Origin of the sequence: Vibrio astriarenae, assembly GCF_010587385.1 — a bacterium.
In the GTDB taxonomy this organism is placed as follows: Bacteria; Pseudomonadota; Gammaproteobacteria; order Enterobacterales; family Vibrionaceae; genus Vibrio; species Vibrio astriarenae.
This window is the reverse complement of the sequence record NZ_CP047475.1, coordinates 403,040-1,325,785: the sequence shown is the minus strand read 5'-3', so window position 1 is coordinate 1,325,785 and position 922,746 is coordinate 403,040. Positions and strand designations below refer to the sequence as shown.

General features: G+C 46.2%; 836 protein-coding genes, 23 tRNA genes, 7 rRNA genes, 2 other RNA genes, 2 pseudogenes and 1 riboswitch (2 of these 871 only partly in view). Of the genes and pseudogenes, 341 read left to right on the top strand and 529 right to left on the bottom strand.

Annotated elements, in window-relative coordinates; genetic code table 11:
* The 7 genes from nifS to GT360_RS21985 all read right to left on the bottom strand — a co-directional run.
* Positions 1-903, bottom strand: the 5' portion of a protein-coding gene (gene nifS, locus GT360_RS06355; protein ID WP_164648063.1) for a cysteine desulfurase NifS. The gene continues 318 nt to the left of window position 1, outside the view; 903 of the gene's 1,221 nt are visible here — the first part of the coding sequence; its start codon is at positions 901-903; its stop codon lies off the left edge, out of view.
* Complete coding sequence (nifU, locus tag GT360_RS06350) at positions 896-1,756, bottom strand: Fe-S cluster assembly protein NifU (protein WP_164648062.1); 861 nt, start codon at positions 1,754-1,756, stop codon at positions 896-898. Before nifU ends, nifS begins: the two co-directional genes overlap by 8 nt.
* Positions 1,757-1,932: 176 nt before the next feature.
* Complete coding sequence (gene fdxB / locus GT360_RS06345) at positions 1,933-2,202, bottom strand: ferredoxin III, nif-specific (protein WP_164648061.1); 270 nt, start codon at positions 2,200-2,202, stop codon at positions 1,933-1,935.
* Positions 2,203-2,211: 9 nt separating this feature from the next.
* The gene (locus GT360_RS06340) at positions 2,212-2,688 is read right to left on the bottom strand and encodes a NifB/NifX family molybdenum-iron cluster-binding protein (protein ID WP_164648060.1); all 477 of its coding nucleotides are present in this window, start codon (positions 2,686-2,688) and stop codon (positions 2,212-2,214) included.
* Positions 2,675-4,027, bottom strand: a complete 1,353-nt coding sequence (gene nifN, locus GT360_RS06335) for a nitrogenase iron-molybdenum cofactor biosynthesis protein NifN (protein WP_164648059.1) — start codon at positions 4,025-4,027, stop codon at positions 2,675-2,677. The genes GT360_RS06340 and nifN overlap by 14 nt, the downstream gene beginning before the upstream one ends.
* Positions 4,024-5,487 carry a nitrogenase iron-molybdenum cofactor biosynthesis protein NifE gene (nifE, locus tag GT360_RS06330; RefSeq protein ID WP_164648058.1) on the bottom strand — a complete coding sequence of 488 codons (1,464 nt, stop codon included), beginning with the start codon at positions 5,485-5,487 and terminating at the stop codon, positions 4,024-4,026. Before nifE ends, nifN begins: the two co-directional genes overlap by 4 nt.
* 104 nt (positions 5,488-5,591) lie before the next feature.
* Entirely contained in the window at positions 5,592-5,714 is a 123-nt protein-coding gene (locus GT360_RS21985; protein WP_275426973.1) for a hypothetical protein, read from the bottom strand.
* A 37-nt stretch (positions 5,715-5,751) separates the two neighbouring features.
* Between GT360_RS21985 and GT360_RS06325 the strand changes: the two genes are divergently transcribed.
* Positions 5,752-6,126, top strand: coding sequence for a hypothetical protein (locus GT360_RS06325; RefSeq protein WP_164648057.1), 375 nt, complete (start codon positions 5,752-5,754; stop codon positions 6,124-6,126).
* Between the two features lie 73 nt (positions 6,127-6,199).
* Here the strand turns inward: GT360_RS06325 and GT360_RS06320 are convergent, their stop codons facing one another.
* The 9 genes and pseudogenes from GT360_RS06320 to GT360_RS06280 all read right to left on the bottom strand — a co-directional run bounded on the left by GT360_RS06320 (position 6,200) and on the right by GT360_RS06280 (position 15,178).
* Positions 6,200-6,847, bottom strand: a complete 648-nt coding sequence (locus GT360_RS06320; protein ID WP_164648056.1) for a NifB/NifX family molybdenum-iron cluster-binding protein — start codon at positions 6,845-6,847, stop codon at positions 6,200-6,202.
* Positions 6,848-6,860: 13 nt separating this feature from the next.
* Positions 6,861-7,082, bottom strand: coding sequence for a putative nitrogen fixation protein NifT (gene nifT, locus GT360_RS06315; RefSeq protein ID WP_164648055.1), 222 nt, complete (start codon positions 7,080-7,082; stop codon positions 6,861-6,863).
* Positions 7,083-7,163: 81 nt separating this feature from the next.
* The gene (gene nifK, locus GT360_RS06310; protein WP_164648054.1) at positions 7,164-8,735 is read right to left on the bottom strand and encodes a nitrogenase molybdenum-iron protein subunit beta; all 1,572 of its coding nucleotides are present in this window, start codon (positions 8,733-8,735) and stop codon (positions 7,164-7,166) included.
* A 69-nt stretch (positions 8,736-8,804) separates the two neighbouring features.
* Complete coding sequence (nifD, locus tag GT360_RS06305) at positions 8,805-10,277, bottom strand: nitrogenase molybdenum-iron protein alpha chain (RefSeq protein WP_164648053.1); 1,473 nt, start codon at positions 10,275-10,277, stop codon at positions 8,805-8,807.
* 47 nt (positions 10,278-10,324) lie between these two features.
* Complete coding sequence (nifH, locus tag GT360_RS06300; RefSeq protein ID WP_164648052.1) at positions 10,325-11,206, bottom strand: nitrogenase iron protein; 882 nt, start codon at positions 11,204-11,206, stop codon at positions 10,325-10,327.
* Positions 11,207-11,711: 505 nt separating this feature from the next.
* Positions 11,712-12,395 (bottom strand): annotated as a pseudogene (locus GT360_RS06295) (endonuclease); the annotation flags it as partial.
* 280 nt (positions 12,396-12,675) lie between these two features.
* The gene (locus GT360_RS06290; protein WP_164648050.1) at positions 12,676-13,557 is read right to left on the bottom strand and encodes a hypothetical protein; all 882 of its coding nucleotides are present in this window, start codon (positions 13,555-13,557) and stop codon (positions 12,676-12,678) included.
* A gap of 333 nt (positions 13,558-13,890) precedes the next feature.
* Positions 13,891-14,586, bottom strand: coding sequence for a hypothetical protein (locus GT360_RS06285; RefSeq protein ID WP_164648049.1), 696 nt, complete (start codon positions 14,584-14,586; stop codon positions 13,891-13,893).
* 70 nt (positions 14,587-14,656) lie between these two features.
* Positions 14,657-15,178, bottom strand: coding sequence for a hypothetical protein (locus GT360_RS06280; protein WP_164648048.1), 522 nt, complete (start codon positions 15,176-15,178; stop codon positions 14,657-14,659).
* A gap of 245 nt (positions 15,179-15,423) precedes the next feature.
* Between GT360_RS06280 and GT360_RS06275 the strand changes: the two genes are divergently transcribed.
* The gene (locus tag GT360_RS06275) at positions 15,424-16,344 is read left to right on the top strand and encodes a LysR family transcriptional regulator (protein WP_164648047.1); all 921 of its coding nucleotides are present in this window, start codon (positions 15,424-15,426) and stop codon (positions 16,342-16,344) included.
* 4 nt (positions 16,345-16,348) lie between these two features.
* On the opposite strand, the gene GT360_RS06270 is transcribed toward GT360_RS06275, so the two are convergent.
* The 9 genes from GT360_RS06270 to GT360_RS06230 form a co-directional block, all read right to left on the bottom strand.
* Complete coding sequence (locus tag GT360_RS06270) at positions 16,349-18,793, bottom strand: efflux RND transporter permease subunit (RefSeq protein ID WP_164648046.1); 2,445 nt, start codon at positions 18,791-18,793, stop codon at positions 16,349-16,351.
* 158 nt (positions 18,794-18,951) lie between these two features.
* Entirely contained in the window at positions 18,952-19,599 is a 648-nt protein-coding gene (locus tag GT360_RS06265; RefSeq protein WP_164648045.1) for an START domain-containing protein, read from the bottom strand.
* A complete protein-coding gene (locus tag GT360_RS06260; RefSeq protein WP_164648044.1) occupies positions 19,596-20,759 on the bottom strand; it encodes a glycosyltransferase family 2 protein in 1,164 nt (387 codons plus the stop codon). Before GT360_RS06260 ends, GT360_RS06265 begins: the two co-directional genes overlap by 4 nt.
* Before the next feature lie 201 nt (positions 20,760-20,960).
* On the bottom strand, positions 20,961-21,971 hold the full coding sequence (locus tag GT360_RS06255; RefSeq protein ID WP_164648043.1) for a DUF2955 domain-containing protein: 1,011 nt from the start codon (positions 21,969-21,971) through the stop codon (positions 20,961-20,963).
* Complete coding sequence (locus GT360_RS06250) at positions 21,961-23,025, bottom strand: HlyD family secretion protein (RefSeq protein ID WP_164648042.1); 1,065 nt, start codon at positions 23,023-23,025, stop codon at positions 21,961-21,963. The genes GT360_RS06255 and GT360_RS06250 overlap by 11 nt, the downstream gene beginning before the upstream one ends.
* A gap of 80 nt (positions 23,026-23,105) precedes the next feature.
* Complete coding sequence (gene gltS, locus GT360_RS06245; RefSeq protein ID WP_164648041.1) at positions 23,106-24,320, bottom strand: sodium/glutamate symporter; 1,215 nt, start codon at positions 24,318-24,320, stop codon at positions 23,106-23,108.
* 220 nt (positions 24,321-24,540) lie between these two features.
* Complete coding sequence (locus GT360_RS06240) at positions 24,541-25,392, bottom strand: ABC transporter ATP-binding protein (protein WP_164648040.1); 852 nt, start codon at positions 25,390-25,392, stop codon at positions 24,541-24,543.
* A gap of 14 nt (positions 25,393-25,406) precedes the next feature.
* A complete protein-coding gene (locus GT360_RS06235; RefSeq protein WP_164648039.1) occupies positions 25,407-26,375 on the bottom strand; it encodes an ABC transporter permease in 969 nt (322 codons plus the stop codon).
* A 58-nt stretch (positions 26,376-26,433) separates the two neighbouring features.
* On the bottom strand, positions 26,434-27,807 hold the full coding sequence (locus tag GT360_RS06230; protein ID WP_164648038.1) for a CmpA/NrtA family ABC transporter substrate-binding protein: 1,374 nt from the start codon (positions 27,805-27,807) through the stop codon (positions 26,434-26,436).
* A 598-nt stretch (positions 27,808-28,405) separates the two neighbouring features.
* On the opposite strand from GT360_RS06230, the gene GT360_RS06225 reads away from it, so the two are divergent.
* Entirely contained in the window at positions 28,406-29,242 is an 837-nt protein-coding gene (locus GT360_RS06225; RefSeq protein ID WP_164648037.1) for a formate/nitrite transporter family protein, read from the top strand.
* A 96-nt stretch (positions 29,243-29,338) separates the two neighbouring features.
* Here the strand turns inward: GT360_RS06225 and GT360_RS06220 are convergent, their stop codons facing one another.
* Positions 29,339-30,181, bottom strand: coding sequence for a patatin-like phospholipase family protein (locus tag GT360_RS06220; RefSeq protein ID WP_164648036.1), 843 nt, complete (start codon positions 30,179-30,181; stop codon positions 29,339-29,341).
* A 201-nt stretch (positions 30,182-30,382) separates the two neighbouring features.
* Here GT360_RS06220 and GT360_RS06215 point away from each other — a divergent pair, with 201 nt between their 5' ends.
* On the top strand, positions 30,383-30,883 hold the full coding sequence (locus tag GT360_RS06215) for a hypothetical protein (RefSeq protein ID WP_164648035.1): 501 nt from the start codon (positions 30,383-30,385) through the stop codon (positions 30,881-30,883).
* An 83-nt stretch (positions 30,884-30,966) separates the two neighbouring features.
* Positions 30,967-31,239, top strand: coding sequence for a GNAT family N-acetyltransferase (locus tag GT360_RS06210; protein WP_420825435.1), 273 nt, complete (start codon positions 30,967-30,969; stop codon positions 31,237-31,239).
* Positions 31,240-31,257: 18 nt separating this feature from the next.
* Here the strand turns inward: GT360_RS06210 and GT360_RS06205 are convergent, their stop codons facing one another.
* The gene (locus tag GT360_RS06205) at positions 31,258-31,563 is read right to left on the bottom strand and encodes a hypothetical protein (RefSeq protein ID WP_164648034.1); all 306 of its coding nucleotides are present in this window, start codon (positions 31,561-31,563) and stop codon (positions 31,258-31,260) included.
* Between the two features lie 289 nt (positions 31,564-31,852).
* Entirely contained in the window at positions 31,853-33,289 is a 1,437-nt protein-coding gene (locus GT360_RS06200) for an amidohydrolase family protein (RefSeq protein WP_164648033.1), read from the bottom strand.
* Positions 33,290-33,507: 218 nt separating this feature from the next.
* Between GT360_RS06200 and GT360_RS06195 the strand changes: the two genes are divergently transcribed.
* The 8 genes from GT360_RS06195 to GT360_RS06160 all read left to right on the top strand — a co-directional run bounded on the left by GT360_RS06195 (position 33,508) and on the right by GT360_RS06160 (position 41,914).
* Positions 33,508-34,278, top strand: coding sequence for an HAD family hydrolase (locus GT360_RS06195; protein WP_164648032.1), 771 nt, complete (start codon positions 33,508-33,510; stop codon positions 34,276-34,278).
* 603 nt (positions 34,279-34,881) lie between these two features.
* Entirely contained in the window at positions 34,882-35,850 is a 969-nt protein-coding gene (locus GT360_RS06190; protein WP_164648031.1) for a helix-turn-helix domain-containing protein, read from the top strand.
* Between the two features lie 302 nt (positions 35,851-36,152).
* Positions 36,153-36,893, top strand: a complete 741-nt coding sequence (locus GT360_RS06185; protein WP_164648030.1) for a hypothetical protein — start codon at positions 36,153-36,155, stop codon at positions 36,891-36,893.
* Between the two features lie 53 nt (positions 36,894-36,946).
* A complete protein-coding gene (locus GT360_RS06180) occupies positions 36,947-38,317 on the top strand; it encodes a serine hydrolase domain-containing protein (RefSeq protein WP_164648029.1) in 1,371 nt (456 codons plus the stop codon).
* Positions 38,318-38,416: 99 nt separating this feature from the next.
* Positions 38,417-39,604, top strand: a complete 1,188-nt coding sequence (locus GT360_RS06175) for a DcaP family trimeric outer membrane transporter (RefSeq protein ID WP_164648028.1) — start codon at positions 38,417-38,419, stop codon at positions 39,602-39,604.
* Positions 39,605-39,680: 76 nt separating this feature from the next.
* Entirely contained in the window at positions 39,681-41,042 is a 1,362-nt protein-coding gene (locus GT360_RS06170; protein WP_164648027.1) for a serine hydrolase domain-containing protein, read from the top strand.
* A gap of 62 nt (positions 41,043-41,104) precedes the next feature.
* Positions 41,105-41,242 carry a hypothetical protein gene (locus GT360_RS06165; protein WP_164648026.1) on the top strand — a complete coding sequence of 46 codons (138 nt, stop codon included), beginning with the start codon at positions 41,105-41,107 and terminating at the stop codon, positions 41,240-41,242.
* 36 nt (positions 41,243-41,278) lie between these two features.
* Positions 41,279-41,914 (top strand): trimeric intracellular cation channel family protein, encoded by a 636-nt coding sequence (locus tag GT360_RS06160; protein ID WP_164648025.1) that lies wholly within the window; start codon positions 41,279-41,281, stop codon positions 41,912-41,914.
* Positions 41,915-41,985: 71 nt separating this feature from the next.
* Here GT360_RS06160 and GT360_RS06155 read toward each other — a convergent pair whose 3' ends face one another.
* Positions 41,986-42,978, bottom strand: coding sequence for a zinc transporter ZntB (locus tag GT360_RS06155; RefSeq protein ID WP_164648024.1), 993 nt, complete (start codon positions 42,976-42,978; stop codon positions 41,986-41,988).
* Between the two features lie 187 nt (positions 42,979-43,165).
* On the opposite strand from GT360_RS06155, the gene GT360_RS06150 reads away from it, so the two are divergent.
* Positions 43,166-43,561: a DUF2391 family protein gene (locus GT360_RS06150; protein ID WP_164648023.1), complete on the top strand. Its 396-nt coding sequence runs from the start codon at positions 43,166-43,168 to the stop codon at positions 43,559-43,561.
* Between the two features lie 79 nt (positions 43,562-43,640).
* Here the strand turns inward: GT360_RS06150 and GT360_RS06145 are convergent, their stop codons facing one another.
* Together GT360_RS06145 and GT360_RS06140 are read right to left on the bottom strand one after the other, a co-directional pair.
* A complete protein-coding gene (locus GT360_RS06145; RefSeq protein ID WP_164648022.1) occupies positions 43,641-44,114 on the bottom strand; it encodes a GNAT family N-acetyltransferase in 474 nt (157 codons plus the stop codon).
* Positions 44,115-44,267: 153 nt separating this feature from the next.
* Positions 44,268-44,894 carry a LysE family translocator gene (locus tag GT360_RS06140; RefSeq protein ID WP_164648021.1) on the bottom strand — a complete coding sequence of 209 codons (627 nt, stop codon included), beginning with the start codon at positions 44,892-44,894 and terminating at the stop codon, positions 44,268-44,270.
* 505 nt (positions 44,895-45,399) lie between these two features.
* On the opposite strand from GT360_RS06140, the gene GT360_RS06135 reads away from it, so the two are divergent.
* Positions 45,400-46,464 (top strand): alkane 1-monooxygenase, encoded by a 1,065-nt coding sequence (locus GT360_RS06135; protein WP_164648020.1) that lies wholly within the window; start codon positions 45,400-45,402, stop codon positions 46,462-46,464.
* Positions 46,465-46,671: 207 nt separating this feature from the next.
* Here the strand turns inward: GT360_RS06135 and GT360_RS06130 are convergent, their stop codons facing one another.
* A complete protein-coding gene (locus GT360_RS06130) occupies positions 46,672-47,343 on the bottom strand; it encodes a type 1 glutamine amidotransferase domain-containing protein (protein WP_164648019.1) in 672 nt (223 codons plus the stop codon).
* A gap of 117 nt (positions 47,344-47,460) precedes the next feature.
* Between GT360_RS06130 and GT360_RS06125 the strand changes: the two genes are divergently transcribed.
* On the top strand, positions 47,461-48,345 hold the full coding sequence (locus GT360_RS06125; RefSeq protein WP_164648018.1) for a LysR family transcriptional regulator: 885 nt from the start codon (positions 47,461-47,463) through the stop codon (positions 48,343-48,345).
* Positions 48,346-48,538: 193 nt separating this feature from the next.
* Here GT360_RS06125 and GT360_RS06120 read toward each other — a convergent pair whose 3' ends face one another.
* Positions 48,539-49,597 carry a 3-oxoacyl-ACP synthase III family protein gene (locus tag GT360_RS06120; RefSeq protein WP_164648017.1) on the bottom strand — a complete coding sequence of 353 codons (1,059 nt, stop codon included), beginning with the start codon at positions 49,595-49,597 and terminating at the stop codon, positions 48,539-48,541.
* Positions 49,598-49,626: 29 nt separating this feature from the next.
* Complete coding sequence (locus GT360_RS06115; RefSeq protein WP_164648016.1) at positions 49,627-50,328, bottom strand: hypothetical protein; 702 nt, start codon at positions 50,326-50,328, stop codon at positions 49,627-49,629.
* A gap of 250 nt (positions 50,329-50,578) precedes the next feature.
* On the opposite strand from GT360_RS06115, the gene GT360_RS06110 reads away from it, so the two are divergent.
* Positions 50,579-51,091, top strand: coding sequence for a ClbS/DfsB family four-helix bundle protein (locus GT360_RS06110; RefSeq protein WP_164648015.1), 513 nt, complete (start codon positions 50,579-50,581; stop codon positions 51,089-51,091).
* 40 nt (positions 51,092-51,131) lie between these two features.
* Here GT360_RS06110 and GT360_RS06105 read toward each other — a convergent pair whose 3' ends face one another.
* Positions 51,132-51,503 (bottom strand): DUF2237 family protein, encoded by a 372-nt coding sequence (locus GT360_RS06105; RefSeq protein ID WP_204274550.1) that lies wholly within the window; start codon positions 51,501-51,503, stop codon positions 51,132-51,134.
* A 167-nt stretch (positions 51,504-51,670) separates the two neighbouring features.
* On the bottom strand, positions 51,671-52,234 hold the full coding sequence (locus GT360_RS06100; RefSeq protein ID WP_420825434.1) for a CIA30 family protein: 564 nt from the start codon (positions 52,232-52,234) through the stop codon (positions 51,671-51,673).
* 388 nt (positions 52,235-52,622) lie between these two features.
* Between GT360_RS06100 and GT360_RS06095 the strand changes: the two genes are divergently transcribed.
* Positions 52,623-53,705, top strand: coding sequence for an L-dopachrome tautomerase-related protein (locus tag GT360_RS06095; RefSeq protein ID WP_164648014.1), 1,083 nt, complete (start codon positions 52,623-52,625; stop codon positions 53,703-53,705).
* A gap of 69 nt (positions 53,706-53,774) precedes the next feature.
* Here GT360_RS06095 and GT360_RS06090 read toward each other — a convergent pair whose 3' ends face one another.
* Complete coding sequence (locus GT360_RS06090; RefSeq protein WP_164648013.1) at positions 53,775-54,707, bottom strand: LysR substrate-binding domain-containing protein; 933 nt, start codon at positions 54,705-54,707, stop codon at positions 53,775-53,777.
* A 107-nt stretch (positions 54,708-54,814) separates the two neighbouring features.
* Positions 54,815-56,209 carry an FAD-dependent oxidoreductase gene (locus GT360_RS06085; RefSeq protein WP_164648012.1) on the bottom strand — a complete coding sequence of 465 codons (1,395 nt, stop codon included), beginning with the start codon at positions 56,207-56,209 and terminating at the stop codon, positions 54,815-54,817.
* A 239-nt stretch (positions 56,210-56,448) separates the two neighbouring features.
* On the opposite strand from GT360_RS06085, the gene GT360_RS06080 reads away from it, so the two are divergent.
* The 3 genes from GT360_RS06080 to yjeH all read left to right on the top strand — a co-directional run bounded on the left by GT360_RS06080 (position 56,449) and on the right by yjeH (position 60,734).
* Positions 56,449-58,581, top strand: coding sequence for a hypothetical protein (locus GT360_RS06080; protein WP_164648011.1), 2,133 nt, complete (start codon positions 56,449-56,451; stop codon positions 58,579-58,581).
* Between the two features lie 262 nt (positions 58,582-58,843).
* Positions 58,844-59,257 (top strand): GFA family protein, encoded by a 414-nt coding sequence (locus tag GT360_RS06075; RefSeq protein ID WP_164648010.1) that lies wholly within the window; start codon positions 58,844-58,846, stop codon positions 59,255-59,257.
* A gap of 211 nt (positions 59,258-59,468) precedes the next feature.
* Positions 59,469-60,734 (top strand): L-methionine/branched-chain amino acid transporter, encoded by a 1,266-nt coding sequence (gene yjeH, locus GT360_RS06070; protein ID WP_164648009.1) that lies wholly within the window; start codon positions 59,469-59,471, stop codon positions 60,732-60,734.
* A 27-nt stretch (positions 60,735-60,761) separates the two neighbouring features.
* Here the strand turns inward: yjeH and GT360_RS06065 are convergent, their stop codons facing one another.
* The 7 genes from GT360_RS06065 to dgcN all read right to left on the bottom strand — a co-directional run bounded on the left by GT360_RS06065 (position 60,762) and on the right by dgcN (position 68,222).
* Complete coding sequence (locus GT360_RS06065) at positions 60,762-61,478, bottom strand: DUF1223 domain-containing protein (protein WP_204274549.1); 717 nt, start codon at positions 61,476-61,478, stop codon at positions 60,762-60,764.
* A 488-nt stretch (positions 61,479-61,966) separates the two neighbouring features.
* On the bottom strand, positions 61,967-64,000 hold the full coding sequence (locus tag GT360_RS06060) for a methyl-accepting chemotaxis protein (protein WP_164648008.1): 2,034 nt from the start codon (positions 63,998-64,000) through the stop codon (positions 61,967-61,969).
* Between the two features lie 235 nt (positions 64,001-64,235).
* Positions 64,236-64,556, bottom strand: coding sequence for a hypothetical protein (locus GT360_RS06055; protein WP_164648007.1), 321 nt, complete (start codon positions 64,554-64,556; stop codon positions 64,236-64,238).
* Between the two features lie 261 nt (positions 64,557-64,817).
* Positions 64,818-65,060 (bottom strand): hypothetical protein, encoded by a 243-nt coding sequence (locus GT360_RS06050; RefSeq protein ID WP_164648006.1) that lies wholly within the window; start codon positions 65,058-65,060, stop codon positions 64,818-64,820.
* Positions 65,061-65,382: 322 nt separating this feature from the next.
* Positions 65,383-66,243 (bottom strand): D-amino-acid transaminase, encoded by an 861-nt coding sequence (locus GT360_RS06045; protein WP_239502597.1) that lies wholly within the window; start codon positions 66,241-66,243, stop codon positions 65,383-65,385.
* Positions 66,244-67,218, bottom strand: a complete 975-nt coding sequence (dgcA, locus tag GT360_RS06040; RefSeq protein WP_164648005.1) for an N-acetyl-D-Glu racemase DgcA — start codon at positions 67,216-67,218, stop codon at positions 66,244-66,246.
* Positions 67,218-68,222, bottom strand: a complete 1,005-nt coding sequence (gene dgcN / locus GT360_RS06035; protein ID WP_164648004.1) for an N-acetyltransferase DgcN — start codon at positions 68,220-68,222, stop codon at positions 67,218-67,220. The genes dgcA and dgcN overlap by 1 nt, the downstream gene beginning before the upstream one ends.
* 700 nt (positions 68,223-68,922) lie before the next feature.
* Between dgcN and alr the strand changes: the two genes are divergently transcribed.
* The 3 genes from alr (at position 68,923) to GT360_RS06020 (ending at position 71,867) form a co-directional block, all read left to right on the top strand.
* Positions 68,923-69,999 (top strand): alanine racemase, encoded by a 1,077-nt coding sequence (gene alr, locus GT360_RS06030; RefSeq protein WP_164648003.1) that lies wholly within the window; start codon positions 68,923-68,925, stop codon positions 69,997-69,999.
* Positions 70,000-70,155: 156 nt separating this feature from the next.
* Positions 70,156-70,944, top strand: coding sequence for a nucleotidyltransferase family protein (locus GT360_RS06025; protein ID WP_164648002.1), 789 nt, complete (start codon positions 70,156-70,158; stop codon positions 70,942-70,944).
* 212 nt (positions 70,945-71,156) lie between these two features.
* On the top strand, positions 71,157-71,867 hold the full coding sequence (locus GT360_RS06020) for an HAD family hydrolase (protein ID WP_164648001.1): 711 nt from the start codon (positions 71,157-71,159) through the stop codon (positions 71,865-71,867).
* Positions 71,868-71,927: 60 nt separating this feature from the next.
* On the opposite strand, the gene GT360_RS06015 is transcribed toward GT360_RS06020, so the two are convergent.
* From GT360_RS06015 to GT360_RS06005, 3 genes are all read right to left on the bottom strand, one after another.
* A complete protein-coding gene (locus GT360_RS06015; protein WP_164648000.1) occupies positions 71,928-72,080 on the bottom strand; it encodes a hypothetical protein in 153 nt (50 codons plus the stop codon).
* A gap of 178 nt (positions 72,081-72,258) precedes the next feature.
* Positions 72,259-72,957, bottom strand: coding sequence for a fibrobacter succinogenes major paralogous domain-containing protein (locus tag GT360_RS06010; RefSeq protein WP_204274548.1), 699 nt, complete (start codon positions 72,955-72,957; stop codon positions 72,259-72,261).
* Between the two features lie 103 nt (positions 72,958-73,060).
* On the bottom strand, positions 73,061-73,951 hold the full coding sequence (locus tag GT360_RS06005) for an AraC family transcriptional regulator (protein WP_164647999.1): 891 nt from the start codon (positions 73,949-73,951) through the stop codon (positions 73,061-73,063).
* 179 nt (positions 73,952-74,130) lie between these two features.
* Between GT360_RS06005 and GT360_RS06000 the strand changes: the two genes are divergently transcribed.
* On the top strand, positions 74,131-75,075 hold the full coding sequence (locus GT360_RS06000; protein WP_164647998.1) for an SDR family oxidoreductase: 945 nt from the start codon (positions 74,131-74,133) through the stop codon (positions 75,073-75,075).
* A gap of 45 nt (positions 75,076-75,120) precedes the next feature.
* Here GT360_RS06000 and GT360_RS05995 read toward each other — a convergent pair whose 3' ends face one another.
* Together GT360_RS05995 and GT360_RS05990 are read right to left on the bottom strand one after the other, a co-directional pair.
* Positions 75,121-76,329, bottom strand: a complete 1,209-nt coding sequence (locus GT360_RS05995; protein ID WP_164647997.1) for a phosphoribosyltransferase family protein — start codon at positions 76,327-76,329, stop codon at positions 75,121-75,123.
* Between the two features lie 175 nt (positions 76,330-76,504).
* Positions 76,505-76,864 (bottom strand): DUF6559 family protein, encoded by a 360-nt coding sequence (locus GT360_RS05990; protein ID WP_164647996.1) that lies wholly within the window; start codon positions 76,862-76,864, stop codon positions 76,505-76,507.
* Positions 76,865-77,229: 365 nt separating this feature from the next.
* On the opposite strand from GT360_RS05990, the gene GT360_RS05985 reads away from it, so the two are divergent.
* Positions 77,230-78,489 carry a carbohydrate porin gene (locus GT360_RS05985; protein WP_164647995.1) on the top strand — a complete coding sequence of 420 codons (1,260 nt, stop codon included), beginning with the start codon at positions 77,230-77,232 and terminating at the stop codon, positions 78,487-78,489.
* Positions 78,490-78,576: 87 nt separating this feature from the next.
* On the opposite strand, the gene GT360_RS05980 is transcribed toward GT360_RS05985, so the two are convergent.
* The 13 genes and pseudogenes from GT360_RS05980 to GT360_RS05920 all read right to left on the bottom strand — a co-directional run bounded on the left by GT360_RS05980 (position 78,577) and on the right by GT360_RS05920 (position 88,509).
* Positions 78,577-79,326: a sugar nucleotide-binding protein gene (locus GT360_RS05980; RefSeq protein WP_164647994.1), complete on the bottom strand. Its 750-nt coding sequence runs from the start codon at positions 79,324-79,326 to the stop codon at positions 78,577-78,579.
* A gap of 225 nt (positions 79,327-79,551) precedes the next feature.
* Entirely contained in the window at positions 79,552-80,211 is a 660-nt protein-coding gene (locus tag GT360_RS05975) for a DUF1826 domain-containing protein (protein ID WP_164647993.1), read from the bottom strand.
* A gap of 53 nt (positions 80,212-80,264) precedes the next feature.
* A pseudogene (locus GT360_RS05970) lies at positions 80,265-80,369 on the bottom strand (GTP-binding protein); the annotation flags it as partial.
* Positions 80,370-80,846: 477 nt separating this feature from the next.
* Positions 80,847-81,785 (bottom strand): LysR family transcriptional regulator, encoded by a 939-nt coding sequence (locus GT360_RS05965; protein ID WP_164647992.1) that lies wholly within the window; start codon positions 81,783-81,785, stop codon positions 80,847-80,849.
* A gap of 87 nt (positions 81,786-81,872) precedes the next feature.
* Positions 81,873-82,196, bottom strand: a complete 324-nt coding sequence (locus GT360_RS05960; RefSeq protein ID WP_164647991.1) for a hypothetical protein — start codon at positions 82,194-82,196, stop codon at positions 81,873-81,875.
* Complete coding sequence (locus tag GT360_RS05955) at positions 82,186-82,686, bottom strand: DMT family transporter (protein WP_164647990.1); 501 nt, start codon at positions 82,684-82,686, stop codon at positions 82,186-82,188. Before GT360_RS05955 ends, GT360_RS05960 begins: the two co-directional genes overlap by 11 nt.
* The gene (locus GT360_RS05950; protein ID WP_164647989.1) at positions 82,683-83,126 is read right to left on the bottom strand and encodes a DMT family transporter; all 444 of its coding nucleotides are present in this window, start codon (positions 83,124-83,126) and stop codon (positions 82,683-82,685) included. The genes GT360_RS05955 and GT360_RS05950 overlap by 4 nt, the downstream gene beginning before the upstream one ends.
* Entirely contained in the window at positions 83,123-83,638 is a 516-nt protein-coding gene (locus tag GT360_RS05945; RefSeq protein ID WP_164647988.1) for a VOC family protein, read from the bottom strand. The genes GT360_RS05950 and GT360_RS05945 overlap by 4 nt, the downstream gene beginning before the upstream one ends.
* Positions 83,638-83,997 (bottom strand): carboxymuconolactone decarboxylase family protein, encoded by a 360-nt coding sequence (locus GT360_RS05940; protein ID WP_164647987.1) that lies wholly within the window; start codon positions 83,995-83,997, stop codon positions 83,638-83,640. The genes GT360_RS05945 and GT360_RS05940 overlap by 1 nt, the downstream gene beginning before the upstream one ends.
* 234 nt (positions 83,998-84,231) lie before the next feature.
* Positions 84,232-85,608, bottom strand: a complete 1,377-nt coding sequence (locus tag GT360_RS05935; RefSeq protein WP_164647986.1) for a sensor histidine kinase — start codon at positions 85,606-85,608, stop codon at positions 84,232-84,234.
* Between the two features lie 573 nt (positions 85,609-86,181).
* Positions 86,182-86,736 (bottom strand): peptide deformylase, encoded by a 555-nt coding sequence (gene def, locus GT360_RS05930; RefSeq protein ID WP_164647985.1) that lies wholly within the window; start codon positions 86,734-86,736, stop codon positions 86,182-86,184.
* An 84-nt stretch (positions 86,737-86,820) separates the two neighbouring features.
* Positions 86,821-87,483, bottom strand: a complete 663-nt coding sequence (locus GT360_RS05925) for a CatB-related O-acetyltransferase (RefSeq protein ID WP_239502596.1) — start codon at positions 87,481-87,483, stop codon at positions 86,821-86,823.
* Positions 87,484-87,567: 84 nt separating this feature from the next.
* Positions 87,568-88,509 (bottom strand): zinc-binding dehydrogenase, encoded by a 942-nt coding sequence (locus tag GT360_RS05920; RefSeq protein ID WP_164647984.1) that lies wholly within the window; start codon positions 88,507-88,509, stop codon positions 87,568-87,570.
* Between the two features lie 286 nt (positions 88,510-88,795).
* Between GT360_RS05920 and GT360_RS05915 the strand changes: the two genes are divergently transcribed.
* On the top strand, positions 88,796-89,437 hold the full coding sequence (locus tag GT360_RS05915; protein WP_164647983.1) for a hypothetical protein: 642 nt from the start codon (positions 88,796-88,798) through the stop codon (positions 89,435-89,437).
* A gap of 1 nt (position 89,438) precedes the next feature.
* The gene (locus GT360_RS05910) at positions 89,439-90,089 is read left to right on the top strand and encodes a membrane dipeptidase (RefSeq protein WP_164647982.1); all 651 of its coding nucleotides are present in this window, start codon (positions 89,439-89,441) and stop codon (positions 90,087-90,089) included.
* A gap of 59 nt (positions 90,090-90,148) precedes the next feature.
* Here GT360_RS05910 and GT360_RS05905 read toward each other — a convergent pair whose 3' ends face one another.
* The 3 genes from GT360_RS05905 to GT360_RS05895 form a co-directional block, all read right to left on the bottom strand.
* Positions 90,149-91,078, bottom strand: a complete 930-nt coding sequence (locus tag GT360_RS05905; protein WP_164647981.1) for a DUF808 domain-containing protein — start codon at positions 91,076-91,078, stop codon at positions 90,149-90,151.
* 67 nt (positions 91,079-91,145) lie between these two features.
* Positions 91,146-91,445, bottom strand: coding sequence for a Dabb family protein (locus GT360_RS05900; RefSeq protein WP_164647980.1), 300 nt, complete (start codon positions 91,443-91,445; stop codon positions 91,146-91,148).
* Between the two features lie 232 nt (positions 91,446-91,677).
* Positions 91,678-91,881: a hypothetical protein gene (locus tag GT360_RS05895; protein ID WP_164647979.1), complete on the bottom strand. Its 204-nt coding sequence runs from the start codon at positions 91,879-91,881 to the stop codon at positions 91,678-91,680.
* A gap of 208 nt (positions 91,882-92,089) precedes the next feature.
* Between GT360_RS05895 and GT360_RS05890 the strand changes: the two genes are divergently transcribed.
* Positions 92,090-93,088 carry a helix-turn-helix domain-containing protein gene (locus tag GT360_RS05890; protein WP_164647978.1) on the top strand — a complete coding sequence of 333 codons (999 nt, stop codon included), beginning with the start codon at positions 92,090-92,092 and terminating at the stop codon, positions 93,086-93,088.
* Here the strand turns inward: GT360_RS05890 and GT360_RS05885 are convergent.
* On the bottom strand, positions 93,085-93,630 hold the full coding sequence (locus GT360_RS05885; protein WP_239502595.1) for a GNAT family N-acetyltransferase: 546 nt from the start codon (positions 93,628-93,630) through the stop codon (positions 93,085-93,087). The genes GT360_RS05890 and GT360_RS05885 overlap by 4 nt on opposite strands.
* Before the next feature lie 143 nt (positions 93,631-93,773).
* Between GT360_RS05885 and GT360_RS05880 the strand changes: the two genes are divergently transcribed.
* On the top strand, positions 93,774-94,508 hold the full coding sequence (locus tag GT360_RS05880; protein WP_164647977.1) for a glycosyltransferase: 735 nt from the start codon (positions 93,774-93,776) through the stop codon (positions 94,506-94,508).
* 402 nt (positions 94,509-94,910) lie between these two features.
* Positions 94,911-95,495 (top strand): YceI family protein, encoded by a 585-nt coding sequence (locus tag GT360_RS05875; RefSeq protein ID WP_164647976.1) that lies wholly within the window; start codon positions 94,911-94,913, stop codon positions 95,493-95,495.
* Positions 95,496-95,554: 59 nt separating this feature from the next.
* Here GT360_RS05875 and GT360_RS05870 read toward each other — a convergent pair whose 3' ends face one another.
* Both GT360_RS05870 and GT360_RS05865 read right to left on the bottom strand, forming a co-directional pair.
* Complete coding sequence (locus tag GT360_RS05870) at positions 95,555-96,112, bottom strand: nuclear transport factor 2 family protein (protein WP_164647975.1); 558 nt, start codon at positions 96,110-96,112, stop codon at positions 95,555-95,557.
* A 14-nt stretch (positions 96,113-96,126) separates the two neighbouring features.
* On the bottom strand, positions 96,127-97,017 hold the full coding sequence (locus tag GT360_RS05865; protein WP_420825443.1) for an alpha/beta hydrolase: 891 nt from the start codon (positions 97,015-97,017) through the stop codon (positions 96,127-96,129).
* 286 nt (positions 97,018-97,303) lie between these two features.
* Here GT360_RS05865 and GT360_RS05860 point away from each other — a divergent pair, with 286 nt between their 5' ends.
* The 8 genes from GT360_RS05860 to GT360_RS05825 all read left to right on the top strand — a co-directional run bounded on the left by GT360_RS05860 (position 97,304) and on the right by GT360_RS05825 (position 105,757).
* On the top strand, positions 97,304-98,209 hold the full coding sequence (locus GT360_RS05860) for a helix-turn-helix domain-containing protein (protein WP_164647973.1): 906 nt from the start codon (positions 97,304-97,306) through the stop codon (positions 98,207-98,209).
* Positions 98,210-98,212: 3 nt separating this feature from the next.
* Entirely contained in the window at positions 98,213-98,821 is a 609-nt protein-coding gene (locus GT360_RS05855; RefSeq protein WP_164647972.1) for an esterase/lipase family protein, read from the top strand.
* A 333-nt stretch (positions 98,822-99,154) separates the two neighbouring features.
* Positions 99,155-99,505 (top strand): hypothetical protein, encoded by a 351-nt coding sequence (locus GT360_RS05850; protein WP_164647971.1) that lies wholly within the window; start codon positions 99,155-99,157, stop codon positions 99,503-99,505.
* A 271-nt stretch (positions 99,506-99,776) separates the two neighbouring features.
* Complete coding sequence (locus tag GT360_RS05845) at positions 99,777-100,154, top strand: 3D domain-containing protein (protein WP_164647970.1); 378 nt, start codon at positions 99,777-99,779, stop codon at positions 100,152-100,154.
* A 162-nt stretch (positions 100,155-100,316) separates the two neighbouring features.
* Entirely contained in the window at positions 100,317-101,309 is a 993-nt protein-coding gene (locus GT360_RS05840; protein WP_164647969.1) for a sensor domain-containing diguanylate cyclase, read from the top strand.
* Between the two features lie 220 nt (positions 101,310-101,529).
* Entirely contained in the window at positions 101,530-102,969 is a 1,440-nt protein-coding gene (locus GT360_RS05835) for a PTS transporter subunit EIIC (RefSeq protein ID WP_164647968.1), read from the top strand.
* 33 nt (positions 102,970-103,002) lie between these two features.
* A complete protein-coding gene (gene ascB / locus GT360_RS05830; protein WP_164647967.1) occupies positions 103,003-104,433 on the top strand; it encodes a 6-phospho-beta-glucosidase in 1,431 nt (476 codons plus the stop codon).
* A 325-nt stretch (positions 104,434-104,758) separates the two neighbouring features.
* The gene (locus tag GT360_RS05825) at positions 104,759-105,757 is read left to right on the top strand and encodes a sensor domain-containing diguanylate cyclase (RefSeq protein ID WP_164647966.1); all 999 of its coding nucleotides are present in this window, start codon (positions 104,759-104,761) and stop codon (positions 105,755-105,757) included.
* Here the strand turns inward: GT360_RS05825 and GT360_RS05820 are convergent.
* The 5 genes from GT360_RS05820 to GT360_RS05800 all read right to left on the bottom strand — a co-directional run bounded on the left by GT360_RS05820 (position 105,752) and on the right by GT360_RS05800 (position 110,835).
* Positions 105,752-106,105 (bottom strand): XRE family transcriptional regulator, encoded by a 354-nt coding sequence (locus tag GT360_RS05820; RefSeq protein ID WP_164647965.1) that lies wholly within the window; start codon positions 106,103-106,105, stop codon positions 105,752-105,754. The two genes, GT360_RS05825 and GT360_RS05820, sit on opposite strands and share 6 nt — an antisense overlap.
* A gap of 175 nt (positions 106,106-106,280) precedes the next feature.
* The gene (locus GT360_RS05815) at positions 106,281-106,874 is read right to left on the bottom strand and encodes a TetR/AcrR family transcriptional regulator (RefSeq protein WP_164649591.1); all 594 of its coding nucleotides are present in this window, start codon (positions 106,872-106,874) and stop codon (positions 106,281-106,283) included.
* Between the two features lie 162 nt (positions 106,875-107,036).
* Complete coding sequence (locus tag GT360_RS05810; RefSeq protein ID WP_164647964.1) at positions 107,037-108,935, bottom strand: BCCT family transporter; 1,899 nt, start codon at positions 108,933-108,935, stop codon at positions 107,037-107,039.
* A 134-nt stretch (positions 108,936-109,069) separates the two neighbouring features.
* A complete protein-coding gene (locus GT360_RS05805; RefSeq protein ID WP_164649590.1) occupies positions 109,070-109,321 on the bottom strand; it encodes a DUF2999 family protein in 252 nt (83 codons plus the stop codon).
* Positions 109,322-109,464: 143 nt separating this feature from the next.
* Positions 109,465-110,835, bottom strand: a complete 1,371-nt coding sequence (locus GT360_RS05800) for a methyl-accepting chemotaxis protein (protein WP_164647963.1) — start codon at positions 110,833-110,835, stop codon at positions 109,465-109,467.
* 222 nt (positions 110,836-111,057) lie between these two features.
* On the opposite strand from GT360_RS05800, the gene pilW reads away from it, so the two are divergent.
* The gene (pilW, locus tag GT360_RS05795) at positions 111,058-111,792 is read left to right on the top strand and encodes a type IV pilus biogenesis/stability protein PilW (protein ID WP_239502594.1); all 735 of its coding nucleotides are present in this window, start codon (positions 111,058-111,060) and stop codon (positions 111,790-111,792) included.
* 96 nt (positions 111,793-111,888) lie between these two features.
* Here pilW and GT360_RS05790 read toward each other — a convergent pair whose 3' ends face one another.
* The gene (locus tag GT360_RS05790; RefSeq protein WP_164647962.1) at positions 111,889-114,042 is read right to left on the bottom strand and encodes a bifunctional 2',3'-cyclic-nucleotide 2'-phosphodiesterase/3'-nucleotidase; all 2,154 of its coding nucleotides are present in this window, start codon (positions 114,040-114,042) and stop codon (positions 111,889-111,891) included.
* A 599-nt stretch (positions 114,043-114,641) separates the two neighbouring features.
* Here GT360_RS05790 and GT360_RS05785 point away from each other — a divergent pair.
* Entirely contained in the window at positions 114,642-115,862 is a 1,221-nt protein-coding gene (locus tag GT360_RS05785; RefSeq protein WP_164647961.1) for an ammonium transporter, read from the top strand.
* A gap of 59 nt (positions 115,863-115,921) precedes the next feature.
* Here the strand turns inward: GT360_RS05785 and rlmF are convergent, their stop codons facing one another.
* The gene (rlmF, locus tag GT360_RS05780) at positions 115,922-116,881 is read right to left on the bottom strand and encodes a 23S rRNA (adenine(1618)-N(6))-methyltransferase RlmF (RefSeq protein WP_164647960.1); all 960 of its coding nucleotides are present in this window, start codon (positions 116,879-116,881) and stop codon (positions 115,922-115,924) included.
* A complete protein-coding gene (locus GT360_RS05775; RefSeq protein ID WP_164647959.1) occupies positions 116,878-117,381 on the bottom strand; it encodes a M48 metallopeptidase family protein in 504 nt (167 codons plus the stop codon). Before GT360_RS05775 ends, rlmF begins: the two co-directional genes overlap by 4 nt.
* A gap of 108 nt (positions 117,382-117,489) precedes the next feature.
* Here GT360_RS05775 and GT360_RS05770 point away from each other — a divergent pair, with 108 nt between their 5' ends.
* The gene (locus GT360_RS05770) at positions 117,490-117,720 is read left to right on the top strand and encodes a glutaredoxin family protein (RefSeq protein ID WP_164647958.1); all 231 of its coding nucleotides are present in this window, start codon (positions 117,490-117,492) and stop codon (positions 117,718-117,720) included.
* A 3-nt stretch (positions 117,721-117,723) separates the two neighbouring features.
* Here GT360_RS05770 and GT360_RS05765 read toward each other — a convergent pair whose 3' ends face one another.
* Complete coding sequence (locus GT360_RS05765; RefSeq protein ID WP_164647957.1) at positions 117,724-119,769, bottom strand: ATP-binding response regulator; 2,046 nt, start codon at positions 119,767-119,769, stop codon at positions 117,724-117,726.
* A gap of 351 nt (positions 119,770-120,120) precedes the next feature.
* Between GT360_RS05765 and GT360_RS05760 the strand changes: the two genes are divergently transcribed.
* Positions 120,121-120,663 carry a DUF1415 domain-containing protein gene (locus GT360_RS05760; protein WP_164647956.1) on the top strand — a complete coding sequence of 181 codons (543 nt, stop codon included), beginning with the start codon at positions 120,121-120,123 and terminating at the stop codon, positions 120,661-120,663.
* Between the two features lie 410 nt (positions 120,664-121,073).
* On the top strand, positions 121,074-121,850 hold the full coding sequence (locus tag GT360_RS05755; protein WP_164647955.1) for a RelA/SpoT domain-containing protein: 777 nt from the start codon (positions 121,074-121,076) through the stop codon (positions 121,848-121,850).
* A gap of 98 nt (positions 121,851-121,948) precedes the next feature.
* On the opposite strand, the gene GT360_RS05750 is transcribed toward GT360_RS05755, so the two are convergent.
* From GT360_RS05750 to pheS, 4 genes are all read right to left on the bottom strand, one after another.
* Positions 121,949-122,182: a hypothetical protein gene (locus tag GT360_RS05750; protein WP_164647954.1), complete on the bottom strand. Its 234-nt coding sequence runs from the start codon at positions 122,180-122,182 to the stop codon at positions 121,949-121,951.
* A gap of 218 nt (positions 122,183-122,400) precedes the next feature.
* On the bottom strand, positions 122,401-122,865 hold the full coding sequence (locus GT360_RS05745; RefSeq protein ID WP_164647953.1) for a GNAT family N-acetyltransferase: 465 nt from the start codon (positions 122,863-122,865) through the stop codon (positions 122,401-122,403).
* 76 nt (positions 122,866-122,941) lie between these two features.
* The gene (gene pheT / locus GT360_RS05740; protein ID WP_164647952.1) at positions 122,942-125,329 is read right to left on the bottom strand and encodes a phenylalanine--tRNA ligase subunit beta; all 2,388 of its coding nucleotides are present in this window, start codon (positions 125,327-125,329) and stop codon (positions 122,942-122,944) included.
* A gap of 18 nt (positions 125,330-125,347) precedes the next feature.
* Positions 125,348-126,331, bottom strand: a complete 984-nt coding sequence (gene pheS, locus GT360_RS05735; protein WP_117234713.1) for a phenylalanine--tRNA ligase subunit alpha — start codon at positions 126,329-126,331, stop codon at positions 125,348-125,350.
* A 932-nt stretch (positions 126,332-127,263) separates the two neighbouring features.
* Here pheS and GT360_RS05730 point away from each other — a divergent pair.
* On the top strand, positions 127,264-129,087 hold the full coding sequence (locus GT360_RS05730; protein WP_164647951.1) for a DUF11 domain-containing protein: 1,824 nt from the start codon (positions 127,264-127,266) through the stop codon (positions 129,085-129,087).
* A gap of 59 nt (positions 129,088-129,146) precedes the next feature.
* Here the strand turns inward: GT360_RS05730 and GT360_RS05725 are convergent.
* The 7 genes from GT360_RS05725 to uvrY all read right to left on the bottom strand — a co-directional run bounded on the left by GT360_RS05725 (position 129,147) and on the right by uvrY (position 133,026).
* Positions 129,147-129,222 (bottom strand) — tRNA-Gly (locus GT360_RS05725).
* Between the two features lie 37 nt (positions 129,223-129,259).
* A tRNA-Leu gene (locus tag GT360_RS05720) sits at positions 129,260-129,346 on the bottom strand.
* Between the two features lie 75 nt (positions 129,347-129,421).
* Positions 129,422-129,497: transfer RNA gene (locus GT360_RS05715), tRNA-Gly, on the bottom strand.
* Between the two features lie 3 nt (positions 129,498-129,500).
* Positions 129,501-129,574, bottom strand: a tRNA-Cys gene (locus tag GT360_RS05710).
* Positions 129,575-129,872: 298 nt separating this feature from the next.
* On the bottom strand, positions 129,873-130,430 hold the full coding sequence (gene pgsA, locus GT360_RS05705; protein WP_164647950.1) for a CDP-diacylglycerol--glycerol-3-phosphate 3-phosphatidyltransferase: 558 nt from the start codon (positions 130,428-130,430) through the stop codon (positions 129,873-129,875).
* A gap of 47 nt (positions 130,431-130,477) precedes the next feature.
* Positions 130,478-132,343 (bottom strand): excinuclease ABC subunit UvrC, encoded by a 1,866-nt coding sequence (gene uvrC / locus GT360_RS05700; protein WP_164647949.1) that lies wholly within the window; start codon positions 132,341-132,343, stop codon positions 130,478-130,480.
* Positions 132,344-132,381: 38 nt separating this feature from the next.
* Entirely contained in the window at positions 132,382-133,026 is a 645-nt protein-coding gene (gene uvrY / locus GT360_RS05695) for a UvrY/SirA/GacA family response regulator transcription factor (protein WP_164647948.1), read from the bottom strand.
* 294 nt (positions 133,027-133,320) lie between these two features.
* Between uvrY and GT360_RS05690 the strand changes: the two genes are divergently transcribed.
* On the top strand, positions 133,321-135,684 hold the full coding sequence (locus GT360_RS05690) for a DNA polymerase II (RefSeq protein ID WP_164647947.1): 2,364 nt from the start codon (positions 133,321-133,323) through the stop codon (positions 135,682-135,684).
* Between the two features lie 30 nt (positions 135,685-135,714).
* On the opposite strand, the gene GT360_RS05685 is transcribed toward GT360_RS05690, so the two are convergent.
* Positions 135,715-136,473: a nucleotidyltransferase family protein gene (locus tag GT360_RS05685; RefSeq protein WP_164647946.1), complete on the bottom strand. Its 759-nt coding sequence runs from the start codon at positions 136,471-136,473 to the stop codon at positions 135,715-135,717.
* A gap of 126 nt (positions 136,474-136,599) precedes the next feature.
* On the opposite strand from GT360_RS05685, the gene yeiP reads away from it, so the two are divergent.
* The 3 genes from yeiP (at position 136,600) to GT360_RS05670 (ending at position 138,356) form a co-directional block, all read left to right on the top strand.
* The gene (yeiP, locus tag GT360_RS05680) at positions 136,600-137,166 is read left to right on the top strand and encodes an elongation factor P-like protein YeiP (RefSeq protein ID WP_164647945.1); all 567 of its coding nucleotides are present in this window, start codon (positions 136,600-136,602) and stop codon (positions 137,164-137,166) included.
* Between the two features lie 4 nt (positions 137,167-137,170).
* Positions 137,171-137,488 (top strand): HI1450 family dsDNA-mimic protein, encoded by a 318-nt coding sequence (locus tag GT360_RS05675; protein WP_164647944.1) that lies wholly within the window; start codon positions 137,171-137,173, stop codon positions 137,486-137,488.
* Positions 137,489-137,630: 142 nt separating this feature from the next.
* Positions 137,631-138,356 (top strand): DUF3581 domain-containing protein, encoded by a 726-nt coding sequence (locus GT360_RS05670; protein ID WP_164647943.1) that lies wholly within the window; start codon positions 137,631-137,633, stop codon positions 138,354-138,356.
* Positions 138,357-138,424: 68 nt separating this feature from the next.
* Here the strand turns inward: GT360_RS05670 and GT360_RS05665 are convergent, their stop codons facing one another.
* Positions 138,425-140,059 carry a S1 family peptidase gene (locus tag GT360_RS05665; RefSeq protein WP_164647942.1) on the bottom strand — a complete coding sequence of 545 codons (1,635 nt, stop codon included), beginning with the start codon at positions 140,057-140,059 and terminating at the stop codon, positions 138,425-138,427.
* Positions 140,060-140,258: 199 nt separating this feature from the next.
* Positions 140,259-143,288: a D-2-hydroxyglutarate dehydrogenase YdiJ gene (ydiJ, locus tag GT360_RS05660; protein WP_164647941.1), complete on the bottom strand. Its 3,030-nt coding sequence runs from the start codon at positions 143,286-143,288 to the stop codon at positions 140,259-140,261.
* A gap of 203 nt (positions 143,289-143,491) precedes the next feature.
* Between ydiJ and GT360_RS05655 the strand changes: the two genes are divergently transcribed.
* From GT360_RS05655 to GT360_RS05635, 5 genes are all read left to right on the top strand, one after another.
* Positions 143,492-144,172, top strand: a complete 681-nt coding sequence (locus GT360_RS05655) for a DUF3334 family protein (protein ID WP_164647940.1) — start codon at positions 143,492-143,494, stop codon at positions 144,170-144,172.
* Between the two features lie 143 nt (positions 144,173-144,315).
* Positions 144,316-145,002, top strand: a complete 687-nt coding sequence (locus GT360_RS05650; protein ID WP_164647939.1) for a DUF2786 domain-containing protein — start codon at positions 144,316-144,318, stop codon at positions 145,000-145,002.
* The gene (locus GT360_RS05645; protein WP_164647938.1) at positions 145,002-145,943 is read left to right on the top strand and encodes a DnaJ domain-containing protein; all 942 of its coding nucleotides are present in this window, start codon (positions 145,002-145,004) and stop codon (positions 145,941-145,943) included. Before GT360_RS05650 ends, GT360_RS05645 begins: the two co-directional genes overlap by 1 nt.
* A gap of 157 nt (positions 145,944-146,100) precedes the next feature.
* Positions 146,101-146,286, top strand: a complete 186-nt coding sequence (locus GT360_RS05640) for a hypothetical protein (protein WP_164647937.1) — start codon at positions 146,101-146,103, stop codon at positions 146,284-146,286.
* Between the two features lie 335 nt (positions 146,287-146,621).
* A complete protein-coding gene (locus tag GT360_RS05635) occupies positions 146,622-148,853 on the top strand; it encodes a hypothetical protein (protein ID WP_239502593.1) in 2,232 nt (743 codons plus the stop codon).
* 80 nt (positions 148,854-148,933) lie between these two features.
* Here GT360_RS05635 and rluB read toward each other — a convergent pair whose 3' ends face one another.
* From rluB to rnm, 3 genes are all read right to left on the bottom strand, one after another.
* Complete coding sequence (rluB, locus tag GT360_RS05630) at positions 148,934-149,917, bottom strand: 23S rRNA pseudouridine(2605) synthase RluB (RefSeq protein WP_164647936.1); 984 nt, start codon at positions 149,915-149,917, stop codon at positions 148,934-148,936.
* 160 nt (positions 149,918-150,077) lie between these two features.
* A complete protein-coding gene (locus tag GT360_RS05625; protein WP_164647935.1) occupies positions 150,078-150,698 on the bottom strand; it encodes an L-threonylcarbamoyladenylate synthase in 621 nt (206 codons plus the stop codon).
* Positions 150,695-151,570 (bottom strand): RNase RNM, encoded by an 876-nt coding sequence (rnm, locus tag GT360_RS05620; RefSeq protein WP_164647934.1) that lies wholly within the window; start codon positions 151,568-151,570, stop codon positions 150,695-150,697. The genes GT360_RS05625 and rnm overlap by 4 nt, the downstream gene beginning before the upstream one ends.
* A gap of 85 nt (positions 151,571-151,655) precedes the next feature.
* On the opposite strand from rnm, the gene trpL2 reads away from it, so the two are divergent.
* The 13 genes from trpL2 to ylqF all read left to right on the top strand — a co-directional run bounded on the left by trpL2 (position 151,656) and on the right by ylqF (position 165,983).
* Positions 151,656-151,781 (top strand): tryptophan operon leader peptide, encoded by a 126-nt coding sequence (gene trpL2, locus GT360_RS05615; protein WP_164647933.1) that lies wholly within the window; start codon positions 151,656-151,658, stop codon positions 151,779-151,781.
* A 177-nt stretch (positions 151,782-151,958) separates the two neighbouring features.
* Positions 151,959-153,536 (top strand): anthranilate synthase component 1, encoded by a 1,578-nt coding sequence (locus GT360_RS05610; protein WP_164647932.1) that lies wholly within the window; start codon positions 151,959-151,961, stop codon positions 153,534-153,536.
* A gap of 5 nt (positions 153,537-153,541) precedes the next feature.
* On the top strand, positions 153,542-154,123 hold the full coding sequence (locus GT360_RS05605) for an aminodeoxychorismate/anthranilate synthase component II (protein ID WP_164647931.1): 582 nt from the start codon (positions 153,542-153,544) through the stop codon (positions 154,121-154,123).
* A gap of 26 nt (positions 154,124-154,149) precedes the next feature.
* Complete coding sequence (gene trpD, locus GT360_RS05600) at positions 154,150-155,160, top strand: anthranilate phosphoribosyltransferase (RefSeq protein ID WP_164647930.1); 1,011 nt, start codon at positions 154,150-154,152, stop codon at positions 155,158-155,160.
* Between the two features lies 1 nt (position 155,161).
* Positions 155,162-156,601 (top strand): bifunctional indole-3-glycerol-phosphate synthase TrpC/phosphoribosylanthranilate isomerase TrpF, encoded by a 1,440-nt coding sequence (trpCF, locus tag GT360_RS05595; protein WP_164647929.1) that lies wholly within the window; start codon positions 155,162-155,164, stop codon positions 156,599-156,601.
* Positions 156,602-156,641: 40 nt separating this feature from the next.
* Positions 156,642-157,832, top strand: a complete 1,191-nt coding sequence (gene trpB, locus GT360_RS05590) for a tryptophan synthase subunit beta (RefSeq protein ID WP_164647928.1) — start codon at positions 156,642-156,644, stop codon at positions 157,830-157,832.
* Complete coding sequence (trpA, locus tag GT360_RS05585; protein WP_164647927.1) at positions 157,832-158,638, top strand: tryptophan synthase subunit alpha; 807 nt, start codon at positions 157,832-157,834, stop codon at positions 158,636-158,638. Before trpB ends, trpA begins: the two co-directional genes overlap by 1 nt.
* Before the next feature lie 131 nt (positions 158,639-158,769).
* Positions 158,770-159,924: a BamA/TamA family outer membrane protein gene (locus GT360_RS05580; RefSeq protein ID WP_164647926.1), complete on the top strand. Its 1,155-nt coding sequence runs from the start codon at positions 158,770-158,772 to the stop codon at positions 159,922-159,924.
* Between the two features lie 136 nt (positions 159,925-160,060).
* Positions 160,061-160,693, top strand: a complete 633-nt coding sequence (locus tag GT360_RS05575; protein ID WP_239502592.1) for a 3'-5' exonuclease — start codon at positions 160,061-160,063, stop codon at positions 160,691-160,693.
* Between the two features lie 499 nt (positions 160,694-161,192).
* Positions 161,193-162,173, top strand: coding sequence for a galactose/glucose ABC transporter substrate-binding protein MglB (gene mglB / locus GT360_RS05570; RefSeq protein WP_164647924.1), 981 nt, complete (start codon positions 161,193-161,195; stop codon positions 162,171-162,173).
* A gap of 51 nt (positions 162,174-162,224) precedes the next feature.
* A complete protein-coding gene (gene mglA / locus GT360_RS05565) occupies positions 162,225-163,748 on the top strand; it encodes a galactose/methyl galactoside ABC transporter ATP-binding protein MglA (RefSeq protein WP_164647923.1) in 1,524 nt (507 codons plus the stop codon).
* Positions 163,749-163,758: 10 nt separating this feature from the next.
* Positions 163,759-164,784, top strand: a complete 1,026-nt coding sequence (gene mglC / locus GT360_RS05560) for a galactose/methyl galactoside ABC transporter permease MglC (RefSeq protein WP_164647922.1) — start codon at positions 163,759-163,761, stop codon at positions 164,782-164,784.
* 254 nt (positions 164,785-165,038) lie between these two features.
* Positions 165,039-165,983, top strand: a complete 945-nt coding sequence (gene ylqF, locus GT360_RS05555) for a ribosome biogenesis GTPase YlqF (protein ID WP_164647921.1) — start codon at positions 165,039-165,041, stop codon at positions 165,981-165,983.
* Between the two features lie 79 nt (positions 165,984-166,062).
* Here the strand turns inward: ylqF and GT360_RS05550 are convergent, their stop codons facing one another.
* Entirely contained in the window at positions 166,063-167,043 is a 981-nt protein-coding gene (locus tag GT360_RS05550; protein WP_164647920.1) for a CobW family GTP-binding protein, read from the bottom strand.
* A gap of 127 nt (positions 167,044-167,170) precedes the next feature.
* Positions 167,171-167,641: a TetR family transcriptional regulator gene (locus tag GT360_RS05545; RefSeq protein ID WP_164647919.1), complete on the bottom strand. Its 471-nt coding sequence runs from the start codon at positions 167,639-167,641 to the stop codon at positions 167,171-167,173.
* Between the two features lie 384 nt (positions 167,642-168,025).
* Here GT360_RS05545 and GT360_RS05540 point away from each other — a divergent pair, with 384 nt between their 5' ends.
* Positions 168,026-168,325 carry a DUF406 family protein gene (locus tag GT360_RS05540; RefSeq protein WP_164647918.1) on the top strand — a complete coding sequence of 100 codons (300 nt, stop codon included), beginning with the start codon at positions 168,026-168,028 and terminating at the stop codon, positions 168,323-168,325.
* Positions 168,326-168,473: 148 nt separating this feature from the next.
* On the top strand, positions 168,474-168,995 hold the full coding sequence (locus GT360_RS05535; RefSeq protein ID WP_239502617.1) for a hypothetical protein: 522 nt from the start codon (positions 168,474-168,476) through the stop codon (positions 168,993-168,995).
* Positions 168,996-169,014: 19 nt separating this feature from the next.
* On the opposite strand, the gene GT360_RS05530 is transcribed toward GT360_RS05535, so the two are convergent.
* Both GT360_RS05530 and GT360_RS05525 read right to left on the bottom strand, forming a co-directional pair.
* Entirely contained in the window at positions 169,015-169,230 is a 216-nt protein-coding gene (locus GT360_RS05530; RefSeq protein WP_164647917.1) for a hypothetical protein, read from the bottom strand.
* A 153-nt stretch (positions 169,231-169,383) separates the two neighbouring features.
* On the bottom strand, positions 169,384-170,481 hold the full coding sequence (locus GT360_RS05525) for a lysophospholipid acyltransferase family protein (protein WP_164647916.1): 1,098 nt from the start codon (positions 170,479-170,481) through the stop codon (positions 169,384-169,386).
* A 230-nt stretch (positions 170,482-170,711) separates the two neighbouring features.
* Here GT360_RS05525 and GT360_RS05520 point away from each other — a divergent pair, with 230 nt between their 5' ends.
* Positions 170,712-171,308 carry an AraC family transcriptional regulator gene (locus GT360_RS05520; RefSeq protein ID WP_164647915.1) on the top strand — a complete coding sequence of 199 codons (597 nt, stop codon included), beginning with the start codon at positions 170,712-170,714 and terminating at the stop codon, positions 171,306-171,308.
* A 51-nt stretch (positions 171,309-171,359) separates the two neighbouring features.
* On the opposite strand, the gene GT360_RS21980 is transcribed toward GT360_RS05520, so the two are convergent.
* Positions 171,360-172,100 (bottom strand): TetR/AcrR family transcriptional regulator, encoded by a 741-nt coding sequence (locus tag GT360_RS21980; RefSeq protein ID WP_164647914.1) that lies wholly within the window; start codon positions 172,098-172,100, stop codon positions 171,360-171,362.
* A 170-nt stretch (positions 172,101-172,270) separates the two neighbouring features.
* On the opposite strand from GT360_RS21980, the gene GT360_RS05510 reads away from it, so the two are divergent.
* The 3 genes from GT360_RS05510 to GT360_RS05500 are packed head-to-tail and all read left to right on the top strand — an operon-like array spanning position 172,271 to position 177,464.
* Complete coding sequence (locus tag GT360_RS05510; RefSeq protein ID WP_239502591.1) at positions 172,271-173,362, top strand: efflux RND transporter periplasmic adaptor subunit; 1,092 nt, start codon at positions 172,271-172,273, stop codon at positions 173,360-173,362.
* Positions 173,362-174,411, top strand: coding sequence for an efflux RND transporter periplasmic adaptor subunit (locus GT360_RS05505; RefSeq protein WP_164647913.1), 1,050 nt, complete (start codon positions 173,362-173,364; stop codon positions 174,409-174,411). Before GT360_RS05510 ends, GT360_RS05505 begins: the two co-directional genes overlap by 1 nt.
* Positions 174,408-177,464 (top strand): efflux RND transporter permease subunit, encoded by a 3,057-nt coding sequence (locus GT360_RS05500; protein WP_164647912.1) that lies wholly within the window; start codon positions 174,408-174,410, stop codon positions 177,462-177,464. The genes GT360_RS05505 and GT360_RS05500 overlap by 4 nt, the downstream gene beginning before the upstream one ends.
* A 367-nt stretch (positions 177,465-177,831) precedes the next feature.
* On the opposite strand, the gene GT360_RS05495 is transcribed toward GT360_RS05500, so the two are convergent.
* The 4 genes from GT360_RS05495 to GT360_RS21810 all read right to left on the bottom strand — a co-directional run bounded on the left by GT360_RS05495 (position 177,832) and on the right by GT360_RS21810 (position 180,618).
* Entirely contained in the window at positions 177,832-179,208 is a 1,377-nt protein-coding gene (locus GT360_RS05495; protein ID WP_164647911.1) for an alpha-amylase family protein, read from the bottom strand.
* 218 nt (positions 179,209-179,426) lie between these two features.
* A complete protein-coding gene (locus GT360_RS05490) occupies positions 179,427-179,933 on the bottom strand; it encodes an HAD family hydrolase (protein WP_164647910.1) in 507 nt (168 codons plus the stop codon).
* A complete protein-coding gene (locus GT360_RS05485) occupies positions 179,930-180,460 on the bottom strand; it encodes a GNAT family N-acetyltransferase (protein WP_164647909.1) in 531 nt (176 codons plus the stop codon). Before GT360_RS05485 ends, GT360_RS05490 begins: the two co-directional genes overlap by 4 nt.
* Entirely contained in the window at positions 180,460-180,618 is a 159-nt protein-coding gene (locus GT360_RS21810; protein WP_204274547.1) for a hypothetical protein, read from the bottom strand. The genes GT360_RS05485 and GT360_RS21810 overlap by 1 nt, the downstream gene beginning before the upstream one ends.
* A 153-nt stretch (positions 180,619-180,771) precedes the next feature.
* Between GT360_RS21810 and GT360_RS05480 the strand changes: the two genes are divergently transcribed.
* Entirely contained in the window at positions 180,772-181,596 is an 825-nt protein-coding gene (locus GT360_RS05480) for a DUF2797 domain-containing protein (protein ID WP_164647908.1), read from the top strand.
* Between the two features lie 95 nt (positions 181,597-181,691).
* Here the strand turns inward: GT360_RS05480 and GT360_RS05475 are convergent, their stop codons facing one another.
* Both GT360_RS05475 and GT360_RS05470 read right to left on the bottom strand, forming a co-directional pair.
* Positions 181,692-182,936, bottom strand: a complete 1,245-nt coding sequence (locus GT360_RS05475) for a cysteine desulfurase-like protein (RefSeq protein ID WP_239502590.1) — start codon at positions 182,934-182,936, stop codon at positions 181,692-181,694.
* Positions 182,933-183,577 carry a 2OG-Fe dioxygenase family protein gene (locus GT360_RS05470; protein ID WP_164647907.1) on the bottom strand — a complete coding sequence of 215 codons (645 nt, stop codon included), beginning with the start codon at positions 183,575-183,577 and terminating at the stop codon, positions 182,933-182,935. The genes GT360_RS05475 and GT360_RS05470 overlap by 4 nt, the downstream gene beginning before the upstream one ends.
* 362 nt (positions 183,578-183,939) lie before the next feature.
* Between GT360_RS05470 and trxB the strand changes: the two genes are divergently transcribed.
* The 3 genes from trxB (at position 183,940) to cydC (ending at position 188,509) form a co-directional block, all read left to right on the top strand.
* Positions 183,940-184,896, top strand: coding sequence for a thioredoxin-disulfide reductase (gene trxB / locus GT360_RS05465; protein ID WP_164647906.1), 957 nt, complete (start codon positions 183,940-183,942; stop codon positions 184,894-184,896).
* A gap of 111 nt (positions 184,897-185,007) precedes the next feature.
* Entirely contained in the window at positions 185,008-186,792 is a 1,785-nt protein-coding gene (cydD, locus tag GT360_RS05460; protein ID WP_164647905.1) for a heme ABC transporter permease/ATP-binding protein CydD, read from the top strand.
* Complete coding sequence (cydC, locus tag GT360_RS05455) at positions 186,785-188,509, top strand: heme ABC transporter ATP-binding protein/permease CydC (RefSeq protein WP_164647904.1); 1,725 nt, start codon at positions 186,785-186,787, stop codon at positions 188,507-188,509. Before cydD ends, cydC begins: the two co-directional genes overlap by 8 nt.
* 106 nt (positions 188,510-188,615) lie before the next feature.
* Here the strand turns inward: cydC and GT360_RS05450 are convergent, their stop codons facing one another.
* Positions 188,616-189,131 (bottom strand): putative ATP-dependent zinc protease, encoded by a 516-nt coding sequence (locus GT360_RS05450; protein WP_164647899.1) that lies wholly within the window; start codon positions 189,129-189,131, stop codon positions 188,616-188,618.
* Between the two features lie 386 nt (positions 189,132-189,517).
* Here GT360_RS05450 and GT360_RS05445 point away from each other — a divergent pair, with 386 nt between their 5' ends.
* The 3 genes from GT360_RS05445 to GT360_RS05435 all read left to right on the top strand — a co-directional run bounded on the left by GT360_RS05445 (position 189,518) and on the right by GT360_RS05435 (position 194,734).
* Entirely contained in the window at positions 189,518-190,642 is a 1,125-nt protein-coding gene (locus GT360_RS05445; protein WP_164647897.1) for a YibE/F family protein, read from the top strand.
* Positions 190,643-191,019: 377 nt separating this feature from the next.
* Positions 191,020-193,275 carry a bifunctional metallophosphatase/5'-nucleotidase gene (locus GT360_RS05440; protein ID WP_164647895.1) on the top strand — a complete coding sequence of 752 codons (2,256 nt, stop codon included), beginning with the start codon at positions 191,020-191,022 and terminating at the stop codon, positions 193,273-193,275.
* Positions 193,276-193,465: 190 nt separating this feature from the next.
* The gene (locus GT360_RS05435) at positions 193,466-194,734 is read left to right on the top strand and encodes an O-acetylhomoserine aminocarboxypropyltransferase/cysteine synthase family protein (RefSeq protein WP_164647894.1); all 1,269 of its coding nucleotides are present in this window, start codon (positions 193,466-193,468) and stop codon (positions 194,732-194,734) included.
* Between the two features lie 15 nt (positions 194,735-194,749).
* On the opposite strand, the gene GT360_RS05430 is transcribed toward GT360_RS05435, so the two are convergent.
* Positions 194,750-195,280 (bottom strand): 3'-5' exonuclease, encoded by a 531-nt coding sequence (locus GT360_RS05430; RefSeq protein WP_164647893.1) that lies wholly within the window; start codon positions 195,278-195,280, stop codon positions 194,750-194,752.
* A 253-nt stretch (positions 195,281-195,533) separates the two neighbouring features.
* On the opposite strand from GT360_RS05430, the gene GT360_RS05425 reads away from it, so the two are divergent.
* From GT360_RS05425 to GT360_RS05405, 5 genes are all read left to right on the top strand, one after another.
* The gene (locus GT360_RS05425; protein WP_164647892.1) at positions 195,534-196,166 is read left to right on the top strand and encodes a DUF2760 domain-containing protein; all 633 of its coding nucleotides are present in this window, start codon (positions 195,534-195,536) and stop codon (positions 196,164-196,166) included.
* On the top strand, positions 196,166-198,076 hold the full coding sequence (locus GT360_RS05420) for an Hsp70 family protein (protein WP_164647891.1): 1,911 nt from the start codon (positions 196,166-196,168) through the stop codon (positions 198,074-198,076). The genes GT360_RS05425 and GT360_RS05420 overlap by 1 nt, the downstream gene beginning before the upstream one ends.
* A 91-nt stretch (positions 198,077-198,167) precedes the next feature.
* Positions 198,168-200,990, top strand: a complete 2,823-nt coding sequence (locus tag GT360_RS05415) for an Hsp70 family protein (RefSeq protein WP_164647890.1) — start codon at positions 198,168-198,170, stop codon at positions 200,988-200,990.
* A 432-nt stretch (positions 200,991-201,422) separates the two neighbouring features.
* Entirely contained in the window at positions 201,423-202,955 is a 1,533-nt protein-coding gene (locus GT360_RS05410; RefSeq protein ID WP_164647889.1) for a hypothetical protein, read from the top strand.
* A gap of 106 nt (positions 202,956-203,061) precedes the next feature.
* Positions 203,062-203,805 (top strand): VP0952 family biofilm-associated protein, encoded by a 744-nt coding sequence (locus GT360_RS05405; protein ID WP_164647888.1) that lies wholly within the window; start codon positions 203,062-203,064, stop codon positions 203,803-203,805.
* A gap of 51 nt (positions 203,806-203,856) precedes the next feature.
* On the opposite strand, the gene GT360_RS05400 is transcribed toward GT360_RS05405, so the two are convergent.
* The 4 genes from GT360_RS05400 to GT360_RS05385 all read right to left on the bottom strand — a co-directional run bounded on the left by GT360_RS05400 (position 203,857) and on the right by GT360_RS05385 (position 207,285).
* On the bottom strand, positions 203,857-204,675 hold the full coding sequence (locus tag GT360_RS05400; RefSeq protein WP_164647886.1) for a MaoC/PaaZ C-terminal domain-containing protein: 819 nt from the start codon (positions 204,673-204,675) through the stop codon (positions 203,857-203,859).
* A 232-nt stretch (positions 204,676-204,907) separates the two neighbouring features.
* Positions 204,908-205,129 carry a hypothetical protein gene (locus GT360_RS05395; protein WP_164647884.1) on the bottom strand — a complete coding sequence of 74 codons (222 nt, stop codon included), beginning with the start codon at positions 205,127-205,129 and terminating at the stop codon, positions 204,908-204,910.
* Positions 205,130-205,214: 85 nt separating this feature from the next.
* Positions 205,215-206,432 (bottom strand): cyclic di-GMP phosphodiesterase, encoded by a 1,218-nt coding sequence (locus GT360_RS05390; RefSeq protein WP_164647882.1) that lies wholly within the window; start codon positions 206,430-206,432, stop codon positions 205,215-205,217.
* Positions 206,433-206,916: 484 nt separating this feature from the next.
* Positions 206,917-207,285 (bottom strand): MarR family transcriptional regulator, encoded by a 369-nt coding sequence (locus tag GT360_RS05385; RefSeq protein ID WP_164647880.1) that lies wholly within the window; start codon positions 207,283-207,285, stop codon positions 206,917-206,919.
* Between the two features lie 240 nt (positions 207,286-207,525).
* On the opposite strand from GT360_RS05385, the gene GT360_RS05380 reads away from it, so the two are divergent.
* A complete protein-coding gene (locus tag GT360_RS05380) occupies positions 207,526-208,215 on the top strand; it encodes a DUF2982 domain-containing protein (protein ID WP_164647879.1) in 690 nt (229 codons plus the stop codon).
* On the opposite strand, the gene GT360_RS05375 is transcribed toward GT360_RS05380, so the two are convergent.
* The 12 genes from GT360_RS05375 to GT360_RS05320 form a co-directional block, all read right to left on the bottom strand.
* On the bottom strand, positions 208,212-208,868 hold the full coding sequence (locus tag GT360_RS05375; RefSeq protein ID WP_164647877.1) for an MBL fold metallo-hydrolase: 657 nt from the start codon (positions 208,866-208,868) through the stop codon (positions 208,212-208,214). The genes GT360_RS05380 and GT360_RS05375 overlap by 4 nt on opposite strands.
* A gap of 69 nt (positions 208,869-208,937) precedes the next feature.
* Positions 208,938-210,524, bottom strand: a complete 1,587-nt coding sequence (locus GT360_RS05370; RefSeq protein WP_164647875.1) for a L,D-transpeptidase family protein — start codon at positions 210,522-210,524, stop codon at positions 208,938-208,940.
* Between the two features lie 311 nt (positions 210,525-210,835).
* The gene (locus GT360_RS05365) at positions 210,836-211,432 is read right to left on the bottom strand and encodes a GTP cyclohydrolase II (protein ID WP_164647874.1); all 597 of its coding nucleotides are present in this window, start codon (positions 211,430-211,432) and stop codon (positions 210,836-210,838) included.
* Between the two features lie 304 nt (positions 211,433-211,736).
* The gene (locus GT360_RS05360) at positions 211,737-211,922 is read right to left on the bottom strand and encodes a hypothetical protein (protein WP_164647873.1); all 186 of its coding nucleotides are present in this window, start codon (positions 211,920-211,922) and stop codon (positions 211,737-211,739) included.
* Positions 211,923-212,171: 249 nt separating this feature from the next.
* The gene (locus GT360_RS05355) at positions 212,172-212,645 is read right to left on the bottom strand and encodes a DUF2947 domain-containing protein (RefSeq protein ID WP_164647872.1); all 474 of its coding nucleotides are present in this window, start codon (positions 212,643-212,645) and stop codon (positions 212,172-212,174) included.
* A 4-nt stretch (positions 212,646-212,649) separates the two neighbouring features.
* Positions 212,650-213,243: an HD domain-containing protein gene (locus GT360_RS05350; RefSeq protein WP_164647871.1), complete on the bottom strand. Its 594-nt coding sequence runs from the start codon at positions 213,241-213,243 to the stop codon at positions 212,650-212,652.
* Position 213,244: 1 nt separating this feature from the next.
* Positions 213,245-213,799, bottom strand: a complete 555-nt coding sequence (gene rimJ, locus GT360_RS05345) for a ribosomal protein S5-alanine N-acetyltransferase (protein WP_164649584.1) — start codon at positions 213,797-213,799, stop codon at positions 213,245-213,247.
* 23 nt (positions 213,800-213,822) lie between these two features.
* Positions 213,823-215,367, bottom strand: coding sequence for a transcriptional regulator TyrR (gene tyrR, locus GT360_RS05340; protein WP_164647870.1), 1,545 nt, complete (start codon positions 215,365-215,367; stop codon positions 213,823-213,825).
* Between the two features lie 99 nt (positions 215,368-215,466).
* On the bottom strand, positions 215,467-216,498 hold the full coding sequence (locus tag GT360_RS05335) for a YcjF family protein (protein WP_164647869.1): 1,032 nt from the start codon (positions 216,496-216,498) through the stop codon (positions 215,467-215,469).
* Positions 216,495-217,871, bottom strand: a complete 1,377-nt coding sequence (locus GT360_RS05330; protein WP_164647868.1) for a YcjX family GTP-binding protein — start codon at positions 217,869-217,871, stop codon at positions 216,495-216,497. The genes GT360_RS05335 and GT360_RS05330 overlap by 4 nt, the downstream gene beginning before the upstream one ends.
* 81 nt (positions 217,872-217,952) lie before the next feature.
* Positions 217,953-218,138, bottom strand: coding sequence for a hypothetical protein (locus GT360_RS05325; protein ID WP_164647867.1), 186 nt, complete (start codon positions 218,136-218,138; stop codon positions 217,953-217,955).
* A 101-nt stretch (positions 218,139-218,239) separates the two neighbouring features.
* A complete protein-coding gene (locus tag GT360_RS05320) occupies positions 218,240-219,757 on the bottom strand; it encodes a fumarate hydratase (protein WP_164647866.1) in 1,518 nt (505 codons plus the stop codon).
* Between the two features lie 263 nt (positions 219,758-220,020).
* On the opposite strand from GT360_RS05320, the gene pabB reads away from it, so the two are divergent.
* The 4 genes from pabB to GT360_RS05300 all read left to right on the top strand — a co-directional run bounded on the left by pabB (position 220,021) and on the right by GT360_RS05300 (position 225,046).
* On the top strand, positions 220,021-221,379 hold the full coding sequence (gene pabB / locus GT360_RS05315; RefSeq protein WP_164647865.1) for an aminodeoxychorismate synthase component 1: 1,359 nt from the start codon (positions 220,021-220,023) through the stop codon (positions 221,377-221,379).
* Between the two features lie 47 nt (positions 221,380-221,426).
* Positions 221,427-222,041: a CoA pyrophosphatase gene (locus GT360_RS05310; protein ID WP_164647864.1), complete on the top strand. Its 615-nt coding sequence runs from the start codon at positions 221,427-221,429 to the stop codon at positions 222,039-222,041.
* A gap of 309 nt (positions 222,042-222,350) precedes the next feature.
* Positions 222,351-223,601: an aromatic amino acid transport family protein gene (locus GT360_RS05305; RefSeq protein WP_164647863.1), complete on the top strand. Its 1,251-nt coding sequence runs from the start codon at positions 222,351-222,353 to the stop codon at positions 223,599-223,601.
* A gap of 83 nt (positions 223,602-223,684) precedes the next feature.
* On the top strand, positions 223,685-225,046 hold the full coding sequence (locus GT360_RS05300) for an L-serine ammonia-lyase (protein WP_164647862.1): 1,362 nt from the start codon (positions 223,685-223,687) through the stop codon (positions 225,044-225,046).
* Positions 225,047-225,102: 56 nt separating this feature from the next.
* On the opposite strand, the gene GT360_RS05295 is transcribed toward GT360_RS05300, so the two are convergent.
* Both GT360_RS05295 and GT360_RS05290 read right to left on the bottom strand, forming a co-directional pair.
* Complete coding sequence (locus tag GT360_RS05295; protein ID WP_164647861.1) at positions 225,103-225,456, bottom strand: DUF3316 domain-containing protein; 354 nt, start codon at positions 225,454-225,456, stop codon at positions 225,103-225,105.
* Positions 225,457-225,671: 215 nt separating this feature from the next.
* Positions 225,672-226,298 carry a heme-binding beta-barrel domain-containing protein gene (locus GT360_RS05290; protein WP_164649583.1) on the bottom strand — a complete coding sequence of 209 codons (627 nt, stop codon included), beginning with the start codon at positions 226,296-226,298 and terminating at the stop codon, positions 225,672-225,674.
* Between the two features lies 1 nt (position 226,299).
* Between GT360_RS05290 and GT360_RS21975 the strand changes: the two genes are divergently transcribed.
* Complete coding sequence (locus GT360_RS21975) at positions 226,300-226,428, top strand: hypothetical protein (RefSeq protein ID WP_275426972.1); 129 nt, start codon at positions 226,300-226,302, stop codon at positions 226,426-226,428.
* Positions 226,429-226,511: 83 nt separating this feature from the next.
* Here GT360_RS21975 and rnd read toward each other — a convergent pair whose 3' ends face one another.
* The 6 genes from rnd to GT360_RS05260 all read right to left on the bottom strand — a co-directional run bounded on the left by rnd (position 226,512) and on the right by GT360_RS05260 (position 233,403).
* Positions 226,512-227,633 (bottom strand): ribonuclease D, encoded by a 1,122-nt coding sequence (gene rnd, locus GT360_RS05285; RefSeq protein WP_164647860.1) that lies wholly within the window; start codon positions 227,631-227,633, stop codon positions 226,512-226,514.
* A gap of 79 nt (positions 227,634-227,712) precedes the next feature.
* Positions 227,713-229,407 carry a long-chain-fatty-acid--CoA ligase FadD gene (fadD, locus tag GT360_RS05280; RefSeq protein ID WP_164647859.1) on the bottom strand — a complete coding sequence of 565 codons (1,695 nt, stop codon included), beginning with the start codon at positions 229,405-229,407 and terminating at the stop codon, positions 227,713-227,715.
* A gap of 93 nt (positions 229,408-229,500) precedes the next feature.
* Positions 229,501-230,370 (bottom strand): alpha/beta fold hydrolase, encoded by an 870-nt coding sequence (locus GT360_RS05275; protein ID WP_239502589.1) that lies wholly within the window; start codon positions 230,368-230,370, stop codon positions 229,501-229,503.
* A gap of 51 nt (positions 230,371-230,421) precedes the next feature.
* Complete coding sequence (locus GT360_RS05270; RefSeq protein WP_164647857.1) at positions 230,422-230,727, bottom strand: chromosome partitioning protein ParA; 306 nt, start codon at positions 230,725-230,727, stop codon at positions 230,422-230,424.
* Between the two features lie 43 nt (positions 230,728-230,770).
* A complete protein-coding gene (gene tsaB, locus GT360_RS05265) occupies positions 230,771-231,472 on the bottom strand; it encodes a tRNA (adenosine(37)-N6)-threonylcarbamoyltransferase complex dimerization subunit type 1 TsaB (protein WP_164647856.1) in 702 nt (233 codons plus the stop codon).
* Positions 231,473-231,480: 8 nt separating this feature from the next.
* Positions 231,481-233,403 carry a DNA repair helicase YoaA gene (locus tag GT360_RS05260; RefSeq protein WP_164647855.1) on the bottom strand — a complete coding sequence of 641 codons (1,923 nt, stop codon included), beginning with the start codon at positions 233,401-233,403 and terminating at the stop codon, positions 231,481-231,483.
* A 181-nt stretch (positions 233,404-233,584) separates the two neighbouring features.
* Here GT360_RS05260 and purU point away from each other — a divergent pair, with 181 nt between their 5' ends.
* Together purU and GT360_RS05250 are read left to right on the top strand one after the other, a co-directional pair.
* Positions 233,585-234,418: a formyltetrahydrofolate deformylase gene (gene purU / locus GT360_RS05255; protein ID WP_164647854.1), complete on the top strand. Its 834-nt coding sequence runs from the start codon at positions 233,585-233,587 to the stop codon at positions 234,416-234,418.
* Positions 234,419-234,564: 146 nt separating this feature from the next.
* On the top strand, positions 234,565-235,329 hold the full coding sequence (locus tag GT360_RS05250; protein ID WP_164647853.1) for a hydratase: 765 nt from the start codon (positions 234,565-234,567) through the stop codon (positions 235,327-235,329).
* A gap of 71 nt (positions 235,330-235,400) precedes the next feature.
* Here the strand turns inward: GT360_RS05250 and GT360_RS05245 are convergent, their stop codons facing one another.
* Entirely contained in the window at positions 235,401-237,404 is a 2,004-nt protein-coding gene (locus GT360_RS05245) for an NADPH-dependent 2,4-dienoyl-CoA reductase (RefSeq protein ID WP_164647852.1), read from the bottom strand.
* A 247-nt stretch (positions 237,405-237,651) separates the two neighbouring features.
* Here GT360_RS05245 and sppA point away from each other — a divergent pair, with 247 nt between their 5' ends.
* On the top strand, positions 237,652-239,508 hold the full coding sequence (sppA, locus tag GT360_RS05240; RefSeq protein WP_164647851.1) for a signal peptide peptidase SppA: 1,857 nt from the start codon (positions 237,652-237,654) through the stop codon (positions 239,506-239,508).
* A gap of 101 nt (positions 239,509-239,609) precedes the next feature.
* A complete protein-coding gene (ansA, locus tag GT360_RS05235; protein WP_164647850.1) occupies positions 239,610-240,623 on the top strand; it encodes an asparaginase in 1,014 nt (337 codons plus the stop codon).
* A gap of 123 nt (positions 240,624-240,746) precedes the next feature.
* Here the strand turns inward: ansA and GT360_RS05230 are convergent, their stop codons facing one another.
* A complete protein-coding gene (locus GT360_RS05230; protein ID WP_164647849.1) occupies positions 240,747-241,037 on the bottom strand; it encodes a YeaC family protein in 291 nt (96 codons plus the stop codon).
* A 159-nt stretch (positions 241,038-241,196) separates the two neighbouring features.
* Here GT360_RS05230 and GT360_RS05225 point away from each other — a divergent pair, with 159 nt between their 5' ends.
* Complete coding sequence (locus GT360_RS05225; protein WP_164649582.1) at positions 241,197-242,018, top strand: DUF2989 domain-containing protein; 822 nt, start codon at positions 241,197-241,199, stop codon at positions 242,016-242,018.
* A 64-nt stretch (positions 242,019-242,082) separates the two neighbouring features.
* Here the strand turns inward: GT360_RS05225 and msrB are convergent, their stop codons facing one another.
* On the bottom strand, positions 242,083-242,481 hold the full coding sequence (msrB, locus tag GT360_RS05220) for a peptide-methionine (R)-S-oxide reductase MsrB (RefSeq protein WP_164647848.1): 399 nt from the start codon (positions 242,479-242,481) through the stop codon (positions 242,083-242,085).
* A 367-nt stretch (positions 242,482-242,848) separates the two neighbouring features.
* Between msrB and gap the strand changes: the two genes are divergently transcribed.
* From gap to GT360_RS05195, 5 genes are all read left to right on the top strand, one after another.
* Complete coding sequence (gene gap, locus GT360_RS05215; RefSeq protein ID WP_164647847.1) at positions 242,849-243,844, top strand: type I glyceraldehyde-3-phosphate dehydrogenase; 996 nt, start codon at positions 242,849-242,851, stop codon at positions 243,842-243,844.
* A 168-nt stretch (positions 243,845-244,012) separates the two neighbouring features.
* On the top strand, positions 244,013-244,894 hold the full coding sequence (locus tag GT360_RS05210) for a D-hexose-6-phosphate mutarotase (RefSeq protein ID WP_164647846.1): 882 nt from the start codon (positions 244,013-244,015) through the stop codon (positions 244,892-244,894).
* 85 nt (positions 244,895-244,979) lie between these two features.
* Positions 244,980-245,786, top strand: coding sequence for a 23S rRNA (guanine(745)-N(1))-methyltransferase (gene rlmA / locus GT360_RS05205; protein WP_164647845.1), 807 nt, complete (start codon positions 244,980-244,982; stop codon positions 245,784-245,786).
* Positions 245,787-245,931: 145 nt separating this feature from the next.
* Complete coding sequence (locus GT360_RS05200; RefSeq protein WP_164647844.1) at positions 245,932-246,882, top strand: ChaN family lipoprotein; 951 nt, start codon at positions 245,932-245,934, stop codon at positions 246,880-246,882.
* Positions 246,883-247,028: 146 nt separating this feature from the next.
* Positions 247,029-247,367 carry a hypothetical protein gene (locus tag GT360_RS05195; protein WP_164647843.1) on the top strand — a complete coding sequence of 113 codons (339 nt, stop codon included), beginning with the start codon at positions 247,029-247,031 and terminating at the stop codon, positions 247,365-247,367.
* Between the two features lie 56 nt (positions 247,368-247,423).
* Here the strand turns inward: GT360_RS05195 and GT360_RS05190 are convergent, their stop codons facing one another.
* The 6 genes from GT360_RS05190 to GT360_RS05165 form a co-directional block, all read right to left on the bottom strand.
* The gene (locus GT360_RS05190; RefSeq protein WP_164647842.1) at positions 247,424-248,128 is read right to left on the bottom strand and encodes a DsbA family protein; all 705 of its coding nucleotides are present in this window, start codon (positions 248,126-248,128) and stop codon (positions 247,424-247,426) included.
* A gap of 11 nt (positions 248,129-248,139) precedes the next feature.
* Positions 248,140-248,643 (bottom strand): protein disulfide oxidoreductase, encoded by a 504-nt coding sequence (locus GT360_RS05185; RefSeq protein WP_239502588.1) that lies wholly within the window; start codon positions 248,641-248,643, stop codon positions 248,140-248,142.
* Positions 248,640-250,754 carry a protein-disulfide reductase DsbD family protein gene (locus tag GT360_RS05180; protein ID WP_164647841.1) on the bottom strand — a complete coding sequence of 705 codons (2,115 nt, stop codon included), beginning with the start codon at positions 250,752-250,754 and terminating at the stop codon, positions 248,640-248,642. Before GT360_RS05180 ends, GT360_RS05185 begins: the two co-directional genes overlap by 4 nt.
* Positions 250,755-250,820: 66 nt before the next feature.
* A complete protein-coding gene (locus GT360_RS05175; protein WP_164647840.1) occupies positions 250,821-251,129 on the bottom strand; it encodes a hypothetical protein in 309 nt (102 codons plus the stop codon).
* Positions 251,130-251,380: 251 nt separating this feature from the next.
* Positions 251,381-252,670 carry an NAD(P)/FAD-dependent oxidoreductase gene (locus tag GT360_RS05170; RefSeq protein WP_164647839.1) on the bottom strand — a complete coding sequence of 430 codons (1,290 nt, stop codon included), beginning with the start codon at positions 252,668-252,670 and terminating at the stop codon, positions 251,381-251,383.
* A gap of 425 nt (positions 252,671-253,095) precedes the next feature.
* Positions 253,096-253,533 carry a YcgN family cysteine cluster protein gene (locus GT360_RS05165; protein ID WP_164647838.1) on the bottom strand — a complete coding sequence of 146 codons (438 nt, stop codon included), beginning with the start codon at positions 253,531-253,533 and terminating at the stop codon, positions 253,096-253,098.
* Between the two features lie 162 nt (positions 253,534-253,695).
* Here GT360_RS05165 and GT360_RS05160 point away from each other — a divergent pair, with 162 nt between their 5' ends.
* Both GT360_RS05160 and aqpZ read left to right on the top strand, forming a co-directional pair.
* The gene (locus GT360_RS05160) at positions 253,696-253,926 is read left to right on the top strand and encodes a YkgJ family cysteine cluster protein (protein WP_164647837.1); all 231 of its coding nucleotides are present in this window, start codon (positions 253,696-253,698) and stop codon (positions 253,924-253,926) included.
* 132 nt (positions 253,927-254,058) lie between these two features.
* Positions 254,059-254,757, top strand: coding sequence for an aquaporin Z (gene aqpZ / locus GT360_RS05155; RefSeq protein WP_164647836.1), 699 nt, complete (start codon positions 254,059-254,061; stop codon positions 254,755-254,757).
* A 174-nt stretch (positions 254,758-254,931) separates the two neighbouring features.
* Here aqpZ and GT360_RS05150 read toward each other — a convergent pair whose 3' ends face one another.
* Entirely contained in the window at positions 254,932-256,236 is a 1,305-nt protein-coding gene (locus tag GT360_RS05150; protein ID WP_164647835.1) for an inosine/guanosine kinase, read from the bottom strand.
* 287 nt (positions 256,237-256,523) lie between these two features.
* Between GT360_RS05150 and mnmA the strand changes: the two genes are divergently transcribed.
* From mnmA to purB, 3 genes are all read left to right on the top strand, one after another.
* Complete coding sequence (gene mnmA, locus GT360_RS05145) at positions 256,524-257,645, top strand: tRNA 2-thiouridine(34) synthase MnmA (RefSeq protein ID WP_164647834.1); 1,122 nt, start codon at positions 256,524-256,526, stop codon at positions 257,643-257,645.
* A gap of 87 nt (positions 257,646-257,732) precedes the next feature.
* The gene (gene hflD, locus GT360_RS05140) at positions 257,733-258,350 is read left to right on the top strand and encodes a high frequency lysogenization protein HflD (protein WP_164647833.1); all 618 of its coding nucleotides are present in this window, start codon (positions 257,733-257,735) and stop codon (positions 258,348-258,350) included.
* 49 nt (positions 258,351-258,399) lie between these two features.
* The gene (gene purB, locus GT360_RS05135; protein WP_164647832.1) at positions 258,400-259,770 is read left to right on the top strand and encodes an adenylosuccinate lyase; all 1,371 of its coding nucleotides are present in this window, start codon (positions 258,400-258,402) and stop codon (positions 259,768-259,770) included.
* Between the two features lie 355 nt (positions 259,771-260,125).
* On the opposite strand, the gene GT360_RS05130 is transcribed toward purB, so the two are convergent.
* The 4 genes from GT360_RS05130 to cydH all read right to left on the bottom strand — a co-directional run bounded on the left by GT360_RS05130 (position 260,126) and on the right by cydH (position 263,886).
* On the bottom strand, positions 260,126-261,076 hold the full coding sequence (locus tag GT360_RS05130) for a chemotaxis protein CheV (RefSeq protein ID WP_164647831.1): 951 nt from the start codon (positions 261,074-261,076) through the stop codon (positions 260,126-260,128).
* 155 nt (positions 261,077-261,231) lie between these two features.
* Complete coding sequence (gene mlc / locus GT360_RS05125) at positions 261,232-262,449, bottom strand: sugar metabolism global transcriptional regulator Mlc (RefSeq protein ID WP_164647830.1); 1,218 nt, start codon at positions 262,447-262,449, stop codon at positions 261,232-261,234.
* Between the two features lie 190 nt (positions 262,450-262,639).
* Positions 262,640-263,788, bottom strand: coding sequence for a patatin-like phospholipase family protein (locus GT360_RS05120; RefSeq protein ID WP_164647829.1), 1,149 nt, complete (start codon positions 263,786-263,788; stop codon positions 262,640-262,642).
* 8 nt (positions 263,789-263,796) lie between these two features.
* On the bottom strand, positions 263,797-263,886 hold the full coding sequence (gene cydH / locus GT360_RS05115; RefSeq protein WP_164647828.1) for a cytochrome bd-I oxidase subunit CydH: 90 nt from the start codon (positions 263,884-263,886) through the stop codon (positions 263,797-263,799).
* A 220-nt stretch (positions 263,887-264,106) separates the two neighbouring features.
* Here cydH and GT360_RS05110 point away from each other — a divergent pair, with 220 nt between their 5' ends.
* Positions 264,107-264,727: a porin family protein gene (locus GT360_RS05110; RefSeq protein WP_239502587.1), complete on the top strand. Its 621-nt coding sequence runs from the start codon at positions 264,107-264,109 to the stop codon at positions 264,725-264,727.
* Positions 264,728-264,821: 94 nt separating this feature from the next.
* Positions 264,822-265,304 (top strand): LabA-like NYN domain-containing protein, encoded by a 483-nt coding sequence (locus GT360_RS05105; RefSeq protein WP_164647827.1) that lies wholly within the window; start codon positions 264,822-264,824, stop codon positions 265,302-265,304.
* Here the strand turns inward: GT360_RS05105 and GT360_RS05100 are convergent.
* From GT360_RS05100 to pulA, 16 genes are all read right to left on the bottom strand, one after another.
* A complete protein-coding gene (locus tag GT360_RS05100) occupies positions 265,279-265,464 on the bottom strand; it encodes a DUF2986 domain-containing protein (RefSeq protein WP_164647826.1) in 186 nt (61 codons plus the stop codon). The two genes, GT360_RS05105 and GT360_RS05100, sit on opposite strands and share 26 nt — an antisense overlap.
* Positions 265,465-265,524: 60 nt before the next feature.
* Positions 265,525-266,472, bottom strand: coding sequence for a glutathione S-transferase family protein (locus GT360_RS05095; protein ID WP_164647825.1), 948 nt, complete (start codon positions 266,470-266,472; stop codon positions 265,525-265,527).
* Positions 266,473-266,743: 271 nt separating this feature from the next.
* Positions 266,744-267,736 (bottom strand): murein tripeptide/oligopeptide ABC transporter ATP binding protein OppF, encoded by a 993-nt coding sequence (gene oppF, locus GT360_RS05090; RefSeq protein WP_164647824.1) that lies wholly within the window; start codon positions 267,734-267,736, stop codon positions 266,744-266,746.
* Positions 267,733-268,704: an ABC transporter ATP-binding protein gene (gene oppD / locus GT360_RS05085; RefSeq protein WP_164647823.1), complete on the bottom strand. Its 972-nt coding sequence runs from the start codon at positions 268,702-268,704 to the stop codon at positions 267,733-267,735. Before oppD ends, oppF begins: the two co-directional genes overlap by 4 nt.
* A gap of 20 nt (positions 268,705-268,724) precedes the next feature.
* The gene (gene oppC, locus GT360_RS05080) at positions 268,725-269,627 is read right to left on the bottom strand and encodes an oligopeptide ABC transporter permease OppC (protein WP_164647822.1); all 903 of its coding nucleotides are present in this window, start codon (positions 269,625-269,627) and stop codon (positions 268,725-268,727) included.
* A gap of 14 nt (positions 269,628-269,641) precedes the next feature.
* Positions 269,642-270,562 (bottom strand): oligopeptide ABC transporter permease OppB, encoded by a 921-nt coding sequence (gene oppB, locus GT360_RS05075; protein WP_164647821.1) that lies wholly within the window; start codon positions 270,560-270,562, stop codon positions 269,642-269,644.
* A gap of 144 nt (positions 270,563-270,706) precedes the next feature.
* The gene (locus GT360_RS05070; RefSeq protein WP_164647820.1) at positions 270,707-272,350 is read right to left on the bottom strand and encodes an ABC transporter substrate-binding protein; all 1,644 of its coding nucleotides are present in this window, start codon (positions 272,348-272,350) and stop codon (positions 270,707-270,709) included.
* Between the two features lie 493 nt (positions 272,351-272,843).
* On the bottom strand, positions 272,844-273,374 hold the full coding sequence (locus GT360_RS05065) for a DUF3833 domain-containing protein (protein ID WP_239502586.1): 531 nt from the start codon (positions 273,372-273,374) through the stop codon (positions 272,844-272,846).
* The gene (locus GT360_RS05060; RefSeq protein WP_239502585.1) at positions 273,371-273,922 is read right to left on the bottom strand and encodes a chalcone isomerase family protein; all 552 of its coding nucleotides are present in this window, start codon (positions 273,920-273,922) and stop codon (positions 273,371-273,373) included. The genes GT360_RS05065 and GT360_RS05060 overlap by 4 nt, the downstream gene beginning before the upstream one ends.
* A 1-nt stretch (position 273,923) precedes the next feature.
* Positions 273,924-274,448 (bottom strand): DUF2878 domain-containing protein, encoded by a 525-nt coding sequence (locus GT360_RS05055; protein WP_164647819.1) that lies wholly within the window; start codon positions 274,446-274,448, stop codon positions 273,924-273,926.
* 24 nt (positions 274,449-274,472) lie between these two features.
* A complete protein-coding gene (locus tag GT360_RS05050) occupies positions 274,473-275,702 on the bottom strand; it encodes an SAM-dependent methyltransferase (RefSeq protein WP_164647818.1) in 1,230 nt (409 codons plus the stop codon).
* An 11-nt stretch (positions 275,703-275,713) separates the two neighbouring features.
* Entirely contained in the window at positions 275,714-276,460 is a 747-nt protein-coding gene (locus tag GT360_RS05045) for a DUF1365 domain-containing protein (protein WP_420825442.1), read from the bottom strand.
* 10 nt (positions 276,461-276,470) lie between these two features.
* A complete protein-coding gene (locus GT360_RS05040) occupies positions 276,471-277,745 on the bottom strand; it encodes an NAD(P)/FAD-dependent oxidoreductase (RefSeq protein ID WP_164647816.1) in 1,275 nt (424 codons plus the stop codon).
* Positions 277,746-278,483, bottom strand: a complete 738-nt coding sequence (locus GT360_RS05035) for an SDR family NAD(P)-dependent oxidoreductase (protein WP_164647815.1) — start codon at positions 278,481-278,483, stop codon at positions 277,746-277,748. It abuts the gene before it with no gap.
* Entirely contained in the window at positions 278,480-278,902 is a 423-nt protein-coding gene (locus GT360_RS05030; protein ID WP_164647814.1) for a nuclear transport factor 2 family protein, read from the bottom strand. The genes GT360_RS05035 and GT360_RS05030 overlap by 4 nt, the downstream gene beginning before the upstream one ends.
* Positions 278,903-279,112: 210 nt before the next feature.
* Positions 279,113-283,090 carry a pullulanase-type alpha-1,6-glucosidase gene (gene pulA, locus GT360_RS05025; protein ID WP_164647813.1) on the bottom strand — a complete coding sequence of 1,326 codons (3,978 nt, stop codon included), beginning with the start codon at positions 283,088-283,090 and terminating at the stop codon, positions 279,113-279,115.
* A gap of 474 nt (positions 283,091-283,564) precedes the next feature.
* Here pulA and GT360_RS05020 point away from each other — a divergent pair, with 474 nt between their 5' ends.
* Positions 283,565-284,050 carry an early set domain-containing protein gene (locus GT360_RS05020; RefSeq protein ID WP_239502584.1) on the top strand — a complete coding sequence of 162 codons (486 nt, stop codon included), beginning with the start codon at positions 283,565-283,567 and terminating at the stop codon, positions 284,048-284,050.
* Between the two features lie 65 nt (positions 284,051-284,115).
* Here the strand turns inward: GT360_RS05020 and htpX are convergent, their stop codons facing one another.
* Positions 284,116-284,988, bottom strand: coding sequence for a protease HtpX (gene htpX / locus GT360_RS05015; protein ID WP_164647812.1), 873 nt, complete (start codon positions 284,986-284,988; stop codon positions 284,116-284,118).
* A 540-nt stretch (positions 284,989-285,528) separates the two neighbouring features.
* Here htpX and GT360_RS21805 point away from each other — a divergent pair.
* Positions 285,529-285,699: a hypothetical protein gene (locus GT360_RS21805; protein WP_204274545.1), complete on the top strand. Its 171-nt coding sequence runs from the start codon at positions 285,529-285,531 to the stop codon at positions 285,697-285,699.
* 97 nt (positions 285,700-285,796) lie between these two features.
* On the opposite strand, the gene bioD is transcribed toward GT360_RS21805, so the two are convergent.
* Genes bioD through bioB form a run of 4 tightly spaced genes read right to left on the bottom strand, consistent with a single transcriptional unit; the run spans position 285,797 to position 289,475 of the window.
* On the bottom strand, positions 285,797-286,477 hold the full coding sequence (gene bioD / locus GT360_RS05010; protein ID WP_164647811.1) for a dethiobiotin synthase: 681 nt from the start codon (positions 286,475-286,477) through the stop codon (positions 285,797-285,799).
* Positions 286,470-287,273, bottom strand: a complete 804-nt coding sequence (bioC, locus tag GT360_RS05005; RefSeq protein ID WP_164647810.1) for a malonyl-ACP O-methyltransferase BioC — start codon at positions 287,271-287,273, stop codon at positions 286,470-286,472. Before bioC ends, bioD begins: the two co-directional genes overlap by 8 nt.
* Positions 287,270-288,436: an 8-amino-7-oxononanoate synthase gene (gene bioF, locus GT360_RS05000; protein ID WP_164647809.1), complete on the bottom strand. Its 1,167-nt coding sequence runs from the start codon at positions 288,434-288,436 to the stop codon at positions 287,270-287,272. The genes bioC and bioF overlap by 4 nt, the downstream gene beginning before the upstream one ends.
* On the bottom strand, positions 288,423-289,475 hold the full coding sequence (gene bioB / locus GT360_RS04995; RefSeq protein WP_164647808.1) for a biotin synthase BioB: 1,053 nt from the start codon (positions 289,473-289,475) through the stop codon (positions 288,423-288,425). The genes bioF and bioB overlap by 14 nt, the downstream gene beginning before the upstream one ends.
* Positions 289,476-289,606: 131 nt before the next feature.
* On the opposite strand from bioB, the gene bioA reads away from it, so the two are divergent.
* A complete protein-coding gene (gene bioA / locus GT360_RS04990; protein WP_164649576.1) occupies positions 289,607-290,884 on the top strand; it encodes an adenosylmethionine--8-amino-7-oxononanoate transaminase in 1,278 nt (425 codons plus the stop codon).
* Between the two features lie 107 nt (positions 290,885-290,991).
* Here the strand turns inward: bioA and GT360_RS04985 are convergent, their stop codons facing one another.
* Positions 290,992-291,681, bottom strand: coding sequence for a YccT family protein (locus GT360_RS04985; protein WP_164647807.1), 690 nt, complete (start codon positions 291,679-291,681; stop codon positions 290,992-290,994).
* Positions 291,682-291,747: 66 nt separating this feature from the next.
* Positions 291,748-292,773, bottom strand: coding sequence for a porin (locus GT360_RS04980; RefSeq protein ID WP_164647806.1), 1,026 nt, complete (start codon positions 292,771-292,773; stop codon positions 291,748-291,750).
* A 521-nt stretch (positions 292,774-293,294) separates the two neighbouring features.
* On the opposite strand from GT360_RS04980, the gene dinG reads away from it, so the two are divergent.
* From dinG to rsmS, 4 genes are read left to right on the top strand one after another with little or no spacing between them, the layout of a single operon-like run.
* Positions 293,295-295,370: an ATP-dependent DNA helicase DinG gene (gene dinG / locus GT360_RS04975; protein ID WP_164647805.1), complete on the top strand. Its 2,076-nt coding sequence runs from the start codon at positions 293,295-293,297 to the stop codon at positions 295,368-295,370.
* Between the two features lie 10 nt (positions 295,371-295,380).
* The gene (locus GT360_RS04970; protein WP_164647804.1) at positions 295,381-296,151 is read left to right on the top strand and encodes a sulfite exporter TauE/SafE family protein; all 771 of its coding nucleotides are present in this window, start codon (positions 295,381-295,383) and stop codon (positions 296,149-296,151) included.
* Between the two features lie 15 nt (positions 296,152-296,166).
* Positions 296,167-296,715, top strand: a complete 549-nt coding sequence (locus GT360_RS04965; protein ID WP_164647803.1) for a primosomal replication protein — start codon at positions 296,167-296,169, stop codon at positions 296,713-296,715.
* Positions 296,715-296,882, top strand: coding sequence for a pleiotropic regulatory protein RsmS (gene rsmS / locus GT360_RS04960; protein ID WP_164647802.1), 168 nt, complete (start codon positions 296,715-296,717; stop codon positions 296,880-296,882). Before GT360_RS04965 ends, rsmS begins: the two co-directional genes overlap by 1 nt.
* A 311-nt stretch (positions 296,883-297,193) precedes the next feature.
* On the opposite strand, the gene GT360_RS04955 is transcribed toward rsmS, so the two are convergent.
* From GT360_RS04955 to GT360_RS04945, 3 genes are all read right to left on the bottom strand, one after another.
* Positions 297,194-298,192: a transposase gene (locus GT360_RS04955; protein ID WP_164647801.1), complete on the bottom strand. Its 999-nt coding sequence runs from the start codon at positions 298,190-298,192 to the stop codon at positions 297,194-297,196.
* A gap of 213 nt (positions 298,193-298,405) precedes the next feature.
* Positions 298,406-299,299 (bottom strand): sulfite exporter TauE/SafE family protein, encoded by an 894-nt coding sequence (locus GT360_RS04950; protein WP_164647800.1) that lies wholly within the window; start codon positions 299,297-299,299, stop codon positions 298,406-298,408.
* A gap of 128 nt (positions 299,300-299,427) precedes the next feature.
* A complete protein-coding gene (locus GT360_RS04945; RefSeq protein WP_164647799.1) occupies positions 299,428-300,648 on the bottom strand; it encodes a multidrug effflux MFS transporter in 1,221 nt (406 codons plus the stop codon).
* An 89-nt stretch (positions 300,649-300,737) separates the two neighbouring features.
* On the opposite strand from GT360_RS04945, the gene GT360_RS04940 reads away from it, so the two are divergent.
* On the top strand, positions 300,738-301,637 hold the full coding sequence (locus tag GT360_RS04940) for a LysR family transcriptional regulator (RefSeq protein ID WP_164647798.1): 900 nt from the start codon (positions 300,738-300,740) through the stop codon (positions 301,635-301,637).
* A 43-nt stretch (positions 301,638-301,680) separates the two neighbouring features.
* Here the strand turns inward: GT360_RS04940 and GT360_RS04935 are convergent, their stop codons facing one another.
* Complete coding sequence (locus tag GT360_RS04935) at positions 301,681-303,282, bottom strand: Na+/H+ antiporter NhaC family protein (protein ID WP_164647797.1); 1,602 nt, start codon at positions 303,280-303,282, stop codon at positions 301,681-301,683.
* A gap of 120 nt (positions 303,283-303,402) precedes the next feature.
* A riboswitch (Lysine riboswitch) is annotated at positions 303,403-303,605 on the bottom strand.
* 691 nt (positions 303,606-304,296) lie between these two features.
* On the opposite strand from GT360_RS04935, the gene GT360_RS04930 reads away from it, so the two are divergent.
* Positions 304,297-304,707 carry an H-NS family histone-like protein gene (locus GT360_RS04930; protein ID WP_164647796.1) on the top strand — a complete coding sequence of 137 codons (411 nt, stop codon included), beginning with the start codon at positions 304,297-304,299 and terminating at the stop codon, positions 304,705-304,707.
* 145 nt (positions 304,708-304,852) lie between these two features.
* On the opposite strand, the gene sohB is transcribed toward GT360_RS04930, so the two are convergent.
* Positions 304,853-305,914 (bottom strand): protease SohB, encoded by a 1,062-nt coding sequence (sohB, locus tag GT360_RS04925; protein WP_164647795.1) that lies wholly within the window; start codon positions 305,912-305,914, stop codon positions 304,853-304,855.
* A 254-nt stretch (positions 305,915-306,168) separates the two neighbouring features.
* On the opposite strand from sohB, the gene GT360_RS04920 reads away from it, so the two are divergent.
* Positions 306,169-306,909, top strand: coding sequence for a YciK family oxidoreductase (locus tag GT360_RS04920; RefSeq protein WP_164647794.1), 741 nt, complete (start codon positions 306,169-306,171; stop codon positions 306,907-306,909).
* 46 nt (positions 306,910-306,955) lie between these two features.
* Here the strand turns inward: GT360_RS04920 and GT360_RS04915 are convergent, their stop codons facing one another.
* Positions 306,956-307,276: a DUF1244 domain-containing protein gene (locus tag GT360_RS04915; RefSeq protein ID WP_164647793.1), complete on the bottom strand. Its 321-nt coding sequence runs from the start codon at positions 307,274-307,276 to the stop codon at positions 306,956-306,958.
* A gap of 122 nt (positions 307,277-307,398) precedes the next feature.
* Positions 307,399-308,301, bottom strand: a complete 903-nt coding sequence (locus tag GT360_RS04910; protein ID WP_164647792.1) for a Tim44 domain-containing protein — start codon at positions 308,299-308,301, stop codon at positions 307,399-307,401.
* Positions 308,302-308,515: 214 nt separating this feature from the next.
* On the opposite strand from GT360_RS04910, the gene GT360_RS04905 reads away from it, so the two are divergent.
* Together GT360_RS04905 and GT360_RS04900 are read left to right on the top strand one after the other, a co-directional pair.
* The gene (locus GT360_RS04905) at positions 308,516-309,112 is read left to right on the top strand and encodes a TetR/AcrR family transcriptional regulator (protein ID WP_164647791.1); all 597 of its coding nucleotides are present in this window, start codon (positions 308,516-308,518) and stop codon (positions 309,110-309,112) included.
* An 8-nt stretch (positions 309,113-309,120) separates the two neighbouring features.
* Positions 309,121-310,992 carry an MFS transporter gene (locus GT360_RS04900; protein WP_164647790.1) on the top strand — a complete coding sequence of 624 codons (1,872 nt, stop codon included), beginning with the start codon at positions 309,121-309,123 and terminating at the stop codon, positions 310,990-310,992.
* On the opposite strand, the gene GT360_RS04895 is transcribed toward GT360_RS04900, so the two are convergent.
* The 7 genes from GT360_RS04895 to GT360_RS04865 form a co-directional block, all read right to left on the bottom strand.
* Positions 310,989-311,162, bottom strand: a complete 174-nt coding sequence (locus tag GT360_RS04895; protein WP_164647789.1) for a hypothetical protein — start codon at positions 311,160-311,162, stop codon at positions 310,989-310,991. The two genes, GT360_RS04900 and GT360_RS04895, sit on opposite strands and share 4 nt — an antisense overlap.
* A gap of 75 nt (positions 311,163-311,237) precedes the next feature.
* Complete coding sequence (gene menE / locus GT360_RS04890) at positions 311,238-312,695, bottom strand: o-succinylbenzoate--CoA ligase (protein ID WP_164647788.1); 1,458 nt, start codon at positions 312,693-312,695, stop codon at positions 311,238-311,240.
* Between the two features lie 2 nt (positions 312,696-312,697).
* A complete protein-coding gene (gene menC / locus GT360_RS04885; protein ID WP_164647787.1) occupies positions 312,698-313,684 on the bottom strand; it encodes an o-succinylbenzoate synthase in 987 nt (328 codons plus the stop codon).
* A 142-nt stretch (positions 313,685-313,826) separates the two neighbouring features.
* Positions 313,827-314,693 (bottom strand): 1,4-dihydroxy-2-naphthoyl-CoA synthase, encoded by an 867-nt coding sequence (menB, locus tag GT360_RS04880; protein ID WP_164647786.1) that lies wholly within the window; start codon positions 314,691-314,693, stop codon positions 313,827-313,829.
* Positions 314,694-314,738: 45 nt separating this feature from the next.
* Positions 314,739-315,533 carry a 2-succinyl-6-hydroxy-2,4-cyclohexadiene-1-carboxylate synthase gene (gene menH / locus GT360_RS04875; RefSeq protein ID WP_164647785.1) on the bottom strand — a complete coding sequence of 265 codons (795 nt, stop codon included), beginning with the start codon at positions 315,531-315,533 and terminating at the stop codon, positions 314,739-314,741.
* Complete coding sequence (menD, locus tag GT360_RS04870; protein ID WP_164647784.1) at positions 315,523-317,217, bottom strand: 2-succinyl-5-enolpyruvyl-6-hydroxy-3-cyclohexene-1-carboxylic-acid synthase; 1,695 nt, start codon at positions 317,215-317,217, stop codon at positions 315,523-315,525. Before menD ends, menH begins: the two co-directional genes overlap by 11 nt.
* A complete protein-coding gene (locus GT360_RS04865) occupies positions 317,214-318,533 on the bottom strand; it encodes an isochorismate synthase (protein WP_164647783.1) in 1,320 nt (439 codons plus the stop codon). The genes menD and GT360_RS04865 overlap by 4 nt, the downstream gene beginning before the upstream one ends.
* Positions 318,534-318,839: 306 nt before the next feature.
* Between GT360_RS04865 and GT360_RS04860 the strand changes: the two genes are divergently transcribed.
* The 3 genes from GT360_RS04860 to GT360_RS04850 all read left to right on the top strand — a co-directional run bounded on the left by GT360_RS04860 (position 318,840) and on the right by GT360_RS04850 (position 322,090).
* Positions 318,840-320,054, top strand: coding sequence for a pyridoxal phosphate-dependent aminotransferase (locus tag GT360_RS04860; RefSeq protein ID WP_164647782.1), 1,215 nt, complete (start codon positions 318,840-318,842; stop codon positions 320,052-320,054).
* A gap of 101 nt (positions 320,055-320,155) precedes the next feature.
* The gene (gene yfbR / locus GT360_RS04855) at positions 320,156-320,740 is read left to right on the top strand and encodes a 5'-deoxynucleotidase (protein WP_164647781.1); all 585 of its coding nucleotides are present in this window, start codon (positions 320,156-320,158) and stop codon (positions 320,738-320,740) included.
* Positions 320,741-320,776: 36 nt separating this feature from the next.
* Entirely contained in the window at positions 320,777-322,090 is a 1,314-nt protein-coding gene (locus GT360_RS04850; RefSeq protein WP_164647780.1) for an anti-phage deoxyguanosine triphosphatase, read from the top strand.
* 5 nt (positions 322,091-322,095) lie between these two features.
* Here the strand turns inward: GT360_RS04850 and GT360_RS04845 are convergent, their stop codons facing one another.
* Positions 322,096-322,728 (bottom strand): tRNA-uridine aminocarboxypropyltransferase, encoded by a 633-nt coding sequence (locus tag GT360_RS04845; protein ID WP_164647779.1) that lies wholly within the window; start codon positions 322,726-322,728, stop codon positions 322,096-322,098.
* Here GT360_RS04845 and rrtA point away from each other — a divergent pair.
* On the top strand, positions 322,720-323,283 hold the full coding sequence (rrtA, locus tag GT360_RS04840; RefSeq protein WP_239502583.1) for a rhombosortase: 564 nt from the start codon (positions 322,720-322,722) through the stop codon (positions 323,281-323,283). The two genes, GT360_RS04845 and rrtA, sit on opposite strands and share 9 nt — an antisense overlap.
* Before the next feature lie 312 nt (positions 323,284-323,595).
* On the opposite strand, the gene ptsG is transcribed toward rrtA, so the two are convergent.
* The 14 genes from ptsG to yceD all read right to left on the bottom strand — a co-directional run bounded on the left by ptsG (position 323,596) and on the right by yceD (position 336,016).
* Complete coding sequence (gene ptsG, locus GT360_RS04835) at positions 323,596-325,023, bottom strand: PTS glucose transporter subunit IIBC (RefSeq protein WP_164647777.1); 1,428 nt, start codon at positions 325,021-325,023, stop codon at positions 323,596-323,598.
* 449 nt (positions 325,024-325,472) lie between these two features.
* The gene (locus tag GT360_RS04830; protein ID WP_164647776.1) at positions 325,473-326,237 is read right to left on the bottom strand and encodes a TatD family hydrolase; all 765 of its coding nucleotides are present in this window, start codon (positions 326,235-326,237) and stop codon (positions 325,473-325,475) included.
* A gap of 9 nt (positions 326,238-326,246) precedes the next feature.
* Positions 326,247-327,197 (bottom strand): DNA polymerase III subunit delta', encoded by a 951-nt coding sequence (holB, locus tag GT360_RS04825; protein WP_164647775.1) that lies wholly within the window; start codon positions 327,195-327,197, stop codon positions 326,247-326,249.
* On the bottom strand, positions 327,194-327,832 hold the full coding sequence (gene tmk / locus GT360_RS04820) for a dTMP kinase (RefSeq protein ID WP_164647774.1): 639 nt from the start codon (positions 327,830-327,832) through the stop codon (positions 327,194-327,196). The genes holB and tmk overlap by 4 nt, the downstream gene beginning before the upstream one ends.
* Positions 327,833-327,836: 4 nt before the next feature.
* Complete coding sequence (gene mltG, locus GT360_RS04815) at positions 327,837-328,850, bottom strand: endolytic transglycosylase MltG (protein ID WP_164647773.1); 1,014 nt, start codon at positions 328,848-328,850, stop codon at positions 327,837-327,839.
* Positions 328,844-329,650 (bottom strand): aminodeoxychorismate lyase, encoded by an 807-nt coding sequence (pabC, locus tag GT360_RS04810; RefSeq protein WP_164647772.1) that lies wholly within the window; start codon positions 329,648-329,650, stop codon positions 328,844-328,846. The genes mltG and pabC overlap by 7 nt, the downstream gene beginning before the upstream one ends.
* A gap of 83 nt (positions 329,651-329,733) precedes the next feature.
* Entirely contained in the window at positions 329,734-330,975 is a 1,242-nt protein-coding gene (gene fabF / locus GT360_RS04805; protein ID WP_164649575.1) for a beta-ketoacyl-ACP synthase II, read from the bottom strand.
* A 95-nt stretch (positions 330,976-331,070) separates the two neighbouring features.
* On the bottom strand, positions 331,071-331,304 hold the full coding sequence (gene acpP, locus GT360_RS04800) for an acyl carrier protein (RefSeq protein WP_004406112.1): 234 nt from the start codon (positions 331,302-331,304) through the stop codon (positions 331,071-331,073).
* 232 nt (positions 331,305-331,536) lie between these two features.
* Positions 331,537-332,271 carry a 3-oxoacyl-ACP reductase FabG gene (gene fabG / locus GT360_RS04795; RefSeq protein WP_204274559.1) on the bottom strand — a complete coding sequence of 245 codons (735 nt, stop codon included), beginning with the start codon at positions 332,269-332,271 and terminating at the stop codon, positions 331,537-331,539.
* An 18-nt stretch (positions 332,272-332,289) separates the two neighbouring features.
* Complete coding sequence (fabD, locus tag GT360_RS04790; RefSeq protein WP_164647770.1) at positions 332,290-333,216, bottom strand: ACP S-malonyltransferase; 927 nt, start codon at positions 333,214-333,216, stop codon at positions 332,290-332,292.
* A 52-nt stretch (positions 333,217-333,268) separates the two neighbouring features.
* Positions 333,269-334,249 (bottom strand): beta-ketoacyl-ACP synthase III, encoded by a 981-nt coding sequence (locus tag GT360_RS04785; RefSeq protein ID WP_164647769.1) that lies wholly within the window; start codon positions 334,247-334,249, stop codon positions 333,269-333,271.
* 5 nt (positions 334,250-334,254) lie between these two features.
* On the bottom strand, positions 334,255-335,280 hold the full coding sequence (gene plsX / locus GT360_RS04780; RefSeq protein ID WP_164647768.1) for a phosphate acyltransferase PlsX: 1,026 nt from the start codon (positions 335,278-335,280) through the stop codon (positions 334,255-334,257).
* A 9-nt stretch (positions 335,281-335,289) separates the two neighbouring features.
* Positions 335,290-335,460: a 50S ribosomal protein L32 gene (gene rpmF / locus GT360_RS04775; protein ID WP_004414666.1), complete on the bottom strand. Its 171-nt coding sequence runs from the start codon at positions 335,458-335,460 to the stop codon at positions 335,290-335,292.
* Between the two features lie 31 nt (positions 335,461-335,491).
* Positions 335,492-336,016, bottom strand: a complete 525-nt coding sequence (yceD, locus tag GT360_RS04770; RefSeq protein ID WP_164647767.1) for a 23S rRNA accumulation protein YceD — start codon at positions 336,014-336,016, stop codon at positions 335,492-335,494.
* 147 nt (positions 336,017-336,163) lie between these two features.
* On the opposite strand from yceD, the gene GT360_RS04765 reads away from it, so the two are divergent.
* Positions 336,164-336,751, top strand: coding sequence for a Maf family protein (locus tag GT360_RS04765; protein WP_164647766.1), 588 nt, complete (start codon positions 336,164-336,166; stop codon positions 336,749-336,751).
* Between the two features lies 1 nt (position 336,752).
* Here the strand turns inward: GT360_RS04765 and rluC are convergent, their stop codons facing one another.
* Positions 336,753-337,700, bottom strand: a complete 948-nt coding sequence (rluC, locus tag GT360_RS04760) for a 23S rRNA pseudouridine(955/2504/2580) synthase RluC (RefSeq protein WP_164647765.1) — start codon at positions 337,698-337,700, stop codon at positions 336,753-336,755.
* 726 nt (positions 337,701-338,426) lie between these two features.
* On the opposite strand from rluC, the gene rne reads away from it, so the two are divergent.
* From rne to GT360_RS04745, 3 genes are all read left to right on the top strand, one after another.
* Entirely contained in the window at positions 338,427-341,390 is a 2,964-nt protein-coding gene (gene rne, locus GT360_RS04755; RefSeq protein WP_164647764.1) for a ribonuclease E, read from the top strand.
* Positions 341,391-341,644: 254 nt separating this feature from the next.
* Entirely contained in the window at positions 341,645-343,204 is a 1,560-nt protein-coding gene (locus GT360_RS04750; protein WP_164647763.1) for a SulP family inorganic anion transporter, read from the top strand.
* Positions 343,205-343,506: 302 nt separating this feature from the next.
* Positions 343,507-344,820 carry an outer membrane protein transport protein gene (locus GT360_RS04745; protein WP_164647762.1) on the top strand — a complete coding sequence of 438 codons (1,314 nt, stop codon included), beginning with the start codon at positions 343,507-343,509 and terminating at the stop codon, positions 344,818-344,820.
* A gap of 57 nt (positions 344,821-344,877) precedes the next feature.
* Here GT360_RS04745 and GT360_RS04740 read toward each other — a convergent pair whose 3' ends face one another.
* From GT360_RS04740 to sixA, 23 genes are all read right to left on the bottom strand, one after another.
* Positions 344,878-345,618 carry an MlaA family lipoprotein gene (locus GT360_RS04740; RefSeq protein ID WP_164649574.1) on the bottom strand — a complete coding sequence of 247 codons (741 nt, stop codon included), beginning with the start codon at positions 345,616-345,618 and terminating at the stop codon, positions 344,878-344,880.
* Positions 345,619-345,734: 116 nt separating this feature from the next.
* On the bottom strand, positions 345,735-346,949 hold the full coding sequence (ccmI, locus tag GT360_RS04735; protein WP_164647761.1) for a c-type cytochrome biogenesis protein CcmI: 1,215 nt from the start codon (positions 346,947-346,949) through the stop codon (positions 345,735-345,737).
* Positions 346,946-347,425 (bottom strand): cytochrome c-type biogenesis protein, encoded by a 480-nt coding sequence (locus GT360_RS04730; RefSeq protein ID WP_164647760.1) that lies wholly within the window; start codon positions 347,423-347,425, stop codon positions 346,946-346,948. Before GT360_RS04730 ends, ccmI begins: the two co-directional genes overlap by 4 nt.
* Entirely contained in the window at positions 347,422-347,976 is a 555-nt protein-coding gene (locus GT360_RS04725) for a DsbE family thiol:disulfide interchange protein (RefSeq protein WP_164647759.1), read from the bottom strand. Before GT360_RS04725 ends, GT360_RS04730 begins: the two co-directional genes overlap by 4 nt.
* Positions 347,977-347,978: 2 nt before the next feature.
* Entirely contained in the window at positions 347,979-349,937 is a 1,959-nt protein-coding gene (locus GT360_RS04720) for a heme lyase CcmF/NrfE family subunit (protein WP_164647758.1), read from the bottom strand.
* Complete coding sequence (gene ccmE / locus GT360_RS04715) at positions 349,937-350,416, bottom strand: cytochrome c maturation protein CcmE (protein WP_164647757.1); 480 nt, start codon at positions 350,414-350,416, stop codon at positions 349,937-349,939. Before ccmE ends, GT360_RS04720 begins: the two co-directional genes overlap by 1 nt.
* Positions 350,417-350,432: 16 nt before the next feature.
* Positions 350,433-350,639, bottom strand: a complete 207-nt coding sequence (ccmD, locus tag GT360_RS04710) for a heme exporter protein CcmD (protein ID WP_164647756.1) — start codon at positions 350,637-350,639, stop codon at positions 350,433-350,435.
* A gap of 11 nt (positions 350,640-350,650) precedes the next feature.
* On the bottom strand, positions 350,651-351,388 hold the full coding sequence (locus GT360_RS04705) for a heme ABC transporter permease (RefSeq protein ID WP_164647755.1): 738 nt from the start codon (positions 351,386-351,388) through the stop codon (positions 350,651-350,653).
* A 104-nt stretch (positions 351,389-351,492) separates the two neighbouring features.
* Positions 351,493-352,161: a heme exporter protein CcmB gene (ccmB, locus tag GT360_RS04700; RefSeq protein ID WP_164647754.1), complete on the bottom strand. Its 669-nt coding sequence runs from the start codon at positions 352,159-352,161 to the stop codon at positions 351,493-351,495.
* A complete protein-coding gene (gene ccmA, locus GT360_RS04695) occupies positions 352,158-352,784 on the bottom strand; it encodes a cytochrome c biogenesis heme-transporting ATPase CcmA (RefSeq protein ID WP_164647753.1) in 627 nt (208 codons plus the stop codon). The genes ccmB and ccmA overlap by 4 nt, the downstream gene beginning before the upstream one ends.
* A 194-nt stretch (positions 352,785-352,978) precedes the next feature.
* Entirely contained in the window at positions 352,979-353,443 is a 465-nt protein-coding gene (locus GT360_RS04690; protein WP_164647752.1) for a DUF2802 domain-containing protein, read from the bottom strand.
* Positions 353,444-353,445: 2 nt separating this feature from the next.
* Positions 353,446-353,940: a chemotaxis protein CheW gene (locus GT360_RS04685; RefSeq protein WP_164647751.1), complete on the bottom strand. Its 495-nt coding sequence runs from the start codon at positions 353,938-353,940 to the stop codon at positions 353,446-353,448.
* Positions 353,941-353,975: 35 nt separating this feature from the next.
* Positions 353,976-355,127, bottom strand: a complete 1,152-nt coding sequence (locus GT360_RS04680) for a chemotaxis protein CheW (RefSeq protein ID WP_164647750.1) — start codon at positions 355,125-355,127, stop codon at positions 353,976-353,978.
* A complete protein-coding gene (locus GT360_RS04675; RefSeq protein ID WP_164647749.1) occupies positions 355,120-355,896 on the bottom strand; it encodes a ParA family protein in 777 nt (258 codons plus the stop codon). Before GT360_RS04675 ends, GT360_RS04680 begins: the two co-directional genes overlap by 8 nt.
* An 11-nt stretch (positions 355,897-355,907) precedes the next feature.
* On the bottom strand, positions 355,908-357,029 hold the full coding sequence (locus GT360_RS04670) for a protein-glutamate methylesterase/protein-glutamine glutaminase (protein ID WP_164647748.1): 1,122 nt from the start codon (positions 357,027-357,029) through the stop codon (positions 355,908-355,910).
* A 24-nt stretch (positions 357,030-357,053) separates the two neighbouring features.
* Complete coding sequence (locus tag GT360_RS04665; protein ID WP_164647747.1) at positions 357,054-359,231, bottom strand: chemotaxis protein CheA; 2,178 nt, start codon at positions 359,229-359,231, stop codon at positions 357,054-357,056.
* A gap of 8 nt (positions 359,232-359,239) precedes the next feature.
* Positions 359,240-359,956, bottom strand: coding sequence for a protein phosphatase CheZ (locus GT360_RS04660; protein WP_164647746.1), 717 nt, complete (start codon positions 359,954-359,956; stop codon positions 359,240-359,242).
* Between the two features lie 55 nt (positions 359,957-360,011).
* Positions 360,012-360,380, bottom strand: coding sequence for a chemotaxis response regulator CheY (cheY, locus tag GT360_RS04655; protein WP_164649573.1), 369 nt, complete (start codon positions 360,378-360,380; stop codon positions 360,012-360,014).
* A 42-nt stretch (positions 360,381-360,422) separates the two neighbouring features.
* Positions 360,423-361,157, bottom strand: a complete 735-nt coding sequence (locus GT360_RS04650; RefSeq protein ID WP_164647745.1) for an RNA polymerase sigma factor FliA — start codon at positions 361,155-361,157, stop codon at positions 360,423-360,425.
* The gene (locus tag GT360_RS04645; RefSeq protein WP_420825441.1) at positions 361,150-362,025 is read right to left on the bottom strand and encodes a MinD/ParA family protein; all 876 of its coding nucleotides are present in this window, start codon (positions 362,023-362,025) and stop codon (positions 361,150-361,152) included. Before GT360_RS04645 ends, GT360_RS04650 begins: the two co-directional genes overlap by 8 nt.
* 24 nt (positions 362,026-362,049) lie before the next feature.
* Positions 362,050-363,561: a flagellar biosynthesis GTPase FlhF gene (gene flhF / locus GT360_RS04640; RefSeq protein WP_164647743.1), complete on the bottom strand. Its 1,512-nt coding sequence runs from the start codon at positions 363,559-363,561 to the stop codon at positions 362,050-362,052.
* 109 nt (positions 363,562-363,670) lie between these two features.
* On the bottom strand, positions 363,671-365,764 hold the full coding sequence (gene flhA, locus GT360_RS04635; protein WP_164647742.1) for a flagellar biosynthesis protein FlhA: 2,094 nt from the start codon (positions 365,762-365,764) through the stop codon (positions 363,671-363,673).
* A 153-nt stretch (positions 365,765-365,917) separates the two neighbouring features.
* The gene (gene sixA / locus GT360_RS04630; RefSeq protein WP_164647741.1) at positions 365,918-366,376 is read right to left on the bottom strand and encodes a phosphohistidine phosphatase SixA; all 459 of its coding nucleotides are present in this window, start codon (positions 366,374-366,376) and stop codon (positions 365,918-365,920) included.
* Positions 366,377-366,851: 475 nt separating this feature from the next.
* On the opposite strand from sixA, the gene GT360_RS04625 reads away from it, so the two are divergent.
* The gene (locus tag GT360_RS04625) at positions 366,852-369,629 is read left to right on the top strand and encodes an insulinase family protein (RefSeq protein WP_164647740.1); all 2,778 of its coding nucleotides are present in this window, start codon (positions 366,852-366,854) and stop codon (positions 369,627-369,629) included.
* Here GT360_RS04625 and GT360_RS04620 read toward each other — a convergent pair.
* A complete protein-coding gene (locus GT360_RS04620; RefSeq protein ID WP_164647739.1) occupies positions 369,626-370,219 on the bottom strand; it encodes a VOC family protein in 594 nt (197 codons plus the stop codon). The genes GT360_RS04625 and GT360_RS04620 overlap by 4 nt on opposite strands.
* 179 nt (positions 370,220-370,398) lie before the next feature.
* Between GT360_RS04620 and argS the strand changes: the two genes are divergently transcribed.
* Together argS and GT360_RS04610 are read left to right on the top strand one after the other, a co-directional pair.
* The gene (argS, locus tag GT360_RS04615; RefSeq protein ID WP_164647738.1) at positions 370,399-372,132 is read left to right on the top strand and encodes an arginine--tRNA ligase; all 1,734 of its coding nucleotides are present in this window, start codon (positions 370,399-370,401) and stop codon (positions 372,130-372,132) included.
* Between the two features lie 77 nt (positions 372,133-372,209).
* The gene (locus tag GT360_RS04610) at positions 372,210-372,638 is read left to right on the top strand and encodes an HIT family protein (RefSeq protein ID WP_164647737.1); all 429 of its coding nucleotides are present in this window, start codon (positions 372,210-372,212) and stop codon (positions 372,636-372,638) included.
* Positions 372,639-372,689: 51 nt separating this feature from the next.
* Here the strand turns inward: GT360_RS04610 and GT360_RS04605 are convergent, their stop codons facing one another.
* From GT360_RS04605 to znuA, 6 genes are all read right to left on the bottom strand, one after another.
* On the bottom strand, positions 372,690-373,109 hold the full coding sequence (locus tag GT360_RS04605) for a hypothetical protein (RefSeq protein ID WP_164647736.1): 420 nt from the start codon (positions 373,107-373,109) through the stop codon (positions 372,690-372,692).
* 173 nt (positions 373,110-373,282) lie between these two features.
* Complete coding sequence (locus GT360_RS04600; protein ID WP_164647735.1) at positions 373,283-373,513, bottom strand: FeoC-like transcriptional regulator; 231 nt, start codon at positions 373,511-373,513, stop codon at positions 373,283-373,285.
* Positions 373,510-375,780 (bottom strand): Fe(2+) transporter permease subunit FeoB, encoded by a 2,271-nt coding sequence (feoB, locus tag GT360_RS04595; protein WP_164647734.1) that lies wholly within the window; start codon positions 375,778-375,780, stop codon positions 373,510-373,512. The genes GT360_RS04600 and feoB overlap by 4 nt, the downstream gene beginning before the upstream one ends.
* On the bottom strand, positions 375,777-376,001 hold the full coding sequence (locus tag GT360_RS04590; RefSeq protein ID WP_164647733.1) for a FeoA family protein: 225 nt from the start codon (positions 375,999-376,001) through the stop codon (positions 375,777-375,779). Before GT360_RS04590 ends, feoB begins: the two co-directional genes overlap by 4 nt.
* 567 nt (positions 376,002-376,568) lie before the next feature.
* Positions 376,569-379,931, bottom strand: coding sequence for a helix-turn-helix domain-containing protein (locus GT360_RS04585; protein WP_164647732.1), 3,363 nt, complete (start codon positions 379,929-379,931; stop codon positions 376,569-376,571).
* Positions 379,932-380,165: 234 nt separating this feature from the next.
* Positions 380,166-381,038, bottom strand: coding sequence for a zinc ABC transporter substrate-binding protein ZnuA (znuA, locus tag GT360_RS04580; protein WP_164647731.1), 873 nt, complete (start codon positions 381,036-381,038; stop codon positions 380,166-380,168).
* Positions 381,039-381,124: 86 nt separating this feature from the next.
* Between znuA and znuC the strand changes: the two genes are divergently transcribed.
* On the top strand, positions 381,125-381,907 hold the full coding sequence (gene znuC, locus GT360_RS04575) for a zinc ABC transporter ATP-binding protein ZnuC (protein WP_164647730.1): 783 nt from the start codon (positions 381,125-381,127) through the stop codon (positions 381,905-381,907).
* Positions 381,900-382,685 (top strand): zinc ABC transporter permease subunit ZnuB, encoded by a 786-nt coding sequence (gene znuB / locus GT360_RS04570; protein ID WP_164647729.1) that lies wholly within the window; start codon positions 381,900-381,902, stop codon positions 382,683-382,685. The genes znuC and znuB overlap by 8 nt, the downstream gene beginning before the upstream one ends.
* Before the next feature lie 91 nt (positions 382,686-382,776).
* Here the strand turns inward: znuB and purF are convergent, their stop codons facing one another.
* The 10 genes from purF to fabB all read right to left on the bottom strand — a co-directional run bounded on the left by purF (position 382,777) and on the right by fabB (position 396,405).
* Complete coding sequence (gene purF / locus GT360_RS04565; RefSeq protein ID WP_164647728.1) at positions 382,777-384,291, bottom strand: amidophosphoribosyltransferase; 1,515 nt, start codon at positions 384,289-384,291, stop codon at positions 382,777-382,779.
* Between the two features lie 31 nt (positions 384,292-384,322).
* Positions 384,323-384,814 carry a CvpA family protein gene (locus GT360_RS04560; RefSeq protein ID WP_164647727.1) on the bottom strand — a complete coding sequence of 164 codons (492 nt, stop codon included), beginning with the start codon at positions 384,812-384,814 and terminating at the stop codon, positions 384,323-384,325.
* A gap of 61 nt (positions 384,815-384,875) precedes the next feature.
* Positions 384,876-385,454, bottom strand: a complete 579-nt coding sequence (locus GT360_RS04555) for an SPOR domain-containing protein (protein ID WP_164647726.1) — start codon at positions 385,452-385,454, stop codon at positions 384,876-384,878.
* Positions 385,455-386,723 (bottom strand): bifunctional tetrahydrofolate synthase/dihydrofolate synthase, encoded by a 1,269-nt coding sequence (gene folC / locus GT360_RS04550; RefSeq protein ID WP_164647725.1) that lies wholly within the window; start codon positions 386,721-386,723, stop codon positions 385,455-385,457.
* A 39-nt stretch (positions 386,724-386,762) separates the two neighbouring features.
* Entirely contained in the window at positions 386,763-387,689 is a 927-nt protein-coding gene (gene accD / locus GT360_RS04545; RefSeq protein ID WP_164647724.1) for an acetyl-CoA carboxylase, carboxyltransferase subunit beta, read from the bottom strand.
* A 333-nt stretch (positions 387,690-388,022) separates the two neighbouring features.
* Positions 388,023-388,817, bottom strand: a complete 795-nt coding sequence (gene truA, locus GT360_RS04540; protein ID WP_164647723.1) for a tRNA pseudouridine(38-40) synthase TruA — start codon at positions 388,815-388,817, stop codon at positions 388,023-388,025.
* A gap of 122 nt (positions 388,818-388,939) precedes the next feature.
* On the bottom strand, positions 388,940-392,665 hold the full coding sequence (locus GT360_RS04535) for a FimV/HubP family polar landmark protein (protein WP_164647722.1): 3,726 nt from the start codon (positions 392,663-392,665) through the stop codon (positions 388,940-388,942).
* A gap of 180 nt (positions 392,666-392,845) precedes the next feature.
* Complete coding sequence (locus tag GT360_RS04530; protein ID WP_164647721.1) at positions 392,846-393,859, bottom strand: aspartate-semialdehyde dehydrogenase; 1,014 nt, start codon at positions 393,857-393,859, stop codon at positions 392,846-392,848.
* Positions 393,856-394,989 carry a 4-phosphoerythronate dehydrogenase gene (locus tag GT360_RS04525; RefSeq protein ID WP_164647720.1) on the bottom strand — a complete coding sequence of 378 codons (1,134 nt, stop codon included), beginning with the start codon at positions 394,987-394,989 and terminating at the stop codon, positions 393,856-393,858. Before GT360_RS04525 ends, GT360_RS04530 begins: the two co-directional genes overlap by 4 nt.
* 204 nt (positions 394,990-395,193) lie before the next feature.
* Positions 395,194-396,405, bottom strand: a complete 1,212-nt coding sequence (fabB, locus tag GT360_RS04520) for a beta-ketoacyl-ACP synthase I (protein ID WP_164647719.1) — start codon at positions 396,403-396,405, stop codon at positions 395,194-395,196.
* Between the two features lie 186 nt (positions 396,406-396,591).
* On the opposite strand from fabB, the gene mnmC reads away from it, so the two are divergent.
* Positions 396,592-398,610 (top strand): bifunctional tRNA (5-methylaminomethyl-2-thiouridine)(34)-methyltransferase MnmC2/FAD-dependent 5-carboxymethylaminomethyl-2-thiouridine(34) oxidoreductase MnmC1, encoded by a 2,019-nt coding sequence (gene mnmC, locus GT360_RS04515; protein WP_164647718.1) that lies wholly within the window; start codon positions 396,592-396,594, stop codon positions 398,608-398,610.
* A 44-nt stretch (positions 398,611-398,654) separates the two neighbouring features.
* On the opposite strand, the gene GT360_RS04510 is transcribed toward mnmC, so the two are convergent.
* The 3 genes from GT360_RS04510 to GT360_RS04500 form a co-directional block, all read right to left on the bottom strand.
* Positions 398,655-399,182: an NADPH-dependent FMN reductase gene (locus tag GT360_RS04510; RefSeq protein ID WP_164647717.1), complete on the bottom strand. Its 528-nt coding sequence runs from the start codon at positions 399,180-399,182 to the stop codon at positions 398,655-398,657.
* Between the two features lie 98 nt (positions 399,183-399,280).
* Entirely contained in the window at positions 399,281-399,544 is a 264-nt protein-coding gene (locus GT360_RS04505) for a YfcL family protein (protein WP_164647716.1), read from the bottom strand.
* Positions 399,545-399,571: 27 nt separating this feature from the next.
* Positions 399,572-400,102, bottom strand: coding sequence for an elongation factor P hydroxylase (locus GT360_RS04500; protein WP_164649572.1), 531 nt, complete (start codon positions 400,100-400,102; stop codon positions 399,572-399,574).
* 311 nt (positions 400,103-400,413) lie between these two features.
* Here GT360_RS04500 and GT360_RS04495 point away from each other — a divergent pair, with 311 nt between their 5' ends.
* From GT360_RS04495 to GT360_RS04480, 4 genes are all read left to right on the top strand, one after another.
* Positions 400,414-400,980: a hypothetical protein gene (locus GT360_RS04495; protein WP_164647715.1), complete on the top strand. Its 567-nt coding sequence runs from the start codon at positions 400,414-400,416 to the stop codon at positions 400,978-400,980.
* 9 nt (positions 400,981-400,989) lie between these two features.
* Positions 400,990-401,673, top strand: a complete 684-nt coding sequence (locus GT360_RS04490; RefSeq protein WP_164647714.1) for a response regulator transcription factor — start codon at positions 400,990-400,992, stop codon at positions 401,671-401,673.
* The gene (locus GT360_RS04485) at positions 401,670-403,073 is read left to right on the top strand and encodes a sensor histidine kinase (RefSeq protein ID WP_239502582.1); all 1,404 of its coding nucleotides are present in this window, start codon (positions 401,670-401,672) and stop codon (positions 403,071-403,073) included. The genes GT360_RS04490 and GT360_RS04485 overlap by 4 nt, the downstream gene beginning before the upstream one ends.
* Before the next feature lie 127 nt (positions 403,074-403,200).
* Positions 403,201-403,824, top strand: coding sequence for a trimeric intracellular cation channel family protein (locus tag GT360_RS04480; protein ID WP_164647713.1), 624 nt, complete (start codon positions 403,201-403,203; stop codon positions 403,822-403,824).
* A gap of 88 nt (positions 403,825-403,912) precedes the next feature.
* On the opposite strand, the gene aroC is transcribed toward GT360_RS04480, so the two are convergent.
* Complete coding sequence (gene aroC / locus GT360_RS04475; RefSeq protein ID WP_164647712.1) at positions 403,913-404,998, bottom strand: chorismate synthase; 1,086 nt, start codon at positions 404,996-404,998, stop codon at positions 403,913-403,915.
* A 200-nt stretch (positions 404,999-405,198) separates the two neighbouring features.
* Positions 405,199-406,131, bottom strand: a complete 933-nt coding sequence (gene prmB / locus GT360_RS04470; protein ID WP_164647711.1) for a 50S ribosomal protein L3 N(5)-glutamine methyltransferase — start codon at positions 406,129-406,131, stop codon at positions 405,199-405,201.
* A 62-nt stretch (positions 406,132-406,193) separates the two neighbouring features.
* Between prmB and smrB the strand changes: the two genes are divergently transcribed.
* Positions 406,194-406,724 carry an endonuclease SmrB gene (smrB, locus tag GT360_RS04465; protein WP_164647710.1) on the top strand — a complete coding sequence of 177 codons (531 nt, stop codon included), beginning with the start codon at positions 406,194-406,196 and terminating at the stop codon, positions 406,722-406,724.
* Positions 406,725-406,729: 5 nt separating this feature from the next.
* Here smrB and flhB read toward each other — a convergent pair whose 3' ends face one another.
* From flhB to GT360_RS04330, 27 genes are all read right to left on the bottom strand, one after another.
* Positions 406,730-407,860: a flagellar biosynthesis protein FlhB gene (gene flhB, locus GT360_RS04460; RefSeq protein WP_164647709.1), complete on the bottom strand. Its 1,131-nt coding sequence runs from the start codon at positions 407,858-407,860 to the stop codon at positions 406,730-406,732.
* A 27-nt stretch (positions 407,861-407,887) separates the two neighbouring features.
* On the bottom strand, positions 407,888-408,670 hold the full coding sequence (fliR, locus tag GT360_RS04455; RefSeq protein WP_164647708.1) for a flagellar biosynthetic protein FliR: 783 nt from the start codon (positions 408,668-408,670) through the stop codon (positions 407,888-407,890).
* A gap of 8 nt (positions 408,671-408,678) precedes the next feature.
* The gene (gene fliQ, locus GT360_RS04450; protein WP_164647707.1) at positions 408,679-408,948 is read right to left on the bottom strand and encodes a flagellar biosynthesis protein FliQ; all 270 of its coding nucleotides are present in this window, start codon (positions 408,946-408,948) and stop codon (positions 408,679-408,681) included.
* A 13-nt stretch (positions 408,949-408,961) separates the two neighbouring features.
* Positions 408,962-409,831, bottom strand: a complete 870-nt coding sequence (fliP, locus tag GT360_RS04445; RefSeq protein WP_164647706.1) for a flagellar type III secretion system pore protein FliP — start codon at positions 409,829-409,831, stop codon at positions 408,962-408,964.
* On the bottom strand, positions 409,824-410,183 hold the full coding sequence (gene fliO / locus GT360_RS04440; RefSeq protein ID WP_239502581.1) for a flagellar biosynthetic protein FliO: 360 nt from the start codon (positions 410,181-410,183) through the stop codon (positions 409,824-409,826). The genes fliP and fliO overlap by 8 nt, the downstream gene beginning before the upstream one ends.
* Before the next feature lie 53 nt (positions 410,184-410,236).
* The gene (gene fliN, locus GT360_RS04435; RefSeq protein WP_164647704.1) at positions 410,237-410,647 is read right to left on the bottom strand and encodes a flagellar motor switch protein FliN; all 411 of its coding nucleotides are present in this window, start codon (positions 410,645-410,647) and stop codon (positions 410,237-410,239) included.
* An 11-nt stretch (positions 410,648-410,658) separates the two neighbouring features.
* A complete protein-coding gene (gene fliM / locus GT360_RS04430; RefSeq protein WP_164647703.1) occupies positions 410,659-411,708 on the bottom strand; it encodes a flagellar motor switch protein FliM in 1,050 nt (349 codons plus the stop codon).
* A 7-nt stretch (positions 411,709-411,715) separates the two neighbouring features.
* A complete protein-coding gene (fliL, locus tag GT360_RS04425; RefSeq protein ID WP_164647702.1) occupies positions 411,716-412,216 on the bottom strand; it encodes a flagellar basal body-associated protein FliL in 501 nt (166 codons plus the stop codon).
* A 22-nt stretch (positions 412,217-412,238) separates the two neighbouring features.
* Entirely contained in the window at positions 412,239-414,062 is a 1,824-nt protein-coding gene (locus GT360_RS04420) for a flagellar hook-length control protein FliK (protein WP_164647701.1), read from the bottom strand.
* A gap of 155 nt (positions 414,063-414,217) precedes the next feature.
* Positions 414,218-414,655: a flagellar export protein FliJ gene (fliJ, locus tag GT360_RS04415; protein ID WP_164647700.1), complete on the bottom strand. Its 438-nt coding sequence runs from the start codon at positions 414,653-414,655 to the stop codon at positions 414,218-414,220.
* A gap of 9 nt (positions 414,656-414,664) precedes the next feature.
* Complete coding sequence (gene fliI / locus GT360_RS04410; RefSeq protein WP_164647699.1) at positions 414,665-415,990, bottom strand: flagellar protein export ATPase FliI; 1,326 nt, start codon at positions 415,988-415,990, stop codon at positions 414,665-414,667.
* The gene (gene fliH / locus GT360_RS04405; RefSeq protein ID WP_164647698.1) at positions 415,990-416,793 is read right to left on the bottom strand and encodes a flagellar assembly protein FliH; all 804 of its coding nucleotides are present in this window, start codon (positions 416,791-416,793) and stop codon (positions 415,990-415,992) included. The genes fliI and fliH overlap by 1 nt, the downstream gene beginning before the upstream one ends.
* A 12-nt stretch (positions 416,794-416,805) precedes the next feature.
* The gene (gene fliG / locus GT360_RS04400; RefSeq protein WP_164647697.1) at positions 416,806-417,867 is read right to left on the bottom strand and encodes a flagellar motor switch protein FliG; all 1,062 of its coding nucleotides are present in this window, start codon (positions 417,865-417,867) and stop codon (positions 416,806-416,808) included.
* Positions 417,860-419,602 (bottom strand): flagellar basal-body MS-ring/collar protein FliF, encoded by a 1,743-nt coding sequence (gene fliF, locus GT360_RS04395; protein ID WP_164647696.1) that lies wholly within the window; start codon positions 419,600-419,602, stop codon positions 417,860-417,862. The genes fliG and fliF overlap by 8 nt, the downstream gene beginning before the upstream one ends.
* A 17-nt stretch (positions 419,603-419,619) precedes the next feature.
* Positions 419,620-419,931 (bottom strand): flagellar hook-basal body complex protein FliE, encoded by a 312-nt coding sequence (gene fliE / locus GT360_RS04390; protein WP_164647695.1) that lies wholly within the window; start codon positions 419,929-419,931, stop codon positions 419,620-419,622.
* Between the two features lie 71 nt (positions 419,932-420,002).
* Complete coding sequence (locus GT360_RS04385) at positions 420,003-421,409, bottom strand: sigma-54-dependent transcriptional regulator (RefSeq protein WP_164647694.1); 1,407 nt, start codon at positions 421,407-421,409, stop codon at positions 420,003-420,005.
* On the bottom strand, positions 421,396-422,469 hold the full coding sequence (locus GT360_RS04380) for a sensor histidine kinase (protein WP_164649570.1): 1,074 nt from the start codon (positions 422,467-422,469) through the stop codon (positions 421,396-421,398). Before GT360_RS04380 ends, GT360_RS04385 begins: the two co-directional genes overlap by 14 nt.
* Positions 422,470-422,574: 105 nt before the next feature.
* Complete coding sequence (locus GT360_RS04375; RefSeq protein ID WP_164647693.1) at positions 422,575-424,041, bottom strand: sigma-54 dependent transcriptional regulator; 1,467 nt, start codon at positions 424,039-424,041, stop codon at positions 422,575-422,577.
* 368 nt (positions 424,042-424,409) lie between these two features.
* Entirely contained in the window at positions 424,410-424,820 is a 411-nt protein-coding gene (fliS, locus tag GT360_RS04370) for a flagellar export chaperone FliS (protein WP_164647692.1), read from the bottom strand.
* A gap of 12 nt (positions 424,821-424,832) precedes the next feature.
* Entirely contained in the window at positions 424,833-425,135 is a 303-nt protein-coding gene (locus tag GT360_RS04365) for a flagellar protein FliT (protein WP_164647691.1), read from the bottom strand.
* Between the two features lie 6 nt (positions 425,136-425,141).
* The gene (gene fliD / locus GT360_RS04360; protein WP_164647690.1) at positions 425,142-427,118 is read right to left on the bottom strand and encodes a flagellar filament capping protein FliD; all 1,977 of its coding nucleotides are present in this window, start codon (positions 427,116-427,118) and stop codon (positions 425,142-425,144) included.
* 17 nt (positions 427,119-427,135) lie between these two features.
* Positions 427,136-427,564, bottom strand: a complete 429-nt coding sequence (locus GT360_RS04355) for a flagellar protein FlaG (protein ID WP_164647689.1) — start codon at positions 427,562-427,564, stop codon at positions 427,136-427,138.
* Positions 427,565-427,651: 87 nt separating this feature from the next.
* Positions 427,652-428,782 (bottom strand): flagellin, encoded by a 1,131-nt coding sequence (locus tag GT360_RS04350; protein WP_164647688.1) that lies wholly within the window; start codon positions 428,780-428,782, stop codon positions 427,652-427,654.
* A gap of 354 nt (positions 428,783-429,136) precedes the next feature.
* Positions 429,137-430,273 (bottom strand): flagellin, encoded by a 1,137-nt coding sequence (locus GT360_RS04345; protein WP_164647687.1) that lies wholly within the window; start codon positions 430,271-430,273, stop codon positions 429,137-429,139.
* A gap of 251 nt (positions 430,274-430,524) precedes the next feature.
* Entirely contained in the window at positions 430,525-431,661 is a 1,137-nt protein-coding gene (locus tag GT360_RS04340; protein WP_164647686.1) for a flagellin, read from the bottom strand.
* Positions 431,662-431,788: 127 nt separating this feature from the next.
* On the bottom strand, positions 431,789-432,691 hold the full coding sequence (locus tag GT360_RS04335) for a Dyp-type peroxidase (RefSeq protein WP_164647685.1): 903 nt from the start codon (positions 432,689-432,691) through the stop codon (positions 431,789-431,791).
* A gap of 100 nt (positions 432,692-432,791) precedes the next feature.
* Positions 432,792-433,277, bottom strand: coding sequence for a DUF2919 domain-containing protein (locus GT360_RS04330; RefSeq protein ID WP_239502580.1), 486 nt, complete (start codon positions 433,275-433,277; stop codon positions 432,792-432,794).
* Positions 433,278-433,362: 85 nt separating this feature from the next.
* Between GT360_RS04330 and GT360_RS04325 the strand changes: the two genes are divergently transcribed.
* On the top strand, positions 433,363-433,710 hold the full coding sequence (locus GT360_RS04325) for a DUF2956 domain-containing protein (protein ID WP_164647683.1): 348 nt from the start codon (positions 433,363-433,365) through the stop codon (positions 433,708-433,710).
* The gene (locus GT360_RS04320) at positions 433,707-434,063 is read left to right on the top strand and encodes a DUF4156 domain-containing protein (RefSeq protein WP_239502579.1); all 357 of its coding nucleotides are present in this window, start codon (positions 433,707-433,709) and stop codon (positions 434,061-434,063) included. The genes GT360_RS04325 and GT360_RS04320 overlap by 4 nt, the downstream gene beginning before the upstream one ends.
* A 62-nt stretch (positions 434,064-434,125) precedes the next feature.
* Here the strand turns inward: GT360_RS04320 and GT360_RS04315 are convergent, their stop codons facing one another.
* Positions 434,126-434,407, bottom strand: coding sequence for a winged helix-turn-helix domain-containing protein (locus GT360_RS04315; RefSeq protein WP_164647682.1), 282 nt, complete (start codon positions 434,405-434,407; stop codon positions 434,126-434,128).
* 173 nt (positions 434,408-434,580) lie between these two features.
* Positions 434,581-435,342, bottom strand: a complete 762-nt coding sequence (locus GT360_RS04310) for an ion transporter (RefSeq protein ID WP_164647681.1) — start codon at positions 435,340-435,342, stop codon at positions 434,581-434,583.
* A gap of 254 nt (positions 435,343-435,596) precedes the next feature.
* Here GT360_RS04310 and GT360_RS04305 point away from each other — a divergent pair, with 254 nt between their 5' ends.
* The 4 genes from GT360_RS04305 to GT360_RS04290 all read left to right on the top strand — a co-directional run bounded on the left by GT360_RS04305 (position 435,597) and on the right by GT360_RS04290 (position 438,068).
* Positions 435,597-435,941 (top strand): ArsC family reductase, encoded by a 345-nt coding sequence (locus tag GT360_RS04305; RefSeq protein WP_164647680.1) that lies wholly within the window; start codon positions 435,597-435,599, stop codon positions 435,939-435,941.
* A 62-nt stretch (positions 435,942-436,003) separates the two neighbouring features.
* The gene (gene dapE / locus GT360_RS04300) at positions 436,004-437,140 is read left to right on the top strand and encodes a succinyl-diaminopimelate desuccinylase (RefSeq protein WP_164647679.1); all 1,137 of its coding nucleotides are present in this window, start codon (positions 436,004-436,006) and stop codon (positions 437,138-437,140) included.
* Between the two features lie 3 nt (positions 437,141-437,143).
* On the top strand, positions 437,144-437,842 hold the full coding sequence (locus tag GT360_RS04295; protein ID WP_164647678.1) for a M15 family metallopeptidase: 699 nt from the start codon (positions 437,144-437,146) through the stop codon (positions 437,840-437,842).
* Complete coding sequence (locus GT360_RS04290; protein WP_164647677.1) at positions 437,826-438,068, top strand: DUF2897 family protein; 243 nt, start codon at positions 437,826-437,828, stop codon at positions 438,066-438,068. The genes GT360_RS04295 and GT360_RS04290 overlap by 17 nt, the downstream gene beginning before the upstream one ends.
* A 69-nt stretch (positions 438,069-438,137) precedes the next feature.
* Here GT360_RS04290 and bamC read toward each other — a convergent pair whose 3' ends face one another.
* Positions 438,138-439,154 (bottom strand): outer membrane protein assembly factor BamC, encoded by a 1,017-nt coding sequence (gene bamC / locus GT360_RS04285; RefSeq protein ID WP_164647676.1) that lies wholly within the window; start codon positions 439,152-439,154, stop codon positions 438,138-438,140.
* Positions 439,155-439,249: 95 nt separating this feature from the next.
* Positions 439,250-440,128 carry a 4-hydroxy-tetrahydrodipicolinate synthase gene (dapA, locus tag GT360_RS04280; protein WP_164647675.1) on the bottom strand — a complete coding sequence of 293 codons (879 nt, stop codon included), beginning with the start codon at positions 440,126-440,128 and terminating at the stop codon, positions 439,250-439,252.
* 239 nt (positions 440,129-440,367) lie between these two features.
* Between dapA and GT360_RS04275 the strand changes: the two genes are divergently transcribed.
* Both GT360_RS04275 and bcp read left to right on the top strand, forming a co-directional pair.
* Positions 440,368-440,910, top strand: a complete 543-nt coding sequence (locus GT360_RS04275) for a glycine cleavage system transcriptional repressor (RefSeq protein ID WP_164647674.1) — start codon at positions 440,368-440,370, stop codon at positions 440,908-440,910.
* Positions 440,911-440,923: 13 nt separating this feature from the next.
* On the top strand, positions 440,924-441,391 hold the full coding sequence (bcp, locus tag GT360_RS04270) for a thioredoxin-dependent thiol peroxidase (RefSeq protein WP_164647673.1): 468 nt from the start codon (positions 440,924-440,926) through the stop codon (positions 441,389-441,391).
* Between the two features lie 64 nt (positions 441,392-441,455).
* Here bcp and GT360_RS04265 read toward each other — a convergent pair whose 3' ends face one another.
* From GT360_RS04265 to GT360_RS04255, 3 genes are all read right to left on the bottom strand, one after another.
* Positions 441,456-443,330, bottom strand: a complete 1,875-nt coding sequence (locus tag GT360_RS04265) for a methyl-accepting chemotaxis protein (RefSeq protein WP_164647672.1) — start codon at positions 443,328-443,330, stop codon at positions 441,456-441,458.
* 241 nt (positions 443,331-443,571) lie between these two features.
* The gene (locus tag GT360_RS04260; protein WP_164647671.1) at positions 443,572-444,636 is read right to left on the bottom strand and encodes an AI-2E family transporter; all 1,065 of its coding nucleotides are present in this window, start codon (positions 444,634-444,636) and stop codon (positions 443,572-443,574) included.
* A gap of 3 nt (positions 444,637-444,639) precedes the next feature.
* Positions 444,640-444,864, bottom strand: coding sequence for a sulfurtransferase TusA family protein (locus tag GT360_RS04255; RefSeq protein WP_164647670.1), 225 nt, complete (start codon positions 444,862-444,864; stop codon positions 444,640-444,642).
* Between the two features lie 203 nt (positions 444,865-445,067).
* Here GT360_RS04255 and bepA point away from each other — a divergent pair, with 203 nt between their 5' ends.
* Genes bepA through GT360_RS04235 form a run of 4 tightly spaced genes read left to right on the top strand, consistent with a single transcriptional unit; the run spans position 445,068 to position 447,960 of the window.
* Positions 445,068-446,567: a beta-barrel assembly-enhancing protease gene (bepA, locus tag GT360_RS04250; protein ID WP_164647669.1), complete on the top strand. Its 1,500-nt coding sequence runs from the start codon at positions 445,068-445,070 to the stop codon at positions 446,565-446,567.
* A gap of 38 nt (positions 446,568-446,605) precedes the next feature.
* Positions 446,606-446,950, top strand: a complete 345-nt coding sequence (gene arsC / locus GT360_RS04245) for an arsenate reductase (glutaredoxin) (protein WP_164647668.1) — start codon at positions 446,606-446,608, stop codon at positions 446,948-446,950.
* A complete protein-coding gene (gene wrbA / locus GT360_RS04240; protein ID WP_164647667.1) occupies positions 446,950-447,513 on the top strand; it encodes an NAD(P)H:quinone oxidoreductase in 564 nt (187 codons plus the stop codon). The genes arsC and wrbA overlap by 1 nt, the downstream gene beginning before the upstream one ends.
* Positions 447,514-447,534: 21 nt before the next feature.
* Positions 447,535-447,960: a DUF2069 domain-containing protein gene (locus tag GT360_RS04235; protein WP_164647666.1), complete on the top strand. Its 426-nt coding sequence runs from the start codon at positions 447,535-447,537 to the stop codon at positions 447,958-447,960.
* 62 nt (positions 447,961-448,022) lie between these two features.
* On the opposite strand, the gene GT360_RS04230 is transcribed toward GT360_RS04235, so the two are convergent.
* The 9 genes from GT360_RS04230 to hemA form a co-directional block, all read right to left on the bottom strand.
* Entirely contained in the window at positions 448,023-449,162 is a 1,140-nt protein-coding gene (locus GT360_RS04230) for a DUF2066 domain-containing protein (protein WP_164647665.1), read from the bottom strand.
* A gap of 102 nt (positions 449,163-449,264) precedes the next feature.
* Positions 449,265-449,741 carry a Cys-tRNA(Pro) deacylase gene (ybaK, locus tag GT360_RS04225; RefSeq protein ID WP_164647664.1) on the bottom strand — a complete coding sequence of 159 codons (477 nt, stop codon included), beginning with the start codon at positions 449,739-449,741 and terminating at the stop codon, positions 449,265-449,267.
* Positions 449,742-449,810: 69 nt separating this feature from the next.
* The gene (gene ushA, locus GT360_RS04220) at positions 449,811-451,472 is read right to left on the bottom strand and encodes a bifunctional UDP-sugar hydrolase/5'-nucleotidase UshA (RefSeq protein ID WP_164647663.1); all 1,662 of its coding nucleotides are present in this window, start codon (positions 451,470-451,472) and stop codon (positions 449,811-449,813) included.
* A gap of 225 nt (positions 451,473-451,697) precedes the next feature.
* Positions 451,698-452,549, bottom strand: coding sequence for a 3-deoxy-8-phosphooctulonate synthase (gene kdsA, locus GT360_RS04215; RefSeq protein ID WP_164647662.1), 852 nt, complete (start codon positions 452,547-452,549; stop codon positions 451,698-451,700).
* Between the two features lie 39 nt (positions 452,550-452,588).
* A complete protein-coding gene (locus GT360_RS04210) occupies positions 452,589-453,398 on the bottom strand; it encodes a SirB1 family protein (protein WP_164647661.1) in 810 nt (269 codons plus the stop codon).
* Between the two features lie 52 nt (positions 453,399-453,450).
* The gene (locus GT360_RS04205; RefSeq protein WP_164647660.1) at positions 453,451-453,834 is read right to left on the bottom strand and encodes a SirB2 family protein; all 384 of its coding nucleotides are present in this window, start codon (positions 453,832-453,834) and stop codon (positions 453,451-453,453) included.
* A gap of 8 nt (positions 453,835-453,842) precedes the next feature.
* A complete protein-coding gene (gene prmC / locus GT360_RS04200; protein ID WP_164647659.1) occupies positions 453,843-454,694 on the bottom strand; it encodes a peptide chain release factor N(5)-glutamine methyltransferase in 852 nt (283 codons plus the stop codon).
* A 4-nt stretch (positions 454,695-454,698) separates the two neighbouring features.
* Positions 454,699-455,787, bottom strand: a complete 1,089-nt coding sequence (prfA, locus tag GT360_RS04195) for a peptide chain release factor 1 (RefSeq protein WP_164647658.1) — start codon at positions 455,785-455,787, stop codon at positions 454,699-454,701.
* 44 nt (positions 455,788-455,831) lie between these two features.
* On the bottom strand, positions 455,832-457,091 hold the full coding sequence (gene hemA / locus GT360_RS04190) for a glutamyl-tRNA reductase (RefSeq protein ID WP_164647657.1): 1,260 nt from the start codon (positions 457,089-457,091) through the stop codon (positions 455,832-455,834).
* Positions 457,092-457,308: 217 nt separating this feature from the next.
* Between hemA and lolB the strand changes: the two genes are divergently transcribed.
* Genes lolB through GT360_RS04175 form a run of 3 tightly spaced genes read left to right on the top strand, consistent with a single transcriptional unit; the run spans position 457,309 to position 459,775 of the window.
* Positions 457,309-457,932, top strand: a complete 624-nt coding sequence (lolB, locus tag GT360_RS04185) for a lipoprotein insertase outer membrane protein LolB (protein WP_164647656.1) — start codon at positions 457,309-457,311, stop codon at positions 457,930-457,932.
* A complete protein-coding gene (ispE, locus tag GT360_RS04180; protein ID WP_164647655.1) occupies positions 457,914-458,798 on the top strand; it encodes a 4-(cytidine 5'-diphospho)-2-C-methyl-D-erythritol kinase in 885 nt (294 codons plus the stop codon). The genes lolB and ispE overlap by 19 nt, the downstream gene beginning before the upstream one ends.
* Positions 458,799-458,827: 29 nt before the next feature.
* Entirely contained in the window at positions 458,828-459,775 is a 948-nt protein-coding gene (locus tag GT360_RS04175) for a ribose-phosphate pyrophosphokinase (protein ID WP_164647654.1), read from the top strand.
* Positions 459,776-460,000: 225 nt separating this feature from the next.
* Here GT360_RS04175 and glnS read toward each other — a convergent pair whose 3' ends face one another.
* Together glnS and nagE are read right to left on the bottom strand one after the other, a co-directional pair.
* Positions 460,001-461,671 carry a glutamine--tRNA ligase gene (gene glnS, locus GT360_RS04170; RefSeq protein WP_164647653.1) on the bottom strand — a complete coding sequence of 557 codons (1,671 nt, stop codon included), beginning with the start codon at positions 461,669-461,671 and terminating at the stop codon, positions 460,001-460,003.
* 188 nt (positions 461,672-461,859) lie between these two features.
* Entirely contained in the window at positions 461,860-463,431 is a 1,572-nt protein-coding gene (gene nagE / locus GT360_RS04165; RefSeq protein ID WP_164647652.1) for an N-acetylglucosamine-specific PTS transporter subunit IIBC, read from the bottom strand.
* A 465-nt stretch (positions 463,432-463,896) separates the two neighbouring features.
* Here nagE and nagA point away from each other — a divergent pair, with 465 nt between their 5' ends.
* The 4 genes from nagA (at position 463,897) to asnB (ending at position 469,818) form a co-directional block, all read left to right on the top strand.
* Complete coding sequence (gene nagA / locus GT360_RS04160) at positions 463,897-465,033, top strand: N-acetylglucosamine-6-phosphate deacetylase (protein WP_164647651.1); 1,137 nt, start codon at positions 463,897-463,899, stop codon at positions 465,031-465,033.
* 2 nt (positions 465,034-465,035) lie between these two features.
* Positions 465,036-466,250 (top strand): DNA-binding transcriptional regulator NagC, encoded by a 1,215-nt coding sequence (gene nagC / locus GT360_RS04155; RefSeq protein ID WP_164647650.1) that lies wholly within the window; start codon positions 465,036-465,038, stop codon positions 466,248-466,250.
* A 66-nt stretch (positions 466,251-466,316) separates the two neighbouring features.
* Positions 466,317-467,903, top strand: coding sequence for a cation:proton antiporter family protein (locus GT360_RS04150; protein ID WP_164647649.1), 1,587 nt, complete (start codon positions 466,317-466,319; stop codon positions 467,901-467,903).
* A 241-nt stretch (positions 467,904-468,144) separates the two neighbouring features.
* On the top strand, positions 468,145-469,818 hold the full coding sequence (gene asnB / locus GT360_RS04145; protein WP_164647648.1) for an asparagine synthase B: 1,674 nt from the start codon (positions 468,145-468,147) through the stop codon (positions 469,816-469,818).
* Between the two features lie 79 nt (positions 469,819-469,897).
* On the opposite strand, the gene rfaH is transcribed toward asnB, so the two are convergent.
* The 4 genes from rfaH to htpG all read right to left on the bottom strand — a co-directional run bounded on the left by rfaH (position 469,898) and on the right by htpG (position 474,358).
* Positions 469,898-470,392 carry a transcription/translation regulatory transformer protein RfaH gene (gene rfaH / locus GT360_RS04140; RefSeq protein WP_164647647.1) on the bottom strand — a complete coding sequence of 165 codons (495 nt, stop codon included), beginning with the start codon at positions 470,390-470,392 and terminating at the stop codon, positions 469,898-469,900.
* A 66-nt stretch (positions 470,393-470,458) separates the two neighbouring features.
* Positions 470,459-471,424 carry a ferrochelatase gene (gene hemH / locus GT360_RS04135; RefSeq protein WP_164647646.1) on the bottom strand — a complete coding sequence of 322 codons (966 nt, stop codon included), beginning with the start codon at positions 471,422-471,424 and terminating at the stop codon, positions 470,459-470,461.
* A gap of 145 nt (positions 471,425-471,569) precedes the next feature.
* Positions 471,570-472,214, bottom strand: a complete 645-nt coding sequence (adk, locus tag GT360_RS04130) for an adenylate kinase (protein WP_164647645.1) — start codon at positions 472,212-472,214, stop codon at positions 471,570-471,572.
* Between the two features lie 242 nt (positions 472,215-472,456).
* On the bottom strand, positions 472,457-474,358 hold the full coding sequence (gene htpG, locus GT360_RS04125; protein WP_164647644.1) for a molecular chaperone HtpG: 1,902 nt from the start codon (positions 474,356-474,358) through the stop codon (positions 472,457-472,459).
* Positions 474,359-474,769: 411 nt separating this feature from the next.
* On the opposite strand from htpG, the gene GT360_RS04120 reads away from it, so the two are divergent.
* The gene (locus GT360_RS04120) at positions 474,770-475,633 is read left to right on the top strand and encodes a winged helix-turn-helix domain-containing protein (protein ID WP_164647643.1); all 864 of its coding nucleotides are present in this window, start codon (positions 474,770-474,772) and stop codon (positions 475,631-475,633) included.
* Positions 475,634-475,646: 13 nt separating this feature from the next.
* On the top strand, positions 475,647-476,162 hold the full coding sequence (locus GT360_RS04115; RefSeq protein ID WP_164647642.1) for a regulatory protein ToxS: 516 nt from the start codon (positions 475,647-475,649) through the stop codon (positions 476,160-476,162).
* A 161-nt stretch (positions 476,163-476,323) separates the two neighbouring features.
* Here GT360_RS04115 and yfcE read toward each other — a convergent pair whose 3' ends face one another.
* The 5 genes from yfcE to GT360_RS04090 form a co-directional block, all read right to left on the bottom strand.
* Positions 476,324-476,872: a phosphodiesterase gene (gene yfcE, locus GT360_RS04110; RefSeq protein ID WP_164647641.1), complete on the bottom strand. Its 549-nt coding sequence runs from the start codon at positions 476,870-476,872 to the stop codon at positions 476,324-476,326.
* Between the two features lie 113 nt (positions 476,873-476,985).
* Entirely contained in the window at positions 476,986-477,393 is a 408-nt protein-coding gene (locus GT360_RS04105; RefSeq protein ID WP_164647640.1) for a CBS domain-containing protein, read from the bottom strand.
* A 12-nt stretch (positions 477,394-477,405) separates the two neighbouring features.
* Complete coding sequence (locus GT360_RS04100) at positions 477,406-477,756, bottom strand: P-II family nitrogen regulator (RefSeq protein ID WP_164647639.1); 351 nt, start codon at positions 477,754-477,756, stop codon at positions 477,406-477,408.
* Positions 477,746-478,537 carry a DUF1538 domain-containing protein gene (locus GT360_RS04095; protein WP_164647638.1) on the bottom strand — a complete coding sequence of 264 codons (792 nt, stop codon included), beginning with the start codon at positions 478,535-478,537 and terminating at the stop codon, positions 477,746-477,748. Before GT360_RS04095 ends, GT360_RS04100 begins: the two co-directional genes overlap by 11 nt.
* A gap of 13 nt (positions 478,538-478,550) precedes the next feature.
* Positions 478,551-479,270 (bottom strand): DUF1538 domain-containing protein, encoded by a 720-nt coding sequence (locus tag GT360_RS04090; protein ID WP_164649568.1) that lies wholly within the window; start codon positions 479,268-479,270, stop codon positions 478,551-478,553.
* Between the two features lie 196 nt (positions 479,271-479,466).
* Here GT360_RS04090 and GT360_RS04085 point away from each other — a divergent pair, with 196 nt between their 5' ends.
* The 7 genes from GT360_RS04085 to GT360_RS04055 all read left to right on the top strand — a co-directional run bounded on the left by GT360_RS04085 (position 479,467) and on the right by GT360_RS04055 (position 484,716).
* A complete protein-coding gene (locus GT360_RS04085; protein ID WP_164647637.1) occupies positions 479,467-480,381 on the top strand; it encodes a TIGR01777 family oxidoreductase in 915 nt (304 codons plus the stop codon).
* Positions 480,382-480,425: 44 nt separating this feature from the next.
* Positions 480,426-481,253: an SDR family oxidoreductase gene (locus GT360_RS04080; protein WP_164647636.1), complete on the top strand. Its 828-nt coding sequence runs from the start codon at positions 480,426-480,428 to the stop codon at positions 481,251-481,253.
* Positions 481,254-481,593: 340 nt separating this feature from the next.
* Positions 481,594-482,448 carry a co-chaperone YbbN gene (locus GT360_RS04075; RefSeq protein WP_164647635.1) on the top strand — a complete coding sequence of 285 codons (855 nt, stop codon included), beginning with the start codon at positions 481,594-481,596 and terminating at the stop codon, positions 482,446-482,448.
* Between the two features lie 213 nt (positions 482,449-482,661).
* A complete protein-coding gene (locus GT360_RS04070; protein ID WP_164647634.1) occupies positions 482,662-483,585 on the top strand; it encodes an SPFH domain-containing protein in 924 nt (307 codons plus the stop codon).
* A gap of 29 nt (positions 483,586-483,614) precedes the next feature.
* Positions 483,615-484,070: an NfeD family protein gene (locus GT360_RS04065; RefSeq protein WP_164647633.1), complete on the top strand. Its 456-nt coding sequence runs from the start codon at positions 483,615-483,617 to the stop codon at positions 484,068-484,070.
* A gap of 61 nt (positions 484,071-484,131) precedes the next feature.
* Positions 484,132-484,281: a hypothetical protein gene (locus GT360_RS04060; RefSeq protein WP_164647632.1), complete on the top strand. Its 150-nt coding sequence runs from the start codon at positions 484,132-484,134 to the stop codon at positions 484,279-484,281.
* A gap of 249 nt (positions 484,282-484,530) precedes the next feature.
* Positions 484,531-484,716, top strand: a complete 186-nt coding sequence (locus tag GT360_RS04055) for a hypothetical protein (RefSeq protein WP_164647631.1) — start codon at positions 484,531-484,533, stop codon at positions 484,714-484,716.
* A gap of 59 nt (positions 484,717-484,775) precedes the next feature.
* Here GT360_RS04055 and GT360_RS04050 read toward each other — a convergent pair whose 3' ends face one another.
* The 3 genes from GT360_RS04050 to zipA form a co-directional block, all read right to left on the bottom strand.
* Positions 484,776-486,074: a porin gene (locus tag GT360_RS04050; protein ID WP_164647630.1), complete on the bottom strand. Its 1,299-nt coding sequence runs from the start codon at positions 486,072-486,074 to the stop codon at positions 484,776-484,778.
* A gap of 458 nt (positions 486,075-486,532) precedes the next feature.
* Positions 486,533-488,542, bottom strand: coding sequence for an NAD-dependent DNA ligase LigA (gene ligA / locus GT360_RS04045; protein WP_164647629.1), 2,010 nt, complete (start codon positions 488,540-488,542; stop codon positions 486,533-486,535).
* Between the two features lie 95 nt (positions 488,543-488,637).
* Positions 488,638-489,540, bottom strand: a complete 903-nt coding sequence (gene zipA / locus GT360_RS04040) for a cell division protein ZipA (RefSeq protein WP_164647628.1) — start codon at positions 489,538-489,540, stop codon at positions 488,638-488,640.
* 307 nt (positions 489,541-489,847) lie between these two features.
* Between zipA and cysZ the strand changes: the two genes are divergently transcribed.
* The 5 genes from cysZ to crr all read left to right on the top strand — a co-directional run bounded on the left by cysZ (position 489,848) and on the right by crr (position 494,804).
* Positions 489,848-490,591 carry a sulfate transporter CysZ gene (gene cysZ / locus GT360_RS04035; protein ID WP_164647627.1) on the top strand — a complete coding sequence of 248 codons (744 nt, stop codon included), beginning with the start codon at positions 489,848-489,850 and terminating at the stop codon, positions 490,589-490,591.
* A gap of 195 nt (positions 490,592-490,786) precedes the next feature.
* Positions 490,787-491,755: a cysteine synthase A gene (gene cysK / locus GT360_RS04030; RefSeq protein WP_164647626.1), complete on the top strand. Its 969-nt coding sequence runs from the start codon at positions 490,787-490,789 to the stop codon at positions 491,753-491,755.
* Positions 491,756-492,064: 309 nt separating this feature from the next.
* The gene (locus GT360_RS04025) at positions 492,065-492,322 is read left to right on the top strand and encodes an HPr family phosphocarrier protein (RefSeq protein ID WP_164647625.1); all 258 of its coding nucleotides are present in this window, start codon (positions 492,065-492,067) and stop codon (positions 492,320-492,322) included.
* A 136-nt stretch (positions 492,323-492,458) separates the two neighbouring features.
* A complete protein-coding gene (ptsI, locus tag GT360_RS04020) occupies positions 492,459-494,183 on the top strand; it encodes a phosphoenolpyruvate-protein phosphotransferase PtsI (protein ID WP_164647624.1) in 1,725 nt (574 codons plus the stop codon).
* A 111-nt stretch (positions 494,184-494,294) separates the two neighbouring features.
* On the top strand, positions 494,295-494,804 hold the full coding sequence (gene crr / locus GT360_RS04015) for a PTS glucose transporter subunit IIA (RefSeq protein WP_164647623.1): 510 nt from the start codon (positions 494,295-494,297) through the stop codon (positions 494,802-494,804).
* A 69-nt stretch (positions 494,805-494,873) separates the two neighbouring features.
* On the opposite strand, the gene GT360_RS04010 is transcribed toward crr, so the two are convergent.
* On the bottom strand, positions 494,874-495,482 hold the full coding sequence (locus GT360_RS04010; protein ID WP_164647622.1) for a TetR/AcrR family transcriptional regulator: 609 nt from the start codon (positions 495,480-495,482) through the stop codon (positions 494,874-494,876).
* 152 nt (positions 495,483-495,634) lie between these two features.
* Between GT360_RS04010 and GT360_RS04005 the strand changes: the two genes are divergently transcribed.
* Together GT360_RS04005 and GT360_RS04000 are read left to right on the top strand one after the other, a co-directional pair.
* Positions 495,635-496,759 carry an efflux RND transporter periplasmic adaptor subunit gene (locus GT360_RS04005; protein WP_164647621.1) on the top strand — a complete coding sequence of 375 codons (1,125 nt, stop codon included), beginning with the start codon at positions 495,635-495,637 and terminating at the stop codon, positions 496,757-496,759.
* A gap of 4 nt (positions 496,760-496,763) precedes the next feature.
* Positions 496,764-499,862, top strand: coding sequence for an efflux RND transporter permease subunit (locus GT360_RS04000; RefSeq protein ID WP_164649567.1), 3,099 nt, complete (start codon positions 496,764-496,766; stop codon positions 499,860-499,862).
* Here GT360_RS04000 and GT360_RS03995 read toward each other — a convergent pair.
* Entirely contained in the window at positions 499,851-501,002 is a 1,152-nt protein-coding gene (locus GT360_RS03995; RefSeq protein WP_164647620.1) for a 2-octaprenyl-3-methyl-6-methoxy-1,4-benzoquinol hydroxylase, read from the bottom strand. The two genes, GT360_RS04000 and GT360_RS03995, sit on opposite strands and share 12 nt — an antisense overlap.
* 242 nt (positions 501,003-501,244) lie before the next feature.
* On the opposite strand from GT360_RS03995, the gene miaB reads away from it, so the two are divergent.
* The 5 genes from miaB (at position 501,245) to lnt (ending at position 507,000) form a co-directional block, all read left to right on the top strand.
* Positions 501,245-502,669 (top strand): tRNA (N6-isopentenyl adenosine(37)-C2)-methylthiotransferase MiaB, encoded by a 1,425-nt coding sequence (miaB, locus tag GT360_RS03990; protein ID WP_164647619.1) that lies wholly within the window; start codon positions 501,245-501,247, stop codon positions 502,667-502,669.
* Between the two features lie 174 nt (positions 502,670-502,843).
* Entirely contained in the window at positions 502,844-503,941 is a 1,098-nt protein-coding gene (locus GT360_RS03985; protein WP_164647618.1) for a PhoH family protein, read from the top strand.
* Positions 503,942-503,954: 13 nt separating this feature from the next.
* Positions 503,955-504,422 (top strand): rRNA maturation RNase YbeY, encoded by a 468-nt coding sequence (ybeY, locus tag GT360_RS03980; RefSeq protein WP_164647617.1) that lies wholly within the window; start codon positions 503,955-503,957, stop codon positions 504,420-504,422.
* Between the two features lie 61 nt (positions 504,423-504,483).
* Positions 504,484-505,386 (top strand): CNNM family magnesium/cobalt transport protein CorC, encoded by a 903-nt coding sequence (gene corC, locus GT360_RS03975; RefSeq protein WP_164647616.1) that lies wholly within the window; start codon positions 504,484-504,486, stop codon positions 505,384-505,386.
* 99 nt (positions 505,387-505,485) lie between these two features.
* Positions 505,486-507,000 (top strand): apolipoprotein N-acyltransferase, encoded by a 1,515-nt coding sequence (gene lnt / locus GT360_RS03970; RefSeq protein ID WP_164647615.1) that lies wholly within the window; start codon positions 505,486-505,488, stop codon positions 506,998-507,000.
* A 67-nt stretch (positions 507,001-507,067) separates the two neighbouring features.
* On the opposite strand, the gene GT360_RS03965 is transcribed toward lnt, so the two are convergent.
* Positions 507,068-507,538: a zinc ribbon-containing protein gene (locus tag GT360_RS03965; protein ID WP_164647614.1), complete on the bottom strand. Its 471-nt coding sequence runs from the start codon at positions 507,536-507,538 to the stop codon at positions 507,068-507,070.
* A gap of 116 nt (positions 507,539-507,654) precedes the next feature.
* On the opposite strand from GT360_RS03965, the gene leuS reads away from it, so the two are divergent.
* The 12 genes from leuS to lipA all read left to right on the top strand — a co-directional run bounded on the left by leuS (position 507,655) and on the right by lipA (position 520,021).
* The gene (gene leuS / locus GT360_RS03960; RefSeq protein ID WP_164647613.1) at positions 507,655-510,228 is read left to right on the top strand and encodes a leucine--tRNA ligase; all 2,574 of its coding nucleotides are present in this window, start codon (positions 507,655-507,657) and stop codon (positions 510,226-510,228) included.
* 134 nt (positions 510,229-510,362) lie between these two features.
* A complete protein-coding gene (locus tag GT360_RS03955; protein ID WP_164647612.1) occupies positions 510,363-510,938 on the top strand; it encodes an LPS-assembly lipoprotein LptE in 576 nt (191 codons plus the stop codon).
* Positions 510,938-511,975 carry a DNA polymerase III subunit delta gene (gene holA / locus GT360_RS03950; RefSeq protein ID WP_164647611.1) on the top strand — a complete coding sequence of 346 codons (1,038 nt, stop codon included), beginning with the start codon at positions 510,938-510,940 and terminating at the stop codon, positions 511,973-511,975. Before GT360_RS03955 ends, holA begins: the two co-directional genes overlap by 1 nt.
* Positions 511,976-512,027: 52 nt before the next feature.
* Positions 512,028-512,345: a ribosome silencing factor gene (rsfS, locus tag GT360_RS03945; protein WP_164647610.1), complete on the top strand. Its 318-nt coding sequence runs from the start codon at positions 512,028-512,030 to the stop codon at positions 512,343-512,345.
* Positions 512,346-512,349: 4 nt separating this feature from the next.
* Positions 512,350-512,820 (top strand): 23S rRNA (pseudouridine(1915)-N(3))-methyltransferase RlmH, encoded by a 471-nt coding sequence (gene rlmH / locus GT360_RS03940; RefSeq protein ID WP_164647609.1) that lies wholly within the window; start codon positions 512,350-512,352, stop codon positions 512,818-512,820.
* Between the two features lie 37 nt (positions 512,821-512,857).
* Entirely contained in the window at positions 512,858-514,744 is a 1,887-nt protein-coding gene (mrdA, locus tag GT360_RS03935; protein ID WP_164647608.1) for a penicillin-binding protein 2, read from the top strand.
* The gene (gene rodA, locus GT360_RS03930) at positions 514,741-515,862 is read left to right on the top strand and encodes a rod shape-determining protein RodA (protein WP_164647607.1); all 1,122 of its coding nucleotides are present in this window, start codon (positions 514,741-514,743) and stop codon (positions 515,860-515,862) included. Before mrdA ends, rodA begins: the two co-directional genes overlap by 4 nt.
* A gap of 1 nt (position 515,863) precedes the next feature.
* A complete protein-coding gene (locus tag GT360_RS03925; protein WP_164647606.1) occupies positions 515,864-516,655 on the top strand; it encodes a septal ring lytic transglycosylase RlpA family protein in 792 nt (263 codons plus the stop codon).
* 42 nt (positions 516,656-516,697) lie between these two features.
* Positions 516,698-517,876 carry a D-alanyl-D-alanine carboxypeptidase family protein gene (locus GT360_RS03920; protein ID WP_164647605.1) on the top strand — a complete coding sequence of 393 codons (1,179 nt, stop codon included), beginning with the start codon at positions 516,698-516,700 and terminating at the stop codon, positions 517,874-517,876.
* 76 nt (positions 517,877-517,952) lie between these two features.
* A complete protein-coding gene (gene ybeD / locus GT360_RS03915; RefSeq protein WP_164649566.1) occupies positions 517,953-518,231 on the top strand; it encodes a DUF493 family protein YbeD in 279 nt (92 codons plus the stop codon).
* Positions 518,232-518,409: 178 nt separating this feature from the next.
* Positions 518,410-519,063, top strand: coding sequence for a lipoyl(octanoyl) transferase LipB (gene lipB, locus GT360_RS03910; RefSeq protein WP_164647604.1), 654 nt, complete (start codon positions 518,410-518,412; stop codon positions 519,061-519,063).
* Complete coding sequence (gene lipA / locus GT360_RS03905) at positions 519,056-520,021, top strand: lipoyl synthase (RefSeq protein WP_164647603.1); 966 nt, start codon at positions 519,056-519,058, stop codon at positions 520,019-520,021. Before lipB ends, lipA begins: the two co-directional genes overlap by 8 nt.
* Before the next feature lie 77 nt (positions 520,022-520,098).
* On the opposite strand, the gene GT360_RS03900 is transcribed toward lipA, so the two are convergent.
* Positions 520,099-521,295, bottom strand: coding sequence for an MFS transporter (locus tag GT360_RS03900; RefSeq protein ID WP_164647602.1), 1,197 nt, complete (start codon positions 521,293-521,295; stop codon positions 520,099-520,101).
* A 105-nt stretch (positions 521,296-521,400) separates the two neighbouring features.
* Between GT360_RS03900 and GT360_RS03895 the strand changes: the two genes are divergently transcribed.
* A complete protein-coding gene (locus tag GT360_RS03895; protein ID WP_164647601.1) occupies positions 521,401-522,270 on the top strand; it encodes a LysR family transcriptional regulator in 870 nt (289 codons plus the stop codon).
* A gap of 49 nt (positions 522,271-522,319) precedes the next feature.
* Here GT360_RS03895 and glyA read toward each other — a convergent pair whose 3' ends face one another.
* Positions 522,320-523,570: a serine hydroxymethyltransferase gene (gene glyA / locus GT360_RS03890; RefSeq protein ID WP_164647600.1), complete on the bottom strand. Its 1,251-nt coding sequence runs from the start codon at positions 523,568-523,570 to the stop codon at positions 522,320-522,322.
* 566 nt (positions 523,571-524,136) lie between these two features.
* Here glyA and GT360_RS03885 point away from each other — a divergent pair.
* Together GT360_RS03885 and GT360_RS03880 are read left to right on the top strand one after the other, a co-directional pair.
* The gene (locus GT360_RS03885; RefSeq protein ID WP_239502578.1) at positions 524,137-526,290 is read left to right on the top strand and encodes a bifunctional 2',3'-cyclic-nucleotide 2'-phosphodiesterase/3'-nucleotidase; all 2,154 of its coding nucleotides are present in this window, start codon (positions 524,137-524,139) and stop codon (positions 526,288-526,290) included.
* Between the two features lie 198 nt (positions 526,291-526,488).
* On the top strand, positions 526,489-527,088 hold the full coding sequence (locus tag GT360_RS03880) for a YitT family protein (protein WP_164647599.1): 600 nt from the start codon (positions 526,489-526,491) through the stop codon (positions 527,086-527,088).
* A gap of 59 nt (positions 527,089-527,147) precedes the next feature.
* Here the strand turns inward: GT360_RS03880 and GT360_RS03875 are convergent, their stop codons facing one another.
* Together GT360_RS03875 and GT360_RS03870 are read right to left on the bottom strand one after the other, a co-directional pair.
* Positions 527,148-529,085 carry a hypothetical protein gene (locus tag GT360_RS03875; RefSeq protein ID WP_164647598.1) on the bottom strand — a complete coding sequence of 646 codons (1,938 nt, stop codon included), beginning with the start codon at positions 529,083-529,085 and terminating at the stop codon, positions 527,148-527,150.
* 189 nt (positions 529,086-529,274) lie between these two features.
* On the bottom strand, positions 529,275-530,261 hold the full coding sequence (locus GT360_RS03870; protein ID WP_164647597.1) for a permease: 987 nt from the start codon (positions 530,259-530,261) through the stop codon (positions 529,275-529,277).
* Positions 530,262-530,431: 170 nt separating this feature from the next.
* Between GT360_RS03870 and GT360_RS03865 the strand changes: the two genes are divergently transcribed.
* A complete protein-coding gene (locus GT360_RS03865; RefSeq protein ID WP_164647596.1) occupies positions 530,432-530,728 on the top strand; it encodes an ArsR/SmtB family transcription factor in 297 nt (98 codons plus the stop codon).
* 61 nt (positions 530,729-530,789) lie between these two features.
* Here GT360_RS03865 and GT360_RS03860 read toward each other — a convergent pair whose 3' ends face one another.
* From GT360_RS03860 to GT360_RS03850, 3 genes are all read right to left on the bottom strand, one after another.
* Positions 530,790-532,829 carry a methyl-accepting chemotaxis protein gene (locus tag GT360_RS03860; protein ID WP_164647595.1) on the bottom strand — a complete coding sequence of 680 codons (2,040 nt, stop codon included), beginning with the start codon at positions 532,827-532,829 and terminating at the stop codon, positions 530,790-530,792.
* Positions 532,830-533,136: 307 nt separating this feature from the next.
* On the bottom strand, positions 533,137-536,247 hold the full coding sequence (vexH, locus tag GT360_RS03855) for a vibriobactin export RND transporter permease subunit VexH (protein ID WP_164647594.1): 3,111 nt from the start codon (positions 536,245-536,247) through the stop codon (positions 533,137-533,139).
* 2 nt (positions 536,248-536,249) lie between these two features.
* Positions 536,250-537,326, bottom strand: coding sequence for an efflux RND transporter periplasmic adaptor subunit (locus GT360_RS03850; RefSeq protein WP_164647593.1), 1,077 nt, complete (start codon positions 537,324-537,326; stop codon positions 536,250-536,252).
* Positions 537,327-537,678: 352 nt separating this feature from the next.
* Here GT360_RS03850 and GT360_RS03845 point away from each other — a divergent pair.
* From GT360_RS03845 to GT360_RS03825, 5 genes are all read left to right on the top strand, one after another.
* Positions 537,679-537,763: transfer RNA gene (locus GT360_RS03845), tRNA-Tyr, on the top strand.
* A gap of 95 nt (positions 537,764-537,858) precedes the next feature.
* Positions 537,859-537,943: transfer RNA gene (locus tag GT360_RS03840), tRNA-Tyr, on the top strand.
* Positions 537,944-538,038: 95 nt separating this feature from the next.
* Positions 538,039-538,123: transfer RNA gene (locus GT360_RS03835), tRNA-Tyr, on the top strand.
* Between the two features lie 95 nt (positions 538,124-538,218).
* Positions 538,219-538,303, top strand: a tRNA-Tyr gene (locus GT360_RS03830).
* 104 nt (positions 538,304-538,407) lie between these two features.
* Complete coding sequence (locus GT360_RS03825; RefSeq protein WP_164647592.1) at positions 538,408-539,067, top strand: D-Ala-D-Ala carboxypeptidase family metallohydrolase; 660 nt, start codon at positions 538,408-538,410, stop codon at positions 539,065-539,067.
* A gap of 26 nt (positions 539,068-539,093) precedes the next feature.
* Here the strand turns inward: GT360_RS03825 and treC are convergent, their stop codons facing one another.
* From treC to gmhB, 4 genes are all read right to left on the bottom strand, one after another.
* Positions 539,094-540,779, bottom strand: coding sequence for an alpha,alpha-phosphotrehalase (gene treC / locus GT360_RS03820; protein WP_164647591.1), 1,686 nt, complete (start codon positions 540,777-540,779; stop codon positions 539,094-539,096).
* 62 nt (positions 540,780-540,841) lie between these two features.
* Positions 540,842-542,266: a PTS trehalose transporter subunit IIBC gene (treB, locus tag GT360_RS03815; RefSeq protein ID WP_164647590.1), complete on the bottom strand. Its 1,425-nt coding sequence runs from the start codon at positions 542,264-542,266 to the stop codon at positions 540,842-540,844.
* Positions 542,267-542,424: 158 nt separating this feature from the next.
* Complete coding sequence (treR, locus tag GT360_RS03810) at positions 542,425-543,366, bottom strand: trehalose operon repressor TreR (RefSeq protein ID WP_164647589.1); 942 nt, start codon at positions 543,364-543,366, stop codon at positions 542,425-542,427.
* A gap of 82 nt (positions 543,367-543,448) precedes the next feature.
* The gene (gene gmhB, locus GT360_RS03805) at positions 543,449-544,000 is read right to left on the bottom strand and encodes a D-glycero-beta-D-manno-heptose 1,7-bisphosphate 7-phosphatase (RefSeq protein WP_164647588.1); all 552 of its coding nucleotides are present in this window, start codon (positions 543,998-544,000) and stop codon (positions 543,449-543,451) included.
* 216 nt (positions 544,001-544,216) lie between these two features.
* Between gmhB and metN the strand changes: the two genes are divergently transcribed.
* From metN to metQ, 3 genes are read left to right on the top strand one after another with little or no spacing between them, the layout of a single operon-like run.
* Entirely contained in the window at positions 544,217-545,251 is a 1,035-nt protein-coding gene (gene metN / locus GT360_RS03800; RefSeq protein ID WP_164647587.1) for a methionine ABC transporter ATP-binding protein MetN, read from the top strand.
* The gene (locus GT360_RS03795) at positions 545,241-545,918 is read left to right on the top strand and encodes a methionine ABC transporter permease (protein WP_164647586.1); all 678 of its coding nucleotides are present in this window, start codon (positions 545,241-545,243) and stop codon (positions 545,916-545,918) included. The genes metN and GT360_RS03795 overlap by 11 nt, the downstream gene beginning before the upstream one ends.
* Positions 545,919-545,965: 47 nt before the next feature.
* Positions 545,966-546,775: a methionine ABC transporter substrate-binding lipoprotein MetQ gene (gene metQ / locus GT360_RS03790; protein WP_164647585.1), complete on the top strand. Its 810-nt coding sequence runs from the start codon at positions 545,966-545,968 to the stop codon at positions 546,773-546,775.
* 118 nt (positions 546,776-546,893) lie between these two features.
* Here metQ and GT360_RS03785 read toward each other — a convergent pair whose 3' ends face one another.
* Positions 546,894-547,670 carry a Zn-ribbon-containing protein gene (locus GT360_RS03785; RefSeq protein WP_164647584.1) on the bottom strand — a complete coding sequence of 259 codons (777 nt, stop codon included), beginning with the start codon at positions 547,668-547,670 and terminating at the stop codon, positions 546,894-546,896.
* Between the two features lie 3 nt (positions 547,671-547,673).
* Positions 547,674-548,219 (bottom strand): SecY-interacting protein, encoded by a 546-nt coding sequence (syd, locus tag GT360_RS03780; protein WP_164647583.1) that lies wholly within the window; start codon positions 548,217-548,219, stop codon positions 547,674-547,676.
* 110 nt (positions 548,220-548,329) lie between these two features.
* Here syd and queF point away from each other — a divergent pair, with 110 nt between their 5' ends.
* The 6 genes from queF (at position 548,330) to GT360_RS03750 (ending at position 556,853) form a co-directional block, all read left to right on the top strand.
* Positions 548,330-549,175 (top strand): NADPH-dependent 7-cyano-7-deazaguanine reductase QueF, encoded by an 846-nt coding sequence (gene queF, locus GT360_RS03775; protein ID WP_164647582.1) that lies wholly within the window; start codon positions 548,330-548,332, stop codon positions 549,173-549,175.
* 12 nt (positions 549,176-549,187) lie between these two features.
* A complete protein-coding gene (locus GT360_RS03770; RefSeq protein WP_164647581.1) occupies positions 549,188-551,449 on the top strand; it encodes a tetratricopeptide repeat protein in 2,262 nt (753 codons plus the stop codon).
* A 215-nt stretch (positions 551,450-551,664) separates the two neighbouring features.
* Positions 551,665-553,230, top strand: a complete 1,566-nt coding sequence (locus GT360_RS03765) for a GGDEF domain-containing protein (RefSeq protein WP_164647580.1) — start codon at positions 551,665-551,667, stop codon at positions 553,228-553,230.
* A 175-nt stretch (positions 553,231-553,405) separates the two neighbouring features.
* Positions 553,406-554,764, top strand: coding sequence for a nucleotide 5'-monophosphate nucleosidase PpnN (gene ppnN / locus GT360_RS03760; RefSeq protein ID WP_164647579.1), 1,359 nt, complete (start codon positions 553,406-553,408; stop codon positions 554,762-554,764).
* A gap of 79 nt (positions 554,765-554,843) precedes the next feature.
* Positions 554,844-555,614, top strand: a complete 771-nt coding sequence (gene xni / locus GT360_RS03755) for a flap endonuclease Xni (RefSeq protein ID WP_164647578.1) — start codon at positions 554,844-554,846, stop codon at positions 555,612-555,614.
* Between the two features lie 75 nt (positions 555,615-555,689).
* On the top strand, positions 555,690-556,853 hold the full coding sequence (locus GT360_RS03750) for an alpha/beta hydrolase (RefSeq protein ID WP_164647577.1): 1,164 nt from the start codon (positions 555,690-555,692) through the stop codon (positions 556,851-556,853).
* A 35-nt stretch (positions 556,854-556,888) separates the two neighbouring features.
* Here the strand turns inward: GT360_RS03750 and rlmM are convergent, their stop codons facing one another.
* The 7 genes from rlmM to pomA all read right to left on the bottom strand — a co-directional run bounded on the left by rlmM (position 556,889) and on the right by pomA (position 563,891).
* Entirely contained in the window at positions 556,889-557,980 is a 1,092-nt protein-coding gene (gene rlmM, locus GT360_RS03745; RefSeq protein WP_164647576.1) for a 23S rRNA (cytidine(2498)-2'-O)-methyltransferase RlmM, read from the bottom strand.
* On the bottom strand, positions 557,977-558,393 hold the full coding sequence (locus GT360_RS03740; RefSeq protein ID WP_164647575.1) for a DUF423 domain-containing protein: 417 nt from the start codon (positions 558,391-558,393) through the stop codon (positions 557,977-557,979). The genes rlmM and GT360_RS03740 overlap by 4 nt, the downstream gene beginning before the upstream one ends.
* Positions 558,386-559,006, bottom strand: coding sequence for an alpha/beta fold hydrolase (locus GT360_RS03735; RefSeq protein WP_164647574.1), 621 nt, complete (start codon positions 559,004-559,006; stop codon positions 558,386-558,388). The genes GT360_RS03740 and GT360_RS03735 overlap by 8 nt, the downstream gene beginning before the upstream one ends.
* Positions 558,999-559,907, bottom strand: a complete 909-nt coding sequence (locus GT360_RS03730) for a transcriptional regulator GcvA (protein WP_164647573.1) — start codon at positions 559,905-559,907, stop codon at positions 558,999-559,001. Before GT360_RS03730 ends, GT360_RS03735 begins: the two co-directional genes overlap by 8 nt.
* Before the next feature lie 555 nt (positions 559,908-560,462).
* Positions 560,463-561,911, bottom strand: a complete 1,449-nt coding sequence (gene thiI, locus GT360_RS03725) for a tRNA uracil 4-sulfurtransferase ThiI (RefSeq protein WP_164647572.1) — start codon at positions 561,909-561,911, stop codon at positions 560,463-560,465.
* A 260-nt stretch (positions 561,912-562,171) separates the two neighbouring features.
* Positions 562,172-563,113 carry a flagellar motor protein MotB gene (locus tag GT360_RS03720; protein WP_164647571.1) on the bottom strand — a complete coding sequence of 314 codons (942 nt, stop codon included), beginning with the start codon at positions 563,111-563,113 and terminating at the stop codon, positions 562,172-562,174.
* A gap of 16 nt (positions 563,114-563,129) precedes the next feature.
* Positions 563,130-563,891: a flagellar motor protein PomA gene (gene pomA, locus GT360_RS03715; RefSeq protein WP_164647570.1), complete on the bottom strand. Its 762-nt coding sequence runs from the start codon at positions 563,889-563,891 to the stop codon at positions 563,130-563,132.
* 337 nt (positions 563,892-564,228) lie between these two features.
* On the opposite strand from pomA, the gene xseB reads away from it, so the two are divergent.
* From xseB to dxs, 3 genes are read left to right on the top strand one after another with little or no spacing between them, the layout of a single operon-like run.
* Positions 564,229-564,471 (top strand): exodeoxyribonuclease VII small subunit, encoded by a 243-nt coding sequence (gene xseB / locus GT360_RS03710; protein WP_164647569.1) that lies wholly within the window; start codon positions 564,229-564,231, stop codon positions 564,469-564,471.
* Positions 564,472-564,486: 15 nt separating this feature from the next.
* On the top strand, positions 564,487-565,371 hold the full coding sequence (ispA, locus tag GT360_RS03705; RefSeq protein WP_164647568.1) for a (2E,6E)-farnesyl diphosphate synthase: 885 nt from the start codon (positions 564,487-564,489) through the stop codon (positions 565,369-565,371).
* A gap of 22 nt (positions 565,372-565,393) precedes the next feature.
* The gene (gene dxs / locus GT360_RS03700) at positions 565,394-567,259 is read left to right on the top strand and encodes a 1-deoxy-D-xylulose-5-phosphate synthase (RefSeq protein ID WP_164647567.1); all 1,866 of its coding nucleotides are present in this window, start codon (positions 565,394-565,396) and stop codon (positions 567,257-567,259) included.
* A gap of 95 nt (positions 567,260-567,354) precedes the next feature.
* Here the strand turns inward: dxs and truC are convergent, their stop codons facing one another.
* Together truC and GT360_RS03690 are read right to left on the bottom strand one after the other, a co-directional pair.
* Entirely contained in the window at positions 567,355-568,104 is a 750-nt protein-coding gene (gene truC / locus GT360_RS03695; RefSeq protein WP_164647566.1) for a tRNA pseudouridine(65) synthase TruC, read from the bottom strand.
* Entirely contained in the window at positions 568,095-568,409 is a 315-nt protein-coding gene (locus GT360_RS03690) for a YqcC family protein (RefSeq protein ID WP_164647565.1), read from the bottom strand. Before GT360_RS03690 ends, truC begins: the two co-directional genes overlap by 10 nt.
* Before the next feature lie 90 nt (positions 568,410-568,499).
* Here GT360_RS03690 and GT360_RS03685 point away from each other — a divergent pair, with 90 nt between their 5' ends.
* Positions 568,500-569,540 (top strand): DUF3549 family protein, encoded by a 1,041-nt coding sequence (locus GT360_RS03685; protein ID WP_164647564.1) that lies wholly within the window; start codon positions 568,500-568,502, stop codon positions 569,538-569,540.
* The gene (locus GT360_RS03680) at positions 569,541-569,840 is read left to right on the top strand and encodes a DUF3301 domain-containing protein (RefSeq protein WP_164647563.1); all 300 of its coding nucleotides are present in this window, start codon (positions 569,541-569,543) and stop codon (positions 569,838-569,840) included.
* Here the strand turns inward: GT360_RS03680 and GT360_RS03675 are convergent.
* Entirely contained in the window at positions 569,800-570,324 is a 525-nt protein-coding gene (locus tag GT360_RS03675) for a GNAT family N-acetyltransferase (RefSeq protein WP_164647562.1), read from the bottom strand. The genes GT360_RS03680 and GT360_RS03675 overlap by 41 nt on opposite strands.
* A gap of 854 nt (positions 570,325-571,178) precedes the next feature.
* Here GT360_RS03675 and GT360_RS03670 point away from each other — a divergent pair.
* The gene (locus GT360_RS03670) at positions 571,179-571,466 is read left to right on the top strand and encodes a hypothetical protein (RefSeq protein WP_164647561.1); all 288 of its coding nucleotides are present in this window, start codon (positions 571,179-571,181) and stop codon (positions 571,464-571,466) included.
* Positions 571,463-571,915 (top strand): YaiI/YqxD family protein, encoded by a 453-nt coding sequence (locus GT360_RS03665; protein WP_164647560.1) that lies wholly within the window; start codon positions 571,463-571,465, stop codon positions 571,913-571,915. Before GT360_RS03670 ends, GT360_RS03665 begins: the two co-directional genes overlap by 4 nt.
* 103 nt (positions 571,916-572,018) lie before the next feature.
* On the opposite strand, the gene GT360_RS03660 is transcribed toward GT360_RS03665, so the two are convergent.
* Complete coding sequence (locus GT360_RS03660) at positions 572,019-573,608, bottom strand: AbgT family transporter (protein ID WP_164647559.1); 1,590 nt, start codon at positions 573,606-573,608, stop codon at positions 572,019-572,021.
* Positions 573,609-573,938: 330 nt separating this feature from the next.
* Between GT360_RS03660 and tsaA the strand changes: the two genes are divergently transcribed.
* The 4 genes from tsaA (at position 573,939) to GT360_RS03640 (ending at position 576,973) form a co-directional block, all read left to right on the top strand.
* Positions 573,939-574,634 carry a tRNA (N6-threonylcarbamoyladenosine(37)-N6)-methyltransferase TrmO gene (gene tsaA / locus GT360_RS03655; protein ID WP_164647558.1) on the top strand — a complete coding sequence of 232 codons (696 nt, stop codon included), beginning with the start codon at positions 573,939-573,941 and terminating at the stop codon, positions 574,632-574,634.
* Positions 574,635-574,726: 92 nt separating this feature from the next.
* On the top strand, positions 574,727-576,442 hold the full coding sequence (locus tag GT360_RS03650; protein ID WP_164647557.1) for a proline--tRNA ligase: 1,716 nt from the start codon (positions 574,727-574,729) through the stop codon (positions 576,440-576,442).
* Positions 576,443-576,575: 133 nt separating this feature from the next.
* Positions 576,576-576,782, top strand: a complete 207-nt coding sequence (locus GT360_RS03645) for a YaeP family protein (RefSeq protein WP_164647556.1) — start codon at positions 576,576-576,578, stop codon at positions 576,780-576,782.
* Positions 576,782-576,973: a DUF4250 domain-containing protein gene (locus tag GT360_RS03640; protein WP_164647555.1), complete on the top strand. Its 192-nt coding sequence runs from the start codon at positions 576,782-576,784 to the stop codon at positions 576,971-576,973. Before GT360_RS03645 ends, GT360_RS03640 begins: the two co-directional genes overlap by 1 nt.
* Before the next feature lie 87 nt (positions 576,974-577,060).
* Here GT360_RS03640 and GT360_RS03635 read toward each other — a convergent pair whose 3' ends face one another.
* The 3 genes from GT360_RS03635 to purL form a co-directional block, all read right to left on the bottom strand.
* On the bottom strand, positions 577,061-577,303 hold the full coding sequence (locus GT360_RS03635; protein WP_164647554.1) for a DUF3622 domain-containing protein: 243 nt from the start codon (positions 577,301-577,303) through the stop codon (positions 577,061-577,063).
* Between the two features lie 179 nt (positions 577,304-577,482).
* Entirely contained in the window at positions 577,483-578,025 is a 543-nt protein-coding gene (locus GT360_RS03630; protein ID WP_164647553.1) for a DUF3332 domain-containing protein, read from the bottom strand.
* Between the two features lie 153 nt (positions 578,026-578,178).
* The gene (gene purL / locus GT360_RS03625; RefSeq protein WP_164647552.1) at positions 578,179-582,072 is read right to left on the bottom strand and encodes a phosphoribosylformylglycinamidine synthase; all 3,894 of its coding nucleotides are present in this window, start codon (positions 582,070-582,072) and stop codon (positions 578,179-578,181) included.
* Between the two features lie 292 nt (positions 582,073-582,364).
* On the opposite strand from purL, the gene mltF reads away from it, so the two are divergent.
* Complete coding sequence (mltF, locus tag GT360_RS03620; protein ID WP_164647551.1) at positions 582,365-583,927, top strand: membrane-bound lytic murein transglycosylase MltF; 1,563 nt, start codon at positions 582,365-582,367, stop codon at positions 583,925-583,927.
* 310 nt (positions 583,928-584,237) lie between these two features.
* Here mltF and tadA read toward each other — a convergent pair whose 3' ends face one another.
* Both tadA and GT360_RS03610 read right to left on the bottom strand, forming a co-directional pair.
* Positions 584,238-584,774: a tRNA adenosine(34) deaminase TadA gene (gene tadA, locus GT360_RS03615; RefSeq protein ID WP_164647550.1), complete on the bottom strand. Its 537-nt coding sequence runs from the start codon at positions 584,772-584,774 to the stop codon at positions 584,238-584,240.
* Positions 584,764-585,651 carry a LysR family transcriptional regulator gene (locus GT360_RS03610; RefSeq protein ID WP_164647549.1) on the bottom strand — a complete coding sequence of 296 codons (888 nt, stop codon included), beginning with the start codon at positions 585,649-585,651 and terminating at the stop codon, positions 584,764-584,766. Before GT360_RS03610 ends, tadA begins: the two co-directional genes overlap by 11 nt.
* A 161-nt stretch (positions 585,652-585,812) precedes the next feature.
* Between GT360_RS03610 and GT360_RS03605 the strand changes: the two genes are divergently transcribed.
* Both GT360_RS03605 and fghA read left to right on the top strand, forming a co-directional pair.
* Complete coding sequence (locus GT360_RS03605; protein WP_164647548.1) at positions 585,813-586,937, top strand: S-(hydroxymethyl)glutathione dehydrogenase/class III alcohol dehydrogenase; 1,125 nt, start codon at positions 585,813-585,815, stop codon at positions 586,935-586,937.
* 60 nt (positions 586,938-586,997) lie between these two features.
* The gene (gene fghA / locus GT360_RS03600; protein ID WP_164647547.1) at positions 586,998-587,858 is read left to right on the top strand and encodes an S-formylglutathione hydrolase; all 861 of its coding nucleotides are present in this window, start codon (positions 586,998-587,000) and stop codon (positions 587,856-587,858) included.
* 61 nt (positions 587,859-587,919) lie between these two features.
* Here the strand turns inward: fghA and GT360_RS03595 are convergent, their stop codons facing one another.
* The 5 genes from GT360_RS03595 to GT360_RS03575 all read right to left on the bottom strand — a co-directional run bounded on the left by GT360_RS03595 (position 587,920) and on the right by GT360_RS03575 (position 592,573).
* The gene (locus GT360_RS03595) at positions 587,920-589,479 is read right to left on the bottom strand and encodes an AbgT family transporter (protein ID WP_164647546.1); all 1,560 of its coding nucleotides are present in this window, start codon (positions 589,477-589,479) and stop codon (positions 587,920-587,922) included.
* Between the two features lie 224 nt (positions 589,480-589,703).
* Positions 589,704-590,117: a type IV pilus modification PilV family protein gene (locus tag GT360_RS03590; RefSeq protein ID WP_164647545.1), complete on the bottom strand. Its 414-nt coding sequence runs from the start codon at positions 590,115-590,117 to the stop codon at positions 589,704-589,706.
* Positions 590,107-591,417, bottom strand: a complete 1,311-nt coding sequence (locus tag GT360_RS03585) for a hypothetical protein (protein ID WP_164647544.1) — start codon at positions 591,415-591,417, stop codon at positions 590,107-590,109. Before GT360_RS03585 ends, GT360_RS03590 begins: the two co-directional genes overlap by 11 nt.
* Entirely contained in the window at positions 591,414-592,004 is a 591-nt protein-coding gene (locus tag GT360_RS03580) for a PilW family protein (protein ID WP_164649564.1), read from the bottom strand. The genes GT360_RS03585 and GT360_RS03580 overlap by 4 nt, the downstream gene beginning before the upstream one ends.
* A 56-nt stretch (positions 592,005-592,060) precedes the next feature.
* Positions 592,061-592,573, bottom strand: coding sequence for a GspH/FimT family pseudopilin (locus GT360_RS03575; RefSeq protein WP_164647543.1), 513 nt, complete (start codon positions 592,571-592,573; stop codon positions 592,061-592,063).
* A gap of 150 nt (positions 592,574-592,723) precedes the next feature.
* On the opposite strand from GT360_RS03575, the gene GT360_RS03570 reads away from it, so the two are divergent.
* Complete coding sequence (locus tag GT360_RS03570) at positions 592,724-593,107, top strand: type IV pilin protein (RefSeq protein ID WP_239502577.1); 384 nt, start codon at positions 592,724-592,726, stop codon at positions 593,105-593,107.
* A 75-nt stretch (positions 593,108-593,182) separates the two neighbouring features.
* On the opposite strand, the gene nqrM is transcribed toward GT360_RS03570, so the two are convergent.
* The 9 genes from nqrM to bolA all read right to left on the bottom strand — a co-directional run bounded on the left by nqrM (position 593,183) and on the right by bolA (position 601,175).
* Positions 593,183-593,416 carry a (Na+)-NQR maturation NqrM gene (nqrM, locus tag GT360_RS03565; RefSeq protein WP_164647542.1) on the bottom strand — a complete coding sequence of 78 codons (234 nt, stop codon included), beginning with the start codon at positions 593,414-593,416 and terminating at the stop codon, positions 593,183-593,185.
* 8 nt (positions 593,417-593,424) lie between these two features.
* Positions 593,425-594,426, bottom strand: a complete 1,002-nt coding sequence (locus tag GT360_RS03560; protein ID WP_164647541.1) for an FAD:protein FMN transferase — start codon at positions 594,424-594,426, stop codon at positions 593,425-593,427.
* A 173-nt stretch (positions 594,427-594,599) separates the two neighbouring features.
* Positions 594,600-595,826, bottom strand: a complete 1,227-nt coding sequence (gene nqrF / locus GT360_RS03555; RefSeq protein ID WP_164647540.1) for an NADH:ubiquinone reductase (Na(+)-transporting) subunit F — start codon at positions 595,824-595,826, stop codon at positions 594,600-594,602.
* 33 nt (positions 595,827-595,859) lie between these two features.
* Complete coding sequence (gene nqrE / locus GT360_RS03550; RefSeq protein WP_164647539.1) at positions 595,860-596,456, bottom strand: NADH:ubiquinone reductase (Na(+)-transporting) subunit E; 597 nt, start codon at positions 596,454-596,456, stop codon at positions 595,860-595,862.
* A 7-nt stretch (positions 596,457-596,463) separates the two neighbouring features.
* Positions 596,464-597,096, bottom strand: coding sequence for an NADH:ubiquinone reductase (Na(+)-transporting) subunit D (locus GT360_RS03545; RefSeq protein WP_164647538.1), 633 nt, complete (start codon positions 597,094-597,096; stop codon positions 596,464-596,466).
* Positions 597,096-597,863: a Na(+)-translocating NADH-quinone reductase subunit C gene (locus GT360_RS03540; RefSeq protein WP_164647537.1), complete on the bottom strand. Its 768-nt coding sequence runs from the start codon at positions 597,861-597,863 to the stop codon at positions 597,096-597,098. Before GT360_RS03540 ends, GT360_RS03545 begins: the two co-directional genes overlap by 1 nt.
* Positions 597,853-599,097: an NADH:ubiquinone reductase (Na(+)-transporting) subunit B gene (locus tag GT360_RS03535; RefSeq protein ID WP_164647536.1), complete on the bottom strand. Its 1,245-nt coding sequence runs from the start codon at positions 599,095-599,097 to the stop codon at positions 597,853-597,855. Before GT360_RS03535 ends, GT360_RS03540 begins: the two co-directional genes overlap by 11 nt.
* A 5-nt stretch (positions 599,098-599,102) precedes the next feature.
* Entirely contained in the window at positions 599,103-600,443 is a 1,341-nt protein-coding gene (locus GT360_RS03530; RefSeq protein WP_164649562.1) for a Na(+)-translocating NADH-quinone reductase subunit A, read from the bottom strand.
* A 405-nt stretch (positions 600,444-600,848) separates the two neighbouring features.
* Positions 600,849-601,175, bottom strand: coding sequence for a transcriptional regulator BolA (gene bolA / locus GT360_RS03525; RefSeq protein ID WP_164647535.1), 327 nt, complete (start codon positions 601,173-601,175; stop codon positions 600,849-600,851).
* Between the two features lie 174 nt (positions 601,176-601,349).
* Between bolA and GT360_RS03520 the strand changes: the two genes are divergently transcribed.
* The 4 genes from GT360_RS03520 (at position 601,350) to GT360_RS03505 (ending at position 605,036) form a co-directional block, all read left to right on the top strand.
* Complete coding sequence (locus GT360_RS03520; protein ID WP_164649561.1) at positions 601,350-602,477, top strand: methyltransferase; 1,128 nt, start codon at positions 601,350-601,352, stop codon at positions 602,475-602,477.
* Between the two features lie 12 nt (positions 602,478-602,489).
* The gene (locus GT360_RS03515; protein WP_164647534.1) at positions 602,490-603,059 is read left to right on the top strand and encodes a YajG family lipoprotein; all 570 of its coding nucleotides are present in this window, start codon (positions 602,490-602,492) and stop codon (positions 603,057-603,059) included.
* Entirely contained in the window at positions 603,059-603,604 is a 546-nt protein-coding gene (locus tag GT360_RS03510) for a peptidylprolyl isomerase (protein ID WP_164647533.1), read from the top strand. Before GT360_RS03515 ends, GT360_RS03510 begins: the two co-directional genes overlap by 1 nt.
* 73 nt (positions 603,605-603,677) lie before the next feature.
* Positions 603,678-605,036 (top strand): AmpG family muropeptide MFS transporter, encoded by a 1,359-nt coding sequence (locus tag GT360_RS03505; RefSeq protein WP_164647532.1) that lies wholly within the window; start codon positions 603,678-603,680, stop codon positions 605,034-605,036.
* Between the two features lie 68 nt (positions 605,037-605,104).
* On the opposite strand, the gene GT360_RS03500 is transcribed toward GT360_RS03505, so the two are convergent.
* Genes GT360_RS03500 through GT360_RS03485 form a run of 4 tightly spaced genes read right to left on the bottom strand, consistent with a single transcriptional unit; the run spans position 605,105 to position 608,394 of the window.
* Positions 605,105-605,794: a ChrR family anti-sigma-E factor gene (locus tag GT360_RS03500; RefSeq protein ID WP_164647531.1), complete on the bottom strand. Its 690-nt coding sequence runs from the start codon at positions 605,792-605,794 to the stop codon at positions 605,105-605,107.
* Positions 605,791-606,375, bottom strand: coding sequence for a sigma-70 family RNA polymerase sigma factor (locus GT360_RS03495; RefSeq protein ID WP_164647530.1), 585 nt, complete (start codon positions 606,373-606,375; stop codon positions 605,791-605,793). Before GT360_RS03495 ends, GT360_RS03500 begins: the two co-directional genes overlap by 4 nt.
* A 46-nt stretch (positions 606,376-606,421) precedes the next feature.
* Positions 606,422-607,801, bottom strand: a complete 1,380-nt coding sequence (locus GT360_RS03490) for a DUF4397 domain-containing protein (protein ID WP_164647529.1) — start codon at positions 607,799-607,801, stop codon at positions 606,422-606,424.
* 11 nt (positions 607,802-607,812) lie between these two features.
* Positions 607,813-608,394, bottom strand: coding sequence for an LON peptidase substrate-binding domain-containing protein (locus GT360_RS03485; protein ID WP_204274544.1), 582 nt, complete (start codon positions 608,392-608,394; stop codon positions 607,813-607,815).
* Between the two features lie 327 nt (positions 608,395-608,721).
* On the opposite strand from GT360_RS03485, the gene GT360_RS03480 reads away from it, so the two are divergent.
* The 4 genes from GT360_RS03480 to csdA all read left to right on the top strand — a co-directional run bounded on the left by GT360_RS03480 (position 608,722) and on the right by csdA (position 612,326).
* On the top strand, positions 608,722-609,501 hold the full coding sequence (locus tag GT360_RS03480; RefSeq protein WP_164647528.1) for a nucleoside-specific channel-forming Tsx family protein: 780 nt from the start codon (positions 608,722-608,724) through the stop codon (positions 609,499-609,501).
* Positions 609,502-609,612: 111 nt separating this feature from the next.
* Positions 609,613-610,503, top strand: a complete 891-nt coding sequence (panE, locus tag GT360_RS03475) for a 2-dehydropantoate 2-reductase (protein ID WP_164649559.1) — start codon at positions 609,613-609,615, stop codon at positions 610,501-610,503.
* 16 nt (positions 610,504-610,519) lie between these two features.
* Positions 610,520-611,125: a DJ-1 family glyoxalase III gene (locus GT360_RS03470; RefSeq protein WP_164647527.1), complete on the top strand. Its 606-nt coding sequence runs from the start codon at positions 610,520-610,522 to the stop codon at positions 611,123-611,125.
* Positions 611,118-612,326: a cysteine desulfurase CsdA gene (csdA, locus tag GT360_RS03465; RefSeq protein WP_164647526.1), complete on the top strand. Its 1,209-nt coding sequence runs from the start codon at positions 611,118-611,120 to the stop codon at positions 612,324-612,326. Before GT360_RS03470 ends, csdA begins: the two co-directional genes overlap by 8 nt.
* 99 nt (positions 612,327-612,425) lie before the next feature.
* Here the strand turns inward: csdA and csdE are convergent, their stop codons facing one another.
* The 4 genes from csdE to GT360_RS03445 all read right to left on the bottom strand — a co-directional run bounded on the left by csdE (position 612,426) and on the right by GT360_RS03445 (position 615,283).
* A complete protein-coding gene (gene csdE / locus GT360_RS03460) occupies positions 612,426-612,857 on the bottom strand; it encodes a cysteine desulfurase sulfur acceptor subunit CsdE (RefSeq protein ID WP_164647525.1) in 432 nt (143 codons plus the stop codon).
* Positions 612,858-612,867: 10 nt separating this feature from the next.
* The gene (tcdA, locus tag GT360_RS03455) at positions 612,868-613,677 is read right to left on the bottom strand and encodes a tRNA cyclic N6-threonylcarbamoyladenosine(37) synthase TcdA (protein WP_164647524.1); all 810 of its coding nucleotides are present in this window, start codon (positions 613,675-613,677) and stop codon (positions 612,868-612,870) included.
* An 84-nt stretch (positions 613,678-613,761) separates the two neighbouring features.
* Positions 613,762-614,868, bottom strand: coding sequence for a murein transglycosylase A (gene mltA / locus GT360_RS03450; RefSeq protein WP_239502576.1), 1,107 nt, complete (start codon positions 614,866-614,868; stop codon positions 613,762-613,764).
* A gap of 10 nt (positions 614,869-614,878) precedes the next feature.
* Positions 614,879-615,283, bottom strand: a complete 405-nt coding sequence (locus GT360_RS03445) for a DUF2850 domain-containing protein (RefSeq protein WP_164647522.1) — start codon at positions 615,281-615,283, stop codon at positions 614,879-614,881.
* 170 nt (positions 615,284-615,453) lie between these two features.
* Between GT360_RS03445 and argA the strand changes: the two genes are divergently transcribed.
* Positions 615,454-616,782 carry an amino-acid N-acetyltransferase gene (gene argA, locus GT360_RS03440; protein ID WP_164647521.1) on the top strand — a complete coding sequence of 443 codons (1,329 nt, stop codon included), beginning with the start codon at positions 615,454-615,456 and terminating at the stop codon, positions 616,780-616,782.
* 200 nt (positions 616,783-616,982) lie between these two features.
* Entirely contained in the window at positions 616,983-617,162 is a 180-nt protein-coding gene (locus GT360_RS03435; protein ID WP_164647520.1) for a hypothetical protein, read from the top strand.
* A gap of 56 nt (positions 617,163-617,218) precedes the next feature.
* Here GT360_RS03435 and recD read toward each other — a convergent pair whose 3' ends face one another.
* The 3 genes from recD to recC all read right to left on the bottom strand — a co-directional run bounded on the left by recD (position 617,219) and on the right by recC (position 626,636).
* Entirely contained in the window at positions 617,219-619,309 is a 2,091-nt protein-coding gene (recD, locus tag GT360_RS03430) for an exodeoxyribonuclease V subunit alpha (RefSeq protein ID WP_164647519.1), read from the bottom strand.
* On the bottom strand, positions 619,309-622,908 hold the full coding sequence (recB, locus tag GT360_RS03425) for an exodeoxyribonuclease V subunit beta (RefSeq protein WP_164647518.1): 3,600 nt from the start codon (positions 622,906-622,908) through the stop codon (positions 619,309-619,311). The genes recD and recB overlap by 1 nt, the downstream gene beginning before the upstream one ends.
* 260 nt (positions 622,909-623,168) lie before the next feature.
* Entirely contained in the window at positions 623,169-626,636 is a 3,468-nt protein-coding gene (recC, locus tag GT360_RS03420; protein WP_164647517.1) for an exodeoxyribonuclease V subunit gamma, read from the bottom strand.
* Positions 626,637-626,886: 250 nt separating this feature from the next.
* Here recC and GT360_RS03415 point away from each other — a divergent pair, with 250 nt between their 5' ends.
* Positions 626,887-627,183: a YebG family protein gene (locus GT360_RS03415; RefSeq protein WP_164647516.1), complete on the top strand. Its 297-nt coding sequence runs from the start codon at positions 626,887-626,889 to the stop codon at positions 627,181-627,183.
* A gap of 94 nt (positions 627,184-627,277) precedes the next feature.
* Positions 627,278-628,024: a copper homeostasis protein CutC gene (locus tag GT360_RS03410; RefSeq protein ID WP_164647515.1), complete on the top strand. Its 747-nt coding sequence runs from the start codon at positions 627,278-627,280 to the stop codon at positions 628,022-628,024.
* Here the strand turns inward: GT360_RS03410 and phoU are convergent.
* The 4 genes from phoU to GT360_RS03390 are packed head-to-tail and all read right to left on the bottom strand — an operon-like array spanning position 628,021 to position 633,450.
* Positions 628,021-628,725 carry a phosphate signaling complex protein PhoU gene (gene phoU / locus GT360_RS03405; RefSeq protein ID WP_164647514.1) on the bottom strand — a complete coding sequence of 235 codons (705 nt, stop codon included), beginning with the start codon at positions 628,723-628,725 and terminating at the stop codon, positions 628,021-628,023. The genes GT360_RS03410 and phoU overlap by 4 nt on opposite strands.
* 19 nt (positions 628,726-628,744) lie before the next feature.
* The gene (gene pstB, locus GT360_RS03400; RefSeq protein ID WP_164647513.1) at positions 628,745-629,563 is read right to left on the bottom strand and encodes a phosphate ABC transporter ATP-binding protein PstB; all 819 of its coding nucleotides are present in this window, start codon (positions 629,561-629,563) and stop codon (positions 628,745-628,747) included.
* A gap of 22 nt (positions 629,564-629,585) precedes the next feature.
* Positions 629,586-631,241, bottom strand: coding sequence for a phosphate ABC transporter permease PstA (gene pstA, locus GT360_RS03395; RefSeq protein WP_164647512.1), 1,656 nt, complete (start codon positions 631,239-631,241; stop codon positions 629,586-629,588).
* 19 nt (positions 631,242-631,260) lie between these two features.
* Complete coding sequence (locus GT360_RS03390; protein ID WP_164647511.1) at positions 631,261-633,450, bottom strand: ABC transporter permease subunit; 2,190 nt, start codon at positions 633,448-633,450, stop codon at positions 631,261-631,263.
* 352 nt (positions 633,451-633,802) lie between these two features.
* Here GT360_RS03390 and ppk1 point away from each other — a divergent pair, with 352 nt between their 5' ends.
* A complete protein-coding gene (ppk1, locus tag GT360_RS03385) occupies positions 633,803-635,920 on the top strand; it encodes a polyphosphate kinase 1 (protein WP_164647510.1) in 2,118 nt (705 codons plus the stop codon).
* The gene (gene ppx, locus GT360_RS03380) at positions 635,901-637,439 is read left to right on the top strand and encodes an exopolyphosphatase (RefSeq protein WP_420825433.1); all 1,539 of its coding nucleotides are present in this window, start codon (positions 635,901-635,903) and stop codon (positions 637,437-637,439) included. Before ppk1 ends, ppx begins: the two co-directional genes overlap by 20 nt.
* 76 nt (positions 637,440-637,515) lie before the next feature.
* Here ppx and GT360_RS03375 read toward each other — a convergent pair whose 3' ends face one another.
* From GT360_RS03375 to phoB, 3 genes are all read right to left on the bottom strand, one after another.
* Entirely contained in the window at positions 637,516-638,466 is a 951-nt protein-coding gene (locus tag GT360_RS03375; RefSeq protein WP_164649557.1) for a PstS family phosphate ABC transporter substrate-binding protein, read from the bottom strand.
* Between the two features lie 65 nt (positions 638,467-638,531).
* Positions 638,532-639,827 carry a phosphate regulon sensor histidine kinase PhoR gene (phoR, locus tag GT360_RS03370; protein WP_164647509.1) on the bottom strand — a complete coding sequence of 432 codons (1,296 nt, stop codon included), beginning with the start codon at positions 639,825-639,827 and terminating at the stop codon, positions 638,532-638,534.
* Positions 639,828-639,845: 18 nt separating this feature from the next.
* Positions 639,846-640,535, bottom strand: coding sequence for a phosphate regulon transcriptional regulator PhoB (gene phoB, locus GT360_RS03365; protein WP_164647508.1), 690 nt, complete (start codon positions 640,533-640,535; stop codon positions 639,846-639,848).
* 292 nt (positions 640,536-640,827) lie between these two features.
* Between phoB and rdgC the strand changes: the two genes are divergently transcribed.
* From rdgC to GT360_RS03350, 3 genes are all read left to right on the top strand, one after another.
* Positions 640,828-641,742 (top strand): recombination-associated protein RdgC, encoded by a 915-nt coding sequence (gene rdgC / locus GT360_RS03360; protein ID WP_164647507.1) that lies wholly within the window; start codon positions 640,828-640,830, stop codon positions 641,740-641,742.
* Between the two features lie 165 nt (positions 641,743-641,907).
* A complete protein-coding gene (gene trhP / locus GT360_RS03355; protein WP_164647506.1) occupies positions 641,908-643,308 on the top strand; it encodes a prephenate-dependent tRNA uridine(34) hydroxylase TrhP in 1,401 nt (466 codons plus the stop codon).
* A gap of 1 nt (position 643,309) precedes the next feature.
* Positions 643,310-643,567 (top strand): YfhL family 4Fe-4S dicluster ferredoxin, encoded by a 258-nt coding sequence (locus GT360_RS03350; RefSeq protein ID WP_164647505.1) that lies wholly within the window; start codon positions 643,310-643,312, stop codon positions 643,565-643,567.
* A gap of 90 nt (positions 643,568-643,657) precedes the next feature.
* Here GT360_RS03350 and GT360_RS03345 read toward each other — a convergent pair whose 3' ends face one another.
* Both GT360_RS03345 and mepA read right to left on the bottom strand, forming a co-directional pair.
* Complete coding sequence (locus tag GT360_RS03345) at positions 643,658-643,975, bottom strand: hypothetical protein (RefSeq protein WP_164647504.1); 318 nt, start codon at positions 643,973-643,975, stop codon at positions 643,658-643,660.
* Positions 643,976-644,253: 278 nt separating this feature from the next.
* A complete protein-coding gene (mepA, locus tag GT360_RS03340; RefSeq protein ID WP_164647503.1) occupies positions 644,254-645,090 on the bottom strand; it encodes a penicillin-insensitive murein endopeptidase in 837 nt (278 codons plus the stop codon).
* 160 nt (positions 645,091-645,250) lie between these two features.
* Between mepA and GT360_RS03335 the strand changes: the two genes are divergently transcribed.
* Entirely contained in the window at positions 645,251-646,225 is a 975-nt protein-coding gene (locus GT360_RS03335) for a phosphotransferase (RefSeq protein ID WP_164647502.1), read from the top strand.
* On the opposite strand, the gene GT360_RS03330 is transcribed toward GT360_RS03335, so the two are convergent.
* The 7 genes from GT360_RS03330 to queA all read right to left on the bottom strand — a co-directional run bounded on the left by GT360_RS03330 (position 646,222) and on the right by queA (position 653,534).
* Positions 646,222-646,713, bottom strand: a complete 492-nt coding sequence (locus tag GT360_RS03330) for a GNAT family N-acetyltransferase (RefSeq protein WP_164647501.1) — start codon at positions 646,711-646,713, stop codon at positions 646,222-646,224. The genes GT360_RS03335 and GT360_RS03330 overlap by 4 nt on opposite strands.
* A gap of 60 nt (positions 646,714-646,773) precedes the next feature.
* Entirely contained in the window at positions 646,774-647,721 is a 948-nt protein-coding gene (locus tag GT360_RS03325) for an endonuclease/exonuclease/phosphatase family protein (protein ID WP_164647500.1), read from the bottom strand.
* Between the two features lie 104 nt (positions 647,722-647,825).
* Complete coding sequence (gene secF, locus GT360_RS03320) at positions 647,826-648,773, bottom strand: protein translocase subunit SecF (RefSeq protein ID WP_164647499.1); 948 nt, start codon at positions 648,771-648,773, stop codon at positions 647,826-647,828.
* A gap of 14 nt (positions 648,774-648,787) precedes the next feature.
* Entirely contained in the window at positions 648,788-650,644 is a 1,857-nt protein-coding gene (secD, locus tag GT360_RS03315) for a protein translocase subunit SecD (RefSeq protein WP_164647498.1), read from the bottom strand.
* A 23-nt stretch (positions 650,645-650,667) separates the two neighbouring features.
* Positions 650,668-650,997 carry a preprotein translocase subunit YajC gene (gene yajC / locus GT360_RS03310; RefSeq protein ID WP_164647497.1) on the bottom strand — a complete coding sequence of 110 codons (330 nt, stop codon included), beginning with the start codon at positions 650,995-650,997 and terminating at the stop codon, positions 650,668-650,670.
* 105 nt (positions 650,998-651,102) lie between these two features.
* A complete protein-coding gene (gene tgt / locus GT360_RS03305; RefSeq protein WP_164647496.1) occupies positions 651,103-652,248 on the bottom strand; it encodes a tRNA guanosine(34) transglycosylase Tgt in 1,146 nt (381 codons plus the stop codon).
* A 233-nt stretch (positions 652,249-652,481) separates the two neighbouring features.
* The gene (gene queA / locus GT360_RS03300; protein WP_164647495.1) at positions 652,482-653,534 is read right to left on the bottom strand and encodes a tRNA preQ1(34) S-adenosylmethionine ribosyltransferase-isomerase QueA; all 1,053 of its coding nucleotides are present in this window, start codon (positions 653,532-653,534) and stop codon (positions 652,482-652,484) included.
* Between the two features lie 285 nt (positions 653,535-653,819).
* On the opposite strand from queA, the gene GT360_RS03295 reads away from it, so the two are divergent.
* Positions 653,820-654,266, top strand: coding sequence for a CBS domain-containing protein (locus tag GT360_RS03295; protein WP_164647494.1), 447 nt, complete (start codon positions 653,820-653,822; stop codon positions 654,264-654,266).
* A 156-nt stretch (positions 654,267-654,422) separates the two neighbouring features.
* On the opposite strand, the gene GT360_RS03290 is transcribed toward GT360_RS03295, so the two are convergent.
* From GT360_RS03290 to GT360_RS03255, 8 genes are all read right to left on the bottom strand, one after another.
* Positions 654,423-655,046 (bottom strand): CDP-alcohol phosphatidyltransferase family protein, encoded by a 624-nt coding sequence (locus tag GT360_RS03290; protein ID WP_164647493.1) that lies wholly within the window; start codon positions 655,044-655,046, stop codon positions 654,423-654,425.
* A gap of 1 nt (position 655,047) precedes the next feature.
* The gene (locus GT360_RS03285) at positions 655,048-655,686 is read right to left on the bottom strand and encodes an ATP-binding cassette domain-containing protein (RefSeq protein WP_164647492.1); all 639 of its coding nucleotides are present in this window, start codon (positions 655,684-655,686) and stop codon (positions 655,048-655,050) included.
* Positions 655,652-657,364, bottom strand: a complete 1,713-nt coding sequence (locus tag GT360_RS03280; RefSeq protein ID WP_164647491.1) for an ABC transporter permease — start codon at positions 657,362-657,364, stop codon at positions 655,652-655,654. The genes GT360_RS03285 and GT360_RS03280 overlap by 35 nt, the downstream gene beginning before the upstream one ends.
* A gap of 9 nt (positions 657,365-657,373) precedes the next feature.
* Positions 657,374-658,519: an ABC transporter substrate-binding protein gene (locus GT360_RS03275; protein ID WP_164647490.1), complete on the bottom strand. Its 1,146-nt coding sequence runs from the start codon at positions 658,517-658,519 to the stop codon at positions 657,374-657,376.
* A 193-nt stretch (positions 658,520-658,712) separates the two neighbouring features.
* Positions 658,713-659,390, bottom strand: coding sequence for a TVP38/TMEM64 family protein (locus GT360_RS03270; RefSeq protein ID WP_164647489.1), 678 nt, complete (start codon positions 659,388-659,390; stop codon positions 658,713-658,715).
* Between the two features lie 11 nt (positions 659,391-659,401).
* Positions 659,402-660,172 carry a heterodisulfide reductase-related iron-sulfur binding cluster gene (locus tag GT360_RS03265; protein WP_164647488.1) on the bottom strand — a complete coding sequence of 257 codons (771 nt, stop codon included), beginning with the start codon at positions 660,170-660,172 and terminating at the stop codon, positions 659,402-659,404.
* Positions 660,172-661,962 (bottom strand): FAD-dependent oxidoreductase, encoded by a 1,791-nt coding sequence (locus GT360_RS03260; protein WP_164647487.1) that lies wholly within the window; start codon positions 661,960-661,962, stop codon positions 660,172-660,174. The genes GT360_RS03265 and GT360_RS03260 overlap by 1 nt, the downstream gene beginning before the upstream one ends.
* Positions 661,963-661,976: 14 nt before the next feature.
* The gene (locus GT360_RS03255; protein ID WP_164647486.1) at positions 661,977-662,954 is read right to left on the bottom strand and encodes a sulfurtransferase; all 978 of its coding nucleotides are present in this window, start codon (positions 662,952-662,954) and stop codon (positions 661,977-661,979) included.
* A gap of 291 nt (positions 662,955-663,245) precedes the next feature.
* Here GT360_RS03255 and GT360_RS03250 point away from each other — a divergent pair, with 291 nt between their 5' ends.
* Both GT360_RS03250 and GT360_RS03245 read left to right on the top strand, forming a co-directional pair.
* Entirely contained in the window at positions 663,246-665,018 is a 1,773-nt protein-coding gene (locus tag GT360_RS03250; RefSeq protein WP_164647485.1) for a sensor histidine kinase, read from the top strand.
* Positions 665,018-665,626: a response regulator transcription factor gene (locus GT360_RS03245; protein ID WP_164647484.1), complete on the top strand. Its 609-nt coding sequence runs from the start codon at positions 665,018-665,020 to the stop codon at positions 665,624-665,626. The genes GT360_RS03250 and GT360_RS03245 overlap by 1 nt, the downstream gene beginning before the upstream one ends.
* A gap of 61 nt (positions 665,627-665,687) precedes the next feature.
* Here GT360_RS03245 and guaA read toward each other — a convergent pair whose 3' ends face one another.
* Both guaA and guaB read right to left on the bottom strand, forming a co-directional pair.
* On the bottom strand, positions 665,688-667,241 hold the full coding sequence (gene guaA / locus GT360_RS03240; RefSeq protein WP_164647483.1) for a glutamine-hydrolyzing GMP synthase: 1,554 nt from the start codon (positions 667,239-667,241) through the stop codon (positions 665,688-665,690).
* A gap of 131 nt (positions 667,242-667,372) precedes the next feature.
* Positions 667,373-668,836, bottom strand: coding sequence for an IMP dehydrogenase (guaB, locus tag GT360_RS03235; RefSeq protein ID WP_164647482.1), 1,464 nt, complete (start codon positions 668,834-668,836; stop codon positions 667,373-667,375).
* Between the two features lie 169 nt (positions 668,837-669,005).
* Here guaB and xseA point away from each other — a divergent pair, with 169 nt between their 5' ends.
* Positions 669,006-670,385: an exodeoxyribonuclease VII large subunit gene (gene xseA, locus GT360_RS03230; protein ID WP_420825432.1), complete on the top strand. Its 1,380-nt coding sequence runs from the start codon at positions 669,006-669,008 to the stop codon at positions 670,383-670,385.
* A 30-nt stretch (positions 670,386-670,415) separates the two neighbouring features.
* On the opposite strand, the gene GT360_RS03225 is transcribed toward xseA, so the two are convergent.
* The 20 genes from GT360_RS03225 to trmJ form a co-directional block, all read right to left on the bottom strand.
* Positions 670,416-670,649: a zinc ribbon domain-containing protein gene (locus GT360_RS03225; protein WP_164647480.1), complete on the bottom strand. Its 234-nt coding sequence runs from the start codon at positions 670,647-670,649 to the stop codon at positions 670,416-670,418.
* Positions 670,650-670,914: 265 nt separating this feature from the next.
* Positions 670,915-671,790, bottom strand: coding sequence for an alanyl-tRNA editing protein (locus GT360_RS03220; RefSeq protein WP_164647479.1), 876 nt, complete (start codon positions 671,788-671,790; stop codon positions 670,915-670,917).
* A gap of 75 nt (positions 671,791-671,865) precedes the next feature.
* Complete coding sequence (gene der, locus GT360_RS03215) at positions 671,866-673,350, bottom strand: ribosome biogenesis GTPase Der (protein ID WP_164647478.1); 1,485 nt, start codon at positions 673,348-673,350, stop codon at positions 671,866-671,868.
* Between the two features lie 186 nt (positions 673,351-673,536).
* Positions 673,537-674,697 (bottom strand): outer membrane protein assembly factor BamB, encoded by a 1,161-nt coding sequence (bamB, locus tag GT360_RS03210; protein ID WP_164647477.1) that lies wholly within the window; start codon positions 674,695-674,697, stop codon positions 673,537-673,539.
* A gap of 12 nt (positions 674,698-674,709) precedes the next feature.
* Positions 674,710-675,324 carry a YfgM family protein gene (locus tag GT360_RS03205; protein WP_164647476.1) on the bottom strand — a complete coding sequence of 205 codons (615 nt, stop codon included), beginning with the start codon at positions 675,322-675,324 and terminating at the stop codon, positions 674,710-674,712.
* A 69-nt stretch (positions 675,325-675,393) separates the two neighbouring features.
* Positions 675,394-676,662 carry a histidine--tRNA ligase gene (gene hisS / locus GT360_RS03200; protein ID WP_164647475.1) on the bottom strand — a complete coding sequence of 423 codons (1,269 nt, stop codon included), beginning with the start codon at positions 676,660-676,662 and terminating at the stop codon, positions 675,394-675,396.
* A 25-nt stretch (positions 676,663-676,687) separates the two neighbouring features.
* On the bottom strand, positions 676,688-677,812 hold the full coding sequence (gene ispG, locus GT360_RS03195; RefSeq protein ID WP_164647474.1) for a flavodoxin-dependent (E)-4-hydroxy-3-methylbut-2-enyl-diphosphate synthase: 1,125 nt from the start codon (positions 677,810-677,812) through the stop codon (positions 676,688-676,690).
* An 8-nt stretch (positions 677,813-677,820) separates the two neighbouring features.
* On the bottom strand, positions 677,821-678,759 hold the full coding sequence (locus GT360_RS03190; RefSeq protein WP_164647473.1) for a RodZ domain-containing protein: 939 nt from the start codon (positions 678,757-678,759) through the stop codon (positions 677,821-677,823).
* 306 nt (positions 678,760-679,065) lie between these two features.
* Positions 679,066-680,190, bottom strand: a complete 1,125-nt coding sequence (gene rlmN, locus GT360_RS03185; RefSeq protein WP_164647472.1) for a dual-specificity RNA methyltransferase RlmN — start codon at positions 680,188-680,190, stop codon at positions 679,066-679,068.
* Positions 680,191-680,362: 172 nt separating this feature from the next.
* The gene (gene ndk / locus GT360_RS03180) at positions 680,363-680,791 is read right to left on the bottom strand and encodes a nucleoside-diphosphate kinase (protein ID WP_164647471.1); all 429 of its coding nucleotides are present in this window, start codon (positions 680,789-680,791) and stop codon (positions 680,363-680,365) included.
* 31 nt (positions 680,792-680,822) lie between these two features.
* Entirely contained in the window at positions 680,823-682,118 is a 1,296-nt protein-coding gene (gene pepB, locus GT360_RS03175; RefSeq protein WP_164647470.1) for an aminopeptidase PepB, read from the bottom strand.
* Positions 682,119-682,257: 139 nt separating this feature from the next.
* Positions 682,258-682,452 (bottom strand): Fe-S cluster assembly protein IscX, encoded by a 195-nt coding sequence (gene iscX / locus GT360_RS03170; RefSeq protein WP_164647469.1) that lies wholly within the window; start codon positions 682,450-682,452, stop codon positions 682,258-682,260.
* A 47-nt stretch (positions 682,453-682,499) separates the two neighbouring features.
* Positions 682,500-682,838, bottom strand: a complete 339-nt coding sequence (gene fdx / locus GT360_RS03165; protein ID WP_164647468.1) for an ISC system 2Fe-2S type ferredoxin — start codon at positions 682,836-682,838, stop codon at positions 682,500-682,502.
* 12 nt (positions 682,839-682,850) lie between these two features.
* Positions 682,851-684,704, bottom strand: a complete 1,854-nt coding sequence (gene hscA / locus GT360_RS03160) for a Fe-S protein assembly chaperone HscA (RefSeq protein WP_164647467.1) — start codon at positions 684,702-684,704, stop codon at positions 682,851-682,853.
* A gap of 16 nt (positions 684,705-684,720) precedes the next feature.
* Complete coding sequence (gene hscB / locus GT360_RS03155) at positions 684,721-685,236, bottom strand: co-chaperone HscB (RefSeq protein WP_164647466.1); 516 nt, start codon at positions 685,234-685,236, stop codon at positions 684,721-684,723.
* 59 nt (positions 685,237-685,295) lie between these two features.
* Entirely contained in the window at positions 685,296-685,619 is a 324-nt protein-coding gene (gene iscA / locus GT360_RS03150; RefSeq protein ID WP_164647465.1) for an iron-sulfur cluster assembly protein IscA, read from the bottom strand.
* A gap of 58 nt (positions 685,620-685,677) precedes the next feature.
* Complete coding sequence (gene iscU, locus GT360_RS03145; protein ID WP_164647464.1) at positions 685,678-686,061, bottom strand: Fe-S cluster assembly scaffold IscU; 384 nt, start codon at positions 686,059-686,061, stop codon at positions 685,678-685,680.
* A 54-nt stretch (positions 686,062-686,115) separates the two neighbouring features.
* Positions 686,116-687,330, bottom strand: coding sequence for an IscS subfamily cysteine desulfurase (locus GT360_RS03140; protein WP_164647463.1), 1,215 nt, complete (start codon positions 687,328-687,330; stop codon positions 686,116-686,118).
* Positions 687,331-687,357: 27 nt separating this feature from the next.
* Positions 687,358-687,864, bottom strand: coding sequence for a Fe-S cluster assembly transcriptional regulator IscR (gene iscR, locus GT360_RS03135; protein WP_164647462.1), 507 nt, complete (start codon positions 687,862-687,864; stop codon positions 687,358-687,360).
* 106 nt (positions 687,865-687,970) lie between these two features.
* On the bottom strand, positions 687,971-688,711 hold the full coding sequence (gene trmJ, locus GT360_RS03130) for a tRNA (cytosine(32)/uridine(32)-2'-O)-methyltransferase TrmJ (RefSeq protein ID WP_164647461.1): 741 nt from the start codon (positions 688,709-688,711) through the stop codon (positions 687,971-687,973).
* A 175-nt stretch (positions 688,712-688,886) separates the two neighbouring features.
* Between trmJ and suhB the strand changes: the two genes are divergently transcribed.
* On the top strand, positions 688,887-689,690 hold the full coding sequence (gene suhB / locus GT360_RS03125; RefSeq protein WP_164647460.1) for an inositol-1-monophosphatase: 804 nt from the start codon (positions 688,887-688,889) through the stop codon (positions 689,688-689,690).
* 551 nt (positions 689,691-690,241) lie between these two features.
* Here the strand turns inward: suhB and GT360_RS03120 are convergent.
* The 10 genes from GT360_RS03120 to rluD all read right to left on the bottom strand — a co-directional run bounded on the left by GT360_RS03120 (position 690,242) and on the right by rluD (position 700,678).
* Positions 690,242-690,318: transfer RNA gene (locus tag GT360_RS03120), tRNA-Trp, on the bottom strand.
* A gap of 34 nt (positions 690,319-690,352) precedes the next feature.
* Positions 690,353-690,429, bottom strand: a tRNA-Asp gene (locus GT360_RS03115).
* A gap of 56 nt (positions 690,430-690,485) precedes the next feature.
* A 5S ribosomal RNA gene (gene rrf, locus GT360_RS03110) occupies positions 690,486-690,601 on the bottom strand.
* Between the two features lie 89 nt (positions 690,602-690,690).
* Positions 690,691-693,577, bottom strand: a 23S ribosomal RNA gene (locus GT360_RS03105).
* Positions 693,578-693,878: 301 nt separating this feature from the next.
* Positions 693,879-693,954, bottom strand: a tRNA-Ala gene (locus tag GT360_RS03100).
* Positions 693,955-693,994: 40 nt separating this feature from the next.
* A tRNA-Ile gene (locus GT360_RS03095) sits at positions 693,995-694,071 on the bottom strand.
* A gap of 65 nt (positions 694,072-694,136) precedes the next feature.
* Positions 694,137-695,688: ribosomal RNA gene (locus GT360_RS03090) — 16S ribosomal RNA — on the bottom strand.
* The 16S, 23S and 5S rRNA genes sit together here with 4 tRNA genes alongside, the layout of an rRNA operon.
* Positions 695,689-696,225: 537 nt before the next feature.
* Positions 696,226-698,799, bottom strand: coding sequence for an ATP-dependent chaperone ClpB (gene clpB, locus GT360_RS03085; protein WP_164647459.1), 2,574 nt, complete (start codon positions 698,797-698,799; stop codon positions 696,226-696,228).
* A gap of 160 nt (positions 698,800-698,959) precedes the next feature.
* Positions 698,960-699,697, bottom strand: a complete 738-nt coding sequence (gene pgeF / locus GT360_RS03080) for a peptidoglycan editing factor PgeF (RefSeq protein ID WP_164649556.1) — start codon at positions 699,695-699,697, stop codon at positions 698,960-698,962.
* Positions 699,698-699,700: 3 nt separating this feature from the next.
* Positions 699,701-700,678 (bottom strand): 23S rRNA pseudouridine(1911/1915/1917) synthase RluD, encoded by a 978-nt coding sequence (gene rluD, locus GT360_RS03075; RefSeq protein ID WP_164647458.1) that lies wholly within the window; start codon positions 700,676-700,678, stop codon positions 699,701-699,703.
* A 129-nt stretch (positions 700,679-700,807) separates the two neighbouring features.
* Here rluD and bamD point away from each other — a divergent pair, with 129 nt between their 5' ends.
* The 7 genes from bamD to yjjX all read left to right on the top strand — a co-directional run bounded on the left by bamD (position 700,808) and on the right by yjjX (position 709,298).
* Complete coding sequence (gene bamD / locus GT360_RS03070) at positions 700,808-701,533, top strand: outer membrane protein assembly factor BamD (RefSeq protein ID WP_164647457.1); 726 nt, start codon at positions 700,808-700,810, stop codon at positions 701,531-701,533.
* 147 nt (positions 701,534-701,680) lie between these two features.
* Entirely contained in the window at positions 701,681-703,150 is a 1,470-nt protein-coding gene (locus GT360_RS03065) for an MltF family protein (protein WP_164647456.1), read from the top strand.
* A gap of 309 nt (positions 703,151-703,459) precedes the next feature.
* Positions 703,460-703,783, top strand: a complete 324-nt coding sequence (gene hpf, locus GT360_RS03060) for a ribosome hibernation-promoting factor, HPF/YfiA family (RefSeq protein WP_164647455.1) — start codon at positions 703,460-703,462, stop codon at positions 703,781-703,783.
* A gap of 236 nt (positions 703,784-704,019) precedes the next feature.
* A complete protein-coding gene (gene pheA / locus GT360_RS03055) occupies positions 704,020-705,195 on the top strand; it encodes a prephenate dehydratase (RefSeq protein WP_164647454.1) in 1,176 nt (391 codons plus the stop codon).
* Between the two features lie 228 nt (positions 705,196-705,423).
* Positions 705,424-706,473, top strand: coding sequence for a polyamine ABC transporter substrate-binding protein (locus tag GT360_RS03050; RefSeq protein WP_164647453.1), 1,050 nt, complete (start codon positions 705,424-705,426; stop codon positions 706,471-706,473).
* The gene (locus GT360_RS03045) at positions 706,457-708,811 is read left to right on the top strand and encodes a putative bifunctional diguanylate cyclase/phosphodiesterase (RefSeq protein WP_164647452.1); all 2,355 of its coding nucleotides are present in this window, start codon (positions 706,457-706,459) and stop codon (positions 708,809-708,811) included. The genes GT360_RS03050 and GT360_RS03045 overlap by 17 nt, the downstream gene beginning before the upstream one ends.
* Positions 708,783-709,298 (top strand): inosine/xanthosine triphosphatase, encoded by a 516-nt coding sequence (yjjX, locus tag GT360_RS03040; protein WP_164647451.1) that lies wholly within the window; start codon positions 708,783-708,785, stop codon positions 709,296-709,298. Before GT360_RS03045 ends, yjjX begins: the two co-directional genes overlap by 29 nt.
* Positions 709,299-709,364: 66 nt before the next feature.
* Here the strand turns inward: yjjX and trpR are convergent, their stop codons facing one another.
* Positions 709,365-709,661, bottom strand: a complete 297-nt coding sequence (gene trpR, locus GT360_RS03035; RefSeq protein ID WP_164647450.1) for a trp operon repressor — start codon at positions 709,659-709,661, stop codon at positions 709,365-709,367.
* A 76-nt stretch (positions 709,662-709,737) separates the two neighbouring features.
* The gene (gene sltY / locus GT360_RS03030; RefSeq protein ID WP_164647449.1) at positions 709,738-711,660 is read right to left on the bottom strand and encodes a murein transglycosylase; all 1,923 of its coding nucleotides are present in this window, start codon (positions 711,658-711,660) and stop codon (positions 709,738-709,740) included.
* 204 nt (positions 711,661-711,864) lie between these two features.
* On the opposite strand from sltY, the gene ettA reads away from it, so the two are divergent.
* Positions 711,865-713,532, top strand: coding sequence for an energy-dependent translational throttle protein EttA (ettA, locus tag GT360_RS03025; RefSeq protein ID WP_164647448.1), 1,668 nt, complete (start codon positions 711,865-711,867; stop codon positions 713,530-713,532).
* 339 nt (positions 713,533-713,871) lie between these two features.
* Positions 713,872-714,906 (top strand): M23 family metallopeptidase, encoded by a 1,035-nt coding sequence (locus GT360_RS03020; RefSeq protein WP_164649555.1) that lies wholly within the window; start codon positions 713,872-713,874, stop codon positions 714,904-714,906.
* Between the two features lie 59 nt (positions 714,907-714,965).
* Here GT360_RS03020 and tyrA read toward each other — a convergent pair whose 3' ends face one another.
* Together tyrA and GT360_RS03010 are read right to left on the bottom strand one after the other, a co-directional pair.
* Positions 714,966-716,093, bottom strand: a complete 1,128-nt coding sequence (gene tyrA / locus GT360_RS03015; RefSeq protein ID WP_164647447.1) for a bifunctional chorismate mutase/prephenate dehydrogenase — start codon at positions 716,091-716,093, stop codon at positions 714,966-714,968.
* A gap of 20 nt (positions 716,094-716,113) precedes the next feature.
* A complete protein-coding gene (locus GT360_RS03010) occupies positions 716,114-717,187 on the bottom strand; it encodes a 3-deoxy-7-phosphoheptulonate synthase (RefSeq protein WP_164647446.1) in 1,074 nt (357 codons plus the stop codon).
* A 230-nt stretch (positions 717,188-717,417) separates the two neighbouring features.
* On the opposite strand from GT360_RS03010, the gene GT360_RS03005 reads away from it, so the two are divergent.
* Positions 717,418-719,094, top strand: coding sequence for a sensor histidine kinase (locus tag GT360_RS03005; protein ID WP_164647445.1), 1,677 nt, complete (start codon positions 717,418-717,420; stop codon positions 719,092-719,094).
* Positions 719,095-719,102: 8 nt separating this feature from the next.
* On the top strand, positions 719,103-719,819 hold the full coding sequence (btsR, locus tag GT360_RS03000) for a two-component system response regulator BtsR (protein WP_164647444.1): 717 nt from the start codon (positions 719,103-719,105) through the stop codon (positions 719,817-719,819).
* A gap of 8 nt (positions 719,820-719,827) precedes the next feature.
* Here the strand turns inward: btsR and nagZ are convergent, their stop codons facing one another.
* Positions 719,828-720,811, bottom strand: coding sequence for a beta-N-acetylhexosaminidase (nagZ, locus tag GT360_RS02995; RefSeq protein ID WP_164647443.1), 984 nt, complete (start codon positions 720,809-720,811; stop codon positions 719,828-719,830).
* A 91-nt stretch (positions 720,812-720,902) separates the two neighbouring features.
* Here nagZ and GT360_RS02990 point away from each other — a divergent pair, with 91 nt between their 5' ends.
* Both GT360_RS02990 and murQ read left to right on the top strand, forming a co-directional pair.
* Complete coding sequence (locus GT360_RS02990; protein ID WP_164649554.1) at positions 720,903-722,024, top strand: anhydro-N-acetylmuramic acid kinase; 1,122 nt, start codon at positions 720,903-720,905, stop codon at positions 722,022-722,024.
* On the top strand, positions 722,021-722,941 hold the full coding sequence (murQ, locus tag GT360_RS02985; protein WP_164647442.1) for an N-acetylmuramic acid 6-phosphate etherase: 921 nt from the start codon (positions 722,021-722,023) through the stop codon (positions 722,939-722,941). The genes GT360_RS02990 and murQ overlap by 4 nt, the downstream gene beginning before the upstream one ends.
* Positions 722,942-723,003: 62 nt before the next feature.
* Here murQ and GT360_RS02980 read toward each other — a convergent pair whose 3' ends face one another.
* Positions 723,004-723,345 (bottom strand): DUF2799 domain-containing protein, encoded by a 342-nt coding sequence (locus tag GT360_RS02980; protein ID WP_164647441.1) that lies wholly within the window; start codon positions 723,343-723,345, stop codon positions 723,004-723,006.
* Between the two features lie 210 nt (positions 723,346-723,555).
* Here GT360_RS02980 and GT360_RS02975 point away from each other — a divergent pair, with 210 nt between their 5' ends.
* On the top strand, positions 723,556-725,040 hold the full coding sequence (locus tag GT360_RS02975) for a carbon starvation CstA family protein (RefSeq protein WP_164647440.1): 1,485 nt from the start codon (positions 723,556-723,558) through the stop codon (positions 725,038-725,040).
* Positions 725,041-725,162: 122 nt separating this feature from the next.
* On the top strand, positions 725,163-725,639 hold the full coding sequence (locus GT360_RS02970) for an arsenate-mycothiol transferase ArsC (RefSeq protein ID WP_164647439.1): 477 nt from the start codon (positions 725,163-725,165) through the stop codon (positions 725,637-725,639).
* A 48-nt stretch (positions 725,640-725,687) separates the two neighbouring features.
* Here the strand turns inward: GT360_RS02970 and ispH are convergent, their stop codons facing one another.
* From ispH to murJ, 6 genes are all read right to left on the bottom strand, one after another.
* Positions 725,688-726,650: a 4-hydroxy-3-methylbut-2-enyl diphosphate reductase gene (gene ispH / locus GT360_RS02965; RefSeq protein ID WP_164647438.1), complete on the bottom strand. Its 963-nt coding sequence runs from the start codon at positions 726,648-726,650 to the stop codon at positions 725,688-725,690.
* A gap of 24 nt (positions 726,651-726,674) precedes the next feature.
* A complete protein-coding gene (fkpB, locus tag GT360_RS02960; protein WP_394244104.1) occupies positions 726,675-727,100 on the bottom strand; it encodes an FKBP-type peptidyl-prolyl cis-trans isomerase in 426 nt (141 codons plus the stop codon).
* A gap of 106 nt (positions 727,101-727,206) precedes the next feature.
* Entirely contained in the window at positions 727,207-727,713 is a 507-nt protein-coding gene (gene lspA / locus GT360_RS02955; protein WP_164647436.1) for a signal peptidase II, read from the bottom strand.
* Between the two features lie 66 nt (positions 727,714-727,779).
* The gene (gene ileS / locus GT360_RS02950; protein ID WP_164647435.1) at positions 727,780-730,608 is read right to left on the bottom strand and encodes an isoleucine--tRNA ligase; all 2,829 of its coding nucleotides are present in this window, start codon (positions 730,606-730,608) and stop codon (positions 727,780-727,782) included.
* A gap of 55 nt (positions 730,609-730,663) precedes the next feature.
* On the bottom strand, positions 730,664-731,605 hold the full coding sequence (ribF, locus tag GT360_RS02945) for a bifunctional riboflavin kinase/FAD synthetase (RefSeq protein ID WP_164647434.1): 942 nt from the start codon (positions 731,603-731,605) through the stop codon (positions 730,664-730,666).
* A gap of 78 nt (positions 731,606-731,683) precedes the next feature.
* On the bottom strand, positions 731,684-733,246 hold the full coding sequence (gene murJ, locus GT360_RS02940; protein ID WP_164647433.1) for a murein biosynthesis integral membrane protein MurJ: 1,563 nt from the start codon (positions 733,244-733,246) through the stop codon (positions 731,684-731,686).
* A 260-nt stretch (positions 733,247-733,506) separates the two neighbouring features.
* On the opposite strand from murJ, the gene rpsT reads away from it, so the two are divergent.
* Positions 733,507-733,767 carry a 30S ribosomal protein S20 gene (gene rpsT / locus GT360_RS02935; RefSeq protein WP_164647432.1) on the top strand — a complete coding sequence of 87 codons (261 nt, stop codon included), beginning with the start codon at positions 733,507-733,509 and terminating at the stop codon, positions 733,765-733,767.
* 113 nt (positions 733,768-733,880) lie between these two features.
* Here rpsT and GT360_RS02930 read toward each other — a convergent pair whose 3' ends face one another.
* Positions 733,881-734,174, bottom strand: a complete 294-nt coding sequence (locus tag GT360_RS02930) for an ArsR/SmtB family transcription factor (protein WP_164647431.1) — start codon at positions 734,172-734,174, stop codon at positions 733,881-733,883.
* Positions 734,175-734,188: 14 nt separating this feature from the next.
* Complete coding sequence (gene nhaR / locus GT360_RS02925; RefSeq protein WP_164647430.1) at positions 734,189-735,079, bottom strand: transcriptional activator NhaR; 891 nt, start codon at positions 735,077-735,079, stop codon at positions 734,189-734,191.
* A 475-nt stretch (positions 735,080-735,554) separates the two neighbouring features.
* Here nhaR and GT360_RS02920 point away from each other — a divergent pair, with 475 nt between their 5' ends.
* Both GT360_RS02920 and GT360_RS02915 read left to right on the top strand, forming a co-directional pair.
* Positions 735,555-736,700 (top strand): Na/Pi symporter, encoded by a 1,146-nt coding sequence (locus GT360_RS02920; RefSeq protein ID WP_204274558.1) that lies wholly within the window; start codon positions 735,555-735,557, stop codon positions 736,698-736,700.
* A 394-nt stretch (positions 736,701-737,094) separates the two neighbouring features.
* Complete coding sequence (locus tag GT360_RS02915; RefSeq protein WP_164647428.1) at positions 737,095-738,243, top strand: Na/Pi symporter; 1,149 nt, start codon at positions 737,095-737,097, stop codon at positions 738,241-738,243.
* 110 nt (positions 738,244-738,353) lie between these two features.
* On the opposite strand, the gene GT360_RS02910 is transcribed toward GT360_RS02915, so the two are convergent.
* Positions 738,354-739,169: a LysR family transcriptional regulator gene (locus GT360_RS02910; RefSeq protein WP_239502575.1), complete on the bottom strand. Its 816-nt coding sequence runs from the start codon at positions 739,167-739,169 to the stop codon at positions 738,354-738,356.
* 111 nt (positions 739,170-739,280) lie between these two features.
* On the opposite strand from GT360_RS02910, the gene GT360_RS02905 reads away from it, so the two are divergent.
* Positions 739,281-740,279, top strand: coding sequence for an NADP-dependent oxidoreductase (locus GT360_RS02905; protein ID WP_164647427.1), 999 nt, complete (start codon positions 739,281-739,283; stop codon positions 740,277-740,279).
* Between the two features lie 98 nt (positions 740,280-740,377).
* On the opposite strand, the gene carB is transcribed toward GT360_RS02905, so the two are convergent.
* The 5 genes from carB to secA form a co-directional block, all read right to left on the bottom strand.
* Positions 740,378-743,602 (bottom strand): carbamoyl-phosphate synthase large subunit, encoded by a 3,225-nt coding sequence (gene carB, locus GT360_RS02900; RefSeq protein WP_164647426.1) that lies wholly within the window; start codon positions 743,600-743,602, stop codon positions 740,378-740,380.
* Positions 743,603-743,618: 16 nt separating this feature from the next.
* Positions 743,619-744,758, bottom strand: a complete 1,140-nt coding sequence (gene carA, locus GT360_RS02895; protein ID WP_164647425.1) for a glutamine-hydrolyzing carbamoyl-phosphate synthase small subunit — start codon at positions 744,756-744,758, stop codon at positions 743,619-743,621.
* 481 nt (positions 744,759-745,239) lie between these two features.
* Entirely contained in the window at positions 745,240-746,049 is an 810-nt protein-coding gene (dapB, locus tag GT360_RS02890; protein ID WP_164649553.1) for a 4-hydroxy-tetrahydrodipicolinate reductase, read from the bottom strand.
* 204 nt (positions 746,050-746,253) lie between these two features.
* Positions 746,254-746,655, bottom strand: a complete 402-nt coding sequence (mutT, locus tag GT360_RS02885; RefSeq protein WP_164647424.1) for an 8-oxo-dGTP diphosphatase MutT — start codon at positions 746,653-746,655, stop codon at positions 746,254-746,256.
* 64 nt (positions 746,656-746,719) lie between these two features.
* Positions 746,720-749,449: a preprotein translocase subunit SecA gene (gene secA / locus GT360_RS02880; RefSeq protein WP_164647423.1), complete on the bottom strand. Its 2,730-nt coding sequence runs from the start codon at positions 749,447-749,449 to the stop codon at positions 746,720-746,722.
* 339 nt (positions 749,450-749,788) lie between these two features.
* Between secA and GT360_RS02875 the strand changes: the two genes are divergently transcribed.
* Positions 749,789-750,244 (top strand): DUF721 domain-containing protein, encoded by a 456-nt coding sequence (locus tag GT360_RS02875; protein ID WP_164647422.1) that lies wholly within the window; start codon positions 749,789-749,791, stop codon positions 750,242-750,244.
* 58 nt (positions 750,245-750,302) lie between these two features.
* On the opposite strand, the gene lpxC is transcribed toward GT360_RS02875, so the two are convergent.
* The 16 genes from lpxC to rsmI all read right to left on the bottom strand — a co-directional run bounded on the left by lpxC (position 750,303) and on the right by rsmI (position 768,389).
* Entirely contained in the window at positions 750,303-751,220 is a 918-nt protein-coding gene (gene lpxC / locus GT360_RS02870) for a UDP-3-O-acyl-N-acetylglucosamine deacetylase (RefSeq protein WP_164647421.1), read from the bottom strand.
* A gap of 119 nt (positions 751,221-751,339) precedes the next feature.
* Entirely contained in the window at positions 751,340-752,587 is a 1,248-nt protein-coding gene (ftsZ, locus tag GT360_RS02865; protein ID WP_164647420.1) for a cell division protein FtsZ, read from the bottom strand.
* 32 nt (positions 752,588-752,619) lie between these two features.
* Positions 752,620-753,882: a cell division protein FtsA gene (gene ftsA / locus GT360_RS02860; RefSeq protein WP_164647419.1), complete on the bottom strand. Its 1,263-nt coding sequence runs from the start codon at positions 753,880-753,882 to the stop codon at positions 752,620-752,622.
* On the bottom strand, positions 753,875-754,636 hold the full coding sequence (locus GT360_RS02855; protein ID WP_164649552.1) for a cell division protein FtsQ/DivIB: 762 nt from the start codon (positions 754,634-754,636) through the stop codon (positions 753,875-753,877). The genes ftsA and GT360_RS02855 overlap by 8 nt, the downstream gene beginning before the upstream one ends.
* 160 nt (positions 754,637-754,796) lie before the next feature.
* Positions 754,797-756,260: a UDP-N-acetylmuramate--L-alanine ligase gene (gene murC, locus GT360_RS02850; RefSeq protein WP_164647418.1), complete on the bottom strand. Its 1,464-nt coding sequence runs from the start codon at positions 756,258-756,260 to the stop codon at positions 754,797-754,799.
* Positions 756,261-757,334, bottom strand: a complete 1,074-nt coding sequence (murG, locus tag GT360_RS02845) for an undecaprenyldiphospho-muramoylpentapeptide beta-N-acetylglucosaminyltransferase (RefSeq protein WP_164647417.1) — start codon at positions 757,332-757,334, stop codon at positions 756,261-756,263.
* On the bottom strand, positions 757,321-758,532 hold the full coding sequence (gene ftsW / locus GT360_RS02840) for a cell division protein FtsW (protein WP_164647416.1): 1,212 nt from the start codon (positions 758,530-758,532) through the stop codon (positions 757,321-757,323). The genes murG and ftsW overlap by 14 nt, the downstream gene beginning before the upstream one ends.
* Positions 758,533-758,538: 6 nt before the next feature.
* Positions 758,539-759,861 carry a UDP-N-acetylmuramoyl-L-alanine--D-glutamate ligase gene (gene murD / locus GT360_RS02835; protein ID WP_164647415.1) on the bottom strand — a complete coding sequence of 441 codons (1,323 nt, stop codon included), beginning with the start codon at positions 759,859-759,861 and terminating at the stop codon, positions 758,539-758,541.
* Positions 759,861-760,943, bottom strand: coding sequence for a phospho-N-acetylmuramoyl-pentapeptide-transferase (gene mraY / locus GT360_RS02830; protein WP_164647414.1), 1,083 nt, complete (start codon positions 760,941-760,943; stop codon positions 759,861-759,863). Before mraY ends, murD begins: the two co-directional genes overlap by 1 nt.
* Positions 760,940-762,310, bottom strand: a complete 1,371-nt coding sequence (locus GT360_RS02825) for a UDP-N-acetylmuramoyl-tripeptide--D-alanyl-D-alanine ligase (protein ID WP_164647413.1) — start codon at positions 762,308-762,310, stop codon at positions 760,940-760,942. Before GT360_RS02825 ends, mraY begins: the two co-directional genes overlap by 4 nt.
* Complete coding sequence (gene murE, locus GT360_RS02820) at positions 762,307-763,794, bottom strand: UDP-N-acetylmuramoyl-L-alanyl-D-glutamate--2,6-diaminopimelate ligase (RefSeq protein WP_164647412.1); 1,488 nt, start codon at positions 763,792-763,794, stop codon at positions 762,307-762,309. The genes GT360_RS02825 and murE overlap by 4 nt, the downstream gene beginning before the upstream one ends.
* Before the next feature lie 12 nt (positions 763,795-763,806).
* The gene (locus GT360_RS02815) at positions 763,807-765,543 is read right to left on the bottom strand and encodes a penicillin-binding transpeptidase domain-containing protein (RefSeq protein ID WP_164647411.1); all 1,737 of its coding nucleotides are present in this window, start codon (positions 765,541-765,543) and stop codon (positions 763,807-763,809) included.
* Entirely contained in the window at positions 765,540-765,857 is a 318-nt protein-coding gene (gene ftsL, locus GT360_RS02810) for a cell division protein FtsL (RefSeq protein ID WP_164647410.1), read from the bottom strand. The genes GT360_RS02815 and ftsL overlap by 4 nt, the downstream gene beginning before the upstream one ends.
* Before the next feature lie 12 nt (positions 765,858-765,869).
* Positions 765,870-766,820 carry a 16S rRNA (cytosine(1402)-N(4))-methyltransferase RsmH gene (gene rsmH / locus GT360_RS02805; protein ID WP_164647409.1) on the bottom strand — a complete coding sequence of 317 codons (951 nt, stop codon included), beginning with the start codon at positions 766,818-766,820 and terminating at the stop codon, positions 765,870-765,872.
* 210 nt (positions 766,821-767,030) lie between these two features.
* Positions 767,031-767,458: RNase P RNA component class A (gene rnpB / locus GT360_RS02800), an RNA gene on the bottom strand.
* A gap of 64 nt (positions 767,459-767,522) precedes the next feature.
* On the bottom strand, positions 767,523-768,389 hold the full coding sequence (gene rsmI, locus GT360_RS02795) for a 16S rRNA (cytidine(1402)-2'-O)-methyltransferase (RefSeq protein ID WP_164647408.1): 867 nt from the start codon (positions 768,387-768,389) through the stop codon (positions 767,523-767,525).
* Between the two features lie 184 nt (positions 768,390-768,573).
* On the opposite strand from rsmI, the gene GT360_RS02790 reads away from it, so the two are divergent.
* The 4 genes from GT360_RS02790 to GT360_RS02775 are packed head-to-tail and all read left to right on the top strand — an operon-like array spanning position 768,574 to position 771,958.
* Positions 768,574-770,385 (top strand): penicillin-binding protein activator, encoded by a 1,812-nt coding sequence (locus GT360_RS02790; protein ID WP_164647407.1) that lies wholly within the window; start codon positions 768,574-768,576, stop codon positions 770,383-770,385.
* On the top strand, positions 770,372-770,785 hold the full coding sequence (locus GT360_RS02785) for a YraN family protein (RefSeq protein ID WP_164647406.1): 414 nt from the start codon (positions 770,372-770,374) through the stop codon (positions 770,783-770,785). Before GT360_RS02790 ends, GT360_RS02785 begins: the two co-directional genes overlap by 14 nt.
* A 9-nt stretch (positions 770,786-770,794) precedes the next feature.
* Positions 770,795-771,385: a phosphoheptose isomerase gene (locus GT360_RS02780; RefSeq protein WP_164647405.1), complete on the top strand. Its 591-nt coding sequence runs from the start codon at positions 770,795-770,797 to the stop codon at positions 771,383-771,385.
* Positions 771,386-771,388: 3 nt separating this feature from the next.
* Positions 771,389-771,958 (top strand): BON domain-containing protein, encoded by a 570-nt coding sequence (locus tag GT360_RS02775; RefSeq protein ID WP_164647404.1) that lies wholly within the window; start codon positions 771,389-771,391, stop codon positions 771,956-771,958.
* A gap of 77 nt (positions 771,959-772,035) precedes the next feature.
* On the opposite strand, the gene sspB is transcribed toward GT360_RS02775, so the two are convergent.
* The 8 genes from sspB to zapE all read right to left on the bottom strand — a co-directional run bounded on the left by sspB (position 772,036) and on the right by zapE (position 778,373).
* On the bottom strand, positions 772,036-772,527 hold the full coding sequence (sspB, locus tag GT360_RS02770) for a ClpXP protease specificity-enhancing factor (RefSeq protein WP_164647403.1): 492 nt from the start codon (positions 772,525-772,527) through the stop codon (positions 772,036-772,038).
* A gap of 11 nt (positions 772,528-772,538) precedes the next feature.
* Positions 772,539-773,174, bottom strand: a complete 636-nt coding sequence (gene sspA, locus GT360_RS02765; protein ID WP_164647402.1) for a stringent starvation protein SspA — start codon at positions 773,172-773,174, stop codon at positions 772,539-772,541.
* 103 nt (positions 773,175-773,277) lie between these two features.
* The gene (locus GT360_RS02760; protein WP_164647401.1) at positions 773,278-774,015 is read right to left on the bottom strand and encodes a cytochrome c1; all 738 of its coding nucleotides are present in this window, start codon (positions 774,013-774,015) and stop codon (positions 773,278-773,280) included.
* On the bottom strand, positions 774,012-775,277 hold the full coding sequence (locus GT360_RS02755) for a cytochrome b (protein WP_164647400.1): 1,266 nt from the start codon (positions 775,275-775,277) through the stop codon (positions 774,012-774,014). The genes GT360_RS02760 and GT360_RS02755 overlap by 4 nt, the downstream gene beginning before the upstream one ends.
* Complete coding sequence (gene petA, locus GT360_RS02750; protein ID WP_164647399.1) at positions 775,277-775,870, bottom strand: ubiquinol-cytochrome c reductase iron-sulfur subunit; 594 nt, start codon at positions 775,868-775,870, stop codon at positions 775,277-775,279. The genes GT360_RS02755 and petA overlap by 1 nt, the downstream gene beginning before the upstream one ends.
* 297 nt (positions 775,871-776,167) lie before the next feature.
* The gene (gene rpsI / locus GT360_RS02745) at positions 776,168-776,560 is read right to left on the bottom strand and encodes a 30S ribosomal protein S9 (RefSeq protein WP_164647398.1); all 393 of its coding nucleotides are present in this window, start codon (positions 776,558-776,560) and stop codon (positions 776,168-776,170) included.
* 15 nt (positions 776,561-776,575) lie between these two features.
* Positions 776,576-777,004, bottom strand: a complete 429-nt coding sequence (gene rplM, locus GT360_RS02740) for a 50S ribosomal protein L13 (RefSeq protein WP_164647397.1) — start codon at positions 777,002-777,004, stop codon at positions 776,576-776,578.
* A 259-nt stretch (positions 777,005-777,263) separates the two neighbouring features.
* Positions 777,264-778,373 carry a cell division protein ZapE gene (gene zapE / locus GT360_RS02735; RefSeq protein WP_164649551.1) on the bottom strand — a complete coding sequence of 370 codons (1,110 nt, stop codon included), beginning with the start codon at positions 778,371-778,373 and terminating at the stop codon, positions 777,264-777,266.
* A 134-nt stretch (positions 778,374-778,507) separates the two neighbouring features.
* Here zapE and zapG point away from each other — a divergent pair, with 134 nt between their 5' ends.
* The 3 genes from zapG to degS all read left to right on the top strand — a co-directional run bounded on the left by zapG (position 778,508) and on the right by degS (position 781,727).
* Positions 778,508-778,984, top strand: coding sequence for a Z-ring associated protein ZapG (gene zapG / locus GT360_RS02730; RefSeq protein ID WP_164647396.1), 477 nt, complete (start codon positions 778,508-778,510; stop codon positions 778,982-778,984).
* Between the two features lie 139 nt (positions 778,985-779,123).
* A complete protein-coding gene (locus tag GT360_RS02725; RefSeq protein WP_164647395.1) occupies positions 779,124-780,491 on the top strand; it encodes a DegQ family serine endoprotease in 1,368 nt (455 codons plus the stop codon).
* A 159-nt stretch (positions 780,492-780,650) separates the two neighbouring features.
* Positions 780,651-781,727 carry an outer membrane-stress sensor serine endopeptidase DegS gene (degS, locus tag GT360_RS02720; RefSeq protein WP_164649550.1) on the top strand — a complete coding sequence of 359 codons (1,077 nt, stop codon included), beginning with the start codon at positions 780,651-780,653 and terminating at the stop codon, positions 781,725-781,727.
* Positions 781,728-781,802: 75 nt separating this feature from the next.
* Here degS and parC read toward each other — a convergent pair whose 3' ends face one another.
* The 6 genes from parC to nudF all read right to left on the bottom strand — a co-directional run bounded on the left by parC (position 781,803) and on the right by nudF (position 788,663).
* Complete coding sequence (gene parC / locus GT360_RS02715) at positions 781,803-784,082, bottom strand: DNA topoisomerase IV subunit A (RefSeq protein ID WP_164647394.1); 2,280 nt, start codon at positions 784,080-784,082, stop codon at positions 781,803-781,805.
* 3 nt (positions 784,083-784,085) lie between these two features.
* Positions 784,086-785,966 carry a DNA topoisomerase IV subunit B gene (parE, locus tag GT360_RS02710; RefSeq protein WP_164647393.1) on the bottom strand — a complete coding sequence of 627 codons (1,881 nt, stop codon included), beginning with the start codon at positions 785,964-785,966 and terminating at the stop codon, positions 784,086-784,088.
* Between the two features lie 226 nt (positions 785,967-786,192).
* Positions 786,193-786,780: an esterase YqiA gene (gene yqiA / locus GT360_RS02705; RefSeq protein ID WP_164647392.1), complete on the bottom strand. Its 588-nt coding sequence runs from the start codon at positions 786,778-786,780 to the stop codon at positions 786,193-786,195.
* The gene (gene cpdA, locus GT360_RS02700; protein ID WP_164647391.1) at positions 786,780-787,604 is read right to left on the bottom strand and encodes a 3',5'-cyclic-AMP phosphodiesterase; all 825 of its coding nucleotides are present in this window, start codon (positions 787,602-787,604) and stop codon (positions 786,780-786,782) included. The genes yqiA and cpdA overlap by 1 nt, the downstream gene beginning before the upstream one ends.
* Before the next feature lie 25 nt (positions 787,605-787,629).
* The gene (locus GT360_RS02695) at positions 787,630-788,067 is read right to left on the bottom strand and encodes a DUF1249 family protein (protein WP_164647390.1); all 438 of its coding nucleotides are present in this window, start codon (positions 788,065-788,067) and stop codon (positions 787,630-787,632) included.
* Positions 788,055-788,663, bottom strand: coding sequence for an ADP-ribose diphosphatase (nudF, locus tag GT360_RS02690; RefSeq protein WP_239502573.1), 609 nt, complete (start codon positions 788,661-788,663; stop codon positions 788,055-788,057). The genes GT360_RS02695 and nudF overlap by 13 nt, the downstream gene beginning before the upstream one ends.
* A gap of 285 nt (positions 788,664-788,948) precedes the next feature.
* Between nudF and tolC the strand changes: the two genes are divergently transcribed.
* Positions 788,949-790,253: an outer membrane channel protein TolC gene (gene tolC, locus GT360_RS02685; RefSeq protein ID WP_164647389.1), complete on the top strand. Its 1,305-nt coding sequence runs from the start codon at positions 788,949-788,951 to the stop codon at positions 790,251-790,253.
* Positions 790,254-790,319: 66 nt separating this feature from the next.
* Here tolC and hldE read toward each other — a convergent pair whose 3' ends face one another.
* From hldE to GT360_RS02665, 4 genes are all read right to left on the bottom strand, one after another.
* Complete coding sequence (hldE, locus tag GT360_RS02680) at positions 790,320-791,750, bottom strand: bifunctional D-glycero-beta-D-manno-heptose-7-phosphate kinase/D-glycero-beta-D-manno-heptose 1-phosphate adenylyltransferase HldE (protein ID WP_164647388.1); 1,431 nt, start codon at positions 791,748-791,750, stop codon at positions 790,320-790,322.
* 55 nt (positions 791,751-791,805) lie between these two features.
* On the bottom strand, positions 791,806-794,673 hold the full coding sequence (gene glnE / locus GT360_RS02675; RefSeq protein WP_164647387.1) for a bifunctional [glutamate--ammonia ligase]-adenylyl-L-tyrosine phosphorylase/[glutamate--ammonia-ligase] adenylyltransferase: 2,868 nt from the start codon (positions 794,671-794,673) through the stop codon (positions 791,806-791,808).
* A 112-nt stretch (positions 794,674-794,785) separates the two neighbouring features.
* Entirely contained in the window at positions 794,786-796,042 is a 1,257-nt protein-coding gene (locus GT360_RS02670) for a methyl-accepting chemotaxis protein (RefSeq protein ID WP_164647386.1), read from the bottom strand.
* A gap of 362 nt (positions 796,043-796,404) precedes the next feature.
* Positions 796,405-797,922, bottom strand: coding sequence for a CYTH and CHAD domain-containing protein (locus GT360_RS02665; protein WP_164647385.1), 1,518 nt, complete (start codon positions 797,920-797,922; stop codon positions 796,405-796,407).
* 205 nt (positions 797,923-798,127) lie between these two features.
* Between GT360_RS02665 and GT360_RS02660 the strand changes: the two genes are divergently transcribed.
* The 3 genes from GT360_RS02660 to GT360_RS02650 all read left to right on the top strand — a co-directional run bounded on the left by GT360_RS02660 (position 798,128) and on the right by GT360_RS02650 (position 801,027).
* On the top strand, positions 798,128-798,808 hold the full coding sequence (locus tag GT360_RS02660; protein WP_164647384.1) for a TIGR00153 family protein: 681 nt from the start codon (positions 798,128-798,130) through the stop codon (positions 798,806-798,808).
* Positions 798,809-798,929: 121 nt separating this feature from the next.
* On the top strand, positions 798,930-800,189 hold the full coding sequence (locus GT360_RS02655; RefSeq protein ID WP_164647383.1) for an inorganic phosphate transporter: 1,260 nt from the start codon (positions 798,930-798,932) through the stop codon (positions 800,187-800,189).
* 226 nt (positions 800,190-800,415) lie between these two features.
* Entirely contained in the window at positions 800,416-801,027 is a 612-nt protein-coding gene (locus tag GT360_RS02650) for a TIGR04211 family SH3 domain-containing protein (protein WP_164647382.1), read from the top strand.
* 51 nt (positions 801,028-801,078) lie between these two features.
* On the opposite strand, the gene GT360_RS02645 is transcribed toward GT360_RS02650, so the two are convergent.
* Together GT360_RS02645 and GT360_RS02640 are read right to left on the bottom strand one after the other, a co-directional pair.
* A complete protein-coding gene (locus GT360_RS02645) occupies positions 801,079-801,912 on the bottom strand; it encodes a general secretion pathway protein GspB (RefSeq protein ID WP_164647381.1) in 834 nt (277 codons plus the stop codon).
* Entirely contained in the window at positions 801,913-803,523 is a 1,611-nt protein-coding gene (locus GT360_RS02640; RefSeq protein WP_164647380.1) for an ExeA family protein, read from the bottom strand.
* 88 nt (positions 803,524-803,611) lie between these two features.
* Between GT360_RS02640 and GT360_RS02635 the strand changes: the two genes are divergently transcribed.
* Entirely contained in the window at positions 803,612-804,835 is a 1,224-nt protein-coding gene (locus GT360_RS02635) for a multifunctional CCA addition/repair protein (RefSeq protein ID WP_164647379.1), read from the top strand.
* 28 nt (positions 804,836-804,863) lie between these two features.
* On the opposite strand, the gene GT360_RS02630 is transcribed toward GT360_RS02635, so the two are convergent.
* The 6 genes from GT360_RS02630 to rlmD all read right to left on the bottom strand — a co-directional run bounded on the left by GT360_RS02630 (position 804,864) and on the right by rlmD (position 814,318).
* A complete protein-coding gene (locus GT360_RS02630) occupies positions 804,864-806,237 on the bottom strand; it encodes an L-cystine transporter (protein WP_164647378.1) in 1,374 nt (457 codons plus the stop codon).
* Positions 806,238-806,660: 423 nt separating this feature from the next.
* Positions 806,661-807,962, bottom strand: coding sequence for a phosphopyruvate hydratase (gene eno / locus GT360_RS02625; RefSeq protein WP_164647377.1), 1,302 nt, complete (start codon positions 807,960-807,962; stop codon positions 806,661-806,663).
* Positions 807,963-808,040: 78 nt separating this feature from the next.
* The gene (locus GT360_RS02620; protein ID WP_164647376.1) at positions 808,041-809,681 is read right to left on the bottom strand and encodes a CTP synthase; all 1,641 of its coding nucleotides are present in this window, start codon (positions 809,679-809,681) and stop codon (positions 808,041-808,043) included.
* Between the two features lie 171 nt (positions 809,682-809,852).
* On the bottom strand, positions 809,853-810,650 hold the full coding sequence (mazG, locus tag GT360_RS02615) for a nucleoside triphosphate pyrophosphohydrolase (protein WP_164647375.1): 798 nt from the start codon (positions 810,648-810,650) through the stop codon (positions 809,853-809,855).
* Between the two features lie 82 nt (positions 810,651-810,732).
* Positions 810,733-812,952: a GTP diphosphokinase gene (gene relA, locus GT360_RS02610; RefSeq protein ID WP_164647374.1), complete on the bottom strand. Its 2,220-nt coding sequence runs from the start codon at positions 812,950-812,952 to the stop codon at positions 810,733-810,735.
* Positions 812,953-813,001: 49 nt separating this feature from the next.
* Entirely contained in the window at positions 813,002-814,318 is a 1,317-nt protein-coding gene (gene rlmD / locus GT360_RS02605; protein WP_164647373.1) for a 23S rRNA (uracil(1939)-C(5))-methyltransferase RlmD, read from the bottom strand.
* Between the two features lie 184 nt (positions 814,319-814,502).
* Between rlmD and barA the strand changes: the two genes are divergently transcribed.
* Positions 814,503-817,289 carry a two-component sensor histidine kinase BarA gene (barA, locus tag GT360_RS02600; protein ID WP_164647372.1) on the top strand — a complete coding sequence of 929 codons (2,787 nt, stop codon included), beginning with the start codon at positions 814,503-814,505 and terminating at the stop codon, positions 817,287-817,289.
* A 61-nt stretch (positions 817,290-817,350) separates the two neighbouring features.
* Here the strand turns inward: barA and acpS are convergent, their stop codons facing one another.
* From acpS to rpoE, 11 genes are all read right to left on the bottom strand, one after another.
* Positions 817,351-817,728 carry a holo-ACP synthase gene (acpS, locus tag GT360_RS02595; RefSeq protein WP_164647371.1) on the bottom strand — a complete coding sequence of 126 codons (378 nt, stop codon included), beginning with the start codon at positions 817,726-817,728 and terminating at the stop codon, positions 817,351-817,353.
* 12 nt (positions 817,729-817,740) lie between these two features.
* The gene (pdxJ, locus tag GT360_RS02590; protein WP_164647370.1) at positions 817,741-818,478 is read right to left on the bottom strand and encodes a pyridoxine 5'-phosphate synthase; all 738 of its coding nucleotides are present in this window, start codon (positions 818,476-818,478) and stop codon (positions 817,741-817,743) included.
* A complete protein-coding gene (gene recO / locus GT360_RS02585) occupies positions 818,475-819,197 on the bottom strand; it encodes a DNA repair protein RecO (RefSeq protein WP_164647369.1) in 723 nt (240 codons plus the stop codon). Before recO ends, pdxJ begins: the two co-directional genes overlap by 4 nt.
* A gap of 90 nt (positions 819,198-819,287) precedes the next feature.
* Positions 819,288-820,262 (bottom strand): GTPase Era, encoded by a 975-nt coding sequence (gene era, locus GT360_RS02580; RefSeq protein ID WP_164647368.1) that lies wholly within the window; start codon positions 820,260-820,262, stop codon positions 819,288-819,290.
* A complete protein-coding gene (rnc, locus tag GT360_RS02575) occupies positions 820,255-820,932 on the bottom strand; it encodes a ribonuclease III (protein WP_164647367.1) in 678 nt (225 codons plus the stop codon). Before rnc ends, era begins: the two co-directional genes overlap by 8 nt.
* Before the next feature lie 31 nt (positions 820,933-820,963).
* Positions 820,964-821,860, bottom strand: a complete 897-nt coding sequence (lepB, locus tag GT360_RS02570) for a signal peptidase I (RefSeq protein WP_164647366.1) — start codon at positions 821,858-821,860, stop codon at positions 820,964-820,966.
* 97 nt (positions 821,861-821,957) lie between these two features.
* Positions 821,958-823,751, bottom strand: coding sequence for a translation elongation factor 4 (lepA, locus tag GT360_RS02565; RefSeq protein WP_164647365.1), 1,794 nt, complete (start codon positions 823,749-823,751; stop codon positions 821,958-821,960).
* A 114-nt stretch (positions 823,752-823,865) separates the two neighbouring features.
* Positions 823,866-824,342 carry a SoxR reducing system RseC family protein gene (locus GT360_RS02560; protein WP_164647364.1) on the bottom strand — a complete coding sequence of 159 codons (477 nt, stop codon included), beginning with the start codon at positions 824,340-824,342 and terminating at the stop codon, positions 823,866-823,868.
* Positions 824,339-825,301 (bottom strand): sigma-E factor regulatory protein RseB, encoded by a 963-nt coding sequence (rseB, locus tag GT360_RS02555; protein WP_164647363.1) that lies wholly within the window; start codon positions 825,299-825,301, stop codon positions 824,339-824,341. Before rseB ends, GT360_RS02560 begins: the two co-directional genes overlap by 4 nt.
* A complete protein-coding gene (locus GT360_RS02550) occupies positions 825,298-825,918 on the bottom strand; it encodes a sigma-E factor negative regulatory protein (protein WP_204274557.1) in 621 nt (206 codons plus the stop codon). Before GT360_RS02550 ends, rseB begins: the two co-directional genes overlap by 4 nt.
* A 35-nt stretch (positions 825,919-825,953) precedes the next feature.
* On the bottom strand, positions 825,954-826,532 hold the full coding sequence (rpoE, locus tag GT360_RS02545; RefSeq protein ID WP_164647361.1) for an RNA polymerase sigma factor RpoE: 579 nt from the start codon (positions 826,530-826,532) through the stop codon (positions 825,954-825,956).
* A 375-nt stretch (positions 826,533-826,907) separates the two neighbouring features.
* Here rpoE and nadB point away from each other — a divergent pair, with 375 nt between their 5' ends.
* Entirely contained in the window at positions 826,908-828,518 is a 1,611-nt protein-coding gene (gene nadB, locus GT360_RS02540; RefSeq protein WP_164647360.1) for an L-aspartate oxidase, read from the top strand.
* Here the strand turns inward: nadB and GT360_RS02535 are convergent.
* Positions 828,510-828,950 (bottom strand): hypothetical protein, encoded by a 441-nt coding sequence (locus GT360_RS02535; RefSeq protein ID WP_164647359.1) that lies wholly within the window; start codon positions 828,948-828,950, stop codon positions 828,510-828,512. The genes nadB and GT360_RS02535 overlap by 9 nt on opposite strands.
* Positions 828,922-829,182 (bottom strand): FAD assembly factor SdhE, encoded by a 261-nt coding sequence (locus tag GT360_RS02530; RefSeq protein ID WP_164647358.1) that lies wholly within the window; start codon positions 829,180-829,182, stop codon positions 828,922-828,924. The genes GT360_RS02535 and GT360_RS02530 overlap by 29 nt, the downstream gene beginning before the upstream one ends.
* Before the next feature lie 178 nt (positions 829,183-829,360).
* On the opposite strand from GT360_RS02530, the gene ygfZ reads away from it, so the two are divergent.
* The 3 genes from ygfZ (at position 829,361) to GT360_RS02515 (ending at position 831,616) form a co-directional block, all read left to right on the top strand.
* Positions 829,361-830,335, top strand: a complete 975-nt coding sequence (gene ygfZ / locus GT360_RS02525; RefSeq protein ID WP_164647357.1) for a tRNA-modifying protein YgfZ — start codon at positions 829,361-829,363, stop codon at positions 830,333-830,335.
* The gene (locus GT360_RS02520; RefSeq protein ID WP_164647356.1) at positions 830,325-830,798 is read left to right on the top strand and encodes an aminoacyl-tRNA deacylase; all 474 of its coding nucleotides are present in this window, start codon (positions 830,325-830,327) and stop codon (positions 830,796-830,798) included. The genes ygfZ and GT360_RS02520 overlap by 11 nt, the downstream gene beginning before the upstream one ends.
* Before the next feature lie 614 nt (positions 830,799-831,412).
* On the top strand, positions 831,413-831,616 hold the full coding sequence (locus GT360_RS02515; protein WP_164647355.1) for a DUF1107 domain-containing protein: 204 nt from the start codon (positions 831,413-831,415) through the stop codon (positions 831,614-831,616).
* Between the two features lie 76 nt (positions 831,617-831,692).
* Here GT360_RS02515 and GT360_RS02510 read toward each other — a convergent pair whose 3' ends face one another.
* From GT360_RS02510 to GT360_RS02500, 3 genes are read right to left on the bottom strand one after another with little or no spacing between them, the layout of a single operon-like run.
* Positions 831,693-832,916: an FAD-dependent 2-octaprenylphenol hydroxylase gene (locus GT360_RS02510; protein ID WP_164647354.1), complete on the bottom strand. Its 1,224-nt coding sequence runs from the start codon at positions 832,914-832,916 to the stop codon at positions 831,693-831,695.
* Positions 832,917-832,929: 13 nt separating this feature from the next.
* The gene (gene ubiH, locus GT360_RS02505; RefSeq protein WP_164647353.1) at positions 832,930-834,108 is read right to left on the bottom strand and encodes a 2-octaprenyl-6-methoxyphenyl hydroxylase; all 1,179 of its coding nucleotides are present in this window, start codon (positions 834,106-834,108) and stop codon (positions 832,930-832,932) included.
* 28 nt (positions 834,109-834,136) lie between these two features.
* A complete protein-coding gene (locus tag GT360_RS02500) occupies positions 834,137-834,712 on the bottom strand; it encodes a YecA/YgfB family protein (RefSeq protein ID WP_164647352.1) in 576 nt (191 codons plus the stop codon).
* 251 nt (positions 834,713-834,963) lie between these two features.
* On the opposite strand from GT360_RS02500, the gene GT360_RS02495 reads away from it, so the two are divergent.
* The 5 genes from GT360_RS02495 (at position 834,964) to serA (ending at position 838,336) form a co-directional block, all read left to right on the top strand.
* Positions 834,964-835,281, top strand: coding sequence for a cell division protein ZapA (locus GT360_RS02495; RefSeq protein ID WP_164647351.1), 318 nt, complete (start codon positions 834,964-834,966; stop codon positions 835,279-835,281).
* Positions 835,282-835,310: 29 nt separating this feature from the next.
* Positions 835,311-835,494: non-coding RNA, 6S RNA (gene ssrS, locus GT360_RS02490), on the top strand.
* A gap of 33 nt (positions 835,495-835,527) precedes the next feature.
* Positions 835,528-836,118, top strand: coding sequence for a 5-formyltetrahydrofolate cyclo-ligase (locus GT360_RS02485; RefSeq protein ID WP_164647350.1), 591 nt, complete (start codon positions 835,528-835,530; stop codon positions 836,116-836,118).
* A 69-nt stretch (positions 836,119-836,187) separates the two neighbouring features.
* Positions 836,188-836,844, top strand: coding sequence for a ribose-5-phosphate isomerase RpiA (gene rpiA / locus GT360_RS02480; RefSeq protein WP_164647349.1), 657 nt, complete (start codon positions 836,188-836,190; stop codon positions 836,842-836,844).
* 262 nt (positions 836,845-837,106) lie between these two features.
* The gene (serA, locus tag GT360_RS02475; protein WP_164647348.1) at positions 837,107-838,336 is read left to right on the top strand and encodes a phosphoglycerate dehydrogenase; all 1,230 of its coding nucleotides are present in this window, start codon (positions 837,107-837,109) and stop codon (positions 838,334-838,336) included.
* Positions 838,337-838,411: 75 nt separating this feature from the next.
* Here the strand turns inward: serA and ilvN are convergent, their stop codons facing one another.
* From ilvN to GT360_RS02430, 9 genes are all read right to left on the bottom strand, one after another.
* Entirely contained in the window at positions 838,412-838,906 is a 495-nt protein-coding gene (gene ilvN / locus GT360_RS02470) for an acetolactate synthase small subunit (RefSeq protein ID WP_164647347.1), read from the bottom strand.
* A 2-nt stretch (positions 838,907-838,908) separates the two neighbouring features.
* The gene (locus GT360_RS02465) at positions 838,909-840,669 is read right to left on the bottom strand and encodes an acetolactate synthase 3 large subunit (protein WP_164647346.1); all 1,761 of its coding nucleotides are present in this window, start codon (positions 840,667-840,669) and stop codon (positions 838,909-838,911) included.
* A 394-nt stretch (positions 840,670-841,063) separates the two neighbouring features.
* Positions 841,064-842,866, bottom strand: coding sequence for an AMP-dependent synthetase/ligase (locus tag GT360_RS02460; RefSeq protein ID WP_164647345.1), 1,803 nt, complete (start codon positions 842,864-842,866; stop codon positions 841,064-841,066).
* Between the two features lie 278 nt (positions 842,867-843,144).
* Positions 843,145-844,104 (bottom strand): transcriptional regulator LeuO, encoded by a 960-nt coding sequence (gene leuO, locus GT360_RS02455; RefSeq protein ID WP_164647344.1) that lies wholly within the window; start codon positions 844,102-844,104, stop codon positions 843,145-843,147.
* Between the two features lie 363 nt (positions 844,105-844,467).
* Complete coding sequence (locus tag GT360_RS02450; protein ID WP_164647343.1) at positions 844,468-845,511, bottom strand: MJ1255/VC2487 family glycosyltransferase; 1,044 nt, start codon at positions 845,509-845,511, stop codon at positions 844,468-844,470.
* A 3-nt stretch (positions 845,512-845,514) separates the two neighbouring features.
* Entirely contained in the window at positions 845,515-846,042 is a 528-nt protein-coding gene (locus GT360_RS02445; RefSeq protein WP_164647342.1) for a phosphatase PAP2 family protein, read from the bottom strand.
* Between the two features lie 155 nt (positions 846,043-846,197).
* Positions 846,198-849,305 (bottom strand): efflux RND transporter permease subunit, encoded by a 3,108-nt coding sequence (locus GT360_RS02440; protein ID WP_164647341.1) that lies wholly within the window; start codon positions 849,303-849,305, stop codon positions 846,198-846,200.
* Positions 849,302-850,609: an efflux RND transporter periplasmic adaptor subunit gene (locus tag GT360_RS02435; RefSeq protein ID WP_164647340.1), complete on the bottom strand. Its 1,308-nt coding sequence runs from the start codon at positions 850,607-850,609 to the stop codon at positions 849,302-849,304. Before GT360_RS02435 ends, GT360_RS02440 begins: the two co-directional genes overlap by 4 nt.
* Positions 850,599-851,276, bottom strand: a complete 678-nt coding sequence (locus tag GT360_RS02430; protein ID WP_164649548.1) for a TetR/AcrR family transcriptional regulator — start codon at positions 851,274-851,276, stop codon at positions 850,599-850,601. Before GT360_RS02430 ends, GT360_RS02435 begins: the two co-directional genes overlap by 11 nt.
* A 458-nt stretch (positions 851,277-851,734) precedes the next feature.
* Between GT360_RS02430 and leuA the strand changes: the two genes are divergently transcribed.
* The 5 genes from leuA (at position 851,735) to GT360_RS02405 (ending at position 857,433) form a co-directional block, all read left to right on the top strand.
* Entirely contained in the window at positions 851,735-853,282 is a 1,548-nt protein-coding gene (gene leuA, locus GT360_RS02425) for a 2-isopropylmalate synthase (RefSeq protein WP_164647339.1), read from the top strand.
* Positions 853,283-853,348: 66 nt separating this feature from the next.
* Positions 853,349-854,440, top strand: coding sequence for a 3-isopropylmalate dehydrogenase (leuB, locus tag GT360_RS02420; RefSeq protein ID WP_164647338.1), 1,092 nt, complete (start codon positions 853,349-853,351; stop codon positions 854,438-854,440).
* 76 nt (positions 854,441-854,516) lie between these two features.
* Complete coding sequence (gene leuC, locus GT360_RS02415) at positions 854,517-855,917, top strand: 3-isopropylmalate dehydratase large subunit (protein ID WP_164647337.1); 1,401 nt, start codon at positions 854,517-854,519, stop codon at positions 855,915-855,917.
* A gap of 11 nt (positions 855,918-855,928) precedes the next feature.
* Positions 855,929-856,531, top strand: coding sequence for a 3-isopropylmalate dehydratase small subunit (gene leuD / locus GT360_RS02410; protein WP_164647336.1), 603 nt, complete (start codon positions 855,929-855,931; stop codon positions 856,529-856,531).
* Positions 856,532-856,650: 119 nt separating this feature from the next.
* Complete coding sequence (locus GT360_RS02405; protein ID WP_164647335.1) at positions 856,651-857,433, top strand: DUF547 domain-containing protein; 783 nt, start codon at positions 856,651-856,653, stop codon at positions 857,431-857,433.
* Positions 857,434-857,613: 180 nt separating this feature from the next.
* Here the strand turns inward: GT360_RS02405 and rrf (GT360_RS02400) are convergent.
* The 8 genes from rrf (GT360_RS02400) to GT360_RS02365 form a co-directional block, all read right to left on the bottom strand.
* Positions 857,614-857,730 (bottom strand): 5S ribosomal RNA (rrf, locus tag GT360_RS02400).
* Positions 857,731-857,785: 55 nt separating this feature from the next.
* Positions 857,786-857,861 (bottom strand) — tRNA-Thr (locus GT360_RS02395).
* A gap of 98 nt (positions 857,862-857,959) precedes the next feature.
* Positions 857,960-858,076 (bottom strand): 5S ribosomal RNA (gene rrf, locus GT360_RS02390).
* Positions 858,077-858,166: 90 nt separating this feature from the next.
* Positions 858,167-861,062, bottom strand: a 23S ribosomal RNA gene (locus GT360_RS02385).
* A 306-nt stretch (positions 861,063-861,368) separates the two neighbouring features.
* Positions 861,369-861,444: transfer RNA gene (locus tag GT360_RS02380), tRNA-Ala, on the bottom strand.
* A gap of 40 nt (positions 861,445-861,484) precedes the next feature.
* Positions 861,485-861,561: transfer RNA gene (locus GT360_RS02375), tRNA-Ile, on the bottom strand.
* Positions 861,562-861,626: 65 nt separating this feature from the next.
* Positions 861,627-863,178 (bottom strand): 16S ribosomal RNA (locus GT360_RS02370).
* Between the two features lie 391 nt (positions 863,179-863,569).
* A tRNA-Leu gene (locus tag GT360_RS02365) sits at positions 863,570-863,654 on the bottom strand.
* Positions 863,655-863,842: 188 nt separating this feature from the next.
* Here GT360_RS02365 and GT360_RS02360 point away from each other — a divergent pair.
* The gene (locus GT360_RS02360) at positions 863,843-864,319 is read left to right on the top strand and encodes an RDD family protein (protein WP_164647334.1); all 477 of its coding nucleotides are present in this window, start codon (positions 863,843-863,845) and stop codon (positions 864,317-864,319) included.
* 45 nt (positions 864,320-864,364) lie between these two features.
* Here the strand turns inward: GT360_RS02360 and GT360_RS02355 are convergent, their stop codons facing one another.
* Both GT360_RS02355 and rluA read right to left on the bottom strand, forming a co-directional pair.
* On the bottom strand, positions 864,365-865,327 hold the full coding sequence (locus GT360_RS02355) for a D-2-hydroxyacid dehydrogenase (protein WP_164647333.1): 963 nt from the start codon (positions 865,325-865,327) through the stop codon (positions 864,365-864,367).
* A 34-nt stretch (positions 865,328-865,361) separates the two neighbouring features.
* Positions 865,362-866,099, bottom strand: a complete 738-nt coding sequence (gene rluA / locus GT360_RS02350) for a bifunctional tRNA pseudouridine(32) synthase/23S rRNA pseudouridine(746) synthase RluA (protein WP_164647332.1) — start codon at positions 866,097-866,099, stop codon at positions 865,362-865,364.
* A 169-nt stretch (positions 866,100-866,268) separates the two neighbouring features.
* Here rluA and GT360_RS02345 point away from each other — a divergent pair, with 169 nt between their 5' ends.
* Positions 866,269-867,540 carry an NRAMP family divalent metal transporter gene (locus GT360_RS02345; RefSeq protein ID WP_164647331.1) on the top strand — a complete coding sequence of 424 codons (1,272 nt, stop codon included), beginning with the start codon at positions 866,269-866,271 and terminating at the stop codon, positions 867,538-867,540.
* Between the two features lie 89 nt (positions 867,541-867,629).
* Here GT360_RS02345 and rapA read toward each other — a convergent pair whose 3' ends face one another.
* Complete coding sequence (rapA, locus tag GT360_RS02340; RefSeq protein WP_164647330.1) at positions 867,630-870,539, bottom strand: RNA polymerase-associated protein RapA; 2,910 nt, start codon at positions 870,537-870,539, stop codon at positions 867,630-867,632.
* A gap of 396 nt (positions 870,540-870,935) precedes the next feature.
* On the opposite strand from rapA, the gene GT360_RS02335 reads away from it, so the two are divergent.
* Entirely contained in the window at positions 870,936-872,312 is a 1,377-nt protein-coding gene (locus GT360_RS02335) for a PhoH family protein (protein ID WP_164647329.1), read from the top strand.
* A 131-nt stretch (positions 872,313-872,443) separates the two neighbouring features.
* Positions 872,444-873,448, top strand: a complete 1,005-nt coding sequence (locus GT360_RS02330; RefSeq protein WP_164647328.1) for an ornithine carbamoyltransferase — start codon at positions 872,444-872,446, stop codon at positions 873,446-873,448.
* Between the two features lie 49 nt (positions 873,449-873,497).
* Here the strand turns inward: GT360_RS02330 and GT360_RS02325 are convergent, their stop codons facing one another.
* Complete coding sequence (locus tag GT360_RS02325; RefSeq protein WP_164647327.1) at positions 873,498-874,379, bottom strand: LysR family transcriptional regulator; 882 nt, start codon at positions 874,377-874,379, stop codon at positions 873,498-873,500.
* Between the two features lie 99 nt (positions 874,380-874,478).
* Here GT360_RS02325 and GT360_RS02320 point away from each other — a divergent pair, with 99 nt between their 5' ends.
* From GT360_RS02320 to GT360_RS02300, 5 genes are all read left to right on the top strand, one after another.
* Positions 874,479-875,438: an aldo/keto reductase gene (locus GT360_RS02320; RefSeq protein WP_164647326.1), complete on the top strand. Its 960-nt coding sequence runs from the start codon at positions 874,479-874,481 to the stop codon at positions 875,436-875,438.
* 28 nt (positions 875,439-875,466) lie between these two features.
* Positions 875,467-875,862: a GlcG/HbpS family heme-binding protein gene (locus GT360_RS02315; protein WP_164647325.1), complete on the top strand. Its 396-nt coding sequence runs from the start codon at positions 875,467-875,469 to the stop codon at positions 875,860-875,862.
* A gap of 212 nt (positions 875,863-876,074) precedes the next feature.
* Positions 876,075-877,004, top strand: coding sequence for an aspartate carbamoyltransferase (gene pyrB, locus GT360_RS02310; protein ID WP_164647324.1), 930 nt, complete (start codon positions 876,075-876,077; stop codon positions 877,002-877,004).
* 12 nt (positions 877,005-877,016) lie between these two features.
* Positions 877,017-877,478, top strand: coding sequence for an aspartate carbamoyltransferase regulatory subunit (gene pyrI / locus GT360_RS02305; protein ID WP_164647323.1), 462 nt, complete (start codon positions 877,017-877,019; stop codon positions 877,476-877,478).
* Between the two features lie 119 nt (positions 877,479-877,597).
* Positions 877,598-877,987: a RidA family protein gene (locus GT360_RS02300; protein ID WP_164647322.1), complete on the top strand. Its 390-nt coding sequence runs from the start codon at positions 877,598-877,600 to the stop codon at positions 877,985-877,987.
* A 74-nt stretch (positions 877,988-878,061) separates the two neighbouring features.
* Here the strand turns inward: GT360_RS02300 and djlA are convergent, their stop codons facing one another.
* Positions 878,062-878,925 carry a co-chaperone DjlA gene (gene djlA, locus GT360_RS02295; RefSeq protein WP_164647321.1) on the bottom strand — a complete coding sequence of 288 codons (864 nt, stop codon included), beginning with the start codon at positions 878,923-878,925 and terminating at the stop codon, positions 878,062-878,064.
* A 145-nt stretch (positions 878,926-879,070) separates the two neighbouring features.
* On the opposite strand from djlA, the gene lptD reads away from it, so the two are divergent.
* The 7 genes from lptD to GT360_RS02260 all read left to right on the top strand — a co-directional run bounded on the left by lptD (position 879,071) and on the right by GT360_RS02260 (position 886,263).
* Entirely contained in the window at positions 879,071-881,440 is a 2,370-nt protein-coding gene (gene lptD / locus GT360_RS02290) for an LPS assembly protein LptD (RefSeq protein WP_164647320.1), read from the top strand.
* Positions 881,441-881,487: 47 nt separating this feature from the next.
* On the top strand, positions 881,488-882,783 hold the full coding sequence (gene surA / locus GT360_RS02285) for a peptidylprolyl isomerase SurA (RefSeq protein ID WP_164647319.1): 1,296 nt from the start codon (positions 881,488-881,490) through the stop codon (positions 882,781-882,783).
* Positions 882,773-883,762 (top strand): 4-hydroxythreonine-4-phosphate dehydrogenase PdxA, encoded by a 990-nt coding sequence (gene pdxA / locus GT360_RS02280; protein ID WP_164649547.1) that lies wholly within the window; start codon positions 882,773-882,775, stop codon positions 883,760-883,762. The genes surA and pdxA overlap by 11 nt, the downstream gene beginning before the upstream one ends.
* Entirely contained in the window at positions 883,759-884,562 is an 804-nt protein-coding gene (rsmA, locus tag GT360_RS02275) for a 16S rRNA (adenine(1518)-N(6)/adenine(1519)-N(6))-dimethyltransferase RsmA (protein ID WP_164647318.1), read from the top strand. Before pdxA ends, rsmA begins: the two co-directional genes overlap by 4 nt.
* A 53-nt stretch (positions 884,563-884,615) precedes the next feature.
* Positions 884,616-884,996, top strand: a complete 381-nt coding sequence (gene apaG, locus GT360_RS02270; RefSeq protein WP_164647317.1) for a Co2+/Mg2+ efflux protein ApaG — start codon at positions 884,616-884,618, stop codon at positions 884,994-884,996.
* Positions 884,997-885,004: 8 nt separating this feature from the next.
* Complete coding sequence (locus tag GT360_RS02265) at positions 885,005-885,829, top strand: symmetrical bis(5'-nucleosyl)-tetraphosphatase (protein ID WP_164647316.1); 825 nt, start codon at positions 885,005-885,007, stop codon at positions 885,827-885,829.
* A 128-nt stretch (positions 885,830-885,957) separates the two neighbouring features.
* Complete coding sequence (locus tag GT360_RS02260; RefSeq protein ID WP_164647315.1) at positions 885,958-886,263, top strand: hypothetical protein; 306 nt, start codon at positions 885,958-885,960, stop codon at positions 886,261-886,263.
* 56 nt (positions 886,264-886,319) lie between these two features.
* On the opposite strand, the gene folA is transcribed toward GT360_RS02260, so the two are convergent.
* From folA to rplU, 6 genes are all read right to left on the bottom strand, one after another.
* A complete protein-coding gene (gene folA / locus GT360_RS02255) occupies positions 886,320-886,805 on the bottom strand; it encodes a type 3 dihydrofolate reductase (RefSeq protein WP_164647314.1) in 486 nt (161 codons plus the stop codon).
* Positions 886,806-886,851: 46 nt separating this feature from the next.
* Entirely contained in the window at positions 886,852-887,319 is a 468-nt protein-coding gene (locus GT360_RS02250) for a threonine/serine exporter family protein (RefSeq protein WP_164647313.1), read from the bottom strand.
* Positions 887,316-888,086: a threonine/serine exporter family protein gene (locus GT360_RS02245; RefSeq protein ID WP_164647312.1), complete on the bottom strand. Its 771-nt coding sequence runs from the start codon at positions 888,084-888,086 to the stop codon at positions 887,316-887,318. Before GT360_RS02245 ends, GT360_RS02250 begins: the two co-directional genes overlap by 4 nt.
* A 131-nt stretch (positions 888,087-888,217) precedes the next feature.
* On the bottom strand, positions 888,218-889,387 hold the full coding sequence (gene cgtA / locus GT360_RS02240) for an Obg family GTPase CgtA (RefSeq protein ID WP_164647311.1): 1,170 nt from the start codon (positions 889,385-889,387) through the stop codon (positions 888,218-888,220).
* A gap of 300 nt (positions 889,388-889,687) precedes the next feature.
* The gene (gene rpmA / locus GT360_RS02235) at positions 889,688-889,945 is read right to left on the bottom strand and encodes a 50S ribosomal protein L27 (protein ID WP_005383095.1); all 258 of its coding nucleotides are present in this window, start codon (positions 889,943-889,945) and stop codon (positions 889,688-889,690) included.
* A gap of 18 nt (positions 889,946-889,963) precedes the next feature.
* Entirely contained in the window at positions 889,964-890,275 is a 312-nt protein-coding gene (rplU, locus tag GT360_RS02230; RefSeq protein ID WP_047046372.1) for a 50S ribosomal protein L21, read from the bottom strand.
* A gap of 271 nt (positions 890,276-890,546) precedes the next feature.
* On the opposite strand from rplU, the gene ispB reads away from it, so the two are divergent.
* The gene (gene ispB, locus GT360_RS02225) at positions 890,547-891,518 is read left to right on the top strand and encodes an octaprenyl diphosphate synthase (protein WP_164647310.1); all 972 of its coding nucleotides are present in this window, start codon (positions 890,547-890,549) and stop codon (positions 891,516-891,518) included.
* Between the two features lie 68 nt (positions 891,519-891,586).
* On the opposite strand, the gene GT360_RS02220 is transcribed toward ispB, so the two are convergent.
* Together GT360_RS02220 and mdh are read right to left on the bottom strand one after the other, a co-directional pair.
* The gene (locus tag GT360_RS02220) at positions 891,587-891,778 is read right to left on the bottom strand and encodes a hypothetical protein (RefSeq protein ID WP_164647309.1); all 192 of its coding nucleotides are present in this window, start codon (positions 891,776-891,778) and stop codon (positions 891,587-891,589) included.
* 122 nt (positions 891,779-891,900) lie between these two features.
* Positions 891,901-892,836: a malate dehydrogenase gene (gene mdh / locus GT360_RS02215; protein ID WP_164647308.1), complete on the bottom strand. Its 936-nt coding sequence runs from the start codon at positions 892,834-892,836 to the stop codon at positions 891,901-891,903.
* A gap of 312 nt (positions 892,837-893,148) precedes the next feature.
* On the opposite strand from mdh, the gene argR reads away from it, so the two are divergent.
* From argR to GT360_RS02190, 5 genes are all read left to right on the top strand, one after another.
* The gene (argR, locus tag GT360_RS02210; RefSeq protein ID WP_164647307.1) at positions 893,149-893,619 is read left to right on the top strand and encodes a transcriptional regulator ArgR; all 471 of its coding nucleotides are present in this window, start codon (positions 893,149-893,151) and stop codon (positions 893,617-893,619) included.
* Positions 893,620-893,995: 376 nt separating this feature from the next.
* On the top strand, positions 893,996-894,964 hold the full coding sequence (locus GT360_RS02205) for a TAXI family TRAP transporter solute-binding subunit (RefSeq protein WP_164647306.1): 969 nt from the start codon (positions 893,996-893,998) through the stop codon (positions 894,962-894,964).
* A 281-nt stretch (positions 894,965-895,245) separates the two neighbouring features.
* Positions 895,246-897,825: a TRAP transporter permease gene (locus GT360_RS02200; protein ID WP_164647305.1), complete on the top strand. Its 2,580-nt coding sequence runs from the start codon at positions 895,246-895,248 to the stop codon at positions 897,823-897,825.
* Between the two features lie 65 nt (positions 897,826-897,890).
* On the top strand, positions 897,891-898,328 hold the full coding sequence (locus GT360_RS02195; RefSeq protein WP_164647304.1) for a universal stress protein: 438 nt from the start codon (positions 897,891-897,893) through the stop codon (positions 898,326-898,328).
* Positions 898,329-898,450: 122 nt separating this feature from the next.
* Positions 898,451-898,822 carry a DUF2061 domain-containing protein gene (locus GT360_RS02190; RefSeq protein WP_164647303.1) on the top strand — a complete coding sequence of 124 codons (372 nt, stop codon included), beginning with the start codon at positions 898,451-898,453 and terminating at the stop codon, positions 898,820-898,822.
* A 17-nt stretch (positions 898,823-898,839) separates the two neighbouring features.
* Here the strand turns inward: GT360_RS02190 and GT360_RS02185 are convergent, their stop codons facing one another.
* Positions 898,840-899,628 (bottom strand): glycosyl hydrolase 2 galactose-binding domain-containing protein, encoded by a 789-nt coding sequence (locus GT360_RS02185; protein ID WP_164647302.1) that lies wholly within the window; start codon positions 899,626-899,628, stop codon positions 898,840-898,842.
* A gap of 137 nt (positions 899,629-899,765) precedes the next feature.
* Positions 899,766-901,760, bottom strand: a complete 1,995-nt coding sequence (gene tkt, locus GT360_RS02180; protein ID WP_204274542.1) for a transketolase — start codon at positions 901,758-901,760, stop codon at positions 899,766-899,768.
* A gap of 325 nt (positions 901,761-902,085) precedes the next feature.
* Between tkt and metK the strand changes: the two genes are divergently transcribed.
* The 7 genes from metK (at position 902,086) to ruvX (ending at position 907,867) form a co-directional block, all read left to right on the top strand.
* A complete protein-coding gene (metK, locus tag GT360_RS02175) occupies positions 902,086-903,240 on the top strand; it encodes a methionine adenosyltransferase (protein WP_164647300.1) in 1,155 nt (384 codons plus the stop codon).
* 399 nt (positions 903,241-903,639) lie between these two features.
* Positions 903,640-904,428, top strand: coding sequence for a DUF2189 domain-containing protein (locus GT360_RS02170; RefSeq protein ID WP_164647299.1), 789 nt, complete (start codon positions 903,640-903,642; stop codon positions 904,426-904,428).
* Positions 904,429-904,494: 66 nt separating this feature from the next.
* Positions 904,495-904,995 carry a SprT family zinc-dependent metalloprotease gene (locus tag GT360_RS02165; RefSeq protein WP_164647298.1) on the top strand — a complete coding sequence of 167 codons (501 nt, stop codon included), beginning with the start codon at positions 904,495-904,497 and terminating at the stop codon, positions 904,993-904,995.
* Positions 904,996-905,098: 103 nt separating this feature from the next.
* Complete coding sequence (gene rsmE, locus GT360_RS02160; RefSeq protein ID WP_164647297.1) at positions 905,099-905,830, top strand: 16S rRNA (uracil(1498)-N(3))-methyltransferase; 732 nt, start codon at positions 905,099-905,101, stop codon at positions 905,828-905,830.
* 12 nt (positions 905,831-905,842) lie between these two features.
* Positions 905,843-906,790 carry a glutathione synthase gene (gshB, locus tag GT360_RS02155; protein WP_164647296.1) on the top strand — a complete coding sequence of 316 codons (948 nt, stop codon included), beginning with the start codon at positions 905,843-905,845 and terminating at the stop codon, positions 906,788-906,790.
* A 61-nt stretch (positions 906,791-906,851) separates the two neighbouring features.
* Complete coding sequence (locus GT360_RS02150) at positions 906,852-907,415, top strand: YqgE/AlgH family protein (protein WP_164647295.1); 564 nt, start codon at positions 906,852-906,854, stop codon at positions 907,413-907,415.
* Between the two features lie 29 nt (positions 907,416-907,444).
* Entirely contained in the window at positions 907,445-907,867 is a 423-nt protein-coding gene (ruvX, locus tag GT360_RS02145) for a Holliday junction resolvase RuvX (protein WP_164647294.1), read from the top strand.
* 45 nt (positions 907,868-907,912) lie between these two features.
* Here ruvX and GT360_RS02140 read toward each other — a convergent pair whose 3' ends face one another.
* Together GT360_RS02140 and GT360_RS02135 are read right to left on the bottom strand one after the other, a co-directional pair.
* Entirely contained in the window at positions 907,913-909,019 is a 1,107-nt protein-coding gene (locus tag GT360_RS02140; protein ID WP_164649546.1) for a PilT/PilU family type 4a pilus ATPase, read from the bottom strand.
* Between the two features lie 24 nt (positions 909,020-909,043).
* A complete protein-coding gene (locus tag GT360_RS02135; RefSeq protein WP_164647293.1) occupies positions 909,044-910,084 on the bottom strand; it encodes a type IV pilus twitching motility protein PilT in 1,041 nt (346 codons plus the stop codon).
* A 24-nt stretch (positions 910,085-910,108) separates the two neighbouring features.
* Here GT360_RS02135 and GT360_RS02130 point away from each other — a divergent pair, with 24 nt between their 5' ends.
* Genes GT360_RS02130 through hemW form a run of 7 tightly spaced genes read left to right on the top strand, consistent with a single transcriptional unit; the run spans position 910,109 to position 914,824 of the window.
* A complete protein-coding gene (locus GT360_RS02130; protein ID WP_164647292.1) occupies positions 910,109-910,819 on the top strand; it encodes a YggS family pyridoxal phosphate-dependent enzyme in 711 nt (236 codons plus the stop codon).
* Positions 910,820-910,827: 8 nt separating this feature from the next.
* The gene (proC, locus tag GT360_RS02125) at positions 910,828-911,646 is read left to right on the top strand and encodes a pyrroline-5-carboxylate reductase (protein WP_164647291.1); all 819 of its coding nucleotides are present in this window, start codon (positions 910,828-910,830) and stop codon (positions 911,644-911,646) included.
* Between the two features lie 56 nt (positions 911,647-911,702).
* Positions 911,703-912,260 (top strand): YggT family protein, encoded by a 558-nt coding sequence (locus GT360_RS02120; RefSeq protein ID WP_164647290.1) that lies wholly within the window; start codon positions 911,703-911,705, stop codon positions 912,258-912,260.
* Complete coding sequence (gene yggU / locus GT360_RS02115) at positions 912,260-912,550, top strand: DUF167 family protein YggU (protein ID WP_164647289.1); 291 nt, start codon at positions 912,260-912,262, stop codon at positions 912,548-912,550. The genes GT360_RS02120 and yggU overlap by 1 nt, the downstream gene beginning before the upstream one ends.
* Positions 912,551-912,602: 52 nt before the next feature.
* Positions 912,603-913,034 carry a DUF4426 domain-containing protein gene (locus GT360_RS02110; protein ID WP_164647288.1) on the top strand — a complete coding sequence of 144 codons (432 nt, stop codon included), beginning with the start codon at positions 912,603-912,605 and terminating at the stop codon, positions 913,032-913,034.
* Between the two features lie 13 nt (positions 913,035-913,047).
* Complete coding sequence (locus GT360_RS02105; protein WP_164647287.1) at positions 913,048-913,638, top strand: XTP/dITP diphosphatase; 591 nt, start codon at positions 913,048-913,050, stop codon at positions 913,636-913,638.
* A 7-nt stretch (positions 913,639-913,645) separates the two neighbouring features.
* Positions 913,646-914,824, top strand: coding sequence for a radical SAM family heme chaperone HemW (gene hemW / locus GT360_RS02100; protein WP_164647286.1), 1,179 nt, complete (start codon positions 913,646-913,648; stop codon positions 914,822-914,824).
* 278 nt (positions 914,825-915,102) lie between these two features.
* Here hemW and glsB read toward each other — a convergent pair whose 3' ends face one another.
* From glsB to trmB, 3 genes are all read right to left on the bottom strand, one after another.
* Positions 915,103-916,020: a glutaminase B gene (gene glsB, locus GT360_RS02095; RefSeq protein ID WP_164647285.1), complete on the bottom strand. Its 918-nt coding sequence runs from the start codon at positions 916,018-916,020 to the stop codon at positions 915,103-915,105.
* 71 nt (positions 916,021-916,091) lie between these two features.
* Complete coding sequence (locus GT360_RS02090) at positions 916,092-917,120, bottom strand: TRM11 family SAM-dependent methyltransferase (RefSeq protein WP_164647284.1); 1,029 nt, start codon at positions 917,118-917,120, stop codon at positions 916,092-916,094.
* Positions 917,121-917,131: 11 nt separating this feature from the next.
* Entirely contained in the window at positions 917,132-917,851 is a 720-nt protein-coding gene (gene trmB, locus GT360_RS02085; RefSeq protein ID WP_164647283.1) for a tRNA (guanosine(46)-N7)-methyltransferase TrmB, read from the bottom strand.
* A 196-nt stretch (positions 917,852-918,047) separates the two neighbouring features.
* Here trmB and mutY point away from each other — a divergent pair, with 196 nt between their 5' ends.
* The 11 genes from mutY to GT360_RS02030 form a co-directional block, all read left to right on the top strand.
* A complete protein-coding gene (gene mutY / locus GT360_RS02080; RefSeq protein WP_164647282.1) occupies positions 918,048-919,115 on the top strand; it encodes an A/G-specific adenine glycosylase in 1,068 nt (355 codons plus the stop codon).
* On the top strand, positions 919,112-919,384 hold the full coding sequence (locus tag GT360_RS02075) for an oxidative damage protection protein (RefSeq protein WP_164647281.1): 273 nt from the start codon (positions 919,112-919,114) through the stop codon (positions 919,382-919,384). Before mutY ends, GT360_RS02075 begins: the two co-directional genes overlap by 4 nt.
* Before the next feature lie 68 nt (positions 919,385-919,452).
* A complete protein-coding gene (mltC, locus tag GT360_RS02070; RefSeq protein ID WP_164647280.1) occupies positions 919,453-920,592 on the top strand; it encodes a membrane-bound lytic murein transglycosylase MltC in 1,140 nt (379 codons plus the stop codon).
* Positions 920,593-920,693: 101 nt separating this feature from the next.
* Positions 920,694-920,769, top strand: a tRNA-Phe gene (locus tag GT360_RS02065).
* A 54-nt stretch (positions 920,770-920,823) separates the two neighbouring features.
* Positions 920,824-920,899, top strand: a tRNA-Thr gene (locus tag GT360_RS02060).
* A 7-nt stretch (positions 920,900-920,906) separates the two neighbouring features.
* Positions 920,907-920,982: transfer RNA gene (locus GT360_RS02055), tRNA-Phe, on the top strand.
* Positions 920,983-921,021: 39 nt separating this feature from the next.
* Positions 921,022-921,097: transfer RNA gene (locus GT360_RS02050), tRNA-Asn, on the top strand.
* Positions 921,098-921,148: 51 nt separating this feature from the next.
* A tRNA-Thr gene (locus GT360_RS02045) sits at positions 921,149-921,224 on the top strand.
* A gap of 7 nt (positions 921,225-921,231) precedes the next feature.
* Positions 921,232-921,307, top strand: a tRNA-Phe gene (locus GT360_RS02040).
* Between the two features lie 39 nt (positions 921,308-921,346).
* Positions 921,347-921,422, top strand: a tRNA-Asn gene (locus GT360_RS02035).
* Positions 921,423-921,831: 409 nt separating this feature from the next.
* Positions 921,832-922,746 carry the 5' portion of a methyl-accepting chemotaxis protein gene (locus GT360_RS02030; RefSeq protein ID WP_164647279.1) on the top strand. The gene runs 711 nt beyond the window's last position, so 915 of the gene's 1,626 nt are visible here — the first part of the coding sequence; its start codon is at positions 921,832-921,834; the stop codon falls past the right edge of the window.

The following is a 922,746-nucleotide window of genomic DNA, read 5'->3' as shown; positions in this document are numbered from 1 at the left end:
GGTCGTATTAGGCACACGGTTATCAATATCCCCAGTCACAAAGCAGTGTGGAATGGTGTCGAGTAAGCCAAGCTCCAATCTATCTCTCATTGCTTCAATCGATACGGAGTTCTCTGCTATGGATGCCATCGCGATTTCTGCCGCTTGCCCCATCCCTATAATAGAGGCGGCGTTCTCAGTGCCTGCTCTTCGGCCACGTTCTTGATGACCACCTCGTAAAAGCGGTCTGAATCGTGTCCCTCTTCTCAAATACAGTGCGCCGACCCCTTTTGGACCATGAAACTTATGAGCAGACACCGACAACATATCAATGTGTGTGTCTTTCACCGTATATTTCATCTTGCCAGTGACTTGCACCGCGTCCACATGCACCTGAATTTTAAACTGTTTTGCTAGCCGTGCGACGCGCTCAACGGGGAACAAGGTACCCGTTTCGTTGTTCGCCCACATAAGGGAAACAATCGCGACGTTGTCGCTTAACGCTGCAGTAAGCTGAGACATATTCAGGCGACCCTGGCCGTCCACTTCAATCCAATGAATCAAATAGCCTTTTCGTTCTAAATACTCACATAGAGACAAGGTAGCAGGGTGTTCAACCACTGTCGTAATGATCTCTTTTCTTTCCGGGTAAGCTTCAAGAGCCGACAAAATGGCAGTCGCAGAAGCTTCTGTTGCTGAAGCAGTGAACACAATTTCACTGTCAAACTCCGCGCCAAGCAAGTGAGCAACTTGTTTGCGAGCACCTGCGACCGCTTTACCCACTTGAGAGCCAATCTGATGGATGGACGATGGATTACCATAAAACTCACTGAGATAAGGCATCATTGTCTCAAGTACGCTTGGATCTATTTTAGTGGTGGCGTTGTTATCCAAATAACACACCGGAGCTTGTGGTTTATCCATGATGTGTACCCTCCAGACGTTTTTCATTACTCACTGGAAAGACGGTGATGGATCGCCCCAGCTTCTTAGAGACCTTATTTTCGATGTTCATCGCTGTCATACCGGCCATCCCGCATCCAGAGCAGGCACCTTCCAGTGAAATAAACAGTAAGTCATTGTCTAGCTCGACGATGTCCACTTGACCGCCATCAGCTTCAATTGAGGGTCTTACTTCAGCAATCACTTGCTCTACCAGTTCAAGTTCGCTGGTTTTATGCTCGGTCGCTTCGAGATCCTCTGTCGCGTACTCTTCTAAACACGCCTCTAGCACTAACTCTATTTTTTCATGACACGCGGAACACCCGCCGCCCGCCTTGGTGTAGTTGATAACATCATCGAGGGTGGTTAACTTGTTCTCTCTTACTACCTTCTTGATCAACACGTCATCAATCGCAAAGCACTTACAGATCAGCTCACCCTCTTCTTCGTGTTCATCGACTATCTCTCCTCGGTAATCAGCAATAGCGGCTTCTAATGCCTCCATTCCCATTACAGAGCAGTGCATTTTTTCTGGTGGCAGGCCATCAAGGTAGTCAGCGATATCTTGGTTGGTCAGTTGACTCGCTTGATCGAGAGATTGACCTATAATCAAGGTCGTAAGAGCCGAGGAGCTGGCAATAGCGCTTCCACAGCCGAATGTCTGAAAGCCTGCATCTTCGATAATTTCTGTTTCTGGATTCACTTTTAGGGTTAAGCTCAACGCATCACCGCAACTCAATGAACCAACTTCACCCGTCGCATTCGCGTCTTTCACTACTTTGGCGTTGTTTGGACTGAAGAAGTGTTCCTTCACTTTTTCTGAATAATCCCACATAACCACTCCTCACAATTTTTGTTTTCTAAGCTATTACTAGGGTAATTGCAAGGAACAATCCAAAAACAAATAATAGTTAAGTCATTGTTTAACTTATACTTAGTTGATATTAGGAAGGTCAATCAAGAAGGCTTGTTGTAAAGCTGACAATTGAAATTGTCAGCTTTATCACACAGTTATGCCTCAAAGGTATGGCAGTTTTTACTACACACTTTGTCACACGACTGACAGCCAATACAGTCGCTATCATCTTTAATGGTCATCACCATGATAAGTTGATCATCACCATAATCGTCTTCGATTTCTGACTCGGTTAGATCAAACACATCTCTTGAGCACACGTTATAACAACGTCCGCATCCGATGCACTTAGCTTCATCTAACCCAGATATGAATTTCTGTTCCCAAGGCTGACCGCCTTTGGTTACTCCTAGTGTCATTTCCATATGTTGCTCCTAGTAATCCCATGGTTCCTCAAGTAGCGCGTCCAAATACGCCTCTCGATCAAATTGGCCGTGTTTTGCTTCAATGAGTGCACGTTGCAGCCAACTCTCTTTTGGGTGGTTTATTTCAAATTGAATTTTGTAAAGACAGGTGTTGATCTCCGTCCCGACATCCACTTTCACTGGATAGGTTTTGAGATTAAGCAGTTGCTTGAGTGCAGATGTCCCACACGCATTGCAAAATACCGCGTGACAATGAGAAAGCGCTTGTGTTTTGTCGGTAAGCTTCTGCTTGGTCATTCCGTGATCGGTGAAGTCAATCGCATCCATCAGCCGATATTCTTCTTTGCTCACGCCATAGACTAAAAAGGTACGCGCTTGTCCAAAGTGCTGATCGACGCAGTGTCTATCCTTGGTTGCAAATGCAACTAGTACAATCGGTTTAAAATGGTCATCAGTATTGGCGATATGTAATTTACGCTCCCACATACACAACCTCACTTGGTTCGAACTTGTATTGACTGATGTGGGGAGCCACTTCTTGTTGTTGATTATCGAGTAAGAGGTTCGCCACTCTGAATATCTGCGCTCTCGCCCCTTCATAGCCAAATTGCAACAGATCAGTGTTTCCAAACTGGTCATGACAAGGGTAGCCCACTTTGACTAGAGGCACTTTGCCTTCGGTAAATGGTTGAATGTGTGAATTACCAAAGATGATCTTCACTTCATTCATAACTGGCTCCAGATAAGACAAATCACCGATGGTAACGGGCTCTACAATAGTGTCACACCACTTAGCAGGATAGCTGGTTATAATGGATTTGAAGCTCACCCCCACTTCCTTAAAAATAGTGTACAGCCCATAAGCCAGATCCGGCTCGCTGGCGATAGCGATAGGTGAGTTAGACAGCACGAAATGTGTATCGAGCATCGCGTCTTGAAGACGTTTACGGCCTCTCTCAATCCACTTGGGCACTGGCAGACCGGTATAGTGTGAGAGCTCGCTCAACAACTGGTCGGTTCCCCTTATACCTTGATTAACGCATAGGTAAGGCGTTGAAAATCGTATTTCTAACCATTTCGCCAATGAGCGCCCCGACTCTCCTAGTACCAATGTTAGACCGCTCGACGACACTCGTTTCACCGCCGAGATCGATGTCCCCCCAGTTGAAGTGGTGGAGTGATCATCACTATCCAAATGTCCATCCAATGAGTCTGCGATGTTAGGCAAGAAAATCGGCTCTAAATCAAAGGCCGCTAAATATCTTTCTAGCAACTCAATATCTGCCGTTGTCGTTGATGCAGAGCAGATAACATTGATCTGGTTATGAGTGGTTTGAGTCGGTGACGGATCAACACACTGTTTCACCACGGATTCAACCAATTTCGCAAAACCAGTTTCCATCGTGCCTTTAAAGTCTGGTGTCGAAACGGGAACAATGTCGATATGTGCCCACTGAGGATGATGACTCTTAAAATTGGCAATGATGCGCCAGATGTCACAGCCTTGCATCTCCACCAAACCTGTCGTTAAAACAGAAATACATTGCACCTTTGCGTCCTTACACAGGTTCTTTAGCGCAGTTTCCAAGTTGTCTTCCGTTCCCATCACTGCAGCGACTTGATCAACAGCGGTGTTTTGAATCGGAAAAGGCTCACGAAAGTGGGAAATTAAGAAAACTTTGCTGAACGCACTGCACCCTTGAGAGCCATGAATCAGAGGCATTGCACCAGCAAACCCCATTGTTGCCAACGCCGCCCCCGTCGCTTGGCTGGTTTTTAATGGCTTAGACGTAAGCGCACTTTTTTGAGTGTGAACAATACTCATAACACCTCCTCCCCTAATCCAGCAGCTCCCAGAATTACCTCTCCGCTTTCTTTAGCACTTGTTGGTAGTACTTCTACCTCAGCTTTTGTGCTCCAAGGCGGTTGAGATTTAGCGTGCTGCCAAACCGGGCTTTCAAGAGTGCGCACCAACTCCTCAGCCAACGTCACCATGCCCTCATACCCCGCATAGGCGTGTTCTCGTTCTTGGTTAATATCCAAAAAAGGAATCTTGGCTTTTATTGCCGTATACATATTACGGCCACCCGCAATCATGACGTCAGCATCATACTGGTAGCATGTATTGAGTAAGCGCTTTGCGCCACCATCATCGAGCATCCGCACTTCGTCCCCCATGATTTGCTCAATCCGTGCTTTATCGGCCGCAGTTGATTTTTTGGTCCCGGTTGCGATGACTTTTATACCCAACTCTTGGAGAGCTGACACCACCGACCAAGACTTCACCCCTCCGGTGTATAGCAGCGCACGCTTACCACTTAAGCGCGCTTTGTATGACTGTAAGCGCTCACGAGTGCGTCTTTCCTCTCGACGAATCACCTCTTCGACATGCTGTGTGAGTTTCGGATCATCCAGCAGTAAAGCAAACTGACGCAGGGCATGAGAGGTATCTTCAATGCCATAAAAACTGCCCTCAAACCACGGTATCTGCCACCGCTCTTCGAGCTTTCTCGCCACGTTGATTTGCGCGCGCGAGCACACCACCATGGCAGCATCCGCTCTATGCATAGTTTGTATTTGATGAAACTGAGTATCCCCCGCCATACAACACAGTACTCGTAAACCTAACTCTTCGAAAAGTGGTGAAACATGCCAGAATTCACCCGCGATATTGTATTCGCCGATCAACACGATATCGTGTACTCGGCGACTCGAGTCATGAGCCATCAACGGCTTTTGTGGTGGCTCTGCGCTACCGATCACCCTGTCCACCATCACTTCCCCTGCAATACGGTTACCAAAGTTCTTGCTACCGTAAAAACCCGCAGCATCGACTGTGATACAAGGGATACCCCACTTCTTCTCAGCTAATGAACAAATCGCCTCAACATCGTTACCTTCAAGGGCTGGCACACACGTGACGTAAACAAACACGGCTGGAGGGCTATGGCGGTCAATCAACTCTTTAATAGCATGTAGGAGGCGTTTTTCAGCCCTACCCATAATCACATCTTGTTCATTCAAGTCGGTGGTAAAGCCATATCGAAATAGATCTGAAGCGCTTGAGCGTGTACCGCGATTATCCCAACTGTTTCCTGCACACGCGATCGGGCCATGTACAATGTGTCCAACATCCGCAATTGGCAATAGACTAATTTGCGCCCCATCAAAACAGCATCCACCAGCGGTTGCCCCTGGCGTAGGCCGAGCACAACCACTTTTCTCACTTTGGTTGTGCTCGCAAGCGGGTTCATTTTGTAGCTCTGAAATTTGTTTTCTATCCATAACATCGTCCATATTGGATGGTTTTTTGATATGGCCTGCAACAAACATACCCAAGATAAACCTAAAAAAATCAGAACCTTAAATTCGACGATAAATACAAAACATCAGCCATTGTCATAAAGTGGACAAACTTTCTCGCCAACAATCAGAGGATTGCGGGCGACTTCTGCCGCTCTTACTCTATCGACAGACTCTGTAGAGATAGCAATTTGCTGAAAAACATTCATAATCTCGTTAAACCACATTAATTGAAGACATTTTCCTATGACAAACTTCCAATACTACTTCCAACAACTGCCTTGCTTTAACTGCAAAAAAACCAAAGTCAGCACCGACCTGGGTTGGCTGACTGAGGCGATGAAAGACGACGTATTGGCGCAAGTAGAGGCTATCGTTGCTAAAGGTGAAATTGAACCTGACATTTCTGTCAACGTGGCGTGTTCAAAAGAAGAAGCTCGTGACTATTTGCTGCTTAACTTCTATGGCTACTCTGAGGAAGAGCTTGCTAACGACATCGAAGCAGAAGATGAAAAAGAAGTCGCGGACGAAATCGCAGAACAGCTTGCTCAAGGCAATGAAAAGGCGGTATTTGAGCACGAAATCGCACTACAAAGCTGTGCTGACTGTGACGTAGAGTAACGATAACTCTGTAGAAATAGGGATCTGCAATGACAGATCCCTATCAACCACGCCACTTTAGATAGCGATTCAATTAGGCAGACTTTATCCATCGCGGGTAGCCTACTTTCAACTTATCACTCAACTCACCTAATCGTTCACTGACCTTTTCTGGTGACTTCACTTTAATGGGGTGTACTTTTGCTCTGGTGACTTTTGCAGCCGCTGGGCCACCAATGGAGAGGGTAAAGAGGATATGACAGTCATCAATTAATGAGACCAAATATTGCGCTCGCTCTTCACCTTTTGCATCACTGTCTACTTCTCGAACCTCCTTTAGTACAAAGCCAAGATCCGTCACTTTATAGATCAAGATTCGTAAACATGAGCCAAAGTGACCGTCAATTTCTTCGCCATTATTGGAGGTGATACCGACATAAATAGGCTGTCCTTCCAAGTTATCTTGTTGCGGCGAAGGGGGCGCTTCTCGGTCTCCCACTCGAGTCAACTCTGTATAGGCGGAATCAAGCTGATTGCGTGTGAAATTGCCTTCCAGTTTACTCGCCATAGCTCGCCAGCGTTTTGGCGTAATGGTATTCAAGGCTTCCTCAGACACCTTACCGCTTAGGTTGGCATTAAGCAGCTCAATGAGCTTTGTTGGCTGATGATAGTTAAGCGCAAGCATCGCATGGGCGAGCTTTTGTGCTACCGATTGAGACAGCGCTTCGGATATTGATGCCATAACCCTACCTCTCCTATGCAGCTTGTAAGCGCTTGGCGCGCACACTTATTGGGAGCTTGGGCTTCACTCCATACGGCTCAACGTAATAGATCGCGCCGTTGGCCAAGGTCAGTTCCCCTCCCCACTTTTCCTCTTCATCAAACTCGATTTGAGTGATGACTTCTTCTAAATCCTTTTTGGCAAGGTAGAGGGACAGTTCACCTTGCTCGGTATATTGAATCATGACATTTGCCATTATCGACTCCTTCCATGTCAAACATAAAAAAGGCTTTCTCCAAGCTATGCATCTTTGAAGAAAGCCAAGACTGACTTACTACTAGCGGACGAGGTCGAAGCCGTAGTCAGTCAAACCAAGTTTATTGGTGTCTCTATCCAACTTCGTGAGGATTTCATTCACGAGTGTTTTCAAGATATACATGCCACCTTCATAGCCAAGAGTGGTCTCTCTGTGTAAATGGTGACGGTCAAAGATTGGGAAGCCGATTCGAACTAACGGCACCTCAAACTCTGCACCTTTGGCGAGTGTGTCGCGTTCAATAAACTTGCCGTAAGAGTTACCAATCATGAGATCGGGTTTCTCAGTAAACATCAGTGAACGGAAATGCCATAAGTCCTTACCAACAAACACTTGTGCATTGGCAGAATAAGGAGACTCTGCACATAGCGCTTCCATCTTCTTACGCCAGCGTTTGTTCGCATTGTGACAAAGCACGTGTTTGATATCACAGCCCAGCTCCGTCAGGAACTTCACCATGCCTAGCAAGTAGTCTGGATCACCGTAAAGTGAGATTGAAACGCCATGCAGCCAAGTATGAGAATCTGTCATCATATCCACCAGACGACCGCGCTCTTTGGCAATCTCATCGGGGATCGGCTGACCGGTTAGCTCAGACACCTTCATGACAAATTCGTCAGTCCAATCGAGACCCATTGGGATCTTGGTATCAGGGGTTTCCTGCTCCCATGTAGTGTTGATGAATTTACGACTCTTCACTGAGTGCTCTGGTTGCAAGAACAGTGTGGCCTTCGCATTAGGCGCTGACTTAACCTCACTGATTGGAGTACCACCAGCGTACATGCGATATTCCCCGTCTGCTGGTGTATCTAGCACTTCTGAAGGGTCACACAATACAGAGTAATCTACGCCCATTTGATCGAGCATGCGCTTGATAACTCGATAGTTACCCAAATACGTTTCAAAACCCGGAACAATATTCAGTTTATTCTCGCTCGCGACTTTGTATTCGCCTTTGTCAGCCAACGTAAAGTAGCGAAGCATGCCTTCGAACATCGCGTCCCAACCATTTAGGTGACTGCCCACAAAACTCGGTGTGTGGGCAAATGGGGTTGGCACATCCGCTGGAATAAAACCTTTATCCTTTGCGTTACCGATAAATGCATTCAAATCATCACCGATGACTTCTGCCATACAGGTGGTAGAAACGGCAATCACCTCTGGTTTATACAGTGCATACGCATTTTGCAGACCATAGAAGATATTGTCTTGACCACCGAAAACCGCTGCATCCTCTGTCATGGAGTCAGACACACAGGCTACAGGCTCTTTGAAATGGCGATTGAAATAGGTTCTAAAATAGGCAACGCACCCCTGAGAACCATGGACATAAGGCAAAGTATTTTCGAAACCCAAACCACACAACACACTGCCTAATGGCTGACACGCTTTTGCTGGGTCGATGGTGATGTGTTTGCGTTCAAAGTTTAACTTTGCGTACTCTTCAGAAGTTGTCCAGTCGAACACTTCCTTTACTTTTTCCGGGCTAGCAAGCTCCTCAAAATTAGAGCGCTTCTCAGCTAGCATGCTTTGGTAATCCTCGTCATTAAATAACGGGAAACCTGGTTTGATATCATCAACTTTTTGAGTCATAGCTCATCTCCTACCACGTCACTCATCCGTGAACGGTGGCTCGGTTATTCGCATTAACAAACGATTCGCTTACGCTGTTTCAGCGAGTACGACATCGTCTTCTTGTTTAGCAAGCCAAGGGGCCTGCATTTTTGCCCAGCATGGGTTGTTGAGTGTAAGGTCCATATCACGCGCAAATATCGCAAAACCATCAACACCATGGTAAGGGCCTGAATAGTCCCAACTGTGCATCTGACGGAATGGGAAACCCATTTTCTGGAAAACGTATTTCTCTTTCACTCCAGAACCAATCAAGTCTGGGTTGAGTTTCTTCACAAACTCTTCCAATTCGAAACTTGAGGCATCATCAAACAAGAGCGTGGCTTCTTTCATCTCTGGTACGGTCTTCACATAATCATCGTTATGGGCAAACTCATAACCTGCACCAACGATATCCATACCAAGGTCTTCATAAGCACCAATAATATGGCGTGGACGCAGACCGCCGACATAAAGCATCACTTTCTTGCCTTCTAGGCGCGGACGATACTTATCAATCACCGCTTGCCACTGCTCTTGATACTTGGCAATCACCTCTTCGGTTCTTGCTTGGATCTTCTCGTCGAACATCGCAGCAATTTTGCGCATTGACTCAACGATTTTGGTTGGACCAAACAAGTTGTATTCAACCCAAGGCACACCGTGTTTCTCTTCCATGTAACGCACGATATAGTTCATCGAACGATAACAGTGGACAAGATTGAGCTTCACTTTTGGCGTGTTCTCCATCTCTGTCAATGTGCCGTCACCCGACCATTGAGCAACAACGCGCAGCCCCATATCTTCGAGGATGATACGTGATGACCAAGCATCACCACCAATGTTGTAGTCACCGATAATCGCCACGTCGTAATCCGTTGACTCAAATTCAACTTGATCAGATTTGCTCAACACATGGTCACGAATGGTATCGTTGGCAATATGGTGCCCAAGAGATTGTGACACCCCACGGAAACCTTCACAGCGTACCGGCACAATGGTTTTGCCTAACTCTTCTGATTTGGTTTTAGATACCGCTTCAATGTCATCACCAATCAAGCCAACTGGACATTCCGACTGCACGGAATAGCCCTTCGCTAGTGGAAACAGTGCATCAATTTCATCAATCGCAGCGGCGAGTTTTTTATCACCGCCAAATACGATGTCTCGCTCTTGGAAGTCGGTGGTGAAGTTAATCGTACCGAATGTATCAACGCCAGTAGAGCCAGTGTAGTAGTTTCGGCGTCCTGCTCTTGAGTATTGACCGCACCCAACAGGACCGTGCGAAATGTGAATCATATCCTTCACGGGTCCCCATACGACCCCTTTCGAGCCAGCATAAGAACAACCACGCACCGTCATCACGCCTGGTAAAGACTTACGGTTTGACGTAATACACTTGGTACTGGTCTCGTTAGGGTCGTTGACGGTTAAGTGTTTTTTTCGCTCTTCACGAGCAACCTCGGGGTAAACCTCGAGAATTTCATCAATAATGGCTTGTGTGTCTTGTTTATTCATCGACATCCTTGCCTCCCAATGTTTAGTTGGATTCCTAGTCACACGGTGCCACTTTACGCGGCAACCTCTTCACTTGCAGCCTTACCGATGATGCTTTCATCTTCTTCATCGATGATACCGAACTCCATCAACAACTCTTCAAGCTCATCCATTGTCACTGGGTTAGGAACAACAAATAGTTCGTTCGCGATGATCTTTTGAGCCAGTGAGCGATATTCGTCAGCTTGGTTACAGCTTGGATCGTACTCGATTACCGTCATGCGACGGATCTCTGCGCGTTGCACGATGTTGTCACGTGGCACGAAGTGAATCATTTGGGTACCGATTTTTGCAGCTAACGCCTCGATAAGCTCATCTTCACGGTCCGTATTACGCGAGTTACAGATAAGGCCAGCTAGGCGCACACCACCTGACGTCGCGTACTTACAAATCCCTTTCGAAATATTGTTCGCAGCGTACATAGCCATCATTTCGCCTGAACAAACGATGTAGATCTCTTGTGCTTTATTTTCACGAATTGGCATTGCGAAACCGCCACACACAACATCACCGAGTACGTCATAGAATACAAAATCGAGGTCTTCCTCATAAGCGCCTTCCTCTTCTAGGAAGTTGATCGCGGTAATAACACCACGACCCGCACAGCCGACGCCTGGCTCAGGACCACCTGATTCAACACAGCGAACATCGCCATAGCCGACTTTCAGTACATCTTCTAGTTCGATATCTTCTACCGAGCCAGCCTCAGCAGCCATCTCCATAATCGTGTTTTGTGCTTTAGAGTGAAGAATCAAACGCGTTGAATCCGCTTTAGGGTCACAGCCAATAATCATGACTTTCTTCCCTGCTTCAGCGAGTGCTGCTACTAGGTTTTGAGTAGTCGTAGATTTACCGATACCACCTTTACCGTAAATTGCACATTGACGAATTGCCATGGTCTATCTCCTTATTAAATTAGACTCATGGTGTGTAGTGCGAGAAACATACCAACAGATTAAGTCACATAAATACAATGACTTAACAACATTGTTGGCGTTAGCTTGATGTACAAACACACAAAGGTTTGTCGGGTTTGTTACATGGTTTTCTTGAGAACAGGTAGGAGGAATGAGGTTGAAGGTTTGAGGGAATGCCTCCTCTAGTGCGGCATGGGCTTGCTATTGGCACTAGAGGATTGAACGGGAAGAGTTAGTTTCGGCAGTTACCCGCTTTGCGGTAGCCTGCCTCTATTGCTGTTAGCTCTGAGCTGAATAGCGCAATGTTGTTTTCGCTGATTTGGTTGTAGCTCGGACAACCCTCTGGTAAGTGGTAGACCTTTGAGCGCTTGTTACCACGAACAAAGCTGGCATCTAGGTTCACTGGAACACTGTTCGCACTGTACGCGTCCATCATGCCTTCACGACTGTTCTTGTGGCCAAGAGTCCAAGTGCGCTCACCTGTCACAAACGGATTGCTGTGCCCCATTTGTTTGGCGATACGCTCATCTCTCTCTCGTTCCCACGCAGAGACTGGGTAGGTCTTATCCCATAGCATTAAAATTTGCTGCTGCGCCGTCGACATGTTCAGACCATAACGATCAAACATGTAGAAATAAACGCGTGCTATCTGCCCTTTTACTTCGTTTCTTGGTTCCGCAAGTCGATTCTTAAAGTCGACTTTAAAATCACATTGGCCATAAAAACTGGAGCGTTGATTAAACTGACTAAAATTGAAGTTGGAGCGGTCGCCATTGATCTCACCAATAGACGGCGTCAAGTTATGCATGTCCGCTTCCATCACGGCAAACACGGGATCGTTGCGTACGCAGTTTTTTCTACCACCCTCTTGCCAACATTGACGGGCACGGCCAAAGTTGGATGCAGGCACAATATGTTCCCACTCTAATCGCTGAGCGCGTGTTTCATTCTTGCGTACTTCATAGCCACAGCTTTCAAGGTTGATTCGGCCACCACTGCGACCAGTAAACTCATACTGACAACCGCAGTAGAATGTACCGACATCGGTTTGATCAAAATACACCTTCTCTTTGGCAAGAACTTTGGCGTGACTAAAATTGTTTGGCGCTGCTTGAACAGCAATCGCAGAAAAGACGAAAAGAATCGAAACAAAACATCGAAAGAACATGCAACAACCTAATACATATCGAGCATCTCGCTCACTAATCACCCAAAAACTGGGTCGGGCACTCATTGCCCTATTGATAACGTGGATAATATAGGAGTTTTGTATTTGCGACTATATTCACATTTCTATTTATGTGATTTAGTGAAGAGAATGATATGTATCGCAAAGTATACATTTTCAGATTGGATGAAGTGGACGTATCTAGATCGGCTTTTAACTAGGGCTAGATCAAAACAGGCTAGCAAAAGTGCTAGCCTGTGGAATCACTTGGGTCGAAAGCTTAGAAGCGGCGACCTAGAGCAACAAAGAGTGTTTCACGAGAGCCGAAGCCTGCTTCGAATAGGATGTCCCAGTCTCGGTTGAACGCGTATTGGAAACCTGCGGTGCCATTCCATTTGTCGTCTGCGCTTTGTTGTACTTCAAAACCACCATCACCGACAATACCAGCTAACTCAGGGATTAAATCAGCAATATTGCCCGAGAGATATTGCTGCACGTCTTGGTACATCGCACCCACCCAAAGTCGTAGTTCTCGTCCACCATCATACTGCCAACGGTGACCAACACGTGGTGCTGCTACAAAAGTCTTGATATCGCCATCTATCGCTTTAATACTGGTGTAGGTGTAGTTCATATCAACCAGTGCAAACCAATCACCAACTCCTCCAGCGATAGTTGTTCCTACACCGTAAGTACCACCTTCCATATCGAGAGTAAAAGTCTGGCCTTCAAATGCACCTAGTTCATTTGCCGTATTCAGCGCTCCACACGCAATTAGCTCACCGAAGTTAAGTCCCGAAGGGTCACATGTAACTGAGTTAATCGGTGCTTTACTTTCTCCTCGTGTATAACCCAAAATTCCATAAACATTAAGGAATGGAAATATCCACACATCACCACGCAAAGTAATGTTAGAGCCACTAAAATCCGCTTTGTTCGCATCAACATCAATTGCTTCAAGCAAAGGAGCTCCAGTCAGCCCAATACTATTTACCGTAATCGGGTTACTCATATCCATATAAGATAGAGAAAGGCCATATGGTTTCGGTAAGGTATACCCACGAGCTTCTGCTTCTTCACCCCAAATCGGGAAGAAAGAGTCTTGTGCAAATGAGAAAGGTGCGCTGACCACTGCCAAAGTCAACATTAAAAATTTTTTCATATCATTTTTCCAGAGATTGGAAAACAACGACAAAGTGATAGTTATTTGTATAAAGGGTGGCTAGTTACCCAGCTCACCGAATTGTCTTGTTTTCTTAATAGTTACAATAACTATAGAAGCATTTTGCTACTATTTTTTACCATTGCTAACTATTAATCATTGCTTGCTAAATTATCTGCATTTTAATTAGGGTGCGCATGCTACCACCAGCCATCGGCGTGATCAAGATAACAATTTAATGCAGCAAATGATTTAAAACTGGCTTAATTGACAATTGAGTTTTGGCGGATAATGAGGGGTTACAAGGACCGTAACCCCTTATGGGTAAGAGTATTAACCGAGGGTAGGACGTACCCTTTGAGCTGGTAAGGCAGGAACGATCATTTTAGGCGCGGCTTTTTTTGCTTTTGGCTTGATCGCATCTTTAATATCACTCACCGGAACAAAGATTCTTTGACCATCTCGAACCACTGATACATAAACTTCTCGCGTGATCTCTTCACGAACAATCCAGTTACCATTATCTAAGCGTTTAACGTCGCCTTTAACATTGCCATCGACACCGCGCACCTGCCATGAGTCTTCATCAGTGTTCTTTTTCGCTGAGATCTCCTTGTCGCTGTGCAGAGCCGTGACGGTGATGCCCTCTTCATTAATGATGATTTCACCAACGCGACGTTCACCCCAATAAATTGTGTAAAGTGTTTCTTGATCATCCGAGCGCTCTTTAACGACACCCATTTTTGCATCTGGGTTTTGAATGTGCCTTTCAATTGGGTGCGTTGGTACTGGTACTTCCTTATCAATATCAGGAATGTACACGTAGCCTAAATCAAAGCCTAAGTCAGGTCCTTCATCCACTTCTGGAGCATCATTACCAAAGTTTGGATCAACATTTTCGTATCCTAAATCACCATCAAATTTCGGTGGCGTAGTCTCACCTCCACCACTTGTTCCTCCTGATGAGCTACACCCAGCGGCTAGTGAGACAAGTAAAGCGATTGAAGTCAGTTTTAATACACGTTTCATGTATACCTCTATAAGATTAAATCTACTAAATTTTGATTAAGCCCAAATCATTGGAGCATTACCAAGGTGGTTAGAACGAAACCCCTAGCCCATATGACACGGACCATTCTGAGCTTTTCGATTTATCTGCCCCGATAGTGATGCTGACGTTGTCGAGCATGTAGGTAAGGTCTAGGCCGTAAAGTGCTTCATAGTTTTTCACTTCATGTTCTAGTCCTTCTCCCTCTAACTCATGTGAATTTTTGATTTGACGCACACCGAGTGACGGCGAAATGTAGATCTTATCTGTCGCTGCCACTGGAAACGTTAACGATAAGTCGCGTTCGGTGTATGTTGATGAGTAATCAATCTCATCGTTTGTGTGCTTGTAACGATAGAGTGCTACTTCAACACCTAGCCCGATACCTTCCTGCTTATAGCGTGTGTAACCAAAGTACATATCCTTCGAACTTCCCTCAAACAAACCGCCAAAAGAGAAACTGTCAATATGTTGTTTTCCCCAATCATCTTCTGCTAACGCAGGCGATGTTCCCATAAACAATAAGCTCAATGACAGAATCAATGTTGGAACCACTTTTCGTGTTTTGCTCAATGAAAGCCTCCTAGTTGATGTACCCGCAACAGTGCTGGGCTTGGATGCAGTCATATTGACAAGTTAAGAGAAGTAAAAGAAATGGTTGATTTTCATAGGCGCAATAACGTCAAGTTATAGTTATGACGCAAACCAATGACTATGGGTATATCAGTGCTCAGTGAGAAAGAAGAGAGACTTCTGTATTGAAAACCGCCAGTAAAAACCTATGTTGTAGATAAAGGTCATTGTGCGGAAGGGTGTGTATGAGGAACGATGAGATTCAAAGCTTGCGGAACTTAGACTTTAACTTATTAAAAACACTATTAGTGTTACTTGAGCATAAACACATCTCAAAAAGTGCAGAGATCCTATTTATCTCTCAGCCAGCGGTAAGTAAACAACTGAATAAGCTTAGGGATATGTTTGACGATCCTTTGTTGGTCAGAACCGGGAATCAGCTCGTCCTCACTCCTAAAGCAACACGTCTTTTTCCTTTAGTACAGAATCTCTGTCAGCAACTTAGAGCGCTCGTATTGCCTGAAGAGCTTGACCTCACACAGATCGAAGCCAATGTCTCCATCATGTGCTCCGACTACGCAAGTCCTAACTGGATGACACAGCTTCTTGCTCAAGTGAACCGAGAAGCACCGAATGTCAGTATCACTTGCAAAAATTGGAGCGAAGAAAACATTCAGAAACTCTATAAGGGTGACATTAACTTTGCATTGGGCCCCATGGTTGGAGCTGAGTCTTTGTGTGAAAGTGCGAGTCTAGGAGACCATGAAAATGGCTATATAGCGCGTCATGACCATCCTCTATTTTCGATGTCGCAGGATGAGAAATCGCTCGCTTTAAAGACATTCCCGTTAGTCAAAATGAAAGGCTCTAAACGCTATCAACAAATCTATGAGAGTGCATTCGAACAGAACGTCACTCTTATTGACGAGGTCGGTCTTTGGCTCGCTTTAGAAACTTTGAAAACCACCAATGCAATCATGGTTGGCCCCAAAAAGTTTGTTCAGTCTCTCACACTCTCAGGTGAGTTTAATTACGAGACACTTGAATCATTACCCTCTATTCCGATCGCCGTGTGTTGGACTTCAGGGCTGACCAGTGACCCGTTCTATCGCTGGTTTTGCGATAAGGTGGTCACCATTGGTTTGAGTCTCGTCAATCAGAAATAGATGGCTAACTCGTCACTCTCATTTGCTCATTGGTCACGTCTCGAGTCAGTTCCAACGTGACAGGCAGCAATACCAAGCTGTAGACAAGAATGCTACTCAGCGCGATGGTGAGCACGACACCAATCGAGTGCATACCTTGGTGCTGCGCTAGAATCAATGCACCAAACGTCATCAGTGTCGACAAGCAGCTTACTACACTTGCCTTCGGTGTTGAGGTAGCGAAAAATGCATGGATATTGCCTACAGATCTGAAGCGGTTGACAATATGAATGCCATTATCGACACCCAAACCGAAGATTAGTGGAATAACGATAATGTTTGCCATGTTTAAAGAGAGATTTAACCAATGCATCATTCCCAACGTAGTTAACGATGCCAACGTGAGTGGAATAAAAATGAGAGCAATGTCCTTCGCTCGGCGAATCGTCGTTGTCAGCAACAAAGTTATCGCAACGACAGCGATAACGATCGCCATCTGAAAAGCACCGACGATAATTTTACCCACTTCTTGCTCTGCCACCGCGCGACCACTCGCATTAGGCGCAATCTCTTGCACTTGCTCGATAAATTCTTTTACCGAGGCAACATTCGTCATATCACCATTTGGGACAATGGTTAATAAGTACTGCCCCTGCTCACTGACGAAACGAGAGAGCAAATCTTGCGGAATCTGATCAATGCTTGGAGCAGGCTTAGCAACCATTGCCCCAGCCAAATCTTGTGTCCCGGCAAATAGCAACATCGCATTTTGCGCCGGGAATTGCTCCGGAAGCGCTTCTGCCTTGCTCCACTGCTGGTCTAATGCAAGCGATCTGAACGCTTCATACGACATTGGTTCTAAAGGCGTAATGCCTGCAACCGCTTGATTCAGTTTGGCTTGCCTATCAGTCCAATCTGATGGAAGAAAATCATTGGCTATCGTCACGCTACTCACGGTATCTAATACCACTAATTCGCTTTGCCAATGCTGAGCCTGCGCATCATCGCTTGCTATGGCGTAGAGCTGATAACTTGAGCCTAAGCCTAGCTCTTGTAAGCGACTGAGTGAGAGGACTGAACTAGACTCTGGATTCTTCAATACCAACGTAGAGAAATCAAACTTGAACTTCGTTGCCCCCCAACCCATCACGATGAACAGCGCGAGAGACAGCATTACGACCCAATTTCGTTGACTCTCTAGCCAAGCGCCATAGCGTAAACCAAATCCATGGTTCACTTGATGCTTCACTTTAGGGTAACCGAATAGCTCAAAAAACAGTGGGATAACGACAAACGTGGCAATCAAGCCCAATATCATTCCCATGGCTGAAATAACACCTAACTCACCAAGTCCGGAGTAGGCCGTCGGATAAAAACTCATAAAGCCAATCGCAGAAGAGAGCGCGCACAAACCAAGAGGGCGAAATGAGTGCTTCAATGCATGTTTAATGGCAGTTTGATTGTCTTGACCACCCGCACGAAGTTCTTGGATATGCAGGCAGAGATGAATGGCGAAATCGACAGCAAGGCCGATAAACATCACCATAAAGACGATGGAAATCGTACTGTAGTGACCTACAACGGCCAACCCTGCTGCGAATGTCCACGTTAAACCTATCAACACCGTGATGTAACAAGCCACAATCACTCGGAAAGAGCGGATACCAATCGCCAAAATGAGCAGCAAACCAAATAGTGAAGCGCTACCTGCCAATGCAATGCTGTCATTCGCATCTTTGATTTCGTCATAATCCAGCGGAGTTTGCCCTGTGTATTCCACTGAGACACCCTGAGGTGGCTCTACAGAGGCAAGAACTTGCTCTACTTTTGTTATCACCTGTTGGTTCGGATTTTTCTCCGAGTTGTCTGGCTCAGCGGTTAACGTGACAACGTAATTTCTTGGTACTGACACCACGTCACTTAGGCGTGTTTCCCATGCAACTTGCTCACCGGTCGCGGCCTCTAAAAGTGGGTTCAAAGGGCTCTGAAGATTCTGGCCATTTTCTGCAAGCAGCACAAAATATTGTTCAAGACTCTGCATTCTGGCGGAAACAATTGCTGGTCCTAACTGATATTCAAACTCGTCACGTAACTTTGAGAAGTCCACTTCATCAATAAAGCCCAGCGCGTACTCATCAAACCATTCAAATGTGCTCGGTGCAAATACATCGGTAAAGACTGAATGTTGGCGAAATTCAGCGGCTAATTGCTGTGTGTAGTTTTTTGCCGCTTCGGCGCTCTGAGCACTATCACTGCTGACCAAAACCAGGACATTACCTATATCAGGGAAGGTCTGGTTGATCCTCTCCAGATTATCTACCCACTCTCCTTCCTGTTTCACCAGCGACGAAAGATCGGCATTAACTTCAAAATGGCGCTGACCATACCATGCGCTGTAGGCTGTGGTAACAGTAATGAGGAGTGCAATGATGTATGGATGGCGATGCAATAGAGAAAACAGTTTGTTCATGCGAGAAACAGGCTAAACTAGGAAAGGCATTATCATAGCGAGAACCGCACTAGAATGGCATTGTATTGATCAATAAATCAGTAAAGATAAGGTAAGAAAATGTATAACGAGGAAAAGTACGAAGCTAGCGCTTCCATGCGCTGGCTTTACAAGAGGGATCAATAGTTTTGGATATGCTCCAACTCTTGTTGCTGATATTCTGCTTTTGCTGCCATTTCACGCAACCCAAGGAATGTCTTGTAGGGTTGTGAAACGGCAACCGTGTTCACTAGCCATGCTGGAAGATTACCGCCAGGCTCAGTGAACACTTGGTAAGTCACGTAGGTTTCATTTTCGCTAACAGGCGTGAAGGTCCAAGCACTGTTTAGCTGCTCGATGCGAACGTTACCTTTTATACGGGGTACAAAGTCAGGCACAGCGGCTTGATCAATCGTAACAACCAAGGTTTCAGGGTCCTGCGTTGTGATGTTATGTACTACCGCATCACGATCAGAAACAGGCCAAGGCGCTTTCGACAGCGTGTAAGTGATGGTGTCAGTCACGGACGTTGTCTTTACTAGACGCATCTCGTCGACATTTTCCACCCAACTCGTTCCAGCATCAACGTCATTGAATGCAGCGATCAACGTACTCAAGTTAGCATTGATGTTCATTTCAGCGCGAAACGCCTTAAAACTGCTGCCTTCAATACTTTGGTTGTAAACTTTAACACCCTTCTTATCCTTCACTTCTTTCCAATTGTCTTGCATGGCTTGCGCGCCGAATGCACAAACGATTAGAAAAGCCGCGATCAATTTTGATCTCATTGAGGGATACTCCTATTTTTCCAAGTCACTTTATTTAGCCTGTGTAGACGCAGTGCGTTCAAAGTAAGAAAACCATTGAGACTGATCCCAACAGGTACAAAGATAGCGTAGTGCAACGGCACAAACAGTTCACGTACCAAACCTATAAACGTAGCGAGCAGCGCAATAATAGTGATCGCATTAACCCCAAGGGCCCATGTTGCCAATTGTGTTGGCGATTGTAGGTATTCGATAGCCGAAATGACCAATAACACTGGCGCCATCCACGCAATCCATTGACACTTGAACCAGTACCAAGACGCTTTGAACAGGGTCGGTGCTTTCACTATGCGGTGCATGTTCTTAGAAAAACCATCCCACACTTCTTGTGCGTTGGTGTACATGCGTGTGCGCATGAGCGAGTCTGCAAACGCCCAGTAGATACGATGACCACGACGCTTAAACTTCTCAGCAAATGCAAGGTCTTCCGAGATATCAGCCTTAACCAAATCGTGTCCCTGCTCTGCATGATAAGACGATGCCAAGAACAACATAGCTTGACCGTTGGCGATCGCTTCTTCTTTCTCTGGGGTATTTGACGCAACGAAATCCATCGAGTTCGCTGTTGATAAGAACACGCCCGGTAGCAGAGACTTTTCACTAAACGAAATCATCTCTTGTTGCGGGTTAAATGACAGTAGCTCGATGTCTCGCGTCAGGCTAAACTCGATAATACTCTTGAGTAACGCAGGCTCTGACTCTGTGTCAGCATCAACAAAGAACAAGTATTCACCTGTTGCATTCATGGCTCCCCACATACACGCATTACTTTTACCGAGCCAACCTTCCGGCAGTGGGCGACCTGAAATCACACGGGCGTCAAATGACGAAGTTTCCATTAACTTTGTTGCGATGGCTTCCGTCTTATCTTCTGAGTAGTCATCAACCACAATGATCTGCAATTTATCTGACGGATAGTCTTGCGCCAGCATGCTACCTAAAGACTTAGCGATATTCGCTTCCTCATTACGGGCAGGAATGATCACTGACACCGTCGGCCAGTCTTTGCGACTGTCATGACACTCTGTGATATGAGAACGCTGCCCTGCGAGCTTTGCTAGCTTGACTAAAAAGAAGATAACCGTCAGTAAACAGATTACTGAGATACCGAGTAAAAACATCAATCAACCTCAATATGAAATTTGACCTGTACCCTACCATTTTATGTGAGCCAGATCGAAGTATTTGCTCTATTCCTTACATTGAATTACAGAAGAGCACACTCAGATAGAAATTTGAGCTGCTGCTACATATCTAACTTGTAAAAGTAAGTCATCAAACTCGTTCTGCACCCACTTTATTACTACAAGGACAAACGCGAATTATGACTGTTTTGCTGTTACCAGTTTCTCACTCTGAATGAGACTCAAGATCAAAGCTCCGATAACGATAGCACAGGTTATCGAAAGCAAACGCATCATCTGTGCAGTCAGAGAATCATAACCGGGATGATTCAAAATCTGATAGGCCAAAGCCACAAAGTTAGTAAACAGCAATTGATAGATCGATAACGTGGTTTTGCGTCGAATAGCAAAGCATGCGAGTTGTAGGCCACATACCACCGCGACACCGAACAAAACAAAATCTGGTGCGCCAGCCATCACTAGCAAAACAATCGGCAAAGTAAACAGAATACCCACTGTTGTCGTCACCAATTTGTTCATGCTAAACGTTCGATGGTCATGACTATTGCCACTTTTAATCATGTTGCTGATGGTAATGGTAATCAGCATAGTCTGAGAAGCATCCATCCCTATCAATACGGCTAATACGATAGTAAGTGCCGTGACCTTCAATGCCACCACAAGGCTGTCCATCGGCGTGTCGTCAGCTGCACTCGTCCCCTGCTCTGGCAAGATATCTTTATCTTCACCGGGGAAGACCCAGAACCCCAGATACGTCACTACAATTGCAACCACCAACTTCTCAAACAGCATGAGAGGCAATATACCTAACGGGATATTCATCTGCTTGTTAAAGACCACCATGACAACCACGACAACGAGCGTAAGAGTTGCAATGATATCTTTAGGGTCACGATGGCTACGAGAGTATCCCCAATACATCAGTAACCAACTGTAGAGCCAAAAACCGGTTGGAGAATCTACGAGCACGCTACCAAACAGTACCATACCAAAACTGATGACCAACATGGCTGCCATCACCTTCAATAGGACACTCAAAGGAGGCCGTGATGGCATGATCGTCATAAACATAACGACAAATATTGGCGACAACACCGCAAGGCTTGCGCCAGTGCTTATCAAGTAAAACAGCAACGCAAGTGGGATAAAAACTAAACGAATGACCGGATTCGCGGCGCTATGAAACATAAGTCCATACACTCAAGATGCGCATCCAGATTCCTGCCAACCACTCTCCAACGGTACTTTGCTCTGTCATGATCGCCACGGTTGCTTGAGAACCAAAACGGACATTGTCGGGTATATCATCACGCTCAAAGACAATATTAACCGGGTAACGCTGTGCATTTAACGAGTTGTTTTCGGCATTTAGAAACCCTGTTTCTTGGTCGATACTGTTACTGCCCCCAGTACCCCAACCGATGCTATCAACCTTACCCATTAATACGCGACCTGGAAGCGCATCTAGTACAATTTTCACGGTTTGCCCGACCCTCACATGCTCTAGAGAGTTCTCTCTAAACTGGGCCGCAATCCAAACGCCACGAGGATCAATAAAGGTCAATACGGGTGAGCCCGCCGACGCGCGCTGACCAACCGTTAATTGCAAATTCGTCACAATGCCTTTCGATGGCGCGAGTACTTTTGTCTTTTGCAAGTTAAGCTGCGCTTGCTCCAGTGCTGCCAGCGCCGCTAAAATTTGCGGATTGTCATTCCCCTCTGGCCCTAGCGCTTGCTTCGCCTGAACCAAGGAGGCTTCTGCTGCATTTAAGTTTGCCTGTGCTCTATCCTTCGCCTCTATCGCATTATCTAAATCAGACTGGCTTAACACACCTCGACCGGCCAACTCAGTGACTCGCGCGGCTTGGTCTCGGGCGTTGTCTCTTGCCGCCACCGCATCGGTGACTTTTGCTTGTGCGACTTCAACCGCGGCAGTGCTTGCACCAATGTTTTGCCCAGCTAACGCCAAGTTCGCTTCAGCCGAGCGAACACTGACTTGATAATTACGATCATCTATTTCAAATAAGGTGTCTCCGGCCTCCACCACCTGATTGTTGAGCGTATTCACCGCGGTAATATTACCTGAAACCTCAGGAGCAACACGCACGAGATAAGAGTGCACCCGAGCGATACCTGTCATAGGGGTAACACGATCTGCCCACAGACTGTAGAGCCAAATACAGACAATAATGGCGATAATGATGGAACTTAGTTTTCTTGATGATTTCTCGGCTTTAGACATTTTCTTTCTCTTTAACTCAGTATTATTGTGCTCTGAGCTTTGATTGTTTATTAAACAGGCTTATCTCAGTGTAGTTGTTCTTACAAACCAACAAAGTAGCTAATGACCAATGCATTGATGAGGTCGACAAAGAAGCCACACACTAGCGGCACAACAATAAAGGCTTGTGGGCTTGCACCATAACGATTAGTCACTGCTGTCATATTGACGATAGCTGTTGCAGTAGAGCCTAGTGTGATACCACCAAAACCAGAACAAACCACCACAGCATCGTAGTTGCGGCCCATCAGGTAATAGACCACAAAAATAGTGAATATCAGTGATACCAGTATTTGAACCGCCATGATGACCGAGATATAGCCAAATAGACCATCAAGATCCCAAATACGCAGCCCCATAAGTGCCATCGTCAAGAACATGCCAAGACAGATATCGGAAATCATGGCTAGCCCCTTGCGTCCCTGCTCAATTTTTGCTTGAGTACGACGCTTTTTGAACAGCGCACGACCAATGTTGCCAACGAGAATACCGGCAATCAAACAACTCACAAAAAGAGGTAATTTTAGGCCCATCGCCTCAATGACTTCGCTCACGCTATAGCCCAGCATGAGAGTCACGTTCAGAACAAGCCAAGCCCATAAGACACCATAATGACTAAGCTCCACTCGTGCCTCACTCTCGTGATAGGAACCAACGGCTACATCTTGCTCATTCGACGGACTGATACGGTGCTTCTTCATCAAATAGTTCGCTATCGGACCACCAATCACACAGGCAGCAATTAAGCCCACAGTATTTGAGGCCACGCCCAGCTCCATCGCATTGCTGATTCCGAACTCTTCAACAAATGTCGGTGCCCAAGCGAGTGTTGTACCCACCCCACCAATGAGACTGACAGACCCAGATAGAAGGCCGGCTTTTGCATCCAAACCATAGCCCGACGCCACTGCCATACCGACCACGTTCTGAATCACAATGAAACTCGCGGCTAATAGAAGAAGGATAAATAGTGGACGGCCGCCATTAATCAGTGTTTTAAAGTCCGCTTGCAGACCAATTCCCGCGAAAAAATAGAGAAGCAGGAAGTCTCTAACGTCCAGACTAAACGTAATTTGAATATTGAACAGATAATAAAGCCCTGCAACCGTCGCTGCGCAAACAAAACCACCAATAACGGGTTCCGGTAGGGAATATCTTTGCAATACATCCGAACGCTCGATAAGCGCTTTACCGATGAATAGAAGTGAAATTGCAATCGTAAAGGAGAGTAAGGGTGATACGAGAGTTTCAGTCATAAGGCTATTATCTTCCCGAAATAGAGTGATTCTGTGGTGTCAAAATTTGTGTCCGATTCACAAGCTGCTGCTTTATTAATCTAGGACAATTATGAAAAGCCGGCTAACTTACATGGACTTAAGTGGAAAGTCGTGGTCATTTAGTGACAAAAAAAGCCACCAGCCCAAACAATGAGACTGGTGGCGTCCGCAAGTAAATTGATGCTGCCAATGTGTTGCGTTATGCCGTTTTAGCTGGCTCTATCGAAGATACTTTTGAATCTTTGGATGGATTGCTCGTCGCCGATTCGCTCTTAGATTGCTTCTCATACAAGAAGCGCAGCACCGCTTGGCGACAGTGTTGATACTCTGCATTTTCAGCAAGCTCAACTCGATTTCTCGGCCGTGGTAGATTGATATCCAACACCTCACCGACCGTCGCTGCAGGGCCATTGGTCATCATCACAATCTTGTCAGACAGTAATACCGCTTCATCGACATCGTGAGTAATCATGATCACCGTGTTGTTGAGCTCTGCCTGTATCTCCATCAACGAATCCTGCAAACGTGCTCGAGTCAAAGCATCCAAAGCGCCAAAAGGCTCATCCATCAATAACACTTTAGGTTGCAGCGCGAGTGCTCTGGCAATCCCTACACGTTGTTTCATACCACCAGAAATTTCATCCGGCTTTTTATCTGACGCATGGGACATTTGAATCAACTCTAGGTAGTGATTTACCTGCTCTTTGATCCACACTTTGCTCTTACCTTTCGCTATTTGCTTCACAGCGAGTTCGACGTTTTGATAGACCGTCAACCAAGGCAAGAGTGAATGGTTTTGAAACACCACGGCTCTATCTGGACCAGGGCCTGCCACCTCACGTCCATCGACAATCACCCCTCCACTTGTAGGCAAATGCAAACCCGCTACGAGGTTAAGCACTGTAGACTTACCACAGCCAGAGTGACCAATAAGAGAAATAAACTCGCCTTCTTGAATACGCAGGTTGACATTTTTTAGCGCGACAAAGTCTCCATTTGGCGTTGGAAAGCTCATCCCTAATTGGGTTAAATCAAGTAATGGTTTAGACATAGCTTTTCTCCTTATTAGCGCAACGCCTGCTGTTTATTCCAAGATAGCCATTTCTGTAATTGCAGCATGCCTCTGTCTAGTAGAAGACCAACAAAACCGATCGTAATGACAGCCACCATGATTCGACCTAATGATGCAGAACTACCGTTTTGGAACTCATCCCAAACGAACTTCCCAAGCCCTGGGTTTTGCGCCAGCATCTCTGCGGCAATCAACACCATCCAAGCAATACCAAGAGATAGGCGAAGACCTGTAAATATCATTGGAATTGCCGATGGTAATACGATGGTACGGATGTGTTGCCACCAAGACAGCTGCAGGACTTTACTTACGTTGACGAGATCTTTGTCGACACTCGTAACACCGACAGCCGTGTTGATCAATGTTGGCCACAGACTACATAACGCCACGGTAAGCAGTGAATTAATAAATGATTTTGCAAATAGAGGGTCATCACTAACATAAGTGGCACTAACAACCATGGTCACAATCGGAAGCCAAGCCAAGGGCGATACGGGTTTTAGTAGTTGGATAATGGGGTTGAAGGCTTGATAAACACCGCTGTTTAGCCCCAGAACAATCCCGAGAGGCACAGCAATAACGGTGGCTAATAAAAAGCCACACGCCACGGTAAACAAGCTCGTGAGGATCTGATCAAAGAAAGTGGGTTTTCCGGTATACGGTCTAATCTTTACCTTCGCGTCAGGGTTTTTAGCCAGCTTCTCAGCATTACGCTTTTCTTGACGCTCAATAAATCGTTGCTCTTTGTCCCTCTCCTCCCAATGCTCATCGACTAAGTTGGTGAACTGCTCAAAGGTTTGCACGGGGCCTGGCAATGTGCCTAAAGACGTCACGACTTGACGGGCACTCAAGTGCCAAAACATCAAGAAAACTAAGATACCAATGATCGGAAATAGAATGATTTTACTTTTGCTGGCTACCAGCTTGCGGCTTGGTATCAGCGAGATAACATTACTCGACATAAGCTACTCCTGTTACATCCTTATAGCGCGCACAGCGATGCCGCTGTGCGCTTTATCGTTATACTTTGTCTTGACCTTTCAGGCCGATGCTGAATTTCTCTAGGTACTCGTTAGGCTTGCGGCCGTCGTACACAATGTCATCAATAAAGTGAGTTTGCGGTGCGCGGAAGCCATCTTCTGCCTCAAAGTCAGGGAAGTCTTTGCTGTTTAGTACGCCATCTTCAACCAAGGCTTGTGCAGCTTGCTTGTAGATGTCGGGACGGTAGACCTCTTTGGCCACTTCCATATACCAGTCATCAGATTTTTGCTCAGGTAGCTGTCCCCAGCGGCGCATCTGTGTGAGATACCAAATCGCGTCACTGTAGTATGGATAAGTCGCGTTGTGACGGAAGAATACGTTGAAATCAGGCACATCACGTTTATCCCCTTTTTCATACTCAAACGTCCCTGTCATTGAGTTGGCTATTACCTCGTAATCGGCCCCAACATATTCGCTTTTCGCCAACAGCTTCACCGCTTCTGGACGGTTAGCATTGTCGTTTTCATCCAACCAATGTGCTGCGCGAATCAGCGCTTTTACGACTCGAACGTGAGTATTCGGATATTTCTCTGCCCACTCTTTTGACACGCCGAATACTTTCTCCGGGTTATTCTTCCAGATCTCGTAATCAGTCACGACAGGCACACCAATGCCTTTGAACACCGCCTGTTGGTTCCACGGTTCACCCACACAGTAGCCTTCAATCGTACCCGCTTCCATTGTCGCTGGCATTTGCGGTGGCGGGGTTACACTAAGTAAGACATCCGCGTCCACTTGGCCGCTGTTATCACCCGATGTTGGTGCGTAATAACCTGGGTGAATACCACCCGCCGCGAGCCAGTAACGAAGTTCATAGTTGTGAGTGGAAACGGGGAATACCATACCCATGTTAAAAGGCTTACCGTCATCTAAATAGCTCTCGACGACCGGTTTAAGCGCATCCGCTTTAATGGGGTGAACCGGTTTTCCATCATCTTGTTTCGGGATATGGGGAACCATTTTCTCCCAAGTGTTATTAGAAACGGTAATCGCGTTACCATTCAAATCCATACTAAATGCGGTAATCACCTCGGCTTTGGTACCGATGCCAACGGTTGCCCCTAATGGCTGTCCCGCCAACATATGGGCACCATCCAGTTCACCATCAATCACACGATCAAGCAGCACTTTCCAGTTTGCTTGTGCTTCTAAAGTGACATAGAGACCTTCATCTTCGAAAAAGCCCTTTTCATAAGCGACCGCTAAAGGTGCCATGTCAGTCAGCTTAATAAAGCCAAACTTAAGGTCCTCTAATTCGGGCTCTCCTAACTCTGCGAACGCCGAAGGAAGATAAAGGGAGCTACACAATGCAAGACACGTTGCTGACACCTTAACTGTTGATATCCATTTCATACAATTTCTCCTGTTGAGCATGATGTTATTTGAAAGCTATTTATTACTGAGCACGTTTAAAACCTTCTCATTTTTAACTGTGCGATTTTTATTTATAAGCCTGAATAACCAATTAACATGCCAACTTAAATTACCGTTAAATATCAACAATTTAAATCGAAGTGTTCATTGTGCTATATATGACATGCATAATATTAGTGCGCTACGCACCAATATCTGATCATTTTTCATAACCCCAAAGTAGTAGCCTTAGACACCTTCGATTTAGGAATTATTCAATGAATGGAATATAAAAATAAAAGGCAGACTCTGATAGCAAGTCTGCCTCTCTTTAATGTAGATATATAAATTAAATTGAGTTTCCTAAATACTGGCCGAGAGCAATATATAAACGAGTTAATATTTGATCGATAGCGTACTAAAACCATCTACTTACTATATCCACCATCACTTGTTCGCACTTTGTGAGTGCAAATACGCCTTAAAATTGAACAAATAAGTTTCGGTTACATACACAATTGCTTACATATCGGGCGTTGTAGGTTGTGGCACAGAAATCGCTTAAACGAAAATGACAATCATTATATGGAGAGTAGCGATGTCTTATGTAGAACCACGCGAGTTCGTGACCAAGATGGTCGACACAGGCGAGCAAAAGATCTTTATGTCCACCAAAGATACACTAGTGCGAGCGTTTATGGCAGGAGCCATTTTGGCACTGGCCGCATTTTTTGCCATTACTGTCATTGTAAAAACAGGGAGTCCACTCATAGGTGCAGTGCTCTTCCCTGTCGGGTTCATTATGCTCTACTTAATGAAGTTCGACCTATTGACAGGGGTATTTACTTTAGTTCCTCTTGCCGTCATAGATAAACGACCTGGCTGTACTACCAATCAACTGTTCCGAAACTGGGGGTTAGTGTTTGTCGGCAACTTCGCTGGTGCACTAACGGTGGCGTTTTTTGCTTCCTTCATTTTGACGTATGGATACAACACCGATGGTGGCTCACTTGCAGCTAAAGTGAGTACTATAGGCGAGTCTCGCACTCTCGGCTATCAAGAGCACGGAGTCGCGGGATGGTTTACTATTTTTATTCGCGGCATGTTGTGTAACTGGATGGTTTCTATGGGTGTGGTTGGCGCGATGATATCAACCTCAGCAACGGGTAAAATGATGGCTATGTGGATGCCGATCATGCTGTTCTTCTTCATGGGCTTTGAGCATTCCATTGTAAACATGTTCCTATTCCCATTCTCAATGATTATGGGTGGCGAGTTTACTGTCGTTGATTACTTTATTTGGAATGAGATACCGACAGCGCTAGGCAACCTTGTAGGTGGTTTTCTGTTGGTTGGCTTACCACTTTATCTCACCCATGTCAGAACCACTCCTGAGAGAAATACAGCGGTAGTGGGCAGTTCTGCAAAAGCGTAATCTAACAGTTTATAGTTTCTAGCCCTTCAAGAAGACGGACATCTATTATGACCGTCTTCTTTTTTGTCGTTCCCAGCTCAATCAGATTAAACCTGTCTACTTCTGCTCTATTAGCGCTAACAGCTCCGGCATTGCCGCCATCATCGCGTCATAGCCAATCTGCATCGCTTGCTCACGCTCTTCTAGGTGACCAAATTCAATCAAACTCGGTTCAATGGGGTTCAGCTCAACAACAATGTCTGCTGTTTCAATTTCATCTTTGGTTGCTATGCAGCTTTGAATCCAAAAAGAGTTAGCAACCGTATTTGCCGCTTTGTATTTTAGTGGTGGCGGCGCGCTACAAAACACATCAACACCAATCACAATATCCGCCCCTAATTGACGAGCACCATATACGGGAACAAGTGACAGGACGCCCCCATCCACCAAGATATCATCATGATGATAGATTGGGACAAATACACCAGGGACACTCGATGAGGTTTGCACAGCTTCTCCCACATTACCGTCAACAAACATCACCGCCTTTTGTTGAGAAAGGTTAGTGGCAACAATACCCGTAGTGACAGGCAGTTCAGACAGATTTCGATTACCGGTATGTTGGTTGACCCAACGCGCTAATGCCTGACCTTTGATCAAGCCTTTGTTTGAAAGATTCAAATCAACAATTTGATGCTCACTAAACTCATAGAGAATTTCCGCAATCTGCTCATAGTCATGCGTGGCATACAATACGGCGGCGATAGAACCTACTGATGTCCCTGTGACGATATCTGCCTCAACACCCTGCTCTTCCAGTGCTTTGATCACACCTAAGTGCATCATCCCCCGAGCAGCCCCCCCACCGAAAGCTATCGCCAACTTAGAACTTTGATGGGCTTTAATCGCCCCTTGTTGAGGTTTCACATCGACAGTGACTAAATCATCATATTGATTCACGGTTGCACAGCCGGAAAGCACTAACGTTAATAGAAAAAAGAGCCTTGTTGTAGTCCGGTAACTCACCATTGGTTAATCTCGCATCGTACGTTTTTTCTTATATAGGATAACAAGATACACGTAAGCTGATTTAAATTCTAAGATTGTCTTTTAGCGACAGGCACGTAAAATACAAACCAAGTACGCATTGAGGAAAAAGCGATGAAGCTTCTAGCTGACAGGACTGGAGAGCAGTTTCTAGAAATATTAGAAAGAGCGGAGGATAAAGTTACTGTTCAATTTATCTCTAACGAGGGTGAACACAAAGGCAAACCATTTAATGATTCATTATCTGGACTACTGCTCGCGGGCTGGACACATCGCACCACCTCAACTGCTATAGGCCTGAGTCGCTTTAAACGTGGGTACTTAGAAGACCCGCATGTGAGCTTTGCTCTGCACCAACTCTTCCCTTTGGGCCGCAAGGTCAAGCTTCCATGTGGTGATGTAATGCGTATCGCTAGCTACGCAAACACCCATTGTGATGGTTACTACATGTACCTCAAGGACGAAAGCAACATAATGACTCGTTTAAAGATCACGCCAGATTGGGAGCTATTACCACTAGAAGACCTGCTAGCACTGCCCTATTACCCTGCACCTCGAAGCCAGGCTGAAATGGATACTATTGATGAATTTGACCGCTGGGCGGGCGGTTTTTAGTTTCAATCTATCTTCAGCAAAGCAAGCCCTTTAGATACAGTAGTATAAACTTAACTAACCGAGCTAGAGAAAGGATAAAAGTGATGCTAGTACACGACCCAGACAACAAAGAGTATCAAGTACCACTCGAAGGTGAGTATGTCGCGATTGCAAAGTACACGTTGAGTGAGACTGTTATGACGATTCACTCCACTCGCGTCCCAGATGAAGTTCAAGGAAAAGGCTATGGCAAAGTCATGATGGAGGCGATTCTACCCGAGGTCGAAAAACAGGGTTACACCATCATTCCGGCCTGCAGTTACGTTGCGCATTACCTCAACCGTAATCCACAATGGCAGCATTTGTTGGCGGTGTAAGCTTACCTGTTTATACCGTTAGATACACACCATCATCCGAATTCGCGCATGAACTTCCGTGAGATCTTCCATCTTGCCACTGGCGATAATCTCTAGTGGCTTTCTGCCTTCAAAGTATGGCCCGTTATTCTTAGCCAGCATATAGCGATTGCGCGTGTTTTCATCACGATACAGTAAATGAAGACAATCACTGATTGAAAAAAGCAAGTTGACCCGAGTTTGGAGACTGTCGTCTGAATCCAAATGAAAAATGGACTCGATCTGCGCTGCACTCGCTCCCCATTGAGTCAATAGCTCTGTGGCATTCTGTTTCGTTTTATCCATAAGCACTACTCCTGCTAAAGGTACTAAATAAACATGACCCCGATTCAAGGAATAATCAATAAGTCGACATAATCAAGTTCTGCTCTTTCAACAGATCAATTAATCAATGAAAGCCTTTCACCTATGAAGATGTATTACTTCACCAACATCATCACCGTAGAAATGACCCGTTTATCGGATGGATTTATTCGATGATTGAAAAGATTGCTGACGATTTAGACTCTAGAACTAAAACATAATTACAAAAGTAATCCGGCCAATTGAGCCGGATTACTCCGTCGTTAAGGGATTAAAGCGAGTTTTTGAAGATCTTGCCGTCTTTCATGATAAGATCCATCTCAGTTAGGTGAGAACCATCTTTCTTGGCGTCATTCGCTTCACCAAACCAAGTGTCACGACCACCGACTAAGGTAATATCCTCTAATGGGTTACCATCAATCAGCAGAATATCAGCGTAAGCGCCGACTTCGATAACACCTAATTTACCATCTGAATATGGGTCAATCCATGGCTGCATTAGCTCTGCAGAGATACGGCCTGATGTCGAAGTAATCGCACGCAGTGCTGAGAAGTTGCCAAACATATCAGCGTTCAACCAAATTTCATGAGCGATTTGTTTTGCACAAATATCCGCCGTGCCCACACAATCCACATTAAATGCACGACGATCAAAGCCTGCATCTTCTGCCGCTTTCATCTCTTCTTGATAACTGCCAAACGCTGCCTGTGCTGACGCCAACTTCTTCTGAATCAATGGGTCTTGAACCACAGGGATTGTCGCTAGATCCGGTGAGAATGCCGTTAAGTTAGTCGCAATAAATGCCCCTTCTTTATTGAACTTCTCTGCCATATCTGCTTTAAACATGAAACCATGCTCTATCGACTTCACACCCAAATCCAAAGCTTGATGCATCGCTTTATCTGAATAAACGTGTGTTGCAACATAAGAACCATACGATTCTGCTATCGCCACGGCGGCTTTCATCTCATCATCAAGGTATGAGTTGTACTGCCATGGGTCAAACTTCGAAGATACGCCACCAGATTGGAAAATTTTGGTGAACTGCCCACCCTGACGATACTGGTATCGCGCTTGCGCTTTGATGTCATCAACGCCATTAGCCGTTGTCATGATGTTTAAAATTTCTAGGTTTTGCGGAGAATCTGTTAAACGACGTGATTGTAGGCCAACATCTGAGTGAGAGCCAATAGGCGCGATGGGTGCACCAGAAGCATAAATACGTGGGACTTCTTTAAGACGTCCATCTTGCTCCATTGCCGTCCATGAACCATCTGCGCCACCCACATCACGAACGGTACCAAAACCCATATCGAGATACATTTCTGCAAACTCTTGACCATGCACCGCAATCTCAGTCCAACGCATATCATCCGTACCCAGCAGCCCTTTTGGAATGGTTAAGTGCATGTGAGCATCAATTAACGCTGGCATAAGCGTTCGACCTTCACCATCAATTACCTTAGCATCCGCTGGCACTTCGGCGTTGCCTTCACTAATCGATGTAATCTTGTTACCTGTGACAACAACAGAGTGGTTTTCATACAGCTTATTTTCAGTTCCATTGAAAATATTTACATTCTTAAAGACTACTACCTGCGGCGCTTCTACAGCAACAGGTGCTGACTCTGGCGCTGGAATCGCACCCGCGAATGAGGTTGCAGTAACTAGAGCGAGTGAAGCGGCAATCATCGTTTTCTTAAACATAATATTCTCTTTTCAATCATGTGCTTTGAATTCGAGAGCAATATTAGTAACAGAGCGAGCTAGATAATTGCCATTTGATGACAGCGCCGACTAACGCCTATTCAATTCGATGATATTTAAACTGCAATGAATGCTGCCTATCATGTGATTTCTTTATTGGCGCTCAACAAGGGCTAGAGACATAAAGCTCTGTATGATCAAACAAATTAATCACTAGAATGAATAGATTAGATAAACACTGGGACTTGGTAAACTGGGTTCTCACTGACGTAGATGACACACTAACTTGTGAGGGTCATCTGCCACCTGAAACACTGATAGCACTGCAAGCACTGCGTGCTGCTGGGAAGAAGGTAGTCGCCGTGACAGGAGCTTGTGCTGGTTGGGGTGACCATATTGCCCAACTTTGGCCTGTCGATGCCGTATTGGCGGAAAATGGCGCGGTCATCATGGAGAAAAAAGGCGGTTTCTTAGTCCGCCACGGCTCAACATCAATGGATACGCTTCTTGATAATCAACAGCGTCTAAAAGCTCAGGTTACAGAGATAATATCGAAATACCCTGCACTGAATTTTACCCTCGATCAGGCTTATCGAGTTTGTGAAGTCGCTATCGACATCGGTCAAAACTGTGCGCCCGTTTGCCCCGATATCATTGAAGAGGTGGTTAATAGAATTCACGCTCTTGGCGCAAATGCGACGGCAAGCTCCATTCACATTAATGCCTGGTACGGTCATCACTCCAAACGCATCACTGCAGAGTACTTTCTCAAACAGCAAGGCCTAAGCGATGAGCAGATTCAGACCCAATGCTGCTATGTCGGAGACTCTCCTAATGATGCGGAAATGTTTGGTTGGCTTGCCAACAGTGTTGGCGTAGCAAATATCGCCAAATATTGGGATAAGCTTAGCCACAAGCCATCAGTTGTGACGACTAAGCCCGGTGGATACGGTTTTGCTGAGTTCTCGGAACAACTTTTGTCCAACTAAAACTAGACACAATTGCTGAAGGCGTGCATTTGATGTGCGTCTTTTTGTTGTTTGACAACAGTATTCAAAACTTACTTTGAACACAACTGAATTACCACTTCATCACAGGCTTCATTTATTACTTATCTTTAGTATTTGAAAGGTGCCTATTCATAATTACCTGCTCAAGTTTTTGCGATGAGTGCGTTGAATCTCTTGCCTCAGCTCATCAAGTGAATCGACACTATTAACAATTTTGTTGAGGTCATGGACACTTACCACTAGGGATGCCAAGCAGATAAGATCAATACCAACTCTTGTCAGTTCTTTTTTGTTCATCATTTGCTACCAATATAGGTTGCATTTTTTCTAGCTTCATTGAGTTCACCAGACCAAGTTTCATAATCAAACTCGCTCATGATTTGGTGGCTTTATACAGACATTCACTGGCGAGTAATAGGTGAAAAGGCGACAATCTCACGCAATGAAATATGAAGTTATAGGCGGGAAAATAGAAAATCTACTGATGCAACCCTGAACAATAGTCGTCTACACAATTCCATACCTCAAAACGCCGTGTTAGGATTTAGAGACTCGACCATGAACCGCGATTAGAATGAGCACATGCGAAAACTGCACTCTCCTCTCATACTCACTTCATCGGAAACGCTCCTTTACTATATACCGTACCTAGAGAGTAAGGGGGTACGTTGGAGAGAAATCGCCTCAGATTGTGGTTTGCCTAGTGACGATGTTCTCAATGAGTCGTGGTTACCCATGAAAGAGCTAGCCCTTTTTTTATATCGAGTCGCTCCACTCTGTGATGACAATATGCCCTTAATCATCGGACAAAACGTAGCGCAACAAGTCATCGAGGGGAAATGGGGACTTATCGACAGCGGGCTTGATTTTAAGCAGACCATTCAATCCCTTATGAGCAACGAACATCGCTTCAGTCGTCAAAATACTTATTGGCTTGAGAAGGTGTCTGGTGTTTGGAGTTGGTGTCATCGAGGTTTACTTAAACCCACTTTCCCCGGCTCAAACATTAATGAGTGGTTTCGCGTATCCCTGTTACTTTATATTTGTCGTCATTGGCTTGGAAATGAATGGAAGCCAGCGAGCTTAAGTCTAGTGAGTAATGAACATCAGGGGAAAATTTACGCTGACATCCTGTTACCTGATACCGACATTCGTTACGAGCAAGCGTATTTTAGCTTAGAGCTAACCGATGTAGATAATCTGGAGCCTATGGCAAACCGAGCGCTGAAATCAAGAGACATCAGCGAAGTTCTGCTTTTAGCTGAGAGCTACTGCCATATCCCTCATTTTACAGCCGATTGGGTTGCGAGTTTATTTGGCATCACTCCCAAAACACTCTATCGCTACTTTAAAGATCACGATACCTCCTTCTTAGAAATAAAAAAACACGCCATTCTCAAGCGAAGTAAACAGTTACTGTTAGAGACGGATGAGTCGGTGAGTAATATCGCCTATCGAATGGGGTATGACAATGTTTCTAATTACAACCGAGCCATCAAAGCCATGTGTGGTTTAACGCCAGCACAATTAAGGAAAGAGTTACCTGATTGATGGTTTCACTCTAGTCGCATTCTATGCTTTGTCTCACTATTCAAGCTTCAGTCACTTAAGCTCTACACTTCACTACTCCAAATTTAACCCTCTTTTTATCTATCAAATCTCTTATCTTTTGCACTGACCAAGTTTGCGAAAATGTCCAAAAATGACCTATTCAATGTCCAAAAATGACCTGTTTTATTTCATTGTGCTCTCCTAACATACGCTCATCGAAGGGAGTCTTTACGCCAACGTAGTTGCTGTAATTTACGCAAAAGGATTTTGTATCTCTTACCTAGACAACTAGAGAATCATAGATGACTCATACAAGATCAATTATTGCTTTGCCCCTGATAGCAGCGTCGATTCCAGTATTGGCGGCAGACAAAACGCCTGATCCTTCAGACCTAACGGAAACCAATACTTCCGCTTATGTAGCAATAAGCAACCAAGGTGGAGTCAAAGGCTCGATCTCTGGTGATATGAAATTCGATAACGGTCAACAAGGTATGTTTACCCTAGAAGCTGCGATGGATAAGGAAGGTAAATACTCTGACAGCAGGTTTCAATACTTCCATGTATTTACGACAGAAAACACAACCGTTCCAAAGATCGCCGCATCGATTGATGTGTTAGACAACGCGTTGTTCACCTCGGCGTCTCCTGGGGTCACACTGGCGATTAATTCGGGTGTTAAAGGATTGAACATATTTCCTCGTGCGGGTGTTCTTGCTGGCCAGTTTTCGGATGAGGTAAAGTCTCGCGCTAACTTATCCGATCAAAACGCGATGGGTGGCTCTGCGGCTCTCTATGTTTTCTATACCGCTGGTAAAGATGGCACTTATTTCGGCTTATATCCGGAATATAACTATTTATCGGGTGACGCAGACATGTCTGTTCTCAATACCAACTTTCTCATGTCTACGCCTTTCAATAATGAAAGAACACGCTGGGGACAAATTAAAATCACCAATACCAATACAACGATTAAAAATAGCTCTGTCGATGAGAGCCTCAACGAGACGGTCGTTTGGGCTAACTACAAATTCTATTTTTAATTCATCCCTATTCACTTTGAAAAGCACACTAATTTAAAAACTAGGTTCTTATTATGAAAACGAAATTTAAAATCCGACATGCGGCATGCTTAATTGCATCCACTCTAATGGCAGGCGTTGCAAAGGCAGAGTCACCACTTGAAAAAGCCTTAGCTCAGCCTGGGGCGAAACCTACGATCCCAGTAACCCAAGTTAAAGAAGGGTTTAGCAAACAGTTTATTGATCAAGCTAACGCCAGCTTTGGTAACTTCCACATGCAAATGGGTGGAGACCATGCTCTGTATTATGCTGTTAATATGTCTAAATATATTCCGGCTGAACTGGCTATGCCTCACGGAGAAGTGAGCGTGCTTAAGCGCAATATCGATGAGTCTCTTAATGATCTCACCTTTACCATGGGTGACGGAACAGAGTCAGTTTCATTGAACGATTACATCCATGATGAAAAGACCCGTGTACAGGGCATCATGATCCTAAAAGGCGGTGAGGTCGTTTACGAGGCTTATCCAGGCATGCATCCATCTGATACACATGTTTGGGCGTCAGTATCTAAGTCGGCTGTCGGTACCATTCTTACGATGTTAGAAGTCGAAGGCAAAGTCGACATGAGCAAGCCTATTACTGAGTATGTGCCTGAGCTGAAAGGCACAAAATGGGATAGCGTGATCATGCTTGACGCTATGAACATGGCCTCTGGTCTTGATATTAGTGAGAATGCGGCGAACACACTCAACCCTAACTCCGTATTCCAACGTATGTTGTCTGCGGACTTTAATGTGGAAAATGCGCAAGGCGTGATTGAAGACGAAATGAAGGTTTTGCGTGATGTTGAATCGTTAGAAGGCGAACCATCTGGTAAATTTGCGCGTTACAGCTCAACAATCACAAAAGTGCTTGGCGTGGCGATCGAAAACATCACCCAACAGCCGTTCACACAAGTCTTCGAAGATCGAATCTGGTCTAAGGTTGGCGCGCGCGCTTCAGCTCAAATCAACCTATCTCCAGCAGGCCACGCCCTTGCTTATGGCTTATTCAATAGTCGCCTGGATGATTTAGCTCGCTACGGCCTGTTATTTACTCCAAGCTGGAATAAAGTATCTGAAGAGCAAGTCGTTTCTCAGCAAGTGCTTGAAAAAATGCAAAAAGGCGGTAACCACGAAGCCTACCTCGCAGGTGACTTTACTGATCACTCTTGGGTAAAAGCGGCGTTCGGAAAAGATATGCCTATCTATAATACTCACCAATGGGATGCGGCTTGGGAAGATGGAGCCCTGTTCAAACATGGCAACCTATACCAAAACCTTTATGTGGATCCTGAGCGTGATGTCGTCGGCGTTGCTTTCTCAACATCTCCGGTTTATCTAACGCCAGACCTAATCCCTGGGTATCTGCGCGAAGCTGCTAAACAGCTTTCAGACCAGTAAATCCTTCGTTTCAACAATAAGCCTTACAACCCACGCGCCTAAGCGTCAATTAGGTGCGGGGTTCATTGTGTGCATTAGATGACCAAAAGCAGAATTTCGATGAAAAGCAAACCAAGACATCAAAGACAATTTTCAACGAGCAAAACCTTCTCAACCACGTCTGCGCTCGCCCTGGCATTGAGTTTCTCGCCAGCTTCAAGTGCGCTTGAAGTTCTTGACCGAACAGAGGTGGGCATCACGGGTAAGATCGTTGGTGCGTTAATTGCGGACAGTGACGTGTCAGGGATGGGCGTCAACAATACTCCCAATGGTCTGTATGGTCGCAATACTGACCCAAGTGTACATATTGACAGCACGCTCACTCGTTTAAACTTCGGTACCAATACTCAGTTTGAAGGAGATGAGTCGATCCGCTCATTCATCTCTTTTGATTTCAATGGTGCCAACAACGGGAACATGGAACTGCGCATGCGTGAAGCGCTAGTTAGTTGGCAAATGGGCAATGGTTCACTGCTGATTGGACAAACCTGGTCAACCCTTATGGATATGAACCGCTCACCAGATACCGTACTTGAACCCACACTGAGCGGTGTTGTGTTCACCCGTCAACCATTGATCCGTTGGTCACAAAGTTTCGGTAACTTCCGTTATGACTTAGCGCTAGAAAGTGGTTCAAACCGGGTGCAGATGGATGAGGAACACCATTCTGAAGCGAGTCTCGATAACACCTCCCGATACCCAGATTTCGTTGTCGGTGTGCAAAATAGCACCGACGACTATTGGGTAAGAGCTTCCGCTGTAGTGAATCACATCACGACCAAAGTCAAAGAAGGGCAATTCGCAGGCGAGTCTTTTAGCGATAACGGTTGGGCCTACCAGGTTTCTGGTGGCATTAAGTTTAACCCTAAAGATCACTTTTCGATTGCTTACTACAACAGTTACGGTAACGACCGCTACGTACTCGGGGTTAATAACACAGGGCCATTGTTTGAGCCAAGTACCGGTGAATTCCATCTACGTGAATCTCAATCACTGTGGACATCTTTAGGTCATTCATGGACCGATTCTTTGAAGTCAACCTTCGCCTATGGCGTTTGGCAAGCAGAAGAAATCGAATGGCAAAGTGACACGTTCACTGAAACACAATTTGCGCTAGCCAATATCAAATGGACTGCGCGTGAGAATCTCGTTCTAGGCCTGGAGTACAACTACACCACCTATGAACGTTCAACGTCAGATGACCGCGACAATCACCGAGTGATCTTCGCCGTCGATTACACATTTTAACCAGAGAATTCTTACTTATTGCTCGTTTTTACTGCACTCAAGTAAATGACGAATTAACACTATTTGGGAAACCAACATGAAAACATTCAAATCAAACAAACTTTATACCACCATAGCGCTCAGCTTAGGGCTTTCATTTTCTGCAGCCTCTGTAGCAGAGACTCAGATAAACCCTTACGGGCCAACATTAGCTGAGAAAGCGAATTTAAGCACCGCGATATCAGTAGACGATATTAATAATATCAGTCGTTTCTTCAATCAGCCGCAGAATAAGGTAAAGATCCAGTTCCCGTCAGCGGAAACCGAGTTCGCTTGGGTCAACATGTCAAAGTTTTACCCAACGTCACAGGTGCCACGAGATGGGCAAGTGTCGCAACTCCCTTATGCAATCAATGCTGATATTAACAGCGTCAAATATATGAACTATCGTTCGGAAAAAGAGATCTCGGTAGATGAGCATTTCGACACCAAACCCATTGATGCGATGGTAGTGATAAAAGACGGAAAGATTGTTTTCGAGCGATACAAAACCATGCGTCCTGAAGACAAGCACCTTTGGATGTCGGTTTCTAAGGTAACGGGCTCAACCATACTGGCGATGCTTGAGCAAGAAGGCAAAATCGATACACAAAAGCCGGTTAGCCACTACCTACCAGAGCTGAAAGGTTCGGTGTGGGACACAGTAAAAGTTGCAGAATCACTGGATATGGCATCCGGCCTAAATGGTACAGAGCACGATGAGCCAACGCCAGATTCACGCACTAACCCAGACCAAATTTGGTACCGCTGGGCGGCCACCGATATGATCGGCATGGCACCCGATGTTCTCAATCGCAAAGAGTCTTGGATTGACGTGTTAAGTTCAATGGAGCGCAAAACGCCTGGCCATCAAAAGTTTGAATATAACTCCATCAATACGTTTGTGATCAATCGAATCGTCGAGCATGTTACCGACAAACCGCTTTCTGAGTTATTCGCAGAGCGCATTTGGAGCAAGCTAGGTACCGAGCACGATGCATACTACATCGCGAGCCCTTCAGGCAACACGCTTGGCTTTATGGGTGTGAACTCTACGCTTCGAGATCTCGCGCGCTTTGGTATGGCATTCACGCCGAGTGCTAAACAGATTGCCGATGAGCAAATCGTCTCTGAAGAGATCATGGCGAAGATCCACGATCGTAAATACATTGACCAATACCCTGATGGTTACTTAGGTAAAAAACTGACTAAGAACTTCGCTGACGATGCGGGCAACATCAGTAACCGCTACCAGTGGGACGCCGTCACTTCTGAAGGTGACATGTATAAAGCAGGTGTCGGTGGACAGGGGCTCTATATTTCTCCGTCATCCAACACTGTCGTGGCTTGGTTTGCCACAGGTGATGGTGAAAACCAAGAGGAATCCATGGCTCGAGCAATCGTTCAGTCTATTAACTAATATTCCCTTCATAGCCCCGGAGCACTTAGCTTTGGGGCTAAGTCTATAAGTAAGGCTAAACCATGAAAATTCTGTTGTTTGTGCTCACCTCTGTCGTTGCTATCTTCCTAGTTACAGAGATAGTCAGTTCTTCATCTGACGACACTCTAACGCCCGAAGCTATGCTACATCAAAGCACCGCCTTCTCTTTATTCAATTAACGACATTGCTTAGCTTCCAGATCGTTGGAGAATACCATGTACGCAAATACCGACTCTTTAATCGACTTAATCACTATTTTGGGAATCAGCGCTTTTGCGTTGTCTGCTGTTCTCGCCGCCAGGGAGAAGAAAGCCGATCTATTCACTGTCATTGTTCTCGGGATCATCACCGCCGTGGGTGGAGGTACAGTAAGAGACTGTATTCTGGGCGTTCCAATGTTCTGGGCTGAGCACACGTACTTCATCTGGGTAGCGATTATCAGTAGTACATTTGGCTTTTTTTGCGTTCCACTCCTCGAAAAACGAATCGTCAACAAGGCTAATCTCTACATAGACTCTATCGCTTTAGCGATGTTCTCTATACAAGCCACAGACAAAGCGTGGGTCCTAGACTTTGGTTTACCCATCTCACCAATCCTAATGGGAATAATTACAGGAGTGGGGGGAGGCGTCATGAGAGACGTGCTGATCCAAAGGCCAAGTCTGCTACTCAACAAAGAACTCTATGCCACACCCGTTGCGATTGGCTGCGTCATTCATGCCTCAGTCCTTTACTTGGCCCCAGAGTTCTCTGATGTCAGTGCTTTGGTCGCGATTGGATTAATTATTTATCTGCGCCACCTGTCTATCAGCAGGCAACTACAGGTGCCTGCATGGGCCGTTCTAAAATAGTTAGTGCTTGGAATGTAAGTTTAAACGGAGTTAAAAACTCAGAAGGTATCAGTTAAGACTAATCTCTTCATTTAAAACCACTTTTTCCAATAAAAATAGGCGCCGAGTAACCCTGTACACAATGTGCAAATTCCGACGACTAACCAAAAAGCAAAATCATTCTCGATTCCGGGCATTCCCCCAACATTCACACCCATTAATCCAGTAAAGAAACCTAATGGCAAGAAAATCGCTGCGACTACAGTCAAAACATAGCTTCTATTATTTAGCTGTTCTGAAACCCTACTCATTAACTCCTCTTTAACCATGGTAGCTCTCTCTTTTATTGCATCAATATCCTCAACATAACGAATTTGTCGGTCAGCTATACTGCGCAATGTAAGACGGTCAATCTCAGTTAGCCAAGCTATCGGCTCTGAAACCAACTTGCTCAATGCTTCTCGTTGCGGAGCAATGTAACGCCTAAGCCCAATGCATTGTTGGCGGATTTTCAAGAGTTCAGAGCGCAGCTCACTGGGCTCTTTATCAAAGAGACCCTCCTCAATATCAGAAACCTGGTCTTCAATGTTGCTAATGGTATCGTTCATCCTCAAGATCAAACGCTCTATCCAAGATACGAGTAAGCCATTTGTAGACTCAGGACCAACACCATCTTCTAAACGCTCTAAAACATCTCTAGTAGATGTCAACAATCGTTTTCTAGTACTGATAATCAATGTGCCATTGGTCCAGATTCGAACCGACACCATGTCTTCAGGGTTCTCTCCTTGGTTTAAGTTCACCCCTCTCAAAATTAATAGAAGATTGTTTCCACGAGTGAGGACATGCGGACGATTTTCCGGACGTAACAAACCGTCGGCTGCGACATCATTGAGTCCACTACAATTCCTAATCCAATCCTGCGCCTCGGCGTCACAATAATCAAAATGCAACCACAACTGTTGTTCGGTTGTTGAACTGTTTACTTCAGACCAGTCCAACTCTTTACAACCACCTTTCTCATCTAGTGAGACAGCGTGTATCAACCCGTTCGGTTTTTCTTCTGTATTGATAAATGGCGACATGTTTCCCCTCTAAATCCGTGGCAAAGGAATAACCTTGATGAGCAAACCAAAACTAACTTCACTTACTGCTCTATACTCAGCATAGTCCGTTTTTATTTTTTGAAGTTGTTCAAGGGTTAGTTCTATTTAGTATTAACTCATAGAAGCCAACATAGCCTACAAGACTGTTCTGATAGAAGGGGAGCCTGTGTCTAAAAGCTTTAACCTGGAAGATGCTGGACAAATTTTTGTTGGGGCTTTTGCACTAGCTGTGCCGATTTCTTTCTCTGAGGAGGCGTGGCAACTTGGCGAAAGCTTGCCTCTTTTCAATTTAACCCTCTTGTTACTTCTTTCATGGATTTTCTTATTCGTCTATGCCTTTGAAAGCGTTTATCAAAGGAACACAAAAGGCCGCCTTTTCGAGTTCATAGCTCGTATCCTAATAGCCTATCTGCTGACTACTGTGGTTGTCGCGTTGGTTCTTTTGAGTATCGATAAGTTGCCGATTCTTGATGATCCATTTGTAGCTATCAAGCGAGTTATTGTCATTGCAATGCCAGCATCTATGGGAGCTATTATTGTTGATGGTTTTGATAAAGAGTGACCATAACACACTGAATACCGCTCTCAATGAAGTATGAGCTAATATACGGCTCCATTAAACTCAATAACATCATCTACGCTCAGTACACTGGCTCGGGGTGTTTTTTAACCATGCCTCCTCTGTATACATATGTGTTCCATCGCTTTTGTGAACGGTCAAAATAACGAATAGGCGTATCAAGAATTGTGTAGCCAGACGTCACGTATATTGATGGTTCATATGCAAATAAGAAACTCTGCTCCACTCCAGCTAGTTCTATACTCCGTTCAATATTCTCTAGAATGATTTTGCACAGCCCTTGTTTGCGATAGTCTGGGTGTACTGCAATGCCACCGATAATGCCTGCATTAAATACTTTCCCTCTTTGTGACATTTCTCGTCTATATGCGAACCCAAACGCAACAATTAGTTCGTCATCTATTACAAGTACCACACACAAAAGCTCTTCATTAAATACGGCTTCTATGTGTGAGTTGAAAACGAGTTGCAGGTGTTGGTTTAGCTTGCTTTTCCAACACTTCAACTGATCTGCGCTTAATATCAATACTTCCATCTTCACCTCGCTAATACCGTATTTAACCCAGATTCAAGATTGAGAAAATGTGAGTCAAGTGAGATACCTGAATACATGAACTAAAAGGTCATAACAAAGCACGTGTTGTGAGTGTTTTACACATGATAGCCCTTCTAATGTATCTGCTTGGTGCTATCGCTGTTTCATAAATGCCCCGGCTAAACCCGATGATACGAATGTCAAACCAGCACCTATGTTCAGACTTGAAACAAGACGAGGTTTCTTTTGAAACCAATCAGACAACTGAGACGAAAAAATACCCATAAGTCTGAAGCCAATAGCTGTAAGGATTGCAAACCAAACGCCATAAACAATCATTTGAACTGTGACTGAGCCCAAATTCGGTTGAACGAATTGAGGGATAAAAGCCAGAACAAACATACCTGGTTTAGGATTAAGCGCTGCGGATAGGAAACCCGTGGAGAAAATCGCTTTAAAAGACTGCTTTTTCGCTGGCTCTAGCGAAAATAGGTTTCGTGCTCTTAGAACCTTAATACCTAACCAGATCAGGTACGCAGCCCCAACAAACTTAACAACATAGAATGCTAATTCTGATGTCTGGATTAAGATAGTCAATCCGAAAGTTGCAGCGATAACGTGAAACAATATCCCTGCTCCAGAAGATGTTCCTGACACGATCGCAGCAACTTTCCCCTGACTCAAGCCTCGACCGATATCGAGTAAGTTGTCTGGTCCTGGTGACAACACTAATAGTACACACGCCAGCGTATAAGTGGTAAACACTTCAAGCGGGAACATAAGACTACCTCCTTGTGCTTAGCTCCATTCACGAACAAGTCGCTGTTCGAACAACAATACAGACAATAGACAAAATAGGTCAAGGAATGACCACAGGAAATAACCAAGGTATCGTTGCTAAAAGACTTTGAGGCAGCGATGAGAATGGGCTTTCTTCAATTAGTAGCACATGGAATAGTTCAGGTATGCCGCATTCCCTTCAAATTCCATTCATAGGCTCATTCTCTGGTAGGTTTATTTCCCTTCACCAAATATGAGCTATATCGAAAGATCATCTCAAAGCACGAGAGCTGAACGCTTATCAGTGACTATCAACTCATTCTCGAAGACACTCATTGCAAAGATAACCGGTTTTACATTAATAGAGCTCGCTGTTGCAACCATCCCTCGTGGAGTATTGCCTGTTGTCGCATTACCAAAATAGGATAGATTTAACCAGTACACAACTCATTACGATTGACTATTCTTGTTGGTATCGTTGATAGAAATACGTTGAGAAATCACAGTGGCCGTTCGAAAAATAGTAAAAGGGCTGATGAGTACATTGCCGATAGTGCTGTTACTCTTGCCTGTATTCGTTGAATGGGTGTTTTCTGCACCTTGGTTGACCGTGAGCTGCACTTTTTTGACCCTGTTTGGCGTATTACCAATACTTGACGAGTTGGTGGCCAGATTTTCATTCAAGCCCCTCTACCCCACCCCTTCATCAAAACTGCTCATTTTACCCGTTCTGATACTTCCAACGCTCGTTTACGTGTTGATTTGGGGGGCAAATTACAGTTACTCGCTGTGGCAGCAACAGCACTATGGGTGGGCGATGGTTATGGTACTCAGTATCGGTGTGCTCAACGGCACATTTGGTATTAATGCTGCTCATGAGCTTTTACATAGAAGAAGTAAGGTATTGAATTTAGTATCGGGACTACTGCTTTCACTGAGTGGTTATGGAGGATTCAAAATTGAGCATGTATTTGGACATCATAAAGATTTAGCCACTGAGCAAGATCCATCTTCCGCTCCACGAGGCACAAACTTCTATCGCTTTGTTGGTCACGCTATTGGCAACAATCAAATTAAGGCATTTCATTTGCAGCGCAGGTTTAAAAACAAGATCCAGTTCGCCGGATACGAGTATTGGGTATGGAACTCCCTCACACTGATGTTGTTAATCGCTTTCGTATTTGCCTTTGGTATCTTGGGTGCCATCTATTTTGTGTTGCAAGGTGTTGTCGCTATGGCCATGTTGGAGCTTGTCAACTACATAGAGCATTATGGTCTTTTGAGAGAACGAAAGGATGAACGTCGATATGTACCTGTCGGGTATGAACACAGCTGGACAAGTCACCACGTTTTATCAAATTACGTGTTGTTCCAGTTACCACAACACAGTGACCACCATGTCAATGCCACAAAACCGTTCTATGAGCTTTCAAATCATCAGCGTTCTCCGCAGCTCCCTTTTGGTTATGCTTTATTGGTTCTTATCGCTTTAGTCCCCCCGCTGTGGTTTCACATCATGGACAATGCATTAGAAATTGAGATGCGAAGGATCAAAAGCCTCGTTGGCTAAGCGGAATCATTGAGTTTATGAATTGATGACACTATCCCAACACAATTTACTCACGGGATGAAAATGCTCAACAGTCGATGTCGGTGCTTCTCTTCCCGAGAGAAGGTTCTTAACCGCAGCTAAAGCAAGGAGCTAATCACCACGGCTTAAGTACCCGACTTATTACCTTTTGCCGCGGTGAGATAAGATTTAAATCACACTTATCGCTTAGGCCAGTAGCTCCACGATGGCTTTGCCGACTCCGTGAGCACTTGTTGGATTCTGTCCTGTGATAACACGACCATCCACAATCACATGTTCTTGCCAAGGTTGCACTTTAGAATAACAAGCTGCACTACGTGCTAGAGACTCTTCCAACAAGAAAGGAATATCATCAATGGTGCCAAAATCGATCTCTTCTTCACGAGTGAAGCCTGTCACAGACTTAGACGCAAGCAACTTTTCACCATTGCTTAGTGTGATAGGTAGAAGAGCACCTGGACCGTGGCACACGGACGCAATAATGCCACCATCTTCATAATGTTTTGCTGAGATTGTTGCGAAGTCCTTGTTACTCGCCAGGTCAGATAGAAGCCCAAAGCCACCTGGATAGAATATTGCGTCGTAGCTATCGACGTTTATCTGTGACACCGGAATCGTGTTGTTGATACTGTTTAGGAAATCATCATCAGCTAAGACTTTTGCGTTTACGGCATCATCCTCAATATCGGTTCCATATAGAGGAGCCCGACCACCTTTAATCGACGCAATGTCGTAATCAAAGCCAGCACGAAGCAGTTCACTAAGCACATGCGTGAGTTCAGGTGCGTAAGTGCCGTTTGCTTGATCAGTTTCACCAAGCGTCGCATGGTTAGTCACAATAATAAGTACTTTCTTCATAATGGTTTCCTTTGTTACCTATCTTTGTTTGTTGAACATATTTATATTAATACCTAAACAAATGAGTGATAATTCATTAAATCATGAAAACATTGTTGCTATATAGCAAAGGTGGAAATGGACAGTTTTGATGGTATCAACGAATTCGTTACGGTTGCAGAGAGCCTAGGGTTCTCTGCAGCGGCAAAACAGTTAGGTTGCAGCACAAGTCACGTCAGTCGGCAAGTCACAAGATTAGAAGAGCGATTAGGTGTCGCCTTGTTAGCGCGCTCGACAAGAATGGTGAACTTAACAGAAGCTGGCCAAGCGTATTACCAGCAATGCAAAGAGTTAGTCATTGGACTTCAACAGGCAAATGAGCAACTCACTACACAGCAGACACAGTTAATTGGTACATTACGGGTGAGTGCAGCTGGCGCGTTTTCAGAAAACTACGTAGCACCTGCTCTAGTACAATTCGCCAAACAGCACCCCAATCTAACCGTCGAAATCAACTTTAATACCAGCATGGTGAACTTTATTGAAGATGGTTTTGATTTTGCTATACGTTACGGACGATTAAGTGACTCAGGGCTGGTTGCGAGAAAGCTCGCAGACCGTCCAATGGCAGCGGCTGCGAGTCAAAGTTACATTGATAACTATGGTGTCCCAAATCACCCCGAGCAGTTAAAGCAACACAATTGTATTATCGCCAACAAAGATGTCTGGTTTTTCGAAAAGGATGGCAAGCAATTAGATGGTGTAAAAGTACAAGGAAGATGGAAGAGCAATAATGTCCACGCCGTTTTGCATGCGTGTGAAGAAGGATTCGGAGTGGCTTATCTACCAAAAAGCAGCTTTAACGACGCCATTACATCTGGTCGCTTAGTTCCTGTTCTTGAGTCTTATTGGGGTAGTGGTAACAACAGTTGGATCGTGTATCAAAACAGGCATTTCCTTCCATTAAGAGCAAGAATGGCGATCGATTTTTTACTCGATCACTTTGCAAAATGGCAGGAGTGAAATAACTGATGGTCAGTAGAGAGTACTTAGCTTGAAATGGGCGACACTTCCCACTCTTCATGTGTCATTGTGTCTAGTTCGTGAGCATATAGTAGGCTTACGCCAACTAACAAGATCGCTTTTTGCCAAAAGGGCTTTTGCTGTACCGCCATGGGAAAACCTATAAATATGAATCTTTACTTTATCGACCTTGCTATCCATGAGTATAAACAAATCCACCAAACATATATTTGGTAGCCTCAGCCCCTAAGACTGCGATCTTGGCTCCCGCCTTTAACTCACCATGATTAACTAGATTTGAAAAACTGCACCAAATGGCTGCCGAACCTAGATTGCCCCAGTGCTTCGCGTCGTTGATAATCTTAGCTTGGTCAATATCTAGCGCCTCAGAGAGCACAGTATCGATATGACCACTGGCTTGATGAGGAATAATATAGTCGAAGTCACTAAGCCGATAGCCTTGGCTTTTTAATGCCAGTATGCTCGCCTCAAATAGCTCCTGACCATTTTCACGCACCCTGCTTGCATCGTGGTGAAAGCGTGCATTGGTATTTAGAGTAAACGCTGACAACGAGCCGCCATCGAGTGATAGTCCTGGCGTCTTGTCGATGCCAATTTGTCCTGTAAAGCAATCTGAGATGGTGCCAATACCTTGCGATGTCTCTGACGCCACTATGACTCCCCCAGCGCCATCGCCCATCTGCATGTAATTAACAATCTGAGATTGATCTAGAAATTCCGGCTGATAATCAAAATAGACAGAGCCTGTCTCACTGCCCACGATCACTACGGGTTTGCCCAGCATAGCAATTCGGGGAATAGCGATTTGCAGTGAATTTGCAAAGCCTGTACAGGCCTGCCGAAGCTCCATAAAAGCACCTGGATATCGGAGTTTTTCAGCCACCCAAGCGATGCTAGGTGGTAGCTGTGTGTCCGGTGTCGTGGTGTGGCCGATAAGATAATCAATATCACTGAGTGTTAAGCGTGTTTGATTAACTAAGGAGCGAACCGTTTGCTCAGTAAGTTCTGAGTTAGAAGGACTTGGCCGACTGACTGCTTTTTTAATGCTTCTAGAGAAATGCCTTTGCTCAATTCCTAAATAAGGTGCTATCCGAGCCGCGGCCTTTGCATAACGATGACCTGACAATTCTTTGAGTGCCGATATCAATTGCGTATTGCTCAGTAATTGTGGCGGAAATTGATGGCTAGCAGCTAATAGAGACGCTGTACCTGGTAAGAAAATCACACTCATTGATTATCTCTCCTTGAAAGTTAAAAGAACTAGGCACTGACCAAGTCAAAAACATCGTCTATCTGGACGCCGATTTCCGAAAACGCTGCTCTTTCCGTATTGAGCAGGTCATACAGTTGTTGTGAGATCACATCGTTCATCTCTTTCCACTTTGATTTATCGTAGCCGAGCTTCAGTGCATGCCGTTTGGAAACCGAGACATGTCTGGCTTCATCTTGCTTTATCGCACGACACAACAGAACAAAGGGATGTTGAGATGCGAGGTGGCCTTTCTCTATAAACAGCATTAATTTACACACCAGGGCATCAAGGCAAGCTATCTGGGCAAAGTGCTCTTCAATCTTGTTACGTGCGCCAAGTGAGGCAAAAAAACGCTGGCTGCGGCGCTTGATTGACAATATGTCGGCTGACTCAGCGAGCTGACTTCGTACACATTCAAGTGCTTGCTCATGGTATTTTTCATCGAGAACAATGCGCTCGAAATCATCCAGAGCAGTTGCTTCTACTGACTGATATTTTTGCCGCCGTGACTCGTTATAAAACACCCATTGAGAGCTTTGTTCACCGCACACGAGTAAGGGTAGAAGGCGAGACAATGCACACGCTTGCGCTTCGCTGAACATAAACTCACTGCTTTGATAGTGCTCAAGCCATGCGCATACTGGGCTTTTGCTATAAGCAGCAAAGGAACTTGGGGCCTCTACAGGTACAGATGGAAAACAGGCTTTCATGGTCTTGGGCACAACCCTTTTGTGATACACATTAGAGTTAGACCGGATTAACCAGAAATTCTTTACTTGGGATGATTAAAACTTTGATGCGAAATACATGGGTGGTACAGCGCTTCCCGTTCGGAAGAGATCTGTGTTGAAAGCCACATTACAATTGACCTTAAACACAATAGACGCTATGGCTTTAAGCTTTCGTTTTGCGCGAGTATGATGAAGATACACCAAGCACCAAAACACGCAGGAAGCCAATATGTCGACGATTTCAGCCTCCAAAGAGGAGCTTCACGAAGCCATTATCGAGATATTCAAAAAGCTGATGGTAGATTACGACTCTATACCTGAAGAGTGGACCAAAAAAACTGGCGTTGAAGGCAACATTAAAGGGACTGAAATTACTGTATCTGACACAGTAGCGCACTTAGTTGGTTGGGGTACGTTAGTTCTTAAGTGGCAAAAACGCTCAGAGAATAATGAGGAAGTCGACTTCCCCGAAACAGGATATAAATGGAGTGAACTTGGTTTGCTTGCCCAACATTTTCATCGTCAATATGACAATGTCCCCTATCGAGAACCATTGAAAGAGTTCGAAAACACGATCACAAAAATTTTGCAGCTCATCTCTCGCTTAGATAATCGTACTCTGTACGGCGAACCTTGGTACGAGCACTATACACTTGGTCGCATGATTCAGCTAAATACATCTGCGCCGATGAAAAACATGCGGACTAAAGTTCGACGGTTCAAAAAGCAAAATAACATCTGATAGATATTTCGGAATATGCTCAGAAGTAAACAACTATAGCTTAGTCCGAGGCAGTGGCGTACATCTTCAATACATCGAGTGGAACAACCTCAAGGGAGCTCTCTTCACAACTTGCTAGTATTACCAGTGGCGCCCATCCGGCCTGCCAAGCTTCTTTCCAACGGAGTGCACATAGACACCAGTGATCACCCGGCTTCAGCCCTGGAAAGTCGAACTCAGGCCTAGGAGTAGAAAGATCATTGCCACGAGCCTTGGTAAAGTTCAGGAAATCTTCGGTCATGACGGCGCAGATGGTGTGCTGCCCCATGTCACTGCCAACAGTACGACAATAGCCGTCTCTAAAATACCCTGTGTTGGGTTTACAACCGCAGAGCTCTAGAGGCTCACCGAGTACATTTTTTGTGCCGTTCATTGTGATTCTTAATGTTAGGTTGTTCGAATAAAAGTGTAGTCGAAAGGCCACCTTTTTGAGCTTACTTAGCATAACCTCAGGTCACATGTTCTGTAACCAACCAAGGCCAGAAGTAGCTAGGGCCAGGCCAACGAGCAGGGGCATTAAATCTCTTTTCCCGTTCAGCCCTAATGATATTTTGCGGTCATGAACCTCACTTGAATCAACTTCAGCTCAAAGGGGCCAGCCTGCTTGTCCGCGATGAGGAAACCTATTTGCTCAATATGTTGCGCTTCAAGCTCTGGGGCGTTGTGCAGAAGTCGCCCTCTAAAAACTGCTTGAAAATCTTTAAGCAAAAATCGATAGGTTTGAAGCTGTCCTTTTTCTGTCGAAAAATCATGTTTATATCGCACCGTTTCACCGCTCGCTTTAGTGGCAAATCTCAACTGATATTCTCGGCCATCGCCGATATAGTCGAGTTCGATAGCTACGATGCTAGGGTCTAGTAGATTTAGCTTTGAGGCTACAGAGCTAAAACCGCCATTGTTCGCCAAGAACAGCTTGCCTGAAAATACGCTCAACTCTCCATCAAAGCTCAAATGTCCCTGTGAAATACCGCCCATCACTCCATCGTTGGTACTTTGCCAAATAAGATGCTGGTCTGGTTGAGTGAAATCAATCATATCAATACTGTTGCTCCCATCTGCAATTGCAGACGTTAAGCCCGCCACGTAAAAAACAGCTATTAGCATTAATCGGCAACCGCGGTTTAAAAATGTGTGGAAGTGAATAGTCATAACCCATACTCATCTCTAACTTAATGGCTGATACTTGCATGTTAGTAGTCAATAGTACGCACATCTGTATCGCTATGGATTAGTCAAAGACCACATATTTAAGCTACGTGACTCTTATAAATATAAAGCGACCCAAAAAAACAGATGCAAATACTATTGTTAATTTATCTATCCCCGTCCCTGCCTCTCGCTCATTTATCAAATTTAGTTTGATAATGTTTCAGTTTTTACCCTGTTTATCGGTTTCTCATCTTTGCCTACATTAAATATGTACCGAGTGCAGTGCGCAGGTAGAAAGCGCTGCCAAAGGACAGATAAATTGATTCATGATTGAGGAAAAGATATGAAACCTTTGAAAGCACTTTTAGCATTATCGCTTGCCACCGCATTCTCCTCTTCTCAAGCTGCTGAGCTTGAAGTTGTCGCCGAGCTCAATACGACTCGACCAGGCAATATTACCGTAACCGAACAGGGCCGCACCTTTCTCTCAATGCAACCTTTAGATGGCCCCAAATTGCGCGTCGTTGAGCTAATGAAAGACGGAACACTGAAACCGTTTCCAACCCAAGATTGGGCAGATGGCCCTGAAAACGGTGAAGTGGGTTTCTCATCAGTGATTGGCATCGATAGTACAGAAGATGGCGTAGTGTGGATATTGGATATGGGTGGAGAGAATGCACCTGCTCAAGTCGTCGCTTGGGATACAATTAATGACACACTATTCAAGCAAATCGAAATAGATAGCGAGGCTCTAGTATCAAATTCGTTCGCGCAAGATTTTGCTCTAGATACCAAGCGCAACAAAATGTACATCGCTGATACTACGCTTGGAAACTTATTTGGTGAGCCAGCGCCGGCTTTTGTTGTGATCGACTTAGATACAGGTAAGGCCCGCCGCGTTCTCGAATCTCAAAAAGAGCTTATGTCACCAAAACACGATGTCATTATTGATGGTTCAATGATGGCAGCGAAACGCGAAGATGGCAGTTCGGATGCGCTCTATCTATCGCTGAACCCGATCACGATTGATGCGAACAATGAATGGGTATATTTCGGTACGGTTAATGGCAGCGCTATCTATCGAGTGCCCGCCGCCTCCCTCGCAGACGATACTATTTCTCACGCTGAATTAGCTAACAGCATTGCGTTTTTCAGCGAAAAGCGCCCGAGTGACGGCATGATCATTTCAGATAAGGGGGATATCTATGTCGGTGACGTTGAGCGTAATGCTCTGGGTATGGCGAATACTGAAGGCTACAAAGTGATTGCGCAGGATGACAAGCTACTATCATGGGCTGATGGCTTTGCTATCCAAGGCGGGTACTTATACATTACCCAAAACTCCTTGCACCTTAACCCAGCGCTAAACGAGGGTGAAGAGGGTTCAACGAAGCCATATCATGTTCTTCGTATGAAAATTGACTAACCCACCATTAAAGAGAGCACAGTGTGCTCTCTTTAACTTTGTACTTTAGGGATAGAGCAAAAGTGATGACTAGATGTTGTGTTCCAACATGTCACAACTCGACAGCCAATCCCGAAATGTATCGATCTTCTTTGCGTTATAGTGAGTCACATTTCTAATCAAATAGTGCTGGCTCTGGCTTGGCATCCTCATTGAGTGCGCTAGCTTTAATGTCCCTTGCTTTAAGGCATCATCCACCAACACAGACTTAGCCATCAGCATACCAAGCCCCTGAATTGCCGCCTCTATTGACAATTGGGTACTATCAAATTGCATCATTGGTTCGGTATAAAACAAAGTGGGGTCATGCTTTGCAAACCAATCCTTCCAACCTTCACTGTAACCCAGTGTTTCAATTTTAGGGAATAACGCGATGTTTTCTATGTCCAGCTCAAAGTCATTTTCTTTGAGAAACTGGGGGCTTGCGACGATGCACCACTCTTCCTTCTTCCCCAATATTTCATAGTCACACCCGTTCCAATTTCCATAGCCATTGACTATTTCAATATCAACCGTGTTGTTGTTACTTGGATAGAGATTCGTTGTGCTATAAAACTCAAGTGCAATGTCGGGGTGGTTACGATGGAAATCAGCCAAACGAGGAAGAAGCCAAATATGGCAAAAGCTTTGGGCGACTCTAACTTTTAGCGTCTGACGTTTTTTCTGTCCAAAAAGATGATGGGTCCCTAATGATAAATTATCCAGCGTATCGGTAAGCAAAGGCAGGTAGTCTAAGGCATGCTCTGTCAATTCAAGCTTTGTACCTGAGCGCTCAAACAATTTTGAGTCGAGATATTGTTCAAGCAACTTGATTTGTTGGCTGACCGCTGCGCGAGTGACGTTAAGCTCTTCTGCTGCGGCTGAAAAGCTTTGATGCCGTGCCGCAGATTCAAATGCACGTAATGCTTTGAAGGGTGGAATACGGCGCTGATTGAGACTTTGGTTTGACTTACTTGAGACCATAAAGACCATTGAAAGCTTTGAATATTATTGAATTATCAGAGTGTTTTGTTAAAACAAAATGAAAGTAGAGACTGCAAAGCTCTACTTTCATCCAAAAAACCAATTAATTACGCTTTGTCAGCTTTACCAGCTGGCCCTGCTAGTTTGGACAACCACTTATCCACCAGCATTGGCGCCACCTCTCTTTGCTCAGCCTCTTCTTTGCGCCGCACCGCATTGCGCACCATCATCGCACCAATCCAACGAAATGGCTCGGGTGGGAAATGGCCTTTTGGTCCCTTCGCTAGACCACTTCGTGTATATCGGTTATCTTCCCCAAGAGCGAGACTACTCAGTACTTTCGCACCGATACGGGTTTGCGCGACACCATTACCAGAATACCCCAAACCATAGAAAATATGACTGTGACCGCGTAACGCACCAAAGAACGGTAACCCCGTTACAGAGCGGTCTGAACCTCCTGACCATGAGTGCTCGATATCCGCCTTGTCGTAGTCTGGAAATAACCAAGAAAAGCTTTGATTGAGTAGATCTTGATAGGGTGTGTAGGGCTTGAACATATCGTCGATATTGTTGCCGTACATGAACTTATTCCCTCCCTTACCCAACATGATGCGACCATCTTGAGTATCACGGTAATAGTGAACAAAAATGCGCGAGTCGACCACTGTTGCCCCCTTCTTCGGGCCAATTGCAGTCAAACGCTCTTGGTTTGGTTTGCTTAACACCATATCCGAAGAGACAACAACAATGCTGCGCTTAAACTCCTTAAACTGCTCGGTCATCCATGCGTTCGTCGCCAAAATGACTTTGTCTGCTGTAATGACTCCACCTTTCGTGATCAGTTTTGCAGGTACTGTCTCTTGCAACTTCTCGAGAGCGGTTTGCTCATACACCTCCACGCCCAATTCAATAGCGACACGCTTGAGTCCAAATGCTAACTTCGCTGGTTGTACACTGCCCGCTGCCGCAGAATACATCGCTTGTTGGTGCACTTTTGAGCCTGTTTTTTCCGCCAAATCGTCATCAACACTTTCCCAACTGCTGATCCCTGCTCTTTCTAGTTCAGCCACTACGGGTTGCATTGATCCCATTTGGGCTGAGTTTGTTGAGGTGTAATAGGTACCGTTGATAAATAACTCTGCATCGATGCTAAAGTCTTGGCAGAACTGCTCTATCTCACCAATAACCGACTCAGACTCTTTAACAAGCCAGCGCGCTTCCTCTTCACCATACAGCTTTTTCAGTGTTGGATATTTAGTAGACCAAGTCAGCAAACACCCGCCATTAAAACCAGACGCACCTGATCCGCAAATATCCCTTTCAATCACCGCAACTCGCAAGCTAGGCTGCTTTTGTTTAAGTAATATTGCGCTCCAAAGCCCTGTATAACCACCACCGACGATAGCGACATCAACCGAGATATCTTCTATTAAAGGAGTTGCCGGTTGATGATCTGATTCTAGTGCGTTGTTAATCCAATAACTGTAATTGTTCGACATTGTACGTTTACCTATCATTTCGCTTGGCAACAGATTACTTGCATTTAGCTTCAATGCTGAGTTAGAAAATCTTGACCAAAACAGAAGAAAAACTTCTCCCTCGCGAATAACCGCTACGGCATCGACGCTCAAGTCACATTTACTTCCTTCTTTGTAAAGAAAACCTATCGGCCAATGAAACAAACTTGAAATGGTCACTGTTTAACCTGCCAACATCCCTAACCGTTGGAGTTAACTACATGATTAAAGTAACAAAACACATTGGTGGCATTGCATTGCTCACCATTCTTGGAGGCTGTAATAGCTCTTCAGATGACAATACGCCGCAACCTGTTGATAAAGAGCGTAAGTCTCTACTTGTGATGATAGATGGCGCTCGATACGAGGCCGTACTCAATGCCAACACCCCAAATTTGGATAAGCTAAGTATTCAACAGGCGTATACCGGTGGTATTTCTGGCACGCTTTCGCAATCGGGTACCAGCACGGTAGAAGGTGAATCAACGCTCTGGACAGGAAGCTGGCATACTATTCAAAAGTCCGGTGAGAACGGGTTCAAAACCGTATGGGAACATATCAAAAGCGACAAAGAAGCGTTCCAAATTGGTCTCTATCCAAACTGGCCAATTTTTGATTACATCAATTTTGATTTGAGTACTATCGAGAACAAACACGCTTTCCGTACTGGTACCGACCGCCTTTCAGAGCATGAGAACAGCAAAGTTCTGGCAGAGAAGATACTCTCTGGTGAATACCAATCCCTGTTTACAACCATCGATATGGTGGATTACTCAGGCCACTGTAACTATGGAAACAGCGGTGGCGCTTGGTCTGATGACTATGTGAAAACCATCGAAGAGGCGGATACGGTATTTGGGTATATGCTGGATGCCATCGAACAGCGTGAAGCGGAGTTCGATGAGGAGTGGTTAATTCTGGTGGCTCCTGACCATGGTTTCAACCGTCAAAAGGACAATGGCTCTGTCGATTGTGCTCACGGCTCTCAAGATATCGACGCAAAAAAAATCTGGGTTGCTTCAAGTCACGCAGAATTACTTAATGAGCAGTTTACTTCTCCACTTAAAGATATTGGCAACCGTGATAAGGATGGTATCTATCGATACGTTGCCCAAACCGACGTGACACCGACACTACTTGCCTGGCACGACGTCGAAATCTTGCCGGAGTGGGAAATTGAAGGCACACCGCTAATTGGCGAAGTTGGTGTTCGTGGTTTGTTCGTCGAAAACGATCAAGAGACAAATGCGCTTGAAATCTCCTTCACGCCTTCAAACAACCTTCCGGTAAGTGTCGAATTAAATGGTGAAGAGCTTGTTGTAATTGATGATGCGAAAAAAGGCGTACTTTACACCTTTAGCCCGTCCGTAGACCACCTACCTTCCGGCAACCACCAACTGACATTCACTCTGATTAACAATACGATACCAAAATCAGTTACCGCATCAGTAACCATCGTTGAAGATGTTGACTACGATGACCTACCTTTCCAATCGATTACGGCCCTTTACACCTTTGATGGTAACTTAACCGATAATGCGGTTAATGGTGGTGTCGACTTGAGTGTAACTGGTAACCCAGAAATCTCCTCCGCACCTGGAAAATACCATTCATCGCTTCATCACATACGTCACTTCAACAATGATTTACTGTTTGACGATGTCATCACCAACACGGATAAATTTTCGTTCTCTCTTTGGTTCGTTGGTGACGGCACTTCTTATGACCCAGCGTTAATAACAAATAAGCGGTGGGCTTCATCTGCGGACGGTATGATTCTCGCGCAACTCAATGACAGCTTAAAACTACAAGTCGGCATGGATGGTGAAGGCAGTTGTTGTTTTGTTCAACTCCCTTACACTCCGACAACGAGTGAAAATAACTTACAGTGGAACCTACTCGTGGCTAGTGTCGATAAGACGGCACCTTGGTCGAATGATGAAGGTTTCGGTGTGATGACATTTGGCGTGTATGATGCGGTTGGCAAGTTGCACTATGGTAGCGTTGACCTCACAGGCTCTCGCAACGAAACCATTCACACAGGGCTACCATGGCTAATTAACAATGACCATGCTCAAACCTACAATAATGGTCATGCTGCACTGATTGACGAGCTTGCTATCTGGCAAGGCGCGACTTTTACTCCTGGAGAAGTCATCGCACTTGCGCAAGCAGAGAGCTCATTGGTTCATCAAGTAAATACTGAAGTAAAAACCTCGTTGAAGGCGCGAAACGAAAGTGTGCCTACCTACTTCGGTGCCAAGCCTAATCTGACTGAAAGCGAGCAAGCGGCTGAGGCATTCTGGCAACGTCGTCGCCAAATGGAAGAATTGAGACTGCAATTGTCTCGCTAAATGTTCAAGGGGCTAGGTCAATTAATTGCCGAATTAAATCTCTAGGATTTAATTCAAACTAGGTGATTGGCTCAGCCCCTTTTATTCACTTCCAATGAAAGTTCTCAACTATTTTCACTCACACTTGATCTGATTTTTAGAATACTTGTATCGTATCTCTCTAGGACAAGATTTAACCACCAGGGGATTACCTGAGCAACGGTTAAGCTCGGTAGTGTTCCAGTCAGAGCTTGGCTATGCCCTCTAAACTAAGGAGCCAAAAATGGAAAGAGAAATTACAGGTAGTTGTTTATGTAAAAGTGTCGAATTTGTCGTCAAAGATGACTTTAAAAAGTTCTACTTTTGCCATTGTGAGCAATGCAGAAAACTCACTGGTTCTGCTCACGTGTCGCACTTGTTTACCTCCCCATCAAATATCAGATGGTCCAAGGGTGAAGAATTGACACAACGTTACGACCATCCAACTCGAACATTTTCAAATGTATTTTGTAAAGAATGCGGCTCCCGCCTGCCCTACCTTTCAAAAAATGGCAGAGCGCTTGTGGTTCCAGCGGGGTGTTTGAATGAAGAGCCTTCGAGAACACCAGATGCTCAAATTTTTAGTTCTGAAGAAACAGGTTGGCACAAAGCAGGTTTAAACAGTATCAAGTTGAATGGTTTTCCTGAAAACACATAACGACCACGAGGACAATATTAGCTATGGGTTGTTTCAATTGCGTGGGTCTTATGCTGGAGATTGGTCTCCTTTCCTTTTAGAAACTTATGCTAGATTGGGAAAGGAGTACGGAATAAGGCACTGTTTTATCTGGTTTTGTTCGATTTTCAATCACACCCTTGTTAAGCTCGCGGAATACAGTCAACAGGAAGTGACAGGGTGTACGTAACTTATGACCAACGCTAAGCTCAGCATATTTCAAGGTGCTAATCTACTTCTCTCTGCACTGTTAGGGTCGAGTATCCTTATTATTCCAGCGTTAGCTGCAACCGAAGCAGGCATCTATTCATTGCTTGGCTGGGTGTTGATCATCCTCGTGATGGTTCCTATCGTCATCACTTTCACTGGTCTAGGACGGGAATATCCGCATGAAGGCGGCACTGCGCATTATGTTCGCCATGCCTTTGGTCTTGCTGCATCGAAATCCGTTGCTTGGCTATATCTTGCTATCGCTCCAATTGGACCACCCGTCGTATTCATTACCGGAGCAAGTTATCTAAGCCAACTTATTGGTCGCCCTGAGATCTCGCTGTTATCTCTAGAGCTGGTCATTTTGCTCTTAATCACGGTAATGAATTTTGCCCGCTTAAAAACCTCTGCTCGTTTTCAAAGCCTTGTTTCTTGGAGCCTTATCATCACCATTCTTTTGGTGACACTGCTCAGCCTTACTCAAGCGACGCCAACGCTGGATGTCGTAGAGAGCCGTCCTTTTACTATTACACAGCTTGGCGCTTCAATCGCCATCATGTTTTGGTCTTTTGTGGGCATCGAAGCCATATGCCATGTCGCTAACGAGTTTAAGAATCCAAATAAAGACTTTCCAAAAGCTGTCGCACTGGGTGTAGGTGCGGCCGCTTGTCTGTACATTTGCGTCAGCTACGCTGTAGTCACGCACAATGCCTATGGCGATGAAGCAAGCAATCTTAATTCTGTTACCTATCTTGCAGAAATAGGACTCGGACCTTTGGGCCAAAAACTCGTCGCACTTCTCGGTTTCCTCGGTTGTTTCTCCGCGGTGAACCTCTACGTGATGAGCTTTGTGCGAATGCTATATAGCCTCTATGAGGCTCATGGTGACCAACATCTATTTCGTAAGAAAAGTGCTTCAGGCACGGCTGTTGTCTCGTTGTTACTTATTTCAATGAGTATCGCCGTTGTCCTTATCCTGCGTGACCGGTTGGATCTCTCTTTTGAGGTGCTTCTGAGCCTTGCTAATGCAATGTTCGTCCTCATCTATTTGGCAGCGAGCGTATCTGGTCTTTGTCTATTAAAAGGTTTGTCACGGATAGCAGCAGGATTAGCGAGCTTATTTTGTCTAGCAATACTATTCAATACTGGAAGTTCAGGCTTAATCGCAACCAGCATGTTGGGTGTCCTATTTATCATGTTTCATCTAAGTAAAAAGCAGCGTCGATTGTCGCTTGAGAGTCGCGACTGATGCATAAACGAACGGGCTTCGAGCAGGTCAGCGCTGCAAAAGCCCGGCGACGGTCTGAACGGGTTGACCATCAACCCCTTGCGTCAACCACACCGCAACAGCATCAGCCCTTGCATCTAATTCAACGTTGTCAAATTGCCAGTCTTGCTCACCAGTAATCTGACGCTTATCTAACACCACAAAATCATGCTCTAAATAACGCCCCTGATTTTCACCCGCTTTGACCTTGGTTGCTTCGTCCATGGCTAAAACCACTAAGTGAGCTGTGTAGCGCCCAGATTGCTCAAATTTTAGGGAAAAGTCATTGCCTTGCTTTATTAGGGTCAGGCTTGGCGCTGCCTCACTCTCACGATGTGGCAGGTCTTTGCGATAGAAAAAGCCCCACCACTCACCACCATCCACCACAAAGCCTGGGGTGTATACGGATTGAACTGCTCCGTAAGAGTGATATAAGCGTTGACGTTGACTGTATGAAGGGCTGGCATACTCATCTTTCCAGCCCAATCGGTCCCAATAGTCGACATGAAAAGCCATCGGGATAACGTCACGCCATAAACGGGAATGTGATTGAAACTGACTTAGAAATTTGTCAGCAGGAGGACAGCTTGAGCAGCCCTCAGAAGTAAAGAGTTCAACTATTTGAGCTGGCTGTCCTTGATGAGTCCAGGTTTGATCTTCAGCAGCGACCACTCCGCACATAAACGTTGTCGCGATGGCTATGACCAGACGGTTTCTTGTTATCATCGTTCATTTTCTCCCAAAGGTTTATTTACTAGACCCGGGTAATATTGAGATCATTTCAAAAACGACAACCGATGACTTAATTATCAATATTTGCTGAAAGCACACCTACGAAACTATAAAAAACGTCTGACGAAACCTTCAACTATCCCAGCGTATGATTCAGAATGGTTATCAAGGCACAGATTATAGTTTCTGCCTAGAAAGTAACACTTGCCATTATACTTACTATTGCACGCATCCCATGCAGCAGACTCTTTGGTATAGCATTTGTTTCCGTAGTCATAATATAAATAGTGGCTAAAATTAACACCTCCAACTATCAGTAGTACGATGACCATTACCGCCAACTGTAAGATTCCTTTCATCTCATACCCCTTAATTAAATATAGTTACTAATCCATTTTACACATCTTGCTCTTTCTACTAGCCATCTGTATCAAGTTTTATCCAACAAAGTTAATTTTAAAAAGCGAATAACCAACTATGGTTTAGCTTCGACTTAACTTAAATTCATCAATAAACTCTGTCAATTTCACTCCAGACTCCTTCAATTGCTCGCCAACATTCACCGTATTTTTTGTCGATTGACTCATTAAATCCGCTTCATCTTTAATTAAATGTACTTGTTTTGTTATTTCATTCATCGTGACTGCCTGCTCTTCGGTCGCTGCAGCGATTTGCTGTGACATAGCAGAAACAGTGTCCATTTCTGTACTAAAGTGACCAAACGTATTTACACCCTCTATAATAACTTCTTCAACTTGAGAACTATGCGCTTGCAGCTCGGTAAGATGAGAAACCGCATTCTTAGACGTTGACTGCAACCTTAAAATTCGGTCTTCAATTTGTGTAGTCGCTTTTCGAGTCATGCCAGCTAAGGCTCGTACTTCATCTGCAACCACGGAAAAGCTTCTTCCATGTACTCCAGCTCGAGCTGATTCGATCGCTGCATTAAGCGCCAATAAGTTTGTCTGTTCAGCAATACCATTAATTACCTGCAGAATGTCTGCGATTTGGGCTGTGTCTTTCTCTAAGTCGACGACTTGTTTGTGTGTACTATTTATTGTGTCTAACAGTACATTCATTGTTTGTTGGCTTGTCTTCATCAGCTTTTCACTATCTAGAGATTTAACGTAGACAAGCTGAATGGACTTAGCGGTTTCATTGGTCACTTTGGCGACCTCTGCACCTGCCTTTGTCATATCATCGATAGAAGTCGTTAAGGCGATAGCGGATTCGTTTTGTCGACTTATACCATCGAGACTTTGTTTCATTGACTGCGCAGAATTGTCAATCAAGACACTGTTCGAATCAACCGCACGCTTAAAGCTCATCAATGTACCGTTGAACGTTCTGATAATGTCGTTGAATGCAGAAGTCACTTCTGTAAGTTCTTTAGGCCCTTTTAGTGGAATACTTTTGTCTACTCGCTTATGGAGCGCTATATCCGAAAACTCTTTATTGAGATAAGACAAAGACTGGGTAATGGAGCGGATGATAATGAGTGATAATAATATAACTACTAGCAACACAGCGGCACCAAAAATAACACTAAAAATTAATGCTTCTTGTGCCATTCTCTTTTCAGATTCCGATAATAAAAGCAGCTGTTGTGAAACATACTGAGTGACTGTCCTGAGGTTATTAATATTATCAGTAGAGTCAGTAAACCAGGTGTGTGGTGTTTTCTCTATCGTATCCCCTCCCATATTCAACAACTTAAAACGCAGTTCATGGATGGATTGATATTGCTGAGTATTGACATGCTGCTCATCAAAAAAAGTGATGACTTGTTCCGGAGCGTAAGTCTTGAATCGTAATAGGAGATCCTGCAACGCTCGCCAGTCAGCTTTGTTATTGCCGTGTGATGTATGGTCGACTTTTCCAAAGCGAAACATTCTCAACTTCATCGAGCGTTCAAAAGAGTAGGCATTGTCGAGTTGAATTAAAGTCGCATAGGTTGTGGCCAACATATTAAGCTCGGGGCTAAATGAAGAAACCTTCACTAAGCGATTTATCGCCTCAATACCCAGCAAAATCGAATCTGCATAGTTGTTCGCTATCCAATTACCTTGCTCGTCTTTCAACTTTCCCTCATTTATCTGTTTCCTAGAAGGTTTTAGAAAAGACAATGAAGCAGCAAAGCGTTGTGCTTGTGCATAGTAATCGGGGTGAGCTAAGGTTGTCTCGAGTGCCTCCTGTAAGTAACCTTTGTAATTGGCAATCTCTTTATCAACCGCCCTCCTTTGGCTAGCCAGGCGCTCTGTATACGAACTCCCGTTATTTAATCGATAGTCAGGAAACGCAATAACCGCAATTGTGTAGTCACGTTCATCTTGTAGTAACCTGATTAAGTTGCCTGTTTTATCCGCGAGTTCCAAAACAGAGTACAGGTTGTCCGCTTGTCTTTGCTTCTCAACAGCAGACAAAGCATTAGTTGCAACAATAAAGATAACTAATAACGTGGAGATAAGAGCTAGAATGAAAATTCGGGTACTGACTTTACTGCCTGAAATGCTCATTTGGTCACCTAAAACGCCTACAAAAACCAATTAATGACAGTAAACTATCGGTTAATTTGCTTTTATAATGTGACAAAATTCGACAAATCAAATTTCAGAACACAATTCCCACAGCATGGAATTATTCGTTATTCCAAAGATATTTAAAACATATAAGTAATATGGATTAACAACGGCGCTACCCCACTGTTATCATTTGACAAACAGTGGGGTATTTCTGGCGCCTAATTATTCGTTAATATTTGACATACATCATCTTGCGCAGCGAGTTACAGCGCTTACCGTCAAGCTTATCACCCAAATATTCACCGTCTTCAGCGGCCTTGCGTGCGATTAGGGCTTTTGTGCGTTCTTCTTTATTGAGGTCACCATAGGCTTTTGTCGTCTTGACCTTCAATAGACGCCACTTGGACTTATTGTCGCCAGCATGACGATCGAGACAATATTCTGCCGCGCCCGCATTTGCACCAGTTTTAACGGCTTCACTGAATACGTCTGCCTGAGCCGTGCCGATTGAACCGATGATGATAGCTGTAACGAGTAGTAGTTTTTTCATTTGTTTCGTTTCCCATTTTTGCAAATATTTGACTGCTTCGAAATACCAACGAATGTGACAAACTTGTCATCGCCTGTGGTTTAACTAAGACATCCTGGCTCAGGGGCGAATTGATAATTCAGCGCTGTTTTGTAAACCCAGATTTTCTGCGAAATAGCACAGTAAGTAGGTATGCTATCTAGGTTTACTTATTTCTTTGTGTTTTGAAGTGTTGCGTGTGCGCTAAGATATAAAGGCACGAGCACACTTTCGATTCGAGCTCTAGTTTGTGTATCCATCTTGGATTTCTGTTAGGTCGGCTTCTATCTTGTCTAGGTTGTCACCGATCTGTTCAATCTTTTGGTTATTAAACTTCTCATGTGCCTTCTCCATGCACTCAGAAGCTTCATGTGTGAATGAGTGTTGAAGACATTCATGGCCAATTGTACGTACATCTTCAGCAGCAAAGGTTGATACAGAGCCTAGTGAAAGACCTAGAGCAAGGGTGATAGTTAACTTCTTCATAATTTCGTTTCCTGTGTTTCGTTGTTTGGTTGGTACAGGTGCATTATGGATATTTGGGACAGGTAAGAATTGCCATTTTGCGACAGTTATAAATAACGCTTAGGTAGGTTAAATATCAGGGGCACATAAATATCTAGCCCTGCTTATCTATGAGGGTGAAGGCAATGAGTCAGGGCAAACACATCAGGGGGTCGTGCAAATTAACAATGTGGGAAGTATGTGGGGGCTTCAATAGCTTTAGGTTAATCCTGTTAAAACAAATCAAGCAAACTTGAGTAAATTAAAGGGAGCAGAATCAATCTGATACTCCTCCCCATCAAATTTATTCGCCAAGCTCAATTGCTGTCTTGATGTAAATATCACGCAACTTACTCGCTACCTCACCAGGCTGGCCACAACCAATGGAATGACCATCAATGCTCACTACTGGCCAAATGAATGTGGTGGCTGAACTCACAAAAGCTTCTTTTGCTTGATACGCTTCGTCAATAGTAAACGGTCTCTCTTCAATCTCAAGATTGCAATCTCTCGCAAGCTGTAAAAGCGATGAACGAGTGATTCCGTGCAAAATGTCATTGCTTAGCGGTCGCGTAACAATCTTATTGTCGTTCGTCACGATATACGCATTGCTCGAGCCACCTTCCGTGACATAGCCGTCTTCAATCAGCCATACATCATCGCAGCCCGCTTGGTGAGCAATGTGTTTTGCAAGACATGCTGGCAACAGGCTGGTGGTTTTGATATCTCGACGACGCCAACGAATATCATCCATTGACAAAACCTTAATACCTTTTTGTGCTGGCGCGCTATTTATCAAATCTCGCTGCTGAGTAAACATCACCAAAGTCGGTTGTATATCCTCACTGTAAGCGAAATCTCTGTCCCCTTCACTGCCCCGCGTGAGCTGTAGATATACCCCACCCTCTGTAAGATTGTTAATCTTAATCAGATGTTTTTGAATCTTAGTTAGCTCTTCCGCTGTCACTGGCATTTTGATACCCAGTTCTTTGCACGAACGTTCTAAACGCGCAACGTGACCCGCATTGTCGATAAGCTTACCCTCTAAAACTGCGGTCACTTCGTAAACAGCGTCAGCAAAGAGAAATCCCCGATCAAAAATTGATACCTTTGCTTGATCTTCTTTGACGTAATAGCCATTAACATAAACAGTTCTGTTCATCATTTATCCCCATAACTGACGTGTAAACGGGAGCATTTCATTGTCCCTAAAATCAAATCCGTTCTCGATATCTTCGGCCAAAAGAAGTGGCCCATCGAGGTCAACAATATCGACACCTTGTGCCAAAACAAACGCAGGAGCCATGCTTAAAGATGAGGAAAGCATACATCCAACCATGACCTTCAATCCGAGTCTTTGTGCTTCTTTCTTCAAAAGTAAGGCTTCGGTCAAACCACCCGTTTTGTCGATCTTGATGTTAATCATGTCATAGCGGCCGACAATGTTGACCAAACTCTGGCGGTCATGGCAAGACTCATCTGCACAAATTGGAATAGGTCTTGGCAAATCAGCCAAAATAGCATCATTATCTGCCGGGAACGGTTGCTCAATCATGGCAATGTCGAGCATCAGAAGCTCTGGAATCAAACTTCTATAAAGACTTTCTGTCCACGCTTCATTTGCATCAATGATAATTTTTGCCATCGGCGCACCGCGTCTCACTGCGCGTAAACGTTCTAAGTCTTCCCCTCCGCCAAGCTTGACCTTAAGTAACGGCCTGAATGCATTTGCTTTGGCTACTTCTTCCATCTTTTCTGCGCTATCGAGAGAGATGGTAAAAGCCGTTTCTACACTACCAGACTCAATCCCGACTTTATGCCAAATCGAGTTCCCTGCTAGTTTACATTCAAGGTCCCACAATGCACAGTCAACGGCGTTTCTTGCTGCGGCAGCAGGAAGCAGTTGTTGAAGCGTTTGTCGTGATACTTCGCCTTCAATGAGGGGACGTATCGCTTCAATCTCTGCCCTGACACTGTCTAATGATTCACCATAGCGGGCATAAGGGACACACTCTCCGCGTCCAACCATACCGTCTTTTTCTAGGTTCACTACGATTGTGTCAGCATGGGTTTTACTGCCTCTTGAGATAGTAAAACTGCCACGAATAGGCCAAGCATTTTGTGAAAGAGTTAACTTCATTACAGCTCCTTCAGCTTCTCAACAATACGTGATACACCTTGGCGGAACGGGTCTACCACCGGTAAGCCTATCTCTGTCTCAAGCAAATCCATATAACTCATTGCCTCCTGCTCTTCGAGGGCTGAGGTATTGACTGAAATGCCGACACATTGAACATCAGGATTGGTTAGTCGCGCCGCTTGAAGGTTAGTCTCAATACAAGTTTGAATATCAGGTAATGCGTAGCCCGGTAATCCTCGCATATGTTCACGTGTTGGCTCGTGACAAAGCACCAATGCATCTGGCTGAGAACCGTGGATCAAGCCCATTGTCACCCCGGCAAAGGATGCGTGAAACAGTGAGCCTTGCCCCTCAATAACGTCCCAATGTTCTGCTTTGTTTTCTGGCGCAATCGCCTCGATTGCGCCTGCGATAAAGTCTGCCACGACACAGTCTACACTCACACCACCACCCGTAATCAGGATACCAGTCTGTCCAGTTGCTCTGAAATCGGCATCCACACCCTGGTCACACATCTCTTTCTCAATCGCAAGTGACGTGTACATTTTACCGACAGAGCAATCAGTCCCCACTGTCAACAAACGCTTACCCGAGCGTTTAACGCCATTCGCAACAGGATAGCTTTGCGTAGGGTAACGAACATCAAACAGAGAGCGTCCATGTTTTTCAGCGCATGCGACTAACTCAGGAATATCAGTGAGTTTATTATGCAGACCAGAGGCGATATCCATTCCGGCTTCAATGGCTTCTATTAACACACTTAACCACGTTTCAGAAATCACTCCGCCTCGGTTCGCTACCCCAATAATCAGAGTTTTAGCGCCTGCAGCAGATGCCTCTTCGATCGAAATATCCTTTAAACCAACATCTGCGTTACAGCCATCTAGACGATATTGACCAACGCAACATTCCGGTCGCCATGTTTTGATCCCTTGTGCCACTTTTGCTGCGAGTTGGTCTGCGGCATCACCAAGAAATAGTAAGTAAGGTTTTTTAAGTTCCATCTTTTGTACTCCTAACCAAGTTCCATTTTGACTTCGATAACTAAGACAAAGCAAAAACCATGACAACTTTAAGTATTAGAGAATAAACCGCTTATAAAACCAGACTACACAAATTCACTTAAGCATCTGTATTTATTAAAAATAACACCAAAAAAATTCTGAAATACTGAATTAGAAACGACTAAACTTCACATGGATTCCAGATAACATCTCTCAACTAAATCAGCAAGCAGATAAATATATTATTCTTCACGCCCAATACAGCACATTTGTTCAAATGGATATTTTTCCACAATTGCCTTTCGTCATGCTGCCAAATAATAGACATGAGTAGAGAAAATTCCTCTACAACCCATTCAAAAACCAACATCTTGCACTATAAATTCGACGAAGTTATTCATCATAATGGTGAATGGACGCTCATTGTTGGTGCAAAAACCCACCAAACACCAATAGGGCTGCAACTCTTTACTGAGAAGCTTCAATTACACCTACTCAGCAAGTCATTCTGCACAAACACAATTCTGCGAGATATAATTCATGCAATATACAACTCAGTGCGTTTCCAGAGTTATTAAGTTCAAGTTCAACAAAACAGTGAATTACTCTTTAAATTTAGAATATAGATAGTCATTTGTATGGATCGTTTTTTGCAACTTCATGTTTGTAGAGAGAAACAACATGAATCAAGGAGTGAGACATGATCACAGCAAAAGCGACAATCGATCTTAAAGCCATCAAGCACAACTTTGAGGTGTTAAATAAGAAAGCGGGCAAGCAAAAACTTATTGTTGTAGTGAAAGGCAATGCCTATGGGCATGGTGCAGTCGATGTGGCCAAGGCACTACCCAATGCCGAGTACTTTGCGGTTGCGCGAATCGAAGAAGCGCTAGAACTGCGACAAGCGGGAATCTCAAAGCCTATTATTTTGTTGGAAGGTTGCTTTTGTCAGCAGGATTTAGAAACAGCTGCGCTGTTTGAATTAGACACCGTCGTTCACAATGAAACTCAGCTCTCTCAGGTAGAAATGTTATCCGTTAAGCAAACAGTAAAAGCTTGGCTTAAAATCGATACCGGAATGCATCGAGTTGGCGTTGAGCCCCACGAAGTCAGTGACTACGTCTCACGACTTACCCGCAGTGGTAACGTCACTGGTGATGTCCATTTCCTCAGCCACTTCAGCTGTGCAGATGATATTGAGCAAGCGAAAACACTTTCGCAAATTGAGGTCTTCAAAAAGTCGATTAGCAATCAACCTGGTCTTAAAAGTATCGCCAATTCAGCGGGTATCTTACTTTGGCCCCAATCGGAGTTCGACTGCGCTCGCACAGGAATTGCACTTTACGGAATTGCGCCACAGTCGCAACATCAAGGCGTTGAGCACGACCTTATTCCTGCCATGACCTTAACATCACAACTCATTGCGATTCGGTCACATAAATCAGGAGACCCTGTTGGTTATGGCGATAGTTGGGTTGCAGAAAAAGACACGATACTCGGGATCGTCGCTATTGGCTATGGCGATGGTTATCCGCGTGCAGCGTCAAATCATGCCTCTATGTTTATCAACGGACGTACAGTTCCTGTTGTTGGACGCGTTTCTATGGACATGGTGGTGGTCGACTTAGGCACAGATAGCCAAGATGATGTTGGCGATGAAGTTGAGATCTGGGGAAAACAGATGCCCATCGAGAAGGTAGCAGAAGCTGCCGATACCATTCCTTATGAGTTAGTCATTCAAATCACTAATCGAGTACATCGACATGTATCTAGTTGAGAAAACAGTGGAAGGTTCATCGTCTCTTTTTGAAAAAATATGAGTCAATACATGTTTTGTCTATTGCTTTATATCGAACATTTCGCGATTCTATAATGCTGCGTAAATTTTACCGCACCAGCAGTTGCGACTCGTCAACCAAGTAAAAGGTAAAAAATGAAGTTTCCAAAATCACTACCAAGTTCTCATCATGCTGTTCTTGAGCATATTGTCTCTGTGTTATCTCAAGACCCTCGTATTTGTGGCATTGGGTGCAGCGGCTCTTATGCTTCTGACTCCATGGATCAATATAGCGACTTAGACTTTGTTATCGCTGTGAGCCCTGAGCATCATTTAGAAATCATGGAGCAACGCTTTGACATTCTTGGGCAATTCGAAGATTTGGTAGCAGCCTTCACCGGAGAGCACGTCGGTGAACCAAGATTGATTGTCTCCTTGTTTGGAGGCAATGAGCCCGTGCATGTTGATTTTAAGTTCGTCTCTCTTCCTGACGCCGCAGTTCGTGTTGATGATACTCAAGTTCTTTGGCAACGAGGCACATGCTTAAGCGACGTTTTCGAGACCAAACAACCACAATACCCTCAACCTGATGCACAGTGGATCGAAGATCGATTCTGGATTTGGGTTCACTATGCGGCAACAAAGATTGCTCGTGGTGAGTATTTCGAAACGTTGGAGTTTATCTCTTTCTTGCGTATGACAGTGCTTGCTCCTTTAGCATTACAACAAGCTGGTTTAACCCCTTCCGGCGTTCGTACCATAGAGAAGCGGCTACCTGCATTTGCCAAGAAACTGGTTGAAACCGTCGCTACACCAGAAAAAGCCTCACTCATCTCCGCACTTGAACAGTGCATTACGCTTTATCTGGAACTGAGAGAGAATGAAAGCGTAGCGATTAACGACCGCGCTAAACAAACGAGCATCGCCTATCTTAGAGGGATTTAGTAGCAGAGCTGCTTAGAGCATGGCTGGTAAATGTATCAGCCATGCCAAATTGGTATTGGCATATCACTTCCCTCATGATTCAATCAAGAATTATGAGCTCATTGAGTTGCATACGGTGCAAAGTTGGTGGGATACTTAGGCCTGCTAGCTCGCGCATAAGTTCAGTAGCAAAACTGATGTGCTCAAATTTATTTTCCGGTTAAGAGGTGACAATGAAACTTGATGCGATTTTATGGGACTATGATGGCACCTTAGTGAACTCAGTTCCTAAGAATATTGATATCACAAAAACAATCCTATCAATCGTTGCACCACACCTCACCGGAGAGTCCTTACCTAAATATCTACTCAGTGAAGACTCTTACCATGAAGCCAACCATGGTGCTAAAAACTGGCAAGAACTTTATGTTGATTATTATGGGCTAACCTATGATGAGATGCTGATTGCTGGAGGCATGTGGGCAGAACATCAAGAGAAAAATACAACTCCAGTAAAGCTGTTTGAAGGTGTCAAAAGCATAATCAATCAGTTCTCACATCTTCCTCATGGTATATGCTCGCAAAATTCACAAAACAACATCCGTCGCTTATTGGAAAGCAATGAGATTTCATCCACCTTTAAAGCGATCGTGGGCTACGACGATGTTTCTAGTGATAACCAAAAGCCCGATGCGTTTGGTGGAGTAAAGTGTATCAATTCAATTTTCGGACACATTGATACCAAATGTGTCATGTATATTGGTGATCATGAAGCTGATGTAAAATTTGCTCGCAATTTGCAGCAATCACTTGGCGAAAAAGCAAAAGTTATCTCGGTAGCAGTGGCTTACAGCCGTTCTGAGCCGGAATTTTGGGACCACAAGCCAGATTACACAGCCTATAGAGTCGAAGATCTCGCGCACATCATTGGAAAATATGCGTAACTTAGACTGAAGCATCATAAAGTGCACATAGAGCTATCCTCTCATGCACACTTTTGCTGTTTACCGATTATCTACCAACATAACTTGCTGCCCGTCTCCCTTCGTCATGGTGATGACGACATCATCAGTTAAAGCGAGTGCTAGTACCAAGGTTGTTGAAACAGTGATCGCGACTATAGATAGCAGTAGTGCACTTTGTTTGATGGTCTTCATGTTCTTAATCCCTTTTTGAGGCGTTAGATCCAGATAGGCACCGTTTGCATTTTGTTGCAGTACCAATCGTTGTATTTGGGATTAAATATCAGATGGTTATTTGACTGTAGGTCACTTGGTGCCAAATTGAGTTGATATAGAGTCGGCCTCAATGTTGGCACTTATACACCCTGCCGTCTTATATTTTCACGCAACGGACTGTGAACATGTAGTCTTTCTCACTGGTTGCTCGGCGAATCTCGCCTTTGTGGGCATTCCACCATGAATAGGCCAATGTGCGGATAATGCCTTTATTTTCTGACGCGCTGCTAGCCGTCCAAAATTCGGTATAAGCACCTTGGGTGATGTAAAGCCCGTTCCATTTTACACCTGCGGGTCTGGCAAAGAAATTGTGTTTGTTGACCAGTGATTGATCAACTTTCTTGAACGGGCCATCGGCTTGAGCTTCTTTGAGTTGTAGGCCAAGATTTTGCTCACCACCGCGCCAACCTTCTTGATGCACTTCCTCTTCAGGCATACCGATATAACGCTCTAGTGTTTTCCAATCTGCGTCTGTTGCAACTCGCCAGCCCTCTGGGCATAGGTTTCTTTCATCAGCTACGTCGTGCCAGTTGTAAAGACGGCCGTATTTTAATAGGTTTTCCTCATCATCTTTAACGATGACACCCGATCTAACGTCTGATCCATCTTGAAACTGGGTACTTCTCAACCCTTCTGCGAGCCACGTCTGATTGCCTATCGTTACAGTGCGATAGACATTGCCCTCTGCATCTTGAACAGTGTCTTCTAATTGGTATAAGTCATGGTTAAAATTGTCGGCTGATGGGGTCGCTGCGATTGCCATACTTGCTCCTAAAGAGAGAATCAGTGTTTTCATGTGAGTGCCATTTGTGTTTCTATGTCATCAAATTTAGCGCTCATCAGCGTATGATTCTAGGCGATATACTCTCTAAAATATGCCTATTTGTATCAAATTGGCACTAAACAACATTTTCCAATCGCTCTTTCGATTGGCTCCACTGCTTAGGTGATTGCCCGTACATACGCTTAAATTCGCGACTAAACTGAGATGAACTCACGTACCCTACTGCCATTGCTGCTTCACTCACATTTTTCCCTGCTGCGATTTTCATGGCTGCGCTATTGAGACGCATCGCTTTCATAAATTGTATCGGTGACATTCTGGTCGCTTGTTTAAATTTTCTATGGAATACCGCTCGGCTCATACTTACTTTTGAAGCTAGCTCATCAATCGTGACGTTTTTTCCCAAATTCATCGACAAGTATTCTATCGAGCGCGCTATCTCGTTGCCGACACCAAAAGCGCGTCGTGCAGCAATGCCAGCATCACCTTTAAGTACCGCATAATAAAACTCGCGCAGGCGACTTTCACCAAGCACAGAAATATCCATGGGACTCTCTAATTGCAACAGACGCAAAAGAGCGCCTGAGAAGTCATCATCCCAGCTAGCAAGGTTGAGCCCTTGTGGCTGTGTGCTGCCTTTGGGCTGCTTGATAGCGCCATTGGCATTTTCCATTTCTATCGCGAGCTCCGTCATCACTTTGGTATCGAGTGAGATGTAAACACCAAGCAGCGGGTCTTCAGGTGACGCCTCGGGCGTGCCCGCCTCTACAGGAAGTGAGACCGTGCAACACATATACTGACTACTGTCATATATAAACTTATCACCTTCTAGAATCGCTTCTTTTCGGCCACTCAAAATGACGATAACGGTGGGTTCATAGACTGCTGGCGCACACGGGATCTGGGTGGTCACTTTAAATAAGCTCACGCCTTTGATTCCTGTTTCAACCATGCCATCTTCGATCAAACGACTCTCTACCAGTTGCTTTAACTTTTGTTTTATCACTTAGACACCTTTCATCACCCCTGACACAAATAGGCATGTTTTAAAGATAAATTGGCCTATTTACCCTCACTAACGAGAGTTATAGTAACCTCCAGACAACAATACTCTCGCAATTAGCGGCGTGCAAATATAATTCTACTCGCGGCTAACCGCTCAACGTCACAACAGAGGTTTTCACTATGACCACTCAACAATTAGGTAAACTCGGCTGGACTCCAGAGCGCATTGGCTCACTTAAAGGTAAGACTTACGTGATTACTGGTGCTAACAGCGGTGCAGGCTATGAGGCTTCGCGTATTTTGCTATCGAAAGGAGCAAAGGTTGTGATGATGAACCGTAATGTGAGCAAAACTAATGCCGCAATCAAAGCGCTTAAAGAGACACTCAATCCCAATATTGATGTCACTTATGTTCAGGTCGATCTCGGTGTGATGGACTCCGTTCGCTTTGCTGCTAAAGAGTTGCTTAAGTCGGTCTCAACGATTGATGCATTAATCTGTAATGGCGCAATTGCTCAGGTTCCACAACAAGACATCACTGTGGATGGTTTTGAGAGTCAGCTAGGCGTGAACCACTTTGGTCACTTCTTACTATCTGGCCTTGTATTCGATCGTATTAATGAGTCCAAAGGTCGTATCGTGATGGTGGGCAGCAATGCCTACAAAATGGGCTTAAAGCGCATCAAGTTTGAAGATCTTAACTTTGATGAAAAATACACGGCGTGGGACTCGTATGCTCAGAGTAAACTTGCACAGATGATGTTTGGCTATGAGCTTCAGCGTCGCGTCAAAGCAGCAGGTAAAAATGTTGAGGTACAGGTATGTCATCCCGGCGCGTCGCGCACCAACTTGCTAATGGATACCGCGAGTACTTTCAACAAAATAATGTGGTCTGTGATGTCACGAGTTATTGCCCAATCAGCTGAGCGTGGCGCGTGGCCTGAGGTGATGTGTGCAACCGAAGAAGGTCTCGAGCCTGCGACACTGTATGGCCCGACCAAACGTGCTAACACTGTTGGTCCGGTTGGTGAAAATGAGTTAGACGGCGTTGCGTTGGATAAAGAGATGGCTAGCAAGCTTTGGGCACTGTCACTCGAGAAAACCGGACTAGATTGGTCGTTGTAATTGAAAAGAGAGATGCCCCAGGGCATCTCTCTTAGTCTTTATAGATTACAGTTCTGACAGTTGGTCAGAGAACCAGATTTTACGCTGAAAACGTGGGTTCTTAGATGACATGTCGATTTTGTATGGGTTCTCATCTTCAGAACACTTCGGCACTTCAAGAATACGGCATAGTTCTTGTGCTAAGAACTTCTCAATCTTCAACACCACCATCTTCTTACGCAGACGGCCTTGCTCATCGCGGTTCAAAATAGTTGGCATGGTGTTCAGCGTGAGAATTTCACCCAACGCTGGATGAGACATGCGCTCTCGACCTTCAGTACTTGCGTAGAAGTGCGACACCGTAAATACCATACGCGATGGGTTCAGCTGCTGCAGGAACTGGCACGATTTCACAACAGTAGAACCCGTACGCACCATATCATCAAACAACACGATGCTTGGGTTATCAAGACCTTCGAATGTATCTTGGCTCTCTTTGTGCAGCGTAATTTCAACTTTACGCTCTGCTGTACGCTCTTTATCAAGCATGATGAACTTCGCCTTGTTCAGACCTAGCGTATCGTACATCTGCTTAACGAAGTCGCGGGCTCCCTTGTCTGGTGCACATAACACTAGACCTTCGCCTTCTGGCCCATAACTCAAAATGTTTGAGTTTAATAGATAGTGAGCATAAATCTGGTAAGGGATAAGGTTATAGAAGCGGCCACCGAAAACGTCAGTAAACATCTTCTGAACCGAAACTGAATGGTTGTGAACAGTAATCACATCATCCACACCTGCTAGTTTTAGCATCTGAGCATAGAGCATCGCGGTGAACGGCTGACCGTCAAATTTCTTAATGTCGGCGATATTGCGTTCTGTGTCGGTATCCCCTAACTCTGGTCGAGGACCGCGATCTTGTGCAGAGAAGAACAAGTCCGGCTCTACCAACACGACACGGCTTGCGCCGTTTTCTTTCGCAGCGCGTGCAATAATAAAATTGTGCATCGCTAATTCTTGGCGGCTCGTCACCAGGTTGCCCGTACTGACAATCACTACCGTTTTGCCATCGAGGCTGTTACCGATGTTATCCATATCGTCTTCATCTGAAATGAAACGTGGACAAAATTCGGTATTCATAAAGTGCTTCATACTGATGACATCTGAAATGTCTTCATGCTGCCCCATCGCGTAAGCGACATCGATTGCAAAAGGGTTATCGGAAGAGTTGCTAACAATGACGACGTCGTTAGATGGTCCGTTTTGGCTGCTCATGGCATTCCTCAATCAGTGGGAAGGTGTCGGGTTGTGGGTATTCTAGTCAAATGGAGAGAGATTGAAAGGGGTAAGCAGATATAAATAGCAAACGTTTTCGTCCGAATGACTTTTTGGGTGAATTTCATAGCTAAATGGCACCATTTTTATATGAAACCCAGTGAATTATTTGCGACTAGTAACGACTATGCATACCCATTCGATGAGACATATCATCATTCATCCGTCCCCCTTTCCAGCCACCTTTGCCGAGCAAGTTAAGCACGTCGCGAGCGTTGTATTCATTTGCGAGAAAGAAGTCGAATGAGATGTCATGACGAAGTGATTTCAGTGACGGATTACTCTCCAATTCTAAAATTTTCGGATCGGCAAACAAAGCGAGTGCAATCTGTTTTTGGCGTTTACAAAGTGAATCAGAGCTCATCTGCACTTGTCCCAATGTGAAGTAATCTCGACTGCCATAGCTTTTGATAAGAATCGGAGACAAAGATTTGATCACCTTTTTGATTCGGCGTCTTTGAATGTATCGAAACATTATTAACCTAATGAAGAGTGAGCTTTCATCAAATTTAGCGACTGTCACAGTGAAATAAAAGGGTTGTACGCAAATTTCTGTCTAAGCGCCATTCCACCTCAATATATGAATAAGTTTTACTCCCAGTGTATCGAGGCGCTCTTATTCACACTTGCTTTATTTTTTGCAACACACTCTAGAATTCCAACTAAGATTCATAGAGTTAATGGTACTTAATAGAAGTCTTTACGCAATCGCTCAAATTTTAGCAACCATGACTCTGATGCTGGATGGGAATGATTCAAACCTGTCGCAAAGTGGCAATTATTGGAACAATAACAACACTACACTTTACGCAAATACAACATCAAATAAGACGTTTACCAATGAATGTAAAACCCACTGCTTTTAGCCTAGTTGCACTCAGCGTTTTACTGGCCAGCTCAGCAAACGCCACTAACTTCGAAGGGCCTGACTCTGTAGAAAACACCATTGCACAGCAAAAAAAAGAACAGAAAGACTGGCGAACTCAGTTAGCAGATAACGGCTTTACCTTTGGTGCTGACTATTTCTCTCTGGGTGTAACATCACCAAACGGAGTAAATGGTGATTCAGTTAATGCAGCTTCCGGTGTTGCAAGGCTCTACGGCTCATGGAGTCTGTTGGGGCACAATACAAAGAACACGGGCAGCTTGGTATGGAAAATCGAACACAGACATAGCTATACCGACACCGACCCCAAAAGCTTCGCATGGCTTGGAGAAGATCAGATCGGCTATGCTGGAATGATCGCCCCTGCTTTCAGCGATCAAGGCTTTCGCGTCACTGATCTGAATTGGAAACAAAAATTTAATGACGGTCGTGGCTCTCTCATTGTGGGTTGGCAAGATGTCACCAACTACGCTGACGTCTATGCACTCGCAAGTCCATGGTCTGGCTTTACCAACTTAGCTTTCTCTACGGGCAGTGGCGCGATGGGATTGCCTGATGACGGTATCTTGGCATTGTCGGCGGGTCATATGTTAGGGGAAAACTTCTACGTCATTGGTGGCATCGCTGATGCTAAAGGTAAGTCTGATGATATCTTTGATGGTTTTGATACTGCCTTTAGCAGTGATGCCGCCTATTTTAAAACGCTTGAGTTTGGCTGGACGGCATCACAAGAGCAAATCTATACCGACAACTTTCATGTAACACTTTGGCATATGGATGCTGGTTCTCGACACAGTTTATCATCAACAGTATTAGATGATGGTACCGTTATTGGGGGCGAGTCTGGTCAGGGGGTTAACTTCTCATGGAGCCAATTTGTCACACCACAAATAATGCCCTTTGTTCGAGGCGGTTTTTCCGAAGGAGATGTGGCGCTATATGATAGTTCAGTCTCTGTTGGCTTTGGTTATTTCGGCTTAGGAAAGCCAACCGATAACCTAGGGTTTGCCATTAACTGGTCTAAGACCAACAAAGATACGCTACAGACTTTCTTGAACGCAGGAGAAAACCAAGTAGCCGCGGAGCTTTACTACAACATGCAGTTTGGTGATCACCTGCAGATCACACCAGATATTCAATACATTAATAACCCTGCCTTTTCGAACGAAAGTAGCGCATGGGTGTTCGGAGTTCGAGCCAGATTGTTTATCTAACAACCACGTTAAAATGGAGTAGAGTCAATTTCAATACGAGCAAATATAGGAAAGCGCCCAGACAGAAATTGACTCTAGCCTCGATAATCACCCACTAAACCTTGCACTCAATGGCGGTAGAGCGATGCGTTCGTCCAGCAGTCGTTGGTCATGTTGATAGTCGTTGCTTGGTGTCACCGTCCACGGCTTTTTGTAGTGTGCTTTCAAGGTGCATACCAGTTGGTAGAAATTCCAACGATCTTGCGAATTACTATCCAAATGATACAAACCTGGCTCGTTACGCTCTATGAGTTGCAAGAAACCCACAGCAGTATCATCCATATGAGAAGTGGCCGGATACCAATCGGCACTCGCAGAAATCGCACCGTGTTCTTTGTGCTGCGCTTCTAAATGCGCCAATATGTTGTTGCCTGTCGTTTCATCATGAACTTGCCAGCCAATGCGTGCAATCATCGCATCTGGGTTAACTGCCCAGATAGCATCTTCACTTGCGATTTTGTATTGGCCATATGCCTCTTTCGCGTTGCGCTGGTGGAATATTCCATAAGGACCATCCACTTCTGCATCGAATACCATCGCGGTACTAATAAACAAATAAGGAATGCTCTTTTCTGCACATCGCTGCGCGAGCCATTGCGCCCACTCTTCAGAGCCCATCGCCATATGGCAAACAGCATCGACATGCTGACAATCCCAAAATTTTTGTGACTGTTCAATATCAGTTGGGGATACCTCGTGGTGATTCCACTCAACAACTCTCCACCCTCGCATAGCAAATTGCTTGGCAACTTTGGGCCCTAAGCTTCCAGTAAGCCCTGTCATTAACACTGTTTTCATGAACTACTCTACCACTGACGTTGAAGAGTCATGAGTAAACCATATGAAGGATTGGTTTTGAGGTACGCTTTTGAATTCTTTTGGCGTGAGTCACTCTTTGTACGCGAATAGCTGGGGGGAGCGACCTAGATTGCTGGCAGAATCAGTTCAAATTGCTCTTGTGATAAGGGCAGGAACTTCCGCTTATGCTCAACCCTGCCCATTGAATCTCTGTGACTTTTTTGCCTAATCACTAAAGTCCACCGTGAGTAGCAGCCGACACTCACCATCGGGTACAGGGGGTGAACGGTGCACTAACCCCATATTTTCATTGTTGTACCAACTTTCTCCCTTTAACAGAGCTACGTCGCCACATCTCAGTTGATTTATCGAACGATTACTCGAAAGTAGTCCGGACTCTTCGTCGGGTAAGCCATTGCTGCCCTGCCCCAATTTGCTCCTATCGACATCTTTATTGAGTAACCACTGTGTCGCAATGCCCTTATAAGTCGTCACCAAACGGCTAGGGACTCGGTCAACGTGAAACCTCGGACACATCGCTCGATCAAGCGTTGCTAAACGCACTCCTGCGCGTTTAAGCTCAAATAGGAAACAGAACATATCGACCAGTTCAGCGATGCTGTCGATTAATATATCAGGTGCTGTGCCGTCAGTGACTTTTTGCAACTCTGCTCTTACTTCCTCTGCAGATACCGTAATGGACTTTTCGAAGGCAGGGTTCAGTCGTAAGAAATCGGAGATCGCTTTTTGAAGCTCAGGTGACTGCTTTCTCTCCCAAACTGAAATATTGACATCTTCCTGGTATATTTCACTCAGTACCGTTGGCGACTCCCCGACTACAGCGCGTCGTTTTTTCTCCGTAACGTCCGTTAATGCCTCAATCATCACATCACCTCCCGAGACTGGAAAGGAGCACTTAAGCTTCGCCAATAGGTGTCACCCAGCCTATTGTCCAATATGTGACGTAAGACCGTTGTCTTACCTGCGCCCGAAAATCCTGATAGAACAGTGACCGGTAACAGTGTCTTTACTGAATGTTCCATAAAAGTAATCTAAACTCGCCGCTAAAATGTTATGTTATAACATGGCGCATCTCATATAAAAGACAACTCCGAGTAGCACGTACTTTCTCTTAACAAGAGTCTACCAGTCGAAACCTCCTAACAGATGGTTATCCCGGATAAGTTATGGTGTACACCATCAAAAACAACACGTTGCATAACAACAGGAAAGACTCTATCTTTTATGTGGTTTCTAATTTGGACAGGGAATATATGAACAGGTGTAATGCTCAGTGCAAACACTACAAATCAGATACTGCGACTTGCTCTCTGATTGAAAAGCACAGCCATGTGGAGCTGGAGGCATTGATGAACTCATCTCCAGAGACACTCGCAACATTCTTACTTCACAATAACTGTGAGGGAGACTTCCTCTCTATGTATGAAAGCACAAAAAAGGCTGTTAAATAGCCCACGAGATAGGTTTATTTCAATAGTAATGACAATCGATTTCTATCACTAAATCTCATCCCAATAGCAGCGCCCCTTATTTCTGACGCTTTCAAATTTCTCAGCAAAAAAGTCAATGACAACGCGAACTTTTGCCGACAAATTATCGGTTTCTAAATAGAGCGCACTAATTAACTGTTGCTCTGAACTTGTCGAGATTTGATAGTCATCCATCATCGACACTAAATTGCCATTTCTTAGCTGTTGACCAATCAACCATGTGGGAAAGACAATGAGCCCAGCCCCACTTTCAGCGGCTGAAACTAGGGTTTCCGCGTTATTGCTGTAGAGGCTTCCGGTGACTTCATAGGGTGTCAATTGGTCTTTGCCCATAAACCAACGCTGTAAGCCGTTTGTACCTTTAAACACTAGGCAATTGTGTTGTTTCAATTCTTCAGGAGACGTCGGTGTACCGTACTTTTTCAAGTAGCCAGAACTCGCGGCTAATACGTAGCGCTGCTTGGTAAATCGCTTCATTCGAAGTGAAGAGTCTTGTGGCACGCCAATACGAATCAATAAATCTATCGCATCGGCTGCTGGGTCTACAAACGCATCGGTTTGCTGTAACTCAACCTTAAGCATCGGGTATCGCTCCAACAATTCAGGCAAGTATGGAGCAATATGTAACCGCCCAAAAGCAACCGGCGCGCTAATCTTGATTGCACCGCGCGGGGTGTCAGCCCGTTGTTCAACTGTCTCCACCACTCTCTCATATTGCTCAATCGTTTCGGCACAATATTGGCTAAACGCTAAACCTTCATCAGTAAGCGACAATGAACGTGTATGTCGGTGGAGCAACTTTGTACCCACTTTATCCTCTAGCTGAGCCATTTTTCGGGACACGGAAGACGGTGTCATATTTTGACGCCTAGCCACTTCAGAGAAGTTACCAAGCTGAGTTGTCATCAAAAAGAGTTTGATTTCTAATAAAGATACGTCGTAGTTCAAAGCGACATCCTGTAATTAATTCCATTAAGCCTATGATTGAAACACGAAAAAAGGCAAGCTTTACGTCGCTTGCCCCTATCTAAATAATTAGGCTGCCAGAATGTTCTCAGCAACAATAAACTGTGCCTCTTCAGTGAACTCCTCAAACTGAGCCACGATTTTTTGCATTGCTTCAGCTTGAATATCATTCAAAAAATTCTCTTCAGAGCTGATGTGAATCACCTCAAAGTAATCCCAAGGAGACGGTTTATCCTGACCGAACATACTCACACCTTTAAGGACCTCAAATGAAGATACACTACTAAGCTTATTAACTGTCGGTAGGTCTGACTCTTTTGCCCACTGAAGGTATTTCAACTCATCTGTCGTCGATTTAAGATTGAAAAATACGATGAGTGTTTTAGATGACATTTACTGCTTCCTCGTTAGTTTTTGATTCTGTCTCTTTTGATATTGACTCTGTTTTGCTGTTGGCTAGGTAGATACACAACAACGCACATGCAATGCACACCATAGCCGCGACACGCCAGTAGTTAAGCTCGATTGGTGCATTGCCGAGCCATCCCTTAGTATCAATGATTAGGCTCATCACCATCTGGCCTAGAATAGTGGCAACCGTTGCAATCGCTACACCAACTTTAGGAACAGCGGCGACCATCACAATCATATAGACGATGCCAAATAGTGCGCCTGCTAGCTGCCATTTGGGTACCGTGAGCAAGTTAGCATCGTAGCTTGGCTCAAAGAAAAAGATCAATAATCCCGTGATAACGGTGCCCATTGTGAACGTCAAGAGCGCACTTTCAATCACGCCAACTCTGGCGCCGAGCTTGCCATTAATCGCCGCTTGAGCACTGAGCGCCATACCAGAGACGACTGCCAATAAAATAATGAAGATCATGACTGAGCCCCTATAAAAACAAAGCAAAGCGCCAAGAATATAAACACCAACCCAAGTACACGTAGAGGCTTTGTCGCTTGCTTCGGCATACCAAACCACCCAAAATAATCGATGGCAAAGCTTTTTGTTACCTGTCCTAGCAATACGCAAATCATGGTCATCGCTACACCTAAAACCGGAGTTGATAGGGTTAACGCAACAACATAGATCGGGCCAAGTAACCCTCCAATCAGTTGCCAGCGAGGAACGGTATTCCACTCCATAAACTTACCTTGAGGTGTGAACAAACGAATCATCCAAAGTAACGCGCTGCCGACACCAAAAATGCTCAGCGTTGCCCAAAGGTGGCCAACTTGCTCACCGAGCGGCCCAAGAAGCCCTGCCTCGAAAGAAAGTCCCATGCCTGCCACAACAACTAAAACTATGTACAGAATGTTCATCGTGGATCAAACAACGCTACGGTAGAGTGACGAGTGTATGCTTTACCGTTTGGATAAGAGACAAGCTCAAGTTGCATGCCCCATGGCGCCATAAAGTAAACCCAAGATTCACCCTCGGTTGGGCCTTCTGTCATCACAGACGGCTTGCCTAGTACCTTAATACCGTGCTCTTTTAGGTAGCTTACTGCAGCATCGATATCATCGACGTAAAAGGCCAAATGATGGCCACCGATATCCGCATTGTTTGGTGCTTTTTTGTTGCGTTCAACCGTGTCCGCATACTCAAAAATCTCTAAGTTAATGCCTTTGGCACTCATCACTGCAATCTTGTCAATCTTCGCACGCGGGTTAACATTTAGATGATCGGCCATCCAGTTATCATCTGCTGCAAATGGACCAAATTCGTACGCAAGTTCAAATTCGAAGTGATCTCTAAAGAACGCAACCGCCTCTTGAAGATTCGGCACAGTGAAGCCAATGTGATCTGGTTTTTTAAGTCCTGGAATAGCCATTAGATATCTCCTCGTTCATGACGAATTTTATTCAGAGCACCCATTGTCGTTGTTCCTTTATTGAAGCCTGTGTACGTAGAAGCAAAGATGATCAGCTCTTCTAGTTCTTCGTACGTAGCGCCTTGCTTAAATGCCATATCGACATGAGCACCAAACGGATTGCCTTCACCTGTCACGTTCAACGCCATCTGATCAATCGCAATGCTAATGAGTGCTTTTGTTTTTTGGTCAATTAAAGGTAAGCCCCAAGCTTCACCTGCTACTCGAACCGTCATATCACCCCATGAAGGGTTGATTGATTTAAGGCCTTCGATCAGCGCTTTATCATCAAGCACTGCGTTTTGATATTTGGTTGTCATGATTAACACCTCATTTTGAATCTTGGTCGCCGTAGCGAATGAGGGCATTATAGAGAGCGAAGTTTTTTGAAAAACTAGGCAAGTGGAACAGCACTTATGCAGAATTTGCACAAATACAATATATAAGACGTTGGAGGGTATTAAGACCAAATTGGATCAGAGTACCTTAGTCTTCCTATCAAGAAATAGACTCAGTGATTGAACCGTAGTAGTTTGCTCTCAATATAGAGCCCATCACGGATGAACGGATTGTGCCTCCAAAGCAACCTCTGGAAGGTATTCTCTAACACGCAACCTTACAGTAAAGCTTGAACCCTTTTCGATCTGACTCTCAACCTTTATATCGCCATTCATCAGGCTAGTTAAGTGGTTCACGATAGCTAGTCCCAACCCAGCGCCATCAAACTCCCGAGTAAAGCTACTTTCGACTTGCTCAAACGCATCGAAGATTGCATCTTGAGCGCTTGCTTCAATCCCAATACCTGTATCAGTAACTTTGATAATCAGCATGTCAATAGATTTGTCATACTCTAAGTTAAGGTCAACTGAACCGTGATGAGTAAACTTGATTGCGTTACTTAGTAAGTGGAAGATGATTTTACGAATTTTAGATTGGTCGCCAACAAACATAGCCTCACTTGGGATGTTGCTCGACACATTAAAAAGGAGCCCCTTGTTTCTGCTCTCTTCTTTGAAAAGACTCTCTAAAGGAAAAACTAGGGTGGACAATGAAAACTGATGTTCGACTAGCTTGATTCGGCCTTGTTCTATCTTTGAGTACGCCAGTACATCTTCTAGAAGAGTGAGAAGCTGAGTACCCGAGTTTATAAGTATTTCAATGTTCTCTTGATGCTCGTGCTGCAATCGATCATCCGCTTTTAGTAGTTCAGCGATACCCAACACCCCGTTCATCGGAGTTCTAAACTCGTGAGTCATGGAAGAAAGAAACAAGGTTTTGGCGTGGCTAGCTTGCTCTGCCTTTACCAATGATTTTTTTAGCTCATTCTGTGACTTTTTCAAAGCCTCTATATTTCGATACAGGTGCAAAATAATAATGAAAACAAAAGCGGCAAAAATGGAGGCGAGAGACAAAACAACGCCATCATTGGTTGTGAATAGCGCCCCCATCAGGTGCTCATGTATGGCAACACCCGCAAAGTGTACCTCCTCACTGATAATCGCGCTGAGAGTTTCTTCATCAATCGCCGATATCGATTCATCACTAGATAAAGAACTTTCAGTAATTTTAGAGAGGTATTTAAGGTAAGCTCCTACAGTTGTATAATAGACTGCGACCTCATTTTGGTTACTTTCACCAAGCCACAAAGTACTAGGAAATGTACTTTCGATTGCATCCGCAGCACGATTCAATTCTTCCAATTGTGAAAGCGCGATGTCGACTCTTGATCCAAAAAATCTGCCATAAGTTGCATCCTTAAACGGCAGCTGTAGTGCCTGATTTTTTAGCACTACTAAATTTTCAGAATGATTAACAAAGGCATGCTCTAACTTAGATGTGAGCGCATTTTGAGTACAAACTGCAAAGAAAAATGTTACACAGACAGCGATAAGCAGAGTGGCGAATGTTTCAAGGTAATTAATTAATCTCATCTATGACCCCGACATTCGTTGCTAATGGTCGTGATCAATAGAGTGCGGTGATAGCTGTTCTATATGGGGAACATGATGTGAAGATTCAAAGTAACTGAAATAGGAGAAACTACCCAGGCTAAGGACTCCAACGAGCAACCAGCAAGCAATCCGAACTCTTCTCATGTCCACTCCCTCCACCCTATGAGACTCTGTCTAGTCGAAACTATCCCAAAATGAATAAATTAGATTCAAGAAGAGTCTAGGACGAAAATACTTTATAACCACGTATAGCTTAGATTTATTCAATCTAAGCTTTATCGTCACTCCAAGAAAGTGAGCTCTGCCTGCACAGCTCTTTGCTGTTGATCTTGTTACTGCGGGCACGTTTGCTCATCGAAGCTTGCGTTAGTTGGAGTGTAGAGTCATGAGCAAGAAACTGGGATAGTGTTTTGATCTCCTGCACTATCAAACTCTAATATCATGTTCGCTGTAGTCGTTTGCCGCCCTTTTTAGGGCGGCTTTTTCACGTTGCTATAACGTCAGAGAGAAAGCCAATTATCGGTCGCTGAGTAATCTGAACCTACTATTGGTTTAATTAGTAGATGGTGAAAACTGTGCATACCATTCACTTTCACTCACCAAATCTTTGGTCGACTCTAAACGATCGATGAAAGTAAGCCCGTCAAGATGGTCAAGCTCATGCTGAAAGATACGAGCTATGAATCCTGCAAACCGAGTTTGATGAAGTTCACCATGCTGGTCATGATAGCGCACAGCAATATTCGTATGCCTTGGAACAAAACCACGCATGCTCGGAACGCTTAAACAGCCTTCCCACCCTTTCTCTGTTTGTACACTACGCTCTACGATCTCTGGATTTATTATTGCTGTCACTGGCATTTCTGGAGCATCAGGATAGCGTGCATTCGGTTTAGAGCACATGATGAAGATACGCAGGCTTTGAAAAACTTGTGGGGCTGCGATACCAACACCATTAGCTTGCTCAACCTTTTGCATCATATCTTGGATCAAAGCCTGACAATCACTTGACTGTATGTCTCTAACCAGCTGCGCTCGCTGACGCAAAACAGGATGACCGAGTTGAGCGATATTAGAGTTTGATGAATCATTAACAGGTTTCTGCATGGCCATTATTTCATGTGTAAAATCTGAAAGGTCGATTGATGTGACTTCAATGCCTCCACATCAACAATAAAGTGCAACTTCATGCTAGCATTTCATTCCATTTTGTCTCGCAAACTCGCGCAATGTTGAAGTATCTCCCTTGACCAAAATCGGCATTGCTTTCTCTATCAAAGCGATGTCCCAGTCCCACCAACTGAGATTGAGAAGTAGCTCGACTGCTTCTTCATTAAACCTAGTTTTGACCACTTTTGCAGGATTACCAACAGCAATGCTATAAGGTGGAATATCCGATGAAACTACGGATTTAGCACCAACGATTGCGCCATGTCCTACCGTTACACCGGGCATTATTGTTACGTCGTAACCTAACCAAACATCATTGCCGATGACCGTGTCTTTATACTGCTTAAATGGGTAGTCTGATAATGGCATTGCGTCTGACCACTTTTCGCCAAAAACGGCGAATGGATACGTCGTAATACCTGATGTTGCGTGATTCGCATCAGGCATGATGAACTTTACGCCATTGGCAAACGCACAAAATTTTCCAATATGCAGAGAGTTTCCAGAGATACCAAAATTGTATAGCACATTGTTGGTCAAGAACTGGGTAGGGTCCTCGAAGTCACTGTAGTAGCTATAGTCACCAACATGTACGTTGGTCACATCACTATTTGTGATCAGTGGTTTTAAAAAAACGGTATTCTTGAAGTCTTTAATGGGGAATAAACTGCTTGGTTCCATCATTCCTGTCTCATTGTTCTTTTTTGTTGTTCGTTCTAGTCACTCAATATACAGACGTATTATCTTGTTATCGCGTTCAATCTGAAATCAAGAGGTTAGCACGACAGTTTTGGCTTTCGTCTTTTCACTATTGGCAAGAGCCTTCGGCATCTCCTCAAAATCGAAAGTCGCGATATCAGCAATTCCGATATGACCATCAGCAATACGCTGGAGTAATGCCTCACCATTTTGCATTAGTGTTTTCCAATCTTCGAGGTCACCATATTCATGTAAAGCTCCAAGAGCGAGTTCATGATACGAAATCGTTCGAGTAAACGCGGGATCGATGGGTGCTGGAATACGGTCTTGAATGCAAACAATATGACCATTTGCTCGCAGCAAAGGCACCAACTTGGCAGCATTCTCGCCACTCACAGCATCAAATGCGGCAAAATACTTACCCTCAACATTAGACTGCTGCCTAAATACCTGGCGCACGCCAATCTTGGCCGCATACTCTTGGCTTAGGCTAGCGGATACCACATCAACCACATAGCCTGCACCAATAAGAAACTGTGTTACTAAATTATTTACTGCACCAAAGCCAACGACCAAGACATCTCGTTGGCGCGTCAAAGGCACTTTTTCGAATGCTTGCCAAGCCGTCAGCATTGGGCACGGTAGCGCGGCTGCCTGCTCAAACGAAAGGCTGTCCGGTAGGACCATTACTCTTTCCGCCTTCAGCGTTGTAAACTCGGCAAAGCTGCCGTTTTCATTCAAAAACGCATGGTAGGCAACACGTGTGCCGATTAACTGAGTATCAACACCTTCACCTACTTCTACAATCACACCAGCACCATCAACGCCAGGAACATGTCCATCAAGCCAGTTTAAAGGGTTCGCCTTTATAAACTTCCAGTCTACCGGGTTGATACCAATAGCATAATTTTGAACCAATATTTCACCACCTAGTAGCGATGGTTTTTCTACTGCATCTAGTGAAACTGTGTTGTTTTTATTTTGAAAATGCCAAACTCGTTGTGATTTCATCCATCATCCTTTCACTACACAAGTTATTGCTGTCATCGCACCCCTTTCTTTGGGTACAAAAAATTATTAGTTTGCGACCTAAGAATATGCCACCTCAACTCACTTGGGTATACACTTTTATCGAAGCCAGCACTATTGTCAGGGAAGTAAGAATTTGATCAGCTTAATTAATAAGAGTGCCGTCATCTGTTATTTAGACACACTGAAACAGGAAGTTCGAAATGTATGGCCAATGGTCAAAAGCACCAGAACCCCCATTTATTTGGATACAAGCTCCGCGGAGTTTGTGCCCTTTCGCTCTTTGTTGATGCTGATGATGGCTTCAAAAGACGCTTTGCCACCCACACGCGTCATCACTCTTGTTCAATCCGCAGCACAAAGCTATGTCTCGACGCTATTCACTGAATCTCAAAAAACAAAAGTAACGCTAAATCAGTTAATTGACCATATACCCGCTAAGAGCCTGACTATAAGACAAGAGTCGTCAGTATCATCCATTGAGTTAGATATTCCAATGACTGGCAAACTACTTTTTCTCGCTGAGCTTTATCTCCTTGCTGTGACCCACTTTTACTACAAACGCACGTATCCCGACCTCTACTCTCCTATTCGCTATGATTTAAGGTACCTAGAAAGTTCAGAGTTAAGTGAGCTGCAAGTAAACAGCCGAACACCTCAGTTTTTAGGACAACCTCGCACCGCTCTGTGTTATGAGACCTTAACAAGTAACTCACCCAACACTCACCAAACACTCTACCCATCTCGCGTATTCACCTATTCTGAGCAGGTCGCAGCAGCACTGGAGAGTTATATAGGTCGTGATAACCTCTCCATCGACGAGTTCTGCGCCGTCGTTGGTTTAGGAGAGCGAACACTGCGGCGGCATCTAAAGTCAGAGGGTACGAATTTTAGAAAAATTAATCGATGAAATGGTTAAGCACGGCATCACTGTCGACCTTTCTCACAACTCAGGCAAGACGATTTCTGACATTCTGGACTACATGGAAACCCACCATAAAAATGTCCCCATGATTGTCTCTCACTCCCCTGTCGCTTCGACTTATGGGTGTGAACCTTATGAGACGATAGAGCAAACAGCCGAACGCATGGACAAGCTAGGATTGAAGAAAGGAGATGACCACTATCGACTGGCTGGTTGCTATCGCCTCATCGATGCTCCAGATGCTAAACGCATAGCAGAAAACAGTGGGGGTATATCAGTGACCTTTGCCGAGTGGATGATGGACGGTGTATGGCCTGAAGATATCACACCTAAACAAGCGGCTGAGATGATTGATGGCGCGGTGCAAGAAGTGGGAATCGACCATGTCGGTATCGCCTCTGACGACATGCAAACCGTCGCTGGTGTCGTTGGTTTTGCACAAAAACACGCTAACCTTTATGCTGATAATGGTTATATGCTGGATGCCTTTGACCGTGGGGCGACAGGTTGTGGTGAAATGTCGAAAATCATGGCGCCCGTCGTTGATGAGTTGAGAAAAATGGGATACTCAGATGAAGATATGGCGAAAGTATTCTCAGACAACCTGATGCGTGTGTATGAACAAACGTGGAAATAACTAGGCAACATAAATTGGTCACGGATGACCCAAACATAACCTAAAATCCTTCCACTTATTCACTTCGCTCTTACCTTCACATACCCTTGATGAAGCAAGAAGCAAATAGCGCCAAGAAACGCACCGCTGAGTAAATGAATTATACTGGCACCGATACTCTCCCAAAACAAATCTAGGCTCGGGATATGGTTGAATGTGTCGGCTTGAGATTCCCTAAGATGCTCAAGCCAAGGTACTGCATGGGCGATAATTCCCCCTCCAACTAAAAACATGGCGACAGTACCCACTATAGCCAGGGCTTTCATCAACCAAGGCGCAAACTTCAATAAGCCGCTACCTAACCATTGCTTAATCGAACTTTGTCTTGGATTGTTGTTTATTAACCACAGACCCGCATCATCCAGTTTCACGATCAACGCTACCAAACCATAAACACCGAAGGTAACGACCAGCGCAACAAGACTCAAACTCACCGCCTGCATTGCCAATGACTGTGCCATCATGGTACCTAGAGCAATAACGACAATCTCGGCGGAAAGAATAAAGTCGGTTCTTATCGCACCCTTTATCTTTGTTTGTTCATACTCGCCACGCTGCTGCTCTGTCATTTGAGTACTGCCCACCTCACTTTGAGGTGACTCTTTTTGATTTCGGTGGGACCACCAATGATGAATTTTTTCAAAGCCTTCGAAACAGAGAAATGCGCCACCCAAAGTGAGCAATGGCGTAATAAGCCAAGGAGCGACCAAGCTAATGAGCAGTGCTGCTGGCACTAATATCACTTTGTTGATCAGCGAACCTTTGGCTACTGCCCACACAACTGGCAGCTCCCGATCTGTCGATACTCCGCTGACTTGCTCAGCATTGACGGCAAGATCATCGCCCAAGACACCCGCCGTCTTCTTCACTGCTACCTTAGACATCACAGCGACATCGTCCATCAGTGTGGCGATATCATCAATGAGTGTGAGTAAACTTGCACCAGCCATGGTTTGTTTCCTAATTGAGGGACTCAATTAAGCTTATCTGGAGAAAGAGAGGAGTCAATTTTTGTCGCTATACGACCGCATAATCGAACACAATGATATCTTCTAAGATGGGCCTAAACACGGCTTTCAATGCGTCGTGTTCGGGGTGAGGCAAATAATTTTGTCTGCCCTGCTCATCGACAAACGTCATAAAAACGGAGTGAGTATAATCCTTGTTTTTTCCTTCAGGACTATTGTTTTTTCCCCATTCCACAGACTCAACGCCTTCAACTTTACTTGGGATAGCAACAAATAGATCCATCAACTCTTGGATTTGCTCCAATAACGTTTCATTTTTAAATTTGATCAATAAAATGTGTCTTATCATGACAATCCTTTCACTTCTTTATCAGGCTATTTTCCGATTCAAACCAAGTCGATGGCGCCTTTTGACATCGATATTTTAAACAACATATTTAAGTCTTTATTAAACTAAATCAACCTATATATACTGAATCTAAAACCGAGCCAAGAGTCGTTATAAAGAAAACATGGCTTAATCACGTCTGTCGTTTTGCTTCGGAGACATATAGAAGCTAGATAGGAAAGTAATAGTAAATTTACACCACCTCATTGATACTAATATTTGGTGTACTCGTATCCACCAGCAGTTTCCACTCTTTATCAAATGCTTCAACAAAAACAGCATATTGTTGCGGGAAGCCTTTCAATGGCGCTGACCTTAGATTATCAATATATGTCGCTGGGACCGAGTACTGACGTTCCATATATCTTTCTACTTCAATCAAATGTACATTTTTCATTATTACTCTTCCTGTGCCTATAGGACACTTGTGCTTTGTGACTAAAAACTGAAGCTGAGTCATTGCCGAGGGTAGCGAAAGTATATGAAAGTTTTATGTACCGCTTTCCTAGTCACAAATCCAACCATGTTCCGCAGATAACAGTCGAGAAACCTATGCAGAGATAGAATGTAAAACTCGCAATATTCTTTCTCATTAGGTGCGCACTATGTCTAGCCCCTCAGCCATGAATGAGCTCCAACTGAGTTCGACCACTCACCTAACTCATGTTATCGAGTACTGCAATGAGCTTGGTATTCAATGGGAAGAGATAGCGGAACAGTGCTTTCTACCTGTCGATATCGAAAACAATCGAGAATGGGTACGTTCTGACAACCTACTACAGTTTGTTGCGATTTTAGAGCGAAGAGTTAACCGAAATATTGGCTTAGACATTGGTCGACGAGCAACCTCAAGTTTCCAGACTTTTTTTAGGCAAAACCTTGTTGGGATTACAAGCATTGAGGAGGCTCTAAAGACATTACTGAAGATCATGCCAAAGATGAACAATCACCTGTCTATTTGGCTCGAGCAGATTGAAGGGGAATATTGGTTGTGCCACCGAAAAAGCCGAAATCCATCCAGCCCAGGGTATGCGCAAATCGAATGGTATAATATTTTCCTTTTCTGTACTTTTTTGCGCGCATTTTATGGACACACATGGTCGCCTCGAAAAATCAAGGTGATGAGCATCTATCATGCTGATGCTGCATACAAATATTTCCCAAGATCAAATATTGATTTTGAATGCGACTTCAGTGCCATTAAAGTTGATGATTTGACAACGACTGAAGGCATTCATAGAGTCACAACATCTGGGGATATTAAGCAAGGTATCACTAAATTGGTGACGAGTTATGCCACACTGCCTTGGTTTACTATTGAGTGGTTCGCAAAGATCATGTGTACCACACCACGCACTCTTCAGCGTTACTTGCGTTCACAGAACCTCTCATTCAAACAATTAAAAGAGCAAACAAGAAAAGAGTGCGCCATTGATCTCATCACAAACACGAGCATGCCTATCCACGATATCGCCTGGAGAAGCGGTTACAATGACCTTAGTAACTTCAACCGAGCGTTTAAAGCTTGGACAGGAGAGTCTCCGTCTAGTTTTAGGGCTACATCAAAGGATTCAAAGGCAATCCTTGATAGCTTGCGTTGCTAATACTCTCTCACCATCTGCGGGTAGCCACTTTGGGCCACGTCATAAGTTTTAAAACTGAATTTCTCATACAGTGCAATTGCTTCGGTATTTTGAGGGTGGACGCCAAGCCTTATCCCACTGCAAGTTCCTTTGAGCACATCAACAACTTGACTAAGTAAACAAGAGGCAACCCCTCTTCCTTGAAACTGGGGATACACCGCTAAGGCTAGCTCAGGGTAATCGGAATAAAGCTCTGTTTGACTTGATTTGAATCTAACTTGGACAAGTCCCATGGGCTCGTTAAAGCAGTTCAACGCCAAAAGGCCTAAGTCCCCTTTTCTACCCCAACCATCAAAGTACTCTTTAATATGAGGTAACTCTAGAGTCTCAGGCGGATGGTTTGGTTCATTATCTGGGGTCCATAAAGCAACGAGCAACAGTTCTTTTTGCGTCGCTAAATCTGACTTTTGTACTTGCTTAAATCTCATCTTGTTCTTTAACGCATTGAAAATTTGCAATCCAATCTTGTCCTTTTTACAGAATACATTCAATACCTTACTCACTGTTAAGGCCTGTTATTGCACACTTTCTAAGTTAACTATTTTTAATCTTCACTCCATTTTGAGTTTAAGGACAGAGCGTAATATCAGCACCATAGAGAGAACGTAAACCCATTACGCTTCTCACCACTTAATTGGAGGCAATTATGGAAAACATCAGTGTTGTTGTGATCAACCTAAACGAAGAACAACAAATCGGTCATCTGCTTGAGGACTTAGCCCAACAAACTTACCAAGGTTTTGAAGTCATTTTAGTCAACTTAGATAGTGACGATATCACCTGCGAAATCGCCAAAGACTACCAAGATAGGTTGCCTGAACTAACGCTGCACAAAATGGAAGGTCGTAGCGTGAGTATTGGCCGAAACACAGGTGCAAGTCTCGCTAAATATGAGCGCATTCTATTCCTAGACGCAGACATCCGCCTGTCTAACGACTTCCTAAGCCGCGCCCTAAACAAGCTACAAAACCAGCAGTTAGAGGTTGCTGGCATATACATGAGCGCTAAGAAGTCACCGTTAGCACATAAATTCGGCTTTGGTATGTGCAACCTTGGCTTCTTTGCAACTCAGTACTTCTTTCCCACCGCTGTTGGTGCATGCTTATTCTCGACAAAAACCGTACACGAACGAGTTGGTGGATTTGATGAGGCGATTGTGTTGTGTGAGGACTGTGACTACGTAAACCGAGCGGCTAAGACATGGCGATTTCGTTTTCTGCCTCTGACCTTCGAGTTTAATTCACGCAAGCTCGAGCAAAACGGGCATGTGAAAACTGGGCTCACCTACCTCAAAGCAAATATGCGTCGTTTCTTGTTTGGAGAAATTAGAGGTAACCAGATGGACTATCCATGCAATCACGTGAAAACTCCATTTCAATAATTGTTAGTTCTTCTATTTCGGAAGCTCGCGACTCATTCTTATCGGTATATTGCATAAGCCAAAAATGCAGATAAGGCGTGATTTATTGGCAAAGTCGATTTTTCTTCTGATTAGAGCAACTTCTTCGTCACACGTTCAACGCAATTCCAAACTGCGCTCGCCAACAACAATGAGTATTAGTCTTCGATAGGACAACGCGACATATCGAAGACTAATACTAAAAAGACTATTTCTTAAGTCTAGTTTCACCATTCGCCTCAAACTCCTGTTTTGTTAGCACATTACTCAATGAGTATTTATAGCAGGCTTATTCAAAACAACTCTCTAAGCCCTCGTTTAATTTGCACTGTTGTCAGTTTGAACAATACTCAATCAAACACCGAATGACACAAGGATATTATTATGAGACAGATAATTGTCGCTTCATTATTCGCGTTCGTATATGGCAGCTTTTCTTTTAGTGCTCTAGCGGCTGACAGTTACCAAGTGGACACAGATGTTTCTAGCGTTAGTTTCTCTACTATTAAAAAGCAATATATCGTGGAACCAGCGGTCATAACGGGCCTATCCGGCTCACTTGATGAGAACGGCAAACTGAGTGTCTCGATACCAATAAAGAACATAGATACTGGTGTTTCAATTCGAAACGATAGGTTAGGAGAACTGTTTTTCAACATCGCTACTTATCCTGATGTTGGTGTTAGTGCAGAGGTGCCGATGGAGCTGATGGAAGGTGATACGGTAATCATACAAGCGACCATACCCGCATCGGTCACAATGTATGGGAAAACTCAAACACTAGAATTTTCATTAAACCTTGTGCGAGTTGGTGATGTCATCTCTGTCTTCAGCATAAAACCTGTCATCGTTGATAGCACTCTTTTCGGGATTCCTGCTGAGAGCCTAACCGCGCTCTCTAGTACGGTAGGTGCGATACCTATTTCTTCTTCCGTTGCTGCGAACGTGTCTTTGATACTTAAGAAATGACAAAAAAATCAAGGCGGTGACGAAACGCCACTGCCTTGATCGTTCACCTTAACTATCACTCAATAGGACAAGAGCTTCGCTTCACGCTGATTTTGCTTTTCTACGGCAAACTTAGGCGCCTCCGCTAGCACGTCACGACTACCAGTTTCATCCTCCAAGTTTAGCTTGAGGGCTTCTATAACCCAATCCTCTCCCACCTTAGATAAGGTAAAGTCATAAGAGCCGGACACTGACCAAAAGCCAGACTCACCAAGCCAATGCCTAGCAGTAAAGTTAACGTTTGCGGTAGCTGTTGATCCCTGTACGGTCACCATAGGCGCTTCCAACTCATGAAATGTTGTATCAAAGCCCGGCAGAAAGCCTGCCCACTGTTGCATCAGTTCCACATTTGACACTGTTGCAGGCTCGCCACCCCAAAGTGATGTGTAATCAACAGTAACTTCCGAAGCAAATAAGCGGCCTAAATACTCAAACGCCCCTTGGTCGGCTAACGCTGAGAATCCCTGAACATTGCTCCGTACTTTTGCTTCATCTTGAGTCATAACTGCCGCCAGAATTGAGAGTGAAGTGGCGAGTAGCGCCACACTGACTATAAGTTTAATTATGCTTTTTGACATCTTCGCACCTTAGCTTAAAGATTCACCTCTAAGTGCTTCACTACAACATCGACAGCATCCGCAACGGGTTTAGGTTGGTCGTAAAAGTCAAATTGAGACACCCCCTCTAGCCACACTGCCCCCACGTTGTCACCAGCACCTTCAAGATACGCATGAGCGCCGACTGGCAAAGCCATATCTTCAGACGCAACCATGATAACCGGCTTGTTTTGCACTTTCGCACTTTGCAGCGCATCGTAGTTAAGCCAACCATCCCAAGAAGCGACGTTGAATTTATTATCGTATTCAGGGATCAAACCACGATCCGCTTCGGTATAGTAAGGTGCCTGATACATCAAAGCGTCACTGTTTGTGGTACTCGCCGCTTCTATAATCACCGCCTCCGCACTCTCCTTAGCTCGATTCGCCGCGGCGATTAGATTAGCAGCACTCTCCTCGCCACCATAAATCGCCGTGGCCATCGCTTTGTCATGCAACCAGGGAGCTACGACGGCGGCTGCTTTAATCTTGTCGTTACCCGCCACTGCATCCAGCATGTAACCGGCAGACGCACACACGCCAAGTCCAGCGATTCTCGAACCATCGACCACCTCCAAATTCCATACCGCCTCAATAACTGCACGAATATCCTCTGTTTTTCGAGCCGGGTCCTCCAAATATTGGACCACATCTTTTGATGCTCCCCACCCTCTGAAGTCAAACGTCACAGCCGCATAGCCATTCTCTGCAAGTGCTTTCGCATAGGTGGCTGGCATCTGCTCTTTCACTGTCGTCCAAGCACCTGTCACAATGACAACAGGTGGATTATCTGCACCATCCGGTAGATAAAGGTCAGCGGCTAGTGTGCCAACGCGAGTGTCCAGTTGTATTGCTTGCTTGATGCTTTTATGTACTTGAGTGGTCATGATGTCCTCACTTGCCATGGCTGTTGATGCTGAAAGTAGAGCTGCTGTAGAGAGAAGAACTGGTTTAAGCATAGTCATATTTCCTTTTGTCGCTGAGTATCGCGCTGCCGTGAAAATGCACGTTCTATTCACTGGCTCGGCTGTCTTTCGATGAGGTAATACTATGAGGAGTCGGTATGTTTAGATTGAAGATTACTGCTTGGCTTTTTGTACTTTATTGCGCTTTGCAATAAATTGATTTTTAATGCTTACTCTATATAGAAGTGACACATTGCAGGTGTATGGTTTGAAATCACAACTAAAATTCTATAGTCATCAATCTAAAACACTGTCCGATTGTGGTGATGTCTTAGACATCGACTTTTCTAATCAAGCGCTAGGCTGGGAAGGGGTCATTTTAGAAAAAGGGCGTTCACCTCACTTCTATCCTGACAATGTTTACACCCCTTACTTCTACTTTGCGCTCGCTTTGGACAAAGAGCTGAATTGGAACATTGGTTCCGGAGAAAACTTAACAGCGATTAAGGCCGTCGCCGATGACATCTGGATTAATCCACCAGAGACCCCATTCACACACGATATCTCTGAGCCTTGCCATTTTGTGATACTTGCTATTGAGTCACGGTTATTTCTCGACAGCTGCCCACTCAACATTGAAAAAATGAATCTGCAATTTCTCAATAACTACAACGTCTCAGATCCCGTGATCAAAGGAATCATGGATTTGTTTATTTTGGAGGTGAAAGCGAAAGGTAGAAATGGATTAAACTACGTTAATCAGCTGATTTCACTGCTGGCCAACCACTACGTCCAAAATTACTCGAATTACCTAGATCTCCAGAAAACTCTGCAAGCAGAGTCAAAGTTCGACCAAAACCAAATGGATAAAGTCGACCACTATATCGATAAGCACATCGCCCACCCTATCTCAGTCGATGACCTTGCTGATTTATTGTCCTGCAGTAAGTTCTATTTTCTGCGAGAGTTCAAGAAGCTGATGGGGATTACTCCCTATCAGTACATCATTGGAAAACGGCTTGAGCTTGCAAAACAAAAGCTGGTCAACATCAATGCAAATATCGCCGAAATTAGCCAACAGTGTGGCTTCAATGACCAGTCCCACTTTACCCGTGCTTTTAAAAATCAATATGGCATTACACCTAGACAATACATAAAGCAATCCAACGATTAGAGTATGAATATAACGCGTACACATCTGCTATCGCTAGCCCTTCCTCTCATCACTTTGATGGGTTGTACTTCGGCTCCAGTGATCAGCTCCAACCAAAAACCAGATTCTGATGTGGTCGTGGTTGTCCATGGTTTAGGGCGTAGTGCCAGTTCGATGCATGAGATGTCGGACGCTTTTGAAAATGCGGGCTATCAAACCTGTGTTCTTGAATACTCTACCTTTTGGACAAGCATCGATACACTGTTTACAGAAACAGAACGCCAAATGAGTGTATGTCTAGAGACAGACAAAACCGTTCATTTCGTGGGTCATTCTCTAGGGGGATTGGTGATTCGTTACCACTTAGATAATGATAGATCGCTACAAAAGTCCAACAGACTCGGTCGTGTTGTCTTAATCGGCACACCTAATCATGGCAGCGACGTCGCTGATCATTACGCTCAAAGCTTTTGGAGTAGTTGGTTTGGTGAAGTACCGAGTGCTTTAGTCAGTGATGACCATGGCATTGCGACTCAGATAGGGTTACCTGACTATCCATTTGGCGTGATCGCAGGAACAGAAAAATACACTTTTACTGAGCACCTTTTGAAAAAGAGAACGATGGTTTGGTGAGTGTCGATTCGACTAGGCTTGAAGGAATGGATGATTATTGGGAAGTGAACCTACCTCACCACCAGCTTCGCTATCACCCTGTCGTTATAGAAAAAGTCATTAACTACCTCAAGGGTGGGCAGTTTACAGGTAAAAATTAATCCACCCGTTGCGCTCTCTCGTGATACCTGACACACAACTGTTTTCGATATCCCTGTCTAAATAATCCTGCCCAATATGCCACATTTCATATCATTTTGACCGGAAATGACCTATCGGTTATGCACCGAAACTCATACGATATCACTGTCGTGAAATAAGGCGTTTTGGCCCCCAGACACTAAGGATATTAAATTGCTTACTCACTATGACCTCCCGCAAGAAGTAAAGCGAGAAATCCTCAATCTTCAGCAAAAGAACAAGGAGCTAAAACGTCATATTAGTCAAAACAGAATGCTCATTGAAATCAGTGAACTCAAAGCTGATAGGTTTAAAAACCTCGACAAAATTACCCAACTCAATGACATCATTTTTAACCTGAAAGCGAAACATGCGAATGACCTAGCAGGCATCCAAGAAAGACACATCAAAGCCCTTGCTGCGATCTCGGATGAACGCGATCTCTACTTTGAAAAGTGGCAGGAAAAAGCTAGTGAACTTGAGAAGCTAAAGGGTCGACTCAATACGCTCATTGAATCCAACTAAACTAAGGTTAAGAACCCTATGCAAGAACGATTTTCACACAAAGATATTACCCTTCAGAAACATGGTCTTGGCTCGCTTTAGCATTTGGTCTAACCATCTCATTGATGGGAAGTGCATGGGGTGGGCTTGTTGTTGTGCTCTCATTAATTTGGAAAATTGGATTAGTGGTCGCCCAAAAACTCTTAGACTAAATACAAGTCATCCTACACCCTCGTTTACCACTATGCTTATATGAGGTTATTACGTTTGTCTCTGACTAAGCTGGTTCCACATGCCCTTCGCCTTGTTCATTGCCATTTTGTTCTTCAGTTATTCCTGTCATGTTATTGCCCATCAAGAGCGTTCGTTAAAAGTCACGGCAAGTGCCTATACATCCACTGTCGGAGAGACAGACTCTACACCCAATATTGGCGCATGGGGTGACAGGTTAAAACCTGGAATGAAATCCATCGCTGTCTCCCGTGACCTCATCGCTTTGGGTCTAACGCACAATCAGGAAGTGAGAATTGAAGGGTTTGAAGGCACCTATCGGGTTCTCGACAAGATGAACAAAAGGTGGACGAGGAAGATAGACATCTACATGGGAAATGACAGGGAAAGCGCCATTCAATGGGGCAAGCGCACTGTGACCATCTATTGGAATGAATAATAAAGCGAATAGCGGACAACGCACTACGTAAAAGTAACAGACGTGTTACACAAAACCTCAACCCTCTCCTATCATTAAATAGATAAACGAAAGTAGTAGTTTCAAACTACCGAGCGTTGCATATTCTTAAATCATCAACGCACTAGCGACCGAGGGAACGCCATGCCGACATCCGCCTTTACGGACAAATTTTATCAGACACTCCTCGAATCTACGCTTGCTATACCTTGGAAGATCAATTGGGAAACAAAACAATTTGATTATATTGGCCCCCAGATAGAAGAGGTGTTGGGCTGGGCACCCGAAAGTTGGGTATCAGTACAAGATTGGATTGATCGCATGCACCCAGAAGATCGCCAGAAAACGGTGAACTATTGTTTAAAACTCTCAAATGATGGTGTAGATCATGAAGCAGACTATCGAGCGCTGACAAAATCTGGTGATTATGTCTGGATTCGAGATGTTGTCCATGTCATTCGTGAAGCAGATAAAACCATATCCATTATCGGATTTATGTTCGATATTTCTGCCCGAAAGAAATTGGAACTGGAGTTGATTGAGCTTAACCAGCTCAATGAGAGCCTACTGCGTGAGGATAGCCTGACTGAAATTGCCAACCGAACGGCATTTGATGAAAGGATGGCCATGGAGTTTTCCCGAGCAAAGCGCAACTACTCACCTCTGTCCGTACTCTTCTTTGATATCGACTACTTTAAAAAATATAACGATCGCCACGGGCATCAACAGGGCGATGCTTGTTTAAAGCAAGTTGCAAAAACCTTATCCAGCGCTTTCACACGCCCAGCCGACTTAGTTTGCCGCCTTGGTGGTGAGGAGTTCATCGCGCTATTACCTGATACAGATAACGCAACGGCAATGCTGTTAGCAGAAACCGCTCGCTTAGCCGTTGAAGAGCAAGGTATTGAGCATACTGAGTCAGATATTTCGCAGGTGGTGACCTGTAGCGTAGGCGTTACGACAATGAGTTCAAGTCACTGCTTTCGTTCTATCTCATCGCTGATAGAAGAAGCGGATAAAAACATGTATCTGGCCAAAAAAGCAGGACGAAACCAAGTTTATCCAGAGCCCAGCATGTTTAGATTTGAAAACAGTAAATTCAGCATCAAACAAGGTATCACTCGCCAGCAACGTTAAATCCATACTCAGTACTATTCACTCCTCTTAATCCAGAGCCAAACTAGCGCTTCGATGAAACCTGTTTCATCCACTGTAATTGCGTTTCGTCCCGAATCACATATCCCTACTCTTTACGTAAATTGACTGACGACAACATAGTCAAAAGTCAGTCTTTACTGATACCTTTGGTCTGTAAACTCATCACCTTCCTGCCATATTGCTTCCTAGGAATAGAACAATGACCAAGCCAGTAAAGAGACTTTCAAAAGATATTGTTCATGCTCTGGGGGGGCAACCAAATATTCGCCAGTTCACACACTGTATGACGCGGCTTAGAGTGGTACTCAATGATGCAAGTAAAGCAAATTACAACAGACTCAAGGGTCTTGATGGTGTCATTGGCGTCGTCAGCAATGGAGAGCAATGCCAAGTCATTGTAGGGAATAACGTGAGTGCGGTTTACCGCGAAATAGAGCAGTATTTGGCGAGGGAAAGTGACACAAATAAAGAGATAACCTCCTCCTCGAAACCAGCTAATTACTCGTTTAAGTCTATTCCATCAAAGATGCTTGATGCGCTAGTCGCCACCATGTCTCCGCTCATCCCAGCCATTATCGGCGCGTCAATGATCAAACTGCTCGCAATGATTCTGCAGGTTATCGGAATATTGGAGAGCACCTCGCCGATTTTCACATTACTCAATATCATCGCAGACTCTGCTTTCTTCTTTCTACCGCTTCTTGTCGCAGCTTCAGCAGCCGTTAGATTCAATACCAACGTCTTTATGTCCATTGCAATTGCAGGGGTCTTAGTTCACCCATCCTTTATTGAGTTGATTAGGAGCGGTGTGTATGGGGAAAAGCTACTCATTGATCTAGCCTCATTTAATTATGCCTACAGCATTCTTCCGGCGCTTGTAATGACTTGGGTACTTTCCTTAATCGAGCGCACTGCTGAGCGCGCCACTCCCGATATCGTCAAAAGCTTCTTGAAGCCGATGATAATCATGCTGATTGCTGCCCCATTAGCAATTTTCCTAATCGGCCCATTAACCTTATGGATTGGGAACAATATATTGAGCCTAGTTTTCATCGTACATGAGCAACTGGGGTGGCTTGCCGTCGCGCTTCTCGGTGCACTTTGGCCACTGATCATTCTTACTGGTATGCACCGAGTACTGACACCGGTCATTATTCAAAGCATTGCGCAAACAGGCAGCGAAAGCCTAATACTCACCGCGCAAATTGGCGCAAATGTCGGTATGGGAGGCGCCTGTCTCGCTGTTGCTTGGATGACAAAAAACAGAGCAATGAAGCAGACATCATTAACTGCGAGTGCATCCGCGATTTTATCTGGCGTTTCTGAACTCGCACTCTATGGGGTATTAACTCGTTTAAAACGTCCACTTATTGCCACCATGATAACTGGGTTCATCGTAGGGGCTTGTGCTGGATTTATTGGTATTGAAAGCCAGTCTTTAGCAGCACCAAGCCTGCTCACCAGTGTTCAATTTCTCGATGTTAACAACCCCACAAGTCTTGGGTGGGTGCTCGGTCTCGTTACACTATCAATATTTATCTCATTCTCTCTTACTAAGATCCTTGGGTTTGCAGATATCGACGAGAAAAAGAGCAGCAACACACAACAGATAGAACCAGACTTATCCAAATCCAACTAATGACATAAATGATTTTAGGACCTCGAGGTATGTATGACTGATAGTCAATTCCCAGCCAATTTTTTATGGGGCGGTGCGATTGCGGCGAACCAAGCTGAAGGCGCACATTTAGCAGAAGGTAAAGGTCTGACAACCGTAGACATGATTCCTCATGGTGCCAACCGTATGCCAATTAAGCTTGGCTTAGTTGACAAGGTTGCACTGGATGACAATGAGTTTTATCCGAGCCACGATGCCATCGATTTTTACCATAACTATAAAGATGATATCGCTCTTTTGGCCGAGATGGGGTTTAAAGTGTTTAGACTGTCCATCGCCTGGAGCCGTTTATATCCAAACGGAGATGAAGAAGAGCCGAATCAGCAAGGGATAGATTTCTATACGAAGGTTTTTGAAGAGTGCCAAAAGCACGGTATAGAACCACTAGTGACGCTATGCCATTTTGATGTACCAATGCACTTGGTCGAAAAATATGGTTCTTGGCGGAATCGAAAATTGATTACCTTTTTCGAACGCTACGCCCGAACTTGCTTTAACGCGTTTGACGGGTTGGTTAAGTATTGGCTTACCTTTAATGAAATCAACATACTTTTACATAGTCCGTTTTCTGGTGCGGGTTTGCTGTTCCAACCTGGAGAAAACAGAGACCAAGTCAAATATCAAGCAGCCCATCATGAGCTAGTTGCAAGTGCTCTGGTCACGCGCATTGCCCATGAGATTAACCCTCAAAACAAAGTAGGATGCATGTTGGCCGGTGGGAATTTCTATCCATATTCATGCAAACCCGAAGATGTGTTCACCGCTATGGAGAAAGATCGTGAAAATCTGTTTTTCATCGATGTTCAGTCTCGCGGTTATTACCCCTCTTATGCTAAGAAAGTATTTAAAGACAAGGGCGTTGAACTTGATATTCATGATGGAGACCTCGATATCCTGAAGAACACCGTTGATTTTGTCTCATTCAGTTACTACGCATCGCGCTGCGCCTCTGCGGAGATGAACAGTGGAAATACCAGTGAAGCCAATGTCGTCAAGTCAATAAAAAACCCTCACTTACCCGCCAGTGATTGGGGCTGGGTCATTGACCCACTGGGCCTAAGAATAACGATGAATACGCTGTATGACCGTTACCAAAAGCCGCTGTTTCTAGTTGAAAACGGTTTAGGGGCAATGGATGAGTTTGACTCAGAAGGCCAAATTAACGATGACTACCGCATCAACTATTTACGCGAACACATCAAAGCCATGAAGCAAGCGATTGACGATGGGGTGCCGTTGCTAGGATTCACTCCCTGGGGTTGTATTGACCTTGTCTCTGCATCGACCGGAGAGATGAGTAAACGCTATGGCTTTATCCACGTCGATCGTAACGATAAAGGACATGGGACTTTAGCCCGCACACGAAAAAAATCTTTCTATTGGTACCAAAAAGTTATCGCAAGTAACGGTACTGATTTAGATTAATACTCAAATGAGGAGCCAGTTGCAACTGGCCCTCACTTTTCAAATGGGTCCCCCATGTTGACCTACCAATCAAGTACGCAACCTAGCGCTTAATGTCTTCGTTAAAAGATCTGACCTTAATAAACTGTTAAAAATGACGACACTCGAGAATCGGCAAGCGCAAAATTAAGACAAATGAGTAATTTGTAGATAACCATCCTGGTGTCTCAAGTTGAGATATTTAAAACCACCTCCCACTCTCCTAATCTCTTTTGTATAGCGAGCGAAAAAGACTCGCGCCGGAATTCGTCATAAAGCTAGGCTCTATCAATGAGGGAGAGTCATTATGTCCGCTTGTATTAACGAGAAAATTTATCAAACACTGTTGAAGTCGACTCAGGCGATCCCGTGGTCTTTGGATTGGAAGAGTAAACGATTTACCCATATTGCTGATTCAATAGAATCTAGATACGGATGGCCACAAGAGAGCTGGCACAGCGTTCGCGACTGGATTAGCTTAATCCACCCAGAAGATCGCCAGCAAACAGTAGAGTTGTGGTTAAAGCAGTGTGAAGCAGGCTTGGATCATCAACTGGAATATCGCTGCCGATGCGCCTCCGGTGAATACTTATGGATTCGAGATACGATTCATGTGACACAAGAAAACCATCAAACTACGGCAGTCACTGGGCTGATGACAGACATTACCGAGACCAAACTCATCGAAATAGAATTGGCTGACTTAAGAAAGCAAAATAGAGCCCTGCAACGTACCGATGCTTTAACTGGCGTCCACAACCAGACTACCTTTGATGAACATCTCTCAGTGGAATACTCACGGGCTAAGAGAAACAAGAGCTCCCTTTCGCTATTGATGTTTAACTTGGATGACTTTAACCAATACTACAACTTTCATGGTCCACTGATGGGAGATAAGGTGATGTTGCAAGTGGCCTCTTTGATTGAGCAGAACTTTTCCCGCCCAGCAGACAAGGTAGCACGCATCAGCAACAACACGTTTGCGGTTATTCTGCCCGAGACAGAAGAGATGACTGCACAATTGCTGGCAGAGTCCGTCAGGCAAACGTTGTTTGAAGCCAAGCTTACCCATAAACGCTCATCCGTGACTGATCGCGTTTCACTAAGTATTGGTTGTGCAGCATTTAGCCCACAAACTTACTTTAGAACGCTTTCTGGTTTCCTAGAAAAAACCACCGAGAACATGCGCAAAGCGAGGCACTTAGGGGGGAATCGAGTCTTCCCTCGCCCTACGTTATTTCAATTCGTTACCGATGATGCCACCGAAGCTAATGTCACCAAACATGACCAAAATCGACGTTTATAACTGCGCGACGGTATGAGCATATTCGACAATAACTTGGTTGCCCTCAATATAGGCGCGTTGAATTTCGCCATCGATCGTCATCGCGGTTTTAAGGTACACGACTTTTGTCGCGTCACCGTCCGTCGAGCGCAGTGAAGGTAAGACAAGTTTTGGATCAACATGCATTTGTGCGCAAAATTGGCTAACAAACGTCATAGTCAAAGGCAATGCGCCACGGATCATTGCTGAAAAGTCACGTTGACTCAAATTGAGTTGTTTCGCCATCTCCATCTGTGTCACGCGCATTTTTGCTTTCTGTGACATCCAAATTTGATACAGCGCTTTGGTATCTTGTTGCGTAAATTCCATTATTTAATCCCACTACTGTTTTACTCTTGTGGCGACATGATGATATCGCGAGCAATATATAATTTAATGGTGGGATTTTGCGTGCTAGGGCTTTTCTGATGTCAGGTATAGGTGAGTTTTTCTTTAAGGTTTGTGCAAACGTGGTCGTGTGCCCAAAACTCGACTCATTTAGTGACTAAGAACGTGGTAACAGCATTTGCTCAAAGATGTTATCGATCATCATTTCCAGCGGTGCCGTTTCTCCTGCTACTTTTGCGTAGATTCGTAGACCCGCGATTTGAACCTGAATATAACTCGCCAAGCTCATCACCTCTTTTTCCTTCGATACTTCCCCTTGTTCTTGAGCCTCAACAATGACTTTTGCAAACTCTTGTTCCATCGTTTTCAACGCTTGACGTGCTTGCTCAAGTAAATCACTATGCTCATCGGTTAGCTCTGATACTGTTTTAGCCAGCATGCATATACCGCTCGGCGCTTGGGTAATACTTCCTATTACTTGGCTTTTCACAAAAGCACGTAACGCACTCATGGGTGAATCGAAGTTGACTCTATACTCGTGAAGCTTGCTTACACCTCTCTGCACGTAGTTATCTAACGCCTCACTAAACAACCCCTCTTTACTACCAAAAGCGGCATATATGCTACCTGGTCGCATATCAATCACTTCTTGCAAGTTGCGCATTGACGTCGCGTGAAAGCCCTTCTCCCAATAGAGATTCATCGCTTTCTCTACCACGTCTTGACGGTCGAACTGAGCAGGTTTAGCCATAGATTGTTTGCACTTCATTATCTTGAACGATAGTTCAATCGTAGCGGATGTTGGAAATGAGGTAAAGAAAAGGCGCCTACAATAGGATTAGGGGTATGTAAAAAAGCCACCCGTTAAGATGGCTTGAGTTACGTCTGTTTAGGAGAATTTTACTCTTTGTCGCTAAGTTGTTGCTTGCTCTAATCCAAGCATAACAAGGTTAAACTCAGCCCTAGATTCTTGAGCCTCTTGAGATAGAGCCTGTTTCTTCTCTTTTGCTAAACCAAGCATCTCTGACAGGCGCTTTAGCTCCTCTTGCATCTCATCTGGTAATAGATGATTTGCATAGGTTGCGTCGTTGTAGTGTTCAAGTGCAAACGCGCGTATGCGTTTTCTCAAGCGATTGAGATCGACCAACACTTCTCGCTCTTCTTCAGCCGCTTGCTGCGCGCTGTCTCTACAACGTTCAAACTTAGCTAGTGCCATACCTTCCGTGGACCAAGGGTCCATCTCTGGAAGCTCTTCAATATTGATCGTTGGCTCTTCGTACTCAGCTTGATGCCTGATATCCAGGCTCGCTGCGCGCACAAACGACACCATCAACATGACTGAAATCGCTAACAGTGGCAAGCCACCGACAATTGCTGCCGTTTGTAGTGTTGATAACCCACCCATGAACATTAACACCGTTGGCAAAAAGGACAATGTGAATGCCCAGAATAGACGATTCCAGCGCATCGGCTCTTCAGTCACATCGTTTTGCACAACTGACGCCAAAATATACGAGATGGAATCAAACGAGGTTGCAGTGAAGATGATACATAACAACGTGAACACCCCAATGATCATCGGTGCTAACGGTAACGTGTCGAGCATCGCGAAGATTGCGGCAGGTGCACCCGATTGATTTAGGATTGAGATAACATCAAGCTCACCCATCAATTGAAGAGACAAACCATAGTTACCTAAAACAATAAAGAATAAGAAACAGCCCAATGAACCATAGAAGATTGAGCCCACAACCATCTGCTTAATTGTTCGTCCACGTGAAATTCGCGCAACAAATAACCCCATACAAGGTGCAAACACCAGCCACCAAGCCCAGTAGAAAATGGTCCAGTCCTGGGGGAAATGAGTATCTGCAAACTCGCCATAACCACCGAATGGCTCAGCCCATGTCGCCATCACAAAAAAGTTCGACATCATGCGGCCAATAGAGTCTAAGCCCGTTTCAAGAATAAAGACTGTCGGCCCAACCGCCAAGATGAACAAGAGTAACCCCATTGCACCCCAGAAGTTGATATTGCTAAGAAACTTAATGCCTTTTTCCAATCCAGCATAAGCTGAGTAGCCGAAGATAGCAGTGCATAATAAAAGTACAGCCACTTGCGTTGAAGTGTTATTTGGCACATCAAACAAGTGATGTAAACCACCGTTGATGAGGGGAGCCGCTAAACCCAACGTTGTGGCGGCACCGCCCAACATGCCAAAGATAAACAGGACATCGATAAACTTACCGATCGCACCGTTCGCGCGCTCTTCACCCAGTACCGGCATCAACGCGGCTGAGATTTTAAGAACAGGCTGCTTACGCACATAGTAGAAGTAGGCAATAGGTAACGCAGGAATCAAATAGATTGACCATGCGATGGGGCCCCAGTGAAACAGCCCGTACGTGGCAGCCCAACGCACAGCCTCTTCACTGCCTGCCTCTAGCTGAAAGGGTGGCGACTGATAATAGTAGGCCCACTCGATACAACCCCAATACAGAATACTGGCGCCGATACCACCACAAAATAACATCGCTGCCCAAGAAGCATTGTTAAATTCTGGCTGCTCGTCAACATCACCAAGCTTGATCTGTCCTAAGTCACTGAACACGGTATAGATCATAAAGCAGATAGCAGCAATACCTAGCGCAAGATACAGCACACCTAGCTTGTCAGTCATAAAAGATTTAGCGATAGCAATCCAATCAGCTCCCTGTGCTGGGAACATAAGAAGTGGGAATACCACGCTTAGTAATAGGAATAGCGCCCCGAAAAAAGTCGGTTTGTCTATTAAAGAGAAGGATTTTTCCATAACCACATATCAATTGTAATACTGTGATTATGATGACAGTTTTCTTATTCGCTCAGAAACCAAAGATCCTTGTCGTATGGATAGGAATAACTTGTTCAGGTCGTCACGATAACGGCAACGACCTGGATGAGGCGCTACTTGTTGAGCTGCTCTTTCGCCGCTTCAACTTTTGAGAAGTCCAATCCTAGTTCTTCCACCGCTTCTTTAATCAACATCGGGTTTTGCATCACTTGACCCATTAACAGTTGAAGTTGCTCTTGTGGAAGACCTAGTTGACCGATCGTCGCCATCGCTGCAAGTGGATTTTGCGTCAGGGCTTCAAACACATCACTGATCTGCTCATCGCTGATATTGTTCTCTTTCAGCATAGCAATAATTGGGTTCATTTCGTTTCCTTTAATACGTGAAATAGCGAGTTCGAAGTCTAGCATCAAGTTTTCTTGGATTGAATATTCAAACCGATCACTAAATAGAAAAAGCAGCGACATGGTCACTGCTTTACACTCTCTGTAGGGCTGAGCTAGAGCCTCTATACTTTAAGGTCCTTCATTAGCTCATCTAGTACATCTGCCTGTCTGTGCAACTGCTCGATCTCTTGAGTTGAGCGAATCACCATGTCAGAAAATGCCAGCGACTGCTCTCGAACCTTCTCCACATCCATCGCAAGGCTTGATGCAACAATACCCTGTTGCTCAGACGCTGCGGCAATTTCTAAACTACGATCAGCAATGTGTTGGTTCTGATTTGAGATACTATCGATGTCGCTACTCACTGAACGCATAGACTGTTCACATGCCTCGGCATTTTCAACCGTATTACTCATCACCTTCATCAAACCTTGGCTATTTGACTGAAGTGCTTCGATCATTTTCTTTATCTCGACCGTAGCCATCTGGGTACGACCAGCCAATGTACGAACTTCATCGGCAACCACGGCAAAGCCACGTCCCTTTTCACCCGCTCGCGCAGCTTCAATCGCGGCATTGAGTGCCAGAAGGTTCGTTTGCTCAGAGATGGCGTTGATTGTCGTCACTACATCATCAATTTCTGCGGCATTATGATCAAGTTCAGCAACCGCCTCGGCCGCGACATTGATCTCACCACCTAGCTGGTTAATCGACTGACGTGTCTGCTCAACATTCTTCTGTCCTTGCTCGGTTGCTTGAGTGGCAACCGTCGTTTCATGGGAGGTCTCTTTTGCATGACTCGCTACCTGATGAATCGAACCCGCCATCTCTTCGGTTGCACTTGCCAGTGAATCGATACGCTGCTGCTGGTCGGCACTCAAGCTTTGATTCTCTATTCCACGCAGCTTCAGCTCAGAGCTTATCTCTTGAATTAGTGTGATGGCCTCTTGAGTCGCGATGACCAACTTTTGCTCACGCTCAGATACACGGTCAACGGTACGCGCAATTAAGTTGAAATCATTACGCGCTGGCGCATGGCCGATGCGAAAAGAGAGGTCACCATCGGCAAGTTTTGAGACAGCCTCATAGATATTGTAGAGCGCGCCACCGATAAACGTCATGATGTAATAAAGGCAGATTGCAATGAACAAGCATGAGATCACCATGATACTGATATGAGTCCAATTGAGTGCGGTAACAAAACTCGGCGCACTGGACGGTACGAGTTGTGATTGACTGTTTTGCTCGACACCACTACCCACTAATACTCTCGCTACTTGATGATCAGACAGACCCGACTCTGAAACTAGGCGATTCATGACCTCTAGGTGTTGAGTCACTAGCGTTTCTTGCTGGTCTTGCGCTGCATCGATCAAAGTAGCACTGACTATTACCATAGCAAGCACTGGTGCGAAAAAGAGAAACATAAAGTTCTCTTTCAGCGTTACATTGATCAAATATCGGTCTATCCAACGAAAAGCTATTTCTCTCATGGTTTGTATCTCTGTGGTTCGGCGTATTGTTATTGATTAGCAGAATGTAAGACGAAAATAAGCGCGGTATTATCTATATAAACCGAATGAGATACAGGGCGAATTACTTGATACAGATCACACTAAGTGCAAGTTTACCAAGCCGATCGCAAAGTTGATTCTTTCTGCTAATCATCGATTAATCATCAATTAACATAGGTTTCAAAGTTAAGGTGAGTATGTATGGTTAGTATCAAAAAAGTAATCGCGATCATGACGGGTCTTTTGCCACTTTTGGGGTGTATTACCGTCAGTGATAACCCAAAAGCCGAAGTAAAATCTGATCCTATTGAAATGTCTGAATCTCGCATCGAGCTCGGGTTAGGCTATCTACAGCAAGGTAATATGCCTAAAGCCAGAGAAAACCTCGAAAAGGCCCTGAAACACTCCCCCGACTACTATCGAGCTCAAATCTCTATGGCTCACTATTTTGATACCGTTGGGGAGACCGATAGAGCCGATAAGCTCTATCGCACATCTTTACGCCACCATCCTAAAAACGGCAACGTACTGAACAACTATGGTACGTTTTTATGTAAACAAGGAGAGTTTGACCAGGCTAATGACTACTTCAATCGCGCTATCAAACAACCCTACTATTATTTAGTTTCCGCAAGTTATGAAAATGCGGCGTTGTGCGCTCTAAAAGCTGGCAAGAAGAACAAGGCCTCGTACTATTTTCAACGAACATTAGATCATGATCCATATCGCGCCCGCTCTATTCTGCAGCTCAGTAAACTGGAGATTCAAAATGATGATCTTAGCAAAGCAAGACTGAGGCTGATTGGCTTTCATCAACACTTTGGTGTTCAGATTGCTTCTCTAAAATTGCTCATTGAACTAGAGGAAAAAGCAGGAAACACATCATTAAAAAACAAGTATGAGAATTTGCTCAATCAACTGATTGTTAATTCATAGCATGGCTATTCAATCGCAGTTAACTTGGCCAAGAAACAATCAATCCCCAGCAAATGCCAGGGATTGATTAAAGATTATCGACAACCGTGACGACGATTAGTCGGTGAAAGTATAGTGATATACTGAGTAACCTTCTTTGTCACCGCGGTTAGCGGTTTCTGAAGTCCATTCTAAATTATCAATAGTGTCAGCGAAGCTCTTTCCATCAGGGCTTGATACAAACTTAACCATCAAGCCCTGTGGGCCCTTAAGGTCAAAGTTATTCGCGTTATCAAACTCTACTAATGGGATGTCATCTTCATGCTGCTCAGCAAGCTCTTTAAGATACTGATCAACAAGTTCACGGTTGGAAAATGCAGCGTCTTCCAGTACCAACTCAGCATTATCAACACCTGGTATCCAGTTGTTTGATGCGCGATAGTTGTTCGTTACGACATAAACAACTTGCTCATCATCCATTAACTCTCCGCCATGTGTTAGATTTGAAATGCGGCGGTAATCGCGTTGGATCAGGTCACCACTTTCATCTCTTTCTAATACACCATCAGAATCGACTTGATAACGTGGCAACTCTGAAACATCAATAGTGTAGCTCATTTCAATTTGCTCACCATCAGCATCCCAACCACCGTAGAATACATCGAAGTTGTAGCTATCAAAAAGGGTAAGCAGTTCATCACCTGGTTCTGCTACTGTTCTGTATTGCTGTGAAGCAATCGTCTCAAGCCACTCTTTGATATCAGCGACAGTCAGTTTAAGAATTGCAGGCGTATTGTTGTCAAATACGTACAAGTCCGCCACACTCGCGTTGGTCAAATACTCGCCTGTGATATTAGTGTAATCTGTCGCGAAGTTACGACCGCCTTTGAAAGGGGCTGATACCGAGACAAGTAACTCACCATCTTCTAAAGAAATAGCACCACTTTCAACCTGCTTTAAGCCCCAGTTGTACTGAGCTTCGTTTACAATCTGAATGGATAGGTCGGGTGCAATTGGAGAGAAGAAGCTATTAATTTCCTGGTTAATCGCAACAATTGGCTCACCCATAAACTCCACAGTACCTTCATGATCCTGTGCAACAGCATCGACAACATCTTGTGCAACTTCTTGAGGGTTATCCGTTAACTCGCGCAATGAAGCAGTACTTTGCGGGTAGTTAACCACCCAACTTTCACCACTATCATTAGTTTGAACGACTAAATCGATAACACCAATCTTGTTACCCATAGAACCTGGCATTACCGCAGGCTTACCAAAAATGGTTCCTTTCGGAGCATTAACGCCTTCCATATTCGCGTAGGTTGGAGCGTCCGATGGGAAATCATTATGATCGTGACCAAACATGATAGCGTCAATACCATCAATTTGAGCCAACTCCCACGTTGCATTGTCTTGGAATGGTCGCTCTAAGTCACTAAGCTCTAGTCCACTGTGCGGTACCGCAATAATGATGTCTGCACCATCTTCCTTCATTTTCGGCACATAGTATTCAGCGGTTGTCTTAATGTCAGAGACAAGCACTTCACACTCCAAGTATGACTTATCCCAGCTCATAATATTTGGTGGAGTGAAGCCAATCACACCGACATTAATTGTATAAGTGTCTCCATCTCGAGAAACAAAATCGCGCTCTAGAATAATGTAGGGCTCCACATTATCGAAAGCAGGCGTGGCAAAGTCGAAAAATACTTTATGCTCCAAGCGTGGTGAACAGCTGTCTTCGTATGTATCAAAACCATCTAAGCCAGCGATTTGTGGATCGTAATCCCAAACGTTTGCAACAACATATGGGAAATCAGCACCTTCTAGTGACTTCTCCATAAACTGGATACCATAGTTAAACTCATGATTACCCACATTCGCCGCATCGTAGTCAAGAAGGTTCATTGCTTTGTAAACTGGATGGAGACCTTTTTGCGGGAAATATTCAACACCAAAGCTCGCTACATAGTCTGCCATCGGGCTACCTTGAATCAGGTCACCGTTATCAAACAACATACTATTTTTTACTTCTTCACGTGCCTGTCGAATAACAACGGCTGCGCGAGCCAGACTGATTCCTTCATCAAACTTATTATCAAAATAATTGTACGGCATCATTACACCATGAAGATCTGTCGTCTCCATGAGTCGTAGGTCAATGGTAGCGTTAACTGCAGTATCGGTATTATTCTCACTACTGCTATTACATCCAGCTATAGCTAGCACAACACTTGACGCTAGCAATGCCTTCTTTGAGCTAATTTTCATTTGCTTTTCCGTTTATAATTAGTGTTTTAAATCGGAAAAGAATGTTAATCGCAGTATATTTCACATTGATTGCAGTTTTTTTGTGATTACTGGCAAATTAGGACAAATAACGGCGATAAAACAACCATTTACACATGTAAAGCATTACATTCCATCAACATATACAACTAAGATGATTGTCACATACTCAAGTAAGTGTGATATAAGTCACGCTTTCGTTTGGCTATCTGTTGCTGCGATTTCTGTCGACCACATCGGCGTTAGCGGAAATGCCATGGTTGTGTGTTTTCACTACTGTATCTATTGAACGAGAAACACACCCCACCACTTTCTAATTGTTGTCTCAATTGACGCACCAAAATGCGGACCCAATTTGGTGCCTTCGCACCCAGTCTGTGCATTCAAAAAGGGGGCTCACCCCCAATTAACCTACATTTTGTGTGGATTATGAGCATTTCCCTTTATGGCATATTGCTTGCTTAGTTACCGATTTTAAAAAGGAACTCACCATTTTGGTGTGACTGTATCGAAATGGAGCCCAAAAAGGGTGCACGCATTTCAATACTGTCTTTAATGTCATTTAAAGGAGTAAATAAAACATGTCCTCGTCTGTAGAACAGGTACACGGAGCCGTGCAGGTCCTCACTCAAAGTTCAGATACGCTTTTCTTACTATTGGGTGCCATAATGGTATTTCTCATGCACGCAGGGTTTGCTTTTCTTGAGGTCGGAACCGTCCGTCACAAAAACCAAGTCAATGCACTGGTAAAAATTCTTGCTGATTTTGGCGTTTCCGCCATCGCATATTTCTTTATCGGCTATTGGGTTGCCTATGGCGGAACATTCTTTGCTGATGCCGAAACCCTATCGCAAGGTAATGGCTATGAGCTGGTAAAATTCTTTTTCCTTCTTACATTTGCGGCCGCAATTCCTGCAATCGTCTCTGGTGGTATCGCTGAGCGTGCACGTTTTTATCCCATTCTACTCGCAACGTTTTTCACCGTTGGCTTAGTATATCCATTCTTTGAAGGGCTTATTTGGAACGGTAACTTTGGTTTCCAAAGCTGGCTAGAAAATACATTTGATGCAGGGTTCCATGATTTTGCAGGATCGGTGGTAGTTCATGGTGTAGGAGGCTGGATTGCACTGGTTGCGGTCATCTTCCTAGGCATGCGTAAAGGTCGCGTTCGTGCAGGTAAACACACTAACTTTGCGCCATCAAATATTCCTTTTCTAGCACTTGGTGCTTGGATTCTAAGTGTCGGCTGGTTTGGTTTTAACGTCATGTCAGCCCAATCACTCGATGGTATTAGCGGCTTGGTAGCTATGAACTCGTTGATGGCAATGGTTGGCGGAATTTTGGCTTCTTTGATCGTTGGGAAAAACGACCCCGGTTTCATTCACAACGGACCGCTAGCAGGACTTGTCGCTGTGTGTGCTGGCTCCGATTTGATGCACCCCATCGGTGCACTTATCACCGGTAGTATCGCCGGCGCATTATTTGTTTGGGTATTTACTTATTTGCAGAACAAAACCAAGATTGATGACGTTTTAGGGGTATGGCCACTACACGGTTTGTGCGGTGCTTGGGGTGGGCTCGCTGCCGGCATCTTTGGCCAACAAGCGCTAGGCGGGCTTGGCGGTGTTAGCTTCGCATCACAAGCGATCGGTACAATTGCAGGTATCCTCGTCGCTTTAGTGGGTGCAGGTATCGTCTACGGAGTATTGAATAGACTCACAGGGTTACGTTTATCTGAAGAGGATGAGTTCAAAGGCGCTGACCTGGCTATTCACCGAATCTCTTCCGTCAATGAAGACTAATATAACCGATATTGTTAAATGCCAGAGTCCTCACTCTGGCATTTGTCAGTCAAAGAGCACTAGTTAAACGTCCAAGCCACAAAGCGGCTCTTTTTCTGCCCTTGTGACATCTCAATCACTCGTGCCTCCTTCGCCCCCGCTTTTTCCAAGCACTTGCGCATCCAACGTACATTCTCTTTCTTTGAGACAAGACTGGTAAACCAAGCCACCTGCTCTGCATAAAACTGGCTTTCATGGGCCATGTTCTTTAAGAATGCAGCTTCGCCACCGGGACACCACAGCTCCGCTTTCTGGCCACCAAAATTCAGCGCAGGTGATGATTTCGATGTTTGCTTATTTGCGTGTGTCTTCGCCCCACGTTTTTGCTGGTTCGCAGACAAGTTATCTAGCTTGCGCTGCGTGCCTTTACTCGCCTCTTCTAGAGACTTATGAAAAGGAGGATTACAGACTGTGACATGGTAATATTCATTTTCTCTGATGATGTTTTTGAACATGAACTTAGGGTTTGCTTGCAAACGTGGTTCGATGTTACCGCTCAAAACAGAGTTACTATTCGCAATAGTCGACGCACATTCAATCGAGACCGGGTCGATATCAGAAGCCGTAAACTGCCATTGATATTCGGTTACACCTATCATTGGGTAAACAATATTTGCGCCAGTACCGATATCCAGTACTTTCACTGTTGAGTCACTACCTATATTTTCCAGCTGCAGCAACTCAGCAACCCTATGGATATAATCGGCACGTCCTGGAATTGGCGGACATAGATACCCTTCGGGAATATCCCACTGCAATACACCATAGTGATGTGCCAGCAAAGCCTTGTTAAGAAGCTTCACCGCCTGAGGAGATGAAAAATCTATTGAGTCAGTGCCTTTCGGCGTTTTGACTAACCACTGTTTCAATTCAGGCACCACTGCCGTCAATGCTTGGAGATCGTAGTTACCCTTGTGCTGATTACGAGGATGCAAACCCGATTTCGTCGCTATTTTCGTAAATTTCATCGGTTGACTCATTGGGTTCTCTTTAACTCTTCACAGATTAGAAATAGGCGCGCATCAAATTCCAGTTGATGATAATCCGGTTCCATATGGCAACACAGTTGATAGAAGGCTTTGTTGTGCTCTTTCTCTTTAAAATGTGCAAGCTCATGAACCACCAACATTCTCAATAACGGCTCCGGCGCATGTTTGAATATGCTGGCGATACGAATCTCATTCTTTGATACCACTCGATTACCATGCACTTTTGCCACATAAGTGTGAAGCCCCAGTGCATTATTGACCAAATGAATTTTCGGGTCATACACCGCTTTACTCAATGGCGCTGACTTTTTCATGTAGCGCTGTTTAATCTCATTAACATACTGAAATAGCGCCTTCTCACTCTGAATGTTATGTGATTTAGGGTAGCGTCTTTCAAAGCTCGACACGAACTTTCCGCCATCAATGAGTGTTTGGACTTGGGAAACTAGATGCTCAGGATAGCCCTGAATATAGCGAATGAGTTTGCTCATACTAATGATAGAGAGTGAATCGTGGCGGGAGTTTATCTTATCTAACGGTAGTTTTCAGCTTTAAATGAGTTTACACTTGCCGCCCCTTTTCTCTATCTCGAGTTCACTATGAAAAGAGTCGTTTTATACGTAAAAGACAAATGTCCGCACTGCAAAGATGCTCAGCGCTATCTTGATTCTCAAGGAATCAAGTATCGTTTGACCAACGCAAAAATGCAGCGAGGGCGAAAAGAGCTTGATGCGATTGGCGCACGGTCAGTGCCTGTGCTTAAAATTGGCGACCGTATAATGATTGGTTGGAATGTGGGCAACTTCAATAAAATTTACAACGGTAAATAGCGGCTAACTCGCGACATTTAGCTTTTCAACCAGCCGGTTCACATCTGCTGGTTTCACTATATAGTCAGTCATGCCTGATAGCTCTATTTTCTCTAATGTACCTCGTGAGCTATCGCCTGTATGGGCGATGATAGGAACCTGCGAATAGGGTTGATTCGATTGACGGATCCTCTGTGTTGCCTCAATACCACCCATTATCGGCATTTCAATATCCATCAAAACGACATCAATCATCTGTTTGTCAAGAGCTTCCAAAGCTTGTTGCCCATTATCCCTTTCAATCACTTCAAAGCCCAACTTTTCCAGCAAAATCTTAGTCAGTTTTCTCAAAGAGAGATTGTCATCCACAAGCAATACCTTGCGCTTCTCTGGAGACTGACCTTTTACTTCCACCGGAGGCTGAGTTGAGAAATCAGGATCTAGCAATAACGCCTCGAATCGGTCATATGCATTATATTCCGACTCGAATAGGCTTAAGCATATACGGTTTGAAATCAGCTGATCAAGATGCTGATTTGCCTCTGTGTCATATATGTAAATAACCCTAGCCTCAGTGAAACTGAGCCGGCTTTGAAGACTTGCTAGCTTGTCTTTTGTTAGGTCTTTACTAGCCAGATCGATAGCGATTAAATCATACTCAAACTCATGCTCTTGTCGTTGTACTGTCTCTTTAATCGATATGATTTGTGGTTTAAAGCCAAACTTGGCAGCGTGTAACCAAGTTCTTGCCGAGATTTTAGCGCGATCTGATATCGTCAAGGTCGACTTAATTGAAGTGATCTCATGTACGATTTTACGCCCTTTTTCTGAATAACGCGGCGGGAAGCTTAAGGTAAAAGTTGTCCCCTCCCCTAGTGCCGAATGACACTGTATTTCACCACCAAATGAACGCATTACCCGACGACAGAAAGGTAGCCCCAGACCGTAACTCCCCTTTTTACCCGTCGTGTAAAAATCTTCATAGATGTGCTTAAGTGTCTCTCGCGAAATACCATTACCGTTGTCTTTCACTTCGATATGATGCCCTTGCTCATCACAAAATAGCGATACATCTATTTTCAATGGCTCTGCTTTTCGATGATGAAAGGCGTTTTTAAACAGGTTATACATCACATACTTTAAAAGCGTATCACTGCCAATGAATGGAAAGTTTTCATGCACGTCTAAAGAGATGATTCGCTTGTCGACCTCACCCTTATAACTAAAACTCTCAATCGCATCACTCACTACTGACTGCGCGGAATACCGTTTAAAGGTCGAACGAGACACTCGACTTTCATCGATTGAAGTGAGGAGAAGGTCAATGGTTTCATTTCCCGATTGAATGATTTTCATCGCCTCTGCACTGACTTCTTTCATCATCGAGACATCTTCTTCACTCAGATAGTAGCCTTTTTGCCCTCTCTTCTCAGCCTGCGGAAGCGTCGATTGAATAACATCGATTGAAGTGCAGAGGCAGCTCAAAGGGTTGCGCATTTCATGGGCAATACCTGCGCCAAATGTCTTAGCAAGCGACGCTCTACTCTCATGTTCATCTTGGTTTCTCGAGTAGCAAAAATTACCAAAAACATAGACAAACAAAAAAATAGGTACATTGGGCCATTCAATGAGAATTTCAGTGGGATGGCCCTTGGCTATCCATGCAAAGAAGAAGGCACAACTTATCGCTACGATGGCTTGTGCAAAGACAACTCGCGTCATGTGGACCAATAATATGTGTAGGAACGTAGCCGACATATAGGACATCACCCAAACATAGGCCCAATCGTTCATCAACAACATATAGAAAAAGAAGAACGGCAGCCCTGTGGTGATGGCAATTTGATAGATAACCGGGTTATAGCGTTGTAATTGTGAAGGCAGTTTTTCACGTAGAAGAACCAGAGCGAATAGCCCAGAACACAATAAACGTAAGGCAAGGTTTTCGTATTGCTGCGGGAACAGGTACTCCCAAACAACATAATATAGTGGGAAGCCGGCCATCCCCAGCCAGCTGATCAAGGTCAGGTTGGGTTGCGCATAGTGATATACCTTGCGTAGTGCATCCATAACAATCCTAAGACCCCAACCTATTCAGACTCGTAAAAAAACGATTCCTTATATCAGCAAACATACTGTTTCTCAATTGAAACAACAAAATCATCAATATAATTTATTGTTCGTGACGAAAAACGAGAAAAATAAATAAAATATTCATATAATTCAATTATTTAATATCACGACCTTTACGTGCAACGTCTCACACAAAACTCTGTGAACGTTGTTTAGGCCCATCAGCACACTCTGGATATCTTTGTCTTAAAAGCTATCGAAAGGTTATACGTTGTATTAATATTGTGAAGCTTCTAATAAGAAGAGCCGAAATTAAGATGCTCTCAAACAGCCTCAACAAGGAATAAAATGACTCATATCGAACAGCAAGTCTGGGACTGGTTGGATAAAGCCGTCATCGGTTTAAATCTGTGCCCTTTTGCGGCCAAACCGCGCAAACTTGACCAAATAAAAGTCTTCGTTTCACAAGCAGACACCGAAGAGGTGTTGCTCACTGACATCTATGACCAACTACAAGAACTTGACCAAACCAACGCGACAGAACTTGAAACAACACTGGTCGTCGTACCAAGCATGCTCTCTGACTTCTTCGATTACAACTTCTTCATAGAGTGGATTGAAAACTTGATTACCCAACAAGGTTGGGATGGTGTTTATCAAGTCGCGACTTTTCATCCAGACTACTGCTTTGCTGGAGCGCATCCTGATGATGATGAGAACCTTACAAACCGCGCTCCACTCCCAGTGTTCCATCTCATTAGAGAAGCGAGTATGGAGAAAGTGTTAAAGCACTACCCTGCTCCTGAATCTATTCCCGACAATAATATTGCACGAATAGAGTCACTGACGCCTGAGCAAAAAGCCGCTATCTTCCCATATCTGTTTTCTTAAATACCTTCCACAACCCCATTTGAGGAGTGTGTAACATGCTATCAGAGTTGCAAACTCGGCGAAGTACGTGCTCCTGCGTAAGTTTAAGTAAATCACCTAGACACCGATCCACTACCCAGAGCACAATGTTACAACCTTAGTGATAGAGCGTTCGATAAGTGAACACTTCTAGCACATACTTTGTTACAACTCGTTGTGAACTAATTGATTCACTGATGCTCTAAAACCATATAGAACAAACAGGCACTTAGCACGACTCAACGTGACTCATCGCACAAAGTCGAACAATATCAAGTTGAGTTAGTTGGGATTAGGCATCTCGCCCCCATATAACAGTTAAGGCAGCTATTTTAGTCGAACTCTCTCTTTTTACTTTACCGTTTTTGAGTCGTCACAAAATAGGAGAGCCAATGAGCTTATTCTTTCGCGCAGCAGCACTAACGCTATTAATGCTGACTCGCGCACCGGCCTTTGCCGCGTTGCCCACTACTCCAAGCAATGACAATTCCAAACCGAGCAACAGCCAAGGCGAAGTGTGCTCTAAAAAGTTTAAACATAGCTTGAGTGGCCTTTATGGCATCCCAAATCATGATGTAACCCCACTACAACCTTACTCCGACTTTGATGTTCTCTATAGCAAGGCTCACCAAGCGCAGCTAGAACTAGAAACGCTTTGTAAAAGTACCGCTCTACTGACTTCATCAGAAGCTTATTTCGCAGGTGTCAAATCTCAACACCGCGCTCAAGAGAAAATTGCTCACGAATTAGACGGTAAAGTAGAACGTATCACGGACCTAGCGCGTGCGACCATCGTCGCTCATGATATCGAGAGCTTGATGGATGTCTATGAAGCCCTAGAACGTGAGGCGACAGTGGTAAAAGTAAAAAATCGCTTTAAGAAACCAACGGCTTCCGGTTACCGCGATTTGAACGTGTTAGTTCAACTACCTAAGACAGATATCATCGCTGAAGTTCAACTGCACCTTAGCGCCATTGCTGATGTTAAAAACGGGCCTGAACATGACATTTATGAACAGGTACAGAAAATTGAACGTTTAGTAGCAAGTGAAAACCGAGAGCTTACTGAGCTTGAGAGCCGTCAAATGAAGCGCCTTAGATACCAGTCTAAGGATCTGTATCAAGCCGCTTGGCAGCCATATGTTACAACGCACCTCGCTGCCGCATGAGCAAATGTCTGACAAAAGAAAAGAGCTCACCAAGGTGAGCTCTTTTTGTTTATTGGCTTTACTGACGGGGGGAATGGTCAGTTCAGCAAGTTCAAACGTTAAATTGGGAACGCTTGATCGAAGTTTTTACGAATGAACAGCGCATGGCAGTAGCTCTGAAAACCAAAGCTGCAATACACCGGTTCTTCAAACTCCTCACACCAACGAATCCAAACGTTTGTCTCAGAGTCGTTGTGCGCAATTGTGCCGTCCCATAAAAGGGAGTCACGCTTTTCTTGCGTAGGCGTATAAGACACACCTAGCTGTTCGAGTGCAGTAAAAAACTTTTCCACCAACTTACCTTTTATATCTTTCGTTTGTCATTTGTCACGCAAGCCCCTGAACAAGAAAGGATATTCAGAAACACGCTATGACGAAGTGATGATACGGGGTTTTGAGCAGCTTTTCTGCTACCTCGATCACTTATTTGTATTATAATAAAACAAATGAGCAATGCCAATACCATCATCTTTTTTAACAAAAGAGCACTTTTATGTAAACTGCGCGTTTACTAAAGGGGTTTTTCCATCACAAAATTCTTCAAGTGTTGCTGTCTGACCTCTATCAGTTGCTCCTTCACAACAGTAAAGCCCATTCGCTCATAAAAAGGACGAGCAGTAATACTGACATGTGAATAGAGCCGTGAAGTGCCCCGTTGCTTGGCTTGCTGTTCAATATGAGTCATTAGTGCTCTGCCCACACCCCTTGACTGAAATTGATGGTGACAAAAGAAGTGGTAAATTAAACCATCTTGCTGCAAATCGGCATAACCCACTGGCTTACCGTCGATTTTAGCGATAAAAGGCTTAATCGACTCCATCTTATTGCGCCATCGTTGTGGGTCGATGTTATCCGGTGCCCACGCTGCTACTTGATCCAGCGAATAGTCACGAATATTGATATGACGAATGGTGTGAAAGTAAATGCTCCAAAGGTCATTCGCATCCTCTGAGCGGTAATCATCGAGTTGAATCATGTTCCCTTCCTAGATAACAAAAAGGCCCTTAGCTTGCGCATAAGGGCCTCTCAAAGACTAACGTGATGTTAGCTTATTAGTCACGCAGTGAAGCACCGAACTTCTCAGATACGTGAGCAACGATAGCATCAACCGCACCAGCGATATCTGCATCTTCTAGCGTGCGCTCGACTGATTGCAGTGTCAGAGCGATGGCTAGGCTCTTCTTACCTTCTTCGACGCCTTTACCTACGTATACGTCAAATAGCTTCGCATCTTTTAGGAACTCACCACCTTGCTCTAGACATGCTGCAACGATGTCGCCAGAAGCAACAGCTTCATCAACAACAACTGCGATGTCACGACGGTTTGATGGGAATTTAGAAAGTTGTACTGCTTCTGGAATCACTTTCGTGTTGATTGCAGACCATTCAACTTCAAACACGATAGTGCGACCGTTTAGACCGAACTTACGCTCTAGTTCTGGGTGAATCGTACCGATAACACCAACCTCTTTGCCGTCTACGATGATAGCCGCAGATTGACCTGGGTGAAGAGCTGGGTGCTTCGCAGCTGCGAACGAGTAAGCTTTCTCGTTAGCCGTTAGCTCAAGGATTGCTTCTAGATCGCCTTTAAGATCGAAGAAATCAACCGTGTTAGTTTCGATGTCCCAGTGCTCTTCGCTGCGAGTACCAGCGATAACACCTGCAAGCATTGCTTCTTGGCGCATACCATTTTCAGCAGACTCACATGGGATGAAACGTAGGCCGTATTCGAATAGACGAACGCGCGGCTGTTGACGCTTCTGGTTGTGAACAACCGTGTTTAGTAGCCCTTGAATCAGACCTAGACGCATCGCTGACATATCTGCAGAGATAGGGTGCGGTAAGATTAGTGCCTCAACATCTGGCACGATCAGCTTTTGCTGCTCTGGCTCTACGAAGCTATAAGTGATTGCTTCGTGGTAGCCACGGTCAACTAGAAGATCACGTGCACGTTTTAGCGGAATATTCGCTTCAACGTGGTTGTGCATCTTCAGCGTTGCAGCTGGATGCTGGTTAGGGATGTTATCGTAACCGTAGATGCGACCCACTTCTTCAATTAGGTCTTGCTCGATTGCGATATCAAAACGCCATGTTGGTGCCGTTGCAGTCCAACCTTCAGCCGTGGTTTCAACTGTTAGGCCGAGGCGCTCTAGGATCTCAGCAACTTCGCTGTCCGCAATGTGGTGACCTAGTAGGTTGTCTAACTTACTACGACGTAATGAAACTGTGTTTGCTTTTGGAAGATCAGCTTGTGACTCTACGCCAACAACCGGTGCTACTTCACCGCCACAGATTTCCACTAGAAGCTGAGTTGCACGCTCCATTGCGTCTGCTTGTAGTGCGAAATCCACACCACGCTCAAAACGCATTGAAGAATCAGTGTGCAAGCCGTAGCTACGTGCACGACCACGGATGTGATCTGGTGCGAAGAACGCACACTCCAGTAGAACGTCTTTAGTCTCAGTTGTTACGCCAGACTCTTCACCACCAAAGATACCAGCGATTGCTAGTGCTTTGTTGTGGTCTGCTACAACTAGAGTATCTGAGTTTAGCTCAGCTTCGTTACCATCTAGTAGAATCAGCTTCTCGCCCTGCTCTGCCAGACGAACAACGATACCACCTTCGATCTTCGCTAGATCGAATGCGTGCATTGGTTGACCTTGTTCTAGAAGAACGTAGTTTGTGATGTCGACTACTGGGTCGATAGAGCGGATACCACAACGGCGCAGTTTCTCTTGCATCCATAGTGGAGTTTCAGCTTGAACGTTTACGTTCTTGATTACACGACCAAGGTAACGAGGACATGCCGCTGGTGCTTTCACTTCGATAGATACTGCGTCTTCGATAGTGTTTGCAACTGCTTCAACTGATGGCTCAGTGACGTCAGCACGGTTTAGTACGCCAACTTCACGAGCTAGACCACGGATACTGAAACAGTCAGCGCGGTTAGCGGTCAAGTCTACGTCTACTGTTACGTCGTCAAGACCTAGGAATTCACGGAAATCTGTACCGATTGCTGCGTCTTCTGCTAGCTCTAGGATACCGTCTGATTCTACGTCGATGCCTAGCTCAGAGAATGAACAAAGCATACCGTGTGATGGTTGACCACGTAGTTTTGCTTTCTTGATTTTGAAGTCGCCTGGAAGTACTGCGCCAACTGTTGCAACTGCAACCTTGATGCCTAGACGACAGTTAGATGCGCCACATACGATGTCTAGCAGTTCTTCTGCACCAACATCCACTTTAGTTACGCGTAGTTTGTCTGCGTCTGGGTGTTGACCACACTCAACAACTTTACCCACTTTAACGCCAGTGAATGAGCCAGCTACAGGAAGAACGTCGTCAACCTCTAGGCCAGCCATAGTGATTTGGTGCGTAAGCTCGTCAGTAGAAACTGAAGGGTTTACCCACTCACGAAGCCATGATTCGCTGAATTTCATTGTGATGAACCCTCTGGATTACTTGAACTGTTTAAGGAAACGCAGGTCGTTCTCGAAGAACGCACGTAGATCGTTTACACCGTAACGTAGCATTGCTAGACGCTCGATACCGATACCGAATGCAAAGCCGGAGTATTTCTCAGGGTCAATGCCTACGCTGCGAAGTACGTTCGGGTGAACCATGCCACAGCCAAGGATTTCTAACCACTTACCGTCTTTACGCTTAACATCCACTTCCATTGAAGGCTCCGTGAACGGGAAGTAAGATGGACGGTAGCGAACTTCTAGGTCTTCTTCGAAGAAGTTCGTTAGGAAGTCGTGCAGGATGCCTTTTAGTTGAGCGAAGTTTACGTTTTCGTCTACTAGCATACCTTCCACTTGGTGGAACATTGGCGTATGCGTTTGGTCGTAGTCATTGCGGTAAACACGACCCGGTGCGATGAAGCGGAATGGTGGCTTACCATTTTCCATCGTACGGATCTGAACACCTGACGTATGAGTACGCAGCATGAGATCAGGGTTAAAGAAGAAGGTGTCGTGGTCAGTACGCGCTGGGTGGTCTTCTGCAATGTTAAGTGCATCAAAGTTATGGAATGCATCTTCAATTTCAGGACCAGACTCAGTGCTAAAGCCTAGCTCACCAAAGAACTGCTCAATACGCTCAACAGTACGAGTAACAGGGTGTAAGCCGCCGTTCTCGATACGACGACCTGGTAGCGTTACGTCGATCGTTTCTGCTGCTAGCTTCGCTTCAAGCTCTGCACGTTGTAGTGCATCTTTGCGAGCTGCGATAGCTTGTTGAACAACGCCTTTCGCTTTGTTGATCTCTTGACCAGCACTGCGACGTTCTTCTGGTGGTAGTTTACCTAGGCTCTGAAGCTGAGCAGTTAGCTCACCTTTTTTACCTAGATACTGAACACGCACTTCATCAAGTGCGACTAGCGATTCAGCAGCTTCAATAGCTGTGTTCGCATTAGCAATGATCTCTTCTAGATGTTGCATCGTTTCCTCATCTACCTATACCCACATGCAATGGATATAAGTGGTAGTGTTCATTAGTTCCAAGTATCAATAAATCGACACTGAATAACTAACGTTTCCAACTTTGACCCCTTTCGGTTTCAAAGCGGATTTCCAGTTTTTCAAGTAGCTGTACATAGTAGCGAAAGACGTCTAGAAATCCAATGTCATTTCGGTTAAATACACACCATTAGAGCGGTCTGAATAAAAAAAACCACAACTTTTATTTCACGTGTAAAAATAACATATCGATTTTGACAAAAACCAACCCGATGAAAAGACACTTAACTTCCTAAGAGTGTTCAGTTCAAACAGAAAGGTTTCTCAGTTAGAAACGACATAGTTCAACTCAAACAGGTAGGCTTTAAACTTCTTTTACTGGCCTAGCTTCTCATATTTATTCATTCCTTCCATCAACTCCTTCATCGTGCTCTACATTAAGCATTGGATTGGCAAAAAAGAATACGACTAATCCTTTATCGCTCAAATACTATTACTAATGTAAAGTGATCAGGTAGACATGCGGCGTACACAGTGTAATGCCTGTTACAATCTGTAAAGACAATGCTTATTTTTTTGGTTTTTAGTGATTAAAATCAATAATTTATATTGCAATTAAAACTTGTTATGCATTAACTTTTGCCTATATCCCCCCTCGTAAAATCATACTCTTACGCTTAGTTTCCTGGTTTACAAAATGTAAACTTCCCTGTGTAACACATATTTGTATAAACATTATTTATCAATAACTTACACCTGGTTCATTTATTGCTATGCCCTAACACGGAGGCTTGACACAGACTTGCCGTATGGCCAGTGAAACAATCAGTAATACCATGGTTGCATAAGCTCTGTACCCAGGCCTATTTACTTAGCGACATCGTCGCTAACTTTCACTTGAGGAGACAATTGCTATGAACAGAGCAAACTGTAAGTCTTTAATAACCTCAATCGCTATCGCTGTCAGCGTCATGACCTTTGGCAATGCAATGGCTGAACCGTTCGAGCTGGACGGTAACCCCATTGTAGATGACAACACTTTGGACGATTGGGCCTCGCTATACGATTCAGGTAACAACACCGGCGGTAACTCGCTTAAATTCACTGGCATAGTTCCTGATGGACCCATTAACGGAGCCGATTCCAGCATCTTTACCGGTGGTAGAAAAGATATCCAGGATGTTAGTCAGTGGGGCCACAAGTCTGGTAGCTCCCCAGATAAAGACGAGATCATCAACGCCTATGCAGCCGCCTATCGTGGACAGGATACCAACGGCGACCTAATCATTTACTTTGGTGCTGACCGAACCACTAACGTTGGTGATGCCTTCCTTGGTTTCTGGTTCTTCAAAAATCCAATTGACGACCTACAGGGAGGGTCTTTTGACGGGATGCACACCGAAGGGGATGTGCTGGTGTTGGCTAACTTCCCACAGGCAAACAATGCCACACCGGAAGTTTTAGTCGTTCTTTGGGACCCTAGTTGTTCAAAGGCAGACAGTAACAACCCTGCTGAAGGAGACTGTGCAGCTAAAAACCTGCGTTTGATCAAGAAAAACCAGGCTACTTGTAATGGCGGTGGTGTAGGCAACGCAGCCTGTGCGGTCACCAACGCTGAAGATGGCCCGAACGACCCAACCGCAGCCCCTTGGCAGTTTGAATTCAAAGGCGCAGCATTGAACGAGTTCCCATATGAGACCTTCTATGAAGGCGGGATCAACATTACCCAACTGATCGGTGGCGAAGGCTGCTTCAGCAGCTTTATGGCCGAGACTCGCTCGTCTAGCTCGTTTACCGCATCACTTAAAGACTATGTTCTCGAAGACTTTAATCTGTGTAGCTTTGCGGTTGCGAAACGCTGTAAAGTGGTGGATCTCAATTCGGACAATACTTTCAAGGTTGACTACGAAATCGATATCATCAATACCGGTGTCGGTGAGTTTACTGCTGATAAGATTTTGGTGATTGAGGACGAACCAAGTAACGGAACCCCATTCACGATTAACAATACGCTAGGTAACTTAAATGACGGTACTCCACTTTCAGCGGATGAAACCATCACCATCAGCGGTCGGTCGTTTACATCGACTATCAACGGGGGCACCAACACCATCACCTCTGCAACTATCCAGCTAGCTGGCGGCGATGTATTGAGTGCAACCAATGTACCACTTACCGTGGCCTGTGACTCACTACCGCTCTCACCTCTGCTCACCATTAACAAGAGCTGTGAATTGAGTCTCGAGGCGACTAGCGGACTAATAGCAGTGAAGAAAAACTATGGTGGTACGGTGTGTAATACCGGTGATATCCCGTTGGATGTAACCCTAACCGACAGTGACGACGTTACACTGAATGAATCTTTCAGCCTCGACTACGCTAAGCGTTGTGATCCTCTACAAACCAACGCTTGCGGTACGGGTGAGACCTGTACCCAGTATACTCAGATTGCCGAGGGCCCAGATATGTTCCTCTATGCTTGTCAAGATGATGGTACTGGTGAGTTTGTTGAAACAATACCGGGTGGTGATGGCCTATGTTATGACTACTCTGGTGAGTACAACCCAGATACATTGCCGACAGGTGAAAGCTATAGCCTATCTAACACAGCAAACGCCAAAGCTACCTCTCCGGTAGTGCCTGGCGGAGACTTGGGCGACCTCACCTCTTTGGGTGAATCAGCAACCACTATGTGTCAGTTGTGTCCAGAGTGTGAAGATTGCGAACCAAAACAATGATATAATCTGAACAAGATTCTGAAACGACAAAGCCCGCTCTTGTGAGCGGGCTTTTAAACTGGAGCGACACACGAGGTTCGAACTCGTGACCTCAACCTTGGCAAGGTTGCGCTCTACCAACTGAGCTAGTGTCGCATAATGCAATGATATAGAATCACAATATATTGTAAGATGGTGCCCCGGGCCGGACTTGAACCGGCACAACGCGAACGTCGAGGGATTTTAAATCCCTTGTGTCTACCAATTCCACCACCAGGGCACGCAAAACTTGGTCTTGCGATGGTTGACACCATCCTTGATATCGACCCATAAGGGAATCGCTATCACAAAAATTTGGAGCGACACACGAGGTTCGAACTCGTGACCTCAACCTTGGCAAGGTTGCGCTCTACCAACTGAGCTAGTGTCGCAAATGGAGGCGCGTCCCGGAGTCGAACCGAGGTCCACGGATTTGCAATCCGCTGCATAGCCACTCTGCCAACACGCCTTCAAACCGCTTAGAGAAACTTAACCGCTCCTCTTGGGTACGGGATGCATTTTTACGGAAACCGACTTTCGAGTCAAACGTTTTTTTGTTTTTTTTATTTGTTTGAACAATATCCGCACAAAAGTGATAAAAATCACACATTTTGTATAAAAACCCCACAGAACAATGGCGTGGCAATTGAAGATCAGAAAACTTTCATCGACTTACTTCGGCTAATTCTCTCTCCACAGCTTAGCGAAACAACACCTTTGCCAAAATTAGGGGATAAAAAAAGCGAACCGTTCGGTTCGCTCTCTATCTACATGTTTTTTTCATCCAGCAAATCATCTTTTGCCGCTGCGAGATACTGAATCATGGACCAATAAGTAAGAATGGTCGCAACATAAAGCGCTGCATAACCGAGCCAGATCATCCAGTCATCATAACGCCATATCAACATCCATAACGCGAACATCTGTGAAACTGTTTTTACTTTACCTACCCATGAAACGGCGACACTTGCTCTCTTACCGATCTCTGCCATCCACTCACGTAGAGCTGAAATGATGATTTCACGAGCAATCATTGTCACCGCAGGGATTGTAATCCAAATCGTATGGTAGTGCTCTGTAATCAAGATAAGTGCAGCTGCAACAAGGACTTTATCAGCCACTGGATCAATGAAAGCGCCGAAGCGAGATGTCTGCCCCAATTTACGAGCCAGCATTCCATCTAACCAGTCAGTGACACCGGCAACCCAAAAAATCATGGCGGCTGCGAAAGGTGCCCAGCTATACGGCAAGTAAAACGCGACGATAAATACAGGTATCAAAAATAGTCGCAGCAAAGAAAGAATGTTCGGAATGTTTAAAGGCATAAGTATACGGCTCTGATCAGTTTCGCGTTTATGTTGCGAGATTTTTTCTATTCTTTCAATGCTTGATGAATGTTTTCTGCTAAAGAAAAGCTAATCCCTGGCACTTTGGCGATTTCTTCAACAGTCGCTCGTTTCAGTTCCTGCAGCCCACCCATGTATTTTAACAAGGCCTGGCGACGCTTTGGTCCAATCCCTTCAATGTGTTCTAACGCACTGGTTCTGCGAGTCTTGCCCCGTTTAGCTCGATGGCCCGCAATCGCATGATTGTGACTCTCGTCTCGGATATGCTGCATCAAGTGCAGAGCTGGCGCGTCCGAGGGCAGGTTAAACTCTTCACCGTGATCAGTAATCAACGTCTCCAAACCTGGCTTACGTGTCACACCCTTGGCGATACCAACCAGCGTTGGTCGCTTAGGCCAATCTCCCCAAAATTGCTTGATTGTTGAAAGGGCTGCATTCAACTGCCCTTTACCACCATCAATAAAAATAACATCCGGGATCTTGTCAACATCTAGCTGCTTCGAGTATCGACGCTCTAGAGCTTGCGCCATCGCGGCATAGTCATCTCCGCCAGTGATACCTGTGATGTTATAGCGGCGATACTCTTGCTTAAGTGGTCCTTCACGATTGAAGACGACACAAGAAGCAATCGTGCTTTCACCCATTGTATGGGAGATATCGAAACATTCCATACGTGTTAATGACTCAGTCGCTAAGACATCTTGCAACTCTGTAAAGCGTTGGTTGATCGTCATCTTATGATTGATCTTGGTGGTGATCGCCGTCAATGCATTGGTGTTTGCAAGTTTAAGATACCGACCCCTTGTCCCTGTCGGGTTGGATTGAAAGTGAACTTTTCTGCCAGCCACGTCCGATACCGCGGCTTGAATGGAGTCTAACTCATCGCTCAATCCGGAGTTAAGCAATACACGAGTTGGCAATGTCCTTGCCTCATTGTGCGCCAGATAGTATTGGGTGAGAAAACTATCAAACACTTCAGTCTTGTCAGTATTCGCTGGAATTTTTGGATAGTGACTGCGACTGCCAAGAATCTTGCCTTGTCTGATCATCAAAATATGAACACACGCCACACCACTCTCAATCGCAAATCCAACAACATCCATATCATCCATACTGTCCTCAGAAACAAACTGCTGCTCTTGGACACGACGAATTGCCTGAATTTGATCTCGATAGCGCGCCGCATCTTCGAACTTTAGCGACATACTGGCCTTTTCCATCTTATCCACCAGCAAAGTCAACACCTGTTGATCTTTGCCTTGTAAGAACAGGCGTAGGTCGCCAACGAGCTCTTCATAGTCTTCGGTCGAGATCGCACTTGAAACACACGGTCCAGCACAGCGGCCAATTTGATACATCAAACACGGCCTGGTTCGATTGCTATAAACGGTGTCTTCACATTGGCGCACGGGAAAGATCTTTTGCACGAGGTGCAAAGTTTCTCTCACCGCACCAGAATCTGGATAGGGGCCAAAGTATTCGCCTTTTTTCTTTTTTGCCCCGCGATGAATAGACACTCTAGGGTGTTTATGCCCACTCAAAAAGATAAATGGATAAGACTTATCATCTCGTAACAACACATTATATTTTGGCAAATATTGCTTAATATAATTGTGCTCTAAAATAAGAGCTTCTGTTTCAGTATGTGTAATCGTTACGTCTATTTTGGCGATATGGCTGACCAATGCTTTGGTCTTTTCGCTGTCAATTTTCTTGCGGAAATAACTCGATAAACGCTTCTTCAGATCTTTCGCTTTACCAACGTAGATAACGTCAGAATCGATGTTGTACATCCGATACACACCCGGCTGGCTAGTGACCGTTTTTAGAAAAGCCGAAGAATCAAAAGGCGCTGTTTCGTCGAGGGAGGTTTGAGTGTTGCTATCTGACATAATAAAAAGACCGCTGAAATTCAGCGGTCAATATAATCCTATAAGGTTTCGGCATCCAAAATGCCATGACGAATCGCCAAATGGGTCAGCTCAACATCACCGCTTATATCTAGCTTGCTAAACAAGCGATAGCGATAACTGTTGACGGTTTTTGGACTCAGGTTTAACTGCTCTGAAATGTCCGTCACCTTCTGGCCTTTGGTGATCATCATCATGATCTGTAACTCACGCTCAGACAAATCATCAAACGGATTTTCTGACGCAGGTGAGAACTGACTCAATGCCATCTGTTGCGCAATTTCAGGAGAGATATAGCGTTGACCGCTATTTACCACACGAATTGCGTTGACCATCTCATCCGGACCGGCCCCTTTTGTTAGGTAACCAGCGGCTCCTGCCTGCATGACCTTGGTTGGGAACGGATTTTCTGTATGCACTGTGAGTACAATGATTTTTACGTCAGGATTGAAGCGTAAAATCTTTTTCGTCGCTTCCAAACCGCCAATACCTGGCATGTTCATATCCATCAGAATGACGTCAGCATGATTGCTACGACACCATTTTACTGCATCTTCACCGCTTTCAGCTTCCCCTGCTACGTTCATTCCACGGACGTCTTCAATAATACGTCGTATCCCTGTGCGAACCAGCTCGTGATCATCTACAAGGAAAACACTTATCACTCTTGTATCTCCACACTCTAATTGTTTGGCTTGGCTCTGCAACCACTCGGGAGTGGATAACAGTTTGGTTCGCCATTTTAACCTAATTGGAAAGAATTTGCTTCCTTCGACTATGCTCCTAAATGCAAGGTTTGGCAAGTAATACTATTGTTTTCTGTCTTATGGCACATTTATCTCCTCCTAACCAGATGTTATAGCCGTTCGTATCCATAAAGATCAAAAGTATCAACTAAGATCAAAAGTTTGTTAGTATTCCTTGCGAAAACGTCAATAAAAACAATAGCAGGACTTCCATTGAGCATTCATCATGGCTTCGTGTTAACCCGCCAAGCGCGAGATAAAGGTCAGAAAACACTCATAGAACTATGGGTGACGACCGATGATGGCCCGATGCAAATCGAAGTGGAGGGCGAGCGCCCAACCTTTTTTATCTCTCAACACGAGAGGCACGCTGCAGAAAGACTGTTGAATGACAACAGTATCCCATTTGAGATGCGACCACTCGCATTGAAAAACTTCGCACAAGTGCCTCTGTGCGCTTGCTACTTCCAAACCATAAACCAAGCACAAGCAGCAACTCAGCTCCTTGCTCAGGGTGACATTGTCACTTTTGAGGCAGATATACGCTTGGCTGATCGCTTCCTAATGGAACGGTTTATTCAAGGAAGCATCGAATTTACTGGCAACCGTCGCTCTAGAGCTAAACATACACAGATTACTCAAGCACAATGTCGAGCTGGTGACTACAAACCTTCACTTTGTGTTGTGTCACTTGATATTGAATGTTCCGAAAAAGGTATCCTCTACTCTATCGGCTTAGACTGCGAGCGAGATAGCCGAGTCATCATGGTGGGCAAACCGCAGCCTTGTGAAAACACTCCCATCGAATGGGTCAATGACGAAAAAGCGCTGTTAATCGCCCTTTGCAACTGGTTCGATCAATTTGACCCAGACATTATTGTTGGTTGGAACGTCATTGATTTCGACTTCCGATTACTCGATAGAAGAGCGCAATGGCACAAATTACCATTGAAGTTAGGACGTGGCGGCCGCAACGCATTCTTCCGGTCAGGTAGCAATCAACAAGGATTTATCTCTATTCCGGGAAGAGTGGTGATTGATGGTATCGATATGCTCAAATCGGCCACATACCATTTCCGCTCTTGGTCTTTAGAGTCAGTCTCTCAAGAGCTGCTTGGCGAAGGCAAAGCCATTCACAATGTGCACGACCGTATGGAAGAAATTAACCATATGTTTCGTCACGATAAGCTGTCGCTTGCCAAATACAACCTGCAAGACTGTGTATTGGTCAATCGTATTTTTGAACATACGCATTTGCTCGATTTTGCCATTGAACGTTCACGGTTAACTGGCCTGGAGCTTGATCGTATCGGCGGCTCTGTGGCCGCATTTACAAACCTCTATCTGCCCCAACTTCATCGCGCTGGTTACGTTGCTCCGAATATGCACCCCGAAGACTGGATTGCGTCACCTGGGGGGTACGTCATGGATTCAATACCTAACCTTTATGATTCCGTTCTTGTGTTGGACTATAAGAGTCTATACCCATCTATCATTCGCTCATTTTTGATTGACCCCCTGGGTCTGATTGAGGGACTAAAACTCGAGGTAGGTCGCTCACCTAATAGCGCTATTGAAGGCTTTCGCGGTGGACAGTTTCATCGAGAAAAGCACTTCCTGCCTAAAATGGTCGAGGACATCTGGCGTGCTCGAGATATAGCAAAGAAAAACAACGAAGCCGCGTTTTCTCAAGCACTAAAGATTATCATGAACTCCTTCTACGGCGTATTAGGCTCGTCGGGATGCCGATTCTTTGATACTCGTCTCGCCTCAAGTATCACCATGCGCGGACATGAAATTATGAAAACCACCAAACGGTTGATCGAAGAGCGCGGGTATCAGGTCATCTATGGTGATACTGATTCGACTTTTGTTGCCTTGAAATCTGCCTATTCACAGCAAGATGCCGACATCATAGGTCAGCAGTTAGTCACAGAGATCAATGCGTGGTGGCAACAAGAGCTCAAACAACATTTTGGTATTGAGTCCTTCTTGGAGCTTGAATATGAAACCCACTACAAGAAGTTTCTCATGCCAACGATACGGGGCTCTGAAACGGGCTCTAAAAAACGCTATGCAGGCCTAATTGATAGAAATGGAGAAGAAAAGATAGTCTTTAAAGGACTAGAGAGCGCACGTTCTGACTGGACGCCTCTTGCCCAAACCTTTCAGCAAAAGCTGTATATGATGGTGTTTCATGGAAATAACCCGTCAGACTATGTGCGTGATATGGTTGAGCGAACTCAAGCGGGTGAATTTGACAATCAGTTGGTCTATCAAAAACGCTTGCGACGTAAATTACATGAGTACGAGAAGAACATCCCACCACAAGTTCGAGCGGCACGCATTGCTGATGAGAAAAATGCCAAGTTAGGTAGGCCATTACAATATCAAAACCGTGGCCGTATTGAGTATGTGATTACAATCAATGGCCCAGAGCCAATCGACTATCTTGAAAGTGCCATTGATTACCAGCACTACATCGATAAGCAACTAAAACCCGTGGCAGAAGCGATACTCCCTTTTGTAGGGTATGACTTTAAACAGTTGAGTGAACCCCAATTGGGGCTTTTCTAAGACAGAAACAACAGGAAATAAAATAGCAAGCTAGCCTATTTTGAACTCTGTACGCTCATACTCTTTAAGTAACCATTGACCATAGCTGTCAATCAAACCAACCACTGAACGTTTGGGGATTACTCGTCCACTGAGTAGGATTCCCAAACGGTCGATTTCTATCTGCTTATCTGGATAGAAACGAACAAATTCCTCACCACACTCTATTGGGTCATCTATCCAACGCTTATGTTTGTGCATCACTACACTGTAGCTCGCTCTCAATAGCTTTTTAGCAATTCTGATTTGCGCTTGAGACTGCTCTTGAGCCGTTTTAGCAATGGCAATTTTTTGGCGGCCATTTCGTATCCAATCAGCAACATCACTATTCCAAAACTTGGCGATCTCCCAGCTTGGCTCATAGTCTCCAAAGCACTCACCTAGGTCTTCACCATAAATGCAAGTACAGCACTGGCGCAAAAGAAAACCCCACGAAAAAATACTATCGAGACTCGCAACCTCTTTTGCTAATGCTAGCTTTACATTTAACCCTTTAACGTGGGGAAAGCTGCGCTGAAAACGCCATTGCACTGTATTCATTAACGTCGTGCGATTGTCTTCAAAAGGCCGGTGAGTAATGACAACTAAATCAAGGTTCGAGCGCGTGCTGACAGCGGAGTGTCGAGCAACACTGCCATAGACATACACACTATGTAGGTTTGTACCCAAGCCAGCCTTAAAGAAACGCAGTGCATCTTGGACCGCTGGCTGGAAATCAGATTGAAATTCGAACTGTGACTGAGCAAGCATTAATCAATGTAACGTTAAGATATATCAGATAAATAATGGTGAATCAGAACTGAGGTTTGTTCAAGTATTTCCTAATCACAATTGTCAGGGTTATACTTAGCTCATCGATAACAAGAGGTACTATCCATGCCAAGGGCAAGTGAACTTAAAAAAGGATTCGCGATCGAATCTAACGGTAAAACCCTACTTATTAAAGACATCGAAGTGACAACACCTGGTGGTCGCGGCGGTGCAAAGATTTACAAACTACGTTGTACTGATCTCAACACCGGTGCGCGCGTCGACGAGCGTTTTAAGTCTGATGACGTCGTCGATACCGTAGAGATGAACAAGCGCGCTTCTTCTTTCTCTTATGTTGATGGCGACGAGTACATCTTTATGGATAATGAAGACTACACTCAATATACCTTTAAGCAAGCTGACATCGAAGACGACCTACTTTTCATCACTGAAGAGATTCAAGGCCTGCACATTGTTCTTGTTGATGGTGCAGCTGTAGCTATTGAACTGCCTTCTTCTGTTGAGATGGTCATCGAAGAGACTGACCCTTCAATCAAAGGTGCATCAGCGTCTGCGCGTACTAAACCAGCACGTCTTCCTACAGGCCTGACTGTTCAAGTACCTGAGTACATTGCGACCGGTGATCGCATTATCATCAACACAGCTGAACGCAAATACATGAGCCGAGCATAGTTTTATGAGCGATTTGATCTCTTTGGACGATGTCATCGAAGTTGCCTACGATATCTTCCTCGAAATGGCACCAGACAATTTAGAACCTGCAGACGTTATTCTGTTTACCGCTCAATTTGACGATAGAGGCGCAGCCGAAGTTGTTGAAACGGGTGATGACTGGGTAGAACACGTTGGCTTTGAGGTTGATGAGACATTTGCAGAGGTATGTATTGGCTTGGTAAATGAAGCAGATGATGCGCTCGATGATGTCTTCGCTCGAATGCTTGTTAGCCGTGACCCAGATAATAAATTCTGCCACATGCTGTGGAAGCGCGACTAGACTCGATTCACCCTATTTCAAATTCTTAAAAGAGGCGTCATGCCTCTTTTTTATTGTTTTCAGTTTAATGACACTGGATAGACCATTTAATTAAATTAACCCGTTATAATCGCCACATCATCAGAACTTATTAACGCGAATTATGTTTTTAGACCCTTACTTTACACAACAAGATCAGCACATCGTATTTTCTCGTCAACAAGCCAGTCACTTTGCAAAGCTTGTTGCTGGTGATTTCAACCCTATCCACGATGAAGATAACAAACGCTTCTGTGTGCCAGGCGATCTGCTTTTCTCTGTACTGTTACAAAAGGAGGGGATCTGTCAGAACATGCGCATTGAGTTTGCTGGAATGGTTAATGACGGCGTCGGTTTATCCGTCATCGAGCAAAATGAGAACGAAGCTAGTGTGGTCGACGACCAAGGTAAATCTTATTTAAACATGTCTCGCAGTGGTGAAGTAAGCCACAATCAAGCGCTCATCGAGCATGTCGTTAAAGCTTACGTTAAGTTTTCTGGTATGAACTTCCCTCACATCATGGTTCCTCTGATGGAGGAGCAGCAAATGATGATCAACTGCCAGCGCCCACTTGTTATCTATGAATCAATGGAAGTGGAATTTGCGCGCCTCGATATTACTCATCCTGAGGTTGAATTTAATGGTGCAACCTTTGATGTGGATGATAAACGTGGTGTAGTAACAATGAATTTTGAGTTCAAAGAAGATGGTGAAGTCATTGGTAAAGGCAAAAAGCGCATGATCGCCAGCGGATTAAAACCTTACTCTCAAGAAGCCGTCACCGACCTTGTTGAGCAGTTCAATGAGCGTAAAGCGACGTTTCTTAAGCAAGTTGAACAAGCAGCTTAATTGCTTTAGTTCATGAGATTAACGAATGAGGGCTCATTGTTACGTGAGCCCTTTTGCATTTCACTTCTTTATAGCTGTGGTGTTGTCAGCTTGATATCGTGACGATATAAACGTCTAACTAATGGCAACCCTAACAAGAATAACCAGAAACCATTGACTGCTCCACCACTACCACCATCAATTACTTGTGGATTACTATCCGGAGCACTAAAACGCATATTCGTCAATAAAGCACGGTCATCACCCGCGGCTGTAGAGCCATCTTTGGCGTAAGCAAATCGAACTGTGTTGCTAGTCTGAGGTAAAGTCAAACGAGCCGAGAACTGTTCTTCTCCGGATATATCGTCAAGTTCCGTATCATTAACTCTTGCTGTTAGCACGTCAAAGCCGTTTTCACTCGATACTGTAACGTCTAGTGATAAATAACCTTGCGGAACACCCTCTATGACAACGACAGACTGCTGCCCATCCCCAATCTCTCCAGAACGAATACCGTCAGTTGCCGCAATCCATGGCTTATCATTGACATAAACGGCATCATAATCGAAAGTAATTGCATCTTTGAGAGTCTGACTAGACTGCACTACGCCTTCATATCTAACTTGGCTAGACAGAGTTTGTGACTCTCCCGCCACTGACAAATCTGTTGACAACGTAACAGAAAACTCTGCAAAACCGTCTACTGGAAGTTGTACATCGACCTGACAGCTTTCTCCACCTAATAGTTCATCGGCGCTACAAGTATTCGATAATATGGCTGGTTGAGTTGAAGTGGTTCCCGATAAATTAAAATTCGACAAACTCGCACTTCGAGTCCCGGTATTTGTGTAGGTAAATACGTGGTCTAACACCGTTCCCGGCTCAAAATACCCAATGTGTTCGTTCTGGGTGTAGCTGAGTCCAATATTAAACTGACTCAGCCAACCTTGAAAAAAGCCCGCATCTGCGTAAACACCATAAGAGCCAGCTCTGCCGCAAAAGCGATCACCCCAACTCACCCAACCGAGTTGTTCACCCGTATCTTTGATTACAATTGGACCGCCACTATCACCTCGACAGCTATCTTGACCCTCTGAGGGCGTTCCAGCACAAAAGTTTTGCGCAGGGATCTCTCCATACACTGCGTTGCACTCTTCACGACTGACGAGGTTTATATCAAGCTCTTGAAGACTATCCGGGCGCACTGTACTACCACTAGGCTCAATCGTGCCCCAACCCGCTACGGTAAGCGTCACATCACCCGACATATAGAGCTCTTCAAGACGCCCTTCGGGAGCAAGACGGACTGCGTCGGCCTCATCCGAGGTGAGTTCTCGGGGAAGTTCCAATACCGCAATATCATAAAGAAGTCGGTCTGAATCAAATAACTCGTGAATATAGATATTATTGACACCGACTCTCGTGCCTTGATTTTCATCATCGAGATCATTGACTCCGAACAGCAGTTCAATATCCCCCGAAGAAGTATTTTCCACACAATGTGCCGCAGTTAGCACATATCTCCCTCCAAGGTAGCTGGCTCCGCAGATCTGCCCCTGACTTGCAGAAAATCCTTTCTGTATCAACGCTCCAATAAAAGGCCATTCTCCTTCAGGAGCTGGAGTACCATCAATAATACGAGCAGAGGGTGTAGAGGCGACCGCGGGAATTGCAGCCAATGACAGGCTCGCGACTATCGAGCTAAATACTATTGTGTGCTTCATGTTCCGATCCTTAGATAATTTGCACTCGCATACTACGTTAGTACGTCGAAGCGTTGAACATGGATGGCGGATTTAAGCCTACAAATGCGATCGAATCTAAATAAACGCATATATTGTCTCAAATACGCGATAGATTAAGTATAGAAAAGCCGCCTCCAATCGGAAAGCGGCTTTGTATACTAATGATTTTGTTAGTAATTTAATCTAAGTGTCTGAGTAGTGCTTGTACTGGGTGGAGCGTTTTTACATTTTCAAAACGTTTGACCTGGCTGCGACAAGAATAGCCTGTGACGAGACAGCGCTCTTTTGGCAATACGTCTAAATTCCCCTTCCAACTTAGGCCGTAGATGTCTTTCGACATTTGCAGTTTGTCAGACTCATGGCCAAAGGTTCCAGCCATTCCACAGCACCCGACAGCGACCGTGTTAAGCACTGCGCCAAAATGCTGGAAAATCGCGCCCCACTCTTTTTCGGCATTGGGTAACTTGGTCTTTTCGGTGCAGTGGGCAAACAGGTACCAAGGCTCACTGTTCGTTGTGTGGTGATCAAAAGCGTTCAGGCGAGGGAGTAGCCATTCATGCGCAGTCAATACGTCAAACTCTCCCCTGGCCTCGGCAAGAATCTCATTATATTCATCGCGATAGCAAAGCACGAGTGCAGGGTCAACGCCCACCATTGGAATATTGAGGTTTGCTACAGTATCAAGGAATGTCGCCGTATCTTTTGCCCCCTTGGCAAACTGCTTTAGAAAACCTTTGATATGTTGCGCTTTGCCATTCGGTTTGAATGGCAGCATCACTGGGGTTTTGCCCAATTTCCTTACGAGGAGACAAAAATCTTCAACAACCTCTGCATCATAAAAGCTCGTAAAAGGGTCTTGAACAATCAACACATAGTCTTCACGCTCACTTGGTGCCACGGCACTCAAAGCTTGCAAGTCAAACACTTCATAAGCCGATGCTCTCTGCTTTAGCGTAGGTACGGACAAAAGAGGCGCATCAATATAGCCCACCGTTTTCTCTGTTAACGACTGAACCCAACCCTGTTTAAGCACTGCATTGGTCACCGCTGGCATCGCTCCCATCACTGGCAGTAACGTCTCAATATTGGCCACGAGGTAATCTTTCGCAGGGCGTTGGTAGCGGCTGTAGTAGGCATTGAGGAAACGTGAACGGAAACTCGGAACATCGACCTTAATCGGGCACTGGCTAGCACACGCTTTACAAGCCAAACACCCATTCATCGCCTCATACACTTCATGCGAAAAATCGTATTCATGTCGCTTGTTTAACGTATTACGCACACGCTCAATCATCTCTTTTATCGAGGCTGATTTGTGTAGTGAGGCTTGTTCAACATCGAGTATGTCTACACCTTGCTCTGAAAGTTGGCGCAGCCATTCACGGACTAACCCGGCTCGACCTTTTGGTGAATGCCTTCTATCTGCGGTGACCTTCATTGAAGGACACATCGGAGAGCTCGTATCGTAATTAAAACACAAGCCATTGCCGTTACACTCCATTGCCGCCTTAAAGCTGTCTCGAACTTTGACGTCGATTTGGCGATCATAATAACCGCGCTTAGTATCGGTTACCTTAACCAAATCGGCTTGGCTATCTAACGGCGTGCATATCTTGCCTGGGTTCATCTTGTTATGGGGGTCAAACGCCGCCTTTACTCGGCGCAGCTGATTAAACAACTCTTCACCAAAAAACTCGGGGCCATACTCTGATCGGAATCCTTTACCGTGTTCACCCCACATTAGGCCGCCATACTTCGCCACCAGCTGAACCACTTGATCAGAAATTTGGTGCATCAGTTGCTCTTGCATTGGATCACACAAATCGAGCGCTGGGCGAACGTGCAACACACCAGCATCAACGTGACCAAACATGCCATAATTCAAATTCTGTTTATCGAGAAGCTGTCTAAACTCTGCAATAAAGTCAGCGAGATTCTCAGGTGGCACACAGGTATCTTCGGCAAACGCAACCGGCTTCGCCTTACCCTTCGCCGCCCCTAACAACCCCACTGCTTTTTTACGCATGTTGTAAATACGATTGATACCGGCAAGTTCATCACACACTTGATAGCCAATCAGGCCAGACTCACCGTCATTGATCAGTTGGTCTAACTTGGCGGTCAAAGCACTGACTTGCGCTGCCGTCTCTTCAGTGTTTTCACCGGCAAACTCCACCATATTGATGCCAAGCATTTCTTTACCGGGAACATCTTGTAACAGGTCACTGACCGTATGCCATACAATATCTTGCTTAGCTAAATTCAGTACTTTCGAATCAACGGTCTCAACAGACAACGCGTTAGCCTCTACCATAAACGGTGCATTGCGCAACGCTGAATCGAAGGTATCGTACTTTACGTTGACCAGTGTTCTGGCCTTGGGAATGGGAGTTAGGTTCAACTTGGCTTCTGTAATGAAGGCTAATGAACCTTCGGCGCCGCACAGCACTCGGGTTAAATCGAACTCACCACTATCAGAAATTGCATTTTTTAGGTCATAGCCCGTCAAAAAGCGGTTAAGCGGTGGAAACTTCGCTTCTATTTGTGGGCGGTAATCACGACAAACAGATTCTGTGACTTGCAACGCTTTTAAAGCAAAAGTCCCCTTATCAGCGACTGCCTCTTCAGAGCCAGACTCAAGGATGGAGCCATCAGCAAATACCGCCTGCAATGACAACACGTGATCAGAGGTTTTACCGTACTTTAGAGAGCCTTGCCCGGAAGCATCTGTGTTAATCATGCCACCAATGGTAGCCCGATTGCTGGTGGACAAATCAGGAGAAAAGAAGAACCCATACGGGCGCACCGCATCATTAAGTTGATCTTTGATCACTCCTGTTTGGACGCGTACCCAACCCTCTTCTTGATTGACCTCAAGGATTTTGTTCATGTGACGTGAAAGATCGACCACCACCCCTTTTGTCAATGATTGACCGTTGGTCCCTGTGCCACCTCCCCGAGGAGAAAAAGTCACTCGCTCGAATTCCGGCTGGCTACTGACTTCCCCAATTAATACAACATCTTGAGTTGTTTTAGGATGAACAACCGCTTCAGGCAACTGTTGATAAACACTGTTGTCGGTAGCGACTGCTAGACGACTGGAATATTGAGTTTCAATATCTCCGCTAAAGCCTTTAGCCTTTAGTGTCGATAGATAAGATGAGACGACGGGATCGACATCGGTCTTCGAATGAAGTCTGGGTAACATAAGCTTCCTGCTCCTTGGTACGAGAACGGCGTGTAACCAAGTTTCCGTTAAAATTAAATGTTGATTCACATCACTTTACAACATTTAAAAAGGTGTTCAAAACACTATTACAATGCCAAAATGCGAGCGACTAAGTATTTGTACGCACAAGCAGCAAAAAATAGATTAAAACGGCATGAAATGCCGTCAATTAGAGCAACATCATGAAGAAAAACAAAATAGTAACGACAGAAGACATTCTGTTAAAACTTTGTCAGTCAGTATCGGGAGTACTCACTTCAGCCACGGGCTCCAACGTCACTTATTCTGCTATGGTGCAGAAAATCAACAAAACTGCGTTAAAACCGGACTTCGGCTGCTTTGTACTGTTTGATGGCGGTTTTTCTGGGTTAGTCGTCATAAACTTCACCTCGAAAGCAGCGTTAGAGCTTTACACTAACTATATGCGCAACATGGGTATGCCAGAAGACGAGCTGGCAGTACTTCACACCTCTGACGAAGTAGGCGACGTACTGGGTGAGTTGATGAATCAGCTTGTCGGTGACTTCACCAACAAAATACGCAAAGAGCTACAAACTAACATTACGCAAAACCAGCCCAAAATGCTGTCTCTAAACAAGCAGGTGATCCTTTCAGTAGATACGAACTTAGACCGACCTCAGGCACGTCGCGTGACCTTCTCAACAGAAAAGAACAACATTTTCTATTTAGAATTAGCCATGGATAAAACCGAGTTCATTCAACTAGAAGAGTTTGAAGTAGCGGAAGATGAGTGTCCAGATGACATTCTAGAAGCCACTCAAAAGGCGATGAACCAGCCAAAGAAAGAAGAGAAGAAATCAAATGACGACCCTACCGACCTTCTTGATGAACTAGGTATCTAAGCTGTTGTAACTGATAAAGTTCTATAACAAAGAAGCCCGACTATATCGCCGTATACTCGGGCTTTTTCACTTTCTTAATTTCCGTTTTTGGACAAAAAAAGGTAGAATACCGCTCTTTTATTTTTGTCTGTTGTAAAGTCTTCATGAGTAAACAAAAAGCCTTAAAGAAAATTGCGAAGTGTCTAGAGCTTGGTAATTCTGCTAACGTCAACGAAGCGGCTAATGCCATCAAAATGGCTCACCGTCTCATGTTGAAGTATGGCTTGGACAAAGATGACATCGAGTTTATTAAGCTCGGTAAAACACTCTCCTCTCACCTATTACCAGCGAATGTAAGCTCGACACTACTACGCGTGATCCGAGGTATTAACACCAAGTTTGGTGTTGAGGCTGTATTGCTCAATCACAAAGGTTTGAAGAAAGCGGAATTTATTGGCGAAGCCGATCGCGCCATCTTTGCGGCTTTCGCATTCGATATCATTTATCGAGAGCTCAACGAACAAACGGGGCAATTTCGTAATAGCTTTGCTGGCAGTGGCACGCCCTCCACTGAAGTGACCCGACGTGTAAACAGCTTTGTCTCTGGTTGGGTTGAAGGCGCTTTAGAAAAACTTCCAGTGATCACGCCTGATGAAGAATCCGCAAACAAGATCAATGACTACATTGATAAAGAGTTTAAAAACATCGACCGCGAAACATTTAAGCAACAGTTAAAAGAGGCGATGAAGAACTTAACTGACGACTACGAGAAAGGTCTCAAAAAAGGCAGAACGGTTTCTGTTAACCGACCTATTGATGGTGCACAAGCACCCAAGATGTTAGAAAAATAGTGCAACGTCTGCTGATCATCTTGTCATTGAGTATTGGCCTGTTAATTCCCACTAAGGCCGATACTCTACATACCAACATCGATTCCGAAGCCCTCGCCCAAATAGAGCGTAAAGCAGACCTTGGTGACACTTCCGCTCAACAACAATTAGTAGATCTGTATTTAGCTGACGCTTCACTTATTCGCGATCAAGAGTGGTTCGATAAACTTCTTGTTGCCAATGCATTTGAGCAACACTTATCTAGCCAACTTGCGTTAGCTGAAAAACTAGAAGCACTCTCGTTAACTCAACCAGCAGCACTCGACTTGGCTATTGCGATGTATGGCGTTATCGAAGAGCAATCTCCAGAAGCTCGATCAAAGTACTACCATTTACTCGAGCGCAAATTCAACGACTCAAAAAAAGCCCAACTTGCTAACCTGCCAACCATAGAAGTCAATGATAGTGAAGATGGACAAACCATAAATGCTGACCGTGATTCCTCAATCCACTTATGGCTTAGTTATCTAGTTATTGGGTTTCTGTCTTTAGGTTTGATTGCGACTATAACCATTCTAAAGCGCGCTAGAGATGTCATTAAAAGTATCGATCACACCGATTTGCAGCAGCAAATCGCCTCACAAAAAGAGCAAATTAGCCGTCAAACCCAACAACTAAAAAAGGCACAACGCTTAATCGCTCAGTATGAGCACGTAAACCACCGAGAGCCACAGCAAAAAGCTTACAAAGTAGCCAGCGCTACCCCGGATAAAAGGCTCCTACAGGCCTGCCGTATTTTTGGTTATACACCAAAGACAATCCCCTCGCCTGAGGAAATAAAACGTCAATACAAAAAGCTCTCGCACCGCTACCACCCAGACCGCCACGGTGATAGTGAAAAGATGAAATCCATCAACACTGCGTTCACGCTCTTAATCAAGCATCACACTGAAAAAGCCTGATTATTTATTGGTCATATCGGGCATATGCCGCAAATTTAACATATAGTTCACATGTATGTCGCTCGAACACCGCGTGCAAGTGGCATAATAAAGTCATACAAATTAGAAGATATAATCACAACGAATAAGAATAACTGCGTGAATGAGGGGAGAATGTATGAAGACCCATTTTGGTCAATGCGACTGGTGCAAAGAATCAAGGCGAGTGAGCAAATTAGAGTACGTTGATGGAAAACACCATCACTCTTGCAAAGAGTGCATGTCTTTAGCCAAGATTGACGTACGCCTGTTCAATCTTGATGAGTTAGCACAGCGAGCTAAGACACAACAAGCAAGTCTATAAGCCCAAACAGGTGACGACACCACAGAGATGACGACTCATTCCTAACGCCTTTACTCACAGAGTAAAGGCGTTTTATTTGGGCTTTTTATTTCTCAAATTGACTCTCATTTTGCGATGAATCACTTTCTTTTCCCCCTTCTTAATCCTAAGTCAGTGAACCACATTATTATTGTCTCATAGTTGAAAGCTCATACTTTTCTAATGCTTAATAGCCCTCCAAGCTTGTCGAATCCCCCTTTGTCACCAATACTCAAACTTCGTTTTGAATGTCAACTTTATTCTCATTTTGAGAAACGCCCCTAGCGGCAAAGCTCTGGACAAAGGATTTAAGTACCATGGGTAAAATCACTTTCTGCATTATCTCTCTATGCCCATTCTATCTATTGGCAGAAAACGAACCCACGACCAAGACTGCTCTCGTTCTTCCCGGGCTGCATCAACAAGGACAAGACCTTCAAGGCAACACACTGTCCGCAGATGAAACTATCGATTGGGAGTTAACAAATAGCGACTTAGTGTTCGGTTCCTACTCTGAGCGACACCAAAACGAACAAACCAATGCGGTCGGTTACATGTACAATCAAAAGATGGAGCTCAATAATGGATGGCTAGAGAACAATTTGAGGAATGAAGCAGAAGCCAATGGCATCAACTTTGAAGACTACTTCCTGCATTTTACTGAAGACACCATCCTAGCTGAAGTAGACAGTACCCATGGCGAAAGTACCCTAATCAACCGTAAACCAATGATAGTGGGCTATACCACCAACGACGATCATGCTGGCTTCTTGCTCTATCAGCAACCGCCTTGGAACGCTGATGTTTTTGAGCACTATCAGCAAGGTGGCGCGCTTTATGTATACCACTCAGAGCAGTTCGATCGCCTGATGTTCAAATTCTCCCAATATGCTCAGGGTGGCGAATTCGTCATTGAATACCCTTCGGCCGTCGACGGACGTGGGCAGGTGACAGAATGGTCACAATTTGACATCAAAAAAGACAAAACGCTTGGGATGACAGAAAGCCAGAATGTCATTTGGAATCTGCCTGAGGATTGGGTTAGAGCAACGACGCATGACGCTACCGGAAGCAGCTATGGCGGTGGGCAGTATTTCGGCTCTACCTTTGTTCGCGATGGCGGTCGTCTTTTTGTCACCAGAATACGTTGGAAAGATACCAACCCTGACAACAGACCTAAGATCGATGAAATAAAGCTAAAGAACAGCTTTCCCACCGTTAAACCTCAAGATGCTCCAATACAAACAGCGAGTGGCCAACAGATCGAACGTTGGCGCAAAGTTCGTGGCTTTGATGTCAGCGCCGATTTGAACGGCGACAACTACCTCTCATGGACAGAGTACAAAAACCGCACCAATAAAAACGCTACCGCTCGCTTTCGCTGGGAGTCACGCGTCATCCCATTTGGTAAAATGTGGAATCAAAACTCCTCATGGGCGGTAACCAACCTTGCCAACACTGACTACCTCAACGCTGTCCATCAATACTATCAACAAGAGTGGGCAAGTCAGGGACTAAACGGTGCATACAACGACGATACCAACAAACTTATCGGTAGCAACCAGTTCTCTGTTTTATCCGGCGGACACATTCAGGAGCTTGGTGCTGTAGCAGGTTCAGAAGAAGCGGATTCTGTTTATCGCTCTCAGTTCTCGGCCTTTCTCAAAAACCTCGCTCAGCTCGATCCTAATGCTTTCGTGAGTGTGAACATCGGTACCGCAAATCTCTTTGGCAGAAACGGTCAGAGCCATCTGGCCGACTCGGCTTCGCTTTATCTGAGAGAGCACTACCTTTTCCCTTCAACAGGCTTTAGTGGCTATGCTGGCCTCTCGAAGTTTTGGGATAACTCCGCACTGGCAGCGAAAGGGAATAGTGTTATCTACCAAGCGACAACGCGCTATGGACGCGTACAATATTTCGGTAATTCGCAGACCAACTGGGAGCTCGACCAATACTCTGCGCTTGCCGCCTACTATTTGAGTTATGACCACGAACATAGCTACTTCAATCAATGGAACAACGGCTATCAGTACGGCAGTGACAACACGACCAGTGATAACTTTTGGACCGCTGGGGTGGCAAAGAATATAGCTTACCAGCCAACCCGCTTAACGGAGATTGATCTAGGTAAGCCCTCAAACCACATTCCACCGGGCTACGAGGCTATCCCAATGATGATGTCGACAACGACACCCTCACCTGCCGATTACACCATCATAGGTGACAGTTCGATGCATACACTGGTGCACGATGATTTACCTAATGGCGCCGTCGACGTATCACCAACCTATACCTACTTCGCCCATAAGTCAGAACGCAATGTGGTTACAGGTGGCCCAGAGGAGATGGTGCTTGCGCGTGAGTTTACCAATGGTCGAGTGCTATATCGTACTGATTTTCATGGTAAGAACGCCGTCTACTTTTCAAGTGCGCAACTCACTGTTGCACTTGATGTACCAATGAAAGTGGTCGATGAAAAAGGGAACGTTGGCGATTATGTGAGTGAAGTGACCCTTCGTGGCTACGAAGGGCTAATTTTGCTCTACTAGACGGTTAGTCTTAATGTAGAAACAAAAAACTCGCGACCTGCGCGAGTTTTTCAATCATTCTTTAGCAACTGATAACAATCTTAGCCACGACGGTTGTTGCGACCTGAACGGCTGTTTGAACGACCTTGCTCTGAGCGACCTTGGCTGCCACCTGTGGCATTGCGAGTGCTTGGCTTGCGGCGACCATTACTGCGACCGCGACCTGCTGGAGCACTTACACGTTCTTCGTGACGCTTAACCGCACGACGGATTTTTTGGCTCTTAGCACGCTCACGCTTACGAGATGTGTTGTCTTTGTTGAGATCAAGCATCGTCTCTTTCTCTGCGCGCAACTCTACCATGTCACGTAGGTAGTTAACTTCTTTCAGAGACAGCTCCATCCATCCACCACGAGGTAGTTTCTTGTCTAGGAAGATATCACCGTAGCGCACACGTTTCAGACGAGAAACCGTACAGTCTTGAGATTCCCATAGACGACGAACTTCACGGTTACGACCTTCGTTGATCACAACGTAGAACGTATGGTTCATACCCTCACCACCGGTGTAAACCACATCTTCGAAACGTGCTAAACCATCTTCCAGCTCAACACCACGAACAAGGTTCTTAACTTTGTGCTCATCCACTTCGCCAAATACGCGTACTAGGTATTCACGCTCAACTTGGCGACTTGGGTGCATCAGACGGTTCGCCAGTTCACCATCAGTGGTGAACAGCAATAAGCCAGATGTGTTTGCATCAAGACGACCAACAGAGATCCAGCGTGAGCCACGGATTTTAGGTAGACGGTCAAAAACAGTACGACGGCCTTCAGGATCGTGACGAGTACAGAGCTCACCCTCTGGCTTATAGTAAGCAAGAACACGACAAACGACTTCTTCTTGAGCTTTCGCAGATACGATATGTCCATCAATACGGATTACGGCGCTATCGTCTTCAAGACGTTCGCCTAGTCTAGCGACAATACCATTTACGCTAACTCGACCAGATTTAATCAGCGTTTCTAGTTCACGGCGAGAACCGTGACCAGCACGAGCTAAAACCTTCTGTAACTTTTCGTTCATTTATCTACCTAAATATGTCGTCTTCACAGACGTCAGTGGAGTGTGTGGTATTAAGTATAACTGCGCACAAAAAATGCGGTGGCAAAGTATCGCAAATATGGACAAAAAAATCATCTTTTTTCGTCCATATCATCGATCATTTTCATTTTGATAAGCGTGCTTACTCAAACGGGCTTGGGTCACCCGAGCCAACGCGTGCAATCACTGGGTCATCGTCACTAAAATCAATCACCGTCGTTGGCTGCTCGCCAAGGTAACCACCGTTGAGAATGACGTCTACTGCGTGCTCGAGTTTGTCACGAATATCCTCTGGATCTGACTCAGTGACATCATTACCAGGCAAGATTAATGACGTTGACATCAATGGCTCACCGAGCGCTTCTAGAAGATCAAGTGCTATTTGATTATCTGGGACACGAATACCAATTGTCTTGCGTTTTGAGTTCATCAAACGACGAGGGACTTCTTTGGTTCCTTTAAAAATAAAGGTATAAGGACCCGGTGTATTATTCTTTAGCAAACGAAACGCCGTGTTATCAACACGGGCATAAAGCGAGATCTCTGAGAGATCTCGGCATAGCAGCGTAAAGTTATGCTTTTCATCGATACGGCGGATTTGACAGATACGGTCCAACGCCTGCTTGTTCTCGAGCTGACAACCCAATGCGTAACCCGAATCGGTTGGGTAAATCACTACTCCGCCGTTGCGAATAATAGCGACCGCTTGGTTTATCAAGCGAGCTTGAGGGTTCTCTGGATGAACATAAAAAAACTGGCTCATAACGCTTCCTCGTTGTTTTGGTTTTTATCTTCTCTTGGTAGAAACTGCCAATCCTTCCATACCGGCTCTACACCCGATGGAAGCCATAAGTTTCTACCCAGCTCCATCCATGGAGACGGATAATGAAAATCACTGCCTTGAGAGGCTAATAGTCTGTATTGTATAGCATAATCCGCCAAGTTGCGTCTTTCTTGTTGTGCCTGTTGCGGTTGAGCCACTTCCATCGCGTCTCCTCCCGCTTCAACAAACGCAGTAATCAGGCGCTTGATCCACTTAGCAGTAAGCTGATACCTACCTGGATGTGCCAATACTGCTTGACCACCGGCTTGATGGATTGCCTCGACGGCATCACTCATTGAGCACCATGTTGGCGGGACATAACCGGGGTTATTACGTGTTAAAAACTTCTTAAATACCTGCTGCATATTCTTGGCAAAGCCTTGCTCTACCAACCATTTCGCAAAATGAGCACGAGTAATGGGTGCATCCCCGGCAATCGCCTGGACCTCCTCCAACACCCCCTCTCGGGTGGCTTTTGATAATCGCTCAGCAATCAGTGCGGCTCTTGTCACTCGATGCTGCTTTTGCTGCTCAATCAACGCCTGAAGTGCTGGCGAAGTTGGGTCAATGTTCAAGCCAACAATATGGATGTCTTTATTTTGCCATACGGTAGAAATCTCGATCCCGTTGATCAACTGGATTGGCAGTTGGTTTTCATCAATATGACGCTGAGCTTCAGCCAGTCCATCAGTGGTGTCATGATCAGTAATGGCCAGCGCCTCTACATTGAAGCTCAAGGCTCGGTCAATTAGGTCTGAGGGGGCAAGGCGACCGTCTGAAGCGGTGGTGTGACTGTGTAGATCTATTCGCATAATTATATAAAAAAGTAATTGACTTTTTGCTCTTGCACTAGTTAACTAGTACGCAATTACAGAGTCACATTGTTAAGGGCTACTCATGTTACAAGAAATTAACCAAAAGCAAAGCATCAAAGTCATTGCAACCGCTTCTCAAGCGGCAATGGTTGTTGGTTCTTGGTGGCGTTCTTGGACTCTTTCGAGTGGGCTGAACTGTGCGATTTAAATAAAGAATTCTCACTACCAAGCCCGCTAATTTTAGCGGGCTTTTTGTTTTGTTGTATAACTCACACTTAAATGCTTAAACATTCATCAAATCAGCACAAATCCCGATTGGGTCGATGATAGCTTTATGCGAGTATGTACGGCAGGAAGATAAGATACCGAATTACAAGGAGGTCTTGTGAACAAGACCATTGAAATAAAAAAGCTTGGTGAACTCGAAGTTCTCAATACTTCTGTTCCTTATTTCCAAGATCCGACGCGTCTGTTTCATACTTTGTGTGAGAAAAAAACAGACAGCCTTTTGCTTGAGTCCGCTGAAATCGATTCAAAACAAGACCTAAAAAGTCTTTTGATCGTTGATTCGGCTGTACGTATCGTCTGCTTTGGACACACAGTGACCATGACGGCACTAACGAACAATGGTCGTCACTTACTCGCGCATTTGAATGCGAATATCCGTAGCGATATCGCGAGTCAATTGGATGGTGAGGTTCTAACACTCAACTTCGCGACACCTTGCGATACGTTAGACGAAGATTCACGCCTGCGCGAAGCCTCTTCTTTTGATGCACTACGATTAGTGCAGCATAGCTTTGATATCAGCGACCATGACAAGCATGCTATCTTCCTTGGTGGATTGTTCGCTTATGACCTAGTGGCGAACTTTGAGCCTCTTGGGGATGCCAAAGCGACCAATCAATGTCCAGACTACGTATTTTACGTTGCTGAAACCTTGCTCGTGGTTGATCACCAAACCGAGTCTTGCCAATTACAAGCAACGCTATTTGCTAATACTGAATGTAAGCAAGAACTTGAGGAACGTATCGAACACATCACACAACAGTGTGAGACACCAAAGCTGTTACCAAACGCACGACACGTTGAAGACGTAACAGCCCAAGTCAGCATGTCTGATGAAGACTTCTGTCAAACGGTACGAGATCTCAAGCAATACGTTGTGAAGGGCGACATTTTCCAAGTGGTTCCTTCTCGTCGTTTTACACTGCCATGCCCTTCTCCACTGGCGGCCTACAAACAACTAAAACAGAGCAACCCAAGCCCTTACATGTTCTATATGCAAGATGAGCTGTTCACTCTGTTTGGCGCTTCTCCTGAAAGCGCATTGAAATATGAAACCGATACCAATCAAGTTGAAATCTATCCGATTGCTGGCACACGCCGTCGTGGCAAGCGTCCAAACGGTGACATTGATTTCGACCTAGATAGCCGTATTGAGCTGGAACTGCGCACCGATATGAAAGAGAACGCTGAGCACATGATGCTGGTGGATCTTGCCCGTAACGATGTCGCGCGTATCTCTCAAGCGGGTACACGTCACGTTGCTGATCTACTCAAAGTTGACCGTTACAGTCATGTCATGCACTTAGTATCTCGTGTGGTTGGACAGCTTCGTGAAGACCTCGATGCTCTGCATGCTTACCAAGCATGTATGAACATGGGTACGTTAACGGGTGCTCCGAAAATTCGTGCCATGCAGTTGATTCGCGATTTTGAAGGGACTCGCCGCGGTAGCTATGGCGGTGCAGTTGGCTACTTAACAGGTGAAGGCACTCTAGATACCTGTATCGTTATCCGTTCTGCCTATGTTGAGAATGGCATTGCACAAGTTCAAGCGGGTGCCGGGGTTGTCTTCGACTCTGACCCTCAAGCGGAAGCTGATGAGACTCGCGGCAAAGCACAAGCCGTCATTTCAGCCATTCAGGCCGCTCACCAAAACACGACCAACAAGGGGTAATGACAATGTCGAATATTGTATTTATCGATAACTTCGATTCGTTTACTTACAACCTTGTTGATCAGTTTCGTTCACTTGGGCATGAGGTCACTATCTACCGTAACAGTATCTCCGCGGAAGCCATTGAACAAGCGATCGCAGAATTGACGAATCCGGTTATTTTGCTTTCTCCGGGTCCTGGCGCACCGTCAGAAGCGGGCTCAATGCCAGAGATCATTCAGCGCTTTAAGGGTAAGGTGCCTATGATTGGTATCTGCCTGGGTCACCAAGCGATTGTGGAAGCCTATGGCGGTACAGTCGCAGGCGCAGGTGAGATCATTCACGGTAAAGTATCAATGATGGAACATGACGAGCACGCAACCTACGCGAGTTTGCCATCACCTCTGGCTATCGCACGTTATCACTCCCTTGTGGCGACGTCAGTACCAGAAACACTGACCATAACGGCGGAAGTGGATGGACTTGTGATGTCCGTCGTTCAAGAGCAAGATAAGGTGTGTGGATTCCAATTCCACCCTGAATCCATCATGACAACCCAAGGTGCAACCTTGTTAGAAAACGCCATTGAATGGGCACTAACGAAATAACTGCGTAAGGAAACTAAGGAATAATTATGGAAATCATCTACAACAAACTCTTTGAGCAACAATCTCTTACGCAGGAAGAAAGCCAAACACTGTTTGACGCCATCATTCGTGGCGAAGTGAGCGATATTCACTTGGCCTCGGCGCTAACGGCTTTAAAAATCAAGGGCGAAACGCCGGATGAGATCGCTGGTGCAGCCAAAGCCTTGCTAGCAAACGCCAAAGCTTTCCCACAACCGGATTACGATTTTGCTGATATCGTGGGGACGGGTGGCGATGGGCATAACACCATCAACATCTCAACGACTGCCGCTTTTGTCGCGGCGGCATGTGGCTTAAAAGTCGCGAAGCATGGTAACCGCAGTGTGTCTAGTAAATCGGGCTCTTCTGATTTGCTTGACTCATTTGGTATCGATCTCGCGATGAGTCCTGAAACGACTCGTGAAGCGGTTGATGCGCTTGGTGTAGCATTCTTGTTCGCTCCGCAATACCACGGCGGTATCAAGCATGCGATGCCTGTTCGCACAACACTAAAAACGCGCACCATTTTCAATATTCTGGGCCCTCTTATTAACCCAGCTAAACCCAACATCGAATTGATGGGTGTTTACAGTGAAGAGTTAGTCAGACCTATCGCAGAAACCATGCTCAACATGAACATGAAACGCGCAGCGGTTGTTCACGGCAGTGGTTTAGATGAGGTGGCGATTCACGGTGAAACTAAAGTTGCTGAGATCAAAGATGGTCAAATCATTGAGTACACTTTGAGCCCAGCAGACTTTGGCCTAGAAGAGCACCCTCTGGAAGCGATTAAGGGTGGCGAGCCTGAAGAAAACCGCGCGATCATCGCTAACATTTTGACTGGTAAAGGTACAGATGCACAAGTCGGTGCAGTTGCCGTCAACGTTGCCCTACTGATGCGACTATTCGGTCACGAAGACCTCAAAGCGAACACGCAGCAAGCAATTGATGCGATGAACTCAGGTAAGGCGTATGATTTAGTTCAACGTCTCGCTGCACAAGATTTTGGAAAGGCTTAAGATGACTCAATCAACTGAACAGCTAACTGAACAGCTTTCAGCACATGTCTCGGTTAAAGAAGCTGAAATGGCAGAAGTGCTGGCTAAAATTGTCAAAGACAAATACCAATGGGTTGCAGAGCGCAAAACAGCGCAACCTCTAGATAGCTTTATCGGCGATCTCATTCCGTCTGATCGTAGCTTTTACGAAGCACTAAGCGGGGAGCAATCGGCGTTCATTATGGAGTGTAAGAAAGCCTCTCCATCAAAAGGGCTGATCCGTGATGACTTCGATCTCGATTACATTGCATCGGTTTATAACAACCACGCTAACGCCATCTCGGTATTAACCGACGAAAAATACTTCCAAGGTAACTTTGAGTTTCTGCCTCAGGTTCGCAAAATCGCAAAACAACCAATTTTGTGTAAAGACTTTATGGTAGACACTTACCAAGTTTACCTAGCTCGTAATTACAGTGCAGATGCTATCTTGCTGATGCTTTCCGTGCTTAATGATGATGAGTATCAGTCCCTTGCAAAAGTAGCGCATGAGCTAAACATGGGTATTCTTACCGAAGTCAGCAACGAAGAGGAACTGCACCGTGCAGTGAACCTTGGCGCAAAAGTCATCGGTATCAATAACCGTAACCTGCGTGACCTGTCGACAGACCTTAATCGCACCAAAGAGCTGTCACCTTTGATTCGCAAACTTGCTCCACAAGCGACTGTAATATCAGAGTCCGGTATCTACACTCACCAACAAGTTAGAGACCTAGCACCGCACGCAGACGGCTTCTTGATCGGCAGCTCACTGATGGCTGAAGACAACCTCGAACTTGCCGTTCGTAAGGTAACGCTTGGCGAAAACAAGGTGTGTGGTTTGACGCACTCTGACGATGCTGCTAGGGCATACCAAGCGGGTGCCGTATTTGGTGGCCTTATCTTTGTTGAGCACTCCAAACGCGCAGTAGATATCGAATCAGCTCGTCTTACTATGAGTGGTGCTCCACTCAAATATGTTGGTGTGTTCCAAAACCACGACAGTGCTTTTGTTGCCGATACTGCTGAGGCACTTGGACTCGCCGCCGTTCAACTTCATGGTGATGAAGACCAAGACTTTATCAAGCATCTACGTGTTCAACTTAAAGATAGCGTTGAGATCTGGAAAGCCTACGGTGTCACCGATAGCGAGCCACAACTGATAGATAAGTTCGTTGACCGTCACCTATTTGATGCTCAAGTCGGCTCACAAAGTGGCGGCACAGGCCACACCTTTGATTGGTCTTTAATTGCCCAGCCATGTGATGTGATGCTGGCGGGTGGTTTGAACCCAGATAATGCCAAGCAAGCCGCCCAATTGGGTTGCCTCGGCTTAGATTTGAATTCAGGTGTCGAAAGCGCACCTGGTAAGAAAGATTTAGACAAGTTGCTTCAAGCGTTTGCCGCAATTCGCGACTATTAATGCAACCGTCATTGAATTTAAAGTATTAAGGAATAAAGAAATGGCTAAACTCGATGCCTACTTTGGTGAATACGGCGGTCAGTATGTTCCGCAGATTCTCGTGCCAGCACTAGAGCAACTAGAGCAAGCGTTTATCGACGCGCAAGAAGATCCTGAGTTTCGCAGTGAATTTATGACGCTGCTTCAAGAGTATGCTGGTCGCCCGACTGCCCTAACTCTTACACGTAACCTAACCAAAGGCACAAAAACAAAACTTTACCTGAAGCGTGAAGACCTTCTTCACGGTGGCGCGCACAAAACTAACCAAGTACTTGGACAAGCGCTGCTTGCTAAGCGCATGGGTAAGAAAGAGATCATCGCAGAAACAGGCGCGGGTCAACATGGTGTTGCAACCGCACTTGCTTGCGCCCTACTCGACCTAAAATGCCGCGTTTATATGGGCGCAAAAGACGTTGAGCGTCAAAGCCCTAACGTGTTCCGCATGAAACTGATGGGTGCAGAGGTTATTCCTGTGCACTCTGGTTCAGCAACACTAAAAGATGCCTGTAACGAAGCGCTGCGTGATTGGTCAGCGACCTATGAAGAGGCTCATTACCTCCTAGGTACGGCTGCCGGTCCACACCCATTCCCTACCATCGTGCGTGAATTCCAGCACATGATTGGTGAAGAGACTAAAAACCAAGTACTTGCGCGTGAAGGTCGCCTACCTGACGCCGTGATCGCTTGTGTCGGCGGAGGCTCAAACGCAATCGGTATGTTTGCTGACTTTATTGAAGAAGAGAGCGTTCGCCTCATTGGTGTTGAACCAGCAGGTAAAGGTATCGATACAGACCAGCACGGTGCACCACTTAAGCACGGTACGACAGGCATCTTCTTTGGTATGAAAGCGCCATTGATGCAAGACACACACGGTCAGATCGAAGAGTCATACTCAGTATCCGCGGGTCTTGATTTCCCTTCTGTTGGCCCACAACACGCACATCTAAATGCAATTGGTCGTGCTGAATACGACAACGTGACGGACGATGAAGCACTCGATGCCTTCCAAGAGCTTGCTCGACATGAAGGTATCATCCCAGCGCTTGAATCGGCACACGCATTAGCACACGCATTAAAAATGGCGCGAGAAAACCCTGAGAAAGAGCAGCTATTGGTGGTTAACCTATCCGGCCGTGGTGATAAAGATATTTTCACTGTTCACGATATCCTACAAGAAAAAGGAGTGATCTAATGGATCGTTATAACGCGATGTTTGAGCGCCTTAATGAAATGAATCAAGGCGCATTTGTACCGTTCGTAACGGTTTGTGACCCTAGTCCTGAACAGTCTTACAAGATCATGGAAACGTTGGTTGAATCCGGCGCCGACGCGCTTGAACTCGGTATCCCATTTTCAGATCCGCTAGCGGATGGTCCAACGATTCAAGGAGCGAACATTCGCGCTTTGGACTCGGGTGCAACCCCAGATATCTGTTTTGAACAGATTGGTAAAATCCGAGCAAAATACCCAGAGCTACCGATTGGCCTGTTGATGTACGCCAACCTTGTGTACACCCGTGGTATCGAGAACTTCTACGAGCGTTGTGCGAAAGCAGGCATCGATTCCGTTCTCATTGCTGATGTTCCAACAAATGAAGCGAGCGAGTTCATCGAAGCGGCTAAGAAGCACGGCGTCCATCCAATTTTCATTGCACCACCAACAGCCAGTGATGAGACGCTGAAACAGGTTTCGGAGTTGGGTGGCGGCTACACCTACCTCCTTTCTCGCGCAGGTGTGACGGGTGCAGAAACGAAGGCAAACATGCCAGTGGACGACATGCTCAACCGTCTCAACCAATTTGATGCGCCACCAGCACTACTCGGTTTTGGTATCTCAGAACCAGAGCAAGTGAAGCAAGCCCTGACTGCAGGTGCTGCGGGTGCGATTTCTGGCTCAGCGGTTGTGAAGATCATTGAAGCAAACGTAGAACAGCCAGAAGCAATGCTTGAAGCTCTTGGCAACTTCGTTTCCGCAATGAAAGCAGCAACACAGAAATAATTGGCAACCACCTCAGAACTTAAAGGACGCAATGCGTCCTTTTTTCGTTTTTGGAGCGGCGCTCATAGACACTACTGTTTGAAATCACTTAGGTATATACTCTGCCCACTTAACGCTTATAGAGACGACCCATGATTGATGTATTGCGAATCGCTGCAATCACCTGTTGCTTGGCTAGCCCAGCTTTTGCCGTCCAACCACTGTTTGAAACCACGCCCTCTGAAACGACACAAAAACTGGATGATGTTCTAGCAATATTCGGTGCTGAAGAAGAGTATGACCCAAGCAAAGGAATCGACTCGAGTTACATTCCCGCTCTGTTCTACACACCAGAGCAAGGCTTTGGTGTTGGCTTGCTCTACGTCGGTCTCTATGGCGATACCTATGAAGGTACAACCCAGCCTTCGTCGATGGTCATTAACCCCTATATATCCAGTAATGGCTCCAAGGGAATCACCTTCGAAAATCGTCACTTTTTCTCCGGCGATCAACATCGCTTTTACCTAGATTTCGAGTTATTTGATGACGCGGGCGTATACTATGGTGTTGGACACGATGCTGGTAGTGTTGATCAAAACCGTATTAACTACTCAGAGCAAGTCGCTCTGCTAGAGCCCACCCTACTCACCAAAGTCGCGGATGATTTTTACCTTGGTCTCGGTGCCAATGTCACTTATGCCAAAGCCAGTGACTTTGAACTTGAAGATGATAGAGGCTCCTTAATACCTGCCTCTGATTTGCAGAAAAACACCAGTTATGGCGCTAAGGTAAGTGCGGCTTATGACTCGCGTGATAATGTTCTTAACGCCTCTGAAGGTGTCCTGTTTGATGTGACTGCCGGGTATTACCACTCTTCTTTAACCGATGACTGGTTCGGGAAATACAACTTTGAACTGGCCAACTACATCAGCTTAGGCGACTTTCCTGGCCTCATTGCTTGGCAAGTACAAGGGGACTTTACTAGCGGCGACGTACCTTGGAATCGACTCCCAGATATCGGTGGTGCACATGGTTTACGTGGGCACGTTGAGGGGCGCTATCGCGATAACCATATGGCATTGGGGCAAATAGAATATCGACTACCGATATTCTGGCGCTTAGGCGCGGTTGTCTGGGGAGGGGTTGGCTCCGTCGCGCCTGAAATCAACCAACTCAATGATGACCTACTCACCAGTGTAGGTACTGGATTACGTTTTAAAATCAAAGACAAAGTGAACGTTCGTGCTGATATTGGCTTCGGCAACGACGAAACAGCATTCTATTTTCACGTAAACGAAGTATTCTAATTTCCAAAAGGGACGGTTCTCGTCCCTTTGTTGTTTCCGAGTTCATCGATAGAAGCATCAGACAGTTTGAGCTACAATGCCGACTCCTATAACGCCTTACCTTTAAGGCAGACTGTATTAATCAATGGAATCTATTGTGCTCCTAAACAACGCAGCCAACTCTGTTATCGTTCTCGACTTTGAAACTACAGGTCTCTCCCCAAACCAAGGTGACCGCGCCATTGAAATTGGTGCTATTAAGCTCGTTAATGGTGAAGTTGTCGACAGATTCCAACAGCTAATGAACCCAGGTTTTCGAGTCAGCAGCTTCATTGAAGGCTATACCGGAATCACCAACAACATGCTCGCTACCGCACAAAGCTGTGACGTCGTCATGAACCAGTTTGCTGATTTCATTCAAGGCAGTAATCTCGTTGCTCACAATGCAAGTTTTGATCAACGCTTCTTGGATGCAGAACTAGAAAACATCGGACGAAGCTACGACGGTGAGTTTGCCTGTTCATTACTTGTTTCGCGTCGTCTATCCCAAGAAGTGGCATCCCATAAGCTGGGTGATTTAGTTCGCTATCATGGCATCGAGAATGACGGTGTATTTCACAGAGCCTTGGCGGACGCAGAAGTGACAGCTGCACTTTGGATGGTACAACTAGGCATTCTGAAACTCGACTATGGTATCGACAAACCCGACTTCTCATTAATGAAGAAAATTGGCAAAACACCAAAAAGTTCGGTCGCTAAGATGCTGACAAAGATTCACCCCCCGGTCTAGTTACTAGCAAACTTCGCCGTTCAAATTGTCCTATGTTTTTAGTTAATTGTTGGCCCAACATGAACCCAAGGGAGCAATTAGGCACTAAAAATGAATATAAATGCAGTACAATATCCGACAGCGGCGTGTATTTATTTCACTTTTTACAATTTGAGGTGAAGGAGTCAGTTTGAGCCCCAAATGGCAACGTTAACAATTACACAACAAAATACTGTAAACGATTTCATATTTATCAAACCATTTGTTTGCGTACTCCGAACCTTTGAACTACCCGTCTCTTCATAAACCTGCACACTTAATCACCTTTATACATTTACATTTTAGCAACTTAATGAAGTTATTTCGTAGTTTCATCAAACCTACGCACTGTTCACATTTTATTCAATAAAAGCATGTAATCGTTACCACATTTTTGCATTGATCACGTTTGGTACACCCTATTTGCGTTAAGTTCATTTGGCTAGTTCAAAAATCCAACAACGTAAACTAGGAAAATAAAATGAATAAAAAAACACTATTACTATCGATGCTCGCAGGTTTCGCTATCTCGGGAGTCGCGCATGCGAAAACAACGCTAGGGTTCACTGTCTATAAATATGATGACAACTTTATGTCTGTCGTACGTCAGGCAATTGAGTCAGAGGCCGCGACAGACAGCGATGTACGTCTGTTAATGAACGACTCTCAAAACAACCAATCTATGCAGAATGACCAAATTGATGTTCTTCTCGCAAGAGGCGTTAAAGCCCTCGCCATCAACCTCGTTGATCCAGCTGCCGCTCCTGTGGTGATCAGTAAAGCAAAACTCGATAACGTGCCCATCGTTTTCTACAACAAAGAGCCAAGTGCCGATGCCCTAGCAAGCTATGATAAAGCTTATTACGTTGGCACAGATTCGAAAGAGTCAGGCATTATTCAAGGTGATCTCATTGCTCAACACTGGGCCCAAAATCCAGATTGGGATGTTAACGGCGATGGAAAACTTCAATATGTGCTTCTAAAAGGCGAGCCTGGTCACCCTGATGCTGAAGCTCGCTCTAGCTACGTAATCAAAACACTCAATGAACAGCATAATATCGAAACCGAAGAGCTTCATCTCGATACCGGTATGTGGGATACAGCAATGGCAAAAGACAAAGTCGATGCTTGGATCTCCGGCCCGAACGGCAAAAACATCGAAGTCGTCATTGCAAATAACGACGCTATGGCGATGGGCGCAATTGAATCTCTCAAAGCAGCAGGACGTAGTGAAATCCCAGTATTTGGCGTCGATGCCTTGAGCGAAGCTCTAGCACTTGTTCGCTCCGGTGAAATGCAAGGTACCGTTCTCAACGATGCTAACAACCAAGCAAAAGCAACTTTCGAACTCACGCGTAACCTAGCCAACGGCAAAGAAGCTGGTGAAGGAACGCAATGGAAGATCATCAACAAAGTTGTGCGTGTACCTTACGTAGGCGTCGATGCCACTAATCTAGATTAGCCCCTCCTGGGCAACTCATGAGAGTTGCCCTTTTCTTTTTGAGGTACTGATATGACTGCTGTATTAAAACCTAAAACTCAATCTGAATGGCTACTAGAAATGACAGGCGTCAGTAAGTCTTTTCCAGGAGTTAAAGCCCTAGATAATGTCACTTTAAAAGTTCGCCCCCACTCTATCCATGCACTTATGGGAGAAAACGGCGCTGGGAAATCCACGCTACTCAAATGCCTATTTGGTATCTACGAAAAAGACGAAGGGGCAATAAAGTTTCTCGGTAAAGATGTTAATTTCACATCTTCTAAAGAAGCTCTGGATAACGGTGTTTCAATGGTTCACCAAGAACTTAACCAGGTCTTACAACGAACCGTCATGGACAACATGTGGCTGGGTAGATACCCAAAAACCGGGTTCTTCATTGACCATGACAAAATGTATAGGGATACAAAGGCGATATTTGAAGAGCTCGATATCGATATCGATCCCCGTGCAAAAGTCGCGACTCTATCGGTTTCGCAAATGCAAATGGTAGAGATCGCGAAAGCATTCTCTTACGACGCCAAAATTGTGATTATGGACGAGCCCACCTCATCACTCACTGAGAAAGAGGTAAATCATCTATTCACGATAATCCGCAAACTAAAAGATAAGGGCTGCGGCATCGTTTATATCTCTCACAAAATGGAAGAGATCTTTGCTCTATGTGATGAGTTAACGGTACTCCGAGATGGTCAATGGGTCAAAACCTGTACCCTAGAAGGTCTGACCATGGATCAAATCATCGCCATGATGGTTGGCAGGGAATTGACCCAGCGCTTCCCAGAGAAACACAACACACCTGAAGAAGTGATTCTCAAAGTGAACAACCTCACTGCGAAAAACCAGCCGTCTATCGAAGATATCAGCTTCGAACTTCACAAAGGTGAAATCCTCGGAATTGCTGGACTTGTTGGTGCCAAACGGACTGATATTGTCGAAACCATATTCGGTGTTCGAGAAAAAGAGAGCGGAGAGGTCCTACTCCATGACAAGGTAATGCGCAACAAAGATGCACATGAAGCGATTCAAAACGGATTTGCACTCGTCACGGAAGAGCGTCGCTCTACAGGCATTTACGCCAATCTTGATATCACCTTTAATTCTCTCGTCGCCAATATTGAGAGCTACCGTCAAAAGTCTGGGCTTCTCAGCGACAAGGATATGAAAGGAGATACTCAGTGGGTCATTGACTCTATGAGCGTAAAAACACCCGGTCACAAAACCCAAATTGGTTCGCTATCTGGAGGGAATCAACAAAAAGTCGTCATTGGTCGCTGGTTACTTACTGAGCCCGAAATCCTCATGATGGATGAACCCACACGCGGCATTGATGTCGGTGCAAAATTTGAAATCTATCAGCTGATCTTGGATTTAGCCAAAAAAGGAAAAGGCATCATCATCATCTCCTCCGAAATGCCCGAGCTGTTGGGTATAACCGACCGAATTCTTGTGATGAGTAACGGGCGCGCTGCGGGGACCCTAGTAACAAAAGAGACAGGTCAGAATGAAATTCTCAATCTAGCTTCAAAATATTTATAAGGATAAGTAAATGGATATCGCAAAGCTACGCCCACCCAAAGACATAAAAATCGCTGATTATATTAAAGAAGGCGGCATTTATGCGGTTCTCATTATTCTGTTGGCTATCATCATAATCCAAGAACCATCATTTCTAAGCTTAAGAAACTTAAGTAACATCCTTACACAGTCATCGGTACGTGTCATTATAGCGCTCGGGGTCGCAGGCCTCATTGTAACCCAAGGCACAGACCTTTCCGCCGGTCGTCAAGTCGGTTTGGCTGCCGTCTTATCTGCGACACTGCTGCAATCCGTCGACAATGTGAATAAAGTATTTCCAAACTTAGGGGAAATACCTATTGTCGCAGTCATTATTGCAGTGTGTTGTGTTGGGGCTCTTATTGGTCTTGTAAATGGTATTATCGTCGCTTACCTAAAAGTAACGCCATTTATCGCGACTCTTGGCAGTATGATCATCGTCTATGGGATAAACTCGCTCTACTTTGATTCTGTTGGTGCCTCTCCGGTGGCCGGCTTTGATGAGCGATTTTCTACCTTCGCCCAAGGCTTTGTTCAAATGGGCGATTTCCGGCTCTCCTACATAACGTTCTACGCGATCATTGCAACGGGTTTTGTATGGGTACTGTGGAATAAGACGGTGTTTGGAAAAAATATCTTTGCCATCGGTGGTAATCCCGAAGCTGCCAAGGTATCCGGTGTTAACGTTCCACTTACTCTACTAAAAATCTATGCCCTATCCGGCGTTTTCTATGCCTTTGGCGGTATGTTAGAAGCCGGTCGTATTGGTAGTGCAACGAACAACCTTGGCTTTATGTATGAACTAGATGCAATCGCCGCCTGTGTGGTGGGTGGCGTATCCTTTGCTGGGGGTGTGGGTAGCGTCGCTGGCGTAGTGACGGGCGTATTGATCTTCACCGTGATCAACTACGGTATGACCTATATTGGTGTAAGCCCATACTGGCAGTACATCATTAAAGGGAGCATTATCATCTTTGCTGTTGCTCTTGATTCAATGAAGTACCAAAAGAAAAAGTAGGCACTCTATCGATATAGCGATGCCTCACCGCATCGCTATATCCTTAACAAAACATGTTTCATCTTAGAATATAGTCATTCACCCTATCCCGTCATGAAGTTTTAGTCTCACGCAATAAGTGTTAAGATCACACCATTATTGCTTGATGATGCTTTTTGGGGCTTAAGTGAAGCCTTTATGCCTCTCACTCAACCAAACCTACTGCCCCCAAATACCCATCCAGCTGAACCTTAGTTCTAAAAGGTCTTTTTCATATGGTTAATAATACAATTCAATGGTTTCCTGGTCACATGCACAAAGCTCGCAAGGAGATCGAAGAGGCTATCCCGCAAGTTGACGTCATTATTGAAGTGTTAGACGCTCGCATCCCGTTTAGTAGCGAAAACCCAATGATTTCACAGATCCGTGGTGAAAAGCCGGTTGTGAAGGTGCTGAATAAGCGTGACTTGGCAGACCCAGAGTTGACTGATTTATGGATTGCGCACTTTGAAAAAGAGCAAGGTGTGAAGGCGATGGCGATTACTACATCCAATCCTCAAGAAGTCCATAAGATCATGGATCTTTGTCGCAAGTTAGCACCACATCGTGAAGAGATTGGTAAGAACATTCGTACCATGATCATGGGCATTCCCAATGTCGGTAAATCGACCATTATCAATACGCTTGCTGGCCGCACGATTGCTGTAACCGGTAACCAACCAGCGGTGACGCGTCGCCAACAACGTATTAACCTGCAAAACGGTATCGTCCTTTCTGACACCCCAGGGATTTTATGGCCAAAAGTGGAGAATCCACACAGCGGCTTCCGCTTAGCAGCCACTGGCGCGGTAAAAGATACCGCGATGGAATATGAAGATGTGGCGTTCTATACCGTTGAATATCTAGCGCAAGCTTATCCTCAACGCCTGAAAGATCGCTATGAAATCGATGAAATGCCAGAGTCAGATCTGGAGATCATGGAAGAGATCGGTCGCCGTCGTGGCGCACTGCAATCTGGTGGTCGAGTCAACCTACACAAAGCATCAGAGATTCTTCTGCACGAACTGCGCAACGGTACATTAGGTCAACTCACCCTGGAGTTACCGGAGATGATCACCAAAGAGTTGGTGGAAGTTGAAATTGAAGCGGCTCGCAAAGCTGAAGAGAAGGCGAAGAAGAAAGAAGAACGCCGCAAGCGCTACCTAAAAAACAAGCGCTAACCTTGTTCAATAAATCATAAAAGCGCAGGATGAAGCGACAAGCTGCTCTCTGCGCTTTTTTATTGTTCTCGCTAAAAGCTTATTGCTCTAACCCACTTAGCTGAACCAATACTCTCTCCAATTGATCCCATGGCAGTAACTGGGTATCAATCACTTCAATTCTCGATTCGAAACCTGACAAAGTAAGTTGATTCACCGACAGAACCCCGTTCGCTTTATTAAAGGCGAAACAGCCTTGATCGGTGTTCATCACCGCTTTAATGCGATCAGCAGTCAGATCGTTTAACATTGAGAATAGGTCATCAAAGTTAAACACTAGTTCTGCACCAAATAGCCATCCACATGAGAAGTAACCCTGCCCTTTGTTCTCTTTTCGGATATGGCTTTGGTTCGGTGGCAATTGGAACTGAGGCTCTAGGGCAGCATGATGGTGATGGTGTTCCTCGATATCTGCTTCTTGGTTTGGTTTGACAAATGCATCAAGCAACGAAAGTTCAATATCACCACGTGTAGCCGCAATGACATTCGTATCAATATCATTTGATTGAAGCCAAATGTGCATACCGTCCTTTTGTGACTTAGACGCTAAATCACTTTTATTCGCAATGATGACATCCGCTACGTCCAACTGCTGCTTGAAGTTTGGGTTGGTCGTGTACTTTTCATCTTCGAAGTAATGAGCATCGGTCAGTGTCAAAGTAGTACGTATTTCGATGTAAGGACTGAACTGAGCAGATGATATCGTCGCCATGATTTGCTTGGGATGCCCTAATCCAGTTGGCTCGATGATAAGTCTATCTGGATTCTCACGAAGCAAAGCAGTAATCGCCACACTAGTAGGGACCCCTGCCGTGCAGCAGATGCAACCACCCGGTACTTCTTTTATCAACGCACCACTATCAGACATCATTGCACCGTCGATACCAATTTCACCAAACTCGTTTACTAACACCGCCCAGTTTTCGTCCTGAGGCTTGTTTTTTAGTAGATTCAAAATGGCTGTGGTCTTACCGACACCGAGAAAGCCTGTGATGATATTAGTAGGTACTCTCTTTAACATTGCTCTGTTCCATTACAATTTGAAGCAACATATTAGTTTTTTCAGGTCAGGAAAAACAGTGTTGAAAATAAAAAAAGCGAATCAAACACCAGGTTCAATTCGCTTTTTCGTTAAAGTTTACAACGGATTATGCAAGACGGCTCATTTTGATTAGCGATCTGCCTATTAACCACTCGACCGTTTCAGCACTCGTTTGACCAAACTCAACCTCAGCCAATCGATATAAACGTTCAACGCCTGACTTCGCAAAATCTGACGCACTTTCCGCTGTCACAATGTGATGGAAAAGTAAGCGCAAGATTGCCACGAACTCTTCACTACTTTCTAGAGCGGCGGTCCAACTCTTGCTGAAACCCTCAAGCCCATTTTCAATATCTAAATGAGTAACGAATATTTTAAAAATACGACCATCCATCGCTGCTGCGAAGTCTGTCTTCTTTGGAAAATGATGAGAAATACCCGTTCTTGAGATTCCAGTCTGCTTGCTTAAAGTGGTGTACGACATCTTGTCGTAACCCAAAGTCAATAACTGCTCGACCACAGCATCCATGATCGTCTGGATAGTGATCTCAGTATCTTCTTTACTACGTTTTGGCATTATTTGCCTCTTTTTGTTGTGAGCCCCATAATCACTCAACCGCCCCATCTGCGTGGGTATCTGCATATCTAGTTGAGCTATAAACGAAAAGTAATCAACTGACCTTTATTAATTCGCGAGAATAATGAAACATATCAACTACTAACACAATATAAGGTGATTAACTTCTCTGCCTTATCGCACGGCGAACTGTTTTTAGTTTGACCAGGCTCACAGTAATCTGTAAATGTCATACCAAAGTTTTATACTTTTTTTTCACATCAGCTCTACTGGATTCAAAAAAAGTCGTAAATTTTACAGTTAATGTTCAATTCTCTAGCCTTAATAGCCATAGGTGAGTAAAATGGATAAAACTAAAAAATCGAACGTTCAGGAGAAGTAGTTATGAACACAAAAGAAGTTGAACCTCAAGTATGTGAAGCTTGTGGCTGTGCTGGCGAAATGGGCTTTATCATCAAAGAAGGTGATGATGTCGCAGAGGTGTCTATCTTTGGCCAATCACAAGAAGCACTTGAAGCTGAACTCGCTAAATATGTTTCACTAGCAAAAGAAGTCAACGCTGCAGTTAAATACGAAGCCACTGAAATCGAAACAGAAACGACTGAGATCACGGCGCGATTCCAATTTGAAGTGAGCGCTGAAAAGCTGATTTTTGAACTGAAATCTCGCTCAATCAGCCGCTGATATTCCCCTAGGCTCAGGTGCTCAACTTGAGCCTAATTTTTATATGTTTAACCGCTATCTCTCACCGCAATTCAAAGCCAGCTTAATCGCTATTTCGCTGTCGCTTCTCCCTGTTCACAGTAATGCTGAACCATTGAGCTACTATCAAATGCTCAATCATCTCGATAATTACGGGAATCTCGACCTTAGAAACAAACCCTACACAAGTCTGCAAGATGGTTTAGAAGTTGAAGGGAACTTGCTCATCGCCCGTTCTCCTATTCAACGCTTACCAAGAGGGTTAAAAATACAGGGAAGCCTCGATGCCTCCAATAGTGCCCTGACGACTATCATGCCCGGAACTTATATTCGAGGGTACGCCAACTTTCTCGGTGCCCCCCTGACCAACTGGCCTACGGGCGTGCGTGTGGGAGGGTATATCAACCTGACAGATACATTAGTGGAAAACTTGCCGGCACAACTCAAGGTCAATGGCGATTTAAGCGTAATGAGAACACCACTGGAGACATTGCCCGAGGGCTTGATTGTCGAAGGTGATCTTTATATCGGCGGTTCAAAAATCACCTCATTGCCCGATGTATTAACCGTAGAAGGGAATATCTTCCTTGGTGGTAATCAAATCCAGAAATGGCCAGGCCAATTAAACTTGGGTGGCGCGGTTGCAAGATAGGCGCACCATCTGCGATAACCTACTTGACGGTTTGATTTGGAAGCCAAGTACCCGACATTCGATACTTCATGCCAATTTGCTCTGCAGTGTCCTCTGTCACCCCATCGACAGAAATAGATGCACCATTGTGATCGGTATAAGTCACTCTGCCTTTTGGCTTGGCATTATCATGTGATTGAGACACTTTCTTCATTAGATCATCCATGATGGCTTCTCGCATATCATTGCTGCTCATATCTTTGTCCTACCCTTCGCTAATCATCATTTACTAGCTTAGAAAAAACTGCGCAGCGGTTGTGTGACCTCTATAAAAAAGCTGCAACATATCCGTTGCAGCTCTTCAATCACAGCTTCAAGCAAAATTCACTATTCATGTAGATGTGGATAGCTACTTGTTGTTCACCGGGTTTGCATAGCTAGCGACGAGATAAGGGTGAGCGCCCTCCGGTAGCATCGCAAGTTTATTAGTCAGCGCTTGCTTGACTTCAACTTCCACCGATTCATCACCAGCAGCCAAATGGTTAATAGGGAAAAGTTCATAATGCTCATGTATTTGACGATCAATCTCATCGGCTAACGCTTCTGGCGTTTCGAAGTCGGCATCAATCACTTCACCAAATGCCACGTGTACACGCCCTTTGTCACCAATTATCCCTTGGATAATGCTTTCGATATCTTCAAATTCACCTTTCTCATATTCACCATGCGTCGCTTTAGCATGAAGCTCCAGCGCTTTAGCGATATCACAAGGGTCATTCTCGTATGAGATTGAAACAGGCACTATCTTGAGTGATTTCATGTAATCAGCAAACGACTCTTTCTGTTTGCGTCCTTGTACATGAAACATCTTCAAAATTGCTGGATCAGTATAGTCATTACCATCTTTTGCTCGCCCCTCACGTTGAGCAATCCAGATTGAGTTACCTGTATCTAGCGAGTGCTTGATGTAAGCGGACAAAGTGCCTAGGGCTTTCATCATCTCTCTCGGAGCTTTAGCAGAGCGTTTCACAATAAAGCTCTTGTTCAGGCGCATCAGTTCAGTTGCACAAGGCTTTTTTAGCAAATTATCACCAATCGCAATACGCATGGTGCGGTGGCCGGCCTGATGTAAGCCGTAATTCACCAATGCAGGGTCCATAGCGATGTCTCTATGGTTAGAGACGAAGAGATACGAAGTATCAGTATCAAGTTTATCAAGACCTGAATACGTTACGCCATTAGTCGTTTGGTTGAGCGCCTTATCCATGTATTTTTTCACTTCCATCTGGATAGCTTCAACGCTGGTCAGCTTCGCCCATTTTACTTTTAGATAAGCCTTAACCACTGGCATTAGGATGCTGCGTAGCCATTTCGGTTTATCTGCGAACTTGTGATCTACGATGGCATGAATAAATTCTTCATCATTGATGAGGCGCCCAATGGCTGCAGGAATTTCGTCATCATTGTATGGACGAATATCGATAAAAGGGTCCGTTGTGTTGCTCATAATCTACTACGTTATTGTAAATGCTCGGCTATTCTACGCTGACTCTTATAGCAAGACAGCTCTTATCCTTAAGGTCAGACCACAAACCAGTTTAGTTGTTCAACTGCGATTTACCACTCATTGACAACAAATCGATACGGCTTCCTACCAATGATAGCGAGGCATTTGGTCTATACAAATAATCCGATTGCTTTAAACTAGCGCCCCATAACAGTTACACGGTTTTCTTTATGAATTTTGCTATCGAACACACACACGACACGTCTCCTTACCTTCTTATTACCGGTCGTAAACATACGCTAAAGCACAGGCTCATTATCGTAGAATCTGGATTAGCGCTTGTTCGTTTAGGTAAGCAAGAGTATGCCGTGGAAGCTGGACATGCATTCTGGTTACCTTTCGACTGTCTGGTATCTACCACCTACCTTCCGAACAGCAGCATCACAGATGTGACGATCTCTGCTCGCGTTTCTGGTCGTTTTTCTAAGCAAGCCGGCTTTGTTACCTTATCACCAATGCTGAAAGCAACCATTGCCCAGTTACGTGGTAATAATTCTGAAGAATATAGCCAAACCCTCAAGCAAGTGATTAAGCATGAGTGCATGACACTAAAACCTTCGCCTACGCTATCACCACTATCAGAAACTCTCTCTCAATGGTCGCCGACCACCTCTGGATTAGAAAAAGAGATCCATCTTGGCTTATTGGTGCGAGAGGCAAGAAAGATGAAGCTATCGGGCAAAAGTGACGAATTGATTGCTAACGCGCTGTTTGGTGGACAAGTTGCTCAGTTTCACGCTTTGTATCAAGCGCTTATTGAATCATAAGCAGCAAATACGAAAAGAGAAGGCACATGACCTTCTCTTTCTACGTTTCGATTATTCTGGCCTCATCTCACTGCAATCAAACAGTGCGTCCATAATCACCAACTCTTCTGTTCTCTTTGGCGTCAAACGTTTATCGGTGGCAATCGCTAGGTGACTCGCAGCATAACTTTCAAACATACGCCAGTGAGCAACAAGGCGGTCAGCATCCGTCGTGCCCTCTTCCCACCAAATTTCCTGCATAAATGGCGTTAATGACGCTGCGCCATGTGAATAGAGCATCATCTGCCATTTGAACTCAAAGATGTTAATTGTGTTATCTGGAAACTGTGCGTTGTGCTTATCAGCAAGATCTAAAAAGAAGTTTTGCATCGCATCCGTTGAATTGATGAAGTAATCCACCAGCGTCGAATCGGTTTGACGTACCGCATCTGCAATCAACTGAATCGGCGCTGGCTGGACGAGCATCAAAGCCAACATTCTAGTTGAAAAATGATAGAGATATTCATTCGCTGGCAAGTCATCACCAAGCTCTTCCATCAGGCGGTCGCGGTAACCCTCCATGAATACGTGCAGACTATCACTGATACTTTGCCAGATTTTCTCTTTGCTACCGAAATGGTGGCGAATTAAGCTGTGCGATACCCCAGCTTGTTCACTAATGGTTCGCAACGAGACACGGTCAAAGCCTTGCTCACAAAACAGTTGTGCGGCAACGCCCATGATTTTGCATTTGGTTTTCTCTGCATCCTCTGCGCTTCTTCTGCCCTGCTTTCTTTCAGCTGTACAACTCATTTTGATCACCCAGTTTTATATCTCTTGGTTGATTGTACTCAAAAACACGCCTCGCTTTCATCTTTTTTATTACACACATGGAAAATAAAACTTGATCCCAAGAGTACAGCAATTATACTGCACACCTGTATAGCAATATATTATCCAACCGTATAATAAGAGAAATAACTATGAGCCCATTTAACCAATTATCTATTCGAGGCAAGCAGCTGCCACTTTTGGCTGCTCTAGCTGTTATAGCTTTGTCGATGTTAGTGACAGGCTGCAACGATGCGGTTTCCAGTGAAGTCACTAGCCAGATAACACCGGTGAAACTGATCCAAGTACCCGATCTTACGGCGAATCCAGAGGATCGCTTCATTGGCAAAGTTGAAGCCACTCATCGTGCTTCTCTCTCTTTTCAGGTTGGGGGCAAGATTGAAACTATTTACGTCAATATGGGCGACTATGTGAGCAAAGGACAGGTCATAGCGAAACTCGACAGTAAAGACTATGAGTTAGCACGCGATGCCAGAGAAGCAGAGTTTGAACTGGCCAAAACCCATTATGAGCGCTCTCAGACTCTGGTTAAGCGTAAACTGATCAGTGCTGACGCTTTTGAACAGGCAGAAACCAGCTACAAGGCGGCTCGTGTGGCACTCAATCAAGCAGAGATTGAGCTACAACATACGCGAATCATCGCACCGTTTAATGGCTTAGTATCGCTGTCACACGCAAAAGCACACCAAATTGTGGGGGCCAATCAAGCCATCTTCTCGGTGATAGACACCAACATGATGGATGTGACTTTTTCTCTGCCTGTTACCTATGTCGAACAACATGGTATGGCTCACCTCAAGCAAAGTAAGCTAACCGTCACGATGGATACGCATCGAGATAGTCGTATCTTGGCAAGTTTCAAAGAGATTTCCACTCGCCCAAATACAGACACCAATAGCTTTAGTGCCAAAGTGACCATTAAAACACCACCATCGATGAACCTACTCACCGATATGACGGGAGAGGTAAACGTACCTAACCCAACGCCGGTTCGTCACTATCGTGTCGCTGAAACTGCTTGGATAAACAAAGACTCCCATACAGGCTACGTGTGGGTATATAACCCGCAAACAAAGCAAATACACCAAACACAAGTCAATTTAGATGCAGCTGGAAATGTGACTTCAGGATTAGAGCGCGGCGACCTGATTGTACAAGCTGGTGGAAACAAACTCGTTGAAGGACAAGTGGTTCGTCCTTGGACTCAAGAAGGTGGTATCTAATGCGCCATTTAACCCTAATTAGCATAGCGGTTGCCTCTGCAACTTTAATGGGATGTTCCCCCGTTGTAGAGCACCGAGCCAAGCCTGAGCAACCGATTCAAACGCTCACGATGCAAGCGCCAATAGATGGTCAACAGCGTGTGTTTAATGGTCAAGTTGTGCCCGCTGAACTCACTCCATTGTCATTTTTACGTGGCGGTGAACTTCAAGAAATTTCAGTCAGTGAAGGTGAGTTGGTCAAAAAAGGTCAAGTCATTGCCACCATTGATAACGATACGGCTGCAGAGCAACTCGCAGATGCCAAAGCTCGTCTTCACCTTGCTGCACGTCAGTTAAGCCGTGGTAAAGAGCTGATTAAAAACAAAATGATCTCTCAAGCGGAGTTGGATGAACTCACTGCCAATCACAAATTGAGTGAAGCCAACTACAAACTCGCACAGCGCCAGCTTGAGTATACCGAACTGAAAGCACCTTATGCCGGCATCGTCTCTGAAGTGCTGAAGCAAGACTTCGAACAAATTTCACTGGGAGAACCCGTCATTACTTTGTATGACCCTAGCCTCGTTTACGTTGAAATCTCGGTCTCAGACTCCATTCTTGCACGTGTCGAGAAAGGTGCAAAAACGACTGACTATCAACCGACGGCAATTTTCTCCGGTGACAAGACTGAATACCACTTGAGTTACCTAGAACACACGAGTGAGCTTCATCAATCGAGTCAAAGTTATCAGATGTGGCTTTCTATGCCTCAACCTGAGAAGCGTATTGCACCAGGAACAAGCGTTGCTGTCACGGTAGACATGACGCTCGCCAATCTTAGCTACACTCCTGGATTTTCTGTACCGATGACAGCAATTGATGTCGACCAGCATAACTTCTTTGTTTGGAAGATAGATGACAACGCAGTGTTCCGTACTCCCGTTCAGGTGGATCGCGTTGATTTCAATGGGGCTGTCATCACTGATGGCTTACAGCAAGGCGATGTCATCGCCAACTCTAACCTACGCAAGCTTCGTGAAGGCATGATCATACAAGGAGCACAGCAGTGAACATTGCTGAATATTCAATAAAGAATCGCGTTATCAGCTGGGTTTTCCTAGTTATTCTCGCGATCGGCGGCGTAATGTCTTTCAACGACCTTGGTCGCTTGGAAGATCCTGCCTTCACCATTAAAGATGCAATGGTGGTTTCTACCTACCCGGGTGCCACTGCCCAAGAGGTAGAAGAGGAGCTGACCTATCCGCTCGAAAAAGAGATCCGTCAACTGCCTTATGTAGACAAGATCACTTCCACTTCCTCTAATGGCATGTCACAGATCATGGTCAGCATGGACATGTCTTATGGCCCCGATGAGCTCCCACAAATCTGGGACGAGATGCGTCGTAAGATTAATGACTTGCAGCCAACCCTACCTGGCGGCGTTGCCTCCGTGCAGATCATTGATGATTTCGGTGATGTATTTGGCATCATGATCATGGTAACCGGAGACGGCTATGATTATGCAGAGCTAAAACGTTACGTAGACTACCTCCGTCGCGAGCTTGAGCTTGTCGATGGTGTCGGTAAAGTTTCTATCGCCGGTGACCAGCAAGAGCAACTATTCGTTGAAATGTCCCTAGAGCGCCTCGCGGCTGTGAACCTAGACATGAATACCGTTGTCGGTCTTTTGAACCAACAAAGTAATGTTCAATCCGCTGGTAAAGTGATGATCAACGGTCAGTCACTGACGATTCGACCTAGCGGTAACATGAGCTCTGTTGAAGAGCTAGAGAACCTAATCATCCACGGGCGAGATACAGGACAACTTATTCGTCTTAAAGATGTTGCGGATATTAGCCGAGGTATCCAAGAGATCCCATCGAACATCATTAACTTTAATGGCAAGCCTGCCATCAACATCGGTATCTCGTTCAGTGCGGGTGTCAACGTAGTTAAAGTGGGACAAGTACTAGAACAAGAGCTTGCGATGCTCGATAGCATTAAACCTGCTGGTATCGAACTGAACTATCTCTACAACCAAGCGGCAGAAGTTGATAAGTCAGTCCAAGAGTTTGTCATTAGCCTGGCGCAAGCGGTTGGTATCGTGATTGTCGTTCTCCTTTTTGCAATGGGTTTGCGAAGCGGGATCATCATTGGTGCCGTTCTGCTTTTGACGGTGTTCGGTACCTTTATGCTAATGAGCTACAACAATATTGAACTGCACCGAATCTCATTGGGCGCACTGATTATTGCACTGGGTATGCTCGTAGATAATGCGATTGTCGTGGTCGAAGGCATATTGGTTGGACTTAAAAAAGGCCGTACTAAAGTGCAAGCCGCTGCGGATATAGTGAAACAGACTCAATGGCCGCTGCTTGGTGCAACCGTTATTGCAATTACTGCCTTTGCCCCTATCGGCTTGTCTCAAGACGCTACGGGTGAATTTATGGGCTCGCTATTTTGGGTTCTCTGCTATTCACTATTTTTAAGTTGGGTAACGGCATTAACGCTCACGCCTTTCCTAGCGGATCTACTACTAAAAGAAGATCCAAACGCCACTGAAGAAGAAGACGACCCATACAAAGGCATGTTGTTTGTTATCTTCGGTTCAATGCTTAAGAAAGCACTCAAATTCCGCTGGTTAACGGTGACGTCTATGATTGTCATGCTTGCGCTAGCGGTCGTTGGCTTTGGCAGCGTTAAGCAGTCTTTCTTCCCTGCATCAAATACCCCTATGTTCTATCTAGACATGTGGATGCCGGAAGGAACGGATATTCGTGAAACGGAAAAGCAAGCGAAACAAGTTGAAGCCTTCATTCTCGAACAAGATAATGTGGAGTTTGTTGCGACAACTGTCGGTCAAGGTCTACAACGCTTCATGCTGACTTACCAGCCTGAGAAGAGTTACCAAGCTTACGCCCAGTTTAGTGTTCGAGCAGAAACCCGCGAAGACATGTTCAACATGTTAGATAGCTTCGACACGCAGCTTGCAGAGCAATTTTCAGAGCCGACTTTCCAAGTTAAATTAATGGAGTTTGGCCCTTCTCCCGCTTCAAAAATTGAAGCGCGTATCACTGGCCCTGATCCAGAGGTATTGCGTGATGTAGCAGGAAGAATTGAGGACATTTTCAATGCAGACCCAGGCTCTCGAAACGTTCGTCATGACTGGCGCGAGAGAACCAAAGAGCTCGTTCCACTATTTAATGAGTCAAAAGCGCGTCGCTTAGGTATCTCGAAACAGGATCTATCGAGCACTCTACAAATGGCGTTTGGCGGTAACACCATTGGTATGGTTCGCGATGGCACACACTCACTACCTGTGATTGCCCGCTTACCAGAAGAAGAGCGTATCGACTTCTCATCGTTAACTAGCTTACAGATTTGGAGCCCATCGCTACAAACCTATATTCCGATTGAACAAGTCATTGATGGGGTTGCACTAGACTGGCAAGACCCACTGATTCAGCGAAAAGACCGTAAACGAACGCTGACTGTTTTGGCTGACCATGATGTGTTGGGCGATGAGACCGCAGCAAGCTTGTTTGCACGTTTGCAGCCACAAGTTGAAGCCCTCGCGTTACCTGATGGCTACAGCCTTGAGTGGGGTGGCGAATATGAATCTTCGGCTGACGCGCAAGAAGCCATGTTTAAATCGCTTCCTATGGGATATTTAATCATGTTCATCGTCACGATCTTCTTGTTCAACTCGATTAAGAAGCCGTTGGTGATTTGGTTAACCGTGCCACTTTCGATCATCGGTGTAGCGATCGGTCTGCTTAGCACAAACATGCCTTTCAGCTTTACAGCGCTGCTTGGTCTATTGAGCTTAAGTGGCATGATTTTGAAAAATGGTATTGTTCTACTCGACCAAATCAACACCGAGTTAGACACGGGTAAAGATCCTTACTTGGCGATTTATGACAGCGCAATCAGTCGTGTGCGCCCTGTAAGTATGGCGGCGTTAACCACGATTTTAGGCCTGGTTCCCCTCGTCTTTGATGCCTTCTTTGGCTCAATGGCCATCACAATTATGGCTGGCCTTGGTTTCGCGACAGTATTGACGCTGATCGTAGTGCCCGTTCTGTTTGCCATTTTCTACAATATTAAACCAATAGAAGAGTAGCAAAAGCGAGCTACAGCACGATAAGCCACTGCCTATCATGCTGTAGCGAACCTGAGCAAAATACTCTCTGTACCTAAGACAAAGGGCTAACACCACCTCATCGTGTTAGCCCTTTTTTTGATTCTAGTCGTTTGACGAAGCTATATCTACTCCCCAGCCTAAATACTGAAACAAGTGCAGCATGACAGAGACTGTGCTTGAACACTCTGGTAAGCAGAGTATCTAACGTGCAATGACTACCTACAACGTGCGTCACCCTGAATCTATTTCAGGGTCTAGTTAAGGTGTTTGACGAAGCTATGTCCACTCCCCGACCAAGATACTGAAACGAGTTCAGCATGACCTAGTGTTACGTATATTCAGAGCCTTAACGAGCGTGAACCAGCATCAGACTATCGTTTGCAGCAATAGATAAGGTCAACGACTCACCGTCTGACTGGAATACCTTACCCGACAGTAGATCGTACCACTCGCCAAATATATCAATCGTCAGTGTTTGTGGACGTTTCGATTTGTTTAGCGCAACAATGCCTTTTGCCAACTCAGCCACTTCACCTCGGTAAAAGACCAACAGATCATCACTTGCTTCGATCAGCTCCATTTTCTCGCCGTGCATACGATTATGGAACTCAATGCGTTTTTGCATTCGATTGTCATGCCATGCATTCAGCCAGCGAGGTTGTTTGTCCTCACCCTGAATGCCACTGGTATCCAAATCGGTGTAGATCAACGGCACACCACCGTCACGGCCGAGAATGTAAGAGTACGCTAACCACTCATCTTGCTCTTCCATCACTAGGTTTGAGAACACATCATTGTTTGGAATATCATGAGTCACTGCAAACGTGATTGCTCGACGACTAGAAAGCGCTTGCCCAAAGCTATAAGGGTCAATCAACGACTTCATCGAGCCCTTTGGCTCTAGTGCATCAAACAACGTCTGAAACAGCGGGAAGTCATAGGCAGACAAACGAGTTTGCTCCAAATAAGGCTGGAGAAACAGCTCATACTCATCTTCTGTCGCACCGCCATCGGTAATGATCTCACCAAAGATATGTACGTCGTGGACGATCTCTTCTGTCCAGACCTTCTCAAGGTGCTCTAATGAAAGGTGCTTAGCAGCATCAATTCGAAAGCCTTTCACACCAAGTGATTTTAGCGCTTTTAGATAGGCTTGCTGCTGCTCAACAACATGCTCATTATCACTGAGTGAGGGTAAACCCGGATCCTGTGGGCCACCACTGATTCGTCCCGTTTGTACCTGCCACGGGTCTTTCCAGTCTTCGATTGGGAAAGCTTCAAGAAAATCATCTTCCGTGAATAGAGGCTTAGACAAATCACCAAACAGCTTTTGTTGTTCGTAATAGTCAGCGTCTGCTTTATAGGCCGACATATCTTGTGCATTAGGAAAACTAAGATCATCTCTAAGCGATGACTCGTTCGCCATATGATTAAATACAACATCCACATACAGCCACACGCCCTGCTCATTCAACGCGGCGATCATCGCCTTAAAGTCGTCAGTATTGCCAAGTTGGTTGTCGATGACACGATAGTCTTGCGGTTGGTAGCGCTGCCACCATTGGGTGCCCTGCTCCGACTTGTATGATTTCATCGGAGGAGAGATTAATACGGTTTGATATCCTGCTGCGCGGATCTCTTTCGCGCGTTGAGCCACTAAAGCGTATGGCCAATCAAATGCGTGCAGAATAACATTGCTGTGCTTTGGGTAGTTACTGTTCATAATATTCTGTATCCCTGCTTCGGGTATAAAGTAACGAATCTACTGCGATTATAGATCAACAAATAGTCATTACTTTCCCCCTCTTACGTGAAAACAAGGGGGGATATTGAAGGCGTAGGAACAGAATTTCACCCCTTAAGCACTTTAGAGCATATACGGAAATGCGCTCAAACATTGACCATCAACTACTATCTACTCCCCCTATCAAGAATTAGGGTTTAACTCTTAATCTCAAACAGGGCAGTCAATTCAACCAGTGCTTGGATAGCCGTCATACTGCCAAGTTCTGTCGTGTTTGCAGGATTAAACCAAATCGCTTGCAGTCCCGCATCTAAAGCGGGGTAGATGTCTTTGTCTAGAGTGTCGCCAACCATTAGCAAGTCTTGAACATCGACATTGAGTTTGCTGGCAATCCTTGGATAAAAGTCAGTATGGTCTTTCCCTACCGACAAATTGTCGAAACAAAAATAACCAGAGATATATTGAGACAAGTCAACTCGCGAAAATGCCGCTTCAATATCTGCAACACTAGAGTCTTGAGCATTGGTGGCGACATAGATGGGAAAATGCTGTGACAGTTTCTTTAACACATCCTGTGCCCCAACGGTTGCACTGACCTTTGGCCATAAGCACATTTTTCCCTGCTGACTTGGGTCATCCACCATCAAGGTATCGCCCCAATCAAATAATATCACCCTAGGAGTCGTTAAGATGGGTTCGCTCATGACTTTATTACTCCATAAACAGCATGATCGACAACACGGTCATTGAGGTTTTCTGCGCAGCGAATGATGCCTTCAAGTTCAAATCCCAGGCGTTCGCAGACATTGCGACTAGCCGTATTGCCGGTAGCGACTGATATCTGAACTTTATCAATATTGAGTTGGTTAAATGCATAATTAACGAGAAACTGAACGGCACGAGTGACGATGCCTTTTCCGCGATAAGGTTCAGCCAACCAATAACCGATTTCAACTCGGCTCAGCGTGTGGCTAATCGTGTTAAAACTGATATTTCCGACCACTTGATGTTGGTAGACAATGGCACATGTCATCGACTTACCATCGGCATAATCGTGCAATGATTGCTGAATAAAGGACTCAAAGTCACCAATCCCTTCTATATGGGGAGGCCAAGCAAGCCACTCGCTGAGGTAATCTAAATTTTCGTTAAGCAGCTGCAGATACCGCTCAGCAAAAGAGGGCTGTACAAGTGCAAGCTCAATGTCTTGATCAACGTGCATCACGAACATCAACGGTGCTCCTTTTTCATTTTTCCGGCATTACGGGGGATAAATGATGGGCATACTACGCGATCGGCCACCGTCTGTTGATCCCAAGCACCACACAGATCTTTTTGGTTATTGCGAGTTCGAGTAAAGTGGCGGCAGTGACCACAACGCATATCCATAGCAACTCCTTTGCTAAACTAACTTATGCATTGAGATTATCACCACCGCCTGAGCTGTTCAATTCTCGGCCACTTGACTAACTATCCGTTCATTTTGCTCATGTTGCGAAGTAAGATAGTCACCATCTGAATATAAAAATATAAAGGAAGCCAATGTCGATTATCGCAAAAGGAACGCTGAGCAAGATGAAAGCCAGCTTAGATGGTGATGTTTCCTATCGCCTACCTGTCGGAGAAGAGTTAATCGAGCTCAACCCATTGATTGGTAAGACCGTGACTCTAACGCATACTGGCAATATTTTTTGTTGTAGCTGCGGCAAGAAAACCAAGAAAAGTTACTCCCAAGGGCACTGTTTCGTCTGTATGAAGAAGCTCGCCAGTTGCGACATGTGTATCATGAAACCAGAGACCTGCCATTATGATGCCGGTACCTGCCGTGAACCTGAATGGGGTGAAGCCAACTGTATGGTGGATCATTTTGTCTACCTATCTAACACCTCGAGCCTTAAGGTCGGAATCACCCGCCACACACAAATACCAACCCGTTGGATTGATCAAGGCGCGACGCAGGGCTTACCGATCCTAAAAGTGAAGACACGCCATATTTCAGGTCTGGTAGAGATCGAAATTGCTAAACATGTTGCAGACAAAACCAACTGGCGCACGCTATTAAAAGGCGATGGTGACCCACTGCCGCTTGAAGAGCGTGCAAAAGAACTCCTTGAGTTAGCGGCACCACGAATCGCAGAGATTAAGGCGCAGTTTGGTGATGACGCCGTCACCGTACTAGATGAAGCGATCACGCCTCTCCATTATCCGGTTGAACAACACCCGGTTAAGATTACATCGCATAACTTTGATAAGAGCCCTGAGGTAACGGGCACATTGCAGGGCATTAAAGGGCAATACCTGATCTTTGATACGGGTGTGATTAATGTGCGTAAGTTCACTTCTTACGAAGTCGAAGTGAGCGCATAGCGATCCCGCCCCCCCCAAAAAAAACAAAGCTCTCCCAAATGTCATCATTATTACTAATGGATGTTGGGAGAGTTTGATTCTAGTGGGAAAGCTCATTATTGCAGTGCTTCAATTGCGCGCTTGAGCTTGTCTATCTCTTCGAATGTGTTGTAGTGCATCATACCTATTCGCACCACACCTCCACGCTCTTTCGTTCCAAGCTGCTTGATCAACTCAGGGGCATAGAAATACCCACTCCAAACACAGATATTTTGCTCACCAAGCATTTTCGCGACATCTTGTGGCAAGTAATTATCAATATTGATCGCAAACGTTGGGGTTCTTAATCCGGTATCCGCTTGATAGTGGCCGTACACGGTCACACCTGAAATAGACGCTATTTGCTGCAGAAAATAGGCACTCAAACTCTCTTCATAGCGACCTATTTGCTGGTAACTAGATACCAATCTGTCTCTTAGATCACCCTTGCCAGTCCCCCACCCCGCAAGATAATCAACCGCAGCGCAAAAGCCAGCAAGCGCTTCAAAATTGAGCGTTCCGGTTTCAAAGCGTCCCGGACCGATATTCGCCGCTGGCAAGACCTTATAGGGTTCTAGGGTTTGTAACCATTGCGGAGCGATATACGCGATCCCAAGATGAGGACCGAAAAATTTATACGCTGAGCACACCGCGAAGTCACACTCTAAGGACTCGACATCAATCAGCTGATGCGGCATCAAGTGAACCGCATCAAGATATACCTTCGCTCCGACTTTGTGTGCGGCTTCGATAATCGGTTTGGCATCAACTAACGTTCCTGTCGTATTTGAAGCCAGCGTTAATGCGACTAATTTGGTCTTTTTGCCGATTAGGTCAATAGTATGGTCAACATCTAGGCCTCCAGTGACTGGATCGATGCGCGCCTGATACACTTTTGCTTCACGATCCTTCGCCGCCTCAACCCAGCTCGATACGTTGGCATAGTGATCCAAGCCAGTCACCACAACTTCATCTCCCGGAAGCCAATCTCGGCTGATACTTCGGCTCAAGGATAGAGTTAACGAGGTCATATTGGCACCAAATACAATGCTCTCCGCACTCGATGCATTGAAAAGTGCTCTAGCACATTCTCTTGCTTGCTCCACCTGCGCAACCGTCTTTTCACTCGAGAAGAAATGTCCGCCTAAGTTTGAATTAAACTGTCCAAGATACTCTGACATCGCATTAAGTACCGACTGAGGAACTTGAGATCCACCAGGTCCATCAAAAAAGACCACGGGTTTTTCCTTGTATCTTTGATGTAACGCGGGAAACTGAGAGCGCACTAATTCAATGTCTAAATCTTGATTATGTTTCATCATGATTGACGCTTCCTCGCAGTGAGCACGAACACATCCATATACCCTTCTTCGTTGTGGTCGACTGTTCTTATTGGCATCGCGTTATGCCAAAGCTTGTGGTCATCGAGCATGGCAATTTCGCCGTTTTCTAAAACCTTACGATAGAAAGGCGCTGCGTGATTGTCTTGGTAGAGCAACACCTCGCCTCCGACAATATTGTGTCTATCAATTCCGATCAGCGCGATGTAATCAAAACCATCTTGATGCACGCCTTCCGGTGCGACTTGAGTCTCATCATAGACCGCAGCGATGCGCATCTGGTGCACCTCGATCTCCTGGTCATCTGAGAGCAGATTGGTTTCAATGAACAGTTCGCACATTTCTCTAAACCCACTACTCTTCAACGTCTGCGGCAACAACGGCTCAAATTGTCGAACAACATTGCCTTGAAAATGATTTATCTGATCGGTTTGCACGAAATCATGCTTATCCGTTTCCACTACCTCACCGTGCTGAATGCGAATCACCGAGTAACGTCTCAAGCGATATTGGCCATCAGCATGCTCAGTGTGAGGCAATAAGTTGAATGAGGGTGATAGTTGATCCACCGCATCATGACTCAAAGAGGTCAAGTGCAGTGTATTGGTGTGAGAGGGAAACATCCTGTTCTCCTTAGTTGATTTAACATTTTATTTACACACTTGAAGTATTGATCATATATTCTGCATATTCAAATTGTGATGGAATTTATGATTATCCTGACCCGAAATTAAGATACATAAGCTAACAATCCATTAATTATCAGAATATAACACCATTACTCTTGTTAGTGAATTTCACTGCAATATCCTTAATCTTTATCAGGATTTAATCCTTAGAATTCACCTTATAAAAAAACGATTAGTATGATTCGTTTTAGTCATAAAAAGTCCTGATAAAAGCTCACCGTATCTCTTTTCAACCTGAACATTCTCCCATACAATCAGACAACTTAAATTCTCCCGTTAGAGGAAATGGAGCCCACATGAGCGACGTAAAGCATTGTAAATTATTAATTCTTGGTTCAGGTCCAGCTGGATACACATCAGCGATTTACGCTGCACGTGCCAACTTGAACCCGGTTGTCGTGACCGGAATGCAGCAAGGTGGACAGCTAACAACCACAACTGAAGTGGAAAACTGGCCAGGCGATGCTGCAGATCTTACCGGCCCAGGTCTAATGGAACGCATGAAAGAGCATGCCGAGCGTTTTGAGACTGAAATCGTATTTGATCACATCAACGAAGTAGACTTAAGTGAACGTCCATTCAAGCTAAAAGGTGACTCTGGCCAATACACTTGTGATGCCCTGATCATTTCAACGGGTGCTTCAGCGAAATACCTTGGTCTTGACTCCGAAGAAGCTTTTAAAGGGCGTGGTGTGTCTGCTTGTGCAACTTGTGACGGGTTCTTCTACCGCAACCAAAAAGTAGCGGTTGTCGGTGGTGGTAACACTGCGGTTGAAGAAGCACTTTACCTATCAAATATCGCTTCTGAAGTTCACCTAATTCACCGTCGTGACACCTTCCGTGCCGAGAAAATCCTAATTAAACGCCTGATGGATAAAGTTGAATCCGGCAACATCGTTCTACACACCGACCGTGTGCTGGACGAAGTCCTGGGCGATGATATGGGTGTGACAGGTGTGCGTATCAAGGACACGCACTCAGATGCGACTGAAGATCTCGAGGTAATGGGCACATTCATCGCTATCGGCCACCAACCAAATACGGCGATCTTTAAAGGTCAGCTTGATATGAACGGGGACTACATCACCGTGCAATCTGGTCTTGAAGGTAATGCGACACAAACTAGCGTACCTGGTGTGTTTGCTGCGGGTGATGTTATGGACCATAACTACCGCCAAGCGATTACTTCTGCTGGTACAGGGTGCATGGCCGCACTGGATGCAGAACGATTCCTAGACAGCTTAAACGACTAAACTCCAAGCGCTTAAAAAGTTCGATAACCACAAAGCCCAGCGGTATTCTCGCTGGGCTTTCTTTTGTATACTCCTACCCCTACATCCAAATCAATAACAAGCCTTCATATAATGGATACAACCAAACAACGGAACTTGAACAAATGGCTCAAGCAACAAAGTAAGCTAGCAAATCGCTGGTTACTGACTGCGATTGGGCTTGGGGTTTTCTCAAGTTTCATTTTGCTCGCTCAAGCAGCACTTATTGCTACCATTCTTCACCAGCTCATTATCGAGCAAATCGACAAGGCTCAACTTGTGCCGCACTTTATCGGTATTGTCATTACTACCGCTTTACGAGCAGGCAGTGCATGGGCGAGAGAAATCGCAGGGTTTCGCTGTGGTGAGCAAGTACGCGTCGTCATTCGCCAGCAGATCCTGGATAAGCTTGAATCGATGGGGCCGGCTTATATCAAAGGTAAGCCAGCGGGTGCATGGGCCACCTTACTACTCGAACAAGTCGATGACATGCAGGACTTCTTCTCGCGTTATTTACCGCAGATGTCACTGTCAGTGTTTATCCCTCTGATTATTCTTGTTGTCGTATTCCCTATCAACTGGGCAGCCGCTGCAATCTTTTTGATTACCGCGCCACTCGTCCCCATTTTTATGAGTCTAGTCGGCCGAAAAGCCGCCGATGCTAACCGCAAGAACTTCAAAGCGCTACAGCGCCTGTCTGGTCATTTCTATGACCGTCTTCAAGCGATGAGTACCATTCGCCTTTTCAACCGTACAGCCCATGAAGCAGATGTCATGCGTGGCGCGTCAGAGGTTTTCCGCAAGCGTACCATGGATGTTTTGCGTATTGCCTTTCTATCATCAGCGGTACTCGAGTTTTTTACTTCGATTTCAATTGCGATCACTGCGGTCTATTTTGGTTTTAGTTTTATCGGTGAGCTCAATTTTGGACATTATGGTGCCGGCGTTTCACTGTTTGCTGGCTTGTTCATCTTGATTCTTGCACCCGAGTTTTACCAACCTCTTCGAGACCTTGGCACCTTCTACCATGCCAAGCAGCAAGCCATTGGCGCTGCAGAAAGCATTGTTGAATTTCTAGAGACTGATATCACCGCCCTTCTTCAAGGCTCACTACCATTACCTCACGGCGATGTGACGATCGAGGCTGACAACCTTTCCGTTTTCAGCGCTGAAGGTAAAGTATTAGTGAGTTCTGTGACATTCACACTGCGTGCTAATCAACGTACCGCGATTGTCGGCCCAAGTGGCGCTGGCAAAACCAGTTTAGTCAACGCTATCCTTGGTTTCTTACCATATAAAGGCTCACTAAAAATTAATGGCATCGAGCTTCGTGAGCTTGATATCATGACTTGGCGCAGCAACATAAGTTGGGTGGGTCAAAACCCGATGTTGCTGCATGGCAGCATTCTAGACAATATCACTCTCGGCAACGAACAGACCAAACTTGAGCAAGTAAACCAAGCCATTGAGCAAGCGCATGCGGATGACTTTGTTACCAAACTCGGCTTAGACCATCAAATATCAGACCGCTCTTCTGGTCTCTCTGTCGGACAAGCACAGCGCTTAGCCGTTGCCCGCGCCATCATTCAAAACGGAGGGTTCTGGCTATTGGACGAACCAACAGCGAGCCTGGATGCACGCAGTGAAAAACTCCTTTGGCAAGGCCTAGATACCGCCACTAAAAACGCGACCACTCTCATGATCACCCACCAGCTGTCAGAACTCACTTCCGTTGAGCAGATCTTAGTGATGGAGACGGGTAGCATCAGCCAGCAAGGGAATTTTGAGCAGCTCAAACATCAAGACGGCCTATTTAAACAATTACTGGCGGCAAATAACGCGTTAGCGCTAGCGAATAAGGAGAATCTTGATGCGTGAACTTAGACCTTACCTCGCTCTATACCGTAAACATTGGTTCGGCCTAACACTAGGAATGATCCTCGCACTGCTCACGACAGCCGCTTCCATTGGCCTATTAACCCTTTCAGGCTGGTTCTTGTCTGCCGCAGCCGTTGCTGGATTGACGATTGCCCGTGAAACCTTCAACTACATGTTACCGGGCGCGTTCGTGCGTGGCTTCGCCATGGGTCGTACCGCTGGTCGTTGGGGTGAGCGCGTCGTAAGTCATGACGCGACATTCAAGCTACTCACTGATTTACGTCTGTTCTTCTTTGAAAAACTTGCTCCACTTTTCCCGGGTAAAGCCAGCGACTTTCGTGATGCTGACGTACTAAACCGTCTAGTTTCAGATGTTGACGCGATGGACCATGTTTATCTGCGACTTATCAGCCCTATGGTGGTAGGCGTGTGTGGCATTGCTCTATTGACCGCATTTTTGTGCTGGTTTGACGTCACCGTAGGCCTCACCTTGGGGGCTATTCTGATGGTGTTGCTCATTGTTTGGCCGATACTGTTTTACAAGCTCGGAAAGCGCAACGGGGAATCACTCACTAACGAAAAAGCGAATCTGCGCATTACGACCCTAGATTGGCTACAAGGTTACAGTGAACTGACACTGTTTGGTGCAGAGAGTCGTTATCGTCAAGCGATTGAATCTGCGCAATGGCGCTTTCTTGCCAATCAAAGATATAACGCGCACCTCACGGGGTTAGCACAGGCGCTGATGCTGTTGTGTAACGGCTGGGCTCTGGTGCTCATTCTTTGGATTTCTGCTGATGGTATCGGTGGTAACGCTCCTGATCCTCTCATCGCCATGATGGCCTTTGCGACGCTAGCCAGTTTTGAGCTTCTTATGCCGATTGCTGGCGCGTTCCTATATCTCGGGCAAACACTGACTTCTGCTCGCAGACTCAATGATGTGATCCTTGCTCCACCAAGCATTGAGTTTAATGAAGATCACCATTCGTTAAGCCCGGAATTGGACATTACGCTTGAACATGTGAGCTTTAGTTACGACAACCAAAGCAATGCACTTGAGACGGTTTCATGCGCTATTAAACAAGGTCAAAAGATCGCTATCGTCGGTAAAACCGGTTCAGGTAAATCGACATTGTTGCAAATGCTAACCCGCAGCTTTGACCCGCAAAGTGGTACTGTTTCTATCGCTGGACGTATACTAGCGCAGTGGAACGAAGTTCAACTTCGTGATGCGATGACCGTAGTAAGCCAACGTGTCGATATTCTCAACGGCACCCTACGCGATAACCTGCTGATGGCAAACCCAGATGCCAACGACACTGCGCTTTGTCATGCACTGGCACAGGTTGGCTTGGAAAAACTACTTGAAGACCAGGGACTTGATGCCTGGTTAGGTGACGGCGGTCGCCAGCTCTCCGGTGGTGAAAAACGCCGTATCAGCATTGCACGGGCGGTGTTGAGAAAGTCCTCCCCGATCGTTCTATTGGATGAACCAACGGAGGGCTTAGACAAACAAACAGAGCAGCAGATCATGGCACTGATGACTAAGCAGTTTGCCGACAAAACCGTCGTATTTGTCACTCACCGCCTAAGCCATCTTGATCAAATGGATAGCATACTATTGATGGAAGAGGGTCAAATTGTCGAACAAGGCACACATGCTGAATTGCTTTCGACCCGTGGACGATACTTCCAGCTCAATCAATCGCTCACTTAATGAGATCGGTCTCTTTGTGCCAATTTCTATAAGTGAGTTGACAAAAAGGCGTTGAGACAGGGGAAACCATCTCAACGCCTTTTTCAATTCTGTTATCTGCTACGCATTAGTCTGCGTAAGACAACGTCGGATTCTGGCTCACATCCACGAGATAGTCACAGTTGAGCCAATCTCGACCTATGAGTATTTTGTCATCCATCCGTCCTCGGTCACGCAGGTTAACCTGAACCGTCTTTGGCTTCTCAGCACGCTCAATCGTCATAGCAATACTGTATCGCACTTCGGTACCCAACGAATTTTTAATACTTCGTACCGCAACAATTTCAGCCTGATGCTGATGTTTTTCACCCATTTCATTGGCCGTGATAAAACGTACTTGCTTACCTATATTGGCTTCAAGATCTTCTACCCCGTCCAACACTTCAATATTCATGGCGTGTAACGAAGTTCTCGTGGCGCCTGTATCAATTCGGGCGCGATAATCCATATTCAAATCTTGAACGTGAACGAACTCTTTTTCACCTATAATGATCATTTCATCGGTAGGGCATTGGGAGGCTTGGGCACCTAGGCTTGCACCTAAGCATAAAAAAGGTATGACTAACAGGCTCCGTCTCTTCATGAAATTTCCTTATCAAATGCGACTACTCATAAACTACAAGAAGGTTTAAATTGGGGTCAAACCCAGTTTTTCTTTCACTCGCAACTATAAAACGACCATTAGCTAATGGTTTACTAATAAATTACTAAAAATCAATAAAATAACTCACCGAACCCACCAGCATTACTTTAAATTTTTTTACAAATTGACTCGTTTGGGTTCGGTATAACCATCGGGAATCGACTTCAACATATACCAATGACTTCTTGCTCTGGTATCCACACACCCCACTGGGAACAACCGAAGTCATCATTCCTTTACCCCAAGTATTCAAGGGCTGCTCAGTACTTGCACAATTTTTTTGTATGACTAATATATGCCCCCTTTGTAATTATTGACCCTTTATCATGCTCATTCGAATAAAGCGCTATCTGTTCCCGATATCAGTTCTTGTTGTTGCAACACTGATTCTTTATCTCTCACCCATCGTCAGCGAAAGCTTTCGACCTGCTGCTTACAACCAGCAGTCATTTGTAAAAGCGACAGCTGAAACAATACTCACCGAAGAAGTCCGCCCTGACCCTATGGTGCCGAGTATTGTGACGGGCAGGCAAAGAGTCATCGCGACCATCAATGAGGGAGAGCAGAAAGGTGAACAGGTTGAGGTCGAAAACAGTATAAGTCGTCTTCATAATGTCTATTTGCAAGAAGGAGATTCATTCATCCTTCTCATCAGGGAACGTGCATCAGGCACTATTTACTGGCCGTTCAATCACGATCGTGCAGGTGCCGTTTATTGGATGCTCGGGATCATTATCGCTTTAATTCTACTGCTCGCTGGGTTTCAGGGGTTCAACTCAGTGGTGTCGCTCTATTTTACAGGCGCACTTCTAATTGGTGTTCTTATCCCCGCTATTTTCGCTGGCTTAAATCCTGTTTTAGTTACTTTGGGTCTGATGTATCTAAAAATCGTTGTTAACTTCTTACTTGTCGCTGGATGGAACAAGAAGTCACTGTCAGCAATGCTTGGTACCTTGGCCGGAGTTGTCGCTGCCGGCGTTGCAGCACAGCTATTTGGAGAGATGGCACAACTGAATGGCCTGTATCTCGAGAAAGGAGAAGACCTTCTCTATCTCGGTGGTGCCGCCCAAATACAGATTCGCTGGCTACTGTTTGTCGCCATTATGATCTCTGCGCTAGGCGCAGTGATGGATGTCGCTATATCAATGGTCTCTTCCTATCACGAACTCAGGGAAGCGAATCCAGAACAGAGTGAAAAGGATAGACTTTTAGCAACCATTCGAATTGGTAGAGACATTCTTGGTACCATGACCAATACGCTCGTGCTTGCTTTTGTCGGTAGTGGCTTAACAACCATTATGATGGTGTGGGGGTTCCAGATGCCCGTTATGCAGTTTATGAACATCCCTGCTATCTCATTAGCTATGATTCACGCGCTTGCTGGAAGTATCGGTTTGATTCTCACCATCCCATTTTCTGTTGCTATCGCCAGTTATATCTATCGACGCTAACCTAAGTCATTGTTACTAACCCGCTTTCGAGCGGGTTTTTTTATATCTAAAACAACACTAAATTAGCAAAATACAATAATAATTATGTAAATAAATGTGCATCACATCACACTGCAACGCTAAATTTATACACAACAATTAAGTGTGATAAGAATCACAATTAACGACCAGTGTAACCGTTTACGCAACCGATTACCCCGTTGCGAAAATGTAATTTAGAACACTAAAAAAACACATGCAATCGTTTACGCAAACGATAAATGTTTCCGCCCTTACATGATACACATTTAGTTACACTTAAGGTTAATTAGGGGTTTTACACTAAAATTCTATCCGTATAGTCAGCGCCGACTTTTACTAAAGCAGACGCTAATACAATGTATAAATTTTCAAAACCACTTTCGCTTGTAGCTGCCGCATTGGTAGTTGCTGGCTGTAATAGCAGTGATGACAACAATACGGTAGTGAACCCACCAGTTCATCTACCAGAACTGGAAGTTTGTAAAACTTTCCAAAACAAAAGCCCAATGATTGTTCGTGGGAACAACCCAGATTTGTTTAACCAAACAATCACTATCGGTGCAACTGGTGACATGCACGGTCGTATCTGGGCATATGACTATGCGCTTGATGCTGAAGATGTAAACGCAGGCTTCACTAAGATTGCAACTCTTCTTCACGAAGAGCGCGCGAATGCTGAGAACATGCTAATGATTGACCTTGGTGATACGGTTCAAGGTAACTCAGCAGAACTATTTAATAGTGAACCTGTTCACCCGGTTGTCGAAACGATGAACTTCATGGATTACGACCTATGGGTTCCAGGCAACCACGAGTTTGATTTCGAGCGCTCGTTCCTATTCCGTAACCTAGAAGGCTTCAAGGGATCAATCATCTCTTCAAACATCATCTGGGAAGACAACATCACGGAATGTAAAACTGAAGGCCAAGAAATCCCGCTACTTCCACCTTACCAAGTGTACGAATTTAATGGTGCTCGTGTAGCAATCGTTGGTTTGACGCCATCATGGGTTAAAGTTTGGCAAGCAGCGTCTCCTGACAACTTCCGCAACCTAGACTTCAAAGATGAATTCACTTCTGTGGAGTCTGCAGTCAATGAAGTAATCGATGTTTACAATCCAGATGTGGTTATTGGCGCACTTCACTACGGTCGTAAAGAGAATGGCGACGGTGTACACAAGATTGCTTCTAAACTGGCTGACAAGTTTGACGTAATCTTCATGGGTCACGAACATGCTCGTTTCATCGAGCAGGTTGAAAAAGACTCTGATTACACTAAAGAAATGCTTGAGATTTCAAAAGCTGGTGAAGCTGAATTTGAAGATAAGTCAATCTCTGGCGAATACAATTCAGAAAACCGTCACACCAAAGTAAAAGTCATTGAACCAGGCAACTGGGGCTGGGCACTAGCTAAAGCTGAAATCGAGCTTGAGAAAGACGATAATGGCAAGTGGCAAATTGTCGATACAACGCTTTCAAACCTAAAAGTGGATGAAATCGAAGAGGACACTGCACTACAAGCTGAAATGCAATGGGTACACGACGAATCAGTTGCAGATGCAAACGAACTGATTGGCGAAGTTAAAGGCAACTTCACAAACTCTGCAAACGGCGGTGCTGACGAAGCGACTGGTGAAGAGCAAGTGTTAAACAATGACGGCCTTCGTCTGTACACGACTATTCACAACGCTAAACTTGCTGACGCGCCACTATCTGCACTGATCAACGACATTCAAATCATGAATATCGAAGAGAAAGGTCCAGAGGGCATTCAAGTTGATGTGTCTGCTGCGGCAATCTTCTCTGATGGCTCTAACCTATTCCACGGTCAAGAGTACAAGAAGAAAGACAGTGCAAACCTATACATGTATGACAACGAGCTGGTTGCAGTATCCATTAAAGGTGAGCAGCTAAAAGACTACATGGAATGGTCATACAGCTACTTCAACCAATATGTTGAAGGTGACATCACAGTATCTTTCAACCCTGATATGCCTGCGTTTAACTACGACATCTTCGGCGGTACTATCAAGTACGTGGTTGACCTAAGCAAGCAAGGCCGTGTTGAAGACAGCGAAGGCAACAAGATCACCGACGGTGAGCGTATTGAAATTGTTGAAATCGCTGGTACTGACTTTGATGCTGACGCAACTTACACGCTAGCAGTTAATGACTACCGTTACGGTACGACAATGCTTGCTAAAGGCTGGATCACTGAAGCTGACAACCTATGGCAATCAACAAACGAGCCAGTATATGCTGTTCGTGACATGCTAACTGCTTACGTAGACGACAAAGAGCTGCTTGACCGAGCTGACTTTGACTACCAAAATTGGTACATCAAGCAGTACGGCATCGTAGAAGCTGACGGAACAATCACTAACCCAGGTAGCATGATTGAAACTCGTCAAGACGAAGGTGCTGGCCAAGATCTTTGGGAACAACTACAGAACAAAGAGATCTGTATCCTACGTGCAGAAGCAGGTGCTCGCTCTTCAATTCACAAAGCAGTGAACATCAACGATGCGTCAACGTACTTTGCGAACCCACTATTTGGCTCAGCTGAAGGTGATGCTCTATACCAAGGCTGTATCTACGCTAACCAGCCATAATAGCTGATTCGTCAGATATCCTTTTCCAAAGCCTCTCAATATGAGAGGCTTTTTCCGTTTGTGGCGAATGATGGAACTGCCCAATCAACAATCACGGCTTCTTACCTTTCTCTGTGACACCAACCAAAGTACTTGCATTCATAAAAAGGCATTATGATGAACTGAATTTTACATAGCTCAAGGAAGACTAATGAAAGACGAAACACTCTCCATCCACTTCGGCTACGAAACTGACCCTACTACTAAATCCGTCGCTACCCCTATTTATCAAACTGTCGCCTATGAGTTCGACAATGCCCAGCATGGTGCTGATCTCTTCAACTTAGAAGTACCAGGCAACATCTATACGCGCATCATGAACCCAACCAATGATGTGCTAGAAAAACGCATGGCAGCACTTGAAGGCGGTATTGCTGGTCTCGTCGTCAGTGCGGGCAGTGCGGCGATTAACTACGCGATTCTCACTCTGGCTCAGGCAGGTGATAACATCGTCTCTACCCCACAACTGTACGGTGGCACATACACCTTATTTGCCCACATGTTACCCAATCAAGGGATTGAAGTTCGTTTCGCCAAGGATGATAAACCTGAAAGCTTAGCCGAGCTTATCGATGACAATACCAAAGCAGTTTACTGTGAGAGTATCGGTAATCCTGCGGGTAATATTATCGACTTAGAACGCGTTGCTGAGTTGGCTCACTCTCAAGGGGTTCCTGTGATTGTCGATAATACGGTGGCAACGCCTGCTCTGTGCAAACCTATAGAGTTCGGTGCGGATATTGTGGTGCATTCGCTGACCAAGTATGTGGGCGGCCATGGCACCACTCTTGGTGGCATTATTATTGATTCAGGTAAGTTCCCGTGGGCTGAACACAAAGAGCGTTTCCCTGTGTTCAATACACCAGAGCCCTCTTATCACGGAGTGGTTTACGCTGAAGCATTCGGTGAAGCTGCTTTTATTGGCCGAGCACGCACGGTCCCACTGCGCAATACTGGGGCTGCTCTATCACCAATGAACTCGTTTATGTTACTTCAAGGTCTAGAGACACTCTCTTTAAGAATGGAAAGACATACAGAAAACGCGTTAAAGGTTGCTGAGTACCTCAACCAACACCAGAAAGTGAGTTGGGTCAGTTATGCGGGGTTGCCTGAGTCTCAATATTACCCATTGGCTGAAAAATATATGGGTGGGAAGCCTTCTGCAATCTTGTCGTTTGGTCTTAAGGACGGCTATGAGGCTGGAGTTAAGTTTTATGACGCGCTAAAAATCTTCAAGCGACTCGTCAATATTGGCGATGCGAAATCACTAGCCTGTCACCCTGCATCCACCACGCACCGTCAGTTAAGTGAAGAGGAGCAAGCTCAAGCAGGTGTTGCTCCGGAAATGATCCGCTTATCGGTAGGTATTGAGCACATCAATGATATCTTAGAAGATCTAGAGCAAGCGCTGAACGCCTAGCTCTATCATTAGCGCTTACAGCATAGTAAGCGCTAATTTGGCAAGATTATAGGCGTCAACATAACCAGAGTGTTGGCGACCTTCCCAATCAATCCCTTTCGCTTCTTGCGCGGCTTTATGGCCAATTCGTTTATCTTTGAGGCGGTTCTGAATTCGGTAAAGAGTGGCAAGGTTGATAAACTCTTTAAAGGGTAAATCGATACCTTTTTCTTGGCACTCTTTCTTCAAGATAAGATCGTCCCTTCCCCAAGAAGCATAGATCTTATTCGAACCACCAAAGTTTTTGACTACAGACTGTAAAACAGCCTCCAGCGGCCTTCCTTGTTTCTCTATTTTGCGTGGGGTAATTCCCGTCAACTCGACACAAAACAGAGAGACCTCGTCTTTTTCAGGTTTTACGTAATATTGCGCCCGCTTCACGACTTCTTGCTTCACCAAATCAATTTCAGCTAAGCCAATCTCAATGATCTCTCCCGTTGTGCCGACACCATCTTGGTTCCAGCAACACATTTCAAGGTCAAAACAGACGACGCGATTGTGGTTCATTCTATGATTTCTCTTTTGTTTACCTGTGACGAATCGTTGCAAAGTCTACCTGAGGGACGAATAAAGATCGAATCCAAGGCTCTGAGCGCTCAGATTTACAGCTCAAATTGTCCAAATTGGCTGCAACCGAACGAAATTCGGTCACTTGTCTACGCTTTTATGAAGGATTATTACTTGAATATGCTACTATTCGTCACAAAATTAAGTCATGAAACCGCGCAAATAGAGCGCACTCATAACAAGAGTATTGATTATGAATTTTGATTTACAAATGATTCCACAAACGTTCGACATGCTGCACGCAGGCCTAACCGCTTCGAGCGTTTTATTACTCCTTATCGCTGTCTCTCGCAAATCGAAAACGATCGAAAAAGTGGTAGAAAAACCAGTCGAGAAGATTGTCGAAGTCGAAAAGCCGGTTGAAAAGATCGTCGAAGTTGAAAAAGTCGTTGAAGTCGAAAAAGTGATCGAGAAGGTCGTCGAGGTTGAGTCTAAATTGGCGACTGCCTCAACAGATTCTGCGATGCAGCTACTTTCTATCATGCAGCAGGAAGCACGTCTGATTGATTTCCTGAAAGAGGACCTCACTTCATTCTCTGATGAAGACGTTGGTGCGGCTGCTCGTGTCATTCACACGGGTGGTCAGAAAGTATTGGCTGAATATGTCACTCTTGAACACATTCGCAACGAAGACGAAGAGACACGCATTACTGTTGAAGAAGGTTTCAACCCACAACAGGTTCGTCTAACTGGCAACGTAACAGGTTCTGCGCCATTTAACGGCACACTGGTTCACAAAGGCTGGAAAGCATCTGCAATGAACCTACCAAAACTGGCTGAAAACTACGACGCATCGGTCATTGCCCCAGCAGAGGTTGAGCTGTAATGGAAGAGATGAATCAACAACACCCTAAATTCAGTGTTGGTATCGACTTGGGTACCACTCACTGCGTGCTTTCTTATGTCGATACGACAGATGAAGAAGCCCGCGTTAGCGTTATGCCTGTGCCGCAACTGACTGCACCAGGTAATGTCGAATCGCGCGAACAACTTGGCTCATTCTTGTACCAGCCGCACGAGCACGAAATGAATCCAGCGTCTCGAGTGTTGCCTTGGACAACAGAGCCAACCGCTCTAGTCGGTGCAATTGCACGCAACCTTGGTGCTAAGACCCCAATTCGCCTCATCGCGAGTGCTAAATCTTGGCTTTGTCATGGTGGTGTTAACCGTCGCGACGCATTTTTACCGGCAGGCAGTCCAGAAGAGGTCGAGAAGGTTTCTCCACTACGCGCGACCGAGCTGTATCTCGAGCACCTAAAACAAGCTTGGGATCATGCCAACCCAAACAACCCGTTAGCACAACAAGACGTGACCATTACTGTTCCGGCTTCCTTTGACCCTGCTGCTCGCGATTTAACGGCAGAAGCTGCGCGTAATGTCGGTCTTGTTCACTTAACTCTGCTAGAAGAACCACAAGCTGCGCTCTACAACTGGATTGATAACAGCAACGATAGCTGGCGTGATCAAGTATCGGTTGGTGATGTCGTCCTTGTCGTCGATATCGGCGGCGGTACAACGGACTTATCTCTTGTTGAAGTCACCGAAGATGAAGGGAACCTGACACTCAACCGTATCGCGGTTGGTGAGCATATCCTGCTCGGTGGTGACAACATGGATCTCGCTCTTGCTTACCGCCTAAAAATGAAACTGGCACAAGACGGTAAAGAGCTTCAACCATGGCAAGTTCAAGCAATGACACACGCTTGTCGCGACGCTAAAGAAGCACTACTTAATGATGCAGAGCTGCAAGCTGTACCTATCGTCGTCCCTAGCCGTGGTTCAAAACTGCTGGGAGCCACGCTTAAAACTGAGCTCACACAACAAGAGGTTCAACAAACTCTCGTTGATGGCTTCTTCCCTAAAGTTGCAATCACTGAGCTCCCAGTTCAGAAATCTCGTGGCGCACTGACTCAAATGGGTCTGCCTTACGCTCAAGATGCTGGCATCACCCGTCACATTGCGGCATTCCTTGCCAAACAAGCGAATGCACAAGGTGGTGAAGCTCCAGCACAAGAGCACAACCCGTTTGCCGGAATGCCGGGCATGCCAGGTATAGAGCAATCGATAAACACTGACTTCATCAAGCCAACGGTGATCTTGTTTAACGGTGGCGTACTCAAGTCAGAACTGCTAGCAAACCGCCTACAAGAGACCATTAATGCCTGGCTCATAGATGCAGAAGCAGAATCTGCAAAACGCCTGACGGGGGTCGACCTCGACCTTGCTGTTGCTAGCGGTGCGTCTTACTACGGTTCAGTTCGTCGTGGCCAAGGTGTTCGTATTCGCGGTGGTATTGCATCGGCATACTACGTAGGAATCGAGAGCGCGATGCCTGCGATTCCAGGTATGACTCCACCGCTTGAAGCCCTGTGTGTAGCACCTTTCGGTATGGAAGAGGGTTCAAGTGTGACAGTGCCTAGCCAAGAGTTTGGTTTGGTCATTGGTCAGCCCGTACACTTCCAATTCTTTGGTTCAACCGTTCGCCGTGAAGACGAAGCAGGTACTCACCTAGACCATTGGGCACCAGACGAGTTAGAAGAGCTACCAGAAATTCATGTCACTCTGCCAGTCTCTGAAGGTCGAAAAGAAGGTGAAGTCGTGCCAGTCACACTCGCCTCTCGCGTCACAGAGCTGGGTACGCTGTATTTAGAGGCAATTGCATCCGACAACGGCCAGAAGTGGCATGTTGAGTTTGATGTGCGTGAGGACAACACCTCTAGCGAAGAAAACGCATAATAATCCCCATCAACGGCACCTATTAGGGTGCCGTTTTTAGAGCTATAAGAACCATTTTTTACAGCTACAAGAACAACAAAGAGGCTAAGCGATGGCATCTCCTCGTTTTCTAGTCGGTATCGACTTGGGTACAACCAATACGGTGGTTGCCTACTGTGAAATCACTCATAACTTACAACACTCTCCAGTCACTTTATTCGATATTGACCAGCTAATTGGCGCGGGTGAAGTCGTTCGTAAACCCCTTCTCCCCTCTTTCCGCTACCATCCTGCTGAAGGGCAAATCGCCGCAGCCGACTTGACACTGCCTTGGGAAGCACAACCTGTCTCAGGTGATATGTCTAACATCATCATTGGTGAGTGGGCTCGTGAACTAGGGGCGAAAGTAGAAGGTAGACAGGTCTCGAGTGCAAAGAGCTGGCTATCCCACCAAGGCGTTGATCGTCATTCCGATATCCTACCTTGGGCGGGAGCGAGCGATGTAGAGAAAGTCTCTCCTGTGATTGCGAGTGCAAGTTACCTCAACCATATTCGACAAGCATGGAACTACCGACACCCAAGTAACAAACTCGAAGACCAGGAGGTCGTGGTAACCGTACCGGCTTCTTTCGATGAAACAGCACGCCAACTCACTCTTGAAGCAGCTAAGCTTGCTGGCCTTAGCAATATTCTTTTGCTCGAGGAACCTCAGGCCGTGTGCTACGACTGGTACGCCCATCATCAAGACATGGCTTCTGACAAACTTAAGAACCTACCACTGATCTTAGTGTGTGACGTAGGTGGAGGTACGACGGACTTAAGTTTAATTCAGGCACAATATCAAAATGAAGCGCTTAGTTTGGATAGGATTGGGGTTGGCGAACATCTTATGCTGGGTGGTGATAATCTCGATTTAGCCCTGGCCCACCTGGCTGAGCAACGCTTTAGTCAAAGCAAAAAGCTCAATGCATCAAGCCTGACTAAGCTCATCCAACAAACTCGTGCTGCAAAAGAACAATTGCTGTCTGGCGATGCTCCAGAAGAGATCAAAATCACTATGCTAGGTAGTGGTTCAAAACTATTAGGCGGCACTAAAAGCATTGGTTTAACCAAACAAGAAGTGCACCAGATTGCCCTCGACGGTTTCTTCCCATTAACAGAGTTCACTGCCACACCAGATAAGCGTCGCAGCGCTGTTGTCGAGTTTGGCCTACCTTATGTGGCCGACCCAGCAGTGAGTAAACATGTCGCGGAATTTATTACTCAGCATCAACAAGTTTCTCGCGCAGCGTTAAACAGCAACGATTTAACAGCAATTGATGATGAACAACCGGCTATCCCTGTGGGCTTGCTGCTCAATGGCGGTGTTTTTAACAGCGAACTGGTGACTGAGCGTATCACGTCTTTACTGGGTAACTGGCGAGGATCTTCTGTCACCGTTCTAGATAACCCTCATCCCGATCTTTCTGTCGCTTTAGGTGCCGTCGCTTACGCTAAAGCTCGACGCGGCGCTCAACTTAAAATCGGTGGTGGCGCAGCACGCTCTTATTTCCTTCACCTACAAGAGAAAAACAAAATCGGCAGAGCATTATGCCTATTAGCAAAGGGCACAGATGAAGGCAATGAGATTCGTCTAACAGGGCGACGCTTTGCACTTACTCTGGGGGAGCCTGTTCGATTTAACCTTTTAACCTCAACACACGATTCGATTGTCGGCAGTGAAGCAATCAAAAATGGTTCAATAAGTGCCATCGATCCAGACCTATTTTCTCCACTTCCTCCCTATATATCGACCTTGGATAGCCAAGGCGTTGAGCTGCAAGCCAACCAGAAAGAGCGCGTTGAAGTACAGCTCGCTTGTCAGCTGACTGAGGTTGGTACTTTAAAGATGGAGTGTGTGAGTGTTGAGGACGAAAACCAACGCTGGCAACTAGAGTTTGAAGTTCGTAATCAGCAAGCAGAAGAACGCGAAGCTGAGGATTTGCACCCTAGACTGGGTGAGTGCCAAGAGCTGGTAACACGACTCTATAGCGGCAACAAAAAGAGCGCAGATACCAAAGCGATCAAAACCTTAAATAAAGATCTCGAAAAGCGTCTTGGTAAACGTGAGGAGTGGGATTTCGCAACACTTAGAAAGCTTTTTGATACCTTTTCACAAGGTAAAAAGCGCCGTCGACGCTCAGAACAACACGAGAAAAACTGGCTGAGGTTGTCCGGTTATTGTCTACGACCAGGCTTTGGTGATCCCACAGATTCATGGCGTATCGAACAGACTTGGTCACTGTACCAACAAGGTATTCAGTTCAAAAATCATCAAGGCTACAGTGATTGGTGGGTGTTTTGGCGCCGTGTTTCAGGCGGCTTGAACCAAGATCAACAAGAAACGATTTTGGCCGATATTGCCAAATATCTTCACCCCGGCGCGATGAAGAACCCTAAATCAGCTCAAGCAGCACAAGATATGGGCTATGAGGCGATGGTGAGACTCTCTGCTTCTTTAGAGAACTTAGATGTTGAAGACAAGACGTTATTGGCTTCATGGTTCTTGAGTAAAGCGATGACCCAATCTCAATTTGCTCAAGCGCACTGGTGGGCATTAGGGCGTCTCTCATCTCGTACCCCTCTCTATGGTAGTCAGCACAATGTCATTCCGCGTGAACAGGCTGAGCAATGGCTACCAAAACTGCTTGAGCAAGACTGGAGCAAAGAGATGATGATTGGGTTTGCTGCTGTCATGATGTGCCGTAAAACAGGTGATCGACAATTTGATATCTCTGACGATTACCGTCAAAAAGTGATAGAGAAACTAAAATCGAGTAAAGTGCCCGACTCATGGCTCATGATGGTAGAAAATGTGCAGGCGCTGACTCAAAGTGATTCAAAACGTTTGTTCGGTGACACGTTGCCAAGCGGCTTATCAATAATTAGTTCTTAACCGTTAAATTAGCCTTGGAAAGAAACTGCCGGATAGAATTCGATCGAAATTCTATCCGGCAGTTTTTACACTGAACCTGAAAAAAACCTCTAACCCTTGTAGCACGTTACATTTCGAAACAAAGATTATTCACCCCAAAAACTATCACCTTCACTTAGACACTTTAACGCAAGGCTAAGCAAGCTCAGTGTTAGCTAAGTTATTGCTGCAAAAGTACAAACCATCAAAAATCAGATTGGAACAAACCAAAACATAATACAATATTACCTTAACCTACCCTTCTCAGCTGACCACCAAATTACCCAACTCATCAACATTTTCTAAAATCGTTACAAATTTCTAATTTTGAGCCTGTGTAAAAACAGATACCGTACCGGACCAATTTGTTCATGCACTTTCAACATTTAGTTGACCGCTTTATTTGGTAATCGAATGGAAAATCTATCATATCTGTTTGCTTTCAATCATTTATCTTTCACTTTAATCGCTGTTGCAATTATGGTCATTATGGCTCGGGCCATCGTAGCTGGTACCAAGTATTCAGCGGTTCTGGTAATCGTTGTTCTCGGCCTTTCTATGGGCACGTTGTTTGTTAAGTCGGGTATCGCACAGCCTGGGCTTCAAGAGTTTCCGGCAATCGTGCTGCTTAGTCAAACAACCGTCATCGCACTGATCGCGACTTTCTTCGTTGGAGGTCAAGAAATCCGCAAACTGCTAGCTAATCAGCTGAACAGTTCGTCAGAGGGGCTTATCGTTCCCTCGAAAGATGAAGCGTTCCTTGGCACCAACAGTACCCAACTGACTTACATCATCCGCGCGTTCTTCCTTCTTATGGGGATCGAGATGGTGTCAGCCCTGCTAACCGGGCGCAGCGTCAACCACCCACTTGGTGATGCTTACGTTGCGCTGGCTTATGTCTGTCTTGGTATCGCTTTGGTTCTTATCGATCGCAAAGCCAAGATTGATAACAAGCGAGGCTATTTAACTAAGGGACTTATCGAAGTTGTTGCCATTATCGCAGTCTTAATCGTCTCACTGCGCATGTCTAACTGGATTGCGAGTCTCATCGGCCTACCGCAAATATTCTTTGCTATGGTGATCTCTTCGGGTCTAGGTATGGCGATGCCAAAATGGAAAGCGGGCCCGACACTGAATGCCCTTCTTTTTGCTGGTATTCCTGTGCTATTAACGGGCACGTTCCTCGTAGGCGGCTCGCACATGCTTGAAGCGTTCAGCATTCCTGGCCTTCAAAGTGTTATTGTGTATGGATTTGCTGGTCAAATGTTCTGGATGTTTGGTGGTCTAGCAATACTTATCTTCCTTGCAAAAGCAAACCACGTGCGAAACCTTGCTCCAGGTATGGCTGGAGGGTTATCACACTCAGGTCTTACTGGCGCATGTACGGCTGGAGATTTTGGTAAAACAGCGTCAGCACGCGCACCTATCATGATCAATATTCCTTTCATTGGCCATATTTTCGTTTTCACCATCCTCGCTGCAAGCGCTGAACGTGGCCTATTGCTGGTACATTGGACACTGCCACTCGTATTGGTTGGATTGGCGTTTGTCTACCTAGCTTGTGTAAACCTACGCAAAGCGGGTGGTGACGATGCAAAAGAAGTGAAAGGGCTCATGCAGTTCTCATTTGGTTGGCAGATCACAGCGGTATTCGGCAGCTTTACTATTTTGCACTTTGCAGGCATGCCTATCGGTAACGCATCAATGGCAGCAGCATCAGGCCTATCCCACTTCGGTCTCTTTGCGGCAACTCAAGGAGGCATGTTTGGCGCTGAAGCCGCGAGCATGATTACCTTCATTTTTGCCACTCCATTCTTGGTCCACCCACTTGTGTTTGGTCTGTTTGGTAAAGCAACTGAAAACAATGGCATCATGTCCAAGCAAGCGGTACTCACCATCTTCGCGCTTGGTACATTCGGTGTTCTTTACTCAGCAATGTCTGTGTAGAAGCCTTTAATTAAGTGGTGCCAAACCCTACACGTTTGGCACCACTTAACTCCAAGAAAACTAATGCGCATGGCGTTGTCTCGAATGTGACTGTAAAGGTTAGCGTATGTTTCCAATACTGTGTTTTGTCGTATCTATCCTACTGACGATCTTGGGTGCAAAAGCACTTGGAGTGGGTTATGAAGAGATTCCACTGCTGACTTTTCTGGTCCCTGTTCTTTGGATATTACCGCACAAACGCAACGAAGCTGCACTGCTTGTTGGCGGGATGATGACCTATGCAGCGACCCTACCGTACCAACCTATCGCGCTCTCCATTGGCCAATGGATTCTTTTCCCGCTCCTTACCGTCGCATTTTCAAAACGTAGCAGCAGAAAAGTCATTCTCATTACCACTTCAATCCTCTTATCACTGCAAATCGCCATCATGGTTATCCAACACCTCGACTCATTAGAGGGCTTGCCTCTAATGACAGCATTACAATTAGCATCCATTAGTGCTATTTGGAAAGCACTACGCTTTAAGGTGAAACACGGTGAACGCTGGTGGGCTTTAGGATTGATCATACCGCTTGGATTTGCTGGTTTATTTCATGCGACCGTCGTTGCTTTGTCTATCGTGGGAATGTCTTACGCGTTTGACTTCTTATCTCGGATTAAGAACTTCAACTGGAGCAAGCTGCTCCACTGGACTGTTCCAACGGTAGGATTTGCTGCACTTGTTGTTTCTCCGAGAGTAGAGGTCCCTCACTCAATCCTAGTCGTCTGGATGTGCCTGTTAGGCACTGCCTGGGCGACAGACTACATATTACGAAGCATAGAGACAGAGAGTGTAAACACTCCTGATTAATAACTCTCCTGACTCAACTCAGAGAGCTTGTTTAGCAACCATCCCGCTTAACTACCAAACCATCTCCACACAAGCCTTGCCATCACTATTAATCAGATACCCGCGAGTGTCCATCTGCAATATATAAGCACTTTGTGGCAAAAATAATGGTCTTTTGAACTTAACCCGCATCTGTTTATCGCTACCAACATTACGTTTGTAGCTGTAGGCATACAAAGAGGCCACAGAATACATTCCGTGCAATATCGGCTGCCTAAAACCAAAAAGCCGCGCCAAAGCGCTACTTAGATGAATGGGATTATAGTCGCCTGATATCCTTGCATACTTACGAGCTTTACGAACATCATATTCCACCTTCCTTGCTTCTGATGTATCAAATGGTTGCGCATTCGATTTAGGCTTTCCTCTCTTTCTGTCACACGAAGGACTCAAATAATCACTTTGTATGCTAACCACCTTCTCCCCGTTACTTTGTATGACAATATGTAGAGAGACTTTGAGCCCTTTATCGGTTTTTTCACAAGATTGAACAGAGAGTGATACTTGATACTCGTCATCCACTTGACCTGGCCTGTGCTTTTCTATCACTAATCCTGTATGGACTAAGCCAACGACTGAAGCTGGGAACTGTGGCAGATTAAAGAGGGCTAACTGTGCTGGTTGTGAGAATACAAACCAAAATGGAAGAGGGATTTCATTGTCATTAAAAGCAAAATAACGATTGTATCGACTGAGTTGTCGAGTATCGATTCGTATATGAGATAGACTTACTTGAAGTTTATCAAACGAGCAACTAGACGGTTTTGTTCGCTTAAACAATGCTTTAAGTAGTTCTCTTCGATAACTCGGCATTGTAGACAGTACTAACATTAACGGACATCCTTGTTCACTTTGGTATAGCAACGAGTGCTATTGTCACCCAAGATTTCAGATTCCGCTACATTAAACAAAAAAAGCCTAGCTCCAAACTTGGGACTAGGCGTAATACTTCCGTGTCAACTACATTTAACTATCGGGGAGTATAATGGCACAACCAAAATGTAAATTTGGAATAATGCCGATTACATCTGTACAATTTACTTGTCGTACAAAAACAGAAAACTCAGTGACGGGTATTGCCGTGCTGCCCGACATCCACACCTTGATAAAGGTCTGAAAGTGCTCTGGTAGCACGTGCTTTATATTTACGCTTCTTGGGTTCAAAAGGGGTTTCCTCACTATCTTCCAGTGCTTTCTGGTGTTCTTGTGCAGCTTTAAGAAACTCAGGATTACTCATCGCTTCTTTGCGAAGGCGATTAATTCGCTCAATTTTGTCTGATAACATAAGTACCCCCCATACTGTGTATATAAACAGTATAGGAGGTGCTGTACGAAACGCAAGAAAAATACTGGTTGGTTATACAGTGTTTTTATTCTTCATAAAAAGGCGCTGAGTCCACTTTCAGTGATTTGGGAGATACTGCTTTGACGATCTTGTGGGACGACCCTTTGAGGTCAAGGTAGGTCACTTCAACATACCTCTGATACTTGTTGGAGTAGAAGCACTTAATCACTGGCTTGAGGGGCTCGGATTGATTGGAGGTCCAGACAATACCTACGCGCCCATCGCTGAGCTCCACTAATGAGCCCACAGGATACATCCCGATGCAGTTGATAAACTTGTAAACCAGCTCTCTGTCTAAGTGGTCGGGAGTCAGCGATAGCAAAATTTTAAACGCCTCAGCAGAGCTCATGCCCGATTTGTAGCAACGATCTGCGGTCAAAGCATCATAGATATCAACGATACTACTCATTCGACCCACTGTCGGAAGCTGGTCTTCGCGCAAACCGTTTGGATAACCCGTACCATCCAATTTTTCATGGTGCATCAAACACACATCTCGGCTTACTGAGCTCAATCCACGAACACCGTGGATGATATCCTGACCATAGACTTGATGTAGCTTCATGTGTTCAAACTCTTCAGCGGTTAGTTTTCCTGGTTTATGCAGAACCTTATCATCAACTTTGACTTTACCTACATCATGAATAATGCCGCCAATAGCAAGTGATTTGAGTGTTTCGCTGTCCATTTTCAAGTGCTTACCAAACGTAACAAGCAAGCACGCCACGTTCACTGAATGCTCTAGCAAATAGCTGTCTTTACTGCGCAAAGCAGAGACACAGTGCAATGCATCAGAATCGACTAAGGCAACTTCGATCAGCTCATCCGCCCAATCATCAATTTCTTCCACATCAAGAGGCTGACTATTAAATGTAACGTTCAACAGGCGCTGAGCGAGTGTTTTTGCCTCTTTAATTAACTTCTTAGCTTTCTTTTGTTGTGAGGCGCGAGAATAGCGGCGAGGAGCTCGCTTTGGCTCTGTACTATCTTGAGTAGCAGGGGCAGGTTCAACACCTGGGTCTTCTGTGATTGGTTTAAAAACACAATTAGTTTCAGATAGGCTTTGATCAACATAAACATACTTAATATCGTTAGTTTTTAAACGCTCGATGCCCGACTGATTCGATACTCGGCCTGCGTTAGACAAGTTGATACGTTTGCTATTTTCGATACCGGTGACAAACATGCCGGTAGAAAGATCTTCTATTGCAATCTTTATTGATTCTTCAGGTTTATACAGCATTCTAAATAGTGTTCATGTGTTACCGACGTCTAACGTAAGCGCTATGTAAATGTGTAATAGGCAGAAGTATTCCCCTAAAACGAACAAGCAATAGCTTCCGAACTTTAACGAATGGTATTTTCCACATTTATATTGATATTAATCAGCCACTAAGCCATTAGAACCAGTGAACTGATAAATGACTGTGAACTTATTCGGGGAGATTATCACTTAAATGTAATAACTACCAATAAGTTCTTACCAAGAAAATGAGATCTAGCTGGCAATACACCGAAGGTATTATATGTACTTAAACTTTAGTATTTGTAGTCTGTTGGGGAATTTCAATACTTGAACGTTACTAAACTATGTCGTGTAACAGTAGTGCCAATTAAAGCAACAGCAATATCAATGATTTTTACAAGGGAAGAAATGGGAAGATATGAGAGATGAAAAATAAAAAGCGGCCTCAAACGAGACCGCTAAAAACAGAATAAACAATAATTTAAGCTGTTTTATAGATAACTTTGTTACCTGCTAGTTGCTCTTTCACGACTAGGTTTTCTTCAAGAAGCTTTTTAAGCGCACCTGTCGCCCAAGAAGCCGCTTTAGCATCTTCTTGACCCGCAGCTAGACCAATACCTTTAGGGTTAATACCTTCAGCATTCTTAGCAACGATGTCGAAAACTTGTTGTTGTTTAGGAGTCAGTGAAACGTTTGATGCCACTTTAGGTTGTGCGACTTCTTTTACGACAGCTTTTGCTGGTGCTTCTTTCACTGGCGCTACTTTTTTAGCAGACGCAACGTTCGCTACAGTTGCTTTGATGTGTTTTTGTAGCTTCGCTTGTACCTTACGCTTGTGAGCTAGTCTCATTAAATTGTCTCCAATTCACTGCATCTTGCAGTGGTCAAAAATGAATAGCGCGTTTTATACCAAAAAAAATGGGAGATTTGTAGGGTAGTGAGTTGAATTGCTGCTAATTGCAGCAAAGTAACCCCATTTCATTAACAACAACTGTATCTATACTCAGTGAATTGATCTTCTTTTTACCATAAACGGTAGAAAAATTTATTAGCTTCTAAACTTACACTAGATGGTGAGCAGGTAAAAAGTATGAAGACAATGCACCTCAGTAATCGAGAAAAAATAACTCAGTCAATGGTCTTAAAGCTTGTCGCCATAATGATTGGCTTGGCCCTGCTATTTCTTTTTCTAGCCGCTCCAAGTATTAATACCGCGCTCATCTCTTTGTTTGTGGCGGTTATTGCCGTCGGTATGACATACCATATTATGCGTAAAGCCTATAATGGCTTCACTCTGACTCCAACCCATCTTCAGCAGCATCGCGTGAAAGGTGGCTGGGTACTCTCTTGGCACAATATTGAACGCATTGGCCAGTGTGAAGAAGACGTCGATGGGTGGCGTCGTCCCCTCCCCTGGATAGGTATTAAAATCAGGGACTACAGCCCCTTTGTCGAGTCTATTTGTCCGCGTCTTGCGGTCGAGCTGTTAATGGAGCAAAGGGCGCTTTTGTATGTTGGTGTGGCAAGTAAAAACAGGGAAAAGTTTCAGGACTTAGTCTTAGACTCAAAACACTACCAAGTTGGAGGGCGCGTATTTAAGGGCTTACAAGCAACGGTAGCCAATAGAATGGATCATATGCGCGCAGCCTACGGCTATGACATTTTTATCGCTGAAGGGGATTTAGACAGGCCGCTAGAAGAGTTCATAGGCCTGTCACGTCGCTACCTTGCGTCAGCGGATTCTATTGAAAGAGGTCAACGCAAAGACACGGAGGTTTAAAACATCGGCATTTCATCGGCGACAAAGGGGTTGGTTTTTCTTTCGTAACCGAATGTCGATTCAGGCCCATGTCCTGGGACGAAACGGACGTCATTGCCCAAAGGCCAAAGCTTCTCTTTAATAGACGTAATCAACGTATTGAAGTCACCCTGTGGGAAATCAGTGCGGCCGATGGCACCGTTAAAAAGAACATCACCAACAAACGCCAATTTCGCTTCTTCGCTGAACAATACTACATGGCCAGGGGTATGACCTGGTGTATGTATCACATTCAATGTTTGCTCACCGAAAGTGACATTGTCACCATCATCAAGCCATTGGTTTGGTTCAAACGCTTCAGTCAGAGGAAATCCAAACATTTGGCTTTGCCCTTCTAAACCTTGTAGCCAGAAGTTATCTGCTTTATGTGGACCCACAATTTCAATATCACCCAGCGCTCTCGCAAGTGGTTCAGTACCACCAACGTGGTCAAGGTGTCCATGTGTCAGCACGAGACGCTCAACAGTCACACCTAACTCCTGAATTAGCATTTCTAACTGTTTTACGTCACCACCTGGGTCGATAACCACCCCTTTCATGGTTTCGTCACACCACACAATAGAGCAATTTTGAGAAAAAGAAGTGACGGGAACCACTTGATATTTGAGGGACATAACTCACCTGTATTTGTCATAGTCTATAGCTCGACAGACTATGACATTTACCCACAAGTTTGACAATGATTAAGGTACTGGAGTTACTGCAACGAGTTCAAGCGTCCTGGGATTGCTCGCTAGATAAGGCGAATCAAGATCGTAGATATCATCGCGGTAATGTACCTCTCCGTTCTCTAACCAGGCCGTTTGATAGATGATGAATACAGGAATCTGCTGATTGAAACGGATATGCTTGTTAGAGCGAGCTGTACTGAGGCGATCACGCTCTATACCCTGGTAGTCTAGCAGTACTTCAGCAAACTCTTCTGCATTCTCTACACGGATACAACCAGAACTGAATGCTCGTACGTCTTGGTTGAACAAGCTTTTACTCGGTGTATCGTGTAAATAAATCGCTCTTGCATTGGGCGTATTAAACTTATACAAACCGAGAGCGTTTTTGTATCCAGACTGCTGACGCATCCGGTATGGGAAGGCTCGAGGATTGATCACTGCCCAATCAATGCTATCGGCTGGCACAATTCGTTTTGAGGTCCAGCTTTCAATGATATCAATGCCTTGCCGTTGGAGATAAGTTGGATCGCGTTTAACCTTAGGAATGATATCTTCGACCATAATCTTCCAGGGGATGTTCCAAGTCGGATTGAGCACGACCGATTGCATGTTGGTCTGCATAACGGGCGTCGGACGTCGTAGCTTACCCACTACCACTTTTGACTCGAAAACCTGTTCCCCTGAATGAGAGTAGCTCATTTCGAAACTTGGCACGTTCACAGTAACTTGTGTGGTATTGCCTTGATTCCATAATCGAGAACGTTCCACGTTGAGTGCAAGTTTTGTCATACGGTAGCGAGGTGACACGTTAAACCACTTCGTCGTTTTGGGGCCGATCACACCGTCTTGTTTCAGTCCATGGATTCGCTGAAACTCAAGCACTGCAGCCTCTAAACTCTCATCATACCAATCTAAACCTAAATCGATGTTTGATGTATCCACCGCGGCCATAGAAATGCGTTGAATGATAATGTCACGCTCAGGTAACAGATCCCCAGTTCTTTTAAGGCCGTCATAACCGACGAGAGATACCGACTGTGAAAGGTGATAACGTAAGTCGTTAAGGGCAATATCAATATCATCGTAGGCGCTGTGTGGCGCGCGATAATGTTCGATAAACTGTGATAGTGCATTCATCTCGATCGCACGACTTAGCGAAGTCAGGGATTCCTTACTAGGCTCCGTCGTTTGCACCAGCATGGGTGATTCATAAAACCACTCTTTGCCTTTCTCAGGAACACTCTCCACGTAGCTGACATACAACAGCAACGTATCGATCGCCATAAGATCATAAGCAGTCCAGTTTTCATCGCTGGCAAACTGCTGCAATCTTTCTGCTCGCTGACCGATCAGGGGGCTCACTCCGGAAAGCGCTACGAGGTTTACCTGCTCCTCAAACAGCATACGATCATCTGGATTGATCCAAAACTGCTTATGATCGCGCTCAAGCTTAGCAACCAACGAAGGGTAGACTAACTCCAGTCCTTCAACATAAATCGGCTCAACCGACGCCTCTAAAACCGGGTCTATGGGCTCTATTTCCACTGCGTTTGCGTGGAGCGTCATTAAGGCTAATGCGCACCCTGTTATTATTTTCATACATTCGACTCCCCCGAACTCAATGTATTAGACAAGTATGGCAAAGATAGAAATGAATGCTGTATTAAACTTTAGAAACCCTAACCTAAAAACGGTATAAAGATCCTTGGAAGATCCTAAGGTCTTTATATCATACAGTTAGCGTATTTTAACTACCCTTTCATGAGAGTTTTACGACTGAACAATCGCCATATGGCTGCCTGATTTCTCACATTTTGCAAAAGTTTCAGTAAGAGTAGTTTAGGTAAGTCAAAGGGAGAATCAAAAAAAACGCACCACGTTAAGTGATGCGTTTTTATCGGGGAAACTGATTACACAGAAAGGTTGTGTTTTCCGTGAGACACTTTTGCTTTCAAGTAGTCTTCATTACCAGACTTTACGTGTGCAGAGGTGTTCACCACTTCCGCTATCTCAATGCCGTTTTCTTGAAGCTCTCTGATTTTCTTTGGATTGTTTGTCACTAAACGAATCTTTGTAACACCGAGAGCTTGCAGCATCTGTGCAGCCTCTGTGAAATCACGAAGATCATCGCCAAAGCCAAGGTGGTTGTTCGCTTCATAGGTGTTCATACCTTCGCTTTGCAAGCGATAAGCATCAATTTTGTTGTAAAGTCCAATACCGCGACCCTCTTGACGCAAATACAGGATAATCCCGCCACTTTCACCCATCATATTGATGGTTTCGTCCAACTGCTCACCACAGTCACAGCGAGAAGAGTGAAAAACATCTCCAGTCAGACACTCAGAGTGCATTCTCACTAACGGCAGTTCCTGGCTTTGATCAGCCTGCTTGAAAATGACCGCGACATGCTCTTTTTCGGTTTTTAGACCATGGAAGGATAAAATCTCAGCTTCAATATCGCTTTTTTGACCGACTTTAAAATTCACTCTGGCTCGAACTTCCGCCATAACTCTCTCTCTAGTAATTTCCGCAATGAGGGCACGTTGCTGCTGTCATTGGCACTATATCTCCATATATGGGGGCAATAGTTTCAAAGTTCAATAGCAATCGTGTGATAGCCCACACTCAAATTGTTATAATATAACAATTGTAATCAAAGACACGCTAAATACCAATACAAAAATACATTGGAAGCATACAGGGAAAGCAAATGTACGTTTTACAGTACAGTCGATGGGCTAGCAGGGGTTTAATAGACCGATATTGTGGGTGGTTATTAAGATATTGGATATTTTAGGTGTAAATTAGTCTTTATGGCGCCGTTGGCAGCTGATTTTTCTTCCAGACATTAAGCTGAACCCAAGCGGTTTCGAGTTCCAGAAGTTCTTCAGCGGTGAGCAAAGAGAGGGTAGGCGCTGAGTGAGGTAGTGTTTTTGATTGTGATGCGCTCAGCTGACTATAAAAGTCTTTTTTCAATTGAGAGATCAACGTTTCCACGACATACACCTGTAGAGAAGTAAATTAAAAGTCCATTCCTAATTCCTGCTCAGAATATCAGACTGAATACTAATTGCACGAGTTATCTTGTAAAATGTTGTGAATATGAGGGACTACTTCAAATTATTTTCTATTACGGCCTTACCTATACATCTAATTGCACTTATGAATATTCTAAATCAAGATTAAACGATCTGTCGGTTTACGTTATCAATTAATGTCGACCCTCATAATGAGGGCCGAAACCTATTATCTACGCTTACCAAGCTTCACGGTGCCATCTTCCTGGAACCACAGAGCTTGATCGCGTTTTTTACCAATCAAAATCGGACCATCATCATAGAATAAAAAGTTCTTCCAATGCTTTTTAAAAACTGCCCACTTAGTTTCTAATACATTGTACTTTTCATAGCAGAAATAAATCGTCACATCGTCTTGCCAATCAATATGTTGCGTAAGAGCTTCCGGCAGGTCTATTTCATCTGACTCCCACTCTGACATCCAGCTAATTGATTCCGACCAGTTACTGTCTTTCATTGGCCAATCTTGAGAACTAAATCTCGCTGCATCGGGACTCGTCGCACTCACCTGCTCCTTCCAAAGCTGTGCGGCCCTTGCCTGCGACATGGGTTTAATTAACTCCAAATCAGCTTCTGGTACTGGCATAGACTGATGAGTGAAAATCCATTTACGACTGTATTCGTTGATTGAGATATATGACATAAGTTTAATCCGCCTTTAACCAACCTTCAGACACCGCATTTTCAACGATTTGCTGCGCTTTATCCCACAACGCTTGAGAGCCATCTTCAATGCGGCGATTCACTTTGAGTACCTGCTCTTTATGCACTCCGTGCTCTTTCCAGCTTTGACCCTGATTGTGATGATTTAAAAGCATCGGAATAATACGATCGAGCGCTTTTGCGTATTTAGCATCTGCCGATTTCGCCGCTTCAAATTCGCGCCAAATAGCAAATAGCTCTTCGCCTTGCTCCTCTGGGAGCATGCCGAATAAGCGCTGCGCGCACTCTAGCTCTTTTTGCTCTTGTTCCAAGGAGGCAACAGCGTCATAAATAAAGGTGTCACCAGCGTCAATTTCGACAATATCATGCAGCAGTAGCATTTTAATCACACGACTTAGATCTACAGGCTCATTTGCATGCTCTTCAAACAACACCGCCATTAGCGCCACATGCCAGCTATGTTCAGCACTATTTTCTAGTCGCCCATCCGCACTTTTTACGCGAGTTCGACGCAATACTGACTTTAGCTGGTCCAATTCCATCAGCAGTGCTAATTGCTTTTCTAGTCTCTGCGACATATTAATCTCTCTTTTTCCAACTAGGCTTGATGATCGCGGTCAAAATATGATCTTCCCACTGACCATCAATTAAAATATATTCCGAGGCAAAGCCTTCTTTTTTAAACCCAACACGCTGTAACACAGCTGCACTTTTATCATTATGGGGCATGTAAGCTGCATTAACTCGGTGCATATTCTGTGCTTCAAACATGAATTGCACAGCAATACTGAGTGCTTTGGTCATTATTCCCCGCCCTAAACAGCACTCCGACAATGAATAACCGACGTTACAGCTATGAACAGGGAATCGAGTAACGTTACTGAAAGAAACCGTCCCCATCATCTCGTCTGTTTTCGGGTCAACTATCAGTAAATAGAAGCCCAAACCCAGACGGTGCAGCTCTTGAAGTTTGATCAGTTTTCGTTGCCACCCATCTTCAGTGTAAAAAGCCGGCTCTCGCTGCGGCTCCCATGGTTTTAGAAACTCTCGGTTACGCACAAAATAGTCACTAATGAGCCGAGCATCAGCTATGTTTGCCGTTCGCAAAACAAATCCCTCTCCTGCTCGATACATTTCTCCTAACACCTTGAAAAGTCCTATTGTTTGCGAATGCTGTAATCGCGCAATTTATTTGCAATGGATGTGTGGGAGACGTCCAAGCGTTTAGCTAGCTTTCGACTTGAAGGATAGGTTTGGAAGAGATGCTCCAAGATCTGCGCTTCATAGTGTTTCATTATCTCATCTAACGAACCGTCGAGTTGCTGACTGTTAAACGATGCAGGTAACTTCTCATTGCTTGGCAACTCAAAGCTATCAGAGGCCAGCTCATCACCCTCAAGCTGGGTCAAGGCTCGTAACACCATATTATCTAACTGACGCATGTTCCCAGGCCAATGGTACGTAGACAGTTGACTAATTAACTCTGATGTCCACTTTGGAATCATCATATTCATGCTGTGAGCATGCTTGGCGACGAAGAGCTCCATAAGAGGGGCAATGTCACTCGCCCGCTCACGTAGCGGTGGAATATTAAGTGTCAAAACATTCAGGCGATAATACAAGTCCTCGCGGAAACTGCCTGCCTCAGCTAGGTCGGAGAGGTTATGACGTGTTGAAGCGATCACTCTGACGTCTACATGCATCTCTTTCTCTTCACCGACTCGGCGGAAAGTCCCATCTTGTAGAAGACGCAGCAGCTTAATCTGAATATGTGGGCTCATTTCGCCAATTTCATCAAGAAATACTGTACCGCCGTCAGCTTGCTCAAAGATACCTTTGTGGCCGTTTTCGTCATTAAATGAACCTGGCGCATTACCAAAGAGCTCTGTTTCAGCAACATCATCAGGCATCGACGCACAGCTTAATACTAGGAATGGCTCAGAGGAACGATGAGAACGAGTGTGGCAGGCACGAGCCAGCATCTCTTTACCCGTGCCTGTCTCCCCCTCAATCAATAGAGGCTGGTCAAGCATTGCGAGTTTCTTTGCTTGCTGAATGAGGGCTTTGTGACGATTTGAGATACCAACAAAGTGTTCAAAACCAAGCTCTTGGGTTGGGCTAAGAATATCCGAGTTATGCGACACGTCAGCCGCTGGGCGTAAAGCCAATACCGCACTGACTAAGGTTTGCTCTTTATCATCACCGGTCACAAATACTGGCATCAACTCAACGATGTAGTCCAAGCCATTGTGCACTACATTTTCTCTAACGCGTGTACGTTGGCCATCTAACCAGTCTTGAAAAGCAAAATTCGGTAACAGTTGGGAAATAGAACGGCCAACTATCGTATCGGATTCACTGCAGAAAAGCGCATTGGCCGCATGGTTAGCAGTATCCACATTGCCTTTTAAATCAACGGAAACGACTGGCGACGGTAAACTATCAAGCACGGCGGCCAGTTCAAAGTTTTGCCGCTCCATTGGCATGAATTGAATTTTTCGTACATCTTTAACACCGGAAATACGGCGAATCTCAGTCATCAGTTCGCTAAAAGTATCAAAGTCGATATCTGGACAGTTAAGGTAAATAATCCCAGTTACATCAATCTCGATTCCGCGTAAATCAATACTGCGTTTCGCCAATATATCCAGCAGTTCACGAGTCAAACCTAAGCGATCTTCACAAAAGACTTCTAGACGCACGAAATAATCCTATCAAATGGTGTCACGAAAAGTTGACAGTAGTTTCGCCCACCCGCTCTAACGCGTCAAGAACAGTCGTCTGTTACCTCATTAAATTGGTCACTTCATCGTCAATGCAGCTACTTTTGATACGATTTGCTTACGAATGCTGCCGAGTGTTACGCGTCGTTCTGCATGCCAAGGTGTTGGCCGTAAGAGTTCGATGGACTTAAGGCCCAATCTAGCGGTCAAAATACCGATGCCTAAGCCTTGCCCAGCTCTCACGGAGAGCTTTCCTGCTAAGTCCATCGACATCATATCCATTGATGCGTCAATAGCGAGTTCGCTGGCACCCGCTGCGGCCATATTAACGAAGACCAAGCGCAACAGGCGTATGCGCGACCAGTAGCCAAGTTCAATACCATATACCTCACACAGCGCATTGATCATTCGGATGTTGCGCCATACCACCAGCAGCATATCTGCCGTAGCCAATGGGCTAATCGCAACAAGGCCAGCGGATTCAGTGGCATGCTTTGTCACCACCTTAACCGCTTGTTTATCTAGCTGAGAAACCACGAGTGCATCATAAAGCTCAATAATCTCAGCATCGCTGTGAGTTGGCTGTACTTGATTTTTCCACTTCTCATATGGCGCGTATTCATCGGTAATGCCGCTCGCTTTGGCTAAATTGCGGCAAAAATCGATGCCCTTACCCACTGAATTGTCTGCCAACAGCTGCTCTGTTTGCTCTTGCACTGAAAAGTGCCCCTTCAAGCGACGCAACTTAATGAACTCTTTCGCTAGCGTTACCCCACCAAATGTACTGACTGCTGCGATAAAGCCACTCCAACCAAGAGTGAGCCAATCACTCGTTATTAAAGCCGTTGAGATATTGTCCACCAATTGCCAGCCAACTAAGCCCGCAAACGTCACACCACCCGCTAACCACCATTTTGAACTCCGTTGACTTGGGCGAATGATACCTTCAAGCTCTTCAGCCGCGTTATTATCTTCTGTGACTAAGATCTCCGCTGGAACAAATTTTTCACTCGATGAGAATTGTTGAGACTGTTCAAACAGAGCCTCTGTCTCTTTAGCATTCACTTCGTCAGCTTCACGATAAATCGCTTTAGGTTGATGTTCATTCATCGCAGTTTGTCTCCTAGTACATACTCAATGACTTTATCCATGCGAATGTGAGGCAGAGGTTGATGGTCAGCCAATGGCTCCGGCCTGAAAGCAGTAAAGTCAAACCTGTATTTTTGCCAGAAGCTACTTTCAGGCAGTGACTTGGGTACACTTCCTGGGAAAACCGTCATGCTTTCCCCTTCCATTGAGGTGCCTTTAAGCACGCTCTTCATCTTGCCTTCAGCGTATACGTGTCCTGCCTGCGTTGCCTGAATGGACGCGATACTCATGCACTGCATGTCGATGTGTTCAAATGCCGCTTGCTGCCAGACTTTATGAATCATTTTTTGTAGCAACGAAACGAGAGGTGTGTGCTGCTCCGGTGTTACATGGTCAGCTTTAGTCGCAGCAAACAATACCTTATCAATCTTTGGTGCGAAAAGTCGTGATAACAGACTAGAGCGACCATATTGGTAGCTCTGCATAATCTGCTCAAGTGCAAAGCGCATATCTTGGAAGCTCTCTCTTCCGCTATTTAGGGGTGATAGGCAGTCCACGAGCACAATTTGACGGTCGAACGACGAGAAATAGTCTTTGTAAAAGCGTTTTACGACGCTCGTTTGGTACTCTTTATAGCGTGAAATAAGCATATCGAGGTTGGATCCTTTGACAACAGAATCAAGATCGACGTTCTCAACAGGAAAAAACTGTAGCACCGGTGCGCCTTTTAAATCCCCAGGTAAAACAAAGCGTCCTGGCTGAACCCAGTGATAACCCGCTTGCTTACACTGTAATAAGTAGTCAGTGTATAACTCACTGACTCTCTGTAGCGCCGCTTCATTGGCTGGTGCGTTGAGATCGAGCTGCGTCCCCGCTTCCAACCATTGCTTTGCCAGAGCCTTACGGGCGTCAGTCAAAGCAACAGATTGTGTCTCACTCCAAACGTCAAAATCTTGCTCCAACAGAGGTAAGTCGAGCAACCACTCCCCTGGGTAGTCAACAATGTCGATGTGCAGTGTTGAAGTTTTTGAGATGAGTTTTCTCGCTTTGCTCTTAGGTCGATACTTCACTGCAAGGCGTATTTCACTGACATCACGAGTTGGTGTTGGCCAGTTGGGCACTTCTTGTGACAGCTGTTCAATGGCCTCATCATAAGCAAATCGAGGCACCATCAAATTGGTTTGAGGCTCACGCTTTGCACCAATCAAACGCCCCTCTTGAGCTGCACCGAGTAAAGGTAAGTTATCGTGCGTTGATATATTGAGGAACTGATTCACAAAGGAGGTGATAAATGCGGTCTTACCTGCCGTTGATAGGCCCGTCACCGCAACTCGGACATGCGCATCAAGACCACGATTAACTAAGTCAGACACTTCTCTTGTGATACTTCTCATATATTGTTTACACCTTAAGAGCAAAAAGCCCCGGATTATCCGAGGCTCATTCAAACAAACTGTCCGTGAAAAACTCGTGAATCAGTCTTCTTCTATCAGTTTGTAAATCACAAACAGTGCGATTTCAAGCAGAACAAACAGTCCACAGGTAAATGTGACATATTTTTCATTAAAAATACTGACGCCATGAAGAATCAAATCGTACCCAACAAAAAATAGCACGACTAAAGCGATAACGATTTGCAAAATTTGCACAAAACGTGGCATGGACTTCTCCCTAATTTTTCTCGTTTTTCCATAAACTTAGTGACACTAGTAAAACTAGACCACCCCAATAAAGCCCGCAAGTCCTATTGGGGTGTTATGCGTTAAGCATTCGCTTCAGCAATCTTCACTTTCCACGTATCTGGGCCAATTTGGTGTGCATTCGCACCACTAGAATCCACGGCAACCGTCACTGGCATATCTTCGACTTCAAACTCGTAAATCGCTTCCATACCAAGATCTTCAAAAGCAACCACGCGTGCTTTCTTAATTGCCTTGGCAACAAGGTAAGCGGCGCCACCGACAGCCATCAAGTACACTGACTTGTGCTGTTTGATCGATTCTACCGTCGCTGGGCCACGCTCTGCTTTACCTATCATGCCCATGATGCCTGTCTCTTCAAGCATCATATCGGTAAACTTATCCATACGAGTGGAGGTGGTTGGTCCTGCAGGGCCTACGGCTTCATCGCCTACCGCATCAACTGGGCCTACGTAGTAGATAAACTTGCCTTTTAGGTCAACACCGTCAGGTAAGCCTTCACCACTATCTAGCATCGTTTGAATGCGCTTATGTGCAGCGTCACGTCCTGTCAGCAGCTTGCCGCTGAGAAGCAGTGTTTCGCCGGTTTTCCACTCTTGAGCCTCTTCTTTAGTCACAGTATCAAGGTTCACACGGCGCGTATTCTCTCCAGCTTCCCAAGTGATATCTGGCCAATCTTCAAGTTTCGGTGGCTGAAGGTCTGCCGGACCCGTACCATCAAGCGTGAAATGCACGTGACGTGTTGCGGCACAGTTAGGAATCAAGCAAACCGGTTTTGAAGCAGCGTGCGTTGGCGCGGTTTTTATCTTGACGTCAACCACCGTCGTTAAACCACCAAGGCCTTGAGCGCCAATACCTAACTTGTTCACACGATTAAAAATATCCAAACGAAGCTCTTCTTCCGCATTTTGTGGGCCGCGGTCAATCAGCTCTTGAATATCGATATGCTCCATTAAGGATTCCTTGGCTAACACTGCCGCTTTTTCCGCTGTACCGCCAATACCGATGCCAAGCATGCCTGGGGGACACCAGCCCGCGCCCATAGTCGGTAGTGTTTTCTCTACCCACTCGGCAATATCATCGGATGGGTTCAGCATCACCATTTTGGTTTTGTTTTCACTACCCCCACCTTTAGCGGCAATTTGAATTTCAACTTCATTGCCGGGTATCATGTTGATGTGAACGACGGCTGGTGTGTTATCTTTGGTATTAATCCGCTTGCCTGCTGGGTCCATTAACACCGAGGCGCGTAGCGGGTTATCTGGGTTGGTGTAGGCTTGGCGAACACCTTCGTCAACCATCTGTTGAACCGTCATGTCGGTGTCGTCCCACTGAACACCCATACCCACATTAACGAAACAGGTTACGATGCCCGTATCTTGACAAATAGGACGGTGCCCCTCAGCAGACATGCGAGAGTTAATCAAAATTTGCGCAATCGCATCTTTCGCGGCTTGGCTCTCTTCTTTGTAATAGGCCTTTTCGAGCGCCTGAACGAAATCAAGCGGATGGTAGTAAGAAATGTATTGTAATGCGTCAGCAACACTGCTGATGACGTCTTTCCTTTTTATAACCGTCATTGCTTTCCTCTTGCTCAAGTGTTTTTGTCTTCAGTTAACGATTGGCGTTAAGTTTCTGAACACAATTATTTTTTCCTCATCATAACCACTATCGCTCAGAGCAACTAGATCACAGTGCACATATTCACGCCAGTCAGCCAAAAGATGGTGGTAATTTGAACTTTCTCCAATCAACTCGGCGCAATCGCTTGCCGTACACTTGCTATTACTCACTACATCAGGAAAAATTGCGCCTAATCTCGTTACCAGAAATCACCACCAAAATGTCAGCATCCACTGTATCACCGACCATTCACGCTATTGATTATCGTCCCACGCTCGCTAGCGATTTTTTCTCCAAAGTTGAGCAACAGCCATGGGCAATGCTCCTCCGCTCCGCATCAAAAGAGCATATCGATAGTCGCTTTGATATTTTAGTGGCCTCTCCCATCGCAACTATCACGACGATGGGTGATGAAAGTGTGGTTGATTCACCGACGGGTAAAACGACGAGCCTAGCCGATCCATTTGAGCTCATTCAGTCTCTTTGTGACCAGTACGTACCTCACATAGAAAGCGACACAGAACTGCCTTTTTTAGGTGGGGCACTGGGTTACTTCAGTTATGACCTAGGACGTCGAGTGGAGAGGATGCCCTGCATTGCAGAGAAAGATCTTGCCACGCCAGACATGGCTATTGGCATTTATGATTGGGCATTGATTGTCGATCACAAAGTTCAGGCTGCCTACATGGTGTCAGTTGACCCAGTTAAACAGCTGAACTGGCTTTCTACCCAGAAGGTCGGCTCAGTGAATGATTTCCAACTGACATCCGAATGGCAAAGTAACATGAGCGAACAAGCCTATGCGGATAAGTTTGCATCGATCCACGAATACTTGCTATCTGGTGATTGCTACCAAATTAATTTGGCGCAGCGCTGGAAAGCCAGCTATCAGGGCAGCGAGTGGCACGCGTATCAGAAGCTTGAGCAAGTCAATGGCGCGCCCTTTTCAGCTTTTATCCGCTTAGAAGAAAGTGCAATCGTCAGTATCTCGCCTGAACGCTTCATTCAGCTTAAAGATCGTGAAATCGAAACCAAACCCATCAAGGGTACCCGCCCACGTTTTGCTGATCCAGATTTAGATGCACAGTCTGCACAAGAGTTGGCCAATGCACCAAAAGATCAAGCTGAAAACTTGATGATCGTCGATCTATTGAGAAACGATATTGGCCGTGTTGCCAAGCCCGGCACCGTTAACGTACCAAAGCTCTTTGATATAGAGAGTTTCCCTGCGGTTCACCACCTAGTCAGTACCATTCGAGCGCAGTTAGATCAAGCATACAGCCCAAGCGAATTACTTCGTGCCTGTTTCCCTGGTGGGTCTATCACTGGCGCTCCTAAAGTGCGGGCAATGGAGATCATCGAAGAGCTTGAGCCTCATCGACGCAGTGCTTACTGCGGTAGTATCGGATACATCAGTCGCCACGGGCATATGGACACCAGCATCACGATAAGAACTCTCGTCGCCGAAGGCGGACACATTCATGCTTGGGCCGGCGGGGGTATCGTTGCTGACAGTGAATGCGCAAGCGAGTATCAAGAAACCTTCGACAAACTGAGTAAAATATTGCCTGTACTATAGTTAGATAAATCGATACAACAACATAACCGCTTCACAGGGAGAGAGATATGACCATAACGCGCCAAAAGCTAATGACGCATTTTAGTCTCTCCCCCCAACGCTACTACCATCCTCAATCACTAGGTCGACTTGCCTCACTGCCAACCGAAGCTTTCCGGCCAGCAGCGGTTCTCATTGGCTTTATTGAGCGCCCAACAGGCATTTCGGTTATTCTCACCAAACGCTCTGAGCACCTGCGACATCATCCAGGTCAAATTAGCTTTCCCGGAGGAAAGCAAGATCCCACCGATGCCTCACTCACCGATACCGCACTGCGAGAAACCGAAGAAGAGATCGGTATCTCAAGAGAGTTAATTACCACCTTCGGCACGCTACCTCCGTTACCAACCATCAGTCAGTTTAATGTCACCCCTATCCTTGCTTTTATCGACCCAAATCATCAACTGCTGATTAATCGTGATGAAGTCGCTGAAGTCGTTGAAGTTCCAGTGGCAAAACTGCTCAAACCCGGGGCTTTAAAAACCACGACATTCACGTTAAAAAACACTCACCACCGACTGTTTGGCATTAGCTACAAGAATCATTTCATCTGGGGTGTCACCGGACAAATCCTGCATAACCTTGCACTACACCTCTCTTTTATAGATGAGCGAAATACGTAGCGATAATTCATAAAATCATAGGCTTACAAGTACACCATCCTGGTATTATTGTATTACATGAAAAGAAATCGTTTGCTTAACTTTATTTTACTGCGCTCAAATTAACACAGAGACTTAATAAGTTTTTCTAATACCTAAATACAGCATTACTCATACTGTAGCACGTGAAAACATGACCTAAAGCAACTTTTGCAATAACACTGAAATAGCCTCAACAATTGTGTGATCTAGATCTATTAAATTTGCAATTTATCGTTGCAGAATTGCCGCGATTATTTCCTGTTCCCAAAATAATGAGTAATCCTAACAATGACTATTTCTACAAATACAGCAACGGCTGTACAAACCAGTAAGTTCACTTATAAAGACTTTACTTGGTGTCTTTCCCTTTTCGGTACCGCAGTAGGTGCGGGTGTTCTATTCCTGCCAATCCGTGCTGGTGCTGGTGGTTTCTGGACACTTGCGATGCTTGCTTTAATTGCGTTCCCAATGACTTGGTTCGCCCACAAGTCTCTTGCTCGTTTTGTTCTTTCAGCGAAGAACCCGAATGCTGACATCAGTGAAACCGTGGAAGAGCACTTTGGTAAGACTGGCGCAAACCTCATCACTTTTGCTTACTTCTTTGCCATCTACCCAATCGTGCTTATCTACGGTGTTGGTATTACGAACACTGTGGACTCTTTCCTTGTCAACCAGATGGGTATGGAATCTATCCCACGCCCTCTTCTTTCAGGTGCGTTGATTGCGATGATGACCGCAGGCATCCTGTTTGGTAAAGAGCTGATGCTGAAAGCAACGTCTGCGTTGGTTTACCCGCTAGTCATCATCCTACTTGCGCTCTCTTTCTACCTTATCCCTGATTGGAATACATCAATGATGTCTGTTAGCCCAGACTGGAGCTCAATGCCATCAATGATCTGGCTGGCACTTCCAATGATCGTATTCTCATTCAACCACAGCCCAATCATCAGCCAGTTCACTAAAGAGCAGCGCCTAGCACACGGTGATAACGCGGTTAAGAAAACTGACGCGATTACTGGCGGTGCAGCGATGATGCTGATGGGCTTTGTTATGTTCTTCGTATTCTCAGTCGTTCTTTCTCTGTCTCCAGAGCAACTCGCAGAAGCGCAAGCGCAAAACATCAGTGTTTTGTCTTACCTAGCGAACATCCACGAATCACCACTTATCTCAACACTTGGTCCTATCGTTGCTTTCGCTGCCATCACTTCAAGCTACTTTGGTCACTTCCTTGGTGCTCAAGAGGGTCTAGTCGGCTTGGTGAAGTCTCGCTCTAGCATGCCGGAGAGCAAAATTGAAAAAGGCGCCCTTATCTTCATCGTGCTAACAACTTGGGCTGTTGCGATCATCAACCCAGATATCCTTGGCATGATTGAAGACCTTGGCGCTCCAATGATTGCAGCAATCCTATTCTTGCTACCTATCTACGCGATGAATAAAGTGCCAGCAATGGCGAAACTTAAGACGTCAAAAGCAGCACAAATCTTCACTGCTATCTGTGGTCTAGCTGCCGTAACATCTGCAATTAACGGTATTTTCTAATCTTCTCATTAGATTGAATTCGATATAAACTACCGCCCTTCAATTGGCCCCTGTAGTGGGGCCATTTTTATTCGAGGTTGAACATGATTAGTGTTTTCGATGTCTATAAAATCGGTGTTGGCCCTTCTAGCTCTCATACTGTAGGTCCAATGAAAGCGGGTAAAGAGTTTGTTGATGATCTGCGCTCAATGGAGAAGCTGCATTCCATCACCAAAATTACCGTTGATGTTTATGGCTCATTATCACTGACAGGGAAAGGTCACCACACAGATATCGCTATCATTATGGGCTTAGGAGGAAACAGCCCAGAGAGCGTAGATATAGATTCAATTCCAGGCTTTATTGCTCAGGTTGAAGAGACAGAGCAACTGCCACTGGCTCACGGAAGCCATACCGTCGACTTCCCTCGTGAAGGTGGTATGAACTTCCATACGTCAAACCTTTCTCTACACGAGAATGGAATGCAGATTCACGCATGGGCGGGCGAAGAACTCGCTTACTCGAAAACTTACTACTCGATTGGTGGCGGCTTTATTGTCGACGAGGAGAACTTTGGTAAGACCGAAGAGAACCCTATTCAAGTCCCTTATGCCTTCAACTCTGCGGAATCACTTGTCGCTCAGTGTAAAGAGAGTGGCCTATCTATCAGTGGATTAGTGATGCACAACGAACGTGCTCTTCACTCTGAAGAGACGATTCGCACTAGTTACGCAAACATTTGGCAAACCATGCACGAATGTATGGAGCGTGGTATGAATACAGAAGGTATTCTACCTGGTCCACTGCGCGTTCCGCGTCGTGCTTCAGCGCTTCGCCAGCAGTTATTAACCAGCGAAAAAACCAGCACTGACCCTATGGCTGTCGTCGACTGGGTTAACATGTTTGCTTTTGCGGTGAATGAAGAAAATGCAGCAGGCGGTCGTGTTGTCACTGCACCAACAAACGGTGCTTGCGGGATTATTCCTGCAGTATTGGCTTACTATGACAAATTCATCCAGCCTGTAACCGAGAAAGATTACACACGTTACTTTGCCGCTTCTGGTGCTATTGGTTCTCTATACAAGATGAACGCATCTATCTCCGGTGCAGAGGTTGGCTGTCAGGGTGAAGTTGGCGTAGCGTGTTCGATGGCAGCAGCTGGCCTTTCAGAGCTGATGGGTGGTAGCCCTGAGCAAGTATGTATGGCGGCTGAAATCGCAATGGAGCACAATCTAGGTTTGACGTGCGACCCGGTAGCTGGCCAAGTGCAAGTACCATGTATTGAGCGTAATGGCATTGCCGCAGTAAAAGCGATCAACTCGACACGAATGGCAATGCGTCGTTCGTCTGATCCGCGAGTTTCCCTCGATAAGGTTATCGAAACCATGTTAGAGACGGGTAAAGACATGAACGCTAAATACCGTGAGACGTCTCAAGGTGGATTAGCCATTAAAGTGATTTGCTAACGCATGATCGAAAAGAGCAGCTCCGACTGCTCTTTTTATACGTCCATAACGCACCGCTAATCGTAGTCACGGTAGTTGTACTGATATTGATAATTAACCTGTGGCTGATAGCCTTGAAGCCCATCCTCACCAACAACGGTGTTTATTGAAATATCCGATTTGGTAATTTTAAATGAACGATTGTCTACAGTAACAACACGAGTGCGCTGTGATTTACTCAGTTCAAAAGACGATTGATTGAGTAGATCAGTCAGCAGCATCTCTCCATCCTTCGCTGCCGCTTCCTTAGTTTCAGCTACCTGGCCTTTAATCATATCTGTGCTCACCTGCGTAGCATATCTCGCATTGGCATAAACACTGGTAGAAATCGCCGCCACCAACAATGTGGTACCTATTGTCGTTCCCTTCATGTAAGCCTCCATAATATGGCTGAGAGTCAGTTTCTCGTTCGATTGCCCTTCTAGTTAAGTACAAAATATAGACAGGCATGTTTAGCTTACGAAAGCGCAATGTAAAAGTGCAGCAAATTAATTTGTTTTAATAATTCTTTACTTTTTTGAACCAAAAAAGCGCTAACCAAAGATTAGCGCTTGAGATTCAAGTCATTTCTCGGGTTGGCTTGAGATTACTTAACCTTTTTAAGCGTGCTTGAATCCGTGTGTGCAAATTGGTTTCCGTAGATATCAAGACCTGTGCTTTGCGTGTAAGTTAAGGTCTCTTCATCAAACTGAATGTTCATCGTAAATGAGGTTGTTGAAGCGTTCTCGGTCATGTAATTAGACTCTGCTATCCCTCTGCCTGACGCGACCAAAGTCATACTATCACCCGCAGCACCCTCAGCGGTCACACACGTCGTACGTGGAACGCAGAAAGAGTTGTACACGATCTGGTTTTCAGCGTCATAGATAAAGTAACCACGCTGGTCGTGGAACTTAGAGTCATCCGATTTACGAAACACCTCTTGCTTATAGTAAAGCGCAACGAGTGTCTGATCACTGGCGTTCACCGCATCGGCCGCAACTTCAAACGTCATGGTTTCATAGAACGGGGTGACTGCCGGGCCACCCTTACCGACATCAGATCCTTCCTGTCCCGGAGAGATGTCGACACCACCAGCATCGACTGACTGCCAAGTGCCCACTAGCTTAGCAAGAGGTCCAAAATCAAGTCCATCAATCACGGTGTGATCGGCGATGGCTGGCGCTGCAATAATTGAAGAGAGTGCTACTGTTATTAAAGATTTGGTTTTCATCATGATTTTACTTCCATTTATTATTTTTGCTGACTGTGATGACAAAGCGATTAGCCCCGTCACTGACTTCAACTTTAAGCAAATAGAAGCGGTGGATTTTTGCTCAGGATCAAGCAAGACCAAACAATAACATCTTGTTACATAGTAAACACAACGCATAAAAAAACCACAGTCATTACTGTGGTTTTGCTTTGCCTATTAGGGTGAGTCGCTTTACTTTTTCAGCAAGGTCACTAACGAGTTTTCAAAGCACTCTAAACGCCAACTTCTCATTACGTCTGGCGTACGCTCTGCTGCCATATCATGATCTTTAACCCAACGGATAAACTGATTGAGCTGCTTTTTCGACGCTAAAAACTCTGTTGCTAATCCGACGTTAGAGCTGACCTTCTTAACCTGGTCTTTAAGCAGTTTAAACTCTTGCTTGTAACCTGGGAGATCAACCACACGGGTAATCGGCGCAGGGTAGTCTTCTTGAGGTGTCTTTTGTGCTTTTTTGACGATGTGGACAATCTTCTCACCATGACGGCGAATTGAGCGCGGATCGATGCCCATCTTCTCCATTGTTTTGGTCGATGTGACACCTTGGCTGGCAATATCGAGTAACTCGTTCTCTTTAAATACAAAATTAAGTGCTAAGTCACGCTTAACGGCTTCCTTGTAACGCCATGCTGCAAGAGGCTGTAATACCGCAAGTTGTCTTGGCTTTAGCTGCCATGCACCTTTGATGTCGCGATACAATTTAGTGATATCGATGTTTTTAATGCGCTTGAGAGCCAATGACGCTGACTCCTCAAGTGCTGCGGACTCCCAAGGCGTTTCGGCTAATTTATCCACTAAAATGTCGTGTAAAGGCCAAAGGTAGTGAACGTCCGCAGCGGCATAATCTAACTGCTTGGCTGTCAATGGACGTGCTGTCCAATCTGCTCGAGACTCCGATTTATCCAGCTCAACACCCAAATATTCATTGACTAGACTTGCAAACCCCGTCGATAGGCCATGACCAAGGAAAGCGGCCATAATTTGCGTATCCACCATTGGAGTCGGTAGACAACCAAGATCGTTTTGGAATACCTCAAGGTCTTCACCACATGCGTGTAGAACTTTGAGTACAGATTCATCAGCAAGTAGTTCAGCCAATGGCGTCAAATCACTCAGCTCAAGGGGGTCTATCAGTGATAACTGCTCACCATCAAACAGCTGCACTAAACCAAGTTTAGGGAAGTAAGAACGAATACGAACAAACTCAGTATCCAACATTACCTTCTCCGCTTGGCGTGCGGCTTCACAAACTGAAACCAGCGCTTCTTGACTCTTTATGATTTGGTATTTCACTCAAAATTCTCTTATTTAGGGGGCAGTAACAATAAAAATGCCAGCATTTAGCTGGCATTTTATCAAAACGAATCGCGAATTACGCTGACTCTTTTTTCGCTAACTCAGCATCATTCTCTTCGCGAAGGACGCGACGGAGGATCTTACCTACGTTAGTCTTTGGTAAGTCATCTTTGAACTCGACCAGTTTAGGTACTTTGTACCCGGTCAAGTGTTCGCGACAGTGTGCGATCACTTCTTCTTTGGTCAGGCTAGGATCACGTTTCACAACATAGATCTTAACCAATTCACCTGACACTTCATGAGGCTGACCAATCGCTGCAACTTCAAGTACCTTACCGTGCAGTGCCACCACGTCTTCAATTTCGTTCGGATAAACGTTAAAGCCAGAAACCAAAATCATGTCTTTCTTGCGGTCAACGATGTGCAAAAAGCCATCTTCATCGAACTTAACGATATCACCTGTGGATAGCCAACCTTCACTGTTGATCACTTCTTTGGTCGCTTCCGGGCGTTGCCAGTAGCCTTGCATCACTTGTGGACCACGCACTTGCAGCTCACCCACCTCAGTGTTTGTTAGTGGGTTGCCCTCTTCATCGACGATGCGAACTTCAGTCGACGGCACAGGTAGGCCAATAGAACCGTTATACTCAACAAGATCATGCGGGTAAGCGGCCACCAGTGGAGAACACTCGGTTAGACCATAGCCTTCTAGTAAGTAACAGCCTGTCGTCTTTTGCCAGCTCTCAGCGACTGCACGCTGCACGGCCATACCGCCTCCGACAGCAAGACGCAGATTGCTAAAATCTAACTCGTGGAAATCTTCGTTATTGACTAATGCATTAAACAGGGTATTTACGCCCGTAATTGCGGTGAATGGGTGCTGCTTAAGCTCTTTGATGAAACCTGGAATATCACGAGGGTTAGTGATGAGGAGGTTACGACCGCCCATTTCTACGAACAGTAGACAGTTAACCGTAAGCGCAAAAACGTGATACAGCGGCAATGCGGTAACAACCAGCTCACGGCCTTCTGATAGTACCGGGCCATAGGCACCTTTTGCCTGCATAACGTTGGCAATCATATTGCGGTGAGTCAAGATAGCGCCTTTTGCTACCCCCGTAGTACCACCAGTATATTGCAAGAATGCAATGTCATCACCCGACATAAACGGTTTCACATACTGCAGGCGACGACCTTTATGCAACGCCTGACGCATAGAAATAGCCCCTGGCAGGTTGTATTTCGGTACCATGCCTTTGACGTACTTCACAACGAAATCGACGATCGTCCCTTTTGCACGCGGAAGCATTTGCCCAAGACTAGTCAGAACGACGTGCTTGATCGGTGTTTTATCGACGACTTGTTCTAGCGTGTTTGCAAAGTTTGAAACAATAACAATCGCTTTTGCATCAGCATCATTAAGCTGGTGCTCAAGCTCTCGCGGAGTGTACAGTGGGTTAACGTTGACCGCGATCATACCTGCTCTCAGCACACCAAATAGTGCCACTGGATATTGCAGCAGGTTTGGCATCATCAAAGCGACGCGGTCACCCTTCTTCAGCTTTAGCTCATTCTGTAAGTAGGCAGCAAACGCTCGGCTGCGCTCTTCTAACTTACGGAACGTCATCACTGAACCCATATTCATAAATGCGGGTTGGTCAGCGTATTTTTGAACAGACTGCTCAAACATTTCGACCAGAGATGCGTATTGGTCAGGGTTGATGTTCTCGGGTACGTCGCTTGGGTAGCGAGAAAGCCAAGGTTTATCCACGTGAAAACTCCTCGTTATTGAATCAGCTGTTATCATTATCGCGCTATTACACCATAGCGTAGGATGGAGAGCACGAATCACTCAAACAACTGTTTAAATTTTGTTAACTAAGCCACTAATTATGTGCGCAACCTGCTTAGGTTGTTCTAAATGGCAATGGTGCCCGCCGTCTATTGTCACTACCTGATCGTTTGCTAGATAACTCATCCATTGAGATTTGAGCGTTTGATAACCCTGACTTCCTAAAATTAACGTCCACGGACAGTATATGTTCTCTACTATTGCCTGAGCATGTTCGGGAGACATCCGATAAATCGATTCCGCGAGTAAGCGTCTATCATGTCGCCAAAAACAGCGCCCCTCTCGCTCAACCGTACCGCGCTGTACAATGGGCGTGATAAGTTCATAAGCTAACTGATTTGCTCGGGTGCGCTTCGCTAGCGCGACCTCAAAACTTGCCATACTCTTTAAAGACTTTTGGCGAATACGCTGTCGACTGACGATGGCATTACGAATGCGCTGTGGGTGATTTTCTGCCGATTCAGCCATTGGCATGAAACCTTCAATTTGAACCAAACCAACCACGAGCTCAGGAAAGGCGGCACTATAGCAACTTGCAAGCAAAGCACCAAGAGAATGCCCTACAATCAAACACCTATTTGCTGATAACTTAGACAATAGTTGCGAAATATCGTCTAAGTATTCATGAAATCCATAGCTTTGCCCTAATAATTTATGGTCTGACCAGCCATGACCGGGCAGATCAACAGCGATGTAGCGAGTATTTGGCTGTAATTGCATCAACTCAGTGATGACTGAATCAAAACTTGCTGAGTTATCTAACCAACCATGCAGGAACACAATGGTTTGCTCAACGCTCTTTGAAGCAACAGGTTGGTAATCGCGATAAGCCAAATCGCCCCAATCAAGGGATACATTTGCCTCTTCAACACTAAACGACACAACGCATCCTTTCATTGCAATTGGGAAGGAAATAATTAGACAGTGGCAGTGCTAAATATAAACATCGACACCTAGCATTTGAGACAGCTCGTCGCGGCGAGCTTGGTTCATCACATTCATGTACTCTTCCATCGCTTTGCGGCCACGCCCCTCAGGTAAGTCATACTGAACACGAGCACGATGTAAGTCAGACTCGTTAATATCACGAATAGAGTGAGAAACCGCATTGGCCACTTTCGTAGGTTGACCAACCGCTGTCTTACCTTGAGACTTCTGAACTTGCTTATTGTTCTTAGCCTTATCAATTCGACGATTGTTGGGTATCGACGAAGGGGGTAAACCACCAATGGAAACCATCTGTACCTCTACGGAATCTCGTTAAGAAAAGCGACGATAGAACTTATTCACGACCCGGCAGTTTTTTCCACGCGACTTTATCACGCAGATAAACTGGGCTCGCCTGCTCGGCTTCGACCGTATTACCCTGCTCAAGTTCATATTTCGCAAGAATAACCATGTCTTGAGCATCTGGGTAAAGGACATCTCCCGCTTCTAGGTTCAGAGAGATTGAACTTAAACCGTCTTCGTATGCGCCCCAGCCTGTACCTGCCGTCGTCCATGCTAACGGCGAAGCGTCAAGAAGCTGCCCCACCTCTTGTGGTGGAATCACACACTCCGACACAACAGCAATCCAATCGCCACTCTCTAAACGCTGATATTGACCTAAATAGACTTCGCTCATGCGAGCATCTATGGCGGCAATGACTTGCTCTTTACCGTGCAAGCGATAGTTCGCTTGAGCCATTGCTTTGAGTGTGGAGATACCGATCATGGGTAGATCAGCACCAAAACCTAGGCCTTGTGCGATACCGATACCGATGCGCACACCCGTAAAGCTGCCGGGACCGCGACCAAATGCGAGGGCATCTAAGTCTGTTAGTGTTAAGCCTGCTTCTTTCAGCACTTCATCAACCATAGGCAAGACCTTCTTGGTGTGATCACGAGGTGCTACCTCGCTGCGGCTATATACCTTGTCACCAACAAGTAGGGCTACCGAACAGTTTTCAGTGGCTGTATCTACAGCAAGTATTTTAACGCTCATTTAAATCTCTAATCTTGGGTTCGTTCAACGGTTAAAAAATCCGTGATGATATTCAGATCACGCGTGCGAGGTATGGGCGGCAAACTTGAAAGAAAGACACCACCATAATCACGAGTGACCATACGATTGTCACACAAGATCAACGCACCGCGATCTTTTTTATCTCGAATAAGACGTCCAACCCCTTGTTTAAGGGTGATCACCGCATCCGGTATCTGAACGTCACTAAATGGATCGCCTCCCTTCAGGCGGCAATCTTCAATTCGTGCTTTAAGCAGCGGGTCATCCGGTGCTGTAAAGGGTAATTTATCAATAATAACACAGCTCAGCGCATCCCCCCTAACATCTATCCCTTCCCAAAACGCCCCAGTCGCAACCAACAAAGCGTTGCCAAGCTCCATGAACTCCGCCAACGTTTTCTGTTTAGTGGTTTCACCTTGCATTAAAACCGGAATCGATAGAATCTCGCGAAAGCCTTCCGCCAATTCACGCATCATAGAGTGGGACGTACACAAGAAAAAACAGCGTCCATTATTGTGTTCTATCACTGGGGCTAGCAGTTGCACTAACTTATTCGCAAGACCAGGGCTGTTAGGCTCTGGCAAATAGCGAGGTACACACAGACGCGCTTGATTCTGATAGTCAAAAGGACTTGGCAAAGAAAACTGTTTCGTGGGTTTTAGACCCAACCGGGCTGAGAAATGGTCAAAGTTGCCGTTCACCGCAAGTGTCGCTGAAGTGAAAATCCAGGCCCCTTGCTTGAGTTCAATCTGCTCGTAGAACTTATCCGCCACCGATAAAGGGGTGATATGCAAAGCAAAGTGGCGATTGGTTGTTTCATACCAATAGCTATACCCGGTAATGGACACATCACACACACGTTCAATACGGTTGGCGATGGTTGTGGCTCGTTCAAACGCGGCATCGAGAATTTGGCTGCGTCCAAGCGCTATTTTGAGCACCTCTAGTGCAAAATCAAGCGACTCATTGAGACGAGAAATAGCTCGACTGATTGACGGTGAATTAACCGCCTCACGCCAGTTGCCACGAAAGCCAGCGTCACCCAGGTTAAGGCGTAAATCCATCGCGGTTTGTACCAACTGCTCTGCAACTTTGCTGAGCTGTTTCATATCTTTAGCTTCGGTGCGATAGCCAATTTCGATATCTTTGGCGAGCTCATGGATCATTCGACTCGATACGGTTTGCCCAAAGTATTGGCTGGCAATATCTGGGATCTGATGTGCCTCATCGAAAATGAACACTTCCGCCTCGGGAATTAGCTCGCCAAACCCCGTCTCTTTGATGGCTAAATCTGCAAGAAATAGATGATGATTCACCACGACGACATCGGCGTCCATTGCGCGTTTACGCGCTTTTAAGACAAAGCAATCTGTATAACTCGGACACTCTTTGCCTAAACAGTTATCGTTGGTTGAGGTAATGGTGGGAATGATCGGACTGTCTTCTGCAATATCTTCGCACTCACCTAAGTCACCGCTTTTTGTGGAAGAAGACCAGTCTCTGACTTTAATGAGCTGACTCAGCGAGTCATTTTCCACTTGAATACTGTGCACTTCTACCATCTGACGGCTAAGTCGATCTAAGCACAGGTAGTTGGCGCGACCTTTAAGCAATGCGACAGAGCCAAAATAGCCCAACGCATCCACCATCAAAGGCAAGTCTCGGTGAAATAGCTGCTCTTGAAGATTTTTAGACCCTGTACTGATGATGACTTTCTTACCACTTAGTAGGGCAGGTACTAAGTAGGCGAAGGTTTTGCCCGTCCCCGTTCCAGCCTCAACCACCAGTTGACTCTGCTTTTGAATTGCTTCATGAGCAGCATGGGCCATATCGAGCTGAGGTTGACGCGGTTGGAAGCCAGGAATGGCTTTACCTAACGCGCCTTCGGCAGAAAAGGTCTTTTCAATCATTACAGTACGTGGGTGGTGAGCTAGAACACGAATTATGGCAGTTTTACTTGCCTGACGCGACATTCTTTAGTTGAAACCGACCGAAGAATAAATAATGATTAGGGACAATTAGCGGAACTCCTACCGACAATAATTGGAGTCGCTGAACGGAATGTAAATTAATCATGGAAGTATTTCGTCAATGGAAAAGAAAACACTATTAACCCATTGCAGTGACGCACCGGGACTCATCTCAAAGATCACTAATATCTGTTACAAACATCAACTCAATATTATTCATAACAATGAATTTGTTGATAACACCAGCGGTCACTTTTTTATGCGCACCGAACTGGAAGGGTATTTCAACGATCAAACCTTTCTCGCAGACCTCGACCAAGCTCTACCTGATGGCGCGAATCGCAAGCTGGTCGACTCTTCACGTAAAAAAGTGGTGATTCTAGTGACAAAAGAAGCGCACTGTTTAGGTGATATCCTCATGAAGACATACGATGGCAGTCTTGATGTCGACATCGCAGCGGTCGTCGGTAACTACGACACCTTGCAATCACTCACGGAAAAGTTCGACATTCCCTATCACTGTGTGTCGCACGAAGGACTGAATCGCGATGAGCATGAGAAGAAGGTGCTGGAAGTCATTGAACAGTACCAGCCCGACTATTTAGTACTAGCAAAATATATGCGTGTGCTTAACCCTGCATTTGTTGAGAAATACCATCATAAGATCATTAACATCCACCACAGCTTCTTGCCTGCGTTTATTGGTGCAAAGCCTTATCAACAAGCCTATGAGCGCGGCGTGAAGATCATTGGTGCAACCGCTCACTTTGTGACGAATGACCTTGATGAAGGTCCAATCATCAAACAAGACGTTATTCCGGTTGACCATAACTTTAGTGCCAAAGACATGGCACAAGCTGGTCGAGATGTCGAAAAAAATGTCTTGAGCAAAGCGCTAAACAAAGTGCTCAATGATCACGTATTTGTCTACGGAAACAAAACGGTTATCTTGTAGCACCTAATGCGTGGTGTACGAAATCGCATTTTCTACACCACGCCCCCAACCCTCATCAATCCTCTATCACAACTCTCAACGATTCAACTACCCAGCTGCCGTTATTTTCGATATTATCTCAGAACATAACTCAAAGGTAATACAATATGACTAACGCATTTAAACAAGCTGCCTCAGAGCTACTTAACCGCCGTGTAGCGGGTACAAAAGCCCCTCGTCTTGAAGAGTCTCAACGCCCTCATAACGTTGAAGACGCTCTAGAGATCCAGTCATCAATGATTGATCTTCACAGCGACAAAGTGGGTGGCTGGAAATGTCTACTTCCGCTTGCTGATGATAAGTTTGTAGTAGCGCCTATCTTTGCTGACAGTATTCAGCAAGGGGACACGTGTGAACTGTTTGCTGACAACAACGCTGCTCGCGTTGAGCCTGAGATTGCTTTCGTTCTTAACAAAGCACTGCCAGCAAATCCAAACGGTTACAGTGAAGAAGAGATCAATGAAGCGATTGGCTCTTGCCACATGGCGCTTGAGCTGATGCAAGCACGCTTTGCTGACGACAGCGGTGCGGAATTTTTTGAAAAACTCGCAGACTGTCTAGTCAATCAAGGTATGTTCATTGGCCCGGAAATCGAGCGTGAAAGAGCGTTCGCCGCAGCGAATATCGATATCACAGTAAGCCAAGAAGGTAACGAGCAAACTTTCGCGGGTACTCACCCAAATTCACTGGCACAAACGCCAATCTACTGGTTAATCAACTACATGACTCGCCGTGGTACTGACTTTGCCGCAGGTGAAGCTATCATCACGGGCTCATACTGTGGCATCGTGGAAGTTGAATTCAACAAACCAACGACCATTGATTATGCAGGTATCGGCGCTTACCAAGTAACGTTCACTGCCAAGCAGTAACTTACCGAGCTAAAGCAAGATCAAAGAAGGGCGAAACATCGCCCTTCTTGTTTTACACTGTCTTAGTACTTCTAAAGCTTGATTGCTAGCTCAACACCTTGCTTAATCGCTCTCACCGCATCTAACTCGCCCGCATAGTCGGCTCCACCAATCACGTGAAGCTTATCACCCAGTTGATCCCATTGATTCTCAAATGGTCTTACTGACTCCTGGCCTGCACACACAATAATTTTATCCGCATCAAGGAGTTGCTGCTTTCCGTTTAGTGTGATGTGTAACCCTTCCCCATCGACTTTGTTATAGCTCACACCACCGACGAGGTTTACACCGCGTTTTTCAAGCGTTCTCTTGTGAATCCAACCGGTCGTTTTTCCTGGCCCTTTACCCACTCGCCCTTTTTTACGCTGTAATAACCACACCGTTTTTTCGGCAACGGAATCAGGAAATGGATATAAGCCGCCAGGTTGTTCCATCTCTTTATCAATCCCCCAGTCATGTAACCAATCATCCAGGTTGTGACCTTGAGGCTCTGTTAACATACTCGCGACGTCGACACCGATGCCACCCGCACCAATAATTGCAACTTTGTCACCAACTGGAGTTTTGTCTCGAATTAGAGTTTGGTAATCCAAAACCTTCTCAGAGCCTTCCAAACCATCAATCGAGACTTTTCTCGGCTCTACGCCCGTTGCCAACACAACCTCATCGTACTCTTTGAGCTGGGCTAAATCCGCTTCGGTATCAAGCAACAAGTTCACGCCCGTCTCTTCAATGCGGTTTGCGAAATAGCGAATGGTTTCACGAAATTCTTCTTTGCCCGGAATCTGCATCGCCAATCTAAATTGACCACCAATTCGATCGTTACGCTCGATCAAATCAACGCGATGTCCACGCTGCGCGAGAGTGGTTGCACAAGCAAGACCGGCAGGTCCTGCCCCAACAACAGCAACGGTCTTTTGCTGCTGTGTCGGCTCAACTTTGAGTTCTGCTTCACGACAAGCTAGCGGATTGACCAAACAACTCGCCGCTTTGCCCTTAAATACGTTATCTAAACAAGCTTGGTTACAGCCGATACAAGTGTTGATTAGGTGGCTTCGCTCCTGTTCCGTTTTCTGAACAAAATATGGATCCGCCAGGAATGGTCTTGCCATCGACACCATATCAGCCTGACCTGAAGCCAAGATTTTCTCTGCTTCTTCGGGTGTATTAATTCGGTTGCAGGTCACGACTGGAATAGAGACATGAGGTTTCACCTTCTCTGTTACCCAAGTGAACGCCCCGCGCGGTACTTGCGTGGCAATCGTCGGAATACGTGCTTCATGCCAACCAATACCGGTATTGATGATGGTCACACCTGCCACTTCTAACTCTTTGGCCAACTCGACCACATCCTCGAATGTGCTGCCTTGCTCCACCAAATCAAGCATTGAGAGACGGAAAATAATAATGAACTCTTTGCCCACCGCTTTGCGCATCGATTTAACAACTTCTAATGGAAAACGCATTCGCTTCTTGTAACTGCCACCCCACTCGTCGTAACGCATGTTGGTTCTCTTACAGAGAAACTGGTTAATGAGATAGCCTTCTGAGCCCATAATTTCGACACCATCGTAACCGGCAAGTTGGGCAAGAGAAGCACTATTCGAGAAGGCTTCAATCGTATTTCTGATTTGACGTGAGCTCATTTCACTCGGAGCAAAGCGAGCAATAGGGGCTTTTATCGAGGATGCACTTTGCGCGAATGGATGCATGGCATAGCGACCCGCATGCAGAATTTGCAATGCAATCTTTCCACCATGACGGTGCACCGCTTCTGTGACTACTTTATGCGCCTGGGCATGTTTGGGCTTACTAAACTCCGCACTTAGAGGATGTAATCGGCCACGCAAGTTTGGAGAGAAGCCGCCAGTAACAATCAATCCAACACCGCCTTTGGCTCGTTCTTCATAAAACGCCGCAAGCTTTTGTAAGCCCTCCTTGTGCTCTTCAAGTCCTGTGTGCATTGAGCCCATCAGCACTCTGTTACGTAACTGTGTAAAACCAAGGTCTAAGGGTTGGAGTAGATTCGGGTACATGGCTAACTTCGCTTTCTCGTTATTGGACGATAACGCTCAACGTATGTTTTTTATGATGAGCAATTTTTATTGTTATGGTCTGACCAGAATAGGCAGCCAAAACTCAAAAATCAAACACCCGTTTACATTTTTGCAACAACGATCAATTGATGATTTTCACCTAAAGTTGTTAGAAGACATAGCTTAACGTAGGATGTGAGGCTATCTCCCTGTTATCACAGGATGCGAACCTCACTGTGGAGAACCAATGAAAACTCTGTTCAAGTTTATCGGCATGATATTCAAAGGTATTTGGAAAGGTATTACCTTTATTCGGTTGGCGCTCGCCAATCTACTTTTCCTGCTATTTATCGGTATTTTCGTCTTTACCTACAAGCAGACGGAGAAAGCCACCGCGCTGCCAGAAGTCAAGAAAGAGTCAGCACTGATTGTTAACATTTCTGGCCCAATCGTTGAAGAGCGCTCTTACATCAACCCAATGGACTCCCTAACGGGCTCTTTGCTCGGTAGTGAGATGCCAAGAGAGAACGTATTGTTCGACATCGTGGAAACTATCCGCCACGCAAAAGATGACCCGCAAATCACCGGCATTGTTTTGGCTCTCAACGAGATGCCGGAGACTAATCTGACTAAACTTCGCTACATTGCCAAAGCATTAACCGAGTTTCGCGCATCGGGTAAACCTGTGTATTCGGCCGGAGGTATGTACAACCAAAGTCAGTACTACTTAGCAAGTTATGCCGACAAAGTCTTCTTGTCGCCAGACGGTGGTGTGTTATTAAAAGGCTACAGCGCTTACAACCTCTACTACAAAGAGCTATTAGAGAAGCTGGATGTCAACACTCACGTTTTCCGCGTTGGCACCTATAAATCTGCGATTGAGCCGTTTACGCGTGACGACATGTCAGATGAAGCGAAAGAATCTGCATCTCGCTGGTTGAGCCAAATGTGGGGGGCGTACGTTGATGATGTGTCTGCCAATCGTGATATCACGCCAGAGGCACTCAACCCATCAATGGAAGAGTTCCTCGCGCTCATGAAAGAGGTTAACGGTGATCTTGCCGCACTCGCGTTAAAAATCGGTTTGGTGGATGAGCTCGCAACTCGTCAAGAGATCCGTGCTCAAATGGCAGATGTGTTTGGAGCAAAAGGCAAAGATAGCTACAACGCGATTGGCTTTTATGAGTATCAAAACACCTTTATTAGTGATAACTCAAGCGCAAAAGACGACATTGCAGTAGTGGTTGTGAGCGGTGCGATTATGGATGGTCGTCAGCAGCGCAACACTGTTGGCGGCGATACTACGGCTGCTCTTTTGCGCCAAGCACGAAATGACGACTCAGTGAAGGCGGTTGTCTTACGTGTCGATAGCCCTGGGGGTAGCGCTTTTGCTTCCGAGGTGATTCGCCATGAGGTTGTTGCTCTGCGCGAAGCAGGAAAACCTGTTGTTGTATCCATGTCTAGTCTAGCCGCATCCGGTGGTTACTGGGTATCCATGAGCGCAGATAAAATCCTCGCTCAACCAACAACACTCACTGGTTCAATTGGTGTCTTTAGCGTCATCACGACCTTCGAGAAAGGGCTCGATAACATTGGCGTCAAAACTGACGGTATCGGTACTTCCCCATTCTCGGGTGTGGGCGTGACAACCGGCTTGTCTGCTGGAGCATCAGAAGCTATCCAACTTGGTGTTGAGCACGCTTACAACCGCTTCACCGGCTTAGTTGCCGAAGGACGGAATATTGATGTAGCGAAAATGGAGAGCATCGCGGAAGGTCGAGTATGGACGGGACAAGACGCGATGGATCTCGGGCTGGTCGATGCCATGGGTGACTTTGACGATGCTATGGCTACCGCAGCACTACTCGCTGACATTGAAGAGTACAACGTGTACTGGGTACAAGAGCCTCTATCGCCACTGCAACAATTTGTTCAAGAGATGTTCAACCAAGTGTCCATTGCAGCATTCGAGCACTTTGAGATCTCGCTACCCGCAGCCATCACACCCATGGCTAAGCAAATTGCGCAAGATAGTAACCTATTGAATAGTTTTAATGACCCCAAGGGTCACTATGCCTTGTGCTTAAATTGTAATCTGCTCTGAGTGTAGAAACCAAAAACCACGACCACAAAGTACATTTCACCTAGACTAAAAGGACGCTGATTATATAATTGGCGTCCTTTTTCCTATTCTGAAGCAGCCCTATGACTAGAAAGCATATCTACATCGCGTATACAGGCGGCACGATCGGCATGCAGAAATCCGATCACGGCTATATCCCTGTCGCAGGTTTTATGGAGAAACAACTGGCGAGCATGCCTGAGTTCCATCGTCCTGAGATGCCTGAATATACGATCCATGAGTATGAGCCATTGATCGACTCTTCGGATATGACGCCTATGGACTGGCAACAGATCGCAGATGACATTCGCGACAATTACGACAAGTATGATGGCTTCGTCATTTTGCATGGTACAGATACCATGGCTTACACAGCATCAGCGCTGTCATTTATGCTAGAGAATCTTGGCAAACCCGTCATCGTTACGGGGTCGCAAATTCCACTGGCAGAACTGCGCTCAGATGGTCAAGCTAATTTGCTTAATGCATTGCATATCGCTGCTAACTACCCAATCAACGAAGTCACCCTGTTCTTCAACAACCAATTGATGCGTGGCAACCGCAGTACCAAGTCACATGCTGATGGTTTTAACGCATTTACCTCACCAAACCTACCAGCCCTGCTAGAGGCCGGAATCAGTATCAAAGTCAGTAATGGTGTTGAAGTCGATAAAAAGCCAGAAGGCGATTTCTTCGTCCACAACATCACGCCTCAACCCATCGGCGTGATCACCATGTATCCAGGTATTTCACACGAGGTCATTCGTAATACGCTGCGCCAACCTGTGAACGCAATGATTCTGCTTACTTTTGGTGTGGGTAACGCTCCGCAGAACGCTGAGCTACTCGGCCACCTCAAAGAAGCATCAGAGCGCGGTGTGATCGTGGTGAACTTAACTCAATGTTTAGCAGGCAAAGTGAACATGGGCGGATACGCAACAGGGTGTGCACTTGCTGACGCAGGCGTTATCAGTGGGTTTGATATGACACCAGAAGCCGCATTAGCCAAACTACACTTCCTACTCAGTCAAAACCTCAGTTATGAAGAAGTAAAAGCGCAAATGCAACAGGTGTTGCGTGGTGAAATGAGCTTGTAACAAAGAGTGTAAAAACAGCATTTAGCTATTTATTCGCGATTTTTAGATACGAATTGTTAAAAAAGGTAGCCACAATGGCTACCTTTTTTTTATCATCGCATCACAACAATGTGTCGAAAGAAATCATGCTTCATTTTCTGTTACTTTAAAGCGGGCTATGTCTTGCGACTGCGGTTGAAATTCACGTTTTAACTCGCTTTTCGATTTGAAAGCAATATCACCACCCGCAGCAATCGTCATATGTTGTGCTTCGGTATTATGCTTGGATTGATAAAGCATGACAGCTTGCATGCATGAGTCACGCTGAGCTTGGGTTAGCGTCTGGCCTTCAGGCCAACGGCCCGTTTCAACAGCATAGGTCAAGCGTTGGTACACTTCTGGGGTAATGGCTTCAAGTAGCTTGTTTGCATCCATGATGATTATCCTTGTTCTAACGGTATCTATTTTTTGACGGCTAACAGGCGTTTGAAACCCTTAATGAGATACTGAAATATTTTGTTACAAATACAATAACTCTCTGGTAAAACCAGTCAACCGTCAGACAATTAATAAGCGGAATTGATCACGCATATGATGTATCAGTTGGTAAAACTCAGTCTATTAACAGCGACAATCATTTTTCTAAGTGGCTGTTTCGACAATACGACAGACACAGACAGGCTTTGTGCAGACAACCCAGACCTAAAGTGCCAGTTCCTCAATATGGAGGACGGTCAATGTCGAATCGACCGCACCAATTTAGTTTGGCAACGTTACGACAAGCTAAAAAGCCCCACTGATGTCAACAAAATCAAAGAGATTGAGTTGGTTGCAAAGTATCGTTCGTGCCTTGAACTGGCTGCACAAATAGAGCCTCTAGACGCACGTGAGCGCAAAACGAAGCGCGTTGAAACCATGATTTTCATGGGAGAAGAATATCGCCGCCTCGTAGAAGAGCTTAAGACCTCCGACTCTGCTGAAGTCCTTTACTTTCTCTGGTCACACACTGGCGACGATGCTTCTCGACGCCGTTTTTTACAACGTGAAGGACGCCCAGAGCTAGAGACTGCTGAAATGCAGTATGCTTTAGCAACATTTTATAGTTCTAGAGACGAGCAGAAGACTGAGCAACTCCTGCACCGTTCTCTTGAGCTTTCAAAGACAGCTAAGCCCAATACAGAGATATTCAAAACACTGAGCAGTTTATACTATAAAAACCAACGCTTAGATCAAGCATACCTATGGTCTATGGTTGCTAAATCTCACGGTGTTGCCATTGCATCAAAGCAAGAGCTCAATTACCTTTACAGCGATTTAAGCAATGAGCAAAAACAAGACCTAGAGGCGCAAGCCAATTCAATTTTGCAGGAAATTGAACTTCACACCTACCAATCTCGCTCTATTAAATTTCGATAAAAAGCCCTTTCGCCAGTCAACGCACGATTGCACTGGCGAACATTTCACTCCGCTTTCAGTTTTATTAACTTTCATTTTTGTTAAATATTAACGAAACTGAATTAACACAGTAACGTTCTCCTGTCGTTGGCGGCCCATCTGGGAACACATGCCCCAAATGGCTATCGCAACGAGCACAGCGAATTTCAGTTCGAACCATACCGTGACTTGTATCGCGCAAATAACGGATGGCTTCATCATTTATAGCGGCATCAAAGCTTGGCCATCCACAACCAGAGTCGAACTTATTCTCGGACTCGAAAAGTGGTGCTTGGCAGCAAGTGCAATGGTAAATACCTGTATCTCTATTGTGGAGTAACGTCCCTGAAAATGGCGCTTCGGTACCTTGCTCTCGGCACACTCTGAACTCTTCTGCGGTTAACTCCTGACGCCATACGGAATCAGGCTTCTCTATCTTTTCCATTCTCGTTTTCCACTTTCTATTATTATTGGTTGTACGAGGATCGAGTCCTCTAGATTGCTGACTAAAACTTTTAAAATTAAGACTTGCGAAACAGCATGGTTGTAGCACATACTTTCTCACCGTAACAAGGTAATACTAAACCCTGAAATTTCTCTGTTGGCTTGGTATTTTAAGTGAACGCTTGATGAAATAAACCTGTAACACGCATAAAAAACGAGCATTTAAGACAAATTGTGAAAAAAATCGGATGTTTTTTTTGACATGAAACAACTTAAGTCGGATTATCTGTTGCAGAATTTCAACCGGTTTTGTAATTTTACTACCAGTTATCTTTCATCAAGAAATATAAAGTTGTGGAGCAACTATAATGACTATCAAAGTAGGTATTAATGGTTTTGGCCGTATCGGTCGTTTCGTTTTCCGTGCAGCACAAGAGCGCGCTGACATCGAAGTAGTAGGTATCAACGACCTAATCGACGTAGATTACATGGCTTACATGCTTAAGTATGACTCAACTCACGGCCGTTTCAACGGTACTGTTGAAGTTGAAGGCGGTAACCTAATCGTTAACGGTAAAACTGTACGTGTTACAGCTGAGCGTAACCCAGAAGACCTAAAATGGGACGAAATCGGTGTTGACGTTGTTGCTGAAGCAACGGGTCTTTTCCTAACTGACGAGACTGCACGTAAGCACATCACTGCTGGTGCGAAGAAAGTTGTTCTAACTGGTCCTTCAAAAGACGCTACTCCAATGTTCGTTAGCGGCGTAAACTTCGACACTTACGCTGGTCAAGACATCGTTTCTAACGCTTCTTGTACGACTAACTGTCTAGCGCCTATCGCTAAAGTTCTTAACGACAAGTTCGGTATCGAGTCTGGTCTAATGACTACAGTTCACGCTACTACAGCAACTCAAAAAACTGTAGATGGCCCTTCTGCTAAAGACTGGCGCGGTGGCCGTGGTGCTTCTCAGAACATCATCCCATCTTCAACTGGTGCTGCTAAAGCTGTAGGCGTTGTACTTCCAGAAGTAAACGGCAAACTAACTGGTATGGCTTTCCGCGTACCAACTGCTAACGTTTCTGTAGTTGATCTAACAGTTAACCTTAAGAACGGTGCTTCTTACGAAGCTATCTGTGCAGCTATGAAAGAAGCTTCTGAAGGCGAAATGGCTGGCGTTCTTGGTTACACTGAAGACCAAGTTGTTTCTCAAGACTTCATCGGTGAAGTTTGCACTTCAGTATTCGATGCTAAAGCTGGTATCGCACTTAACGACAAGTTCGTTAAAGTTGTATCTTGGTACGACAACGAAATCGGTTACTCAAACAAAGTTCTAGACCTAATCGCTCACGTATCTAAGTAATCACTTAGATTAAGCGTTTAGCATAGAATTATGTTGAAGAAAGGCGACTTTAGGGTCGCCTTTTTAGTACCTGTCATACAGAAGTGTTGATAGCAATGTCTTCATTGTTCTCCAAGAATCGACGATATCGCTATTCATATTTCTCTTCCCCCTTCTGGAGATAACTCAATGGACTATTCAACTCTCCCAGCGATAAGCGCACTCTCAGACTGTGTAAGCATCGCCAAACTTGATGACATCAAAGTTGTTCGTATTCAACATGAAAAGGCGACAGCCGCGATCTCCTTGCATGGTGGTCATGTGCTGTCGTTTACCCCAAACGGTCAACAGGACCTGATCTGGATGAGCCAAGAAGCTCAATTTGACGGAAAGGCAGCTATCCGTGGTGGTATTCCTGTATGCTGGCCGTGGTTTGGTCGAATAGCGGCGCCTGCACACGGTTTTGCCCGTACTACCCAATGGGAGTTGGTTGAACACCGCGAGAACGATAAAGGCGTCATCGTAGAGCTCGCCCTTTTCCCATCAGAAGAAACGCATGATATTTGGCCACACCTGTTTGATGTTCGCTTAGTGATCGAGGTCGCTGAGCAGATGAAAGTATCGCTTAATATCATCAACATCGACGATGAAGAGTGGACGTTCTCTGGAGCACTACACACCTACCTCAATGTTGGTGACATCCGCCAAACCAAAACAACAGGAATGGGACCACAGTATCTAGACAGCTTGCAAGGCGGTAAGCAATGTGAAGGTGGTGACGCTCTTGTATTAACGGGCACTATTGACCGTGTATACACGCATCCAGAAGCTCAAATTAACGTTCACGACCCTATCATCAATCGGGTGATCACAGTGGAAAATCAGGGACACAATTCGGCTGTACTCTGGAACCCATGGGCAGAAGGCGCTCAATCAATGGATGATATGAGTGACGAAGGCTATCAGACAATGATCTGTGTCGAGTCAAGCGTTCACGCGAACGACATTACACAAGGTGTTACCTTACAACCGGGGGAAACACACGTTCTGTCTACCGTTATCGGTGCTTAATTTCCCTCTGGGGCTAAGTTCCTCCCTTTAGCCCCTTGTTAATTCCTGTTAGACTTGGCGCACTTTCATCTAAGAACCCTTTGCCATGTCCTACCAATGTCCGCTTTGTCATCAATCGCTAACCTTGACTGACCGTACCTACCGTTGCTCAAACAATCATAGCTTCGATCTTGCGAAAGAAGGCTATGTCAACTTGATGCCCGTGCAGCATAAGCGTTCAAAAGATCCTGGTGACAACAAAGAGATGATGCAGGCAAGACGACGCTTTCTTGACCACGATTATTACGCCCGGTTAAGAAATAGAATCGCTGAACTCTGTCTAGAAAATACCCACCAGCAAACGTCTACTATCCTTGATATTGGCTGTGGTGAGGGCTATTACACTTCTCATTTGGCTCAAGAAACACAGTCGACCGTCTTTGGTTTGGATATCTCTAAGGCGATGATTAAACAGGCTGCCAAACGGTACAGTGATGTCAACTTTACGGTAGCTTCAAGCCAGCGCCTGCCCTTCTCTGATAACTCACTCAACGCCGTGGTACGCATATATGCTCCATGTCATCACGATGAGCTTTATCGGACTATCGCCGATAATGGCATCATTATTACCGTTACTCCTGCCGCACGACACTTATTCCAACTTCGCGAACTGATCTACGAAGAGGTTCGGTTACATCACGATGAGGCGGAATCGATCGTTGGTTTTGAGTTGGAATCTGAAGAGAACCTGAGTTATCCAATGCACCTTTCAGGTTCAGATGCGTATGACTTACTGCAGATGACCCCCTTTGCTTGGAAAGCATCGCCAGGGCTCGTTGCTGATTTAAAATCGAGGGAAGCGTTCGTGTGTGACACTGACTTCTCAATCAGGGTCTATCGTAAGGCTCGTTAAAGCATCCTCTATGCCACGCTGATCCCGTGCATGATTTGCTAATAAGCGTGTCCTCTCATAGACTCAAAGTTCATTCTGAGCCGTTCCACAATGACAACACCATTATCGATTGTGGAGGGCTCTTGGGCCGAAGGGGATAGTGGATATGCACAGACGAACAACAACCCATTCCGCAGCAACATTGACCATAACCCTGCTACTCGCCAGTTGCATACAATCGTCTCAAGCGCCTGCGCAGATCCCTTCTATCGCGCACTACTACGACTATCAAATTATCCAAAATAGTAGAGCCCTAGATATAGAGTCTTTGTCAGAAAAGCTTCAAACTGCTGATGTTGTTCTTGTCGGTGAGTGGCACACCCACTCCGCCGTCCATCGCTTTCAGACAGAACTTTATCATCACCTGATTCAATCCAATGAGGAGGTAACCCTCTCAATGGAGCAATTTACGCGAGATAAACAACGCCTAGTGGATGCCTATTTAAGTGGCACCATAGGCGAACAGTTCCTAAAAAAGAAAGCCAATGCTTGGCCTAATTATGAGAGTGACTACCGAGCTTTAGTTGAGCTCGCAAAACTCAATCAGCAGTCCATCGTCGCTGCTAACGCACCTCGGAAAATTGTTCGCTGTGTCGGTCAACGTGGACTGGAGTATCTAGAGGAGCTACCGACCGACGAGCGGAAGTGGGTAGCAACCAACATAGACTTGAGTGATAATCCCTACAAGCAGCAGTTCTTAGCCTCAATGCATCATGACGATCCGTCAATGAATGAACAGCAATATGCCGCTCAGGCAACTTGGGATGAGACGATGGCCGAGAGTATTGTCAATCACCTCGAAAATAATCCAACGAGCAAAGTCATGCATATCGCGGGCGACTTCCACATAAATAAAGGTCTTGGTATCAAACGAGTCATTAATAGGCTCAATTCAGACCTGAGCGTTGTGACGATTAGTCCTTCGTCAGAGGTCGAGTCCGGAAGCGATTTTACCCTTCAAGTATTACCCCCTCCACAACGATATGTTCAAGAAAAGCACCGAATGGAAGCCTATCACTCGTTTGGGCACGGTATTACTCCGGCTTCCTGCGACTAACTTCTATCTGGCGACAAGTAACGCCCAAAAATTCGGCACTAGTTTTGCTAAGTATGTCTGAATACGACTCAGTGTAATTTTCAGCACAAGTTTTTCACATTGCGGTCGATACAATGAATAGGCGACAGGCCGTATAGGAGGGAATCGTGAACCCTATTAACTCTGCATCAGCTCAGACTTATCAGTTGCAACAAAAGGGGCAACTAAAAGCACAAGGCCCTGGTGTACAACGTAAAGGAATAACAGGCAGCGCAACAACGGACAAGGTTTCGATTTCCAACGAAGCCAAAGAGAGGTTGGCGCAAGCACCGCAAGATACAGCAACGAAAGAAACAAAAGGGAATACGGTTGAGTCTTTCGCCTATGGTGCGCTGGGAATGGATCACCCTGATACAGTGAAAGAGCAGAATGACCCATCCTATACCGCAGGGCAATATGTTTCCGCAGCGGCAACGATTGGCGGTCTACTGCTCATGCTTATATAGCGAATTACGATTGTTATCTGTAGAAAGAGCCTCATCGAGGCTCTTTCTATTTAGAGCTATAGTTTCGCTTCGACGACTTGTTTCAAGCGTTCAAAGGGGACATAGCCCGAAACAATTTCATCACCAATTATCATCGCTGGAGTGCCGCGCATACCCAGATCGATAAACACCTGATAATTCTGAGCTAATCGAGATTCCGTCTCTAAGTCTTGCTCCAAAGCGGCCTCAGTGGCGGTCTTTTTTGCCACACTCTTCACTGAACGCACATTGTGTGCGCCACGCTTTTTCACTAACAATTCATGAGTTTCACTGAAGCTACTATGGTCATGCTTCCAGACATTCATCGCCAGCGCAGCTGAGTTCTCAGTATTCCCCTGTTCTTTCAGTGGCATCAACATATGGATCACCTTTACATTCGGATAAGCTTTCACCACTTTCTCTAATTCTGGCTCGAGGCGCTTACAAAAAGGGCAGCTGTAATCATAGAAGGCGACAATAGTCAGTTCTCCATCCTTGTTGCCAAAATAAGGCTGGTCTGGATGATGAAACAGCTCTTGGTAAGAGTCTATTTTCTCCGCTAAGGAGCGTGATTGATCGAGATAGGACACCAAGTTCTGATGCAGGGGTGCAACGATTTCTGGATTCTCTTTTAGTATGTCGTTTATCTCCGCGATCAATACGTCTTGCTCTTGGGCAAAGAGATGAAAGGACGTGAATATAACAACGAGTGTTGTAACAAGTACATTGAGTTTTTTGAACATTTCGATTTCCTTTACGACAGCCAAGCTCGCACCAATATTCCGATTGGTGAAGTAAAACCTGTCGTTGCTGATTTGATTTCCCCTTGATGGAGGATATAGATCGTTGGCGTCACGGAGATTTGCCATGACTTCATCCACGACCCTTGTGTGTCATTAATAGTTTCAAAGTTGTAGTTATGTGATTGGGTGAAAGCCTGAACACGAGCATCGCTGCCTGAACTGAGCGCAACAGCATACGTAGGGTAATAATCAGATAGCCAACTCACTGAAGGGCTGACAAAACGGCATACTGAGCACCACGTTGCCCAAAAGTAAACGATAACAGGAGAGTCAGAACTCATTTCAACCAAATCAACTGACTCACCGTCTATCGTTTGCGAAATCAACGCACTTGGCAGTTCTTGAAGGCCATCTGACGTCCTATACCAATCCACACCAGTCGACACCACAATAAATAGGCTCAAGTAGAGACACGTTTGCTTTATAAAACGCATAACACCCAATCTTTTGTTCATCGCTTCTCTCCCCTGGCCTTGTTCAGTGCATCAAGCACCGTTTGATCGTTCAGAATAACAGGGAGCGGAATACCCTCTGGCGCACCGGGCCCATAAACAATATTAAATGGCACTCCAAAACGGTTATTGGCCCGTAAATACTCAGTCACCGTCGATTGCGCTCGCGTCCAGTCACCAAGCATCGGTACGGTATCATCGGCATGAAGTTCGCCGTACACAGGCTGTTGTAGCAATACACCGATCTTGTTTGACTTACAGGTGATACACCAATCTGCGCTAACATCCACAAACACCGTTTTGCCCTCTCCTACTAACTCATCAATCGAATCTTGAGACAAGGCAACCCATTGTGGTTCTGGAGGGAGAGGAGTAACCCAACTGTCTGTTGTCATGCTTGCCACAAAAATGCCACCAGCCGATAGCACTATCCCTAAAGAGCCAAACACCACCATGCTCTTATCACCATAGTTGCGCTTGATTTGACGAAGCATCCACACAAACATGAATAAGCCAATCGTCACGACCCAAAATAGGGGAATATGGTGTCTCAATAGCGTGAGTAACCAGATACTAGTGAGCAGCATCATCGTACCTAGAGCAAGTTTGAACCAAAGCATCCATTTGCCTGGCTTAGGTAACCAACGAACTGCCTTTGGGTACAAGGCAATCGCTAACCAAGGCAAAGACATCCCAAGAGCTAGAGCGGTGAAGATGGCAAACAGGGTTAACATATCCGCACCAAATGCATAAGCGATGGCCGTTGCCAAGAACGGTGCGCTACAAGGCGTGGCCAGAAGTGTCGCAAACATGCCCTGAACGAAGTGACCAGCGTAAGAGTTGTCGCCTTTACTCCCCGCCCAATTTGCGATGCGATTGGGTAGTGAAACGGTCAACAAGCCAAGCATGTTGAACGCAAACAATCCCGTCACGAGAGCCATCAGGGCTAAGAACCAGACACTTTGAAACTGCATACCCCAGCCAATTGAGTGGCCCGCGAATTTAAGCAGTGACAAGCTCACGGCTATCAGCCAAAAACAGGCTACGATACCTGCACTCGTTGCTAAAAACTGCTTTCTTATCGTCTGTTTGCCCACACCTTGTGCACTGACGATGGTGTTCAGTTTCATACCGAGAACTGGCAACACACAGGGCATGATATTCAAAATCAAGCCACCTATCAGGGCCCAACCAAAAACCGTCAGGGTAGAGACAGATGAGACGGGTATATTGGCTTCTTCGACGATACCTGCCGAAGGACTAAAGCCGATGTCAAACAAGCGATGGTTATCTTTGATATTCAGGTTGACGACCTGACCCTGAAGATCCACCTCTCCAGTCCATGAAAAGACATCGTAAAGCAGAGTGAGGGTCTCAGACTGAACTTGGCTAGAAACGAGTTGGAAATCCAACTCTTCAAGCTCCATCGCCTCGACAAAAGGTAGGATGGTGGGCATTGACCATGAGTTAACCTGTCGCAATGTCACCGCTAAACGCTGATCCATTTGATCCCAAATTGCAGAAACGACTTCTGTATCGCTCGCTTGTGGCGGCACTTTGCTCATTGCTTGGCTAAACTGAAACATTCTCTCTTCCGAGAACATCAGCGCTTGAGGCTCAAACTCCAAGTCAATGGGGTAGTCGGTGAGAACACAGATAGTAGTACACGTCGGCAGAGTTAACACTGACTTGAGTTGTACCGGTTGGTTGAGATCTTCCACTCGAACATGAAGCGGGAACACCACTTCCTTTTGATAACCCAGGGTTCGGATTCCCAAGATATTAAACTGTTCGGGAAAAGGCCAAAACCAATCAACAGCTTGTATATTGTGCGACGAATCTTTCCAACTTAAAGTCGGAGCAATTCCCCCTTCACCGGGAGAGCGCCAATACGTTTTCCAGTCATCGGCAAGCCGCACATGCAGTAGACCTAACACCGAGTTTGAGTCCTGTTCAACATCGCCCGTTAACGCAAATTGGATATCGACTGGCGGATGATCCGGGTTCACCAACCATGGTGTTTCAATCGTTTTAGCGAGTAGAGGAAAGCTTAGCAGACTGAAAAGTAGTCCTATTTTGACGAATAATGAGGTTCGCCAAAGTAAATTTTGCATAGTAATAGTCCATAAAGTAAATACAACGAATTCTGGCTAGCGTTATTGCTAGCTAATACGATGTTTTTACTCTCTGAATACACAATGCCTTTTATGTAGCCGTATAGGAGAGACTATGGGTTCAGTAAACGTAGGGATTGGATTAGCCAGTGAGGCTATCCAAGCAATAATCGCGATTGCTAGAGCAAATGACACTAGTGCAACGAAATCAACGCTAGAAAGATGGTTTTGTAGCAGGTGGCCTGATAAATCACAATGCTCGGTCGATTCATCTATCTCGCTAATCTGCGAGGTAGACACATATTCAGATGGACTTGGCGCTGCATGCAGTGGGCAGGCTGCCTGACTAATACCGACATTTTTTGTCAGACACATCAAAACCACCCAACCCACAAGGATTAGGCTAAGTTTAGCTCGACTGTCTCTGGCAAATAGTGTCATTAGCGTGACCGCATGTTAATAGAAGTCTCACAATAGCGAGAGTGAATGAGAATCACAAGCCTTTCTCTTTGGTCGTTAAATCCCGTTACAAATCGTGTTCACATTGCAAACGCATCGTTGTTTACAAACGAAAATGAAAAAGCCAGTAGATAATCTCTACTGGCTTTACAACTCGATACTCTCGATTAGTGCAGTTTCAGGTTTGGTCGTAACACACGGTTAATTCGACCAACAAGCATCATCAGGCCAGTTTTCATCACGCCGTGCAGCGCCATTTGGTGCATACGATATAGCGAGATATAAACGACGCGGGCTATGCGGCCTTCTACCATCATGGAGCCTTTGGTGAGGTTACCCATTAGGCTACCTACCGTTGAGAAGCGGCTTAGAGAAACCAGTGAACCATGGTCTTGGTATTCGTAGGCTTTTAGCTCACGACCATTCATCTGAGCAAGGATGTTCTTATACGCCTGCGATGCCATTTGGTGCGCCGCTTGTGCTCGAGGTGGAACAAACGAACCATCCGCCTGCGTGCACTGCGCTAGGTCACCAATCACAAAGATACTGTCATCACGCGTGGTTTGCAGTGTATCTTTTACAACCAACTGGTTGATACGGTTCGTTTCTAGGCCGGCAATCTCTTTCATGAAATCTGGCGCTTTAATGCCCGCAGCCCACACCATGATCTGTGCTGGAATTTTTTCACCATCTTTGGTGGTCAATCCGTCTTTGTCGGCCTGAGTCACCATTGTCGCTGTACGCACATTCACGCCTAGCTTGGTTAACTCACTGTGGGCTGCAGACGAGATACGTGGTGGTAACGCTGGCAAGATGCGCTCACCTGCTTCCACAAGGTTTACATTCAGTTTGCTTGAATCAAGGTCACCAAAACCGTAAGTACGTAATTCTTTTACAGCATTGTGTAATTCAGCCGACAGTTCAACACCTGTCGCACCCGCACCAACAATCGCAATATCAACCGTACCTTGGCCATTGTTCGCGTGCAGCTTTAAGAACTCGTTGTTCATTTCTGTACGGAAACGGTGCGCTTGTTCAGGACTATCTAGGAAGATGCAGTTGTCACGGACACCAGGGGTGTTGAAATCGTTCGATGTAGAGCCAATAGCAAGAACCAACACATCATAGGCGATGTTGCGGCTTGGCATCAAAAGCTCCCCTTGCTCGTCTTTTAGCTCGCTTAGCGTGATGAATTTCTCGTCACGATCGATGCTTTCAAGACTGCCCATTTGGAAATCGAAACCATGGTTTTTTGCGTGAGCACGATAGCTCAATGCATCCACACCTTCATCCAAAGAGCCAGTCGCTACTTCGTGTAGCAAAGGCTTCCAAAGGTGACTTGCCTTGCGGTCAACAAGCGTCACTTTCGCTTTATCTTTACGACCTAGTGTACGACCTAATTTAGTAGCGAGCTCCAGTCCCCCTGCGCCGCCACCGACAACTACGATATTAGTCACAATACACTTCCTCTTAATTTTTTTACTTCAAAATTTTCGTCGACAGACAGGCTCTATCGACTCGAAACTGGTTATTCCCTTAGCCTAAAGCTGTGAGCGTGTTGAGTGGTGCTCATCTAAGATCTGACTTTACGCTGCCGCTTCCCGAGGCAGTCTTAATGGCATTATTGTATGCCTTATTCAACTTTTATTGATATTTATCAATTTTTTTTAGTTTCGGTCATTATATAGGGGTTCGAGGCGTGTGCAAGAGAATTGGTGAGGAATTTCATTATTAATTTTACGGTTTTGTAAATTTATTACGCTCCGCGAAGGAAATCCTCGTCGATAAGGTTAACTGTTATAAGGGTTATTTAAGAATAACGAAGACAACACAATAGCCACCAAAAAAATAGCCTCGAGCAAGGTCGAGGCTATTTTTAACGTTATTTTCTATTCGGATGGTTCAATATATGATCTTCCCAATCCACAACGTCAATCTCATAAACCACTTTGTTGCGCACACTCTCTCCTGCCGCATGCATCGCTGACTTGGAGCCAGTGATCAACGGGTGCCACTCTGGCAATGGCTTATTTTCTGCCAACAAACGATAGGCACAAGTCTCTGGGAGCCAATGAAACTCATCTATTTTTTCGCGGGTGAGCTTTAAGCACTCTTCGCCTGAGCTAAATCGATTTGGGTAATCCTTGCAAGAACACGTTCTACTATTGAGCCAGCTACATGCGACATTGGTGTAATACACTTCATCTGAATCTTCATCCATCAACTTATGTAAGCAACACTTACCACAACCATCACACAGTGACTCCCACTCTTGTGTCGTCATTTCTGCTAGGGACTTTTGCTCCCAAAAATTTGCCATGTTGTGTACCTACTCTTTGTCTTGCGGAATCAGGGGCTGCATGTATAAACGTTTGGATTTAAAAGTGCAAGAGACCTTACAATTTTAGCTGATAAAAAAGTGCTTTATTCTTGAGCAAAAATGATGATAATTGCCGTCCACTTTTAGTCTTTGGTCACTGTTATGGAATGTCGTCTAGGTTGCGGAGCGTGCTGTATCGCCCCTTCAATAAGCTCACTGGGAAAGCCTGCCAATGTTCGCTGCCAGCATCTTGATGACAATAACTTGTGTAAGATTTTTGGTCAGCCTGAGCGCCCTCGTGTGTGCCACGACTTCAAAGCGGACAAAGATATCTGTAGCGATAGCGATCAGAAAGCACTTGATAACCTTATCTACCTTGAAAAAGTGACCTAAGTAGCGCCTCTGTCTCACCCCTGAGAGCAGGTGCCAAATAGTTTTCATTTTTCCTTTCTAGCTCTACTTTTTCCCATTTTGTTTACTAGTTTCTGAGATAGGAACCAACCAAACATCATAGGGATAGAGTGAATGAACAAATATTTGGCAGAACTTATCGGAACGTTTTGGCTAGTACTTGGCGGGTGTGGTAGTGCAGTTTTAGCAGCAGCCTTCCCGGATGTCGGTATCGGATTACTCGGTGTCTCACTTGCGTTTGGTCTTACCGTCGTCACCATGGCTTATGCCATCGGGCATATCTCCGGTTGTCATTTAAACCCTGCGGTGACGATCGGTTTGTGGAGTGGCGGCCGCTTTTCCACCAAAGATGTCGTGCCCTATGTTATAGCACAAGTGATTGGCGGGTTGCTCGCAGGCGGTGTGCTGTATGTGATCGCCTCTGGTCAGGCCGGCTTTGACGTTGTGTCTTCCGGGTTCGCCTCCAATGGATTTGGTGAACACTCCCCAGGCAAATACTCCATGCTTGCCGCTTTGGTGTGCGAAGTGGTGATGACCATGATGTTCCTGATCATCATTATGGGTGCGACAGACGAGCGAGCTCCGGCCGGGTTTGCGCCCTTAGCGATTGGTTTAGGCCTCACTCTTATTCACTTAATCAGTATTCCAGTCACCAATACCTCGGTTAATCCCGCGAGGAGTACTGGCGTCGCCATCTATGTGGGGGACTGGGCAGTCTCACAGCTTTGGTTGTTTTGGGTAGCACCGATTATTGGGGCCGTATTGGGGGCGATTGTTTATCGTGTGATTGCGACAAAAGAGGGAGAGGCTTGAGGGCTTGCTGTGTGCTAAATCATACTTTGGTGATTGTGGGGAGTAGATCCTGAAATTCTTCAGGATGACGCTCTAACGCAGGATGATCGTTCTTTACGAGAACTGCCACCGTATAACAACTAAAAAAGCACGCCTAGTGTTTAGGGCGTGCTTTTTGTCATCTGAAGTAACGTATTAACGTTCCCAGTAGGCTTCTTCTAAGCTATCTTCGCGCTCTGGAAGACCTTTTGATAGACGCGGAGAGTGTTGAGCCAACACTTCGTAGCTTGCGCGGTTTGAGTACTTACAAACTTGAGAGAATGATGAGTACGTCAAGAAGGCATGGGCGTGCTTACTTGAATTAGGTACATTTTCACGATGGTACTTATTCGCTGCCATATCGTGCAGTAGAGCCGATAGAGCGGCATCACCTGCACCATTCGTATTCTTAATTTTCTCTGGACCGCCCATGTAAGGCGCGATGTGTGAGTACACCTTAATAGGGTTGTCACACAGAGATTTAGAGACTGGACGACTAAACTCATAACGGTTGAACTCGGCAATCGAGCCAGGTAGCAGCGGCAGTGATGTTTCGCGCTTCGATTCTTCTTCTGTGTAGCCCGCCATGAATAGACCGACAGGACCAGCAGTACAAAGTACAAGATCAACCCAATCGAGTGTCTTGTCAGATGCAGCAAGTGGATCCGACTCACCCGTTAATGCTTCTGCTTCATCTTCGTTCATCGCAACCACTGTGATATTTTCTTTTAAAAACTCACGCCAGTATTCTGGATCATCTTGGATGACAAATTTAGTGCCAAGCGTCAACACAACAGGGACATCGTACTTCTTTGCGTACTCAATCGCCTTCATTGTTGCTGCCGGCATTGGGTCGCCATCTTTACAACGGACTAAGTAAGCGGTGAGTACCAGAGCAGAAGCACTTTCAAAAATCTTCTCTGGGATGCTCTCAGGACGAAGTTGATTCATCTGACCTTCACTGATAGCAAACGTACGCTCACCATCTTCCGTGATTAGAGCAAAACAGCGACCAATCGCCCCTTCTACACCTTGAAGGTGATTCAGATCCATGCGGCTTGATGTGTTGCATAAGTAGCGGTAACCGTAACTACCAATCTTAATCTCTTGGCTCATCACACCAAGTAGCGTTGAGCGGTCATCCGCTAGCACAGAGTAGTTATGCAGCGTGTTACCGATGGTACCGCCCGCATACTCATTCGTGATCAATTGAGAATGCTTTAGTTCATTATAAAGGCTCTCTGCGGTCTCATCATCGATCACCAATGAGTGACCTTTACTCAAGCCATACTTTTCAATCAGTTCCGTTGTGACGTTGGCTTCGATATCCACAAGGGTTTGGTCGATACCGATAATGTGAGTACGTGACATGGTTTTGTCATCTTGAGCTTGGCTCACTAGTGGGTCACGTGCGTGGACAGGAAAATAGTGTTTCGATTTACGCTGGCCTGGAAATTTCATGTCGGATCTGCTTTGGAAAAGGAAAAAAGGCAGTTTACTCCTCTGTGTGACGTACATCAATTAATCAAACAAACGCAAACGTTTGCTTTATTATTTTACTCAGTTACAATCCGCATGCCTGAGCAAAAAGGTACGCGTTTGTAGCTAAATTTGAGAGGATTTGGTTGAACGGGACACAAACAAACGCCGCCAAGGAATGGCAGAATTGTGATTTCGATCTCGGAACTGTCACCGTGAATTAGTTTCTGTTAGAATCACCGTCCAGTTAAATTGAGTGGTGTTAAGTAATGTCAGAAAACCGTTCTGCTAACAGCGATAAAAAAGTTATTGTCGGTATGTCCGGCGGTGTGGATTCGTCCGTTTCTGCCTATCTTCTAAAGCAGCAAGGCTACCAAGTGGAAGGCTTGTTCATGAAGAACTGGGAAGAGGATGATAATGAAGAATACTGTACAGCAGCCGAAGACCTTGCTGATGCTCAGGCGGTCTGTGACAAGCTGGGTATTCACCTTCATACCATTAACTTTGCTGCTGAATATTGGGATAACGTATTTGAGTACTTCCTTGCTGAATATAAAGCGGGCCGTACGCCAAACCCAGATATTCTGTGTAACAAAGAGATCAAATTCAAAGCCTTCTTAGATTTTGCCGATGACGTACTCGACGCAGACTACATTGCGATGGGTCACTACGTTCGTCGCTCTTTCCCTGAGAATGGCGAAAAGCCTCAAATGCTTCGCGGTATTGATGGCAACAAAGACCAGAGCTACTTCCTTTATACACTCAGCAGCGACCAAGTGGCGCGCAGCTTGTTCCCTGTTGGTGAACTCGAGAAACCAGAAGTACGCCGTATTGCTGAAGAGCAAGGTCTAATTACAGCGAAGAAAAAAGACTCAACCGGTATCTGTTTTATCGGTGAGCGCAAGTTTACAGACTTCTTGTCTCGCTATTTACCAGCGCAACCAGGTAAAATTGAAACACCTGAAGGTAAAGTCATTGGTGAGCACCAAGGCCTGATGTATCACACGCTAGGTCAGCGTAAAGGTCTACACATTGGTGGCCAGAAAGGCGGCGGTGGTAACGAAGACCCGTGGTACGTAGCAGAAAAAGATCTCAAGCGTAATGTATTGATTGCAGTTCAAGGCGCGGATCACCCTTTGCTAAAATCACAAGGTCTGGTTGCTTCGCAGCTACACTGGGTTGACCGTGAAACGGTAACAGAACCGTTTAAGTGCTCAGTAAAAACACGTTACCGTCAAACCGATATTCCTTGTACTGTTGTTCCTGTTGATGAGAACACCATCAAGGTATTGTTTGATGAACCACAAGTGGCTGTGACTCCAGGTCAATCTGCGGTGTTCTACCAAGGCGAAGTGTGTCTTGGTGGTGGTATCATCGAAGCGCGTATCTGATGACGATGGGCTATCACTTTTTGTTAGGTGGTAGCCTTTTTGAGACAATAAACTGTTAGCTAATTAGTTTTTAAGGAGAAGTAAAACGTGGCACATGATCTTTATGACCGCACGATTGCCTTTGCGGGTATTTGTCAAGCGGTGTCCCTAGTTCAAGATGTGGCTAAAAACGGGACCTGTGACTCTGACGCGTTTGAATCTTCTCTGAAAGCGATCCTCAATACCAATCCCAACAGCACACTGAATGTGTTCGGTCGTGAAGCGGATCTACGCATCGGCCTAGAGTGTATTGTAAAAGGCATCGATAATTCGCCAGCGGGGAGCGAAATCACCCGTTATATCATTAGTTTGATGGCGCTTGAGCGTAAGCTGAACACGCGTCGCGATGCGATGGCACAGCTTGGTGACCGCTTGAGTATGCTAGAGCGCCAACTAGACCACTACGAGCTGCTTGATGAGCAGATGCTTAGCAACCTTGCAAGTGTATACCTTGATGTTATTAGCCCTATTGGCCCTCGCATTCAAGTAACAGGCACCCCTGCGGTCTTGCAGCAAACAGGCACTCAGCAGCGTGTTCGCGCCCTATTGCTCTCTGGTATTCGTAGTGCGGTTCTGTGGCGCCAAGTTGGTGGTAAACGCCGCCACCTCATTTTCAGTCGTAAGAAGATGGTTGAACAAGCGCAAATCTTGCTTGCTCGCATGTAAACGACACCCTAATTATTTAACTCTTAACCTCAACACTCAGGAGAACAACATGGAACTGTCAGCACTGACTGCTGTTTCACCGGTAGATGGCCGATACGGTAGTAAAACGATTGCGCTACGCAGCATCTTTAGTGAGTATGGCCTTTTAAAGTACCGCACTATCGTTGAAATCCGTTGGCTACAGAAGCTTGCGGCAACTGCAGAAATCGCAGAAGTACCTGCATTTAGCGCTGAAGCAAACCAATTCCTAGACGACGTTGCAGCAAACTTTAACGAAGAAGATGCAGCACGTATCAAAGAGATTGAGCGCACAACTAACCACGATGTTAAAGCGGTTGAGTACTTCCTGAAAGAGAAAGTCGCGGGCGTTCCTGAGCTACACGCGGTTAACGAGTTCATTCACTTTGCATGTACTTCTGAAGACATCAACAATACTTCGCACGCTCTTATGCTTAAAGAAGCGCGCGAGTCTGTTATTCTTCCAGAAATCAAAAACATCATTGATGCGATCAAAGCACTTGCTGTTGAATACCGTGATATTCCTCTTCTATCACGCACACACGGTCAGCCTGCGTCTCCTTCTACTATGGGTAAAGAGATGGCTAACGTTGCTTACCGTATGGAGCGTCAATACAAGCAGATCGAATCTGTTGAGATCCTGGGTAAAATCAACGGTGCTGTAGGTAACTACAATGCTCACCTATCTGCTTACCCAGAGCTAGATTGGCACAAGTTCTCTGAAGAGTTCATCACTGAGTCTCTAGGCGTTACTTGGAACCCGTTCACGACGCAAATTGAGCCACACGACTACATTGCTGAGTTGTTCGATGCTATCGCTCGCTTCAACACAATCCTAATCGACTTCGATCGTGACGTTTGGGGCTACATCGCACTGGGTCACTTCAAGCAGAAAACAATCGCAGGTGAAATCGGCTCTTCAACAATGCCGCACAAAGTGAACCCTATCGACTTCGAAAACTCTGAAGGCAACCTAGGTCTAGCTAACGCAGTGTTTGGCCACCTTGCACAAAAACTGCCAATCTCTCGCTGGCAGCGTGACCTAACGGACTCAACGGTTCTACGTAACCTTGGCGTTGGTGTTGGCTACGCAATCATTGCATACACTTCGACTTTGAAAGGTATTAGTAAGCTTGAAGTTAACCGTGAAGCACTACTTGCTGAACTCGATCAAAACTGGGAAGTACTAGCAGAGCCGGTACAGACAGTGATGCGTCGCTACGGTATCGAAAAGCCATACGAGAAGCTAAAAGAGCTGACTCGCGGTAAGCGTGTTGACGGTGAAGCTATGCGTAACTTCATCGACGGCCTTGAGCTTCCTGAGCACGAAAAAGCACGTCTTAAAGAGATGACGCCAGCTAACTACATTGGTCAAGCAATCGAGCTAACTGACACGCTGTAAGCATTAAGCTATCTATCAGCTAAGTTATCTACCTATTGAAATGCCGGCTCTAGAGCTGGCATTTTTTTATTCCGCTGTGTAAACCGTCAGGCACAAAAAATGGGAGACAATCATTGTCTCCCATTTTAATTGATGTCGAGTGAGCGTTATTTAAAGCTCAACTTCGGCTTCCTTGCGTCTTTTCTTCCATTCCGTCAATAACAGCATACACAAAGATGTGACTAGCATGATCATATTGGGGAACTACCTTAAAATGTATGTTAAAAGACTGCAGCAGTTAGCTTTACAGCTGGTTAAAGTATAGCAAGCTTTTCTTGTACTACAGTCTAGTACCTTCATGAAATGCGAGCTACGCTCAATTATTTAACACCTGACGAAGGCGCTGCTGTGCAACATCGACTAATAGATCCGGTTGGAACTTAGATATCAGGCGGTCACACCCTACTTTCTGTACCATTGCTTCGTTAAAACTGCCGCTTAGAGAGGTATTTAACGCAACATACAAGTTTTTCATACGCGGGTCTGAGCGCACTTCATGCGTCAGCTTATAGCCATCCATTTCAGGCATTTCTGCGTCGGTAATCATCATGAGCAACTCTTGAGTCACGTCCTTGCCTTCATCTGCCCACTTCTTAAGAAGGTTTAGTGCTTCAGCCCCATCTCGACACTCGATAATTTCGATTCCTAGCTGAGAAAGTGTGCCGCGCACTTGGGAGCGAGCAGTAGATGAATCATCGACAACAAGTATTTTCTGACCTTGCATATGATTAAGAAGTTCCGAATCCAAAACCCCCTCAGAGATACTCACATCATAATCAATAATCTCTGCCAACACTTTTTCCACATCGATAATTTCTACAATATGGTTAATCTCACCATCTTTGATTTGAGTGATTGCTGTCAGGTAGTTGTTACGACCTGTGGTTACTGGCGGCGGCTGGATTTCTGTCCATGCAGTGTTAACAATATTACGTACTTGCCCAACCAGAAAGCCCTGCACTGAACGATTGTATTCCGTGATGATCAGATTCTGCTCTTCATCATTACCTTTTAGAGTGCTTGGAAATCCAATTGCGCTGCGTAAATCAATAACGGGTACCGATTCACCACGCAAAGAAGCCACACCCTTAATATTGTGGTGTGAGCCTGGTAACTTCGTTAGAGGTGGTACTTTCAGTACCTCCTTAACTTTAAACACATTGATAGCAAAGATCTGTCGACTATTTAGACTGAATAGCAACAGTTCAAGGCGATTTTCACCGACTAAATTAGTACGTTGGTCTACTGCGTTGAGAACTCCGGACATAAGTCACTCTCATTAATTGTTAAACTACTTCCATTTATTGAGAATGATTTTACATGGGCGAGATTAATGTGTTAAGCACTCATTTTCAAACGAGTGCGCTAACGCTCATTGTGTGGAGAAAGAAAGAGGTAAAGGTATGAAAAGTTTAATAAAAACTAACCCTCAACGACGGTCATTAACAGCAAACCATCATAAAGTGCTTGTTTGATAAGAGCAGCCCCAGGCATGGTCGCTTGCTTGTAAAAGCGCGACTCCACCAGCTCTAGGTCCTGATGATAAACAGGAAGCGTTTGGCTTTCTATGCATTTTTGAACCGCTGGGTACAGGATATCTTTCGCCTGGTTGATGGCCCCACCGATTAGAATCTTCTCTGGGTTAAATAGATTTACCACAATTGAGATAGCTGCCCCTAGGTGTCGGCCTAAGTTTTCCACTACATCCACCGCAAGTGGATCGCCTTGTTCTGCCGCCGCACAGATTGCTTCGACAGAGATTTCATATTCGCTTTCAAGGCTCGATGACTCACCTGCCGCAATGCGTTCAGCCACTTGCTCGCGAATCGCCTGAGAGCTAGCGACCGTTTCAAGGCAGCCACGATTGCCACAATGACACTGTTTCCCTTGTGGATCGATCTGGATATGGCCCAGTTCACCGATATTACCGTGACGGCCTTGCAGCACGCGCCCATCAAGTATGATACCTGCTCCTAGACCATGGTGAATCGAGATAAGAACCGAGTTTTCATTCTCTTGTGAGTGACCGTATAGCTTCTCTGCCAAAGCCCAAGCTCGGGTATCGTTGGCAATAAATACTGGCAGGCCCGTTGCTTTGTAGATTTCAGGGCCTAGTGCTAAGTCTTTCACATTATAATGCGGCATCTGCAATACGATGCCTTCATCGGAATTGACCAAACCAGGCAGAGTGATCGCAATGCTGGTTACGCGATCAAGTTGCTCAGTATAAGATTGAAAGAATTCATCTATCTCATGCAGCAAGCGCTCGAGTAAATCATCTTGGTCGATTTCGTGGATTTCAATCTTGGTATCAATCAGCACTTCACCGCCCAACTCATGTAGGGCAATCGTCAAGTAGCCACGCCCCAAGCGAATTGATAAAAACTGCCAACCTTCATTGTTGACTTGCAGACCGACAGCCGGGCGACCTCGGCTTATCGCTTCTTGAACGGTGGTTTCGTGGATGAGATGAGCAGCAATCAGTTCACGCGTTATCTTGGTGATACTCGCAGGAGCAAGTTCACTTTCCTTCGACAAATCGATCCGCGAAATAGGTCCTTTCTGATCGATAAGCTTATACACACGGCCAGCGTTGATCTGTTTAATATGGTCAATGTGCCCAGGATGAGCCGTGTACATAGTGAACTCCTAAATCAATAACCTAGCAATTTTTTTACTTTGCGAAGTAATTGTGAAGCAGTTTAATAGCCATGCGTGACCAGTGTCACAAAGTGCTTGTAATGTTTGCGCGTGCAATCAAAGTTCAATTGTAAATTTGCAGAAAATAGCGCCACTTCGCTTAGTAATCACTGCCGTGCTACACCCTTAACTAACCGTACCGAGCACTTGTGCTATCGACTAAATTTTTGGCAGATAAAAAGTCTGTGATAAACCGATAGCCAGCATCCAGACCCAGTTGATAATCGTGAATCAGGTCCTCTTTTGTGCTCATCAAAGCCGTTGAAAGTAGCGGTTCGTGAGGTTTGATTTGCACAACAAAACAATCGTCAGGAGGGTTGTTCAAAAAGTCCTGTGTGAGAGAGTAAGTTTGGTAATGAACCAATAACATATCTGCGAGCCCCGAATCAAAATTGTCACCAAAAACGTGGCTCAATCGATAGATATCTTGGGCTCCAAATAGCCATCGCCCACCATTAAGTAGCGGTAAATGATGATGCTGTTTTTGCCGCTCTCGATGAGCTTGTTCAAGCTTCTCTTCTAGAAAGTCACTCCAACTCGCCTTCCATTTATCCAGTTGATGTGCCCAACCTGAGTCACTTTGGTGTTTTCGTTCGAATTCTGCTTGCGAGGGGAGCGTATCGCGTAGTGGAGTATCCTCTTCTTCCGTTCTGACTGTGATGATAAGCCTCGCATTGTTACGCCAAGCTTGTTGAACCGGAATAGCCGCAGAAATACCCCCATCGTAATAGTAATGCTCTCCAATGGGTACACTATCACGGTACAAATAGGGAATTGCGCAGGTAGCAACAAGCACGGACATCCAATCAGGCCCGAGCATCGGAAGGTAACGATCCTTTAATGTGTTTGAGCAGGTAACGGCTGCAAAGGCTTTGCGATCCCCCAAGACTTGTCTACCAAGGTCAAGGTCGAGTTTCATTGGAAAATGGGTTAATTGCTCAAAACCCCACTCCAAATTTAGGTATCGGTGACGTTTCAAAAAACCAAACAGACTGAAGAACTCATCATTGGTCGTCACGTCAACTAAAAAACGTCGGCCAAGTGTATGCTGGCGACACAAATAAGCGCAAAGGTTAACAGCACCCGCAGAGGTGCCATAAAACTCATCAAAGGGGTCAAAGTCGCTCATCATGAAAGCATCGAGCACTCCCGCTGTGAATATGCCTCTTTGCCCTCCCCCCTGCGCAACTAACGCTGTCTTGCCTTGGCAGTATCGACTCAAACGCTCAATATCGAGCGCACTACTTAAGTTAGTGACAGTGCCATGGTTAAGCGTCATAACGATATCTAATTGGCGATAGCAATAAACCCAAAACCAATTAATACGGTGAAAATGGCAGCGACGATAAACAGGGCTGAACGTAGATCTTGATTCATAATGACATCCTCGTTATTGGTGTAGGGTTATCCAAAGCTTTTCACTGAACTTCGCCCGGCGCAGCTTGGATATAAAGAAATCGTAGTTTCTTTTTTATTGGTTACATTAATCATATACAGGGCTGTGAAGTGACTTCAATAAAAGCAAATAAGTTCTTCACAATTATGACGTTTTGTTCACAATTAAAGGGTCACCCATCTATTGTTCAAGGTAGTCGTTATGTCGTGCATGTTCCAACTTAAAACCACTTATTCCAATATCGCTATTTTGGGCTTGCTCATGGCGATAACCGCTGCCCCAGCTATGGCTAGAGATATTTACGTGACCCCTTGGATAGGATTCACCGGTGGCGGAAAAGTCGTTAATGAGGACGGGCAAGAGTTTGACTTCAAGCCGTCAGAAAGCTTTGCATTGCAGATAGAAACGCCACTACAAGCTGGGCGAATCGGCTTATTCTATCACTACCAAGGAACTGAAGTGGAGGACATTAACTCCACAATTAACAGCCACTACCTACTATTCCAAAGCGCCGTTCACTATCAAGTTGATGACCAGTTACACACGCACCTTGGAATCGGTTTAGGTGGTGCCTATACCGAGGCGAGTTGGGTTAAAGACAACCTGGGTTTCGCTACCAGTATCTATGGCGGTGTTGAACACCAACTTAAAGACAATCTATTTTTAACCGGGCAGATTCGCTGGCTAGGGACCGTTGTTGACAATGACACGTCTGCGATCTGTAATTTGCCCAGTGGGCAAGAGGGTAATTGTGTGATTCGCTTCAAGACCGATTGGATGAACCAATTTTCTGCGAATCTGGGCGTCACATTCAAGTTTTAGCCATGTGCCAACAAACATTAGGTTTTCGCCATACCTCTTCCCTATGGTCGAACAATTCGCTAACCTTAGCCTTTTCGACCACTTGCTTTTACTCATGCCTTCAAAACCTAGCGCTGCAATTTTTGTCGATGTACAAAACATCTACTACACCACACGCGAAGCGTTCAATCGCAACTTCGACTACAACGTCTTTTGGCGTGAAGTTAAACAAACTTACTCAATCGATAGAGCTTACGCTTACGCGATCGCAAGTAAACAGGATAAGCAACGCCAGTTTCACCATATTTTGCGAGGCATAGGCTTTGAAGTGAAGCTAAAACCATTCACTCAACGTTCAGACGGCACCACAAAAGGCGATTGGGATGTTGGTATTGCGCTAGATGTCTATGAAAATGCTAAAGACGTGGATACCGTGATTCTGCTTTCTGGCGATGGGGATTTTGATGTGTTAGCGCAAAGAATCAAGCAACGCTTTGATGTGGAGGTTGTGGTGTATAGTGTTAAGCAATTAACGGCTCAATCGCTAATCGATCAAGCCAGTGTTTATGTGGCTATTGAGGATCATTTGCTTCTATAGCCGATGCTTGCTCACTCTCTTCTTGTTGAGCAGTCTCTAGTTCCATCTTCGCGCGCTCAGCCTTTGAGATGTACTTTGGCTTGTTGCTTTTGTGCAGCTTAGCATTTTTCTTCTTCTGCTTAGCTTTTAAGATCGAGTTGATTTTTTTCTTGCGGTTCATAGTGGCCCCTTTAATAAGGGGCGCAGTATAACGTGATGCCACACAGAGTCAAAGTTCGCATTAAACGATGCTCTCTCTTCCATGGGGAGAGTCTAAGTCTAGCTGCGGCCCTAGAGGCACAACCTGTGTTGGGTTAATACCTGTATGGCTATAGTAATAGTGACGTTTAATATGGTAGAAGTCTGTTGTTTGCTTAACGTCCTCGATTTGGTATAGCTCCTTCATATATCCGTTCAAAGCTGGGTAATCAGCAATGCGCTTCTTGTTGCATTTAAAATGCCCTACGTACACTGCATCAAAGCGTATGAGCGTAGTAAACAGCCTCCAATCTGCCTCTGTAATCTGACTACCCGCAAGGTAACGAGAACGCCTTAGGTGACTCTCGATTTTTTCTAAGGCCTCGAAAAGCGAATGATAGGCATCCTCGTAGGCTTGCTGTGTCGTAGCAAATCCGCATCGATACACTCCGTTATTTATATTTGGATAGATATAATCATTCCACTCATCAATGGTGTTGCGTAAAGAAAGCGGATAATAGTCATTGTCGTTACCCGTTATGGAGTTAAACGCTGAATTGAACATCCGAATGATTTCAGAGGATTCGTTACTGACAATAGTTTGCGTTTTCTTATCCCAAAGCACGGGGACTGTTACCCTACCTGTATAATCCAACTTGGCTCGAGTGTAGATTTGATGCAGACGAGTCGCACCAAACAGCGGTTCAGACTCTGTAAACTCCCAGCCTTCAGATAACATATCTGGACTAACAATCGACACATCAATATGAGCCTCTAACCCTTTTAATTGGCGCATAATCAACGTACGGTGTGCCCAAGGACACGCTAAAGAAACATAGAGGTGATAGCGGCCGGATTCTGCAGCAAACTCCACACCTTCGCCTTCTTCAACCCAACCGCGAAATCCTGCATCCTCTCGAACAAAACTGCCGCCACTCGCCTTTGTGTCATACCAAACATCATGCCATACCCCTTGGACTAACTTACCCATGCTCACTCCCTTTGTGTTAGAACGAACTTTTAGTATAGGCGGATATTTACAACATAAAGCCCGCCACAATTGTTGGTCTTAGTCAGTATTCTTGAACACGGAGTTGTTAGCATTAGGTCGAAGGTCAAACATTTTTTGAAATTGACTGTCCTGATAGGACGTTAAATTGGACTGTCTTAATTAAAAGCAAACGTTTGGCTGCTAAATAAAAAAAGCGCGGTTTCCGAAGAAGACCGCGCTTAAGCCCGTCACAGGCTGAATAGTTCAGTGTTTATACTGCTACGTGTAAACAGGACACCGCGTGAGTGTCGTTACCTAAAATAGAAGGTTTACGCTTTGCACACTCTTCTGTTGCTTGTGGGCAACGAGTACGGAAAACACAACCTGAAGGTGGGTTAATAGGTGATGGCAGATCACCTTCTAGCATCTCAATTTTCTTTGAGCGCTCGATCTTAGGGTCAGGAATAGGCACTGCTGACATCAATGCGCGTGTATAAGGGTGCTTTGGATCAGCAAACAGCGCTTCCGATTCCCCCAATTCCACCGCGTTACCAAGATACATTACTAGGACTCGGTCAGAGATGTGTTTCACTACTGACAGATCGTGAGCGATGAATACCAGTGATAAACCAAGCTCTTTCTGTAGTTCCTTCAGTAGGTTAACCACCTGAGCCTGAATCGATACGTCCAGTGCCGATACTGGCTCGTCACAAATGATCATCTTAGGCTTAAGAATCAATGCGCGTGCAATACCGATACGTTGACACTGACCACCTGAGAACTCATGTGGGTAACGGTTGATTACGTTAGGCAGAAGACCGACTTTGGTCATCATCTCTTTAACGCGATCTTTCACTTCTTCTTTCGACAGTTGCGGGAAGAAAGTGCGTAGTGGCTCAGCGATAATATCACCGACAGTCATACGCGGGTTAAGTGATGCTAGCGGGTCTTGGAAGATCATCTGCATCTCTTTGCGAGTATTGCGACGCTCCACCTCTTTCATTTTGATCACGTCTTGGCCAAGCCAAACCACCTCGCCCTCAGTCGCTTCGACCAAGCCGATAATTGCTCGAGCAAAAGTCGACTTGCCACAACCAGACTCGCCAACGACACCGAGTGTTTCACCTTCATAAAGGCGAACATCAACACCATCAACCGCTTTAAGGTTTGCAGGCTTAGACCATGGCCAAGCAGACTTAGATGCAATGCTAAAGTGAACTTTAAGATCTTTAACATCCAACAGTAATTTCTTTTCTACGCTCATTTTGCCCAAGCCTCCCAATCTGAAAAACATGCACGCTGACGATTATCGCCAAACGGCTCAAGAATCGGCGCCTCGCGCTTACAACGATCCGTTACTCGGTGACAACGCTCTTGATAAGGGCAACCTGTTGGTAAACGCAACAAGTTTGGCGGGTTGCCAGGAATGGTTGGCAGAATCTCACCCTCAGTATCTAGACGAGGAATTGCTTTAAGCAGGCCTTCTGCATATGGGTGGCTAGGGTTGTAGAAGATATCGTCTACCGTGCCGTACTCCATGGTACGACCCGCATACATGACCAATACCTTGTCACAGGAACCGGCAACTACACCCAAGTCGTGCGTGATCATAATGATTGCTGTATTGAACTCGGTTTTTAGCTCATTAAGTAAATCCATGATCTGTGCTTGAACCGTTACATCCAATGCCGTTGTTGGCTCATCAGCAATCAACAATTTTGGACGACAAAGCAGGGCCATAGCGATCATCACACGCTGACGCATACCGCCTGAAAACTCGTGAGGATACATGGTAATACGCTTACGAGCTTCAGGGATCTTAACCGCCTCAAGCATACGGACTGACTCTTCAAACGCTTCAGCCTTCCCCATGCCTTTGTGGAGCATGAGCACTTCCATCAGCTGATCGCTCACTTTCATGTATGGGTTGAGAGACGTCATCGGGTCTTGGAAGATCATCGCGATCTGTTCCGCACGAACCTTGTTTAACTGTTTCTCTGGAAGGTTAAGAATCTCTTTACCTTCAAATTTTGCACTACCTGAGATGATGCCGTTTTTCGCCAGCAAGCCCATGATAGAAAATACGGTTTGTGATTTACCTGAACCAGATTCACCCACAATACCTAGTGTCTCACCTTGATTTAGTGAGAAATTCAAATCGTTAACTGCCGTGACGATACCGTCTTGAGTAGTAAACTCGACACGCAGGTCTTTAACGTCTAATAAGCTCATTGTTACTTCCTCAATCTTGATTAACGGTCTTTTGGATCCAGCGCATCGCGCAGACCATCACCGACGTAGTTAAAGCAGAATAGTGTCACAACCATAAATGCCGCTGGGAATGCCAACTGCCAGATTGCAACTTCCATTGTGTTCGCGCCTTCTTGGAGCAGTGCGCCCCAGCTTGTCATCGGCTCTTGAACACCAAGACCAAGGAAAGATAAGAATGATTCCGTCAAAATCATGCTTGGAATCAATAGCGTAGAGTATACCGCTACGATGCCCAGTACGTTAGGAACGATGTGACGAGTAATGATATTCCACTTACTTACACCACAAACGTGTGCCGCTTCAATAAACTCTTTGCTACGCAAGCTAAGCGTTTGACCACGTACGATACGCGCCATATCTAGCCAAGCAATCGCACCAATCGCCACGAAGATCAAAACGATATTACGGCCAAATATTGTCACCAATACGATAACCAAGAACATGAATGGCACTGCGTAAAGGATCTCAAGGATACGCATCATCACGCGGTCAACTTTACCGCCGATAAAGCCTGATGCTGCACCGTAAAGCGTACCAATCAAAACAGCAACCAATGCACCCATGACACCGACCATCAATGAAATACGACCACCCACAAGCGTTCGCACATACAGGTCACGACCGAGTGCATCTGTACCAAAGAAGTGGGTTAGTGAAGGTGCAGAGTGAATCGCATACCAGTCAGTGTCTTCAAAACTGTATTGAGCAAACATTGGTAGGAAAATGACGGCGAATGTCATTAACGCCAATATCACAAGACTTGCCATTGCGGCTTTGTTGCGCATAAAACGGATACGCGCGTCTTGCCACAAGCTACGACCTTCGATCTCTAAGTTTTCAGAAAACTTCTCGATCGCTTCTAAATTTTCTTTTTTCGTTAACATGTTACCACTCCAACCTAGTAGCGAATCTTCGGATCAATGTACGCCAGCAAAATATCGACGACAGCGTTGAACAGAATAAACAAGAAGCCAATAAGAATTGTGACCCCCATTACCAGTGAGTAGTCACGGTTGAAGGCGGCGTTAACGAACAGCTTACCGATACCTGGCAAACCAAAAATGGTTTCTATCACTACCGAGCCCGTGATGATACCTACGAATGCAGGCCCCATGTATGAAACAACAGGCAGCAATGCTGGACGTAAAGCGTGTTTAAAGATGATGTAGCGGTAGCTCAAACCTTTCGCACGCGCAGTACGAATGAAGTTACTATTTAGAGTCTCGATCATCGAACCACGTGTAATACGGGCAAAGGTTGCGACGTAAAGTAGTGACATACCAAGTACCGGTAACGCCATGTACTTAAAGCCACCGTCATGCCAACCACCCGCAGGCAACCAACCAAGGTTAATCGAGAAGATATAGATCAGAACGGGCGCCAACACGAAGGATGGCATGACCACCCCGAGCATAGCGGTCGCCATAATACTGTAATCGAGCCAGGTATTTTGCCGAAGTGCGGCTATGGTGCCGACCCCTACCCCCATAATGACGGTAAAGATAAAAGCAGCGAAACCGACTTTCGCTGATACAGGCAGTGCACCAGAGATCAGCTCGTTAACAGTGAAATCTTTATATTTGAATGATGGACCAAAATCACCACGCAGGATATTTCCCAAGTATGTGAAGTATTGTTCCGAGACAGGCTTATCCAAGCCATACTTTGCGTTGATGTTCGCCATTACTTCTGGCGGCAAAGGGCGCTCTGTTGAAAATGGGTTACCCGGTGCGAAACGCATAAGAAAGAAAGAAACTGTAATCAATACCAACATGGTTGGAATTGCTTCAAAGATCCTTTTCGCTATGAATTTAAGCATAAACTCACTCTTTCAGTCTGTGACATGTGTAATTTAAAAGCTCTATTGCCAAATCCGGGCAATAGAAAACTCAAGAGCCTGCCGCAACAGGCTCTTATTTTTATAGTTTTACGATTTAACGTCGTGTTAGCGGATTAAACGCTATTACTTGATGTAAAGATCTTTCGAGAAGATCTTATTCTCAGCATTGTTTGATGGGAAACCACCAACAGATGGAGAAACAAGACGAGAACTTACGTACTGGTAGATAGGTGCGATTGGCATATCACGAGCAAGTAGTTTTTCAGCTTCTAGGTATGCCGCTTCACGGGCTGCCTCATCAGTCGCTAGCATTGCTTTTTCCATTACCGCATCGTACTCAGCATTGTGGTACTTAGGATCATTAGAGCTATTGCTAGATTGCATTAGAGATAGGAATGAAGATGCTTCGTTGTAGTCACCACACCAACCAGCACGAGTGACGTCAAAGTTACCTTGACGACGCGTGTCTAGGTAAGTTTTCCACTCTTGGTTTTCTAGTGTGATATCAACACCTAGGTCTTTCTTCCACATAGATTGGATTGCTGTTGCAATCTTACGGTGGTTTTCAGACGTGTTGTAAAGTAGGTTGAACTTCAGTGGGTTAGACGCATCGAAGCCAGCTTCAGCGAGGAGTTTCTTCGCTTCTGCTACACGCTCTTCTTGTGTCATTTCACCGTAAGCTGGAAGCTCTGGGTTGAAGCCCGCAGTGATCTCCGGCGTTAGGAAGTATGCAGGTTTTTGGCCTTGACCAAGGATGATGTTAGTAATGACATCACGGTCGATTGCGTAAGACAGTGCTTGACGAACGCGAGCATCATCAAATGGTGCTTTTGCGTTGTTGAAACCGTAGTAGTAAGTACATAGGTTACCCACTACAGAAACTGATTCTGGGTGCTCTGTTTGTAGACGCTTGAAGTGCTCGATTGGCAGTTCGTTCGTGATGTGGATTTCACCAGATAGGAAACGGTTCATCTCTGCCACTTGGTTTTCAATCGGCAGGTAAGTCACTTTGTCTAGCTTAGTTTCAGCGTTGTCCCAGTACTGGTCGTTACGAACAAGCTCAATACGCTCATTCACAACCCAGTTATTGATCTTGAATGCGCCGTTACCAACGAAGTTTTCTGGCTTAGTCCAAGTATCACCGTGAGCTTCAACAGTTGCGCGGTGAACAGGCTTCATTGTCGTGTGGCCCATCATCGCGACGAAGTATGGTACTGCTTTCTCTAGAGTCACTTCTAGTGTGTTCGCGTCAATTGCACGTACGCCCAATGTCTCTTTGTCCGCTTCACCCGCAATGATCGCCTTAGCGTTGTCCATGCGCGTGTATTCTACATACCAAGAGTAAGGAGAAGCCGTTGCAGGATCGACAGCACGCTTGAAGCTGTAAACGAAGTCTTCAGCGGTAACAGGGTCACCGTTAGACCATTTAGCGTCTTTGCGAAGGTTGAAAGTGAACGTTTTGTTGTCTGTCGTTTGCCAGCTTTCTGCAACACCAGGGATAGTGTTACCGTCAGCGTCTTGGTTAACTAGACCTTCCAGTAGGTCACGAATAACGTGAGATTCTGGTACACCTTCCGTTTTGTGTGGGTCTAGAGAAGCCACTTCGGTACCGTTACCACGTACCAACTCCTGAAGGGCAGGTGCTTCTGATTCCGTTGCTTTAGGTTGAGCTGCTTGTTTTTCTTCTGGCTTTTCACCACAACCAGCAAGTGCAAGTGACAGGCCCGCACCCAAGAAAAGAGCGCGAGTAATCTTATTCTTATACATGCATTTAACTCCAAGTTATATTTTTGCATCCATGACTACTTTGTGCGCAAGTTAGAACGGCTAACTATGGGTATAGGCTGTATAAAAAGACCTAAAAATCCCTTAATCACACAAAGATTCGGAAACACATTACCAACCATCGAATTAATTTGCCACAAAAATGTAACTAAACTCCCCATAATTTTCCGTTTGGGCCTAAAATTCAGCATAAAACACTAAACGAGACTTAAATCAAAAAACATATGAACAAAATCCAATGGTCTGACTAGCTATGTATTCCATATTTGCTGCTAGTATCAATAAAAGCAGTATTTTCTGCTGCTTTTATCGCCAGCAATGTAACAAAAACGCTAACTTATCGCGAATGTTATGACACTTCTGGCTAACTTGAAGTTTAACTAATTGACAGAGATCAAATTTCACATCTCGAATTAATTTCCGTGCCACAAAGCAAAAAAAAAGGGCCAAGGCCCTTTTGTAAAGTAAACAGGATTTATTGTTTTTCGAAAAACAGGGTCACAGTACCCACTTCAACGCCGAATTTCTTAATGGCTGCTATATTGAAGAGTCGTTTATCATCGTGGCGATACATCCAGTCTTCAAATCCAACTCGATAACGGTCGCCGTCAACGTCCAACTCCATTTCATATTCCCAGTAGAGCGCATTACCCGCCTCTTGCCCCGATGCTTTTCCTATCACATCTGGCGCTGATCCTTCATAGCGACCATCTTCTAATCGTACAATCGTCCATATCCGTTGTGACGTTTCCCCATCAGCGAAGATGAAGTCTTCGACCAAGGTTAAGGTATCGGCTTGTACTGTTCCAACGATATCAACACTAAAGCGACGAGTTTGTGCCCCAGTGTAATCCTGCACCATACCCCAGGCGACGGTCTTACCTTCAAAGTACTCAAACAGGTTTAAGCTCGGCTGTGACTGTTTGTAATCTTCAATTTTAGTGGAACATCCAGCAATCATGCTGGACATTATTAAAATAAAGACAATCAGGGTTTTCCGTATCACTGTGTCACCATTCCTATGAGTTGTCTGCGTAGACGCGGGTATTCAGTTTTTGGGGACAACCATATTGATAAAAACGCATCATTAGTGAGCTCATCTGTTACGTTGCCCATAAGCTGCCAGCGGTAGCTGTTTTTGCGTAACCAATAAATCTCGCCATCTGCCCCATCAGAGACGTAGACAAGCTGATCGCCCTCAGAAATGTCTGGGAACATGGGGGAGATTGTCTCAAGCCAGCTAAGAGCCTGTTCATCGGAGTAACCCAGCTTGAGCCACTGATCGTATGTCACAGACAACAAGTCTTTCGCTTCGATGTCTCTTTCATAGGTGATCGAAAGTGCCAGTGGGTGCGGTGTCACATCATGTGAGAGGCGATAATCACCACTCGGTGTAAAAAGATGAGATTGATAGATATCGAAAAACAACCAGTTGAGGTCAGCCGACCCGACCTTCGACCAGCTTTTCCAATCACTCTCCAGTTGTAAAGAGGTAGGTTGAGCCACACTTAGGCAACTCCAAAGCAGCGTGAAATAGAAAGCTAAGCGTCTCATGTCATTCCCTTAATTCCTTTTGCACTAGAGGAAACCGTGCAATGAGAAGTGACGCTATTACTAACAGTAAAACCCATTCAACAAAGAGGACACTGACAAAAAACAGTTTGCTGAATGTTGTAGTAACAGCCCCGAACTTGAGTCCAGCGAGATAGCTTAAGCTACCACCCAACCCACCTACACATAGTACGGCCCACTTTGGAAAACGGTTTAGTTGAGGGAGCAAAACAAACGCATACAGAGAAAAGGCCACCCATAGTGCGAGCAACCATGACGGAAGCCATTGAGTTGAAAATTCAAGCAGACCAAGGGCTTGATTACATGAATCCACGAGCAGACCAACAAACAACAGTGCCACCAAGGGTGACCATTGGATACGATAGAGTTTCGCTATCAGATACAGTCCTAGACAGATAAAGGGGATAAGGTAATAGAACATGGTTTCTCGCCCTAACACAGCGAGAAACCACACACATTGGAACCACACAGAGATGACAATCAACACATGTTTTTGCAAATAACGCATAGCGCCCCCAAATCTGTCCCCAAGCTAAGGTCGCTCAAATGTCATTTGCACTGTGCTAATACTTTTTGCTTTGAAACCACCCTCGCAATAGCACAAGTAATAACGCCACATGCGGATAAAGCGCTCGTCATAGCCTAATGCTTTCACGGATGGCTCCTGCTCATTGAAACGCTCATGCCATTGGTTGAGTGTTTTGGCATAGTCCAGCCCAATATCAAATACATCTCGAATCACAAAGTCACTACACTTTGTTGCCGCTTCTGCCAACTTAGACACTGACGGCAAGAAACCACCAGGGAAGATGTATTTTTGAATAAAATCGACATTTTGGCTGTAGCTGTCATACCGTTGATCAGCAATCGTGATCGCCTGGATCGCAAACCGACCTCCTTTCACCAACAACGATTGACACTTCTCTATATAAGAAGAAAGGAATTGCTTACCCACCGCCTCAATCATTTCTATCGACACAACTTTGTCAAACTCTCCTTTAAGCAAGCGATAGTCTTCCTTCAATAAGGTAATTTTCGATTGAAGTCCCAGCCTTTCAACTTGCTGATTGGCATATTCAAACTGCTCTTCTGAGATAGTGGTGGTAGTGACATGGCACCCATAGGTCTGTGCCATATATATGGCCATCGCGCCCCACCCTGTGCCAATCTCCAAGACTCTATCGGTGTTTTTTAGCTGTAACTGTTGACACAAACGCTCCATCTTGTTGATTTGAGCTACTTCCAACGAATCCACAGTATTCAAGTACAGTGCAGACGAATAGAGCATATTGGTGTCCAAGAACAACTCATATAAGTCGTTACCCAAATCGTAGTGCGCGTGAATATTTTTTCTCGATTGAGTCAGTGTATTGCGGTTTAGCCAATGTCCTAATTTGTATGCTACTTGCGTCAATAGGCCCGACTTTCGCTCCATAGAGTCTAAAGTCGTCATATTTCTCGCCATTAACTCCATCACCGATGTCAAGTCAGGGCTGTCCCACCAGCCGTCCATATACGCCTCTCCCGCAGCGATACTGCCTCCTTTGAGCATGCGCGAGAAAAAACGACCATCGTTAACGATAACCGTTGCCTGCAAAGACCCATTACCCAATGTCGTCACCTGCTCTTGCTCAAAATAGCGTTCAACAATAGTGAGTCGACCCACCGGCAGCGTTTCTAACTTACCCATAAGCCACTGTCTTGCGCTCCTATCGACACGACTCATTTGCTGAGGAAAAGATAAGGTGGTTGCGTTCATCATTACCAACTCTCCTAGTTTGTATTCTTTTGGTCATATTTGGGATGAGAGTAAAAAGGCGCGCCTTTAAGCCACAACTTGAGAGCATGCCAGTAAATTCCCCACACCACTTTGACGGTTTGTATCGGCGTTTTCATTAAAAGCCACAACAATCCTTTAGATGAAAACGGTACTTGGCTCATCTTCATCGTGGCGTCGAAGACTTTATGTTGCTTGTGACACTCCAAATGGACGCTCAACTTTTCTTTTATTGGTTTGAGCTTCCATTTGTATTTCTGGTCAATCGGATTAAACGGCGATACATGAAAGGCTTTTTGATGCTGCCAGTTGTTGTCGTTTTCACCGGGGTCTGCAGGTAAGGCATAGTAATGACGCTCATTCCATGGGGTATTACTCACCTCTGCTAGCATGTATCGCCACTCACCTTGTTCATCATAGAGGTAGTACAGATTAATCGGACTGAAGTAGAGTCCAAAATATCTAAGGTGCAAAACGGCTTCGACGCGGCCTGCCAGTCGCTCCCCCGTCAACTCATAGACTTTACGCTGAACTTGTTGCTTCAAGCAGCCGTCACCCAAATAGTCGCTACGTTTGAAGCGCGCCCAGTGCCACCAGCGCTGCCCAAACATCGAAACGGTATTTGATAGCTGATCAATCTCATCAAGATCAATGCACGGCATGAACAGGGAATAATTTATTTCATGCTCCATCGGCAAAAAGCGACGATGTCGAACGTTACCTGTATATATGCGGCTCTTCATCATTCCACCTCTATGCGGCACCTAGATTCGGCTGTGAATGCTGCACCAATGCACGCACCACATCTAGCGCACTACGCACACCATCTTCATGAAAACCATTGTGCCAGTAGGCTCCGCAATACCAAGTGTTGTTGAGTCCACTGATGTCACTTTTTCTCGCCTGTGCCGCTATACTTTGAACGGTGAAAACCGGATGGTGATAAGTATAGGTTTTCAAAACCTTACTTGGCTCTATTTGGTCTGAAGAGTTAAGAGAGACACAAAAGGTACGGGGCGCTTTGATGTGCTGCAGGATATTCATGTTATAAGTTAGCGCGGGTAAACGCTGCTCTTCACCTTGGTCACCACTGAGGTAATAATTCCACGACGCCCAAGCCGCTCTTTCTCGTGGTAACAAGGCCGTATCGGTATGCAAAACCACTTCATTGGCTTGATAGCTCATGTCTCCTAGCACCGCTTGCTCAGCAACTGAAGGGGCATCGAGTAATGCTAGCGCTTGGTCGCTGTGGCATGCAAAAATTACCTGGTCATATCGCTCTTTCTCGCTATTAGATTCGACAACAACGCCCGCATTGTCTCGCTTGACTGTCGTGACGGGGGCGCTCAGCCTAATTTTGTCTTTGAAGCCAGCAGTCAAGGGGTCGATGTAGGCGTGAGAGCCACCTTCAATCACGTACCACTGAGGGCGATTCGTCACCTCCAGTAGCCCATGGTTGAGAAAGAAACGCAAAAAGAAAGAGAGTGGAAACGCACGCATGTCTGCCAATGTTGATGACCAAATTGCCGCGCCCATCGGTAGAATGTAATTCTCACTAAAGTAAGAGGAAAAACGATGCTGGTTGAGAAAATCACCCAGAGTAACCTCGTTTTCTATCGCGACGTCTGCATTGGCTTTGGCCAGCTTGTTAAAGCGTAAAATCTCGAATATAAATCGATAGAATGTGGGAGAAAGCAGGTTCTTTTTCTGGGCAAAGAGCGTGCTGATGGTGTGCCCGTTATACTCTAAACCGTTGCCGTCATTACGGACTGAAAAACTCATCTGAGTTGGAACACCTTTTACGCCAATCTCATTCATCATTGCGATGAAATTAGGATAGGTTCTATCGTTATATACGATAAACCCGGTATCGACCTCGTATCTGTTGTCGTCTATTTCCACCTGTTTCGTGGCGGTGTGCCCACCTATGTAGTCATTTGCTTCGTAAACCGTAATATCGTGCTGTTTATGAAGATAGTAGCCGCACGTTAACCCTGAGATACCGCTACCTATAATTGCAATTTTCATCTACTGCTCTCCCTGTGAGCCAACCAGCCCTGATGTAATTTTGGCCTGCCACTGATATGGCAGTGCTCCTATCACTCTCAATATCCAAGTAAATCTGCGTGGAAAATAGATGAAGTCTCTATTTTTACTCAATCCGTGCATTATGCGCTTTGACGCCTCTTCAACACTGATAAGCATTGGCATCGCAAAATCGTTTTTATCTGTCAGTGGCGTCTTTACGAAGCCAGGAAAAATGAGAGAAACATCAACCCCTGAGGCGGCTATGTCATTTTTGTAGCTTCTTGCAAAATAACTAAGCGCCGCCTTAGAGGCACCGTAGGCCTCAGAACGTGTCAGAGCGACTTCGCTCGCGATCGAACCAACGAAGGCAACGCGGTGTCCCGGTTTGAAATAGGGCTGTGCGGCCTCAACGCATCGCACTACTCCGGTAAAATTAACGTCCATGACGCGTGAAATGAGCGGGCTGTCAATCTCACCCTTATCGATGTATTCACAACTTCCGGCGTTGAACAACCATAATTGAGGAATCTCTGGCAATGCTGAAAACGCTTCGCGCACTGATTCGTCGTCACTCACGTCGAATTCAAGTGGCTTAACTCTCGTATCAATGGAGGCGAGCTCTTGAAGTTTGTCCTTGTTGCGGCCACAGGCAATGACCGTCCAGCCTGACGAGATATAGTCGCGTGTCAGTTGCTCGCCAATGCCCGAGGTCGCGCCTGTAATTAATACAGTGTTCATGCTTGGCCCAACTTGCGGCGAATTGTGCTCACCACTCTACCCAACAGTGGCAAGTGCTCGTACAACATGGCACCTAGGTCAAAGTAGTCGCGATGATGGATAACCTTGCCGTCTCTAAACTCGACAAAGGTCAAACCCTCTACCTCTATACTGTTTCCTGACGAGAGTTTAGGGTGCGAGAGTGTCATTAACCATTTTATGTAACCGCGCTGATCGACTTGGTCGGCAGACAATATCTCGAAGTGGCAACTGTTGACGTTGCTATACATTGAATGAAAGTAGGCCTCTAGAGAGTTTAGGCCGCTAAGTTTGTGCGCCGGGTCTTCAAACACCACATCGTTGTGGTAAATTTCGCCCAGCGTATCCAGATTGTTTTTCCCTAAGCGCTGATAGAAATCAGCTACGCTCGCGACGTCCATGACCGATACCTCTTTAGGAGACGTGTACAAAAAATTATTTTGTACAATTAAACATAGTTCAGGTTAAAAAGTTGTACAAAATTTTTTTTGTACAACTTTTCTTAACTGCCTTATACCCTTAAAGAAAATAGAACGATCAATATGATAAAAACAAAAAAACCTCGCTCCGAGAAGCGAGGTTTTGCCTATAAGATAATTAATTTAGTGCCGTTATTTTTGTGTCACAGTTAGTACTGGTGCACTTGGGTCAATAACATTGAGAGAAAAGCTGTAGGAGCCATCCGCAGGGATTGTGATAGCCAGGTTGGCACTATCTCCACCCACTGCCATGGTGACTTCTGTATCCAAATCTACCGTGCCTTCACCACCGAAGTTTGTCGCTGCGGTCCAGTCAGCATCAGCAATTTTCATCTCGTAGCTACCTGAAGTCAGGCTAATGTCTAAGTTATAAACGTCATTCGCTACGTAAGTAAACTTAGCATAATCAGGCGCGCCCCAATCTGTAATAGTACCTTTCAAGTAAAGCGTTGTATCACCAAATGTTGGTGCATCTGCCGCCTTAGTTACTGACAACACAGGTTTGTCTATTGAGCTAGAATGTTCATGACTTGCGTTTAATGTAAATGAGTATTTACCTGCCTCGTCAATTGTCACTTCACAGTCACCGCCCGTGCCTAAATTAAGGCTACCAGATGCTTGTGTGGCATTGTCACAACCAATATTAGGATGGCTCCATGCGGCATCAGCGAACTTGAATTGATATGTACCAGCCTCAAGTGCTCCTGTGACAGAGTACAAACCATTCCCTTCAAAGCTCATGGCCCAGTCATCGCTTTCGCCCCAGCCATTCATTGAACCTTTAACATAAACAACTGTGTCGCCATAAGGAGGAATTGACTCAAAATCCTTATTGCTGGTGTCGACAGGAAGACCAGTACCATCAGTTTGTACAAATACCGCAGTGGTCAAAGCAGGTACAGTAAATTCGCCGGACGCGAAAGCAGCACGTCTTACGACTGAATCAGCGGAGTCTTTCTGTACTGGATGCAGGTCAAAGTTTACAGCATCTTTAACTTCAAACGTCTGAGAAGAGGCAGTCGAGTTCACAACCACAACAATTGCGCTGTAATCATCAGCAATGCTCTTACCCGCATTGTCAATTGACATAACAATCAAACCTTGCTGTTGATCTTCACCCACATTACGGAAATCAACACGGTTCATCACGTCAGCTGCACTCTCCAAACGGAACAACTCACTAGAGCTACGAATCGTCAACAGCTCTAAGAATTGATTCTTCGTCATTTCAATGTCATCCATTGAAGGCTCTGCGCTCGCATCCGCGATGATCTCTTTGATCAACTTCCAGTTATCACCATCTTTGTCTTCACGCGGTAGACCAACATTCCAGTTATTGTCTTCACCGTTGAACTTCACACGGTTAAACCAATCGCCTGAATCATACGAGTCACGCTGCATAGACTTAGAGCGAAGTAATTCTGAACCCATGTGAATGAATGGAATACCTTGACCTAACATGACCGTAGACAGGCCGACTGTTTGCATACGCGCACGATCAGCAGGTGTTGTACCTTCAGCAATCTTGTAAGCATTGTTATCCCAAAGAGTCTGGTTATCATGCTTTGACACATAAGAGATGTTCTCTGAAGGGTGAACCGTATAGCCTGCTGGAGCACCGTTGTAATCGACTGTCTTACCGAGCTGTGTATTGCCTTCATAATCTAAAAGAACAAAGTCAGCTAAGTTACCCGCCATACCAACACGGATGATGTCTTGGTTATGCAGAAGGTTTGCTCTCATCTGGTCATCAGTGTATTTAGACTCTGCCTCTGTATTCACATACGCAGCATTACCGAAACCTTGATTGTATCGAAGTGAACGTAAACCATCGGTGTCTTCGCCACCGTCAAATGGACTGCCACCACGCACTGCGTCACGCAGACGGTCTGAGAAGGTACCAATCTCTGTACCAGCCATGTTCGGCTGAGTGGCTTGTTCAAAGCGTGCATTGTTTGCCACTTCGCCAAAGTCCCAACCTTCCCCGTAGAAGAGCGTATTGCGGTCGACTTCTCTGACTGCCTCTAACGCCTCGATCATCAGATCTTTTGGCTGGTGTCCCATCAAGTCAAAGCGGAAACCATCAACTTTATAGTCGCGCGCCCACACCACCAATGAGTCAACCATGAGTTTACCCATCATTAGGTGTTCTGTTGCTGTATTGTCACAACAAGTAGACATTTCAACGTCACCGGTATTGACGTTAAGGCGGTGGTAGTATCCCGGGACAATCTTATCTAGAACCGATTTTTCGCTGTCGCCCGATGCGTTAGTATGGTTATAAACCACATCCATGATAAGTTTGAGATCCATGTCATGGGTCGCTTTGACCATCTCACGGAACTCTCTGATACGAGTGTCGCCATGCGCATTGGTTGCGTAGCTGCCTTCTGGCACCGTGTAGTGGAATGGATCATAACCCCAGTTAAAGCTATCTAGACCACGTAAGTCATTCATTAATGCTTGCGCATCCGGTGTGGTTGGGTCGTAGCTTGCAAGAACATCTTCTATAACAGCTCCGTCATCTTCCACCCCACAAACTGCCGCTTCCAAATTGATGGCACACAGGTCACCAATTGTGTCTTTCAGGTCTACCTGTTTCGCCTCGTCTACCGTCGCAATGTCAAATGCAGGGAGAATATGAAGAGACGTTAAGCCCGCATCTTTAAGTGCTTGCAAGTGGGTAACGGATTCACGGTCTGGCTCTGTCAGCGCTAGGTACTTACCGTCGTAATCTGGATTACCACTCACATCACTGACACTAAAATCACGTAAATGAGATTCATACAGTACGTGATCAACGTCTTTTTCAACCGTTGGGCGTTGGTAGTCATCATCGTTCCAACCACTTGGCATCAAAGATGTATCGTGCGACAAATCAACGACTTGAGAGTGTGTAGAGTTTGTTGAAAGGCTCATCGAGTATGGGTCTGTAACTGGGAGAGATAGAATTCTCTCTAATGTAGGGTGGTAGACCTCCACTCCGTAGCGATAAAACTTGCCAACGACACCCGCTACAACCTCAGAAGACCAAACGCCGGTCTCTGGGTCCTCGTTCATTGGAAGTGTTTCTTCCATTTTCAGCTCATCATCATAGATCGTAACTGAAACTGACTTGGCGGTTGGCGCCCAAAGTTTAAATGTAGCGTCATTACCCTCGATGATCGCACCTAGGTCTTCATCAATCGCATTACCTGCGTCTTCATCAGCAAACACTGCATCCAACACACCAGCTTTTTGAATCTGTGTCGCAGCGAGCGTTGACCCATCTGATTTGTATGCAACTAAAACAATTTGTGATTTAAGAACTGCGCGAAGGTCGTCATGGTTTAGATCGATATCCGCCGTAGCAAGATCGGCAAGGTGAGGGAAGCGTTTCTTAAGATCATCACTCAGACCACTGCCCTTAGATAGTGAGATGACCGTACCACCTTCGACCATCTTAGTGTCATCATTCATGAAGATTTTATTTTCTTGGTCGTAGCGCAGTTCAACCTTATCTGCGCCAGCCACTGACTCCCAACCAATCGTGCCAGCATCTAGCCAGTGTGCCTTTTGACCATCAATCATCACTGGACGCTCTGCGATTGGCTCGTAATACAGTTGACTACTACCGTGGAAACCAAATACACCTTGAGAATCATCTAGGTTTCGCAATTCTACTTTACTGTTGGCACTACCAAATGCTTTCTCATCGCCCTTGTGAAGAATGAAGTTCATACATTCATGAGGGTCTGAAGCATCAGGATTAACTTTTAGAACATAGTATGCACCGTATGTTTCACTTAGCCCCGTAGCCAAATGAGGCGCTCCCCAATCTGTTCCACCGGAAGGGATACCCATCGCATCTAAATCAGTACTTGTACAGCCTTCACCGTTCCAAAGGTGTAAACCCCAACCATCATAATCTGCGCCACTGCGTGCTTGATCGGCATCTCGTTTGTAATAAATCACGACCTCGTTTTCTTGAGCTGGATAAAGCCCTTCGATCGCACCACCTTCATCACCACCGGAGCCTGAATCTGACGAATCGCTGCCGCATCCTGCCATAGCTAGAGCGACAAACATTGGCATTGTGTATTTCGCCAGCTTGTTAATTCTAATTTCCATTAATAGTGTCCTATCCTTTCGGTTATTTTTATATATGCACTGGCGACTAAATTTGTAGGTACAGATATCGCCTTTTCTAGAATGCAAAAAAATATTAATAACAATAAGAATAAGCAGTTTGTGACAAAGGTATAATTAAACTTACGATAAACAATTCATCTCAAAATATTAACAAAGGATCACATTTTGCAGACCTACATATTTTGAGCATGTTCATAAAAACAACTACTCCCCTACTACGCCTCACCAGATCATCCCCTACGCCTTATAGCCTACACCCAGCATCTCCAGGTCACATTATGTACAGATCTAATTTAAATCTGGGCAACAACGCCACAAATGGCATCAAAATATCAACACCACGCTAACATTGCACACAATCCGTACACCATCACGTTTCTTGAATTGAAATTATCGATTCACGAGAGGTTGATATAAAAATAATGAGCAAGACATAAAAATAAGGACATTCCAATGAAAACCTCTGCTTTACCAATAACATTAATTGCTCTTAGTACACTATTAGTAGGTTGCCAAAGCACCCCAGAAGAAGTAACGCCACCAGCGAATTACAATAACTTTGAAATAATGAGTAACTGCTCTCTTCCAGACAGCACTGAAGCAGGCCCTATTAACGATACACTATATGTCGTTGGCACTTTCTCTGACTGGAAACATTTCCCAGACCGAGAATACAAATATAAGGGTGACAACCTATACCAGGCCGTAACACAGGAAACGGCAGGCAAATACAAAATGCAGTTCGCAAGTTCAAGCTGGAGCCCACAATTCACAGCAGACGGTCGTTCAATGACTATTGGTGAAGAGAAAGCACTCAAGTTTGGTGGCTATGCCAAAGACACCGAAGTGGAACTGCTTGAATCAGGCCAATATGTTTGGAGTATGAAGTTTGATGAGTCAGGCGCACCATTCTCGGTAATGGTCGCGAAGTGTGGGTAGACCAACATAAGTCTGATGCAAAGAGGCCGAGCAAATGCTCGGCCTCTTTCATATCTAGATGCAAATTAGTACTGCTGTTGGCGCAGCGCTTCAATGCGCTTATCGAGTGGTGGGTGGCTCATCAATAGCTCGGTCATTGAACGCTTACCATTGATGCCAAACGCCATCATTGAGCCTTCCAGTTGTGGTTCATGGCTCACTTTCAGACGCTCTAGGGCGGCGATCATCTTGTGTTTACCAACCAGTTGCGCGGCACCTGCGTCAGCATGGAACTCGCGATGACGGCTGTACCACATAGTAATAAAACTTGCTAAGAAGCCAAATACTAGCTCAAGTACCATAGACACGCCAAAGTAAACCATCATGCTCGTGCCACCTTCGCCATTTTCATCACGATTCGAGGCCACGATATTGGCAATAAAGCGTGATAAGAAGATAACGAACGTGTTCACAACACCTTGCATCAAGGTCATTGTCACCATATCACCGTTAGCGATGTGACTCACTTCGTGTGCTAATACCGCTTCTGCTTCATCGCGCGTCATATTGTGAAGAAGGCCAGTAGAGACCGCTACAAGAGAGTCATCACGTTTTGCGCCCGTTGCAAAAGCATTGATATCTGGAGAGTCATAAATAGCGACGGTAGGCATTCCGATACCCACCTGCTGAGATTGACGGGATACCGTTTCCATCAACCAGTGCTCTGTTTCGTTGCGTGGGCTTTCAATAACCATACCGCCAACAGAGCGTAGCGCCATGCTCTTAGACATCATCAAAGAGATAAACGCGCCACCAAAACCAAACAAGGCTGCCATCACCAGCAAACCACTTAGGCTACCTGGCTGAATACCTGTTGTGGCATAAACAATATTAAGAACAACACTTAAAACCAGTACGACAGCTAAGTTCGTTGCTAGAAAGAGTAATACGCGTTTCATTCCTTTCTCCGTTGGAAAACGTCTGTTGAGGTTCGTGATGACCACATCCGACATTGGATGGCCTGTTAAGCACGAAAACCCCATGCTACACAGTTATATATAGTCTAATTTTTCGTTTTCAAGGTTAAGTGAAGAATTGCAACATTTTGTGGAGAATGTTGCGGGTTGTTAATGGCCTTTAGTCAACGATGACGCAATGTTTGATTTCATTGCGCCAATGCAGATACCTTAGCCTATTATTCTGCATTTTTTCGGGGTTAAGTTGTTAGTTAAAGCGCACTCATGAAATAGATACTGAAATTAACTCAGTATGACGATGCTTTGATTTGCGCAACCACGCCGCAACACTTGCGCAGCCACACTACGAACTCTCTTGATGCAGCGCCGCCTGTCTAAAATCAGTGCGAAAGCGACTTGTGCTCTAATTCTAGCAATATCCGATGGTTAGCACGTCATTAGACTTAAGTCGTATTGAGTCTCCTCTTTTGACCTACTACATTGGCTATAGATGTAGCAAAACATGTTTATAAGGATTGCAAGATGTCACAAGTTAACAACGAATATCAGATGGCGATTGACCTGCTTTGCTGCCACCTTGGCGTGACAGAAAACGAAGCTAAAAAACAGTTAGGCATTAAGGCTTTAGATGAGGATAAAGAGCAGCAGATTGCAGAAACACAATATGCTCTAATGGGGTTATCTACTGAGTAATCCTATACGACCACTCGGCTTATATGTAGAAAAGGGCAGATAACGCGATGTTATCTGCCCTTTTATCTCTTTTGGTGACGTAAATCGACTGAGTTCTTTACTTTTTCAGTGGTGAAAGGTCGATGTACTTACCCAAGTTCTTACGCTTAGGATTCGGTGTGTATGGGATTTCACCCATTTTTGGCGCTGGAATACGAGTTTCCAGGCACTTGATCACCTCAGCGTAGTTTTCGATACCAGGGTTCACTCGATTAGCAACCCAACCGACAATGTCTAAGCCATCAGCAATGATGCTCTCTGCTGTTAAAATAGCATGGCTCAAACAACCCAATTTAATGCCCACGACCAAAACAACGGGTAGTTTCTCTTCTTTTACCCAGCTTGAGAACGAGTCTGTATCATTGACAGGGACACGCCAACCGCCAGCACCTTCAACAAGGACAACATCGGCTTTTTGCTTATGCTGCTCTAACTTGTCAGAAATAAGAGAAAACTCAATGTTAATCCCTTCGGCTTTTGAAGCAATATGAGGAGAAGCTGGTAGAAGCAGTGGATAAGGATTCACATCTTCATACGTCACTTCTACAGTCGAAACAGAGTGTAGATGACGCGCGTCAGAATTACGTACGCCTTCTTCGGTCTTTTCGCTACCCGCAGCAACCGGTTTGTATCCAATAGTGCGTTTTCCTTCCGCATTCATCGCTTGTAGGATGGCTTTAGATGCCACCGTTTTGCCTACATCAGTATCCGTACCAGCAATAAAAAAAGCATTAATCATGCTGAATAACCCCTAAACAAACTTGATAAGTTGCAGGTAAAAGACCTTGCTGATTTGTAAATTTTTGGTAAGCCATATCGACTTGCATCAAGGTACGTCTACTCGTTAACCCTTGACCGCGACCACTTACATGCGTCGCCCCAATCCCCTTAAGGTCCCGCATAACAGCAAACGCTGACGGGTACCAAACTTTAATGGTCGGCAAGTCTAGGGCATGGTTAATACATTGTGATTGAGCTAACGCAATTTTTAACCGATTGAATGAAATAAAATCATTCACGTGTTGATATGAATCAATTTCTGACCATGCTTGTCTGAGCTCGAACAAAGAACCATCGAGTAAGGTACTAAAGAATATCGTACCATTAGGCTTTAATACTCGCTTTGCTTCACTTAATGGTACAGACAAATCTTCACACCACTGCAAGGCAAGACTAGAGAAAACATAGTCAAACCTCTGGTGATTGAAAGGCAAACACTCTGCATCGAGTTGTTGATAGGTAATATTCACCGTACCGCATCGCTGCATTGCTTGGTTGAGCATCTTAGCAGAGAGATCGCCACAAACCACTGTAGCACCGCGCTCTAGCAACAATTTTGAAAAATAGCCCGTTCCACATCCAAGGTCCAAGACCACCTTACCGGATAAGTCTTGGGGCATTTTGTCCAACAACCAATGACCAACATCTCTTTGAAATTTGGCATGGGTATCGTAAGTGCTGGCGGCGCGTCCAAATGCATCAGCAATGGCTTGCTTTTCATGTAAGGTGTCATCCAACATCATTACCGCATTCATGATGCATCTCCTTGCTTTTCTATCGCTTGGCGCAGCCCCGCTGCCAAGGTTTTTATCTGTTTCTTGGTATGGTTTGCCGTTAGGGTAATACGCAATCGGGCGGTGTTGTTCGGAACAGTTGGGGGGCGAATTGCCGTTAACCAAAGTCCCTGTTGACGTAGATAGTTCGCTGACTTAACGGTTGCCTCACTCTTTCCAATCACAAAAGGCTTTATGGGTGTCTGTGTCTCTCTATACTGCGGAAGGTCTGACAGCAACTCTTCATAGAGTTGATTGAGTTCAACCAGATTGTCTCGTCGCCATTGTTGCCCACGGATCATCTCCACGGCATGAGTCAGCGTGTGTGCTTGCGCCGGAGGCATTGCCGTCGAGTAGACATGATGTCGAGCAAACTGTGTTAAATAGTCTCCAGTATTGTGACGACACAAAACAGCCGCACCCGATAAGCCAAACGCTTTGCCAAAAGTAACGACTAAGATATCTGGCGTAATTTGAGCTGTCTCACAACTGCCACGCCCCTCTTTACCCAACACACCGATGCCATGGGCATCATCCACCACCAGCCAAGCTCTGTCTAAGCACTTATCTTGGATGGCTTTCAGTGGAGCAATATCCCCATCCATACTGAACACCCCCTCGGTCACCACCAAGTTGGCACAGTCGGAGTTTAATAGTGTATTCAGGTGATTGGTGTCATTGTGTCGAAAGCGCTTCATGGAGGCTGGCGATAGCATACCTGCCTCCATTAACGAGGCGTGGTTGAGTTTGTCTTGCAGTAACAGGTCGTCTTTTTCTAATAAACTAAAAAGCACCGCCTGATTTGCGCTAAACCCTGAATTGAACAAGATTGCTCGCTCATAGCCGAGCCAATCACATAAAGAGGCTTCCAAGTTTTGATGTGCATATGTGAAACCGGTGACCAGCGGTGACGCTCCACTGCCAGAACCATACACACTCAAGCCCTGCTGCCACGCTTTTACTAGCTCCGGGTCATTGGCGAGACCAAGGTAGTCATTACTTGAAAAGTTAAAATAGCGACGTCCCTGACATTCAAGTTCGGTTTGATTGCCACCAATCACCGGTCGAATCTTACGCTCAAGACCTTTCTCTCGTCGCGATTGCAATGCCTGGTTGATTCGATGGGAAAAATTAGGAGCTGGCATCGTAAAACAGATCGTTTTCAGTGGGACGTGAAACGACACGCTCTACTAACCTATCCAGGAGGTCGTTTTCCTCAATCTCATCTGGCTTTTGCGATACTTGCTGACTGTTGATACCGAGTTTACTAAACAGCTGCATGTCCTTATCTTCGCTTGGGTTCGGTGTCGTTAAGAGCTTACAGCCATAAAACACCGAGTTTGCCCCAGCCATAAAACACAGCGCTTGCATCTGTTCATTCATGTTCTCGCGGCCAGCCGAAAGGCGCACAGCAGAGCCCGGCATCATGATTCGTGTCGCCGCTATCAAACGAATGAAATCAAATGGGTCAACATCCTCCGCACTCTCGAGCGGTGTCCCCTTCACTTTAACCAGCATATTAATCGGCACACTCTCAGGGTGAACCGGCAAGTTAGCCAGTTCCACCAAAAGACCAGCGCGATCATTCGCGCTCTCACCCATTCCTATAATGCCACCCGAACAAATTTTCATGCCAGCATCACGAACGTGGGAAAGCGTGTCGAGTCGTTCTTGATAGGTACGAGTCGTAATGATGTTGCCGTAGAACTCTGGAGACGTATCTAAATTATGGTTGTAGTAGTCTAATCCTGCATTAGCCAGCGTTTCTGCTTGTTCAGGAGACAACATACCCAATGTCATGCACGTCTCTAACCCCATCTCTTTGACGCCTTTGATCATATCCGTTAGCAGTGGCATGTCACGCTCTTTCGGATTCTTCCAAGCCGCCCCCATGCAAAAACGCGTTGAGCCTGCCGCTTTCGCCTTGCCCGCCGCATCCAACACCCGCTCAACCTCCATCAATCGCTCTTTATCTACGTCCGTCGTATAGCGAGCACTTTGTGGACAATATTTGCAATCTTCCGGACAAGCGCCCGTTTTTATCGAAAGCAGCGTACTGACTTGTACATGGTTGGTTTGCTGATACTGACGATGAACTAACTGCGCTTCAAAAAGTAAATCCATAAAGGGCTTAGCCAAGAGGGAGCGAACTTCTTCCACAGTCCAATTGTGACGAACTTCCACGATGATTCCTTTTGCATTTTTCAAACTAGTTGTTGGCTAGTCTACCGTGACACATTACACTGTCAACACTCAGACTTCAGGTGAAGTTTACATCTGTACAATTAGCAATCTTTGGATTTTATTTTATGGCTATGGATCTCGCCTTCGATCGCCAGCACCTCTGGCATCCGTACACTTCTACGCTCACTCCTCTTACCTGCTACCCGGTTGTATCCGCACAGGGAGTAACACTCACGCTAGAGGATGGAAAAGAGCTAACCGATGGGATGTCTTCATGGTGGTCCGCCATCCATGGATATAACCACCCTGTTCTCAACGAAGCTGCGCACCACCAAATCGATAAAGTCTCGCACGTTATGTTTGGGGGGATTACGCACGAGCCTGCGATCGAGTTGGGTAAAAAACTCTTATCGCTAGTTCCAGATAACTTAGAGCACATATTTCTCGCCGACTCTGGGTCGGTTGCCGTCGAAGTCAGCTTAAAAATGGCCCTGCAGTATTGGCACGCCAAAGGACAGTCCAGACCTAAGTTTTTAACCCTTCGTCACGGTTATCATGGCGATACCTTTGCCGCGATGTCGGTGACCGATCCAAACAACTCAATGCATAGTCTATACAAAGGCTTTCTACCAGAGCATATTTTTGCCGAGTCACCGAAATGCCGCTTTGGCGAAGACTGGGATGAATCAGATCTTGATGACTTTAAATCGCAACTCGAACAGTATCATTCTCAAATCGCTGCTGTGATCATAGAACCTGTTGTTCAGGGTGCGGGAGGTATGCGGATCTATCATCCGAACTTTCTAAAAGGCGTGCGTGATCTTTGTGATCACTACGGTGTGTTATTGATCCTCGATGAAATCGCGACTGGATTTGGCAGGACAGGCAAGATGTTTGCGTGTGAGCACGCCAATGTTCAGCCTGATATTCTTTGTGTAGGCAAAGCGCTAACCGGCGGGTATATGACACTATCTGCAACGATAACCACTCCAAAAGTAGCGAACACCGTTTGCAGTGGGGAAGCCGGCTGCTTTATGCATGGTCCTACATTTATGGGGAATCCACTTGCGTGTGCGGTGGCTAATGCCAGTATGGCACTTTTACAATGTGATGATTGGAAGCAACAGGTTCTCAATATCGAACTGGCTTTTGCAGAGCTTTTACCAAAAATAAAAAATCATAGACGCGTTCAAGATGTTCGTTGGCTAGGGGCAATTGGTGTCGTTGAGACAACTGACGCCGTCAATATGGAAGTGATACAGCGTCACTTTGTCGACAATGGCGTGTGGATTCGCCCGTTTGGACGGCTAATTTATATGATGCCCCCTTATATCAGTGAGTATGGGAATGTTGAGAAGTTAGTTGGAGCGATAAGTACAGCTTTGGATAGGGATGAGTGTTTTAATTAGGTGATGGGAGTTAGGAATACAGAGTTCAGAAGTCAGAGGTAGAGGCTTAGACTTTAATGTTCCCTTAGCCTCAAACCTTCAAGCTTTCGACATCTGTATTCTAAATATTACTCAAAATCGATCAGCCACTTACGAAACGCCTTGCGGTCATCCTGCGATGCTTCTGTATACCAAGTTTTCAATTGCTGTAGCTCTTTAGAGTCCAACTCAGGAAGTTGAACGGGGGTCGCTGACTGTGGAGCGACTTCTGGCTCTGGCAATACAACTGGCTTTGCAACTTTAGCGGTGTTATCGACAGCGACATAAGAAATAGCAACCGCAGCCGGTCCACCATTAATATTGTACTCTCTGACTTCCTCTATATGATTGCGGCCTAATTGAACCCCCTCTGATTTAAGGACATCGACTGTTTTTTCTACTTCGTTGCCATGTTGGTCGATGATGCTGAAGTCGAGATCTTTGAGGCCTTTCTCGGCCGAGCGAACCGAGCGATAGTTTGGCATTTTGAATTGGACGTTTTGATCTTGTGACAATGTAAACGTCACAACCTGGGTTTGGCCGTAGACTTTTTTGCGTTCGTTTGTCGTTTCAATCACTGGCTCATATTGGAAAACAATCTGATTAGCTCCCTCTGGCAAATCTACCTCTATTATTGAGTTGAAAGATTGACCTGATAGTTTTGGTTTTTCCATATTCACAACCAAAATATCTACCGTATCTTTCACGTAGAGCGTTGCTGCAAAGGATGACAGGCTCATCGATAACATGGTAACAAGTGTCAGAGCTTTAATTTTCATATGAATCCCTTTAGAAACGAAAAGCCCAGCTTAAGCCGGGCTTTAGAAAGCAGTCAACTAGTCTGATTACCAGTAGAAACGAGCACCGATTGCGAAGTTACTTTCACCATCAGCCATTGATGCACCCACAGTTGTGTCAGACTCACGGTTCGAGTAACCTAGAGTTGTGCCATCGCCGTAACCATACTCAGCATATACACGTGACCAGCTGTTAAACTTATGCACTGCACCAACGTAAATCACTGTACCGTCTTCTTTTTCATTGTTAGCAAAGCCTGAAGTTTCTTGCTGTACAAACTCATAACCGCCATAGATTCCAGTTTTTTCTGTTGCTTGGAACACACCCGCTACAGAAATAGCATTCTCATCGATTTTTTCTGAGTTGCCCTTGTTATTTAGCTCTGAGTTATAGTAAGTCGCACCGACTAGGTGGTCTCCAATAGAGTACTCTGCTGTAACTTCAAAATATGTGTTTTCTACATCAAGCGTACCAAAATCTTCAGTTGCATGCTCACGATCACGGTTAACACCGGCACCAGCATGTAGAGCAAGATCACCGAAAGATGTACCTACAAACGCCTCATATAGGTCTTGGTTTGTATCGCCTTCGTTTAGACCCCAACCAGCTTTAACCCAGAAGTTTTCAGCATCAAATGCGTATTTGATTTGTGAATCGTGCAACGCGCCGTTTAGAGTTAAGTAGCGTAAACCTGAGCCACCAAAGAAATATGAGTAGTCAGCACCGTAAACGTCATCCGAAGTTGTCCATTGCTTACCTAGTTTGATCGTACCGAAGTCACCAGAGAAGCCGAAAATGTGTTGGCGAACATTTACATCTGAGTTGTCACGAATACCTACTTCAACCTTACCCAGCACATCGATAGTATCTGTTAGAGCGTAGCTGCCATCAATACCCATACGAGATGAACCTGAGCTCAGGTCTGCATCATGATCTTTAGAATCTAGAAACTTAAGCTCTGTACGTAGTTGACCATAGAAATCAACTTGACCGTCTTCTGATTTATAGATTTCTGCTGCATTCACAGAAGTAGCTGCCGCTGCAACCACTAGAGCTAGTAGCGTCTTTTTCATAATTTCCACTGCCTTTTCTTAGTTTAGGGATACCGAATCCTGGTTCCCTTTTTTAGTTTTTTTGATAACAACTCAAACTCTAAATGGTCCGATGTCGCTACCGAGTAAATGACGGGATTTAGATTGCAAAAGATCATGCCACATGTCAAATCACACAACAAAAAACATCAATAAAGATAAAAGTCACTATAAACCAATGATTTAGCTTGATTCCTTTTAATGGGAACTTGTTACCAACCCACCAAGGTTAAGCAAGTGCTAATTTTGTTAAAGTTGCGTTTCCTAGGTTTTAATCCTGACATAAGCAAATAAATCAGAATATAACGACATAGATATCGGTAATTGAATAAACTCTGTGATATAAAATATAACTTTGAGTTTTATTGATGTTAGATCATGAAAGGTTCACTTTAATTTTGTGATAAAAATCACCCTTTCAGCCAAAAGTCGTCCATTTTGTTCGTTATCGAATCCACAGAGAGATGTGCTAGACTCGGCAAGTCGATAAAATAGGGCCAATCATGCTGACTCCAAACGTTCAAAAATCCATCCGCACTAGTTACCAAAATCTACAAGCTCAGCTCGAAAATTTTGTCCCTAGACGCTCGCAAAACTACCTAGTCGCCGAAATTGCTAAGTCACTTAGTGGTGAATATCACAAATCAACTCGCATGATTGTCGCGGAAGCCGGTACAGGGATCGGTAAATCATTATCATATTTAATGGGCGCTATCCCAGTTGCGGTGTTAAACAACAGAAAGGTCGTTATTTCAACAGCTACCGTTGCATTACAAGAACAGCTTATCGACAAAGACTTACCTCTTTTTCGTCGTATCACCGATTTGGATTTTGAATTCCGATTGGCAAAAGGTCGTCAACGCTATTGCTGTGCAGAAAAGCTCGCTGCCGCTAGTGGTGAAGATGGTGGCCAGGTGGCGATGTTTGAAAGTAAACCTAAAGCAAAAGACATTGAGCTGTTAGCTAGACTCTATAAAGCCCTTTCTGAAGGTAAGTGGGATGGTGATAGAGACAGCTGGCCAAAGCCAATTAAAGATGATATCTGGCAGTTAATCGTTAGTGATAAACACTCCTGTAATAACAGTTTGCCAGCACATCGTAGCTGTCCGTTTTCCAAAGCTCGTTCTGACCTTGACAGAGCAGACGTTATCATCGCCAATCACAGTTTAGTGATGGCAGATGCAGATTTAGGCGGCGGGATTATCCTGCCAGAGCCAGAAAATACGATTTATGTTTTCGACGAAGCCCATCATTTACCGCACGTGGCACGAGAGCACTCGTCTGCCGCTGCTAGTCTAAAAGGCGCAGCTTCTTGGCTAGAGCGACTTAACCAAGTGATTTCAAAACACGCCAGCCTGGCTGATGTGAAGCGAGCTAGTCGTTTCCAAAATGATCTCCAAGAAGCCATTCAAGTCATAGTGCCAACGTTAACCCAAATGCCCAAGCAGTTCGACCCAGCTCACTTTGAAGAAGGCATTTACCGTTTTGAAGATGGCGAGCTACCGAATTGGCTGTTTGAGGAAGCGAAGGGGCTAAAGTCCAGCACACAGAAGCTAGCACAATGTACTGCAAAAATTGCGGATCTAATATCTGAACGAGTAAAAGAAGGCGAGCTCTCTTCTAGGCTGGCCGAACCTGCTCTAGCTGAGCTTGGTTTCTATATCCAACGCTGTGATAACCTAGCACAAGTTTGGAACTTGATGGCTGAGCCGACAAGAGAGAAAGGCGCACCTCTCGCACGATGGCTTGAAATCAGCAAAGATCGCGAGGGTGATTTTGTGGTTTCCGTATCACCACTTGAAGTGGGTTGGCAGCTGGATCAGCAGATCTGGAGCCGATGCATCGGTGCAGTAGTCACATCCGCAACGCTGCGCGCTTTAAATCAATTTAGCTATTTCTGCCGCCAAGCTGGGATAAGCGAACGACCTGAAGATGGCGTGAAGTTTTTGGCTTTGGCCTCACCGTTTGATTACCCCAATCAGGCAGAGCTCATCGTCCCAGAGATGGAATATGAACCCAACGCGCCACAATTTACAGAATATCTTATCGATATTTTGCCTAAGTTAGTTGAGGACAAGCAAGCCAACTTAGTTTTATTCTCTTCTTATTGGCAAATGAACCAGGTCGCAGAGAAACTCGGGACACTGTTCACTAAAAAAGGTTGGGCATTGCAAGTTCAAGGAGATTCATCGCGTATTGAAATACTAAAAAAACATAAAACGCTTGTTCAATGCAATAAAACCAGCATTCTTTTTGGTACTGGCAGCTTCTCTGAAGGCCTCGATTTACCAGGGGATGAATTAACCAACCTCATCATAACCAAGATTCCTTTTGGTGTCCCCACCTCACCCGTTGAGCAAGCACACTCGGAATATATTGAACGTTGTGGTGGCAATCCATTTATGCAGATAGCGGTACCCGAGGCGAGTAAAAAGCTCATCCAATCTGTTGGTCGACTACTGCGTAAAGAGAAAGACTCTGGTAAAGTCTACCTGCTTGACCGACGAGTCGTTTCAAAGCGTTACGGAAAAGCTCTCCTGGACTCGTTGCCTCCGTTTAAACGCACAATACATAAATAAGAATTAATCTATGGAATTTCTTGAACCAAGCATGCTTGTCTTGCTTGCTTTAGTCGCTTTTGTGGCTGGATTTATCGACGCTGTTGCTGGCGGTGGCGGTATGCTTACCGTTCCCGCTCTTTTGTCTTTGGGGTTACCTCCTCACATAGCATTGGGAACAAACAAGCTTGCTGCAACGTTTGCCTCTTCCACTGCGGCATTTACTTATTACAAAAAGCGCCTGTTTGAACCGAGCTTTTGGGTTCCGGCATTTATTGCGACTTTGGTGGGTGCTGTTGCTGGGACGATGATTGTTGATGCAATCAGCACTGAATGGCTGGAAAAAGCTTTGCCTCTGATTATTTTAATGACGGCGGTCTATACCCTCTGGCCTAAAGTTCAACATGCTAATCAGAATACGTTGCCCGCAAAATGCTCAAAAGTGAACAAGAAACAGTACATTCAAGGCTTTACGCTCGGTTTTTATGATGGTGTTGCCGGACCGGGTACTGGCGCTTTCTGGACAGTCAGTTCAATGGCTTTATACCGTCTGAATATCTTGCTCGCTTCTGGACTCGCAAAGGCGATGAACTTCACCAGCAATTTCACATCATTAGTGACGTTTGCTCTACTTGGGCATATTAACTGGCTACTCGGTTTAACCATGGGTGTGTGTTTGATGCTAGGTGCTTACGTCGGTGCGCACTCTGCTATACGCTTTGGTGCTGGTTTCATCCGCCCTGTATTTGTCACTGTCGTTATCGTTCTTTCTGTTAAACTAGCCTTTGACGCTTGGTTCTAACGGAGACGTAATCAGATGGTTGAACTTTCTAAAATTAGTCGCTTGTTAGAAGACTTGTCTTCTCAAGCTGCAACGGTTGACCGTCAGCGAGGAGAGCATCACCTTCCGCTGTTTGATGAACAACTGTTTCAGTCTCGCTCGCGCCTACTTGTGCCCTGCATTCAAGAAGCCCAGAGCGTCGCAGATTCAATCGCTCGCGAGCAAGAATCAGGCAGGTTGACCCAAGCACGCGCCGAATACTTAACGGACAGACTAATTAGTCAAATTGCCGCAATTCAGCGTGAGCTTTCCACCGTTAAAATTCGCTCCAAAGAACCCAAACACTCGAGCTATTTCCGCAAACCGATCAACGTTCTCTATCAGGAGCTTGCTCAACACCAAGATTGGGAAAGACGCTTACACGAAATGGTATTAGACAAGCAAAGAGCCCTAACCTCCGCTCCCGCTTTCTACCAACAGCAAGCGCAGCAAGCTCTATTGACCGCAGAACAACGCCTCGAACGCTGTCGAGCCGCCAAATTAAAAATCGAAAACCAAATTACTTATCGCGAGAAACACCAATAATGAGCAATGAAAACTCAACGCCATCCAACTTGGATCAAGCACCCGAAGAGATTAAGCTCGCCGTTGATCTCATCTATCTACTCGAATCCAACGAAATCGCTCCTGAGACAGCACTTAAGGCTATTGAAATTGTCCGCAGTGACCTGCTTACGAAGTTGAAGCAATAACAACTAGCCCAATTACGCGGACAGGCCAGTACCTGCATCTCAGCTATGCGGACAGTCCAATCAGTGCGTACAAAGTCTAACTAACAAACTCTTCTATCTAACAGATACCAAAGAATTTTAACGTCTTAACAGGACAGTCCATTTAAGATCAAATCACCTCATTTTTAAGCAGCAGCTTAAACTTACCTATAAAGTTCCTGCTTAACATGCAATCGAAAATCGGCTGGGTACTAAAAGTTCAAAGTAAATTACTAAAATGGTAGGTTTAGGTAACGAAATGCTAATTTCGGTTTAAAAATGTGGCTATACGATTACTTGTTCAGACAAAACCCGCTCGCCCTACGAAGGCGTAACTGTATTTTTCTTCTGTCTATATTGTCCTTGGTCCCGATGAAATGTGACCGTTTTCGTTCTAACAACGTGATAGCGTTAAACCAATTCGCCTCCCTTAATTTAAGACGATCAAGTATATTTGGACAGTTTTGTTTGATCGTTTTCTTACCCGGTCGAAACTGCTTAGAGCTCCAATCAAGTAGCTCAATATAGTCAATTAGCTTAAATGGCAGTCCGGCATCAGTCTTTCTTATCGTATTACCTCTAAACGCAGATAAGCCATCAGGTTGCGATTGATTATTCGCGAGTGACACAACTCTTCGCCTAATTGAGGTGTATTCAGAGCTTAGCGGGTCGTTGCTGACACCTGCTCTAACCGGATTCAGGTCGGCATAAGCCATCGCCGCAATGAGTGCAGATTCATCCAAAAGTGCCTGACTCTTATAACGTCCTTCCCAGAAGTGGCCTTTACATTCATCTTCCTGATTAGCTTTGCGAGCAATATCATAGTTCAACTCCTTCATGAACCAACTTAAATCACAAAGCCTTGCTCGCCAGCGACTGATAAAGTTATCAAATGCACCTTGCTCTGCTTTGTCTAAAGGGACTCCTACCTGCCACTTTTTGATTACATCTGGCAAACTATGCGCCATGCTCCATCGCAGAACCACTTCATGCGCATCTAAAGATTTCGCCTTATCTCGGTTGATACACACCACCAAGTGGTAATGATTACTCATGACGGCATAAGCACAAATATCAATGCAATACATTGAGGCTAAATCATAGATTCTCTGCTCAACCCAAGCTTTTCTGTGCTCGTAACACCTACCTGATAGCTTATCAACACCACATAAAAATGATTGGCGTACGCATCGGGAAACACAGTGATAATAGGGTGTGGTATTTAAATCAACGAGTTGTTTTCTAGCGGTTGTCATAAAATCACTCTGATATTCATTAACTTCGCTAAACACAATATTCGCTATCTAGTACAACTCCACCAAGCTAATTGTGTTTTCGACCGACATCACACAGTTTCATGCGTTGGATACATACAACAAAATGAGACTTTGCAAACCTGGTCGTTGATGGACTGTCCTCTTACAACATTAATTGGACTGTCCTTATAAAAACAAAGCCGGTGGAGAAACGCCACCGGCTTGTCATTTACACGAGTTCCATTCTCATTAGGATGTCACAGGAGCAGATCTCAATTCCGCTTTGCCTTTCGACCAAGAACGGAACATTGTAATCGATGTGTAGAACACCACGACGGTAACAAGCCAAGCTAAGGTATCTAAGTCGAGAGACTTCACGATAAAGGCGGCAATCAAAACAGCAATCGGTCCGGTAATCGCGACTGAAAGCGCCGCACGTGTATTAAGCGCTTGACGCTGAATAAAGCTACCAGCAGAAAAGAAACACAAGAAGGCACATGAGCACATCATAATTGGAAAAGCGGCAATTGGATTCATCCCAAGCAGGTAGATCATTGTCATACACGGCGCGTACAGACCAATGCCAACCGTCATCAATGCACCAAAGATAAAGTTACCGACAATAGCAATAACGAGTTTTGTGCCCGAAAGGCCTAATTCTGTACCACCTAACGGAAACAGCTCTAGGCGGCCCGCTAACATCAATATAGCGACGACGAGCAGTGCGCAACCCATAATCAAGCGAATGACTTGACGATCAAGCCCTGACACGATTCGTGCACCAATTGTTGCCCCCAGACATGCAGCAACAATTAAGCTCACCATCGTCGTCATGTCTACTTCCACAGCGGTCAGAAAAATCAGCGCTTGCGCCACGGTAGCCAGCGCGGCTTGTGCATTCAAAGTACCCGGCAAATCTTTATCATCTACCAGGTTAAACTGCTTATATCCGGCAGTCTTGATGGCAAAACTACCGACACCTAGAGTGTCACAAAAGTTCGCAATTCCACCAATTGCGCCCACTGCGACAGTGTTAGTTCCCACTTCACTATCGCGCTTCACCCGCCATGCTTTTATGAGCATAACGATGAAAATTAAACCGCCTAATGTTAGGCCGAGCTGAAGTAGATTAAGAATTGTCATGTCGGTACGCCATTTAAAAAAAACGCGCGATTTTAACCGCTATCCATTACTGTTCCTATGAAAATCTTAAACTTTTACTCATGCTTCAAAGCGAATTAACAAGCACGTAAAACACCCATCATTTCTTGTTAATTCTCATCACCAGATAGAATTAATCCCGTTCTCTTCAGTCGCTTTTTTAATGGAACAACCAAGGACATTGCTGCCATAACGATAGCACTGACCAAATAGTAATAACCCAACGATTGTTGGTCAGATACCCAATGCTCGATTAAGAAACCACCAGCAGCCCCGGCTAAAATCATCTGAACAGAACCCGATAATGCAGAGACCGAGCCCACTTGTTTCTTATGCGGAGCAAGCAGCATAGCGATAGAAATCGGAAACGAAATTCCTTGAGCAAATGCATAACCAGAAAAGGCGATAACCAAAGTAGCGGTATTAAACTCAGCCAATAGCAAACCCAGCCCGGAAGCTGAAATAATTAACATCGACAAAAACAAAATCTGCATTTGTGAAAGCCGCTTGCTCATTAGGTTTAAACAGACTGTCCCTATTAGGAGGCTGAATGAAGGGATTAACATGATAGTGCCGTAATCGGCAGCCGACATCCCAAGCTGTTTTTGCATCAGGAATGGCAACAAACTTAAGGTCACCACCGCCCCTAAATACGTGACCCAGTTATAGCTTGCACTTTGAATCACCTGCCAATTACCGAGCAGCTTTATGTAAGTACCGACTATTTTCCTTGGTTCGAACTTGCTGGGCGAGTAAGGCAATGTTTCTGGCAAGACTCTCCAACCAATAGTAAATATCGCAATAAGATAAACTAGGACAAAACTAAATACTGACTGCCACCCAAGGTGGTGGGCTATCCAGCCACCAAATACTGGAGCGATTATTGGAAGAATGGAGGCCGTCACTGACATATACGAAAGCGCTTTGGTTAAGTTCGGACCATCATAGCTATCTCGTAAAACGCTGCGACTCAGTACAGACGCACTACCCGCCCCTAAGCCTTGCAGTAAGCGACCCGTAATCAACGCAGTGTAACTGTCGGTAAATATAAAACAGAGAACCGTCCCAAATAAGTAAACGCTTTGACCGAGCAAAAACACAGGTCTTCGCCCAATGGCATCTGAAAGCGGTCCATAAAATAGCTGAGAACCACCAAATCCAATCAAGAATAAGGTGACAACTAGCTGAATCTGGGTGGAATCTACACCAAGTGATTCGCTCATTAAAGGAAGTGAGGGTAAGTAAATACTCACCCCTACTTGTCCAGTAGCGATGATCATCATTGCCAGAATAAGTGGCGTTTTGTTAAAGGAAGTCGTCTTTAAATTCATGATTGTGAGTTTATATTATTGCCCTTCAAGTGATAACTAGCCATTATGGAAATAGATTACGTCTTAACAGGAAACAATTGAGGAGCGAGATGGATTGGTTAGAATGCGTGAATACTTATGTCACTGTGATTGAGGAAGGGAGCTTCAATGGAGCGGCCCGTAGGTTGCACACCACAAGCTCAGCAGTGAGCAAGCGCATCCACTGGCTCGAGAGCCGTGTTGGCACGCAGTTATTAAAGCGAACCACGCGTTCAATGTCTCAAACAGAAGCTGGAACGCTTTTCTATCAAGGCTGCGTTGAGTCACTAGCGCGGTGGCAAACCATTATTGACGATACACGCTCTATTTCAGGCTCACCCAAAGGTCTGCTCCGAGTCGGTGCAACCGTTGCGGTTGGTTCTAAGTTCTTAGTTAAGTATTTGCAAGATTTTCTAGAGCTTTATCCAGACATACAAGTTCAACTTACCACGACGACACCAGGTCAACTTCCAGAGATGAATCTCGATGTCTTCATTTCACGTGAATTAGAACAGCTCAACTCACTCAGTGTTAAGCAAATTCCACTACTCGAGCGAAAAATTGCTTTCTATGCAGCGCCGAGCTATATCAAAAAGCATGGTACACCGACTTGTGTCGAAGAACTTGCCGATCATAACGTATTAATTTGGGGGGAAAAGCCAGAAAGAGAATATCGCGTATCAAACAGCAAACGCATTACCGTTAGCGGTAACTTCTCTACTACCAATCCAGAAGCTTTATTTTATGCGGGTAAGTCAGGGATGGGGATTATGATCGTTAGCGAGTTCATGATTGAACCTGAGGTCGAATCCGGCCAACTCATTCGATTACTGCCTGACATTATGGCAGAAGAGCTGACTATCTATGCCTACTACCCTAATCTTGATCGGGAACACACCCGAACCAAGTTATTTATCGACTATTTAAAAGCACGGCTTATGGAGCATCAGGCACAAAAAAACGCCAGCTGACAACAAGTCAGCTGGCGTCTATTTAATCAATCAAAGTAACGCATTAAGCTTTCGCACAGCTCGCCATCTTTGATTTTGATAATGTTGAAAGCACGAAACACACAACAATAAATGTCACGGCTGATGCAACAAACGCCATCGCGACAGAGGATGTAAAGCCAAGTGCGATGTAGCCTACACACGAAATCAGTGCAACTGATAGTGCGTATGGTAGCTGAGTCGCCACGTGGTCGATGTGGTTACAACGTGCACCTGTCGAAGACAGGATCGTAGTATCTGAAATTGGAGAACAGTGGTCACCAAAGACAGAGCCAGCAAGAACAGCACTCAACATTGGAAGCATCAATGCAATATCAGTCGCTGCCGCCATATCACCAGCGATAGGGAGCATGATACCGAACGTGCCCCAAGATGTACCTGTCGAGAATGCCATCAAACCCGCGAGTAGGAATAGAATAACAGGTAGCCAATGTGCACCGATATTACCTTCAGCTAGAGTCGATAGGTATTTACCAGTGTTCATGTCACCGATCACGCTACCAATTGACCAAGCAAACACAAGAATTAGAATTGCGCCAAACATTGATTTTGCGCCAATCCAAAGCGTGCGTGAGATATCTGCTGCTGGAAGACCTTGTTTGATAACTGTGAATAGAGCAACCGCTAGGCCGACAACACCACCATAGATAAGAGAGCGACCAACATCTGTGTTTTCAAACGCGCCCAGCAGACTAAACGCTTCGCCTTCATCAGCAAGTGCGGCACCACCCGTGTACAGCATCGCAACCACCGTAGCGGCAATAAGTGACACAATAGGGAGAACTAGGTCAGAAACTTTACCGCCTTCACTCTCTTTAATATCTAGCTCTTCATTAATTTCGTGAGCCGCTTTCTCATCATCAGATTTGTCGTTTTCAAAGCCATGGCCTTGAGACGCTTCAATCTCATGCTTGCGCATTTGACCAACATCCAACTGGAACCATACAACCGCGAAGACCATCAATAGAGCAAACACAGCATAGAAGTTCATTGGAATCATGCGAACGTACGCACCAATTGCCGAGTATTCGGTAACACCGTGTGAAACCAAGATGCCCGCAACGATCGTCATGATGTATGCACCCCAGCTTGACGCTGGCATAAGAACACACATTGGCGCCGCTGTAGAGTCAAGGATATAAGCGAGCTTTGAGCGCGACACGTAGTAGCGGTCAGTAACAGGACGAGAGATCGCACCTACTGCTAGGCTGTTAAAATAGTCGTCAATAAAAATGAATACGCCTAGGAATGCAGCCAGTAGCTTCGAACCACGCTTGCTCTTAACTCGAGATTGAGCCCATTCAGCAAAAGCGCGTGTACCGCCAGATAGTGTTAAGAGTGCCGTCATCATACCCAGTAACACTAGGAAACCAACGATGCTCATGTTCCACTCATTGATACCGCCATCTTCAATAAAGACGCCAGAAACCACTGAGCCAACGTAGCCTGCGGCAGCAGAGAACGAGTAGTCATTCAGCAGTACTGCACCGAGTACGATACCAACACCAAGTGAGACCAAAACGCGACGTGTAATGATCGCTAATGTGAGTGCCACCAGCGGGGGCAACAAAGAAATCGGTGATGATGCAAAATCGATTAAATTCATGATCTTCAAAAACCAAATTAATTTTATTTATGTGGTTAGAGATCTACTGCAGCGATAAGTGCACTTAATGAATGTTAAGTACTTATCAGATAAAGAAAGGTGTGCGAATGCCTCACCCAACCCTACAGTAGCGCTCCATAGTAATACCTACCTCACCACTTTAGTGAGTATAGACTATGGCAGTGTTGCTCCTATTCGAAAGCAACCCCAGCAAGCCGGCGTTGATATGCCTGGTTTACTTCGGCGACAGAGCCTTTCACGTCTATTCATTGGTATCACCCCAATAAACGCTACTCATCAGATATCGCGCCTCTACCGCTCAATTCAAAACAAAACATGTTGTAAACATTGTTTCACAACACATTAACTCTGCTTGAGCATTAGGTACGGGCCATTCTACTTATGAGAATTTGATTTGCAACACATTATTCCACCACTTTTCTTGAGAGCGGTGTCGAGGCTACAATTAGTTGCTCATTTATTGTTCGCTTGTTTTTTGAAACAGGAAGATGATTAGAATAACCTTGGAACTGGAACAATAGAAAAAGCAATCTAAACTACGGTACCTCCTCAATGATTTCGACTTGATGCCAACAAGCAAGTCGAAACGTTGACAATTTTACCTTTTTTGAGCATTTTTTGTGACATGTACCCTAGATAATTAACGTAACTATTCGCTATTGTTAATCTACGTACATTCTTATCTTTCAAATTCTCAATCTACATTTAAACCACTATATCAATCACGATAGGTTAGGTGAGCAGCATGCGGATTAAATGGCATAGGGTATATATGCTCTCAGCCCCCCACCAGTGACTCCCATATTGATAGTCAATTTTGGTTAAAGTATTTATTCTATTAATAAAACATGTCGCGCTTTGACTAGTTTAATTGTTCACAATAAGTCATTTAATTTACGTTAATTACGTTTATCTACTTTAAGATTATTGTCATACTGGAATATTGGGTATATCATATTTCACGTTGACTTAATTAATTAAATGGGAAGAGTCATGTCGGAACTAACAAAAACACTATTAAATATCCGTAGCCTTCGTGCATTTGCTCGTGAGCTAACTCTAGAGCAACTTGAAGAAGCCTTAGAAAAACTAACTATCGTAACAGACGAGCGCCGTGAAGCTGCTGAAGCGGAACAAGCTGCTAAAGCGGAACAAGAAGCGAAACTTGCTGCTATCGCTGCTCAAATTTCTAAAGACGGTATCGACGTTGAAGCACTAATTTCAGCTCTATCTGGTGAAACAGGTAAAGCGAAACCTAAAGCTAAACGCGCACCACGCCCTGCAAAATACAAATATGTTGATGTAAGCGGCGAAGAGAAAACATGGACAGGCCAAGGCCGCACACCTTCTGTTATTCAAGCTGCGCTTGATGAAGGTAAATCTCTAGAAGATTTCGCAATCTAATGTTGTGCAATTTCGAAAAAGGGCTCCACGCGGAGCCCTTTTTTAATATCAGTGATAAGCAAATACCTTCATTATCACACTTAGTCCAATGACACTGCCAATATATTGACCATATCACTTCTTACAATTAAATGACAAAGGTCATCTAGACAATTGGCTTTTGACCGCGTTGAATTAGCCGAAGGAAAACGTTTTCAGCCGCATCACCTGCAACCCCTGCTAATTTATCAGTAATTTTCTTTTTCTGAACATAGCGAACATTCAATACCGTTTTTTCTTTGCAAGCGGCAACAATAAGGTCATCAGAGGTATTAATCTCATCAACTAAACCTTTCTCATGTGCGGTCGTACCGAACCAATGTTCACCCGTCGCTACCGAGTCCAAGTCTAATTCAGGCCTGCGAGCGCGAATAAAGTCTTTAAACAGACCGTGTGTTTCTTCCAACTCTTGTTTAAACTTATCACGAGCTTTATCTGTGTTTTCACCAAACATAGTTAACGTTCGCTTATATTCACCTGCCGTTAATTGCTCATACTCTATATCGTACTTCTTTAGCACCTTATTAAAGTTTGGTAGCTGTGCGATAACACCAATCGACCCAACAATGGCAAAAGGCGCAGAGACGATCTTATCAGCAATACATGCCATCATATAACCACCGCTCGCGGCAACTTTATCAACGGCAATAGTAAGAGGCAGCCCAGCCGCTTTAATTCTATCTAATTGTGAAGAAGCTAGACCATACGCGTGTACCATGCCACCGCCCGATTCTAAACGAACTAATACCTCATCCCCTTCTCGAGCAACTGACAAGACAGAAGTGATCTCTTCTCTTAATGAAGCCACCTCTTTAGCGTCAATACTGCCGTTAAAATCCAACACAAACAGATGGGGCTCTCGCTTACTATCTAGCTCATTGGCTTTATCAGCTTGCTTGATCTCTTTTTCGCGCGCCTTTGTTTTCTCTTTTTCAGCTTTTTTTTCTGCTTTATCACGTGCCTTAATAAACGCCTCATCATGCAAGTGATGCTCTAGTTGCTCAATATTTTGCTTGTAAGCCTGGCTGAGATCAGTCACTTCCAACTCTCCTTTGGCTCCACCTTGCTTACTGCCAACAGCCTTCGCTATCACCAAAATCGCAACGATTGCCACGACGACTGTCGCTATCTTTGCGAGAAACAGCCCGTAATCCAACAAAAATTCCAATGTTATTCCCTCTTGTTTCCAATTTACTCAGTGTCACGAGATACGGCGCATTGTACGCAAAACCAGCAGCCCACTTACTTTGATAATAAATAACGCTATCTCGTTCAATTTATCTGAGAACTGATATTGTTTTCTTGTTTATAGACAGGCTATTGTACTGTTCACATCAAAACAAAGACAACTGGCAATCCGAGGGTAGTTGACAAAAGTACCAATAGTCCCCTCTCGATTCTAGATTAAAAAGGAATGTCATCGTGGAATATTCTGTTTCATCTCATGCCCTTGAAGGCAAAATCATTTTAGTCACCGGCGCCGGAGCTGGAATCGGTAAACAAGCGGCCATCAGTTATGCTCAACATGGCGCGACAGTGATACTGCTGGGTCGTACGGTTAAAAAACTTGAGCAGACTTACGATGAAATTGAAAGTGCCGGATACCCGCAACCTGCCATCATTCCATTAGATATGATGGGAGCAACAAAACAGCACTATACGGATATGGTCGAGACCATCGAAGGTCAGTTTGGCAAACTCGATGGTGTGCTCCACAATGCGGGTGCGCTTGGCGTGATTAGTCCGTTTGACCAAATTGAAGAAAAGATGTTTGATGAAGTGATGCAAGTCAACGTAAAGGCAACGTTTTTGATGACACAAGCACTACTGCCCTTACTGAAGAAAAGTGACGATGCACGCATTGTATTCACCTCTTCGACCGTTGGTCACCAAGGTCGCGCGTTTTGGGGCACTTACTCCATTTCAAAGTTCGCCACCGAGGGTATGATGCAGGTGTTAGCCGATGAATGCAGTGATTCTCCAATCCGTGTCAATGCCATCAACCCTGGCGGTACCCGCACCTCAATGCGTGCCGCGGCTTTCCCCGCAGAAGACGCCGATTTACTGAAAACACCACTCGATATTATGCCGCTCTACCTCTATCTGATGGCTCCTGAGGGACAAGCAGTGCACGGTCAGTGCATAGATGCACAGCCTAAGTAATGAAAGAACTTTAGTAAAAAATGCAGCCATTTAGCTGCATTTTTCCCTATTTTTTAGCGTTTCGAGCTTCAAACGCGGCAAGTTGCTCCGGTGTTGCTGGCAGTTGATGATCACGCTTCCATTCATCATAAGTCATGCCATAGACACGTTCTCGGGCGTCATCAATATCGATATCCAGCCCCTTTTGCTCAGCTTCCGCTTTATACCATTTACTGAAGCAGTTGCGACAGAAGCCCGCCAAAATCATCAAGTCGATATTCTGTACGTCTTTGTTAGCGTCTAAATGAGCCAACAACTTACGAAATACAGCCGCATCAAGTTGATCTTGTTCCTGTTGAGAGAGTTGTTTGTATTTGAAATCTGTCATTATTAAAGGTTCCTTTACTGACTCTTTGTTCTAATTCTTGGATGATTCACTATATACCCAAGTCACGAATAAAAAAATGCCCAAGCAATATGCTTGGGCATTTTATGGAAAAGCCGTTTTTGTTAGCTTTGAATACCAACAATCAACCAAGGTGCATTTGGTACAGTCAAGTCACGCTCAAGGTGCCAAACGTCACTGATATCTTCCTCAACACCTTCTACTGCGTCTCGGTAGCGACCGGTAAATTGAAGGCTCAACTGTGCTGTGCTTGCATCATAATCTGCACGTACAATCTCTGCGTCAATGTACATGACATCTGTATGCTGCTCGCCTTCCAACTTGGCACGTTCTGACATGAGATCATCGAACAAGCTTGGGGATACGTACTCACGAATTGTCTCCAATTCGTTGTGATTCCATGCCCCTTGCAAAATACGATAGTGCTCTCGCGAGCCATTTAAGAACGCAGCTTGATCAAAACCTGGTGGGTAGTTATGCGGCACGTCGGTTTGTGCACCGAAACCAAAACCTTGTGCTCCCTGTGGTTGCTGAGTATCAAACGCAGGCTGTTGCTCAAAACTTTGTCGGTTAGACTGGTGGTCATTCGGTGTGTGTCCACCAAATGCAGGCTGAGAGCGATGTTGATTCATACTACCTTGGCGATTACCAAGTAACCCTCGCATTAGCTTAAACACGAAGAAGGCAATTAGACCCAAGATTAAGATATCCATAAACTGAATACCTTCGAATGCTCCACCAAAGAACGCTGCTAACAGTCCTCCCGCGAGTAGGCCGCCCATTAGGCCACCCATCAGACCTTTACGACCGGAGTTCGCAGCCGCGTTTTGTGTCTGGTTTTGGTCGCGACGCAGCGTGTTTGTGTTCTGCTGTTGCTGTTTTGGTGCGGGAGCCGTCTTAAAGCTCTTACCAAAAGACTTACCGCCACCAAAGCGCTTGGCTTCAGCGTACGGAGCGACTGATACAGACACAATAATCAGCGCGATGAGTGATAATAAACGTTTCATGCAGTTCCTTGATAATGAATTGTTGCAAAATCGCAGTTATCTTAGCTCTATAAATACGGTTTGGGAACTCGGTAAGATCGAATTGATGTATCAGGATATTGCAAAAACGTTTGCGTCTAGTGAGTGAGAACTATCGCGTTAAATGTATGACAAGATTGACGTAGTGATCCTAGGTTCATAAAATATTGAACATTGTTCACAAAGAGACCAGAAAATGGCGCGCAGAAACGACCATACGAGAGAGGAGTTAACCGCTTTAACACTCGCGAGCGTTAAAGACTTTCTTCAAGAGCACTCTCATCATGAGCTGAGTTTAAGAAAAATTGCCACAATGATCGGCTATGTACCCAGCACGCTGGTTAATGTATTCGGTAACTATAATCTACTGTTACTTCGCGTAGTCGCTGAAACACTCGATGAACTTTCACAACAGAGCGCTAAAATTGTTAACGAACAGGGTGATCATCGCCAAGCTCTTTATCAACTAGCCTATTGCTACCATGATTTCGCGTTTAATAATCCACACCGCTGGCAGTTAATTTTCCAACATAATATGAATGGAGAAGCGCTTCCTGAGTGGCAAGCGAAACGCATTGATAGCATGACAACTATGCTCGAGGGACTGTTAAAGTCGATTTGTCCCAATCGAAGTGAGGCCGAAGTTCTGCAATCAAGCCGAGTACTTTGGGCTGGTGTTCACGGTATTACGTTGCTCGCCGTTGACGACAAATTTTTTGCGGCTGAGCCTATCGATGGCAAACAACTTATTGCCGACTTGCTAACCAACTACCTTGCGTCTTGGCAGGAGTAAGAACAAAAATGGCTACTCAACAAGCTCAACTTCTAAAGTCTAAGCGTTTTCTACCTTATTTTATCACCCAATTTTTTGGCGCTTTTAATGACAACATTTTTAAAAACGTACTGCTGATCTTTGTTGCTTTCGCAGGTTCAAGTGCACTACCTATGTCCAGTAACCTGTTTATCAATCTCGCTGCCGGTCTATTTATTCTGCCATTTTTCCTATTCTCGGCAACGGCAGGGGTATTAGCTGACAAATATGAGAAATCGTGGTTTATCCGCAAGGTCAAACTGTTTGAAATCAGTATCATGCTCCTAGGGGCGGTTGGCTTTATTACTCAGAGCTATGCGGTACTGCTTCTTTTGCTTTTTCTGATGGGGACACAATCCGCCTTCTTCGGGCCTGTTAAATATGCCCTACTGCCTCAGCAATTAAAGTCTGAAGAGTTATTATCGGGAAATGCATTGGTTGAAACGGGGACCTTTCTCGCCATACTTCTTGGTACCATTGGGGCGGGCATGATCGCTTCAGCAGAAAACGCACACTACGTAGCGGCAGTTGCTGTGGTTGTATTCGCCATCGCGGGCTACCTGTCTAGTCGCTCGATTCCGCTCTCTCCTGCCAGCGACCCTAATATCAAGTTTAAGTGGCAGCCTTACACACAAACCAAAATAACGCTGGGTATTGTTGGTAAAGATCGTACTATTTTCTGGTCGGTCATCGCTATCAGTTGGTTTTGGTTTTTGGGGGCCGTTTACCTCACGCAGTTTCCCAGCTTCACGAAAGTCCATCTCAACGGCACAGAGGCAGGGGTCTCTTTCTTGCTCGCGCTGTTTTCAATTGGTATAGCCTTGGGTTCATTGGCTTGTGACAAGCTATCAAAAAACAGAATTGATATTGGTATCGTACCCATCGGCAGTATTGGCATTACCGTGTTTGGCTGGCTGATGGCACAAGCTGTTCCAGAGACACTGCCTCGCTTCCATAACTTAACGGATTTTGTAAGCTACGATGCATTATGGCCTCTGTTTGCTTACTTACTGCTGCTTGGCGCTTCTGGCGGTATTTTCATTGTTCCTCTATACGCGCTACTGCAACAAAGAGCCGATGAAAAACAACGTGCACAAGTGATCGCTGGACTTAATATTTACAACTCTCTGTTTATGGTCGGCAGTGCCGTTATGGGGATTGTGGTCTTGAGCGTACTCGAGCTAAATATTACTCAGCTATTCAAGCTCCTTGCGCTACTTAATGCCATTGTTGCTATTCGAATTTTCTTGAAAGTCCCAATATTTGCGGTTCGTTTCCTTGTGTGGGTGCTCACTCATACAATGTATCGTGTCAAACACAAGAACCTTCACCATATCCCTGAACACGGCGGGGCGCTGATTGTGTGTAACCACGTCAGCTATATGGACGCGTTGCTGCTTAGCGCTGTCTGCCCTAGGTTAATCCGTTTTGTTATGGAAGAGGACTACGCCAATTACCGACCGATCAGAAGGTTCCTACAACGAGCTGGGGTCATCCCAATTTCAGCAAACCGCAAAGGGTCTATTCGCCGAGCATTTACTGAGGTAGAAGAGGCTCTTCAGCAAGGTCATATCGTGTGTATTTTCCCTGAGGGCCGACTCACCCCCGATGGTGAAGTACAAGAATTTATGCGTGGCATGGATATTATATTGCGTCGCAGCCCTGTCCCGGTCATCCCTATGGCAGTAAAAGGGTTGTGGGGTAGCTACTTTAGTCGATATAAGGGCAGTGCTTGTAAGGGCTTGCCAAGTCGCTTTTGGTCAAAGTTAGAGGTGGAAGCGGGTGAACCAGTGTTGCCTTCCGATGCGACAACGGTGCTATTACGTGACAAGGTGTCCAAGCTTCGCGGCGATTACCGCTAGAGTTCTTCTGCTTCAAGTTTGATGTTCGCTCTTTTCTTTTTTTTAGTCAGAAAGAGAAGAGCGACTAAACACACAAATCCAACCAATTCAGCTAGGGCTTTGATCAAATCGTCAGTCATCAATGCAACAGACACTGCGCCTATCAGTAACAGCAGAAATATCCCTTTCACACCCAGCACCTCAATCAATAGAATGAAGGCAGGTTATCTTGCTCCCTCAATGAAATGAAATACGATTTCGTGCTATTACATAACAATCCGTTCAGGAAGGTGTTGTTGAACCCAACATTTCACTTGGTAACGAGACAGTTTAATTCCCCCCTCTAGTAGGTGATTGGGTAGCAACTCGATATCATCAGGGCGCTTAAAACCGATGAGACTGTCTTTCAGGTATTGACGAAATGTGGACTGGTCATAGGATGCTGTGGTTTGAATGAACAGCAGTGGACGTGCGCCATACTCTTCGTCTTTAATCGGTATGACTATCGATTGGATCACTTCTGGATATAGGTTCGCGACCCACTCAATCTCTTCGCAGTGAACATTCTCGCCCCCCGATATGAAACAATTATCCGCGCGGCCATCTATGATAAGCTGCTTATCGTGGTAGTGGGCAAGATCTTTGGTATCAAACCAGCCATCAATCGCTAATGGTTTAATATTGCCCTGCTCATAATACCCCTCAGCCAGTGTTTGTCCGCAAACTTGTATGCGGCCATCTTTCAGTCTTAATTTACGATTTGCCAATACCTGCCCTACCCCTGGCTGCGAATCAACTCGCTTTGCCGTGACGGTGGACGCCATTTCGGTCATACCATAACCTAGCCAAGTATCGATACCTTGCTGTTGTGCTTTAAGTGCGAGTTGATGAGGGATGTGCGCTCCCCCCAACAGGACACGTTTTAAATGCAGCGACGAAGCTGTTTTTAGAAGCCGCTTAAGTTGCGTTGGAACTAGGGAGGCGTGAGTTGCGCCTGTGACATCTTCATCCAAATTCGCCATTCCGACTTTAAGGCAAGCTGCCGCCGCCAACCAGCGATGAACAATGGCCAGCCCTGAAACGTGATAAAGGGGTAGGCTCAGCAACCAAGTATCCCCTGCTTGATATTCAAATGCATCTAATAACCCCAAAGCAGAGGCTTGGTGTTGGCGGTAGCGATGGGCCACCGCTTTTGGGTTGCCCATAGAACCAGAAGTAAAAATAATGCTGCAAATCGCCTCACTATCAAAGCACTTCTGTTTAATATCAGCTGAAACCGTGTCCGACTGGAAGTCTATACACAGTCGATGCATTTGTTCACAAAGATAATTATTGGCTTCTACGCCTAATAAAGACCAATCACTGTCCAAAACGAAAAAGTAATGTGTGGACTGTCCCTTTAAGCTGGACTGTCCTTTCAAAATCGTGTCGTTTGTGGGGTACAGTTGGTCTAGCTTAACTTTGAGGCTTGCCAGAGGCTCAGACATCAACCATGCCGTGATCACACCCAGTTTTAAGTTGGCGAGATACACCAGCAGAGCCTCTAAGCTGTTCTTGCCGATGACGGTAACAACATCCCCAGGCTCAATCCCTTTTGCTGCGATTTGAGAGGCGACCCCATCAATTTGAGTCTGTAAATCTCGCCAATTCCATTGAGTATCTGACGTTTTCAGAGCAACCTGCTCTGGGTGACGTATTGCGTATTGGTTCCAAGGAGCTTGCATGCTTAGCCTTGCCAAATAAGACTGTGCGCATCAAGAGTATCTACTAGTAAATCGCTGCCCGGCCACGCTATCTCAAGCTGACGTTGGAACAGTCCAAGCGTATCTAGCCCTGGTGTCACCAGCGGCGTCTTCCAATGCGCAAGGCGAGCAATTTGAGTTAAACCTAAACTCGACTCTAAGCTAGAGCTAAGAACAGCACGAATACCTAATGCATTGGCTTGTTCAATCAGCGAAACACAGCTTGGCACTGAACCAATCAACGTCGGCTTGATCACGATACTTTTAGCGCCAGTCAGGTCTGCCAAACGAAAATCAGGTTGCTTCACTGCGTCTTGTAGTGTCTCATCCCACGCAATGGCTATCCCTGTTTCAATAGCGAAAGTGAAACTGTCACTCGGCTGTTGGCAAGGCTCTTCAATAAAAGAAATTCGGCGACGTAAGGATGGGGCGATATATTCGGCAAACTTCCGGGCTTTGTCTAATGTCCAAGCGCGGTTTGCATCAAGGCGCAGCTTAAGCTCGGGGATAGACTCTAAAAATAAATTCACGATCATGCCATCGCGAATCGGCTCATAAAGCCCGACTTTTATCTTCGCAACTTTATCTCCCGACATCTTCTCGAGCACCGGCAGCAACTCATCAGGGTCACCGCTACACAGAGGAGCAGCGTTATAATTGCCCTCTTGCGGCAGCTCACCTGTCAGTTCCATTTGCGCCATCGACAAACCGAACGCAGCGCTTGGTGGCAGGCTGGAATACTCCAAATTGCCCGTTTCAATCCACTGTTGACAGCGCTCAATCACTAACTGATAAAGCTCATCTAAAGACTCGTGACTAAAGCCGGGCAGTGGTGCAATTTCCCCATAGCCCTGTCTGCCATCGTCAGAAAGTTGTACAACATACCCCACTCTCTCCTTGAGCTTCTCATCGCGCAAAATTACGCCACTATCCATAGGGATTTGATAAAGATAAAGTTTTGCAGAGCGCATGAAAACTCCTGTCGAGAGGTAGTAAGGGGCAGTGTTCGAGTAATGTAGTACAGAATAGTGAATTCAGCACTCGCTCAGAGTAGTGAGGTCATCGCAAGTGCTGATACTGTGACCAGTTATGTCACGTAGAGTTCAGTTTAGATTACGGGTTACGAGGGAACTTATTGAAGTCAGGTCGACGCTTTTCGTTGAATGCGTTGCGGCCCTCTTGACCTTCGTCCGTCATGTAGAACATCATGGTTGCGTTACCAGCAAGCTCTTGCAGGCCAGCTTGACCATCACAATCCGCGTTCAGTGCCGCTTTCAAGCAGCGCAATGCCATTGGGCTGTGTTGCAGTGTTTCACGACACCAACGTACCGTCTCTTTCTCCAAATCTTCGAGAGCAACAACCGTGTTGACCAAGCCCATATCTAGCGCCTCTTGCGCATCATAGAAACGGCACAAGAACCAGATCTCTCGCGCTTTTTTCTGACCAACAATGCGTGCCATGTATGAAGCGCCCCAACCACCATCAAACGAACCGACTTTCGGGCCTGTCTGACCGAACTGAGCATTTTCAGCAGCGATCGTTAAATCACACATCATATGCAAAACATGACCACCACCAACAGCCCAGCCTGCAACTGACGCAATCACAGGTTTCGGACAAGTACGGATCTGACGTTGGAAATCTAATACATTGAGGTGATGTGTTCCTGAATCATCACGGTAACCGCCATAATCGCCACGGATCTTCTGGTCACCACCTGAGCAGAACGCATCTTCACCGAGTCCTGTTAAAATGATCACACCAACAGACTCGTCATAACGTGCGTCCGCCAGAGCGTTAATCATCTCTTTTACCGTTTGAGGACGAAAAGCATTCCTCACTTGTGGGCGTGCGATAGTGATTTTTGCGATGCCATCTTCCGACTTGTGATAGTGAATATCTTCATATTCTGCCGTGCAATTTTGCCAATTGACCGGTGCGTACAACTCTTCTTCACTGATTCCGACTGTTTTTGCCATGAGTATTTCCTAACTTGTTAATCTGCCGAGACGCGAGTCGAAAGCTCAAAATGTCTCAACAATATCCCCGAGTGCCGATGCAAACTGTGCAGGGCATTCATGATGAACGTTGTGTCCAGCCCCCTGTATTAGGGTATAGGGTAGACCACTATCTACAGCAAGCTGTTTAAATTTCTCGTCTTTCTCACCACATAGGTACCTTATAGGCACGGTTTGTTTGTGCAAGGACGGAAGTAAATAACTTTGATGTGCAAGCGAAGTCAGACGTAACATCGCTCCGATGGACTGTCCAAGATTATCACTGCGAATATCGACAAGTGTTTGTCTTTGGTCATCATTCAGTGAAGAAAAAACCGCTTGTTGATACCAATCGCTCAAGACTTGTTCGATTGGCTCTTGCTCGAAGCGTGAGGCCCATTGCTCATCATTTCGCTCTCTTTCGTGACGAGCCTGAGCATCCTTTAAGCCCAAATGGGCTCCCTCAACAACCACCCCAACGAGCGGTAGTTGGGCAAACACAGATTCCACTAGCCCTCTCAATGCCAGCCTTCCCCCCATCGAATAGCCCACTATAACGATATTGCGTCCCTGATATGATGGATGAATTAGAACGTCATTGATTTTAGAAAAACAGCAATCTAGGCTTTGACAGGATAGATGTTTACTGCGTCCAAAGCCCGGCAAGTCAATCAGCAAACGAGGATAGTCATCCAGCAATACCGTGCTCGCAAGCCAATCTTCGTGACTCCCCAGAAAACCGTGGAGAAAAACCAGCAAAGGAAGAGAATGAGCCCTCTCCCTCGTCGACGCATTAGGGGGGAAATATTGACTAAAGAGCATGCAATTCTGCTACGAGTGTTTTCAACTGCTCTGATGCTTGGTTCGGTGGTGTAACAATTTCCACCAGCAACGTCCCAATACCACTAGTAATATGCTTACTGATACGTCCCTCCAAGTCTTCCATTGTTTTAACCTGCTCATAACCGAGGTTAAACTGCGCTGCGGCGTGTTTGAAGTTAAAACCATGTGGCATCTGATATAGGTTGGTCTTTTGTTGTTCTGGCACTGGAAGCAGATCGAATATTGCGCCCCCATCATTGTTCGTCACCAATACGATATTCGGCACAGAGCTCTTTGATAGTAAAGCGAGGGAGTTTAGGTCGTGAAGTAGCGAGGTGTCACCTAAAAGGCATATCATCGGCTTTTGTAAGTGCGAATGAACGCCAGCCATGGTCGCAACCAATCCGTCAATGCCTGATGCCCCGCGATTGGTATACACATACTGCCTTGCACTAAACCCAACCATGTCGATCAACCTAACGATTAAGCTGTTACCAATAAACACATGTTCTGCATAAGATTGAGTCGTTAGCCACCGAGCAACAGACAGCTCTGTTGCCTCCTCAGTCGTACTGTATTTCTCAACAGCCTGCTGAATAGCGATGTGCCACGCATAGTCAAATTGGAACCAAGGTGGACGGATACCTTCTAACCTATCGTTGAGCAATGTGAGCCACGAGTCGATCGAAGTTATTAGCCTTTGCTGCGGCAAGTGTTCAGGGTTTAGTCTTTGATGCGACTGGCTAACCACCTTGTAGGCCACCCCTTGTTCTTTGACCTGCTGTGTAATCCACTGGTTAAGGCGCTTAGAGACCAATCTGTCCCCTACCTGAACAATACACTCACAACCCGACAGTGCTTCTTTGCCTTTGCCCGTTTGAAGCCAAAGATCATAATGACGCCAGTTAGTACTAATACCCGATTGCGGATCGGCAAGCACTGGCCAGCCTAACTGCTCTCCAACACGCTTGGCGTTTTCAGCTTGCTCGGGCGTCAATCGTCCAAGCACTAATACACCGCGTTTATAGGCTAGAGACCAATCGAGACTGGCACTGATATCCCGTTGCTCAATATTGCAATACGAAGCACCCTGTGAATACCAATTTTGCACTTCCAGGTGTGTCGCAATCTCTAACTCGATATCGACTTCTCCGTATAGCGGCTCGGGGAAAGGGCAGTTTATATGGACCGCACCGCCGAATTCTCCCTGCTCAAACATGGCATGGTCTATGGTCGATAATAGCCAGGTATAAGATCGATTAGGACTCGGGAGAAACACACTGTTAGTGACATGTTTGGAGAAAATTCCAGCTTGATGAATCGCTTGGTTGGCACCACAACCTATCAGCTCTTGGGGTCTATCTGCCGTCAACACCACCAACTTTTCATTGGTAAGACCCGACTCTACAATTGCAGGTAGCAGGTTGGCTACCGCCGTGCCTGACGTGACAATGATAGCCACCGGGCTTTGGCTAGTTTTCGCCAATCCCAGAGCAAAAAAGCCCAGGCCTCGTTCATCAAAATGAGTATGAACCTTTAAATCTGCATGAAGGTCTGCTTCTAACGTCAACGGCGTTGAGCGTGACCCCGGAGCAATACACACATCCCTGACACCTAATCGAAACAGCTCTTCAAGTAGGATATGACACCAAGTCCTGTTGAGTGTCGGTTGATGAGTATTCACGAAATCACTCCTAAATCTTCCGTTTCTTCTTCAATAATCAGCGACAGCAAAGTAGACAGTTTTTTGTCGAGTTCCTGCCATTCATGTTCGGCTTTTGAGCCGGGTACAATGCCCGCACCGGCAAACAGATGTATTGTGTTATCAACCACTAGAGCACTACGAATCGCCACACAAAACTCCGCCTTCTCGTGACTTAGATAACCGACTGAACCAGCGTACCAGCCACGCATAAAGGGCTCATTGTCTTCTATGAACTGCATCGAAGTATCGCGAGGAAGTCCTGCGACTGCCGCGGTTGGTTGAAGCGCATCGAGCAACTCAACCCCCTTCACATCATTATGAAGCTGGGCATAGATTGAACGCTTTAGGTGCTGTACCCGTCGTAAACGAATTAAATTGGCCTGTGGTTCTACGTGGACACTCTCAGTAAGAGGGGCTAGCCTATCCAAAATATCATCCACAACATATTGATTTTCATTGAGGTTCTTACTATCTGCACTAAGCCAATCAGCAAGTTCGTTGTCTTCAGCCAGAGACTCTCCTCGACCAATGGTTCCTGCTAGGGCCTCGGTCTTAAGTATTCGATCACTGCGCTGATACAGACGCTCTGGTGTCGAGCCAATGAAACTATGCCCAGCATCCATCGCAAACAAAAAATGAAAGCTATTGTGGTTGCTCAAGCGACTCATTTTAATGATATCAGCCGCCGCCACTGGCGCTTTAAGTTCAAGACTCGTCTTTCTCGCCAGCACGACTTTTTTAAACTGGTCATTCTCTATCGCACTTAAGGCGTCATCGACCAACTCACACCACCGCCCTTTTTCTGGAGTGTGGCGAGCTGTGACGACCGTTGGGCTTTGTATTTTGGAGAGACGAACATCAAGATTTAGATTTTTAAGCGCCTTAATCGAATCGCTTTTTGAACGGTTAGTATTAACAATTAACGAGCACGTTTGATTGGACACCACGATTTCGATAATCGGCAGAAAAAAGAAAGAAGAGAGGCAGCGTTTGCCACCCTTTGCTGATGGCGAAAATGCCCGACCGCCCCAAACTCTCTGTCGCTCGCCCAATATTGTATACGCTGGAGCAGGGTCTTGAAAGGTATAGGTTTGACCAAGCGCAACCACCTGCTCAGTCTCATCACGATCTTGCCAATAGAATTTGGGGTAAATAGTTTGTGCTTCGAGCCAATCAACCAAGTTGCTTTGGTCTAATCCTGGACTGCAACCAAACGGGTGCGTGAAACGCACTTTACCGCTTCGATCAGTCTCGATTTGATGGATTAACGTTGTGATGGCTGTTGCGAAATTCAACTCGGTATCCTCATCGCTCACTCAGACGTGTCTATGTCTTAACAATCAACACTATGCTGGTGATAGCACTTTTCTATGATTAGAAGGCTAATGTATTGATTGCATCGATTCAAATCAAGAGATGTACTCGGTTTCAAGATCAAACGCCGCATATTTACGCCGAACCGCTCATCATTCAAGCACCTGTGGTAACGGACACTTTCAGACCTTTTGATGAATAAATTCGAATCTACAGTTTATTATTCTATCAAGGTCTAGTTTTATATGGTTTAATAATGAAAAAGGTTATTTATTTGGGGTTAAATAATGCAAAATATCGGAATGTCGAGCAAACTCGATAATGTATGCTACGACATACGCGGGCCTGTACTCAAACATGCTAAGAAAATGGAAGAAGAGGGGCATAAAATTCTTAAGCTGAATATCGGCAACCCTGCCCCATTCGGCTTTGATGCTCCTGATGAGATCCTGGTAGATGTCATCCGCAACTTACCGACATCACAAGGTTACTGTGATTCGAAAGGTATCTACTCTGCCCGTAAAGCCGTTGTTCAGCATTACCAAAAGAAAGGGATACACAGTTTAGACGTTGAAGATGTCTACATCGGCAACGGGGTGTCTGAGTTGATTGTGATGGCCATGCAATCGCTGCTCAATAACGGTGATGAAATGCTTGTGCCGTCACCGGATTACCCACTATGGACGGCATCAGTCGCGCTATCTGGCGGCAAAGCTGTTCATTACATGTGTGATGAAGAGTCTGACTGGTACCCGGATCTCGATGATATTCGCAGTAAAATCACGCCAAAAACTCGTGGTATCGTCATAATCAACCCAAATAACCCGACGGGAGCGGTTTACAGTCGCGACTATCTGCTGGAGATCATCGAGATCGCTCGCCAGCACAAGCTGATCATTTTTGCCGATGAGATCTACGACAAAGTGCTTTATGACGGTACCGTGCATACGTCGATCGCTACGCTGACTGATGACGTTCTTGTCGCGACATTTAACGGCTTATCTAAAGCCTACCGCGTTTGTGGTTTCCGTGGCGGTTGGATGTTCTTTACTGGCCCTAAGCATCTCGCTCAAGGTTATATCAATGGCCTTGATATGCTGGCGTCGATGCGTTTATGTGCAAACGTGCCCATGCAACATGCCATCCAAACCGCACTGGGGGGCTATCAGAGTATTAATGAACTGATCTTACCGGGTGGACGGCTTCTTGAGCAACGCGATAAAGCCTATGAGTTGATCAATCAGATCCCAGGAGTGTCGTGCGTCAAGCCTAAAGGTGCCATGTATTTATTTCCGAAGATCGACACCAAACGCTACAACATCAAAGATGATCAAAAGATGGTGCTCGACTTCTTGATTCAAGAAAAGGTTCTGCTGGTGCAAGGTACTGGCTTTAATTGGCCTAAACCCGATCACTTTAGAATTGTCACTCTACCGCACATCGATGATTTAGAAACCGCAATTGGCCGATTTGAGAGATTCTTGTCTACTTATTCCCAATAAACCGCTAACATTAAGATATTCAATCGTTTTGTTAGCTTAAAGGCACTCGTTTGAGTGCCTTTATTGTTTCCAAACAAGCGTTTTTGTTGTTGGGGGAAGGTATGCAAACCAGTCATTTTTTTGCTCACTTAGCCAGAATGAAGCTCATTCAGCGCTGGCCTTTGATGCGTTCGGTATCGGTAGAGAATATCTCAGAACATAGTCTGCAAGTTGCCTTCGTTGCCCATGCGCTTGCCGTGATAAAAAACAAAAAATTTGGTGGCCAATTAAACCCTGAGCGCATTGCTTTACTCGGTATGTATCATGACACGAGCGAAGTTCTTACTGGTGATTTGCCAACACCGGTAAAATACTACAACCCTGAAATCGCCAAAGAGTACAAAAAGATTGAGGCTGCTGCAGAGGAAAAATTACTTTCCATGCTTCCTGAAGAATTTCAGCAAGATTTTGCGCCCTTTTTAATCTCTCACCAAGCACACCCGGAAGACGCCGTAATTGTTAAGCAAGCAGACACCTTGTGTGCATACTTAAAGTGCCTTGAAGAGATCAGTGCTGGTAACCACGAGTTCGAACTGGCTAAAAAGCGCTTGGATGTGACGCTCAATGAACGAAAAACCCAAGAAATGACCTATTTTCTCGAAGTCTTTGTTCCAAGTTTTAACTTATCTCTTGATGAGATAACTTGACCTCACACATAACCAAGTAACAAGGATTGTTGAGCTATGCCAATTTCTCCCTTGTGGAATCAACGCCACGACGACGAGCATAAGATTCGTCGAGATGATCATCGAAGCCCTTTCCAACGAGACCGCGCACGAATACTGCACTCAGCGGCATTTCGTCGCCTACAAGCCAAGACGCAAGTCCATGGAAGCAGTATTGATGATTTTCATCGAACGCGACTCACACACTCATTGGAGGCCTCGCAACTAGGGTCCGGCATCGTCGCTCAAATCAAAAAGAAGCAACCTGAACTGCGTGAGCTTCTTCCCTCGGATTCGCTTATCGATGCTATCTGTCTAGCTCATGATATCGGACATCCACCCTATGGGCATGGTGGGGAAATCGCCCTTAACTACATGATGCGTGACCACGGTGGATTTGAAGGCAATGCACAAACATTTCGAATCGTCACCAAGTTAGAGCCTTATACCGAGCAATTTGGCATGAACTTGTCGCGCAGAACCCTACTTGGATTAATCAAGTATCCTACCCTGCTGAGTAAAGCACAGCGTAGCACCAAGCCTAATCTTCCCCTCTCACCGCGCCAGATAAAAGCAAAAGATTGGATGCCTGCTAAAGGGATCTATGATTGCGATATCGCCCTGTTTGATTGGGTGTGTGAGCCGTTAAGCGATAATGACCATGTCTTGTTGCCTTGCTTTCGTGAAAACAACGATCCCCAAGTCAATCATCACAAGACGCTCTACAAATCTCTGGATTGTTCCATTATGGAACTGGCTGATGACATCGCTTATGGTGTGCATGATCTCGAAGATGCTATTGTGCTGGGAATGGTCTCACGCCAACAGTGGCAAGAGGCAGCAGCGGCAACACTGGCCGAGTGCGGTGATGAATGGTTTGAAAAACACATCAACTCTGTCAGTGATATGCTGTTTTCTGGTCATCACCACCAACGCAAAGACGCGATTGGAGGTATGGTCAATGCACTATTAACCAGCATTTCCATCGAACAGGTTGATCATCGATTTGAGAGTGAGCTATTGAGATACAACGCCGTTTTGACGCGACCGATGGCGATCGCGCTTAATATTCTTAAACGCTTTGTTAGCCAATATGTTATCCAGGTACCCGATGTACAAGTAGCAGAATATAAGGGTCAACAGATCATCATGGATCTGTTTGAGGCGCTCAGTGCTGATCCCGAACGATTATTACCTGTTCAACAGCAACAGCTTTGGCGACAAGCTGACAACCAAAATAGAAAGCAGCGGGTTATATGCGATTACATTGCTGCTATGACTGATGGTCGAGCAAAACGCCTTCATCAGCAAATGTTTTCCGCTCATCTATAGAGTCGTCAGTTTGATAAGTAGTTGCGCTCAAATACGCCTGGTGGCATCTGATCTATTTGAAACTGGATCATCTGTTTGAACGACGTCATCAATGGAGAAAAATCAGCCGCAGGGTCCAGCGCAGACAAAGCGTAATAACCTGCCTCAACCGTTGATAGCGCATTATCTGAAGGTGCTTTTCTAATTTGGTACTCACCTTTGAGATCATTTGGCAGTGCAACACATGACAAATGGTGAAGGTTGGTAGAAAGTTGCCACATCTTAAAGGCTTTTTTCCAAGTACCATCAAGCAAGATCAGTCGATGCTTGGTATTCAATGCCGACTGGTGCTTATATTCAAGTAGGGTCGTCGCCTGTTCACTTGGGTACAAGATTGAGTGAGTGTAACGCTCATCAGCTAAAAAATCATTTAAGACCTGATTACGTGAAAAGTCTTCGCCAACAAGTAAGATGCTGTTCTTGAGTGATAAATCAAGAATACGAGCACTGCCCAAGGGATGATTTGCTTCTGACTCATGCTGTAATATGATCAACTCAACCGCGGTATCAATAGGGACGATAGAGTCACAGATGCACGCTTTGTTCGCTTTCCCACACTTATGGCAGTACCGTGAATCATGGACAGATTGGTGAGACATACTCTAAAACCCTATTTCATTGTGGCACTGGTCAGCGTAATCGCTATTGCCCTTCAGTTTCAAGACCCGCAATCTTACGCAATTTGGAGCAGACAATACATACTTGATGGGCAGTGGTGGCGAATTATCACAGGGCACTTCACTCACACCAACGTCTATCACATGCTGATGAACCTTGCGGCATTTTGGGTAATGACGTTCGTTTTCAAACCCCAATCCGGCTCACTATCGATACTTATTATTCTCACCTCAGCTTCGATTGGTTTACTCAACTTTTTCACACTAGTTCAAGAATATGCTGGACTCTCCGGCGTACTTCACTCTGTGTTCGCCTATTATGCCCTCAAAGAAGCGCTAAGTGGTTATCGGAGTAGTTGGCTATTGGTCATCGGTATTGTCGTAAAAGTAGTCTGGGAGCAGGCTTACGGCGCTTCTGAAAGCACCACACAATTGATTGAAGCAACGGTTGCTGTGGATGCGCATATGTTCGGGGTAATTGTGGGTTTACTGTTCGCACTGTGCGGTTACAAAAAAAGAAGGTTGAAGGTTGAATAGCAGACTATCTCTGCAAATGTATTCTTAGCTCTGTGCGCCTCTTTAGTATCCAAGCGTAGCGAACCTCCATTTACCTACGTCTCTTATAAGAGTGCCTTAAAGGGACAGTCCAAATTTACTACGGCATATTGAATGCCTTAAAGGTTCTTATCCCGCATAGACCAACGGGTATTCCTGTTTAACTTCCAAGCGTGTCGAGCCGCCTCACTCTTAAAAGGACAGTCCAAATATCACGGTCCAAATTATCACGGTCCCCATAAACGCAAAAAGAGAAGCCGAAGCTTCTCTTTCTCATTTCAACAGAATGTTGGATTAGTTGTTTTTAATCCACTCATCCATGTCTGTTTTCAGGTTGTCAGACTTAGTACCGAAGATAGCCTGAACACCACCTGCTACAACCACTACGCCAGCTGCGCCTAGTTGCTTCAACTTGTCTTGGTCAACCGCTTCTGTGTCAGCTACTGCAACACGTAGACGAGTGATACAAGCGTCTAGACCTGTGATGTTAGCTTTGCCGCCGAATGCAGAAACTAGCTCAGCTGCCATTTCAGAACCTTGAACTGCGCCTGCAGTTTCTTCTTCGTCTTCACGACCAGGAGTTTTTAGGTCCATCGCTTTGATTACTGCACGGAATACTACGTAGTAAATCGCTGCGTAAACAAGACCAACTGCGAACATTAGACCAAGTTTCTGTGCGTTACCAGATAGAACTACGAAGTCAATTAGGCCGTGTGAGAATGAAGTACCGTGTACGAAACCTAGAGTGTTAGCTACAACGTACGCAGAACCAGCTAGTAGAGCGTGAATTCCGTATAGTACTGGAGCAACGAATAGGAATGAGAACTCGATTGGTTCAGTGATACCTGTTAGGAAAGACGTTAGAGCCGCAGATACCATGATACCCATTACTTTCGCGCGGTTTTCTGGCTTAGCAGAGTGTGCGATTGCAATAGCAGCAGCTGGTAGACCGAACATCTTGAACATGTAACCACCCGCTAGCTGACCGAAGCCATTACCAGCAGCACGAGATGCTTCATCAGCAACTAGGTAACAAGTAAGTACGCCGTTTTGAGTTTCGCCTGCAGCATTGATACAAGTACCCGCTTCGAAGAAGAACGGTACGTTCCAAACGTGGTGTAGACCGAACGGGATTAGAGAACGCTCGATGATACCGTAGATACCAAATGCAACTTGTGGGTTTTGCTCAGCAGCCCAGTGAGAGAACGCACCGATACCAGCACCGATTGGTGGCCAGATGATAGACAGTACGATACCAAGACCGATAGCTGCGAAACCAGTGATGATTGGCACAGCACGCTTACCAGCGAAGAAGCCCAAGTATTCTGGAAGCTGAATGCGGAAGAAACGGTTGAATGCCCATGCAGCAACACCACCGACTAGGATACCACCTAGTACGCCAGTATCGATACCGTCAACACCCATTACGCCAGCCATTACAGACAGAGTCGCTGCCATGATGCCGTAACCAACGATTGCAGCTAGACCCGCTACACCGTCATTGTTAGTAAAGCCTAGTGCTACACCCACAGCAAATAGAAGTGGCATTTGTCCGAATACCGAACCACCAGCCTGTTCCATTAGGTTAGATACGATGTCTGGAATGAAGCCGAGGTTGGCTGCACCAACACCCAACAAGATACCCGCAACCGGAAGAACTGATACTGGTAGCATCAGAGACTTACCGACTTTTTGCAGGTTTGCAAAAAGGTTCTTAAACATAGTTATGCTCCTGATAAAGTTATTGTAATTGTTGGGTTCTAACGGCACACCCCCGTAGCCATAGATGTTAGCACCCAATGAAAATGTAACCAGTGATTGCCATTATATTTTCCGGCTCTAAATATATATTGACCCCTCTCGCATTTTCTAGCGAACAACGAAATTTAATTCCAAAGTACTATTTAGATCACAATAAAAAAGCATGCACATAGTCATTCATTAATTCAATTTAATTAATGTTTTCATTGCCTTACATACTAAGTGCATTAATTTTACGGTGTAAATAAATGGCAGCTGAAACATATTTTTCATCGTAAAATTACATTTCAAGAAAACGCTTACTTTATCAGCGCAAGTGTGAACAATAATTCACCCAAAGTTTATTTATTTGATGTAGAGCAAAAAAAAGAGCGCATGAAAGCGCTCTTAAAATAACAATTAATTTTCCATCACAAAAAAAGATTTCGGAAGTTTTTGCTGGTTATTTCACCAACCTCATTCAACGGAAGGTTTTTCAGCTGGGCAATGTAGGCAGCCACTTCAACAACATAGCCTGGTTGGTTCTCTTTTCCACGGTGCGGGACCGGTGCTAGATACGGTGAGTCAGTTTCAATCAACAACCGCTCAATAGGAATCGCTTTCACGACTTCTTTAAGCTCGGTCGCTTGACGAAAGGTCACGATACCGGAGATAGAGATATAAAAACCAAGTTCCATTGCTTGCTGTGCAAAATCCAGATCTTCAGTAAAGCAATGTATCACGCCGCCACATTTGTGAGCGCCGTATCCTCTCAAAATAGCGAGCGTATCCTCTCTTGCTTGACGAGTATGAATGATCAAAGGTTTGTCTAATTCAACCGCGATTTTAACCTGCTGAATAAACCGCTCTTTCTGCAGCTCTGCCGTTTCTGGTTGATAATGGTAATCGAGGCCGGTCTCACCGATCGCAACCACCTTATCGCTCTTGGCATATTCTTTAAACTTCTCTAAATCGAAGTCACTCTCTACATCCAGCGGATGCACACCGCATGAAGCATGGACTTGAGAGAACGGTTCAATCAGTGACAGCATATTAGGAAATGAAGCCATTGTGACGCCAACCGAAAGAAACTCAGTAACGTTCGCTTGCTCGGCTTTCGCAATCACATCCGCAACATCAATGTGGAGATCATCGTAATTAAGTTTGTCTAGGTGACAATGTGAATCAATAAACATGTAAATCTCTTAAAAAGCCATCAGCCAATCGAGGGTCAAAAGCTCTCGATTCAATCCTGAATGGTTATGGAACTGTTTCAACAGAGCAACCAACTCATTTGTTTGTAAGTATAGTTGTTGATGATCTACCCGTTCAGCCAATTGCACAGCGCCTGGCATCGCCGTTGTAGGAGCCAACGAAAACTGCTGCTTTTGAGCGTCGGTCATCAGATACCAAAGCCAAATCAAACTGCGTTCATAATCGTCTGCCATTAGCTTGACGACATCGTTCCAGCTATAAATCGACTTCGTTTGTAACGCTTCGAGGAAAGCGATCTCAAGGTTTTGGTAGACTGAGATCTTGTCGTCGTCAATTAGCTTCATTGCGAGCAAAGGTGACCCACTCGCAAGTCGTAATGCTAGGTCATACTCACCTTTGATACCTTGTGATGCCAACCAATTCTGGGCAACATGATGTGGCGGGATGCTAACCACCCATTGCTGACATCGACTGATGATCGTTGGAAGAAGTTGATTCACCTTTTCAACGGTCAGGACATAGGAGCACGAAGCACTCGGCTCCTCTAATGACTTTAACAACGCGTTAGCTGCCGATTCTGTCATTGCTTCGGCGTTCTCAATCCAAATGACACGCGTGCCAGAGAGTTGCGAGCTTTGCTGCGCCCATTGCTGACACTGTCGAACTTGGTCCACCGAGATAGATTTCCCAGCCTCTACAGGGCGTAAGGTATGAAAATCCGGGTGGGTGCCTGCATCAAATAGATCGCAACTATGGCAAAACCCGCAGGGCTCAGTCGTTGATGATTTACATAATTGCGTTTTGGCTAACAGCTCAACCAGTTGATCAACACCAACTTCATTGGGTGCACTCAACAGTACCGCTTGAGAAAAACTACCTCTCTCCAAAGTGGGCTGCCACTGCTCCCAAAGACCGTCTAACCAAGGGTATAGTGTTGTCACACCGACTCCTTGCTCAACCAGATTTGCAACGCTGATTCAATATCAGCGGCCACTTGATCAATCGTTTGAGCGGCATCAATGACGATAACCGATTTATCGCCCTCAGCCAGCTCCAAGTAACGCTCACGTGTGCGCTCGAAAAAGCTGATGTCCATCTTTTCGATACGATCTAACTCACCGCGTCCACGAGCACGCTCTAGGCCAATTTTGGGGTCAATATCCATATAGATGGTGAGATCAGGACGGAATTCACCGAGTGAGATGTCACGAAGAGATGCCATGGTTTGAGCGTTGATACCACGTCCACCACCTTGATAGGCTTGTGAAGACATATCGTGACGATCTCCAACTACCCAAGCGCCGCGGGCAAGCGCTGGCTTGATCTTATTTTCCACTAACTGAACGCGCGCTGCATACATCATAAGTAGTTCCGTCGTATCAATAAGCTCTTCGCCTTCATGATCTTGCTTAACTAGAGTACGTAGTGCCTCAGCGAGCTTGGTGCCTCCCGGCTCACGAGTTTGCTCAATATCTTGAATGCCGTATGCCGATAGCGCCGCAAGCACACGGTTGATTGCCGTGCTTTTACCCGCACCTTCAAGACCTTCAATGACAATAAATTTAGCTTGGCTCATTCGATTAGTTACTTCTTATATGTTTTAGATAAGCACGAACCGCACGGTTGTGCTCTGCCAGTGTCTTGGAGAAAACATGACCGCCTTTACCACTGGCTACGAAATAGATGTAGTCGCTCTCTTCTGGGTTGAGTGCTGCCTGTAACGACGCCTTACCGACCATCGCAATCGGTGTTGGCGGCAGACCATTAATAATATAGGTATTATACGGTGTCGGTGTATCTAAGCCTTTTCGACCAATACGCCCTTGATACTTATCACCCATACCATAAATAACGGTCGGATCTGTCTGTAGTCGCATACCACGGTTAAGACGGTTAATAAATACCGCAGAAACTAGGCCTCGCTCGTGAGCGACTGAGGTTTCTTTTTCAATGATTGACGCCAATATTAGCGCTTCGTAGGGCGATTTGAGTGGCAACTTATCTTGTTTAGTCGACCAAAACTCATCAAGGTGGTTTTCTAGCGAACGGTTTGCACGCCTCAATATATCGAGATCGCTCGTGCCTTGAGTGTAATTATAGGTCTCAGCTAAGAACAAACCTTCCAATTTGCCCTGCTCAATGCCAAGTTCTTGTGCTATTTCAGCTTCGCTCATCTCTGTGGTGACCAACTCAAGCCCCTGAGCTTCCAATAATAACTCTCGCCACTCGTCAAACCGACTGCCTTCAACAAAAGTAATGGAATATTGATGCTCTTTCCCGGAAACAATGAGTTCAAGCATCGCTTGTAAGGTCATACCTTCTGTAATTGCAAAGGTACCCACTTTGATATCAACAAGCTCAGGGTGCAACCGACGGACAAGTTGACTAAATGGTGAAGCTTCAACCCAATTCGCCTCAATCGCTTGGTTAAGCACGCTATTGATATTGGCACCGCGCTGCACCGTCAACATCTCTTGCTGTTGCAGGCTAAGTGGTTGGCTCAAAAACTGATTCAATTGCTGCTGGGCATAGTAAAAGGCACCGGCGAATAGCGCAGCAATAAACAATAAAAAGATAATGAATTTTTTTAACACGACATGTAACTCTTGCGTAGTTGTTTTGCGAGGTCAGAAAATGAAAATGAATGGTGCGCGATTTTACTCACTGGCGCAACGCCTAAAATAGCATTAGTGACGAAAACCTCATCAGCGCAAAGTAAATCCTCAATAAAAAAATCTTCTTCAGTCAAAGAAAAACCGAGACTAGGAAGTTGAGCAGCTACGTAATTTCTTGTAATACCTTTTACACCTGCATTGACCATTTTCGGAGTATAGAGCGTTTGTCCTTTGCGCCAGAACAGATTCGCCATTGTTGTCTCAACAATATGCTCATTAAGGTCTGTTACTATGCCATCAGGCAAACCAACCGCATCCATTTCAGCTTTCGCCATAATCTGCTCTAGTCGATTGTTGTGCTTGATACCCGCTAAAGTAGGGTTTAGCCCCAATTGAGTTTGACAGATACCAAGCTCTAGCCCTGCCTGATGCCATGTGGAATAGTGCTTGGGATATTGAAAAGCACTGATGGTGACGACCGGAGATTCACAGCCCAATGGGCTGTAACCGCGACCTCCACTTCCACGGCTGATATGCACTTTAATTCCAGACCGCGAGTGCTCAATTGCCGCATTTGCCACCCAACGTTCAACATCTGACCAATTGGGGTGAGGTATAGCGAGCCTATTTAGTCCTTCCCTCAGGCGTTGAGTGTGAAGCGACCAATGTAGTACCTTGCCATCTTGCAACAGCATCGTCGTGAACACGCCATCTCCATATTGAAAAGAACGATCGGATGCAGAAATGCTATCGCACGGTACTCCATTCACCCAAAACATGTGCAATTTCCTTTGGCTAGATAAAACAAAACGGCTTAATGCTAAGCATCAAGCCGTTAGAAAACAAGTGTCAATCGACGGGTTTAGATCTTTTTGAAGATCAATGAACCGTTTGTACCACCGAAACCAAAAGAGTTACATAGAGCGTATTCAATATTCACGTCACGCGCTACGTGAGGAACTAGATCGATGTCTAGACCTTCCTCGGGATTATCAAGATTAATCGTTGGCGGCACTTTTTGATCAACCAGCGACATCACTGTAATGATCGCTTCCGCTGAACCAGCAGCACCTAATAGGTGGCCTGTCATTGACTTAGTCGAAGAAACGAGCACTTGCTTAGAGCCTTCTTCACCAAGTGCACGCTTAATACCTTTGATCTCAGCGACATCACCTGCTGGAGTCGACGTACCGTGAGCGTTAACGTAGCCAACTTGCGTACCTTCAATACCCGCATCGCGCATTGCTGCTTCCATCGCTAACGCGCCACCTGAACCGTCTTCACTTGGTGAGGTCATGTGGTAAGCATCGCCAGACATACCAAAACCAACAAGTTCGGCGTAGATTTTCGCGCCACGCGCTTTCGCGTGTTCGTACTCTTCCAGAACCATCACACCAGCACCGTCACCAAGAACAAAACCATCGCGCTCTTTGTCCCATGGACGAGAGGCTTTCTGTGGCTCATCGTTACGAGTTGATAGTGCTTTAGCTGCGCCAAAGCCCGCCATACCCAGTGGCGTCGATGCCTTTTCAGAGCCACCACATACCATTGCCTCAGCATCACCGTATGCAATCATACGTGCAGCGTGGCCGATGTTGTGTAGACCTGTTGTACACGCCGTTGCGATCGCGATATTCGGACCACGCAAACCACGCATAATAGATAGATTACCAGCAACCATGTTTACGATGGTTGAAGGAACAAAGAATGGGCTAACTTTACGAGGGCCTTTTTCGACGAGTGCAGTGTGAGCCGTTTCGATAAGGTCTAAGCCACCAATACCAGAGCCAATTGCAACACCAACGCGATGAGCGTTGCCTTCGTTGACTTCTAGCCCAGAGTCATCAAGTGCCTGGATTCCAGCTGCGATACCGTATTGGATAAACAAATCCATTTTACGAGCATCTTTTTTAGACATGTACTCAGTGCAATCGAAGTCTTTTACAAGACCTGCAAAACGAGTAGCAAAATTTTCAGTATCAAAGTGTTCGATGTTTACGATACCACTTTGACCTTCTAGCAGGGCTTTCCATGAAGATTCAACAGTGTTGCCAACTGGTGACAACATACCCATGCCAGTGACAACGACGCGGCGCTTGGACACGATCATATTCTCCGGGATGTAAATTGGTTCTATGAGGGGTTTAGAAGAGAGTCTAAAAAAACACAGGCGGCCAGTTGGCCGCCTGGGAGAGTATCTTACTGAGCGCTGTTTACGTAGTCGATTGCAGCTTGAACAGTTGTGATTTTCTCTGCTTCTTCATCAGGAATCTCAGTGTCGAATTCCTCTTCTAGAGCCATAACTAGCTCTACAGTGTCTAGAGAATCCGCACCTAGATCGTCAACAAAAGAAGCTTCGTTTTTAACTTCTGCTTCGTCTACACCTAGCTGTTCAACAATGATTTTCTTTACGCGTTCTTCGATGTTGCTCATTTTTCTTTTCCTTTACAGATGTCGCCTAAATGCGATGTTTCCGTAGTTTATTAGAACTATTGAAAGTTGCAAGGGGGACCTTGCTGGTCAAACCACAATTTTAGCGATTTTAACCGAAATTCAGCTCATTTTTGACATATATCATGCACATTTTATGTGCAGACCTTGACTAAAACTTGGCAAGTTTAGCGCAATAATATGAACTTTTGCCTAAACTCCACCAACTTTAGCACTAAACCATGTACATGCCACCATTTACATGCAAAGTTTCACCAGTTATGTATGCCGCTTCAGGAGAAGCAAGGAATACAACTGCCGAGGCAATCTCTTTTGGATCACCTAAACGACCCGCTGGCACGTTCGACAATGTTGCCGCACGTTGCTCATCATTGAGTGCTTTGGTCATATCTGTTTCAATAAAGCCTGGTGCGACTGTGTTTACCGTTACACCGCGTGAAGCCACTTCACGTGCCATTGACTTGGTAAAACCTATCACACCCGCTTTTGCGGCTGCGTAGTTTGCTTGGCCTGCATTACCCATAGTGCCAACAACAGAACCTACGTTGATAATACGACCTGCGCGTTTTTTCATCATACCGCGCAGTACTGCTTTAGACATGCGGAAGATCGGCGTTAGGTTTGTATCGATGATGTCATCCCACTCGCTGTCTTTCATGCGCATCAGAAGGTTGTCGCGAGTGATACCTGCATTGTTCACCAGAATATCGATCGCACCGAACTCATCATTGATGGTTTTCAGTGTTGCTTCGATTGATTCAACATCGGTTACGTTTAGCGCAAGACCTTTGCCATTTTCACCAAGGTACTCGCTGATGGCTGCTGCGCCACCTTCTGACGTTGCTGTACCAATCACTTTTGCGCCGCGCTCTACTAAAAGTTCGGCAATGGCACGGCCGATACCACGGCTAGCACCTGTCACTAGAGCAACTTTGCCCTCTAGATTCATCATAGTCTTAATCCTTAATTACGATTTCACTGCATCTAGAGATGCAACATCGTTAACTGCAGCAGCAGTTAGCGACTTAACAATACGTTTTGTCAAACCAGTAAGCACTTTGCCAGGGCCAAGCTCTAGCAACTTCTCAACACCCTGCTCACTCATTAGCTCAACGCCTTCCGTCCAACGAACTGGGCTGTGAAGCTGGCGAACGAGTGCATCTTTGATCTTCGCAGGATCGGTTTCTGCAACCACATCCACGTTGTTAATCACCGGCAATACTGGTGTGTTAAACTCGATGCTTTCTAGTGCCACCGCAAGCTTATCCGCTGCTGGCTTCATCAGAGCACAGTGCGATGGTACTGACACTGGTAGAGGCAGAGCACGTTTCGCACCGGCTTCTTTACACAAGGCTCCAGCGCGCTCAACAGCGGCTTTGTTACCCGCGATAACCACTTGACCTGGTGAGTTGAAGTTAACTGGAGAAACCACCTCGCCTTGTGCCGCTTCTTCACACGCTTTTGCGATAGCGTCATCTGCAAGGCCGATAATCGCATACATAGCACCAACACCTGCTGGCACTGCTTCCTGCATCAGTTGACCACGCAACTCAACTAACTTGATGGCTTCTTTGAAATCAATCACGCCAGCACAAACGAGTGCAGAGTACTCACCAAGGCTGTGACCCGCTAGGTTAGCCGGTTGCTCAAGACCTAGCTCTTGCCATACACGCCAAATAGCAACAGAAGACGCTAACAGTGCAGGTTGAGTACGGAATGTTTGGTTAAGATCTTCAGCCGGACCATTTTGTACCAATGCCCACAGGTCATAACCTAGCGCTTCTGATGCTTCTGCAAAGGTTTTCTTAACCATATCATATTGTTCGCCAAGCTCAGCAAGCATACCAACCGCTTGAGAACCTTGACCTGGGAATACAATCGCGAAGTTGCTCATGTTTTATTTCCTTCAAAAACTATCAATAAAGGCTCAATAAGAGCCTTCAATCCTAAAACTTAACTAGGGCACTACCCCAAGTAAATCCGCCACCAAACGCTTCAAGCAGAAGGGTTTGACCGCGCTTAATTCGTCCATCGCGAACCGCTTCATCAAGTGCTGTCGGTACGGTTGCCGCTGACGTGTTACCGTGACGATCTAGCGTAACAACCACTTGTTCAAGTGGCATGGCTAATTTCTTCGCTGTCGCCGAGATGATGCGCATATTGGCTTGATGCGGAACGAGCCAGTCTAATTCTGACTTGTCCATGTTGTTCTCTTTTAGTGTCTCATTTACTAAACGAGACAACTGAGTCACGGCCACCTTAAAGACTTCGTTGCCCGCCATATGCAACCAACTGTTAATGTCATCGCTGTGCTCAAAGTTACCCGGCATTTCGTCACGACGATTTGGGTATTTCAGGCTAAGCAGGTCACCAAAGCGACCATCGGCATTAATGGTTGTAGAGAGGATGCCAGGCTCTTCACTTGCCCCTACGACAACCGCACCAGCAGCATCACCGAATAAGATGATGGTAGAGCGATCCGTTGGATCACAGGTCTTTGACAAAGCATCCGCACCAATCACTAGGATATTCTTGCAGTGACCTGTCTTGATGTACTGATCTGCCACAGAAAGGGCATAGACAAAACCTGAACACGCTGCCGCCATATCGAAGGCCGGACAGTGCTTAATGCCCAGCAAGGCTTGAACCTGACAAGCCGCTGATGGGAAGGCGTGAGAACCACTTGTGGTCGCAACAAGAATCATATCAATATCATTCTTATCGATGCCGGCCATCTCAATTGCATTCTCAGCCGCATGGTGGGCCATATCAGCCACGGTTTCGTTATCTGCAGCAATGCGACGCTCTTTGATACCTGTGCGGGTAACAATCCATTCATCGCTTGTCTCTACCATTTTCTCAAGGTCAGCGTTAGAACGCACCTGAGATGGCAGGTAGCTGCCTGTACCTAATATTTTGCTATACATGAAGACTAATAATGCCTCTCGAGTAATACCGTTTCCAGACGATCGCTGATACGGCTCGGAATCTGTCGTTTAACCTCGTGTACTGCCTCGCCAATAGCATTTTCAAAAGCAGTAACATCGGCACTTCCATGACTTTTAATGACAATGCCGCGCAATCCTAGCAAACTTGCGCCATTATACTGGTCGGGGTTCAGTGTTTTTAATTCTTTAAATAGGTCGGGGAGTAAACGTCTTAACAGCCAACCACGCACAGACGAGGTCGACATCCAATTTTTTAATTTGTCTACAAACAGCTGGGCGGTTCCCTCACACGTTTTTAGACAAACATTGCCAACAAAGCCATCACACACTATCACATCTGCCACATCATTAAATAGTTGATTGCCTTCAATATAGCCGACGTAATTTATGTTTTCTGCTTGCGACAACATTTCAGCACAGCGTTTAACCAGATCATTACCCTTGATCTCTTCTTCACCGATGTTAAGAATGGCGACTCGGGGTTGACTCGACAGGTCATTTTCAGCTAATGCGCTGCCCATAACCGCAAATTGAAATAGAGAGTCAGCATCACTGGAGATATTGGCGCCTAAATCAAGCATCCAGGTACGTTTGTTACTTGCTGTTGGTAGCGCTGACACAAGCGCTGGACGGTCAATTCCTGGAAGAAGCTTGAGTTTGAATCGTGATAACGCCATCAATGCCCCAGTGTTACCGGCACTGACCACAGCACTCGCTTCACCTTGAGCAACGAGATCAAGGCAAACTGCCATAGAACTCTGCTGAAAATGACGCAGGGCAACGGAAGGTTTTTCGTTGTTGGAGATGGTTTGTTCTGTATGACGAATGCTCAGCCTAGCATGCTCGCTAATGCCAAGTTTATGGAGTTCGCGGGTAATCGAAGATTGATCACCGACTAAGATCACTTTTAGCGCTGGGAAATGCGACAGTGCCTGCACGGAGGCAGGCACTGTAACGCGAGGACCGAAATCCCCGCCCATTGCATCAAGTGCAACGGTTAAATTTTGCAAAGGTCAACCTTACTTGTTGATAACCTTTTTGCCACGGTAGTAACCTTCAGCAGTTACATTGTGACGTAGGTGAGTTTCACCTGAAGTTGCGTCTACAGAAAGTGCAGCTGTAGTTAGCGCATCGTGTGAACGACGCATGCCACGCATTGAACGTGATTTCTTGCTCTTTTGTACGGCCATTGACCCTACTCCTATGTTAGAACTTAAAGAATTACTTCTTTAGGCTTTTTAAAACATCGAATGGATTCGGTTTCTCTTCCACAATTTCTTCTGGAATTTCACCAAACACCAAATTGTTTGAATTAACGCTACAGTCCGCTTCGTCATGCATCGCAATTTGAGGCAATTCGAGGATAAACTCATCTTCAACTAGCTGTATTAGGTCTAATTCACCGTACTCGTTAAGATCTACCAAATCGTACTCTTCCGGTGCTTCCTCTTCACTCTTCTCACTGTAATAAGGAGTGTAAGTGAATTGGATTTCACACAAATGTGTGAATACCTCATTACAACGTTGACATTCAAGATCGACTTCGATGTTAGCTTTACCAGAGATAACAACAAGTCGCTGTTCATCAAGCCCAAATGATACTTTGACGTTCGCGTCGCGTTTTACGCCTTCAGTAGACTCCGCTAAACGCTTAAAAAGACTTGCTTGGATGATGCCATCGTAATCAAGACGTTTTTGAGCAGTTTTTGCTGGATCTACCGTTCGCGGTAATTTTACCTTTTGCATAGGGCGCGAATATTATCTCCCAATTCAAAATTAGTCAAAGGAAAAGGGAAAAAACTTAGAGTTTTTTTAGCTTTTCCTGGCGTATTACAGATATGAGCGATATTGTCTCATTTCCGTGGTGACTTTAAACAGTAAGTGATTAAAAAAATGACACATTACCAACTCGCTCTCGCCTCAACTTCTCCGTTTCGCCAATCGCTGCTGGAAAAGCTCAATCTGCCTTTTTTCTGCGTTGAACCCGATTGTGATGAAACCCCTTTCGATGGTGAGTCACCCCAGCAATTAGTTGCTCGTTTGGCAGAGCAAAAGGCGCGTTCATGTTTCGCTCAAGTCGAGCAGCCAACTTTAATTATTGGCTCTGACCAAGTCTGTGTCATCGACAATCAGATCATTGGTAAACCGCACAACCGTGAAAACGCCATTAAACAATTATCCGCACAAAGCGGCAAAGTCATTACCTTCTACACTGGGTTGAGTGTCGTCAACACTTTGACCAATGAATCTGAAACCATCGTTGAACCGTTTCATGTTCATTTTCGCGCGCTAACGACCCGTCAGATTGAACGCTACGTTGATGCAGAGCAACCGTTTTTCTGCGCAGGTAGCTTTAAAAGCGAAGGCTTAGGCATTTCGCTTTTTGAAAAATTAGAAGGAAAGGACCCTAACACTCTGGTTGGATTACCTCTCATTTCACTGATTGACCTACTGGCCAACCAAGGGTTCAAAATACTCTAACCTAGCGTTTACGCAAACCGGCGATGGCTTTCTCAAGTTTTGCCTCCATCGGTGCATTCACTTCCATCCACTCCTCCGTTTTTGGATGTATAAAGCGAATATTGGCAGCATGCAGGAAGAGTCTATCTAAGCCGACTTGTCCAGTGTAAGCATCGAAGCGACGATCACCATAACGGTCATCCCAAGCAATTGGGTGGCCGGTATACTGCATGTGTACACGGATTTGGTGAGTACGTCCTGTGATAGGGCTAGCTTGTACCAAAGTCGCTTGTTCAAACTGTTCTAGGATCTTAAAGCGCGTTTCAGACGGTTTTCCTTTCGGGTTAACACGTACGATGCTGTTGACTTCATTCTTAAGTAGAGGCGCATTGACTACTTTGCAGCTTGGCTTCCATTTCCCCATCCCTAAAGCAAAATAGAACTTCTTCACCGTCTTTTCGCGAAACTGAGCTTGCAAGTGACGCAGTGCAGAGCGCTTTTTGGCAACAAGTAAAATGCCCGAGGTATCTCTATCAATACGGTGAACCAACTCAAGAAAGCGTGCCTCTGGGCGCAGTGCGCGTAGCGCTTCAATCGCACCGAACTTCAAACCACTACCACCATGAACAGCGGTTCCTGACGGTTTATTTAAAATCAACATATGATCATCTTCATAAATGATCTTATTTTCAAGTTCCGCCACTTTGTTTAATTTGGTGCTCGGTGCTTGTGTCTCTTCCGTGTTCGCCGGGATCGTTACCGGGGGAATACGGACCACGTCACCCGCTTGCAGCTTGTATTCTGCTTTGATTCGCTTTTTATTAACACGAACTTCTCCCTTGCGCACAATACGATAGACCATACTCTTGGGTATGCTCTTAAGCTGATTACGCAAAAAATTGTCAATCCGCTGGCCAGCCATATCCTCATCAATATCGATGAGTTGGACTTTTGTTCTTACTTCATTCATTGAGTTTTGCTCAAGGGGTTATCAGAAATGCTCTTATTACAGTTTAACACCCGAAAGCCGACTAATTCACATTTTTATCGCTCCGTTCTGCCATAGAACCCTTGCAAAAGGCGCATTTTTTACGCAGCGACGAAACTGTGGATAAACCTTGGTCACCGACTGCTATAAAAATGAGCAAGCGCCCAAATTTCGGGGCTTTACCTCACAAGCACGTAAAAATTTTTGCTTTTTTTTCCTTGTTTATAACAAAGCAGATTGCTGACTTTTCTCGTCACTGCTATAGTTCAGTGCTGCAAATAGTGGCTAGGTCATTTTACTAACATACCTTTCCGCTATCTCATCAATACTTTAGTCAGAATAAACTGACTTTCATATCTTATGACCAGACCCGATGACTCAATAATTCGATGGAACCGTCTAAGTTTGATGACAAATAAGTGACATGAGAACAAGCAAAAACAGAGTAGACACTTTGTTGTGGATTGCTGCACAGGGCGTAAGACAATTCCAAACAAAGACAAGCTTGCTGTTCTACTCGAACTCATTCGTGTTGAGTATCTCCACGAAATAGTGGGTCACGAGCCTATCAAAATGAAGCGCGTGACAACTGAAGCGTCCGAGAGCATCCCTCCAGCCGGGAGGCTGCAACTTTGTAACCACGGGATCTGACGCCACGAATGGACTCAAGCAGCAAGCTATAATGAAAAAGATAACGAGATTATTTAAATGAAAAGAATGTTAATCAACGCAACTCAAAAAGAAGAGTTGCGCGTTGCGCTGGTCGACGGCCAAAAGCTGTTCGATCTAGACATTGAAAGTCCTGGCCATGAGTCCAAGAAAGCCAATATCTATAAAGGCCGCATCACTCGAATTGAACCTAGTCTAGAAGCCGCTTTTGTTGATTACGGCGCAGAAAGACACGGTTTCCTCCCTCTTAAAGAGATCGCCCGCGAATACTTCCCCCAAGGCTACAGCTACCAAGGTCGTCCAAGCATTAAAGAAGTGCTGACAGAAGGCCAAGAAGTGATTGTTCAAGTTGAAAAGGAAGAGCGTGGTAACAAAGGCGCGGCTCTGACAACGTTCATCTCTCTCGCTGGTAGCTACCTAGTATTGATGCCTAATAACCCACGTGCTGGCGGTATTTCTCGTCGCATTGAGGGTGACGAGCGCACTCAACTGAAAGCAGCACTGAGCACGCTTGAGCTACCTCAAGGTATGGGCTTAATCGTTCGTACTGCTGGTGTTGGCAAGAGCGCTGAAGAGTTAGAGTGGGATTTGAATGTTCTTCTTAACCACTGGGGAGCTATCAAACAAGCGTCTGATTCAAACGAAGCACCTTTCCTAATTCACCAGGAAAGTAACGTTATTGTTCGCGCTATTCGAGACTACTTGCGCCGTGACATCGGTGAAATTCTCATCGATAGCAACACCATTTACGAGCGTGCAGTAGAACATATCCGCTTAGTTCGTCCTGATTTTATCAATCGTGTGAAGAAGTACGATGGCGAAGTGCCACTGTTCAGCCACTACCAGATTGAAAGTCAAATTGAGTCAGCCTTCCAACGTGAAGTTCGCCTGCCATCTGGTGGTTCAATTGTTATTGACCCAACAGAAGCACTGACCTCTATCGATATCAACTCTGCTCGCGCAACTAAGGGTGGAGATATTGAAGAAACAGCACTTAACACAAACTTAGAAGCAGCTGACGAGATTGCTCGCCAACTACGTCTGCGCGACCTAGGTGGTCTTGTGGTTATCGATTTTATCGATATGACACCAGTACGACACCAACGTGAAGTTGAAAACCGTTTACGCGATGCCGTTCGTCTAGACCGCGCTCGTGTACAAATCGGTCGTATTTCACGCTTCGGCCTACTTGAGATGTCTCGTCAACGTCTGAGCCCGTCTTTAGCAGAAGCAAGTCACCATATCTGTCCTCGCTGTACTGGTACAGGTGTGGTTCGTGATAATGAGTCTCTAGCCCTGTCTGTTCTTCGTTTAATCGAAGAAGAAGCACTAAAAGACAATACTTCACAAGTTCTGGCTGTGGTTCCTGTCTCTATCGCGTCTTACTTACTCAATGAAAAGCGTCGTTCTGTTAACCACATCGAGCGCAATCAAGAAGTTAAGATCACTATCGTGCCTAACTCAGACATGGAGACACCACACTTTGAGGTGATCCGCGTTCGTGACGGTGAAGAGCAAAACATCCTTTCTTACCTTGTTCCTAAGAAACTAGAAGCAATGAAAGAAGCGGAAGCGCGTGATGTTAACGAGACTGAAACTAAAGTAAGAAAAGTTGAAGAGCCCGTATTGAAAGGCTTTGCTGCACCTGAAAAGGTAGCACCGGCGCCTGTTGTTAAGCCGCAAGCTGAATCGCCAGCGAAAAAAGAAGAGAAACAAGGCTCTGGCCTAGCTCGCTTCTTTAAGGCTATTACCAGTTTCCTATTCGGCTCTACTGAGAAAGAAGAAGAGAAGAAAGAAGAGACCCAAGAAAAGCCTCGCAGCAACAACCGCCAACGTCGTAACAACAACCGTAACGACCAACGCCGTCGTAACAACAACCGCGATAAGAATAAGCGTAAGCCAACGCGTGATGAAGCAACTTCAGAACAGCAGGATAAAGGCACTAAACCAACTGAGAAGAAGCAGACACGCAAGCCTCGTCAGGATCGCCGCAACAAGCGTGACCGTGATGAAGCAAGCAAGCCTTCTAAAGTTGAAGAGCAAGGTCTAAAAATCGCTGAAGAAGCACAAAGCGAAAAGCCTGAGCAAACACGTAGAGACGAAAAATCGACACGCGTAAAAGAGCGTCGTCAACGTCGCAAGCTCAATAAGAGCGTTCGTGTTAAAGACCAAGTAGAGCAACAAGCAACGCCAGCTGTCGATGAAGCTGAAACACAGCAAGTACCTTTAGAGCGTAAGGCTGAAAAAGCGAAAGCTAAGCCAGCTAAAGCAGACGATGCAGTGACGAATGGCGAAGAGAGCCAAAACGGTGAAAAAGCGCCTAAAGGTCGTCGCAACCGTCGCTCTCCACGTCACCTTCGCGCAAGCGGTCAACGTCGTCGTCGCGGGCGTGATCGTCGCCCTAACCCATTCCGCCTACGTGCAGGTGGGGTTGCATCTCCAGAGATGTCGATGGGTAAAGTGATGCCTAAGTACGACCTACCTAAGCCTGGTTCACGTAAACCGCGTAAGTCGCAAGGTAAGCAAACGTCTATCTTAAGCGGTGTTGCACGTCCTGAAGCTTCAATGGCTAAAGTGATTATCATGCGTGCAGCAGAAGTTGCCCCAGTAGTAGCAAAAGCTCCAAAGCAAGCTGTTGAAGCGCCAAAAGCTGCTAAGCCTGCGCCGATGATTGTGCCATCTGTGGTGAATGCTGTGATTCCAAAGCTTGCATCGACTCCAGCGGTAACACCGGCTCCAGCTAAAACGACAGAAGCTAAAGTAGCACCAGCGGTAAACAAGCCAGTGACTGCTCCTAAAGCGACTAAGCCAGCATCCAAGCCGGTGGTTAAGCCTAAGGGTCACGCTTCCGCTGCAATGGCGAAAGCGGCAGGTCCTCAAGAGCTGAGAACCATCGAAGTGAATGCGGCTCCATTCCGCACAGAGCGATTTGTTGGTAAAGGGGCTGGTAGCCAAGTGGCTAGCAACCAAGCAACAGCAGGTATGACGAAACCGTCTTACTAAGCTCATGCTTTAATTGATTCAATGCCCGCTTCAAAGCGGGCATTTTTTTATCCGCTCGCCATCTGCTATCCTAATTCCGTCCATTTTCTGCTTATCAATTGAACTTAATCACACTTTCCGTTAGCATTCGCAGCAACCTCTATTGTCACACTTTCTTACACTTTTAAATCAGAGCAGGCTCAATTGTGACTACGCTTGCCCTGTGCACCCTGAAAATTCAGATGGGTGGTAATCATTAGGGATCATTTATCACTATGTTTGAGTTTCCTCAGTTTTCCCAGCACTCTATAAAAAATGATGTGTTGTCAGGTTTAACAGTCGCACTTGCGTTGGTACCAGAAGCGGTCGCATTTGCCTTTGTTGCGGGCGTCGATCCTATGGTAGGTCTATATGCCGCCTTTATTGTTGGTCTTGTCACCTCAATCTTCGGTGGTCGACCAGGGATGATATCTGGTGCAACGGGTGCAATGGCTGTTGTCATGGTAAGCCTTGTGGCGACCCATGGTGTGCAATACCTCTTTGCAGCAATTTTGTTGGCGGGCCTAATTCAAATTCTTGCCGGTGTCTTCAAGCTCGGTAAGTTCATTCGCATGGTGCCACATCCCGTGATGATTGGTTTTGTCAACGGCTTGGCTATTGTTATCTTTCTCGCTCAGCTTGGCCAGTTCAAGACACCCGACGTTAACGGTGTACTGACATGGCTGCCGCAGGGAGAAATGATGCTAATGCTTGGCCTCGTTGCGCTAACGATGGTCATCATTCATTTCTTGCCTAAACTGACCACTGCCGTTCCTTCTTCTCTCGTTGCCATTCTGACGGTAACGCTCATTGTTGTAGGTTTAGATCTTGAGACCAACACTGTGGTCGACTTCCTGCGCACCATGTCGGGCAATCCAGAAGCAACGCTTGAGGGCACACTACCAACATTTGCTATTCCCGTGGTGCCATTTAATCTAGAAACACTGCAAATCATCCTTCCATATGCCATTATTCTTGCCGCTATTGGTTTGATTGAATCACTACTCACATTAACGGTATTGGATGAAATGACTAACACCCGTGGTCAGTCAAACCGAGAGTGTGTGGGTCAAGGCCTTGCGAACGTGACATGCTCGGTATTTGGTGCTATGGGGGGTTGTGCGATGATCGGCCAGTCGATGATCAACGTCAACTCGGGTGGGCGTGGACGCCTGTCTGGTATTGTCGCTGCCGTCATGTTGCTGGTGTTTATTCTATTTGCCTCTGCGCTGATCGAGATGATCCCATTGGCAGCATTAGTAGGTGTCATGTTCATGGTGGTCATTGGCACTTTTGAATGGGCGACCTTCAAACTTGCTCGCCGCGTGCCTAAGCAAGACTTTTTCGTTATCGTATTGGTAACGGTGGTGACAGTACTTACTGATTTAGCGGTCGCGGTCGCTGTGGGCGTTGTTGTATCTGCACTCATGTTTGCATGGGAGCATGCAAAACACATTTATGCGAGTAGTGAAACTAATGCAGAGGGCTCTAAGGTCTACAAGGTCAATGGTCCTATCTTCTTCGGTTCTGCTGCTAACTTCTTGGAGCTGTTTGACGCTCAAAATGATCCACAAGATGTTATTGTTGATTTTGCTCATTCTCGTGTTGCTGATCACTCCGCAATCGAGGCTATCGAAACGATCGCGGAGCGCTATGCGAATGTTGGAAAGACACTGCACTTACGTCATCTGAGCCCGGATTGTCGTAAACTATTAGACAAGGCAGGTAGCCTAGTGGAAATCAACGTTAAAGAGGATCCAAGTTACAAAGTTGCGACTGACGTTCTCGCTGGCTAAACCACCCACTATGGATTTAATCAAAGGCTTATATGCAAATATGTAAGCCTTTTTGTCTCTAGTTCAATGAAAAGCGACACACTTGAGCGTACATCTGTAATAGAAAACCCGTTATTCGCCCTACACGCGTTCACTTAAATTAGGTTTCAGCACATTACATTCCAGTTAATAAATCTAGAAAATTAGACTCTCTTAATATAAAACTCCAAATAGTCACAGTTAGTTACATTTCGTTGTTAAAGCAAAAGCTCTAGTTTTATCATTTTGCGCCTATTTCAAATGGAATTTCAGCGAACACTTCAATGAACTTTAATCGTACCCTTTTAGCAGTAACCCTGCTCTCCACCTTTGGTCTTGTCTCAACAACGGCTTCTGCAGCTGGCTTTCAGCTAGCGGAATATTCAGCGACGGGCCTTGGCCGCGCGTACGCTGGTGAAGCTGCGATGGCAGATAATGCAAGCGCACAATGGCGTAATCCAGCGATGCTCACTTACCTTGAGGGTACTCAGGTCTCTGTCGGGGCGATTTACGTTGATCCTAACTTGGACGTTGATGGCACAGTTACGCATCCAACCGGTTCATACAACGCGAGTTCAAAAGATTTTGCAAACAGTGCAGTTATTCCAAACTTCTATTTAAGTCACCAAATCAATGAGCAATGGTTTACTGGTTTTGCCGCAGGTACTAACTACGGCATGGAAACAGAGCTAGATAAAGACTTTGCTGCTTCTCATTTTGGTAACGAGGCCGCAGTAACAACGATGGAGCTCAATGCCAACGTTGCTTATAAACTCAACGAGCAATTTAGTTTTGGTGGCGGTATTCGATATATTATTGCTGAGGGGCATTTTGGAGCAACTGCACCCGCTCATGGGTGCATCAATTTAAGTGAACAGTATTGTCACAACATTGGTGGCACTACTCTCAAATATATGGAAGGCGATACTACCGATTGGGGTTGGCAGTTTGGCGCAGCATGGCAAATTAACAAACAACACCGAATCGGGGCTACTTATAAGTCTCAGGTCGACCTTACCTTAAAGGGGCATGCTGAAGGTATCGGCTTTAGCCCTTTAAACCCATCCAAGAAAATAAACGGTTCTATGGATCTGCCATTGCCAGCTACTTTCGAGTTGGCTAGTTACCACCAGGTTTCTGAGCAATGGGCGATACATGCAAGCCTTAACTGGACAAATTGGAGTTCCTTTGACAAGTTGGAAGCTAATTTAAACGACAGATCAAATGCTGAAATGGTGAAAGTTGAAAACTGGGAAGACAACTATCGCTTTGCCTTAGGTACGACATACCAAATGAGTGAGAAATTCGCTCTGCGTTCTGGTATCGCATACGATACATCGGCAGTATCAGACAAAAACCGCACCATTACTATCCCTGAAACTGACCGTACATGGTTGAGCATCGGTGCTAGCTATGATCTTACTAAGCAGTTCACGCTCGATGGTGGTTTTACTTACATCATTGCAAAAGATGCGGACATTACTGAATCACGTGGATATGAATCAGATGATATTGCTGAGGCTATTGGTGGTCAATTTGTTGGTACAACAACCGGTGATGTTTGGCTACTAGGTATCCAAGCCAACTACACATTCTAACCAAACAAACTCAAAGAGGAGCTCGATAGCTCCTCTTTCTTGTTTCTACCTTCACCCCTAAAACTCGTCCAAATACCCATCTAACTCATCCTCATCCAAATCCTCAAACGATGTACGCTCAATTTCCGCGGTGAAATCCCTACGTTGAAGGTACACATCTCTGGTTAGAGCATAAGGGTCAGGTGAACGCTCCAGCGTTGCTTCTTGAGAGACTAGGGCCGCTCTCGTTTCCATCCCCTCTAGAGCCCATTTACCTAGCCCTGCCCAAAAGTTCAAGTAAGAAAGGGGGACGTAGAGGCCATCAGCAAAGTCAAACGTCTCTCGTAGCGTCCAAGGGCCGTAGGCAGGTACCATCACATAGGGGCCATTTCCCACGCCATAGTGCCCTACTGCATCACCCAGAGTTTTCTCTTCGTACTTAGTGATGTCAGCTTCCGAGGCAATATCAAACAGGCCGCCAATGCCGATCGTGGTATTAATAAAAAAACGCGTAAAATGCGTGAGGGCTTTTTCACCATTCCCCATCAGCAAGTTGTTTACCATACTATGCGGTTCATCTAAATTTGCTAAAAAATTAGCGATACCACTACGAACAGGCATCGGTACGTAGTTCACATAGCCAAGTGAGACTGGGCGGACAAAATAAGGGTCGAGATACTCATAGTTCAAATCCCACATAACGCGGTTAAAGCCTTCTATTGGGTCATTAACTTGAGAGGGCTCTTGCGATGGCGTGGAGCTACAAGCACTTAGTGAAAGTGCAAAGATAAGAGTCGATATCACTGTTGTGGTTTTCATTTCCATATCGGCTTCCTAGCATGGTCATGAAATAAGTATAGTTTGGATAATATACCCCAAATATAAAACGCGCCCGATTTCCATATCGAGCGCGTTTGTGAGACTAATTTTTATGCCTAATATTGCTGACTGATTTCGACTTCAACAGGTTCACCGAAATCGACAACTTGGCTCTCTCCAAACCAATCCCCATCTCGGGTACCAACGTTTCCATCAGTATCAATACGCACACGCACCATCAACTGCTCTAAGTCTGTTAACTTGCGTCCTTCCATCATACTGTTGCCATCATCCAAGACAACGGTTCTTGGGAAGGCGCCGAGTGGGTAGCGAGCGGCTGCCACTGGCATTGCAGAACCATCAGCTGGGTGTACTGAAACAATAATCAGTGCATTTGGATCAATCTGAACACCTTCAGCAACAGAAATCGTCACAGCTACCGTTCTACCCGGCGCGACATTTTCGCCCATCTGAATCGCCGCACTCTCAATACTGCGCTCGAGCATTTCGTAGCGGTTGTCCTCAGGGCCAATCATCTGTTGCATTATACGCCAATAACGGATGGCTGACGGGAAATCTTGGCGCTCAAATGCGTCAAAGGCCATCAATGATACAACGCGTAAGTCGACATACTCTTGCTGCATCAACTCCGCTAACAGAGCGCGTGCCTGTTCTTGGTCCATCTCGTCTTGCGAAAGCATCAATGCTTGCGCGTAACCAAGTTTCACATCTTCGTTATCTTGCTCAAGACGATAGGCTTTCTTCATTGCACCGATGGCGGTTTCAACATCACGGTTTGCAAGGCCAATTCGCCCAAGCAGTAACCAACCCGTTGAATCTTCTGGGTGGTAGTGGAGTCGAGTACGCAATGCGAGTGTCAAATCATTCATCTCGTCATCGGTCATCTGCGCATCAGGGGCCATCAGTTTTTTTGAAAGCTCTGGTAGGTTTGCAGAGACTTCCTGCCACTCTTTAACCTGTTGAGCACCACCGAACTTATAGTAAACACCAAACGTAATCACCAGCATGACAATGACCGAAGGAATGAATACCGACCAAGGGTTGATGTCTTGTGATGATTCAGCAGAAGCATCTGTAGGAATATCATCAAGAAGAGATTGTTTAAGATCGGCAATCAACTCGTTCTGATTGTCGACGAGGCCTTCGTCTGTCTCTTCTTCTAACTCAGCCAAACGGTCTTTATAGAACGCCTTATTTAGTTCATCACGTAGCGCTTCATCTTGATTCTGCTTGCGATTGATAGCCGGGAGAATGACCATCAAAGTTGCAAAAACCAATAGAACAACCGAAGCTACCCAGAATAACGTCATGATTTATCTCCGTTGCTCTCATCATCAAGTAGCGCTTTCAGTCGCGCTTCCTTGTCTTCATCCCAATCTTGCTTCTCTACCGCTTTGGCTGGTTTTCTACGGCTTCGCATCACCATTAAAAACACCCCAAGCACAATCACGGCAAAAGGACCAACCCACAGAATTGCCGTTGCTGGCGTCAACGGCGGGTTGTACGTCACAAAGTTACCGTAGCGAGCAATCATATAGTCGACAATTTCTTGTTTCGACTTGCCCTCTTTGGTCATCTCATACACTTTTTGTCGCAAGTCTTGAGCCAATTCGGCATTTGAATCACTAATGGTGTTGTTTTGACATTTAGGACAACGCAAAGTGTGTCCAAGTTCTTTGAACTGCTGCTCTTGCTTCAAGTCTTCAAATTCATACACTTGAATCGAAGCAATTGCAGAGAATGAGAGAAATAGCGCCGCAATAGCCCCTATCATCCATTTAGTCATTGCTGTGCCTCCTCAATCATCTGCTGATACATTGGGCCTAGCTTCTCCTGCCAGTTTCTCGCATTGACATCACCTACGTGGCGATAGCGCACAATACCTTCTGCATCGATAAGGAAGGTTTCTGGTGCACCATAAACACCGAGATCAAGCCCTAGCATGCCACGGCCATCAAAAAGGCTGATCATGTAAGGATTGCCAAGATCCCGCAGCCAACCAATCGCCTTAGTCCGATCGTCTTTATAGTTTAGACCGATGATCTTCACGTCTTGCTCAGCAAGCTGATTCAAGAAGGTATGCTCGGCATAACACGTTGGGCACCACGTTGCCCAAACGTTCAACAGTAGCGGCTCACCAACAAAAATCGATTGGTCGTACTGTTTTCCCTCTTGAACGAGGTCTTCAAGGTGAAACTTAGGAACGGTTTTGCCTACGAGAACCGATTCGAGTTTTGTTGGGTCATCCCCCCCTGCATTTTTTACCAACTGGATAAAAAACACGCCAACCAAAACCATGAAGGCAACCAGTGGAATATAAAGCACTTTTTTATTCATGATTATGCCTCCTGTGGCTTGCTTTTCTTGCGGAAACGGTAACGCTTATCGCTGATTGCCACTGCACCACCTATCGCCATCAATAGCGAACCTGCCCATATCCAACGGACAAACGGCTTGTAGTATAGACGTACAGCCCATGAGACGTTGTCATCCAAGCGCTCACCCATCGCAACATAAAGGTCACGCGTCACACCACGGTCGATAGCGGCTTCTGTCATCATGGAACGGGCTGTCTTATAAAAACGTTTTTCAGCATGCAGCGTATTCAAGACTTTGCCGTCACGAATGATGTCGAAATCCGCAATGTAGCCGTCATAGTTAGGGCCATCATTGTCGCGTAACTGCTTGAAGTAGAAATCGTAACCTTTGATCTCGTAGTGCTCACCTGGTGCTAGTCGTACATCACGCTCGATGCTGTAGTTTTGCACCATCGCAATACCAATCACGCTAACAGCCAAACCAATGTGTCCAAGCATCATGGCCCAGTGACTACGCTGAAGCTTCATTACACCTTCTAGGAATGGATGACGGTGCGTTGCACGTTGATACAGCTCATAACCATGGAGGAAGATGATCCACAGAGCCATGATCCAGCCGACGTATGCCATACCGTCGAAAAAGTCAGCGAACAAAACGACAAAGACGGCACCAAACACTATCGATGCAACACCAGCAGCCAGCATCGGCTTGAACAATTTGCCTAGGTTGTCTCGTTTCCAGCGTAGCAGTGGTCCGATACCAAGGATAAAGGCGAACGGCATCATCAGCCAAGCGAAGAGCATATCAAAGAAAGGTGCCCCGATAGAGACCGAGCCCAAGCCAATTTGCTTGTGGACTAGCGGCAACAGTGTCCCTACCAACACAACCACCAATGCTGCCATCAAGATAATGTTGTTGGCTAGAAGTGCATTCTCACGCGATACCAAATCGAAGTTGCCTCGCACTCGAACTGATGCGCCCTTGAGAGCAAACAACAGTAAAGAGCCACCGATAACAACCACTAAGAAGCCAAGAATAAACATACCGCGCGATGGATCGGAAGCAAATGCGTGTACCGAGACCAAAATACCTGAACGAACTAAGAAGGTACCGAGTAAGCTCAAGGAGAACGCTGAAAGTGCCAGCAACACAGTCCAAGCTTTGAAGGTGCCGCGCTTTTCTGTCACTGCTAACGAGTGCATCAGTGCTGTACCCGCTAACCATGGCATGAAAGACGCATTTTCTACTGGGTCCCAGAACCACCAGCCGCCCCAGCCGAGTTCGTAATATGCCCACCATGAGCCAAGTGCAATACCCAGAGTCAAGAATAGCCATGCCGCGATTGTCCATGGTCGTGACCAACGTGCCCATGCTGTATCAAGACGCCCAGTCATTAATGACGCAATGGCAAACGAGAACGCGACTGAGAAGCCAACGTACCCCATGTAGAGCATTGGCGGGTGAACAATCAAGCCCGGGTCTTGTAAGAGCGGGTTCAAATCTCGCCCATCGACAGGGAAGAAAGGCAGTGTACGGTCAAAAGGGTTAGACGTCAGAATGATGAACAGTAGGAAGCCGACAGTAATCAGCCCCATCACGCCCAATACTCGTGCAACGGACTCTTGCGGCATGCCACGACTAAACGTTGCGACGGCAACCGTCCAAGCTGCTTGAATCAATACCCAAAGTAATAACGAGCCTTCGTGCGCCCCCCAAACTGCCGTAATGCGGTAGTACCATGGAAGTTTGGTGTTGGAGTTGTTCACTACATATTGAACCGTAAAGTCATTGGTGTAGAACGCCCAACACAAAATAACAAACGAAATAAGGAGCATGATGAACATACCCCAAGATAAAGGTCGCGCACTGTTCATTAGCATACTGCTGTTGCGAGATGCGCCAATAAAAGGCAACACACTCAACAACACGGCGAGTGCCAGTGAGATGACGAGGGCAAAATGCCCAACTTCAACAATCATTACAAGCTTCCTTGTTTCTGCTCTTTTGTGTACTGAAGCGGCTCATGCGTCTTCTTCATCGCTTCAGCCACCTCGGGTGGCATGTATTCTTCATCGTGTTTTGCTAACACTTCAAACGCCTCTATCGTCGTTGGGTCAATCAGCACGCCCTGCGCTACGATCCCCTGACCTTCTCTGAAAAGATCGGGCAGAATACCATCGTAAACAATCGTCACCTTGGGGCCCACATCATGTAGGTCAAAACTGACACGCAATGAGCTAGGATCTCGCGACACAGAGCCTTCTACTACCATTCCGCCGATACGTAGGCGCTGACCCACTTCAGGCTTAACACCACTTTTACCGTTCACCAGTTCAGTCGGTGTGTAGAATAGATCCATGTTCTGATTAAGGGCGTAAATGATGAGACCTATTGTCAACGCCATACCAACAAAAATTGCTGAAATGATGCCGAGTCTTTTCTTACGTCTTGGGTTCACTACTACGTCTCCTAACTTAAAGCGTGTTTTCTAAATCTTTCGCAGCATCAATACGCGCTTGACGCTCAACCTTGGCATTCACATTATCGAGTAACGCACTACCTTGGCGGATGCTAACGATTAAAAGGATCATCATGGCGCCGAATGTAATACCAAAAGCGCTCCAAACATAAGCGCTGTATCCACCCATTGCAAGGAAGTCACTAAATGAATCAAAATGCACGGTAAACTCCCCTATTTTTTCGTTGCCAGAGCCACAACCCAAGGTCGGTGGCTCTCTTTGTCAATAATTTCATTGCGTAAACGGATCATGGTGACCGTAGCAAAGAAGAAAGCAAAACCCAGGATATTAAGCAGCAATGGCCACAACATGTCGTTAGAAATCGATGGCTTAGCAAATTTTGTAATGGTTGCGCCTTGATGCAGCGTGTTCCACCACTCAACGGAGAAGTGAATGATAGGAAGGTTAATCACGCCAACAATCGCAAGAATACCCGCCGCTTTTGATGCTGTTTTCTGGTCGTCAAAGGCGTGATAGAGCGCAATAACACCCAGGTAAAGGAACAAGAGTATGAGCTCTGATGTCAATCTTGCATCCCAAACCCACCAAGCACCCCACATTGGCTTGCCCCATACCGCTCCGGTTAGCAGGGCAATAAAGGTGTAAACCGCTCCAATCGGGGCCATTGCCGCAGCAGCCATATTAGAAAGCTTCAGTTGCCATACCAACCCGATAAAAGCAGCGATAGCCATAGACATATAAACACCCATCGACCAGATAGCCGAAGGGACATGGATATAGATGATTCTAAAGCTGTCTCCCTGCTGATAATCTGCAGGAGCAAAAGCAAGTCCCCATACTGTTCCAATAGACAGGGTCAGCACCGCTAAAATTGCAAACCAAGGCAACAATTTTCCGCACAGTTGATAAGTGGTTTCCGGTTTGGCATAGGGGTGAAGCCATTTCCACATTTGTTTTTCTCACTCTAATTACAGGCTTAATTGACTGATTTTAGGATACTTCTCAATAAATAAATGCATAAAGTACCCTATCAGTGTAATCGTTAAAAAGGCGGTCAGTTAACACTCACTCGTAATGAGGCACTGATCGCAAAAGGGGTGAGTGTCATTGCTCCCACCAGCATCGCTAACAAAATTGCTAATTGACCGTTATACGCAACTCCGAGGGAAGCCGCATCAATTGCAGAGGTCGCAAAAATTAAAATTGGGATGTAAAGAGGCAGTACGAGCAAACTCAACAGTACTCCGCCCTTCTGCAGACCAACGGTTAATGCTACACCAATGGCACCTATGAAACTCAATGTCGGTGTACCAATAATCAACGTCAGTGCAACAGCCAACCAAGTATTAAAATCCAAAGACAACAATATGCCGAGTAAAGGACTGATCAGTAAAAGGGGTAATCCTGTCAGTAGCCAGTGAGCGATCACCTTCGCGATCACTAAAAGCGGCAATGGTGTTGGCATTAACATCATCTGTTCAAGAGCACCGTCTTGGAAATCATCTCTGAATAAACGTTCGAGTGATAGTAGTGCCGCGAGTAGTGCAGCCACCCAAATTATGCCAGCTGAGATTCGTGCAAGTAGGTTTGGTTCTGGGCCAATGCTCAATGGAAATAGTGTGATGACAATGATAAAAAACCACAACGGATTGAAGATGTCAGCTTGACGACGAAACGCGACGAGAAGCTCTCGCTTGATCACGGCAAAAAAGGCGTTGATCATGAGCGCACTCCTAGTTTGATCTTTCTCAACATGTCACTGTCTGCAAACATATCTTGATGCGTGGTCAGAATGACAATACCCCCTGTGTTAACGTGTTGCAGAAAGAGTTGTTCTAGAACTTTAACCCCTTGCTTATCAATTGCGGTAAGAGGTTCGTCTAATATCCACAACGGCTTTTCCGTCAACCACAGACGCGCGAGTGCTACCCGACGTTGCTGCCCTGCTGACAATTGGGCAACAGGTACATCTTCACGTCCCGCGAGGCCAACTTGGGTTAAGGCTTTATACAACTGCTCTCGACTCGCTTGAGGTTCACCATGGACTGTTTGGTAAAAGGATAGATTTTCGTAAGGTGTGAGCTCACGCTTAACGCCCGTTTGATGCCCAAGAAATAGGAGGTCTTGATGAAATGACTCGCGATCAGACTCTACGGCTAGCTGATTCCAACTGACCATTCCTTCGTCTTTGTCTCCTAGTCCCGCAATTATGCGTAATAGGGTCGTTTTCCCTGTTCCGTTCCGTCCCTCTATTTGCACCAACTCCCCCTTATTAACGGTAAAGGTGAGCTCTGCAAACAGCACACGTTCATCTCGAACAGCAGTCAGTTGATTTACTTCTAGCATCAAATTATCAATCAAGGGTTAAGGGCGGTTATAGTAGCACAGGCGAGCCCAAACTATAGCGATGGGCTTCGTACAAAACTAAAAAACAAAAAGGAAGCCGAGGCTTCCTTAAGTATCTGATATTTTGCTATTTGCTCAAAGAACTAAAGCTCAATAAACTAAACACCGTTACAAATATACTACTTTCGGGTAGGTTACCGTAGTCTTGCCTCGGGGCTGCTCTCTAATGGCGGGACCGGCTCTCTTCCTGCCAGTTTTTTTTGTAATGACATCATCAGTTCCGCTTCAGCTTTAGGCAGTTCACACTCGTGAATAAGTTCATCAAGCTCCGCGCCAAGCTGAACCATCTTAGTCGCACGTGTGTAAAGGCGACCGTCGGTGTCTTCTTGTTCTAACTCTAAAACACGCTCGTGCAGGTGCTGAATGATGTCTTGCTGTTCTGTTACTTTCTGTCCAAGTCCTACCACAACCGAGCGAACCTCCAATAGCTGTTTTGAAGCTGATTCAAGCTCCTTCTCCAACTTGCGCACTTTTTGGCGTTGATAGTCCGACTGCAGGCGCAAGGCTTTGCTGACTCGAGCGGTCATGCCGATGGCACATAGAAACACAACAATGATTGCGCTCGCAATAACAGGGAAAGAAAATAACGTATCAGTCATACTTACAGATGAGCCATATCGTCCCACTCTTCATCAGAGAGGAGTTTGTTTAGGTCAACAAGAATCAGCAAGTTTCCTTCTCGGTTGCTGACACCTTGAATAAATTTAGAGCTTTCATCAGTACCCACGCTTGGAGTCGTATCAATTTCTGATGAACGCAGATACACAACTTCAGCTACGCTATCCACTAGGATACCGATCACCTGGCGCTCAGATTCGATCACGATAATACGTGTGTTATCTGTTACTTCACCTTCCATTAGACCGAAACGTGAACGTGTGTCGATAACTGTGACAACATTACCACGCAGGTTGATAATACCCAACACGTAGCTCGGTGCTCCTGGCACTGGCGCAATTTCAGTGTAGCGCAATACCTCGCGAACTTGCATTACATTAATGCCGTAAGTTTCCTCCTCTAACTGAAAAGTAACCCACTGAAGCACTTCGTCATTTGCTTGATCTTTTCTCACTTCAATTTCATTCGCTTGAGACATACCTTATCCTCTTTTTTAAAGCGTTGAGTGCAATTCTATTGATTGACAGCTTCTACATCGAGGCCAGCATCAAGCATCTTGATAAGCTCAGCCACATGTACAAGTGCACACATTTTTTCTTTAACCATACCCGCTAACCAAGGGCGTTTACCCGCGGATGCGCGCCAATTGACCATGTTGGGAGTCAATGCTTCCGTGCCTTTCAATGTAGAGCTTGCTAGCCCCCAAGCACTTTGCCCTAACATGACGATGTATTCATAAGCAGATTTATAACTATCATCTGATAACTTGTCTGCCATTACCCAACGAGCCGTATCTACCACGTCATATTGGCTGTCACGATTCGTGTTTAAGCCCAAATACCAATCAGGTCGACCAATCAGGTGTGAAAGCTCTCCCAACTTGTGAATACCGCCGAGCTCATCCAATGGAACCGCAAATGTCATCCCGTTTACTTCAAAGTAAAGGACCTGAAATTCTTCGCTACGCTCAGTTGACTGCCATTGCTGGTCAGCCAGTGTTGACTCCGAAAGGGAACTAACCTGTTGGCTTTGAGCCTCTTCGACTGAACACTCCTCTATATCCACATTAACGAATGTAGATTCAGGCAATACGGTTGGCTCTATTACCACCTTGGGTTCAGACGTTGGCTCTGATAGTGACGGGTTCCAAGTTTGAATCTCTACATCTCTATCGACCGATGGCTCAGTTTCTTTACCAAAATGCTGCTCAAATGTGACATCCGAGGCTTCGTCTTCGATCACCGCATCGATGTCACTTTGGGTATTTTGTTGATTAAGCCGCTCTAGCAAGCGCTCAACATCACTCATATCCGGAGCTTCAAGCTCTGCTTCATCGAGCCACGTCGGTGCCCTGTTAAAAGAGTCTGAAGAACCAAAAGAGCGCTCTGGCTCTGGCTCTGGCTCTGGCTCTGGCTCTGGCTCTGGCTCTGGCTCTGGCTCTGGCTCTGGCTCTGGCTCTGGCTCTGGCTCTGGCTCTGGCTCTGGCTCTGGCTCTGGCTCTGGCTCTGGCTCTGGCTCTGGCAAGACGCTACTTGCTTCAGACTCCATCACAAGTGATTTGGTCTCGATTTGATCCAACTCTTCTTCTGATTCAGTCTCCTGGAGCAGAGCGGTAAAGTAATCATCAAGCGCCTGATCACCGGATATTACATGTGGGTCAGTCATTGATACTCAACCTCTCTAGATGGAGAAGAAGCTGCTTGTAAGCGAACACACCACGACTGCCTGGAGCGAAATGCGATACGGGCAGATGCTTCAAACTTGCATCTCGGAACTTGGTATCAATTGGCACCGCTGAGTTCCAAACCTGAGAAGGGTAATCTCGTTTTAGTTGCGTCAATGTTTGCAGTGAGGCGTTAGTGCGCTTGTCATACATAGTAGGAACAATCGTTACTTTAAACGGTTTCGAACGCGACTTTTGCATAATCTTCAGCGTACGTACCATGCGTTCAAGCCCTTTCATCGCGAGAAATTCAGTTTGTACCGGGATCAAAATTCGATCGCTTGCCGCCAGTGCATTGACCATCATCACCCCGAGAATGGGCGGACAGTCGATAATGACATGGTCATAATGACCACGTAAAACAAGCAGACCTTTTTTCAAGATTAAGCCCATACCACTGCGGTTACCCATTACGCGGTCCAGTGTCGCTAACGACATATGTGCAGGCACAATATCGATACCTTCAATCGAAGTGGTGTGTACCAAGGGCTTAACCGTCTCTTCAGCTAATGTTTTTAACTGGAAAAGGTCAAATAGACTGCGGGTAATCTCATCGGAATCGATACCCAAATACGAACTCAAAGAGGCATGAGGGTCAGTGTCGACAAGCAACACTCGCTTACCTTGCTTTGCTAGTAAACCAGCAAGCGTTATCGTAGTCGTTGTTTTTCCGACCCCACCTTTCTGGTTTGCAACACTCCAAACTTTCATATCAGCAACTTCTACGCCAAACCGACTTCAACTAACATGCGCTCAGCAATGCGATCTAGTGGTAGATCTTCACTAGAAATACCTGCCTTAGCGACAGCTTGCGGCATACCATAAACCACACAACTCTCTTCATCTTGTGCCCAGATAGTCGCGCCCGCAGCCTTAAGCATACGACCGCCTTCTCTGCCATCTGCACCCATGCCGGTTAAAACCATAGATAACACTTTATCACCGTAGATTTTCGAGGCACTACCAAACGTCACGTCCACACATGGTTTGTAATTCATGCGTTCTCCACCATCCAAGATACGGATACGAGCCGTTCCCGGGCGTCCATCGATCATCATCTGTTTGCCACCCGGAGCCAAATAAGCGACGCCTGGTTTCAGCGTATCGCCATCTTCAGCCTCTTTCACCGTGATCTTACACAAGGTATTTAATCGCGCAGCAAACGCATTGGTGAATGTCGCAGGCATATGCTGAATCAACAAAATTGGGTGAGGGTAGTTCATTGGTAGCTTAGTCAGAATATTCTGCAGTGCTACTGGCCCGCCGGTTGAACAGCCGATCGCTGTCAACTGGTACTTTTTACCGCTTGCCTTAAAGCGTGATGCAACCGGTACTCCTTTTTGAGCCGCACTCGACGTGCTGGAACTGGTACGCGCTATTGAAACCGGCTTAGTTGCTCTAGGTGAAGCCACAGGTTTCACTGCTGTAGGACGACGCATAAACGAACGGCGCGCAGCGATTTGCGTCACACGCTGTTGTAACAGAGACACCGCTTCATCACGATTGCGTGCAATATCTTCAAACTTCTTTGGCAGAAAGTCGACCGCACCGGCATCAAGTGCATCTAGAGTCGCCTTTGCGCCATCGTGAGTCAGTGATGAGAACATCAAAATTGGCGTTGGTGAAGACGCCATAATCTCTTTAACTGCTGTAATACCATCCATCACTGGCATCTCGATATCCATCGTGATGACATCGGGCTTGATTTGCTTTGCTTTTTCAACGGCCTCTCGACCGTTGACTGCCACATCGATCACCTCTAATCGAGGGTCTGAGTTAATGATCTCACTCACACGGCGGCGAAAGAAACTCGAATCATCAACAACAAGAACTTTAATTGCCATGGTTTTCCTTAGGCTATAACAACGTTAGATGCGCGATGCTGCCGCGTACTGCTTAAGTAGATCTGGCACATCTAGAATCAATGCAATGTGCCCATCACTCGTGATCGTCGCCCCAGCCATTCCTGGAGTGCCTTGCAGTAAGTTATCAAGTGGTTTGATTACCACTTCTTCTTGTCCGATCAAGGTGTCTACAACAAAACCAACACGCTGGCTGCCAATCTGAACGATCACTACATGGCCGTGACCGGTGCGCAACTCTGCTTCACCCGCATGAGGGGCAAGCCAGTTCTGCAAGTAGAATAGAGGGATAGATTTTTCACGAACGATAATCGTTAACTGACCATCGACAACGTTGGTTCGACTAAGATCAAGATGGAAAATCTCGTTAACACTTGCGAGCGGCAGAGCAAATGGGTGATCACCAACACCAACCATCAGGGTCGGCAAGATCGCCAAAGTAAGAGGTACTTTGATGGTAATCTTCGTGCCTTTGCCAAGCTCTGAGTCGATATCAATTGAACCATTAAGTGTGTTAATAGCCGTTTTAACCACGTCCATACCCACACCACGCCCTGAGATATCAGAGATTTTCTCTTTGCTTGAGAAGCCAGGCATAAAGATCAGGTTGAAACACTCTTTATCAGTCAAACGCGACGCCGCATCTTCATCCATCATACCGCGCTTAACCGCGATACCACGAAGTTTATCAGGATCCATGCCACCGCCATCGTCAACGATAGCAAGTTCAATATGGTCACCTTCTTGTGCTGCAGACAGAATCACTTTGCCGTTACGCGGCTTGCCGTTTGCTTCACGAACTTCCGGCATTTCAATGCCGTGGTCAACCGAGTTACGCACTAAGTGAATCAATGGATCCGCCAGTGCCTCTACTAGGTTTTTATCCAAATCTGTATCTTCACCACGCATCTCTAGCGTGATGTCTTTTTGTAAGTTTCGCGCTAGGTCACGAACGACTCGAGGGAAACGACCAAAGACTTTCTTAATTGGCTGCATACGAGTCTTCATTACCGCACCTTGAAGGTCTGCAGTAACGACATCTAGGTTGGCAACCGCCTTAGACATCTCTTCATCATTGCTATTGAGACCTAAGCTCAATAGTCGGTTGCGTACCAGTACTAGCTCGCCCACCATATTCATAATGGTGTCTAGTGTTGATGTGTCTACGCGAACCGTCGCTTCAGCTTGTGGCTTTTTCACCGCTGGTGCTTCTGCTTTTGCTGGCGCTTTAGCGGGTGTTTCAGTTTTCGCTGCTGGCTGAACGGCAGGAGCCGCTGGCTGTGGCGCTACTGCATTGAAAGAAGCGGGTTTAGTCGCGGCTTCAAGCTCTTCTAGTGAAGGGCCTTTTCCATTGCCGTGTAGCTCATCTAAGAGCTTCTCAAACTCTTCGTCCGTCATTAGGTCATCATCACCTGACGCTTTAGGAGCTGAACTCGATGCAACTGGTGCCGCCGGTGCAACAGGAGCAGCTTCTAATGAGTCGACTGAAGGGCCTTTGCCTGCGCCATGAAGTTCATCAAGTAAACGTTCAAATTCATCGTCGGTAATATCGCCACTCATATCAGCAGCAGACGCTGCTACTGGAGCTGGCGTTGCTGGTGCAGCTGCACCAGGAGCCGCGCCTTTTCCATGCAGCTCATCAAGTAGTTTTTCGAACTCATCTTGAGTGATGTCATCAACCGACCCTACGCTTTCAGCAGTCGGAGATACTGGCTCAGGCACAACAACTGGCTCCTCTATCACAGGAGCAGCCATCGGTTCAGCTGCGATAGAGGCGCTCAATTCGTCTTCAGACTCAGGCTTACAAAGGCGGTGTAACTCATCTAGCAAAGCCTGATCTGCTGGCTGCAAAGGGTCACGAGTCTGAACGGCAGAAAACTGTTCATTGACGGTATCCAGCGCGCGCAACATCGTATCCATCAGGCTAGCAGTTACACTACGTTGACCATTTCGCAGAATGTCAAAAACGTTCTCGGCACCATGACAAGTATCAACGAGTTCGGTTAGCGATAGGAAGCCTGCACCACCCTTCACTGTATGGAAGCCACGGAAGATTGCATTAAGCAGATCTTTGTCATCCGGATTATTTTCAAGCTCAACCAACTGCTCTGAGAGCAGATCCAAGATTTCCCCGGCTTCAACCAGGAAATCCTGCAAAATATCTTCGTCTAATTCGTAACTCATAAATACCCCTAAAACCCAAGACTTGAGAGGAGGTCATCAACTTCGTCTTGAGATGAAACGGCATCTTCTCGCTGTTCAGGGTTAATGATTGGCCCTTCTGCAACCAGAGATGATTTCTCTTCTTTATTGGATGTGTTTAGGTTGGCGGCGCTGAATACCGTTAAAATCTCAACCAAACGTCCTTCAACTTCATTCACTAACGCGATAACTCGACGAATAATCTGCCCCGTCAAGTCTTGGAAGTCTTGTGCCATCAAAATTTCGGTCAATTGACCACGCACTTCGGTGCTATCTCCTTCTACACGAGTCAAAAGGTCATCAATGCTATGGCATAAATGCTTAAATTCATTAAGCTGAATTCGACCATGCATTAACTGATTCCACTGAGGACGAACCTCAGTTAGATGACCATTTAATGAATCTGCCAGTGGGAGACATCGCTCAACTGCATCCATAGTGGTATTTGCAGCCTGCTCTGTTTTTTGAATGACATACTGTAAGCGATCCTTTGCATCGGGTATTTCGTCCTTTGCAATTTGAGTCATTCGCTCGTCTAAGCTGAATTGCTTCAGAGATTCATGCAGCTCGCGAGTCAACAAGCCAATCTCATTTAGAATGGCATTTTCACTGTCTCGGTAAATACTTAAAAGCAGTGAGTTGGCGTCTTGTTGTTGCTCGTTTTCTAATAAAGCGACAAGCTCTTTCGCCTGTTGTAACGAAATCATCCTAAATCGACCTAGCCTAACTAATTAAATTAACAAACGTTTTTTTATTATTTACTTATAAACGCTCAAAGATTTTGTCTAGCTTCTCTTTAAGAGTTGCAGCAGTAAATGGCTTAACGATGTAGCCGTTTACGCCAGCTTGAGCCGCCTCGATAATCTGTTCACGTTTTGCTTCCGCAGTGATCATTAGTACCGGTAGGTGCTTAAGATCTGCATCTGAACGAATGTGCTTCAGCAAATCAATACCCTGCATACCAGGCATGTTCCAGTCGGTTACAACAAAATCAAAATCGCCTTTCTTGAGCATCGGCAATGCCGTTAGACCATCATCCGCTTCTTGGGTGTTACTAAAACCCAAATCACGAAGTAGGTTTTTAACGATACGGCGCATTGTTGAAAAGTCATCAACAATAAGGATCTTCATATTTTTGTTCAAAATTGCCTCCACTGATTCAAGCGTCAGTGATTATTCTTCATTGTCTGTCCACACTCGAAGCTTCGAGCGCAAACGCTGCATAGATTGACTAAGGATTTGGCTCACGCGTGATTCACTCACGCCGATCACCTCGCCAATTTCTTTTAAGTTCAGCTCTTCGTCATAATACAAAGAGAGAACCAGAGCTTCTCGCTCAGGCAGAGATTTTATCGAATCTATCAGCGCTTTGCGAAAAGATTCGTCTGCAACGCCTTGAAAAGGCGCGTTATCATCATCCTCTGCCGAGTGAATGACATCATCGGACACACCGAGATCATCAATACCCACAATTTTTGAGCAATTGATATCGGTCAGAGCCGAATGGTACTGCTCCAATGACATCTCTAAAAATTCTGCAACTTCACTATCAGATGGGTCTCTATTCAGTTGCCCCTCTAACGTTGAAATCGCCTGAGTGATCTCTCGGTTATTTCTATGAACCGAACGAGGTACCCAGTCGCCACGTCTTATGTCGTCTAGCATCGCTCCACGAATACGTATGCCGGCGTAAGTTTCAAAGCTCGCCCCCTTACTGCCGTCATAATTTTTCTGTGCCTCAAGCAGACCAATCATGCCCGCTTGTATCAGATCATCGACTTGCACGCTTGGCGGCAAACGACCAATAAGGTGATGAGCAATGCGCTTTACCAGCGCAGAGTATTTTTCCAAAAACGCTTTTTGGCTATTTTGGTGTGCAATGTGGCCGTATGTAAGTGCTTTATTCAAGAAACGGCTCCCCAGAGATATCCGACCGATTGAGTAAGCGTTCCACAAAAAATTCTAAATGCCCCGTTGGAGACTTTGGCAATGGCCAAGTCAGCGCTTTGTTCGCCAGTGAGCTCAAAGCAAGTGCTGCTGGTGAACGAGGAAAAGCATCAACAACAATTTTTTGCTTCTTCACCGCTTGTCGCACTTTATCATCTAAAGGAACACATGCCACTAACTCCAAACTCACATTGAGAAATCTCTCCGTGACGAGCGTCAATTTTGCAAATAATTCTCGGCCTTCTCGGTAGCTACGAACCATGTTTGCAACGACTTTAAAACGCTGTACTTGGTGCTCTTTACTCAATAGCTTAATGAGCGCATAAGCATCCGTAATAGACGTAGGCTCATCACACACCACGACAACGACATCTTGTGCTGCTCGAGAGAAACTCACGACCATGTCGGAGATACCCGCAGCAGTATCGATAATCAGCACATCCATTTCGTCTTCAAGACTACCGAAGGCGCGAATCAATCCAATATGCTGAGCGTGAGTCAGCTCTGCCATTTTCTGCGTACCAGAGGTCGCTGGAATGATCTTGATACCATGTGGGCCTTCCACGATTGCGTCTTTGAGTTCACACTCACCGGCTAGTACATGCCCTAAGTTCTTTTTAGGACGAATCCCAAGCATGACATCGACGTTGGCTAGGCCAAGGTCAGCATCAAGGACCATGACCTTTTTACCTTGACGTGCCATACAAATGGCCATACCTAGGCTGACATTCGACTTACCCACACCACCTTTACCTCCTGTAACAGAGATAACTTTAGTCAGTGAAGGCTGGGTTAAGCGGCGTAGACCGCTTGCTTGGTCTTGTAACATATTTTCTACCATAACATTTGCCCCTTAAGGTGCCTCCACATCACTGTTCCAGTAGTGTGGTTCATTTTCTCGCGATTTCTCTAATAACTCATTTGCCTTGGCCACCATATATTTTGGTTGGGCAAGAACAATATCTTCTGGTACACGCTGACCATTCGCAATGTAAGCAACTGGCAGCGCGTTTTGAACGATAACGCCCAAAAATTCACCTAAGCTTAACGACTCATCGAGCTTAGTTAAAATACATCCTGAAAGCGGAATGCGCTTAAAGTGATCAATGGTCTCTTGAAGCACTTTGCGTTGCGCTGTCGCTGGCAATACAAGGTAGCTATGAATCACTTCGCCACTCTCTTGCATTAAGGTATCCAGCTGTTCGGACAAACGTACGTCTCGCTGTCCCATTCCCGCAGTATCGACCAAAATTAGGCGACGATTCCTTAACTGATATATAACATCGGCTAACTCATCAGAATCTTTAGCAACTCTTACAGGGCAACCCATAATTCTTCCGTAAATAGCGAGCTGTTCATGCGCTCCAATACGGTAAGTGTCTGTTGTGACAAGCGCTACGTTCTCTGAGCCGTATTCCATTGCAGCTCGAGCTGCGAGTTTTGCAATAGTGGTGGTTTTACCAACACCCGTTGGACCTAACAGTGCAACCACACCACCTTTACGCAAAATATCACTGTTGGAGATGGGAATTTGATCGGCAACTAAACCGAGCAATGCCTTCCACGCTTTTGGTGGAGGTGTATCTTCAGGGATATAGCAGGCAAGCTGATCAGATAGCTCTTCTGACAGCCCCATTCGTGTTAAACGTTTAATAAGCATCGCACGGAGCGGCTCTCGTCGCTCGACTTCCTGCCACATCAAACCAGAGACTTGGTGTTCTAGCAGGCGTCGGATCGAAGCCATCTCTTCACGCATATTCTCTAGCTCTTCAGCCGACACATTACTGTCCGCTTGATGACGCTCAAAACGAGAAGGATCGAGCTTGGCGGCTATGCGGCTAGTTTGGCTGCTCGGTCGTGCATCCGATAACAATTTAGAAAATGGAGAATCCGCTTTCAGTGCACCGTGAGCTTCATCTTTGCCAAACCTCGAGATAGGCGCGTGGTCATCATGCGCGTGACGAGCGTCAGACTGACGTCTAAGCAGCGCCGTCAATGAGTCTTCGTTCTCTGACGGTGGTAGCTCTTCATCACTTTCTGGTGACTTGTAGTGTTTGAGCATATTTGCAAAACGTTGAGTCATCGATGAGCTGGTCTTATCACTGCCGCGATTTAGGCTTACTCGATCCTCGTCTAACTGACGCTCTGGCTTACGTGCCGGTGCACTGTACTGTTGCTGTCGTACTGCAGGGACAGACTTATTTGCCGATGCTCGACTCGCAGGCTCAGCATCAATCGCAGCCACAATTTCTACACCGCCAGCAACTCGCTTATTAGACATAATGACGGCGTCATCACCGAGCTCTTCTTTCACTTGCAAAAGAGCGGATCTCATGTCTTTGGCGAAAAATCGTTTGATTTTCACGATGGTTTTCCGTCTAACGTTGAGTACTTTAAGTGCTGAATAACTCAACGACCAAAATACGCATATTATTTAAATATTTGGCTTGTCGAATAACGACATACCGAAATGATTAGTTTCCTACCGCTTGAACAATTCTTATTTGTTTCTCGTCAGGAATTTCTTGATACGACAACACTCGCAGAGTTGGTATCGTATTCTTAACAAACTTGGCTAATGTGCCTCTCAACACACCTGAAGTAAGCAACACCGCTGGCTCACCCTTAAGCTCTTGGTCTTGGGTTGCTTGGCTCAATGACGTCTGAAGCCTCTCTGCCAAACCAGGCTCAATGCCTGCCGATTCTCCTCCAGATGCCTGCATTGTTTGATGCAATATTTGTTCCAGTTCAGGGATTAGTGTAATAACTGGCAATTCTGGCTCTATACCATTGATTTCTTGGACAATAAGTCGCTTCAAGGCAATCCGTACTGCGGCAGTTAAAATGTCAGGTTCTTGACTCTTTGCCGAATACTCTGCCAGCGTTTGAACGATCGTGCGGATATCACGGATAGGTATTGCCTCATTGAGCAGATTCTGCAGTACTTTCACTACCACACCCAGTGGTAATTGGTCCGGAACAAAACTCTCCACCAATTTAGGTGCACTCCTTCCCAGCATCTCTAGAAGGTTCTGGACTTCTTCATGACCTATCAATTGAGAAGCATTATTGACAAGAAGTTGGCTAAGGTGCGTCGCAAGTACCGTTGACGAATCGACAACCGTGTAACCTAAAGCTTGAGCGTGCTCTTGCTGGTCAGGACGAATCCAGCTGGCTTCTAAGCCAAAAGCCGGATCGATGGTTGGTTCGCCCTCAATCATGCCATACACTTGGCCAGGGTTGATGGCTAACTCCTGGTCTGGGCGAATTTCAGCTTCACCTACCGCAACTCCCATCAGAGTAATTCGATAGCTATTAGGGGTAAGTTCAAGGTTATCTCGAATATGTACCGCTGGAATCAAAAAACCAAAATCTTGAGACAGCTTTTTACGGACCCCTTTGACTCGTTCGAGTAGCTCTCCCCCTTGGTCGCGATCCACCAGCGGAATCAGGCGATAACCGACTTCTAGACCGATGATATCGACTGGCTGAACATCATCCCATGACAACTCTTTTAGTGACGCAGGTTCAGAGTCCGCTGTAGCGGGTAAGCTGGGTTCCTCTTTACGTTGTTTCTGTTTCTTGTTGATCCAGTAAGCCCAAGCTCCGGCCATAACGGCAAGAAAAAGAAAAGCAAAGTGTGGCATTCCAGGGACAATACCCATAACCCCTAGAATACCAGCGGTAATAGCGAGCGCTTTAGGGTTGTCGAACATCTGGAATACCAGCTGCTCTCCCATATCCTCATCGGTATTTTGGCGCGTCACCATAATTGCAGCACCGATCGACAACAGTAAGGATGGTATCTGTGCAACTAACCCGTCACCAATGGTGAGCAGCGTATAGATTTCAATAGCCTCTCCGAATGCTAAGTCATACTGAATCATACCGATGATAAGGCCACCAACAATGTTAAGCATTAGTATTAAAATACCAGCAATCGCATCACCTTTTACGAACTTCGACGCACCGTCCATCGAGCCATAAAAATCAGCTTCTTTTGTGACTTCAGAGCGACGTGTTCGAGCTTGTTCTTGGTCTATCAACCCTGCGTTAAGATCGGCATCAATCGCCATCTGCTTACCTGGTAATGCATCCAATGTAAAGCGAGCACTCACCTCAGAAATACGGCCAGCACCTTTGGTAACAACCATGAAGTTAATGATCATCAAGATCAAAAACACCACCAAACCGACGGCGTAATTACCACCGATAACCACATTACCAAAAGCTTCAATGACGTTACCAGCCGCACCTGGCCCTTCATGACCACGCAGTAAAACCACACGCGTAGAAGCGACGTTGAGCGCCAAACGAAGTAAGGTTGCTATCAAAAGCACTGTTGGAAATGCGGCAAAGTCCAATGGTCTACGGGTATATACCGTGACAAGCAGTACGACCATTGCTAAAGCAATGTTAAAAGTAAAAAACAAGTCGAGCAAAAATGCAGGCATCGGCAATACAATCATTGCCAACGTGGTAAGCACCATGATGGGTGCGCCAACAGCAGGTAGTGCTTGAGTTGGAATACGCGGCAACTTGTCCGCAAAAGGAAGGCTAAATTTCATACAAGCGTGGTGGATTCTTTATTGGCTGTCGCGTTATCTTCTCTGCGTAATTCCTACGCTTCTTCATTCAGAAATAAAGCAAGAATTGTACCTAAACTAAACGTCAAAAAAGCTGTCCTTTAATAAGAACAGCCTTTATGAGCAAAAGTCCGATTAACTTTGGTAACTGATTTCGCCGGAGCGTTTGGTCAAATCAAAATCAACCACTGCAACACCGGAAGTTACAAACATTGGTGGTGTGGTGTTGGAGGCAAACACTGATGTCATATAGCTAACGAGCGGTAAATGCGAAACAAGCATGACACTGTCGAGCGCCTCGACATCAGCAAGGGCACACACATACTCAAACACATCATCTGCATCCCCATAAGGGGTAATGTCATCAAAGGTTTCAATACTTCTAGCGTCAAATTTGTGACCAATATTATCCCAAGTTTGTTGTGCACGAACGTATGGGCTCACAAGAACTTTGTCAATATTGACTATGCCTTGCGCTACGAGTTGATCAGCTGCCGCCAGATTTTTATCAACACCATTTGGAGTCAGCTGTCTCTCAGCGTCCGATGATGCAAACATTTCCGCTTCACCATGACGCATAATAATCACTTTCATTGCTTTAACCTCTATTTGTCACGGGGCTAAAGAGGTTGACACCATGTTATTTAGGCTCAAGCTCCCCGAGTCGTAATCGTTCATTTTCTTGCTATTTTGTACGACATACAAGTATCACTAGTACAAACCTGTGACATGCTCGTACTAATCGAGCTAATTTCGTGCAACCAATAAGCAACCCATTACATAAAATGATAGCACTACCTCTACACCATGCTTTCTAAACAATGCCATTCAAAGCACTTTTCTCATTAACAAATTTACCTACAAACCATTTAACCCCATACTATATTGATTGTATCTAAAGTTAATTTCCTAGTATTTCGGACAATCAGACAAATACAGCAACTCTGCCTTATCCTTTTGCTGTTCGCTCGACGCTTGAGACGTCCATTAGGTTTTCTCATATAATGATTCGGTGCCTATACTCCCGGCTTTTTTATTCGCACCGACTTACCCTAGATCGGAGTTTTTCGTGCATATAAGTCCCAATGATAAGTGTCACTATCGAACTTTAACTCTTGATAATTCATTACGGGTATTACTCGTTCAAGATGAACAAGCACAAAAATCAGCAGCAGCCCTTGCTGTCAACGTGGGTCATTTTGATGATCCTCGCGATCGTGAAGGTCTCGCACACTACTTAGAGCACATGCTTTTTCTTGGTACTGAAAAGTACCCTAATGTTGGCGAGTTCCAGCGATTCATCAGCCAACATGGTGGCAGTAATAACGCTTGGACAGGAACTGAACATACATGTTTCTTCTTTGACATCAGCAACGACACGTTCGAACAAGGCCTAGATCGCTTTAGTCAGTTCTTCATTGCACCGCTGTTTAATCCCGATGCCGCCGACAAAGAGCGACACGCGGTGGATTCTGAATATAAAATGAAGCTGAATGACGACAGTCGACGTCTCTATCAAGTTCACAAAGAACTTGTCAACAAGGCGCACCCGTTTAGTCAGTTTTCAGTCGGTAACATCGAGACACTGGAAGACCGAGAAAATGAGTCTATCCGTGATGTGGTGATGGATTTTCATCAGCAACAATATTCGTCAGATATCATGACTCTGGTTCTTATCTCCCCTGAATCGCTGGATACGTTAGAGGGTCATGCCAGAAGCTATTTTTCGGCAATCATTAATAACCACAAAAATGACAAGCAAGTCTCTGTTCCTTTGGTTAATCCTAAGAACATCGGTTTAAGAGTGAACGTAGAACCGCTCAAGGAGATGCGTAAGCTGTCCATCGCCTTTGTCCTGCCGGCGATGGACGACTACTACCAAACCAAACCTCTGTCTTATATTGCGCACCTCATTGGCTACGAGGGGCCAGATAGCCTCATGCTCAAACTCAAAGATGCAGGTTGGATACTTGGTTTGTCTGCAGGAGGGGGGGGCAGTGGCAGTAACTATCGAGAGTTTACCGTCAGCTGCTCGTTAACTGAGCAAGGCTTAAATCACATCGACGAGATTATTCAAGCGGTTATGCAATATATCCGTCAAATCGAATCAGAAGGGCTACAAGAGTGGCGCTATTGGGAGAAACAAGCGGTCCTTGAAGCCGCTTTCCGCTTTCAAGAACCCACTCGAACCATGGATAAAGCCAGTCATCTTGTGATTAATATGCAGCACTACGACAGTGAGGATTACATCTATGGTGACTATATGATGGCCGCCTACGACGAAATCTCAATAAAACACTGCTTGAGTTTCTTCACGACACAAAGTGCTCGTATTACGCTGGTTGCTCAGGGGCTCGAATATAATCAGCAGGCCAAGTGGTATTTCACCCCCTACTCTTGTCGAAGCATCACCGAAGAAGAGCATGCGTTTTATTGCGAGCCTGCTACACAGTTTCAAGCCGCGCTACCAGATAAAAACCCGTTCATCTGCTACGACCTTGAACCTAAACCTGTCGAATTAGATCTTGATAACCCGGTGATTATCGAGGAAGCGGAAGGCTTCACTTTATGGCACCTACAAGACACGGAATACCGTGTACCTAAGGGCATGACTTACATCGCTATTGACAGCCCACACGCGGTAGCGAGCCCAAGTAATATCGTTAAGACACGCCTGTGTGTCGAAATGCTGCTCGACTCTTTAGCGCAATACACCTATCAAGCTGAAATTGCCGGTATGGGGTATAACCTATACACCCATCAAGGTGGCGTCACATTAACGGTTTCTGGTTTTTCAGAAAAGCAGCCAGAATTACTCAAAATGATACTGAAGCAGTTTACAGAGCGCAGTTTCAATCCTGAGCGATTCAATACCATCAAGACACTACTTGCTCGCGCGTGGAATAATTCAGCCAAAGATAGACCTATTTCACAGCTGTTCAACGCGATGACCGGGTTATTGCAGCCAAATAACCCACCAACCTCAGAGCTCGCCAAGGCTCTTGAGTCGATTGAACTCAATGAACTGCCACCATTTGTGGAACAACTGCTGGCGACCTTACACGTCGAAATGTTTGTCTATGGGGATTGGACAAAAGATGAAGCACTGGATCTTGGTGAAACCATCAAAGATGCACTGCGTGTGAAAAACCAAAACTACGAAGAATCCCTGCGACCACTCATTATGCTAGGTAATCAAGGTACCTATCAGCGCGAACATGAGTGCGGACAAGACGACTCCGCTGTCGTGGTTTACTATCAGTGTGACAATTCAGACACCCGCTCCATTGCACTCTATTCCCTTGCTAACCACCTTATGTCAGCTGCGTTTTTCAACGAGATTCGTACCAAGCAGCAGTTGGGTTATATGGTGGGGACGGGCAATATGCCATTAAATCGTCACCCGGGCATTGTTGCTTATGTTCAGTCGCCTAAAGCCGGTCCGAGCGAGCTTATCCAGTCCATTGATGAGTTCTTAAATGCGTTCTATATGGTGCTGCTTGAACTTGATGATTACCAGTGGCATAGCAGTAAACGCGGCCTTTGGAATCAAATTGCGACGCCAGATCAAACCATGCGCAACCGAGCGCAACGTCTTTGGGTGGCGATTGGCAATAAAGACCACGACTTTAATCAAAAAGAGCAGGTGCTTGATGAACTGAAAGAGCTCACTCGTGCTGACATGATTCGCTTTGTGGTCAACGAACTCAAACCGAGAACATCGAACCGTCTCGTCATGCACACTAAAGGTAATGCTCATAAAGACTGCGAGCCACTTTCACTTGGATATGAAATTGGCTCGATAGAGGAGTTCCAGCTGAAACCCAAAGATTGTCAGCTCGGCTAAGCGTGTTCCGAAGCAACAATCGCTTTTAGGCTGTGAGGGTGAAGCTTGATACAGACACCTTGGTGTTTAAATGCAACGGTGGGATTATTAAGACGCTCGCCCTCTCCTTTCGGGCTCGACAACTTCATCTTGATGTCTAACTCGTCCAGTTGAGACAAGGTAGCTGTCAAACCAGGTAATCGTTTGGTGAGGTCTTCAAGATAAGACTCTGCCGTCTCTGCTTGAGAGGGAATAACAAACTCCACATGCTCCCACCCTTCTTGTGGATAGAGCTTACCTTTGGCAGGAAAAGGAAGTTCCAAGCACTCAATCGCCCAATGGCTAGTCTGTAAAGGAGAACTAAACTCACTCACGATAATCGGTCGGCCATTAATCTCCGCTTGAGAAATTTCAACGCCTCGCTTTGCCCACTCAATACGGGCCTGTTGAGCTATTTCAGAATCGTTAATTCTCAGGGCAATATGGTCCGCCTGATAGTCAGATAAATCCATTCCAAGGCGCTGAGCGAGCTGCTCGATCTTAAGCATAAAAGCAGGTAAATCCTCGATCATCTGCTGAGGTGTTAAACGCTTCAATGATAATGAAGTCATGGTTTTTCTCTTGTTGAGCCAATTTGACAGGCAATATACCCCGTTCGTAGCAAAATTTCCCCAAATCCTCTCTGTATGACAGCAAATAAAATTGTTATCATTAGCGCCATTTTTGTGAACTCAAACAAAACTCGGGCTGTTATACCGAGCTTTTCGTCCTTGAAATGAAGGAAACGCGTGTGAATATTCAAGCACTTATTAATGACAAAGTATCTCAGGCTCTTGAAGCCGCTGGCGCACCTGCAGGCAGCCCTGCCGCAGTTCGTCAATCAGCAAAGCCACAATTTGGTGATTACCAAGCGAATGGCGTAATGGGCGTTGCTAAAAAACTCGGCACAAACCCACGAGAATTTGCTCAAAAAGTGCTAGATGTTCTAGACCTTGATGGCATCGCAGGCAAAGTTGAAATCGCTGGCCCTGGCTTTATCAACATCTTCTTAGATGAAGCATTTCTTGCAAAGCAAGCAGACTCAGCTCTGGCTGACGCTCGTCTAGGCGTACAAGCAGAAGAAGCAAAAACCATCGTTGCTGACTACTCAGCACCGAACGTAGCAAAAGAGATGCACGTTGGTCACCTCCGTTCAACCATCATCGGTGATGCGGTTGTTCGTACGTTGGAGTTCTTGGGTCACAAAGTTATTCGTGCCAACCACATCGGTGACTGGGGTACTCAGTTCGGTATGCTGATTGCGAACCTTGAGCGCGTTCAACAAGAATCGGGCGAAGTTTCTATGGAACTTTCTGACCTTGAAGCCTTCTACCGTGAATCCAAAAAGCTTTACGATGAAGATGAAGCCTTTGCCGAGAAAGCACGTAACTACGTTGTAAAACTGCAAGGTGGTGACGAGTTCTGTGGTGAAATGTGGAAGAAACTGGTTGATATCACCATGATTCAAAACCAGCGCAACTACGACCGTCTAAACGTATCACTAACACGTGACGACGTCATGGGTGAAAGCCAATACAACCACATGCTACCAGGCATTGTATCTGACCTTAAAGCGCAAGGCCTTGCGGTTGAGGATGATGGTGCTCAAGTTGTGTTCCTTGACGAGTACAAAAACAAAGATGGCGACCCAATGGGCGTTATCATCCAAAAACGCGATGGCGGTTTCCTATACACCACCACAGATATCGCGTGTGCTAAATACCGTTATGAAGAGCTAGGCGCTGATCGCGTACTTTACTTCATTGACTCTCGCCAGCATCAGCACCTAATGCAAGCATGGACTATCGTTCGTAAAGCAGGTTACATTCCTGAATCAGTGTCTCTTGAGCACCACGCTTTCGGTATGATGCTAGGTAAAGATGGCAAGCCATTTAAGACACGTGCGGGTGGCACTGTTCGCCTAGCTGACCTTCTCGATGAAGCAGAAGAGCGTGCAGCGAAGCTTATCGAGTCTAAGAACCCTGAGCTGGATGCTGAAGAAAAAGAGAAGATTTCTCGCACTGTTGCAATGGCAGCGGTTAAATACGCAGACCTATCTAAGCACCGTACCACTGACTACGTGTTCGACTGGGACAACATGCTAGCGTTTGAAGGTAACACTGCGCCATACATGCAGTACGCATTCACACGTGTATCTTCTATCTTCGCTAAAGCTGGTGTTTCGATGGACTCTCTACAAGGTGAAATCAAAGTCACTGATGAGAAAGAGAAAACACTGATTGCGAAACTCATGCAGTTTGAAGAAGCAGTACAGTCTGTCGCTCGCGAAGGCCAGCCACACATCATGTGTAGCTACCTGTTTGAACTTGCTGGTCAATTCTCTAGCTTCTACGAAGCATGCCCAATCCTAGTGGCTAAAGATGAATCCGTAAAACAGAGCCGCTTGAAACTTGCTGCTCTGACAGCGAAGACCATCAAGCAAGGTCTATCGCTACTGGGTATTGATACCCTTGAGCGTATGTAATCTCGCTCATCGATAAACGAAAGGTTGATGTGAAAACATCAACCTTTTCTTTTTCATCTAAGTCAAAGGATTCTGATATGAGCTTTGAACTCCACCCACAACTCGCAAAAGACACAAACCTTATTGGTCAATTCCCTCTGTGTGTCGCTCTCCTACATAAAGACAATGCCGTACCTTGGATTATTCTGGTACCCAAACGTGAGAACCTGAGAGAGCTTCATCACCTCCCAATGAAAGAACAGCAGCAGTTTCTATTGGAGTCACAAGCCGTCAGTCAAGCACTAGAGGCAACCTTTCAACCCGATAAGCTTAATTTTGGTGCACTGGGGAACATGGTGCCACAACTGCACATTCACCACATTGCTCGTTTTAAAGACGATATCGCGTGGCCTGGGCCGGTTTGGGGAAACACCCAAGGTGAGTTTCGTGAGGAAAGCGAACAGGCCAAGTTGCTGACCAGAATCCAAAACGTGCTCTCTCTGAGTTCCCTATTCACGAAAGCATGATAAAAGAAGGCCAGAACAACAAAGTGCTCTGGCCTCTTATCTCTTAATACATTAATTGTTGCTAACTGGCGTTTGATAGAAAAACTTCTCTACTACTTTCTCTAGGCCGAGGATCAAGAATATCAGTCCAAAGAACACCACAACACCATTAAAGTAACCTTCCATCAACACCGAGCTCCCAAAGATCGCTCCAATAATGCCCATGGTGATGAACTTACCACCAACGAGAGAAAGGTAAGACGTTACTCCGCGCCCAATTTTATGGACCGTTGCTTTACCTTTTGCCTGCCACTTTTTTGCAGTAAAGCCTTCCAGCCAAATAAAGAAACACAAGCACGCCTGCATCAAAACACCGACCAACACCGCTACTTCAATACTGCTAACGGTAAACCACGACCAATAGTGGTTAGCCACCAATACTGCTGTAATACCAATAACCGATTTCGTCATAAATGGGATGTTCGATGTCATAGTGTTTCTCTGCGTTTGATTGATTGGGCAACTAAGTGAGCAACCGCTCCTTAGCGAGTGAGTTCAATCTTACGTTGATACGCACTATTAACTTGCCATTTTACGCCACATCATCATGTCATTAACTTAACATCACAAAGAAAAAAGGCTGAGTACCCTACCCAGCCTTCAGCTTACATTGTCACAGTTACCGACAAGCCGTCATCTTTAGTCACAGCGTATCGCACGCTTTGCTTCTTGGTGATAGGGTTCGTATCTAAGAGCCGAGATAGCTTGCCTTTTTGAATCCAAATGTCGAGCATGGCATCGATGCCATCCGCGCTCACGCCGAAGTGTTGAGCAAGTTGCGCCTGACTCATGGTCCCTTGCTGACAAATATACTCATACAGCTGTGAGACTATCATGCGTTTTGCAACTCCATGACGTCGCACTGTTTTCCCTTACGCTTAAAAATACCGAAGGTCAGCACATAAGCGGCGATGATCACCACCATCCAAACGGCACTCGTCACTGGGTGATCGGAGAAGTGAGCAGCTTGGTAATAGAAAGCAGCACCAAAATAGGCCAATGCCATTGTCCACACGGCAATAAAGCGAGCGAACATTGCGCCAAACTCTTTCACATATGCCCCCATAGCGGCAACACAAGGCGTATAGAGCAAAATGAAAATAAGGTAAGCAAATGCCGCATGACCTGAAACAAATTGCTGTTTGATGTTGGCAAATATCGACGTATCAACTTCTTGCTCTTCAGCCACCGCGGCGGTATCACTCAGGTCGCCGACTTCGATACCCAGAGGATCTGAATAGCTTAGGCCCATTAGATTGTCCGGTATCGACATCACTGCCTCTTCCAAGCTGGCCATCAAGTCGAAGGCCTCATCTTCACCTTCTGCCGAGGTATATAGATTGTTCAGCGTGCCCACAACCGCCTCTTTGGCAAAAATGCCGGTAATGATACCGACCGTTGCTGGCCAGTTATCTTGCGAAACACCGATAGGCGCAAATACAGGAGTAACCACTTGAGCCGCTTGAGATAGAACAGACTTCTCACTATCCTCATTGCCAAATGAACCATCAGTACCCATTGAATTGAAGAAGCTCAATAGTGCAACCACCACCACAATTGTCTTACCGGCACCAAGAACAAATCGCTTGAGCTTCTGCCAGGTTTTGATCAAAACATTTTGCATCGTTGGTAGCTCGTAATCTGGCATCTCCATCACTAAGCTGTCGCTGCTGCCTGGGTAGAGCGTTTTTTTCAAGAATAGGCCGGTAAACACCGCAGCAACGATACCTAGTAGGTACAACGCAAACACAACATTTTGCCCCGAACCGGGGAAAAAAGCGGCTGCAAACAGGGCATACACCGGTAAACGAGCACCACAGGACATAAACGGAGCCATCGACGCTGCAAGCTTACGCTCACGCTCTTGGTCAAGAGTACGTGTCGCCATGATCGAAGGCACATTACAACCGAAACCAAGCACCAATGGCACGAAAGCTTTACCCGGCAGGCCAATCTTCTGCATGACTTTATCAAGTACAAATGCAGCACGTGCCATGTAGCCTGAACTTTCCAAGACGGCTAAGAATAGATATAAGCAGGCAATCACGGGAATAAAGGTAGCGACTGTCTGAATACCGCCTCCAATACCGTCGGCCAATACCGTCACTAACCAAACAGGCAAGTGATCATCCAATAGGTAATGACCACCATCCACCAGCAATGCCCCTACACCGATATCGAAGAAATCGATGAACGCACTGCCGATGTTGATAGAGAACATGAACATCAAATACATCACAACAAAGAAGAAAGGGATGCCAGTCCATTTGTTTAAGGTAAATTGATCGATTTTCTCTGACATGCTGCGGCTCAGCCCCCCATCTTTACGGCGGACCTTTTTGCACAGTTCATGCAGATAGCTGTAACGCACATTCGCAACTTGTAGGTCAACATCAACCGCGATATTGGCGAGCGCTTGGTTGACACTTTGACGAGGCTCTTCTGATAAACTGTTCACAATCAGGGTATCTTGTTCAAGTGCGCGTATAGCGAGTGCTTTGGGGCAAACATTGCTTTTTGAAAATAGCGGCACCAAATGCTCAACTTGCTCCGTCATTTCATCGCCATAATCAAGCGCAAAGTCTTGCATGACAATACCTTGCACCAGCATTTTATGCAGCTTTTCTTTAAAGCTCGCCACTTGCTCTTTATTGGTTGCTGACAGTAATAAAACCGGACAACCCAAAGACTTCTCCAGTGCCTTGATATCGATACGCTGGCGCTCACGCTTTAATGCATCGAGCTTATTCAGCACCACCACCATCGGACGACCAAGCTCACGAAGCTGAGTCGTCATGTACAAACTACGCTCTAAACTGGTGGCATCAACCACATTAATAATCACGTCAGCAGGAAGAGTAAGTATGGCTCTCGAAGCTATCGACTCGTCGATACTATTGCTGTCATTGCCGCTATCGAGTGAGTAGATACCTGGAAGATCGGTTAACTCAAACTCGTCACCAGCGTGCTTGAACTGTCCAGTTTTTTTCTCAACCGTAACCCCTGCCCAGTTGCCCACTTGCTGCTTTGCACCCGTTAGCGCATTAAACAGCGTCGTTTTACCGCTATTAGGGTTACCAACAGTTAGAATGGTGTAGCTCATAATGTTACCTCAATCTTTTCCGCTATCGCATTGCGCAATGCGATGGATACCCCTCTCACTTCAACTTGTAATGGGTCTCCCATAGGAGCGCGTCGAACCACTCGAATCTCGGTAGCAGGAAGAACTCCCATGACCATGAGCTTTTTGCGAACGACAGTATCAAGCAAATTGAGCCCATCTATGGTTGCTGTTTGACCGGGGTTAAGCTGAGATAACTTCATTGGAGAAAATCGCTATTGATAATTATTACTATTTGCAATGGTACCTAGAAAATTAGATTCCGTCTTAGATTGAAATCATATTTTCCACTTTTGTTATGAGGCTATTACGCAGTTGTGTTTCTTCATTTCCACAGTCACTCGTTAAAAACGTCAAAAATACTTTTCACACTTACTGCTACTTTTATCCACAGCAATAAAAATGCCAAACTGACCAAAATAAAAACACGATAAAATCAGCTACTTATATTTACAGCTTCCGTTATGTCGCTTTTGTTACACCACATTGTCGTTAATTTAATACGTAAAATAAGTCGATTTTCGTATAGTTACCTCAACCACGGACAAGAGCAATCACTCTTGACCAGAACTGAATTCCAGAGGTGTTGTGTCATACGATGCAACACTCCGGCAGCAAGCGAAGGTGTCATTGACACCCGTGGTATAGTCCCCCCGGCTATACCACGTTCTTTTTTTTATTCCCTTATCATCCTATTTAAAAGCATCAGACAAAAAAACGGCACTCATACGAGCACCGTTTATCAACCGTGAAGCAAAAATCCCAACAACTTAAATCGTTTCTGACAACTCAATCTGGGCATCGACAAACTGAGAAGGTGAAAGCCCGTAATGCAACTTAAAGCGTTGGCTAAAGTAAGAGTGATCATTAAAACCGCAATCAAATGCAACATCCGAGATACGCTGCCCCCCCAATAGCTTTTCACACGCATTTTCCAAACGAACCTCAATCAAGGCTTCGGTAAATGTTTTGCCAGTAATTGCCTTAAATTTACGCTGCAAGTTGCGCTCTGATGTAAACAGCGCCTTTGATGCAACCGAGGTACTAAACTGTGCGTCCGCGTAGTTGTCTTCAATCAGTGCATCAACGCGGTGCAACCACGCTTCTTGGTCACTAATATGACGTGTCGTTTTCTCTAGATCTTCGGAAATCGGAGGTTGATTCAATAACAGGTTATTCGATTTACTGACGTCAGCTTGTACATGACACTCTGCACGCTCCCATTCGAGTATCAATCTATTCTCTTGAGGTGAACTATGGCGACTAAGTTGTGCACCTGACAGAGCCGCATGATGAGGCAAAGACTCAAATGACAACATACTACTGCTCACCTTGTGGCCATCAAATGCAAAATTTGGTAGCTGACGACCATAATCTTGAATCGATAGATAGATAGAGCAATCGTCGCTTCGCCAGCTGATCGACAGTGTCTCCCCTTTGGTCAATCGCCTTAAACTTGCGGCCAAAATCGTATTGAGAACACTATCTAAATTGAGCTGCTGCACCAACCCGCATTGACTTGTCTCCTCGGAGCTCAACTCCAATGCCACTCCCTTCTCATTAAATTCCATTTGCCAACACTCTACGACCGCTTTAGAAACAGGCAATAAATCAAAAGCTATGGGTTCATAAACACAGTGCTGACTCGATAAACGCATCAATAGCTCGTACCGTTCCCATTTAAAAGACATCAAAAGATTGTCCTTGTCGCTGCAAGCATCAGCCGATAGGCGAGACAGCAACTGCTCACGGACTTCAATTTGCTTACGCAGTGATTTGTTATTGTTGAGGACAGTTCGGCTTTGGTGTTTTAGCTGGCTGGTCTTAAGAGCGACCTGCGCTCGTAATTTTCGGTTAGCAAACATCACTCTGCGAGAGCGCCAAGCGATTAGGCCTATAACCAAAGCAATGGCAAAAACAACGAATAACGCCAAGGATATTGGCTTCAAATACCAGGGCTTGTTCACTGAGAATGTCAGAGTATTTGCCGAGAGTTGTTCCCCAAATCGAGACCGCAATTTAACTTCTAACGTATGTTTCCCTGGCCCTAAACGGTCAAACGTAATCTGTCGCCCCTCATGCGGCGTCCACTCACTGTCACTTCTTAAGCGATAGAACTTATGACTACCTGTGTCACTGGGAGATGTACCGACACGGAAACTAATCGAGTCGCCAAAATCAATCGCTATATTGGATTGCGCCACTCCGCCAATGTGGATAGGTTGAGAATTCACGTCAACTTGGCTAAATATCATTGCGGTTGCTGGTCTTTCTGCATGCATCAGTGTTGTCGAGTCGAAACTCAAAAGGCCAGAGCGAGTTCCAAAAACCAAATAATCCGCATCACTCTGATCATTGAGGCAGATGTCTGCTAAAAATTCATTATTGATCGTGCCAAATGGCGAAGAAAAATGTTGAGTCAATTGCGCAGAAGGAGAATAAAATGAAAGCCCCATTGACGAAGAGAGCCACACACCTTGTTTTGAGGCAACGAGACATCGAGGGCCAATACCTGGGCTCACTGTCTCTAAAACCTCAAATTCTGACGTCTCTAAGTTGATATGGTAAACACCATAGGAAGCGGCTACCCACACTTTGTCATCATAGCGTTCAATATCAATGACTTCTCCGAAGTTGGCTGAGCGCTGAATAAACCGTACACGATTATTGTTGAGCACATAAAGCCCATGATCGGTACCAATCAGCACGGAGTCTTTCCCGTAGGTTTTCAGCTCAGTCACACGTGCTGGCAAATAGTGCCCTATCCACCAGTCTTCACCAAGTGAATGAAAAGCGCCAGTTTCAAGCTCATATCGCCACAGTGTGAGACCTGACACGCCCCATAAGGTATTTTCTGTACCCACTTCTATTGCTGTCGGTGCTGGAACGTCGTTAGGTAAGTGCTGTGTGTTCTCCTCATTGGTAAGAAGGTCAACACGCACAATACCTTTAGGTGTCGCTAACCACAGTTCATGCTGGTATTGTGCAACATCAAGCACTTTGCCTCGGTAAATGAGAGAAGGTGATTTAAAGTTATTTAAACGAAAACGATACAATCCCCCACTTGTTGCTAACCAATACCCTTCACTTTGTTCGCTAGCGGCAAAATAGAGTATTTTCTCACCCCGAGAGAGGACTGACACTTCGTTTGCAGATAGGCGGTCAAAATTGCGACTAAAGAGTGAGTGATATCTCACACCACGATCACTACCGACCCATACCCCTCCCTGCTGGTCATTAACCAAGGCGTAAACTTTGTCACCAACCAAGTTATAGTCGCTCAACTGACTGCTTTGCAGTTGGTTAATCTCTCCAGATATAGAGTTATATACGAAAAGTCCGTTTTCAGTTCCAACCCAATACCCATTGTCGGTTTCTGCGATAGAAAGCACATGCGTATTGCCGATATAGCGAGGCATCTTTGTTTGTTTTTCAATGCCAAAAACTAAGGCGCCATTGAGTGTTCCCACCACCATCTCTTGCTTGCGTTGAGAATAATGTAACTTTTCAATATAGCGCTTACCCGAGACAGGGATATGTTGAAAGCTATTTTGATTTGAGACATATACACCCGAGCTCGTCGCTAATACCCACTTATCACCTACTTTCTCTGCATCGGTCACATAAACTTGACTCGACTCACTTTGTTGATAAACCGATTGAAGCGAATAGCGCTTTAATGCCCCACTCTCTATTTCATAAGTGTAAAAGTCGTTGTCATCAGCAAACCAAAGCCAGTCATTGACGACACCTAACACGCGTATCTGTTGCCCGGGAGTGATCTGTGTTTCGACAATTTGCTGCTGATTTGGCATCAACTTGATGAGCTGATGGTCAACAAAGGTCCAAAAGTGCCCCTTAGCGTAGGTTAAGTGATCGTAAGATTGGGGGAAAATGCTGCCTCTGCTCGGCAAAATATTAGAGCCATCAAAAAAGTAGATATCCCCATGCACATCATGAATCCATATTCCACCATGCTCAGCCACAAAAAGCTGTTTGGTTGCAAAGACTTTGCCTTGTGAGAGGCTCGGAAGAGGATAAAACACAGATGTACGAGTACCCGCTGCATAAACAGCATGTGCAAAAAAACAGCACCATAAAAGGATGGCGTGGAGTAATTTAGGTCTGCGCAATGTATTTTCCGACAACAATCGTTCAACAACAGCATCTTTCTAGTTTTGACCTTAAACCAGGCCTTATTTTTCGATGCTAAATAATACTGCGTATTATCGAACAAAACAGAATGCTCTGCGAGTCAGAACAGAGAAAGCGTACAAGTGATCACATGTAACGATATGAGTACAGGTAATTTACAAGCAGATTTGCGGCTCACCGCAAACCTACTCATAAAGCAAAAGAGCGAAAAATTAAAGCAAGCAGTCGGTAAAGCTTGTCGCTAACTGGCGAGTAAAATGAAAGTAACCACCCGACTTAACTTCTATACTTGAGGCCACAGGGTCCAAAACACCAACCGGAACATCCGTACCACGAGTAACCGATTTTACAACGGCTGGCGTAAATTGTGGCTCGGAGAAAACACATTTACCCTGCCCTTCGTTTAGCGTTGTGCGAATATGAATCAGTGTTTTAGCACCAGGTTTGCGTACAGGACTCACTGTAAAGTGACCAATATTGTTTAAGCCGAACTCTTCCTCAAAATACCCATATGCATCATGAAAAACAAAGTAACCCTTATCTTTGATCGGTGCTAACTTACCAATAATCTCAGTCCTTGCTTGCTCCAGACCTTCGGCGAACGCATCATAATTTGCCATGTAAACAGATTGATTTGCTGGATCTCGCTCTGCCAGTCTATTCACGATCTCTTTTGCGACAGCTTGTGTCGTACTCAAACCCAACCAAAAGTGTGGGTCTGTCGAACCATGGTCATGTCCATCGTGGCCGTGATCATCGGCGAACTCTCGAAAGTTGATATTCTCAAACTCACTAATGGTAATCGCACGTTCATTACCTTCAACCATCCGAGCCATGAAAGTTTCAAGTTCGTGCCCCCACCAGATGATCACATCGGCATCCTGAACCTTTTTTGCATCAGAAGGACGCATCGCATAGTCGTGTGGAGAAGCATTCGACTCCATCAAAACATCTGGGGTCGTTACGCCCTTGGTTAACTCCAAAGTAATGAGTTGGATTGGCTTAAATGAGGTTAGTACTTCGAGCGCCTGTGCTGAACCCGAAGCAAAAATAAATGAGGCAATTAACGGCAATATCCTTGGCATAGTTGTAATCTTCTGTTTTAAAGTTAGTAATCAACAAGCTCAAATGTTACATTATAACAATAGTATTTTGCAAATGAGTCGCATTTATGACAGCACTGCTTTCTCTCGATGACATCTGCGTGAACTTTGACGGTCGTTCTGTCGTCGACACAGTATCGCTAAACATCGAAAGAGGAAAAATCACCACATTGATTGGTCCCAACGGGGCGGGTAAATCAACATTAGTCAAAGTGGTGTTAGGTCTTATTAAACCTACGTCGGGCAGTATTGTTCGACAGGAAAAACTCAAACTTGGTTATGTCCCTCAAAAGCTCGCACTAAATGATACATTGCCGTTGAGTGTGCAACGATTCCTGAAACTCTCTGGTCGTTATAGCCAGCAAGAGCTCATCGATGCACTGAAACTCGTGGGGGCTGAACACTTATTAAAGAATCAAATGGCGACGCTTTCTGGTGGTGAAAATCAAAGAGTATTACTTGCACGGGCACTGCTGCAGCGACCAGATATCTTGGTACTTGACGAACCTGCTCAAGGGGTTGACGTTCAGGGGCAGATCGACCTATATGAACTGGTCGATAGCTTACGACACCGTTTCAATTGTGCCGTTTTCATGGTGTCTCATGACCTTCATTTAGTTATGGCAAAAACCGATGAAGTGATTTGTCTCCATCATCACGTTTGCTGTTCGGGTGCACCGGAGGATATCTCCAATCATCCCAAATACCTGGCGTTATTTGGCCATAGGGGCCGTGAAGCACTCGCTATTTACACGCACCATCATAAACACCATCACGACCTCTCTGGTCTTGAGGTAAATGGCCACGCGGAATCATGCAATAACCCTCTACATGGACATCATCATGATTGATTTTTTACTGCCATCGCTTCTGGCTGGACTTGGCGTTGCTGTGATTGCTGGTCCTCTAGGCTCTTTTGTCGTGTGGCGCCGCATGGCCTACTTTGGTGACACGCTTGCTCATGCCTCGCTCATGGGGTTAGCTCTAGGCTTGCTACTCAACATTAACCTGTACCTTGCACTCACTTTTTGTTGTCTCGCTCTCGCCTCTATTTTGGTGGTACTGCAAAAGCAAAAGCTGATTGCGACAGATACCTTACTCGGTATCTTGGCTCACAGTGCACTCTCATTTGGCTTAGTCGCCGTGAGCTTTTTAGACAATGTGCGAATTGATTTGATGGGCTATCTATTTGGTGATCTTCTTGCTGTCACGCCAGCCGATCTCTGGTTCATCTATGGTGGTGCAGTTGTGGTCTTAACTATCCTAGCTCTCACATGGCAACCATTGCTCAGTTCAACCGTCAATGAAGAGCTGGCGGCTATTGAAGGGATTAACACTGACTTGATGCGCCTTGTACTCATGTTACTGGTAGGGATGGTGATTGCTGTTGGTATGAAGTTTGTCGGTGCGCTGATCATCACCTCTTTATTGATTATTCCTGCAGCAACAGCGAGGCGCTTTTCTCATTCTCCAGAACAGATGGCTGGTTTTGCTTCCCTAATAGGCTCTCTCGCAGTCGTTGGAGGACTCTACATGTCATGGAACTGGGACACACCAGCGGGCCCATCGGTAGTGTTAGCAACAACGGCGATGTTCATCCTATCCCACGTATTACCTAAACGCGCTTGAGGTCAACGACATACCACAAGATCAAAAATGCCAGAGCACTACAACTGCTCTGGCATTTTTCGTTAACTTCTAAAACTTCTACGTCGGCTTATTAAGCGCCTTCGTTATGAAGTTCTAAGTTCGCAAGATCTTGCTGGATTTCACGTTGAATTTTAGAGTCATCGTTACGAAGCTCGTCTAGGAAGTCTAAGTATGCTTGGTCAATATCGCCTGTTACGTACTCGCCATTAAATACCGATGTTTCGAACTGAGCAACATCTGGATTACCAAGGCCAACCGCATCAACAAGGTCTTCCAAAGTTTGGAAAATAAGCTCATCTGCACCGATTTTCTCACAGATAGCCTGGTTATCACGACCATGAGCAATTAACTCATTTGCACTCGGCATATCAATACCATAAACGTTCGGGAAGCGAATCTCAGGTGCTGCTGACACCATGAATACTTTGTTTGCACCCGAGTCACGTGCCATTTCAATAATCTGCTCAGACGTCGTGCCACGAACGATTGAGTCATCGACGAGTAGAACGTTCTTACCTTTAAACTCAGAGCGAATTGCGTTCAGCTTGCGACGCACTGACTTCTTACGCTGCTGCTGACCTGGCATGATAAACGTGCGGCCAACATAGCGGTTTTTAACAAAACCTTGGCGGTATGGCTTATCAATCGCTTGAGCGATCTGCAGAGCAATATCACACGACGTTTCTGGGATAGGGATAACCACATCGATATCGAGATCCGCGTACTCTTTTTGAATACGTTCGCCCAGCTTCTTACCCATCTCGACACGTGCGCTGTAAACAGAAATCTTGTCAATAAATGAATCTGGGCGAGCAAAGTAAACGAACTCAAAGATACATGGGTTAAGAGTTGGGTTATCAGCACACTGTTGCGTGTGAAGCTCACCATCAAAGGTAATGTATACCGCTTCACCTGGAGCGACATCGCGCATAAAGTCAAAACCTACCGCATCCAATGCGACTGATTCTGAAGCCACCATGTACTCAGTGCGACCTTCAACTTCACGCTTACCAAGGCAAAGTGGACGAATACCATTAGGGTCACGGAAAGCAATCATACCGTGGCCGATGATCATTGCTACGACAGCGTAAGCACCGCGGATAGTGCGGTGTACATTAGTGACTGCACGGAATACATCTTCGGTTGTTACGTTACCCTTAACCATGTCGATTTCATGGGCAAGTACGTTAAGTAGTACCTCAGAATCAGACGTGGTGTTAACGTGACGACGGTCTTTCTCAAACAACTTTTCACGCACTTTGTGCGCATTAGTTAGGTTGCCGTTGTGAGCCAGCGTGATGCCGAATGGAGAGTTAACATAAAATGGCTGTGCTTCAGAAGCGCTAGAGCTACCCGCAGTTGGATAACGAACGTGACCAATCCCCACTGTTCCTTGTAAGCGCTGCATGTGTTTAGCTTCAAACACATCCTTCACCAATCCATTGGCTTTGCGTAGACGAAAACGATTGCTATCGATGGTACAAATACCCGCTGCATCTTGGCCACGGTGTTGCAAAACAGTCAATGCGTCATAGATAGACTGATTTACAAGGGAATTACCAACGATTCCTACGATACCACACATGAGTTTACCCTCGGTTTTAACAGTGACGGCGCTAAAGCGCGCCGGATAAAAAGCTAGAAGTTTCTGTTAAGTGCTCGAAGAACGGGGCAATGATTCGACTGAATTCAGGAACCAATTGCGAGCTCTCCCACCACTCTGATTCTGGGAATGCCGTAAACGCATCCATAAAAAACAGAGCTGCCGATACGATTAGAACGCCGCGCAGGCCACCAAAAACGATGCCCAATATACGATCGGTTCCTGATAGTCCCGTTTTTTGCACCAACTGACCGATGACGTAGTTTACTACTGCACCCACCACTAAGGTTGCAACAAATAGAGCCGCAATCGCCGCTCCGTTTCTAACGAGATCATCCTGAATATTTGAAAAATAAACGGCTAACTTAGCATAGTAGGTACTGGCGATAAAAAATGCCCCAAACCAAATAACGAGGGACAAAGCCTCTTTGGTAAAACCTCTAACTAAACTGATCAAAGCCGACAGACCGATCACACTTAAAATGACAATATCTAATGTATTCATGGCAACTACAAATTAAGTTGGCGCGCATTTTAACAGAAAAAACGCTGACGCAAACGTTTTCTTATGGGTTTAGTGGTTTAAATTTGAGCAATTGACCTTTTGAGCCGGTAATTTTCTCCAACTCAAGCACTTGTTTCTCTAGCTTACTTTTTGAAACATCTGGCCCGATGATCACGCGAGTAAAGCCATTCTCTTCTTTGGTATGAGCTTGATAGCCACGATTTTGCAAATCTTTGACCAAGTTGATTGCGTTGTCTCTGTTTTTCAGCGCAACCAACTGAATGATCCAAGCAGAATCTTGATACTGATTTCTCTCAGGCACTTCATTCACAACAAGCTCGACGAGATCTTCCTCTGGCTCAATAGGTTGAAGGGGGGCTTGCTCAGCAAGCTCAACTTCTACTTCATCAACCCCGACCGTTGCTTCAACCGGAGCTTGGGGTAGAGACACCTCATCAACCATCGGTTCCAGCACCTCAAAAACTTCAGGGCTATCGTCAATGAGAGGTTTTAACGGGATGCTCGCCACTTCCTCCTTATAATGAAGCTTCTTACCATCAAACAGATCAGGCAGGACAATAATGCCAACCGCGACGAGAATAATGGTTCCTACCAAGCGGCTCTGAAACTTACTGACCATCTAGGCTCCTTGCTTTTCGATATGTTGTAATACTTCTCCAACGGTGTGGAATGAGCCTACCACAAGGATGAGGTCGCTGTCGTCAGCCTCGTGCAATGCCATTTGATAAGCCTCAACTGGCGTTGAAAACGTCGACGTCACCGTAGGTAAGTGTGAAATCAGTTCCTCAGCACTGGCTGCTCGCGGTCCCGATAGAGAGGCGGGATACCAGTGAGACGACAATTGCCCCAAAACAGATAGTGTCGCTTCGATATCTTTGTCATGAAGCATAGCGACCACAGTGCGAATCGTGCGTTCTGGGTATTTTTTCTTGAGCTGTTCTACGAGATACTCTGCCGAATGTGGGTTGTGTGCGACATCAAGAAGTACTTGCGGTGACTTGCCCAGCACCTGCATACGTCCTGGCAACGTCGCTGACTCTAACCCCTTAACAATGTTCACATCACTGATATCAAGCTCAGCACAACCAAGCGCCATCAAGGCCGTTGCTGCGTTCGCCAATGGCAGTGAAGGGATTGGCAAGGTATCGAGACTAAACGACCCGCTGTTCCAGCGCCAAGTCTTCTCACCTTGTTCAAGTGCATAGTCGTACTGAATGCCGACTTGATGAAGTTTGGCGCCGATGTCATCGGCATGACCTGCCACCGTTGCCGGTGCCTGCGGTTGACCACATACGGCTGGCTTATTTGCGCGGAAAATACCTGCTTTTTCGAAACCGATCACATTGATATCGTCACCCAACCAATCGACGTGATCCACGGCAAGGCTAGTAATGACCGACACGTCGTGCTCCACCACATTGGTTGCATCCAGGCGGCCACCTAGACCAACCTCAAGAAGTACGACATCGACTTGGTACTGTTGAAATTGGTACAGCGCGGCCAAAGTGCCAAACTCAAAGAAACTCAAGCTCACATCACCGCGTTGTTGGTCGATATAAGCGAAGGCTTGGCTATGCTCCGAATCTGGCAGGTCTTTACCATTAATACGTACACGTTCATTGTAACGAATAAGGTGCGGTGAGCTATAAACACCGACGGAGTAGCCAGCGTCCAGCAAGATCGCCTCTAATAGAGCGCATGTGGAGCCCTTACCATTGGTGCCGGCAACAGTAATTACTTTGGGAGCGGGTTTCGTTAGGTTCGCTTTTTGGCAGACGGTACTGACACGGTCAAGACCTAAGTCAATAGAAGAGGTATGAATGTTGGCTAAATAATCAAGCCACATCGATAGAGGCGATGTGGCTTGAGGAACTGTTTGTTGGGTCATCTAATGTCAACCAAGATAGTGGTTTGAATTAGCTCTACTTTACCCTTTTTCTTTCGCTTCTGGTACTTCATAAGGCGCTTCTTCTGGAGAATCATCCACAGAAACCACCATTGGCGAAGTTGTGTTGGTTAATTTCGCAATTAGACCACCGACACGCTGACGCATTTCGCGACGATCAACAATCATATCGATGGCACCGTGCTCTAGAAGGAACTCACTGCGCTGGAAGCCTTCTGGAAGGTCTTCACGCACCGTTTGCTCAATAACACGACGTCCAGCAAAACCAATCAATGCATTTGGCTCACCGATATTGATATCACCAAGCATCGCTAAACTTGCTGATACGCCACCCATTGTTGGGTCAGTCATCACGGAAATGAACGGTAGGCCTTTAGCAGAAAGACGCTCTAGTGCCGCACTGGTTTTTGCCATCTGCATCAATGACATTAGAGCTTCTTGCATACGAGCACCACCGCTCGCCGAGAAACAAACCAAACCACAATCATTCTCGATTGCGGCCTCAACCGCTTTAACAAAGCGCGCCCCAACCACAGAACCCATTGAGCCCCCCATGAAAGAGAACTCAAACGCACAAGCCACAAGTGGCATGCCTAACAGTTCACCTTTCATTACAACGAGCGCATCTTTCTCACCACTTGCTTTCTGAGCAGCTGATATTCTGTCTTTGTAACGCTTTGAGTCTTTAAATTTGAGTTTATCGGTTGGCTCTAGCTCTGTCGCTAGCTCCTCGCGATTGCCTTCATCCAGGAAGGTTTCTAGACGCTTGCGGGCTTTCATACGCATATGGTGGTCACACTTAGGACACACCTCAAGATTGCGCTCTAACTCCGCGTGATAAAGGACTTGTTCACACGACGTACACTTAGTCCAAACCCCTTCTGGGATAGACGCTTTACGTGAGCTAACAATATTCGTTTTGTCTAAAATCTTTTCGAGCCAACTCATGGAGGACCTTTTTCTCTTTTATTCCCGCAACCTTGCCGAAATAGTCAATTCTTAAATATGCCGAAGGATTAAAGCACATTACGTGCCTAGTGTGGACAAAAAACTGGTTGTACCTATTTTTAGTCAACAAGCTTATTGCCGAAATAGCCCACTAGCCGTCCCAATTACGACATTTCCCTGCAAAAATGTTTGATCGCCATTCCATTACGGCGTCCAATCAACCGCGCTGCTGATGCATTGCACACTTCACCACAACCCGTGAAGAGTAAATACTCTCGTCAATAATTACTTATATTGAGTCATCTTGCTTGTAAATGTTGTGATTTTGTTGGTTTAGTTCAAATTCTCTGGTAAGAAAAGTGGGCCAATGGGCAACCGTGGTAACTCAAACTCTTGTGGGTAATCTACATCGACCAAATACAAACCTTCCGCTTTTGCCGTCGCAGAAGCAAGCTTTCGATCTTTCGCTTCAAGTAACCACTTAATCCACTCAGGTTTCTGTTCACCTCGCCCTACGGTAATCAGCGAGCCCGTAATGTTACGTACCATATGATGGACAAATGCATTTGCCTTGATATCGATAACCACGTATTGGCCGTGACGAGTGACATTTAGGTGCATCATATTGCGCCAAGGGCTATTTGATTGACAGTGCACCGCGCGAAACGAAGTAAAGTCATTCTCCCCTAAGAGATATTGACCCGCTTCCTGCATCTTAGTAACGTCCAACTCACCATGATAGTGACTTACACCATGCGACAAGATCCCGCCACGATAAGGCGAGTTGAAAATAACGTAGCGGTAGCGTCGTGCCGTTGCGGTAAATCGCGCATGAAAGTCTTCCGGGACCTCTTTGGCCCAGCGCACAGCAATGTCCTTTGGCATATTCGTGTTCACACCCATGGTCCATGCTGCCATTTTACGTACCGCTGTCGTATCAAAGTGCACTACCTGCCCCGTACCATGCACACCTGCATCGGTACGACCCGCACATTGCACTTCAACCGGATGATTGGCAATTTTGCTCAACGCTTTTTCAAGGCACTCTTGGACACTTTTTACGTCACGCTGGCGCTGCCATCCGTAATATTTGGCACCATCGTACTCAATACCTAACGCTATTCTCATGATCTTCTCGTTTAATGCATGGGGTCGGGAATTATACCCAAGTCAAAGTAAGTTGCCAGAATAACAAAAGCCACCCAATAGCTTGCGTTATTGGATGGCTTAATAAACGTCATTTAGACTAACTAAGCGCGAATCTTATCGATCAAGCTCTTGGCCTCGCGACGAATGTCATCATTACCATCAACGATCGCTTCTTCTAATAGTTTAATCGCTCCTTGCGAATCATTCATCTCAAGATAGATTTTAGCCAAGTCAATTTTACCTGATGCCTCACTATTTGCGTCGACATCTTCAAAATCCACATTACCAATCACATCCGGAAACTCATCGAGGCCGACATTAAGATTGAGCTCTTCTTCATCAGGGGTGAGCTCTACCTCAGAGTCAACCTCAGCCATTAGCTCTTCAATCGTTTTATATTGAGCATCTTTAGGATTAAAGTCATGTTGTTGTGACCAATCGTCATCCGCGATCTTAGCTTGCTCTGGTTGGTTATTTGAATCCCAAACTTGCTGCTCATCAGCTGGAATATCGGCCAAGTTCTCATCCGGGCGCTGGAAGCCGTCCCAGTCTTCACCGCCCATTTCAAGCATAGAATCAATATCCATACCTGCACTGTCTGCTTTCTCTGGAGAGAACATCGACTGATCAAACGTGACCGAATCATTCGACTCATCTAGCCAATCATTCAACACGCCTTCATCAATACTTTGAGCACTTTCACTGGTGACTTCTCCTGATTGGAAGAGATCAAACAACGCATTTTGCTCATCCACATTTTCAGGGTCGACGGCCATTGATGGGTCAATAAAGTCGTCAGAATGACTCTGTTCCGCTGTAGCCAGTGGTTCATTCGGCTGCTCTAACGAAGCGGCTGCATCTTCTTCGGTAAACTCTGGCAACAGCTCATCAGCTAAAGACAGTGACTCTTCTGTCGCCTGCAGCTCTGTCGTTAACTCTGGCTCATCGAACGAGGCTGCTGCGTCTTCTTCAGTAAACTCGGGCAAGAGTTCATCGTTTAACGACAACGGCTCTTCTACCGCCTGCGGCTCGGGTTGGAGCTCTGGTTCACCTGGCTCATCAAACGAGGCAGCTGCGTCTTCTTCGGTAAACTCAGGTAACAGCTCATCATCTAACAACAACGGCTCTTCTACTGCTTGCGGCTCAGGCTGGAGCTCCGGTTTAACTGGTTCATCAAACGAGGCTGCTGCGTCCTCTTCAGTAAACTCAGGGAAAAGCTCATCATCTAACGACAACGGCTTTTCTACTGCTTGCGACTCGGGTTGGAGCTCTGGTTCAACTGGCTCATCAAACGAGACTGCTGCGTCCTCTTCAGTAAACTCATGGAAAAGCTCATCATCTAACGACAACGGCTCTTCTACTGCTTGTGACTCTGTTTGGGGCTCTGGTTCATCAAACGAGGCTGCTGCGTCTTCTTCAGTAAACTCAGGGAAAAGCTCATCATCTAGGGCAAACGGCTGCTCTTCCGCTTGCGCCTCTGGCTGTTCCTCAAGTTCAACAGTCTCATCAAAAGAAGCCGCCGTATCTTCTTCAGTAAATTCAGGGAAAAGCGCTTCGTCTAGTGATAAAGGCTGCTTCGTAGAATCCTGCTCTGGCTCATTCGACTCAAACAACCAGTCATCATCTTGAGGCAACCCAAACTCATTTTCTTCAGCTTTCGATGTATCTTGCTCTGAGCGTTGTTCAGCGGAAGAGGAGTCTCGCTCTGATAAACTGTCCCAGTCGCCGCCACTGAGCAACGGATCTTTATCTAAAGAAATAGAGTCAATATCATCAACAAAGTCGTCGCGATTAAATGGCGGCTCTGGCTCTTTAGAGTGTTGTTCAGCGACCTCTGCAAGCAAATCATCAATATCTTGATCTTCGGCACGCTCTTTATCTTGTGACAAATTGCTATCATCAAAACTAAATTCAGCCAATAATTCATCTGGATCAACGTTACCATCAATTGACTTTAGACTCGCCGTTTCAGAAGCTTGCTCAATTTCCAGTAACTCATCGAAGAGTTCAGTGCCATCAGACAGTTCATCTTCTTGCCCTGAGTCCATATCATGTTCGGTAAGCAGCTCATCAAGCATCTGCTCTGAAGTCGATAGGTCCAGATCATCGTCTGAAGCACCAACGAGTTCATCGAGCAAGTCAACGCTATCTTCTGCGATCTCGCTGCTAGCACTTCCCTCGTCTTGTTGCTCAATGAAGTCATCCAAGAGGCCTGTACTCTCTTCAAGATCGAATTCATCAAAACTATCATCATCAAGCGCGTACTCAGCTGTCGGCTCTTTCTGCTCCTTAGGTTGCTCAATATCAAGACCCAGCTCATCTTCTAGGGATACAAGCGAGTCGTCGCCCCCTTGCTCATCAATATCAAGCAGGAGTTCATCGAGCATACTTTGATCTAACGATCCTCCTTCCAGCGCCTCCTCATTCGACAATAAGGAATCAAAATCATCATCGTCAGAAAGGTCAAAACCACTGTCACCATCCTCATCGAGACTTGCTTGATCGAGAGCCCTCTCCATCTCTTCAAGTCCCAGAGCTTTCTCATCGAAACTGACGCTAATGCCATTGCTACTCATCGCAATGTCATCGAGCTCGGCATCAATATCGCTATCGTCTAGCGCGTCAAATAGGCCATCATCGTCATCGAGGTTCAGGTCAAGGCCGTCGTCATCTGAGAGATCAGCAAAGATATCTTCTTGTAGTGGCTCTTGGGTGTCTTCAGCGTTATCTGAATCATCACTTGCCAAGCTATCGTCATCAAATAGATCATCACCCAACAACAGGTCATCATCGAGATCATCACTTTCAAGGCTTGGTACTTCATCTGCTGTTGCAAGCGTCTGAACATTAATATCTTGCTGCGAAGGGCTTTCCGCTTCATCACTGTTACGACGACGGTTAAGCAAAGAGACAACAATCAATACCAGCAATAGCCCAGGAATACTCGCTAAAAGAGCCAACAGCCATGGTGTCGCTGCCAGTTGATCAACCAGTGAAGGCTTGAGTCGCTGTTCATCTGCAATACGCACTCTCTCCGCTTGAAGCATTTTCTCCACTTCATCACGAATTCGCTGTTCATCGGAAACCTCTTCTCGCAGCGAGCCGAGTTCGTTTTGAACCTCTGATAGCATTAGACGAAGTTGGTGGTTACGCTCTTCAAGCGCAAGAAGCTCTGATTCTGATACCTCTAACTCTTCTTTAAGGCGTGAAACCTCTTGCGGCTCTTGTTTAACTTCTTCCAGCGCTTGAGCATCCACCTTGTCAGGTTCAGACTCTGGTTGAGGTTGTGCTGGTACAGTGGGTTCGCTAACCGCTTTAATCTCTGGCTCAGATGACACCTGTTCTGTCTGTGGTGCGTCGCTCGCTGGAAGCCTTGGTCGTGTCGGCGTTAGAACGGGTGTTGGCTGTAAGCGCTTTTGGTGGGTTGCCATGACACGCACGGCCTGCTCTGTTGTAACACTTTGTGCTTGAGCAAGCGATGGGATTCTTAGATTGCTGCCTGGAATCAGGCTATGAATATTCTGATCTTCAAATGCTCTCGGGTTGACTTGATAAATAGCCAACAACATCTGCTGAGTGGTAATGCGATTATTAGGGCGAAAGCGCGAGGCAATTTGCCACAAAGTCTCTTCCTCACCCACAGGACCATAAAAACGAGACGGTTCACTGATCGGTGTATTTCGATTAATCGGCTGAGAATATTGCGGTGAGCTCGATACTTCACCATTAGGACCTTTGACACGAATCGTGTCTGCACTGACGTATGAAGCCCCTGTAGCAACAACCAGCAAGAGTGGTAAGCAGAGACGTTGAAAAATAAGACGCATAAAAAGCTCAGTAAAAGGCAAATATCAGAATGTTAACTTCTAAATATATCGGATAATGGGGGCAAAACTATAGTGGAAATAGCAAAAAATGCCGCTTGAAAGGGATTATCGCATGAAACTCACAAAAAAGGGCCCACATCCGTGGGCCCTCTTGATTAAAAACGCTTCAATATTGATTATTTAGTAATAATCGCGAATCAATACTTCCGCAATTTGCACGGCATTGGTCGCCGCACCTTTACGTACGTTGTCAGCAACAACCCACAAGTTGATGCCACTATGATGACTGATGTCATTACGAATACGACCCACCATAACGTGATCTTTACCGCCTGAGTCACGAACTTGCGTAGGGAAGTCTTCACCGTGGAAAACTTCGACACCCTCAGTCTGCTCTAGCAGTTGTGCGACTTCTTGTGCATCAATCGGTGCACGAGTCTCTAGGTGCACCGCTTCAGCATGACCATAAAATACCGGTACACGCACGCAGGTTGGGTTCACAGTAATTGACGGATCGTTAAAGATCTTCTGCGTTTCCCACACCATTTTCATCTCTTCTTTGGTGTAGCCGTTTTCCATAAATTTATCGATCTGAGGAATACAGTTAAACGCGATCTGCTGCGAGAATTGCTCCGCTTCAGCTGGACGACCATTTAACAAGTGCGCAGTTTGACCCGCTAGCTCGTCAATACCCGCTTTACCTGCGCCTGAAACCGATTGGTACGTTGATACGTTGATACGCTCAATACCCACGGCATCGTGAATTGGCTTAAGTGCCACCAGCATTTGTATGGTTGAACAGTTAGGATTTGCAATAATGTTGCGGTTACGAAACTCAGCAATCGCTTCTGGGTTCACTTCTGGCACCACCAGCGGAACATCGTAGTCGTAGCGGAAGTGTGACGTATTATCGATAACAACAACGCCAGAGTCTGCTGCAATCGGCGCCCATTTTTCTGATAGCTCACCACCAGCAGAGAAAAGACCAATGTGTGCTTGAGACCAATCAAACTCTTCTACATTCTGCACAACCACAGACTTACCATTAAAGCGGTATGTTTTGCCTGCGCTGCGCTCACTCGCTAAAAGAAAAATTTCACCAACAGGAAACTTACGCTCTTGCAGCACTTCTAGAATGGTTTCACCCACTGCGCCCGTTGCGCCTAGAACAGCTACGTTGAATTGTTGACTCATTTTCTTACCTCGATTTGAAAACCTAATTTATTTAACGGTGCCAAATTGCACGTTTCATCCCCAGTTAGGGTGACAGCACTATATTCTCGTCGGTCCCAATACTGCTTGCGCATTTGGTCAAATGCGCCTGGTTTGACGATCTCACGACGGAACAGGCTGTCGTCTTTGCGCACATCATAGATGATTTGCGTCAAATTGTGCAGCGTTGCTTCATCCCAGGCTCGATCGAGTGTCACTTCCGGTGTTGGAGCGACAGGCAATAGATCTGATGCTTGCGCTCGCTCGCTACGACCCAAGAACTCACAATAAGCGTTAAAAATCATTGTCGTACCACGAGCCTTCCCTTCTAAACCATAACCTGCAACGTGCGGCGTAGCAAAGGCAAGACTAGGCAATAAATCCATATCGACTTCTGGCTCAAACTCAAACACATCCAACGCTGCAGTGAAACCGTCTCCCTTTTCGAGACGTGCTTTTAGCGCCTGGTTATCGACGATAGGGCCGCGCGCTGCATTGATCAAAATCTGATCGCCACGCAAAATGTTTAGCACTTTTTCATCTAACAGATGATGCGTTGCGTGCTCACCTTGTCGTGTGATTGGCGTATGCAAAGTAATCACATCCGCTTGTTCCAGCAGCTCGTTTAGAGGTGTGAAGGTTCGATTGTCCCCTTGTTGTTGTTTAGGAGGATCGTTGATCAAAACGTTAATCCCAATGCCCTGTAGGCAATCAGCTAAATAGCTACCCACCTGACCTGCACCAACAATGCCCACCGTTTTATCAAATACTGAAAAACCTTGTTGCTGTGCCAGTACCATCATAACGCTGAACACGTACTCTGCCACACCCACCTTGTTACAACCCGGTGCAGCAGTGAAGAAAATACCACGTTCTTTCAGTAGGGCTTGGTCTACATGATCCATGCCTGCAGTCGCCGTTCCGACAAACTTCAGCTTGTTCGCCTTGGCAATCAGTTCAGCATTAACCTTGGTCACTGAACGTATCATCAGTGCATCAACGTCAACTAAGTCATCTGCGGTGAGGGTTCGACCAGGCTTTAACATCACCTCGCCAATTTGGCTAAATAGTGCCTCGGCGTAAGGCATATTTTCATCAACAATGATCTTCATATTAAGTCTATCAACAGTCCGTATATTGGCTTTAACCAGATTGTGCAAAATTCACTGCGTAGTGTCTATAGAAAAGCCCTGTCCATAAAAAAGCCCGGCGAATCGCCGGGCAATCATCCAGAACAAAAGGATTCTGTCCCGCTCTCCTTGGGACAGAGTCTGCGTCTGTTCGACCAACGAGGTTGGTCCGCTCTGGAAACAGGTTTAAGCTTGGTATTTTTTGATCACTAGCGTGGCGTTTGTACCACCAAAACCAAAGCTGTTTGACATCACTGTCGTTAACTCTGCATCGCGCGCTTGAGTCACAATATCGAGACCTTCTGCCGCTTCATCAAGTTGCTCAACGTTGATACTTGGCGCAATAAAGCCGTGCTCTAACATCAGAGTTGAGTAGATCGCTTCATGTACACCTGCCGCGCCCAGGGCATGACCTGTCATCGCCTTTGTGGCTGAAATAGCAGGGCTATTACCGCCAAAAACTTCTTGAATCGCACCAAGCTCTTTCACATCACCCACTGGTGTTGAAGTGCCGTGAGTATTTACGTAATCAACACCGTCCACGTCTTGCATCGCCATCTTCATACAGCGAATCGCACCTTCACCTGACGGTGCAACCATGTCGTAGCCATCGGACGTTGCGCCGTAGCCGACAATTTCACCATAGATTTTCGCGCCACGAGCCAATGCGTGCTCTAGCTCTTCAACGACTAGCATGCCGCCGCCGCCGGAGATAACGAAACCGTCACGGTTCGCATCGTAGGTACGTGATGCTTGGTCTGGTGTCTCGTTGTATTTCGTTGATAGAGCGCCCATTGCGTCAAACATCATGGTCAGTGACCAATCAAGCTCTTCACCACCACCAGCAAAGACCACATCTTGTTTACCAAGCTGGATAAGCTCCATCGCATGACCGATACAGTGTGCTGAAGTCGCACACGCTGAACTCATTGAGTAATTCACGCCACGGATCTTAAATGGTGTCGCCAAACAAGCTGAAACGGTTGACGCCATGGTACGAGGAACCATGTAAGGGCCCACACGCTTCACACCTTTTTCACGCAAGATATCAACAGCAGCGACTTGGTTTAGCGAAGAGGCACCACCTGAGCCAGCAACAATACCAGTACGCTCGTTCGACACTTGCTCTTCCGTTAGGCCAGAATCCGCGATCGCTTGTTCCATAGAAAGGTACGCATACGCAGCCGCATCACCCATAAAGCGCATTTTTTTGCGGTCGATATGCTCAGCTGGGTTCATCTTCAGACTACCCCAAACCTGAGAGCGCAGGCCTTGCTCTTTAAACTGCTCTGATGCAGTAATACCTGACTTCCCTGCTTTCAACGACGCAAGCACTTCTTCAACGTTGTTACCGATACTCGATACAATACCCATACCGGTGATGACGACTCGTTTCATGAACATTTCCTAAAAATTCTAAAATCCGCTAGATAATAACGAAGATAACCGGGCAAAGTGGTCAGCTTTCCGTGCCCTTTGCTACTTCCCGTAAGGTTTTTACTCTAATAACTTGTTTTTGTGAACCTAGCTCACAAGTTAAGTTGCGAGTACAATTAGGCCATTGTTTGCCTGAACTTCAACATTATGACATCTATCACCAACGCACAACTGGGCTGGAATGAAGCCGGCACCCCTGTTTCTGATCACTTTGACGACGTCTATTTTTCCAATGTTAACGGACTCGAAGAGACACGTTATGTTTTTATTGAACAGAATCATCTCCCAACAAGATGGCAAACATGTGAACAGCGACGTTTTGTCGTCGCAGAGACAGGCTTTGGTACCGGCCTCAACTTCCTGGCAACCTGGCAAGCGTTTGAGCAATTTCGTAAGGCTCACCCAGGCTCAGCGGTCAAAGAGCTACATTTTATTAGCTTTGAAAAGTTTCCCGTCAAGCTGGATGACCTGGTTAAAGCACACCATGCATGGCCTGAGCTAGCAGAATACGCAAAACAGCTTCAAACGCACTACCCTATCGCCGTACCTGAGTGTCACCGAATCGTGCTTGCCGATGGCAGCATCACTCTTGATTTATGGTTTGGCGACATTAAAGACTGCATGCCTCTGGTTCCTACCACCAGTGAAGGGATTGTTGACGCTTGGTTTTTAGATGGCTTTGCGCCAAGCAAAAACCCAGAGATGTGGAATCAAACCCTGTTCAATGGCATGGCAAACCTGGCTAAATCAAAAGCCACATGCGCTACCTTCACAGCTGCTGGGTTTGTTCGTCGCGGCCTGATTGAAGCGGGATTTGCCATGAAGAAAGTGAAGGGGTTTGGCACTAAACGTGAAATGCTTGCCGGGAGCTTTGGTGAACGCAGTCTACCAGGTAACAGCAAGCCTTGGTTTCAGTACTACGGCTGTGCAAAACCAAATGAAACTCTCGATATCGCAATTATTGGTGGAGGGATAGCGTCTGCCACGTTAGCTAAATCACTCACACGCCGTGGAGCCACTGTCACACTCTATTGTAAAGATGAGCTACCGGCAAAGGCTGCTTCTGGTAATCGACAAGGTGCAGTTTACCCGCTGCTTAACGGCAATCACGACGGTGTGTCTCGCGTATTTGCACCCGCGTTTCTCTATGCTCGTCAATTTGTCGAGCAAATGGCACAAAGCATCGACTTCGATCACGACTGGAGTGGCGTCACGCAATTGATGTGGGACAACGCCTCAAAAACGAAACTATCGAAAATGGTTCAAGGTCAGTTTAGCCCAGAGCTGGTTCATCACCTCAGTACTCAGCAAACGGACAGCACTGTTGGGCTCCCTGTTGAGATGGAGAGCGTCCACTACCCGCTTGGAGGATGGTTATCACCGGCACAATTAACACGAGGCATCATTGAGCAACTACAATCACAGGACAACTTCTCTGCTCGATTTAACACCCTAGTCAGTGATATAGAAAAGACCGCTTGTGGTTGGAGGCTCACAACCGGAGAACAGAGCTTTAATCATCAGATCGTCATCATAGCGAATGGCAGTGATTTTAACCAAATCGAACTCACCAAAGCGCTGCCACTTGGGCAAGTCAAAGGGCAAGTCAGCCACATTCCCACAAACGAGCAGCTAACCGGGCTAAAAACCGTACTTTGTTATGATGGCTACATGACGCCAGTCAATCCCAACAATCAGTATCACTGTATTGGAGCAAGCTATGACCGTACAAATCTAGACACCCAATATGACGCTCAGGCACAAGCAGACAATCGCCAAAAACTGATTAACTGCATACCCGAGCAAGAGTGGGCAGAAAGTGTCGATGTGAGTGAAGGGCAAGCCCGTCAGGGCATTCGCTGTGTCAGCCGCGATCACCTCCCCTTTGTCGGAAATGTGGCACAGTTAGAGGGCGTGAAGGCACAATATTCTGAGCTACAGCTGACGCCAGAACAACACGCACCGTCGCTCGAAGTGAGCGAGGGGCTATACTGCATGCTCGGGCTAGGCTCTCGGGGCCTAAGCTCTGCGCCTTTGATGGCTGAGGTGCTCGCTTCACAAATCTACAACGACCCGATTCCCCTACCCGTCGATCTATTGCAAGCCATTCATCCCGCAAGAATGTGGGTAAGAAAGCTGCGCAAAGGCAAAGCGATTAACCAATAAAATAAAGGGAGTGGCCATGCCACTCCCTTTATTTTTCAACTTGATTATGCATCCAGTGACTGTATTGCTGAGGCTATCTTATCAGCATACTCTGGATTCGATACTTGACCCGCTTCTAAGTCAAAATTGTCGTAAAAACTCGGTAGAGACACTGACGCTTTTACATTACCACCAAAGTAGCCCGCCGAGCCTGCCGCTGCCGCCAGTACGTTCTGCGCACCTCCAGGTCCTGGAGACGTCGCTAGATAAACGGCTGGTTTTCCTTGAAAGACCTCGCGTTCAATTCGCGTCGCCCAGTCAAAAAGATTCTTGTAGGCCGCTGGGTAGTGACCATTGTGCTCCGCAAAAGAGATAACGAAAGCATCCGCTTGAGATAAATCACGAATAAAAGCTTGCGCGCCTTCCGCTTGACCAATCTCTTTCTCTTTGTCTTCGCTGAACATAGGAACCTGGTAATCGTTGATATCCAAAACGGTCACGTCAGCGCCTTCGATTAAGTTAGCCGCATAGGCCGCAAGCGCTTTGTTTATCGAAGTTGAACTGGTTGATGCTCCAAACGCAATCACTTTCATCTTGTTTCCCTTACTCTTTTGTTGTTTGAATCTAGATTAGATTTCATCACTTAGATAAACAAGATGAATAATTGCAACAAGTTCATCGAAAATTTCTATTAAGCGTTAGCCACCAGCTCTTTCCAAAGATCATGGACAATCACGCGATCTGCCGGTGTGAGTTCGGCCTTGGCATTATCTAAACTTTGCTCTATCTGCTGCTTCAAGACGTCAATATCATTAATGCCTTGCTCTTCACAATCTGCCGCCGACAGCGAAATGTGACCGCGTAAGTAGCCACCCGCGAACAGCTCATCGTCAGAGGCGGTTTCGATACGTTGGTCAATTAGCGAGAGTAGTTTCTCTTCAAATTCGATGATCATGGACTTCCTTTAAACTATTAATCTTTGTTATTTAATAATAAATTGCTCAGGGGTAAGTGCTGGCGTGTGATAAAAAGCACGTAAAGCATCGGACAACGCCGCCACGCGAGGTGGAATACCACTGTCTAAAATCGACATCACCTCTTGGTGAACTTTGGTCATAAAACCTAATCGGTCAGGTTCGATGTCGCCGTGTAGATTGTCACAGCTCACATTAAATGGAAAGCCTGCACTCAAGGCGAGTATCCACTCATAGGCTTGTGGTCGAATCTCGACTTTCTCAAATTCAGCCTGAACTTGGGCACTTCGCCCATCCGGTTCATACCAATAACCAAAGTCCTCCAACAAGCGGCGTTTTGGTCCTGCCACACACCAGTGTGCGATCTCATGCAGCGCGGAGGCATAGTAGCCCCGAGCAAAAATAATACGATGATAATCAACACGTTCATCAGCAGGCAGATAGATCGGCTCATCGCCCCCCAACTCCAGCCGAGTGTTGAACGATTGATAAAATGTTTGGTCAAAAATGGTGATGAGATCTTGATACTCATGAACCACTTGAGAAGGGTTTGACATCATGGTGACTTTTCTTTCTTGGTTTAGCTCCGTCATTTTGCTTGTTTTTCTTCTACGGGTAAAGAAACGCTGCTAACGCCAAGTGAGAACATTAACTATATTTAATCTTCGCGCCATTGTGAGTTTATGTGCCTACAGTAAAGTACTTCCAACGAAACAACACAGGGAAATGACACTATGAATATGAGACAAAAAAGAGCACTAACTGTCTGCGCGACCGGTTTCTTTTCTTTGTTTACCCTCGTAAACCTCATCGCTGTCTCTCTCTGTACTCTTTAAATCGAGGAAGTATTATGAAATCAATCAAATTAGCGCTGTTAGCAACAGCAATCACCGCTTCAAGCTACGCAATGGCAGACGATGATATGGCGATTAATCTGATGGCGCTGAATGCCTCAAACACAAGTGTTGAGATGCTTTCACCCACCGTTCGACAAGCTCACAGTGGCGTAGTGACAGAAATCGAACTTGATGATTACAAAGACCAGCAGGTGGTTTATGAGTTTAAAATCATTAACCTAGAAGCCAACAACAAGCACAAGCTAAGCTATTCAGTCAATGACCAGAGCCTGCTGAAAGAAGAATCAGAGAGCCTTAGCACCTTTGGTTTTAGTGACTTAGACAAAGATGAGCGCCTAGCGATAGAACGCGTCAACGAATCAGGCTTTGACATCCTCAATGTCATTCCAACACTCGAAGACAAATACTCAGCCAAGCTCATCGAAGCGGAACTTGAAGAGAAAAATGGGGTTGTTTTCTATGAAATCAAGCTAGCTTCCGCTGAAGCAGGTAAACAGAAACTCCTTATCAATGTCGATAGTGGTGAGGAGATTCCTGTACTTAAACATCACAAAAAATAAGGGAGTCTAATGAAAGTACTGGTCATCGAAGACGATAAAGAAACCAATCAATATCTAAGTCAATCCCTCAAACAACAGGGCTGGACGGTAGATAGCGCTGACAATGGCCAAGATGGTTTGTTTCTTGGCCTTGAGGGACAATACGATGTGATTGTGCTTGACCGTATGCTACCGAACATCGATGGCTTAACCGTACTTTCTACCTTGCGAGCGGCAAGTGTCGGTGCGAGAGTATTAATTCTAAGTGCACTAGATAGTGTTGATGAGAGAGTGAAAGGGCTGAAACAAGGTGGGGATGACTACCTTACCAAACCCTTTGCCCTCTCCGAACTGGTTGCAAGAGTCGAAATACTGGCCAGCCGGGGCGGTGTCACTGCACTGAGCAATACCTCTAAACTCACTAATGGCCCACTAGAGCTCGACCTTATGGCACACCACGCTGTGCTCGCGGGTAACAAGATAGAGCTGCAAGCGAAAGAGTTTATGCTGTTGAAGTACCTCTTAGAGCATGTTGATCAAGTGGTCACTCGTTCACTGCTCTTTGAAGCAGTTTGGGACTACAACTTTGATCCACAGACCAACGTCATTGACGTGCATATCGCCCGTTTGCGTAAGAAGCTTGATTTACCAGAGCAACCAAACCTGATTGAAACAGTGCGTGGTTCAGGCTATCGAATGAGAAAAGCCAATTGAACATACCCTCTCCATCCAACGCGATCACCTTCATCAAGCATCAATGGCAGCGCCACTCTTTGTGGCGTTTATCTGTATCCATCGCACTGATGCTATGGCTCACCGTGGCGCTTGCCTTGCTCGCGGTCTATCAGTTCAGTATTCAGCCTTTAGTCAACTCTAAACATCAACTGATCACCCAACATGTTGAACAGTTGCGTACAGCGACCGACCTCAACGTATCATTAAACGTGGAGCAATGGCTTGAAGATTCACTGTACGATGATAAGAATATGCTCACCGTGATCAGAACTCCGGACGGCGTTGTACATGGGTCTCTTAGTCATATTCCTCAAACGTTACCAGACTGTCCTAACGTCACACCGTTCCCGATTCTACGTGCAGGCAGCGACTCTATCTCCGTGCTAGAGGGCTGTCGTTTTACCGTCAATGAACATCAAATACTCATCGCAACTAACAACGCTTATATACGCCAAATCCAAGATAACTTTGTGAATGCTGCCCTAAGTGTCATGATTGTGAGCTTTTTCATCGCACTCATTCCAGGCTGGATTGTAAAACGGAAAATTACTCAGCAGCTCACCGCTATTCATAAAGTCATTAATGATATCGAACAAGGCTACTTTGACCGTCGTATCCCATTATGCCCCACAAAGCCTGAGCAAGCCCAAGATGAATGGGAGCGTATCGGTTTGTTCGTTAATAAAATGCTCGACGAAGTTGAGTCATCGGTCAATCAAATTCAAGGGGTCACCGATGCCATCGCACATGATTTACGCACCCCGCTTACTCGTATCAAGAATCGCCTAACCATAGCGGAAGAGCAAAACGATGCGATACAAAAAGCACAAACTCTAACGCAACTGCACCACGAGTTTGATGAAATATTGATCACCTTTAATGCCATGCTCGAGTTGAGCAAACTTGAAGCACTGAGAGATACTCGCCATTTTGATAAGGTCAACATCACGGCTGTGGCACAAGATGTCACTGAATTGATAGAGCCTGTGCTAGAGGACAAGCAGCAAACGCTCACACTCAGCACCTCCCCTAGCCATAGGTTCGGCGAACGCTCTTTGCTCTTTAGACTGATATATAACTTGGTGGACAACGCGCACAAATACTCACCACAAGGCGCACACATCCACGTCGATGTGTCCAGTGATAGTATTGTGGTGAGCGACAATGGCCCTGGCATCCCACCCGAATTGCGCACCAAAGTGTTTCAGCGGCTTTACCGGGTCGATAAAAGCCGTAATACACCCGGACATGGTTTGGGCTTAGCCTTGGTAGCGACCGTGGTAAAGCTTCACGGTGCGAGCATCGAACTTGACTATAGTGACCCACAAAAGAAGACAGGGTTGAAGGTTTGTGTCTTGTTCTCAAACCACAGCAACTAACCATTACCTCAGCTAATACACCAATCGATTACTTCACCAATTTTTCTCATTCGTCTAACTTAGCAAAGTCGATTAGACTCGCGCCCAACGTTAGCAGTGTCGTTATAACAAGCACTTAGAGAAGAGTATGTTGTTAAGTATTTTATATGTCATCGGGATTACTGCCGAGGCAATGACAGGCGCGCTAAGCGCTGGGCGTAAAGAAATGGACTGGTTCGGCGTCATGCTGGTGGCAAGTGCAACTGCCATTGGTGGTGGAACTGTGCGAGATATTCTTCTGGGACACTACCCCCTAACTTGGGTTGCGAACCCTGAATATCTCGCCATCACATGTCTAGCTGGGTTGCTGACAACCGGACTGGCTCACTGGGTAATCAAGTTCAAAGGCGTATTCATTCGTTTGGATACGATCGGTTTGATTGCTTTTAGTATTATCGGTACCAAAGTCGCTCTCAATTTGGGCCTGCACCCGAGCATTTGTATGGTGTCAGCTTTGGTCACTGGTGTGTTTGGTGGTCTGCTGCGTGATTTAATTTGTCGTCAGACCCCACTGGTACTGCATAAGGAGCTATATGCGTCTGTTGCCTTTGCCGCTTCTGGTCTGTATTTGGTTTTACTTGCATTTGAGATTAGTGAGCCAGTCGCCACGATCGTAACACTGGTCAGCGGCTATCTATTGCGTATGTCTGCAGTTCGATTTGGCTGGCATCTGCCTTCTTTTCATTTGGAATCAGACGATCCTCTGCACTAATTTAAGTGCCGTAGCATGAAAGAGAAGAGGCTGCACTTAGGCAACCTCTTTTCATTAAGCAGTACATGAAACCAACGTAACTAAACAGCTAGATCTTTGGTGTCTCTGTAACAACACCATGGTTCTGACCACGATGTCGCAGCAAGTGATCCATCACTACAATAGCAAGCATCGCTTCCGCAATTGGCACCGCACGAATGCCTACACAAGGGTCATGACGGCCTTTGGTGATCAATTGAGTGGGTTCGCCTTCACGAGTGATGGTATCACCCGGTACAGTGATGCTCGAGGTAGGCTTTAGTGCAATATTGGCGACAATATCTTGGCCCGTAGAGATACCACCTAAGATACCTCCAGCGTGATTGCTACCGAACCCTTGCGGTGAAAGCGTGTCACGGTGTTCACTGCCCTTTTGAGCCACAACATCAAAACCATCACCAATCTCAACGCCCTTCACAGCATTAATACTCATTAACGCATGCGCAATATCGGCATCAAGGCGGTCAAAGACCGGCTCGCCTAAACCGACAGGCACATTGGTTGCCACTACCTGCAGCTTGGCTCCAATCGAGTCACCCTCTTTTTTCAAATCACGGATGAGCTGATCAAAGGCATCAACTTTATCGACATCAGGACAGAAAAACGCATTATTTTCAATTTCGTCCCAATCGACTTTATCGATCGCGACATCACCCATCTGTGATAAGTAAGCTCGGATCTCTACGCCAAACTCTTGCTTAAGATATTTCTTTGCAACCGCACCCGCTGCAACTCGCATCGCGGTTTCACGAGCAGACGAGCGACCACCGCCACGATAATCGCGGTTGCCGTACTTTTGATGGTAAGTGTAATCAGCGTGACCTGGGCGGAATTTATCTTTGATTTCAGAGTAATCTTTTGAACGCTGGTCTGTATTTTCAATCAATAGACCAATCGATGTACCTGTGGTGCGACCTTCAAAAACGCCAGACAGAATTTTGACTTCATCTGGCTCTCTGCGCTGTGTGGTATAACGCGACGTGCCTGGACGACGGCGGTCCAAGTCGGTTTGAAGGTCGGCTTCTGTTATCTCTAATCCCGGAGGACAGCCATCAATCACACATCCAAGTGCAATACCATGACTCTCACCAAACGTGGTGACGCGAAAGTGCTGTCCTATGCTGTTACCTGCCATATTTCCTCTAAACTGTTTGCCGATGGTGATGAATCATCAGCAATCTTCCTATTCTTCGTGGATTCATAGTGGCTTTATTGGTTTGGGATGTAAAGGGTAAATTATGAGGAACACTACGCTAAATGAGTGAGATCCGACCATAAATACAAAAGCGCCACCCTGAGGCAGCGCTCTATACAGCAATAGATGAATCGTATCAACTAGTCTTTATAAAGAGCAAAGTGCTCTGCATGTTCAACGATTTGCTCGCGAGTCAGTAGGAATACGCCGTGGCCGCCATTTTCAAACTCTAACCAAGTGAATGGAATGTCTGGGTACTGTTCCATCATGTGAACCATCGAGTTACCCACTTCACAAACCAAAATGCCCTTTTCCGTTAGGTAGTCAGGCGCGTTTGCTAAAATGCGACGAACCAGTTTCAAGCCATCGGTGCCGGCTGCAAGGCCAAGCTCAGGCTCGTGCGTGAACTCATCTGGCAGGCTGTTCATGTCTTCTTCATCCACATAAGGTGGATTGGTCACGATTAGGTTGTACTGCTCTTTTGGTAAGTCGCGGAACAAGTCTGAGCGAATAGGGAACACCTGTTGCTCCATACCGTGGTCTTGCACGTTTTGCTCAGCAACTTGCAACGCATCGGATGAAATATCAATCGCATCAACTTCCGCATCTGGGAATGCGTGCGCACATGCAATTGCGATACAGCCACTACCCGTACACATATCCATGATGCGCGTTGGCTCTTCTACCAACCAAGGTTCAAAGTTCGCTTGAATCAACTCTCCGATTGGCGAACGCGGCACAAGTACACGCTCATCAACGAAAAATTCTAGACCACAGAACCACGCGCGGTTGGTTAGGTAAGCCGTTGGTGTGCGCTCGTTAATACGTTTTACAACACGTTCAACAATACGCAAACGCTCACTGCTTGTTAGGCGTGAATTCAATACATGCGGAGGCACGTCGATTGGCAAATACAGTGTTGGTAGGATCAATTGAACCGCTTCATCCCACGCATTGTCGGTGCCGTGACCATAAAATAAATTCGCTGCGTTAAAACGGCTGACCGTCCAACGAATCATATCTTGAAGCGTATGAAGCTCTGATACTGCTTCTTCTACAAAAATCTTATCCAAAGTTGCCTCCAAAAAGCGCTACAATACTCTTCATAAAGTTGTACTAGAGTAATGATTTACCCATGAGCCGCAAAGACACCGATTTTGATGATGACTTCTCGCTCTTCTATGAAGAAGTAAAGGGCGTAAAAAAGTTCGCACAGGATACCATAATCCAGCCCCCAAAAAGAAACGTTAAGCAGAAAGAAGTCACTCGCAGCGCCCGCGAAGCGTCTGATACTGAGTTTTATTTCTCTGATGAGTTTGTTCCACTGCTCAGCGAAGAGGGGCCGACCCGCTATGCGCGTGATGATGTCTCGAAATATGAGGTCAAGCGACTGCGACGCGGTGTGTATGTACCGGACGTCTTCTTAGATATGCATGGCATGACTCAGCAAGAAGCCAAGCGTGAGCTCGGCTCGATGATTGCCTACTGTATGAAGCAGAATGTGAGCTGTGCTTGTGTGCAACATGGTATTGGTAAGCACATACTCAAACAGAAGGTGCCACTGTGGTTGGCGCAACATCCCGATGTGATGGCGTTTCACCAAGCCCCCCTTGAGTTCGGTGGCGATGGTGCTTTACTGATCTTGCTTTCTATTCCTGAAAAGTAACATCGTTAATGACGTAAATCAGGTGGAATTGGCATGTTTTCGCTCTTGAGAACCGGACGCTGACCACCTGATTTGCGGTACTGTTTAAGCTGGAATACGTACGCCAGCACTTGTGCGACGGCGGTAAACAACCCATCAGGGATCTCTTGCTCTAACTCCGTCGTATGGTATAGCGCACGCGCTAATGGTGGCGCAGGAATCACATAGATATCGTGCTCTCGAGCGACTTCTCGAATCTTCAAGGCCATATGGTCCACCCCTTTCGCCACAACAATAGGCGCCTTATCAGTGTTCTGCTTATAGCGTAGCGCGACTGAAAAGTGCTCTGGGTTGGTCACAATCACATCCGCTTGCGGAACATCCGCCATCATTCGACGTTGTGCCGCCTCACGCTGCAGCATTCGAATCCGTCCTTTGACTTCTGGTTTACCTTCCGTGTCTTTAAACTCGTCTTTGACCTCTTGCTTAGTCATCTTAAGCTGTTCGTTGTGTTGCCAGATTTGAAATGGTATGTCGATACCGACAACAACCAACAAAGAGCAGCTAATGAGTAATACAAAGTTAAGCAGTATATCTAAAGCTCGAAAAATATTTTGTGGGTAGACATCGGTACTGAGCATCAAGAGATCGTGGCGCGAGCTGTTGATCAAAAAGAACGCCACCCCCGCAACCAGGCCGACTTTCAATATCGACTTAATGAGTTCAACAAGACTCTGCTTGCCTACCATCCGTTTTAAACCACTCAACGGGTTCATTTTAGACAGTTTCGGTCTCGCCGCTTCAGCCGAGAAACGAATTCCCCCGACACCCGCCGCACCTGCCAGTGCTGCAACAAAGAGCACGATAAGAATAAGCAGCAACGGGAAAACTAAGCTTCCCAAGGCCCCTATGGCGATATCCCCCAGTTTACTGATGTCAAACACCTCCTCTCGACTTAACGAGAATAGTCGCGACATCAATTGGTAAAGACCACGAGCAAGCATGCCTCCAAACCACATAAGAGACACTGAACCAACAATAAGAACTGAAACAGATGCAAGCTCCTTCGATCGGGCTACCTGGCCTTTCTCTTGGGCTTGCTGTTTCCTTCGGGGCGTGGCCTCTTCGGTGCGTTCTTGGCCATCAGATTCTGCCAATCCAGCCTCCTAACGCTATAGCTGAGGTTAACAGTTGATATTGACGAGACGACATATCTGCTGCTCTCCTTGAGTCCAGTAAATCTCATAATGGTTTAATAAACCACTGAGTAGATACCAACAAATAAACAAGCCCACCATGAGCGCGAATGCAAAACCGAGAGAGAATATGTTGAGCTGCGGTGCAGCACGGGTCATCACACCAAACGATAAGTTAATCGTCAGCAGTGCGATAATGCCAGACAGCGCCATACTTAAAGCGACTTTAAACATAATGCCCAACCACGAAGCAATCTCTTGGAACCCGAGTTGAGATATCCCACCACTGCCGATGGGCAAGCTTTGAAAGCTCATCACCACCAACTGAATCATCTTTAAGTGCCCATCTGTACCTAAAAAGAAGAGTGTAGCCACCATCATAAACAGCTGACCAAGTACGGGGGTATTTTGACCATTGGCAGGATCGACCATGGAAGCAAAACCCAAACTCGACTGCATACCTAGGATTTGTCCTAACAACACAAATGTCTGCAATATAAAGGTTGTAATGGTCCCCATCGCTACCCCTATGATGATCTGCTCAGCAAGCACCATAAAGCCAGCGAAAGAGAGCAGTTCGATGTCATCAGGCACAGCAGGTATTGCGGGCATAACCGCGAAGGTAATCGCAAGGCTAAGGTAGAGTCGCACACGAGCAGGAACAAAGCGTGCCCCTGTCACAGTCATCACCATGAGCATCGATGAGATACGAGTTAACGGCCAAAAGTAATTTGCCATCCACTCTAATACGACCGCCGTTGGATACTCCATAGTGCCCCTTAGTAGAGTATGGTTGGAACACGTTCAATGAGACTAAAGAAGAACTCCATCATGACTTGAGTTCCCCAGTGGGCAAAGGCCATTAACGCCAGAATTGTTACAATCAAACGCGGTAAGAAGGACAAGGTTTGCTCGTTAATTGAAGTTGCAGCTTGGAAGATAGCCACGATCAAACCAACCAGTAAGCTTGGGATAACAATCGCACACACTAGCATCAAAACTAGCCAAAGTGCGTCTCGAAATAGCTCTACAAATAACTCAGGTGTCATTGCTTATCTCCAGCTACAAGGCGAAACTGCCGGCGAGTGTCGATAAAATGAGATTCCAACCATCTACCAAAACGAATAGCATCAATTTAAACGGCAAAGATACGATCATCGGAGATAACATCATCATACCCATCGCCATCAGAATAGAGGCGACTACGAGGTCGATAATCAAGAACGGCAAGAACAACATAAAACCGATCTGAAACGCCGTCTTTAACTCTGATGTGATGAATGCAGGAATCAAAATCGCCATCGAGACCTCTTCAGGGCTCTGCACCTCGGCCCCTGCAATATTGACGAAGGTCTCAAGATCCTTGACCCGAGTCTGTTTAAGCATAAATGCGCGCAGCGGCTGCTGTGCTTCATCAAATGCTTCTCGAGCACTGACTTGCTCATTAATGTAGGGCTGAATCGCACGGTCATTGATCTGGTTTAACACCGGAGACATAACGAAAAAGGTCAAAAATAGTGAGATACCGATAATTACCTGATTTGATGGTGTCTGCTGTAAGCCCATAGCCTGACGTAAAATAGACATAACAACCACAATACGCGTGAACGACGTCATCAAGATCACCATCGCTGGCAAGAAGCCAAGCATGGTCATTAACGCCAAGATTTGCAGGTTTATCGAATAGTCTTCACTACCATCGGCGTTGGTCGTCATGGTAAAAGCAGGAATGCCTCCCCCGCCACCAGCGCGGGTGCTTGAAGCGGTCATGGTTGACGCCCCTTGCTGGTTCTCCATCGCAGAAACGGTAACCAGATCCGCTGGCGCCGTGTTCGGAGCAATCGCGGTATCCAACTCCTGCTGCGCCAACGTAAAAGGCGACAGCAGTAAGGCGAATAATAAACAACTGACAGCAAAAATTTGTTTAACCATGAGAATTCTTATTCAGCATCTTACTGAGTTGTGAGCCAAACGTGCTGTCATCTTGTACATCGTCACTGAGCGGAGTCTCTAGCTTAGAAACCAGATTAATGTTGTGTTGAGTAATTCCGACTAAAAAGTGCTCGTCACCTGCTTTGACGACAGCGAGCCGCTCTTTTTGTCCAACCGGGATCTGACGAACGATGGCGAGATCTTTATGATTGAGCAACGACGGAACACGCATCTTTTTAAGCACAAACATAAGCGCAACAATAACGAGAATGACGATAAACAGCGAACCAATAGTAGTCGCGACATCAAAGTGCTCTTTCGGTTCAACTGCGGCGAATACAGCTGGAGACATCAAAGATGTCCCCAAAATGCTTGTAAGAGTATTGCGAATTTTAGAGAAATGCATCAGCGCAACTTCTTGATACGTTCCGTTTGGCTAATGACGTCTGTCAGACGAATACCAAACTTATCGTTTACAACAACAACTTCACCATGAGCGATCAAGGTACCATTGACTAATACGTCCAGTGATTCACCTGCGACCCGTTCCAGTTCAACAACAGAACCTTGGTTTAATTGCAAAAGGTTACGAATACTAATTTGTGAGCGGCCTACTTCCATCGAGATAGTGACAGGAATATCTAAAATCGTATCAAGCTTACGTCGCTCATCGTCAGAGATAGGTGAAGAGGTATCTTGAAGCTCATCTAGTGGAGCGGCAAGAATATCATCGACATCCACATCCGGTGCCATTGGGTCTTCACCCAGTGCAGCTGCCCATTCGTCAGCCAGTTTCTGATCGTCAGATGGTTCCATCTTAAATACCCTTATTCATCATCGTCTTCGAGCGCGCTATCGAGCTCAGACATAATATCTTTACCAAGAAACGCCAGATCAGTTTTCACCACATCAGGACGCTTAATTTTTTCTGAAATCTGTACCGCCATTTTCTCACCAGAACGCCCCATCTTCACACGATAAGTCGGCAGTTCTTCCACAAACATTGTGGCATGCTCTGGCATTGTAATCGGAATGATGTCACCCGCTTGCAGTTCCATCAAATCACGTAGAGAAATATCTTGTTCAAGCAAATTTACGCGAAAGTTTACCGGCACATCCATGATCTCATCACGCAGAGCAGTACTCCAACGAATGTCCGTTTCCATCTTGTCTGATTGAACACCGGCATCCAATAGCTCTCGGATCGGTTCAACCATGGAATACGGCATCACGACATGGAAATCACCACCTCCGCCATCCACTTCGATATGGAACGAGCTCACGACGATCACCTCCGTCGGGCTCACAATGTTTGCCATGCTCGGGTTGACCTCAGAGTCTAAATACTCAAACTCTACCCCCATCACTGGGGACCAAGCTTCTTTATAATCCTCAAAGACAATTTTCAGTAGTAATTGAACAATTCGACGCTCGGTCGGCGTAAATTCACGCCCTTCGATACGAGCGTGGTAACGACCATCACCACCAAAGAAGTTCTCCACCAAGATAAACACCAAACGAGCTTCCATGGTGATGAGTGCCGTCCCTTTAAGAGGTCGAAAACGCACCATGTTGAGACTGGTGGGAACATACAGAGTATTTTGATACTCACCAAACTTCATCATCTGTACGCCGTTAATAGAGACCTCAGCAGTCTTGCGCAACATATTAAACAAACTGATGCGCAAGTGACGAGCAAAACGCTCGTTGATAAGTTCAAGCGTCGGCATCCGACCACGAACAATGCGGTCTTGAGATGAAAAGTCGAAGCTGACAGCATCACCATCGGCTTCATTCGGTTCATCTTCCACATCATCGACATCATCGACTCCATGGAGTAGTGCATCAATTTCATCTTGGCTTAATAAATCGGTCACTTAACACCTACTGGATTACAAAATCAGTAAACAACACACGCTCTATCACAGCCTGCCCTACTGCTTGCGATAAACTCGCTTTCACATCTTCTGACGCTTTATCACGCAACTCTACACGACCATTTGGCGTTCGAAGTTGCTCAACAGTACTCGATGCAAACGTATTAATGAGTGTGCTTTCAATCAAGGGTGAATGATAGCGAGCAAGCTCTTCATTAGCGCGTCCACGTACCATCAGTTGTGCTTTAATCTGAACCATACGATTACGACTATCACCCGTCACGTTAAACACAAATGGCTCTGGAATATTCACGTATGATATCGGCTCAACTGCGGTTTGCGTTACAGCGCCTGACTGGCCCGCTTTAGCGTTTTGGCTATCATCATCAGACCCCATCATGAAGAAAGCGGCTGCGCCTCCACCAATCAGTAAAACCGCAACTATCGCTAAAATAATCAGTAATTTGCTCTTACCCTTTGGTGCATCGAGCGGTTGTTCTTCTGCCATCGTTGTCTCTTGAAATTATAGTTTAGGCATAAAAACTAATGCCATCTTGTTTTGTATCTACGTTTAAATTCATACTCGTTTCTGGTGCGCTTTCATCATCCCAACCGTTACCATGAGCATTAGAATGACCATCGCCATTTCCTTGTTGTGCAAAACGCCCTTGTTGTTGGCCTGCACTCTGTTGTTGAACGGAGGTATCACCTAACTGCAGCCCCTGCTGTGCCAACATTTCGCGTAGTCTTGGCATCGCTTGCTCTACCACATCACGAGCTTGGTTGTTGGCAACGGTGAAATGTACAGTTGTCGTATCACCATTCATGTTCATGCGAATCTGCATACGCCCTAGCTCGGGAGGGTCAAGGCGAATATCAATATTCTTGAGATTCTTCGACAACATGACCTGAACTCGCTCATTGGCTTTTTCTGCCATCTGTTCAGCCGACATGGCTTGCGATATTACCACACTCCCTTGCGCCGTGTTGACTTCGGCTCGCGTAGCTTGTGCTGTCGGTGCGCTAGAAGTCACGCCGTTCGCTGCGGTAAGATCTTGTGGGCCGAGATGGCTTGCTTCCTTCTTATCACCCTTTGTCGCCATTACACTCGTTGCAGCTAAACTCGCTTGCAACGCACTATTACTGGCGGAAGGATTGGTTGGAACAACAAACGCCGAGGCGAGACTTGCATCAGTACCCACTTTCGCATCCATTGCCTGAAGGTTCACCGCGGTTGGCGAAGTGGCGAGCGCCGAAGGCAGGCTGGATGGAACCACCGCAGCAACACTCGCACTTTGAGCTGCTGCCAAACTTCGTTCACTGCTCAACTTTACGTCTGACGCCTGCTGACTAACGTGCCCAGCTTCTTTAGGGCTTTGGCCCCATGGAATAGCCGTGGGTTCACTACCTACTTCTTCCGTCTGTACTTGTGTATTAGAAGAGTCTTGTGCCGCTAATGAACTTTGATTAATCACTGGCTGTTGCGCTTCTGCTTTCTGCCCTACCTGAGTTTCAGGCTCACTCAATTCTTCGCCTGAGCTCGCGTTTAAGGATTGGGCAGAGGTTAGCTCATCTGTTACCGCCGGCTTTTGATGCTGCTCCTGCACATGCTCCGCTTCCACTACCTGATCATTGATGTCGGATAACTCTGGTGCCATAGCTGAATGGGTCTGGTGGCGATGAGTTGACTCCAATGCTTCATTTGGCATGTCTAGAGACTTGTCTGTCAGTGGACTGTGAGAACTGACCGCAGCGATTGAGACTGGTCCTAGTTTAACAGATGATGGCTCGTTCTCGTGAGGCAACTCTTTGCCGCTTGCAACCACAGTAGCAGGAGCGGCGACATCTTGTTGACGCAATGACTCTTTGGTCTGCAACGCACTATTAGATTCATTTAACCTTCCCAGCAACTCATCACTCTCTGACATGACCTGCTTCGCTTTAGCTTCTCGACTGACTACTTCAGACGCAGCAAGCACCTTGCTCGCCTCTTCGCCATCAAGTGTAGAATCTGTTTTTTGTTTGACAGCATCGCCCTCGCCAGTTGATGTGGTCGATTTAGCCGTCTCTACATTTTGATCACTTTCCAAGAGCTCATCGACAGATTCGTGAGCTACGGAATCGTTATTGACGGTAGGAGATGAAGGCTTCGCTGTCTCATCAGTTACGGTTGGTTGTTGTGCTGCATTTGTCTGAGCTTTATATGACGACTCATCAGGGCCACCTAGCAACGCACTCAGCTGACTCATAAATCCGGTGGATTCTGATGTCTCACTATTTGTTGCGACTGATTTTCCGCTGTCAGGGACACTGACTTTTAGGTTGTCAGAGGCCGAGGCTAAATCCAACTTCATCTGTTTTGACTTCTCGAATAAAGGTAAAAACGCCACGCTCGGTGGATGTATTGAGTAAATTGCTAAACTTACGGCAATCAATAGCGCGAATGTTCAAATAACATCCAGCGACTAAAAAGCCAATAACAGTGATTTATGCAATATTCATACCAGTATTATCGGAGTTTTCTCGCAAACATGAGCGTTGAAAATTCATCCATCATTCTTTGCTCTTTCTGCGCTTCCAAGCGTTGCTTTTCTTCTGCCTTCTTATCGAGCATCCATTCATAAGAGCGTCGTTGCTTTCGCACCTCGAGCCAGTGCTCCTCACACGCATTCACCTGATCTTTAAAGTGAGATTCTGCCTGCTTTTGCTTTGCCAGTGTTTCGTCTAACTGTGTGAGAAAACGATTCAAGTGACCATATTGGCTCGCGGTTAGTCCCCCCTTGCCTCGATCAATCAATTGCTGACAATAGTCTCTGCGGTACTTTTCAATCTGTTCGACTTGGCGATAATAGCCTTCGAGCTCAGAGCGAGCTTTACTCAGAGAAAGAGCCGCTTGTTGCTCTTTATCGGTGGCCTGATCCAGCAAGAAATCGAGGGCGTTTTCCATTAATTAAACCTATTCACCGACATTGAGCATTGAACCTAGCATGTTGACACACATCTGATAGGGAACACTGTCTTTCATCCCTTGCTGCAAATACTGATCAATCTTCGGCTTAATCGTAAAGGCACTATCTATCGCTTGATCAGTACCTGGCTTGTAAGCACCAATAGAAACAAGATCTTGATTCTTACGGCAGATCGCCAACACTTGACGAACCGCTTTAGACATCAACATATGTTGGTCGGTAGTAATTTGCGGCATAACACGGCTCACTGACTTCTCGACATCAATCGCCGGGTAGTGGCCGGCATCCGCCATTTCACGCGACAGCACGATATGGCCGTCAAGAATGGCTCGTGACGCATCAGCGATAGGGTCTTGCAAATCATCCCCTTCGGTAAGAACGGTAAAGAAAGCGGTAATCGAACCTTGGTTTTCATCACCATTACCTGCACGCTCCACCAAAGCAGGAAGCTTGGCGAATACCGAAGGCGGATAACCTTTGGTCGCCGGCGGCTCACCCACTGACAAGGCGATTTCACGTTGTGCTTGAGCAAAACGCGTAAGAGAGTCCATAAGTAGCAGTACATCTAAGCCCTGATCGCGAAAATATTCAGCAATCGTCAGAGCGGTTTGGCAACCTTTGAGGCGCATAAGTGGTGAAGCATCTGCAGGAGCCGCCACCACCACGGCACGTTGACGACCTTCGGTACCGAGAATCTCCTCGATAAACTCTTTCACTTCTCGTCCACGTTCTCCGATGAGCCCAACCACCACGACTTGCGCAGTTGTACCTCGAGTCATCATACCCAGAGTCACCGACTTACCCACACCCGAGCCTGCAAACAGCCCGATTCGCTGACCCTTGCCCACAGTCAATAACCCATTGATGGCTTTAATACCAACATCAAGCGGTTCTGAAATAGGCTTTCGTGCCAGTGGATTAATCGGCTCTGCATTAAAAGAAGCGCGGCTCTCAGTGTAAATCGACCCCAGACCATCAAGTGGGTTGCCAACGCCATCAATCACACGACCAAGCAGCTCCATACCCACAGGAAGGCCACCATCAACCGTTAACGGTGTGACTTTTGCACCAGGTAAGATACCCGTGATTTGCTCACTTGGCATAAGAAAAAGACGATCGCCCGAAAAGCCGACTACTTCGGCTTCCATCTCCCCTTGCATGGTTTCAACACTGCAAAGGCTGCCAATAGGAGCGCGGCAACCTGTCGCTTCAAGGGTTAAGCCAACGACACGCACCAGCTTACCGGATGCAACTGGTCGACTTGATACACCGCTCGTTTGATACTGCTGTAAACGCTCTTGAAGGGACAGCACTACTCACCACCTTGATGGCGGTTTACGGCACAAAACTTTTGCATGACATTACGCACACGCTCTTCCATGCGGTAGTTAACACTTGACTCTCCCGCCGAAATTTCGATATCCCCACGACTAAGCGCTGGCTCGCTGACTAGCGTCCAATTACGGAAATCCAAATCACTCTCTCCATAGGCAGCTTGGACGATAGCCACATCTTCTGGATTAAGTTTGAGTGTAATTGCGTGACCCGTTACGGGGAGAACGTCGACGGACTCTTTGATGGTGTCTAAAATCACTTGCGGGTTCGTTTGAACTTCTACATGCACCACTTCTCGAGCGATAGTGAGCACCATGTCTACGAGCTGCTTTTCGACTTGCGCATTCATCAACTCTAAAGGTTGTGCAAACTGATTTGCCAAAGAAACAAAGTGCTCAACATTTTGCTGGATGTATTCTTGGCCTGCAGCGACACCTTCTGATTGACCTACTTGTAAGCCTTCGGCATGGCCTTCCGCCAACCCTTGCTCTTTGCCCTTATCATAACCCTGTTTAAAGCCTGCCTCTTGCCCCTGAAGCATACCTTCTTGATAGGCTGACTGACGGATAGCTTCGAGCTCTTCTTCTGTTAGAGCAACCGGCTCTTCTTCGACTGGATCTTCAAAATCTGGCATCCAGCTTGGGTCGTAGTTCAGTGCTGTCTCTTTTGCCGTTTGATTTGTTTGAGCTCCATAGTCTGGAAGGCCCCACTTAGTTGGCTTGGCCTGCTCTTGGTCATTGTCATCAAGGCGCAAGAAGCCTCGCTTACGTTCACCAACCATACAACACCTCGATTATAGGAACTCGTCCGCACCGCCAGATAGCATCAACTCACCGTTGTCTGCCATGCGACGAGCAATAGCAAGAATCTCTTTCTGAGAAGCTTCAACATCTGACACTTTAACCGGAGGCATCGCTTCGAGGTCGTCACGCATCATATCAGCCGCACGTTTCGACATGTTCTTGAAGATCTTCTCTTTCAAGCCATCATCGGCACCCTTAAGCGCACGCTGCAAAATGTCTTGTGGAACATCGCGAAGAAGTTTCTGGATACCTTGATCGTCGACTTCGATAAGGTTCTCGAACACAAACATCAAGTCTTGAATCTGTGTTGCCATATCCTCGTCTTGATCGCGAATCTGATCCATCAAGATACCTTCGACGTTGTTGTCCATGTAGTTCATGATCTCGGCAGCCGCTTTTAGACCACCAATCTTCGCAGCCTGAGCACCTGCTTGACCGGCAAACTGCTTCTCCATGATTTCGTTCAACTCAGCCAATGCCGATGGTTGAACTTCTTCAAGGTTGGCAATTCGCATCATCAGATCAAGGCGATCGCGCTCAGCAAACTGAGATAAGATCTCTGCTGACTGATCCGGCTCAAGGTACGACAATACAATCGTTTGAATTTGTGGGTGCTCGTTGACAATAATGCTCGCCACTTGGCGAGGATCCATCCACTTCAATGAATCGAGGCCTTTCGAGCCAGCACCAAGCAATATTTGGTCAACCAAGTTGTTAGCTTTGTCTTCACCAAGTGCCGCAACCAGTGCATTGCGCATGAACTCTTCACTGCCCATACCAATATTGGTGTATTTTTGAATGTCTTCCAAAAATTGACGGTGAACCGCGCTCACCTTTGCTTGGCTCAACTCGGTTGCTCGCGCCATTGCACTACTCACATGCTGAACCTGCTTGGGTTCAAGGTGACGGATAATGCCCGCAGCATCTTCTTCATTCAAACTCAGCAGCAGAATGGCCGCTTTCTCATCTCCAGTCATAGTGGAGATATCAAAGGTTGCATTTGGATCGGTAATGTCACCGCCCTCTTGCTGTACCACTAATTCGTTAGCCATTTTGCATCCAGTTCTTCACTACTTGTGCTGCTAGTTCTGGCTCGTTTGCTACAAGAGCACGTACCGCTTTCAACACATCTTCATCTTTATGTAAGTTTGGCAGTTCAATTGACGATCCAAACTCAAACAATTCACTATTATCAATGTCGCCACTGATTAAGCTGGTTTCACCGTCAGCACCAATTGGGAGACCATCTGGTCCATATAGCTTGTCATCTTCTTCAGCTGCAGGGTTGAGTAGTTTCTTCATCGCAGGGCGAACTAACACCAAAACCACAACGATAATGACTAAGGCACTCGCAAACCAACGTACCCATTCATTGAAGTTAGGGTGGTCCCAAATCGCCATATCACCAATCGGCTCAAGCTCTTGTGCAGCAAACTGCATACTCAAAACATTGAGCAAGTCGCCGCGCATTTCGCTATAACCAATCGCACCGACAAGAACCTGACGAATAGACTGTAACTCACTTTCGGTTAGAGGGACTTGTGTCATCTCGCCGGTAGTTGGATCTAGTGCTGCACGATGGTTAATCGCAACAGCGACCGTTTGACGATTCACAACACCCGTTTGGCGACGTTCATGGCTGATCGTCGTATCCAGTTCGAAGTTGCGCGTTGCTTCTCTGTGCACAGACCCTTGCCCCAATACTGAGCCATCTTTCATTTGTGCCACATTTTGTGGGATTGATGCGTCCGCGGGTGGTTGGTTGCTCAACGCACCTGGCACACCAGCAACAACATTGCCGTTGTTATAGTCTTCTAATGTGTATTCGCTGCGAGTTGAAGGCGTGTTTGGGTCGAAACGCTTACGTGTCTGTTCAACCGCGCTAAAATCGAGCTCTACGTCTACTTGCGCGGTGTAATTGCCCAAACCAAGGATCGGAATAAGTACAGAATCGATTTTTTCCCGTAGGGCTTGCTCTTGCTTGCGCTCAAGCTCGTGTTCTTTACGACGAGCTGCTGACGCTGGGTCTTGAGAGCCTGAACTCAGTAGTCGCCCATGTTGATCCGTCACTGTAATACGTGTCGGTCTCATACCAGGAACCGCACTCGCCACCATATCAACAATGGAATCAACCTCTTCTTGCTTAAGGTTTGCTCCTGTTCTTAATGTCAAAAATACGGATGCCGAGGCCTCTTGATTATGACGAACAAAGACACTTTGCTTCGGGAGTGCCAGCAACACACGGGCTTTACGCACTTGAGTCATAGCCTCGATGGCAAGCGCTAACTGACGCTCACGGCTGAGTTTCAAACGCTCTTGCTCAAGCCGTTGGGATACACCAAACCCCATGTCTTGCATTAGAATGTCATCACCCGCATGGCTCTGGTTATTTAACCCTGCTCGAACCATGTTGAGTTTTAAACTGTTGTAATCAGAGGCAGGCACGAGGATCGTATTGCCCTCCAATCTGTAGTTCTGTTTCTGCTGGTCGAGGTAATCCAGCACAGGAATCAGTTCTTCTGTCTCATAAGAAGCAAGGGGACGCATTTCTGGCTCTTTAACCCAGAAAAATAGCATTACGATCAGCGCAACACAGATCGAGATTGACAGCACGAGCACGACTTGACGTAAAAGATCTAAGTCGCCGATCGCCATATCGAATTTAGAAGATGCTTTCTCTTCTGTGTCGGGGTTTTGTACATCGACGTCTAGATCGCTTGCACTCACCAATCCAGTAGCACCTGGATCGGATACAGTGAGATCCGTCGATTGATTTGGGTCTGCCATGTTTATTTCCTACCGCTCTAAACTGGCATGTTCATGAGTTCTTTGTAGGACTCAACAAGCTTGTTTCTTACTTGAATAGTAGCGTCGAACGCAACGCTCGATTTATTGCGGGCAATCATAACGTCAGACAACGAAACATCTTCGTCTCCACGATCAAAGCGAGTTTGCAAGTCACTAGACGTTGATTGAAGTTGGTTAACGTTATTGATTGCTTTTGTCAGCATATCACCAAAGTCGGCGCCTACCTGCTGCCCTGTTTTTGTTGGAGCAACACCGGTTGCCTCAGCACGCATAATGCTCATTTCGCTGAAAAAGCTATCAACTTGCATTTAAACCTCGAATGCCAATTGTTTGACGTTATTAGTGTGAATATCGGTTATTTAAGCAACAAGCATGCCACTTAATTAGGAATATCTATGCCGGCATCTCGCATCTTAGCCAGTTTATAGCGCAGCGTTCTTGGGCTGATACCCAATTTCTCTGCCATCTCTTTACGGCGTCCATTACAATCTTGCATGGTCTGTAAAATGATAGCAAATTCTTGATCTCGTAGTTCCCCACCTAAGCTTGATGCAGCGTTACTATCAACCAGTGGGCTTTCTGGCTCAGCAACAGGGGCGACCATCGGAGCGGGTTGTCCCGACTCTACGACACTTTGTAAGCTATTGGCATCTTGCCAGTCGATACCTTCAAGTAAGATGTGATCGTCAGTGATGGCACCGTTGTCACTTAAAATCAACGCGCGCTGAACGACGTTATCTAACTCACGAACATTACCCGGCCATGCGTAGGTCACTAGCTTATCTAATGCGGCTTGGGATATCTGAGGAAACGCTACGCCAAGTTTTTGGCAGTGACGTTCAATTAAGTGTTTCGTTAGAGGGCCGATATCTCCTGAACGCTCCGCCAAAGGTGGCCACGCTATTGGAAAGACATTTAATCGGTAATATAAATCCTCTCGGAAATTACCCTCTTGTACGTACTGTTTCAAGTCTCGGTTACTGGTCGCCAAGACTCGTACATCCAGCTTAATACTCTTCCGACTACCAAGTCTCTCTACTTCACGCTCTTGCAAAACACGCAATAACTTAGCTTGTAGGTTAAGGTCCATTTCACTGATTTCATCAAGTAGAATTGTTCCCCCTTGAGCTTGTTCAAACTTACCAGGACACGCTTGAACGGCTCCAGTAAACGCCCCTTTTTCATAACCAAAAAGCGTCGCTTCCAGCATATTGTCAGGAATAGCTGCACAGTTTATGGCAATAAAAGGCCCTGACTTACGGTTTGACGCATTGTGGATATAGCGAGACATCACCTCTTTACCTGACCCACTTGGGCCAAGAACCATTACGTTGGCATCTGTTTTGGCTACTTTATCTGCAAGGGCAAGTAGCTTGAGGCTTTTGGGATCAGCAACCACTGCATCACCATTGTCATCTGATTTCACCGGAGCATAACGACTTACCATATTCAACAATACTTCTGGCGCAAATGGCTTAGCCATATAGTCGATCGCACCATCCTTCATCGCTGATACCGCATCTTCGATATTGGCGTAAGCGGTCATCAAGAGTACTGGAAGGTTTGGCCAGTGCGTTTTAATATTACGCAGCAGCGCTAAGCCACCCATTCCGGCCATTTGCACGTCAGAAACAACGATATCAACTTGATTTTGTTTGAGCTTAACCAAAGCTTCTTCAGCACTTTCAGCCTCTAGCCATTCGTATCCTGCTAGAGCTAATGTATCCACCAGTGCTTCTCTTAAACCTTCATCATCCTCAACAATTAAAACTTTACTCTGTGTCATCGTTCTCTCCATTGTTGATATTTTCCTGCTCGGTGTGTGCCACCTGATTCGGTAAACAGATGGTAAAACACGCGCCATCTCCCGGTTCAGAGATAAGTTCTAAGCGTCCTTTATGCGCACGACAAACCATCTGCACAACCGCTAAGCCAAGCCCCGTGCCCTGAGAGCGGGTCGTAAAGAAAGGCTCCATGATTTTACCTTGTAACTCTTTCTCTATCCCGGGTCCATTATCTTGTACTGAAATGCGTACTTCATCATTAACCGCGCGCAAATACACGTCTATCTGGCACCCTTTACCCGCATTCTGAATCGCATTGAGTACCAGGTTACTCAGTGCAGAAGCCACTGAGTTGACATTACCGACGAGGCTAACATCACCATCTTCAATCTCGACATGATAATCAATTTGATTACCTCGAACAGCCGCTTCTACCATTGGAGCCAGTTCATCGGCAAGCGCTTGCACCGTGAAAGGCTTGATCACTTTATTATCACCACCTTTGGCAAACAGAAGCATATCATTGACTTGCTTTTCCAAGTCATGAAGACGGTCCATTAACTTAGTCTGGAATCGCTCTTTAGTGGCTGGTGCAAGATTTGGTGCGGATAAATTCGAGGCATACAACATTGCGCTAGACAATGGGGTACGAACTTGATGTGCCAGCGAGGCGACCATTCGCCCCAAAGACGACAAACGCTGCAAGTCACTCACGCGAGATTGCAATAAGCGTGTCTCGGTCAGGTCAGTAATCAAAATAAGCTGGCCAGTATTTGAAGCTGATATAGCAAGACGCACCTTCCTACCATTGCGCAAGGATATTTCATGCCCATCATCCTCTTGGGGAGCAAAAGCGGCTTGAATAACGTTAAACCAACGCTCACCAACCAAAGGTACCGATAAAAGACGCAATGCTTCTGGGTTTGCTTCGCGCACAACACCATGAGTATCCAGCAAGATCACACCTGCCGGCATAACGTCTAACACTTGTTTATATCGCTCTACCTGAGACTCCAACGTATCGAGGTGAGACTGGTGTTGTGATGGGTCTGACGGTTGCATTTTAATCTGTGCCATAAATAGAACAAAAGCCTGACACGCAACATGCGTTTCAGGCAATTATTGTTTTTTCATAAGGTTAGTAGAAAGATGATACTAAGCAGGCATTTATCGCTGCATATTGTATTTACGCATTTTTTCTACCAACGTAGTGCGACGCATACCCAACATATCAGCGGCTCTTGCCACGACGCCACCTTGTGCGTCTAATGCTTGGCTAATCATATTGACTTCCAAATCGGCAAGCATCTCTTTTAGGTTAATACCCTCTTCTGGAAGAGATTGGGGAGCTTGAGTACTGCTTGTCAACTGATCCGGCTCTTCAAAGCTAAAGTCTTCAGCAAAAATATTCGCCAACACATCACGCTCTTGCTCTTCCAAAGCGGCTTCTTCTTGCATCTCTGGTTGAAACTCTGGGATATCCGAATAGCGGTATTTAGTCGGAAGATGGTTCACGTCAACAAGACTATTTGGGTATAAAATCACCATCCGCTCAATCAGATTAGCTAACTCACGAACGTTGCCTGGCCAGTGGTGCTCCATCAATGAATTGATCGCACGTGGAGTGAAACAGATTGGCTGACCGCCCTCCGCTTCCATTCGTGTCATCAACTCCTGAAGCAATAGCGGAATATCAGGACGACGCTCACGCAGCGCAGGCATCTCTATCGGAAACACATTTAGACGATAATAAAGGTCTTCGCGGAAGTTACCTTCTTCGATCATCTTCTCTAAATTTCGGTGGGTGGCCGCTATAACACGAACGTTTGCTCGAATAGTGACATTACCACCGACACGCTCAAAACAACGCTCTTGAAGCACCCTTAAAAGCTTAACTTGCATCGACATCGGCATATCACCGATTTCATCCAAGAAAATCGTTCCACCTTCAGCTAGCTCAAAACGACCTTTGCGTGCAGTTAAAGCGCCAGTAAATGCGCCTTTTTCATGTCCAAACAGTTCACTTTCCAGCAACTCGGCAGGGATAGCTCCACAGTTAATTGGCACAAATGGGCCAGTACGACGCGGTGAGTGATAGTGCACGTTGCGAGCGACGACTTCCTTACCTGTACCCGACTCTCCTAAAATCAATACATTCGCTTCGGTGCCAGACACTTGCTCTATCATGTGACGCACTTGTTGAATCCCAGAGCTCTGCCCCACTAAGCTGCGAAACAAGGTATTTTTTCTGGAAGAAGAAGGGACTTGAACACCCTTGCGACCGAGGAACTCTTTACAATGACGCAAAGCCTCACTGAGCTGTGGGTAATTAAGAGGATACTCCAACTCACCCACATAGTGCGTCAAATCCTCGACTGAATACGCCTGCTTTCCAGCAAGAAGCAGAGGAATATGGTTCGCTTTCAAAATACGCTCTCGCAGAGCGGCGAGGAGCTGTTTATTGGATGATGTTCCTAAAACACACGCCGTCCAAGATGCAGACCAATCTATAGTCTCTGCTTGCTCGGAACTAATGGCATGCGAGGGTTCGCCAACAAACTCAAAAATGTTACTCAGATTGTTACGCAACTGCGCATCATCCTCAATCACGAGTATTTTTAATAAACCTTGCATAGGTAAATCGATTGCCTTCAAAACTGTTGGACTGACTCTATATAATAGTTGTGAGCTTCATAGAATGCCGCTGAACAAAAGTACGGTATCGCCTCAGATCGTTCGGCGCATATTTATGAATTAAAGCCAGTATGGGACACACGAAATAAGCAACCTAATGAATTACTTAGCTGAATGTATCTATGTTGTGCTTAAAACACTTTGGGCAACATTTTATTTGAATTAAAAAATAAGGCAACTCACGAGGGCCGTGATGTGACATTAATGAGGGATTTAATTATAGAGTGGAGGCATTTAGAGCGGAACTAAACAAAGAGGAGAGTGTAGCGCCATCATTAAAACGGCGCTAAATCAGAAAGATAGTGACATTAGATACCAATATCTGCTGCTGTTAGATTATGGTATTCGGTTGGAATCTGATCCCACGCTGATTTAATTTCACGTAGGATTTCGACTACATCATCAATGGGCTGAGGGTCATTACTGATATTTGCCGACGAAATCTGGTTAATCATGAAGTCATATAGCTGATCTAGATTACGCGCAATATCACCCCCATCATTCATTGACAGGCATGAGCGTAAGCTAATGATAATGTCTAGTGCTTTGCCCAAGCGCTCGCCTTTGACGGAAACATTGCCTTGAAGCATCGCGGCCTTTCCCTGGATCAAGCGTTCTACCGCTCCAGCCATCAGCATTTGTACAATCTTGTGTGGGGATGCTGCACTTAACTGACTGTCTACTGATACTTTCTTGTAAGCTTGTAACGAACCGCGCATGGTTAACCTCTTTTAAATAAACCTTTTGTACTGTTGAACAGATTTCACACCTTTGCGGAACTTTCGGAGCTCTTCTCCTGTAGCCCGCGTTTGCTGCTCCATCTGCGCAATCAGCTTCTTTGTCTTACTGACTAAATCCAGCCATTCCGCCTCTTGAGCAAGAGTGGGTTGCCTTTCTATCTCAGACAAAGCGTTTTCAATCATTCTTTTCCTTGTATCGACCAACGAACGAAACTCTTGAGAATTAAATTGCTCACTTTCCATCAAAGCGGCAATTTTGTGGTCAATATCATAAATGGCTTGATAACGATTCATTGAACATTACCCAATGACGTTCATCATGCCAGACAACTGGGCCTGCATATTGCTGGTTGCGTCCTGCATTGCCGCGAAGCGATCATGAGTGCGCTTCTCCAAGCTCTCCATACGGCGATCAAGTGCCGCTTGGTCATCTCGCAGGCGGTAATTTCGCTCCACTATCCCTTGTTCTCGGGTACGAATTGACCCTGTCGGGCCGGTAAAATCACCAATCGCGTTCTCTATTCGTCGAGCAAAACCGTCACTGCCATCAAAAAAGTCTTCCAAATTATGGAAGTTGTCTTCCAGTTGACGATTCAACGTTTGATGATTGATCTCTAAGCTACCCTCACGAGTCGTCGTAACACCAAATGCACTTAACGTATTCATATCCGCAGCAGCACCTTCAATTGGCGAAGTAAACACTGCCTTTAAACGGTTCTCAGCACTTCTCACTAAACTGTCTCCGGCCAACGGGCCCGCGCGACCTGTCATAGGATCAACACCCGCGAGATCTTTGCTTACCATGAAAAACTGGTTGTAAGCCTGAACAAACTGTTCGATTTGATCACGTACTCGGTTACGATCATATTCTACAGAGACTTCTGCAGATCGCTCATTCGGGTCAGAGACATTCATCAGCGTAAGATTGACACCTTGGATAGCATTCTCTATCACATTGTTATCACTACTTACCTGGGCGATACCATCAAGAAGTACCTTTGAGTCTTGAGCGACCTCTACTTGAGTCATGCCATTGTAAGCATCAAATGAGGCTTGGGCCGCTATCAAATCTGCGTGTGCTTTATCAAACTTCTCTAGTTCAGCTCGCTCCTGATCCGTTAACTTCGCCCGTTCAACTTGTTTGGCTTCCTCTTCACTCATTGCACCATCAGAGACCGCTTTCGCAATCGCAGCCTTCTCTTCCGCGAGTTTTTTATCCAGCTTCTCTTGCGCCTCTGTTGGCGTCACGTATGAGTCGGTCAGCGTACCTGATGCTGTGTTGCTCCAGCCTGGTACTTCTTCTGATTTTGCCCTAGCTTTTTCATCAAGCTCTGGGCCCGGCTCATAATAGGAATCAATGAGCGTGCCGGAGGCTGTCTCTGTCCACCCAGGAATTCGGTCCTGTGGACGTTGATACGCCGAAGCTTGCTCCGTTGCATTCACCGCTGTCACCGCGGCTGCGGGACTATTGGCAGAGTGTTGTTCAGACTGGGCCGCTGCTTGAGCTTCTTCAACTATTTGCTCATCGACAACTTTTGCTGCATCAATCAAGGTATCTGCGACCTTTTGTGCGGCAATTTTTTGTACGGGATCCAAAGGGCTTATCAGCTCTTGAGCCGCGGCGCGCGCCTGTTCAAGATCTTTAACCCGTTGCTCTAAGGACTTGTATTCCAGTTGTTTGAGACTATTCGAAGGCTCATCCGACTGAACTATGATCGATATGGCGTTCTTTTCTCCGGTTTGATCGGAGGCAAGAATTAAGCGAGGCCCTTCGACATCGTTAATGACAGAGGCACGAACACCGGGGTTCGCCTTCTCCTCATTAATGCCACGAACGATGTCGTCGAGCTTACTGTTTTGTTTAACGTCTAACGTGAAACTGCGGCTACCTAGCTTTATTTGCAGCTTACCCTCATCAAACTTCTCCCCTTCAGCAAGCACTGCAGAGGCAAGCTTATGACTTTGAGCAAGCTGCAACACATCAACAGAGTATCGTCCTGCGATGGCTTCCGTCGTAGCGGTTGCCGACACTGTGCTGTCGTCTGTTGTATCAACAGCGCGAGCAGCAAACGCTTTTTCGTGACGAAAGTCAGCCATAAGATACTTCATCGTATCCAGCGACTCTTTGAGTCGACCATAAGAACTAATACTGGTTTCATTGTCAGCACGTTGATTGTCGATGCGTTGCTGCTTTGGAATTCGCTCCGCATCCACCATTTTGCTGACCATGGAATTGATATCCATGCCAGTATTCATCCCCATTGGGCCTAAACTCATCTCATTACCTCAAAAACCTAGACTTTATCAATCAACAACCCGGTGCTTTGTCCACTGGACTGCTGACGTAGTCGTCTTAGTACCTCTAACAGTTCTTCATCGGGTATCTGACGGATCAGTTCACCTGTATCCACATCGAAAATTGATACCACTTCACGTCCAGCATCTTCGTCTTTTTTGAACACGATGCTTTTGTTCATGGATGAGATAAACTCATTCAACTGTTCGACGACTTTCTCACGCTCTTGCTCATTGAGCTGCTTTCGTTCCAAAGTGATTTGACTCACTTTTTCACTCGCGTGAACGCTTCGTTCATTTACCGCAATGGTGTTGTCGCTCTTTTTTTGAGCGGCAACCTGTGTTGGACCTTGGTTTTTTAAAGCAATGTTTATGCCACTTTGAGAGCCGTAAGGATGGGTTGCTGATGTGTTGGAAGAATATTCCATAGCACCTACTCCCGTCCTGTACATTCGCCTCCAACGCGTCCTAAGTCAGAGCTCTCAATAAGCTTCAAACGAAACCTATCGATAACCTTATAGCAAGCTTAGTGCTGCAGATGGCGTCTGCTTAGCTTGTGCAAGAATAGAGGTACTTGCTTGCTGCAGAATCTGCGACTTAGTCATTGCTGTTGTCTCTTTCGCGTAGTCTGTATCTAGGATACGGCTACGAGACGCATTAACGTTTTCGTTAATGTTATCTAGGTTATTGATTGTGTGGTTAAAACGGTTTTGAATTGCACCAAGCTCTGCACGCTGACTATCAACTGCTTTTAGCGCACCATCGATAACGTTTACCGCTTGCTGAGAACCAGCAACCGACGTGATATCAATGTCGTTTACAGTCTTATCAACACCTGCACCGATAGACAAATCAGTTGCAAGGTCACCACCAATAACAAGCGTACTTGTATCAACTGCCGTATTTGCAGCAAATAGTTGTAACGTGTTGTCTTCGCCAACAGATGCTTTTACATCATTGCTTTGGCCATTGATATAAGTCGCAACTTGCTCGATATCATCGCCTTCTTTAACATCAATCGATAGCGATTGAACTACACCAGTGCTATCTGTGTAATCTAAAGTAAGCTCTGTGTTACCGTTGGTTGCAACCCAGCCATCAGCTTGTGCAGCACCCGTGAAAGCTTTACCACCCATTTCTGTTGTATCAGAGCGCATGTTACCCATGCTCATGATTACCGCTTCACCAGAAGCCGCACCGATCTGGAATGATTGCTGGCCGTAAGTGCCATTCAACAGTTTATTACCACCGAACGAAGTCGTTTCTGCGATACGGTTTAGCTCATTGTTAAGAGCCGTCACTTCCTCTTGAAGAGCAATACGCTCGCCTTTAGAGTTAGAGCCGTTAGCAGATTGAAGTGAAAGGTCACGCATACGTTGCAGGATATTTGTAGACTCTTGCATTGCACCTTCAGCTGTCTGTGCAATAGAGATACCATCATTCGCGTTACGTACCGCCACGTCCAAGCCACGACTTTGCGATGTCAAACGGTTCGAGATCTGTAGACCCGCTGCGTCATCTTTTGCGCTATTAATTTTATAGCCAGATGACAAGCGCTCCATAGATCGGTTTACGTCATTCGCCGCATTGTTCAGGTTACGTTGTGCCGTCATAGCAGCAACGTTAGTATTTACGTTAATTGCCATAGTCGATCTCCTTAAGGCATTTAGGTTTATACGCCGTCGTGTCTCTCACCTCACTAAGACGTATATCATTTCTCTCAATCTTTTAACGGCGGCTATAGCAATTGCTTTAGGGGAAATTTCGATTTTTTATCAGTTAGTTGGGCTTATTGAATGTCGGAGGTGACTTAGGACAATTTTTAGGCAGGTTGAAGGTAGAAGAAAAATATAGAATACGAAATCAGAGGCACTTTAGGTTGTCGTTGCGAGTGGAACTATACACTCAATGCTTGCGTTACTTTGTCCTCCAGCCCTATTCCTATCTCTAAAAGAAAAAATCCAGCCGAAGCTGGATTTTTGTCATCATTTGAAAGCTTATTAGCCTAGTAGGCTAAGCGCTGAGTTTGGCGCTTGCTTCGCTTGAGCAAGAATTGAGCTCGAAGCTTGAGATAGAATCTGAGACTTCGTCATCGCCGTTGTTTCTTTTGCGAAATCAGTGTCTTTGATTCGGCTCTTAGACGCATTTACGTTTTCGTTGATGTTGTCTAGGTTATTGATTGTGTGGTTGAAACGGTTTTGAATCGCACCCAGTTCAGCACGATGGCTGTCAACGTATTTTAGTGCTGAGTCAATGATTGCAACCGCTTCTTGAGAACCACCGACAGATGTTACATCGATGTCATTTACCGTTACAGCAGCGCCGGCGCCCATTGCTAGGTCAGTTTGTAGTGAACCACCAAAACTCAGTGCAACACTAGTATCAACTTTATTCTCACCAGCGTAGATTTGTAGAGCACCATTTTCATCAACGTTTGCTTGAACAACGTCTGTTTGACCATTGATGTAAGTTGCTAGTTGCTCGATATCATCGCCTTCTTTTGCGTCGATAGTAATCGTTTGTGTCGCACCATCTAGGTCTGTGTAACCGATAGTCAAGTCAGCACCGGCACCAACTGCCCAATCACCGCTTTGAGGGTTAGCCGCTTTGTGCGCTAGACCGCCCATGTTACCGTTGTCAGAGCGAAGGTCTTTCAGCTCCATGATAACCGCTTCACCCGAGTCCGCACCAATTTGGAAAGACTGCTCACCGTAAGTACCGTTAATCAGTTTCTGACCACCGAAAGAGGTTGTTTCTGCGATGCGGTTCAGTTCGTTGTTCAGTGCTGTCACTTCTTCTTGGATTGCAATACGCTCTGATTTCGAGTTTGAACCGTTTGAAGATTGTAGAGACAAATCACGCATACGTTGTAGGATGTTGGTTGTCTCGTTCATTGCACCTTCAGCGGTTTGTGCAATAGAGATACCGTCGTTTGCGTTACGTACTGCAACATCTAGACCGCGACTTTGTACGTTCAAGCGGTTAGAGATTTGTAGACCCGCAGCATCATCTTTTGCGCTGTTGATTTTGAAGCCTGAAGATAGGCGTTCCATTGAAGTCTGTTGCGCTGAGTTTGCATTGTTAAGGTGACGCTGAGCTGTCATTGCTGCTACGTTAGTATTTACATTCACTGCCATGGTGATTTCTCCAATTGATTTTCCGATAGTTCCGGTTTCCGACGTCTCGGAAAACCAAGTAGTTCTCTCAAAGTTAATTTCTTAACGGCGCACTCTGAGAATCCTTTAGAAAAAAAATCACTTTTTTTAAAAAAACTTTCATTCCGTTTATAAATGCATCAGTTAGCGTTAAATTCACGTTTTTTATCGAATTATCGCTAAAGTTGCCGCAGCGTTGGTCGATAAACGCTGCCCTATCTTCTCCTGCACCCTTATCCGTTTAATAGCGTAATTGCAATATCAGGCTGGCGCTTTGCCTGCGCCAAGATACTCGCACTCACTTGTTGCAAGATCTGCTGCTTCACCATCTGTGCGCTCTCTTTGGCAAAATCGGTGTCCTTAATACGACTTTTTGATGCTGCGAGGTTTTCGTGCACATTATCAAGATTATTAATAGCGTGACTAAAACGGTTTTGCAGTGCCCCCAGCTCGGCTCGATGGCTATCGACATATTGCAGCGCTGTATCTAACACGGATATGGCTTGCTGGGCACCACCGACTGAGCGGACATTTAGGTCATTGACCGAATGATAGCCTGTGTTGACTAAGTTCAGCTCACCGGCTAAACCACCAGAGAAATTAATCGTGCCTGACGTCTCTTTGCCTGCCATGAAGACCTGTAAGCGCCCATCTTCATCTACCGACGCAGAAACGGCATCGGTTTGACCATTTATATAGGTAGCAAGCTGTTCAATATCATCGCCGACTTTGGCTTCAATGGTAATGGTTTGATGACTACCATCCGCATCGAGATATCGCATCACAAGCTGTTCGCTACCCGCAGCAACCTGCCAATCACCTGCTTTTGGTGTCTGGGCGCGGTAACTAAATCCCCCCATGCTCAGAGAGTCGGTTCGCATCGATAGAATAGACACATTGACGGCTTCCCCGCTTGAGGCACCTATCTGAAAAGCAGAGTGGCCAAAAGAGCCGTTAAGCAGTTTACGCCCACCAAACGAAGTTGTTTCAGCGATGCGATTTAGCTCATCATTAAGTTGAGTGACTTCTTCTTGTATGGCTTCGCGCTCCGCAGCAGAGTTTGAGCCATTGGCTGCTTGCAGTGACAAGTCTCGCATGCGCTGCATGATATGGGTACTTTCCTGCATCGCGCCCTCGGCCGTTTGCATTATAGAGATACCATCATTGGCATTACGTACAGCGACATCTAAACCTCGCATCTGAGATTCGATACGATTGGATATCTGCAAACCAGCAGCATCATCTTTAGCACTATTAATACGGCTCCCTGAAGCGAGGCGCTCCATGGATTGATTGAGCTGATGCGTCGCATTGGCTAAATGCCTTTGTGCTGTCATCGCTGCAATATTGGTATTAACGGTGATGGTCATGCTTTAGTCGCTAGTCGTTTAAGTTTAGAGATCCTCATACTGTTATCGGCGAGGTGGATTGAGACTTTAATAGAAAAAAACCGAGCACTTTGGCTCGGTTCGAAATCACGGTTTTGACTTGGATGTCTTACTGGAGCTTAACGCCCTGCAGCATCTCTTGACTAGGCGCGAAGAAGTACGCCCCGGTCACAGCGCTCGTAAAGCGCAGCAGTTGGTCAGTTTTCCCATCAGTCACACCATACATGCTCTCTAGCATCGCTTTAAAGTTATGCAGTGTATGACAGTAAGCAATGAACAGCAGACCATGATCACCACTTACCGTGCCGTACGGCAAGCTATGGCGAACAATTTTCAGCCCTTTACCTTCTTCCTTAATATCAACACGACCAACGTGCGACGCCGCTGGCACGTCATCAAGTTCGATTGAGTCTGGCTTAGTACGACCAACAACCTTCTCTTGAGCAGAGATGTTCAAGCGATTCCATGCTGGCAAGTTGTGAATAAAGCGCTGAACCATCACGTAGCTGCCACCAGCGAACTCACCTTCAGGAATAATCGCGACTTCGCGACGTTGCTCACCCTCTGGGTTTTCAGTGCCATCAACAAAGTCCGTCATGTCACGAGAGTCTAGGTAACGGAAACCATTCGTTTCATCGACGATGTCAACACAGCCCTCAACCGCAGAGATAAACTTACGCAACACGTAAAAGTGTAAGTCAGGGCGCTGAGAGTGACAGTGAATTAACACATCAACATCTGATGAAGGAGCGGTAATATCACCTTCACCCAGTGCTTCAAACGACTCAAGTTCCGCAGGCATCGCAACATCAAGCTTTGCCCAGAACTGACGAGTAAACGCAATAGAAAGCGCCAAGTTTGCTCCCGGTTGATTTTGGTTTAGCTCTTCAACCAATGCAGGTAGCGCTTGAAGCTCAGCCAAGACGGCCGCTTCGTTTTGGTTAACTTTGATTAGTGTGTATTGAGCAAATGGTTCCGCTTCAGGAAGAATTGCACTTTGAACAACAGACATTTTAGTTTCCTTAATTTTATCTCGCTAAGCCTGCTTAGCCTCTAATCTATCTATACCCCAAGACACTGCTTGAATGTATTCGGATATAGATGTCCCCTTTTTACTGCTTCGCTATAGACTTTCGATCACTGTCATAACCATTTCGTTTGAGGCAGTCGACTACTGTTTTGCTCTTCATCACGTAAAGCCCAAACCACAGCATAAACACCATTGTCAGTCCATGCGACCAGCTAAACGCCCCGTGTTGCAAAACAATATGGTATATCGTTTGTCCAGATTGTATCAATATCATTATGAGTGTAATGGGCTTTGCAATACTCACAATCCGGTTAATCATCTTGCGTTCAGCATTGCGCAGTGAGATAAGCCACATAAATAGCAATGGGGGCAAACCGAGTAACATCCCCATTTTCAGCATTGCGCTGTCAGGGTAAACCCACTCCAAAATCTGAGTGCCCTCGTCTCGACTTGCACCAGCGACGATAAACACCACCCAAGCTCTAGCCAAGAACAGCCAACCTAACATCAGCAACGTGGGGGCTTTTAGAAAACCGTGATCGGTGTATCGATCCATTGAATAACGCAATTTGACTTCCTTTCCGATTGGTTTCATATGAGCGCAGCGCTATTATGTCACTAAATAAATACTTCCGTTACTGCAAAAGAGTCAAATGAATAAAAACACACCACCATCTGCAGAAGCTCAAAATGAAGCCATGTCAATTGCCCGTGCCACGCAGAAACCGGGACAGACCAAAGAGCAAACCAAGCTTATCGCTCAAGGTATTGCGAAAGGAATAGCCCAATACAAAAAGCAGCAAAAAGAGCGTAATAGAAAGGCCGACAAAGCCAAAAAACAAGCAAAGAAAGAGAAAACCAAACTAGAGCAACAAACAAATACACACACTAACGTACAAGAAGCAGCGCCTAAAGCAGAGGCAACGGCGCCAAAATTGCCCTGGGCTTTGCTCATCGCTAGCTGGGTTGGATTTATCACTGCTTGGACAATGACACGATGAAAAACAACCGAAAATTTCCTCGCCTAATGACTTGCGCTGTATTTGCCATTGTTCTTTCAGGTTGCGCCAACCCTACGGCAAGACTCACTCACGATGCTAAAGATATCGAAGTACGTATTGACGGCAGTTTTGACCCACAAGATTGCCAATGGGTCGGCGATGTGACGGGAAGTGAAGGTCACTGGTACAGTTATCTCTTTTTCACCAACGATGTCATGATTCGCGGCGCCGTTAACGACTTAAAAAATAACGCACAACAGCTTGGTGCAGATACCGTTTACATGATCAACCCACAAGACTTTGTCACTTCGTTCACGGTATTTGGCACAGCCTACCGCTGCAACAGCCAATAATAAAAAAGACTTGCTCAAAGCCGTGAGCAAGTCTTTTGATTCTCAACTTTATCATGCGTCAATTACGCATTGATACTGGTTACGATATCCGTCTTTTTGGAATTCACCCAATGACTGTCAAAAGGCCCCCAATCAGAAAGGCGGTAGTAACCATCGTTGTGTCGGCGACCATCCTGGACAAAGTTCAAAGAAATACCGATGCCAGGAAGCGCCTTAAGCACGTCTTGAATAGTACGTCGTGGCCAACCCGTTAATTCAATTAGCTTTGGAACGTTTGGGCGTTCCTCACTATCCACTAATAAAGCAATATACAAACGTCTTGCAAAGACAGGACTCAGTTCCATTGATACCTCCTAAATATCTCTAGAACATTATTCGCGTTCCTGATTGAAATTGTTTGTTTTTGATCAAATATCTTTTCAACTTACAGAAATTAAATGCAACCAATTGAATTAAATCACTTTAAATCTTTGAAAATTAACATGATAACTATAAATTAAATAATTTTCTGATAACTTTATTTACAATTTTGTTGCTCGATTACAGCTTTAATCTCTTCCAGTTGCTGACTTAATTGAACGATTTGCTGCTTTAACTCATCGACTTGTTGGTCATCTTTATTCGATTCCTCTTCCACAAACCAAGACGCCACAAAGCCAGTAAACGTACCAAATAGACCAACACCAGAGATCATCAACATGGTTGCAATGACTCGGCCACCGCTGGTCACCGGATAGTAATCACCGTAGCCTACCGTCGTCATGGTAACGAAGGACCACCATAGCGCATCTATCGCGTTATTGATGTTTGAACCCTCTGCGCCACGTTCAAACTCCAATATCCCCACAGCGCCAAAGATCATCAGAATGATCGACATTGCGGCAACCAAAGAGAACGTCCCTTGCATTCGTGAGCGGAGTACAAAAGTGAGTAGTACTTTCACCGACCGAATCGCCCTCAATATCCTGAGTACACGAATAACCCGAACAAGACGACCATAGCGAAATGCATCAAGCATCGGGATGCTTGACAGCAGATCGATCCAGCCCCATTTCATAAAGGACCATTTATTGTCAGCACGGTAAAAGCGAATCGAAAAATCAAGTAGGAAAAAAACGCACACCACATGGTCAGCCATGCGCAACACCTGCTTTACATCCTCTTCGGGCAAAAACAGATGTTCGAACAATAAGGCAAGCAGGACATAGACCGACAATATAAGCGTAAATATTTGAAATGGGCCGATCTCTTCAATTTCATCGCGTTTGGTCTTAGTCACTACTGTTTATCCTTGTCCCACACCCCTATAGTGTAACTATATGTCACCGTTGGATAAATCGGTAATTTCATCATACGCTCTTGGCAAAGGTATCGTCACGTTTCCACCTCAAAACAACCAACAATGGCCCCTTCTACACCAACTAGGCGAAACGATAACGCCACCTTTACCTTTCAATGTCTGAGAAACGCTAGACACAGCAACGGCTGGGTTGTTACATTCATTGCTTCAGTTTTCAAAGAGTAGGACCGACTATGAGCATTACCATGTATGGTATTCCTAACTGTGACACGATAAAAAAAGCAAAGCGTTGGCTCAGCGACAACCAAGTCACTTTCGATTTTCACGACTACCGTAAACAAGGTATCGATGAAACCCTAGTTACTCGCTTTTGCCAAGAGCTTGGCTGGGAAACCGTTGTTAACAAGCGAGGCACTACCTATCGTCAATTAAGTGATGAACAGAAGCAGTCGCTCTCTGAGGAGACAGCCATCGCCTTACTGCTTGAATCGCCGGCGATGATCAAGCGCCCTATCCTCGAAGTCGAAGGACAGCTTCATATCGGCTTTAAAGCTGACCAATACCAATCGATTTTTTAATTTTAGTAATTTAGTAAGTAGCTGGAGGCAACACCTCTGCCTCCGTCGTTAAGGAAAACAGAATGACAGATAGCCCTGTTTTATCATTGGCTAAAGATCTTATTAGCCGCCGCTCAGTCACCCCTGAAGACGCGGGTTGCCAAGAAGTGATGATTAATCGCTTGAAAGCGCTTGGTTTTGAGATTGAAGTGATGGTATTCGAAGATACCACCAATTTCTGGGCACGCCGTGGCAACAAAGCACCACTGTTTGCATTTGCAGGCCATACAGACGTGGTTCCATCTGGTCCAGAAGAGCAATGGCACACCCCTCCTTTTACCCCAACTGTTATCGATGACCACCTGCATGGTCGCGGTGCTGCCGATATGAAAGGCTCTCTCGCATGTATGATTGTCGCTGTCGAGCGTTTTATCGAACAGCACCCAGATCATGATGGCTCAATCGCGTTCTTGATTACGTCAGATGAAGAAGGACCGTTCATCAACGGCACAACGCGAGTTGTCGACACACTGATGGCTCGGGATGAGCTCATCGACATGTGTATCGTCGGTGAGCCATCGAGCACACACCATGTCGGTGATGTCATTAAGAATGGGCGTCGCGGTTCCATAACAGGCGATCTTACGGTTAAAGGGACACAGGGCCATGTCGCCTACCCTCACCTAGCCAACAACCCCGTTCATCAAGCGCTTCCTGCGCTCGCTGAGCTGGCCGCGACGACTTGGGATAATGGTAATGACTACTTCCCACCAACCAGCTTTCAGATCCCAAACCTCTCATCAGGCACTGGTGCATCTAACGTGATTCCGGGTGAGTTCGACGTCCAGTTTAACTTCCGCTTCAGTACTGAACTGACTGATGAGGATATTAAGCGTCGTGTTCACTCAACCCTCGATGCTCACGGCTTAGACTACGATCTGAAATGGACACTGAGTGGTCACCCTTTCCTTACTGACAAAGGGGAGCTTTTGACGGCCGTGGTTGATGCGGTTGAAGAGGTAAATCACAAACGTCCTGAGCTGCTTACCACAGGCGGCACGTCTGATGGACGCTTCATCGCACGTATGGGCACACAAGTGGTTGAGCTTGGTCCGGTGAATGCCACGATTCACAAAGTTAATGAGTGTGTCAGTGTCCCAGACCTAGAGAAGCTGACTGACATGTATCAGCAAACACTTGTCAATTTGTTGGCGAAATAGAAGATGAAACCTAGCGAACTGGTCGGCCTAAGCACTTCACACCTTGTGGAGTGCCTGGTAGGGAGTAAACATTTCCTGATCCACCCAACAGCGCAGCTTGATTTGTTGAGGCTGAAATCGGCGGCCAGTGACGCTGGGTTCAATCTTTGTGTTGCCTCTGGCTTTCGCGATTTTGAGCGGCAGAAGGCGATCTGGAACAGTAAAATGCTTGGACAAAGACCCACTTTAGATAAGCATGACCAACCTATCGATATGCCGTCTTTAACAGAACACGAGAAAGTCTTTAGCGTCTTGCTTTGGTCGGCACTGCCGGGCACCAGTCGACATCATTGGGGGTGTGATTTTGACCTTTATGACCATAATGCAGTTTCACCGCAGACCCCTCTCCAACTGACTCAAAATGAGTACCTTGCTGGACCGCAGCACTCTTTTTTCCAATGGCTAAAAACCCATGCGAAACAGTTTGGGTTCTTTTTCCCTTTTGACGGTAAGCGCAGTGGTTATCAGTTTGAACCCTGGCACGTGAGCCATTACACGACTTGGCAAGAAATCAGGCGCGAGCTTAAATCACATTTATTGTTGGAAGTGATACTTGAGCAAGGTTTGCTAGGAGAGGAAACCATAGAGAAGCAGTTCGAGCACATCTATACTCAGTATGTCATGTCTGTCAATGAAGGAGACTTAGATGAGTTTTCTCACTAACCCTTGGGTGATCAGCATTCTTGCGATGGGGTTCATTCTCGGCAACATTTTAGCGCTAAGAAAAGTCTCGCAAGTTCAGATGCGCAAAACCAAAACCATGTCTGATTTAGAAAAGCTAAGCGAGCTTGAGAAAAAAAATAAGCAGCGTATTGATGCTATCGAAAATAGTAAACAAGAGGCTGCCCATCAAAAGACCCCAAATGAGAACGACAAGGCTGACTCTTAAATCACCGGTTTCCAACTTGCAGACCCAAAAAATCCCCTTTCGGGGATTTTTTATTTGCGACGAATGAGGCTATTCACTGACGAGTGAGGCTATCACTGGCGCCATATCTTTCAGTAGCGCTTCCGTCACCGGTTTGCCTTTAGAGTCCGTCACGTTGATTGACGTACGGTTACCAAGATCACCGAATAAGAAGGTGTAAACACCGACTTCAAGGTTAACAGGCTTAACCCCAATCTCTTTCCAAAACTCATCGTCTTGCGCTGCATAACGCGCCTTGACCTGACCTTGCGACTGATTACGCTCTTCAATGGTGAAACCCATGTTTGGTAACAGCGTTGGCAATCGTTGCCACAATACGTTGTATTGTGTACGAGCAATGATAACCGGCAAGCCACTGCGGTCTGTACCCATGGTGATTGGAATTTGTTTCACCAGCTCTTGTGCTTTACGCTCCGCTTCTTCACGAAGCTGTTGGTCATAACGAGCCGTCACTTGGTTGGTCATTAGCGCGTTATAGCGCTCTTTGTTCGTCGCCGAGACTGGTTTAACTGTCCCTGCTTCTTTCCAGTCGATCAGTGAGATCTTAAAACCGAAGCGATTATTAGCTTCAAAACGAGAAATCTCATAGCGACTGCCGATCTCAACGTCTTCATCTTCAGAATTCCAAGTCACCCAACCTGTCTCAACTCGCTCATCTGTCTGACTGACGATATCAGTATTTGTATTGGCAAGCATACCGAGCATGGTTTGCCAAACGCGTACTTGTTCCTCAGAGCGAAGCATCCAGAGCGTGGCCTCGCCTCCTTCACGTTCAATTCGAGCACCCGGTATCAGTTCAAGGATCTGCTGCGGCGGACGAATATCAACACCACGGCCAATCTCACCCTGGAACTCACCCTGTGGAATACGATAATTAGGGTAGACTTCGACTTGCGAACCCTCTGCCGCCGTCCACTCTTTCAATTCCGGGGTATTAAGGTATTCAAAGTCATCCTTGGCTTGGCGGCGCTGAGAGGCACTACCAGAACACGCAGATAAAACAAAAACAGCTAGAGATCCAACAACTAGCTGACGAGAAAATTTCATTTTCGCTCCTAATTGTGCCGGCTCAACACCGACACTTTTGAAGATAAATAACTTATTAAGCTACCCGGTTTAATGAGTCGCTTTGTAAGATAAAACTAGTAAATACACGCTTCCGACATAGCCTGAGCCACAATAGGTTGCGATGCTGCAGAAAGTGGTGTCAGTGGCAAACGCAAATCACCATGAGCAATCAAACCCATTTTAGTCGCTGCCCACTTCACTGGAATAGGGCTAGATTCGATAAACAGATTCTTGTGCAGTGTCATCAAGCGCTGGTTGATCACCTCAGCTTCTTCAAACAAACCATCTTTAGCCAAATCAAACATTTTCGCCATGTCTGCTGCAGCAATATTGTTCGTTACAGAGATAACACCGTCACCACCTTGACGAACAAAATCGAGGCCCGTCGCATCATCACCACTCAGTAAGATAAAATCTTCGCCACAAAGTTCACGGTGAGTTGCAATTCTTGATAAATCACCTGTCGCGTCTTTCAATGCAACAATGCTTTCAATTTCAGCTAATCGGGCTACCGTTTCTGGATGTAAGTCAACAGCGGTACGACCTGGTACATTATAAAGGATTTGCGGTACATCACTCTCTTCAGCGATTGCTTTATAGTGTAGGTACAGACCTTCTTGAGTTGGCTTGTTGTAGTAAGGTGTGACACTCAAGCAACCTGCAATGCCTGAGTTATTAAGTAGACGGCTGAATGTCACCGACTCATGAGTCGCGTTCGCACCTGTGCCAGCAATAACCGGAATTCGGCCTTCAGCGAACTCAACGGTTTTTAAAACAACTTTGACATGCTCTTCGACAGTCAGGGTAGCAGACTCGCCCGTAGTCCCTACTGCAACAATGCCTTTCGTGCCCGCTGCCACATGGTACTCCACCAGCTTCTTCAAGCTAACGTAGTCTACTTCACCATCGTGATTGAAAGGGGTTATTAACGCGACGATACTTCCTGAAAACATGACTATCTCCCTAATTGGTTTCTTCTGGCATGTTACTGTAGCTTCAAGAGGAAAAACAAGCGTAGATAAGTCAATATATTCACAAAACCTGTGATGTTTTCCTCTGAATGACCAATTGTTTGTGCTTTCGCTCATTTTCTGCGGTGAAAATAGCCAAGCTCGGCGGATTTGAATGGATGCGTTAGTTGGATGTGCTAACATTCGAACCATAAAGGAATTACTAACAATGGCATCACATCATGAACCAACACTTAGTTATCACAGCAGTAGGCTCTGACCGTCCTGGAGTGTGTAACCAACTCGTTCATCACGTCACTAGCGCTGGATGCAATATTATTGATAGCCGAATCGCTCTATTTGGCAATGAATTTACGCTTATCATGCTTATCTCTGGCGGTGCGCCGTCGGTCACCCGCGTTGAAACAACTCTGCCTTTGCTCGGCCAAGAGCTGGATCTCATTACCATCATGAAACGTACCTCTGAGCACACCGAGACGTCAAATGACTATAAACTCGACGTTGTTATTGAGTCTGACGACCGAATTGGTCTTACCGAGCATGTGACCCAATTTTTTGCACAACGTGAGATCGGCCTCGATGCTCTCAGTGCCCAAACCATTTCCAAGCGCAAACTCGGTTCAGAGCAAGATCAGTTCCATATCTCTATCACAGCCTCTGTCGGTGGTAGCTATAACCTCATGGAACTGCAAGAGCAGTTTGATCAATTTTGTGCAGAGCTCAGTATAAAGGGCTCACTAAATTTTATAAAAAGCAGTCAATAATAAAGGAATCAACATGAACACGCTTCAAGCAGGAACCAAGGCACCTGCCTTCTCTTTGCAAGATCAAAATGGCGAAACCGTCTCGCTCAGCGATTTTTCTGGAAAAAAAGTCCTAGTTTACTTTTACCCTAAAGCGATGACCCCTGGCTGTACCGTTCAAGCACAAGGCTTGCGCGACACGAAAGCAGAGCTAGACACATTGAATGTCGTCGTCTTAGGCATCAGTATCGACCCAGTGAAACGTCTCACTAAATTTGTCGAACGTGATGAACTCAATTTCACACTGCTTTCTGATGAAGATCATGCCGTGGCAGATTTGTTCGGTGTGTGGGGAGAGAAGAAGTTTATGGGAAAAGTCTATGACGGATTACACCGCCTAAGCTTCTTAGTGGACGAAAATGGCACTATTGAACACGTGTTCAACAAATTCAAAACCAAGAACCACCATGAGGTTGTTTTGGATTATTTGAAAGCTGAGTAACCGCTTCATCTTTCAAAAAAATGCCAGCACTCGTATGCTGGCATTATTAGTTTTTAACTGTTGATTAGACAATAAACTTATTCAACAGTGTCTCTTGCTTATGAACGTTCTCAATCTGCTCGGTCATCGACTCATTCGCATTATCTGCTGCATCAACCACCATGGTCGACAGGTCTTTGATCTTCACCGTGTTGTTGTTGATCTCTTCCGCTACTGAGCTTTGCTGCTCTGCTGCCGAAGCAATCTGAAGGTTCATATCAGAGATTTGCTGTATCGAGTGACGAATTTGATCAAGGGCGATATTAGCACTCTGCGCTGCATCGACAGCCTGCGTTGCCGTGGAGCGACTATCTGCCATCGCAGCAGACACCGAGCCAGCTCCTGCTTGCAATTGCTCAATCATGGTACGAATTTCGGTTGTTGATTGCTGAGTACGTTGCGCCAGCGTTCTCACCTCATCGGCGACAACAGCAAAGCCACGCCCTGACTCACCCGCTCTTGCTGCCTCTATTGCTGCATTGAGTGCCAACAGGTTGGTTTGATCAGCAATATCGTTAATCACTTTCAAAATTGTTTCAATGTTTGAAGTGGCAGATTCAAGACCTTTGACTTCCTCAACCGCTTGCTCAATACGAGCTGAAAGGCGGTCAATGGCCTCGGTTGTTTTCACAACCACACCCGACCCATCAGAGGTCGCTTTATCCGCTTGAGTTGCTGCCGTTGCCGCGTTTTGTGCGTTATTTGCAACATCGGTTGCGGTCGCTGCCATCTCATTCATCGCGGTCGCTAACTGCTCTAGTTCTTGCAGTTGCTGCTGCATGGCTGCCGAAGACTGCTCTGAGTTACGGACGGTTTTTTCTGTACCGCTAAGAATATCTGTCGAGATCTGCTTTGAGTCGACAATCTGTTGCTGAAGGTTTTGGGTAAAGGTGTTGAAGTTATGCGCTAACTCCGCGAACTCCTCATCCGTGTCGGTATCTAAACGCTTAGTCAAATCACCTTGGCCAGAAGCAACATCTTTAAGTGCTTCATTAAGCTCAGAAAGTGGTTTCATCAAACCCTTTATCAACAAGCTCAGGGCAACAACACTGAACAGCACGCCAATAAATGCGTAGAGAACCGCGCTGCTGCGTAGGCTATCTATTGCTGCAAAAGCAATACTCTCATCAACAATAGCGCCAACATACCAGTTTTCTTCAGGCATATGGTCGAAGTTGACCAAGTATGATATTCCATTGATTTGATACTCAGCCAAACCTTCTCGGATAGGTACGTTAGACAGAAACTTATCCATTGGCTCACCATTGAGTTGGTCATCTGGGTGAGCAATAGTGATTCCATCTGCCGTCACGATGAACAGATAACCTGCATCCATTAGGTTGATGCTATTGGTAATATCCGCCAGACCAGTCAGGTCAACATCAAAGAACATTGCGCCAATAAAACGCCCTTGCTTAAAGACCGAGCTGGCAATTGACACAATAACCGCATCGATCGATGAGTCGTAGTAGGGCTCTGTAATAATTTGCTGAGAGCCTGCGCGTTTAGCGTCGATATACCAAGGACGCAACCTCGGGTCGTAACTCGCATCCACTTCCCACTCGTCATCATTTTCAACCATTGAACCATCCGCTTCATAGCCTAAACCTGCAGCGATAAAACTGGTTTTAATCTCTGGTCGTTCAATCAAATCACTCACATAGCTTTTATTTTGAGGATTATAATCAGACGCCTCCAACGCGACTTGGGCAAGAGAGCGTTTATTATTCAACTCGGCCTGTACCGTGTTTGTTGCGCTCGATAGCATTTCATTTAAGCTATTCCCGACTAAAGCTTCGACTTCTGCTCGTACGGTTCTTAACTGCTGAAAAGACAAAAGTGACACAGTAAGCAACATCATCACCGAAGATGCCGCTACAATCTTTTGACTAAATTTCATTCATTCCTCACTCGGATATTCTTAAAGGCAATTGTAACTATATTTATATGCCCAATACGCATATGCGTAAGTGTATTATGCAGACGATGTGATTATTTATCGGCGAACGCCTATAAATATTGAGGAATTATCTTAATTAAAACCGAATAATTGAGAATAGATATGAAATAACTCTTTACGTTTTGCCAAAAAAAAGGTGACCGTTAAGGCCACCTTGAATAAAAACCAATCAAAAACGTCGCTACTGCTCAATCATCTCATCATTGCTTGGCAGAGCATTCCAAACCGCTTTCACTAATGTAGCGAGTGGGATGGCAAAAAAGACCCCCCAGAACCCCCACATTCCTCCAAACACTAAGACCGCAACGATGATGGAAACAGGGTGCAAGTTCACCGCCTCTGAGAACAAAATAGGTACCAGCACATTACCATCTAGAGCTTGGATAATGCCGTAAGCAATGAGCAACCAATAGAATTCGGTGCTCAGACCCCATTGGAATAAGCCAACAATAGCTACCGGAACCGTCACAGCAGCCGCACCGATATATGGAATAAGAACCGATAGCCCCACGCCAACAGCGAGTAATATTGAGTAACGTAAATCTAGTAATGCAAAGGTAATGTAGCTGACACCACCCACAATCAAGATCTCTAAGACCTTGCCTCGAATGTAGTTGGAGATTTGCTCATTCATTTCCACCCAAACTTTCGCCGCCAAACGACGATTATTGGGTAACACCCCGCTGAGCATCTCGATCATCTCGCCTTTGTCTTTCAACAAGAAGAACACCAAAAGGGGAACCAATACCAAGTAGACAGCTAATGTTGCAAGACTGACCAATGAAGCGAGAGAGCCTTTTACAACCGTTTCACCAAAACTGAGCACCTGGTTTTTGGTGTTGTCGGCCAACGTTTCAACAATCTGCAAGTTCGCCAATTCTGGGTAGCGCTTGGGCAACGTACTAATGAACACCTGGAGGTCGGTGTACATTTTCGGTACATCATTCACTAAGTTAGAGATCTGCTGCCATACGGTTGGGATCAAACCAAATACAGCCAATAACATCAATCCGCAGAAAGTGGTGACAACAAAGATAACTGCAGGCGTTCTAGGCAGACCGACTTTGGTTAATTGATTGACTGGCCACTCCAAAAGATAAGCAAGTACAATCGCCACCAGCAAGGGAGCAATCAAGCCACCAAAAAAATAGATGGTGATAAAACCGAAAATAAGAATCGCAGCCAAGCTCACTGCATCTGGGTCAGAAAAACGCCTTTTGTACCAACGACGTACCATATCAAGCATTGATTAATTATCCTTTTTAAGTGAGATGAGACACTCACCTTCATCATGTTCTATTGAATAAGCAAAGCCTTGAGCCTTGATGTAACGCTCAATATCATGACAAGAACTCTTGTCTTGAACGAGGATACCGATCATCGTGTTCGAAGTGTGCTTTTTGATAAAGCGCTTTGCCAACAACAACGCCATTGGGCATCGCTCACTGCGTAAGTCGAGCAGATTGTCAGCCATCACAACACCATCAGTGGGAATATAAAATCATTGTATCTTGTTTTGCCAATAGCAAAAAGATTTATGCCAAAGTAAACACTTGATGCACGTTCCATGCTACTAATCCCACACCGAAGTGATACACTGCATTTTGTTGAAACTCATTGTCAGTAGCGCTGTCAATGATATGTACCCTAGATAATATTCAGGGTCGTAAACTGAAAATGGATAATTATCCAAGCTGTTATGGAGTAACCGTTATCAACACGTTTTTTCGTCCACGTTCCCTGCTCGCTTTAACACTAAGTGCAGCGCTGACTTTCCCTACGAACGTGATGAGCGCTGATCCCATTGAACTGCCTAGTATCGGTACAACCGCTGGCGGCACGCTAACCATTGACCAAGAATCCATTTATGGTGAAGCCTACATGCGTATGCTTCGTAATAGCTATCCGATCGTCAATGACCCGGTGCTCAACGAATATATTGATTCGCTGGGGCATCGATTGGTCGCGAATGCTAATGATGTCAAAACGCCATTTACTTTCTTTATGATCCGCGATCGTAACATCAACGCATTTGCCTTTTTTGGTGGTTATGTTGCCCTGCATAGCGGATTGTTCTTGCATGCAAAGTCTGAAAGTGAACTCGCTTCTGTCGTGGCACACGAGATTGCCCACGTCACCCAGCGACACCTTGCTCGCTCTATGGAAGAGCAAGCTCGCCGAACACCCGCAACAATTGCGGCTTTAGCTGGCTCCTTGCTGCTCGCCATCGCTGCACCAGAAGCCGGTATCGCCGCCATTACTGCAACAACAGCTGGCAGCATGCAAAGTCAAATAAACTATACACGTAGTAACGAGAGAGAAGCGGACCGTTTTGGTATCGCGACTCTTGCTAAAGCAGGCTTTGAACCCGATGCCATGCCGCGATTTTTCAGTCGCCTTGCCGATGAATACCGTTATGCAAGCAAACCGCCTCCAATGTTGCTCACCCACCCATTGCCAGAAGACCGAATTACCGATACTCGCGAGCGAGCTCAGCAATATCCGCCAATGCGTATTATGCCGTCATTAGACTACCACCTCGCGAGAAGTCGAATTGTGGCACGTTATGCTGGCATCAACAGTGACGCGGCTATGGACTGGCTAGAGCGCACAGAGCGTAGAACTTCACCTGAAATCAAGCCTGCATTCGAATACGGACGCGCACTCGTTTACTTGGATACGCGCAAACTCGATCAAGCAGAAGAGATTCTCACCAAGTTACTGCGCGACGACCCAAACAACAACTTTTATCTCGACGCTATCTCAGACTTATACATTGAGAAGGGCGAGCCTGATGTCGCTCTGAAAAAACTGGAAGCGGCGTTAAAAAACAAACCTAGAAATAGCGTTTTGAGTATTAACCATGCCAATGTATTGTTGAAAAAAGAGCGCTATCAGGATGCGTCACGCGCATTGCAACGCTATACCCATGATAATCCAGAGGACGTCAACGGCTGGCACCTTCTATCTGAAGCCAGTGACGCGCTAGGACGCAATGATGAAGATCTCGCAGCGCGTGCTGAAATTTTGGCACTCAAAGCAAACTGGAATAAAGCCATTCAGTTTTATACTCAAGCGAGCCAAATCGCCGAGTTAGGCAGCCTAAAACAAGCCCGCTACGACGCAAGAATTGATCAACTCATGGAGCAACGTGACCGTTTCCTTAACCTAAGGTAACCACACTGCTTCAATATAATAAATAGAAAGGAAATCGTATGTCAGTCACTATCTACCACAACCCTCGCTGCTCTAAAAGCCGCCAAACATTGGCTCTTCTAGAAGAAAATGGGGTTGAGCCCACTGTGATTAAATACCTTGAAACACCAGCAAATGAAGAACAGCTTCGCTCTCTATTCAAACAGCTTGGGCTGGATCACGTAAGGGGCATGATGCGAGTCAAAGAAGATCTTTATAAAGAGCTAGGCTTGAAACAAGCGGATGATGACGCACTGTTCGCGGCTATGGCAGAAAATCCTAAATTGATGGAACGCCCAATTGTGGTCAACAATGATCAAGCCAAGATTGGACGCCCACCTGAGCAAGTATTAGAGATTCTTTAATGACTCAAATATTGGTGCTGTACTTCAGTCGCCACGGTAAGACGCGCCTTTTGGCGCGTCAAATTGCTCGAGGTGTCGAGACCGTTGAGAACTGTGAAGCAAAACTGGTAACAGTGGCGAGTTTCGATGACGATACCGCCCCCAAAGACCCCATTATCTCCAAGCAAGATTTGAGTGACTGCGCTGGTTTAGCTATGGGCAGTCCAGTATGGTTTGGCAATATGGCCGCCCCTCTGAAACACTTTTGGGATCAAACCTCAGATATTTGGGTTAAAGGGACACTGATCGACAAACCCGCATGCGTGTTTACCTCTTCATCCAGTCTACACGGCGGACAAGAGACCAACTTACAAAGTATGATGCTGCCTCTCTTCCACCACGGTATGCTGGTTATGGGTATCCCATACAGCGAGCCTGCTTTGCATGGAACCCAATCCGGTGGTACACCTTATGGAGCAAGTGCTGCTGGCGATTCTCAACAGCTTACACCTCATGAGTCAGAGTTGGCGCAACGCCAAGGTGTTCGACTTGCACAAGTAGCACTTCGTCTGCAAGACCGCTGAACATAAAATAAGGAATTCATCATGGAATCGATGAGTGAACGAACCCGCCGCTACAGGCTCTGTGCGCTAGCAGCAAATCTTGGGCTACTGGCCTGGGTCGTGCTTTGGAATCTTAGCCTTTCTCCTCATCCTCACCTTAACGCAGCGACCCTAGCCGTGGTTTGGGCAATCCCTTTATTGCTCCCTTTGCCGGGCATTCTCGCAGGCAAACCTTACACTCATGCATGGGCGAACTTTGTGCTGATGCTGTACTTTCTTCATAGTCTCACTGTCATCTATATCGATGAGGGAGAACGATGGTTTGGGGCTGTCGAGCTGTTCCTCACCAGTGTCGCATTCATCTGCAATATTATGTTCGCTCGCTTGCGAGGCAAAGAGTTAGGGCTGAAGTTGAAAAAGCTATCTGAAGTCGAGAAGACAGAACGTAGCAAGTACCATACAGACTAGAGATGTCTTGGTATAAAAAAATAGGGGACTCATGTGAGTCCCCTATTTTTTATATGATCATTTTACAAACTAAAAGTCAGTTCACTAGTGCTTGGTTCCGACACTTCAGGAAGTTGAGTCGGCACTGCCGGCTCTTCTGCGAACTCTTCCTTGTCTTGCTGCACTGCGCCGCTTTCTAACCCGTCTTCCATTGGCTGTGGCTGCAAATCGGTGTCCAAAGCTTCAACAGGCGCTCGGTGGGCACTCAATGCACGCAGGACCGATTGCTCAAAATCCTCTCTTGAGGCCAGTAACTCGACTTCAAAAGTTACGCTACTTGCGTGCATTTCTAGAATATTAGCGGTCGCAACTGTGCTGAGATTCTCAAGCCCTTTTTCTAGTTTGAAGAACTGCTCTGCTGTTGTCACATTGTCGAAGGTGACAACCGTTTTACCTGATGTCTCTTGGCTCACTACCACCGCATCTTTTTGTGAATAGAATACCGCGATATCATCGACAATACGCTGTGCAGAGGTGTTGGCTGGATAGGTACGATGAATCGTTGCTCTTAGGCCTTGTGCTGGCTCTTGATCATACAAGGTCCAGCGTACATTGTTACCATCGTTGCGTAGCACAAGGACAGCATCTGCAGGGTATCTCTGGCTAGTTTGTTCGATGACATCTTCAAAGCCGCCCCAAATATCAGACACCTCGATGTTGGTCATATCTTCAAAATCACCAAGCGGGAAGGTCAAAGGGAGACCGCGCTGTTGAGCGCTATCGCGTAGGGCTGCCATATAGTTGGTATTGGCGTAATCCCAGCTGATTGCACGCTGACCAGCCTCTTCTTCGGCCAGCCAAACTAGGACAGTCTTGCGCTGTGCAGGCCAGTAAGGTAATTGCGCCTGCGTTAACAAAGCACGTACGCGTGGCTCACTAAACATCAAACGAACCTCTTGCTCTTCGCCACGTGAAGCATAACTAATCTGCGTAATGTATTGAGACGTGTTTCCCATTGCCTTTTTGATGACGGGGTTACTTGCCGCCATTGCATCGCCGGAAGCTCGAATAATCACCTGCTCTAAACCTTGGGCTCGAGCAAGTTGGTCACCATTATCGGCCTCTTGATCAATCACTACCGCTGACTGATACAGGTTTACCTGGGTCATCGCCCATAAGGGCATACTCACCAAGCCCATTAATAACAAAGCAATATTTCGCATACTGGTCCTAATTTTGCTCTAGATAAGGTCAACCGACCCTTTAACTATCTGATTTCTGTTGCGCTATGTGGATGATAAGCAAGTCTGAACGCATCAGCAAGTTTACTCAGCGGTTATTGACGTAAACTTAGCGTTGATAGCAGCGGCAAGTTGCTCGGGCGCAAGTTGAATCTCTAGACCTCGCTTACCCGCGCTCACCCCAATCTCAGACTGGCCTTGTGCACTTTTGTCGATAACCGTTGGCAAGCGTTTCTTTTGGCCTAGAGGGCTAATGCCTCCCACGACATACCCCGTCACCGATTGGGCGATGGTAGGATCTGCCATCACCGCTTTTTTCGCACTCAAGGCTTTTGCAACCAACTTTAGACTCAATTGACATGAAACGGGCACAATAGCGACACCCAAGTTTTTCGGGTTGCCATCGAGAGAAACCAGTAGTGTTTTGAAAACACTGTCTGCAGATAAACCAAGTGCCTCAACCGCTTCCTGTCCGTAGCTTTCCGCACGAGAGTCGTGATGATATTGCAGCACCTTATGAGGGATCTTTTTCTTTTCGAGTAACTTTATTGCTGGTGTCATGACAATTAAAAAGTGGTGTCGTAATGACACCACTTTGCAAGTAAATTACGTCAACGTCAATATGATGATTTATTTATAGACAATTTGTTCATTGGGTGCATATTGATTGACATCGAGTGGGCTGTTTGACTCTAGGTACTCTTTGAGCACCTCTGCATCAACAAATCCTGTATTGACGTGACCAGGATGGTCTGTCACAACCGGATAACCATCACCACCAGCAGCGTTAAAGCTTGGGATTGTAAAGCGGTAAGTTTCATCCATGCGCAACTGCTCATCACCAATAAAGACGTTTGATACCAGCCCCTCTGACACTGTCATACTAATCCCCGCAAATTGAGCGTACGCGCCCGAATCGACGGGTTTAGTGGCAACAACATTAAGATAATCGAGGACCTCTTGCCCTGTCATATCAGTGTAAGTCAACATGTTACCGAATGGCTGAACGGTGAGTATGTCTTTGTATGTCACATCGCCAGCTTCTATTGAGTCACGAACACCACCAGAATTCATCACACCAAAGTCAGCCTTTGCTCGCTTCATGTGTGCAGTGGCGATCAAACGCCCTAAGTTGGTCTGTTGGAAGCGAACCACATTGCGGTCACCTTCTAGCTTGCCGTTAGTTTCAGAAATTTTCTCATTGAGCTGCGCTTGACCTTGCTCTTGGTAAGGGCGTAGGAACTCCAGAAGCTCTTGATCTTGCGCAATCTCTTCCGCAATCAATACGCGCTGAGATTCACCATCCACCTTGATTTTCTTTTTCAAGTTAACTGGTACCAGATCATAGCTCACCATGCTCAACTCACCGTTTTCAAACTCGAAGTCAGCACGCCCCACATACTTGCCCCATTCATGAGCCTGAACAATGTAGGTACCGTTTTGCACATCTAGCTTACACTCGTCACCAGGTTTAAAGTTGCGTTTGTACATGTTGGGACCTTCCATACACACTGGCTCTTGTGAGTGACCACCAACAATCATGTCTAGCTCCCCTTCTTCTAGGTAGCGTGCGAGCGCCACATCACCGGGCGCATTCACACCACGATTACCATCTTCGTAGTGGCCCATGTGCGTCACGGCGAAAACAAGATCAGGGTTTTCCGTCTCTTGAAGCTCAGCAATCAACTTCTTCGCTTCTTCTTTTGGATCACGGAAATCAATTCCACCAATGAACTCAGGGTTGCCTATTTTTGCCGTGTCTTCTGTCGTTAAACCAATAACGGCAATCTTGATACCCTGCTTGGTGAACATCTGGTATGGCTGAAACATGCGCTCGCCCGTTGCCTTATCGTAAATATTGGCAGACAGCATTGGGAAGTTAGCCCACTCAATCTGTTTAGCTAACACATCAAGTGAGTTGTCAAACTCATGGTTGCCAAGTGCCATCGCATCGTAGCCAATGATGCTCATGCCTTTGAAATCAGGCTCGGCATCTTGCAAGTCTGACTCTGGTACACCCGTGTTAATATCACCGCCTGACAATAGCAGCACACTGCCACCTTGCGCTTCAATCTCGGCACGCATTTCATCAATCAGAGTCTTACGCGCTGCCATACCATACTCACCATAACGGTTTTGCCAGAAACGGCCATGATGATCATTGGTATGCAAAATAGTAAGACGATAAGTGGTATCGGCTTCCCACTCAGGAGCAGAGTGAGTTGAGCAACCCACTAGTGCCGCCATTATAGCTGCGCTCAGAGTTGCTTTTAGCATTCGGCGATGAGTCATGTTAATTGTCCTTATAATCGTATTTAACCACTGCTAGCTGTATGACTTCAGCTTAAAACATGATTGAGTTTAAATGCTTATGTTTACCATCTCATCGTCGTCTCACTAAAATGTGCCCCAGATCACCAACAAACCATTTACACTCTCGTTACGTATCTAAAACCCTGACTCTTGGAGCATAAAAAAAGCGAGCCGAAGCTCGCTTAATAATTCCATCTAAATTGATTAGCGGATGTCGATATGCTCAAAACCTTTAATGAGGTCATCAAGCGCTTTCATCTGCGCCAAAAACGGCTCTAATTTATCGAGAGGCAAAGCTGACGGGCCATCACACAGCGCTTTCTCTGGATTCGGGTGAGCCTCAATGAATAAGCCTGCAATACCCGTTGCAAGACCCGCTTTTGCCAACTCAACCGTCTGCTCGCGACGACCACCAGAAGCAGCACCAGAAGGGTCGCGCATCTGCAGCGAGTGTGTTACGTCAAAAATAATCGGGCTACCTTGTGACGCTTTCTTCATCACACCAAAGCCAAGCATATCAACGATCAAGTTATCATAACCGTGGCATGCACCGCGCTCACAAAGAATCACATTTTCGTTACCACATTCCGCAAACTTCTCAACGATATTGCCCACTTGACCTGGGCTCATAAACTGAGGTTTTTTCACATTGATAACCGCACCTGTTTTTGCCATCGCTTCAACAAGGTCAGTTTGACGAGCAAGGAAAGCAGGAAGCTGAATCACATCAACCACGTCTGCGACTGGTTGTGCCTGTGCTTCAGTATGAACATCAGTGATGATTTTCACACCAAACGTATCTTTCAGCTCTTGGAAAATTTTCATACCTTCTTCAAGGCCTGGGCCACGGTATGAGTGAACTGAACTGCGGTTCGCTTTATCGAACGACGCCTTAAATACGTAAGGAATACCGAGCTTCTCTGTCACCTTTACATAGTGCTCACAGATCTGCATCGCCAAGTCACGTGACTCTAGTACATTCATACCAGCAAATAGGGTAAACGGCTTGTCGTTTGCGACAGGGATATCGCCAACGTGAACTACTTTTTGTTCCATAGTGATTCTCTAATTATTAGGGCAGAAACGAACTGCTTGTTAGTGTAGTACAACTTCCTTGCGACTCATGAGATTGACTTGAGTCTTGAGCAGCTCTGCTGCTGGGTCTTCAGGGCACTGGTCGATAAAAAACTGATAGTCATTTAAGGCCACATTATGACAATCGAGCTGCTGATAAATAAAACCACGATCGCGAATTTCGTATGGGTCATCTGGGACAAAGGTCAACGCGAGATCAGTACAACGAAGGGCTAATGCGTAGCTCTCTTCACGCAGCAGTGCACTTTTGAGCAATGCTAACCAACGTCCAATGACTGTCGCATTATCCGTTAGCTCGAGATCAGCGGCACTGATCTTAGCGAGTGGCCCATCATGCCCAACAAGCCAAGCTCGCATGGTATGAGTCGTGACGTACTCGCCATTAAATGGGTTTAGATAACTATGCTCACCATCACTCCAATCAATACGCAGGACAAACTGCGTTGGAAATGCAATGCCGTGGATACGGAAACCGAGCTTGCGACCAAGATAAAGAAGGATTGCACCTAAGCTAACAGGGATGCCTTTCTTACGCTCAAGTACTTGATCAATAAAACCATTACTAGAGTGAAAATAGCTCTCTTTATCCCCTTGAAATCCCCAAGTGGTGTAAAACAGTCGAAGTAAGGCATCAAAGCGACTCTGATCATGTCGCTCTGAAACCAGCGTGAGTTCCGCCTCTTTAAGCAATCGACTTAACTCTTCATGTGCCCAGTGAACTTGTGTTGCTGAGTTGATGGCCTCATTGAGAATGAGCGCACCTTCAACCAGTTCAATCGAGTCAAAATCTTCATCAAACAGTGCTTGCATAAACTTCCTACAATCTTGTTTTGAACATGGTTACTTAACCAAAAATTGCTTGTTAACCAAAAAACAGCGGCGTTTTGGTCACCGCAACCTTGCCCGCCATAGCAAGCCAACCCATCGCGCCAAAGAAGGCGAAAGTGCGTAGCAAATTATTTTTAGCCATTTTTAACGAGAAAAAGCCTAAAGCAATATAAGCAAACACACAGGTAAACTTTTCGGTCAGCCATAAACCTTGTGGTGTAAAGGGTACAAAGCCTGTAATCATAATCAGTACAAGGCCTGACACCAGAAGCACCGTGTCATTGATGTGCGGAAACACCTTAAAAAACTTGGCATTACTCAAGCCTGAGTTGGCCATCATCATTGCATAGCGCACCGTCAGTAGAGCGGCACTAAGGGCAATGGTCATCAAGTGTAGGTGTTTAATTCCTTCGTACATGTTCAATCCTATCTATTCCACTGACCGAGAGTGACTCGGTCATTGTCGCCAAAATCTTTTTCTGTCGAGACCTGCTCAAAACCGAAGCCACTGAGTATGTCTCGCACCGCTTCGCCTTGGTCGTAACCATGCTCAAGTAGCAACCAGCCACCTGTGGCAAGGAATTGCCGTGCATGTACACTGATATAACGGATATCCGCTAAGCCATGCTCTTGCGCGACCAACGCCGTTCTTGGCTCAAAGCGCACATCACCTTGATCTAAATGTGGGTCTTGAGGGTCAATATAAGGTGGATTAGAGGTGATGACAGCAAACTTCGCGCCAGCTTCTAGAGGTGAATACCAGCTCCCATGCATAAACTGCGCATTATAAAGTGCTAGACGGTCACGGTTTTCACTTGCTAGCTGGTACGCGCTCTTTTGAAAATCGATGCCCAACACATTTCTGTCAGGCAGCTCTGAGGCCAGCGCCAAGGCGATTGCGCCTGTGCCAGTACCGAGGTCAAGAATGTCACCTTCGCTCACCAGTGCCTTATCTAAAGCCAGTTCAACCAAACGCTCTGTATCAGGACGAGGTATCAAGGTTGACGTGGCCACCTTCAAGTTGAGCGACCAAAACTCACGATAGCCTAGAATGTACGCCATCGGCTCGCCCTGCTCACGTCTCATAAGTAACAGTTCAAGCTCAGCCAACTGAGAATCATCCAGCTGTTTTTCTGGCCAGGTCAGTAGGTAACTTCGTGGCTTACCCAAGATATGACAAAGCAGCAGTGAGGCATCCAAAGAAGGAGACTCACTGCCGCTCTCCACCAAGCGAGCCGTTATCGCTCGCAAGGTGCTATCAATACGTTGTGCTGACATTGAATTAGTTGTTATCAGCGAGTGCAGCCAACTGATCCGCTTGGTGCTCTTGAACAACCGGGTCGATCAGAGATTGCAGATCGCCTTCTAGCACTTCATTTAGACGGTAAAGCGTTAGGTTAATACGGTGGTCAGAAACACGACCTTGTGGGTAGTTATAGGTACGAATACGATCACTACGGTCACCAGAGCCAAGTAGGTTGCGGCGCGTGTCTGACACTTCTGCCGCACGGCGTGCTTCTTCCGCTTGCACAATACGTGCTGCCAGCACTGACATCGCTTTCGCTTTGTTCTTATGCTGAGAACGCTCATCCTGACACTCTACCACTGTGCCTGTCGGTAAGTGGGTAATGCGGATCGCAGAGTCCGTGGTGTTAACGTGCTGACCACCCGCGCCCGAAGCACGGAATGTATCAATTTTAAGGTCTGCTGCTTTAATTTCTGGCAAATCTGCTTCCGGAATTTCAGGCATGATCGCAACGGTACACGCCGAGGTGTGCACGCGACCTTGAGATTCAGTTTCAGGAACACGCTGCACACGGTGGCCGCCCGACTCAAACTTCATTGTGCCGTAAACACCATCACCGCTCACTTTAGCGATCATCTCTTTGTAACCACCCTGCTCCGATTCGTTGCAGCTCATGACTTCAACGCGCCAGCCCTGCTTCTCAGCATATTTAGAGTACATACGGAAAAGGTTACCAGCGAAGATACCTGCTTCATCACCACCTGCACCCGCTCGAATTTCTAAGAAACAGTTACGCTCATCGTTTGGATCTTTTGGAAGGAGAAGGATCTGAAGTTCATCATTCAGACGTTCGATCGTCTCTTTTGCTTCTTTAATCTCTTCCTGCGCCATTTCGCGCATCTCTTCATCGTCTTCTTTTGCCATCTCTTCAGCTGCTTCAAGATCTTCTTGAGCTTGCTGATAGGCTTGGAAACACTTGGTCACCTCTTCTAGCTGTGAGTACTCGCGTGATAGCGCACGGAACTTGTCCTGATCGCCAATCACATCTGGATCACCCAGCAAATGTTGAACTTCTTCGTATCGTTCAACGAGTGTTTCTAGTTTCGCTAAAATTGAGGCTTTCATAAGTGTCGTCTTATCTGGTTGCTATTATTGAGGGGCATCGATGACTAGCTATTCATATCTAGTCCAAGTGACTCTCGGATAATTTGTAGTTTATCATGTTGTCCCTCTTGAGCCGCCTGCTGCATCGCCTGCGTCGGTGAGTGGATCAACTTGTTTGTGAGCTTGTTACTTAGCTCTGTAAGCACCTTTTCTGGATCTGCACCGCTTGCGAGCGCTTGCATACCTTTCTCTAGTAGCTGCTTACGAATTTCATGTGCATTGTCGCGATATTCTCGAATACCGTTCACTGATTTCAGTGAGCGATGCCAGTCCATAAAGACGGTGCTTTCTTGTTTGACTATCGCTTCTGCTTGAACCGCCTCAGCTCGGCGCTGTTCAATATTAGAATCTACTATCGATTGTAGATCATCTACCGTGTAGAGGTAGGCATCATCAAGGTCGCCTACTTGCGCCTCAATATCACGAGGTACGGCGATATCAATCAGCAGTATAGGTTGATGCTTACGTGCGCTGAGCGACGTCTCCACCATACCCTTACCGATGATAGGTAAAGGACTGGCTGTCGAGCTAATCACAATATCCGCTTTGGCCAAGTGCTCAGGTATCTCATTTAGTGCAATGACTTCAGCACCAAACTCATTTGCCAGACTCAAAGCACGTTCACGTGTGCGGTTTGCCACGATCATTTTTGTACAGCCGTTGCTCGATAGATGCTTGGCCACCAACTCAATGGTTTCACCAGCACCCACCAACAAAACGGTTGAGTTCGCTAGCGATTCAAAAATGTGTTTTGCTAATGTACACGCCGCATAGGCTACCGAAACCGCTGAGCCACCAATATCCGTTTCAGTGCGCACTCGCTTGGCTACTGAGAACCCTTTCTGGAACAATTTTTCAATCGATGTGTTTACCGACTGATGGCTTTTCGCATCAGCAAACGCCTGCTTAACCTGACCCAGAATTTGCGGTTCACCAAGGACTAACGAATCGAGTCCACACGATACGCGCATCAAGTGAGAGATCGCCTCAGTATCTCGATGCACATAGAGACTTGATCGTAACTCACTTGGCTCGACCTGATGGAACTCCGTCAGCCAATCGACTAATGCTCCCTCGTCTTTCGCACTCACGTCACAATATAACTCGGTACGATTACACGTCGAAAGAATAACGCCACCTTCAATACCTTCTACCTGTTTGATATCAGACAGCGCTTGAGACAGCTTATCTGGACCAAAGGCGACTTTTTCACGCAACTCTACTGAAGCAGTATTGTGGTTGATGCCAAGAGCAAGCAAAGTCATGAAATAGAGGTTCTCTGTTGGTGGGAGGAACAAATAAGAGCCGAATTTTACTTGATGCCCCTGTAGATGAAAAGAGCTGTAACCCGCTTTTCTGAGCTTAACCACCTCTATGTGTTTATCAGACAACCAATTTTAGTGATATAGTTGTGTTTTATAGTTCATTCTCTATGTGACTCACCTTGCGTGGTTAACACCAAGCCAGAGACTTATCAAGCCTATGAATCTAATTACAATTTTTCGCCGACTTTCATTCATCAGCCTCGTGTTAGTTCTAATTAACGGCTGTAGTTCGCTGCCAGAAAGTGCAACGAGTGTTGAATGGCAAAGCCATCAACAAAAACTGCAATCTATCGTCAACTATCGCGCTAACGGCAAGCTGGGTTATATCTCGCCTCAAGAGCGTCAGTCCCTCAACTTTGACTGGCGAGAAGATGCGCAGAGTAATCGACTGACACTACGCACGATCCTTGGCCAAACCGCACTATCGGTAACGTCAACACCCGACGGTGCGGAAGTGACGACCATGGAAGGCGACACGTACACGGGTAACAATGCGCAACAACTGATCGCCCAGCTAACCGGACTTTCGATTCCGGCAGACTCGCTGCCTAGCTGGCTCATCGGCTTACCTGCTGATGCTGACCACTATGAACTCACTGCTGAAAACACGCTAGCCAGCCTTGATAAACAGATTGGCGGACAATTTTGGCGCCTAACCTATTCTCGCTATAGCGATGTCGACTACGCAGGCGAGACACTGCCCTTGCCTTCACGTATGACATTGACCAATGGCGACACCAAACTCAACATCATCATTTCAAAATGGGCTATCTCTCAATGACACACCCTTTTACCTGGCCGTCACCTGCGAAACTAAACCTGTTTCTGTATATCAATAACCAGCGCCCTGATGGCTATCACGAGCTGCAAACTCTATTTCAGTTTGTCGAGTTTGGCGATGAGCTACACGTAACTCCTAATCACAGTGGGAACATCACCATCAGCCCCGAAATTGAAGGCCTAGCAGTCGAAGACAATTTAATTTGGAAAGCCGCAATGGCACTTCGAGCGCATACTGACAATCAAAAAGGTGCCCATATCGAGCTCACCAAGAAGTTACCTATGGGGGGCGGTATTGGAGGTGGCTCGTCGAACGCTGCTACGGCGTTAGTGGCACTCAATAGGATCTGGTCAGTCAATCTATCTGATGATGAACTGGCAGAGATAGGGTTAAAGCTTGGTGCCGACGTACCGGTATTTGTTCGTGGTCACGCAGCATTTGCAGAGGGCGTTGGTGAAAAAATTGTCTCCGTTGAACCACAAGAAAAGTGGTACTTGGTTGTAAGACCAAACGTCAGCATTTCTACCGCAGAAATTTTCACTCACCCAGATTTAACACGAAACACGCCAAAACGTCCGTTAAACAAGCTCTTGAACTGTCAATACGAAAACGATTGCGAAAAAATTGTCAGATTGCTGTATCCAGAGGTTGATAAGCAACTTTCATGGCTGCTACAATACGCGCCGTCTAGATTGACGGGTACAGGTTCTTGCGTTTTTGCTGAGTTTGACAGTGAGCAAACTGCTCAAAATGTCCTCGCTAAACTGCCTGATAGTGTCTCTGCTTTTGTTGCTCAAGGGCGTAATATTTCGCCTCTGAAACAGGCATTGTCCACCTTCAAGTCTCAGACAAATCAAACAATTTAAATTCTGCATGCAACCCTGAGGTTTCCACCGTGCCTGATATGAAGCTATTTGCTGGTAACGCAACACCTGATCTAGCCCAACGTATTGCTGACCGCCTATACATCTCTCTTGGAGACGCTACTGTTTCTCGTTTTTCTGACGGCGAAGTTGCAGTGCAAATCAACGAAAATGTTCGTGGTAGTGATGTATTCATCATTCAATCAACCTGTGCTCCAACTAACGACAACCTGATGGAACTGGTTGTAATGATTGATGCAATGCGCCGCGCTTCTGCGGGCCGTATTACAGCAGTTATCCCTTACTTTGGTTACGCTCGCCAGGATCGTCGTGTACGTTCAGCACGTGTGCCAATCACTGCGAAAGTCGTTGCGGATTTCCTATCTAACGTTGGTGTTGACCGCGTTCTTACGATTGACCTACACGCAGAGCAGATTCAAGGCTTCTTCGATGTACCTGTAGATAACATCTTCGGTACTCCAGTACTTCTAGAAGACATGCAAAGCCGCGGCCTAGAGAACCCTGTTGTGGTATCTCCAGACCTAGGTGGTGTTGTTCGTGCTCGCGCAACTGCAAAAGCACTGGGCGATATCGATATCGCTATCGTTGACAAACGTCGTCCACGCGCTAACGTTTCTGAAGTGATGAACCTTATCGGTGACGTAGAAGGTCGTGACTGTGTGATCGTTGATGACATGATCGATACTGGTGGCACACTATGTAAAGCAGCTGAAGCGCTAAAAGAGCGCGGTGCTAAGCGTGTATTCGCTTACGCAACTCACGCTGTTTTCTCTGGTAATGCAGCGTCTAACATCAAGAACTCGGTTCTTGACCAAGTGATCATCACTGACTCTATCTCTCTGTCTAAAGAGATGGCAGCGACAGGTAAAGTAACCACGCTAAGCCTATCACGCATGCTGGCTGAAGCGATTCGTCGCATCAGCAACGAAGAGTCAATTTCTGCGATGTTCAACCAGTAATTTCTGGTTCGATACGCGAAAAACACATCTCTTAGAAAAATGCCAGTCAGCTCTGCTGACTGGCATTTTTTTATCTCTCGATTTTGCTGACCCATAAAAAAATCCGATAGACGGGGTCTATCGGATTATTCACACATTAATCGGGTCTTTGATCTAATACTGCATCACGTGTTCGAGATTAAGTAGCTTTGAGAGCCTTAACTTGAGAGCAATAGAAAAGAAGCCTTACTTCGCTTCAATCTTGGCCCAAGTATCACGAAGACCAACAGTACGGTTGAAAACTAGCGCCTCTGCCGTTGAATCTTTTGAGTCAACACAGAAATAGCCAGTACGCTCAAACTGGAAGCCCGCTTCTGGTTTTGCTTGCGCTAGGCTTGGCTCTACGAAGCCTTGTACCTTAATCAATGACTCTGGATTAATCGTCTCAGCAAAATTATCCGCTGCGGCTGGGTTAGCAACAGTGAATAGACGATCATACATACGAATCTCAGCAGGCAGAGCTTTGTCAGCCGATACCCAGTGGATCACGCCTTTTACTTTGCGGCCGTCTGCTGGGTTCTTACCAAGCGTTTCATCATCGTAAGAGCAGAAGATAGTCGTGATATTACCCTCAGCATCTTTCTCAATGCGCTCAGCCTTAATCACATAAGCACCACGTAAGCGTACTTCTTTACCAAGCACTAGACGCTTGTACTTTTTGTTCGCTTCTTCACGGAAGTCATCGCGTTCAATCCAAACTTCACGAGTAAACGGCACTTCACGCTCACCCATTTCAGGCTTGTTAGGGTGGTTTGCTACCGTTAGGTTCTCAACCTTACCCTCTTCGTAGTTCTCGATCACAATCTTGACTGGATCGAGCACTGCCATTGCGCGCGGTGCATTCTCATTTAGATCATCACGAATACAAGACTCTAGCGAGCCAAACTCAATCATGTTCTCTTGCTTGGTTACACCGATACGCTTACAGAACTCACGAATTGAGCCAGGAGTGAAACCGCGGCGGCGTAGACCAGAGATCGTTGGCATACGAGGATCATCCCAACCTTGTACAAGATTTTCGGTCACAAGCTGGTTCAGCTTACGCTTAGACATTACCGTGTACTCTAGATTCAGACGGCTGAACTCATACTGGCGTGGTTGGCAGTCAATGGTAATGTTCTCTAACACCCAGTCGTATAGACGACGGTTGTCTTGAAACTCTAGTGTACACAGTGAGTGTGTAATGCCTTCTAACGCATCAGAGATACAGTGAGTGAAGTCGTACATTGGGTAGATGCACCACTTGTCACCCGTTTGGTGGTGGTGAGCAAAACGCACACGATAAAGAACAGGGTCACGCATCACCATGAATGAAGATGCCATATCGATCTTAGCACGCAGACATGCCTTGCCCTCTTCAAAACCACCGTCACGCATTTTCTCAAACAGTGCGAGGTTCTCTTCAACGCTGCGGTCACGGTACGGGCTTGGCTTACCAGGGGCGGTTAGCGTGCCACGATATTCGCGGATCTCATCAGGAGTCAGCTCGTCGACGTATGCTAAGCCTTTTTCAATCAGCTCGACAGCGTATCCGTATAGCTTATCGAAGTAGTTAGATGAGTAGCACACCTCACCAGACCAATCAAAACCAAGCCAGCTTACGTCGTTTTTAATCGACTCAACGTATTCAACGTCTTCTTTCTCTGGGTTGGTGTCATCAAAGCGTAAGTTACATTGGCCTTGGTAATCCTGAGCAATTCCGAAATTCAAGCAGATCGATTTCGCGTGACCAATGTGCAGGTAGCCGTTTGGCTCCGGTGGGAAACGCGTGTGAACATGGTTGTGTGTTCCTTCAGCCAGATCTTTATCAATGATTTGGCGAATGAAATTCGACGGGCGAGTTTCAGTTTCACTCATCAAGAGTACCTCAATCTTTCAATTTAATTCTCGAGCCTACATATTGTAGACGTATACACCAATGATCCACGATTCTGAGGAATTTCACAATACACCGACATAAATTAAAACGAAAAAAAGCCTCTTGAGGGAGAGGCTTCAAGAGGCTTAGATTTGAATTACGAGTTATTTGCTTAAAAGCGCACCGATTATGGCAGAGCTACCTGAGATAGGTCTTCACCCGCACCGATTGCTTTCATTTCGCCAGCAACGATCTCTGCTTGTGGACCAAGGATAACTTGTAGGTTGTTTTCACCTAGTTTCACCACACCCTTCGCACCCAGCTTCTTAAGTACAGCTTCGTCAGCGATAGAGCGGTCTTTAAGAGTTAGGCGTAGTCGAGTGATACAAGCATCGATAGACGTTAAGTTCTCGTGGCCGCCCAGTGCTTTTAGGTATTGGCGAGCAACATCACCTTTTGGCGCATCAGCAGCTGATACTGCAGCTTCTTCGTCATCATCTTCACGACCTGGAGACTTCAGGTTGAAAGCGCGGATTGCGAAGCTAAATGTGAAGAAGTAAAGCGCACCAAATGCCAGACCGATAAGTAGTAGCGTCACTGGTTTCGTCGCTAGACCCCAGTTTAGTACGAAGTCAATCAGACCTGCAGAGAAGCCAAAGCCGTGCAGTGTACCGAACATGTTAGCTACAACAAGAGACAGACCCGTGAACACAGCGTGCATCGCGTATAGTGCTGGAGCTAGGAACACGAACATGAATTCTAGTGGCTCTGTGATACCGGTTAGGAATGAACAGAAACCTACAGAAAACAGTGCACCACCTACTTGACTACGTTTTTCTGCTGGCGCTGCTAGGTACATTGCTAGGGCAGCACCAGGTAGACCGAACATCATCACAGGGAAGAAACCATTCATGAATACGCCAGCACCTTTATCGCCACCGAAGTAACGGTGTAGGTCACCAGATTTCACTGTTTCTGTGACTTCTTTCACTGTTGCCGTGATCTCTGGAGTAACAGAGTTAGCAAATTCGAATGTATGAGTTTGGCCTGCTACTAGTGATTTAGCTAGTGCTGGATCTACACAAAGTTGTTGAATTGCCGGAAGAGCTTGGCCCGCCGCTTGAGCACCCGTCACTAGCACTTCTTGACATGTACCCATGCCGAACCAGAAGTAAGAGTTCAATACGTGGTGAAGACCTACAGGGATAAGAGCACGGTTTAGCGTACCGTAGACAAATTGGCCGATAGCACCAGAGGTTGAAACCGCGTGAGCTAGCGTATCAAGACCTGATTGAATTGATGGCCATACAACACCAGCAACAGCACCTGCTACTAGAGAGAAAAGACCAGCCATAATCGGAACAAGTCGCTTGCCAGAGAAGAATGCCAACCACTCAGGAAGACGTGTTGCATGGAAAGCGTTGTATGAGTGGCCTGCGATGATACCTGCGAAAATACCACCAAAGAAAGACATGTTCACTTCTGCATTGATGGTTGTCGCGGTCGCTGTCAGTACAAAGTAAGCAACGGCACCAGCAAGACCTGCGGCGCCCGAACCGTCTTTAGAAAGACCAATCGCGATACCCAGACCGAAAAGTAGTGGTAGGTTGCCAAAAATAGCACCACCAGCTTCAGCCATAAATGCAATATCAAGAAGGTCACCTTGACCTAAACGTAGTAGAAGTGCCGCTACTGGGAGCGTTGCGATAGGTAGCATAAGAGCCTTACCCAACTTCTGCGCATATCCGAGAATGTTCACCTTATAGTTCCCCCTATAGGATTTTTAATTTGTTTGACCGACTTATTTTGGCCGCTCAATTTAGTCCTGTTTAGTGTACGGCAATAATTTTGCCCCGCAAATTAAAAGGTCATCAATTGTGATCATAATCACCAGTTCCGACCCAAAAACAAGGTTTTTGCTAGCCAGATCATAAAACTTATTTTATGATACGAATTAATGAGTTTTTTCGGCTTATATTGTATTTCACAAATGACAATTTTCCGCATTAAACCACTGAATATAAAAGGAAGAGCTCTATCTATCATGAGAATCAGATTGATGATTCACCCGGATACGATAGAATCCAATAAGCACTTTTATTATTCGCATGCTGAAATAAGATAATTTGTGACGAGAGAGAAGTCTGATAAGCCCTTAGAAAAGGGCAGCGACGCTTGTATCCCAGAGATCACAATATAATTAAATAAGAATAAGGATTAAATCATGTACGCTCTTACCAACTGTAAAGTCTACACTGGCTCGGATGTGTTAGCAGAACACGCAATTGTCATCGACAACGACCAAATCGTTCAAATCTGCCCAGCAAGTGAACTCCCTAATGGCATCGACACTGTTAACCTTGAGGGCGCCAATGTAAGCCCAGGCTTTATTGACCTACAACTTAATGGTTGTGGGGGCGTCATGTTTAATGATGAAATCACTGCGGAAACGCTCGAGATTATGCATCAAGCGAACTTGAAGTCTGGATGTACCAGCTACCTACCGACACTGATTACCTCTTCTGACGAAAACATGCGTCAAGCAGTGGCTGCAGCACGTGACTACCAAGCTATGCACCAAAATCAATCACTTGGCCTACATCTCGAAGGCCCTTACCTAAATGTCATCAAAAAAGGCATCCACAGCGTCGACTATATTCGCCCTTCCGATGACTCAATGATTGACTACATTTGTGAAAATTCAGACGTCGTGACCAAAGTGACGCTCGCACCAGAGCGCAACAAGCTCGAGCATATCGAAAAACTCACTAAAGCCGGCATCGTCGTTTCCATCGGACACACTAATGCCACCTACGCAGAAGCTCGCCGCAGTTTTGAGGCTGGCATCAGTTTCGCTACCCACTTATTTAATGCCATGACGCCGATGGCAGGCCGAGAACCTGGTGTGGTGGGTGCTATCTATGATACGCCTGATGTTTACGCCGGCATCATTGCTGATGGCTTCCACGTTGATTATGCCAACATTAGAATTACTCACAAAATCAAGGGAGAAAAGCTTGTATTAGTGACAGACGCCACAGCTCCAGCAGGCGCTGAGATGGATCACTTTATTTTTGTAGGTAAGAAAGTATATTACCGTGATGGTAAGTGTGTTGATGAAAACGGCACGCTTGGCGGCTCGGCGCTCACTATGATTGAGGCAGTACAAAATACCGTTGAGCACGCAGGTATTGCTTTGGATGAAGCATTGCGCATGGCAACATTATACCCTGCCCGCGCGATCGGTGTTGATAACAAGTTAGGTCGTATTAAAAAAGGTATGATCGCGAACTTGACAGTATTTGACCGTGACTTCAAGATCCAAGCAAATGTAGTTAACGGAAAATACGAGCAAATATAAGCATGAACGGCGGACAAATTGGTAACGTAGACCTAGTAAAACAACTAAACGGCGCAGCGGTTTACCGTTTAATCGATCAAAAAGGACCGATTTCTCGGATTCAAGTGGCTGACGTTAGTCAACTTGCTCCTGCCAGTGTTACTAAAATCACCCGCCAACTCATCGAGCGTGGCCTTATTAAAGAGGTCGCTCAACAAGCTTCAACAGGTGGTCGACGCGCGATTTCACTGCAAACGGAAGTCACTCCTTTCCACTCTGTTGCTGTGAGAATTGGTCGAGACTACGTTCACTTAAGCCTGTATGACCTGGGTGGACAACTTCTTGCCGATACGCAACACGATTTCTATTACACCGAGCAAGATGAACTTACTGAAGGTGTAGTGAATTTTATCCGCCACTTTATCGCGGAAAACGACAAGCTTATCGACCAACTTATCGCCATCGGTATCACGCTACCTGGCTTAGTCAACCCTGAAACGGGTGTCGTCGAGTATATGCCAAACATGGACATCGAGCAGCTGGAGCTAGCGACCATCATTCGCGAAGCTTTTTCGGTGCAATGTTTTGTAGGTAATGACGTACGTGGCATGGCTCTGGCCGAACACTATTTTGGTGCTAGTCAAGACTGCCAAGACTCGATTTTGGTCAGTGTCCATCGTGGTACTGGTGCTGGTATCATCGTCAACGGTCAAGTTTTTCTTGGCTTCAACCGCAACGTGGGTGAAATTGGCCATATTCAGATCGATCCACTCGGTGAACAGTGCCATTGTGGTAACTTTGGCTGTCTAGAAACCGTTGCCGCAAACCCAGCGATCGTCGAGCGCGTGCGTAAACTCATTGCACAAGGCTATGAGTCCAGTCTGACAACGCTCGACTCGATTACTGTTGATGATGTTTGTAAACACGCCAACCTCGGTGATGAACTTGCAAAACAGAGCTTGGTGCGCGTAGGTAATCAGCTTGGTAAAGCTATCGCTATTACTATTAACCTATTTAACCCACAAAAAATCTTGATTGCCGGCGACATCACTAAGAGTGAAGATATTGTTTTCCCTGCGATTATGCGCAATGTCGAGAATCAATCTCTAACGACTTTCCATCAAGACCTACCTATTGTGGCTGCAAAGCTGGGTGATCGCCCTACGATGGGTGCATTCGCGATGATCAAACGCGCGATGCTAAATGGCGTTTTATTGCAGAAACTGCTCGAAGACTGATCAAAATATTATTAGAATTTAGGGCTGTGATTTCACAGCCCTTTTTTGTATATATAGTAGTTGCACATGGATATAATTTTAATAAGTGCTGCATTTGTAGCTGGGGTTATCGCCCTAAAATGCCACCTACCGCCCTTGGTAGGCTTCCTTCTTGCGGGCTTTACATTGCATAGCTTCGGTTATGAATCAAACGCTCTCATCGACACCCTTGCAGACTTGGGTGTCACTCTCCTGTTATTTACCATCGGTCTTAAACTCGATGTCCGCTCTTTGCTTACGAAAGAGATTTGGGCCGGAGCAACAGCCCACAACCTTTTTTCAACACTCTTTTTTACTGTTGCATTAGGATTCCTCAAACTACTCGGCTTACCCAGCTTGGCGCAACTTGACGTAGTACATCTACTACTTCTGGGTTTTGCACTTTCTTTCTCTAGTACTGTTTTCGCGGTTAAAGCGTTAGAAGAGAAAGGTGAAATGAATGCGACCTATGGCAGTCTCGCTATTGGTATCCTGATCATGCAGGATATCTTTGCTGTTCTGTTTCTGACCGTCTCAACCGGAAAAATTCCCGAGTGGTATGCCATCGCTCTGTTTGCTCTGCCTCTGCTTCGCCCGCTCTTCTTCAAACTGCTCGACGTCGTTGGGCACGGTGAAATGCTGGTCCTAATGGGGATCTTCCTCGCACTAGTGTGTGGAGCAGGGTTGTTTGAAGCGGTTGGCATGAAGCCCGACTTAGGCGCTTTAATTCTAGGGATGCTATTGGCCGGACACCATAAAGCTTCGGAACTCTCTAAGGCATTATTCAATCTAAAAGAGCTGTTCCTGATCTGTTTCTTCCTGAATATCGGGCTTTCTGCAGAACCCACTTGGCAAGGTTTAGGCCTGGCCATCGTGTTCATGCTGCTACTTCCGATCAAGGGTTTGTTTTATTTCCTTATTATTAACCACTTCAAATTTCGGGTACGTACGTCCCTTTTCGCGTCACTCACCCTATTTAACTTCAGTGAATTTGGCTTAATCGTCGGCGGACTCGCCTACAAGCTTGGGTGGATGAGTGGTGACATGTTAGTCGCCATCGCTCTTGCCGTGTCTCTATCATTCATCGTAGCGGCGCCACTTAACAATAACGCGCACTCGATTTACCAGCGCTTGGGGCGGTGGCTAAAAGAGCACGCTGCTGAAAGGCTCAACCACCGCGATCAACTGATTGACCCTGGAAATGCACAAGTGATTATTTTGGGTATGGGCCGCATTGGCTCCGGTGCCTATGATGAGCTATATCAGCGCTACGGCAGCCGCATTATGGGTGTAGAAGTTCGAGAAGATGCGGCAAGAGCTCACCGTCAAGAAGGTCGTAATGTGATTGCTGGTGATGCAACTGATTCGGATTTTTGGGAGCGTATCCTTGATACTGCCAACGTCAAACTTGTCCTACTCGCAATGCCAAACCACCAGGGTAATCAAACCGCACTATTCCAATTGAAACGTCGCAACTATCAAGGGCAAGTTGCTGCCATTGCTGCTTACCCAGATCAGATTGACGGTCTGCTTGCTGAGGGTGTTGATGCTGCATTTAACATCTACAACGAAGCAGGTAGCGGATTTGCACGCCATGTTTGCGAGCAGCTCAACCCTAAATTTGACACTAAATAAAAATCAATCAGTTAGCTGACAAACCATCAGATCAATCACTTCAAAGGGGCTTCTTGCCCCTTTTTTGTTTGCTTTTTATACTCATTTTAAATTTCATTTATCATATTGGTTATTTTTATAAAAATTATTCAACCACAAGCCGACTGTGTTGTTTTTATTCTCTAAAGCGGTTGCATTTTTTAATCACAATGGCAAATTGAATACATAAGTGATTATTAAGATATTTAGATAAGGATGTTGTATGTGTTCAGTATTTGGCATTTTAGACATAAAAAGTGATGCTGCGGCGTTAAGACCGATCGCGCTTGAGATGTCGAAAAAGCTTCGCCACCGTGGTCCTGATTGGTCAGGTATTTACTCTTCAGAGCGCGCTATTTTAGCGCACGAGCGCCTAGCGATTGTTGACCTAAACAGCGGCGCACAACCTCTTTACAGCCCAGATGGTAAGCTCGTCTTAGCGGTGAACGGTGAGATCTACAACCACAAAGAGATTCGTGCTAAATACGAAGGCAAATACGATTTTCAAACTGAATCAGACTGTGAAGTTATTCTCGCGCTTTACCAAGAGTTTGGTGCAGATCTCCTTGAAGAGCTGAATGGTATCTTCGCTTTCGTGCTTTATGATGAAGAAAAAGATCAATACTTAGTGGGCCGTGACCACATTGGCATCATTCCTCTGTATCAAGGCTATGATGAGCATGGCAACTACTACGTAGCGTCTGAAATGAAAGCCCTGACGCCTGTGTGTAAAACCATCAGCGAGTTCCCTCCTGGTTGTCACTACGGCTCAGCGGATGCTGAACCACAACGTTACTACATTCGTGATTGGAATGAGTACGCAGCAGTTCAAGGTAACACCACCAGCAAAGAAGAGTTAACTGAGGCTTTGGAAGCAGCCGTTAAACGCCAACTAATGACTGACGTGCCTTATGGTGTGTTGCTCTCTGGTGGCCTAGACTCTTCAATTACCTCAGCTGTCGCGAAGCGCTTTGCGGCAATGCGTATAGAGGATGACAGTCAATCTGAAGCATGGTGGCCACAGCTGCACTCTTTTGCTGTTGGTCTGGAAGGTGCGCCAGATCTTAAAGCTGCTCGCGAAGTCGCTGACAAGATTGGTACCGTTCACCACGAAATGACCTATACCATCCAAGAAGGTCTGGATGCGATTCGCGATGTTATCTATCACATTGAGACTTACGACGTCACCACGATTCGAGCTTCCACGCCCATGTTCCTGATGGGACGTAAAATCAAAGCGATGGGCATCAAAATGGTACTCTCTGGTGAAGGTGCAGATGAGATCTTTGGCGGCTACCTCTACTTCCACAAAGCGCCAAATGCCAAAGAGTTCCATGAAGAAACAGTACGCAAACTGCTGGCGCTAAACATGTTCGACTGTGCGCGTGCAAACAAATCTTTGGCCGCTTGGGGCGTTGAAGGACGTGTTCCATTCTTGGACAAAGAGTTCATAGACGTAGCAATGCGTCTAAATCCTGAAGACAAGATGTGTGGCAACGGGAAAATGGAGAAACACATTCTTCGCGAGTGTTTCGAGCACTACCTGCCAGACTCTATTGCTTGGCGTCAAAAAGAGCAGTTCTCTGATGGCGTTGGCTACAGCTGGATTGATACGCTAAAAGCCGTTGCTGAAGAAAAAGTCACTGACCAACAGATGGAAACAGCGGCCTTCCGCTTCCCGTATAACACACCAACGACCAAAGAAGGTTATGTCTACCGTGAAATCTTTGAGGAACTATTCCCACTGCCTTCTGCAGCTGAGTGTGTCCCGGGTGGACCTTCTGTCGCTTGCTCATCAGCAAAAGCGATTGAGTGGGATGAGTCCTTCCAGAACTGCGTAGACCCATCGGGGCGGGCAGTGCAAACCGTCCACAACGACGCTTACGAAAATGCATAACCCTCTTTAGATACAAAAAAACCCTAAAACGATGAGTTTTAGGGTTTTTATTATCCGCCTCGACTCTGTAGACGATAGCCTATAAATCTAAGTCACTATTATCGACTTTAACTTCCACCATCTTGTTGAGCATCTTCACTAGCATGATGGAGCGCAGCTCACCATCCGGCTCTTGATATATCGCTTCAATACCAGCAAATTGACCGGACTTTACCACCACTTTTTGTCCAGCTTCTGGTAGCTCAATCTCTTCTGGCTTATCATCCAGTGACTCTAACTCTTTCAAGCCAAATATGAGGTCACCTTGTACCTCTTGTGGATAAGCGCCCTGACGGATAAAGTCGACGACACCGCGCGTTGAGCGCACTGTGGTAAAGGTTGGGCCCAACTCAAAATCAAAACGTACGAACATATATGAGGGAAACAGCGGCTCTTCCTTCACTTGCCGTTTACCACGAATGATCTTTTCAACTTTAACTTTAGGATAGTAGCATTCGACCTTTTGATTAGTCAGGTGCAAAGTCGCTCTCTCCTGTTCGCCTCTTTTACAATAAAGTACGTACCACCGCTTCATTTTTTACCAACTATTTTCTTTTTAATTATAATAAATCTAACGTCGTCTCAAAGGTTTTGCTTAAAACTACATAACGAATTGAGCACGTACAAGTTCACCTAATAGCTTAATGTGTTCATCACTATCATTCAAACATGGAATATAGTGAAATGCCTCCCCACCAGCTCGAATGAACACTTCTTGACACTCTTCAGAGATCTCCTCCAGTGTTTCTAAGCAATCTGACGCAAACGCTGGCGTAATAACGTCCAACTTCTTTATACCTTTACTCGGTAGACTCTCTAATGTTTTGTCAGTGTAAGGTTGTAACCATTCCTCTCGGCCAAAGCGTGACTGATAGGTATGCCCTATTTGATCATCGTTAAGCTCAAGCTCTTGTGCTAATAGTTGGGTGGTTGTTTCACAGTGCTGAGGATAAATGTCACCATTGTCCGCGTAACGCTTTGGTATTCCATGATAAGAGCAAAGCAAATAGTCGCCCTGTCCCGACGCCTGCCACTGCTGTCGTACTCTTGCAGCCAGTGCTTTGATATACAATGGGTGATCATGATAATCGGTCAGAAAGCGATATTGCGGAAGATGTGCGTGTCCTTTAAAGGCTTTAAGCAATCCGTCATTTACGGCAGCGGTCGTTGTGCCTGAATACTGTGGGTATAGAGGCAATACCAACATATCTTCGACGCCACGGGCCTGAAGGGCTTCAATACCTGCGCGAAGGCTTGGATTACCATAAGTCATACCAAGCTCTACAGGAAGACCTAACGCGCTCTCTAGGCACTCTTTTTGCCTTTTCGAGTACACCATAAGCGGTGATCCCTCATCCATCCAAACGGACTGGTACAGCTTCGCCACTTTTGGTGAACGAACCGGAAGAATAACGCCGTGCAAAAGAGGACACCACAGCCACCGCGTCATGTCCACAACGCGATGGTCATGCAAAAATTCCGCTAAGAACGCCTTGACTGCTTGAGGGGTTGCAGCATCCGGAGTCCCTAGATTAACGAGTAAAACACCCTGTTGTTTATTTTCCATATCTCGGCTTACTGTGATTATTTACGATAAACAAATGACTGCAAGCGTCATTGTTGCTACTGAGTTAAACTACGTCGCATTGCCAAATTAAGAGCAAAAAAAAGCGACCGTTAAGGTCGCTTCACTATATCAAACATTGCTCAAATTAAGACAGAGCTTTCTCTAGTTCTGCACTTACTTCAGCCACTTGCTTAGTACCATCGAATTTAAGGTACTTAGTGTTACCTGCTTCAGCTTCTTTGCCGTAGTAAGAGATAAGTGGTGCAGTTTGCTCATGGTATACGCCTAGACGTGCACGAACTGTCTCTTCTTTGTCGTCATCACGAACAACTAGGTCTTCACCTGTTACGTCATCTTTACCTTCCACTTTAGGTGGGTTGTAAACAACGTGGTATGTACGGCCAGAAGCTAGGTGAGCACGACGGCCCGCCATACGTTCAACGATAACATCGTCAGCTACATCAAATTCGATAACGTAGTCTACGTCAACGCCCATCTCTTTAAGACCATCAGCCTGTGGAATTGTGCGAGGGAAGCCGTCAAGTAGGAAACCTTTCTCACAATCGTCTTGAGCGATACGCTCTTTGATAAGACCTAGGATGATTTCATCAGAAACTAGCTGACCAGCATCGATTACAGCTTTAGCTTGTTTGCCAAGTTCTGTACCTGCTTTGATAGCAGCACGTAGCATGTCACCAGTAGAGATTTGCGGAACACCGTATTTTTCCATGATGAAATTAGCCTGTGTGCCTTTACCTGCACCTGGAGCACCTAGAAGAATGATGCGCATGTTGAATCCTCTTGTATTTACAAACGATTTATACCGAAGCTCACTGTATGGAGTGAATGAGCGACTTGCTAACACAACGGTAAGTTTCGGTATAAGTTTATGGAAATGTAGGCTACGAAATGAGCCAAACGATTAAACTGGGCGTAGTCTACCACAGTTTTTTGCCATTTTTGCATAAGACCAAAGAATAAGGCACTGATGCTAGAATCACATCAGTGCCCTGTTTTAAGGTTTTTATGCCACTATTTCACTAGCAGTGTATTAATTGCGCCTAGAAACTGCGATGGGTCTTCCATCGAGCCGCGCTCCGAAAGCATCGCTTGGCCGAGAAGAACCTCAACCCAACGTCCAAATACCTGCTCATCGGCTTCATCCGCCATGCGCTTCACTAGCTCATGTTCTGGATTGATTTCAAAAATGTACTTCACCTCAGGCGCGGCTTGGCCCGCAGCTTCAAGGAGTTTCGCCATTTGCGTGCCCATTTCGAAATCATCAGTAACAACAACAGCCGGTGTTGTTGCTAACTTGAATGTGGTACGAACCTCTTTAACACGATCGCCTAAATACGCTTTTGTACGCTCAACGACAGACTTAAACTCTTCTTCTGTCTCTTTTTGCTTATCTTTCTCTGACTCATCTTCAAACTTACTCAGATCAAGGCCTGCCTTGGTGATTGACTGGAACTGCTTACCATCAAATTCTGTCAGGTAGTTCATCAACCACTCATCAATACGATCGAACATTAGCACAACCTCAATACCTTTCGCTTTAAATTGCTCTAGGTGAGGGCTGTTTTTCGCTGCTGCGTAGCTATCTGCTGTCAGGTAGTAAATCTTATCCTGACCTTCTTTCATACGCTCAACGTAAGACGCAAGTCCAACAGTTTGATCAGCAGACTCTACTTCCGTTGAAGCAAAGCGAAGAAGGGAAGCCACTTTTTCTTTGTTGGCCATATCTTCTGCTGGGCCTTCTTTCAGCACCAAACCGAACTCTTTCCAGAATGACTGATATTTCTCTTCGTCATTCTTCGCCATGCGCTCAAGCATAGTCAGTACGCGCTTTGTACAAGCATTACGCAGTGATTGGGTCACCTTGTTGTCTTGCAGAATCTCACGAGAAACGTTAAGAGGCAGATCATTTGAATCTATCAGACCACGCACAAAACGTAGGTATGAAGGCATGAATTGCTCTGCGTCATCCATAATGAACACGCGCTGAACATACAGTTTCAAACCCGATTTATGGTCACGATTCATCATATCCCACGGCGCTTTTGCTGGAATGTATAGCAAGCTCGTGTAGTCGTTTTTACCTTCTACACGGTTATGGCTCCAAACGAGAGGATCAGCAAAGTCGTGAGATACGTGCTTGTAGAACTCTTGATACTCTTCTTCGCTGATATCTGACTTGTTGCGAGTCCATAGTGCTTGCGCTTTATTGATCTGCTCCCACTGTTTCTCGCCAGTCTCTTTGCCTTCGTCGTCACGAACCGCAGTCTGAATCGACACTGGAATACCGATATGATCAGAGTATTTGCTGATCACCTCGCGTAGACGCCACTCGTCTAGGAACTCTTTGCCGTCCTCACGCATGTGAAGAACGATGTCTGTACCGCGGGTCTCTTTCGTGATGTCTTCAATGGTGTAGTCACCTTCACCCGCAGAGTGCCATTGCACTGCTTCTGAGGCTGCAAGGCCTGCCGCGCGTGTACGAACGGTCACGGCATCAGCAACAATAAATGCTGAGTAGAAACCGACACCAAATTGACCGATCAACTGCGAGTCTTTGCTTTGTTCTTCAGATAGCTTAGAGAAGAAGTCTGCGGTGCCTGATTTGGCGATCGTACCAAGATGTTCAATGACATCTTCGCGCGACATACCAATACCGTTGTCTGAAATCGTTAGAGTGTTCGACGCTTGGTCAAAAGACAGCTTGACGCCAAGATCGGCATCCCCTTGGTACAGCTCTGAATTTGATAGAGCTTGAAAGCGCAACTTGTCCGATGCATCTGACGCATTCGAAATCAGCTCACGCAGGAAAATCTCCTTGTTTGAATACAAAGAGTGGATCATTAAGTGAAGAAGTTGTTTAACCTCAGATTGAAATCCGCGGGTTTCTTTATTGTTGGAAACGGTTTCGCTCATGTTTACTCCAAAACGTTCGACTGTCTCGTTATGACACGCTGCGCAGTTTATTATGCACGCATGCTTGCCAGTGATGTTTTGTAGATAAGGGCGACCAATGCAAATTCAAGGTCAAAAACTGTAAAAGCCGTGTTTTTTTTATCTATTTTGTTTATCCTATGCTCCGAAAATATCTCAAACGAGCTAAACCTGCTTTGATGTTTTCCTGTTCCCAAAATATGCGCTCTTTGTTTATTGAGCAAAATCAGCAGCTTTTAGAATTTAAATTGTAATTCGGTGAGATTTTATTCACCGAATTTTGTACAATAGATACTCAAACCTTAATTTGAGAGCACTGATAATTTTCTCAATAAAATAAAGAAACAACCATTCGCGACCTAAGTTAGGTCCATTGAGGTGTAGTAAACGTTTATGAGTAATTTAGGTAACAAGTTTGTCCTCGCAAACAAGTTTCTGTTTGATCCTAACAACAACTCACTACTTGAGCAGTCTACAGAAGAGAACATTCGTCTGGGTAGCAATGAAAGCCGTATCTTGCTTTTACTTGCTCAACGCCCAAATGAAGTGGTCACTCGTACTGAACTGCATGAGTATGTTTGGCGTGAGCAAGGCTTTGAGGTCGATGACTCTAGTCTAACTCAAGCTATTTCAACACTAAGAAAGCTCTTAAAAGACCCTACAAAAAATCCAGAGTTTGTAAAAACGGTGCCAAAGCGCGGTTATCAACTGATTTCTACTGTTGAAGAATACAACACACTCGCAGGTACATCAGCAGTAGAAGTTGAAGAAGAGCCGGAAGTTGCTGTCAATTCTATTGAGTCAGCCTCCGAAGAAGAGAGCCATATTTCTCAGGTTGCTAGCTCGTCGAGTGACATCGTTGCGCAGCAAGAAACAACCACAGAAAATAGCTACCCAGCATGGGTTACTTATGCGATGTTGGCCGTTGCTTTGATTCTGCCCCTTTTAGCTATTTTCGGTAAAGCACCCGAAGACCAACACTTCCGTGAACTCGGTATCTTTGAAGATACCGTCGTGCTGACGCCAATTAATCACCCTGAATTAGAGGTATGGCTGCCGTCTATCGAACAGTGTGTCTCTCGCTACACGAATAACCGCATTGCTCAAGAGGCAAGCACACCGATCAAAGTCATTGCTACTGGCGGCCAGAATAACTACTTAGTTCTGAACTACATTCACCCAGAAAATGACTCGGGGTCTAGCTATTCTCAACAACTCGTATCCGATCCAACGAGTTTAACCAAAGTTTGCGAGTAAGGAGTTAACAAGAATGAAGCAAAAACATGCAGCCATTCTGCTGGCTATTTCGGCTGCCGTGAGTAGCTGGCTCTACTGGACAAGTGACCTGAAACTCGAGCAAATCTTGACTTCAAAGGAGTGGCAGTCTCACAACGTCTCGCTTATCTCTCAAGACTTAGAGGAACTGACTTGGGGCCCTTTAGAGCGCGCTGAAATGACCGCTAATGTGAAGTACTTACCGAACGGCAACTACATTCGCGTCTCTAAAGTAAAGTTTTACGGTCACGACATTGATTCGGTCGTAACAATGAACATTTCTGAGCACGGTTATTGGGACATCAGTGACAACTATCTGCTAATCTCGCCAACCGAGTTTAAGAATATGACAACACCGCACATGACAGATTTTAGTGACGAGCAGCTCGATATCCTCACCCAGGTGTTCAAAATGAACGCGCAACAGAGCCGTCGCATTGATGTGGTTAACGAAAAGTCTCTACTACTAACGAGTTTGAGCCACGGCTCTACGGTACTTTTCTCACATTAATCTGAATGCCTAAATAAGAACAGGGACGTTCTCAAGAAAAGTTAAACCACGGATTGAAATACCAAACCGTATTGCGCCTTGTAAACTTGGTTTGTCATTCGACTAGGTTTAAAGCTGATAATGAATGCAAATGCACCCCTTATCAGCCGGGCAATAAATAACTAACTTAATTCTACACTTCTCAGCACTTCACCTTCTACCGACACGACTTTTAGTGTCTTGCCTTCGAAGAGACCATAGCTAGCCGGATTGCCATTACGTGGAATGGTCATCGAGCCTGGGTTGAAAATAAACTGTTTACCGTCTTTCTCAGCGATTGGTACGTGCGTATGCCCATGTGCAATCACATCATTCGCGCGCAGTGCTGGACGTTTGTCTGAATTGTAAAGGTGTCCATGAGTCAAAAACAGACGCTGACCGCCAGGTAACATAACCCATGCGTAATCGGACATCATTGGAAAAGACAACAGCATTTGATCGACTTCACTGTCGCAGTTACCGCGCACTGCAATAATTGAATCGGCAATCGTATTCAGCTTTTCTGCGACCACTGGCGGGTTATAGCCTTCGGGAATTGCGTTACGCGGTCCGTGGTTCAAAACATCACCGAGTAGAACGAAGGTGTCAGCCCCAGAGGCATTGAACAGTTCAATCGCTTTTTCAGTTGCTGGAAGTGAACCATGCAAGTCTGAAGCAAAAAAGAGTTTCATTGGTAATTTCCCGTGTTTTCTAAGATGCTAGAAGAGTGGGAAGTATACGCCCTTTACCCTCAGACTCAACCAACGCACGCGACCAAACCACGTAATGGGAAAGCTGGAGCAACTTAGTCACTCTCAGTCGCCATTCCATTGATCACTATATTGTTGTAACTCACCATTCCGACCACTTGTTGCCCTTCAATCACTGGTGCGCGACTGATGCCAAACCGCTCAAAAAGGCGCGCACAATATTTCACATTCATGCCCGGAGAAACCGACAGTGCGGGCTTGGTCATAATCTCGTAGATATTGGTACGCTGCGGTGAGCGATTACTTGCTAGCACCTTCTTAGCAATATCGTTCATCAATACAATGCCATATTCATCATCGTCGTGGCGTTTTTGCACAATCAAGGCTTTAACCTGATGTTTTCTCGCCAGGTTAATACCATCTTGCACGGTGGCAAGGCCATCAATCATTACATACGTATTCGCCATAACATCACTCACGCGTATTTTTCTGCCCTCTAACATGCTCAATGCTCCCTATAATTCATCTTCAACGATTTTTGTTAGTGAAGCGACTTGGTGACTGACTCCAACGGCATCTTCTACATCAATTTGGACCGCAATCCCCTGCCCTGATTCCGAGTCGAACTCCCCAACTTCTGCGATTTTTTCTAGTATGTGGCGCGAAAGATGCTCTTCAACGACAAACAACAAGACATCATTTTGCGCATCTAACGTCAAACCAAAAAAGGTGCGTTTCTTACTCAAGCCTTCACCTCGGGCATTGTTGATCACAGTTGCCCCTGTTGCTCCTGAATCTCTTGCCGCATCCAGAACAGCCTCCGTTCTGCTGTCCTCAACAAATGCCAATATCAGTTTAAACCTCATGATCACTCCTTTTCTGAGTTCGATTGACCAACCACTGTGTCAGTTGTGCATACCCCATAACTGAAATCATCGGAAATAAGCTCGCGAAAGCGATAAGACCAAACCCATCGATTAAAGGGCTACGCCCAGGCACTGTCGATGCCAATCCTAACCCCAGCGCTGCCACCAGCGGCACCGTCACCGTTGATGTGGTGACCCCTCCAGAGTCATAAGCCAAAGGCACAATCATTGACGGCGAAAAACGCGTCTGAACCACAACCACGCAATAACCAGTAATGATGTAGTAGTGAATAGGATCACCAACGACGATTCGATAACTTCCCAGCGCGATACCGCAAGCCACACCCAACGCAACCGCAACTCGAAGGCCATTAATTCGAATCGCACCCGCTGAGACCTGATTAGCTTTAATCGCGACAGCAATCAGAGACGGTTCAGCGATAGTGGTGCTGAACCCGATACAAAAGGCAAACAGATAGACCCAGTAGTAGTCATACCATTGCAATCCACCGAATTGGCTTATTCGTGATTGCTCTAAGAAACTGACAGAAGTGAGCTGAATAGCCATCATGTCACCAAGAGGAAAGAGCGCTGCTTCCAGTCCGATAAGAAATAGAGTCAATCCAATTAACACATACACAAAGCCGATGAGTACCTGTGGCAACCTTGGCACAGACTTTTTGAGAACGAAAAACTGAAACGCAAAGAGAATGGTGACGATCGGTAATGTGTCTTTGAGCGTCGATAAAAATGTCTCTGAAATATTGGATAAGGCGATCATATTGAGGCTCTCATCATAGGCTCACTACCATGCCAAATACCATGACAAACATCATTGGAAGTAAAGAAGCAAAAGCGATCAATCCAAAACCATCTACCATGGGGCTGCGACCTTTAATCGAAGAAGACAGGCCAACGCCCAGTGCCGTCACAAGAGGTACAGTGATGGTTGAGGTTGTCACACCTCCCGAGTCATAAGCGATACCAATAATCTCGCGCGGTGCAAAAAAGGTCAGTAGAACCACCAGCAAGTACCCACCAATGATCATGTGTTGAATGGCCCACCCCTTGAGAATGCGCAACACACCCACCACCAACGCCAGTCCAACAGAGAAAGCAACGGTTGTTTTTAGGCTGTAAGCATAGCGATGCATTGATTCCGTATTGTCAGCGATCATTCCACCCTTAGCAGCGACCAGAGCGGCTTCACTTGTGACGGCGGTTAACGCAGGCTCTGCGATGGTCGTACCAAAGCCCAGACAAAACGAAAAAACCAGCAACCACATCACCGATCCTTTTCTCGCAAATGCTTGCGCCATCGACTCTCCAATAGAGAATAGCCCAAGCTCTAATCCAAAGATGAAGAAGGTTAAACCGACGACAACAAAAATTAATCCAACTGAAATATCAAAAAGATTCGGTAACGGTTGCTGCAAGACCACAAGCTGAAAGAACGCCACAACAATGATAATAGGCAAGAGGTCTTTAAAGCTGTTCCCACAAGCGAAAAGCATCTGTTTTAACTGATTAAACACTCTCACCTACCCCACAGACACACAACGTTCCCTTTAACTATGGCAAATCTAAACCAGCCTTAGTGTGAGCAAGGTTGCAGAGCGCGGGCAAAGTGCAACCATCTTATTGATGAAACATAGCCTTGATGATCTTTGGTGGGATTCCTCAGCTATAATTGGTGTTTCAGGAGGTGCTATGAAAATATTATTGACGGGCGGAACCGGGTTCATCGGCCAAGAATTACTTAAATCACTGTGTACTCATCATGTCGTGATTCTGACTAGAGATTCCAGCAAAGCACGCCAGGCGTTGCAACACCTCAAATTTGAGACGATTTCATTTATCGAGTCCCTCGAGCATCTCGACGATCTCAACGACTTTGACGCGGTGATAAACCTTGCCGGGGAGCCCATTGCTGACAAGCGATGGACCAGCCGTCAAAAGGAGCGTATTTGCCATAGTCGCTGGGATATCACGGAACGTATTGTCAGTCTAATTCACGCATCCACTGAACCACCACACACATTCATCAGTGGATCTGCCGTGGGTTATTACGGTGACCAACAAGAGCACCCGTTCGATGAGTGTTTGCAGGTGAATCGCCACGATTTCACTCATCATGTTTGTAAGCAGTGGGAAGAACTCGCACTCAAAGCCCGCTCAGATAATACAAGAGTGGTACTATTAAGAACCGGAGTGGTTCTTGCCCCTAACGGCGGAGCACTGAAAAAAATGTTACTACCTTACAAGCTAGGTCTTGGGGGGCCGATTGGCAGCGGCAAACAATACATGCCCTGGATCCACATGCTTGATATGGTGCGCGCGATTGTTTTCCTCCTTGAAACTGACCATGCACATGGTGCTTTTAATCTTTCCTCACCACATCCAATCACGAACAAGCACTTTAGCCAACAACTTGCAAAAACACTAAAGCGACCCCACCTTCTCTTTACTCCCAGGTGGGTTCTCTCATTTGCAATGGGAGAAAGCGCCTGTCTGCTGTTCGATAGCATCAGAGCAAAACCTAAAAGGCTCACCGAACTTGGTTATGTGTTCAGCTACTCACGCCTTGAGCCCGCCCTGCGAAATTTGTTGCAACACGTTCACTGATAATTCATCCTTTCACGCTTTAGCAATGGAATAAGGAGAGGGATGTGAATCAATGGGTTGTGGTAACAGGATGTTCTTCAGGTATCGGTTATGCGAGCTTGGCTCCGCTAAAACAAGCTGGCTATCGTGTCATTGCCACCTGTCGAAAACCACAAGACGTCGAGCGGATTAAAAGCGAGGGTTACACCTGCCTGTTGCTTGACTTAGACAGTCAAGAATCTATCTCTCATTGCGCAGAAGCGATTGCGACTCTCACCGAAGGGGAGCTATATGCACTGTTTAACAATGCCGCTTACGGCCAGCCCGGAGCACTAGAGGATCTCCCTGTCGCCGCGCTAAAAGCCCAGTTCAATACCAACCTATTCGGTTGGCATGATCTCACTCAGCGCCTACTTCCTCTGATGCATAATTGTGGGCAAGCGCGTATTGTTCAAAACAGCTCTGTATTAGGCTTTGCGGCGATGAAATATCGCGGCGCATACAACGCCTCAAAATTTGCTCTTGAGGGCTATACCGACACACTCCGTCTTGAGCTTAGTGACACCAATGTTCGCGTTTCACTGATAGAGCCTGGCCCCATTGAAACTCGCTTTAGAGCTAACGCCCTAGCCGCTTTTCTTTGCTGGATAACCCCTGACAACAGCCGCCATGCTCAGCAATATGAAAAGCAAATTCAACGATTAGAGAAAGAGCAATCTGGAAGTACATTTGCCTTGCCTGCATCAGCCTGTATTCCCCCTCTGTTGCACGCACTGAAAAGTGAAAGGCCAAAAGCGAGATATCGAGTCACGACTCCAACCAAAGTCTTTGCTGTGTTTAAACGTCTGCTTCCTACATCCATACTCGATAAAGTACTGAGTAAAGCCGCATAAACACGCCTAATCGCTGAATTCACAAAATAGACCACAGGCCAATCGTCACTAGATTGCTTTTGTTAATTGACACGATTGCAAAAAAGTGCAGTAGTGTAATTAAAGCGTCACATTTCGTTGATAAATTATACGCTCTTTAGAATGAGAGAGTGATATTTATGTCATTAAATCAGTTAAACCTGCTCATGCTGAGTGTGACGCTTACTGTACTGTTGTTTTGGTAAAAACGGTGATTTAACAATCACCGTTTTTTTATCCTCTAATTTCATACCCTTTGACTTGAAATTACGCCTTTTCTCCCCAAAATAATGAAAATACATGATTATTTTGGAACGCCCCTATGCAATCTCCGTACATTGTTGAACTGAATGAACAAAACTTCCGTCAAGTCCTCGAAGGGTCGATGGAGACGCCTGTTCTACTCCATTTTTTCGCTTCAGTTAGCCAAGAAAGCATTGATCTTATTCCTGCTGTTCAATCCTTAACTCAAGATTATGATGGCGCATTAACGCTTGCACTTGTCGATTGCGAAAAGCAACAAGCGATTGCCGCACAGTTCGGTATTCAAGCACTACCGACTATCGCGCTATTCATTAACGGTCAACCGGTGGATGGCTTAGGGGGCCCACAACCGATTGAAGCTATAGAGCAGATGCTTGCAAAACATCTACCAAGTAAAGAAGAGCTCACTATCCAAAAAGCGCTCAAGTTAATCGAGCAAGGTCAACATACCGCTGCTCTTCCACTTCTTGATTCTATTTCAGAGGAGAGAGCGGCAAAAGGTGATGTCAAACTCGCCAAAGCAGATTGCCTACTTGAAACACAGCAATTTGACCTGGCAGAAGCGCTTCTTGCTCATATCCCTCTTGAATATCAAGACAATTACTTCAAAGGCTTGGTTGCAAAACTAGAGTTGCACAAACAAGCAGCGGATAGCCCAGAGATACAGTCGCTCGAAACTCAACTAGAGACACAACCAGACAACGTGCAACTCGCTTGTGACCTTGCTAAACAGTACCATCAAGTAAATCGTGATGAAGAAGCCCTAGCACTTCTTTGGCAGTTCCTAGTAAGAGACCTCAATGCTCTTGAAGGCGAACTCAAAAAGACCTTTATGGATATTCTCTCTGCACTGGGACAAGGTAATCCAATCGCTGGAAAATACCGTCGCCAACTCTACTCAATCCTTTACTAAAGTTAATTAAATCAATAGCCTGCTTTCAAAGTATCACGCAGGCTATTGTCTTAGTTCTAAGAACCCCCCTTCCCTTCGCATTTTCTTTGCTTGTCACCCCATACATTTCAACTTGTTGTGTTTTTTTGCATTCACTTTTCTATTATCTTGGAAGAGATGAATAAATAATTTTCTAATTTTACTAACGTTTTTCAGTTGAAAAGGAGCTTCACCATGCCATTTGACTCATTAGTCACTATTGGGATCTTTGTCGCTGTTGCGGTCATTTTCATTGCTGCCGGTATAAAAACCGTTCCTCAGGGGAATAACTGGACGGTCGAACGCTTTGGTCGATACACACAGACACTTAAACCAGGTCTCAACCTCATCATTCCTTTTATCGATCGTATTGGCCAGAAGGTGAATATGATGGAGCGAGTGCTAGACATCCCCGCTCAAGAGGTGATTTCTAAAGACAACGCCAATGTTGTTATCGACGCTGTCTGTTTTGTACAAGTGATTGATGCGCCAAAAGCTGCGTATGAAGTCAATGATTTAGAACATGCCATTCGCAACCTGACACTGACGAATATCCGTACTGTTCTTGGCTCTATGGAACTTGACGAAATGCTCAGTCAGCGTGACATGATCAATACCAAACTGCTGGCGATTGTCGACGAGGCAACGAACCCATGGGGCGTAAAGGTCACGCGTATAGAGATTAAAGATGTGCAGCCACCTGCAGATCTAACGGCAGCAATGAACGCCCAGATGAAAGCAGAGCGTAACAAGCGTGCTGAAATCCTTGAAGCGGAGGGAGTCCGTCAAGCAGAGATCCTCAAAGCGGAAGGTCAAAAGCAATCTGAAATCCTTAAAGCAGAAGGGGACAAACAAGCTGCGATCCTGCAAGCCGAAGCACGTGAGCGTGCAGCCCAAGCAGAGGCAAAAGCGACCTACATGGTATCAGAGGCGATTGCCAAAGGTGATGTCCAGGCGGTTAACTACTTTATTGCCCAAGGCTATACTGAAGCTATTAAGAGTATTGGTCAGGCAGAAAATGGTAAGATCATCATGCTTCCGTTAGAGGCTTCTGGCTTGATGGGCTCAGTCGCTGGCATTGCCGAGATGTTTAAACAAACCAACAACGATAATAAATAACTGGTGCTAACATAGCTAAGGAAATCGATTTGATCGTGCTTTTAGAACAGATGAATCACTGGCATTGGCTCGCCTTTGGGCTCGCTTTGCTTGCCGTTGAGTTACTCGGCACGGCGGGCTATTTCCTGTGGATTGGTCTCTCCGCCATGCTGATTGGTATCCTAATGACCTTTATCCCTATGAGCTGGCAGCTTCAGTGGGTAGCGTTTGCTGTCTTTTCTCTGGTCACCGCTTGGCTTTGGTGGCGTCGTCAACTTAGCAATGATAAAGCCAGTGATTTAGAGCGCGACTTGAACCAGAAGGAAAAACAGTTAGTCGGTACCATCATCGTACTGGAAGATGATATTCAACCAGGAAAAAACCGCGTGCGTATCGGTGATACCACTTGGAGTGCGCTAAGTGACGTTGCATTAAGCAAAGGGTGTGTCGTTGAAGTCACTGAAATGAATGGCATTACCCTAACCTTAAAAGAACGCGAAAAATAGTGTGATCGTCCTCTCATTGCTGGCGTATAAATGTCGATTCAGCGGGAAAGTGGGAGGACACATGAAAGCACTAATCGCAGCAATCATTACTATCGCGTTCTCAGCCTCGGTAGCCGCCAGCGGCTATCACAAAGACTGCAAGATGGGAGCAAGCAACGGCGGCGTTCCTTATTCTGTTTGTATGCAAGATGGCGCTAACAAGAAACGTTAAGTATTTCTGAACGACTAAAGCGAGCTGTGCTCGCTTTTTTTGTGTTATTACATAGTAGGTTACATACTGTAGCTGGTCATAATTATCGTTACAAACCAAGCATTAAGACATATTACTTTTGATCTTTACCCACCAAAAACCATACTTTCCTAAGCATCAACGAGATGCTATTCATCAATTTTAGTAAGAAGGGAGTCTCGAGGTCAGCATCGCGCTTTAGCTAGTCATCGGGACCAATAAGGTGTCGTTATGAAAAAGATTATGATTATTACCTTGGCTATTGCGTCAAGCTTGAGTTTTAGTGCATTTGCGTACAACAACGGTTCTGCTGGTGGCCGAGCATTAGGCCCCGAGATAAAATGTCAGATTAAGAATGGAGATATTGCTTCAATGCCTGCGCTATATTGCAAGATATTGGAAGGTAAAGAGCTGTGAAAACAGTAACGAGCTGGCCCAATAGCCAGCTCGTTTGCTCATAAATCTAAATTATCAATTTAGAAGAAGTTGTGAGGAACGATAACTTGGAAGCGGAAATCTACCCACTCCTGATCATTACCCGCCGTCTCATCACGCGTTAGGTATGTTGTATGAAAGCGCATCGTTGTACCTTTCATTGCACCAGAAGGAAGAGTATAACCGATGGTACCATTGACAGCGTATTCGCCCTCATACGAAGTCACACCCTCATCAATCGTTGAAACACCTAAACCAACATAACCAAACCAGCCGTTACCAAATTCTGTGCTCAAACGGTTGTACCACGCTAGCTCAGTATCTTGGTTCCAGTCAGATAGTGCATCCCACCACTGGCTCCACGTACCATTGTTCGAGCCGTAAGCACGTACAGTTCGTGGCGTAAATTCTGCGCCATTTTCAGTATGAGTGTAGCGAAGCTGTGACATCCAGTTCCAACTGCCCACTGGCATTTTTAGAGACAGACCATGGTGCGCACCAAAACCTTCGTAGTCCACTTCAGAATCTACACCATAAAGGTCGTAAGAAAGTGCAGCTTGACCAACGTTAAAATCAACTTGAGCTTTATACGAGATATTGTCATCACTCTCATGAGCTAGATTCGCATGACCAATACCTAGGTTCAGTCCTACATCGCCCACTTTGCCCGCTAGCCCGAGAGATTGAAGGTAGTTAAACTGACTATCGTTTGGCTCTTCAAGACCCGGCACTTTAGATGATGTCATCCACCAAGGAGCCGTATGCGCTGTTGCACCACCGTAACCCAAGGTAAAGTCACCTAACTCTATAAATGCTTTACCACCTTTGTACGTGCCGGGTACAAATGACCAAACATTACCAATCGTACCCACACCCATTTGAGTCAAACCAAAATCAGCACGGTACGCATCGCCTTTGAACTTAACCGCCGCTTTGGTGACTTTCAACGCGCCATTTTGGTTCTCGTCTTGATCCCAACCATCACACATTGAGATCTCAGAACAACCACCCGCATTGTAGAGCGAACCACTAAAGTAGCCCCCTAAATCAACACCAATAAAATCATTGTGATAACCCGAGGAGAAATTTAGGGCAATATTGTAGTCGGTGTAGTTTAGCTCTTCGTTATACTCATCATCAGATGTAGTACGGTTCTTACCAACTCGATAACGAGTATCAGTAATACCGACTAGTGACAGTGTTGCTCCATCTAAGAACTCAGATAGTGCATCAACATATTGATCGCCTGCGGCTGAATCTGTCGCTGCGAAAGAAGGCGCGGCTGCAAGTGCGCCCATTAATGCTGCACTTACGGCAGAGACTTTGAACATTTTTTCCATGGATAAAAACTCCTAAAAACGGATATAGCTGCTTTTTATCGTTTTCCCTTAAGTTGGCCGCCGAAGGGAAAACAGTTCCTTTACTGAATTTCTTTATTATTGAAACTCTTCCTGCATACACTCACTAGCGTATCCATACCTAAAGACTAACTTCGCAGCGCAAAACATCAATCAGAAGTTATTTTTTATCTAAAAAAATATGATCCATTCCAAATTTTAATCAAGACAGTGATTGCGATCTCATATTTGATCCACCACTACCCAAAAACCAGCAAAAATCAAACAAAACAAACACTTATATTTATTTTATAGTTTTTTATGCGATCTATGGCTGTATTCCTGATTTAAAAACCTACCTTGCCACCAAACAAAAGCGATCAACAATTCACCACTTAATTCCGCCCAATAAAAAACCTCACCAAAGGGTGAGGTTTTTTATTAAAGTGATGATTCGTGATTTATAGCATGGCAATCAAGTCATCTTCCGTCTTGATTTCTATACCAAGTTCCTGTGCTTTTGCTAACTTTGACCCGGCATTCTCACCAGCAAACAACATATCCGTTTTCTTCGAGACACTCCCCGTCACTTTGGCACCTAAGGCCTGCAGTGCGGCTTTTGCATCACTTCTTGTCAACTTTGATAGAGAACCCGTCAATACAACCGTCAGTCCCGCTAAGGGCTGAGGAGTCGACTCATCCATCTCTGCAACATCTGCCCAAATCACCCCTTGCTCAATCAAATCTCGAATCACTAGCTGATTCTTTTCTTGAGCAAAGAAAGCGGTAATATGACTTGCGACAATCTCACCGACATCGCTCACTTGAAGCAATTTCTCATGTGATGCCGCCATAATGGCATCAAGTGTAAAGAAGTGTTGTGCTAAGTTTGCTGCCGTTGCTTCACCTACTTCTCTAATACCTAATGAATACAGAAATCGAGGTAGTGTGGTCTGTTTTGACTTATCTAGAGCATTAACCACATTTTGCGCAGATTTTGGCCCCATTCGGTCGAGAACCGTGATGACTCCGGCAGAGAGCTTAAACAGATCCGCAGGTGTTTCGACCATTTCACGGTCCACCAGTTGCTCTATCACTTTTTCACCAAGACCGTCGACATCCAGTGCTTTGCGCGAAACGAAATGCTTTAGAGCCTCTTTCCGCTGAGCTTGACACACAAGACCACCAGAACAACGAGCGACAGCCTCGCCCTCAACACGTTCAACCTGAGATTGGCACACAGGGCACTGCGTTGGAAAAACGATTTCTTGAGCATTTTCAGGGCGACGCTCTGTCACCACTGAGACAATTTGAGGTATTACATCACCAGCACGGCGAATAATGACACAATCACCAATTTTCACCCCCAAGCGTGCTATTTCATCAGCGTTGTGCAGCGTTGCATTACTGACCGTCACACCGCCAACAAAAATAGGTTCCAGCTTGGCAACAGGCGTAATCGCCCCTGTACGTCCAACTTGAAACTCCACATCATTGAGAGTGGTTAACTCCTCTTGAGCTGGAAACTTATAAGCAATAGCCCAGCGCGGCGCTCTCGCCACAAAGCCCAATGACTCTTGCTGTGCAATGCTATCAACCTTAATGACGACACCATCTATCTCATAAGGCAACGCATCACGCTTATCTAAAATATCGGTGTAGTACTGTTTTACTTGCTCAAGGCTGTCTAAGCGCTGTGTTTCAGGGCACATTGGTAAGCCCCAACCTTTGAGCTGAAGAAAACGCTCGTAATGACTCTCTGACAACGCCATCCCTTCAACGATTCCCACGCTGTATGCATAAAAACTCAAAGGGCGCGTCGCGGTAATGCGAGAATCTAACTGACGCAGGCTACCAGCAGCGGCGTTACGTGGGTTAACAAAGACTTTTTCGCCCTTCTTCAGAGCCTGCTCATTGAGGCGTTCAAAACCGGCTTTTGGCATGAATACTTCACCACGAACCTCAATACGAGTCGGCCAATCATTGCCCTGCAGTTTAAGGGGAATCGCGCTGATTGTTCGCACATTCTCAGTGATGTTTTCCCCTGTTGTGCCATCACCTCGTGTCGCAGCCTGAACAAGCACCCCATTTTCATATAACAGGCTGACAGCGAGGCCATCCAGTTTTGGTTCACAGCAAAATTGCTCGACTTTTTCACCCATTAGGCGCTCATTGGCCCTTTTGGCAAATCCATCGAGTTCTGCATCATCAAAAGCATTATCCAAAGATAACATTGGCAATTCATGAGCAACCGACTCAAAGCCAGCCAGCGGTGCGCCACCCACACGTTGGCTTGGCGAATCGATTGTCACCAGTTCTGGGTGGGCGGCTTCCAACTCAAGTAGCTCACGCATTAAACGGTCATACTCTGCATCAGGCAGTTCTGGGCTGTCTTCGACGTAATATTTCACAGCATGATAGTGAAGTGTTTCACGTAACTCATTGAGTCGTAAGCTAGGTGTTTGAGACATGATTAGTTTCCATCAAAATCGTTAAAAAAGGCCCCATAAAGGAGCCTTTGACTTGCTTAAATGTAGCAGCGTAAGAGAAACTTGCGTTGTCAGCGTTATGCTGTCTTACGTGCTTTAAATTCTTGAATCTGTTTGCGGTAGAGATCCAGACGAGTTGGGGTCATCATTTTGCGTGCATCGTCTTGCACTTCACCACCAAGATCATCAGCAATTTGCTGCGCGGTTTTCAGCATCAACTTAAAGTTTTGCTCTTCATCACCGAAGCAAGGTAGCGTCATAAAGAACGATATACCTTTGGTAGAGAAGTCGGCAGGGTCATTATGCTGCAGCGTACCGGGCTGCATCATATTCGCCACGCTAAACAACACCTTACCCGTGCCCGATAGATCGGCATGGCGGTGGAAGATATCCATCTCACCGTAGAGTAATCCATTTTGCTGCATACTATCGAACAGCTTAGTTCCGATAAAGGGTTGCTCGTCGTTGCTGGTATGTACGTTCAACACGATCACTTCTAGCTCTGGCTCTTGCGGCTCTTCTACCACTGGGACTGGTTCAGCTTGAGCACTTGAATGAGGGCTCGGCTCAACTTGCGGCTCATCGACGTCGATATCATCTAGCGCACCGAAACTTGGCTCGCGAACGTCATTGTCTACCGAAGAGAAACTGGGTATCTCAACATCATCTGCAGGTTGTGCGAATGTACTTTCTTCTCTGGTTGATTCAGAAACAGAGTCAATTAAAGGGTCAATGTCAGATGTTTCGATGTCAGCAACGAAATCATTCGCACGACTCTGTTTACGTACAACTTCATAATCATCATCGTCTGCATGATGCGTCTCTCTTGAAACTTTAGGAGACTCCACATCGAGCTTACCAATTGGTTTGTCACCAAACTTGGCTTTGCCCTCTTTTTTGCTCGTCCATAATCCGTGAACCAACAGCGCGGCGATAGCGAGTGCGCCGACGATGATTAATACAAATCGCAATTCCTGCATCTTTTCGTCTCTATGAGTTTTCTAGACCGACAACGTACGCATCTATCAATGTAGATATCAAAGAATGTAGATATCAAAGATAGGCATACCAAGAGGCTCTACTTCCGAGTTAAAGCGACTCTTGGGACACTTCCACTGTCTGTAAGCCTGTTACTTTATCAAAGTTCTTCTAATTAATAGAACACTTTAATAGTGATTGTGCGTGAATCAAGCACGAATTTTTTGTTAGCTCGACGGTTTGAGTGTGTTACCGTTACATAAAACACAGTCTTTGATTAACATTACGATTACAAGGATAAGATTTTCAATGACAACATGGGCAAAACCTAGATCTGGGTTCGGTTATTTTTTCCACGGTCTTCAATTGGCTTTTTCTCCCGGCATTCGACGATTTGTTCTGCTACCGTTGCTTGCCAATGTCATTTTAGTGGGCGGAGCACTTTGGTATTTATTCTCACACCTTGATGGCTGGATTAACTCCATGCTTGGACAACTGCCTGAGTTCTTGTCTTGGTTGAGTTATGTACTCTGGCCACTGCTAGTCATCACTATCATAGGCACCTTTTCCTACTTCTTTAGCACGCTGGCTAACTTTATCGCAGCACCTTTCAATGGTTTACTCGCCGAAAAAGTCGAAGTGTATCTTATCGGTGAGGCGATCAACGAAGATGGCCTTATGGCCGTAGTAAAAGATGTCCCACGAATCATGGCTCGTGAGTGGCGCAAGCTGGTTTATATTTTACCGAAAGCCATTGGCCTGTTTATTCTGTTATTGATACCGGCACTTGGGCAAACCCTCGGCCCAATACTATGGTTTGTCTTTTCAGCTTGGATTCTTGCCGTGCAGTATTGCGACTACCCATTTGACAACCATAAAGTGCCATTCAATACCATGCGTGCTGAGTTGAAGTCGCACCAAGGAAAAGCCTACTCTTTTGGTGCGGTGGTTTCGCTGTTTACTGCCATTCCAATTTTAAACCTATTCGTCATGCCTATTGCTATCTGCGGCGCAACCTCGATGTGGGTCAACGAGTTCAAATCCAACATCTAAAGCCCCTGTGAGTCTAAGGCTCTCTTTTTTAAGGGAGCCTCTGTTCATAAACAGACTAACTTATAACTTTTTAATACTTCTACCTCTCCTCGTTAGCGCATATTCTTCTATACGTAATTTGAAACCCCAAACTGACATAAAGTTATTGAGTGCAAAGATGATCTTTGTCTCACTACCCGTTAAAGGATTATGACCATGAGCAAAATTTACGAAGACAACTCACTGACCATTGGTAATACCCCTCTCGTTCGCCTTAACAAGGTAAGCAAAGGTAACGTTCTAGCCAAAGTGGAAGCGCGTAACCCAAGTTTCAGCGTAAAGTGTCGTATCGGTGCGAACATGATCTGGGAGGCAGAGAAAGCGGGCACTCTAACTAAAGATGTTGAACTGGTTGAGCCAACCAGTGGTAACACTGGTATTGCGCTAGCATTTGTTGCTGCAGCCCGCGGTTACAAGCTAACGCTAACCATGCCTGAGTCAATGAGCCTTGAACGTCGCAAGCTGCTCAAAGCCCTCGGTGCAAAGTTGGTTCTCACTGAAGCACCTAAAGGTATGAAGGGTGCGATTGCGAAAGCGGAAGAGATTGTCGCAACGAACCCTGAGAAATACCTACTTCTACAGCAATTCGATAACCCAGCGAACCCACAAATCCATGAAAAGACAACAGGGCCTGAAATTTGGGATGCAACAGATGGTCAGATCGACGTTCTAGTTGCAGGTGTGGGCACAGGCGGCACTATCACGGGTACTAGCCGCTACATCAAGGGTGAAAAAGGTAAAGCGATCACTTCTGTGGCCGTTGAGCCAGCGGAATCTCCAGTTATTTCTCAAGTACTAGCAGGCGAAGAAGTTCAACCTGCTCCACACAAAATTCAGGGTATCGGTGCTGGCTTTATTCCAGGCAACCTAGATTTAGAAGTGCTTGACCGCGTTGAGACGGTGACTTCTGAAGAAGCAATCGAAATGGCGCGCCGCCTGATGGAAGAAGAAGGCATTCTAGCGGGCATCTCGTCAGGTGCAGCAGTTGTTGCAGCAAACCGAATTGCTGAACTACCAGAATTCGAAGGGAAAACTATCGTAACCATACTACCAAGCTCTGGTGAACGTTACCTAAGTTCGCCACTGTTCGCCGGCCTATTTACTGACCAGGAAAACCAACAGTAATTGGTGTCAAATCAATTTTTCGTTGAAAAAAAGCTCCCGATGGGAGCTTTTTTATTGATCCTAGCCTCACCTTTGGTAATATCAGCACTGTTTTATTTTAAGCTTCAAAATAAAAGAAGCAGAAACAGAATTTATACTCGCATCTCGTCCTCAGAAAGGATCTGTTGGATGACGATGAGGGTAAAAACTATCAGCCAGTTTAAGTTATGACACTTTTTTGGTGTTACACGGTCTAGACATTAGCGGCTAAGCAGTTAAGCTAGAACTGGCAAGCAACTTAAAAAATAAATCAAATTGGGGTAATTCAAAATGTACGAGAAGCAAGTAGAAATCACTGCAGAAAACGGTCTTCACACTCGTCCAGCTGCACAGTTCGTAAAAGAAGCAAAATCTTTCGACGCTGACATCACTGTGACTTCTAACGGCAAAAGCGCAAGCGCGAAAAGCCTGTTCAAGCTACAAACTCTTGGCCTAGTAAAAGGTACAGTAGTAACTATCTCTGCTGAAGGTCCACAAGCTACTGAAGCTGTTGACCACCTAGTTGCCCTAATGGACCAACTACACTAATCAAGATTCCAAATTCAAAGCCATTTTGTGAAAGCAAAATGGCTTTGTTGGAAATAGAGATAAAGTTACGCTAATACTAACTCTAGTATTGGCTCTAAAAACTCCCATTTACTTCGACTATGTTTAAGGTAAGGCTATGATTTCAGGTATCCTAGCATCTCCTGGTATTGCTATCGGTAAAGCACTACTACTTCAAGAAGATGAAATCGTTCTAAACACAAATAAAATTTCTGATGACCAAGTAGAAGCTGAAGTACAACGCTTCTTCGACGCGCGCAACAAGTCTGCAGCGCAGCTAGAAGTTGTTAAACAGAAAGCGTTAGAAACATTTGGTGAAGAAAAAGAAGCGATCTTTGAAGGTCATATCATGCTTCTTGAAGACGAAGAGCTAGAAGAAGAAATCCTAGCACTAATCAAAGGCGACAAACTGTCAGCTGATAACGCGATTCACTGCGTTATTGAAGAGCAAGCCTCAGCTCTAGAATCACTAGACGACGAATACCTAAAAGAACGTGCAACAGATATCCGTGATATCGGTACACGTTTTGTTAAAAATGCACTAGGCATCAACATCGTATCGCTGAGCGATATCGACGAAGAAGTTATCTTAGTCGCTTACGACCTAACACCCTCTGAAACAGCTCAAATCAATCTAGACTACGTTCTAGGTTTTGCTTGTGATATCGGTGGTCGTACATCTCACACTTCAATCATGGCACGCTCTCTTGAGCTTCCTGCTATCGTTGGTACCAATGACATCACTGCTCAAGTTAAGAATGGCGATATGCTGATCCTTGATGCAATGAACAATAAGATTGTTATCAACCCTTCTGACGCTGAGCTAGAAGAAGCGAAAGCGGTTAAAGCGGCGTTCATCGCTGAAAAAGAAGAGCTAGCGAAACTAAAAGACCTACCAGCAGAAACAACTGACGGTCACCGTGTAGAAGTGTGCGGTAACATTGGTACAGTGAAAGACTGTGACGGCATCCTGCGTAATGGCGGTGAAGGCGTTGGTCTGTACCGTACAGAATTCCTATTCATGGACCGTGATGCCCTTCCAACTGAAGATGAGCAGTACCAAGCTTACAAAGAAGTTGCTGAAGCAATGCACGGCGAAGCGGTCATCATCCGTACTATGGATATCGGTGGCGACAAAGATCTACCGTACATGGATCTGCCGAAAGAAATGAACCCATTCCTGGGCTGGCGTGCGGTACGCATCAGCTTGGACCGTCGCGAAATTCTTCGTGACCAGCTACGCGGCATCCTACGTGCTTCTGCACACGGCAAACTGCGTATTATGTTCCCGATGATCATCTCTGTTGAAGAGATCCGTGAACTGAAGAAAGCAATTGAAGAGTATAAAGCAGAGCTACGCGCTGAAGGTCATGCTTTTGACGAAAACATCGAAATCGGTGTAATGGTTGAAACTCCAGCGGCAGCGGCGATTGCACACCACCTTGCAAAAGAAGTGGCATTCTTCTCTATCGGTACTAACGACCTAACGCAATACACTCTTGCGGTAGACCGTGGTAACGAGATGATTTCTCACCTATACAACCCACTATCACCGGCAGTACTGACAGTGATTAAGCAAGTTATCGATGCTTCTCACGCTGAAGGCAAATGGACAGGTATGTGTGGTGAGCTAGCAGGCGACGAGCGTGCAACTCTACTTCTACTGGGCATGGGCCTTGATGAGTTCTCAATGAGCGGCATCTCTATCCCTAAAGTGAAGAAAGTGGTTCGTAACGCAAGCTTTGCTGAAGTTAAAGCAATGGCTGAGAAAGCACTTTCACTACCAACCGCAGCTGAAATTGAGGCGTGCGTTGAGCAATTCATTGCTGAAAAGACTAAATAGTTGACCATAGACTGATTTATTTTATTAGACGGCAAAAAAAGTCGTCTAATTTCTATAGATTGGTATACTATAAATCAACAGGATAAAACAAAACCTTAGGAGCATGACACAATGGGTCTGTTTGACAAACTTAAAAAGCTAGTATCTGACGACAGCGCTGACGCTGGTGCAATCGAGATCATCGCACCACTTGCTGGTGAAATCGTAAACATCGAAGATGTGCCAGACGTTGTTTTCGCTGAGAAAATCGTTGGTGACGGTATCGCTATCAAACCAGCTGGCAACAAAATGGTTGCTCCAGTAAACGGTACTATCGGTAAGATCTTCGAAACTAACCACGCATTCTCTATCGAGTCTGACGATGGTATCGAGCTTTTCGTACACTTCGGTATCGATACAGTAGAACTAAAAGGTGAAGGCTTCACTCGCATCGCTGAAGAAGGTCAAACTGTGAAAGCTGGTGACACTATCATCGAATTCGATCTTGCTCTTCTAGAAGAGAAAGCAAAATCTACGCTAACGCCTGTTGTTATCTCTAACATGGACGAAATCAAAGAGCTGAACAAGCTATCTGGTTCTGTTGTTGTTGGTGAAACTCCAGTACTTCGCGTAACTAAGTAATCTGCATTACTTAACGAGTTGTAATAAGCGCAGCCAATTTGGCTGCGCTTTTTTGTATCTTTGACTAAACTAAGATGCGAGATAACTCTGCAGCGTGACTTCCACCACACTCTGTAAGTACTCTCTCTGCTCACTTTCACTCTGCTCAATATCTACACCAAGCGTGTTCCAGTAAACCGCCTGACCGTGGATCATCAACATAAATTGAAATGCGGCGTAACGCATGTTTTTCCCGCTTGCAAATTTGCCTTGCTGCTGCAGATACTCAAAGTACTCCTCAACCATCTGGGTCGTTGACTCCGGTCCTGCCTTCAAATACGCCTGCCCCAAATCGGGATGGCTCTCAACTTGGCTTACCGCGGTTCGATAGGTATTCATCACAGTCGGTGAAGTCATCATGTTCTGGAAGTGAATGGCGAAGTCTAAGAGCGCCTCCTCAACCGGTCTTGGGTCATCTTTTAAGTGCAAATGAAGACGGTTAGATTCACAGCGGGTTTTAACACAGGTCTCGAACAACTCATCTTTAGTCTTAAAGTGGGCATAAACCGTTTGTTTAGAAACACTGGCCACTTCTGCTATCTGATCCATGCTGACAGCGTAGCCGACCTCAGTAAACAGTTTCCCTGCAGCCTGTAAGATCTGCTCTCGTTTTTTCGCACTGCGTGGTGTCAGAACCATATACACTCCCAAACTCTTCAAACTGGACTGTAGAGTCTAGTTTTAGAGACATCTATCAAATTATTACTCAAGCTTTGTTGATTATTACGCCTATCTGCACTTAAATCAAACTAGACAGTCTAGTTTGATTTATTTAAGCCTAGGAATTCGACATGGATAGCAAAAAGGGCATCGCCCTCCCCCTCATTGCTCTTATCAGCACCGTACTGCTTGTCACTGCTTGCAGTGAAGAGGCAGTCATTACAGAGTCTCAAAGCAGCCAACCTATGGCAGAAGTGATTGAGCCCAGTCTATCTCAACACTATATCGTCGAACGTGAATACGTCGGCTTTGTACGAGCAAAAGATCAGGCCAGGCTTGGGTTTGAACTTAGCGGTCAAATAGAGCGCATTTTTGTTGATGTCGGAGATACCGTTGAAGAGGGGCAAGCACTCATCAGCTTGGACACTCGTCTACTTATCACTCAAGAGCGCCAACTTGAAGCGCAGCAAGCCGAAGTGTCAGCACAACTCAAGCTCATCGAAAGCAACTTGAAGCGCCAGCTTTCGCTCAAGAAGAAGGGGTTTAGTGCCGAAGTAGAAATTGATTCCTTAACCAGTCAGAAAAACGCTCTGTTAGCAAATCGACAGCAACTAAAGGCAAGCCTGGAAGCGAATAGACTGCAGCAAGAGAAATCGATAATTACTGCCCCGTTTTCCGGAGTGATTAGCCAACGTAGTGTCTCTAAAGGTGATGTAGTCACTATGGGTACACCAACTTTGACACTTTTAGCGAATGCGCTACATGAAGTACGCATCGGCGTTCCAACTCACTATGTTTCCGACATTATTCAACAAACACAATGGCTGATTCGCATCAACGATGAGTATGTGGCGGCAAACCTGCTCAACCCTGGTGCACAAGTGAATACTCAATCACGCACAGTGGAGCTTCGCTTTGCGCTTCCGGAGTCAAGTAACCCCCTTGATGGTCAATTGGGTTATCTGCAATACGAAGACCACCGAGAAGCGAGTGGTTATTGGCTGCCACTCTCTGCTCTTACAGACGGACTGCGCGGTACTTGGAATGTGTTTGTTGTTGACCGTGAAGACAAGGTTCACCGAGCGCACGTTGACCTGATTTTTGCTAACAACGATGCGGCCTACGTTCATGGAGAGCTGCACGCCGGCGACCGTATTGTCGCATCCGGGCTCCATCGAATTATTCCTGGCCAGACGGTACAAACACAAACCATTACTAACCAAGCACAAAATGCCGTTGCTCTGAGTGACCAATAGGAGCATCAAAATGATTGAACTGATCCTTCGCAACACTCGACTACTGATTCTTGTGACCGCTTTACTGATCGTTTCTGGTCTCTCTGCCCTGCAATCTCTGCCTCGCGCAGAAGATCCATTAATCACCAACCGTAATGCGGCGATTACCACACACTTCCCTGGTGCAACGCCTGAACGAGTGGAGGCGCTGGTTACAGAGAAAATAGAAACAGAATTGCGTACCCTCGATGATATTCAGCTCATCACCTCGACATCCCGTGCGGGTATCTCAGTGGTCAGCATTGAGTTACTCGATACCATCACTGACTCTGAACCGGTGTGGTCGAGAGTCAGAGACAAACTAAGTGATGTTCGTCCGAAGCTGCCGCAAGGGGTGTCAGAGCCAGTACTAGACAGTGATCACTCCTACGCCTTTACTTTGATTACGGCCATTACTTGGCAAGGAGAACAAAATCCAAACTTATTGGTAATGAATCGCTACGCAAAAGAGCTGGCACAACAGTTTCGAGCCATGAGCGGTACTGAATTTGTTGACGAGTATGGCACGGTAACCGAAGAGATTTTAGTTTCCATCGACCGAGGGGCAGTTGCTTCCCTTGGGGGGAGTACACAAAGCCTATCACAAGCTATTGGCGGTTCAGACGCAAAAAACTCGGCAGGTGAGTTGGTGAATGGACAAAACCGTTTCGCACTTGAGATGAGTAAATCACTCGATTCATTAGAGCGTATTAAACAGGTCCCGATAGCGCTGGATGAACATGGTTACGTGGTTCATTTAGAAGATGTTGCCTCTATAGAGCGAGCCTATAATACGCCACCAGCGCAAATTGCACTGGTTGATGGTAAACCCGCTGTTATTGTCGCTGCCCGTATGCAACCGAGTGTCCGTGTCGATAGATGGACACCAAGAGCACATGCTCTTATCGAGCGCTTTGAGTCGAACTTACCGCGTCACCTAGCTGTTGACTTGCTCTTTGAGCAGGACGGCTATACGCAGACACGTCTCTCTGAGCTGATTACGAGTCTGGTGATTGGCTTTAGTCTTATACTTGCCGTATTGCTTATCACCTTAGGGATACGCTCTGCTTGGATTGTTGCCCTATCACTGCCATTAACGGGTATGTTAACGCTGACCATGATGAAAGCGACAGGGATCCCGATTAACCAGATGTCGGTGACAGGACTTATTGTCGCCCTCGGTATTATGGTCGACAATGCCATCGTGATGGTCGATACCATTCAGAGCTATCGCGCAAAAGGGCAACGCCGCATCGCTGCAGCTTTCGAAGCCATCAAGCACCTATGGATACCTCTGTTGGGCTCGACGCTCACCACGGTTCTCTCTTTCGCGCCGATATTCCTAATGCCTGGCCCCGCCGGTGAGTTCGTAGGGGCGATTGCGATTACTGTGTCGTTCTCTTTGGTTGGTTCGTACCTGATTGCTCACACTCTCGTCGCTGGCTTTGCCGCTCGCTTTCTACCGAAAGTCAGCAATACCAAGCATTGGTATCACCACGGAATACAACTGCCGAAAATAGCAAACCAGTTCGAAAAAACGGTGCGGTTTGCTGTTCACAACCCTATAAAGTCGGCGCTGGTCGTGTGCACTATTCCTCTATTCGGTTTTTGGTCTGCCGGACAGCTGACCGAGCAGTTCTTCCCTCCTTCTGACCGTGACATGTTCGAAGTCCAAGTATTCCTGCCCCCTCAAGCCAGCATTTATGCAACGGAAGAGACGGTCGACAAAGTGGAGCAGGCAATTCGTGAAAATAGCCATGTAGAATCTGTCAACTGGTTGGTGGGTACTAACTTCCCATCTTTTTATTACAACTTGTTAAGCAACCAACGCGGCGCACCCTACTTTGCACAAGCCATGGTCAAGATGGAGCACTTTAGTCACGCCAACGAATATGTTCCCCAGCTACAAAAGAAACTCGACCGAGTGGTACCAAACGCACAAGTTCTTGTGCGCAAGCTCGAACAAGGTCCTCCATTTAATGCCCCACTAGAGATCCGCATCTATGGTCACAGCCTCGATGGACTCAAACAAATTGGTGAAGATATTCGTCTAATTATGGCGCAAACCCAAGATGTCACACACACACGCAGTACTCTTCAGCCGGGGGTTCCTAAGATTTGGCTGGATGTGAACGAGCAAGCATCGTTATTAAGCGGTATGACACTCTCACAGCTGGCAAACACATTAGAGACAACACTCGTTGGTCAAGTGCAAGGAAGTATTATCGAAGGGACGGAGTCGATTCCTGTCAGAGTAAAAGTCGCAGAAGAGGATAGAGAAAGGCTCTCACAGCTCGCCCAACTGCCTTTAGCCAGCTCCAACGGTAATCAAACACTACTCCTGCCTTTGTCGGCACTGACTGAATTTGATATCGCCCCGAGTCGTGGTGCCATCACTCGTCGCAACGGTCAGCGAGTCAATACTATTGAGGGGTTCGTTGCCGCAGGTGTATTGCCACAAACCGCTTTGAATGAGTTTAAAGCCAACGTTAATGACTACATTAAGCAACTACCTAATGGCTTTCAGGTAGAGTTTGGCGGGGAATCCGCAGAGCGAGATGAATCCGTCGCCAATCTAATGAGCAGTCTGTCAATGGTGATCACCCTAATGGTGCTCGTGATTGTCTTGTCATTTAACTCATTTCGCTTCAGCGGCATTATCTTCCTTGTCGCAGGGCTGGCGGCAGGGCTCGGCTTATTATCCGTGTGGGTGTTCTCTTATCCGTTCGGTTTTACCGTCATCATTGGCTTGCTCGGCGTTATAGGCTTAGCCATCAACGCCGCAATTGTCATTCTGGCTGAGCTAAAATCCGACAGCCAATCTATGGCTGGCGATCAAGAAGCCATCACCGCAGGCGTTATGAGCTGCACCCGCCACATCACCTCCACAACCATTACGACCATTGGCGGCTTCCTTCCACTGATTCTCGCGGGTGGCGGGTTTTGGCCGCCCTTTGCTGTGGCTATCGCAGGAGGCACTCTGCTTACCACATTAATCTCGTTCTACGTGGTGCCTGCACTATTCACACTTAGTCGTCGCTCTCACAAAAGCACTCAAAGTGAGGCACTAACATCACAAGCCTAATGCGTATTTTAATACCTGCTGTTTGATTGGCCCCGAATGCTCTGCAAGTTTCAGCAGAGCATTGCGGGCGAATTGCAGCGGCGGCAATTGATTACTAAAGCCCTTGTAAAAGACATCCATACCCGTTTGCATCAGCAAATTATCTGGATAGCGTCGTTGCTGATATTGCTTCATCCCTTCAGGGGTCAACGCTTTTTCGGCGGTGACATCGAGTAAACACTGAGCATCTTTAAAGCCCAAGTTCACGCCTTGCCCTGCGAGTGGATTAATCGTGTGCGCTGCATCGCCAACGAGTACACAGCGTTGATTAATGTAGGTTTGAGCGTGACGACGAGTGAGGGGGAAAGCGCCTTTTTGCAATACCGTGATTCCACCGAGCTCTTGAGGGAAATGACGGACTATTTCCTGCTCAAGCTGCGTGTGATTCAATGCCATCAACTGTTTGATCCGTTTCGGTGAGTCATACCAAACTAGTGAGCCTTGTTGACCACACAAGGGTAAGAAAGAGCGAGGCCCAGAAGGAAGAAACTGCTGCCAAGTGATGTCTTGCTGATCCTGTTCTGTTTCGACATTGATCAACATACAGTGTTGACGATAATCCCAAGCGGTTATGCCTATCCCTGACAAGCGACGGACTTTTGAGTTGGCACCGTCCGCGCCTACCACCCAACTCGCTTGAACCGTCTTTCCGGACACGAGGTGAAGGTGATTATCTTCTTCACCAAAGGTCATGGTGTCTAATTCCTCAGAGCACAACACGTCAAGGTTGTCGTATTGCTCAAACTCTTGCCATAGACCCAGTTGAATCAGGCGATTTTCGACAATATAGCCTAACTGATCAAGCTGCATCTCTTGAGCACTAAAACGGGTACGGCATTCAGGATGTTCCCACGTTTCTAGGCGACGATAAGGGCAAACGCGCTTCTGCACGGTATGTTGCCAAGCGCCAAGCTGCTCTAGCAAGCGTACCGAAGCTTCCGATATTGCCGATACTCGAATATCCATCGATTGGTCTGGGGAGTATGGTGTCGGCTTGTGCCCTTCAATCACGGCGACTTTACGCCCCTGCTTTGCAAAGCCTACCGCTAACGCTGCACCAACCATGCCACCGCCCACAATGGCAATATCATACTTGTTCATTATTTACTCATTATCTAACTGATTTATCGTCTATTTTCGATTGTACGTTTTCGCCTATAAATTGTAAGTATAAAAGGCACATTTTGCTGGTCTATTCCGTGATTGAATCAATAGTGGCGCGGTGCAGATGAAAGCAGTACAATACGCCGCTTGCCGCAGCAGCACCTCGATTTCCACCGCTGCGCGGAGATACGCTGGGCGATTTGCTCCCTTATTTTAAACTAACGATCGAGCGAACAAAGATGAGTAAGAAACTGCTAATTAAGACCTGGGGCTGCCAGATGAACGAATACGATTCATCAAAAATGGCTGACCTTCTAAATGCCGCGAATGGCTTTGAACTAACAGAAGATCCAGAAGAGGCAGATGTACTTCTACTCAATACCTGTTCTATCCGTGAAAAAGCGCAAGAGAAGGTATTCCACCAGCTTGGTCGTTGGAAGACACTTAAAGACAAGAAAGAAGGCGTGGTTATCGGCGTGGGCGGCTGTGTTGCGACTCAAGAGGGTGACCACATCCGTGAGCGTGCACCATTTGTTGACGTTATCTTCGGCCCACAAACACTTCACCGTCTACCTGAGATGATCAAGCAGTCGCAAAACGACGATGCGCCAGTCATGGATATTTCATTCCCAGAGATAGAGAAGTTTGACCGCCTACCTGAGCCGCGTGCTGAAGGTGCGACGGCATTCGTTTCTATCATGGAAGGCTGTTCTAAGTACTGTACTTACTGTGTTGTACCATATACTCGTGGTGAGGAAGTGAGCCGTCCGATGGACGACGTGCTATTTGAGATTGCACAGCTTGCTGACCAAGGTGTACGTGAAGTTAACCTTCTGGGTCAAAACGTAAACGCATACCGTGGCCCAATGCACGATGGTGACATCTGTACATTTGCAGAGCTGCTTCGCCTTGTTGCTTCTATTGATGGTATCGACCGTATCCGCTTTACAACGAGCCACCCACTTGAGTTTGGTGATGACATCATTGCAGTTTATGAAGATACACCTGAGCTTGTGAGCTTCCTTCATCTGCCGGTACAAAGTGGTAGTGACCGTATCCTGACGGCAATGAAACGCCCTCACACAGCGATCGAGTACAAGTCAATCATTCGCAAACTACGTAAAGCGCGTCCTGATATCCACATCAGCTCTGACTTTATCGTTGGTTTCCCGGGTGAAACAGACAAAGATTTCCAAGACACAATGAAGCTAATCAAAGATGTCGATTTTGACATGAGTTTCAGCTTCATCTTCTCTCCACGTCCAGGTACGCCAGCGGCAGATTACCCGTGTGACACACCTGAGCAAGAGAAGAAAGAGCGCCTATATGAGCTGCAACAAGTGGTAAATAGCCAAGCGATGCGTTATTCACGTCAGATGCTTGATACTGAACAGCGTGTATTGGTTGAAGGCCCATCGAAGAAGAACCTAATGGAGCTTCGTGCACGTACGGAAAACAACCGCGTTGTCAACTTTGAGGGTAGCGCAGACCTTATTGGTCAGTTTGTTGATGTAAAAATCACAGATGTATTTGCAAACTCTCTTCGCGGCGAAATCGTTCGTACAGAAAAAGAGATGGACCTTCGCAGCGTGATCTCACCAACTCAAATGATGGCGAAGACCAAGCGTGAAGATGAGCTGGGTGTAGCGACATTTACACCATAATTGCACATTCTCCATATAAAGCTCTAGTTGAGAGCTTGAAAATCCAACTCTGAGTGACCATCTTAGGGTTAGGATACCGCCATTAGAAGCCCGGTCTCAATCGGGCTTCTTGCTATTCGTGAGCCAAGCGCACACTCGTAGCACAATGAATATGGCACAACATGAGAGGCTAATTTGAGCAATAAAATTGTTACACTAGAGATCGACCTAGAACCGTCTGATAACCGTCGCCTTGCCAGTCTTTGTGGTCCTTTTGACGACAATATCAAACACCTAGAGCGTCGACTTGGCGTTGAAATCAGCTATCGTGGCAACTTCTTTACCATCGTAGGAAAACCGCACACGTCTGCTGCTGCCCTTGAAATTCTAAAGACGCTCTACGTCAATACAGCGCCAGTTCGCGGTAATATTCCCGACATTGAGCCAGAGCAGATTCATCTTGCGATCAAAGAGACGGGGATTTTAGAGCAAAATACTGAAGCAACGATTGAGCACGGCAAAGAGGTCTTTATTAAGACCAAAAAAGGCGTGATCAAACCACGTACACCGAATCAAGCCCAGTACCTTGTCAACATGGTAACGCACGACATTAGCTTTGGTATTGGTCCTGCAGGTACCGGTAAAACTTACCTAGCGGTTGCTGCTGCAGTTGATGCGCTAGAGCGTCAAGAGATTCGTCGTATTCTATTGACTCGACCTGCGGTAGAAGCGGGCGAAAAACTGGGGTTCTTGCCGGGTGATTTGAGCCAAAAAGTCGACCCGTATTTGCGCCCACTCTACGATGCCTTATTTGAAATGCTGGGCTTCGAGCGCGTTGAAAAGCTCATCGAGCGTAACGTGATTGAAGTTGCGCCATTGGCTTATATGCGTGGTCGTACACTGAATGATGCGTTCATCATTCTCGACGAGAGCCAAAACACGACGGTTGAACAGATGAAGATGTTCTTGACCCGTATCGGCTTCAACTCTCGCGCCGTTATCACCGGTGATATCACCCAGATTGACTTGCCACGCGGTGCCAAATCAGGCCTGCGCCACGCAATTGAAGTGTTGAGTGAGGTCGATGAGATCAGCTTTAACTTCTTCCAGTCGGATGACGTTGTTCGCCACCCGGTTGTTGCGCGTATCGTTAATGCCTATGAAAAGTGGGAAGCGCAAGATCAGAAAGAGCGCAAAGAGTTTGAGAAGCGTCGCCGTGAGGAACGTGAAGCGAAACTGCTTGAAAGCGCAAAAGCGGAACTAAACGCCGCAGAAGAAGTCACAAAACAATAAGAGAACCGAGCCAATGAGCATCGCCCTTGATCTGCAGCTAGCTGTAGAAGATGAAGCTAACTTGCCAAGTGAAACACTGATTCAACAGTGGCTAGACGCGGCTGTTACTCTGTTTCAACCTCAAGCCGAGGTGACGATACGCATCGTTGACGAGCAAGAGAGCCATCAACTTAACCATGAGTATCGTGGAAAAGACAAACCAACCAACGTATTGTCATTTCCTTTCGAAACACCACCGGGGATTGAGTTGGATCTTTTGGGCGACCTGATCATCTGCCGTCAGGTAGTTGAACGTGAGGCACAAGAGCAAAACAAGCCCTTGAACGCCCACTGGGCTCATATGGTTGTACATGGTAGCTTGCATCTGCTAGGTTATGATCATATCGAGGATGATGAAGCGGATGAGATGGAATCCCTCGAAACCGAAATTATGCAGAAGTTAGGGTTTGAAGACCCTTACATAGCAGAGAAAGAAAGCTAGTTTTTTCAATGCCTTATATGTGTGCTATCACACTTTGATAGCGTTACTTAACTGAGAAACAATGAACGAAGAAAACCCTCCCTCTTCTAACGAAAGTAGTAAGAAAGAAAAATCTGAAGGTCCGAGTCGCAAGACTTTATTTGAACGTATCGGGCAGCTTTTCCAAGGTGAGCCTAAAGACCGTCAAGAACTCGTAGATGTCATTCGTGACTCCGAGGAAAACGACCTTATTGACCATGACACCCGAGATATGCTCGAAGGTGTCATGGAAATATCAGAGCAACGTGTTCGTGACATCATGATCCCGCGCTCTCAAATTGTCACCATTGACCTCAATGAAGCTTTTGACGACATTGTAACTTTGATGACAGATGCACAGCACTCTCGCTACCCTGTGATCAGCGAAGACAAAGACCATGTTGAGGGTATTTTGCTAGCAAAAGATTTGCTGCGCTACCTAGGCTCTGATAGTGAGCCGTTCGACATTCAACAAGTCATTCGCCCTGCGGTAGTGGTGCCAGAGAGCAAGCGAGTCGATAGACTTCTCAAAGAATTCCGTGAAGAACGCTACCATATGGCGATTGTCGTGGATGAATTTGGTGGGGTTTCAGGTCTCGTTACCATCGAGGATATTCTCGAAGAGATCGTTGGTGAAATCGAAGACGAATTCGATGATGAAGATGAGTTGGATATTCGCAAGTTAAGTAAGCACACTTTCTCAATTAAAGCGCTTACCACTATTGACGACTTCAACGAACAATTTGATACCCAGTTCAGCACGGAAGAAGTGGATACCATCGGCGGTCTAGTAATGACAGCCTTTGGTCACCTGCCCTCTCGTGGTGAAATGGTAGAAATTGAGGGTTACCTATTCAAGATCATGGCAGCGGACAACCGCCGCATCATGCAACTTCAGGTGACCATTCCTGAGATTCAAACGCAACCGATTGAAACTCAAGAATAACGCGCAACAAGCGTAAATACGATCACCCACAGTGTGGGTATCATGGGCAAGTCTACTCAGGCTTGCCCATATTTTATGGAACAATCAAAAGATAGATTTATGGCCGTGGTTTTTAACAACAAGTTTTTCCTCAGTCTACTCGCTATTGCAGCAGGAGCGCTGTCTACTCTCGCCTTTGCCCCTTATGGACTTTGGCCATTAGCCCTTGTCAGCATATTACTGTTTCTAATACTGATTCAATCACGCTCTGCAAAACAAGCTGCTTGGCTTGGATGGCTGTGGGGAATTGGTAGCTTTGCCACTGGTATTAGCTGGGTGCATGTCAGTATTGATACCTTTGGTGGCATGCCAAAGATTGCCAGCTTGTTTTTGATGGCGCTTCTCATTGGCTATCTTGCGGTATACCCAGCGCTTTTTGCTGGTATTACTAACCGATACTTTCCCAAGAACAATCTAACGCGCTACGCCCTTGCTGTGCCTATTTTGTGGCTCATCAGCGACTGGCTGCGTGGCTGGGTGATGACAGGATTTCCTTGGTTATGGATGGGCTACAGCCAGATTGACTCTCCGCTAGGTAACTTCGCCCCGCTTGGTGGTGTCGACTTAGTCACTTTTGCCACCCTACTGATTGCCTCACTCACAACACTTACGCTACTGACAAAACGCTGGAGCCTTGCACTTGCTCCCGCAGTCATCTTCGCTACTGGTTATGGCTTGAATGCAGCCCACTGGGTAACACCAAATCCTGATTCGAGAACCAGCTTTGCCCTGGTACAAGGCAATATTGATCAAGCCTCTAAATGGCTACCTAGCGAGCGTTGGCCAACCATCATCAAATACACGGATCTCACTAAAGATCACCGTGATGCAGACATTATTATCTGGCCGGAAGCGGCTATTCCTGCTTTCGAGTATGAAATAGCGTCCTATCTGGCGAATCTCGATGCGTTGGTAAAAGAATATGATAGCGCTATGATCACTGGCGTGATCAACCGCAGTGATGAAGGGCTTTATTATAATAGCGTACTGGCGGTTGGTCAGACGGGTCAGGATTACAGCTACAACCCCGAAGATCGCTACCATAAACATCACTTACTGCCGTTCGGAGAGTTTGTGCCATTTGAAGATATTTTTCGACCGCTGGCCCCTTTCTTCAATCTGCCAATGTCCTCGTTCAGCCGTGGGGCTTATGTTCAGCCTAATGTCGTGGCTAATGGCAAAGACTTCGCTGCAGCCTTGTGTTACGAGATCATCTTCAATGAACAGATTCGGCACAACGTGAATGATGATACCGACTTTATTCTGACGCTATCTAATGATGCATGGTTTGGTGACTCGATTGGCCCGCAACAGCATATGGAAATTGCTCGCATGCGCGCTCTTGAGTTGGGTAAACCCGTCATCCGCTCAACCAACAACGGTGTGACTGCGATTACCGACTATCGCGGCAATATCGTAGCCCAAATCCCGCAGTTTGAGACCGCTGTTTTAACCGCAGAGGTGGAATCGACCGATGGCCAGACACCATACCACGGTGTAGGACGATGGCCGCTTTATATTTGGTCTGTATTGGGGCTATTGCTCGCGGCTTGGCTTAGAAAGAGAACTGCATAGATAAAGTTAAGCCCCTCCTGTTAAGAGGGGCTTAAACTCAATCATTAAATGACTGTGGCTTCAATCGTTATGGCTTTAGAGGCTGACGACTAAACGCCGTTTTGCCACATTTCGGACAAGGACTGATCACCGTCGGGTGATTGTACGTTACTTTGTGAGCGCAGTTTTCACACATCAACACCCCTAAACCAATCATATCTCCAGCTTGGTATAGGCCCTGATGCTCTAGGTCAGCAAACAGTTCTACCCACTCGACTTTGGTGCGGTCAGTAATGTCCAACAACCCTTGCCAGATAGAATCAGCAATCATGAGAGAGAAAGGGCTGCCCTTACTTTCTTCATAATTATCAGCAAATTCTTTGAGATCAGATTTGACGTAAGCCGAAATCAACGCGAGTTCATCTTTAGTCATATCATTGGCTGCGTCCAGGTACTCCCCTGACCGCTCTAACACATGATTGAGCTCTTCTGGACTATGTTTGATGGTCTCAATTGCGTTCTCAACCACCTCTTCATAACCTGCTTTACGTTTTGGCATAGTAACCTCCCTCAACACAATGGTTGTTGTACCACTTACCTTTAGGTATTCTATGACGATCTATTAAAGTCTGTTCTAACCGAACTCACAAATTCCAAGATAACCGGATATCATCGATGCAAGAACAATACAATCCTCAAGATATTGAACAAAAAGTTCAAAAGCACTGGGATGACAACAAGACCTTTGTTGTAAGTGAAGACCCAAACAAAGAAAAATTCTACTGTCTATCCATGTTCCCTTACCCAAGTGGCCGACTGCACATGGGCCACGTGCGTAACTACACAATCGGTGATGTTGTTTCTCGTTTCCAACGCCTGCAGGGTAAAAACGTAATGCAACCAATCGGTTGGGATGCATTTGGTCTACCTGCAGAAAACGCTGCTGTTAAGAACAACACGGCACCAGCACCATGGACTTACGAAAACATCGAGTACATGAAAAACCAGCTTAAGCTTCTAGGCTTTGGTTACGACTGGAACCGTGAGTTTGCTACTTGTACGCCTGAATACTACCGTTGGGAGCAAGAGTTCTTCACTAAGCTTTACAACAAAGGCCTAGTTTACAAGAAGACCTCATCCGTTAACTGGTGTCCAAACGACCAAACGGTACTGGCTAACGAGCAGGTAGAAGACGGTTGCTGCTGGCGTTGTGACACGCCTGTAGAGCAAAAAGAGATCCCACAGTGGTTCATCAAGATCACTGAATACGCTCAAGAGCTACTAGACGACCTAGATAACCTAGATGGTTGGCCTGAAATGGTTAAGACCATGCAGCGTAACTGGATCGGCCGCTCTGAAGGTGTAGAACTGAAATTCGAAGTGAAGGGTCAACAAGACCTAGAAGTTTACACAACACGTCCAGACACACTAATGGGTGTGACTTACGTGGGTATCGCAGCAGGTCACCCTCTAGCAGCCGTAGCCGCTGAGAACAACCCTGAGCTTGCCGCGTTCATCGAAGAGTGTAAGAACAACAAAGTTGCGGAAGCTGAGCTTGCGACAATGGAGAAGAAGGGTATGGCAACTGGCCTTACTGCTATTCACCCATTGAACGGTCGTGAGGTTCCTGTTTACGTAGCTAACTTCGTACTGATGGACTACGGCACAGGCGCTGTTATGGCAGTACCTGCACACGATCAACGTGACTATGAGTTCGCTACTAAGTACGGTCTAGACATCATCCCAGTGATCAAGCCAGCTGATGACAGCGAGCTAAACATCTCTGAAGAGGCGTACACTGAAAAAGGCGTACTGTTCGATTCAGGTGAGTTCGACGGGCTAGAGTTCCAAGCAGCGTTCGATGCAATCGCAGCCAAGCTTGAAGCAGAAGGTAAAGGAACTAAGACAGTAAACTTCCGTCTACGTGACTGGGGTGTATCTCGTCAACGTTACTGGGGTGCTCCAATCCCAATGGTAACGACTGAAGATGGTGAAGTTCACCCAGTACTCGCTGACCAACTGCCAGTAATTCTTCCAGAAGACGTGGTAATGGACGGCGTAACTAGCCCAATCAAAGCTGACAAAGAGTGGGCGAAGACAACGTTCAACGGCGAGCCTGCGCTACGTGAAACTGACACGTTCGATACGTTCATGGAGTCTTCTTGGTACTACGCACGTTACTGTTCACCACAAGCTGACGACATCCTAGATCCAGAAAAAGCAAACTACTGGCTACCAGTAGACCAGTACATCGGTGGTATCGAGCACGCTTGTATGCACCTACTGTACTCACGCTTCTTCCACAAACTGCTACGTGACGCAGGTTACGTAACGTCTGACGAACCGTTCAAGCAACTGCTATGTCAAGGCATGGTACTAGCGGATGCGTTCTACTTTGAGAACGACAAAGGCGGTAAAGAGTGGGTTGCACCAACTGACGTAGCTGTAGAGCGTGACGGTAAAGGTCGCATCACTTCAGCGAAAGACAACGAAGGCCGTGACGTAGCACACTCGGGCATGATCAAGATGTCTAAGTCGAAGAACAACGGTATTGACCCTCAAGAGATGGTCGACAAGTACGGTGCTGATACTGTTCGTCTATTCATGATGTTTGCATCACCTGCAGACATGACGCTTGAGTGGCAAGAGTCTGGCGTAGAAGGCGCAAACCGCTTCCTAAAACGTGTTTGGAAACTCGTCAACGAGCACGCAGCGAAAGGCGCGGCAGAAGCAGTGGATACATCAGCACTGTCTAGCGACCAAAAAGCACTTCGTCGCGACGTTCACAAGACTATCGCGAAAGTGACTGACGATATCGCTCGTCGTCAAACGTTCAACACAGCAATCGCTGCCATCATGGAGCTGATGAACAAACTAGCAAAAGCACCTCAAGAATCTATACAAGACCGTGCCATCCTTGATGAAGCGCTAAAAGCCGTAGTCGTGATGCTTTACCCTATCACTCCGCACATTTCATTTGAGATGGGTGCTGCGCTAGGTGTTGCTGACGTTGATAATGCCCAATGGCCGACTCACGATGAAAAAGCGCTGGTTGAAGACGAGAAGCTCATCATCGTTCAGGTTAACGGCAAGCTACGTGCGAAACTGACTGTACCTGCAGACATCTCTAAAGAAGAGATCGAAGAGCTAGGTCTAAACGATGAGAACGTTACTAAGTTCACAGAAGACAAAACGGTTCGTAAAGTTATCTATGTACCAGGTAAACTTCTAAACATCGTAGCGAACTAATAGTTTTTTACGAACTCATTGACGCTAAAGTAACTCTAATCAGGGTGATTCATCGCCCTGATTGTTTACTAAATGGGATTAACGCAATTAGTCCCATTCAGTAAATGACTTAACAAGGTAGTAGAGCGACATTCATGCACACTAAAACCCTTTCTACAATGCGAGTACTGCTCGTAGTTTGTCTTGCTTCTTTAATCAGCGCTTGTGGCTTCCAGCTTCGTGGTGAATCAACGGTTCCAGAAGAGCTGCATCACATGTCGCTCACCAGCTACGACAAATACAGCACCCTCACTCGCCTGGTTGAAACCGAATTGAGCTTGAACAATATCGACCTTGTTTACCCACGCGCTGACATCCCTAACTTACACATCACGAGTGAATCGATTGATGAACGCACCCTATCGCTTTATCAAAATGCCCGTGCAGCAGAAAAAGAGCTCACCTACAACGCAAACTACCGTGTGACAGTACCGGATATCGGCTCCCACAGCTTCACGGCGACCATTACGCGCAGCTATCTAGATAACCCACTGACTGCACTGGCGAAGTCGGTTGAGCGCGAAATGATCGAAGATGAGATGCGTAAACTCGCGGCCACACAGATTATTCGACAAATGGGCCGTATCCGCGCCGATATTGAAGCGTTTGAAGCCCTTGAATGGGAAGAAAACCGCACCGAATACAAAGTGAAGCTTGAGCCAGCACAATAATGCGCATTTTTGCTGACCGCCTTCAAGAACAGCTGAACAAAAAGCTAAGCCCTGTCTATCTCGTTTTCGGTAACGAGCCACTGCTGCTTCATGAATCGCGTCAAGCGATTGCACAGCAAGCGCAAGCGCAGGGCTTTTTAGAGCGCCATCGTTTTACCTTAGATAATCAAACCGATTGGAACGCTATTTTCGATTGTTTTCAAGCAATGAGCCTATTTTCGAGTCAGCAGATTGTTGAACTTGAAGTCGGTGAATCAGGCGTCAATGCCGCACAGGGTAAAGAGCTCGTCGAGCTTGCTGCACATATAAATCCAGAAACGCTTCTGGTTGTGGTTGGCAGCAAACTCACCAAGGCACAAGAGAACAGTAAGTGGTTTAAAGCGCTTTCCTCACAGGGAACTTGGGTTAACTGCTTAACACCTGACATTACGCGCTTGCCGCAGTTTGTGCGTCAGCGTTGTAATCTGCTCGGCTTAAAGCCAGACCAAGAATCTCTACAAATGCTCGCTCAATGGCACGAGGGCAACCTACTTGCTCTGACACAGAGCCTTGAGAAGCTAGCGCTTCAGTACCCTGATGGACAACTGAGTTTGGTACGTATCGAAGAGTCTCTGAGTCGCCACAACCACTTTACCGTCTATCATTGGATTGACGCGCTGCTTGCGGGTAAAGCGAATCGAGCCCAGAGAATACTGCGTCAGCTTGAAGCCGAAGGTGTGGAGGGTGTCATCATCGCTCGAGCTATTCAAAAAGAGTTAAAACTGCTCATTCAGCTCCAAGGTGAGATGCAGCTTAGCTCTATCGCTCAAGTTTTTGAGAAGCATCGCATCTGGCAATCAAAGCGACCACTCTACTCTGCCGCGCTCCAGAGATTAGATAGCCAATCTCTACGTTACTGTTGGTCGTTGCTGTCTAGCGCGGAAGTGACGCTGAAAACTCAGTATGAGCAGCCTGTATGGCCACTGATTCAACAGCTCGGGCTTACTTTATGTTCACCGCAGGCCACATTCCCTGTAGAGATACGCCGCGCACACTAAAAGCGTGTTATACTCCGCGCCTATTTTTAAACAGTACATTGAGGGTACCACCTTGCTACGTGAAGAATTGCGAGACTTTCTCGCTGACAAAGCCGACGATATGAAAGCACAAGACATCACTCTGTTGGACGTGACGGGTAAATCCAGCGTAACGGATTTTATGGTGATCTGTACTGGTACCTCCAAGCGTCATGTTTCTTCAATCGCAGAACATGTCGCTACAGAAATCAAAAAGCTCGGCATGGAACCATTAGGTATCGATGGCGAGACCGAAGGTGAATGGGTCGTACTCGATATGGGCGATGCGATGCTGCATGTCATGCAAGAGGAACATCGTGAGCTCTATCAGCTAGAGAAGCTTTGGAACTAATCTCATGAAGCTACAACTTATTGCCGTCGGCACGAAAATGCCAAAATGGGTAGAAGAAGGCTTTCAAGAGTACAAACGCCGCTTTCCCCATGATATGCCACTTGAATTGGTTGAAGTGGCCGCTGGAAAGCGCGGAAAAAATGCTGACATTGCAAGGATTCTGCAAAAAGAGGGCGAAGCGATGCTCGCGGCCGTGCCAAAAGGCAACCGTATCGTTACTCTAGATATTCCTGGTAAGCGTTGGGATACCGAGCAGCTCGCAGGTCAGCTGGATGCTTGGAAACTGGATGGCCGTGATGTTTCGATTCTGATCGGTGGCCCTGAGGGGTTAGCGCCAGCTTGTAAAGCGGCGGCAGATCAAAGCTGGTCACTTTCTCCACTGACTCTCCCACACCCTATGGTGCGCGTGATTATGGCAGAAGCGCTGTATCGCGCATGGAGTGTAACGGCAAACCACCCTTACCACCGCGAATAACCGAAACGCTCGGTTTCATTAGTTGAGATGTGTGTAGATGTTGCGTAAGCGTAGCAAAATAAGAGATTACCGTGAGGAGTCACGCCTATTTAAAGCGCGTGCTGTCACTGCGTTTATTGTTATCATCGCTTCGATGTGTGTGTTGCTCGCCAACCTCTACCACATTCAAGTCAATCAGTATCAAGACTACAAGACTCGTTCGAACGATAACCGCATTAAGGTTGTGCCAATCGCGCCTAACCGTGGTTTGATTTATGATCGAAATGGCGTTTTGCTGGCTGAAAACCGCCCGGTCTTCAACTTAGAGATCATCCCTGAGCAAGTAAAAGATATGTCTGCGACCATTGAAGGGCTGCGTGGCATTCTTACTATTACCGATGAACGCGTCGAGCGCTTTGAACGAGATCGTCGCAGAACTCGCCGCTTTAACGCGATACCACTACTCACACAGCTTACCGAAGAACAAGTTGCCACCTTCTCGGTTCATCAACATAAGTTTCCTGGTGTCAACGTCAATGCCACACTGAAGCGCCACTACCCCTATGGCGAAATTCTCACCCATGTCATCGGCTACGTGTCGCGTATCAATGATCGCGATATGGAGCGCTTGATCCGTGAAGAGAAAGAGGCAAATTATCAGGCCACACGTGATATTGGTAAACTGGGTATTGAGCGCTATTACGAAGATATGCTGCACGGCACTGCCGGCTATCAAGAAGTGGAAGTGAACAGCCGTGGTCGTGTTATTCGCACTCTAAAATACGTACCGCCAACACCAGGCAAGGATATCGTGCTCAACCTCGATATTCGCCTGCAAAACTACCTATTCAACCTACTTGACGGCCGCCGAGGCTCTGCAGTCATCCTGGACCCAGATGACAATGGCGTATTGGGCATGGTATCGAGCCCTAGTTACGATCCTAATGCCTTTGTTCACGGTATATCAGGTAAAGCTTATCGAGCGCTCTTGAACGATAAAAACCGTCCTTTGGTGAACCGCGCTACACTGGGTATTTATCCACCAGCATCAACCATCAAGCCTTTCTTAGCCGTAGCCGCTCTGCAAGAAGAGGTTATCACTACGCGTACGACTCGTAATGACCCGGGCTATTGGCGCATTCCTAACTCCAATACACGCCCATTCCGTGATTGGCTGCGTTGGGGACACGGTAAAGTAGATGTGGTGAAATCCATCGAAGAGTCTGTTGATACCTTCTACTATCAAATCGCCTATGACATGGGCATCGACCGCATTTCTAAATGGATGAAGATGTTTGGCTTTGGTGATTTTACTGGCATTGATATTCACGAAGAGAGTCGAGCGAACATGCCGACGCGTGAATGGAAAATGGCTCGCCACAAAACACCTTGGTATCAAGGTGATACCATCCCGGTGGGTATCGGTCAGGGGTATTGGACAGCAACACCGATGCAGATAGCTAAAGCAACATCTGTATTGGTTCACCGTGGTGAAGTCATTGCCCCTCACCTTTTGAGAGCGACCATCGACAATGGTGAGCGTTTTGAACGTCAAGAGTTGGCAGAGATAGAGACCTTCCCACCAATTACTGACGTACCCAACAAATATTGGGATATCGCTTTTGAGGGGATGTACTTGGTCAACCACGGCAATCGAGGCACGGCTCGTCGTGCCTTCGCTAATATGGATTATAAGACGGCAGGTAAGTCTGGTACTGCACAGGTCTTTGGCTTAGCCGAAGAAGAAGAGTATGACGCCGATGAAATCGCAGAGCACCTGCGTGATCACGCCTTGTATACTGGCTTTGCCCCTCTTGATGACCCTGAAATCATTGTCACCGTTGTGCTTGAAAACGCGGGGGGAGGCTCAAGTAATGGTGGCCCTGTTGTCCGTGAAATCTTCGACAAAGTACTCATGTCGCCTGCAGAGGAAGCTGTGAAATGAAACTAGACCCATCGACTGGTCAAAACCGCGCCTTCTTTCAGCGCTTACACATCGACCTACCTTTGCTACTGGGCATACTTGCCCTCATGGCCTTCGGTCTTGTCGTGATGTACAGTGCTAGCGGCCAAGATGCTGGCATGATGGATAGACAGGCGATGCGCATGGTGCTCTCCATCGTCGTGATGATTGTTCTTGCTCAGATACCTCCGCGTACCTACGAGGCATTAGCTCCGATCATGTTCTTCTGTGGCTTAGGCCTGCTGCTCGGCGTGCTCTTTTTTGGTGAAGCATCCAAGGGGGCTCAGCGCTGGTTAAACCTTGGTTTTGTTCGCTTCCAACCCTCTGAGCTGATGAAGTTAGCGGTCCCTTTGATGATCGCCCGTTATATCGGCAAAGGCACTTTACCACCGACCTTTCAGACACTCGTCATGTCACTTGTCATGGTGGTTGTTCCAACCATACTGATCGCCAAACAGCCCGATCTCGGAACATCTATCTTGATTGCAGCCTCAGGTATCTTCGTTATTTTCTTAGCGGGGATCAGCTGGAAAATCATCACCGCTGCGATTGTCGGCGTTGGTGCATTCGTACCTATCTTGTGGTTCTTCCTAATGCGCGAGTACCAGAAGGTGCGCGTAAGAACGTTATTTAATCCCGAATCCGATCCTCTGGGGGCTGGCTACCATATCATCCAGAGTAAGATTGCTATCGGCTCGGGTGGTATATCAGGTAAAGGCTGGCTGCAAGGCACGCAGTCACAACTGGAGTTCCTACCCGAGCGCCACACTGATTTTATCTTTGCGGTGATCGCTGAAGAGTGGGGAATGCTGGGTATTCTCGCATTGTTTGCCCTTTATCTTTACATCATCGGTCGCGGGCTTTATCTCGCCAGTCATGCTCAAACCGCGTTTGGTCGCATGATGGCGGGCAGTATCGTGTTGAGCTTCTTTGTCTATGTCTTTGTAAACATTGGTATGGTGAGCGGAATCCTACCTGTTGTGGGCGTTCCCCTACCTCTAATTAGCTATGGCGGTACCTCAATGGTGACACTCATGGCAGGCTTTGGCATCTTAATGTCGATTCACACTCATCGAAAAGCATTCTCTAAGGCGTCTTAGTATGAAATTCAATCATAAGCTCTGTTGGTTCGCTCTCTCTTCGAGCCTTCTCTTCGGCTGTTCCACAACAGAGGGTGAACGCTATGATCTTGAGGATGATGTACCACCACAACAGCCTATCTCTGTAGAGCATGTTGAAGGCGTAACACCACGCTATGAACCCTATAGCCTAGGGGGCAACAAAGACTATACGCTACGCGGTGAAGACTACACAATCGTTAAAGATGCAAGAGGGTTCACTGAAAAAGGACAAGCCTCTTGGTACGGCAAGAAGTTTCATGGCCATCTCACATCTAATGGTGAGATTTACGACATGTACTCTATGACGGCCGCCCACAAAACACTACCGCTACCCAGTTATGTCAAAGTGACTAACACCGATAACGGCAAGCAGACGATTGTGAGAGTCAACGACCGTGGACCATTCCACGAAGGACGTATCATTGACCTAAGTTACGCCGCCGCTCATAAACTCGGTGTGGTTCAAGCGGGTGTTGCGAACGTTGAGATTGAAGTGATAACCGTCGAAAAACCAGCCTCTCAATTGGGCAACTCCAAACACCCCAACTATATTATTCAAGTTGCGAGCTCACAGCACCAAGATCGCTCAGAGGCATTGGCCGCTAAGCTAAGCGATGATTTGGGCGTGGATAGCTTTGTCCAGCCTGCAAACAATGTTTATCGAATTCTTCTTGGCCCTTTTGCCGATTATGATGAAACCAAGGCTACGTTGTCGGAAATCAAAGGTTCGGGATATCACTCTGCCTTTATCCGCAAGCACAATTCCAAGTAAAGTAGTCCTATAAAAACAACAAGCAAATATTATCAGAATACTATGACCAATCTTATTACCAAGCCGTCATTCGGTAAGGCTATGATTGCCTCTATGGCATCACTGCTCGTCTCAACCACTGTCAATGCCAGCATAGTCCCAAATCCGCCAGCGGTTGCAGCGAAAGGGTATGTTCTCATGGACTACCATACTGGCGAGCTGCTCGCTGCCAGCAATGAGCACACTCAACTATCACCAGCAAGCCTGACCAAAATGATGACCAGCTATGTTATTGGTCAAGAGATCAAAGCGGGTAATGTCTCACTGGATGATGATGTCACCATCAGTAAAAATGCTTGGGCACGTAATTTCCCTGGCTCATCTAAAATGTTTCTCGAAGTGGGTAAAACCGTTAAGTTAGAAGAGCTTAATAAAGGTATTATCGTTCAATCCGGTAACGATGCTTGTGTGGCTGCTGCGGAGCATATCGCTGGCTCTGAAGGTGCATTTGTCGATCTCATGAACGGCTGGGCACAGCAAATCGGTATGACCAACTCTCACTATGGCAACGTACACGGGCTCGACAACTCAGAGCTCTATTCCACGCCTTATGATCTGGCACTACTTGGACAAGCATTGATCCGCGACGTACCCGAAGAGTACCGCGTCTACTCAACCAAATCCTTTACCTACAACGGCATCACTCAACACAACCGCAATGGCTTGCTGTGGGATAAAAACATGAACGTTGATGGCATCAAAACAGGTTACACCCGCCAAGCGGGCTACAACTTGGTAAGCTCAGCGACGCAAGGTGAAATGCGCCTGATTGCGGTTGTCATGGGAGCAAAGAACCCTGATGCCCGTAAAGCAGAAAGTAAAAAGCTCCTTAGCTATGGCTTCCGCTTCTTTGAAACTGTGGCGCCAAATAATGCGGGTGAGGTGTTTGCAACAGAAAAAATCTGGATGGCAGATAAGCCTACGATCGACCTAGGACTCAATGAAGATACTTACGTCACGCTCCCTCGTGGCAGCTCGGATGACCTAACAGCTAACTTTGTCCTTGACCAAGAGCTCAAAGCGCCAATCGAAAAAGGCCAGAAGGTCGGTACGCTATACTATGATCTTGAGGGTGAAAACATCGCTCAATACTCAGTGGTTGCACTTGAGTCTGTGGGTGAAGGTAGCGTATTCCGCCGCATGTGGGACTACATCATTATGCTAGTGAACAGTTGGTTCTAACACTCAACCTTGAGATCAAACAGGAATGGCAGTACTATTCGTGCCCATTCCTGTACCAGAGAATTTGGAGTTTATTATGCTGACGATTAACTCAGATGCAAAATTGAAAGACTTGCTTGAGTTCCCATGCTCATTTACCTACAAGGTTATGGGTTACGCTAAGCCTGAACTGCCAGAGAAAGTGCTTGAAGTGATCCAACGTCACGCTCCTGGTGATTACAGCCCTGTGGTTAAGCCAAGTGCAAAAGGCAACTACCACTCAGTGTCTATCAACATTACTGCGACCTCTATCGAGCAAGTTGAAACACTGTACAAAGAACTTGGCGAAATCGACATTGTTCGCATGGTTCTGTAAAAAGTTTAAGTTTTAAATTTTTTTTGAAAGCAGCCTTAGGCTGCTTTTTTGTTATTTATCATAAACATAAAAACACCGTACCTATTGTCACGTTAAAAACCTGTCATCAAAATGTAGTTTAGTCACGCGTTCCTGTTTATAATCCCAAGCGAAGTTTGTATTTGATCATGGAACTTAGATGGAAAAGAAACTGATTGTCAGACACTTAGGTCGCCAAGATTACCAACCTGTATGGCAAGCAATGCATGATTTTACCGATACGCGTGATGAAAACACGATCGATGAAGTATGGCTTGTTGAACATAACCCTGTATTTACCCAGGGTCAGGCAGGTAAGGATGAGCACCTACTCAACACAGGAGATATACCTGTCGTACAAAGTGATCGCGGCGGTCAGGTGACCTATCATGGTCCTGGTCAACTTGTTGCCTACGTATTGATTAACTTACGCCGCAAAAACATCGGCGTTCGTGACCTAGTCACTCATATCGAGAACACCGTCATCAATACACTCAAACATTTTGATGTCGAATCTGCTGCACGCCCTGATGCCCCTGGTGTCTATGTCGAAAACCGCAAGATATGCTCACTTGGTCTGCGTATTCGACGTGGCTGCTCTTTCCACGGCCTCGCACTCAACATCAACATGGATCTTGCTCCATTCTTGCGGATTAACCCCTGTGGCTACGCGGGTATGGAGATGGTGCAACTCAGCGACCTCACCCCAATTACACAATTAGAACAAGCCCAGTCACCTTTAATTAAAGAACTTGTTGCTTTACTTGATTATCAAGACATCGAGTTCATTACGGAAGCGGTAGAACATGAGTAAACCAATCCAAATGGAAAAAGGCGTCAAATATCGTGACGCAGATAAAATGGCTCTTATTCCAGTCAAGAATATGCCAACAGAGCAAAAAGAAGTTCTGCGCAAGCCTGATTGGATGAAAATCAAGCTGCCTGCAGATAGCCAGCGTATTCAAGACATCAAATCAGCAATGCGTAAGAACAACCTTCACTCTGTTTGTGAAGAAGCTTCTTGCCCTAACTTAGCGGAATGTTTCAACCACGGTACGGCAACCTTCATGATTCTAGGTGCAATCTGTACACGTCGTTGCCCTTTCTGTGATGTTGCCCATGGTCGCCCTGTCGCTCCTGAGGTTGATGAACCACAGAAGCTGGCTAAGACGATTGCGGATATGAAGCTTAAGTATGTTGTCGTGACTTCTGTTGACCGTGATGATCTGCGTGACGGTGGTGCAAAGCACTTTGCTGATTGTAACCGTAAAATCCGTGCGCTAAGCCCAAATATTAAGATTGAAACCCTAGTTCCTGACTTCCGTGGTCGCATGGATGTCGCACTAGAGCTTCTTAAAGACAATCCACCCGATGTCTTCAACCACAACCTTGAAACGGCACCACGCCTTTACCGAAAAGCTCGCCCTGGCGCGAACTACAAGTGGTCTTTGCAACTGCTACAGAAGTTCAAAGAGCAGCATCCCGATGTTCCAACCAAATCAGGCTTGATGATGGGCCTTGGCGAGACCAAAGAAGAGATCATCGAAGTATTGAAAGACTTGCGCGCTCACGGCGTGACTATGCTCACGCTTGGTCAATACCTAGCGCCGAGCCGCCATCACCTTCCGGTAGAGCGTTATGTGCCACCAGCAGAGTTTGATGAGCTCAAAGAGATTGCGCTTGACCTTGGGTTTACTCATGCTGCCTGTGGCCCGTTTGTACGCTCTTCATATCACGCTGATATGCAAGCACAAGGCATTGAAGTTAAGTAAAGTATTGAAGTCGTATTCAAAGACGATATTTAGCAAGGGTTGGCATATAGCCAACCCTTTTCTTTATGCGCCACACTTTAAGGGCTAGGTGCAATTTGCTGCGGCCTCATTTTTTCTAGGCTAAAACCAAGAATCAGTAGCATGCCAATCAGGGGAGCACTACCGAGCATAACCGCTAGCCATGCACCTTGTTGCCAGCAATAGATCAGCCAAAATCCCCCTAAACTCCCTCCAACATAGTAGTGAACCAAATAGAGAGCGACTGCCGTTGCTTTACCTGTTTTTGCTTTCTGACTTGTCCATGCGTAAGCCAACGTGTGGGAAAAAAATGCTCCGAAGCTAATAAGTAACAACCCCAATACCATTGCAGCAAGGTGATCAAAGTAAGCAACAACGATACCGACTAACATAATCGTTGTCCCGATACCTATCCCTGCACTTGTGCTACCCAATCTCATCCACTTCGAAGAGAGGCTGGAGCTAAACGTTCCTGCCAGGTAACAGAGAAAAATCATACTCGCGATGCCTACTGGTAAATTATGAGGGGCAGCCACCAAGCGAAAACCCATGACGGTATAAAGATTAACAAACAGCGCAAAGTTGATGCCGCCGATCAGCATCGCAGTCCAAAGTGGACGCTGGCTAAAGTGTTTGAGCACCGCTCTATTGTGATGCTTCAATAGCCCCGTTTTGGGTTTGAAGTGCCTTTGCTGTGGAAGCAACACCGTGACCAACAAAGCCCCTGATAACGTCAATAACCCCATAGCACCGACTGCAATCTGCCATGTGCCCCACTCCAACAGCATACCGCCAAATAGACGCCCACCGATGCCACCTATTGAATTAGCCGCCACATAGATGGCAATAGCGTGAGTGAACGCTCTTTCGCTCAGCTCTTCAACCAAATACGCAACACCCACGGCAAGATACCCTGCTAAACAGATGCCCAAAAGAGCTCGAGCTACCACCAGCAACACCAGGCTGCTGGATAACATCATGACAACGGCCACCAGCGGCAGTGAGAAGAGACTCATCAGCATCACCCTGCGTCGACCATTGCGCTCAGAGTAGACTGCCCAGGGAATTAAACTGACTGACAACAAAAGAGAGGTAATCGCAAATACCCAGTTTATTTGAAATGCGCTCGCCGAAAACTGCTCAGCCAATTCAGGTAGCATCGGTTGGAACAAATAGAGATTACAGAAAATTAAGAAAGCACCGAGAGCGAGACTCAATGTCACTCGATAGTACGCTTTAGATTTATACTCGATCATGGGCTTTGACAGCCTTTTAAAACCACAACATGTGATCAATTTAGCAACGATAACGTATTAAATTAAATATATTAAAACTATGCTTTCTATATATTTTTAATATCAATGAACTCAAACTATCTTCGTCACTTTATTGCTGTTGCCGAGTACGGCAGTTTTACACTCGCTGCGCAGTCGCTTAATATCGCGCAGCCTCCGCTGAGCATCTCAATCAAAAAGCTTGAGCAGGAGATAGGATTAACTCTTTTTCTCCGTCGAGGCAGACATGTGTCATTGACACTGGAAGGGGAAGTGTTATTCAAGCATGCCAAGCAAGTACAGCAAACACTCGAAGATGCGCAAACGGCGATGGAAGAGCTAAAAGGACTCGATAAGGGTGAAGTGCGTTTAGGAGTACCAAGTATGATGGGATCCTATTACTTTCCAGAGATTCTGATGGCGTTTAAAAGCCGCTATCCAAACCTCAAGCTGACCGTCATTAATGCAGGTACTCGTTCGATTCGGAAAATGCTGCTTGATGGTACGCTTGATGTGGGGGTGATTAACCATTACACAGATTCAGAGACACTCGAAACAGACCACCTACTCACCTCCAATATGGTTGCAGCAGTAGGGAAGCGACATCCACTGGCCAATAAAAAATCCATCAGTTTGAAAGAGTTCTTCCAACACGAGCTGGTACTCTTTGAAGCCGGCTACTTTCATCGGGATTTCATCGAAAAGAAAGCGCAAGAACTCGATATGCCTATGCAGTTCTCTTTTGAAACCAATCTTTTGCCAATGATACTCAGTATCGTCAAAAACGAGTTTGCGATTACCGCGCTACTTGAGATGGTCACAGACTGTGAGAAAGAGATTATAGCCATCCCTTTTGAAGAGAGTGTAGAACTTAACCTTGCGCTCGCATGGCGCAAAAATGGCTATCTATCCATTGCCCACCGAACGTTTATAGATTTTGTCAAACAGAACCGATAAAACAAAAAAAGCCCCAATTAGGGGCTTTTCGATACATTTAAGCACAAGATTAAGCGTAAACAGGTAGACGCTTACAGATTTCTAGTACTTTTGCTTTTGTCGCTTCGATCACTTCTTCGTTGGCGATGTTGTCTAGAACATCACACATCCAGTTTGCAAGCTCTGTTGCATCTGCTTCAGAGAAACCGCGGCGAGTGATCGCTGGAGAACCGACACGGATACCAGAAGTCACAAACGGGCTACGAGGATCGTTTGGCACTGAGTTTTTGTTAACCGTGATGTTCGCTGCACCCAGTGCTGCGTCAGCTTCTTTACCCGTGATGTCTTTGTCGATTAGGTCAACAAGGAACAGGTGGTTTTCAGTACCGTTCGATACGATCTTGTAACCGCGCTCTTGGAATTGAGCAACCATCGCTTTTGCGTTCTTAACGACGCGCGCTTGGTACTCTTTGAACTCTGGCTCCATCGCTTCTTTGAACGCTACCGCTTTACCCGCGATTACGTGCATTAGAGGACCACCTTGGCCACCAGGGAATACCGCTGAGTTCAGCTTCTTGTACATGTCCTCGCCTGCGTTAGACAGGATTAGACCACCACGTGGTCCCGCTAGCGTTTTGTGCGTTGTGGTTGTTACAACGTGAGCGTGAGGAACTGGTGTTGGGTATACACCAGCGGCGATAAGACCCGCGACGTGAGCCATATCAACAAATAGGTACGCGTCCACTTTGTCTGCGATTTCGCGCATGCGAGCCCAGTCTACGATTTGAGAGTAAGCAGAGAAACCACCAATGATCATCTTAGGCTTGTGCTCTAGAGCAAGCTGCTCCATCTCATCGTAGTTGATTTGGCCCGCTTCATCGATACCGTAAGGAATAACGTTGTAGTGCTTACCAGAGAAGTTTACTGGAGAGCCGTGAGTCAGGTGACCACCGTGCGCTAGGCTCATACCCAATACCGTATCGCCTGGGTTTAGAAGAGCCATGTACACCGCACTGTTTGCTTGAGAACCAGAGTGTGGCTGAACGTTCGCGTACTCACAACCGAATAGCTCGCAAGCACGATCAATCGCAAGTGCTTCTGCTTTATCTACGTACTCACAACCACCGTAGTAACGCTTGCCCGGGTAACCTTCAGCATACTTGTTTGTTAGCTGAGAACCTTGCGCTTCCATAACACGTGGGCTTGTGTAGTTCTCAGAAGCGATAAGCTCGATGTGCTCTTCTTGACGTAGAGTTTCTTCCTGGATTGCTGCGAATAGTTCCGCATCGTAATCTGCGATATTCATATCACGCTTTAACATCTGTATCTCCTGACTCAGATTTATACTGAAAGTTGCAAAAAAACAGCTCAATGACGCAACGCAAACGTTTTCGTCATCGATTTGGCGCACATTCTACATAACTTGATCTAGATCATAAAGGGCTATCTGCACAATTTGTTATGCAGTTTTCTCATACTTAACCTAAATTTTGTTCATGTTGGCAATAAGTACGCATTTACTCTGTCTCCATACTACGTTTTTGATGAATTAAATGCGATGTTGATTTCTATTTTTATGTGTTTAATTGAAGGCTTCAAAGTCTCTATTTCTCTGTCGCAGTCAACTTCGCCTACGCACGTCACTCAGCCGTCAAAATTAAATTGTGATCTTGATCAACATTTTGCGCAAACGTTTACTTTCGTTGCAATCGATTTCACGAAATAGATCACCCTTTAATTATCAAGCTTTTAGAGCAAATCAAGCCCCGCCTTCGAAACATTTGTTTACATTTATACCTCTAACTTAGTGCTTTTATTCTATGTAAGATGCGCGCGCTTTGGTCTGCAGACCATGAAACGACAACAAAATACATTAAAGGCATTTAAGTGACTTACTCATTTAAACCAAAAGCAGTGGCAGTAACTGCCCTTACGCTTGCAATTGCTGGCTGTAATAGCTCGTCTAACGACACAGATAACACCCTTTCAATGGATCTACGTTTGATGGAGACAACCGATCTTCACTCGAACATGATGCCGTACAACTACTTTCTTTCTGAAGAAGCTAACGAAGAAGCTGGCCCTCAAGCTTATGGCTTGTCACGCACCGCAACACTAATCGACCAAGCTCGCCGCGAACAGCCAAACAACATGCTGTTTGACAATGGCGACCTTATCCAAGGTAGCCCTATGGGTGATTACCTTGCTGACCTTGGCGTAGAATACTTACAAGAAGCTCTGAACGTTCACCCTGTTTACAAGGCAATGAACTACCTGAACTACGACGCTGCTAACCTAGGTAACCACGAGTTTAACTACGGTCTAGATTACCTAGCTGCTGCATCTGAAGGCGCGAATTTTCCATACGTTAATGCAAACGTTTATGAGTTCAACGATGATCTAGCTCGCTTAACTGATGAAGAATGTACTGTTGATCTAGACGATCACTTTGCGGGTAACACTGAAGAGTTCTTTGACGAGAACAAACCTTACTTCCAGCCGTTTACCATCTTAAACCGTTATTTCACGGCTGATGACGGTGAAAACTACCCGGTTAAAGTAGGTGTTATCGGTTTCACACCACCGCAGATCCTTAACTGGGATGAGCGTCACCTAAAGTGTCAAGTTCTGCTGGCTGACATCAAGATGACTGCAGAGCACTACGTACCGAAGATGCAAGCACTTGGGGCAGACATTATCGTCGCGATCCCACATTCTGGTCTAACTGGTGGTGCTAATAACAACGAGTTTCAAGAAAACGCAACTTGGCAGTTAGCTTACGTTGATGGTATTGATGCCATCATGTTTGGACACGATCATAACAACTTCCCAACTGACGCCGATGTATACGACGGTATGGAAGGTGTTGATGCTAAAAACGGTACAATTAATGGTGTGCCTGCTGTTATGCCAGGTTTCTGGGGCAACCACCTCGGTATCATTGACTTTAAACTTGAAAGCAAGGATAACGGTGAGAGCTGGAATATTGTTTCAAGCAAGCCACACCTAAAAGCATTAACTGAATCTACAGTAAGTAATGTTGAGATTGAGTTCCTAGTTAAGGGAGACCATGAAGGTACTATCGAATTCATGGGTGAAGAGATTGCGAATATCAATGACCCAATCAATAGCTTCTTTACTGCTGTAGAACCAGATATCTCTGTCCAAATTGTTAATGAAGCACAGATGGATTGGGGTATTGCACAACAAGACAGTGGTGCTCTGACAGAAAACTACCCTGTTATTTCTGTGTCTGCTCCATTCAAAGGCGGCCGTGGTGGTTCATCAGACTACACCAATATCGACGGTGGAGTGCTAACTCGTGCTAGTGTCGCTGACCTTTATGTGTTTGATAACAACACTCCAGCAATTCTTGAAATCTCAGCAGGTGATATCATCGAATGGTTAGAGTATGTTGTAGCACAACAGTATGTAACTGTGTCGAAAGAAGGTGACCGCGTTCTTGATGAAAACTTCCGTAGCTACAACTTTGACATTTTCTTTGGTGGCTTCGTAAACGAAGAAAGCCAATTAAACTACCAAATTGATGTTACACAGGATGCTCGTTACATTGTCGATAGTGAAGATGGTTCTTACGAACTTTTCGAAAAGAACCGTCGAATCAAGAACTTTACGTTTGCGGGTGAGTCATTTGATATTAACTCAGAGAAATTATTCTATGTAGTTACAAACAACTACCGTGCATCTAACTCTGATATGCCAGGCGTTAAAAATGCGAAGATTGTTCTAGAAGATGCTGCTTTTACTAACCGAGAGCTAGTAAACGACTACCTGAATGAGCTAGTAGAACAAGCAGGTGGAAGCTCTGATGAGCTAGTTACTCTTGAGTTCCTTAATGCTCATAACTTCTCACTAGTGGGTGGTGATTACCCTGTTCGCTTCCTATCTTCTCACTTGGACGCGGCAAGTGACTATGCTGATGAACACTTAGAAACAGTAACTCCAACAGACGAGTTCGGAAATGTGGGTGCAAACGAAGGTTACCGCTTCTTCGAATATCAACTGACTTCAGCTGAATAATAGTCTTCTTTATTAGACTACTAATAAAATGCCGCAACAGCGGCATTTTTTGTACCTGTAAAAAAGTGACTTTACAGCCTGTATAACAAGGCTGACAAACAGGCTTTTCATCTCTGCCCTGCCACTGTCTTTCTGACGCCTATTTCACTACTATTCGCGCTCAAATTGTGCCTCGAACTCAGTGAGATTGGATAGGAAATGGAAAAGCACACAAATAAAGAAGATTGGATTGCGATTGTTACCGGAACGTTTTTAGTTGCTCAGGGCGTGTTTTTCCTACAGAACGCCGACTTACTTACTGGTGGCACAACAGGTTTAGCGCTTTTGCTTTCACAAATCGTTCCACTGTCATTTGGTGTGCTGTACTTTAGCTGCAACATCCCTTTCTACTTGATGGCATGGCAGCGCTTTGGCCGTCGTTTTGCTATCAATAGCGCAATTTCTGGCGGGCTCGTCTCCATCTTTGCCGATCACCTGCATCTTGTCATTACAGTGGATCGCATCAACCCTGTTTACTGCGCAATTGCAGGCGGGTTATTGATGGGGTTAGGGATGCTGATTCTTTTCCGTCACCGCTCAAGCCTCGGCGGCTTCAACGTCCTGTGTCTTTTTGTTCAAGATAAGTTTGGCATTTCAGTGGGTAAAACTCAGATGGCGATTGATGCCGCGATTTTGATTGCATCAAGTCTGTTTGTTACGCCATGGGTAATTGGATTGTCAGTGCTGGGGGCGGTTATGTTGAACTTGGTGTTGGGGATGAATCATAAGACTGATAGGTATGTGGTTAGGTATTCTTAACCACATACCTTACACAGGGAAGATTTCCTTCCCTGTTTTACTTCTAATAGTTTTTTGATTTAGTCTGCCACACAAACTAGATATTGTGGATGTTGAGGCCCTTGCCCTGAGACCACCTTTCCATCTTTCATGTCAACTGTTGAGTATTCGCTACCGTCAAATGCCCAATAGTTTCGGTCAAGTGGCCAACTTCCAACCACGCCATCATGATCAGCATGCAATACCAACAACTCATCAGCAGTCACTGGCCTCCATGCACTAGCGCCATTGACATTCATGTAATTGAGATCATTACACCATCTTGAGTACTGAGTTGACTTTCCAGACGCAATATCGAAGCCCGGTGCATTATATGACGCACTACTCTGATAATCTCTAAATACACGCCCATCACCAGTGCCCTGAGTGTAGCTTAAAGCGTCCACTAAACTTTTTGATGGTGTAGAGGCATACTGAAGACCATCATGTTCGGTAACTTGTAGACAGGATATATCGTCCCAATCCGCACATATATCAACGGGAACTACCAGTACGTTGGTTTGCTCCTTGTAGTTTTGATCCTCAAATACCCACGACGCAGATATTGTAGGAGATGTTTCCCCCTCACCAAGAGTTATGTCAACAGTAACCGCACCATTGTCGTTGAGCTCCCAGTTATTGTCAGAAGATGCTTCAATATTCCAGTCAACTAACTCCGTTACATCAACTCGATCAGTACCTTCACCTGAAAATGCTAAGAGTTGAGTTACTCCACCCACATAAATTTCATCACTCTCAAGTGTCAGGTCACCAGACAAGAAACCTACTCTCACGTTAGATGACGCACTATCAACAGATGAACTCGCCGTTATCGTCGCCTCCTCACCAACAGATTTCGAAGTTACATACCCATGTACACCAGCGCTAATAGTAGCGTTGTTGGAAGTCCAACTTGATGCCTCAGTAAGATCTGAGACAACTTGCTCATTCTCATCCAACAAAAGTGCTTTGCAATACGTATGGTCGTAGAAAACGTCTTTTTCACAACGAACAACTTTTGTTTCATTGCCCGCCTCTACCGCACGTACTGTATGAGGTTTTGTATTCGTAATTTCGTCTGATGATGAATAGTAGGTCGCATTAATGTCACAACCAATGGCAACATCAGATGCATTAGCTACGCCTATTGCATCGACAGTGATTTCGGCACAAGATGACTTCCACGAGACAATCTCGGTCGCATTAATGTTGTGACTACCGGCAGTGTCACTGTTTAATGTCATCGTCGCAGTTAATTTAATTGGGCGGCCAACTGTAATGGTATTGGGTCCAGTGATTGTCATCGAAATATTGTCATCTACCGTACCTTCAACAACCTCGACTTCAAATGGTGTAATAGACTGTGTTGTGTCAAGGTATTGTGCCGAAATGGTGTCAAAGCCCACCTCCAAGAATTCTGCGACTCCATCTCGAGTAAACTCAGCATCATTGTCTGATTCCCAACCAACGAAGCTGGTAATATCCAAAGTTAGATCGTTGTCAAAGTGAGCAATTGCTTGGTAAGGTGTACTCAATCCAACTAAAGAGATTACTGGGCCTTCTGCCTCAATATTTTCTAATTGTGTGTACTCTACATCAACTAGAACATCGACGACCTCACCACCGTAAGACACGGTAACTGTTTCAGGCTCATCGGCATGGAATAGAGCAAAAAACTCACCTTTTTCAAGAAAGTATTCGCTACTAGATAGATTCTCCGTAGCCTCCCAACTTGCTTCAGTAGTAACTATCTTTGTCGATTGATCGCTATAGACAGCTGTTGCAGTGAACTGGATTGGAAACGCTGCTGGTAGTCGGTATTGATTACCGAGTTTTGTGGCATTTGTTGATTTAACCAGTAGGTTGGTCAAATGTGGTTCAGTCTCTCCTGGGCCACTTGGACCATCAGAATCACTATTACACCCAACCATCACAGCAGTGGCTAAAACAGCTGGCATCAAGACTAACTTTCTATTCATTACTTCTCCTAAACAGAGTGATTATATTTAGGAGCGGACAATACCAAAGCGGTTAATAACCTTGGGTTATAGGCATTACAACCAGGAGTTATAACTTAAGCATGTTACTGATTTAATTGAAATAGATGTAAAATTCCCAATGGAATATAAGCAATTCCACTAGGAATTTTACTAATTATCGTATTTTGACTAGGCGAAAATTTGTCCATACAGCACGCCTGCACCCGCTGCCATAGTCAAAATCACCCCCACAAACGCCACCAGCATCTGATTCTTAAAGATCGATTTCAATAGAATCAGTTCAGTCAAACTCGCACCTGCGCTGCCAATAATCAAAGCCATTACTGACCCGAGTGCCATGCCTTTTTTGACGAGAGCTGCACTCAGTGGAATCACAGCTTCTGCTCGGATGTATAGCGGAATACCAATAACTGCTGCTACAGGAATGGCATACCAAGCATTTGAGCCAGCGTATTGAGCGATAAAGTCAGTCGGGATAAAACCATAGATAAATGAGCCAATGGCGATACCTAGCATCAGATACGGCAATACTTGTTTAAAGTCTTTCCAAGTTGCCAGCCAGATCTTGCCCCAACGGTTTGTTCTCCACGTCGACACTGGTTTGTCGCTTTGACTACCAGAGCAGCAAGACATTGCTGGTTTCGGCTCATCGCCACACGATGAGTTGCTTGAAGATGCACAGCTTGGTTTAGACTCACTTTCATAGGCTTCTGGCTTGATATAGCGTTCAAAACCCAATTTCTCCAAAACATAGCCAGCCACCACAGAAACCAGCATCGCTACCATGAAATAGAACAGCGCGACTTGCCATGAGAAAGTCACCACAAACAAACCAATAATGATTGGGTTCAATAGAGGGCTCGCAAATAAGAACACCATCATTGGACCAAACCCTGCTCTCGCTCTAAGGAGTCCTTTCAAAAAAGGAATTGTTGAGCAAGAACAAAACGGAGTGATGGAGCCCATCAGCGCCGCGACCAAATAGCCTTTGCCATTTTGCGAACTCAACACTGACTGGATCTTCTCCGGTGTTAAGTAGCTTTGTAATACCCCAACCACATAACTGATGGCCAGGAAAAGTACAGTGAGTTCAGCTGCAAGAAAGACAAACATGCCGAATGCCTCTTGAGCTATATGTGCGATATCTTGATTCATGATTAACTCCTAATTGGTTAAGCATTGCGCTTATATTTCGACAATTATAGAAATATAAATTCTCACGGCAAGCTTTCATTTCGATTTTTATAGAAATAAATTTTAAGCGACTGTATTGCTTGAAATTCGCTATACTTCTGGAAACATCGAATTGGTTTGCGAGTAATGAAGTGGAACTAGAAACCGTAGCAAAAGCACTCAAAGAGCTAGGACACCCGACGCGTTTGAGCATTTATAAAAGTGTGGTTCGAGCGGGCTATCAAGGGATTGCCGTAGGCGGGTTACAGGAACAGTTAGACATTCCTGGCTCGACCCTGTCACATCATATCTCTAATCTCACTTCTGCGGGTTTACTCTCTCAACGTCGTGAGGGGCGCACGCTATACTGCGTGGCTGAATATCAGCAGCTTGATGCCGTCATTGGTTTCTTGCAAGACGAGTGCTGTGTTGACGAGAAGTGTCAGTAAAATACAACATAAAACGGCAGAAGCTCACGCACCTGCCGTTTCCTTACTTAAAGAACTCTCTTTAATTGAGTTTGTACTTGTGTAGCATTGCCTGTTGATGGCCTGCTATCTCCGCAACCTGCTCAGCGCTCTCCACCATTGAAGCAAGCTGCAAGTTGGAATTGTCACTCTGATCATTCACATGCACAATCGAACGACTCACATCTGCCGTCGCACGCTGCTGCTCTTCAGTTGCGGCAGATACATGCTCAACACGTAAACGAATCTGACTGATTGACGCTTCAATATCCTCAAACGAACTCTTGACTCTCTCGCTTGATTCGAGTGCGAACGTCATCTCTTCACGTGATTCAGAAACTGACTGACGCGAGCTCTGCGCAGCTGCCGTCAGCTCTGCCATCATTTGGCGTATATTACTGGTTTGAGCGGTGGTATCACTTGCCAGCTTACGAACTTCATCCGCCACTACGGCAAAGCCACGTCCCATATCACCTGCGCGAGCAGCTTCTATTGCCGCGTTCAGAGCCAATAAATTGGTGTTGTCGGCAATACCACTGATCAGATCAACCATCTCGCTGATTTGACCAACTTTTTCGTCCAACTGGCTCATTGAGCGCTCGTTTCGACTCAAGGTTTCCTCGAGTTGGTGTAAACGACCACGACTGTCTTCCATTGCCGCCAAACCCACCGTTGCAAACTCTTCTGCTTGCTGTGAGTTGGTGAATGACTCCGTTGTCATCGTTGCTATTTCTCTAATTGATGCCTCAAGCTCCGTGACTGTTGTCACCATGCTTTCTAGAGCACTACTCTGTGCAGACAAACTATTGCGCGTCTCCTCTGCGGCACCGTGACTGATCTCTGCCGTTTGATACAGAGTTTCACAATTTCGCGTCACCGTTTCGATAGAGGTGTGGGTTGAATCAACCACCTGATTGAGCTTGCTCGCAATATCACGAATCTCGGTCGGGCCATCAACTAAAGCCTGACCTCTAAGGTCGTGTTGTGTCAGCTTGCTTAGCTGGCTAGTGATACTTTTAAGTGAACGATTAATCCAACGACGTAAACCGAAGAACAATGAAATCACGATAACGACCAGCCCGAAGGTAGCGGAAATCAGCATTATGATATTACGCTCAATGGTACTGTTCACGACCTCTTGTCCCGCATCGATCAATTGCTCCGCGGTTTCAGAGATATTCGCCAGCAAGATCGTTGTCTCATCCGCAACGACTGCGGCTTTAATCAGGTCATCACCTTGCTTCTCCATCAGCTCTAAACGATCTAGAATCATGCGCAGCACACCATCGCCCTCAAACCCCTTTAACACCATGTCGTAAGAGGTCGTCATGCTAGCAAACTCCTTGATTTCTGGATGCCAGCTAGCAAAGTCATCAAAGGCTAGTGAAATACCTGCGATACGATTACGCATTTCACGATATTCAGATTGCGCTCGTTCCAGTTCGGTCTGCATCATCAGCGTCAAAAAAGTACTTTCCATAGAGCTAGCATTGGCAATAAAACGGCTCGCCGCATCGGACACCATTGGGTTATCACCCGCTAGAGACAAACTGATTCTATTCATCTCTGGACCAATTGAAGATAACCCATAGTGGAAGCCTGTCACTTGCTTATCTATCTGATTTTGCATCGCAATCGTTTGAGATTGCGTCGCTAAGATAGCTTGAGTAAGAGACTGAAGATCAGCAATTTTATTCGCCAACTCTGCACGCTGGTTTTTTGTTAAGACCCCACCTTGCTGCTCCGCAATGTCAAATAAGCTTTGTACGCGGATATCACTGCGTTGCGACAGCATATTGATTCGCTCGCGGGTGGCTTCTAGCTCAATTGAAGAGCTCAGTTGCGTTCCGTAGTTGAGTAACTTTAACTGCTCTAACACATCCTGTGTTAATGCTGCATTGTTCATTGCAAGTGGCATCGCACGCTCAGATAAGGTATCGAACTGAGTTTTCACTTGGTTCAGACCATTGGCACTCAGTAAGCTCAAAGCGACAAAAAAACCGATAACAAGAGTGAAAATAACACTCAATGATTGGATAAGTGAGACAGAACGGGTTGATGGGTTTCTCTTTACGTTTGACATGACACTTCCACTATGAATACGCAATTAAAGACAATTGAGCGAGTCGAAGTCATATCCAAAAATTTTCAGAAGCGAGGCTACAGAAACCGCCCTGACATAATCAGAGCTAATAGAAAAATACAACTCAATTCACTGGCGAATGATAGTAGTTGCCTAACGTGACATTTTTATTAAAGCGAGATCTGTGTAACAAAAGTGAGCGTGCTAATCCTTTGTTTATTCAGCAACAAAAGCTCCATGCACAAAAAAGCCACTGGATATTCTCAATAATACCCAATGGCTTTTACTCTGTTATTTTATCGCTGCATCAGTGCATGCTACGGCCTTTGACATCATGGTCAATTTCAATATTGAGTTCGGCTTCCACATGTCCTGGTGAACGTGTATTGACAGAAATTAGTCGATACATCGCGGGGATAACAAACAGCGTGACTAGGGTTGCGAACCCCATACCAAAGAAGATAACCGTACCCACAGCAACGCGACTTTCATACCCCGCACCCGTCGAGATAATCAGCGGGATCGCACCAGCCAATGTTGTAAATGCAGTCATCATGATCGGGCGCAAACGTCGTGCCGAAGCATCAATAATGGCTTGTTCGAACTCAATCCCTTTGTCACGAAGCTGATTGGTAAATTCAACGATCAATATGCCATTTTTCGTCACCATACCAATCAGCATGATCATACCGATCTGGCTGTAGATATTCATACCTTGAGACATCACAAACAGCCCCAAGAAACCACCAAATACCCCCATCGGCACGGTGAACATCACCACTAATGGGTTAATGAAGCTTTCAAATTGAGCCGCCAACACGAGATACGCCACCAACAAAGCAAGAGCGAACACTAATGCCACACTCGATTGGTTCTCTTTGAAGTCTTTTGACTCACCAGAATAACTCACTGAAATGTCACTCGGCAGTAGCTCTATCGCTTGGCTGTCGAGGAAATCAAGCGCCGTACCAAGTGTTGCCCCTTCCGACAAGTTCGCCGTTACGGTTACCGACTTTTGCTTGTTGTAGTGTGATAAACGGGTTGCTGACGCCACTTCTTCAATATGAGTTAGAGCATCCAAAGTGACTAGCTCACCCGAAGCAGAACGCATGTATATCTGAGATAGGTCAGCGGCGTTATTAAAGCTATTTTCATCGCCACGCAGGTACACATCGTACTCTTCACCTCGGTCTACATAGGTCGTCTCTTTCTTACCCCCGAGCATGATTTCTAACGTGCTCGAAATTTCAGACACAGCAATACCTAGCTCAGCAGCCCGTTGGCGGTCTACCGAAACGACAAGCTCTGGTGTCTTCTCAGAGTAGTCAATCTCAGCGCCCTCCATTAATGGTGAGTCTTCTGCTCTCTGCTTAAGTAGCTCCGCCCAGTCTTTGAGTTCAGAGTAATCCGAACCACCCAGTACAAACTGAACAGGTTCACTTGAACCGCCACGGAAGCCAGGCATGAATGGGAAGACACGAACATCTGGTATGCCAGCCAGCGCTTTACGAATTTCCCCAAGTGACTCCTGAGCCGTAAGGTCACGCTCGTCCCAATCATCGAGAATCATGATGACAAAGCCCGTTTGGTCACCCGCGTTACCGCCAAATGCAGGTGATTGGATACTGAATGACTTCAAGAACCCTTGCCCGAGCAGCGGCATCAAACGAGACTCAACAAGATCCATGTTGGCTGCCATACGGTTATAACTCGTCGCATCCGCTCCGCGTACAAACGCGAAGACCACACCTCGGTCTTCTGAAGGTGTCAATTGAGCCGGAACCTGCTGCATGACACCGTAGCTTCCGCCAATACAAGCAAGGATAACTAAAGGCGCGGCCCACTTAAATTTCAGCGCACGGACGAGTACCCAGCGATAACCGTTTTCAAAACGTTTGAATACGCGATCGACAAACTTGTTAAAACGATTGGGTTTCACATTAGCTTTAAGGATTTGACTACCCAGCACAGGCGTCAAAGTCAGTGCTATCAGTGACGAAAAAATCACTGCCATCGAGAGCAGAACCGAGAACTCAGTAAATAGCAGACCCACCATCCCTTCCATGAAGGAGATCGGTAGGAATACCATGACCAAAACCAAAGTCGTTGCAACAACGGCAAAGCCGACCTCTCGCGCACCTTTGTACGCCGCGAGTAAAGGCTTCTCACCACGCTCTATGTGGTGATAGATATTCTCTACTACCACAATCGCATCATCTACCACCAAACCAATGGATAAGATCAGTGCCATCAAGGTAATTAAGTTGATTGAAAATCCAAAGTAGTAAGCGGCGATAAAAGAAGAGATCAACGATACTGGTACAGTCACAGCAGGAATCAGCGTTGCACGAGCTTGGCCAATGAAGATATACAACACCAATATCACTAAACCGCCGGTGATAAACAGCGTGCTGTAGACTTCTGAAATCGATCTCTCAATGAAAATCGTTGAGTCGTAGTCAATCGCCAAACGAGTACCATCAGGCAAAAACTTCTGGATATCATCGACTTCTTTACGCACTAACTTTGCTACTTCAAGAGGGTTTGCATCCGATTGTGGAACAATCCCCATGCTTACGTTAACGACACCATCACTCTTAAAGGTAGAGTTTTCGTTCTCCGCACCGACGTAAACATCAGCGACATCTTTCAGATATATCGGCGTGTTGTCGCTCGCACGTTTGACCACAAGATAGTCAAAATCTTCAGGCGTATTGTAGGCTCGAGCCGTTCGTACCGACATGGTAATTGCGTCATTTCGCACTTCACCGCCCGGGCTTTCTAAGTTTTCGCTGCGCAGTGATTGAGTAATGTCTGTGGTCGTCACGCCTCGACCCGCCATAAGCTCAGGTTTGAGCTTCACGTACATCACTTTGTAAAGACCACCAGACAGATCCACCGATGACACACCCGATAGCAAACTAAAGCGGTCCATCAAGACACGTTCGATGTAGTCTGTGAGCTGCGTTCGGTCCATTTCCGATGAGCTCAAGTTGATGTACATCGATGCCTCGCCGGAACCATTGTTTTTGAACACAATCGGGTCATCCGCCTCCTCTGGTAGCGAGCGCTGCGCTCGAGCTACTGCATCACGAACATCACTGACTCCAGTGTTGAGGTCATACCCTAATTCAAAAGTAATCGTGATGCGTGACATACCGTTTCGGGTAGTGGACGAGATTTCATCGATACCGCTAATACCAGAGAGCTGGTCTTCTAAAACAGTGGTAATTTGCGATTCAATGATGGTGGCTGATGCACCTTCATAACGAGAAGAGATAGTCACGACCGGGTTTTCGATATCCGGCATTTCGCGTACAGCAAGCTTAGTGAAAGAGACAAAACCAAATACACAGAGCAGCAAACTCAGAACGATCGCTGCGACTGGGCGTTTTACGGAAACATCAGATAACCACATTGTTATTTATCCGCCTTTGCTGATTTGCCATCTTTCGACTGAGGCTCTTGTTGTTCTTGGCCAAGAATCGAGACTTTCGCTCCATCACGCATATTCACGATGCCTTGAACCACGATTTGTTCACCGATATTCAGACCTTCTTCGATAACAACCTCGTTTTCGATACGTGCGCCTAAGATAACTTCGCGGCGAGCTGCTGTGTTGTTCTCATCGATCACGTAAACAAAACGTTTCGTGCCCGAGTACTCCAAAGCCTGCACTGGAATAATAGGGGCTGAAATCGGTGGAAACGCCATAAACGAAGAAACCAGCATGCCCGGTTTTAGTTTGTTGTCTTGGTTAGTAAAGTGGATGCGCACACGTAAATTGAGGGTTTCTTGGTTGATGCGTGAATCAATGGCGACGACTTCACCCTCAAACTGAGTTTTACCCCATGCTGCGGTTGTTGCTTTTACTTTCAAACCTTTGTCGATCTGAGACAAGTAGCGCTCTGGTACTTGGAGATCCAACTCCATCACCGATAGATCATCCAGAGAGAGGAGTTCGTCGCCCGGATTCACCAGTTGACCACGGCTAAAATCAATAAAGCCCACTGTTCCAGCAAATGGTGCGCGAATGTAGTGATCGTTAAGATCCGCTTGGGCGACATCCAAACGCGCTTGTGCGATAGAAACGCTGGCTTTTTGAGCATCAATTTCAGTTTGTGTAATCGCATTGCGCTTTACTAAGCGTTCAAATTCGGCAAGCTTACGCTGCTCATCTTTTAGATAAGCCTGCGCTTCTGCAAAGTTCGCTTGTGCTCGGTCATTATTTAGGGCAATTAACACTTGTCCTTTATCGACCGAATTGTTGGCTTTAACTAGGATTTTATCGACCCGTCCTGTGACTTCTGACGCCAAATCAACAGATTGCTCCGCCTCAAGTTTGCCCACTAATGACAAAGATTGAGAGACGGCATGAGCATCTACTTCTTCGGTTACAACCGTAATCACTGAGGCACCGCGCCCTCTTGCTTCAGCCGTTGGCATAACCAGCAAAGTTGAAAGAGAGAGGAGTCCGATAAATAGTGGTTTGTTCATTGTCTTTTTAGGTTCCATCATTGAACATCTCTCAGTAGTGTAACGGTTTTCAATGACATTTAACGTCAAGGAATGTAAATGTGAGAAAAATAGTGCTTACATAAGCGTTTACGAGAGCAGTTACCAAACGATCTTACAGAGTTTAGTCAGGTAATCTGGCAAAAAGCGGCATGTTTACGCTAGAAATTGCGCCACTCTGCATAAAAAGGCAGCATTTGATTCAAAAAGCCAAAAAAAGGGTTTACAGCCTACAACGATTTGCTATGATGCGCCCCGCACTCAAGCAAAGCGTTGGGAAAACTTGCTAGAGTTTAGTTCTTAGAGTTAATCTTTATGAGACTATAAAACCCCTGGGGGGGTTCCCGAGTGGCCAAAGGGAGCAGACTGTAAATCTGCCGGCACTGCCTTCGATGGTTCGAATCCGTCCCCCCCCACCATATTTCTTCTCGCGCTGTTTATAAGCTGTGAGAACAACTTGGAAAACGTGTTGGGAAAACATTCCGAGTTTTGTTCGTGAGAGCATAAAACCCCTGGGGGGGTTCCCGAGTGGCCAAAGGGAGCAGACTGTAAATCTGCCGGCACTGCCTTCGATGGTTCGAATCCGTCCCCCCCCACCATATACCTCTCAACGCTGTTGATAAGCTGTGAGAATAACTTGGAAAACGTGTTGGGAAAACATTCCGAGTTTTGTTCGTGAGAGCATAAAACCCCTGGGGGGGTTCCCGAGTGGCCAAAGGGAGCAGACTGTAAATCTGCCGGCACTGCCTTCGATGGTTCGAATCCGTCCCCCCCCACCATATACCTCTCAACGCTGTTGATAAGCTGTGAGAATAACTTGGAAAACGTGTTGGGAAAACATTCCGAGTTTTGCTTGTGAGAGCATAAAACCCCTGGGGGGGTTCCCGAGTGGCCAAAGGGAGCAGACTGTAAATCTGCCGGCACTGCCTTCGATGGTTCGAATCCGTCCCCCCCCACCATATTCTAAAGCCAGCTCATCGAGCTGGCTTTTTTCGTTTTCGCTATCTGTTCGTTGGTTATCTACACTTATATCAATAACCATTCTGACGCAGAGGTAGTAGCGATGATCCGTTCTCTTTTTCCCCGATTAGTTCTAGCGTCAGTCCTATTTACTCACTATCTACCCTCATTATCTGCGGAAGATTACCAAGCTCTCTACAAGGACAGCCACAACCTAACTTATGATGACTTAATCGTTGAGGTACACGGTTTAAAACTTCCAACGAGAACCGCTTTCTTGGGTTGGATGATCATGAACGGTGTCACTGAAGAGGTAACGGCGATTCACCAGCAGTTTATCGAGGCCGGCATTTACGAAAAAAAAGGCGTCACAATGCCATTGCACCTCGTTCTACTTCAGGGTACCGACTGGGTACTCAACGACACTTCACTTTTTACCCTACCTAGCCCAGAAAATGTTCCAAACATGATCAGAACACTCAAGTTCATTCAGCAATACGTTGAACCAGAACTAGGACCGCTGATCCCTGTATCTGGTAAGCGCAGCACAATCTACAACGAGTCAGCAGGCGGTGCGCCAAGAAGTAAACACATGGAGTTTTGCGCTCTCGATCTGGTTCCGATGAACGACATAACTCGCACCGAGTTACACCGAAAGCTGATGAAGATATACAACGTCGCGGGAAGAGAAAATGGTATGGGATTGGGGCTTTATTCTGGAGTGCGGTTTCACATTGATACGTGTGGGCATCGAAGTTGGTAGCAGTGAGCCACCAACTTCAGCGCCGACTAGTGATGTATCAAAATCACACGTGTTTCGTATGGACGAAGATTTTGCTGATGTTCGACTGCCTTCATCTCATCAAGTGAGTAATTCCCGAGTATGTAATCTGCTTGATCCAATGGTAATTGATTTGGTAGTTCACAACTTACAGGTTGGTCGTAATAGTTATTCAAACACACCAACGTCTGTGTCTCGCTGCGTCTTTGATAGCCGAAAATAGCACTATGTTGAGGATACAGATCTAGGTAATCCCCAGTTGTAATGACTTCAACTTCTTTGCGTAGAGCAATCAAACGCTGATAGAAATAAAACACCGAATGCGGCTCAGCCAGCGCCGACTTAGCATTAATGTCATGATAGTTATCAGCCACCGAAAGCCACGGTTCGCCAGTAGTAAAACCTGCATGTGCTTGATCATCCCACTGCATTGGGGTTCTCGAGTTATCTCGGGATTTCTGCGCGAGTATCGCCATCATATCGTCATGAGTGACTCCTTGCTCATCCACCATAATGCGATACATGTTCGTACTCTCTAGGTCACGATACTGAGACAGTTCGGTGTAGCCTGGATTGGTCATGCCAATCTCTTCACCCTGATAGATATACGGTGTGCCCTGCATCATGTGAACGGAAGTGGCCAACATCTTCGCTGATTCAACACGATACTGCTGGTCATTACCCAAACGACTGACAACTCGGGGTTGATCATGATTACACCAAAATAGTGCCCCCCACCCTTTTCCATTTAGGCCAGTTTGCCAATGATTGAAGATCTGTTTTAGCTGCAAGAAATCAAACGGTGCCTTAGTCCATTTCTCTCCATTGGGATAATCGACTTTCAAGTGATGAAAATTAAACACCATAGAAAGCTCTCTACCGTCGAGAGACGAGTACTGCTGGCAGTGCTCTAACGTCGTTGAAGACATCTCCCCTACCGTGACACTGCCGTATTTTTGGAATACTGCTTCGCTAATCTCCTGTAGATAGTCGTGAACTTTGGGTCCATCCGTATAGAAGCGACGGCCATCACCCATATCGTCAGAGGCAAAATCCTGCTGTTTAGAGATCAGGTTAATCACATCAAGGCGGAAACCATCTACCCCCTTTTCAGCCCAGAAGCTGATCACTTTCTTCACTTCATCTCTAACTTTAGGATTTTCCCAGTTGAGATCCGCTTGTTCCTTGGCGAACAGGTGAAGGTAGTATTGGCCTGTTTTCTCATCCAGTGCCCATGCGTTCCCACCAAACTTAGACTGCCAGTTATTCGGAGCGCCACCATTCACTGGATCTTTCCATATGTAATAGTCTCGATATGGGCTTTGCTTATCACCCAGTGCAGACTGGAACCAGACATGCTCAGTTGAAGTATGGTTAACCACAATATCCATAATAATGCGAATACCACGTTGATGTGCTTTTGAAAGCAGCTCATCAAAATCTGCCATCGTGCCAAAGTCTGGATTTACTTGATAGTAATCAGCAATATCATAGCCGTTATCGACCATTGGCGACTCATAAATAGGTGTCAGCCACAGTGCATCTACGCCTAGTTTGTCGAGATAATCTAACTTGGAGATGATGCCTTGAATGTCGCCCGTGCCCTTGCCGCCACTGTCACAAAAACTTTTCGGGTAGATCTGGTAGATAGCCGCTTTTTTCCACCACTGATTGTCGTTATTTGTCATTGCCATGTGCAATACCTACTCACAAAAGTAAACATTGAGGTTACTGTCCACAGCACCTCAACAAAAATTTATGCGTTCGCCGCTTCGAGTTCGCCTTTTGACTCGGCACGCTTATATAAGCCCAATGTCAGAGCGACGGGAACCACAATCGCGACTAACATCGCCAGAGCAAACACACCCCAAAACTGTGGCTGGATCGATAGAATACCCGGTAAACCACCGACCCCAATTCCATTTGCCATCACGCCAGCGCTACCACAAATGGCGGCAGCCAACGCACTGCCAATCATCGCACTAAGCATCGGGAACTTGTATTTCAGGTTGATACCGTACATCGCAGGCTCTGTGACACCTAAGTAAGCAGAGATCGCCGCGGGAACTGAGATGTCACGTTCACCATGCTTTTTGCTTATTATGATGATGCCAACGACTGCCGAGGCTTGTGCAATATTTGACAACGCGATCAGAGGCCAAATAGGTGTACCGCCAAGCTCTTGCATAAGCTGAAGATCAACTGCGTTGGTAGTGTGGTGAATACCTGTGATGACTAATGGTGCATACAAGAAGCCAAAAATAGTTGAGCCGATTATCGCAAAGTCACCGGTCATTGCGGCTTTGGCAGCAAATGCAACACCATTACCTAGCATACGACCAAACGGTCCAATGAGTGAATGAGCGAGGATCACTGAAACAATAATGGAAACAAATGGCACAACGACAAGATAAAGGTATGAAGGGACGATACGTTTCAGGTTAGTTTCGATAAACGCTAATGCCATACCCGCCAACATTGCTGGAATAACCTGCGCTTGATAACCGACTTTTTCAATCACAAACAGCCCAAAGTCCCACACCTCCGGGACTTCCTTACCGATCAAATAGGCATTCATAAGCTGAGGAGAAACCAAGGTGACACCCAAGGTAATCCCCAAAATTGGCGTACCACCCAACTTACGAACCGTCGACCAGCACACTCCCACAGGTAAGAAGAAAAATATCGCTTCACCAATCAGCCATAAAAATGAATGTACCGTGGCCCAAAACTGACTGATTTCCGTTAAGGTCTGCCCATCAAACATCCTGATATCGCCAATGACATTACGGAAGCCAAGAATCAAACCACCCGTAATAATTGCTGGCAAAAGAGGAACAAAGATTTCAGCAAGGTGAGAGATACCGCGCTCAAGAATATTCATGTTTTGACGTGCTGCGTTCTTTGCCTCGTCTTTGCTTGCTTCAGTTTGGCCCGTCAAGCCAATCAGCACCTTGTACACTTCGTCTACTTCTGTACCGATGACAACTTGAAATTGCCCTGCATTTGTAAAGCAGCCTTTAACTAAAGGTAGTGCTTCGAGTGCCTTAATATCAGCGACATCGGTATCATTCAGCACAAAACGCAAACGTGTTAAACAATGGCTCACACTGGCAATATTGTCTGCGCCACCGACTAACTCAATGAGACGTTGAACATCTTGCTTCGCTATCTTGCTCATATCTTTCTCCACCTTGAATTGGATATGGGTTCCTGATGTATGGGAACATTCCCAAAATGTAATGCCATTATACTGCCAGCCTGATGCCTCAATTGTAATGGGAACAATCCCATAAATTGAAACAGATCACAGACTATTTTTTACTCAAGTGATTCCAATCAGAGAGGCTTTTGGGTTAGATGCGTGACTATATGATGTCCAGACAGTTGATTTATCAACATTTGTGCAGCTTTCTCGCCTGCGCTGTCATAACCTGGATCAACACTGAATACGCTTGGAAAAAGAAAGGATAGCAGTTCATTACCCCCAACACCCGTCACGTGAATATCGTTTCGATCGAGTTCTTGTAGACGCTTAATTACGCCGAGTGCAAGCGTGTCACTTGCACACGCTATCGCTTGTACGGTCGGCGATAGCACCTCGTCGACCAATTGATAGGCACTCTCATGACTCAGTTGTCCTGTAGCGAAATTAATCGGACGTGAGTTGGCTTCACACCATGATTGATAGGCAGACAGACGAGCAAAGCCGGTCGTTTTGTCTTGGGGGTCAACACCAATGAACGCGATATCTTGTGCCCCAATATGTGATAAATGATCCAGTGCGACTTGAATCACGCCTTGATTATCATAGTTGATCGAAGAGATAGCTTGGGTGTCCATTGCAATGACTACCGCTCGATGGCCCCAGTCGAGAAGGATGTCTTCATCACAGCCAGTGAAGCCAAACACAATCACACCATCAACATTGCGACGTTTTAACACTTCTAAGTGCTCTTGGGTTTTCTCAATACTAAACTGACTCTCCATGATCACCACATCATAGCCCGCACCGTAGAGCACGCTTAGCATAGTGCTTACCGCGCGATTCTCGGATACAGAATCCAGCCTCGAGATAATAACGCCAATCACCTTTTGGCTACCACCACGCATCGACTGCGCAGACTTGGACGGCACATATCCATATTCACGAATCACCTGTTCTACTTTTTCACGCGTCGCAGGCTTAACCTTGGGATCATTGGTGATCACACGCGAAACCGTTGATTTGCCAACACCGGCTAATTTTGCGATATCAAGAATAGTGAGCTTTTTATTCATAACGGCTAATCGTAGGGATATGTGGAAGACAGAAACACAAAAGGGAAGACTTGCTTCCCTTTTTATACTCTATCGTTATTGACTATTTTGCAAGATAGCTCGGCACATCGGCAATGCTATCTAGCACAGCATCCGCGATCGCTTCACCTTTTTCAGTGACAGGCTTGCCTGTGCGTACCAAGATTTTCGTACCGACACCCGCAACTTCCGCTGCCATTAGGTCTTCTGCTTTATCACCCACCATGACAGATTTGGCCATATCGATTTTCAAGAAGTCTTTTGCTGAGTTAAACATCCCAGGTTTAGGCTTACGACAGTCACAATCTTGCTTGTACTCACCGATACCGTGTTCTGGATGGTGTGGGCAATAGTAGATGCCATCAAACTCAACGCCGTTGTCTGAAAAGTTCCAGTCCATCCATTGAGTCAAAGAGATAAAACGATCTTCTGTAAACTTACCGCGCGCGATACCTGATTGATTGGTGACTAACACGAGCATATACCCCATTTCTTTGAATTTTCGAGTTGCTTCGAACACACCTTCGACATATTCAAAGTCATGTTCATCATGAACATAACCATGGTCTACATTAATAACGCCATCACGGTCTAAAAATACTGCTGGTTTCGCCAAAATCGGTTTCTCATTTCACTCATGAATTGGGGCAATTATCGCACGCTTTCAGCGTTTGAGCACGGCTAAATTAAAACAAAGCCGGACGTTTAACCGTTTGGACGTCTAGACGTAAAAATATCTGTTGACTTAAAAACCTGAAACCAATAGCATCATCTACTCAATGCGATGTAGATCAAAATAATTCACTACCAACACCGGTTTACAGGTTTTTCGATGATTGAAATTAAGCAAGTCAATAAAGTCTTTCAGCAAGGTTCTAAGCAGATCCATGCCCTGAAAGATATAAATCTTCATATTCCTCAGGGAACAATCTTTGGGGTTATCGGCTCATCAGGTGCTGGTAAAAGTACGCTGATCCGCTGCGTTAATATGCTTGAAGCGCCAACCTCTGGCTCAATCATTGTTGATGGTGTCGACCTAACCACCCTGTCTAAAAAGCAACTCAGTGAAACGCGCCGCAACATCGGCATGATCTTTCAGCACTTTAACCTACTCTCTTCACGTACTGTGTTCGACAATGTGGCACTGCCACTGGAACTTGCGGGTAAAGACAAAGAGCAGATTAAACAGAAAGTCACTGAACTGCTTGCACTGGTAGGGCTTGCCGACAAACATGAGTCTTATCCAGCGAACTTAAGTGGTGGTCAAAAGCAGCGTGTCGCCATCGCTCGTGCCCTCGCCTCTGACCCTAAAGTTCTGCTTTGTGATGAAGCCACCAGCGCACTCGATCCAGCGACAACTCAATCAATTTTAGAGCTGCTCAAAGAGATCAATCGAAAGCTCAATATCACTATGCTATTGATTACCCACGAAATGGATGTGGTAAAGAGTATCTGTCATGAAGTGGCGATCATCGGTGGCGGTGAGCTGGTAGAAAAAGGCACTGTTGGTGATATTTTTGCTCATCCGAAAACAGAACTTGCACACGAATTTATCCGTTCGACGTTGGATCTGTCTATTCCTGAAGACTATGAAAAGCGCCTACAGAAAACACGCGTAGACGGCAGTTACCCACTGGTACGTCTTGAGTTTACTGGCGAAACTGTGGACGCACCGCTGGTAAGCCAAATCGCTCGTAAGTTCAACATTGACGTCAGCATTTTGAGCTCAGACCTTGATTACGCTGGCGGCGTTAAATTCGGCATGATGGTGGCAGAGCTGTTTGGTAGTGAGGCTGATGATAATGCCGCTATCGAGTTTCTTCGTGAACATAAAGTAAAAGTTGAGGTACTTGGCTATGTCCTTTAAGAGTGTAACTGAATGGCTAAGCCTAAACGGCGATCTTTTGCTTCGCGCGACTTGGGAAACGGTCTACATGGTTGCGGTTGCGGGTATTGTTGGCTTCGCAGTGGGCATCCCACTGGGCGTAATTCTACATACCACAAAGAAAGGTGGTCTACTTGAGAATGTGAAGTTCAATGCCATTCTAGGCGCCATCGTTAATATTGGTCGCTCGGTACCATTTTTGGTTCTTATGGTCGCCATCATCCCGGTAACTAAGTTGCTGGTGGGCACATTCATCGGCACCACAGCCGCTATCGTTCCACTGACGATCGGTGCCATTCCCTTTGTTGCTCGCCTGATTGAAGGTGCTCTGTTGGAAGTACCAACAGGCCTAGTGGAAGCAGCACAGTCAATGGGAGCAACACCTACACAGATTATAACCAAGGTACTGCTTCCTGAAGCTCTACCGACCATCGTTAACTCAGTCACCATCACTCTTGTGACTCTGGTCAGCTACTCAGCGATGGCGGGCACAGTTGGCGGAGGCGGTCTTGGTGACGTAGCCATCCGCTATGGTTTCCACCGCTATGATGTTGTCATTATGGCTGTCACGGTCGTTATGTTGATTGTGTTGGTACAAATTATTCAATCTATAGGTGATGCGATTGTTCGTCGCGTTGACCACCGTTAATTAAGATTTTGCAGTAAAAGAATTAAGCTATTTACAAGGAGAAAGTCATGAAATTCAATCTAAAAAGCCTTCTAGCTATCGCAGCAGCTGCGTCTGCACTAGCACTAACAGGTTGTGACGACAAAGAAGCTGACCTAAGCAAAGTAAAAGTGGGTGTAATGGCTGGTGCAGAGGCACAAGTCGCTGAAGTGGCTGCAAAGGTTGCGAAAGAGCAATACGGCCTAGACGTTCAACTAGTAACTTTCACTGACTACGTAACACCAAACGCTGCGCTCGATGACGGCTCTATCGACATCAACGCATTCCAGCATAAGCCATATCTAGATCAACAAGTAGCGGACCGTGGTTACAAGCTAACTATCGCGGGCAACTCTTTTGTATACCCTATCGCAGGTTACTCTAAGCAAGTAGAAACTGTGGCTGAAATTGCTGATGGTTCACGCATCGCGGTACCAAACGATCCTACTAACCTAGGGCGCTCTCTACTGCTTCTTGAGCAACAAGGTCTACTAACGCTACGCGAAGGTGTTGGTCTTCTAGCGACGGTTCGTGACATCACAGAAAATCCAAAAAACCTTACTATCGTTGAGCTAGACGCAGCACAACTGCCTCGTTCTCTAGACGACGTAACGCTGTCTATTATCAACACAACTTACGCAAGCTCAATCGACCTAACCCCAGAGCGCGACGGTGTGTTTGTTGAAGGTAAAGAGTCTCCATACGTTAACCTCATCGTTGCTCGCGAAGACAACGTCGATGCAGAAAACGTACAGAACTTTGTTAAAGCGTACCAAACGGAAGAAGTGTACCAAGCCGCTTCTGAAATCTTCCAAGGTGGTGCAGTTAAAGGTTGGTAATTGCTGATTTTTAATTCACTCCAATAGAAAGGGCTGATGTGAATGCATCAGCCCTTTTTGTAAGGTGCTATTGGGGAGTAGATCCCGATATTCATCAGGATGACAGCAAAGCCCCTTGTTACTTAAGGTGATCCCAGGAAATGTTAGAGACGATTCGGCAGTCATCGCACTTAAAGTAGAAAATATCGTGCAGCGGCTCTTCGAGTAGCCACTCACCACCACATTTGGGACATTTACGAGCTTGCTCTTCAGCAAGCGACTTGCCGCCAACTCGGTACTGGTAGTAATAAGTCGGGACTTTTGTGATGTATTCAATTCGTCCACGTAAGTCCCAACCTCGACGAAACAGCACACTGTCTGTATCGCAAATCTCATGCAATGCAGCATGCTCTGCTCGACAGCCACCCGCCATTTGAATCTCATCGCAGGCTTGCCACTCTGTTTGCCACTTTATCACCGCTTTGTGATCACCATTTAACGTAGGTGGATTACGGTATAAAGGGATCGGTAACAGATCTTCGCCGCTTCTTAACGGTGAACACGTATGGACATAGGTGGTGTAGAGTACTTGCCAACTCGGCGTTTCGTCTTCGGCACTTTGCTCCGAGTTTAAATCTCGCCCCAGCAGACGCATCTTAGGGGCAAGCAAACATGCCTCAGATAAACGCTGCAAGCACACTTTTACAAAATCTGAGTGATTACTTGGGTGGAGACTATCTTCTTCAGGGCACACCACACGCACATAGAACTCACCTTCACCCATTATGATAGGGAACTCACGTCCCAACACTTGCCCATTGTAGCGCAATGCATCCATCAAACCGTTGATCGCTTTATCAACAGCAGAAACGGTGGTGTTATCAAAACACTCAAACTGTAATTCAACAACAAACACGGCTTATACCCTTGGCTCTAACTGATTGAGGAATTCGACAACATTGGCAGCAAGCACGGTGCGCTTGTCTGTACCGATTCGCTCCAAAATCACTTCTCCAGACAGATTGCAAATTGAGATAATCTTCATATCATCATCTGTTGCTGCAATAAATAACGTCGGCTTGAGTTTTAGACGACGCTGCATGACAAGATGACCCAAGATGTTCTCTTGTAAGCGAGTAAAATCCTCATCACTCCACACCTGAATCAATGTCAGTTCATTACCTTCAAATGTTGCCTCGATGTCCGCACTATACTGACTACCAAAAAAGGCTTTGACGTCTTCATCAAGCATCAGCTCAATCGCATTTTCAACGTTAGTAAAGTCAGCTGGTACTTCACGCTCCACCGCTTGCCACAGGACATAATCCCCTGATTTCTCAATCACACAAGGCGAGACCAAGTCCGCCAGCTCTTCATTTTTCGGCTGTGATTGGTGTTTGTGCTGATATGCCTGCGTGTAACGCTCATTCAATGCCTGTAAAGCACCCAATACGGTTTGTGCCATTGCCTACTCCGGATATTTGCTCATCGTGTGAAACCTGCGGCGATCATAAGATGACAGCGCCTCTGGTATCTCGTAAAATCCCGCTATTCTAATTGAAATTGACGTAAAGTATGAGCAAATATTCTGACGCTAAAGAACTTGCGGGTCTAACCCTTGGCCAAAAGACTGAATACGCTAACCAGTATGACGCAAGTCTTCTTCAACCTGTTCCACGCAGCCTTAACCGTGATGACCTAGAGCTGGGTGATTCACTGCCATTTCAAGGGTGTGATGTCTGGACACTTTACGAGCTATCTTGGTTAAACAGCAAAGGGCTTCCTCAAGTAGCGATCGGTAATGTATCTATTCCTGCCACCAGCCCGAACCTTATCGAGTCGAAGTCGTTTAAACTGTACCTCAACAGCTATAATCAAACTCGATTTGCCAATTGGGACGCGGTTCAATCTCAATTAATTAACGATCTCTCTCAGTGTGCGGGCGGTGAAGTCAGTGTTGAGATTCTTCCTGTTCAAGCTTTCACTCAAACACCGGTCGTAACCATGGCGGGTGAGTGTATTGATGACCAAGACATCGAAATTGATAGCTATGATTTTGATGCTACTCTGATTGAAAATGCGACTTCAGATGAAATCGTTACAGAGCAGCTACACAGCCATTTACTCAAATCCAACTGTTTGATCACTAACCAGCCTGATTGGGGTAGTGTTGAAATTCAGTACACGGGCAACAAAATCGATCGTGAAGCACTTTTACGCTACTTGGTCTCTTTCCGTGAACACAATGAGTTCCATGAGCAATGTGTTGAACGTATCTTTACTGACATCATGAAGTACTGCCAACCAACAGAGCTCACCGTTTATGCACGCTACACACGTCGGGGTGGTCTCGACATCAACCCATTCCGCTCAAATGTAACAGCACAACCGCTCAATAACGCGCGCATGGCTCGTCAGTAGGATACAAAACACATGGTAGGACAAGGGCGTCTTTTTCACTCTTTCATCGGTTTGCTAACGATATTGGTGGCACTGGCTTCTTTCGGTGTTAAAGCAGATATCTACTCCTCTCCTTTGCTGCGCGAAGCCGAGGGGCTTGTGGATATTATTCCACAGCAATCCAAGGAGTTGACTAAGAACTTCCTCAGTCAGCGTCGCTTAAAAGCAGAAACCAATATGAACATGGTCAATCGTGACGGCAATGCCGATACACGATCACCCACCAGTTCAGTCGAGGCTTTAAAAATTCTGGCTCAAGCGGAGTATAACCTGGGTAACTACCATGCCTCTAACCAACACCTAACTGAGGCTATTGAGCTGACCACGCAATATACGTTACCTTTTCTCAATATTGATGTACGTATTCTCCAAACCCAGCTGGCTTGGCATGCAGACGGCAATACCGAAAAAGCAAAAGTGACCCTCGAGGGGCTGCGACAAGATTATCTCGCTATCCGTAACTCTGAACAGTTTGCTAAGGGCATCAACTATAAGTTAACGATGTTTGAAGCGGCGATTGCATCAGCAGAAAACAACCTCGAACGTGCTCAAGCGCTATACGATGCCATCAAGCCCTACATTGATAGAGCAAACAACCCCCGTGTTTTTATTGAGTTTCACACCACAGTGGGTAAACACTATCTAGAGCATCGCTTATACAACCGCTCACTCTCTTCTCTGCTGATGGCCTACTGGAAAGCGATCGAAGAGAACTCCAGTGCGCAATTAGCGATAGTGAACACCTACCTCGCAAACTTGTTCTATGAGCGAGAGGTACTCGATAAAGCACTCGATCACCTATCACAAGCGGCTGACTTCTATGGCAGTTACCAAGCGTCTCCTAAACTGATCAAACTGCTTAAGATGATGGGCGATGTGTACTTTCAGCAAGGGCGCTACAACTTAGCGCTTGTCCACTACTTCAATGTGTTGGACCAAGAGCGTAACGGGAGCAACGTAGAGAACGTGATTGATATTCGCCTATCTCTCGCTGCGACCTACCTCCAGCTTTATAACTACTCTCTGAGCGAACAATATTTGAAACGCGCTCAAGAGCTGCTTCGCTATACCGATATTCCAGCGATGAAAGGTCGTTCCCTACTATTACAGGCGGGTTTGGCATATCATCAGGCTGAGGGCAGTACAGTCGTAGAACTTGCTGAGCAAGCATTAGATATTGCGGTACAAACCGACAATCTTGAGCTTGAAGCAAACGCTCATTTGCTCTTACAAATGGGTTATGAGCGTGACAAGCAGTTCGATTTCGCCTTACTCCATCTTAAGCATTACAACCGTATCAACGCTATTTTGCAGGAGTCTCTCAACCTAATTAACGAGGAGGCCTTTCGTCAGCAAAAAGAGTTTGTTGAGAAAACCTTGCACCTTGAAGGTCAGCAACAAGAACTTGCTGAAATTAATCATGAGTTAATTACCTTCCGTCGGGTAACGATGGGGCTCATCGTCACTTTGATGCTTCTGCTTATTTGGTTCTCTCGCCGAGGCGTTGTTCTACAACGCCAAAAACAGCAACTTAGTATTGTTAATAAAGAGCTCTTTAGTCACACCCGTTCTGGATTGAGTAACCTGCGCATGCTAAATAAGCGCTTGCCTTTGAATCAGAAAGGACTACTTGAATGGAACGTTGGTGAGCTGATCAATGAACCTCTGAGTGACCGCCTGCACTTTGTCCTCATCGATGTGCCATTTCTGCGCAATCTGTATCTTCAACATGGATACAAAGCAGGATTAGAGCTAGAACAAGCGTTTGGTGCTTACCTGAAAGAAAAGGTCACAGCACCTGCGCGTATCTATCACTACTCTGACGCGAACTTACTGTACATTGAACCAAAATCTGATCTTGAACTTTCACCGGAAGATTTGTTCAACAAAATACAAACATGGATAAATGAATTCGAAGTAGAGAAAAAACTCAATCGTACCGTTCGAATGGGCATCGCTGACTATCCTTTCTTACCAAGAGCATATACCGCTGTTGATGACAAGGAGCTGCTCGATATTTTATTGATGTCAGCCAGCATCGCGAGAAATATCAGTATGAAAGAGCAGTCAAGTCAATGGGTCTACTTCAAGGCGATAGATAACGCCCCCGCAGCAAGTATGGGGCGCGGTAATGTACGGGCAGCTTGTCAGATGGCTATTAATCAAGGCCTGATTAAAGTCCACTCTTCCTGCAAGAATGAGGACAACATCAAAAAATTACTTAAAGCTAATTAATATTTGGCCGATACATAAAAAGATTCAGTGACTCAATATACAAAGATGTTATTATCGATAATCTAGTAAATAACTGATGTATACAGAATTTTTATATTATCGATTTAGCGAAAGTTCCATTAATAATCGCACGATCTGAACGCTTTAAATTAAAGCATGACTTTTTATTAGAGATTCAGGTTAGCAAATTAAGAATTAGCAAGTAGTTGTAGTAGATGGGCGTTTTAGAACACGACATTCAAGCAGAAATTCATAAGTTGAAACATCAACTGGAAGAGGCTCGCCTCAGCCAGAGAGAAAGCAACTTTAAGAAAACGCGTGAACTCACCGTACTAAGACGTGCTGTTAGTACACTTGCTGAAGCTTGTTTTACCCATTCTGACTCTCTTCGACGTGCACTAGATGATCTTCGTTACGCGATGGAGCAAAAACAAGACATCAGTAAGCTGGTTCCTCAGTTAGCGGTTGTCGAACGTCAACTACGCCAGCAAATCAGCGATAATAGTAAACGCGAAGCGCAATCTTCCGACGATTTTGTTCGTTGTGGGGAAACACTACTTCGCGTGCCTGGGCTTCCTACGAAGCTCAAACGCGATTTACGCGAGGTTCTTGCTCAGGCATCTTCTCCTATTGCCATCAAACTCGAATTAGCTAGCTCGCTCCTTGAGTTGTACCAGCGTTCAGTCAAGATCCTCACCTCCAACCCTGATGTTGCGATCAACGACCTCGAAAACTCTGCGGATCGCGAGCTGCTGATGCGACTTTCTAGTGAGCTGCAACACCTGATCACTGAACTTGATTTTGAGGGAGACTCAGGAGAGCTTCTGTTTGATATTCGAGCCAAACTTCTCATCGGTGTAAGCACAGAAAGTCTACTAGAGCTAACGTTGCAAGTTCTCAAACTGGTGATTGATGGTACGCACTTTGAGCGTAAATCCTCAGAGCAATTTCTCGAACAAGTCAATACGACACTCGCTTCCTCACTAAAAAACAGCTCTCAAAGCATTGAAACTCAGTATAGCTACCTTGAGCAGCGCAAAGAGATGAACCGTGAACTCGATCTTCTCGCGAGTAAATCTCAACATTGCATCAACAACGCAGAGTCTTTTGACCAGCTCAAAGGCAGCATGGACACTATGGTTTCACAGCTTAGTTCACTGTCTGAGCGACTCAAGCTTGCTGAGCAACGAGAGCAAAGCCTTATCGATCAAATGAACTACAGCCAAGGTCAAGTTCAATCACTGTTTGAACAAACTCAAGATCACCGTCGCCGCCTTGATGATCAATCAAAGCGTCTGCTGCTTGACCCACTGACTAAGGTTTACAACCGCAGCGCCTTCAATGATCACCTAGAGCTAGAGTATCGTCGTTGGGTACGCTCACAAGAACCACTTCGTGTTGCACTTCTTGATATCGACAACTTTAAAGCACTTAATGACAGTTTTGGCTACTCTGCAGGTGATAAGGCCCTTAAAATCATTGCTAGAACGATCAGTACAGAGCTAATCGACACCGATATTGTGGGTCGCTTCGGTGGTGAAGAGTTTGCGCTGATCCTACCTAATCGTTCAGATAACGATGCTCACGACCTTATTACTCGCATTCAAGTCGCAATCTCAAAACTTCCATTTAAGTTTAAAGATCAGCAAATCTCGATTACCGCATCTATTGCCAGTACGGCGTTTAAAAACTCAGATTCTCCTGAGGAAGTCATGGAACGCTTGCAGCACTATCTAGACGAAGCCAAAAAGCGCGGCAAACAACAAGTCGCGTGGAAATAATCGCCAAACAGACTTATAAACCCTGCCTGACCTCACATACCTCATTGATTTTGTTCCTTTACATCTTTGCAACTTAGACGAGTGTGATATAGGTTGTATTAAGAGGTGGTTAACATTAACCCTCTCAAACAACGAAGAAAAACAATAAATTGGGGAATACCTCAAAGGAGGTTCAATGAATACGATTATTAGTCCTGCAGGGAGTATGGATCTGCTTTCTCAACTAGAAGTTGAGCGCCTTAAAAAGACTGCCTCTAGCGACCTCTACCAACTGTACCGCAACTGTACGCTTGCCGTGCTCAACTCTGGTAGCCATACCGACAACTCAAAAGAGTTGCTTGATAAACACAAATCATTTGACGTCAACGTTGTAAGACGTGAACGCGGCATCAAACTCGAATTAAGCAACCCACCCGAGCATGCGTTCGTTGATGGTGAGATCATCAAAGGCATACAAGAACACCTGTTTTCTGTGCTACGTGACATCGTTTACGTCAACATGCACCTTGCGGATAACCAACGTCTCAACCTGACTAATGCTGTGCATATCACCAACCTTGTATTTGGTATTTTGCGCAACGCGGGCTCACTGACTCCGGGTATCGACCCAAATCTCATCGTATGTTGGGGTGGCCACTCCATAAACGCAATCGAGTATCAATACACTCGAGAAGTAGGAAACGAACTTGGACTGCGTGAGCTCAATATCTGCACGGGCTGTGGTCCTGGTGCGATGGAGGGTCCGATGAAGGGCGCGGCCATTGGTCATGCAAAGCAACGTTATGCCGAGCAGCGCTACCTAGGGCTTACTGAACCATCCATCATTGCTGCTGAGCCACCAAACCCCATCGTCAACGAGCTGGTGATCATGCCAGACATTGAAAAGCGCCTTGAAGCCTTTGTTCGTATGGCTCACGGGATTGTTATTTTCCCTGGCGGCCCAGGCACAGCGGAAGAGCTGCTGTACATCCTGGGTATTATGATGCATCCGGATAATGTTGAGCAGCCATTACCTATTGTTTTAACCGGCCCTAAAGAGAGTGAAGAGTACTTCCGCTCGATTGACCGCTTTATTGGAGAAACTCTGGGAGAGCAGGCTCAAAAGCACTACACGATCGTTATCGACAATCCTGCTGAGGCGGCACGGATCATGAAACGTGCGATGCCAAAAGTCCGCGACCACCGCAAAGATAACGGAGATGCCTACAGCTTCAACTGGTCTCTAAAAATTGCACCTGAATTTCAACTGCCTTTCGATCCAACACATGAGAGCATGTCTGCGCTGGATTTACACTTAAATCAACGCCCTGAAAATTTAGCTGCGGCATTACGCCAAGCCTTCTCCGGCATTGTCGCAGGCAACGTGAAAGCAGAAGGCATCAAAGAGATCGAACGCCACGGTCCATTTGAGCTTAATGGCGACAAAGATTTGATGAAAAAAATGGACAAACTACTGCAAGACTTTGTTGAGCAGGGTCGCATGAAGCTCCCAGGCGGCACGGCTTATGTACCTTGTTATAAAATCACCACCTAGAAGCTTGCCCTCCCTCTAGTAATCCTGAGGACATAGATTAAAATAAGGGCTGAACTAAGCCCTTATTTTTTGGAATATTATGCCTCTTCATCTTGTGATCATTGATGCCCTAAACCTCATTCGCCGAGTCCACTCTGCTCAGCCTGATCCAAGTGATATTGCGCGAACCATTACGACCACAGGGCGTACGCTGCAGCGCATCATCAACGAAAGCCACCCGACACACATCATCGCGGTGTTTGATCATCACTTGCAAGACCGAGGTTGGCGAGCTGAGATTCTTCCTGATTACAAAGCCAATCGAAAACCCATGCCCGAGCCACTGATGGCAGGCTTAGACAGTATCCAACAAGCGTGGTGGGAGCTTGGTATCGACTCACTTCTATCTGAAGGCGATGAAGCGGATGACTTAGTCGCAACACTGGCAGTTAAAGTGGCCAGCCACGGCGAGAAAGTCACGATCATTTCCACCGATAAAGGCTACTGCCAACTGTTGTCGCCAACACTTCAAATCAGAGACTATTTTCAGCACCGCTGGTTAGATGAGCCATTTATTGAGAAAGAGTTTGGCGTGAAACCAAGCCAGCTTGCGGATTACTGGGGCTTAACCGGTGTAAGCTCAAGCCAAGTTCCTGGCATTCCGGGAGTGGGTCCCAAAGCCGCCAAAGAGATACTCACTCAATACCCTGATATTGAAAGTGCTTATGCTTCCGACGAGCTTGCCAAGAAATATCGTAAAAAATTTGATGAGCACATGGAATCTGCTCGCTTGTCAAAACGCGTGTCAGCACTTAAAACGGATATTGAATTAGGCTTCAATCTCCAAGACATACGATACGCAAAAGATTGATTATTATTGACAGATTTTTCATCATCGATGACCTATTATTGTGGAGTCTTTCATAACGAGTAGGTCGTCGGTTTAGTGTTTAGATTACCCAAACTTTCCCTCCCCCTCCTTACCGCAGTGTCTTTACTGGGTTGTAATTCCAGTACTAAGCAACCGGAATATCAAGCCTCCGCGTACTTACCCGCGTACAATCAGTCTCGGTTCGACGAATACCAAACCGAAACACGGCAATGGTTGCTCCAGCATCGAATTTTTTTGACCGAAGATAGGGAGCAAGAACTGTCGTTCATCATGCCTCAACAGTTCAACCCTGAGCAGCCCAATGGAAAGGCTGTACTGCTCGTTCATGGTTTGGGTGACAGTCCATTCTCATTCAAAGATATCGGTCGCCACCTCGCCGCTCAAGGCTATCTTGTGCGCACTATCCTGCTCCCCGGTCATGCCAGTAAAGTGGGAGATCTGCAACTCCCCTCAATTGAAGATTGGGAAGGCGTGGTAAAGCACCAGATTGAACTTATCAAGCAAGAGAGCGATTCAGTTTGGCTAGGTGGCTTCTCCACAGGGGGTAACCTGGTCACAGAGCACGCATTACAAGATGATTCGATTGAAGGTTTATTGTTGTTTGCCCCAGCATTTAAACCAACTTCTAAAGCCGTACGTTTTGCCGATATCGCGAGTTACTTCATTGATTGGGTCGATGTTGACCCTGAGATAAGCCATCTGCGCTATAACTCATTACCGATGAATGGTGCAGCTGTGTACTACCAAACTTCCTCCAACGTCCGTCAACAGCTCAAAGGTCAACACTACGATAAACCTGTGTTTATGTTACTAAGTGAAGGCGATAAAGTGATTGATACACCTTACGTGGCAAACACATTTTCTAAGGTGATGACCAATCCAGACAATCAACTCGTTTGGCTTGGAGAGGACGCGCCACAAGATACGCGAGCAACCACATTCTCGATGCAATTAGATGAGCTAAAAATATCTAATGGCTCGCACATGGGGATGCTGTTTTCTCCGCATAACTCGGAATATGGTCAAGATGGCACTATGTTGATTTGCAATAATGGACAAGGTGAAGAGTTAGAAGCCCAATGTCTTGCTGGTGAAGATGTTTGGTATTCCGCTTGGGGCTACACAGAGCCCGACAAAATCCATGCTCGACTAACCTATAACCCCTACTTCGCGCAAAGCATGCAGATAATGGATGAGTTAATGACGGTGCAGCAATAGAAAAGGGGCTCACATTTTGTGAGCCCCTTTTGAACTTAACGCGGTGAGATATTCGACAAACACTGAATGTGCACCGTGATCTCTTCTCGATCGTGGTACAGGTGTTTGGCTTGCATCTTAAACTTCACACCATTTTCAATCATGAAATATTTTAGATTCTCGATGTCTTCGAGTACTTCATCGTAACGGCCTTTCATTGGCAATTTGAGGTTAAAGATCGCTTCTTTCGCCCAACCACGGATGATCCACTCACCCATCAGTTGTGCAACGCGCGATGGTTTCTCCACCATGTCACACACTAGCCAAGTCACATTTTTACGGGCGGGTTCGAATTTAAAACCGTCTTCTTGGTGGTGTTTCACCTGGCCCGTATCCATTAGGCTGTCTGCCATCATCCCGTTATCAACCGAGTGCACGAACATCGAGCGCTTTACCAACTGATACGTCCAACCGCCTGGACAAGCACCTAAATCTACGCCCCACATACCCGAAGCAAGGCGTTCATCCCACTCTTCACGTGGAATGAATACATGGAATGCTTCCTCTAGCTTAAGTGTCGAGCGACTTGGCGCGTCTGCTGGGAACTTAAGGCGTGGGATACCCATAAAGAACTGCGAGTTGTTAGTGACAAGTGAGTAACCAATGTAACAATGACCCGGTGCCACAAAACAGATGTGCAATACTGGTTTCTTCGGGTTATCTTTCGCCAGCAATAAACCCTTTCCACGCAATGCTTGGCGCATCGGGACCGTAAACTTACGACAAAACTTGAGAAGCTCTTTTGCCTCGTTGGTATCCGGGGTTTCAATGCGTAGGTCACCACAACGCGGGAAGCCTTCCACCTCAGACAACTGTTCCAAGATAGGTGAAATGCGGTCTGCGGTTGGGAGATCTTGCAACTCAGCTGCGACAGCGAAAATTTGACGAGCGAAGATCAGCGATTTGAAATCCAGCTCTTTAACTAAGCGCTCTGCATCACCGGTTTGGTAGCACTCAAATAGCACGTAACCTGAGTTGTTTTTGACGCGAGGAAAACCAAACACCTCCAGCTGAGTGGCTTTGTCCTGGATTTCACCAGCACACTCTTTTTCAAAGCCTGAACGGCAGTAAAGCATTAAGTGTTTCACAAGTTATCCTCGTTAATATGTGTAGATTGATATTGCAGAGCTGCGAAAACAAACAGTCCCCAGCCAATAATAAACAATAGACCACCTAATGGAGTTATTGGACCAAACCATTTGATGCCCGTTAGCGCCAACGCATATAGGCTGCCACTAAAACAAAGGGTGCCGATAATAAAGCAAATTGCCGCTCGGGAAAAATGCTTTTTACCCTTGTCAGCCATTGAACGCTGATTCATGACGACTGCACAGAGCAAAATGCCAATTCCGTGGATAAATTGGTACATCACCCCTGTTTGAAATACATCAAGCAGGTAGGGAGATAGGACCGCTTTAAGCCCATGAGCGGCAAACGCGCCTAACATCACGCCTAAACCACACAACGCGCCGCCTATCGCCAGCAATAGAGAACTAGACATGGTTATTCTCCTTAATAAAAGTAGCGGCTTTTTGCGCGGCTAATGTAAGGTTTCCTGGTTCAGTGAAACCTGAGCGTTTACGCGGCTTAAAGCTATGGTCGCCATCAGGAATAAACACAACACCAACCGACGAAGCCAGTTTGAACTCAGAGAGCTCTTGTTTGGTGCCAAAAGCGTCACGCTCTCCTTGTAAAATAAGACATGGCTTTTCAATTGTGGCTAGATGATCACCTTTATAGTTTTCTGGTTTACCTGGTGGATGGAAAGGAAAGCCCATACACACCACACCGGTCACACTTGGGTGTTCCGCCAGTAGGCTAGCCATGCGTCCTCCCATCGACTTACCGCCGATAACCACCTTCCTTGGCGCAAATGACTCTATGACTTGAGTATACGCTTCCAATAGCTTAGGCGCTCTATCTGGAGGACGACGTTTACCATCTTCCGCTCTCTTCACCATATAAGGAAAGTTAAACCGAACTACATGAATATCTTGAGCCGCTATTTGCGCTGCTACTTGCGACATAAACTCATGATCCATACCAGCGCCGGCGCCATGAGCAAAGATAAACACAGGGTGCTCCTCGTGACCATCGGTAATCCAGTTATCCATTGAGGATCTCCTCCTGCTCACTCTTCGCCTTAGCAATCATCCAGTCACGGAACGTGGCGATACGCCCCATGTCTGCTTGCTTATCATGGCACACGACATAAAAGGCATTGGGCGTCAGTAAAATCTCATCAAATGGTGCGATGAGACGGCCAGCGTCCAACTCAGGTTGGGCGAGGACATTGTTACCCAACGCAATACCCTGACCATGAGCTGCTGCCTGCAAGACCATTGTGGTATGACTGAAAATAGGGCCTTGGTTAACATTCACTTCCGTAAGATGGTTCTCTTTCACAAACTGTTTCCAACCTTTACGTGAGGTATTGTGTAACAGAGTATGTTGAGATAGGTCAGCTAATGTTTCTAGTGGCTTTTGCCCAAGCAATAATGTGGGAGAACAGAGGGGCATTAGATACTCTTGATAGAGCTTATCAGCACGCAACCCACCCCAGCTCCCGCGACCATAATAAATCGCCACATCAACGTCATCGGTCAGTGAGCCTTCGTCCATATCCACGGCTTTAATGCGTACATCAATATCCGGCTCTTGCTGATTAAAATCAGCCAATCTTGGAACAAGCCACTGAATAGCAAAGCTTGGCGGCATAGCAATGGTTAAAGCCCCTTTCTCACTGCGCTCAAGCACCTTATCCGTAGCTTCGGCGATTGAGGAAAAAATATCTTTAATGTCAGTAAAGTAGCTTTGACCTTCCTCGGTCAGAAGCAGTGAACGGTTGCGGCGGCGAAATAGCTTTAAACCCAAAAATTCTTCAAGGGCTTTTATCTGATGGCTAACAGCAGCTTGGGTAACAAACAGCTCTTCTGCTGCACGCGTAAAGCTCAAATGACGAGCGGCAGCTTCAAAGACTTTTAGAGAATTGAGCGGGGGGAGTCGGCGTGACATAGACGGATAACTTTCCATTAGTTTTTTTAATCTGAAACATTATAAATTGTCCGTTGCTTGGCGGCTAGAGAAATTCTATATTTCACCCCGTAGCAAGAAGCCTGAACGGCTCAGTTCTCTCTAGAATTGATTGGCTTATTGCTGCGATGTTGTGTTTGCAAAACTCGCTTTTCGAGTTTAGGTAGAATTCTACCATTCGTTTAGTGGTCACCTCCTTGACGGCTAAACCATACTTCCTGTATTCATTTTGACCTGTCTGTCAAAAAGATATTTAACACCGCCTCCCTAAGGCGGTGTTTTTTTATATACGCAGGTCTAACATGAAGCTCAACTCCATACCTATACCTCGATCGATACCCGACACGCTGTCATACTGAATTTATTTCAGTATCTAGCCAAGCATGCCGTATTGACCCAATAATTCATTGTAAGCAGATCCTCACACGAGTTCAGGACGATAATCCACTAGGAAAACACACTGCTAAAAACAAGCACAAAAAAACGCAAACCGTATAACGATTTGCGTTTTATCTGTTGCATACGTTGAGATGCTCTCTAAGGGCGATAAACCTTAACGTTGTTAAAGCCCTGCTCTTGCAGGTACAGTGCTTGTAGACGGCTCATTACGCCACGGTCACAGTACAGAAGGTAGGTCTTCTGTTGGTCAAGATCACCAAATTGAGTACCTAGCTTATAGAAAGGCAGATGCTTCACATCGACACCATCAATTTCTAACGGGCTCTCATCCTCTTCTTCTGGGCTACGAATATCCAGAACAATCGCGTTATCTGTGACGTCTTGAACCTGCTCAACTTCAGGAGCGGCTTCTTGGCTCTCTTTTTCAATGTCACGGATATCCATCACACGAGCCTCGGTGACCACTTTTTCAAGCACTGAGTAGTCGAACTTCTCTTCTTCGGCTTCCAGCTTCGCTTTCACGGCTTTCACTGTTGGCTTACGTGAAATCACGCCACAGTACTCAGGCATAGTTTTAGCGAAATCTTCCGTACCGATGATACGAGAAAGATCAATGATATCTTCTTTGTCCCAGTTGATGAGCGGGCGCAAAATCAATGTATCAGTCACGACATCGATATGACGGAGGTTAGTCAGAGTTTGGCTCGATACCTGACCAAGGGCTTCACCAGTCACTAGAGCTTGAATACCAAATTTTTCAGCAATCATGCCACCCGCGCGCATGAACATACGCTTAAGTACCACGCCCATCTGACCGTCATCAACCTTCTCGAGGATCTCAGCCACAACAGGCTCAAAGTCAACCGCGATAAACTTCACTTTTGCCGATGAACCGAACTTGTTCCATAGGTAGTGAGCCACTTGCTTCACACCGATCTCGTGTGCTGGGCCACCCAGGTTAAAGAAGCAGTAATGTGTTTTTGAGCCGCGCTTGATATGTAAGTAGCTCGATACGCCTGAATCGAAACCACCAGAAATCAAACTCAGTACATCTTCTTGCGTACCAAGAGGGAAACCGCCAAGGCCTTTATGACGCGCGATCACTTGGTTTAGTTTGTCACCTGCGATCTCAATTTTCACTGTGACATCTGGCTTATGCAGTTTAACGCTTGCTGATTCAACCGCTTGGTTCAAACCACCGCCGACGTAACGCTCAAGCTCGATCGACGTAAAGTCATGCTTACCACGACGCTTAGCACGCACCACGAACGTCTTGTTTTCGATATTTGGTCGGTTTAGTTCTAGAACCTGCTCGAAGATATCGTGCATATCGGTAAAGTCAGACTGCTTCACTTCCAATACATGGTGAATACCAGGCGTGGTGGTTAAAATTTCAATCACTTCATTGAAGTACTGGTCGCTTTCCGACGTCACTTCAATGTGATCACGGCGGTTAAATACCGCTACCGACTCAGTGCGACGCTGAATGATGTTACGAATGTTGCACTCTAGAATTTTAGTGAAGCGCTTACGGACAGATTCACTTTTAACAAAAATTTCTGGATGGGGCTTTACAATAAATTTCATAACTATTTCGCCGTTTTGTTCGTAATCGAATACATAAGAGCACTGAGTGGTAGACCTGCTTAGGCTCTATAAGCATAGCAACTCTTACTACGCTGTATTATCAATTTGGTCTAAAACCAAGCCTGTCGAACAAGTCCCTGTCTGGATTGGTCTTTTAAAGGTCGGTGAGTATACATGACGCTCACAAGTCAAACAACAAAGTGACACGCACAAAAAAGGCGAGTTTTTCAACTCACCTTTTCACATCAAAAGTGCCAGGGCTACTCCGAGACTTCAACCTCATCACTATACAGAGGTTCCCCTTGCATAATGCTGATTTCGACCCGGCGATTGCGCGAACGCATTGCCTCATTGTCATTTGGCACTAAGGGCTTGGTATCTGCAAGGCCTTGCACGCGCATTCTGCTATGTGGGAAGTCACGTACCTTTTCCATCTCTTGCGCCACAGAAACCGCTCGCTGAGAAGATAAATCCCAGTTAGAGCGATAGAGCTCGGAATCCAAACGCTGGTTATCTGTATGGCCAGAAATGCTGATCATACCCGGCACGTATTTCACCAAATCCGCGATCTGGCGAACCAATGGACGAAACTTGGGTTGTAAGAACGCGGACCCCTCTGGAAACGCCCCCTTCTCTCGAATACGAATCACAATCTGTTGACCGAGGTTTTCCACCTCTAGCGCGCCGCTTTCGATCTCTCGATCCAGTGCTTTTTTGATGGACTCTTCCAACGTATCCATGTCTTGAGCCATGGCCTGAGCCAACTGCTGATTCATCTCGGATTCTACATTTTGATTGTTCTGCGTCGATGTTTCTGGAGATTGGCCACCATCAAGCTTACCGGCATCGCGCTGAGCGCCACCCGCTCTATCTGACTCACCCTCATGAAACTCAAGCGTCTGCTGAGTGATGTCCATCGTCTGTTGCATAATGACATCAATTGGTGTCGGCTCTGGTCGCCCCGGCCTAAACTCTTGAGCAATAATGCTGGTGCCTTTGGGAATATCTTTCACCTCAAGTCTATTCTGTACGCCGAATGCAAACTTCATCGAACCTGCAATCTGTTTAAACTTGAGAACATCCATTTCGGAAAACGACAGCAAGAGTACAAAAAAGCACATCAAGAGTGACATCAAATCCGCGAAGGTTGACATCCACGCCGGTGCACCGGGTGGTGGGCATTTGCAATTTTCTTCTTCCATCACCACTCTCCCATTGCTATCCGTCAACGCCTAATGAGCGCTTGCCTTCATTGAGGTAGTTCTTCAAGTAGCTGTCAATAACGCGTGGATTTTGTCCATCCTGAATAGCTAATACACCATCCATAATTAAACGACGGTTTAGTGTCTCTTGCTCTCGGCGCAAAGCTAACTTATCTGCTATCGGGAAAAAGACCATGTTCGCTAAAATGGCGCCGTACAGCGTCGTTAGTAGAGCAACTGCCATTGCTGGCCCAATTGCCTTTGGGTCATCCATATTAGATAGCATTGCGACCAGACCAACTAGCGTACCAATCATACCCATTGCAGGGGCTACTTCACCATACGAGCGAAAAACAGCACCACCGAAATCATGTCGGGCATCAGTCAAACCAATATCTTTTTGCAAAGCCGCTCGCACCACATCTGCATCGTGACCATCGACGAGCAAGTCGATACCTTTTTGCATAAAGCTGTTATGTATTTCCATCTCTTCAAGTGCCAAGAAGCCACCTTTACGTGCCGCATCTGCCATTTCGACGATTTTTGCAATCAGGTCTTCAGGTTCCTCAGCCTTGAACATAAAGGCTTTCGCAGCAATTTTAGCGGCTCCCAGAAACTGACCGATAGTGAACTTCATCAAGACAACAAAGGTTGAACCACCCACAACGATCAAGATGGACGTCACATCGACAAACATTGAAATACTGCCGCCTAGCACCATTGCCATGATTACAAAGGCAAAACCACCTATCAGCCCTATCAGGGTTGCTAAATCCACTCAATGCTCCTCGTCTTTTTCATCTGCGCTTAAATTTGCCGGCTATCAGCGAGTCCGTAAACCGCAGAATTCTTGTTACTTGTTTTAGTCGCAATATCTTACGCAGAGTAAACTGCTTTAAAAGCTTTATCGGCATGTGAAAGGTAACTTTTAATGAAATTGTGCGTTTTTTTACACTACGGCCACAAAATGGATGTGAACAAACGAAAATTCAGGCATTTATCGCCAATAAAAGTTAACTTCAAGGTCCGACTTTTGCGACAAAATCTGCTGATAAGTTTGACCAAGCCCCTGCCCTGATGTAACTTGCGAGCATCTATTAAATAAGAGATATTTCATGGCTAGCAAGAAACCAGAGAATATGAGCTTTGAAGCAAGCATAGAAGAGCTTGATGGCTTAGTTGAACAGCTTGAAAACGGTGATTTAGCCTTAGAAGACGCTCTGAAAAAATTTGAGCGTGGCATTGCCTTAGCACGAGCAAGCCAAACAAAATTAGAGCACGCTGAACAACGCGTTAGCATTCTGCTCGAGCAAGGACAAGACGCTGAACTTAGCGATTTTCATACTGAACAAGAATAAGTAATAGATACCTCTATGATTGCGGCTTTAAGCGAACTCCAATCGCGTAACAACCAACAACTGGATGTTTGGTTATCTCAACTCCCTCATCAAGACAACGCGCTCATCCAAGCCATGAAATATGGCCTACTTCTTGGTGGTAAGCGTGCCCGACCATTTTTGGTCTATGCTGTAGGCACTATGCTTGGTCAATCATTAGAAGATCTGGATACACCAGCATCTGCGATTGAGTGTATTCACGCTTACTCTCTAATCCATGATGATTTGCCAGCAATGGATGACGACGAGCTGCGTCGTGGGCAGCCGACCTGTCATATCAAGTTTGATGAGGCGACCGCTATTCTTACAGGTGATGCCCTACAAACACTTGCCTTCACCATTTTAGCTGACGGTTCACTTGCACCCAACGCCGAGTCACAACGTATTAAAATGGTATCGGAGCTGGCAAAAGCATCTGGGGCGCAAGGAATGTGTGTTGGCCAAAGTCTTGATTTGAGTGCGGAGGACAAACTCGTTTCTCTTGCTCAGTTAGAGGAGATACACCGCAACAAAACCGGTGCGCTGATTCTATGTGCAGTGAGATTGGGCGCCCTTGCGGCGGGTGAAAAAGGCATTCAAGTACTGCCAGCCCTAGAACGATATGCCAAAGCAATAGGCCTTGCCTTTCAGGTTCAAGACGACATTCTTGACGTGATTGGCGATACAGAAACTCTTGGCAAGCCACAGGGCTCAGACCAAGCACTGCATAAAAGTACCTACCCGGCTCTGCTCGGCTTGGAAGGCGCTCAACAAAAAGCGGGCTTACTGCTCGAAGAAGCACTGCGTGCATTAAACGAAGTGCCTTACGATACAACATTATTACAATCTTTTGCTCAATACGTGATTGAGCGAAAGAGCTAAACCAATAAGTGCGCGAATTAGAATGACATTAGATATTTCAAAATATCCAACACTCGCTTTGGCAAACACTCCAGATGAACTTCGCAGTCTGCCGAAAGAGATGCTGCCAAAACTGTGTGAAGAGCTACGCACCTACCTACTGAATTCCGTTAGTCAGTCTAGTGGCCACCTGGCTTCTGGCCTTGGCACAGTCGAGTTGACGGTTGCTATTCATTACGTCTACAACACCCCATTTGACCAGCTGGTATGGGATGTCGGCCACCAAGCCTATCCGCACAAAATTTTAACTGGTCGTCGTGAACAGATGTCCAGCATTCGTCAAAAGAACGGTTTACACCCATTCCCTTGGCGCGAAGAAAGTGAATACGACACCCTCTCGGTCGGTCACTCATCGACGTCGATCAGCGCTGGCCTAGGTATGGCGATCTCTGCGGCGAAAGAAGGCAAAAATCGAAAAGTGGTGAGTGTCATCGGTGATGGCGCCATCACAGCAGGTATGGCATTTGAAGCCATGAACCACGCAGGTGATGTTCATCCAGATATGCTGGTGGTGCTTAACGACAATGAAATGTCGATTTCAGAAAACGTTGGAGCACTGAACAACCACCTAGCGCAACTACTATCAGGTAACTTCTACACCTCTATTCGTGAGGGTGGTAAGAAGGTTCTCTCTGGCGTTCCTCCAATTAAAGAACTCGTTCGCCGTACCGAAGAGCACCTAAAGGGCATGATGGTACCTGGCACTCTGTTTGAAGAGCTTGGCTTCAACTACATCGGCCCAGTTGATGGTCACGATGTCCTTGACCTAGTAAAAACACTCAAGAATATGCGCGACCTTAAAGGCCCGCAGTTCCTGCACATTATGACCAAGAAAGGCAAAGGCTATGAGCCAGCCGAACGTGATCCGATTGGTTATCACGGTGTCCCGAAGTTTGACCCGGCCCAGAGCAAACTGCCGAAAAGTGCGGGTGGCAAGCCAACCTTCTCCAATATCTTTGGTGATTTCCTGTGCGATATGGCGGCGCAAGATCCCAAGCTCATGGCGATAACGCCTGCAATGCGTGAAGGGTCTGGTATGGTGCGTTTTTCGAAGGAATACCCTGAGCAATACTTTGACGTTGCGATTGCAGAGCAACATGCGGTTACTTTAGCAACCGGACTTGCGATTGGTGGCAATAAGCCCATCGTTGCGATCTACTCGACCTTCCTACAACGCGGTTACGATCAACTGATCCACGATGTAGCCATTATGGATTTGCCGGTCATGTTTGCTATCGACCGCGCGGGACTTGTGGGCGCAGATGGTCAAACGCACCAAGGCGCGTTTGACTTAAGTTTCATGCGCTGTATTCCAAATATGGTCATCATGGCACCAAGTGATGAAAATGAGTGTCGTCAGATGCTTTATACTGGACATCAACATCAAGGACCGAGTGCGGTACGTTATCCTCGAGGTAGCGGCTGTGGCGCAAATATCGAGCAAGAGTTTACGGCTTTAGACATCGGTAAAGGTCGTACCGTTCGTCAGGGTGAAAACGTCGCTATTTTGAACTTTGGTACTTTCCTACCTCAAGCACTTGAAGCTGCTGAAACACTCAACGCAACCGTTGCTGATATGCGTTTCGTTAAACCGCTTGATGAAACCCTTATCACTGAGTTAGCAAAAACTCACGATGTGCTGGTGACATTGGAAGAGAACGCGATTGCAGGTGGTGCTGGTGCTGGCGTGATTGAATTTATGATGCAAGAAAAGCTAATGAAGCCAGTATTAAACTTAGGCTTACCTGATGAATTCGTGGCTCAAGGCTCCCAACAGGAGCTATACGAAGAGCTAGGATTGGACGCGAAAGGTATTCTCAATTCTATCGAGGCTTACCTCGCCAAATAATCATTGCCAATAACCAAAACGAAAAAAGCAGGCTCCGAATGAATGGAGCCTGCTTTTTTTGTCTCACGATAAAGCGAGTCATGGCTTCAACACGATCATGACGACGCTTCTACACTTTTCGGCAGTGCCCATTCAAATTGCTGAAACAGACTCATCCAAGTCTCATCAAAGCTCGCTTTAAGCTCCAGTTCCTCACCGGTAAATGGGTGCTTGAATGTTAGACTAGAGGCATGCAGCAACAAACGATGGCAATCATAATGTTCACGAAACAGTCGGTTATGCTTACCATCACCATGGGAGGTATCCCCAATGATTGGGTGGCTAAGATGATGCATGTGACGTCTCAACTGATGCTTTCGACCTGTCTTAGGCTTCATCTCGACTAGGCAGTAACGACTTGTAGGGAAACGCCCCGTCGAGTAAGGGACTTCCACTTTGGCTAATGGCTCATACTGGGTGATTGCTTCTTGCGCTTCTTTATCTTGATTGGCAAATTTGTCAGCAATTTTGTCCAGCTCGACTTTTAATGCGTAGTCGAGCGTATCCCCCTCTTCTATCCAGCCTCTCACGATAGCATGATAGGTCTTGACCATTTCATGATTGGCAAACATCGGCATCACGTGTGAAGCGACTTCACTTGATAACGCGAATACCAACACGCCCGATGTCGGTCTATCCAAACGATGTAGAGGAAATACGTGCTGGCCGATTTGGTCACGCAATGTTTGCATCACAAACTGGGTTTCATGTTTATCGAGCCATGAACGATGCACCAGCATGCCCGCTGGCTTGTTGACTGCGACCAGATACTCATCTTGATAAATAATCTCTAGCATTATGCGCACACCTCATCGATCTGGTTGAGAAGCAGAAGAATCGCTTGGGTCTCACCTCGATCTTTCCACGCCTCCTCAAAGTAAGGACTAATAGCAAAGCCCGATGGCAAGGATTGCTGCTGTTCAATCAACCACTTCATTTTCGGGATAAAGATCCACTGCAACCATTCAATTGGAGAGAGCGTATCGATAGCAAAGGGTTCGCTACTCATCAGCTTTTCCTGAGTTGGTGGCGCAACCTGCCAAAGAGACAGAGCATTTAATGCTTGTTCAAGCTGATTGAGAAGAGTAAGAAGACGATGACTGCGTGACATAGTTCACCAAGTAAATTGTATCTAGACCTTGAAAATGGCGCTAAGGATACCATTTAACAAGGTATTATTCTCTTTTTATACCGAGTGAACATGGAAACGCTGCATACCCTTACAGAGCTACTGAAGAACAGTGGTTGTGATTATCAAATCTACGATTTGGGACGTCGCATTCAACCTATCGACAACGCACTTTTTGAGAATGTCGAAAAAGAGCTTCAAGCCTACCCATACCCTGTGCAGCGTCAGGCACAAATAGCGATCGCCTACTGGAATAAATCCCAACAGCCTTGGATTTGGTTTCTAAAGTTCAACTTAGATGAGCGCGGTTTGCTCAAACAAGCCGATATTGGTCAGTTTATTAAATTTGTCCTCGAAGCCATGGGCTCGCGCTTAAGCAGTGACCTTACTGAAGAACAGCAACAAAAGCTCGCCAACAACCCTTACACATTCAAGCCAAGTGAAGACAAGATGGCCGTATTCCACAGCCAAATTCGCGCGCAGCTTGATCTTGAAACCAGTCAATATTATGAACACGCTCAGCACTACTTTAGTGGCGATCTGGGTTGGAATAACTGGCAAACCGTCGGCCTGCAGGGCATTACAGATATCGTCGCAAGACTAGAGCAATCGCAAAACCACGTCGCTCTGCGCAAGGCACTTGTCCACCTACCACCAGAGCCACTTTATGCTCTTTTGGGAGCACTGGAGCATGCCCCCCTTCCAGAAAAACTCGCTCAATGCCTGTGTGAAATAGCCTCCGCTCAAATCAACAGTGCAGAGCCTGACTTGTTCCTCACTTCAGCCATGGTCCGTGCACTCTCTGGCGCAACCGTTGAACAGGCAAAACCTCTCTATGAGGCCATTTTAGCGTCGCCTCGGTTGAGTCACCAAGAGGTATTGATTGGCATTGCTGGCAGGAGTTGGCATTGGTTATCTGAACCGAAGATCGCTGAAGAGTTTCTATTACGATTAGCTGAGAGCGGTAATCAAGCGCTGTTTAATCAGCTTTTTTCGGATTTAGTCATGCTGCCAGAGCTACGTATTGTGATGCTACCGCTACTTCATAGTAACCCATCACCACGGCTGGCTGATGCCCTCATCAAGCTACAAGCACATGCTAAGGGGAGTTAGATGATTGGAGACCTACTCGCTTTTCTCGGCTTAAGCTTTGCTTGTTTTTTGTTTTGGCAACAACGTCGCCAAGCAGAGTTAGCCAAAGCCGCGATTAAGCGTAAATGTGACCAGCTTGACTTGCAACTCGTCAGTATTGCATTGGGGGCACATAAACTAAAAACGCCAGCAGGGCGCTGGCGTTGGCATACGATATATCAATTTGAGTTTTCTGCTTTGGGTGATGATTGCTATGTTGGTGAGCTCATCATGATAGGGTTCAGACCAATGAACTTCTCTCTTCCACCTCATCGTATGTAGCCGCGCTATCAGTGCAAAACTGCAACTCGTAATATGGGCCAAACTCATCTTGGTTTTGGCCTAAAACTTCAAAGCCTAATTTGGCCAGCAGTTTAAGTGAGGCTGTATGGCCGATATTTACGGATGCCTTAACTTGCTTCAGGCCTAGGTGCTGTAACGCTTTCGGAAAGAAAGCTTGCAAGGCCTCTGTTGCAAGCCCCTGTCCCCATACGGACTTATCAAAGATAAACCCTAACTCAGGGGCAGTATCAAGTTCCGAAATAAATAGATGCCCAATGTACTCATTGGTACGACTCAACACAACAGCTGCTGCGTAGGTTGACTCATCCGTCAACATTGAGTCAAACAGTGCCTTGGCACTAGTAACTGTGTGCGGACCATTCATTTGAGCGCGGTTTTTAGGGCAGCAATTGAGCATAATGAACTCATTTCTGAACTCATTGCTATAGGGTAGTAACAGTGTTCGGCGAGTTACTAAAGTCACAAGATAGTCTCACTAATTCTTATTAATGACTGCGCATCACGTGGGTACACAGCCGTCGTTCGTATCTAAAATGGGTATATGAACTGAGAAGTAATTATTGCGCGAACTGACGAGATCTTGTTGGGCTCTACTTGTCGTGAGCCTTCTTTTAATATCGCTAACCGCTAGGTGTCGACTCACGGTCAAATCTGAGTAGCTAGATAAGACAAGCCCCGATACTCTCGTATCGGGGCTAAAGTCTTACTCGCAGCGATCCGGCTACAAACTATGCTCCATGCATCATCCGTAATAGTGCTGAATCCTTCAGCTTTCCATTCATCGCCTTACCTAGCGGTGTCCTTTACTTCCATAGTACTCTTCATCCGCGAAAAGTACTCGTCACCCTGTCCTTGAGTGGTGTCCCTTGCATTCATCCTAAATGCGAATCCTACTTCTTCCTGAAGCGCATCCTATTCGTCCTTGCCTTACTTCCTGTAAGTCTTTGTCCTTGGGCTTCCTGCAACAACAACCTTGTTAGTCTCTGCTTCTATTCCTGAAGCTAAAGTTTCTTCCTTAAATCGACTCCCTGTCGACACCTTTAATTTACTCCTTAGGAGTAACGTACTCAATGACCTTAAAATTATTCTGTTTTTTACCGAATACCTGTAAAACAACAAATAATCTATTTTTCATGCACTTACTTAAAAACACAGCTTAAAACTAACAAATGTAACTATAATTACGTACAACGCATGTAAGAGATCTCTCACATGCCATTACCTTTTTGTCCCAGCTATAAAAATACTCCCTATAAAGCCTGAGAATCGTTATCATGATGCTTACTCACTCAAGTCCCATTTTCGATAGGAAATCTGATGTTGACGAAAGATGTCACCCAAGAAATAGAGGCAGCAATCGAGCAAATTCATGCACTCGGTAAAGAGCCAACCGTCGCACTGGTGAAGAGCCGACTTTCTACTAGCGTGCCAATGCCTGCACTTATTGCCGCGATCAAAAGCTGGAAAAGCGCTAAACGTGTGCCCAAAGTAGAAGTAGCCGCTGCAACTCAATCGGCTGATCGCATTGAGCAGCTAGAAACAAAGATCGCGGCGTTGACTGCGCGTATTGAAGAGCTAGAAGCAAAGCTAGGAGACAAAGCATGACGATTTGGGTTGATGCTGACGCCTGTCCAAAAGTAATTCGTGAAACCATCGTTCGCGCAGCCGAACGCACAGGCGTAGAGTGTGTCTTTGTGGCTAACCATGCTATTCCACTCCCAAAGCGTAACAATATACGCTCTTTGCAAGTCTCTGCTGGCTTCGACATTGCTGATAACGAGATAGTTCAGCGCTGTGAAGCCGGTGACTTGATCATTACCTCAGACATTCCACTGGCTGACGAGGTGATTGCCAAAGGTGCACTAGCGCTGAGCTCGCGCGGTGAGCTTTATACGAAAGAAACCATCAAAGCTCGCCTGAACATTCGTGATTTTATGGATACAATGCGCTCCAGCGGTATACAAACGGGTGGCCCAACCGCCCTTAGCCAAACAGAGCGCCGAGAATTTGCTAATCATCTCGATCGCTGGCTTGCAAAACAGAAGCGAGCATAACTCCTTTCTCGTTTGCAACACGTCCTCTGCGAATAACAAGCACAAAAAAACCTGCCGCGGCAGGTTTTTTTCATAACTAGAGTTTGCTTGGATGTCTACGCTATTAAGGCGTGTAGTACGTGGCTGCGCCTGGACCTACTGGTAGACCTAGCACAAATACCCAAACATAGAATAGGAGTGACCAACCCACGATGAAGACAAGTGAATAAGGTAGCATCGTCGCGATCAGTGTACCGATACCTAGGTTCTTCATGTAGCGTGTAGCAACCGCAAGGATAAGACCAAAGTAGCTCATCATTGGTGTGATGATGTTAGTCGTAGAGTCACCAATACGGTATGCAGCCTGAATCGTTTCTGGTGCATAGCCAACAAGCATTAGCATTGGAACGAAGATAGGTGCAGTTACCGCCCACTGTGCAGAAGCCGAACCAATCATAAGGTTAATGAAGCCACACATTAGGATGAATGCGAAGAACAACATTGGACCTGTCAGACCAACACTCTGTAGGAACTCAGCGCCTGTTACCGCGATAACTTGACCAAAGTTAGTCCAGCTAAAGAAAGCAACGAACTGTGCTGCGAAGAACACCAATACAATGTACATGCCCATCGAAGACATCGACTTAGACATCGCGTCGATGACGTCGCGGTCCGTGTTCATTACACCCGTTACTTTACCGTAAACAAAGCCTGGAATCGCAAAGAACACAAAGATGAACGCTACAATACTTCTCAGGAACGGTGAACCAGAGATTTGACCGTCTGCAGTACGAAGAACACCATCAGCTGGAACCACTGTCCATGCAATCAGTGCACTGACGACTAGAATTGCGATACCTGCTGCTTTTAGGCCTTTCTTCTCAATATCAGTCAATTTGCCCATCGTATCGCCAGACAAATCTTCCGCTGCTTCTTCTTCGTTGTATTTACCTAGTTTTGGCTCAACCAATTTCTCAGTAACAAATGCACCAGCAAATGAGATGAAGAAAGTTGAAACGAACATGAAGTACCAGTTCACTTCTGGACCAACACGATAAGTTGGATCAATCATGATCGCTGCTGTTTCTGTAATGCCAGAAAGCAGTGGATCAACCGTACCAATTAGTAGGTTTGCAGAATAACCACCAGAAACACCGGCGAATGCTGCAGCAAGACCCGCTAATGGGTGACGACCCATTGAGTGGAAAAGCATTGCTGCGAGTGGGATAAGAACAACATAACCCAACTCAGAAGCCGTATTTGAAATGATACCCGCGAAGACAACGGTAACCGTTACCATGCGCTGAGATGCACCCATCACTAGGCCACGCATTGCTGCAGAAAGAAGACCTGAGTGCTCAGCAATAGCAACACCCAACATTGCAACTAGAACGGTACCTAAAGGAGCAAAACCAACAAAGTTTGAGACCAGATTAGTTACGATGCGTTCGAGGCCTTCAGCATTAAAAAGGCTAACAACATGGATCATGCCATCAGCTGAACGACCTGGTGCACCTTCAGGGCGAGGATCCATTACAGATACCTCAAAGTAACCTGCAATGCCTGAACTTACGAGAATCGCTAAACAGAAAATAGCGAAAAGTGTGATTGGATGTGGTAGTAGATTCCCTAAATACTCTACCGCATCAAGAAAACGCGTAAATAGCGACTTCTTTTGTGTGTTTGTATCTTTAATTGAAGCAGATGAACTCACCTGTTCCCTCCTTATTTTTTGTTGTGGCAATGTGCGAACGAAACACAAAGCCCGCGCAGATTACTTCAACACGACCAAGATTTGAAGAGTAGGAGCGACTTAAACCACAATAATTAACCAGAAAAAACGCATAAATTACATAAAAAACCTAAAAAAGGATAAAAAACCAACACAATATTAACCGTTACCCATCCTTTTGTATTCATTCATAACGTCAAGTTGTCACTTATAATTTTCTCAATAGCCACTACCACAAAGATCTAATTTCCGCCCGATAAAAAGAATTGGTTATAATGACGGCATTACATCTATTTTTTGTGAACTCGATCAATGTTCAACATTCAACCTATCGGTGTTATTCAAAGCCCTTATAAAGAGAAGTTTGCTGTTCCGCGCCAGCCGAGCTTAGTGAAAAATGCGACTTCACAAATAAAACTCGTTGGCGAAGCCAACACACCAGAAGCCGTACGAGGGCTAGAACAATTCTCACACCTGTGGCTGTTATTTATTTTCGATCAAAACCTTGATGCTGGCTGGAATCCGACAGTAAGGCCACCAAGATTAGGCGGAAACGAACGGGTTGGCGTATTTGCATCGCGTTCAACTTTTCGCCCCAATGGCATAGGAATGTCAGCCGTTGAGCTTAACGGTATAAAACAAGTCGGAGACCAAGTTTATATTGAACTGGGAAATGTAGACTTAGTGGATGGCACACCGATTGTCGATATAAAACCCTATATTCCCTATAGTGACTCAGTGGCCGAGGCTACGGGTGGTTATGCCAACGATGAACCTGATACACTTCCGGTCACCTTTTCATTGGCAGCACAGCAATGGCTAGAAGCCAGGCTCGAGGGTGAGAACGAGAAACTTGTGATAGGGCAAGTACTAGCGCAAGACCCCCGCCCAGCCTACAAAAAGAATAAACCTGACAACAAGGAATATGCGGTAAATTTGTACGATATGAACGTTAAATTCACCGTTACCGACAACTTAGTGACGGTTACCGACATAGAAGGCTTTTGACAAAGCCATTTGACTGATATTATACACGGCTAAATTTGATTCCCTCTTAAATAAGAGGGGCCCTTAAAACATGATGAAACGGATACCATAGAATGCGTACCAGTAACTATCTTCTTTCTACTCTGAAGGAGACTCCAAACGACGCAGAAGTCATCAGCCACCAGCTGATGCTACGTGCAGGTATGATCCGTAAGCTAGCTTCAGGTCTTTATACTTGGCTACCTACCGGTCTGCGTGTACTGCGTAAAGTCGAAAACATCGTTCGCCAAGAGATCGATAATGCAGGTGCAGTTGAGACTTTGATGCCCGTAGTGCAGCCGTTTGAGCTATGGGAAGAGACTGGCCGCAGCGAAAAAATGGGTGACGAGCTACTGCGCTTTACTGATCGCCACGAGCGTCCGTTTGTCCTTAGCCCAACCGCTGAAGAGGTTATCACTAGCCTAGTGCGTAACGAAGTGAACTCTTACAAGCAGTTGCCACTAAACCTATATCAGATTCAAACTAAATTCCGTGATGAGCGCCGCCCACGCTTTGGTGTGATGCGTGCACGCGAATTCTCGATGATGGATGCATACAGCTTCGATCTAGATAAAGAAGGTCTAGAGAAGTCTTACGAAGCAATGCACACGGCTTACTGTAAAGCATTTGACCGTATGGGTCTTGATTACCGTCCAGTGCTGGCTGACACCGGTGCTATTGGTGGTAACGGCTCTCACGAGTTCCACGTGCTAGCAGAAAGTGGCGAAGACCTTATTGCCTTCTCTTCTGAGTCTGACTACGCAGCAAACATCGAAAAAGCTGAAGCTCTCGCTCCTGCAACCGAATTGACAGCCCCAACTCAAGAGATGACGCTTGTTGACACGCCTAATGCGAAAACCATCGCTGAGCTTGTTGAGCAATTTGAACTGCCAATCGAAAAAACTGTTAAAACTCTCTTCGTTAAAGCTTCTGAAGAAGTCGATGCTGACATTATCGCGCTTATCATCCGCGGTGATCATGAGCTGAATGAAATCAAAGCAGAGAACCTAGCTGAAGTGGCTTCTCCACTAGAGATGGCGACAGAAGAAGAGATTCGCGCACTGATTGGTGCTGGTCCTGGTTCACTGGGTCCTGTTGGCCTTAAACTACCATTCATCGTAGACCGCACAGTTGCTGTAATGAGCGACTTTGGCGCAGGTGCCAACGTTGATGACAAGCACTACTTCGGTATCAACTGGGGTCGTGACGTTGAACTAGGTAAAATTGCAGACCTGCGTAACGTAGTGGAAGGCGATCCAAGCCCTTGTGGTCAAGGTGTAATCCAACTAAAACGTGGTATCGAAGTTGGGCACATCTTCCAGCTTGGTACAAACTACTCAGAGAAGATGAACGCTGGCGTGCTTGGCCCTGACGGTAAGAACACTATCCTTGAGATGGGTTGTTACGGTATCGGTGTATCTCGCGTTGTCGCTTCTGCTATTGAACAGAACCACGATAAATATGGCATCATCTGGCCTGACGCTCTAGCACCATTCCAAGTCGCTATCGTGCCAATGAACATGCACAAGTCAGAAGAAGTTAAGGAAGCGGCTGAGAAGCTTTATGCTGAGTTAACTGCAATGGGTATTGAAGTCCTGTTCGATGATCGTAAAGAGCGTCCAGGTGTGATGTTCTCTGATATGGAGCTTGTGGGTATTCCTCACACTATCGTTATCGGTGACCGCAGCATGAAAGAAGGCAACTTCGAGTACAAGAACCGTCGCACTGGTGATAAAACTGCCGTTGCAATGACTGACATTGTTGAACACGTTAAAGCGCAGCTAAGCTAATTTAACCACTGACAATTGCTTAATATCAAAGGGTTGACCACTAGTGTCAGCCTTTTTTGTATTTACCTTTCGCTCTGTGTATATTGAGCAGCAGTTAATTTAGGGTCAAACGACTAAAGAATAAGGAAAACACATGCAAGTTTACGGTTGTTGTGAATTAGTTCGAGAGCTTTATGCTCAAATTGGTAGCGGCGATCAAGCCTATGTGCCACAAGCCATTAGCTGTGCGGTGCGAGCACTCAATGATGTAGCAGCCGACGAGTCACTACCAAAAGAAGTGCGCGAAAAGGCAGCATTTGCGGCGGCAAACCTGCTCATTTCAGACTTTGAGGATAAATAATGAACCTAGCGAATTTCGAGACGATGGATCCTGTGATGCTAATGAGCATCGTCAACATGAAGTTACGCGATGATTTTTCAGGTGACTTAGACAAACTGTGTGCTTTTTTCGATATTTCTCGCGATGCTCTGATTGCTAAGCTCGCGACCGCTGGTTTTGATTACCTATCGGAAGCGGGACAGTTTAGATAGTGGTTGTGGATGCAGCCATCAAACACAGGCACCTTACGTGCATAAAAAAACCTGCACTAAGCAGGTTTTCTTGTATTAGGAAGCGAATTAAGCCTCGCTCGCTTGACGCTCTTTACGCTGAGCTGATTTACGCAGGTTACGCTCGGTTTGGTTTTTGATGAAACCAGCAAGCTCCTGCTCACCCCAAGCTTGCGCTTCGGCTTCGCTTGCAAAGCCCATTTGGCGTTTTGATACCGTTGTTTTGCGTGAAGTCACTTGACGAGTGATCTCTGCACACCAACCTTCGCGTTTTTCAACCACGCGAACTGCAAACTTTTTACTATTAGACATGACATTTCCTCAAAGGTCTGGCATCGCTTATTCAGTTAACCGGGTCCATATCTAAATAAGCCTACAGTGGTGAAATTAGCTATCTACATGAAAAATATAGACTTTCACCTATTCATACTCTACCATCCCTTGGCAAGGGCGCTATTAGAGCATATTCGCCGCCAAATCGGTAATGATTTCTATGACGCCGACGTGTTTGCGTACGCTTCTAGTTCTTGAATCGAGGTTTGTGCGATTGCATCACCATCCAAGAAGAACGTCACATCATCACCCTGCTTAACACCCACCAGCGTTGCGGTTTCGCCAGTGTTGTAGGTAATGTCCATCTGCAGCGTATTCTCGTCAATTTGCTGCATCTGTCCCTTTTCAATCGAGCGCATCTGAGTGATTGGCGGCACTGGCGCTTCTCTCAGAGAAGGATCAAGTTGGTGGTTTACTTCAATGTAAGTGTCTGTTTTTGTATCAAAGATATGTGGATTGCCGTTGATTGGGTTCTTACCCGTCCAGAACTCTAGTGAATTAAACACAATGTAGTCAGCCGCAACCGTAATACCGTAAACGGGAGCCAATAGCATGTTCAAGCCACCACGAGCGTAGCGGTTATCTACCGCCTTGACGTTGAACTCCATAAGTTTACCGGTTACCGCATTGCTACCAACACAACCAGATAAAGCTAACACGACGCCAGCTACCGCACCTATTTTTATGATTTTATTATTCATTTCTTTATTACTCACTGCTATCTAGAAATTGGCGCGAATCATACTGATGCGCTACCCAAACTCTGTTAGGGAATTGTCAATTATATGCATTCCTGATAACAAAAACGCCAGTCAAGTGACTGGCGTTCTACTACATGCAAGAGTTGTCGGAAATTAGCCGATGTTCTTACGTGCGTTCTGGAACATACGCATCCAAGCGCCGTTTTCACCCCATGAATCTGGAGCCCAAGAGTTCGCTACCGTACGGAAAACGCGCTCTGGGTGAGGCATCATGATAGTCACACGACCATCTTGAGTCGTTAGACCCGTGATAGCGTTTGGCGAACCGTTCGGGTTGTTCGGGTACTGCTGCGTTGAGTTGCCGTGGTTGTCCACGTAACGAACGGCAACCGTACCTGATGCTTCAATCGCCGCTAGGTGGTCAGCATCACGTACTTCTACGCGACCTTCACCGTGAGACACAGCGATAGGCATGCGAGAGCCTTCCATACCGTCAAAGAACACAGAGTCAGACTTCTGAACTTCGACTAGGCTGAAGCGTGCTTCAAAACGCTCAGATTCGTTACGAACGAAACGAGGCCATAGGTCTGCACCTGGGATCAGCTCTTTTAGGTTCGACAACATCTGACAGCCGTTACATACACCAAGAGAGAAGGTGTTGTCACGGTTGAAGAATGTTTGGAACTGCTCACGAGCCTGTGCGTTAAATAGGACAGACTTCGCCCAACCTTCACCAGCGCCTAGTACGTCACCGTAAGAGAAGCCGCCACAAGCAACAAGGCCGTGGTACTCATCCAATGCGGCTTGACCTGTTAGGATATCGCTCATGTGGATGTCTGTTGCTTCAAAGCCAGCACGGTCAAATGCGGCTGCCATTTCAACGTGAGAGTTAACCCCCTGCTCACGTAGAATTGCCATCTTAGGCTTAGCGCCTTTCGCGATGTATGGCGCTGCTACATCTTCATTGATATCAAAGCTTAGATTAACGTTCAGACCTGGGTCAGAGTTGTCTTTCTTCGCTTCAAACTCTTGGTCAGCACACGCTGGGTTGTCACGTAGACCTTGCATTTTATGCGTTGTTTCAGCCCAGATAGTACGTAGTTCTGTACGAGAGCGCTCAACGATAACTGTCTCACCTGCAGTGATCACAAAGTTGTCTGTCGTTTCCACTGAACCAATAACATGTGAACATGCTGCTAGGCCGTTCTCGGCGAGTACTGCCTTCACCGCTTCTAGATCGTCGTTCTTAACCTGAACAACCGCGCCTAGTTCTTCGTTGAATAGCGTTGCTAGGACGTCATCGCTTAGGTTCGCGATATCAGCTTTAACACCACAGTGACCAGCAAATGCCATCTCTGCTAGTGTCACAAATAGACCGCCGTCACCTTTATCGTGGTAAGCCACAAGCTTGTCATCACGAACCAGTGTTTGCATCGCGTCAAAGAAGCCTTTTAGCTGCTCTGCGTTATCAACGTCCGCTGGCTTATCACCGAGTTGCTTGTAAACCTGAGCTAGTGCTGTCGCGCCTAGACGGTTCTTACCGTTACCAAGGTCAACAAGAACCAGTGAAGTCTCACCTTTGTCAGTGCGCAGCTGAGGCGTTACTGTCTTACGAACATCTTCAACACGACCAAATGCTGTGATAACCAATGAAAGTGGTGATGTCACCTCTTTGCTCTCACCATTATCTTCCCACTTAGTCTTCATCGACATTGAGTCTTTACCTACCGGGATAGTAAGACCTAGCGCTGGACATAGCTCTTCACCTACCGCTTTCACCGCCTCGTAAAGACCTGCGTCTTCACCTGGGTGACCCGCTGGAGACATCCAGTTAGCTGACAGTTTGATGCGCTTGATGTCACCGATATCAGTTGCTGCAATGTTCGTTAGAGACTCACCTACCGCAAGGCGTGCTGAAGCACCAAAGTCGAGAAGTGCCACTGGAGTGCGCTCACCCATAGACATCGCTTCACCGTGGTAAGAGTCGTAGCTTGCTGCGGTTACCGCACAGTTTGCTACAGGCACCTGCCATGGACCGACCATTTGGTCACGCGCCACAAGGCCCGTTACCGTGCGGTCACCGATAGTGATCAGGAATGTTTTCTCTGCCACTGTTGGAAGACGTAGAACACGATCAACCGCTTCGTTGATTTCGATACCATCACGAGCAATCGCTGGGCTATCGACTTTTAGCGTTTTCGCATCACGGTGCATCTTCGGCGTTTTACCAAGTAAGATATCCATTGGCATATCGATTGGCGTGTTGTCGAAGTGAGAATCTTCTAGTGTTAGATGACGCTCTTCAGTAGCGACACCCACAACCGCGTAAGGCGCACGTTCACGCTTACAGATTGCATCGAATACTTCCATATTCTCTGGTGCTACTGCCATTACGTAACGCTCTTGAGATTCGTTACACCAGATCTCAAGTGGGCTCATGCTTAGTTCGTCATTCGGTACGTCGCGTAGCTGGAATAAACCACCACGTTCGCCATCATCACACAGCTCTGGTAGTGCATTTGAGATACCGCCTGCGCCCACATCGTGGATAAACGCGATTGGGTTGCTCTCACCAAGCTGCCAACAACGGTCGATCACTTCCTGACAACGACGCTCCATCTCTGGGTTTTCACGCTGTACAGAAGCAAAATCAAGATCTTCAGCAGACTGACCTGACGCCATTGAAGACGCTGCACCACCGCCAAGGCCGATGTTCATTGCAGGACCACCAAGTACGATAAGCTTCGCACCCACTGGGATCTCTTTCTTCTGAACGTGCTCATCACGAATGTTACCCATACCACCAGCAATCATGATTGGCTTGTGGTAACCACGAATCTCTTCACCCGCGTGAGAAGTCACTTTCTCTTCGTACGTACGGAAGTAACCTAATAGGTTTGGACGACCAAATTCGTTGTTGAATGCCGCACCACCTAGAGGACCCTCTAGCATGATATCAAGTGCGTTTACGATGCGACCTGGCTTACCAAAATCTGTTTCCCATGGTTGCTCAAAACCAGGAATACGTAGGTTAGAAGTGGTGAAACCAACAAGACCTGCCTTCGGCTTGCCACCGATACCTGTTGCGCCTTCATCACGGATTTCACCGCCCGAACCAGTTGAAGCACCAGGCCACGGCGAGATTGCCGTTGGGTGGTTGTGCGTCTCAACCTTCATTAGGATGTGCGCATCTTCGTTGTGGTAGTTGTATTGACGAGTCTCAGGATCAGGGAAGAAGCGACCTACTTTTGAACCCGTCATTACTGCTGCGTTATCTTTGTATGCAGATAGAACGTGATCAGGTGTCGTTTCAAATGTGTTCTTGATCATCTTGAACAGAGACTTCTCTTGATCAACGCCGTCGATCGTCCAGTCTGCGTTAAAGATTTTGTGACGACAGTGCTCTGAGTTTGCTTGAGCAAACATCATTAGTTCGATGTCGTTCGGGTTACGACCTAGCTTAGTGAAGTTTTCTACTAGGTAGTCAATTTCATCTTCAGCCAGTGCTAAACCTAAAGTTACGTTCGCTTCTTCTAGTGCTGCGCGACCGCCAGCAAGAATATCAACGTGAGCCACAGGTGCTGGTTCAGCCACAGTGAATAGCGCGGCAGCTTGTTCCATTTCAGTGAAAACCGCTTCCATCATGCGGTCATGGATCAATGCTTTAACAGCTTGAACTTGCTCTTCAGAAAGGTCTGCAGATGACTCAACGTAATATGCCGTGCCGCGCTCTAGACGTTTCACTTTTTCTAGACCACAGTTGTTTGCGATATCTGTTGATTTTGATGACCAAGGTGAGATCGTACCCGGACGAGGAGTCACTAGAAGCAGAAGACCTTCTGGTGCATGCTCTTCAATTGTCGGACCGTAAGTCAGCAACTTCTCTAGTTTCTCAACTTCTTGATCATCTAGGTCTGCTGTCAGGTCTGCAAAGTGCATGAACTCGGCGTAGATACCTGTTACAGGTAGGCCTTGTTCACGACAAAGTTCCAATAGTTTGTTTACACGAAACTCAGAAAGAGCTGGGGAACCACGCAAAATTCTCATGTGCTTAGGTCTCTTATGCAATGTATTAAGATAAAATTAGCCTAAATTCAAACACTTAAAGTCAAAGTGTCGAACCTATGTCAATTTCATCTCCCTTTTGCGTGCGCATTATATAGCAATTGGTTTTGTGATGTAACACCAAACGCAACCGTTTGCGTCATTTTTTTTCATTTCACTCTGTTTAAATTTGATAGACCCAATAATTCGCTCAAAAGGGTAACACTTTGCTCATGGTTCAAGAGCTGATATAAAGAGACCCTAAACAAATAATAACGATCCTGATGTTGGTTGCATGTTGATAAAATCTCGAGCTTTTCTTGTTCTTGCCCTATCCTGTTTGGCGCTGCTTGGTGGCTGTCAGTACGACTCTACGCCGGAAAGCGAACTTCAAGAGATTAAAGATCGTGGCGTCTTGCGCGTCGGCACACTAAACAACCAACTCTCTTACTACATTGGCCCTGATGGCCCTGCCGGGCTTGACTACGAACTCGCTCGAGAATTCGCCGATGAGCTTGGCGTTCGCCTCGAAATGCGACCTGCTTACCGCATCTCTAACCTCTACCCAGCATTACAAAATGGCGAAATCGACATTATTGCGGGAGGATTGACTCAGGCAAGCGCAAAAAACACCCCTTACCGCGCGGGCCCCGCTTACTACTATGTCAGCCAACAGGTGGTTTACAAAACAGGCACCTGGCGTCCACGTAACCTTGGGCAACTGGTGGATCGCTTGCCGCAACTGGTGGCTGAGAGTGATGTAGAGAGCACTCTCACTATCGCCGATAACGCCGAGTTTAATCGCAGTCTGAGCAGCATCAAGCAGCTTAACCCAAGCTTCCAGTTCTGGATTGACCTTGATTCTGATGTAAATCAACTACTTAAAGCGGTCTCCACCGGTGAGATTCAATTTACTGTCGCGGATTCGGTAGAACTGTCCCTCTCACAACGTATCTATCCTGAACTAGCGATTGCTTTTGAGCTTACTGAAGACCAACCCGTTTCATGGTTATTGAGACGTTCAGACGATGAAAGTCTCTACGCACTAACGATTGAATTTTTTGGTAAACGCAAGCAAAGCGGTTACCTAGACAAACTTGAAGAGAAGTATATCGGCCACATTGGTAGTTTTGACTATGTGGACACTCGCGCCTTTATTCGAGCGCTGGACAATACTCTACCCAAATGGGCACCACTATTTCAGAAGTACTCTGGCGAGTTTGATTGGCGCTTGGTCGCAGCGCTTGCGTACCAAGAGTCTCACTGGAAGCCACACGCAAAATCGCCAACGGGCGTTCGTGGCATGATGATGCTAACACTGCCCACAGCAAAAAGTGTCGGAGTTTCTGACCGACTTGACCCGGAACAGTCCATCCGTGGTGGCGCCGAATATTTGCGTCGCATGGTTGCGCGCATTCCTGACAGTGTGACTGAGCACGAAAAGATCTGGTTTGCTCTAGCCTCTTATAATGTTGGGTACGGTCATATGATGGATGCGCGCCGACTTACCAGAGCGCAAGGTGGAAACCCTGATGCGTGGGCGGATGTCAAAGAGCGCCTGCCGCTACTGCGTCAGAAGAAATACTATAGCCAAACACGCTATGGCTACGCACGCGGTGATGAAGCACAGAAGTATGTTGAGAATATCCGTCGTTATTACCAGAGCATTATCGGGCATGTTGAACAACACCCGGAACTGGAAAGCGACGAGAGCAAAGAGTTCACTGTGATTGAGCCGGTGACTTCAGCAGCACTAAGTACGATATCAGGCGCAGAAGGAAGCATTTCAGGTGCGCAACCAAATAGCTCAGCAGCAGAACAATCAAGCGCTGATGACTCTGAGGCAGCAACGAAATAAAAATACGAATATCGGCAACGATTTTTCTTGAGTTATTACCCTAATTGCCTAAGATAGTCGTTTGCCATTATTCAATGGCAGTTGAGTATGGAGGTTTGTATGCTCAGACGCAGAAGACTATCTCAACGCCTCAACAAAACAGTTTCCGCTAACCGCCGCAAGCGTGTCCTAGCGAACAATAAAAAGAAACTGATTCGACGTAATAACACTTACGTACAACTTTTATCAAGTTGAGTTGGGCTAGATAGCAAAGCCGTTGCTCGGGTACAAAGAAGCTCGGGCAACTACCCTCCCCTCTCTTATTTTATTCTTACCCTTGTTTATTCTGCTCTTGAAGACGTTTTGCTTCTTTTTGTGCCTTGATCTCTTTACGGCGTCGCTTAAAAAACGCTTGCAGTTGCTCACGACACTCGTCCACCATGAGCCCGCCTTCAACTTGTGCATAGTGAAAAGCCGCATCACTTTTGAATAAGTTAAGAACCGTACCTGCAGCACCGGCTTTTAAGTCACTGGCACCAAACACTACTCGCTTAACACGACTGTGTAACAAAGCCCCTGCGCACATTGGACAAGGCTCTAAAGTGACATATAGTGTGGTATCAAGAAGACGATAGTTATCAAGCAACTTTCCAGCTTGGCGCAGCGTCTGAATTTCAGCATGTGCGGTTGCATCGTTGTCAATAATCGAACGATTGTAGCCTTGAGCAATAATCTCTCCATCCTTGACCAACACGGCCCCTACAGGTACTTCACCGAGCGCTTCAGCTTGAGCTGCCAGCTCCATTGCCTTTTGCATGAACAGTTTGTCTTGTTCATCAAAAATTGGGGTCACTTGATCAATATTCATGGTTATCTCGACTCACTTTTGCCGCTAAATAGTCTATCAAAGTACGCACTTTTGAAGTGAGCATACGATTTTGGGGATAAAGCGCCCAAATCCCTTCTTTGTTGCCTCGATAATCAGTCAGCGCCTCGACTAACTCACCCGAGGCTAAATAAGGCTGCACATAATAATCAGGAAGTTGAACAATGCCTAATCCTTTTAGAGCCGCGTTGAGCAAAGCATAGCCACTATTACACTGCATTCGCCCTTTAATTTGTATTAGACGCTCATTTCCTCGATCGTCAAATCGCCAATATTGGGTCGAGCCTTGCAAGCAGTTATGGTGTTTCAACTCAGACAAAGAGTACGGTTCGCCATATTGTTGAATATAGTCTGGGCTGGCACACACAAACATATGCCTGTCGCGGAGCTTTCGAGCCATCATGCTTGAATCATCCAAGCGTCCCAAGCGAATGGCAAGGTCAAACCCCTCCTCGACGAGGTCTTGCTTCTGGTTCGATAAAACGAGATCGAGATCCACATGAGGGTAAGTCATTAAAAACTCATGCATCAACGGCGCTATCACCTGCTCGCCATAAGTCACTGGGGCCGTCATCTTGATTCGACCTTTCGGACTCACTTGCAGTTGATTAACCGCAAGCTCAGCATTGGATAGCCCCTCTACAAGTGGCTTACAGTGTTGATAATAGATAGCACCAGCTTCAGTGACGGATACCTTCCTGGTGGTTCGTACTAGTAGCTTGATCCCCAACCTCTCTTCAAGCGCGTTAATACGACGACTGACGTTGGCAACCGATGTATTCAGTCTTAGCGCAGCGTTAGTAAAGCTGTGCTCTTCCACAACCGCCACGTATTCAGTGATCCCTTCCCATTGGCTCAAAATTGTCACTCTTTTATTATTACAAATTAGTAATAGTGTATTTCAATCTAATGGGATTATCACATATTAATCAAAGACTATACTGAGCACAACGAAACAAACCTGCCAGCTTGAACTATCCTTAACTGGCGAATCTTATACAGGAACATAAGGTAACTATCATGACTGACCAATTTATCAAATCTCGTGCTGCTGTCGCTTGGGGACCAAACCAACCTCTGAAAATGGAAGAAGTTGATGTGATGTTACCAAGAGCGGGTGAAGTCTTAGTTCGTATTGTCGCAACGGGTGTTTGTCACACCGATGCATTTACTCTGTCTGGTGATGATCCTGAGGGTATTTTCCCAAGCATTTTAGGCCACGAGGGTGGTGGCATTGTGGAGATGGTTGGCGAGGGTGTCACCAGTGTTGAAGTCGGCGACCACGTCATCCCACTTTACACAGCAGAATGCGGAGAGTGTAAGTTCTGTAAATCAGGAAAAACCAATCTCTGCCAGGCGGTGCGTGAAACTCAGGGTAAAGGTTTAATGCCCGATGGGACGACCCGTTTCTATAAAGATGGACAACCAATCTATCACTACATGGGTTGCTCAACATTCTCTGAGTACACCGTGCTACCTGAAATTTCACTCGCCAAAGTCAATAAAGAAGCGCCGCTTGAAGAAGTCTGCTTGTTAGGCTGCGGGGTCACCACGGGCATGGGTGCTGTGCTCAATACCGCCAAAGTTGAGAAAGGCGATACCGTGGCTATCTTTGGTCTTGGTGGTATCGGACTGTCAGCGATCATTGGCGCACGTATGGCGGGTGCGAGCCGTATTATCGGCGTTGATATTAATGAGAATAAGTTCGAGTTAGCACAGCAACTGGGCGCAACGGATGTCATCAACCCTCAGAAATTTGATAAGCCGATCCAAGATGTGATCATTGAAATGACCGATGGTGGCGTAGACTACTCATTTGAGTGCATCGGTAACGTTAATGTGATGCGTCAAGCGCTTGAGTGCTGCCACAAAGGCTGGGGCGAGTCGGTGATTATCGGTGTTGCGGGTGCTGGTCAAGAGATCTCCACGCGACCTTTCCAACTTGTGACTGGTCGTGTATGGCGTGGTAGTGCATTTGGCGGTGTAAAAGGCCGCAGTGAGCTACCAGAGATCGTTAATCGCTATATGGCAGGAGAATTTGGTCTGCAGGAGTTCATCACTCACACCATGCCACTCGATGAAATCAATGAAGCATTTAAACTTATGCACAAAGGCGAGAGTATCCGCTCCGTAATCCACTACTAATTATTCAGTTTCAAGAGGCTAGCGCACACCGCTCTAGCCTCTTTTTAGGACATTCACTTTATGAACCTAACCAATATAAGCCAAGCAAAAGTGTTTGGCGGATGGCATAAACAGTATACCCACTCTTCAAGTGACCTGAATTGCGATATGCGTTTTGCTATTTTTCTTCCGCCCAATGCGACAAAAGAGAGCCCTGTTCCTGTGATGTATTGGCTTTCAGGACTGACTTGCACCGATGAAAACTTCATGCAAAAAGCGGGAGCTTTTCGCAAAGCGGCGGAGCTTGGTATCGCCATCGTTACACCAGACACCAGCCCGCGTGGTGATGACGTTCCTGATGATCCAGAACAAGCCTATGACTTTGGTCTCGGTGCTGGCTTCTACCTAAATGCGACACAAAAGCCTTGGGATCAGCACTACCAAATGTACAGCTATGTGGTCGATGAGCTTCCAAAGTTGATTGAAGCGCACTTTCCAGTCACAACAAAACGCGCGATTTCAGGTCATAGTATGGGGGGACATGGCGCTTTAACCATTGGCCTTAAACACCCAGAACTGTTTTGCTCAATTTCAGCCTTCAGCCCAATCGTAAACCCAATGACATGTCCATGGGGACAAAAAGCCTTTAGTCACTATTTAGGTAGTGATCGCGCGACTTGGGCCGACTATGACAGTGTAGAGCTGCTCAAAAAACAGAGTGCGATACAGCCGATTCTGATTGACCAAGGTGGTAGCGATCACTTCTCAGAAGAGCAGTTGCAGCCAGAAAAACTAATTGCTGCAGCTGAACAGACTGGTCATGTTATTGAGCTTCGCATGCAGGCGGGTTATGACCATAGCTACTACTTTATCCAGAGCTTTATTGACGATCATCTCGCCTTCCACGCAGCTCACCTATTCCCAAGTTCTGAAGAAGATTAGAAGCGACAAACAACAAAGCCCGTCACTAGGACGGGCTTTAACGATTCTTTACAACAAGTAATTACATTGTGTAAGTGTATGGCGCTTGAATACCTAGTGGAATTCCTAGAGCCCAGTATGCGAGTAGGAAGATAGTCCAACCAATTAGCATCGCGATAGAGTACGGCATCATTAGAGAAGCTAGAGTACCGATACCGGTCGACTTAACGTAACGCTGACAGTAAACCACAACAAGTGGGAAGAATACCATTAGCGGTGAGATGATGTTCGATACAGAATCACCTACACGGTAAGCTGCCTGAGATAGCTCTGGAGAGATACCCACGGCCATTAGCATTGGAACTAGGATTGGGCCAATCAGTGCCCACTTCGCAGATGCAGAACCTACTAGAAGGTTAACGAATGCTGTCAGAAGAATCATACCAACGATCGTTGCTTCACCAGCAAGGTTCATCGCTTTAAGACCTTCAGCACCGTAAAGCGCTAGCATAGTACCGATGTTTGACTGTGCGAAAGCTGCAAGGAACTGTGCACAGAAGAAAGACATAACAATGTAAGCGCCCATTGTCGACATAGTGTCGCCCATCGCTTTAATCACATCGTTGCTGTTCTTAAATGTGCCAGATACGCGACCGTATACATAACCTGGAATGATAAACAGGATAAAGATTAGCGGTACGATTGACTGCATTAGTGGCGCAGAGAATGCCGTGATTTCACCTTCAGGAGAGCGCAGTGCAGAAGACTCTGGCATGATAGCAGCGATAAGTAGCGCAATACCTGCCACCATTGCCCAACCCGCAGCGCGGAAAGCTTTTGATTCTGTCTCTGTAAACGTACCTAGATCAGGTGCTTCTTCAGCATCTTCATCAATTTCAGTGTTAGCAAGGCGTGGTTCAATCACTTTTTCAGTCACAACCCAACCGATACACACGATCAGAATAGAAGATAGGCCAGTGAAGAAGATGTTCGCTAGTGGGTTAACAATGTACTCTGGGTCAAGTACGTTAGCCGCAGTTTGCGTGAAGCCTGCTAGTAGAGGGTCAATACCCGATGGTACGAAGTTCGCTGCAAAGCCACCCGATACACCAGCAAATGCTGCCGCGATACCCGCTAGAGGGTGACGACCTGCTGCGTGGAAGATGATACCACCTAGAGGGATAACAAGAACGTAACCAGCGTCCGCAGCAGTGTGCGATACGATAGCAACAAGAATTAGCATTGGCGTTAGAAGTTTCGCTGGCGTGAAGTTCAGCATCTTCTTAAGGCCAGTTGTGATGAAGCCTGAAGAATCAGCAACACCAACACCCAACATCGCAACAAGAACGATACCCAGAGGTGCAAAGCCCGTGAAGGTTGTTACCATGTTTGCAAGGAAGCTCGCAAGTGCTTCACCCGTTAGCAGGTTAGTCACTTCAAGCGCGTCGCCAGTACGCGGGTTGATCAGATCAAAAGAGACGTTTGAAAGTGCAGCTGATGCTACCCATACAATAACGAGAGCCCAGAAGAACAGGATTGCTGGATCAGGAATTTTGTTACCTGCGCGCTCAATGAAGTTTAAAAAGCGATCCATGCCGCTCGGCTTCGGCTCAGGTGCTTTATTAATTGCTTGGTTACTCATGATTTGTCCACATGTGTTTGTGTTGCTTTAATCGACTTCGACTCGAGTCTATTTTCGGCGACTATTGTAGTCAATTAGAATAAAGAAAGCACAAATAACTGCGACAAAATGTAATATTAGTGAGATATTTTGCAAAAACACAAAGCACGTGTAACAGGAAATAAACAAACATACCCGCAATCACAAAACAATTTCTCTACCACTGAGACAAATAATAATGAGGGCTAGTTTTCACCAAACTCACTGTAACGTGAAATCATCGTCCTAAGTTGAACCGATTGCGCTTCACCCAAACGGTCTTGCCAACTCGCCGTTATCGTGATGGTTTTTAATGACCCGGACATTGTTGCACCAGGCACTGTCCACTCAAGGGTATAGTCACCAGAAGAGAGCGCGCCAGTTTCTATATCAGCAAAATTCGCTGTTGAAACCGTCGAAAGCGAGCTCGATGCTCCACGAGTTCTAAACCATTCTAACTGATTTTCTGCTAAGCGCAGGGCTCGTAAGCGCTTCACTGCATGCTCTGATTGCTGCTCCATATGAACTTGCAGCTTAATGAGACTTATCGCTGCAATACCAATGAGTAGGAAGGCGACAAGTACTTCAATTAGGCTAAAGCCTGCTTGCTTAAAGATCATTCCAAGAGCCCCGTTGCCAATGAATGCGCTTAAGCTTTTTCTTCGGTTCTTTAATGACATCCCGGTTGTACTTAAAAGATAAAGAAGTATTAAACAGAGCAAATGTTCCCGGAGCATCCATAACAAAGCCTCCCAAGGGATTGAAAGAGCCATGTTGAAAATAACTCACTCTCTCTTTATTGATCGAAACAAAAGAGGACACTGTGTCGATAACCCCTTCTAAATCAGCATTATTTTCGCTATTGCTACAGTCCAAAAAGTCTGGTGCAAAACTTGTTGAGGGGTCTGCAAATTCAGGTGAGATAAAATGATAAAGAAGGCCAGTGAAGTTTTGTGTTCCTTTTGTCGACAAAATACCGTCTTGAACGACGAGAATGATGCCACTACCAGACAAGTAACTGTCTATCGCTCCTTCAATGGCCTGAAAGTCAGTCGTAGTGATTTCACACCCGCCATAAACCCAGATTAGGTCACTTCCCCTTTCAATATTCGACACAATATCTCTACCACACTGAGAATTAAATACGGGTGTGGGAAGGTCGGCATATGACTCCCATGACTGACCATTCAGTGAGTTTGGTACATAACTGAAGGTTTCACTGTTTGACATCACATCAAACCAATCTCCCCTCGATACATCAAAAATATCCTCGAACGGCTCCATCGTTGAGGACTGTCTGTAATCACTCTTTGACGATGCTACATTGCTATCCCAGCTGTAGTGAGACGAAGCGCAGTTCTGCTCACTGCCTACTGAGCTATCTGGAAACTCAGCATATGGTTTGTGTGATAGTTGATAAGGGTGGTAGGTGTTCACATTGTTAGCGTAAAAGCTGCTCTCATAAACAACGGATGTACATTCCCACTCGTTGTTTCCTAAGCTCCTACCTGGATCAGGCGAACTCGTATAAGAACCATTGATGATAAGATCTGAGGTAGATTTAATCGCCCCGGGTTCCCCAAAGCTAGGTAGTTTTATTGTTTTGCGTAATGTTCGATATCCCTTTGTCGCCGTGATAATACTTGATGCACCTGATGAAATGGTCAATGAGTCTAAGTCCGATGCTGTTCTGCAATCATTTAGTGTTGAGGGAACGTCTCGCTCTTGTTGAACTTTAGCGAACGTACACTCGAGCGCTCCCTCCGCTAACCAGTGTTCTTGCCTTGACTCAATGTGGTTATTGGCTCGCTTGATGCGAAAATACAACGATTTATAGCTACCCAACAGCATAATCAGCACCGCCAACAGCAATGCTGTGACAACAAACAGTACCGCCGCGCCTGACTGCTTTTTCCTCATTGCCAGTTCCTCTGTTTTATCGTGAACGCCTGCTGGGTATTCAAACTTGGTTGTTCTGTCAGGTAGGTTTCTAGAGCTATATTCACTAGCGCACTTCTCGCCTTTAAGCCCTCGATTTTTTCACTGGAGACATCAAAGTCGCTCACTTTTATCACCTTAGGGTCAAACAGGTTGTAGCAAAGCCCTGACCCGGTTAAGTTCACTACTTGATTGATATCCATGAGCGTAGTCTGTTTCTTTTCACATATCAGCAGAGAGCTTGAAGCACCACTTCGTTGCTCATACACCACGTTTTTGTAGAGTGGGCTCGCACCCGATACCCCAATATAGTAGGCATAAGCCACCAAACCGCTGTCTGTACTATTGCGCGTGTAAAGAGTCTCTGCGGCTCCCGATAGTCTCAGCGAGTAACCATTGTTGCCATCAAATCCAGCTCGCTGAATGTCATTACTCAACATCTGAATCACACTTAGAGTATTTTGAACCAACGTCAGCTGTTTATAGCGTTCAGTGGCCACTTTCATTGCATTGATATACAACGAACCAATGATCATTAAAGCGATAATCCCGATCAGCGACGCGACCATGAACTCAATAAGGCCAGCCCCCTGATGACGACGAAATGTGTTCACCTTGCTCTCTATTAACACGATGCGAAACCATAATGTGGGCCTCGGCTATTGCTACTGCACACTCTTATTCGCGCCGACTGCGTGTGGGAGATAAGTTTGAGTTTGTGAGTAGGCTTACCGACTGGATAAAAGGCAATGTTTCCAGATGAAGGGCGACCATGTACATCGTCAAAGCTAATCTGATTTGAGGAATAGCTTACCTCCACCGCGATGTCTCGAAACGCGACGCCATCAATTTGCTGAATCACTTTGCCCTCACCTGGCGCACTATCGTCAGTCAACGCTATGCGCCATTGACCATCATCGGATGTGCTTCCTGTCATATGGACATGCGCCCATAAACGCCTCCGTTGCAATACTGCTTGAGATTTACCCAACAACATCAAACCATTTAGCTCCGAAGCTAATCTCTTCATCTTGCTACTCTCAGTTAGCGATTGATAGCTTGGAACCGACCAGCTCAACATAATGGCTAATACCACAATAACGATCAGTAGCTCCAACAGGGTAAAGCCGCGATTCAACTCGTAAAATCTCCTGAAAACACTGAATATCAGTGAACAACTATTGAGCGAACATTATCAGTTGTAGAGACTACTGTGAGTGAAATTGAAAAGCGTATGGACATGATTCAAAGAGAAAACTGCAACGGATGCAGAAGAAAAGAAATAGGTATGACACTGATCGAAATAATGATCGTCGTTGTGTTAATCGGTGTACTCGCGAGTATCGCTTACCCGACATTCACACACCATGTTAGACAGGCGCATCGCCAGACAGTGAAAGCTGACATGCTTAAAATACAGCTGCTACTTGAGCAGGGTTATCACAATGGGCAATACAGCCAAACGGGTATCGTCTCAGGAAGCACCTGTCTAGTTTGCGACACAGATGCAAGGCGCTATGAAATCGACGTGTCCATTTCTGGTAGTCAATACACGGTGACCGCCACCGCGCAAAGCGACTCAGGTCAGGTTAACGATCGCTGTCAGGACGTTCAGTATTTATCATTAACCCTGAACCAAGCAGGCCAAGCAGCACCCGCTGAATGTTGGTAGTTTTTGGGCTCGTAAACAAGAAAGGCAGGACCAAAATGGCACTGCCTTTCACTATCTAACGCTCATAAAACGAGATTAAGCAATACGGTCTTTATCCCAAGCGGCTAGCTTTTCAGCGCGAGCTGCTTCGCGTGCCTCACGTTTTTTACGTGCATCACATGGCTCTGGACAGTTACAAACCTTATCGATGCCAACCGCACCCAAGCCGCCACAGCTGCCTTTCACGACTTTCTTTTGAAAAATGTAACCCACTGCCATTGCAGCTATCACAGCCAAAAAAACACCGAATGTAATTAGAAATGTACTCATGGTTACCTCTAGTTTTGATAAGACTTGTAAGCGCTGGACACTCGCTCTACAAACCCTTCGTCTGTCTTAATTATCATCATTGCCGGAATATTTTCCAGCTCAGCAACTGCCATACCCGCTTCTTCTCCCATCACCATCAAGCCAGTCGCTAGACCGTCTGCTGTCATTGAAGATGGGTGGATAACCGTCACGGATACTACGCGATTGTTGATGGGCATACCCGTTTGCGGGTCGATAATGTGTGAATACCTTACGCCATTACGTTCAAAGTAGTTACGGTAATCTCCCGATGTTGCCACCGCCATGTCACCAGGCTCAATAATTTCTTGAATCGAACGCTCTTCTGCAGTGGGTTTTTCAATTGCAATTCGCCATGGAATACTCTCACGGTTAAGGCCTTTGAGGCGCATTTCACCGCCAACTTCCACCATGTAATCTGCAACCCCCAACTCATTAAGATACTCAGCGAGCACATCGACACCCCAGCCTTTTGCTATGGTCGATAGGTCAACGTAAAGATCAGGAATGTCTTTGCGAATAAAGTTACCTTCTGTCGACAGGTGCTCTATGCCCGTCATTGCTTTGCGGGCAGCCAGTTTTTCTTCACTTGGGACTTTATCTCTACGGGCTTCAGGACCAAACCCCCAGAGATTAACCAAAGGCCCAACGGTGACATCGAGTGCACCTTGAGTAAGACCGTTCAGGCGAATCGCTTCTTTCACCACCAATGCAGTTTGTGGTGACACCTCAAAAGGTTCAAGGTCGGTCGATTGATTAAACAGGCTCAACTCAGAGTCAGGGCGGTAGGTCGACATTTGATCATTGACCTCTTCGAGTAAGCGATCAACCTCGGCCTGAACCACATCAGATGAAGGCAAACCATCTTGGCTAATGTATTTAATGTTATAGCTCGTTCCCATCGTAGGGCCACTCAAATGCACCTGCTGACGTGACTGTTCACATCCAACTAAGGCAAGTAATGACGCGAATGCAACAAGTAATACTCTCACTTGCTTACTCCTATTTTCCAAATATTTATAGCGGATGCTTGGTTAGTCTCGGCTATAAACACTAATTAATGTAAGGACTTTTATCCTAAGAAAAACAATGGCTGACTCTAAGAGTCAGCCATTAATATCAACGTGTTAGCAAATAATTTCACCAACCCATGTGCTTGGTGAAATTAGCCACCAAAGTCATCAAGAAGAATGTTCTCTTCTTCTACACCTAGATCTTTCAGCATGCCGATAACAGCTGCGTTCATCATTGGTGGACCACACATGTAGTATTCACAGTCTTCCGGCGCTTCGTGATCACGTAGGTAGTTATCGTAAAGCACGTTGTGGATGAAGCCGGTATAACCATCCCAGTTATCTTCTGGCATTGGGTCAGACAGAGCACAGTGCCATACGAAGTTATCATTTTCAGCCTGTAGGCCATCAAAATCTTCTACGTAGAACATCTCACGCCTAGAACGAGCACCGTACCAGAAAGACATCTTACGCTTAGACTTCAAACGCTTAAGCTGGTCGAAGATATGCGAGCGCATTGGCGCCATACCCGCACCACCACCAACGAAGACCATTTCAGCATCCGTATCTTTCGCGAAGAACTCACCGAACGGACCAGAAATTGTACACTTATCGCCCTCTTTTAGAGACCAAATAAATGATGACATGATGCCTGGTGGTACATCTGGGTTATTTGGCGGCGGAGTCGCAATACGTACGTTCAGCATGATAATGCCGTGCTCTTCTGGGTAGTTAGCCATTGAGTATGCACGGATTGTCTCTTCGTTCACCTTAGATTCGTAACGGAACAAGTTAAACTTATCCCAGTCTTCACGGTATTCTTCAGGAACATCGAAGTCAGCGTATTTCACATGGTGAGCTGGTGCTTCAATCTGAATGTAACCACCAGCGCGGAAAGGCACTGATTCACCATCAGGAATCTGAAGTTTAAGCTCTTTAATGAATGTCGCCTTGTTATCATTTGAGATAACCGAACATTCCCACTTTTTAACACCAAAGATTTCTTCAGGGAGCTCGATATCCATGTCAGTTTTCATTGCAACCTGACATGCTAGACGCTCACCTTCACGCGCTTCACCCTTTGTAATATGGTCAAGCTCGGTCGGTAGAATGTCACCACCACCTGATTTCACTTTAACGCGGCACTGACCACAAGAGCCACCACCACCACAAGCGGAAGATACGAATACACCAGCGCCAGCCAATGCACTCAATAGCTTACCACCTGGTTGTGTCACGATAGCCAGTGAAGGGTCATCGTTCACAGAGATCGTAATGTCACCTGTCGGTACCAGCTTAGACTTAGCGAACAAAATCACTAGTACTAATGCCAGTACAATCAGAGTAAACATCACTACACCAAGAATAATAGTATTCATTGATTATTCCTTAATCGCTACGGTTTACCCGATTTACAGTTGAACACCGGAGAAAGACATAAAGCCTAACGCCATAAGACCAACACTGATGAACGTAATACCAAGACCACGTAGACCAGGAGGTACATCAGAGTACTTCATCTTCTCACGGATACCCGCTAGTGCAACGATTGCTAGCATCCAACCGATACCAGAACCAAAGCCGTAAACAACAGACTCAGCAAAGTTGTAGTCACGTTGAACCATGAAAGAAACACCACCGAAGATCGCACAGTTAACCGTGATTAAAGGCAGGAAGATACCTAGCGCGTTGTATAGTGGTGGGAAGAAGCGGTCTAAAACCATCTCCAGGATTTGAACCAAAGCCGCAATAACACCGATGAAGGTGATAAAGTTCAAGAAGCTCAGGTCAATACCAGCAACCAAGGCATTTTCTTTTAGCACTAAGTTGTAAAGTAGGTTGTTCACTGGAACCGCGATCGTCAATACAACAACAACCGCAACACCAAGACCAAATGACGTTTTAACTTTCTTAGATACCGCTAGGAATGTACACATACCTAGGAAGAAAGAGAGAGCCAAGTTTTCGATGAAAATCGATTTAACTAATAAGCTAATGTAATGTTCCATAACGTCCTTACTCCTTCGCTTCTACTTGCTCAGGTCTGAACGTACGAATCGCCCAGATCATGAAACCGATCAAGAAGAAAGCGGATGGTGCGAGTAGCATCATACCGTTTGGTTGATACCAACCACCATTACTCACAAGTGGCAGTACTTCCATACCGAATAGTTTGCCTGAACCGAATAGTTCACGGAAGAAGCCGACTGTGATGAGTACAAAACCGTAACCTAGACCGTTGCCAATACCGTCAATAAGAGAAGGCAGTGGCGCAGACTTCATCGCATACGCCTCAGCTCGGCCCATTACGATACAGTTAGTGATGATGAGGCCAACGAATACAGATAGCTGTTTAGAGATATCGTACAGGTAGGCTTTCAACACCTGGTCTACCACGATTACCAAAGAGGCGATGATCGCCATTTGCACGATGATACGTACACTGTTTGGAATGTGGTTACGGATTAGTGAAACAGAGAAGTTCGACAGTGCAGTAACGAAGATTACCGCCAGTGTCATAACAAATGCTGTTTCAAGCTTGGTCGTTACTGCCAAAGCAGAACATACACCAAGAACCTGAAGCGCAATCGGGTTGTTATCCACGATTGGCGAGACTAGGTTCTGTTTCATGTCTTTGGTTGCTGACATTAGTTCAAGCCTCCATCACGAACTGAGGTAAGGAAAGGACCAAAGCCCAGATCACCTAACCAGAAGTCGAAAGTACCCTGAACACCGTTACCAGTTAGTGTTGCGCCAGATAGGCCATCAACACCGTGTTCAGAGCCAGCAGGTGCACCACCCTTCACGACTTGGATCGCTGGTTTGTGGTTCTCATCAAAGAGCTTTTTACCCACGAACTGAGCACGCCATGCTGGGTTTTCTACTTCGCCACCAAGTCCAGGAGTTTCGCCCTGCTCGTAGTAAGTAATACCCGACACTGTGTTGCCGTCACTTTCAACTGCAACAAATGCGTACATCATTGACCAAAGACCATTGCCGTGGACAGGTAGAATCACCTTAGAGAAGCCATCTTCTGACTTCACTAGGTAAACAACACCAGTATTCGCGCGACGAAGGATTTTAGCATCATCTTGGTCTGAGCTTAGACGAATAGACGTTTCAGGGTCTTTTGCCGCTTTACGCTGGTCATATGCCTGTGCATCACCCTCTACGTACTCACCCGTATCAAAGTTAACCAAGCGAGGTTCGATGTACTCGGCGAAAAGTTCAGGAACTGAACCTTCCGCTGAGATGCCTGCAACTTCAACAATCTTGCTCTGCTTATCTAGCACAGCGTTTGCTTGTTGCTTACTGCGCAGGCCCACTGCTGCCGCTGATACGATGATTGAACAAACTAAGCTAAGTCCAACAACAACGCCCAGCGTCTTTTTAATGCTATCGTTATTACTTGCCATAGCGCGCTAGTCTCCGTTTGATGTTCTTCTCGATTACAACGTGGTCGAACAATGGTGCAAACAGGTTCGCGAATAGAATCGCCAGCATCATACCTTCAGGGTACGCTGGGTTAACAACACGAATCATGACACACATTGCACCAATCAAGATGCCGTACCACCATTTACCTGAGTTAGTAAATGAGGCCGACACTGGGTCAGTTGCCATAAAGAACATACCGAATGCGAAACCACCTAGAACTAGGTGCCAATGCCATGGCATGCTGAACATAGGGTTAGTATCAGAGCCGATCACGTTAAACAGCGTGGATACCGCAATCATACCGATCATAACGCCCGCAATAATGCGCCACGATGCAATACGCATGTAGACAATCATTGCAGCACCGATAATCAATGCCAACGTTGATACTTCACCAATAGAACCAGGGATGTTACCAATGAACGCATCCATCCAAGTGATCGGTGCGCCAGTCACTGTGTTCATCAGCTCACCGTTGCCGCCTTGCGCCCACTGGCTCAGTGCTGTCGCACCCGAGAAGCCATCCGCTGCAGTCCATACGACGTCACCCGAGATTTGACCTGGGTAAGCAAAGAATAGGAAAGCACGACCAGCCAGAGCTGGGTTGAGGAAGTTACGGCCTGTACCACCGAAAATCTCTTTCGCAACAACAACACCAAAGGTGATACCTAGTGCTGCTTGCCATAGAGGTAGCGTTGGTGGAACGATGAGAGCAAACAAGATAGAGGTAACAAAGAAGCCTTCGTTCACTTCGTGTTTACGAACCATACAGAACAACACTTCCCAGAAACCACCCACGATAAACACCGTAGCGTAGATTGGTAGGAAGTAGGTTGCACCTAGTAGCATCTTACTCGCCCAACCGGCCTCAGCGGTGAGTGTCCCGCCCAGCATTTCGGTTAGCCAGTAATGCCAGTTGCCTGCAATTACCTCGTTAAGCTGTTCGCCAACGTACAAGTGATTCAAAGCAGCGATTGCTTGACCACCCGCGTTGTACATACCCCAGAACATTGCTGGGAATACGGCGAACCAAACCATGATCATGATGCGTTTTAGGTCAACGCTATCACGTACGTGCGAGCTCTTTTTAGTGACAAGACCAGGTGTGTAAAACAGCGTTGCCGCCGCTTCATAAAGTGCAAACCATTTTTCGTGTTTGCCGCCTGGTTCAAAATGATGCTCGATGTCTTCAAGAAACTTCTTAAGAGCCATGAGGATTACCCTTCCTTCTCAATCGTGTCTAGACATTCACGAAGCAGTTGACCGTATTCGTATTTGCCTGGACATACAAAGGTACACAACGCTAGATCTTCTTCATCCAGTTCAAGTGCACCCAGTGCTTGAGCACTGTCGTTATCACCTGCACATAGATCGCGAAGCAGCAGTGTCGGTTCCATATCTAATGGCATTACGCGTTCGTAGTTGCCAATTGGAACCATCGCACGGTCACTACCGTTAGTCGTTGTTGTCATGTTGAACAACTGACCTTTAAATAGGTGACCAAGGAAAGAGCGAGTTACAGAGAACTTGTTCTTACCTGGCATCGCCCAGCCAAATAGCTCCTTATCACGACCTTCGCGCAATACAGAGATTTGGTTGTGATAACGACCAAGGTAAGCATGAGGACCTGTCGCATGAGTACCTGTTAGTACGGAGCCTGAAATCACGCGTACTTCACCTGGCATCAACTCGTTATCAGTGACATTTTCTAGGCTTGCTCCTAGAGTTGTACGAACTAAACGAGGATTGTTCACAACAGGGCCTGCTACAGAGATAACGCGGTCAGTGTAGAGTTCACCCGTTAGGAATAGCTTACCGAAGGCGATAACGTCTTGGTAACCAATGTTCCACGCCACGTTGGCTACATTGACAGGGTATAGGAAATGCATGTGTGTGCCCACAAGACCTGCTGGGTGCGGTCCTGAGAAAACATGCTCTTCTACATTAGACTGAGCTGAGCGAGGTAGACTCGTGCCTTTCTTGCACACGTATACCTTGCCATCTGTTAGAGCAGAAAGAATATCAAGACCAGCAACAAATGCTTCAGGCTGTTCATTGATAATTAATTCAGGCTCGGCAGCAAGAGGATTAGTATCCATTGCTGTTACGAAGATAGCCTGGGTTGTTGAGCCTAGGGCTGGAACCTTGCTGAACGGTCGAGTACGTAAAGCTGTCCAAAGACCAGATTCAACCAACTGAGTTTCAATCGCTACACGATCCAAACCAGCCAATTGGCCTGCTTCAAACTTGTCGAACGTTACCTGCTCTTCACCTGCAACTTCAATCACAACAGATTGAAGTACACGCTTCGCGCCACGGTTAACCTCGATCACTTTACCGCTTGCTGGCGAAGTAAATTTCACGCCTGGATTCTTCTTATCTTCAAAAAGAATTTGGCCTTTCTTTACTTCGTCGCCTACGCGGACATGCATCGTTGGACGCATACCCACGTACTCTTCGCCAAGCAAGGCGACTTTGTTGATGGCTTTACCATCACTAATCACCTGAGATGGAGCTCCCGCGATCGGAAGATCCAGTCCCTTCTTTATTGTAATCATACGCACTTGCACTACTTTATCGGGAAAAAGATTCTTTTAATTGCGTAATTTAAGACACGACATCAGTGTCCGGTTCTGGCTTGCTCCTGCATCCAGAATCGCAACATCCTATTAATAGTCTCGCTACATAAATTCACTGAGACCTACAAGGTCGGTTATTGTAGCATTTATTGTTGAAAAAATTCCATGACCAAACACCCTGTAACTCAGAGAAAATTCGAATTAGCAGGGTGTTTATGTCAAACAAAACTCATATTTTTGAGCGAACGCACAAAGCATGACCAGAAGCGGTTTAAGAAAGGTAAAGGTGTATTAATATTTTGAAATAAATTTCATTAACATTTCACAAACACATAAGGTTATTCGTCTATTTTATTTTCTCGAATAGACACCCGTTCTCTTTCATTAGCCGCTCATTTGCTGCTTTTTACTGCCTCCCATACACATCGGGCTATCGGGAGCGAACCCTTGCTCTTTACGCCACTCATCTTCGGTGTAGGTGTGCATTGCGAGAGCATGTATCTCATTCGCAAGCTCTTCAGAAAGGACCTGATTCACCATTCTGTGGCGAGCAATCAATCGCTGCCCCTCAAACTCTTTCGTGACGATTATCACTTTAAAGTGACTCTCCGACCCCACTGGAACACTGTGCATGTAACTCTCATCAATCACCTGTAAATGACTGGGATCGAACGCGCTATGCAGTTTGGTTTCAATTTTTTCTTGAATCATAATGACACTACCCTGCTGCTATACTGTGAACAGTATTTCAATATTTGATTGTTTGTGTACTGAGCCATTTACCACTAAATAGCGAACTTTAATTTTAGTACAAAAGGTTTTGGTTTCTTGCTCTGACAACATTTGAGACAATAGAAACAACGAAAAATGGCAAAATTATCAATAATGAAAACTGAGCTTTCACTGCACGATCAAACCTTGACACTACTTCGATACCCTACCCGCTCTAATGAAACGCTACAAGCGTGGGATGCTGGTGATGAGTATCTGATCAATCACTTAGTCGAAAACGAGCTCATTAGACATAAAAAGGTACTGATTTTAAATGACTCTTTCGGGGCATTATCATGCTTTTTAAGTGATCAATGTCATGTCTCTACTATGACAGATTCTTTTATCGCCACTAGCGCAATTCAGGCGAACTTAGACCGCAATCACAAGCCTCTGCCTGCAATGTTAAAAAGTACCGATTCGGTCCCAAAAGATGTAGATTTGGTGCTGATGCAATTGCCAAAAAGCAATCGCATGTTGACTTGGCAACTCAGTCAGCTGAGAACGCAACTGCCCAGCGGTACACCGGTTATCGCGGTCAATAAAGCAAAAGAGATCCATAGCTCTACTCTCAAGCTATTTGAACGCTTCCTCGGCGAAACCAAGACATCCCTAGCATGGAAAAAACACCGTTTGGTCTTCTCTTCGGTTGATCAGACGCTCTCCAGCGTTGCTGAAAATAGCTGTGATTGGTCTGTCGATGAGTACGACATTCAGCTGAGCAACCTTGCCAATGTTTACTCAGGTGAAAGCCTTGATTTGGGTGCGCGCTTTATTCTCAAACATTTACCTGACAATCTCGGGCACTCAAGAGTGATAGATTTAGGCTGCGGAAATGGTGTATTGTCTGTGCGTCTGGCTCAGTTAAATCCCAATATTTCATTAACTTGTGTTGATGAAAGTTTCATGGCTGTTGAATCTGCGATGCAAAACATGACGCGAAACAGCATTGCGCTTGAGCATCAAGGAGTCGCGAACAACTGTCTAGATGGATTCCAAGCAGCAAGTGCTGACTTCATCGTATGTAATCCTCCTTTTCATCAGCAACAAGCCGTGACGGATCATATTGCTTGGCAGATGTTCTGTGATGCAAAGCATGTTCTTGATAAAGAAGGGAAACTATTAGTCATTGGTAATCGCCACCTCGGCTACCATAACAAGTTATCTAGACTGTTCACCAAAGAGCAAATAAGAACCGTCGCCAGCAACAATAAATTTGTGATTTTAGAAGCTACAAAGTAAAAGGAACTCACCATGAAAAAACTGATTCTCGCCGCCTCTGTCGCACTCCTTACGGCATGTGCTGCGCCGCAGCAAGAGCAGATAGATTTCATGCCAAAATCTGTATTGAGTAACAGCGATATCGTTTCTGGCAAAAGCTACACTCTCACTAGTCGTGACTCGCGTTCAGCGCAGTATGTAGCCCTGCTTGATAGCGGGCGCTCAAACATCGAGCCTATTCACGCGCGCCAAAACCTGCGCATCACTCTTGAAAACGCTATCGCTGACCAGTTTGCTTCACAAGGCTTCCGTAATTCTGTAAGCAGTGACAACGCCATCGAACTGGATATTCAAGAAGCACTAGTTAACGTTACTCAAACCATGATGAGTAATGAAATGAATGCCCATGTCACACTCGTATTGACCATTGAAACTCCAACTGGAAAAATGGTTAAAACCTACACCGGCACAGCACAAAAAACTGGCTCATTCAGCGCTAAGAAAGAAGATGTTCAAACCGTACTCAACGACGTCACTGACCTTGTCCTGGTTGAAATTTCTAAAGATAAAGAGCTGCAAAACTACATGAAGGATCGCTTCTAATGAAAAAACTATTACTTCTATGCTCAGCACTGATTAGTGGTGTTGTTTTTGCTGGCCCAAAAGTGCAGTTTGAAACCAGCCACGGCAACTTTGTTCTAGAGCTCAATGAAGAAAAAGCTCCGATTACTGTGGAGAACTTCCTTCGCTATGTGGATGATGGTAGCTACAAAGGCACTATCTTTCATCGCGTGATCCCAGGTTTTATGGCTCAAGGTGGCGGCTTCAATGAAGAGATGCAGCAGATTCCCACCTATGCTCCTATAAAAAATGAAGCAAGCAATGGCTTGAAGAACGACACAGCAACGATTGCGATGGCTCGTACTAACGACCCGCACTCTGCTACGCGCCAGTTCTTTATTAACTACGCTAACAATGATTTTCTAAATGCGAGTAGCCGCTCTGATGGTTACGCCGTTTTTGGTCAAGTGACAGAAGGCTTTGAAACTATCGTTAAGATTGGTCAAATCCCTACTAAGCGCTCGGGACGCATGCAAGACGTACCAGCAGAAACCGTTGTTATTACGAATGTTTCACGTCTAGATTAACCTCTGCATAGTACACAGGGAGTTTACCTCCCTGTGTGATTCAACCCCTTTCCTATCCACCTCAAGGAAGAACATGTCCCTAAATACTTCATCACCTTCTTGGGGTGACACGCTAAAGAGCTACCTTGACCGACGTCTGTTGTGGGTCTTTATGCTAGGTTGCTCAAGTGGTTTTCCTTGGGTCTTGATCGGCTCAAACATGTCAGGCTGGTTAACTGATGCCGGTTTAACACGCTCAGCCATTGGTTACTTTGGCAGTGTTTTTGTGGTCTATGCGATTAACTTTCTTTGGGCCCCTCTGGTTGACCGAGTCAAGCTGCCATTATTGCATCGCCGGTTAGGGCAACGGCGCAGTTGGATCTTACTCTGTCAAAGCTTTGTTCTGGTGGCAACGCTTTTCATTGCTGGGGTTAACCCTGCTGAAAACCTCATGTTCACTTCAATGCTCGCATTGGCCATTGCCATTGCATCAGCGACGCAAGATATTGCGATAGATGCGTTTCGGATTGATACCTTTCCTAAAACAGAGTCTTCCAAACTGCCACAAGCTTCTGCAATGGCAGTGATTGGTTGGTGGACGGGGTACTCGCTACCTGGATACCTTGCCTTTATGAATGCTGACGCAATGGGGTGGAATGGTGTTTACTATGGCATGGCAGTGATCATTGTCATCCTTATGATGTTCACACTCTTTGTTGGCGAGCCGATAACCAACCGTGATGCGCTCCAAGCTGAGGCTGAGCAAAGACACAACCAAGTCGTCCAGTCAAAACTGGTGAGTTGGTTGAGTGTGACGTTAATAGAACCCTTTATCGACTTCTTTAAACGCAATGGTGTCAGAGTTGCCGTCACGTTATTGCTGTTTGTGTTCCTGTTTAAGATTGGTGAAGCCTTCTTGGGGCGCATGTCTATCACCTTCTACAAGGAAGTCGGTTTTACCAACGAACAGATAGGTTACTACTCTAAACTCATCGGTTGGGGAGCAACGATGCTGTTTACTCTCGTCGGCAGCATGTTTAATGTACGTTTCGGTATTGTCCGTGGGTTAATGATCGGTGGCATCGCTATGTCTGCGAGTAATCTGATGTTTGCGTGGATTGCGAAAGTCGGGCCAAGCGAAACGCTATTCTTAGCAACGATCTTCGTTGACAACTTCACCACCGCATTTTCAACGGTGGCTTTTGTTTCTTTCTTAACGGTATTAACGGGACAGGCCTTCTCTGCAACGCAATATGCTCTGCTCGCTTCACTGGGTAATTTGGGTCGAACCACCCTTGCCTCATTCAGCGGCGAGTTGGCAGACTGGCTCAACGATTGGTCTATTTTCTTTATCATCACAGCGCTGATGGTTATACCAAGCCTGATCATGCTCTATTCGCTGCGCCATTACTTCAAGGATATTATCCAACGTTCTCAGCAACACACTGACTAAGCGCCACAAAAAAAAAGAGAGGTGATCAATCACCTCTCTCACTGTTTAAAACACCTTGGTAGATGTCTCTATGGATACATCCCTTTGCCGAACAAGTTGAATATTCTCGCCACACCTTGAGTGAATATCATCGGCTCAGTCAGCACTGTTAAACACAAACAATCTTCGCCTTTCTGAGTAAACGGAGCGTGCTTGTGAGAAGCATCTCTTACCAGATAGTCCCCCACGTGGTAATGACCATCTTCGTCACTAAACCCACCATGCAGAATGACCGTTGTTTCTTCCCCTTTGTGAGTGTGTTGAGGCACTTGCGCATCCTCATTAATGTAAAGCAGATTAACCCGCGCCTGTGTATCTAGTTCAATCGATGCACTGTAGACTTTACCGCCATAATTTTTCCAATCACTTATGCGTTCTGCGTGGCGGCTCAATGGAGGTGGAAGTTGAAACGTCTTACCATTGGGCGTAGTCACGGTCGCATTGTGACGCATGGGCGCAACGAACGCCAATGCCCCTGTAGGCTCCAAATCCGTAATAGTGGCCAGCATATTTTGGAAACCTTCATCGATGTTCAGTGATGAATCATTTACGAGTTCGGCGTTGAATACGCTATCTGCGCAACTGTGCTCAAGCTCCGACACCAAACGCTTACACTCACTGCACTGCTCAAGATGAAGCGCAATCGTGAATCCGTCCACGTCGTTCAAGGCACCTTCGCAGTAGTCTAGTAGCTGCTGTTTTGAAGGATGAATGTTCATAATTGGTCTGCCTCAATTGATACTCTTAATTTTTCTACTGCTAACCGTAAGCGCGATTTCACAGTACCCAGCGGAATATTGAGCATATCCGCGACTTGTTGCTGAGGAAGTTCTTCCAAATAGACGGCTTGTACTACCGTTCTTTGCGCCTCAGGCAATTTATCTAAATACTTCACCACCTGCTCCTTGAGCATCTCGTGCTCGGGCGCGTAGTGTTCGACGAGATCGGGTGGGCAATAGTCTGCAGGCCAAATATCTTCCGTACTGATATGAGACGCCCGACCTTTGTGCTTGCGCAGTGAATCGAAACACAGGTTTCTCGCCACTGTATAGACCCAGGTAGATAATGAGCTCTTTGAGCCATCAAACAGATGCGCTTTTTGCCACACTATGGTCATTGTTTCCTGAACCATCTCCAGTGCAATTTGCTCTTGACCCATATGTTTGTACGTAAACTGTTTTAACCTTGGGGCGAAGTGACTAAATATCGTAGCGAATGCCTCTTTATCGCGATCTTTCACCCGACTCATTAGCTCAGTCCACTCCTGACGAGTAAAACTTTGACTGTTACTTCCCACCATACTCTTTCCTTTGTTGTTGAGGTGGGACGCACCCACCTCATCCATACTAGTCAGTTATATCTGATAGCAACACACTGAACCCACTACCGCTGGCATCATCGATTGCAATCGCCGAATACACTACACCGTCGCTAAATGACACAGGAATAGCATCGATAGCGACCACACTCGGTTGCCCAGCAACTGTGATAGTCAGAAAGTAATCGCCATCTGCAACATAGATCCCCATTACATCACTTTTGTACGTAAAGTTGCTGAGTGCTGGATCACTTCCTTCAATCGAGGCATTTGCAGTCAAGTACACATCAACAGATTGTGCAACAGGATTTGCAGCGGCATGGACGACGTTAAGTATAGCGCTTGTCGCCACTGAGCGGCGTTTGTCAGCGATAACTAGCGGCTCAATAGCCAGTGGGGATGCGGTTGTCAACACAGCAAATACACTGTAGTCGCCACCGCCAGCTAGTGATAAACCATCTACGTCAATAAGCGAGCTAGTTGTACCGGTTGCAAACACATCAATATCGTAATCACTAGCAGCTAGATCTAAATAACCAGACACGGTTTTAAACGGTACGCCTTGCAATGCATCAACCGGAGAGCCGTTCAAGCTAATATCTACGGCTGGCGCTCCATCAACTAGGTGGCCGACGCGAACCTCTGCAGGGTCTGACATGTCGTGGATGATGGCGGTATTAGTGCCGTCCATCACCATCAGCTTGACCGGAGACGCTGATTCTGACGAATCAGGGTTTATCACAGCAGCGACAGTAAGCTCTGCTCCTGCAGCGAGATTCACCGTTCCGGAGTCAAAAGCGATGATACTGCCGTCTACGGTCTCAAGCCTTACTCGGTAGCTGCCCTCTGCGACATTTACCACGCCAGTGAAATCTTTGTACCCTAACGTCGCGATTGGTGCGGAATCCGCAATCGTCGCACTAGGACCTGTCACATAAACATTAACGTCACCGACTCCGGATGCTGCATGGACGATCTGCACATCCAAGGTTTCAGAGTCCGCTGAGCCTGTTGCAGGTCGAGTTACAATAAGAGGCTCTACTGGGTTGTTCGCTCCGCTCGCGTCTCCCACAACCATGACTGTATAGTTCGTGTCTGCTGAAAAATCTAGCTCAGTACGAGGCACGACTGTAGTGACATTACCACCAGGCAATTGCACGTCCACTTGTACTGCGTTCATGCCGGCGTTAACGGGTAGAAAGCCTGAAGCGGTGGCGTAGTCGACATCAGTCAGTGCTGCCGCGTCGTTAAGCCAAACGTTAGCTCGAGGAGCGTCTGCTGAAGCGTGAACCGCCTGTAGTGAAGATTGTGGGGTATCGGCTGCAATAGCAGCCACATTATCGTCGTCATCACACCCGATGAGGGCCACGCTGGTTGCCATTAGGGTGGCCAGTGTAAGTTTGTTCATTATTTTTTCCTCTAATGTGACTTCGGGGCCTCAATCGCATGCGACAAGAACACTAGAGCCTCATCACTGTTCGCTTGCACGGACAGAAAGTCAAAATGGCTTACTTTGAGTGGCAATAGTTCAAGCCATCTTTGAGCGACCCAAACGGCGTCGTCAAAATGGCATGAGTCGTATAGCTCAGAGATTTGCGGAAAATTCTCATACACCGAGCGCAAATGGGCACTCACGTATTCAAACTCCGCGTCAATCTCAGCAGTGGGCCAAGGAGGCAGCCAGTTCACGTTCGCTCTTCTCAATCCATCGACATCGGTGGATATCTGCAGTGTCTCAAACGTTCTATCACCCACAACGGTGATGCCCAGCATGCCATCCTCAAGTTCTTCGAAGTCAACAATGTTGACGTATGTTCCATGAGTCGACACATTTCGAGGAGGCGGCGCGCCCTCATCATTAATCAAACACATGCCAAATCCTTGGTTATTGCGAAAGCACTCCGTCACCATGCGTAAATAGCGTGGTTCAAAAATGCGCAGTTTGAGCTTCCCATGTGGAAACACGACTGATCGCAACGGAAAAAGCATGATGTCTGACATAAATTAGAACCTCTCTCTTTGGTCACTGATTTGCTACGAGAGGTTTTTTGGGAAGATCAGGAAATAAATGAAATTTAGAAAACCCTAGCGTGATAGCCATCACATAAAAATGAGCAATTCGCGCAAACGAATAGGCAAACGTTTGTTTAACTTTTCCGAAAGTTCCGCGCAAACGTTTAAATTTGTGATCGCGATCACTATTTTTATTGAAATTTTCATCACTGATCACTTCAAATTGAGATTTATATCGTTATCATTCTCCGCACTTGGATATGTGACACGCATGGATACGCGTCAAACTAGCGAAATGGTATAGAGAGTTCCCTTATGAAAAAGACACTTTTAGCTCTTGGTGTACTAGCTGCATCTGCTTCTGCAACTGCTGCTGATTACTCAAACGGTATTCACGAAAATGATTACAAGTGGATGCAATTCAACCTAATGTACGCTTTTGATGAGCTACCAGGCGAATCAAGCCACGACTACCTAGAAATGGAATTTGGCGGTCGTTCGGGAATTTTCGACCTTTACGGTTACGTTGATGTATTCAACCTAACAGGTGACTCTTCTAGCGATAAAGCTGGCGAAGACAAAATGTTCATGAAGTTTGCGCCACGCATGTCTCTGGACGCTGCAACAGGTTACGACCTTTCTTTTGGCCCTGTTCAAGAGCTTTACATCGCTTCAGAAATGAACTTCTTCGGTGGCAACTGGTCTGACGGTCTTCAAAAATGGGGTCTAGGCTCTGACGTAATGGTTCCTTGGTTAGGCAAAATCGGTCTTAACCTATACGGCGTTTACGATATGGACGTTAAAGATTGGAACGGTTTCCAGATTTCTACAAACTGGTTCAAACCATTCTACTTCCTAGACAACGGTACGTTCATCTCTTACCAAGGTTACATTGATTACCAATTTGGCATGAAAGATGAGTACGCTTCAGCGTCTCACGGCGGTGCTATGTACAACGGTATCTACTGGCACTCAGATCGTTACTCTCTAGGTTACGGTTTGAAAGCATACAACGATGTGTACGGTATCAAAGATTCTAGCGACTTCAAATCTTCCGGCGTAGCTCACTACATCGCTGCAACTTACAAGTTCTAATCCAACTTGAAGTTATAGATTGCAAAAATGGCGCTCATCGAGCGCCATTTTTATTGCATTCCATCCCCGCTTAATTATCCTTACCAGCAAATCCTTTACCTCTCTCTTGCTGTGAATATTACTATTGTCGGCCCCGGTGCCATCGGCTGTTTATGGGCACATCATCTTTCAACGCATGGGCACAGAGTTTCCCTATGGGGACGTGAAAACCTGTCGCATAAAACGATTCAATTAGATGCTCAAGCGCCACTGCGACTGCCATATAATCAACTACCCGCGCTACAAGAAGCCGACCTTCTGTTAGTCACCGTCAAGGCCTGGCAAGTTGAAGATGCACTCACGCCACTGCTCGATAATATCGACCACGACTGTATTGTCATGTTGATGCACAACGGTATGGGGACAGCCGATTGGCTACAAGACGTATTGCCGAATAACCCACTTGTTCTTGCTACCACGACTCACGGAGCACTGCGTATCTCTTCCAGCCATTTCGAACACACTGGCACAGGCTTCACCCATTTTGGGGGAATAAATACTGCAGGCAAGCAATGTGCTTTCTTACAAGACGTCTTTAATCACGCACTCCCCGAGGCTCTATGGTGCGACAACATCGAACAAGCCCTTTGGAACAAGCTCGCAATTAACTGTGCTATCAACCCGTTAACGGCAAAATACTCAGTACGTAATGGAGAGCTAGCGCAAAAAGAGTACCATCCACAGCTCGTGTGCGTGGTAGAGGAAGTGCATCAAGTGATGGAGGCAGAGGGGATCGCGATTGAGCTCAACACGCTGCAAAGCAAGGTCGATGATGTTGTTCGCCTAACCGCCAACAACTTATCGTCTATGCAGCAAGACATCTCACACCAGAGACGCAGTGAAATTGACTATATCACTGGGTATTTACTCGCTCGTGCCCGAGCACATCAGCTAGAGTTACCGTATAATCAGGCGCTATATAAAGATATTCAGCGTCTAGAAAAGACCTTTGAACAAAATTAGAGCAAGAGAGTAACCCATGAGCAAAAAAGTTCTCGTCCCTATCGCCCCTGGTACCGAAGAGATGGAAGCCATTACCATCATCGATATGATGATCCGCGCTGGATATGATGTGGTCACAGCAACCGCTGATTTTGATGGTGCACTGACGATGAGAGGCTCAAGAGGCATTACCCTCACCGCTGAATGTTCCCTGGTCGATATTGCGGATGATGAATTCGATGCCGTCATTCTTCCAGGCGGCGTTGGCGGCTCAGAAGTTTTTCGTGACAGCACCGTATTAGTAGAAATCGTGCGTCAGCAGATGTATGAGGGCAAGCTTGTTGCAGCGATTTGTGCTGCACCAGCGCTCGTTCTACAACACCACAATTTATACCCAGAAGCGTTGATGACCTGTCATCCAAGCTTCCAGTCACACATCCCGGAAAAAAACTGGCGAGTAAAGCGTGTGACTTATGATGTAAACCACAATGTGATGACCAGCCAAGGCCCAGGTACTGCGCTGGAATTCGCAATGGAGATCATCATCCACCTATCGGGTAAAGCACACGCTTGGACAGTCGCAGAGCCAATGGTGCCAGTGCCTAACTTGCACTATCACAAACTGGGTGAAGCGGATGCTTGATATCACTACCATTCGTGAGCAGTTTCCGGCCTTACAACAGACGGTAAATCAGCAACCGCTGATTTATCTCGACAGCGCAGCAACCACACAAAAGCCGCAGTGTGTGATTGATGTGATCAGTCACTACTACTCACAGCAAAATGCCAATGTGCATCGTGGCAGCCACAGTTTAACTGCGCATGCCACCAGCCAATTTGAGGCAGCCCGCGAGACCGTTGCCAAATTTATTGGTGCTCAAAGCAAGGAGATCATCTGGACTCGCGGAGCCACCGAAGCCCTCAACCTTATCGCCCAAACTTATGCTCGAAGCACTCTGCAGCCTGGCGATGAGATTCTTGTCGGTGAAATGGAGCACCACGCAAACATTGTGCCTTGGCAAATTGTTGCACAGCAAACCGGAGCTTCTTTAGTCAAAGTACCGATAACGGAAGGTTGCCAGCTCGATATGGCAGCATTTGATAGCAAGATAACCCACAACACTAAGTTGGTTGCCATCGCGCAGATCACCAATGTGACGGGGACACGACAGCCTATCGAAGAGATGATTGAAAAAGCCCACGCAGTTGGAGCAAAGGTGGTGATTGATGGCGCGCAAGGTATTGTGCATGAGCCACTCGACATGACGTCTCTCGATGCTGATTTTTATGTTTTCTCTGGTCATAAACTCTTTGCCCCTGCGGGCATCGGTGTCCTGTATGGCAAACTAGAACTACTCGAAGCGATGCCGCCATGGCACGGTGGTGGCAAAATGGTAGAGCGCGTCTCGTTCGAGCGTACAACCTTCTCTCAACTACCTGGGAAATTTGAAGCTGGCACCCCTAACGTTGCGGGAGCCCTAGCACTTGCTAAAGCCATAAGTTGGTACCAAGGCTTAAACCTTGAATTAGTCGAACAGCACATTCATCAATTGCAGAAGCTGACCTTCGAGGCCCTGCAGCAGATCGATGATATCCGTGTCATTGGCTACCAAGAAAACGCATCGGTAATTACGTTTGTGATGGATGGTGTCCACCACCAAGATATCGCGACGCTGCTTGATCAACAGGGCATTGCAGTACGAGCAGGACACCATTGTGCCCATCCGCTAATGGATGCACTTAACGTCAAGGGTACGGTGAGAATTTCGTTTGCGGTCTATAACACAGTAGAGGATGTGCGGCGCTTGATTGCTGCTATTGAGAAAGCGGTAGATATGCTTTAGCGAAAACAGGTGAAAGGTGAAAGGTGAAAGGTGAAAGGTGAAAGGTGAAAGGTGAAAGGTGAAAGAATCTCCCCCTTCCACCTTGATATCTCGTACTTTTTACTCTTTTGTTGCTTGCTTAATTTCTTCAACAATCGCCTTCAAACCATTCCCACGTGATGGGCTCAGGTGAGCGATTAGACCTAACTGGTCGAAGTAAGCATCAATATCAAAGCTCTGAATCTCTTGCGAAGTTTTACCATCGTAAGCCGCCAACACCAATGCGATTAAGCCTCTTACAATGCGTGCGTCTGAGTCAGCACAAAAGCGCCACTGTTCGCCTTGTTGTTGGCTCACTAGCCAAACTTGGCTTTCACAACCAGCAACGGTGACTTGCTCTGACTTTAACTCTTCAGGCATGGTTGGGAGCTTCTTACCCCACTGTATCACCTGACGGTAGCGATCTTCCCAGCCTTTAAACTGCTGCATAGTTTCGACAATCGTCTTTGCCGTGATGTCAGGGCCAAATGGGCTTGTAGGAAAATCAACCATGTCCAATACCTTACTTGCTGTGCTTTTGAATCAGTTTTTCGACAATACGTGCAACAGCCACAAAGCCAAAACTTGCTGTGACGACCGTTGCTGCGCCAAACCCGCTTGCACAATCCATACGTTTTGGACCTTCCGCTGTCGACTTCACGCCACATACGCTGCCATCAGGTTGTGGATATTTTAGCTGCTCAGTGGAAAATACGCACTCGATACCAAACTTACGCTGTGGGTTAGTTGGGAAGTTATGGTGACGACGCAGTGTATCTTTGATTTTCTTTGCTAGCGGGTCTTGGATGGTCTTTGTAAGATCAGCGACCTTAATCTGCGTAGGGTCCACCTGACCACCAGCGCCACCTGTAGTGATCACTTTGATTTTGTTACTTCGACAATAAGCGAGTAGTGCGGCTTTTGCCTTTACGCTATCGATCGCATCCAACACATAATCGTACTCTTTGGTTAAATACTCATGCTGGTTGTCAGGCGTAATGAAATCGTCAATCAGATTGACTTTACACTCTGGGTTGATCAATTTGATGCGCTCTGCCATGACTTCGATTTTACTCTGACCAACCGTCCCCGACATCGCATGGATCTGACGGTTAATGTTCGTCACACACACGTCGTCCATATCAATCAGTGTAATTTCACCGATACCGGTACGTGCTAGTGCCTCTGCAGCCCAAGAGCCAACGCCACCAATACCAATCACACACACATGTGCAGCACGTAAGATCTCTACCTCACTATTACCGTACAAGCGGCGGGTTCCGCCAAAGCGTTGATTGTAGTTGTCAGAAGCTGGTGCATCGAGAGAGCGCATATCGGTTCCTATCACAAGCAGAAAAAGAAAAGAGTGCGATTTATACGCACTCTTTTAGCAAATGTCTAGACCCTAGCATTCTCACTAAGGTTTTTCAGGTGGCAATGCCCAAGGTGATTGGCTTGGTGAGTTTTCTAACCCTAGCTTCCACACGCGGCCAAAGTGCTTGTAGTGCCCAGCTTCTGTGCCTGCGCGCGCACCCATACCATGATAGAGGTCGAGGTGGTTTTGCTTCACCGCTCCACCCGTATCTAACACGATGAGCAGTCTCAACTGATGCGCGCCACTCCATGAGCCATCTGGCTTCAACAAAGGCACTTCTGCCAAAATTGGTGTGCCCATAGGAAGAATGGTTCTATCCCCTGCCACTGACGCCATCGGCATGAGAGGGATGCCAGCAGTCCCCGTTACGGGGGCAGAGTCTCTTGGCGTAAAGAAAACAAAGGAAGGGTTCTGTTCAAGTAGCTCTTGCACGACATCAGGCTCATTCGCTAACACCCAATCTTTGATCGCTTTGAGAGACATATCCTCACGCGCCACTTCACCGCGTTCAATCAGAACACGACCAATACTCACATAAGCACGGTTGTTTTTACCGCCGTAAGCAAAGTACTCCAGTGTGTCGTCATCTTGAAAATGAACAAATCCACTACCCTGCACTTCCATGATAAAAGGATCGATTTGGTTATTGGCATAACCAAGCTCCAAACCTTGCCCCTCTAATGCACCAGCATAAATCTCGGCGCGCGTCGGACAATCATTATCACAGTCTGGCTTGCTATAAACAGGGTATCGAAACTCATCATTCGTTTCATGGCGAAGTTCCATCACCGGAGAAAAGTAGCCAGTAAAAAGTACATTTCCTTGAGAATCTCCACCGCCCAATTGCGCAGCTTGAACACCATAGCTGGCAAGCTCAGTAGGATCACCAGACTGCAAGACCCAATCATTAAGCTGCTGATAAAGCCCCTCAAAATTATTCGCCATTGACGGTGAGTTCACCACGACCTGCTCTGCTTGAGCAGCAAACTTAGTATAGTCACGCGGGCTATCTGATTGAATTTGGTCAACGCGATTGAGTATTGTGCCAAACTCGCTATCAACGTATTGCTGGGCTCTGTCAGTATCTGGGCTCTGCGCACAGCCAGCTAGCGCCAGAAATGATGCAGCAAAAACGAGAGATTTGTTCAATGTTATTTCCTTATCTGAGTTCGTTTGAGTAACGCTCAATGTTTCTGTAAGTGGGGGTATAAAGCGCATCTGAATCCAGGATCATCTCAGTATCTTCCATATTGAGCATGCGATAGCGCACTGTCCGGTCTCCCTCTTTAAACTCAAGGTGGCGACCAGTGAATACAAAGTCTGTTGCCACAACCCGACCTCGACGCATTACACCAACTTCACTCAATGTAAAACGGTCTTGCACATGATTCGCCACTTCCATTTCGACCCAGGTTCCAAATACCTTTTCTTTTGGGTATTTTGACTCTTGCATTCGACCATATAGGTCAAGGTACAAAGCCCCTGCAATCAGCGAAGTGACAACCGCAAACGCAATCAATATCCGTTCGATCGCCTTGCGTTTAGATGCCTTTTCATTACTCATCTTTGTACCACTCTTTCCTCATAAGACCGTCAATTATACGCAAAAGATTTGACACAAATAGGTCATACCATCTCTAAATCTATGACATAGCACCATAAACAAGAAAACACTTGCGAAATCCAGAATATATACGCAAAATAAAAACATAAATATTCACAAGGAGCGTGGTAGTGAAAATTCGTAATACTGCCCTAGTTAAAGGCTTCCGCCAGTCAACGCCGTATGTTAACGCTCACCGTGGTAAAACCATGGTGTTCATGATTGGTGGTGAAGCTGTTGCTGACAAAAATTTTACCAATATTATCAGCGATCTTGCTCTACTCCATAGCCTAGGAGTACGCATTGTTCTTGTGCATGGCTGTCGCCCACAGATAAATACGATTTTACAGGGCTTTGAGATGGAAACGCCTTATCACAAAGGGGTTCGAGTCACTGACGAGCAAGCGCTAGGTTTAGTAATGCAAGCGTCAGGGCAGTTGCAACTTGCCATTACTGCACAACTCTCACTGAGCCTCAACAACACTCCGATGGCAGGCACCCAGCTCAACGTTGTGAGTGGTAATTTTGTGATTGCTCAGCCATTAGGTGTCGATGAAGGTGTAGACTACTGCCATAGTGGAAAGGTGCGACGGATCGATATTGAGGGCATCAACCGAATGCTAGACCAAGGTTCTATCGTCCTTCTCGGCCCTGTCGCAAGTTCAGTCACTGGTGAGAGCTTTAACCTACTTTCTGAAGAGGTGGCCACTCAAGTCGCAACACGTCTGAAAGCGGATAAATTAATCGGACTCTGCTCTGAGCAAGGTATCATCGATGAAAACGGCAATGCGATTGCAGAGCTATTTCCCACCCAAGCTGAACACTACCTCACTCAATACCTTGCTGAAGACCCACACCGTTCGACAGGTTCGACACGATTCTTAAAAGCGGCGATCACCGCTTGCCGTGCTGGCGTACCTCGTTCACATCTAGTGAGTTATAAGGAAGATGGTGCACTGATCCAAGAGCTGTTCTCTTTTGATGGTATTGGGACGCAAGTGGTGATGGAGAGCGCGGAGCAAGTAAGGCATGCACAGATAGATGATATCGGTGGCATTATGGACCTCATTCAACCACTGGAAGAGCAAGGCGTTTTGGTCCGGCGCTCTAGAGAGCAACTCGAACGCGAGATCCATCAGTTCACCATCGTTGAAAAAGACGGTTTAGTGATCGGCTGCGCGGCGCTGTATCCATACCACAATGATCACATGGCTGAGATGGCGTGTATGGCGATACACCCAGAATATCGTGATGGTAACCGCGGGCTGCTGCTACTAAATCACATGCGTAATGAGGCGCGACAAGCAAGTATTGAGCAGATTTTTGTCCTCACTACCCATAGTCTTCACTGGTTTAGGGAGCAAGGTTTTGTCGAGATGAGTGTCAATCAGTTGCCGATAGAGAAGCAAAATCTGTATAACTACCAAAGGCGCTCGAAGGTTCTGTCACTCAATTTATGAAAGAGAAAGCCTAACCAAAGGCGCTTTCTCATTCATGACACTTACACCGACGAATAAATTGAAAAAGAAGCTTTATTTTACGTTACAAACTGACTACTGTTTGAACCAAATCACATTGAAGTGAATGAAGGTTCATATCGACAGTCTATCACTGTCACTCTGCAAGGATTGCTTTTAAGTACACCAACTAAGAGCAATTTATGAAAACGATCATTTGTAACTCACTACAAAGCTTCTGGGATATGGCAGATAACCGTCTGCTTCAAGGCAAAGAGGTACATTGTGTCTTTCCTGTCTCTGAAGGACTAAAAGCATTTATCATGAATTATCAGGTGAAGTACCAGATTAGTAACATCACCTTCACTGAAGCATTCGATTAACGACACTTCGCTTGTCGCTAAAAGGGCTAAACAGTCATACTGTTTAGCCCTTTGTTCTATTTAAGCCGCGCGATTAAACCACTATGTCGCTCTGTGCGAGTTTGTATCCCTCGATTCATCACCGCCTCATCGGCATACAATGCCAATCGAGATTTTGCGCGAGTGACACCCGTGTAGATAAGCTCACGAGTCAGTATCGGACTAAAGTCAGGTGGCAGAATCATTAGGGTAAAGGCAAATTCACTACCCTGAGACTTGTGAATTGTCATCGCAAAGGCGGTTTCATGCTCTGGAACACGACTTGGAAGAATCGCTTTTACTGAGCCATCTGGCAGCTCAAAAAAGACTTTTAGCCGAGTTCGGTCTTCTTCGAACACAGGCAAACAGATACCGATATCACCGTTAAACAAACCACTACTCGCATCATTGCGCGTTACCATCACTGGGCGACCTGCATACCATAGCTCTTCGCGTTTAGTAATAAGACCTCGGTGATTCAAACTGCGCTCAATGCGCTCGTTAAGCCCTTGAACACCAAAGTCTCCCTCACGCACCGCGCAAAGCAATCGACATTGACCAAACTGACGCAAAACCGCTTTCGCCTTTTGCGCTAAATCCTCACTCATCCCCTCACGCTCTATCATATTTAAGTAGTGAGCATACTCTTGTGTAAGCGTCGTCAGTAGCTGGGTATAGTTATCCGCGCTGAGGGGAAAGTGCTGAATATCCGAGAAGTCACTATTCCAGACTTGGGTAACTCGCGCTTTATTACCTGAGTTAATCGCTTTTGCCAACTGACCGATACCTGAGCGCGCGTCGAAACGATAGCTTTTTTGCAGCATGCACAAACAATCGGCAAGGCTAACCGCGCCACTCGCTTGTGTCTTCAATGAGTCAAAACTCGTGAGCTCTGCCAGAGTTTCACCTTGGGCTTCACTGTAGCCTTGCGCGTGATAAGAGAAGATGTCACCAAGCACGGCACCCGCCTCAACCGAAGATAACTGGTCTTTATCACCAAGCAGAATCAAGCGGGCATGATCAGGCAGCGCCTCGGCCAATCGATACATCATCGGTAAATCCACCATCGATGCCTCATCCACCACTAGCACATCTAGGTGTAGTGGATTGTGTTTGTTATGACGAAACTCAACACTATTAGGGATGGCGCCAAGCAGTCGGTGAATGGTGCTGGCGTCGGTCGGAATCTTGTCTTTGAGGCTTGGGTCAATAGGCAACTCTTGTACCGCATTACCAATCGATTCGGTGAGACGCGCTGCTGCTTTACCGGTTGGGGCGACCAATTTTATCGTTGGAGACTCTCCGCGCTGTTGTGCTTGTTGCAGCAATACCGTGAGCAATTTAGTGACGGTGGTGGTTTTACCCGTTCCCGGGCCGCCCGAAATCACAGTAAAGCGGCGAGTCAATGCGGCAGATGCCGCGACTTTTTGCCAGCTCACGCAATGCTTGAGAGGCACTAACTGGTCGAGTACAAGCAAGTCATTGACACTGTTTGCACCAGACAAAGCCTCATCAATCGCACTCCAATCCAATCCCTCATCATCAACGATATCAAGGTGGTCGAATGCCAACATCTTACGATGATTGAGTGTATTTTGATTGTTGCCACGCGCCTTGTCTAAATCAGCGAGCAAATAGCTGTATTGGCGAGCAAACAGGTGATCCAACTCACTGCGCAAGCGCTCCTGCTCACTGCGATCTAAAGAGACCACGGTTGCAAGAGACTTCAAGCGATTAGCCAATTTCTGTTCATACTGCCAATAGCGCTGTAGATAGAGTAACCCTGCATCAAAAACCAAAGGTTGATTGCCAGAATCACTTTGCGAGACCAAACTACTGGCCTTAACCTGAGCTGGCCAATCAATTGCATCCATATCCACGACAAAGGCAGCCGCATTTTCACCAAACAGTCCCAATCGTTCAGACCATAATTGTCCATTGTTCTGAGCCTCGACGGCTAGGCAGATATGCCCTTTACCCACCTCTGCGCTGGTTATCGAGGCAAGCAGAGCGACCTCATCACTGGCACCATGACGACGAAGGACATTGGCTAACTGGATATCAAGCTGTCGAAGAAAGCCTTTAGACAACAGCCACTGTGCCCATTGCCAACTGGTTCGTTTTTCCATTATTTACTCTCCTCAAGTGAGCTTGACTCAAGGCTGTCATCAATCAAATCATTTAGGTCGTTAAGCATGGCTAAACTCGGTTTAGCGGAGAAGATACCGTTGTCGCTCTGTCCATCCACACCACGCAAGAAGACATAATAAACGCCACCAAAGTGGTGTTCATAATCGTAATTCGGGATACGGCTATTCAAGAAGCGATGCAGTGCGAGTGAATAGATTTGGTATTGCAAATCATAGCGGTGATCCGCCATTGAATGACTTAGTGCGGCGGAATGATAATCGTCAATCTGATCACCAAGATGGTTCGACTTCCAATCAAGCACGTAATATTTGCCTTGATACTCAAACACCAAATCAATAAAGCCCTTAAGCATGCCTTGCACGGTTTGGAAGCCAAGATCTCCGGTGCGAGCTGACAGCGAATCATGGTGTTTTATCACACGATTAAGCGCAGGCGCAGAGAGCAGCTTAATCGGTAGCATAAACTCCATCTCGACTAAACGTTGCGACGGCTTGCTGTCTTTCAAGCGCATCTGTTGACCATCCAATGGGGTGGCTAACACGGTGTCCACCATGTTTTGCAGCACCGGGAGCCACTGCTCATCTATCGAAGACTGCTTCATCAAGTCTAAGATAATCGCCGTGTTACGTGCCTCGGTGGCGAGCTGGGTATACTCTACCTCTTCAAACAGAGCATGCAAGAAAGTGCCTGGCTGTGCACCACGCGGAAAATTAAAGATAGAGAGTGCTTGTTCTTCATCGTCTTGCTGAGCTTCATCGGCAGAATCAACATCAAAGGTTCCCACATCCACCAGCACCTCTTTGTGGCCGTGTGAACCTTGCTTAACCAAGCCAGAGTAACTGGTCATACGCCAGTGGCGATCAATGTTCTGGGTAAGGGTTTGGGCAACAATGTCATCTTGTTCGACAGTCGGTGGGACGTACTTACTCGGTAAACACTCTGGTGGTGATAGCTCAGCGACACTCGCGAGCTTCGTCTGTTCACCAATGGCATTAGCAAGATCAGCCATCCCCCCCTGCTGACCATTTTGTAGCAAATACCCCATCGCACTTTTGTGCACACCGGTGGGCTCTTTGGTTGAACGGCCATTTCTCAAAGGCGCAGCACCAATATAACAGGCATAAACCGCACGCGTTAATGCGACATAAATTAGGCGTAAGTCTTCTGCAAGGCGCTCTTTATCAGCCAGCGCCAGTGCATCATCATTGGCTAATATATCCAACACGGTGCGATCTTGCTCAGCATCATAGTATTTCGCCTCACTTGCCTCACGTGCGGCGAACACAAATGGCAGAAAGACGAGGTCATACTCGAGGCCCTTCGATTTATGGATAGTGACGATTTGCACGAGATTCCGCTCTGACTCTAAACGCTGAATGGCATCATCTCCACCATTCACCCCCTGCTGTGCATCACTGATCGCTTGGCTCAACCAGCGCAACAGGGCTTGATGGCTATCTAGCTCTGCGCCAGCATTTTGCAGCAACTCGCTCAGGTGCATAAAATCGGTGAGTTGACGTTCACTCTCACTGTGTAGCCAGCGCTCAGCTAGATGGCGCTGACTCAGTACCGCTCGCAGCATCGGCAACACTCCACGGTTAAACCACTGCTGCTGATAGTCTTTGAACTCAATTAACACCGCTTCCCACTCATTCTCGTCTTCATTGAGCTGCTCAAGGTAAGCAATGGGCAGATCAAACAGACGTGATGAGAGTGCTGCTTTGACCTTACGCTCATCGTCTGGCGTCAGTACTGCGGTAAGAAGACGCAAAATATCCATAGCGACTGCGCTGCTAAATACGCTGTCGCGATTGGAAAGATAGACGCTAGCGATGCCTTGGTCCGCCAGCGCGCGTTGAATTCGCTGACCCTCTGCGCCTGTGCGCACCAACACTGCAACATCACCTGCTTGGATGGCATGACGTTTATCGCCACTGACCAACTCTGCATTGCCGTTATCGGATGCCGTGAGGATCTTTTGGATTTCACTGGCTGTGGCACTCGCCATGACATCGAGGTATTCACCTTTGGACAGCGGTTTATCATCTTCCGGTTGCTGTTGCCAATAGATCAGAGCCGGTTGCTGATCCCCTTCGAGTGTCCAATGGCGCTTATCAGCGTTGGGACTGTAATTAACAGGCAAAAATGGAATATCACGATCGTAAATAAACGGACTGTCCGGCAACTCAAAGATTTGGTTTACCGACAGCACCATGTCAGCACTCGATCGCCAGTTGGTTCCGAGTGTGTAGTGCGCGGATACCTGATTTCGCGCCTTGATGTAAGTGAAGATATCTGCGCCACGGAAACCATAAATCGCCTGTTTAGGGTCACCAATCATAAACAGACCGCAATCAGGGTGATCCAGATAGATACGGCCAAATATGCTGTATTGCAGCGGGTCGGTATCTTGGAATTCATCGATCATAGCAATCGGATAAAGGGTGCGAATACGTTCACCTAACAAGCCCTCTTCATCCATATCCATTGAGGCGGAGAGTTGGGTCAGTAGGTCATCAAACGAGAGCCACTGCTTTCGATGTTTAGCCTGTTGCAGCTTCTCTCGACACACTTCAATAGCATGAGCAAGAATCGGTGCTTTGAGACTGGTGGGCTGTGCCAAAAATTCATCAATCGCGGCAAACGTCCCATGCTCGGGTGGATTACCTTTCGGTGATTTCTCCACTAGCACCTGCTGGGAAAACTTCTCTAGCTGATCGGGGTAACTGTAATCCGTCGTTGGATTGGCTGCCCATGCATCAATAGCCGCTAGCCAGGTTGGCAGTGATTTCTTTGTATAGCTGCGCTTGTTAACGCCGGAGCCTTCAATCAACGCTTGGTAGTCTTGTTGAGCACTCTGCCACTGTTGTTTCAGAGCATCAATGCGCGCTAGGTTTTGCTGATGAAGCTTATCCAAACCGCCTGTCATTGGCTCTACGCTCAGCTTTAACGGTGCTCCACTCAAATAATGGCTAATGTCTCCAAGCAGGGCGCTTGGGTCAGACCAAAGCAGCCTGACTTGCTGCGCTAAAGGCAGGGGCAGTCCATAAAATTGGGTACGCCAATAGTCAGCCACCACTTGAGCCTTGAGCATGCCCTCATCGGTAACAAACTCATTATTAAAACGGCTGCCTGATTCAAAGGCATTTTGCGTCAACATGCGCTGGCAGAAACCATGAATGGTGTAGACCGCGGCCTCATCCATTTGACGCTCCGCTTGCAACAGCAGTGCTACCGCAGAGCTGTGATCTTCAACTTCATCGAGAAGTGGCTGAATCACCGGATCACCACTGACTCCACGACTGAATGCCAAGCGGGCGTCATGGATACGCGCTCGAATACGATCTCGTAACTCAGCCGTTGCCGCTTCAGTAAAAGTCACGACTAAGATTTGGTCAACCGTTAGCGGCTGCTGATGACGGGTCTGCTCATCACCGTGCCCTAGGATTAGACGCAAATACAAACCAGCGATAGTGAAGGTTTTACCTGTGCCTGCCGATGCCTCGATGAGTCTGGCACCATGCAGAGGAAAAGTCATCGCATTAAGTGGAGTCACGCCTTGCGCAGCATTAGTCATATAAAAATTCCTTGTAACCCGTGTTTATAGGAGATCAAACTGTGATCCCAGCTATAAAAACCGAATACATAAAACAAATTACTAAATCTTTGAATTTCCGTGGGATCTCTCTCACGGTATCTCCGATATCGAATGGCTACTATGCGCGCATTGGAATTCATCACTACGCACATTCCTACCGAAATTAGGTCCCTCTGACCTATGGCCGTCAGCTAATTACCCTATATAAAATAACGATATGCTGACGGCCGCCCTACTCTCTAACTGTCTGTATTCACGCTGACTTCATTACGAAAATCTTCGACGGTTTTAAGATTAAGACGTGGCGCTTGAATCACTAAGCGGCTAAGCGCTAATACCTGATTTGCAAGGTCTTCATCCCATGTCGGCCATACTCGGGCGATATACTCATTTTCCCCCTCACCCGACATCATGTAGCCACCTTCAAAAGCGCCTGCCATCTTCTTCAATGACTTCTCGTCATCTTCTACCCAATTACCGCGTGAGAAACCGGCTTCAACTGCCGAGAGCGCTGTCGTTGGAAAGTAAGGCAGTGGTGCATTAATACCCTCAGAAAATAGTCTAGCTAACTCATTGAGTAAGCGATGACTTTGGTCACGACTCATGGCGGGGATCACCCAATGAACGACGCCTTCTTTACGGTCATAACCAATGAGGTGTGTTGGCTTACTGTGCCCCATAGCACACAAACACAGATGGTCTATCCAAGCTGAGAGCATATCTTGTGAGCGAATACGCCCTACTCGATAACGTACCAGTCCCGATTGATAGTGCTGCTGTAACCATCCAACAAGATGAATAGGCTTTTGCTCCCCTAGCGCGGTCAACGTGACACGCACTTCAACATCTTCAAGTGGTGCTGAGCAATACTGCTGCAACTCTGTTTGCAGCGCCTCTATCTGCACTCGGTTGCTCTCAAACTCTAGTTCACCAAACGCTCCAACCGGCAACGAGCCTTGGGCTCGCTTGTTGGCGACAAAGTTGGTGACGGCTGAGTGTAACTGCGAGGGTTCACATTCGAGCAAAACAGACAGCAGTTCAGATTTCATTTGGAAGCTTTGCAAGCCATCAAGTGCAAACGGCTCATCATCGAGTAAGGGGTTATCCAACTCGTCAAACATCACCTTGAGGCGACGAGTAAAGAAATACTGTACGGGCAATCGCCAAAAGCGCTGCAGTTCAACCAGATCCAACTCATATGGAAAGGTTGCTTCAAACCAGTAGTTACTCACTGGCTGTCCCTGGCTGACAAGATTATCTTGCTCACGGTTGGCCACCGGCAGCCATTCACGCGCATAGCTTCCTAGCTCAAATGCATGGCGGCTGAATGGCACCATTGGATAGTGTTGCGTTAACGTCTCTAGCAACTGATTTCCTGAGCGATCGACGTCCAATGTTTGCTGCCCGTCTAGGCAATAGTTTTGCTGGCAGTACTCCATCAGCTCACTCACCAATACCGAAGGCACTCTCTCGGTATTGTCTTGAATTGAGCGGCCGATATAGCTGATATACAAACTATCTTGAGCCGACAGTAACGCTTCAAGGAATAGATAACGGTCATCATCACGGCGTGAACGATCACCCGGCTTAACTCGCCCATTCATCAAATCAAATCCTTCTGGAGCAACATTGCGCGGGTAAGCGCCATCGTTCATCCCCAGCAAGCACACGGTTTTAAATGGGATCGAGCGCATTGGCATCAGGGTGCAGAAGTTGACTTGTCCAGCTAGGAAGCGCTGAGAGACTCGGCTTCCAGACAGCTTGTTCTCTAGATACTGACGAACAATGATTGGCTCTAGAGACTCTTGGTAGCCAGCATCACTCAATTGTTGCGACAACTGACCGAGCGTGTTGCGAATCCCGTGCAGCGCCACCTCTTCTTCTAGCTCTGGTGCAAAGAAACCCTCAAGTAGCTCACCAAGACAGACTTGCCAATCCGCAACCGTCTGAACTTGCCCAAGTCGCGCACGATATTGACCGACACTCTCAATGTAATGCGCCAGTTTCCCCGCAAGCTCGGCAGACAGACCTTGCACTTCGTTATACGGAGCAATGGTGCCGTGGCTGGATTCAAACAGAGGCGCATCAACAGCCATTGCATAGCCGAGCAGCATACGCTCAATACCAAACTGCCACGTATTTTGCTCCCCCATTGGGAGGTCAAATTCGGTCGCGGTTTGTGGAGAAAGCCCCCAACGAATACCAGAAGCTTCGACCCACAGCTTAGCCTGCTGGAAGTCACTGTAATCAAGGCCAAACTTGCGCATGATCGCCGGCGTTTCTAGAAGCTCCAATAGCTCAGATGCAGTACAACGCGACTCAGGCAGTAATAATAGCGAGCTAAATGCATTGAGGATCGGGCTCTCTTTGTCTGCCGTGCGGTCAGAAATCGAAAACGGAATGTATCGGTCAGCACTGGCGTTACCAAACACCGCTTGAATTGCCGGGCTGTAAGCATTGATATCAGCCACCATAACAATGATGTCTCTTGGTTTTAAATCAGGCTGACGCTCAAACATCGCGAGCAATTGATCATGCAAAACTTCAACTTCACGCATCGCGCTATGGCATACATGCACTGTCACCGACTTATCATCGGCCTGGACAACCTGCTTATGCACACTCGAATCAAGAATGTTATCGTCTTGGTGCTCTTCAAGGTTGAGGATATCAGCCTGTAATTGATGTAGCAGCGTATCGCGCTCAATATCGACAAACGCCTCAATCTCGTTCGATTCCAATTGAGATAGAAGGTATAGATTGTCACGACCAAGTTTGCCCATCGAGGCTAGCAGACTGTTGCCTACCGCATCTACGTGCAACTCATCTAGGGTATTCTGTTCGATTGAGCCTTTGAGTATTGGGGTTTCACCGTCAATCGCACTCTGCTGCTGATTGAACACCAAGTGTTGGCGGTGCTTGGCGGCCAATTTCGCAATAAAGCGCTTGTCCCTGACCTCGCCCCAATAATATTGACAAGGGTTGGTGAACATCAGGTGTACATCAATGTGCTCACCAAGCGCCTTTAATGCATCTAGGTAGCGCGGAGGCAGTGAAGAGATACCGAAGATAAATAGTCGTTTCGGTAGCTTATCGAACTCTCCTTGATAGGATTGCAAGGTATCAATAAAGTGCTCGTACAGATTAGCACGATGATACGGAGATTGATCAAGCGATACCGTATAGTCATACAGCGCTTGCCACAGCATGGGCTGCCACTCATGTTCCCCTTCGATCTCGTCGACAGACTGCCCCGCTTCCCAACTTGCAATCCATTCAGGACGATACACCAAGTAACCATCAAAGATATCGGCAATTTTTTCGGCTAATTGATACTGTTTGATCTGCTGCTCATCATCACTCAAGTACTGCTTAAGTGGGGCAAACTCTGGGTGTTCAAGCTGCTTGGGTAGCAGTGTCATCAATTTCCAAACCATCGCCTCTTTATTGAAAAAGCTGCGCTCTGGCACATCCGGTAACACATGGCTAAACATGTTCCAGATAAAAGTCGCCGGCAAAGGAAATTCGAGATTGGCTGCAACACCGAACTCTTCCGCCAATGCCATTTTTAACCACTGTGACATACCTGGACTTTGAACAAGAATCTGTTCTGCTTCGAGAGGATTTTCCAGTGGATCGCGTTTTATTAACTCAACCAATAAGGTTTTGAGGACGTCAATTTGATTGGAGTGATAGACAGTAAACAAAGGCAACTCATCGGGCTGTATCTATGATGCCCACGAGATTAGCACAACTGATTTTCATCAGCATGATCTATCAGGCAAAACCCAAACAAAACCCCGGTAAGCATAACTTAACGACCATACTTTATTACCCGACATTCATTCGCTGAATCAATGAGCGCTTGATCCCATCTAGTCGCTGACAACTGGACTTTGCTGTTCAAAAACTGTATAAAAAGCCAGTTATTTTGAAGATTAGATTAGAGGATTAACCATGGCTGTAATCGTGAAGTACGTGGTGGAACGCAACGGAGAAGAAAAGATGACTTTTACCTCTAAAGCCGAAGCGGACGCTTATGACAAAATGCTGGATATGGCTGATGAGCTGTTCGAGCTATTGGGTAAGAGTGAACTAATGGAAGATGAAGGTAAACAAGAAGACCTTGCCATGTTCCTTGCTCAAAACAAAGAAGAAGTGCTGTATGCACTCGGTGCCAAACGTAAACCAGCACCAAAGAAGGCTAAGCCAGTTGAAGTGGTTGAAGAACCTAAAGAAGAAGACGCGGCGTAATTCGCATCACACTTTATTTGAGAAAATTATGAGAGCATAGAAGCAAATTCTATGCTCTTTTTTTGTTCGAATGTTTTGTTTAATTGAGTAAACCATGCAAATTGAAGTCTGTATCGATCATCTAGAATCTCTGCCACTTGCGATTGAAGGGGGTGCGAGTCGTATTGAACTATGCTCGTCCCTTGACTTAGGCGGTCTCACTCCGAGCTATGGCTTAATGTGCCGTGCGGCCAAGCTCAGTCGCGTTCCTGTGTATGCGATGATCCGCCCTCGCCAAGGGGATTTTCTCTATAACGAGTATGATGTTGAGCTGATGTGCCTTGATATTGAAGCTGCTGCGACTGCTGGCTTGCAAGGTATTGTGACGGGCATGCTCACCGTAGAAGGTCATCTCGATATGCCGGCAATGAGCAAGCTGGTGGATACCGCCAAAGCCAATGGTTTGGGGGTCACTTTCCATCGTGCGATCGATCAATGCGCTGATATTGAACAAGCTCTTGAGCAGATTATCCGTTTAGGATGTGAGCGAGTGCTTACCTCGGGTCAAGCTTGCTCGGCCCAGGAAGGCATCTCTACACTCAGAGCGCTTGTTGAGCAAGCTGATGGCAGAATTTCAATTATGGCAGGGGCAGGTGTGAATGCACAAAACGTGAATGACATTGTCACACAAACGCATGTGAACGAGGTTCACTTATCAGGTAAAACAACGCGCAACAGTCAGATGACATTTGTCTCTAACGCCGCGCAGATGGGCAATACTGAGGTTGATGACTTTATCGTTCCCATCACCAACCCTAAAGCAATTCAAGCCGTTGCTGACGCGCTCAACAAGCTTGGCTAAATATCGTTTAGTGCGCGACCCAAGTCATCATCTTCAAGGTGGCGCACATCCTTACCAATCACAAAGTAGACGATGTATTCACAGATGTTCTGACAGCGATCTCCGACACGTTCAATCGCATGAGCCGACTGCATAATCTGCAGCATGGATGGAATATTTTTCGGGTACTCCATCATTAGCTTGGTAAGCTGTTCAATTACCGCTTTGCATTCGGCATCGATTTTGTCATCCATCTTGTGCACTTGAGCCGCAGATTCCACATCCATACGAGCAAATGCATCAAGCGCTTGGTGCAGCATATCAATCGCAAGTCGACATAGTGTTTCCAAAGAAACATGGTATTTACGCTGTTTAGAGGATGGTGTCTCAATTGCCACGTAAGCAATTTTGGTTGCAACATCACCGATCCGCTCAAGGTCACTAATGGTCTTGATGATCGCCATAATCAGACGTAAGTCTTTCGCCGTCGGCTGACGCTTGGCGATGATGCGCGTACACGCTTCATCAATCGACATCTCCATCACATTGACTTTGTGATCGTCTTTCACCACTTTACGCGCTAAATCAATATCTTCTTTGTTTAACGCTTGAAGTGCAAAGGAGAGCTGCTGCTCAACCAAACCTCCCATGGTCAAAACATGCGTTCGGATAGATTCCAGCTCAACGTTAAATTGCCCAGAGATGTGGCGACCAAAATTCATGGATGTAAGGTGTCCTTAATTAGCCGTATCGGCCAGTAATATAGTCTTCTGTCTGCTTCTTCACGGGTGAAGTGAAGATAGAGTCGGTATCTGAATACTCTACCAAGTTCCCCATATGAATAAAGGCGGTATGATCACTCACTCGCGCCGCTTGCTGCATATTATGCGTCACAATCACCACGGTGTATTGACTTTTTAAGTCGGTGATCAGCTCTTCAATGGTTAAGGTTGAGATTGGGTCAAGCGCCGAGGTGGGCTCATCCAGCAATAGTACTTCCGGCTCAATGGCAATCGCTCGTGCTATCACCAGACGCTGCTGCTGACCACCAGACAGGCCAAAAGCATTGTCATCCAGTCGATGTTTTACTTCATCCCATAGCGCAGCCGCACGCAAAGAGCGCTCAACGGCATCATCGAGTAGGCGGCTATTGCGAATACCTTGCAGTCGCAAGCCATAAACCACATTTTCATAAATTGACTTAGGGAAAGGATTTGGACGCTGAAACACCATACCCACACGGCGACGTAGGGTGGGTACATCGACATCTGGATCATAGACGTTCTTAGCATGCAGACTAACCTTGCCTTGAATCGAACAGCCATCCACTAAATCATTCATTCGGTTAATACAGCGCAGTAGAGTCGATTTGCCACAACCTGACGGGCCGATGAATGCCGTCACCTGCCCTTTTGGGATGCGCATCGAGATACCATCAAGGGCTTTGACGTTTTTATAGTGCAAATTGAGATCTTCAATCGCGATCGCTGTCTGATCATCTCTAAGGTTGTGCACATCAAGAGGTGGCGCATAGCCAAGTGCTTGGCTTACTGAAAACATATTAGTCTCACTGCAAACATAATTAATCCTGCCCTAACGTGCGATACTTTTCACGTAGATTGTTACGGATACTGATCGCGGTTAAGTTAAGAGCAACAATAACTAACACTAACAAGAAAGCGGTAGCAAAAACCAGAGGTCTCGCCGCTTCAATATTGCTGGTTTGAAAACCTAAATCATAGATGTGAAAGCCCAAGTGCATGAACTTTCGATCTAAATGTAAAAATGGGAACTCACCATCGACGGGTAGACTTGAGGCGAGTTTTACCACCCCCACCAACATGAGTGGCGCAACCTCACCAGCCGCGCGAGCCACCGCAAGAATCAGCCCGGTGATCATCGCTGGAGTGGCCATTGGCAGCACGATCCGCATCAAGGTTTCTGATTGAGTTGCACCAAGAGCAAAAGAACCATCACGCACGGATTTTGGAATACGGGATAAGCCCTCTTCCGTGGCAACAATAACCACTGGCAGGGTTAAAATAGCGAGGGTCAATGAAGACCATAGCAAACCAGGGGTACCAAAAGTGGGGGCTGGTAGTCGCTCAGAATAAAACAGGCTATCAATACTTCCCCCTAGGGTATAAACAAAGAAGCCTAGACCAAATACACCATAAACGATCGAAGGGACACCCGCTAGGTTAATCACTGCGACGCGTGTCAGTCGGGTTAACCAGTTATTCTCCGCATACTCATGAAGATAAATAGCGGCAATCACCCCAAGTGGCGTCACTACGATAGCCATGATCAACACCAACAGCACAGTGCCAAAAATCGCAGGAAATACGCCCCCCTCAGAGTTAGACTCTCGAGGGTTCTCGGACAAAAACTTCCAAACCTCTCCAAACCAGTGGGTGATCTTCTCCCCAATTGTCATCTGGTTCGGAAACCAAATATCGTAAATTTGACTGAGTGGAATTTCCGTTCGCGAGCCAAGCATATCCTCGACAATCAGAGCCTCTCTGTCTAATAACTCCCGCAAGCCATCCAACTGCTGCTCTGCAACTCGCAACTGTACCATTAGAGTTTGATGACGCGCACGATAGGTTTCTAGATAAACCTCTGACAAGTTACCGTTGAGTTCGCGCTTGCGATGCTCAAGCTTGAGTTTGTCCATTGAGCGACTGATCAAGCGAATTTCTGTCTCTAGGATTCGATTAATCTCATCACGCAAGTTTTGGGCGTACACCAACCCTTTAGGTAACTCCTCTAAAGGTGAGTCTATGACCTTGCCATTAGCTTGACGATACCCAACAGGCAACCCAAAGAAGTCGCCGTTACGGCTACGCTCAATCACCGCCCAATCATCAGGAACACTGGTTTGTGCGACATCGGTTTCAAGAAAAGAGACAAAATCTGAGCTGTAGAGCTCTCGATTCGCTACCTTGATACTTAAGCGGCGAATGAGCGTGTTGTCTTGTATTTGATCAGGAACATCCGGCAGCATCTCTTGCAGGTAACTCACCGGTACTTTTTCATCGGCATAGAGTTGACCCACAATCTGCGTACCATCATGCGTTGTCCACATTGTCAGTTGAGCGGGCCAAAAATAAGAGAGCCCTTTCCAGCCGATCAAGAGCAACAAGCCAAGAACAGAGAGCATACTGACACTGACTGCACCGCCTGTCAGCCAGATCCAAGGCGCCCCCGATTTAAACCAGCGTATTCCGAGCTTCATTGAGCCAAAACCTTAATCATCATAGTGCTCGATACTTCTCTCGTAGACGTAAACGAACCCACTCAGCAAGCGAGTTCACAGCAAAGGTAAATGCCAGAAGCAATAAAGCAGCTAGAAATAGAATTCGATAATGAGAGCTGGCAACATCTGATTCCGGCATCTCTACGGCAATGGTCGCAGCCAGTGTTTTCATTCCCTCAAACACATTCCAGTCCATCACTGGGGTATTGCCCGTTGCCATTAACACAATCATGGTCTCCCCCACAGCGCGTCCAAGCCCCATCATCACCGCAGAGAATATCCCTGGACTCGCAGTCAATAGAACCACGTAAACCAAGGTCTGCCATGGTGTGGCACCGAGAGCGAGTGAACCATCGGATAGGTGCTTTGGCACAGAAAATATGGCATCTTCTGCAATCGTAAAAATGGTGGGAATCACCGCAAAGCCCATGGCAAAGCCTACCACCAGAGCGTTTCGCTGGTCGTAACTAATGCCGTAATCGGCTAAGACTCGACGCACATCGCCGTCAAATAGCCACATTTCTATCTCACCACTAAACCAAATCAACACTGTAACTATCACAATAATCGCAGGCATTAAGATCAGTGCATGCCAGCCATTTGGCATATCATCGAGCACTTTACGAGGCAAACAGTGCCATAATCCGCCGACAAGAATTGTCGATAAAGGCAAGAAGATCAGTAAGCTGATGACTGCTGGCAAGTAGGTTTCAACGATCGGAGCAAACCATAAGCCAGCAAGAAAACCGATGATTACGGTTGGAAAAGCTTCCATAAGCTCTACCGAGGGCTTAACCACCTTTCGCATCTGTGGGGACATAAAGTAAGCCGTGTAGATCGCCCCTAAAACAGCAATCGGCACGGCAAACAACATTGCAAACACAGCGGCTTTCAATGTGCCAAAGACTATCGGCGATAAGCTGAACTTGGGCTCAAAATTGTCGCTGCCTGCGGTAGTTTGCCATACGTAGGCGGGCTCAGGGTAACTCTCGTACCACACCTCTTGCCACAAAGACGAAAAGGAGATTTCAGGGTGAGGATTGTTAACTAAAGCGACATCAATCTTATTCTTGGAGTAAGCCAGAACAAACTTTTCATTGCTCGACATTGTCACTAACTCTGGGGCTTGCTCATAAGCTCGCTCAAAGAGCACCAATTTTTCGCTCGTCGTGTAGTGGCTTTGAAGGGTTCCGTTGCGATAGAAACTAAAAAAACCTTTTCTGTAGGTATCTGGTAGTAGTAGCTCTAGCTCAGAAGCAAGTTTAAAATCACGAATAAGCGCAAGTTGCCGCTGCTCGTCTTCAATCACTTCGAACCATTGTGATACCAAACCATCTTGGTGGGTAATCAGTAAAGAGAACGCACCTGCGAGAAAGGTCATATCGGTAGCAAGGTGCTTATCTTCACCATGTGACAAGTCGACCACCTCACGCACCGAGTAGCGATCGTCTTGTCGAGCAATCACCACCAGCTCAGAGCCTGTGCGAACAAACAAGCGCAGGCCGTCGGGTGTCAGTAGAATTTGTTCGGCTTGCAGGTACTGAGCTGGCAACAACTGCTCATAAGGCATCTCATCAACACTGCCCCAGCGAAGGAGAATGCGACCATCATCAAGAAGTCCAGCAAGAGAGAGCTGTTGATTGCTGTAACCAAAACTGAATGCCGCAATCGTGCTACCTGCCAGCTGTAGGTCTCGCACTGGCATCACATGCTCGACACTCGCCGCTAAGCTTTGTTGATTATCATCATAAATAGAGGCGAACTGAGGTCGGTACAGAGTCAGCTGACCCTCACTGTTTGCAGCAGCAAACCAACCCTGGGCACCAGTTTGAGCAACCACCATTTTAGGCTGTTGATAGAGCGAGAAAACATCACTCGGCTCCAGGCTCGGTTGGTTGAGACGCCAATACTCTAACTGACCATTTTCCGATAACAAGTAAGCCTGTTCACCTTGGTCATCAATTCCCGCAAGAACGGGGGATTGTGTGGTTATCTCCTGCTTTAGGTGGCCTACCTCTATCTCAGCATCTGAGAACAGGGGTAACACAACAATGGCGAGGTAGACGAAAATCAATACTAGTGCAGCTAATACACCATTACCTCCAATAGACACGGCAGCACGAAACAAACGATCTTTAATCGCTCGTTTAGTATCACGCTCACGCAGTGAAATGCTTGCTTTTGCCATCTCTATCACTCAACTCCAATAAAACCCCAAGAGACTATGTCATTTAGGTGACACTAATATGACACACCCTATTAAGGCACTGAAAAACCTAACCGCCACAGCGGCATGCCCCAACACTGCTCATCATACAAAATATTGAATTAGAGCAAATTAATCAGGCTAAATTCACTTTAAAAGTGGGAATTATCTATATTTTAAACGACATTTATTATGAACTACTAATTATCACACGAAATGAAATAGAAATGTCATAAAAAAAACATAGAGTCCCTTGTGTTTCTTGCCCTCAGTTCCTTTACCGCTAGTTGAGGGTATATCATCAAGAGTAATATGGCATTGGGAAGGTGCAACCATGAGTGGCGAAAAACTCTACATAGAAAAAGAACTTAGCTGGCTATCCTTCAACGAGAGAGTGCTGCAAGAAGCTAAGGACAAATCTGTCCCTCTCATTGAACGCATTCGCTTTTTAGGTATTTTTTCTAACAACCTTGATGAGTTTTATAAAGTTCGATTCTCTGATGTAAAACGCCGTATCATCATCAGCCAAGAGCAGGGTAAGGACGATAAGTCAAAGCATCTACTGTCTAAGATGCAATCCAAAGCATTCAAACTGAATCAAGAATTCGATGAGGTATACAACGAGCTTATTTTAGAGATGGCTCGTCGCCGAATCTTCCTCGTTAATGAAACCCAACTAACTGAGCCCCAACAGAAATGGATTAAGAAGTACTTCAAAAAAGAAGTTCAGCCTCACATCTGTCCTCAGTTTATAACCAAAGAAACCAACCTACTCTCTTTCCTAAAAGATGAATATGCCTACATCTCTGTTGAACTGACTAAGAATGAGAGTCGACAATATGCACTGATTGAGATCCCAACCGATCAGTTGCCTCGCTTTGTCATGGTGCCGGAAGAAAAAGGCAAACGTCGTAAAACCATCATCCTTTTAGATAACATCATTCGCTACTGTCTCGATGAACTATTTCAGGGCTTCGTTGAGTATGACCAACTTCAAGGACACTCCATGAAGATGACTCGAGATGCGGAGTATGACTTGAGCAACGAGGTAGAACATAGCCTTCTGGAACAAATGTCTGAAGGCATCGAACAACGCTTAACAGCCATGCCTGTGCGCTTTGTCTATGAGAAAACAATGCCTCAGCACATGCTAGACATGCTCTGTGACAAACTTGGAATTTCAAATTACGATAACCTTATCGCAGGAGGCCGTTACCATAACTTCAAAGACTTTATTGGTTTCCCAAATGTAGGCCGTGAGTATCTAGAGAACAAGCCTTTACCGCCAATGGCTTGCGCTGATTTTGATGGCTACAACAACTCTTTTGATGCCATAAAAGCAAAAGACATATTACTTTATTATCCTTACCACACCTTTGACCATGTCTCCGAACTAGTTCGTCAGTCATCTTTTGACCCTAAAGTATTGAGTATCAAGATTAACATCTATCGTGTAGCAAAAGACTCACGTTTAATGCACTCGCTGATGGACGCAGTACATAACGGTAAAAATGTAACCGTAGTCGTTGAACTGCAAGCGCGTTTTGATGAAGAGGCGAACATTGAGTGGGCGAAGATACTGACAGACGCTGGCGTTGAGGTTGTGTTTGGTGCTCCAGGTCTAAAGATCCACTCCAAGCTACTGCTAATCAGCCGGCGAGAAAACGAAGGTGAAATCGTTCGCTACGCGCACATTGGAACTGGTAACTTCCACGAAAAGACCGCCCGAATCTACACCGACTTTTCACTGCTTACCGCCGATAAAGAGATCACTGACGAAGTAAGAAATGTATTCGGTTATATTCAAAACCCTTACCGACCGGTGAAATTCAATCAGCTTATTGTTTCTCCTCGCAACTCTCGTAAGCAGCTTTACCGTCTAATCGACAGTGAAATTGCTAATGCGAAATCGGGAATGGCAGCCGCTATCACACTAAAAGTAAACAACTTAGTCGACAAGGGACTCATCAATAAACTGTATGGGGCAAGCAACGCGGGGGTAGAGATCCGTATGATCATTCGTGGGATGTGCTCTCTCGTGCCTGGGATTGAGGGTGTCAGCGAAAACATCAAGGTAATCAGTGTTGTTGACCGATTCCTTGAGCACCCGAGAGTCATTATCACTCATAACAACGGTGACCCTCAGGTCTACATCTCTTCTGCAGACTGGATGACGCGCAATATTGATCACCGCATCGAAGTGGCGACACCAATAAAAAATACTGAACTAAAACAAAGAATTATTGATATCATCGACATTCAGTTTACTGATACCGTAAAAGCTCGCTGGATAGACAAAGAGATGAGTAACAAGTACGTTGCTCGCGGTAATCGTAAGAAAGTCCGTTCACAATTAGCCATTTACGACTATCTTAAACAAGTAGAGAAACAAACAAGAAAAAGGCAGCAGCGTCTGCTTGAAATAGAGAGTGATGAGTCAGAATCAGCCTAAAGAACCAATGACCTTAGCGCGAAATGTTGCTGCAATAGATTTAGGTTCCAACAGCTTCCACATGGTGGTGGCGAAAGTCGTTGACCAAGATCTGCAGCTCGTAAGCCGTCATAAACAGCGAGTTCGCCTTGCTGATGGTCTCGACGACCACAAGAACCTCGACCACGCTTCCATGGAGCGTGGTCTTGAGTGTCTAGCCATGTTTGCTGAGCGCCTCAAGGGGTTTGATGTTGATAACGTGCGAATTGCAGCGACGCACACCTTACGACAAGCCTCCAACGCTCACGTGTTTATAGAACGAGCAAGAGAGGTGTTGCCTTATCCGATAGAGATTATTCCTGGAGAGGAAGAAGCTCGCCTGATCTATCTGGGAGTCGCACACACTCAAATCCAGTCTGATACGAAACTGGTTATCGATATTGGGGGTGGCAGTACCGAGATGATCATCGGTACGGGTTTTGACGCTAAGCTGCTCAACAGCAAGCAGATGGGGTGCGTCAGTTATAGCAACGCGTATTTCTCAAATGGCAAACTGTCTAAGAAGAACTTTGCCAAGGCCTCGCTGGCAACCCAGCAACGTCTTGAGTCCATCTCCTCAAAATATCGTAAGCATGGATGGGATATCGCACTTGGCTCATCCGGTACCATCAAAGCCGTTCGGGAAGTTCTGATAGGCTTAGGGTATGACGATGGCCGAATCACACTCAAACGCCTCGACAAATTGATCGATGCCCTATGCCAATGGAGCACCATCGATGAAATAGAATTAGATGGTCTCACCGCTGAGCGCAAACCTGTCTTTGCTGCGGGGGTTGCCATACTGCATGCCATTGTCAAAGATCTAAGAATAGACACTCTGCACTTTTCTGAAGCAGCACTGCGTGAAGGGCTTCTTTACGAAATGGAGGATCGCTTTAAGCGTTCTGATATTCGTATGAGAACTACTGAAAATTTAGCCCACAAGCACCGTGTTGATTTAGAACACGCTGAATCGGTCAATCAAACCGCTATGCATTTACTTAATCAAGTTGATGCGGAGTTAGGGATTAGCAAGAAGACAGAGCTGGTTGACCTTCTACAATGGGCAGCCCTGCTGCACGAAGTGGGGTTAAGCATTAGCCTGCAAGCGTTTCATCGTCATTCAGCGTACATTCTGCGCCACACCAATATGCCCGGTTTTAACCAAGAGCAGCAGCAGGTACTCTCAACCTTGGTACGCTTTCAGCGCAAAGCACTCAAGCTGCATGAGATGGAGCCGTTTGTCCTCTTTAAGCGCAAACATATCCTCACTTTAATCAAAATATTGCGCTTGGCGATTGTTCTAAATGGACAGCGCAATGATGAGCCCGTGCCTAAACTGTCCGTCAGCATTGATAAAGAGTGCTGGACACTGAGCTGTGCCGACAGCCACTGGCTCGAAGAAAATAAACTTCTTCAAGCCGATCTCGTGACTGAGCAAGCTTATTGGCAAAATGCAGATTGGGCTCTGAATATCGAATCTCTAGAACAGACAGTGTAAAAAACGGCATGTCCCCTTTGAGTTACTATTTAACTTTGGGAGCATGCCGCTTTAAAGCAATTGAGAATCATACCAGTTAATCTGATTGTGCTGGGAGTAAGGTCAATCCAACTTTTGCCAACTCTTGCTGTGCAATCTCACCACCTACGGATAGATAACCATCATCTTCTACTAACCCTTGTCCCTCTTGAGAAAAGATGAAGCGCACGAACTCTTGCTCGATTGCTGATAGTGGCTTATCTGGGTGCTTATTGACGTAGACATATAAGAACCTGGAAAGTGGGTACTCTCCCGACAAGATATTGTCATGGCTAGGGTGCACGTAATCCTGCCCTCGCTTGGCAACTGGAACCACTCTAGCACCGGATACATGATAGCCAATCCCAGAATAGCCGATACTATTGATTGACGAGCTGACCGATTGCACCACTGAAGATGAGCTAGGCTGCTCGTTGACATTGGCTTTAAAATCACCCGCACACAGCGCATTTTGCTTGAAATAACCGTAAGTGCCTGAAACAGAATTACGGCCAAAGAGCTGCATATTGCGTTTCGCCCAGCGGTAGTTCAAGCCTAGCTCAGACCATCGAGTGACCTGACGATTTTCTCCGCAGCGCAAGGTCACTGAGAAAATGCTATCAAGTTGCCTGAAGTTTAAACCTTCAATAGGGTTATCTTGATGGACAAATATCCCAATCGCATCAATCGCTACACGCAATTGTGTCGGTGGATAACCGTGCTCGCGAATAAACGCTTCCACTTCACGACTACGCATCACTCGACTCATCGGGCCAATCTGGGCCGTGCCCTCAATCAAGGCAGGAGGGGCCGTCGACGAGCCAGATGCTTGTACCTGCACATTGGCGCCCGGATAGAGTTTTCCAAACTCACTTGCCCACAAGGTGGTCATGCCAGCAAGGGTGTCCGATCCCACAGAGAAGAGGTTGCCAGAAATAACACGCTCTTTTTCGTACGGTACTAACAGAGACTTCGCTTCGCTGATAGCAGTGAAGGTCATCAAACTCATACTAATGAGCAATGAAGAGTGAGGAAGACTTTTTAGTCGCAAAGCGTCTCTAATCCTTTGGTTGTTTAAGCAAGTAAGCGAGCCGGCAGAGTAAACGCAAACTCACTGCCCTTACCGACTTCACTTTGAATCTCTAGATGTGAATCATGGTGATTTAACGCGTGTTTTACGATCGCCAATCCAAGACCGCTACCACCCGTGTCGCGCGAGCGCGCCTTATCAACTCGGTAAAATCGCTCTGTAAGACGATGCAAGTGCTGTGGCTCGATACCGTCACCCGTATCGCGAACACTTAAATGCGCGCCTTGGCTATCTTTGTACCAGCTAACGTGAATTTCACTGCCGTCTGGTGTGTACTTAACGGCATTGTAAACCAAGTTAGAAATAGCACTGCGGAGCTGATCATCATCCGCATACACTTTCAATGAGGAATCGATATTGAAGAACAACTTGTGCTCTCTGTCGCCACTTAAGCTGGTCGCCTCTTTCTCGAGTACTTCTAGCATCGCAGGCACATCAACAATATCATCAAGCTCTACATGACTTGAAGCTTCAATTTTTGACAAGGTCAACAACTGCTCAACAAGGCTATTCATTCGGCTAAGTTGCTCAGTCATGACACCATGTGCTTTCGACCACATAGGGCCGACCACCATGTCTGGATCTTCCGTCATCTCCAAGTAACCTTGGAGAACCGTCATTGGCGTGCGCAGCTCATGAGAGACATTTGCAAAGAAGTTGCGACGCATACCTTCCAACTGTTTGAGCTGGCTCACATCACGTACCACCATCAGCAGCTCACCTTCAGTATAAGGTACGATACGCAGCTCGAGCATTCGCTCGACATTGAGCGGCGAACACATCTCTAAAGGTTCAGAAAAATTGCCTTTTTGGAGGTATTTGATGAAGTCAGGCGTGCGAACAAGGTTTGATATTGGCTGACCCGTATCATCAGGCCAGCGAAAGCCAAGAAGGTGTTGTGCTAACTTGTTGCACCATACGATGTTACCTTCAGCCCGAAATACTACCACCGCATCCGGCAGGGACTCTGCACCATTGCGGAAACGACGAATCAGGTTAGTCAGCTCTTTGCGCTTACGACGCGTGCGCTGCTGCATACGGTAAACGCCATTAAACACCCCTTCCCATGGTCCTGAACCGGAAGGGGGGGTTAAGCGTTTGTCATCATACAACCAGGCAGAAAAGCGGACTAAGTTATTAAGATTCCAAACCAGCAAAACCGCGGTTGCAACAAACAGCAACCACGGCATATATCCAAAAATTGCCCCTAAAATTACCCAAGGGGTATAAAAAAAAGCCAGCACCCAAGCCAGCTTCTTCCAGGTTAAACGCTCTACCACTTAACTCTCCAAGTGTATTTACGCTTTTGTCGAGAAACGGTAACCCGCACCACGAACCGTCTGAATTAGCTTGTCGTGACCTGCACTTTCAAGCGCTTTACGCAGACGACGAATATGAACATCAACCGTACGATCTTCCACATACACGTTGGTGCCCCAAACGTTGTTTAGCAGTTGCTCACGGCTGTACACACGCTCTTGGTGGGTCATAAAGAAGTGCAGCATTTTAAATTCAGTCGGGCCCATATCAATAGGGTCTTCACCAGAGGTCACTCGGTGAGAAACGGGGTCTAGGCGCAGACCTTGAACATCAATCACTTCTTCCAGTGCTGTAGGTGTTACGCGGCGAATGACCGCTTTAAGACGAGCCACCAGCTCTTTTGGTGAAAATGGTTTAGTGATGTAATCATCTGCACCCACTTCCAAGCCACGCACTTTATCTTCTTCCTCGCCGCGAGCGGTGAGCATCACAACAGGAATATTGCGAGTGAGCTCTTCACGCTTCATGTGCTTGATGAAGTTAATACCACTGCCACCTGGTAGCATCCAGTCCAACAGAACAAGATCAGGGAAAGGTTCTGCCAACTTGTTTACTGCAGTGTCATAATCCTCTGCTTCAACTGCTTGATAGCCTTTTTGCTCTAGAACAAAACACAACATCTCACGAATTGGTGCTTCATCCTCGACAACCAGGATCCTTCTAGACATGTTTGAATTACCTTATGATTAATCTATTCTCATGGGCTATTAACCCTGCAACTGTAGGCATTATTACCCTTCATTATGACACTTTTGTGACCCTTGAAAACAAAATTTAATATAACTTTTTCCTGACATTCACCAAGGTGAGAGATGGTTGCAGTATTTCAACAAATGACTTGCACGTTACCGTGAGCAATTGCGTGGTCTCTGTTCAGCTAGCATTTTCTTTGATTGACATAAGACAATCGCGATTAAAACCTCTATGATTGGTGCCACTTTAAGGAAACTGAGAATAACTATGTGGTTTAAAAACTGCCTCGCTTATCGCGTTAATCGCGAAATCAACTTCGATGCTGAACAGCTAGAAAAACAGCTACAAGAATTTCGTTTTACCCCATGTGGTAGCCAAGACAAGCAGAAGTTTGGCTGGGTACATGCGATGGGTAAAGACGGCGATATGATGACGCACGTTTCTGAGAACCGAATTCTTATCTGCGCAAAAAAAGAAGAGAAGATGCTGCCTGCATCTGTGATCAAAGACTCGTTGAATGCGAAGGTGGATGCGCTGGAAGCTCAAGAAGGTCGTCCTCTTAAAAAGAAAGAGAAGGACAACCTCAAAGACGACATTATCATGGATCTACTGCCACGTGCATTTAGTCGCAGCGCACTGACTTATGTACTTATTCTACCAAAAGAGGGCTTCGTATTAGTCGATGCAAGCAGCTCTAAGAAAGCAGAAGATGTCCTTGCTCTATTGCGCAAAACCATGGGTAGCCTTCCTGTCATTCCTGCTATTCCAGAAAAGCCAATTGAAAACACACTCACTGAGTGGGTGAAAAGCGGAGAAACACCAGCGGGTCTACAGATGCTTGATGAGGCTGAGCTGAAGTCTGTGCTTGAAGAGGGCGGTATTATCCGCTGTAAAAAACAAGAGCTCACCACCGATGAGATCCGTGCTCACATTGAGTCAGACAAGATGGTGACTAAGCTCGCTCTCAACTGGCAAGACCGCATCGAATTTGTTTTGGGTGACGATGCAAGCATCAAGCGCTTGAAATACTCTGATGAGCTAAAAGATCAAAACGATGATATTCCACGTGAAGATCGCGCGGCTCGTTTTGACGCTGACTTCTCGCTACTTTGTGGAGAATTTAGTGCCTTCCTGCCGAGCCTTTATGAATCGCTAGGTGGTTTGCCTAACCCGAACGCATAAACCGCTGACCATATTTAGGGCTAGCCTTTCGCTAGCCCTTTCTCTATCTCGTTGTCCCCTTTTCAATTGCTATACTTTTATCACTCTTTCGCGTAAAATTTGCGCCCCTTATCCCATTAGGTGGGATCAGCCTGACTTGTGATCAGAAATTAGAGAATTGAAGCAATGACAACTCAAACACCTTTTGTACCTGAACTACTTTCTCCAGCGGGTAGTCTTAAAAACATGCGTTACGCTTTTGCCTACGGTGCAGATGCGGTATACGCAGGCCAACCTCGTTACAGCCTTCGTGTTCGTAATAACGAGTTCAACCACGAAAACCTAAAGATCGGTATTGATGAAGCACACGCGATGGGCAAAAAGCTCTACGTGGTGTGTAACATTCAGCCACACAACTCGAAGCTAAAAACCTTTATTCGAGACCTTAAGCCTGTGGTTGAAATGGGCCCGGATGCACTGATCATGTCTGACCCGGGCTTGATCATGATGGTACGTGAAGCATTCCCTGATATGCCGATTCACCTATCTGTGCAAGCGAATGCCGTAAACTGGGCGACCGTTAAGTTTTGGTCAACTCAAGGTGTTGAGCGTGTGATTGTGTCACGTGAGCTTTCACTGGAAGAGATCGAAGAGATCCGTGAGCAGTGTCCTGAAACAGAGATTGAGGTCTTTGTACATGGCGCACTGTGTATGGCCTACTCTGGTCGTTGCCTACTGTCTGGCTACATCAACAAGCGTGACCCTAACCAAGGCACTTGCACCAATGCCTGCCGTTGGGAATACAACGTAGAGCAAGGCAAAGAGAACGAGACTGGGGATATCGTTGAAGCGTTCGATCCAAATGAAGCGCAAGCTGTTGAAATTCAAGATGAGCGCCCTGAAACCACCATTGGTCGCGGTAAGCCGACTGACGAAGTCGTACTGCTTTCTGAAAGCCACCGTCCAGAAGAGAAAATGGCGGCATTTGAAGATGAGCACGGTACTTACATCATGAACTCAAAAGACCTTCGTGCTATCCAGCATGTTGAGCGTTTGACTAAGATGGGTGTTCACTCACTGAAAATCGAAGGCCGTACTAAGTCTTTCTACTACTGCGCGCGTACTGCGCAGGTTTACCGTAAAGCGATTGACGATGCTGTTGCGGGCCGTCCATTTGACGAGTCACTGATGACAACACTAGAGAGCTTGGCACATCGTGGTTACACTGAAGGCTTCCTTCGTCGCCATACTCACGATGCATACCAAAACTACGACTACGGCTACTCTGTTTCTGACGCACAGCAGTTCGTTGGTGAATTTACCGGTAAGCGCCGTGGTGATCTTGCTGAAGTCGAAGTGAAAAACAAATTCATTGTGGGTGATTCTCTAGAGCTGATGACACCAAATGGCAATGTGATCTTTACGCTTGAGGCGATGGAAAACCGCAAGTCGGAAAGCATCGATGATGCGAAAGGCAACGGTCACTTTGTCTTTATTCCAGTACCAGAGGATATGGATCTGTCCTACGCACTGCTAATGCGTAACTTGAACTCAGGACAAGATACACGTAACCCAACGGGTAAATAATATGGCCCTGCTGATTACCGATAAGTGCATCAATTGTGATATGTGTGACCCTGAATGCCCAAATGGCGCAATCACCATGGGTGACAGTATTTTCGAGATTGACCCAGACCTCTGTACGGAGTGTAAAGGTCACTATGAAAAACCGACATGTCAGTCGGTATGCCCAATTACTAAGTGCATTATCACCGATCCAAATCATGTTGAGACAGACGAGCAACTACTTGAAAAGTTTGTCATTATTCAAGGATTAGCGGATTAACTAGCTGGAAATAAAAAGCTCATCCATAGGGATGAGCTTTTTTGCTTCTGATTATCTATTGCTTAATGTCGCTACTGCTGTGCTAAATGCTTATGGCCCTGGAGCTGTCTTGGCAATCGGAAAAATATTGCAATACAACTCTTTCTCATACTGGAGTTCGAGTTGATCCCTCCAATTGACGGCATTACCTATTGGTAGTAAGAAAAAATCTTCTCTCGCCATATCGGTGACAAACGCAAACCCATACTGCATCATTTCAAAATGCACATCATGAACAAACCCCATAGTAAAACGGGTTCGGCCTGTTAGATGACTCACGTCCTTTCTGGACATCGTTATTGGTTTTGTCTCGCTGCCATATCTCGCTTTTAGCCACTCAGCAAATTCTTTTGCGCAAACCATTGTCATGGGAGTGTCCTCAAGTTACTGAATTAAAGGGAGTAAGCCTCTCTCACCTACAATTCCTCACTTATTCCGCTTTGATGTTCTCCTGCTTCCTTACCTTGCCACAATAAAAAGGTTTGTTGTTATAGACTGCCGTCGGTCAGTGAACACTGATACAGCAGAGAAAGAGTTGAGCAGTGAATGATCAAAGTTCTGTTGTGTTGCTTCCATTTAACCATAGGAAATGATGATCATTTTCTCCAACAAAAAATTGTCTCTAATTTGAACACGTTGAATAAAAACTAGTTTGACACCTGTGCTATCAGAGGCTCACATTGTGGCGGCATGATCTTTTTCGGTCTTGGTTTAGGTTTGGTTTGCACTGCTTTTTTCGGTTTTTCTACTGGTACAGAGCGTGGGAACCAACTGGCTAACTCGCTACCACATCCATCGCCTTTGGGTGGTGCCTTTTGACCCCGACAGTCTTTACTCCCTTCTGGGCAATGCAGTCGCACATGCATGTGGTAATGATGTCCCCACCAAGGCCGTACCTTTTGCAGCCACACCGTATCACCCTCTTCGAGCTCACAAAGCTGCTTTTTGATCACTGGGTGAACAAATATTCTCGCCACATCTGGCTGAGTGGCTGTCAGCTTAAAAAGCTCAAAATGCTCCGGTCGCCACTGATCTTTTTTCAACGTGTAATAATCTAGGTCCACCAAACTTTGTGGCTTAGGTTTCTGTAGTTGTTCTTTGGTCCAAGGCGTTGCTTCCAACTGGAGCCAAATATCGATATCTAGGCCCGTTTGATGACTGGTGTGTCCTGACGAAAACTGACCACCACGCGGCAACGACATATCAGCTACTAACAGACGACGATGAGATGTTGCAAAAGTTTGACGAGAGAGTTTTTCTATAAAACGAATAGCGCTGGGGTGAGCGAAGTTGCGTCTATTTTGACTGCGTAAGACTTGATACCCCTCACCATCCAGAGGCAAGGCTTCCCCTCCAATAAGGCAGCCATTAGCGTAGTGACCAACCGACTGTGCTGGCGCAGTGCTTGGGGTGCTTACTCTCTCCCATGGAGAGGCATAGCTCAAACTCGACATGACTAATAAACAAACGACCCATCGCTTCATAGACCTCTCCTTGTCTGTATTTAATAAAGCTCATCATTATCATAGTCGCTTGTTGCATATGTAGCGGTAAAAATCACCTAGTGAATCAAATCAGATTCGTCCTATAATCCTAATCCACAATATCAATTTGCCTTTGAGCTCTGTTTGCCCTTAACACTCTATGAATACTGACTATCTAACCCTGCTTGAACCTATTGGAGTGACCTCTATCCATCGCATTGAGCTTATCCAAACGCTATGGAGCGGCTATGGAGAGCTGGTTAGAGTACATGTATCAGGGCGAGCTCAACCAACACTTATCATTAAGCACGTTGTGCTGCCGGAGGAAAGAGTTCATCCAAGAGGTTGGAACAACCCTGTTGGGCACCAACGCAAGCTCGACTCCTATCAGGTAGAAAGTGTTTGGTATCAGGATTACGGCAATCACTGGGATAAACGTTGTCCAATCCCTCTCTCACTACACAGTGACATACAAACGAATCAGTGGCTTATCGTCATAGAGGATCTCAACGTTCATGGTTATCGCCAAACCACTTCTCAAGCGACACCTAATCAAATCTCGGCCTGTCTATACTGGCTAGCAAACTTTCATGCTAAATATATCGATTGCAAAGGGCGAGGACTTTGGGAGTCAGGTACCTACTGGCATTTGGAGACTCGGCCCGATGAGCTGCACGCACTCGAAGACATTGAACTTAAGCGAGCCGCTAAGACCATAGACCAAGTGCTAAAGAGCGTCCCTTTTCAAACCTTGGTACACGGTGATGCTAAACTGGCAAATTTCTGTTTTACACCTGAGGGTGACCGTGCGGCGGCCGTTGATTTTCAATATGTAGGTAGAGGGTGCGCGATGAAAGATGTCGCGCTGTTTATGAGTAGTGCTGTGAGTCCAGAAGATTGCTTTGATCTGGAAAGTGCCATTTTGGACGAATATTTTACCTACCTAAAAAACGCCCTTAATCATTATCAACCAACGCTCAACGCAGATGAAGTAGAGACAGCTTGGCGACCTATGTTTGCGATGGCGTGGGCAGATTTCCAACGCTTTGTCAAAGGCTGGAGCCCGAACCATTGGAAGATCAATGCTTACAGTGAGCAGTTAAAAGAGCGCGCCTTAAACCAACTCAACGACTAAGACTTAATGCGTGCCATATAGTAAGTGCTTACATACTTACCGTCGCGAAAACAGGACATTTTGGCTTCGCCCTCAATTTCGAAACCAAACTTCTTGTAGCAAGCAATCGCCACGTGATTATCAGAGTTAACTTCGATTTGAATGCGTTTTACCTGAAGCCAATTATCAGCAAGATCGATCACGGTTTCGATCAAGCGGCTTGCTACCCCCAACCCATGAAAATCATCGTGAACACCGATACCAAAACTTGCACAATGGGCCGTTCTCGGACGTTGAGAGTGTTCAAAACCAATATTCCCTACCACTCGTCCATCAATTTCTGCCACATACGAATAGACGCCAACGGGCATTGAATCTAAACGTTTTTGCCACATATCGACAGAGGGTTTAGGGAGCTGCAAGGTTTGTCGTTGTGCTTCTGGTTGTGCGTAGATATCGCATAATGCAGCAGCATCACTTGCTCGAGTTGGGCGTACAGTAATTTCCATAATAAACCTTCATCCATGATTTTCTTACCGTTATACCCAAACCCCAGCAAGAGCTCAATGCTATCTTATAATATCAAAAACGGCTTTGACGGCGGCATGATCAGAAGCATAGCGATCATGTTCAAATGAGGGAGAAACCAAGTGCTGATCGAATATATCCACACGATCAACCTCAACACTTTGCTGCGCACTCGCAGATGTGAAATCGGATGACACGAGAATGTAGTCTAAAACGTTGCCTTTCTCACCATAGTAGTGAGTCGCTTGACGTGAATTAGAGGGGAATCGTTGCAGAGAAACACTGTCTGTTAGCTTTTGTAAACTCCCTTTATTGGCCAGACTCTGCAGCTCTTGTGAAGAGACATCATGATTGAAATCCCCCATTACTATTGTTGGCCTGCGCTGCTCTCTCCGCAGTTGACCCACATAATGAGATAGCATCTCTGCCTCTCCGCCACGTTGCTCGGTTGATAACCAACGACCGTGTACGCTCGCTTGATGACGTTGGTCGCTGCTCATCTCCTCACTCTCTTCAATCGAAGATCGCTGCGACTTTAAATGCACCACAAGCACATTGACCAAACCTAAGTTAGGCACTTGCACGACACAATGCAGTGGAGTACGACTGAATTGTCGTCCAGTTTTCATATTCCGCAACGCGATGCTATCTACCTTCGTCGAGCTTATGATAGGAAAGCGCGAAGCAAAGGCAACCGGAGGCTGAGAATAAACGTAATCGGACTCTACCTTAGGATCATCCAAACAAGCAAAATACCGATAGCCTAATGCCTGAGTTTGCTGTTTGAGCTCATCGCTGCTGAACACCTCTTGAAAGCCAACCATGTCTGAATTGAGCTGTTTTAGATATGCCCCTAACCAAGCCTGCTTGCCCTGCCATTCATCACTGGTGTAGATATTATCGAACTGGTAATAGGCGTTTGGTGGTGCGAGATAATTGAATAGATTTAAGGTCGCAATAGAAAAACGACTGGAATTGATATCAGACAAGCTGGGTCCCTAACTGCAAATGTCCCTGTAGCAATAGTACACCAGATAGAAAAAACCGCCGTAGTTATTAACCTGCAGCGGTTTGATAATAGACAGAATACGCGTTATGGCATCTCGTCGAACTCTTCGCCTTCTTTGTCGATTTGCGGTGGCATTAGGTGCTCTTTTTGAACGCCTAGTTTAAGTGCCAGTGCAGAAGCAACATAGATAGAGGAGTAAGTACCTACCGTGATACCCAGTAGCAATGCCGTTGCAAAGCCATGGATCATCGCGCCGCCTTGAGTAAACAGAGCGATAACTACGAACAAGGTAGTACCAGAGGTAATCAATGTACGACTCAGTGTTTGTGTGATTGAGTTGTTGATGACCTCAGCCGGCTCGCCCTTACGCATCTTGCGGAAGTTTTCACGAATACGGTCAAATACAACAATGGTATCGTTGAGGGAGTAACCGACAACCGTTAGCAAGGCTGCAACGATGGTCAAGTCCACCTCAATCTGCATCAACGAAAACACACCTAGCGTAATGATAACATCGTGTGCCAGTGCCATTACCGCACCTGCCGCCAAACGCCACTCAAATCGCATTGACACGTAGATCAAGATACAGATAAGAGAAACAAGGATCGCAAGACCACCCGCTTCTGTTAGTTCATCACCCACGTTAGGACCGACGAACTCAATACGACGCATCTCTACGTCTTTACCAGTACCCGTCTGAATCGCTGCTAAGATTTGGTTGCCTAGCGTTTCACCAGAAACATCGTCACGCGGACGAAGGCGCACCATCACTTCACGAGCTGAACCAAAGTTCTGAACGGTCGCATCACCAAAGCCCTTAACCTCAAGAGCTCCACGGATCTCTTCAAGATCGGCTGGTTGCTCAAAGCCTACTTCAATTAGCGTACCGCCAGTGAAGTCGAGGCCCCAGTTTAACCATTTCGTTGATAGCGTAAAAATTGCTGCACCAATCATTAAGATTGAGAACATAAACGCCATCTTCGACCAACGCATAAAGTCGATCGTTTTGTCTGCTTTTAGAATCTGAAACATACTAATTCCTAGCCTTAGATCGACAGTTTATCGATGCGCTTACCACCGTAAAGTAGGTTAACCACACAACGTGTGCCTACGATTGCAGTAAACATTGAAGTCAAGATACCAATCGACAGTGTCACAGCGAAACCTTTAATCGCACCCGTACCCACAGCAAACAGAATGATGGCTGTGATCAGAGTTGTGATGTTGGCGTCGGCAATGGTACTGAATGCATTTGAGTAACCTTGGTGAATCGCTTGCTGAGGGTTACGTCCTTCACGCAGCTCTTCACGGATACGCTCAAATATCAATACGTTGGCATCGACTGCCATACCCACCGTCAATACGATACCGGCAATACCTGGTAGCGTCATGGTTGCACCTGGAATCATCGACATCACACCAATGATCAGTACAAGGTTCGCCATCAGCGCCATGTTGGCAATAAAGCCAAACTTGCGGTAGTAAATCAGAGTAAACAGCATAACAGCGACCATACCCCAGATACACGCTTGGACACCCATATCAATGTTCTGCTGACCCATAGATGGACCAATGGTACGCTCTTCAACAATCGAGATTGGCGCGATCAAAGCACCTGCACGAAGCAGTAGTGCTAGGTTGTGCGCTTCAGCTGCAGAATCAATGCCTGTGATTCGGAAGTTACGACCCAGCGCCGATTGAATCGTTGCTTGGTTGATCACTTCTTCATGCTTGGTCAGGATAACGCTGCCTTCTGGCGTACGACGACCACTGTCTTTGTACTCAGTAAATACTGTTGCCATCAACTTGCCAATGTTTTGACGAGAGAAGGCTGACATGCGGTTACCACCTTCGCTATCTAACGAGATGTTTACTTGAGGACGACCATATTCATCTGCACTAGAGCTTGCATCGGTAATGCTAGAACCACCCAAAATCACGCGTTTTTTTAGCACGACTGGGCGACCATCGCGATCTTGCTTAACTTCACTGCCTGCCGGTACACGACCAGACGCTGCCGCGGTAATGTCAGCTTGAGAGTCCACTTCACGGAACTCCAGTGTCGCAGTGGCACCAAGAATCTCTTTAGCACGAGCGGTGTCTTGAACACCCGGTAGCTGAACAACGATACGGCTAGCGCCTTGACGTTGAACCACAGGTTCTGCAACACCCAGTTCATTCACACGGTTGCGAAGAATCGTGATGTTCTGTTCGATGGCGTAGTTACGGATCTCTTGTAGACGAGTATCAGTGAAGCTCGCAATCAGAGCAAAGCGACCGTTAGACGTTGATTCATTGAACAACATATCTGGGTGAGCTGATTCTAGAACGCGTTTGGCTTGAGCTAATTGCTCCGCGTCACGAAGCAGTACTTCAACCGAGTCACCGCCTTGAGGGCGGATAGCGCGATAACGAATGCGCTCTTCACGCAATTCACCACGGAAGGCTTCTTCTTGCTGAGAGATCAGACGCCCCATTGCCGCTTCCATATCCACTTCCATCAAAAAGTGAACACCACCACGCAAATCGAGGCCAAGCTTCATTGGCTCTGCGCCAATCGCTTCTAGCCAGTTTGGTGTAGCCGGAGCAAGGTTCAGTGCGACAATTTTCTCACCGCCGACCGCTTCTGCGATAACATCACGAGCCGTAAGCTGTGTATCGGTGTCGTTGAATCGAACGAGGATGGTTCCATTTTCGAGAGCAATGGATTTGTGAGAGAGTTGCTCTTTGTCAAGAGCTTGAGTGACAGTATCCAGCGTCGACATATCTACAGAGGCGCCACGCGCCCCTGTAACTTGAATAGCCGGATCTTCACCGTATAGATTAGGAAGTGCATATAACGCCGCAACGGCAATGGCGAAAATCACCATTAAGTACTTCCATAAAGGATAACGGTTTAGCACAGCGAGGATCCTTCTTTGCTGTCTTATAGAGACTTAAGCGTACCTTTGGGTAGCACTGCAGTCACAAAATCTTTCTTGATTACAACTTCGTTGTTCGCGTTTAGCTCAATTGAGATGTAGTCATTGTCTTCAGCGATTTTAGTGATTTTACCGACTAGACCACCGCTAGTAATCACCTCATCACCTTTGCCCATAGACGCCATCAGGTTCTTGTGCTCTTTAACACGCTTAGATTGTGGGCGGTAAATCATGAAGTAGAAAATAACCGCAAACATACCTAGCATGATCAGCATTTCGAAACCGCCACCTGCTGGTGCACCTTCAGCTGCTGCGTGAGCTTGAGAAATAAACATAAAATGTCCTCGTTTTTTATATAGATAATCCAATCACATTGGGTAACGCCACCTTATTTTCAAGTCACTACGTGGTCAAAAACAAGGTGGCGTCACAAAATCTTACTATTTTTCTGCTTCTAGCTTACCAAGAGAAGGGACTTCTCTGTCACGGCGAGCATAGAATTCTTCTACGAACTGGTCGAAACGGTCTTCATCGATCGCAGTGCGGATGCTCTCCATCAAGCGTTGGTAGTAACGTAGGTTATGGATGGTGTTCAAGCGCGCACCCAAGATTTCATTACAACGATCAAGATGGTGTAGGTAAGACTTAGAGTAGTTCTTACACGTGTAGCAATCACAGTGTGGGTCTAGTGGTGTTGTATCCGTCTTATGCTTCGCATTACGGATCTTGATGATACCACCCGTCACAAATAAGTGACCGTTACGAGCGTTACGCGTCGGCATCACACAGTCGAACATATCGATACCACGGCGCACACCCTCAACCAAATCTTCAGGCTTACCCACACCCATTAGGTAGCGAGGCTTGTCTTCTGGAAGTTGCGGACAAGTGTGCTCAAGCATGCGATGCATGTCTTCTTTCGGCTCACCTACGGCTAGGCCGCCAACCGCATAGCCATCAAAACCAATGTCTGTTAGACCTTTCACCGATACATCGCGCAAATCGCCATATACACTACCTTGAACGATACCAAATAGAGAGTTCGGGTTCTCTAGTTTGTCGAAGTGATCACGAGAGCGTTGTGCCCAGCGCAGAGACATCTCCATCGACTTTTTCGCTTCGTCATGTGTCGCTGGGTATGGCGTACACTCATCGAAGATCATAACAATATCTGAACCCAGGTCTTTTTGGATTTCCATCGACTTTTCAGCATCCATGAAAATCTTGTCACCGTTAACTGGGTTACGGAAGTGAACACCCTCTTCGGTGATCTTACGCATGTCACCCAGACTGAATACTTGGAAACCGCCTGAATCGGTCAAAATAGGACCTTGCCAGTTCATGAAGTCATGCAAATCACCGTGCATCTTCATCACTTCTTGGCCAGGGCGAAGCCACAAGTGGAAAGTGTTACCAAGCAGGATTTCTGCACCAGTCTCTTTCACTTCTTCAGGCGTCATACCCTTAACTGTGCCGTAAGTACCCACTGGCATAAACGCCGGTGTTTGTACTGAGCCACGCTCAAATGTCAGTTGACCACGACGAGCATGACCGTTCGTTTTTTTAAGTTCGTATGATAATTTCACGAATCCTCCAAATGTCAGAGAAACAGTCTGACGATAAATTAAGAGCTCTTTGCTCTAGCGTAGGAGCGGTCGCCTTCCATGCGAGAGGCAGCAAAAACTGCTTCCTAGCCTACTGCTAGCACTCGTAAATCTGTTGCCATTTGTGGCTTAAAAACCTTGATTGACACCAAAGTCTTCTCGTTAACTGTGACGTTTTATCATTGCAGATTATCAATGCAAAACGTCAAGCAACCTCAAGCGGTCTTTTTGTTGATGAACATTGAATCGCCATAGCTAAAGAAGCGGTATTGGTTATCAACCGCATGCTGATAGGCATTCATTGTGTTCTCATAACCCGCAAACGCACTCACCAACATGATCAGTGTCGATTCTGGCAAGTGGAAATTAGTGATTAGACAGTCGATGAGTTGGAACTCATAACCCGGGTAGATAAAGATTTCAGTATCCCCAAAGAATGGAACCAGCTCCGTGCCCTTTTTCAACGCATCTTGCGCAGCACTCTCTAGAGAACGAACCGAGGTCGTGCCGACGGCAATCACTCGACCGCCACGTGCTTTTGTCTCTTTAATCGCGTCGACCACGACTTGATCAACTTCGACATACTCAGCATGCATATGGTGCTCAAGCACATTGTCCACTTTCACCGGCTGGAAGGTACCCGCACCAACATGCAGAGTGACGTAAGCTAGATTGGCACCTTTCGCTTTAATCTTTTCAAGCAAGGCTTCATCGAAATGCAGGCCCGCCGTCGGGGCGGCCACAGCTCCAGGTTTTGCATTGTATACCGTTTGGTAGCGCTCTTTATCTGAGTCTTCGTCTGGGCGATCGATGTACGGAGGCAGTGGCATGTGACCGACTTGCTCCAAAATCTCTAACACGGTTTTCTCTGATTGAAACTCAAGTTCAAACAGTGCATCGTGGCGAGCCACCATCAGCGCTTGGTATTCATCCTCTTCACCGAGGATGATCGTTGAACCTGGTTTTGGTGATTTTGAACAACGAACGTGAGCCAGAATGCGCTTGTCATCCAGCATACGCTCCACCAGCACCTCAAGTTTGCCACCAGAGGCTTTACGGCCAAACATACGCGCCGGAATCACTCGCGTGTTATTAAACACCACCAAATCACCTTCGCGAACCTGATCTAACACATCACTAAATGTGCCATCGGTTAAACTGCCTGTATTGCCATCAAGCTGAAGCAAACGACTTGCTGTGCGCTGGGCATTGGGGTAACGAGCAATCAGCTCATCAGGGAGTTCAAAGTGAAAGTCAGATACTTGCATGGTGAAATCTTCTACCGTTATTCAAAATTTAAGCGGGCTTATCGCAGCAGCGCAGTATACATCAAGCCCCCCTCAAGGTCACCTTTTCCAAGCGGGCATTCATCCACCATCGTTCTCCCCGAAAACGGCGCATAGTTGCGCAAAATTCACCCATATAAATTCACTTAATTTCTTTTAATAACAATTAATTAGTTGAGCAATAGATTAATAGTTAAGAAAAAAGAACTAGCTCTCAGTTAACCCGCAATAAACCTTCTATATTTAAAGAAAAACAAGGAGGCCGCTATGATTAAGGTCGAAGATATGATGACACGCAACCCGCACACCCTGCTGCGTTCTCACTCCTTATCTGATGCAAGAGATATGATGAGCGCGCTCGACATACGCCATGTGCCGATCGTCGATACCGATCGAGCTCTGCTCGGTATCGTCACTCAAAGAGACATTTTGGCCGCACAGGAATCTAGTCTACTCAACAGCCCTACTCAACTTTCTTATACCGCAGACACCCCGCTTAACGAAATCATGCACTCACAACTGATGACGGTTACACCACAAGCGGGTTTAAAAGAGAGTGCAAAGTACATGCAGAAGCATAAAGTTGGGTGCTTGCCTGTGGTCGAAAACAATCGGTTAGTTGGTATTATTACTGACAGTGACTTTGTGTCGATAGCAATCAATCTGTTGGAGTTGCAAGAGGAAGCTGAGCCTGAGGGCTTTGAAGAACTGTAAAAAAGAGATACGGCGTAAACCCTCATGTCTAAAAGCCACATGAGGGTAAAGCACTCACGTACAGAAGCTTTCTGTACTCCGCCAACAAAATTACCTATAAGCAATCACTGTTAAACAGACATATTCCGCTGATAGTACACAGGGTACATAGAGGACTTACAGCTTCGTATCGCTGTCTACAAGAGTATGAAAACCCGAGTAAATGCGCGTAAACGTAGTAAACCAGCACAGCGCGCCGAAGACAAAAGCCATGACAGCAAAATACGCTGGAAACAGGCACATCAGCACGAAACAGGCGATGGTTTCAGTGCCTTCCGTTAACCCACTCATGTAATACAACGACTTCTGTTTATAGATGGGGTTATCGATCCCTCGCTTGCCTGCCATTATTGCGAACGCTAAGAAACTCGTACCCGTACCGACAAATGAGAAAATCAAAAATGCCCCAGCAATCGCGTTAACCTCAGGATTAGCAAGAACAAACCCAAAGGGCACCATAGAGTAGAAAACAAAATCTAGGGCAATATCTAAAAATCCACCCGCATCAGTGATGCCTTGCCGACGAGCGAGCGCGCCATCAAGTCCATCAAATATTCGGTTTAATGCGATGAATACCAGAGCCCAGGAGTATTGCTGTAATAGCAACATAGGTAAAGCGATACAGCCTAACCCAAAACCTACTAATGTAACTTGGTTGGCTTTGATCCCCAATTTATCCAGTACCTTAGCGCACTGAGATAAAGGCCAGCGAATAACCTTAATACTTAATCGATCCAACATGTTAACTCACCCAAGGCCAGGTTAATACACGACTTCCTAACGGAATATCCTGCTCGTCATGGGTCACCATAACCGTTGGGATGTCCTCTCTTGCCAGTTGTTCAAATACCCAATCTCTAAACTGCTCCCTTAACGTCTTATCAAGTTTGCTAAATGGCTCATCGAGTAATACCACTCTCGGTTTAGCCAGTAACATCCTAGTGAGGTTGATTCGAGCACGTTGTCCACCTGACACCTGCTCCGGGAATGACTCGGCCAAATTAAGTAATGAAATACTCTCTAGTGCTTGCAGTGCTTGTTGCTTTCTTGCATCGCCTTGCACATTATTTGGTAAAGCGAACGCCAAATTTTCCCAAATATTCAAATGAGGGAACAACAGGTCGTCTTGAAACAAAATACCCACATTGCGCTGATGGGCTGGGAGGTTTGACAGCTCTTGCCCTTCGAGTTGGATCTGACCTTGATAAGTAAATTCATCAGAGAGGTGACCGGCAATAACATCCAGTAGCGTAGACTTTCCGCACCCACTAGGTCCCATTAAAGACAGTACTTCTCCTGGCTTAACTTCTAAACCCAGTTCAGTAAATAGTGCCTCACCCTCTTTTTTATGGATGGTGAGGTTTTTTAGACACAGACTCATTAATCGTTGAACCTTTGAAAATATAAAGCTTGAGACGCAAACGCGAGGCTCGGCTCATCACGATTGCGAAAATAAAGAATAGTAAGGGCAAGAAGGCCTGCCAAATGGCATAAATAGCGGTGACACGTCGATCGAAGCCACTAGACAAAGCGACGGCTTCAGTCGTGAGCGTGCTGATTCGGCCAGCCCCTAACATCAATGTTGGTAGGTACTGAGCCAAGCTCACACTTACCCCAACAGCCCAGGCAAAAATGATGGCAGAAAAGAGTTGAGGAAACTTAACACTAAAGAACACGCTTAAAGGTGTTTTGCCTAAACTCAGAGCGACGCGAGTAAAGCCCTGATTGTAGGAGCGCCATGGACCGTCTAACGCCAAATAGACAAATGGGAAGGCAAAAAACATATGTGCCCAGCAAACCCACAGCCAGTAGTGACTCCCGCCAACCACTAAGGTAATTGTCTGAAAGCCAAATAGAATCGACAGTTGCGGAATCAGCATTGGAACGGCAATAAGATACCCTGGCACTTGCCCGCGATACTTCACTCGATACTCATGAGCAATAATCGCGAATAGCAAGGCACAACTTGCCGATATCAAAGCCAAAGTCAAACTCTGTTCGACAGTAGAGATAATGCCTGACCACTCGTATTCCCAAAACCTTGTACTGTAACGACTTGGCAGAAAATCAGGAAAGCGCCAACGCTGCGCTACACTCCAAATCGCCATCAATGGAATCATTGAACCGCTGATTGTTATGATTATGCTAAGTAAAGTCGCTCCAGGAAGCTTCAAGCCAGCTCTGCCAGAGATTTGCCACTGACGTAAGCGTTTGGTCACCAACCACTCGATCAGACGAACAACACCGATCATAAAGCCTGCTACCAAGAACAGGAGCATTGCGCCAGCAGAAGCACGTGGCAGAAGTGTAAGATCAGGATCATTGAACCATTGCCAAACTAAGACTGCGAACGTAGGCGGGTTAGTCGGGCCCAGAATTAGGGCGACATCCACAACCGATATTCCGTAGGCCAGCACTGCCAAGAGCGGAAAACGCATTTTAATCAACCACTGGCTGAACATACACTTCCACCAAAACTCATGCCTTTGGTAGCCAAGGGATAGGCAGACTTTCTCCGCTTTATCGATCTCCAACTGTTTAAGAACAGGAATGCTCATCAATAGCAAAAACGGCACCTCCTTTAAGGTCAACATAAGTGTTAAACCTAGCCCTAAAGGATCTTGAACCAAGGTTGCAAAGTCATCTTCACCAGCTCCAGTAAGGTCGATACCAAAGAGTTGGAAAAAGGCTCGCACACTCAGGCCAGTTGGCGCAAACAGAAAGGCAAAGCCAATCGCATAAGCAACATGAGGCATCGACATTAATGGCGACAAGCACCACTCAACTCGCTGCCACGCTCTCTGCCCCCAAAACCGCTGAATGATTGAATACGTCACGATACAAGTAAATATTGTGCTCAATAGTGAAGTAACAACGGTAAGTCCGACTGACTTGAAGACGCCCTGCCACTCGAATGCTTGAACAAAGCCACTTAACGAAGGCTGAACCATTCCAATTGGTGGGATGTAGCTCATAGAAGATGCCGCAACCCCTAGGAGTCCAGGGATTGTTGGCAGCATACACACGGCTACGACTAGAAAATACGACAGTCTTAACATCTTGACTGGTTAACGCCCATAGCGCTTAAACCACTCCTGTTCGATAGCAGATTGCCAACTTGGATGCGGCTCTGCGATAGATTGATAGTGCTTTGTATTCGCAGCACTACCAGTGAGATACTTCACATTCAACACCGAAGGGTCACCCCAAATATTAAGGTCACCTTTACGTGATTGTGCTTCTGGGCTCAGTAAAAAATTAATCGTCACTAACGCCCCTTCCGTTGCTTTCGCATTCCAAGGAATGGCTAAAAAATGAATGTTAGATAATGCCCCCGCTTCAAACGCATAAGCTTGAGTCGTTTCGGATAACTGACCCGATGACTGTGCAGAATAGACCGCATTAGGGTTAAACGTTATCGCTAGATCGAGCTGACCATCATCCAAGAGACGAATAGTCTCTGATGTCCCAGCAGGAAACTGGCGTCCGCTACGCCACGCCACTGAGTGAAATTCATCGAGGTATTGCCACATTGGGCGAGTCACCTGCTCAAATACCTCGGCATTTACCTCATGCTCAAGCGCTGGATGGTTATTTGATAAGTCGATTAGCAGTGCTTTGAGAAAACTTGTTCCATGAAACTCGGGAGGCTTCGGATAACTTAAACGGTTTGGAAAGGCTTTAGCGTAATTCAATAACTCAGCAAATGATTTAGGCGGATTATTAAGCTCATATTGATCGTAAATAAAAACTAACTGCCCAACGCCCCAAGGGGCTTCAAGGCCTTCTGTTGGTTCAGAAAAGTCGACGTCTATTGGTAGCGTTTTATCGACATACTGCCAATTTGGCAGTGACTCAGTAAATGGCCCATAGAGCAGTTCGTTATCCTTCATTGATTTGAAGTTTTCGCCATTTATCCATACGAGATCAACACTGCCATCGCTATTCTTACCGACGGCTTTTTCAGCAATTAGGCGCGGTGTTGTTTCTGCTATATCCGTTACTTTGACATGGTGTAAATTAACCCCATATCGGCTCTTAAGTTCATTGCCAGCCCACTGAATATAGCGATTGATCTCTTGGCTACCACCCCAGGCGTGAAAGTACACGGTTTGACCCTGTGCTTTGTCTTCAACGTGTCGCCAATCAATATCCGTGGCGAACGCACTCCATGACAAAGATAAGCTGGCGAATAGTGTCAAGATTCTGTTCATTCTTTTGTCCATTAGTCTGTTCATCCCTTTTATTACACTCGACCAATCATGAGTAGTGTTACGCGAGTGTAACAAAATTTATATGACGATATGAAACAAGGAAGGGAGAATTTGTATACAAACTCTCCCTAAGCTTCAATTTGTCAGTCAACCAATTAACGACTTACGTTAATTTGCGACATACTGGACCGGACTACTTCGCCAATTCTTCCATATTAATGCCTTTTTTCTTGGCAATATATTTTGGAATCAGCGACATGCCAAACAACACCAGACCTGCACCAGCAAACTTCACTAGCAACATTGCTGACACTCCATTGGTCGCAATATCACCCGCCATGTAAGCAAAAATGAAGGCACCCGGAGCCATAGTGACCAAGGAGACAAGAACATAAGTTCCCAGCTTGAGACCAGTAATACCATAAGCATAGTTTTGTAGACTAAATGGGAACACAGGAACCAGGCGCGTCAAGATCAAAAAGCTCGAACCATTCTGTGCGACACCGTCGTCAATCTTCTTAAAAATTGGGTTGTCGCCAAACTTTTTAAGAATCAGATCTCGGAAGATAAAACGAGCACAAAGGAAAGCGACCGTCGCCCCAAGAGTAGCCGAGAATAGAGCGAGTAGCGCACCTTTTACTGGACCAAAAACAATACCTGCGACAATGGTAAACGCACTGCCTGGCAACATAAACACACAAGCAAAGACAAACGCGGCAACAAACACTAGATATCCCCAGATACCAAAGCCTGCAATCCACTCCTGAAGACTACGAATATCAGTAATGATTTCAAGTAGACCTGTTTGCTTAGCACCAAAGATAACGGCTGCGATAGCCAATACGGCTAAGAGTATTTTTACAATTTTCATTTTCTTCTACCTTACACTGCCATGCACTTAATGAGGCCCGCTTTGGATTTGTAGCGGTTGAACCAAGACTTCACTGGGCTTGCTAGTACGTTTGCTGGCGGTGGTGTATCTTTCATTACAACAGGACCGAACATCAGATCCAAGATATGCCAGGAGGCGGTATCGACCCCCATCATTGAGGCACGACATGCGGCACAATAAACCACAACATGGTCTGTTTCGAACTCATCTACTCGACGCTTAATGACTCGGTTAGCGACGTCTGGGTTCGCAGGAACCACCATGCCACCAAAGCCACAACAACGCGTGTTTTCCTTGGTATGCTCTGGCTCAACTGTCTTGTAACCCAGTTCATTCATGATCCAACGAATACCCTCTTGTAACTCTCGCTCATGACGAGTTGAACAAGAGTCATGGATGGTAAAGACCACATCACTGTGTTTCGCTTTGCCTACTAACTCTTTTGGCAAACCAATCTTAGGTAACAACGTCCACAAAGAGACGGGTACCTGTCCATCTGAGAATTTTTTAATCATGCCAAAACAGCTTTGACAAGCGACGATCACTTCTTGTGCATCGACTTTGTTAAAGTCAGACTGCAGCATACCAAAGCGTTCTTTAAACTGTTCTGTTTGCCCTAGAGCAGCTGTTGGTTTACCGCAACACTTTTGCACAGCACCCATCTCTGGGAAAACGTCTTTTAAGTAATTGGCGATAGCTGCAACACCCTCAGGAGAGTATGATGGCAAGCTACAGCCAGGCATAAATATTTTATTGCTCATTATTTTGCTCCGCGCTTAGCCATAGTGAAGAACTTAGAGAAACCGAGTTTTTGGTGCATATTGATCGCTTTATGTCCAGGCATCGGAGAATTACCATCATTCGCCTTAACAAAATCCGCACGTGAACCCATAAATATGTCTTTCATCGGGTAGTCCTTAGGACACACGATCGTACACTGGTCGCAAGCATTACATGAGTATGCCAGCAATGGGTCCATATCTTTGTTATCGATAAAGTCTTTGAAAAGCGTCTTTGGACAGTCACCAAAATCATTCATCATCACACATTCGCTCATACAAAGCTTACATGTACACTGAAGACAGCGATCGGTTTCTGTTTTGATATCTTCCTCGGTGAAACCAAAATCTACTTGGTTGAAATCACGCTTACGCTCTTCAGCATCACGCAACATACCGTGCAAACGTGGCGTATCCTGAGTACGCTTTGGTAACGGAATATCGAGTCGAGATGCGTAGCTATACTCTTGCTCAAAATCACGACCGTCAGTTAACTCGCGTCCAGCAAACTGGCGCTCAACACTGAGTGCAGCCTTGCAGCCCAGTGCCATAGCCTCAACAACAATGTTGCCGCCGCATGCGTCACCGGCAACGTATACCCCTTCGATTGAGGTCGCTAACGTATCTTTGTCAACAACGTAACGACCACCGCGGGTTTGCTCTAGGGCGCCACCCGTAATATCGGCAACTACTTGGCCTGTCGCGAAAACAACAGTGTCAACTTCGATGGTACGCGTCTCTTCTGTGTATTGCGGTGCAAAATTGCCTTCTGAGTCAAAGATTGAAGCGACTTTCTTCATAGTAATCGCCGTCACTTTACCCTCTTGCGACTCAATAGAGACAGGCCCCCAACCAGCGTTGAAATTCACACCTTCCTCTAAAGATTCGTCAATTTCAATCTGGCTCGCTGGCAGGTTTTCTAGCGCCTCTAGCGAACACTGATGAACTTCATCTGCGCCAATACGCCATGAGGAGCGAGCACAATCCATCGCAACATCGCCACCACCAATCACCATGACTCGCTTGCCTGCTCTTGGAAATGCGTGTGTTTCTGAGATCTCTTTTAAGTACTCTACAGCAGAGAATACGCCGTTAGATTTATGTCCAGGGAGTGGGATAATAGAACCGACATGAGCACCATGAGCCAAAATCACGGCGTCATATTGCTCACGAAGGTCAGCAAACATAATGTCTTTGCCAACTTCTACGCCGAAACGTGTTTCAATACCTAGCATGTCTAAGTAGCTGTATTCAAAATCAATAACATCACGAGGTAGGCGATACTCTGGGATACCCACTCGCATCATGCCACCATACACATCCAGTTTTTCAAACAGGGTGATCGCATGACCATTACGGCGAAGTTCAATCGCGGCTTGCGCCCCTGCAGGACCTGCACCGATAATGGCCACTTTTTTGCCTGTATCTGGAGCTACTGCTGTGTTCCAGTTCTCTGATTTATCTTTTTGTTCAGCAACAAAGCGCTTAATTCCCGCAACGCTGATCGGCTGTCCAAACTCAGTGTTACGGCGACATGCTGCCTCGCACGGATGAGCACAAATGCGACCTAAAGTCTGAGGTAAAAACAGGCGATTACGCACCACATCCAGAGCTTCTTGGTATTTGCCCTCACCCGCCAACCTTACATATTGCTTAACGTCAGTGTGCATTGGACAAGCAGTTTGACAGGCAGGATCAGCGTCACCCATACAACCATCAACAATCACTTGTGCTGTGTCGTAGAGCTTCTGACTGAAAATTACATTACTCATTAATCAGTACCGCCCTAGCTATTACCGTTCATCACATTGACAGAAGGGTTCTTCTCTACATAGTGCTCATGGCTGTACTCAATCCAAGAGCCGTCATAGTTATAGACCTCTTGAGCACCGAGAATTTCTTTAAGCACCAGTAGAGAGTGGGCGGAACGCACGCCAGATTGGCAGTAAGTAATCACTTTCTTACCTTCAATCACATCAGCGTATAGCGCTGCAAGCTCTTGCTTCTCTCGCAACGTGCTGTCGGCTTCAACGGTCTCTGTCCATTCAATATGAACACTGCCAGGAATAGCACCTGGTCCAGCTGCACCACTCACTGTCGTAGAACCATCAAACTCCGCTAGGCTTCGAGTATCGATGATGACCCAATCATCATTTGTTTGCGCATCAATCACCATATCAAGTGTTGCTAACTCGATATCAGAGTAGCTTGGCGCAGCGTATTCAGTCGCCTCAACACTAGGGTTGGCATTACCTGTAGCGAAATCGGCTCCCATCCAAGCATTCAAACCACCATCTAGATAACGCACATCGTTGTGACCTAGTGCAGTTACCTGCCAGAATAGACGAGCAGCGTCATGATGAGAGTCAGCGGCATAGACAACAATCGTCGACTCTGGTGTTGCACCAAACTGACTAAGCAGTGCTTCCATCTCTTCTTGAGTGTTTTGCATTCCACCGAATGGGTACGCGTCAGATGACGCAGAATAGTCGTTGCGCCACAGTGTAAATGAGCCCGAAATTGGTTGATTTGGACGCATCGGGTTCAAAGCACCGATCACGACAACATCTTGATCAGAGCTCATCAAAGCGTTGAGCTCCTGTGCAGAAATAAAGCTTTCACTGTTGCGATATTCAGAGAACTTGGTGTTCAATGCCTTTTCGCTGACCTCTACCGCTGTAGCACCAAAAAAACTTTTATAAGCTGGGTAACCCACTGCCACTGCAGCAGCAACCGCGCCGATCATAATCGTTGATTTTTTCATCACGTCTATCCAATATAATTTAAAAGTTAAAACGCTCAAATGAGCTAAATTAATTAGGTTCAATGCCTTACCTCTTATTAAATGAAGCTTACTTATTCGTTATTTGTGCTTCGAAGAGTGCAAAGCCAACTAGAATTCTTCTACCCACTAAGTGGTATTGGTGAATTCTCCTAGTTCATAGACCTGATGAATATTGTGGTTTTCCACAGTAATCAACTTCTCTTGATCTGAGACAAACCACTTAATGACAAAACTAAAAATAATTGCGTCAGATCCCAAAAGTAACTCACTATGAAGCGTTATCTCATTACTCTTATTTCCCTCTTTCTGACTTTACTCGCTAGTGCGTCTGCGACTGCAGACGATATAGAGCACTACAAAGTCGGTGTGTTAGCCCTTCGTGGCCATAGCCACACACAAGAGCATTGGCGACCAACTCTTGATTGGCTTGAATCTCAGATTCCCAACTCACGTTTTCACCTCTATACCTATAACTTCGATCTTCTCGAACAGGAGTTTCTTGAAGACCAGTTAGACTTTGTTTTAACCAGTCCAGGTCAAGCGACTACGCTGTCGCGCCAATTTGAAGTCACAGGTTTAGCCACCCTAAAAACCGGATTTAGCGACAATCAAAGTCGTTCAATTGCGTCTGTGGTGCTAGTGAGAGAGGAGTCGCCTTACGCAAGTTTTGAAGATTTGTCGCGCAAGACGATGGCAGCAGTGGACCCTAAAGCATTTGGTGGATTTCTGGCTTTTTTCTACGAAATTGAACGTCGCAACCTGCCCGCTTCCACATTCTTTCGCAACATTTCTTTCACGGGCCCGCCAACGGACAATATTATTCGCTCAGTCATTCGAGGGGATATAGAGGTCGGGATTGTTCCGGCTTGTACGTATGAAAACATGCTATTGGATGGTGTCATTGAACCCTCAAACTTAAGAGTCATTAACGAGCAGCGCCCATACAATTCAAGTTGTGCAGTGAGTACACCTCTTTACCCAAACTGGACATGGGCCAAAACAGACCAAGCGGAAGATCGGATTGGAAAACAGGTGTCACAAGCGCTACTGGCTATGCCAGAGGATCACCCGGCAGCTCAAGCCCTCTACAGCATAGGTTGGACATTTCCAGTCAGTAATACTGATGTTGACAAGGTATATAAGTACTTAGATATGCACCCTTTGCAAAAAGAGTGGGAGCAGCGCCTTTTAGAATTGGCGAAAAGGCATCACTATGTTGTCATCATTATCGTCATCTCAATTCTTGCCATGGCAGGCTATCACCTTCTTCTTACTTATCGATTCAACCAGAACCGAAAAAAACTAGAACGCTCTCTGGATGAGTTAAAAGAGAAAAATGCGGTATTGGAGCATGTGCAAAGAACGATGATCATCGGGGAGTTAGGCTCCAGCTTGGCTCATGAAATCAACCAGCCTCTCTCTGCAATAAAAAACTACTCTCGTGGCTTAGTTAACTTTATGGACAGAGGCCGCGAAGTCAGTGATCTCAAGGGCACACTGAAAAAAATAGACCAACAAGCGTCATCAGCGAGTGAAATTATTCAGCGCTTAAGGGCTCTAGTTAAAAGAAGAGAAACTGAGTTCACACTCTGTGATCCTATTACTTTTATCAAAGAGTCGATGGAGTTGATTGAGTCCAATTTCAGACGTCACTCGATTTCGCTTTCATTGGAAACCATCGGCCAGCCCTACGCCGCTCAATTTGACTATGTCGGTATGCAACAAGTACTTTTAAACTTGTTAAGTAACGCAAGTGACGCTTGCCAATCTGTTGCCTCTGAGAGAGAAACGCTTCGTGTTAAGGTTCTTCTCTGCTACGACACGACAAACATCAACATCACTGTTCACGATAATGGCTGTGGGCTGATTGCGAGTAATGAAGAGATCCACAGCGCCTTCTTTTCTACTAAGGATAGCGGATTGGGCCTTGGTTTATCTATTTGCCAAGATGTCGTAGAAAAACACGGTGGGCGACTCTCACTCAGTAATACAACACCAGGCTGTATCGCCAATGTTACGATTCCAAAAAGAGACAATTGCTAATGAACCAACCCCATTTACCCGTGTACCTCGTCGATGATGAGCGAGAAGTCAGAGAGTCTCTAAAATTTCTTCTGGATAGCTACGGCTTAGAGGTTGTCACTTTTTCCTCTGGGAAAGCATTTTTCGAGCATACCGACATTACACAGCCGGGGTGTGCAATCCTAGACATGCGTATGCCTGAAATGTTAGGACAAGAGGTTCATCAGCAGCTCATCAACGAATACAGCCCACTCAAAGTCATTTTTCTGACTGGGCATGGTGATATACCCTCGGCTGTAGAGGCACTAAAAAAAGGCGCGATCGACTTTCTTCAAAAACCCGTCGATGGGGAAGCTCTCGTTGCGGCAATCTATCGCTGCCTGGATTTATCCAAACAGCAAGCCGTGATCGATCAGTATCTGCAAAAGTACCACACACTATCAAAACGAGAGAGTCAGGTTCTGGATTTGCTTACTTCGGGGAGGCGCAATCAACAAATCGCCGATCAACTGTGCCTATCACTGAGAACCATTGAGGTTCATCGATCAAACATTTTGAAGAAGCTTGAGGTCACGACACTTGCAGAATTAATGCTCAAGTACGGGGAGATAATTAGAAACGATCCCTAGCCCCAAACGTAAAAAAGCCTTGGCATAACCAAGGCTTTGTCGTGTTTGTTACTTTAAGTGTTTATTCCCACTCGATTGTCGCTGGCGGCTTACCAGAGATATCGTAAACAACACGTGAGATACCATCGATTTCATTGATGATACGGTTAGAAACCTTACCTAGGAAATCGTATGGTAGGTGTGCCCAGTGTGCCGTCATAAAGTCGATCGTTTCTACTGCGCGCAGTGATACAACCCAATCGTATTTACGACCGTCACCCATGACACCAACAGAGCGTACTGGTAGGAATACCGTGAATGCTTGAGACACTTTGTGGTAAAGGTCAGCAGCATGTAGCTCTTCAATAAAGATAGCGTCTGCACGACGTAGCAGGTCACAGTACTCTTTCTTAATCTCGCCAAGAACACGAACACCTAGACCAGGACCCGGGAATGGGTGACGGTATAGCATGTCGTAAGGAAGGCCAAGCTCTAGACCAATCTTGCGAACTTCATCTTTGAACAGCTCACGCAGAGGCTCAACAAGACCCATTTCCATATCATCTGGCAGGCCACCCACGTTGTGGTGAGACTTGATTACGTGCGCTTTGCCCGTCTTAGAGGCTGCAGATTCAATCACGTCAGGGTAGATAGTCCCTTGAGCAAGCCACTTCGCATTTTCAAGCTTCTTCGACTCTTCGTCGAAAACGTCGACAAATACGTGACCGATTGTCTTACGCTTGTCTTCTGGATCAGACTTGCCTTCAAGCGCTGTTAGGAAACGCTCTTCTGCATCCACTTTGATAATGTTTAGGCCGAACTTGTCGCCAAACATATCCATGACTTGCTGACCTTCGTTGAGACGAAGAAGACCGTTGTCAACAAATACACATGTGAGTTTGTCACCGATTGCACGGTGTACCAGCATAGCGACAACTGATGAGTCAACACCACCAGATAGGCCTAGAATCACTTCATCATCGCCGACTTGCTCTTTGATACGAGCAACCGCATCTTCGATGATTGATTCAGAAGTCCAAAGACGCTCACAACCACATACGCCAAGAACGAAGTTCTCAAGCATCTGTAGGCCTTGTTTCGTGTGTGTCACTTCTGGGTGGAATTGAACGCCGTAGTATTTCTTCTCTTCGTTCGCCATCGCTGCGTATGGACACGTTTCTGTCTCGCCAACTTTAACGAAATCCGCTGGGATCTCGACAACCTTGTCACCGTGGCTCATCCAAACATCTTGAGTCGCTTCAAGATCTTTAAAGATTGCAGATTCGCCAGAAACACTCACCTGTGCGTAACCAAACTCGCGCTCTTCTGAGCTAGCGACTTTACCGCCAAGCTGTTCTGCCATCGTTTGCATGCCGTAGCATACACCAAGAACAGGAACGCCAGAGTCGAATACATATTGAGGTGCGCGCGGAGAGTTTTCTTCCGTTACGCTTTCAGGGCCACCAGATAGGATGATACCGTCTGGGTTGAATTCACGAATATCCGCTTCTTCTACGTCCCAGCTCCATAGTTCACAGTAAACACCGATCTCACGAACACGGCGTGCGACTAGCTGAGTGTATTGCGATCCAAAGTCTAGGATCAGGATACGTTGGTCATGAATATTTTTCGTCATTTTAGGCAGTCTTTTTAAGCTGGATTAAGAAAACGAGGCGAGTTTACTCGCCTCTCTTCAATGCTTCAAGGAAAAAAGCAAACGTTTTCGTCAGGTCTTTCTTATACAAAATAATTTAGTTTGATAAGAAATTAACCGCGACGGTAGTTTGGCGCTTCCTTAGTAATTTGAACGTCATGTACGTGTGACTCAGCCATACCTGCACCAGAGATACGAACAAATTCAGCTTTCGTGCGCATATCTTCAATGGTTGCAGAGCCGGTAAGCCCCATGCTTGAACGTAGACCACCCATTTGCTGGTGTACGATCTCTTTTAGACGGCCTTTGTATGCGATACGACCTTCAATGCCTTCAGGAACAAGTTTGTCTGCCGCATTATCAGTTTGGAAGTAACGGTCTGAAGAGCCTTGAGACATAGCGCCAAGAGAGCCCATGCCACGATATGCTTTGTATGAACGACCGTTGTATAGAATGACCTCACCCGGCGCTTCTTCTGTACCTGCGAACATAGAGCCAACCATGACACAAGACGCACCAGCAACGATGGCTTTACAGATGTCACCAGAGAAACGGATACCACCATCAGCAATCACTGGGATACCGTGCTCATTTGCCACTTCTACCGCATCTGCGATAGCGGTAACTTGAGGAACACCAACACCTGTTACGATACGAGTTGTACAGATTGAGCCAGGGCCGATACCTACTTTAACGGCACTTACACCAGCGTCGATTAGCGCTTTTGCGCCTGCACCCGTTGCTACGTTACCGCCAACGATGTCGAGATCTGGGTATGCTGCGCGAGTTTCACGGATACGGTTCAAGACACCTTCAGAGTGACCGTGAGAAGAGTCAATAAGTAGAACATCGATACCTGCTTCAACAAGAGCAGCAACGCGCTCTTCGTTACCAGCACCAGCACCAACAGCAGCACCAACACGCAGACGACCTTGTGCATCTTTACATGCATTCGGCTTACGCTCTGCTTTGTGGAAGTCTTTTGCAGTAATCATACCTGTTAGCTGGAACTCTTCGTTCACAACAAGTACTTTTTCAACACGCGCTTCGTGCATCTTCTCTTGCACTTCTTCACGAGTTGCGCCTTCTTTAACTGAAGCCAAACGCTCTTTTGGCGTCATTACTGCTTCAACAGACTTAGAAAGGTCAGTTACAAAACGTACGTCACGGCCTGTGATGATACCAACAAGCTCATTGCTTTCTGTCACAACAGGGAAACCGGCAAAGCCGTGCTTTTCAGTCAAAGCAACGACATCAGCAATTGTCGCTTGTGGATTAACTGTCACTGGATCCGTAACAACACCCGCTTCGAATTTCTTAACTTTACGAACTTCAGCCGCTTGCTGCTCAATAGACATGTTCTTATGGATGAAACCAACGCCGCCTTCTTGCGCAAGTGCGATAGCTAGGCGAGCTTCAGTCACTGTATCCATAGATGCAGAGATCATTGGGATGTTGAGGGTAATATTCTTCGTCAGCTGAGTGCGAAGATCAGCTGTGTTTGGGAGAACGGTGGAGTGTGCTGGCACAAGTAATACGTCGTCGAATGTCAGCGCTTCTTTGGCAATTCTTAGCATTTGCAATATCTCACAATAGGAAAGGTAAATGGGTAAATCCAAACTCATCGTTTCGCATAATGAGTGGCAGTAAACTGCTTTGGATTAGATATTGCGGAGGGATTATACGGTCAACGCAATCGCTTGGCTACACATTTTTCTATTTTTAATTTGCATTTCCCCCCTTGATATGTATTATATTGCCGCTAACTTCCATACTCATGTCTTGAGATTAGCCGTGCCCGCTGCGTCCAACCCGAATATTTTCACTGTTTCTCGTCTAAATTCTGAAGTTCGTTTACTGCTCGAAAATGAAATGGGCATTGTTTGGTTGGTGGGAGAAATCTCTAACTTTTCAGCGCCAATCTCTGGTCACTGGTACTTCACCCTCAAAGACGCTCGCGCTCAAGTTAAGTGCGCCATGTTCAAAGGCAACAATCGCCGAGTCACCTTTAAACCGCAAGCGGGTCAGCAAGTGTTGGTCAAGGCGCGTTTATCCCTTTATGAACCACGTGGCGATTACCAATTGATCATCGACAGCATGCAACCGGAAGGTGATGGCCGACTGCAGCAGCAATTTGAAGAGCTGAAAATGCGTCTCGCTGGTGAAGGGCTATTCGCTCAAACCAATAAACGACCATTGCCAGAGCACCCTACTCGCGTTGGGGTGATCACCTCGCAAACTGGCGCTGCATTATTTGACATATTGGATGTACTGAAACGTCGCGATCCCTCTTTACCCGTTGTGATTTACCCAACGATGGTTCAGGGAGAGGGTGCAGCAATTCGTATCGCACAAGCGATTGGTACAGCGAACGATCGCAATGAATGTGATGTGTTAATTGTCGGTCGTGGTGGTGGCTCTCTGGAAGATTTATGGTGCTTCAACGAGGAAATTGTCGCTCGAACCATTGCTGCCAGCCAAATTCCGATTATCAGCGCAGTGGGGCATGAAATAGATGTGACCATTGCCGATTTTGTCGCTGATATGCGTGCCCCAACGCCTTCTGCAGCAGCAGAGTTGGTAAGCCGAGACAACAGCCACAAAACGCAAAATGTGCAAGTTCGAGTTAATAAGCTTTTTAATGCGAGTAAATTGTACTTCCAACAGCAAAGACAAACACTAATCCACTTGATGCATCGCCTTGAAAAGCAGCATCCCAGCTACCAGCTTGAACGTCAATCCCAACAACTCGATGATCTTGAACGTCGCCTTCAGCGCGCAATGCAGCAGTACGTCCTGCGCCAATACGATGCAGTAGAGCGGAAGCAGTATCGTCTCCAGCAAGCATCACCAACTCGTGTGATCCAGCAGCAAACGCATCAACTGACTCAATCGCAGCAGAAGCTGATCGAAGCGATGAAGCGTCGCATGCTCCTATCCCGACACAAGCTGGCACTCGCAGCAGAAAAGCTCGACACGGTCAGCCCACTTGCAACCCTCAAACGTGGTTACTCAATTACCCAGCTAGAGTCTGGTGAAGTGATCACCGAGCAAGAGCAAGTGCAAACAGGAGACGTGCTCATTACCCGCGTCGCGAAAGGTAAAGTGACGTCTATCGTGCAATAAATAGAAAAGGGGCATCACGCCCCTTTTCTATTAGCTCTCAGCTTTTTCAACTTTAAACTCAAACCTGACTCTCGATTTAGACTTGAGCTCATTGCAGGAGTTACAAAAGTAACTGGCCGCACCACACGCTTGCAGTTTTTCTAACTGCACAGAGCAATCTGGACAGTACCCAATCTTTTGGTACCTAGACGAGCACGGAGTGCATACATACCCTGCATCCCATTCCAGATCCGATTGGCACTTTGGACATATATTCTCTGTCATTTCTCACTTCTCTCACAGAATCAACTACCCATTAAGATACGCCATCTTAATTGAGTTAACATGATCTTTGTCATCTAAAAGATCAAACAGCGATCATCGGCATTTTCCCATGTGATCAGCGATCTGCCCGATTAAGAACATTTATATAACCACATACCGAAAGCATAAGTTACATGTGCTGCATTTCAATTTAAAATAGAACATTAATCTGGAAAGCTCATTTTTTACCACAAAATCAGAATTTAATAAATTGATCATAATTGAACTATGCTGCTTTTACACGTGTCAGCATTTCAACATTTTGGCTATCGACAGCTGTTAACTGAACATTAATTTCAGCATACTCTTGAAGAGACTGCACGTGTGTGCCGCCACATGGAATCACGGCTGGTGCTTCTTCACCGAGATCACAATGCCAATAGCGTGAGTTGGTCAAAGCTTCTCCCTGACACTCCATAGCCACATCAGCACCACCTGCTAGCCAACTCTCAAGCTGCTGGTTTACCTGCAGCATAATATCCGGCAAGTCTGTCAGCATATCCGCCCTGTTCAAGCCGCGCTTGCGTAAAGTTTTACCCAATCGATATAGATCAATACACTGGTCTTCGGTGACAAAGCTTGTCTCTTGCGCGTAGCTATTAAAGTCGTAATTGCCATGTGGGTCTTTGCGATCGGCCTTTTTACGCCAGTAACCACCTTCAACCAGCACTTTGTTCAGCGCAAGATAAGCAAGGTGCCCTGCACTATGACCTCGGCTCAATGCTTGCTGATAGTTTTTATCTACATTGAACTCAACGTTAGCGCCGATTACAGGAGTTAGCTCTTGCTCTAACACATGCACGACAACAAAGGCCCAACCAAACTCATCACGTTTTACAGGAATTGCTTTATCGACGTGTAGATCTTGCGTTGCAAGCTCGACGGCCCCGACAAGGCAATCGACTACCGAATAGGTATGACCATCAACAATAACTTCCCCTCGATCCGCGGGATGATCTGGCCATATATGGCTTACTGGGTGAAAAGGGGTTTGGTTGGCAATCAGGTACGTTTTACCTTCTTCATGCTTGACTAGTTGTACTTGCGCCGAAAGCGACCAAGTGTTGTGGCAAAATTTCACAGTCGTTGGAGAAAGTTGCATATTCACTCCTCGGGATAAATGCAAAAAAGCGCTATAGACTGCCGTCTATAGCGCTTTAAAATCAATCGTTATTCTTTATTTCTTGCGATTCTTCATCATGCCCATAAGCTTCTTACGCTTACGCTCTTGAGAAAGAGTCATCTTACTTGTTTTACCCTCAAATGGGTTTTCGCTGCTTTGGAACTGAATACGAATTGGCGTACCCATGATTTCCAGAGACTTGCGGTAGTAGTTCATCAAGTAACGCTTGTATGAATCTGGTAGTTCATTTACCAAGTTACCGTGAATAACTACGATCGGTGGATTGTAGCCCCCCGCGTGCGCGTACTTCAATTTCACACGGCGACCACGAACCATCGGTGGTTGGTGATCATCAGTAGCCATCTTCATAATGCGCGTAAGAACTGACGTACCGACTCGCGTTGTCGCAGACTTGTAAGCTTCCTGAACCGATTCAAACAAGTGACCTACACCTGTACCATGAAGCGCTGAAATGAAGTGAATGCGAGCAAAGTCAACAAAACCTAGACGACGGTCTAGCTCTTTCTTAACGTGCTCTTTCACATCCATATCTAAGCCGTCCCACTTGTTGACTGCAATAACAATGGAACGTCCTGCATTCAGTGCGAAACCAAGTAGGCTTAGATCTTGATCAGAAATGTTTTCACGAGCGTCAATAACCAGCAGTACAACGTTCGCATCTTCAACCGCTTTTAGGGTCTTAACAACTGAGAACTTCTCAACAGTCTCGTTGATGCGTTTACGGCGACGAACACCTGCAGTATCGATCAGTACGTATTCGCGACCATCGCGCTCCATCGGAATATAGATGGAATCACGCGTTGTTCCTGGCATATCGTATACAACCACACGCTCTTCACCTAAGATACGGTTAGTCAGCGTTGATTTACCCACATTTGGACGACCAATGATCGCCAATTTGATCGGTTTCTCTTGAAGGCGCTTGTACTCTTCTTCCGCTTCTTCTTCGGTGTAATCTAGCTTCTCTTCTTCAACATCTTCAAACTCGGTAAGATCCTCGATCTGACCTTGCTCTTCAAGAAGCTGTTCAGCAAATGGATTAAGAGCACGGTCGATCAATGCACTCACACCACGGCCATGTGCAGCCGCAATCTGATACATGTTTTCTACGCCAAGCTGCCAGAAATCGGCACTTGCTGCATCCGAGTCGATTCCATCAACTTTGTTCACCACCAGCATAGATGGCTTTTCAATTTTACGCAGGTGATTAGAAATTGCGACATCAGATGGTGTTAGACCTGCACGGCCATCGACCATGAACAGTACAACATCGGCTTCATCAATCGCCGCTAGCGACTGCTCTGCCATTTTGGTTTCTACACCTTCTTCCGTACCATCGATACCGCCAGTATCAATCACGATAAATTCGTGTTCACCAAGCTTAGCCTGGCCGTACTTACGGTCACGAGTTAACCCTGGGAAATCCGCAACCAATGCGTCGCGAGTACGAGTCAATCGGTTAAATAACGTTGATTTACCAACGTTCGGACGCCCTACTAAGGCAACAACAGGTACCATAATAACCTCTACACTATGTTCTCTCTGTAGTTATAGGTAACCACTTGCTCTTCGATAAGTCAGCGCGTTACCTATAACCACAAACACTAAAAGATGGAGTAATTTTCGTCCCTTATTTACTCGCTTTCAATAAAACGGCTCCTAACTGCAGAACAGCCAGGAGCCGAATGTGAATAATATCACAATTTATTTGTTGATCGTCAGTTTCTTTATATCGCCATTGCGCGTCACGATGACATAGCCATCGTCAAGTGCAACCGGGCCTACAGCAAAACCACTATCATGCACCAATTGCTTAGAAACAAAATCGCCAGTTTCACGATCGATCCAGTATAAGTAGCCTTCAGTATCACCAACCACGAGATATCTTTCGATAATCGTTGGCGCAGTCAGTAAGCGGTGTTCAAGCTGATCGTTAACCCATAACTCCGTGCCACTGCGCGCATCAACGGCAACGAGGTGATCTTTGTCTGTTGCTAGGAAGATAGTGCGATTATCTGTCGCAATATCGTTTGCCGACGAGTATGGACGTTTCCATATTGGCTGACCTGAGCGCAAATCGACACTCACTAGATTACCGTTAAAGCCAACAATATATAGGGTACTGCCTAAAATAATCGGCGACGCATCAACGTCAACTAGGCGATCAATCTCAGTCGCCCCTTGCGGCATACCGATAGGTTGCTGCCAAATAAGTTGACCATTTTCAACAATCGCAGCCGCTAGACGGCCGTTTGCGGTACCCCAGAACACACCTCCTGAGACTGAGGCAGGTCGACTATCGCCACGCAGGGTCAGATTCGGCACATCCATACTGATTGCCCAGCGCTGCTCACCAGAGTCCTGTGCAAGTGCGATTAACATACCACGGGCGGTGTGAACGATGATGAGGTTACTTTCTGCAATAGGAGCAGCAAGCACTTCGCCCTCAACCCCTGTGCGCCAAAGCTCTTCACCTGTCTCTTCATCAAGGGCGATAACTTCACCGTTTTCGCTACCAATGAAAAGCTTCGAATACGCCGCTAAGATACCACCAGACAATAAAGCTGACGTGTCACTTTCTAAGTCGGTCTGCCAGATTTGTCGACCATTTTCAGGATCCATAGCGCGAACAAGACCTTTACGGTTGGCCGCAAACACTTTTCCGTAAGCATACTCAGGCGTCAGTTTTGAGAAGTATTGCTCTACGCCACTGCCAATCGAACTTGTCCACTGTTGCTGAGGAGAAAACTCATTCGATACCTCAGGCACTGGTGCCATGATAATGGTATCTTCTTCTCCCGCACATCCTGCCAAAATACCGATAGCAAACGCAGGCATCAGTACTTTGCGAAGCAGTTTCTTCATCAAAGAGTGTCCTTATTTCGCGAGATCATCTAGCTTCATTTGAAGCGTTTGGCTGTTGTCTGCTGATTGCTGTGCTTGAGAGTAAGCTTGATATGCAGCGTCTTGATCACCAGAGCGAAGCAAGATATCACCGCGCAGTTCAGCAACGCGACCTGCCCAGTCTTTGTGAGTCAACGCATCTAGCTCAGTTAACGCTTGCTCATCGTTGCCTTGCTCAACCAAGATACGAGCAACACGGTATGTCGCGACAGCTGTTAGTGCGGTATCTTTTGAGTTTGATTTAGCCCAGTTAAGCTGTTCAAGTGCCGCATCTAGCTCACCACTTTCAACTTGCACTTTGGCCAGTTGCAATGCCGCTAGCGTTGCATATTCTGAATCGCTGTTCGCACTAATAAAGCTCTGCACCGTATCTTGTGCATCTGCACCTTGCGCCGCTAATTGTGTCACGGCCGTGGTATAAGCATCAGAAGCCGCTTCTTGCGCTTCAACGACTGTGTCTTGGTAGAAACGCCAGCCCAATAAACCACCGATACCAACAACAGTGCCAAGAATGACTGCCTTACCGTTTTCCTTCCACCAATCCTTAATGGCTTCTACTTGTTGTTCTTCGCTATCGTAGAGTTCCAACTTCTTATCCTCTTTAAATCTACGCGAGAAGGCAGTGTACTCACTGCCCTCTTAAATCATTGTTGGTCATTAAACCAGTTGTGCCAGCTTTTCTACAGCTTCTTGTTGTGTAATTGTGGACTGCTCGCCACCAACAAGATCTTTCAGTACGACAGTACCGTCAGCAACTTCGTTCTCGCCTAATACAAGAGCGACGACTGCACCCACTTTGTCGGCACGCTTAAACTGCTTCTTGAAGTTACCACCACCAAAATGGTTCATTACGCGAAGACCCGGCACCTGTTCACGAAGCAGCTCTGCCAGCTTCATGCCTGCCATCATAGTGCCTTCACCCGCAGTCACCATATAAACGTCAACGCTGCGACGTACATTCGTCAGCTCAAGCGTTTCCATCATGAGTACGAGTCGCTCAAGACCCATAGCAAAACCAACGGCTGGTGTTGGTTTACCGCCTAGCTGCTCAACCAAGCCATCGTAGCGGCCACCACCACAAACGGTGCCTTGTGCACCCAGGCTTTCGGTGATCCACTCAAATACCGTTCGGTTGTAGTAATCTAAACCACGAACTAAGCGTTCATTCACCGTATATTCGATGCCTGCCGCGTCAAGAAGTTCACACAGACCTGCAAAATGTTGTGTCGACTCTTCACTCAAGTAGTCAGACAGACGTGGAGCGTCTCCTAAAATCGCCTGTACTTCTGGATTCTTTGTATCAAGAACACGCAGTGGATTTGTATGCATACGACGTTTGCAGTCGTCATCAAGAACGTCTTCATGTTGCTCTAGGAAAGCAATCAATGCAGTACGATAGTTAGCACGGTCTTCTGTTGAGCCAATAGAGTTCAGCTCTAGGCGAACATGTTTCTCAATACCTAGCTCACGCCACAAGCGTGCAGTCATCATAATCAGTTCAGCGTCAACATCAGGGCCGTTTAGGCCAAACACCTCCACACCACATTGGTGGAATTGACGGTAGCGACCTTTTTGTGGGCGCTCATGACGGAACATTGGCCCCATGTACCATAGACGTTGCTCTTGATTGTACAGAAGACCATTCTCGATCCCCGAACGCACACAACCTGCCGTACCCTCTGGACGAAGAGTCAGGCTGTCACCGTTGCGGTCTTCAAAGGTATACATCTCTTTTTCAACCACGTCGGTAACTTCACCGATAGCACGACTGAATAGATGTGTCATCTCAACGATTGGCATACGAACTTCATTGTAGCCGTATGCACTGATTACGTTTTTAACTGTACCTTCCACTTTTTGCCATAGTGGAGATTGCGTTGGGAGGCAGTCGTTCATGCCTCGGATTGCTTGAATTGTTTTTGCCACAATACTTACCGTAATGTCGTTGAGATTAATTTGATTCGATGTGTTTTACGTCGATGCGATTGTCGCTATCGAGTGTTGCCGCTTTCGCACGGATCTTCGCTTCAAGTTGATTCACTAAGTCATCATTGTCAAAGCGTTCTTTTTGGCGCTTACCATCTTCATAGAAGGCGCTTTTCTTATTGCTTCCAGCAAGGCCCAAGTGTGAAACCTCAGCTTCACCAGGACCATTCACCACACAACCGATGATAGAGACATCCATTGGGGTAATAATATCTTCCAAACGCTGCTCCAACGCATTGACCGTACCGATGACATCAAACTCTTGACGTGAGCAACTAGGGCAAGCGATGAAGTTAATACCGCGTGAGCGGATACGTAGCGATTTTAAAATGTCGAAACCGACTTTGATCTCTTCAACAGGATCGGCCGCCAAAGAGATACGTAGTGTATCACCAATACCCTCAGCCAGCAGCATACCTAAACCAACAGAAGACTTAACCGCTCCCGCTCGTGCGCCACCTGCTTCAGTAATACCAAGGTGAAGAGGCTGATCAATCTTCTGTGCCAGTAAACGGTATGAATCGACAGCAAGGAATACGTCTGAAGCCTTAACACTGACCTTGAACTGATCGAAGTTCAATCTATCAAGAATATCCACGTGACGCATCGCCGATTCAACCAAAGCTTCTGGTGTCGGCTCGCCGTATTTCATTTGGATATCTTTCTCTAAAGAGCCACCGTTAACACCAATACGGATTGGGATATTCTTATCACGAGCACAATCAACCACCGAGCGGATACGATCTTCTTTACCGATGTTTCCTGGGTTGATACGCAAACAGTCAACGCCATACTCCGCCACTTTGAGGGCGATACGGTAATCGAAGTGAATATCTGCCACCAGAGGCACATTGACTTGCTGATTGATCAGCTTGAACGCTTCCGCAGCATCCATGGTAGGAACAGAAACACGCACAATGTCTGCTCCGACATTCTCGAGCGCACGGATTTGAGCCACAGTGGCATCAACATCCGTTGTACGTGTGTTGGTCATTGATTGAACGGCGATTGGCGCACCATCACCAATAGGCACATCGCCCACATAAATACGCGTAGATGGGCGACGTTTGATCGGAGATTCGTATTGCATAATGTTTACTATGGTAAGGTGATTCTAGCTACTTTACCTGCAGTATACCCAGAAAGGTCGACTGGTTCACTCGCAAAAGTGATAGAAACATTCTGAGGCGCTCCTAAAATGAGACTGTAACTGCCTTCTTGATCGAAATCGAGGACCTCACCAGCCGTTTTAGTACCAATAGCTAGAGTCTTACCTGTCGCATCTTTTACCTGCAACCAACAGTCGCCATCAAGAGTAATACGCAGGCGTGGTAAAGCTTGTGGCTCTGAAATAACCACTTCTTGAGTATCGTCTTCAGAAGCATTAACGGCTTCGTCAAGTAACTCATCAACAACGGCAGGTGTTTCTGATACCGTTTCGTTGTCTAACGCCGTTGACTCTTCAACACCTGCATCCAGCGCCGCTGTTTCGTTATTCGATGTTGCTTCTACCACGGCTTCTTGGCTATCGATAGTCACCACTTCCTCAATAGTCGGCAGTGTTTCAGCAATCTCTACCACCTCTGAAGTTGGCGTTGTCTCTTGAACCATTTCTAGTTCACTATTATCACGCTCATTGAACCACCAGAGTACAGAGATCCCAACAATAGCGATAAGAATACCCCAAGTGATCAACATGATGCGGCTATCATGCTTCTCTTTGTTGGTTTTCTTGGAAAAGCTGTGCATCTCTTGCTCTTTGTATTGAGTAGAGTCATGCCCATCGAGCGCGCCTAAAATTTCACTTTCAGGAATACCCATCAATTTGGCATAGTTACGAATATATCCACGAGTAAACGTTGCCACTTGTTGTTGAGAGAAATCGTTATTCTCTATGTTTTTTATCACTGATACCTTGAGGCAAAGACGCTCCGCTACTTGCTGTTGTGACCAGCCAAGCTCTTGTCGTTTTGCTTGAAGCAATGTACCTGCTTGTATCTGTGGAGTGTCTACTGCACTCGTTTCTTCATTTGTCATCGAGAATCTTATTTAAGTTAGTCTACTCGGTGGAGTTATCGTTCTTATTTTTCGTGAACCGAATAGAGAATGTGCTTGAGTTATAATAACCGCGTTAAGTTACAAAATAGCCATTAGACGAGACAGCGGTTGAAAAAACTATGTTTATCTAATTCATTCTAATAGATATTAGTCATGAAACAACATGAGCAAGCGGCAGAAATTGACTACTCATCAATATTTTTTCAGAAAACTGACATTTTCTAGCCATAAAAACGTGAAAAACCAGGTCTTTTGACCTGGTTTTTCAGATATATAGGTTAACAATTAGACACTTTTTACGTCTATCGTCTCGCCTTTTGCTACACGATTCACTTGAGTGCGCTTAGTTCGGTCAATCACGTCACCCACGAGCTGACCACAGGCCGCATCAATATCGTCACCGCGAGTTTTACGCACTGTCACTGTGTGATCGTACTGCATAAGTGTCTTTTGGAAACGGTCAATTCGCGAATTACTCGGTTTCTTGTATGGAGAGCCCGGGTATGGGTTAAACGGAATCAAGTTAATTTTACACGGCGTATCTTTTAACAGCTCCGCTAGCTCTCGTGCGTGGTCCATGTCATCGTTGACATGGTCAAGCAACACGTACTCAATGGTTACTTTGCCGCGGTTAGCGTTTGAAGTTGCGATGTAGCGACGCACAGAAGCCAGGAAGTCTTGAATGTCCCAGCGATCATTAATCGGCATGATAGAACTGCGTAGCTCATCATTTGGCGCGTGTAATGAGATAGCCAATGCCACATCAATTTGTCCCGCCATTTGATCAAGGCCTGATACCACCCCCGAGGTTGAGACCGTGACGCGGCGCTTAGACAAACCAAAGCCAAGATCATCTAACATGATTTCCAGAGATGGAATCAAATTCTTCATGTTAAGCAATGGTTCACCCATGCCCATCATGACCACATTGGTAATCGGGCGACGACCCGTTTCCTTCTCTAAACCGACTTCACGTGCAGCACGCCACACCTGACCGATAATTTCAGAGACTTTCAAGTTACGGTTGAATCCTTGCTGCGCTGTTGAACAGAACTTACATTCCAGCGCACAACCTACCTGAGAAGAGACACAAAGTGTCGCTCTGTCGTCTTCCGGGATATAAACCGTTTCAACATCTTGCCCGCCAACACGCATCGCCCACTTAATCGTGCCATCCGATGAGTGCTGAGCATCAGAAACAACCGGTGCAACTACCTCACACTTTTGATGCAGCTTCTCACGCAGTTTCTTGTTGATGTTCGTCATTTTATCGAAATCATCGATACCAAAATGGTAGATCCACTTCATCACTTGGTCAGCACGAAATGCTTTCTCGCCTAGTTCATCCGCGAAGAATGCTCGCATTGCCTTGCGATCAAAATCGAGTAGATTGATTTTTTCTGTGGTCATATGGCCTCTCAAATGACAGAACACGAAATAAGGGCGCGAATTGTACAGCCTTTACGCGACCACAACAAGTGTTGTGCAATGTGAGATACCTAAGCTATTGATTGGTAGTGATTGAAGAGATGAAGATAAAAACAACCCCAAGCCGAGGCTTGGGGCTGATAACGAGATTCCATTAAGTGCGAGGGTGGATTTCGGCACTTGGGAAAAAGAACTCTATTTCTCGCGCAGCGGACTCTGGGCTATCAGAACCATGTACCGAGTTATGACGCATACTCAACGCATAGTCAGAACGAATGGTGCCACAGGCTGCTTCTTCTGGGTTAGTCTTACCCATCAGTTCACGATAACGGCAGATCGCATTTTCACCTTCAAGCACTTGCACCATAATTGGCCCAGAGGTCATAAAGGCTTTCAGGTCATCGAAGAATGGCTTGCCTTCATGCTCTGCATAGAAGCCACTGGCTTGTTCTTCATTAAGGTGTAGCATCTTTGCCGCAACGATTCTTAAGCCCGCTTTTTCAATACGGTTGTAGATTTCACCAATCAAATCACGCCTTACTGCATCAGGTTTAACGATAGAAAATGTTCTCTCTAAAGCCATATATTTTCCCTTTAATTGTTCTCTTTCTCTGTTATTTTGCTGCGTCAGTCAATACGCGTGCAAGCGTGCGTACACCTACACCCGTCGCGCCGGCAGACCATTTATCTGTTGCTGACTTACGGTAAGTTGCTGCGCAATCAAAATGCAACCAACCATTTTTGTAATCTTCGACAAAATACGACAAGAATGCCGCTGCTGTACTCGCTCCCGGTACGTAATCGCCGCTGCTGATATTGGATAGGTCAGCAAAATTAGAAGGCAGCATACCACGATGGAAATCTGCTAATGGCAGTGGCCAAAGCCCCTCTTTCTCTTCACGCGCAGCGGTTAGCGCTTGATGTGAAAGCTCATCATCAAAGCTCATTAATGCGTGATAGTCATTCCCCAATGCATTCTTAGCGGCGCCAGTGAGTGTCGCGCAGTCGATGATAAGCTCTGGGTTTTGCTCGCTAGCATAAAGAAGGCCATCAGCCAGTACTAGACGCCCTTCCGCATCCGTATTCATGATCTCGACTGTTTTACCGTTTTTATAGGTAATGATGTCACCTAGCTTAAGCGCTCGACCAGAAATCATATTCTCTGCACAACATAGTATCAGCTTCACGCGCTTGTTTAACCCGCGCTGAATCGCAAGACCAAGGCCGCCTGTAATCGTACCTGCCCCACCCATGTCGGCCTTCATCGCCGTCATAAAGTTAGATGGCTTAATGCTGTAACCACCTGAATCAAAGGTAATACCTTTACCTACAAGACACGCAAATACAGGCGCATTCTCGTCACCTGTTGGGTTGAAATCGAGCTGCAGCATCGCAGAAGTGCGCTCAGAGCCACGACCTACCGCGTAAATACCCTGCCAACCTTCAACCAATAGGTCTTTATCTTTAACAATCTTGGCAGTCACCGTACCTTTCGGTGCAACCGACTTGATGTACTCTGCCGCCATCGTTGCTAATTGGCGCGGTGCGACTTCCTCAGCAGGCTTATTGATGATGTCGCGAACAAACGCCGCAGCATTGATTCGAGCTTCCAATTCATGTTGTTCATCATCGCCCAGCGGTTGCCATTCAAGTGCGTTGGTTTTCTTAGGGTTAGAGTAACCTTGATGAAATGCCCAAACTGACTCTAAGTCCCAACCTTCACCTTGCAGTGATACTGAGCGGATGCCTTGGCTGTCGAGCTTGCGTGCGGCACGTTGAATAACGCCGAGATCGTGATTTTGATCCTGATGGATGATGGTTCCATTTTCATTGAATGAAATGATCGCTTTATCGCCCCACTGCTCCGCAGCTGGCGATTGGCTTAAATGCACTAACATCTGGTTAGACATAGTCTCTCCTTGTCTTGCAGCCTCAGAGAGCTGCTATCTTTGTTTTGTCTTGGGATGTTAGCATTATGTACGGCTTAAGTGTCAATTAGATAAAAAAAGCGAGCCCTAAGGCTCGCTTTTGCGGTTTAACGCTCTATTTCTAATCGTATTCGTCCATCCAGCACAGAATGACCGCTTCGAGGATTTTTTCATTGCAGTGATTCGGATCATCCTCAAACTCCTCAAGTTCCATAATCCACTGGCGCAGATCGGTAAACCTGACTGTTTTGGGGTCCGTATCTGGAAACTGATCGCAAAGCTCTATTGCAATATCGCGAGAATCTGTCCATTTCATATCATCTTCCTTCACTCATTGATTCACTGGTGAACTGTTCGCTTTAATTAATGATCTTCTGATGCATGGTTAAGCGTGTATTTAGGGATCTCTACCACTAAGTCTTCATCCGCTATTTTCGCTTGGCAACCCAGACGAGATTCTGGCTCCAGCCCCCAAGCTTTGTCTAACATGTCATCTTCAAGCTCTTCACTCTCTTCTAGGGAGTCGAAACCTTCACGAACAATGACGTGACACGTTGTACAGGCGCAAGACTTTTCACAGGCGTGTTCGATACCGATACCATTTTTTAGTGCAACATCCAGAACCGTCTCACCTGTACTCGCTTCTAAAACAGCGCCTTCAGGGCACAGATCTTCGTGTGGTAAAACAATAATCTTAGGCATAATGTTTGTCTCTTAAATATCGTCAACTGACTGACCGGAAAGGGCAGCTCGAATCGACTTGTCCATTCGACGCGAAGCGAATTCTTGGCTCGCTTTGTCTGTATCTTTAATTCCCTGCTCAATCGCATCTGTATTGTCGCCGTTGCGCAGGTCAATTAGTTGTTCAATCACTTTTAGGAGGCTTTGTTGCTCTTGTTCAGACAATAGCTCGTCACCATCAGCCTGCAGCGCAGCAACCAAACCCTCGATAACACGGTCAGCTTCGACACGTTGCTCTGCAAGGGCGCGAGCATCCATATCTTGTTTTGCATGCGTCATCGAGTCTCGCAGCATGTTTGCTACTTCGTTGTCACTGAGTCCATAGGATGGCTTAACCTGAATTTCAGATTGAACGCCGGTGCTCTTCTCCATTGCGGTTACAGACAAAAGCCCATCGGCGTCGATTTGGTAAGTCACACGAATATGTGCTGCACCCGCAGCCATTGGAGGAATACCTTTCAATGAGAAACGTGCCAGAGAACGACAGTCATCGACCATCTCTCTCTCACCCTGCACAACATGCACAGACATCGCAGTTTGGCCATCTTTAAAGGTTGTGAACTCCTGAGCTCTCGCCACAGGGATGGTCGTATTACGCGGCACGATTTTTTCAACCAACCCACCCATGGTTTCAATGCCCAGAGAGAGCGGGATAACGTCCAAAAGTAACATCTCTGAATCAGGTTTGTTACCCGCCAGAATATCGGCTTGAATACCAGCCCCAATCGCAACCACTTCATCTGGGTTGATACTCGTAAGAGGTGTTTTTTCAAAGAAGTCACCCACCATTTCACGCACGAGACCTGTGCGGGTAGAGCCGCCGACCATGACAACTTCTAGTACGTCATCGACCTCTACATCAGCATCTTTCAACGCACGACGACATGACATCAGTGTTTTCTTAACGAGAGGGCGAATTAGAGACTCAAACTCCTCTCTGGAAACTTGCCCATGCCAGCCTAGTAGCTCGACATCTACAACCTCTTGCTGTGAAAATGCAATCTTTGTTGTAGTCGCAACGTTTAGGACAACGCGGTTTTGTTCAGGAGTCAGCGGTGTCGCAATGCCAGACTGTTCAATAAGGTACTCGGCTAGCAAATGGTCAAAATCGTCACCACCTAATGCAGAATCACCACCGGTAGCCAACACCTCAAACACCCCCTTTGATAGGCGCAAAATTGAGATATCGAAAGTACCGCCACCAAGGTCATAAACAGCAATCGTGCCCTCTTGACCAGAATCGAGGCCATAAGCAATCGCTGCCGCCGTTGGCTCATTCAAAAGGCGCAGCACATGCAGACCAGCAAGTTTCGCAGCGTCTTTCGTGCCTGCTCTCTGAGCATCATCAAAATAAGCAGGTACCGTAATCACGACGCCAGCTAATTCACCACCTAGGGTTTCTTCTGCCCGTTGACCAAGGGCCTTTAGAATATCTGCAGATACTTCAATTGGGTTCTTATCACCCGCTGCCGTCATCAGTACTGGCAAGCCATTGTCACTGGCTTTAAACTGGTAAGGCAAAGAAGGGTAACGCTGATTGATATCTGCCAACGAGCGACCAATCAGGCGCTTAACCGAAATGATGGTGTTTGACGGGTCGGTCTCTGCTTGGCTTTTTGCCAAGTAACCGATATCTGGTGTTTCACCAGAATAATTAACGATAGAAGGAAGAATACTTCTGCCTTCAGAGTCCTTTAGGGTTATCGCGCTACCGCTGCGGACAGAAGCTACCAATGAGTTTGTGGTACCGAGATCAATACCTGCCGCTAACTTATGTTCATGCGGCGCCGAGCTCTGGCCTGGCTCTGCTATTTGAAGTAATGCCATTGGAGGTCCTTTGTAACTAGTCGAGTAGGTGATCTTCTACTCGTTCAATTTCTAATTTGAGCTTTGCGATAAATTTTAGCTTACGCACAGTGTCGGCAACATCACCCCACAACTGAGCATCCAATCGCTCTTCAAGCTGTGATAAATGCTGTTTGTACATTTTGCTGACTTTACGGTCAAAGTCGAATAAGTCGTCAGCGCCATCTGGGCTAGCTGAAATATGCTCCAACTCTTCACGCAATTCCATTTGTTCCATTAAAAACATTGGATCTTGCAGAGTCTGCTGCTCTCCTCTCAATTCGATATCATTGAGAGACAAAATGTACTCCGCTCTAGAAATGGGCTGCTTCAGTGTTTGATAGGCATCATTGATTTCTGATGCTTTTTGGACAGCCATCAAACGATCTCGTTCGGAAGCGCTGGCAAAGTTGTCAGGGTGAAATCGTTTTTGTAATTCGCGGAATTGAGAAGAAAGAAGGCTACCATCCAGATCAAACTGGTTTGGTAGCCCAAATAATTCAAAGTAGTTCATACAGAGTTCAATCCTTGGTCTTTGAACAGCGAGGGCTATGCCCTCACTATAGTCATACACTAGACGTTAAAGCTCTCACCACAACCACACTCGCCTTTGGCGTTAGGGTTGTTAAACTCAAAGCCTTCATTCAAGCCTTGCTTAACATAGTCAAGCTCTGTGCCATCAAGGTAAACCAAACTCTTTTGATCAATAATCACTTTCACACCAGCGTGCTCAAAGACTTCGTCTTCTTCATTGAGTTCGTCAACGAACTCAAGTACGTAAGCCATACCCGAACAACCCGTGGTTTTAACACCTAAACGAAGACCAATACCTTTGCCTCGATTATCTAGGAAAGATCTCACTCGGTCTGCTGCGGATTCTGTTAATGAAATGGCCATACTACACCCTGGTTTTCAGTTTAAATTTCTTCTGGCGAGCTTGGCGCTCGCCACTTGATTATTGGTCGTGCTTTTTTTTGTAATCAGCAACAGCTGCCTTGATTGCATCTTCAGCAAGAATAGAGCAGTGAACTTTTACTGGTGGAAGCTCAAGCTCTTCTGCAATTTCAGCGTTTTTAATTGCTGCCGCTTCATCGATTGACTTACCTTTAACCCACTCTGTAACCAGTGAGCTAGAAGCGATAGCACTGCCACAGCCGTACGTTTTGAACTTCGCATCTTCAATAATACCTTCTGGTGTTACTTTGATCTGAAGTTTCATCACGTCACCACATGCAGGTGCACCAACCATACCACTACCCACATTTGGATCTTCTTTATCGAAAGAGCCTACGTTACGTGGGTTTTCATAGTGATCAATTACTTTTTCGCTATATGCCATAATAATTTACCTCGAATCCTCTATATCAATCCATTGGAATGATGAGTACGTTGATTAGTGGTGTGCCCACTCAACGGTGCTCAAATCAATCCCTTCTTTGTACATATCCCATAGAGGAGACATGTCGCGCAGTTTAGTTACTGCAGTACGAATTTGTTCAATTGCATAGTCCACCTCTTCTTCTGTCGTAAAGCGACCAAAAGAGAAACGAACTGAGCTGTGCGCAAGCTCATCATCTAGGCCTAATGCACGTAATACGTAAGAAGGCTCCAAGCTTGCAGACGTACATGCACTGCCTGATGACACTGCTAGGTCTTTAAGAGACATGAGCAATGACTCACCTTCAACAAAGGCAAAACTTACGTTCAAGTTGTGCGGTACGCGTTGGTCTAAATCACCATTTACTGTTACGGCCTCAAGATCTTTCACACCGTCTAGCAAGCGATTACGTAGCGCCATTGCGTGGTCGTAATCTTTTTGCATGTCTTCTTTAGCGACGCGGAAAGCTTCACCCATACCAACGATTTGGTGCGTAGGTAACGTACCTGAACGGAAACCACGCTCGTGGCCGCCACCGTGCATCTGAGCCTCAAGACGAATACGAGGCTTACGACGTACGTAAAGTGCACCGATACCTTTTGGACCGTATGCCTTGTGCGCCGATAGTGAAATCAGATCCACTTTCATTTCTTGCACATCGATTGGCAACTTACCTGCTGACTGAGCAGCATCGACATGGAAAATAATCTTACGTGAGCGGCAAAGCTCTCCGATAGATGCGATGTCTTGAACCACACCAATTTCGTTATTAACGTGCATGATAGACACCAATACTGTGTCTTCACGCATTGCTGCTTCAAGTTTGTTTAAGTCGACAATACCATTTGATTCTGGCTCAAGGTAAGTGACTTCAAAACCTTCACGCTCAAGTTGACGACATGGGTCCAAAACCGCTTTGTGCTCAGTTTTGACCGTAATAACGTGCTTGCCTTTCTTTGAGTAGAAGTGTGCTGCACCCTTGATCGCTAGGTTGTCTGACTCTGTTGCACCCGAGGTGAAAACAATCTCACGTGGGTCTGCATTTAATAGGTCAGCAATTTGCTCTCGAGCAGTGTCCACCGCTTCTTCCGCTTGCCAACCATAACGGTGTGAACGTGACGCAGGGTTACCAAACGTCCCGTCCATAGTCATGTACTGAACCATTTTTTCTGCAACTCGCGGATCGACTGGGCAAGTTGCTGAGTAATCAAGATAAATAGGCAGTTTCATTATTTTCTCCAGTGTAATACCTTGCCACTATGAGCGAACGTCAACGCCAATTGAAGATAAGCTCGAGCCACTGTGTGTAAGGCTATGATTTAGCGCAAGATCGATATCTTGCTTATCAGAGATCTCTAGGACTTCGTTGTCCTTCATCAATTGGCCCAATGTGATGTTATTGAGGAAATCTGAGATTCGTGCACTCAGGTCACGCCATAACGTATGTGTCAGGCAGCGAGTTCCGCCCTGACAATCACCTTTACCGTTGCATTTAGTCGCATCTACGGACTCATCAACAGCAGAGATCACGGTACCAATTGATATTGTATTTGCTTCAGCTCCCAAACGGTAACCACCGCCAGGGCCTCTTACACTCGCGACAAGACCGGCTTTTCTCAACTTAGAAAAAAGCTGTTCAAGATACGAAAGCGAAATCCCTTGTCGCTCTGAAATATCAGCCAAAGGAACGGGGTTCTGCTGTGAATGAAGAGCCACATCGAGCATGGCTGTCACTGCATATCGTCCTTTCGATGTTAATCTCATAATTCATCCTTTCCACACTGTTTATGTGGTAAGGAGTTTTTCATACCTGACTAAAATGGTCAAGTATTTATTTGACTAAAATAGTCAGGTATTTTTTAGAACCTAACTATTTCAAATTATTTGTTTTCTCTATCGCAGTAAGTACACCACGAAGAATGTTCAGCTCTTGAGATTCAGGACGCGCGCGAGTAAACAGGCGACGCAATTTGTCCATCACCTTCTGCGGCTTATCCTTCTCAATAAAGTGGGTATCGTACAGGACTTTTTCAAGGTGTGAATAGAATTGTTCTAACTGTTCATAGCGAGGGTATTCCGTTTGCTGTGCTGGTGCGTATTGACTCTGCTCCATTGCCAAATATGCCATACGAATTTCGTAAGAAACGGTTTGTACTGCCATCGCCAAGTTCAAAGAGCTGTATTCAGGGTTAGCTGGTATTGTCAGGTGGTACTGACATTTCTGCAGCTCATCATTTGTTAGCCCTGTGCGCTCACGGCCAAAGACGACGGCAACAGAACCTTCGCTATCCTTGTTAGCCAGGGCTTGGACCAATTTTTCGCCACACTCGCGTGGCTCAACCATTGGCCAATCTAACGTCCTTGAGCGTGCACTGGTACCAATCACTAACGAGCAATCAGCAACAGCTTGTTCTACTGTGTCAACAATTTCAGCGTTCATCGCAACGTCACTCGCTCCTGCAGCTAATGCCGTTGTCTGGCCATCTCTCTCACACTGGGGGTCAACAAGTACAAGGTTTGATAGTCCCATAACCTTCATTGCTCTGGCTGCGGAGCCAATATTACCTGCATGAGATGTGCCTACAAGAACGATTTTAACGCGGTCTAACATGTCGATGGTTTACCCCTTTAGAATGGACGCAGAATGTTAGCATATTAATAAGAAGCACGTCATATTGATTTAAAAAAGCAAGCAAAAAGAGCAAAAAATAACCACTTCCATTTGTAAAAATAACTGATATACTCGTCACGTTTTTTGTTCTTTAACATCCGTTGGGAAGATATCTATGCATCCTATGCTGAATATTGCTATTCGTGCAGCACGAAAAGCAGGTAACCATATCGCTAAATCACTAGAAAATGCTGACAAAATTGAATCTACACAAAAAGGTACGAACGACTTCGTAACTAACGTAGACAAAGAAGCAGAAGCCATCATCATCGATACGATCAAAAACTCGTACCCTGATCACTCTATCGTTGCTGAAGAAAACGGTCTTATTGAAGGCAAAGACAAAGATGCACAGTGGATCATCGACCCTCTGGATGGCACGACTAACTTCGTAAAAGGTCTGCCACACTTCTCTGTTTCTATCGCAGTACGCCTTAACGGTAAAACTGAGGTAGCGTGTGTTTACGATCCAATCCGTAACGAGCTATTTACCGCTCAACGTGGTGCTGGCGCTCAACTAAATAACACTCGTATCCGTGTTAAACAGCTTAAAGATCTTCAAGGTACTGTTCTAGCAACAGGTTTCCCATTCAAGCAGAAGCAACACAGCGAATCTTATCTAAAGATTCTGTCTTCTCTATTTGTAGACTGTTCAGACTTCCGTCGTACAGGTTCAGCGGCACTTGACCTGTGTTACGTAGCTGCAGGCCGTGTTGATGGCTTCTTTGAACTTGGCCTAAAACCTTGGGACATTGCCGCTGGTGAGCTAATCGCTCGTGAAGCTGGTGCTATCGTTACTGACTTTGCTGGCGGTACAGACTACATGAAGTCTGGCAATGTTGTTGCTTCAAGCGCTCGTGGCGTTAAAGGCATCATCAAGCACATTCGTGAAAACGGCAACGAAGCACTGCTTAAGTAATTCGTTTTTCGTTAAGAATATTAAACCTCGCTTCGGCGAGGTTTTTTTATGCGCGTAGCGTGCTCATTTCTATCCAATAGCCAACCTAGATAATCTCTATTAACGAGATAAACTAACGAGTCTAGTCGTACATACGGGGCGTTACTGCGGGGCTATTCTGTGCTTATTGTTGAGGATTGGCTTGAGTTACTACGTACCAATTTGTATAAGCATATGGACACTGTACACTAATGAATAACAAACTTAGATGAGTCTTGAAAGTTTCGGTATTTTCGTAAAGAGACTATGAGAGCGGGGTAAGGTACCTGACACTTAGCATTTAGCTGAGTAGAGCCATTTAACCTAGCGAGTAACCTAGATTAACAATCCACCCTACGAAAGTTCTCTTTTCAAAGATACAAACGTAAAAAAGCCCCGTTCTTTCGAACGAGGCTTTGATAGATGGCAGGGGTGGAGAGATTCGACCGGGCTGGCGATCCTGCTCCCAACACTCGCTTTGAAAAAGCGACAAATGTAAAAAAAGCCCCGTCGTTCGACGAGGCTTTAATGTGTGGCAGGGGTGGAGAGATTCGAACTCCCAACACGCGGATTTGGAATCCGCTGCTCTGCCAATTGGAGCTACACCCCTATCTTCGTGTTTAATGAGACGACTCTCGAATTAATGGCGGAGTGGACGGGACTCGAACCCGCGACCCCCGGCGTGACAGGCCGGTATTCTAACCAACTGAACTACCACTCCGCAGTGGTCTATTTAAAGTCTTATCTAAATCGTGCTTCAAATAGATAATGTTCAAAGCCTGGCGATGTCCTACTCTCACATGGGGAAGCCCCACACTACCATCGGCGCTATTGCGTTTCACTTCTGAGTTCGGCATGGAATCAGGTGGGTCCACAATGCTATGGTCGCCAAGCAAATTCTTAATTCGGAAAGCTTTTAAAAGTTAATGTGCACACATTCAATATTCTTGCTTTGAGTCCATCAAAACCCCTTGGGTGTTGTATGGTTAAGCCTCACGGGCAATTAGTACAGGTTAGCTCAACGCCTCACAACGCTTACACACCCTGCCTATCAACGTTCTAGTCTCGAACAACCCTTTAGGACACTTAAAGTGCCAGGGAAGACTCATCTCAGGGCTCGCTTCCCGCTTAGATGCTTTCAGCGGTTATCGATTCCGAACTTAGCTACCGGGCAATGCGTCTGGCGACACAACCCGAACACCAGAGGTTCGTCCACTCCGGTCCTCTCGTACTAGGAGCAGCCCCCTTCAATCTTCCAACGCCCACGGCAGATAGGGACCGAACTGTCTCACGACGTTCTAAACCCAGCTCGCGTACCACTTTAAATGGCGAACAGCCATACCCTTGGGACCGACTTCAGCCCCAGGATGTGATGAGCCGACATCGAGGTGCCAAACACCGCCGTCGATATGAACTCTTGGGCGGTATCAGCCTGTTATCCCCGGAGTACCTTTTATCCGTTGAGCGATGGCCCTTCCATACAGAACCACCGGATCACTATGACCTGCTTTCGCACCTGCTCGAATTGTCATTCTCGCAGTCAAGCGGGCTTATGCCATTGCACTAACCTCACGATGTCCAACCGTGATTAGCCCACCTTCGTGCTCCTCCGTTACTCTTTGGGAGGAGACCGCCCCAGTCAAACTACCCACCAGGCACTGTCCTCACCCCAGATAATGGGGCTAAGTTAGAACATCAAACATACAAGGGTGGTATTTCAAGGATGGCTCCACAGATACTGGCGTACCTGCTTCAAAGCCTCCCACCTATCCTACACATGTAGGCTCAATGTTCAGTGCCAAGCTGTAGTAAAGGTTCACGGGGTCTTTCCGTCTAGCCGCGGGTACACTGCATCTTCACAGCGATTTCAATTTCACTGAGTCTCGGGTGGAGACAGCGTGGCCATCATTACGCCATTCGTGCAGGTCGGAACTTACCCGACAAGGAATTTCGCTACCTTAGGACCGTTATAGTTACGGCCGCCGTTTACCGGGGCTTCGATCAAGAGCTTCGACCTAAGTCTAACCCCATCAATTAACCTTCCGGCACCGGGCAGGCGTCACACCGTATACGTCATCTTACGATTTTGCACAGTGCTGTGTTTTTAATAAACAGTTGCAGCCACCTGGTATCTGCGACTCCCCATAGCTCCATCCGCAAGGGACTTCACCGCGAGGAGCGTACCTTCTCCCGAAGTTACGGTACCATTTTGCCTAGTTCCTTCACCCGAGTTCTCTCAAGCGCCTTGGTATTCTCTACCCGACCACCTGTGTCGGTTTGGGGTACGATTCCTTACAATCTGAAGCTTAGAGGCTTTTCCTGGAAGCATGGCATCAATGACTTCACTACCGTAGTAGCTCGACATCGTGTCTCAGCCTTAAAAAGAGCCGGATTTACCTAACTCTTAAGCCTACGCACTTGAACCTGGACAACCGTCGCCAGGCCCACCTAGCCTTCTCCGTCCCCCCATCGCAATTGTAAGAAGTACGGGAATATTAACCCGTTTCCCATCGACTACGCCTTTCGGCCTCGCCTTAGGGGTCGACTTACCCTGCCCCGATTAACGTTGGACAGGAACCCTTGGTCTTCCGGCGAGGAGGTTTTTCACCCCCTTTATCGTTACTCATGTCAGCATTCGCACTTCTGATACCTCCAGCAGACCTTACAGTCCACCTTCAACGGCTTACAGAACGCTCCCCTACCCAATGACCTAAGTCATTGCCGCAGCTTCGGTGTATAGCTTAGCCCCGTTACATCTTCCGCGCAGGCCGACTCGACTAGTGAGCTATTACGCTTTCTTTAAATGATGGCTGCTTCTAAGCCAACATCCTAGCTGTCTAAGCCTTCCCACATCGTTTCCCACTTAGCTATACTTTGGGACCTTAGCTGGCGGTCTGGGTTGTTTCCCTCTCCACGACGGACGTTAGCACCCGCCGTGTGTCTCCCGGATAGTACTCACTGGTATTCGGAGTTTGCAAAGGGTTGGTAAGTCGGGATGACCCCCTAGCCTTAACAGTGCTCTACCCCCAGTGGTATTCGTCCGAGGCTCTACCTAAATAGATTTCGGGGAGAACCAGCTATCTCCAGGTTTGATTGGCCTTTCACCCCTAGCCACAAGTCATCCGCTAATTTTTCAACATTAGTCGGTTCGGTCCTCCAGTTGATGTTACTCAACCTTCAACCTGCCCATGGCTAGATCACCTGGTTTCGGGTCTATATCCAGCAACTCGACGCCCAGTTAAGACTCGATTTCTCTACGGCTCCCCTAGATGGTTAACCTTGCTACTGAATATAAGTCGCTGACCCATTATACAAAAGGTACGCAGTCACACCACGAAGGTGCTCCTACTGCTTGTACGTACACGGTTTCAGGTTCTATTTCACTCCCCTCACAGGGGTTCTTTTCGCCTTTCCCTCACGGTACTGGTTCACTATCGGTCAGTCAGTAGTATTTAGCCTTGGAGGATGGTCCCCCCATATTCAGACAGGATATCACGTGTCCCGCCCTACTCGATTTCACTGATGATGAGATGTCGGTTACGGGGCTATCACCCTGTATCGCGCCACTTTCCAGAGGCTTCACCTGTCTCATTAAAAGCTTAAGGGCTAATCCAATTTCGCTCGCCGCTACTTTCGGAATCTCGGTTGATTTCTTTTCCTCGGGGTACTTAGATGTTTCAGTTCCCCCGGTTCGCCTCACTAACCTATGTATTCAGTTAGTGATAACACCTTATGGTGCTGGGTTTCCCCATTCAGGAATCTCAGACTCAAAGATTTTTACTATCTAATCTGAGCTTATCGCAAGTTAATACGCCTTTCATCGCCTCTGACTGCCAAGGCATCCACCGTGTACGCTTAGTCACTTAACCATACAACCCGAAGGAGTTTCGAGTTGTTGTTTAAACAACCAAAGTTGTCTGCAATTTTTATACATGATGCAGACTCGATTTTGCCGGACTCAAATATAAGTATCTTTCGATACTTCCAAGAACACTTGAATGTGTGTTGGTACCTAAAACCGTAGTTTTAGGATTTGAGAACTTTTAATTGAATAACAACGCATCTCAAAGAGATGGGGATTGTTGTTATTCGTCAGCTTTCCAAATTGTTAAAGAGCAAGATTTCTTTCGAAACCATTTTTAAAGATTCTTAAGAAAGAACACTTAAAGATGGTGGAGCTAAGCAGGATCGAACTGCTGACCTCCTGCGTGCAAGGCAGGCGCTCTCCCAGCTGAGCTATAGCCCCATCAATAGGTGATGTCGTCGCCAATCTCCTGGGAGGAAATTGGTGGGTCTGAGTGGACTTGAACCACCGACCTCTCGCTTATCAGGCGAACGCTCTAACCACCTGAGCTACAGACCCGACATCATCTCTTTAATTCTATAAACCATCAATCTGTGTGAACACTCATCGCAATAATCATCGTATAAGGAGGTGATCCAGCCCCAGGTTCCCCTAGGGCTACCTTGTTACGACTTCACCCCAGTCATGAACCACAAAGTGGTGAGCGTCCTCCCGAAGGTTAAACTACCCACTTCTTTTGCAGCCCACTCCCATGGTGTGACGGGCGGTGTGTACAAGGCCCGGGAACGTATTCACCGTGGCATTCTGATCCACGATTACTAGCGATTCCGACTTCATGGAGTCGAGTTGCAGACTCCAATCCGGACTACGACGCACTTTTTGGGATTCGCTCACTCTCGCAAGTTGGCTGCCCTCTGTATGCGCCATTGTAGCACGTGTGTAGCCCTACTCGTAAGGGCCATGATGACTTGACGTCGTCCCCACCTTCCTCCGGTTTATCACCGGCAGTCTCCCTGGAGTTCCCACCCGAAGTGCTGGCAAACAAGGATAAGGGTTGCGCTCGTTGCGGGACTTAACCCAACATTTCACAACACGAGCTGACGACAGCCATGCAGCACCTGTCTCAGAGTTCCCGAAGGCACCAATTCATCTCTGAAAAGTTCTCTGGATGTCAAGAGTAGGTAAGGTTCTTCGCGTTGCATCGAATTAAACCACATGCTCCACCGCTTGTGCGGGCCCCCGTCAATTCATTTGAGTTTTAATCTTGCGACCGTACTCCCCAGGCGGTCTACTTAACGCGTTAGCTCCGAAAGCCACGGCTCAAGGCCACAACCTCCAAGTAGACATCGTTTACGGCGTGGACTACCAGGGTATCTAATCCTGTTTGCTCCCCACGCTTTCGCATCTGAGTGTCAGTATCTGTCCAGGGGGCCGCCTTCGCCACCGGTATTCCTTCAGATCTCTACGCATTTCACCGCTACACCTGAAATTCTACCCCCCTCTACAGTACTCTAGTCTGCCAGTTTCAAATGCTGTTCCGAGGTTGAGCCCCGGGCTTTCACATCTGACTTAACAAACCACCTGCATGCGCTTTACGCCCAGTAATTCCGATTAACGCTCGCACCCTCCGTATTACCGCGGCTGCTGGCACGGAGTTAGCCGGTGCTTCTTCTGCAGCTAACGTCAAACGAGCACGCTATTAACGTACCCGCCTTCCTCACTGCTGAAAGTGCTTTACAACCCGAAGGCCTTCTTCACACACGCGGCATGGCTGCATCAGGCTTGCGCCCATTGTGCAATATTCCCCACTGCTGCCTCCCGTAGGAGTCTGGACCGTGTCTCAGTTCCAGTGTGGCTGATCATCCTCTCAGACCAGCTAGGGATCGTCGCCTTGGTGAGCCTTTACCTCACCAACTAGCTAATCCCACCTGGGCTAATCTTGACGCGAGAGGCCCGAAGGTCCCCCTCTTTGGCCCGAAGGCATTATGCGGTATTAGCTATCGTTTCCAATAGTTATCCCCCACATCAAGGCATATTCCCAGGCATTACTCACCCGTCCGCCGCTCGCCGCCCATGATTTCCACCGAAGCTTCTATCATGTCGCTGCCGCTCGACTTGCATGTGTTAGGCCTGCCGCCAGCGTTCAATCTGAGCCATGATCAAACTCTTCAATTTAAGATTTTGATGTTCCGAAGAACTGACTCAATGAATACTGACTTCAAAACTACTAATGTAATTTTAAAGCTATTATCGTTCCAACAGAACGATAATGAATTGACTGTGCCGATACTAAGTATCGATTGGTCACTCAGTTCATTGAAATCTAAGTTGAAGCCTAAGCTTCATTTTGGATTATCATCAACGAGTGCCCACACAGATTGATAGGTTTATATTTTTAAAGAGCTTGCTTTGGCTAACAGTGAAGTTCATCTCAAAGCGGAGGGTCATTCTAGCCAAATAACCGATAGTGTCAAACACTTTTTCGGATTATTTTTTGAAGCTATCTAATTAACTTCTATGACCTTTTGTCATTCACTTAAAACCGCTGGTTTTGCGTGACAACGGAGGCGCATTATAGAGATTCATTTGAGCTTGGCAAGAGCAAAAACTAGAAAATCATCTTCAAAGCAACCAAGTGGACAGATATTAGACAAATCGAGCAAAAGAGGGGCAAAACTATCGCTTTGCCCCTCTTTAATTCAAGTTATGAATCTATTGCTGTGCGGAGATTGAGTCATTCTCAACAATCAAACGAATCATTTTGTCAGGCACAATCTCTCCACCTAAGATTGACTTGGCTAATGGATTCTCTACTGTTTGTTGAATCGCGCGTTTGAGTGGACGTGCACCATAAACAGGATCGAAGCCTACCTGCGCTATCATATTAAGAGCCTCGTCACTTGTTTCAAGTAAGAACCCTTTCTCTTCCATTCGTTTTGCTAAACGAGCTAATTGAATAGACGCAATCGACTTAATATGCTCTCTGCCTAAAGGATGGAAGACGACGCTCTCGTCTACGCGGTTTAAGAACTCTGGACGGAAGTGCTTGCTGACAACATCCATGACCTCGTTCTTGATGCCCTCATAATCTAATTGGGCAAAGTTTTCCTGAATGCGATTAGACCCCAGATTTGAAGTCATGATCACGACGGTATTGCGAAAATCGACCGTTCTACCTTGTCCATCCGTTAAGCGGCCATCATCCAACACCTGCAATAAGATATTGAACACATCTGGATGCGCTTTCTCCACTTCGTCTAGTAATATGACTGAATATGGTTTTCTTCGCACCGCTTCAGTTAAGTACCCGCCCTCTTCGTAACCAACATAACCTGGAGGTGCACCGACTAGCCTTGCAACAGAGTGTTTTTCCATAAACTCTGACATATCGATACGTACCATGGCGTCTTCACTATCAAACATGAAGTTTGCCAGCGTTTTACACAATTCAGTCTTACCTACCCCTGTAGGTCCTAGAAATAGAAATGAACCAATTGGTCGATTTGGGTCCGATAATCCCGCTCGACTGCGACGAATTGCGTTAGCAACAACATCCACCGCCTCTTTTTGGCCAATCACTCGTTTGTGCAGAACCTCTTCCATGCGCAGCAACTTCTCTTTCTCCGCTTCTAGCATTTTGGATACAGGAATACCTGTTGCTTTCGAGAGTACTTCCGCAATTTCGCTATCCGTTACCTTATTACGCAGCAACGTCATCTCCTGCATTTCTGCTTGAGTAGCAAGATCAAGTTGCTTCTCTAGTTCAGGGATACGGCCATATTGCAGCTCTGACATCCGATTCAAATCACCCGCACGACGAGCAAAGTCCATGTCCATGCGCGCTTGTTCAAGTTCCGCCTTGATGTGCTGAGTACCAGATAAGGCCGCTTTTTCAGCGTTCCATACCTCTTCTAACTCCGCAAACTCTCGCTCTTTCTCTCTCAGCTCTAGATTAAGTGAGTTCAGGCGTTTTTCACTCGCATCATCCGATTCGTTTACTAGGGCCTGCTGCTCTATCTTTAACTGGATGATTTTTCGTTCTAGCTTATCTAGCGATTCCGGCTTGGAGTCGATTTGCATGCGGATACTTGATGCCGCTTCGTCAATAAGGTCAATGGCTTTATCAGGCAGTTGGCGATCTGATACATATCGATGAGACAAGCTTGCTGCTGCCACGATCGCAGGGTCGGTAATCTCCACATGGTGGTGAAGTTCATAGCGCTCTTTCAGACCACGGAGTATCGCCACCGTATCTTCCACTGTCGGTTCATCCACCAGCACTTTTTGGAAGCGGCGCTCCAGTGCAGGATCTTTCTCTATATATTGACGATATTCATCAAGAGTCGTTGCGCCGACACAGTGCAGTTCTCCTCGGGCTAATGCAGGCTTTAACATGTTGCCCGCATCCATAGAGCCTTCACCTTTGCCCGCACCCACCATGGTATGCAGCTCATCAATAAAGAGGATGATATTGCCCTCTTCTTTTGAAAGCTCATTGAGGACTGATTTCAAACGTTCTTCAAACTCACCTCGGTATTTTGCACCCGCGACGAGTGCCCCCATGTCTAAAGAGAGGACTCGGCGTCCACGAAGTCCCTCTGGTACTTCGTTGTTGATGATGCGTTGAGCAAGCCCCTCGACGATGGCAGTTTTACCTACACCAGGTTCACCGATGATAACTGGATTGTTTTTAGTACGGCGCTGTAGCACTTGAATGGTGCGGCGGATTTCATCATCACGCCCAATCACTGGGTCAAGCTTGCCTTGCTCTGCCCGCTCAGTCAGATCTATCGTGAATTTCTCTAGTGCCTGACGCAACTCTTCTGCATTTGGAGCATCCACCTTTTGACCGCCTCTGATCTTTTCGATTGCTTGAGCAACTTTTTGCTCTGTCAAACCGACTTCTTTCAACAAGGAGCCCAATGGACCTTTGTCTTCTAGTGCAGCCAAAAGGAATATTTCAGATGAGATGTAGCTGTCTTGGCGCTTTTGAGCGACTTTGTCACATAGGTTGAACATGCTACCCATGCCAGTCGAAAGTTGTACATCCCCACCGATACCACTGACTTTGGGTAGTCGGTCGAGTAATTCACTCAGTTTTGAACGTAGCTGCATAACGTCAACATTAAGCATCGTTAATAAGGGACGAATTGGGCTACCATTTTGATCAAGCAGTGCCACCATCAGATGCACAGGCTCAATGTATTGATGATCTCTCCCTAACGCTAAAGATTGCGCATCAGAGATAGCAACTTGGAATTTGCTAGTAAAACGATCAAGACGCATATAGGCCTCCATTAATGTCAAACAACTACAGATGTCACCTTGGAAACTGTAGTGGCAAAATTTATCGCGCTGTGTGGCGCGCGTCATATAACATTAAATGGAACTGTGAAACGGAAATTTCAAGGGGAGAGAAATCGACAAGTGAGTCGAAATACAAAATTTAAGAGGTCTCCTCCATCCAGATACACGTCACCTGTCGACCGGTTTGACCATCTCGACGGTAGGAGAAAAATTGCTCTGGATTGCTATATGTACAGCGGGTGTCGCGAGAGATATTGGTCACACCTGCACGGTTAAGCGCTTGTGTCGCTAGCTGATGCATATCGGCAAAAAACTTATCGTCATTATTTGCACTCTGTTTGAACGCCGACTTAGCCTCTAAGTAACGACCAACAAACTCATCATACACATCTTGACCCACTTCAAACGCATCTGGACCAATAGCAGGCCCGAGCCATGCCATGACTTTTCCTGAGAACTGACTCACTGCATTTTCAATAATGCCATCAGCAAGCCCTCTCCAGCCCGCATGAACGGCTGCCACTTGACGTCCCTGCTCATCAGCGAGGAGAACAGGGAGACAGTCTGCCGTCATTGCAGCACAAACAACCCCAGGTGTGCGGGTAAATGAGGCATCAGCATCAAGCACCTCATCCGTTGCATTTTCCAACTCTAACACCGTATTTGAGTGAGTTTGGTTCAACCAAACTGGGGCTGACGGCATTTTTGAAGCACGCGCTAATCGAACTCGATTGGTCGTTACATCTTGCTCACTATCCCCAACATGCATACCCACATTGAGTGACGCATAAGGTTCAGCCGACACGCCTCCTTCTCTGATAGAAGAGATCGCTCGAATGTTGTTGGGCACAGGCCAGTTAGGGACAATAAACATAATGAATTAGAACTCGTCGTTTAGGCCATGAAGCTCTGTATCTGCACGCAGTGCTTCCGTCATTACCACCATGTCATCAGGGATAGGGGCATGGAACTCGACCTCCTCTCCTGTGACTGGGTGCTCAAATCTTAGCATTGCCGCGTGAAGCGCTTGGCGATCAAACTGACGAATCATTTCTGTCACCTCTACTGATGCTTCACGTGGAATACGCGCTCGACCACCGTAGGCAATATCACCTAGAAGTGGGTGCTGTAGGTACGCCATATGCACACGAATTTGGTGCGTACGACCTGTTTCTAGGCGGAGGCGAATACGTGTATGTTCACGGAAGTGCTCAGCGACACGATAGTGTGTGACTGCAGGTTTTCCTGTTGGTGTAACGGCCATTAGCGTACGCTTAGTAGAATGGCGACCAATAGGCTCCTCAACACGCCCACCCGCCGTCATACGACCAATCGCAATCGCTTCATATTCACGCGTAATCTTACGTTTTTGTAGTGCACGAACCAGACGCGTTTGAGAGCGTACGGTCTTAGCCACCACCATGAGTCCTGTTGTATCTTTATCAAGACGGTGGACAATACCTGCTCGTGGAACTTCCGCTATGTCTGGATAGTGATGCAAAAGGGCATTAAGCACAGTACCATCAGGTGTACCTGCTCCTGGGTGTACGACAAAATCGCGTGGTTTGTTGATGACCATAATATCGTCATCTTCATAAACGATATTCAGCGGAATGTCTTGTGCTTCCCAGCGTTCTTCATCTTCAAGCTCAGCCTGTAAAACAATCACCTCGCCACCCATCACTTTGGTGCGTGGTTTTGTGACGACTTGACCATCCATTGATACCTTGCCAGCCAATAGCCACTCCTTGAGGCGTGAGCGAGAAAAATCAGTAAACATTTCTGCTATTGCCTGATCCAGACGCTGACCTAATTGGCTATCTTGTACGGTTTGTGTTAACTCAATCTGTTGTGCCATATCGAACTTTTTTAAAAACTGTGAGACTAATGACCACTACTGTGGAAGAATAGGCGCTATTGTATCTGTTACAGTGTAGAAAGTAACGGAAGCGCAGAAAATATTTAATTTATGGATTGAACACCTGACATGAAATACCGCACTTTATCAGGCTTATTAGCAACTGCACTTCTTTTTGGCTGTTCGAGCAGCGAAGAAATCGTACCCGATGTCCCACCATCAGAGCTCTATGCCGACGCACAAGTTGCACTGCAAAGTGGTAACTGGCTTACTGCTATTGAACAATTAGAAGCACTGGATTCTCGCTATCCATTCGGTGCATATTCAGAGCAGGTACAGCTTGACCTTATCTATGCGTACTACAAAAACGATGACTTGCCACTAGGTCTTGCAACCATCGAACGCTTTATGCGTCTAAACCCAACTCACGACAAAATTGACTGGGTACTCTACATGCGCGGTCTGACGCACATGGCACAAGATCGTAACTTTATGCACGACATCTTTAATGTCGACCGCAGTGACCGCGACCCAGAGCCGGTAAAAGCTGCATTTGCAGACTTCAAACGCCTACTCGAGCGTTACCCTAATAGTCAATATGCAAATGATGCACGTCAACGCATGCTATCTTTGACTAACCGTCTGGCTGAATATGATCTTGCTACGGCAGATTTCTATCTACGTCGTGAAGCTTGGATCGCCGCGATCAATCGCGCTCAAGAGCTGCAGCGCACTTTCCCAGAAACCGAAGCCGCGCGCAAATCTCTTCGCATTCAACTTGAAGCGTATGAGAAACTTGGTCTAGATGAACCCGCGCAGCGTACTCGCGAGCTAATCGATCTAAATCCGATCTAAATCCGATCTAAGCTTTTAGCATCAATTACTCATAAAATTAGCATCAATTGCTCATAAAAACGGTGGCTTAAAGTCGCCGTTTTTTTATTGTTTTTAGATATTCTTGCCGATATTGAACTTTGTTATTAACCTTTAATTAACATTATAATGAAGTTTGAGGTCCATGTGATTCGCACACTCAGTTTGTTGTTATGCTGTGGCTTGTTGTCACTGAGTGCATGGGGATTGTCTCTGTCTCCTTTGCAAAAAGATCCCTACCTTGGTGATATGAAAACCTTTATCGACAAAGGTGTCGTGCGCGTTCTAGTGTCCGCCGATCTCGGCTTCTATTATATAGAAGCTGGCCGACCAAAAGGGATCATTGCCGAACTCCTCTACAACTACGAACAACAGTTGAAAAAGCAATCGCCCCAACTCAAGGTCCAAATCATCCCCGTCGCTCGAGACGAGCTGATTCCTTCCCTAACCAAAGGCTTCGGTGATTTGGCCGTCGCCAATCTCACGGTTACTCCCAAGCGAGCGTTACAAGTGGACTTTAGTGACCCTCTCTCTGACAAGGTTAAGGAATTTTTCATTTCCAACAAAGAGCATGCGCCCATCACCACGCTGGAACAGCTCAGTGGCGAGAAAGTTTGGGTGCGCAGCAGCTCAAGCTACTTTGAAAGCTTGCAAAGAATCAACGCAGAACTCGACGCAAAAGATCTGTCACCGATGCTCATCGAGTTTATCGAAGAGACGATGCAGGATTTTGAACTCATAGAGATGATCAACCAAGACCATATTAACCTCACGGTTCTAGATGGTCACAAAGCCCAACTTTGGCTAGATGTATTAGACAACATACAAATACATAAAGCATTCCCGCTTAGAGAAGACGCCAGTATTGCATGGGCAATGCGCAAGAACTCACCTGAGTTAATGGCATCAGTCAACAAGTACATCAAAACAGCAAAAAGCGGAACACTGCTCGGTAATGTGCTGTATGGAAAATACATCGATAACACGGGCTGGCTGAAACGTATTCTCAACCCAAGTAAGATAGAAAAGCTCGAATCCCTTTCAGATGTGTTCGAGCAGTATTCAGACCAATATGGATTTGACTCACTCATGATGTCTGCACAGGGGTTTCAAGAATCAGGGTTGGATCAAACAAAAGTCTCTCCAAGGGGAGCGGTTGGCGTCATGCAAGTGCTGCCAAGTACCGCAAAAGATCCCAACGTAAATATTCCCAATATCTACACGGTCGAAAACAACATTCACGCTGGCATCAAATACATGCGTTTTATCAAGGATCGCTATTTTGACGATGAGGCTATCTCACCAGACAACCAAGTTTACTTCTCACTCGCCGCCTACAATGCTGGACCGGCGAATATTCGCCGTATGCGGAGCCTTGCCGCCAAGCATGGCTATGATCCTAACCAGTGGTTTCACAATGTTGAGTTAATTACTCGACGCAATATCAGTCGAGAGCCAGTCGATTACGTTGCCAATATCAATCGTTACTACGTGATATATAAACAGCTTGAAGAGATTCACGAGCATGAAGAAGCGAACAATGCGGCCACACTAACAACTAGTCCAAGACAGTTTGAACGTAATGAGCGGGAAGATTAAAAAGTTCAAAATATTGAAGTGATATGAGTCACAAAATTTGACTGAGTAAAAAAACAACAAATACTTGTGATAGGCTGTAGGAAACCCCTAAAAAACGGGAGAATTTTAGTAATCACTCTTCCCAATCTAATGAGATTTTTGTGCAACTCAAGCTTTTTCTCGATTTATTTTCACGACTCGCAGGTTTCGATCACATTTGCCTAACACTCAAAAGTTTCGACACGTTTAAGTGATCTAGATCACATCATTTCAACGCTAGAATCGTAATCTGAAGTTAACCCATGAGGGATGACACAGAGGAAAAATACTATGAAAGTAAACATGACTGGCAAAAACATCGAACTAACCTCTGCTATCCGTGCCCATATCGAGAGCAAATTTAAAAAGCTAGAAAAGTGGCAAGTAGACATCATTAGCTGCCAAGCAACCATCAGTGAGGAACCGAACAAACAGAAAAAAATTGAAGCGGTGATTTCTGTACCTAAAGGTCAGCTCATTGCTTCAGCAAGTCAAGAGGACTTGTATGCAGCGATTAATGAAGTCGAACAGAAGCTTGAACGCCAACTCAACAAACTTCGCCACAAGCCTTCAGCTCGTCGAGCAGAAAAGCCGGAACTCGAACCTGTTGAATAGAGGAAACAAAATTCTAAAAGGTAGCGCCCACAAGGGCGCTATTTTTTTGCTTGACGCTCCTCGTTCGCTTGCTTATTGTTAACACACATCAATTAATTTTAAATAGTTATGCAAACTCTACGATTTTTCTTTAGCCTCTTTTTTATCTGGTAATCACCGGAGGCTAAATCGTTCGCGTAGCAATATATTTGAACTGAAGCCTCCCAAACGGGAGGCTTTTTTGTAAGGACTAGATTATGAGTGACACTCAGTATTCTTTGGACGAGATTCGACTGCGATTAAACGAACTCGATGACCAGCTACTCAACCTACTCTCTGAGCGTAGGCAAATGAGCATTGAGGTAGCTAAGAGCAAAGTTCAAACGTCAAAGCCAGTTCGTGACGCAAGCCGAGAACAAGAGTTACTGGTGAAGTTGATCAATAATGGCAAGTCTAAGTACCAACTTGACGCTGAGTACATTACTAAACTATTCCACACAATTATCGAAGACTCGGTTCTGCTGCAACAAGCCTACCTGCAAGAATTAGCGAACCCAGATCATCAAAAGCCTCTAGCTCGAGTGGCTTTTCTTGGCTCAAAAGGCTCATACTCTCATCTTGCAAGCCGCGAGTTTTTCTCACGCAAGAATATGGAGCTGGTCGAACTTAACTGCGAGATTTTCAAAGAGGTCGCCAAAACAGTCGAGAGTGGCCATGCAGATTACGGTGTTTTGCCTATCGAAAACACCAGCTCAGGTTCAATCAATGAGGTTTATGACCTACTTCAGCACACGACGCTCTATATTGTGGGTGAACTTACTCTACCGATCGAGCACTGCTTAGTCGGTGTCAGTGACATACGCCTTGAGGAAATCACAACGCTGTACTCACACCCACAACCGCATCAACAATGCAGTGAGTTCCTGAGTCGCCTCAAGGGTGTCAAGCTAAAAACGTGTGCAAGCACCGCAGATGCGATGAAAAAAGTACAAGAGCTCAACCGACCTGATATTGCAGCCATCGGCAACGCATCAAGTGGTAAGCTTTATGGCTTACAGCCACTTCAGGGTAATATCGCTAATCAAACCGAAAACCACACTCGCTTTATCGTTGTCGCTCGTAAACCTGTTGAGGTTTCAACACAGATTCCAGCGAAAACGACTCTGATTATGTCGACCTCTCAGCAGGCCGGGTCTCTGGTTCAAAGTTTACTAGTGTTGCAACGTTACGGCATCAACATGACTAAACTTGAGTCACGTCCAATTATGGGTAACCCGTGGGAAGAGATGTTCTATGTTGACCTAGAAGCACACTTAGACTCGAAAGAGATGCAACAAGCTCTGGTTGAGCTCACTAAGATAACGAAACACCTCAAAGTCCTAGGCTGCTACCCGACTGAGAATGTCAAACCGACTCAGGTTAAATTGGGTTAATACTTGTCATACCCACTGTCACACTCCGTGCAGTGGGTATCCCTGCCAAACTAGAAGACCATACCGAAAGCCAGATAAATTCTGTCACAACGATAGACTCGTCATATTCTTGACGATTAATTCGTGACCTATCTCTCTATTTTATGTCACCATAACCAGCCAAACACCGGTTTCAAGTGTGAGCTCTTAACTCGCTATACACAGTTTCACCAAGCAAAAGGAATTTGCATGAAACTCCGCAGTCTCTGTTGTGCAGTACTGTTCGCTGCGGCTTGTGCCTCAGCCAATACCACCAACCCGCCATTGAGGATCTACCTATGGGAAGACACGCTCTCTGAACAGGTTGCAGAACAATGGCTAGAAAAACACACTCAGCCAATCGAACAGATCCATTTTGATAATGACGATGAGCGCAGTCTATTGATGCTCAATAGCAAATCTCTGCCGTTTGATATCGTCGTTCTCGATAACGTCACCGCACAAATTTATGCGCGGCACAATATGTTTGAAGACTTGTCCGAACTCAATAACCGCGACAACAATCATGCTCGATGGAATGCGCTATGCGGAACGCATGCGGTTCCTTACTTTTGGGGCCCAGTTGGTTATGTTTATCGCCAAGACCTCATTTCCACCCCACCCAAAACGTGGGCAGAACTTGTCGAACCATCTGACGAGCTAAAGGGGCATATTGGATGGATTAAAGACAGCACTGAAACGCTTCTGCCTGCTCTGTATGGGCTCGGATATTCACCGACTAGTGAGACCTCAAGTGAGCTCAAACAGGCCTATGATATTCTTAACAACCTTGCACCTTCGATACTCACGTTTGAGTATGCGCTCAGCTATATTCGAAGCAACAGCCAATCTAACGAACTGAAAATAGCGCTTGCTTACGCAGGCGATGAGTACTCAATGAATCGCTTCCAACATCATTCACAGTGGCGCTTTAAAGTCCCTGAGGGCGAGAGTTTTATTTGGACCGACTGCTTAGCTGTGAATGCTCATTCAAGTAACAAAGAGCAAGCTAAAGCCTTTCTCTCGTTTTTAATGATTCCAGAAATTGCTGCAATAAATGCAATTGATATCAGAGCTGCGACTCCTAACCAAAATGCACTAAAACTCATGCCTGCAAGCTACTTGAATGATAGAAACTTGAACCCTGAAGACCCTTTTTTTGACGAAGTTGCCTTTGATGAAGAACTCTCTGTGATCAATATCCGTCAAAGAGCCAGAATAATCGACAGCATAGTAAAACGTCATGAAGCTACAAACTAGAATCTTAATTTTGGTTGCACCGGTTATCATTCTAAGTGCAGCGTTATCAGGGTATAGCATCTACCTCAACCAAAAAGATGCGTTATCCAAGCGAGAAGACAGCTATTTAGAACTCAGCATGGGCAAGCTAGCAAGCCACTTTAAAAATGCCATCTCAATGCTCAATAGTTATTCGCTCACCCTGACCAAGAGCGATATTATTCGCGACTATTACCTCAATTACTCCGATCCCTATCGCGAGTTACAGTTGGTTGATCGGCTGCAACAGACAATATCAACGCTAAAAGCAACCCCTGACAGCTTTGTCGGTATTGCCATTCTTGATGATAAACTGCGTATCCGCTATTACTCAGACAACAGCAAAGAGCCTTTTTCTACCTTTGACCCCCAGTTGTTTCAATACACTCGCTCTGCATATTTTGAATCCAAGCAAAGCTCACATACTGGCTACACCCAAAACCTGCAAGGGGAAGGTGTTCTGGTTCGCTATGACGCGCTTGATGCCAACACGTTAGCACCACCTCTAAGCTATAATCGCAACCAGCTGATGTTTATTGTGGTGGTGGTATCACTCAACGAATTCAATCAAACGCGCAAACATGTCGAGTTTGACAACGACAGTGCGATCTTCTTTAGCGACATACCGCCGGATCTGCAAAATAAGCCCCTGGCGCACACGGTTGCTTTGATGAATAACTTCTATGCCACGCTTGATCCTGCACAATATATTCTCGATAGCAAACTGAAAAAGATGGCGAGTAACTTGGTTGTCGCTTTCTCGCTATCATCCGTTCTAAGCATTTTGATCTTGCTTGCCCTGCTCTATCGCCATGTTATCCGCCCTATTGAACGCTTGGATAAACAATTAAAGCAAGTGAATCGCAGTCAACGCGATAACATCGAAGTCCTCTACACTGACGACGAAGTTGGACGCTTATCGCTTAGCTTTCACGAAATGTACGATAAATTGGCTAAAAGTTACGAAAAAACCAAAGTGCTGGCTGAAAATGACCAACTGACTGGTCTGCCGAATCGCCGCGTCTTCCAACACCATGTACGTTCTGCACTGGCCAACCTCACCTCAGAACAGCACGCGTATTTACTGTATATTGATCTCGATAACTTTAAGTATGTGAACGACAAGTATGGTCACCAAATCGGTGACCGAGTGCTCACTCGATTTGCCGATCACCTCAACAAGCTTGTCGAACGCTGCCAAGCTCAGGGGAGCTTTACTGGTCTGCCTTCGAGACTTTCGGGTGATGAGTTTGCGATTTTTATCGTTACGCAACATCAAGACCGATCGGTTGCTAAAGATCTCGCCAACAAACTGCTTGCCCCAATTCAAAACAAACGATCTTCCGTCATCGGTAATTTTCCTATCACCGCATCGATAGGCATAGCCAGTTACCCAGAAGATGGGCATGAGATTACTTCGCTTATATCAAGCGCAGATACTGCAATGTACCAAGCGAAAAAAGCAGGCAAAAACCAAATTGCCTACTATTCAAAAGAGCTCGACCGAGTTGTACAGAGGCGAACACAAATAGAGCGTGCATTGAGAACCAAGCAGTTCGATGATGAGTTCTCCCTGACTTATCAGCCTTATTTTGATCGCACTGGAGAAGAGATCGTTGGCGTCGAGGCACTACTGCGCTGGGAGAATGACAAGCTAGGCAGCGTATCACCCGATGAGTTCATTCCTATCGCAGAACAAATTGGTCTATTTGGGTCTATCGACCGATGGGTAATCAAGCATGCGTTCCAAAACTTCACGGAAATACAAGCGATCTTCTCGCACAGTATCCATCTGTCGATCAACTTATCTTCTGCGGAACTAGACTCCACCAGCTTGGCGCATTTCATTGAGGACTGCCTAAGTGTCTATGACGTTAACCCTAGGTTGATTGATTTTGAGATAACCGAGACGTTTGCAGGGCAGTCACAAGGGTTCCCACTACTTCATCATCTATCTCAACTGGGGTTCTCGCTGACGATTGATGATTTTGGCTCGGGCTATACGTCCATCACTCAGTTGGTTCAATACCCGGTACAGAAAATCAAGCTGGACCGCTACTTCCTGGAAACCTTGATGATGACCAGTAAAGAAAAAGTCGTGAAACCACTTATCGACCTGTGCCATTCACAAAATATGCTGGTAACGGCAGAAGGTATTGAGTCTGAAGAGATGTTTACTTGGTTAGCTGAACATCAATGTGATCACTTACAAGGGTTCTACTTTTCTGGACCGTTGAGCTTAGATGAGTTACAAAGGAAAGCCAGTAACGTTATTCAACTCAAAGATAGCAATGAAAAAAGTCATTATCGCCTCGCTTAATCCAGCCAAGATTAAAGCAGTGCAAAGCGCTTTTACTGCAGCATTTCCAGAACAAGCCTTCGACTATCAGGGTGTCTCGGTCGCAAGTGACGTCGCCGATCAACCCATGAGCAATGAAGAGACAAAAGCAGGCGCTATCAATCGAGTAAAGAACGCTCGTAGTGCGCTGCCTGACGCTGACTTTTATGTGGGGTTAGAGGCTGGAATTGAAGACAAGGCAACCTTCGCTTGGATGATCGTTGAAGCAAATGGTCTAAGGGGAGAGTCACGTTCCGCGAGTCTCCTCCTTCCACCGATTGTCATCGAAAAGATTCATCAAGGGAAGGAGCTTGGGGATGTCATGGATGAAGTCTTTTTCACCGAGAACATCAAGCAAAAAGGCGGTGCCATCGGTTTGCTTACTCAGCACCAATTAACCAGAAGCAGTGTTTATCATCAGGCGCTGATTCTGGCATTGATTCCCTTTACTAATCCTGACCACTTCTGAACGACAGAGACACAAAGAGGGCACTTGGCCCTCTTCTCTAATGACACGTTTGCTGACTAAGCACACCTATGGTTTGAGAACGAGCTGCTCAATCACTGCTTTCTCTTCGGCTGTCTTGGATTTTAGCTCTGTCGACCCACGCGTAATTGTCGCCACACCCACCCCAAGCATCTGACTGATCTGACGTTGAGACAAATCTCCTTTGAGCAGCTCAGAGACTATATTCACTCGTGTCAGCATTGCCTCTCGCTCATCCGGGGTCATCAACAGGGTTAATAGCAACTCATGTTGCTCTTGCTCTACCGACTCTTTGATAAGAGCGATGATCTCTTCCCACTGATTGTAATCCGGTTTTAACGACATGCAGGCATTCCTTGTAGTGACAGCTAAACCCCAATACTAACGCTAGAGAATGAAAAAGCCTATACCTGTTACGTGGCTAATAACGCGCATTTAGCTCTTGCTCGGTTAAAAAGCCATTGGGCTGATCCAGATTACTGCGATAGTAGGTTTCAAACATCAAAATGTTCTGCACATACCCGCGCGTTTCGTAAAACGGAATACTCTCAATAAAGGCAAACACGTCTAATTGGTTATCACTGCGTTCACGCCACTGTTTCACTCGCCCCGGCCCCGCGTTATAGGCCGCTAAAGAAAAAATTCGGTTATTGTCATATTGCGTCATTAGGCTTTTTAGGTACTGACTTCCGATCTCTATGTTCTTCTGCACATCATAGAGTTGGTCACTATTTTGGTAGCTAATGCCATATTTCTTCGCTGTATGCTCCGCGGTTGCTGGCATTATCTGCATAATTCCTCGCGCCCCAACAGGCGAACGAGCATCGACATCCAATGCACTTTCTTGGCGAGCGAGAGAGAGCAGCGTGATTAAATCAAGGTTATGCCGCTCGGCATAGAAGTTAAACCACCACTTGTGAGCCGTTGGGAACCGCAACAGGGTGTTATCCCACATTTTTCCAGCAATGGTTGCTGTGACGGTTAGGTGGTGCCACCGTTTGGTCCCAGCATACGCAGCGAGCATCTCTTTTTGCTCCTGAGAAGCGCGGTTTAATAAGAAACGCCATTCACTCTTTGCCGCTGCGATTTTATCACGCTTGATCAGCTCCTCTATTCGCACTAGCGCAGAGTTGAAGGGCGTCAGCTGTGACTTATCCAGCGTGACTTGACTCGTCGTGTATTGATACTCTTTATCCAAAGCAACAGCAGCAGCAACACTGTAAAAATTACGCTGCCCTAGCAGGGATTTCATCTGAGTCCCAGCAAGCTGCTCTTGCCCCAGCTCATGATTCGCCCGCGCTTGCCAATACGCCCAACGTAAAGAACTTTGATTGTCATCCGTTAATCGACGACTCCAATCCATCACACCTTGCCAATCTGCCGTGCCAATAGCGAGGCGCACTCTGCGCTCAATCAGCTTCTCATTACTCGTTTGTGCAATAGCATCATCACGCCAGCGTGTTAACTCGCTATCATCTGTATTCATGAGGCGAAAAGCTGCAAAATTCCTTACCTCTTGTTGCTGTTCTGGGCTCAAAAAACCAGATTTTAGAGCATTGAGTGTGCTAGGAACTTCACCTACCTCCGAGCGAGCGAGCTTCTTCAAAGCAATCACCGCTTGGTGCTGATTAAACACAGTCGCTTCGTTTTGCTGAGAAAAGCTCACCACTGACAGTGGTTTTTTATTCAGTTCAAGCATTCGCTGCGCTTGTTGCTTCTCGCGACCGCCCTTGACCTGTTTGCTCAAGTAACTCATCAAGCTCACATTGCGGGCTTCAAAGGCCAGCACCATTCGTTGGAGTATGTCCAGATCGGTTCGTTCACCAGAATCTGACCACGCTTTAAAAAGAGGGTCACAGGCATCGTTGACACTACTGCCACTTTGCCAAAGATCTTTGGCCCCGCGATACGCGTCCTCGGCACGACCCTGTTTCAAGTGAGCCCAATAATAGTGACATTGATAGCGCTCACCATTAGGCAAAGAAGACTGAAACGTTAACCATTCTTGCCAGCGACCTTTCTTTGCTAAGCCATCTAGGTAGGGGGCTCTAATTCGTGTGGAAAAGGGAAAGTCGCGATAGTCGCTGATAAACTGGTCCACCTCTTTGGAAGAGCGTTCTGATAGCCCGACTAAAAAAGCCCGGTAATCCACATAAGGTGTTAAAGGGTAATTCGCTATTTGAGGCCGTAATACCTGATAACGCTCTACTTGACGCATGTCGAGCAGTGCTTGTGCGTCATCGTATAGCTTGCGTTGTTCATCCAGTGTCGCTGCACTCGCAACTGAACTGGTCGCACTGAGTAATATGCCCATTCCAAGTGCTGTTGTACTAAGCCTGTTCATCGATATTTCCTTATACCAACACTAAGTCTTCTTTCCCATTACGCACTTAAAAGTAAAGGGAGAAAATGTAATAGATCTAAGTTTAGGATAAGGCAGCAAGATGACCATTTTGGTTCATTAATTTTAAGCCCAGTAACATCTTGGTTAGATTTGGTATAAAATAGAGGTTTGAATTTGCAATCATATTTTTAGGAACGATCGGCAATGGCTGAATACGTATATACCATGTCGCGGGTGAGCAAAATCGTGCCACCAAAGCGTCAAATTCTAAAAGACATCTCTCTTAGCTTCTTCCCTGGTGCAAAAATCGGTGTTCTTGGTCTTAATGGTGCGGGTAAATCGACTCTTTTACGCATCATGGCTGGCATCGATACTGATATCGATGGTGAAGCACGTCCACAACCAGGTCTCAATGTTGGCTACTTGCCACAGGAGCCAGTGTTAGATGAATCAAAGACGGTTCGTGAAATCGTTGAAGAAGCCGTTTCCGATGTTGCGGGTGCAATGAAGCGTCTGGATGAAGTTTACGCAGCATACGCAGAACCCGATGCAGACTTCGACGCCCTTGCAAAAGAGCAAGGCGAGCTAGAAGCACTTATCCAGGCGAAAGATGGTCACAACCTAGAAAACTCACTAGAGCGTGCTGCTGATGCACTTCGCCTACCTGAGTGGGATCAGAAGATTGCACACCTATCAGGTGGTGAGCGTCGCCGTGTTGCTATCTGTCGTCTACTGCTAGAGAAGCCAGACATGCTTCTACTAGACGAACCAACCAACCACCTGGATGCAGAGTCTGTAGCTTGGCTAGAGCGCTTCCTAGTGGATTACACGGGCACTGTTGTGGCAATCACCCACGACCGTTACTTCTTAGACAATGCAGCGGGTTGGATCCTAGAACTTGACCGTGGTGAAGGTATTCCATGGGAAGGTAACTACACCTCTTGGCTTGAACAAAAAGACGCGCGTCTACAACAAGAAGCGTCTCAAGAGAAAGCTCGTCAAAAAACTATCGAGAAAGAACTTGAATGGGTTCGTCAAAACCCTAAAGGTCGTCAGTCAAAATCGAAGGCGCGTATGGCTCGCTTTGAAGAACTGCAAAGCGGCGATCGTCAGAAGCGTAACGAGACGAACGAACTGTTCATCCCACCAGGTGAGCGTCTAGGTGATAAGGTGATTGAAGTCAACAACCTGACTAAGTCGTTTGACGGTCGCGTTCTTATCGATGACCTATCATTCAACATGCCTAAGGGTGCGATCGTGGGTATCATCGGTGCCAACGGTGCGGGTAAATCAACACTATTCAAGATGCTAAGCGGCACAGAGCAACCTGACTCGGGTACCATCGAGATGGGTGAAACGGTTAAGCTGGCGTCTGTTGATCAGTTCCGTGATGCGATGGATGACACTAAAACTGTATTCCAAGAGATTTCTGAAGGCGCTGACATTATCAAGATCAACAACTTCGAGATCCCTGCGCGTGCTTACTGTTCTCGCTTCAACTTCAAAGGTTCTGACCAACAGAAGATCATCGGAGAGCTGTCTGGTGGTGAGCGAAACCGTGTTCACCTTGCTAAGCTTCTTAAAGCGGGCGGTAACGTACTGCTACTCGATGAGCCTACCAATGACCTTGACGTTGAGACGCTGCGTGCACTAGAGGAAGCACTTCTCGAGTTCCCAGGCTGTGCAATGGTTATCTCGCACGACCGTTGGTTCTTGGACCGTATCGCAACACACATCATTGACTACCGTGATGAGGGTCAGGTTAACTTCTACGAAGGTAACTACAACGAGTATATGGAATGGCTCAAGAAAGAACTTGGTCCAGAAGCTGCTGAACCGCATCGCATTAAGTACAAGCGTGTGACTAAGTAATTTGTCATTACTGTTTGATTTTTAGACAAAGGCCGCTATTATTAGCGGCCTTTGTGATCTTGCTTCATATTTTTGGCACAATACAAATGTAACATCTTTGCCCTGCCACCTTGATAAACAAATAACGGTAGTCCGACTGCCACAAGGGCATGAAGCAGAACTAACTTGAACAATGACTTAAAGAGTTACGTCAACAATTGATCCGCGAGTCCGTTACCCAGTGAACGGGACAAACGTGAGTCAATGAAGCGTATCTTAAAACCAACATCGGTGATGACCAGCTCCTATCGAGAACTTGAACATCTTTCGAATTGGCTGCTGAATCAGAACCTTAAAGCTATGTCTAATAAAATAACAATCTCTATTCCTGCGAAACAGGGAAAGCAACACTTCCACCTGTCTAAAACCGGACTCACGAGCACCATTATTCTTGGTACAACGTTACTTTCCGCGACGGGTGTGTATGTCTATTCGACCCAAAAACAACTCACGCAGCAGCAAAGCGAGCTTTCTGCTTACCGCGTTAAGACAGAGCTTTCACAACAACAAAACCTGGCGCTACTGACAGAAAACCAAGCGCTAGAAACTGAGCTCTCACAGCAGGCTGATGAAGTCCATCAGCTGAACCAGGATCTCGCCCTCAAGCAAGATGAAATCAAAATGCTGGGCCAGCGTGTATTTGATGTAGAGTCAGTGCTGGGGCTGACCGATGACAATGATGAGCCTACCGAGCATCTTCTGGAAGCGCGTATTGATGCAGCGGCGCTCGACTCTGCAGTTAGAGCCACGCTGTTTAGGTTGATTCCAAACGATACACCAATTAACTACAACCGCATCTCATCCTCTTATGGACGTCGGACAAACCCCATAACCGGCAAAGTACATACGCATACGGGTATCGACTTAACCTGTAATGTCGGTGAGCCTATCTATGCCCCTGCCGATGGTGTTATTGAAACCGTTCGTCCAAGCAAATCAGGCTTTGGTAACTTCCTAACAGTGCGTCACGCTTATGGCTTCATGAGCTCATACGCTCACCTGCACCGCTTTAAAGTTCGCAGCGGGGAGTTTGTCGCGAAAGGACAACAGATAGCAACCTGTGGTAACTCGGGTAACTCTACCGGACCACACCTTCATTACGAGGTACGCTTCTTAGGCCACTCGCTCAACCCCCAGTACACGATGGACTGGACACCCGATAACTTTGACTATCTATTTGAAAAAGAGAAGAAGGTTAACTGGGCACCACTGGTAGAGTTGGTCGACAACTCTGTGCGTATGCAGGTCAGCCTGACCAACAAGCCACAGAGTGACGAATCGGTTGACACTGCAAGTCGGGGCGAAGAGCACGAAGCGGGCGTTGCGACTCAATAGTAGGTAACCTAAAAACAACAAAGGCGACCAGAGGTCGCCTTTGTTATATCTGAATGCAGTTAACCGCGATGGATATTGTCGTTGGCTTGCTTGAGCAAGTTTTGACTCTCATTCATAAACTGCTGAGAGTAATCGCCAAACCACTCACTGACTTGGTTAAAGCTCTCTACGAAATGGCCTTTATCTTTGCCATCAAGAATCTCAAGGGCTTCACCGAAACAGCGGTGGAAGCGCTTAATCATATCGATATTCTCTTGTGAAGAGAGGATAATATCACCATATAGATTCGGATCCTGCGCAAACAGACGCCCTACCATTGCCAACTCCAGGCGATAAATCGGAGAACTTAGCTGCAGAAGCTTATCAATTTTCGGGTTTTCACGGCTCAGGTGCAAACCGTAAGCAAATGACGTGAAGTGACGCAGTGCCTGAATCAAAGTCATACCATGGTCATGCTCACTGGCTTCAATCGGACACAAGCTTGCACCCCAAATTGAGAACTGCTCAAGCAGCCATTGATAAGCATCCTGGCCTCGTCCATCGCAGTACACAATCACCTGTTTAGCAAGACTTGGAACATCTGGACCAAACATCGGATGTAAACCAACCACAGGTCCTGAGTGCGCGTTCATCATTGCTTGCAGTGGTTTAGACTTTATCGACGTCAAATCACAAAGAATACAATCGCTTGGCAAGCTGCCCAACTTTTCAATGACGCCTTCGGTCAAATGAATTGGCACTGTGACGACCACCAGCCCTGCATCTTTGAGTAGCTCATCGGCTTGATCCCAATCTTTGCTACCCAGCACTTTAACTTGATAGCCAGATAGCGCAAACATGCGTCCAAACAAACCACCCAGTTGACCATTACCCCCCACAATCACCACTGAACGTAGCGATGGATTGAGGCATTTAAACCCTGAATCCTTCTCACTCGCATAAGACTCACGCATAGTGCGGCGCAAAATGTCTTCGATTAATTGAGGAGGTACGCCTTTTTTCTCTGCTTCTGCGCGGCGAGAAGCCAGCATGGCAGCTTCTCTGTCTGGTGCATAAATTGGCAAGCCATGTTCACTCTTAACTTCACCAACTTTCTCAACCAGTGCTAAGCGCTGAGCCAGTAGGTCAAGCATCTGCTTATCAACTGCGTCAATTTGATCGCGTAATTCGTTCAGTTCAACTGCCATGATGTTCCTTGTTACCTTCTTTATCCTTTCAGACGATTCTCTAGGAAAGGCACTAACTCTTTGTGTGCGTGACGTAATAGTGCCTCAGTTGAATCCCAATTGATACATGCATCCGTGATAGAAACACCGTACTGCATCTCTGGAAGAGGAATATCTGACGATTGATTGCCCTCATAAATATGGCTTTCGATCATCACACCGATAATCGATTTATTGCCCTCACGGATTTGGTGAATCACATCTTCAGCGACTAAAGGCTGACGACGGTAGTCCTTGCGAGAGTTTGCATGACTGCAATCAACCATCAATGCGGCATCAAGACCGACACCCGCCATCTCCTGTTCACACTCAGCAACAGAGACAGAGTCGTAGTTAGTCTGTTTACCACCACGCAAAATAACGTGGCCATTGGCATTGCCTTGTGTTGTCAGTAACGCAACCTGGCCTTCACGGTTAATCCCCATAAAACGGTGACTTGAAGAAGCGGCTTGCATCGCGTTGATTGCCGTCGAAAGGCTACCATCAGTACCATTTTTAAATCCAATTGGCATTGACAGACCACTCGCCATTTCACGGTGAGTTTGCGATTCTGTGGTGCGAGCACCGATCGCTGCCCAGCTAAAGGTATCGGCTAGGTATTGAGGACTGATAGGATCAAGGGCTTCAGTCGCTAGCGGGATCTCCATCTCAGCCAGCTCAACTAACAGTTGACGACCCACATGTAGACCATGCTCTATATCGAATGAGCCATCGAGATGTGGGTCATTGATCAAGCCCTTCCAACCGACCGTTGTTCTTGGTTTTTCAAAGTAAACACGCATCACTAAGTAAAGCTGATCGCTTAGCTCCTCGGAAAGAGCTTTCAGACGCTTTGCGTAGTCTTTAGCAGCATCAATGTCGTGGATAGAACAAGGGCCACACACCACAAGCAGACGATGATCTTTCTTGTGAAGGATATTAGCGATTGTTTCACGAGAGTCTTGGATAAAACGGCGAGCGTTGTCACTCAGAGGGATCTTCGCTTTTAGCTCCTCGGGTGTAATTAGAACCTGCTCATCGCTGATGTTAATATTGCTTAATTCACTTCTCTGCATAACCATACCTGTAAACTTTTAATTACACCGACAAATCCTCTGTCGGTAGAATAACAATTTCCAGCTAAGTTAACAGCTCAAAGATTATTTGCAAGTGTATACATTAAAAAACACACCGTAAAAAATAATTTACACTCGTGTTATATTGTTATTTTGAGACCCTTTTCCCTCCCATTGAGCACAAAATTGATTACCCTTTAGGGTCACTCTTTGCCCGAACGGATAGCCCAATGGATCTGATTATTTCACTACTACAACAAATGTGTGTCTATTTGATGCTGGCATACATGTTGAGTAAAACCCCCATATTCAGGCCCTTGCTTGGTGCTTCCGACCACCTAAGTCACCGAATTAGCGTCTACTTTATCTTTTCTTCATTTTGTATTCTCGGTACCTACTTTGGTCTACAAATTAATGATGCGATAGCCAACACTCGAGCTATTGGCGCTGTAATGGGAGGGTTGTTCGGTGGCCCAGTGGTGGGTTTTTTTGTTGGTTTGACTGGTGGGCTGCACCGTTACAGCTTGGGTGGCTTTACTGACCTTGCTTGCGCAGTTTCAACCACGACAGAGGGACTGATTGGCGGCTTGGTTCACCTCTACTTTGTGCGTAACAACCGCACTGACCAGATATTTAATCCATTGATGGTCTTTTGCGTCACTTTGTTCGCCGAAATTGCCCAAATGGTGCTTATTTTGATGATAGCTAAACCATTTAGCCAAGCCTATGCACTGGTTTCAGATATCGCGGCACCGATGATCATTGCCAATTCCATCGGTGCGGCACTGTTTATGAGTATCTTGCAAGACAGAAAAACCATTTTCGACGAGTATTCCGCCATGTTTTCGCGACGAGCATTGCGAATCGCCGAACGCTCGGTGGGCATTATGGCGTCAGGGTTCGAGATCCACAATGCGGAAAAGATCGCAAACATCATCTTTGAGGAAACCAGCGTTGGTGCCGTAGCAATCACGGATAATCATAAGATTTTGGCTTTTGTGGGCATGGGAAAAGATCATCATGTTCCAGGAAGACCCATCTCCTCACAAAGTACCCTAGATTCAATGTCACAGAATCGTATCATCTACCTTAACGGCAGAGAACAGCCTTACCAGTGCTCTATCTCCCCATCATGTAGGCTGGGTTCAGCGTTGATCATCCCATTGCGTGCTGGAGACCGCGTGGTGGGTACCATCAAGCTCTATGAGCCGAAACGTAAGCTCTTCTCGACCGTCAATATGTCCATGGCACAGGGTATTGCACAGTTGCTTTCAAGCCAAATCTTGTACGGTGAATATCAACAGAAACAGAACCTACTGTCTCAAGCAGAGATAAAACTACTACAAGCCCAAATTAACCCTCATTTCCTGTTCAATGCCCTCAATACGATTAGTGCTGTGATACGCAAAGACCCAACGAAAGCGCGCAGCCTGATTCAGCACCTATCGCAATTTTTCCGCAGCAACTTAAAGCAGAATATTGAAACGGTGACGCTGAGAGAAGAGCTCGCACATGTGAGCGCCTATTTGACGATTGAGCAAGCTCGCTTTTCTGATCGCCTCGCGGTTCATATCAATATTGCTGAGGAACTGCTTGAGCGACAGGTGCCTAGTTTCACCCTGCAACCGTTAGTAGAAAACGCGATTAAACATGGTATTTCCAACCTGCTAGAAGATGGTCAACTCAATATCTACAGTGAGCCGATGAGCTGTGGCTACAAAATAGTGGTGGAAGATAATGCGGGTAGCTATCGCGTTCCTGATAAGAAACACCTCGGGCTTGGCATGCAAATTGTCGACAAGCGTCTCGTTAATCAATTTGGACCCGCGGCAAAACTCACGACCGATGTTAAAGTTAACCAGTACACACGAATGAGCTTTATCATTCCCGGTAAGATGACCATATAAGGGCAGCCATGCTTTCCGCTTTAGTAATTGATGATGAGCTATTGGCTCGTGAGGAGCTATCAGAGCTTCTTGAAGAGTCGAACAAAATCCGAGTGATCGACACCGCAAGTAATGCGATTGAGGGACTCAAAAAGATTAATCAGTTGAAACCGGATGTCGTATTTCTTGATATCCAGATGCCACAAATTACCGGTATCGAGCTGCTTGGTATGCTTGATCCTGACACCATGCCCAAGGTGGTCTTTGTCACTGCGTATGATCAGTACGCAATCCAAGCTTTTGAGGACAACGCCTTTGATTATCTGCTAAAACCCGTCGACCCACAGCGCCTTGAAAAGACGATATGTCGCCTTGGCAAGGTTCACACTAAGCAAGTCAACCTCAGCCAACTGGCACCAGAACAGTTGATTCATGTGCCGTGTATCGGACTCAATCGCATTATGATCATCCCTGCTGAAGAGGTGCAGTTTGCTTACAGCGACATTAGTGGTGTACAAGTTCAAACTCATGAGCAGCTTGCCACGTCGCAGCTTACCTTGAAAGTGCTTGAGGAAAAAACCTCTCTGCTGCGTTGTCATCGCCAATATTTGATCAATATAAAATCAATCAAAGAGATCAAGCTACTCGAAAACGGATTAGCCGAAATAGTCACCTGCAGCGGCCATACGGTCCCCGTTAGCCGCCGCTATCTAAAAAACCTCAAAGAGAAACTGGGGTTCCACTAAATTCACCATTATTGGTCGAGCATTTTGGCCATCGCCTGTGAAGCCGATTTCCACTCTTGGGAGCGCTTGAGCTCATCGAAAGTAAAGCTCTGGCGCTTTAACAGTGTTTTTGCGTCTACTTTTTGAATCGGTAAACGATCAAGTGCCGCAACCTGCGCGTCGCGTTTATTGCACATCAACAACATGTCACAGCCCGCCTCAAGAGCTTGCATTGCTCTATCAGCAGGTCCCCCCATAATAGAAGCGCCTTCCATAGTCAGATCGTCTGAGAACACTATACCTCGAAAGCCTAGCTGTTCTCTCAGAACCTTCTTGAGCCAATAGCTAGAGCCGCTTGCAGGTTGATTATCATAGTGTGGATAGACGACGTGGGCCGGCATCATGGCATCAAGAACACCAGCGTCAATCTGCGCCTTGAATATCGCCATGTCTGTCTCGAAGATTTTGTCACTGTGATTAAAGGGTGTCTCTAGATGGGAGTCACTTGTCACTCCTCCATGACCTGGAAAATGTTTTCCGGTGGTCGCCATGCCAATTGACTTCATACCGCGCATAAATGCCCTGCTGTGACGCAAAATCGTCTCGATGTCTTCACCAAAAGATCGATTACCTATCGCTTTGCTCTCATGCCCTTGATCGAGTACAGGTGCAAAACTTAAATCAATATCATGTGCCATCACTTCTGCCGCCATCAGCCAACCAGCTTGTTCGGCAAGGTCTTCACCGTCGGGTTTCTCAGCATAAAGCTGAGCGGCTGGGATTGAGCTAAATCCGTCTCTGAAACGCTGTACTCGCCCACCTTCTTGGTCAACACCGATCAAGATTGGACGCTTGGCGGCTTTGCGCATTGATTGCGTTAAAGCACTTAACTGCTCACTATCATGGTAGTTCCTTGCAAACAAAATGATACCGCCAACCGTCGGATGCTCAATGATTTCACGATCCTCGGCTGTCAGTTCATAGCCCTCAACATCAATCCATAACGGTCCCATTTTTGACTCCAAAAATTTGGTAATTTCTCTGCTAATTGAGACTATTCACTTTATGATTGCATTACAATGGATTTCTTATTTGCCAAGAGTGATGACAATGCGCGAACTCTATATAGGTCTTATGTCAGGAACCAGTCTTGATGGTGTGGATGCAGTCGTTGTTGCGATTGATGAGCATAAGATTGAGCTGATTGAACACGACGAATACCCTTTCCCTACCGAACTAAGAAAGAGCATTCTTGATATTTGTACAGGTCAAGCGACCAATTTGCCCATCGTAGGCCAAATCGATCACTTGTTAGGCAAGCTCTATGCTAAAGCAGTGCATCGGCTACTCAAAAAGGCAAAGCTGCTTCCTAGCGCTATCAGAGCAATTGGTAATCACGGACAGACCGTTTTCCACCAACCCCAGGGGAACGAGCCATTCACCATACAACTGGGTGACAACAACCTAATCTCTGCATTAACAGGTATTGACACTATTGCAGACTTTCGCCGCTTAGATATGGCGGTCGGAGGCCAAGGCGCCCCTCTGGTTCCAGCCTTTCACCAGTACCTCTTTGCCCTGCGTGACTCAACCACGGTCATCCTCAACATTGGTGGTATTGCGAACGTCTCCGTTATTCCGACGACCCACGATGTCACTGGCTATGATACTGGACCAGGCAACATGCTGATGGACGCTTGGTGTGAGATGCATACTGGCTCTAGATTTGACAAGAACGGTGCTTGGGCAGCGAGTGGCGAGGTGGACTCAACGTTGCTCAGAAAACTGATGTCCGACCCCTACCTACAGGCTCTTCCTCCTAAAAGTACAGGGCGAGAGCACTATAATCTTGACTGGTTGCAGCAACAGTTGGCGGGCAATGAGGCGCCACAAGATGTTCAGCGCACTTTGTGTGAGTTTACGGCGCAGAGTATTGCTAACGCTATCTCAATCCACAAACAAGGAGATGAATGTGAGCTGCTTGTATGTGGCGGAGGCGCGAATAACTCTCTATTGATGCAAAGACTGGCTGCCCTATTACCGCAATGGAAAGTGATGCTGACATCAGAAAAGGGCATAAGTGAAGACTACATGGAAGCGATGGCCTTTGCTTGGTTAGCAAGACAACGCGTCCACAACCAACCGAGCAACCTGCCTTCAGTGACAGGGGCAAAACAGTCTGTTTCTCTTGGGGTCATCTACCCTGCTATCAAGGATTTTTCATGAGCGATAATCAACTGCTAAACACCCTTTCAAAGCTGGTCTCTGAAGGAAGAAACCCCGACACCATGGACCTAGACTCTGTGAGTACCTTGGAGCTTGTTAGCAAAATTAATCAGCAAGACAAACTGGTGCCACTCGCGGTAGAGAAAGAGCTCCCCAACATCGCAAAAGCGGTTGACGTGATTAGTCACGCATTTCGTCAAGGTGGTCGCCTATTCTACTGCGGTGCAGGCACCAGTGGTCGTCTAGGTATTCTTGATGCATCCGAGTGCCCACCAACATTTGGCGTTGATGAGTCTATGGTGGTTGGTGTGATTGCTGGCGGGCATGAAGCGATTTTTCGTGCTCAGGAAGGGGCAGAAGATTCACCACAGCTTGGGCAAGACGATCTCATCAATCATCAACTGACTGCAAATGACGTCGTTGTGGGCATTGCTGCTAGTGGTCGCACGCCGTATGTAATAGGTGCTCTTAACTATGCCAACTCGATTGGCGCACAGACAGTGGCACTCTCATGCAATCCGGATTCAGCCATTGCTCATTGCGCCAACATCGCAATATCGCCGGTCGTGGGTCCAGAGGCGCTTACCGGATCCACCAGAATGAAATCAGGTACGGCACAAAAATTGGTGCTCAATATGCTCACAACCGCCAGTATGGTGCGTATTGGTAAGAGCTATCAAAACCTGATGGTGGATGTGAAGGCGACCAACAAAAAATTAGTCGCTCGCGCAGTAAGGATTGTTATGCAAGCCACAGAGTGCAGTGCGGAGCAAGCCACACAGGCACTAGAGCAGTGCGAGTATGAGGTGAAAACCGCAATACTCATTCAGCTCACGGGCCTATCTTGTCAAGAAGCTCGACGTCAAATTCAGCAGACCTCTGGCTTCTTAGGCAAAGCGATACAACAAGCGACCTAATAGCCAATGGCTGTGTAAGCCCCTCTGAGAGTGCTTATGCAGCCATTGAAAACAGAGCGTCGCTACTTGTTGTATTCCATCCACCCGCGCTGCCACTCCATTCTAAACTTCTGTCCCTCTTCCGTGTTTTCACACACGCCTTCGTAGTATTGACCTGATAGACCAATCTGATATGCAACATTCGGATTGCAGTATTCAGCGATACCTGACAAATACCCTTTGTCATACTCTGCTGGCTCCGCATTGCTGTATTGACTCAAATCTGCCATTGAGCGCGAAACATTGCCTCGTAAGCCTTCTTGATAGCCAACTTGATACCAATCCCCTTTTGCAATCAGGTCATCGGCTGAAGATGCACAGCCAGCTAAAATGACCACTAAGCCAGCGATCAATCGCTTGTTCATTGTCTATTCCTTTCTTTTCATTGATGATCAACAAGTGCCACTCACTGTAGATAATAGCCGCTCACTAACAGTAAAAACCACTTAATTCCTATCACTACCACTTAATTATTGATACTGCCACTGACTTAAGCAGCGCAAGAATATCGATATTGATGGGCGTAGTATGCACGCTATAACAAATTCACCCTGACCTACATAAAGGATAAAGCTATGTTGTGGTTTCTGACCTGTGTCGCCCTACTCTTAGCCGGCTATTTTTTCTATGGCACGTTCATCGAGAAGATTTTTGGCATCAACGAAAAACGTCAAACCCCTGCTCACACTAAAGCCGATGGCGTTGACTATGTTCCGATGTCAACCAAGAAAGTCTACCTAGTTCAGCTATTGAACATTGCAGGCGTTGGTCCAATCTTCGGCCCTATCATGGGTGCACTTTATGGCCCTGCTGCTATGTTGTGGATTGTCGTTGGCTGTATCTTTGCCGGTGCTGTTCACGACTACTTCTCTGGCATGCTATCTGTGCGTAATGGTGGTGCATCAGTGCCAACCATCACTGGTCGTTACTTAGGCAATGGCGCCAAACATTTTATGAACATTTTTGCCATTGTCCTACTGCTTCTTGTTGGTGTCGTTTTCGTTTCAGCACCTGCTGGCATGATCACTAACCTAATCAACGATCAAACAGGTCTTACTGTTTCGATGGGCACCATGGTTGCCATTATCTTTGGCTACTACATCATCGCAACCATCGTTCCAGTCGATAAGATCATTGGCCGCTTCTACCCTCTATTCGGCGCGCTATTGATCTTTATGTCCGTTGGTCTTATCACTGCCGTTGGCCTATCTAGCGAACACACTGTGATGGGTGATTTCCAAGTGAGCGACATGTTCACTAACTTGAACCCGAACGACATGCCTATCTGGCCTGCGCTATTTATCACCATCGCTTGTGGTGCAATTTCTGGCTTCCACGCAACTCAATCACCTTTGATGGCACGTTGTATGGAGAACGAAAAGAACGGTCGCTTCGTCTTCTACGGTGCAATGATTGGTGAAGGTATCATCGCCCTAATCTGGTGTGCGCTTGCTCTGTCTTTCTTCGGCTCAATTGAGCTATTGAGTGAAGCCGTTGCGAACGGTGGTCCGGGTAATGTTGTCTACAGCGCATCGTTTGGTCTGCTTGGTGTATTCGGTGGCATTATCGCTTTCCTTGGTGTTGTTATTCTCCCAATCACATCCGGTGATACCGCGTTCCGTTCAAGTCGCTTAATTCTGGCTGAATACTTCAACATGGAGCAGCGCTCTCTGCGCAACCGTCTACTAATGGCAATTCCACTGTTTATTATCGGCGGCATCCTGACTCAAGTTGATTTCGGTGTTATCTGGCGTTACTTCGGTTTCGCTAACCAAACCACAGCGGTAATGATGCTTTGGACAGCTTCTGCCTACCTACTGCGCCACAACAAGCTGCACTGGGTAACGACGCTTCCCGCTATGTTCATGACGACTGTTGTTGTCACCTTTATTCTAAATAACAGCACTCTAGGCTTCGGTCTACCAATGAACATCTCAACTATTGCTGGTATGGTGTTCTCCCTTGGTGTCACTGCACTGGTTATCAAACGCTCTAAAGGTAAAGGTGAAGATGACCTTGCCGATGAAGAGAAGGTTGAGGCTGATACAAAAACAGCCTAGTGGGTAATGAGTCACTAAAAGGCTTCTTCGGAAGCCTTTTTCATTTTTGTCGATAGGCTAAATCTTTCAGCAGCAACTAAACTTAATCAGGGAGAGTAGAGTAACCAAGGCTGGGGGTTCCCATGTATAAAGTTCTGTTTGTCTGTCGGCACAATGCTGGTCGTAGCGTCATTGCTGAATCGCTCGCGCAACATTACTTACCAAATAATCGCTTTAGCATTGCCAGTGGGGGCGTTGAGCCCAGCGGCAACATCAACCCCTTGGTGAAGTCCTATCTTGAAGATAATCAACTTCCCATCCCTCACCATCACGCTCACTCGTGGGATGAGCGCATTGCCTTCGAGCCCGATATCGTGGTGACCTTGTGCGATAGCTTACAAGGTGAGCCGACACCGAAATGGATGGCAAACGGAATAAGAGTCAGTTGGCAGATAGAGGCCTTTCCTACTGGCTACCACGCCAACAAAAATAGCCTTTATCAACACGCAGAAAGTGTCGCCAACACACTCAAGCCCAGAATATTAAGAATGGATGAGTTACTCGTGGATGGATTACCTAGTGGACTGATCACAGACTATATGGCGAACCTCAACCACTAGATCTAAAAAGGCAGCCTTAAGCTGCCTTTGTCTGAGAGTATCAAATCGTTAGTCGACTTGTTTCACCTGTAGCTCTTTTGGGACCTCGAAGAACATGTTTTCTTCACGGCCTTGTACTTCTTCTATTGTATCAGCGCCAAGCTCTTTAATGCGATTTAGAATCTTGTTCACTAACTCTTCCGGCGCAGAAGCACCCGCCGTCACGCCAACTCTTTTCTTACCCTCAAACCATTGTGGCTGGACATCTTCAGGACAGTCAGTCAAATAACCCTCGGTACCTAACTTTTCAGCCAGCTCTTTTAGGCGAGTGGAATTTGATGAGTTCTTTGAACCTACAACCACCAGCACATCCACCTTTTCTGCGATTTCACGTACCGCATCTTGACGATTTTGAGTCGCATAGCAGATATCGTCTTTACGCGGCCCTTGAATCTCCGGGAATACTCGACGTAACTCTTCAATCACATCCGCTGTCTCATCCACAGAGAGGGTGGTTTGACTCACATAGTGAAGATTACTTGGGTCTTTAACGATGTCTTTCAGTGTCGCTACGTCCTTTGGCGTCTCCACCAAGTACATACCGCCAGTCTCACTGTAGTACTGACCCATCGTGCCTTCTACTTCAGGGTGTCCGGCATGGCCAATCAACACGACTTCCATGTTCTTACGGCTTGCTCGAGCAACTTCCATATGAACTTTGGTCACCAATGGACAGGTAGCATCAAACACGGTGAGATCTCGAGCCTTTGCCTCTTTACGCACTGCTTGGGACACACCATGAGCAGAGAAGATAACGATATTATCATCCGGCACTTCATGCAGCTCTTCAACAAAGATAGCGCCGCGCTGCTTTAGTCCTTCAACCACAAAACGGTTGTGCACCACTTCATGGCGTACATAGATAGGTGCTTGATACATCTCGAGAGCACGCTCTACAATACTGATGGCTCGGTCAACACCCGCACAAAAACCGCGTGGATTCGCTAATAGAATTTTCATGTTACTACTCATGGCGTTTTATCTTCTTAATGGCCGTTATTCTACTGATAAAATTTCAACTTCAAAAGTCACATCTTGGCCAGCTAGTGGGTGATTAAAGTCAACGGTCACGGAGTCGCCGGCAATCTCAGTAATAATACCTGGAATTTCAGCCCCTTCCGGGCCAGAGAACGCCATGATGGTGCCAACTTCAACTTCAGCATCACCGACAAATTTAGCACGGTCCATATGATGAATGTGGTCCGGATTAGGCTGACCAAAGGCATCATCGGCCTTTAGTTCAATCGATTTTTTGTCACCCTGCTCAAGACCAAGTAGACACTTTTCAAAGTTTTCACTCAAGCTACCATCGCCAATAATACATTTCGCAGGCTTACCCATGTTTTGGGTGCTGTCAGCGACAGAGCCATCTTTCATCTTGATGGTAAAGTGCAGGGTGACTGCTGAGTCTTGGGTAATCATGCTCACGTTATTTCTTCCTTGTGCTTTATTATTGTGGTGTTTGTTATATAAAAAAGCGCCACCCGAATCAACGGACAGCGCCTAGGGATATTGCTCTTATCTGGGTTTAATCACTTTTCTTCTCACTGCGGAAACTATCGATAATGATCATCGCCGCGCCGATACAAATCGTCGTATCAGCCAAGTTGAATGCTGGCCAGTGGTATGTGCCCCAATAGAAATCCAGGTAGTCGACAACAAAGCCGTGTACGACTCGGTCGAATACATTGCCGACGGCTCCACCAATGATCATGGCGTAAGCAATATTATTCCACTTCTCTTTTGCAGGAAGCTTACTCATCCAATAGCTGAGCATGCCTGTCACAGCAAAGGCGATCGCGGTAAAGAACCAGCGCTGCCAGCCAGACTGATCGCTAAGGAAACTGAAAGCAGCGCCATAGTTGTGAACATAGAGCAGATTAAAGAATGGCAGAACCTCGATACGATTCGACCAGCCGTAACCCATGTTCTCCATGACAACAAACTTAATCGCGATATCCGCGACGAAGATAACCACCGCAAGCCATAGCCAACGAATACCCGATTGTTTTAGGGTTAGTGCTTGTTCACTCATAGACCTTCCTAAAAACAACCCCAGTAAAAACTGGGGTTGTAACTACGTTAAATATCAGCGATTGGCTTATGCGAACTTACGTACTTCGCCTTCACCATCAACGTTTGATGCACAGCGACCACAAATCTTCTCATGACCAGCAATGGTGCCCACATCTGGAGTGTGGTGCCAGCAGCGGTCACACTTCTCGTTTTCTGTTGCTTTCACTTCAACCAACAGACCTTCGATGTCTGTTGCTTGAGCCGCGTCAGTCTTTTCACTGATAGGTTTCACCGTTGCTGCTGAAGTCAGAAGAACAAAACGTAGTTCGTCTTCCAGCTTATTTAGCTTCTCTGCTAGTGCGTCTTCTACAAATAACGTCACTTCTGCTTGTAGCGAACCACCAATCGTCTTCTCGTTACGAGCAGCTTCTAGTAGCTTGTTCACTGCACCGCGAACTGATTGGATTTCTGTCCAGAACTCATTGTTTAGCTCTTCGCCTTCTGCAAGACCAAATAGACCTTCGAACCACTCGCCAGTGAAGACAAACTTATCACGTTGACCTGGCATTTCGTTCCAGATTTCATCTGCAGTGAACGACATGATTGGCGCCATCCAACGGACGAGAGCTTCTACGATGTAGTAAAGCGCAGTCTGACAGCTGCGTTGAGCGTGGCCGCCCTTCTTCGCTGTGTATTGACGGTCTTTAATCACATCTAGGTAGAATGAGCCCATCTCGATAGAGCAGAACTGCATTAGGCGCTGTGTCACAGCATGCGTGTTGTACTCACCGTATGCTTTCACAATCTCTTCTTGTGCAGCCAGTGCGCGGCCTACTGCCCAGCGATCCAGTGCTACCATCTCTTCAGCAGGAACGATATCTGTTTCTGGGTTGAAACCATTTAGGTTTGCTAGGAAGAAACGTGCGGTGTTGCGGATACGGCGATACGCGTCAGCAGAACGTTTTAGGATTTCATCAGAAACGGCTACTTCACCCGTGTAGTCTGTTGAAGCAACCCATAAACGCAGGATATCCGCACCTAGCTTATTGGTGACATCTTTTGGTGCCACTACGTTGCCGATAGATTTAGACATCTTACGGCCTTGGCCATCAACCACGAAACCGTGTGTCAGAACTTGCTTGTAAGGCGCTTCATCTTTCATCGCAATTGAAGAAATCAGCGACGACTGGAACCAGCCACGGTGTTGGTCTGAACCCTCTAGGTAAAGATCTGCATTGTTACCGTTGTACTCTTCACGAGAATCAACCACAGAGAAGTGCGTAACACCCGAGTCAAACCATACATCTAGCGTATCCAGTACTTTCTCGTAGTTATCTGCATCAGCGCCAAGTAACTCAGCCGCATCAACATCCCACCAAGCTTGAATGCCTTTCTCTTCCACCAGCAGAGCGACCTTCTCAATCAACTCAAGCGTGTTTGGATGAAGTTCTGCTGTCTCTTTGTGAACAAACAGAGCAATCGGCACACCCCATGTACGTTGGCGAGAGATACACCACTCTGGGCGACCTTCAATCATACCTTCGATACGGCTCTCACCCCACTCAGGCATCCACTCAACATTCTTGATCGACTCGAGTGCTTTAGCGCGCAGACCCGCTTGGTCCATTGATACAAACCATTGAGGTGTAGCACGGAAGATGATTGGAGTCTTGTGACGCCAGCAGTGTGGATAGCTGTGTTCATAAGCGTGGTGGTGTAGCAGAGCGCCTTTCTCTTTTAGCACTTCCACAACAGCATCGTTTGCTTTGAATACATGCTGGCCCGCAAATAGTTCAGTATCTGGCAGGTAGACACCGTTTGAACCCACAGGGTTTGCCACTTCTAGACCGTATTTTTGACCAACCGCAAAGTCTTCTTGACCATGACCCGGAGCTGTGTGAACCACACCCGTACCAGAATCTGTTGTTACATGATCGCCAAGAATCGCAGGAACAGTAAAGTCGTAGAATGGGTGGTTGAACTGAGACAGCTCAAGATCGGCACCTTTAGCAAAACCTAGGTTATGGAAATGCTCAATACCAGCACGATCCATGACGTCTTTTGCAAGCTCAGACGCAACAATAATACGCTCAGGGTTGTCACCTTCCGTTTGAATTAGTACGTACTCTAAATCGTCACGTAGGCACACCGCACGGTTTGCTGGCAGTGTCCAAGGTGTGGTTGTCCAGATAACAATAGAGATGTCACCCTGACCTTGGTGGTCACCCGCTAAGTCGAACTTAGAGATAAGAGCTGCCTCATCTGCCGCTTTAAAGCGAACATCGATCGATGGCGATACTTTATCTTTGTATTCCACTTCTGCCTCTGCCAATGCAGAGCCACAGTCTGTACACCAGTGTACCGGCTTAAAGCCTTTTAACAGATGGCCATTCGATGCGATTTTACCCAAAGCACGGATGATGTTTGCTTCTGTACCGAAGTCCATCGTGCGGTAAGGCTTATCCCACTCACCCATAATACCAAGGCGTTTGAAGCTCTCTTTCTGACCTTCCACTTGGCCTGCCGCGTATTTGCGACACTCTTCGCGAAACTCAGCAGCAGAGATTTTTTGGCCTGGTTTGCCCTTTTTCTTCTCTACCATTAGTTCGATTGGTAGACCGTGACAGTCCCAACCAGGAATGTACGGTGCATCAAAACCAGAAAGTGTTTTGGATTTAATAATAATGTCTTTAAGAATCTTGTTTAGCGCGTGACCAATATGGATGTCACCATTCGCGTATGGAGGACCATCGTGTAGAACGAAAGATTTTTTGCCTTTCTTCGCTTCACGGATTGCGCCGTAAAGGTCTTCTTTGTACCAACGCTTAAGCATTTCTGGCTCACGATTCGCCAGATTACCGCGCATTGGAAACCCTGTTTCAGGTAAGTTCAGGGTATCTTTATACTCACTCATCGATTCTTAATTCCGTTGTGTTGGGTGACAGTTAGACATTATGCCCTGTGGCGAACTAAACCACTGGGACTTGCTGACGCAGCCACACCCTTGCTGCTTCAGCATCCAATTCAATTTGTTGCTTGAGGAGATCAAAAGAATCAAACTTCTTTTCATCTCTTAATTTGTGCAAAAGTGACACTTCTAATTGCCTACCATACAGATTGGCATGAAAATCAAACAAGTGCACTTCTAATTGTTGACGAACACCCTTTACCGTCGGACGCTGGCCGATATTCGCCACCCCACCAATGGGTTGGTTGCCAATACCATGCGCCTCTACTACGTAAACACCAGACACGGGTGATACGCAACGTTTAAGCGGGATGTTCGCGGTAGGGAACCCTATGGTTCGACCTAACTTTCGGCCGTGGGAAACACGACCGCTGATGCTGTAGTCACGACCCAACATCGTTTTTGCTGCTGCCAAATCATTCAAAGCTAAAGCCTGACGAATGGCGGTACTGCTGACCCGTTGCTGTTGTAGGCAGAAGCTTTGGGTACTCACTACCTCAAAACCAAACTCTCGTCCAGCTTGCTCAAGCATGGAAAAGTTACCCACTCGGCCTTTGCCAAAACAAAAGTCATCACCAACAACTAAGAACTTCACACCCAGCTTTTGGACCAGAAGATCTTTAATGAACGCTTCAGCAGATAGGTTGGCAAATTGGTGATTAAAGTTTACACACAATAACCTATCTAAATTCAACTTACTCAGTTGAACATACTTATCACGCAATCGAGTCAGGCGTGCAGGTGCTTTATCACCGGCAAACAACTCTAATGGCTGTGGATCAAACGTCATAACCGTTGAAGGTAAACCAAGTAACTTAGCTTGTGCAGTCACTTGTTCAAGTACCGCTTGGTGACCTAAATGAACGCCATCAAAGTTTCCAATCGTCAGCACACAGCCGTGATGCTGAGAGGAAATATTATGAATACCACGAATTAATTCCATCGGAATCGTCTTTGACCTGCTAATCTCATTGCGTGAAACTGCCGGATTATATACTAAACAGCGTCAATCTGTCTTGCTTCATTCGGTTATTGCTTTTAAATGATGCATACGAATACCCATTAAGGCCAAGCAGAATAAATAAAGTGCGCCTCCCGCTGCAATCAACATACTGAGAGACATCACTCTTTCTATCAGTGACCACTGTAGCCAAACGCTCATGTCCTCAAGCAGCCACACGAGCAACGCGACCATTGCAGCTCCAGCCAATGCTAAGCGAGCGACAAACTTCAACGTTGTCGCTGTCAAACGATAGATATTGTCTTTATGTAATCCCCAATAAAGGAGACTCATGTTTACAAATGCGGACAACGCGGTAGCGATGGCTAAACCGACATAGCTGAAGAACCAGGCAAAAATAGCATTAAACACCATATTTGAGATCATCGCGATAATGCCAAACTTCACAGGTGTTTTGGTATCTTGTCTTGAGTAATAGCCGGGGGCGAGGACTTTTATCAACATAAAGTTAAGCAGACCCGACGCATAGGCGACTAAAGATAAAGAGGCTTGATGAACATCTTGCGCACCAAATTCGCCACGCATAAACAGTACCATCAGCATCGGCTTAGCTAACACGACCAAACCTAACATTGCCGGAATACCCAGCAGCAGAACCATTCTTACACCCCAGTCCATGGTTTGAGCAAACCCCTCACTGTGGGCATCAACATGCTTGCGAGACAAAGCTGGCAAGATAACCGTAGCGATTGCGATACCAAACAAACCGAGTGGGAACTCGAGTAAACGATCGGAATAGTAGAGCCAACTGATGGAACCCGTTTGAAGGAAACTTGCAATAAAGGTATCAAACAGCAGGTTGATTTGGCTGACAGACACACCAAACAGAGCGGGAATCATTAACGTGCGGATTTTAACCACGCCAGGATCACGCCAGCCCCACTTCGGCTTGACCATCACACCGGCTTTAATCAGGAACGGGATCTGGAATAGAAACTGAGCCAATCCCCCCAAAAAGACACCAATCGCCAAGCCAATTTCTGGTTGAGAGAGTTGTGGCGCGATCAACCAAGCACACAGGATGATCATGACATTGAGAAAAACTGGGGTAAACGAAGAGACTGCGAACTTCCCTAGGGTGTTCAATATGGCGCCAGACAGCGCGACAAAAGTAATAAACCACAAATAGGGAAAGGTAATTTTGAGCATAAAGCTCGCAAGTTCGAACTTTTCGGCCGAGGGACCGCCATTTAACCAATCTAAGAACCATCCAAAACCGAACAGCGCAGTAACGACACCGGACCCTAAAACACCGATGACCGTAACAATTGAGACGATAACGCCTAACGTACCTGCCGCTCTCGCAATAAGGGCACGTGTCTTATCCATGTCACCTGAAGCATGGTACTCTGTGAGCACGGGCACGAACGCTTGTGAAAAAGCGCCCTCAGCAAATAGTCGACGTAAAAAATTAGGGATTTTGTTGGCGAAGAAAAAGACATCGGCGCTGGCACCCGCCCCCATTAAATTGGCGACAACTACATCACGTATCAGGCCTAACACTCGGGAAATCAGCGTCATAGCACTGACTATCATGCCTGATTTAAGAAGACGTTTACTCACTTTTACCTCGGATTAATGACCACTAGCATTGCCTACTCTTTTTATAGTGACATGAATATCGGTTCAAGAGCAGATAAGTATTAGCATTGGTGTAAAAATACTGATAGAATCCCCGCCATCTTAACCGTGAAGACCTTTTCTTACCAAAATTTGTTTGGTATTGAGTGGTTTTTACACAAATCATTTGACATTTAAGCGCGAATTAGGCATAGTCCCAGCCCTTAAATTGTCACCGAACTAAGTTTTTGGGAGTTAGACCCTTGGCAAATAGTAAATCTGCTAAGAAGCGCGCTATCCAAGCTGAGAAACGTCGCCAGCACAATGCTAGCCGTCGTTCTATGATGCGCACTTACATGAAGAAAACTGTTGCTGCTATTGAAGCAGGCGACAAAGAAGCTGCAACTGCTGCATTCGCTGCAGTTACACCACTACTAGACCGCATGGCGACTAAAGGCCTTATTCACAAGAATAAAGCTGCTCGTCACAAGTCTCGTTTCGCTGCACAAATCAAAGCTCTTTAATAGAACCTTTGGTTTATCAGTGACAAAAAAACCGGCTTTTGCCGGTTTTTTTATATCTAAATTTTGTCACTAGTAAGCTGAGCAGCAACCTTTGCTACTCTCTTCCTGCCACCTTATTCACAATACAACTGGTGTAACACCGCAATCAGCGCCTTCACTTCTCGGCTCTTCAACGAATAATAGACCGTCTGAGCTTCTTTTCTGGTATCTACCAATCCATCGCGGCGCAACCAAGCGAGGTGCTGAGATAAAGCGGACTGACTGAGATCGAGCTGCTGACTAAGCTGCCCGACAGACAGCTCTGTTTCCAGCAACAAACATAAAATTTGCAGGCGACGCTCATTCGCCATTGCCTTTAACACTGTGACGGCTTGTGCGGAGTTTTTCTCCATCTGCTTCATATCCATGAACCGACGTCCCTTTATTCAAACAACTCAGAATAATCTGCATCACAGATATTCTTCACTGCAGGGTGCTGAATCATCCTCTCAGCAAAAATAACGTAGTACTCCTCTCGAATCTCATCGAGGTGGCCGACGATCTGCAAAGGGAACTCTTTTTCAACTTCTGACTGATAGACTGTCGGCGCTAAAAATAGCGCGTCATTGTGATAGCTAGCAAAGGCTTTCATTAATGCCACATCATCGAACTCACCCAGAATATTTGGTGTTAACCCTTGGCGATCAAACCACTGTAATACCTTGCGACCCATCGCTGTTCGGCTGCCGGGTATCAATAACTTTCGCTTCTCCAGTATTGCAGGGAACTCATTTTCCTTAATTTGACCGATAGAGAAAAAGCTCATGTGGGACTCCCCAAGCTTCTTACTAAACAAGCCCGGGCTTTGACTTGAATCGACAGGGCAATCAGACAGGATAATATCTAACTTATGCTGAGAGAGTTGCTCTAGCAGCATTTCGTGCGTTGATTCAAAACAACGCAAGTGAATGCTGTTATCTTCCGGCACGGTCGACATCAATATCTTACTCACCAAGCGCTTTGAGAGCGCGTCAGCGACACCGACATCGAACAGCAAGTTTGAACGTTGGCTGTAATTTACAATATCAAGCATCTCGTAGCTCAAACCAAACATTCGATCAGCGTATTTGAAAATCAGTTGGCCCAACTCTGTGGGTTCGACACTACGACCGTTGCGCTTAGTCAACTTACCATCCACTCTTTCTTCCAACGCTTTGATCTGCCCAGTTACCGTCTGAGGTGTCAAGAACAAGGCGTCTGCGGCTTTGGTTACCGAGCCTTGCTTGCAGACCATCCAGAAGTAATAAAGGTGATTGTAATTAAGATGAGACATACGCGAAATTGCAGCCCTAACGTGATAAATGAACGCCACATTATACCTAACAGCGATAAATAGTCAGCCTACTATCAAAAACCATCTGCTGTGCAACAAATAACCAGACCTCGCATTTTTGCTAAAAAACGCTCTCATTTCGCCTATTAGATGTAACAAAAGGTTAATGAGGCACCCTCACCTCCCTACACATGCCTATAAATACCGAATTAAAAGCAATTTAGTGAAACTATAACCGAAACCAAATCATTACATGTCATATAGACAAGATGATAAAACAACACCTACACCTAGCCAAACCACAAATATAATCACTTAAAAACAACCACTTAATACAACTCCATCCATCTGAAATACGACAGAAAAACCCTTACACAAAAGTGTCATATAAATGAAATATTCGATTTCTACTATCGCCGACAGATTAAACACATGGTCATAAACAAAGAACATTGACCAAACGGAGATGATTATGATTAACCAAGCGAACACGACAGCGGCACCTGAGTTGGCAAAGACAAATATGTTGCGCTGGGCAAACTTGGCATTCATGTTGTACTTGCTACTAGTATCAGTATCTATGGTAGGTAGTGGCTTTAAATTAGCGACAGGTGATCAAGCAAAAGCACTATTTGAATTTGCTTCGCACCCAATTGCAGGTCTAATGATTGGTTTGGTGGCAACGGCGCTAACACAATCATCCAGCACCGTGAGCTCAATCATTGTTGCGCTTGTTGCCGGTGGCTTACCGGTGCAAATTGCGATTCCTATGGTGATGGGTGCAAACATTGGTACGACGATGACCAGTACGCTTGTGAGTCTTGGTCATGTGCGTTGTAACACCGAGTTTAAGCGTGCTTTTGCAAGTGCGACTATCCACGATATTTTCAACCTGCTCGCTGTAGTGATCTTCCTGCCGCTAGAGATCATGTTCGGTATCATGGACAAGATTTCTCATTGGCTAGTGTCGCCATTCATGTCAACAGGCGACCTGAGCATGAAAGGCCTCAACTTTATTGGCCCTCTAACCAAACCTGTCGTCTCTGCTATTCAGTCTCCACTAGAGAGCATGGGCAATGTGACTGGCGGCCTCATTCTTATTGCTCTTGGTATCTTCACTATCATCAGTGCCATTACTGTGATGGGTAAGCTAATGAAGAAACTGATGGTCGGTCGTGCACGTGACATTCTAAAAGGTGCCATCGGTCGTGGCCCTATGCACGGTATTGCATCAGGCACAGCCGTGACTATCCTAGTTCAGTCTTCATCGACAACAACCAGCTTAATTGTACCGCTCGTAGGCTCTGGTGTTTTGAAAGTACGCGAAGTTTACCCGTTCACTGTCGGTGCAAACATCGGTACTTGTATCACAGCTTTACTCGCAGCAACGGCAGTTTCCGGTGAATTCGCAGTCTTTGCTCTGCAGATTGCACTGGTGCACCTTGTCTTCAATGTCTTAGCAACTCTGGTTATCTTTATGGTGCCTGTGCTGCGTGAAATTCCTGTGAAGGGCGCCGACTATATTGCAGAACTCGCGGTTAAGAACAAGCTCATGGTAGCGGTATACTTACTAAGCATCTTCGTCTTACTGCCTGGCATTATCTTAGCTTTAACTGCTTAGTCGATTTTCCCTCTTTTATAAAACCTGCTTTCGAGCAGGTTTTTTTTCGTCTGAATATCACCCCAAGTGAATATGTGACAATTAAATCTACGAATAAACCGAAATTAACTCAACTTTCGCGTACTAATTCCTTAATTAGCAATCCATCCTGTCATATTTAGTCACTTTAAAAATCAATAACTTACCTGTTGGGCTTTTTCACCTCACCTACTTATATCCCATTAACTTCAATTACTTAGAACTTAAATGACATCAGTAAGCCAACAGCCAAATGCGTAACAATTCAATTCCAAATGTTTCAAACTGTAATATTACTGAAATATTACAGTTCTAGTATCTCGCTCAGATTAAACAAAACGGTCTATTGAGTATGAAGACCAAAATGGAGAAACCTATGATTAACCAAGCGACCTCGACAGCAGTAGCGGGAGCGAACAGCAAAAACTGGCTACGCTGGGCAAACTTGGCTTTCATGTTATATCTGTTACTACTTGCCGTCTCTATGGTGGGTAGTGGGTTTAAGATGGCAACGGGCGATCAAGCAAAAGTCCTATTTGAATTTGCCTCTCACCCAATTGCAGGCCTGATGATCGGTTTGGTCGCCACCGCACTGATCCAGTCTTCAAGTACAGTGACATCCATAATCGTCGGTCTCGTCGCTGGCGGCCTTCCTGTCGAAACAGCAATTCCAATGGTGATGGGTGCTAATATCGGTACGACAGTGACCAATACGCTTGTGAGCCTTGGACATGTACGTTGCAAAGAAGAGTTCAAGCGTGCCTTTGCCAGTGCAACCATTCACGATTTCTTTAACCTGCTTGCGGTAGCGATCTTCTTGCCACTCGAAATGATGTTTGGCATCTTAGACAAGATCTCACACTGGCTAGTCTCACCGTTCCTAGCAACGGGTGATATGAGCATCAAAGGTTTGAACTTCATCAAACCAATCACTAAACCTGTAGTGAGCGCGATTCAAGAGCCGCTATCATCGTTTGGTTCGACAATGGGTGGTGTTGCACTTATCGTTCTGGGTATTGCTGTTGTGTTTGTCTCCATCACCTTTATGGGCAAGCTAATGAAGAGCCTAATGGTAGGTCGTGCGAAAGACATTCTGAAAGGTGCTATCGGTCGTGGCCCTATTCACGGTATCGTCTCTGGTTCAATCGTCACAGTATTGGTGCAATCATCTTCAACGACAACAAGCTTGATGGTGCCGCTGGTTGGCTCTGGGGTTCTAAGAGTACGTGAAGTGTATCCATTTACACTTGGTGCTAATATCGGTACGTGTATTACTGCCTTATTGGCTGCCACTGCTGTCTCTGGTGAGTTCGCGGTTTTCGCCCTACAAATCGCGCTCGTTCACCTGGTATTCAATATCTTAGCGACAGTGTTTATCTACGGCATTCCGTTCCTACGTGAACTGCCAGTCAAGGGTGCTGATTTCATCTCTGACATGGCAGTGAAGAACAAGAGCGTTGTTGCAGCATATCTAGCATCGGTATTTGTTGTCATGCCTGGGCTTATCCTCGCAGTTACCGCTTAATTGATGATATCGTTTAAGCGATAGCCGTACAGACTCAAGGCTCGCCTCTTTTGGCGAGCTTTTTTATTGCGGCTGTAAAAAATGCTGCTTAATAAAGTCCACTGCAACCTTCACCTTTGGACTCGCATAAGAGCGTTGTGGATAAAGCATATAAACTTCAACTCGACCAGCTCACCCGCTTCTATATGTGGCGCAAGTACCCATCGCGGCAACATAATAATCCCCTCTCCTGCGATCGCTTTTTCTATTAACCAATTACCGCTGTTGGTGGACAACACAGTAGGAGCTGAGACGTTGTGCCATTGACCTTCAATTTCGGATAGCCAAGGCGTGCTGCCGGAGGGGGTTTTATAATAAAGACCTTTGTGGTGACGTAAGCTTAAGGTTGAACTTGGCACACCATATTGCGCTAAATACCCCTGAGAGGCGGCAGCGATAAACTCATTACTCATCAGCCTCAGCGCGATAACGCGCTCATCAGGAACAAATCCACCTCGAATCGCAATATCAACATCATCACGCTGTAAATTAGACAATGCATCATTGAGCTCGAGATCAAGGGTGATCTCAGGATAGGCTTGTGAAAACAGATTGAGTACTGGGATTAATTCACGCTCTGCAAATCCAGACATACAGGTGATCTTTAGTGTGCCCTTTGGCACTGACTGATAATCACGCACGGCTTGATCACATTGCTCTAGTTGCTGAATAACCGACCGAACTTGGTTGTAATACTGTTCCCCCACCTCTGTTAAGGACAGGCTGCGTGTCGTTCGACTGAATAGCTGAGCGTCTAGATTCTGCTCTAAATTAGCAATGCGTCGTGAGATTGAAGACGCAGGCACATTAAAATGCTTTGCCGCGTGTGTGAAACTGCCCTTTTCAGCCGTAACGATGAAATAGCGAATCGCTCTAAGTTGGTCCATATCGAGTTATTATTGCTTTAAAGACAATAGAGTTTAGCAATTGCTCCTATATATCCTTACGTGGTGATTAGTAATAATGTGATCAACCTAATAAGAAAAGGACACACTACTATGTCAACTCACAAGGAAATTCGCCTTATTGCTCGACCTGATGAGAGAGGTATCGGCCCTCACCTTTTTGAACTCAAGCAACCTCAAATTCCACAACCTGCACAAGGCGAAGTTCTCATCAAACAAACTCATATGTCTCTAGACCCTGCAATGATTGGCTGGATGCACCCGGATACAGAAAGCTACATTCCACCTGTGGCGTTAGGCGATGTGATGCGTTCGAGTGGCTTTGGTGAGGTTATCGCTTCGAACCACCCCGACTTTTCAGTCGGAGATCAAGTGATGGGCATGACCGGATGGTGTGAGTACTTTGTCTCCGATGGCCAAGGCATCAATAAAATTCAACCTGGATTGAATCCAGAAATGGCACTGTCTATTTTTGCCTTGCCTGGCCTAACCGCAACCCAAGGGCTTTTCAGCATCGGCAAACCTAAAGCTGGAGAAACTCTCGTCGTTACAGGTGCGGCCGGCTCAGTCGGGTCTATTGTTGGTCAACTAGCAAAAGCGGATGGGTTAAGAGTGATTGGTGTCGTGGGCAGTCAAGAGAAAGCGGAATGGATAGTCAATGAGCTTGGTTTTGATGCTGCTATCAATTACAAATCAGACAACCTTGAGCAGCAACTCGCAGAGCTAACACCGAACGGCATCGATGTCTTCTTTGAGAATACTGGCGGTCCTATTCAGCATGCGATTTTTGAGCGTATGAACACGTTCGGTCGTATCGTGGTGTGTGGCATGATTGCGGACTACACGACAGAGCAACCTGCGTTAGCCCCTAACTGGATTCCAATGATCAAGAAGCGTCTTACAATGCAAGGCTTCGCGATGACCGACCATTTCCAAGATGCACCCGCACTGCTGGAGAAGCTTACCCCCTATGTCATGCAGGGTAAGATCAAATACCGCGCACACACACTGAAAGGGTTAGAGAGTGCAATGGACGGTATCAACCTATTCTTCACCGGAGATAACAAGGGCAAACTGATTGTTGAACTATAGTGCAATCACCTAATTGAATTTCCCGCTTTTGCTCCCGCAGAAAAAGAAAGCCCGCTCAATTGAGCGGGCTTTGTTGTTTAACACAATCTTTCAGACAATTAAGCGTTCTTAACTTGAGCGTGAAGCTCTTGTACTGAAGTTACTGTCGATTTCGCATCAGCAGTGTGCGCGAGAGAAGTCGCAAACGCCGCGTTTAGCGTTGTTGTGTAGTTCACTTTCTCAGCAAGAGCGCCACGACGTAGTACTTTAGAGTCTTCAATCGCTTGACGACCTGCTGCAGTGTTTACGATGTACGTGTACTCATTATTCTTGATACGGTCAAGAATGTGAGGACGACCTTCGTGTACCTTGTTCACTAGACGTGGGTTAATACCCGCTTCACCAAGGATGACTGCTGTACCGTGCGTTGCATCTAGTTGGTAACCAAGTTTCGTTAGCTTAGATGCTAAATCTACTACGCGCTGCTTGTCGCCTTCACGAACGGACAGTAGTGCACGACCACCTTCTGGGTAAACATTGCCACAACCTAGTTCTGCTTTCGCGTAAGCTTCAGCAAATGTTGCACCCACACCCATAACCTCACCAGTAGAACGCATTTCTGGGCCTAATAGTGGGTCTACACCAGGGAACTTGTTGAATGGCAGTACCACTTCTTTCACTGAGTAATAAGGTGGGATGATCTCTTTAGTAAAGCCTTGAGCTTCTAGAGACTGACCCGCCATTACACGCGCTGCAATCTTCGCGATTGGTGCACCTGTTGCTTTCGATACGAACGGTACTGTACGCGCTGCACGAGGGTTCACCTCGATTAGGTATACTTTGTTGTTCTTAACCGCAAACTGAGTGTTCATTAGACCGCGAACACCCAACTCGAACGCTAGCTTTTCAACTTGCTCGCGCATGACGTCTTGGATTTCAGCGCTTAGCGTGTATGCAGGAAGAGAACATGCAGAGTCACCAGAGTGAACGCCCGCTTGCTCGATGTGCTCCATGATACCGCCGATAACAACGCGCTCACCGTCACAGATAGCATCGATATCCACTTCTACTGCATCATCTAGGAAGCTATCTAGAAGAACCGGAGACTCGTTAGATACGCTTACTGCCTCATTGAAGTAGCGGCGTAGATCTTGCTCGTCATATACGATTTCCATCGCACGACCACCAAGAACGTAAGAAGGACGCACAACCAATGGGTAGCCGATTTCGCGAGATTTCTCAATCGCTTGATCCATTGTTGTTACTGTCGCGTTCTCTGGCTGTAGGAGACCTAGACGGTCAACAGCAACTTGGAAGCGCTCACGGTCTTCTGCACGGTCGATTGCATCAGGGCTAGTACCGATGATTGGTACGCCTGCCGCTTCAAGAGCACGAGCCAATTTCAGTGGAGTCTGACCACCGTACTGTACGATAACGCCCGTTGGTTTCTCTACGCGAGCAATCGCTAGTACATCTTCAAGAGTGACAGGTTCGAAGTACAGACGATCTGATGTGTCGTAGTCTGTTGATACTGTCTCAGGGTTACAGTTCACCATTATGGTTTCGTAACCGTCTTCGCGCAGTGCTAGAGATGCGTGTACACAGCAGTAGTCAAATTCAATACCTTGACCGATACGGTTAGGACCGCCACCAAGGATCATGATTTTCTTCTTGTCTGATGGGTTCGCTTCACACTCGTCATCGTATGATGAGTACATGTAAGCCGTATCAGAAGAGAACTCTGCCGCACACGTATCTACACGTTTGTAGACTGGGTGAATATCGTATTGGTCACGTAGACGACGAATTTCACTTTCAGAAACACCTAGAATCTTAGACAGGCGTGCGTCAGCAAAGCCTTTACGCTTAAGCTTGTTCAACGCTTCTTTGTTTAGACCAGCAAAGCCTTTCGCTTTCAGCTCTTGCTCTAGCTTAACGATATCTTCGATTTGAACTAGGAACCAACGGTCAATTTGCGTTAGGTTGAAGACACCGTCTACTGACATACCAGCGCGGAATGCATCTGCGATGTACCAGATACGCTCTGCACCAGTTTCTTTCAATTCGTGACGAATCTTAGTTAGGGCATCAGGTGCATCTAGGTCAACCATCTCGTCAAAACCAGTCGCGCCAACTTCTAGGCCACGTAGGGCTTTTTGTAGCGATTCTTGCTGGTTACGGCCAATCGCCATCACTTCACCAACAGACTTCATCTGTGTGGTTAGACGGTCGTTAGCACCTGCAAATTTCTCGAAGTTAAAACGAGGAATCTTGGTCACAACGTAGTCGATAGTCGGTTCGAACGATGCTGGTGTTGCGCCACCAGTAATGTCGTTCATTAGCTCGTCTAGTGTGAAGCCAACAGCCAGTTTCGCTGCAATCTTAGCGATTGGGAAACCGGTTGCTTTAGAAGCTAGTGCAGAAGAGCGAGATACACGTGGGTTCATCTCGATGATAACCATACGGCCATCTTTCGGGTTGATACCAAACTGTACGTTTGAACCACCAGTCTCAACGCCGATCTCACGCAGTACTGCTAGAGAGGCGTTACGCATTAGCTGGTATTCTTTGTCTGTTAGCGTTTGAGCTGGTGCAACCGTGATTGAGTCACCGGTGTGGATACCCATCGGGTCAAAGTTTTCAATCGCACATACGATGATACAGTTGTCCGCTTTGTCGCGAACCACTTCCATTTCGTACTCTTTCCAACCAATCAGAGACTCATCAATCAGAAGCTCGTTGGTTGGAGACAAGTCCAAACCACGGCGACAGATCTCTTCGAACTCTTCTTTATTGTATGCGATACCACCACCAGTACCACCCATGGTGAATGATGGGCGGATGATACATGGGAAACCAACCATATCGAGAACTTTGTAAGCCTCTTCCATTGTTTTCGCAGTATCTGCACGTGGACACTCAAGACCAATTGATTTCATTGCTTTATCAAAGCGAGAGCGATCTTCCGCTTTGTCGATTGCGTCCGCAGTCGCACCAATCATCTCTACACCGAACTCTTCAAGCACGCCGTGCTTTTCAAGGTCAAGCGCACAGTTCAATGCAGTCTGACCACCCATAGTCGGTAGAACGGCATCTGGCTTTTCTTTAGCGATGATGTTGCGTACAACTTCCCATTGGATTGGCTCGATGTAAGTCGCATCCGCCATATCTGGGTCAGTCATGATTGTTGCTGGGTTAGAGTTCACTAGGATAACTCGGTAACCCTCTTCACGCAGTGCTTTACAAGCTTGAGCACCAGAGTAGTCAAACTCACATGCTTGACCGATAACGATCGGGCCAGCACCAAGAATCAGAATACTTTTAATGTCAGTACGTTTTGGCATTCTCTACTACTCCAACTTACGCTTTGTGTTCTTTGATTAGTTCAATGAAGTGGTCAAACAATGGCGCTGCATCGTGTGGACCTGGGCTCGCTTCAGGGTGACCCTGGAAGCTGAACGCTGGTTTATCTGTGCGGTGGATACCTTGAAGTGTGCCGTCGAACAGAGATTTGTGTGTTGCACGTAGGTTCTCTGGAAGCGTCTCTTCATCCGCAGCAAAGCCGTGGTTTTGTGAAGTAATCATCACGACATCACGGTCAAGGTCTTTCACTGGATGGTTCGCACCGTGGTGACCAAACTTCATCTTCACTGTTTGCGCACCAGACGCAAGTGCTAGAATTTGGTGACCTAGACAGATGCCGAAGATAGGCAGGCCTTTATCTAGGAAGACTTTTGTTGCTTCGATAGCGTAAGTACATGGCGCTGGGTCACCAGGGCCGTTTGAAAGAAATACACCATCTGGGTTCATTGCTAATACTTCTTCTGCTGATGTTTCAGCAGGAACAACCGTTAGGCGACAGCCGCGGTCAACAAGCATGCGTAGGATGTTGCGCTTCGCACCAAAGTCATAAGCAACAACGTGGAAAGGAAGTTCACTGTCCGCTTTCGCTTCAGGCAAGCCGCCCTCTAGAGTCCACGAACCCTGTTTCCATTCGTACGCTTCTTTAGTTGTAACTTCTTTCGCGAGATCCATGCCTTTTAGGCCTGGGAACTCTTTTGCTTTGGCGAGCGCTAAAGCTTCATCGATGTTGTTACCTGCTACGATACAACCATTCTGTGCGCCTTTCTCACGAAGGATACGCGTCAGTTTGCGAGTATCGATGTCTGCAATACCTACAATGTTTTGCGACTTAAGATAATCAGAAAGAGACTGTTCATTACGGAAGTTAGAAGCGATAAGAGGAAGATCGCGGATCACAAGGCCTTGTGCGTGGATTGAAGAAGATTCTTCGTCTTCGGAATTGGTTCCGGTATTGCCAATGTGAGGGTAAGTAAGGGTAACGATTTGTTGAGAATAGGAAGGATCAGTGAGGATTTCTTGGTACCCCGTCATCGAGGTATTAAAAACGACTTCACCAACAGCAGAACCATCTGCGCCAATGGATTCACCGTGGAATACTGTCCCATCTTCTAGGACTAGCAGTGCTGACTTACTCAAGACAACCTCCAGAATAAAAATGCATTAAAATCGAATTAACTTGCAATTCTACCTTCCTTCAACGCGTAAAACTGCGTTTTTACGGAAATTAGACAAATTGGCGGTATTCTATTGATCGCCCCTTACACTGTCAAGAAAAAGGGAAAATAAAATTGTCTGTTTCTAAGCGAATTTACACAAATCTCATCTTTAGGCTCAAAACATCATGTTTACTCGCCAAAAATGGCAGCTTAATGACGGTTTAAAGAAATGCTTGGATATTTAGTGTTCAGCAAAAGGTAATTATAGTTTCTCGAAAAAAGCAAACGTTGGCTTTACAGCTAAAACCCTTACTTTTGAGCATAAAAAACAAAAACCACACTAAAGCGCTAGAAATAGACAAATTAAAGGTCAATAAAGCACAATTTATTGAAGAAAAATTGGGTGAGAAAACGATGGGAAATGGCTATGCGCTGGTATAAACCAGCGCATAGTTATGTAATTAGAGATTATTAAGGTCTAAAACGTCAGTCATGGTATAGAAACCCGCTGGTTTTTCGTTTAACCAGACTGCGGCTTTTACTGCACCGTTTGCAAATGTCATACGATCTGTCGCTTTGTGAGTAATCTCGACTCGCTCACCAATATCGGCAAACATCGCCGTGTGCTCACCCACAATATCGCCCGCACGAATCGTCGCAAAACCAATTTCATCTTTGGTGCGTTCGCCAGTAATACCCTCTCGAGCATACACTGCAACATCATTGAGGTTATTACCCATCGCTCCAGCGATAGCTTCACCCATACCGATAGCCGTACCTGATGGTGCATCCACTTTGTGTCTATGGTGTGCTTCTACGATTTCGATATCTGTATAGTCACCCATCACTTTTGCCGCTTTCTCTAGCAGCTTAAATACAAGGTTAACTCCAACACTGTAGTTAGGTGCCATGACAACCGGAACTTCTTGGGCAAATTGGTCAATCACAGCACGTTCTTCATCGCTAAAGCCGGTGGTACCAATGACTATTTTTTTTCCATGTGCTTTACATAGTTCTAAGTTGGCCAGCGTGCTGGCAGGAGCGGTAAAATCAATAATGACATCAAACGCTTCAATACTGTTTTCTAAACTATCAACAAGTGCGATATCAAGGTGGCCTTCACCACATAGTTCACCAACATCGACACCAACCAATGATGATTCTGGTCGCTCCGAACCTGAGCCTAGACGTGCTTGTTGGTTGCTTAGTGTTGCTTTCACAAGGTTACGACCCATGCGACCAGCAGCGCCAGCGACTGCAATTTTTACCATTGCTTCTTCTCCATTGTTATCTTGTACGGTGATAGGTTCCATGTCCCCGTCTCTATTCTTTTCCAGCCCGTAAACCCAAAAGTGAACACTTTGCGAACAATCTAATGACGGTACTGGTTTATTTCAGCAAGTTTTTGTGGGGGATGTTAACTCAACTAATTAACCTACCAATTATTTCAAGCGCTGACTAGAGTGAGTTCCTCTTTACTCTGCGAATTCCTTTACCACACGCTCTAAGATTGGCACGTTGGCTTCAGGAAAAGCGTATTCTGGCAATTGACGGATATCGACCCATTTTCCCTGCTGCCCTTCCTTGCCAAAAGGTTGATGTTGGAACGCTTCAATACAGATAAAGTCGAACTTTAATGATTTATCTGTGTAATCAAACTCTAAGTGCTGATAATGAGACTGCTTTGTCACTTCAATGCCAATCTCTTCAAGCAACTCGCGTGACATCGCCTGTTCTATCGCTTCACCATCCTCAACTTTGCCACCTGGAAACTCCCAAAAGCCCCCCTTATGTTTATCGCTCGGCCTTTTGGTGATATATACCTGACGCTTATCAGCACTAAGAATAATTCCTGCGACTATGTGTACTCTTTTCATACCTTTCTCCCGATACAAAAAGAGCCGCCTAAGCGACTCTTTCTATTAATTTACAACTATCACGCTAATTGATTTTACCGTGACACTGTTTGTATTTCTTACCACTGCCACAAGGACAAGGCTCGTTTCGACCTACTTTACGTTCTTCACGAACCATAGGTTGATTGTGGTCTTGAACCGCTTCTTCGCCATCTGCAAGTTGATTTTCTGCCGCAGCATGTTGCGCTTGAGCACGGCGAGCCGCTTCTTCAGCTTGAGCTCGGCGTTGAGCCTCCATACGCTCAACTTCTTCTTGTTGCTGAACGCGAACGCGAGATAGCACCTGAATCACATCAAACTTTAGAGTTTCTAGCAGACCTTCAAACAGCTCAAACGATTCACGCTTATACTCTTGTTTCGGGTTTTTCTGTGCGTAACCGCGCAGGTGGATACCCTGACGCAAGTGATCCATTGCCGCTAGGTGCTCTTTCCATAATGTATCGAGTGTTTGTAGCATCACAGATTTTTCGAAGTTACGCAGCACTTGTGCGCCAACCACTTCTTCTTTCTGCTTGTAAGCGTCGATAGAAGCGTTGAGGATCTTCGCACGCAGCGCTTCTTCATAAAGCTTATCGTCTTCGTCTAGCCATGATTGGATCTCTAGATGCAAATCAAAGTCTGCTTTCAAGCGATCTTCTAGACCTGAAACGTCCCACATATCCTCAAGCGATTGCGGTGGGATGTACTCATCAATGATTGAAGTGAACACATCTTCGCGGTTGTGTTCGATCATTTCACTGATGTCATCAACACCCATTAACTCGTCACGAAGTTCGTAAACGACTTTACGCTGATCATTCGCCACATCATCAAATTCAAGAAGCTGTTTACGAATATCGAAGTTACGGCCTTCTACTTTACGCTGCGCTTTTTCGATAGAGCGAGATAACATCTTACTCTCGATCGCTTCACCCTCATCCATACCACTTTGGATAAGACTTGCCATACGTTCTGAAGTGAAAATACGCAATAGCGAGTCTTCCATCGATAGGTAGAAACGAGAAGAGCCCGCATCACCCTGACGACCAGAACGACCACGTAGCTGGTTATCGATACGGCGTGATTCATGACGCTCAGTACCAATGATGTGCAAACCACCCGCTTCTAGCACTTGATCGTGAATGACTTTCCACTCTGCTTTGATCGCGTCAATTTGCTCTTTGGTTGGGTTGTCTAGTTGTTCAACTTTTGCCGCCCAGCTACCGCCAAGTACAATATCCGTACCACGACCAGCCATGTTAGTCGCAATCGTTACAGCGCCTGGCATACCTGCTTCAGCGACAATCTCCGCTTCCTTCTCGTGGAATTTGGCGTTAAGAACATTGTGTTTGATACCCGATTTTTTCAGGGCATTGGATAGCAATTCAGACTTCTCGATAGAGACGGTACCTACCAATGAAGGCTGACCTTTTTCTACGCGAGCTTTGATATCTTCAATGATTGCAGCGAACTTCTCTGCTTCCGTACGGTACACCACATCCGCCATATCATCACGAATCATCGGTTTGTTGGTTGGAATAACCACCGTTTCCAGACCATAGATGGACTGGAATTCGAATGCTTCAGTGTCTGCTGTACCAGTCATGCCAGACAGTTTTTCGTAAAGACGGAAGTAGTTCTGGAACGTGATAGAAGCCAGCGTCTGGTTCTCGTTTTGAATCTTAACGCCTTCTTTCGCTTCCACCGCTTGATGCAGGCCTTCTGACCAACGGCGACCAGGCATCGTACGGCCAGTATGTTCATCGACGATAACCACTTCGCCTTCTTCATTAACGATGTAGTCCACGTCTTTTTCAAATAGAACATGGGCTCGAAGCGCGGCATTAACGTGATGTAGTAAGCTAATGTTGGTTGGTGAGTACAGCGTATCACCCTCTTCCATTAGACCATTTTTGATCATCAGCTCTTCAACGAACTCTTGACCCGTTTCAGTCAAGTGTACTTGCTTAGACTTCTCATCCACAGTGTAGTGACCGTCACCGCGGTACTCTTCTGAATCTTCCTGATCTTGCTTTTCAAGAGAAGGAATCAGCGTGTTGATACGAGTGTAAAGATCAGAGCTATCTTCAGCTGGGCCAGAGATAATAAGAGGAGTACGCGCTTCATCGATAAGAATTGAGTCAACCTCATCGACAACCGCGAAGAAACGCTCGCGCTGCACGCGGTCTTCACTACGGAACGCCATGTTGTCACGCAAGTAGTCAAAACCAAATTCGTTGTTGGTGCCGTAAAGAATATCTGCTTGGTAGGCTTCTTTTTTCGCTTGAGGCGGCATGTTTGGTACGTTGATACCAACGGTCATACCTAAGAACTCGAATAGTGGTCGGTTGGTTTCAGCATCACGTGTTGCTAGGTAGTCATTCACTGTTACAACGTGAACACCCTTACCTGCCAGTGCGTTCAGATAAGCTGGTAGCGTCGCTGTTAGGGTTTTACCTTCACCCGTGCGCATCTCTGCGATTTGACCGGCATTCAATACCATGCCGCCAATGAGCTGTACATCAAAGTGGCGCATGCCGTAAACACGCTTAGACGCTTCACGTACCGTTGCGAACGCTTCTGGTAGAAGTTGATCTAGCGATTCACCTTTCTCAATACGCTCACGAAACTCGATCGTTTTCGCTTTCAGTTCTTCATCACTAAGCGCCTCGAACGTAGGCTCGTAGTTATTGATTTCTTTTACAATTTTTCTTAAACGACGTAATGTTCGATCATTACGACTACCAATAACTTTGGTCAGTAACTTAGTTATCATTTCTGTGAATCTCTCGTTGTCCAATCCTTTCGGATCACTCTTAAGCCTTGTGTCTCTACCCGTTCAAAAAACTAAGGATACTGAGATAAATCATGTATCAGTGATATGGAGGCAAACGTCTTTGTTTTCAAGGCGTCAAACAAAAAAGTGCCCACAGTTTAAGGAATTTTTCCAATAACAACCAATTAAGTATGCATTTGTTTGAAGCATACTTAGTTTTCGACAAGAGATTGCTGACGAACTAGGCAAATAACTGGGGGTAAACACCACTATTGCTGGAGGGAGGTGAATTTGTGGCGTAACATAAAACAAGACGCTTCAGCCCACATAGGATATACCATGCGCGATCATAGACCGACCTCGACTTCAGACATCGCTGGTAGTGATGCGCTTAAAAAGATCCAGGAGAAAGCCCAAGAGATCTTAGCGCTACAACAGTTGATCAACTCGATCTTACCGCCTGGAGTAGAAGCACACTGTCGTGTCGCTAACATCGAAAATAATTTATTGATCATTGAGGCCGCATCCGCTGCGGTTAAAATGCGTCTCGACTACGACCGCCTCAACATTCTTAACCAAGCGAGACAATCTGGCTATGGTCGCTTGATGGGCATTGAAGTCAAGATCAACCCAGAGATCTATCGTCAGCGCCAACAAAAAGAGTTCCGTCCTAAACGAGAGCCTATCTCCGAAAATGCTGCAAATAACCTATTGCATATAGCAGCAAATGCCCCCGATAAAGTGAAAAGACGCTTGGAGCGCATTGCTCAACTATCTAAAAAGCGGCCCTCATAATTCGCAGGTATAAAAAAACCAGGCTCGAGGCCTGGTTTTCAGAAATCTTCGCGTAGGTTTACGCTAGCACCATATTAGGTTCAGCAAACGCCACTGGTGAGCCCACTTCTTCATCAAAGGTCGCCCACTCCCACGCTTCTTGGTCTGCAAGAACCGCGCGTAGAAGTTGGTTATTTAGGCCATGACCTGATTTGAATGCACGTAATTCACCAACAATAGCGTGACCACACATGTATAAGTCACCAATAGCATCTAACACTTTGTGAGTGACAAACTCATTTTCGAAACGAAGGCCTTCTTCGTTAAGAATACGGTACTCATCCAGAACAATAGCGTTGTCGAAACTGCCACCCAGAACAAGGTTCTGTGATTGTAAGTATTCGATATCACGCATAAAGCCAAATGTACGAGCACGAGAGATGTCTTTCACAAAACCTTGTGATGAGAAATCAAACAGCAAATGTTGCTCATCAGAGTCAATCGCTGGGTGATCAAATTCAATCTCAAAGTCCATGCGGAAGCCGTTAAATGGAACAAGCTCTGCCCACTTATCGCCATCTTCAATACGCACTGGTTTCTTGATGCGAATGTATCGTTTTGGTGCATTGAGTGTTTCAATACCCGCTTGCTGGATAAGGTAAACAAACGGACTCGCACTGCCGTCCATAATTGGAATTTCAGGCGCATCGACTTCGATAATCACGTTATCAATGCCCATTCCAGCGAGCGCAGCATTCAAATGCTCAACAGTCGAAATACGCACACCTTGATCATTAACCAAAGCGGTACAAAGCATAGTATCGCGCACTGACTCTGCATCTGCTGGGAAATCAACAGGTGGAGTTAGGTCAGTACGACGGTAGATAACACCTGTATTAGCAGCAGCTGGACGTAGCGTAAGCGTGACTTTACGACCAGAGTGGAGACCCACACCAGTTGTTTTCACTATTTCTTTCAATGTACGTTGTCTAATCATCTGCTTGCCTCTACAACAATGTTACAAACTGCGGTCGACATTACCAGCGACCGCAAATGCTACCAGCTTTTTGACCAAAGTCAAATTTTGACCGTGGTCGGAGATGTTCTTTTCTCGACTTAGTCAGCCTGACGACGCAAGAATGCTGGAATATCAAGGTATCCATTCTCTTTTTCTTGCTTCGGAGCCGCAGCAGTCTGAGCGCCTGCAGAACCTACAGAAGGTGATGCTGGCTGAGAAGGTGCAGGGCTAGTTTCTGCCGCACTTTGCTGAACACTTGGGTTTTGCAAAGTTGGTGCCACTTTCTCTTCTTTTGCCGCTACTGGTTGTTGAGTTGTTACTGGTGCTGATTGAGCTGACTGTGCTGGCTTCGCCTTGCCACCCGCCACTAGTGTGATGTCTGGCTTACGCTCATTACCGATACCTGTAGCAACAACAGTAACGCGAATCTCATCTGCCATATCTGGGTCTAGAGAAGTACCGATAACCACAGTGGCATTATCCGAAGCAAACGCTTTCACCGTATTACCAACAATCTCAAACTCATCAAGGCGCATGTCTAAGCCTGCCGTGATGTTAACAAGAACACCACGCGCTCCCGCGAGATCAATGTCTTCTAGTAGCGGGCTAGAAATCGCCATTTCAGCCGCTTCTTCTGCACGATCTTCACCTTTGGCAATACCGCTACCCATCATAGCGTGACCCATTTCTGACATCACAGTACGAACGTCAGCAAAGTCGACGTTAATCATACCTGGGCGAGTAATCAGCTCGGCAATACCCTGAACCGCATTTTTTAGAACATCGTTCGCGCTAGCAAACGCTTCTAGCAGTGTGATTCCTCGGCCAAGAACCTTAAGCAGTTTCTCGTTTGGAATTGTAATCAAAGAGTCAACGTGCTTAGAAAGCTCATCAATACCCTGCTCGGCAAACGCCAAACGCTTTTTACCTTCAAAACTGAATGGTTTCGTCACAACAGCAACAGTAAGAATGCCAAGCTCTTTCGCCACTTCAGCAATCACTGGTGCAGCACCGGTACCTGTACCGCCGCCCATACCGGCAGCTATAAACACCATATCGGCGCCTACTAGCTCTTCTTTAATTCTTTCTCTGTCTTCGAGAGCTGCGTCACGCCCTACTTGAGGGTTTGCACCAGCACCCAAACCTTTGGTCATATCACCACCGATCTGGATTACGCTGTTTACTGTAGACTTGCGAAGTGCCTGTGCATCAGTGTTAACACTAACGAACTGTACGCCTTCGATAGACTCTCTAACCATGTGTTCGACAGCATTACCGCCGCCGCCGCCAACACCTACGACTTTAATTACTGCATCGTCTGACATTTCATTCATCGGTTCAAACATTTGTTATCTCCGTTTTACCCTGTTGTTCAGGTTTAAAACTCTTTTTGTATCCAATTACGCAAGCGACCAAATAGGTTAGAGACTGACTGGCGCTTTGGCTCAGAAAACTCAACTTCATCCCCTACTTGACTATCCTTCGCATAATGAAGTAATCCAACTGCCGTGGAGTGGTACGGTTCTTTTACATAGTCTGTAAGACCGCTTACCTCTAAGGGCTTGCCCACTCGTACTTGATTGCGGAACACTCGCTCCGCACATTCTACTAATCCCTCAATTTGCGCAGCGCCACCGGTGAGAACCACACCAGCAGCTAAATGATGTTTGATACCATCATCGCGCAACTTAGCTTGAACTGAATCTAATGTCTGATTGACCAGTCCCATTAGTTCAGTGTAGCGCGGCTCTATCACTTCTGACAGCGTTTGTCGCTGTAGACTGCGTGATGGACGCCCGCCAACGCTAGGAACGTTAACTGTATCGTCTTTACTCACCAGTTCACTGAGAGCGCAACCATACTTCACTTTTATTTCTTCAGCATCACCGACTGGCGTGCCAAAGGCAAAAGCAATATCGCTTGTCACGGCATTGCCCGCATAGGTAAATACCTCAGTGTGACGCAGAGCTCCGCCTGTCCAGATTGAGATATCCATGGTACCAGCACCAATATCGACAACACAGACGCCAAGTTCACGTTCATCTTCGGTGATGACTGCGTTACTCGCGGCTAAACCTGAGTACACCAGTTGCTCGACTTTAAGCCCACAACGCTCAACTGCTTTGATAATGTTTCTTGCCATATCGTTATGGCAGCTGATGAGATGAACACTGACCTCCATGCGAACACCCGATAAGCCAAGCGGATTCTTGATACCTTCTTGGTAGTCGATGGTGAACTCTTGGGGGATCACATGCAAAATTCTCTGCTCTTCACCAATTTTAATTGATTTCGCAGTGTGAATAGCACGGTCCATATCATCTTGGGACACCTCTTCTTCAGAGATGGTTCCCATTCCTTTCTCTATACGGCTCGCAATATGTCGGCCTGAAAGAGAGAGATAGACTGAGCTGATCTGGTATTCAGACATCAATTCAGCTTGATCGATAGCTCTTTGGACAGACTTCACCACAGATTCTAGGTCGTTAACACCACCTTTATCCATGCCTCGAGAAGGACTAGAGCCTGCACCGATGATGTTTATTTGTCCATCGGGAAGTACTTCACCCACCAGCGCGGACACTGTGGCAGTACCGATATCCAATCCAACAATAATGTTGTCGTCACTGGCCTTAGTCATTGATAATCTCTTGTTCTATGTCCTGTTCGGGGAACCAGCCTATTGCGGCTCCTGTGTCGTATCTTAGGTCAATATAGCTAACGCGCTGCGCTTTCTCGCCTAACTGATAATACAGTGATACGAAGCGATCAATGCGCTCATCCATAGACTCTTTGCCAAGCTCAAGTCTCATACCGTTATCGAGTATTATCTGCCAAGCGCGGCGCTCATTCAGCACCAATGATGTTATCGCTAGCCCCAAGTCTTTAAATGTCGGGGTCAAATAACGCCATATTTTCATTACTTCTGCTTGAGTACTGATAGGCCCGTATAACTTAACCGTATCGTCATGAAGTAGACCTAAATCTCCTTCAAATATTTCCCCTGCAGGGTTAAGTAGCGCTTGGCCGTTCCATACAGCCTCTGCGGTATGTTCCGTGAGATAGACTTTAATAGTATCTGGCCACTGTTTACGAATTGAAGCCTGTGCAACCCACGGCAGCGTTTGTACTGACTGCTGAATAACATCCACATCTTGCGACATAAAAGTACCAATGTGGTCTAGGTTAGACAGTGCCGATTGTACATTTTCTGCAGTGACATAATTTAAGTCACCTTGTAGCACGAGCTTTGATAAGGGGAGGCGATCCTCGTCCCACATCCAAGAAATAACGGAGTGTATTAGAAAGGTAAGTAACAACAAAACCACCAGTAAAAATGTCATGCCTCCGGCATGCTTTTTTACTAGTGATTTATAAGTGCGACTCTCGTCCATTTGAAGGGTGTTTAATAACACACTGGCAATCCTTTCTAAGACGCCCCTGTTGCTACAGGGATATTTTCACTTACTTCAATCTTGCGATTATACAAAGGCAAAGAAAAGTAGCAAACAAAGAAAGCAATAAATCACAATGGGATGTGATTTAAAACGTGATTCAGTTACCACTCGCCATTTTATTGACATTGAGCTCTAAATTAGCCAGTGTTTTTGCCACTTTACCGACATCGCCTGCACCTTGTGTCAAGACTAAGTCACCATCTTGAATGAGATTGGCTAAGACGGCTGGCAACGCATCTTGCTCAGCAACGAAAATTGGGTCAATACCACCACGAGCGCGAATCGTTCGACATAAAGAGCGGCTATCAGCACCTGCAATTGGCTGCTCTCCGGCAGAATAGACATCCAGCATAACCAAAACATCGACCTGCTCTAGAACATTGGCAAAGTCATCATACAGATCACGAGTGCGGCTATAACGGTGAGGCTGAAAAATCATCACCAAACGCTTATCAGACCAACCGTTACGGGCTGCTTTGATAGTCACATCCACTTCTGTCGGGTGATGACCGTAATCATCCACCAGCATCACATTGCCCTTACCCGAGTCAAAACTACCCAGATGTTCAAAGCGTCGACCTGTCCCTTGAGTTCCCACCATGGCCGCTAAGATCGCCTCATCCGAGATATCATCTTCTGTGGCAACAGCAATAGCCGCAGCCGCATTAAGTGCATTATGACGACCTGGGATATTCAGCGTAATCTCAAGATCAGCACGATCTTTACGAGTAACAACAAACTTACCCTGCTGTCCATCTTGTCGGTAATTGGTGATCTTCACGTCAGCATCTTCTGAGAAGCCGTAAGTGATCACTTGTCGACTGACTTGCGGGATCAACTCACGAACCACTTCGTCATCGACACACATAATCGCCTGACCGTAGAAAGGTAGGTTGTGCAGAAAATCGATAAAGGTCTGTTTTAGGGTCTGGAAATCACCACCATAAGTATCCATATGGTCTGCTTCAATGTTTGTAACGATGCTGACCATTGGTTGAAGGTGTAAAAACGACGCATCACTCTCGTCCGCTTCGGCGATAAGAATGCGGCTTGAGCCTAATCGCGCATTCGTGCCCGCACTCTTGACAAGACCGCCATTCACAAACGTTGGATCTAGGCCAGCCTCTGAGTAAATTTGGGTAACGAGTGCAGTCGTCGTTGTTTTTCCGTGGGTGCCAGCCACGGCAATACCGTGTCTGAAACGCATCAGTTCAGCCAACATTTCTGCTCGGCGTACAACGGGAATGCGCGCCTCTCGTGCCGCAACAATCTCCGGGTTCTCTTCATTGATTGCCGTTGAGACCACAACCACACTCGCTTGTGCGACGTTCTCTTGTTGGTGACCGATAAAAATTGTGGCGCCTTTATCTTCTAGGCGTTGAGTTACTGCATTTCGAGCAATGTCAGAGCCAGTGATTTGATAACCTTCATTAAGAAGAACCTCGGCGATTCCACTCATACCCGCTCCACCGATACCGATAAAATGGATACACTTCACTCGGCGCATCTCTGGAACCATAGCGCGAATTTGAGCTAAATCTTGTTTATATTGAATGGTCATCTATTTGTCTCGTTGTTCGGTAATCTCGATGATGGCATTGGCAACCACTTCATCGGCATTTAACTGGGCAGCAGCACGGGCACGTTGTGCCATCAAAAGTAGGGCTGCACGATCAAGTTGACGAATACTATCAGTCATTTTGGCTACTGTTAAATCTGGTTGCTCAATCATGTGGGCTGCACCCGCATCAATCAAGTGATCAGCATTCAACGCCTGTTGACGATCTTTATGCATGAATGGGACAAATATGGCGCCAACACCCGCAGCCGCAACCTCGGAAACGGTTAACGCACCAGAGCGGCAAACCACCAAGTCCGCCCATTGATAAGCCTCTGCCACATCATCGATAAACTCTGTTGCTGTAAAGTGAGCGACTTGATTTTGTGTGTAAGCCGCTTCCACCAGCTGCTGGCTTCCTTTACCTGCCTGGTGCAAGATCTCATAGCCTTCGCCCAGTTGTGCCATCACCTCAGGCAAGGTTTGGTTCAAAATACGTGCTCCTTGACTGCCCCCCATAACGAGAATACGAATATTGCCATTTCGCTCTGCAAGACGCATTTCAGGCTCTGCAATACTGACTACATCTTGACGTACTGGATTACCTACCACTTGTGCGTTAGGAAAAGCGCCTTTAAAAGCTTGAAATACTCGGGTAGCAATCTTTGATAGCCATTGATTGGTTAAACCTGCCACGGCATTTTGCTCATGCAAAACCACAGGAATCCCTGACATCCAAGCTGCAACGCCACCCGGACCACTCACATAACCGCCCATACCAAGAACGGCATCCGGTTGCCATGCTTTGATGTGCTTTCTCGCCTGCAAAATGGCGTTGAAAATTTGAAACGGAGCTTGAACCAGCTTAAGAATCCCCTGCCCACGCAATCCTTTAACTTTAATAAAATCGATCTCAATACCATGTTTAGGAACAAGGTCTGCTTCCATTCTATCTTGTGTGCCTAACCAACGGATCTCCCAGCCCTGCTGCTGAAGTTTCTTCGCAACAGCGAGCCCAGGAAAGACATGCCCCCCAGTACCTCCAGCCATCACCATCAAACGTTTATTTTTCTTCATCTTCTTGTTCTATCTGTTGTTCGTCATCGCCATGTTCGGCAACCCAACGACACTCAAAATCAATTCTCAATAAAATGGACACAGCAATGGCCATGATGATCAAACTCGACCCACCATAACTGATTAGCGGCAGTGTTAGACCTTTCGTCGGCACCATACCTGCTGCTGCACCAACATTGACTAAGGTTTGAAACGCAAACCAAATACCTATGCCAAACCCAAGGTAACCGCCAAACATCTGCTCCTGCTCTAGTGCACGCTTCCCAATAAATATCGCCTTACCCACCAAACTGAAGATAAGTAGCAGAATAAGCACCACACCGATAAAACCGAGCTCTTCCGCAAGAACGGCAAAAACAAAGTCGGTATGTGCTTCTGGAAGATACTCTAATTTTTGAATTGAGTTGCCCAAGCCTTGCCCGGTCCACTCTCCACGACCAAAAGCCATTAAGGACTGAGTAAGCTGGTAACCACTACCAAATGGGTCTTGCCAGGGATCTAAAAAGGAGGTGACGCGGCGCATACGATAAGGTTCGATAATGATCAAACCAATGACGGCCACAATACCCGCCACCATCAAACCGATAAATTGAATCAGCTTTGCTCCTGCGATAAACAGCATACCAAACAGAGTAACAAGCATCACAACCACAGTACCCAAATCGGGCTGCCCTAACAGCAATCCGGCAAGTAAGGCAAAGATGACAATCGGCTTAAAGAAACCACCAAAAAAGGTTTGTCGCACTTCACTGTGTTTACGAACGAGATAGCCAGCCATATAGATGAATAGCGACAGCTTGGCTACTTCGGCGGGTTGAAGGTTAAATAACCCTAATGGAATCCAGCGTGAGGCACCGTTAACCGACTTACCCACCAACAACACCACCATGAGCAAGACGAAGGATATGACGAGCAACCAATGACCATGCTGCATCCATTTTTTTATTGGAACCTGCAGCGCTACCGTTGATACGATCATCGCCAACCCAAGAAACACAACATGCCTAGCCATAAAGTGGAAAGGCTGCCCAGTCAATCGGTAGCTAACGGGAAAAGAAGCCGACGTGACCATAACCAATCCCACGACCATCAGACCGATAGCGATCCAAACCAACTGACGATCATACAAGGCGAGTTGAGGTGTTGAGTGAAACCAAGAGGCTACACGTTGTATTCGTTCCTTCACTGCTGATTCCATCCTGAGTTAGTGCCAACTTTGTGCGATTTCGGTAAATACGTCCCCACGAACCATGAAGTTAGGGAACTGATCAAAGCTTGCACAAGCCGGTGAAAGCATAATGATATCGCCTGTTGTTGCTTTAGGTGCAAACTCCGCGATCGCTTGCTGCATTGTTTCAAAACGCACCGCGTTGTCATGCAACGCCATAAACTCATCACCATCAGCGCCATAGCAGCCAAGTGTGACATTGAGTGAGGACAACACAGGTTGTAGCTCAGAGAAATCTGCGCCTTTGCCATTGCCTCCTACAAGCAGATAGAGCATACCTTGACACTCTAACCCAGATAACGCTGCCAGAGTGCTCGCGACGTTCGTCGCTTTAGAGTCATTCACCCACTTGACACCATCGTGCTCGGCCACAAGCTGACAACGATGAGTTAGGCCGTTATAGCGCTGCAACTCAGCTACGTAGCTCTCTCGTTTAATGCCAACGGTGTCTAGCAGGGCAATAGCCGCAAGTGCATTAGCGACATTATGGCGCCCCACCAGCGAGAGCTTCTCTGTAGGCAGAACGGGCTGATTATGAGCCACCAGCCACTCTTTTCCATCGAGTAATTCAACGTGATACGCAGCTTGTTGATCTTGTAAAGAAAAGATACTGCGCTTTAGTGAAGACTGTGTAGGAAGCGTCTCGGCATCATCGCCATTCACGACAGCCACTTGAGCGTGGTCGAAAATACGTTGTTTGGCTTGCTTGTAATCATCCATGCCACGGTATCGGTCCATATGGTCTTCAGATAGATTTAAGAACGCCGCACCTTGCAGCGTCAAGCTTGTGGTTGTTTCAAGCTGAAAACTCGATAGCTCTAATACATAAAGCTCCACGTCATCAGCGATCAAGTCTAGGGCAGGAACACCGATGTTGCCTCCAACCGCGACTTTTAGTCCTGCGGCCTTGGCAAGTGCACCGGTTAAATCTGTGACGGTACTTTTTCCATTCGACCCGGTGATGGCTAGCGTTGGCACCTCAACATGCCAAGCAAAAACCTCGATGTCTCCGACAACGGGTGTGCCTTTGGCTATTGCTTGCTCAAGCTCTGGGGTTGCTAAGGCGATACCGGGGTTAGCAATGATCAGATCGGCCTGCTCCAGCCAAACGTGATTCCAACTCCCAGTGTGCAGCTCAACCGAACTCGACAATTGATCAGCGTTGGGCGCTTTAGGACGAGTATCAATAACCTTGATGCTTAATTGTGGGTGATATTTCTCAAGGTAATTAACCACAGAGAGCCCGGTAATACCGAGCCCTGCTACCACCACATTGGAAATCCCTTGCCAGTGATTCATTAACGTACCTTCAGTGTCGCTAAACCGATAAGAACTAGGACAATTGAGATGATCCAAAAACGGACAATCACTCGTGGTTCCGGCCACCCTTTCAGTTCATAGTGGTGATGAATCGGTGCCATGCGGAAAATACGCTGACCTCGCAACTTGTAAGAGCCAACTTGAAGGATCACCGATAGGGTTTCCATAACAAAGACACCGCCCATGATCACCAGAACAAACTCCTGGCGTACCAACACGGCAATCGTCCCCAGAGCGCCACCCAGAGCCAGAGAGCCTACATCGCCCATGAACACTTGAGCTGGGTAGGTGTTAAACCACAAGAAGCCAAGTCCTGCACCCACAATTGCGGTACACACCACGACCAATTCAGATGCGTACGGTATATGAGGGATGTTTAGGTATGCTGCGAAATTAACGTTACCCGTTGCCCAAGCAATGATACCAAAGCCTGATGCCACCATAACCGTTGGCATGATGGCCAAACCATCCAGACCATCCGTCAGGTTAACCGCATTACTTGTACCGACAATCACAAAGTAAGTCAGCACGATATAGAACAGCCCCAATTGAGGCATAATATCTTTAAAGAACGGCACAACCAGTTGCGTCGCTGCGGTATCTTTGCCATGTGCATACAGCGCAAACGCCACGACAAGGGCGATCATCGACTGCCAAAAATACTTCCAGCGAGCAATCAAACCGTCTGTGTTTTTACGCACCACTTTTCGGTAGTCATCAACAAAACCGACCGTGCCATAGCCGCCAAGAACAAACAGCACTGCCCATACGTAAGGGTTGGAAAGATCAGACCATAGTAAGATGGTCACTGAAATCGCGGTGAGAATCATCACCCCGCCCATCGTCGGCGTACCACGCTTACTAAAGTGTGACTCAGGACCTTCATCACGAACCACCTGACCAATCTGCAACATTTGCAGACGTTTGATCAAACGAGGCCCCATCCACAAAGAGAGAGACAGCGCTGTCAAGATACTTACGATTGCTCGAAATGATAGGTATTCAAACAGGCGAAAAAAGGAAAAGTATGGCTGGAGTAATTCAGCTAGCCAAATAATCATAAAACTCTCTCCTTAAGAGCTTTTGCCACCTTAAACATGCCAGCACTATTGGCTCCTTTAACAAGCAAGGTGTGCTTTTGTTGTGACGCAGTGAGTGAGTTCGCTAACTCGGTGCGAATGTACTCGATCATCGTATCGTGATCGTCAAAGTGAATGCCTTGGCACTCTTCGCTGATCACGCGAGCATCTTCACCATACGTCAAAATATAATCAAAATTGAATGGGGCAGCATGTTCGCCAAGTTGACGGTGAAGTTCAAGACTTTGTTGACCCAATTCCGCCATATTGCCCAAAATTAACCAACGTTTACCCGTAAACTGACCCAGTAGCTCTATCGCAGCTTTTACCGCGGGAACACTCGCGTTATAACTATCATCTATCAAACGCACGTTCGCGTTTAGCTCAACAGTCTCTACACGCCCTTTCACCGGTGCAAGATGACTTAAGCCATGTGCAATCTCTTTCAATGTAGCACCAAATTGAGCCGTCAAGGCCGCTGCCGCTAGGGCGTTAGCGACATTGTGCTGACCAATCAGGTTTAATGTGACCCTTTGCTCGCCGGCAGGTGAATGAAGTAGGAAGCTTGGGTACCCATCTTCATTAACGGTGACATTGCTTGCGTAATAATCCGCTTGCTCATTGTTCGCAGAAAACGTCAGCACGTGCTTATCACTCAGAACGTCACCCCACAGCGCCTCACCTTGACTGTCTAAGTTGACTATAGCGACTTTGTCTGCTGTCAGGCCTTGGTAAATCTCACCTTTGGCTCTCTTGACGCCATCAATGGAGCCAAACCCTTCCAAGTGTGCAGCTGCGACATTGTTCACTATCGCAACACTTGGCTTCACCAGTTGAGTGGTATAAGCAATTTCACCCACATGATTTGCCCCCAGCTCAATCACTGAGTAGTCATGCTCTGGAGTCGTTCTAAACAGTGTCAGAGGCACACCAATATCATTATTGAAATTACCAGCGGTAAATAGCACTGAGCCTTTCTGCTCAAGAATCGCTGCGCACATCTCTTTCACTGTCGTTTTACCGCAGCTACCTGTGATGGCCAAAGTTTTGGTATCGCACTGTTGATGCACCCAAGCAGCCAATTGCCCCATGGCTAACTTGGTGTCTTTTACAACAACCTGAGCAACCTGTTGCTCGATAGGATGTGCAACTAGAACCGCGCCAGTCTTTTTCGCCAGCGCCTCATCAATAAATTCATGCGCATCAAACCGTTCGCCAACCAAAGCGATAAACAGACCTTGACTTTCAACATGACGAGAATCGGTGGACACTGAGTTGACTGTGGTGTTGTTACCATGCAGTTCTCCCCCAGTGATCTGAGCAATCTGTTCCAGTGTGACTTCAATCATAGCGTAACCCCCAACAGTGTTGCTGCCGTCTCGCGGTCTGAGTAATGGGTATTGCCATTAGCAAATACTTGATAGTCCTCATGACCCTTGCCGGCCAATAAGATAATATCCTTATCGCTCGCTTGCTCTATCGCGTACTGCGCTGCGGCAAATCTATCGTGCTCAACGGTAATGACTTCTGGGTTGGTCACCCCCGCTAGCATGTCGCTGACAATTGCCGCAGGGTTTTCGCTGCGCGGATTATCGTCAGCGAAAATGGCATGATCAGCCAGCTTTTCAGCCGAGGCTGCCATCATAGGGCGCTTACCCTTATCTCTGTCACCGCCACAGCCGACAACGACCCAAAGTTTGCCTTCACAGTGAACACGAAGCGCGGCTAGTGCCTTTTCCAGCGCATCTGGCGTGTGTGCATAATCCACCACAATTTTAGCTTTGCGTGGCTGACTGAATAGCTCCATTCGACCTAGAACTGGCTTAAGCTGAGCTGCGGTATCAAGCAGAACTTGCTTGGTCACACCGAGTTTTAACAGCGTGGAAAATGCCAACAGCACATTGCTCGCATTAAACTCACCAATCAGTGGTACATGAAGTCTACCTGAGCCTGCAAAGCCATCAAATTCAATCGTGATTCCACTGGTCGCGTAGTCAACTCGGGTTGCAAACACACCATTGTTATCTCGGTGTTGACCAAGAGAGACGGCAATCGCGCCATCAACCTCTCGAACCCACTGCTTACCAACATCATCATCGGCATTAATGACTGCCGCATGACAACGATGAGTCGTAAAGAGTCTCTGTTTGGCACCCGCATACTCTTGCATTGTTCCGTGATAGTCGAGGTGGTCACGGCTAAGGTTGGTAAAGACACCAACCTGAAACTCGAGCGCCGCAACACGCCCCTGGATAAGACCATGAGAAGACACTTCTAACGCAGTATATTGCGCGCCTTGCTGATCAAGTTCAGCGAGCGTTCTTTGAATTTCAATTGCGCTGCCTGTCGTGTTTGCGGCTGGTTTAAGGTCATCCAGAAAACCATTGCCTGTTGTTCCCATGACCGCTGCTTTACGCTCTGCGAGGATGAGCCATTGAGCAATCAACTGACTGATTGTGGTTTTACCGTTGGTCCCCGTAATGCCAATCAACCGATTATTTTGATGCGTGTACTTTCGACCCGCTAACTGTGATAAATGCTGATTGAGCTCGGCGATATGCACGATCACACAATGTTCCACTACCTCAATTTCACCGTGGGGATGGGCATCGCTGGCCTGAGATAAAACGATGGCTGCCCCTAGCTCAATTGCTTTTGGGATAAAGCTGCGGCCATCAACCTGATGCCCTGGTATCGCCACGAACGTATCATTGGCTTTAATCTGACGACTGTCTAGGTGTAACTCCCCTACGGCTTTATCAGCATAAGGTGAGCTTGATAAATCTAACCATGGCGCAACTAACGACGCCAAATCTACAGATTGAGTTTGCAACTGTGATTTCCTTTACTCGTTCTTAAAACGATTTTCATCAGGCGTTACGTTCAAGATTTGTAACGCCCCTTTCATTATGTCAGCAAAGACAGGGCCTGCCACTGAACCACCATAATAGTTATCACCTTGTGGCTCATTGACAACCACCACTAGTGCCAAGCGAGGATCGCTGGCTGGTGCTACCCCTGCGGTATAAGCAAAATATTCGTCACTATAACCACCTGCTGCCGCTTTTCGAGAGGTACCCGTTTTTGCAGCAACACGATAGCCAGGTACCGCCGCTCTTGTGGCGGTACCTCCTGATTGCGTTACCGTTTCCAGCATCGCTAGGACATTCTTTGCATGCTCAGGATCAATCACTTGACGTGATAGGTCTTGTTGATTGTTCTCGATAATATGAACAGGCTGGTACTCACCATAGTTGCCCAACGTCGCATATGCGTGGGCTAACTGAAGTGGCGTAATGGAAAGGCCGTAACCAAAGGCAAGTGTCGCGATTTCAAACTGTGACCAACGACGACGGTTGGGAAAAATACCCGTGCTCTCACCAATCAAGTTAAGACCTGAGGTTTGGCCAAATCCAACGTCACTGTACATATCCAGTAAGTCTTCTAACGGCATATCTAACGCCATCTTGGCCACCGCAATGTTACTCGACTTTTTCAACACGGTGGTGAGATCGGCCTTACCAACCTTAGAAGTGTCTCGCACTCGGCTGCCACCCAGTGGCATGATGCCATTGCCGGTATCAATCACCGTATCGTAATCAACGGTGCCGTTTTGCAAAGCCGCTAAGACGACGAACGGTTTAATGGTTGACCCCGGCTCAAACGCGTCGGTAATCACACGATTACGCATTTTAAAACTTTGGAGATCGTTACGGTTATTCGGGTTATAGGAGGGGGCATTCACCATCGCAAGCACCGCACCGGTTTTCACATCTAATAACACCGCAGATCCGGAGGTTGCTCGATGATCAGCCACTGACTGTTTGATCGCTCGATAAGCGATCGCCTGCAAGCGTTGATCAATCGTAAGATCGAGAGGCTTACCTTCTTCACGCTCTTCAAGGGCAATATTCTCAACGACTCGGCCATAGCGATCTTTACGGATAATACGTTTGCCTGCTTCACCAGATAACCATTTATCGTAACTGCGCTCAACGCCTTCTAAGCCATGGCCATCAATGCCCGTTACACCAATAAGATGTGCACTCACCTCCCCTGACGGGTAATAACGTCGAGACTCCGCTTTCAGCCCAACCCCGGCCAACTTGAGCTCTCGTATATAAGTTGCCATTGCAGGGCTTACTTGGCGTTGAAGGTAAACAAAGCGGCGATTAGGGTTCGATGAGATACGCTCAAGCATTCGTTCTCGGTCGATACCAAGCACGTCAGCCAAGGCATACCAACGTTCAATATCCGTTAGGCCGCCTTCTTTGAAAATAGTGTAAGGATCCGCCCATACAGCCTCAACGGGTACACTCACTGCCAGTGGCTCACCATTGCGGTCGGAGATGATGCCTCGTGCTGAATGGAGAGTTTGGGCACGCACTGAGCGCATATCCCCTTGGCGAATCAAGTTGTCTGGCTCAATGATCTGAATATAGCCAATCCGGCCAACCAAAGCGGCAAAAATAATAAATACGGCGCCAAGCACAAGATAGAAGCGCCAACGTATGAGTGGCGCTTCTGCTGCTGTGTTATCTGGTTCAGAATCTTTCTGTTTTACGCGGGACTTTGCGGTCATTTTAGAGATACCAAGACTTCCTTATCAGCATCTGGTCTTTTCATTTCAAGTTCACGAATCGCGAGTTGTTCCACGCGGCTATGTTCTGCGAGCGCTGTCTCTTCCAACAGCAAATTGCGCCACTCATTTCCAAGACGCTCACGCTCGACCAGAGTGACATCTTTGTCAGTAATCGCCGTTCTAGACTGGTGTGTCACAAACACAACGCCCATCGCACTCACCAATAGGGTCAGCATGAGCAATAGAGGTAAGCGCCCGACAGTGAGTACATCCATGGCGATGATTTTGGCAAGGTTAGGCGCTTTATCACTCATTGGTCGTTTTTCTTAAAGTTTTTCCGCCAAACGTAGCACTGAACTACGTGAACGTGGGTTCATCTCGACTTCTTCTTTTGAAGGCTTAATGGCTTTACTCGCGGCTTTCAAGTTCGCACTACCCAGAGCGCTGATTTGAGCTTCAGTCATTGGAATACCATGTGGTACCTCAGGACCGCGGCTCTCTTTACGAATAAAACGCTTCACCATACGATCTTCTAACGAGTGGAAGCTAATGACGGATAAGCGTCCTTGCGGCGCTAGAATACTTGCTGCACCTTTTAGTGCCGTATCGATCTCTTCAAGCTCACTGTTGATGTAGATACGAAACGCTTGGAAAGCACGAGTTGCTGGGTGCTTTTTCTCTTTGAAACTTTTTGGCGCCGCATCTGAGATAAGCTTTGCTAGTTGCCCAGTGCGAGTCAGAGATTCATTTTCTTCGTCTTCACGGTACGCAACAATGGCCTTGGCAATGCGTCGAGCATGTTTATCTTCACCAAACTCTCGAATCACCCAAGTAATGTCATCGAGATCCGCTTCCATCAACCATTGAGCAACCGAGATACCTGTCGTTGGGTCCATACGCATGTCTAGCGGGCCGTCTTTCATAAAGCTAAAACCACGCTCGGCATCGTCTAGCTGAGGTGATGACACACCAAGATCCAATAGCACTCCGTCGACTTTACCGACTAACCCGTATTGCTCTGCATATTCCGCCATGCCTGAAAATGGACCATGAATAATGGTGAAGCGTGGGTCGTCGATTTTACCTGCCTCAGCAATCGCTTGCGGATCTCGGTCAATACTATAAAGACGACCATTCTCGCCCAACTTTGAAAGAATCGTGCGACTGTGCCCACCACGGCCAAACGTACCATCGATATAGATGCCATCAGGTTTGATCGCCAAACCATCGATAGATTCATTAAGTAAAACAGAAATGTGTTGGAAAGATTCGCTCATGGTTATCTCATTGGGCCTTGCATACGTAAATAAAGCGTAGGCGATAATAATCGTTAATATTTGTTATCCAGTGTACTGATTTAATGTCATATCGCTACCATTAGCGTTACACAGGCTGTGATTTCTCGCTAAGTTTACGGTTTATCGAGACATTTTCGTCAGCAAAAAGCAAAAAACCCACCATAACAGATGTCATGGTGGGTCTCGAATAGGTGGAGCCGACATATAAGCCGGGTTCTGTTCCGCTCGCGCGGTGGTAGCCATTCGTCTAGGCCAGCAATCGCTCACTGGCTCAAGCAACCTACCCGCCTCCTTACGCGAGCAACGCAATGTGGAGGCCTATTTGGTCTTGCTTCGGGTGGAGTTTACCCTGCAACGAGCTATTGCTAGTCGTCCGGTGCGCTCTTACCGCACCCTTTCACCCTTACCTGTGCCCTAGGGCCATCGGCGGTCTTCTCTCTGCTGCACTTGTCGTGGGCTTGCGCCCCCCAGGCGTTACCTGGCACCCTGCTCTTTGAAGCCCGGACTTTCCTCCCCTTTGTCAGTCTCCCGAAGGACGTCAACGTCAGTCTCCCGAAGGACTTCAACGTCAGTCTCCCGAAGGACATCAACAAAGCAGCGACTACCCAGTCAGCTCCGGTGGCGGATTGTATAGAGTTATCACTTAAGTGTCTAGGTAAAACTCCAACCCAAGCCAAATCATTAATTATCGAGGTTTTCTAGACCCCATTTATACAGAGCATTTTTCTTCAAATTATAAATTTCAGCACACATTGCGGCGGCTTTTTTGAGCGGCAGCTCTTTAACCAAAATCGACAAACTACGCGTTACTTCATCAGGAATCTCATCGCTCGCTTCCTCACGGAAGCCATGAACCAATAGCACCATCTCACCACGTTGTTGGTTTTCATCACTGCGAACCCACTCAACTAGCTCTCCTAACGGCATATTGCGAATTGTTTCAAAAGTCTTGGTTAGCTCACGGGCAATCGCCACTTCACGCTCAGGGCCCAAAATGGCCAGCATGTCATCCAATGAATCTAAAATTCGATGTGGTGACTCATAGAAAATACACGTACGCTCAACCTTGGCTATTTCAAGGAACTTGTCCTTTCGACCTTTACTTTTAGCCGGTAAAAAACCTTCGAAACTAAAACGATCTGAAGGCAACGCCGATGCACTTAATGCAGTGATTACGGCACAAGCACCAGGTAATGGCACAACCCTAACATTTGCCTGACGACATTGATTAACCAAGTGGTATCCTGGGTCACTGATCAGCGGTGTCCCTGCATCGGAGACCAAAGCAATCGACATTCCTTGCTGCAGTTTTTCAACTAAGGCTTGCGCTTTTTGCTGCTCATTGTGATCATGCAAAGGGTAAGTTTTGGTGTTAATACCAAAGTGAGACAATAATTTACCTGTATGGCGAGTATCTTCTGCTGCGATCAAGTCGACAGAAGAGAGCACATCGATAGCACGTTGTGTGATATCCGCTAGATTACCAATTGGAGTTGGTACAATATAGAGCGTAGGAAGGTCGTTAGGGATTGTTTTACTGTCGGTCATTTGTTTACCATCACATCAGCGATTACTATATACCTTAAATACTTATCTCGTGGCAGCACTGCGGCGAGAATGACTCACTCGACTGGCAAAAGAGACCAATGAGTGTTTCAACTATTAATACCCGTGCTACGTCTTCAAGTATGAAGGGTGTAGATTAAATTTAACACGCACAAGAATAGAGCGCATGGCAAAAAAGAATCATAAAAAGTGGAGTGTACCACGCTTACTCACTCCTGTAGCACTAGCAATGACAATTGCGGCTTGTTCATCGACCCCGACTGTCCCTGAGAGTGTCGATATTACTCAAGATCCTATTCAAGATTCTCAAACCTACCTTATTCGTGCCGATAGTACGCAGAATAGCCTTCAAGCAGATTGGCTGATCATGGCACTGAAAGCTGCGATCAAAGAGGGTGATGACGAACTTGCTTCCCGCCTGATAACGCGCATCCAACGCTTATCACTTTCACCGATCCAGCAAGCGGAGTGGCAACTCAGTCGCGCTGATCTATACTCCCAACTCGGCCAATATCAAACCGCACTCACGGCTTTGAACTTCCAATCAAGTTGGGACTTACCCGTCGAGCAATGGGAAGAGTATTACGAACTGCGTGCTGACCTGTTTGAGCAACAAGCGAGCTACTTTAATGCTAACCGTGAACTCGTTGCGATGGCACAATATGCGCCGGCTTCCAGTCAACCGCTCATCAGTGAACGAATTTGGAGTAACTTATCTCAATACGATAGCGTGCAAATCAACCGCTTGGCAGTGAACCAAAACGAAGTTATATTGGCTGGCTGGTTAGAGCTCGCACGTCTGTTTAGAAGCCAAAAAGGCAATATCGGCGGACTCAAAGGCTCACTTGAGCAGTGGTTAGACAGTAACTCGCAACACCCTGCGGCCTTCTATACACCAAAAGCGATCAACGAAGTGTTAGCCCTTGAGATTACCTTACCATCAAAGACTGCACTGTTGTTGCCATTAAGCGGTAAGTATAAGAGCCAATCTGAACTCATTCGCGATGGCTTTATCTTGGCGATGATGAATGACGAAAATCGCGATCCTGATAGCCATCTTATTCTGATCGACACCACGGATATCTCGGGCCAAGGGCTGAAACAGCAGTTGGTCGACAACCAGGTGGACTTCATCGTCGGGCCCTTGAAAAAGAGCAGTGTAGAGATGCTTCAAGAGGCACAAGCGACCCTGCCAGCGCCAATCCCTACTCTCGCCCTCAATATCCCTGACGATATTGAAGATGGCTTTGGTACCTGTTATCTCGCTCTGTCACCAGAGCAAGAAGTAGCACAAGCAGCGAAATACTTAGCGAATGAGGGCTTCCAGTTCCCGCTTATCCTCGCGCCAAATAATAATCTTGGAAAACGCGTGAGCAGTGCATTCCAAGAGGAGTGGGCGAAGCAAGCTGATACTCCGGCAGCGGTTGATCTGTTCGCTGACAAAAATCAGCTACAACGCAATATCAATAACGTATTTGGTCTGCAACAGAGCCAACAGCGCATCGCACAGATGTCGACCATTCTCGACACTGAACTCGAAACTCAAGCCCGCAGCCGACGTGATATTGACTCGGTTTACATCGTCGCGGATAGCTCTGATCTGACACTCATCAAGCCATTCATTGAGGTGGCGATTAACCCAGATACGACGCCACCAAAACTATTTTCAAGCTCGCGTAGCAATAGTAGCTCGAAGCAGTATGAAGACCTAACGGGCGTCACCTTCAGTGATATTCCTCTGCTGATTCAACCTGATGAAAGTCTCCAAGCCCAAATGAGCAATCTGTGGCCAAAAGGATCGAAAGCACAGCGTCGCTTGCAAGCACTCGGTATGGATGCTTACCTGCTGATGTTAGATCTACCACAAATGAAAGTAGTGCCAGGTACTCAAATTGATGGCAATACCGGCCGCTTGAGCATTGATGACCAATGTGTAGTGGAACGAGAAATTAGCTGGGCGGAGTATGGGACTTTTTAGCCGCTTGAAGCAGGCGTCTCCAGTGACACTGCATTCAAACAGCAAAAAGCAATCCGGACAACACTACGAAACCTTGGCAATGCAACATCTGCAACGCCAAGGTCTGAAGCTCGTTACTCGTAATTTTCGAGCTAAGTGTGGCGAGATCGACCTTATCATGCGCGATAATGCAACCATCGTGTTTATTGAGGTAAAATACCGCCAACATGCAAAATATGGTCATGCTGCTGAAGCCGTCACTGCGACTAAGGCGCGACGGGTAATAAAAACCGCGCAGCTATGGCTAATGAAAAATAACTTATCCCTCCATAGCACCGATATTAGATTTGACGTGGTTGCCCTTCACCAGCAAGGCCAACAATTAGAGTGGTATAAGAGCGCACTAACCGACACATATTAGGATTTATCGATGCTAGACAGCATTAAAGACAGCTTTACAGAGAGTATTCAAATTCAAATCGCTGCAGCAGAAGCCTTGCCTGATGCGATAACGCATGCTGCACAAGCGATGGTGACAAGCCTGCTTAATGGCAACAAAGTGCTGTGTTGCGGTAATGGGGGCTCCTCTGCGAATGCCCAGTTGTTTACCTCTTGTCTAGTCAATCGATTTGAGACAGAAAGACCCAGTTTACCAGCCATTGCCCTCACCGCAGACAACACAACACTGACGGCAGTGGCTAATGACTACCATTATGATGAGATCTTCTCAAAGCAGGTGCGAGCCTTTGGTCAGCCTGGCGATATTCTACTGGCGATTTCAACCAGTGGTAATAGCAAAAACATCATTAAAGCGATGGAAGCGGCAGTAACTCGTGACATGACCATCATTGCATTTACTGGTAAAGATGGCGGTGAAATGGCGGGCCTGCTGGGTGAGAACGACGTCGAAATCCGTATTCCATCACATCGTACGGCTCGAATCCACGAAGTACATATGGTGACTTTACACTGCTTATGTGACTTGGTGGATCAGGTTTTATTCCCAGCCCATGAAGAGTAAACAATGAAGTTACTAAAACTCTTAGCTGCCGCCGCATTAACGTTTTCCCTGACAGGGTGTGCAGGGTTGTTCCTTGCTGGCGCAGCGACAACTGCAACGATTGTCACCGATACCCGCTCAACATCTGAGATGTGGCGTGACAACAACATTGAATTTGAGGTTGCCTCCATCACCAGTAAAGCCCCTTATGTGGATAATGTACGTGTCACTAGCAGCTCCTATAAAGGGATTGTGGTGTTAATGGGGCAAACCAATGATGAAACCTTAATCGCCGAACTCATCGATGATGTCGAAGGTATCGAAGGCGTTACTCAGGTGTATGACCAAGTACGTCAGCGCGAACCTCTATCCGTTTCCGGGATCAGCCGAGACAGTTGGATAACCACCAAGGTAAAATCAGCATTGCTGACAGAGAAAGAACTTAACGGCGTAAAAGTCAAAGTGATCACTGAAGATGAAGAGGTGTTTTTGCTTGGCTACGTCTCTCATCACCATGCCGATGTCGCCACTGAAGTCGCGAGAAACATCTCTGGTGTAAAAAAAGTCGTTAGAGCCTTTCAATACGGCGATTAAAGCAAGCTGACACCGTGTCTAAAATGTAAAAAAGCAGCGTTAATACGCTGCTTTTTGATATTCAATTCCGAAGTTGGCTACTTGACCACACGCAAACTTGGTTTGCCCTTAGGTCTTGGAGCAGGCTCAGGATCCGCCGTTTCAGCCTCAAGGTGCTCTTCAGTCGCTACCGATAAATGTTCATTACCTTCAACCAAATCATCACCAGAGTCGAAATCCTCCTCTTCGATACTGCCAGCATATGCTTCTTCTGGTTCAAACATCGTACCCGCACCGTTTTCACGTGCGTAGATTGCTTGAACTGCATATAACGGAACAATGACTGAATGAGGGCGACCGCTAAAGCGAGCATTGAACATAATCGCTTCATTACCCAGCTCTAGATTACCAACGGCTCGTGGAGCCACGTTCAAAATGATTTGACCATCTTGAACAAACTCCATCGGTACACGTACGCCACTCATCGTGGCGTCAACAACCAAGTGAGGAGTGAGATCATTATCCACTAACCACTCATAGAACGCTCTTAACAGATAAGGGCGTCTCGGCGTCATGTTAGAAACGTCCATCAACCAGCCTATTAGCGAGTCAGGCGCATTTCACGCTCTGCTTCTGTCAAAGAAGCTAGGAATGAATCACGTTCAAATACGCGGTTCATGTATACCTTAATCTCTTTTGAACCAGGACCAGAAAGCTCAATTCCCATTGAAGGCAGACGCCATAGCAATGGTGCTAGGTAACAGTCGATCAAACTGAACTCTTCACTCATGAAGTAGTCGTATTCGCCGAAGATCGGGCCAAGCATCAGCAGGTCATTACGTAGCTTGTTGCGAGCAGATTCTGCTTCTTCTGCGTTACCTTTAACAACCTTTTCTGCAAGAGAGTACCAGTTGCGCTCAATGCGATAGATCATTAGACGGCTGCTACCACGAGCAACAGGGTAAACAGGCATTAGTGGCGGATGAGGGAAACGCTCATCTAGGTATTCCATAATGATTTTAGAGTCATACAGTGCTAATTCACGGTCCACAAGCGTTGGGACAGATTTGTATGGGTTTAGCTCTGCTAGCTCTGCAGGAAGGTTGTTTTCATCTACCAGCTCAACTTCTACGCTGACACCTTTCTCAGCTAGAACGATACGAACCTGATGGCTATACAAATCAGATGCACTTGAAAATAGCGTCATCACAGAACGTTTATTGGCAGCTACAGCCATGGAGCCCTCCAGCACACTTACAATATAAATTGAGATAAAAATAATGGAGGCTAAGCCTCCATTACTTCATAAATTTGGAAAATAGCACGATATGATAGCACAATTAGTGCACATCACGCCAATACTCTTTCTTCAGTAACACGACAATGATAGTAAAGATGACCAGGAATCCCATCACCCACCAGCCAAGAGTATGACGCTCAAGTTTGACTGGATCACCAGAGTATTCAAGGAAGTTAACCAAGTCACGAACAGCATCATCATACTCTTCTTGGTTTAGCTCACCAGTGCCGTCAGATTTCACGCCAACGACCACTTGCTTCTCTTCACCATCAACCACTTTGGTCTGATAAACTGGCTCTGGAATACCTTGCAGTTCTTCCAATACATGTGGCATACCTACGCTTGGGAATACATAGTTGTTCACACCAAATGGACGAGAATCATCTTTATAAAAAGCACGTAGATAAGTGTATAACCAGTCCGTACCTCGCACTCGCGCAACAAGTGTAAGATCGGGTGGTGGTGCACCAAACCAAGCTGCTGCCGATGTCTGCGGAATCGCATTCACCATAAGGTCACCGATCTTGGCTTCTGGATCAAAGATCAGATTCTCTTTCATTAGATCATGCGGAATACCCAAGTCATCAGCTACTCGCTCGTAACGTTGATATTGCGCCGCGTGACAACCGAAACAGTAGTTCATGAACAACTTGGCACCATTTTGCAGTGATGCCTGATCTGACATGTCATTGTTGGCTTTGTCTAGCGGGACACTTACCGCTGCTGCCATTGCCATTGACGGCAGCATTGCAAATAAAACTAAAATCCATTTTTTCATTTGAATGTTACCCTTTCTGGCAGTGGTTTCGTTGCCTCGTTTTTACTGTAGAAGAACAGTAATACAAAGAACATGAAGTAACCCAAGCTAAAGATACGAGCAAGGATGGTATACAGCGGAGTCGCCGGTAACGCACCTAGAATACCTAGAGCAATGAAGCAGATAGTAAACTGAACAATATTGATAAGGTGCAGTTTGCTACGGTAACGATATGAACGAACTTTACAGCGATCGAGCCAAGGTAATAGGAATAGCACAACAATAGATGCCCCCATCGCGACAACACCAATGAGCTTGTCAGGAACCGCACGAAGAATCGCGTAGAACGGGGTAAAGTACCAAACTGGAGCAATATGTTCTGGTGTTTTCAACGGGTTAGCTGCTTCAAAGTTTGGTGGCTCAAGGAAGAAACCGCCCATTTCAGGGTTAAAGAACAGCACATAACAGAAGAAGAACAAGAAACCCGCGACACCAATCAAGTCCTTAACTGTGCCGTAAGGATGGAATGGAATCGAGTCTATGATGTCGTACTTTTTCGTGTAAGACTCATGGAATTTGAACTGTGGCTCATACCCCTTACCCATCGAGCCTTTTGGCAATTTGGTTTCAATACCATCTGGGTTGTTTGAGCCCACTTCATGCAATGCTAGAACGTGCAAAACAACCAGCAGCAGCAGAACAATAGGCAATGCTATCACGTGTAGTGCGAAGAATCGGTTCAGTGTGGCACCAGAGATAACGTAATCACCACGAATCCATAGAGTGAGATCATCACCGATTACAGGGATCGCTCCAAACAAGGAGATGATCACCTGTGCTCCCCAGTAAGACATCTGACCCCAAGGTAATAGGTATCCCATGAAGGCTTCGGCCATTAGCACTAGGAAGATCAACATCCCAAATAGCCACAGAAGCTCACGTGGCTTTTGGTAAGAGCCGTAGATCAAACCACGGAACATATGCAGGTAGACCACAACAAAGAAGGCAGAAGCGCCAGTCGAGTGCATATAACGAAGTAACCAGCCGTACTCAACATCACGCATAATATACTCGATAGAAGCAAAAGCGCCTTCGCCCGATGGTACGTAGTTCATCGTCAGCCAGATACCCGTTAGGATCTGGTTAACCAACACGAGCATGGCCAGTGAACCAAACAGATACCAGAAGTTGAAGTTCTTTGGCATTGGATACTCGGACAAGTGCTTCTTGTACGCATTCATCGCGGGTAAACGTTTTTCAACCCAATCTAATAAAGCTTGCATTAGGCTTCCCCTCCTTCATCGACACCGACGATCACTTTGGTGTCGCTGATATACATATGTGGCGGAACAACAAGGTTTAAAGGAGCTGGTACACCCTGGAAAACGCGGCCAGCCATATCAAACTTTGAACCATGACATGGACAGAAAAAACCAGACTTAACACCCTGAACTTGTTCACTAAAGGTGTCAGGCAAGTAGGTAGGAGAACACCCTAAGTGAGTACATATACCTACGGCCACAAAATATTCAGGTTTAATTGAACGATAAGGGTTAGCAGCGTAAGAAGGTTGTTGCTCTTCTGCAGAACTAGGGTCACGCAGCTGATTATCTAGGTCGGAAAGACCATCTACCACAGCTTGAGCTCGGCGCACGATCCAGACAGGTTTACCACGCCATTCGACGCGAACCATTTGTCCTTCCTCAAGTTTGCCGATATCCACTTCAACCGGTGCACCTGCCGCTTTGGCTTTGGCACTCGGATTCCATGACTTAATAAAAGGTACGGCAACAGCAGCAGCTCCTAAACCACCGACAACCGCGGTTGTGGCAGTTAAAAAACGTCTGCGTCCGTTATTTAATGGCGCATTGCTCATCCAAACATTCTCCCATTGACTCCCTTCAGGCTTGTTAAATTCCCTTTACAGAGCACGGCTAACAATTCCAGTTTTGATTGTATTTATTTGATGAGAAATGATAATGAAAACCCTACTTTTTGACAAGATAAAGCTACTTTTTTGTAACATACGTCAGGGTTTTAGAACAAAAGGTAAATTTTATTAGGAATAATGCTTGAGCGAGTGGAAGGGTTTTTACAGGCAATAAAAAAGCCTGGTAAAAACCAGGCTTTTGCAACTTTGCTCTTTCGAACAAACAAAACGATAATCGTAAAATTAACGCTTTGAGAACTGTGGACGACGACGTGCTTTACGTAGACCAACTTTCTTACGCTCAACGCAACGAGCATCACGAGTAACGTAACCCGCAGCACGTAGAGTTGGACGTAGAGACTCATCGTACTCCATAAGAGCACGAGTGATACCGTGACGGATAGCACCAGCTTGACCAGAGATACCACCACCTTTAACAGTGATGTATAGGTCAAGTTTCTCAGTCATTTCAACTAGCTCAAGAGGTTGCTTAACAACCATGCGAGAAGTTGGACGACCGAAGTACTCGTCAAGGCTACGCTTGTTGATTACGATGTTACCGCTACCAGGTGTGATGAACACACGTGCAGCTGAGCTTTTGCGACGGCCAGTGCCGTAGTATTTATTCTCTGCCATTTCCTAAATCCCCGATTAGATGTCTAGTACTTTTGGTTGCTGAGCAGCGTGGTTGTGCTCAGTGCCAGCGTAAACTTTAAGCTTACGGTACATAGCACGGCCTAGAGGACCACGTGGAAGCATACCTTTAACTGCTAGTTCGATAGCCATTTCTGGCTTACGGTCGATTAGCTTGTCAAAAGTGATTGACTTAAGGCCACCTGGGAATTCAGTGTGACGGTAGTAAGTCTTAGCTGCAGCTTTGTTACCAGTTACAGTAACTTTCTCTGCGTTGATAACGATGATGTAGTCACCAGTGTCAACGTGTGGAGTGTACTCAGCTTTATGTTTGCCACGTAGGCGAGATGCAATTTCACTTGCTAGACGGCCAAGAGTTTTACCTTCAGCGTCTACAACATACCAGTCGCGTTTTACAGTTTCTGGTTTAGCAACGAAAGTTTTCATGCTAATAATAACCCGATAATTTTGATTTACACTTAAAGGAGCATTTGCTCCCACTGACTAAGAGCCCAGTCATCACCCCTTCGAGTGGATGGCACTCTCGACCTTTAAGTTCATTGGACAGAGTCCGCAAAACAGGTCTGCAGTAACGGTGGGTCGCAGGATTATAGAGAAGTCAGACGAAAAAATCACCTCTTTTTCAGCATTAATTTAAATTTTTCTTAGCCTTGCCGATTCCCCTCGCCCGTTATCAATATTTCAATTAGGCCAGATGCTCTCGAGTAAGATAGTCATGGCTCTGCATCTCAACGAGCCTCGATTTACAACGCTTAAACTCAAAACTGAGTTGCCCCTCAACATACAAATCGTCGATAGCGACCTCAGCAGAAATAATGAGTGTCACATTTCGCTCATAAAACTCATCGACTAGGGCAATGAATCGGCGTGCGGCATCATCATTCGTTTGCCCCATCTGTTTTACGTCACTGAGCAGCACCGTGTGGTAGTAGCGTGATAACTCGATGAAATCATTTTGGCTTCGAGCTGATTCACACAACTGGGCAAAACTCGCGTGGAGCACCCCTTCACAGCTTCCTTCGACTTGTAGAAGCCTATGATTCACCTCTACCTCTTTAATCACCTGACATGGCGTGCAGTTCGGTGTTAAATCACGAAAATACTGATTCAAGTTGTCTGTGGCTTGTTTGTCTAGCGGGAAGTGATAGATCTCCGCTTGTTCGAGGGTTCGCAAACGAAAATCAACCCCACTGTCGACATTCAAAACATGGCAATGCTGCTCTATTAAAGCAATAGTCGGTAAAAATCGTGCACGCTGAAGGCCGTTGCGGTAAAGCTCTTGTGGAGGAATGTTTGATGTCGCGACGAGGACAACACCATGACTAAACAGCGCATTGAATAGAGTGGACAAGATCATGGCATCGGTAATATCAGAGACATAGAATTCATCAAAGCAGATAATCTTCACTCTTTCCGCAAGCCTTTGTGCAATCACATCCAGTGGATTAGCTGTATCCTTAAGCTCACCCAACTCATCGTGAACTTGGTACATGAAACGATGAAAATGGACACGCATTTTCTCTTCTGCTGGCAAAGCATGAAAAAAAGTGTCCATTAGGTAAGTTTTTCCACGTCCTACCCCGCCCCACATGTACAAACCTTGTGGAGGAGTCGCAATTTGCTCTTTCTTTCCCAATAGCTTTTGCATCATTGATAGAGGCTCTGGCTTAAAATTGAGGTACTGTTTGAACTCATCAAAGAGCAAAGTCAGCGCGTTGACGGCGGCTAACTGAGCCGGATCTTCCTCAAAACCGTTATGTTCAATATCGTGCTGGTAGCGCTGAACGGGTGACAAAATCTCGCTTTTCATTCCCTTCCTCGACGTGGCTATTTTTCTTTATCGTCTGTACGACTCATAGTAACATGGGAGCGAACCCCATTGTAATTGACTGGTTACATAAAGGTTAAATAACTAAAAGAGGAAACTATATGCCTTGGATTTACGCTATTGTTGGCTTACTGATTGGTGCGCTTATTGGTTACTTCGTAGCTCGTTTTACCGCTCCCGACGCAAAAAAACAAAAACACTTACAAAAAGATTTAGAGTCTGCCCAATTTACATTAGAGCAGCAACGCCAAGAACTGTCTGATCACTTTGCTCAAACCGCAATTCTACTCGATACCATTGGCAAAGATTACACTAAGCTTTATCAGCATATGGCAGAGACATCTCGTGAACTGCTGCCACAACTGCCAGAGCAAGATAATCCATTTACAAAGCTCGCCTCTAAACCTGAAACGACAGAAAAAAGCTCGATCTCTCGTGACGACATTAAAGAAGAGCAACCGATGTCTAACAGCGAACAAGCCCCTAAAGACTACGCGAACGGGGCCACTGGTCTGTTAAAAGAAGAAGAGAAAGAAATTATCCACTCACCAGAAGTGGTCACTGCAAAAGCTTCTTAACATTCTTCTGACATAAAATTAGGAACTTAGCTAAGGTTTTCGAGTCGAAGTCTCCATAGCATCAAAGAATTCTTGCTTTAGGTTCAAGCCTTGGCCAAATTTAGATTGGATTCTTGGGTACATTGATAGGAGTTATTAGATGAAAAAACCTTTGCTAGCTCTAACCGCACTTTCTCTTAGTCTGGGGATGGCTCTTTCCCCCGTGTCTGCTCAAGCAGCATTACCTCTCTCAGTTCAGGGTGAGCAACTACCTAGCCTTGCACCTATGCTTGAAAAAGTCACACCTGCGGTTGTCAGTATTGCCGTTGAAGGAACACAAACCGCACGCCAGCAAATTCCCGAACCATTTCAGTTCTTTTTTGGTCCAGAATTCCCCACCGAACAAATTCAAGAGCGCCCTTTCCGTGGGTTAGGTTCTGGCGTCATCATTGATGCCAAGAAAGGGCACATTGTGACCAACTATCATGTGATTAATGGTGCGGACAAGATCCGCATCAAACTGCATGATGGGCGCGAGTATGACGCTGAACTGATCGGTGGCGACGAGATGTCCGATGTTGCGCTACTGAAAGTTGATAAGCCTAAAAATCTCACCCAAATTTCCGTTGCCGATTCAGACAGTTTAAGAGTCGGAGACTTTACTGTGGCGATCGGTAACCCGTTTGGACTTGGACAAACCGTCACATCAGGCATTGTCTCAGCCCTTGGTCGAAGTGGCCTGAATCTTGAGAACTTTGAAAACTTTATCCAAACTGATGCCGCCATTAACAGTGGTAACTCAGGGGGCGCACTCGTTAACCTCAATGGCGAGTTGATTGGTATCAACACAGCAATCCTCGGTCCAAACGGTGGGAACATCGGTATTGGTTTTGCTATTCCATCGAATATGATGAAGAACCTCACGGACCAAATCCTCGAGTTTGGCGAAGTAAAACGTGGCATGCTCGGCGTTCAGGGTGGTGAAGTGACATCTGAACTGGCTGAAGCATTAGGTTATGAGTCAAGCAAAGGCGCTTTTGTTAGCCAAGTTGTTCCTGATAGTGCAGCCGATAAAGCAGGGTTAGAGGCGGGTGATATCATTGTGTCAATCAATGGCCGTAAGATTAACACCTTTAGCGAGCTGCGCGCGAAAGTCGCGACACTTGGAGCGGGTAAAGAGATTGAACTTGGCGTGGTCCGCGATGGCAAGTCGATGAAATTTGATGTCACTCTGGGCGAACAGAGCAACATGAAAACATCAGCAGACAAACTACACCCAGGGTTGACGGGTGCCGAGCTGACAAACACCACCGATCAAGATGCAATTTCTGGCGTGAAAGTTTCAAGCGTACTCAAAGGCTCACCGGCGGAGTCCTATCAATTACAACAAGGCGATATCATTATTGGCGTCAACCGCCACAGAGTGAAGAACTTAGCTGAGCTAAGAAGCATCGCTGAGAAAACGGATGGTGTACTAGCGCTGAATGTCCAGCGTGGAGAGAGAACACTCTATCTAGTGATTCGTTAAATCGTGCTTAAATAAGCCGCATGTTTTGACCAAAGGGCACGCACCTCGCGTGCCTTTTTTACAGCAAAAACAGATTGATAATGTGGTTTGTCTTTAACCACAATGCTATCCTTAGCAAATCTTTCCCTTGTTAATGGATGAGGCACACAACTGGTGCATATTGTTAACTTTCTCTTGCGCTCTGTTGGGCTTGGTCTCGCTACGGCTGCACTCTTACTGCTCGCTATGCCTTCCCTGCGTCAACAAGTGCTGCCAGATTACGCTGCACCACAGCCAGATAGCATTCAACAACTACAAGTTTCGTTCAAAGAAGCCGTTCGAGAAGCGGCTCCTGCCGTCGTAAACATATACAGCCGTAAATACACGGAAAGCTCAAGAACTCAGCTATCCACGCAAGGGCTGGGGTCTGGTGTCATCGTCGATAGCAAAGGCTACATCATAACCAACTACCATGTAGTGGCACTTGCTGACCAAATTATTGTTGCTCTGCAAGATGGTCGAGTGGCTGCTGCGCAAGTTGTTGGTGTTGACCGCCGAACTGACATTGCGGTTTTACGCGTTGAGGGAGAGAACCTCCCGGTTATTCCACAAAATGAAGAATACAAGGCGCAAGTGGGCGATATTGTGTTAGCTATTGGTAATCCATATAACCTGGGTCAAACCACCACATTAGGTATCATCTCCGCGACAGGTCGCTCATCCATCAGCGCTGATGGTCGACAGTCCTTTATTCAAACCGACGCGGCCATAAACGAGGGTAATTCTGGCGGCGCACTGGTCAACACGCGTGGTGAATTAGTCGGTATCAATACCGCCTCTTTCCAGCAAGCGACGGAGCTTGAGACCTATGGTATTTCCTTTGCCATTCCTTATATTCTGGCGAAGCGAATCATGGAAAAAATCATTGCTGACGGCCGAGTGATCCGTGGCTACATCGGCGTCGATGGGCAGGATATCAACTCCGTCACCGCAAGGCTTCTTGGTGATAATCATCGCGGTGGCATCGTTGTATTGGGTATTGATCCGAACGGTCCTGCTGCCGAAGCCGGCTTCGAAACTCAAGACATTATCTTAACGATTGATGGCCAAAAGGTCAGCGGTAAACAGAGTGTGATGGATCAAGTCACCGACTTACGTCCTGGCACCCGTATTAATATCGTCGTATTACGTGATGGTAAAGAGCTGGAGTTACAGGTCACTGTTGGAGAAGATTCACGAGACTTTATACCGCAATAGGCGGCTCAATCCTCTGAATAAAAAATGCCCTGAACTCATGTTCAGGGCATTTTTTTAGTCAGCTAAAATCTTGTTTTAGGACTCTTCAACGTCTTCATTGCTGTGAGCAGCGGACTCGACCTCAATGCGCGTCACACGCTGCAATCCTCTTGGCAGAAGACCACCGCGACGACCTCGCTCACCTCGGAAGTTATCCAGATCCGCAGGCTTCAAACCAAGCTTACGTTTACCTGCATACAAGGTTAACGTTGCGCCTTGAGGCACCGGCATCAAGTGAGAGACAAACTCTTCACGCTCTTTTGCCTTCGCCGCAGGGATATTGATGATCTTATTACCTTTACCCTTACCTAACTGTGGTAAGTCCTTGATTGGGAACATCAACATGCGACCTTGGTTGGTGATCGCTAAGATCTCATCTGTATCGAGGTCACTAATCGCCAGTGGTGTCATGACTTGCGAGTTTTGTGGCAAGGTAACCAGCGCTTTACCGCTACGGTTTTTCGACAGCATATCACTGCCCTTACACACAAACCCATAGCCAGCATCTGAACCAATCAGCCACAGCGCTTCGTCATCACCCATCACCACCTGAGTGATGTTTGTCCCCGCTGCTACGTTGAGTCGACCTGTGATTGGCTCACCTTGGCTGCGTGCAGATGGCAGCGAGTGCGATTCAAGTGAGTAGCTACGACCATCATTACCCAAGAACACCGCTTGTTGATTACTCTTACCACGAGCATGAGCAAGGTATTTGTCGCCCGATTTATAGTTTAGGCCAGTTGCATCCACATCGTGACCTTTAGCGTGGCGAATCCAACCCTTGTCAGAAAGGACAACCGTGATTGGCTCACTTGGCACAAGATCGCGTTCAGTCAGTGCTTTTGCTTCTGCGCGCTCTACCAGTGGTGAACGACGATCATCACCGTACTTCTCAGCATCCGCTTTGATCTCTTTCTTCAGTAGCGTATTCATACGACGCTCAGAACCAAGCAACTGTTCTAGTTTTTCACGCTCTTTTTCTAGTTCATCTTGCTCACCGCGAATCTTCATCTCTTCTAACTTCGCAAGGTGGCGAAGTTTAGTATCAAGAATCGCGTCTGCTTGAATATCGGTAATACCAAAGCGCTGCATTAGAACCGCTTTTGGTTCGTCCTCTGTACGGATGATTTCAATCACTTCATCCAAGTTGAGGTAAGCGACCAATAAACCTTCCAAGATGTGTAGGCGAGCCAGTACTTTATCTAAGCGATACTGCAAACGACGACGCACGGTTTCACGACGGAACTCAATCCACTCACTCAAGATCTGAACCAGGCCTTTCACCTGTGGGCGGTTGTCTAAACCGATCATGTTGAGGTTAACGCGGTAGTTACGCTCTAGGTCTGTCGATGCAAACAGATGGTTCATCAGCTGTTCAGTATCAACTCGGTTGGAACGAGGCACAATCACGATACGAGTCGGGTTTTCATGGTCTGACTCATCACGTAAGTCATCAACCATAGGTAGCTTCTTAGCACGCATCTGATTTGCGATCTGCTCGAGCAACTTAGAACCAGACACTTGGTGCGGCAATGCCGTCACGACAATTTCTGAGCCCTCTTTATGCCATACCGCACGCATCTTGATGCTGCCACGACCATTACGATAGATCTTTTCAAGGTCAGACTGAGGCGAGATAATTTCAGCTTCAGTTGGGTAATCTGGACCCTTAACAAACTGCATCACATCTTGCAGTTCCGCTTTCGGGTTATCGATCAAATGAACCGTTGCTTCAGCGACTTCACGCACATTGTGCGGCGGAATATCCGTTGCCATACCGACCGCAATGCCTGTCACACCATTTAGCAGGATGTGTGGAAGACGTGCAGGCAACATTTGTGGCTCTTTCATCGTGCCATCAAAGTTAGGTTGCCACTCAACGGTACCTTGACCAAGCTCACCGAGAAGAACTTCGGCAAACTTAGACAGTTTCGCTTCGGTATAACGCATTGCTGCGAACGATTTCGGATCGTCTGGAGCACCCCAGTTACCTTGACCATCCACCAGCGGATAACGGTATGAGAACGGCTGTGCCATTAACACCATCGCTTCATAACAGGCTGAGTCACCGTGCGGATGGTATTTACCCAACACGTCACCAACGGTACGTGCTGATTTTTTATATTTTGCTGCTGCCGAAAGACCAAGCTCCGACATCGCATAAATAATACGTCGCTGGACCGGCTTCAAACCATCGCCAATGTAGGGCAATGCGCGGTCCATAATTACGTACATTGAGTAATTTAGATAAGCGTCTTCGGTGAACTTGCGCATCGGCAATTGTTCAACGCCATCGTATGTAATCTCAGTAGACATTCATTAAACCTCTGCCATATCGCCGTTAGATTGCAGCCAGTGACGGCGGTCATCCGCACGCTTTTTACCGAGCAACATATCCATCATTTCCATGGTCTGCTCATTATCATCAATGGTTAACTGAACCAAACGACGAGTATTTGGATCCATGGTCGTTTCACGCAACTGCAGTGGGTTCATCTCACCCAGACCTTTGAATCGCTGCACGTTGATTTTGGCTTTTTTCTTCGATAGGCGCTCTAAGATGCCCTCTTTCTCATCATCATCGAGTGCGTAGAACACCTCTTTACCGCAATCAATACGATACAAAGGAGGCATTGCCACGTAGATATGACCCGCTTCCACCAGTGCGCGGAAGTGACGAGTAAACAGAGCACATAGAAGTGTCGCGATGTGCAGGCCATCCGAGTCCGCATCGGCTAGGATACAGATTTTACCGTAGCGCAAGCCTTCTAGGTTATCGCTATCAGGGTCAATACCCAAAGCAACTGAAATATCATGCACTTCTTGAGAAGCAAGAACCTGATCAGCAGAGACCTCCCAAGTATTAAGGATCTTACCACGTAGTGGCATCACCGCTTGGAACTCGCGATCGCGTGCCTGTTTCGCCGAACCGCCCGCCGAGTCACCCTCGACAAAGAAGATTTCAGTGCGGTTTAAATCTTGAACCGAGCAGTCAGTAAGTTTGCCGGGCAGAGCGGGGCCAGAAGCCACTTTCTTACGCACGACCTTCTTGCTCGCTCGCATCCGGCGGTGAGCATTGGCAATACACACTTCAGCCAGTAGTTCTGCCAGCTGTGGCTTCTCGTTAAGCCATAGGCTAAACGCATCTTTAACCACACCTGAAACAAACGCCGCAGTTTGACGAGAAGACAGGCGCTCTTTAGTTTGACCAGCAAACTGAGGGTCTTGCATCTTAACCGATAGTACGTATGAACAGCGGTCAAAGACATCATCACCGGTCAGTTTCACGCCACGTGGAAGCAAATTGCGGAACTCACAGAATTCACGCATCGCGTCTAACAAGCCCTGACGTAGACCGTTAACGTGGGTACCACCTTGAGCTGTTGGAATCAGGTTCACATAGCTTTCAGTGATCATCTCGCCGCCTTCTGGCTGCCAAATCACTGCCCATGTGGCCGCTTCCGTTTCTGCAGAAAATTCACCCGTAAATGGCTTTTCAGGCAGAACTGGATAGCCTTTAACGCCTTCAGCAAGGTAGTCTTTCAAGCCATCTTCGTATAGCCAGCGGTGCTCTTTACCATTCACCTTATCGCTAAAGGTGATCTCGAGCCCCGGACACAGTACCGCTTTTGCACGCAGGTTATTCACCAAACGCGTTACTGAGAAGTTCGCTGAATCGAAATAGCTGGCATCAGGCCAAAAATGAACGCTGGTGCCTTTATTGCGGCGACCACACGTACCCGTTACGGTCAGTTCTTCAACCTTATTGCCATTCTCGAAGGCCATCTCGTAGACTTGACCCTCGCGGCGAACGGTCACCTCGACGCGCTTTGAAAGTGCGTTAACCACGGAAATACCGACACCGTGAAGACCGCCTGAGAATTGATAGTTCTTATTGGAGAACTTACCACCAGCATGCAGCTTACAAAAAATCAGTTCCACACCAGAGATCTTCTCTTCTGGGTGGATATCGACAGGCATACCACGACCATCATCGATCACTTCGAGTGATTGGTCGGCATGCAGAATGACTTGCACCTTAGAGGCATGTCCAGCTAGCGCTTCATCGACACTGTTATCGATAACTTCTTGGCCCAAGTGGTTAGGGCGCGCTGTATCCGTATACATCCCTGGTCGGCGACGCACTGGTTCTAAACCATTAAGAACCTCAATGGCTCCAGCATTATATTGTTCTGTCATAGTACGGAATAATAAACGTAGATAAGTAAAAGGGTACTTTGCAGGCTTTGTATGACGCTTTTAAGCAAAAGTCAGCAAAAAGCAGAGAAACAGGTGATGATTATTCACCTAGCAATGCAAAAGTATAGGGGCATCATAGTCTGACCCCAACCGCATTATGTCAAGCGAGTTGGCTGACTATCAGGTAAAAATATGATTGTTCCCGCAATGAGTGTACGGAAGTTACTCAAAGTTTAAGAAATTCAATGATCGCTTTCGGGTAACGCTCAAAGCCGATAAAGCTATGATCGCCCCCCTCTTCAACCGTCTGTTTAGCACGAGCAAAACGCGTGACTGCCTGACGGTAATCGAGAACTTCGTCTTCCGTTTGCTGCAACAACCAAAAATCTTGAGGGTTGCTGAGTTCAGATACATCCAATGCTTTGAGTTCATCAATATGCTGCGCTGTGAGCAGATAGCGCTCACCTGTATAAGGGTTTTCTTGCTCACCGAGAAAGTCTTGCAGTAATTCATAGGGTCTAACGGCTGGGTTAACCACCACGGCTTTACATCCATACAGTGAATTCAACCAAACACTGAGATACCCACCAAGCGAGCTACCGACTAAGGCAATGTGGTAATCGCCTTTATAATGCTCTACGAGCTCTAGCAGTTGTGTTGCGGCTTGCTTGGGAAAGCAGGCCATTTGAGGGATAACGACTTTGATGTCCGAACGATATTGCGCACAGTAGTCGCGCATCAGATTCGCCTTCAACGACTGAGGGCTACTGTTAAAACCGTGGATATAGAGCAGTAAGCTCGGTTTAGAGCCCATTAATAGCCGCCTGAGGCAAAATCTGGCATAAATTTAGTACTATTTAAACGCTTAACTCGTGTCTCTACCTTGCCACACGCATGCAAAGATAACTCACGCCAGCCAGGGGCCTGATTATCAAGCGCAAAATCAGTCGAGCGAGGTTTAAATTGCACACAAGTGGACGGCGTCGCCATCACCCTTACATCACCGCGTTTGTGGTCAAAGTCTTGGTGAACATGACCGCACAGCACCGCTTTCACATTCTGGTGCTTCTCAACCACACTCCAAAAGTCATCGCTGTCTTTGAGTGTGTGCTGATCAAGCCAAGCGCTTCCCACTAGCACTGGATGATGATGCAGTAAGACAAGAGTATGTCGTGCGCTATGTTCTGACAATTTTGAGTCCAGAAGGTCCAACTGTTGATCGCTCAATCGACCGTGAGGCTTGCCGACAACCTGAGAGTCCAATACAACGACCTGCCAGTGCTTGCCCAATAGTGTGTGCTCAACAGCTTGCACTTGATTGGAAGGTAGCACTTCACCCATGCTAGGTTGAAAATCGTGGTTTCCTGGCAGCCAAAAGCAAGGCTTAACCAGTGGGGCGATACCATCGAGAAAACGTTGGTAGGAGTGTGCACTGTGATCTTGCGAGATATCGCCTGTCGCCACTATCGCGTCAAACTCGACGCTCTCGGCCTGGATCATCTCCACAACCGCTTGGAAGCTATCACGAGTATTGACGTTGAGCAGCGCCCCTTCCTCATCCGAGAAAAGGTGAGTATCGGTAATTTGCAATAGCTTGACCACTTCTAAGCTGTCACTAATAACGGAAGACACTTTCAAAATCAGAAACCTAAATGAACTCTAATTAAAACAATGGACGACGACTGATGCCGTGCTTTAAACAAAACGTCAACCAATCACCGAGAAAACGATTCATTTGAACCTTCTCATCTTTCTGCGCCATTTTGGGATTCGGATAATCGTAGCGGGCATGAAAACGTGATAGTTGCTCACAAGCGGAAACTTCAGCAACACGAGCGTCGTGATATAGCCTGACAGACATTGAAGGCAATGGAAATACCGGAACCTCATCACTCTGACAAATCTCAACTAAAGTTGTGTACTTTGTGACTTCGACCACACGAAGTTGATAAGACATCTCTTGCACTTGATAGCAGCGTACGTCCTCAACTTGAGGCTGGTGAGGCAACAATGCATTCAATTTAGCGTAATTCATCTCATAGACACGCATCAAGTCAGCTAAATCAACATGATACGGCTTATTCATCGCTACGACTGCCATGCTAACTTTAACTGCTGATGATTGAGCTGCAACCATTGCAAAGCGATAATGCTTGCCCCGTTCTCAATCATTCCACTCTCGACCATTTGATAGGCTTCGCAACGAGAGACAACCCGCACTCGAATGTCTTCACTCTCACTCGCAAGCCCATGAACACCCTCAGCGGTACTTGCGTCAACTTGTCCAATGAACACGTCCAGCTTCTCGGAACAACCACCTGCAGAGGGATAGTAAGACACGAGCTTTTTGACTTGGTTCACTGCAATACCCGCTTCTTCTTGAGCTTCTCGAACCACCACGTCATCGGCTTGCTCGTCCTGCTCAATAATGCCTGCAACAATTTCAATCTGCCAAGGTGACTCATGCTCAAGAGCGCCGACTCGGATCTGTTCAATCAAAACAACTTCATCTCGAACCGGATCATAAGGTAACAGTGCTGCAGCATGGCCTCGCTCCATAAGCTCACGCACCACGACGTCACTCCAGCCACCTTCAAATAGTCGGTGTTTGAACTGATACTTGACCAAAGAGAAAAAACCCGAGTACAGCGTACTCTTTTCGATGATCTCGATATCTTTTGTACTGAATGATTCCAAACTTATCTCTTCCTTAATCTCAAAAAATGCCGCTGCGCACTCAGTCTCTCATTACTGGCGTGTGACTCATCATTGTATGCAGCCAGAGTCTATTTGACCAACAAATGCATCAACTAGTTTGATAAAAGTTACAAATTTAGTTTTAGAACCCCATCATTTTGTTTATTTTTGCAACAGATTTTCGCTACTTCAATGCAAAAAAGTGTAAAGTTTTAAATGCATTGGACAAAAATTGAGTTAGAATCTTGTGTGTACCCTAATCATTTTATGGCAGGAATAGTAACAATGAAGAAACTGCTTCCACTTTTTATTAGTGCAGCAATTGGTTCGCTAAGCTTCTCAGCATCTGCTGACGACCTAGTTGAAATTTATAATCTAGCGAAGGACAACGATCCGACGCTACTAAGCTCTGCGGCAACACGTGACGCTGCTTTTGAAGCTATTACTTCAAGCCGAGCTACTCTATTGCCACAAATCAATCTAACTGCAGGTTATAACATTAATTCTAGCGATGTTAGTCAACGAGACTCACAAGCACTAACTGCCGGTGTTGGTCTATCACAAGAGCTATACAATCGTTCAAGCTGGATTACACTGGATATCGCAGAAAAGAACGCACGCGCGCAAGACTCTATCTATGCAGCAAACCAGCAAGCACTTATCCTACGTGTTTCTCAAGCCTACTTTGAAGTGCTACGTGCTCAAGATAACCTCGTGTTTGTTCAGGCAGAAAAAGCGGCGGTTGGTCGTCAGCTAGAGCAAACCAAACAACGTTTTGAGGTGGGTCTATCTGCAATCACTGACGTGCACGATGCACAGGCGCAGTTCGACGCCGTTCTTGCGGATGAAGTATTGGCGGAAAATAACCTCGTCAACAGCTATGAAGCACTCCGTGAGATTACCGGTCAAGAGCACGCTAATCTAAGCGTTCTAGACACTGGCCGTTTCTCTGCAAGCAAATCTGCCGATTCTATCAACGTTCTGCTGCAACAAGCAGAAGAGAAGAACCTGAGCCTATTAGCTTCGCGTATTTCTCAAGACGTAGCTCGTGATAATATCTCGCTAGCGAACTCTGGCCACCTACCATCTATTTCATTAGATGCAGGCTATAACTACGGCGATGACTCCGAGGCGAACAGTGCTTTAAACCCATACAACGACTTCAATATCGGTGTGAACTTAGTTGTTCCTCTATACACCGGTGGCAACATCACTTCGCAATCAAAGCAAGCCGAATACGCATACGTAGCTGCGAGCCAAGACTTGGAAGCGACTTACCGTAGCGTTGTTAAAGACGTACGTGCTTTCAACAACAACATTACGGCATCGATTGGCGCACTGCGCGCTTACGAGCAGTCGGTGATTTCTGCGCAGTCCGCTCTTGAAGCTACTGAAGCGGGTTTCGATGTGGGTACACGTACGATTGTTGACGTACTAGACTCAACTCGCCGCCTGTACGATGCAAACCGTAACCTGTCTGATGCACGTTACAACTACATTCTAAGTGAGCTTCAGCTTCGTCAAGCTGTGGGTACACTGAGTGAGCAAGACATCCTTGATGTCAACGCAGGCCTAAAGCCAGCGAGCTAATCGAGATTCTCGAGACACAAAAAAAGCCGCAATAGCGGCTTTTTTTACAACTGCAGTAAAGTGAAATTACCCTTTACCACCTTTGATGGCATCGATGATTTCTGTGGTTGAGCAACCATCTTCAAAGTTCAGCACTTTCACTGCACCGCCGTTAGCTATCACCTCTTTACCACCCGCGATCTCTTCTGGTTTGTAATCACCACCTTTAACCAGCAGATCAGGCAGCACTTCAGAGATCAAACGTTGTGGGGTGTCTTCAGCAAAAGGGACCACCCAATCAACCGCACCAAGACCCGCCAGTACCGCCATGCGGCGATCAGTTGGGTTTACCGGACGACCTGGGCCTTTTAGGCGCTTCACAGATTCATCCGTATTGACCGCGACGATCAAACGATCACCCAAAGTCGCAGCATGGTTGAGGTAGGATACGTGACCCGCATGCAAGATGTCGAAGCAGCCATTGGTCATGACAACCGTCTCACCTTTTGCCTGTGCTTTTTTCACTGCTGCAATCAGTGCTGACTCACCAATCACGCCGTAATCGGTATCTTGGCTGCCATGTACCGCTTCTGCCAACTCAACTTCAGAGAGCGTTGATGTTCCAAGCTTACCAACCACCACACCTGCAGCAGCATTCGCCAGCGCACAAGATTCTTCAAATGACTTACCGGCTGCGTAAGAAGCCGCCAGTACAGAGATTACCGTGTCACCAGCACCTGTTACATCGTAAACCTCTTTAGCTTGCGTTGGCAGGTGAAAAGGCGCTTGGCCGCGACGAAGTAGCGTCATACCGTGCTCACTACGTGTCACGAGTAGCGCTTCAAATTCAAACTCTTCAATCAGCGCATGACCTTTTTCAACCAAGTCTTGCTCATCCTTCACTTTCCCAACGACTAATTCAAACTCTGCCATATTTGGTGTCAGCAAAGTCGCACCGCGATAGCGCTCGAAATCTGCGCCTTTCGGGTCAATAAACACCGGCTTGTTCGCCTTGCGAGCAATCTGAATCAGCGCTTGTGCGTGCTCTAGGGCACCTTTCGCATAATCAGATAGCACCACCGCTGAGACTTTATCAAGGTTCTGCTCAAGACGGCTTGTGATCAGCGCCGCGTCAGTGCCTTCAAACTTGTCTTCAAAATCAAGGCGAATTAACTGCTGACCTCGGCTAAGAACGCGCAGCTTAGTAATGGTTGGGTAGTTTGGCAGTGCCACAAAGTCACACGTCACGTTCAATGAAGCGAGTGTTTCGTTCAGTACCTTAGCAGGCTCATCAATGCCTGTTAGGCCAACAATGTGCGCGTGGCCACCCAATGAAGCTATATTCATCGCAACGTTTGCCGCACCACCAGGGCGCTCCTCGTTGTTCTCTACTTTCACTACAGGTACTGGCGCTTCAGGTGAAATACGTCCAGTTGGCCCATACCAGTAACGGTCTAACATCACGTCACCGATAATCAGGACGCCAGCGTCACCATAGTTAGGTAGGATGGGTTTCATTGTTCTTCTCCAATTCTTTTAACGCGCGGATTGTACCACAGATAATTCAGTTAATTTACTGCTCACCAAGCCATTGATTCCAAAGGCGAGTAACTTGCTGTCTTTCGTTGGTGTAGCGATCGTCCGCAACATCAGCATCAAGGTTAAGCAGATTACGGTGATGAATTTGGTCACGCATGGTGGTGTACGCCTGAGTGATCGCCATCGCATCCACCTCTTCCATGACACCTTGCGCCATCAGCGACTCAAAGATACGCACATTGTCTGACCAACGTGTCAATTTAGGCCTATCGTGACTCTCTTTTAAGACCAGGTACTGCGCCAAAAATTCAATATCAGTAATGCCACCTTGATCTTGTTTGAGCATAAAGCGGCCCGCTTTTTTGCCACCAAGGTGATCACGCATCTTGATACGCATATTTACCACCTCTTGTTTAAGCTCCGAAGGGTCACGAGGCAGGCTCAAGATGTTCTGGCGAGTCGCAGCAAATACTTGTTGCAGTGGCGCGTCACCGTATATCATTCGTGCGCGTACTAAAGCCTGATGCTCCCAAGTCCACGCATCTTGACGCTGATATTCATCAAAGGCATCGGTTGGACTCACTAACAGGCCTGATACACCGGATGGACGCAAGCGTGTATCGACCTCATAAAGAATGCCCGATGCCGTTCGCGTCGAGAAAATATGAATAATGCGCTGTGCCAGTCGCAAGTAAAACTGTCGACCATCGATCTCTTTCTTACCGTCGGTATAAACATTCACTGGGCAATCGTGCATAAATACGATATCAAGGTCTGAGTTGTAACCTAACTCCCACCCCCCAACTTTGCCATAGCCCACCACAGCAAAACCTTTACCTTCACGATCTTTGACATGCGTAGGCTCGCCATATTTTTCCGCCATCTGCTGCCAAGCTTGATGCACCACAGCTTCAACAATCGCCTCAGCAAGATAGGTTAAGTGATCACTCACCTTCATCACAGGTAGCACACCCGCAATGTCTGCTGCAGCAATCTTGAGAATACAGATCTGTTTGAACTGACGCAGCGCTTCCATCTGCTGCTCCATATCATCTTCTGGAATACGGGCGAGATAGTCGCGAAGCTCGCTACGATAGGCATCTAATTCGATTGGATGGTAAAGGTGCTGCGGATCTATAAGCTCGTCTAGCAGAATCGGGTAGCGACTCAATTGCTCCGAGATCATAGGACTGGCAGTACACAAGCGTACCAATTGTGTTAGCGCAGCCGGGTGCTCATCGAGCAGTTCCAAATAGGTGGTTCGAGTGACAATGCTGTGCAGTAGGTGCAGCACGCGCGGCAGACCAAATTGTGCATCAGGGTGCTGGTAAATAGCCTCAAACAGTTTTGGCATTAAGCGATTTAGCACCTCACGCCCACGTGGGCCCAAGGTTTTCTTAGCAAGATCCTGTTTGAAGCGACTAATTTCTGTACGCTGTGCTTCTGGTTGTTCAATATTGAGGTCTTCGAGCAAAATATGATCAATCACATCATCCTGATCGGCCATATCCCAAAGCTCATGGAAGTGCTTAGCGATATCTTCACAACCATCTTCTTCTTCCTCACCGATGAGCGCTTCAAACACGCTGTGCACACAGGCCATATGCTGTGTCACATAGTGCTGGAGCTGTTGCCAACTATCGTGCCCCATTGCGGTTGCCAGCTGTTGTTGCTCAAGCTCGCCATCAGGTAAGGTTTGAGTTTGCTTGTCTGCCATCGCTTGCAACAAGTTCTCTAAACGACGCAAATAACAATAAGCTTGGCGCAGACCATTCACCTCTTCAGGCTGCAGCAGGGTAAGCTCATCAATGGCATCCAGTGTTTCGAGTAACCCCCTGCCACGCAGGCCTGGCTCTCGGCCACCACGGATAAGCTGAAAAACCTGTGCGATAAACTCCACTTCACGGATACCGCCAGCACCCAGCTTTATGTTGTTGCTAAGGCCACGACGACGCACTTCACTGGTGATCATCGACTTCATTCGGCGTAGAGACTGAATCGCACTAAAGTCGATATAGCGACGGAACACAAACGGGCGCAGCATCTTGCGTAACTCTTGGTATTCTGGGTACATCTCACGCCCCATTACACGCGCTTTCACCATCGCGTAGCGCTCCCAGTCACGCCCTTGCTCTTGATAGTAGTCTTCTAACGCCGCATAGCTCATGACCAATGGACCACTCTCACCAAACGGCCGTAAGCGCATATCTACGCGGTAACAAAAACCATCAAAGGTTTGCTGATCAAGCGCCTTGATAATTCGCTGCCCAAGGCGAGTAAAGAACTGTGCATTAGCAATAGAGCGCCTTGCCCCTTGCGTCTCCCCGTTTTCAGGGTAAGTAAAGATAAGGTCAATATCAGAGGAGAAGTTGAGTTCACCGCCTCCAAGTTTACCCATACCAATGATCAACATCGGCTGAGCTTCACCTTGAGCATTGGTTGGTGTTCCCCACTCAGAGCAGCAAACTTCGTACTGCCATCGGTAGGTTTCGAAAATCATCGCCTCAGCGAGCAAAGATAGGTGTTGTAAGCTCTGTTCCAAACTCCAGCTTTGAGTAAAATCGCGCCAAGCAATACACACCATCTCGCGATTTCTAAACTGACGTAGCACTCGGTGCCCTGCCATTTCATCGGCACAACCAAGTAAGCGCTCAGCCAGTTCTGAACGATAATGAGAGGCTCTATCTTCACTCTCCAACATGCTTGGTAACTGCTCCCCAAGTGCGTCATCTCGAATCAATGCATCGACAATAAACTGACTGAGTCCGGCAACATACTCAAGCTGCGCTCGCATTGGTTGAGACCATGACTGATACCAACCTTTATCAAGCAGTGCTTCTAGTGCACTTTGCGCATGGGAATGTAAAACCGTAGGGAGCTGAGGTGTTGCTGGCAGCGTCATGATCGTTCCTTGTGACCAGAAAGAGGGAGGATTACTCATAGCTTAACGTAATCAGGAACTTGAGCAATAAAAAAGCCCACCAAATTGGTGGGCTAAACGATAGATTCAACAATTACACTTTAAAACAAGCAATCTTGCCATCGAGTTCGCTGGCATTGCTCTGCATCATCTCGGATGTCTCTAGCAGTTCGCCCATGACATTCACCGACGCTTCTACTAACTCACGTACATTGGTTAGGTTGTGATTCATCTCTTCTGCCACACCGCTTTGCTGACCTGCAGCGGTGGCAATTTGGAAGTTCATATCATTGATTTCACTGACTTGAGTCACAATGCCATCCAGCTCTGTACCCGCACTTGTCACCAGATCAACACTCTCTGCCGCCTCAACCACACTCTTCTCCATTAGCTCAACGGCGCTATTTGCGCTGTCTTGCAACTGGGTGATCATGTCTTGAATTTCGATCGTCGCTTTTTGGGTGCTCTGTGCCAGGTTACGAACTTCATCAGCAACGACAGCAAAACCACGCCCCGCCTCTCCGGCTCGAGCCGCTTCGATGGCTGCATTCAGTGCAAGCAGGTTGGTTTGCTCAGAAATACCTTGGATTGTGCCAACCACGCTGCTAATAGCAGCGACACGCTCTTCTACTTTGTTTACTGCGCCAGCTGATTGGGCAATGTCATTAGACAGTTCGCTGATCTTAGAAATCGTGCCACCAACAAACTCTTGGCCTCGTTTGGCTTGACCGGACGCACTCTCCGTCAGTGATGAAGCGGTTTGAGCATGATCAGCGACCGTTTGTACTGTTGAACTCATCTCACTCATGGCAGTGGCAAGTTGATCAATCTCATTAAACTCTTCTTGAGCCGACTCTTTCGTTTCCGCCATACTCAGCGTCATCACTTCCGTTAGCGTGATCAGCTCTTGTGAGGCTGACATTTGCGTTTTGATGACATCTTGTAGATGATAGCGCGTCGTCTCTAATTCACGAGCAACATCACCATATTCGTCTTTACACTCCATATCGATTTTCTGTGACAGGTCTTTATTTGCCATCATCTGAATCGACTCACTCAAGTAACTGGTCTGACGCAACATAATGCGCGCAGCAAACAGCAGTAACGAGATAAAAATGACGATCATCGCGCCTGTCTGCCACACCACCTGCACTAAGTATTGGTCGTAGTGCTGTTGAGCTATATTGGCATCTTGGGTTGCTAAAAGCAGAGCTTGGTAAAAAGTGCTCGCGTCCCACAACTGTTTTGCCACAATCAGTACGGTACTGAACACCATCAACATGATCATTTTTGGCACAAGACGCACATCGGTAATGAGCTTTTCCCAAGGTTTAAAACTAAGTTTATTCATTGCACTACTCCACAAAGCACTTCGCGTATGTACCACGATAAGCGGCTAATCTATCGGTGATCGTTATTGGGGTTAGCGGAAAATTTGTACAGAACTTTAATACTATTTGGTCGACTGAACATTGGGGGAGACGTCAGTAAAGACTGCTCGTGTCTGACTTAATTTGCGCTGTTTAATTAATCACAGCATATCAAATTCAACGCCACATATTACCCCAAATGAGTAGGGGTTCTCGATTCTGTGAACAAAGACATCAAGTGCCATTTACTCGGCGTCAAAAAATAAACGGGACTTCGTACTGAAGTCCCGTTTGTCACATCGAGTTGAAAATCTTACCGTCTATTTCACAGCAAGCTTAGAGGTCAATCACGCCAGTAAGGTTGAGTATCCACACTGATACGGCGCGTCTGCTCCATGGCGTGTAAAATTGATGTTTCTTGGCGCTGCAGCCAGCGTTTAAGCTGATCTAACTCTTCGCCCTCTAGCTTGTCGAGAAAGACTTCCAACTGCTTAAGCATCTGTAAATCAACAATGCCTTGCATGAGATCTGCCCAAGGCAAGCGGAAGCGGTTACGATCTTCGACATCGTATAGATTAGCGAAGCTCACACCTGTGTAGAGATTACGCATCAGACGATACTGCTGATCAATGTACTCTTGGCGACACAACTCTTTCTCTGGTGGAAAAGCTTCAACAAGCTCAGCCCAAGTGCGATCAAGCTGTTTCTTAGAGAAGTGAACAATATTACTACTCATCTTCTCGCGTGCTTTGTCGTCTAGAAACGGCTGCCAGCCACGAGTGAGAATCCAACGACTAAGGTCGAGTAACAAGCCGGTATAACGTGCTGATGACAGCAAAATCAAACACTCTTCACGCTCTGGTAATTGCGCTTCAACCTGCTTGAGCTCCTCAACAATAAACTTGCGCGCATCCAGTTTACGCAATACGTGCCCTTTGTCTTCAAGTAGGTCTTCAAGACAATCATAGTCATCTAACCACTCAAGCTCTTGCTCAAGCCACTTTAGCTCTTGGCGCAGCAATGCACTCGCGCGACGTGGCACAACACCACCGTATACCGTAAAAATTTGGCGGATATAGCTAATGGCATGACGAATTTCATGCAGCGCTTCAAGCGAAGGGCGCTCGACGTAGATCTGTTCATGGTAGTGCCAGTGAGATAGCGCGTGTTCAAGCGCATTGACGAGACACGTTTCCACCGAATCACTCGACTGAGTATTCACGAGTGCCAGCGGCGCAACCTCATCACTTTCATGACCATAAGCAAGGCGATAGCCTTTTGCCGCTTTGCTCATGTTACCCAATCGCATCCCTCCCTCTTCAGAGAAGGCGCGAGCCAATGTAAATAGCGCTTCCGTTTGACCGGATTTTAACTCCAGCTCCACTTCACATATCGGCTCTTGCTTGTCACCAGACTCTACTGAGCCTTGGTCGAAGGCCACTTCAATCTGGCTACCATCAGGCATGCCGATGAGCCATTGTTCACGAGTAAAGTTGGTTGAAAAAATTGGGATCAGTTGCGTCTGTACCTCTTCTACCGTACGCCCTTCCGGCCAGATATCCGCTGGGTGAAGGGTAAGCTCTGGTTTATTCGAGGTATGCTCTGCATTAAATTCAGGGCGTTGGTGAAGACCGGCAACAACGCGGCCTGAGGTTTTGACAGTTTGCACAAACACACCGTCAAAGCAGCGAATACGTAGGCCAATGTCATGACGACGTAGCCAGTTATCCGCAGTATCGAAGTAGGTATTTCCCAGTTCTCGACAGCTATGCTGAAGTACTTTGGTTTCATCGAGTTTTGCTCGCAAAGTATCGGAAAAATCAGATGAAACAAAAAACTTCAGCTCTATCTCGGTTTCCATATATCCACCTTTTAAAACAGATAGGTGAAGCATATTGCTTAACTGAGGGATCGGCAAGAAGGAAATAACACCAGAATGATGATCTAAAACAGTTTTAATGTCGCATTTTATGGGTTAACATGCGCGCCTTTATAGCCATCGTTCAACATTTCACCACGTTATGGTGTATGTTTTTTTTAGGTTATAGCAATTAGGTTGAAGAACCATGCCAGTAAATACAATCATGGGGTTATTTGCAAAGTCCCCAATTAAGCCTTTGCAACGTCACGTGGTATGCGTGAACGAATGTTGTTCGCACCTCGTTAACTTTTTTGAAGTCTCTTCAAAGGGTGACTGGGAAAAAGCATCTGAAATTCGTGCTCAGATCTCTCATTTAGAGAAAGAAGCTGACGTACTAAAGCGTGAAATTCGTCTGAAATTACCACGCGGATTGTTCTTGCCCGTCGATCGTACTGACATGCTTGAACTGCTCACTCAGCAAGACAAACTTGCAAACCTAGCCAAAGATATCGCTGGCCGAGTCTACGGTCGCCAGCTCGTCATTCCAGAACCTCTGCAAGAGAACTTCATCGCTTATGTGAAGCGCTGTCTCGATGCCGCAAACCAAGCTCAAAAAGTGATTAACGAGCTTGATGAACTGCTAGAAACAGGCTTTAAAGGCCGTGAGGTAACGCTCGTTGCAGAGATGATTCACCAACTCGACGTGATCGAAGATGACACAGATTCAATGCAAATTGAGCTGCGCCAACAACTGATGGCTCTTGAAGATAGCCTCAGCCCGATCGACGTAATGTTCCTTTACAAGATTTTAGAATGGGTGGGCGGAATCGCAGACCAAGCTCAACGTGTTGGAGCACGTCTTGAGCTAATGCTTTCTCGTTCATAATTCAGAAACTAAAACTGAGTAACGAAGGTCAATCAATTATCGGTTAATGCAATCGCAGTGACGCGATTTATTGCGCCCGTTTTTTGTCTGTCCCGCTTGTTACAAACAACTAGGTAATACAATGGATATCCTCGCTAACTACGGTACTATCCTAATCCTCTGTGCTGCTGCCTTTGGTTTCATGATGGCAGTCGGTATTGGTGCAAATGACGTAGCGAACGCTATGGGCACATCAGTTGGTTCAAAAGCACTAACTGTCAAACAGGCGATCATCATTGCGATGATTTTTGAGTTTGCTGGTGCTTATTTAGCTGGTGGTGAAGTAACTGACACGATTCGTCGTGGTGTCATTGATACTGCTCTTTTTGCAGAACAACCCGACGTCCTCGTCTTTGGTATGCTCTCGTCACTATTAGCCGCAGGTACTTGGCTAATACTCGCCTCTTTCATGGGCTGGCCGGTATCAACCACACACTCCATCATCGGTGCGATCATTGGTTTCGCTTGTGTGTCTGTGGGCACTGAAGCTGTGGACTGGGGTAGTGTAAAAGGTATTGTGGGTAGCTGGATCATTACTCCTGTTATTTCCGGTTTCTTCGCTTACGTTATCTTTGTCAGCGCCCAGCGCCTGATCTTCGATACCGAGCGTCCTCTACTAAACGCTAAGCGATTTGTTCCTGTGTACATGTTTATCACGACTATCGTGATTGCACTGGTAACGATTAAGAAGGGCCTAAAGCACATTGGCCTGCACCTATCGACTGGTGAAGCGTGGATCGCGGCAATCGCTGTTTCGACTTTAGTTATGGCCGGTGGTTACCTATACATCCAGAAGAAGTTTGCTGATCGTGAAGACGACCATAGCTTCGCGGGCGTTGAAGGCATCTTCTCTGTACTCATGGTTATCACAGCGTGTGCAATGGCATTCGCACACGGCTCAAATGACGTTGCTAATGCTATTGGTCCTCTATCGGCCGTTGTTTCTACGGTTGAACACATGGGTGAAATCACAGAGAAAAGCCGCATTGCTTGGTGGATTCTTCCGCTGGGTGGTATTGGTATTGTTGTCGGCCTAGCGACGCTTGGTCACAAGGTAATGGCGACTGTCGGTACTGGTATCACTGAGCTAACTCCAAGCCGTGGTTTTGCGGCTCAGTTAGCAACCGCTTCAACGGTAGTACTTGCATCAGGTACAGGTCTACCTATCTCAACAACACAAACGCTTGTTGGTGCTGTGTTAGGGGTTGGTTTTGCACGTGGCATTGCTGCTCTGAATCTTGGTGTCGTGCGTAATATCATCGCCTCTTGGATTGTAACGCTGCCTGCGGGTGCACTGCTAGCGGTTGTCTTTTTCCACGCTATGCAAGCAGTATTCGCGTAAACTCGACCGATTCAAATTCAAACGAAAAGTCAGAGTCAAGTTAAGACAATGTCATTATTGACTCAAACGCACATTAAGGGAGGCTTTGCCTCCCTTCTTTGTTGCACCGAGGCTTGAAAATTCTTACTATCTCCTCAGTTTTATCGTTCTGTCTTATTTAGACTCGAAACCGCCACCGCAAACTCGTAGCCATTTGACAGACAAACCTCTATTGAAAGGATTACCCGTGAAAAAGCTGATCTATCTGGTTTTGCTAGCTGTAACGTCAATTTCTACAGCTTTCGCTCAAGACCACTACATCGCAGATAAACTGTTTACTTACATGCACTCTGGCCCTGGTACACAGTTCCGAATTATTGGTAGCATCAATGCTGGTGACAAAGTCCAACTCGTCAACACAGACCGTGCAGCGGGCTACAGTGAAGTCGTTGACAGCCGTGGTCGTAAAGGCTGGGTAGAGAGCAAGTTTGTTAGCAAACAGCAAAGCATGGCGGTTCGCCTACCTAAGGTTGAGAAAGAACTAGCGGATGCTAGAAAGGCGCTGGCTAACGCGCAATCTACCGCGGACAGTGAAAAATCAGGCCTGGTTAATTCTCTCGAGACGCGAAATCAACAGCTATCAGAACTTGAAGAAACTAACACTGAACTTAATCATCAGCTCACTACATCTCAAACCGAGATCCGTGAACTTCGAGCGAGACTCGATACGCAGAAAGAAGACTTGCTATTGAAGTACTTTATGTATGGCGGTGGTGTGGCTGGTTTAGGTCTACTATTTGGTCTTATCTTGCCGCATATTATCCCTCGCCGCAAAAAGTCTCCTAACGGCTGGGCGTAATCTCATTTCGTAAAAAATGGTCGCTCAATTGCGACCATTTTTTTACCTCAATTACCCTTTCCAATCATACAGCGCGGGAATACGCAGTCGCTCCCCCTCAAACGCGATAATACAAGCTTGAGGCTCTATCGTTTCAAGCACGGCCCCACTGCCCAACACATCCCCCTGCATATACTCCACATCGTTGATTTTTACCCAACGCTTGTCTTCTGCTCGCGCATAAACATGAGTTTGAAAGTTCATGGCAGGTAGACGGCCCTGATATTGGTTGCTGTTCTGCTCAAACCTAACCACCTCAGATGTCGATGAGCTGATGGGCTGCTTAGACTCTTCTTGATTTGACATTGCAGCTTGCAGTCGCCGGGCAATTTCGGGCGATAGCTGACTGAAATCAAGGTTAGAGAGCGGGTCGTCTTGTTGAGCTTGATTGACGTTTGCTTTAGGCCTTTCTGCCACGATTTCAGGTGTCTTTGTTTCAGGAGCCTTCGTTTCAAGCGTCCTACTTTCGAAAGTCTTAGTCACAGGGTCATTCGATGGCAGAAGGGAGTATGATTCCGTGTTTGCCTGCGCAACCATGTGTTTTTTCGGCACAGCGACCAGAGGCTGTAGCGGGGTCACTTGGGTCAGGGTATAGGAGGCTTCTACACGCTCTACCTGCTGTATCACTTCTGGCTGCCAGTCCGATTGAGATAGATAGTCCTTATAATACTGCGCGCCAAAATAGGCGACGCTGCACAGTGTAGGAACACACAATGCAAACATTGCTGTCGACCATGAGAACGTCGATGTCACTTGAGATGATTGAGCCGAGGCATAAAACTGCGGTTGGGCTTGTGTCTGATGAGCTTGCTCTGATCGTTTCAGAGCACTAAGTACTTGAGACATTTACATCACCTCCGAGGTTGTGATCAGAGCTGGGGCTTGGGTTTGTGTCATTAAGTCTAAACGCGTGAGTGTTTGCTCGCCTGCAATGCCATCAACCGTCATCCCTTGCCAGCGTTGGAACGCCTCCACACGATGCTTGAGGCTCTCATCAAAGACCGATTTGTTCTCTACAGGTTCACCAAACACCAAGGCGAGTTTCCTATTTAGCGTTTCCACCTCTCTCCCTTGCATCCCCATTCGCAGGGTTTGGTCAAATTGATTGATCCAAAGATAACGGTATTCTCCAGTCCAAATTTGCGCGAGCCACTCCAACGGTAAGGTTAACTCGTTATCCCCAACAAGCAGTGAAAAAGAGTCCGGCGTTAAACGGTTAAGTACGGCAAAACGCGACTGACCGTCGAGGCTCAGTGTTAAAGCCACCGGCATGTTGAGATCGATAACCTCTTCCATTGCACCGTGAGTCATTCGGCAGCTCACCGATGAGTCTGTCCCTTCCAAACACAGGGTATCGAACATTGAGGCTCGATACCCCCATGTACGATAGAGATCTCGCAGAGCCCCTTCCGCAGTGAGCCCATGATTGAGCACGCGTTTGGCTTCACTCGCCAATGCAACATGCTCTATCACCTCTACCTGTGCGACTTGCTCTTTTACTGGAATGAATCGATTCAACACAGTGTGAGTCCCCTGCTCTATCTGCGGTAGTGTGGTGTAGGTTACTCCAAGCCCCAGCAGCAATGCAGCAACATACTTCCAGCCATGGCTAGCAGACTCAGGCGTCGTTTCGACATTCGAATGCGGCATTTGATACGCCATCACGAATTCACAAGATTGGGTCACTAACGCGACAGTGAGTGACGGCATGCCTGACTGATGCGCTCGTTTTAGGCTTTCATCACACACGAGATTGATCAGGCGCGGGATCCCCTGCGTGTAACGGGTGATCACCGCGATCATTTTTTTCGAGAACAACTCAACGGAGCCACCTGCGGTAGCAAGACGAAAATGAATATAGGCACCCGTTTCCTTGGTATCTAGTGGCAGCAAGTGATAACGCCCTGTAATACGCTGCGCTAACTGACGCAGTTGTGGCCACTGTAATTTTTGCTGCAGCTCTGGCTGACCGACAAGTAAGACTTTGAGTAATTTTTGGCTCTCAGTTTCCAGGTTGGTAATCAGTCTTAGTTGCTCAAGCACATCGGGGGCAAGATGCTGCGCCTCGTCAATCACCAGAAGCGTCTGAATGCCCTGAGCATGGTTATCCATCAAATAGTGGTGAATCGCCTGTGACAGGTCTTTGAGGGTCGAATTAGCCGTATATTCGATCGCATATTCATCACAGACCGCTTGCAGAAGCTCTATTGATGAGAAGGTAGGGTTGAGAATGAGACCAGCCTTGGTAAATTCATCTAGGTTAGCCAGCATCGATTTGGCAACGGTGGTTTTGCCTGTCCCCACCTCACCGGTCAACATGGCCATTCCACCACCGGACGTAAGGCCAGATTTTAAATATGAAATGGCCTCCTGGTGACGCTGACTAAGATAGAGGTAGCGGGAATTGGGAACAATGGAGAACGGCCACTCCGAAAAGCCAAAATAATCTTTATACATCCCTTCACTCCCTATCATTCGTCAACTAAGAAAAGTACCATTAGTTATCGTCAGCGCCAACGTTGAAGCATCATTATAAGGGGACATTGTGAAAATATATCTTGTTGGTGGAGCAGTTCGTGACCAACTCCTCGACCTTTCTGTCTACGATAAAGACTGGGTGGTGGTCGGCAGTACTCCCGAAGAGATGATGAAACTCGGTTACACTGCGGTAGGAAAAGATTTCCCTGTGTTCTTGCACCCTAAAACGAAACAAGAGCATGCATTGGCGCGCACAGAGCGTAAATCTGGCGTTGGCTATACCGGATTTGAGTGTCATTTTGACCAAACCGTGACCTTAGAAGATGACCTATTACGTCGCGATCTAACCATAAACGCGATGGCGCAAGACGAGTCAGGCACACTTTATGACCCATACAATGGACAGCAAGATATCCAAGACCGTGTGCTGCGCCATGTTTCAGGCGCCTTTGTTGAAGACCCCTTACGTGTTCTGCGAGTCGCAAGATTTGCTGCCAAACTGGCTCATCTTGGCTTTACCGTTGCCGATGAAACAATGGCGTTAATGCAACAGATTAGCGCTTCTGGCGAATTGGAGCACCTAACACCAGAGCGAGTCTGGCAGGAGTGGCACAAGTCACTCACCACCAATAACCCACAAGTCTTTCTTTCTGTGTTGCGTCAATGCAACGCGTTGGAGGTGGTACTTCCAGAGATTGATGCCTTATTTGGCGTCCCACAACCGGAGCAGTGGCACCCAGAGATAGATACCGGTATCCATACATTGATGGTTGCTGAGCAGGCAGCCAAGCTCAGTCAGTCATCGCCTGTTCGCTTTGCTTCACAAGTGCATGATCTCGGTAAAGGAATCACACCACAATCACAGTGGCCTAGCCATAAAATGCACTGCCATACAGGTCTTAAGTTGATTAAGCAATTGTGTGATCGCGTTCGTGTACCCAATGAGTTTCGAGACCTGGCCTTAATGGTGTGTGAACAGCACTCAATCATTCACCGTGCCGCTGAACTCAAGCCCGCCACCATACTCAAGATCCTCAATAAGTTCGATGTTTGGCGCAAACCGGAAAGGCTTGAAGACATTCTGCTGTGCTGCATGGCAGACAGTCGAGGAAGGACAGGATTTGAAGAGATCGAATACCCGCAGAAAACGCTATTTGAGAGCGCTTATCAAGCCGCTTTGGCCGTCGACGTGCAGCAGGTGATTGCCGATGGTTGCAAAGGTGCAGAGATTCGAGATGAGCTGGAGAAAAGACGAACCTTAGCAATACAGAAAGCAAAAGAGCCAGCGTAATACTGGCTCTCTATAAAAGTCGGTTTAATTAAGCTTGCTGTTCCGTGAGCTCTTCTTCCGGCTGTTTATCTTTCATCAAACGGCTAGTAATCGTACCTGCTGTCATTGCACCTGATACATTCAACGCTGTGCGCGCCATATCAATCAAAGGCTCAATCGAGATAAGCAGCGCAGCGATGGTCACTGGTAGCCCCATTGCTGGCAGCACAATCAGCGCAGCAAAGGTTGCTCCGCCACCAACACCAGCAATACCAAATGAGCTAATGGTGATGATAGCCACTAATGACAAAATAAAATTGATGTCCATTGGGTTGATACCCACCGTTGGAGCAACCATCACAGCCAGCATTGCAGGATAGATACCCGCACAACCATTTTGACCAATCGTTGCACCAAATGACGCTGAAAGGTTAGCGATCGCAGGTGGTACTTTTAGCTTGGTAATCTGAGTTTCTACGTTCAGTGGAATCGTGGCTGCTGAGCTGCGTGAAGTAAATGCAAACGTCAGTACAGGCCAGATTTTCTTAAAGTACTCTTTCGGACTAACACCAACCAGTGATACAAGTAATCCGTGAACCACAAACATCAGTGCTATCGCCACGTAAGAAGCCACGATAAAGCCCAATAAATTCAAGATATCCGCGGCACTTGAGGTGGCCACTACGCGCGCCATCAGTGCTGCAATACCATAAGGTGTTAGCGCCATGATCATTTTCACTAAGCGCATCACAACGGATTGAATCGCTTCAACGAAAGTGCGGATTGGCGCCTCAAGCTCTTGCTTCTCTACCATCACCTTGCGAGCAGCAATACCTGAAAGAATACCGAAGATCACCACGGCAATAATCGACGTCGAGCGAGCGCCAGTGAGATCAGCAAATGGGTTGGTTGGGATAAAGCTAATCAACATCTGCGGGATGGTCAGATCGCTCACGCGGTCCATACGACCTTCAAGTGCACTAAGACGTGCCGTTTCGCGAGCCCCCTCCGTTAACCCCTCAGCAGAAAGACCAAAGCCTTGCGTCACGGCAATACCAATAAGCGCCGAGATCATAGTCGTTACCAGCAATATCGAAATGGATAGGCCACTAATTTTGCCTAAAGAAGCCGAATTTTCTAGCTTCACCACCGCGGCAAACATCGATACCAGCACCAATGGCATGATGATCATCTGCAGTAAGCCAACATAACCGCGGCCTACTACGTTTATCCAGTCTAGACTTGCTCCAATAGCGGCATGTCCTTCACCATAAACAAGTTGAAGGATGAGGCCAAAACCACTACCGAAAATTAAACCAATTAACACTTGGCGAGAGAGCGTTGCCCCTTTTCTTTGTTGAATGTTCAAGAAGAAAAGTAGCGCTGCAAATACCACTAAATTTGCTACCACTGCTACAGACATTGTCATTCCTTTTTATTGCTGACGATTAATTTATTTGATTATTAAAATTGAGACAAATAACCCTACAGGTTACGAGGTGGTTCACAAAGAAGGAATGGAGATTAGTTAGAAGGTTTGGTTATAGAAAATTAAAATATCCCCAGATAAACAAAAAACCCGCCGGAGCGAGGGTTTCAAAGCTATATAGCTAAACTAATTCAGTTAAGAATTAAACTTAGCCTTTAACTTCTTTAAGACCGTTGTAAGGAGCGCGCTCACCTAGAGCTTCCTCGATACGGATTAGCTGGTTGCTTTCTTTTAGGTATAGCAGCAACACGGTCAGAACGGCTCATTGTTCTTTCTTTGGCAACCCCTTATAGACAAAAACCCTCGCCGGAGCGAGGGTTTCAAAAAGCTATATAGCTAAACTAATTCAGTTGAGAATTAAGCTTGACCTTTAACTTCTTTAAGACCGTTGTAAGGAGCGCGCTCACCTAGAGCTTCCTCGATACGGATTAGCTGGTTGTACTTAGCAACACGGTCAGAACGGCTCATAGAACCAGTCTTGATTTGACCTGCAGCAGTGCCTACCGCTAGATCAGCGATAGTTGCATCTTCAGTTTCGCCAGAACGGTGAGAGATTACAGCTGTGTAACCTGCGTCTTTAGCCATCTTGATTGCAGCTAGAGTCTCTGTTAGAGAACCGATTTGGTTGAACTTGATAAGGATAGAGTTAGCTACGCCTTTCTCGATACCTTCAGCAAGGATCTTAGTGTTAGTAACGAATAGATCGTCACCTACTAGTTGAAGCTTGTCACCTAGTAGTTCAGTTTGGTGCTTGAAGCCATCCCAGTCAGACTCGTCTAGACCGTCTTCGATAGAAACGATTGGGAATTGGTTAGCTAGCTCAGCTAGGTAGTGGTTGAACTCTTCAGAAGAGAAAGTCTTACCTTCGCCTTTCATGTTGTAGATGCCAGCTTCTTTGTCGAAGAACTCAGATGCTGCACAGTCCATAGCTAGAGTAACGTCTTTACCTAGTTCGTAACCAGCAGCTGCAACAGCTTCTGCGATAACTTCTAGAGCTTCAGCGTTAGACTTAAGGTTAGGAGCGAAACCACCTTCGTCACCAACTGCAGTGCTGTAGCCTTTAGACTTAAGAACTTTAGCTAGGTTGTGGAATACTTCAGCACCGATGCGTAGAGCTTCTTTAAGAGTCTTAGCGCCAACTGGTTGAATCATGAATTCTTGGATATCAACGTTGTTGTCTGCGTGCTCACCACCGTTGATGATGTTCATCATTGGTAGAGGCATAGAGAATACACCTGCAGTGCCGTTTAGCTCAGCGATGTGTTCGAATAGAGGCATGCCTTTAGCTGCAGCAGCTGCTTTCGCATTTGCTAGAGATACAGCTAGGATTGCGTTAGCACCGAACTTAGATTTGTTCTCTGTGCCGTCTAGGTCGATCATAACTTGGTCGATGTCAGCTTGAGCTTTCGCGTCTTTACCAACTAGTGCTTCAGCGATTGCGCCGTTTACAGCTTCAACTGCTTTAAGAACACCTTTACCTAGGAAACGTGCTTTGTCACCGTCACGTAGCTCAAGAGCTTCGCGAGAACCAGTAGATGCGCCAGATGGAGCTGCCGCCATACCTACGAAACCGCCTTCTAGGTGTACTTCAGCTTCTACAGTTGGGTTACCACGTGAGTCGATGATTTCACGACCTAGAACTTTAACGATCTTAGACATTAATGTTTCCTCTCGTTTTAAATTAAATGTCAAATTAAAAGGCAACAGCAAATCCCGCTGTTGCCTGTGTCCTTTTAACTACTTCTCAAATTCACCGCGCTGGTTTTGACCAGCAGCTTTTACGAAGCCTGCGAATAGTGGGTGACCATCGCGAGGCGTCGAGGTAAATTCTGGATGGAACTGAGCAGCCACAAACCATGGGTGTTCTGGGTTCTCAATCATTTCCACCAGTTTCTTGTCTGCAGACAGACCCGAAACTTTAAGACCTGCTTTCTCAATTTGAGGACGAAGTAGATTGTTTACTTCGTAGCGGTGACGGTGACGCTCATGAATCGTTGCGCTACCGTATAGCTCACGAGCTTTTGTCCCTTTCTCTAGGTGACATAGCTGTGAACCAAGGCGCATTGTACCACCAAGGTCAGAAGTTTCTGTACGCTCTTCTACCTTGCCTTCGCCATCAACCCACTCAGTGATCAAGCCTACCACAGGGTACTTGGTCTCTTTATTAAATTCTGTTGAATGAGCACCTTCAAGACCCGCAACGTTACGTGCGTATTCGATCAGTGCTACTTGCATACCTAGACAGATACCTAGGTATGGTACTTTGTTTTCACGTGCGAATTTCGCCGCAAGGATCTTCCCTTCAACACCGCGGTCACCGAAGCCACCTGGTACTAGGATTGCGTCTAGGCCTGCTAGCGCTTCATCACCTTTGCTCTCAACGTCTTGTGAATCAACGTACTTGATGTTCACGTTCAAGCGGTTCTTAAGACCCGCGTGTTTAAGCGCTTCGTTCACTGATTTGTATGCATCTGGTAGTTCAATGTACTTACCAACCATACCGATAGTGACTTCACCTGTAGGGTTTGCTTCTTCGTAGATAACTTGTTCCCACTCAGAAAGATCCGCTTCAGGAGCATTGATGCCGAAACGAGTACATACTAGGTCATCGAGGCCTTGAGATTTGATAAGTTGAGGGATCTTGTAGATTGAATCTACATCCTTCATTGAGATTACCGCTTTCTCAGAAACATTACAGAACAGAGCGATCTTCTTACGCTCGTTTGCAGGAATCATACGATCAGAGCGGCAAACTAGAATATCTGGTTGGATACCGATAGACAGTAGCTCTTTTACAGAGTGCTGTGTCGGTTTCGTTTTCACTTCACCCGCTGCTGCTAGGTAAGGAACCAATGTAAGGTGCATAAACATTGCACGCTCACGGCCTAGCTCTACAGCAAGCTGACGAATCGCTTCCATAAATGGTAGTGACTCGATATCGCCCACAGTACCACCAACTTCAACGATAGCAACGTCGTGGCCTTCTGAGCCAGCGATTACGCGATCTTTAATTGAGTTAGTGATGTGAGGGATTACCTGAATGGTTGCACCTAGGTAATCACCGCGACGTTCTTTCGCTAGAACGTCAGAGTAAACACGACCTGCTGTGAAGTTGTTACGCTTAGTCATCTTGGTGCGAATGAATCGCTCGTAGTGACCAAGGTCAAGGTCAGTTTCAGCGCCATCTTCCGTAACGAACACTTCACCATGTTGAGTTGGGCTCATTGTGCCTGGGTCAACGTTGATGTAAGGGTCAAGCTTCATCATAGTCACTTTAAGACCACGAGCTTCTAGAATAGCTGCAAGCGATGCTGCTGCAATACCTTTACCTAGAGAGGATACAACCCCGCCAGTAACAAAAATGTAATTTGTCGTCATGTTTAACCTGAAGTTGGTTGAATGAGGGAAATGGAATTCATCTGGACGGGACGAAAATATACCAGAAGACCCTAACCGCCACAACGTGAAATCTATCACACTGCAATTTTAAATTTTTTGCTTCAAATCAAACTCGAGTATCGAGCTTGAAGAACCATGCTTAAACCGATACTAATCTCGACGTTGATTCTTCACAGCAACCCAAAACAATTCCAGTTCATCCAAACTATATTCATTCAGCGCCTTACCGCGTTTTAGGGCCATCTGTTCTACACCCTGAAAGCGCTGGATGAACTTACGATTGGCCTTACCCAGCGCGACTTCAGGATTGGTATCCAAATGTCTCGCCAGATTAACCACAGCAAACAATAAATCACCGAGTTCAAGCTCAATTTTGTCAGGCTCAGGAGTCACTTGCAGTGCTTCTTCCATTACCTCATGAATCTCTTCTTGCACCTTATCCACCACCGGCCCAATGGAGTCCCAATCAAAACCGACTTTGGCGCACTTCTTTTGAATCTTTGTAGCACGAGAAAGTGCAGGTAGAGAAGCTGGTATTGAGTCTAGAATACTTTGCTCCGATTTGCCTACTTGCGCTTTTTCTTTTGCTTTCTCCGCTTCCCAATTGGCGTTAATCTCTTCATCCGAAACAAACTTAGCATCAGAAAAAACATGCGGATGACGTCGAGTCAGTTTTTCATTGACACTCTCTACCACCTCTGAAAAATCAAACAAGCCCTGCTCTTTCGCCATTTGGCTATAGAAAATCACTTGGAAAAGTAAGTCTCCCAACTCTTCTTTTAGATTCGGCCAGTCTTGATTGTGAATCGCATCCACCACCTCATACGTCTCCTCTATCGTATGCGGCACTATCGTGTCAAAAGTCTGCTTGAGATCCCATGGGCAGCCTTGCTCTGGGTCGCGCAGCGTTGCCATGATCTGTTGTAGTTGTTCTATTGGGTGGCTCATTGAACGGTTCCTTAAAATAAAGAGGTGAGCAGCAACGCTACTCACCTCTGTGTTATTGTACTTTCATGTTTCGTAAGATTACCTAGCCGAGGCGCTTCACAGACATGACATCTTTGATCTGCTCTACGCGCTTGGTGACACGAGACAGAACTTCAACGTTGGTCACCTCGAGATCAAAGTCCATGATCGACATTTGACTGCGGTAATCCACGCGGCTCTTCATGCTATTTATCTTGATTTTCTCATTGGCAAACAGTGAGGTAATGTCTTTTAGTAGGCCACCACGTTCCATGGCCTCAACACGCACCGTCAACACATACGACCCGACAAAACCACTGCCCCAAACGGTATCAATGATACGTTCTGGCGCATGGTGGCTCAGCTCTTCTAACTGCTCACAGTCACTGCGGTGAACCGAAATACCTCGCCCCTGGGTGATGTAGCCTTTAATAGCGTCGCCCGGTATTGGCTGACAGCAGCGCGCAAGGTGTGTCATCAGGTTATCCACCCCTTCCACTACCACGGCGTCTTTCTTCGGTTGGCTTTGGCTCGGTGCTCGATTCTCTGCTTCTTGCAGCTTTTCAAGCGCCTGCTTGTCCTCTTCTTCTGCTGTCGGCTTATTCACCAGTGCGTTGATGTGATTGATGATTTGGTTGATACGTAGGTCACCACTACCCACACCAACATAAAGCTCATCTGCAGAATTCACGTTAAAGCGCTTCAAGGCGTAGCGTTCAGCATCCTTTAATGTCGCACCAATTTTAACCAGTTCTGACTCTAAGATTTCACGCCCAGCTTCAAGGTTTTTCTCTCGGCTCTGCTTACGGAACCATGCGTTGATCTTGGCACGAGCGCGACCAGAGGTGACAAAACCCATTGAGGGGTTCAACCAATCTCGAGAAGGGTTAGGCTCTTTCGCAGTAATAATCTCAACCTGATCACCCATCGCCAACTTATGGGTAAATGGCACAATGCGTCCAGCCACTTTCGCCCCAATACAGCGGTGCCCTACTTCAGAGTGAATGTGGTAGGCAAAATCAAGTGGTGTCGCCCCCATTGGCAAGTCGACAACATCACCACGCGGCGTAAAGGCATAGACGCGATCATCGAATACTTGACTGCGAAGCTCATCCAGCATCTCACCCGAGTCTGACATCTCTTCTTGCCAATCAAGCAGCTTACGTAGCCAAGTGATCTTCTCATCGTAGCCACTGCGCCCACTGCCACCTTCTTTATATTTCCAGTGCGCAGCCACACCCAGCTCAGACTCTTCGTGCATCTGCTTGGTACGAATCTGAATCTCGATGGTTTTGCCTTCAGGGCCAAGGACTACTGTATGGATGGACTGATAGCCATTGGGTTTAGGGTTCGCAACGTAATCATCAAACTCACTAGGTAGGTGTTTGTATTTGGTGTGAACGACACCCAGTGCGGCATAACAATCTTGCAGTTTATCAGCAATAATCCGCACCGCGCGTACATCAAACAGCTCGTCAAATGCCAAGCTCTTCTTCTGCATCTTGCGCCAAATACTATAGATGTGCTTTGGTCGACCGCTGACTTCCGCCTGAATACTCGATGCCTCCATTTCTGAAGTTAGGTCATCGACAAAATCTTTGATGTATTGCTCACGTACAATACGACGCTCAGAAAGCTGTTTAGCGATCTGTTTGTAGGTATCTGGTTGCTGATAACGAAAAGCGTAGTCCTCGATCTCCCATTTCAACTGACCAATACCCAAACGGTTAGCCAGAGGGGCATAAATGTTGGCACACTCTTTTGCCGCTGCTCGACGCACATCGTCAGGCGCTTTCTTCACTTCAATCAGGTTAGTAATGCGCTCTGCAAGCTTGATAACTACCGCGCGGAAGTCATCCACCATCGCCAGTAGCATGCGGCGTACATTGTCCACCTGAGAAGAGGCGGCGCTGCCTTCTAGGGTGATATTAAGTTGCCCAAGGGCGGCCATTTCATCCACGCCCTCGATCATCTTTACGATCTCTTTGCCGTATTTCTCTTGCAGCTGCTCTTGGTCAAAAAGACCACTAGAGACGACGGGGAAAAGCTGAGCCGCAATTAAGGTGGCTTTATCCATAGATAAAGTGACCAAGATTTCATTCATCTCGCGCCCACGCCACAGCAACAATTGGCCGTGTTCATGGCCAGCCACCAGCTCTTCACAGAGTTGGTAGGTACTCTTTAATGCATTCGCGATTTGGGGGGATTGATTTAAGCTTGCGATCCAATCATCAAGCTTAAACTCCGTATCTTGGTTTAAATGCGCACTTCGTACCGCAACCATTTCAAATTCCTATTTTGTTACTACGCGAGTTCAATTCGCTGTTATTTTTTTATCGCTCAAACAATGCCATCGATTCTAGGTGACTAGTGTGAGGGAACATGTCCAACATTCCCAATCGAGTCATTGTAAAGCCCTGAGCCAACAAGCTCTGACTGTCTCTGGCAAGAGTAGCAGGATTGCATGAAACATACACCACTCGCTGCGCGCCAAGCTTGGCAATGTGATCTACGATACCCATCGCGCCTGCCCTTGCTGGATCCAGCAGCACTTTATCAAACTGTTTTTCCGCCCAAGCTTTATCAGAAACATCCCTTTCAAGGTTAGCCTGATAAAACTCGACATTATCTAGACGGTTAAGTTCGGCATTCGCCTTGGCTTTATCCACCATCGATTGCACACCTTCAACGCCAACGACGCTATCGGCTTGCTTAGCAATCGGTAAGCTAAAATTGCCCAAGCCACAGAAGAGGTCAAGAACTCGGTCAGTGCTTTTTAAGTCGAGCCAATCTAAGGCTTGACCAACCATCTTCTCGTTGACCTTCTTATTGACCTGAATAAAGTTCACAGGTTCAAAAGGAATTTTAGCGCCCGCTTCTTGGTAGTAACCCGACTCGCCAATGGCTCGCTCGAGAGGTTCATCGCCTTGGTGTAAATAGAGGGTGACATCGAGTGATTCACACACCTCTGTTAGTTGATCTCTGTCTTCTTGCGCCAGCGCCTTTATGGTGCGAACGAGTACGATATTGGTGTTGTCGCCTTGCACCAACTCGACATGCCCCAAACGATCTGGGTTCTTAAATGAGGTTAAGCACGACTGAATCTGTGGAAGCAGGTGATTAAGCTCCCTGGCAAGAATGGGGCACGCATCAATATCGACAATTTGCTTGCTTTGTTTTTTACGAAAACCAAAATTGAGCTGCTGACGTTTTTTATCCCAAAAAACACTAAATCGTACGCGGCGGCGATAGTCAGGCGTATCATCAACAATCACATCAGATAGCACCAACTCTTGTTTGGCGATCTTCTTGAACAGCCCGATCAACGCTTGCGCTTTGTATTCGCGTTGGTCTGCACTCGCCAGATGCTGCATGTTACAGCCACCACATTGCGCGTAATGGGGGCAAAACGGCTCAATACGCTTTTCACTTGGTTTAAGCACCTTGATGAGTTTTGCCTTAGCAAATTTACTCTTCTCTTCCACGAGTTGAATGAGCACTTGCTCTTGCGGCAACGCCCCTTCAATAAACACAGGTTTACGATTGTGGAAAGCGATACCTGTCCCATGATGGTCAATCTTGTCGACATTCACTTCGAAATGCTTGGTGTTGAGAGGAGTCTTTTTCTTTGCTTGGAAAATACGCGCCATGTGTGTTGCCTGAATGTAAGGATGCGTTTGGTGTCATACACGTAGGTGCAAATCGATCCGCTCTACGCATATCTGTGATATAACTGCTGTATGGCATGTAAATGTTTCAATGGAGGTTTTCCCTCTTTCAACATCAACACGCCATACTATTGTCCCACATCCAACCGGTGAAGTTTAGAGAATAATGACGCGATATGGCTTACGAGCACGGGTAATCACACTCACCCTGGCCCCCACTCTCATCATAGGTATTGTTCTGTGTGGTTTCTTCTCCTTCACCCGATACCACGATTTGGAACGACAAGTTGTCAATTCAGGCTTAAGTATCGTTGAACCACTGGCAATTGCCAGTGAAGACGGCATGGTGACTCAAAGCCGTGAATCGGTGCGTCGCATTATCAGTTACGCCCATCGCAAGAACTCAAAGTTTGTTCGCAGTATTGCGGTATTTGACTCCAAACATGAGCTGTTTGTGACCTCAAACTTCCACCCACAGTTTCAATCTCTCACTTATGACAGTAATGAGTCGATACCACTGCTTCCATCAATTCAAGTGGATGACAACACCCTAATTCTTCGAGCACCGATCATTCCTGAAACTCGCTTTGTCGCGATTCCCGATCTTAATGAACACGACGCTCAAGCCCTGGGTTACGTGTCAATGGAACTTGATCTGTCTCCACTGCGCTTGCAGCAGTATCGTGAAATCATTATCGCAATTGCAGTGATGATATTAGGTATTGCCCTTTCCACCGCCTTTGCCCTACGCCTAATGCACGATGTGACAAGACCCATCGATCACATGCGTAGAGTGGTTGACCGTATTCGTCGTGGCCATGTTGACGTGCGAATTGACGGAAAAATGTATGGTGAGCTTGACTCACTAAAAAACGGTATTAATGCGATGGCAGAGTCTCTTTCTGCCTATCACACTGAGATGCAGCACAGTATTGACCAAGCGACCTCTGATCTGCGTGAGACACTTGAACAGCTTGAGATACAAAACGTTGAGCTAGATATCGCGAAAAAGCGTGCTCAAGAGGCGGCTCGAGTGAAATCCGAGTTCTTGGCTAACATGTCGCACGAGCTACGTACACCTCTTAACGGCGTGATTGGTTTCTCGCGTCAGATGCTCAAGACACAACTGACGCCAAGCCAAACCGATTACCTGCAAACTATTGAGAAGTCAGCCAATAACCTATTAAGTATCATCAATGACATCCTCGACTTTTCTAAACTCGAGGCGGGTAAACTTGCGCTAGAGAATATCCCGTTTGATTTCCAAGAAAGTCTAGAAGAAGTGGTGAGTCTGCAGGCAACATCTGCACACGAAAAAGGGCTTGAGCTAACCCTCAAGATCGATCCAAAAATTCCGGTTGGTGTGATTGGCGACCCGCTACGCATCCAGCAAGTGCTGACGAATCTGGTGGGCAACTCGATTAAATTTACTGAGCGCGGCAATATCGATATCAGCGTTGAGCTACGCTCACAAAAAGAAGATGCGATTGAGCTTCAGTTCATGGTACGCGATACCGGCATTGGTATCTCCGAGCGTCAGCAAGCTCAGCTCTTCCAGGCTTTCTCTCAGGCAGACGCGAGCATTTCTCGCCGTTATGGTGGTACCGGGTTGGGCTTGGTTATTACCCAAAAGCTGGTCAGTTATATGGGTGGTGAAATCAGCCTGACAAGCCGACTGCACCAAGGCTCGACCTTCTGGTACACCATTCGCCTCGCCACAACCGACATGCCCGTCTCCGACCTTGTAGATACCGATACTCTCATGGGTCGAACCCTGCTTCTGGTTGAGCCAAACATGCAAGCAGCAACGGTGGTTCAGCAAACACTTTCTACCGTCGGCTTGCAAGTTAACTACCGTTCGACGATGCCAACCGAAAGTGGTCACTTTGACTATGCCATCATCAACTTCACTCCAGAACTGTCTCATAGTTTTGATGAGGTGAGTGAACAAGTGGCACTCGCTAAAACCCTGGCAACCCATGTCACCATTGGCATGCCAAGCACTGAGTTAGCGCTTGCTAACCAAGTTACCTCAGAGCTGAATGTTCAATGCATTGCCAAACCACTTTCGCGAAGAAAGCTTCTACAGAATCTTGTGATTCAGCAACCGGAACTGGCCCTGCCACAACCTGTAGAAAAAGAGCCGCTTGAGCTGATGCCACTTACAGTGATGGCGGTCGATGACAACCCTGCAAACTTGAAACTCATTACCGCGCTACTCAAAGAGCGAGTGAGAAACGTAGTGACGTGCAACGACGGTATTGAAGCGGTCGAATACGCTCAACGAGAGAAGTTCGACATCATTCTGATGGATATACAGATGCCGAGAATGGATGGCGTGACAGCCTGCAATGCAATCAAAGCCTCTGATATCAACAAAGGCACGCCAATAGTGGCGGTTACCGCTCATGCAATGCAGGGTGAACGTGACCGTTTACTTAAAGCGGGTATGGATGACTACCTCACCAAGCCAATTGAAGAACATATCTTGCAGCAGGTATTAGTACGGTGGAACCCCAATACTAATGAAGACGAAGTGATGATGGTGCCTCTCACCCATGAAAAGAGTGAGGCTACTGCTCCATCTGCACAAGACACCAGCCGCCAAGACTTGATCATTGATTGGCAACTTGCCCTGAAGCAATCAGCAAACAAGGAAGACCTTGCCAAAGATATGCTCAAGATGCTGGTTGAGTTTATTCCTGAGGTAGACGAGGTTGTGGATGCGGTGCTAGAGCCAGCCAACGAGGAAGAGCACGATTTATTGCACTACGTGCACAAGCTCAACGGCAGCTGCTCATACAGTGGTGTCCCGCGCCTGAAAAAGGTCTGTGTGGAGCTGGAAAAAGGACTACGCTCAGAGATGAGTCTCGATGATCTCGAGCCAGAACTGTTTGAACTACAAGACGAGATGGAAAAGGTAATCGCAGCCGCGCAGCCTTACCTGGCTTAAACAAAAAACTCTGCCTATTCGGCAGAGTTTTTTATATCAATGGTTTCAATTGTATCGCTAGTTAAGACTCAAGAATCACCGTTGCCACGGCGTAACGCTTTTCATCAGCAATCGTCACCAAGATAGCATGCGCCCCCAATGCCTCCGCAAACTGCTGAGCAGCGCCCGTTAAGGTCAGCTCTGGCTTACCAAGTTCATCATTGGAGACGGTGAAATCTTGAAAGCTCACCCCTCGAGCGATACCGGTACCCAATGCTTTCGCCGCCGCTTCTTTAACAGCAAAACGTTTTGCCAAATATCGAGCAGGCTGTTTGCTTTGACTGAAGACTTCAAACTCACTCGACGACAACACCCGCTTGGCCAGCGCATTACTGCGCTCTAAAGCCGTCTCAATGCGCTCAATCTCAACAATATCAGTCCCTAAACCTACAACTGGCATATTAGGCCTTAATTACGCTGACTGACGTGCATCAAGCATAATGGCTTTCATATCGGCAACCGCTTTGTCTAAGCCATCAAATACCGCGCGACCGATGATAGAGTGGCCGATATTGAGTTCATAGATTTCTGGCAGTGCTGCGATGGGTGCCACGTTGTGGTAAGTCAAACCATGGCCTGCATTTACAGTGATACCTAAATCATGTGCATAGCTTGCGCCTGCCGCAATCTTCTTCAGCTCATCTTGTTGGTCTTCATCTGACGTTGCATCAGCATAGTGACCGGTGTGCAGTTCAATATAGGGTGCGCCACAGGCTTTAGCCGCATCGATTTGCTGGCGGTCTGCATCGATAAATAGCGAGACCTTAATACCTGCAGCCGTCAGTTTTTCGGTCGCTGCTTTTATTTTATCCAGTTGACCAACCACATCTAGACCACCTTCCGTTGTCAACTCTTCACGTTTTTCAGGTACCAGACACACATATTCAGGCTGAGTTTGCAGTGCAATCTCCACCATCTCATCGGTGACGGCCATTTCCAGGTTCATGCGAGTTTGAATCGTTTCACGCAAGATACGCACGTCACGATCAAGGATATGGCGACGATCTTCACGTAGGTGAATAGTAATACCGTCAGCACCAGCGCGTTCAGCAATCTCTGCTGCGTGGACTGGATCTGGGTATTTGGTTCCGCGGGCATTCCGAAGGGTCGCAATATGATCAATATTAACACCTAAATAAATCGAGCTCATTTTCCTGTTCTCCGTGCTTTGGGAAGTGTTGAGATAAACAGTTCCCGGCTCTTTAATGGTTTTCCGCCAAGATACGGCTTTAAGGCTATACGTGTAAAGCGCTTTGCCGCCTTAAGTTGTTCTTTTGTCGTAAATCTACGCTCACTGATCGCAATCAGTTCATTACCAAGGAAGGTAAGATTATCGCGCCGCACTGAGGCGATAAACCCTTTCTCTTCTCGGTAGCGATAAGTCATATCAGGATCCACGGGCTCTCCTGTGCCCGCGCAATGCATGAAGTCGACGCCATACCCCATCGCAGATAATAGTGCGAGTTCAAATCGGCGCAATGCTGGCTCTGGGTTGTCTGCTTGAGCCAATTCAGTCAACGCGTGTAAATAGTCATGAAACAACGCAGGCACGGCGACTTCTGGCGCGAGCACTCTACCCACTAGCTCGTTTACATACATCGCAGAGTAGAGGTTAATCCCGGTTAAAGGTAGACCTAAACTGATAGGCTCAGCTTGACGCAATGTCTTCATTGAACCTTTACCAGACCACTTCAAAAGCAGTGGTGTAAACGGCTGCAGTGCACCTTTAAGGTTAGAACGCTTACTGCGTGCTCCCTTTGACATCAACGTGATGCGCCCATGTTCCTCGCTGAACACATCAAGGATAAGGCTCGATTCACTGTAAGGACGACGGTGAAGCACAAAGCAGCGCTGTAAACCCTCAGACATTCATTTATCCATCCTGAAAATGCACTAAAAAAGGAGCCATAAGGCTCCCTTTATCAATCAATCGGAGCGAAGCACACTGCCTCACTGCAATTATAAATCGTCGATATAACCCAACGAACGAAGTGCGCGCTCGTCGTCTGCCCAGCCCGACTTCACTTTTACCCAAGTTTCCAGGTAAACCTTACGACCAAACAGCTCTTCCATATCAAGACGAGCTTCACGACCAATGGTTTTGATCTTCTCACCGCCTTTACCGATCACCATCTTCTTCTGGCCATTACGTTCCACAAGGATTAGACCATTGATGTGGAAGCCATCTGTTTCTGGGTTATAGTCAAAGCGTTCAATCTCAACGGTCACTGAGTATGGCAATTCATCACCAGTGAATCGCATCAGCTTTTCACGCAAAATCTCTGACGCCATAAAACGTTGTGAGCGGTCTGTCACATACTCTTCTGGGAAGTGATGCGTAGCAAGAGGCAAGTGATCACGCACGTGCTTGCGCAATACATCAATGTTCTTACCGTGTTTCGCTGAGATTGGCACAACATCAACAAAGTCCATCTTCTTTGCCATCTCGTGCATGTGCATCATCACATCGTTGCGATCTGCAACGTTGTCGACTTTGTTGACACACAAAACAACAGGGAAATTCGACTTCTGCAACTTGGTCAGTACCATCTCATCATCGTTGGTCCAATGTGTACCATCGACAAGGAAGAAGACAAGATTCACATCACTGAGTGACGAGTTAGCAGCGCGGTTCATCAAACGGTTGATGGCACGCTTTTCTTCGATATGAAGCCCCGGAGTGTCGACATAAATCGCTTGGTAATCACCCTCGGTATCCACACCCATGATGCGGTGACGCGTGGTTTGTGGCTTGCGAGAGGTGATCGAAATCTTCTGCCCAAGGATCTTGTTCAGTAGCGTGGATTTGCCGACATTTGGGCGACCTACGATCGCAATGAAACCACAGTGCTGGTTTTCTGGTGCCGAAGTTTCGCCTGTTGATGAGAAAAACGCATCAATGTCGAATTCGTTATTTTCTGTTGAATCAGCCATTGGTCAATTGCCCTAATGCTGTCTCAGCGGCCGCTTGTTCAGCCTTGCGACGACTGGTACCTTTACCGATAACAGGCTGTCCTATGCCTGCCACTTCACACGAAACCGTAAACTCTTGGTTGTGTGCCTCACCTTTAATATTAGTCACTGTGTAGACAGGAAGCGGTTTTCTTCTGCCTTGCAGGAACTCTTGTAGGCGAGTTTTAGGATCTTTTTGTGATACGCCAGGCTTGATCGCTTCAAGGCGTGACAGGTACCACTCAAGGATAATCTTGCGTACCGTTTCTACGTCACTGTCGAGATAAATCGCACCAATGATCGCCTCTACAGCATCAGCCAAGATAGAGTCACGGCGGAAACCACCGCTCTTTAGTTCACCTGGACCTAATTTTAAGTAGTCACCCAGTTCAAACTCACGACCAAGCTCGGCCAGAGTATTACCACGTACCAATGTTGCACGCATACGACTCATGTCACCCTCCGTTACCTTCGGAAAACGGTGGTAGAGATCGTCTGCAATGACAAAACTTAAAATTGAATCGCCCAGAAACTCAAGACGCTCGTTATGCTTACTGTTGGCACTGCGGTGTGTCAGTGCCAAACTCAAAAGCTCGCCATCATTAAATTGATAGCCGAGCTTTCTTTCTAGTTTTTCAATTTGAGAATTCATGCTCTCTCGTTGTGTTGTGCCCAATAGTGGGCTAGTGAATACCGCCGATACGGTTAAAGCGAACACCTGTTGGAATCCAGCTTGGTAGTACGCTATTTGGATCGCGATCGAACTCAAAGCTAATCCAAATAGCAACCGCCTTACCTACTAGGTTCTCTTCAGGAACAAAGCCCCAGTAACGACTATCGGCACTATTATCGCGGTTGTCACCCATCACAAAGTAGTGACCTTGAGGAACAACCCACTCATTTACGCCTGGACGAGGTTGGTACGCATCAATGCGATCACGACGCAGTGGGTGCACTAACACCTCATGCTCAACTTCAGCCAGTTTTTCGTTCATTTGAATAAGAGGAATACCATTTTGGTTAAATTCACTCTCTCGCACGTTCGACAGTGTCAGTTCACGACAAGTACGTTCACCTTGTGGCTGAATACACAGCTCTTTATTCGCGGAGTAACGTACCGTATCGCCTGGCAGGCCGATAACACGCTTAATGTAATCTATGTTTGGTTGAGGTGGGTACTTAAACACGGCAATATCACCATGTTCAGGTTTACCCGTTTCTACCAACTCTTTACGCCATACAGGGTCTTTGATCCCGTAAGCGTATTTTTCCACTAGGATGAAGTCACCAACTAATAGTGTTGGCATCATTGAGCCCGATGGAATCTGAAAAGGTTCATAGATAAAGGAGCGTAGAACCAGTACGACAGCAATAACTGGAAAGATAGAAACGCTGTTCTCAATCCACCATGGCTGCGCCGCTGCTTTTTCTACTGTCTTTGCATCAAGCTCGTTGGTTTGCTCTTTAATTCGCGCGACCTTTTCCTCACGCTTTTTCGCCCAAACCCACTTCTCGAGTGCCCATACAATACCAGTCACCAGTGTCACTATGACAAGAATGAGTGAAAATGTATTCGCCATTGACTTCCCTTATCTTAAAAATGCGAAAGTGAAAGAGCCGAAACCCTTTCACTTATTCAATACTTAACGGCTTACCCTGATAGAGTCAGAGTTGCGATTAATCTTTACCTACGTGAAGGATTGCCAGGAACGCTTCTTGCGGCAACTCAACGTTACCAATTTGCTTCATGCGTTTCTTACCTTCTTTCTGCTTCTTCAAAAGCTTCTTCTTACGGCTCACGTCACCACCGTAACATTTTGCGATTACGTTCTTACGCAGCTGTTTCACTGTTGAACGAGCAATGATGTGGTTACCGATAGCCGCTTGAATTGCGATATCAAACATCTGACGAGGGATGAACTCTTTCATCTTCTCTACTAGCTGGCGGCCACGCGTTTGCGATTGATCTTTGTGTGTGATCATCGCTAGAGCGTCTACAGTATCACCGTTAAGCAGAACATCAACACGAACCATGTTCGATGCCTCAAAGCGTTGGAAGTTATAATCTAGAGATGCATAACCACGCGATGTCGATTTTAGGCGGTCAAAGAAGTCGAGAACCACTTCTGCCATTGGAATATCGTATGTCACTGCAACTTGGTTACCGTGATAAACCATATCCACCTGAGTACCACGCTTCTCAACACACAGTGTAATAACGTTACCTAAGTACTCTGAAGGCACAAGGATATTACAGCGTGCAATAGGCTCACGAATCTCTTCAATATCGTTAACTGCCGGAAGCTTAGCTGGGCTATCTACATACAGAAGCGCACCATCCGTACGCTCTACTTCATACACTACCGTTGGAGCGGTTGTAATCAGGTCAAGATCGTATTCACGCTCCAGACGCTCTTGGATGATTTCCATGTGTAGCATACCAAGGAAACCACAACGGAAACCAAAGCCCAGTGCTGCAGAGTTCTCTGGCTCGTAGAACAACGACGCATCGTTTAGGCTCAGTTTGCCTAGTGCATCACGGAAGTTCTCGTAGTCATCAGAGGAAACAGGGAACAGACCCGCGTATACCTGAGGTTTTACCTTCTTAAAGCCTGGTAGAGCCTCTTCACAGCCATTCTTAGCCAGTGTTAGCGTATCGCCCACTGGTGCACCAAGAATGTCTTTGATACCACACACAACCCAGCCTACTTCGCCAGTACGCAGGATATCAGTATCAACCTGTTTTGGCGTGAAGATACCTAGACGGTCGACACCCCAAACTTGGCCTGTGCTCATTACTTTGATTTTGTCGTTCTTCTTCAGCTCACCGTTCTTGATACGGACAAGTGAAACAACACCAAGGTAGTTATCAAACCATGAGTCAATGATCAGTGCTTGTAGTGGCGCTTCGGGATCACCTTCTGGTGCTGGAATCGCTGAAACGATGTTCTCAAGAACGTCATCAACACCGATACCGGTTTTCGCGCTACAGCGAGTCGCTTCCATCGCATCGATACCGACGATCTCTTCGATCTCTTCAGCAACACGCTCAGGATCAGCGGCAGGAAGGTCAATCTTGTTTAGGATTGGCACAACCTCAAGATCCATTTCGATCGCGGTGTAACAGTTTGCTAGTGTCTGAGCTTCTACGCCCTGACCTGCATCGACAACCAGCAGCGCGCCTTCACAAGCGGCTAGAGAGCGAGATACTTCGTAGGCGAAGTCAACGTGCCCAGGGGTATCGATGAAGTTAAGTTGGTATGTTTCGCCATCTTTCGCAGTGTAGTTAAGCGTCACACTCTGTGATTTGATGGTGATGCCACGCTCACGCTCAAGGTCCATTGAGTCAAGAACCTGTGCGGCCATTTCACGGTCGCTCAATCCACCACATACTTGGATCAAACGGTCTGATAGGGTCGACTTACCATGGTCGATGTGTGCGATAATCGAAAAGTTACGAATGTGCTTCATAGGATGGTGTGACTAAACTCTGTTATCAAAATGACGTCATCGGGCATGTGCTGTGACATACACGACAAATAAGTTGGCAGATTCTACCCAATTTCTGCTGACTTCGCATCCATTTTAGACAACAGGAATCTGACTGCCCAGTATTCTGAGCAAGATGACTTGTTGAGAAGTGTCTTTCTCTCGCAATCGAACATAACGTCGAGCAAGCAAAAAGCCCGTGAGAGCCCCTAAAGCCCCCATTAGAATGATGGCGCCTTCTCCAGCGCCCAACATTGGTTGCAGCCATATCTGACCAAGCATTGCTCCAAGCACTAGCATGACCAAAGGCAAAAGATAAGTTACGGCGGCAAAGCTTAAGAGGCTACGCTCTGGTAAGCCAATTTCAACCGTATCTCCAACCGAGATTTTCTGCTCAGTGAGTAACTGCCAAGTCAGGGTTTTATTCCCTACAGCACTAGACACTACACCGGTGCCACACGAGCTTTTCGAAGCACATGAGCTACAACTGGTCTTTTGCTCACAACTCAAGGTGGCTTTCCAGCCTTGAGCTGCAGGTTGCACAGAGGTCACCTGTGCAAGTGCCGTCATCATGGTTCGATGGCCTTCACCGGCTCAATCGAGACTGATTGGGCGATGCGTTGAGCGGTAGAAGGTGGTATATCACCGACAATCGAGATTTCTGCACTACCCTTTACAAACGTATGCAGTGTGCGGCGCCCCTGGCGAATAACCTGGCCTTGGAGTGAATTCTCGTCTCGCTCAGCAATATAAACAGAAAAGTTGAACAGTCCATCGGTATACATCTGAGTTTCTACCAAGCGATCGGTCATTGCCATGCGGTAGCGATTCACTTCTGCTGGCTCAAAACCAGTTGGCACCCAGCCAACGTTCCAGCTCGCTTGATTGACGTTACCCTGAGGTAAGGTCAAGACACCCGGCAGTTTGACGTCTTTCAGGCCAGACATGACTTCCGAGATTTGCTCATTCACCACAAATGAGATAGTACGATACTGCTCAAGCACTTCACCATCGCGATCAACGAGATCGGCCCGAAGCGGAAGGTGCGTGTTCTCATCAACCCAAAGTACGTAGGAGTAACGCAAACCATCTTTAGGCACGACACGAACCACTTGAGTGGCACTCCCCGCTTCTCGTGCACGCCCCACGCTCACGAAGTCGTAATTTTCTCGCAGTTTGTCAATATTGCTGTGCAGCAGCGGTATTGTCGGCGCGACCATATCTTCAGACTGAACCGTGAACGGCTCAACACCCGGCTCAACGTAGCTGACTTCGCTGTCACGTCGGATGACTTCTCTGACTGGACCACTCAGGTATAACAGATGCGCCAACTGCTGATTCTCAAAATTAGCGTGGCGATAAAGAAGAGGTTCGATGCTGTTCTTTTTGATCAGAATATAAGAGAGTTCATAGCTCAATTGCTCACTAGCCTGATGCATCTCTTGCAACAAAGCCTCTGCAGGTTGCTCTGCAGAGGCATTGTGTATGCTCAGACCGAACAGCGTCAGCGCGCTGATCAGGATTTTTTTCATTCAACTACCGGTTCATCATTGAGATCTGAGGCGGCGTCTTGCCCACCATTCAATCTTAGCTGTAGTTCATAATCTTGCAAAACAGCGTTGATACGACGATGCTGCTCTTGCACATTCACTTCGTTGGCCTGCTTTTGCACAGACTCACGAGTCAAGCTTACAGGTTCAGCCGTGCCGGCAAAAGGAATAGTTTGCAGAACGGGCAGTTGATCAGCCTCAGGAGACACCTGACCGTCTTGGCCACTGTACTGCTGCACGCCCAAAATCACAGCAAACGAGACACACGCTGCAACCGCTACTTGGCCAAACTGCGTAATCCATGCTGGCAGTTGGCGTTTAGCCACTTGAGGCGTTGGCTGTGATTCCATTATTTGCGGTACATCGGCCCCACTGTGTACTGGCTCATCTTCTAACGCAGCAGCAACACTGGCAGAGATATCCCAGTTCGGTTGCTCAGGCGCTTCACCACGCATCACATCACCAATCAAATGGTAGTGTTTCCAACTTTCAATCGCGTCTTGATCACTTTCTGCATAAGCAAGCAGCTGCTCATCATCTAACGCTTCACCATCCATGAGTGCTGAAAGTTTTTCTTTGTCAGCCATTCTTTTCACCATCATCTATTGGTTCAAATTCAGAATACAACTACCCATTAGTGCTTGTTAAGTAGTGGAGCAATTCTTTTCTCCACCGCTTCTCTAGCCCGGAAGATGCGCGAACGCACGGTTCCGACTGGGCAATCCATCACTTCTGCAATTTCTTCGTAACTCAAGCCTTCTAGCTCGCGAAGGGTCATTGCGGTTTTTAAATCTTCAGGTAGCGCTTCTATCGCAGCGAAGACTGTACGTTTCAATTCATTGGACAACGTCAGGTTCTCTGGGTTCGATATTTCTTTTAAAGCGTTACTCGTTTCATAAAATTCAGCTTCTTCAGCATCAACATCGGTAGCGGGTGGTCTGCGACTCTGGGCTACGATGTGGTTCTTTGCGGTATTCACTGCAATCCGGTAGAGCCAGGTGTAAAACGCACTTTCACCTCGAAATGAGGGAATCGCACGATAGGCTTTAATAAATGCTTCTTGGGCTACATCAGCCACATCACCCGGATTGTTGACATACCGAGAGATAAGATTACAAACCTTGTTTTGGTAACGAACTACCAATAGATTGAATGCCTGCTTATCTCCGTTCTGAACGCGCTCAATAAGAACTTGATCAGTCTGCTCGTTCATTCGAGCGGCTACTCCCGTTGTTATTATGACTCTTATCCTCACAGATATGAGCTTTCATTAATCATTAGCAGTCACTATACCACCGCGTATGTGAGCACTTATTGTGACTCAAGGGTTTTGAAAAAGTTCCACAATGAGTTGAGAAAAAAATGCTTTGGCGCAAATAGTGTGAACTGAGTAAAAATTACTATTCCTTATCAATAGTGAGTCGATTCGATGATAAAAGCAACGGAAATCAACTGCTCAAAGGAGTTGAAGCTGCTAATATAACGGGTCGTTAGTATACGTTACACGGTGAAACTCTGCTCTGCAGAGGTATGGAATCAACCGTACTAGCCCAATTTTAGGATGATTTTGGGGATTGGATAAAAAGTTATGAGTGAAAACCGAGAGCATCTTTGTGATGTATTAGTTGTAGGTAGTGGTGCCGCTGGTCTGTCTCTTGCGCTCCGCGTCGCCAAGCATGCGAAAGTCATTGTCCTTAGTAAAGGGCCTCGCAGTGAAGGGGCAACGTTCTATGCCCAAGGTGGTATTGCCGCAGTGTTTGATGAATCCGATAGTGTCGAATCACACGTAGAGGACACGCTAATCGCGGGCGCTGGGCTATGTGAGCAAGAGAGCGTGGAATTTATTGCTAAGAATGGCAAAAAGTGTGTTCAGTGGCTGATTGATGGCGGCGTGCCATTCGATCGTGAAGATGACGATTCAGATGATAAACCACGTTATCACCTAACTCGAGAGGGCGGCCACAGCCACAGACGCATTCTGCATGCTGCTGACGCAACGGGCATGGCAATGCAAACCTCACTGCAAGACAACGCTCATAACCACCCTAACATTGAGATTTTCGAACGCTATAACGCGCTTGATCTGGTCACAAACACCAATGATGCGGGTGATAAGAAAGTGGTCGGGGCCTACATTTGGAACCGTAATTTAGAACGCGTTGAAACCGTTCGCGCCAAATTTGTCATTCTCGCGACGGGTGGCGCATCAAAAGTCTATCAATACACTTCCAACCCTGACGTCTCATCGGGTGATGGTATTGCAATGGCGTGGCGTGCTGGCTGTCGTGTTGCCAACATGGAATTTAACCAGTTTCACCCAACTTGCCTTTTCCACCCGGAAGCTCGTAACTTCCTGTTGACTGAAGCTCTGCGAGGCGAAGGTGCTTATCTTCGTCGCCCAGATGGTTCGCGCTTTATGCCTGATTTCGATTCACGCGAGGAACTTGCTCCGCGTGATATCGTTGCTCGAGCAATCGATTTTGAGATGAAGCGCTTGGGTGCAGATTGCATGTATCTTGATATTAGTCACAAGCCGGTAGAGTTCATCGAAAAACACTTCCCCACAATACACTCTCGCCTGCTTGATCTTGGTATCGATATGACCAAAGAGCCTATCCCTATCGTACCCGCTGCACACTACACCTGTGGTGGCGTCATGGTCGACCAGAATGGCTCTACAGATATAGCCAACCTCTATGCGATTGGTGAAGTCAGTTACACCGGACTGCACGGTGCAAATCGCATGGCGTCAAACTCCCTGCTTGAATGTGTGGTGTACGCCTGGTCTGCGGCAAAAGATGTATTAAGAAACCTGGATAACGCAGATTATGTCGATGAGATCCCTGCATGGGATGAAAGCCAAGTCACCAACTCTGATGAAGAGGTTATCATCCAGCACAACTGGCACGAACTGCGACTATTTATGTGGGATTACATGGGCATAGTTCGTACCGATAAGCGACTGGAGCGCGCGATGCGCCGCATTCAACTGCTGCAGCAAGAGACACACGATTACTACAGCAACTTCCGAGTATCGAATAACCTACTCGAGCTGCGTAATTTGCTACAAGTAGCGGAGCTAATGGTGCGCTGTGCGATGCAGCGCAAAGAGAGTCGTGGCTTACACTACACACTTGACTACCCAGGTCAGATCGAAAATAGCGGTCCAACCATACTCGACCCCAATCGTTCAGAGTAAGCGCTGATGTTGCAGCATGGCCACCTCGCCTTGCTGCAACCAACGGATAAATTGGCGGTAATGTTGTTCTGCAAGACTATGCCGCCAAATCAACCTCCGACGACCATCATCAAAATCCACTACTATCAACCACTCCGATAGTAGCTGCTGACTTTTTGTCACACGAAAATACTCACAACGGCGGTTACTGTGACGCACCACAAGCCTTTGCCGTGATTTTAATGACACATGTCCTTCCAGGTTAGGCGGAAACAAACGTCTTTGAGAAACGAAACGCAGAAGCGCAAATAGAAGTGGCACGCAGGCAACAAGAGGGATAGCCGATATAGAAACAGCCCAAATTGCACCGCTAAGTAGGGCAAGAGCAATCAGTTGGGCTGTCGGTGTGGGTGTCAGTGTTAAATTAACGTACTTTTGAGAGGTTGTGTGCAACGATCTTATCTACCATAGACGCATGGCTAAGATTTTCACTGCGACCGTGTCCCATTACCCAAGTAAACAGATCGGGGTCATCGCACTCTAGCAACGAAACAAAATCTTGCTGCTCTGATTCGCTTAACGTGTTAAAGCACTCTTCAAAGAACGGCATAATAACCACATCAAGTTCAAGCATGCCACGTCGACAAGCCCACTTGATACGTGCTTTATCTTCCTGAGTATACATCGTTCATCCTCTACCAATAGTTATCTGCTGAGTGTATCAATCAAATCTAAAAATGCCACAACCTAAATCACGTTCTGTTTACACCAAAGTTTTTTTCACCTAACTATTGAAGACGCTTGAAGCGCCCTCACATACAGGTTTACCATGATTGAAACATTTGAGATGAAGGCAATAACTTATGGACTGGAATACTCGCTTCAAACCTCTCACACTCACAGCGAATGATGCACTGCCTGAACTGGCGATCAGCCACCTAACCCAGTGGGGCATGATCACAATGCTTGGAGACGATAAAAAGTCATACCTTCAAGGCCAAGTCACCTGTGATGTCGTGACCCTCGCGAGCGATCAATCTACCCTTGGCGCTCACTGTGACGCAAAAGGAAAAACCTGGTCTGCCTTCCGCTTATTTCACCACGGAGCAGGCTATGCCATGTTCCAGCCCAAATCTGCGATTGCAAAAGAGCTCGTTGAACTGAAAAAGTATGCCGTATTCTCGAAAGTCGTCATTGAAGAGTCACACGATGTTCTGCTTGGCGTTATCGGACAAGCCGCTCAATCCTTTATCGATAGCATCAGCGATAGCACAGGTGATGTGCGTCAAATCAAAGGTGGGACGGCGGTAAAAGTCAGCGAACTACGCTGGTTGATCGCTATCAATACAGAGCAAGCTTCAGAGCTTGTCGACAACACAGAAGCGACGCTTTGTGATAATAGCCTTTGGTCACTACTGGATGTCAAAGAAGCCTATCCCGTCATCGAGGACTTTGCCCAAAATGAGCACATCCCGCAAGCGGTGAACTTACAAGCAATTAACGGGATTAGCTTCTCGAAGGGTTGCTACACAGGCCAAGAAACCGTTGCACGTGCCAAGTACCGTGGTATGAACAAGCGTCAAATGGTCATTGTTGAGAGCACATCGAGTGAAGCTATCAATGCTGGTGAAGCCATTAACATTGAGCGCTCTGTTGGTGAAAACTGGCGTACCGTTGGCCAATTACTCACCCACTATCAATACTCAGATGGTCGTGTCGTAGGTTTGTTGATCGCACCGAACAATCTGGATGCGGATACTCAACTGCGCCTAGCGGGTACAGAAAGTAGCTTGTGGGAAGTGGCACCTCTTCCATACTCACTGGCCGATGATGAGTAAAATCAACACGCCCATTATCGACCTATTGATCAAGAAGAACATCCCTTTCAAGCTTCTTGAGCAACAAGTCGAAACCATCTCTATCGAAGATACCGCGCATGCGCGTGGTATTTCTCCTAACCAAATGGTCAAATCGATTTTGTTGCGGGATATGGGCAATCGTTACGCTCTGGCTTGCGTGCCTGGTGATCTGAGTGTCGACCCGAAAAAGGTACGAGCCATCCTCAACTGGCGACGCATGACCTGCGTAGGATTAGATCAGCTACAAACGACCACAGGTTATCAAGTCGGCTGTGTTGCCCCGCTGCTGCTCAAGCAGCCTATGCCCATTGTATTCGATAACCAATTAACTCAACTTCAACACGTCACCATCAGTAGCGGTCAACGTTTAGCTGGGATTGCATTGTCTTCTCAAGATTTAGTCGAGCTCTGCCAACCTCGCCTCGGCGATATCTGTCGCTAAACCGAAAAGAACGCACTTTTTGCAACTTACACTTTGTTACATAGCCAAAAGTGCAAACTGCATCGCATAAATTACTTTACTTGCATGGAATTTTTATTCATTTTTAAATCATAACTAGTCACAGCTAGATCTATGCGATATCGTAGATATGTTGGTTAGGAAGTGTGCTGTCTCCATCCAAGGTGAGCTTGGGAGCCAACATCAAAGTGAATCCACTGATTTTTTCAGAATATCCACTTTTTGTGTAATGCATCTGTGACTATTCGCCCGTACAACTTATTGTGCGGGCTTTTTTTCGCCTCAATCCTTCGTCATGACGTCTCCCACAAAGAGTAAAGTTAGAGCTATCCATCACTAGCTAGAGAAATAACACAGTAATTACATGGACTTGACGTAAAATCGGTCTTGTAAGCAGCAAAATCATAAGTTCTCTGCGATAAAAAATATTGAGGTAGAGATCACTCAATTTGGAACTTTTGACGTAAAAACTGTCTGACTAAGCACAAATATCCAAACAAGTTGAGTTTGATAACCGATCCGTCCAATTAATCACACTTTTTTGGAGAGCAGTTATCTATAATGCTCGCATAAAGGCAAATAAGGAAAATGCATAAATGAGACTGTTCAAACGCTATATTCCAGGCTTAATAGCGAAACATGTAACTCGATTATTCAAGGGAAGAATTTATATCAACGGCATTGGAAAATTTGAATTTGACAACGGTAAACTGGTCATTCCAGAGCATGCTGAACAAAGACACTACAAGGCGGTTAAAGAGATAAACAGTGAAGTAATGAAACTCAAACTGGCTTACTAATAGATACTAAAAAGGAGACAAATTGTCTCCTTTTTTAATTTTATAGGTATCAAACACGCTACCTTGAAACTAAACACTACAAAGATTTACAGTCAGGTCGAGCTAAATTAGGCAACTCACCTTTTAACCCTAATGCACGCTTCATAATTTCATCTTTTGCACCAGGTAGATGACCAATAAATTGCATTCCCAGTCCACGAACCAACTTCTTCGCTGGGTTATCACCACTGAATAGGTCTTTAAAGCCCTGCATTGCCGCGATCATTTTCGCCGCTTCTGCTTTTCTCCAGCGCTCATAGCTGCGTAGCTGCTGCTTGCTACCGATATCTTTGCCTTGTTGCCAAATCTGCGTAATTTCCTGCGCGAGACTTGCAGCATCAAGCAAACCAAGATTTACCCCCTGACCAGCCAGTGGATGAATGGTATGAGCAGCATCTCCAACTAGGGCAACACGCTCACAAGTAAAGTCTCGTGCGTAACGCATTTTTAACGGAAAAGCAGCACGCTCTCCTTCCACCTTGCACAACCCCAACTTATTATCGAATTGAACCGTTAGCGCTTTATTGAACTCTTCATCACTCATCGTCACCAGTTGTTCAGCACGACTTGGGTCAATTGACCACACAATCGAGCAAAGATGCTCATCCTCTAAAGGCAGAAAAGCCAGCGGTCCTTGCGGGGTAAAGATTTGACGAGCCACTTTGCTGTGAGGCTCAGTAGTACGAATGTTTGCGACAATTGCACTATGTCCATAGTCCCAGCTTGTCAAAGGAATATCGAGTTGTTTGCGCACCCAGGAGTTCGCACCGTCAGCACCGACAACAAGCTTTGCCGTCAATGCCTGCCCATTGTCTAACGTCAACCATGCTTCGCGTTCACTCATCACCAAGCTCTGGCATCGGTTGGGCATAAATAGACTCACATTAGCCTGCTGCTTTACTTGTTCTAAGAGTGACAGCTGAACCACACGATTCTCTACAATATGACCAAGGTCTGGCTGCGCAAGATGCTTTGCATTAAACTCAATTCGAGCAAAGCTATCACGCTCCCATACCTCCATGGCTGAATATGGGGCCAAACGTCGTTGAGTCATCGCAGACCATGCGCCAACTCGTTGTAAAATATTCTCACTAGAACGACTTAAGGCGGAAACGCGAAGGTCTGGCAGCTCAGCAAATGATTCACTCGGCTCTTGGCCTTCAATCACTGCTATTCTTAAATCTGTATTCTTCAGAGCGGCTGCAAGCGTCAGTCCAACCATACCACCGCCAACGATGGCGATATCAACACTTTGCATCATAATTCTTCCTTTATTAGCGCTCAACTAAACCAAGCGTTCGGTTCAGTAGTGGCTGTTTTAATGGTGGTAATGCATCGGCGCAAAAAAGCCCAACGTTACGCCCTAGGCGAGTTGGCCACCAATCATTTGAAAAGAGTCTGACTAACCCCGAGGTGAGTCCAATGGTCGTTTCACGATCGTCGGTGCGTCTTGCTTGATAACGAGAAAGTACCGAATAATCACCTGGGTCAGCAAGCTGTAACCCAATCTCATCAACTAAACTCGCGACATCCCGGATACCCAGATTAAAACCCTGACCAGCGATAGGGTGAAGCGCTTGAGCAGCGTTACCAACAACAGCAAGACGATGAGAGATAATTTGAGGGCGATAGCGCAAAATCAGTGGATAACTCGACCGCTCGCCCGTTGCGCTGATAGCACCTAAACGCCAACCAAAAGCCTCTTGTAGCCGACTAAGGAATGCTTTGTCATCCATCTGTAAAACCTTGTCGGCCTCTGCAGGTGGCAGGCACCATACCAAAGACATGCGATTCTCGCTCATAGGAAGTAGAGCGACGGGGCCTGATTCAGTAAAACGCTCGAAAGCTCGCCCTTGATGTGCTTGCTGGCAAACCACGTTAGCAATCACGGCGACCTGTTCAAAATCTACCTGATTCTGCTGCAGTTTAACTGCATCGCAAATCGGAGAAAAAGCCCCATCAGCGGCAACCAGTAACTGACCACTGATCTCTTTTTGCGAGGTTAATTTCAGTTCGACCCGATCACTAAAGCGATTCAACTGGGCAATCGAGTCAGGACAGAGGAGTTCGATGTTTTGAGATGATTGAATACGCTGATGATATAAGCGGCCAACATCAGCAAGTTCAACCACATACCCCAATGCAGGCACCGGAATATCACTGTGAGCAATTTCCGTCATTCCAGCATGACCACGGTCAGACACATGAATCTGCTCAATCGCGGTAGCAACCGAAGACACATCTTTCCATAAGTCGAACCGCTTGAGAATATCGACGGTGCCATGCGACAAAGCAATTGCCCGCGCGTCAAAACCTGGATGCTGCTCATGATCCGTTTGATAGGCCTCCACTATCGCAATCGACAAGGCACCTTGGGCTTGTTTGTCCAATGCCAATGCCAAGGTTGCCCCGGCCATTGCGCCACCAGAGATGATCACATCATAGTGCTTCACATCCACTTCCTTATTTAGTTGCCACGAATTAGTGAATCGTTGATTTAGGCTCTTCGTCTTTTGGCTTCTGCCCTAGCTCTGCATGAATGGTCAGAACACACGCTTTTACGTGTTCAATCACCTGTTCGAGCAACAGCGCCTGCTCTTCCATGTCATCTTCTTCATCGATCCCTAGCTTGGCAATCTCTTCGAGATCCCCCAGTGCTTCTTTCGCGTCGTTAGGTAACTTTTTGATGTTAGCACTCACTAAACCAAGACCTGAGATAAAGTGGTTCACCCACTCCGCCAAAGAGTCCGCCATTTCCATCAAAGTAGCTTGTTCATCTTCAGGTAAGAACAGAGTCATCTCCATCCCACTACCCATCAACTCTTGCTTACTCAAATCAAAACAGTTTTGTGCAATCGCGATTGCTGTTTGCGGCCACCCCATTCCCTCATTGGTGTAATCATAAAGAACACCTTGCCAAGTCTGATCATCGACATTGATACCGCCACTGATCATACCAACCAATAAACCGTGCATCTCAGCTGGAGAAACGGCAAGAGCCGATTGTTGTAAAGATTGTGCGGCATCGAAGTAAGAAGGGAGTGAACTTGTCGTCATGGTATGGCCCAAAAAGTCTAATAATTTAATCCTGCATCGTACCATTTCCACCAGAAAGCAAAAAGATGCAGAATAGAAATTGGCGAGCAGATAAACAATGTGATGAAGAACTGTCCCAGAAGTGTTTACTTGCTTACGCTTTGACATACTGAGAGCCGGAAAAGCTTGAATCTTACTATGGGTTTTCCTATAGTTTTCACCTCGGTCACCCAAGGTAGGGGACCAAACAGCGCGAAACGAGTTAGGTCATCATGAGTAGCCAAGCGGTAGAAGTAGAGATTTTAGGTAAACGAACCCAAGTGAGTTGCCCAGCAGGAGAAGAAGAGTCTCTCGCTAAAGCAGCACGCGACTTGGATGAACGTCTTAAAGAGATGAGCTCAAAGACTAAAATTACCAATGAAGTGCAACTTCTTACCTTTACAGCTCTCAACATCTGCTACGAACTGCATAGCAAGGATGGTGAAGCCAAACAAAGTCTCGATTCGGTGACAAAAAAGCTTGAACAGCTGTCCGTATCGTTAGATAGTGCGCTTAGTAATGTGAAGCAAGGAACGCAGCACAGCGAATAAATTGAACCTGCATTGGCAAGTTCGAACCATTTACCCTGGAGTGTGCGTCAGCGGGTTGACGTCCCTGAGCCGATAAGCAATACCCAAGGGTTAGTACTTGATAACTATTGAGCAGGCTCGGCCCGTACCGAGAAGCCTACGGTTAACATTGCTGATCCGCCTTAAACCAGCTGGTTTAAGGGCCCCCTTCCCCAACGGCACTCTGGGGTATCCTCTCGATACCCATCTTCAATTGAAGGGTAGTTTATGACCTCAAGTCGTCAACAAATCCGTCAGCATATTCGTCAGGCCAGAAATGCTTTGTCGAGTGACCAGCAATACCAAGCCAGTATTGAGCTTATCTCACAAGTTAACTCTCTGCCCGATATGGCGTCTGCCCAGGCTATTGCCCTCTATATTGCCACAGATGGTGAGCTCGATACCCAACCTTTGATTGAAGCTCTCTGGCATTCAGGGAAAAAAATCTACCTGCCTGTCATCCACCCTTTTGCCAAAGGACACCTACTTTTTCTCGAGTATGCGCCAAGCTCAGAGCTTTGCTACAACCGCTATGGCATCATTGAACCACGGTTAAAAAAAGAGGCGATCATTCCTGTCTCTGAACTCGACATCATCTTTACTCCCCTTGTTGCCTTTGATAAATACGGGCAACGCTTGGGCATGGGGGGCGGTTATTACGATCGCACCCTGGCACCTTTTCAAGGCCACAATCATGGTCCTAAGGCCGTTGGTCTTGCACACGATTGCCAGCAAGTCTCGTCGCTACCAACAGAAAGCTGGGATATTCCGTTGCAAAAAATCGTTACGCCAAGTCGCCTATGGCAATGGGAATCTTGAGTTAATCTCGCTATAATCCGACCCAATCGATTGCGTGTCGAATTTTTACCCTCAAACCTGGAGATGAGCATGACTCAAGATGAAATGAAAAAAGCCGCTGGCTGGGCTGCATTGAACTACGTAGAGAAAGGCGGAATTGTTGGTGTCGGTACAGGCTCTACCGTGAACCACTTCATCGATGCTCTAGGCACAATCAAGGATGAGATTAAAGGTGCTGTATCAAGCTCTGTGGCTTCAACAGAGAAGTTAGAAGCGCTAGGTATTCCTGTATTCGACTGTAATGACGTAGAAAAACTGAATGTCTATGTAGATGGTGCAGATGAGATTAATGCTTCACGTGACATGATCAAAGGTGGTGGCGCGGCACTGACTCGCGAGAAAATCGTTGCTGCAATCTCAGATAAGTTTGTTTGTATCGTAGATGATACTAAAGCTGTCGACGTACTCGGTCAGTTCCCACTGCCAGTCGAAGTCATTCCGATGGCTCGTGAACAAGTGGCCCGTGAGCTGAAAAAACTCGGCGGCAACCCTGTTTACCGTGAAGGTGTGGTGACAGACAACGGCTGTGACATCCTAGACGTACACGGTCTTGCGATCACTGATCCTAAAGCACTGGAAATCACCATCAATGCCATCGTTGGTGTCGTGACAGTAGGCCTATTCGCTGCTCGTGGCGCTGACGTGGTTATCACTGGCACACCAGAAGGCGCAAAAATCGAAGAATAATGACTATCAAGCAAGCAGTAAATTGCTGATTTTTGTTACTTGATTACTAAACGGTGCCCTAGGGCGCCGTTTTTTACCTTTTAGAGGCGAAATATTCTGCCTTATTCCGTAATTTTCTTACCCTTTCAGAAAAAATTCTGATAGTTTATTAACCAGAATGACGCACAGGGACAAGTTTGCGTTAGTCAAATCGACTTATTTTTCCCCTTTAGTAAGTTATTGCTTTGTGCGCCCCACCTTTACCATTTTAAGGACGAGAATAATGGCCAAAGTTTCACTGGAAAAAGAAAAAATCAAGATTCTACTTCTTGAAGGACTGCATCCCTCTTCAGTAGAAGTGCTTCAAGCCGCGGGCTACACCAATATTGAGTACCATAAGGGCTCACTGCCTGAGGAAGAGCTACTTGAGAAAGTCAAAGACGCCCACTTCATCGGTATTCGTTCACGCACGAACTTGTCTGAGCAAGTGATCAATGCTGCCGAAAAACTAGTCGCAATTGGCTGTTTCTGTATTGGTACTAACCAGGTCGACCTCTCTGCGGCCGCAAGTCGCGGTATTCCAGTGTTCAATGCCCCTTTCTCGAATACTCGTAGCGTCGCTGAGCTGGTACTAGGGCAGATCTTGTTACTGCTACGTGGCATTCCTGAAAAGAACGCTCTGGCGCACCGCGGCATTTGGAAAAAGAGTGCAGATCACTCATTCGAAGCTCGTGGTAAACGCCTTGGCATCATCGGCTATGGTCATATCGGTACTCAGCTTGGCATCATTGCTGAAAACTTGGGGATGCGCGTTTACTACTACGACATAGAGAACAAGCTATCACTGGGTAATGCAACGCAAGTCCACACCATGACTGAGCTACTCAACAAGTGTGATGTCATCTCTTTACACGTACCAGAAACGCCAGAAACCAAAGACATGATGGGTAGTGAGCAGTTTGAGCTTATGAAGCCTGGCGCTATCTTTATCAACGCAGCTCGCGGTACTGTCGTAGACATCCCTGCACTATGTGCTTCTTTGGAATCTGGTCACCTAGCGGGCGCAGCAGTGGACGTATTCCCAACGGAGCCGAAAACCAATGCCGACCTATTTGAATCGCCATTACAGCAGTTTGACAATGTCATTCTGACACCGCACGTTGGTGGTTCAACACAAGAAGCGCAAGAAAACATTGGTGTTGAAGTTGCGGGTAAACTGGCCAAATACTCTGATAATGGTTCAACGCTTTCAAGCGTTAACTTCCCAGAGGTTTCTCTACCTGAGCACCGTGAGTGCTCTCGCCTCCTGCACATCCACAAAAACCGTCCAGGTATTCTTACCCAGATCAATACCATCTTTGCTGAAGAAGGGATTAACATTGCTGCGCAGTACCTTCAAACGGCTGCAGATATTGGTTATGTCGTGATTGATGTAGAGACAAGCCGCTCAGAGGAAGCTCTAGCGAAACTCAAAGGCATTGAAGGCACGGTTCGCGCTCGAATCCTTCACTAAATATTTATCTAAACTAGAGACTAAAAGGCCGCTTCCTATGAAGCGGCCTTTTTTATTCACTTGCCATGTATCGAGCTAAGCCTTCAAAGCTCGCTCACCACGCGCAATGCCAACGACCCCACTGCGTGCAACCTCAATCACTTCCGTTACTTCAGAGATGGCATCAATGAATGCATCAAGCTTTTCACTATTTCCTGCCAACTGAACGGTATATTGAGAAGAGGTCACATCAACAATTTGTCCTCGGAAAATATCCGCTGTGCGCTTCACCTCTGCACGAGCAAAACCTGACGCTTTCACCTTAACCATCATCAGTTCACGCTCAATATGCTCTAGTTCAGACACCTCTTGTACCTTAAGCACATCAATCAATTTATGTAGCTGCTTTTGAATTTGTTCAAGCTCCATCTCATTAGACAAGGTGGTAATGTTCAAACGAGATAGCGTCTCATCGTCGGTCGGTGATACCGTCAAAGACTCAATGTTGTAGCCACGCTGAGAGAACAAGCCGACGACTCGTGACAGGGCTCCCGGTTGGTTTTCTAATAGTAGTGAAATGATATGTCTCATAATTAGGTTCGCTCCGTCTTGCTTAGCCACATATTGTTCATCCCTTCACCCTTGATTTGCATCGGGTAAACGTGTTCTGTCTCATCAACATTAATGTCGACAAATACAAGACGATCTTTCATATCGAGCGCTTTTTTTAAACCAGATTCAAGTTCATCCGGAGACGCAATGCGAATACCTACATGTCCGTAGGCTTCCGCAATCGCTGCGAAGTCAGGCACAGAGTCCATGTAAGAGTTAGAGTGGCGACCTTGATAAATAATATCTTGCCACTGCTTCACCATTCCTAGGAAGCGGTTATTTAGGTTGATGATTTTAACCGGAATATCGTACTGCATTGCAGTAGACAGCTCCTGAATATTCATCTGGATACTACCATCGCCTGTGACGACAACCACTTCTTCTTCAGGCATAGCGAACTTAACCCCCATACCAGCAGGAAGGCCGAAACCCATCGTCCCCAAGCCACCAGAGTTGATCCAACGACGAGGCTTATTGAATGGATAATAAAGGGCGGCAAACATCTGATGCTGCCCCACATCAGAAGCCACGTAGGCGTCTCCATTGGTTAACTTATGCAGCGTCTCAATCACCTGTTGGGGCTTAATACGTTCACTGTTTGTGTCATAAGAAAGACATTGGCGTGCTCGCCATTCAGTGATGTTACCCCACCAGCTTTCAATGGCTGCAGCGTCATTGGTTTGCTCTTTCTCGTTGAGCAGTCCCACCATGGTTGATAGCACTTTGTCAGCAGAACCAACAATAGGCAGATCCACCTTAACGTTCTTAGAGATAGAGGATGGATCAATATCAATGTGCATTATCTTGGCGTCTGGGCAGTATTTCTCCAGATTATTAGTGGTTCGATCATCAAATCGAACACCGATACCAAAGATCAAATCCGCATTGTGCATCGCCATGTTCGCTTCGTATGTACCATGCATACCAAGCATACCCAGTGAGTTTTTGTGCATGCCAGGAAATGCACCTAACCCCATCAGTGTGCTCACTACCGGAAGATTCAGCTTATCCGCGAGTTCTGTAATGTATTCATGCGCTTCAGAGATGATCGCACCACCTCCTACATACAGCACGGGTTTCTTGGCCTCTAGCAGTGCTTTAAGTGCTTTCTTAATCTGCCCCTTGTGACCACTCGTTGTTGGGTTATAGGAGCGCATTTTAATCGATTCAGGATATTGGTAAGCGAACTTAATTTGTGGATTCAGCACATCTTTCGGAAGATCGATCACAACAGGACCAGGGCGACCTGTATTGGCGATATAGAAAGCTTTTTTGATCGTCTCTGGAATATCTTCTGCTTTCTTTACTAAAAAGCTGTGTTTAACCACTGGTCGCGAGACACCGACGATATCACACTCTTGAAAAGCATCATTACCAATCAGGTTATTGGGTACGTTACCTGAAATCACAATCATAGGAATTGAATCCATATAGGCTGTCGCGATGCCTGTAATCGTGTTTGTCGCACCAGGCCCTGAGCAAACAAGCACGACACCGGTTTTTCCGGTGGCACGCGCATAGCCGTCAGCCATATGGGTGGCTGCCTGCTCATGGCGCACAAGAACGTGTTTAATGTGATCAGTTTTGGCATGAAGGGCATCGTAGATATCCAGCACCGAGCCACCTGGGTATCCAAAAATCTGAGCTACGCCCTCTTCGATGAGTGATTGCACGACCATCTCCGCGCCTGAAAGTTGCGGAAGACCCGCGGTTGCGGTGTCGTGAGTTGACTTCTCCGTCATATCGGTCTCCTTACCAGCATCCCAAATAGCGTTGGTGCCACATTTGGTCTGGTTTTACATAGTCTAGGTCTTATTTGTAGCCTAATTATTAAAAACAGAAGTTTGGCTATGCCTTGAGCTTGTCATAACAAGCATTCAAGTTACTCAACAAATGTAACCTTTTCTTTGCACAATTACTAACCCCACGCCGCTCACAAATCTACCCATCGCACTGGTTTGGTTGCATTTTAGTTCGCAGATCTACTAGCAATACCCACTAAACCAGGTTAAGTCTCTAAATTAGTTATAAATGAAGTACATCTTGCCTAATTACAAACAAAAAAATCCCCAGAGAGTCATGACTCTCTGGGGATTTTTTAAGCACAATGAAAATTAACTTTCCACAAATACTGAATTAACTGCGTTTGTCAGTGTACATATCTTCAATTTCGTCTTGGTATTTATCGTTGATGACCTTACGACGAAGTTTTTGGGTTGGAGTTAGCTCCCCATGCTCCATAGAGAAAGCCTTTGGCAGCAGTTTGAACTTCTTCACTTGTTCAAACTTCGCAAGCTCTTTTTGCAATTCTTCTACACGTTTCTCTAGCATTTCAACCACTTGATGGTTCTTTATCAGCTCAACACGATCTTTGTACTTAATATTGAGCTCTTTTGCATACTCTTCAAGACTATCAAAACATGGAACAATCAGAGCTGACACAAACTTACGGGTATCAGCGATGACGGCGATCTGTTCAATAAAGTGATCTTTACCGATTGCACCCTCAACCACTTGAGGAGCAATGTACTTGCCGTTGGAGGTCTTCATTAGCTCTTTAATACGATCAGTAATAAAGACATTACCGTGCTCATCGATATGACCAGCATCACCCGTTTTCAAGAAGCCATTTTCATCGAACGTGTTTGCTGTCTCTTCAGGCATCTTGTAGTAACCGCGCATGACCATCGGGCCGCGCACCAAGATTTCATTGTTGTCACCAATTTTCACCTGAGCACCAGGCATCGACATACCGATAGAATCTGGGTTAAATGCGCGATCGTCCCAACATGAAACCGTCGCCGTCGTCTCTGTCATGCCGTAGCCCAGCTTCACATTGATACCCAGCGCGTGGAAGAAGCGGCCAATTGTTTCATCTAACTTCGCGCCGCCACATGGCATAAAGTTGATGCGACCACCGAGCAATTCACGAATTTTGCTCAGAACCAGTTTGTCAGCGAGGGCATGTGAACGCTTGAGCATCAATGAAGGCTTGCGGCCCTCTTGGTGACATGCGGCAATTTTCGCTCCCATGTTCACCGCCCAAGTAAACAGAACCTTGCGGATAAATGGTGCTTTTGACACCTTTTCATGAATTGCAGAGAAAATCTTTTCGTAGAAGCGTGGAACAGCACACATCACGGTTGGGCGAACTTCACCCAGCGCCTCACGCACCTGCATCGTATCTTTTAGGTAGCAGTTAGTTGCACCCTTGTATAACACGTAGAATGTCCACGCACGTTCAAATACATGTGAAAGCGGTAGGAATGCCATTGATACATCATCAGATGACAGGCTTAAACGCTCATCATGACCTTTTAGCTGTGAACCGATGTTGTTATAATCTAGCATCACCCCTTTTGGCTGACCTGTCGTGCCTGAGGTGTAGATCAGCGTCAATAGATCGTCTAGATTGGCATCAGCAAGGCGTTGCTCCAGCTCTTGTTGATGTGTTTGATTTTCAGCGGCAGTAAATGCCTGCCAATGCGTTGCATGAGGGAAGTCACCCAGTTCTACGTCATCAGACATAGCAACAATCAGCTCTAGCTGCTCACACTCATCAAAAATGCTCACGGCCGCGTCATACTGCTCTTGCTCACCGACAAATAGCACTCGCACATCAGCATTGTCGACGATGTAAGCGGCTTGTGCTGCGGTATTGGTTGGATAAATAGGTACCGTCACAGCGCGAAGTTGCAGTGCAGCGATATCAGCCAGCGTCCATTGCGGCATATTGTTGGAAAAGATACCAATCTTATCCTGAATTCTCAGTCCTTGAGCCAATAGAGCAAGCGATAATGAATCAACCTGCTGACCAAACTGCTGCCATGAAATACTTTTCCAAACCGTGCCGACTTTGTGCTTGAGTGCAGCTTTGTCGCCACCTTGGGCAATTTGGTTACGAATACATTTTACGATATGAAAATCAATATTGGCCATTGCGCTCACCTTTGGCTTACACATGTAAGCTATAATTCAGCGAACAAGTGTACATTTGCGGATTTAAAAGACAACTCCGACCCCAGGGTTATTTGTAATTTTCTGTGAGATAACAACGAACTTGACTTTTTATTGACCATTAATAGATTGATTAATAAGCATGTTTTTTAGTCGCTTCGCTGTAATAAATTTGTACAAGTTTTTCTAGGGCGCAAGAAAAAGCCCAGTCAATTTACTCACTGACTGGGCTGGTTATCACTTCTTTACGTAGCAGGATGCTAGCTTCTTGAAGAAACCTCTCCACAGGCGATCATCAATTGATCACGCAACCAAAGATGACCTTTATCTCTCTCGCTTGATTCGTGCCAGCTCAAGTAAGCAGCAATCGATTTGCGCTCAAATGGGAAGTTCAGAACCTGCAACTGGTCACGATTCGCAGCATTTTCGACCAACCATTTAGGGGCAATAGTAATCAACTCCGACTGACCAACAACATAAAGCACATTGTTTAAGCTTGTGCCTTCGTAATAGGCCAGAGCGTCAACAGATTGATATGCCAGAGCAGAAAAACTTTGATGACCATGAAGCTGAGACAGTTTCGCATGGCGCTCTGTCGTTACTTGATCACGGGTCACCATCTTCTGAATTCTTGGGTGCTGTTTAGATGCAACAACAACAAGCTCATCACGGAAAATTTCTGTGCTCGAGTATCCCTCAGCATCAAAACGATTGTAGTCGATGACAAAATCTAACTCTTGAAGACGCAAGCGCTCAGCGAGGCGATTATCAAACTCAGCATCAATGTGCAGATGAGTGTACGGCGCTTGTTCGATCACACGCGACATGATGTGTGGACCAAAACGCATATCATTTGGGCTACACACCGCTAGCTTGAACAAACGTGTAGAGCTTTCCGGTGAGAAAACAGAATTCGGCAATTCATTACGAATTAACTGAAGTGCTTGGCGGATGGGGCCAAAAAGTTGTCGAGCTCGTTGTGTTGGCTGAATACCTCGCCCTTGGCGGATAAACAGATCGTCGTTGAACATGACTTTTAGACGCGCCACAGCGTTACTCACAGCAGGCTGTGACATACCTAAGTTGTGTGCCGCTCGGGTGATATTTTGTTCTTGCATTACTGCGTTGAAAACCGTCAGAAGGTTTAAATCTACGCCTCTGAGGGTGCTCTCCATGCGATAGCTACTAATAGCGCTGACTGATTCTTGTTTGTCTAACATTGTCTGCCTCTTGTTGCTTAAAACAACATCAATTATTTGAATTATTCGCGATAGATAAGCTGTAGTTGTAATATTTATTATCCAGATATTTCTGAATTTGGGAGTACTATCTACGAATCAATTTGTGCTGTAAAACAAGATTGATAATTAATCAGTAATTTTTACCCACCAGCAGCTAAAATCAATTAATTTCATCACCTTAGTTGTTATATAAAAACCACTAAATGATAAATTTTGACCTCTTTTTACAGTAACATCCACCACAGTTCCGTAATGAGAGTCACCTTTTCAAATGTAAGACAAAACTTTCCCTGTCAGTTATAAGTAGCGTGAATAGCAAGATTTTAACATCACTATAATCAACTATATTGTCGCATAATCTGGGAAGTCGACTTGCGACCAAAGCGCTTGCTGAAGTGATGAGTGATCATGTAATTTCCCCTCACAGATCCAGCTTGCGATCGCTTCAGCGACATCTGGGTATGATACTTTTTCTGCGGCTTGGTCTCCCAACCATTGCCCCACCACCATAGAGTCTAACCTTTCCATCGTGCTCGCTAGCCCAAGCATCTCTAAAGTAGCAACGTTACTCAGCTGTTCAAATTGACCGTTTAGTGGTTTAAGCAAAAGCTTTTTACCCAATGATAACGCCTCCGAAGGAAGCTCAAATCCACCATTGGCAATCACACCACTGCAGTGGGTCAGATTTTCTTGGAAGCGATCGTAGCTTAAAGGTCGACAACGAATGTTCTCAATATCCATATCTTGTTTTACCTCAGGGTGGAAACAGACAAACTCTTGCTGATTAAAGCGAATTAATAGATCAATGATCTCTTCAAAGTCCTCGAAAGGCAGATACACCAAGACAAAGCCTCGGGACTCAATTGGCTTGTTTTCAGATTGAATGATGGGAGGCAATATGGGTTGGTCAAAGTGATACCAATGCAGTGCTAGATGGTGATCCGCTGGCGCAAAATAACGAATCAAAGAGTGGTCAATCATATTTGCCCCGCGCACCGGTACTTGATAGCGGAAGGCATTTTGATGACTGATGCTGAGACACGGTGTTTTACTCTTCTTTGCCGCCCATGCTGAGATGGGTTCAAAATCATTGACCACAAGATCATAGCCACTCAGGTCGAGCTGATGAATATCCGTCCACAACTGCTTGAGGTCGTTTTGCTTCACCGTTTCTAGATGGTCGACCGCTCCCTCCTTTGAAATAAAACTCACTCCTTTACGAGTTTGATAATTGCCAAACTCCGCCATAGAAAAGTACTTGTCTTTATCTCGACCAGAGAATAGAAAGTCAACTTCAACTGGCTGCTTTTTCAGTGCTCTTGCCATAGCGCGTGCGCGCGCAATATGGCCATTTCCGGTTCCTTGTACACCATATAGAATACGCATCCGTTAGACTCCCACCAAGTTCATCGCGAGCTCTGCACAGCCAATGCCAAGCGCTACCCCAATGACCACATCGGTAATAAAGTGCACACCCAGAAGAATACGAGACAAACCGATTAAACCGGCCCAACCAAAAGCGATTGGCGTCAATTGTGGGTAAAACTGACTGATAATTGTCGCCATTAGAAAGCCTGCAGCAGTATGCCCAGACGGCAAGCTGTATCGGTCGGAAGGCGTGATAAAAGAGATAAGCTGAGAAGATAACTCTGGTGGGCGGCGGCGTTTAAAACTGTTTTTCAGTGCCCAATAAATGGGCAGCTCAATAAGAAAGGCCGATAGTCCGCACAACACAAACACTTTGCCAGCATCTGCGTCCATCAAGTAAGCAACTAACGCTATAACGACATAAAGATGGCCATCGCCAGTATGGGAGACGGCTCTGCTCATCAGAGCAACTTGATGATTAAAGCGGTGCTGTAAACAAAACAGTGAGAAAGCTAAATCAAATCTAGCAATCGGGTTCATAACTCGCATGACTAACTCCTTGTATCGAGCGTTTTGCCCTAATTAAGGATTACGTTAATCAGTGAAGATGACGAAACCGTTAAGTTTTGTTGTAGAAGGGGTGAAAGTTAAACGCCCTGTGAAGCGAGTTCACAGGGCGTTTTTTAGGTTGGTATCGAAATGCTTTAGTCCGTCAGCGCTTCATGTTTTCGAACCATGCCGAAGTCAGCAAGAATGGAGTAAGCGGCAGGAATCATAAATAGGACTAATACCGTAGAGGCAAAAATACCAAACACAATAGAAATCACCAGAGGTTGAATAACCTGCGCTTGCAGACTGGTTTCAGTCAGCAACGGTAAAAGTCCGGCAGCTGTTGTTATTGAGGTGATAAACACCGCTCGAAAACGTTCGCGACTTGCTTTCACTACCGCATCATGAACGGAATCGCCATCATTCACATGGTGACGTATGTACTGCACCAACAAGATCGAGTCATTCACCACTATCCCCGCCAATGAAACAAAGCCCATCATGCTTGGCATACTTAGAGAGTGCCCAAGTAACCAGTGACCTATGACGACGCCAATAAAGGCCAGAGGTATTGCTAACATGACAACAACGGGCTCGAGGTAACTACGGAATTGGAAACTCAAGATAGTAAAGACGCCAAATAGCCCTAATAAAAATCCTTTACCCATTGATGCGCCAGTTTCAGCAGCATCTTTTGCTTCCCCTTCAAAATCAAAACGCAGCCCTGGATATTTTGCCACGAGCATCGGCGCTTCATCACGCTGGAACTGGCGAATGATCTCGGAAGAACTCGCTTTCGAGTTATCAATATCCCCAAACACGCTCACTGTACGTAAACCGTTTATACGTTGAATCCTCACGTAGTTGCGCTGAAAGTCGAGAGTCGCCACTGATGCGAGCGGAATCTGACTGCCATTTGGCATAATGATTGGAAAGTTTGCTAACTGCTGTAAGTCACCCGCTTCCACTTTATCCAGGCGCACCTCTATCTTGATGTTCTCAACGCCCACTTGAATCTCATCAGCGGTTTGACCAAAGAAAGCGGCTCGCAGTTGACTCGCGATCATCTGCCCATCAATACCAAAGCTCTCTGCACCCGGGCGAAGCTTAACCAGTACTTCCTCTTTACCCATCCGCATATCATCAAGCACACCATGAATCCCCTCGAACTGGTTAAGGTACTGCTGAATATCGATGGACGCGGCTTTAAGCTGTTCTAGGTCATCGTGTTTGGCTCGAATCTCAATAGCACGCCCACCCGGACCCATTGTCGGCTGCTTAAATACCAGAGAGATAGGGTCGGCGAGTTCACCCACCTCCTCACGCCATGCATCAATAAAATCGTCAATCACGGTGTTACGCTGCTCTGCTCCAAGCAGATCTAAACGCACGGTTGCGATATGAGGCCCTGACTCATTCGCATCGCTATTAAAATTGTAGTGACTCGTGATGTGCAAAATTAGCTCTCGCCCACCTTCAACCTCTTCACTCCAGCGCCGGTTTAAACGCTGTGCCGCTTGCTCTATTACATCGACGACTCGCTCGGTTTGCGATAGAGACGCACCAGGAGGGAGAATAATACGCGCTTCGGCAATATCCCCATCAAGCTCTGGGAAGGGAACAAACTTAACTACACCACCAGCAATCAGCGCGATGGACACCAGCATCATTGATAGCACGCCCCCCATAAAGGCATAACGATAAGTGACGACCTTCTCAACCGCGACGATCAATTGGTTGTTACGAAAACGCTCGAACTTATCCAAAATAATACGCTTAAACTTTAGTGGCTCGCGTTCATTTTTCTGCTTGTGAAGTGAATGAGACAAGTGGTTTGGAAGGATCAAAAAAGCCTCGATGAGACTTAAGCTGAGCACGAGAATCAGCACCTGTGGCACCGCACGCAGCACCGCTCCCATCTCACCTTGTAAGAATAGCAAGCTGCCGAAAATGCACACCGTTGTTAAGAAAGAAGAAATAACACCTGGCATCACCTTCTTCACGCCATTGATCACTGCATCATCAATACTTTGGCCCCGATCAAGGTGAGCGGCTATCGATTCGGCTATCACAATTGCATCATCCATCATGATACCGATCGCCATCAACAGCCCCACCAGCGACATGATGTTTATCGACAGCCCTAAGTTTGCCATTAAGAACAAACCACCCAAGAACGCCACGGGTAAACCAGCTGCGACCCAAAATGAATAGCGCAAACTAAAGAACAGCCACATGGTCGCGAAAACCAAGACGATACCCTGCCAGCCATTACGCACCATCATGGTCAGACGATCCCACAGTACCGATGAGAGATCGTTGGTCATCTGCAAGGTTACGCCATCGGGTGCCACTAAGCGCTGAGCATCCACGAATGCAGAAACTTGATCTTTGATACGCAGCGCATCATCTTCTTTATTCTTACTGATCTTGAGTAGCGCAGAGGGCTTGTCATCAAAGATCACCTTTTGCTCATCAAGTTCAAAGCGATCGGTAATCGTGGCAACATCACGCAGACGGATCAAAGAGCCATTTTCCCCCGACCCCACCACAATGCTCTCAAGCTCTTGAGGTGTAACTCTTCGCTCGTCGAAACGAATGAGGAAGTTCTTATCGGGTGTCTCAACATTACCGCTTGGTAGTTTGATGTTCTGCTTACCGATTTGATTGGCGATGTCATTGACACTCAACCCCAGTTGGCGGATGGCATCACTGTTCAACTCGACACGATATTGGTGGTCGGAAAAACCACTCACCTCAACCAGCGAAACACCATAATCAAGTTTCAAACTGCGTTTGAGCTCTTCTGCGTATGCTTTTAGCTGCGGCCATGTCGTGTCTGCAGTAATGGCGACATCCACCACAGGCTCATTCCAATCAAGCTCTTGAACGATCGGCGACTCAATCTCTGCAGGAAAATCATTGATGCTGTTGATCTGCGTTTGCACATCCACCAGCATACGGCCAATATCTGCTTTCTCATTGAGCTTTAGTACTAAGCGGGCAGAGCCTTCAATCGCCTCACAGCGGGTCTCTTTAATATTAGCTAGCCCATCAACGGCATCTTCCATCCGCACACAGATACTCTCTTCCACCTCTTGAGGTGATGCTCCAGGGTACACCACTCCAGCTAAAATATAAGGTGGGCTAAATTCCGGAAAGGTCTCACGCTTGATACTAGAAAGTGATGAAATACCCAGTACTAAAAGTGCGAGCATCAACAAATTTGCCGCTGTTGGGTGTTTAGCAAAAAAACGGATCATTGCTCACCCCCCTCAGTTTCTTCACGCAATAACATGCCTTCAATCGCCGGCAACACATCGTTGAGAATCAACTTATCACCAGCCGTAAAGTCACCCTGTACGATAACCTCATTATTTCGTCTGAATAGGACTTCAACCGGAACAAACTGTAATCGACTCTCTGCATCCATCACATAAACTCGATCACCGTGCAGAGCACGCTCTGGTACCACCCAGCTCGGGTTGGCCTTCCCCTCAATACTCGCCTTAACAAACATACCATTGGCCAGTGCGGGCACTGAGTTGGGCTCTAAGGTTGTGTAATCTTGCTCTACCTCTAAAATCACACCTATCGTCGCCTGAGCAGAGTCGACACTTTCAGATAGGCGTGCGACAGTCGCAGGCCATTGCGCTGACAAGTTACCGCTGCTGAGGGCGATATGCGCTTTGATATCAGTGCCTTGTGCTTGTGGGATACCTGAGGTACTGCGTTCAAATTCACTCAGGCTGTTGATCACCACTTGCATGTCATGAATAGAAAGTTGGGCGACGACCTCCATGACGTCAATGCCATGAGCCGTAAACATGGTTTGTTGTAGGTTCACCACCTGATCTTGCTCGATATCGACTTGCGAAACACGCAAATCTTGTGGCAACACGATCTTGGTGCGAGACAGTGATCGCTGCGCCTCTTCCAATTTAGATTCACTGACACGCACTACCGCCTGCGCCACTCGCTTTTCATCTGGCAAAAGCGCTATCTGATTCTCAATATCTTGCAGCAATTTCTGTTGCGATAAGACATTTTGCTGTTGTTGATCCACATCCGACTGAGAAGTAAGACCGCGATCTTGCAAATTGCGCTTACGATCAAGCTCCAGCTTAGTGATCTGCAATCGATTCTTCTCGATCGCTAAAGACTGTTTCAGGTTGTCCTCTTGCTGCGTTAGCTTTTGCAATGAGGTTTGACTGGAAGCCAGGTCAGCTTGGGCCTGTGCTAACTTCAGTTCGTAGTCGAGTGGGTCAATACGCAAAACTTCGGTCCCTGCCGGTAGCACTTGCCCCTTTTCTAACTCAGGGTGTCGATAAACCACCTTGCCCGTCACCTCAGCAATCGCTTTCCATTCCACTTTCGGTGAGACGTGTCCAAAACCGATCACTTCAGGCGCAACCTTAACGCGATGCATCGGCTGTGTCTCGACCAAACGAGCTCGTTCGCCAGCGGGCTTAGACGGTAAATCTGGACGCATTTTTATCGACATAACAAGGACAATGATGCCCACCGCTAAAGCTGGGAAAAAGAGAAGTTTGCGATTAATTTTCATCGTGGGTTCCTTGCAAATTAGTCGGGGGTTGAGAAGGCACAAGCATGCCAGACTTGAGTAAACGTATGTTGTGCTCGAGCAGTGATTCTAAAAACGCCTGGTCTAGCTTAAAGCCATGCAGCGCCATCATTGCCGGTGGAGCAATAAAAGGAAAAATCATTAAGCTAATGAATGAGAAACGACAGAGATCAGGGTCTAAATCTGGGTGAATGATGCCTTCTTCTACCAAGCACTCAAACAGAAGATCATTGCTTGGCTTGATCGTGTCGGTGAATACTTTTTCGACGAGTTGACGAGAAGTATCTGTCGCAGGCATCAGCATCACTTGGCTAATCAAGCGTGAGAAACGCGGTGTTTTTAGCATACTCATGTAGTGTTCACGCATAAGCTCGTAAAGGGTTTTGTCACTGGTTTGTTCGAGCAACTGGCTAATTTTACCCAGCATCGGCTGCAAGCTCTCTCGCAACATGGTTTCAAACAGCCCTTCTTTGTTGCCAAAGTAATAACGAACCATCGCACTATCCACTTGCGCTTTCTGTGCAATTAAACGTATCGAAACCTTTTCGTAGGGCATGACACTAAATAGCTCTCTCGCTTGTAATATCAGCTGGTTACGTACATCAACCTTATTCGCTGGTCGCCCCACTTTACGATTTGAGGTCATAATTGTTCCACTAATTCATCAACCGATGAATTTTATAATAGTCTTGATATAAACACATAGTGACTATATTCCTCACATATTCATCAAGTGATGAATTAATCGCTGTACCGTGTGTCACTCAGCCCCATTTATCGGCGCTTGAGCCCAACAAGAGATCCGACATGAATAAAAATCGCCCTTTAGGGTTGACGCGCCAGCTTGAGTGCGGTACTAATTTATTAACTTAATTTTGTGGTTTACCTAACGGTCTCAGGATTTCATTAACAATGACTATGCGTTTTTCTCTCCTGCTTAAACTCCTCCTTATCGTGAACAACTCACGCGGGTAAGCAGTGTAAGAAAGACAACCACACAAAGAATTGTCTAAAGCCCGCACTAAGATGCGGGCTTTTTTGTAATTATCGGCCGGACGAAAACGATTAACTAGCGCCATTTAGGCATAAATAGAAAAGGAAGCTCTCATGAACGATCAAGTGATTATCTTCGACACCACCTTGCGTGATGGCGAACAAGCGTTATCAGCTAGTTTGACCGTAAAAGAAAAACTGCAGATCGCCTACGCACTTGAGCGTTTGGGTGTGGATGTCATTGAAGCAGGTTTCCCTATCTCATCTCCTGGTGATTTTGAGTCTGTGCAGACTATCGCAAAGAATATCAAAAACAGCCGAGTATGTGCGTTATCGCGCGCCGTCGCCAAAGATATCGATGCCGCTGCAGAGGCATTGAAAGTGGCTGATGCTTTCCGAATTCATACCTTTATCTCAACCTCAACGATTCACGTCCAAGACAAGCTTCGTCGCAGTTACGACGATGTTATCGAGATGGGTGTGAGCGCGGTAAAGCATGCGCGCCAATACACTGACGATGTTGAGTTCTCATGTGAGGATGCCGGGCGTACACCGATCGATAACCTTTGTCGTATGGTCGAAGCAGCGATTAATGCTGGCGCAAGCACAATCAACATTCCAGACACTGTAGGTTATACCGTACCTAACGAGTTTGGCGGAATCATCCAAACACTATTCAATCGAGTTCCTAACATCGATAAAGCCATCATATCAGTCCACTGTCATGACGATTTAGGCATGTCCGTCGCCAACTCTATCGCTGCCGTTCAAGCAGGTGCAAGACAGATCGAAGGTACCATTAATGGCATCGGTGAGCGCGCAGGTAACTGTTCTCTTGAAGAGATTGCGATGATCATTAAAACTCGTCAAGAGTTCTTAGGTGTCAACACTGGCCTTAAGCATGATGAAATTCACCGTACAAGTAAACTTGTTAGCCAGCTTTGTAACATGCCGATTCAAGACAATAAAGCGATCGTGGGTGCCAATGCATTTAGCCACTCTTCAGGCATTCACCAAGATGGCATGCTAAAAAACAAAAATACTTACGAGATCATGACACCTGAGTCTATCGGTCTTAAGAACCAAGCTCTAAACCTAACAAGTCGCTCTGGCCGTGCTGCTGTGAAGAGTCACATGGACGCAATGGGCTATAAAGAAGAAGAGTACAACCTAGACGCACTGTACGCCGACTTTTTGAAACTTGCTGATCGCAAAGGCCAAGTCTTCGATTACGACCTTGAGGCACTAATGCACTTCTCTAATCTAAGAGATGAAGATGACTTCTTTAAATTGAACTACCTAAGCGTCCAATCCGGTAGTGTCATGGCGACAACCAGTATAAAGCTACAGTGCGGCGATGAAGAAAAATCGGAAGCTGCTGTAGGTAATGGCCCTGTCGATGCTCTTTATCAGTGTATCTACCGAGTAACGGGCTATGACATTGTGCTAGACAAGTTCGACCTTACCGCTAAAGGAGAGGGTGAAGACGGTCTAGGTCAAGCCGACATTATTGCCAACTACAAAGGCCGTAAGTATCACGGCACTGGCGTCTCGACCGATATTGTTGAAGCATCTGGTCAAGCACTACTGCACGTCATCAACAGTATTCACCGTGCTGATGAGATCGAGGTGATCAAACAGAAAAAAGTCGCCACCGTTTAAAACACAATTTCTGGGGAAGGTGCCACCTTCTCCAACCAAAATAGCCAAAGAATTTAAAGGATTAACATGACTGATAAAGCTTACAAAATTGCCGTTCTACCTGGAGATGGCATTGGCCCTGAAGTAATGGAGCAAGCCCACAAAGTATTGGATGCGATTGAAAACAAACACGCCATCTCATTCCAACGTGAACAACACGATGTCGGTGGTATTGCGATTGATAACCACGGTTGCCCACTACCAGAGTCTACCGTAAAGGCATGTGAGGAAGCGGATGCAGTGCTGTTTGGCTCTGTCGGTGGTCCTAAATGGGAGCACCTACCGCCAAACGACCAACCAGAACGCGGTGCCCTGCTACCGCTACGCAAGCACTTTCAACTGTTTTGTAACCTCCGACCTGCACAAATTCATTCCGGTCTAGAAGCATTCTCACCACTGCGCGCTGATATCTCAGGTCGTGGTTTCGATATCGTCGTCGTTCGTGAGCTCACTGGCGGTATCTATTTCGGTCAACCAAAAGGTCGTGAAGGTGAAGGGCCTAACGAAAAAGCGTTCGATACTGAGGTTTACCACCGCTATGAAATCGAGCGTATCGCAAAGATTGCGTTTGAATCGGCGCGTTTACGCGATAAGAAAGTTTGCTCAATTGACAAAGCAAACGTTCTACAAAGCTCAATTCTATGGCGCGAAGTCGTAGAACAGATTGCGAAAGACTATCCGGATGTTGAGTTATCACACATGTATATCGACAACGCCACCATGCAGCTAATCAAAGATCCAGCTCAGTTTGATGTGATGCTGTGTTCTAACATTTTCGGTGACATTATCTCTGATGAGTGCGCCATGATCACTGGCTCTATGGGTATGCTTCCTTCAGCGAGTCTAAATGAGAGCAAGTTCGGTCTTTACGAACCTGCAGGCGGCAGTGCTCCTGATATCGCAGGCAAAAACATCGCTAACCCGGTTGCACAGATCTTATCTGCAGCTCTCATGCTGCGTTATAGCTTAGGCGAAGAAGCAGCGGCACAAGATATTGAAACGGCAGTATCAAAAGCGTTAGCTGCGGGTGAGCTGACTGGCGACCTTGCTGGAGACAAGCCTGCACTGAGCACCTCAGAAATGGGCGATAAGATCGCAAGCTACATTTTGAACTCTTAAAAATAACACTCGGAGCGTGAGTGTCCACCGCTCACCTCTAATTCCCGAGCAATGGATTTATCCCAAGGACATAACAATGGGCAAAACACTATACGAAAAGGTTTATGATGCTCACGTTGCAGTAGCAGCAGAGGGCGAAAACCCGATTCTTTACATCGACCGTCACTTAGTTCACGAAGTCACGTCTCCACAAGCGTTCGATGGTTTACGTGAAAAAGGACGTAAGGTTCGTCAAGTCAGCAAAACATTTGCCACTATGGACCACAACGTTTCTACAACGACCAAAGACATCAATGCGTCGGGCGACATGGCTCGAATCCAAATGGAAACACTATCCAAAAACTGTGAAGAGTTCGGTGTTACCCTTTACGATTTGAATCATAAATATCAGGGAATTGTGCATGTGATGGGCCCTGAACTGGGGATCACTCTACCTGGCATGACCATCGTCTGTGGTGACTCTCACACCGCCACTCACGGTGCTTTTGGCTCACTGGCTTTTGGCATAGGTACGTCTGAAGTTGAGCACGTACTTGCAACACAAACCCTTAAGCAAGCTCGTGCTAAAACCATGAAGATTGAAGTAAAAGGTAAAGTCGCTCCAGGGATCACCGCGAAAGATATCGTTCTAGCGATTATCGGTGAAACAACGGCAGCCGGCGGTACAGGGTACGTGGTTGAATTTTGTGGCGAAGCTATCACAGACCTCACTATGGAAGGTCGTATGACCGTCTGTAACATGGCGATTGAGTTAGGGGCGAAAGCAGGTCTTATCGCACCAGATGAAACCACATTTGAGTACATCAAGGGCCGTAAGTTTTCACCTCAAGGCGCTGACTATGACGCCGCTGTTGAGTATTGGAAAACACTTAAAACAGACGATGATGCCCAATTTGATGCTGTCGTGACACTCAATGCTGCAGACATCAAACCACAAGTGACTTGGGGCACAAACCCTGGTCAAGTTATCGCAGTAGACCAACCGATTCCTGCTCCCGAGAGTTTTGCAGATCCAGTAGAAAAAGCCTCAGCAGAAAAAGCGCTTGCCTACATGGGGCTTGAGGCTGGTAAAGCACTCTCTGACTACAAGGTCGACAAAGTGTTTGTTGGTTCATGTACTAACTCTCGTATCGAAGACATGCGCGCAGCTGCAGAGGTAGCAAAGGGACGCAAAGTGGCCGATAACGTTCAAGCGCTTATTGTTCCAGGTTCGGAGCAAGTGAAAGCGCAAGCTGAAGCCGAAGGTCTGGATGTTATCTTCAAAGAAGCTGGCTTTGAGTGGCGTCTTCCGGGCTGTTCAATGTGTTTAGCGATGAACAACGATCGTTTAGGCCCTCAAGAGCGCTGTGCCTCAACTTCAAACCGCAACTTTGAAGGTCGCCAAGGTCGTGATGGTCGTACCCACTTAGTTAGCCCTGCAATGGCTGCAGCGGCGGCAATTGCGGGTCATTTTGTTGATATTCGTGAGTTAGCTTAAGGAGAGAACACATGTCAGGTTTTAAACAACACACAGGTCTCGTCGTCCCTCTAGATGCCGCGAATGTCGATACAGATGCCATTATTCCTAAGCAGTTCTTGCAGAAAGTATCTCGCCTAGGCTTCGGTAAACACTTATTCCATGACTGGCGCTTCCTTGATGATGCTGGTGAGCAGCCAAACCCTGAGTTTGTCATGAATGCTCCGCGCTACCAAGGCGCTTCAATCCTGCTCGCACGTGAAAACTTCGGCTGTGGCTCATCGCGAGAACACGCGCCTTGGGCGCTGGCGGACTATGGCATCAAAGCCATGATTGCTCCAAGCTTTGCTGATATTTTCTACGGTAACTCGATCAACAACCAAATGGTGCCTGTTCGTTTGACTGAGCAAGAAGTTGACGAGATTTTCCAATTCGTCGAAGCAAATGAAGGTGCTGAGGTTGAAGTCGACTTAGAAGCTAATCGAGTCAGAGCCAATGGCAAAGAATACTCATTCGAAATTGATGAATTCCGTCGTCACTGTCTGCTAAACGGATTAGACAATATCGGCCTAACACTGCAACACGAGTCAAAAATTGCCGAGTATGAATCGAAAATCCCAAGCTTTTTGAGCTAGAGATTAAGAGGAATGCAAATATAAGGTTGGCAAATTGCCAACCTTTTTTATATCCAATGAAAGGCAATGATTGCTTTGTAGGTCTATGTTATTAATCAAAACCTGCTTTAAGGCTTATCATGCTAAGACTATTGACTCTACTCACTGCTATCATCTCTTTCGCAACCTTTTCCGCACCAAAATCTGAACTTTGGCAATACTGGGATGCTTCTAACGAGGCAAGTTTGCAAACTATTGACCACCAAAGTTGGCAGGCGTTTCTCGATAAATATGTTGTCGTCGAAGGGGAGCACCATCTGGTTAACTACAAAGGTATATCATCGGAAGATAAACGAGAGTTAGAGCGATATGTTCGAACGCTTTCAAGCCTTGACCCACGAAATTATTCGAGAGCAGAGCAATACGCTTATTGGGTAAACCTATATAACGCGATCACTGTCGATTTAATTCTTGATAGTTATCCGGTGAAATCTATTACCAAGTTAGGAGGACTGTTTAGTTTTGGTCCCTGGGGAGATGAGGTTACACGCATCAATGGCAAAGCCCTCACTCTCAATGACATTGAGCACCGGATACTGCGTCCTATTTGGGATGAACCAAGAACGCACTATGCCGTGAACTGTGCCAGCTTGGGTTGCCCTAACCTCCAAACAAACGCGTTTACCGCTAAAAACACCCAAGCTCTTCTTGAGCAAGCTGCCAAAGAGTTCATCATCAGTAGCAAAGGGGTGTCATTTAACCAAGGCAAACTCACTCTATCAGAAATTTATGATTGGTTTGCGGTAGATTTTGGTACTCAAGAGCAATTGTTCGAGCACTTAGCTCAATATAGAACTGAAGTAAAAGGGTATAGAGGTAAGGTAAGTTACGAATATGACTGGAGCCTGAACGAAACTAAATAACTTTAGCTCTAAAACGGAAAAACCCCGACCTTATGGTCAGGGTTTAAAATATTTGCCTAGCGATGTCCTAGTCTTGCATGGGCGGTGCGGCGATCCGCAAGACACACACTACCTTTCCCAATTTTATTGAACCTCAGTAACGAAAAAACCCCAACCTTATGGTCGGGGTTTGAAATATTAGCCTGGCGATGTCCTACTCTCACATGGGGAAGCCCCACACTACCATCGGCGCTATTGCGTTTCACTTCTGAGTTCGGCATGGAAATCAGGTGGGTCCACAATGCTATGGTCGCCAAGCAAAATCTTTGCTTGCTCACCTCGTAGCAGAGATGATGCGAAATTCTATTTTAAATGGTGCTGATACCCAGACTCGAACTGGGGACCTCATCCTTACCAAGGATGCGCTCTACCACCTGAGCTATATCAGCATCAAGAGTGTCCTTAAGGACTAAAAAAGCCCGCTTTATCAAACGGGCTCATTTATACTTTTTGTCTTCACTTTTCAAAAAAGTGAAAATAAATAGGAGCCTGGCGATGTCCTACTCTCACATGGGGAAGCCCCACACTACCATCGGCGCTATTGCGTTTCACTTCTGAGTTCGGCATGGAAATCAGGTGGGTCCACAACGCTATGGTCGCCAAGCAAATTCTTTAATTCGGAAAGCTTTTAAAAGTTAATGTACACACATTCAATATTCTTGCTTTGAGTCCATCAAAACCCCTTGGGTGTTGTATGGTTAAGCCTCACGGGCAATTAGTACAGGTTAGCTCAACGCCTCACAACGCTTACACACCCTGCCTATCAACGTTCTAGTCTCGAACAACCCTTTAGGACACTTAAAGTGCCAGGGAAGACTCATCTCAGGGCTCGCTTCCCGCTTAGATGCTTTCAGCGGTTATCGATTCCGAACTTAGCTACCGGGCAATGCGTCTGGCGACACAACCCGAACACCAGAGGTTCGTCCACTCCGGTCCTCTCGTACTAGGAGCAGCCCCCTTCAATCTTCCAACGCCCACGGCAGATAGGGACCGAACTGTCTCACGACGTTCTAAACCCAGCTCGCGTACCACTTTAAATGGCGAACAGCCATACCCTTGGGACCGACTTCAGCCCCAGGATGTGATGAGCCGACATCGAGGTGCCAAACACCGCCGTCGATATGAACTCTTGGGCGGTATCAGCCTGTTATCCCCGGAGTACCTTTTATCCGTTGAGCGATGGCCCTTCCATACAGAACCACCGGATCACTATGACCTGCTTTCGCACCTGCTCGAATTGTCATTCTCGCAGTCAAGCGGGCTTATGCCATTGCACTAACCTCACGATGTCCAACCGTGATTAGCCCACCTTCGTGCTCCTCCGTTACTCTTTGGGAGGAGACCGCCCCAGTCAAACTACCCACCAGGCACTGTCCTCACCCCAGATAATGGGGCTAAGTTAGAACATCAAACATACAAGGGTGGTATTTCAAGGATGGCTCCACAGATACTGGCGTACCTGCTTCAAAGCCTCCCACCTATCCTACACATGTAGGCTCAATGTTCAGTGCCAAGCTGTAGTAAAGGTTCACGGGGTCTTTCCGTCTAGCCGCGGGTACACTGCATCTTCACAGCGATTTCAATTTCACTGAGTCTCGGGTGGAGACAGCGTGGCCATCATTACGCCATTCGTGCAGGTCGGAACTTACCCGACAAGGAATTTCGCTACCTTAGGACCGTTATAGTTACGGCCGCCGTTTACCGGGGCTTCGATCAAGAGCTTCGACCTAAGTCTAACCCCATCAATTAACCTTCCGGCACCGGGCAGGCGTCACACCGTATACGTCATCTTACGTGTTTTGCAGAGTGCTGTGTTTTTAATAAACAGTTGCAGCCAGCTGGTTATCTTCGACCGGTTCAACCTTCATCCGCGAGGGATTACAAATCTACGCCGGCGCACCTTCTCCCGAAGTTACGGTGCTATTTTGCCTAGTTCCTTCACCCGAGTTCTCTCAAGCGCCTGAGTATTCTCTACCTGACCACCTGTGTCGGTTTATAGTACGGTTTAGTGTAATCTGACGCTTAGTGGCTTTTCCTGGAAGCGTGGTATCGTTACTTCAACTCCGTAGAGTCTCGTCATCAACTTCTCGTTGTTTAATAGAAGACCGGATTTGCCTAATCTTCCCAACTACCAGCTTAAACAGGGTAATCCAACACCCTGATAACCTAACCTTCTCCGTCCCCACATCGCAATTACACCAAGTACGGGAAATATTAACCCGTTTCCCATCGGACTACGCTTTTCAGCCTCGCCTTAGGGGCCGACTCACCCTGCCCCGATTAACGTTTGGACAGGAACCCTTGGTCTTCCGGCGAGGAGGTTTTTCACCCCCTTTATCGTTACTCATGTCAGCATTCGCACTTCTGATACCTCCAGCAGACCTTACAGTCCACCTTCAACGGCTTACAGAACGCTCCCCTACCCAATGACCTAAGTCATTGCCGCAGCTTCGGTGTATAGCTTAGCCCCGTTACATCTTCCGCGCAGGCCGACTCGACTAGTGAGCTATTACGCTTTCTTTAAATGATGGCTGCTTCTAAGCCAACATCCTAGCTGTCTAAGCCTTCCCACATCGTTTCCCACTTAGCTATACTTTGGGACCTTAGCTGGCGGTCTGGGTTGTTTCCCTCTCCACGACGGACGTTAGCACCCGCCGTGTGTCTCCCGGATAGTACTCACTGGTATTCGGAGTTTGCAAAGGGTTGGTAAGTCGGGATGACCCCCTAGCCTTAACAGTGCTCTACCCCCAGTGGTATTCGTCCGAGGCTCTACCTAAATAGATTTCGGGGAGAACCAGCTATCTCCAGGTTTGATTGGCCTTTCACCCCTAGCCACAAGTCATCCGCTAATTTTTCAACATTAGTCGGTTCGGTCCTCCAGTTGATGTTACTCAACCTTCAACCTGCCCATGGCTAGATCACCTGGTTTCGGGTCTATATCCAGCAACTCGACGCCCAGTTAAGACTCGATTTCTCTACGGCTCCCCTAGATGGTTAACCTTGCTACTGAATATAAGTCGCTGACCCATTATACAAAAGGTACGCAGTCACACCACGAAGGTGCTCCTACTGCTTGTACGTACACGGTTTCAGGTTCTATTTCACTCCCCTCACAGGGGTTCTTTTCGCCTTTCCCTCACGGTACTGGTTCACTATCGGTCAGTCAGTAGTATTTAGCCTTGGAGGATGGTCCCCCCATATTCAGACAGGATATCACGTGTCCCGCCCTACTCGATTTCACTGATGATGAGATGTCGGTTACGGGGCTATCACCCTGTATCGCGCCACTTTCCAGAGGCTTCACCTGTCTCATTAAAAGCTTAAGGGCTAATCCAATTTCGCTCGCCGCTACTTTCGGAATCTCGGTTGATTTCTTTTCCTCGGGGTACTTAGATGTTTCAGTTCCCCCGGTTCGCCTCACTAACCTATGTATTCAGTTAGTGATAACACCTTATGGTGCTGGGTTTCCCCATTCAGGAATCTCAGACTCACAGGTTTTTACTACCTAATCTGAGCTTATCGCAAGTTAATACGCCTTTCATCGCCTCTGACTGCCAAGGCATCCACCGTGTACGCTTAGTCACTTAACCATACAACCCGAAGGAGTTTCGAGTTGTTGTTTAAACAACCAAAGTTGTCTGCAATTTTTATACATGATGCAGACTCGATTTTGCCGGACTCAAATATAAGTATCTTTCGATACTTTCCAAGAACACTTGAATGTGTGTTGGTACCTAAAACCGTAGTTTTAGGATTTGAGAACTTTTAATTGAATAACAACGCATCTCAAAGAGATGGGGATTGTTGTTATTCGTCAGCTTTCCAAATTGTTAAAGAGCTAATCACTTCAAAAGAAGTAACCATTTTTAAAAGCACTCATCGAATGCGCTTAAAGATGGTGGAGCTAAGCAGGATCGAACTGCTGACCTCCTGCGTGCAAGGCAGGCGCTCTCCCAGCTGAGCTATAGCCCCATCAATAGGTGATGTCGTCGCCAATCTCTTGGGAGGAAATTGGTGGGTCTGAGTGGACTTGAACCACCGACCTCTCGCTTATCAGGCGAACGCTCTAACCACCTGAGCTACAGACCCGACATCATCTCTTCAATTCTATAAACCATCAATCTGTGTGAACACTCATCGCAATAATCATCGTATAAGGAGGTGATCCAGCCCCAGGTTCCCCTAGGGCTACCTTGTTACGACTTCACCCCAGTCATGAACCACAAAGTGGTGAGCGTCCTCCCGAAGGTTAAACTACCCACTTCTTTTGCAGCCCACTCCCATGGTGTGACGGGCGGTGTGTACAAGGCCCGGGAACGTATTCACCGTGGCATTCTGATCCACGATTACTAGCGATTCCGACTTCATGGAGTCGAGTTGCAGACTCCAATCCGGACTACGACGCACTTTTTGGGATTCGCTCACTCTCGCAAGTTGGCTGCCCTCTGTATGCGCCATTGTAGCACGTGTGTAGCCCTACTCGTAAGGGCCATGATGACTTGACGTCGTCCCCACCTTCCTCCGGTTTATCACCGGCAGTCTCCCTGGAGTTCCCACCCGAAGTGCTGGCAAACAAGGATAAGGGTTGCGCTCGTTGCGGGACTTAACCCAACATTTCACAACACGAGCTGACGACAGCCATGCAGCACCTGTCTCAGAGTTCCCGAAGGCACCAATCCATCTCTGGAAAGTTCTCTGGATGTCAAGAGTAGGTAAGGTTCTTCGCGTTGCATCGAATTAAACCACATGCTCCACCGCTTGTGCGGGCCCCCGTCAATTCATTTGAGTTTTAATCTTGCGACCGTACTCCCCAGGCGGTCTACTTAACGCGTTAGCTCCGAAAGCCACGGCTCAAGGCCACAACCTCCAAGTAGACATCGTTTACGGCGTGGACTACCAGGGTATCTAATCCTGTTTGCTCCCCACGCTTTCGCATCTGAGTGTCAGTATCTGTCCAGGGGGCCGCCTTCGCCACCGGTATTCCTTCAGATCTCTACGCATTTCACCGCTACACCTGAAATTCTACCCCCCTCTACAGTACTCTAGTCTGCCAGTTTCAAATGCTGTTCCGAGGTTGAGCCCCGGGCTTTCACATCTGACTTAACAAACCACCTGCATGCGCTTTACGCCCAGTAATTCCGATTAACGCTCGCACCCTCCGTATTACCGCGGCTGCTGGCACGGAGTTAGCCGGTGCTTCTTCTGCAGCTAACGTCAAACGAGCACGCTATTAACGTACCCGCCTTCCTCACTGCTGAAAGTGCTTTACAACCCGAAGGCCTTCTTCACACACGCGGCATGGCTGCATCAGGCTTGCGCCCATTGTGCAATATTCCCCACTGCTGCCTCCCGTAGGAGTCTGGACCGTGTCTCAGTTCCAGTGTGGCTGATCATCCTCTCAGACCAGCTAGGGATCGTCGCCTTGGTGAGCCTTTACCTCACCAACTAGCTAATCCCACCTGGGCTAATCTTGACGCGAGAGGCCCGAAGGTCCCCCTCTTTGGCCCGAAGGCATTATGCGGTATTAGCTATCGTTTCCAATAGTTATCCCCCACATCAAGGCATATTCCCAGGCATTACTCACCCGTCCGCCGCTCGCCGCCCATGATTTCCACCGAAGCTTCTATCATGTCGCTGCCGCTCGACTTGCATGTGTTAGGCCTGCCGCCAGCGTTCAATCTGAGCCATGATCAAACTCTTCAATTTAAGATTTTGATGTCCCGAAGGACTGACTCAATGAATACTGACTTCAAAACTACTAATGTAATTTTAAAGCTATTATCGTTCCAACAGAACGATAATGAATTGACTGTGCCGATACTAAGTATCGATTGGTCACTCAGTTCATTGAAATCTAAGTTGAAGCCTAAGCTTCATTTTGGATTATCATCAACGAGTGCCCACACAGATTGATAGGTTTATATTGTTAAAGAGCTTTCCCACTAACGTTCCGCTTAACGTCTCGTCGTTGGGGATGCGTATAATACGCTTTGAAAAATCAGAGTCAACTCTTTTTTTTCAATTTTTTCTGAAGCACTTTTCAGTGTCTTTCAGAGAAAAATAAAGAGGACATTTTCATGTCCTCTTTATCGAAAGATGGTACCGGTGGGCGGACTTGAACCGCCACGCCCGAAGGCAACGGATTTTGAATCCGTCGTGTATACCAATTTCACCACACCGGCATCAACAGGTTACCCCGTCTTTGTGTTGTGCATTATACGTAACGATCGGATGAACGCAACACAAAAAATCTATACTTTTGCTCAACTGCTGTTTATTTACTCGCAAAGCACTTTAAATCTACAATCTCTTTAAGCTTAGCTAGGGATTTTGTATGCTCTTTGCTCTAGTTGCTAATTAATAAAGAAGAATGAATACAATAAAAGACTACCCTACTGCTGGGCTATTTCGTCGCCTGGCAGCTCTTTTCTATGACGCTTTGATCATTATTGCTATTGAAATGCTTGCTGCAGGTCTTGTTGTTGCGATACTTGAAGCGGGAGTGGCTATCGGCATCGTCAACTATGGCTCATATGCCGATGTAGGCGATTTCCTTTCTAGTCACCCGGTGTGGAGCCCAGTCTATACCTTCTACCTTGCCTTCGTATGGATCGGCTTCTTGGTCTTCTTTTGGACTCGAGCTGGTCAAACTCTAGGAATGCGCGCCTGGAAGCTCAGAGTGATTAGTGAAGAGGGAGGTAATATCACGATTACTCAAGCCTTAATTCGAATTTCAACGTCAGGTTTTGGCTTAGCCAACTTTACCGTGCCGATTGATCCTCAAAAGCGTGGATTCCATGATATGTGGGCAAAGACTCGCGTGATTGTGCTACCGAAAGCGAACTAATAAACCAAGGGAGGCGTTGCCTCCCTTTTCTCACACTATGGTCGCTTACACCACTCGGTTCTTCTCTTTTCCGCTAATAAAAGCATCGATATTGTCTATCAATATCTCCACTAGACTCTGAATCGCACTATCGCTTCCCCAGGCAACATGAGGTGTTAGTAATAGATTCGGCAAATGGGCGTTATCGATGAGGGGGTTAGTAATATCCGCAGGCTCTTGGGTGAAAACATCAACCCCTGCTGCCGCAATTTTATTTTCGATCAACGCGTTAACTAGTGCAGCTTCGTCTACTAGTCCACCTCGCCCAGTATTAATCAATATTGCACTCGACTTCATTAGAAACAGCTCTTTTTTACCTATTAGGTGATGTGTCGCTTCAGATAACGGGCAATGAAGTGTAACAACATCAGCAAGCGATAAGGCACACTCAAAAGGTAAATAGCCATCACGACATTGCGCAGCACCTTTTCTCTCAGCAAAAACTACGTTCATTCCTATTGATTTAGCTAGGCTTGCTGTAGCCTGGCCCAACGCACCGCTACCGACAATCACCATTGTAGAACCAGCAACATCGCCAATCGTGTGAGTAAAAAAACAGAACTGTTTATGACGCTGCCATTCACCTTTGATAATGTCATTGTGATAACCCACAAGGCTTCTGCGTAAGGCGAACACCATTGTCATCACATGCTCTGGTACCGAACGCTGCGCATAACCTCTTACATTGGCCACCCCGATGTGATTTTTCTGACAATATTCAATGTCTACATTGTTGTAACCCGTTGCTGCCACTGCAATCAACTTCAAGTTAGGGCAGTGTTTTAGCTGCTCTGAACCCAAGATGACTTTATTAGAAATAACGACTTGCGCATCTTGAATGCGCTCAATCACTTCTTCTGGCTGAGTATATTCATACTCAACCCAGTGATGAGGGTGCTTAACTTCAGGAAGGTTGATATACGAAGGTATGGTTGCTCTATCGAGAAACACCACTTTTGGCAGTGACATAAGGACTCCTATTCACTGCCGATAGAGAGAAGAGTTACGATTTTGGCAGTGTCTTATAATCTGGCAATTCTGTCACAGGCGAGAAAAAGGTAAAGATCATTGGCTCAGCTTGCGGATAAAAGTCACAAGGAACAAAGACACTCTCTAATTGGCTCGTTTGTGGGTGATAAAAACTGAGCTCTGCCGCATGAAGTTCTAATCGGGAAGAAAACGTCAGCGCTTCTCCTTCAGAATAAAACTCATCTCCCACGATTGGATGACCTAAGGCTTGCATGTGAACACGCAACTGATGCGAGCGCCCAGTAATCGGCAACAGTCTTACCACTGATGTTTTCTCTTCTCGTGTCACCACTTGGTAAAGCGTCTGGGAAGGTTTGCCATTATTAAAGCACACCATCTGCCTTGGTCTGTTTGGCCAATCACAAATCAAAGGCAGGTCAACTTCACCAGCCTCTTTCTCTGGATGCCCCCACACTCGAGCGTAGTAGACCTTATGCGTTAAGCGATATTGAAATTGCTTTTTTAAAGCGCTTTCCGAGCGTTTATCTTTGGCAAATAACATCAAGCCTGAAGTCGACATATCTAAGCGATGAATCACCTGAATACCCGGATATTCAGCATCAAGTCGACTCCACATACTGTCGTAATGTTCTGCCAAGCGACCAGGCACCGACAGCAAGCCCGAAGGCTTGTTTGCAACAAGAATATGCTCATCCTCATACATGATATCGATCCACGGCTCACGTGGTGGATGGTATTCAAGCATTGCCATGATTAGGACCTAAAGCTGTTAAATGGACGCGGATTATAGCAACCGTTGGTTTTATGACAAACTCACCACCACCTAAACCGTAAACGCAACTGTAATTAAAAGTTGACAGTCAGATCTTGCATGATATTAATATCAATTATTGACAATAACAAAAAGGAATAAGAGCGATATGGAGAGTGTCAGCAAAACAACGTCATCACCGAAGAATGGACTGCTTGGCTTTATGCGTTCACTGGGGCCAGGAGTAATGATGGCAGCCGCGGCCGTCGGTGGTTCACACTTGGTTGCCTCAACCAAAGCGGGTGCTATCTATGGCTGGCAATTAGCCGGACTCATTCTGCTAGTGAACCTGTTTAAATATCCTTTTTTTAAAGCTGGCGTACAATTTACTGTTGGTACAGGAAAAAGCCTTGTAGAGGGCTATGCAAATCTAGGTCGCCCATATTTGTGGGTTTTTACTCTGCTCAGTGTCGTTTCTGGCATCATCAACACCGCAGCCTTGCTGCTCTTTAGTGCCAGCTTGCTTAACTATTTCATTCCTTTTGATCTACCACTTCCTGTTTTATGCAGTATCGTGCTCACTATTTGCTTGGCTATTTTGTTCGCTGGTCACTATAAGGCGCTCGATACCCTATCAAAGATCATTATGACCACCTTAACGATCGCAACCGTTGTCGCGGTAACCATTGCTGTTGGTAATCCGGTAGAGCCTGTTGCTCAATTTGAAGCGCCTTCACCATGGTCTATTGCTGCTATCGGTTTTTTAGTGGTTACCATGGGTTGGATGCCCGCCCCCATTGAGATCTCAAGCATTACCTCAATGTGGCTCAAGAGTCAGCAGCGTCATACGGAAGTAACGGCTAAGTCTGCTCTATTCGATTTCAATGTGGGCTACCTTGGTACTGCACTACTTGCGTTGGTTTTCGTCGCACTGGGCGCATTGGTGATTCACGGAAGTGGTGTAGAGCTATCAGCTTCAGGGGTCGGGTTTACTCATCAGCTTGTAGGACTTTATGCGTCTACGATTGGCGAGTGGTCACGCATGCTCATCGCTGTGATTGCGTTTTTCTGCATCTTCGGCAGCACAATTACGGTCATTGATGGCTACTCTCGAGTTATCTCAGAATCACAACGCTTATTGCTAAAGCAACCACAAGCGAATCCTAAAGTTACTCAAACGTGGATGGTTATTGTTTCAGCGTGTGCGCTATCGATCATTCTATTTTTGATGTCTGCTCTGATGCCAATGTTGGATTTCGCTATGGTGATGGCATTCATGACCACGCCAGTCTTTGCCCTACTAAACTACCTCTTGGTCTCTCGCACGGAACTGCCAAAAGAGCTAGCAATGACTCAAGGTCTCAAGCGTCTATCTCAAGTAGGATTGATTTACTTGTTTGGCTTCCTTGCGCTGTTTATTTGGTGGAAATGGTTAATGTAACGTTTAACAAAACCTAGCATCCGTAATAAACAAAAAGGGCTTCGTACCTGTTGGTATGAAGCCCTTTTGTCTAGCGTAATCTCAAACCGTTAGTTATGAGATACCACAATCAAGCGCAGCGAGTCTAATTGATATTGTGCTTTCTCAATGTAGCTATCTAGCTGATTAATCTGCTCTTCAATCGCAACAATTTCTTCATCACGAATATTCGGATTCACCGCTTTTAGCGCTTGAAGTCGTTCAAGCTCTGCATTCAAGCTCGCATGCATATCTTGTTTCGCTTGCTGACGAATACGCTCTACTGGTTCTGTCACTGCCTTATCGCCCGCTTCAATCATCGTGTGGATCTGAGCTTGCACTGAATTGACCAGCTTGCTTGCCAGGTGACGGTTCACTGGACTTAACTGACGATTAAAACTGTCAAACTCAACCTGTGCCGAAAGATCATTTCCACGCTGATCCATCATCAAACGAATCGGTGTTTTCGGTAAGAAGCGGCTAATACCAGAACGTTTTGGCGCTTGAGCATCCACACAGTAAACCAGCTCTACCAAAATGGTGCCAACAGGCAATGCCTTATTCTTCAGGAGAGAAACGGCCGACGTACCTACGCCTTCACTCATGATCAAATCGATGCCACCTTGGATCATCGGATGTTCCCAGCTGATGAAGTTCATATCTTCTCGAGATAGTGCAGTATCGCGATCGAAGGTGATTGTTGCACCTTCATAAGGAAGTCCTGGGTAGCTTGGCACCAGCATGTGCTCTGATGGTGTCACCACTAGAGCATTCTCGCCTTTGTCGTCTTGGTTTAGGCCAATAGTGTCGAAGAGGCTTAGCGCAAATGTCACCAAGTTGGTGTCGCCATCGGTTGCCGAGATTTGGTCGACAATCTTCTGTGCTTTTTCGCCTCCATTTGAGTGCATCTCAAGTAGGCGATCTCGACCTTGCTCAAGCTGTGCTTTTAGCTCTTGATTCATTTTATGTGACTGTTCAATCACATCATCAAGCTCAGTGATATCACCCGATGCCAGCATCTTTATCAGTGCACCTGAGTGTTGTTCATAAACGGTGCGGCCAGTAGGGCAAGTTTCCGCAAACGCATTCAACCCCTCGTTAAACCAGCGAGCCAAAATACCCTGTGATGTTCCCTCTAGGTATGGGACGTGAACGTCAATATCATTTTGCTGACCAATTCGGTCTAGGCGGCCAATGCGCTGTTCAAGCAGGTCTGGGTTAAACGGCAAATCAAACATCACGAGCTGATTTGCGAACTGGAAGTTGCGACCTTCCGAGCCAATTTCACTACAGATAAGAACCTGTGCACCGCCCTCTTCTTGCGCAAAGTAAGCTGCAGCTTTATCACGTTCAAGAATCGACATTCCTTCGTGGAATACCGTCGCACGAATACCTTCACGCTCGCGCAGTGCCTGTTCAAGTTGTAGGGCCGTTGCTGCTCGCGACGCAATCACCAAGATCTTGTCACTGCGTTTGTCTTTAACTTTCTCAATCAGCCAATCAACACGCGGATCAAACTGCCACCAGCTTGATTCGTCACCTTCAAACTCTTGGAAAATTTCTTCTGGGTATAGGTTTTTGAGTGCGCGTGCCTCGTCACTCATTTTGCCACCCAGCATGCCCGCGACACGCATTGACGTGTTGTATTGCGATGGAATCGCCATAGGCATCAGGTTAACCATACGCTTAGGGAAACCTTTAATCGCAGCACGTGTGTTTCTAAATAGAACGCGACCTGTACCATGACGATCCATAAGATTATCGATCAGCTCCTGGCGAGCATTAGCACATGACTCTTCATCAGCGTCATTTTCGATAATACGGAACAGTGGCTCGACGTCTTGCTCAGAAAGTAGCTCGGTAATCTGGTTCTTTGCATCGTTCGAGAGCTGCTCACCAGTAAAGAGAGAGGCGACAGCATCAGCCACAGGAGCATATTGCTCTTCCTCTTGCACGAAGGCTTGATAATCAAAAAAGCGGTCGGCATCCAAAAGACGAAGACGGGCAAAGTGGCTTTCTCGTCCAAGCTGCTCCGGTGTTGCTGTCAGAAGCAATACGCCTGGCGTTCGCTCAGCTAAACCTTCAATGACTTGATATTCTCTGCTTGGCTTTTCTTCACTCCACTCTAGGTGGTGCGCCTCATCGACAACGAGTAGATCCCAATCCCCTTCCAATGCCTGTTCGAAACGTTTACGACTTTTACGTAGGAAATCAAGAGAACACAGAACCAGTTGCTGAGTATCAAACGGGTTATCCGCCTCGGCAAAGGCTTCAATACAACGCTCTTCGTCAAAAACAGAGAAATGAAGATTGAAACGACGAAGCATCTCTACTAGCCACTGATGTTGCAGAGTTTCCGGTACCACAATCAAAATACGCTCTGCACGACCGGCTAACACCTGCTGGTGAATGATCATACCGGCCTCGATGGTTTTACCAAGGCCTACCTCATCTGCCAGCAACACGCGTGGCGCATGACGGCGACCAACCTCATGGGCAATGTAGAGCTGGTGAGGAATAAGACCTGCACGCATGCCACAAAGGCCACGCATTGGACTTTTATGTTGTTGATATTGATTCTGTAGTGCGCGGTACCGCAGAACAAAGTTATCCATACGGTCTACTTGACCTGCATATAACTTGTCTTGTGGTTTGTTGAATCGAATCTGGTTACTCAGCAAGATCTCACGAAGTACGACACCTGACTCTTGCGTATCTTCTCGTGTACCGACGTAACTCACGAGTCCATCTTCTTCAATCACTTCATCAACTGTCAGTGTCCAACCTTGTTGTGACTCCACGGTATCACCCACATTGAAAATCACTCGTGTCACTGGCGCATCGTTACGTGCGTATACGCGATTATCTTCTGATGCAGCAAACATCACTGTGACTGTGCGCGCATCAACTGCTACTACTGTCCCTAACCCTAAATCGCTTTCCGTATCGCTAATCCAACGCTGCCCAATAGCAAATGTCATGAATACACTACCTCGTATGAAGAATGATGAATGTGGAGCTTGGTGTTGTCTCTCGCCTTAAACGAATGCAACTCACCCTACTAAATATAGGCGAGTTATGGCGGAGAAAAAGGGGGCTAATGTTACTGCAAGCTGTGATAGAGGTCACGTGATCCGAGTGGTTTTTTTTGTGAAAACTAGCTTGTAATCAAAGTGTAAAAACAGCAACGGTATGGTAAAGGAATCTCCCACTATAATAAGAATTGTGGGAAGCTCATTTTTGAGAAGATGAGCAATGAGTAAATCGGCGAAACTGTGGCCGAGCGTTACTAGCCATACATCGCCGCTTTACTGTGATAAGTCAGTGACTTTGTTACTGCTGACCAAACAGCGCTGCCATTTGGCAAGGAGATGCTTATGGGCGATACCGATCGCAAACTGTTTATTCTCGACACCAATATTCTACTTCACGAACCTCACGCTATTTTTTCTTTCCAAGAACACGACGTTGTCATTCCAATGACTGTCCTCGAAGAGCTCGACCGCATTAAAGACAGTAAAAGAGACGTTGCACGCGATGCTCGCGTTGCCATCCGAGCTTTAGAGGATCTATTCCGAGATGCAACACCAGACCAAATCTCCGAAGGTATTCCTATTATTCGCCAGCAAGAGCAATCTGGCACCATTGCGATACTTGCCGACTATCAACTTCAAGAAACCATTAAAGCGTTCGCGGATAAGGCGGGGGATAACCGCATCCTCAATGCAACGTTATATCTGCAAAACAAACGTGCTCCAAGAGAGGTGGTTCTTGTCACCAAAGATATCAATATGCGCCTACGTGCTAAAGGCGCGGGCGTTCGGTTTGTCGAAGACTATCGTACCGACCAACTCATTGATGATGTTCAGTACCTAACCAAAGGTTTTCAGCAGTGTGAGGGTGATTTTTGGCAACGTATCGACCAAGTTGAGAGTCGCACGCTAGGTGGGCGCACTTTACATACTCTATCGAGAGCCCCCTTTGAGCCGACCTTTATCAATCAGTATGTGATTGATGAAACCAGTGATTTTGCCGGGCGTGTCGAAGATATTTCGCCAGAAACGGTTACTATAAAAGACCTTAGCCGTGAGCGAATGATGTCTCGTCGAGCTTGGGACATTACACCCAAGAATATCTATCAGGGAATGGCGATGGATGCCCTACTCGACCCCGATATTGATTTGGTCATTCTTACCGGGGCTGCGGGCAGCGGTAAAACGCTATTAGCGATGGCCAGTGCGTTAGAGCAAAGTATTGAGCGCTGTATGTTCGATAAAATTATTGTCACGCGAAATACACCAGATATCGGTGAATCCATTGGTTTCTTACCGGGTACAGAAGAAGAGAAAATGATGCCTTGGCTAGCGGCCATCACCGACACTCTTGAAGCTCTGCATAAAAATGATCACTGCACTGAGGGCTCTTTAAAATATATCTGTGACAAAGCCAACATCCAGTTCAAGTCCATTAACTTTATGCGAGGTCGCTCAATTCAAAATGCGTTTGTGCTGCTCGATGAGTGCCAAAATCTCACAGCTTCACAGATAAAAACCATCATTACCCGCTGTGGTGAGGGCACTAAAATTGTCTGCTCGGGGAACTTGGCACAAATTGATTCACCCTATTTAACCCCCGTGACTTCGGGGCTGACCTATATGGTGGAACGATTCAAAAACTTTGAAGGTAGTGCCAACATTCACCTTAACGGCGTAGTGCGTTCTCGATTAGCAGAGTTTGCCGAAGAAAACCTATAACACTGAATAGTATAATTATGTTCTTTCAGTGGCATTCCATTCGGAATGCCACTTTTTATTAAAATAATTATTCACAAATAGTGCATTTGTATGTTTAACTAGCACTACCCCACTTTTCAAGGAATAAGAGTATGGCCTTTAATCTACGCAACCGTCACTTTGTCAAACTTCTCGACTTCACGCCGAAAGAGATTGAGTTTTTGCTCGATCTCTCACAAGACCTCAAGAAGGCAAAGTATGCTGGCTGTGAGCAAAAGACCTTAATTGGCAAAAACATCGCCCTTATCTTCGAAAAGTCGTCGACTCGTACCCGATGCGCCTTTGAGGTGGCTGCCTTTGATCAAGGGGCACAAGTTTCTTACATCGGCCCTTCTGGTTCCCAAATCGGTCATAAAGAATCAATGAAAGACACTGCGCGCGTACTGGGACGCATGTATGACGGCATCGAGTACCGTGGTTTTGGGCAAGCGATCGTTGAAGAGCTCGCTGCGAATGCGGGAGTGCCTGTTTGGAACGGTTTGACCGACGAGTTTCATCCGACCCAGATTCTCGCTGATTTCTTGACAATGCAAGAACATGCAAGAGATAAGCAGCTAGAGCAGATAACGTTTGCTTACCTCGGGGATGCGCGCAACAACATGGGTAACTCACTGATGGTTGGTGCAGCTAAGATGGGAATGGATATCCGTTTGGTTGCCCCGAAGGCGTTCTGGCCAGAGCAAAATCTTGTCGACACCTGTTTGACAATAGCAGAACAAACGGGCGCCAAAATCACTCTAACAGAAGATGTGAAAGCTGGCGTTAAAGGCTGTGATTTCCTGTATACCGATGTCTGGGTCTCTATGGGTGAGTCAGAGCAAGCGTGGGATGAGCGTGTTGCCTTGATGAAACCTTACCAAGTGAATCAAGCTGTGCTGGAAGCGACGGGTAACCCAAAAGTGAAGTTTATGCATTGCCTTCCTGCTTTCCACAATGATGAGACAACCGTAGGCAAAGAGGTGGCAGACAAATACGGTATGAATGGGCTTGAGGTAACAGAAGAGGTGTTTGAATCGGAGACATCGATTGTTTTTGACCAAGCAGAAAATCGCATGCATACCATTAAAGCTGTGATGGTGGCCACGTTAGGACACTGATAATCCGAGAAGTATTGATGGGTAGAGATGACTCTACCCATTTCAATCTCTAACGACTCAGCTCAAGCTGTGATAACCGCTCAACAGCAAACTCAATAAAGCGAGTGATTCTCTCAGAGCGCTGCACAATCTGCGGATAGACAAGGTGAAACTCTCCCCCTGTCGCTATCTTGTCATCAAACAATCGTTCCAGTTTTCCAGCTTTTACTTCCTGATAAACAAAATACTCTGGCACTCTGATCAACCCTTCACCCGCGAGGGCCAATATCTTGAGTTGGTGATTGTCACTGATGGTCATCCAACCACCGCACTCTACCTTTTCCTGATGAAACTCCCAATGCTCATAGCCTCGCCCCATTAGACATTGATGAGCTTTTAGATCATTGGGAGCTTTTGGATACCCATGATCTGAAAAGTACCTATGACTCCCCACCACACAGTGAGAATAACTAAATAGCTTACGAGCGACTAAATGCTCTGGAGGTCGCTGTGTGGCGCGAAAAGCGAGATCAAAATTATCTTTGATCAAATCATGACTGGTGTAACTGGAGTCGATCTCAAAACTGACTTGTGGATAGGATTGGCGAAACTGACGGCAAAGATCAATCAAAATGCCTTCAACAAACTGCATGGGTGCCGTGATGCGAATCACTCCCGCCAAAGTGTCATTCTCATACTCTGCGTTGCGCTCCATTTCCACCAAGGTCGACTCTATACTTTGCATACCTGCATAAATCCTCTCACCTTCTGGAGTCAATCGCACACTGCGTGTAGAGCGTATCAGCAATGGAAATCCTAACTCTTTTTCTAGCTGCTTTATCTGCAGAGAAAGGTGACCTTTCGATATGTCTAAGTCATCAGCGGCCTTGGTAAAGCTGAGTGCTTTTGCTACCGCATTAAACAACATCAGCTTCTCTAACCGTTTATGCATAATCGTTCCACTGTTTTTTATATCAAACAATAAGTTCTATTTTGTTTATTTTTCTTGCTTTTTCAATAGGAGAAAATGGCCTCCATAAGATTTAAGGAGATGGCTATGAAAAACCTACCAATCCACCAGCGCTTACCTAACGCTTCTCAACTTGTCTACGGCTGTATGGGGCTCGGTGGTGGCTGGAATGATGCGCCCGTATCAAAAGATGATGTTCGACAAGTGCATCAAGTGATTGATACTGCACTTGAGCAAGGTATAAACGTCTTTGATCATGCCGATATCTATACCTTTACCAAAGCAGAGCAAGCGTTTGGTCAAGCACTACAGCAACGTCCAGAGCTTCAGCGAAAGATCACTTTGCAATCAAAGTGTGCGATTCGCTTTGCAGATAACCAAGGCCCAAAACGCTATGACTTTTCTAGCGAGTGGATCGAGTATTCGGTGGATCACATTCTTTCTAGACTGAACATTGAGCAGCTAGACACGCTACTTTTACACCGTCCTGATCCACTGATGGTGCCAGAGGAAGTCGCTGCGACCATCGAGAAATTGCAAGCCTCCGGCAAGATTAAACATTTGGGTGTTTCGAACATGAACGTTCACCAAATGGTGCTGCTGCAATCAGCACTAAAAACGCCTTTGGTGTGCAACCAGCTTGAACTGAGCCTTTCGCAGCTGCAATGGCTTGAGGAGGGTGTAACACCCAATGCCTCCTCTTTCTTAGGCACGATCGAGTACTGCCGAGCGCACGGGATCCAACTCCAAGCGTGGGGTTGTTTAAGCCAAGGCTTATTTACGGGCCGCGATCTCAATGGTCAACCAGAGCACATTGTACGCACGGCAAACCTCGTGGCTGAGCTAGCACATCAATACCAAGTCTCACGTGAAGCAATCGTGTTAGCGTGGTTAATGCGCCACCCTGCCAACATTCAACCGGTCATTGGTACAACAAATCCCGAGCGTATTCGAGCCTGCGCAGAAGCAGGAAAATTAACTCTTAAACATGAAGAGTGGTATCGACTCTATGAGTCAGCTCGTGGTCACGAACTGCCATAAAACGGAAATCAATAGTAAAAGGGAGACGATGATGAAACTCACCACAGCCCAGGCTCTACTCTCAAAAGTCCAACTTGAAGCGATTGGCAACCAGCAAACTGTCGCGGCGGCGATCGTTGACGCTCATGGTGACTTGGTTGCTTTCATGAAAATGGATGGCTGCAGTCCTCAAGCTGCTCTTTTGGCACAAAATAAAGCTTACTCCTCTGCGCGAGATCGACAGCCTTCAGGCAACCTTGGTCAGTGGGCACGTGAAGCAGGCAGAGACCTCAGCTATTGGACTGACCCTCGTATTACGGGTTTTAAGGGAGGAATGCCGATCGAAATCAACCAGCAAGTCATTGGTGCTATCGGTATTAGTGGATTGAGCGAAGATGAGGATGAACAGCTGGCAGTGCTCGCTTTAGAGTCAATTGTTGATTAAGTCGCCATTTAGCCATAACAAAACTGGTCAAAACCTCTGATTTAGCGCTATAATCTGCGCCAGTTTCGAGGAGGTCTTTCATGCAACGCAAACGTTTACTTAATGTTCACAGTTCAGCAATGAAAGCGCGTTATTTTCGATCCTCACTATTCATATTCTAAGCCTCCCATTTTGGGGGGCTTTTTTATGGCTTTTAACCAGGGAATATCACCATGACTAACTCTCTATACAAAAAGCACATTATCTCGATTCCAGAGCTTTCACGCCAAGAACTCGAGCTAATTGTTGACACGGCAGGCGAGCTTAAAGCAAACCCTCGCCCAGAGCTTATTAAGAACAAAGTGGTTGCGAGCTGCTTCTTTGAGCCTTCAACGCGAACGCGCTTATCGTTTGAAACGGCTATTCAGCGTATCGGTGGTGATGTTATTGGTTTTGACAGCGGCGGCAACACTTCGCTCGCTAAAAAAGGGGAAACACTGGCAGATTCTGTTCAGGTTATTTCTTCATACGTAGACGCCTTCGTTATGCGCCACCCTCAAGAAGGCGCAGCACGTCTAGCCTCTGAATTCTCAAACGGTGTTCCAGTGATTAATGGCGGTGACGGTGCAAACCAGCACCCGACTCAAACCCTGCTAGACCTTTTCAGTATCGCTGAAACACAAGGTCGTCTAGACAACCTCAATGTTGCTTTCGTTGGTGACTTGAAATATGGCCGTACCGTTCACTCATTGACTCAGGCATTGGCTAAGTTCAACAACGTTCGTTTCTACTTCATCGCACCCGATGCATTAGCGATGCCTGATTACATCTGTGAAGAGCTCGATGAAGCGGGCATTCAATACAGCCTGCATAACGATATGGAAAGCGTTGTACCTGAGCTAGACGTGCTTTACATGACTCGAGTACAAAAAGAGCGCTTTGATGAGTCAGAGTATGCCCATATTAAGTCTGCCTATATCCTGACAGCCGATACGCTAAAAGAGGCCAAGAGCAACTTAAAGGTACTGCACCCACTGCCACGTGTGGATGAGATCACCGTGGATGTCGATAAGACACCTCACGCTTACTACTTCGAACAAGCAGAGAATGGCGTTTACGCACGCCAAGCTCTCCTTGCCCTTGTGCTAAACGAAACCCTGTAATGGAGCGAGATAATGGCTAAAGAAACCCAATTGCAAGTTGAAGCAATCAAAAACGGCACAGTTATCGATCACATTCCTGCACAGGTGGGCATCAAGGTCCTGCGCCTGTTCGACATGGATAAATCTAACCAACGTGTCACGATTGGACTGAACCTCCCCTCTTCCGCGCTGGGGGCAAAAGACCTGCTCAAAATTGAAAATGTCTACATCAATGAAGAGCAGGCGAACAAGCTGGCTCTCTACGCACCACATGCAACGGTCAATCAAATCGAAAATTACGAGGTGGTACGTAAACTGCCGCTGGTACTGCCGACACAAGTGAACAATGTATTTGAGTGTCCGAACACCAACTGTATTACCCACAACGAACCCGTTGAAAGCAGCTTTTCGGTCATCGAAAAAGCCGAAGATATTCGCTTGAAGTGTAAATACTGTGAAAAAGTGTTCTCACGAGAGATCGTGACAGAGAGATAGGTCACTTCTTTCCCATATCAGCATCAATACCTCGCTTTGCGGGGTATTTTTCTTTACGACAAACAAAATTGACGGCAAACTGATCGCTCATTTACCTATCTACAATTTGGAAGATTACAATGACTAAAGTACTTCACACAGATTCAGCTCCAGCAGCTATCGGCCCATACATCCAAGGTGTTGATCTTGGTAACATGGTTCTGACTTCCGGCCAAATCCCGGTAAACCCAGCAACGGGTGAAGTATCAGACGATATCGCAGAGCAAGCACGCCAATCTCTAGAGAACGTGAAAGCAGTCGTTGAATCTTCTGGTCTGACGGTTTCTGACATCGTTAAGATGACAGTATTTGTGAAAGACCTGAATGACTTTGGCACAGTAAACGAAGTCTACGGCAAGTTCTTCGACGAGCACAAAGTAGCAAACTACCCTGCGCGTTCATGTGTTGAGGTTGCTCGTCTACCAAAAGATGTTGGTATCGAGATTGAAGCGATTGCTGTTCGCAAGTAAGTCGTTTCTGCTTACCTCTAAACAACAAGGGCGAGTCACTGACTCGCCCTTGTTGTGTCTAGATAGCGCTATGTTTACTTAAAGCCCTTCTCTTTCTTAATCAGGTCGTAAGCATTTTGAATTTCTTGTGCCTTCTCTTTGGCCATATTCATCATCTCTGGCGGAAGGCCCTTAGCCATCAATTTGTCCGGGTGATGCTCGTTCATCAATTTACGGTGCGCACGCTTGACGGTTTTGGCATCCGCACTCTCTTCCACACCAAGCACTTTGTAAGCATCCGATAATTGGTCACGACTTGGAGCTTGCTGCCAACTGCCTTGGCCTTGCTGTGAGCCTTGATGATGTCCACCAAACCCGCCTTGTTGAAAACGAAACGCTGCTTCTTGCATTCTCAAGCGCTGTTCAAGTTGACCTGAAGAGAAACCGAGTCCCTGCGCGACGCGGTGGAGCACCTGACGCTCGCTGGGATGGATATCTCCATCGGCAAAAGCCGCGGATATTTGTAGCTCTAAAAAGAACTGTTTTAAGTCAAAGCGGTTGTGAGCGGCTAACTGCACACGCTCTAACACCTCTTCTAGTGGAAAGTCGCTCTCTTTGCCTTCACGGAATGCATCTTGTGCGGCTCGACGCTGATCACCATGAAGATTCATACGGTCCATCATCGTCGAGGCCAACTCGATCTCGGCCTTACTGACTTGTCCTTTCGCTTTCGCCACATGCCCCATTACAGAGAAAGCGGCACGAAAGAACTCCTCTTGCATTTTTTGGTCTTGTTTTGGCCCAGAAAAACCGCCAAAGCCGCCAGTTTGATATCCGCTATTAGCAAGACGACGCGCCTTGTCGAACTGGTGACCAATGAATAAACCTAGGATGAGGCCAAAAGGGCCTCCGAACAGCATGCCAAAAAAAGCACCTAACAATTTGCCAAAAATATGCATTGTGTGGTCTCAATCTCTGAATTTTATCGTATGAGTGTGGTCTGATAGTGCTGGATGATTGAAATTCCTTTATTATAAAGGATGTTTTCATTACATTCGGTCTCTATCACCGGAAAGATCAAGTTCAACAGGATAGTAAAACTCGATGTCACGTTTCCCTCTCACCTTACTGGCTACGTCTATTAGCGCGGCTCTGTATATTCCACAGGCCATTGCATCTGACGACTCTGGCTCTAGTGTGCAAGAACTTCCTACCAAAGATCAATGTTTAGTCAGCGATCTGGAGGTAGAAGACGCTAATCAACTGCCTATCAACGTTGAAGCGGACTCGCTTGAAGCAATTAATGGTGAGAAAGCGGTTTACCAAGGCAATGTCATTGTCACTCAAGGTAATCGTAAGATGACTGCTGATAGCGTCACTATGCACCAAGCTGACAATATTGTTGTCGCTGACGGTAATGTCACTTTTAGTGATGGTCAGTTTAAGTCGACCTCAGACAAGGCCACCAATAACCTCACGACCAACGAAATCTCCCTTGAGAACACCCAATACCAAATGCTGTGTGAACAAGGGCGTGGTGAAGCGGTTTACATTACTAAAGATGGCCGCGGCGTGTACGAGATGCGTGATGGCACGATCACATCTTGCCCCGAGGGCGATCACTCTTGGCGCATGAAGGCATCCAGTATCGAAGTGAACCAAGAAGAAGAAAAGGCGACATTATATGGTCCTCGCTTTGAGGTACTTGAGGTCCCTATATTCTACATGCCATACATGACTCTGCCACTGAGTGATGCTCGTAAAACGGGTTTTCTTTACCCCACTATTTCCTATGGTTCCAGTGATGGTTATGAGTTCGATATTCCCGTTTATTGGAATTTGGCACCGAACTATGACTTGACTACAACGTTCCGCTATATGGAAAAACGTGGCCTGCAACTTGATGGAGAGTTCCGTTATTTATCCAACTTTGGCTTAACCACGTTCGATGGTGAATACCTAGGAAATGATAAAAAATACGACGATGAAGATCGCTGGGGCTTCCAATTCAAGCACAATGGCATCATTAACAACAACTGGAAAGTGGCCGCTGATTTTTCAAAAGTTAGTGATGTGCAATATTTCCAAGAAGTCGACTCTCGAATAGGTAATCGTGAAGACGGTCAGTTGGTACAAGAAGGTTCCGTATCTTATCGCTCGGCGAACTGGGACACGACGTTATTAGTTCGTGACTTCCAAGTTCTAACGACGCAAGACAACCAACCTTATCGATTGTTGCCTCAACTAAAAGCTAACTACTATGCTCCAGAAATTTATCGTAATCTGGACTTTGACGTAATTAGTCACCTTTCTGTCTTCGATACCGATGCGACAGATATGCCAACAGCGACACGTGTACACATAGAACCAGGGATAACCCTACCGTTTGGTAACTCATGGGGCTCTTGGACAACAGAGGCCCGCTTACTCGCTACTCACTACGAGCAAAATTTAGATAACGTCAGTGCCGCGAGTGACCTTGAAGAGTCTGTAACTCGTGTCCTACCCGAATTTAGAACGCATGCCGGTATTGTTCTGGAGAGAGATACCTCTTTTTACACCGGTTACACGCAAACACTTGAGCCTCAGGTTCAGTATGTCTATGTGCCTTATGAAGATCAGAACAATATCGCTACCTACGACACCACCCTATTGCAAACAGACTACTATGGGCTATTTAGAAGCCGACAGTATAGTGGTGTAGACCGCATTGAGGCAGCCAATCAGCTCAGCTACGGTGCTTCGAGTCGTTTCTATGACGATGAGTACAAAGAAAGACTGGCTATTTCATTCGGTCAAATTATCTACATCGATAGAAAAAACAGTGTTAAAGATGATGAGAGTGGTACCTCAAACTACTCTGCCTGGGCAATTGAGGCTGACTTCAACTACGATGACTACATTTTCTACCACGGTGGGATCCAATACGACATTCAGACCAGTGCCGTACAACACGCAAATACAACCTTAGAATACCGACATGAGGCGGGTTACGTACAAGCGAACTATCGCTATGTCTCCAAGGAGTATATCGAAGATACATTGGGAGATAGCCTGAAAGATCTCTCTAATGATCCAACTAATCCGAATACATCGGGGATTGATAGCATTACTAAAGATGGTATTTCACAAGTGGGATTCCTTACGGGCTATCAGATCAACCGCAATTGGAACGCACAACTGCACTACTTCTATGATTTAACCATTCAAGAAGATCTGGAGTGGCTCGCTAACCTCAACTACACCTCTGACTGCTGGTATGTTGGCTTTACTTATAGTAACCAACTACGTAACTGGAGCGGAACTACCGGTGGTGAAAGCTTCTTCTACGACAGCGATCCGGTTTATGAAAACAACTTTAGCATCAATTTCGGTATCGTTGGGTTCGGTAACTCTGTACGCACCAGTGAATACGACATCTCTGGCTCGAAAAACTCTCTTGGCTACGGCCGACCATTTATCTTGAACGAATAATGTATCTGGTGCTCAAAAGAGTGAGCACCGAAAGGAAATAACATTTTATGTGGAATAAAACTCTACTAAGCCTAGCTGCAGCATGCAGCTTTGCTGCTGCAACCGTAAACGCACAACCTGTCGCGATGGATAAAGTAGCGGTTATCGTCAACGAAGGCGTTATCTTGCAAAGTGATATCGACACCGCAATGAAAACACTGCGTGCCAATAACGCAGATAACCCGCAAGCATTACCAAGCGCGGACATCTTGCGTGAACAGGTGATTGAAAAGCTGGTGATTGATACTTTACAGCAGCAAGAAGCAGAGCGTATTGGCGTGCGTATTGATGACAACCGCCTCAATGAGGCGATTGCGGATATCGCGGCGAGCAATAACCAATCGGTTGAGCAGCTGACTCAATCGGTTGCTAAAGAGGGGCTGACTTACGCTACGTTTCGCGAGCAAGTGCGCAAAGAAATTGCCGCCAGTGAAGCAAGAAATGCGCTCGTTCGTAGCCGAATCAATATCTTGCCAGCTGAGGTAGATAACTTGGCAGAACTTCTTGCTGAAGAAACCAATGCGACGGTTCAGTACAACATCAGCCATATTCAACTGCGCTTTAGCGACACTGAAGACCGAGCAGAGCTAGAGAAGCAAGCAAATGAATTGGTTGCGGAACTCGAAGCTGGCGCAGACTTCGCCAATATGGCCTACACCTATTCAAAAGGCCCTCGAGCACTAGAAGGCGGTGATTGGGGCTGGATGCGTAAAGAAGAGATGCCAACGATTTTTGCTGACCAAATTAAACTGCAAAACAAAGGCAGTATCATCGGTCCATTCCGCAGTGGTGTCGGCTTCCATATTCTGAAAATTGATGACGTCAAAGGTTTAGAGACCGTCGCGGTCACTGAAGTTAACGCTCGACATATCCTCATTAAACCGACGGTTATCCTTAGCGATGAAGGCGTTCTTCGTGAGCTTAGCAATATCACTGAGCGTATTGAGTCTGGTGATGCCACGTTTGGTGAAATGGCTCAGCAATACAGCCAAGACCCTGGCTCGGCGGCAAAAGATGGTGAACTGGGCTTCCAGACGCCAGATCTTTACGTACCAGAATTCAAACACCAAGTAGAAACTCTTCCTGCGGGACAAATCAGTGAGCCATTCAAGACCGTACACGGCTGGCACATCGTCGAAGTAATGGAACGTCGTGAAGTTGACCGCACTGACTCAGCGCTTAAGAACCGAGCCTACGGTATCTTGTTTAACCGTAAATTTAACGAAGAAGCTAGCGCTTGGGTGCAAGAGCTGCGTGCTAGTGCCTTTGTTGAAGAAGTGACGGACAGTGATGATGAAAGCTAAAAGAATCGTAATCACCGCAGGTGAGCCTGCGGGAATTGGCCCCGACCTGACTCTCGCTCTCGCTCAGCAAGCCTGGGAGCATGAGCTTGTTGTCTGTGCCGATAAACACATGCTGGCGGCTCGTGCAGAGCTGCTTGGTTTAGATGTCACATTCATCGATTATCACGCAGACGCGCCTGTTCAACCCTCTCCAGCAGGTCAGCTTGTGGTTGACCATATCCCTATGGCAGAAGAGGCCAAAGTGGGTGAGCTCAACGAGCACAATGGTCACTATGTACTAGAAACCTTAGAGCGTGCAGCAGTGGGCTGCATGAGCGGCGAGTTCGCGGCCGTGGTAACCGGGCCAGTTCATAAAGGCGTCATCAATCGCGCTGGTGTCGCGTTCTCTGGGCATACCGAGTTCTTTGCCGAAAAGTCGAATACCCCACTGGTTGTCATGATGCTCGAAACGGAAGGGATGCGCGTTGCACTCGTCACCACCCATATTCCACTGGCTTATGTATCAAAGGCGGTAACGGAAGAGCGCCTAGAACAGATTATTGATATTCTTAACCGTGATTTAGTAGAAAAATTTGCTATTCCGCGACCAAAGATCTATGTTTGCGGGCTTAATCCTCACGCAGGGGAAGATGGCTGTCTCGGAAGAGAAGAAATTGAGACCATCACCCCAACGTTAGAGCGTCTGCGCCAAGACAAAGCAATGGACCTTATTGGTCCCCTGCCAGCAGACACGATTTTTAATCAAAAGTACCTAGAAGAAGCAGATGCTATTCTTGGTATGTACCATGACCAAGTTCTGCCTGTATTAAAATATAAAGGCTTTGGGCGTTCAGTGAATATCACACTTGGACTACCCTTTATTAGAACGTCTGTTGATCATGGTACCGCATTAGATCTTGCGGGAACTGGCCAAGCGGACACAGGGAGCTTCCGAACGGCCCTAGCGCATGCAATAGAATTAGTTGAGAAGAAACAATGAGAAATGATGTCCACTTAGGACACAAAGCGCGTAAACGTTTTGGTCAAAACTTCCTGAACGATCCATATATTATCGATGGTATCGTCTCTTCAATTAACCCAAGACCAGGTGAGAACCTTGTTGAGATCGGCCCTGGTCTGGGAGCGATTACGGAACCTGTCGGTAAACAAGTGGATAAGTTCACTGTTATCGAGCTTGACCGTGACTTGGCTGAACGTCTGCGCAACCACCCAGAGCTGGGTGACAAGTTGACCATTCACGAAGGCGACGCCATGCGCTTCGACTTCACACAATTAGTGAAGCCAAACAATAAACTGCGTATCTTCGGTAACCTACCATACAACATCTCTACACCATTGATGTTTCACCTGTTTGAGTTCCATAAAGACGTGAAAGACATGCACTTTATGCTACAAAAAGAGGTGGTAAACCGTCTAGCTGCAGGTCCAGGCACCAAAGCCTATGGTCGCCTTACAGTGATGGCTCAATACTACTGTAAAGTGGTCCCGGTTCTTGAAGTACCGCCAACGGCATTTGTTCCGCCACCTAAGGTAGATTCTGCAGTAGTGCGTCTGGTACCTTACGAAGAGATCCCACACCCAGTAAAAGACATTAAGTGGCTAGACCGCGTATGTCGTGAAGGCTTCAACCAACGCCGAAAAACCGTACGTAACTGCTACAAATCACTACTTAACGATGAAGACTTAGCGCAGCTAGACATTAACCCTAGCATGCGTCCAGAAAACTTAACGTTAGAGCAATTTGTGGCGATGGCGAACCTGTTAGAGGCTCGTCACTAATCGAAAAAGCAGGCCTCGGCCTGCTTTTCTTTTATCGGGCATAAGGAAAGAGCATGAGTACACAAACGCCCTGTATCAAGGTTCAAGTCCACAGCAAATATATTGAAAATCAGTCTGAACCAGACAAAAACCGATATGTTTTTGCCTACCTTATCACCATTAAAAACCTTAGCTCACAACCCGTACAGTTGATCAGCCGTCGCTGGCTAATTACGGATGCCAATGGCAAGCAACTGACAATTGAAGGGGAAGGTGTGGTTGGCAAACAACCCGTTATCGATGCACATGATGAATACACCTACTCCAGTGGTACCGCGATTGAAACACCGGTGGGCGTCATGCAAGGTCATTACATTATGCACGACACTGACCAACAACCCTTTATCGCGGAGATTGACCCGTTCCGACTCGCTATACCTAATATTCTTAACTAGGAGACTCGGTGAAGCACACTGCCAATTACATCGTTGGTGACATTCAAGGCTGTCACGACGAGCTACTTCTTCTGCTCAAGCAAGTTAATTTCAACTACCGCACTGATAAGTTATGGATTTCCGGCGACCTTGTCGCTCGCGGCCCTAAGTCACTTGAGACGTTGCGCTTTGCATACCAGCACCAAGATTGCGTGCAAATTGTGCTTGGAAATCATGATTTACACCTATTAGCGGTTTCTCTGGGCATCAAAAAAGTCAAAGATAAAGACCGAACCGCCCCTATTTTCTCTGCACCAGATCGCGCAGAGTTACTAGAGTGGTTGCGTCGGCAACCTTTACTCGCAGAGCATCCAGAATTTGTTATGAGCCATGCTGGCATTCCTCCTAGCTGGAGTCTAGACACAGCGAGAATCGAGGCACGCAACGTAGAAAACATTCTACAAAGTGACCAGTTTTCCTGGCTGATGGAAAACATGTATCAAAACCAGCCTGATCAATGGGACCCTAAACGACAAGGCCTAGAGCGCACCATCTACGCCATCAATGGTTTTACGCGCATGCGCTTTGTTTTTCCAGACGGAAGACTGGATATGGCTTGTAAGCTTCCACCCAGTGAGATTGATGATCAATCCCTGATGCCTTGGTTTCAATGGCCACATCGAGTGCCCATTGATAAAAACGTCATTTTTGGCCACTGGGCAGCACTGCAAGGATATCAAGGCAATGGGCTCTATGGCTTAGATACTGGCTGTGTGTGGGGTGGACACCTAACCCTTCTCCATTGGGAATCTCAGCGCATTTATACTCAGCAAGCGCTAGCCGCAAGTGCCTAGGCTCCATTTCAATAGCAATAAAATTGCTTAATAATTGACCAAGATCAGATTTCATCCCAACTTAACATTAATCACTTTTCCTTCTTCTAAACTTTATTGTGAGTTCAGAGCGCTAGAGGAAGGAAAGGATGATTATCAAACAACGTGATTACCTAATACCGAATACAAATCGCTATCATGCCCATGTTGAGATTAACCCTGTTGGTGAAGTCGATATTGATATCGTTGAGAGCCAAAAACACTATCACTCAAACCTAGACAGGGTTCAATTTGAGCGCAAAGGGGAAAAGGTGAAAGTGCTAGGCGTTGATGAGCACGCAGGGAAAACCAGTAAATGGCAACTCACCCTTGCCTCTGGTGATGCACTGGATCTTAACTGCGCCATCGAAGAAGCCAATGATGAGCTTGAGATATTGATGCGAGATTTGGTATGAAAGCATTGAGTTGGCGATGAATTTACACTCATCGCCACTGTTTCGTTGCTACTCAGCTACTGCGCTTTTTCTAATACGACAAAGTCCATATCGTAGGCATTCTTTTCATCTGCAGAATATGACTCTTGCGACACTCGTTTAAAGCCATCATCCCATTGCGGGAAACGTGTATCCCCGTCAACATCCGCTTTGATAAACGTTAAGTAAAGACGACTCGCCATTGGCAAGCATGCTTGGTAGATACTGCCCCCGCCAATGATCATCAGCTCTTCAACATCGCCAGCGACCTCAATGGCTTGCTCAACCGATTGAACCACCGTCACACCTTCAATTTGCAACTCAGTGTCACGGGTAATCACTATGTTCAAACGACCAGGTAGTGGGCGTCCGATAGAGTCATAGGTTTTTCTCCCCATGACAATAGGCTTACCTAGCGTACAGCGTTTAAACCAAGCAAAATCAGCCGGCAAATGCCATGGCATCTGATTATCTTTACCAATAATGCGATCGTCTGCCATCGCGGCAATCATACTAATGATCATCAATCTTCCTTCACGTGTGACGGGTTAGCCCATTGAACTTAAAGAGTTAAATTATGGGTTTTCGGCGATAGAATAGCAGCCCAGGCACTGCCAGACCAATGGCTAATGCAGCAATAATAAAGATGGCAGTCAAGAAATTCTCCGCTAGCACCGCCATTAGCGACTCTGAGTAGCCAACCGAATGCAGCTCAATCAAGGCGATCATCGCTTTAAAGGCAAACACCCCCGGAACCATTGGGATCATTGCCGCTACAGTGAACACCTTAGGGTGGGCGAGAAAACGCTGTGACCAATGAATACCAATCACACTCACTAGAGCTGCAGCAAGAAACGTTGCCCACTCAATTGGTAACCCAAAGTGCATCATCAAATAGCGAGAGCCATGCCCTATTGCACCACCGATACCACAATAGATTAACGCTTTCTGAGGCACATTGAACACCATTGCAAAACCAATCGCGGGCACGGAGGCCAACAACATATCTTCCACTAATCCAAACATCAGTGACATCATGATCCCATCCACCCCCAAATACCGGTAAGACTCATTGAAGCAACAATGCCAACACTGGTTGCCAATGTAAGCAGACTCGCCATCATAAAGCGGGCAATTCCCATGTTTATGTGCCCCTTGAGCATATCTGCAACGGCGTTAATCAACGGCAGGCCGGGAACTAACATCAACACTGATGAGGCCATTGCGATGGTTGGTTGATTGCCAATAGAGAAGATCACGGCTTGAGCGGAGATGGTCGAGGTGACAAAGGCGGTAGCAGCAAAGTTAAGCAAAGGATTAAAATGACGATGGCCTAGCTCCTGCCGTACTATCATACCGAAAGCTGACGCGATAAACGTCATCACAAATACCCCCGCATCACCACCGGCTAAACGGCTAAAGCAGGCACAAGAGAAACCGATCATTACCACGACTAACCATCGGTTGTAGCGTTCTGGGCTAATTCGATTAAGCTGCTCTTTCGCCATGTGGTAATCAAGAATTCCCTTCTCCATCATGATGCAGATACGCTGAATCTGAGTGATAACACGCATATTGATGCCGCGATCGGCGCAGCTTCGCGTTGTAGTCACGCAATGCTCATTCATGACAGTTGTCACCACGAGCGCATCAGCAGAGAGGGCGACCTCAACTTCACTAACGCCTGCTGCAATACCAATACGGCGCATGACAGTGCTCACTAAGGTGCTCTCTGCACCATGGGCAAGTAACATCTGCCCTGCTTGGGCAATTAAACGCGATATCTCTCGCTGCTTGCTGTCCATTACCGGCTCCTGAATCCATTCAAATTAAGTTTAACTTATACTCTAAATTTTTGAGTTTATCTTGACGTAAACACAAAAAAACCGCAATTAAGCGGTTTTTATCTCTGCTTTCAAAGCAACGTAGCTCGGTGTTATTCACGAACCCAGATAACGTGACCGTCATCTTCATCGTCGTCCCACTCATCCCAATCATCGTCTTCAGAGACAACGTCGCTACCTGCCATCGCATCTTTGTGGTAGTCATCCCACATGAAGTTCACTTTCTCTTCCTCAGAGATCTCTTCTTCTTCACGCGGTAGAGCTTCCATAAAGTCAGCGAGTTTGTAACATAGCTCTTTTGTGCCTTGCTTGTTGATCGCTGAGATCTTGAAGTACTCGTCTTCCCAGCCAAGCGCATCGAGAATTTCTTGGATCTTCTCGTTCGCCTCTTCTTCTGGCATCAAGTCCGCTTTGTTGAAGACGAGCCAACGCGGTTTACCGGCAAGTTTCTCGCTGTACTGCTCTAGCTCATCAATGATCGTTAGCGCATTCTGCACCGGATCAGATTGATCAATCGGCATAATATCGATCATATGTAGAAGAACACGACAGCGCTCTAGGTGTTTCAAAAAGCGAATACCCAGACCGGCACCATCAGCAGCTCCTTCAATAAGACCCGGAATATCGGCGACAACAAAGCTCTTCTCTGGTACCACACTCACTACACCCAGACTTGGGATCAACGTAGTAAATGGGTAGTCGGCGACTTTTGGCTTCGCCGCTGAAACTGCGCGGATAAAGGTTGATTTACCAGCATTTGGCAAACCTAACATACCGACATCGGCCAACAGCAGTAGCTCAAGACGCAATTCGCGAATTTCACCTTTCGTACCCAACGTCTTTTGACGAGGTGCGCGGTTTACAGAAGATTTAAAGCGCGTGTTACCAAGACCGTGCCAGCCGCCTTTACCGACCATCACTTTCTTGCCGTGCTCTGCCACTTCGCCAACAATTTCATTTGTGTGGATGTCGACAGCGCGAGTACCAACAGGCACGCGCAGTACTTTGTCTTTACCACGTTTACCCGTACAGTTACCACCACGACCGTTTTCACCACGTTCCGCTTCATAGAAGCGTTGGAAGCGGTAATCAATCAGGGTATTTAGGTTTTCGTCGGCTTGGATGTAAACATCACCGCCGTCACCACCGTCGCCCCCATCAGGGCCACCTTTCGCAACGAATTTCTCACGCCAGAAACTCACTACACCATTACCACCGTCACCGGCCTGGATTTTTACTACCGCTTCATCAACGAATTTCATCTCTTACTCCGCTCTATTGCTACGTTACGTAGCTGCGTTGCAAATATCATCTCAGCACTCGCCATGCAGGCTCACGACTGAATGATATAAATTCTAGCAGATCCCAAAATCAGATCGATCACCTTAGATCCAGATCGTTCTGCCACTTAGGAACAAATAATGAGGGACTCTTTACAGAGTGCCTTAGTATTTGATCGTCGCTGTTTGGGCGACATAAGCCAAAAATAAAAAACCCCGCCGAATCGGCAGGGCTTTTGAATTCAGCTATAAAGCTTTGATTAATTTAGTCTAAGACTAAAATTACTCAGCTTCGATGCTAACGAATTTACGGTTTTTAGGACCTTTAACTTCAAATTTCACTTTACCTTCAGTAAGAGCGAAAAGAGTGTGGTCTTTACCGATACCTACGTTGTTACCAGCGTGGAACTTAGTACCACGTTGACGAACGATGATGTTACCTGCAAGAACAGATTCACCACCGAAACGCTTAACACCTAGGCGTTTGCTTTCTGAATCGCGGCCGTTACGAGTAGAACCACCAGCTTTTTTGTGTGCCATTGTTAAACTCTCCTAAAATTAAGCGTTGATGCCAGTGATTTTCACTTCAGTGAACCACTGACGGTGACCAGCTTGCTTGCGAGAATGCTTACGACGACGGAACTTGACGATTTTAACTTTATCGCCACGACCGTGTTGTACAACTTCTGCTACAACTTTGCCACCCTCTACTAGAGGAGCACCAACTTGAATGTCTTCACCGTTAGCAACAAGTAGAACTTTATCAAATTCAACAGTTGCACCAGTTTCAACGTCTAATTTCTCTAAACGAAGAGTTTGACCTTCGCTTACACGGTGTTGTTTACCACCAGATTGGAAAACAGCGTACATATTTTACTCCGCTTTTTCCGCACAGCCTGTTGCTTTTGTTGAGCAAGCGAGGGTGTGCGCTAAACTAATCATCAATAGGGCGCAGATTCTACAGAAAGGACGTCCCCATGACAAGCCATATTTTAAAAAAATTGGCGAAAACCTAATCGCCAAAATAAAGTGCCGAGATGATGCCCTTTAGCCATGTATTAATCAACGTTTTTTAGTGTATTATTCAGCAATAACTCAAATCTATAAGCCTTGTAGGTTCTAACCTTTAGCCGGAATTATAATGGATTTTAAAGCCATCCAAGCCCTTACTGCCGATGACATGGCAAAAGTGAACGAAACCATCCAAGCTCAGCTCAACTCTGATGTTTCTCTCATCAACCAACTGGGTTTCTATATCGTAAGTAGTGGCGGTAAACGTATTCGCCCTCTTCTTGCCGTATTGTCAGCGCGTGCACTTGGATACCAAGGAAGTGGCCATACCCTCGCAGCAGCCTTCGTTGAGTTCATTCACACGGCCACTCTGTTACACGATGACGTTGTGGACGAATCTGACCTACGACGTGGCAAAGCCACCGCTAATGCCGCTTTCGGTAACGCGGCAAGCGTATTAGTCGGTGATTACATCTACACTCGCTCATTCCAGATGATGACTGAGCTAGGATCAATGAAGATCCTCAAGCTAATGAGTGATGCAGTCAATGTGATCGCTGAAGGTGAAGTACAACAGTTAATGAACTGCAATGATCCTGACACGACTGAAGAGAGTTACATGCAGGTCATCTACTCCAAGACTGCTCGCCTTTTTGAAGCCGCAACCCAAATCGGCGCCATCTTGAATGACTCTCCTAGTGAAGTCGAAGTGGCTCTGCAGAATTACGGTAAATACCTAGGCACTGCGTTCCAGCTTATTGATGATGTCATGGACTACACATCTGATGGTGATGCTATGGGCAAAAACGTTGGCGACGACCTTGCTGAAGGCAAACCCACTCTGCCTCTCCTTTATGCAATGAAGCATGGTAACGAGCAACAGGCTACGATGATTCGTGAAGCAATAGAAAAATCGAACGGAATGGAACGTCTTAACGATATTCTGCTGGCAATGGAAGAAACTGGGTCACTTGAGTACACACGTCAAAAGGCGTTAACAGAAGCTGACAAAGCGATTGCTGAGCTGGAGATCTTACCTGATTCAGAGTACAAGCAGGCGTTGATACATATCGCTCACCTTGCGGTACATCGAAATTCATAGGGTATAGCGATACCTTGAACGAAAAAAGAGAGCCCTATGCTCTCTTTTTTGTTAACACTTGCGTAGATCTAGTAGTACTTATCACACCCGGAGTGTAGTTGAATGTTCTCAGTCAATTCATCGCAATGAACAGCCATCTGTTCGTGGGTATCCTGCGTCTCAATCAACACCATGTCATTGGCTTTGTCTTTGACTAGTACTCTGGCGATCCCCTGATGACACTCTACCATCATACCACTGTGTACTCGCTCGCTGTCCATATCAACTCTCCATTAGCCACTTTCCCATCTTTACGATATTAGCACTAATTCGATCATTGCTCTGGGATCAAAAAAGGTCGATCTCTGCTGACCGACCTTCTATATCAATGAGAGGGAATACTCTATTTCACAAAATCGACACCGACTTGAATGTCACCATTAAGCGTTTCTAGCATGCCATCAAGCGCAGCAGCCTCGTAATCACTTAGTGCACCGTAGCCTAGCACTTCTTCTACACCCTCTTTACCCAACTTAACTGGCTGTGCAAAGTACGGAGCATGCTCTCCTGCGCCTTCAACATAAGCACACTCAACCACACCCTCTTGACCTTGTAGTGCCTTCACGAGAGCTAGACCAAAGCGGCAAGCCGCCTGGCCCATAGACAAGGTTGCTGAACCGCCACCGGCTTTAGCTTCAACGACCTCAGTACCTGCATTTTGGATACGTTTGGTGAGTGCCGCGACTTCTTCGTCTGTAAACTCGACCCCTTCCACTTGAGAAAGCAGAGGTAGAATAGTGACACCAGAGTGACCACCAATCACAGGAACACGGATGTCACCTGGATCTTTGTCCTTCAATTCCGCGACGAAGGTTTCAGAACGAATCACATCTAGAGTCGTCACGCCAAATAGCTTACGCTTGTCGTAGACACCCGCTTTCTTTAATACTTCAGCAGCAATTGGCACAGTGGTATTCACTGGGTTGGTAATAATTCCCACACAGGCTGTTGGACAAACTACGGCTATTTTCTCAGCCAGTGACTTCACGATACCTGCGTTGACATTGAAAAGATCGGCGCGATCCATACCAGGCTTACGCGCCACACCAGCAGAGATCAACACCACGTCAGCACCATCAAGCGCTGGCGTTGGATCTTCACCCGCATAGCCTTTGATCGAAACTGGCGTAGGGATATGACTAAGATCAGCTGCAACACCTGGGGTAACAGGAGCAATGTCATACAAAGCAAGATCAGAACCTGCTGGCAGACGGTTTTTCAGTAGTAGGGCTAGGGCTTGGCCGATGCCGCCAGCGGCACCAATTACGGCTACTTTCATAGTAGTTTCTCCTTGAGGATAACTCTTTATCTTAGGTTTGTAGGGTAATTCATGTTTTTCCCCAAGCTAACGAAAACACAAGAAATTTACAAATAATTAACCTTGCGTTTGCGACCTCACGCAACGCGCTAGATCACACTAACTCCACTAATTCTCGGGGATTTCTAATCTATCTCGGTTACTTTTCAATCATATTGCCTGTTAATAGCAATCTTTACAGTGACCCCATAGACAGATTTTGTTAAACAAATTGTTCGACCCTGCATATCTATGCGAAAATATGCAGGTACTGACAATTATAAAGATATGACCATGCGAAATTCAGACAAACAAGACAATTTAGTTCGTGCGTTTAAAGCATTATTGAAAGAAGAAAGATTCGGCTCTCAAGGTGATATTGTTGATGCTCTCAAGCATGAAGGCTTTGAAAATATCAACCAATCAAAAGTCTCTCGAATGCTCACTAAATTTGGTGCCGTTCGTACTCGTAATGCGAAAATGGAGATGGTGTACTGCCTTCCTGCTGAGCTTGGTGTTCCAACCGTATCAAGTTCATTGCGTGAGTTAGTATTGGATATTGACCGTAACAATGCGTTAGTTGTTATTCATACTGGCCCAGGAGCTGCACAGCTAATCGCTCGCTTACTCGACTCTTTGGGCAAATCAGAGGGCATTCTTGGCGTTGTCGCCGGAGACGATACGATTTTCATTACACCAACCCTATCTGTAACCACAGAGCAACTGTTTAAATCTGTTTGCGAACTGTTTGAATACAAAGGGTAAAGCCCCAGATTTATTGATAAGTGCTGTTTTAAGTCAATTCCCACAACAGCACTTTTCCGCTTTGTTTAATGTTGTCACAGCATTTTATGTGACAACTATCACATCTCGTAAAATCATTATCCTCAAACTTATAGCTAGTTCAAGTTATTGTTTTTTATAAACTTAACCACCCCTGAACACCGCAACACTTTCGCTACAAAACCGAACTTTACGCTGCATTTTTTAACAATGATGTAATTATCTGTTGTTTTTTTTGGTATTATTCTCATCACTTTTTCATTAATTGACGTGAAAAAGATGCCGTTTCCAGTGAGGAAACTCCCAGAGTTACTACACTTACCCTGGGTCTAATAATGAATTAAAGGAAGGAAGATTCATGGCATTTACAAAGCTGATTAAAGTAGGGGCAATTGCTGCTGCAGTTATGGGAACAGGTGCAGTAAACGCACAAGAGTTTATTACGATTGGTACTGGTTCGGTAACTGGTGTTTACTACCCTACCGGTGGTGCAATTTGTAAACTGGTAAACAAAGGACGTAAAGAGCACAACATTCGTTGTTCAGTTGAGTCAACGGGTGGTTCTATCTACAACGTAAATACGATTCGTTCTGGTGAACTTGACTTTGGTGTTGTTCAGTCTGACTGGCAGTACCATGGCTACAACGGGACAAGCAAGTTTGAGCAGCAAGGTCCATACAACAAGCTTCGCGCGATGTTCTCTCTTCACACAGAACCTTTCAACATTATCGCTCGTTCAGACGCTGGTATTGAAAACGTATCTGACCTAAAAGGCAAACGTGTCAACATCGGTAACCCTGGTTCTGGTGACCGCGCGACAATGGGCGTGGTAATGGATGCAATGGGTTGGACAAACGACAGCTTCAAGCTTGCTTCTGAGCTAAAAGGCTCAGAGCGTTCACAAGCCCTATGTGACAACAAGATTGACGCGTTCATCTACATGGTTGGCCACCCGAACGGTTCAATCAAAGAAGCGACAACGTCTTGTGACGCTAAACTCGTCTCAGCGACAGGCGCTGAGATCGATAAGATTGTTACAGACAACCCATACTACGCATACAGCACAGTACCTGCTGGCATGTACCGTGGTACTGATGTCGATGTAAATAGCTTTGGTGTCGCGGCGACGATGGTAACGACATCAGATGTCTCTGACGAAGTTGCATACAATGTTGCAAAAGCGGTCTTCGAGAACTTCGATACGTTCAAGCGTCTTCACCCTGCCTTCGCTAATCTGAAAAAAGAAGACATGGTACAAGCGGGTCTTTCTATCCCACTACACCCAGGCGCAGAGAAATACTACAAAGAAGTTGGCCTACTTAAGTAAGAACTTCTGCTCCGAAGGCGAGTGATCATACTCGCCTTTGATCTCTTTTTCCCAGCCATTCTGGGGATCCTCACTTTAAACACTTTTCTACTCATCTAGTAGTGGATCCGCCTTTGATCGAACGATAATTGAACGAGTCATTGATGGTTACTTTTTACCTTTGAAAAGATCACACTAGTTTAAGAAAGAAAATTTGGCTCACTTCACTACACTGAAGTAAGCAGATAATGCTCTGACTAGAACGATAACTAACAGAGCAAACAATCATTAAGGAAGAGTACATGACGACGAATAATACTCCGTCTCAAGATGTGCAAGATATGGTGGCGCAAGCCGACACCGGCGCTCGCAGTCCTGCTGGTATTCAGGGACGTATTCTGTGGTTCGTGCCACTTTGCTGGTCACTATTCCAACTGTGGTATGCCTCACCACTGCCTTTTATTTTTGACTTTGCGGTATTAAACGACACTCAAGCACGAGCAATTCATCTCACCTTTGCTATTTTCCTTGCCTTTACCGCTTACCCTGCACTGAAGAACTCTCCACGAGACCACATCCCATTGGTCGATTGGGTGCTCGCTTTAGCAGGTAGTTTCTCTGCAGCTTATATCTACCTCTTTTATGCCGAACTGGCTGGTCGCTCCGGTGCGCCAACAACACCAGATATCGTGTTTGCGGTTATCGGTATGGTGCTACTGCTAGAAGCAACGCGTAGAGCATTGGGTCCACCTCTTATGGTCGTGGCTGCCGTATTTCTTACCTACACCTTTGCTGGCCCTCATATGCCAGATGTCATCGCCCATAAAGGAGCAAGCTTGAACAAAGCAATGTCTCACCTATGGCTAACGACGGAAGGTGTATTCGGTGTTGCCCTTGGCGTATCGACCTCCTTTGTATTCTTGTTTGTTCTCTTTGGCGCGATGTTAGAGCGTGCTGGTGCGGGCGCTTACTTTATTAAGGTTGCTTTCTCACTTCTAGGCCATATGAAAGGTGGTCCAGCGAAAGCAGCCGTCGTCGCCTCTGGTTTGTCTGGGCTGGTCTCTGGCTCATCGATTGCAAATGTTGTGACGACAGGGACCTTTACGATTCCGTTGATGAAACGCGTTGGCTTTCCCGGCACCAAAGCAGGTGCCGTTGAAGTCGCAGCATCAACAAATGGACAATTAACCCCACCTATCATGGGGGCGGCAGCTTTCCTTATGGTGGAGTACGTTGGCATCTCTTACGTTGAGGTCATTAAAGCCGCTCTATTACCTGCTCTTATTTCCTACATTGCACTGATCTACATTGTGCACTTAGAAGCCTGTAAGGCTGGTATGACTGGGCTTCCACGCCGTCACAACCCCACCCTAGTTCAAAGTCTCCTGTCGTTCACTGGCACCATACTTGGCCTGTGCGTAATCAGTGCAGCGGTATACTATGGCGTAGGTTGGACTAAAGATGTGTTTGGCGCAGCAGCAACACCTATCGTCACTGTCGCACTACTCGTCGCGTATCTTGGTCTACTGAAAGTCTCGGCCAATCATATGAAAGATGGTCAAATCGAGATTGATGCCGAGCTAACAGAAGTGCCAGATCCTGGTCCAACGATCAAATCAGGTCTGCACTTCCTGCTGCCTATTGTCGTGTTGGTTTGGTGCCTAACGGTTGAACGCTTCTCTCCAGGCTTATCGGCATTCTGGGCGACGGTGTTCATGATCTTTATCCTGATCACTCAGCGTCCGATCATGGCTATCATGGCAAGAACCAACGATGTCGCTGAACAAGCAAAAGCGGGTGGTATCGATCTGGTTGAGAGTCTGGTTAACGGTGCTCGTAACATGATTGGTATCGGCGTTGCGACAGCGGCTGCGGGTACGGTGGTTGGTGTTGTGACACTAACTGGTATTGGCTTGGTGATGACTGACTTCGTTGAGTTCATCTCCGGTGGTAGCATCATCCTAGTGCTGATCTTCACTGCGATCATCAGCTTGATTCTGGGTATGGGCTTGCCAACCACAGCGAACTACATCGTTGTTTCAACGCTAATGGCCCCGGTTATCGTCACATTGGGTGCGGCGCACGGACTGATTATCCCGCTCATTGCTGTTCACCTGTTTGTATTCTACTTCGGCATCTTAGCAGATGATACGCCCCCCGTTGGTCTGGCCGCTTTTGCTGCAGCCGCGATTGCCAAGTCAGACCCTATCCGTACCGGTATCCAAGGTTTCACCTATGATATCCGTACCGCAATCCTTCCGTTTATGTTCGTATTCAATACGCAACTACTCATGATGGGGGTCGATACATGGTGGCACCTAGCACTCACCGTGATCTCATCCATCATTGCAATGCTACTCTTCTCGGCAGCAACGCAAGGTTGGTGGTTTACTCGCAACAAGTGGTGGGAGACTATTCTACTGTTAGCACTGACATTCACCTTCTTCCGCCCTGGTTTTTGGTGGGATATGGTCTACCCTGCACAAGAGATCCGTCCTGGTACAGAGTTGAGCCAAGTGGTAGAGACACTTCCTGTCGGTGAAGCGGTTCGATTAGAGGTTGCTGGCGAAACCCTCGATGGACGCTACGTTGAGAAAACGGTCAAATTACCATTTGAGGATAAAGCCTTAGGAGCAGAGGATCGTATCGCCTCTATGGGCCTAATGCTGATCAAAGACGAAGGCAAAATGATCGTCGATATGGTGGAGTTCGGCAGCCCTGCTGAGGCTTCCGGTATTGATTTCGATTGGGAGATCAAATCAATCGTGCAAAAAGCAGATAGGCCTATGAAGGAGTGGGTTTTCCTTCCAACCCTACTGATTGTTTTCTTGATGGGCTGGAATCAATTACGTCGCGCTCGCAAGGAGCAAGTTAGCGCCTAACCATTTCGCCTAACCATTTGCGCCTAGCGGGAGACGCTAGGCCAGTAATCAAAAAGAGATAGTCAATGTTTAAGCAAATTCTTGTTCCTGTAGACCTTAACGACAAAGGCTTCAGTGACAAAGCTCTAAACCTCGCCGTTTGGCATGCAAAACAGTCAGGTGCGCAAATTCATTTACTGAACGTGCTTCCAGGTATTCATATGTCGATGGTCGCTACCTACTTCCCTAAAGATGCAGCGGCGCAGATGAAGGCAGACGTGAGACAGCAACTTAAACAGTTTGCTGATCAGCACATACCAGAAGAGATCGTGTACAAAACGCACGTAGCAGAGGGTAAACCTTACACCACGATCCTTGAATCTGCGGAAAAGCTGGGGGCTGATCTCATCGTCATGCCAAGCCACAAGCGATCTAAACTTGATAAAGTGGTTCTGGGCTCTGTCGCTAGCAAGGTCGTTCAGAACTCACCGATTAATGTTTTGGTGGTGAAGCCGCAAGGGTAAAAAGCAGGTTTCAAGTGTGATTGAAAATACCTATCAGCGAGATAGGTATTTTTTTCTTTACTAAATGATAATAATTATCAATACTAAATACAACCAGACAGAACACCACTAAGGACATTCTCATGAAAAAGACACTTAACTTTGCAATGATTCACTTCTTCATCGCCTTCAGTATCGGCTATATCCTAACTGGCGATATTATCATTGGTAGCTTAATAGCAATGATAGAGCCGATGGTGAACACAGTTGCGTTCTACTTTCATGAGAAAGCCTGGCTGAAAATCCCCGTATTGAAAAGGCTCGCTAACTCAACCACGATAAAAACAGCTAGCTTTGCAACGGTTCATTTCAGCGTTGCATTCGGTGTGGCTTATTTACTCACAGGTGATGTGCTCATTGGCAGCATCATGGCAACGATAGAGCCAGCTTGTAACACGGTGGCTTACTACTTCCACGAAAAAGTATGGAATCGCAACCACCCAGCTGTTGCTTAGCCCTGTTATCACTCAGCTTAGAGTTCCAATCTCATAACATCTTGTGTTGGGCCTAACGGGATGAAAAACTCATACTGGTGTTCTTCTATAGTGATTATGAGTTTTTCCCCCAACTCTTCTTCTTTCGTCATTCTAGGTGCTTCCACCTGAAACAGCGCCGTTAACGCTTGGTTACGCATATCGATAGGCAACTGCAGGCTAATACCATTGAACTGTACACGGGCAGACGCCAAACCAAATTGATGCACTTGATAACCCAATCGCACTAAAACCTCACAACCGCCACAGTGGTGCCAAACCTGCTCCACCTCAACGTTATGGAGCCGAACGTTTCTCATAAAATGCAAATAAGGCTCAACCTGAATAGCAACAGGGCGCAAGGATGAGCCGACAAATTCCCCTTGCACACTCTTTTCTTCTATCAGCCCATCCTCTTCTAACAACCAATCCTCATCTTGCTCTAAAAAAAGAACTTCAAACCGGTTGCGCCCTTTTTGTAGGTATGGACGGACATCTTTACGCATCGTCTGCAAATCACCCATGCAATCAAAGACAGCGACCCCGTTGACTCGTACCTCGGCATAATGAGACACGCCTTGCATCACCAAATCTACCGCTGGCGCAGCCAACTCTTCATCCAGCTCAATATCATGCATCAAGTGCCATTCTTGCGCGCTGATTTGCTCTTCGGTTAGGCCCGTCGGTAATACTGAACTGATTAGGGCGGGAAATAGAATATCTTCCTGTGGAATCGACAGGTCGGTTAAGGGTGACACCTGCCACCAGCCTGCTAATGATAGCTTCATGCTTTACTTTCTCTCGTCTATATTGGTCAGTGAGCGTTGACCAACAAAAAAAGCCAGAGTCACATATGCGACTCTGGCCTTCTATTTATAATTATAGGCTTTATTAGCGCTTAGGCGAGATTATGCCAAAGCTGAAGTTATGCCAATAGTTCCTTTGCAGTTTCTACAACATTCTCTGTTGTGAAACCGAACATCTTGAATAGTTCACCTGCTGGTGCAGACTCACCGAATGTTGTCATACCGATGATACGACCATCAAAACCAACATACTTGTACCAGTAATCAGCAATACCCGCTTCAACCGCAATACGTGCGGTTACGTCTGATGGTAGAACTGCTTCACGGTAAGCGGCATCTTGCTTATCAAATGCGTCAGTAGAAGGCATAGAAACAACGCGTACTTTCTTACCTTCAGCCGTTAGCTGAGCGGCTGCTTCAACCGCAAGCTCAACTTCAGAGCCCGTCGCGATAATGATTAGCTCTGGTTTACCTTCACAATCTTTCAGGATGTAAGCACCTTTAGCGATGTTCGCAACTTGCTGTGCATCACGCTCTTGTTGAGCAAGGTTCTGACGAGAGAAGATCAGTGAAGTAGGACCATCTTTACGCTCAATCGCTAGTTTCCAAGCAACAGCAGATTCAACCTGGTCACATGGACGCCATGTGCTCATGTTTGGAGTCACACGCAGAGACGCCATCTGTTCTACTGGTTGGTGTGTTGGGCCATCTTCGCCTAGGCCGATAGAGTCGTGCGTGTAAACTTGGATGTTTTGCACTTTCATTAGTGCAGCCATACGCATTGCATTACGCGCGTATTCCATGAACATTAGGAAGGTTGCACCGTAAGGTACGAAACCGCCGTGCAGTGCGATACCGTTCATGATCGCCGTCATACCAAACTCACGTACACCGTAGTGAATGTAGTTGCCATCAAACTTATCCGCTTCTAATGACTTAGAACCAGACCACATAGTTAGGTTGGATGGTGCAAGGTCAGCAGAGCCGCCCATGAATTCTGGTAGCATTTGACCAAACGCTTCTAGTGCGTTTTGTGATGCTTTACGTGAAGCGATGTTTGCAGGGTTAGCTTGCAGATCCGCAATGATCTGGTTTGCTTTCTCTTCCCACTGTGCAGGTAGCCCACCGTTAGTACGACGCTTGAACTCAGCAGCAAGCTCTGGGTAAGCCGCTTCATAAGCCGCTAGCTTCTCTTCCCATGCCGCTTCTTTTGCTTTGCCCGCTTCTTTTGCATCCCATTCAGAGTATACGTCTGCTGGGATTTCAAACGGACCGTGTTCCCAACCAAGGAACTCACGTGCCGCTGCAATTTCTTCATGGCCTAGAGGTGCACCGTGACAGTCGTGTGAGCCAGACTTGTTTGGTGAACCAAAACCAATGATCGTTTTAGTACAGATCAGTGTTGGACGAGGGTCGTTTTTCGCCGCTTCGATCGCTGCGTTGATGGCTTCGCTATCGTGGCCATCAACAGCAGGAATAACATGCCAACCGTATGCTTCAAAACGCTTAGGTGTATCGTCAGAGAACCAGCCTTCAACCTCACCGTCGATTGAGATGCCATTGTCATCCCAAAATGCAATAAGTTTGCCTAGACCTAGGGTACCCGCTAGAGAACATGCCTCGTGCGAAATACCTTCCATCAAACAGCCGTCACCCATGAAGACATAAGTGAAGTGGTCTACGATATCGTGACCTTCTTTATTAAACTGAGCTGCCAACGCTTTTTCAGCGATAGCCATACCCACAGCGTTCGTAATACCTTGGCCTAGAGGACCCGTTGTCGTCTCAATACCTGGAGCGTAACCGTACTCTGGGTGGCCAGGTGTTTTTGAGTGCAATTGACGGAAGTTCTTAAGATCGTCAATTGATAATTCGTAACCAGACAAATGCAGTAGTGAGTAGATCAGCATTGAGCCATGACCGTTAGACAGAATAAATCGGTCGCGGTTTGCCCACTCTGGGTTAGTTGGGTTGTGGTTTAGGTGAGAACGCCAAAGAACTTCAGCGATATCAGCCATACCCATTGGTGCGCCTGGGTGGCCAGAGTTAGCTTGTTGAACACCGTCCATGCTAAGAGCACGGATTGCATTAGCTAGATGTTTACGAGAAGACATGTCTGCTCCTGAGTGCATTAAGCGAAAGAGAAAAGATAAATGAAGCTGCTTCGCAGCGCGGGTATTGTCGCAGAGCCATTCACACTCTGCAAACGTTTACTTGAGGAATTTGAGCTCTCACCCCTCTCATACCCCTACATTTTGTGATGATTTGCGCAAACGTTTGGTTCTAATTAATACTAAAAATCACTTGTAATTCATTTGTTGAAAACTAGAATAGACGTCTAGATGTAGAAACACCTACAGAAATTTTTGTTGATAGCCGTTTTTGCCGATAAAGGCAGCGATACACGGCTATAGAGATAGTTAACAAAGTGGAGCTCTCATGGCTAAGCACCTATTCACTTCTGAGTCGGTTTCAGAAGGTCACCCAGATAAAATTGCAGACCAGATTTCTGATGCAGTTCTAGACGCGATTCTTGAGCAAGATCCTAAAGCTCGTGTTGCTTGTGAAACTTATGTAAAAACCGGCATGGTAATGGTTGGTGGTGAGATCACGACTTCAGCTTGGGTTGATATCGAAGAGCTGACTCGTGAAACTGTACGTGAGATTGGCTACGTGCACTCAGACATGGGCTTCGACGCAGACTCTTGTGCGGTACTAAATACTATCGGTAAACAGTCTCCTGACATCAACCAAGGTGTTGATAAAGCAGACCCTAAAGAGCAAGGTGCGGGCGACCAAGGTATCATGTTCGGTTACGCGACAAACGAAACCGACATCCTAATGCCAGCGCCAATCACTTACTCTCACCGTCTTGTTCAAAAGCAAGCGGAAGTACGTAAGAACGGCACTCTTCCATGGTTGCGCCCTGATGCAAAGTCTCAGGTAACATTCCAATACGACCAAGGTAAGATTGTTGGTATCGACGCTGTTGTTCTTTCAACTCAGCACTGTGACTCAATCTCAACACCAGACCTACGTGAAGCAGTAATGGAAGAGATCATCAAGCCAGTGCTTCCATCAGAGTGGATCAACAAAGAGACTAACTTCTTCATCAACCCAACTGGTCGTTTCGTAATCGGCGGTCCTATGGGTGACTGTGGCCTTACTGGTCGTAAGATCATCGTAGATACCTACGGCGGTGCAGCTCGTCACGGTGGCGGTGCGTTCTCTGGTAAAGATCCATCAAAAGTTGACCGTTCTGCAGCTTACGCAGCGCGTTACGTAGCGAAGAACATTGTTGCTGCTGGCATGGCTGACCGTTGTGAAATTCAACTGTCATACGCTATCGGTGTTGCTGATCCAACCTCTATCATGGTTGAAACGTTCGGTACTGAGAAAGTGTCTCACGACATCATCGTTGAAGCGGTTCGCCAAAACTTCGATCTACGCCCATACGGCCTACAAGAGATGCTGAACCTTCTTCAGCCTATCTACAAGAAGACGGCAGCGTACGGCCACTTCGGTCGCGAAGAGTTCCCATGGGAAGCGACAGATAAAGCCGCTCTACTGCGCGAGTTCGCTGGCATTAAATAAGCCCGATAGACACAAAAAATTTCAAGCCTCAGCTCTGCTGGGGCTTTTTTGTGCGACAAAGATTTGAATTTTCACCAATCCATGTCGATAGTTATATCACTATGTGCACAAATCGATACCAATATCGTCACTGATATTACTCACCATGAGTGTTGACCATATCGGTATCGCAACAAAAAGCTAATGCTCGGCATCCCTAAGCATTGGAAAACGTAGTCTCTGCATCGACATGACGGTTTGCTGTCCCTTATGCCGCGATGCACCGTATAGATAGGTAGCATTTGGTCATCACTATTTTCTGGCCTTGCACCTTTTGATATCAGGTGATTGCGCGAATGTGTCTGCTTACGACGATAAGCTCTTTCCTGATATGTGACTAGAACGCATCAAGGAGGACGCATGCCTCGAACCTACAACTCGTCAGATTTTGACACTAAGCAGAAGCAATCTGACCATGAGTATGCACGCACCATTCCGTGCAACACACTCAGTATCTCTGCTCCCTTTCACTGGTTAGCGTTGGGGCTCAACGACTTTGTTCGTATGCCCATCATCAGCGCTTTCTACGGTTTATGTTTTATGGCAGCCGCGATCGGCATCGTGCTGCTGGTGCAATGGCAAGGCACTCATTTGGTGATCATGCCCAGTCTGATTGTGTATATGTTGATTGGCCCCTTCCTTGCGTTGGGATTGTATGATGCCAGTTGGCAACGAGAAAAAGGTCACAATGCCAGCCTACCACACTCTATGAAGGCGATTGGACGTAACTCTTCTTCACAATGGGCGTTTGCTGTCCTGCTTGCGGTGGCTATGATATTTTGGATGCGCATTGCTGCCCTGCTCCACGCCATCTATCCTTCCGTTCAAGGCGCGCCTTTAAGTGACTTCTTGCCTTTCCTTGCCATTGGTTCCGTGATTGGCGCAGTACTGGCCGCTGTGGTATTTAGTATCTCCGCTTTCTCTATTCCGTTGATGATGGAGCGCAGAGTCGACATGATGACCGCAGTGTTTACCAGTGTAAACGCTGTACGTAACAACCTTGGAGCTATGGTTGTCTGGGCAGGGATTATCGGTGGGGGTATCCTTCTCGGCTTTGCCACTTATGGTATTGGTATGCTGTTCACCATGCCCATACTTGGCTACGGGACCTGGCATGCGTATCACGCGACCATCAAGAAAAAACACTAACCGTAAAATTTGGGAATCACGACATCTTTAGGTATCCTAGCCCCGATTCCATTCGGGGCTACTCTTTTGCTAGACAAACAACTGCAACACCAAACCGTAAAACAGGTTGCCCACTGCATTCAAAAAGCAGAGCAATACTTCAAGGTCGAATTACCTCAACCTACCATCAGCTATAAGCTACGCGGCAAGGCCGCTGGCAAAGCCTATCTTCAGCTATGGGAAATACGCCTCAACCCAGTACTATTTAGTGAAAATCCTGACGCGTTTCTCAATGAAGTGATTCCTCATGAAGTGGCTCATTTAATCTGCTTCAAACTGTTTGGGCGTGTTCGCCCTCATGGTAAAGAGTGGCAAGCGATCATGTTTAAAGTACTGGGAGTGGAGCCGAATACGACTCATTCATTCAATATCGCATCGGTACAAGGCAATACCTTTCAATACCGCTGCGCATGCAACGAACATGCACTGACAATACGTCGCCACAACAAGGTACAAAGACATCAGGCACTTTATCGCTGTGGAGCATGTCACCAGCAGCTAAATTATACTGGCAAGCAACTGTCTTGACTTAAAGGCATCAATAGCGAATTCAAGCCCTTGTTTTTTCGTCCCTGCGCAACCATGTTAGACTTAACTCAATATCAATAAGCTAACTTTTGGACACAGCTCTATGCGCGTACCTCGAATTTTCCACCCTGAACCTATCCAAGCCCTCGGAGAGCTTTCCCTCAGTGAAGACGCCAGTGGTCATGTTGGTCGCGTTCTTCGCATGAGAGAGGGACAACAAGTCTTGTTGTTTGATAATAGTGGCGCAGAGTTTCCAGCAGACATTACCGCTGTTTCCAAAAAGAACGTCACTGTCACGGTACTTGAGCGTGTTGAGAAAGACATTGAGTCACCTCTCGATCTACACCTGGGACAAGTTATCTCACGTGGCGACAAAATGGAGTTCACTATCCAGAAATCAGTAGAGCTTGGAGTGAATACCATTACTCCACTGATCTCTGAGCGTTGCGGTGTCAAGCTGGACCAAAAACGTTTTGAGAAGAAACTGGCGCAATGGCAAAAAGTGGCCATCGCAGCCTGTGAACAGTGTGGTAGAAATCGCGTTCCTGAGATTCGACCAATAATGCAGCTTGAAGAGTGGTGTAATGAAGAGTTTGATGGTCTTAAATTAAACTTACACCCTCGTGCTCAATACTCAATTAACACACTGCCGACTCCTGTTGAGAAAGTACGTTTGCTGATTGGCCCAGAAGGTGGCCTATCAAGCGAAGAGATTGAGAAAACGCGTCACTATAATTTTGAAGAAACACTTTTAGGGCCAAGAGTACTTAGAACAGAAACGGCCGCCCTTACTGCAATTACAGCCCTGCAAGTTCGCTTTGGCGACCTTGGCTAAATGGAGAAAAGAATGATTAAGCTCGGCATTGTGATGGACCCAATTTCGTCCATCAATATTAAGAAAGATTCAAGTTTTGCCATGATGTTAGAAGCACAGCGTCGTGGTTATGAAATCCACTACATGGAAATGAACGATCTCCACCTCGATCAAGGTGTCGCGATTGCCGATACTAAAGTGGTTGAGCTGAAAGAAGATCCAACGGGTTGGTATGAGTTTAAATCTGAGCAAACCATTAAACTCGCCGATCTTGATGCTGTGTTAATGCGCAAAGATCCTCCTTTTGATACTGAATACATCTACGCGACTTACATCTTAGAGCGCGCAGAAGAGAACGGTGCGCTTATCGTAAACAAACCTCAGAGCCTTCGTGATTGCAATGAGAAACTGTTCACGGCATGGTTCCCAGAGCTAACACCGACGACTATCGTTACGCGCAAAGCGGAAAAGATCAAAGCCTTCCGTGAAGAGCATGGTGATGTGATCCTCAAGCCACTAGACGGTATGGGCGGCGCATCAATCTTCCGAGTGAAGGAGAACGATCCAAACGTATCGGTGATCATTGAAACTTTGACCAATCACGGTCAAAACTATGCAATGGCGCAAACGTTCGTACCAGATATCAGCAACGGCGATAAGCGTATCTTGGTGGTTGATGGCGAACCAATGCCATACTGTCTAGCGCGTATCCCTGCCAAAGGTGAAACTCGCGGTAACCTGGCTGCAGGTGGTACTGGCGAAGCTCGCCCACTGAGCGAGACCGACCTTAAAATTGCTCAAGCTGTGGCACCAACACTAAAAGAAAAAGGGCTTATTTTTGTTGGTCTTGATGTTATCGGTGACAAGCTCACTGAGATTAACGTAACAAGCCCAACGTGCATCCGTGAAATCGAGGCCGCCTTTGATATCTCAATCACAGGTAAGCTAATGGATGCTATTGAGCGTCGAGTTAAGGCATAAGCACGATAGGTAGCGCGAGCAATCTGTGCTGCCTATTATTCGCCCCAATATTGGAGTCGCTATGAATTTAACCAACCACTTTCTCGTTGCCATGCCGGGGATGCAAGACCCCTATTTTAAAAATAGTGTTGTCTACATTTGTGAACACAATGAAGAGGGCGCTATGGGGCTGATCATCAATGCTCCGATTGATGTCACGATTGGCAATATTCTCGAGCAAGCTGAAATCGACCCTGTCCATCCGCAGTTACTGACGGAGAGTCTTGAGCGTCCTGTCCTTAATGGCGGGCCGGTATCTGAAGATAGAGGCTTTGTTCTACACAAACCCAAAGACTACTATGAGTCGAGCATTCAAATGACCGAAGATCTGACAGTCACTACATCACGCGATATTTTGTCTGTGCTCGGCACCGAAGCTGAGCCGAGTGGCTACCTCGTGACATTGGGTTACTCAGGGTGGACAGCAGGCCAGTTGGAGGTAGAGTTGGCGGAAAACTCGTGGCTTACCATTGAGGCTGATTCAGTATTGATCTTTGATACACCAAACGATGAAAAGTGGCGCAAAGCGGTCGAGAAACTCGGTATCGATCCAGCTCAACTCTCTAGTATCGCTGGGCACGCCTAGTCGACAATGAACAGGAAACTCTAATCACTATGTCTCGCACTATTATGGGATTCGATTTTGGCACCAAAAGTATTGGTAGTGCCATTGGCCAAGAAGTCACAGGCACGGCTTCGCCACTGCGTGCCTTTAAAGCCAACGATGGTATTCCAAACTGGGATGATATTGAAAAACTCATCAAGGAGTGGCAACCCGATCTTTTGGTCGTAGGTTTGCCTACAGACTTACACGGACGTGACCTAGAAACGATTACCCCACGCGCAAAGAAGTTTGCTAATCGACTTCATGGCCGTTTTGGGCTGCCTGTCGAGCTGCATGATGAACGCCTGTCGACAGCCGAAGCAAGGGCTGACCTATTTAGTATGGGTGGCTACAAAGCACTCGAGAAAGGCAACATTGACTGTCAATCGGCGGTGGTCATTTTAGAGAGTTGGTTCGAGGCTCAATGGGGCTAATAAATTGAAATATGGCCTCCAGTACGTTCTGAAGGCCATATCCGATTAATCCATATCAATCTTCACGTCAGATAGGCTTCCACCAGAAAAACCGTCACCACGCTGCGTCTTGAGCATCAAACGTAAGTCATTGGCAGAGTCTGCACTATGCAGTGCATCTTCTTCATTGATCTTGTCGTCTATCACAAGCTGATACAGCGCTTGATCAAACGTCTGCATTCCAACTTCTTTTGAGCGAGCCATGGTCGGTTTAAGCTCATGCAGGTCACCACGACGGATCAAGTCAGATACCCTTAGGCTATTCAGCAGCACCTCAAACACACCATGCCGCCCCTTACCATGCTTATCGCGAATGAGCTGCTGCCCTATCACCCCTTTTAGATTTATAGAGAGATCAAACAGGAACTGCTCACGCTGCTCTTTTGGCATGAGATGCAAGATTCGCTCGAGTGCTTGGTTAGCATTATTAGCGTGCAATGTTGCCATACATAAGTGGCCCGTTTCAGCAAAGGTCATGGCATACTCCATTGTCTCACGACTGCGGATCTCACCAATCAAGACCATATCTGGAGCCTGGCGCAATGAGTTTTTCAGCGCAACCTCAAAGCTTTCTGTATCAAGGCCAACTTCACGCTGAGTGACAATACAGCGCTTATGCTCGTGGACGAACTCAATCGGGTCTTCTACCGTTAAGATATGCCCGGTACGATGAGTATTCCGGTAGCCTGTCATTGCTGCCATCGTGGTGGACTTACCCGAACCGGTCGCTCCAACCACCAGTACAAGCCCGCGCTTCGCGATGGAAAGATCTTGCAGCACGTCTGGCAACTTAAGATCGTCAAAGGTAGGAATATTGGTTTCAATGCGACGTATTACCGCGCCTGGCAGCTCTCGCTGGTAAAAAGCACTGACACGAAAACGACCAATATCGCGTACTACCGCAAAGTTCGCTTCGCGTTGCTTGTGATACTCAACGAGACGATCTTGGTCCATCATAGGCTCAAGAAGCGCTAACACGTCGTGTTCTGAGAGTTTCTCTCCTTGGGCACGCAACTCACCATCGACTCGCAGCAACACAGGTGCACCAACGGTAATATAGATATCAGAAGCCTTGTTCTCGAGCATGGCTCCTAAATAGTGATCAATTTTCATTTCTGCAGCCATAGACATCGCTCCCTAGAAGATCGGCCCAGAGTCGGTTTCAATTTTACGCGCGACTTCATCAGGATCAACTAAGCCTTTCGACAGCAACTGCTTAGAATTCTGTTCCATCGTCTGCATACCATGCGCGGCCCCCGTTTGAATGATCGAGTACATTTGCGCCACTTTATCTTCGCGGATCAAGTTGCGAATCGCCGGGGTGGCCATCATGATCTCATGACAAGCGACACGTCCGCCACCCACTCGTTTAAGGAGCTTCTGAGCAATGACTGCACGCAGAGACTCAGAGAGCATCGAGCGCACCATATCCTTATCACTGCCCGGGAACACATCGATAATACGGTCGATCGTTTTTGCTGCTGAGCTCGTGTGGAGCGTGCCGAACACCAAATGCCCCGTTTCTGCTGCGGTTAAAGCTAAGCTGATCGTCTCTTGATCTCGCAGCTCCCCCACTAAAATGACATCCGGATCTTCACGCAGCGCACTACGCAACGCATTCTTGAAACTGTGTGTATCGCGGTGAACTTCTCGCTGGTTGATCAAGCACTTGTTGTTGGTATGAACAAACTCGATCGGATCTTCAATCGTGAGAATATGTTTATTGTGATTGCGGTTAACATAGTCCACCATTGCCGCTAGTGTAGTTGACTTACCCGAACCAGTTGGGCCTGTAACCAGCACCAGTCCTTTTTCATAATTGGCAATTTGCTCAAACACGGCTGGAGCATCAAGCTGCTCCAACGTCGGAATCACCGTTGGGATGGTTCGAAATACCGCAGAGCAGCCACGCGACTGGTTAAATGCATTGACACGAAATCGTCCTACATTGGGTAGCTCAAAAGAAAAGTCGATTTCTAGCTTCTCCTCAAACTCACTTCGCTGAGCATCGTTCATGATCTCAAACACCAAACGGTGCACATCTGCATGGCTGAAGGCGGGCACTCCTAGCTTTCTCACTTCACCGTCAATACGCACCATTGGCGGAACTCCTGCAGAAAGGTGTAGATCTGACGCATTATGCTTTACACTAAAATCCAGTAACTCAGCGATATCCATATAAATTCCTTGGTTTCATAAACTATGAGTAGTATTCAACAAAACATCGAACATATCACTTCACAAATTCACAGTGCAGAGCAAAAGTGTGGACGAGCTCGTGACTCTGTGCAATTGCTGGCGGTCAGTAAAACCAAACCTAACCAAGCAATATTAGAAGCCGCACACGCAGGACAGCGAATGTTTGGTGAGAACTATGTCCAAGAAGGTGTCGATAAGGTTCAGTTCTTTAACCATAACCACCCAGATTTAACGATTGAGTGGCACTTCATCGGGCCCATTCAATCCAACAAGACTCGCCATGTTGCTGAGCATTTTGCTTGGGTACATACCATTGACCGTGCCAAAACTGCACAACGCCTCAACGATCAAAGACCTGAGCATATGCCAGCGCTCCAAGTCCTATTACAGGTCAATACCAGTGGAGAAGCATCAAAATCAGGTTTGGACACAGACCAAATATTCGAGCTTGCTGAGTTGATTTCTCGCCTACCAAACCTCAAATTAAGAGGATTGATGTCGATTCCAGCCAATGTGACGGACTACAACTCACAGCTGGCTGCATTTAAGCAGCTGGCAGAGCTGAAAGATCAACTCAGCGAAAAACACCCAGACCTTGATACTCTATCGATGGGAATGAGTGGTGATATGGAAGCCGCGATTGAAGCCGGTAGTACCATTGTTCGTATTGGTACCGCTATCTTTGGTGCGCGTGATTACGCTAACAAGAATTAGAGATAATAATGGAACATAAGCATATTGCCTTTATTGGGGCGGGCAACATGGCTCGCTCAATTATTGCTGGACTCAAAGCGAGCGGCTACCCATCAAACCTGATTACCGCCACCGCACCAAGCCAAAGCACTCGTGATGCTCTAGCTAGCGAATTTGGTGTCAATACCACAGTGGACAATGAGCAAGCAGCAAAGCTTGCTGATGTCATCGTGCTAGCGGTTAAGCCACAAATGATGGCACTCGTGGGAGAAGGACTTAAAGAGGTCAACTGGAGCAATAAACTCGTTATCTCAATCGCCGCCGGTATTAATTGCCAGCGCCTTGAAGAGATGCTTGGCAGTAAACTCAACCTCGTACGCGTGATGCCAAATACACCTTCTCTGGTTGGAGAAGGCATGAGTGGCTTATATGCTCCAGAAAGCGTCATACAAACCGATCGTGATTTTGCTCACCAGTTAATGCAAGCCGTCGGTGAGGTGTGCTGGGTTGAGCAAGAGTCGGGCATCAACAACATCATCGCAGCAGCAGGTAGCTCACCTGCTTACTTCTTCCTTTTCATGGAAGCGATGCAAAAAGAGGCGATTGCTCAGGGCTTTAGTGCCGAAACGGCACGCTTACTGGTTCAGCAATCAGCATTAGGTGCAGCGAAACTTGTCGCCGCCAAACCAGAGCTTGAACTATCAACGCTTCGCGAACAAGTCACCTCAAAAGGTGGCACCACCGCAGAAGCTCTACGTACCTTTAACGAATCTCAGCTTTCCGATATTGTATCGAAAGCAATGCGCGCAGCTGTTGCTCGTGCAGAAGAAATGGAATCACTGATTTAAAACTCTACTCTCTCACTACGAATAAAGTGAGATGGTCACTGCTGTAAGGGCTAACTATGAACTCAATGAGTTTTCTAATTTCTACACTGTTCGACCTGTATATCATGGTCGTTATTCTGCGCATTTGGCTGCAAGCTGCTCGCGCTGATTTTTACAATCCATTCTCTCAATTTATCGTCAAAGCAACCCAACCGGTTGTTGGCCCACTGCGTCGAGTCATTCCCTCCATCGGCAGCCTTGATCTAGCAACTCTACTGTTTGCTTATGTTTTGTGTGTCGTAAAATTTGCAGCGCTAGTGATGCTAGCATCTCAAGGTGCAGTCGCATTCAGTCTGGACTACCTATACCTCGGCTTCTTAGCGCTTGTAAAAGCAGCAGGCGGCTTGTTGTTCTGGGTCCTACTACTGCGTGCAATTTTAAGCTGGGTAAGCCAGGGACGTAGTCCAATAGAGTATGTGTTCCACCAGCTGACAGAACCAATGCTAGCGCCAATTCGTCGCATTATCCCAGCAATGGGTGGCTTTGATTTTAGTGTTTTGGTGCTATTCATTGTCCTGCAGTTTGCTAACTTCCTGATGGGCGATATCATTGGTCCAATCTGGTTCCGACTATAGTGGCACAAGCAGCATGGTTGGATGGGGATGACCTACTACTCAGGCTCTACATCCAACCCAAAGCCAGTCGAGATGCATTGGTAGGACTACATGGCGATGAGTTAAAAGTTGCGATTACTGCTCCACCGGTCGATGGCAAAGCCAATGCTCATTTGACTAAGTATCTGTCGAAACAATTTAAGGTATCCAAAGGTTCAATCCATATTGAAAAAGGTGAGTTAGGTCGGCACAAACAGTTGCGCGTGAGCTCACCTAACCAGATACCCGAAGAGATTGAAGCCATCCTATGATGGCTTTTTTCGTATTAGCTTCTGACCCCTATCAATTTTGTAAGGATATAAAATGAAACGCTGGATGTTATTGCTATTGACTGCTCTGATTTGCTCACCAAGCTGGGCTGGACAGTATCAAACCTTTAAAAATGTCGAGGTTCACTACTCTGCATTCAACTCTACGTTCCTGGCTCCCAAAGTCGCGCGTAGCTACAATCTCAAGCGGAACGGCTACTCTGCTCTACTCAACATCAGCGTACTTGATAGCGGCTCACTTGGTAAACCCGCCACCACGGCTAAACTCAGTGGTAGCGCCCGCAACCTCATTGGTAACACGAAAAAGCTCACTTTTCGCGAAGTGAAAGAGGGAGATGCGATATACTATCTCGCAGAGTTTTCCATCACCAATGAAGAAACGTTGACGTTTAACATTGATGTGAACGCAGGCAATAAAGGGACAGGCAAGCTGACCTTTACCCAAAAATTTTATGTAGAAGAGTAATCTGAGTATAGCTATGAAAAAAATCGTATTGGCGACCGGCAACCAAGGTAAAGTTCGTGAGATGGCGGATTTATTATCTGACTTTGGCTTTGAAGTACTGGCACAAAGTGAGTTCAACGTCTCTGATGTGGCGGAAACAGGGACAACGTTTATCGAAAATGCGATTATAAAAGCACGTCACGCCGCGAAAGAGACGGGGCTTGCAGCGATTGCCGATGACTCAGGTTTAGAAGTCGACTTTCTGAAAGGGGCACCGGGTATCTACTCTGCTCGTTATGCTGGCGAAGGTGCTTCTGACCAACAAAATCTAGAAAAGCTATTGGATGCAATGAAAGGCGTACCAGAGGCTGAGCGCACTGCTCGCTTTCACTGTGTGCTGGTTCTAATGAAGCATGAAAACGATCCAACACCGATCGTCTGCCACGGAAAATGGGAAGGCCGCATTCTAGAGAAAGCCGATGGCGAAAATGGCTTTGGCTATGATCCTGTTTTCTTTGTACCGGAAGACAACTGCTCCTCTGCACAACTTGAGCCTGCACGTAAAAAGCAGTTGTCTCATCGTGGTAAGGCGCTAACAGCACTATTTGCTGAGCTATCAAAGTAACTCGCTCATGACTCAACTTGTCCCACCAGCGCTGAGCCTCTATGTACACATTCCTTGGTGTGTACAAAAGTGCCCCTATTGTGATTTTAACTCACATGCCCTCAAAACGGATATTCCAGAGCAAGAGTATATTCAAGCCCTGCTCGAAGACTTAGACACCGATATCGACAAATATGCCCTGGCCGCAGCACCAAGATCCTTACATTCAATCTTTATTGGTGGCGGCACACCTAGCCTGATTTCACCGCAAGGTATCCAATCACTACTTGAAGGGATACAGCAACGCATCCCTTTTAAGCCTGGTATCGAAATCACCATGGAAGCCAATCCGGGCACAATTGAAGCGGAACGATTTGCTGGTTATCAACGAGCTGGGGTGACTCGTATATCTATCGGTGTACAGAGCTTTGAGCAAGATAAGTTGGAGCGTCTAGGGCGAATCCATGGTCAGCAAGAAGCGGTCAATGCGGCTAACTTAGCACACACTATTGGACTCAATAGCTTCAACTTAGATCTCATGCATGGTCTGCCAGACCAATCCGTAGAGCAGGCTCTAGCCGACCTCGATAAAGCGATTGAACTGGCTCCACCACACCTGTCGTGGTATCAGCTCACCATTGAGCCAAATACAATGTTTTACTACAAAACACCGACACTGCCTGACGACGATGATTTATGGGATATTTTTGAGTTAGGGCATGAGAGGTTAAAGAAAGCTGGCTATGTCCAGTATGAGATCTCTGGCTATAGCAAACCAGGTTACCAATGCCAGCACAACCTCAACTACTGGCGGTTTGGCGATTATCTGGGTATTGGCTGCGGCGCTGCGGGTAAAATCAGCTTTGCAGATGGACGCATTGTCCGCACCACCAAAATCAAGCATCCACGTGGATACCTGAGTGCTTATAAAAATCTCACCAAGCCCTACCTATCTGATGAGCAGCTCGTCGCTGACACAGACCGTCCATTTGAGTTCTTTATGAATCGATTCAGGCTGATGGAGGCCTGCCCTAAACAAGATTTTCTTGATACTACTGGGCTTGGATTTGATGCCATTGAAGAGACCATCAACTGGGCAATAGAGATAGACTATCTGTCTGAGACCGATACACACTGGCAAATCACCGAGAAAGGGAAGCTGTTTTTGAATGATTTGTTGGAAGCGTTTATGGGTGAGGATGAGTAAATAAAATCTGATCCAAACAACAAAGGGTTAGTGAATGTTAGCACTACCCCTTTGTTCGTTAATTCGGCGCGAGTTGAACTCAAACCTATGTAATATCGAAACTTTCGTAATATTGAATCTTTCACGTCACCCTGAATTTATTTCAAGGTCTACCTAAAGTGCTTCTTCTGCTCTGTGATAGCAGACCAGAAGATATTGAAACAAGTTCAATATGACAATATCGAGTTCAATATGACAATAACGAGTTCCATGTCTGGCCATTGAGAAGTGATCACTTTCTAGAATATCGAACGCCCAATACGCTCAGACAAAATCTCCAGCGCCTTTGTGCCTGCCAGCGAATTACCTGACGCATCGAGCTCGGGCGACCAAACCGCGATCGTCATTTCCCCCGGCACAACCGCAATAATACCGCCACCTACACCAGACTTTCCTGGCATACCGACCCGATAAGCAAACTCACCCGCACCGTCATACAGACCACACGTTGCTAACAGCGCATTTAACTGTTTGGTCTGGGTAGGCGTCACAATCTGTTTTTGGGTTTGTACTGATGTGCCTTTATTAGCGAGATAGCTAAAAGTCTTGGCTAAATCAGCGCAACTCATCTTAAGCGCGCAAGCATGGAAATAGTTATTTAATACCGGAATCACATCATTACTAAAGTTGCCAAATGAACGCATAAGGTAAGCTATCGCTGCATTACGATCACTGTGTAGCATCTCTGAGGCCGCAACGACCTTGTCATAGACGATGTGACTATCACCTGAAAGCTGCCTTGCAAACTCAAGCAAACGCTGCCTTGGCGCTGACAGGCGCGACTGAAGCAGGTCAGCAACCACTATTGCCCCTGCATTAATAAACGGGTTACGTGGTATTCCTTGCTCCATTTCAAGCTGAATCATAGAATTAAATGCCTGACCTGAGGGCTCTTTCCCAACGCGAGACCAAATCTCCTCCGGCTGATAAATCCCCATGGCCAACGTTAAGCTCAATGCCTTAGAAATTGACTGAATTGAAAACGCCTCATCAGCATCACCCGATTTGATCAGCTCTCCTTCATTGGTAAACACCGCAATCGCCAGTTTCGACGCGGGGATTTTCGCCAATGCAGGAATATAGTCTGCGACTTTACCTTGCCCAATCAGTGGGCGAACTTCCTCTAATACTGAATCAAGGATCTCTTGAGTTGGCATTGCTTCACTTCCATCTAAGACAAAAAGAGCCAGCAAATTGCTGGCTCTAATAAACACAAAACGAAACCGTTCTAAGGTTTAACAGCAACAATGACATTGCGATTGATCGACTGGTCAACTCGGTGCAAGTAGCCGGTATATGGTGCTTCGTCCATTACCTTCCAACCTTGCGATTCGAACAGTTGTGCCAAATCTTTCCATTTAAGCGTGAACTCATTAAAAGATAGCACGACCGCACCATTTTTCTTGAGCACCTTCTTCCACGCAGGCAACGCTTCCGCGAGTAGCTCGTTTGGGCTACGGTTTAGTTTGCTATCTTTGGCGTTTTTGCTGCCGTGTTGTACGCCATATGGCAAATCTGACACCATCACATCGACCGAGTTCTTTTTCACGATGAGGTCTGCTTGACGAGTATCCGCAGCATACAACTTCATTGACTGGCTATTGCCTGAGGCAAACAACTCTTTGCTCGCCGCCGCATCCAGAACAAAACCCTCGGCCACTTTCTTACCTTCCACCGTGCGTTTATCTTTGCCCGCCTTATGCTTAAAGCGACCGTTTTTCATAAACTTAACGATAAAAGTTTGGATCTCTTGTACCCATTTGGCATTGATCTCAACGCCAACAACGTTCATACCTTGGATCAGCCCTTCATATAGGGTTGTCCCTTTACCACACATAGGATCCATCAACGTCACTGTCTCACTGCCTGTTTTGGCAGCGCTGACGCCTAGGTTCACCATTAAGCGAGTAAACTGCTCATTGGTTTTACCCGTGTAACGCAAAATCTGGCTCATGCTTTCAGGGAACGTATTGTGGGTAGGAACCGCCAACGGTTTCAACAAACCACCGTCCACCACCTCAAACAATGCATAGTAGATGGAAGACGCCGCAATTTTCTTCATCTGAGCATCTGTTAACTCGTCCTGACAAGAAAAAACGATAGCAGCAGGCAAACCCACCGCTTTGTCTTCGATGCGGAAAAGCTCAACGCCCTGAGACTCAAGCATCGCCTGCAATTCAGAGCGAGCAATCTCAAGTGCACTATCGAAGTAGATACGGTTGTGTCCTGGGTTTGCCAGAATCGCGTACAACGACATAAGATCTTCCTTTACGCAGTGCGTTTAAACTTGATGTCCCACACACCATGACCTAGACGGTGACCGCGAGCTTCAAATTTAGTCAACGGACGCTCTTCTGGGCGAGGAACAAAGTCACCATCGGCTGCGATGTTCGCGAAGCCAGGCGCCTCATTCATCACTTCAATCATGTGTTCAGCGTAGTTTTCCCAGTCTGTTGCCATGTGGAAGATACCGTGCTCAGGGATCAACTTAGTACGCACCATCTCTGCGAAATCGAGCTGTACGATACGGCGTTTGTGGTGACGTTTTTTGTGCCAAGGGTCAGGGAAGAACAGTTGCAGTGTGCTCAAGCTCGACTCTGGAATCATGTTCGCGAACACCTCTACCGCGTCGTGACACATAACACGAAGGTTCGTGACACCCGCATCACGCGCATCAGCAAGACATGCACCAACGCCAGGGCTGTGAACTTCAATACCGATAAAGTTTTTCTCTGGCGCATTTTTTGCCATTTCAACCAGTGAAGCCCCCATACCAAAACCGATTTCCAGTACCACTGGGTTGTCGTTACCGAAGACCTCTTTCCAATCGAGAAGCTGTTCTTGGTAATCAATACCCATTGTTGGCCAACACTCGTTCATCGCGTTTTCTTGGCCCTTGGTTAGACGACCTTCGCGACGCACAAAGCTACGTACTTTGCGGATCAACTTGCCATCTTCATTGTATTCGTTAGTGGTCACTTCACTCATGGTTTATGCCTGTTCAAAATGCGCTCAAATCAAAGGGATTGTGATTATCCAAAGAATCGCTAGCGGTGCAAGTAATATCGACATTTTCGCGTCAGTTACGCGCTCAATACCCACAAAAAATGTCCGATTTACATCCAACGCCTGACGTGATTCAATTTTGCGATAATTATAGACTGAAATAACCGAGCTTGATGTTGTGACTCCTTTTGCCCAAGCCATACTCGACTGGTATGAACGATATGGCCGTAAAGAACTGCCTTGGCAGCAAAACAAAACCGCCTACAGTGTTTGGCTGTCGGAAATTATGCTGCAGCAAACCCAAGTCGCTACGGTAATTCCTTATTACCAGCGATTTCTGGAGAAATTTCCAACGGTGATAGACCTTGCCAACGCAGACCAAGATGAGGTGCTGCATTTATGGACAGGGCTTGGCTACTATGCCCGCGCTAGAAACCTGCATAAAGCGGCAAAAGCCGTTGTTAACGAGCATAATGGTGAGTTCCCATTGGATATTGAGCAGCTAAATGCCCTACCCGGAATTGGTCGCTCTACCGCCGCTGCTGTCTTATCTTCGGTCTACAAACAGCCGCACGCCATTCTCGATGGCAACGTAAAACGCACCCTTGCACGTGCTTTCGCTGTGGAAGGCTGGCCGGGCAAAAAGAGTGTCGAAAACCAACTTTGGCACTATGCGGAGCAGCATACTCCCAATGTCGATGTTGATAAGTACAATCAAGCTATGATGGATATGGGGGCGATGGTCTGCACCCGCTCGAAACCCAAATGCAGCTTGTGTCCTATCAGTGAGGTATGTAAAGCCAACGCCCAAGGTAACCCGCTCGACTACCCAGGCAAAAAGCCGAAAAAAGAGAAGCCGATTAAAGAGACATGGTTTGTCATGGTGCACTATCAAGGTCAGGTTTGGTTAGAGCAAAGGCCACAAACGGGTATCTGGGGCGGACTATTCTGCTTCCCTCAATCAGAACACACGGATATTACAGGCAGCCTAGAGCATTTAGGTATTGATCAATCATCGATTGCTGAGCAGCGTACCTTGGTTGCCTTTCGTCATACATTTAGCCACTACCACCTAGACATAACACCAGTGTTAGTAGAGCTAACGCAACAACCCAATGTGATCATGGAAGACAACCAAGGTCTCTGGTATAACTTATCTCAACCAAAAGAAATCGGCTTAGCAGCACCAGTAAAACAACTACTCGAAAGCTTGCCGTTTGAACTGAACAACAAGGAGTCACTATGAGCCGCACCGTTTTATGTGCTCGACTAAAACAAGAGCTAGAAGGGATGGACTTCCAACTCTACCCTGGAGAGTTAGGTAAGCGTATCTTTGATAACATTTCCAAGCAGGCTTGGGGCGAGTGGCAACATAAGCAAACAATGCTGATCAATGAAAAGAAGTTAAACATGATGGATCCAGAGCACCGTAAGCTTCTTGAAACAGAGATGGTCAACTTCCTGTTTGAGGGTAAAGACGTTCACATCGAAGGCTACACGCCACCTTCTGAATAATCAGAATCATCAACACTATTTCAATGGCATCACGTTCTTTACTGATGTCATTGTTGTTTTAGGGAAATATGAAAAAAATAGCTGTTTTTTTGCTCGCGGCCTTGTCCGTTGGTTGCAGCCGCGAATTTGTTGAAGGTCTCTATGATGTTAACTACGAGCCGACAAACCGCTTTGCCAAAAATCTAGCCGAACTTCCAGGTCAGTTTGAGAAGGACACTCGTGCACTTGATGCTTTAATCAGCAGCTTCTCTGGCAACATTAAAAAGCGTTGGGGTAGCAACGAAGTCAAGGTGGCCGGTAAAAGTAACTATGTGAAGTACATCGACAACTACCTCAGCCGCGCTGAAGTTAACTTCGATCGCGGAACCATTATTATTGAAACCGTCTCACCAACCGAGCCAGAGAGACACCTAAAAAACGCTATTGTTACCACCCTACTGACCCCTGATGACCCCGCCAACGTTGATCTTTTCTCTTCTCGCGACATCAAACTTGAGGGACAACCTTTCCTCTACAGGCAGGTTGTCGACCAAGAGGGTAAAGCCATTCAATGGTCATGGCGCGCGAATCGTTTTGCTGATTATCTTATTGCCAACAAGATGAAAACCAAGAGTGTCGACTATAAAAAAGCACACTACGTTGAGATACCTATGGTGGAGAATCAGGTAGAGATCCGCAGTTACAAGTATGCTGATATCGTGCGCCAGGCGTCACGCAAGTATGACATTCCTGAAGATCTCATCTATGCCATTATTAAAACGGAAAGTAGCTTTAACCCCTACGCAGTAAGCTGGGCCAATGCCTATGGTTTAATGCAGGTTGTACCAAAAACTGCTGGCCGTGATGTATTCAATCTAGTTAAAAATAAGCCAGGTGAGCCAACGCCAGAATATCTTTTCGATCCAGTAAAAAACATTGATACCGGAACGGCCTACTTTTACATACTGAAAAATCGTTACTTGAAAGCGGTTGACCACCCACTCTCACTTGAATACAGCATGATCTCTGCATACAACGGTGGCACGGGGGGGGTACTCAATACCTTTGATAGGAACAGCCGCTCAAATGCGATGACAAGGTTAAACTCCCTGCAACCAAACCAAGTGTATTGGGCACTGACCAACAAACACTCCAATGCAGAAGCTCGCCGCTACCTAGAAAAAGTGACAAATTTCAAAAAGGAATTTAACGCGGGTAAAAACATTTAGCGACACTTGATTAAAAAAGCAGCCGTTACAGCACTTTTTTCTAATTATTGAAAAAAAGTGGTTGACGCAAAGGCTTAAAATCCGTTTAATAGCGCTCCGTTGCCCGGATAGCTCAGTCGGTAGAGCAGAGGATTGAAAATCCTCGTGTCGGTGGTTCGATTCCGCCTCCGGGCACCACAATTTAAAATTGTTGGTGCGTTGCACGGACAATTAGTTAAAAGAATATATTGCGCCGACTTAGCTCAGTAGGTAGAGCAACTGACTTGTAATCAGTAGGTCACCAGTTCGATTCCGGTAGTCGGCACCATTCTTTTGCCTCGATAGCTCAGTTGGTAGAGCAGCGGATTGAAAATCCGCGTGTCGGTGGTTCGACTCCGCCTCGAGGCACCATTATTTGGTGTTAAAGATAACATCTTTACACAAAATAATTCCCCCTTAGTTCAGTTGGTAGAACGGCGGACTGTTAATCCGTATGTCGCAGGTTCGAGTCCCGCAGGGGGAGCCATATTACAACGAATAGCTTTTTAGCTGTTCAATATTTAAAAAGATTTAGTGTGCCGACTTAGCTCAGTAGGTAGAGCAACTGACTTGTAATCAGTAGGTCACCAGTTCGATTCCGGTAGTCGGCACCATTCTTTTGCCTCGATAGCTCAGTTGGTAGAGCAGCGGATTGAAAATCCGCGTGTCGGTGGTTCGACTCCGCCTCGAGGCACCATTATTTGGTGTTAAAGATAACGTCTTTACACAAAATAATTCCCCCTTAGTTCAGTTGGTAGAACGGCGGACTGTTAATCCGTATGTCGCAGGTTCGAGTCCCGCAGGGGGAGCCACTTTTAAGAAAACCGTATCGCTAGATGCGGTTTTTTTTCGTCTGGAATCTGTGAACGGTGAATATGTCGCATCCGGATGGTTAGGCGGCAATCCGTCGGCCCGTGCGAGTCCCTCCCTATCTCTTTGAGCTCTAACTTGTTATCTCTTCCCAAATTCAATTCACCGAAACAGACACCACAGCAAGCACTCATTCACCCAGCAAATGCAACCTTATTTAATCTGCCACTAGCTTCAAATTCACACACTTCTTAACTAGTCAAAACTTATTTTGCATCGTAAATTTATAACCATCACGTTCGGTGTGCTTTGTTCGCTTCCCTGACCGTTCAAAGCAAAAGTGACAAATATATATCCCTTGAAGAAATGGCGGAAACAGACATCAAATGTACGCCTTAGGTAATAATTGAAATGAAGTTAAAAACCCAAACATACCTTTTATCTGGAGCTATCTTACTGGCTCTGGTAGCAGTGACCTTAATCGGGCTTTCCACACTGCGCATGGCAAGTAATCAAGATAACGCAACGCGCGTTACTGAATTATTCCGCAGCACCTACTCTACAATGGTTGAGATTGAGAACATGGCACGACGTGGTGAGATGAGCGAAACAGAAGCGAAAGAGCTTGCCACTCAACTACTGCGCTCAAATATTTACAACGACAGTGAGTATGTTTATGTCGCTGATGAAGATATGGTGTTCATCGCTGCGCCTTTGGACCCTGAGCTTCATGGTACTAGTTTCCATGACTTCAAAGATGCCAACGGGCACAGTGTCGCAGACATTCTGCTTCGCTCTATCTCATCGACCTCTCACGGTATTGCTGAATATGAATGGACTCAGCGTCAAGCAGATGGTTCAGTTGAAACCAAGTTCTCAACCGCCCAAAAGACGCCTAACTGGGGATGGGTGGTTGGCACTGGCATTGGCTTTGACGAAGTCAATGCCCGCTTTTGGGAAACAGCACGTTGGACACTGACACTATCTATTGTTATCGCTGCTATTCTGGCCACTATTATCTATATCGCAATTCGTCGTATGCTCAACCTCCTAGGGGGTGAACCTATTGCTGTACGTGAAGCGGTTCAATCTGTGGCAAAAGGCAATATTCAAACCTCATTTGATGAGATTGCGCCACAGGGCAGCATCTATGAGTCGGTTCAACACATGAGCATATCTCTAGCCCACCTAATCAACAATCTTGAGTCATCTATGCATGCCCTGCGAGATGAGCTAAATGACGTGGAGAATCGCTCAGCGACGCTGACTCAATTGACAGATACCCAACAAAAGTCAACCGCAATGATAGCGACCGCAATGACCGAG

Excerpts from the sequence above, each read along its gene's own strand:
- nifU (WP_164648062.1), bottom strand. The coding sequence starts at position 1,756 with ATGTGGGATTATTCAGAAAAAGTGAAGGAACACTTCTTCAGTCCAAAC.
- fdxB (WP_164648061.1), bottom strand. The coding sequence starts at position 2,202 with ATGGAAATGACACTAGGAGTAACCAAAGGCGGTCAGCCTTGGGAACAG.
- GT360_RS06340 (WP_164648060.1), bottom strand. The coding sequence starts at position 2,688 with ATGTGGGAGCGTAAATTACATATCGCCAATACTGATGACCATTTTAAA.
- nifN (WP_164648059.1), bottom strand. The coding sequence starts at position 4,027 with ATGAGTATTGTTCACACTCAAAAAAGTGCGCTTACGTCTAAGCCATTA.
- nifE (WP_164648058.1), bottom strand. The coding sequence starts at position 5,487 with ATGGATAGAAAACAAATTTCAGAGCTACAAAATGAACCCGCTTGCGAG.
- GT360_RS21985 (WP_275426973.1), bottom strand. The coding sequence starts at position 5,714 with ATGAATGTTTTTCAGCAAATTGCTATCTCTACAGAGTCTGTCGATAGA.
- GT360_RS06325 (WP_164648057.1), top strand. The coding sequence starts at position 5,752 with ATGACAAACTTCCAATACTACTTCCAACAACTGCCTTGCTTTAACTGC.
- GT360_RS06320 (WP_164648056.1), bottom strand. The coding sequence starts at position 6,847 with ATGGCATCAATATCCGAAGCGCTGTCTCAATCGGTAGCACAAAAGCTC.
- nifT (WP_164648055.1), bottom strand. The coding sequence starts at position 7,082 with ATGGCAAATGTCATGATTCAATATACCGAGCAAGGTGAACTGTCCCTC.
- nifK (WP_164648054.1), bottom strand. The coding sequence starts at position 8,735 with ATGACTCAAAAAGTTGATGATATCAAACCAGGTTTCCCGTTATTTAAT.
- nifD (WP_164648053.1), bottom strand. The coding sequence starts at position 10,277 with ATGTCGATGAATAAACAAGACACACAAGCCATTATTGATGAAATTCTC.
- nifH (WP_164648052.1), bottom strand. The coding sequence starts at position 11,206 with ATGGCAATTCGTCAATGTGCAATTTACGGTAAAGGTGGTATCGGTAAA.
- GT360_RS06290 (WP_164648050.1), bottom strand. The coding sequence starts at position 13,557 with ATGAAAAAATTTTTAATGTTGACTTTGGCAGTGGTCAGCGCACCTTTC.
- GT360_RS06285 (WP_164648049.1), bottom strand. The coding sequence starts at position 14,586 with ATGAAACGTGTATTAAAACTGACTTCAATCGCTTTACTTGTCTCACTA.
- GT360_RS06275 (WP_164648047.1), top strand. The coding sequence starts at position 15,424 with ATGAGGAACGATGAGATTCAAAGCTTGCGGAACTTAGACTTTAACTTA.
- GT360_RS06270 (WP_164648046.1), bottom strand. The coding sequence starts at position 18,793 with ATGAACAAACTGTTTTCTCTATTGCATCGCCATCCATACATCATTGCA.
- GT360_RS06265 (WP_164648045.1), bottom strand. The coding sequence starts at position 19,599 with ATGAGATCAAAATTGATCGCGGCTTTTCTAATCGTTTGTGCATTCGGC.
- GT360_RS06260 (WP_164648044.1), bottom strand. The coding sequence starts at position 20,759 with ATGTTTTTACTCGGTATCTCAGTAATCTGTTTACTGACGGTTATCTTC.
- GT360_RS06255 (WP_164648043.1), bottom strand. The coding sequence starts at position 21,971 with ATGTTTCATAGCGCCGCGAATCCGGTCATTCGTTTAGTTTTTATCCCA.
- GT360_RS06250 (WP_164648042.1), bottom strand. The coding sequence starts at position 23,025 with ATGTCTAAAGCCGAGAAATCATCAAGAAAACTAAGTTCCATCATTATC.
- gltS (WP_164648041.1), bottom strand. The coding sequence starts at position 24,320 with ATGACTGAAACTCTCGTATCACCCTTACTCTCCTTTACGATTGCAATT.
- GT360_RS06240 (WP_164648040.1), bottom strand. The coding sequence starts at position 25,392 with ATGTCTAAACCATTACTTGATTTAACCCAATTAGGGATGAGCTTTCCA.
- GT360_RS06235 (WP_164648039.1), bottom strand. The coding sequence starts at position 26,375 with ATGTCGAGTAATGTTATCTCGCTGATACCAAGCCGCAAGCTGGTAGCC.
- GT360_RS06230 (WP_164648038.1), bottom strand. The coding sequence starts at position 27,807 with ATGAAATGGATATCAACAGTTAAGGTGTCAGCAACGTGTCTTGCATTG.
- GT360_RS06225 (WP_164648037.1), top strand. The coding sequence starts at position 28,406 with ATGTCTTATGTAGAACCACGCGAGTTCGTGACCAAGATGGTCGACACA.
- GT360_RS06215 (WP_164648035.1), top strand. The coding sequence starts at position 30,383 with ATGAAGCTTCTAGCTGACAGGACTGGAGAGCAGTTTCTAGAAATATTA.
- GT360_RS06210 (WP_420825435.1), top strand. The coding sequence starts at position 30,967 with ATGCTAGTACACGACCCAGACAACAAAGAGTATCAAGTACCACTCGAA.
- GT360_RS06205 (WP_164648034.1), bottom strand. The coding sequence starts at position 31,563 with ATGGATAAAACGAAACAGAATGCCACAGAGCTATTGACTCAATGGGGA.
- GT360_RS06200 (WP_164648033.1), bottom strand. The coding sequence starts at position 33,289 with ATGTTTAAGAAAACGATGATTGCCGCTTCACTCGCTCTAGTTACTGCA.
- GT360_RS06195 (WP_164648032.1), top strand. The coding sequence starts at position 33,508 with ATGAATAGATTAGATAAACACTGGGACTTGGTAAACTGGGTTCTCACT.
- GT360_RS06190 (WP_164648031.1), top strand. The coding sequence starts at position 34,882 with ATGCGAAAACTGCACTCTCCTCTCATACTCACTTCATCGGAAACGCTC.
- GT360_RS06185 (WP_164648030.1), top strand. The coding sequence starts at position 36,153 with ATGACTCATACAAGATCAATTATTGCTTTGCCCCTGATAGCAGCGTCG.
- GT360_RS06180 (WP_164648029.1), top strand. The coding sequence starts at position 36,947 with ATGAAAACGAAATTTAAAATCCGACATGCGGCATGCTTAATTGCATCC.
- GT360_RS06175 (WP_164648028.1), top strand. The coding sequence starts at position 38,417 with ATGAAAAGCAAACCAAGACATCAAAGACAATTTTCAACGAGCAAAACC.
- GT360_RS06170 (WP_164648027.1), top strand. The coding sequence starts at position 39,681 with ATGAAAACATTCAAATCAAACAAACTTTATACCACCATAGCGCTCAGC.
- GT360_RS06165 (WP_164648026.1), top strand. The coding sequence starts at position 41,105 with ATGAAAATTCTGTTGTTTGTGCTCACCTCTGTCGTTGCTATCTTCCTA.
- GT360_RS06160 (WP_164648025.1), top strand. The coding sequence starts at position 41,279 with ATGTACGCAAATACCGACTCTTTAATCGACTTAATCACTATTTTGGGA.
- GT360_RS06155 (WP_164648024.1), bottom strand. The coding sequence starts at position 42,978 with ATGTCGCCATTTATCAATACAGAAGAAAAACCGAACGGGTTGATACAC.
- GT360_RS06145 (WP_164648022.1), bottom strand. The coding sequence starts at position 44,114 with ATGGAAGTATTGATATTAAGCGCAGATCAGTTGAAGTGTTGGAAAAGC.
- GT360_RS06140 (WP_164648021.1), bottom strand. The coding sequence starts at position 44,894 with ATGTTCCCGCTTGAAGTGTTTACCACTTATACGCTGGCGTGTGTACTA.
- GT360_RS06130 (WP_164648019.1), bottom strand. The coding sequence starts at position 47,343 with ATGAAGAAAGTACTTATTATTGTGACTAACCATGCGACGCTTGGTGAA.
- GT360_RS06125 (WP_164648018.1), top strand. The coding sequence starts at position 47,461 with ATGGACAGTTTTGATGGTATCAACGAATTCGTTACGGTTGCAGAGAGC.
- GT360_RS06120 (WP_164648017.1), bottom strand. The coding sequence starts at position 49,597 with ATGAGTGTGATTTTCTTACCAGGTACAGCGTCTCTATTAGCTGCTAGC.
- GT360_RS06115 (WP_164648016.1), bottom strand. The coding sequence starts at position 50,328 with ATGAAAGCCTGTTTTCCATCTGTACCTGTAGAGGCCCCAAGTTCCTTT.
- GT360_RS06110 (WP_164648015.1), top strand. The coding sequence starts at position 50,579 with ATGTCGACGATTTCAGCCTCCAAAGAGGAGCTTCACGAAGCCATTATC.
- GT360_RS06105 (WP_204274550.1), bottom strand. The coding sequence starts at position 51,503 with ATGAACGGCACAAAAAATGTACTCGGTGAGCCTCTAGAGCTCTGCGGT.
- GT360_RS06100 (WP_420825434.1), bottom strand. The coding sequence starts at position 52,234 with ATGCTAATAGCTGTTTTTTACGTGGCGGGCTTAACGTCTGCAATTGCA.
- GT360_RS06095 (WP_164648014.1), top strand. The coding sequence starts at position 52,623 with ATGAAACCTTTGAAAGCACTTTTAGCATTATCGCTTGCCACCGCATTC.
- GT360_RS06090 (WP_164648013.1), bottom strand. The coding sequence starts at position 54,707 with ATGGTCTCAAGTAAGTCAAACCAAAGTCTCAATCAGCGCCGTATTCCA.
- GT360_RS06085 (WP_164648012.1), bottom strand. The coding sequence starts at position 56,209 with ATGTCGAACAATTACAGTTATTGGATTAACAACGCACTAGAATCAGAT.
- GT360_RS06080 (WP_164648011.1), top strand. The coding sequence starts at position 56,449 with ATGATTAAAGTAACAAAACACATTGGTGGCATTGCATTGCTCACCATT.
- GT360_RS06075 (WP_164648010.1), top strand. The coding sequence starts at position 58,844 with ATGGAAAGAGAAATTACAGGTAGTTGTTTATGTAAAAGTGTCGAATTT.
- yjeH (WP_164648009.1), top strand. The coding sequence starts at position 59,469 with ATGACCAACGCTAAGCTCAGCATATTTCAAGGTGCTAATCTACTTCTC.
- GT360_RS06065 (WP_204274549.1), bottom strand. The coding sequence starts at position 61,478 with ATGATAACAAGAAACCGTCTGGTCATAGCCATCGCGACAACGTTTATG.
- GT360_RS06060 (WP_164648008.1), bottom strand. The coding sequence starts at position 64,000 with ATGAGCATTTCAGGCAGTAAAGTCAGTACCCGAATTTTCATTCTAGCT.
- GT360_RS06055 (WP_164648007.1), bottom strand. The coding sequence starts at position 64,556 with ATGAAAAAACTACTACTCGTTACAGCTATCATCATCGGTTCAATCGGC.
- GT360_RS06050 (WP_164648006.1), bottom strand. The coding sequence starts at position 65,060 with ATGAAGAAGTTAACTATCACCCTTGCTCTAGGTCTTTCACTAGGCTCT.
- GT360_RS06045 (WP_239502597.1), bottom strand. The coding sequence starts at position 66,243 with ATGATGAACAGAACTGTTTATGTTAATGGCTATTACGTCAAAGAAGAT.
- dgcA (WP_164648005.1), bottom strand. The coding sequence starts at position 67,218 with ATGAAGTTAACTCTTTCACAAAATGCTTGGCCTATTCGTGGCAGTTTT.
- dgcN (WP_164648004.1), bottom strand. The coding sequence starts at position 68,222 with ATGGAACTTAAAAAACCTTACTTACTATTTCTTGGTGATGCCGCAGAC.
- alr (WP_164648003.1), top strand. The coding sequence starts at position 68,923 with ATGATCACAGCAAAAGCGACAATCGATCTTAAAGCCATCAAGCACAAC.
- GT360_RS06025 (WP_164648002.1), top strand. The coding sequence starts at position 70,156 with ATGAAGTTTCCAAAATCACTACCAAGTTCTCATCATGCTGTTCTTGAG.
- GT360_RS06020 (WP_164648001.1), top strand. The coding sequence starts at position 71,157 with ATGAAACTTGATGCGATTTTATGGGACTATGATGGCACCTTAGTGAAC.
- GT360_RS06015 (WP_164648000.1), bottom strand. The coding sequence starts at position 72,080 with ATGAAGACCATCAAACAAAGTGCACTACTGCTATCTATAGTCGCGATC.
- GT360_RS06010 (WP_204274548.1), bottom strand. The coding sequence starts at position 72,957 with ATGAAAACACTGATTCTCTCTTTAGGAGCAAGTATGGCAATCGCAGCG.
- GT360_RS06000 (WP_164647998.1), top strand. The coding sequence starts at position 74,131 with ATGACCACTCAACAATTAGGTAAACTCGGCTGGACTCCAGAGCGCATT.
- GT360_RS05995 (WP_164647997.1), bottom strand. The coding sequence starts at position 76,329 with ATGAGCAGCCAAAACGGACCATCTAACGACGTCGTCATTGTTAGCAAC.
- GT360_RS05990 (WP_164647996.1), bottom strand. The coding sequence starts at position 76,864 with ATGTTTCGATACATTCAAAGACGCCGAATCAAAAAGGTGATCAAATCT.
- GT360_RS05985 (WP_164647995.1), top strand. The coding sequence starts at position 77,230 with ATGAATGTAAAACCCACTGCTTTTAGCCTAGTTGCACTCAGCGTTTTA.
- GT360_RS05980 (WP_164647994.1), bottom strand. The coding sequence starts at position 79,326 with ATGAAAACAGTGTTAATGACAGGGCTTACTGGAAGCTTAGGGCCCAAA.
- GT360_RS05975 (WP_164647993.1), bottom strand. The coding sequence starts at position 80,211 with ATGATTGAGGCATTAACGGACGTTACGGAGAAAAAACGACGCGCTGTA.
- GT360_RS05960 (WP_164647991.1), bottom strand. The coding sequence starts at position 82,196 with ATGTCATCTAAAACACTCATCGTATTTTTCAATCTTAAATCGACGACA.
- GT360_RS05955 (WP_164647990.1), bottom strand. The coding sequence starts at position 82,686 with ATGATCTTCATTATTTTATTGGCAGTCGTCTCTGGTATGGCGCTCAGT.
- GT360_RS05950 (WP_164647989.1), bottom strand. The coding sequence starts at position 83,126 with ATGAACATTCTGTACATAGTTTTAGTTGTTGTGGCAGGCATGGGACTT.
- GT360_RS05945 (WP_164647988.1), bottom strand. The coding sequence starts at position 83,638 with ATGGCTATTCCAGGACTTAAAAAACCAGATCACATTGGCTTCACTGTG.
- GT360_RS05940 (WP_164647987.1), bottom strand. The coding sequence starts at position 83,997 with ATGACAACCAAATATCAAAACGCAGTGCTTGATGATAAAGCGCTGATC.
- GT360_RS05935 (WP_164647986.1), bottom strand. The coding sequence starts at position 85,608 with ATGAGATTAATTAATTACCTTGAAACATTCGCCACTCTGCTTATCGCT.
- def (WP_164647985.1), bottom strand. The coding sequence starts at position 86,736 with ATGCAGAAACCTGTTAATGATTCATCAAACTCTAATATCGCTCAACTC.
- GT360_RS05925 (WP_239502596.1), bottom strand. The coding sequence starts at position 87,483 with ATGATGGAACCAAGCAGTTTATTCCCCATTAAAGACTTCAAGAATACC.
- GT360_RS05920 (WP_164647984.1), bottom strand. The coding sequence starts at position 88,509 with ATGAAATCACAACGAGTTTGGCATTTTCAAAATAAAAACAACACAGTT.
- GT360_RS05910 (WP_164647982.1), top strand. The coding sequence starts at position 89,439 with ATGGTTAAGCACGGCATCACTGTCGACCTTTCTCACAACTCAGGCAAG.
- GT360_RS05905 (WP_164647981.1), bottom strand. The coding sequence starts at position 91,078 with ATGGCTGGTGCAAGTTTACTCACACTCATTGATGATATCGCCACACTG.
- GT360_RS05900 (WP_164647980.1), bottom strand. The coding sequence starts at position 91,445 with ATGATAAGACACATTTTATTGATCAAATTTAAAAATGAAACGTTATTG.
- GT360_RS05895 (WP_164647979.1), bottom strand. The coding sequence starts at position 91,881 with ATGAAAAATGTACATTTGATTGAAGTAGAAAGATATATGGAACGTCAG.
- GT360_RS05890 (WP_164647978.1), top strand. The coding sequence starts at position 92,090 with ATGTCTAGCCCCTCAGCCATGAATGAGCTCCAACTGAGTTCGACCACT.
- GT360_RS05880 (WP_164647977.1), top strand. The coding sequence starts at position 93,774 with ATGGAAAACATCAGTGTTGTTGTGATCAACCTAAACGAAGAACAACAA.
- GT360_RS05875 (WP_164647976.1), top strand. The coding sequence starts at position 94,911 with ATGAGACAGATAATTGTCGCTTCATTATTCGCGTTCGTATATGGCAGC.
- GT360_RS05870 (WP_164647975.1), bottom strand. The coding sequence starts at position 96,112 with ATGTCAAAAAGCATAATTAAACTTATAGTCAGTGTGGCGCTACTCGCC.
- GT360_RS05865 (WP_420825443.1), bottom strand. The coding sequence starts at position 97,017 with ATGACCACTCAAGTACATAAAAGCATCAAGCAAGCAATACAACTGGAC.
- GT360_RS05855 (WP_164647972.1), top strand. The coding sequence starts at position 98,213 with ATGAATATAACGCGTACACATCTGCTATCGCTAGCCCTTCCTCTCATC.
- GT360_RS05845 (WP_164647970.1), top strand. The coding sequence starts at position 99,777 with ATGCCCTTCGCCTTGTTCATTGCCATTTTGTTCTTCAGTTATTCCTGT.
- GT360_RS05840 (WP_164647969.1), top strand. The coding sequence starts at position 100,317 with ATGCCGACATCCGCCTTTACGGACAAATTTTATCAGACACTCCTCGAA.
- GT360_RS05835 (WP_164647968.1), top strand. The coding sequence starts at position 101,530 with ATGACCAAGCCAGTAAAGAGACTTTCAAAAGATATTGTTCATGCTCTG.
- ascB (WP_164647967.1), top strand. The coding sequence starts at position 103,003 with ATGACTGATAGTCAATTCCCAGCCAATTTTTTATGGGGCGGTGCGATT.
- GT360_RS05825 (WP_164647966.1), top strand. The coding sequence starts at position 104,759 with ATGTCCGCTTGTATTAACGAGAAAATTTATCAAACACTGTTGAAGTCG.
- GT360_RS05820 (WP_164647965.1), bottom strand. The coding sequence starts at position 106,105 with ATGGAATTTACGCAACAAGATACCAAAGCGCTGTATCAAATTTGGATG.
- GT360_RS05815 (WP_164649591.1), bottom strand. The coding sequence starts at position 106,874 with ATGGCTAAACCTGCTCAGTTCGACCGTCAAGACGTGGTAGAGAAAGCG.
- GT360_RS05810 (WP_164647964.1), bottom strand. The coding sequence starts at position 108,935 with ATGGAAAAATCCTTCTCTTTAATAGACAAACCGACTTTTTTCGGGGCG.
- GT360_RS05805 (WP_164649590.1), bottom strand. The coding sequence starts at position 109,321 with ATGAACCCAATTATTGCTATGCTGAAAGAGAACAATATCAGCGATGAG.
- GT360_RS05800 (WP_164647963.1), bottom strand. The coding sequence starts at position 110,835 with ATGAGAGAAATAGCTTTTCGTTGGATAGACCGATATTTGATCAATGTA.
- pilW (WP_239502594.1), top strand. The coding sequence starts at position 111,058 with ATGGTTAGTATCAAAAAAGTAATCGCGATCATGACGGGTCTTTTGCCA.
- GT360_RS05790 (WP_164647962.1), bottom strand. The coding sequence starts at position 114,042 with ATGAAAATTAGCTCAAAGAAGGCATTGCTAGCGTCAAGTGTTGTGCTA.
- GT360_RS05785 (WP_164647961.1), top strand. The coding sequence starts at position 114,642 with ATGTCCTCGTCTGTAGAACAGGTACACGGAGCCGTGCAGGTCCTCACT.
- rlmF (WP_164647960.1), bottom strand. The coding sequence starts at position 116,881 with ATGAGTCAACCGATGAAATTTACGAAAATAGCGACGAAATCGGGTTTG.
- GT360_RS05775 (WP_164647959.1), bottom strand. The coding sequence starts at position 117,381 with ATGAGCAAACTCATTCGCTATATTCAGGGCTATCCTGAGCATCTAGTT.
- GT360_RS05770 (WP_164647958.1), top strand. The coding sequence starts at position 117,490 with ATGAAAAGAGTCGTTTTATACGTAAAAGACAAATGTCCGCACTGCAAA.
- GT360_RS05765 (WP_164647957.1), bottom strand. The coding sequence starts at position 119,769 with ATGGATGCACTACGCAAGGTATATCACTATGCGCAACCCAACCTGACC.
- GT360_RS05760 (WP_164647956.1), top strand. The coding sequence starts at position 120,121 with ATGACTCATATCGAACAGCAAGTCTGGGACTGGTTGGATAAAGCCGTC.
- GT360_RS05755 (WP_164647955.1), top strand. The coding sequence starts at position 121,074 with ATGAGCTTATTCTTTCGCGCAGCAGCACTAACGCTATTAATGCTGACT.
- GT360_RS05745 (WP_164647953.1), bottom strand. The coding sequence starts at position 122,865 with ATGATTCAACTCGATGATTACCGCTCAGAGGATGCGAATGACCTTTGG.
- pheT (WP_164647952.1), bottom strand. The coding sequence starts at position 125,329 with ATGAAATTCAGCGAATCATGGCTTCGTGAGTGGGTAAACCCTTCAGTT.
- pheS (WP_117234713.1), bottom strand. The coding sequence starts at position 126,331 with ATGCAACATCTAGAAGAGATCATTGCTAATGCGAACACAGCTATTGAA.
- GT360_RS05730 (WP_164647951.1), top strand. The coding sequence starts at position 127,264 with ATGAACAGAGCAAACTGTAAGTCTTTAATAACCTCAATCGCTATCGCT.
- pgsA (WP_164647950.1), bottom strand. The coding sequence starts at position 130,430 with ATGCCTTTAAACATTCCGAACATTCTTTCTTTGCTGCGACTATTTTTG.
- uvrC (WP_164647949.1), bottom strand. The coding sequence starts at position 132,343 with ATGTCAGATAGCAACACTCAAACCTCCCTCGACGAAACAGCGCCTTTT.
- GT360_RS05685 (WP_164647946.1), bottom strand. The coding sequence starts at position 136,473 with ATGCTTGCTCAGTCACAGTTCGAATTTCAATCTGATTTCCAGCCAGCG.
- yeiP (WP_164647945.1), top strand. The coding sequence starts at position 136,600 with ATGCCAAGGGCAAGTGAACTTAAAAAAGGATTCGCGATCGAATCTAAC.
- GT360_RS05675 (WP_164647944.1), top strand. The coding sequence starts at position 137,171 with ATGAGCGATTTGATCTCTTTGGACGATGTCATCGAAGTTGCCTACGAT.
- GT360_RS05670 (WP_164647943.1), top strand. The coding sequence starts at position 137,631 with ATGTTTTTAGACCCTTACTTTACACAACAAGATCAGCACATCGTATTT.
- GT360_RS05665 (WP_164647942.1), bottom strand. The coding sequence starts at position 140,059 with ATGAAGCACACAATAGTATTTAGCTCGATAGTCGCGAGCCTGTCATTG.
- ydiJ (WP_164647941.1), bottom strand. The coding sequence starts at position 143,288 with ATGTTACCCAGACTTCATTCGAAGACCGATGTCGATCCCGTCGTCTCA.
- GT360_RS05655 (WP_164647940.1), top strand. The coding sequence starts at position 143,492 with ATGAAGAAAAACAAAATAGTAACGACAGAAGACATTCTGTTAAAACTT.
- GT360_RS05650 (WP_164647939.1), top strand. The coding sequence starts at position 144,316 with ATGAGTAAACAAAAAGCCTTAAAGAAAATTGCGAAGTGTCTAGAGCTT.
- GT360_RS05640 (WP_164647937.1), top strand. The coding sequence starts at position 146,101 with ATGAAGACCCATTTTGGTCAATGCGACTGGTGCAAAGAATCAAGGCGA.
- GT360_RS05635 (WP_239502593.1), top strand. The coding sequence starts at position 146,622 with ATGGGTAAAATCACTTTCTGCATTATCTCTCTATGCCCATTCTATCTA.
- rluB (WP_164647936.1), bottom strand. The coding sequence starts at position 149,917 with ATGAACGAAAAGTTACAGAAGGTTTTAGCTCGTGCTGGTCACGGTTCT.
- GT360_RS05625 (WP_164647935.1), bottom strand. The coding sequence starts at position 150,698 with ATGAGCCAGTTTTTTTATGTTCATCCAGAGAACCCTCAAGCTCGCTTG.
- rnm (WP_164647934.1), bottom strand. The coding sequence starts at position 151,570 with ATGCGAATAGATCTACACAGTCACACCACCGCTTCAGACGGTCGCCTT.
- trpL2 (WP_164647933.1), top strand. The coding sequence starts at position 151,656 with ATGTTACAAGAAATTAACCAAAAGCAAAGCATCAAAGTCATTGCAACC.
- GT360_RS05605 (WP_164647931.1), top strand. The coding sequence starts at position 153,542 with ATGTCGAATATTGTATTTATCGATAACTTCGATTCGTTTACTTACAAC.
- trpD (WP_164647930.1), top strand. The coding sequence starts at position 154,150 with ATGGAAATCATCTACAACAAACTCTTTGAGCAACAATCTCTTACGCAG.
- trpCF (WP_164647929.1), top strand. The coding sequence starts at position 155,162 with ATGACTCAATCAACTGAACAGCTAACTGAACAGCTTTCAGCACATGTC.
- trpB (WP_164647928.1), top strand. The coding sequence starts at position 156,642 with ATGGCTAAACTCGATGCCTACTTTGGTGAATACGGCGGTCAGTATGTT.
- trpA (WP_164647927.1), top strand. The coding sequence starts at position 157,832 with ATGGATCGTTATAACGCGATGTTTGAGCGCCTTAATGAAATGAATCAA.
- GT360_RS05580 (WP_164647926.1), top strand. The coding sequence starts at position 158,770 with ATGATTGATGTATTGCGAATCGCTGCAATCACCTGTTGCTTGGCTAGC.
- mglB (WP_164647924.1), top strand. The coding sequence starts at position 161,193 with ATGAATAAAAAAACACTATTACTATCGATGCTCGCAGGTTTCGCTATC.
- mglA (WP_164647923.1), top strand. The coding sequence starts at position 162,225 with ATGACTGCTGTATTAAAACCTAAAACTCAATCTGAATGGCTACTAGAA.
- mglC (WP_164647922.1), top strand. The coding sequence starts at position 163,759 with ATGGATATCGCAAAGCTACGCCCACCCAAAGACATAAAAATCGCTGAT.
- ylqF (WP_164647921.1), top strand. The coding sequence starts at position 165,039 with ATGGTTAATAATACAATTCAATGGTTTCCTGGTCACATGCACAAAGCT.
- GT360_RS05550 (WP_164647920.1), bottom strand. The coding sequence starts at position 167,043 with ATGTTAAAGAGAGTACCTACTAATATCATCACAGGCTTTCTCGGTGTC.
- GT360_RS05545 (WP_164647919.1), bottom strand. The coding sequence starts at position 167,641 with ATGCCAAAACGTAGTAAAGAAGATACTGAGATCACTATCCAGACGATC.
- GT360_RS05540 (WP_164647918.1), top strand. The coding sequence starts at position 168,026 with ATGAACACAAAAGAAGTTGAACCTCAAGTATGTGAAGCTTGTGGCTGT.
- GT360_RS05535 (WP_239502617.1), top strand. The coding sequence starts at position 168,474 with ATGCTCAATCATCTCGATAATTACGGGAATCTCGACCTTAGAAACAAA.
- GT360_RS05530 (WP_164647917.1), bottom strand. The coding sequence starts at position 169,230 with ATGAGCAGCAATGATATGCGAGAAGCCATCATGGATGATCTAATGAAG.
- GT360_RS05525 (WP_164647916.1), bottom strand. The coding sequence starts at position 170,481 with ATGAGCAACACAACGGACCCTTTTATCGATATTCGTCCATACAATGAT.
- GT360_RS05520 (WP_164647915.1), top strand. The coding sequence starts at position 170,712 with ATGAATTTTGCTATCGAACACACACACGACACGTCTCCTTACCTTCTT.
- GT360_RS21980 (WP_164647914.1), bottom strand. The coding sequence starts at position 172,100 with ATGAGTTGTACAGCTGAAAGAAAGCAGGGCAGAAGAAGCGCAGAGGAT.
- GT360_RS05510 (WP_239502591.1), top strand. The coding sequence starts at position 172,271 with ATGAGCCCATTTAACCAATTATCTATTCGAGGCAAGCAGCTGCCACTT.
- GT360_RS05505 (WP_164647913.1), top strand. The coding sequence starts at position 173,362 with ATGCGCCATTTAACCCTAATTAGCATAGCGGTTGCCTCTGCAACTTTA.
- GT360_RS05495 (WP_164647911.1), bottom strand. The coding sequence starts at position 179,208 with ATGAACAGTAACTACCCAAAGCACAGCAATGTTATTCTGCACGCATTT.
- GT360_RS05490 (WP_164647910.1), bottom strand. The coding sequence starts at position 179,933 with ATGAGCGAACCCATCTTAACGACTCCTAGGGTGATATTATTTGATTGG.
- GT360_RS05485 (WP_164647909.1), bottom strand. The coding sequence starts at position 180,460 with ATGTTCGTGATGCACGTTGATCAAGACATTGAGCTTGCACTTGTACAG.
- GT360_RS21810 (WP_204274547.1), bottom strand. The coding sequence starts at position 180,618 with ATGGATATGCGTTGTGGTCACTGCCGCCACTTTACTCGAACTCGCAAT.
- GT360_RS05480 (WP_164647908.1), top strand. The coding sequence starts at position 180,772 with ATGTCGATTATCGCAAAAGGAACGCTGAGCAAGATGAAAGCCAGCTTA.
- GT360_RS05475 (WP_239502590.1), bottom strand. The coding sequence starts at position 182,936 with ATGATGAAACATAATCAAGATTTAGACATTGAATTAGTGCGCTCTCAG.
- GT360_RS05470 (WP_164647907.1), bottom strand. The coding sequence starts at position 183,577 with ATGTTTCCCTCTCACACCAATACACTGCACTTGACCTCTTTGAGTCAT.
- trxB (WP_164647906.1), top strand. The coding sequence starts at position 183,940 with ATGAGCGACGTAAAGCATTGTAAATTATTAATTCTTGGTTCAGGTCCA.
- cydD (WP_164647905.1), top strand. The coding sequence starts at position 185,008 with ATGGATACAACCAAACAACGGAACTTGAACAAATGGCTCAAGCAACAA.
- cydC (WP_164647904.1), top strand. The coding sequence starts at position 186,785 with ATGCGTGAACTTAGACCTTACCTCGCTCTATACCGTAAACATTGGTTC.
- GT360_RS05450 (WP_164647899.1), bottom strand. The coding sequence starts at position 189,131 with ATGAAGAGACGGAGCCTGTTAGTCATACCTTTTTTATGCTTAGGTGCA.
- GT360_RS05445 (WP_164647897.1), top strand. The coding sequence starts at position 189,518 with ATGCTCATTCGAATAAAGCGCTATCTGTTCCCGATATCAGTTCTTGTT.
- GT360_RS05440 (WP_164647895.1), top strand. The coding sequence starts at position 191,020 with ATGTATAAATTTTCAAAACCACTTTCGCTTGTAGCTGCCGCATTGGTA.
- GT360_RS05435 (WP_164647894.1), top strand. The coding sequence starts at position 193,466 with ATGAAAGACGAAACACTCTCCATCCACTTCGGCTACGAAACTGACCCT.
- GT360_RS05430 (WP_164647893.1), bottom strand. The coding sequence starts at position 195,280 with ATGAACCACAATCGCGTCGTCTGTTTTGACCTTGAAATGTGTTGCTGG.
- GT360_RS05425 (WP_164647892.1), top strand. The coding sequence starts at position 195,534 with ATGAATTTTGATTTACAAATGATTCCACAAACGTTCGACATGCTGCAC.
- GT360_RS05420 (WP_164647891.1), top strand. The coding sequence starts at position 196,166 with ATGGAAGAGATGAATCAACAACACCCTAAATTCAGTGTTGGTATCGAC.
- GT360_RS05415 (WP_164647890.1), top strand. The coding sequence starts at position 198,168 with ATGGCATCTCCTCGTTTTCTAGTCGGTATCGACTTGGGTACAACCAAT.
- GT360_RS05410 (WP_164647889.1), top strand. The coding sequence starts at position 201,423 with ATGGAAAATCTATCATATCTGTTTGCTTTCAATCATTTATCTTTCACT.
- GT360_RS05405 (WP_164647888.1), top strand. The coding sequence starts at position 203,062 with ATGTTTCCAATACTGTGTTTTGTCGTATCTATCCTACTGACGATCTTG.
- GT360_RS05400 (WP_164647886.1), bottom strand. The coding sequence starts at position 204,675 with ATGTTAGTACTGTCTACAATGCCGAGTTATCGAAGAGAACTACTTAAA.
- GT360_RS05395 (WP_164647884.1), bottom strand. The coding sequence starts at position 205,129 with ATGTTATCAGACAAAATTGAGCGAATTAATCGCCTTCGCAAAGAAGCG.
- GT360_RS05390 (WP_164647882.1), bottom strand. The coding sequence starts at position 206,432 with ATGCTGTATAAACCTGAAGAATCAATAAAGATTGCAATAGAAGATCTT.
- GT360_RS05385 (WP_164647880.1), bottom strand. The coding sequence starts at position 207,285 with ATGAGACTAGCTCACAAGCGTAAGGTACAAGCGAAGCTACAAAAACAC.
- GT360_RS05380 (WP_164647879.1), top strand. The coding sequence starts at position 207,526 with ATGAAGACAATGCACCTCAGTAATCGAGAAAAAATAACTCAGTCAATG.
- GT360_RS05375 (WP_164647877.1), bottom strand. The coding sequence starts at position 208,868 with ATGTCCCTCAAATATCAAGTGGTTCCCGTCACTTCTTTTTCTCAAAAT.
- GT360_RS05370 (WP_164647875.1), bottom strand. The coding sequence starts at position 210,524 with ATGAAAATAATAACAGGGTGCGCATTAGCCTTAATGACGCTCCACGCA.
- GT360_RS05365 (WP_164647874.1), bottom strand. The coding sequence starts at position 211,432 with ATGGCGGAAGTTCGAGCCAGAGTGAATTTTAAAGTCGGTCAAAAAAGC.
- GT360_RS05355 (WP_164647872.1), bottom strand. The coding sequence starts at position 212,645 with ATGTCATATATCTCAATCAACGAATACAGTCGTAAATGGATTTTCACT.
- GT360_RS05350 (WP_164647871.1), bottom strand. The coding sequence starts at position 213,243 with ATGTCGCAGAGACTAGAAAAGCAATTAGCACTGCTGATGGAATTGGAC.
- rimJ (WP_164649584.1), bottom strand. The coding sequence starts at position 213,799 with ATGTATCGAGCAGGAGAGGGATTTGTTTTGCGAACGGCAAACATAGCT.
- GT360_RS05335 (WP_164647869.1), bottom strand. The coding sequence starts at position 216,498 with ATGAATGAACATCAACCTAAAGCGATTTATCGTGAAGCTGACGAAGTG.
- GT360_RS05330 (WP_164647868.1), bottom strand. The coding sequence starts at position 217,871 with ATGAGAAGTATCACAAGAGAAGTGTCTGACTTAGTTAATCGTGGTCTT.
- GT360_RS05325 (WP_164647867.1), bottom strand. The coding sequence starts at position 218,138 with ATGCCACGTTTTGTGCAAATTTTGCAAATCGTTATCGCTTTAGTCGTG.
- GT360_RS05320 (WP_164647866.1), bottom strand. The coding sequence starts at position 219,757 with ATGACGGTTATAAAAAGGAAAGACGTCATCAGCAGTGTTGCTGACGCA.
- pabB (WP_164647865.1), top strand. The coding sequence starts at position 220,021 with ATGTCAGCATCCACTGTATCACCGACCATTCACGCTATTGATTATCGT.
- GT360_RS05310 (WP_164647864.1), top strand. The coding sequence starts at position 221,427 with ATGACCATAACGCGCCAAAAGCTAATGACGCATTTTAGTCTCTCCCCC.
- GT360_RS05305 (WP_164647863.1), top strand. The coding sequence starts at position 222,351 with ATGACTATTTCTACAAATACAGCAACGGCTGTACAAACCAGTAAGTTC.
- GT360_RS05300 (WP_164647862.1), top strand. The coding sequence starts at position 223,685 with ATGATTAGTGTTTTCGATGTCTATAAAATCGGTGTTGGCCCTTCTAGC.
- GT360_RS05295 (WP_164647861.1), bottom strand. The coding sequence starts at position 225,456 with ATGAAGGGAACGACAATAGGTACCACATTGTTGGTGGCGGCGATTTCT.
- GT360_RS05290 (WP_164649583.1), bottom strand. The coding sequence starts at position 226,298 with ATGAAAACCAAATCTTTAATAACAGTAGCACTCTCTTCAATTATTGCA.
- GT360_RS21975 (WP_275426972.1), top strand. The coding sequence starts at position 226,300 with ATGATTTTACTTCCATTTATTATTTTTGCTGACTGTGATGACAAAGCG.
- GT360_RS05270 (WP_164647857.1), bottom strand. The coding sequence starts at position 230,727 with ATGGTTTCCATTGGTGGTTTACCCCCTTCGTCGATACCCAACAATCGT.
- tsaB (WP_164647856.1), bottom strand. The coding sequence starts at position 231,472 with ATGAGCGTTAAAATACTTGCTGTAGATACAGCCACTGAAAACTGTTCG.
- GT360_RS05260 (WP_164647855.1), bottom strand. The coding sequence starts at position 233,403 with ATGATTGAAAAGACCTTTTCTGCCGAAGGCGCGTTAGGTAAAGCCATT.
- purU (WP_164647854.1), top strand. The coding sequence starts at position 233,585 with ATGGAAAAGAAAACACTATTAACCCATTGCAGTGACGCACCGGGACTC.
- GT360_RS05250 (WP_164647853.1), top strand. The coding sequence starts at position 234,565 with ATGACTAACGCATTTAAACAAGCTGCCTCAGAGCTACTTAACCGCCGT.
- GT360_RS05245 (WP_164647852.1), bottom strand. The coding sequence starts at position 237,404 with ATGTACCCGAATCTACTCCAACCCTTAGACCTTGGTTTTACACAGTTA.
- sppA (WP_164647851.1), top strand. The coding sequence starts at position 237,652 with ATGAAAACTCTGTTCAAGTTTATCGGCATGATATTCAAAGGTATTTGG.
- ansA (WP_164647850.1), top strand. The coding sequence starts at position 239,610 with ATGACTAGAAAGCATATCTACATCGCGTATACAGGCGGCACGATCGGC.
- GT360_RS05230 (WP_164647849.1), bottom strand. The coding sequence starts at position 241,037 with ATGGATGCAAACAAGCTACTTGAAGCCATTACCCCAGAAGTGTACCAA.
- GT360_RS05225 (WP_164649582.1), top strand. The coding sequence starts at position 241,197 with ATGTATCAGTTGGTAAAACTCAGTCTATTAACAGCGACAATCATTTTT.
- msrB (WP_164647848.1), bottom strand. The coding sequence starts at position 242,481 with ATGGAAAAGATAGAGAAGCCTGATTCCGTATGGCGTCAGGAGTTAACC.
- gap (WP_164647847.1), top strand. The coding sequence starts at position 242,849 with ATGACTATCAAAGTAGGTATTAATGGTTTTGGCCGTATCGGTCGTTTC.
- GT360_RS05210 (WP_164647846.1), top strand. The coding sequence starts at position 244,013 with ATGGACTATTCAACTCTCCCAGCGATAAGCGCACTCTCAGACTGTGTA.
- rlmA (WP_164647845.1), top strand. The coding sequence starts at position 244,980 with ATGTCCTACCAATGTCCGCTTTGTCATCAATCGCTAACCTTGACTGAC.
- GT360_RS05200 (WP_164647844.1), top strand. The coding sequence starts at position 245,932 with ATGCACAGACGAACAACAACCCATTCCGCAGCAACATTGACCATAACC.
- GT360_RS05190 (WP_164647842.1), bottom strand. The coding sequence starts at position 248,128 with ATGTTCAAAAAACTCAATGTACTTGTTACAACACTCGTTGTTATATTC.
- GT360_RS05185 (WP_239502588.1), bottom strand. The coding sequence starts at position 248,643 with ATGAACAAAAGATTGGGTGTTATGCGTTTTATAAAGCAAACGTGTCTC.
- GT360_RS05180 (WP_164647841.1), bottom strand. The coding sequence starts at position 250,754 with ATGCAAAATTTACTTTGGCGAACCTCATTATTCGTCAAAATAGGACTA.
- GT360_RS05175 (WP_164647840.1), bottom strand. The coding sequence starts at position 251,129 with ATGTGTCTGACAAAAAATGTCGGTATTAGTCAGGCAGCCTGCCCACTG.
- GT360_RS05165 (WP_164647838.1), bottom strand. The coding sequence starts at position 253,533 with ATGGCAAATTTTTGGGAGCAAAAGTCCCTAGCAGAAATGACGACACAA.
- GT360_RS05160 (WP_164647837.1), top strand. The coding sequence starts at position 253,696 with ATGGAATGTCGTCTAGGTTGCGGAGCGTGCTGTATCGCCCCTTCAATA.
- aqpZ (WP_164647836.1), top strand. The coding sequence starts at position 254,059 with ATGAACAAATATTTGGCAGAACTTATCGGAACGTTTTGGCTAGTACTT.
- GT360_RS05150 (WP_164647835.1), bottom strand. The coding sequence starts at position 256,236 with ATGAAATTTCCAGGCCAGCGTAAATCGAAACACTATTTTCCTGTCCAC.
- mnmA (WP_164647834.1), top strand. The coding sequence starts at position 256,524 with ATGTCAGAAAACCGTTCTGCTAACAGCGATAAAAAAGTTATTGTCGGT.
- purB (WP_164647832.1), top strand. The coding sequence starts at position 258,400 with ATGGAACTGTCAGCACTGACTGCTGTTTCACCGGTAGATGGCCGATAC.
- GT360_RS05130 (WP_164647831.1), bottom strand. The coding sequence starts at position 261,076 with ATGTCCGGAGTTCTCAACGCAGTAGACCAACGTACTAATTTAGTCGGT.
- mlc (WP_164647830.1), bottom strand. The coding sequence starts at position 262,449 with ATGTACACGGCTCATCCTGGGCACATTGACCATATTAAACAGATCAAC.
- GT360_RS05120 (WP_164647829.1), bottom strand. The coding sequence starts at position 263,788 with ATGACGCTTAACCATGGCACTGTCACTAACTTAAGTAGTGCGCTCGAT.
- cydH (WP_164647828.1), bottom strand. The coding sequence starts at position 263,886 with ATGAATCAAGATCTACGTTCAGCCCTGTTTATCGTCGCTGCCATTTTC.
- GT360_RS05110 (WP_239502587.1), top strand. The coding sequence starts at position 264,107 with ATGTCGTGCATGTTCCAACTTAAAACCACTTATTCCAATATCGCTATT.
- GT360_RS05105 (WP_164647827.1), top strand. The coding sequence starts at position 264,822 with ATGCCTTCAAAACCTAGCGCTGCAATTTTTGTCGATGTACAAAACATC.
- GT360_RS05100 (WP_164647826.1), bottom strand. The coding sequence starts at position 265,464 with ATGAACCGCAAGAAAAAAATCAACTCGATCTTAAAAGCTAAGCAGAAG.
- GT360_RS05095 (WP_164647825.1), bottom strand. The coding sequence starts at position 266,472 with ATGGGTAAGTTAGTCCAAGGGGTATGGCATGATGTTTGGTATGACACA.
- oppF (WP_164647824.1), bottom strand. The coding sequence starts at position 267,736 with ATGAGCGTAGAAAAGAAATTACTGTTGGATGTTAAAGATCTTAAAGTT.
- oppD (WP_164647823.1), bottom strand. The coding sequence starts at position 268,704 with ATGAGCTTATTAGACGTTAAAGACCTGCGTGTCGAGTTTACTACTCAA.
- oppC (WP_164647822.1), bottom strand. The coding sequence starts at position 269,627 with ATGTTAACGAAAAAAGAAAATTTAGAAGCGATCGAGAAGTTTTCTGAA.
- oppB (WP_164647821.1), bottom strand. The coding sequence starts at position 270,562 with ATGCTTAAATTCATAGCGAAAAGGATCTTTGAAGCAATTCCAACCATG.
- GT360_RS05070 (WP_164647820.1), bottom strand. The coding sequence starts at position 272,350 with ATGTATAAGAATAAGATTACTCGCGCTCTTTTCTTGGGTGCGGGCCTG.
- GT360_RS05060 (WP_239502585.1), bottom strand. The coding sequence starts at position 273,922 with ATGAGACGCTTAGCTTTCTATTTCACGCTGCTTTGGAGTTGCCTAAGT.
- GT360_RS05055 (WP_164647819.1), bottom strand. The coding sequence starts at position 274,448 with ATGCGTTATTTGCAAAAACATGTGTTGATTGTCATCTCTGTGTGGTTC.
- GT360_RS05050 (WP_164647818.1), bottom strand. The coding sequence starts at position 275,702 with ATGATGAACGCAACCACCTTATCTTTTCCTCAGCAAATGAGTCGTGTC.
- GT360_RS05045 (WP_420825442.1), bottom strand. The coding sequence starts at position 276,460 with ATGAAGAGCCGCATATATACAGGTAACGTTCGACATCGTCGCTTTTTG.
- GT360_RS05040 (WP_164647816.1), bottom strand. The coding sequence starts at position 277,745 with ATGAAAATTGCAATTATAGGTAGCGGTATCTCAGGGTTAACGTGCGGC.
- GT360_RS05035 (WP_164647815.1), bottom strand. The coding sequence starts at position 278,483 with ATGAACACTGTATTAATTACAGGCGCGACCTCGGGCATTGGCGAGCAA.
- GT360_RS05030 (WP_164647814.1), bottom strand. The coding sequence starts at position 278,902 with ATGGACGTCGCGAGCGTAGCTGATTTCTATCAGCGCTTAGGGAAAAAC.
- pulA (WP_164647813.1), bottom strand. The coding sequence starts at position 283,090 with ATGGAAATTAGAATTAACAAGCTGGCGAAATACACAATGCCAATGTTT.
- GT360_RS05020 (WP_239502584.1), top strand. The coding sequence starts at position 283,565 with ATGAAAACCTCTGCTTTACCAATAACATTAATTGCTCTTAGTACACTA.
- htpX (WP_164647812.1), bottom strand. The coding sequence starts at position 284,988 with ATGAAACGCGTATTACTCTTTCTAGCAACGAACTTAGCTGTCGTACTG.
- GT360_RS21805 (WP_204274545.1), top strand. The coding sequence starts at position 285,529 with ATGTCACAAGTTAACAACGAATATCAGATGGCGATTGACCTGCTTTGC.
- bioD (WP_164647811.1), bottom strand. The coding sequence starts at position 286,477 with ATGATTAATGCTTTTTTTATTGCTGGTACGGATACTGATGTAGGCAAA.
- bioC (WP_164647810.1), bottom strand. The coding sequence starts at position 287,273 with ATGAATGCGGTAATGATGTTGGATGACACCTTACATGAAAAGCAAGCC.
- bioF (WP_164647809.1), bottom strand. The coding sequence starts at position 288,436 with ATGCCAGCTCCTAATTTTTCCCATCGAATCAACCAGGCATTGCAATCG.
- bioA (WP_164649576.1), top strand. The coding sequence starts at position 289,607 with ATGGATCTCGCCTTCGATCGCCAGCACCTCTGGCATCCGTACACTTCT.
- GT360_RS04985 (WP_164647807.1), bottom strand. The coding sequence starts at position 291,681 with ATGAAAATTAAAGCTCTGACACTTGTTACCATGTTATCGATGAGCCTG.
- GT360_RS04980 (WP_164647806.1), bottom strand. The coding sequence starts at position 292,773 with ATGAAAAAGACGCTACTAGCTCTAGTGGTTGCAGCGGCAGCTACTTCT.
- dinG (WP_164647805.1), top strand. The coding sequence starts at position 293,295 with ATGCTGACTCCAAACGTTCAAAAATCCATCCGCACTAGTTACCAAAAT.
- GT360_RS04970 (WP_164647804.1), top strand. The coding sequence starts at position 295,381 with ATGGAATTTCTTGAACCAAGCATGCTTGTCTTGCTTGCTTTAGTCGCT.
- GT360_RS04965 (WP_164647803.1), top strand. The coding sequence starts at position 296,167 with ATGGTTGAACTTTCTAAAATTAGTCGCTTGTTAGAAGACTTGTCTTCT.
- rsmS (WP_164647802.1), top strand. The coding sequence starts at position 296,715 with ATGAGCAATGAAAACTCAACGCCATCCAACTTGGATCAAGCACCCGAA.
- GT360_RS04950 (WP_164647800.1), bottom strand. The coding sequence starts at position 299,299 with ATGACAATTCTTAATCTACTTCAGCTCGGCCTAACATTAGGCGGTTTA.
- GT360_RS04945 (WP_164647799.1), bottom strand. The coding sequence starts at position 300,648 with ATGAATTTAAAGACGACTTCCTTTAACAAAACGCCACTTATTCTGGCA.
- GT360_RS04940 (WP_164647798.1), top strand. The coding sequence starts at position 300,738 with ATGGATTGGTTAGAATGCGTGAATACTTATGTCACTGTGATTGAGGAA.
- GT360_RS04935 (WP_164647797.1), bottom strand. The coding sequence starts at position 303,282 with ATGAATTTAATCGATTTTGCATCATCACCGATTTCTTTGTTGCCCCCG.
- GT360_RS04930 (WP_164647796.1), top strand. The coding sequence starts at position 304,297 with ATGTCGGAACTAACAAAAACACTATTAAATATCCGTAGCCTTCGTGCA.
- GT360_RS04915 (WP_164647793.1), bottom strand. The coding sequence starts at position 307,276 with ATGACAGATTTCAAATACAAACAACTCTCTCAACAGGAACAAGATCAA.
- GT360_RS04910 (WP_164647792.1), bottom strand. The coding sequence starts at position 308,301 with ATGAAACGTTTATTATCACTCATCGCGCTGATTATTGTGTCTGTATCA.
- GT360_RS04905 (WP_164647791.1), top strand. The coding sequence starts at position 308,516 with ATGGCGCGCAGAAACGACCATACGAGAGAGGAGTTAACCGCTTTAACA.
- GT360_RS04900 (WP_164647790.1), top strand. The coding sequence starts at position 309,121 with ATGGCTACTCAACAAGCTCAACTTCTAAAGTCTAAGCGTTTTCTACCT.
- menE (WP_164647788.1), bottom strand. The coding sequence starts at position 312,695 with ATGCAAGCTCCTTGGAACCAATACGCAATACGTCACCCAGAGCAGGTT.
- menC (WP_164647787.1), bottom strand. The coding sequence starts at position 313,684 with ATGCGCTCTGCAAAACTTTATCTTTATCAAATCCCTATGGATAGTGGC.
- menB (WP_164647786.1), bottom strand. The coding sequence starts at position 314,693 with ATGGCAAAAACAGTCGGAATCAGTGAAGAAGAGTTGTACGCACCGGTC.
- menH (WP_164647785.1), bottom strand. The coding sequence starts at position 315,533 with ATGCTCTTTAGTCAATATTTCCCCCCTAATGCGTCGACGAGGGAGAGG.
- GT360_RS04860 (WP_164647782.1), top strand. The coding sequence starts at position 318,840 with ATGCAAAATATCGGAATGTCGAGCAAACTCGATAATGTATGCTACGAC.
- yfbR (WP_164647781.1), top strand. The coding sequence starts at position 320,156 with ATGCAAACCAGTCATTTTTTTGCTCACTTAGCCAGAATGAAGCTCATT.
- GT360_RS04850 (WP_164647780.1), top strand. The coding sequence starts at position 320,777 with ATGCCAATTTCTCCCTTGTGGAATCAACGCCACGACGACGAGCATAAG.
- GT360_RS04845 (WP_164647779.1), bottom strand. The coding sequence starts at position 322,728 with ATGTCTCACCAATCTGTCCATGATTCACGGTACTGCCATAAGTGTGGG.
- ptsG (WP_164647777.1), bottom strand. The coding sequence starts at position 325,023 with ATGTTTAAGAACCTTTTTGCAAACCTGCAAAAAGTCGGTAAGTCTCTG.
- GT360_RS04830 (WP_164647776.1), bottom strand. The coding sequence starts at position 326,237 with ATGTTTATTGATTCACATTGTCACCTAGACAAACTTAATTACGATGAT.
- tmk (WP_164647774.1), bottom strand. The coding sequence starts at position 327,832 with ATGAGCCAAGCTAAATTTATTGTCATTGAAGGTCTTGAAGGTGCGGGT.
- pabC (WP_164647772.1), bottom strand. The coding sequence starts at position 329,650 with ATGTTTTGGGTGAATGGAGTACCGTGCGATAGCATTTCTGCATCCGAT.
- acpP (WP_004406112.1), bottom strand. The coding sequence starts at position 331,304 with ATGAGCAACATCGAAGAACGCGTAAAGAAAATCATTGTTGAACAGCTA.
- fabG (WP_204274559.1), bottom strand. The coding sequence starts at position 332,271 with ATGAATCTAGAGGGCAAAGTTGCTCTAGTGACAGGTGCTAGCCGTGGT.
- fabD (WP_164647770.1), bottom strand. The coding sequence starts at position 333,216 with ATGAGCAACTTCGCGATTGTATTCCCAGGTCAAGGTTCTCAAGCGGTT.
- GT360_RS04785 (WP_164647769.1), bottom strand. The coding sequence starts at position 334,249 with ATGTATAGCAAAATATTAGGTACAGGCAGCTACCTGCCATCTCAGGTG.
- rpmF (WP_004414666.1), bottom strand. The coding sequence starts at position 335,460 with ATGGCCGTACAAAAGAGCAAGAAATCACGTTCAATGCGTGGCATGCGT.
- yceD (WP_164647767.1), bottom strand. The coding sequence starts at position 336,016 with ATGCAAAAGGTAAAATTACCGCGAACGGTAGATCCAGCAAAAACTGCT.
- GT360_RS04765 (WP_164647766.1), top strand. The coding sequence starts at position 336,164 with ATGACACATTACCAACTCGCTCTCGCCTCAACTTCTCCGTTTCGCCAA.
- rluC (WP_164647765.1), bottom strand. The coding sequence starts at position 337,700 with ATGAATGAAGTAAGAACAAAAGTCCAACTCATCGATATTGATGAGGAT.
- rne (WP_164647764.1), top strand. The coding sequence starts at position 338,427 with ATGAAAAGAATGTTAATCAACGCAACTCAAAAAGAAGAGTTGCGCGTT.
- GT360_RS04750 (WP_164647763.1), top strand. The coding sequence starts at position 341,645 with ATGTTTGAGTTTCCTCAGTTTTCCCAGCACTCTATAAAAAATGATGTG.
- GT360_RS04745 (WP_164647762.1), top strand. The coding sequence starts at position 343,507 with ATGAACTTTAATCGTACCCTTTTAGCAGTAACCCTGCTCTCCACCTTT.
- GT360_RS04740 (WP_164649574.1), bottom strand. The coding sequence starts at position 345,618 with ATGAAAACCACAACAGTGATATCGACTCTTATCTTTGCACTTTCACTA.
- ccmI (WP_164647761.1), bottom strand. The coding sequence starts at position 346,949 with ATGACGTTATTCTGGGTAGCTTCGGTTGTTCTATTGGTTTTTGCAACT.
- GT360_RS04730 (WP_164647760.1), bottom strand. The coding sequence starts at position 347,425 with ATGACTAAATGGATGATAGGGGCTATTGCGGCGCTATTTCTCTCATTC.
- GT360_RS04725 (WP_164647759.1), bottom strand. The coding sequence starts at position 347,976 with ATGAATAAAAAAGTGCTTTATATTCCACTGGTTGCCTTCATGGTTTTG.
- GT360_RS04720 (WP_164647758.1), bottom strand. The coding sequence starts at position 349,937 with ATGATTGTTGAAGTTGGGCATTTTGCCCTCGTCATCTCACTGGCACTC.
- GT360_RS04705 (WP_164647755.1), bottom strand. The coding sequence starts at position 351,388 with ATGTGGAAATGGCTTCACCCCTATGCCAAACCGGAAACCACTTATCAA.
- ccmB (WP_164647754.1), bottom strand. The coding sequence starts at position 352,161 with ATGATCAACGCCTTTTTTGCCGTGATCAAGCGAGAGCTTCTCGTCGCG.
- ccmA (WP_164647753.1), bottom strand. The coding sequence starts at position 352,784 with ATGCTAGAAGTAAATCAACTGACTGCTGTTCGAGATGAACGTGTGCTG.
- GT360_RS04690 (WP_164647752.1), bottom strand. The coding sequence starts at position 353,443 with ATGACTGATACGTTATTTTCTTTCCCTGTTATTGCGAGCGCAATCATT.
- GT360_RS04685 (WP_164647751.1), bottom strand. The coding sequence starts at position 353,940 with ATGTCTCAAGCGAATGAAATTGAAGTGAGAAAAGATCAAGCAAATGAC.
- GT360_RS04680 (WP_164647750.1), bottom strand. The coding sequence starts at position 355,127 with ATGACTGACCCACATGTAATATCCGGTGATCAGGCGCTTGATGATTAC.
- GT360_RS04675 (WP_164647749.1), bottom strand. The coding sequence starts at position 355,896 with ATGAAAGTTTGGAGTGTTGCAAACCAGAAAGGTGGGGTCGGAAAAACA.
- GT360_RS04670 (WP_164647748.1), bottom strand. The coding sequence starts at position 357,029 with ATGGCAATTAAAGTTCTTGTTGTTGATGATTCGAGTTTCTTTCGCCGC.
- GT360_RS04665 (WP_164647747.1), bottom strand. The coding sequence starts at position 359,231 with ATGAGTTACGAATTAGACGAAGATATTTTGCAGGATTTCCTGGTTGAA.
- GT360_RS04660 (WP_164647746.1), bottom strand. The coding sequence starts at position 359,956 with ATGATTTCGTTACAACAGGCGAAAGAGCTTGTCGCTTTATTAGAAAAC.
- cheY (WP_164649573.1), bottom strand. The coding sequence starts at position 360,380 with ATGAAGATCCTTATTGTTGATGACTTTTCAACAATGCGCCGTATCGTT.
- GT360_RS04645 (WP_420825441.1), bottom strand. The coding sequence starts at position 362,025 with ATGTTACAAGACCAAGCAAGCGGTCTACGCCGCTTAACCCAGCCTTCA.
- flhA (WP_164647742.1), bottom strand. The coding sequence starts at position 365,764 with ATGAAATTTAGCCTTCCTTTTGCGGACAAGTTGCCGCGTATTCCAACT.
- sixA (WP_164647741.1), bottom strand. The coding sequence starts at position 366,376 with ATGAAAGTGATTATTATGCGTCATGGTGAAGCGGAAATGTTTGCATCA.
- GT360_RS04620 (WP_164647739.1), bottom strand. The coding sequence starts at position 370,219 with ATGACTTCATTATCATTGAAGCGTTTAACACCTCAGCAGATGATCGAG.
- GT360_RS04610 (WP_164647737.1), top strand. The coding sequence starts at position 372,210 with ATGAGCTTTGAACTCCACCCACAACTCGCAAAAGACACAAACCTTATT.
- GT360_RS04605 (WP_164647736.1), bottom strand. The coding sequence starts at position 373,109 with ATGACATCGAACATCCCATTTATGACGAAATCGGTTATTGGTATTACA.
- GT360_RS04600 (WP_164647735.1), bottom strand. The coding sequence starts at position 373,513 with ATGATAGTCTCACAGCTGTATGAGTATATTTGTCAGCAAGGGACCATG.
- feoB (WP_164647734.1), bottom strand. The coding sequence starts at position 375,780 with ATGAGCTACACCATTCTAACTGTTGGTAACCCTAATAGCGGTAAAACG.
- GT360_RS04590 (WP_164647733.1), bottom strand. The coding sequence starts at position 376,001 with ATGAAGTTATCTCAGCTTAACCCCGGTCAAACAGCAACCATAGATGGG.
- znuA (WP_164647731.1), bottom strand. The coding sequence starts at position 381,038 with ATGCCAAGGATATTGCCGTTAATTGCCTCATTTATTTTTGCTTCGGGT.
- znuC (WP_164647730.1), top strand. The coding sequence starts at position 381,125 with ATGACAGCACTGCTTTCTCTCGATGACATCTGCGTGAACTTTGACGGT.
- znuB (WP_164647729.1), top strand. The coding sequence starts at position 381,900 with ATGATTGATTTTTTACTGCCATCGCTTCTGGCTGGACTTGGCGTTGCT.
- purF (WP_164647728.1), bottom strand. The coding sequence starts at position 384,291 with ATGTGTGGTATCGTAGGAATCGTTGGTAATTCCCTTGTAAATCAGTCT.
- GT360_RS04560 (WP_164647727.1), bottom strand. The coding sequence starts at position 384,814 with ATGAATACATTAGATATTGTCATTTTAAGTGTGATCGGTCTGTCGGCT.
- GT360_RS04555 (WP_164647726.1), bottom strand. The coding sequence starts at position 385,454 with ATGGTCAGTAAGTTTCAGAGCCGCTTGGTAGGAACCATTATTCTCGTC.
- folC (WP_164647725.1), bottom strand. The coding sequence starts at position 386,723 with ATGACCCAACAAACAGTTCCTCAAGCCACATCGCCTCTATCGATGTGG.
- accD (WP_164647724.1), bottom strand. The coding sequence starts at position 387,689 with ATGAGTTGGCTCGAAAAGATTTTAGACAAAACGAATATTGTTAGCTCA.
- truA (WP_164647723.1), bottom strand. The coding sequence starts at position 388,817 with ATGAGAATAGCGTTAGGTATTGAGTACGATGGTGCCAAATATTACGGA.
- GT360_RS04535 (WP_164647722.1), bottom strand. The coding sequence starts at position 392,665 with ATGCGTCTTATTTTTCAACGTCTCTGCTTACCACTCTTGCTGGTTGTT.
- GT360_RS04530 (WP_164647721.1), bottom strand. The coding sequence starts at position 393,859 with ATGAGTCAACAATTCAACGTAGCTGTTCTAGGCGCAACGGGCGCAGTG.
- GT360_RS04525 (WP_164647720.1), bottom strand. The coding sequence starts at position 394,989 with ATGAAGATCATTGTTGATGAAAATATGCCTTACGCCGAGGCACTATTT.
- fabB (WP_164647719.1), bottom strand. The coding sequence starts at position 396,405 with ATGAAACGAGTCGTCATCACCGGTATGGGTATTGTATCGAGTATCGGT.
- mnmC (WP_164647718.1), top strand. The coding sequence starts at position 396,592 with ATGACATCTATCACCAACGCACAACTGGGCTGGAATGAAGCCGGCACC.
- GT360_RS04510 (WP_164647717.1), bottom strand. The coding sequence starts at position 399,182 with ATGAAAGTGATTGCGTTTGGAGCATCAACCAGTTCAACTTCGATAAAC.
- GT360_RS04505 (WP_164647716.1), bottom strand. The coding sequence starts at position 399,544 with ATGATCATCGAATTTGAAGAGAAACTACTCTCGCTAATTGACCAACGT.
- GT360_RS04495 (WP_164647715.1), top strand. The coding sequence starts at position 400,414 with ATGAAATCAATCAAATTAGCGCTGTTAGCAACAGCAATCACCGCTTCA.
- GT360_RS04490 (WP_164647714.1), top strand. The coding sequence starts at position 400,990 with ATGAAAGTACTGGTCATCGAAGACGATAAAGAAACCAATCAATATCTA.
- GT360_RS04480 (WP_164647713.1), top strand. The coding sequence starts at position 403,201 with ATGTTGTTAAGTATTTTATATGTCATCGGGATTACTGCCGAGGCAATG.
- aroC (WP_164647712.1), bottom strand. The coding sequence starts at position 404,998 with ATGGCAGGTAACAGCATAGGACAGCACTTTCGCGTCACCACGTTTGGT.
- smrB (WP_164647710.1), top strand. The coding sequence starts at position 406,194 with ATGAGCCGCAAAGACACCGATTTTGATGATGACTTCTCGCTCTTCTAT.
- fliR (WP_164647708.1), bottom strand. The coding sequence starts at position 408,670 with ATGGAGTATCCAACGGCGGTCGTATTAGAGTGGATGGCAAATTACTTT.
- fliQ (WP_164647707.1), bottom strand. The coding sequence starts at position 408,948 with ATGACACCTGAGTTATTTGTAGAGCTATTTCGAGACGCACTTTGGCTA.
- fliP (WP_164647706.1), bottom strand. The coding sequence starts at position 409,831 with ATGGTTAAACAAATTTTTGCTGTCAGTTGTTTATTATTCGCCTTACTG.
- fliO (WP_239502581.1), bottom strand. The coding sequence starts at position 410,183 with ATGTCTCCAGCTGTATTCGCCGCAGTTGAACCGAAAGAGCACTTTGAT.
- fliN (WP_164647704.1), bottom strand. The coding sequence starts at position 410,647 with ATGGAACCATCTGACGATCAGAAACTGGCTGACGAATGGGCAGCTGCA.
- fliL (WP_164647702.1), bottom strand. The coding sequence starts at position 412,216 with ATGGCAGAAGAACAACCGCTCGATGCACCAAAGGGTAAGAGCAAATTA.
- GT360_RS04420 (WP_164647701.1), bottom strand. The coding sequence starts at position 414,062 with ATGAAGTTGGATTTAGCCTCGGCCTCTGACAACCTAAAAGTCAGTGTC.
- fliJ (WP_164647700.1), bottom strand. The coding sequence starts at position 414,655 with ATGGAAAACGCCCTCGATTTCTTGCTGGATCAGGCCACCGATAAAGAG.
- fliH (WP_164647698.1), bottom strand. The coding sequence starts at position 416,793 with ATGGTTGGTGAACGTAAGCGAGGCTTCTTGCGCCTTGATGACAATGAC.
- fliG (WP_164647697.1), bottom strand. The coding sequence starts at position 417,867 with ATGGCTAACGAATTAGTGGTACAGCAAGAGGGCGGTGACATTACCGAT.
- fliF (WP_164647696.1), bottom strand. The coding sequence starts at position 419,602 with ATGGCAGACCCAAATCAATCGACGGATCTCACTGTATCCGATCCAGGT.
- fliE (WP_164647695.1), bottom strand. The coding sequence starts at position 419,931 with ATGCAAGTTGATAGCTTTTTCAGCGAAATGAGCATTATGCGTGCTGAG.
- GT360_RS04385 (WP_164647694.1), bottom strand. The coding sequence starts at position 421,409 with ATGACACAGAGTAAAGTTTTAATTGTTGAGGATGATGAAGGTTTAAGA.
- GT360_RS04380 (WP_164649570.1), bottom strand. The coding sequence starts at position 422,469 with ATGCAACCGTCAGACCCATCACAACACCAGTCTCACCTCGATACGTTG.
- GT360_RS04375 (WP_164647693.1), bottom strand. The coding sequence starts at position 424,041 with ATGCAAGGTTTATTAAAAATACTCGTGATTGAGGATGATGCGCAGTTG.
- fliS (WP_164647692.1), bottom strand. The coding sequence starts at position 424,820 with ATGCGCGGTTCGTTACAAGCTTACAAGAAAGTATCAGTAGACAGTCAG.
- GT360_RS04365 (WP_164647691.1), bottom strand. The coding sequence starts at position 425,135 with ATGAATCGTTATCAAGCCATTTATGATATTGACCACAAAATTGCCGCT.
- fliD (WP_164647690.1), bottom strand. The coding sequence starts at position 427,118 with ATGAGTTTAGGCCCAATGGGGATGAATACTGGCATGGATATCAATTCC.
- GT360_RS04355 (WP_164647689.1), bottom strand. The coding sequence starts at position 427,564 with ATGGAATATTCTTCCAACACATCAGCAACCCATCCTTACGGCTCTCAA.
- GT360_RS04350 (WP_164647688.1), bottom strand. The coding sequence starts at position 428,782 with ATGGCAATTAACGTAAATACTAACGTTGCTGCTATGACGGCACAACGT.
- GT360_RS04345 (WP_164647687.1), bottom strand. The coding sequence starts at position 430,273 with ATGGCAGTGAATGTAAATACTAACGTAGCAGCAATGACAGCTCAGCGT.
- GT360_RS04340 (WP_164647686.1), bottom strand. The coding sequence starts at position 431,661 with ATGACCATCACCGTTAATACCAATATTGCAGCGATGACAGCACAAAGG.
- GT360_RS04335 (WP_164647685.1), bottom strand. The coding sequence starts at position 432,691 with ATGTCTGTTGTTCAAAGTGCAATTCTTCCTGAAGCGGAACCATTTGCT.
- GT360_RS04325 (WP_164647683.1), top strand. The coding sequence starts at position 433,363 with ATGAATAAAAACACACCACCATCTGCAGAAGCTCAAAATGAAGCCATG.
- GT360_RS04320 (WP_239502579.1), top strand. The coding sequence starts at position 433,707 with ATGAAAAACAACCGAAAATTTCCTCGCCTAATGACTTGCGCTGTATTT.
- GT360_RS04315 (WP_164647682.1), bottom strand. The coding sequence starts at position 434,407 with ATGGAACTGAGTCCTGTCTTTGCAAGACGTTTGTATATTGCTTTATTA.
- GT360_RS04305 (WP_164647680.1), top strand. The coding sequence starts at position 435,597 with ATGAGCATTACCATGTATGGTATTCCTAACTGTGACACGATAAAAAAA.
- dapE (WP_164647679.1), top strand. The coding sequence starts at position 436,004 with ATGACAGATAGCCCTGTTTTATCATTGGCTAAAGATCTTATTAGCCGC.
- GT360_RS04295 (WP_164647678.1), top strand. The coding sequence starts at position 437,144 with ATGAAACCTAGCGAACTGGTCGGCCTAAGCACTTCACACCTTGTGGAG.
- GT360_RS04290 (WP_164647677.1), top strand. The coding sequence starts at position 437,826 with ATGAGTTTTCTCACTAACCCTTGGGTGATCAGCATTCTTGCGATGGGG.
- bamC (WP_164647676.1), bottom strand. The coding sequence starts at position 439,154 with ATGAAATTTTCTCGTCAGCTAGTTGTTGGATCTCTAGCTGTTTTTGTT.
- dapA (WP_164647675.1), bottom strand. The coding sequence starts at position 440,128 with ATGTTTTCAGGAAGTATCGTCGCGTTAATAACCCCTTTCAATCACGAT.
- GT360_RS04275 (WP_164647674.1), top strand. The coding sequence starts at position 440,368 with ATGAACCAACACTTAGTTATCACAGCAGTAGGCTCTGACCGTCCTGGA.
- bcp (WP_164647673.1), top strand. The coding sequence starts at position 440,924 with ATGAACACGCTTCAAGCAGGAACCAAGGCACCTGCCTTCTCTTTGCAA.
- GT360_RS04265 (WP_164647672.1), bottom strand. The coding sequence starts at position 443,330 with ATGAAATTTAGTCAAAAGATTGTAGCGGCATCTTCGGTGATGATGTTG.
- GT360_RS04260 (WP_164647671.1), bottom strand. The coding sequence starts at position 444,636 with ATGCTTGATATGGTACGTCGTTGGTACAAAAGGCGTTTTTCTGACCCA.
- GT360_RS04255 (WP_164647670.1), bottom strand. The coding sequence starts at position 444,864 with ATGGCTGACAATCTGCTCGACTTACGCAGTGAGCGATGCCCAATGGCG.
- bepA (WP_164647669.1), top strand. The coding sequence starts at position 445,068 with ATGGATAATTATCCAAGCTGTTATGGAGTAACCGTTATCAACACGTTT.
- arsC (WP_164647668.1), top strand. The coding sequence starts at position 446,606 with ATGTCAGTCACTATCTACCACAACCCTCGCTGCTCTAAAAGCCGCCAA.
- wrbA (WP_164647667.1), top strand. The coding sequence starts at position 446,950 with ATGACTCAAATATTGGTGCTGTACTTCAGTCGCCACGGTAAGACGCGC.
- GT360_RS04235 (WP_164647666.1), top strand. The coding sequence starts at position 447,535 with ATGGAATCGATGAGTGAACGAACCCGCCGCTACAGGCTCTGTGCGCTA.
- GT360_RS04230 (WP_164647665.1), bottom strand. The coding sequence starts at position 449,162 with ATGCGAAATATTGCTTTGTTATTAATGGGCTTGGTGAGTATGCCCTTA.
- ybaK (WP_164647664.1), bottom strand. The coding sequence starts at position 449,741 with ATGACACCAGCAATAAAGTTACTCGAAAAGAAAAAGATCCCTCATAAG.
- ushA (WP_164647663.1), bottom strand. The coding sequence starts at position 451,472 with ATGACTCATCGCCGAATGCTAAAAGCAACTCTGAGCGCAGCTATAATG.
- kdsA (WP_164647662.1), bottom strand. The coding sequence starts at position 452,549 with ATGGAACAAAAAGTAGTTCACGTTGGCGATATCCCTGTCGCAAACGAC.
- GT360_RS04210 (WP_164647661.1), bottom strand. The coding sequence starts at position 453,398 with ATGCAAGCACTGTTTGATGAAGATTTTGACTCGATTGAACTGGTTGAA.
- GT360_RS04205 (WP_164647660.1), bottom strand. The coding sequence starts at position 453,834 with ATGTACGAAGGAATTAAACACCTACACTTGATGACCATTGCCCTTAGT.
- prmC (WP_164647659.1), bottom strand. The coding sequence starts at position 454,694 with ATGTCAGCACAACGTATTGATAGCACCTTGCGAGCGATAACGGCTCGC.
- prfA (WP_164647658.1), bottom strand. The coding sequence starts at position 455,787 with ATGAAAGCCTCAATTTTAGCGAAACTAGAAACACTCGTTGAACGATAC.
- hemA (WP_164647657.1), bottom strand. The coding sequence starts at position 457,091 with ATGACTTTGCTTGCTCTTGGCATCAACCACAATACTGCTTCAGTAGAG.
- lolB (WP_164647656.1), top strand. The coding sequence starts at position 457,309 with ATGAATCTAATTACAATTTTTCGCCGACTTTCATTCATCAGCCTCGTG.
- ispE (WP_164647655.1), top strand. The coding sequence starts at position 457,914 with ATGGGCTATCTCTCAATGACACACCCTTTTACCTGGCCGTCACCTGCG.
- glnS (WP_164647653.1), bottom strand. The coding sequence starts at position 461,671 with ATGAGTGAAACTGAAACTCGCCCGTCGAATTTCATTCGCCAAATCATT.
- nagA (WP_164647651.1), top strand. The coding sequence starts at position 463,897 with ATGTACGCTCTTACCAACTGTAAAGTCTACACTGGCTCGGATGTGTTA.
- nagC (WP_164647650.1), top strand. The coding sequence starts at position 465,036 with ATGAACGGCGGACAAATTGGTAACGTAGACCTAGTAAAACAACTAAAC.
- GT360_RS04150 (WP_164647649.1), top strand. The coding sequence starts at position 466,317 with ATGGATATAATTTTAATAAGTGCTGCATTTGTAGCTGGGGTTATCGCC.
- asnB (WP_164647648.1), top strand. The coding sequence starts at position 468,145 with ATGTGTTCAGTATTTGGCATTTTAGACATAAAAAGTGATGCTGCGGCG.
- rfaH (WP_164647647.1), bottom strand. The coding sequence starts at position 470,392 with ATGAAGCGGTGGTACGTACTTTATTGTAAAAGAGGCGAACAGGAGAGA.
- hemH (WP_164647646.1), bottom strand. The coding sequence starts at position 471,424 with ATGGAAAATAAACAACAGGGTGTTTTACTCGTTAATCTAGGGACTCCG.
- adk (WP_164647645.1), bottom strand. The coding sequence starts at position 472,214 with ATGCGCATCATTCTTCTAGGTGCTCCAGGTGCAGGTAAAGGCACACAG.
- htpG (WP_164647644.1), bottom strand. The coding sequence starts at position 474,358 with ATGAGCGAAACCGTTTCCAACAATAAAGAAACCCGCGGATTTCAATCT.
- GT360_RS04120 (WP_164647643.1), top strand. The coding sequence starts at position 474,770 with ATGAGTAATTTAGGTAACAAGTTTGTCCTCGCAAACAAGTTTCTGTTT.
- GT360_RS04115 (WP_164647642.1), top strand. The coding sequence starts at position 475,647 with ATGAAGCAAAAACATGCAGCCATTCTGCTGGCTATTTCGGCTGCCGTG.
- yfcE (WP_164647641.1), bottom strand. The coding sequence starts at position 476,872 with ATGAAACTCTTTTTTGCTTCAGACTTGCATGGTTCACTTCCAGCAACT.
- GT360_RS04105 (WP_164647640.1), bottom strand. The coding sequence starts at position 477,393 with ATGTTAGAGGGCAGAAAAATACGCGTGAGTGATGTTATGGCGAATACG.
- GT360_RS04100 (WP_164647639.1), bottom strand. The coding sequence starts at position 477,756 with ATGAGGTTTAAACTGATATTGGCATTTGTTGAGGACAGCAGAACGGAG.
- GT360_RS04095 (WP_164647638.1), bottom strand. The coding sequence starts at position 478,537 with ATGATCGCCTTATCCAATATTTCAGAGACATTTTTATCGACGCTCAAA.
- GT360_RS04090 (WP_164649568.1), bottom strand. The coding sequence starts at position 479,270 with ATGCTTTTCGCTTGTGGGAACAGCTTTAAAGACCTCTTGCCTATTATC.
- GT360_RS04085 (WP_164647637.1), top strand. The coding sequence starts at position 479,467 with ATGAAAATATTATTGACGGGCGGAACCGGGTTCATCGGCCAAGAATTA.
- GT360_RS04075 (WP_164647635.1), top strand. The coding sequence starts at position 481,594 with ATGCAATCTCCGTACATTGTTGAACTGAATGAACAAAACTTCCGTCAA.
- GT360_RS04070 (WP_164647634.1), top strand. The coding sequence starts at position 482,662 with ATGCCATTTGACTCATTAGTCACTATTGGGATCTTTGTCGCTGTTGCG.
- GT360_RS04060 (WP_164647632.1), top strand. The coding sequence starts at position 484,132 with ATGAAAGCACTAATCGCAGCAATCATTACTATCGCGTTCTCAGCCTCG.
- GT360_RS04055 (WP_164647631.1), top strand. The coding sequence starts at position 484,531 with ATGAAAAAGATTATGATTATTACCTTGGCTATTGCGTCAAGCTTGAGT.
- GT360_RS04050 (WP_164647630.1), bottom strand. The coding sequence starts at position 486,074 with ATGGAAAAAATGTTCAAAGTCTCTGCCGTAAGTGCAGCATTAATGGGC.
- ligA (WP_164647629.1), bottom strand. The coding sequence starts at position 488,542 with ATGTCTCAAACACCTAGCTTACGACTCAATGAGTTACGTGAAACACTT.
- zipA (WP_164647628.1), bottom strand. The coding sequence starts at position 489,540 with ATGCAGGAATTGCGATTTGTATTAATCATCGTCGGCGCACTCGCTATC.
- cysZ (WP_164647627.1), top strand. The coding sequence starts at position 489,848 with ATGACAACATGGGCAAAACCTAGATCTGGGTTCGGTTATTTTTTCCAC.
- cysK (WP_164647626.1), top strand. The coding sequence starts at position 490,787 with ATGAGCAAAATTTACGAAGACAACTCACTGACCATTGGTAATACCCCT.
- GT360_RS04025 (WP_164647625.1), top strand. The coding sequence starts at position 492,065 with ATGTACGAGAAGCAAGTAGAAATCACTGCAGAAAACGGTCTTCACACT.
- ptsI (WP_164647624.1), top strand. The coding sequence starts at position 492,459 with ATGATTTCAGGTATCCTAGCATCTCCTGGTATTGCTATCGGTAAAGCA.
- crr (WP_164647623.1), top strand. The coding sequence starts at position 494,295 with ATGGGTCTGTTTGACAAACTTAAAAAGCTAGTATCTGACGACAGCGCT.
- GT360_RS04010 (WP_164647622.1), bottom strand. The coding sequence starts at position 495,482 with ATGGTTCTGACACCACGCAGTGCGAAAAAACGAGAGCAGATCTTACAG.
- GT360_RS04005 (WP_164647621.1), top strand. The coding sequence starts at position 495,635 with ATGGATAGCAAAAAGGGCATCGCCCTCCCCCTCATTGCTCTTATCAGC.
- GT360_RS03995 (WP_164647620.1), bottom strand. The coding sequence starts at position 501,002 with ATGAACAAGTATGATATTGCCATTGTGGGCGGTGGCATGGTTGGTGCA.
- miaB (WP_164647619.1), top strand. The coding sequence starts at position 501,245 with ATGAGTAAGAAACTGCTAATTAAGACCTGGGGCTGCCAGATGAACGAA.
- ybeY (WP_164647617.1), top strand. The coding sequence starts at position 503,955 with ATGAGCATCGCCCTTGATCTGCAGCTAGCTGTAGAAGATGAAGCTAAC.
- corC (WP_164647616.1), top strand. The coding sequence starts at position 504,484 with ATGAACGAAGAAAACCCTCCCTCTTCTAACGAAAGTAGTAAGAAAGAA.
- lnt (WP_164647615.1), top strand. The coding sequence starts at position 505,486 with ATGGCCGTGGTTTTTAACAACAAGTTTTTCCTCAGTCTACTCGCTATT.
- GT360_RS03965 (WP_164647614.1), bottom strand. The coding sequence starts at position 507,538 with ATGCCAAAACGTAAAGCAGGTTATGAAGAGGTGGTTGAGAACGCAATT.
- leuS (WP_164647613.1), top strand. The coding sequence starts at position 507,655 with ATGCAAGAACAATACAATCCTCAAGATATTGAACAAAAAGTTCAAAAG.
- GT360_RS03955 (WP_164647612.1), top strand. The coding sequence starts at position 510,363 with ATGCACACTAAAACCCTTTCTACAATGCGAGTACTGCTCGTAGTTTGT.
- holA (WP_164647611.1), top strand. The coding sequence starts at position 510,938 with ATGCGCATTTTTGCTGACCGCCTTCAAGAACAGCTGAACAAAAAGCTA.
- rlmH (WP_164647609.1), top strand. The coding sequence starts at position 512,350 with ATGAAGCTACAACTTATTGCCGTCGGCACGAAAATGCCAAAATGGGTA.
- mrdA (WP_164647608.1), top strand. The coding sequence starts at position 512,858 with ATGTTGCGTAAGCGTAGCAAAATAAGAGATTACCGTGAGGAGTCACGC.
- rodA (WP_164647607.1), top strand. The coding sequence starts at position 514,741 with ATGAAACTAGACCCATCGACTGGTCAAAACCGCGCCTTCTTTCAGCGC.
- GT360_RS03925 (WP_164647606.1), top strand. The coding sequence starts at position 515,864 with ATGAAATTCAATCATAAGCTCTGTTGGTTCGCTCTCTCTTCGAGCCTT.
- GT360_RS03920 (WP_164647605.1), top strand. The coding sequence starts at position 516,698 with ATGACCAATCTTATTACCAAGCCGTCATTCGGTAAGGCTATGATTGCC.
- ybeD (WP_164649566.1), top strand. The coding sequence starts at position 517,953 with ATGCTGACGATTAACTCAGATGCAAAATTGAAAGACTTGCTTGAGTTC.
- lipB (WP_164647604.1), top strand. The coding sequence starts at position 518,410 with ATGGAAAAGAAACTGATTGTCAGACACTTAGGTCGCCAAGATTACCAA.
- lipA (WP_164647603.1), top strand. The coding sequence starts at position 519,056 with ATGAGTAAACCAATCCAAATGGAAAAAGGCGTCAAATATCGTGACGCA.
- GT360_RS03900 (WP_164647602.1), bottom strand. The coding sequence starts at position 521,295 with ATGATCGAGTATAAATCTAAAGCGTACTATCGAGTGACATTGAGTCTC.
- GT360_RS03895 (WP_164647601.1), top strand. The coding sequence starts at position 521,401 with ATGAACTCAAACTATCTTCGTCACTTTATTGCTGTTGCCGAGTACGGC.
- glyA (WP_164647600.1), bottom strand. The coding sequence starts at position 523,570 with ATGTTAAAGCGTGATATGAATATCGCAGATTACGATGCGGAACTATTC.
- GT360_RS03880 (WP_164647599.1), top strand. The coding sequence starts at position 526,489 with ATGGAAAAGCACACAAATAAAGAAGATTGGATTGCGATTGTTACCGGA.
- GT360_RS03875 (WP_164647598.1), bottom strand. The coding sequence starts at position 529,085 with ATGAATAGAAAGTTAGTCTTGATGCCAGCTGTTTTAGCCACTGCTGTG.
- GT360_RS03870 (WP_164647597.1), bottom strand. The coding sequence starts at position 530,261 with ATGAATCAAGATATCGCACATATAGCTCAAGAGGCATTCGGCATGTTT.
- GT360_RS03860 (WP_164647595.1), bottom strand. The coding sequence starts at position 532,829 with ATGTCAAACGTAAAGAGAAACCCATCAACCCGTTCTGTCTCACTTATC.
- vexH (WP_164647594.1), bottom strand. The coding sequence starts at position 536,247 with ATGTGGTTATCTGATGTTTCCGTAAAACGCCCAGTCGCAGCGATCGTT.
- GT360_RS03850 (WP_164647593.1), bottom strand. The coding sequence starts at position 537,326 with ATGAACAAACCACTATTTATCGGACTCCTCTCTCTTTCAACTTTGCTG.
- GT360_RS03825 (WP_164647592.1), top strand. The coding sequence starts at position 538,408 with ATGATCCGTTCTCTTTTTCCCCGATTAGTTCTAGCGTCAGTCCTATTT.
- treC (WP_164647591.1), bottom strand. The coding sequence starts at position 540,779 with ATGGCAATGACAAATAACGACAATCAGTGGTGGAAAAAAGCGGCTATC.
- treB (WP_164647590.1), bottom strand. The coding sequence starts at position 542,266 with ATGAGCAAGATAGCGAAGCAAGATGTTCAACGTCTCATTGAGTTAGTC.
- treR (WP_164647589.1), bottom strand. The coding sequence starts at position 543,366 with ATGAATAAAAAGCTCACTATTCTTGATATCGCAAAATTAGCCGGTGTT.
- metN (WP_164647587.1), top strand. The coding sequence starts at position 544,217 with ATGATTGAAATTAAGCAAGTCAATAAAGTCTTTCAGCAAGGTTCTAAG.
- GT360_RS03795 (WP_164647586.1), top strand. The coding sequence starts at position 545,241 with ATGTCCTTTAAGAGTGTAACTGAATGGCTAAGCCTAAACGGCGATCTT.
- metQ (WP_164647585.1), top strand. The coding sequence starts at position 545,966 with ATGAAATTCAATCTAAAAAGCCTTCTAGCTATCGCAGCAGCTGCGTCT.
- syd (WP_164647583.1), bottom strand. The coding sequence starts at position 548,219 with ATGGCACAAACCGTATTGGGTGCTTTACAGGCATTGAATGAGCGTTAC.
- queF (WP_164647582.1), top strand. The coding sequence starts at position 548,330 with ATGAGCAAATATTCTGACGCTAAAGAACTTGCGGGTCTAACCCTTGGC.
- GT360_RS03770 (WP_164647581.1), top strand. The coding sequence starts at position 549,188 with ATGGTAGGACAAGGGCGTCTTTTTCACTCTTTCATCGGTTTGCTAACG.
- GT360_RS03765 (WP_164647580.1), top strand. The coding sequence starts at position 551,665 with ATGGGCGTTTTAGAACACGACATTCAAGCAGAAATTCATAAGTTGAAA.
- ppnN (WP_164647579.1), top strand. The coding sequence starts at position 553,406 with ATGAATACGATTATTAGTCCTGCAGGGAGTATGGATCTGCTTTCTCAA.
- xni (WP_164647578.1), top strand. The coding sequence starts at position 554,844 with ATGCCTCTTCATCTTGTGATCATTGATGCCCTAAACCTCATTCGCCGA.
- GT360_RS03740 (WP_164647575.1), bottom strand. The coding sequence starts at position 558,393 with ATGTCTAGTTCTCTATTGCTGGCGATAGGCGGCGCGTTGTGTGGTTTA.
- GT360_RS03735 (WP_164647574.1), bottom strand. The coding sequence starts at position 559,006 with ATGGATAACTGGATTACCGATGGTCACGAGGAGCACCCTGTGTTTATC.
- GT360_RS03730 (WP_164647573.1), bottom strand. The coding sequence starts at position 559,907 with ATGTCACGCCGACTCCCCCCGCTCAATTCTCTAAAAGTCTTTGAAGCT.
- thiI (WP_164647572.1), bottom strand. The coding sequence starts at position 561,911 with ATGAAATTTATTGTAAAGCCCCATCCAGAAATTTTTGTTAAAAGTGAA.
- GT360_RS03720 (WP_164647571.1), bottom strand. The coding sequence starts at position 563,113 with ATGGAAGAAGAAAATTGCAAATGCCCACCACCCGGTGCACCGGCGTGG.
- xseB (WP_164647569.1), top strand. The coding sequence starts at position 564,229 with ATGGCTAGCAAGAAACCAGAGAATATGAGCTTTGAAGCAAGCATAGAA.
- ispA (WP_164647568.1), top strand. The coding sequence starts at position 564,487 with ATGATTGCGGCTTTAAGCGAACTCCAATCGCGTAACAACCAACAACTG.
- dxs (WP_164647567.1), top strand. The coding sequence starts at position 565,394 with ATGACATTAGATATTTCAAAATATCCAACACTCGCTTTGGCAAACACT.
- GT360_RS03690 (WP_164647565.1), bottom strand. The coding sequence starts at position 568,409 with ATGTCACGCAGTCATCGTCTTCTTACTCTTCTCAATCAGCTTGAACAA.
- GT360_RS03685 (WP_164647564.1), top strand. The coding sequence starts at position 568,500 with ATGGAAACGCTGCATACCCTTACAGAGCTACTGAAGAACAGTGGTTGT.
- GT360_RS03680 (WP_164647563.1), top strand. The coding sequence starts at position 569,541 with ATGATTGGAGACCTACTCGCTTTTCTCGGCTTAAGCTTTGCTTGTTTT.
- GT360_RS03670 (WP_164647561.1), top strand. The coding sequence starts at position 571,179 with ATGTTGACGAAAGATGTCACCCAAGAAATAGAGGCAGCAATCGAGCAA.
- GT360_RS03665 (WP_164647560.1), top strand. The coding sequence starts at position 571,463 with ATGACGATTTGGGTTGATGCTGACGCCTGTCCAAAAGTAATTCGTGAA.
- tsaA (WP_164647558.1), top strand. The coding sequence starts at position 573,939 with ATGTTCAACATTCAACCTATCGGTGTTATTCAAAGCCCTTATAAAGAG.
- GT360_RS03650 (WP_164647557.1), top strand. The coding sequence starts at position 574,727 with ATGCGTACCAGTAACTATCTTCTTTCTACTCTGAAGGAGACTCCAAAC.
- GT360_RS03645 (WP_164647556.1), top strand. The coding sequence starts at position 576,576 with ATGCAAGTTTACGGTTGTTGTGAATTAGTTCGAGAGCTTTATGCTCAA.
- GT360_RS03640 (WP_164647555.1), top strand. The coding sequence starts at position 576,782 with ATGAACCTAGCGAATTTCGAGACGATGGATCCTGTGATGCTAATGAGC.
- GT360_RS03635 (WP_164647554.1), bottom strand. The coding sequence starts at position 577,303 with ATGTCTAATAGTAAAAAGTTTGCAGTTCGCGTGGTTGAAAAACGCGAA.
- GT360_RS03630 (WP_164647553.1), bottom strand. The coding sequence starts at position 578,025 with ATGAATAATAAAATCATAAAAATAGGTGCGGTAGCTGGCGTCGTGTTA.
- purL (WP_164647552.1), bottom strand. The coding sequence starts at position 582,072 with ATGAGAATTTTGCGTGGTTCCCCAGCTCTTTCTGAGTTTCGTGTAAAC.
- mltF (WP_164647551.1), top strand. The coding sequence starts at position 582,365 with ATGTTGATAAAATCTCGAGCTTTTCTTGTTCTTGCCCTATCCTGTTTG.
- tadA (WP_164647550.1), bottom strand. The coding sequence starts at position 584,774 with ATGAATATTGATCAAGTGACCCCAATTTTTGATGAACAAGACAAACTG.
- GT360_RS03605 (WP_164647548.1), top strand. The coding sequence starts at position 585,813 with ATGACTGACCAATTTATCAAATCTCGTGCTGCTGTCGCTTGGGGACCA.
- fghA (WP_164647547.1), top strand. The coding sequence starts at position 586,998 with ATGAACCTAACCAATATAAGCCAAGCAAAAGTGTTTGGCGGATGGCAT.
- GT360_RS03595 (WP_164647546.1), bottom strand. The coding sequence starts at position 589,479 with ATGAGTAACCAAGCAATTAATAAAGCACCTGAGCCGAAGCCGAGCGGC.
- GT360_RS03590 (WP_164647545.1), bottom strand. The coding sequence starts at position 590,117 with ATGATCTTTAAGCAAGCAGGCTTTAGCCTAATTGAAGTACTTGTCGCC.
- GT360_RS03585 (WP_164647544.1), bottom strand. The coding sequence starts at position 591,417 with ATGAGGAAAAAGCAGTCAGGCGCGGCGGTACTGTTTGTTGTCACAGCA.
- GT360_RS03580 (WP_164649564.1), bottom strand. The coding sequence starts at position 592,004 with ATGGTCGCGTCGCTGATCGGGATTATCGCTTTAATGATCATTGGTTCG.
- GT360_RS03570 (WP_239502577.1), top strand. The coding sequence starts at position 592,724 with ATGACACTGATCGAAATAATGATCGTCGTTGTGTTAATCGGTGTACTC.
- nqrM (WP_164647542.1), bottom strand. The coding sequence starts at position 593,416 with ATGAGTACATTTCTAATTACATTCGGTGTTTTTTTGGCTGTGATAGCT.
- nqrF (WP_164647540.1), bottom strand. The coding sequence starts at position 595,826 with ATGAATACTATTATTCTTGGTGTAGTGATGTTTACTCTGATTGTACTG.
- nqrE (WP_164647539.1), bottom strand. The coding sequence starts at position 596,456 with ATGGAACATTACATTAGCTTATTAGTTAAATCGATTTTCATCGAAAAC.
- GT360_RS03545 (WP_164647538.1), bottom strand. The coding sequence starts at position 597,096 with ATGTCAGCAACCAAAGACATGAAACAGAACCTAGTCTCGCCAATCGTG.
- GT360_RS03540 (WP_164647537.1), bottom strand. The coding sequence starts at position 597,863 with ATGGCAAGTAATAACGATAGCATTAAAAAGACGCTGGGCGTTGTTGTT.
- GT360_RS03535 (WP_164647536.1), bottom strand. The coding sequence starts at position 599,097 with ATGGCTCTTAAGAAGTTTCTTGAAGACATCGAGCATCATTTTGAACCA.
- GT360_RS03530 (WP_164649562.1), bottom strand. The coding sequence starts at position 600,443 with ATGATTACAATAAAGAAGGGACTGGATCTTCCGATCGCGGGAGCTCCA.
- bolA (WP_164647535.1), bottom strand. The coding sequence starts at position 601,175 with ATGATTCAAGAAAAAATTGAAACCAAACTGCATAGCGCGTTCGATCCC.
- GT360_RS03520 (WP_164649561.1), top strand. The coding sequence starts at position 601,350 with ATGAAAACTGAGCTTTCACTGCACGATCAAACCTTGACACTACTTCGA.
- GT360_RS03515 (WP_164647534.1), top strand. The coding sequence starts at position 602,490 with ATGAAAAAACTGATTCTCGCCGCCTCTGTCGCACTCCTTACGGCATGT.
- GT360_RS03510 (WP_164647533.1), top strand. The coding sequence starts at position 603,059 with ATGAAAAAACTATTACTTCTATGCTCAGCACTGATTAGTGGTGTTGTT.
- GT360_RS03505 (WP_164647532.1), top strand. The coding sequence starts at position 603,678 with ATGTCCCTAAATACTTCATCACCTTCTTGGGGTGACACGCTAAAGAGC.
- GT360_RS03500 (WP_164647531.1), bottom strand. The coding sequence starts at position 605,794 with ATGAACATTCATCCTTCAAAACAGCAGCTACTAGACTACTGCGAAGGT.
- GT360_RS03495 (WP_164647530.1), bottom strand. The coding sequence starts at position 606,375 with ATGGTGGGAAGTAACAGTCAAAGTTTTACTCGTCAGGAGTGGACTGAG.
- GT360_RS03490 (WP_164647529.1), bottom strand. The coding sequence starts at position 607,801 with ATGAACAAACTTACACTGGCCACCCTAATGGCAACCAGCGTGGCCCTC.
- GT360_RS03485 (WP_204274544.1), bottom strand. The coding sequence starts at position 608,394 with ATGTCAGACATCATGCTTTTTCCGTTGCGATCAGTCGTGTTTCCACAT.
- GT360_RS03480 (WP_164647528.1), top strand. The coding sequence starts at position 608,722 with ATGAAAAAGACACTTTTAGCTCTTGGTGTACTAGCTGCATCTGCTTCT.
- GT360_RS03470 (WP_164647527.1), top strand. The coding sequence starts at position 610,520 with ATGAGCAAAAAAGTTCTCGTCCCTATCGCCCCTGGTACCGAAGAGATG.
- csdA (WP_164647526.1), top strand. The coding sequence starts at position 611,118 with ATGCTTGATATCACTACCATTCGTGAGCAGTTTCCGGCCTTACAACAG.
- csdE (WP_164647525.1), bottom strand. The coding sequence starts at position 612,857 with ATGGTTGATTTTCCTACAAGCCCATTTGGCCCTGACATCACGGCAAAG.
- tcdA (WP_164647524.1), bottom strand. The coding sequence starts at position 613,677 with ATGCGCTCTCTCGATGCACCAGCTTCTGACAACTACAATCAACGCTTT.
- GT360_RS03445 (WP_164647522.1), bottom strand. The coding sequence starts at position 615,283 with ATGAGTAATGAAAAGGCATCTAAACGCAAGGCGATCGAACGGATATTG.
- GT360_RS03435 (WP_164647520.1), top strand. The coding sequence starts at position 616,983 with ATGAAAACGATCATTTGTAACTCACTACAAAGCTTCTGGGATATGGCA.
- recD (WP_164647519.1), bottom strand. The coding sequence starts at position 619,309 with ATGGAAAAACGAACCAGTTGGCAATGGGCACAGTGGCTGTTGTCTAAA.
- recB (WP_164647518.1), bottom strand. The coding sequence starts at position 622,908 with ATGACTAATGCTGCGCAAGGCGTGACTCCACTTAATGCGATGACTTTT.
- GT360_RS03415 (WP_164647516.1), top strand. The coding sequence starts at position 626,887 with ATGGCTGTAATCGTGAAGTACGTGGTGGAACGCAACGGAGAAGAAAAG.
- GT360_RS03410 (WP_164647515.1), top strand. The coding sequence starts at position 627,278 with ATGCAAATTGAAGTCTGTATCGATCATCTAGAATCTCTGCCACTTGCG.
- phoU (WP_164647514.1), bottom strand. The coding sequence starts at position 628,725 with ATGAATTTTGGTCGCCACATCTCTGGGCAATTTAACGTTGAGCTGGAA.
- pstB (WP_164647513.1), bottom strand. The coding sequence starts at position 629,563 with ATGTTTTCAGTAAGCCAAGCACTTGGCTATGCGCCACCTCTTGATGTG.
- pstA (WP_164647512.1), bottom strand. The coding sequence starts at position 631,241 with ATGAAGCTCGGAATACGCTGGTTTAAATCGGGGGCGCCTTGGATCTGG.
- GT360_RS03390 (WP_164647511.1), bottom strand. The coding sequence starts at position 633,450 with ATGGCAAAAGCAAGCATTTCACTGCGTGAGCGTGATACTAAACGAGCG.
- ppk1 (WP_164647510.1), top strand. The coding sequence starts at position 633,803 with ATGAGTGGCGAAAAACTCTACATAGAAAAAGAACTTAGCTGGCTATCC.
- ppx (WP_420825433.1), top strand. The coding sequence starts at position 635,901 with ATGAGTCAGAATCAGCCTAAAGAACCAATGACCTTAGCGCGAAATGTT.
- GT360_RS03375 (WP_164649557.1), bottom strand. The coding sequence starts at position 638,466 with ATGAGTTTGATGACCTTCACTGCTATCAGCGAAGCGAAGTCTCTGTTA.
- phoB (WP_164647508.1), bottom strand. The coding sequence starts at position 640,535 with ATGTCTAGAAGGATCCTGGTTGTCGAGGATGAAGCACCAATTCGTGAG.
- rdgC (WP_164647507.1), top strand. The coding sequence starts at position 640,828 with ATGTGGTTTAAAAACTGCCTCGCTTATCGCGTTAATCGCGAAATCAAC.
- trhP (WP_164647506.1), top strand. The coding sequence starts at position 641,908 with ATGACAACTCAAACACCTTTTGTACCTGAACTACTTTCTCCAGCGGGT.
- GT360_RS03350 (WP_164647505.1), top strand. The coding sequence starts at position 643,310 with ATGGCCCTGCTGATTACCGATAAGTGCATCAATTGTGATATGTGTGAC.
- GT360_RS03345 (WP_164647504.1), bottom strand. The coding sequence starts at position 643,975 with ATGACAATGGTTTGCGCAAAAGAATTTGCTGAGTGGCTAAAAGCGAGA.
- mepA (WP_164647503.1), bottom strand. The coding sequence starts at position 645,090 with ATGAAGCGATGGGTCGTTTGTTTATTAGTCATGTCGAGTTTGAGCTAT.
- GT360_RS03335 (WP_164647502.1), top strand. The coding sequence starts at position 645,251 with ATGAATACTGACTATCTAACCCTGCTTGAACCTATTGGAGTGACCTCT.
- GT360_RS03330 (WP_164647501.1), bottom strand. The coding sequence starts at position 646,713 with ATGGAAATTACTGTACGCCCAACTCGAGCAAGTGATGCTGCTGCATTA.
- secF (WP_164647499.1), bottom strand. The coding sequence starts at position 648,773 with ATGTTTCAGATTCTAAAAGCAGACAAAACGATCGACTTTATGCGTTGG.
- yajC (WP_164647497.1), bottom strand. The coding sequence starts at position 650,997 with ATGTTTATTTCTCAAGCTCACGCAGCAGCTGAAGGTGCACCAGCAGGT.
- queA (WP_164647495.1), bottom strand. The coding sequence starts at position 653,534 with ATGCAAGTATCTGACTTTCACTTTGAACTCCCTGATGAGCTGATTGCT.
- GT360_RS03295 (WP_164647494.1), top strand. The coding sequence starts at position 653,820 with ATGATTAAGGTCGAAGATATGATGACACGCAACCCGCACACCCTGCTG.
- GT360_RS03290 (WP_164647493.1), bottom strand. The coding sequence starts at position 655,046 with ATGTTGGATCGATTAAGTATTAAGGTTATTCGCTGGCCTTTATCTCAG.
- GT360_RS03285 (WP_164647492.1), bottom strand. The coding sequence starts at position 655,686 with ATGAGTCTGTGTCTAAAAAACCTCACCATCCATAAAAAAGAGGGTGAG.
- GT360_RS03280 (WP_164647491.1), bottom strand. The coding sequence starts at position 657,364 with ATGTTAAGACTGTCGTATTTTCTAGTCGTAGCCGTGTGTATGCTGCCA.
- GT360_RS03275 (WP_164647490.1), bottom strand. The coding sequence starts at position 658,519 with ATGAACAGAATCTTGACACTATTCGCCAGCTTATCTTTGTCATGGAGT.
- GT360_RS03270 (WP_164647489.1), bottom strand. The coding sequence starts at position 659,390 with ATGAAAATTGTAAAAATACTCTTAGCCGTATTGGCTATCGCAGCCGTT.
- GT360_RS03265 (WP_164647488.1), bottom strand. The coding sequence starts at position 660,172 with ATGAGCAATAAAATATTTATGCCTGGCTGTAGCTTGCCATCATACTCT.
- GT360_RS03260 (WP_164647487.1), bottom strand. The coding sequence starts at position 661,962 with ATGAGTAATGTAATTTTCAGTCAGAAGCTCTACGACACAGCACAAGTG.
- GT360_RS03255 (WP_164647486.1), bottom strand. The coding sequence starts at position 662,954 with ATGAAAAAATCAACGATTATGATCGGCGCGGTTGCTGCTGCAGTGGCA.
- GT360_RS03250 (WP_164647485.1), top strand. The coding sequence starts at position 663,246 with ATGAAGCGTTATCTCATTACTCTTATTTCCCTCTTTCTGACTTTACTC.
- GT360_RS03245 (WP_164647484.1), top strand. The coding sequence starts at position 665,018 with ATGAACCAACCCCATTTACCCGTGTACCTCGTCGATGATGAGCGAGAA.
- guaA (WP_164647483.1), bottom strand. The coding sequence starts at position 667,241 with ATGACGAAAAATATTCATGACCAACGTATCCTGATCCTAGACTTTGGA.
- guaB (WP_164647482.1), bottom strand. The coding sequence starts at position 668,836 with ATGCTAAGAATTGCCAAAGAAGCGCTGACATTCGACGACGTATTACTT.
- xseA (WP_420825432.1), top strand. The coding sequence starts at position 669,006 with ATGTATTATATTGCCGCTAACTTCCATACTCATGTCTTGAGATTAGCC.
- GT360_RS03225 (WP_164647480.1), bottom strand. The coding sequence starts at position 670,649 with ATGACAGAGAATATATGTCCAAAGTGCCAATCGGATCTGGAATGGGAT.
- GT360_RS03220 (WP_164647479.1), bottom strand. The coding sequence starts at position 671,790 with ATGCAACTTTCTCCAACGACTGTGAAATTTTGCCACAACACTTGGTCG.
- der (WP_164647478.1), bottom strand. The coding sequence starts at position 673,350 with ATGGTACCTGTTGTTGCCTTAGTAGGGCGTCCGAACGTTGGTAAATCA.
- bamB (WP_164647477.1), bottom strand. The coding sequence starts at position 674,697 with ATGAAGAAACTGCTTCGCAAAGTACTGATGCCTGCGTTTGCTATCGGT.
- ispG (WP_164647474.1), bottom strand. The coding sequence starts at position 677,812 with ATGCAATACGAATCTCCGATCAAACGTCGCCCATCTACGCGTATTTAT.
- GT360_RS03190 (WP_164647473.1), bottom strand. The coding sequence starts at position 678,759 with ATGACAAATGAAGAAACGAGTGCAGTAGACACTCCACAGATACAAGCA.
- rlmN (WP_164647472.1), bottom strand. The coding sequence starts at position 680,190 with ATGACCACAGAAAAAATCAATCTACTCGATTTTGATCGCAAGGCAATG.
- ndk (WP_164647471.1), bottom strand. The coding sequence starts at position 680,791 with ATGGCTTTAGAGAGAACATTTTCTATCGTTAAACCTGATGCAGTAAGG.
- pepB (WP_164647470.1), bottom strand. The coding sequence starts at position 682,118 with ATGTCTAACCAGATGTTAGTGCATTTAAGCCAATCGCCAGCTGCGGAG.
- iscX (WP_164647469.1), bottom strand. The coding sequence starts at position 682,452 with ATGAAATGGACAGATTCTCGCGATATTGCAATAGAGCTTTGCGATCAG.
- fdx (WP_164647468.1), bottom strand. The coding sequence starts at position 682,838 with ATGCCTAAGATTATTGTTTTACCACACGAAGATCTGTGCCCTGAAGGC.
- hscA (WP_164647467.1), bottom strand. The coding sequence starts at position 684,704 with ATGGCATTACTTCAAATAGCAGAGCCAGGCCAGAGCTCGGCGCCGCAT.
- hscB (WP_164647466.1), bottom strand. The coding sequence starts at position 685,236 with ATGAACTACTTTGAATTATTTGGGCTACCAAACCAGTTTGATCTGGAT.
- iscA (WP_164647465.1), bottom strand. The coding sequence starts at position 685,619 with ATGGCCATTTCATTAACAGAATCCGCAGCAGACCGAGTGAGATCTTTC.
- iscU (WP_164647464.1), bottom strand. The coding sequence starts at position 686,061 with ATGGCATATAGCGAAAAAGTAATTGATCACTATGAAAACCCACGTAAC.
- GT360_RS03140 (WP_164647463.1), bottom strand. The coding sequence starts at position 687,330 with ATGAAACTGCCTATTTATCTTGATTACTCAGCAACTTGCCCAGTCGAT.
- iscR (WP_164647462.1), bottom strand. The coding sequence starts at position 687,864 with ATGAGATTAACATCGAAAGGACGATATGCAGTGACAGCCATGCTCGAT.
- trmJ (WP_164647461.1), bottom strand. The coding sequence starts at position 688,711 with ATGTTAGACCGCGTTAAAATCGTTCTTGTAGGCACATCTCATGCAGGT.
- suhB (WP_164647460.1), top strand. The coding sequence starts at position 688,887 with ATGCATCCTATGCTGAATATTGCTATTCGTGCAGCACGAAAAGCAGGT.
- clpB (WP_164647459.1), bottom strand. The coding sequence starts at position 698,799 with ATGCGTCTTGATCGTTTTACTAGCAAATTCCAAGTTGCTATCTCTGAT.
- rluD (WP_164647458.1), bottom strand. The coding sequence starts at position 700,678 with ATGGCACAACAGATTGAGTTAACACAAACCGTACAAGATAGCCAATTA.
- bamD (WP_164647457.1), top strand. The coding sequence starts at position 700,808 with ATGAAATACCGCACTTTATCAGGCTTATTAGCAACTGCACTTCTTTTT.
- GT360_RS03065 (WP_164647456.1), top strand. The coding sequence starts at position 701,681 with ATGAAGTTTGAGGTCCATGTGATTCGCACACTCAGTTTGTTGTTATGC.
- hpf (WP_164647455.1), top strand. The coding sequence starts at position 703,460 with ATGAAAGTAAACATGACTGGCAAAAACATCGAACTAACCTCTGCTATC.
- pheA (WP_164647454.1), top strand. The coding sequence starts at position 704,020 with ATGAGTGACACTCAGTATTCTTTGGACGAGATTCGACTGCGATTAAAC.
- GT360_RS03050 (WP_164647453.1), top strand. The coding sequence starts at position 705,424 with ATGAAACTCCGCAGTCTCTGTTGTGCAGTACTGTTCGCTGCGGCTTGT.
- GT360_RS03045 (WP_164647452.1), top strand. The coding sequence starts at position 706,457 with ATGAAGCTACAAACTAGAATCTTAATTTTGGTTGCACCGGTTATCATT.
- yjjX (WP_164647451.1), top strand. The coding sequence starts at position 708,783 with ATGAAAAAAGTCATTATCGCCTCGCTTAATCCAGCCAAGATTAAAGCA.
- trpR (WP_164647450.1), bottom strand. The coding sequence starts at position 709,661 with ATGTCGTTAAAACCGGATTACAATCAGTGGGAAGAGATCATCGCTCTT.
- sltY (WP_164647449.1), bottom strand. The coding sequence starts at position 711,660 with ATGAACAGGCTTAGTACAACAGCACTTGGAATGGGCATATTACTCAGT.
- ettA (WP_164647448.1), top strand. The coding sequence starts at position 711,865 with ATGGCTGAATACGTATATACCATGTCGCGGGTGAGCAAAATCGTGCCA.
- GT360_RS03020 (WP_164649555.1), top strand. The coding sequence starts at position 713,872 with ATGTCTAATAAAATAACAATCTCTATTCCTGCGAAACAGGGAAAGCAA.
- tyrA (WP_164647447.1), bottom strand. The coding sequence starts at position 716,093 with ATGGCAGTTGAACTGAACGAATTACGCGATCAAATTGACGCAGTTGAT.
- GT360_RS03010 (WP_164647446.1), bottom strand. The coding sequence starts at position 717,187 with ATGCAGAGAAGTGAATTAAGCAATATTAACATCAGCGATGAGCAGGTT.
- GT360_RS03005 (WP_164647445.1), top strand. The coding sequence starts at position 717,418 with ATGGATCTGATTATTTCACTACTACAACAAATGTGTGTCTATTTGATG.
- btsR (WP_164647444.1), top strand. The coding sequence starts at position 719,103 with ATGCTTTCCGCTTTAGTAATTGATGATGAGCTATTGGCTCGTGAGGAG.
- nagZ (WP_164647443.1), bottom strand. The coding sequence starts at position 720,811 with ATGGGACCGTTATGGATTGATGTTGAGGGCTATGAACTGACAGCCGAG.
- GT360_RS02990 (WP_164649554.1), top strand. The coding sequence starts at position 720,903 with ATGACAATGCGCGAACTCTATATAGGTCTTATGTCAGGAACCAGTCTT.
- murQ (WP_164647442.1), top strand. The coding sequence starts at position 722,021 with ATGAGCGATAATCAACTGCTAAACACCCTTTCAAAGCTGGTCTCTGAA.
- GT360_RS02980 (WP_164647441.1), bottom strand. The coding sequence starts at position 723,345 with ATGAACAAGCGATTGATCGCTGGCTTAGTGGTCATTTTAGCTGGCTGT.
- GT360_RS02975 (WP_164647440.1), top strand. The coding sequence starts at position 723,556 with ATGTTGTGGTTTCTGACCTGTGTCGCCCTACTCTTAGCCGGCTATTTT.
- GT360_RS02970 (WP_164647439.1), top strand. The coding sequence starts at position 725,163 with ATGTATAAAGTTCTGTTTGTCTGTCGGCACAATGCTGGTCGTAGCGTC.
- ispH (WP_164647438.1), bottom strand. The coding sequence starts at position 726,650 with ATGAGTAGTAACATGAAAATTCTATTAGCGAATCCACGCGGTTTTTGT.
- fkpB (WP_394244104.1), bottom strand. The coding sequence starts at position 727,100 with ATGATTACCCAAGACTCAGCAGTCACCCTGCACTTTACCATCAAGATG.
- lspA (WP_164647436.1), bottom strand. The coding sequence starts at position 727,713 with ATGAGTGAACAAGCACTAACCCTAAAACAATCGGGTATTCGTTGGCTA.
- ileS (WP_164647435.1), bottom strand. The coding sequence starts at position 730,608 with ATGAGTGAGTATAAAGATACCCTGAACTTACCTGAAACAGGGTTTCCA.
- ribF (WP_164647434.1), bottom strand. The coding sequence starts at position 731,605 with ATGGAATTAATTCGTGGTATTCATAATATTTCCTCTCAGCATCACGGC.
- GT360_RS02930 (WP_164647431.1), bottom strand. The coding sequence starts at position 734,174 with ATGGATATGAAGCAGATGGAGAAAAACTCCGCACAAGCCGTCACAGTG.
- nhaR (WP_164647430.1), bottom strand. The coding sequence starts at position 735,079 with ATGTCTCATCTTAATTACAATCACCTTTATTACTTCTGGATGGTCTGC.
- GT360_RS02915 (WP_164647428.1), top strand. The coding sequence starts at position 737,095 with ATGATTAACCAAGCGACCTCGACAGCAGTAGCGGGAGCGAACAGCAAA.
- GT360_RS02910 (WP_239502575.1), bottom strand. The coding sequence starts at position 739,169 with ATGGACCAACTTAGAGCGATTCGCTATTTCATCGTTACGGCTGAAAAG.
- GT360_RS02905 (WP_164647427.1), top strand. The coding sequence starts at position 739,281 with ATGTCAACTCACAAGGAAATTCGCCTTATTGCTCGACCTGATGAGAGA.
- carB (WP_164647426.1), bottom strand. The coding sequence starts at position 743,602 with ATGCCAAAACGTACTGACATTAAAAGTATTCTGATTCTTGGTGCTGGC.
- dapB (WP_164649553.1), bottom strand. The coding sequence starts at position 746,049 with ATGGTAAAAATTGCAGTCGCTGGCGCTGCTGGTCGCATGGGTCGTAAC.
- mutT (WP_164647424.1), bottom strand. The coding sequence starts at position 746,655 with ATGAAAAGAGTACACATAGTCGCAGGAATTATTCTTAGTGCTGATAAG.
- secA (WP_164647423.1), bottom strand. The coding sequence starts at position 749,449 with ATGATAACTAAGTTACTGACCAAAGTTATTGGTAGTCGTAATGATCGA.
- GT360_RS02875 (WP_164647422.1), top strand. The coding sequence starts at position 749,789 with ATGCGCGATCATAGACCGACCTCGACTTCAGACATCGCTGGTAGTGAT.
- lpxC (WP_164647421.1), bottom strand. The coding sequence starts at position 751,220 with ATGATTAGACAACGTACATTGAAAGAAATAGTGAAAACAACTGGTGTG.
- ftsZ (WP_164647420.1), bottom strand. The coding sequence starts at position 752,587 with ATGTTTGAACCGATGAATGAAATGTCAGACGATGCAGTAATTAAAGTC.
- ftsA (WP_164647419.1), bottom strand. The coding sequence starts at position 753,882 with ATGACTAAGGCCAGTGACGACAACATTATTGTTGGATTGGATATCGGT.
- GT360_RS02855 (WP_164649552.1), bottom strand. The coding sequence starts at position 754,636 with ATGGACGAGAGTCGCACTTATAAATCACTAGTAAAAAAGCATGCCGGA.
- murC (WP_164647418.1), bottom strand. The coding sequence starts at position 756,260 with ATGACCATTCAATATAAACAAGATTTAGCTCAAATTCGCGCTATGGTT.
- murG (WP_164647417.1), bottom strand. The coding sequence starts at position 757,334 with ATGAAGAAAAATAAACGTTTGATGGTGATGGCTGGAGGTACTGGGGGG.
- ftsW (WP_164647416.1), bottom strand. The coding sequence starts at position 758,532 with ATGGAATCAGCAGTGAAGGAACGAATACAACGTGTAGCCTCTTGGTTT.
- murD (WP_164647415.1), bottom strand. The coding sequence starts at position 759,861 with ATGAATCACTGGCAAGGGATTTCCAATGTGGTGGTAGCAGGGCTCGGT.
- mraY (WP_164647414.1), bottom strand. The coding sequence starts at position 760,943 with ATGATTATTTGGCTAGCTGAATTACTCCAGCCATACTTTTCCTTTTTT.
- GT360_RS02825 (WP_164647413.1), bottom strand. The coding sequence starts at position 762,310 with ATGATTGAAGTCACACTGGAACAGATTGCTCAGATCACTGGGGGAGAA.
- GT360_RS02815 (WP_164647411.1), bottom strand. The coding sequence starts at position 765,543 with ATGACCGCAAAGTCCCGCGTAAAACAGAAAGATTCTGAACCAGATAAC.
- ftsL (WP_164647410.1), bottom strand. The coding sequence starts at position 765,857 with ATGAGTGATAAAGCGCCTAACCTTGCCAAAATCATCGCCATGGATGTA.
- rsmH (WP_164647409.1), bottom strand. The coding sequence starts at position 766,820 with ATGAGCGAATCTTTCCAACACATTTCTGTTTTACTTAATGAATCTATC.
- rsmI (WP_164647408.1), bottom strand. The coding sequence starts at position 768,389 with ATGACCGACAGTAAAACAATCCCTAACGACCTTCCTACGCTCTATATT.
- GT360_RS02790 (WP_164647407.1), top strand. The coding sequence starts at position 768,574 with ATGGCAAAAAAGAATCATAAAAAGTGGAGTGTACCACGCTTACTCACT.
- GT360_RS02785 (WP_164647406.1), top strand. The coding sequence starts at position 770,372 with ATGGGACTTTTTAGCCGCTTGAAGCAGGCGTCTCCAGTGACACTGCAT.
- GT360_RS02780 (WP_164647405.1), top strand. The coding sequence starts at position 770,795 with ATGCTAGACAGCATTAAAGACAGCTTTACAGAGAGTATTCAAATTCAA.
- GT360_RS02775 (WP_164647404.1), top strand. The coding sequence starts at position 771,389 with ATGAAGTTACTAAAACTCTTAGCTGCCGCCGCATTAACGTTTTCCCTG.
- sspB (WP_164647403.1), bottom strand. The coding sequence starts at position 772,527 with ATGGACGTTTCTAACATGACGCCGAGACGCCCTTATCTGTTAAGAGCG.
- sspA (WP_164647402.1), bottom strand. The coding sequence starts at position 773,174 with ATGGCTGTAGCTGCCAATAAACGTTCTGTGATGACGCTATTTTCAAGT.
- GT360_RS02760 (WP_164647401.1), bottom strand. The coding sequence starts at position 774,015 with ATGAAAAAATGGATTTTAGTTTTATTTGCAATGCTGCCGTCAATGGCA.
- GT360_RS02755 (WP_164647400.1), bottom strand. The coding sequence starts at position 775,277 with ATGCAAGCTTTATTAGATTGGGTTGAAAAACGTTTACCCGCGATGAAT.
- petA (WP_164647399.1), bottom strand. The coding sequence starts at position 775,870 with ATGAGCAATGCGCCATTAAATAACGGACGCAGACGTTTTTTAACTGCC.
- rpsI (WP_164647398.1), bottom strand. The coding sequence starts at position 776,560 with ATGGCAGAGAATAAATACTACGGCACTGGCCGTCGCAAAAGCTCAGCT.
- rplM (WP_164647397.1), bottom strand. The coding sequence starts at position 777,004 with ATGAAAACTTTCGTTGCTAAACCAGAAACTGTAAAACGCGACTGGTAT.
- zapG (WP_164647396.1), top strand. The coding sequence starts at position 778,508 with ATGCCTTGGATTTACGCTATTGTTGGCTTACTGATTGGTGCGCTTATT.
- GT360_RS02725 (WP_164647395.1), top strand. The coding sequence starts at position 779,124 with ATGAAAAAACCTTTGCTAGCTCTAACCGCACTTTCTCTTAGTCTGGGG.
- parC (WP_164647394.1), bottom strand. The coding sequence starts at position 784,082 with ATGTCTACTGAGATTACATACGATGGCGTTGAACAATTGCCGATGCGC.
- parE (WP_164647393.1), bottom strand. The coding sequence starts at position 785,966 with ATGACAGAACAATATAATGCTGGAGCCATTGAGGTTCTTAATGGTTTA.
- yqiA (WP_164647392.1), bottom strand. The coding sequence starts at position 786,780 with ATGGGCTCTAAACCGAGCTTACTGCTCTATATCCACGGTTTTAACAGT.
- GT360_RS02695 (WP_164647390.1), bottom strand. The coding sequence starts at position 788,067 with ATGGCAGTCGTAGCGATGAATAAGCCGTATCATGTTGATTTAGCTGAC.
- tolC (WP_164647389.1), top strand. The coding sequence starts at position 788,949 with ATGAAGAAACTGCTTCCACTTTTTATTAGTGCAGCAATTGGTTCGCTA.
- hldE (WP_164647388.1), bottom strand. The coding sequence starts at position 791,750 with ATGAAACCCATCCTACCTAACTATGGTGACGCTGGCGTCCTGATTATC.
- glnE (WP_164647387.1), bottom strand. The coding sequence starts at position 794,673 with ATGACGCTGCCAGCAACACCTCAGCTCCCTACGGTTTTACATTCCCAT.
- GT360_RS02670 (WP_164647386.1), bottom strand. The coding sequence starts at position 796,042 with ATGAATAAACTTAGTTTTAAACCTTGGGAAAAGCTCATTACCGATGTG.
- GT360_RS02665 (WP_164647385.1), bottom strand. The coding sequence starts at position 797,922 with ATGGAAACCGAGATAGAGCTGAAGTTTTTTGTTTCATCTGATTTTTCC.
- GT360_RS02660 (WP_164647384.1), top strand. The coding sequence starts at position 798,128 with ATGCCAGTAAATACAATCATGGGGTTATTTGCAAAGTCCCCAATTAAG.
- GT360_RS02655 (WP_164647383.1), top strand. The coding sequence starts at position 798,930 with ATGGATATCCTCGCTAACTACGGTACTATCCTAATCCTCTGTGCTGCT.
- GT360_RS02645 (WP_164647381.1), bottom strand. The coding sequence starts at position 801,912 with ATGTCTCAAGTACTTAGTGCTCTGAAACGATCAGAGCAAGCTCATCAG.
- GT360_RS02640 (WP_164647380.1), bottom strand. The coding sequence starts at position 803,523 with ATGTATAAAGATTATTTTGGCTTTTCGGAGTGGCCGTTCTCCATTGTT.
- GT360_RS02630 (WP_164647378.1), bottom strand. The coding sequence starts at position 806,237 with ATGTCTGTAGCAGTGGTAGCAAATTTAGTGGTATTTGCAGCGCTACTT.
- eno (WP_164647377.1), bottom strand. The coding sequence starts at position 807,962 with ATGTCTAAGATCGTTAAAGTTCTAGGTCGTGAAATCATCGACTCACGT.
- GT360_RS02620 (WP_164647376.1), bottom strand. The coding sequence starts at position 809,681 with ATGACGACAAATTACATTTTTGTTACTGGCGGGGTTGTATCCTCTCTA.
- mazG (WP_164647375.1), bottom strand. The coding sequence starts at position 810,650 with ATGAGCCACCCAATAGAACAACTACAACAGATCATGGCAACGCTGCGC.
- relA (WP_164647374.1), bottom strand. The coding sequence starts at position 812,952 with ATGGTTGCGGTACGAAGTGCGCATTTAAACCAAGATACGGAGTTTAAG.
- rlmD (WP_164647373.1), bottom strand. The coding sequence starts at position 814,318 with ATGGCGCGTATTTTCCAAGCAAAGAAAAAGACTCCTCTCAACACCAAG.
- barA (WP_164647372.1), top strand. The coding sequence starts at position 814,503 with ATGACGCGATATGGCTTACGAGCACGGGTAATCACACTCACCCTGGCC.
- acpS (WP_164647371.1), bottom strand. The coding sequence starts at position 817,728 with ATGCCAGTTGTAGGTTTAGGGACTGATATTGTTGAGATTGAGCGCATT.
- pdxJ (WP_164647370.1), bottom strand. The coding sequence starts at position 818,478 with ATGAGCTCGATTTATTTAGGTGTTAATATTGATCATATTGCGACCCTT.
- recO (WP_164647369.1), bottom strand. The coding sequence starts at position 819,197 with ATGTCTGAGGGTTTACAGCGCTGCTTTGTGCTTCACCGTCGTCCTTAC.
- era (WP_164647368.1), bottom strand. The coding sequence starts at position 820,262 with ATGGCTGATTCAACAGAAAATAACGAATTCGACATTGATGCGTTTTTC.
- rnc (WP_164647367.1), bottom strand. The coding sequence starts at position 820,932 with ATGAATTCTCAAATTGAAAAACTAGAAAGAAAGCTCGGCTATCAATTT.
- lepB (WP_164647366.1), bottom strand. The coding sequence starts at position 821,860 with ATGGCGAATACATTTTCACTCATTCTTGTCATAGTGACACTGGTGACT.
- lepA (WP_164647365.1), bottom strand. The coding sequence starts at position 823,751 with ATGAAGCACATTCGTAACTTTTCGATTATCGCACACATCGACCATGGT.
- GT360_RS02560 (WP_164647364.1), bottom strand. The coding sequence starts at position 824,342 with ATGATGACGGCACTTGCACAGGTGACCTCTGTGCAACCTGCAGCTCAA.
- rseB (WP_164647363.1), bottom strand. The coding sequence starts at position 825,301 with ATGAAAAAAATCCTGATCAGCGCGCTGACGCTGTTCGGTCTGAGCATA.
- GT360_RS02550 (WP_204274557.1), bottom strand. The coding sequence starts at position 825,918 with ATGGTGAAAAGAATGGCTGACAAAGAAAAACTTTCAGCACTCATGGAT.
- rpoE (WP_164647361.1), bottom strand. The coding sequence starts at position 826,532 with ATGAACGAGCAGACTGATCAAGTTCTTATTGAGCGCGTTCAGAACGGA.
- nadB (WP_164647360.1), top strand. The coding sequence starts at position 826,908 with ATGAGTGAAAACCGAGAGCATCTTTGTGATGTATTAGTTGTAGGTAGT.
- GT360_RS02530 (WP_164647358.1), bottom strand. The coding sequence starts at position 829,182 with ATGTATACTCAGGAAGATAAAGCACGTATCAAGTGGGCTTGTCGACGT.
- ygfZ (WP_164647357.1), top strand. The coding sequence starts at position 829,361 with ATGGACTGGAATACTCGCTTCAAACCTCTCACACTCACAGCGAATGAT.
- GT360_RS02520 (WP_164647356.1), top strand. The coding sequence starts at position 830,325 with ATGATGAGTAAAATCAACACGCCCATTATCGACCTATTGATCAAGAAG.
- GT360_RS02515 (WP_164647355.1), top strand. The coding sequence starts at position 831,413 with ATGAGACTGTTCAAACGCTATATTCCAGGCTTAATAGCGAAACATGTA.
- GT360_RS02510 (WP_164647354.1), bottom strand. The coding sequence starts at position 832,916 with ATGATGCAAAGTGTTGATATCGCCATCGTTGGCGGTGGTATGGTTGGA.
- GT360_RS02500 (WP_164647352.1), bottom strand. The coding sequence starts at position 834,712 with ATGACGACAAGTTCACTCCCTTCTTACTTCGATGCCGCACAATCTTTA.
- GT360_RS02495 (WP_164647351.1), top strand. The coding sequence starts at position 834,964 with ATGAGTAGCCAAGCGGTAGAAGTAGAGATTTTAGGTAAACGAACCCAA.
- GT360_RS02485 (WP_164647350.1), top strand. The coding sequence starts at position 835,528 with ATGACCTCAAGTCGTCAACAAATCCGTCAGCATATTCGTCAGGCCAGA.
- rpiA (WP_164647349.1), top strand. The coding sequence starts at position 836,188 with ATGACTCAAGATGAAATGAAAAAAGCCGCTGGCTGGGCTGCATTGAAC.
- serA (WP_164647348.1), top strand. The coding sequence starts at position 837,107 with ATGGCCAAAGTTTCACTGGAAAAAGAAAAAATCAAGATTCTACTTCTT.
- ilvN (WP_164647347.1), bottom strand. The coding sequence starts at position 838,906 with ATGAGACATATCATTTCACTACTATTAGAAAACCAACCGGGAGCCCTG.
- GT360_RS02465 (WP_164647346.1), bottom strand. The coding sequence starts at position 840,669 with ATGACGGAGAAGTCAACTCACGACACCGCAACCGCGGGTCTTCCGCAA.
- GT360_RS02460 (WP_164647345.1), bottom strand. The coding sequence starts at position 842,866 with ATGGCCAATATTGATTTTCATATCGTAAAATGTATTCGTAACCAAATT.
- leuO (WP_164647344.1), bottom strand. The coding sequence starts at position 844,104 with ATGTTAGACAAACAAGAATCAGTCAGCGCTATTAGTAGCTATCGCATG.
- GT360_RS02450 (WP_164647343.1), bottom strand. The coding sequence starts at position 845,511 with ATGCGTATTCTATATGGTGTACAAGGAACCGGAAATGGCCATATTGCG.
- GT360_RS02445 (WP_164647342.1), bottom strand. The coding sequence starts at position 846,042 with ATGCGAGTTATGAACCCGATTGCTAGATTTGATTTAGCTTTCTCACTG.
- GT360_RS02440 (WP_164647341.1), bottom strand. The coding sequence starts at position 849,305 with ATGATCCGTTTTTTTGCTAAACACCCAACAGCGGCAAATTTGTTGATG.
- GT360_RS02435 (WP_164647340.1), bottom strand. The coding sequence starts at position 850,609 with ATGAAAATTAATCGCAAACTTCTCTTTTTCCCAGCTTTAGCGGTGGGC.
- leuA (WP_164647339.1), top strand. The coding sequence starts at position 851,735 with ATGAACGATCAAGTGATTATCTTCGACACCACCTTGCGTGATGGCGAA.
- leuB (WP_164647338.1), top strand. The coding sequence starts at position 853,349 with ATGACTGATAAAGCTTACAAAATTGCCGTTCTACCTGGAGATGGCATT.
- leuC (WP_164647337.1), top strand. The coding sequence starts at position 854,517 with ATGGGCAAAACACTATACGAAAAGGTTTATGATGCTCACGTTGCAGTA.
- leuD (WP_164647336.1), top strand. The coding sequence starts at position 855,929 with ATGTCAGGTTTTAAACAACACACAGGTCTCGTCGTCCCTCTAGATGCC.
- GT360_RS02405 (WP_164647335.1), top strand. The coding sequence starts at position 856,651 with ATGCTAAGACTATTGACTCTACTCACTGCTATCATCTCTTTCGCAACC.
- GT360_RS02360 (WP_164647334.1), top strand. The coding sequence starts at position 863,843 with ATGAATACAATAAAAGACTACCCTACTGCTGGGCTATTTCGTCGCCTG.
- GT360_RS02355 (WP_164647333.1), bottom strand. The coding sequence starts at position 865,327 with ATGTCACTGCCAAAAGTGGTGTTTCTCGATAGAGCAACCATACCTTCG.
- rluA (WP_164647332.1), bottom strand. The coding sequence starts at position 866,099 with ATGGCAATGCTTGAATACCATCCACCACGTGAGCCGTGGATCGATATC.
- GT360_RS02345 (WP_164647331.1), top strand. The coding sequence starts at position 866,269 with ATGGAGAGTGTCAGCAAAACAACGTCATCACCGAAGAATGGACTGCTT.
- rapA (WP_164647330.1), bottom strand. The coding sequence starts at position 870,539 with ATGACATTTGCTATTGGGCAGCGTTGGATTAGCGATACGGAAAGCGAT.
- GT360_RS02335 (WP_164647329.1), top strand. The coding sequence starts at position 870,936 with ATGGGCGATACCGATCGCAAACTGTTTATTCTCGACACCAATATTCTA.
- GT360_RS02330 (WP_164647328.1), top strand. The coding sequence starts at position 872,444 with ATGGCCTTTAATCTACGCAACCGTCACTTTGTCAAACTTCTCGACTTC.
- GT360_RS02325 (WP_164647327.1), bottom strand. The coding sequence starts at position 874,379 with ATGCATAAACGGTTAGAGAAGCTGATGTTGTTTAATGCGGTAGCAAAA.
- GT360_RS02320 (WP_164647326.1), top strand. The coding sequence starts at position 874,479 with ATGGCTATGAAAAACCTACCAATCCACCAGCGCTTACCTAACGCTTCT.
- GT360_RS02315 (WP_164647325.1), top strand. The coding sequence starts at position 875,467 with ATGATGAAACTCACCACAGCCCAGGCTCTACTCTCAAAAGTCCAACTT.
- pyrB (WP_164647324.1), top strand. The coding sequence starts at position 876,075 with ATGACTAACTCTCTATACAAAAAGCACATTATCTCGATTCCAGAGCTT.
- pyrI (WP_164647323.1), top strand. The coding sequence starts at position 877,017 with ATGGCTAAAGAAACCCAATTGCAAGTTGAAGCAATCAAAAACGGCACA.
- GT360_RS02300 (WP_164647322.1), top strand. The coding sequence starts at position 877,598 with ATGACTAAAGTACTTCACACAGATTCAGCTCCAGCAGCTATCGGCCCA.
- djlA (WP_164647321.1), bottom strand. The coding sequence starts at position 878,925 with ATGCATATTTTTGGCAAATTGTTAGGTGCTTTTTTTGGCATGCTGTTC.
- lptD (WP_164647320.1), top strand. The coding sequence starts at position 879,071 with ATGTCACGTTTCCCTCTCACCTTACTGGCTACGTCTATTAGCGCGGCT.
- surA (WP_164647319.1), top strand. The coding sequence starts at position 881,488 with ATGTGGAATAAAACTCTACTAAGCCTAGCTGCAGCATGCAGCTTTGCT.
- pdxA (WP_164649547.1), top strand. The coding sequence starts at position 882,773 with ATGAAAGCTAAAAGAATCGTAATCACCGCAGGTGAGCCTGCGGGAATT.
- rsmA (WP_164647318.1), top strand. The coding sequence starts at position 883,759 with ATGAGAAATGATGTCCACTTAGGACACAAAGCGCGTAAACGTTTTGGT.
- apaG (WP_164647317.1), top strand. The coding sequence starts at position 884,616 with ATGAGTACACAAACGCCCTGTATCAAGGTTCAAGTCCACAGCAAATAT.
- GT360_RS02260 (WP_164647315.1), top strand. The coding sequence starts at position 885,958 with ATGATTATCAAACAACGTGATTACCTAATACCGAATACAAATCGCTAT.
- folA (WP_164647314.1), bottom strand. The coding sequence starts at position 886,805 with ATGATCATTAGTATGATTGCCGCGATGGCAGACGATCGCATTATTGGT.
- GT360_RS02250 (WP_164647313.1), bottom strand. The coding sequence starts at position 887,319 with ATGATGTCACTGATGTTTGGATTAGTGGAAGATATGTTGTTGGCCTCC.
- GT360_RS02245 (WP_164647312.1), bottom strand. The coding sequence starts at position 888,086 with ATGGACAGCAAGCAGCGAGAGATATCGCGTTTAATTGCCCAAGCAGGG.
- cgtA (WP_164647311.1), bottom strand. The coding sequence starts at position 889,387 with ATGAAATTCGTTGATGAAGCGGTAGTAAAAATCCAGGCCGGTGACGGT.
- rpmA (WP_005383095.1), bottom strand. The coding sequence starts at position 889,945 with ATGGCACACAAAAAAGCTGGTGGTTCTACTCGTAACGGCCGCGATTCA.
- rplU (WP_047046372.1), bottom strand. The coding sequence starts at position 890,275 with ATGTACGCTGTTTTCCAATCTGGTGGTAAACAACACCGTGTAAGCGAA.
- ispB (WP_164647310.1), top strand. The coding sequence starts at position 890,547 with ATGGATTTTAAAGCCATCCAAGCCCTTACTGCCGATGACATGGCAAAA.
- GT360_RS02220 (WP_164647309.1), bottom strand. The coding sequence starts at position 891,778 with ATGGACAGCGAGCGAGTACACAGTGGTATGATGGTAGAGTGTCATCAG.
- mdh (WP_164647308.1), bottom strand. The coding sequence starts at position 892,836 with ATGAAAGTAGCCGTAATTGGTGCCGCTGGCGGCATCGGCCAAGCCCTA.
- argR (WP_164647307.1), top strand. The coding sequence starts at position 893,149 with ATGCGAAATTCAGACAAACAAGACAATTTAGTTCGTGCGTTTAAAGCA.
- GT360_RS02205 (WP_164647306.1), top strand. The coding sequence starts at position 893,996 with ATGGCATTTACAAAGCTGATTAAAGTAGGGGCAATTGCTGCTGCAGTT.
- GT360_RS02200 (WP_164647305.1), top strand. The coding sequence starts at position 895,246 with ATGACGACGAATAATACTCCGTCTCAAGATGTGCAAGATATGGTGGCG.
- GT360_RS02195 (WP_164647304.1), top strand. The coding sequence starts at position 897,891 with ATGTTTAAGCAAATTCTTGTTCCTGTAGACCTTAACGACAAAGGCTTC.
- GT360_RS02190 (WP_164647303.1), top strand. The coding sequence starts at position 898,451 with ATGAAAAAGACACTTAACTTTGCAATGATTCACTTCTTCATCGCCTTC.
- GT360_RS02185 (WP_164647302.1), bottom strand. The coding sequence starts at position 899,628 with ATGAAGCTATCATTAGCAGGCTGGTGGCAGGTGTCACCCTTAACCGAC.
- tkt (WP_204274542.1), bottom strand. The coding sequence starts at position 901,760 with ATGTCTTCTCGTAAACATCTAGCTAATGCAATCCGTGCTCTTAGCATG.
- metK (WP_164647300.1), top strand. The coding sequence starts at position 902,086 with ATGGCTAAGCACCTATTCACTTCTGAGTCGGTTTCAGAAGGTCACCCA.
- GT360_RS02170 (WP_164647299.1), top strand. The coding sequence starts at position 903,640 with ATGCCTCGAACCTACAACTCGTCAGATTTTGACACTAAGCAGAAGCAA.
- rsmE (WP_164647297.1), top strand. The coding sequence starts at position 905,099 with ATGCGCGTACCTCGAATTTTCCACCCTGAACCTATCCAAGCCCTCGGA.
- gshB (WP_164647296.1), top strand. The coding sequence starts at position 905,843 with ATGATTAAGCTCGGCATTGTGATGGACCCAATTTCGTCCATCAATATT.
- GT360_RS02150 (WP_164647295.1), top strand. The coding sequence starts at position 906,852 with ATGAATTTAACCAACCACTTTCTCGTTGCCATGCCGGGGATGCAAGAC.
- ruvX (WP_164647294.1), top strand. The coding sequence starts at position 907,445 with ATGTCTCGCACTATTATGGGATTCGATTTTGGCACCAAAAGTATTGGT.
- GT360_RS02140 (WP_164649546.1), bottom strand. The coding sequence starts at position 909,019 with ATGAAAATTGATCACTATTTAGGAGCCATGCTCGAGAACAAGGCTTCT.
- GT360_RS02135 (WP_164647293.1), bottom strand. The coding sequence starts at position 910,084 with ATGGATATCGCTGAGTTACTGGATTTTAGTGTAAAGCATAATGCGTCA.
- GT360_RS02130 (WP_164647292.1), top strand. The coding sequence starts at position 910,109 with ATGAGTAGTATTCAACAAAACATCGAACATATCACTTCACAAATTCAC.
- proC (WP_164647291.1), top strand. The coding sequence starts at position 910,828 with ATGGAACATAAGCATATTGCCTTTATTGGGGCGGGCAACATGGCTCGC.
- GT360_RS02120 (WP_164647290.1), top strand. The coding sequence starts at position 911,703 with ATGAACTCAATGAGTTTTCTAATTTCTACACTGTTCGACCTGTATATC.
- GT360_RS02110 (WP_164647288.1), top strand. The coding sequence starts at position 912,603 with ATGAAACGCTGGATGTTATTGCTATTGACTGCTCTGATTTGCTCACCA.
- GT360_RS02105 (WP_164647287.1), top strand. The coding sequence starts at position 913,048 with ATGAAAAAAATCGTATTGGCGACCGGCAACCAAGGTAAAGTTCGTGAG.
- hemW (WP_164647286.1), top strand. The coding sequence starts at position 913,646 with ATGACTCAACTTGTCCCACCAGCGCTGAGCCTCTATGTACACATTCCT.
- glsB (WP_164647285.1), bottom strand. The coding sequence starts at position 916,020 with ATGCCAACTCAAGAGATCCTTGATTCAGTATTAGAGGAAGTTCGCCCA.
- GT360_RS02090 (WP_164647284.1), bottom strand. The coding sequence starts at position 917,120 with ATGTCGTTGTACGCGATTCTGGCAAACCCAGGACACAACCGTATCTAC.
- trmB (WP_164647283.1), bottom strand. The coding sequence starts at position 917,851 with ATGAGTGAAGTGACCACTAACGAATACAATGAAGATGGCAAGTTGATC.
- GT360_RS02075 (WP_164647281.1), top strand. The coding sequence starts at position 919,112 with ATGAGCCGCACCGTTTTATGTGCTCGACTAAAACAAGAGCTAGAAGGG.
- mltC (WP_164647280.1), top strand. The coding sequence starts at position 919,453 with ATGAAAAAAATAGCTGTTTTTTTGCTCGCGGCCTTGTCCGTTGGTTGC.